Source organism: Pseudoalteromonas sp. J2K-J031 (genome assembly GCF_058197095.2).
On the sequence record NZ_CM200279.1, the window covers coordinates 2,728,873 to 3,520,000 of the forward strand.

The 791,128-nt window shown below is 40.2% G+C and carries 735 protein-coding genes, 10 tRNA genes, 2 rRNA genes, 5 pseudogenes and 2 riboswitches (1 of these 754 cut by a window edge); of the genes and pseudogenes, 303 read left to right on the plus strand and 449 right to left on the minus strand.

The annotated features are described in order from the left end of the window. The first annotated feature begins 320 nt into the window (after positions 1-320). Positions 321-1,004, plus strand: coding sequence for a DNA mismatch repair endonuclease MutH (mutH, locus tag AC3KZC_RS12315; protein WP_490578488.1), 684 nt, complete (start codon positions 321-323; stop codon positions 1,002-1,004). Positions 1,005-1,136: 132 nt separating this feature from the next. Here mutH and eno read toward each other — a convergent pair whose 3' ends face one another. From eno to rlmD, 5 genes are all read right to left on the minus strand, one after another. Next, positions 1,137-2,429, minus strand: a complete 1,293-nt coding sequence (gene eno, locus AC3KZC_RS12320) for a phosphopyruvate hydratase (RefSeq protein WP_490578487.1) — start codon at positions 2,427-2,429, stop codon at positions 1,137-1,139. Between the two features lie 76 nt (positions 2,430-2,505). Beyond that, a complete protein-coding gene (gene pyrG, locus AC3KZC_RS12325; RefSeq protein ID WP_490578486.1) occupies positions 2,506-4,140 on the minus strand; it encodes a CTP synthase in 1,635 nt (544 codons plus the stop codon). Positions 4,141-4,300: 160 nt separating this feature from the next. Then, positions 4,301-5,113 (minus strand): nucleoside triphosphate pyrophosphohydrolase, encoded by an 813-nt coding sequence (mazG, locus tag AC3KZC_RS12330; protein WP_490578485.1) that lies wholly within the window; start codon positions 5,111-5,113, stop codon positions 4,301-4,303. A gap of 8 nt (positions 5,114-5,121) precedes the next feature. After that, entirely contained in the window at positions 5,122-7,287 is a 2,166-nt protein-coding gene (gene relA, locus AC3KZC_RS12335; RefSeq protein WP_490578484.1) for a GTP diphosphokinase, read from the minus strand. A 5-nt stretch (positions 7,288-7,292) separates the two neighbouring features. Then, positions 7,293-8,615, minus strand: coding sequence for a 23S rRNA (uracil(1939)-C(5))-methyltransferase RlmD (rlmD, locus tag AC3KZC_RS12340; protein ID WP_490578483.1), 1,323 nt, complete (start codon positions 8,613-8,615; stop codon positions 7,293-7,295). Between the two features lie 78 nt (positions 8,616-8,693). Between rlmD and barA the strand changes: the two genes are divergently transcribed. Continuing rightward, positions 8,694-11,471, plus strand: coding sequence for a two-component sensor histidine kinase BarA (gene barA / locus AC3KZC_RS12345; RefSeq protein ID WP_490578482.1), 2,778 nt, complete (start codon positions 8,694-8,696; stop codon positions 11,469-11,471). A gap of 18 nt (positions 11,472-11,489) precedes the next feature. Here barA and AC3KZC_RS12350 read toward each other — a convergent pair whose 3' ends face one another. From AC3KZC_RS12350 to AC3KZC_RS12370, 5 genes are all read right to left on the minus strand, one after another. After that, on the minus strand, positions 11,490-12,143 hold the full coding sequence (locus AC3KZC_RS12350) for an RluA family pseudouridine synthase (protein ID WP_490578481.1): 654 nt from the start codon (positions 12,141-12,143) through the stop codon (positions 11,490-11,492). Between the two features lie 121 nt (positions 12,144-12,264). After that, complete coding sequence (locus AC3KZC_RS12355; RefSeq protein ID WP_490578480.1) at positions 12,265-15,402, minus strand: efflux RND transporter permease subunit; 3,138 nt, start codon at positions 15,400-15,402, stop codon at positions 12,265-12,267. A gap of 9 nt (positions 15,403-15,411) precedes the next feature. Next, entirely contained in the window at positions 15,412-16,407 is a 996-nt protein-coding gene (locus AC3KZC_RS12360) for an efflux RND transporter periplasmic adaptor subunit (RefSeq protein ID WP_490578479.1), read from the minus strand. A 215-nt stretch (positions 16,408-16,622) separates the two neighbouring features. After that, positions 16,623-16,973 (minus strand): hypothetical protein, encoded by a 351-nt coding sequence (locus tag AC3KZC_RS12365; RefSeq protein WP_490578478.1) that lies wholly within the window; start codon positions 16,971-16,973, stop codon positions 16,623-16,625. A 101-nt stretch (positions 16,974-17,074) separates the two neighbouring features. Further along, positions 17,075-18,814, minus strand: a complete 1,740-nt coding sequence (locus tag AC3KZC_RS12370) for a response regulator (RefSeq protein ID WP_490578477.1) — start codon at positions 18,812-18,814, stop codon at positions 17,075-17,077. A 255-nt stretch (positions 18,815-19,069) separates the two neighbouring features. Here AC3KZC_RS12370 and AC3KZC_RS12375 point away from each other — a divergent pair, with 255 nt between their 5' ends. Beyond that, a complete protein-coding gene (locus AC3KZC_RS12375; RefSeq protein WP_490578476.1) occupies positions 19,070-19,498 on the plus strand; it encodes a GFA family protein in 429 nt (142 codons plus the stop codon). A 198-nt stretch (positions 19,499-19,696) separates the two neighbouring features. Here the strand turns inward: AC3KZC_RS12375 and AC3KZC_RS12380 are convergent, their stop codons facing one another. From AC3KZC_RS12380 to AC3KZC_RS12390, 3 genes are all read right to left on the minus strand, one after another. Continuing rightward, on the minus strand, positions 19,697-21,328 hold the full coding sequence (locus AC3KZC_RS12380; protein WP_490578475.1) for a methyl-accepting chemotaxis protein: 1,632 nt from the start codon (positions 21,326-21,328) through the stop codon (positions 19,697-19,699). A 108-nt stretch (positions 21,329-21,436) separates the two neighbouring features. Next, positions 21,437-23,335, minus strand: coding sequence for a bifunctional glutathionylspermidine amidase/synthase (gene gss / locus AC3KZC_RS12385; protein WP_490578474.1), 1,899 nt, complete (start codon positions 23,333-23,335; stop codon positions 21,437-21,439). Between the two features lie 118 nt (positions 23,336-23,453). Then, positions 23,454-24,068 carry a lysophospholipid acyltransferase family protein gene (locus tag AC3KZC_RS12390; protein WP_490578473.1) on the minus strand — a complete coding sequence of 205 codons (615 nt, stop codon included), beginning with the start codon at positions 24,066-24,068 and terminating at the stop codon, positions 23,454-23,456. Positions 24,069-24,239: 171 nt separating this feature from the next. Here AC3KZC_RS12390 and AC3KZC_RS12395 point away from each other — a divergent pair, with 171 nt between their 5' ends. After that, positions 24,240-24,752 (plus strand): DUF1993 domain-containing protein, encoded by a 513-nt coding sequence (locus AC3KZC_RS12395; RefSeq protein ID WP_490578472.1) that lies wholly within the window; start codon positions 24,240-24,242, stop codon positions 24,750-24,752. A 101-nt stretch (positions 24,753-24,853) separates the two neighbouring features. Here AC3KZC_RS12395 and AC3KZC_RS12400 read toward each other — a convergent pair whose 3' ends face one another. Then, on the minus strand, positions 24,854-26,104 hold the full coding sequence (locus AC3KZC_RS12400) for a DEAD/DEAH box helicase (RefSeq protein ID WP_490578471.1): 1,251 nt from the start codon (positions 26,102-26,104) through the stop codon (positions 24,854-24,856). A 122-nt stretch (positions 26,105-26,226) separates the two neighbouring features. After that, positions 26,227-27,186 (minus strand): LysR substrate-binding domain-containing protein, encoded by a 960-nt coding sequence (locus AC3KZC_RS12405; RefSeq protein ID WP_490578470.1) that lies wholly within the window; start codon positions 27,184-27,186, stop codon positions 26,227-26,229. 109 nt (positions 27,187-27,295) lie between these two features. On the opposite strand from AC3KZC_RS12405, the gene AC3KZC_RS12410 reads away from it, so the two are divergent. The 4 genes from AC3KZC_RS12410 to AC3KZC_RS12425 all read left to right on the plus strand — a co-directional run bounded on the left by AC3KZC_RS12410 (position 27,296) and on the right by AC3KZC_RS12425 (position 30,003). Then, complete coding sequence (locus AC3KZC_RS12410; protein WP_490578469.1) at positions 27,296-28,243, plus strand: sodium-dependent bicarbonate transport family permease; 948 nt, start codon at positions 27,296-27,298, stop codon at positions 28,241-28,243. 139 nt (positions 28,244-28,382) lie between these two features. After that, on the plus strand, positions 28,383-28,526 hold the full coding sequence (locus AC3KZC_RS12415; RefSeq protein WP_490578468.1) for a DUF2256 domain-containing protein: 144 nt from the start codon (positions 28,383-28,385) through the stop codon (positions 28,524-28,526). Between the two features lie 214 nt (positions 28,527-28,740). Beyond that, entirely contained in the window at positions 28,741-29,622 is an 882-nt protein-coding gene (locus AC3KZC_RS12420; protein ID WP_490578467.1) for a dienelactone hydrolase family protein, read from the plus strand. A gap of 150 nt (positions 29,623-29,772) precedes the next feature. Then, positions 29,773-30,003, plus strand: coding sequence for a hypothetical protein (locus tag AC3KZC_RS12425; protein ID WP_490578466.1), 231 nt, complete (start codon positions 29,773-29,775; stop codon positions 30,001-30,003). Positions 30,004-30,015: 12 nt separating this feature from the next. On the opposite strand, the gene AC3KZC_RS12430 is transcribed toward AC3KZC_RS12425, so the two are convergent. The 36 genes from AC3KZC_RS12430 to AC3KZC_RS12605 form a co-directional block, all read right to left on the minus strand. After that, on the minus strand, positions 30,016-30,456 hold the full coding sequence (locus AC3KZC_RS12430) for a tellurite resistance TerB family protein (protein ID WP_490578465.1): 441 nt from the start codon (positions 30,454-30,456) through the stop codon (positions 30,016-30,018). 106 nt (positions 30,457-30,562) lie between these two features. Next, positions 30,563-31,294: a pyridoxine 5'-phosphate synthase gene (pdxJ, locus tag AC3KZC_RS12435; RefSeq protein ID WP_490578464.1), complete on the minus strand. Its 732-nt coding sequence runs from the start codon at positions 31,292-31,294 to the stop codon at positions 30,563-30,565. 4 nt (positions 31,295-31,298) lie between these two features. Further along, on the minus strand, positions 31,299-31,994 hold the full coding sequence (recO, locus tag AC3KZC_RS12440; protein WP_490578463.1) for a DNA repair protein RecO: 696 nt from the start codon (positions 31,992-31,994) through the stop codon (positions 31,299-31,301). Between the two features lies 1 nt (position 31,995). Beyond that, a complete protein-coding gene (era, locus tag AC3KZC_RS12445; RefSeq protein ID WP_490578462.1) occupies positions 31,996-32,895 on the minus strand; it encodes a GTPase Era in 900 nt (299 codons plus the stop codon). Continuing rightward, positions 32,885-33,562 carry a ribonuclease III gene (gene rnc / locus AC3KZC_RS12450; RefSeq protein ID WP_490578461.1) on the minus strand — a complete coding sequence of 226 codons (678 nt, stop codon included), beginning with the start codon at positions 33,560-33,562 and terminating at the stop codon, positions 32,885-32,887. Before rnc ends, era begins: the two co-directional genes overlap by 11 nt. Positions 33,563-33,565: 3 nt before the next feature. Beyond that, positions 33,566-34,501, minus strand: a complete 936-nt coding sequence (gene lepB, locus AC3KZC_RS12455) for a signal peptidase I (protein WP_490578460.1) — start codon at positions 34,499-34,501, stop codon at positions 33,566-33,568. A 14-nt stretch (positions 34,502-34,515) separates the two neighbouring features. Continuing rightward, a complete protein-coding gene (gene lepA, locus AC3KZC_RS12460; RefSeq protein WP_490578538.1) occupies positions 34,516-36,306 on the minus strand; it encodes a translation elongation factor 4 in 1,791 nt (596 codons plus the stop codon). A gap of 165 nt (positions 36,307-36,471) precedes the next feature. Next, the gene (locus AC3KZC_RS12465; protein ID WP_490578459.1) at positions 36,472-36,924 is read right to left on the minus strand and encodes a hypothetical protein; all 453 of its coding nucleotides are present in this window, start codon (positions 36,922-36,924) and stop codon (positions 36,472-36,474) included. After that, positions 36,921-38,288, minus strand: a complete 1,368-nt coding sequence (locus AC3KZC_RS12470; RefSeq protein WP_490578458.1) for a hypothetical protein — start codon at positions 38,286-38,288, stop codon at positions 36,921-36,923. Before AC3KZC_RS12470 ends, AC3KZC_RS12465 begins: the two co-directional genes overlap by 4 nt. A 1-nt stretch (position 38,289) precedes the next feature. Continuing rightward, a complete protein-coding gene (locus AC3KZC_RS12475; protein WP_490578457.1) occupies positions 38,290-38,658 on the minus strand; it encodes a hypothetical protein in 369 nt (122 codons plus the stop codon). 89 nt (positions 38,659-38,747) lie between these two features. Then, the gene (locus AC3KZC_RS12480; protein ID WP_490578456.1) at positions 38,748-38,963 is read right to left on the minus strand and encodes a hypothetical protein; all 216 of its coding nucleotides are present in this window, start codon (positions 38,961-38,963) and stop codon (positions 38,748-38,750) included. After that, a complete protein-coding gene (locus tag AC3KZC_RS12485) occupies positions 38,960-39,139 on the minus strand; it encodes a hypothetical protein (RefSeq protein ID WP_490578455.1) in 180 nt (59 codons plus the stop codon). Before AC3KZC_RS12485 ends, AC3KZC_RS12480 begins: the two co-directional genes overlap by 4 nt. A 59-nt stretch (positions 39,140-39,198) precedes the next feature. Then, positions 39,199-43,233 (minus strand): hypothetical protein, encoded by a 4,035-nt coding sequence (locus AC3KZC_RS12490; protein ID WP_490578454.1) that lies wholly within the window; start codon positions 43,231-43,233, stop codon positions 39,199-39,201. Then, entirely contained in the window at positions 43,233-44,156 is a 924-nt protein-coding gene (locus AC3KZC_RS12495) for a hypothetical protein (protein ID WP_490578453.1), read from the minus strand. The genes AC3KZC_RS12490 and AC3KZC_RS12495 overlap by 1 nt, the downstream gene beginning before the upstream one ends. Before the next feature lie 46 nt (positions 44,157-44,202). Beyond that, a complete protein-coding gene (locus AC3KZC_RS12500) occupies positions 44,203-49,245 on the minus strand; it encodes a phage tail protein (protein ID WP_518525893.1) in 5,043 nt (1,680 codons plus the stop codon). A 21-nt stretch (positions 49,246-49,266) separates the two neighbouring features. Beyond that, positions 49,267-50,004 (minus strand): tail assembly protein, encoded by a 738-nt coding sequence (locus AC3KZC_RS12505; RefSeq protein ID WP_518525894.1) that lies wholly within the window; start codon positions 50,002-50,004, stop codon positions 49,267-49,269. Further along, positions 50,001-50,339 (minus strand): MPN domain-containing protein, encoded by a 339-nt coding sequence (locus AC3KZC_RS12510; RefSeq protein WP_490578450.1) that lies wholly within the window; start codon positions 50,337-50,339, stop codon positions 50,001-50,003. Before AC3KZC_RS12510 ends, AC3KZC_RS12505 begins: the two co-directional genes overlap by 4 nt. After that, a complete protein-coding gene (locus tag AC3KZC_RS12515) occupies positions 50,326-50,823 on the minus strand; it encodes an NlpC/P60 family protein (RefSeq protein ID WP_490578449.1) in 498 nt (165 codons plus the stop codon). Before AC3KZC_RS12515 ends, AC3KZC_RS12510 begins: the two co-directional genes overlap by 14 nt. A gap of 1 nt (position 50,824) precedes the next feature. Continuing rightward, the gene (locus AC3KZC_RS12520; RefSeq protein WP_490578448.1) at positions 50,825-51,355 is read right to left on the minus strand and encodes a hypothetical protein; all 531 of its coding nucleotides are present in this window, start codon (positions 51,353-51,355) and stop codon (positions 50,825-50,827) included. 155 nt (positions 51,356-51,510) lie between these two features. Then, positions 51,511-51,897 (minus strand): hypothetical protein, encoded by a 387-nt coding sequence (locus tag AC3KZC_RS12525; protein ID WP_490578447.1) that lies wholly within the window; start codon positions 51,895-51,897, stop codon positions 51,511-51,513. Beyond that, positions 51,897-58,868, minus strand: a complete 6,972-nt coding sequence (locus tag AC3KZC_RS12530) for a phage tail tape measure protein (RefSeq protein ID WP_490578446.1) — start codon at positions 58,866-58,868, stop codon at positions 51,897-51,899. Before AC3KZC_RS12530 ends, AC3KZC_RS12525 begins: the two co-directional genes overlap by 1 nt. Before the next feature lie 16 nt (positions 58,869-58,884). Further along, positions 58,885-59,034 (minus strand): hypothetical protein, encoded by a 150-nt coding sequence (locus AC3KZC_RS12535; protein ID WP_490578445.1) that lies wholly within the window; start codon positions 59,032-59,034, stop codon positions 58,885-58,887. Between the two features lie 149 nt (positions 59,035-59,183). Continuing rightward, the gene (locus AC3KZC_RS12540; RefSeq protein ID WP_490578444.1) at positions 59,184-59,546 is read right to left on the minus strand and encodes a hypothetical protein; all 363 of its coding nucleotides are present in this window, start codon (positions 59,544-59,546) and stop codon (positions 59,184-59,186) included. Between the two features lie 83 nt (positions 59,547-59,629). Further along, entirely contained in the window at positions 59,630-60,445 is an 816-nt protein-coding gene (locus AC3KZC_RS12545) for a hypothetical protein (RefSeq protein ID WP_490578443.1), read from the minus strand. Positions 60,446-60,509: 64 nt separating this feature from the next. Next, the gene (locus AC3KZC_RS12550; RefSeq protein ID WP_490578442.1) at positions 60,510-60,956 is read right to left on the minus strand and encodes a hypothetical protein; all 447 of its coding nucleotides are present in this window, start codon (positions 60,954-60,956) and stop codon (positions 60,510-60,512) included. A 10-nt stretch (positions 60,957-60,966) separates the two neighbouring features. Beyond that, positions 60,967-61,905: a hypothetical protein gene (locus tag AC3KZC_RS12555; RefSeq protein ID WP_490578441.1), complete on the minus strand. Its 939-nt coding sequence runs from the start codon at positions 61,903-61,905 to the stop codon at positions 60,967-60,969. Beyond that, complete coding sequence (locus AC3KZC_RS12560; RefSeq protein WP_490578440.1) at positions 61,905-62,390, minus strand: hypothetical protein; 486 nt, start codon at positions 62,388-62,390, stop codon at positions 61,905-61,907. The genes AC3KZC_RS12555 and AC3KZC_RS12560 overlap by 1 nt, the downstream gene beginning before the upstream one ends. Further along, a complete protein-coding gene (locus AC3KZC_RS12565) occupies positions 62,390-63,073 on the minus strand; it encodes a hypothetical protein (RefSeq protein WP_490578439.1) in 684 nt (227 codons plus the stop codon). The genes AC3KZC_RS12560 and AC3KZC_RS12565 overlap by 1 nt, the downstream gene beginning before the upstream one ends. A 21-nt stretch (positions 63,074-63,094) precedes the next feature. Further along, positions 63,095-63,448, minus strand: coding sequence for a hypothetical protein (locus tag AC3KZC_RS12570; RefSeq protein WP_490578438.1), 354 nt, complete (start codon positions 63,446-63,448; stop codon positions 63,095-63,097). Between the two features lie 59 nt (positions 63,449-63,507). Beyond that, entirely contained in the window at positions 63,508-64,728 is a 1,221-nt protein-coding gene (locus AC3KZC_RS12575) for a hypothetical protein (RefSeq protein ID WP_490578437.1), read from the minus strand. A 40-nt stretch (positions 64,729-64,768) separates the two neighbouring features. Beyond that, the gene (locus tag AC3KZC_RS12580) at positions 64,769-65,158 is read right to left on the minus strand and encodes a hypothetical protein (protein WP_490578436.1); all 390 of its coding nucleotides are present in this window, start codon (positions 65,156-65,158) and stop codon (positions 64,769-64,771) included. A 2-nt stretch (positions 65,159-65,160) separates the two neighbouring features. After that, positions 65,161-66,321, minus strand: a complete 1,161-nt coding sequence (locus AC3KZC_RS12585; RefSeq protein WP_490578435.1) for a hypothetical protein — start codon at positions 66,319-66,321, stop codon at positions 65,161-65,163. Positions 66,322-66,379: 58 nt separating this feature from the next. Then, the gene (locus tag AC3KZC_RS12590; protein ID WP_490578434.1) at positions 66,380-67,831 is read right to left on the minus strand and encodes a hypothetical protein; all 1,452 of its coding nucleotides are present in this window, start codon (positions 67,829-67,831) and stop codon (positions 66,380-66,382) included. A gap of 16 nt (positions 67,832-67,847) precedes the next feature. Further along, positions 67,848-69,629, minus strand: a complete 1,782-nt coding sequence (locus AC3KZC_RS12595; protein WP_490578433.1) for a phage terminase large subunit family protein — start codon at positions 69,627-69,629, stop codon at positions 67,848-67,850. After that, positions 69,626-69,982 (minus strand): hypothetical protein, encoded by a 357-nt coding sequence (locus AC3KZC_RS12600; RefSeq protein ID WP_490578432.1) that lies wholly within the window; start codon positions 69,980-69,982, stop codon positions 69,626-69,628. Before AC3KZC_RS12600 ends, AC3KZC_RS12595 begins: the two co-directional genes overlap by 4 nt. Continuing rightward, entirely contained in the window at positions 69,969-70,496 is a 528-nt protein-coding gene (locus AC3KZC_RS12605) for a hypothetical protein (RefSeq protein WP_490578431.1), read from the minus strand. The genes AC3KZC_RS12600 and AC3KZC_RS12605 overlap by 14 nt, the downstream gene beginning before the upstream one ends. 92 nt (positions 70,497-70,588) lie before the next feature. Between AC3KZC_RS12605 and AC3KZC_RS12610 the strand changes: the two genes are divergently transcribed. Further along, positions 70,589-71,107, plus strand: coding sequence for a hypothetical protein (locus AC3KZC_RS12610; protein WP_490578430.1), 519 nt, complete (start codon positions 70,589-70,591; stop codon positions 71,105-71,107). Here the strand turns inward: AC3KZC_RS12610 and AC3KZC_RS12615 are convergent. Then, complete coding sequence (locus AC3KZC_RS12615; RefSeq protein ID WP_490578429.1) at positions 71,104-71,766, minus strand: hypothetical protein; 663 nt, start codon at positions 71,764-71,766, stop codon at positions 71,104-71,106. The genes AC3KZC_RS12610 and AC3KZC_RS12615 overlap by 4 nt on opposite strands. Before the next feature lie 328 nt (positions 71,767-72,094). Here AC3KZC_RS12615 and AC3KZC_RS12620 point away from each other — a divergent pair, with 328 nt between their 5' ends. From AC3KZC_RS12620 to AC3KZC_RS12650, 7 genes are all read left to right on the plus strand, one after another. Beyond that, positions 72,095-73,078: a hypothetical protein gene (locus AC3KZC_RS12620; protein ID WP_490578428.1), complete on the plus strand. Its 984-nt coding sequence runs from the start codon at positions 72,095-72,097 to the stop codon at positions 73,076-73,078. Positions 73,079-74,184: 1,106 nt separating this feature from the next. Further along, positions 74,185-74,649: a hypothetical protein gene (locus AC3KZC_RS12625; RefSeq protein WP_490578427.1), complete on the plus strand. Its 465-nt coding sequence runs from the start codon at positions 74,185-74,187 to the stop codon at positions 74,647-74,649. Positions 74,650-74,670: 21 nt separating this feature from the next. Beyond that, positions 74,671-74,937, plus strand: coding sequence for a hypothetical protein (locus AC3KZC_RS12630; protein WP_490578426.1), 267 nt, complete (start codon positions 74,671-74,673; stop codon positions 74,935-74,937). Between the two features lie 44 nt (positions 74,938-74,981). Beyond that, a complete protein-coding gene (locus tag AC3KZC_RS12635; protein WP_490578425.1) occupies positions 74,982-75,188 on the plus strand; it encodes a hypothetical protein in 207 nt (68 codons plus the stop codon). Next, positions 75,173-75,451 (plus strand): hypothetical protein, encoded by a 279-nt coding sequence (locus tag AC3KZC_RS12640; RefSeq protein ID WP_490578424.1) that lies wholly within the window; start codon positions 75,173-75,175, stop codon positions 75,449-75,451. Before AC3KZC_RS12635 ends, AC3KZC_RS12640 begins: the two co-directional genes overlap by 16 nt. 128 nt (positions 75,452-75,579) lie before the next feature. Next, a complete protein-coding gene (locus AC3KZC_RS12645; protein WP_490578423.1) occupies positions 75,580-75,771 on the plus strand; it encodes a hypothetical protein in 192 nt (63 codons plus the stop codon). Positions 75,772-76,448: 677 nt separating this feature from the next. Then, positions 76,449-76,817, plus strand: coding sequence for a hypothetical protein (locus AC3KZC_RS12650; protein WP_490578422.1), 369 nt, complete (start codon positions 76,449-76,451; stop codon positions 76,815-76,817). On the opposite strand, the gene AC3KZC_RS12655 is transcribed toward AC3KZC_RS12650, so the two are convergent. Further along, positions 76,800-77,213, minus strand: a complete 414-nt coding sequence (locus tag AC3KZC_RS12655; RefSeq protein WP_490578421.1) for a hypothetical protein — start codon at positions 77,211-77,213, stop codon at positions 76,800-76,802. The genes AC3KZC_RS12650 and AC3KZC_RS12655 overlap by 18 nt on opposite strands. 361 nt (positions 77,214-77,574) lie before the next feature. On the opposite strand from AC3KZC_RS12655, the gene AC3KZC_RS12660 reads away from it, so the two are divergent. From AC3KZC_RS12660 to AC3KZC_RS12885, 46 genes are all read left to right on the plus strand, one after another. Continuing rightward, complete coding sequence (locus AC3KZC_RS12660; RefSeq protein ID WP_490578420.1) at positions 77,575-77,793, plus strand: hypothetical protein; 219 nt, start codon at positions 77,575-77,577, stop codon at positions 77,791-77,793. Positions 77,794-77,814: 21 nt separating this feature from the next. Next, positions 77,815-78,261, plus strand: coding sequence for a L5-gp82 domain-containing phage-derived protein (locus tag AC3KZC_RS12665; protein ID WP_490578419.1), 447 nt, complete (start codon positions 77,815-77,817; stop codon positions 78,259-78,261). Between the two features lie 16 nt (positions 78,262-78,277). Then, the gene (locus AC3KZC_RS12670) at positions 78,278-78,652 is read left to right on the plus strand and encodes an antirestriction protein (protein ID WP_490578418.1); all 375 of its coding nucleotides are present in this window, start codon (positions 78,278-78,280) and stop codon (positions 78,650-78,652) included. A gap of 41 nt (positions 78,653-78,693) precedes the next feature. Then, the gene (locus AC3KZC_RS12675) at positions 78,694-79,386 is read left to right on the plus strand and encodes a hypothetical protein (RefSeq protein ID WP_518525895.1); all 693 of its coding nucleotides are present in this window, start codon (positions 78,694-78,696) and stop codon (positions 79,384-79,386) included. Beyond that, positions 79,364-79,810, plus strand: coding sequence for a hypothetical protein (locus AC3KZC_RS12680; protein WP_490578416.1), 447 nt, complete (start codon positions 79,364-79,366; stop codon positions 79,808-79,810). Before AC3KZC_RS12675 ends, AC3KZC_RS12680 begins: the two co-directional genes overlap by 23 nt. 3 nt (positions 79,811-79,813) lie before the next feature. Then, positions 79,814-80,644: a phosphoadenosine phosphosulfate reductase gene (locus tag AC3KZC_RS12685; protein WP_490578415.1), complete on the plus strand. Its 831-nt coding sequence runs from the start codon at positions 79,814-79,816 to the stop codon at positions 80,642-80,644. Continuing rightward, entirely contained in the window at positions 80,641-81,291 is a 651-nt protein-coding gene (locus tag AC3KZC_RS12690; RefSeq protein ID WP_490578414.1) for an HU family DNA-binding protein, read from the plus strand. The genes AC3KZC_RS12685 and AC3KZC_RS12690 overlap by 4 nt, the downstream gene beginning before the upstream one ends. Continuing rightward, on the plus strand, positions 81,291-81,635 hold the full coding sequence (locus AC3KZC_RS12695; RefSeq protein WP_490578413.1) for a hypothetical protein: 345 nt from the start codon (positions 81,291-81,293) through the stop codon (positions 81,633-81,635). Before AC3KZC_RS12690 ends, AC3KZC_RS12695 begins: the two co-directional genes overlap by 1 nt. After that, positions 81,625-81,930 (plus strand): hypothetical protein, encoded by a 306-nt coding sequence (locus AC3KZC_RS12700; protein WP_490578412.1) that lies wholly within the window; start codon positions 81,625-81,627, stop codon positions 81,928-81,930. Before AC3KZC_RS12695 ends, AC3KZC_RS12700 begins: the two co-directional genes overlap by 11 nt. Further along, on the plus strand, positions 81,927-82,604 hold the full coding sequence (locus tag AC3KZC_RS12705) for a hypothetical protein (RefSeq protein WP_490578411.1): 678 nt from the start codon (positions 81,927-81,929) through the stop codon (positions 82,602-82,604). Before AC3KZC_RS12700 ends, AC3KZC_RS12705 begins: the two co-directional genes overlap by 4 nt. Further along, a complete protein-coding gene (locus AC3KZC_RS12710; RefSeq protein ID WP_490578410.1) occupies positions 82,605-82,895 on the plus strand; it encodes a hypothetical protein in 291 nt (96 codons plus the stop codon). It abuts the gene before it with no gap. 39 nt (positions 82,896-82,934) lie between these two features. Beyond that, on the plus strand, positions 82,935-83,828 hold the full coding sequence (locus AC3KZC_RS12715) for a 3'-5' exonuclease (RefSeq protein ID WP_490578409.1): 894 nt from the start codon (positions 82,935-82,937) through the stop codon (positions 83,826-83,828). A gap of 3 nt (positions 83,829-83,831) precedes the next feature. Beyond that, a complete protein-coding gene (locus AC3KZC_RS12720) occupies positions 83,832-84,092 on the plus strand; it encodes a hypothetical protein (RefSeq protein ID WP_490578408.1) in 261 nt (86 codons plus the stop codon). Beyond that, positions 84,089-84,280: a hypothetical protein gene (locus tag AC3KZC_RS12725; protein WP_490578407.1), complete on the plus strand. Its 192-nt coding sequence runs from the start codon at positions 84,089-84,091 to the stop codon at positions 84,278-84,280. Before AC3KZC_RS12720 ends, AC3KZC_RS12725 begins: the two co-directional genes overlap by 4 nt. A 59-nt stretch (positions 84,281-84,339) precedes the next feature. After that, positions 84,340-85,338, plus strand: coding sequence for a phosphoadenosine phosphosulfate reductase domain-containing protein (locus tag AC3KZC_RS12730; RefSeq protein ID WP_490578406.1), 999 nt, complete (start codon positions 84,340-84,342; stop codon positions 85,336-85,338). A gap of 21 nt (positions 85,339-85,359) precedes the next feature. Next, positions 85,360-86,514 (plus strand): ATP-dependent DNA ligase, encoded by a 1,155-nt coding sequence (locus tag AC3KZC_RS12735; RefSeq protein WP_490578405.1) that lies wholly within the window; start codon positions 85,360-85,362, stop codon positions 86,512-86,514. 177 nt (positions 86,515-86,691) lie between these two features. Then, positions 86,692-87,057, plus strand: coding sequence for a hypothetical protein (locus AC3KZC_RS12740; RefSeq protein ID WP_490578404.1), 366 nt, complete (start codon positions 86,692-86,694; stop codon positions 87,055-87,057). 300 nt (positions 87,058-87,357) lie between these two features. Beyond that, on the plus strand, positions 87,358-88,731 hold the full coding sequence (locus tag AC3KZC_RS12745; RefSeq protein ID WP_490578403.1) for a DNA cytosine methyltransferase: 1,374 nt from the start codon (positions 87,358-87,360) through the stop codon (positions 88,729-88,731). A gap of 14 nt (positions 88,732-88,745) precedes the next feature. Further along, complete coding sequence (locus tag AC3KZC_RS12750; RefSeq protein ID WP_490578402.1) at positions 88,746-89,549, plus strand: adenine nucleotide alpha hydrolase family protein; 804 nt, start codon at positions 88,746-88,748, stop codon at positions 89,547-89,549. A 67-nt stretch (positions 89,550-89,616) separates the two neighbouring features. Then, positions 89,617-90,069, plus strand: coding sequence for a hypothetical protein (locus tag AC3KZC_RS12755; protein WP_490578401.1), 453 nt, complete (start codon positions 89,617-89,619; stop codon positions 90,067-90,069). Between the two features lie 63 nt (positions 90,070-90,132). Then, entirely contained in the window at positions 90,133-90,636 is a 504-nt protein-coding gene (locus AC3KZC_RS12760; protein ID WP_490578400.1) for a hypothetical protein, read from the plus strand. Positions 90,637-90,758: 122 nt separating this feature from the next. Further along, a complete protein-coding gene (locus tag AC3KZC_RS12765) occupies positions 90,759-91,040 on the plus strand; it encodes a hypothetical protein (protein WP_490578399.1) in 282 nt (93 codons plus the stop codon). Positions 91,041-91,151: 111 nt separating this feature from the next. After that, the gene (locus tag AC3KZC_RS12770) at positions 91,152-91,607 is read left to right on the plus strand and encodes a hypothetical protein (protein WP_490578398.1); all 456 of its coding nucleotides are present in this window, start codon (positions 91,152-91,154) and stop codon (positions 91,605-91,607) included. 55 nt (positions 91,608-91,662) lie between these two features. Continuing rightward, positions 91,663-92,112: a hypothetical protein gene (locus tag AC3KZC_RS12775; RefSeq protein WP_490578397.1), complete on the plus strand. Its 450-nt coding sequence runs from the start codon at positions 91,663-91,665 to the stop codon at positions 92,110-92,112. Between the two features lie 211 nt (positions 92,113-92,323). Then, the gene (locus tag AC3KZC_RS12780; protein ID WP_490578396.1) at positions 92,324-92,662 is read left to right on the plus strand and encodes a hypothetical protein; all 339 of its coding nucleotides are present in this window, start codon (positions 92,324-92,326) and stop codon (positions 92,660-92,662) included. Continuing rightward, positions 92,637-93,083, plus strand: coding sequence for a hypothetical protein (locus AC3KZC_RS12785; protein WP_490578395.1), 447 nt, complete (start codon positions 92,637-92,639; stop codon positions 93,081-93,083). Before AC3KZC_RS12780 ends, AC3KZC_RS12785 begins: the two co-directional genes overlap by 26 nt. A 119-nt stretch (positions 93,084-93,202) precedes the next feature. Then, complete coding sequence (locus AC3KZC_RS12790; RefSeq protein ID WP_490578394.1) at positions 93,203-93,430, plus strand: hypothetical protein; 228 nt, start codon at positions 93,203-93,205, stop codon at positions 93,428-93,430. Positions 93,431-93,477: 47 nt separating this feature from the next. Further along, entirely contained in the window at positions 93,478-94,188 is a 711-nt protein-coding gene (locus tag AC3KZC_RS12795; RefSeq protein ID WP_490578393.1) for a hypothetical protein, read from the plus strand. Next, positions 94,176-94,727: a hypothetical protein gene (locus AC3KZC_RS12800; RefSeq protein WP_490578392.1), complete on the plus strand. Its 552-nt coding sequence runs from the start codon at positions 94,176-94,178 to the stop codon at positions 94,725-94,727. Before AC3KZC_RS12795 ends, AC3KZC_RS12800 begins: the two co-directional genes overlap by 13 nt. After that, positions 94,657-96,153 carry a helicase-related protein gene (locus AC3KZC_RS12805; protein WP_490578391.1) on the plus strand — a complete coding sequence of 499 codons (1,497 nt, stop codon included), beginning with the start codon at positions 94,657-94,659 and terminating at the stop codon, positions 96,151-96,153. Before AC3KZC_RS12800 ends, AC3KZC_RS12805 begins: the two co-directional genes overlap by 71 nt. Positions 96,154-96,662: 509 nt before the next feature. Next, positions 96,663-97,724 carry a hypothetical protein gene (locus tag AC3KZC_RS12810; protein WP_490578390.1) on the plus strand — a complete coding sequence of 354 codons (1,062 nt, stop codon included), beginning with the start codon at positions 96,663-96,665 and terminating at the stop codon, positions 97,722-97,724. A 59-nt stretch (positions 97,725-97,783) separates the two neighbouring features. After that, entirely contained in the window at positions 97,784-98,578 is a 795-nt protein-coding gene (locus AC3KZC_RS12815; RefSeq protein ID WP_490578389.1) for a hypothetical protein, read from the plus strand. Positions 98,579-98,643: 65 nt separating this feature from the next. After that, entirely contained in the window at positions 98,644-101,511 is a 2,868-nt protein-coding gene (locus AC3KZC_RS12820) for a DNA polymerase (RefSeq protein ID WP_490578388.1), read from the plus strand. 58 nt (positions 101,512-101,569) lie between these two features. Further along, entirely contained in the window at positions 101,570-101,797 is a 228-nt protein-coding gene (locus AC3KZC_RS12825; protein ID WP_490578387.1) for a hypothetical protein, read from the plus strand. Positions 101,798-101,831: 34 nt separating this feature from the next. Then, a complete protein-coding gene (locus tag AC3KZC_RS12830; protein WP_490578386.1) occupies positions 101,832-102,884 on the plus strand; it encodes a hypothetical protein in 1,053 nt (350 codons plus the stop codon). A gap of 14 nt (positions 102,885-102,898) precedes the next feature. Beyond that, positions 102,899-103,861 carry a recombination-associated protein RdgC gene (gene rdgC, locus AC3KZC_RS12835; protein WP_490578385.1) on the plus strand — a complete coding sequence of 321 codons (963 nt, stop codon included), beginning with the start codon at positions 102,899-102,901 and terminating at the stop codon, positions 103,859-103,861. Positions 103,862-103,872: 11 nt separating this feature from the next. Next, entirely contained in the window at positions 103,873-104,148 is a 276-nt protein-coding gene (locus AC3KZC_RS12840; protein WP_490578384.1) for an HU family DNA-binding protein, read from the plus strand. A gap of 242 nt (positions 104,149-104,390) precedes the next feature. Continuing rightward, positions 104,391-104,984 (plus strand): nucleoside triphosphate pyrophosphohydrolase family protein, encoded by a 594-nt coding sequence (locus AC3KZC_RS12845; protein WP_490578383.1) that lies wholly within the window; start codon positions 104,391-104,393, stop codon positions 104,982-104,984. A 41-nt stretch (positions 104,985-105,025) separates the two neighbouring features. Continuing rightward, the gene (locus tag AC3KZC_RS12850; protein WP_490578382.1) at positions 105,026-108,505 is read left to right on the plus strand and encodes a plasmid replication protein, CyRepA1 family; all 3,480 of its coding nucleotides are present in this window, start codon (positions 105,026-105,028) and stop codon (positions 108,503-108,505) included. Between the two features lie 98 nt (positions 108,506-108,603). Next, positions 108,604-109,101 carry a ProQ/FINO family protein gene (locus AC3KZC_RS12855; protein WP_490578381.1) on the plus strand — a complete coding sequence of 166 codons (498 nt, stop codon included), beginning with the start codon at positions 108,604-108,606 and terminating at the stop codon, positions 109,099-109,101. After that, positions 109,067-109,480 carry a Holliday junction resolvase RecU gene (locus AC3KZC_RS12860; protein ID WP_490578380.1) on the plus strand — a complete coding sequence of 138 codons (414 nt, stop codon included), beginning with the start codon at positions 109,067-109,069 and terminating at the stop codon, positions 109,478-109,480. Before AC3KZC_RS12855 ends, AC3KZC_RS12860 begins: the two co-directional genes overlap by 35 nt. 99 nt (positions 109,481-109,579) lie before the next feature. Further along, positions 109,580-110,659, plus strand: a complete 1,080-nt coding sequence (locus AC3KZC_RS12865; protein WP_490578379.1) for a metallophosphoesterase — start codon at positions 109,580-109,582, stop codon at positions 110,657-110,659. Continuing rightward, on the plus strand, positions 110,656-112,698 hold the full coding sequence (locus tag AC3KZC_RS12870; RefSeq protein WP_490578378.1) for an AAA family ATPase: 2,043 nt from the start codon (positions 110,656-110,658) through the stop codon (positions 112,696-112,698). The genes AC3KZC_RS12865 and AC3KZC_RS12870 overlap by 4 nt, the downstream gene beginning before the upstream one ends. A 124-nt stretch (positions 112,699-112,822) precedes the next feature. Further along, positions 112,823-113,155, plus strand: a complete 333-nt coding sequence (locus AC3KZC_RS12875; protein ID WP_490578377.1) for a DUF4224 domain-containing protein — start codon at positions 112,823-112,825, stop codon at positions 113,153-113,155. Positions 113,156-113,171: 16 nt separating this feature from the next. Then, positions 113,172-113,393, plus strand: a complete 222-nt coding sequence (locus tag AC3KZC_RS12880; RefSeq protein ID WP_490578376.1) for a hypothetical protein — start codon at positions 113,172-113,174, stop codon at positions 113,391-113,393. Between the two features lie 466 nt (positions 113,394-113,859). Continuing rightward, entirely contained in the window at positions 113,860-114,435 is a 576-nt protein-coding gene (locus AC3KZC_RS12885) for a hypothetical protein (protein WP_490578375.1), read from the plus strand. Here the strand turns inward: AC3KZC_RS12885 and AC3KZC_RS12890 are convergent, their stop codons facing one another. From AC3KZC_RS12890 to rpoE, 5 genes are all read right to left on the minus strand, one after another. Then, on the minus strand, positions 114,436-115,698 hold the full coding sequence (locus AC3KZC_RS12890) for a tyrosine-type recombinase/integrase (protein ID WP_490578374.1): 1,263 nt from the start codon (positions 115,696-115,698) through the stop codon (positions 114,436-114,438). It abuts the gene before it with no gap. Between the two features lie 339 nt (positions 115,699-116,037). Then, positions 116,038-116,487, minus strand: a complete 450-nt coding sequence (locus AC3KZC_RS12895; protein WP_490578373.1) for a SoxR reducing system RseC family protein — start codon at positions 116,485-116,487, stop codon at positions 116,038-116,040. Then, a complete protein-coding gene (locus AC3KZC_RS12900) occupies positions 116,484-117,431 on the minus strand; it encodes a MucB/RseB family sigma factor regulatory protein (protein ID WP_490578372.1) in 948 nt (315 codons plus the stop codon). Before AC3KZC_RS12900 ends, AC3KZC_RS12895 begins: the two co-directional genes overlap by 4 nt. 10 nt (positions 117,432-117,441) lie before the next feature. Then, positions 117,442-118,065 carry a sigma-E factor negative regulatory protein gene (locus AC3KZC_RS12905; protein ID WP_490578371.1) on the minus strand — a complete coding sequence of 208 codons (624 nt, stop codon included), beginning with the start codon at positions 118,063-118,065 and terminating at the stop codon, positions 117,442-117,444. 12 nt (positions 118,066-118,077) lie between these two features. After that, positions 118,078-118,659 carry an RNA polymerase sigma factor RpoE gene (rpoE, locus tag AC3KZC_RS12910; RefSeq protein ID WP_490578370.1) on the minus strand — a complete coding sequence of 194 codons (582 nt, stop codon included), beginning with the start codon at positions 118,657-118,659 and terminating at the stop codon, positions 118,078-118,080. A gap of 241 nt (positions 118,660-118,900) precedes the next feature. Here rpoE and nadB point away from each other — a divergent pair, with 241 nt between their 5' ends. Further along, positions 118,901-120,514 (plus strand): L-aspartate oxidase, encoded by a 1,614-nt coding sequence (gene nadB / locus AC3KZC_RS12915; protein WP_490578369.1) that lies wholly within the window; start codon positions 118,901-118,903, stop codon positions 120,512-120,514. Here the strand turns inward: nadB and AC3KZC_RS12920 are convergent. Together AC3KZC_RS12920 and AC3KZC_RS12925 are read right to left on the minus strand one after the other, a co-directional pair. After that, positions 120,511-120,909: a hypothetical protein gene (locus tag AC3KZC_RS12920; protein WP_490578368.1), complete on the minus strand. Its 399-nt coding sequence runs from the start codon at positions 120,907-120,909 to the stop codon at positions 120,511-120,513. The genes nadB and AC3KZC_RS12920 overlap by 4 nt on opposite strands. Further along, positions 120,902-121,153, minus strand: a complete 252-nt coding sequence (locus AC3KZC_RS12925) for an FAD assembly factor SdhE (RefSeq protein ID WP_490578367.1) — start codon at positions 121,151-121,153, stop codon at positions 120,902-120,904. The genes AC3KZC_RS12920 and AC3KZC_RS12925 overlap by 8 nt, the downstream gene beginning before the upstream one ends. Positions 121,154-121,307: 154 nt before the next feature. On the opposite strand from AC3KZC_RS12925, the gene ygfZ reads away from it, so the two are divergent. After that, positions 121,308-122,225, plus strand: coding sequence for a tRNA-modifying protein YgfZ (gene ygfZ / locus AC3KZC_RS12930; protein ID WP_490578366.1), 918 nt, complete (start codon positions 121,308-121,310; stop codon positions 122,223-122,225). A gap of 12 nt (positions 122,226-122,237) precedes the next feature. Beyond that, positions 122,238-122,729 (plus strand): FKBP-type peptidyl-prolyl cis-trans isomerase, encoded by a 492-nt coding sequence (locus AC3KZC_RS12935; protein WP_490578365.1) that lies wholly within the window; start codon positions 122,238-122,240, stop codon positions 122,727-122,729. A gap of 48 nt (positions 122,730-122,777) precedes the next feature. On the opposite strand, the gene AC3KZC_RS12940 is transcribed toward AC3KZC_RS12935, so the two are convergent. Then, positions 122,778-124,103, minus strand: a complete 1,326-nt coding sequence (locus AC3KZC_RS12940; RefSeq protein ID WP_518525896.1) for an IS4 family transposase — start codon at positions 124,101-124,103, stop codon at positions 122,778-122,780. Between the two features lie 366 nt (positions 124,104-124,469). Further along, positions 124,470-125,672, minus strand: a complete 1,203-nt coding sequence (gene tyrS / locus AC3KZC_RS12945) for a tyrosine--tRNA ligase (RefSeq protein ID WP_490578877.1) — start codon at positions 125,670-125,672, stop codon at positions 124,470-124,472. Between the two features lie 194 nt (positions 125,673-125,866). Between tyrS and AC3KZC_RS12950 the strand changes: the two genes are divergently transcribed. Continuing rightward, positions 125,867-127,204, plus strand: a complete 1,338-nt coding sequence (locus AC3KZC_RS12950) for a peptidoglycan DD-metalloendopeptidase family protein (protein ID WP_490578876.1) — start codon at positions 125,867-125,869, stop codon at positions 127,202-127,204. A gap of 118 nt (positions 127,205-127,322) precedes the next feature. Here AC3KZC_RS12950 and yaaA read toward each other — a convergent pair whose 3' ends face one another. Then, the gene (gene yaaA, locus AC3KZC_RS12955; RefSeq protein ID WP_490578875.1) at positions 127,323-128,099 is read right to left on the minus strand and encodes a peroxide stress protein YaaA; all 777 of its coding nucleotides are present in this window, start codon (positions 128,097-128,099) and stop codon (positions 127,323-127,325) included. 254 nt (positions 128,100-128,353) lie between these two features. Between yaaA and tal the strand changes: the two genes are divergently transcribed. From tal to AC3KZC_RS12970, 3 genes are all read left to right on the plus strand, one after another. Further along, positions 128,354-129,304, plus strand: a complete 951-nt coding sequence (gene tal / locus AC3KZC_RS12960; RefSeq protein WP_490578874.1) for a transaldolase — start codon at positions 128,354-128,356, stop codon at positions 129,302-129,304. Positions 129,305-129,315: 11 nt separating this feature from the next. Continuing rightward, on the plus strand, positions 129,316-130,941 hold the full coding sequence (pgi, locus tag AC3KZC_RS12965; RefSeq protein ID WP_490578873.1) for a glucose-6-phosphate isomerase: 1,626 nt from the start codon (positions 129,316-129,318) through the stop codon (positions 130,939-130,941). Between the two features lie 179 nt (positions 130,942-131,120). Further along, positions 131,121-131,303: a DUF3545 family protein gene (locus AC3KZC_RS12970; protein WP_490578872.1), complete on the plus strand. Its 183-nt coding sequence runs from the start codon at positions 131,121-131,123 to the stop codon at positions 131,301-131,303. Between the two features lie 52 nt (positions 131,304-131,355). On the opposite strand, the gene ung is transcribed toward AC3KZC_RS12970, so the two are convergent. The 5 genes from ung to AC3KZC_RS12995 form a co-directional block, all read right to left on the minus strand. Beyond that, entirely contained in the window at positions 131,356-132,012 is a 657-nt protein-coding gene (gene ung / locus AC3KZC_RS12975; protein ID WP_490578882.1) for a uracil-DNA glycosylase, read from the minus strand. Between the two features lie 267 nt (positions 132,013-132,279). Then, positions 132,280-133,563: a threonine synthase gene (thrC, locus tag AC3KZC_RS12980; RefSeq protein ID WP_490578871.1), complete on the minus strand. Its 1,284-nt coding sequence runs from the start codon at positions 133,561-133,563 to the stop codon at positions 132,280-132,282. Next, the gene (thrB, locus tag AC3KZC_RS12985; RefSeq protein WP_490578870.1) at positions 133,550-134,503 is read right to left on the minus strand and encodes a homoserine kinase; all 954 of its coding nucleotides are present in this window, start codon (positions 134,501-134,503) and stop codon (positions 133,550-133,552) included. The genes thrC and thrB overlap by 14 nt, the downstream gene beginning before the upstream one ends. Before the next feature lie 8 nt (positions 134,504-134,511). Then, on the minus strand, positions 134,512-136,929 hold the full coding sequence (thrA, locus tag AC3KZC_RS12990) for a bifunctional aspartate kinase/homoserine dehydrogenase I (protein WP_490578869.1): 2,418 nt from the start codon (positions 136,927-136,929) through the stop codon (positions 134,512-134,514). Positions 136,930-137,154: 225 nt separating this feature from the next. Beyond that, positions 137,155-137,520 carry a response regulator gene (locus tag AC3KZC_RS12995; protein WP_490578868.1) on the minus strand — a complete coding sequence of 122 codons (366 nt, stop codon included), beginning with the start codon at positions 137,518-137,520 and terminating at the stop codon, positions 137,155-137,157. Between the two features lie 203 nt (positions 137,521-137,723). On the opposite strand from AC3KZC_RS12995, the gene AC3KZC_RS13000 reads away from it, so the two are divergent. Further along, complete coding sequence (locus tag AC3KZC_RS13000) at positions 137,724-139,493, plus strand: sensor histidine kinase (protein WP_490578867.1); 1,770 nt, start codon at positions 137,724-137,726, stop codon at positions 139,491-139,493. A 103-nt stretch (positions 139,494-139,596) separates the two neighbouring features. Further along, positions 139,597-140,511 carry a recombination-associated protein RdgC gene (gene rdgC / locus AC3KZC_RS13005; protein ID WP_490578866.1) on the plus strand — a complete coding sequence of 305 codons (915 nt, stop codon included), beginning with the start codon at positions 139,597-139,599 and terminating at the stop codon, positions 140,509-140,511. 56 nt (positions 140,512-140,567) lie between these two features. On the opposite strand, the gene AC3KZC_RS13010 is transcribed toward rdgC (AC3KZC_RS13005), so the two are convergent. Continuing rightward, on the minus strand, positions 140,568-141,407 hold the full coding sequence (locus AC3KZC_RS13010) for an HDOD domain-containing protein (protein ID WP_490578865.1): 840 nt from the start codon (positions 141,405-141,407) through the stop codon (positions 140,568-140,570). 324 nt (positions 141,408-141,731) lie between these two features. Next, complete coding sequence (locus tag AC3KZC_RS13015) at positions 141,732-142,127, minus strand: HIT domain-containing protein (RefSeq protein WP_490578864.1); 396 nt, start codon at positions 142,125-142,127, stop codon at positions 141,732-141,734. Between the two features lie 147 nt (positions 142,128-142,274). Between AC3KZC_RS13015 and AC3KZC_RS13020 the strand changes: the two genes are divergently transcribed. Beyond that, positions 142,275-144,482, plus strand: coding sequence for a S9 family peptidase (locus AC3KZC_RS13020; protein WP_490578881.1), 2,208 nt, complete (start codon positions 142,275-142,277; stop codon positions 144,480-144,482). A 128-nt stretch (positions 144,483-144,610) separates the two neighbouring features. Next, positions 144,611-146,248 carry a methyl-accepting chemotaxis protein gene (locus tag AC3KZC_RS13025; protein ID WP_490578863.1) on the plus strand — a complete coding sequence of 546 codons (1,638 nt, stop codon included), beginning with the start codon at positions 144,611-144,613 and terminating at the stop codon, positions 146,246-146,248. A gap of 216 nt (positions 146,249-146,464) precedes the next feature. Here the strand turns inward: AC3KZC_RS13025 and AC3KZC_RS13030 are convergent, their stop codons facing one another. Next, a complete protein-coding gene (locus AC3KZC_RS13030; protein WP_490578862.1) occupies positions 146,465-148,003 on the minus strand; it encodes a M17 family metallopeptidase in 1,539 nt (512 codons plus the stop codon). 144 nt (positions 148,004-148,147) lie between these two features. On the opposite strand from AC3KZC_RS13030, the gene AC3KZC_RS13035 reads away from it, so the two are divergent. Beyond that, complete coding sequence (locus AC3KZC_RS13035; protein WP_490578861.1) at positions 148,148-150,463, plus strand: methyl-accepting chemotaxis protein; 2,316 nt, start codon at positions 148,148-148,150, stop codon at positions 150,461-150,463. Positions 150,464-150,492: 29 nt separating this feature from the next. Here AC3KZC_RS13035 and dinB read toward each other — a convergent pair whose 3' ends face one another. From dinB to AC3KZC_RS13110, 15 genes are all read right to left on the minus strand, one after another. Then, a complete protein-coding gene (dinB, locus tag AC3KZC_RS13040; RefSeq protein ID WP_490578860.1) occupies positions 150,493-151,542 on the minus strand; it encodes a DNA polymerase IV in 1,050 nt (349 codons plus the stop codon). Positions 151,543-151,622: 80 nt separating this feature from the next. Continuing rightward, positions 151,623-151,835 (minus strand): (Na+)-NQR maturation NqrM, encoded by a 213-nt coding sequence (nqrM, locus tag AC3KZC_RS13045; protein WP_490578859.1) that lies wholly within the window; start codon positions 151,833-151,835, stop codon positions 151,623-151,625. 79 nt (positions 151,836-151,914) lie between these two features. Next, positions 151,915-152,958, minus strand: a complete 1,044-nt coding sequence (locus AC3KZC_RS13050; RefSeq protein ID WP_490578858.1) for an FAD:protein FMN transferase — start codon at positions 152,956-152,958, stop codon at positions 151,915-151,917. 112 nt (positions 152,959-153,070) lie between these two features. Continuing rightward, entirely contained in the window at positions 153,071-154,297 is a 1,227-nt protein-coding gene (nqrF, locus tag AC3KZC_RS13055; protein WP_490578857.1) for an NADH:ubiquinone reductase (Na(+)-transporting) subunit F, read from the minus strand. A gap of 17 nt (positions 154,298-154,314) precedes the next feature. Next, on the minus strand, positions 154,315-154,923 hold the full coding sequence (gene nqrE / locus AC3KZC_RS13060; RefSeq protein WP_086742558.1) for an NADH:ubiquinone reductase (Na(+)-transporting) subunit E: 609 nt from the start codon (positions 154,921-154,923) through the stop codon (positions 154,315-154,317). 10 nt (positions 154,924-154,933) lie between these two features. Continuing rightward, on the minus strand, positions 154,934-155,566 hold the full coding sequence (locus tag AC3KZC_RS13065) for an NADH:ubiquinone reductase (Na(+)-transporting) subunit D (protein ID WP_086742557.1): 633 nt from the start codon (positions 155,564-155,566) through the stop codon (positions 154,934-154,936). After that, on the minus strand, positions 155,559-156,311 hold the full coding sequence (locus tag AC3KZC_RS13070) for a Na(+)-translocating NADH-quinone reductase subunit C (RefSeq protein WP_490578856.1): 753 nt from the start codon (positions 156,309-156,311) through the stop codon (positions 155,559-155,561). Before AC3KZC_RS13070 ends, AC3KZC_RS13065 begins: the two co-directional genes overlap by 8 nt. Beyond that, complete coding sequence (locus AC3KZC_RS13075; RefSeq protein ID WP_490578855.1) at positions 156,304-157,506, minus strand: NADH:ubiquinone reductase (Na(+)-transporting) subunit B; 1,203 nt, start codon at positions 157,504-157,506, stop codon at positions 156,304-156,306. Before AC3KZC_RS13075 ends, AC3KZC_RS13070 begins: the two co-directional genes overlap by 8 nt. Positions 157,507-157,508: 2 nt before the next feature. Beyond that, entirely contained in the window at positions 157,509-158,852 is a 1,344-nt protein-coding gene (locus AC3KZC_RS13080) for a Na(+)-translocating NADH-quinone reductase subunit A (RefSeq protein ID WP_490578854.1), read from the minus strand. A 400-nt stretch (positions 158,853-159,252) separates the two neighbouring features. Beyond that, on the minus strand, positions 159,253-160,443 hold the full coding sequence (gene fabV / locus AC3KZC_RS13085; RefSeq protein WP_490578853.1) for an enoyl-ACP reductase FabV: 1,191 nt from the start codon (positions 160,441-160,443) through the stop codon (positions 159,253-159,255). Positions 160,444-160,565: 122 nt separating this feature from the next. Beyond that, entirely contained in the window at positions 160,566-161,672 is a 1,107-nt protein-coding gene (locus AC3KZC_RS13090) for a TRAP transporter substrate-binding protein (protein WP_490578852.1), read from the minus strand. Positions 161,673-161,684: 12 nt separating this feature from the next. Continuing rightward, on the minus strand, positions 161,685-163,064 hold the full coding sequence (locus AC3KZC_RS13095; RefSeq protein WP_490578851.1) for a TRAP transporter large permease: 1,380 nt from the start codon (positions 163,062-163,064) through the stop codon (positions 161,685-161,687). 1 nt (position 163,065) lies between these two features. Next, complete coding sequence (locus AC3KZC_RS13100) at positions 163,066-163,602, minus strand: TRAP transporter small permease subunit (RefSeq protein WP_490578850.1); 537 nt, start codon at positions 163,600-163,602, stop codon at positions 163,066-163,068. A 96-nt stretch (positions 163,603-163,698) separates the two neighbouring features. Then, complete coding sequence (locus AC3KZC_RS13105) at positions 163,699-164,022, minus strand: BolA family protein (RefSeq protein WP_490578849.1); 324 nt, start codon at positions 164,020-164,022, stop codon at positions 163,699-163,701. A gap of 177 nt (positions 164,023-164,199) precedes the next feature. Continuing rightward, positions 164,200-164,826 carry an alpha-ketoglutarate-dependent dioxygenase AlkB family protein gene (locus AC3KZC_RS13110; RefSeq protein WP_490578848.1) on the minus strand — a complete coding sequence of 209 codons (627 nt, stop codon included), beginning with the start codon at positions 164,824-164,826 and terminating at the stop codon, positions 164,200-164,202. Positions 164,827-164,842: 16 nt separating this feature from the next. On the opposite strand from AC3KZC_RS13110, the gene AC3KZC_RS13115 reads away from it, so the two are divergent. The 4 genes from AC3KZC_RS13115 to AC3KZC_RS13130 all read left to right on the plus strand — a co-directional run bounded on the left by AC3KZC_RS13115 (position 164,843) and on the right by AC3KZC_RS13130 (position 168,641). After that, on the plus strand, positions 164,843-165,979 hold the full coding sequence (locus tag AC3KZC_RS13115; RefSeq protein WP_490578880.1) for a methyltransferase: 1,137 nt from the start codon (positions 164,843-164,845) through the stop codon (positions 165,977-165,979). Between the two features lie 31 nt (positions 165,980-166,010). Then, positions 166,011-166,562: a YajG family lipoprotein gene (locus AC3KZC_RS13120; protein ID WP_490578847.1), complete on the plus strand. Its 552-nt coding sequence runs from the start codon at positions 166,011-166,013 to the stop codon at positions 166,560-166,562. A gap of 4 nt (positions 166,563-166,566) precedes the next feature. After that, positions 166,567-167,187: a peptidylprolyl isomerase gene (locus AC3KZC_RS13125; protein ID WP_490578846.1), complete on the plus strand. Its 621-nt coding sequence runs from the start codon at positions 166,567-166,569 to the stop codon at positions 167,185-167,187. Between the two features lie 62 nt (positions 167,188-167,249). Further along, positions 167,250-168,641, plus strand: a complete 1,392-nt coding sequence (locus tag AC3KZC_RS13130) for an AmpG family muropeptide MFS transporter (RefSeq protein WP_490578845.1) — start codon at positions 167,250-167,252, stop codon at positions 168,639-168,641. Positions 168,642-168,687: 46 nt separating this feature from the next. On the opposite strand, the gene AC3KZC_RS13135 is transcribed toward AC3KZC_RS13130, so the two are convergent. The 4 genes from AC3KZC_RS13135 to erpA form a co-directional block, all read right to left on the minus strand. Further along, positions 168,688-168,927, minus strand: a complete 240-nt coding sequence (locus tag AC3KZC_RS13135; protein WP_086742544.1) for a helix-turn-helix domain-containing protein — start codon at positions 168,925-168,927, stop codon at positions 168,688-168,690. Positions 168,928-169,738: 811 nt separating this feature from the next. Further along, a complete protein-coding gene (locus AC3KZC_RS13140) occupies positions 169,739-172,813 on the minus strand; it encodes an efflux RND transporter permease subunit (protein ID WP_490578844.1) in 3,075 nt (1,024 codons plus the stop codon). Positions 172,814-172,815: 2 nt separating this feature from the next. After that, on the minus strand, positions 172,816-173,907 hold the full coding sequence (locus AC3KZC_RS13145) for an efflux RND transporter periplasmic adaptor subunit (protein WP_490578843.1): 1,092 nt from the start codon (positions 173,905-173,907) through the stop codon (positions 172,816-172,818). Between the two features lie 200 nt (positions 173,908-174,107). Next, complete coding sequence (gene erpA, locus AC3KZC_RS13150) at positions 174,108-174,446, minus strand: iron-sulfur cluster insertion protein ErpA (protein ID WP_490578842.1); 339 nt, start codon at positions 174,444-174,446, stop codon at positions 174,108-174,110. A 350-nt stretch (positions 174,447-174,796) separates the two neighbouring features. Here erpA and AC3KZC_RS13155 point away from each other — a divergent pair, with 350 nt between their 5' ends. From AC3KZC_RS13155 to hemL, 4 genes are all read left to right on the plus strand, one after another. Further along, positions 174,797-176,479, plus strand: a complete 1,683-nt coding sequence (locus AC3KZC_RS13155; RefSeq protein WP_490578841.1) for a chloride channel protein — start codon at positions 174,797-174,799, stop codon at positions 176,477-176,479. Between the two features lie 13 nt (positions 176,480-176,492). Next, the gene (locus tag AC3KZC_RS13160) at positions 176,493-176,927 is read left to right on the plus strand and encodes a CopD family protein (RefSeq protein WP_490578840.1); all 435 of its coding nucleotides are present in this window, start codon (positions 176,493-176,495) and stop codon (positions 176,925-176,927) included. Positions 176,928-177,026: 99 nt separating this feature from the next. After that, entirely contained in the window at positions 177,027-178,043 is a 1,017-nt protein-coding gene (locus tag AC3KZC_RS13165; protein WP_490578839.1) for an aspartate carbamoyltransferase, read from the plus strand. 21 nt (positions 178,044-178,064) lie between these two features. Next, positions 178,065-179,345, plus strand: coding sequence for a glutamate-1-semialdehyde 2,1-aminomutase (hemL, locus tag AC3KZC_RS13170; RefSeq protein WP_490578838.1), 1,281 nt, complete (start codon positions 178,065-178,067; stop codon positions 179,343-179,345). A gap of 113 nt (positions 179,346-179,458) precedes the next feature. Here the strand turns inward: hemL and mrcB are convergent, their stop codons facing one another. Further along, the gene (gene mrcB, locus AC3KZC_RS13175; protein WP_490578837.1) at positions 179,459-181,873 is read right to left on the minus strand and encodes a penicillin-binding protein 1B; all 2,415 of its coding nucleotides are present in this window, start codon (positions 181,871-181,873) and stop codon (positions 179,459-179,461) included. A gap of 144 nt (positions 181,874-182,017) precedes the next feature. Continuing rightward, a complete protein-coding gene (locus AC3KZC_RS13180) occupies positions 182,018-182,188 on the minus strand; it encodes a hypothetical protein (RefSeq protein ID WP_490578836.1) in 171 nt (56 codons plus the stop codon). A 163-nt stretch (positions 182,189-182,351) separates the two neighbouring features. Between AC3KZC_RS13180 and AC3KZC_RS13185 the strand changes: the two genes are divergently transcribed. From AC3KZC_RS13185 to AC3KZC_RS13220, 8 genes are all read left to right on the plus strand, one after another. After that, positions 182,352-182,798, plus strand: coding sequence for an acyl-CoA thioesterase (locus tag AC3KZC_RS13185; protein WP_490578835.1), 447 nt, complete (start codon positions 182,352-182,354; stop codon positions 182,796-182,798). Beyond that, positions 182,795-183,847: an aldo/keto reductase gene (locus AC3KZC_RS13190; RefSeq protein WP_490578834.1), complete on the plus strand. Its 1,053-nt coding sequence runs from the start codon at positions 182,795-182,797 to the stop codon at positions 183,845-183,847. Before AC3KZC_RS13185 ends, AC3KZC_RS13190 begins: the two co-directional genes overlap by 4 nt. 152 nt (positions 183,848-183,999) lie before the next feature. After that, positions 184,000-184,962 carry an ABC transporter substrate-binding protein gene (locus AC3KZC_RS13195; RefSeq protein ID WP_490578833.1) on the plus strand — a complete coding sequence of 321 codons (963 nt, stop codon included), beginning with the start codon at positions 184,000-184,002 and terminating at the stop codon, positions 184,960-184,962. Beyond that, positions 184,959-187,322 carry an ATP-binding protein gene (locus AC3KZC_RS13200; RefSeq protein WP_490578832.1) on the plus strand — a complete coding sequence of 788 codons (2,364 nt, stop codon included), beginning with the start codon at positions 184,959-184,961 and terminating at the stop codon, positions 187,320-187,322. Before AC3KZC_RS13195 ends, AC3KZC_RS13200 begins: the two co-directional genes overlap by 4 nt. Positions 187,323-187,489: 167 nt before the next feature. Beyond that, entirely contained in the window at positions 187,490-188,251 is a 762-nt protein-coding gene (locus tag AC3KZC_RS13205) for a LytR/AlgR family response regulator transcription factor (RefSeq protein WP_490578831.1), read from the plus strand. Positions 188,252-188,357: 106 nt separating this feature from the next. Further along, positions 188,358-188,738 (plus strand): BlaI/MecI/CopY family transcriptional regulator, encoded by a 381-nt coding sequence (locus tag AC3KZC_RS13210; protein WP_490578830.1) that lies wholly within the window; start codon positions 188,358-188,360, stop codon positions 188,736-188,738. A 12-nt stretch (positions 188,739-188,750) separates the two neighbouring features. Further along, entirely contained in the window at positions 188,751-190,583 is a 1,833-nt protein-coding gene (locus AC3KZC_RS13215; RefSeq protein ID WP_490578829.1) for a TonB family protein, read from the plus strand. A 57-nt stretch (positions 190,584-190,640) separates the two neighbouring features. Next, entirely contained in the window at positions 190,641-191,444 is an 804-nt protein-coding gene (locus AC3KZC_RS13220) for a class I SAM-dependent methyltransferase (protein WP_490578828.1), read from the plus strand. A 19-nt stretch (positions 191,445-191,463) separates the two neighbouring features. Here AC3KZC_RS13220 and hrpB read toward each other — a convergent pair whose 3' ends face one another. The 4 genes from hrpB to AC3KZC_RS13240 all read right to left on the minus strand — a co-directional run bounded on the left by hrpB (position 191,464) and on the right by AC3KZC_RS13240 (position 196,916). Continuing rightward, positions 191,464-193,887 (minus strand): ATP-dependent helicase HrpB, encoded by a 2,424-nt coding sequence (gene hrpB / locus AC3KZC_RS13225; RefSeq protein WP_490578827.1) that lies wholly within the window; start codon positions 193,885-193,887, stop codon positions 191,464-191,466. Between the two features lie 229 nt (positions 193,888-194,116). Further along, the gene (locus tag AC3KZC_RS13230; RefSeq protein ID WP_490578826.1) at positions 194,117-195,214 is read right to left on the minus strand and encodes a response regulator transcription factor; all 1,098 of its coding nucleotides are present in this window, start codon (positions 195,212-195,214) and stop codon (positions 194,117-194,119) included. 120 nt (positions 195,215-195,334) lie between these two features. Next, positions 195,335-196,567, minus strand: coding sequence for an ammonium transporter AmtB (gene amtB, locus AC3KZC_RS13235; protein WP_490578825.1), 1,233 nt, complete (start codon positions 196,565-196,567; stop codon positions 195,335-195,337). A gap of 10 nt (positions 196,568-196,577) precedes the next feature. Continuing rightward, positions 196,578-196,916: a P-II family nitrogen regulator gene (locus tag AC3KZC_RS13240; RefSeq protein ID WP_490578824.1), complete on the minus strand. Its 339-nt coding sequence runs from the start codon at positions 196,914-196,916 to the stop codon at positions 196,578-196,580. Between the two features lie 337 nt (positions 196,917-197,253). On the opposite strand from AC3KZC_RS13240, the gene AC3KZC_RS13245 reads away from it, so the two are divergent. The 4 genes from AC3KZC_RS13245 (at position 197,254) to AC3KZC_RS13260 (ending at position 200,789) form a co-directional block, all read left to right on the plus strand. Then, positions 197,254-198,336, plus strand: a complete 1,083-nt coding sequence (locus AC3KZC_RS13245; RefSeq protein WP_490578823.1) for a sensor histidine kinase — start codon at positions 197,254-197,256, stop codon at positions 198,334-198,336. A gap of 1 nt (position 198,337) precedes the next feature. Beyond that, positions 198,338-199,432 (plus strand): histidine kinase, encoded by a 1,095-nt coding sequence (locus AC3KZC_RS13250; RefSeq protein ID WP_490578822.1) that lies wholly within the window; start codon positions 198,338-198,340, stop codon positions 199,430-199,432. A gap of 90 nt (positions 199,433-199,522) precedes the next feature. Beyond that, positions 199,523-200,077 (plus strand): histidine kinase, encoded by a 555-nt coding sequence (locus AC3KZC_RS13255; protein WP_490578821.1) that lies wholly within the window; start codon positions 199,523-199,525, stop codon positions 200,075-200,077. Further along, complete coding sequence (locus tag AC3KZC_RS13260; RefSeq protein WP_490578820.1) at positions 200,067-200,789, plus strand: LytR/AlgR family response regulator transcription factor; 723 nt, start codon at positions 200,067-200,069, stop codon at positions 200,787-200,789. The genes AC3KZC_RS13255 and AC3KZC_RS13260 overlap by 11 nt, the downstream gene beginning before the upstream one ends. A 22-nt stretch (positions 200,790-200,811) precedes the next feature. On the opposite strand, the gene AC3KZC_RS13265 is transcribed toward AC3KZC_RS13260, so the two are convergent. Continuing rightward, entirely contained in the window at positions 200,812-202,077 is a 1,266-nt protein-coding gene (locus AC3KZC_RS13265; protein ID WP_490578819.1) for a diguanylate cyclase domain-containing protein, read from the minus strand. Positions 202,078-202,201: 124 nt separating this feature from the next. On the opposite strand from AC3KZC_RS13265, the gene AC3KZC_RS13270 reads away from it, so the two are divergent. From AC3KZC_RS13270 to serA, 6 genes are all read left to right on the plus strand, one after another. Then, the gene (locus AC3KZC_RS13270) at positions 202,202-203,095 is read left to right on the plus strand and encodes a dTDP-4-dehydrorhamnose reductase family protein (RefSeq protein WP_490578818.1); all 894 of its coding nucleotides are present in this window, start codon (positions 202,202-202,204) and stop codon (positions 203,093-203,095) included. A gap of 93 nt (positions 203,096-203,188) precedes the next feature. Beyond that, positions 203,189-204,691 (plus strand): S10 family peptidase, encoded by a 1,503-nt coding sequence (locus AC3KZC_RS13275; protein ID WP_490578817.1) that lies wholly within the window; start codon positions 203,189-203,191, stop codon positions 204,689-204,691. 192 nt (positions 204,692-204,883) lie between these two features. Beyond that, positions 204,884-205,438 carry a hypothetical protein gene (locus AC3KZC_RS13280; RefSeq protein ID WP_490578816.1) on the plus strand — a complete coding sequence of 185 codons (555 nt, stop codon included), beginning with the start codon at positions 204,884-204,886 and terminating at the stop codon, positions 205,436-205,438. Positions 205,439-205,488: 50 nt separating this feature from the next. Continuing rightward, positions 205,489-206,070 (plus strand): 5-formyltetrahydrofolate cyclo-ligase, encoded by a 582-nt coding sequence (locus AC3KZC_RS13285; protein WP_490578815.1) that lies wholly within the window; start codon positions 205,489-205,491, stop codon positions 206,068-206,070. A 55-nt stretch (positions 206,071-206,125) separates the two neighbouring features. Continuing rightward, positions 206,126-206,782, plus strand: a complete 657-nt coding sequence (gene rpiA, locus AC3KZC_RS13290; protein WP_490578814.1) for a ribose-5-phosphate isomerase RpiA — start codon at positions 206,126-206,128, stop codon at positions 206,780-206,782. 14 nt (positions 206,783-206,796) lie between these two features. Continuing rightward, positions 206,797-208,029: a phosphoglycerate dehydrogenase gene (gene serA, locus AC3KZC_RS13295; RefSeq protein WP_490578813.1), complete on the plus strand. Its 1,233-nt coding sequence runs from the start codon at positions 206,797-206,799 to the stop codon at positions 208,027-208,029. 139 nt (positions 208,030-208,168) lie between these two features. Here the strand turns inward: serA and AC3KZC_RS13300 are convergent, their stop codons facing one another. Together AC3KZC_RS13300 and radA are read right to left on the minus strand one after the other, a co-directional pair. Then, positions 208,169-210,352 carry an OsmC domain/YcaO domain-containing protein gene (locus AC3KZC_RS13300; protein WP_490578812.1) on the minus strand — a complete coding sequence of 728 codons (2,184 nt, stop codon included), beginning with the start codon at positions 210,350-210,352 and terminating at the stop codon, positions 208,169-208,171. A gap of 390 nt (positions 210,353-210,742) precedes the next feature. Next, on the minus strand, positions 210,743-212,107 hold the full coding sequence (gene radA / locus AC3KZC_RS13305; RefSeq protein ID WP_490578811.1) for a DNA repair protein RadA: 1,365 nt from the start codon (positions 212,105-212,107) through the stop codon (positions 210,743-210,745). Between the two features lie 136 nt (positions 212,108-212,243). Here radA and AC3KZC_RS13310 point away from each other — a divergent pair, with 136 nt between their 5' ends. Further along, positions 212,244-214,754, plus strand: coding sequence for a PilZ domain-containing protein (locus tag AC3KZC_RS13310; RefSeq protein ID WP_490578810.1), 2,511 nt, complete (start codon positions 212,244-212,246; stop codon positions 214,752-214,754). Here AC3KZC_RS13310 and serB read toward each other — a convergent pair. Next, on the minus strand, positions 214,751-215,755 hold the full coding sequence (gene serB, locus AC3KZC_RS13315) for a phosphoserine phosphatase SerB (protein WP_490578809.1): 1,005 nt from the start codon (positions 215,753-215,755) through the stop codon (positions 214,751-214,753). The genes AC3KZC_RS13310 and serB overlap by 4 nt on opposite strands. Positions 215,756-215,877: 122 nt before the next feature. Between serB and AC3KZC_RS13320 the strand changes: the two genes are divergently transcribed. Continuing rightward, on the plus strand, positions 215,878-216,495 hold the full coding sequence (locus AC3KZC_RS13320; protein ID WP_490578808.1) for an AhpA/YtjB family protein: 618 nt from the start codon (positions 215,878-215,880) through the stop codon (positions 216,493-216,495). On the opposite strand, the gene AC3KZC_RS13325 is transcribed toward AC3KZC_RS13320, so the two are convergent. The 4 genes from AC3KZC_RS13325 to prfC form a co-directional block, all read right to left on the minus strand. After that, positions 216,465-217,232: a TatD family hydrolase gene (locus tag AC3KZC_RS13325; RefSeq protein ID WP_490578879.1), complete on the minus strand. Its 768-nt coding sequence runs from the start codon at positions 217,230-217,232 to the stop codon at positions 216,465-216,467. The two genes, AC3KZC_RS13320 and AC3KZC_RS13325, sit on opposite strands and share 31 nt — an antisense overlap. A gap of 17 nt (positions 217,233-217,249) precedes the next feature. Next, a complete protein-coding gene (pdxH, locus tag AC3KZC_RS13330) occupies positions 217,250-217,888 on the minus strand; it encodes a pyridoxamine 5'-phosphate oxidase (RefSeq protein ID WP_490578807.1) in 639 nt (212 codons plus the stop codon). An 81-nt stretch (positions 217,889-217,969) separates the two neighbouring features. After that, on the minus strand, positions 217,970-219,712 hold the full coding sequence (argS, locus tag AC3KZC_RS13335) for an arginine--tRNA ligase (RefSeq protein ID WP_490578806.1): 1,743 nt from the start codon (positions 219,710-219,712) through the stop codon (positions 217,970-217,972). A 123-nt stretch (positions 219,713-219,835) separates the two neighbouring features. Then, entirely contained in the window at positions 219,836-221,419 is a 1,584-nt protein-coding gene (gene prfC, locus AC3KZC_RS13340) for a peptide chain release factor 3 (protein ID WP_490578805.1), read from the minus strand. Between the two features lie 231 nt (positions 221,420-221,650). On the opposite strand from prfC, the gene AC3KZC_RS13345 reads away from it, so the two are divergent. Further along, positions 221,651-223,924, plus strand: coding sequence for a TonB-dependent receptor plug domain-containing protein (locus tag AC3KZC_RS13345; protein ID WP_490578804.1), 2,274 nt, complete (start codon positions 221,651-221,653; stop codon positions 223,922-223,924). A gap of 24 nt (positions 223,925-223,948) precedes the next feature. On the opposite strand, the gene AC3KZC_RS13350 is transcribed toward AC3KZC_RS13345, so the two are convergent. Continuing rightward, the gene (locus AC3KZC_RS13350; RefSeq protein WP_490578803.1) at positions 223,949-224,488 is read right to left on the minus strand and encodes a YfiR/HmsC family protein; all 540 of its coding nucleotides are present in this window, start codon (positions 224,486-224,488) and stop codon (positions 223,949-223,951) included. A 126-nt stretch (positions 224,489-224,614) separates the two neighbouring features. Between AC3KZC_RS13350 and AC3KZC_RS13355 the strand changes: the two genes are divergently transcribed. After that, positions 224,615-227,269 (plus strand): hybrid sensor histidine kinase/response regulator, encoded by a 2,655-nt coding sequence (locus tag AC3KZC_RS13355; RefSeq protein WP_490578802.1) that lies wholly within the window; start codon positions 224,615-224,617, stop codon positions 227,267-227,269. On the opposite strand, the gene rimI is transcribed toward AC3KZC_RS13355, so the two are convergent. The 3 genes from rimI to AC3KZC_RS13370 all read right to left on the minus strand — a co-directional run bounded on the left by rimI (position 227,250) and on the right by AC3KZC_RS13370 (position 228,135). Then, positions 227,250-227,702 carry a ribosomal protein S18-alanine N-acetyltransferase gene (gene rimI / locus AC3KZC_RS13360; RefSeq protein WP_490578801.1) on the minus strand — a complete coding sequence of 151 codons (453 nt, stop codon included), beginning with the start codon at positions 227,700-227,702 and terminating at the stop codon, positions 227,250-227,252. The two genes, AC3KZC_RS13355 and rimI, sit on opposite strands and share 20 nt — an antisense overlap. After that, positions 227,702-227,986, minus strand: a complete 285-nt coding sequence (locus tag AC3KZC_RS13365) for a hypothetical protein (RefSeq protein ID WP_490578800.1) — start codon at positions 227,984-227,986, stop codon at positions 227,702-227,704. Before AC3KZC_RS13365 ends, rimI begins: the two co-directional genes overlap by 1 nt. A 72-nt stretch (positions 227,987-228,058) precedes the next feature. Further along, a tRNA-Trp gene (locus tag AC3KZC_RS13370) sits at positions 228,059-228,135 on the minus strand. 222 nt (positions 228,136-228,357) lie between these two features. Here AC3KZC_RS13370 and AC3KZC_RS13375 point away from each other — a divergent pair. Next, positions 228,358-229,380, plus strand: coding sequence for a GGDEF domain-containing protein (locus AC3KZC_RS13375; protein WP_490578799.1), 1,023 nt, complete (start codon positions 228,358-228,360; stop codon positions 229,378-229,380). 159 nt (positions 229,381-229,539) lie between these two features. Here AC3KZC_RS13375 and guaA read toward each other — a convergent pair whose 3' ends face one another. Then, positions 229,540-231,117 (minus strand): glutamine-hydrolyzing GMP synthase, encoded by a 1,578-nt coding sequence (guaA, locus tag AC3KZC_RS13380; RefSeq protein WP_490578798.1) that lies wholly within the window; start codon positions 231,115-231,117, stop codon positions 229,540-229,542. A gap of 122 nt (positions 231,118-231,239) precedes the next feature. Beyond that, positions 231,240-232,709 (minus strand): IMP dehydrogenase, encoded by a 1,470-nt coding sequence (guaB, locus tag AC3KZC_RS13385; RefSeq protein WP_490578797.1) that lies wholly within the window; start codon positions 232,707-232,709, stop codon positions 231,240-231,242. A 138-nt stretch (positions 232,710-232,847) separates the two neighbouring features. On the opposite strand from guaB, the gene xseA reads away from it, so the two are divergent. Continuing rightward, a complete protein-coding gene (xseA, locus tag AC3KZC_RS13390) occupies positions 232,848-234,197 on the plus strand; it encodes an exodeoxyribonuclease VII large subunit (protein WP_490578796.1) in 1,350 nt (449 codons plus the stop codon). Between the two features lie 9 nt (positions 234,198-234,206). On the opposite strand, the gene AC3KZC_RS13395 is transcribed toward xseA, so the two are convergent. Next, positions 234,207-234,527: a hypothetical protein gene (locus AC3KZC_RS13395; RefSeq protein ID WP_490578795.1), complete on the minus strand. Its 321-nt coding sequence runs from the start codon at positions 234,525-234,527 to the stop codon at positions 234,207-234,209. A gap of 348 nt (positions 234,528-234,875) precedes the next feature. Between AC3KZC_RS13395 and gbpA the strand changes: the two genes are divergently transcribed. Then, complete coding sequence (gbpA, locus tag AC3KZC_RS13400) at positions 234,876-236,345, plus strand: N-acetylglucosamine-binding protein GbpA (RefSeq protein ID WP_490578794.1); 1,470 nt, start codon at positions 234,876-234,878, stop codon at positions 236,343-236,345. A 140-nt stretch (positions 236,346-236,485) separates the two neighbouring features. Here gbpA and recA read toward each other — a convergent pair whose 3' ends face one another. Next, positions 236,486-237,547 carry a recombinase RecA gene (gene recA, locus AC3KZC_RS13405; RefSeq protein WP_490578793.1) on the minus strand — a complete coding sequence of 354 codons (1,062 nt, stop codon included), beginning with the start codon at positions 237,545-237,547 and terminating at the stop codon, positions 236,486-236,488. Between the two features lie 66 nt (positions 237,548-237,613). Further along, positions 237,614-238,105: a CinA family protein gene (locus AC3KZC_RS13410; protein ID WP_490578792.1), complete on the minus strand. Its 492-nt coding sequence runs from the start codon at positions 238,103-238,105 to the stop codon at positions 237,614-237,616. 26 nt (positions 238,106-238,131) lie between these two features. On the opposite strand from AC3KZC_RS13410, the gene mutS reads away from it, so the two are divergent. The 5 genes from mutS (at position 238,132) to AC3KZC_RS13435 (ending at position 245,362) form a co-directional block, all read left to right on the plus strand. Continuing rightward, the gene (gene mutS, locus AC3KZC_RS13415; protein WP_490578791.1) at positions 238,132-240,711 is read left to right on the plus strand and encodes a DNA mismatch repair protein MutS; all 2,580 of its coding nucleotides are present in this window, start codon (positions 238,132-238,134) and stop codon (positions 240,709-240,711) included. Between the two features lie 475 nt (positions 240,712-241,186). After that, positions 241,187-241,549: a PilZ domain-containing protein gene (locus tag AC3KZC_RS13420; RefSeq protein WP_490578790.1), complete on the plus strand. Its 363-nt coding sequence runs from the start codon at positions 241,187-241,189 to the stop codon at positions 241,547-241,549. A gap of 156 nt (positions 241,550-241,705) precedes the next feature. After that, positions 241,706-242,302, plus strand: coding sequence for an XTP/dITP diphosphatase (locus AC3KZC_RS13425; RefSeq protein WP_490578878.1), 597 nt, complete (start codon positions 241,706-241,708; stop codon positions 242,300-242,302). Then, positions 242,299-243,435, plus strand: coding sequence for a radical SAM family heme chaperone HemW (gene hemW, locus AC3KZC_RS13430; protein WP_490578789.1), 1,137 nt, complete (start codon positions 242,299-242,301; stop codon positions 243,433-243,435). The genes AC3KZC_RS13425 and hemW overlap by 4 nt, the downstream gene beginning before the upstream one ends. Before the next feature lie 91 nt (positions 243,436-243,526). Further along, entirely contained in the window at positions 243,527-245,362 is a 1,836-nt protein-coding gene (locus AC3KZC_RS13435; RefSeq protein WP_490578788.1) for a DUF885 domain-containing protein, read from the plus strand. A gap of 292 nt (positions 245,363-245,654) precedes the next feature. On the opposite strand, the gene AC3KZC_RS13440 is transcribed toward AC3KZC_RS13435, so the two are convergent. From AC3KZC_RS13440 to AC3KZC_RS13450, 3 genes are read right to left on the minus strand one after another with little or no spacing between them, the layout of a single operon-like run. Next, positions 245,655-246,488, minus strand: coding sequence for an RNA polymerase subunit sigma-24 (locus tag AC3KZC_RS13440; RefSeq protein ID WP_490578787.1), 834 nt, complete (start codon positions 246,486-246,488; stop codon positions 245,655-245,657). 60 nt (positions 246,489-246,548) lie between these two features. Next, complete coding sequence (locus AC3KZC_RS13445; protein ID WP_490578786.1) at positions 246,549-247,265, minus strand: SIMPL domain-containing protein; 717 nt, start codon at positions 247,263-247,265, stop codon at positions 246,549-246,551. Positions 247,266-247,284: 19 nt separating this feature from the next. After that, positions 247,285-247,623, minus strand: coding sequence for a hypothetical protein (locus tag AC3KZC_RS13450; protein ID WP_490578785.1), 339 nt, complete (start codon positions 247,621-247,623; stop codon positions 247,285-247,287). A gap of 174 nt (positions 247,624-247,797) precedes the next feature. Between AC3KZC_RS13450 and AC3KZC_RS13455 the strand changes: the two genes are divergently transcribed. Continuing rightward, positions 247,798-250,467 carry a bifunctional acetate--CoA ligase family protein/GNAT family N-acetyltransferase gene (locus AC3KZC_RS13455; RefSeq protein WP_490578784.1) on the plus strand — a complete coding sequence of 890 codons (2,670 nt, stop codon included), beginning with the start codon at positions 247,798-247,800 and terminating at the stop codon, positions 250,465-250,467. A 59-nt stretch (positions 250,468-250,526) separates the two neighbouring features. After that, positions 250,527-251,477: an ion transporter gene (locus AC3KZC_RS13460; RefSeq protein WP_490578783.1), complete on the plus strand. Its 951-nt coding sequence runs from the start codon at positions 250,527-250,529 to the stop codon at positions 251,475-251,477. Between the two features lie 39 nt (positions 251,478-251,516). Here AC3KZC_RS13460 and AC3KZC_RS13465 read toward each other — a convergent pair. The 4 genes and pseudogenes from AC3KZC_RS13465 to AC3KZC_RS13480 all read right to left on the minus strand — a co-directional run. Continuing rightward, positions 251,517-251,654, minus strand: a pseudogene (locus AC3KZC_RS13465) (hypothetical protein); the annotation flags it as partial. 110 nt (positions 251,655-251,764) lie between these two features. Next, a complete protein-coding gene (locus AC3KZC_RS13470; protein ID WP_518525897.1) occupies positions 251,765-256,270 on the minus strand; it encodes an EAL domain-containing protein in 4,506 nt (1,501 codons plus the stop codon). Between the two features lie 86 nt (positions 256,271-256,356). Next, complete coding sequence (locus tag AC3KZC_RS13475; protein ID WP_490577109.1) at positions 256,357-256,770, minus strand: GNAT family N-acetyltransferase; 414 nt, start codon at positions 256,768-256,770, stop codon at positions 256,357-256,359. Positions 256,771-256,778: 8 nt separating this feature from the next. Continuing rightward, complete coding sequence (locus AC3KZC_RS13480) at positions 256,779-256,976, minus strand: DUF3283 family protein (RefSeq protein WP_490577108.1); 198 nt, start codon at positions 256,974-256,976, stop codon at positions 256,779-256,781. 123 nt (positions 256,977-257,099) lie between these two features. On the opposite strand from AC3KZC_RS13480, the gene AC3KZC_RS13485 reads away from it, so the two are divergent. Then, complete coding sequence (locus AC3KZC_RS13485) at positions 257,100-257,801, plus strand: transporter substrate-binding domain-containing protein (RefSeq protein WP_490577107.1); 702 nt, start codon at positions 257,100-257,102, stop codon at positions 257,799-257,801. On the opposite strand, the gene AC3KZC_RS13490 is transcribed toward AC3KZC_RS13485, so the two are convergent. The 8 genes from AC3KZC_RS13490 to AC3KZC_RS13525 all read right to left on the minus strand — a co-directional run bounded on the left by AC3KZC_RS13490 (position 257,798) and on the right by AC3KZC_RS13525 (position 267,876). Further along, a complete protein-coding gene (locus tag AC3KZC_RS13490; RefSeq protein ID WP_490577106.1) occupies positions 257,798-259,378 on the minus strand; it encodes a PAS domain-containing protein in 1,581 nt (526 codons plus the stop codon). The genes AC3KZC_RS13485 and AC3KZC_RS13490 overlap by 4 nt on opposite strands. Before the next feature lie 17 nt (positions 259,379-259,395). Further along, on the minus strand, positions 259,396-259,638 hold the full coding sequence (locus AC3KZC_RS13495) for a DUF1289 domain-containing protein (protein ID WP_490577105.1): 243 nt from the start codon (positions 259,636-259,638) through the stop codon (positions 259,396-259,398). A 134-nt stretch (positions 259,639-259,772) separates the two neighbouring features. Then, positions 259,773-260,891 (minus strand): lysophospholipid acyltransferase family protein, encoded by a 1,119-nt coding sequence (locus AC3KZC_RS13500; RefSeq protein WP_490577104.1) that lies wholly within the window; start codon positions 260,889-260,891, stop codon positions 259,773-259,775. A 126-nt stretch (positions 260,892-261,017) separates the two neighbouring features. Further along, positions 261,018-262,127 carry a DUF1513 domain-containing protein gene (locus AC3KZC_RS13505; RefSeq protein ID WP_490577103.1) on the minus strand — a complete coding sequence of 370 codons (1,110 nt, stop codon included), beginning with the start codon at positions 262,125-262,127 and terminating at the stop codon, positions 261,018-261,020. Position 262,128: 1 nt separating this feature from the next. Then, positions 262,129-263,271 carry an imelysin family protein gene (locus AC3KZC_RS13510; protein WP_490577102.1) on the minus strand — a complete coding sequence of 381 codons (1,143 nt, stop codon included), beginning with the start codon at positions 263,269-263,271 and terminating at the stop codon, positions 262,129-262,131. A 23-nt stretch (positions 263,272-263,294) separates the two neighbouring features. Continuing rightward, a complete protein-coding gene (locus AC3KZC_RS13515; RefSeq protein WP_490577101.1) occupies positions 263,295-264,695 on the minus strand; it encodes a di-heme oxidoreductase family protein in 1,401 nt (466 codons plus the stop codon). Positions 264,696-264,704: 9 nt separating this feature from the next. Then, positions 264,705-266,369 carry a di-heme oxidoreductase family protein gene (locus AC3KZC_RS13520; RefSeq protein ID WP_490577100.1) on the minus strand — a complete coding sequence of 555 codons (1,665 nt, stop codon included), beginning with the start codon at positions 266,367-266,369 and terminating at the stop codon, positions 264,705-264,707. Positions 266,370-266,451: 82 nt separating this feature from the next. Then, entirely contained in the window at positions 266,452-267,876 is a 1,425-nt protein-coding gene (locus tag AC3KZC_RS13525; protein ID WP_490577099.1) for an imelysin family protein, read from the minus strand. Positions 267,877-268,257: 381 nt separating this feature from the next. On the opposite strand from AC3KZC_RS13525, the gene AC3KZC_RS13530 reads away from it, so the two are divergent. Next, positions 268,258-268,518, plus strand: a complete 261-nt coding sequence (locus AC3KZC_RS13530) for a DUF2999 family protein (RefSeq protein WP_490577098.1) — start codon at positions 268,258-268,260, stop codon at positions 268,516-268,518. Positions 268,519-268,620: 102 nt separating this feature from the next. Here AC3KZC_RS13530 and AC3KZC_RS13535 read toward each other — a convergent pair whose 3' ends face one another. Next, positions 268,621-269,742, minus strand: a complete 1,122-nt coding sequence (locus tag AC3KZC_RS13535; RefSeq protein WP_490577117.1) for a PQQ-dependent sugar dehydrogenase — start codon at positions 269,740-269,742, stop codon at positions 268,621-268,623. A 69-nt stretch (positions 269,743-269,811) separates the two neighbouring features. Further along, on the minus strand, positions 269,812-270,717 hold the full coding sequence (locus AC3KZC_RS13540; RefSeq protein WP_490577097.1) for a polysaccharide deacetylase family protein: 906 nt from the start codon (positions 270,715-270,717) through the stop codon (positions 269,812-269,814). 212 nt (positions 270,718-270,929) lie between these two features. Between AC3KZC_RS13540 and AC3KZC_RS13545 the strand changes: the two genes are divergently transcribed. Next, positions 270,930-271,283 carry a hypothetical protein gene (locus tag AC3KZC_RS13545; RefSeq protein WP_490577096.1) on the plus strand — a complete coding sequence of 118 codons (354 nt, stop codon included), beginning with the start codon at positions 270,930-270,932 and terminating at the stop codon, positions 271,281-271,283. A gap of 64 nt (positions 271,284-271,347) precedes the next feature. Here the strand turns inward: AC3KZC_RS13545 and AC3KZC_RS13550 are convergent, their stop codons facing one another. Together AC3KZC_RS13550 and zntR are read right to left on the minus strand one after the other, a co-directional pair. Continuing rightward, positions 271,348-272,673: an SO_0444 family Cu/Zn efflux transporter gene (locus tag AC3KZC_RS13550; protein WP_490577095.1), complete on the minus strand. Its 1,326-nt coding sequence runs from the start codon at positions 272,671-272,673 to the stop codon at positions 271,348-271,350. Further along, entirely contained in the window at positions 272,654-273,070 is a 417-nt protein-coding gene (gene zntR, locus AC3KZC_RS13555) for a Zn(2+)-responsive transcriptional regulator (RefSeq protein ID WP_490577094.1), read from the minus strand. The genes AC3KZC_RS13550 and zntR overlap by 20 nt, the downstream gene beginning before the upstream one ends. A gap of 126 nt (positions 273,071-273,196) precedes the next feature. On the opposite strand from zntR, the gene AC3KZC_RS13560 reads away from it, so the two are divergent. Then, a complete protein-coding gene (locus tag AC3KZC_RS13560; protein ID WP_490577093.1) occupies positions 273,197-274,144 on the plus strand; it encodes a D-2-hydroxyacid dehydrogenase in 948 nt (315 codons plus the stop codon). 68 nt (positions 274,145-274,212) lie between these two features. Here AC3KZC_RS13560 and AC3KZC_RS13565 read toward each other — a convergent pair whose 3' ends face one another. After that, a complete protein-coding gene (locus AC3KZC_RS13565) occupies positions 274,213-275,067 on the minus strand; it encodes a kinase (RefSeq protein ID WP_490577092.1) in 855 nt (284 codons plus the stop codon). A gap of 104 nt (positions 275,068-275,171) precedes the next feature. Here AC3KZC_RS13565 and AC3KZC_RS13570 point away from each other — a divergent pair, with 104 nt between their 5' ends. The 4 genes from AC3KZC_RS13570 to AC3KZC_RS13585 all read left to right on the plus strand — a co-directional run bounded on the left by AC3KZC_RS13570 (position 275,172) and on the right by AC3KZC_RS13585 (position 280,463). Further along, a complete protein-coding gene (locus tag AC3KZC_RS13570) occupies positions 275,172-276,959 on the plus strand; it encodes a DUF885 domain-containing protein (protein WP_490577091.1) in 1,788 nt (595 codons plus the stop codon). 103 nt (positions 276,960-277,062) lie between these two features. Beyond that, positions 277,063-277,884, plus strand: a complete 822-nt coding sequence (locus AC3KZC_RS13575; RefSeq protein WP_490577090.1) for an MBL fold metallo-hydrolase — start codon at positions 277,063-277,065, stop codon at positions 277,882-277,884. Positions 277,885-277,948: 64 nt separating this feature from the next. Then, positions 277,949-279,535 carry an HD domain-containing phosphohydrolase gene (locus tag AC3KZC_RS13580; protein ID WP_490577089.1) on the plus strand — a complete coding sequence of 529 codons (1,587 nt, stop codon included), beginning with the start codon at positions 277,949-277,951 and terminating at the stop codon, positions 279,533-279,535. After that, positions 279,492-280,463 (plus strand): hypothetical protein, encoded by a 972-nt coding sequence (locus tag AC3KZC_RS13585; RefSeq protein ID WP_490577088.1) that lies wholly within the window; start codon positions 279,492-279,494, stop codon positions 280,461-280,463. The genes AC3KZC_RS13580 and AC3KZC_RS13585 overlap by 44 nt, the downstream gene beginning before the upstream one ends. Here the strand turns inward: AC3KZC_RS13585 and AC3KZC_RS13590 are convergent. Continuing rightward, on the minus strand, positions 280,460-281,407 hold the full coding sequence (locus tag AC3KZC_RS13590) for a diguanylate cyclase (RefSeq protein ID WP_490577087.1): 948 nt from the start codon (positions 281,405-281,407) through the stop codon (positions 280,460-280,462). The genes AC3KZC_RS13585 and AC3KZC_RS13590 overlap by 4 nt on opposite strands. A 156-nt stretch (positions 281,408-281,563) precedes the next feature. Then, a complete protein-coding gene (locus AC3KZC_RS13595; protein WP_490577086.1) occupies positions 281,564-282,961 on the minus strand; it encodes a PhoH family protein in 1,398 nt (465 codons plus the stop codon). Between the two features lie 245 nt (positions 282,962-283,206). On the opposite strand from AC3KZC_RS13595, the gene rapA reads away from it, so the two are divergent. The 3 genes from rapA to AC3KZC_RS13610 all read left to right on the plus strand — a co-directional run bounded on the left by rapA (position 283,207) and on the right by AC3KZC_RS13610 (position 287,733). Then, a complete protein-coding gene (gene rapA / locus AC3KZC_RS13600; RefSeq protein WP_490577085.1) occupies positions 283,207-286,101 on the plus strand; it encodes an RNA polymerase-associated protein RapA in 2,895 nt (964 codons plus the stop codon). A gap of 42 nt (positions 286,102-286,143) precedes the next feature. Next, positions 286,144-286,797, plus strand: a complete 654-nt coding sequence (gene rluA, locus AC3KZC_RS13605; RefSeq protein ID WP_490577084.1) for a bifunctional tRNA pseudouridine(32) synthase/23S rRNA pseudouridine(746) synthase RluA — start codon at positions 286,144-286,146, stop codon at positions 286,795-286,797. Between the two features lie 102 nt (positions 286,798-286,899). Continuing rightward, positions 286,900-287,733, plus strand: a complete 834-nt coding sequence (locus AC3KZC_RS13610; RefSeq protein WP_490577083.1) for a DUF3530 family protein — start codon at positions 286,900-286,902, stop codon at positions 287,731-287,733. A 12-nt stretch (positions 287,734-287,745) separates the two neighbouring features. Here the strand turns inward: AC3KZC_RS13610 and djlA are convergent, their stop codons facing one another. From djlA to AC3KZC_RS13625, 3 genes are read right to left on the minus strand one after another with little or no spacing between them, the layout of a single operon-like run. Next, on the minus strand, positions 287,746-288,588 hold the full coding sequence (gene djlA / locus AC3KZC_RS13615; protein ID WP_490577082.1) for a co-chaperone DjlA: 843 nt from the start codon (positions 288,586-288,588) through the stop codon (positions 287,746-287,748). After that, positions 288,578-289,258 carry an N-acetylmuramate alpha-1-phosphate uridylyltransferase MurU gene (gene murU, locus AC3KZC_RS13620; protein ID WP_490577081.1) on the minus strand — a complete coding sequence of 227 codons (681 nt, stop codon included), beginning with the start codon at positions 289,256-289,258 and terminating at the stop codon, positions 288,578-288,580. The genes djlA and murU overlap by 11 nt, the downstream gene beginning before the upstream one ends. Further along, positions 289,255-290,244: an aminoglycoside phosphotransferase family protein gene (locus tag AC3KZC_RS13625; RefSeq protein ID WP_490577080.1), complete on the minus strand. Its 990-nt coding sequence runs from the start codon at positions 290,242-290,244 to the stop codon at positions 289,255-289,257. The genes murU and AC3KZC_RS13625 overlap by 4 nt, the downstream gene beginning before the upstream one ends. 115 nt (positions 290,245-290,359) lie before the next feature. Between AC3KZC_RS13625 and lptD the strand changes: the two genes are divergently transcribed. The 7 genes from lptD to AC3KZC_RS13660 all read left to right on the plus strand — a co-directional run bounded on the left by lptD (position 290,360) and on the right by AC3KZC_RS13660 (position 299,069). Next, on the plus strand, positions 290,360-292,636 hold the full coding sequence (gene lptD / locus AC3KZC_RS13630; RefSeq protein ID WP_490577079.1) for an LPS assembly protein LptD: 2,277 nt from the start codon (positions 290,360-290,362) through the stop codon (positions 292,634-292,636). A gap of 17 nt (positions 292,637-292,653) precedes the next feature. Beyond that, positions 292,654-293,946 carry a peptidylprolyl isomerase SurA gene (gene surA, locus AC3KZC_RS13635; protein ID WP_490577078.1) on the plus strand — a complete coding sequence of 431 codons (1,293 nt, stop codon included), beginning with the start codon at positions 292,654-292,656 and terminating at the stop codon, positions 293,944-293,946. A 2-nt stretch (positions 293,947-293,948) separates the two neighbouring features. After that, positions 293,949-294,938 (plus strand): 4-hydroxythreonine-4-phosphate dehydrogenase PdxA, encoded by a 990-nt coding sequence (gene pdxA / locus AC3KZC_RS13640; RefSeq protein ID WP_490577077.1) that lies wholly within the window; start codon positions 293,949-293,951, stop codon positions 294,936-294,938. Then, positions 294,938-295,744: a 16S rRNA (adenine(1518)-N(6)/adenine(1519)-N(6))-dimethyltransferase RsmA gene (rsmA, locus tag AC3KZC_RS13645; protein WP_490577076.1), complete on the plus strand. Its 807-nt coding sequence runs from the start codon at positions 294,938-294,940 to the stop codon at positions 295,742-295,744. The genes pdxA and rsmA overlap by 1 nt, the downstream gene beginning before the upstream one ends. After that, complete coding sequence (gene apaG / locus AC3KZC_RS13650) at positions 295,728-296,117, plus strand: Co2+/Mg2+ efflux facilitator ApaG/CorD (protein ID WP_490577075.1); 390 nt, start codon at positions 295,728-295,730, stop codon at positions 296,115-296,117. The genes rsmA and apaG overlap by 17 nt, the downstream gene beginning before the upstream one ends. Beyond that, positions 296,118-296,927 carry a symmetrical bis(5'-nucleosyl)-tetraphosphatase gene (locus tag AC3KZC_RS13655; protein ID WP_490577074.1) on the plus strand — a complete coding sequence of 270 codons (810 nt, stop codon included), beginning with the start codon at positions 296,118-296,120 and terminating at the stop codon, positions 296,925-296,927. It begins immediately after the preceding gene. Between the two features lie 126 nt (positions 296,928-297,053). Beyond that, entirely contained in the window at positions 297,054-299,069 is a 2,016-nt protein-coding gene (locus AC3KZC_RS13660; RefSeq protein WP_490577073.1) for a methyl-accepting chemotaxis protein, read from the plus strand. A 100-nt stretch (positions 299,070-299,169) separates the two neighbouring features. Here the strand turns inward: AC3KZC_RS13660 and cysE are convergent, their stop codons facing one another. Beyond that, positions 299,170-299,976, minus strand: a complete 807-nt coding sequence (gene cysE / locus AC3KZC_RS13665) for a serine O-acetyltransferase (RefSeq protein WP_490577072.1) — start codon at positions 299,974-299,976, stop codon at positions 299,170-299,172. A gap of 145 nt (positions 299,977-300,121) precedes the next feature. Here cysE and AC3KZC_RS13670 point away from each other — a divergent pair, with 145 nt between their 5' ends. Further along, positions 300,122-301,324, plus strand: coding sequence for an MFS transporter (locus AC3KZC_RS13670; RefSeq protein ID WP_490577071.1), 1,203 nt, complete (start codon positions 300,122-300,124; stop codon positions 301,322-301,324). Between the two features lie 100 nt (positions 301,325-301,424). Here AC3KZC_RS13670 and AC3KZC_RS13675 read toward each other — a convergent pair whose 3' ends face one another. Then, positions 301,425-302,300, minus strand: a complete 876-nt coding sequence (locus tag AC3KZC_RS13675; RefSeq protein ID WP_490577070.1) for a carboxylate/amino acid/amine transporter — start codon at positions 302,298-302,300, stop codon at positions 301,425-301,427. A 113-nt stretch (positions 302,301-302,413) separates the two neighbouring features. Between AC3KZC_RS13675 and AC3KZC_RS13680 the strand changes: the two genes are divergently transcribed. Further along, a complete protein-coding gene (locus AC3KZC_RS13680; RefSeq protein WP_490577069.1) occupies positions 302,414-303,985 on the plus strand; it encodes a S41 family peptidase in 1,572 nt (523 codons plus the stop codon). A gap of 60 nt (positions 303,986-304,045) precedes the next feature. On the opposite strand, the gene AC3KZC_RS13685 is transcribed toward AC3KZC_RS13680, so the two are convergent. Next, positions 304,046-306,868: a M16 family metallopeptidase gene (locus AC3KZC_RS13685; protein ID WP_490577116.1), complete on the minus strand. Its 2,823-nt coding sequence runs from the start codon at positions 306,866-306,868 to the stop codon at positions 304,046-304,048. 324 nt (positions 306,869-307,192) lie between these two features. On the opposite strand from AC3KZC_RS13685, the gene AC3KZC_RS13690 reads away from it, so the two are divergent. Continuing rightward, on the plus strand, positions 307,193-308,149 hold the full coding sequence (locus tag AC3KZC_RS13690) for a methylenetetrahydrofolate reductase (RefSeq protein WP_490577068.1): 957 nt from the start codon (positions 307,193-307,195) through the stop codon (positions 308,147-308,149). A 54-nt stretch (positions 308,150-308,203) separates the two neighbouring features. On the opposite strand, the gene AC3KZC_RS13695 is transcribed toward AC3KZC_RS13690, so the two are convergent. The 3 genes from AC3KZC_RS13695 to AC3KZC_RS13705 all read right to left on the minus strand — a co-directional run bounded on the left by AC3KZC_RS13695 (position 308,204) and on the right by AC3KZC_RS13705 (position 311,217). Further along, positions 308,204-308,710, minus strand: a complete 507-nt coding sequence (locus AC3KZC_RS13695) for a GNAT family N-acetyltransferase (RefSeq protein ID WP_490577067.1) — start codon at positions 308,708-308,710, stop codon at positions 308,204-308,206. A 9-nt stretch (positions 308,711-308,719) separates the two neighbouring features. Continuing rightward, entirely contained in the window at positions 308,720-309,382 is a 663-nt protein-coding gene (locus AC3KZC_RS13700) for a thioredoxin domain-containing protein (RefSeq protein WP_490577066.1), read from the minus strand. A 128-nt stretch (positions 309,383-309,510) separates the two neighbouring features. Next, the gene (locus AC3KZC_RS13705; protein ID WP_490577065.1) at positions 309,511-311,217 is read right to left on the minus strand and encodes a hypothetical protein; all 1,707 of its coding nucleotides are present in this window, start codon (positions 311,215-311,217) and stop codon (positions 309,511-309,513) included. Positions 311,218-311,454: 237 nt separating this feature from the next. Here AC3KZC_RS13705 and AC3KZC_RS13710 point away from each other — a divergent pair. From AC3KZC_RS13710 to AC3KZC_RS13720, 3 genes and pseudogenes are all read left to right on the plus strand, one after another. Continuing rightward, positions 311,455-312,000, plus strand: a pseudogene (locus AC3KZC_RS13710) (alpha/beta hydrolase); the annotation flags it as partial. Between the two features lie 169 nt (positions 312,001-312,169). Beyond that, entirely contained in the window at positions 312,170-313,099 is a 930-nt protein-coding gene (locus tag AC3KZC_RS13715) for an EamA family transporter (RefSeq protein ID WP_518525898.1), read from the plus strand. Positions 313,100-313,491: 392 nt separating this feature from the next. Next, positions 313,492-314,718 (plus strand): TIGR03862 family flavoprotein, encoded by a 1,227-nt coding sequence (locus tag AC3KZC_RS13720; RefSeq protein ID WP_490577063.1) that lies wholly within the window; start codon positions 313,492-313,494, stop codon positions 314,716-314,718. A gap of 297 nt (positions 314,719-315,015) precedes the next feature. On the opposite strand, the gene AC3KZC_RS13725 is transcribed toward AC3KZC_RS13720, so the two are convergent. Next, positions 315,016-315,102: transfer RNA gene (locus tag AC3KZC_RS13725), tRNA-Leu, on the minus strand. A gap of 332 nt (positions 315,103-315,434) precedes the next feature. Here AC3KZC_RS13725 and AC3KZC_RS13730 point away from each other — a divergent pair. Then, a complete protein-coding gene (locus AC3KZC_RS13730; RefSeq protein WP_490577062.1) occupies positions 315,435-315,932 on the plus strand; it encodes an RDD family protein in 498 nt (165 codons plus the stop codon). A gap of 42 nt (positions 315,933-315,974) precedes the next feature. Here AC3KZC_RS13730 and lptG read toward each other — a convergent pair whose 3' ends face one another. Both lptG and lptF read right to left on the minus strand, forming a co-directional pair. Then, positions 315,975-317,039, minus strand: coding sequence for an LPS export ABC transporter permease LptG (gene lptG, locus AC3KZC_RS13735; RefSeq protein WP_490577061.1), 1,065 nt, complete (start codon positions 317,037-317,039; stop codon positions 315,975-315,977). After that, positions 317,036-318,148 carry an LPS export ABC transporter permease LptF gene (gene lptF, locus AC3KZC_RS13740; RefSeq protein ID WP_490577060.1) on the minus strand — a complete coding sequence of 371 codons (1,113 nt, stop codon included), beginning with the start codon at positions 318,146-318,148 and terminating at the stop codon, positions 317,036-317,038. Before lptF ends, lptG begins: the two co-directional genes overlap by 4 nt. A gap of 156 nt (positions 318,149-318,304) precedes the next feature. Here lptF and pepA point away from each other — a divergent pair, with 156 nt between their 5' ends. Genes pepA through AC3KZC_RS13755 form a run of 3 tightly spaced genes read left to right on the plus strand, consistent with a single transcriptional unit; the run spans position 318,305 to position 323,164 of the window. Continuing rightward, positions 318,305-319,816, plus strand: coding sequence for a leucyl aminopeptidase (gene pepA, locus AC3KZC_RS13745; protein WP_490577059.1), 1,512 nt, complete (start codon positions 318,305-318,307; stop codon positions 319,814-319,816). Positions 319,817-319,852: 36 nt separating this feature from the next. Then, entirely contained in the window at positions 319,853-320,293 is a 441-nt protein-coding gene (locus AC3KZC_RS13750) for a DNA polymerase III subunit chi (RefSeq protein ID WP_490577058.1), read from the plus strand. A gap of 24 nt (positions 320,294-320,317) precedes the next feature. After that, positions 320,318-323,164, plus strand: a complete 2,847-nt coding sequence (locus AC3KZC_RS13755; protein WP_490577057.1) for a valine--tRNA ligase — start codon at positions 320,318-320,320, stop codon at positions 323,162-323,164. A 266-nt stretch (positions 323,165-323,430) separates the two neighbouring features. Here AC3KZC_RS13755 and AC3KZC_RS13760 read toward each other — a convergent pair whose 3' ends face one another. After that, complete coding sequence (locus AC3KZC_RS13760; protein ID WP_490577056.1) at positions 323,431-324,690, minus strand: outer membrane protein transport protein; 1,260 nt, start codon at positions 324,688-324,690, stop codon at positions 323,431-323,433. Positions 324,691-325,117: 427 nt separating this feature from the next. Here AC3KZC_RS13760 and AC3KZC_RS13765 point away from each other — a divergent pair, with 427 nt between their 5' ends. Further along, complete coding sequence (locus AC3KZC_RS13765; RefSeq protein ID WP_490577055.1) at positions 325,118-325,411, plus strand: hypothetical protein; 294 nt, start codon at positions 325,118-325,120, stop codon at positions 325,409-325,411. Between the two features lie 229 nt (positions 325,412-325,640). Here the strand turns inward: AC3KZC_RS13765 and rraB are convergent, their stop codons facing one another. The 9 genes from rraB to AC3KZC_RS13810 all read right to left on the minus strand — a co-directional run bounded on the left by rraB (position 325,641) and on the right by AC3KZC_RS13810 (position 335,552). Further along, positions 325,641-325,976 (minus strand): ribonuclease E inhibitor RraB, encoded by a 336-nt coding sequence (gene rraB, locus AC3KZC_RS13770; protein WP_490577054.1) that lies wholly within the window; start codon positions 325,974-325,976, stop codon positions 325,641-325,643. Next, entirely contained in the window at positions 325,976-326,695 is a 720-nt protein-coding gene (locus AC3KZC_RS13775) for a 1-acylglycerol-3-phosphate O-acyltransferase (protein WP_490577053.1), read from the minus strand. The genes rraB and AC3KZC_RS13775 overlap by 1 nt, the downstream gene beginning before the upstream one ends. 137 nt (positions 326,696-326,832) lie before the next feature. After that, positions 326,833-329,139: a DNA topoisomerase IV subunit A gene (gene parC, locus AC3KZC_RS13780; RefSeq protein ID WP_490577052.1), complete on the minus strand. Its 2,307-nt coding sequence runs from the start codon at positions 329,137-329,139 to the stop codon at positions 326,833-326,835. A 67-nt stretch (positions 329,140-329,206) separates the two neighbouring features. Beyond that, on the minus strand, positions 329,207-331,126 hold the full coding sequence (locus AC3KZC_RS13785; protein ID WP_490577051.1) for a tetratricopeptide repeat-containing diguanylate cyclase: 1,920 nt from the start codon (positions 331,124-331,126) through the stop codon (positions 329,207-329,209). 36 nt (positions 331,127-331,162) lie between these two features. Next, positions 331,163-333,052 carry a DNA topoisomerase IV subunit B gene (gene parE / locus AC3KZC_RS13790; protein ID WP_490577050.1) on the minus strand — a complete coding sequence of 630 codons (1,890 nt, stop codon included), beginning with the start codon at positions 333,050-333,052 and terminating at the stop codon, positions 331,163-331,165. Between the two features lie 99 nt (positions 333,053-333,151). Further along, entirely contained in the window at positions 333,152-333,715 is a 564-nt protein-coding gene (locus AC3KZC_RS13795; RefSeq protein ID WP_490577049.1) for a YqiA/YcfP family alpha/beta fold hydrolase, read from the minus strand. Beyond that, complete coding sequence (locus AC3KZC_RS13800; RefSeq protein ID WP_490577048.1) at positions 333,697-334,488, minus strand: metallophosphoesterase family protein; 792 nt, start codon at positions 334,486-334,488, stop codon at positions 333,697-333,699. Before AC3KZC_RS13800 ends, AC3KZC_RS13795 begins: the two co-directional genes overlap by 19 nt. Continuing rightward, positions 334,475-334,927, minus strand: coding sequence for a DUF1249 domain-containing protein (locus AC3KZC_RS13805; protein WP_490577047.1), 453 nt, complete (start codon positions 334,925-334,927; stop codon positions 334,475-334,477). The genes AC3KZC_RS13800 and AC3KZC_RS13805 overlap by 14 nt, the downstream gene beginning before the upstream one ends. Continuing rightward, positions 334,917-335,552: an NUDIX domain-containing protein gene (locus AC3KZC_RS13810; RefSeq protein WP_490577046.1), complete on the minus strand. Its 636-nt coding sequence runs from the start codon at positions 335,550-335,552 to the stop codon at positions 334,917-334,919. The genes AC3KZC_RS13805 and AC3KZC_RS13810 overlap by 11 nt, the downstream gene beginning before the upstream one ends. Positions 335,553-335,733: 181 nt before the next feature. On the opposite strand from AC3KZC_RS13810, the gene tolC reads away from it, so the two are divergent. From tolC to AC3KZC_RS13825, 3 genes are all read left to right on the plus strand, one after another. Next, on the plus strand, positions 335,734-337,095 hold the full coding sequence (gene tolC, locus AC3KZC_RS13815) for an outer membrane channel protein TolC (RefSeq protein ID WP_490577045.1): 1,362 nt from the start codon (positions 335,734-335,736) through the stop codon (positions 337,093-337,095). 99 nt (positions 337,096-337,194) lie between these two features. Next, complete coding sequence (lpxL, locus tag AC3KZC_RS13820) at positions 337,195-338,118, plus strand: LpxL/LpxP family Kdo(2)-lipid IV(A) lauroyl/palmitoleoyl acyltransferase (RefSeq protein WP_490577044.1); 924 nt, start codon at positions 337,195-337,197, stop codon at positions 338,116-338,118. A gap of 145 nt (positions 338,119-338,263) precedes the next feature. Continuing rightward, the gene (locus AC3KZC_RS13825; RefSeq protein ID WP_490577043.1) at positions 338,264-338,839 is read left to right on the plus strand and encodes a TcpQ domain-containing protein; all 576 of its coding nucleotides are present in this window, start codon (positions 338,264-338,266) and stop codon (positions 338,837-338,839) included. 107 nt (positions 338,840-338,946) lie between these two features. On the opposite strand, the gene glnE is transcribed toward AC3KZC_RS13825, so the two are convergent. Next, on the minus strand, positions 338,947-341,748 hold the full coding sequence (glnE, locus tag AC3KZC_RS13830) for a bifunctional [glutamate--ammonia ligase]-adenylyl-L-tyrosine phosphorylase/[glutamate--ammonia-ligase] adenylyltransferase (protein ID WP_490577042.1): 2,802 nt from the start codon (positions 341,746-341,748) through the stop codon (positions 338,947-338,949). An 84-nt stretch (positions 341,749-341,832) separates the two neighbouring features. On the opposite strand from glnE, the gene AC3KZC_RS13835 reads away from it, so the two are divergent. Further along, entirely contained in the window at positions 341,833-342,726 is an 894-nt protein-coding gene (locus tag AC3KZC_RS13835) for a DUF350 domain-containing protein (protein WP_490577041.1), read from the plus strand. A gap of 23 nt (positions 342,727-342,749) precedes the next feature. Here AC3KZC_RS13835 and AC3KZC_RS13840 read toward each other — a convergent pair whose 3' ends face one another. Together AC3KZC_RS13840 and AC3KZC_RS13845 are read right to left on the minus strand one after the other, a co-directional pair. Further along, positions 342,750-343,196 carry a globin family protein gene (locus AC3KZC_RS13840; protein ID WP_490577040.1) on the minus strand — a complete coding sequence of 149 codons (447 nt, stop codon included), beginning with the start codon at positions 343,194-343,196 and terminating at the stop codon, positions 342,750-342,752. Positions 343,197-343,278: 82 nt separating this feature from the next. Next, positions 343,279-343,833: a Crp/Fnr family transcriptional regulator gene (locus tag AC3KZC_RS13845; RefSeq protein ID WP_490577039.1), complete on the minus strand. Its 555-nt coding sequence runs from the start codon at positions 343,831-343,833 to the stop codon at positions 343,279-343,281. 90 nt (positions 343,834-343,923) lie between these two features. Between AC3KZC_RS13845 and AC3KZC_RS13850 the strand changes: the two genes are divergently transcribed. Beyond that, a complete protein-coding gene (locus AC3KZC_RS13850) occupies positions 343,924-344,364 on the plus strand; it encodes a hypothetical protein (RefSeq protein WP_490577038.1) in 441 nt (146 codons plus the stop codon). Between the two features lie 101 nt (positions 344,365-344,465). Here the strand turns inward: AC3KZC_RS13850 and AC3KZC_RS13855 are convergent, their stop codons facing one another. Beyond that, positions 344,466-345,467 carry an ABC transporter permease gene (locus tag AC3KZC_RS13855; RefSeq protein WP_490577037.1) on the minus strand — a complete coding sequence of 334 codons (1,002 nt, stop codon included), beginning with the start codon at positions 345,465-345,467 and terminating at the stop codon, positions 344,466-344,468. Beyond that, positions 345,460-346,362 carry an ABC transporter ATP-binding protein gene (locus AC3KZC_RS13860; RefSeq protein ID WP_490577036.1) on the minus strand — a complete coding sequence of 301 codons (903 nt, stop codon included), beginning with the start codon at positions 346,360-346,362 and terminating at the stop codon, positions 345,460-345,462. The genes AC3KZC_RS13855 and AC3KZC_RS13860 overlap by 8 nt, the downstream gene beginning before the upstream one ends. Positions 346,363-346,553: 191 nt before the next feature. On the opposite strand from AC3KZC_RS13860, the gene rsmE reads away from it, so the two are divergent. The 4 genes from rsmE (at position 346,554) to ruvX (ending at position 349,381) form a co-directional block, all read left to right on the plus strand. After that, the gene (gene rsmE, locus AC3KZC_RS13865; protein ID WP_490577035.1) at positions 346,554-347,285 is read left to right on the plus strand and encodes a 16S rRNA (uracil(1498)-N(3))-methyltransferase; all 732 of its coding nucleotides are present in this window, start codon (positions 346,554-346,556) and stop codon (positions 347,283-347,285) included. A 78-nt stretch (positions 347,286-347,363) separates the two neighbouring features. Beyond that, the gene (gene gshB, locus AC3KZC_RS13870) at positions 347,364-348,317 is read left to right on the plus strand and encodes a glutathione synthase (protein ID WP_490577034.1); all 954 of its coding nucleotides are present in this window, start codon (positions 347,364-347,366) and stop codon (positions 348,315-348,317) included. Positions 348,318-348,344: 27 nt separating this feature from the next. Next, entirely contained in the window at positions 348,345-348,902 is a 558-nt protein-coding gene (locus AC3KZC_RS13875) for a YqgE/AlgH family protein (protein WP_490577033.1), read from the plus strand. A 29-nt stretch (positions 348,903-348,931) separates the two neighbouring features. Further along, complete coding sequence (gene ruvX / locus AC3KZC_RS13880) at positions 348,932-349,381, plus strand: Holliday junction resolvase RuvX (RefSeq protein ID WP_490577032.1); 450 nt, start codon at positions 348,932-348,934, stop codon at positions 349,379-349,381. Between the two features lie 13 nt (positions 349,382-349,394). On the opposite strand, the gene AC3KZC_RS13885 is transcribed toward ruvX, so the two are convergent. From AC3KZC_RS13885 to AC3KZC_RS13895, 3 genes are all read right to left on the minus strand, one after another. Then, positions 349,395-350,300 carry a hypothetical protein gene (locus tag AC3KZC_RS13885; protein ID WP_490577031.1) on the minus strand — a complete coding sequence of 302 codons (906 nt, stop codon included), beginning with the start codon at positions 350,298-350,300 and terminating at the stop codon, positions 349,395-349,397. 162 nt (positions 350,301-350,462) lie between these two features. After that, positions 350,463-351,593: a PilT/PilU family type 4a pilus ATPase gene (locus tag AC3KZC_RS13890; RefSeq protein ID WP_490577030.1), complete on the minus strand. Its 1,131-nt coding sequence runs from the start codon at positions 351,591-351,593 to the stop codon at positions 350,463-350,465. Between the two features lie 2 nt (positions 351,594-351,595). Further along, entirely contained in the window at positions 351,596-352,645 is a 1,050-nt protein-coding gene (locus tag AC3KZC_RS13895) for a type IV pilus twitching motility protein PilT (RefSeq protein ID WP_490577029.1), read from the minus strand. Between AC3KZC_RS13895 and AC3KZC_RS13900 the strand changes: the two genes are divergently transcribed. The 4 genes from AC3KZC_RS13900 to AC3KZC_RS13915 all read left to right on the plus strand — a co-directional run bounded on the left by AC3KZC_RS13900 (position 352,644) and on the right by AC3KZC_RS13915 (position 355,321). After that, a complete protein-coding gene (locus AC3KZC_RS13900; RefSeq protein ID WP_490577028.1) occupies positions 352,644-353,372 on the plus strand; it encodes a YggS family pyridoxal phosphate-dependent enzyme in 729 nt (242 codons plus the stop codon). The genes AC3KZC_RS13895 and AC3KZC_RS13900 overlap by 2 nt on opposite strands. Before the next feature lie 19 nt (positions 353,373-353,391). Then, complete coding sequence (proC, locus tag AC3KZC_RS13905; protein WP_490577027.1) at positions 353,392-354,210, plus strand: pyrroline-5-carboxylate reductase; 819 nt, start codon at positions 353,392-353,394, stop codon at positions 354,208-354,210. A gap of 9 nt (positions 354,211-354,219) precedes the next feature. Then, a complete protein-coding gene (locus tag AC3KZC_RS13910) occupies positions 354,220-354,753 on the plus strand; it encodes a YggT family protein (protein ID WP_490577026.1) in 534 nt (177 codons plus the stop codon). A 118-nt stretch (positions 354,754-354,871) separates the two neighbouring features. Beyond that, positions 354,872-355,321 (plus strand): DUF4426 domain-containing protein, encoded by a 450-nt coding sequence (locus AC3KZC_RS13915; RefSeq protein ID WP_490577025.1) that lies wholly within the window; start codon positions 354,872-354,874, stop codon positions 355,319-355,321. Positions 355,322-355,665: 344 nt separating this feature from the next. Here the strand turns inward: AC3KZC_RS13915 and metH are convergent, their stop codons facing one another. The 4 genes from metH to AC3KZC_RS13935 form a co-directional block, all read right to left on the minus strand. Beyond that, complete coding sequence (gene metH / locus AC3KZC_RS13920) at positions 355,666-358,299, minus strand: methionine synthase (RefSeq protein WP_490577024.1); 2,634 nt, start codon at positions 358,297-358,299, stop codon at positions 355,666-355,668. Between the two features lie 10 nt (positions 358,300-358,309). Then, on the minus strand, positions 358,310-359,371 hold the full coding sequence (locus AC3KZC_RS13925; protein ID WP_490577023.1) for a homocysteine S-methyltransferase family protein: 1,062 nt from the start codon (positions 359,369-359,371) through the stop codon (positions 358,310-358,312). After that, a complete protein-coding gene (metA, locus tag AC3KZC_RS13930) occupies positions 359,361-360,308 on the minus strand; it encodes a homoserine O-succinyltransferase MetA (protein WP_490577022.1) in 948 nt (315 codons plus the stop codon). Before metA ends, AC3KZC_RS13925 begins: the two co-directional genes overlap by 11 nt. 87 nt (positions 360,309-360,395) lie before the next feature. Next, positions 360,396-360,668, minus strand: a complete 273-nt coding sequence (locus tag AC3KZC_RS13935; protein WP_490577021.1) for an Rdx family protein — start codon at positions 360,666-360,668, stop codon at positions 360,396-360,398. Positions 360,669-360,814: 146 nt separating this feature from the next. Here AC3KZC_RS13935 and AC3KZC_RS13940 point away from each other — a divergent pair, with 146 nt between their 5' ends. After that, positions 360,815-361,996, plus strand: coding sequence for a GAF domain-containing protein (locus AC3KZC_RS13940; protein ID WP_490577020.1), 1,182 nt, complete (start codon positions 360,815-360,817; stop codon positions 361,994-361,996). A gap of 295 nt (positions 361,997-362,291) precedes the next feature. Here AC3KZC_RS13940 and AC3KZC_RS13945 read toward each other — a convergent pair whose 3' ends face one another. From AC3KZC_RS13945 to AC3KZC_RS13965, 5 genes are all read right to left on the minus strand, one after another. Then, complete coding sequence (locus AC3KZC_RS13945; protein ID WP_490577019.1) at positions 362,292-364,517, minus strand: S46 family peptidase; 2,226 nt, start codon at positions 364,515-364,517, stop codon at positions 362,292-362,294. A gap of 122 nt (positions 364,518-364,639) precedes the next feature. Next, complete coding sequence (locus AC3KZC_RS13950; protein ID WP_490577018.1) at positions 364,640-365,272, minus strand: 3'-5' exonuclease; 633 nt, start codon at positions 365,270-365,272, stop codon at positions 364,640-364,642. Positions 365,273-365,380: 108 nt separating this feature from the next. Continuing rightward, positions 365,381-367,219 carry a DUF294 nucleotidyltransferase-like domain-containing protein gene (locus AC3KZC_RS13955; protein ID WP_490577017.1) on the minus strand — a complete coding sequence of 613 codons (1,839 nt, stop codon included), beginning with the start codon at positions 367,217-367,219 and terminating at the stop codon, positions 365,381-365,383. A 98-nt stretch (positions 367,220-367,317) separates the two neighbouring features. Next, positions 367,318-369,042, minus strand: coding sequence for a sodium:solute symporter family protein (locus AC3KZC_RS13960; protein ID WP_490577115.1), 1,725 nt, complete (start codon positions 369,040-369,042; stop codon positions 367,318-367,320). Positions 369,043-369,053: 11 nt separating this feature from the next. Further along, positions 369,054-369,317, minus strand: coding sequence for a DUF4212 domain-containing protein (locus AC3KZC_RS13965; RefSeq protein WP_490577016.1), 264 nt, complete (start codon positions 369,315-369,317; stop codon positions 369,054-369,056). Between the two features lie 413 nt (positions 369,318-369,730). On the opposite strand from AC3KZC_RS13965, the gene AC3KZC_RS13970 reads away from it, so the two are divergent. The 3 genes from AC3KZC_RS13970 to purU all read left to right on the plus strand — a co-directional run bounded on the left by AC3KZC_RS13970 (position 369,731) and on the right by purU (position 374,780). Beyond that, entirely contained in the window at positions 369,731-373,177 is a 3,447-nt protein-coding gene (locus tag AC3KZC_RS13970) for a PAS domain-containing hybrid sensor histidine kinase/response regulator (RefSeq protein ID WP_490577015.1), read from the plus strand. Positions 373,178-373,394: 217 nt separating this feature from the next. After that, a complete protein-coding gene (locus AC3KZC_RS13975) occupies positions 373,395-373,751 on the plus strand; it encodes a DUF3718 domain-containing protein (protein WP_490577014.1) in 357 nt (118 codons plus the stop codon). Positions 373,752-373,946: 195 nt separating this feature from the next. Beyond that, positions 373,947-374,780, plus strand: coding sequence for a formyltetrahydrofolate deformylase (gene purU, locus AC3KZC_RS13980; protein ID WP_490577013.1), 834 nt, complete (start codon positions 373,947-373,949; stop codon positions 374,778-374,780). A 57-nt stretch (positions 374,781-374,837) separates the two neighbouring features. On the opposite strand, the gene AC3KZC_RS13985 is transcribed toward purU, so the two are convergent. Together AC3KZC_RS13985 and acs are read right to left on the minus strand one after the other, a co-directional pair. After that, positions 374,838-375,491, minus strand: a complete 654-nt coding sequence (locus tag AC3KZC_RS13985) for a response regulator transcription factor (RefSeq protein ID WP_490577012.1) — start codon at positions 375,489-375,491, stop codon at positions 374,838-374,840. An 83-nt stretch (positions 375,492-375,574) separates the two neighbouring features. Beyond that, positions 375,575-377,515, minus strand: coding sequence for an acetate--CoA ligase (gene acs / locus AC3KZC_RS13990; protein WP_490577011.1), 1,941 nt, complete (start codon positions 377,513-377,515; stop codon positions 375,575-375,577). A gap of 378 nt (positions 377,516-377,893) precedes the next feature. On the opposite strand from acs, the gene AC3KZC_RS13995 reads away from it, so the two are divergent. Beyond that, a complete protein-coding gene (locus tag AC3KZC_RS13995; protein ID WP_490577010.1) occupies positions 377,894-379,054 on the plus strand; it encodes a DcaP family trimeric outer membrane transporter in 1,161 nt (386 codons plus the stop codon). Positions 379,055-379,670: 616 nt separating this feature from the next. Here AC3KZC_RS13995 and AC3KZC_RS14000 read toward each other — a convergent pair. The 5 genes from AC3KZC_RS14000 to rplU form a co-directional block, all read right to left on the minus strand. After that, complete coding sequence (locus AC3KZC_RS14000) at positions 379,671-380,045, minus strand: DUF3718 domain-containing protein (RefSeq protein ID WP_490577009.1); 375 nt, start codon at positions 380,043-380,045, stop codon at positions 379,671-379,673. Positions 380,046-380,131: 86 nt separating this feature from the next. Then, positions 380,132-380,617: a type 3 dihydrofolate reductase gene (gene folA / locus AC3KZC_RS14005; RefSeq protein WP_490577008.1), complete on the minus strand. Its 486-nt coding sequence runs from the start codon at positions 380,615-380,617 to the stop codon at positions 380,132-380,134. A 62-nt stretch (positions 380,618-380,679) separates the two neighbouring features. Continuing rightward, positions 380,680-381,834: an Obg family GTPase CgtA gene (cgtA, locus tag AC3KZC_RS14010; RefSeq protein WP_490577007.1), complete on the minus strand. Its 1,155-nt coding sequence runs from the start codon at positions 381,832-381,834 to the stop codon at positions 380,680-380,682. Between the two features lie 339 nt (positions 381,835-382,173). After that, a complete protein-coding gene (gene rpmA, locus AC3KZC_RS14015) occupies positions 382,174-382,431 on the minus strand; it encodes a 50S ribosomal protein L27 (protein ID WP_490577006.1) in 258 nt (85 codons plus the stop codon). 18 nt (positions 382,432-382,449) lie between these two features. Further along, entirely contained in the window at positions 382,450-382,761 is a 312-nt protein-coding gene (gene rplU, locus AC3KZC_RS14020) for a 50S ribosomal protein L21 (protein ID WP_009838335.1), read from the minus strand. Positions 382,762-383,141: 380 nt separating this feature from the next. Here rplU and ispB point away from each other — a divergent pair, with 380 nt between their 5' ends. Further along, positions 383,142-384,113: an octaprenyl diphosphate synthase gene (ispB, locus tag AC3KZC_RS14025; protein WP_490577005.1), complete on the plus strand. Its 972-nt coding sequence runs from the start codon at positions 383,142-383,144 to the stop codon at positions 384,111-384,113. Between the two features lie 62 nt (positions 384,114-384,175). On the opposite strand, the gene mdh is transcribed toward ispB, so the two are convergent. Beyond that, a complete protein-coding gene (gene mdh, locus AC3KZC_RS14030) occupies positions 384,176-385,111 on the minus strand; it encodes a malate dehydrogenase (protein WP_490577004.1) in 936 nt (311 codons plus the stop codon). Positions 385,112-385,392: 281 nt separating this feature from the next. Here mdh and argR point away from each other — a divergent pair, with 281 nt between their 5' ends. After that, positions 385,393-385,860: a transcriptional regulator ArgR gene (argR, locus tag AC3KZC_RS14035; RefSeq protein WP_009838332.1), complete on the plus strand. Its 468-nt coding sequence runs from the start codon at positions 385,393-385,395 to the stop codon at positions 385,858-385,860. A gap of 7 nt (positions 385,861-385,867) precedes the next feature. On the opposite strand, the gene AC3KZC_RS14040 is transcribed toward argR, so the two are convergent. From AC3KZC_RS14040 to ampD, 11 genes are all read right to left on the minus strand, one after another. Beyond that, positions 385,868-386,779 carry a Dyp-type peroxidase gene (locus AC3KZC_RS14040; RefSeq protein WP_490577003.1) on the minus strand — a complete coding sequence of 304 codons (912 nt, stop codon included), beginning with the start codon at positions 386,777-386,779 and terminating at the stop codon, positions 385,868-385,870. A gap of 24 nt (positions 386,780-386,803) precedes the next feature. Beyond that, on the minus strand, positions 386,804-387,835 hold the full coding sequence (locus tag AC3KZC_RS14045) for an ABC transporter ATP-binding protein (protein ID WP_490577002.1): 1,032 nt from the start codon (positions 387,833-387,835) through the stop codon (positions 386,804-386,806). Beyond that, on the minus strand, positions 387,828-389,474 hold the full coding sequence (locus AC3KZC_RS14050; RefSeq protein ID WP_490577001.1) for an ABC transporter permease: 1,647 nt from the start codon (positions 389,472-389,474) through the stop codon (positions 387,828-387,830). The genes AC3KZC_RS14045 and AC3KZC_RS14050 overlap by 8 nt, the downstream gene beginning before the upstream one ends. Next, positions 389,474-390,478: a Fe(3+) ABC transporter substrate-binding protein gene (locus tag AC3KZC_RS14055; protein WP_490577000.1), complete on the minus strand. Its 1,005-nt coding sequence runs from the start codon at positions 390,476-390,478 to the stop codon at positions 389,474-389,476. Before AC3KZC_RS14055 ends, AC3KZC_RS14050 begins: the two co-directional genes overlap by 1 nt. A gap of 853 nt (positions 390,479-391,331) precedes the next feature. After that, the gene (locus AC3KZC_RS14060) at positions 391,332-392,033 is read right to left on the minus strand and encodes a tRNA-uridine aminocarboxypropyltransferase (protein ID WP_490576999.1); all 702 of its coding nucleotides are present in this window, start codon (positions 392,031-392,033) and stop codon (positions 391,332-391,334) included. 110 nt (positions 392,034-392,143) lie between these two features. After that, positions 392,144-393,568, minus strand: a complete 1,425-nt coding sequence (gene lpdA, locus AC3KZC_RS14065) for a dihydrolipoyl dehydrogenase (protein ID WP_490576998.1) — start codon at positions 393,566-393,568, stop codon at positions 392,144-392,146. A gap of 175 nt (positions 393,569-393,743) precedes the next feature. Continuing rightward, positions 393,744-395,621 (minus strand): pyruvate dehydrogenase complex dihydrolipoyllysine-residue acetyltransferase, encoded by a 1,878-nt coding sequence (gene aceF, locus AC3KZC_RS14070; protein ID WP_490576997.1) that lies wholly within the window; start codon positions 395,619-395,621, stop codon positions 393,744-393,746. An 11-nt stretch (positions 395,622-395,632) separates the two neighbouring features. Next, the gene (aceE, locus tag AC3KZC_RS14075; RefSeq protein WP_490576996.1) at positions 395,633-398,299 is read right to left on the minus strand and encodes a pyruvate dehydrogenase (acetyl-transferring), homodimeric type; all 2,667 of its coding nucleotides are present in this window, start codon (positions 398,297-398,299) and stop codon (positions 395,633-395,635) included. A gap of 69 nt (positions 398,300-398,368) precedes the next feature. After that, entirely contained in the window at positions 398,369-399,118 is a 750-nt protein-coding gene (gene pdhR / locus AC3KZC_RS14080; RefSeq protein ID WP_490576995.1) for a pyruvate dehydrogenase complex transcriptional repressor PdhR, read from the minus strand. 302 nt (positions 399,119-399,420) lie between these two features. Then, positions 399,421-400,263: a beta-lactamase regulator AmpE gene (gene ampE, locus AC3KZC_RS14085; protein WP_490576994.1), complete on the minus strand. Its 843-nt coding sequence runs from the start codon at positions 400,261-400,263 to the stop codon at positions 399,421-399,423. A gap of 62 nt (positions 400,264-400,325) precedes the next feature. Continuing rightward, on the minus strand, positions 400,326-400,874 hold the full coding sequence (gene ampD / locus AC3KZC_RS14090) for a 1,6-anhydro-N-acetylmuramyl-L-alanine amidase AmpD (RefSeq protein ID WP_490576993.1): 549 nt from the start codon (positions 400,872-400,874) through the stop codon (positions 400,326-400,328). A 417-nt stretch (positions 400,875-401,291) separates the two neighbouring features. Here ampD and nadC point away from each other — a divergent pair, with 417 nt between their 5' ends. The 8 genes from nadC to yacG all read left to right on the plus strand — a co-directional run bounded on the left by nadC (position 401,292) and on the right by yacG (position 410,210). Continuing rightward, entirely contained in the window at positions 401,292-402,149 is an 858-nt protein-coding gene (nadC, locus tag AC3KZC_RS14095; RefSeq protein ID WP_490576992.1) for a carboxylating nicotinate-nucleotide diphosphorylase, read from the plus strand. Positions 402,150-402,755: 606 nt separating this feature from the next. Continuing rightward, a complete protein-coding gene (locus AC3KZC_RS14100; protein WP_490576991.1) occupies positions 402,756-403,130 on the plus strand; it encodes a type IV pilin protein in 375 nt (124 codons plus the stop codon). Positions 403,131-403,209: 79 nt separating this feature from the next. Further along, the gene (gene pilB, locus AC3KZC_RS14105; protein WP_490576990.1) at positions 403,210-404,910 is read left to right on the plus strand and encodes a type IV-A pilus assembly ATPase PilB; all 1,701 of its coding nucleotides are present in this window, start codon (positions 403,210-403,212) and stop codon (positions 404,908-404,910) included. 129 nt (positions 404,911-405,039) lie between these two features. Next, positions 405,040-406,278, plus strand: coding sequence for a type II secretion system F family protein (locus AC3KZC_RS14110; RefSeq protein WP_490576989.1), 1,239 nt, complete (start codon positions 405,040-405,042; stop codon positions 406,276-406,278). Positions 406,279-406,300: 22 nt separating this feature from the next. Continuing rightward, positions 406,301-407,203, plus strand: a complete 903-nt coding sequence (locus AC3KZC_RS14115; protein WP_490577114.1) for a prepilin peptidase — start codon at positions 406,301-406,303, stop codon at positions 407,201-407,203. 35 nt (positions 407,204-407,238) lie between these two features. Next, positions 407,239-407,856: a dephospho-CoA kinase gene (gene coaE, locus AC3KZC_RS14120; RefSeq protein WP_490576988.1), complete on the plus strand. Its 618-nt coding sequence runs from the start codon at positions 407,239-407,241 to the stop codon at positions 407,854-407,856. A gap of 361 nt (positions 407,857-408,217) precedes the next feature. Beyond that, a complete protein-coding gene (pilB, locus tag AC3KZC_RS14125) occupies positions 408,218-409,900 on the plus strand; it encodes a type IV-A pilus assembly ATPase PilB (RefSeq protein ID WP_490576987.1) in 1,683 nt (560 codons plus the stop codon). 70 nt (positions 409,901-409,970) lie between these two features. Next, positions 409,971-410,210: a DNA gyrase inhibitor YacG gene (gene yacG, locus AC3KZC_RS14130; RefSeq protein WP_490576986.1), complete on the plus strand. Its 240-nt coding sequence runs from the start codon at positions 409,971-409,973 to the stop codon at positions 410,208-410,210. A 113-nt stretch (positions 410,211-410,323) separates the two neighbouring features. Here yacG and AC3KZC_RS14135 read toward each other — a convergent pair whose 3' ends face one another. From AC3KZC_RS14135 to radC, 11 genes are all read right to left on the minus strand, one after another. Beyond that, a complete protein-coding gene (locus tag AC3KZC_RS14135; protein ID WP_490576985.1) occupies positions 410,324-411,241 on the minus strand; it encodes a histone deacetylase family protein in 918 nt (305 codons plus the stop codon). A gap of 111 nt (positions 411,242-411,352) precedes the next feature. Continuing rightward, positions 411,353-412,912 carry a serine hydrolase gene (locus AC3KZC_RS14140; RefSeq protein ID WP_490576984.1) on the minus strand — a complete coding sequence of 520 codons (1,560 nt, stop codon included), beginning with the start codon at positions 412,910-412,912 and terminating at the stop codon, positions 411,353-411,355. A gap of 39 nt (positions 412,913-412,951) precedes the next feature. Continuing rightward, positions 412,952-413,449, minus strand: coding sequence for a gamma-glutamylcyclotransferase (locus tag AC3KZC_RS14145; RefSeq protein WP_490576983.1), 498 nt, complete (start codon positions 413,447-413,449; stop codon positions 412,952-412,954). Next, the gene (locus tag AC3KZC_RS14150; RefSeq protein ID WP_490576982.1) at positions 413,446-414,069 is read right to left on the minus strand and encodes a LysE family transporter; all 624 of its coding nucleotides are present in this window, start codon (positions 414,067-414,069) and stop codon (positions 413,446-413,448) included. Before AC3KZC_RS14150 ends, AC3KZC_RS14145 begins: the two co-directional genes overlap by 4 nt. After that, complete coding sequence (locus AC3KZC_RS14155; RefSeq protein WP_490577113.1) at positions 414,069-414,869, minus strand: hypothetical protein; 801 nt, start codon at positions 414,867-414,869, stop codon at positions 414,069-414,071. Before AC3KZC_RS14155 ends, AC3KZC_RS14150 begins: the two co-directional genes overlap by 1 nt. A gap of 13 nt (positions 414,870-414,882) precedes the next feature. Next, positions 414,883-415,368, minus strand: coding sequence for a CreA family protein (locus tag AC3KZC_RS14160; protein WP_490576981.1), 486 nt, complete (start codon positions 415,366-415,368; stop codon positions 414,883-414,885). Between the two features lie 137 nt (positions 415,369-415,505). Further along, positions 415,506-415,919, minus strand: a complete 414-nt coding sequence (locus tag AC3KZC_RS14165) for a hypothetical protein (protein ID WP_490576980.1) — start codon at positions 415,917-415,919, stop codon at positions 415,506-415,508. Between the two features lie 148 nt (positions 415,920-416,067). Next, on the minus strand, positions 416,068-416,223 hold the full coding sequence (gene rpmG, locus AC3KZC_RS14170; RefSeq protein ID WP_009838304.1) for a 50S ribosomal protein L33: 156 nt from the start codon (positions 416,221-416,223) through the stop codon (positions 416,068-416,070). A 12-nt stretch (positions 416,224-416,235) separates the two neighbouring features. Then, positions 416,236-416,472: a 50S ribosomal protein L28 gene (gene rpmB / locus AC3KZC_RS14175; RefSeq protein ID WP_009838303.1), complete on the minus strand. Its 237-nt coding sequence runs from the start codon at positions 416,470-416,472 to the stop codon at positions 416,236-416,238. Positions 416,473-416,854: 382 nt separating this feature from the next. Next, a complete protein-coding gene (locus tag AC3KZC_RS14180; RefSeq protein ID WP_490576979.1) occupies positions 416,855-417,055 on the minus strand; it encodes a bacterioferritin-associated ferredoxin in 201 nt (66 codons plus the stop codon). Between the two features lie 136 nt (positions 417,056-417,191). Further along, complete coding sequence (gene radC, locus AC3KZC_RS14185; RefSeq protein WP_490576978.1) at positions 417,192-417,866, minus strand: RadC family protein; 675 nt, start codon at positions 417,864-417,866, stop codon at positions 417,192-417,194. A 126-nt stretch (positions 417,867-417,992) separates the two neighbouring features. On the opposite strand from radC, the gene coaBC reads away from it, so the two are divergent. From coaBC to AC3KZC_RS14200, 3 genes are all read left to right on the plus strand, one after another. After that, positions 417,993-419,222, plus strand: a complete 1,230-nt coding sequence (gene coaBC, locus AC3KZC_RS14190) for a bifunctional phosphopantothenoylcysteine decarboxylase/phosphopantothenate--cysteine ligase CoaBC (RefSeq protein WP_490577112.1) — start codon at positions 417,993-417,995, stop codon at positions 419,220-419,222. A 105-nt stretch (positions 419,223-419,327) separates the two neighbouring features. Further along, positions 419,328-419,915, plus strand: coding sequence for a nucleoid occlusion factor SlmA (gene slmA, locus AC3KZC_RS14195; RefSeq protein ID WP_490576977.1), 588 nt, complete (start codon positions 419,328-419,330; stop codon positions 419,913-419,915). A gap of 152 nt (positions 419,916-420,067) precedes the next feature. Continuing rightward, positions 420,068-422,872, plus strand: coding sequence for an alpha/beta hydrolase family protein (locus AC3KZC_RS14200; protein WP_490576976.1), 2,805 nt, complete (start codon positions 420,068-420,070; stop codon positions 422,870-422,872). A 1,013-nt stretch (positions 422,873-423,885) separates the two neighbouring features. On the opposite strand, the gene AC3KZC_RS14205 is transcribed toward AC3KZC_RS14200, so the two are convergent. Next, positions 423,886-424,086: a hypothetical protein gene (locus AC3KZC_RS14205; protein WP_490576975.1), complete on the minus strand. Its 201-nt coding sequence runs from the start codon at positions 424,084-424,086 to the stop codon at positions 423,886-423,888. Positions 424,087-424,186: 100 nt separating this feature from the next. Here AC3KZC_RS14205 and AC3KZC_RS14210 point away from each other — a divergent pair, with 100 nt between their 5' ends. The 4 genes from AC3KZC_RS14210 to AC3KZC_RS14225 are packed head-to-tail and all read left to right on the plus strand — an operon-like array spanning position 424,187 to position 428,961. Further along, the gene (locus tag AC3KZC_RS14210) at positions 424,187-424,651 is read left to right on the plus strand and encodes a hypothetical protein (RefSeq protein WP_490576974.1); all 465 of its coding nucleotides are present in this window, start codon (positions 424,187-424,189) and stop codon (positions 424,649-424,651) included. Positions 424,652-424,686: 35 nt separating this feature from the next. After that, the gene (locus AC3KZC_RS14215; protein WP_490576973.1) at positions 424,687-425,931 is read left to right on the plus strand and encodes an efflux RND transporter periplasmic adaptor subunit; all 1,245 of its coding nucleotides are present in this window, start codon (positions 424,687-424,689) and stop codon (positions 425,929-425,931) included. Between the two features lie 4 nt (positions 425,932-425,935). Beyond that, a complete protein-coding gene (locus AC3KZC_RS14220; RefSeq protein ID WP_490576972.1) occupies positions 425,936-426,613 on the plus strand; it encodes an ABC transporter ATP-binding protein in 678 nt (225 codons plus the stop codon). After that, complete coding sequence (locus tag AC3KZC_RS14225) at positions 426,604-428,961, plus strand: hypothetical protein (RefSeq protein WP_490576971.1); 2,358 nt, start codon at positions 426,604-426,606, stop codon at positions 428,959-428,961. Before AC3KZC_RS14220 ends, AC3KZC_RS14225 begins: the two co-directional genes overlap by 10 nt. A gap of 243 nt (positions 428,962-429,204) precedes the next feature. On the opposite strand, the gene AC3KZC_RS14230 is transcribed toward AC3KZC_RS14225, so the two are convergent. After that, positions 429,205-431,400 carry a YgiQ family radical SAM protein gene (locus AC3KZC_RS14230; protein WP_490576970.1) on the minus strand — a complete coding sequence of 732 codons (2,196 nt, stop codon included), beginning with the start codon at positions 431,398-431,400 and terminating at the stop codon, positions 429,205-429,207. A gap of 195 nt (positions 431,401-431,595) precedes the next feature. Next, on the minus strand, positions 431,596-433,794 hold the full coding sequence (locus AC3KZC_RS14235; RefSeq protein WP_490576969.1) for a bifunctional diguanylate cyclase/phosphodiesterase: 2,199 nt from the start codon (positions 433,792-433,794) through the stop codon (positions 431,596-431,598). Positions 433,795-434,027: 233 nt separating this feature from the next. On the opposite strand from AC3KZC_RS14235, the gene AC3KZC_RS14240 reads away from it, so the two are divergent. Next, positions 434,028-434,600, plus strand: coding sequence for an SRPBCC family protein (locus tag AC3KZC_RS14240; RefSeq protein WP_490576968.1), 573 nt, complete (start codon positions 434,028-434,030; stop codon positions 434,598-434,600). Further along, entirely contained in the window at positions 434,597-435,469 is an 873-nt protein-coding gene (locus AC3KZC_RS14245; protein ID WP_490576967.1) for a TIGR03899 family protein, read from the plus strand. The genes AC3KZC_RS14240 and AC3KZC_RS14245 overlap by 4 nt, the downstream gene beginning before the upstream one ends. A 47-nt stretch (positions 435,470-435,516) precedes the next feature. Here AC3KZC_RS14245 and AC3KZC_RS14250 read toward each other — a convergent pair whose 3' ends face one another. From AC3KZC_RS14250 to dusA, 8 genes are all read right to left on the minus strand, one after another. Continuing rightward, a complete protein-coding gene (locus AC3KZC_RS14250) occupies positions 435,517-436,278 on the minus strand; it encodes a TIGR04219 family outer membrane beta-barrel protein (RefSeq protein WP_490576966.1) in 762 nt (253 codons plus the stop codon). Positions 436,279-436,282: 4 nt separating this feature from the next. Next, positions 436,283-437,269: a DUF2333 family protein gene (locus tag AC3KZC_RS14255; RefSeq protein WP_490576965.1), complete on the minus strand. Its 987-nt coding sequence runs from the start codon at positions 437,267-437,269 to the stop codon at positions 436,283-436,285. 8 nt (positions 437,270-437,277) lie between these two features. Continuing rightward, complete coding sequence (locus AC3KZC_RS14260; RefSeq protein WP_490576964.1) at positions 437,278-437,727, minus strand: copper chaperone PCu(A)C; 450 nt, start codon at positions 437,725-437,727, stop codon at positions 437,278-437,280. Positions 437,728-437,790: 63 nt separating this feature from the next. Further along, positions 437,791-438,132, minus strand: a complete 342-nt coding sequence (locus tag AC3KZC_RS14265; protein ID WP_490576963.1) for a hypothetical protein — start codon at positions 438,130-438,132, stop codon at positions 437,791-437,793. 50 nt (positions 438,133-438,182) lie between these two features. After that, entirely contained in the window at positions 438,183-438,389 is a 207-nt protein-coding gene (locus tag AC3KZC_RS14270) for a PspC domain-containing protein (protein ID WP_490576962.1), read from the minus strand. Between the two features lie 24 nt (positions 438,390-438,413). Next, positions 438,414-439,085, minus strand: a complete 672-nt coding sequence (gene pspA / locus AC3KZC_RS14275) for a phage shock protein PspA (protein WP_490576961.1) — start codon at positions 439,083-439,085, stop codon at positions 438,414-438,416. Between the two features lie 944 nt (positions 439,086-440,029). Beyond that, positions 440,030-440,215, minus strand: a complete 186-nt coding sequence (locus tag AC3KZC_RS14280) for a hypothetical protein (protein ID WP_490576960.1) — start codon at positions 440,213-440,215, stop codon at positions 440,030-440,032. 268 nt (positions 440,216-440,483) lie between these two features. Next, complete coding sequence (gene dusA / locus AC3KZC_RS14285) at positions 440,484-441,497, minus strand: tRNA dihydrouridine(20/20a) synthase DusA (RefSeq protein ID WP_490576959.1); 1,014 nt, start codon at positions 441,495-441,497, stop codon at positions 440,484-440,486. A 108-nt stretch (positions 441,498-441,605) separates the two neighbouring features. Here dusA and AC3KZC_RS14290 point away from each other — a divergent pair, with 108 nt between their 5' ends. The 7 genes from AC3KZC_RS14290 to AC3KZC_RS14320 all read left to right on the plus strand — a co-directional run bounded on the left by AC3KZC_RS14290 (position 441,606) and on the right by AC3KZC_RS14320 (position 445,686). Next, on the plus strand, positions 441,606-442,679 hold the full coding sequence (locus tag AC3KZC_RS14290) for a site-specific integrase (protein WP_490576958.1): 1,074 nt from the start codon (positions 441,606-441,608) through the stop codon (positions 442,677-442,679). Between the two features lie 426 nt (positions 442,680-443,105). Next, positions 443,106-443,381, plus strand: a complete 276-nt coding sequence (locus AC3KZC_RS14295) for a hypothetical protein (protein ID WP_490576957.1) — start codon at positions 443,106-443,108, stop codon at positions 443,379-443,381. A gap of 58 nt (positions 443,382-443,439) precedes the next feature. Further along, a complete protein-coding gene (locus AC3KZC_RS14300) occupies positions 443,440-443,685 on the plus strand; it encodes a hypothetical protein (RefSeq protein ID WP_490576956.1) in 246 nt (81 codons plus the stop codon). A 44-nt stretch (positions 443,686-443,729) separates the two neighbouring features. Next, positions 443,730-444,656: an AcrVA2 family anti-CRISPR protein gene (locus AC3KZC_RS14305; protein ID WP_490576955.1), complete on the plus strand. Its 927-nt coding sequence runs from the start codon at positions 443,730-443,732 to the stop codon at positions 444,654-444,656. A 115-nt stretch (positions 444,657-444,771) separates the two neighbouring features. Beyond that, a complete protein-coding gene (locus tag AC3KZC_RS14310) occupies positions 444,772-445,053 on the plus strand; it encodes a hypothetical protein (RefSeq protein ID WP_490576954.1) in 282 nt (93 codons plus the stop codon). 36 nt (positions 445,054-445,089) lie between these two features. Then, entirely contained in the window at positions 445,090-445,311 is a 222-nt protein-coding gene (locus AC3KZC_RS14315) for a hypothetical protein (RefSeq protein WP_490576953.1), read from the plus strand. 114 nt (positions 445,312-445,425) lie between these two features. Beyond that, positions 445,426-445,686, plus strand: coding sequence for a hypothetical protein (locus AC3KZC_RS14320; RefSeq protein WP_490576952.1), 261 nt, complete (start codon positions 445,426-445,428; stop codon positions 445,684-445,686). A gap of 262 nt (positions 445,687-445,948) precedes the next feature. Here AC3KZC_RS14320 and AC3KZC_RS14325 read toward each other — a convergent pair whose 3' ends face one another. Beyond that, entirely contained in the window at positions 445,949-446,230 is a 282-nt protein-coding gene (locus tag AC3KZC_RS14325) for a hypothetical protein (RefSeq protein ID WP_490576951.1), read from the minus strand. 128 nt (positions 446,231-446,358) lie between these two features. Here AC3KZC_RS14325 and AC3KZC_RS14330 point away from each other — a divergent pair, with 128 nt between their 5' ends. The 4 genes from AC3KZC_RS14330 (at position 446,359) to AC3KZC_RS14345 (ending at position 449,148) form a co-directional block, all read left to right on the plus strand. Further along, on the plus strand, positions 446,359-447,459 hold the full coding sequence (locus AC3KZC_RS14330) for a DNA sulfur modification protein DndB (protein ID WP_490576950.1): 1,101 nt from the start codon (positions 446,359-446,361) through the stop codon (positions 447,457-447,459). 10 nt (positions 447,460-447,469) lie between these two features. Beyond that, on the plus strand, positions 447,470-447,925 hold the full coding sequence (locus tag AC3KZC_RS14335) for a hypothetical protein (RefSeq protein ID WP_490576949.1): 456 nt from the start codon (positions 447,470-447,472) through the stop codon (positions 447,923-447,925). Beyond that, complete coding sequence (locus AC3KZC_RS14340) at positions 447,918-448,415, plus strand: hypothetical protein (RefSeq protein WP_490576948.1); 498 nt, start codon at positions 447,918-447,920, stop codon at positions 448,413-448,415. The genes AC3KZC_RS14335 and AC3KZC_RS14340 overlap by 8 nt, the downstream gene beginning before the upstream one ends. Before the next feature lie 529 nt (positions 448,416-448,944). Continuing rightward, complete coding sequence (locus AC3KZC_RS14345) at positions 448,945-449,148, plus strand: hypothetical protein (RefSeq protein ID WP_490576947.1); 204 nt, start codon at positions 448,945-448,947, stop codon at positions 449,146-449,148. On the opposite strand, the gene AC3KZC_RS14350 is transcribed toward AC3KZC_RS14345, so the two are convergent. From AC3KZC_RS14350 to AC3KZC_RS14480, 27 genes are all read right to left on the minus strand, one after another. Then, a complete protein-coding gene (locus tag AC3KZC_RS14350; RefSeq protein WP_086742666.1) occupies positions 449,149-449,370 on the minus strand; it encodes a hypothetical protein in 222 nt (73 codons plus the stop codon). It lies immediately after the preceding gene. 26 nt (positions 449,371-449,396) lie between these two features. Beyond that, positions 449,397-451,133, minus strand: a complete 1,737-nt coding sequence (locus AC3KZC_RS14355) for a hypothetical protein (protein ID WP_490576946.1) — start codon at positions 451,131-451,133, stop codon at positions 449,397-449,399. Beyond that, positions 451,130-451,444: a hypothetical protein gene (locus AC3KZC_RS14360; protein ID WP_490576945.1), complete on the minus strand. Its 315-nt coding sequence runs from the start codon at positions 451,442-451,444 to the stop codon at positions 451,130-451,132. Before AC3KZC_RS14360 ends, AC3KZC_RS14355 begins: the two co-directional genes overlap by 4 nt. Continuing rightward, the gene (locus AC3KZC_RS14365; protein ID WP_490576944.1) at positions 451,444-452,445 is read right to left on the minus strand and encodes a hypothetical protein; all 1,002 of its coding nucleotides are present in this window, start codon (positions 452,443-452,445) and stop codon (positions 451,444-451,446) included. Before AC3KZC_RS14365 ends, AC3KZC_RS14360 begins: the two co-directional genes overlap by 1 nt. A gap of 3 nt (positions 452,446-452,448) precedes the next feature. After that, positions 452,449-454,581, minus strand: a complete 2,133-nt coding sequence (locus AC3KZC_RS14370; RefSeq protein WP_490576943.1) for a hypothetical protein — start codon at positions 454,579-454,581, stop codon at positions 452,449-452,451. A gap of 11 nt (positions 454,582-454,592) precedes the next feature. Continuing rightward, positions 454,593-454,970 carry a hypothetical protein gene (locus tag AC3KZC_RS14375; protein WP_490576942.1) on the minus strand — a complete coding sequence of 126 codons (378 nt, stop codon included), beginning with the start codon at positions 454,968-454,970 and terminating at the stop codon, positions 454,593-454,595. Continuing rightward, the gene (locus AC3KZC_RS14380) at positions 454,967-458,800 is read right to left on the minus strand and encodes a tape measure protein (RefSeq protein ID WP_490576941.1); all 3,834 of its coding nucleotides are present in this window, start codon (positions 458,798-458,800) and stop codon (positions 454,967-454,969) included. Before AC3KZC_RS14380 ends, AC3KZC_RS14375 begins: the two co-directional genes overlap by 4 nt. Positions 458,801-458,879: 79 nt before the next feature. Further along, a complete protein-coding gene (locus AC3KZC_RS14385; protein WP_490576940.1) occupies positions 458,880-459,629 on the minus strand; it encodes a phage tail tube protein in 750 nt (249 codons plus the stop codon). A gap of 30 nt (positions 459,630-459,659) precedes the next feature. Further along, positions 459,660-460,058 (minus strand): hypothetical protein, encoded by a 399-nt coding sequence (locus tag AC3KZC_RS14390; protein ID WP_490576939.1) that lies wholly within the window; start codon positions 460,056-460,058, stop codon positions 459,660-459,662. A gap of 24 nt (positions 460,059-460,082) precedes the next feature. Then, a complete protein-coding gene (locus AC3KZC_RS14395; protein ID WP_490576938.1) occupies positions 460,083-460,616 on the minus strand; it encodes a hypothetical protein in 534 nt (177 codons plus the stop codon). A 37-nt stretch (positions 460,617-460,653) separates the two neighbouring features. Then, on the minus strand, positions 460,654-460,950 hold the full coding sequence (locus tag AC3KZC_RS14400; protein ID WP_490576937.1) for a hypothetical protein: 297 nt from the start codon (positions 460,948-460,950) through the stop codon (positions 460,654-460,656). Beyond that, on the minus strand, positions 460,947-461,360 hold the full coding sequence (locus tag AC3KZC_RS14405) for a hypothetical protein (protein WP_490576936.1): 414 nt from the start codon (positions 461,358-461,360) through the stop codon (positions 460,947-460,949). Before AC3KZC_RS14405 ends, AC3KZC_RS14400 begins: the two co-directional genes overlap by 4 nt. 105 nt (positions 461,361-461,465) lie before the next feature. Beyond that, positions 461,466-462,497: a major capsid protein gene (locus AC3KZC_RS14410; RefSeq protein ID WP_490576935.1), complete on the minus strand. Its 1,032-nt coding sequence runs from the start codon at positions 462,495-462,497 to the stop codon at positions 461,466-461,468. Between the two features lie 6 nt (positions 462,498-462,503). Then, positions 462,504-462,848 carry a head decoration protein gene (locus tag AC3KZC_RS14415; protein WP_490576934.1) on the minus strand — a complete coding sequence of 115 codons (345 nt, stop codon included), beginning with the start codon at positions 462,846-462,848 and terminating at the stop codon, positions 462,504-462,506. Further along, entirely contained in the window at positions 462,848-464,233 is a 1,386-nt protein-coding gene (locus AC3KZC_RS14420) for a S49 family peptidase (RefSeq protein WP_490576933.1), read from the minus strand. The genes AC3KZC_RS14415 and AC3KZC_RS14420 overlap by 1 nt, the downstream gene beginning before the upstream one ends. Next, the gene (locus AC3KZC_RS14425) at positions 464,233-465,801 is read right to left on the minus strand and encodes a phage portal protein (RefSeq protein ID WP_490576932.1); all 1,569 of its coding nucleotides are present in this window, start codon (positions 465,799-465,801) and stop codon (positions 464,233-464,235) included. The genes AC3KZC_RS14420 and AC3KZC_RS14425 overlap by 1 nt, the downstream gene beginning before the upstream one ends. Then, a complete protein-coding gene (gene gpW / locus AC3KZC_RS14430) occupies positions 465,801-466,019 on the minus strand; it encodes a gpW family head-tail joining protein (RefSeq protein WP_490576931.1) in 219 nt (72 codons plus the stop codon). Before gpW ends, AC3KZC_RS14425 begins: the two co-directional genes overlap by 1 nt. Continuing rightward, positions 466,016-467,902 (minus strand): terminase gpA endonuclease subunit, encoded by a 1,887-nt coding sequence (locus AC3KZC_RS14435; RefSeq protein ID WP_490576930.1) that lies wholly within the window; start codon positions 467,900-467,902, stop codon positions 466,016-466,018. The genes gpW and AC3KZC_RS14435 overlap by 4 nt, the downstream gene beginning before the upstream one ends. Beyond that, the gene (locus AC3KZC_RS14440; RefSeq protein WP_490576929.1) at positions 467,877-468,425 is read right to left on the minus strand and encodes a hypothetical protein; all 549 of its coding nucleotides are present in this window, start codon (positions 468,423-468,425) and stop codon (positions 467,877-467,879) included. Before AC3KZC_RS14440 ends, AC3KZC_RS14435 begins: the two co-directional genes overlap by 26 nt. Before the next feature lie 151 nt (positions 468,426-468,576). Beyond that, the gene (locus AC3KZC_RS14445; RefSeq protein WP_490576928.1) at positions 468,577-468,819 is read right to left on the minus strand and encodes a hypothetical protein; all 243 of its coding nucleotides are present in this window, start codon (positions 468,817-468,819) and stop codon (positions 468,577-468,579) included. A 17-nt stretch (positions 468,820-468,836) separates the two neighbouring features. Continuing rightward, positions 468,837-469,292: a hypothetical protein gene (locus AC3KZC_RS14450; protein ID WP_490576927.1), complete on the minus strand. Its 456-nt coding sequence runs from the start codon at positions 469,290-469,292 to the stop codon at positions 468,837-468,839. Further along, positions 469,289-470,710, minus strand: a complete 1,422-nt coding sequence (locus tag AC3KZC_RS14455) for a hypothetical protein (RefSeq protein ID WP_490576926.1) — start codon at positions 470,708-470,710, stop codon at positions 469,289-469,291. The genes AC3KZC_RS14450 and AC3KZC_RS14455 overlap by 4 nt, the downstream gene beginning before the upstream one ends. Beyond that, the gene (locus AC3KZC_RS14460; protein ID WP_490576925.1) at positions 470,703-470,933 is read right to left on the minus strand and encodes a hypothetical protein; all 231 of its coding nucleotides are present in this window, start codon (positions 470,931-470,933) and stop codon (positions 470,703-470,705) included. Before AC3KZC_RS14460 ends, AC3KZC_RS14455 begins: the two co-directional genes overlap by 8 nt. Next, positions 470,909-471,184, minus strand: a complete 276-nt coding sequence (gene lysC, locus AC3KZC_RS14465; protein WP_518525899.1) for an Rz1-like lysis system protein LysC — start codon at positions 471,182-471,184, stop codon at positions 470,909-470,911. The genes AC3KZC_RS14460 and lysC overlap by 25 nt, the downstream gene beginning before the upstream one ends. Positions 471,185-471,514: 330 nt before the next feature. Further along, entirely contained in the window at positions 471,515-472,063 is a 549-nt protein-coding gene (locus AC3KZC_RS14470; protein ID WP_490576923.1) for a transglycosylase SLT domain-containing protein, read from the minus strand. Next, positions 471,993-472,283, minus strand: coding sequence for a hypothetical protein (locus tag AC3KZC_RS14475; RefSeq protein WP_490576922.1), 291 nt, complete (start codon positions 472,281-472,283; stop codon positions 471,993-471,995). The genes AC3KZC_RS14470 and AC3KZC_RS14475 overlap by 71 nt, the downstream gene beginning before the upstream one ends. Before the next feature lie 10 nt (positions 472,284-472,293). Next, positions 472,294-472,518, minus strand: coding sequence for an Acb2/Tad1 domain-containing protein (locus AC3KZC_RS14480; protein ID WP_490576921.1), 225 nt, complete (start codon positions 472,516-472,518; stop codon positions 472,294-472,296). A gap of 562 nt (positions 472,519-473,080) precedes the next feature. On the opposite strand from AC3KZC_RS14480, the gene AC3KZC_RS14485 reads away from it, so the two are divergent. Next, on the plus strand, positions 473,081-473,359 hold the full coding sequence (locus AC3KZC_RS14485; RefSeq protein WP_490576920.1) for a hypothetical protein: 279 nt from the start codon (positions 473,081-473,083) through the stop codon (positions 473,357-473,359). Between the two features lie 226 nt (positions 473,360-473,585). Here the strand turns inward: AC3KZC_RS14485 and AC3KZC_RS14490 are convergent, their stop codons facing one another. From AC3KZC_RS14490 to AC3KZC_RS14525, 8 genes are all read right to left on the minus strand, one after another. After that, positions 473,586-473,933: a hypothetical protein gene (locus AC3KZC_RS14490; protein WP_490576919.1), complete on the minus strand. Its 348-nt coding sequence runs from the start codon at positions 473,931-473,933 to the stop codon at positions 473,586-473,588. After that, entirely contained in the window at positions 473,923-474,174 is a 252-nt protein-coding gene (locus AC3KZC_RS14495) for a helix-turn-helix domain-containing protein (protein WP_490576918.1), read from the minus strand. Before AC3KZC_RS14495 ends, AC3KZC_RS14490 begins: the two co-directional genes overlap by 11 nt. Positions 474,175-474,186: 12 nt before the next feature. Beyond that, complete coding sequence (locus AC3KZC_RS14500) at positions 474,187-475,290, minus strand: tyrosine-type recombinase/integrase (protein WP_490576917.1); 1,104 nt, start codon at positions 475,288-475,290, stop codon at positions 474,187-474,189. A gap of 131 nt (positions 475,291-475,421) precedes the next feature. Beyond that, complete coding sequence (locus tag AC3KZC_RS14505) at positions 475,422-475,604, minus strand: hypothetical protein (protein WP_490576916.1); 183 nt, start codon at positions 475,602-475,604, stop codon at positions 475,422-475,424. After that, positions 475,601-475,933, minus strand: a complete 333-nt coding sequence (locus AC3KZC_RS14510) for a helix-turn-helix domain-containing protein (RefSeq protein ID WP_490576915.1) — start codon at positions 475,931-475,933, stop codon at positions 475,601-475,603. Before AC3KZC_RS14510 ends, AC3KZC_RS14505 begins: the two co-directional genes overlap by 4 nt. 117 nt (positions 475,934-476,050) lie before the next feature. After that, entirely contained in the window at positions 476,051-476,725 is a 675-nt protein-coding gene (locus AC3KZC_RS14515) for a replication protein P (protein ID WP_490576914.1), read from the minus strand. Beyond that, positions 476,725-477,471, minus strand: coding sequence for a helix-turn-helix domain-containing protein (locus tag AC3KZC_RS14520; protein ID WP_490576913.1), 747 nt, complete (start codon positions 477,469-477,471; stop codon positions 476,725-476,727). Before AC3KZC_RS14520 ends, AC3KZC_RS14515 begins: the two co-directional genes overlap by 1 nt. A gap of 97 nt (positions 477,472-477,568) precedes the next feature. Further along, complete coding sequence (locus AC3KZC_RS14525) at positions 477,569-477,799, minus strand: hypothetical protein (protein ID WP_490576912.1); 231 nt, start codon at positions 477,797-477,799, stop codon at positions 477,569-477,571. Positions 477,800-477,882: 83 nt separating this feature from the next. Here AC3KZC_RS14525 and AC3KZC_RS14530 point away from each other — a divergent pair, with 83 nt between their 5' ends. Further along, positions 477,883-478,269 carry a hypothetical protein gene (locus tag AC3KZC_RS14530; RefSeq protein ID WP_490576911.1) on the plus strand — a complete coding sequence of 129 codons (387 nt, stop codon included), beginning with the start codon at positions 477,883-477,885 and terminating at the stop codon, positions 478,267-478,269. Here AC3KZC_RS14530 and AC3KZC_RS14535 read toward each other — a convergent pair. The 3 genes from AC3KZC_RS14535 to AC3KZC_RS14545 all read right to left on the minus strand — a co-directional run bounded on the left by AC3KZC_RS14535 (position 478,266) and on the right by AC3KZC_RS14545 (position 479,139). Then, positions 478,266-478,562, minus strand: coding sequence for a hypothetical protein (locus AC3KZC_RS14535; RefSeq protein WP_490576910.1), 297 nt, complete (start codon positions 478,560-478,562; stop codon positions 478,266-478,268). The two genes, AC3KZC_RS14530 and AC3KZC_RS14535, sit on opposite strands and share 4 nt — an antisense overlap. A 72-nt stretch (positions 478,563-478,634) precedes the next feature. After that, the gene (locus AC3KZC_RS14540; protein ID WP_490576909.1) at positions 478,635-478,874 is read right to left on the minus strand and encodes a hypothetical protein; all 240 of its coding nucleotides are present in this window, start codon (positions 478,872-478,874) and stop codon (positions 478,635-478,637) included. Between the two features lie 16 nt (positions 478,875-478,890). Further along, the gene (locus tag AC3KZC_RS14545) at positions 478,891-479,139 is read right to left on the minus strand and encodes a hypothetical protein (RefSeq protein ID WP_490576908.1); all 249 of its coding nucleotides are present in this window, start codon (positions 479,137-479,139) and stop codon (positions 478,891-478,893) included. 185 nt (positions 479,140-479,324) lie between these two features. Here AC3KZC_RS14545 and AC3KZC_RS14550 point away from each other — a divergent pair, with 185 nt between their 5' ends. After that, positions 479,325-479,792 (plus strand): hypothetical protein, encoded by a 468-nt coding sequence (locus tag AC3KZC_RS14550; protein ID WP_490576907.1) that lies wholly within the window; start codon positions 479,325-479,327, stop codon positions 479,790-479,792. A gap of 40 nt (positions 479,793-479,832) precedes the next feature. Here AC3KZC_RS14550 and AC3KZC_RS14555 read toward each other — a convergent pair whose 3' ends face one another. The 4 genes from AC3KZC_RS14555 to AC3KZC_RS14570 form a co-directional block, all read right to left on the minus strand. Continuing rightward, positions 479,833-480,372, minus strand: coding sequence for a hypothetical protein (locus AC3KZC_RS14555; RefSeq protein ID WP_490576906.1), 540 nt, complete (start codon positions 480,370-480,372; stop codon positions 479,833-479,835). Positions 480,373-480,422: 50 nt separating this feature from the next. Continuing rightward, positions 480,423-481,496: a type I restriction endonuclease gene (locus AC3KZC_RS14560; protein WP_490576905.1), complete on the minus strand. Its 1,074-nt coding sequence runs from the start codon at positions 481,494-481,496 to the stop codon at positions 480,423-480,425. Positions 481,497-481,719: 223 nt separating this feature from the next. Continuing rightward, positions 481,720-482,022, minus strand: a complete 303-nt coding sequence (locus AC3KZC_RS14565) for a hypothetical protein (protein ID WP_490576904.1) — start codon at positions 482,020-482,022, stop codon at positions 481,720-481,722. Next, positions 482,010-482,510, minus strand: coding sequence for a hypothetical protein (locus tag AC3KZC_RS14570; protein WP_490576903.1), 501 nt, complete (start codon positions 482,508-482,510; stop codon positions 482,010-482,012). The genes AC3KZC_RS14565 and AC3KZC_RS14570 overlap by 13 nt, the downstream gene beginning before the upstream one ends. A 341-nt stretch (positions 482,511-482,851) precedes the next feature. On the opposite strand from AC3KZC_RS14570, the gene AC3KZC_RS14575 reads away from it, so the two are divergent. The 14 genes from AC3KZC_RS14575 to AC3KZC_RS14640 all read left to right on the plus strand — a co-directional run bounded on the left by AC3KZC_RS14575 (position 482,852) and on the right by AC3KZC_RS14640 (position 489,272). Continuing rightward, positions 482,852-483,157, plus strand: a complete 306-nt coding sequence (locus tag AC3KZC_RS14575; protein ID WP_490576902.1) for a helix-turn-helix domain-containing protein — start codon at positions 482,852-482,854, stop codon at positions 483,155-483,157. A gap of 228 nt (positions 483,158-483,385) precedes the next feature. After that, complete coding sequence (locus tag AC3KZC_RS14580; RefSeq protein ID WP_490576901.1) at positions 483,386-483,709, plus strand: hypothetical protein; 324 nt, start codon at positions 483,386-483,388, stop codon at positions 483,707-483,709. Positions 483,710-483,711: 2 nt separating this feature from the next. Further along, positions 483,712-484,356, plus strand: a complete 645-nt coding sequence (ssb, locus tag AC3KZC_RS14585) for a single-stranded DNA-binding protein (RefSeq protein ID WP_490576900.1) — start codon at positions 483,712-483,714, stop codon at positions 484,354-484,356. A 9-nt stretch (positions 484,357-484,365) separates the two neighbouring features. After that, positions 484,366-484,917, plus strand: coding sequence for a 3'-5' exonuclease (locus tag AC3KZC_RS14590; RefSeq protein WP_490576899.1), 552 nt, complete (start codon positions 484,366-484,368; stop codon positions 484,915-484,917). 12 nt (positions 484,918-484,929) lie between these two features. Further along, a complete protein-coding gene (locus tag AC3KZC_RS14595) occupies positions 484,930-485,175 on the plus strand; it encodes a DUF7446 family protein (protein ID WP_490576898.1) in 246 nt (81 codons plus the stop codon). Between the two features lie 2 nt (positions 485,176-485,177). Beyond that, positions 485,178-485,345, plus strand: coding sequence for a hypothetical protein (locus tag AC3KZC_RS14600; RefSeq protein WP_490576897.1), 168 nt, complete (start codon positions 485,178-485,180; stop codon positions 485,343-485,345). Further along, the gene (locus AC3KZC_RS14605) at positions 485,342-485,815 is read left to right on the plus strand and encodes a hypothetical protein (protein ID WP_490576896.1); all 474 of its coding nucleotides are present in this window, start codon (positions 485,342-485,344) and stop codon (positions 485,813-485,815) included. The genes AC3KZC_RS14600 and AC3KZC_RS14605 overlap by 4 nt, the downstream gene beginning before the upstream one ends. Continuing rightward, positions 485,815-486,573 (plus strand): ead/Ea22-like family protein, encoded by a 759-nt coding sequence (locus tag AC3KZC_RS14610; protein WP_490576895.1) that lies wholly within the window; start codon positions 485,815-485,817, stop codon positions 486,571-486,573. The genes AC3KZC_RS14605 and AC3KZC_RS14610 overlap by 1 nt, the downstream gene beginning before the upstream one ends. Further along, positions 486,570-486,692, plus strand: coding sequence for a hypothetical protein (locus AC3KZC_RS14615; RefSeq protein ID WP_490576894.1), 123 nt, complete (start codon positions 486,570-486,572; stop codon positions 486,690-486,692). The genes AC3KZC_RS14610 and AC3KZC_RS14615 overlap by 4 nt, the downstream gene beginning before the upstream one ends. After that, a complete protein-coding gene (locus AC3KZC_RS14620) occupies positions 486,685-486,957 on the plus strand; it encodes a hypothetical protein (protein ID WP_490576893.1) in 273 nt (90 codons plus the stop codon). Before AC3KZC_RS14615 ends, AC3KZC_RS14620 begins: the two co-directional genes overlap by 8 nt. A 143-nt stretch (positions 486,958-487,100) precedes the next feature. Continuing rightward, positions 487,101-487,364, plus strand: a complete 264-nt coding sequence (locus tag AC3KZC_RS14625; protein ID WP_490576892.1) for a pyocin activator PrtN family protein — start codon at positions 487,101-487,103, stop codon at positions 487,362-487,364. Between the two features lie 486 nt (positions 487,365-487,850). Continuing rightward, the gene (locus tag AC3KZC_RS14630) at positions 487,851-488,288 is read left to right on the plus strand and encodes a transcriptional repressor (RefSeq protein ID WP_490576891.1); all 438 of its coding nucleotides are present in this window, start codon (positions 487,851-487,853) and stop codon (positions 488,286-488,288) included. An 88-nt stretch (positions 488,289-488,376) separates the two neighbouring features. Next, positions 488,377-488,844: a chemotaxis protein CheX gene (locus tag AC3KZC_RS14635; RefSeq protein ID WP_009838230.1), complete on the plus strand. Its 468-nt coding sequence runs from the start codon at positions 488,377-488,379 to the stop codon at positions 488,842-488,844. After that, on the plus strand, positions 488,841-489,272 hold the full coding sequence (locus AC3KZC_RS14640) for a secondary thiamine-phosphate synthase enzyme YjbQ (protein WP_490576890.1): 432 nt from the start codon (positions 488,841-488,843) through the stop codon (positions 489,270-489,272). The genes AC3KZC_RS14635 and AC3KZC_RS14640 overlap by 4 nt, the downstream gene beginning before the upstream one ends. Positions 489,273-489,310: 38 nt before the next feature. Here the strand turns inward: AC3KZC_RS14640 and alr are convergent, their stop codons facing one another. The 19 genes from alr to AC3KZC_RS14735 all read right to left on the minus strand — a co-directional run bounded on the left by alr (position 489,311) and on the right by AC3KZC_RS14735 (position 505,586). Beyond that, entirely contained in the window at positions 489,311-490,387 is a 1,077-nt protein-coding gene (gene alr, locus AC3KZC_RS14645) for an alanine racemase (RefSeq protein WP_490576889.1), read from the minus strand. Positions 490,388-490,389: 2 nt separating this feature from the next. Then, positions 490,390-491,769 (minus strand): replicative DNA helicase, encoded by a 1,380-nt coding sequence (gene dnaB / locus AC3KZC_RS14650; protein ID WP_009838227.1) that lies wholly within the window; start codon positions 491,767-491,769, stop codon positions 490,390-490,392. A gap of 125 nt (positions 491,770-491,894) precedes the next feature. After that, positions 491,895-492,827 (minus strand): DUF4097 family beta strand repeat-containing protein, encoded by a 933-nt coding sequence (locus AC3KZC_RS14655; RefSeq protein ID WP_490576888.1) that lies wholly within the window; start codon positions 492,825-492,827, stop codon positions 491,895-491,897. Between the two features lie 10 nt (positions 492,828-492,837). After that, positions 492,838-493,320 carry a hypothetical protein gene (locus AC3KZC_RS14660; RefSeq protein WP_490576887.1) on the minus strand — a complete coding sequence of 161 codons (483 nt, stop codon included), beginning with the start codon at positions 493,318-493,320 and terminating at the stop codon, positions 492,838-492,840. Next, on the minus strand, positions 493,304-493,885 hold the full coding sequence (locus tag AC3KZC_RS14665; RefSeq protein WP_490576886.1) for an RNA polymerase sigma factor: 582 nt from the start codon (positions 493,883-493,885) through the stop codon (positions 493,304-493,306). The genes AC3KZC_RS14660 and AC3KZC_RS14665 overlap by 17 nt, the downstream gene beginning before the upstream one ends. A 244-nt stretch (positions 493,886-494,129) precedes the next feature. Next, complete coding sequence (locus AC3KZC_RS14670) at positions 494,130-496,073, minus strand: pilus assembly PilX family protein (protein ID WP_490576885.1); 1,944 nt, start codon at positions 496,071-496,073, stop codon at positions 494,130-494,132. Positions 496,074-496,083: 10 nt separating this feature from the next. Continuing rightward, complete coding sequence (locus AC3KZC_RS14675; RefSeq protein ID WP_490576884.1) at positions 496,084-496,602, minus strand: PilW family protein; 519 nt, start codon at positions 496,600-496,602, stop codon at positions 496,084-496,086. Continuing rightward, entirely contained in the window at positions 496,602-497,033 is a 432-nt protein-coding gene (locus tag AC3KZC_RS14680) for a type IV pilus modification PilV family protein (protein ID WP_490576883.1), read from the minus strand. Before AC3KZC_RS14680 ends, AC3KZC_RS14675 begins: the two co-directional genes overlap by 1 nt. Beyond that, the gene (locus tag AC3KZC_RS14685) at positions 497,024-497,473 is read right to left on the minus strand and encodes a pilus assembly FimT family protein (protein WP_490576882.1); all 450 of its coding nucleotides are present in this window, start codon (positions 497,471-497,473) and stop codon (positions 497,024-497,026) included. The genes AC3KZC_RS14680 and AC3KZC_RS14685 overlap by 10 nt, the downstream gene beginning before the upstream one ends. After that, on the minus strand, positions 497,470-497,904 hold the full coding sequence (locus AC3KZC_RS14690) for a type IV pilin protein (RefSeq protein ID WP_490576881.1): 435 nt from the start codon (positions 497,902-497,904) through the stop codon (positions 497,470-497,472). Before AC3KZC_RS14690 ends, AC3KZC_RS14685 begins: the two co-directional genes overlap by 4 nt. 268 nt (positions 497,905-498,172) lie before the next feature. Continuing rightward, positions 498,173-498,625: a 50S ribosomal protein L9 gene (rplI, locus tag AC3KZC_RS14695; protein WP_490576880.1), complete on the minus strand. Its 453-nt coding sequence runs from the start codon at positions 498,623-498,625 to the stop codon at positions 498,173-498,175. Between the two features lie 35 nt (positions 498,626-498,660). Continuing rightward, positions 498,661-498,888: a 30S ribosomal protein S18 gene (rpsR, locus tag AC3KZC_RS14700; protein ID WP_009838217.1), complete on the minus strand. Its 228-nt coding sequence runs from the start codon at positions 498,886-498,888 to the stop codon at positions 498,661-498,663. After that, entirely contained in the window at positions 498,863-499,210 is a 348-nt protein-coding gene (priB, locus tag AC3KZC_RS14705) for a primosomal replication protein N (protein ID WP_490576879.1), read from the minus strand. Before priB ends, rpsR begins: the two co-directional genes overlap by 26 nt. A gap of 17 nt (positions 499,211-499,227) precedes the next feature. Further along, the gene (gene rpsF / locus AC3KZC_RS14710) at positions 499,228-499,569 is read right to left on the minus strand and encodes a 30S ribosomal protein S6 (RefSeq protein ID WP_490576878.1); all 342 of its coding nucleotides are present in this window, start codon (positions 499,567-499,569) and stop codon (positions 499,228-499,230) included. A gap of 187 nt (positions 499,570-499,756) precedes the next feature. After that, complete coding sequence (gene rlmB / locus AC3KZC_RS14715; RefSeq protein WP_490576877.1) at positions 499,757-500,503, minus strand: 23S rRNA (guanosine(2251)-2'-O)-methyltransferase RlmB; 747 nt, start codon at positions 500,501-500,503, stop codon at positions 499,757-499,759. 13 nt (positions 500,504-500,516) lie between these two features. Further along, on the minus strand, positions 500,517-503,027 hold the full coding sequence (gene rnr, locus AC3KZC_RS14720; protein WP_490576876.1) for a ribonuclease R: 2,511 nt from the start codon (positions 503,025-503,027) through the stop codon (positions 500,517-500,519). A gap of 101 nt (positions 503,028-503,128) precedes the next feature. After that, on the minus strand, positions 503,129-503,743 hold the full coding sequence (locus AC3KZC_RS14725; RefSeq protein WP_490577111.1) for a tetratricopeptide repeat protein: 615 nt from the start codon (positions 503,741-503,743) through the stop codon (positions 503,129-503,131). A 168-nt stretch (positions 503,744-503,911) separates the two neighbouring features. Further along, positions 503,912-505,225, minus strand: coding sequence for an adenylosuccinate synthase (locus AC3KZC_RS14730; protein ID WP_490576875.1), 1,314 nt, complete (start codon positions 505,223-505,225; stop codon positions 503,912-503,914). 169 nt (positions 505,226-505,394) lie between these two features. Beyond that, on the minus strand, positions 505,395-505,586 hold the full coding sequence (locus AC3KZC_RS14735; protein WP_490576874.1) for a DUF2065 domain-containing protein: 192 nt from the start codon (positions 505,584-505,586) through the stop codon (positions 505,395-505,397). A gap of 127 nt (positions 505,587-505,713) precedes the next feature. Between AC3KZC_RS14735 and AC3KZC_RS14740 the strand changes: the two genes are divergently transcribed. After that, positions 505,714-507,039 (plus strand): IS4 family transposase, encoded by a 1,326-nt coding sequence (locus AC3KZC_RS14740; RefSeq protein ID WP_518525896.1) that lies wholly within the window; start codon positions 505,714-505,716, stop codon positions 507,037-507,039. A 46-nt stretch (positions 507,040-507,085) separates the two neighbouring features. Here AC3KZC_RS14740 and hflC read toward each other — a convergent pair whose 3' ends face one another. The 9 genes from hflC to AC3KZC_RS14785 form a co-directional block, all read right to left on the minus strand. Then, entirely contained in the window at positions 507,086-507,964 is an 879-nt protein-coding gene (hflC, locus tag AC3KZC_RS14745) for a protease modulator HflC (RefSeq protein ID WP_490580413.1), read from the minus strand. Positions 507,965-507,969: 5 nt separating this feature from the next. Next, positions 507,970-509,154, minus strand: a complete 1,185-nt coding sequence (gene hflK, locus AC3KZC_RS14750; RefSeq protein ID WP_490580414.1) for an FtsH protease activity modulator HflK — start codon at positions 509,152-509,154, stop codon at positions 507,970-507,972. Positions 509,155-509,241: 87 nt separating this feature from the next. Further along, positions 509,242-510,531 carry a ribosome rescue GTPase HflX gene (gene hflX, locus AC3KZC_RS14755; RefSeq protein WP_490580415.1) on the minus strand — a complete coding sequence of 430 codons (1,290 nt, stop codon included), beginning with the start codon at positions 510,529-510,531 and terminating at the stop codon, positions 509,242-509,244. A gap of 16 nt (positions 510,532-510,547) precedes the next feature. Next, positions 510,548-510,814 carry an RNA chaperone Hfq gene (gene hfq / locus AC3KZC_RS14760; protein ID WP_490580416.1) on the minus strand — a complete coding sequence of 89 codons (267 nt, stop codon included), beginning with the start codon at positions 510,812-510,814 and terminating at the stop codon, positions 510,548-510,550. A gap of 78 nt (positions 510,815-510,892) precedes the next feature. Continuing rightward, the gene (gene miaA, locus AC3KZC_RS14765; RefSeq protein ID WP_490580417.1) at positions 510,893-511,813 is read right to left on the minus strand and encodes a tRNA (adenosine(37)-N6)-dimethylallyltransferase MiaA; all 921 of its coding nucleotides are present in this window, start codon (positions 511,811-511,813) and stop codon (positions 510,893-510,895) included. After that, positions 511,806-513,659, minus strand: coding sequence for a DNA mismatch repair endonuclease MutL (gene mutL, locus AC3KZC_RS14770; RefSeq protein ID WP_490580418.1), 1,854 nt, complete (start codon positions 513,657-513,659; stop codon positions 511,806-511,808). The genes miaA and mutL overlap by 8 nt, the downstream gene beginning before the upstream one ends. A 5-nt stretch (positions 513,660-513,664) precedes the next feature. Continuing rightward, on the minus strand, positions 513,665-515,038 hold the full coding sequence (locus tag AC3KZC_RS14775; protein ID WP_490580419.1) for an N-acetylmuramoyl-L-alanine amidase: 1,374 nt from the start codon (positions 515,036-515,038) through the stop codon (positions 513,665-513,667). A 4-nt stretch (positions 515,039-515,042) separates the two neighbouring features. Next, a complete protein-coding gene (tsaE, locus tag AC3KZC_RS14780; protein ID WP_490580420.1) occupies positions 515,043-515,501 on the minus strand; it encodes a tRNA (adenosine(37)-N6)-threonylcarbamoyltransferase complex ATPase subunit type 1 TsaE in 459 nt (152 codons plus the stop codon). 6 nt (positions 515,502-515,507) lie between these two features. Continuing rightward, the gene (locus AC3KZC_RS14785; protein ID WP_490580421.1) at positions 515,508-517,025 is read right to left on the minus strand and encodes an NAD(P)H-hydrate dehydratase; all 1,518 of its coding nucleotides are present in this window, start codon (positions 517,023-517,025) and stop codon (positions 515,508-515,510) included. Positions 517,026-517,037: 12 nt separating this feature from the next. On the opposite strand from AC3KZC_RS14785, the gene queG reads away from it, so the two are divergent. Further along, positions 517,038-518,165 (plus strand): tRNA epoxyqueuosine(34) reductase QueG, encoded by a 1,128-nt coding sequence (gene queG, locus AC3KZC_RS14790; protein ID WP_490580422.1) that lies wholly within the window; start codon positions 517,038-517,040, stop codon positions 518,163-518,165. Between the two features lie 7 nt (positions 518,166-518,172). Here the strand turns inward: queG and AC3KZC_RS14795 are convergent, their stop codons facing one another. The 8 genes from AC3KZC_RS14795 to orn all read right to left on the minus strand — a co-directional run bounded on the left by AC3KZC_RS14795 (position 518,173) and on the right by orn (position 523,306). After that, on the minus strand, positions 518,173-519,294 hold the full coding sequence (locus AC3KZC_RS14795) for a response regulator (protein ID WP_490580423.1): 1,122 nt from the start codon (positions 519,292-519,294) through the stop codon (positions 518,173-518,175). A gap of 112 nt (positions 519,295-519,406) precedes the next feature. Beyond that, on the minus strand, positions 519,407-521,362 hold the full coding sequence (locus AC3KZC_RS14800; protein WP_490580424.1) for a PAS domain-containing sensor histidine kinase: 1,956 nt from the start codon (positions 521,360-521,362) through the stop codon (positions 519,407-519,409). Next, positions 521,334-521,531 (minus strand): DUF1289 domain-containing protein, encoded by a 198-nt coding sequence (locus AC3KZC_RS14805; RefSeq protein WP_490580425.1) that lies wholly within the window; start codon positions 521,529-521,531, stop codon positions 521,334-521,336. The genes AC3KZC_RS14800 and AC3KZC_RS14805 overlap by 29 nt, the downstream gene beginning before the upstream one ends. Positions 521,532-521,607: 76 nt before the next feature. After that, a tRNA-Gly gene (locus AC3KZC_RS14810) sits at positions 521,608-521,683 on the minus strand. 348 nt (positions 521,684-522,031) lie between these two features. Further along, positions 522,032-522,107: transfer RNA gene (locus AC3KZC_RS14815), tRNA-Gly, on the minus strand. A 102-nt stretch (positions 522,108-522,209) separates the two neighbouring features. Then, positions 522,210-522,285 (minus strand) — tRNA-Gly (locus AC3KZC_RS14820). Positions 522,286-522,469: 184 nt separating this feature from the next. Further along, a tRNA-Gly gene (locus tag AC3KZC_RS14825) sits at positions 522,470-522,545 on the minus strand. 215 nt (positions 522,546-522,760) lie between these two features. Further along, positions 522,761-523,306 carry an oligoribonuclease gene (gene orn / locus AC3KZC_RS14830; RefSeq protein WP_490577692.1) on the minus strand — a complete coding sequence of 182 codons (546 nt, stop codon included), beginning with the start codon at positions 523,304-523,306 and terminating at the stop codon, positions 522,761-522,763. Between the two features lie 122 nt (positions 523,307-523,428). On the opposite strand from orn, the gene rsgA reads away from it, so the two are divergent. Together rsgA and asd are read left to right on the plus strand one after the other, a co-directional pair. After that, positions 523,429-524,484 (plus strand): small ribosomal subunit biogenesis GTPase RsgA, encoded by a 1,056-nt coding sequence (gene rsgA, locus AC3KZC_RS14835; protein ID WP_490577693.1) that lies wholly within the window; start codon positions 523,429-523,431, stop codon positions 524,482-524,484. 75 nt (positions 524,485-524,559) lie between these two features. Next, positions 524,560-525,447 (plus strand): archaetidylserine decarboxylase, encoded by an 888-nt coding sequence (gene asd, locus AC3KZC_RS14840; RefSeq protein WP_490577694.1) that lies wholly within the window; start codon positions 524,560-524,562, stop codon positions 525,445-525,447. Positions 525,448-525,529: 82 nt separating this feature from the next. On the opposite strand, the gene AC3KZC_RS14845 is transcribed toward asd, so the two are convergent. From AC3KZC_RS14845 to thiC, 7 genes are all read right to left on the minus strand, one after another. Then, entirely contained in the window at positions 525,530-527,725 is a 2,196-nt protein-coding gene (locus tag AC3KZC_RS14845) for a M14 family zinc carboxypeptidase (protein ID WP_490577695.1), read from the minus strand. A 109-nt stretch (positions 527,726-527,834) separates the two neighbouring features. Next, complete coding sequence (locus AC3KZC_RS14850; protein WP_490577696.1) at positions 527,835-528,599, minus strand: HesA/MoeB/ThiF family protein; 765 nt, start codon at positions 528,597-528,599, stop codon at positions 527,835-527,837. Positions 528,600-528,613: 14 nt separating this feature from the next. Next, positions 528,614-530,134, minus strand: coding sequence for a thiamine phosphate synthase (gene thiE, locus AC3KZC_RS14855; protein ID WP_490577697.1), 1,521 nt, complete (start codon positions 530,132-530,134; stop codon positions 528,614-528,616). A gap of 53 nt (positions 530,135-530,187) precedes the next feature. After that, on the minus strand, positions 530,188-530,982 hold the full coding sequence (locus tag AC3KZC_RS14860) for a thiazole synthase (RefSeq protein WP_490577698.1): 795 nt from the start codon (positions 530,980-530,982) through the stop codon (positions 530,188-530,190). A 2-nt stretch (positions 530,983-530,984) separates the two neighbouring features. After that, on the minus strand, positions 530,985-531,185 hold the full coding sequence (thiS, locus tag AC3KZC_RS14865; protein WP_490577699.1) for a sulfur carrier protein ThiS: 201 nt from the start codon (positions 531,183-531,185) through the stop codon (positions 530,985-530,987). A gap of 5 nt (positions 531,186-531,190) precedes the next feature. Then, positions 531,191-532,264, minus strand: coding sequence for an FAD-dependent oxidoreductase (locus tag AC3KZC_RS14870; protein ID WP_490577700.1), 1,074 nt, complete (start codon positions 532,262-532,264; stop codon positions 531,191-531,193). A 16-nt stretch (positions 532,265-532,280) separates the two neighbouring features. After that, entirely contained in the window at positions 532,281-534,242 is a 1,962-nt protein-coding gene (gene thiC, locus AC3KZC_RS14875; RefSeq protein WP_490577701.1) for a phosphomethylpyrimidine synthase ThiC, read from the minus strand. Between the two features lie 151 nt (positions 534,243-534,393). After that, positions 534,394-534,507, minus strand: a riboswitch (TPP riboswitch). Positions 534,508-534,666: 159 nt separating this feature from the next. Here thiC and AC3KZC_RS14880 point away from each other — a divergent pair. After that, entirely contained in the window at positions 534,667-535,074 is a 408-nt protein-coding gene (locus AC3KZC_RS14880) for an META domain-containing protein (RefSeq protein ID WP_490577702.1), read from the plus strand. Here the strand turns inward: AC3KZC_RS14880 and AC3KZC_RS14885 are convergent. Continuing rightward, the gene (locus tag AC3KZC_RS14885) at positions 535,052-535,477 is read right to left on the minus strand and encodes an acyl-CoA thioesterase (protein WP_490577703.1); all 426 of its coding nucleotides are present in this window, start codon (positions 535,475-535,477) and stop codon (positions 535,052-535,054) included. The two genes, AC3KZC_RS14880 and AC3KZC_RS14885, sit on opposite strands and share 23 nt — an antisense overlap. 225 nt (positions 535,478-535,702) lie before the next feature. On the opposite strand from AC3KZC_RS14885, the gene AC3KZC_RS14890 reads away from it, so the two are divergent. From AC3KZC_RS14890 to AC3KZC_RS14905, 4 genes are all read left to right on the plus strand, one after another. Further along, entirely contained in the window at positions 535,703-537,787 is a 2,085-nt protein-coding gene (locus AC3KZC_RS14890) for a TonB-dependent receptor (protein WP_490577704.1), read from the plus strand. 67 nt (positions 537,788-537,854) lie between these two features. Continuing rightward, positions 537,855-538,112, plus strand: a complete 258-nt coding sequence (locus AC3KZC_RS14895) for a YkoF family thiamine/hydroxymethylpyrimidine-binding protein (protein ID WP_490577705.1) — start codon at positions 537,855-537,857, stop codon at positions 538,110-538,112. Continuing rightward, positions 538,109-538,741, plus strand: a complete 633-nt coding sequence (gene pnuC, locus AC3KZC_RS14900; protein WP_490577706.1) for a nicotinamide riboside transporter PnuC — start codon at positions 538,109-538,111, stop codon at positions 538,739-538,741. Before AC3KZC_RS14895 ends, pnuC begins: the two co-directional genes overlap by 4 nt. Continuing rightward, a complete protein-coding gene (locus AC3KZC_RS14905; RefSeq protein ID WP_490577707.1) occupies positions 538,728-539,570 on the plus strand; it encodes a phosphotransferase family protein in 843 nt (280 codons plus the stop codon). The genes pnuC and AC3KZC_RS14905 overlap by 14 nt, the downstream gene beginning before the upstream one ends. Here the strand turns inward: AC3KZC_RS14905 and AC3KZC_RS14910 are convergent. Beyond that, positions 539,567-539,749: a MerR family transcriptional regulator gene (locus tag AC3KZC_RS14910; RefSeq protein WP_009838177.1), complete on the minus strand. Its 183-nt coding sequence runs from the start codon at positions 539,747-539,749 to the stop codon at positions 539,567-539,569. The two genes, AC3KZC_RS14905 and AC3KZC_RS14910, sit on opposite strands and share 4 nt — an antisense overlap. A gap of 207 nt (positions 539,750-539,956) precedes the next feature. On the opposite strand from AC3KZC_RS14910, the gene AC3KZC_RS14915 reads away from it, so the two are divergent. Then, positions 539,957-540,031 (plus strand) — tRNA-Arg (locus AC3KZC_RS14915). Between the two features lie 20 nt (positions 540,032-540,051). On the opposite strand, the gene AC3KZC_RS14920 is transcribed toward AC3KZC_RS14915, so the two are convergent. From AC3KZC_RS14920 to AC3KZC_RS15105, 38 genes and pseudogenes are all read right to left on the minus strand, one after another. Further along, entirely contained in the window at positions 540,052-541,185 is a 1,134-nt protein-coding gene (locus AC3KZC_RS14920; RefSeq protein WP_490577708.1) for a hypothetical protein, read from the minus strand. Continuing rightward, positions 541,175-542,095 carry a glycosyltransferase family protein gene (locus tag AC3KZC_RS14925; RefSeq protein WP_490577709.1) on the minus strand — a complete coding sequence of 307 codons (921 nt, stop codon included), beginning with the start codon at positions 542,093-542,095 and terminating at the stop codon, positions 541,175-541,177. Before AC3KZC_RS14925 ends, AC3KZC_RS14920 begins: the two co-directional genes overlap by 11 nt. Then, positions 542,092-542,877, minus strand: a complete 786-nt coding sequence (locus tag AC3KZC_RS14930) for a glycosyltransferase family 2 protein (RefSeq protein ID WP_490577710.1) — start codon at positions 542,875-542,877, stop codon at positions 542,092-542,094. The genes AC3KZC_RS14925 and AC3KZC_RS14930 overlap by 4 nt, the downstream gene beginning before the upstream one ends. 37 nt (positions 542,878-542,914) lie before the next feature. Continuing rightward, the gene (locus AC3KZC_RS14935) at positions 542,915-543,994 is read right to left on the minus strand and encodes an acyltransferase family protein (protein WP_490577711.1); all 1,080 of its coding nucleotides are present in this window, start codon (positions 543,992-543,994) and stop codon (positions 542,915-542,917) included. Between the two features lies 1 nt (position 543,995). Further along, complete coding sequence (locus tag AC3KZC_RS14940; protein ID WP_490577712.1) at positions 543,996-544,988, minus strand: glycosyltransferase family 2 protein; 993 nt, start codon at positions 544,986-544,988, stop codon at positions 543,996-543,998. Further along, positions 544,985-546,277, minus strand: a complete 1,293-nt coding sequence (locus tag AC3KZC_RS14945; RefSeq protein WP_490577713.1) for an O-antigen translocase — start codon at positions 546,275-546,277, stop codon at positions 544,985-544,987. Before AC3KZC_RS14945 ends, AC3KZC_RS14940 begins: the two co-directional genes overlap by 4 nt. After that, on the minus strand, positions 546,274-547,386 hold the full coding sequence (locus AC3KZC_RS14950; protein WP_490577714.1) for a DegT/DnrJ/EryC1/StrS family aminotransferase: 1,113 nt from the start codon (positions 547,384-547,386) through the stop codon (positions 546,274-546,276). The genes AC3KZC_RS14945 and AC3KZC_RS14950 overlap by 4 nt, the downstream gene beginning before the upstream one ends. Positions 547,387-547,411: 25 nt before the next feature. Further along, positions 547,412-547,711: pseudogene (locus AC3KZC_RS14955) on the minus strand (acyltransferase); the annotation flags it as partial. A gap of 24 nt (positions 547,712-547,735) precedes the next feature. Continuing rightward, positions 547,736-547,858, minus strand: a pseudogene (locus tag AC3KZC_RS14960) (N-acetyltransferase); the annotation flags it as partial. Continuing rightward, positions 547,855-548,256 (minus strand): sugar 3,4-ketoisomerase, encoded by a 402-nt coding sequence (locus tag AC3KZC_RS14965; RefSeq protein ID WP_490577715.1) that lies wholly within the window; start codon positions 548,254-548,256, stop codon positions 547,855-547,857. The gene AC3KZC_RS14965 and the pseudogene AC3KZC_RS14960, both read right to left, overlap by 4 nt. Beyond that, on the minus strand, positions 548,256-549,125 hold the full coding sequence (gene rfbA, locus AC3KZC_RS14970) for a glucose-1-phosphate thymidylyltransferase RfbA (protein WP_490577716.1): 870 nt from the start codon (positions 549,123-549,125) through the stop codon (positions 548,256-548,258). The genes AC3KZC_RS14965 and rfbA overlap by 1 nt, the downstream gene beginning before the upstream one ends. Positions 549,126-549,129: 4 nt before the next feature. Then, entirely contained in the window at positions 549,130-550,209 is a 1,080-nt protein-coding gene (gene rfbB / locus AC3KZC_RS14975) for a dTDP-glucose 4,6-dehydratase (RefSeq protein WP_490577717.1), read from the minus strand. Between the two features lie 112 nt (positions 550,210-550,321). Next, positions 550,322-551,056 (minus strand): WecB/TagA/CpsF family glycosyltransferase, encoded by a 735-nt coding sequence (locus AC3KZC_RS14980; protein ID WP_490577718.1) that lies wholly within the window; start codon positions 551,054-551,056, stop codon positions 550,322-550,324. Beyond that, positions 551,037-551,966 (minus strand): glycosyltransferase, encoded by a 930-nt coding sequence (locus AC3KZC_RS14985; protein WP_490577719.1) that lies wholly within the window; start codon positions 551,964-551,966, stop codon positions 551,037-551,039. Before AC3KZC_RS14985 ends, AC3KZC_RS14980 begins: the two co-directional genes overlap by 20 nt. 179 nt (positions 551,967-552,145) lie before the next feature. Further along, complete coding sequence (locus tag AC3KZC_RS14990) at positions 552,146-553,333, minus strand: glycosyltransferase family 4 protein (RefSeq protein ID WP_490577720.1); 1,188 nt, start codon at positions 553,331-553,333, stop codon at positions 552,146-552,148. A gap of 2 nt (positions 553,334-553,335) precedes the next feature. Beyond that, entirely contained in the window at positions 553,336-553,920 is a 585-nt protein-coding gene (locus tag AC3KZC_RS14995; protein ID WP_490577721.1) for a sulfotransferase family 2 domain-containing protein, read from the minus strand. 71 nt (positions 553,921-553,991) lie between these two features. Beyond that, complete coding sequence (locus AC3KZC_RS15000; RefSeq protein ID WP_490577722.1) at positions 553,992-554,876, minus strand: glycosyl transferase; 885 nt, start codon at positions 554,874-554,876, stop codon at positions 553,992-553,994. Positions 554,877-554,899: 23 nt separating this feature from the next. Continuing rightward, positions 554,900-556,180, minus strand: a complete 1,281-nt coding sequence (locus AC3KZC_RS15005) for an oligosaccharide flippase family protein (protein WP_490577723.1) — start codon at positions 556,178-556,180, stop codon at positions 554,900-554,902. Between the two features lie 9 nt (positions 556,181-556,189). Beyond that, positions 556,190-557,167 (minus strand): sulfotransferase family protein, encoded by a 978-nt coding sequence (locus tag AC3KZC_RS15010; protein WP_490577724.1) that lies wholly within the window; start codon positions 557,165-557,167, stop codon positions 556,190-556,192. A gap of 81 nt (positions 557,168-557,248) precedes the next feature. Then, positions 557,249-558,967, minus strand: coding sequence for a Slr4 family S-layer protein (locus AC3KZC_RS15015; protein ID WP_490577725.1), 1,719 nt, complete (start codon positions 558,965-558,967; stop codon positions 557,249-557,251). A gap of 276 nt (positions 558,968-559,243) precedes the next feature. Beyond that, positions 559,244-561,295, minus strand: coding sequence for a type II secretion system protein GspD (locus AC3KZC_RS15020; protein ID WP_490577726.1), 2,052 nt, complete (start codon positions 561,293-561,295; stop codon positions 559,244-559,246). Positions 561,296-561,362: 67 nt separating this feature from the next. Next, positions 561,363-561,917 carry a hypothetical protein gene (locus tag AC3KZC_RS15025; RefSeq protein WP_490577727.1) on the minus strand — a complete coding sequence of 185 codons (555 nt, stop codon included), beginning with the start codon at positions 561,915-561,917 and terminating at the stop codon, positions 561,363-561,365. Continuing rightward, positions 561,904-562,485, minus strand: coding sequence for a hypothetical protein (locus AC3KZC_RS15030; protein ID WP_490577728.1), 582 nt, complete (start codon positions 562,483-562,485; stop codon positions 561,904-561,906). Before AC3KZC_RS15030 ends, AC3KZC_RS15025 begins: the two co-directional genes overlap by 14 nt. After that, the gene (locus AC3KZC_RS15035; protein WP_490577729.1) at positions 562,478-563,626 is read right to left on the minus strand and encodes a hypothetical protein; all 1,149 of its coding nucleotides are present in this window, start codon (positions 563,624-563,626) and stop codon (positions 562,478-562,480) included. Before AC3KZC_RS15035 ends, AC3KZC_RS15030 begins: the two co-directional genes overlap by 8 nt. A 1-nt stretch (position 563,627) precedes the next feature. Beyond that, positions 563,628-564,512, minus strand: a complete 885-nt coding sequence (locus AC3KZC_RS15040; RefSeq protein ID WP_490577730.1) for a type II secretion system minor pseudopilin — start codon at positions 564,510-564,512, stop codon at positions 563,628-563,630. 1 nt (position 564,513) lies between these two features. Then, on the minus strand, positions 564,514-565,095 hold the full coding sequence (locus AC3KZC_RS15045) for a hypothetical protein (protein ID WP_490577872.1): 582 nt from the start codon (positions 565,093-565,095) through the stop codon (positions 564,514-564,516). A gap of 21 nt (positions 565,096-565,116) precedes the next feature. Then, positions 565,117-565,200 (minus strand): annotated as a pseudogene (locus tag AC3KZC_RS15050) (prepilin-type N-terminal cleavage/methylation domain-containing protein); the annotation flags it as partial. Continuing rightward, on the minus strand, positions 565,193-565,621 hold the full coding sequence (locus AC3KZC_RS15055) for a PulJ/GspJ family protein (protein WP_490577731.1): 429 nt from the start codon (positions 565,619-565,621) through the stop codon (positions 565,193-565,195). The pseudogene AC3KZC_RS15050 and the gene AC3KZC_RS15055, both read right to left, overlap by 8 nt. Further along, complete coding sequence (locus AC3KZC_RS15060) at positions 565,621-566,064, minus strand: type II secretion system protein (RefSeq protein ID WP_490577732.1); 444 nt, start codon at positions 566,062-566,064, stop codon at positions 565,621-565,623. The genes AC3KZC_RS15055 and AC3KZC_RS15060 overlap by 1 nt, the downstream gene beginning before the upstream one ends. Further along, entirely contained in the window at positions 566,064-567,266 is a 1,203-nt protein-coding gene (locus AC3KZC_RS15065) for a type II secretion system F family protein (protein WP_490577733.1), read from the minus strand. Before AC3KZC_RS15065 ends, AC3KZC_RS15060 begins: the two co-directional genes overlap by 1 nt. Further along, the gene (locus AC3KZC_RS15070; RefSeq protein ID WP_490577734.1) at positions 567,266-568,918 is read right to left on the minus strand and encodes a GspE/PulE family protein; all 1,653 of its coding nucleotides are present in this window, start codon (positions 568,916-568,918) and stop codon (positions 567,266-567,268) included. Before AC3KZC_RS15070 ends, AC3KZC_RS15065 begins: the two co-directional genes overlap by 1 nt. Further along, complete coding sequence (gene gspG / locus AC3KZC_RS15075; protein WP_490577735.1) at positions 568,918-569,328, minus strand: type II secretion system major pseudopilin GspG; 411 nt, start codon at positions 569,326-569,328, stop codon at positions 568,918-568,920. The genes AC3KZC_RS15070 and gspG overlap by 1 nt, the downstream gene beginning before the upstream one ends. A 169-nt stretch (positions 569,329-569,497) precedes the next feature. Next, on the minus strand, positions 569,498-570,607 hold the full coding sequence (gene wecA / locus AC3KZC_RS15080) for a UDP-N-acetylglucosamine--undecaprenyl-phosphate N-acetylglucosaminephosphotransferase (protein ID WP_490577736.1): 1,110 nt from the start codon (positions 570,605-570,607) through the stop codon (positions 569,498-569,500). Positions 570,608-570,757: 150 nt separating this feature from the next. Then, a complete protein-coding gene (locus tag AC3KZC_RS15085; protein WP_490577737.1) occupies positions 570,758-571,762 on the minus strand; it encodes a Wzz/FepE/Etk N-terminal domain-containing protein in 1,005 nt (334 codons plus the stop codon). Between the two features lie 6 nt (positions 571,763-571,768). Continuing rightward, complete coding sequence (locus tag AC3KZC_RS15090) at positions 571,769-574,411, minus strand: SLBB domain-containing protein (protein WP_490577738.1); 2,643 nt, start codon at positions 574,409-574,411, stop codon at positions 571,769-571,771. 115 nt (positions 574,412-574,526) lie between these two features. Continuing rightward, positions 574,527-575,306 (minus strand): DUF481 domain-containing protein, encoded by a 780-nt coding sequence (locus AC3KZC_RS15095; RefSeq protein ID WP_490577739.1) that lies wholly within the window; start codon positions 575,304-575,306, stop codon positions 574,527-574,529. A 35-nt stretch (positions 575,307-575,341) separates the two neighbouring features. Further along, positions 575,342-576,160 (minus strand): mechanosensitive ion channel family protein, encoded by an 819-nt coding sequence (locus AC3KZC_RS15100; protein ID WP_490577740.1) that lies wholly within the window; start codon positions 576,158-576,160, stop codon positions 575,342-575,344. A 79-nt stretch (positions 576,161-576,239) separates the two neighbouring features. After that, positions 576,240-576,638 carry a YbaN family protein gene (locus tag AC3KZC_RS15105; protein WP_490577741.1) on the minus strand — a complete coding sequence of 133 codons (399 nt, stop codon included), beginning with the start codon at positions 576,636-576,638 and terminating at the stop codon, positions 576,240-576,242. Between the two features lie 104 nt (positions 576,639-576,742). Here AC3KZC_RS15105 and AC3KZC_RS15110 point away from each other — a divergent pair. The 3 genes from AC3KZC_RS15110 (at position 576,743) to AC3KZC_RS15120 (ending at position 578,034) form a co-directional block, all read left to right on the plus strand. Next, positions 576,743-576,818 (plus strand) — tRNA-His (locus tag AC3KZC_RS15110). Between the two features lie 125 nt (positions 576,819-576,943). Beyond that, on the plus strand, positions 576,944-577,516 hold the full coding sequence (locus AC3KZC_RS15115) for a YceI family protein (protein WP_490577742.1): 573 nt from the start codon (positions 576,944-576,946) through the stop codon (positions 577,514-577,516). A 2-nt stretch (positions 577,517-577,518) separates the two neighbouring features. After that, a complete protein-coding gene (locus tag AC3KZC_RS15120; RefSeq protein ID WP_490577743.1) occupies positions 577,519-578,034 on the plus strand; it encodes a DUF1285 domain-containing protein in 516 nt (171 codons plus the stop codon). Positions 578,035-578,095: 61 nt separating this feature from the next. Here AC3KZC_RS15120 and rpmE read toward each other — a convergent pair whose 3' ends face one another. Further along, complete coding sequence (rpmE, locus tag AC3KZC_RS15125; RefSeq protein ID WP_490577744.1) at positions 578,096-578,311, minus strand: 50S ribosomal protein L31; 216 nt, start codon at positions 578,309-578,311, stop codon at positions 578,096-578,098. A gap of 253 nt (positions 578,312-578,564) precedes the next feature. Between rpmE and priA the strand changes: the two genes are divergently transcribed. From priA to AC3KZC_RS15150, 5 genes are all read left to right on the plus strand, one after another. After that, positions 578,565-580,742: a primosomal protein N' gene (priA, locus tag AC3KZC_RS15130; protein ID WP_490577745.1), complete on the plus strand. Its 2,178-nt coding sequence runs from the start codon at positions 578,565-578,567 to the stop codon at positions 580,740-580,742. Positions 580,743-580,876: 134 nt separating this feature from the next. Continuing rightward, a complete protein-coding gene (locus AC3KZC_RS15135; RefSeq protein WP_490577746.1) occupies positions 580,877-581,383 on the plus strand; it encodes an SPOR domain-containing protein in 507 nt (168 codons plus the stop codon). A gap of 80 nt (positions 581,384-581,463) precedes the next feature. Beyond that, complete coding sequence (gene hslV, locus AC3KZC_RS15140) at positions 581,464-581,982, plus strand: ATP-dependent protease subunit HslV (RefSeq protein ID WP_490577747.1); 519 nt, start codon at positions 581,464-581,466, stop codon at positions 581,980-581,982. Positions 581,983-581,994: 12 nt separating this feature from the next. After that, entirely contained in the window at positions 581,995-583,320 is a 1,326-nt protein-coding gene (hslU, locus tag AC3KZC_RS15145) for an ATP-dependent protease ATPase subunit HslU (RefSeq protein ID WP_490577748.1), read from the plus strand. Positions 583,321-583,376: 56 nt separating this feature from the next. Beyond that, a complete protein-coding gene (locus tag AC3KZC_RS15150; RefSeq protein WP_490577749.1) occupies positions 583,377-583,748 on the plus strand; it encodes a gamma-butyrobetaine hydroxylase family protein in 372 nt (123 codons plus the stop codon). A gap of 9 nt (positions 583,749-583,757) precedes the next feature. Here AC3KZC_RS15150 and AC3KZC_RS15155 read toward each other — a convergent pair whose 3' ends face one another. Genes AC3KZC_RS15155 through AC3KZC_RS15165 form a run of 3 tightly spaced genes read right to left on the minus strand, consistent with a single transcriptional unit; the run spans position 583,758 to position 587,269 of the window. After that, on the minus strand, positions 583,758-585,638 hold the full coding sequence (locus AC3KZC_RS15155) for a methyl-accepting chemotaxis protein (protein ID WP_490577750.1): 1,881 nt from the start codon (positions 585,636-585,638) through the stop codon (positions 583,758-583,760). Between the two features lie 57 nt (positions 585,639-585,695). Beyond that, positions 585,696-586,748, minus strand: coding sequence for an MJ1255/VC2487 family glycosyltransferase (locus tag AC3KZC_RS15160; protein ID WP_490577751.1), 1,053 nt, complete (start codon positions 586,746-586,748; stop codon positions 585,696-585,698). Next, positions 586,745-587,269 (minus strand): phosphatase PAP2 family protein, encoded by a 525-nt coding sequence (locus AC3KZC_RS15165; RefSeq protein ID WP_490577752.1) that lies wholly within the window; start codon positions 587,267-587,269, stop codon positions 586,745-586,747. Before AC3KZC_RS15165 ends, AC3KZC_RS15160 begins: the two co-directional genes overlap by 4 nt. 175 nt (positions 587,270-587,444) lie before the next feature. Between AC3KZC_RS15165 and rraA the strand changes: the two genes are divergently transcribed. Both rraA and AC3KZC_RS15175 read left to right on the plus strand, forming a co-directional pair. Beyond that, positions 587,445-587,978 (plus strand): ribonuclease E activity regulator RraA, encoded by a 534-nt coding sequence (rraA, locus tag AC3KZC_RS15170; protein ID WP_490577753.1) that lies wholly within the window; start codon positions 587,445-587,447, stop codon positions 587,976-587,978. Then, positions 587,975-589,033 (plus strand): formimidoylglutamase, encoded by a 1,059-nt coding sequence (locus AC3KZC_RS15175; protein ID WP_490577754.1) that lies wholly within the window; start codon positions 587,975-587,977, stop codon positions 589,031-589,033. Before rraA ends, AC3KZC_RS15175 begins: the two co-directional genes overlap by 4 nt. Positions 589,034-589,041: 8 nt before the next feature. Here AC3KZC_RS15175 and AC3KZC_RS15180 read toward each other — a convergent pair whose 3' ends face one another. Further along, a complete protein-coding gene (locus AC3KZC_RS15180) occupies positions 589,042-590,859 on the minus strand; it encodes an EAL domain-containing protein (protein ID WP_490577755.1) in 1,818 nt (605 codons plus the stop codon). A gap of 48 nt (positions 590,860-590,907) precedes the next feature. Further along, positions 590,908-592,137 carry an imidazolonepropionase gene (gene hutI, locus AC3KZC_RS15185; RefSeq protein WP_490577756.1) on the minus strand — a complete coding sequence of 410 codons (1,230 nt, stop codon included), beginning with the start codon at positions 592,135-592,137 and terminating at the stop codon, positions 590,908-590,910. A 137-nt stretch (positions 592,138-592,274) separates the two neighbouring features. Between hutI and hutC the strand changes: the two genes are divergently transcribed. Then, on the plus strand, positions 592,275-592,991 hold the full coding sequence (gene hutC / locus AC3KZC_RS15190; protein ID WP_490577757.1) for a histidine utilization transcriptional repressor HutC: 717 nt from the start codon (positions 592,275-592,277) through the stop codon (positions 592,989-592,991). A 28-nt stretch (positions 592,992-593,019) separates the two neighbouring features. Here hutC and AC3KZC_RS15195 read toward each other — a convergent pair whose 3' ends face one another. After that, the gene (locus tag AC3KZC_RS15195; RefSeq protein ID WP_490577758.1) at positions 593,020-593,820 is read right to left on the minus strand and encodes a Rossmann-fold NAD(P)-binding domain-containing protein; all 801 of its coding nucleotides are present in this window, start codon (positions 593,818-593,820) and stop codon (positions 593,020-593,022) included. 77 nt (positions 593,821-593,897) lie between these two features. On the opposite strand from AC3KZC_RS15195, the gene AC3KZC_RS15200 reads away from it, so the two are divergent. Next, a complete protein-coding gene (locus AC3KZC_RS15200; protein WP_490577759.1) occupies positions 593,898-595,937 on the plus strand; it encodes a methyl-accepting chemotaxis protein in 2,040 nt (679 codons plus the stop codon). Positions 595,938-596,345: 408 nt separating this feature from the next. On the opposite strand, the gene nagP is transcribed toward AC3KZC_RS15200, so the two are convergent. From nagP to secA, 6 genes are all read right to left on the minus strand, one after another. Then, entirely contained in the window at positions 596,346-597,686 is a 1,341-nt protein-coding gene (gene nagP, locus AC3KZC_RS15205) for an N-acetylglucosamine MFS transporter NagP (protein WP_490577760.1), read from the minus strand. Positions 597,687-597,947: 261 nt separating this feature from the next. Then, positions 597,948-600,596, minus strand: a complete 2,649-nt coding sequence (locus AC3KZC_RS15210) for a family 20 glycosylhydrolase (protein ID WP_490577761.1) — start codon at positions 600,594-600,596, stop codon at positions 597,948-597,950. A gap of 565 nt (positions 600,597-601,161) precedes the next feature. Then, positions 601,162-603,243, minus strand: coding sequence for a M13 family metallopeptidase (locus AC3KZC_RS15215; protein WP_490577762.1), 2,082 nt, complete (start codon positions 603,241-603,243; stop codon positions 601,162-601,164). Between the two features lie 109 nt (positions 603,244-603,352). Continuing rightward, on the minus strand, positions 603,353-604,120 hold the full coding sequence (locus AC3KZC_RS15220; protein WP_490577763.1) for a substrate-binding periplasmic protein: 768 nt from the start codon (positions 604,118-604,120) through the stop codon (positions 603,353-603,355). A gap of 76 nt (positions 604,121-604,196) precedes the next feature. Next, complete coding sequence (gene mutT / locus AC3KZC_RS15225; protein WP_490577764.1) at positions 604,197-604,613, minus strand: 8-oxo-dGTP diphosphatase MutT; 417 nt, start codon at positions 604,611-604,613, stop codon at positions 604,197-604,199. Positions 604,614-604,680: 67 nt separating this feature from the next. Beyond that, the gene (gene secA, locus AC3KZC_RS15230; RefSeq protein WP_490577765.1) at positions 604,681-607,386 is read right to left on the minus strand and encodes a preprotein translocase subunit SecA; all 2,706 of its coding nucleotides are present in this window, start codon (positions 607,384-607,386) and stop codon (positions 604,681-604,683) included. 965 nt (positions 607,387-608,351) lie between these two features. Here secA and AC3KZC_RS15235 point away from each other — a divergent pair. After that, positions 608,352-608,831: a DUF721 domain-containing protein gene (locus tag AC3KZC_RS15235; RefSeq protein ID WP_490577766.1), complete on the plus strand. Its 480-nt coding sequence runs from the start codon at positions 608,352-608,354 to the stop codon at positions 608,829-608,831. Between the two features lie 71 nt (positions 608,832-608,902). Here the strand turns inward: AC3KZC_RS15235 and lpxC are convergent, their stop codons facing one another. The 16 genes from lpxC to mraZ all read right to left on the minus strand — a co-directional run bounded on the left by lpxC (position 608,903) and on the right by mraZ (position 626,552). Beyond that, entirely contained in the window at positions 608,903-609,814 is a 912-nt protein-coding gene (gene lpxC, locus AC3KZC_RS15240; protein ID WP_490577767.1) for a UDP-3-O-acyl-N-acetylglucosamine deacetylase, read from the minus strand. 88 nt (positions 609,815-609,902) lie between these two features. After that, positions 609,903-611,090, minus strand: coding sequence for a cell division protein FtsZ (gene ftsZ / locus AC3KZC_RS15245; RefSeq protein ID WP_490577768.1), 1,188 nt, complete (start codon positions 611,088-611,090; stop codon positions 609,903-609,905). Between the two features lie 20 nt (positions 611,091-611,110). Next, entirely contained in the window at positions 611,111-612,343 is a 1,233-nt protein-coding gene (ftsA, locus tag AC3KZC_RS15250; RefSeq protein WP_490577769.1) for a cell division protein FtsA, read from the minus strand. Further along, the gene (locus tag AC3KZC_RS15255) at positions 612,340-613,122 is read right to left on the minus strand and encodes a cell division protein FtsQ/DivIB (RefSeq protein WP_490577770.1); all 783 of its coding nucleotides are present in this window, start codon (positions 613,120-613,122) and stop codon (positions 612,340-612,342) included. Before AC3KZC_RS15255 ends, ftsA begins: the two co-directional genes overlap by 4 nt. A gap of 1 nt (position 613,123) precedes the next feature. Then, on the minus strand, positions 613,124-614,038 hold the full coding sequence (locus tag AC3KZC_RS15260) for a D-alanine--D-alanine ligase (RefSeq protein WP_490577771.1): 915 nt from the start codon (positions 614,036-614,038) through the stop codon (positions 613,124-613,126). Beyond that, positions 614,035-615,444, minus strand: a complete 1,410-nt coding sequence (gene murC / locus AC3KZC_RS15265) for a UDP-N-acetylmuramate--L-alanine ligase (RefSeq protein WP_490577869.1) — start codon at positions 615,442-615,444, stop codon at positions 614,035-614,037. Before murC ends, AC3KZC_RS15260 begins: the two co-directional genes overlap by 4 nt. A gap of 47 nt (positions 615,445-615,491) precedes the next feature. Further along, positions 615,492-616,550, minus strand: a complete 1,059-nt coding sequence (murG, locus tag AC3KZC_RS15270) for an undecaprenyldiphospho-muramoylpentapeptide beta-N-acetylglucosaminyltransferase (RefSeq protein ID WP_490577772.1) — start codon at positions 616,548-616,550, stop codon at positions 615,492-615,494. Next, positions 616,547-617,719 (minus strand): cell division protein FtsW, encoded by a 1,173-nt coding sequence (ftsW, locus tag AC3KZC_RS15275; RefSeq protein ID WP_490577773.1) that lies wholly within the window; start codon positions 617,717-617,719, stop codon positions 616,547-616,549. The genes murG and ftsW overlap by 4 nt, the downstream gene beginning before the upstream one ends. Then, positions 617,710-619,044, minus strand: a complete 1,335-nt coding sequence (gene murD, locus AC3KZC_RS15280; RefSeq protein WP_490577774.1) for a UDP-N-acetylmuramoyl-L-alanine--D-glutamate ligase — start codon at positions 619,042-619,044, stop codon at positions 617,710-617,712. Before murD ends, ftsW begins: the two co-directional genes overlap by 10 nt. After that, on the minus strand, positions 619,045-620,127 hold the full coding sequence (gene mraY / locus AC3KZC_RS15285; protein ID WP_490577775.1) for a phospho-N-acetylmuramoyl-pentapeptide-transferase: 1,083 nt from the start codon (positions 620,125-620,127) through the stop codon (positions 619,045-619,047). Continuing rightward, a complete protein-coding gene (locus tag AC3KZC_RS15290; protein ID WP_490577776.1) occupies positions 620,121-621,512 on the minus strand; it encodes a UDP-N-acetylmuramoyl-tripeptide--D-alanyl-D-alanine ligase in 1,392 nt (463 codons plus the stop codon). Before AC3KZC_RS15290 ends, mraY begins: the two co-directional genes overlap by 7 nt. Then, positions 621,509-622,975 (minus strand): UDP-N-acetylmuramoyl-L-alanyl-D-glutamate--2,6-diaminopimelate ligase, encoded by a 1,467-nt coding sequence (murE, locus tag AC3KZC_RS15295; protein ID WP_490577777.1) that lies wholly within the window; start codon positions 622,973-622,975, stop codon positions 621,509-621,511. The genes AC3KZC_RS15290 and murE overlap by 4 nt, the downstream gene beginning before the upstream one ends. Then, positions 622,968-624,788 (minus strand): penicillin-binding transpeptidase domain-containing protein, encoded by a 1,821-nt coding sequence (locus AC3KZC_RS15300; protein ID WP_490577778.1) that lies wholly within the window; start codon positions 624,786-624,788, stop codon positions 622,968-622,970. The genes murE and AC3KZC_RS15300 overlap by 8 nt, the downstream gene beginning before the upstream one ends. Further along, positions 624,785-625,111 (minus strand): cell division protein FtsL, encoded by a 327-nt coding sequence (gene ftsL / locus AC3KZC_RS15305; protein WP_490577779.1) that lies wholly within the window; start codon positions 625,109-625,111, stop codon positions 624,785-624,787. The genes AC3KZC_RS15300 and ftsL overlap by 4 nt, the downstream gene beginning before the upstream one ends. Beyond that, positions 625,108-626,046 carry a 16S rRNA (cytosine(1402)-N(4))-methyltransferase RsmH gene (gene rsmH, locus AC3KZC_RS15310; RefSeq protein ID WP_490577780.1) on the minus strand — a complete coding sequence of 313 codons (939 nt, stop codon included), beginning with the start codon at positions 626,044-626,046 and terminating at the stop codon, positions 625,108-625,110. The genes ftsL and rsmH overlap by 4 nt, the downstream gene beginning before the upstream one ends. A gap of 47 nt (positions 626,047-626,093) precedes the next feature. Next, entirely contained in the window at positions 626,094-626,552 is a 459-nt protein-coding gene (mraZ, locus tag AC3KZC_RS15315; RefSeq protein WP_490577781.1) for a division/cell wall cluster transcriptional repressor MraZ, read from the minus strand. Between the two features lie 432 nt (positions 626,553-626,984). Here mraZ and AC3KZC_RS15320 point away from each other — a divergent pair, with 432 nt between their 5' ends. Beyond that, positions 626,985-628,613 (plus strand): S41 family peptidase, encoded by a 1,629-nt coding sequence (locus AC3KZC_RS15320; RefSeq protein WP_490577782.1) that lies wholly within the window; start codon positions 626,985-626,987, stop codon positions 628,611-628,613. Then, complete coding sequence (locus tag AC3KZC_RS15325; protein ID WP_490577783.1) at positions 628,610-628,999, plus strand: hypothetical protein; 390 nt, start codon at positions 628,610-628,612, stop codon at positions 628,997-628,999. The genes AC3KZC_RS15320 and AC3KZC_RS15325 overlap by 4 nt, the downstream gene beginning before the upstream one ends. 56 nt (positions 629,000-629,055) lie before the next feature. On the opposite strand, the gene AC3KZC_RS15330 is transcribed toward AC3KZC_RS15325, so the two are convergent. Together AC3KZC_RS15330 and AC3KZC_RS15335 are read right to left on the minus strand one after the other, a co-directional pair. Then, the gene (locus AC3KZC_RS15330) at positions 629,056-632,142 is read right to left on the minus strand and encodes an ATP-binding protein (protein ID WP_490577784.1); all 3,087 of its coding nucleotides are present in this window, start codon (positions 632,140-632,142) and stop codon (positions 629,056-629,058) included. Between the two features lie 27 nt (positions 632,143-632,169). Next, a complete protein-coding gene (locus AC3KZC_RS15335) occupies positions 632,170-634,626 on the minus strand; it encodes an EAL domain-containing protein (protein WP_490577785.1) in 2,457 nt (818 codons plus the stop codon). A gap of 373 nt (positions 634,627-634,999) precedes the next feature. On the opposite strand from AC3KZC_RS15335, the gene AC3KZC_RS15340 reads away from it, so the two are divergent. Both AC3KZC_RS15340 and AC3KZC_RS15345 read left to right on the plus strand, forming a co-directional pair. Further along, positions 635,000-639,457, plus strand: a complete 4,458-nt coding sequence (locus AC3KZC_RS15340; protein ID WP_490577786.1) for a response regulator — start codon at positions 635,000-635,002, stop codon at positions 639,455-639,457. Continuing rightward, positions 639,454-640,425, plus strand: coding sequence for a diguanylate cyclase (locus tag AC3KZC_RS15345; protein ID WP_490577787.1), 972 nt, complete (start codon positions 639,454-639,456; stop codon positions 640,423-640,425). Before AC3KZC_RS15340 ends, AC3KZC_RS15345 begins: the two co-directional genes overlap by 4 nt. A 288-nt stretch (positions 640,426-640,713) precedes the next feature. Here the strand turns inward: AC3KZC_RS15345 and groL are convergent, their stop codons facing one another. The 3 genes from groL to AC3KZC_RS15360 form a co-directional block, all read right to left on the minus strand. Continuing rightward, complete coding sequence (groL, locus tag AC3KZC_RS15350; protein WP_490577788.1) at positions 640,714-642,357, minus strand: chaperonin GroEL; 1,644 nt, start codon at positions 642,355-642,357, stop codon at positions 640,714-640,716. A 76-nt stretch (positions 642,358-642,433) separates the two neighbouring features. Beyond that, a complete protein-coding gene (locus AC3KZC_RS15355; protein WP_490577789.1) occupies positions 642,434-642,721 on the minus strand; it encodes a co-chaperone GroES in 288 nt (95 codons plus the stop codon). A gap of 108 nt (positions 642,722-642,829) precedes the next feature. Beyond that, complete coding sequence (locus AC3KZC_RS15360; protein WP_490577790.1) at positions 642,830-643,333, minus strand: FxsA family protein; 504 nt, start codon at positions 643,331-643,333, stop codon at positions 642,830-642,832. A 162-nt stretch (positions 643,334-643,495) separates the two neighbouring features. Here AC3KZC_RS15360 and cutA point away from each other — a divergent pair, with 162 nt between their 5' ends. The 6 genes from cutA to AC3KZC_RS15390 all read left to right on the plus strand — a co-directional run bounded on the left by cutA (position 643,496) and on the right by AC3KZC_RS15390 (position 648,539). Continuing rightward, positions 643,496-643,813: a divalent-cation tolerance protein CutA gene (gene cutA / locus AC3KZC_RS15365; protein WP_490577791.1), complete on the plus strand. Its 318-nt coding sequence runs from the start codon at positions 643,496-643,498 to the stop codon at positions 643,811-643,813. Continuing rightward, a complete protein-coding gene (locus AC3KZC_RS15370) occupies positions 643,813-645,624 on the plus strand; it encodes a protein-disulfide reductase DsbD (protein ID WP_490577792.1) in 1,812 nt (603 codons plus the stop codon). The genes cutA and AC3KZC_RS15370 overlap by 1 nt, the downstream gene beginning before the upstream one ends. 197 nt (positions 645,625-645,821) lie before the next feature. Next, entirely contained in the window at positions 645,822-646,277 is a 456-nt protein-coding gene (aroQ, locus tag AC3KZC_RS15375) for a type II 3-dehydroquinate dehydratase (protein ID WP_490577793.1), read from the plus strand. Between the two features lie 26 nt (positions 646,278-646,303). Beyond that, complete coding sequence (accB, locus tag AC3KZC_RS15380) at positions 646,304-646,771, plus strand: acetyl-CoA carboxylase biotin carboxyl carrier protein (protein WP_490577794.1); 468 nt, start codon at positions 646,304-646,306, stop codon at positions 646,769-646,771. Positions 646,772-646,796: 25 nt separating this feature from the next. Continuing rightward, on the plus strand, positions 646,797-648,140 hold the full coding sequence (accC, locus tag AC3KZC_RS15385) for an acetyl-CoA carboxylase biotin carboxylase subunit (protein WP_490577795.1): 1,344 nt from the start codon (positions 646,797-646,799) through the stop codon (positions 648,138-648,140). Positions 648,141-648,462: 322 nt separating this feature from the next. Next, positions 648,463-648,539: transfer RNA gene (locus tag AC3KZC_RS15390), tRNA-Ile, on the plus strand. A 247-nt stretch (positions 648,540-648,786) separates the two neighbouring features. On the opposite strand, the gene AC3KZC_RS15395 is transcribed toward AC3KZC_RS15390, so the two are convergent. Beyond that, on the minus strand, positions 648,787-649,626 hold the full coding sequence (locus tag AC3KZC_RS15395) for a 23S rRNA (adenine(2030)-N(6))-methyltransferase RlmJ (protein ID WP_490577796.1): 840 nt from the start codon (positions 649,624-649,626) through the stop codon (positions 648,787-648,789). A 253-nt stretch (positions 649,627-649,879) separates the two neighbouring features. Here AC3KZC_RS15395 and AC3KZC_RS15400 point away from each other — a divergent pair, with 253 nt between their 5' ends. The 8 genes from AC3KZC_RS15400 (at position 649,880) to AC3KZC_RS15435 (ending at position 655,622) form a co-directional block, all read left to right on the plus strand. Further along, positions 649,880-650,110 carry a DUF904 domain-containing protein gene (locus AC3KZC_RS15400; protein WP_490577797.1) on the plus strand — a complete coding sequence of 77 codons (231 nt, stop codon included), beginning with the start codon at positions 649,880-649,882 and terminating at the stop codon, positions 650,108-650,110. Beyond that, on the plus strand, positions 650,110-650,391 hold the full coding sequence (locus AC3KZC_RS15405) for a cell division protein ZapA (RefSeq protein WP_490577798.1): 282 nt from the start codon (positions 650,110-650,112) through the stop codon (positions 650,389-650,391). The genes AC3KZC_RS15400 and AC3KZC_RS15405 overlap by 1 nt, the downstream gene beginning before the upstream one ends. Positions 650,392-650,514: 123 nt before the next feature. Beyond that, entirely contained in the window at positions 650,515-650,787 is a 273-nt protein-coding gene (locus AC3KZC_RS15410) for a hypothetical protein (protein WP_490577799.1), read from the plus strand. 9 nt (positions 650,788-650,796) lie between these two features. Then, complete coding sequence (locus tag AC3KZC_RS15415) at positions 650,797-651,813, plus strand: MBL fold metallo-hydrolase (protein WP_490577800.1); 1,017 nt, start codon at positions 650,797-650,799, stop codon at positions 651,811-651,813. Positions 651,814-651,874: 61 nt separating this feature from the next. Beyond that, complete coding sequence (locus AC3KZC_RS15420; protein ID WP_490577801.1) at positions 651,875-653,416, plus strand: transglycosylase SLT domain-containing protein; 1,542 nt, start codon at positions 651,875-651,877, stop codon at positions 653,414-653,416. A gap of 61 nt (positions 653,417-653,477) precedes the next feature. Continuing rightward, positions 653,478-653,957 carry an FKBP-type peptidyl-prolyl cis-trans isomerase gene (locus tag AC3KZC_RS15425; protein ID WP_490577802.1) on the plus strand — a complete coding sequence of 160 codons (480 nt, stop codon included), beginning with the start codon at positions 653,478-653,480 and terminating at the stop codon, positions 653,955-653,957. 61 nt (positions 653,958-654,018) lie between these two features. Then, complete coding sequence (locus AC3KZC_RS15430) at positions 654,019-654,747, plus strand: SDR family NAD(P)-dependent oxidoreductase (RefSeq protein WP_490577803.1); 729 nt, start codon at positions 654,019-654,021, stop codon at positions 654,745-654,747. A 14-nt stretch (positions 654,748-654,761) separates the two neighbouring features. Further along, complete coding sequence (locus tag AC3KZC_RS15435; protein WP_490577804.1) at positions 654,762-655,622, plus strand: amidohydrolase family protein; 861 nt, start codon at positions 654,762-654,764, stop codon at positions 655,620-655,622. A 56-nt stretch (positions 655,623-655,678) separates the two neighbouring features. Here AC3KZC_RS15435 and AC3KZC_RS15440 read toward each other — a convergent pair whose 3' ends face one another. The 4 genes from AC3KZC_RS15440 to AC3KZC_RS15455 all read right to left on the minus strand — a co-directional run bounded on the left by AC3KZC_RS15440 (position 655,679) and on the right by AC3KZC_RS15455 (position 658,851). Continuing rightward, positions 655,679-656,854, minus strand: coding sequence for a mandelate racemase/muconate lactonizing enzyme family protein (locus AC3KZC_RS15440; protein ID WP_490577805.1), 1,176 nt, complete (start codon positions 656,852-656,854; stop codon positions 655,679-655,681). A 24-nt stretch (positions 656,855-656,878) separates the two neighbouring features. Next, on the minus strand, positions 656,879-657,646 hold the full coding sequence (locus AC3KZC_RS15445) for a class II aldolase/adducin family protein (protein WP_490577806.1): 768 nt from the start codon (positions 657,644-657,646) through the stop codon (positions 656,879-656,881). Positions 657,647-657,821: 175 nt separating this feature from the next. Beyond that, positions 657,822-658,136 carry a c-type cytochrome gene (locus AC3KZC_RS15450; protein ID WP_490577870.1) on the minus strand — a complete coding sequence of 105 codons (315 nt, stop codon included), beginning with the start codon at positions 658,134-658,136 and terminating at the stop codon, positions 657,822-657,824. Positions 658,137-658,314: 178 nt separating this feature from the next. After that, positions 658,315-658,851: a DUF2058 domain-containing protein gene (locus AC3KZC_RS15455; RefSeq protein WP_490577807.1), complete on the minus strand. Its 537-nt coding sequence runs from the start codon at positions 658,849-658,851 to the stop codon at positions 658,315-658,317. Between the two features lie 162 nt (positions 658,852-659,013). On the opposite strand from AC3KZC_RS15455, the gene AC3KZC_RS15460 reads away from it, so the two are divergent. Next, positions 659,014-660,147: an MFS transporter gene (locus tag AC3KZC_RS15460; RefSeq protein ID WP_490577808.1), complete on the plus strand. Its 1,134-nt coding sequence runs from the start codon at positions 659,014-659,016 to the stop codon at positions 660,145-660,147. Here the strand turns inward: AC3KZC_RS15460 and AC3KZC_RS15465 are convergent. Both AC3KZC_RS15465 and AC3KZC_RS15470 read right to left on the minus strand, forming a co-directional pair. After that, entirely contained in the window at positions 660,114-660,617 is a 504-nt protein-coding gene (locus AC3KZC_RS15465) for a prolyl-tRNA synthetase associated domain-containing protein (protein ID WP_490577809.1), read from the minus strand. The two genes, AC3KZC_RS15460 and AC3KZC_RS15465, sit on opposite strands and share 34 nt — an antisense overlap. A gap of 48 nt (positions 660,618-660,665) precedes the next feature. Further along, positions 660,666-661,022, minus strand: a complete 357-nt coding sequence (locus AC3KZC_RS15470) for a hypothetical protein (RefSeq protein WP_490577810.1) — start codon at positions 661,020-661,022, stop codon at positions 660,666-660,668. A 328-nt stretch (positions 661,023-661,350) separates the two neighbouring features. Here AC3KZC_RS15470 and AC3KZC_RS15475 point away from each other — a divergent pair. From AC3KZC_RS15475 to AC3KZC_RS15495, 5 genes are all read left to right on the plus strand, one after another. Beyond that, positions 661,351-661,426, plus strand: a tRNA-Ala gene (locus tag AC3KZC_RS15475). Between the two features lie 332 nt (positions 661,427-661,758). Beyond that, positions 661,759-662,619, plus strand: coding sequence for a DMT family transporter (locus tag AC3KZC_RS15480; protein ID WP_490577811.1), 861 nt, complete (start codon positions 661,759-661,761; stop codon positions 662,617-662,619). Between the two features lie 4 nt (positions 662,620-662,623). Further along, positions 662,624-663,328 carry a glycerophosphodiester phosphodiesterase gene (locus AC3KZC_RS15485; RefSeq protein ID WP_490577871.1) on the plus strand — a complete coding sequence of 235 codons (705 nt, stop codon included), beginning with the start codon at positions 662,624-662,626 and terminating at the stop codon, positions 663,326-663,328. A gap of 79 nt (positions 663,329-663,407) precedes the next feature. Beyond that, the gene (locus AC3KZC_RS15490; protein WP_490577812.1) at positions 663,408-663,920 is read left to right on the plus strand and encodes a hypothetical protein; all 513 of its coding nucleotides are present in this window, start codon (positions 663,408-663,410) and stop codon (positions 663,918-663,920) included. A 29-nt stretch (positions 663,921-663,949) separates the two neighbouring features. After that, positions 663,950-665,173 (plus strand): methyl-accepting chemotaxis protein, encoded by a 1,224-nt coding sequence (locus tag AC3KZC_RS15495; protein ID WP_490577813.1) that lies wholly within the window; start codon positions 663,950-663,952, stop codon positions 665,171-665,173. Positions 665,174-665,200: 27 nt separating this feature from the next. Here AC3KZC_RS15495 and AC3KZC_RS15500 read toward each other — a convergent pair whose 3' ends face one another. Beyond that, positions 665,201-665,416: a hypothetical protein gene (locus AC3KZC_RS15500; protein WP_490577814.1), complete on the minus strand. Its 216-nt coding sequence runs from the start codon at positions 665,414-665,416 to the stop codon at positions 665,201-665,203. Between the two features lie 55 nt (positions 665,417-665,471). Between AC3KZC_RS15500 and AC3KZC_RS15505 the strand changes: the two genes are divergently transcribed. After that, a complete protein-coding gene (locus tag AC3KZC_RS15505; protein ID WP_490577815.1) occupies positions 665,472-665,771 on the plus strand; it encodes a prephenate dehydrogenase in 300 nt (99 codons plus the stop codon). Positions 665,772-665,779: 8 nt separating this feature from the next. Then, complete coding sequence (locus tag AC3KZC_RS15510) at positions 665,780-666,169, plus strand: hypothetical protein (protein WP_490577816.1); 390 nt, start codon at positions 665,780-665,782, stop codon at positions 666,167-666,169. A 36-nt stretch (positions 666,170-666,205) separates the two neighbouring features. Here the strand turns inward: AC3KZC_RS15510 and AC3KZC_RS15515 are convergent, their stop codons facing one another. Continuing rightward, a complete protein-coding gene (locus AC3KZC_RS15515) occupies positions 666,206-666,694 on the minus strand; it encodes a DUF3016 domain-containing protein (RefSeq protein ID WP_490577817.1) in 489 nt (162 codons plus the stop codon). Positions 666,695-666,840: 146 nt separating this feature from the next. Then, on the minus strand, positions 666,841-667,254 hold the full coding sequence (locus AC3KZC_RS15520; protein ID WP_490577818.1) for a hypothetical protein: 414 nt from the start codon (positions 667,252-667,254) through the stop codon (positions 666,841-666,843). 258 nt (positions 667,255-667,512) lie between these two features. On the opposite strand from AC3KZC_RS15520, the gene ahpC reads away from it, so the two are divergent. Together ahpC and ahpF are read left to right on the plus strand one after the other, a co-directional pair. Further along, on the plus strand, positions 667,513-668,082 hold the full coding sequence (ahpC, locus tag AC3KZC_RS15525) for an alkyl hydroperoxide reductase subunit C (RefSeq protein ID WP_490577819.1): 570 nt from the start codon (positions 667,513-667,515) through the stop codon (positions 668,080-668,082). 66 nt (positions 668,083-668,148) lie between these two features. Further along, complete coding sequence (ahpF, locus tag AC3KZC_RS15530) at positions 668,149-669,714, plus strand: alkyl hydroperoxide reductase subunit F (RefSeq protein WP_490577820.1); 1,566 nt, start codon at positions 668,149-668,151, stop codon at positions 669,712-669,714. A gap of 130 nt (positions 669,715-669,844) precedes the next feature. Here ahpF and tldD read toward each other — a convergent pair whose 3' ends face one another. The 26 genes from tldD to AC3KZC_RS15660 all read right to left on the minus strand — a co-directional run bounded on the left by tldD (position 669,845) and on the right by AC3KZC_RS15660 (position 700,114). Next, positions 669,845-671,287, minus strand: a complete 1,443-nt coding sequence (gene tldD / locus AC3KZC_RS15535; RefSeq protein WP_490577821.1) for a metalloprotease TldD — start codon at positions 671,285-671,287, stop codon at positions 669,845-669,847. Next, a complete protein-coding gene (locus AC3KZC_RS15540; protein WP_490577822.1) occupies positions 671,277-672,101 on the minus strand; it encodes a carbon-nitrogen hydrolase family protein in 825 nt (274 codons plus the stop codon). Before AC3KZC_RS15540 ends, tldD begins: the two co-directional genes overlap by 11 nt. Continuing rightward, on the minus strand, positions 672,098-675,871 hold the full coding sequence (locus AC3KZC_RS15545) for a YhdP family protein (protein ID WP_490577823.1): 3,774 nt from the start codon (positions 675,869-675,871) through the stop codon (positions 672,098-672,100). Before AC3KZC_RS15545 ends, AC3KZC_RS15540 begins: the two co-directional genes overlap by 4 nt. Positions 675,872-675,903: 32 nt before the next feature. Further along, positions 675,904-677,376, minus strand: a complete 1,473-nt coding sequence (rng, locus tag AC3KZC_RS15550; protein WP_490577824.1) for a ribonuclease G — start codon at positions 677,374-677,376, stop codon at positions 675,904-675,906. Positions 677,377-677,391: 15 nt separating this feature from the next. Continuing rightward, positions 677,392-677,967 carry a Maf family protein gene (locus AC3KZC_RS15555; RefSeq protein WP_490577825.1) on the minus strand — a complete coding sequence of 192 codons (576 nt, stop codon included), beginning with the start codon at positions 677,965-677,967 and terminating at the stop codon, positions 677,392-677,394. Next, positions 677,967-678,446 carry a rod shape-determining protein MreD gene (gene mreD / locus AC3KZC_RS15560; RefSeq protein ID WP_490577826.1) on the minus strand — a complete coding sequence of 160 codons (480 nt, stop codon included), beginning with the start codon at positions 678,444-678,446 and terminating at the stop codon, positions 677,967-677,969. The genes AC3KZC_RS15555 and mreD overlap by 1 nt, the downstream gene beginning before the upstream one ends. Then, entirely contained in the window at positions 678,439-679,278 is an 840-nt protein-coding gene (gene mreC / locus AC3KZC_RS15565; RefSeq protein WP_490577827.1) for a rod shape-determining protein MreC, read from the minus strand. Before mreC ends, mreD begins: the two co-directional genes overlap by 8 nt. Beyond that, entirely contained in the window at positions 679,278-680,321 is a 1,044-nt protein-coding gene (locus tag AC3KZC_RS15570) for a rod shape-determining protein (RefSeq protein WP_490577828.1), read from the minus strand. The genes mreC and AC3KZC_RS15570 overlap by 1 nt, the downstream gene beginning before the upstream one ends. Before the next feature lie 160 nt (positions 680,322-680,481). Next, complete coding sequence (locus AC3KZC_RS15575) at positions 680,482-682,455, minus strand: SUMF1/EgtB/PvdO family nonheme iron enzyme (protein WP_490577829.1); 1,974 nt, start codon at positions 682,453-682,455, stop codon at positions 680,482-680,484. Between the two features lie 142 nt (positions 682,456-682,597). Next, positions 682,598-686,785 (minus strand): LamG-like jellyroll fold domain-containing protein, encoded by a 4,188-nt coding sequence (locus AC3KZC_RS15580; RefSeq protein WP_490577830.1) that lies wholly within the window; start codon positions 686,783-686,785, stop codon positions 682,598-682,600. Next, on the minus strand, positions 686,763-687,239 hold the full coding sequence (locus tag AC3KZC_RS15585) for an agglutinin biogenesis protein MshP (protein WP_490577831.1): 477 nt from the start codon (positions 687,237-687,239) through the stop codon (positions 686,763-686,765). Before AC3KZC_RS15585 ends, AC3KZC_RS15580 begins: the two co-directional genes overlap by 23 nt. A 15-nt stretch (positions 687,240-687,254) precedes the next feature. Beyond that, positions 687,255-688,088, minus strand: a complete 834-nt coding sequence (locus AC3KZC_RS15590) for a prepilin-type N-terminal cleavage/methylation domain-containing protein (RefSeq protein ID WP_490577832.1) — start codon at positions 688,086-688,088, stop codon at positions 687,255-687,257. Then, on the minus strand, positions 688,088-688,708 hold the full coding sequence (locus tag AC3KZC_RS15595; RefSeq protein ID WP_490577833.1) for a type IV pilus modification PilV family protein: 621 nt from the start codon (positions 688,706-688,708) through the stop codon (positions 688,088-688,090). Before AC3KZC_RS15595 ends, AC3KZC_RS15590 begins: the two co-directional genes overlap by 1 nt. Further along, the gene (locus AC3KZC_RS15600; protein WP_490577834.1) at positions 688,695-689,171 is read right to left on the minus strand and encodes a prepilin-type N-terminal cleavage/methylation domain-containing protein; all 477 of its coding nucleotides are present in this window, start codon (positions 689,169-689,171) and stop codon (positions 688,695-688,697) included. The genes AC3KZC_RS15595 and AC3KZC_RS15600 overlap by 14 nt, the downstream gene beginning before the upstream one ends. Before the next feature lie 7 nt (positions 689,172-689,178). Continuing rightward, positions 689,179-689,721, minus strand: coding sequence for a prepilin-type N-terminal cleavage/methylation domain-containing protein (locus tag AC3KZC_RS15605; RefSeq protein ID WP_490577835.1), 543 nt, complete (start codon positions 689,719-689,721; stop codon positions 689,179-689,181). Between the two features lie 46 nt (positions 689,722-689,767). Then, positions 689,768-690,370 carry a type II secretion system protein gene (locus tag AC3KZC_RS15610; RefSeq protein ID WP_490577836.1) on the minus strand — a complete coding sequence of 201 codons (603 nt, stop codon included), beginning with the start codon at positions 690,368-690,370 and terminating at the stop codon, positions 689,768-689,770. Positions 690,371-690,511: 141 nt separating this feature from the next. Next, positions 690,512-691,021 (minus strand): hypothetical protein, encoded by a 510-nt coding sequence (locus AC3KZC_RS15615; RefSeq protein ID WP_490577837.1) that lies wholly within the window; start codon positions 691,019-691,021, stop codon positions 690,512-690,514. Then, positions 691,022-692,242: a type II secretion system F family protein gene (locus AC3KZC_RS15620; RefSeq protein WP_490577838.1), complete on the minus strand. Its 1,221-nt coding sequence runs from the start codon at positions 692,240-692,242 to the stop codon at positions 691,022-691,024. A 7-nt stretch (positions 692,243-692,249) separates the two neighbouring features. Further along, positions 692,250-693,968, minus strand: a complete 1,719-nt coding sequence (locus AC3KZC_RS15625) for a GspE/PulE family protein (RefSeq protein ID WP_490577839.1) — start codon at positions 693,966-693,968, stop codon at positions 692,250-692,252. Continuing rightward, complete coding sequence (locus AC3KZC_RS15630) at positions 693,965-695,086, minus strand: tetratricopeptide repeat protein (RefSeq protein WP_490577840.1); 1,122 nt, start codon at positions 695,084-695,086, stop codon at positions 693,965-693,967. The genes AC3KZC_RS15625 and AC3KZC_RS15630 overlap by 4 nt, the downstream gene beginning before the upstream one ends. Continuing rightward, entirely contained in the window at positions 695,083-695,982 is a 900-nt protein-coding gene (locus tag AC3KZC_RS15635; RefSeq protein WP_490577841.1) for an ExeA family protein, read from the minus strand. The genes AC3KZC_RS15630 and AC3KZC_RS15635 overlap by 4 nt, the downstream gene beginning before the upstream one ends. A 2-nt stretch (positions 695,983-695,984) precedes the next feature. After that, a complete protein-coding gene (mshL, locus tag AC3KZC_RS15640; RefSeq protein ID WP_490577842.1) occupies positions 695,985-697,667 on the minus strand; it encodes a pilus (MSHA type) biogenesis protein MshL in 1,683 nt (560 codons plus the stop codon). After that, the gene (locus AC3KZC_RS15645; RefSeq protein WP_490577843.1) at positions 697,651-697,974 is read right to left on the minus strand and encodes a hypothetical protein; all 324 of its coding nucleotides are present in this window, start codon (positions 697,972-697,974) and stop codon (positions 697,651-697,653) included. The genes mshL and AC3KZC_RS15645 overlap by 17 nt, the downstream gene beginning before the upstream one ends. Next, positions 697,952-698,602 carry a hypothetical protein gene (locus tag AC3KZC_RS15650; RefSeq protein WP_490577844.1) on the minus strand — a complete coding sequence of 217 codons (651 nt, stop codon included), beginning with the start codon at positions 698,600-698,602 and terminating at the stop codon, positions 697,952-697,954. Before AC3KZC_RS15650 ends, AC3KZC_RS15645 begins: the two co-directional genes overlap by 23 nt. After that, on the minus strand, positions 698,599-699,186 hold the full coding sequence (locus AC3KZC_RS15655; protein ID WP_490577845.1) for a PilN domain-containing protein: 588 nt from the start codon (positions 699,184-699,186) through the stop codon (positions 698,599-698,601). Before AC3KZC_RS15655 ends, AC3KZC_RS15650 begins: the two co-directional genes overlap by 4 nt. Continuing rightward, complete coding sequence (locus tag AC3KZC_RS15660; protein WP_490577846.1) at positions 699,176-700,114, minus strand: hypothetical protein; 939 nt, start codon at positions 700,112-700,114, stop codon at positions 699,176-699,178. Before AC3KZC_RS15660 ends, AC3KZC_RS15655 begins: the two co-directional genes overlap by 11 nt. 106 nt (positions 700,115-700,220) lie before the next feature. Between AC3KZC_RS15660 and AC3KZC_RS15665 the strand changes: the two genes are divergently transcribed. After that, complete coding sequence (locus AC3KZC_RS15665) at positions 700,221-701,117, plus strand: 1-aminocyclopropane-1-carboxylate deaminase/D-cysteine desulfhydrase (RefSeq protein ID WP_490577847.1); 897 nt, start codon at positions 700,221-700,223, stop codon at positions 701,115-701,117. A gap of 79 nt (positions 701,118-701,196) precedes the next feature. On the opposite strand, the gene murA is transcribed toward AC3KZC_RS15665, so the two are convergent. From murA to mlaF, 7 genes are read right to left on the minus strand one after another with little or no spacing between them, the layout of a single operon-like run. After that, positions 701,197-702,456 (minus strand): UDP-N-acetylglucosamine 1-carboxyvinyltransferase, encoded by a 1,260-nt coding sequence (murA, locus tag AC3KZC_RS15670; RefSeq protein ID WP_490577848.1) that lies wholly within the window; start codon positions 702,454-702,456, stop codon positions 701,197-701,199. A 13-nt stretch (positions 702,457-702,469) separates the two neighbouring features. After that, entirely contained in the window at positions 702,470-702,724 is a 255-nt protein-coding gene (locus AC3KZC_RS15675; RefSeq protein ID WP_490577849.1) for a BolA family protein, read from the minus strand. An 8-nt stretch (positions 702,725-702,732) separates the two neighbouring features. Beyond that, positions 702,733-703,026, minus strand: a complete 294-nt coding sequence (locus AC3KZC_RS15680; RefSeq protein WP_490577850.1) for an STAS domain-containing protein — start codon at positions 703,024-703,026, stop codon at positions 702,733-702,735. Further along, positions 703,013-703,696, minus strand: a complete 684-nt coding sequence (locus AC3KZC_RS15685; RefSeq protein WP_490577851.1) for an MlaC/ttg2D family ABC transporter substrate-binding protein — start codon at positions 703,694-703,696, stop codon at positions 703,013-703,015. The genes AC3KZC_RS15680 and AC3KZC_RS15685 overlap by 14 nt, the downstream gene beginning before the upstream one ends. Positions 703,697-703,699: 3 nt before the next feature. Further along, on the minus strand, positions 703,700-704,203 hold the full coding sequence (mlaD, locus tag AC3KZC_RS15690) for an outer membrane lipid asymmetry maintenance protein MlaD (protein WP_490577852.1): 504 nt from the start codon (positions 704,201-704,203) through the stop codon (positions 703,700-703,702). Between the two features lie 14 nt (positions 704,204-704,217). Further along, on the minus strand, positions 704,218-704,997 hold the full coding sequence (gene mlaE, locus AC3KZC_RS15695; protein WP_490577853.1) for a lipid asymmetry maintenance ABC transporter permease subunit MlaE: 780 nt from the start codon (positions 704,995-704,997) through the stop codon (positions 704,218-704,220). After that, on the minus strand, positions 704,994-705,812 hold the full coding sequence (mlaF, locus tag AC3KZC_RS15700) for a phospholipid ABC transporter ATP-binding protein MlaF (RefSeq protein ID WP_490577854.1): 819 nt from the start codon (positions 705,810-705,812) through the stop codon (positions 704,994-704,996). Before mlaF ends, mlaE begins: the two co-directional genes overlap by 4 nt. Before the next feature lie 162 nt (positions 705,813-705,974). Here mlaF and AC3KZC_RS15705 point away from each other — a divergent pair, with 162 nt between their 5' ends. The 12 genes from AC3KZC_RS15705 to mgtE all read left to right on the plus strand — a co-directional run bounded on the left by AC3KZC_RS15705 (position 705,975) and on the right by mgtE (position 715,180). Beyond that, positions 705,975-706,943, plus strand: a complete 969-nt coding sequence (locus AC3KZC_RS15705; protein ID WP_490577855.1) for a calcium/sodium antiporter — start codon at positions 705,975-705,977, stop codon at positions 706,941-706,943. A 12-nt stretch (positions 706,944-706,955) separates the two neighbouring features. Continuing rightward, entirely contained in the window at positions 706,956-707,927 is a 972-nt protein-coding gene (locus AC3KZC_RS15710) for a KpsF/GutQ family sugar-phosphate isomerase (RefSeq protein WP_490577856.1), read from the plus strand. Beyond that, positions 707,927-708,478 carry a 3-deoxy-manno-octulosonate-8-phosphatase KdsC gene (kdsC, locus tag AC3KZC_RS15715; RefSeq protein WP_490577857.1) on the plus strand — a complete coding sequence of 184 codons (552 nt, stop codon included), beginning with the start codon at positions 707,927-707,929 and terminating at the stop codon, positions 708,476-708,478. Before AC3KZC_RS15710 ends, kdsC begins: the two co-directional genes overlap by 1 nt. Continuing rightward, a complete protein-coding gene (gene lptC / locus AC3KZC_RS15720) occupies positions 708,475-709,029 on the plus strand; it encodes an LPS export ABC transporter periplasmic protein LptC (RefSeq protein WP_490577858.1) in 555 nt (184 codons plus the stop codon). Before kdsC ends, lptC begins: the two co-directional genes overlap by 4 nt. Further along, a complete protein-coding gene (gene lptA, locus AC3KZC_RS15725; RefSeq protein WP_490577859.1) occupies positions 709,019-709,519 on the plus strand; it encodes a lipopolysaccharide transport periplasmic protein LptA in 501 nt (166 codons plus the stop codon). Before lptC ends, lptA begins: the two co-directional genes overlap by 11 nt. Beyond that, the gene (gene lptB, locus AC3KZC_RS15730) at positions 709,516-710,241 is read left to right on the plus strand and encodes an LPS export ABC transporter ATP-binding protein (protein WP_490577860.1); all 726 of its coding nucleotides are present in this window, start codon (positions 709,516-709,518) and stop codon (positions 710,239-710,241) included. The genes lptA and lptB overlap by 4 nt, the downstream gene beginning before the upstream one ends. Before the next feature lie 62 nt (positions 710,242-710,303). Then, positions 710,304-711,794, plus strand: coding sequence for an RNA polymerase factor sigma-54 (locus tag AC3KZC_RS15735; RefSeq protein ID WP_490577861.1), 1,491 nt, complete (start codon positions 710,304-710,306; stop codon positions 711,792-711,794). Between the two features lie 25 nt (positions 711,795-711,819). Beyond that, positions 711,820-712,107: a ribosome hibernation promoting factor gene (gene hpf / locus AC3KZC_RS15740; RefSeq protein ID WP_490577862.1), complete on the plus strand. Its 288-nt coding sequence runs from the start codon at positions 711,820-711,822 to the stop codon at positions 712,105-712,107. A 2-nt stretch (positions 712,108-712,109) separates the two neighbouring features. Continuing rightward, positions 712,110-712,559, plus strand: a complete 450-nt coding sequence (gene ptsN / locus AC3KZC_RS15745) for a PTS IIA-like nitrogen regulatory protein PtsN (RefSeq protein WP_490577863.1) — start codon at positions 712,110-712,112, stop codon at positions 712,557-712,559. 17 nt (positions 712,560-712,576) lie between these two features. Further along, positions 712,577-713,422, plus strand: coding sequence for an RNase adapter RapZ (rapZ, locus tag AC3KZC_RS15750; RefSeq protein ID WP_490577864.1), 846 nt, complete (start codon positions 712,577-712,579; stop codon positions 713,420-713,422). A gap of 1 nt (position 713,423) precedes the next feature. Further along, on the plus strand, positions 713,424-713,696 hold the full coding sequence (locus AC3KZC_RS15755) for an HPr family phosphocarrier protein (protein WP_490577865.1): 273 nt from the start codon (positions 713,424-713,426) through the stop codon (positions 713,694-713,696). 122 nt (positions 713,697-713,818) lie between these two features. Further along, positions 713,819-715,180 carry a magnesium transporter gene (mgtE, locus tag AC3KZC_RS15760; protein WP_490577866.1) on the plus strand — a complete coding sequence of 454 codons (1,362 nt, stop codon included), beginning with the start codon at positions 713,819-713,821 and terminating at the stop codon, positions 715,178-715,180. Between the two features lie 535 nt (positions 715,181-715,715). Here mgtE and AC3KZC_RS15765 read toward each other — a convergent pair. Together AC3KZC_RS15765 and AC3KZC_RS15770 are read right to left on the minus strand one after the other, a co-directional pair. Beyond that, positions 715,716-716,951: an alpha/beta hydrolase gene (locus AC3KZC_RS15765; protein WP_490577867.1), complete on the minus strand. Its 1,236-nt coding sequence runs from the start codon at positions 716,949-716,951 to the stop codon at positions 715,716-715,718. A 104-nt stretch (positions 716,952-717,055) separates the two neighbouring features. Then, a complete protein-coding gene (locus tag AC3KZC_RS15770; RefSeq protein ID WP_490577868.1) occupies positions 717,056-718,609 on the minus strand; it encodes a methyl-accepting chemotaxis protein in 1,554 nt (517 codons plus the stop codon). Between the two features lie 300 nt (positions 718,610-718,909). On the opposite strand from AC3KZC_RS15770, the gene AC3KZC_RS15775 reads away from it, so the two are divergent. Further along, positions 718,910-720,066 (plus strand): IS3 family transposase gene (locus AC3KZC_RS15775; RefSeq protein ID WP_518525900.1). Its coding sequence is split into 2 segments (ribosomal slippage): positions 718,910-719,156 and positions 719,156-720,066, totalling 1,158 coding nucleotides; the frame shifts between segments, so codons are not numbered across the junction. 176 nt (positions 720,067-720,242) lie between these two features. On the opposite strand, the gene AC3KZC_RS15780 is transcribed toward AC3KZC_RS15775, so the two are convergent. Continuing rightward, a complete protein-coding gene (locus tag AC3KZC_RS15780) occupies positions 720,243-721,052 on the minus strand; it encodes a DUF2145 domain-containing protein (protein WP_490579714.1) in 810 nt (269 codons plus the stop codon). Beyond that, on the minus strand, positions 721,042-721,401 hold the full coding sequence (locus tag AC3KZC_RS15785; protein WP_490579713.1) for a hypothetical protein: 360 nt from the start codon (positions 721,399-721,401) through the stop codon (positions 721,042-721,044). Before AC3KZC_RS15785 ends, AC3KZC_RS15780 begins: the two co-directional genes overlap by 11 nt. Before the next feature lie 146 nt (positions 721,402-721,547). Here AC3KZC_RS15785 and AC3KZC_RS15790 point away from each other — a divergent pair, with 146 nt between their 5' ends. Continuing rightward, positions 721,548-722,291, plus strand: coding sequence for a helix-turn-helix domain-containing protein (locus tag AC3KZC_RS15790; protein WP_490579712.1), 744 nt, complete (start codon positions 721,548-721,550; stop codon positions 722,289-722,291). A 16-nt stretch (positions 722,292-722,307) separates the two neighbouring features. Next, positions 722,308-723,657, plus strand: a complete 1,350-nt coding sequence (locus AC3KZC_RS15795) for an alpha/beta hydrolase (RefSeq protein ID WP_490579711.1) — start codon at positions 722,308-722,310, stop codon at positions 723,655-723,657. Between the two features lie 95 nt (positions 723,658-723,752). Here the strand turns inward: AC3KZC_RS15795 and AC3KZC_RS15800 are convergent, their stop codons facing one another. Then, positions 723,753-725,978 (minus strand): TonB-dependent receptor, encoded by a 2,226-nt coding sequence (locus tag AC3KZC_RS15800; protein WP_490579710.1) that lies wholly within the window; start codon positions 725,976-725,978, stop codon positions 723,753-723,755. Between the two features lie 630 nt (positions 725,979-726,608). Here AC3KZC_RS15800 and AC3KZC_RS15805 point away from each other — a divergent pair. The 4 genes from AC3KZC_RS15805 to AC3KZC_RS15820 all read left to right on the plus strand — a co-directional run bounded on the left by AC3KZC_RS15805 (position 726,609) and on the right by AC3KZC_RS15820 (position 730,594). Continuing rightward, a complete protein-coding gene (locus tag AC3KZC_RS15805) occupies positions 726,609-727,703 on the plus strand; it encodes a polyamine ABC transporter substrate-binding protein (protein ID WP_490579709.1) in 1,095 nt (364 codons plus the stop codon). 66 nt (positions 727,704-727,769) lie between these two features. After that, positions 727,770-728,876, plus strand: a complete 1,107-nt coding sequence (locus tag AC3KZC_RS15810) for an ABC transporter ATP-binding protein (protein ID WP_490579708.1) — start codon at positions 727,770-727,772, stop codon at positions 728,874-728,876. Further along, the gene (locus AC3KZC_RS15815; RefSeq protein WP_490579707.1) at positions 728,873-729,775 is read left to right on the plus strand and encodes an ABC transporter permease subunit; all 903 of its coding nucleotides are present in this window, start codon (positions 728,873-728,875) and stop codon (positions 729,773-729,775) included. The genes AC3KZC_RS15810 and AC3KZC_RS15815 overlap by 4 nt, the downstream gene beginning before the upstream one ends. Next, complete coding sequence (locus tag AC3KZC_RS15820; protein ID WP_490579706.1) at positions 729,776-730,594, plus strand: ABC transporter permease subunit; 819 nt, start codon at positions 729,776-729,778, stop codon at positions 730,592-730,594. It begins immediately after the preceding gene. 305 nt (positions 730,595-730,899) lie between these two features. Here the strand turns inward: AC3KZC_RS15820 and AC3KZC_RS15825 are convergent, their stop codons facing one another. The 4 genes from AC3KZC_RS15825 to AC3KZC_RS15840 all read right to left on the minus strand — a co-directional run bounded on the left by AC3KZC_RS15825 (position 730,900) and on the right by AC3KZC_RS15840 (position 735,700). Further along, complete coding sequence (locus AC3KZC_RS15825; protein WP_490579705.1) at positions 730,900-732,588, minus strand: EAL domain-containing protein; 1,689 nt, start codon at positions 732,586-732,588, stop codon at positions 730,900-730,902. Positions 732,589-732,691: 103 nt separating this feature from the next. After that, positions 732,692-733,504: an ion transporter gene (locus AC3KZC_RS15830; RefSeq protein WP_490579704.1), complete on the minus strand. Its 813-nt coding sequence runs from the start codon at positions 733,502-733,504 to the stop codon at positions 732,692-732,694. A gap of 114 nt (positions 733,505-733,618) precedes the next feature. Then, on the minus strand, positions 733,619-734,314 hold the full coding sequence (ssb, locus tag AC3KZC_RS15835; protein ID WP_490579703.1) for a single-stranded DNA-binding protein: 696 nt from the start codon (positions 734,312-734,314) through the stop codon (positions 733,619-733,621). A gap of 18 nt (positions 734,315-734,332) precedes the next feature. After that, positions 734,333-735,700: an MFS transporter gene (locus AC3KZC_RS15840; RefSeq protein WP_490579702.1), complete on the minus strand. Its 1,368-nt coding sequence runs from the start codon at positions 735,698-735,700 to the stop codon at positions 734,333-734,335. A gap of 236 nt (positions 735,701-735,936) precedes the next feature. Here AC3KZC_RS15840 and uvrA point away from each other — a divergent pair, with 236 nt between their 5' ends. Genes uvrA through AC3KZC_RS15855 form a run of 3 tightly spaced genes read left to right on the plus strand, consistent with a single transcriptional unit; the run spans position 735,937 to position 740,676 of the window. Further along, positions 735,937-738,756: an excinuclease ABC subunit UvrA gene (uvrA, locus tag AC3KZC_RS15845; RefSeq protein ID WP_490579701.1), complete on the plus strand. Its 2,820-nt coding sequence runs from the start codon at positions 735,937-735,939 to the stop codon at positions 738,754-738,756. 24 nt (positions 738,757-738,780) lie between these two features. Further along, a complete protein-coding gene (locus AC3KZC_RS15850) occupies positions 738,781-739,770 on the plus strand; it encodes a hypothetical protein (protein ID WP_490579700.1) in 990 nt (329 codons plus the stop codon). A 12-nt stretch (positions 739,771-739,782) separates the two neighbouring features. After that, positions 739,783-740,676 (plus strand): TraB/GumN family protein, encoded by an 894-nt coding sequence (locus AC3KZC_RS15855; protein ID WP_490579699.1) that lies wholly within the window; start codon positions 739,783-739,785, stop codon positions 740,674-740,676. Positions 740,677-740,690: 14 nt separating this feature from the next. Here the strand turns inward: AC3KZC_RS15855 and AC3KZC_RS15860 are convergent, their stop codons facing one another. Beyond that, positions 740,691-741,080: an acyl-CoA thioesterase gene (locus tag AC3KZC_RS15860; RefSeq protein WP_490579698.1), complete on the minus strand. Its 390-nt coding sequence runs from the start codon at positions 741,078-741,080 to the stop codon at positions 740,691-740,693. Between the two features lie 23 nt (positions 741,081-741,103). Here AC3KZC_RS15860 and AC3KZC_RS15865 point away from each other — a divergent pair, with 23 nt between their 5' ends. Together AC3KZC_RS15865 and AC3KZC_RS15870 are read left to right on the plus strand one after the other, a co-directional pair. Then, the gene (locus AC3KZC_RS15865; protein ID WP_490579697.1) at positions 741,104-741,808 is read left to right on the plus strand and encodes a 2OG-Fe(II) oxygenase; all 705 of its coding nucleotides are present in this window, start codon (positions 741,104-741,106) and stop codon (positions 741,806-741,808) included. A gap of 680 nt (positions 741,809-742,488) precedes the next feature. Next, entirely contained in the window at positions 742,489-743,088 is a 600-nt protein-coding gene (locus AC3KZC_RS15870; RefSeq protein WP_518525901.1) for a response regulator, read from the plus strand. 236 nt (positions 743,089-743,324) lie between these two features. Here the strand turns inward: AC3KZC_RS15870 and AC3KZC_RS15875 are convergent, their stop codons facing one another. After that, a complete protein-coding gene (locus AC3KZC_RS15875; RefSeq protein ID WP_490579695.1) occupies positions 743,325-743,957 on the minus strand; it encodes a c-type cytochrome in 633 nt (210 codons plus the stop codon). 302 nt (positions 743,958-744,259) lie between these two features. Between AC3KZC_RS15875 and yihA the strand changes: the two genes are divergently transcribed. Then, on the plus strand, positions 744,260-744,925 hold the full coding sequence (gene yihA / locus AC3KZC_RS15880) for a ribosome biogenesis GTP-binding protein YihA/YsxC (protein ID WP_490579694.1): 666 nt from the start codon (positions 744,260-744,262) through the stop codon (positions 744,923-744,925). 289 nt (positions 744,926-745,214) lie between these two features. On the opposite strand, the gene polA is transcribed toward yihA, so the two are convergent. Beyond that, positions 745,215-747,965, minus strand: coding sequence for a DNA polymerase I (gene polA, locus AC3KZC_RS15885; protein WP_490579693.1), 2,751 nt, complete (start codon positions 747,963-747,965; stop codon positions 745,215-745,217). Between the two features lie 450 nt (positions 747,966-748,415). On the opposite strand from polA, the gene elbB reads away from it, so the two are divergent. Continuing rightward, positions 748,416-749,072 (plus strand): isoprenoid biosynthesis glyoxalase ElbB, encoded by a 657-nt coding sequence (gene elbB / locus AC3KZC_RS15890; protein ID WP_490579692.1) that lies wholly within the window; start codon positions 748,416-748,418, stop codon positions 749,070-749,072. Between the two features lie 90 nt (positions 749,073-749,162). On the opposite strand, the gene AC3KZC_RS15895 is transcribed toward elbB, so the two are convergent. Beyond that, a complete protein-coding gene (locus tag AC3KZC_RS15895; RefSeq protein WP_490579691.1) occupies positions 749,163-750,563 on the minus strand; it encodes a M16 family metallopeptidase in 1,401 nt (466 codons plus the stop codon). Then, positions 750,547-751,884: a M16 family metallopeptidase gene (locus AC3KZC_RS15900; protein WP_490579717.1), complete on the minus strand. Its 1,338-nt coding sequence runs from the start codon at positions 751,882-751,884 to the stop codon at positions 750,547-750,549. Before AC3KZC_RS15900 ends, AC3KZC_RS15895 begins: the two co-directional genes overlap by 17 nt. Positions 751,885-752,246: 362 nt before the next feature. Between AC3KZC_RS15900 and AC3KZC_RS15905 the strand changes: the two genes are divergently transcribed. After that, positions 752,247-752,642 carry a c-type cytochrome gene (locus tag AC3KZC_RS15905; RefSeq protein WP_490579690.1) on the plus strand — a complete coding sequence of 132 codons (396 nt, stop codon included), beginning with the start codon at positions 752,247-752,249 and terminating at the stop codon, positions 752,640-752,642. A gap of 134 nt (positions 752,643-752,776) precedes the next feature. Further along, a complete protein-coding gene (locus AC3KZC_RS15910; protein WP_490579689.1) occupies positions 752,777-755,353 on the plus strand; it encodes a sensor domain-containing diguanylate cyclase in 2,577 nt (858 codons plus the stop codon). Here AC3KZC_RS15910 and rep read toward each other — a convergent pair. After that, positions 755,350-757,365 (minus strand): DNA helicase Rep, encoded by a 2,016-nt coding sequence (rep, locus tag AC3KZC_RS15915; RefSeq protein WP_490579688.1) that lies wholly within the window; start codon positions 757,363-757,365, stop codon positions 755,350-755,352. The genes AC3KZC_RS15910 and rep overlap by 4 nt on opposite strands. Positions 757,366-757,546: 181 nt before the next feature. Here rep and ubiK point away from each other — a divergent pair, with 181 nt between their 5' ends. After that, positions 757,547-757,798: a ubiquinone biosynthesis accessory factor UbiK gene (gene ubiK / locus AC3KZC_RS15920; RefSeq protein WP_490579716.1), complete on the plus strand. Its 252-nt coding sequence runs from the start codon at positions 757,547-757,549 to the stop codon at positions 757,796-757,798. A 5-nt stretch (positions 757,799-757,803) separates the two neighbouring features. Here ubiK and AC3KZC_RS15925 read toward each other — a convergent pair whose 3' ends face one another. The 9 genes from AC3KZC_RS15925 to ilvG form a co-directional block, all read right to left on the minus strand. Continuing rightward, positions 757,804-758,466: a substrate-binding periplasmic protein gene (locus tag AC3KZC_RS15925; protein ID WP_490579687.1), complete on the minus strand. Its 663-nt coding sequence runs from the start codon at positions 758,464-758,466 to the stop codon at positions 757,804-757,806. Positions 758,467-758,494: 28 nt separating this feature from the next. After that, a complete protein-coding gene (gene can / locus AC3KZC_RS15930; RefSeq protein ID WP_490579686.1) occupies positions 758,495-759,151 on the minus strand; it encodes a carbonate dehydratase in 657 nt (218 codons plus the stop codon). Between the two features lie 9 nt (positions 759,152-759,160). After that, positions 759,161-760,342, minus strand: a complete 1,182-nt coding sequence (locus tag AC3KZC_RS15935; RefSeq protein WP_490579685.1) for a methyltransferase — start codon at positions 760,340-760,342, stop codon at positions 759,161-759,163. 120 nt (positions 760,343-760,462) lie between these two features. Next, positions 760,463-761,521, minus strand: coding sequence for an ABC transporter substrate-binding protein (locus tag AC3KZC_RS15940; protein WP_490579684.1), 1,059 nt, complete (start codon positions 761,519-761,521; stop codon positions 760,463-760,465). A 116-nt stretch (positions 761,522-761,637) separates the two neighbouring features. Continuing rightward, a complete protein-coding gene (ilvA, locus tag AC3KZC_RS15945; RefSeq protein WP_490579683.1) occupies positions 761,638-763,179 on the minus strand; it encodes a threonine ammonia-lyase, biosynthetic in 1,542 nt (513 codons plus the stop codon). 1 nt (position 763,180) lies between these two features. Further along, the gene (ilvD, locus tag AC3KZC_RS15950; protein ID WP_490579682.1) at positions 763,181-765,037 is read right to left on the minus strand and encodes a dihydroxy-acid dehydratase; all 1,857 of its coding nucleotides are present in this window, start codon (positions 765,035-765,037) and stop codon (positions 763,181-763,183) included. A 70-nt stretch (positions 765,038-765,107) separates the two neighbouring features. After that, complete coding sequence (locus AC3KZC_RS15955; protein WP_490579681.1) at positions 765,108-766,031, minus strand: branched-chain amino acid transaminase; 924 nt, start codon at positions 766,029-766,031, stop codon at positions 765,108-765,110. Positions 766,032-766,085: 54 nt separating this feature from the next. Beyond that, positions 766,086-766,325: an acetolactate synthase 2 small subunit gene (ilvM, locus tag AC3KZC_RS15960; RefSeq protein WP_490579680.1), complete on the minus strand. Its 240-nt coding sequence runs from the start codon at positions 766,323-766,325 to the stop codon at positions 766,086-766,088. Further along, positions 766,322-767,971 carry an acetolactate synthase 2 catalytic subunit gene (ilvG, locus tag AC3KZC_RS15965; RefSeq protein ID WP_490579715.1) on the minus strand — a complete coding sequence of 550 codons (1,650 nt, stop codon included), beginning with the start codon at positions 767,969-767,971 and terminating at the stop codon, positions 766,322-766,324. The genes ilvM and ilvG overlap by 4 nt, the downstream gene beginning before the upstream one ends. A 541-nt stretch (positions 767,972-768,512) precedes the next feature. Between ilvG and AC3KZC_RS15970 the strand changes: the two genes are divergently transcribed. The 6 genes from AC3KZC_RS15970 to AC3KZC_RS15995 all read left to right on the plus strand — a co-directional run bounded on the left by AC3KZC_RS15970 (position 768,513) and on the right by AC3KZC_RS15995 (position 774,934). Beyond that, positions 768,513-769,133 (plus strand): toast rack family protein, encoded by a 621-nt coding sequence (locus AC3KZC_RS15970; RefSeq protein ID WP_490579679.1) that lies wholly within the window; start codon positions 768,513-768,515, stop codon positions 769,131-769,133. Between the two features lie 244 nt (positions 769,134-769,377). Then, positions 769,378-769,572: riboswitch (Lysine riboswitch) on the plus strand. Between the two features lie 121 nt (positions 769,573-769,693). After that, positions 769,694-770,578, plus strand: a complete 885-nt coding sequence (dapA, locus tag AC3KZC_RS15975) for a 4-hydroxy-tetrahydrodipicolinate synthase (RefSeq protein ID WP_490579678.1) — start codon at positions 769,694-769,696, stop codon at positions 770,576-770,578. 11 nt (positions 770,579-770,589) lie between these two features. Beyond that, the gene (locus tag AC3KZC_RS15980) at positions 770,590-771,330 is read left to right on the plus strand and encodes a 2,3,4,5-tetrahydropyridine-2,6-dicarboxylate N-succinyltransferase (RefSeq protein WP_490579677.1); all 741 of its coding nucleotides are present in this window, start codon (positions 770,590-770,592) and stop codon (positions 771,328-771,330) included. Beyond that, positions 771,330-772,535 carry a PLP-dependent decarboxylase gene (locus AC3KZC_RS15985; RefSeq protein WP_490579676.1) on the plus strand — a complete coding sequence of 402 codons (1,206 nt, stop codon included), beginning with the start codon at positions 771,330-771,332 and terminating at the stop codon, positions 772,533-772,535. Before AC3KZC_RS15980 ends, AC3KZC_RS15985 begins: the two co-directional genes overlap by 1 nt. Positions 772,536-772,539: 4 nt before the next feature. Further along, positions 772,540-773,652: a succinylglutamate desuccinylase/aspartoacylase family protein gene (locus AC3KZC_RS15990; RefSeq protein WP_490579675.1), complete on the plus strand. Its 1,113-nt coding sequence runs from the start codon at positions 772,540-772,542 to the stop codon at positions 773,650-773,652. 259 nt (positions 773,653-773,911) lie between these two features. Continuing rightward, positions 773,912-774,934 (plus strand): phospholipase A, encoded by a 1,023-nt coding sequence (locus tag AC3KZC_RS15995; RefSeq protein WP_490579674.1) that lies wholly within the window; start codon positions 773,912-773,914, stop codon positions 774,932-774,934. A gap of 87 nt (positions 774,935-775,021) precedes the next feature. Here AC3KZC_RS15995 and AC3KZC_RS16000 read toward each other — a convergent pair whose 3' ends face one another. Then, positions 775,022-775,930: a bifunctional GNAT family N-acetyltransferase/hotdog fold thioesterase gene (locus AC3KZC_RS16000; protein WP_490579673.1), complete on the minus strand. Its 909-nt coding sequence runs from the start codon at positions 775,928-775,930 to the stop codon at positions 775,022-775,024. A gap of 157 nt (positions 775,931-776,087) precedes the next feature. Here AC3KZC_RS16000 and AC3KZC_RS16005 point away from each other — a divergent pair, with 157 nt between their 5' ends. Further along, positions 776,088-776,777 carry a spermidine synthase gene (locus AC3KZC_RS16005; protein ID WP_490579672.1) on the plus strand — a complete coding sequence of 230 codons (690 nt, stop codon included), beginning with the start codon at positions 776,088-776,090 and terminating at the stop codon, positions 776,775-776,777. On the opposite strand, the gene dtd is transcribed toward AC3KZC_RS16005, so the two are convergent. Genes dtd through AC3KZC_RS16020 form a run of 3 tightly spaced genes read right to left on the minus strand, consistent with a single transcriptional unit; the run spans position 776,766 to position 779,098 of the window. Beyond that, positions 776,766-777,203: a D-aminoacyl-tRNA deacylase gene (gene dtd / locus AC3KZC_RS16010; protein WP_490579671.1), complete on the minus strand. Its 438-nt coding sequence runs from the start codon at positions 777,201-777,203 to the stop codon at positions 776,766-776,768. The genes AC3KZC_RS16005 and dtd overlap by 12 nt on opposite strands. A 3-nt stretch (positions 777,204-777,206) precedes the next feature. Continuing rightward, the gene (pip, locus tag AC3KZC_RS16015; protein WP_490579670.1) at positions 777,207-778,172 is read right to left on the minus strand and encodes a prolyl aminopeptidase; all 966 of its coding nucleotides are present in this window, start codon (positions 778,170-778,172) and stop codon (positions 777,207-777,209) included. 17 nt (positions 778,173-778,189) lie between these two features. Next, positions 778,190-779,098, minus strand: coding sequence for a virulence factor BrkB family protein (locus AC3KZC_RS16020; protein WP_490579669.1), 909 nt, complete (start codon positions 779,096-779,098; stop codon positions 778,190-778,192). Between the two features lie 112 nt (positions 779,099-779,210). On the opposite strand from AC3KZC_RS16020, the gene AC3KZC_RS16025 reads away from it, so the two are divergent. Beyond that, complete coding sequence (locus tag AC3KZC_RS16025; RefSeq protein WP_490579668.1) at positions 779,211-779,855, plus strand: DUF2959 domain-containing protein; 645 nt, start codon at positions 779,211-779,213, stop codon at positions 779,853-779,855. Positions 779,856-779,931: 76 nt separating this feature from the next. Here AC3KZC_RS16025 and typA read toward each other — a convergent pair whose 3' ends face one another. Further along, entirely contained in the window at positions 779,932-781,752 is a 1,821-nt protein-coding gene (typA, locus tag AC3KZC_RS16030) for a translational GTPase TypA (RefSeq protein WP_490579667.1), read from the minus strand. A gap of 524 nt (positions 781,753-782,276) precedes the next feature. Between typA and glnA the strand changes: the two genes are divergently transcribed. The 6 genes from glnA to AC3KZC_RS16060 all read left to right on the plus strand — a co-directional run bounded on the left by glnA (position 782,277) and on the right by AC3KZC_RS16060 (position 788,510). Further along, on the plus strand, positions 782,277-783,683 hold the full coding sequence (gene glnA, locus AC3KZC_RS16035) for a glutamate--ammonia ligase (RefSeq protein ID WP_490579666.1): 1,407 nt from the start codon (positions 782,277-782,279) through the stop codon (positions 783,681-783,683). A gap of 127 nt (positions 783,684-783,810) precedes the next feature. Beyond that, positions 783,811-784,329, plus strand: a complete 519-nt coding sequence (locus AC3KZC_RS16040) for a DUF4124 domain-containing protein (protein ID WP_490579665.1) — start codon at positions 783,811-783,813, stop codon at positions 784,327-784,329. A 120-nt stretch (positions 784,330-784,449) separates the two neighbouring features. Next, positions 784,450-785,526: a nitrogen regulation protein NR(II) gene (gene glnL, locus AC3KZC_RS16045; RefSeq protein WP_490579664.1), complete on the plus strand. Its 1,077-nt coding sequence runs from the start codon at positions 784,450-784,452 to the stop codon at positions 785,524-785,526. Between the two features lie 25 nt (positions 785,527-785,551). Continuing rightward, a complete protein-coding gene (gene glnG, locus AC3KZC_RS16050) occupies positions 785,552-786,946 on the plus strand; it encodes a nitrogen regulation protein NR(I) (protein WP_490579663.1) in 1,395 nt (464 codons plus the stop codon). Positions 786,947-786,980: 34 nt separating this feature from the next. After that, entirely contained in the window at positions 786,981-787,442 is a 462-nt protein-coding gene (locus tag AC3KZC_RS16055; protein WP_490579662.1) for a Crp/Fnr family transcriptional regulator, read from the plus strand. Between the two features lie 90 nt (positions 787,443-787,532). Continuing rightward, positions 787,533-788,510, plus strand: a complete 978-nt coding sequence (locus tag AC3KZC_RS16060; protein WP_490579661.1) for a tetratricopeptide repeat protein — start codon at positions 787,533-787,535, stop codon at positions 788,508-788,510. Positions 788,511-788,810: 300 nt separating this feature from the next. On the opposite strand, the gene rrf is transcribed toward AC3KZC_RS16060, so the two are convergent. Next, positions 788,811-788,925, minus strand: a 5S ribosomal RNA gene (gene rrf / locus AC3KZC_RS16065). Positions 788,926-789,107: 182 nt separating this feature from the next. Continuing rightward, a 23S ribosomal RNA gene (locus AC3KZC_RS16070) occupies positions 789,108-791,128 on the minus strand; it runs 866 nt beyond the window's last position.

The window sequence follows — 791,128 nt, forward strand, 5'->3', positions numbered from 1 at the left end:
AACCAAACAAGTTAAAAAACAAATAAAACCAATAAAAACAAATAAATACAACATTAAAAACAAAAAAAAGCAAAAAAAATAAAGCAAAAAAACAACCAGCTTAATTTTCATACAAAAACAAAGTTATGCACTTTTTATCATCAAATAACGACAAAAAAGTGCACATTTTCAACTTTACCTTGGATAACTTATTTTATTGTTCATTTTGTCAATCATCTTTTTGTTTAAATAAGCTGATACTGAATAAACTCTTTATAACTTTAACCTTGCCCAGTAAACTCCTCCTTTATAAATGAAATAGATCGTGAGTAATTTTTCCGATGAATTTGCCAACCAAGCCGACGCCACCGAGTAGTGTTACACAACTTATGTCACGCGTTGATGCCATTGCAGGTTTAACGCTTGGAGAGTTAGCCGCTCACTATCACTTTAAAACACCAAAAGACTTACTCAAAGATAAAGGCTGGATTGGACAGCTTATTGAATGGATTTTGGGCGCTTCGGCGGGATCTCGTCCTGAACCTGATTTTCCAGAGCTAGGCATTGAACTTAAAACAATACCAATTTCATACACTGGCAAACCTCTTGAAACAACGTATGTATCCGTGACCCCATTGACTCAGCTGCAACATACTACATGGCAAGATAGCGTGGTGAAAAAAAAGCTTAATCATGTTTTGTGGTTACCGATCTTGTCAGAACGCGACATTCGACCCGATCAACGCATCGTTGGCTCAGGGTTTTTATGGCAACCAAGCCCACAACAAGAAGCACAGTTACGCCAAGACTGGGAAGAGCTAACAGAAATGATCGCACTTGGCGAGATAGAAAAAATTAATGGAAAGTTTGGTCAAGTGATGCAAATTAGGCCTAAGGCTGCCAATGCTAAAGCGTTAACAAATGCAATTGGACCTAATGGCTCTATCATTCAAACACTGCCTAGAGGTTACTACCTAAAAACTCATTTCACCCAAGAAATTTTATCGCAGCAGTTTGGCCAATAATTTATCCAAATTAACCGTTGCTGTTATAGCGCATTAACTTTCGACTCTTTTGATTTAATGACATTGGTTTAAATATACTGATTTAAAGACATAAAAAAACCACCAGAAGGTGGCTTTTAAGACAAAGACAGATTACTGACCTTTGATTTCGCTACGGCCATTATATTTCGCAGCCGCACCTAGTTGTTCTTCAATACGCAGTAATTGATTATATTTAGATACGCGATCTGAACGACATAACGAACCAGTTTTAATTTGGCCCGCAGCAGTACCTACAGCTAAATCAGCAATGGTTGCATCTTCTGTTTCGCCTGAGCGATGAGAAATAACCACGGTAAAGCCTGCAGCTTTAGCCATGTTGATTGCTTCTAACGTTTCAGTGAGTGAACCGATTTGGTTAAATTTGATTAAGATTGAATTACCAATGCCATTATCAATACCACGCTTTAAAATTTTGGTATTAGTAACAAACAAATCATCACCCACTAACTGTACTTTATCACCGATTTTATCGGTTAATACTTTCCAGCCATCCCAGTCACTTTCATCAAGACCATCTTCAATCGAAATGATTGGGTAACGTACGCTTAGATCGGCTAAGAAATCAGCAAAGCCTTCTGAACTGAATTTTTTGCCTTCGCCTTTTAAGTCATACACACCATCGTGATAAAACTCAGATGAAGCACAATCAAGCGCTAATGTGATGTCTTTATTCATCACATAACCGGCCAATTCGACAGCTTCTACGATAACCGCTAATGCTTCTTCGTTTGATTTAAGATCTGGAGCAAAACCACCTTCATCACCCACTGCAGTGCTTAAGCCACGAGCGCTTAATACTTTTTTCAGTGTATGAAAAATCTCTGCGCCCATACGTAAAGCTTCGCGGAAATTTGCAGCGCCAACTGGTTGAATCATAAACTCTTGAATATCAACGTTGTTATCAGCATGCTCACCACCATTGATGATGTTCATCATTGGTACAGGCATTGAATATTGACCTGATGTACCATTTAAATCTGCGATATGCTCATAAAGTTGCACACCTTTAGCTTGCGCCGCTGCTTTGGCTACTGCTAATGACACAGCTAGAATGGCATTTGCACCAAATTTTTCTTTATTTTCAGTGCCATCAAGCTCAATCATGATACTGTCGATTTGCGCTTGTTCAATTGCATTTTGACCTACAATTGCAGTCGCGATGTCCGTGTTGACAAAGTTTACAGCGGTTAAAACGCCTTTGCCTAAGTAACGTGATTTATCCCCATCACGTAATTCCAGTGCTTCACGAGTACCGGTAGATGCCCCTGATGGCGCGCACGCACGTCCCCAAGCGCCACATTCCAGATATACATCTGCTTCGACAGTTGGGTTACCACGTGAATCCATAATTTCACGACCAATCACTTTAACTATTTTTGACATCTTTTTTCCTCTTTCCCAAACTTTGGTTGCTAAAAACAAATAGGCCGTGATAAATCACGGCCTATTTTAAATTTGATTATGATGACGCTTTTTGAAAGTCGCGAGCGGCAGCTACAAACCCTTCAAACAGAGGGTGACCATCGCGTGGTGTTGACGTGAACTCAGGGTGGAACTGAGCCGCAATAAACCAAGGGTGATCTTTGTTTTCAATAATTTCGACCAGTTTTTTATCTTCTGATAAACCAGTGAAAGCAAGGCCCGCTTGCTCTAAACGCTCAACGTAGTTGTTATTTACTTCATAACGGTGACGATGACGTTCAACAATCTCAGCTGAACCGTAAACCTGATGTACTTTTGAGCCTTCAGTTAAATGACATAACTGTGAACCCAAACGCATTGTGCCACCTAAATCAGACTCTTCATCACGTTGCTCAACATTACCTTCTGCATCAAGCCACTCAGTAATTAAACCAACAACTGGGTGTGGGCTTGCTGCATCAAATTCAGTTGAATTTGCACCTTCAAGACCTGCCACGTTACGCGCATATTCAATAAGTGCTACTTGCATCCCTAAACAAATACCTAAGTAAGGCACTTTGTTTTCACGGGCATATTTAGCAGCAGCAATTTTACCTTCAACACCACGATGGCCAAAACCACCTGGAACTAAAATAGCGTCTAAACCAGAAAGAATTTCAGCACCTTTGCTTTCAACATCTTGTGAATCAACGTATTGAATATTGACTGTGACACGATTTTTAAGGCCAGCATGCTTTAACGCTTCGTTAACTGATTTATAAGCATCTGGTAATTCAATGTATTTACCAACCATACCAATAGTCACTTCACTCGTTGGGTTAGACTCTTGATACAGCACCTGCTCCCACTCGGCCAAATTCGCTTCTGGGCAATTTAGGTAAAAACGACGACAAACCAAATCATCTAAACCCTGATTTTTTAAAATCGATGGAATTTGGTAAATACTTGATACGTCTTTAAGCGAAATAACTGCTTTTTCTTCTACGTTAGTAAATAATGCAATTTTTGCACGTTCATTAGCCGGAATTGCACGATCTGAACGACAAACTAACACATCTGGCTGAATACCAATTGAGCGAAGCTCTTTTACAGAGTGTTGAGTTGGTTTTGTTTTTAGCTCACCTGCAGCACCTAAGTGCGGCACTAAAGTTAAGTGCATATAAAGTGCGGCTTCACGACCAAGCTCTGTACCTAACTGACGAATAGCTTCTAAAAACGGGAGTGATTCGATATCACCCACGGTACCACCGACTTCAACAATCGCGATTTCACACCCTTCTGCACCTTCAAGTACACGGCGTTTAATATCATTGGTGATATGTGGGATCACTTGGATCGTGGCACCTAAAAATTCACCGCGACGTTCACGACGCAGTACATCTTCAAATACACGACCTTGTGTGAAGTTGTTTTTCTTAGTCATTTTAGTGCGAATAAAACGCTCATAATGACCTAAATCCAGATCTGTCTCTGCACCGTCTTCTGTGACGAATACTTCACCGTGTTGGATTGGGCTCATCGTGCCTGGGTCAACGTTGATGTATGGATCGAGCTTTAGCATGGTGACTTTTAAACCACGTGCCTCTAAGATAGCGGCCAATGAAGCTGCGGCAATACCTTTACCCAAGGAGGATACAACACCACCCGTTACGAAGATAAATTTTGTACTCATGCGAACCCTAAGATGTCAGGAATTAAAATGGAATATATAAGAAACAAGACGGGAAAGAATTATACTAAAAAGTGCCCTGACACTCAAATAATTTAGCAAAAACTGCCCAACTATTTTCAGCCAACACCCCGTAGTATAACGCGCTAAACCAATAAAAACGTTAACTTTGTGTTAAATTAAACCGTTTAACTTGCTCCCAAGCCTCATCCATTTGCGCTAAAGTTGCAACATCAAGGGTAAGCCCTTGTTTGATTAAAACAGCTTCAACCTGTTCAAATCGTAGACAAAATTTTCTATTGGCACTGCGCAATAATTGTTCAGGTTCATGTTTACCATGACGTGCAACATTGACTACAGCAAATAATAAGTCACCAAGCTCTTCAGCCGTTTTATCTGAATAAGGATCATCGTTAATTTCAACAGCCACTTCATCGACTTCTTCTTGCACTTTGTCAAACGCGCCACTGATTTGTGGCCAATCAAACCCTAAACCCGCCACCTTTTGCTGAATTTTATATGCGCGGCTAAGCGCAGGTAAATTGTTGGGGATCGCTGAAAACAGTGACGTATCAGCAGAAGAGTGATTTTGCTCACTTTGCCGTTCTTGCGCTTTAATCGCCTGCCATTGCTGTGCTAATTGTGCATCATCAAGCTCTATTTTATGTTCAAATACATGAGGGTGACGGCGAATTAATTTTTCATTGAGTGTTGAGACAACGTCATTAAAATCAAAAAGCTGTTGCTCTTTTGCTATTTGGGAATAAAAGATCACCTGAAACAATAAATCGCCAAGTTCACTTTTTAAACCCGCTAAGTCACCTTGCTCAATCGCATCAGCTACTTCATAGGCTTCATCAAGCGTATGGGGCACGATAGACTCAAATGTTTGTTTAATATCCCAAGGACAACCTGTTTGTGGATCGCGCAATTGCTGCATTATTTCCAACAATTGCGTGATGGCTGATTTAGTCATGGTTTACCTTAATTAGAACGCTGCGCTTCATACACACCTTCAATTTGCGCAATTTTACCCAATACGCGATTCATGGTTTCGATATCTGCCACTTCTAATTTCATTTCAAAAATAGCCAGTTGCTGCTCTGACAATGTCCGGACATTCATATTTTGTACGTTAATACGCTCGTTGGCTAAAACACCACTAATGTCACGAATTAAACCAGGGCGATCATTGGCTTCAATGCGCACAGTGAGCGTGTAAATGTTGCTCACATCTGCCGCCCAACTTACCGCAATAACGCGTTCTGGATGACTCTTTTTTAATACTTCGTATTGATCACAATCAGCGCGATGCACACCAATACCTCGGCCTTGGGTGATGTAACCGCCAATTAGCTCGCCAGGCACGGGCTGGCAACAGCCAGCAACATGGCTCATTAAACTACCAACACCATCAACAACAATGCCGTTTTTATCCCCTTTTTTATTAACTGGGCGGCTGTACCGTTTAAATTTAGGCTCATCATCAATGGCTTGATTACTTTGTAAATAATTCAGCAATTGATTTAACCGGATATCCCCCGCACCGACTGCCACCAGCAAATCATCAATATGGTTAAAGTTATATTTTGCCAAGACCTCTTTTAAGTCTTTATTGGTCAACGATAACTTTGTTAATTCGTTATCGATTATCTCTTTGCCCGCTTGAAGATTTTTATCGCGATCGAGTTGTTTAAACCAATGATGAATTTTGGCGCGTGCCCGTGACGATTTCACATAACCGAGTGATGGGTTAAGCCAATCTCGACTGGGGTTCGGCTCTTTTTGCGTTAAAATTTCAACTTGATCACCGGTACTCAATTGATGCGTAAAAGGCACAATTTTGCCAAACACTTTGGCGCCAATACAACGATGGCCTACGTTTGAGTGAATGTAATAAGCAAAATCAAGCGGCGTCGCACCAAGAGGTAAATCAATAATGTCACCACGCGGGGTAAAGACGTATACCCTGTCTTCAATCACTTGGTTTTTTAATTCTTCCGCGATTTCAGTGCCATCACTGACTTCTTCTTGCCACTGCAATATTTTGCGTAGCCAATTGATTTTTTGCTCGTAACCCGAATTCCGACCTGGTAACGAACCTTCTTTGTATAGCCAATGTGCAGCGACACCAAGTTCTGCATCTTGATGCATTTCATGGGTGCGAATTTGAATTTCGACTGTTTTGCCTTCTGGGCCTAACACCACGGTATGAATGGATTGGTAACCGTTGGTTTTTGGCGTCGCGATATAATCATCAAACTCTTTATTAAGATGACGCCAATTGGTATGCACTATGCCAAGCGCTGCGTAACAGTCTTGAATTTTATCAACCACAACTCGCAAGGCGCGAATATCAAACAGTTGATCAAACTCATAGTTTTTCTTATACATCTTTTTATAGATGCTATAGATATGCTTCGGACGACCATAAACTTGCGCGCTAATTCCCGCTTCGGCCAGTTTATCTTCTATCACTTTGACCATATTGACCACGTAACTTTCACGGTCTAGGCGCTTATCTTCTAATAACTTGGCAATTTTTTTGTAGGTATCTGGGTGTAAATAGCGAAATGAAAGGTCTTCAAGTTCCCACTTTAATTGACCAATCCCCAAGCGATTGGCTAAAGGGGCAAAAATATTGGCGGTTTCTTTGGCTGCAATGACACGCTCTTCTTCCGTCGCATTTTTCACTGCACGTAAATGGCACACTTGCTGGGCAAGTTTAATCACCACAGCACGCACATCTTCAACCATTGCAAGTAGCATACGACGAATATTGTCAATTTGAACTGATTCTTTATCCTGATACGCGAGCATGCTGATGGTGGCCATTTGCACCACACCGCTTAATAAAATCGCGACCGATTTGCCAAGCTTTTTTTCAACCGTATCAAGATCTAATACATTTTCTAAAAAGAAAGGCGTTAAATAAGCGGTTGCTAACGTGTCATCATCTAAATTCAACTCGGCTAAAATCTCAACCATTTCACGAGCGGTCGCAAAAGGCAGATTTTCATCAAGCGCAGCACAAAACTCGATAGCGTCGTGTAACTTTTTACTTTTTTCAGGCGCTAAATCTAAGTGGTCAAGCCACGCTTGTTGACTTGCCTGATTGACATTTAAATGAGACTTACGTATCGAAACCATGCTCACTACCCCTTAACAAACAAGACCATCGTTTCGATATGACCTGTGTGTGGAAACATATTCATTAGTGCGATTTTATCAAGTGCGAACCCTGCCTGCGTAATCAACTGGCTATCACGAGCGAGCGTCACAGGATCACATGAAACATATAAAATGCGTTTAAACCGTTTAAGTTTTAGTTGTTGTAGAATTTCAAAAGCGCCAGTGCGCGAAGGATCAAGTACTAAAACATCATAATGTTCGCTAAACCAAGCTTGGCTTGCCATCTCTTGATTTAAGTCTTGGCAATAAAATCGAGTATTTGAAAGCTGATTTAAAGCACTATTATGCTGTGCCATTTGTACCGAAGATTCAACGCCTTCAACCCCAACAACCGCCTGCGCTTTGGTTGCCATAACTAAACTGAAGTTACCTATCCCACAGAATAAGTCCAGCACTTTTTCATTTTTATCAAGCGCTAACCAATTGATTGCTTGAGATAACATGTGCTGATTAACCTCAGCATTGACTTGAATAAAGTTATTCAAACCAAATTCAAATCGAAGCGACTGCTCACTTAATTGATAGCTCGGTAGTGCTAAGTCGTTTAATTCAAGCTCGCCCGCTTGGCCTTGTAACACTAACAACCACTGATGCGCTAAACATACCCGCTCAATTGCAGCGATATCACTTGCTGCTAAAGGAGCAATATGGCGTACCACTAAATATGCATGCTCAACCCCACAAAGCTGTAAATGAGTGATGGCTTGACCATTTTTTAACTGTGGTAATAAACTCGAAAATTCCCGAAACACCTGTTGATAACGGATATCAAGCACATCACATTGACTAATATCAACAATTTTCTTTGACCCTTTTTGCCTAAACCCCACATTAAAACTGCGTTTTGCTTTATCGTAAAATACCGCAATGCGAGCACTGCGACGGTAATGCAAAGGCGCAGACTCTATCGCAGGTTGCCAATTAAGCGCATCAATTTTGGCAAATTTACTAAACAGCTGTGTTAGCGCATGTTGCTTTTCAATCAATTGTTGTGACAGTTCAAGGTGTTGTAACGAACACCCGCCACACTGATTAAAGTGAACACAAAACGGTTTGACGCGATGCGGGCTTGCTTTGAGCACTTTAACTGTGGTTAAACGCTCAAATTTAGCTTTACTTTGCTCAGGTAATGCCAGCACGGTTTCGCCTGTTAGCGCCCCTTCGATAAAACACACTTTATTTTTTTCACGGCTGACGCCCACACCTTCATGGTCGAGTGAGTCAATGGTTATTTCACGTTTTGTCTTAGTTTGAGTGGCTTTTTGAGGTTTAAAAAACTGCGCCATAAAGTGCCTTTCATATTGATAAAGCGAGAGTTTAGCTTTACTCTTCGAAGATTAATTAATTGTAACCAAATGCTGTTTATGACCAAATTAGGCTTAAGAGATTGGATTTTAGTATTAGCCTCAGTACCAACCTTGATCATAGGGTTACTGCTTGGTGGTTATTTTACACTAAATCGTTATTTGGATCTGAATGATTTTCTGATTGACCAAGGGGTCACCATTATTGAGCCCTTAGCGATTGCATCAGAGCAACCATTAGCAGAGCGAAATAAAAAACAATTAAATCGTTTGGTGAGCCAAAGCCATAATAAACACGCTCCATTAATTAAAAGCATTGCAATTTTTGATGAGAATAAACAGCTCCTCATTACCAGTAATTACCATAAAGACTTTCATTTACTCTCTCCTATTGGTGTCATGCCAAACCAAGGCTTAATCAGTAAACAAACCGATAATCTCTTAATTTTATTGCTCCCAATTTTAGATCATAACAATTTAGATAGCGGCTTGCTGCTCACCGCAGAGCAAACACTGCTTGGTTATATCGTACTTGAACTGAATCAAAATCAAGCATTGGTTGGCCAGCAAAAAGCATTGCTTATAAGTGGCTTTATCATCTTAGTCGCTTTTTTTATTAGCATTATGATGGCACTAAGATTTAGTAAAGTATTTTTAACTCCAATGAGCCGGCTTTTATTTGCTATTGATAAACTCAAAGAAGGCGACCAAGACACCTCTATAAATGAGCCTATGAAAGGTGAATTTGAATTGTTACGCCAAGGTTTAAATAGCATTGCAAATAATATGGCGCTGCAAAAAGATGAAATGCAAAAGCATATTGATCAGGCCATCAGCGACTACCGCGAAACGCTAGAGCAATACGAAACCCAAAATATTCAGCTCAATATCGCTAAAAAAGACGCTCAAGATGCTAATCGAGTCAAATCTGACTTTTTAGCTAAAATGAGTCACGAATTACGGACACCGCTCAACGGTGTGGTTGGATTTACCCGCCAACTTTATAAAACGCCTCTAAATAAGCATCAGAAAGATTACCTCGATACCATTGAGCTTTCAGCTAATAGCTTGCTGGCAATCATTAATGATATTTTAGACTTTTCAAAGCTAGAAGCAGGCGCCATGGAGTTAGAAAGCATTCACTTTCAACTGCGCGATACAGTAAATGAAGTATTAACACTGCTTGCCCCTTCAGCACATGACAAAAACCTTGAGCTTTCAATTAATATTCATACCAATGTGCCTGACAACCTGATTGGCGACCCAACACGCTTTAAACAAATTCTGATTAACCTTACCAGTAATGCAATTAAATTCACCGAGTCGGGCCATGTTTTAATTGATGTTGACTGTCGCCATTATGCCAATCAACGCATCTCGATTTTTGTTGCGATTAACGACAGCGGTATTGGAATTAGTGCTAATAAACAAGATGCGTTGTTTTCAGCCTTTGGCCAAGCAGATTCGAGTATCACCCGTAAATTTGGCGGCACAGGTTTAGGTTTAATTATTACAAAGCATCTCGTCGAAGCCATGGGCGGTCATATTTCATTAAATTCAGCGGTTGGTAAAGGTAGCTGCTTTACCTTTAATGCTTTTTTTGAACAACCAAAACGTCATTACAGTGATAATTTACCCACGACATCGCTTGAACAAAAACGCGTGCTGTATTTTGAAACCCACCACCATACTCATGAAGCAACCTTATCACTACTGCAAAGCTGGAGTATGCATGTAACACCTTGTTTAAGTTTGGCTGAGTTAGAACAAGCACTCTCGGGGGAGTTTAGCTTTGACATTGCTATTTTGGGTCACGCTTCATCACTTGATAATATGAGTGAAATAAAATCACTCGTGAACCGGGTACGCCCACAATGTGATTATTTATATTTAATGGTTAATACCGTATCACATAACATGCGCGAAGCATTTATTGGCACCGGTGCCGATGCGTGCTTAAGCAAACCCCTTAACCATCGTAAACTCTGCGAAAGCCTTGCGGCCCCCTACCGTCTTGATCACCCGACCATTCAGACACCTGAGCAAACGCAGCGAATTTTACCGATTAAAGTCCTTGTGGTCGATGATAACGACGCCAACTTGAAGCTAATGTGCACCTTGCTGGCCGAACAAATAGAGTTTATTGATACCGCACACAATGGCTCACAAGCACTTAGCTTGGCTAAAACACATAAATACGATTTAATTTTTTTAGACATTCAAATGCCAATAATGGATGGTGTTACAGCATGCAAACTGATCATTGAATCTTCAATCAATGAATCAACCCCAATTATTGCTGTGACGGCACACGCGTTAGCTGGCGAAAAAGAAAACCTACTTAAAGTGGGCTTTAAAAATTACCTCACCAAGCCCCTTGACGAAGAGGTGTTGCGGCAAACCATTTTTGAATACAGCCCTGACTTTGGTAAGAGCAAAACACTGATAGCTCCACCAACTGAGAGTAAACCTGCGATCCCACCTTTTGAAAGTACGCGAATTGATTGGCCACTTGCCATCCAACGTGCTGGCGGAAAAGTAGAGCTCGCCCATGAGATGCTTAATATGCTGTTATTAAGTGTGCCAGAAACATTGGCAGAACTCAGAGAAGCAAACGAACTTGAAGATAAAGAGCGGGTGCTTAATATCGTGCATAAATTTCATGGTGCATGTTGTTACACTGGAGTACCTAAACTAAAACAACTAGCCGAGACCATCGAGACCGCTTTAAAACAAGATCAAAGCCTTAGCCATATTGAGCCTGAATTGTTTGAGCTTGAGGATGAACTGGTCAATTTAATGATTGATGCCGAAGCTAAAAGCGTCAGTTCGGCATAATCTCAGCTCTTGTAGCCCCTAAAAAGGATGTGGACTAGTAAAGGTCAGCGTTTTTGCGCTATACGGGTGAATAATACTGAGCATGGTGGCATGCAAACATAATCGTGGTCGTGCTTTGACTATGGTTTCATCACCATAAAAGTCATCGCCTAAAATTGGATGGCCTAAATGCAGCATATGTACTCGTAATTGATGAGTGCGGCCAGTTTCAAGTGCTAACTCAACTAAACTACTATCTGGTCGTTGTTCTAATACCTGATAATGACTAATTGCCGACTTACCTAACGGACTTACTTTTTGATACGGTGGATTGTCTTTATCTGCCATTAAAGGCGCTAAAATACTGCCATTTTTCTCAGCTAAATGTCCTGCCACCTCTGCGATATACACCTTTTTATTTTGTCGGTCTTGAAACTGAGTTTTAAGGTGCGATTCCGCTTTTTTAGAGCGCGCAAACACCATAATTCCTGAAGTAGCACAATCGAGCCGATGCACTAATAAGGTGTCGGGATATTCTTGCTGCAGTCGTGTTAAAGCGCAATCAAACGTATGTGCCGCACGTCCAGGGTTCGATAACAATCCCGATTGCTTATCAATCACGATAATATCTTTATCTACATGGACAATATTAAGCCAAGGATCTGTCGGGGGGTGATACTCAAAAATTTGCATAAACGCTCCTATTACGGCGCAATTCTAACAAACCTAAGCGTAATTGGCAGTAACGCTGTGCAATTGTAATGAAACTTCATGTTAAAAAGAGCCTAAACTAAGGCTCTTGATTTAAAAATGCCTACACTGCTGTTTCGTTATTAAATTTTAACCGTTCCACAATACGATAAATCGCAGGCAAGACTAATAACGTCAATAAGGTTGAGCTCACAATGCCACCAATCACCACCGTTGCTAACGGGCGTTGAATTTCAGCACCCGTGCCAATATTAAAGGCCATAGGTATAAATCCCAAACTTGCGACTAAGGCAGTCATCAGTACAGGGCGCAAACGTGACATAGCCCCCGACATGATTGCCTCATCAAGCGCTTGGCCTTGATGTTGTAATTGGCGAATAAAGCTTACCATCACTATCCCATTGAGCACGGCAATACCACATAACGCGATAAAACCCACTGCAGCTGAAATAGAGAGCGGCATGCCACGCAATACAAGCGCAAACACCCCACCACACAAAGCAAATGGCACACCACTAAACACCACTAAGGTATCGCGCCAATTATTTAACGCGCTGTAAAGCAGCACTAAAATTAATAATAACGTCAGTGGCACTACCAAGGTCAAACGCGCTGTTGCCGATTGTAGTTGCTTAAACGTACCACCATAATCAAGCCAATAACCCGATGGTAACGAAACTGCGGTTATTTGTTGTTGAATATCAGCAATAACAGAGCCTAAATCTCGACCACTGACATTGGCGGTGATCACGACATTTCGTTTACCACTTTCACGGTTAATTTGATTTGGGCCTATTTGCTCAGTCACACTTGCTACCTCAACCAAAGGCACATAGGTCAATTCACCTTGCCCCTCATTTACTAAAGCAATCGGGATTCGTCCAAGCGCTGCAATGTCCCCTCGTTGATTTTCAGGTAACCGTACCACTAAATTAAATCGTTTATCACCTTCAAATATAACGCCAACTTGTTGACCACCCACGGCATGTTGTAATACTTGCTGCAAAGTTGCACTATCCATTCCCGCAAGTGCTAATTGCTCTAAGCGTGGAGTGATTGAAATAACCGGCAAACCTGCAGCTTGCTCCATAGCCACATCCATAGTACCGGGTACACGCTTGATCACTTGGCTAAGTTGTTGGCCAATTTGCTGCAACGTATCTAGATCATCACCATAAACACGCACAGCGATATCACTGCGCACTCCAGCAATCAATTCGTTAAAACGCATTTCAATTGGCTGAGTAAACTCATAATTATTACCGGGTAATAGCATTACTTTGTCACGAATTAAATCCACTAGTTGGTCGCGACTGAGTAAAGGGTCTGGCCACTGCGAGCGTGGTTTTAACATGATAAAGGTATCGGCAACATTTGGCGGCATCGGGTCGGTTGCAACCTCTGGCGTGCCAATTTTTGAAAACACCCGCAGGACTTGAGGTAGCATGATAATTTCTTGCTCGATCAATTGCTGCATTGCAACTGATTGGCTCAAGCTGGTACCTGGGATCCGCATGGCATGCATTGCCACATCTCCCTCATCGAGCTTGGGTAAAAATTCAGTTCCCATCTGTTTGGCTTGCCAAAACGCACTCATTAATACCACTAACGCAAGCAACGTGACCATCAAAGATTTGCGTAGTGCGGTTGTTAATAAAGGCTGGTAAATGCTGCGCAACACCCGCATTAATTTATTTTCATGCTCGCTAATTGGCCCTTTAACAAACAAGGCAATAGCCGCAGGAACAAACGTCATAGCAAGAATAAGCGCCCCAAAAAGGGCAGCTATAACGGTAAATGCCATCGGCTGAAACATTTTGCCTTCAACACCATCGAGTGCAAAAATTGGTACATAAACCAGCATAATAATGCCCACGCCAAACAACGCTGGGGTCATCACCGCTTTTGTTGCCGCAAACACAACGCCTAAACGTTCCTTCAGCGCTAACAGCCGACCTCGTTGTTGTTGAGCGATAGCCAGTTGGCGCAAGCAGTTTTCAACCACAATCACCGAACCATCGACAATCAAGCCAAAATCTATTGCCCCTAAACTCATTAAATTTCCGCTCACTTTATTGGCAGCCATACTACTCAGTGCAAACAGCATGCTTAAAGGGATCACGAATGCCGTAATAATGGCAGCGCGAATATTGCCTAAAAATAACAATAAGATAATCACCACCAGCAACGCACCTTCAAACAGGTTAGTGCGCACCGTCGCAATAGTTTTATCCACCAACGTAGTGCGGTTGTAATTAACCTGCACCAATACACCTTTTGGTAAGCGGGTATTAATAATGCTCAACTGCTTTGCCACATCGTGAGCTACAGTGCGACTATTTTCACCCAGCAACATCATTACTGTGCCCAATACCACTTCTTGGCCATTTTCAGTTGCCGCACCCGCACGAAACTCTTTACCAATCACCACATCGGCAACATCCTTAATACGGATCATCGCACTGTCTTGTGAGCGAATAACTACATTTTCGATATCCTGTAAATGAGTTAATTGCCCAACTGAACGGATAAGCCATTGCTCACCATTTTGTTCAATTAACCCAGCACCGACATTGCTATTGTTGCGACTAAGTGAAGCTGCTAATTGCTCAAAGGTCAGTTTCATGGCCAATAATTTAAGTGGGTCAGGGATCACCTGATATTGGCGCACAAACCCACCAATAGTATTGATTTCAGTCACTCCTTTAACTTTAAGCAATTGTGGTTTAATCACCCAATCTTGCAAAGTTCGCAAGTCCTCAGCGCTATACACGCTACCATCTGCTTTTTGTGCATTTGGCAACGCAATGACTGAATAGGAAAAGATTTCCCCCAACCCTGACACAATTGGCCCCATCTGCGGCTCAATCCCCACAGGAAGCTCTGCACGAGCAAGCTGTAACCGCTCAGAAACAAGTTGTCGCGCCCAATAAATGTCAGTTCCTTCTTTAAAAATCACCGTCACTTGCGATAAACCAAAGCGTGACAAAGAGCGGGTATAAGCCAGCTGAGGCAAACCGGCCATAGCCGTTTCTATGGCATAAGTCACTCGCTGCTCTGTTTCAAGAGGTGAATAACCATCACTTTGTGTATTAATTTGAACTTGAACATTGGTGATATCAGGCACTGCATCAATAGGAAGCGTTGTAGCCTTCCAAAAAGCAAACATCCCGAATAAAAGAGTTAAAAATATAACGCGCCAAGGCTTTGCCAAACAGGCTTTTAAGAGCATATCTATCATAATCTGCTCCTAATGCGAATGACTGGCGTTGGCTTTCATCAGGTCGGCTTTTAAGACAAAACTATTGCCACTGGCATAACGCTCACCCACCACAAGGCCCGATAAAACCTCTACATTATGATCATCTGCCAAGCCCAATTGCACAGGCTTTACAATAAAATCATTGCCTTCACGCACAAATACCACCGCTTGACTTTCAACTTGCTGCACAGCATTTTTCGCGATCACCACTTTAACTTGTTTATTCAAAACAATCACTTGCGCTTTGACATGTGCCCCTGGGCGCCATACACCACTCTTGTTGGGCAACACAGCATGAACTTGTGCTACGTGCTGAGCATTCATCTGTGGGGAAAGATAGTTAATGTGAGTCAAGATAGCATTATGATCGTGCAAATCACGAACTTGTACGGTTTGGTTGAGCTTTAGTTGCTCTAAATCAGCGCTAAAAGCCGACATTTTCAGCCTCACGGTTGATAAGTCTGAAATTTCAAACAGTGGCTGATCACTAATGCGCTCCCCTAACCTCACATATTTATGGCTAATTTCACCACTTGCAGGAGCAACAACATCATAACGATTTAAACTGGCCGTATTATAAATAGTTGCAAGCACTTGGCCTTTTAGCACCAAATCACCCACCTTGACCTTTAAGGCTTCAACTAATCCCTCATAGGGGGCGCTTACTAAAAATTGTTGCTCTGGTATAGCGGTAATTTCACCAAAAAGTTGCAAGGTTTGTTTGATGGTTTCTGGCGCAATAAGCGAGATATTTATCTTTGCTTTTTTGACCATTTCATCACTTATCACCAGACGGTCATTATGGCTGTCAGAAGCCTCATCGCTATGTTCTAACGCTGAGTTTGCTGATACGCTATGTTGATGAACTTGCGAAGCACCAAGGTACTCCAAACTAGCCGCCAGCACTTCCCCTTGCAATAGCAAAACACAACACAGCATCAAGCCACTTAAGACTAATCGTGCTTTTATACCCAATAATTTCATTGCCTGATCTCCAACGAGTTAACACTCAAAAAAGACCCAGATAAGAAGTTTTGTAGAACAGTTGTAAATAAAAAAACACAATTGCCCAAAGCGGCAAGCAAACTCGTTTCGGTAGGCACATGTTGCCCACCAAATAAAAATGTCATAGACATGGCTATGCTCCAATAAAATTAATTTAAAGAGTGATTTAAAACCTGATTTAAATTGAACTTTATTTAAGCGTTTGGCGGTGGAACAGGTGGGCTATAGCTCATTGGCAACCATGAAAACAGAGTACTAATAATGGCTGTATCTAATATAGGAGAAGCTGAAAAATGATACACATTGGTTATGTGGCAAGTAACATGTGCATGAGGTGAATGATGCTCATCATCATTCTGGTCTGAGTTTTCAATATCTTGATGATGAGCTGCATGAGCAACAATGTCGTGACCCGCATTAGCATCTAGCATAGATAAAGAATGATTTTCAGCAGGCAAATGCATTACCAAACTTTCACAGGCAAAAGCAGTATGTGTTAGCATCACTATGGTTAATAACAAAAGTCTGATAAAAAATTTCGGCATGGATATCTCTAAGTAAGAACCCGCATCATAATACACAGCGATGACCAAGCTCAATCTAAAAATACCATTGCGTTGAACTTAATAAAGAAGATAACGAGGGATTACTTTAAACTTGAGATTAACGCTTCGAGTGTAGCTAAATCAAACGGTTTATGAAGATGATAATTTGCCCCACACCGATAAGCTCTATGGATATCACTTTGGGCGGTATTAGCCGTTATCACAATAATGGGTGTCATCAATTTTAGTGTTGTACGAATTTGGGTCATCGCATCAAATCCATCTAAAACCGGCATATTTAAATCCATGAAAATTAAATCAAATGATGTATCTTTAAGTAATTCCAACGCTGCTTGACCATGAGGCGCGATATGGCTCTGAAGGGCAAGTTTATGCAACGATTGTGATAACACCAAGGCATTTAAAGGGTTGTCCTCCACAATCAAACATGAGCGAATTTTTTTTGGTATTTGAAATGGCGCTACCAACGTCATCGGAACCGCTATCTGCAGCGTTGCCCCATCAAGGCTATTATCAACTAATAAAATTGTGCCTGACATCTGAGCTAGAATATATTGCACTCGCGCAAGGCCTGTTTGCATACCTTGAAAATGAGTGGTGTTATTAACATGATTATCTTCAATTAAATAAGGGAAACCATCACTAAAGCCGCGACCACTATCACTGATCATGACACGTAATATAGGTTCATTAGACGATTGCCAATGAGCCGTAACACTAATTGATCCCTCAACAGTAAATTTGATTGCATTGGTTAACAGCTCAATCATGATTTGGCAAAGTGCTTGATGATCACAATAAACTTTGACGTCTAACTCGGGGGCAACTGAAACATGTGAGCGTAATTGCAGTTCTTCACATTGCGCTTCAAAAGGTTCAATCGCTTTGATTAAAGTCTGTTTTAAATTACCAACCTCGGCACTGAGTTGCCATTGCCCACTTTGAAGGCTTTGCAACTGCGTTAAATCATCCACTAAGCTCACTATTTTTAAAGTACTTTCTTTAGCTTGTAGGAGAGTATCATTACCCGATTCTTTGGCTAGTGAGTCATCAATGGCAGCCATCACCACTTGTAAGGGCGTTCTAAATTCATGACTGGCTCTGGCAATAAAACGCTCTTTTAATTGGTAGCTCAGTTTCAATTGGCTTTTTTGTAACTCAACCTTTTGGATTGATTCAAACACTAGTTTTTCCATCGGTTGGAAAATAAATTTTAATTCAACTAGGAGCAAAACTAACGTAATTGACCAAAACAGTACTTCTATCCGTGAGATTAAATTTACTTTATCTACCGCAGCTTGCTCAAAGAGAGATACGGCTTGATTTAGCTGCTGCAATAAAAATGCAAGTTGTGTTGAATCAATCTGATAAACGCCAGTAAACGCCACAACGTTGTGCGATAAAATCCCCTCGACTTGTTGTCTAAAGTCCCAAACTCGGCGTTCAAGATCTATCGGGGGGTAAAAATAAAGCGCCTCGAGTTCTGGGGTTAAATAGTGGTAACGCCCTTGATCATTTTTTTCAGTCAGCAATTGATGATTTTCAACAAATGCTGTTAAGGAGCTTTGTAGCTGTTTTTTTTGGGTCTCGAAATGCTCTGATGCTAACGAGTTCTTTGCAGTGTTAGCTAAAGTTAATGCTTCTAGTGCTATTTTCTGTGAAAGCATCCGCTGTTGACCGGCAATATTAATAATATTACTGTCGGTTTTTTGCATAGATAATAAGTATTGCACCAACATTCCTGAGCAACTAACCATTAAGGCTATTGCAATCAAGGCTAAGCGATACCTCATCCTAATTGAATAAATAATCTTAAACATAGTCATCCCATTTTTGTGTCAAATAAGTTTAGCCCAAAAATAAAAATCGAACGTTTTACAGCCACATATTTATGGTATAAAAAATAAAAGCTTGAAAAACTAACTCATCGTCAATGAAAGGTGCACTTCATAATTGAATTTAAAACAACAAACCTCAAAAAGCTCACAATGAAGAGTTAAAAATTAGCACCGCATCACTTACACTGAATCACTAAAAATTAAGCCCAATGTAGTAAAACTAATTAAGGTGACAAGATGTACCAAGGAAGCTGTTTATGTGGTGAAGTAACGCTTAATATCACTGGCGCTATTTCTGATATTATTCATTGCCATTGTTCACTGTGTCGAAAATCTACCGGTTCGGCCTTTGCAACCAATGGCTTTGTGCAAACAAGCCAATTGGTGATCACCAAAGGCCATAACATGCTGCAATCTTTTGAATTACGCCCAGGTAAAAAACGCTTTTTTTGCCGTCAATGTGCCTCACCCGTCTACAGTAACAATGCAGCAGACCCTACTCGAGTGCGTTTGCGCTTAGGTATTTTAGACTGCGCTATTTCAGAACGCCCCATTTCTCATAACTTTGTCAGCTCAAAAGCAAATTGGGACAGCCTGGAATGTGATTTACCTCACTATGATGGCCATGAACCTTCACGCAATGGGACTAACAACAAAGGCAATTAGCAAAAAAGCGTTGATTAACGATCAACGCCTTTTTATTACCAAACCGGAGTCTAAATAAGATATTTACCAATAACGTGAATCTAATAACATTGCTTATACATACTTCTGCCACCATTGATATTAAGGATAACAAGGCTGCTAACCTTAAAAATAGCTACCTGATAAAAACTTATTTCGAGCATTCTGGCTACCTAAAAGTTAATTCAATTTAAAGCGTGCCACTGAACTGGTTAACTTTTCTGCCAATTCACTTGCAGCTTGGGCTTGCTGGCTATTATCTAAAGCTACCTGTTGGTTTTCAGTTGTTTGCTCGCATAATACAGCCAAATTTTGACTTATTTCAGATGCTACTTTGCTTTGCTCATCTGTTGCACTGGCTGTATTGGCGGCTGTTGTTGCTAATCGCTGTGCCGCTGCGCTAATTTTATCGAGTGATTTAAGCGTTTTTTCTGATAGCTCAACACTAATTTGTGTCGTTTCATTGCCTTGTGCAATTGAGCTAACCGCTTCACTGACACCTTGCTGCAGAGTTTCAATCATTTTTTGAATGCTTAGCGTTGATTGCTGCGTTTTACTCGCCAAGCTTCTTACCTCGTCAGCAACCACAGCAAAACCGCGTCCTTGCTCACCGGCACGAGCAGCTTCAATCGCAGCATTAAGAGCTAAGAGGTTAGTTTGATCAGCAATACCGCGAATGACATCAAGTACTGATGAGATATCTTTTGAGTTTTCAGATAGTTTCGAAATAACACTTGCCGCTTGATTAACTGTTTTTGACAAACCAGCGATCTCAGACACAGCAGTTCGCGTAATACGACTGCCTTCATTGGTTAGTTGATTTACTTGCTCAAGCTCATCCGCCGTAAGCTGGGCATTTTGTGCTACACCACCAATTGCATCACTGAGTTCATTGACCGCGACAACTATCGCTTCGACCGACCTAAGTTGCCCACCGCTCGTTTTCTGAATTCGTTTCGCGCCTTGAGTACACAATCCAATCCCTTTTGTCACATGATTTGATTGGCTAACAATTGATTGAATAAGCGAGGCTAACCCTGCAATTAACTCATCAAACTCATGGGCCAAATCTCCAATCTCGTCTTTTCGTTTTGAATTAATTCGCTTGGTTAAATCACCATCACCATTGTTTAAGCCTTTTATTTTATGAGATAAATCTTCTAAGGCATCAGCCATAGTTTTGGGCGCAATAATCCCCATCAAAAAAGTGAATAAAACAACCAAGGCACTTATCACGGTAATCCAAACTAAACTACGATCGACCGATTGTGTGGTATGCAAGCTGGTATTGGCGCTTATTTCATCTGCGATTTCTCCAGCTTGATTATAAAAGCTTCTTAATTGTTTAAAGCTTAAGCTCGATTGTTCCAGACTTAAACGGGTGGCGTTGTCTAAATCATTGTTATTAAGAGCGTCAAACACCTGCTGTGATGCTAACTTCCACAGTGAAAAGGCTGCTTCAAACTGAGCTATTTGCTGTTGTGCTTGAGGGTACTGCGCCATTAAGTCTTTATAGATATGCATGCGATCATAAGCTTGCTGGGCATTTTCTTCATAATCTTGGTAATACTGAGCATGTTTGCCATCACCAAAATGGAGCAATGCTTTAAGTTCAGCCTCTTTGGCCTGATATAAGTCTCGATCAGCATTAAGTACTGCTGAAATAGCAGGGTTATACACTTGTCCTAACTGCGTTAAACCGGCTTGTGTTTTTGCCACTAACAAATAATTGAGGGTGACGAGTACAACAAAAAAGGTCGCTATACTGCAAAAGGTAGCGGTGTATTTAATGCGTATTTTATTGATATCCATATTTATCCTAAAGAGAGCAAGCTTGAGAGACCTTGAGATAAACTATAGCCAGTGGTGCATAATACGCAAAAGAACACCACTGGATTAACGACTTTGATTCCTTAGGCGTTAAAACCCACTTAAAAAGGTTTTATCACTGTAAAAACGCAGGGCAAAACAATCACTGTCTTTATTAATCACCATCGATTTATCAGCCCGCACACCACTACCTGCATAATTTCCCGCAGCAGTAAATGTACATATTTGTGTGTAATAGCCATCAATATTAGGCAAAGCAAATAACTGCTGATAAATCATATCTTGCGCAGCGAAATTACCTTTTGTTGCCTCCATAACCGTATCGGTGTGGTCAATCAATTCGATATTGGCACCGCAGCGACCTACAATCGGCTTTTTAACATAGCCGCTTGCTTGTAGCTCAGGCGTAAGTTCAAACGCACTATTGAGTAATAACGGATGATTTGGAAATAACGACCACAATACGGGTAAAATCGCTTTATTACTCGGAATTAACGACCATAAAGGCTCAAAGACCATAATATTTTCTCGCAGGAGTACATCAGATAAACGTAACGGTTGATTTTGCTGCCAATCAGGTTCATACACTCCCGCATTCAAGGTTTCTTCATCACATTCACTGCGGATTTGATCGAGCGCTGTTTCCCATGACCAAGTTTTCCACACCCATAATACCTGTTCACCTTGGGCATCAATCACCCCGCCATGTTCATCCCAGCGCAGCCCTGTTAAACCAACAATAATTTTACTTTCTATACCCGCACTTTTAAGGGCATCTTGCATAAAAAGCGCATGATAGGCTTCTTCAGCTTCATCATCTCGTAAAATATGCACCAGCCCCTTGGCATGACTTTTTTTCCATGCCCGAGCTACATCTTTAAAGAGCTCTTTGCCAGCATCATGACCTTCATTTACCCCATAATGACTAGCCCATTTGCCCTGCACCTTGCCAGATTCCATATAACACGATGCTGAGTCACAATTATACTCATAAACTTTAAGACCATTTTCCGTCATTGCAAAATCAAACCGGCTAGTAATTAGCTGATTTAAACGGTTATCCCACGATTGGCGAATTTTAGGCAATACCGATTTAGGCAAATTAAATTTTTCAAGTAAGTCTGGGTGTTCAAGTACATAATCGGTGGCATGCATAAACATGTTATGCAGTTCATTAGTGGCATATTCTAAGGCCGTTTCAGCAGACTGTGAGGCAACAAAATAACGGGTTTGCTCATCAACAATAGAGGTCAAATAGTGACCACCCATTGCATCAACAAAAGCAGCCTCATCTTCATTGGCAATATTTAACCATGACTTTTTCACAGGTGCAGAGTTCGTGGCATGATTTGTATGTAATTGGAATAAAGCGGTGTTTTTTTCATGATGCGGCTCGGCATGCTCGCTATCATCGGTTTGGATCATCCAACCTAATATTTGCGCATCGCAATAAGAGCAAGTAATCCAATACTCTCCATCTTGTGTAACTTTAGCTTTAAGCTCTCGGGCATAATTGGCGCCTTCAGGCCACAGTGCATGACCCACATTTTGCTCGGCAATACGCACATAGTGATCCGTTACCTCAGTGACAATTGCAACATGGCCTGTTTCTTCAAACTCACCACCTTCTTTCCAAATTAATAAACACCCAACTTCAGGATGGCGCTTATTTCCATTTACATACGCATTGAGTGGCAGTAATTGATTTTCTTTAACATCTCTGACCGTGCGTAAATCAAAAATATCGTACGCCATGGCAACATCATCAAAAATATAACCGTGATTGATGTACATATAACGCCGAGCGAATTCAACACATTGCCATTTATAACCCATGTAAATGCCATCATAATGGCTGCGAAAAGCACTACGCTTAGGATATTGCTGTTTTGAGGCTGTTTCATAATCGCTAGAATAAGCGGCCACACCACCTTGGGCATAACCGAGTAACGTACCAAATGCTGTAGAAGCTGAATCTAAATGTGCCAAAATACAATCCAAAATGTAAACCAAGTTAAGCAAAAGAATAACACCCTTGCTTACTTTGGCTAGCCTATTGCTAAAATATTCTTGGCTTTAATTAATTGATTGATTGATTTAAAGATTATTAATCTGGTTTTTCTGACGCCGATTGAATAACACCCGACACTTGGTGTGGATATTTGGCCATTTCAATCACATATAAATCTTGTACTCGTTGTAAGTCAACATCTATCTGGCCCGTAAGAAATAGCGTATGTAAAATAACAAACTGCTTGGTTCGATAATCAAGTGCAATAGGCACAACAGGCACTTGGGCCGCTTTAGCGATGTGTAAAAAACCACATTTCCATTCTGGACAATATTTTCGAGTGCCCTCTGGCGCAATACCTAAAATCAGCGCATCTTGCTGGCTAAATCGAGCGCTTATTTGCTCAACCATGCCATGAGCAGCGCTGCGCTCTACCGGGATCCCACCCCACTTTTTTAATAACCAACCCAGCGGTCCGATAAAAATAGAGTGTTTACCTAAAAATTGAATTTTAATGCCTAAATGTAATTTAACTGCGATAGCGATAACAAAATCCCAATTAGAGGTATGAGGCGCTACTGCAGCAACAAACTTGGCGCAATCGGGAAACTGCCCCACCACTTGCCAACCTGTGAGCTTTAAAATAATACCGCCAACAATCGGCCCTAAGAAGCTTTTCGTGCGCGGAATACTCGATGGAATTGTCTGCATCTCGATTTCTCTTTTTTCATCACAGTAGCAAAATCACGTTACACAAAAAAGCATCAACCCCCAAGCGCAACTTCTTTATTAGCAAGTAAAAAATTCAAAGACACCAACCTGATTGCTATTAGACTTGACCTCCACCATACTGAGGGGCTTTTTAACTTCAGAGGAATGATTATGTATTACCAAATTACCGTGGTGCAATTTAGCAAGATGCTCAATAACTTAGCAGCAATTTTAGAAAAAGCAGAACTCGCTGCGGTGCAAAAACGATACGATATGAGTGTATTACTCAATGCACGTTTAGCTCCTGATCAGTTTAATCTTATCCGCCAAGTTCAAATTGCATGTGATACCGCAAAATTAGCAGCTGCAAGGCTCACAGGTACGGTTGAAAATGCGCCTAAGCATGACGATAGTGAAACAACCTTAATCGAACTTAAAACCCGTATCGAAGAAACAATCAGCTATTTAGCAAGTTTCAGCGAAAGTGATTTTGCAGGGGCAAGCGAGCGTCATATCAGTCAACCGCGCTGGGAAGGAAAATACGTAACAGGTGCTGAGTTTGCTATTGAACATGCAATGCCAAACTTATATTTCCATATCACAACAGCCTATGCGATTTTGCGTCACAATGGTGTTGATGTCGGTAAAAAGGATTATTTAGGCGCAATGCCTTATAAAGTCTGATTTCTGTCACTTTAAAAACGATTTTAAACGACTAAAAATCTGAAATAAAAAAAGCCTTTAGTTAAATACTAAAGGCTTTTTTAAATCGATTAACCGTGGTTTTACCACTTAATCCATTCAACTTTAATCTCTTTGCCAACGGCTTTGCTAATGCGCGGTACAATGGCATCTTGCTCAGTGCAAACTAAAGAGAAAATATGGCCTTGAATGTCTTTGGCCACTTCAGCAGGTGCTGAGGTAAAATCATATTTACTGGCAGTAATGTCACGCGATGCAGCTTGTTTATTCGCTTTTTCTTCTAGCATTTCTTTATCAACCGACTGGCTGCTTGCAGTACGTGCAGTGCGACCAACGCGGTGAATATAATCGTTACAGTTAACCGGTAAATCAAAGTTAATCACATAATACAAATCAGTAATATCAATGCCGCGCGATACGATATCTGTTGCCACTAAAAACTGCACTTCGCGATTTTTAAAGCTATTTAAGCCCACTTGACGCTGTTTTTGTGGGATTTCATTGTGAATACCCACGCTGCTATACCCTTTATCATTTAATAAATGGGTTAAAAACGTCACGTCTTTTTTAGTACGAGCAAAAATTAAGGCGTGGTCGCAATTTACTAACTTGATTAAGCTTAATAAGTTTTCTGGTTTATGGTCGCGATGACAGCGATACATAGTATGAATAATTTTATCAAGTGCTGGTTTGCTGTCATCAGTACGGACTTCTTTTGGATTAACCAAATTATCCGCTGCAAACTTTTGTAACGCTTTACTATCCGTTGCTGAAAATAGAATTTGTTGTTTTGCCTGTGGCATCGCAGCAAGAATTGCACGTAGCTCTGTAACAATGCCCATACTCACTAAACGGTCAGCTTCATCCATAACAAAATGTTTTACTTGCTCAAGCGAAAACGCTTTGATTTTTAATAAATCAACTAAACGACGCGGAGTGGCAACAACAATGTCTGCACCGCGCTTAAAACGATTCACCTGAGATGGGATCCGCACGCCACCAGACACGCTTATGGTGCGTAAATTTAAGCCTTTGCCATATTTTGCAATCGACTCTTCAACTTGCACGGCAAGCTCACGTGTTGGCACTAAAAATAAAGCTCTAACTGGGCGCACTTGCTCGGCACTATTATCAACTCGACTTAATTCTTGCAGTGTTGGCAGTAAATAGGCTGCAGTTTTACCTGTCCCTGTAGGAGCAATCGCATAGGTATCAGTGCCCGAAAGTACGGCACCAATTGAATGTTCCTGAATATAAGTAGGTGATTTGTAACCTAAGCTTAAAACGTTAGCTTGAAGGGTTTTGTTGAGTCCAAGTTCGGCAAAAATAGTCATGTGCGCACATCAATTAGCAAATAATCGCTCATTATCCCTCAGACATCGCATTTATACCAATTTTATTCGCCAGATCAGCGATCCTATTGCATCTTTTTTGATAAATCTCAGTGCATCGTAAATCAGTTTTGCACCGTTAAAGCGTTTAATAATGCACCAATATCATTTCTAACCCACTCTTTACCCAAGCAATTATCAAGCTCCCGCTCGGCAAACCGTAAAAAGCCAAGCGCAGCTTGTGATAAGTGCCTGTCGTTACGCGCAATAAAATACCAATGACTTTCTATGGGCAAACCCGGCACATTAAGCGTGACAATACTGGTATCTTGTTTTGGTAATACATGTTGCGATAATACGGCAAGGCCCATCCCCGAGCTGACGCCAACTCTTATCGCCTCATTACTGGCCATTTGCATACTCGAGGCCAATGTAAGCCCTTTGCCTTGCAGCCAACTTTCAAACAACATACGCGTAGCTGAACCAGGCTCTCGCAGTAAAAAACGCTCTTGCATCACATCAGCCAAAGCTAATTCTTTTTTATCGGCCAAAGGATGACTCGCAGGTGCAATTAGGGTTAAAGGGTTACGTAAAAAACGCCCCGCACACGCATGCTCAAGCGAAGGTGGATGGCTAAACACGTACAAATCATCTTGGCCTTGTTCAAAACGCCGAAGCACTTGTTCACGATTACCAATTTCAACCGTGACTTCCACCTTGCTAAAGGCCTGCGAATAAGGCCCAAGTAACCGAGGTAATATGTACTGAGCGGTATTGACCATCGCAATACTAAAGTGCCCTCTTTGACCATCCTGAAGGGCATCTAAATACTGATTAAACTCAGCAAAATCGCCAAGCGTCTGCAAACAAATACGGTACAACTCTCGCCCTGCATCGGTGGGAATAACCTGATTTTGCTCTAAGACAAATAAAGGTTCACCAATGGCTTCTTTCAACCGCTTTAACTGTAAAGACACTGTGGGCTGAGTCAGGTGTAAACGTTTCGCGCTTTCACTAATTGACCCTGTTTGAATAACTTCAACATAAACCTGAAGCAATCGAAATGTTAAGTGACGGATATTCATGACTACAACGCATAGATAATTATCTATATAGTGTTGCTATACTTTTTATTTCCGTCAATAACATTCTCACTTTACACTGCGCCAGTGATTAAATTAGAAGGAGTGCGCTATGCCAGATATTGTTGTAATGTTTTTTTTGCTTGGTTTATTTGCGGGGCTAGTACGTTCCGATTTAAGTATTCCAAAAGCAACCTACGATACATTAAGCTTATTACTGATGCTGATCATCGGTTTAAAAGGTGGTATGGCCTTACATGGTAATTTAAGTTGGGGGATTTTACCTGAAATGGCCACAGTGATGTTGCTAGGTGCGCTTATCCCGCTAACACTCTTTCCGCTGCTTCGAAAATTCATCCGCCTGAGCTTAGCTGACAGCGCTAGTATTGCCGCACACTATGGCTCAGTGAGCGCTGGTACGTTTGCAGTAGCACTCGCCTATGCACAAGCTAAACAACTCGAAGTTGGCGCAGAAATCACCTTATATTTAGTGATGATGGAACTGCCTGCAATTATTGTTGGCTTATTGCTGTATCGTCGCTATAGCGCACAATTACCAAACGCAAAACCAGTCTCTGTGGCGGCACTTTGGCATGAAGCACTCACCAATAAAGGTGTTATTTTACTCGTAGGTGGTGTGATTATCGGCCTGATGTACGGCACACAACAAGGTTCACAAGTAACTGATTTACTAATGAATGGCTTTAAAGCAATACTCGCGCTATTTTTGCTTGAAATGGGTTTAACTGCAGCACAAACGCTGCGCCCTTTTCCTACAGCACACTGGCGCTTGATGGTTTTTGCCCTCATCGCGCCATTGTGTTTAGGTGTTATCGGTATTTATGTCGGTGACTTCTTATCATTAAGTGAAGGCTCAATTGTTATCCTAGCAAGCTTAAGTGCCAGCGCCTCGTATATCGCAGCCCCCGCAGCCATTAAAGCGGCAATTCCCGATGCAGATATCGGCCTTGCAATGCTAAGCTCTTTAGGCCTTACGTTCCCGTTTAATGTCACTATCGGAATTAGCTTGTATCATTATTTGATTCCGATTTTAACTTGATTTGGGTTGTGACTTAACCTCTCAAAATTAAGCTGCAAACCTTTAAAGCCTGTGCAATCCTCAATTTGTACAGGCTTTATCAATCGCAATCCCACTCTCATGCGTATTATAATTACCTACTTTTATCACCACCTCAGTTATGACCCATCATAAATGCCACCTCGACTCGAAACTATGCCCCATTTGCCTGCGCAATTTCAATTGGCGTAAAAAGTGGCAAAGGGATTGGCCAAACGTAAAGTACTGCTCAGAACGATGCCAACGTAATGCAAAAAAACAGTAGCCTAGTTATGTAGAATCACGACTCACGGTTGCCTGCGCCGATTATAAATACAAAAAAAACACTTTAAAAACAGACTAAAAAAGCCAGCTCCCTAGTATTGCGCTCAAAATACACTATGGTTTAACTCTCAAAACGATCGTTATTTAAATTAATTTCGTATCGTTAAACGCAATGGTTTAAACAACTCTATTAATAACAATTTTTAGGCCTATTTATGACACAGCAACAGATCCCGCAAGAAGCATTTGATTGGTATGACGATTATGCCCATGGTGCCATGGACAGACGAACTTTTATGAAAAAACTCGGTACCTTAACCGCTTTAGGCTACTCCATGGCGGTTTTAACCAGCGCTTTGATGCCCAATTATGTGTTGGCAGAGCAGATTTCTTTTAATGATCCTGATATTAAAGCCAGTTACACCGAATTTGATTCACCACTTGGGCATGGTAAAGGGCGTGGTTATTTAGTCGTCCCAACCAATACCAGCGCTAAACTTCCTACTGTTTTGGTTGTTCATGAAAATCGAGGTCTAAACCCTTACATTAAAGATGTAGCAAGACGCTTAGCAAAAGCAGGGTTTTTAGCCTTCGCACCTGACGCCCTCTTTCCACTTGGTGGATACCCAGGTAATGATGATGAAGGCCGCACAATGCAAAGCAGCTTATCTCGCGAAAAGATCCAGTTCGATTTCACCGCTGCCAGTCAATTTTTAAAAACGCACCCGCTAAGTTCAGGCAAACTAGGTGTTGTAGGTTTTTGTTTTGGTGGGTATATGGCCAATTACTTAGCTGCATCCGCTAATGAATTAATTGACGCCGCAGTGCCTTTTTATGGTACGCCAGCAGCTAAGGAATTGCGAAAAAATATTAAAGCGCCGTTATTGATCCATTTGGCCGAGTTAGATGAACGTGTGAATGCAACTTGGCCCGAATATCAAGCTGATCTGGAGCAACATAAAGTAAATTACACCCTGCATATGTACAAAGCAGCTAACCATGGCTTTCATAACGATTCAACCTCCCGTTATGATAAAGCCCAAGCAGAACTTGCATGGCAGCGCACTCTCGACTTTTTCAAACTGCACTTAGTATAAAAAATCCTATTAGGCTAACGCTCATGTTAGCCTAATACGCATCTTCACAGATCAGAACGACATTGGCGTGGTTTAATAGAAAGCGTGTTGTTATGTGTCGCTTTTTGTTACCCTTCACCCTACTTTGTATTAGCTAATCTTTTTATTGTTATGAAATTAGACATTCAGTATCAATTCCCAAGTCCACAAATTGCGAACCGCTTTTTAAACGAGCTAAAACATTGGCCTGTGGCAAAAGTATCAGCTCGATTATTTAATCATGCTGCCTCGGTTAAAATTAGCTATCAAGCTAAAACCGAAGGCTTTGATACAACCTGCGCCGAGCTTGATAAACTTGCTGCATTATATAATGGTGAGGAATATAACGGTGAGGAATGCTAATTACATGTTTTATCAATGTGCTGCAGCGTGTTTTGCCGCAATAAAATCGGCATGGCTGACGTACAACAACCCTGAAATTCGTCGAATAATATGATCTTCATGGCTATCTAGTTCACCATCAGCAAAAGCCACCCGCCACAAAAGCTCAACAATCTCAATGCGTTCTACGTCGCTGGTTTGGTTGTTTATTTGTTTCACAAAGGCAAACAAATCTATCGCCTCCTCAACCAATGGCTCTGCTTTAGCAATCAAAGCCGTTACTTGCTCTTGGCTTAACTGGCAATGGCTGAGCAATATAGCTGATATTTTATTGAACTCGCTGCTTTGTGCTTTGCCATCCGCTCGCATTACTTCAACCAATAAAGCTGCTAATGCGGTATTAAAATCAAGCTCATTATCTGAATGAGGCTGTAACACCAAGTTCTGCAGTAGCTTTTTAATATGATCTAACATGTTTACATTCCTTAATATCATCACTCTCATTGAGACTTTTTTAAACACTTCAGTTACAAAAAGTAAAAAAGCCCATCAGGGCTTTTTTATCAAAACAAGGTATTGCTTACATTCTTGCTTCAATCATTAAACGCTTCATATCACGCACAGCCTTTTCAAAGCCATCAATAACAGCACGTGCAACAATGGCGTGGCCAATATTAAGCTCATAAATATCTTCAATGGCTGCAATTGGTTTTACATTATGATAATTCAAACCATGGCCAGCATTAACAATTAAACCAAGCTCAACGGCTATTTTGACACCCGCTTTAATACGATTTAATTCTTCTAACTGCGCTTCTTCTGTTTCAGCATCAGCATACGCACCGGTATGAATTTCAATATATGGGGCATGAACCGCCGCACAGGCTTTGAGCTGAATTGGGTCAGCATCAACAAACAAAGATACTTTAATACCTGCAGCCGTTAAACGTGCTACGGCTTCGGCGATTTTCACCTGATTGCCTGCAACGTCTAAACCACCTTCGGTTGTCAGTTCTTCGCGTTTTTCTGGTACTAAACATACAAATGCAGGTTTAATTTCAAGTGCTAATTGCAGCATTTCTTCAGTAACAGCGATTTCAAAGTTCATGCGAGTTTGGATCGTTTTGCTCATCACGTGTACATCGCGGTCTTGAATATGGCGACGATCTTCACGTAAATGGATCGTGATCCCATCGGCACCAGCGTGCTCAGCAACAGCTGCGGCATGAGCTGGATCCGGAAAAGTTGTACCGCGCGCTTGGCGCAGCGTAGCAACATGGTCAACATTCACGCCTAATAAAATATCTTTCATTACATCACCTTGGTAAAAATAGCTCTCGGCTTTTTAATTCTCGCTCACCCAAAAGAGGTTTTAATAAATAGCGAGCAAATTGTTTTGCTAATAAGCGGGTTTGTGGCTCTGAAAAGTCTAAAAGGCTAAATGCGATTAGCTGTTCACCACTAAATCCACTGTGCGACGTTTCTTGTTTACACCATCCTTGCTCAATAACGTATTGATACAAGGCATGGGGCTCGATTGGATCACCTTGCGCATCATAATTAAAATCAACACCATAGCCTAGTAATTCTAATAATTGATATTCAAATGAACGCAATGTTTGTTCAAAGGTAGTTACTGAACTTAACGCATGCAAATGTTGTTGATAAAGCTCAAAAGCTAAATCGATAGGTTCATTGATAGGAATAATACGATTGCATAATTCATTGAGGTAAAATCCACAATAAAGTGCTTTACCAGCTAACGAAATGGCATTGAGTTCTGTTGCAAGTTCAAATTGAGTAAGGTATTTGAGATCACCTTGACCTGAAAAGCCGATCAATAGCGGTTGAAAAGGCTGTAGTTGTGCGCTGTGCTTAACCGCATGCTTGCCTTTTAGGCGGGCAAGCAAACGTATTTGGCCAAGATTTTCTACCAGCATATCGAGCATCACTTGAGAGTCACTAAATGGACGTCGATGGATCAAATATGCATGGTAGAACGTATGATTCACATTAATCTTCGCCGTAACCTAGACTGCGTAACGCGCGTTCATCATCGGCCCAGCCTGATTTCACTTTAACCCAAAGTTCAAGGAAGACCTTATTATCAAGCATTTCTTCCATGTCTTTACGGGCTTCACGACCTATGACTTTTAGTTTTTCGCCTTTATTACCAATAACCATACGTTTTTGGCTTTCACGTTCAACTAAAATAAGTGCATTGATATGCCAGACACCATTTTCTTGCCATTTAAACTGTTCAATTTCCACAGTCACTGAATATGGCAACTCTTCACCCATAAAACGCATGAGCTTTTCACGCACAATTTCAGCCGCTAAAAAGCGGGTTGAACGGTCAGTTACGTAATCTTCAGGAAAAATAAATTCACTCGGTGGCAAGTATTTACGAACTTGATCTTTAATTAAATCAATATTTTTCGCTGTAGTGGCTGACACAGGTAAAATTGCAACAAAATCAGCTTGTTCACCGAGCCACTGTAAATGTGGGAACAACTCTTCTTTCTCTTTTACTTGATCAACTTTATTGATAACCAATAACACCGGACGACCTGTTTGCTTAACTTTGTGCAAAACCATGTCATCATCTGCGGTCCAATGCGTGCCTTCAACCACAAAAATAATCAACTCAACATCGCTGATTGAACTTGCTGCAGCACGATTCATTAAACGGTTAATAGCGCGTTTTTCATCAATGTGTAAACCTGGCGTATCAACATAAACCGCTTGATAATCATCCTCAGTATGGATCCCCATAATTCGGTGACGCGTTGTTTGCGCTTTACGCGATGTAATACTGACTTTTTGGCCAACAATTTCATTTAGAATAGTTGATTTACCAACATTTGGACGGCCAACAATGGCAATCATGCCGCAATGTGTTTTAGGATTCATGTTTAATAATCTTTAATGCTTTTTCAGCCGCTTTTTGCTCGGCTTTACGGCGTGAACTACCGACAGAAACAATACTGTTCATGCCTTCTACAACACATTCAACCGTAAACGATTGGTTGTGTGCCTGTCCTTTGGTATCGATAACAGTATAGTTTGGCAGCGGTAATTTTCGCGCCTGTAAATACTCTTGTAATAAGGTTTTTGGATCTTTTTGGTTTAACCCTGGCGAAATTTCATCAAGACGAAACTTGTACCAGCTCAAGATCAAATTACTGCAGGTGTCTATGCCTGAATCTAAAAAGACAGCTCCAATAATTGCCTCTACAGCATCGGCCAAAGTTGATTCGCGGCGATACCCACCACTTTTAAGCTCACCTGGTCCTAAGCGTAAATAATCACCTAAATTAAATTCTAGGCCAAATTCCGCAAGAGTTTGGCCTCGTACCAATGTTGAGCGCATTCTACTTAGATCACCTTCGCGACTTTTAGGAAAACGCTTGTAGAGCTCATTTGCAATCACAAAACTTAAAATAGAATCGCCTAAAAACTCAAGCCGTTCATTGTGCTGCCCTTTATGGCTGCGATGAGTCATCGCTTGCTCCAACAACGTTACGTTGTTGAAGGTGTAGCCTATTTTGCTGTATAAATCAGTTACATTTTTGTTCATTAGTTATTGAATACTTCCTAGGCGGTCAAAACGAACACCTGTTGGAACCCAGCTTGGTAAAATACTCTCTGGGTCTTGTTCAAATTCAAAGCTCATCCATATAAACACAGCTTTTCCGACTAACTCTTCTTTATCAACAAATCCCCAAAAGCGGCCATCTTTGCTGTTGTCGCGGTTATCACCCATCACAAAGTAGCTGTTTTCTGGCACCACCCACTCATCAATTCGAGTGCCCGGCTGCTGGTAATACGCCATTTGTTGTTCAGGACGAACTGGATTGATTAAAATATCATGACTTACATTCGCTAAATTTTCGGTTAAGCGAGTTTCAGCCACACCATCTGAAAAGAACTCGTCTTGATTAACTAACTGTGTATCGAGTTTATTAAACTCATTACAGTTTAAACCCGATGTTTGGGTTTGAGTTGCATCGCATTGAGGTTTGATATAAAGCTGTTTATTACGATAAACCACGGTATCACCAGGCAAACCAACCACACGTTTTATGAAATCGATATTGTTGTCTAGTGGATACTTAAAGACCACGGCATCACCACGTTCAGGGTCTGACACATCCATTAACTGAGAGCGCCAAACGGGATCCTTAACGCCATATGCAAATTTTTCTACCAAAATAAAATCGCCCACTAAAAGTGTTGGCATCATTGATCCTGATGGAATTTGAAATGGCTCATAAAAAAATGAACGAAAAATCGTGATAGCCGCAATCATAGGAAATATAGATTGCGCAGTTTCTGCTATAGCTGGTTGAGGTGCAATTTGTGCAATGGTTTCATCATCCAACATGGCGCTATTTGCACCTTGAGCAAGCGCAATACGTGCTTGACGCTTAGGTGCATAAACTAAGTGATCGATTAACCAAATTAACCCTGAAATAAGAGTTAATAACACTAAGAAGATTGAAAAATAACCAGCCATAGTAACTGTTGTCCTTATTTACCTACTTTGAGGATTGCTAAGAAAGCTTCTTGCGGCACTTCAACATTACCAACCTGTTTCATGCGCTTTTTACCTTCTTTTTGTTTTTGTAATAACTTTTTCTTACGACTCACGTCACCACCGTAACACTTAGCAATTACGTTTTTACGTAATTGTTTAATCGTGGTACGAGCAATAACGTGCGCACCTATCGCGGCTTGGATCGCGATATCAAATTGCTGACGTGGAATAAGTTCTTTCAGTGCTTCGGCTAATTGACGACCACGTGATTGTGCGCTTTCATGATGACAAATAATTGCCAATGCATCGACTCGCTCGCCATTGATTAAGATATCAACACGTTCCATTTTTGATGTTTGGAAACGAATGAAATTGTAATCAAGTGACGCAAAACCGCGGCTGGTAGATTTTAAGCGATCGAAGAAATCCATCACCACTTCAGCCATTGGCAAATGATACGTTAACGCAACTTGCTTACCGTGATACGACATTTTGTGCTGCACACCACGCTTTTCAATACATAAAGTAATTACATTACCTAAATATTCTTGTGGTACTAGAATGTTCGCTTCAACGATAGGCTCACGAATTTCAGCAATATTACTGATTGGTGGTAAATTAGAAGGGCTGTCTATCTTTATGATGTCGCCATTTTTAAGCAGGATCTCGTACACTACCGTTGGAGCAGTAGTAATCAGATCCATGTCGTATTCTCGCTCTAAACGCTCTTGAATGATTTCCATGTGTAACATACCAAGGAAGCCACAGCGGAAACCAAAACCTAATGCTGTTGAGCTTTCTGGCTCATAAAATAACGAGGCATCATTTAGGCTTAATTTTGAAAGCGCATCACGGAAGTTTTCATATTCATCTGATGCTATCGGATATACACCGGCGTAAACTTGCGGTTGTACTTTTTTAAAGCCTGGTAAAATTGCTGTTGCAGGGTTACGCGCCGAGGTAATAGTATCACCCACTGGTGCACCATGAATTTCTTTAATACCGGCAATAACAAACCCTACTTCACCAGTGCGAAGTATTTTGGTTTCTGTTTGCTTTGGCGTAAAAATACCCACTTTATCAGCGTTATGTAATTGGCCATTTGACATAATTTTAATTTTGTCGCCAGCACGTAACTCACCATGCTTAATTCGCACCAATGAAACAACACCTTGGTATGGGTCAAACCATGAATCAATAATCAGCGCTTGTAATGGTTGAGTAGGCTCACCGACAGGTGGTGGAACTTGCGCAACAATAACTTCAAGTACATCTTGAATACCAACACCTGTTTTAGCTGAACAGCGCACCGCATCCATCGCATCAAGACCGATAATGTCTTCGATTTCTTCTGCTACACGTTCAGGCTCAGCTTGTGGTAAGTCTATTTTATTTAGAACAGGAATAACTTCTAGTTCCATTTCAATCGCGGTATAGCAGTTAGCAACTGTTTGTGCTTCTACGCCTTGACCTGCATCCACAACTAATAAAGCACCTTCACAGGCAGCTAAAGAACGTGATACTTCATATGAAAAGTCTACGTGACCTGGTGTATCGATAAAGTTTAATTGATATGTTTCACCATCTTTTGCGGTGTAATTTAATGTTACAGACTGCGCCTTGATGGTAATGCCACGCTCACGTTCAATATCCATGGAGTCTAAAACCTGAGCTTGCATTTCTCGGTCTGTTAAACCACCACAATATTGAATCAAACGATCTGAAAGGGTCGATTTGCCATGGTCAATATGGGCAATTACGGAGAAGTTTCTTATGTTGTTGATATTTATAGGGTTTATCATCTTGAAATTTTCAGAATCCAGATTATGTACTTGGGGGTGTACTCAAAAACAGAAGTAACCCTTACTTTCAGCCAATTTATGCTTCTAATGATACCTGAATATTCTTAGCGTAGAAATAAGTAAATAAAAAGGGGGGACTGCTCCCCACTAAAATAAATCATAGACCTTATTTCTTACTTGGTATTTTATTTGCTCTAAATCTTGGTTCGGTTCAGAATCCAAAAATCCAAAGACAGATTCATAGTCAGATCTCAGACTATCAAGGTCATCATAACTACCACACCACAATCGATGAATGGGGGTGTTGAAAAGATTCGTAAAAATAGAATGATCAGCAACCAATATTTTATCTAAATGGTTCGCTTTTAAAAACGCCCCCACCTGCGCGATCAACTCTTGCTCGGTGGTATCTTCATTGAGTTCAACACGCACTACGAACTGCTCAAGTTCACTCGTTATTTCTGGCGTAGACGTAAATACACGGTTCGCGTCATCGTGGCATACTCCGACATCACAACCACCATCTTTAAGTGTTTGAATCAACGCATTTGTAAAATCAGCGTCCAGCGCCTCGTTACTGACTATGCACCAGTTGCTCATTGTGTTACCTCGATTATGCGTTTGAGTGAAAGGTTTGACAGAACCTTAACTCCCGTAGAGTTACTTTGAAGCGGGTAGTAATTTTGTGTTGCTACACCTAATTCGCTGACAACATCCGAAGGTGCTGAAACATAAACAGTTTTATCTGAAACTAACCTAGACCTAACCTGACCGCTGCCCGACTCAAATTTAAAAGTAGACAAGTACCACGTACCCACGGACAGTGGCTTTAAAGTTACAAACCCACGCCAGTCAAAAGCGGAGCTGTAACTTAACGTTTGGGAACTTAGACTAATTAGCTCCCCACCGACCCACGCATTACGGTGGTCATCAAACGTCATTAACTCTCTATCTGCCGCAGTGACATTAACCGCTTTACCGTAGCCGGCTGCTTTTCTTAATGATGGATTTTTAAATTTGAACGTTTTAGGGAATTCTTGGCTGCAATGGCATCTAAAAATCACTCTATTGCTGGTTGCAGTAAATATACCTGACACCACACCTAGACCATGTATATTCATTAGTTGCGCTGAATTGTTTGCATCACGTATTTGAAAATAACCACCATCATCGAAAAGCTCACCAGTGACGAGGTACGTTTTACCAGCTTCAACATCAATGAATTGTTGTGCGTTAGAATAGCCACCTGATACTTGCGTTATCTCTAATGCATTACCCGCCACCTGTTTTGTTGTATTTGTACCAATAACAGGCCATCCTTCGGAATTATTGCTAAAGCTTGTATTTGTTAAAAGCTCAGTACCAAGCGGCTTACTATAATCAACCAGCACACCATCGCTATCATTAAAGCGGTAGTCCCGTACTAACTGACCCGTATGTCTATCACCACCATTCCATATTTTAATACCAAAGTATGAACCGTCAAATGTACTAGTAAGTGCCGTGCGATTACCTGCCTTAAAATTAATCACACCTAAGTAAGGATTAATAGTATGTGTGCCGTACTGAACACTATCTAAAAAAACCTTTAATTGTGTACCCGCGAGTTTATAAACCGCGGTATGCAACTTACCATCATTTATAGTTTTACCTGTCACAGGGGTTGCATACTCTGTACCTTTTGACCAAAAAGATAGTATGTTACTATACGAATTCATGTAGTACGTTGTTAAATGGTCGTCACATAACAGCAACCTGTTACCCGTCTGAGTTGTTTCAAACTCAATTTCAATCTCAAAATCCGTAAGCGATATTTGGGGTATATCATAATACATCCCACCCGCAGGGTTGAGGGTAGTCACCCAACGACTGTTTGTGGCCAGAGCATTGTTAATGGCCACCCCCAAAGAGGCTAATTTGAATTGGCTAGGTAATGATGCCGAACCTAAGTTCATCGGGAACATATCATTTCCTCCGTACAAGAAGCTCAAATCGGGTTAAGTCACCTGTTAAGTTCTTAAAACGCACTAACACTTTAAGTGTCGGCCCATAAGCGTGAGGCATTTTTAAGTCCTCGTTATAAATCTCTGAGGCTTTTACTTTACCGTGCGTTGCCAGTCTGAGTCCGTTACCTTGACTCGCAACCAAGAACTCAATCTCACCAGCCGTAGGGGCAACTTTTTGATTACTACTATTATAGAAAACAAGGTCGGTAAAAAAGGTTTCAAGATTATTAAGCGATAGTTCTTCGCTATAATGCTCACCGTTTTTAAAGTTAGCTTTTATCGTTACCGTGTTTGGGGGTGTAAAAAATTCAATAAAATTAGGGTGCATATTATTTCCTACAGTTTTCGAGTTCTTCAATGTATATAAGTAAATCCGCAAGACTCTGCTCGCGGATTTCAACTATGCCTGGTTCGGTTTTACTTGGTGTTACGTTTATTTTGGGTATCGTTATCTGGCAAGGTTTTGGCCCCGACATCAACTGACAACCTGTCAGCATTAAACTTAGCGTTAAACTGATTAACAGGGTCTTGTCTAATTTCAGCTTTTCTCTTGTCAAAGTCCTTCTCCCGCTTTAGACGTAACAAAACACTAATCATTTCCAAGGCCAATAAAACGGCCTTAATGTAACTCATGACTTTTTGTTTTCGTTTTTAGCAGAACCCCAATTGAAGCTTAAGGCGTCTAATATATTGCGAATTATTTGAAGGGCTTTGTTGTCGTAGGTGTTAGGTGTCACAGCCGCGATAGCTGCAAGTACAGGCCACAAAGCAATAATCCAATGGCCATACTGAGTGAAGAAGTTTTCCATAATGTCAATCCTATAATTTTAAGTTGAAAGAGCCGTGTAGGCTCTGTTGTATGATAGAACTATTTTACTCTAAGGTACAATCTAAGACCGCTCTTACTGAATAACTCTTGGGCGATACCAATGGCACCATTAACATTATTAGCGTTAGGGAATCTTGCCGTGGCATAAGAGATATAACCCGTCCTGAAAAACTCCGAACCCTCAGTATCAATAAAATGGTCAACGACCGAATTTATAGCCCTCAATGAATTGATTGGCGTGGCCGGTGCAAACAATACTGGTGCCGAAGGACGTGGCTTGGTTGGAACTTCACCTTCACCTTCACCTTCACCAGAACAAAGTTCTTCCCAGAGGCTATCATAGACAGAACCAAAGATTGGGCCCGTGGAATTAAAATTACTAAACCCAACTGCAGGTCTATGTATAGAATCGCCCTCTTTGGTTCCAGCGCCATCATCAAGGGGGAAGAAATAAAGCTCGTCATATAATAAACGTAGAGCTATATCCCAAATTCTAAAACCTAAACCGTTATCAAAAGTATTATTTCCTATCTCGTAAAGCTCTATAAAAGGCAACGGGACGGGACTTTGGTAGAACAATACAGGTACACAATCAACATTTATGACCCAATTTTGATCCTTAGATGCCCTACGTACAGAAATACTATGGTCTTGGTCATTGGTTATATAGCCACTTAAATCAAACTCCAAAGGTTCATCGGTATCTATACGTAATATTTTTGTCGTTGGGTGAAAGGCTATATTATTTGAACCACTAAATATAATGTTGTAATTTTCAGGATTTGACGAATCTTTCAGATTAAGATTAAACCTGAAATCAATAGGCTTGTTTGGCGGTAAGAAAATGGGGTCTTTGTTATCATAGGCAATTCTCAAGGTTAGACTCTGATTAACATCACTTTTGTTATAATTCTTTACCGCTTCATTATAACTGTATCTAGAAAAATTTAAGTACTGGCGACATTTTTTAGGTTTGGTACTTTGGGAAATATCTAAAAAGGAAAGAAAGGTCGAATCCGTATTATATGCTTTCATATCTCCTAAAGAGACCTTAAACTCAATATTCTTATCACTCTCTCTAGGGTTAATGGAATAAAAGCTCAGGTCGTCGAACTCCCATTTTGAATGAAATGACCCCGATTTTAATTCAATATAGTTAAGAACCGCATTAATACAGAGACCCGATGTTGAAAAGGTAGTACCCAGAAATATTGGTTGCTCAAACTTTTTTCCCTTCCATTCTGAAGGAGTAAAATCCCAAGATTTTACGACCTCACCGTTTATCTTTAAAGATGTCACATTATTTATAGCATCGGCAATAAATGTAATAACTAAAGGTGATCCACTAACAAAAGGGATTACTACTCTGAAGCCATAATTATCAACCGAAAACAAAAAAACGTAATTAATGTCTGTGGGATCATTGTTTAGTTTCTTAAATGAAACATCCATTGCTCCATTGAGTATCTGACCGACCAACATGGAAGAACCCGCATATACCTTTACAAAATCAATAGTCAATTCCATCTGATCTAAAGGTATATTATGCTCGGCTTTTTCGGGTGGCATTACAGCCATTGGTTTTTCCATAGTTTCAAAAAGTTCTAAATATTTTTTATCTCCTATAGGCTCAGGATCTTTAACTCGGCAAATATAACCCGTATCATCTACACCTTCTACATCTCCACTCATACCTGCAAGTGAAATAGCATTACCAAAAGCACCCACGCCTGTGAATACAAAAGATGTCATCATGAGATACTCCGTACCCGCAGGTAAAGTATAGGTATGTGTGCCTCCACCCTTAAAACTCGTACTATGAGTTACACCGTTTAGCCATACGTAATCTTTACTATATGCTGTGAACGCTAAAGGTATCTCTAATCCATCAGCAATTTTAATAGTTACACTGGATAGCCCTTTTACTGGGATAAAACCAGTATTCGCTTTTCTTTCGGTAGTTTTAGCTTCAAAGAACCCCTCTTCCTCTGATACTTTAAAGATAAGAGGGACGTCACTACCAATTTCTTTCAACGTTGTATGGTATCGGGTCGTAGGTTTAACTGATAAATCATACAAAGGGTTATTTGTAGAACCATAACTACAGACTACGTGTGTAGCGCCTTCTGGTACTCGGTAATACCAAAACCCGCCAGTTCCTCCCGTTTTCATAGAATCAGAAGGAGGCCTGACTCTATGTATTGGCCCTTCAAAAGTTGTACCACCATCTAAACTATACGTCATTTGTATATAACTATTATCAATGACACCTGAAGCAGTAAACTTAAGATATTTATGTTTACCCACTGGGATAGGTGATGTAGTAATTGAAGCAGCTCTATCATGCAACGAAACTTTTTTAGTCGTCGTACTGTAGAATAACATCTTATTAACCGTTGGATATGTATTTAACTCTTCCGCATTAGCAGGGTCACAGTCATACAATACCTCTTCTACGTCTTGGATTTTACAACCGTCAGAATTGATATGGAAAATCGTACCATCCCACTTAGTGATGAATATGCCTTTGTCATCTGAAGCTATGCCATAACCACCATGACCCACTAAATCAGCAGTTCTGAAACCAGCATCATAATAAGAAAATCTTACTCCTGTTGGTTTAAGTGTCTTCAGATCCAACTGGATAATGAAGTAGACTTTAAGTGTCGTATCAGAAAAGTCAGTAAGAAAGCTTGCTGTAGAAATCCAAGCAAATCCACCGTATACAGTTACACCGCGACCTGTCATTATTTCGCCATAGTCTACTGTTATATCTTCGCCAATCTTTTCACCAGTATCAGCATTGAATTTACGGTAGATTATTCCTTTTCTTCCTAAAGCATGTTTACTCTCAGTATTACGCGCTGCAAGGACTACAGGAACTTCCTCCTCCATGTATGCGGTTAGACCAAATATACTAGTTTCAGCAATTCTAAAATCAGTTTTAGAGTTAGCGCTGAAAGCATCATCCAGTACTCCATCTTTACTTTTAAAAATAGCAAGGTAGTACTGATCCATAGTGTAAACGTTACCATTGATTGCTGTTATAACCCAGTTAGCAAAACCACCTTTTGCTACATCATACGATGCTAATAATTTACCTGTATTGTCAAAGGTAGGGATTAAGTTATTACTAAACTCTGTGGCAACATGATATTTCTTAGTGCTGGCATCATAGGCTGCATCCCAAACACGAGTTAAACCAGCAAGAGTTAAACCAGTACGTGTTACTTGGAAGCTTTCTGATGTAGCTCCTTTACATGAGAACGTGCCAGTTGGTGTCTCTGGTTCTGTCTCTGGCCCTGTCTCTGGCCCTATCTCTGGCCCTATCTCTGGGACTTCATTGATAACACCACAATATTGTGGGGGTAGGTTATAGGTTATAGAATTCGAGAATTCCCCTTCAGAATCATAACCATGAAGAAGGACAAACAACTTATTGTTGTTGTACTCAATACCATGAGAAATCTCTGTTGTTACGGACATTACTAGGGTGTCAACATATTGCCACTCTTTATTGAAGACTTTTAAGATGGACTCCCTAAACGTCTTCACTAAAAAATGTGTGCCTGTGAACACAAGCGAATGTAGCGCTGTAGGGCTGAGTTCAACACCCGTAATATTCACTACAGATACTAACGTCCCCCAAAGACTATATTTATTTGCTTTGTTACCAACCAGTGTCCAAAGATGTTCACCATCCCACGTGACATCACCCGAAAATCGACCCATTTCTATTGTAGAAACCACACCTAAACTAGGACTAATACGTAACATTTGAGTTAGATCATTAAAACCCCTTACTAGCAGCCAATGATGGCCATACGCTGTAAAAGCTCTACTCGAAGGATAGGCAGCGGTGTTGAGATTATAAATAAAGGTAGCCTGTTGCTGGTTATCTCCAAAGCGATAAATTGTTATACGATAATTAATTTTTCGGCCACTTTCAGAGGGGTCTTGATGATAACCAACAAGAAAGCGGGAAAAACCATCATTATAGGTTTTTGAAACTGACCAATATCTGTAGTCTAACAAAAGAGATTTAGTCTCTAATTTATCTAAAACAAGACTCATTATTTAACCCTCGTATAAGCTGGAACACCCATTTCATTGACGTAAGCCGTTGCCACACCAATGGCACCGTTGGTGACCGTTGCCAATGGATATGCCGCTATATCACTTGGATTATTTGAAGTGTGGCCATAACGCAGCCATACCGTGCCGTTTGGTGCGATGTAAACATTGGCGGCACTGTTAATAAAACACTCGGAGTTAATAGGTAAGCCTACGTTACTTGATGTGGAATTCATTGATTTAACGCTTGTAAACAAGGAGTCAATAGCGCCCTGAACTTGGTTTATCTGACCGTTATCTTTGCTAAATGCCAGTTTTACACTAGCTGCGGTAATTTCCTCGGTTGCTTGGCCACCGCCATCATTAACAATGGCTTCGGGGAAGTCCACAAAATCAATACCGTTTTCAGTCATTTTTACAACCAAGGCTTTACCACCTTGGTTTTGATAGTTGGCGGGTGTATCACCTAAAGATGAAAACGTGGTACTTCTAGCGCTGTTTATTGCTGTATTAAGTTTACGAACTAAACCGCTGTAGGTTTCAACATTAGCTTTGTGGCCTTGTGAGTTTATAACCACTTCTACGGTATCGTTTGGTGAAGTTAAAATTTGTGTAAAAGCACTTACAACATCATGGTTCGAGTTGATAAAACTAGCAGCCTCCCTCGCCTTGGCTATTGCTGCAGGTATTCCCTCAAGGCTGTAGGTTATCATGATGGCCACGCCCGAAACCGAGGCGTGTGGCCATGGTTCGGTTAGGCTGATTTTATTATCTTGACCCGAGTCACATTCAAAAGGCAAATAATACCCATCAACATTAAGAAGCGACCCAAAAGAAACGTTGGCGGCATCCACACCCTCACTTAAAACAACCAATGTTGAATTTTGTGTAAAAGCAGCCAGCGATTTAATTATTACGGACATAGTGTTCCTTGTTCTTTATTTTAAACGGATTAAATTGTTAACGTTCTTACAGCCCAAAGGCTAAATAGCTGAAATACTGAGTATTGTTATAACCATCATCACGGTTAAATCTGAAAGTTTGAGGTCCAGTTATTAATGGCATATTGGAACCTACGTTCACCGTACTTGGCCCCAAGGCGGTTATAGACACCCCCATTAAGCGTGTGAAAGGTGGTGATTTTGGCCCTGTTATATAGTGATTCAAGGAATCGTTATCCGAAACGGTATATATTCGGGCTTCGTTAGTGTCCACATTAATAGTCGAGTTACCATCTACCGTAGACCTAAATGTGCCCATTTTTATCCTCAAACCATTAAAGCTAGAACCCGTCATATCCCCTTCAATAATGGCCTTGTTAGCTTTTAAACTACCATCTTCTAATACTTGAAAAGGTGCCAAACTAGGGTCTTCCGAACCAGCGAAGATACGGACGGTTTCGGAGCCCGCACCGAGGCCATTAAGCCCTGCTTTGACACTACTCTCACCTACGGTAAATAAACCCTTAATTTTACCCGAAGAAGCCCTTACTTCCCCTTCGAAACTACCCGTTGCTGCTGAGAGTTCACCCGAAAAAATCCACTTCTTGGTTGTTGTGTTGTAAGAGAGCTGGACATCCCCATCACTACTTTGATACTCAAAAACGTCACCAATAATAGCGACCTTTGAAATCTCGCCCTCGACACCTGCCCTAATACCCGCGATTCGAGTTACACCATTTACAGTGGTTGAAGCCTCTAGGAATAACTTGGAACTTAAGGCACCTAATAGATCTTGATGTGAAGAAAGAGTAAGTCCGGCATTTGCGACATTATTTTCAATAGTAGAAATCTTTGATGCTAAGTTGGTGAGAGCTTCAGTACGGCCATCGACGGTTAATTTTACTTCTTGTAATAGTTCTGAGGCGGCACTTACCCTTTCCTCAAGGGCGTTGAATTCAACCCTTAATTGGTTATAGCCAACAAGATTACCCTCGTCATCCCGAGTTAAGGCTTGGATTAATTCGTTTGCCGCAGCTAATCCAGCATCCAAATCAACAATTGATTGAGATAAGCTAGTTATGGCTTCTTGGCTACCCGTTACACTTGATGAAACAGACTGAAGTAATTCAGCGGAAGTAGTTACCCTTCCATCAAGGGTTTCAAGTGCTACTTTTAATTGGTTATAGCCAACAAGATTACCCTCGTCATCCCGAGTTAAGGCTTGGATTAATTCGTTTGCCGCAGCTAATCCAGCATCCAAATCAACAATTGATTGAGATAAGCTAGTTATGGCTTCTTGGCTACCCGTTACACTTGATGAAACAGATTGAAGTAATTCAGCGGAAGTAGTTACCCTTCCATCAAGGGTTTCAACTTTAAGACTTAATTCATTGAGCCCCAGAACATTACCATCAGCATCCTTTGTTAAACTTTGTAGTAACCTATTTGATGCCGCTAATCCACGGTCTAAATCTTCGATGGCCTGTTCTAGGAGTGAAAAGGCTCTTTGGCTACCATCAGCGTTATTTTCAACGAGATCTAGTCGTTTTAATGTGGCTGAATATCGAGCCTTTAAATCTGAGACACTTAATCTTAGAACCTGTGCCGCCCGTTGATTACCTATGCTGTCTTGCTTTACATAAAGTAAATTCGAGGCCACAGCTTCGATACCTTCAATGGCATCGTTAATACGTGCTTCAAGACCTGAAACTATAGAAGTCATACCTTCTTGATTTGTTTCGTTTAATTCAACACGACGAATAACCTGTTCAGTAATATTACGCTCAATAGAAGTGCCAAAAATATCCCCAACATCTTCAATTAAACTTTCCCACAAGTTACTTAAATTTGAGCTCATTTGACTACGAAGACGGTCTAGTTCTGCTGAAACATTAATAAACCTTTTTGGTTCAGACCATGGATCTTTTGCACCACCAAGATAAAATACTCTAGTACTTTGCCAAACAATTCCGGTTGTTACTGGCGGGGTATCAAACCAATTTTCAGGTATCGGGTCTTGCCATGTACCTTCTATATCTAAAGGTGCTTGAGGTTTTATCGCCGAGGAATAGTAAATGTTAATAAGTTTAGATAATCCTGGGATGTCTTGGGTATTCAGTTTTAAAGTTCTAAATCTAAGACCAATGTCATTGTCAGGGTATTTCTGCATACCACCATAAGGTGACTCAACCTCTACCCATAAGCAATAAAGAGTATCGGGTGTAATCTCGGAATAACGGTTAAGACTACTGCTAGAAGAAATCAACCTTCTATTAATAGCAGATAAATTTTCGTCAACCTCAGCCAAATACCATGATGTCTTAGCGTCAAAGCTAGGTAAGGAGTCGAATATAGGTGTGGCCGTTAATTCCCTAGATGTCGCATATTTCTCAATTTCAGTTACGAGGGGCATATCCTTTGCCAAGATATGAAAGTCTTTTGACTTAATGAAATGGCCTCTTTGATCTAGGATTATGGCCTTAATCTTCAAGTTCTTAGCTAAATAAGTCTGGGTAATATTTAAGTGGTCTTTTCCCGTAAAAATAATCTTACCCGTATCAGTCTCAATCTGAGTTAATTCAATACCGCTATCCATATCACTAATAATGATAATGGCTTTGTCGATTTCTCGTAATTGAAAAAGGTCTACATAGGTTTCGGGTTTATCTAACTCAAAATGGTAGTGAACTTTAAGCTCAAAATGCAGATCCGTTTTCTTGAAGCTAGACTCGGCAAATACAAAAAGCTTTTGAGGATCATAATCATCCTCAGCAAGACTAAAACTATCAACTGTCCATACTAATGACTTGGACTCAAAGCGTTCACCATTGTAAATCAAGGCAATATTAAACTCGTAATCACCAAAGGCAACGTCAGGCACTTCTATCACATTGCGTGATGTTTTCCCGACAACACCAAAAGATACCCCATCCTTAATCATTGAGAGTTCAAAATACGAACTCAAGAAATCTGTGGGCATTTCATCCCATGAAAGCCATAGATTTGTTTGTTTTCGCCCCGAAACTTGAAGGTGTTCTTCCTTCAGCATTTTGAAGTTTTGAGGTGCCGAGCCTTTACGTGGCATTTCAAAATTGTACTTCGGACTATCGGCCAACATTAAGTTGTCAGAGGCATAGTACTTATTACGATTAACTTCCACGGCACTAATTGAAACACTACCACCCATTGAATCATTAGGTGCTATGGAAATAATTCTAAAAGGTTTAGCTAAACCTGGGGCTGAACCTGAACGCTGGATAGAGAAAGGCGCATGTTCCGGTATCTCAATGTCTATGGGCGAATCTAAGAACAGTTTGTGATGATAACCAATTTCAGAGATTTGAATGGTGAACGTTTTGACACCTTCAAACTTAGTTTGTAGGTGAAGCTGAAACTCGCCTAACTCTTCAAAATAGAGCGGTTCACGGAGACTTATAACCCGTTCTTCGAGTTTTAAAATACGACTTGAAATACCCCAATCTTGGTCAGGATCAACAATATTAATGATGTCGAATAACTCAAAGAACACACTGTTCTTTGGCATTGAAAAACTGACGGAACAGGTTTCGGTTTGAGCGGTTATCAAACGGAAATACATCTTGCGCCAAGCTTCTTGAGCATAGATACACCCAACATTTTCGAATTCGAGTAAATTAACACCGAAGCGCTGTTGAGACTCAGTATCAACTATTGGGCCAATATATTGCTTTTCCCAATTGAGATTGGTATCAATGAAACTGCTGGTTATTTCGTTTGGTCTGTCTTTTAAATCCGTATAAGAGTAACTAAAAACGATGCCCTCACTAATCACAAGACATTGCTCGGGCGTTATGGTCGCTACTGCCGGAGTATTCATATCGGCAACAATAACTATCTGACCAACACTATTATCATAGGCTTGGGCATTGGCCGAACCTAGAATATAGTTTATGAATTCCATACCATCGTAGGGCTGAGTTAAGACACCATTAAACGTAAACCTAGGTGAAAATGTACCGTCGGGATTTTCGAGTAATTCATCAGCATATACCGCCTTATCATAAAGAGAAAACCGGTTAACCGTTACGTGTGGATTTACAGAGAAATAACCGATACGCTTATTGGTTATTAACTCATGGGCAATCCAAAATGGATTGTCTGTCCAATGCTTAACACGTTTGAATTCCCCATCCCAAGGGCTTGAGTCATCATAAATTCTTGTTGTTGGGTCATAATTACTTGGTATTGAACAAAGAAGCCCTTTCCATACACCTGAAAAGGTCGGTAGCCTTTGCAACTCTTTACCAACTACAGCCGCAACCTGAAGCATTGCTGTACCTAAATGATACTCTGGATTATCCGAAGTACTTGTTTTGGTCGTTTCATATCCAATCCAAACAAGTTCTTTAATTTCTTTATGAGAATCATAATTGGGTTCAGAGAGTTTAACCGCGATTTCAATATCTTTGTCAAACTCAGTTGGAACAAAGTAGTACCCCCGAACCAAGCCGCCAACCGTAGTTTTACCGGTTATTAATGTTGAGCCTAGAACAGGACGCCATGACTCATTTGTACCAACATAGCGCCAAAGAATTCTCAGATCTGCCGAGGTCTCTTTGTATCCATTTTTAGTAATCTTTGCGAGTTGATTTACACCAATACGAACTTCAACTAAATCAAATTGACCACGAATTGATGTTGGTATTGTTCTTTTGAATTGAACATTAGGCGTGAGTGCTACCCCAACTGGATGGGGGGTAGTGTTACCCTCCAAAACATATTTAATGGGGTCTTGGCCTTTAATTGGGTCATCTATGACACTGAGTTCATTACCCGCTTCATAACGAATAAGAAAACTAGTGTCTTCAAAGTTTTTTGAACCTTGGGCATCTAAAAAAGCAACGTCATCTATGTAAAGGTTTTTAAGCTGCTCCTCTACAGTGTCACCATCTAGGCCATATATTGGCCCTTCACAAATACCTAATACCGCTTCAAAGGCATCTGTTGACCATAAATTGTCCCGAGCGCTTGACCCACCCCCACCCCCAGAACCAGAGGCAAAAGTACCTTGCTTTTTCTTTTTATCTATCATCGTCAATCCGTAAATTTTTACTTAGTTAGGTGCTATTTGGTCATCATAATAAGGCTGTCCCCTACCACCCGTTGGTCTTTTATTTCTATTACCTTCGGTTAATAATGCTTCATAGATATTAACCCATGACCCATTGTTGCTCGCCATGTTCTTAGCCGAGATATAAGCGTTTAGGTCTAAATTCTTTGAACTCTTGGATTGAGCATTAAGACTAAATAAATGGCCACCAAACTTGTGCTTTCCTAAAATAAAAGGGATAGGTGTCCCAGACCTTACGGTATTGGGGTAGTCAGAAATAGACCTGTTTTTATCGTCGTCACTTTTGTCATCTTTTTTTATAGGGTTCAGTATTTGGATAATACCGCCAGCTATCAGACTAATACCCGCAGAAGCTATCATCATTCCCGTTTGGGTTAAGCCGCCCCCTGAAACAGAGAACACCATAAAGGCAATAACAAGTAATACAATACCGATTACTATACGGACGTAAGGGTTGTTACCACTACCCGTTATATCCCTAGAACCTAAAACCGATTCAGATCGGATATGAATCATACGGGTTTCTAGGGGGGCGTCTAAATCCGTTGTAGTTTCACACCCATCTATACGACAAACATAACGGTCAGACACTCTTTTCGGGCTTAATTCGGGTATCATTTGAAGACTCGTTATAGCTTCCCTGAACGTTGTAGCCTGAACTTCTATAAATTGGCTGTATAGTTCTTTTAAAGGGCCATGTAATACGATAGTTACTTTCACTTGAAGATCCTCATTGCAACATTGATAACTTTGTCATCAACAACACCATATTGAGCAATTCCTTTATGGCTAATAATGAAATGATCATGCTTAGGTAAAGATATAAATGTCTGATAATCATCGATAGAAAGATTAAAATCCCCATCAATATGAGTATGCCAAACACCGGATATATCACCCAAGTAGCACTCAATATCAGCGTGGACGATTTTAAAATGATGCTTAGGGTCATCGTGACGGTTGGGAACCTCAATCACGTCACCGTTATTAAGAACCAAACCACAACGCTCAAGATCCCAAGTTTCAATACGTTTGAGCCAATCATAATTCAACATTAGAACCCGCCTTTAATTGTTTGCGTAATCGATATGGCAGTTTGCTTAATACCGTAGGGTTGTTCTTATTGTGTTTAATTTCAAAATCTGGATGACGAAGTATTTTTGAGACCCGATAACGCCAACGAGGGGTGTATTCTTCAACTAAACTTCTATTTCCTTGCATGTGATGTAAGATCTTGTTTCGTCCTACATAAACCGCAATGTGATTCGAGGTTTCAGTATCACCTATATGAAATAAGATAGCGTCACCGACATTAACGTTAAGTGGATTATCACCTATATCTTTAAAGCCCAATTCATTAAAATGTTCATCAAAGAATTTGAATTCTGAGGTCATGTACCAAAGGTTGGGTCTTGAATAGCTTGGTAAGACTAACCCTAACTTAAGGTCATAAAATTCTTGCACCACACTGTAACAATCCTGCCAGCCTGTTATGTATTCGTAGCCTTGAAGCTTTAAGGCCAACTCTAGCGTTGTCATGCTATAGCCTCACTTGATTGAATTCAGGTTGTACGAATCGTCTTGAGGGTAGCTTGAAACGGTTACCATCTGAAAGGCTGCTTATTTGGCACTTAATCATACGGCTATTAACTTCAGTAATACGGCTAACAAAGAATTGATGAACCTCAAAACCGGTATTTGGCAAAAGGCTTGGATGTGCCAAATAGTAACTGATACGGGCAAAATCAAGGAACCCGTTTTGGATATAGTAACTGTATATCCCTTCTGGGTTCGGTAGTACTAAGGTTGGCCTAGTTTTCTCACCGCCACTCTTAGAACCTAATCCCGAAATAAAGAAAGGTACGTGTGACCATTCATCATTAAGAAAGGATGTCTGTTTTTGGGCGCAAAATCGTTGAACAATAGGGTCAGAATCAGTTTGGATATTGAGTTTTAAAAATTCTATCGGGGTACTTGAGGATAGTTCATGAGCTTCTTCAGGTGACACGAAACTAGCATTGTTCATGTTGTCGTCAATCCAATAAATTTTAGGTGTTAAATTATCATACACCAAAAAAACAAACCTCGGAACTCAATGAGAACCGAGGCCAACTATTAGGATTGACGATATGTGCCAAAGAAGACGCATATCACGAAAATAAGGATAGTTCCAAAGTGTGATAGCGTCAAGACATTTATAGTCAAACCAAGACATTTAGTACTGATTTACTTCGGTATTTCTCGTAATTCTATTGTAAAACCTTCACTTACACCGTTCCCATTGGGAATTAATTTTGGTGTTGTAAATGGTTTCTCGAACTTTACTTCTAGTACCCCGTACAACGGATGCTGGTAAAGAAAGCTCTTATGCAACTCATGCCTTTGATAAAATAAATCTAAGGCGTATAGATTTGTTATCAATTCCATTGAATCCGAAACAATACCTTGATCGTTTAAATAATATCTCATGGCTTTGAACATAAGAGTAATCGTTCTGGCCGGAGGTGTATTTGGTTTAGACGTGTGAACCCAACCCCCACCTAACTCAACATTACTTTGACGTTGTGGATAAGCACTTTGAAACTCATGAATTGTGAATGGAAAAACTTCCATTATATGTCCCCCTTAGAAATTCGTTTGATAAGCTTCTTAGTTTCACCACCTTTTAGAGCATCCTCACGTATAACCGTAAGAATATCTTGTGGCCCTAACTGCTTCTGTTTTTCAGACTCAACGACTACCCAGATATTAACATCACCTTGATCACCCGAATCTTTTGGATTTGAAGATAACGCACTGGTTGTTGGTATCTCCCTCATACTATTTACCGTGGATTTATCCAAGCGGTTAAGTTGACGTACTCGGTCAACACCTAAAGCTTTAACGGCTGCACTTCGCAAGACAAACTCACCCTTGGCGGCTTTAATTAGGGTTGAATCTCGGCTCTCAATCCCTGTCTGAATCATACCCCCTGTGGCAAAGCTTCCACCTTGAACCAAGCCACCATTCCAAACCCTCATGCCTACATTACTAGCGCCAGCATCCCCCGCCATAGTCTGACCCGCATCACCCATAAAGAATGAAGTCCCCCATTTGATTAGCTGCGTCATTAATTGATTGGCCAGTATCTTTGTAGCCATGGATTCGAGGTCTTCAAAAATACTACTTAAAAAACCTTTAAAGGCATCACCCGCACTCAGAGTACCCCTACTGATGGCTGAAAAGGCTTGCTGTGCTGAAGAACCCATATTCTTCATAGCATCTTGTAGGCCAAAAGAAGCCTCAGTAAGTGCCTCAAAACCACTATAAGCCTTATTCGATTCTTCAAAAATAACCTTGAAAAACTCCGTGGTTTTGTCTCCTGAAAAATTAAGGCCGAAATCCTCTGTTTGTTTATTGTCAGACGTAAATTTTTCACCGTTTAACTGAGCGGTTCGTCTTAACTTCTCGGGTGTACGATAAGCATAACCCTCACGACTCAATACCGAAGTATTAAGATCAAGGCTCTCCGTCTGTTTAAGTATTTTTTCGTTATTGTCCTGCTGTTTGCCGGTTAACTTTTCTAACTCGGTATTGTTTTTATCCAAAGAAGTTTTTAGCTTGCTCTGAACACCTTCGAGGCTAGTTTTCAAGTCGAGCGTTACCGAGGGGTCTTTTAAAATGGAGGTGAGATCATCTAAAGCCTTAGCGAGTTTTAAATTCTCTGACACTAAAGCACGTTGCATAACTTCAATAGCCTTAGTATCAATAATCGCTTGTTGATTCAGCAATGCCCTTGAGGCTTGAATTTGAACAAGTCGAGTGTCGGTTCCAACTTGACTGTCTTGGGATAGAGCAACACGACGAGAGAACTCGGATTCATTCAATCGAGAGCTATTACCCAAGGTTTCAACCTCTGTCTGGGCCTTAGCCATTTCTTCAGATAGCTGGTTAAAAAAGCTTTTAAAGAAATCTTTAGCCGCCTCGGATTGTTCCTTATTATAAATAAAGGATTGCTGACTTGGTTTGAAGTTACCCTCTTCAAATTGCTTTCGAGCAACCAATCGGGCTTTTAACTGATCTGCCAGTTCATCTAAACCCTGTTCATTTATTACTTTTGACTCCAACTGCTGCGATTTAATATTACTCAGTCCTGCAGTATCTGTTGGATCTAATTTCAACTGAGAACGTCGATATTCGATTGTGGCCAGATTATCCATAACAGTCTTCATCTTGGCTAAAAGACTTTCCATATTATCCAAGGAATTCGTATCTTTTAACTGCTGCTCATAGAGCTTATATTCCCGATTCAAAGAATACTTTTCTTTTTCTGATTGAATAAAATAAGACTTCTGAGCGGGTAATCTCTGCTCTTCAGCAAACGAATTATTGTCGGATAATACCGTTGCGGCCGTTTGGGTTATCTGTGAAGATGTCAAAACATCATTGAGTTTTTCCATTGAAAAATTATCACCTAATGCCTCCGCTAAAAGTTTTTTAGCCTCGGATTTTGCGCTTTCTAAAATGGTGTCAACTCTGGTTTGAGTTTCTTCTTTATTGGTTAAAGATTGATTGTATAACTCTACAGGATTATCTTTATTGTCCGTTCTTAATTGTTGCTGTTTAACATTGGAATCAACAATCATGTTCAACAGTAGCTTTTTATATTTGTTCTGGATCTCGTCAGAGATATTCGAAATCGCTTGTGGCTCACCTGAGTTTACTTTAGAAATAAGGGCGGCATTTTTCCTTAAGCTCTGGGCAATACTTAAAAAGTCTTTAAGTTCTGAAACTTCACTTTCTATTTGAGACCTTAATTCGTCAAGTTTAAAATCTGAGGTCGTGCCTCGGGTATTATCTAAAGAGAATATACCCGCACCCTGTAGCTCTTCTTCAATTAATTTTTTAGGTAAATTACCCTTTTGACTTAAAATTGCTATCCTTTGGGATAGTTTTGAAACTACAGAATCAATATCCGTTACCGTACTTCCTGAGTTCAGGTTAGATACGTCCGTTACAATCTCAGACCTAGAGTTTAAATCAGGGCTTATCTGGCTTAAAATAAGTTCCAGACCTTCTCTGCTATTAAATAGCTTTCCTTCAGCCGAAGTCTTGGCCAAAACTCTTCCTCGGGAAGAAAAACTTGAATCCCCAAAATAGTTACGTTTTAATTCCTCAAAATCCTCACTATAACCCTCTTCTTTTTTTAGCTTTGGTTTTAATGAATTGATCTGAGCGTCAAACTCTCGACTAACTAAATTAGAGGACTCGTTGAGACCAATATTTTTAAGGCTTGTGATGTTTAACCTAAACTGTTCAAGTTTAGCATTTACATCCTCAAAAGAGGCGGTATTAGCATCAAGATAAAAACCCATGCCCTTTAGTTCATTATTTAACTTATGAATATACTTGGTTAACGAATCCGCTCCACCATCACCATTTTTAAATTCAAGCTGTTTAAGATGTAAGTTATCTACGGATTTTGAGAGTGTTTTTAACCACTCGTTGTATTTAACCAAATCCGCTTGATTGTTATTTACAGCCGCACTCGCCTTATCTAATGGATCATTGTACTTGTCATCATTGGATATTGATTGAATACCATAGACACCAGCGGTTGTTGCAGCGGCTAAACCCCAAGCAATAGGGCCACCAAATAAAGCGGGGATCAATCTTGCCGCTCCGGCTGCTCCGGCTGCTCCGGCTGCTCCTGCACCGGCTGCTCCTGCACCTGCCAATAACTTCGTAACAGGACTATTAAACAACATAGTTGCTAAACTGAGTAAACTACCACCAATTTTAATGGCCCCAAAAGCCGTAAAAGCACCTAAAACTATCTTTGCAGCCGAACCCGATTCGCGTAAGTTTTGTAACATATCCCCCGTACTTTTTATTGCCTTAGTTAAAAATTCTAAGTACGGTTCTAGGGCGTCATAAAAAACAGACTTGGCAATAGAACCAAATCGTGCCCATTGATTTGCTAAAGCCCCCATTTGAATATCGTTGGCTTTTGCTGCGGCCCCCCCCCGCTCCATATCATCACTAAGCTGTTCAGCAACATCTAAGTTGTTGGCCACGGCCCCAAAGGCGGCTGCGGCACGAACTTCCATTACTGTCATGGCATCGGCAACCGTAAACCCTGCATTAGAAAGCGTTTTCATAACATCAATTAAGCCGTGGGTTTTTAAATCCAATTGCTCCATATCTAAACTAAGAGACTTGATTTTAGCTCTAAACTTATCCGAAGGACTTTGAAGCGTTATTAAGATCTGACGTAAACCTGTACCAAGCGTAGACCCAGACTTAATACCCGAGTTTGCCATTGCACCCAATGTGGCCACTGTTTCTTCAAATGAAACGTTACTTTGTGCCGCGATATTACCCGCATACTGAATACCAAGAGTTAATTTCTCTAAATTCAATTTAGAGTTGTTAACTGACGTCGTTAGTTTATCAACAACTTCGGGCATCCTTGCTGATTCAATGTTGAATACCCCAAGGGTAGATGTTGCCAAATCTACGGCTGACTTTAAATCCGTACCAATGGCCGTCGCAAAGAGCGTGATACCCTCTACAGTATCGGAAATCTGGTCTTTACTTAAACCAGATTGTCCTAGAATGATTGCCGCATCCGTTACTTCTACGGCTGTAAATTTAGTTTTTTCTGAGACTTTTATCAGATTGGATTCTAAATCCTGCATTTCATTATTTGTTAAATTTAATATCGATTGTAGTTGCTTTAAAGAACGGTCTAAATCAACCGCAAATGAACCAACTGAATGGACACCACCAACACCAGCACCCATTACGGCATAGTTACGCAACAAGATACCTTGGTTACGAAACATTTCAGCCCCATTATCCGTTTCACGACGAATACGAGTTTTTACAATGTCCTTCTTGGCGGCAAACCGAAGGTCTTCTATGTTGATTGATTTTGCTTTTGCTGCGGCCTCAACTTCTGCTTGTCGCTGTTTAACAATTTTCTCTTGGCTTTTTAGTCGGGCATTAACTAGATCCAAGGCTCTTTTTTCTTCACTTACAATTTCTTTAGTGTCATTTCGCTCTAGGCTACGGATATAACGTAGTTGTTGAGCTATCTGAAAACGCTTGGTATCAACCAGTATCGACTTTTGAGTTTCTACACCTGCATTATCAAAACCCGATAAAGCGCCCTTAGAATAAATTTTATCGCTATAACGCTTTTGAGCCGCACTTCTAATTAAGCTATCCTCATGGCGGGTAATTTCTGAACGAGGCGATATTGGTCTTGGTTCTGAGGGTGGCTTAGTACTGTCAATTTGCTTCTGAATGGTCACCGCTAATTTCCGCATGGCTTCAGCAAGAGGGTCGTTGGCATCTTTACCCGATAACTGACGCTGATACTTAAGAGCCTCGCCACGGAGACTTACTAAACCCGCATTTGTAAACCCACCGTCAGATAAAGATGTCTTGTTGAGTGCCAAGTCCTTTAACATCTTAAATCGGGCCTTAATCTGCGGGGAGTCTTTATCCTCAATTATGGCCCTTAATTCCTTGGCTCCACCCGTTAATAAGTCACCACCACGATTGTTCCCAGACTTAAATTGCTTCTTAGCCTCAGTTATCATCGATTGCTGAAGCTCAGAAAGCGACTCAATACTCTGGTTAGTTAATTTTTTTATTGCTTTTGGGTTAGAAACAACGTTTCTAGCGGTTTCGTATAGACGGCTGATTTTTGGATCTAGGGCATCCAAGGCAGACTTTAGCTTCGAGGACAACGCAGCCATTTTTTCAGCATTAACAGTGTCTTGCTTTTTACTAAACTCCGCAGCCGATTTTTTTGCATCCTTGTAAGCCTGATTAATTTCAATCGGTTTAGAGAACTTTAAAAAATCCGTCAGACCTTGGCCCGAAGATAAATTACTTATAAGCCGATTTCGAGCATCGAGTTCGGGAGCATTACGCCTTTTTATTTCTGACGTGAGTTTTCCCTGAAGCTTTAAATATTCTTGGGACTGTGAATAATTACCTAAGTCTTGTTTCTCTTTTGAAAGCTGCTTACTTCTGGCGTTTAATGCCCGTAGTTCACCATTATCAAGTGAACGTATTTGCTTTGTTTGCTGACTTGAATTAAGCAATGATGAAGCTTTAAGTGACTCCTTATCCCTGAGTTCTTTTAAGGCCGCTTCCCTTGACTCTCGGTCTAAACGCTTTCTCTCAGCCTTTTCCTTCTGGGCATTTTTCTTTACCGTTTCTGGTGTCAGTGAGTCAATTTGTTTCTGAATGGTAGAGGCTAGCTTTCGCATTGCTTCTGCAAGAGGATCCTGAGAATTTTTTTTAGCTAATTCTTTCTGTGTTCTTATTGCATCGGCTTTTAAGCTGTTTAAACCTGATAAATTATAGCCTTGTAAATTGGTTTTACTCTCAGCAAGATCTGAAAGCTCTTTAGCTCTTAACTTTAGATGGGGGGATTGCCTATCACTAATTAACCCCTTCAATTGGGTTGCGCCATCAGATAAAAGTTGTCCTGTATTTTGCCGGCCATATCTAAATTGCTTTTTAGCTTCTTTTAACATCGACTGCTGAAGCTCTGAAAGCGATTCTAAGCTCTTATTATTTAGTTTAGAGATTGCTTCAGGATTAACTTTTAAATCCCTAGCCGTGGCATGTAGCCTCGTAATTTTCGGATCTAAACGCTCTAAGGCTTGTTTTAATTTAGACGCAAGGTGCGCCATTTTTTCAGCATTAGCGGTATCTTGCTTTTTACTGAATTCTGAGGCTGCTTTTTTCGAGTCTAAATAGGCCTGATTGATTGTCGAAGATTTAGAGCTTTTGATAAATTGAGATAGGTTGCCACCGTTAGCCGACAAGTCTTTAATTAACTTGTTACGTGTTTCTAACTCGGGATTTTTTCGACGCTTAATTTCATCCGTTAATTTCTGCGATAATGATTGATACGAGTTCGCACTTTGGTAATTACCAATGCTTTGAGTTTCCGCTCTTAATCGCTTACTTCGATTATTAAGCGCCCTTAACTCTTCATCCTTAATTTGTCGAATGGTGTTGAGTTGATCTCTGTCTGAATTTAAAGAGGCTAATCTTAAATTTTGGGCGCTCTTAGCCCGTTCAAGGCGATCTTTTTCAATTAGTCTTATTTCAGCGTTTTGCTCGGCTTTAATCTTATTATTGAAAGCCTTGGCTGCTTGAGCTTGATGTCGAGTAATGTTGACCGTTGAGTCAAAGACACCCTTCATTGTTGAGTCAACAAGGGTCTTGAGTTTATGCTCAAATTCCCTTGTGTTATTTGTTACTTTTAGGTTCTGAGCTTCTTTATTTAAAGCCTGACGTAATTGAACTTTTTCAGCATTTAATTTGCCGGATTCAATTTTTAAGAGCTTATAATAATTATCCATTTCGGTAATTTTTTGCTGGTATACATCCGTCTGCTTACCACCTTTTTGTTTACCAAGTTGTTCAATACCCTTTTGGGTTTCTTCTAAACCTTTTTGAATCCCCTCGATAGTACCATGCAAAATGCGGAGCCTTTGCGTTGTGAGGTCGATACTCTGCTGAGTATCTTGTGAAAATTTAATATCAATTTCTACGCCATTATTCTGATTCATCGCCAATCCTTAATTTTTAGCCAAAGATATTTGAACAGGCCGCTAAGGCTTCATTCCAATTTTCTGTTGGTTTAATAGTATTTTTATTATCTTCTTTGGAACCACCACCTAAAGCACGACTAACAACTATGCTTAGGTTTTCAAAATGCTGAGAGAATTCGGCCATTTTCTCACTAACACTAATCTTTAGTTTGAAACGAAAATCCGAAAAGCTATACCGCCAATAGAGTTCATTCATTTCACTTGGTAAAACTTTAAAAGCCCAACAAATTTGTTCTTGAAAAGTTAATTCTTCATACCAAGATTTATAAATGGTTAGGGTTGAGCTATTGCCTGATTCACTTTCTTCTGAATCTGAAGTTTGTTGACCAGACGTGTGATAAAAAAATCGGTTATGTGTTCCCGAACCCAAGATAAGATTTCTTCTCCTTGGGCGTAGGATAAATTGAATAGCGGGTACTCATGGAGTATCTTACCTTTTTCATCCCTTGGTGATAGGCAGAGTGTTAAAACAAAATTACGTAAATCCGGATCGCTATCCAAAAGGTGTAGGTGATCAACACTTTCCATTGGCACGACTAAAGAGTTAACTAAGCCGAAGCTCATAAAAACTACTTTTTCTTCACCACCAATTTCAATTAAAAGTCTTTCATTTGGCGTGTTATTTTCTTGTGACATATTATCAATCCTAATATTTTTGCTTCCAAGCAGACAAAAAAGCCCCATATAAAATACGGGGCTTTGGTCACTCGGAGATTTAATTAAACTCGGCTAGAAGCCACAGCATCTTTTGCTAACTTACCTTTTGTACCTTTAAAGTCGGCATAGAATGGTTCACCGCGCTTGACTTTATAACCTTTTAATTCAAAAGGCATGTTGCCGTAGTTCTCTGCTGAGAACGCTGCCGAGAAACTTGAACTCATTTTTACTTTTGGAAGTAATAACTGAATCCATGTGCCATCAGCTAACTGGCCTTGGATTTTGGCCGCAAGTTCAACTTTTTCTTTACCCGCACCTAAATCAACAACTGTTACACGCTGAACAACGGAGCCCGAAGGAATAATAGACGCATTGATGTCTGCTTGAACAATGACTACGCCCGTGCTGTCTAATGCTGAAGCATCAACAACTTTTGCTAGTAAAAGACGGTCGTCATCAGGGAATCGAATAGAAACCATATCATTAACAGCTAAAGGTTGAGGTGTCGCGCCTTTGGTTAATGTCAGGTTGTGCGTCTTGTCACTGTTATTAACACCAACCTGAGATACTGCAAACGGATCTCCTGATACTTCTTCAATATCATAACCCGCTAGACCCATAGCATAGCTAATGTTCTGGGCTGTGTATTCGTAGACTTCCATTGAAGCTCGGGTATCAGATTGCGTTACAACAGAAAACTCTAGGTCATTCATAATACCCGAAGTTAATTCCGTTGAGCTTTCTTCATTGTTTAGGCTGAAGTTTTTTACTAATCCAATTGAATGTTCAATCGGATTCAGTTCGTAGAGTTTAGCGCGTGGGCCAAGCATGACCGTTGCTACGGCCAACATGAAATTTGAGGTCTTCGATTCTGACATTTTCGCCAATCCTTATATTTTTATTTGCCTAAGCAAAGTTATTTTAAAACATCTTTTACAAACACTAAAAATCTGGTTGCACCCCCATGTTAATCAATATCCCTTGGAAAGTCTTTGTTTCACCAGAAAACTTTGGTGGAACACGCCTTGGGCCAATACATAGCAAAGAACCAATTGTTTCACCTGTATTTGTATCTAGCAAGTTAAAAGCCTTGAGAGCCTTTGTTTTATCTACTAAAAAACTTAAGCTTTGAATCAAAGTCATATTGTTAGCATCATTTTCAGTTGCAACAACTAATTGAAACGAAGTCATGGACACAGGGTCATCGTTCTCAGTATAGCTAAAATCTTCTAGGCCTATAACATGACCTGGGGGCAAATCCACTTCATCCGTAACGGAGTCAAAATTGACCACCGTAAAAGTTTGACCAATTTCAGAACTTAACTCAACGGATAAATCCGATAACATTCTTAATATCGACGTGTGGGTGTGCTGTAGTAAATTCTTCATTCAATATTACCTAAATAATTTTAAGGAAGTCTTTTTCAAGCTTTTCTAAAAGTTCACCAAAAACAGGGTCAATTAACTCTCTACCTTCAGAGGCCATACCACGTAACATTGAATGTAGTGAGGTCGTGTTCCTTCCACCACTTGGATTTGTTAAGTTAAGAAATTTAGTGTGGTTAATTAAAAAGTGTAAAAATCCTTGGTCTTTTTCGATTATCTTAGCAAAAAAGGAGCCCTTAACATTAAAAGTGAAGACACCCTCTGCAATGGCTCTCTGAATAGAAATAACTCGCCCATCAGGCCGAACCATTTTGTTCTCGTTTTTAGACCTTAGATAACCCGCTGTAATATTACCGTTATATTTCTTAGCTTCAGAAACCATTTTTTCAGAAACAATATCTTGCCATTTAGCCTTAACGAAACCACCTCGTACACCCCTTTTCATAGGTTTACCATCAATTATTTGACCTCGGGATGTGTCCACACCAGATTTAACACCAAGGCGGGAACCAATTCCCCCAGAAGCACGATAAAGGGTTTCACCCGTTTTCTGTTTACTTAGATTTAACAGTTTAGAATATAAGGATTGATTAAATGGGTACTTCTCCCTACCTTTTAGCTTCCCCTTTTTGTAACGGCTATTGTGTGAGGGTGATAAACCGTAGGCTCCTTTAAAATATTCTGGCCCCTTAGCGTTGTAGAGCTTAATTTTTTTAATCTCATAATCTCGTTGCAGATCGGGGATATCATAGTTACCGACCCAATCGTTTTTAAAAGAAACGTCTTGGGAGTCTATTCGATTTACCGCCATCAAAAAGAAAGTCCCTAGGCTTTTAATCGCTAAAGCCTCAAACTTTCTCTCAAGCTCGGAAACATACGCTTGCGGAGAAGTTTCAACCGCCACATTTAGAATGTTACCAAAAGTAGAAAATATATTTCCTTTAATGGCCACTAAGCAACCTCTGCCACATACAGACCACTCAGTTTAGTAACTAATTTTACCCGCTGTTCATCAATAAAATCTTGGGTTGTTACCTCATTACCTAGGTAATAAACCTTTTGCCGGATAACAAACCCCGAGTCTTCAGCGTCCTTAACTAAATCTAAAACAGCGGGCATCTCTTCACTTAAGACAATTTTTCTATTGGTACTTTGCTTTGTCACCGGATGAATCTCGGTAACGCTTCGCTTAACAGCAACAGTACAATTTACTTTCAGGCCTAGAAAAATATCAAAATTAGTTATCTCATGATGTTCAGCAATAAGAAACTTAGCGACCCCATTTTCATAGAGATAGCTTCCAGCCTTTAGTTTATATTTCTTGGAGACGTGTATCAGACTCCGAACGGGTGCCAATAATCTAAGACTTTTAGCGGGTTTAGTTATGAGTACTGAAACAGATTTATTCTGACACTGTAGAATCGTCTTAGAGCGCATTAAACACCTGTTATAAGGTTGGTGGTAGCCACAAGACTTATTAATGGCTCAGAGTAAGTCTCATAGCCAAATAAGCCCCCTACAATCCTGTAGTACTCAGTGCTCAATTTGTTTCCTAGAAGTTCAAAGTTAATGTTAACCCTCTTCTCGCTATGATCGTCCACTTTTTCTTCTTGGAGTAATCTTAATTCTAGGGTTGGTAAAAGCTCTAAGGCCGCACGATAAAGAATTAATTTGTTTTCCAATTGAAGTCGGTTCTGGTCTTTAAAAAATACATCCCCAAACTCTTGAATTAAACTTTGGTAAGTTTCAAGTAAATTTATACTACTTAATTGAATCTCAGTATCTTGTGCACCAAGTAATCGTTGCACGTCTTCACCCGAGTACAATAAGGGTATGAACCGTGAAAACTCTACACGGTCATTAATTCTAAGAGGGTAATCTGTGAAGGTGAAAGTTATAAAGGCATTTCCCATCACACTGTTATCAGGCAAAGTAAAAATTGATGCCGGAATTAACACGTCTTCGTTGAAGGCCACAGTACCGTTGTTAATTATCTCACCCAATGGATTACGGACAACGTAATTAATATCCCCCGATTCAGGAGAAAATTCATCGTACGTATTCTGGAAAATAGGCCTAAGCTTAAAATCTTCACCCACGGTTATTTTATGAACGTTCATTGTGCTGTGGCCTTATCTACTTTAAGCTTTTTTACTTTTAGATTTTTCTTCTGGTTTTTCTTCAGTTGATAAATCTGTCTCTAACGCTTCAGTTTTTAAACCAAATTCTTCTAAAAACGTTTTAATCGCAATTTCTTGGCGCAATGAGTCCGAACCTTTACTTTCTTGTAGGGCAGCATAATAATGTTTTTTGAAATCATCATCCGTTGCTGTAGGTTTAATTTCCTGATCTGTTGCAAGCTTAATCTTACCTTGCATCATTGCTTGTTGAATAAAAGGTGTGCTTGTAACTAACGTTGGGCGAAATGCCTCAACTACTTGATTATTTGGGTCTAATAAAAAGACGGCCATCGTTGTCACCACTAATTTTTTCATAATAAGACCTATTTTATATTGCTCTGAAATAGGGGGTTCGAACCCCCCATAGATTAAACTTACTGAGTACAGTCAAGAATGTAACGAGTATCACCGTAAATCAGACGATAACCATGGTTAATGGTCTTAACGTAAGTGATTGTTTGGTTACGGATAGCTTGCTCAGATTCGTTAATTTGAGACCCCGCTTCATTTAGCTCTTCAAGAGTATCGAACTTGGTGTAAACCAAAAGCTTACCCATAGGCATCGTGCTTGATAACTCAAACTTAGCACCTTGAAGTACATCTAGTGTTAGCTGGATTTTCGGAGTACCAAACATCTGAAGATGCTCGGCTTCGGACTTATTAACAGCCGTAGGTGTAAACATGAATAGTAGTTCACAGTACATATCCAGATTACCAACAACCGTATCAACACGAACACCATCACGCGCACAGCGAATTAAAAATTTAACAAAGGCTTTGTAGTTGTGTTGCAATGTCTTTGTGCCACTGAAATCACCACCAAAAGAACCTAATGTTATGGCTTTAGCCGGAGAATGAACCGCATCACCGTTAATCAACATGCTCGTTGCAACCCGAACTTTATCGATTTCTTTTTGACGCTCGACTCGACGAGCATAAGGAAGAAGGTAATCTAAGGTTACACGACGGCTAAATTCATAGGTTGTACGAATAGCCGAACCGAATTTGAAGAATTTTACAGAATGTTCCGTGTCCGTTAAGGTTTGAACTGGAATGTTTGCCATTTCAGCAATCACACTTTGATGGCGCTCTTCTTCTTTATCAGACAGAATTGCTCGGGTAATTAGCTGAGTGCCATTAACCGTGCGGCTTTGAGCAACTAAACCTGCAGTTGTCTCAAATTCATCTTGCTTTGATGTCCACTGAAGCATGTCATCGACTACTTCAGGGAAAAACGCTTTAGAACCAGGTTTATACTGGAATGTGTCGTTGGCTGCTTGTAATAAAACACCCGATTTAAAATCATTTTTGAATGGGATGTTAAGATGTTTCAAAGAGGCATCATAACCATTCATAAATTTACCTTCACCTAATGAAAAGGCGTTGGTTAATTTACCGTTAATTTCCACCGTTGAGTTTGGCACGTCAACTGCTAGGGTTAGATAATCACGAAGACTTAGACCATAGTCTTTTGCTTCGCGGCATAAACGCTCACCGGCTAATTGTGATACTGAAGGTTCTTTAGCATCAATACCTGACAGTACTAGCTCTAAAGGCTTTCTTTTTAAATCTGTAAGACGTGCTGTTGCACTCATAATCGTCAATCCTATTAAATTTTAATTTGCTACTTTTTAATTATAGAAAAGTAACTTGAACTGTTTTATTGGCTGTATCAATACCTTCGACCATACAGCGTCCAAAGGAGGCTGAGGCTTTGACCTTACCAGCACCAGCGCCAACAACCCATTCACCAATTTTTGGTGCAACACCGTCATACTCAAATCGAGTATAAAGTAATGGTGCTACTGCACCTACGTTATAACCTTCTTGTGAACGGTTTTCAAAAGATTCAAGCGCACCTAATATTTGTGCACCATCAGCGGCCAAACCAATTGTTAAGTTTTGTGAGGCATCCAGAGAAACGGGCATACCAACATTAACAAAGCCAGTAATTGAAGCGTTGGTGTAATATGTGGCATTACCATCTTCTACACGAATACCTTGATGTGTCGTAAGTTGAAACATTTTTATTTCCTTTCAGGTGTTACAAAGTGCTGGTTCTGGTTCTGGTTTAACTGTGATAGTTCAATCTCAGTGTCATCCGAACCACGGGTTTGCTGGCCACGAGGAATTGCGGCTAGTTTGATTTGTGCAACATCAATTGCTGTAACCATTTCTTCAGCCGTAGGCTGATCTTTAATTTCAGCGCCCGAGGCCGCACAAGCTAATTTGTATTGCTCAGTAAGAACGCCCAACAACTTGTTTGTCTTTTCTTTTTCAGCAGTAAGACTTAATTCAAGTTCAGGTACTTTGGAGTCCAAATTAGCCAACTTCAACTGCTCATTTTCGGTTTTTAGCGTCTGGATTTTTTCTTCGAAACCCGTAATTTTTTGATCTGAGAGTTCAAGTTTTGTTTTTAAATGTTCTACATTGCTTTCTAAGCGACCTTTGTCAGCCGACAACTGAATTAGCTGTTCTTGGGACATATCGTTTTCCTTTTGTTTTACTGGCAAAGTTGCCGAGGTGAATAAATATAAAGCTTCAGGTTGAGCTCCTGAAGCAGATAAGCGCGTGTATTCTGTCGCACCAATACGTTGTTTTGTTGAACCTAGAATTTTGGCCTTGCTTGAGGCACCCCGATTAACGAGTGAAAGCTCATTCCACTTTTCTAATTCGGTAACTCGTAAGTGAACACCTTCTTCGCCAATAATGTGGCCGTTCTCACATTCACCCCAATACATTGCTTCAGGGTTTTCGATAAAATCAAAACCACATTCACTACAAAAAGCATGTTTAGGTAGGGCTCCAATGGAAACTTCGTCAATAATGGCTAACTCGATTTGCTCAACATACGGGGAACTTTCTTGAAGGTAAAAAAGGGAATTTAATTCGTAATGCCCCTCTTCTGCAGAAAACACCTCAGCATCAAAAACTTTGCCTACTGGTAAGACATTGTTGTTGTGCATAATTTGAAGTGTTACTTGTGAATCAGGTAATTTACTCGCCATTTGGCGAAGGAAGTTTTCTGTTAGACGTGCGCCATGATAGCTAGACCTTTTCTGATCCACTGGGCGCGTACTTGCGGATACTGCTTCAAATACGGCAATTTTAGACTCGTCTATATCGTCACCCGCAGCCCTAATGAGCTTTTCACGGATACGCTCGGTGATACTTATGCGTTTAGCCATCATCAATCCTAAATTTTATGTTCAAATGCTAGGGTATATCAGTTAATAAATCTAGCTTTTATTTATTTTGATTCGAACTTGCGCTCTTATCGTCTTTGCTGGTTATACTTCTACCAACGGGATCACTGTTGGGGCTAATTTTAGTTGAATCCACTTCCATATTTTGAGGGTTCATAAAATTAGTTCCAGATAATTCAGGTGATAATTCGGGACGTAATCTACCATACATCTTCAGATGATATTCATCGTCGGTTATTAACCCCCAACTAAGATCTTGTCTTAATCTAGCGGATTTCATGGACAATTGCGCTTCCATTTCAAGTTCAGAACGCAAGTCAACTTCAGGGTAAATCACTTCTACTGAGCTTTGAGACCCTTGAAATCTTATAGCTTGAGTTAAGATATCACTCATTAACTCGGCAATGGGTTTGTTTATTGACCCCGCCATTTTACCGAAAAGTTGCGCCTCTACAGTACCTGTGTTTACACCGGACTCCCCTCGACCTAAAACCGTGGCCATAGTTTTTAAGCCCGCTTGATTCTGGGCGTTTAGTGTTTCAATAACTTCCTTAATATCAATCCCTATACCAGGATTTTTCTCGTTAAGAATACCCATTTTTACACTATTGTAATGTACTAAAGGTTGGTCTGCTCTCATTGCTTGCAGTTGGCCAACAATTTCATTTCTTCTTGCTCGAAGGTATTTTCTAAACTCTTGCGGGTCGGACTTCACCAATGGTGGCGCGTTTTCCGCTATTACATCTTCAAGAACCTCAGCGGTCATCCTTGGATAACCCGTTATTTGCATGATACGGTACAAATCATTTATAACTTGCTGCCTTGCGGCCATAGTGTTAATACCCGCCAAGAACAAGCTGTGGCCATAGGTTTCCATGGGGGACTTTCGATACCATCCAATGAACAACGTTGGAATATCTAACTTCTTATCTTCACCACCTTGGGTTTGCCAAGGGATAATAAAACCCGGCTCTTTTTCCTGAAATTTAAACATTGCTATGTCGGGTGTTACTATTCTATCAAGCACCAATTGTTCATTGTAAATTGCTTCTGCAGCAATACCACCACGGCACAAAAGCATATATCTTAGGTCTTCCGCTATAGACCTTAGAGACCTTTTTTGGCTAAATCCTGTGGTGTAATCTAATCGCTTGGTCAAGATGGATAAAATATTATTTACCAGCTTTACTCCCTCTCTATCTATCTGGCCATCAATATCCTTAACTAAGATAATGGGGGCAATATCCGAGGTAGTTAAGTAAGAGTTTAAGGCCGCAGAGGCATCAGGGTCGGACTTCACCAAGGATAGAATAATCTCCCGACTATTCTTGGAAGTTCTGGAATCAAAGATGTCCTCTAAATGTTCTTTGAAATTTGGTAATGGTAGAACCTCAGCCTTTTGGTCGGGATTAAAAGTGTTGGTTCGGGATTGACCTTTTTTGGGTGACTTTGGTAGCACCACAATTTGAGCGAGAGTTTGTAACAGATCCATTTTAAAATTTTACCTTCTAGTATCGGGTTATAATATTTTTAGAGTCTTGGCTTTTTACACTGTAACCAATAAGATCTTGGCAAGAGTTAAAATTCTGAAACTCTTCGCTAAGTAGACCTTCAAAAGGGTTATCCGCAACCGATTGATGACCAAGCTTTGCCTGAGATATACCGTGGTAAATCATACCTGAAACCATATAAGCTAGGGCATGAAAGTAGTGGTCCGTATTGTTTAATTTTACCCATACCGCTTGACCTTCATCACTCTCTTCCCTAACCATATCCATCAAGTGCGTTATTACCACCGATTTTTCGGAACCATAACCTTTCAAACGCCAACCAGCGTTTCTAATACCATTAGCAACATGGTCTATCATCATGGTTCGGTTTACAACAACCGCTGTTGTCCGGCCAAACGAGTCTTTTTCTTCAACAAGCTCTTTACCCGCTTTGTAGTCAACTGGAATTATCTTACCTCCGGTTAAGTCCCGAACCGCATTACTTGTTGGTGTGTACGGAAACTTATCCATACCACCACCAACAATATTGTATTGCTCGCTTAAACGGGTAACTACCGAAAAAATAGAATCAACGTGGCAGGTTATAAATAAAATAACCTCAACCTCGGCAATACTTGGGCCGGTGCCAATTACAATGTTACAGGTTTGGCCCACATCAATACCCATATAACAAGGTGTCGAAGCGCTCGGTAATTGTATTGTTTCACCCAACATCACATTCTCTATTTGCGGTTGACTTAAACGTTTGTTTCCCGCACTCGCGGTTTCACCTAATACCGTATTTTGCCAACCAGCTAAATTATCGCGTGACTTGTATTTGAACAACTCAGTTAAAATATACTTTGGGCTTAAAGTATGCGTAGAAAAAGGCCTAACGTAATAACCTCGACTGTGAGTTCTTTGTGGATGTTTCGCTACCCATTGACGATTATCATAATCTTTTAAATTTAGTGGTCTGTGACACTTACTGCATTTTAAAACGATAGTTTCTAATTGGATTTTTCCGTCATCAACCATTCTTTCTTCAAGTTCATCAAGGTTATTAACCATATCGAGACAGCCGCCCTTGATGTAAATGAAATCCTTGTTGAATAGCGGTATTTGCCAATGGTTGCAACATCGACATTTAATCATGTATTCATGCTGATCACTGGATGAAAACATTTTATGTATGCCCATCCCCTCCCACTTTGGAGTAGAGAAACTTTGTCTGATCCTTAAATCCGAACCTTGAAGACGAGAGCTAAATAGGGCTAGCATCTTTGGACACGTTAAATCAACTTCATCGTGAAATAAGAAATCCGCATCAATTGAAGTTGCATCCCCTTCAGTTGAACCCGTTACATACATGAAGTTGGATCCAATAGGTATCAAATCCATTGACAGCCTGTTTTTTCCGTTAACAACGTCCCTAAAAGCTTTATCGTATTCGACTATAGGCAAAATACGAGTCTTAGAAATACGCTTAAACATCTTATCGTTAGGCATGGTATAGATAAGATTTCTATTCTCAAAACGCTTCATGATAGTAAGCGATTTACGTATTTGTATCTCAGTTAAGCCCACCTGTGAGGGCTTTATGCAGCTTAAGTTTTCGTGCATATCATTCGCTATTTGCTCTTGGAAAGGATAGCGAGAAAAGTTGAAAGGTTTTTTATTTAAACTGGTATTGGTACAAATCCATTCACCGTTAGTCATGGTTAAACTGTCACGGTTGAACCTATCGGCCACATCACCATAAAAGCTGTTTAAACATTTATTATTCGACAAAGGGGTCATTGCTTCCCCTTTGTTCTCTGCTCCAATTTTAGCGCAAGGTCATGAACAGCGGCACTATTCGATTTCATTTCGCCAAGAAGTTGGTTTTCAAATTTAACTCTGTCTTCTTTGCGCTCTTTGATTAAATCATGAAGCATCTGAAATTTTACTTCAAAGTTTAATGTCGCAGCCGTAAGTGTGTCGTTGAGTTCTTTTTTAGAGACATAATCTTGAGGCATAGTCCCCGCAAGCTCGTATTGTCGGTCGTCAACTTTCCAGATCCAAGTTACCAAAGCCGTCAAAGCAATACCAAAAAGAGGCATGAAGATACTGACGCTTAGATTTAGCCATTTTTCATTATTATTTGCGGGCATTTAATCTGTTCCCATGAGCACGTAAAATTTCTCGGAACTGCCCCGTATCCTTATTCCAAAAAATAAGTGAATTATCATATTTTACTTTGAAATTAATACTGAGTAAGTTAGGGCAACCAGCATGAAGCCAAGTAATGTTCTGGCCCTCTTCAATAAAACTAATATCTGGGAATTGTTCTGGGTAAGCTTCGATATAATCTCGAACTTGTTGGGCGGTATAATTTTTAAAAACAGCATCTATGGCACGACCAAAAGAATGGTCACTCCATTCACGGTAATAAGGTTCGTGGGGACACCTTAAACCACTGTATTGTCTCTTACCGCCAAAAGACCAATTGTTTATGGTTGTTGTTCCGAACTGCTTTCGTAATAAATCAGCGGTGGAAAGAATTCTTGAGTCAATATAGCGTAAGGCTTTATCCCCAAGCTTTTCATAGGTTCTTCGGCTTACAAACTCTTGAGCGATAAAATGCTCTGGTGAATAGGCTAACCTCGTTCTTTGAAACTCTGTCATTTCGTCAATCCTAAATTTTTATCGCTTTTAAGTTAAGCTAAAGCAAGTATAAACTTAACAACCCTAAAATTTAAAGTTAATTGGATTGACGTATGCAGCCTAGATTACCTAGTTTTACACCTAAAGCCGTGGAAGCACTTGCCGCCCTAGGAGATATTTTATTAGCAAACCCTGAAGCACTAAATTCAGATAAGTGTAATTATAGTCCTCAGTTAAGAATGGCCATCAGCTCAATGTTACTCGCTGGTGCCTCTTTGAATAGCGAACAAGAAAAAGAGGCTCGAACTCTAAGCCAAGAAAAGGATAACTTCGACGTCTTTGAGGATGAAAATCTTGCTATCGACATCGAAAGTGAATCCCGAACCCTATACCGCAATATGAAAAAAACCATGGTTTCTATTGATAAAATGGAAACTGGTGAAAAAGTACAAATGTTCCGAGTAGCAACATCACTACTTGAGAAGTTACTTAGCCTCGAAGAAAAATCCGTTGGCGTGGCTCATTTTAAAGATTTCAAACAATACATCATCAACAGTATGGAACGATACCTTACACCCGTTCAAAAAACTGAGTTTCTAGATGATATGAAGTCAATCCTAGATAAAGACTAACGCCCCAAATGGCGCAATAAGGCTTGCGTCATTACCATGTTTCTTGAAGTACCCATCCTAAGAGAAAGCTGAGTTAATATGTTGTCAATCTTTGGGGGTAATGACATCTTCACATTTATTTTATCCTTGTTATCCCGAGCATTGAAGTAAAAACCTTCGACACTAATAATCTCATTATCACCAAGACAATAATCCTTATGCTCAAGGATAATATCTACCATCAAATCAACATCAAAAGGCCTAGATATTCCCTTTAGTTCTGTGTGCAACAGCAATTCTTTAGATAAAAGAAAGCGTGGTGTTGGTGTATATTCAGGCTCTAAAAAATCATTTAATCCCTTTGACCATCTTGGTTCCAAACATAGTAATCCATCAGCACTTAACTTATTGGCCATTAAATTAACCAAGTACGTTGAAACTGATTGGCCACGTTCACCGGCTTTTTGACGGTAACTCTTGGCTTGGTTAACGCTCATATACAGGTTTTTTTTAACGGCTTTAACCTTCAGCAAATCACTTAAATCTACTTCAGGGCAAGAATTACAATCAGACAGAAGCTCTCGGATTCTCTCTGATACATAACGTGTTCCTTGTGTCTGGGTTATAACTGCCATTATTTCGACGGGGATAATCAGGCTTATTTCTTGGGTTGGGTTCATTTGATAACTCTTGCCGTGGCTCTGCTTCTGGTTCTGGGGTCGAGCATAACAGGACTAGAATTTTTTTTCTAATTTTTAAAATTTTTTCTCCGGTAGTTCTGGGGTGGCCACCACTCCAGGGCAAAAAAGACTAGCAAAAAATATAGGGGGGCTATATACTTGTTCCATCGGTCGAGAGAAAGAAGACCGAAACCACGATCATGGCCAAACTACGCCCGTGATCCGTGGTGGGTGTCAATTTTTTGACACTCGAAAGTTGTGGGGTATGAACCCCACTAATTAAACTAAAAAATGTGGGGTGTGAACCCCACTAAAAAGGATTGACAAAATGGCTACTCAAAACACCGCTTTACCGTTCAACGCTTCAAAATTATCTAAAGTTATGATTGAGGGTTTTAAAAACTCTCGTAAAGGCGCGATACAAACAGCGTTAAGTGTTGCCGCATCTACGCTTGTCAAAGGCGCAGATTTAACAACGCTTGAACTTGCTCAATTGTCTGGTTGGACAATTGAAAAAACACCTAATAGAAATTTAGTTTGGAAAGGCGACAAGCCACCATCAAAGGCACAAGAACAAGCGATCAAAGATGAGCGAACAATGGGTGAGCGTGTGAAAAATTGGCGTCCTGATACGGTTCTAATAGCTAAAGCGGCACAAGAAATGCCCGACGTTTTGAAGGATTTAATTAAATCACTTTATGACTTTGAAGAACCTGAAATTTTCGCAATAGAAGCGGAAAAAGTCCTTGCTTCTTTACCTCTTTTTACAGGGTCTATAATTGAGTCAAAAAATGACTTGATAGGCTTGTGGTCTCAATTCGTGCCCGCTGTAGAAGCAGAAGCAGAAGCAGAAGCAGAAGCTAAACCTAAAGCTAAAGCTAAAGCTAAAGCTAAAGCTAAAGCTAAAGCTAAAGCTAAAGCAGAAGACGAAGCAGAAGCAGAAGACGAAGCAGAAGCAGAAGACGAAGCAGAAGCAGAAGCAGAAGCTAAAACATCCAACGATCCTTATTTAACGTCTAAAACGGGGGCTTTAGCTATCGCTGAGGCGGGGATCTCTTTGCTATTAGGTGAGATGCCTTTTCTTGCTGCGGCTTTTTCAGAAGCTCAAAACATGGAAACAAAAACAGAAGCTGTAAACGCTGTAGCGTCAGCAATGGCAGAACATATAAGAAAAATTGAGGCTGAAAAGCTAGCTTTAGAGCTAAAGCTATCTGAGGCTTTAAAATCCACGACTAGACCAAAAAAAGAGCCAAAAAAAGAGCCTGAAAATCAAGCTCTAAAAAAAGCTTTTGAAGCTGCGGGTTTAGTGTAAAGGCTAAAAAATACGAATAACAACCCTACCCTCTGGTAGGGTTTTTTGCGTTCCTTCACACCCAAGCACAAGCCCAAGCACAAGCCTAAGCGTGGGGTACGAACCCCCCTCAGTAGAAAGACTTACTCACTAATAAATATTAATTGCCACAACCTGAACTTGGTTCTGGCTGACGTCTTCGGTGTGGATTAAGGGCCTTAGCTGTCCATATTCATTGCGTGAAGCCTTTAATTTGGATTTGGATTCAAAATATGAAAATAATTTTAGATTTACCTTTAGACCAAAACCACATCTTGGACAGGATAATTAATTGGGGTGAGGACGTTATACCTGTCCACATACAAAACATGGACGTGTCCCAAAAAGGTGGTTATTTCAGAAAAACAATAAAAAGATATAACCAAGGCACTTTTTATAACCAATAAGTTAAAAAATGAACGTTTATTAATCAAAAATGGCCTAAAAAAGGAAATGAGACAGGTTAAAGGTCTATAATGTCATTATACCTATGTCCTGACCCAAACTTTTTACCTACCTTTTGACGTTGAATTTTAATCACCTCCTAGAATCGATTTTAAGCCTCTTTTAACCTTAATTATTCTAGTTGTTCGTCTAAATGGTTAAATCACGCCTTAGCGCTGGTTTAAGGCCTAATATTTGATTTTAACCTTCAATCTTAACCCTATTATTGCCCACGTCCAAAACGTGGCCGATATTTCGTAACTATTTCACAATATGGGCGTGGTTCATGATTAACCCCATGATTATGTTCATATTATTAATCAAGGCGTGGCCTTTATTCTGAGTTTTGTAGTCGCTAGGACGTGAAAGTGGGCGTGGGCAAAATATGTGCCAGAAGTTTAGCCTTAGGCCAAAAAATTTGGCCACGTAATTGCCCACGCCCACTTTCACAGCCTATATCTCGGACAGGCTCTAGTCATGTTCTAAATAATCGATGAAATCCAGAGCAACAACTTGAATAAGCGATTGATTCAGATTGTCGCCTAAATTCAAGGTTCAAATCCTAGTTTATGATGTTGGCGTTGGGTTTTAATTCAAATTCAAACCAGTGGTGGGGTTCAGACCCCACCTTAAGGAAAATAAATATGATTCACTTTCCAAATCAATTCAGCCAAGACCAGTTCAAGCGCTGGCATAAAAAAGCGTTAGCGGGCCAGAAGCAAATCGAGAACCTACAGGGTGAAATTGATTACTTCCTCGGTTTGCCCAAGGGCTGGATAAAAGATAAGGACTTACGCGCTCAGTACAACGAAAAAAAAGTGCAACTTGAGTCTGTCGAGTGGGCAAAAAGTTGGCTCCACTACATCAACAATTGGTTAATCAGTGATGGTGTTGTTGTCTTAAATGGTGCGGGATATAGCGTGGACAATGGGTTCACCAGTGAATTCATATTCTGTTACTACAACCGACCTTTTGATGATTATGGGCGTCCGTTATCGGATGCTGAGATTTTCTCAGGTGTTTGTGAGAGAGAGGAACCTTTTAGATACAACGGTGGTTTGATAAACCACGGAACGACTGAATCACCACGCTGGTCAGTTCACACTTAACCGTACCCAATGGAGGTAATTATGTTTTCTGTTGATATTAGTTTGATAAGTGTGGGCGGGAAACCATTTACCGTCCACAGTACAACTGAGTTCGAAGCCATTTGCTTGATGCTGGCTGTTTACCGAAGCCTAGCTAAGAAAGTATCGTTATCTGATATTTCGGTTCAGGTTCACAAAAACAAGTCTTTAATTGCTTTGGTAAACAATGGTGTCTACCACCGATTTACCCGTCAGGGTGTCATTTATTCTAATTTACTACGTCCTTTATCCTTGGCTAAAGCGGGCTAGCGCCCTAATATATTCCCGAACTAGTTAAAATTTGGATTGACGATATGCTTGTATTAACATCTTTAGAGGTTGATTTACCACAACCAAACCGTGAGTTTTTAGCTTACAACCCTAACAGCACCGCACGAAACAAAAGCCGTATAATTAATTTTGGGCCACGCTTTACACCTGAGCAAATCCGTTATCAGTTGGAAGACGAAGGGTTTACTTTATGGACTTATATCGAGGTCGACCCATGCTGCCTCAATTAAAACCTTTAGTAACAGAGCACCAGTGGCAAAAAATTACTTGGGCCGAGCTTTGTCGAGCTTTCCCTTCTGATTTTTGCCCTCAAACGGATGCTCTGGCCTTTCACTTAAAAAAAGTTCTATTAGATGTTCCTGTCGAGGGAAAACCCCAAGAGTACTTGGAAGCTGTAATGGACGCTCTGCATCGTGAGGCTGAACGTTTGGAAAGAAGTAAGTTATTGGTTAAAGCTTTGCGTTTTGATGTTAGAACATGGCCCCAATTGTAACCAAAATGATTACTGAAGGTTAATACAAGCTAAAAGGCCTATATATTTAGCTGTAGGTTATATTTTCTACTTTTTTAACCTCTCTAAAACAGTTAAATTTAAGACTTATTATTTAAAAGGACACAATAATGATTATAATCTCAAGTTCTACGACTCCGGTAGATAGCCCAGCCCCTAAACGTGGTGGTGGTGTTATTATTCCCCCAGATAAAAAACCTGAAACCAACACCCTCGCAGCAGACACTGTAACTTTTTCAAGTGCTGCAAAAGAGTTACAGCGTGGTGGCGGGGTTATTATCCCACCAGATAAAAAACCTTAATCGAACTTTTTTTTGGGGGGGGGACTGCTCCCCCCCGCTATTAACTACAACTGGATTTATGATGGATTACTTAACTCTTATGATATTTAAGATTTTGGATGCTTACACGTTGTATTTTGTTGATGTCGACGGAGGTAAAGCCTTTCAGGTCGGCCGTCTAGTTTCAATGCTACAAACAACGCTCTATATCGTGGCCACAATATTCTTGGTCTCAAATATCAGAAACGTCGGATACAGCCTACCTATTGCAGCAAGTATTTTAACTGGTACGTACATAATTACCGAATTTGCCTTTGTTGCTTTTTATACGGATATCAGCCAACAAATGTTTTTTGATTCGGGCTCAGTGTTCGTGTACGGATGGGTTTTGTTCGATGTTTTCACTGTAATGACAACGCTGGTTTTACATCTAGTGTTATCGGTGAATATTCATCCCAACACAAAAAGAATTCTGGCCTTAGTTCTTGTAAACAGTGTTAGTTATGGCCTTTTACAGATGTACGTCAACCGTTACGACTTTTGGATATCTTGTGATGTTTGTGAGGGTGGAGTTAGACCCTCTTTTTGGATGCCCATTTATTCCGCTTGGAACTGGATCAGTGCCCTATTAGTTTTGCATTACATGTTGTTTTTCAAACATACGTATCGGTATCTAAATTTGTTTAAAAAGGGGTGATATGTTAGCTATATTTCTCATATTTCTTTTTATTTGTTCCGCTTTATTACTGTTCTTCTTTGATGATATTTACAAACAAGTAGCACGTTCACCAGCGGATAAAATTAGTATTCAGATAATGCAGCTACGCTCAGAATTGGCCTCTAAAAGTATTGAACAGCGTATTGAGGATATGAAGCTAATAACTCTGCTTGAATCCCAATATGCCTTATGTGTGAAAACACATACAACTAAAATAACAACTGTAGAGATTAAACACGAACCAAGTAACGTTGATTTTGTTTTTGTTAAGAAGGAATTTAAAGAGCCTGAATCGGAATCAAATCAGGCTAAGACAAAAAAACCTATCAAATTAACCTGCGTTAAGTAAATACTCAGGTTCAGATATTTTCGGTTGAATTTCATCACAAATGAGCTTCGCTACCAAGTTAATATTCTGATACTCAACTTTGATAAGTCCTAATTCAAAGGCTTTAAACAGGGCAACCTCAAGTTCCGCTTGTGGCATAGTGGTTTTATTTGTTTCCATGGCTTTCAAAAGAAAATCCAATGAAACTTTAAAGTGGTCGGAAGCTGTTAGAGCCATATCGATCACCCGTTTAACGTTACCTTTTGAACTTATGGTGTTCGTTGTTCCCGCTGGAAAATTATAGATTTCATCAAGCGAATTAGAGTATTTGATATTGTGTAATTGTTTCAAACGTAAAAGTACGGAATCAACCCAATTTTTACGTTCTACTTCGGACATAGATTCAAGATATAACATAAAAACCTTTACCATAATTTAAGAATTTAGGTCGGCTCTACCGACATTGTAGGACATTGTAGGACATTGTAGGACACAAGACCACTAAAAGGACTAAAAAAACTATCAAAAAGAAAGTATTCGACCGTAAAGGTATTCTTTTTATATTTTTATTCGTATTTACTGGACAATAAAATATAATTTTTATATATTCCGTCCCGTTGGTTAGCTACACGCAACCACTGTCGTTTTAACAGACAGACAGACAACTATTTGGATTGACGGTATGAGTCCCCCCCACCACACAGGGGGGGAAACATCATGTTGGTGGGGGTATACCAGCCCTCTATACCCCCACCTATTTTACTATAACGAGAAAGCTATGAAAGTTATCTGCCTCAGCACAAATGTAGAGTGGCATTTCAGCCACAACGACCCCTTTATGGCCTTGGCCTACGCCTTAGCCGAAAAAACCAATCGAATGACACTGTTTGCGCTACAACCAAGTAAATTGGTTGAAGAAGTGAAACTCAATGCACGTTCTGGTAAATGGGGATTCCACCTAGGTTCCTTAAGCTGCCCGAAAATCTCTTTAATCTAATATCACCCTCCGAGGTGGCCCATGCACGTTTTATCCAACAGTTTATTAGAAACAGGTTTTTTTGAGAGTAAGGTGGGGAACGTTACCCGAAAGGCATACCAAGGCCAAGCTGTTAAAGTTTACCGAAACCTAAACAAACCTGAATTTTACTCAATACAAGCATGTGATGGCCCAGACAAAAACAAAGTCATTGGTTATGCAAAATGTATTGTCCTCAAAGATGTATTTTTTAAAGTTAGTGAAGCAAGCCGCCAACGTGTAATTCGTGAAGGCCGTAAAAATGTTCACGGCTTTTGTTTTGGCAGCCTGATAGATGCCTCAAATATAATTGTTCCAAGCCCTAAAGGCCTTGAAGCAACTTATAACCCTTATGCTTTCGGCTATTTCTTTAATCGTGAGACTAAAGAACCAGTTGAAAAAAACTATATCGTTGGCGTACTACAAGGCGCTAACGTTTACTTAAACTAAAACTAGGATTGATGATATGAAAAAGACTTTAGGCCCATTATTGGCTATTAACCCGTTAGAAGAAATTCGGTTCTTTATTCAAGCGGATAAAATCAGCCCAGATTACAAATCGGGTACTTGGGAAGATAATGTTGTAAGCGAAAGTATCGTTTACACACGCCTCGATACGGAAGAGAAATTTAAAGTTAGCAATGGGTATGAGAGTTTTGAAGTGTCAGCCGATGCTTTCAGTATAATTGTGAATTTGTTCTACTGGTCAGATTTAACGTTCCGAAGTTCAGGTGAAATCCAACGCCTGGCATCAAACCGTTTCCATGCCCTTCGGGCTTACGTTTTTGGTGACGACACCCTTCATTCCGAACACCAAGCTATCTACGCTATTACGGATTAGTGAGCCGAGTAAATGGTGTGGTTCTGTTCGACGGCCCGAGTATGTTAGATGGTCAACCTATTATCGTTGTGGCCACGTTTGATTCACTTAACCAAAAAACAGGTAATGTGATCCAAACATGGATACTTCGAAAGGATGTTTCACCTAACGTGGCTGTAAAAACAGGCCAAGACGTAAGCATTTGCGGTAAATGCCCTCACAGACATTTTTCCGGTGGTGGATGCTACGTCCTACCATTTCAAGCGCCACTGAATATCTGGCGGCAATATCATGAAAACAAATATCCTAAGATGTCCCCTCAGTATATTGGGCGTTTCTTTGGACGTTTGATTAGGCTCGGTTCCTACGGTGATCCTGCTGCTGTTCCCTACCACGTTTGGCTTGGTGTCGTTAGTTTGTGCCATGGCCATACGGGTTTTACTCACCAAATTGAGCATGAATGTTTTGACTCCAACATTCTTAAGTTTTGCCAAGTTTCGATTGAAACCGAGTCTCAACTTGAGAAATACAGCCACCTTGCAACTTTCAGAGTTAAAACAGCCGACCAGCCTATTTTGGCTAACGAAGTTGTTTGTTCTTTTGAAAAAGGTTTTCGCTGTGAGCAATGCAACTTATGCGACGGAAAGAGTAACAACCACATTGTAATTAACTTTCATGGCCAAAAAGAAAAGCGGTTCGTCCGTAAATTTGGGCCAAAAGGAGTATCTGAAGATGCCAGAAAAGAAATATCGTGAAATAGAAACCTTAACCGTTTCCATCGAAATTGATGGGACGGGTAGGGCTTTCCAAAAAGACCCCATATACCAATGTATAACGGTTTTAGAATCGGCTTTAGAACAATTTAAAAAACACACGTTTTATGACGGATCAGCTTGGGAATCATTTGGATTATTTGATTCAGAAGGTCAAAAAGCAGGGGATTTCTATCTTAATATGGAGGCGGTTGAATGGCCAACCGTGGAGGAAGCCGTTGAAAGTTTCAAAGAACATATTGAATCTGAGGGTTTAGAACTTGGGAGCGGTGATGTTCTGCATTGTTTGGATGCGGCCAAAAAAGTAGATGTTATTGCCGTCAATGAAGCATTTAACACCTACGTTGATTTTAAGATTCGAGATGGTGATTTCCCTTCAGAAGGTTATAGCTGGGATTGGGAGTAAGTCATGGCCACAATTGAAGACTTAATTGAGCAAAACAACACTCTAGTAATGAATTGTGGCTTAGGTACTAATTCAATTGCTCTTCTTGTTTTATTTAAACAAAGGGGTTGGCGTCCTGACATCATTCTATTTGCCGATGTTGGTAATGAAATGCCCCACACTTACGCCTACATTCCAATTTTGAATAAATGGCTAAAGTCCGTGGGTTTTCCCGAGCTTAGTATCTGCCGTAAGCGTTTTGCTGATGGCAGTACTAGCACGTTGTATGACTATTGCATAGAAAAGGCCACTTTACCAAGCCTTGCCTACGGTAATCACACTTGTAGCGCCAAGTGGAAAATAGCGGCTATGGATGTGTTTTATAATAATCATCCAATAACAAAAGGTACATGGGGAAAATTTCGACGCTGTATTGATATTAAGAATAAAGTAACCAAGGTAATCGGTTTTGATTCTGATGAAGATGAACGTACTTGTCGATTTGCCCTACCAAAGAAAATCAATCCTGCTATTGAGCGTGAGAAGTGCAAATTTGATGTCTCTTTTCCGCTTCAAGAGTGGGGCTTAAACCGTGAAGATTGCACCAATCTTATTCTGGCTGAAGGATTACCAGACCCCAAGAAAAGTGCCTGTTTCTTTTGCCCATCGACTCAAGTTTGTGAAATTTTAGACCTTGAGCAAAGCGAGCCTGAACTTTACAAAAAAGCGATCACTATGGAAGAAGTTGCTCGCTCAAATCCAGCAAACAATAAGCGCGTAAGAGGACTAAGGTTCGGAAAACCTTGGGATGAAATCGTCGCGGAAAACAAAATAATTTTTAAGGACGTATCATGAAATACAACCGTTTAGAAAAGCCAAAAACTGGAAATTTTGGCGACATAACCGTTGCTAAAAAAGATATTGCGAAAGCCATAAAATTTAAAAAGATAACGATAATCGAGTCCATTAATCTAACAACGATATTTTTTGAAACTTTAGGGGAAGAATTGGTTAAGGGTAATAAAATCAACGTCACAAACCTAGCAACCTTCTATCCAAAATTTAAGACCTCAAGAGTTGGTCGTAACCCAAAAACGGGTGAAGAAAAGGAAATCACCAGTCGTTGGAGACCTTCTGCCGTATGGTCTGGAAACTGTTTTGACCTTGGGTGTCCAAAACGACAAACACCCGCATCGAAGTTTCTAACTCTCTGGTTAGCGCGAGTAAAAGAGACGAAACTCAGTAAAAAAGACTTAACGATTTTTTTCTCAGCCATTATAGCGGAAATCAAAAATTGCCTAGTTAATGGTAAACGGATTGAAATTAGGGGTTTTGGCACAATCAAATTCACGTCAAGACCAGCCAGAATAGCGCGTAATCCAAAAACAGGTGAATCTGTTGAAGTCACTGAAACCAGTTATAGACCGCACTTTAAGCCAAGCAAAGCGCTTATTGATGCCATGACACAATCACTCACTTTAGACCAACGTAAGGCAGCATAATGAAAACTTTAGCAGATTTTAAACGTGCATTGGTTCTGGGTTCAACGTGGCAAACAACTTACGTGGGTGTTGGCCCTCGTTGTGGTCAAGTTAACATTAGAAAAGTGCAGTTAGTACAAAAAAACGGTGTTCAATTTGAGCCCCTGCCGGAATCTAAATCGGGTTCATGGCTTTATTTTACCAAGGCTAAAGATTATGACTTTAAAGACGGTAAGGTTATAGCTAAATTTGCAGACGGCACACCATTTGCGATTTATGAACCCCTAGTTTTAGAATTGAACCCCGCCATGGTTCCTGTTGTTGATTATACCTGTTGCGAAGTGGAGATTGACCATGGCAATTAACATAAAAGTTGGAACGGGCTTGAGTTGTGGATGCTGTGGTACTTGGTTTGAAACTTGGGAAGGTTATGTTGACCAAGACCAAGACCGAGGTTTTGGTATTTGCCAACGTTGCCAAGGTAGCATTGAAGAAAGCCATAAAGAGGAAATGTTGAGACATTTAGCTAAATTCCGAGAGTGTTTAAATGCTAAAAATCAAGCCGTCTTTGACCACATGAATGAAGAACAACGTTGCGCCATGCTCTACGCTGCCATAGATGAAGGTGTGGTAAAACTTAGTTATAGGGGTTCGAAATGAGTAACTACCAAGCAGTGTTAGAAAAAGCAATGTATTGTTCACAATCAAAACCAAAAGATGAACTATTCACAACGGTATTATCGATTATTCAGGATTTACCCGACGAAAACGCTTCACCTGACTTGGTGAAGGGATTGGCAGAACTTTATAACTTTTTCAAGCCTAAAATTACAACCAAGACACTAACTAACTTTCAGTGGTGTAGTACCTCGATGGCAAAAAAAGATATTCGCTATTATCTCAATTATGTCTATGTTTCCGAAGATAAAATAATAGCCAGTGATGGGCATCGTATGCACGTAGCGGATAACGATGAAGGTTTAGAAGACGGTTATTATAACGCTGAGAAAATAAAAATTGACGTTGATCGCCGCTATCCCGATTGGAAAAGAATTCTGAATAAGGGTCTGTACTCTTTAGATGTTAAAACCTTCAAGGATTGTTTAGCTAAGTCGGAGATCCGAATTTTTAACGGAAGTCAAAAGGGTTACATCGTAACCCTACCAACAGGAGTTAAAAATACTACGGTAGAGTTGGCACTTAAATGTAAAGATGTCACACAATTACTTTCAGGATTTGAATCTGAGGGTAAGGTTTACTTTACGGATAATTTGAACGGTGTCTATTTTGAGAACCTTGGCCGTTCGGCCATTATGATGACAATGAGGTTTTAGATGTTAGCTTTCAAAGATTTAAAGGACACATTCACGCTTCATTACAAAGAATGGATGCCTTTTGTTGATGGGGAACCTTGCGAAATATTTATGCGTAAACGTGCCGCTGAGTATGTCATTAAGCGTATGAATAACAGGCCTTTACCATCCTTTGCTTTCCGAATTATTGTGGATTTAAAACTCATAACTGGGACTCGAATTAATAAAAAAGGCTCGAAATTACTTCACGAAGTTTATGTTTCCCCTCTAGAGATTCAGAGTCAGGATATTAATGGCTCAGAAAATAACTGAAGCCTTAATTAAAATTGCTTAAATAAAATAGGATTGACAATGTTAGCTATAAACAACCTTCTCTTGGCCGAGATTCAGGCCGAACCACATAATTTTAGGGCTTTAAGACGTGTTCCTTTTACTTCAAGGACTGAATTACCAAACTACCCTATTTTGGTCAACACACCCGTTGGTGATGAAATAAGCCTGATCATGCTTGATACTGAAACCACGGGCTTAGATTGGAAGGAAAATGAAGTAATTGAACTTGGTTTAGTTAAATTTACTTATAGCCCAAGCCAAGGTCACATCACCCAAATAATCGGTTGTGCCAGTTGGTTTGAAGAACCAAAAGGCGAAATTACACCTGAAATAACCGAAATCACAGGTATAACTTTAGAGCAAGTTAGGGGTTTCAAATTTGACGACAACTTAATTTCTCAAATATTGGGTGATGTTGCTTTTGTCATTGCTCACAACGCCCAATTTGATCGCGCATTTTTTGACAAACGATTTCCACAATTAAGTAATTTGAATTGGGCATGTTCCATCAAAGATATAGCTTGGTCTAATTATGGATTGAAGGGTAATCGCTTAGAAATGCTGTTGGTTCAGGCGGGTTATTTTTACGATGCACACCGAGCTGATACGGATTGTTTAGCCACGGTTCGTTTATTTATGGATTACCCTCAAAGCTTGAATGAGTTGCTAAAAAATGCCGCTAACACAACGTATCACATACGTTGCTACACAGCGCCTTTCCACGTTAAAGATCAGTTAAAAGAACGTGGCTACCGTTGGGACACAACCGAGAAAGCCACTTCTCATTGGCACAATTTTGTGGCCTCGGAAAACTATCAAGACGAAATAGAATGGCTAAGTAAGCTTTGTCCTAATCAAGTTAAAAACTTTGTTTCATCAACGATAACCTCCAAAGAACGATACAAGGTTTAAATTATGGCCACAGAGATTAAAGTAGAATTCTACAAATTAAGATTAAATGACGAAGAGTTACAGATAGTGGACACCTTTGTTCAAGGCTTAAAAAGTCGATTCCACACCATTACGTTTCATAAGCTGTCTAATGGCGAAGTGGAGGTTTATACGTATCGTGAAGGAGTAAATCGCTTTAGCTATGACACCTTTAAAAAGTTCAAGAATAAGGACTTTTTATTGGGTGTTCTACAGGGTACAAACACGCCAGAGGATTTAATATGAATATATGGTTTCCTCGAAGCAGCTTACCACCCAAACGACGATTATTGATTGCTTATTGCCCTGATTGGTCTGAAGAAGGTTATCAGATATGCATGTATGACCATGGTAAATTTAGATATCACGGTCAATCAAATGATGGGTTTGATAACCACGTAAAAAAATGGTCGCTGTTTTTAGAGGCCGAATAGAACTAAAACTTGGTGGGGGTACGAACCCCACTGATTTAACTAAAACTAGGATTGACGATATGACTCAGACAGTTGTCGAAGTTATACCCCACAGCCCGAACCTAAGCGATTATGACACTGTGGCCATAGCGTTTAGCGGTGGTAAAGACTCCGTTGCGGCAGTTCTCCACGTTATTGATGAAGGTGTACCAATTAACAAGATCATACTTCTGCATCATGATGTTGATGGTGAAGATAGTGACTTGATGGATTGGCCCTGCACCAAAGCCTATTGCATTGCTTTTGCAAAACACTTTGATATGCGAATTTTCTTTAGTTGGAAAGTTGGTGGTTTTGAAGGTGAAATGCTCAGGGAAAATGCTTTGACTAAGCCTGTAACATTTGAGGCTACCAACGGTGCACGTATTACCGTTGGGGGTGTTTCCGGTAAAAAGAACACAAGGCTAAAGTTTCCACAGACAGCGGCAGATCTTAGAACTCGCTGGTGTTCAGCGTACTTAAAAGTTGATGTGGGGTCAAAGGTGTTAATACATGACCCACTTTTTAAAACCGGAAAAACACTATTTATTACAGGTGAAAGGGCCGAAGAAAGTGCTTCCAGAGCGAAATACCAGACCTTTCAGCCCCACATGGCAGATAACCGAAATGGTAAGAAAGCAAGCCGACACATTGACCATTGGCGACCAGTTCACGCTTGGAATGAAAAAGAAGTATGGCTTACATTACAGCGCCACCAAATATTAGCCCACCCTGCGTACCATCTAGGATGGGGTAGAACCAGTTGTTTGGCCTGTATTTTTGGATCCGCGAATCAATGGGCAACAATAAAGAAATATATGCCCGAAAAATTTAATCGTATAGCGGAATACGAAAAACAATTTGGCTTAACCATTAATCGAAAGCTGAGTGTGGAAGAACAGGCCTCGAAGGGTAAGCCTTATGATTGTGACCCAAAATGGCTAGAAATAGCACTCAGTACAGAATTTACCGCTAACATTCATACACCTTATTGGAGGCTCCCAGCGGGTGCTTTTGGTGAGTCTGTTGGCCCAACTTAAAATAAGATAGGATTGACGAAAATGTCTCAAACACATTACAACCAAACGCTTTATAAAATTCACTCAACGGGCCAAGTTGGTAGTTGGCAAATAACGGTTGACCAAGCCTCTTGCGGTGAAGTAACCCTTACCCGTTCAGCGTTAAAAGTCTTAGGCGGCAAGCCCGTGATCACGCCACAGATTTATACTGAAGGTAAAAACCTTGGTCGTGCTAATGAAACGACACCCTTGATGCAAGCGGTATTTGACGCACAATCAAAAGTCAAAAAGCAACTCGACAAGGGATATGTAACAGAAGTGCCAAAAGAAGGTGACATTGTTACGAACTCGCTTGGTTTTGCAAAACCAATGCTGGCACAGCCTATTGAAAAGGTTAAAAAGTGGGATTTTCCCGTATATGCTTCACCGAAGCTTGATGGCCACCGCATGTTGGCCACGGTGCAAGATGGCAAAGTCGTACTCTACTCACGTCAAGGTAAGGTTTTGGACGTGGAACACATTCGTTCTGAACTGCAAAGCTTGCATGAGATAATGCCTACCCTTTTAGAATCGGTAACGCTCGATGGTGAAGTTTACGCCCATGGTGAAACGCTTCAAACAATTTCGTCGTGGGTTAAAAAGCCTAAACCTGAAAGTAAAAAACTTAAATACGTTATGTACGATGTGATCAGTCAAGACCCCAACTGTTATGACTTGCGTCTTAGCTTTATAACCCGTGTAGCTAATCTTGTTAACTCTGAAATTATTGATGTTGTGCCCTCTCCTTATTTGGAAAGTGAACCCGAACTTGATGACTTTCACTCTGAAAACTTAAGCAACGGTTACGAAGGAACGATGGTTCGCCATGGTAATGCCGGATATGAAGAAGGTAAGCGTTCGAATTCGTTAATGAAGAAAAAAGATTTCCAAGATGCCGAGTTTAAGGTCACAAGTGTTAAGTCTGGGACTCCCGTCATTAAAGGCGAGATAACTTACCAAGTCGCGGTTTATGAATGTATAACATCCGAAGGCAAAGCTTTTACTTGCACTTCGCCTGGCACGATGCAAGAAAAACATCAAGCATGGTTAGACCGAGAGAACGCAACAGGGAAAATGCTAACTGTTAAGTTCTTTAACTACACACCGGAGAACATCCCATTCTTACCTGTAGCGCTTCGCTTAAGAGAGGACATCTAATGGCAAAAATGTACACTTATAAGTTTCTTATTAGCGATAAGATCAAAACTTCTGGGGAAGGTAAAACGCTCGCCACAAATGCTTTTGAGGCCGTAACCGAGGCGAGAAAGCATTTGGCGAAACTGTTTGACAGACCATTGGATAGTATCACCATAAAAAATGTTCAAGAGGTGAGCTATGAGCCCAGATGAACACGCTAGACGAGCCATGACACATTTTTACTTCTGTAATGCTGTGATACACACCCTCACTACCTTTAACGGTGATGGTGTAGCCAATATTGGGGATGTTTTGGGTGTGGGTGAAGATGTTCTAGTACAAGATCTTTATCCGTACAGCATGATTTTGCATGATGAACTGGATAATTTTGATTTCTTAGGTAGTGAGCTGTTCGAGATTACGGGTTCGTTAGCCACTTACTTTTGGGTCGCAGTTAATGTTGATGACCTTGGGAACCTTCCTGACGCCCTTTTATTTACAGAAGAAGTGAGGCGACAACTCACAGAGCTAAAATCTAAACAGGATTGTCCATGGCAAAAATAAAATATTTAGATCTTGAAATGGTAGACACAGCCCCCGCGCCTTGTGATTTCAGTCTTGGCCAGAAGGTTATGTTCACAAACGAATTTGGTATTTCGTTTGGGCCATACACGATAATTGGGTTTGATGACAGAGTAACATACGGTAGGTTTATTTATTTAAATAAGGACTCTTACTGGTTTGCCTGTAGCCCAGATTCGTTAGAAAAAATAACGCATCCATGGACACTCTCTGAACATTATTAAAACTAAACCTAGGGGGGGGAACACTCCCCCCTATTTAACTAAAACTAGGATTGACGATATGTCTGAGCAAATCAGCTATACGACTATAAAAAAGCATCGTTCGGGTGCTAGATTGTGGCTTGAAGGTGCAAAACTTCAAACTGCAGGATTTGAACGCGGTGGCTATTACTTTCGAGAGATAGACACCGAAAACAAGACCATCACCCTAAAAGAGCATCCTGATGGTGACTACAAGGTTTCGGGTCGTCTTAGAAACGATGTAGAGTTACCTATCATTGATTTAAGTCTCGGTAAGTTTGGTAATGAATTCCCCGAAGGAACACGCATTAGGGCCATTTTTTGTTCTCGGGGGGTTATAAAAATAACCATTCATCATGAAGAACAAGCTAAAACAACGCGAGAAGAGCGATTAAAAAAAGCAATCCTGTCAGGTAAATTAACAGAAGCCTCAGTGTGTACGGGTGGCGGTATTAGCACCGCTGCTGTTCATCAAGCGATTACGGAAAACGATTTAGATTCAAGTGTGGTCTGGGTTGTTGACCAAGAAATTAAATATCTTCAATCCGCAGCCGCTCAGAACTTTGCTATTACCGATGAAACCGTTTTTTTTGAAAGTAAACTCGAAGAACTGGAACCCGAACTACTTAAGCAAGTGGACATATTCAGCTTTAGTTTGCCTTGTGCGGGTTTATCCCAAGCGGGTGCATCAAGCCACAAACTAAGTCCTGAAGAGCATGAGTCTGGTACGAGTATCTTTGGCTTAATGAGTACGCTGAGGGCCGCGAATCCATCGATAATTTACTCTGAGAACGTACCACAGGCTAAAGGTAGTCCAATGTACGTGCTTATTCAGCAAGAGCTTATTCGACGTGGCTACCACGTTATAGAAGCTGTTTTAGATAACGTTCAAACGGGAACATTTGAAAATAGAAAACGCTTTTGGTTCATGGCTATTTCAAATGGCTTGCCGGTTTCCGTCGTTAACGAAGTCTTTAAATTCAAGATGACGCGAACATATCCAACACTACGAGATCTATTAGATGTAAATGTTTCTGAATCCGATTGGTCAGCTAATGAATACCTTAAAGCCAAATCCATTCGTGACGCCAAAAACGGTAAAGGTTTTGCTAAAAGACAGCTATTAAATGGTGATGAAACGCATTGTGGAACCATTGGTAGATTTTATCATAAAAGGCGTAGTACTGAACCGTTTATAGTCCGAGGGGACGGCATGGAGCGGTTACTAACGATTAACGAACATGCCCGAGCTAAGTCTATTCCCGAAACATTAATAGCGAAATGCAACATGACTCATGGCCATGAAATTCTTGGCCAGAGCGTTGATTACAGACAAGCGTTTGCACCGATGTTTAACCTTATTCATAACCTAAAAAATTACTTTAAAGGTGATGACCTTATTTACTATTTCTAATAGGTTGAAAGATCATGAGACCAAAAATAGCATTAACCTTTAGTAGTGGTCGCTCTTCAGCAACGATGGTAGATCGGTTTCTCAACGAGTATTCCGCTAATTTTGATTTCCAGATTTGCTTTGCAAATACCGGATGGGAACACCCCGAAAGCTTGGAGTTTGCTAAAAAGTGTGATGATCATTGGGGTGGAATTGTTACTTGGCTAGAAGCCGTAGTGCATCCCGGGCTAAAGTCCTCAACTCACAAGATTGTTACTTATGAAACCGCCAGTAGAAATCAAGAACCATTTAAAGCGGTAATTGAAAAATACGGTATTCCCAATAAGGGTTATCCTCACTGTACTCGGGAACTTAAAGAAAACGTTATTATAAGTTACCTGAAGTCATTAGGGTGGAAAAACGGCACTTATCCAACCGCTATAGGTATTCGTGGTGATGAACCTAAACGCCTGAACCGTGGTTTGAATAAATCTAATGGCCAATACCGTATTTACCCTTTAGCCGATTGGTTTTATATGTCTAAACAGGAGGTCTTAGACTATTGGAAAAGAAAGCCTTTTGATTTAGGTATTCCAGAACATTTTGGTAATTGTGAGGGTTGTTATCGAAAGTCGGCTTCAAAGCTAGAGTTAGTCTATTTAGAAAAACCTCAAGCCTTTGACTTTGCATTAAATATGGAGCAAGCTTATGGTAAAGTAGGAAAAAATAAAATACGTGGCGTTTACGTTGACGAACCACGGCAATTCTATCGAGGTGAAATTTCAGCTAAAGATATGATTGCCAATTTTAAACTAAAACAAGTACAAACCGCAGCTTGATTATATTTTACTGTCGCACAGGCAGCTTAGTAACTTAAATTCAATTTAATCAATGCAAGGAAAACCCATGAAAATTAAAATGTTATCAGCTTGTACTACTAAAGGTTTCACTATTAATACCGAAGCTTTCAAGCTATTCAAACCCGATGACTTAGCAGTACGTCTTTATTTTTCAGATAATAGCTTTTTTGAAATAGAGATTCATGACGAAACAGAAACAATGTCTCTCGATGAATTTATGCACGAAGTTGGCTTTGTTATGTCTAGGGAACACTTAATACAACATTCTGTGGGCCTAGAAGCTGTTCATAAGTTCTTAATGTCCGATGAAGCTAAAGTTGAATATGCGCCAAAAAGAAAGTTTGGTGACAATTCAAATGAAGCGGTATTAACCCGAGAAGTATTGAAAGTATCCCCACATTGTTCACCTCAAGAGTTTAAGAGTATTGCTTTTGATCTGTATAAGAACTTAGGTTTTACAAAAGAAGACTTGAAGCTAGCAATTAACCTCTACGCCTAATTTTAAATGTTCCCCGATTCGTCGGGGCTGTCAATTCCGACACACAAAAATTATGGAGTTATTATGATTTATATTGTTAGTTCTGAATATGTTGGCCCTAACAGTCAGGATTCTAGGGGGAATATTTTAGGTGATACGTTGGTGATGTCTATCACTTCTGAAGCGCCCCGAACCAACCTAAGCCATGAAGTTAGGGTTGATGGTTGGTTGGGTACTACAAATGATTGGTCGCATCACGCTCACGGTGAGTTTGAAGATGTGGAAGATGCTTTAATGTATCTTCATTCAAAAAATTTCACGCATCAAGTCGAAGACGAAGATCCTAGTGTTATCAGCTCATGGCAGCGTGAGAGTGCAAGCCGAGAGAATTGGAGTGCCGGAGATTGGTTGCTCAACGCTATGAGTGTTGAGGGTGTGTTAAAAGAATACGCTATCACGGCAACAACAACGGATGACGAGCTTTCGCTCATATCTGACAAGATAGAAGCTGAGGCTATTAGTGACAATATCAACTTGCATGGTACGTTAGATTTACTCACTGAGATTCGTGACGAGTTAATAGATTAGTTTCAAGGCTGGCATCCTTAACTGCCAAAGTCGCTCACAGGGAGCGTGGATTACGCTGGCAATCGTACTGCTAAAATAAATTATTAAGGATTTAAAATGGCTGATTCACGAGTAGGTGATTTATGAAATTAGTTGATACTTTACGAGGCAAAAGAAGAGTAGATGTTGCTAACAAACTTGTAGAAAATAACGATGGTGACATGGTTGCTTACACAAAAATAGTGCCTACGCACGTTAATGGCGAGCAATTGTTTGCATACGTTTATACGTGTGGCAAAGCAGCAACGGCTTTGACATTACAAGGCCACAAGGACGCTAATGAGTTGAGTGCCGAAGAGAAAGCAGCAAACTTAAAAAAACAAGCTATACGCTCAATCATGAGTGAAGGCTATGGAGATTATTAAAACCACCCACCAGTACGGTTTTTGTGAGGATTTAACATGACAGCGCAACAACGCGCAGAGCAAAAGCGCAGTGACAAGATTTTAATTAATTAATTTAAAGGTATGAAATAAATGAAACAAAAAATGGATGTAAGTTTTGTTGAAAGCTTAATCGTTAATGCTGAAAATGAGCATTATTCAAACGATGATGACTTGAAATTTTATCGCTTTTTCAATTTAAGAGCTCCAATAGATGGGATACATCCCTCACCTATTGCCCTTAAAAAACTGAAATTAATGAAAGAAAATTTTGATTTGGGTATCGATGTGGAAGAAATACTTATTTCAGTTGAGCTTAGTAAATCTCAGAGTGATTATGCCCGAAAACAGCTAATTGCTAATGATAGGCGTCGAACTTCCCAAGAAGATATGGATAGAGAGGACGAAGCCTGTGCCGATAAAATCTTGTATGCCATCGAAAATGAAGATCTTAATCAAGACTACATTGATGAATTAGAACAAGACGCTGAATCGGCTGCGAGCGAACGTAACGTAATATTATCTATGAAACACCAAGGCTTAAGATAAAACTCGTTAACTGCCGAACAGGCAGAGGCAATCACGCCAATTAATAGAGGTTTATATGGAAAAAGTAATTTTTACTATCGTAGATAATGGTGATTTACAACCCGAAGCTTTTGCTAGTGCACAACAGGCTCAAGACGAAATCAACGAGTATGATGATGAAGATGCTTATCTGATGAAAATAATCCCAATGACGGAGGCAGAATTCATTGGCCGCTTATCCTTGGGTACTTTCTATGATTCGGATGTGGCGCAACAAATTGAAGAAAAAATTCAAGAAGAACCCGAACCAGAAAAGCTTTATGCTGAAATAGGTTTTGCTCAAGATAATTGGGTTGGGAAGATGTACGCAGAACACTTCCGGTTTTGCTTAGTCGAAGGTGGCTACGCCTCTGACGAGGAATTTCACGAAATACCGCTTAGGACCTTCGCTGAATTTCTCAACCATTTAAGAAAAGAGATTGATTTTGCTGAGGACTATGACAAAGCCCTAGCAAAGTACCAATAATCGGGGGGCATTAAATTTAATTAAATGGATTAAAAAACAAATTCGGCTATACTGCCCGTGTAAGAAAGGATGTGCCAATTTTGAATCTAACGGTGATTCGCCCCACCCATTATCGGGGATTGTGCTAGTTCAACTCTAGCATTGGCACTACCCTTTACATTTGCCACAATCACTGATGTGGCGTATTTAACTAAAACTAGGATTGACGATCATGCTTAAAAAAGCTGTTATCATTATTGCTCCCGTATTTATTAAGAATTACGGTATTCACTTCACTACCCCTTCACTCTCAGGCGTAAATAATAACGCTTGGTACGAGTTAGGTATTCCACACGCCAAAGAACTAACCCCAGAAGTTTTACATTTAAAAATCCAAGACCTGTTTATGGCGGCACAATTAGCGGCTTATGTTATGTCCGTTGAAAAGCGTGGCCAAGATTGGTTAGTCACTTACAAACCTTTACCAGAGGGTGCTCGGGTTGTCTTAGTACCTTCGGGATATACCGTTGCCTGGGAGGAAGGTTATGAGCCAGCACCAGTCTGTCATTGATCAATTAACGGATGAAGATAAAACGTTGTTAATTGAAAAAACAGATTTACTGAAGTGGTATATCGAAAACGTTTATACGCCTGAATGGGTATCGCCCTTTCTGGCCTCAATTGATAACGATGCCCTAGATCAATTTCTTACTAACTCAGATTTCTTAAGTCGCGTACTTCTAGCTTTAAAAGAAACACTTAATGTTAATGAGATTGAGGCTATTCTTCTTAAGAATTTAGATGTGGCCAGCATGATTGAAGATCCATCCGAAGATTTAAGCCAAATTCTTAAAAGTTGTGGGTTGAATCACGAATCCTACGACTTGATTGAAGAGTTAAAAAAGCGCTATCATAAACATGATTCAGATGTTAAGCACTTTATTAACGACCTGAGTTCTGATCCAAAGCTTACCCTACTGCTTAGGTCATAATGATTTAAACTATAAACTAGGATTGATGATATGACATTAAGCCAAATGGGCTGTGAGGCTCAGAATTATTCTAAAACTATTAGGCCATTTAAAAGCCGACATCCACCTTGAGGCATCTTATGTCAACTTCAATTGATTCAAAAATATTACTTATTCTAAGAGTGTGTAGCGCCATTGTTCGCTCTAAAGGTGCAGACGTTAAAGTCGAAAATTCCGTTTGGAATGAAGTAAGCTTACTACGCTTGATTAAGGAAACTAAAACTCAATGTGATAGAGAAGACCGGATGGTAGAAAGTATTGATAAACTCTACTACCAATTTGAATCAAAAATTAGCGCTTTAAACTAAAAATTAGGGGGTGACTCACCCCTTCATAAAATTATAGGATTGATGATATGGCATCTGCATTAGCCAAAATTCCAGAACCAATGGATCAAATACCACATTTTGGTCTGATTGAAGGTATTAACTCACGGTTTTACCTGTTTCAAGACGTTACTCCAAACGGCTTCGATTTCAAGCCTAAAACACGACCATCAGGCAAAATTGTTGGTGGTATCAAAGGTCGTTGCCCTCATGCGATAAACGGTTATCTTAAACAACGTTCTGTTATCAAGAAACATTCCCAAACTTTCGACACTATTAAGTTTGATCCCGTAGTAAAAATGATGGCACCCCTACCTTGGGAAATAAAAGGTGAACGTGTTGTCCAAGTTAGTTCTCAAGACTTTATGATCCCATCGTTATGGTTTAAGACTTTAGAGACCCTGAGTTCACCAAATTACTCTCAAGTCTTAGATATTAATTCACAGCGTTTGAATTACATCATCCAAGCCCTTGAACAAACTAACCTACAACCTTTGGTTCTCTATGGTATTTACGAGGCTCATTATTCTCTGGTTGCCGAAATTATAGCTCTTTCTAAAAATTCACCTCGGACGTTAATCCTAGTTACGAGTTGTAAGTTACCAAACGTGGCCACTATTGAGACTAAGTTACCCGAACTAATTGGTTTAAATGAGCTAGTAACATTACCACTAGAGCATATCGGTGTTCGTTTAATTGATAAATTTATTAATGGTGGAACTCTGCCTTGGCAAGAGTAGCAAAAGACAAACAGCGAACACCGTGGCCAACAATTTTATCCGACCATGAACGTGGCCGAAGATTATCCTCAGTGTATTTTAAACTCAAACGTGATGGTGTGACTGATAATGCAACTGTGTCAAGAGAGTTAAATATTGCACCTGAAACAGTCTCAAAATACACCTATAAGCCACCGATAGATTACGCCCTAAAGTATTGTTATTTATATAATGTGGATATCTTAGAAGTGTATCCAGAACTGGTGTGGCTGCGAGACCGTTGGATGAAAGAATTTGATAAGCATCTAACGCTAATTGAACGGGCATCGGAAGTTAAAAACCCCAGAATAATAAGCCAATTAATAGAGGCTTGCCGTCATGGTCTGACGCTGTATCTAAACCCAGAAATAAATTTTGATTTGGGGCGTTTAAAGAGTGATGCACAGGATATTTGCCTAGCATCGATGGGGAACCTTCGAAGAAAACGTCATGAAACTTATCAAGAAGCGAGAGCAAAAGAGAATGAAAAATTCTTTAATACCATGCCAACCAATAAATAGCGGTCTGATAAATTTCGATTTGGTACAAGAAAAGCGCGAAACCCTAAGAGTTAGACCCTATCAATCAGAACATTTAGGTTTTTTCTTAAATGAACGCAGAGCCATTGACTGCTCTGAAGCAGGTACGGGTAAAACTCCCGTTATGTGCTTATGGATTTACGCCATGAGCCAAGAAGGTAGAGTAATTTGGTGTATGCCTAAGTCACTCTTGGCCAAGAATTATGAGGAGTTATTGCTTTGGAGTTCGCTAACACCAGACCAGATAACCCTTGTTGATGGCACTAAAGATCAGCGTAGAAAACAAATAGAAAGAAAATCGACAAAAGTCTTCATCATGGGTTTTGATTCCTTTGCCAATAACTGGCAACAAATACGGGAATTACACCGCAACACATTACATTTGTGTGTCGATGAAGCACACAAAGGCTTTAGTACTCATGGTGAAAGAGATTACCGTAATCCTCGTAGATATTATGGGCCAAGAAGAACGGCATTGATGTACGATTATTTAAAGGCCGGAGGTGCTTTTCTTCCGGCAACTGGAACGCTTTTAAATGGGCGATTAAGCTCTGCTTACCCCTCATTATCAATGATTGAACCAAGGCTTTACGGTACGTATAAAGCTTTTTTAGAATGGCATGCTGTTCTGGATGCCTGGGGCAACCCGTTTATCTGGAAGAACCACGATAGGCTATCAAAAATATTAGACCGTCACGGTCGCAGAATTACCTTCGAAAAGGCTTATGGAAAAGAAAACAAAGAGATCTTTACTATTCCATGCTTAATGAGTAAGAGCCAATCTAAACCCTATCGTGAAATGGAAGCAAGAGCGATTACTGAGCTTGATTCTGGTGAAGATTTAGAAGCAAAAAATGGTGCGGGTGCTATTCGTCGATGTCTCGAAATTATGCAGATACCCGAAAAGTATGGTTTTGTCGAGGGGGATGAAGGTAAGCTAGAACAGCTTAGGAACCTCCTAGAAGACGCTAAAGAAACTAAAGCACCAATCCTAATATTTGAGACCGTTAAGGCCGCACAATCGAAATGGTGTGCTTTGGCGGTTGAATTAGGTCTTACTTCTAAAATTATGAATGGCGATGTGACGGGAAATAACCGACAGTGGATGGATAAAAAATTCCGTGAAGGTGAAATTCAAGTCTTGGTATGTTCACCGGACGTTGCCGGTGTTGGTTTTAACTGGCAACACGTTGACACCATTATTTTTATGTCCCTTGATTGGCAAGACACAACGTTTATACAGAATTATCGTCGAGCGCTACGGGGACAAAGAGAGCTAGCGTTGAAGATTTATATCCTCATGTATCGGGCGTCAATTGATGGGAGAATAGCCGCCAAAATCAATGCCAAATCTAAAGACCGCACTCAAGTTGAAGAGGGTGTGGAAGTAAATATAAAAATACCCTAACCCGTCATAAAAAATGATAAGACAGGTATAGGTCTTTAATGACATTATAACCTTTAAGGTGTCCAAATTGATAAATAACAATACTTTTTTACTAGCTGTTTTACAGGAGCTAGTAGTTAATACTGGCAAGACTAACCCTACGGTTGAAAGCCAGAAAATGGAGTACGTATGTGAACGATTCCGGTTTTCGTATCTACAGTCTTCAAATACAACTCAGGCCGAAGTTTTGAATACTTTAAAGAACTCCGCTGTTGAACTTCAAAGTTTTTTAAAAATTCAGATTGAAGATATCGATTCAGAGTTAACAAGGCTTGCAAGTCAAGAAAAACAAGTCTAGAATAAAAATCGTCCTAGATAATTTCTAGGACGTGGGAGATTCCACCCCTAAGCAAAAAATAATGCTTAGGGGTGAAATTCACCCTCAAAATTTGGGATTGACGTATGTACCTGATTATTGAGTTAAATCTTAATCTTAATCTTAATCATAATCTAAAGAAGGCTTTAAAATAATGAATAATATCGAACAAATGATCCAAGCGGCTCAACAATCTGTAAACCAGAACCACCATCCAATTACTATCGAGCAGATGCCACAGCAATCTCAACAGCAGATGTCACAGCAGATGCCACAGCAATCTCAACAGCAGATGTCACAGCAATCTCAACAGCAGATGTCACAGCAGATGCCACAGCAATCTCAACAGCAGATGTCACAGCAGATGCCACAGCAATCTCAACAGCAGATGTCACAGCAGATGCCACAGCAATCTCAACAGCAGATGCCACAGCAGATGCCACAGCAATCTCAACAGCAGATGTCACAGCAGATGCCACAGCAATCTCAACAGCAGATGCCACAGCAATATCAACAGCAGATGCCGCAGCAATATCAACAGCAGATGCCACAGCAATATCAACAGCAGATGCCACAGCAATCTCAACAGCAGATGCCACAGCAATCTCAACTACCAGCACATCTAATGCAGTATTCAACACCAATGAATATGACAATGGAAAGCCTAGATGCGATGGGGCTGCAAGTTGACCATTGGTTAAAACCAGACTTTGCGGGTATTGCTGTAGGCGATCTTCCCTCAATTGTTCCTGAAGTAATAGCCTCAATTAAGATGGTACAGAATTCGGGCTACGTTCTGGGTATGGGGTTACGTTGGGGAAAACAGCCCGCGAGATATGATTTTACAACCGATTGTGTAACCTCGACAAAAACGGGCGCACCTTGGGTTCAATCTATTATGAACGCTCTTGCTGTAGACCCTTTAACACAGCCTTATCGTGCGGTACAACTATGCTTTACGCTTTGCAAAGACGTTGTTGCTTTTGACGGCACAAGAGTTGCTAAGGCTGGTGAAAGTTTAGGTTACACAACTCCAATGACGAACTGGGCGGAATGGTCAAATTTCTACCGGATGGTGACGGAAAAAAATCTTCACAACCAGACTGTTAAAGTTAAATTAACCAACAAGGCCTTAGATAAAAATGGTAACAAGTGGGGTGTGGTTTTATTCGAATTAATAACCGAGTCAGCATCACAAGAGCAAAACGCAGCATAAGATTACTTTGGCGGTTAAGTTGACCGCCAAATTTAAACTAAAATTAGGATTGACGAATCATGATAAAACTCATAGATGGGAATAATCGTTTCCGTTCGCGTTGGGAAAAACTTGGCCCGAACGCACTTCAAATTCTTTACAACGAATCTATTTCTACTATCCAAGGCACAACGATTATCTGGGTTTGGGATGGCCACAACGGAACTGAAACCCGAAAAAAACACTTTCCAGAATACAAAGGTCTAAGACAACCTTCTTCAGATCAGTTTCATCAAACTATGACGTTGTTTAAAGAACTCTTGACACACTCTAACTGCTTACAAGTTTCAGTTGATGGTGTCGAGGCGGATGATGTTATTGCTAAGATTTCTCTGGGATCAACACAAAAAATATTTATCGACTCTAACGATGCCGACTTTTTGGCGTTGGAAAGTGAACGTATCTCAGTTAATCGTGAGCCTATAGCGGGAGTTACAGCCGAGTTCGTACATTTATTCAAAACCCTTGTTGGCGACAAGGCTGATGGAATAAAGGGCTTGCCGGGTTTTGGCGAAGGAACATGGCAAAAGCTTGAAACTTCTGAGAAGAAACTACTTATTTCTCATTTTCTTGAGTCTCGTCGTTTAAACGGTTCGGATTGCTCAGAGTTATTAGGTTGGAGTAAAAGCCTCGCCTCAAAATGGGATGCCAATATTGATTTGCTGGATACCTATTGGCTCGTAACAAGCTTTTTTGATGTACCAGACGAACTCATATCTCGAAACCTAAGCTGCGGTAAGCTCGATATGGGAGCAGCACAACTTAAGTTAGCACCGCTTTTCCTGAACATGGATTATGAGCGTAATGTCGCTTAAGTATTAATAAGTGATTACCCAAGGCTTTATAGCGAAATATAAAGCCTTGTTGTTAAGGTGGTAGTATGCTCCAACAAATCAACCCAAATACGGGCATAACTGAGATTCTAGTTGATGCCCGAAACTATCAAGTCATGATCCCATTTATCATGGATACCCTTGATATTATGAACTCAACGTTAGTTGGGTTCGACATCGAGACCGAGGATAGCCGTAGGCATGATGGCTTGAACAAATTTATGGTCATCAATCCAAAAGCCGACAAGTATAAGAAACCTAAAAAATTAGTGTTTGATATTAATCGGACGACCATTACAGGTTTCTCACTTTATCTGGAAGGTGACGCTTATGATTATTACTTCAACATGGCACATGCGGATATAGAAAACCGTCTAAGCTACGATGTAATTAAGCCTTTACTGGATAAAATCAATTTAACTAAAACTTGGGTTATACATAATGCAGCTTTTGAATTTGTAATGTGTAAAAAGTCTTGGGATTTTGATTTCAGTGAAAATGTTATCTGTTCAATGCAGTTTTGTGTTACGGCCTACAACAATGACGAATATGATATTCAGAAATTTAAGAACTCGGATCTTCTTGGTATCACGAAACTAATACCTGAAATAAGTCGTGTTTTTGCGGGTTATGACGGTAAAGGCCAACTATCGACACAACAAAATGAGTTGATAAAAAAAGTATTACCCAAGCAATCAGAGCCAGAACATAGTTACAACGGATTTGTAAAAGCCTTAAGTTATGGTTACGGCTTAAAAAAGGCTGTTAAGTCTTGGTTCGGTTACGAGCAAATGGCCTTTGTTGATTGTCTTCAAGGCAAGGTTCACATGGGTAAGCTCACGGGTGAAGAGGTCTTGCACTATGGTGCGGATGACGCCTATTGGTGTGTAAAACTTTATCTTAGAGTATTACAGTTTGTAAATCAGACTAATCCTCAAGCGTTGAGAGTTTTTTTCGAACAAGAAAATCCTATGCCCAGAATTTGGGCCGAATGTCAGATGCGTGGCTTAAGATTAAACTATGATCAGATTGAATTTAGAAAACAAGAAGCGCGTAGTAACTTTGCCCAAGTAATACGCGAGTTTATCTCAGCGTTACGAGACTTTGAATTTTCAGAAGAACCTTCTGCCCGATTAGTTGACAAACAACATAAATGGTATGTCGGTAGTTCGGATGCCGAGCCAAAATACAGCATCTATCGGGAACGTTTTAAGGCCTTGATGGCCACTAATGTCGATGAACTCAGTGATTTTGAAGTCTCTCAATTGGTTTCGGGTTCCGTACCAGAAAATTGGGCTAAAGATACTAAGACTAAAAAAAATCCTGATGCCGGTAACATCACGCACTACATGATGGCCCGAGTTCTATATCATGACTTGTTAGACCTACCACTAATTTATGTTAAAGGCCAAGTCCAATCTGGTGAAGACGCCCGAGGTTCGCTGAGGGATAAAATCTTGTTGTTTTCAAGTGACCCACAGGCATGGATAAAGGAGTTTACTCGATACAAGATGCACTCGGATTTAACCGACCAACAGCGACTAGAATTAGCGGAAGAAAAGGTAAGATCTTATCCAAAGGACTCTGCTTTAAAGATTATGTCAACATTAAGCAAAATGGCAGGGATAGAGCAAACCATGAAGCTCTATCTTAACCCGTACTTAATGTTAGTAGATCCAGAAACACATCGAGTACACCCGACAATCAGCTCATTACTAAATACTCGTCGCATGGGAGGTGAAAACCCCAATCCAATGCAATTGAGCAAAAGGGGGGAGACAACGTTTGTCCGAGGTTTCTTTTTACCCGAACGTGATGACCATTTAATTGTCTCTGTGGATTGGTCACAGGTTGAATTGGTCTTAATCGGTGAAGAAAGTAAAGACCCCGCCTTTTTCAGTTGTTACGGCTCAATACCCTACAATGACTTACATTTGGGTGCAGCCGCTTCAGCTCTAAGAGTGTATTACCCAGATCTTTCAAATGAACAAGTTAAAGACGTTGGTAAGTTGACTGAACCCGAGGTTATTACTTTTAAAACTCAATACCCGAAAGTATTTATCAACCCAATTAAAAACGAAGAAATGCCCGTAGAGGACGTTTTAAAATTTTGGCGGGGTAATGCCGGAAAGGTCTCAAACTTTGGCTACTGGTATTCAGGATCATTAATGACCGTCCAACCTAAATTAAATTGGACGGATAAAGAAATGTGGACTGCTACGGATAATTACCGTCAACAGTTCCCTATTGCCGAGAGTTGGCGAGTTAGAACCCAAGACGATGGCAAGATGTATGGTTTTGTTTATATCTTTGACGGCTTGCGTAGAACCCGTTACGAGTCAACCAACGATTGGTACAATACCATGGTGGCGAAGTTCTCTGCTTATAATTGCCCTGCAGTAACAGCCTTTGGCCAACGAGTATGCCGAACAATACAAAGACGCTCAGGCAACCAGTTGGTAAATGCTAAAATTCAAGGTGGTTGTGCAACTCTAGCTAAGCGAAGTATAAAGCGGTTAAGGGATGAAATAGTTGCCGAGACCTCAATTTGGGATGCGTGTTTTTTACTACCAATACACGATGAATTAGTGTTCAGTGTCCGTTGGGATCAGGCTATTGCCTTTTCTGAACGTATAAAAGAAGTGATGTGTAATCATCCGGATCTAGTAAAATGGTTGAAATTAGATGGTACGATTTCAGTTGGTAAGACGCTAGAACCCTACCATCCTAAAAAGGCTAGGTTCGGCCAGATTGAGTTAGACGAGGCTCCTATTCTTGAGGGCTATTTACCAAAAGGAACACATAAGCAAAAATTATCCTACGTTGAGCGTTGTAATGTAGTAAATTACCTCATGAATTTACCACCTATAAGGCCCAATAATGACGACAAAGGGGACGAACCGAGGATTTTATAGTGCGTTCAATCAACTAAGATATGGACATAACGTGCCAGCCAGTAAAGGTTTGCATGTTATGTTTGAGGGCCGACAGGCAACGATTCATGCGGCACATGGCGAGCATTATGTTGAAATAATACTAGAAGATCGCATAGATAAAGCTAAAATACGTGTGCATGTTAAAACCTTAACGTTTGATCAAGAGCATAAACCAAGTCCAGAGCCACTTACAAAAAAGGCTTTAAACCGTAAGAATAAAAAAATTAAGACTCAACCCGATGCCTATGAAATAGGTTGGTGGTAGTAGATTTAAACTAAAATTAGATAGGATTGACGAAATGAACAACACCAATGTTGTGCTATTAAACCAAGATTTAGCCGCCAGTGAAGAACAAACACAACTACCCCGCGTTATAAATACAGATGAAATATTAAATCTTATTTCAGAACGTTTCAAAGACATAGATAGCCTTGAACTCGAAAACTTAAATTTAATAGAGCGAAACCTACGCCTTATCATTGAAAGAAACACGTCTGAAAAAAACCTGAGAGCCGCCACGGAACTTAGCGTAAACACCGTTGAAATGTTAACCGAAGAAAAACTTCGCTCTGAAACCTTAGCCCTAGAAATATTAGGTTTAACAAGTGCCGTTGAAAACTATGCTAATCAAATAACTCAACAACGTGATGGTAATCTAGGCCTACTTGGTGAGTTAACGGTATTAAAGAAACAGCTAACAACTCTTCGCGGCCTTGGTGACATCAAGAAGACCGTGGAACTTAACAAAAATCTTCGTTTAAAGAATTCAACACTTACCTCTGAATTAAATAAAGAAAAGACTCAGAATCGTAAAGTCCGTAATGACCTAAATAGACTGATACATCAGTTCAATGAATCGGGTAAGACTTTAGTTTGCTTTGCCTCACAGACAGGTGAAACCGTTGAGCTTCACTCAAAAGTACTAACCATTAAAACACCAAAAGGTATTGGCGAGTTCTTAACGTTTAAATACTGGAACCCAAAAGGTATTGGCCGCTTAGTAACGTGGAATGGTGAACAGCTAATGTTCGCAGATGGTGGCGCAGAGGTAATCAATTCAATCATTGCACCAAGCAAAGAAATAACAAATTTCTTAACCGGTTGGTATACAAGCTATGTCTATGTTAACGGTAATAAGCAACAGCTAAAAGATCCAGATGCAGTACTACAAGATAGACCCGTTCAGACCACAAAAGAACGTGTTTTAGCCTGTTTAAAAGTTGAAGGTATCAAAGCAAAAGACTTAGCGGTTAGTCTGAGCATCGATTTAAAAGAAACGAGTACCATTTTAAAACAACTGAAAAAAGAAGGTTTGGTTGATAACAAAGCCAGCCTTTGGACTAAAAAATAGATAGGATTGACGTTATGAAAAGTATTAATGTTGCAAACACAAAACTGCCCTCTGCCACGGAAATGATGGTTGAAATTATAGCTGCCAAGGGTTTAGCCTTTGTTCCTTGTAAAGAAGCCTCGTTAAGTTCATTTGGCTTTGCTATAGCAACACCGGTAACAGATTTTGGTAATGGTTCTGGTTATAAATTAGCGTTTACGTTAGAGAAAAAATCTATTTCACCAAAAGCGCTTGCTACGTATCACAAACGGTTATTGGCCGAAGCCAAAGATAAAGGCGAAGACCTTAATCATATTAGAAAACTAGAACTAAAAGAGTTGGCTCTATCTGAACTCTGCAAAAAGGCACCAACAGAATTAGATACTATCTACGCTTATTATAGTGAGGCTAAAGAACTTTTAATTATTGATAGTTCATCAGAAGAGATTTTTTCTCGATGCCTTAGCTTACTGGTTAAGTTACTTGAAAGCCTTGAAACTAAAACCCTTCATGTTAGTGGTGTTTCTAAGAGTTTAACTAAAAACATAAAAGAAAATCTTGAACAAGATAAAGGTCTTGGTTTTGCTGGTTTTTCTTTCGGTGACAAACTGAACCTAGAATCCGAAGACAAATCTAAAGCTTCATTTAATGGTGACTACCCACCCGACTTAGTTCTGAGCCTAATTAATGATGGTTATACCGTTAAAAAGGTTTCACTTAGCAAAGGAGGTTTGACCTTTGATCTTAATGAAGACTTTAGAATACAAAATATTAAAACCTCCAAATTCTTAGATGATTCATTTTTATCCCAATCTGAGTCTTTGCTTACAACTGAAGAACAGAAAAAAGACCCTCAAGTCCTAAATGAAGAAAGACGTTGCCGTTATCAGGAAATAAAAGAAGCAACAGAGCTCCATTTAATTTCAAGCTTTTGTACCGAACTACTTGAATTTTTCAAACCTAAAATGGAAGAACCTTCCATTCAAAACAACCAATAAGGATTAAGAACATGAATAAAGCATTATTAATTGAACAAATCGCTAAAGACGCAGAGATTTCTAAAGCAGCGGCAGAGCGAGCATTAAACGCTTTCCAAGATGCCCTCACAGTAACGCTAAAAAGTGGTGGCTCACTTATGCTTGTTGGCTTTGGTTCTTTTTCAGTGAAACAACGCGCAGAAAGAACAGGCCGCAACCCACAAACAGGCGAATCTATTAAAATACCCGCCTCTAAAGCGGTTGTATTTAAAGCTGGAAGTAACCTAAAAGACACCATTAATAATTAAACATCTGTTGTTAAAGGCGGGTAACGATACCTGCCTTTAAGGAAGAAACATGCACGATTTTCTAATGGTAGCCGTGGTCTTTGTAATAGTGATCGCAGTTATTTTTGAGGTTTATTTTAAGATCCAGAATACTAAAGCTGAATGGTCTAGTATTGAGCGTAGTCTTGGAAATAACCCCAATAAAGACTAAGATTGAACCGAAATTAACAATAAGGCATTGCCTTTACATAGGATTGACGATAATGACTGCACCCAGAACACTTAATACAGAACTACACCTCAAGTTTTACAATGACGTAGTGTTGTTCCGCAATACCTTTGATTTATCTGTAAATGAACCCGAAAATTATACCCCTGAACATGAAAGTCTTCATGAAAGTCTTAAGCTTGAAGAATTAGTTGAAATTGCTACTGCGGATTCTCTTGTAAAGAGCATGGACGGTGTTATCGACACAATTTATGTTACCTACGGAAAGCTTGTTCAGTTAGGTTTTCGCTCCATAATTTCCGCAAGAAAAAGCGTTCCCGAACAACTCTATCTTGTTGAATTACTGTTAGCAATGGCAACCCGACTAACGACTAAAGAAAAGTTTCTCGCTTGTTGGGATAATATTCAAGCCTCAAATCTCAGTAAGGTTTGCACCGATGAAAAACAAGTTAAAAAGACTGAGGCCAAATATCGTAAATTGGGTGTACCAACATACACAACCACCAATAACTACGGCACGATATTTAAAGTCGGTGAAGATATTACAATCGGTGAAATCTTTTATCCAAAAGACAAAGTATTAAAAAGCGCCTCTTATATTCCCGCAGACCTAACACAGATACTTTAAAAGTATCTGTTTAAAAATTTAATAGGATTGACGGAGGCTATATGACTACAAGCCCAAAAATATCGCTTAGCGTTTTAACTAAGCCAAGCGGTATTCTGACAAAGAAAATAAGTTATATCGCTGGTAAAGTTCAGAGTGATTCCAGCGAATGTAAAATGAGTTCGGGTCTTTCCGAGCGTGTAACAATAAACTTTTCTGAATTACCTTTATTACTTAAGTTACTTTCCCCAAGTCAATGTATTGCAACGGGATGGGTCGATACTCAAAGCGATAAAGTAGAGATTATTACCAGAGAAAAGTTTGAGTCCAAGAACTACCAATTTCCAGCGCAACAAATGCCTCATGGTGTTTATGCTACTAGAACACTATCAAGCTTTTGCCAAAGAGGCCAAAGCCTAATTATGTTTGATTACGACGACGATGCTAGTTGTCCTTTCAAAATTGATAATCCTGAACAATTTATAGCGCTGTTGGCACAAGCAATACCTAATTTTGACAAAACATCTTATATCCGAACCTACTCAAGTTCCTCGGCTATTTTTGATGCCAATACACACCAATGTTTAAAACCCGCAGCGGGTTTTCATATCTACATGGTTGTGCCTGATGGCCAAGACGTTAATCGTTTTGGTGAAGTTCTCGAAAAGAGACTATGGTTGGCGGGGTTAGGTTATATAAAAGTATCGCAAAAGAGTGCGTCACTTCTAAAACGGACGATTGTTGATACGGCGGTATTTAGCCCAGAGAGATTGGTTTTTGAAGCTGGGGCGGTAATTTCTGATCCAACTATCTATCAGAACTTACCAGCACCAGAATACATCGAAAAAGAGTGCCCAGTTTTAGATACCAAGCAACTATTGGATTTGAGTGACATTGAAGAAAAGACATATCAAACGACGGTACTTGAAGCAAAGATCTCGGATAATGTTCTGGAAATAAAAAAGGGCATTAAAGAAGTATTAGCTGAAGAAGCCATTCACAAAGCTAGAACGGTTGGACATATAATCTCTCGCGGTCAAGCAATGAGAATGATTGACAACCTAGAAAAGAACATCCTTCCACCATTTCACATCATCTATTTCGAGGATGGTAGTCAAGCTTCAGTAATGGATATTTTCATAAATCCAGCGCTGTATGATGGTAAGGGGTGTCTTGATCCGCTTCGTGAAGACAAAGGTTTTGGTCGTACCAAGGTTTTTGCCAATTTAGATCAAGCGATTCCAAAACCACAAATATTTTCCTTTGTGGAAGGTAATCGAACCTTCGATTTAAACTCGTCAATGAGGCTTCTAAACGTCAAAACAGTTGAAGAAGAGTTCTCGGCTCTACGCGATTTAGTTAATAGCTACGAAAGCCAGAACAGTGAATACTTCAAGGCAACACAATTAAAACCGGGCATAAACCTGATTAAGGGTGAAAAAGGAACAGGAAAGACTTTCACCGTTGCAGATACAATCCGAGAAACAGACTTGTCCGTTCTGGGTATCACGCCTCGTATAGGCCTGACTCAAACTATGGCTAAAGACTTTTCTCTAGCGTGTTACAACGAAGATGCCATGATGGAGAGTCACGTACTACGCTCTCAGAAACGACTAGGTATCTGTTACGATTCACTACATAAAATTGCTGGCCAGTATTATGACGTGATTGTCGTGGATGAAATAATTCAGGTTATGCGCCACGTTAAATCAACATCAGTAAAAAACAAATTTGTTTGCCTTAATGTTTTACGCGCTCTTATCCTTAACGCACGATACGTTGTGTTAATGGATGCCGACATTAGTGCTGACTATTTGGGTTTATTACAAGATCCTCAGTTAGGTTGTTGTAAACAAAACATTGATATACATCTAGTTATCAATCATTACAAACCAGCAGCGGAGCAAAAACGAGTTATCTATAACTACACAGATGACGATAATAAACCCGATGAAACGGCTTGGACTTTAGATTTACTTGAGCATGTTAAGCATCATGGCACCTTTGTGGCCACTAATAGCCGTGAGGGCGCTTATAATATCGCTAATGAAGTGCTTGAATCGTGGGGTATGGAAACGGTACTAGAAAAAGGCCACTTCATGACGGAGTACGAAGGGCGTCGAGTGATCACCATTACATCGGATAATTCGGGATTAACCGAAGTCTCGGATTTTGTCACCAACATTAATACTACCTTAAGAGAAAGTGATGTATTTATAGCGTCACCATCGCTTGGTACGGGTATATCAATTAATAAAAGAGATAATTTATCTGTGTTTAAGCGTGTTTATTCTCGCTTTACTAAACGAGCGGGTAATACTTCGGCTGACTGTTCACAGCATATTGCTCGGATACGGGGATGTACTGAGTTTCATTGTTTAATCTTAGATACCAAAGAATGGTATGAGACCGACCCCAATACCATTATTGATCTTGAAGTCTATGGCCGAGTTAAAGCCGTTGATCACTTTGTTAAACAAAAGGACTTGAATTTTGACCCCTATCAAAATCGGTATGTGTTTGCGGATAACAATTGGGGCCAATGGTTCGGAAGAATGACCTCATTTGAAAATATGGACAGGAATGAGTTCACGGCTAACTTTATTGACCGGTTACAGCAAGAGGGTTATACCGTCCACCCAAAAATGGTGTCACTTTCATCTTGTGTTAGAAACGAAAAAGCTGAGGCCTCAAAGTTAATAAAGGAAAATCAAAAGCTGTTAGAACTTAAACTGGTACTGGAATGTCCTTTAGTTTCAGAAACAGAACGTGAAGATCTTGAGAAAAAAGCTCAACATACCGTTGCTGAAAAGCGTTTATTACTGAAGATAAGAACCGCAGATACCTTTGGAGAATACAATCAAGATGGTCTAGCTGAATTACTTAGCTTATCTAAAAAAGGTTTGAATTCACGAAGAATGGGGCTGTATTTTGGTATGAACCCTGAAACGTTACTCATAACCGATTTGGCTAATAGATTAGATAGCGAAAAGATGCACATCGAGAAATCCATCCATTTTCCACGGTGGATCCTCATGACTAATATCGCATCCTCTTTGGGTGTAAGTTTTGATGAAGACGGTCTTCCAGTTTCGAATATGGCCCCTATAAACGATGGTGTAAAATATCAAATTTACACAACTTTGTTAGATAGAAGTGCCGATGTTAAAACGGTTCTGGGTATGAATGTCAAGTACCACTCAGATATGCTATCAATTGCTACGGTTGTAGGAAACGTTATCTCTTCCATTGGATTTAAGACCATAAGGAAAAATTTTGACGGCCCACATGGTAGAGTAAAAATACCAATGTTATGTCCTGATCATCTAAATGTCTTGAGACAGGATATCGACCGAGCCAGAAAAAACAGTCCTTCTCTTCTATACCATAAATTAGAAGATATACCCGCACCGCTGACTAATTATGTTGCCCAGAGTAATGCTGGTATGCCTGAGAAAGCAGCTAAAGAACACCGATACATATCGCAATTGAATGATTATGAAGCGCGATTAGTTGAGGGTTTTAGGCTCAGATTCCAGTAAAGCCAGTAAAGCCAGTTTAACTAGGTTTGGGCATTTGTTGGCCTAAGCCTAGTTTTTAGGTATAGTCTCGGTATATAAATTTGTAGGTAGAATTGGCAATGAAAAAGACCCTAACCCTTGGGGCAGTAAGAAAGACTACTCAGCCAAGTGTAGAAAAGCAAACCGATATTCCAAAGAAACCTAAGCCTAGTGATCGTGACATTAAAGCCTACCAATGCCTAGGTAAAGTCATGATTACACTCTGGCGATTAGGTTTTAAAATTAAGTGGCGTTCACCCCTATCTAAAAAGATATATTCCGAGATACGAGAAGTTATTAGCACCGAACTGCTTTCATCTAAGGACTTAAATACGGCAATTAGACACCATGTAAAGTCACCTTCATATCTGTTAATGCTTCGGGCGGGTGCCATTCGATATAACATTAATGGTAAACGTGATAGCCGAGTGAGTGAGAAGGAGTCAAAACATGCTCTTGGTGAGCTTTATGAGCACCACGCTGGCTTTATGCGGGATAGAAGAAAGCGCAAAAATAAACCCATAGTTTCGCAGAGAAAACCTCATGTTAAAAAATCAACACCTACAAGGCAAAGCTAGTGAAGATGACTATGTAAAATGGATTGAGAGTAATGGTGGCCACGTTTATCGTTTTGAAGACCTTTTTGACGCTTCGAAAAAAGGCAAGGCCGCAAACAGAAGACCAAGTGACTTTCTCATTACTCAAAATGGGCTAACCCATTATCATGAAGTTAAAAGTACGAGTAAAAGCAGCTTTTCTTTTGCTGGAATACAACCCGAGCAATGGCGAACCGCTCATAAAGTTACTAAGGTTAACGGTATCTATTATTTCGTTATTCACTTTTTAACTGAGAATAGATGGTTTAGATTTCCAGCAAATATACTTCTTGTTTCTGAAAAGAAATCGATTAACATAAAAGAGCTGACAGAGCATGAGATATTTCTTATCTCTGAGTAGCGTTCCTATCTAGTAATTTGGTTAAGGCTTTCGAGCCTTAATTATTTTTGGAACGCTTTTAAATAAAACTAAAATTTAGATTGACGATAGGAACCTAACATGAAGACATTCATGATGCCCGAAGATTGCCGTGCAATCACTTTTCCAAGCTCCCCTCTTGGCCCAAATTCAATGTTAAACCAATACCTAGACCACTGTTACCTTCTAGGTGATCCACATTTAGGTAAACAATTCACCACAGGTGTACCCGTTAATAAACGTGGAGTGCGCGAAGAAAACATAGCCGAGTATTTTCAACACAACGTTATAGGTCTAAAACCTGGACGTAAGTTTCATGTTTGCATGGGTGACTTGTTTGATAAGTTTACCGTGGCGAATAAATGGGTAGATTTTGCATACCAAACTTATCGTGAGGCCTCGCTTAAACATCCAGACGTTACTTTCATTGTTCTGCAAGGTAATCATGATGGGTCGCGGGATGTTAACCGGATAAGTTCATTCCAAATATTTGCCGAACTATGTAAACCGTTGAAAAATGTTCGTGTATTGACACATCATCCAGAATTTATTTCTTATGATGGTCTCAACTTTCTTTTTGTACCTTGGGTGCCATTCCAAACAACCTCCGAGTTGTTAGAGCTTGAGTTCCCATTATTAAATAAAGTTAGGTACTCCCCCTTTGCCGCTTTTGGCCATTGGGATATACAAAGCCATGGGGTAGACATCAATGAAAACATCATCCCCTTCAATCATTTTGACCGAGAATGTTGTCATGGTGTTGTAACAGGACATTATCACAAGCCCGAAAGAACGGTTAAAAGCAAAATTGAGGTTTTTGTTACTGGTTCAATGCTGCCCTACGCTCACGGTGAAGAAAGTGATAACGAACCTAATCCAACCTATGTTTCACATAGTAAGACTGAAGTTCAAGCCAATTTAGAAACGAATCCAGATTACTACAGTAACAAGGTACTACGTGTTTTATTAGAGGACGGTGAAGAGCCCGTTTACATCGACGAGTGTCTAGCTATAACGCATAAAAAGGCCTCTCAGTTAACTAACGAAGAAGATATCGATGTAGAAGTAGATGGGTTTGATTTGAAGTTATTGTTTAATAGTGTCATGCAAGCCGAGAACGTTTCCGATGAATTAACTAAAGAATTGTGGGCCAAACTATGATTAACAATTTGAAATTTGCCATAGAATTCTCTAATGGCCAAAAAAGAAGTAGTGAGGCAACCTTCAGCATGGGTTCAACCATGATAACGGGTAAGAATGGGCGAGGTAAATCTTTGAATTTAGAGCTATATGCCTTTTCCTTATTTGGAGCCCAAGCACTTAGGGGTAAAGCTGAGGATTACAAACGTATTCTGGTTGAAGTAAAGACTACGATTAAAGGCAAGCTCTACATTATTAAACGAACCAAAAGTAATGCCGAAATATTTGATGCCGATAACAATCCATTGGCAATTGGCACCAAGCCCGTAAATGAGTTTATTGTTACCTTGCTCGGTTATGGTTACGATGTATTCCGTATTGCTCATTGGTGCGCCCAAGGTGACATTCAAGCTCTGGCCAACATGAAGCCTACGGAAAGAAAGCAAATGGTGGACGATGTAGCTGGTCTTACTCAGATGGACAGCCTCATTACGTTTATTGGCCATGAGATAAAGATTTTTAAAGCCTCTATTGATTCGGCTGAAAGTGTTCTTGTTAAACCTATTAAACCTCAAGCGCCTGAAACGGAACCGCTAAAGAAAATAAAGTCCTCATTAGAGGCTCTATTAGAAGAACGTCAACACTATCTAAATGAAAAATACCAGATAGATAATTTACCCGTTTTACACGAACCAATTTCACCGACTAAACCAAACCTCCTCTCTAAACCAGAAGAGCCTAAAAAGGTTAAAACTGAACTAAAAGAGTTGTTAACGGTTGAGATACCCAGTGAATTAGTTGGTTTAGATCATAGGCAAGTGGTTGTGGATTTAAAATCAAAGCTCATGGAATTGAAACCAAGCTTTGTTCGTTATGAGTATATTAACCATCAGCTAAAACAATTTAAACTTGACCCTAATGACATCAAATATCGGGATTTAACACTTGAGTCATTGGAATATCAACACCAGTATTATCAGCAAGCCTTAAATAAGAAGCAGCTATTAGACCAAGGCTCGGTAACGTGTCCAAGCTGCAATACTAGGCATCCAATTGCACAAGAAGCCTTAGAAAGGTTCGCAGAAATAGACGTGGGGGTCTTAGCATCACCACCGTTACCGCTAATAGAATTCAAGGCATATCAGGAGTATAAAAATCTCTTGGCCGAATTAGAAAGTTTAAATCCGTTAGTTTCAACGTATAAAACAGTTGAAATGCTCTTGAATAAATTTGAGCCCGTAAGCCTAAAACTGATTGCTAATGAAGAGACCGAAAGATATAACGCCTCTTTAATGAAACGGGATCAGGATTATAACAACTCAATATATCAGGCTTGGTTAAAGAGTGTGGCAGACATTGAGAACCAGAACCAGAATATTGAAGACCAATACCTTCTTTATTGTAACCAATATCAGTTGGCCCTATCTCAATATCGTCAGAGCCTAGATCTTCAAAGCAAGCAATATGATAGTTGGAATAAATATGGTCAAGACTTTCTAGCAGACTGCAACGTTGCCATTCTGGCCAAAGAAAACGACTTAAAATTATGGTCAACCTATGACACTTTAATGGCCATGTATAAAAGCCAAATGGAAACATACATCGTCCAAAAGGAATTAATACTTAAAGAAAAAGAAAAGCTTGATGATCGTAAACGTGCCGCTAAAGCCTTGGTTGAGATAAAGTCAAAAGTAAAAAGCTATATCGTGCCAAGTTTAAATAAGGTGGCCAGTTACTTACTCAATGAAATGACGGGAGGTGAACATTGTATTGTTGAGGTTGACCAAAACTTTGAAGTACTGGTTGATAACCAACCATTAAGGACACTTTCTGGTTCTGGTAAGGACATCACTAACTTAGCGATACGCATTGCTTTGGGTCGAATTCTAACTCACCGAGTACTACCAGTAATGTTGCTGGATGAAATTGATAGTGCAATGGATGACGACCGCTCGGCTTACACATGGAATTGTATTCAGAAAATAACTCCCAACATTGGTCAGGTATTACAAGTTAGTCATAAATCCTTACCATCACAACATATAATTGTTGTGAGTTAGGTACGAAAATCCTTGTCATTTTGTTTAAAAACAATTACCTTCCGTAGTTAACAAGTCTTAACTTGTCCAGAGGTGTCTACAAGATACCTCTTTTTAACTGAAATTATAGGATTGACGAGGTTTTATGACCCACTCACAAAGAAGCCCGATCAGGCTAGATTTAATTCCAAACGATCTACTTACACCCGAAGAACTCGCCTTATTCACAGGTTACGATGTTCCTAGATACCAAGCTGAAATTTTAAAAAAGAACATGATCCATTACTTTACGGTACGTGGTGGTGTTATTAAAACTACTTGGTATCACATAAATAATCCTACAAATTTAAGAGTGCCACACCTTGCGCCATCCTCTATGGGTATTGGTTGGCAGAAAAGTTTTCATCCTCGAACTGACTATATTCCGACACCGGAAAATAGCGACTTGTCCGAAGAACTGAAAAACTTTGAATCTTAAAATTGGGATTGACGATATGACTACAAACACACCATCACATATTGCCTATTGGACAGCAGAGCAAATTTGCGAGCGTTTAGGTGGTATAACAAAACGAACTCTCAACCGCTACATTCAAAATCTAGGTTTTCCCCAACCGATAAATAACCGACTACAAAAAAAACTCTTTCTCATTACGGCTGTGGTCGAATGGGAGCAAAATCTTAATGAAACTGAAACCACGTTAAGCCGAGACTAAAAATGAATCACACTAAAAAACCCAACACCCCTTTAACACCCTTTAAAAAAAGTAAAGTGGCTTTAGCCGTTGAATTAGCGCTTAATTTTTGGCCTGTATTTAGCCGATAAATTTAAAAATAGGGGGAGACCCCTTTTTAGGATAAACAGTGAAACCAAAAAATCCACATCAAAAACCAATAACACAACTTCCACCATGCCGAAGCCGTTCACCTCTAGGAGTTTTAACGGCCATTGAGCTTGGTTACAAACCGCAACAAAAAAAGGATCTCAGCTATGAACTTAAATATTAGTCTTTTTCTTGTCGTCTTGTTTCTGTTTGTTCTTAACATAGGCTTCGGTCTTTGCATAAAATCAAAGTCTAAAGTTTCAGAGTACACCAAGCCCATATTTATTTGGGCTTGTATCTCGGTCGGTATCAGCGCTCTAGTAATGTGCCTGTTTACTCTCTTTCTTGAGTACTTAATTTGAATAATGACGCGCTGATTAATCAAACTAGCGGGAATTTTGATTATTACACCCCTGAAGATATTATTGCTCTAGTGAGTGAGGTCTTGGGTGAAATAGACCTAGACCCTGCGAGTTGTGATATTGCAAATAAAACAGTTAAGGCCACAACCTACTTCACCAAAGAACAAGACGGGTTGACTCAGCCTTGGTTCGGGCGTGTTTTTATGAATCACCCTTTTCATAAGGGCGAAAAAAAATGCTCTCCAAATTGTACCAAGAAAACGTGTCCGAAAAGAGGATATTGCATCACCGAAGATATACCCTCCAATTTTGACTGGATCTCAAAGCTAGAATCTGAGTACAACTCGGGGAATGTTAGTGAAGCTATTTGCATCACTTTTAGTAGTATGTCCGAGGCATGGATGAACCCGCTACTTAATCAAATACAATGCTTTGTTAAAGGCCGAGTTCATTATCGTAAACCAAATGGTGAAGTCTTGAACTCGGCTACAAAGGGATCTCTTCTTACTTACTTTGGCCCGAACAAAGAAAAATTCAAAACCGTCTTTTCTAAAATAGGTGTGGTGAAGTAATCACCACACCTTCTCTTCAGTTATAACCGCCTCGGGTATTTCCGAATTCATAAGGGTCTTAAGCTTATTAGCCCACAAGTTATAAGCTTGAGCTTGTTCGGTTAAATAATCGTAATGGTCATAAACTTGCCATTCGCCTGGCAGCTTATGGCCCAACATTACTTCGGCAACGTGTGGCGCTATCCGTTCACCATTTATTTCTTGTGAGAAATTAGTTCGGGCTGTTCTTCTTAGGTCATGAACCGTCCACGGCTCCATTTTAAACCCATAGAACTTTTCAATGTGGTGGATCAAATTTCTAGGTATAGATAAGTGCATGTTGGGTTTTAGAACTGTATTGTTAAATCTATGCGAAAAGAAATACTCGTCCGAATTACTCAATTCCTCAGCACGTTTAAACAAATCTCTAGTCCAACTAATAATAGGCCTGAGAAGCGGTTTAAGGGTTTTCCCCCCCATTTTATGACTCTCAACCGGTACACTCCAAATCCCTGTCTTGTAATCCACATCACAATATCTTGCTAGTCTTAGCTCACCAATACGACAACCATAAATAAAGCACAGTGTTAACATTACACGATTCTTTTCAGCCATCTGCCCATAATGCAGGGCTTTAAAGAAGTAGATAATCTCTTCGTCAGATAACGTGCGCTGGCCTGAACTCTTTGTAATCCTTAAATCCCGTTTAGCACTAACATTCGCTATCGGGTTAACCTTCAATAATCCACGCTGTAGAGCCCAACCATATACCTGTTTTGAGTTACAAAGTAATCTATCTACTATTGCCGGTCTGAATGGTCTGTGGCTTTCAAATAAGTCATACCATGCCTGTGTTGTTATATCTCGGGCTTGATACTTACCCATCGTTGGCAACACATGCAAAACCATTGAATTATTAATTACTTCAGGCCTAGTTTTATACACCATACAAAACTTTTCATACCACATTAGATAAAGTCTTTTAAATGTTAAATCCTCCGAACTAAAGTTTTCTTCTAGGGCAATTATTGGATCAACACCCGCTTCTATTTTTTTATTCAAATAATCAATTTTTACTCTAGCTTCTTTCAAGCCTAAATTAGGATAGTTACCCAAGTCTAAACGTTTTTGTTTTGAACCTTTAGGAAAGCGGTATCGAAATTGGAAAGTCATCTTCCCTTTTGCTGAGATACGAACACCCAAACCATCACGGTCGGATTTAACGACCACTTTTTCTTGGGTTTTATTCAAATTAGCGCGAAGCCATGTATCAGTAAGTGCCATAGTCAATCCAAGTACAAATTATAGTTAAAAAAGACAAATAAAAACGTTCTGTACTTAAGGGTGTACTCAAAAGTAGTGACTCTATTTGTCGGTTAATGTCTCATTGTGGACGATTATGTCTTAAAAAAAAAGCTTAGAAAAGGCTTGGTTTGTGATGTGGCGTTGCGTGAGAGGTTTTGTTTTTCAGTTTATGTCTTGGAGTGTCTTGGAGTGTCAACACATACCGTTGTCTATATGGGCAATTACTGAAAAGTTACGGATATGCTTCATAAACTGGATTCAAGACTTCTAATTAAGTGAACGATTAATGGAAAAAGAGAATTTTACAATTAATTGGACTTAATCACCATCTATTTGCGCTGGAGTTGCACTAATTGGATAAATTTTTATCACTTCAATATGATGTTTGACTGCTTTTAAGTAAAACTTTGCACAAAGGTAACCAACAAACCCAGCTAAAAATGCCACTATAATTTGCCAACCTTCAGACAAAATAAGCACTTCAGCTGAAAAAATAGCTGCAGCAATAGCGAATAAAAGCGGTAATAAATACGTTAAGAATGAACTTTTAACCACATGGCTATCATCAAATCCAAACAGCACTTGCTGACCTGGCACTAATTCTTGGTCAAAGTTAAAATCAAATAATGCTTCTTTGTTGCCAAATAACTTAGCAAATATTTGCGAACCACATTTACCATTACAGCCTTCACATGCTTTTTTTGCTTGAGGCTTAAGGGTTGCATGAGTGCCATTTACAGACACGACAGTTAGAGTTTGCTCTATCATAAACTAGGGCGCTGTACAGACTCTGCGATATTTTTAGCCGCTGCAGTGGGAATATTTCCAACCACAGAGACATCAAATCCTTCAGCATTATGGACAAATACAGTTGTCGCACCAGACGTTAGCGCTGTACTGCGACGCATTGATGAAAGAGGCCTTTGAATAAATACCGACACTTCAACTAACCCATCACTAAATAAGAAATAATCGGCAAGTTCATTATTTAAATTTAAATTATGGCGGTCCGATTTAATTAAATTAAACCCTTGAGGTAACCAACCAATCTGCCATTTACCAAGTTCAGTCGATACTTCCTGCAGCGGCAAAGGTGTAGGAAATTGTTTCTTACTCATCTCAACCAAGTCTGCAGCGGGTTGCTCTGAGAAAACCAAGTTAGTTAATTGTAATTGCTCAACTATTTCGCCTTGTTGATTTACATAAGCCGCTTTTAAAACTAACGAAGATTGTGAGTCAAGCCAAATCCAATAATTAAACTTATTATTATCTTTAGATTCAATGCGTATCAGCTGTGCAGGTCGGTCAACTATGCGACCCTTACCACCGAGCACAAAATTATAACTAGTTTCTAATGCGCTGATATCATGAAACAAAGCATCAGGTATAGGGCCTGAGATTGAACGAGAGTTGATTGAGTATGGTGGAGTTTGGGGTTCAAAATAAGTGACTTGATCATTAATTCGGATTATTTCAAGCCCTGCACCATTAAGTAAACTGAGGTGCTCTAATTCTGTTTGTTGATATTGTGCATGACGCCAACGATATGGCTCCATAGCATTGCCTTTAACGACAACAAACGACGCATCAAAATTACTTGAGTGAACGGTCAGTGCCATTTTCTCTAGGAGATCTTTGGCACTTTCCTCTTCTGTCGCAGCAAGATTAGCTGAAAATACAACGAGCGAAAATAATACAGCAATGGCTCTCATCTAATTAGTTTTAATCCTTGGCTTTTGGCTTGTTTTGATTATCAACAGTTTGCGCCTGACTTGCAATACGCGTTTGTCTTTGATGTTCAAGCACTAAAGCACCAATGCGCTGTTGTTGTAGCTCACGTAAACCTTGCTTTGCGTTTGCAAGGGCGGGCTCTGTAGAATAACTCACCGGAGATGCAACGCCACCAACAGGTGTAGTTTGAAATATAGGTACTTGGTCAACCATCCGGCTATTTTGGCTGCTAGGGATCGTTTGTACCCCCATAATAGCCACCAATGCAACACTCGCAGCAATAGCAATCTGACCTAATGGTTTTTTCCAGTTTATAGACACAACATTATTTTCGTTTTTCTTAGTAAGCGTTTTGTCATCAACCGCATTACTCGTATCTTTATGGCTACCACTAAAATCACCATAAACAGGCTCATTTTCAAGTGCTAATGCAACTCTATCGGCGATATCAATATAAATATTAGCGTGTGGCTCAGTTTTGACTACATCACCAATTAACGCATAGCGCTCAAAAGTTTTGTGATCTTCGGCAGTTAAAATATGATCTGCCAGATTTTCCTCGCCATCGAGTAACGCTGACAAATGCTCATTTTGCGTTAAGGGTGCTTTGGTCATACTAAAATTCACCTATGCATTATTTATTAACGGGTTTAATTTTAAATCGACTGCTTCGCGCGCTCTGAAAATTCTTGAGCGAACAGTACCAACCGGACAATCCATAATAACGGCTATATCTTCATAGCTCATTCCTTCTAACTCTCGCAAGGTAATTGCGGTTTTTAAGTCTTCTGGCAGATTATTGATTGCATCGTAAATTACATTTTTTACTTCATCACTCATCAGCAAGTTTTCAGGCGATGCGTTAGAATGCATCGCTGATGCGCCTTCATAATATTCAGCCTCTTCAGCGTCAACATCATTTACAGGCGGCTTGCGTCCTTGAGCAACAAGATAGTTTTTTGCGCAGTTAACCGCAATTCGGTAAAGCCATGTGTAAAAAGCACTTTCACCTCGAAAGCCAGGGATTGCACGGTATGCTTTAATAAATGCCTCTTGTGCAACATCAGCTACATCGCTTTGGTTTGATACATATCGAGAGATCAAACTGGCCACTTTGTTTTGATATTTTCTGACCAACAAATTAAACGCGCTTTTATCTCCCTGCTGCACTTTTATTACTAGCGCTAAATCTAAATCCTGCTCGTTCATTCGAGCCGGTACTCCTATTTGTTTGCTTGTTACTCTTTAATTTGTGCTTGTTTAACGTTAGGTAAGACCCATTAAAAAATAAAAAGTTCTGTTATTACGTTTTTTTTTTTAAAATACTTGTCGAAGCTAGATGAACCTTGGCTGAAAACGAGCGCCAATGGTAAATTCTCTAGCAATTTCTTGAACAAGTATTTATTGTGAAGCTCGTTGAAATTGCATTGTAACCCTAAGTATCACTTACATGAACCAAAAAAAACACCACAATACTGACGTTGCCATTATTGGTAGCGGTGCCGCTGGCTTAACGCTCGCCCTGACTTTGGCCAATCATTGCAATGTCATCGTGATAAGCAAAGGCCCACTCAAAGAAGGGTCAACCTTGTATGCTCAAGGTGGCATTGCTGCTGTATTTGATAAGGATGACAGCATCGAATCCCATGTAGAAGATACTTTAGACGCTGGAGCTGGTTTGTGCGACCGGGCAGCTGTGCATTATACAGCGAGCAATGCGAAACAATGTATGCAGTGGCTCATTGATCAGGGTGTTCCATTTGACATGGAGCGTGATAAATATGGAACTGAACGCTATCATTTAACCCGCGAAGGTGGACATAGCCATAGACGAATTCTACATGCTGCAGATGCAACAGGTAAGGCAGTTCAAACAACGTTAATTGACCGCGTAAAAGAGCATAAAAACATAACCTTACTTGAGCGTTATAATGCTATCGATTTAATCACAGCCAATAAATTAGGCTTAGCTGGTAAGCATTGTCATGGTATTTATGTATGGAATCGTGAATTAGAACAAGTTGAAGTGATAAGTGCTAAATTTGTCGCTTTAGCCACCGGCGGAGCAAGTAAGGTCTATTTATACACCTCAAACCCAGATGTAGCATCAGGAGATGGTATTGCAATGGCTTGGCGTGCAGGCTGTAGTGTCGCCAATATGGAATTTAACCAATTCCACCCAACCAGTTTGTATCACCCTGAATTACAAAACTTTCTAATTACTGAGGCCATGCGTGGCGAAGGGGCTTATTTACTGCGCCCTGATGGTAGCCGCTTTATGCCTGATTTTGATGAAAGAGCCGAGCTTGCACCGCGCGATATTGTGGCTCGCGCAATCGATTATGAAATGAAGCGCTTAGGCGCTAATTGTGTGTATCTTGATATTTCACACAAAGAAGATGACTTTATTATCGAACACTTCCCTACTATTTATGCTAAATGCTTAAGTGTGGGCTTAGATATCACAAAAGAACCTATTCCTGTAGTACCCGCTGCGCATTATACCTGCGGTGGCGTGATGACTGACTTTAATGGAAAAACAGATTTAGATAACCTCTATGCTATTGGTGAAGTAGCTTATACAGGATTGCATGGTGCAAATCGCATGGCGAGTAATTCATTACTCGAATGTATTGTATTTGCACAAGCTGCTGCAAAAGACATTATTGCTAAGTTAGCGATTACAAATGAGCAAATAGCGATTCCTGAGTGGGATGAAAGCCGAGTAACCAACTCTGATGAAGAAGTGGTAATCACACATAATTGGCATGAACTAAGGCTATTTATGTGGGATTATGTTGGCATTGTGCGCACGACTAAACGCTTAGAGCGCGCATTACGACGCATCGAATTATTACAACAAGAAATTCAAGAGTATTATGCTAATTTCAGGGTAACTAACAATTTATTAGAATTACGTAATTTAGCGCAAGTGGCCGAACTTATTATTCGCTGCGCTTTAGAGCGAAAAGAAAGTCGCGGTTTACATTACACCCTAGATTATCCAAACCTAGCAGAGCAATCAGGCCCAACAATTTTGATACCTAATATCAAAAAACTTTAATACTCTACGCTGATATGTCGACGCATTCGAGCATAATCGACTGCATTCACACTGCGACGATAAACAATTAGCCAGCGTTTATGCTGGCTTTTTAAATAGAAAAAAACTGCAGTGTCAGTAGCAAAACTCACGTGCAGCATCTGAAAATGAACCGATTTCATATCAACGACTAACTCTATATCACCATTATCAAGGAGGAATAATACGCCTTGCTGTGGGGTGCTTTTAATTAATTGATGCCAACTAAAATAAAATGCCAAGCAGGTTAAAAAAAGTAAAAACATGGCGTGAGGTACAGAGGATGCGATTAACAACAATAAACAACCAAGCGCAATAAAAAAGCCCACTATAAAAGTAGGCGATTGATTATTATCATTAAAAGAAACTCTATACACGGACTCGGTTTAAAATCAGTTTAACCATATAATTTAGTTGCGGATTTTTTGCTGTTTCATGACCCATAAACCAAGCAAATAACTCAGGATCTTCTTGAGTTAATAAATGTTGAAAAATAACTTTATCTTCTGATGTTAAAGCATCATACCCATCCTCAACAAAAGGCATTAGCAATACATCTAGCTCTAACATTCCTCTGCGACATGCCCAACGTAATCGCGCTTTATTATTTAACTCTGTCATTTGCTACCTCGTTGTGTTGTGCGCCGATTCTATCAAAAACATAATAAATTTATAATACTAAAACACTATCTTAATGATTTAATCAATCAAGTATTAATTATCTAGTTGAGATACGTTATTATTAACACCCTAATTTTTCATGGTTTACTAAATTATGTCTCAAATTTTTGCATGCTCACTTAGCGATCAGCTTATTGAATTTGCTGGTGCAGATAAAAAATCGTATTTACACGGTCAAATTACTCAGGATATTAATCTACTCAACCATGAAACAATGTTATGGGCAGGCCACTGTAGTGGTAAAGGTAAGCTTTGGGCAGTACATAAATTATTTGCCCATAACGAAAGTTACTTCTCAATTACTTCTGCCGACTCTTTGACACAAAGTTTAGCGGAGCTAAAAAAGTACGCCGTATTTGCTAAAGTGACTATTACACACAATACCGATTTCAAATTAATTGGTTTATTTGGTGACAACTTACACATTGCCTTAGCAGCGCTAGACATTAACTTTCAAAACAACAACAGCGCAGCATTTCAATTTGGCCATGCATTAAAACTTTCTGATAAGCGCATCATTTTAATTGTAAAAGACACGCCTGATTCTTTTTTAACCGACATCGCTACTTGGCTTGATAACGATTTTACTTGGCAGAGTTTGGCTATTTTAAATGGCGAACCAAGCTTAAATACAACAGCAGTAGGTGAATACGTACCACAAATGGTAAACCTTCAAGCCATTGGCGGCATTAGCTTTACAAAAGGATGTTATACCGGCCAAGAAACGGTTGCCAGAATGAAATACCTAGGTAAAAACAAACGCGCTATGTACATAATTCAAGCCAACGGCGACAAGCCTGTTAACAGCGATGAAGTGGAGCAACAAATGGGCGAAAACTGGCGCCGCGCTGGACATATCATTACTAGCTCATTTGATCCAGTTGATAAAAAAGCAGTCGCTCTAGTGGTCCTACCCAATGATATTTCGCTTGAAACGCCATTACGAACAAAACACGAACAGCCAATGCTGTTAACAATTCAACCTCTACCTTATTCATTAAGCGACAATTAAATCGGGAACCTTATGAAAATTGCACAAAACGCAGTAGTAAAAATGCATTACTCAGTAATAGACAAAAACAATAATGATATTGATAGCTCTATGAATGAAGAGCCACTTGAAGTGATTATCGGTTCAGGCTATTTAATCCCAGGCTTAGAAAGTGCCTTAATTGGTAAAGAAGTCGGTGATACCTTCAAAGTAACTGTACCCCCTTCAGAGGGTTATGGCGAGCGCCATGAAGGGCTTATGCAAGCGGTCCCAAAATCAATGTTTGAAGGAATTGAAGTTGAAATTGGCATGCAATTTCGTGCTACAACCGACGATGGTGAAGAGTCTGTTGTTGTGATAGATATACAAGGTGACGACGTCCTTGTTGATGGCAATCACCCACTTTCAGGTATTGAATTAACATTTGATGTAAAAGTACTTGAAGTACGCGAAGCTACCGCTGATGAACTCGCCCATGGTCATGTACATAGCCCAGGCGGTTGTGGCCACGACCATAGCCATTAGCATTTAAATTAGCCCCAATAAAAAAGCCGCGTTAATCGCTAATGCCGTTCACTTAAGGTGAGCGGCTTTTTTATTTTTAGCTACAGGGTAGCGGTTTTTCGATACTTTTAGTGTTCTTGGGTAACTTCGTTCTCGTTTTCCCTCTAGCTTAAATTGACTGGCATTTCTTTCTATTTCTAATATCAGTCCGGGGACATTACCGGGCGCATAAATTGGCATCATAGTCAGCTTATGGATGATGTGTGATGAGGCATCTCTAAAGCTTAGTTGGTTTGGGAAAACACTCTTGAGCGACTTCGCCATCAGGACCATCTTATAGCGGATTAAGTTGTACGCCAACAGCACCCCCCATAACTCCTGTCTAATGAGCTCTGGTAAGTTGCTTCTTAACGTAAACCTACTTGCCAGCAAGTGTTGCTTCATTTCTCGGTAGCCCATCTCTATTTCCCAGCGATGACTATAAAGGTCGACTATTTCTGCCGATGGATATGCCATAGGGTCGACCATGGACGTGAGTATTTTGACTTCTTTTCCTTTGATTAGTTTGGTGATAAGTCGCACGTCCATTGTTAAGGGCAACTCTGGTCGCTTTTTTCTCGCTTGAGGTGTGGTGGTTAGGCGGATGAGTTTATCTTGCCTGCCAAGACGTTTGATTTCCTCATACTGTACGTTCTTCTTTAGCGGTAATAACCAATGTGTGTTGATGCCTTTATGCTGCCAATCATGTAACAAGCCTAGTGAGTAAAAGCCTTTATCAAACAATGTTAGGCTGTTATCTGGTACACGTGCTATGAGCTGTGCTGCCAGTGTCATCTCATTTTCACTCACGCTACTCAATGCACTATCAAGAATTAAGTGGCTACTAAGCTCCATCAGACATACCATTCGTACCTGAGGATAGCCTGCTTCACTGGCTTTATTCGCTGTACGGGCAAAGGCTGCGCTGTTTTCTTTACTATCGGGCGTGCGCCATACAACGCCATCTACACCAAATAAGTTCAGACCACACCAATGGGGATGCTCAGCTCGCTCATGCCACTTCTGTGCTGAAAGATGAAATACATCTCGAACCACATCACTGCCTAGCTTCTTTCTCGCTTGTGTCACGGCACTGCGTGCGACGTAATCCACATCCTGCGGTAATACAATATCGAGCTTGTTGATGAGCAGGCGGACTGATTCAGTGCGAAAAAGTGACATACCTATCACGGCCCAAATCATTGCATCCATAGGCAGCTTGCGTTTACGCAATGTGGCCACACCATTAGAGGCTAAACACGATTGAATAATTTCGGGGTCTAGGACATCCGCTAATGACGAAAATTCGGTAAGGCGGTTAATTGAGGTGCGTGCTAAGGCTTCTGACAGTTCCATAAAAAATCCGATGACATGTGGGTTCATCGGATTGTTACATCTACAGAAGATCGGTCAACCGATCAGTAAAATATTTCTTAACTGATCGGCATTACGCGTTAATCGCGGCTTTTTTATTGGGGCTAATTTAAGCTAAGTAACCTGAACTCTGGATAATAAATCTATCCCCAGTGGCTATTTTCAACAATAACTACGTTGAGTTTATTTGCAATAAACCAGCTATTGACACGTAAGCTTGCCTTGTTATTCCTGTAAATCTCCGGCTGGGGAGCTCCTGAATTTTTATCTAAATAAAATCAATACCTTAATAAACCTCTTAACCACAGTTCAGGTTAAGTAATCGATAAAAAGTATCAACAGATTAAATTAAGCAACCGTAATTTTAGCAAATTTACGTTTACCGACTTGGTAAATTGCCACAGTACCTTTTTGAACTTCAAGTTTACTGTCTGATATTTTATCTTCGCCATTGAGCTTGACGGCACCTTGTTTAATCATGCGCATCGCTTCTGAAGTACTTGCAACTAAGTCAGCTTCTTTTAATAAGTTAGCGATTGAGATCACATCACCTTCAATCGATACAGTCACGTCAGGAATATCATCAGGCAATGCTTTTTTCTGGAAGCGATTAATAAAATCCTGATAGGCCGCCTCGGCATCATCGTCACTATGAAAACGCGCAATCATTTCTTTGGCAAGGCTAATCTTAATATCGCGAGGGTTTGTACCAACTGAAACTTCAACCTTAAGTGCAGCGATTTCCTCAATACTAAGCGCACTTAATAAATCAAAATAACGCCACATTAAATCATCTGAGATTGACATGATTTTACCAAACATTTCTGTTGGGCTGTCGGTTATACCAATATAGTTACCCAGTGACTTAGACATTTTTTGAACGCCGTCAGTACCTTCAAGCAATGGCATCATTAACACTGTTTGTGGTTTTTGGCCTTCAACTTTTTGTAGCTCACGCCCCATAAGTAAGTTAAAACGTTGATCAGTACCACCTAATTCAACATCAGCTTCCAATGCTACTGAATCCCAACCTTGCACAAGCGGATACAAAAACTCATGAATAGCAATTGGCTGACCACCAGCATAACGCTTTTTGAAGTCATCTCGTTCAAGCATGCGAGCCACTGTTTGATTAGATGCAAGCTTAATCATCCCTGCAGCACCAAGCTTTTCCATCCAAGTCGAATTAAATGCGACCGTAGTTTTGGCTGGGTCAAGGATTTTAAAAACTTGTTCTTTATATGTCTCAGCGTTTGCCAATACATCTTCACGAGTTAGCGGCTTACGAGTCACATTTTTCCCTGTTGGATCACCAATCATGCCTGTAAAGTCACCAATTAAGAAAATAACTTCATGACCTAAATCCTGAAAAGTTTTCATTTTATTAATTAGCACTGTATGGCCTAAATGCAGATCTGGTGCTGTGGGATCAAAACCAGCTTTAATCTTGAGTTTTTTACCTGACTTTAATTTTTCAATCAGTTCATCTTCAATGAGTATTTCTTCTGCACCACGTTTAATTTCAGCTAACGCGGCTTGTAAATCAGTCATTGCAATCTCCAAATAATATTAAGCTGATAATGTTTTCAAAAAACAAAGACTCGCCTTTTGTAACATCACAATTATTTTGCGATTCTAACTGATTATTTATGGAGTTTAAATGCACAAACCACTGGTAATAGCTTTATATTCGTTATATGCTGATTTTTGTTATAAAGTATCGTTTATTCGGAATAAGGTCCATTATGGTAGCTATGGTGCATAAATTACCTCATCAGCACAAAATTCTCATTGCTGTATTTTTTTCGGTTATTTTAACTTTAATATTAACGACTTCAGAAAAAGCCAAAGCATCTAAAGATAACAACCAAACTGAGTTAGAAGTTGGAAAGCGTTATGAATTAACCTTACAGCATTTAATTCAACCTCCAGAGCAATCAGCCCAAGCAGAAGAATCTGATAATCCTGCTGCAGAAACGGCTATTGCCGTTCCTGAAGTAGCCTATAAAGCATTTACTGTTAAAACAGGTGACAGCTTAGCAATTATCTTTAAACGTGCGGGATTTTCAGCCCAAACCTTACATAAGTTAATTAATCTAAATGACGATACTCAAACACTTACGAAAATTCATCCAGGTGAAGTGCTTTACTTTGCAAGTAATGACCAAAATGAGCTATCACATCTTAAATACCAAATTAATCAAACCGATACCTTATTTGTTTCATTAGATGAAAATAATGAGTTCATTACTAAAATTGATAACAAAAAAATTGAAACCCGTAGTCAAATTACTGCAGGACAAATTAAAACCAACTTTTGGAATGCAGGTATAGAAGCTGGCTTAACTGAAAAACAAATAATGAATTTTGCTGATATTTTTGGCTGGGATATCGATTTTGCCAATGATATTCGTATTAACGATCAGTTTGCTTTAATTTATGAAACAAAGCACATCGAAGGTGAATATATTGGTACAGGCGATGTTATTGCCGCCGAGTTTATTAACCAAGGTGAGCGTTTTTCTGCTGTTCGTCATGAAGATGGAAACTTTTATACGCCTGAAGGTCGCAGTATGCGCAAAGCGTTTTTGCGTGCTCCAGTGAACTTTAAATACATAAGCTCAAATTTCAATCCTAGACGAATCCACCCTGTAACCGGCCAAGTTAAGGCCCATAGAGGAATTGACTATGCAGCTAAAACAGGCACTCCAGTTATGGCATCAGGTAACGGTAAAGTTCTCGAGTCTGGTTACAGTAAATATAATGGTAACTATGTTTTTATTCAGCATGGTAGTCAATATGTTACCAAATACCTGCACCTTCATAAGCGCAACGTTAAACCTGGCGCTAAAGTTAAACAAGGTCAAATTATAGGTACCGTTGGTGCAACAGGCCGCGTAACAGGCGCGCATTTACACTATGAATTTTTAGTTAATGGTGTACACAGAAACCCTAAAACAGTGGCGCTACCTAAATCTGAATCGCTTGAAAAAAATGAGCTTGCTACCTTTAAGCCTTATGCTAGCTCTTTAATCGCGCAGTTAAGTGTTAAACGTGATTTTTACTTAGCGATGCAAAAGTAAGATATTAAGTACTTTGAATCCATTTTTAGTAGATGATTACTGAATACAAAAAAGCAGCCTAATACGTAATGCCGTTCACTTAAGGTGAGCGGCTTTTTTATTTTTTAGTATTGTTAGATTATTGCTCAGCGCGCATAAAAACGGGTTCATGCGGTTTTTGTGTCTGTTCTTGACTAAAATAGTAACCTTGCTCTGAAAAGGTTTGAATGCCGGCCAAATCCGTTATTTTGTTTTCAACAATAAAGCGGGCCATCATGCCACGAGCTTTTTTGGCGTAGAAACTGATCACTTTATATTGGCCATTTTTACAATCTTTAAAAATTGGCGCAATAATCTGTGCTTTTAATACTTTTGTATCAACCGCTTTAAAATATTCGTTTGATGCTAAATTAACTAAGTATTGAGTACCCTGCAGCTCTATTAACTCGTTTAGCTTATCGGTAATAATTTCACCCCAAAATTGATAAAGATTATTACCTCGAGTGTTCGCTAAGCGCGTCCCCATTTCAAGACGATAAGCTTGCATCAAATCAAGTGGTTTAAGTAGCCCGTACAAACCAGATAATATTCGTAAATGGCCCTGAGCATAATCTAGCGACTCTGGCGTTAAGGTATGAGCATCTAAGCCACTGTAAACATCACCATTAAAAGCAAATACCGCTGGGCGAGCATTTTGGGGGGTAAAAGGCTGTGACCACTCGCTAAAACGCGCTGCGTTGAGGCCTGCTAACTTATCACTGATTTTCATTAAAGAGCTCAGCTCTGCTGGAGTAAGTGTTCGGCACACTGTAATTAACTCTTCGCTGTGATCTAAAAGCTGGGGTTGAGTTGCTAGAGTTGTTGGCAGTGGCGTCTCAAAATCTAAATTTTTTGCTGGAGAAATAACCGTAATCATAATCACTATTGACTTGTATTTTATTTAATGTCAATTTCACCACTTATTGTGATGAAAATCACGTTTTTGTTTGAAATACCTCCTAATTTACACTGCTGTTACATCACCAATAGGGCACTTTTGTCTCGCTATAGCATGAGGACATTTGCCCTGTTAAAGCGCGTTAATTTAAGTGCAATATTAATGTATTAAGGTATATTCAAAAATACTTAACAAATCGTATTGTTAAGTTAATTTTGGAATGAGGAAATCCCATGAGCGCAGTATTAGCGGCTTTAAAAGCCCAATCAACCATCGTTGCCGACACGGGCGATATTGAACAAATTAAAAAGCACAAACCACAAGATGCAACCACAAATCCATCGTTGCTATTAAATGCGAGTAAAATTGAAGCGTACCAACCTTTATTACAGCGTGCTTGGAACTACGCCAAAGAACATCAATCTGATGTAGCCAAACAAGTTGAGTTAGCGTGTGATTATTTTGCGGTATTAATCGGAAAAGAAATTGCTGATGTCGTGCCTGGTTATATCTCAACAGAAGTGGATGCGCGCTTATCTTTTGATAGCCCTGCAATGATTGCAAAGGCAAAAGAGTTATTAGCTTTGTATCAACTCGAAGGCGTAAACCAAAATAAAGTTTTAATTAAAATCGCCTCTACGTGGGAAGGAATTAAAGCAGCAGAAACACTAGAGAAGGAAGGCATTAAATGTAATTTAACCTTACTATTTAGCCAAGCTCAAGCGCGCGCTTGTGCCGATGCTAATGTATTTTTAATCTCTCCTTTTGTTGGTCGTATTTTAGATTGGCACGTTGCTCACGGAATGGAAAAGCCAACCGATCCATTGCAAGATCCTGGTGTGCAATCTGTTCGTAGTATTTATGAATTTTATAAAACGCACGGGTATAATACCGTTGTGATGGGTGCAAGCTTTCGCAATACGGGCGAAATTTTGGCATTAAGCGGTTGTGATAAATTGACTATTAGCCCCGCTCTGCTCTCTGAACTAGAAAATATGACAGATGCACCTAACTATCAACTTGAGAAATTTACCGTTCAATTTGATAAACCAGAAGCATTAACTGAAAGCCAATTTCGCTGGTTACATAACCAAGACCCAATGGCGACAGAAAAATTAGCAGAAGGTATTCGTGCATTTGCCGCTGCACAAGTCGACTTAGAAAATTGCTTTAAAAAACTTTAAAGGACTTAAAAATGCCCCATATCAGCATTGAACAACGCTTACACAATAGCTTGTTGGATGCTGCACAAGATTTGCAGAAGCTCCATTTAGTGGAGCTTTTTCAATTGCAGCCAACTCGTGCAGAAATCTATCAATTAAATATCGCGCCCATTTATTTAGATTATTCAAAGCAACGGATCAATCAACAAGCGCTTGATAGCTTAGTTGAACTTGCCGAGCATAAGCAACTTAGCCAAGCCCGAGATGCAATGTTCCATGGTGAAAAAATTAATCATACTGAGCAACGTGCCGTATTACATACTGCGCTGCGTAACAGCCAAAAATTAAGCACTCATGCCCCTGATATTGCAGCCGAAATAAGCCAAACAAAACAACGTATGCTGTCATTTGTTGATGGGATATTAAGTAAAGCATTACGCGGGTTTACTGATGAGGCAATTACTGATGTGATCAGTATCGGTATTGGCGGCTCATTTTTTGGCCCTAAAATGTTACAAAGCGCCCTTGTTGAATATCAAGCATCTAATATTAACGTTCACTATTTAGCTAATATTGATGGCGCTCAAATCAAACAACTGTTAGCTCAGTTAAAGCCTGCAACGACGCTAGTGATTGTTGCCTCTAAATCTTGGACCACAATTGAAACACAAGTAAATGCCAATGCGGTAATGACTTGGTTCAAAAACCAATTTGCAGAACAAGCTGCGATTGAAAAGCATTGGGTGGCACTGACCGCAAAACCAGAGCTCGCCCAAGCATATGGCATTGCACCTGAGTATATTTTCCCGCTGTGGGATTTTGTTGGTGGCCGTTATTCTGTATGGTCTGCTATTGGCCTCCCCTTAGCGCTAAGCATAGGCAGTAAAGCATTTGAGCAATTACTTGCTGGGGCAGCTTCTATGGATCAGCATTTTTGCGAGGCTCCACTGAGTCAAAATATGCCCGTCTTATTAGCCTTGATTGGTTATTGGCAACAAGTGTATTTAGGTTATAACAACCTGATGGTATTGCCTTATAGCCACGGTTTGAAATCTTTGCCTGCCTATTTGCAACAACTTGATATGGAAAGCAATGGTAAGTCGGTTAATCTAAAAGGCGATGCTATTGCAACTTCGGGCCCTATTTTATGGGGAGCTGAAGGCACCAATTGTCAACACTCCTTTATGCAATTGCTGCATCAGGGTAAACAGCAGGCTATGATTGATTTTATTGTGCCAGCGAAAGGCGAGGCACTTTACCCAGAACATCATAAAATGATGATTGCCAACTGTTTAGGTCAAGCGCAAGCGTTAATGCAAGGCAAAACAGAACAGCAATCATTCGATGAACTGATAGCTTCAAATATGCCAACAGAGCAAGCAAAAGCACTCGCCAAACATAAAGCAATGCCAGGTAATACGGGCTCAAATACGCTCGTGATCGAGTCTTTAACGCCTTATTCAGTCGGTGCTCTACTCGCTTTATACGAACATAAAGTATTTTGTCAAGGTATACTATTTGGTATTAATAGCTTTGATCAGTGGGGTGTGGAGCTAGGTAAACAATTAGGTAACCAGCTAATGAATGCCATAACGACAAAAAATAGCAGCCAACTAGATCCTTCAACTCAAGCACTGCTTAAACACATCAATTTATAATCTGACAAATCAGAAACAAACGAACAGCTTGTTTCTGATTCCCCCCCTTTTCAGCCAAAAAGCGCCCTCTGTAACTTAACATTCATATTTTTGCAACCTTAACTACATCTAATAGTTTTAATTTTGACCTTGTTATGATATAGCTACGTTCGGGATTACGAATAAAAAAGGAGCGCAATATGGATAATCTAGATGACATTTTAACTCTGTTAGAAAGTCCGGAAGCAACAGTGAAAAGCTCGAAAAACCAAAAAAGAAAATGGCGAGAAATTGAGGCGCTAAAGGATAAGCACCGCTTGCGCAAGGAGCTGCAAGACCTAGATTGGTCACACGAAGTCGAACTAGAAGAACTTAATTTTTAATTCCTAAAAGGCTCCTTTGGAGCCTTTTTTACTCTTGCTAACTTAAATTAGCTTAAACTTGCCAATCTATCGGCTTACTCCCCTGCTCTTGCAATAACTGATTGATGGTTGAAAAATGCTTACAGCCATAAAATCCTCGATATACCGACAGTGGCGATGGATGCGGCCCACTTAATACCTTATGTACACCTTGATTTATTTTTTTGCCTTTTTTCTGGGCATGCGCGCCCCAAAGAACAAAAATAATCGGCTGTGATTGCGCATTTAACAAAGCTATCACCCTATCAGTAAACTGCTCCCAACCAAGATGTTTATGAGAATGCGCTTGGCCTTGCTCGACTGTCAGTACGGTATTGAGCATCAATATCCCTTGCTGCGCCCACTTTTGCAAATAACCGTGCTCTGGAATAGCAAAGCCCTCAATATCAGTCGCGAGCTCTTTATAGATATTTACTAAAGACGGAGGCGGTTTAATACCCGGTAATACTGAAAAACACAATCCATGGGCCTGACCTTCGCCGTGATAGGGGTCTTGACCAAGAATAACCACTTTTACATCAGCCAACGGTGTTGCCTCAAACGCACTCAAGACTAAATGTTCAGGCGGGTAAACTACCACTTCAGCACGTCGCTGCGAGACATAAGTTAGCGTATCCGCTAAATAAGGTTGTTGCTGTTCTTGGGCGATAAACTCAGACCAATTCATAATATTCTCTTGTATTCAATCGACATGCTATTATGCCAATCTCTAGCTGACAAAAATAGCAGGCATAAAAAAAGCCAGCTGAGCTGGCTTGATTAAAAACAAGTTTATTATACCAATCACGATAAGTAAGTGATCAAAAATAGCGTAGGAAAAACGCTTGAGAACAAGGCAGACTTTTTCGATAAGTAGTTATTCTACAATCAAAAAATCTAACGAAGTTATCGAGTGTTTTAACAAGCTAGGGTGATCAGTTATTTATTACGATTGGTATTAGCCTAATTTAACTAATAACGCTTCACGCAATATATGATAATCATTCACTAAATCAACCGCTAAACACGGTTTAGCCAGTGCATCGCTAAGCGGTTTTGGCATCTCTAACTTAATATCTAAAATACCTTCAACACTTTCTTTAAATTTAGCAGGGTGTGCAGTAGCTAAAAATACCCCAACACCATCTGCGGCCAAGTCACGCTTAAGCCCTTCATAAGCAATAGCCGTATGTGGCTCAGCTAAATAGCCTAACTCATTTAAATGATGCATCGCGGCTTGTGTGGTTTGCTCATCAATGGCGTGTGAGTAAAAGTTGTCATAGCTAAACCAGTTGTGATCGAGCATATATTGCACACGCGGCCAGTTATTTGGACGGCTCACATCCATTGCATTAGACAGCGACTCTTTAGTTGCAGTCGGTTGCCATTCTTTATTGTGTAAAAAACGTGGTACGGTGTCATTTTGATTGGTTGTTGCCGACAGTTTCACGGCAGGCAAACCTATCACCGCACCTATCATTGCGGCGCAAACATTACCAAAGTTACCACTGGGTACTGAAATGTGAGCTTGCGCTCTTTGCGCTTTAGGTAAACGCGCCAAAGCTTCAAAGTAATAACACACTTGAGCCACTAAGCGACTGATGTTAATTGAGTTAGCCGAATTCAAACCTAAACGCTGTTTGACTTCATTATCTAAAAACGCAGCTTTAACCATCGCCTGACAATCATCAAAACTACCATCAACGGCATAACAATGAATATTCTCACCCAAGGTGGTAAATAGCTTTTGCTGCGCAAGTGATATTTTACCTTTAGGGTATAAAATCACGACATCGATATTGTCTTTTTTATAAAAAGCATGTGCAACTGCAGCGCCAGTATCCCCACTTGTCGCGGTTAAAATGGTAGTCTTATTACCTTGGCTAAACTCAGCTAAACATTCAGCCATAAAACGACCACCAAAGTCTTTAAAAGCCAGGGTTGGTCCATGATAAAGCTCTAAACAATAAATGTTTTTTTCAACTTCAACTAATTTCAAATCAAAGTTAAATGCGCGAGCGACCATGGCAGCCACTTGCTCAGTTGAGAGTTCATCGCCAATTAAATGGCTTAAAATTTTGCTACTACGCGTAACAAAATCGAGCTCGAGTAACGCATCAATGTCTGCCATTGGGGTTAAATTTTCAGGAAAAAACACTCCTTGATCTCGCCCTAACCCTGTCTTTACCGCTTGGATAAATGACACTTTTTCTGAATTATCTTTTAAATTATGCAGTAACATTGCTTGCTCCATTTTCTAATACTCGAGTGCCTAAATTATCTAATTGGCAAATATGACAAAAACCTTGGTCGTTAATATAATTTTGCGCCAACCAAGTTGCGCATTGCTCTGCAGTTGCTAAATCAGTACACACTGCAAACAGAGTCGGCCCTGCACCTGAAATACTCATCGCTTTAGCACCCAGTTCTGGCAAAGCAACTTTAGCTTCAGCAAAACCATCAATTAACGCAGCCCGATGCGGCTCTGCAATATGATCAGCCATGATTGACAGCGCTAACTCATACTGGCCGGTTAATAAGTAACTGGTAAACGCAGATAAACGCTGAGCAAACTCCACACTATCATGGAGTGAAATTTCTTTAGGTAACACTGAGCGCGCCTTGGCTGTATTTAAACTAAAACCAGGAAAAGCAACCACATAATACCAATCAGGATTTACAGGTAAACTAATTGATTTATTTGGAATTAAATCACCCGTTAACTGCAAGCCACCTAAATAACACGGTGAAATATTGTCATAATGGCGACCGCCACTCACTATGGCTTCAAAATCGGCCATTAATTCAATCAATTGAACTTGGCTCAGTTGGGTATTGGCAAATTTATCTAACGCAGTAAAAGTAGCAACTACTGAACAAGCACTCGAACCGAGCCCAGAACCAATTGGCAAATTTTTCTTAAGCTCTAAACGTACAGGTGGCATTTCTGGCGCCACGTGTTGGCGAAAATGCAATAAACACTGATACGCCAAATTTTCTTGCGCGGCGCTAGGTAATTTTGCCGCATATTGACCACTACATACAAAGCTTTCTTCATCCGCAGCTTCGATACGGACAACATCACCTAACAAACGACCATCTATAGGCGCAAGCGCCGCGCCTAAGGCATCAAAACCAACTGCAAAATTGCCAACTGAAGCTGGGGCATAAACTTCAAACATAATGCCTCCTAGCGAGATACGATTTTTAAAATATCAGAAAAAACACCCGCTGCAGTCACTTGTGCACCTGCACCATAACCACGAATAACAAACGGGCGTGGCTGATAATACTGACTTAAAATTGCCAAGGCATTTTCACCATCACGAATATCATTAAGCGCATGATCAGCCGCAACAGCCTCAATTCCCACTTTACAGTGCCCGTTCACTATACTGCCAACATAACGCAACACTTTCCCCTCATCACGGGCTTGATTTACTTTTGCACCAAATGCCGCATCTAAGGCTGGTAATTGCGCCATAAACTCATCAACATTTGCACCTTTGGCAAACCCCTCTGGTAATACAGACTCCACTTCAATATCAGACAGCTCAAGTTCAAGCCCTGATTCTCGTGCGATGATTAATAGTTTGCGTGCGACATCCGTACCCGATAAGTCATCACGAGGATCAGGCTCGGTAAAGCCATTTTTCTTCGCTTGCAAGGTTGCTTCCGATAAAGTCAAACCATCTTGTAGTGCACCAAAAATATACGATAACGAGCCCGATAAAATACCGCTAAAACTCAGTAATTGATCCCCTGCACTAAACAATAATTTTAAATTATCTAATACAGGTAAGCCTGCGCCCACATTGGTTTCATATAAAAATTTACGGTTGTTTTTAAGACTCGTTTGCATTAATTGCTGGTAATAAGCTTGAGATGAAGTATTGGCTTTTTTATTCGCGGCTACTACATGAAAACCCGCAGCTAAAAACGAAACATACTGATCAGCCAATTGGCTTGATGAACTACAATCAACAATCACAGGATTAATTAAATGATTTGCTTTAACAAAAGCTTCTAGGGTTGCCAATTCAAAACGTTGAGTCGACTCAGCCAACTGCGCAGGCCAAGTGTGCAAACACACCCCCTCTTCATTCAATAACACTTGTTTAGAGTTCGCCACGCCATATAAATTAAGTTTGATATTACGTTGCTCAAGCCAATGCTGTTGTTTTTCAAATTGCTTAATCAGCTCAGCGCCCACTAAACCACAACCCAATAAAAACACATCGATTGATGGAATATGAGTAAAGAAGTTTTCATGACATACTTTTACTGCATCATTGCATAGTACGCCGTCGATCACTGCTGAAATCGAGCTTTCAGTAGAGTCTTGCGCTATTGCAACAATATTTACTTGCGCTTGGGCTAAAGATGCAAAAAACTTAGCAGCCAAACCCCGATGCGCCTTCATATTGTCACCCACTAAAGTGACGATAGCCAATTCACGCTTAACCTGTACCGGCTCGATTAATCCAGCTTGCGACTCAAGCTCAAAGGCCGCCTCAAGCGCACCTAAAGCCAAATTTAAATCAGCTTCATGCACACAAAAACTAATGCTAAATTCACATGACGATTGCGTAATTAATACAATTGAAACATTATCTTGCGCAAGTGCTGTAAAAACACGTGCAGCCATGCCAACTTTACCTTTCATGCCAGGGCCAGAGACCGTTAGCATTGCGAGGTCTTGTAGGCTCGATAACGCTTTTACAGGCTCCTCAGCACTTGAAGCCTCACTGATTAAAGAGCCAGGAGCTTCAGGATTATGCGTATTTTTAATTTCACAAGGCACACCAGCTTTGGCACACGGTAATATTGTTTTTGGGTGCAATACTTTTGCACCAAAATAGGATAACTCCATTGCCTCTTTATATGACAAACTATCGATTTTTGTTGCTTTACTGATATAACGAGGGTCAGCACTATAAACGCCATCAACATCGGTCCAAATTTGACACACATCGGCTTTTACACAGGCAGCTGCTATCGCGGCAGAATAATCAGAACCATTACGGCCAAGTGTCGTGAGCTCACCCGCATCATTACTAGCCGTAAAACCAGGCATAATATAAATTTGACTTGGTGCCAATGCCATTTGATCAGCAAAAAGAGGTGTACTTAAAGAGATGCTCGCTTCCGCATCTAAGTGGCCACCACGAGATAAAATACAATTAGTTGCTTCCAAATAAGTAGGATTGTGCTCACTAAGCAATGCTTGCATTAGTGCAACACTTAAACGTTCACCAAACGAAATTACAAATGCACGCACTGAATCTGGACATACACCGAGTAACGAAACGCCTGATAACTTCTGTTGTAATAATTTAAAATCAGGCCAATTGCTTATAACCTTTCCAGCATTTTCAACTTGTTGTTTTAACTCTAAACTACGCGATAACAACGCATCCCATTGCGGTTGAAAATCTGAGCTTTTTTCAGCAAGCTCTGCCAACTCAACCAATTTATCTGTCATGCCACCTGGAGCAGACAACACTAATAATACCTGTGACGATAACTGAGCATTAACTAACTGAGCGACTTGTTGCAAACAAGCATAATCAGCCAGAGACGACCCACCAAACTTCATAACTTTCATATTAATTTCCTCATCCCCAAAAACGAAAAAGGCCTGCGCTCGTTGTGAGCACAGGCCTTTTATTTTGCGTACAGACCCATGCCACTATCCAGTTAGGATGGTGGTTGTAATAATAATGGTTAGTACTGAATTATATTTGTTCATAGCCTTTAGACTGCCTTAAAATGCCTAGCGGTGTCAAGATAGAAAAAACGCATAAATTATTTCTTTTTTATTTAAAAATGATTACCTAATGCCAAACTTATGCATAACTTCTGCCAGCGCACCCATTGACACTGGTTTCTCAATAAAGGTGAGCGCCCCTAAACTCATCACTTTTTGCTTCATTTCTGGCTGAATATCAGCAGAAATAACCACCACAAAACATTCTATTTTATTTTCTTTAATATATTGCAGTACCCCAACGCCATCGATTACAGGCATCGTTAAGTCTAAACACAACAAACCAATTTCTTGGTGTGCTAAGATATGTATAGCCTCTTGCCCATTAGCAGCTTGAAAAACTTCAAACTCTGTATTTTTGGCCAGAAGCCGAACCACTTGTTTGCGTGCTAACATCGAATCATCGCAAACTAGAATAGGAAATTTCATCAGTTATTTTTAACTAAAAATCAAATCAATCTGCAACAGTTATAACATAGGTCTAAACAAAAAAATAATTTTTAGGTCTTTGATTCACTTTTAAAAATAAATAGATAAAACCTGATTAATTTATTTATTTTTTTTAATATATTAGCTAAGTTTATAGAGCAAAATGTTGCTAAATATCGTATCCATGGAGTGTTAGTTAACCAATGTTACAAAAAAGCCTCTCGAAAAGATTATTGACTAGTGTTTTATCTGTCTATTTCTTACTCACGTTTATTGTAACCTGTGGCCAAGTCATTGCTGAGTTTTACAATGCTAAAGACTATATTCGCAATGAATTAACTACTCTACAAAAAACATTTTCTGGCAGTTTGACCCGAGCCATTTGGGAGCTCAATACCCAACAAACAGTGACGATTGCCGAAGGCCTACTCGCAATTCCTATGATTGAAGGGATTATAGTACGTGATGATACAGGCGAAATAATCTCACAACTTGGCCGCTCTTTAGATATTCGCGATTTATACAGCGAGCAGTTGGTCCAAGATGCATCGACCATTGAAGACACCACTTCATCAGGCTTATTTGGATATACCTTTCCACTGATTTTTGAATTTTCAGGACGCGCAACCCAAGTGGGGGATGTCACCCTGTTTTCAAGTCGAGAAGTTGTACTGAGCCGCATTATGATCTCAATTTACTTTTTAATTGGTAATGCGATGATCAAAACAACATTTTTAATTATTTTATTCTTATTATCGTTTAGAAAGCTCCTTACCGAACCCCTTACAGAATTAACAAACCAAATTGAAGAGTTAGAGATCGATAACCTAGATGGGGCACGATTAGAAATTCATACCACTGAGCATAATGAATTAAAGATTATGGAGCATTCATTTAATAAGTTAATTGATAAAGTCAGTGATTATAAAAATCAACTAGAATCTACTCAAAAGAAACTTATTGAAAGCAACGAAAAACTCGATCAACAAAATTTACTACTCGAGCAAGAGGTTGCAAGAAAAACATCCAATCTCAGTCAAGCTATGATGGACTTGCAACAACAAAAATATGAGTTAGAAAAACAAAAGCTCACCCTTACTGAGGAAATCGAACGCAGAAAGCATACCGAGACAGAACTAATCACAAAACAACAAGATTTACAGCGCTATTTAGATGAATTAAATCAAGCTCAAGAACGCCTTGTTAGCTCAGAAAAAATGGCGGCATTAGGTGGTTTAGTTGCAGGGATTACTCATGATATTAACACCCCTGTTGGTATAGGAGTGACTGCCACCTCTTTTTTAGAAGAGCGCCTACATCAAATCGAGCTCGCTTATCAAAATAAAACGCTCTCACCCAAAGCGCTAGAGGAATTTATTAATGATGCTAAGCAAAGCACAAGCTTATTAACCACAAACCTTCAGCGCGCATCTGAGCTTGTTGCAAGCTTTAAACAAATAGCAGTCGACCAAGCGAGTGAAGCTGTACGTACAATTAACCTAAAAAGTTACTTAGGTGAGATCATTCGTTCTTTACATCCCAAATTAAAGAAAACGCTTCACAAAATTAATTTAGAGTGCCCCGAAGATTTAACCCTTAACATTCCTGCAGGTGCAGTGAGTCAAATATTTACCAACCTCATCATGAACTCACTAATTCATGGTTTTGAGGGCGAAAGCCAAGGGATTATTACAATAAAAATAACTGAACAAGATGGGATGGTTGACATCATTTTCCAAGATAATGGTAAAGGTGTCGCCCAAGAACAACTTGATAAGCTCTTCGATCCATTTTTCACAACCAAACGAGAGCAAGGCGGTAGTGGTCTTGGTACTCATATCAGCTTTAACTTAGTCAAACAAACGTTAGGTGGTGACATTATTGCCACAAGCACATTAGGTGAAGGATTGAAATACCATATCACCTTCCCTAAAAATATGCCTACCCCAATGCAATTACTCAGTGATGGCTAAGAACTAGTAATATTTAATTTTAAAGGCGCATAATGCGCCTTTTTATTTAAGCGAAGCTGCAAAATTGCTATCATCTGAAAACAATAATATTAGGATATACATTATGTGGTTTAGTAACCTTATCTGCTATCGATTCAAACAAGAAACACAATACACACAAGATGAATTCGAAAAAGCCCTTGAACAGGATATTTTTAGAGCTTGTACTAGCCAAGAACTAAGCTCATTTGGCTGGACAAAACCACTTGGAAAACACGGTCAAAGCCTTAGCCACTTTTCAAAAAATGCGATTTTAGTATGTGCAAAACGTGAAGAAAAGGTACTTCCTGCATCAGTGATCAATGAACTTCTTGCTGAAAAAATTGAGCATATTGAAGCGGAAGAAAACCGCCCGGTTAAGAAAAAAGAAAAAGACGAGTTAAAAGAAAACTTACTCCATAGTTTATTACCACAAGCGTTTAAAAAGTCGAGCTTACAATACGCATTTATCGATTTAGAAAAAGGCTGGCTAATTGTAAATAGTGGTAGTTTCAATAAAGCAGAAGAGTTACTAGCCCTCCTACGTAAATCATTAGGTACTCTACCCGTTGTTCCTGCGTTTGTTAATTATGACTTAGGAGTCTTTTTAACAAGCTGGTTAACCGAGTTTACTGCGCCTGAAGGATTTACTATTGGTCAAGAAGCTGAACTGGTTGATCCTACTGAGAATGGGGGGCAGGTAAAATTAAAGCAACACGATTTAGCCTCTGAAGAAGTTAAAAATCACCTAACAAATGGAAAGGTCGTCACTAAGCTTGCTTTTGATTGGCAAGAACGCATTAAATTTATTTTACAAGAAGACGGTTCAATTAAGCGTCTAAATTATTCTGAGGTCTTAAAAGAAGAAAATGCCGATATCCCTAAAGATGATATGGCGGTTAAACTTGATGCAGACTTCATTTTAACAAGCGAAGAGATAAAACAACTATTAGAAGAACTCATTGCAAGCCTTGGTGAGCCTGCAGATTCTTTAGCCTAACAAGCAAAATAAAAGGGCTATAAATAGCCCTTTTATTTAAATTCAGTATCGAACGATTAAGCAAAAATAGCTTTAACGTCTTCAAGCATTGTTAAGTATTCTTCGCTTTGTAACACGTCAATCGACGGAATAATTTCTTTATCTACGTAAACTTGTAGTGCAGCGTGTTTATCTGATACTTGTAATAAACCCTGCTCAATTGCACCAATACGAATAAAATCGACATAACATGGTTGTTCCGGACGATAATTAGGGTTTGCCCAACTTTCAGCAACTTCAACAAACTCGTCGGTAAAACCCCAAGCACGCATAATTGAACCACCTATTTTACCACCCAAACGTTGAATAGAATGCGCTAAAAAGCTTGGGTTGCCAAAGACCTCTTCATGACGCTCTGCCTCAGTTAAAATAGGTAATACTCCAATGTTATAGACTAAAGCGGCCAGTGTAATAGTATCAACATTTAATGATGTTCGCTTATGTCCTTTTAAATACATTTGCATCAAGGTAATAGCACTCGCGGCCACCGTCAGTGTGCGTTGCCATGCTTTATCCATATACCCTTTCACCAAAGCATTTTTTGAAACAAACAGCTGTTCCATTGCCATCGCTGTGGCGATATTTTTAATCTGACGCAAACCAATCCGTGTAACAGCTTGATTTAATGTAGATACTTTAATAGTGCGGCCTAAAAAAGCACTATTTGCAATTTTAATCATCCTTGCTGCTAATGCTGGGTCATGGGCAATAACATCTGCCATAGCCATTAGATTAGCTTCCGGATCATCGGCTGTTTTTCTAACTCTTACTGCAATTTCGGGTAACGTAGGTAGCACTAAAGTATCGTTATTAATCTTCTCGATTAAGATAGTAAGTAATGCATTTTCTGTAGACATAAGATCCTATTCCTTAATTCAAAATCCCCAAATTACAAAGGGCTAGATAATTATTGTTATGTTGATTTAAGTATCGGCTAAGAAATCAATAAAGTTAAGGGAAAAGTTTTGTTTTTAAGCAATTTTTTAAAACACTGTTAACAAACAATCTCTTTTATGACGACTTAATCTATTTACTGACAAAATACTTAATAAGACTCTGACATTTTAATAGTATCTGTATAGCCAATAACTTAGAACATCGCCATTTAGAGACTCTTTACAACTCAGATAGGTTAAATAGCCTGCCACCCCCTTTTATTTGATAGCGTCGAACTCGCTTTTTCATGCCATTTTTTGTCGTATTTGTTCTATTTCGTCATCTGAATAAGCGACAGCTGGTAACTTTCCCCACACAGGAGCAGGCCAAGCTAAATCGGTTTTATAACGGGCAATATGATGAATATGTAACTGTGGCACCATATTACCCAACGCCGCTATATTGAGCTTGTCCGGTGAGAATTGCGCTTTGATTTTATGGCTAAGCTGCATCGACTCTTGCCAGTATGTTTGCTGCTCTTGCTCTGATAAATCAATAAACTCAGTTAGTCCAGCAACTTTAGGAACCAGAATAAACCATGGAAATTGACAGTCGTTCATCAGTAATACTTTACATAAAGGCCAATCAAATAATTCGATACAATCACGCTGTAATTCAAAAGCTAAAGAGAATGGAGTCATAATAGATAAATTCGGTAATCAAAAAGGAGCCTTATTTAACCTTAACCTGCTGTTGATAGCAATTTGTTGCAGTTCAAAATAGATGCCATTACCATCAAGACAACATCAATAAAAAAAGGTCGCACAGTGAAAAAATTAACGACGCTGATGGCGCTTACTTTACCTTTGGTAATAACAACGCAATTTGTATCAGCCCAACCGCTAACTATCGAGCGTATTTTCTCCGATCCGGGCTTAGCAGGAAAATCGCCCGTTAAACTTAAGTTTTCACCTGATGGCAGTCGCGTCACTTACTTGCAAGGCAAGGTAGAAGATTACGACCGTTACGATTTATGGGAATACAACTTAAAAGATAATACCAATCGAATTTTAGTTGATTCAGAGCAGCTTTTTTCAGGCCCTGAATCACTATCAGACGAAGAAAAAGCCCGCAGAGAGCGCCAGCGCATTTTTGGTAAAGGTATCTTAGAATACACATGGTCTAAAGATGGTAAAGCCTTACTTTTCCCACTGAATGGCGATTTGTATTATTACAGTTTATTAGATGGCAAAAGTAAGAAGCTCACTAATACTCCAGAATTTGAAACCGATGCGCGCTTTTCTCCCAAAGGTCAGTTTGTTTCGTTTATTCGAGAGCAAAACCTTTATGCTCTGAACATTGCTTCCGGCCAAGAAATTAGGCTCACCCAAGATGGTGGCGGCACCATTAAAAACGGCATGGCTGAATTTGTAGCTCAAGAAGAAATGGGCCGCATGACTGGTTACTGGTGGGCAGGTGACGAGTCTAAAGTTGCTTTTACCCGTGTAGATGAAAGCCCTGTGGCCGAAGCTATTCGTAACGAAATTTATGCCGAAGAAGTAAAGCTTTTTAACCAGCGCTACCCATTTACTGGTACAGCGAACGTTGATATTCAACTGGGTGTGGTATCAATTAGCGACCAAAAGATTGAATGGGTTGATTTAGGTAAAGATAAAGATAAAGACATTTATTTAACTCGCGCTAAATGGCTCAACGATAGCCAAACTTTATCGTATCAATGGCAAGACCGTGCTCAGCAAAAATTAGAGCTGAGATTTTATGACAGCAAAACCAAGCAACAAAAAGTAGCCGTTACCGAAATCAGTAAAACATGGATTAATTTACATAATGACTTGCGCTTTTTGAAAGACAATAAACATTTTGTTTGGGCATCTGAGCGTGATGGTTTTAAACACCTTTATTTATACAAGAATAATGGCCAACTAATTCGCCAGATTACTCAGGGCGATTGGATTGTAGATGATATTAAAGGCATCGACGAAAAGTCAGGCGTGATCTATTTTGCAGGGCGTGTTGATACACCACTTGAAAGCCACTTATATCAAACGTCATTATTTAAAAAAGGCAAAATCAAGCGTATCACTGAACAAGGAAGTTATCATGGCGTCGTGATGGCTGATGATAACAAAACCTTTATCGATAGTTTTTCGTCGGTGAATCAACCGACGTCTGTTGCGTTGCGTAAAAACAATGGTGAGTTTATAACTTGGCTTGAGCAAAATAAACTAGATGAGACCCACCCTCTTACACCTTATCTAGCCGACTTAGCCCTACCTGAATATGGCACGCTTGCAGCAAAAGATGGTCAAGCATTACATTACCGCATATTTAAACCAAATAACTTAGTGCAAGGTAAAAAGTACCCTGTGATTGTAAATGTTTATGGTGGTCCACATGCCCAACGAGTCACTAACAGCTGGCGCAGCAAGAATTTGTATTTTCAATACATGGCTCAGCAAGGATATGTGGTTTTTCAACTTGATAACCGAGGCTCTTATAACCGCGGTAAAAAATTCGAGGATGCCATTTACAAGCACTTAGGTGTTGTAGAAGTCGATGACCAAATAACTGGAGTCGAACACCTAAGAAGCCTTGATTTTGTTGATGCTAATCGCATTGGTATTTATGGTCACAGCTATGGTGGCTACATGGCACTTATGGCAATGTTTAAAGCAGGCGATTATTTCCAAGCAGGCGTATCTGGTGCACCTGTCACTGATTGGGCGTTATACGATACACATTATACTGAGCGCTATTTAGGACACCCAGAAACAAACGCTAAAGGCTATGAAGCAAGCGCAGTATTCCCTTATGCTGACCAATTAAAAGGCCCTCTTTTGATTTATCATGGTATGGCCGATGACAATGTTTTATTCACCCATGCAACAAAAATGTTTAAAGTCTTACAAGATCAGGTTAAACCATTTGAAATGATGACCTATCCTGGCTCAAAACATAGCTTAAGAGGTAAAGAAGTACAAACTCACCTCCACCAAACGATTAGCAATTTCTTCGATAAATCGTTTAAACAATAAAAATCAAAAAGAGCTAACACACGTTAGCTCTTTTCCTCCCCCCTACCAAATTATTGATATAAAACAACGCCTGTTCAATCTGACTTGAGCTAAACTAAAAAGACAGTTTAATTAAGGAGGAATAACTCGTGAGCTTTTTACGAAAATTTACCATTTTACAGCGTCTAGCAATGCTGTGTGGATTAGTTATTTTAGGCCTATTAACACTCTCTTTAACGAGCTTAAAGCAAACCTATGATGCTCTAGAACAAGAGCAATACATAAAAACACAACAACTAGTAGAGTCCACCAACGGGATCATTCTCTATTTTTACGATCTGCAACAAAAAGGGATGCTTCGCGAAGAGCAAGCAAAACAACAAGCTGCCGCAGCAATTGAATCTGTACGCTATGATGGTGATAATTATTTTTGGATCACTGACTTACAACCCACCATGATAATGCACCCACTTAAACCAAGTCTCAATGGTACTTCGGTAGCCGATATTAAAGACCCAAATGGTGTCACATTATTTAGTGAAATGGTTAAAATCGCGAAAACTAAAGGAGCTGGTTTTGTTCCTTATCAATGGCCTAAGCCTGGTTTGCAAAAACCTGCGGATAAAATATCTTACGTGAAATATTTTTCCCCTTGGCAATGGGTGTTAGGTTCTGGTGTTTATTTAGATACAATAGAGCACTCTTTCTCATCGGTGCGTAACTGGCTCATTATTGATGCCGTTATAAGTGCAATAGTCGTATGCTTTTTAAGCTACATAATAGCCAATAGCATCTTAAAGCCAACCCGAACAGCTGCTAACCTTATGAAAGATGTTTCACAAGGTGAAGGTGATTTAACCCAAAAATTAGACCAGAATGGCCAAGATGAAATATCGAGATTGTCTCGTTATTTTAATATGTTCACAGACAAAATGTGCCAATCACTAAAAGAAGTAGCGCATAACAGTAATGCTGTTTTAAATCATGCCAAATCAGTCTCACAAGCAACCACACGAAACCATGAATTCATCCAAATTCAAAATAAAAATAGCAGTCAAGTAGCAGCAGCAATGCTTGAGATGACTGAGCAAATCCGCGAGGTTGGGTCTAGCGCAGGCGCCGCAGAAAAAGCAGCCAATGATGCGAAAACCAACACAGAACTTGGCAGAAGAATTGTTTCAAAAACGATAGGTGAAATAGAAGCCCTTTCTGAGGATATTACATCAGTAAGTCAAACAATTATCAGCTTAGCTCAAGAAACAGAAAATATAGGTACCGTGCTTGATGTGATCCGCAGCATTGCAGATCAAACCAATTTATTAGCTCTTAATGCAGCCATCGAAGCTGCTCGTGCTGGAGAGCAAGGAAGAGGCTTTGCTGTGGTAGCTGATGAAGTACGTACTTTAGCCAGCCGCACAGGCAAAAGTACCGAAGAAATTCAAGTGATGATCCAAAAGTTACAATCTGGCGCTCAAAAAGCAGTAGAAGCAGTTAAAAGTAGCCAAGCACGCTCAAGTGCAACCGTTGAACAAGTTGCGCAGGCAGATCAAGCGCTCACTGAAATAGCGAGACTGATTAGCATTATTTCTCAAATGAACAGTGATATTGCTCAAGCTACCTTACAACAAAATCAAACGGCAGATAATGTGAATGCTCGAATTTGTGAACTAACAGAAATGACAGCTAAATCTCTTGAGAATACAGAACTACTTGGTCAGGCAGGAAAAGAACTCAGTGCTAGTAGTCACGATATGGCAAAAGTAGTGCAGAGATTTAAATTAGGTTAAAAAGAGTAACCAATAAGCCACTACTTTTAACCTTTGCGTTTGGCCCAAATTAAGGTGTGATTAACGATTACATTTAAGCGTTAATCACTTCCCTTTTATTGCTACCGCTTTTTAGACTCAAAAAATAAGCCAGAAAACCAACCATTAGTGCTTAAAGAAAATTCACTAGATGTCGGATAACTTAAACAGCCGATAAGCACTATAAACTCAATTTACTTATAAACAATAAGTAGCAAAAAAGCTCGCTACTGCAGCTGCAGTTGGCTTGCCATGTTGCCAATCCCCCCCTTCAACACCACTACCTGCAATATCAACATGAATATAAGGTAAAGGTAAATCAGAGTCTAAGCCATGCTTATCTAAACCAGATGCTATAGCCAAAAATGCCATTGGGAACTGATGCCCGCGAGCTGTAACTGCTGAAGGTGCGGTATTGCTTGAAATCACATCATCAGCAAGTGTTCTAGGGCGCACAAAGTCATAGTCCTCTTTACGACTACGCGACACTTCACTGCCATCGGCCCATAAATCGCCTTGCAGGGCTAATTTATAAGACAACTGCTGAACCAAAGCAGGTCCATTTTCAACGAGTGCTGTATAAGGCCCCATAGCTCTTGCAGCATGGCCGGTTAGTGTGGCAACGGTAAATAACTCAGGATTTATCTCTGTTTTAGCTCGCTCTTTGAGTTCATGAAGTAAATCACCCATAGCCAAACGACCTTCGGCATCTGTATTACCAATACGCACGCGCACACCTGAACGACTTGTTATAATTTCATCAGGAACAAAACAATCTGAACCGATTGAATTTCTTACTACAGCCAGCAAAGCTACGACTTTAAGTCCCTTTGGCTGATAATCTGCTACTGCTTTCATAAAACCAGCAACAGAAGCTGCACCGCCTTTATCACGGCTCATACCAGCCATAGCGCCACCCACTTTTAAATCAGCACCACCGGTATCGTAAACTAAGCCTTTACCAACGATCAGTAAGGTTTTTTGAATCTCACCATCAGGATGATATTCTAACTTAACCACTCTAGGATGATGACGTTCAACAGCATACGAAGCACGAGCGACCGCACTAAGCATTGGATATTCTTTATCAATCACTTTAATATCGTCAATCACAGAAGCTGCGACAGAGCTATTTGCAAATAAGTCGATACAATAATCTGCAAATTTGGGTGGAGACATACGCTCAGGTTCAGTGCCGCATAAATCGCGCGCCGCATATTGCCCAGCTGTTAATGCATTTAATTGCTTTACTTGTGAGTCTGAAGCGCCAACTAAATGAATTTCAGTTACTGGCTCTATCTTAGTACCATGATGCTCTCTGGCCTCTAATGGCTGCCATAAAGCCTGACACGCCCCCATTGCAACGACCGATAATGCATGTTGATATTTATCACTATTTGGTACATTGAGTAACATAATGGCAGGTGATTTACTGCCTGCATTTTTTGCTTCTATAACCGCTAATTTAGCCGCATTAAAAAAACGTTTAACATCATCATAATCGCGATTTAAAGGCCCTGTAGGCGCCAAAATAATACGCATCCCTGGCGCATCTGGACTCACAATTAATACCGCCTGCTTACCAATTCGCTGATCAACCTGCTGCAGCTGTTCAATATTTTTTATAAAAGATAGTGATTTTAATGTCGAAAAATCATCCGCAATAATAATTAAAGCATCGCATTTTGAAGTCTTTAAATCGGCTTCTGCAATCGGAAAAATAGTTGGTTGGGCCATGATGTAACTCAATAATACAAAAATAAAATCCAATTATCGCAAAAAGCATCTATTAAACAAAGGCAATAAACAGCTCTGGCAATAAAAACAAAAATTACTGAAATTCACCTATACTTAAATAATTCTCAAAGCGGAGTTTGAACGATGAACTTAAAAGTTAAAATCGTAGCGAGCTTTACAGCCCTAGTTGCAATTTCATTGATAATTTTATCTTTTGTACTTGGAAATTACAGTAATACAAAAGCAAGCCAAACATTAACAAATCAAATATCAGAGCGTTTAATCGGCTTAAGGGATGCAAAAAAAGAGCAACTCACTGATTATCTTGAACTTATAAACAATCAACTTAAAACCCTTGCAAGCAGTGAAACATTAATTGAGGCGTCAGCTGATTTTATTCGTGCATTTCACCTTTTAAACAACGAAAAAGCAGACCCTAATTTATTATCTCAGTATTATCACAATGAGTTTATTAATCAGTACCAGCAACAAAATGGCAAAAAATTTGATGTTGAGCCTATTTTAACCAAGCTAGATACCAAAGCTCGGTATCTGCAAAGTCTTTATATAGCTCAAAACAAACATGCTATTGGTAATAAAAATAAATTAAATTATGCCAATGACAATAGTGAATACACACAGTTACATCTAAAATATCATGAATTTTTAAACCAATACCTAGAGCGCTTTGGCTACTATGATATTTTTTTAGCCGACGCCAATTCTGGTCATATTATTTATTCAGTTTATAAAGAAATTGACTTCGCAACATCATTGCTAACAGGACCATTCAAAAGTACCGGATTAGCAGAATCTTTTAATCAGGCTAGGAATTTAAAACAGGGCGAAATAGCATTTAGCGATTTCCAAGAGTACCGCCCTTCATACGATGCATCTGCAGCATTTGTCGCAACACCAATCGTTCAAAACAACAAAACAATTGCAGTTCTTATTTTTCAAATGCCTATTGATAAAATAAATGCGATTACCACTTACCAACAACAATGGAAAAGTCGCGGATTAGGTGAATCAGGTGAAACCTACTTGGTTGGACAGGATCACAAAATGCGCAGTCAAAGTCGCTACCTAATTGAGAATAAAGATCAATACTTAGCGGCGATTAAAAAATCAGGTGAAGCTCAGCAAGTTATCACCAACATTGAGCTTAAAAATACATCCATAGGCTTTCAGACCATCGATAATGACTCAGTTAAAAATGGATTATCTGGTTTGTCAGGGATAACAACTGTGAAGGACTACCGTAATGTCTGGGTTGTTTCAGCGTACACCCCAATAAAATTTCATGATCAAACATGGGTCTTAATAAATGAGATTGACCAAGAAGAAGCCTTTTCTGAAATAGACTCATTGGTGCAAAACATCACTTTTATTACGCTCGCAACCACCTCATTAATGCTAATAGCATCTTTTATCGCCTCTCTTTACTTGAGTAATTATATCGTTAAACCAATTCGTAAACTGAGCCTATTTATTCGCTCAACCGCAGATAACATGGATTTAACTCAGCGAGTTGATGCGACGGATATTACTAAAGATGAAATAGGTATAGTCATGACTTCATTTAACCAAATGCTCGATACATTTGAGCAAACCCTCCAAACGGTTAACAATGCCTCTGAACATTTAAGCCAAGAGCTCCATCAATTACAACTGCATTTTAATGATGTAATTAATAAAACAAAAATACAAACTGACCTTACAATTCAGATATCTGCAGCGATGGAGCAAATGGCAACGACATCTGAAGATGTTGCTTTTAACGCGCAGCAAACAAGTGATGCTAGCCATGGCGCGGTGATACAAGCTGAAAAAGGAAACCTTGATGTTACTAAGAACTTAACAGCTTCCAGAAGCTTGTCACAAGCAATGGAGTCAACTAGTGAACAAATGGCACAACTAGAAGAGAAAACAAAAAGTATTAGCAGTGTACTTGACGTAATTAGAAATATCGCAGATCAAACCAACTTATTAGCTTTAAATGCCGCTATTGAGGCTGCGAGAGCGGGTGAGCAAGGAAGAGGCTTTTCTGTTGTGGCCGATGAAGTGCGCTCTCTTGCTAAAAGAACACAAGAATCCACCTCTGAAATAAACCTAATTATCCAAACTCTACAGCAAGGTTCTGAAGATTCCATGCAAGCAATGAAAGTATCACACGATTTAGCAACCCACACCCTACATTCATCTGAAGATGCGGGCAGCAGTTTAAAATTAATAAATGAGCAAATTCATAAAATCGAGGCTTTCAATGAGCAAATGGCCACAGCTGCAACAGAGCAAAGTGCCGTAGCCCGAGATGTAACGAAGCAAGTCAGTGATATTACAAACTTAGCAAATGAAAATGAATCGAGCATTCAATCAGCTAATCATTCAGCTAATCTTGCTTTAGATGAATCAAACGAAGTGAAGCAGCAAATATCGAAATTTAAATTATCGAAATAAAGCGCCTCAAAATAAATATTACAGCATACCTAACAATCAAAGCTTAATTGGGTGCTGACAATTTCGTCTGACAAACCAACTCCAATTCCAATTAAGCGGACACTTTTTTGCCCGCCACGAGAATAAGCTTTAAAAAGCAACTGTTTAAAAATATCTAAGCTTAATGCATTACAACTGAAATCAGCCGTAGTGCTAATGAAATCTGAAAACTTTACCTTTACTGACAACTTGCAAATTCGACCTAATAATTGCTGCTTATCTAAACGCTGATGAAGCTCAATTAATAAATCATTAAGTTGAGTTTCACAATGTAAATAAGAGCTTAAGTCATATTCGTAAGTGTGTTCAACACTGAGTGACTTTCTAACCCGATCAGGGTTAACTTGCCCAACATAAAGGCCAGAGCATTTTTTAAATAAATCAAGGCCAAAGTGCCCTAGATGATTTAGCATCCAGCGTTCTCCCCGCTCAATCACATCTTGACCTGTAAGTAAGCCCATAACCTGTAATTTTTCAAAGGTCACTTTACCGACTCCTGGAATCTTTTGTAGTGCTAATTGAGATAAAAAATGCTTTACATTAGCTGGCTCAATCACACATTGTCCATTGGGCTTATTTAAGTCACTAGCTATTTTGGCAACAAATTTTATTGGTGCGATTCCAGCTGAAGCAGTGAGCTGAGTTTGTTCAAAGATCTCATCTCGGATCTGCTTTGCAATTAAAGTTGCACTGCCAAAGCACTGATTGCAGTCGCTGACATCCAAATATGCCTCATCTAATGACAGAGGCTCAACAAGATCCGTGTAACGATAAAAAATAGATCTAATTTGCTTTGATATATCTTTATAAACAGCCATGCGTCCAGGAACCATAACTAATTCTGGGCATAGTTTTTTAGCTTCATAATTTGACATAGCCGCACGTACACCAAATTGCCGAGCAACATAATTTGCAGTGCACAACACACCTCTTCGGCTGTTGCCACCAATTGCGATTGGAAGTTGAGTTAATGCTGGATTATCACGCATTTCGACCGCAGCATAAAAACAGTCCATATCAACATGAATGAATTTTCTCATAATAAAACACTGTTTTTTTATACAGTATCATTTTTATAATCACAAAAAAAGCACCTAAGTGCTTTTTAATTCATTATGAGTTACAGAATTTGATTCTCTTTCCAAATTTGCTCTTTAGCCATTCTTTTTTTACGCTTATCACATGGATTATCACAATCACATGCTTTTTCAACACCTACAGCACCTAAACCACCACAACTACTTGCCATCGATTTTTTTTGAAAAATCATACCAACAGCCATTGCTGCGATAACAATCATGAATAAAACAAATGAAAGAATATATAAAGACATTTTTCGCCCCAAAATGAATTACAACAGATAATACTCAGCGCTAATTATACCCCGAGCGCTTAGTAAAATCACAACTTAACTACATGTAAGGCGCAAAAGCTTTACTTGCATAGGGTTCTAAACCATTTGCAGTTTTAGATATTAAGTACGCGGGTATATTATGCGCCTCTACATACACTTTTGCTTTTTCAGTTCCCATAGCAACCAAAGCAGTAGCTAACCCATCAGCTGTCATTGCGGATGGATCCAAAACGGTAACAGAAACTAAATCTTGCATGATCGGCTTTCCTGTTTTAGGACTGATAATATGTGCATAAGGCACACCATCAACCTCAAAGAAAATGCGATAATCACCAGAAGTAGCAACCGACATAGTACCTGGATGTAATGTTTTATGAATGGCGCGCTGCAATAGGTTTGCATCAGGTTGCTCAATAGCAATCGTCCATGGTTCATTATTTTCCTTGGTGCCTGATATTCTTAATTCTCCACCTATTTCGACCATATAGTTTTTCAAACCTTGCTGCTCTAGAAATAGAGCAACCTTATCAATACCATAACCCTTAGCTATAGCAGAAAAACTTAATTCTAAATCAGGAATAGCTTTTGAAATACCTTGATCTGTTAGAGTGAGCTTATCGATTCCGATTCGTTGCTTCATAGTAATTATTTCATCATCACTAGGTACTCGCTCTGGATGTTTATCAGGACCAAAACCCCATAAATCGATTAAAGGCCCCATAGTGACATCGAGTGTTTGAGTGCTCTTACCAAGGCGTATCGATTCAGCAACAACAATTCTAAAGTCATCTGAGATCTTAAACGGGGTTAAAGCCGTTGAGTGATTAAAAAGGCTAATTTCGGAATCTGGTATATAAGTAGACATGGATTGATTAACATCAGCCAATATTTGAGTGACATCAGAATACAAATTAAGTGATTGCATCTGATTAATTGGAACAAACACTTTAACCGTAAAAGTGGTACCCATAGTCTTACCTTGAAGTAAAACCTCTTGAACGCGGTTTTCTTTTGTAGCAGGCTCACAACCTTGAAGAATTAAAGTTAATAGCAGCACGCTTGCTAGTAAAAACCAACTGTGTTTCCAACCTAAGCTCTTCATCTTAATCCTCAAACTTTTATCAATACAAACAAAAAGGCTTCTTATCAGATAATGTCTAATAAGAAGCCTTATATTACCCTAATTGACTCAATTATGGGTCTAAAATTAGATACTAGCCACCGAAATCATCAAGTAAGATGTTCTCTTCTTCAACGCCTAGCTCTTTGAGCATATTGATAACAGCTGCATTCATCATTGGAGGTCCACACATATAAAACTCACAATCTTCTGGTGCTTCATGATCGCGTAAATAGTTTTCATAAAGTACGTTATGGATGAAGCCCTTATAGCCTTCCCAGTTATCTTCTGGCTGTGGATCTGATAATGCACAATGCCATACAAAGTTTTCATTCTCAGCTGCTAAGCCATCAAAATCTTCAACGTAGAACATTTCACGTTTAGAACGCGCACCATACCAGAAGCTCATCTTACGCTTAGATTTCAAGCGCTTAAGTTGGTCAAAAATATGCGAACGCATTGGTGCCATACCAGCACCACCACCAACAAAGACCATTTCTGCATCGGTATCTTTCGCGAAAAACTCACCAAATGGACCAGAAATCCAAACTTTATCACCTGGCTTTAATGACCAAATATACGAAGACATTTTACCACACGGCAATGTTAAGTTATTTGGCGGCGGAGAAGCAATACGCACATTCAGCATGATAATGCCTTCCTCTTCTGGATAGTTAGCCATTGAGTAAGCGCGGATCGTTTCCTCGTCTACTTTTGACTCCAGATTAAAGAAACCAAAACGCTCCCAATCACCACGGTATTGCGCTGGTACATCAAAATCAGCATATTTAACGTGATGAGCTGGTGCTTCAATTTGAATATAACCACCCGCGCGGAAAGGTACAGATTCACCGTCAGGAATACCAAGTTTTAGCTCTTTAATGAACGTTGCTTTGTTATCATTAGAGATAACATCACATTCCCACTTTTTAACTCCAAAGATTGATTCTTCAAGTTCAATCTCCATATCAGTTTTCACATTAACCTGACACGCTAAACGGCAACCCTCACGCGCTTCACCTTTAGAAATATGGTCAAGTTCTGTTGGTAGAATATCACCACCACCTGAATGAATGTGTACACGACATTGGCCACAAGAACCACCGCCACCACAAGCTGAAGAAATAAAGATACCCGCATCGGCTAAAGCGCCAAGCAACTTATTACCTGCAGATGTTTTAACTGATTTAGAGGCATCACCGTTGATACCTATCAATATGTCACCACTTGCTACTAACTTAGATTTAGCCGCAATAATGACTAAAACGAGCAGTACCACGATAGCCGTGAACATACCTACGCCTAAATATATCTCAAGCATGATTTTTCCTTGCTACCTTAAAGTGAAATACCAGAAAACGACATAAAGCCCAACCCCATCAAACCAACTGTAATAAAGGTAATACCTAAACCACGAAGACCATCAGGAATATCAGCATATTTCATTTTTTCACGAATACCTGCAAGTGTTGCAATTGCAAGCGCCCAACCCACACCAGAGCCAATACCATACACCACTGATTCAGTGAAATTATAGTTACGCTCAACCATGAAAGATACAGCTCCAAAAATTGCACAGTTAACTGTGATTAATGGTAAGAAGATACCTAATGCATTGTAAAGTGCAGGGAAAAATTTATCTAAAGCCATTTCTAGAATTTGTACAAGTGCTGCGATAACGCCAATGAATGTTAAGAAACGTAAGAAGCTTAGGTCAGCTTCAGGAAAGCCTAACCATTCAAGTGCGCCCGGTGCCAATACTGCGTGAAAAACAAGATTGTTAACCGGTACAGAAATACCTAGTACGAAGATAACTGCTACACCTAAACCTATCGAAGTTGTAACCTTTTTCGACACAGCAAGAAATGTACACATACCTAAGAAGAATGATAATGCTAAGTTTTCAATGAAAACCGCTTTAACAAATAAACTAATATAATGTTCCATTGTTCTCTCCTTAACCTTTCGCTTCTACTTGGTCTTTCTTATAAGTACGTAGTACCCAAATGAATAAACCAATGATGAAGAAAGAACTTGGTGGAAGAATCAGTAAGCCCATAGGCTGATACCAACCACCATCAGACACTAATGGTAGAATTTCTGCACCAAATAGTTTACCTGAACCAAATAACTCACGAATGAAACCAACAGTGATTAATACCACTGAGTAACCTAAACCATTACCGATACCATCTAAAAATGACATCAATGGTGGTGATTTCATTGCATAAGCTTCTGCACGACCCATTACGATACAGTTAGTAATAATCAAACCAACGAATACAGAAAGCTCTTTTGCTGTCGCATAAGAGAAGGCCTGTAGTACTTGGTCAACAATAATTACTAATGATGCAATAATCGTCATTTGCACGATAATACGTACACTTGATGGGATCTGGTTGCGGATCAATGAAATAAACATACTTGAAAAGGCAGTAACCAATGTCAAAGCAATTGACATGATCACAGCATTTTTTAAGCTTGATGTTACTGCAAGTGCAGAACAAACACCTAGTACTTGAAGTGCAATTGGGTTATTGGCAAAAACCGGTCCAAATAAAACCGACTTCATTTCTTTAGTATTAGCCATTATTCAATGCTCCTTGACGAACTTTAGCAAGGAAAGGACCAAAGCCATTTTCACTTGTCCAGAACTTAAAGGTATTATCAACACCTTTAGATGTTAATGTCGCACCCGATAAGCCATCAACCTTATGAACATCACCCGCTGCATTTGCCTTTACGATATCAACTGGGAGTTGCTTACCAGTCCATGATGAAACCCACTTTGCATTTTGAATCTCACCACCAAGACCTGGTGTTTCAAAATGTTTATAAAAGTTGATTGATTTAATCGTTTTAGTATCCGGCTCAAGAGCGATAAAACCAAACATAACACCCCATAGACCATAACCTTGGACTGGTAATATGATTGATTGAATAGCACCCGTCTCATCTTTCGAGAAATAAACTGGAGATTCTGTAGTCATACGCTGAATACCAGCTGTATCTGTTGCTTTATCTAACTTAATGCTACGTTTCGCATCAAATTTTGACTTTTCAAAATCAAAACTATTAGGGTCAGTATCAACAAACTCACCTGTTTTCATGTTAACAACACGTGCTTCAATGTTTTTTTCAAACACAGCTTTAACATCTTTAACATCAGAAAAACCAGCCGCTGCTAAGATATTACGTTGAATATCTTTAGCTTTATTTTCATCTTGAAAAGGACGAAGTTGCACTGATGCAAATGATACAAAAATAGCACATACTAAACATAGTGCAGTAACCACACCAAGTGTTTTACCAATAGATTCGCTATTACTAGACATTGCGTGCTAACCTCCTCTTGATGTTAGACTGCACAACGAAGTGATCAAATAACGGTGCAAACAAATTAGCGAATAAAATAGCTAACATCATACCTTCTGGGTATGCTGGGTTTACTACACGGATCATCACAACCATAAAACCAATTAAGATACCGTAAGACCATTTTGCTTTATCGGTAAATGATGCAGATACAGGATCTGTAGCCATAAAGAACATACCAAATGCAAATCCGCCCAATACTAAATGCCAATGCCAAGGCATAGCAAACATAGGATTTGTATCAGAACCAATCGCATTAAGTAAGAATGAAGTTGCCACCATGCCAATCATGACACCCGACACTATACGCCACGAAGCTATTCTTACATAAATTAAGAATAAACCACCAAGCATGATAGCAAGCGTAGAAGTCTCACCAACAGAGCCTTGAATAAAACCATAAAAAGCGTTTAACCATAGTTCCATGTTGCTGTAATCGATGCTACCAACAACAGCTTGGCCTAGCATAGTTGCACCTGAAAAAGCATCAACAGCAGTCCATACTGTGTCACCCGAAATTTGAGCTGGGTAAGCAAAGAACAAAAACGCACGGCCAGCTAGTGCTGGATTTAAGAAGTTACGACCTGTACCACCAAATACCTCTTTAGCGATAACAACACCAAAAGTGATACCAAGCGCTACTTGCCACAAAGGAATTGTAGCTGGTAGGATTAATGCAAATAGTACTGATGTTACGAAGAAACCTTCATTAACTTCATGCTTACGTACAGATGCAAAAATGACTTCCCAAAAACCACCTACAATGAAAGTAACAGCGTAAATAGGTAAGAAGAAACAAGCGCCATAAAACATCTTAGCGCCCCAACCAGCTTCTGCAGTGAGTGTACCTCCTAGCAGTTGGAATAAACCAACTTGCCAAGTATTAGCCAACTCAAAACCACCTGCTAATGCTACTGATGCCTGATGGCCAATATTAAACATACCAAAAAACATAGCTGGGAATGTTGCCATCCAAACTAAGATCATAATACGTTTTAAATCGATATTATCACGAACGTGAGAACCTGATTTTGTTACTAAACCAGGGGTATAGAAAATTGTTGCTGCTGCTTCATATAAAGCATAGAACTTTTCGTATTTTCCACCTGGCTCGAAATTGTGTTCAATTTCTTCTAAATAATTCTTTAAGCTCATTATTAACCATCCTTCTCAATTGTTGTCAGGCATTCACGAAGGATAGGACCAAATTCGTATTTACCAGGACAAACGAAGGTACATAACGCTAAATCTTCTTCATCTAACTCTAGTGCACCAAGAGCTATAGCACCGTCTAAGTCACGAGAGATTAGATCGCGCAGTAAAAGCGTAGGTAAGATATCTAGCGGCATTACACGCTCATAGTTACCAATTGGCACCATAGAACGATTAGAACCACCTGTAGACGTTGTCATTTTAAACAAGCGCTTTGGTGATAAATGCGACAAGAATGTACGCGTTACTGAGAACTTTTTGCTTCCAGGTACAATCCAACCAAACAATTCTTTTTCACGGCCTTCGACCAGAACAGAAACTTGGTTATGATAACGACCTAAATAAGCTTGTGGGCCCGCAGCGATAGTACCAGATAAAACAGAACCAGAAATAATACGGTTTTCACCGTCTTCAAGTTCACCTGAAACTAACTCAGTTAATGAAACGCCGAGTCTTGTTTTAATTAGACGAGGGTTTTTAACTGATGGACCAGCAAGAGAAATCACACGATCAGTGAAGATTTCACCGGTCAGGAATAACTTACCAAACGCAATCACGTCTTGATAACCTAAATGCCAAACCTGCTTAGAAAGCGATACTGGGTCAAGGAAGTGAATGTGGGTACCAACAAGACCTGAAGGATGCACGCCAGCAAATTCATGTACTTCTACAGAAGCAATAGAAGAGCTAGGAACAACACTACCAGCGGTTTTACATACAAACACTTTACCATCTGTTAAACGAGATAGCACAACTAAACCCGCTTCAAATGCTTCGCTATGCTCAGCAATGATCACTGCAGGATCTGCAGCTAATGGGTTAGTATCACTTGCAGTAACGAAGATAGAGCTAGGATTTGCATCCAAAGCCGCAACTTTACTGAAAGGACGTGTTCGTAACGCCGGCCATTGGCCTGATTCAACAAGTACTTCTTTAACTTTTTCACGATCTAGGGTCGCAAGCTCGCCCGCCGAGAAAGAGTTAAAGGTGATTTGCTCGTTACCATCTAGTTCGATGACAACCGATTGCAAAACACGTTTAGCACCACGGTTAATTTCTTTAACTACACCAGAAGCTGGGGCAGTATATTTTACACCTGGGTTCTTTTTATCAATAAAAAGAACTTGGCCTTTTTTGACTTGGTCATCCATGCGAACTAGCATGGTAGGACGCATTCCGATGAATTCTTCACCTAGCACAGCCACTCGTTTGACGGCAGAGCCATCATGAATAACTTGCTGAGGCGCGCCTTCAATAGGAAGATCCAGACCTTTTTTTATATTGATCATACGCACTTGCATTACATTAACGGAAAGAAACTGAAAATTCTGCTTACTGTATAAGCCAACTTATTTTTAAGTCCACTAAAGTACATCGCTCGACAATCTTTTTATCAAACAATGCTAGGTTACACAGTGAAACCCACACATATCCACCGAATTTTAACATTATTATCCCCCTTTATGCGAGTCTAATTGTCAAAATTCTTTATACAAATTACCTAATTGAAGCTGATTTTTTACGCTGCGCAAATTTCGAAGAACAAATTAAAAAAAATGATTTAACTTTAGAAATGTCAATAGTCTATTTAGCTAAATCTAAGTTGTAAGCGCTTTGTAAAAGGCAGATGATAGTTTAGCTGAGGATAAAAAAAAGGCCGCATATTGCGACCTTTTATTTTTTAATTGATTAAACCATCTGCGCAATTGGCGTCACAGGGTTTACTTCAGCATCATAATCTAAATGGTCAATACCAAAACCGAACAAACGTAAAAATTCATTGTGGTAACCAACATAATCAGTTAGCTCATCAATGGTATCGGTATCAACACTATCCCAAATGTTTTGAATACGACTTTGCACGTCATCTTCAAGTTCTTTGTAGTTTTGAAATAAATGACCATCAGCATCTAAACGTGGTGTTGCACCAAATAAATTCTCAACAAATAAACCGTAAATTTGCTCAATCGTACCTTCATAAGTACCATCTGCTTTCATCACTTTAAATAAAGCTGAAATATAGAGCGGCATAATTGGAATTGCTGAACTCGCTTGGGTTACAACCGCATTTAAAGATGATACATACGCCTCACCATTTAAATGTGCTGTTGCTTGCTTAATAGCAATTACGGCACGGTCTAAATCTTCTTTTGCTTTTCCAATTGTTGCATGTCCATAAATTGGCCATGTCAACTCTTTACCTATGTAAGTGTAAGCAGTGGTTTTAAAGTTTTCAGCTAACACATCTGCATCTTTTAATGCATTAAGCCATAATTCCCAATCTTCACCACCCATAACTTTTACTGTATTGGCTATTTCATCTTCATTAGCTGACTCTACGGTTATAGAATCAATAGTACGTTTTGAAGTATTTAAATTTTTAGTCGTAACAGACTGACCAATCGGCTTCAAGGTTGATGAAAATACTTCGCCAGTAAACGGATCTGTACGACGAGGTGACGCTAAACTATATATAATTAAATCAATTTTACCCATTTCTGCTTTAATAGTTGCAATGGTTTTTTCTTTAATTTCATTTGAAAACGCGTCGCCATTAATACTTTTAGCCCACAAACCTTGCTGCTGAGCTTCATCATGAAAAGCAGCTGAATTATACCAACCTGCAGAGCCTGTTTTACCTTCAGTACCTTCTTTTTCAAAGAAAATGCCTAGCGTTTTTGCATTCGATGCAAACGCAGCAGTGATGCGAGAGGCAAGACCGTAGCCAGTAGAGGCACCAATTACTAAAACATTTTTAGGGCCATTTTTTATTTCGCCTTGCGATTTAACGTATGCGATTTGTTCTTTTACATGTTCAGCACAGCCGATTGGGTGTGCATTGGTGCAGATAAATCCACGGATTTTAGGTTTGATTACCATTTTTGATTCCATATCCATCACATAAAACTGTCAGCTAGTTTAAATCACATTTAATTAAAACAGGTCTGATCAGCAGCATAATATTAAAAAAAGGCGCATATAGCGCCTTATTTATCTGTTTTTTAACGATTTAGATAATACGCTTTCTCTGAAATTGTATGATAATTGGTTACTTGTTGTAAAAATGCATCATACGATTGCCAAATTTCATTCATTTTAGGGTCAACAGCTATTTGCTCTTGCATCACTTGTATTGTTGCTTGTTTCAATGCAGCCATTACTTCTGGCGGTAATGGACGAATATCAACATGATGTTTGTTTTTTAATTGTTCTAACGCTTCGTTATTTCGGGCTGTGTATTCATCTAACATATCAGTGTTAGCTACGCGCATAGCTGCTGTGACAATCGCCTGTAAATCACTTGGCAATGCACTAAAAGCCTCTTTATTAATTAGAAATTCAAGGTTTGCACCTGGCTCATGCCAACCAGAATAATAATAAAACTCAGCCGCTTTGTTTAAACCAAACGCTAAATCATTATAAGGTCCAACCCACTCGGTTGCATCAATAGCCCCCGTTTGCAATGAAGTAAATAAGTCCCCACCTGTAAGCGATACAGGGATCCCACCTAATTTTTTCAATACTTCACCACCTAAACCTGGGATCCGCATTTTTAAGCCTTTTAAATCATCAACGGTGTTTATTTCTTTTTTAAACCATCCAGCAAGCTGAACACCTGTGTTACCACCCGCTGCGGGAATTAAATTAAATGGTGCATACAAATCTTGCCATAGTTTTAAACCACCGCCATGGTGTATCCAACCATTAACCTCTTGTGCATTCATGCCAAATGGAATTGCAGTAAAAAACTGTGCTGCGGGTATTTTCCCTTTCCAATAATAAGCAGCACTATGCCCCATTTGTGCTGTTCCTGCTGACACAGTATCAAACACCTCAAAACCCGGCACCATTTCACCGGCACCATATACTTTAATTTTAAGACGACCATTACTCATAGCATCAACATTTTTAGCAAAACGTTCAGGTGCAGTTCCCAAGCCTGGATAGTTTTTAGGCCAACTGGTCACTAACTTCCATTTGATCGGTGCAAGCTCTTGATGTGCTACACTCGCCTTTGCTTGATTTTGATCCTCAAGCGTTTTATCGCCGCAACCACTCAGAATAAAGCTTAATAAAATACCACACCATGGAATGAGTTTATTTTTCATTTATTATTTTTCCTATCCATATAATTTTGAAGGTAACCATGTCACCAGTTCAGGGTAAATAGCCATCAATACTAATAGCAATAATTGGATTAGCACAAATGGAATTACTCCTTTATAAATGTCGGTTGTTAAGATTGATTTATCTGCGACCCCCCTTAAGTAAAAAAGGGCAAAGCCAAATGGCGGCGTTAAAAATGAAGTTTGTAAATTAACGGCTATCATGATGCCAAGCCAAATTGGGTCAACTCCTAGCATGAGTAGTATGGGAGCAACAATTGGCACAACAACAAAAGTGATCTCTATAAAATCTAGAATAAAACCAAGTAAAAACATCACTAGCATTACAACAACTACAGCAGAAAAAACACCGCCAGGTAATTGTCCAAATAAACTCACGACCAACTCCTCGCCACCAAAACCTCTAAAGACTAAAGAGAAAATAGCTGCACCAATCAAAATCATAAAGACCATGGCAGTCACTTTGAGAGTGCCTTGCATCACATAATTTAAATTGGCTAAATTAAGCTGCTTTTGCCAAAAGGCAAGTACCATAGCACCAAAAGCACCAATACCTGACGCCTCTGTTGGCGTAGCAAAACCGAATAAAATTGAACCAAGCACCACTGAAATAAGTATTAAGGGTGGGATCAATGCCATCAGTGGACCCACTTTTCGCCGTCCTTTTATAACCGAAATATCTTCGTCAGTTAAACTTGGCACTTGCGACGGCTTAATAACAGCAAGCAGTACAGAATAAAGAATATAAAAAGCAACCAAAATAAAACCAGGTATAATTGCCCCAGCAAACAAGTCCCCAACTGAAATCGTTTTTGGTGAAAAAACCCCCATGTTCAATTGCGCTTGTTGATAACTACTCGACAGTACATCGCCAAGCAAAACCAATGCAATTGAAGGCGGAATGATCTGCCCAAGGGTCCCTGTTGCAGCAATAATCCCTGTACTGTAACGCGCACAATAACCACGTTTTAACATTGTCGGTAACGCAAGCAAGCCCATCGTAACCACAGTCGCGCCTACTATCCCCGTACTTGCGGCCAGCAGCATACCAACCAAAGTGACTGCAATGCCCATTCCTGCCTTAGTTTTACCAAATAAAATCGCCATGGCGTCGAGTAAATTTTCCGCCACTTTTGATTTTTCAAGCATCATGCCCATAAATACAAATAAAGGCACAGCAAGCAAAGTAGTATTAGTCATAATGCCATATAAGCGATTGGGTAAAGCATGTAAAAAAGCCATATCAAAATGACCTATCAACACACCAAAGCCTGCAAATAACAATGATGTGCCAGCCAACGCAAACGCCACTGGAAAACCCGTTAACAGCACTAAACAGACCAAAGCAAAAAGGTATAACGCCAAATAATCCATCTTAAAACTCCTCATCCTGAGGCGCTTTAGCGCAAAAGAAAACGGTTATGCCCGCGCGTAAGAACATGGCAACAGCTTGCAAAAACAAGGTTAACGGCATTAATAAAAGAAGCGTTTTAAGCAGATAAACAAAAGGTAAGCCGCCCGCTTCGATTGAGCCTTCAGATAAAACCCAAGATTGCTCGACATAATGAAAGCTGGCCCAAAATATAAACCCAAGGGTGGGCAGTAATAACAACAAACAACCAAGAAAATCGACGATTGCTTGTTGTTTAAGTGATAGTTTTCGGTAAAAAACATCGACCCTGACATGACTATTATGTTTAAGCGCATAACCACAGCCCAACATAAACACACTGGCATGCAAATAAACGATTGACTCTTGCATGCCAATCCACCCCAAATTAAAACCGTATCGTAAAATTACCACTGCGGTCATAATGACCACCATCAAAACGGTAAACCACGAAATAACGAGCCCTAACTTTTCGGTGAACTTATCAACACTGGTACAAAAAACATCAATAAAACGGCGCATAACATGATTTTAAAATTAACAAGATGCGCGAAAATCTAACACTTAAATAACATCTAATAAACCTTTGTTATTTGTTTTCATACCAATTAAGCCTATCTAAACGGCTGCATTGATCTTTTTAGAACCACCTAAGCAGTTAGGCGAGACCGGAGCTTGATGATATAAATCAGTCCACTCATGAGGGGTATAGGTATGAAGCGCCAATGCATGAATGTGATTAGCCAACTCATCAGCCAAGACAGCATTAATTGCTCTGTGGCGCTGCAATAAACGCTGACCGGCAAAATCTTCTGTCACAATAATCACTTTAAAATGGGACTCTAACCCTGCACTGTGCATATGACTTTCATTAATGACTTCAAGGTGTTGACAATTAAATTGAGCTATAAGTTTTTCTTCAATTCTGATTTGCATTTGCATGGGGGCTTAACCTTTGATTAATCTTAGTGAAACTGTAGCGCATTACGCTTTAACCACAGCGCTATTTTTTAGCCGATTGAGCCAAGCGCTTGTGCGTACAACAAAGATTATTTTATTGTAAAAACGAAGAAGCCTATAGCTAAAATTCATTTTTTCGAATAACCGCTTTAATTTGAATTACCTAACATGATGAGGTAACACATAACGAAAGGTTAAATTAATTCGCCCCTCTTTAACGCCAAGCTGTTTTGGCAAACTATGTTGAAAATCAATTTGTGAACGACCAGACATTAATACGCAATCACCGCTTTGCAATTGCAAATTGTAAACTGTTTGTGTCTGCTTGTGTTTAATCTTAAATAACCGACTGGTACCTAATGATAACGAGGCAATAAAAGGTTCGCTACCAAGCTCAGGTTCATCATCGCTATGCCAGCCCATGCTATCTTGCCCATTTCGGTACCAATTAACCAATAAAGCATTAAAAGGAACACCGAAGGTATTACTCAATCTATTTTTGATTGCCAATAACACCTCGGGCCAAGGCTCTGGGCTCATTGTTAAGCCCGAATACTGATATTCAAACCCTTCATCGCCAATATAACATTGTAATCTTGGGATAGAGACCGCTTTACCATAAATGACTATTTTGGGCTGTTGCCAAGTACACTCATCAATCAAATAACGGTATAACGCATTCGCCTTATCGTGACTAATGGTGTTTTGATGATAAATAAAGCCATTTGGTAAGGATTTAACCTTGGTGTTGAACAAAGGCATGGTAAAATCACTCACACTTTGCAATTAATCCAATATGATTATGATGACACAAGCCACTTTGGGCACAAAAGTATTTTCGCTCGATCGTTTTCCTCTTGATCAAATCAATCGCAGTTTACAAGCATGGGATTCAGCAGATGAATACCTCATTGATTATGTGAATGAACACCACCCAGAGGCTGAGCGCATTTTAATTTTAAATGATAGCTTTGGCGCACTAAGTTGTTACTTTATCAGCCAAGGCAAGCAATGCACCACTGTCAGTGACTCTTATATTGCCGATCAAGCAACTTTATATAATGTTGAACAAAATCAATTAGAAAAAACACAGTTAAGCCAGCTCAATAGCTTGTCATCCATTACGGGGGAGTTTGATTTAGTCTTAATTAAACTACCAAAAAACTTAGGTTATTTAGCGCACCAATTAGCCAGCATCAGCCAATCGGTCAAGCTCAATACGCCCGTTATCGCTGCAGGTAAAACTAAAGACATCCATAATTCAACGTCTGCTAATTTTGAAAAGTTCATCGGCCCAACAAAAACCAGCTTAGCGGTCAAAAAATCGCGTTTAGTGATTAGCAATCTAACCAAAATACCACAAACTAGCCCGTACCCTATTGAATGGCCTCTTGAAAAAACAGCTTTCAGCATTTTTAACCATGCGAATGTTTTTTCTCGAGACTCATTAGATATCGGAGCACGTTTTTTTGCTAACTATTTACCCCACGGACAAAAACCGCTTGATGTAGTTGATTTAGGCTGTGGTAATGGCGTTATCGGATTGCAAACACTACAAACTGTAGGCAGTGCAAACCTCACTTTTGTTGATGAGTCTTTTATGGCAATTGCGTCAGCAAAGTTGAATGTAGAAAAAAATCTGCCAGAAAAAATCGAACAATGTCATTTTATTCAAGGCGATTGCCTAAGCGATATAGCATCTCAAAGCCAAGATTTAATTTTATGTAACCCACCATTTCATCAGCTTCAGGCCGTAACCGATCACATTGCTCGTCAAATGTTTGAAGATAGCCACCGTGTACTTCGCAGCGGTGGAGAGCTTAGAATTGTCGGCAACCGCCATTTAGATTACCACGAACAACTAAAACACTTGTTTGGGAACTGCCGCTTATTAGGTTCAAACAAGAAATTTGTCGTACTCAGTGCTAAAAAACGTTAACTCAACACTTTACACTTTTAATGGAAAAATTATGAAAGCTATTATTCTTTCGGTAAGTCTTCTTACCCTCACCGCCTGTCAAAACAGTCCGAGTCAAATCATTATTGAGCCTAATTACACAGCGTCAGGCAGCCAATTGATTGCTCAAAATTTAAATGTAACGGTCGCAGACCTTCGTAGGACACAAAACTCGTTAAAAATACAGACCACCGATGGCCCAATCTTGCTGCCAAGCAATAACTTACAGACAAGTTTAAAACGTAGCTTTGAAACCGCGCTTGAACGTCATGGAGCAAGTACAAAAAATCCAAGCGGCACACTTGTTGAACTAAAAATCCATCGCCTTGAAACGATTGTTCAGCACAAAACCTTAAAGTATGACAGTGAAACAATCGTCGAACTTGAGCTGATAGTAACCAAAGGAGAAAGCACATTTTCAAAATATTATAATGGCACTCAACGAGGTGAAGGGCCTTTGAAACACGACAGAGCTAAAATTGAAAGAGATTTGAATACCTTGTTAGAGCAGCTGCTCTCCCGTATGGTAACAGACATTGAATTTAAACAATTCTTAGAGGGCTAACTCAATGGGATTAAAAAACGTTATCGCTATTTTCTTGCTGCTTATGGCAAATTTAAGCCACGGTGCAATCGAAGGTAAATTTGTACAAAAAGATAATTTATTTCCCAAAGTGGCCATCACAACCACGCTAGGTACGATTGAAATTGAACTAGATCGAAGTAAAGCACCTCTTACGGTGAATAATTTTTTAACTTATGTCATGGATGGAAGTTACAAAGGTTCGGTTTTTCATCGTGTTGAAAAAGATGATGTAAACGAAAAAGATTTTGTGATTCAAGGTGGGGGCTATGATACAGACTACAACGGCATCGCTGAAAATGCCCCTATCTTTAATGAAAGTGGTAACGGTCTAAAAAATGATATGTACACCATTGCGATGGCTTATCAAGACAGTAAACCACATTCAGGTACTCGCCAATTCTTTTTTAACATGGAAAACAATGAGCACTTAAACCCAGGGAAAGGTTGGGGATTTGCAGTTTTTGGCAGCGTAACTAATGGCTATGAAACTCTTGATAAAATTATGGCTGTCAAAACCGATTACAATGAAAAACTCGGCTACTCATTTATCCCAGTAACGCCAGTTGTGATTCTGGATGTAAAAATGGTAGAAAGCACCCATTAATTTTTTCCCTCATGAGTGAAGTCACTCATGAGGGATACAAACATAACAACAATAAGATTTTTATGAGTAAATCGCTTTCCATTAAAGAATACTTTTCTTATTTCAAAGACCGCCGCTTAATTAATATTTTTATTTTTGGTATGGCCAGTGGCTTTCCTTGGGTATTAATAGGTTCAGTGATGTCGGCGTGGCTCAAAGACGAAGGATTAAGCCGCAGTACCATAGGTTTATTTGGTATTGTATTTGGTGTTTATAGTATCAACTTTTTATGGTCTCCACTTATCGACCGCATCAAGTTACCTTTTCTTTATCGCAAACTTGGACAAAGACGCAGCTGGATTTTTATTTGCCAATTAGTCATTGTGCTCGCAACCTTCTCACTTTCTCAACTTGTTATAAAGGATCAACTTTTTTTAGCAGCCTTATTTTGTTTCGTCGTTGCGCTTGCATCTGCAACACAAGACATTTCTATTGATGCATTTCGCATTGATTCCTTAGCGGAGCATGAAAGCCATAAAACAACTGCGGCTGCAGCAATGGCAACTTCAGGGTGGTGGTCAGGCTATGCCCTTTTAGGTGCCATTCCATTTTATGTTGCCGACTTTCCTCACTGGCAATGGGCAGATGTTTACCTCATTTTAACTGGTTTAATGCTTCTATTGTGCTCTGCAGTATTTTTTGCAAAAGAGCCTGCATCAAATCGTGATATTGTTCAGGCAGAGCTTGAGGTCAACTACCAGCGCGCTTTGGCAAACTCCCAATTTCAGTTCAAAGTATTACAAAAACCTATCGCATGGCTGATGGTCACCTTAATTGAACCTTTTAAAGTCTTTTTCAAGAAAAATGGCGTGAAGTCAGCACTTGCACTGCTCGCGTTTATCTTTTTATTCAAAATAGGAGAGGCTTTTCTAGCGAGAATGTCGATTGTCTTTTATAAAGAGATCGGTTTTAGTAATACTCAAATAGCCAATTATTCAAAGTTAGGAACTGGCATTATTACGATCATATTTGCTGTGTTTGGCAGTATTTTTAACCACAAATACGGTATTGTAAAAGGGTTAATGATTAGCGGTATCGCAATGGCAGCATCTAATTTAATGTTTTCTGTCATTGCCTTACAAGGCCCTAAAGAACATCTTTATGTTATTGCAATTGTGATTGATGGCTTCACTCAAGCATGGTCATTAGTTGCTATGGTGGCGTTTATTTCAATGTTGTGTGATAGGGCTTTTACGGCAACACACTATGCACTACTAGCTTCGCTTGGAAATTTAGGACGAACAGTTCTATCGAGTTACAGCGGCGTGGTTATAGATGATTGGCTCAATGGGAACTGGGCGCTGTTTTTTATGCTCACCGCATTAATGGTGATCCCATCACTGCTGTTTTTATGGTTAATTAGAAAAAAGCTCTACATTCTTGAAACTAATTTTCATGCAACAAGTAACCGTTAGAGCTAAGAAATAACGCGTCCATGCAAGGTTTATCCCTGTTTAAAACTTATTCGCCTTTAAGCAGCGCTAAACCTTCAATTGGATCGACTTCAAGCGCATGACAATAACGCATGAATTCAACAACATCTAAACGGCGTTCTTGATTCTCAATTTTACCGATAAAAGAATGTGGAGTACCTAAAATTTGAGCTAGGCTACGCATTGTATGACCTTTCTCTTGGCGCTTATCTTTTAACCATTTAGTTAAACGTCCGTTTTCTTCAGACGAGACAGTTTTACCCATCATATACATCTCCTACTAGATGAATGTTATTTATATAAAATTAAATGAGAATGCCCCTTCTCATTTAATGAAGTGTTTAATATTTTACAGATAAAACATTAAACAAATTGCGGCTATTAAAGCACAAGCCCTAAATTAGGTATAGACGTATTTACTATATTTACCTAATAGAGGTTCTTGTTTCTTTTTTATGACAAACAAATTATCAAGCCCAAATAGCCACTATATTTCCGAAATTACCTACTAAGTACTGAATATAGGACTTCTCAATGTGGGATGTTAGCATAAAACTATGATTTTATTAGTTGGTTTTTAATACTGTTTAATTTGAATTTAATCAAAATTTATAACCTTATTTACAAAATTAATTATTAGTAATTGTTTTTATTAAATAAAAAATTTTCATAATATAAAATAAAATCTCAAATATTTACTTACCCATCATATTTGCGGTTTCGCAAAATGTATAAAGATGTCTTAATTAAGCTAAGTCGCAATTTCCGCTTAAAAATACAAAAGTACCTGTTATACTCAACAATAATTAATCATAATTAACATGGTAATCAAATATTTATGATCCGTTTAATGTTTTTACTTCCCATTATTTTATGTTTGGTTTGGTATTTTTTTCTTAAGAAAAACAACGTTCCCCTCAAAGAAGGTAAAAAAGGATTTATCTACATCCTTGTATTCAGTGCTTTCTTACTTGGATTTTTTACTTTGATGATCCAGATAACAAAATAGTAGAAGTGCAGTACGAATAGAATGAAGCCTCTTGCAAATGAATGCTCGAGGCTTTTTGGTTAAATGGAGATTATTGTTTCTTAATTCTCAATGCTAATAAGCATGGTGTTAAAATTAAAGTCAGTACGGTTGCAAAGGCTAAGCCGCCCGCAACTGCGGTTGATAATTGCACCCACCACTGTGTCGATGGCGCACCGAAGTCAATTTGACGATTAAATAAGTCAATATTGACCTGCAACACCATCGGCATTAAACCTAAAATAGTGGTCACCGTTGTAAGTAGTACAGGCCTTAAACGCTGCGCACCGGTTCTTAAAATAGCTTCTTTTGCTTCAACACCTTGCTTGCAAAGTACATTATAGGTGTCTATCAGTACTATATTGTTATTTACGACAATACCTGCAAGTGAAATAACTCCGATCCCTGACATTACAATGCCAAAAGGCTGCTGCAAAATGAGTAACCCCAAAAATACCCCTACGGTCGAGAAAATCACCGCACTTAGAATAAGAAGTGCTTGATAGAAGCTATTAAATTGAGTCACTAAGATAATTCCCATTACAAAAAGCGCCACTAAAAATGCATTTTGTAAAAAAGTTTCCGATTCGTTTTGCTCTTCATTTTCGCCACGTATTTTGAGCTTCACTCTCGGGTCTAGCCCTTGCTCTGTTAGTTGTGCTTGCAATCGAGGCAATGCCAAGCTCAGCAATTCTCCAGCCATCATATCAGCATTAACTGACACGACTCGGTGACTATCGACTCGGCGTACCGAATCGACTTTTTGCACTGCTTGGCGCTCAACAAAATGCGTAATAGGAATTTGCCCGTATTGGGTATTTACTCTAAGGGTGTCTAGACGACTTAAATCTCGTTTATCAAAAGGAAAACGAACGCGAATATCAATTTCATCATCGACATCATCAGGGCGATATTCACCGAGCTTCAAACCATTAGTGATCATTTGCACATTTGCACCTAGCATAGCCGCATCAGCACCAAAGCGAGCCGCATCAGCACGATTGAGTTTTAGCTGCCATTCAATTCCGGGTTTTGAGCCAGTATCATCAACATTAATAAAAGCACCATCTGCCTCAATGGCTTGGCGAATGCGTCTTGCCTCTTGATTCAATACATCCGGAAATTTAGAACTAAGTTCAATCGATAAGTCTTTACCGCCACCGGGGCCATTTTCATCTTTTCGAAGCTCAATTTCGACACCTGCTATCGTGCTAGTTAATGACATCACTTCGGCGATAATTTGATCGGCAGGTTTGCGTTCGTCCCAATCTTTTAGATTAAGGCGCAACGTACCAACAACATCTTTACCACCCGTTAATGAATACAACGTTTTAATACCTTCAACGGTCAAGACTTTAGCTTCGATTGCTTGCATGATGGTATCTTTTTCATAAATAGATAAGTCACCATAAGAGCGCACTTTAATATTAACCCCGTTAGGCTCAACATCAGGAAAAAACTCCACGCCCAGTTTCGACACTCCATAACCAATAAAAACCAAAACAGAGAATACAATCGCACCTAACAGTACTTTCCAAGGGTGTGCGATGGCACGGTCAAGCACGCGAACATAACCACCAATGAATCCATGCAGCTGAGTTAAATCGCCCTCCTCAGCATTCAGTAACTCTTGCTTTTGTGAAGCGGAAAGAGGCTTAACCTTTCCAATTAAACTGCCTATGGTAGGCACAAAAATTAGCGCCATAACTAAAGAAGCACTTAAGGTTGCCATTAAAGTGATTGGTAAGTATTTCATAAACTCACCCATCATACCCGGCCAAAAGATTAAAGGGGCAAAGGCCGCTAGTGTGGTCGCTGTTGAGGCGATAATGGGCCATGCCATGCGTTTAGCTGCAAGCGAATAGGCATTTTTACGGTCCATTCCTTCGCCCATCATACGATCGGCAAATTCAGTTACCACAATAGCGCCATCGACTAACATCCCTACCGCCATAATTAAGGCAAATAACACCACGATATTAACTGTCAGGCCAAATAATGAGATCACTAAAATGCCCGTTAAAAACGAACCGGGTATTGCAACACCGACTAAAAAAGCAGCGCGACTGCCTAAAATAGCAATAATGACAATCACCACTAACAAGACCGCCGAAAGCACATTATTTTGTAAATCAGCCAACATTTGCTCAACATCAAGTGACATATCTCCGGTGTAATTCACTTTGATATGATCGGGCCAAAGCGTTCGAGTATCCTCAACCACAGCTTTAACCTGCTTAACTGTATCAATAATATTTTCGCCAACTCGTTTTTTAACTTCGAGCGAAATAGCTAACTCACCGTTAATACGAGCAATTGTATTTGGATCTTTATAAGCGCGGCGAATAACAGCAACATCCATAAAACGGACAACTTTATCATCGACCACTTTAACAGGCTGCTCCATTACATCTTGAATTGATTCAAACACTGAAGGAATTTTTATCGCAAAACGGCCCTTACCGGTATCAAGTGTTCCAGCGGCGATTAAGCGATTGTTATTGTTAAGTAACTGGTAAATATCATTTTGTTTTAAACCGTATGAAACCATAGCTAAAGGGTCAACTTCGATTTCAACCATGTCTTCCCTATCACCACCAATTTCAACTTCTAATACACTTGATATTGACTCCAATTCATCTTTTAGATTACGAGCAAGCGTCAGCAAACCACGCTCTGGCACATTGCCCGATAAAGTTAAGGTAATAGTAGGCTGCTCGTCTTCCATTAATACTTCATGTACTTCAGGCTCTTCAGATTCTGAGGGTAATTTTGCTTTTGCAAGCGAGACTTTGTCACGCACATCAGCAAGAGCTTCTTTAGGATCCATCCCCGCTAAAAACTCAAGCGTCACCGAGGCATGACCTTCGCTCGCCACTGCGCTCATTTCTTTTACGCCCTCAATTGAACGTAATTCAATTTCCATTGGGCGCACAAGCAAACGCTCGGCATCTTCAGGTGAAATACCGTCATGAACAATGGAGACATAAATAAATGGAATGGTAACATCAGGATTGGCTTCTTTTGGGATATTTTGATAGGTCACCCAACCGGCAATCAGCAGCAAAATAAATATCGATAAGCCTGTGCGAGTATGATGAATTGCTGCATCAATCAAATTACCCATAATTACTCCTGCTCGTTACTATAAACAGGTTCAACTTCATCACCAATGCGCACAAACCCTTGGCCTAGGGTAATAATGTCAGCTTGTGAACCTAAGCCCGTCATCCAAATCCCATCAACGGTTGATTTCACAATATTAATACGATTAAAAACAACCTTATTTTGGTTATCGACACTTTTAACGCCAATGTTCCCTTCTTCATCAAGTGCCATAAACGCAGGGCTAAGTTTAATTGCTTCAACCGCTTGGGCATTAATATTAAGTTGTGCCGAAAAACCCGCTTTTTGTGTCATGTTTGGATTGCTAAAGGCGGCTTCAATACGAAAGGTATTGGTATTATTATCAGCAACAGAAGCGATGTACCGGATCACTCCTTGAGTTGATGACTGTTCAAACACGTCTGCCGTAACTTGCTGGTTAATCGTTAAGTTTTTCACTTCAGCTTGCGTTACATCAGCACGAATAATCAATGGGTCAAGGTCGGCAAGTTCAAACACCGCATCACCTCGGCCAACATAGCCCCCAACTTCAACTAACCTGCGGTTAATGACACCATCAAATGGGGCACGTAAAGTCGTGCGATCTAAACTTAATGCTAAGCTGGCCAATTCAGCTTTAGCTTGAGCCAAAGCGGTTTCGGTTTTGGCCAGTGCAACTTGGTCTTGCAAACCTTGCTGTTGCAATTTTTTTGCACCTTGGTATTCAAGCTCTCGTTGTTTAATTAATGCTTTAACTGAATCAATACGCTCACTTAAATCACCTTGATCTAGCTTTGCAACCACGGTGCCTTTGGCGACAAACTCACCTTCATTAACGAGTATTGCCTCTACTTGGCCCGCTTCATAACTACTGACATTAGCTATTTTATCTGGCTCACTGCGCCCATAAAGCGCAAGTGTTTTAAATACGGGTTCAGCGACTAAGCGATCAACCTTTACTCTAGGAAGCTTTATTTTCTTAGCATGTTCAGATGCAGGCTGTTCTGCATGAGAGGGGCCTGTCAGCATCCAAATAAAAATAGCAATACAAATAACAACGGAAATAATGTGGGGTTTTTCATCGAGTAATTTTTTGATGCCTGACAGAGGGCGCATCGGGATCTCCTGTGCTGATAATCGATGATATTTTGACGAGTTGACCCGCTTTTTAATCGAACGATTAGCAATGTTTATTGTTGATATTCAATAAATAATACGAGGTTTACACAGAATGGAAAGTGATAATTTGAAATAAATTGTAAGCAATAAAAAAGCCACTCTTAAGTGGCTTTTTTACTCAGTTGCTCATTTAATAACTAAACACTAAATGATGAACCACAACCACAGGTCGCAGTTGCATTCGGGTTATTAACAAAAAAACGAGAACCTTCTAAGCCTTCGGTATAATCCACTTCACCATCAACCAAATATTGAAAGCTCATTGGGTCAACAACCAATGTCACACCACTTTTAACGATTTCCAAATCACCTGGATTTGTTTTTTCATCAAATGTAAAACCATATTGAAAACCAGAACACCCACCACCGGTTACGTAAACACGTAATTTTAGTTGAGGATTTTCTTCTTCTTCAATCAGTTGCTTCACCTTATTAGCGGCAGCATCGGTAAATTTAATTGGTATTTGATCTGACATTATTCAACTCACTAGACGGCAATGGCGAAATTATCTAATACCCGAGTGTTTTAATCAAGTACTCACTTTGGACAAGTCAATTATCAAACCTAAAAATGAGGCTAAGCCGGTATTTAAATCTTATTTAAAAAGCACTGCCTTTAACCATGACGTCATTTTTACTTCTATGATAAAAATGAAAGCGCTATCGTGCAGCTATTGCGTTTAAATTTAATGCCATAAGCGTTAAAGTAACCGCTTGATTACGATTTACTCTCTTTGTAATGGGTTAAATTCCTATAAAATAAAACGACTTAACGAAATCTATCTGATAAACTTTCACGATTGTCATTGATGTATGGAACTATTTAATGTCGCTTGAAACACTCAGGCGTAGTTTGGCCAAGCCAAAGACATCTGTACAATTATGTTTGTTAGGTGTTGCTGCAGGCCTGATTGCGGCAATATTGATCATCTTATTTCGTTTATTAATCATAACCGTACAAGGGTGGTTTTTAGTAGAAACTGACGATTTTTCCCACCTCCCCCCCCTTGAGCGCTTTGCTTTACCTATTTTAGCGGCCTTATTTATTGCTATTTTTGCCGACTTTACCGGTTTTAAACATTACCGTTTAGGCATCCCTTTTGTTTTACATCGTATCAAACAACACTACGGCAATATGCCAATTTGGAATGCTGCTAATCAATTTTTTGGTGGTGCATTAGCACTTATTAGTGGTTTTTCGGTTGGTCGTGAAGGCCCTTCGGTCCACATGGGTGCAACGGGCGCAAGCGTACTGGCAACATGGTTACATTTACCGTTTAATGCCATGCGTACTTTAGTGGGTTGTGGCGTGGCAGCTGGGATTGCCGCATCTTTTAATACGCCGCTTGCTGCGGTTATTTTTGTGATGGAAGTGGTGATGCGAGAATACAAAATCCACATTTTTGTTCCTATCATGCTTGCCGCCGTTACAGGTGCTTTAACCACTCAATTTGTATTTGGTACGCAAACTGAATTATCAATGATCCACGTGATCCCGTTATCTGGCTGGCATATTCCTTACTTAATTTTATGCGGAGTAGTCTTAGGGGCCATCGCTTATAGTTTTAATCAAAATCTAATGCTGGTAATGCGCACCTTCAAAAAAGTAAACATGTTTCCCCGCTTACTGCTTGCTGGTGTCATTACGGGGGGAATTGGTTATTTAGTCCCACAAGCAATGGGGCCTGGTTTAAGTGCTATTGCTATTTCGGTCTCCTCTCCTGATGATATTCAACTGCTCACTACGATATTTGTTGCCAAATTATTAGCCACGTTATTTGCTCTCGGGCTTGGGATCCCCGGAGGGATCATCGGCCCAGTTATTGGGCTTGGCGTTATTATTGGTTCTATGATGTCTTTTTTTGGCCACTATATAAGCCCTGAAGTACAAGTAGTGGGTACTTATGCGGTGCTTGGCATGGCAGGTTTATTAGCTGCAACATTACATGCCCCCCTTGCCGCGCTCGTTGCTGTAATGGAACTCACATCAAGCCCAACGATTACAGTTCCTGCAATCGTTGTAATCGCATCGGCCTACGTGACAGCATTGCAACTTTTTAAAAATCGTTCGATTTTTTTACAGCAATTAGAATTTCAAGGCCTTGCTTATCAAGTATCCCCTGCGGTTGAAGCGCTACAAAAAGTTGGGGTGCTTGATGAAATGGAAGAAAACTTCAAACTGCTTTATAGCGATGACAAAGAACAAATTTCTCAAACCCTCAATGCAGTTGATGCGCAAACACCTCTCATTGTTCACGATAACGAAAACGGTTATCGTCTCGCAGAATATGATTTAACGTTAACGGCTGAGCAAACTGTCGGCATTCGATATGTGCCGCTGCAAGGAGTAACTAGCCAATCAACATTGGCGGAAGTGTTCACCATACTCAATGATAAGCGTGGCGGCGCTGTTTATGTTTATAACAAACTTGATAATAAACAAATTATGGGCCTTATTCGCTGGGATCACATCCGCCATATTTTAACAATTCGTAGTAGTTTGCTGTAAAACTGAGGACATAATGAGCTTAATTTTAATTTATAAAGCCCTACACATCTTTTTTATGATTGCTTGGTTTGCAGGCATTTTCTATTTGCCCCGCCTGTTTGTGTATCATGCTATGCACCACGAAAAAGACTGTCATGCCATGCTCAAAGTGATGGAGCGAAAACTACTGTTTTTTGTTACCCCTTTTGCTATTTTCACGCTTGTTTTTGGCGTACTGATGATTACTGAATATGGTCGAGAGTGGTTTAAAGCCAGCATGTGGTTGCACTACAAATTAGTACTCGTAATTATTTTATACGCCTATCATGGCTACTGCTTTAAACTCTTAGCCGACTTTAAACATGACCGCAATCGTCGCAGCCATAAGTTTTACCGTATTTTTAACGAATTTCCGGTCCTTATTTTGCTCGCCATTGTTTTTTTAGCAATCTTAAAACCCGCATTGTAACGGGTCAAATTCAATAAAATTTATAGCTACACCCGCGCGTGAATTTGCTATAGTTACGCGCGAAAATTCCCCGTAACTTTGTTCATTAGGATTAGCCACATGCTGAACTTTCAAGGCGAAAATATTCTTTCGGTAAATCAACTAAATAGAGATAGCATCGAGGCTATTTTTGCAGTTGCAAAAAAAATGGAACCCTACGCAAAAAAACAAAAGCGTACCAAAGTGCTCGAAGGTGCCATTTTAGCCAACCTATTTTTTGAACCAAGTACGCGTACTCGTGTAAGTTTTGGCACAGCATTTAATTTACTCGGTGGTTTAGTGCGCGAAACTACCGGCATGCAAAGCTCAGCCTTAAGTAAAGGTGAGTCTTTATATGATACCGCACGTGTTATTTCGGCTTACGCAGATGCCGTGGCAATGCGCCACCCTGACGCAGATTCAGTTGCTACCTTTGCAACAGGTGCCTCAGTGCCAGTTATCAATGGTGGTGATGGTCCAAATGAGCACCCAACTCAAGCCCTACTCGACTTATTAACTATCGAAAAAGAGCTCAACCGCTTTAATAGTAAAATCGATGGTATGCACATCGCCTTAGTAGGTGATTTAAAATATGGTCGCACCGTACACTCACTATCAAAATTATTGTGCCATTACAAAAATGTAAAGTTTTCAATGGTGGCACCCGATGGCTTACAAATGCCTGATTATATTCTTGATTCGGTCAGTAATGCCGGACATGAAATTCAGTTAGTGAGCAAAATGGAAGGCAATTTAGCGGCCGATATCGTTTATCAAACACGTATTCAAGAAGAACGCTTTCCATCACAAGAAGAAGCCAATAAATACCGTGGTGGCTTTAGAATTAGCCAAGCGATTTACAATGCCCATTGCAAACCTAATTCGGTACTTATGCACCCACTGCCGCGCGATAGCCGTGGTGAAGCAAATGAGTTAGATAACGATTTAAATAATAACGATAACTTAGCGATTTTCCGCCAAGTACAAAATGGTGTCCTGATCCGGATGGCGCTATTTGCACTGACGCTTGGCGTTGAAAATCTGGTTGAAAAACACGAAACCACAGTCCCTTGGTTTAGCAACAAAAAAACCAGCTAATCGACATTAAAGGATAAAAATATGACTATCAGTCAAGATTTGTTTGAACGCGCTCTCGCCTCTATTCCGGGTGGTGTAAATTCACCTGTTCGTGCTTTTAACGGCGTAGGTGGTACGCCACTTTTTATTACGAAAGCGCAAGGCGCTTACACCTTTGATGCCGATGGTAATAAGTACATCGATTATGTTGGCTCTTGGGGTCCAATGATCATGGGTCACAATCATCCAGCCATCAAAAATGCGGTACTTGCAGCGGTTGAAAATGGCTTAAGCTACGGTGCGCCAACCGAAACAGAAATCCTAATGGCTGAAAAAGTAAAAGCCTTAGTACCATCTATCGAAAAAGTTCGTATGGTGAGCTCAGGCACCGAGGCGACGATGAGTGCCATTCGTCTTGCTCGTGGCTTTACTGGCCGTGACAAAATTTTAAAATTTGAAGGCTGTTACCATGGCCATGCTGATTCACTACTAGTAAAAGCAGGTTCTGGCGCCCTAACGATGGGTGTCCCAAATTCACCGGGGATCCCTGCTGATTTTGCTAAACACACTTTGACAGTATCGTTTAACAATTTAGATGAAGTAAAAGCAATTTTTGAAAAATATGCTGACGAAATCGCCTGTATTATTGTTGAGCCTGTGGCTGGTAACATGAACTGTATTCCACCTGTTGCAGGATTCCTTGAAGGTCTTCGCGCAGTATGCGACCAATACAAATCAGTGCTTATTTTTGATGAAGTGATGACTGGCTTTCGTGTGGCATTAGGCGGTGCGCAACAATATTACAACATCATTCCTGATTTAACCTGTTTAGGTAAAGTCATTGGTGGTGGTATGCCTGTGGGTGCATTTGGTGGTAAAAAAGAAATCATGGATTTCATTGCTCCAGTTGGCCCAGTTTATCAAGCGGGTACGCTTTCAGGTAATCCAATTGCCATGGCAGCGGGTTTAGCTGCACTTGAGCTTATTTCTGCACCGGGTTTACACGCGGACTTAGAAGCAAAAAGCAAACGTTTATGTGAAGGCTTTGAACAAGCAGCGACTGAAGCTGGTATTGCATTAACCACTAATTACGCCGGTGGCATGTATGGCTTTTTCTTTACCGATGCAGCCAAAGTAACTAGCTATCAGCAAGCAACACAATGTGACGTTGAGCGTTTTAAACGTTTCTTCCATTTAATGTTAGAAGAAGGTGTCTATCTTGCGCCATCAGCGTTTGAAGCAGGCTTTATTTGTTCAGAGCATGGCGATGCCGAAATTGAGCAAACAATTGCCGCAGCAAAGCGTGCTTTTGCAAAGCTTTAATTACGCCTAGATGCGTTAATACTGCATCCTGAGTAAACTAATAAAAAGCCAGAATTGAATTCTGGCTTTTTATTACTCCTAAAACACCTTTTCATAATAGGTGTCGCTTTCTATTAACGACAAGCAGGCTTAGCTACAAATTCATTAGCCCTAACAGGTAAGTTTACAACGTTCCCGCAGCCAGGTGGAGCTTGCTGTCCTGTTTGTTCTGAGACAAAAGCCCACTTTATAGAAGCTGGACGCTGATCGGCTATTGATTCAGGGTTGAGCTCTTTAAGATAACGAATATAGACTTCAAGCGCCCCTTGCCCGCCAGTTAAACCTGCGATTTTATTATCATCACGCCCAAGCCAAGTAACGGTCACCGTATTTTGATCAAATCCTGCAAACCAACTATCACGTAGTTCATTGGTTGTGCCTGTTTTTCCTGCAAATTGAATGGTTGGAAAAGTCTGTTTAAGTTTTTTTGCGGTACCTTCTAACGTCACTCGTTTCATCGCGTATTTAGTTAAATACATCGCATCTTTGTCAAAACGCGCTTCTTTCGTATTGTGATGTTGATAAATCACGCCTCCAACAGCATCAGTAATGGCAGCTATCGAAGTCAACTTTTGGTAGTCGCCAGAGTTGGCAATGGTACTGTACATCTGCGCGACTTCTAAGCTCGATAACTCCAGTGCTCCTAGCAATAACGAAGGGTAAGGATTGATGGCGCTTTCAACCCCTAAATTTGCAATTGTGTGGGCAACTTGGTTAACCCCAACAGCAAGCCCTAAATTAACAGCTGGCAAATTAACGCTATGGCTAAACGCTTGATATAAAGGAATTTCACCACGAAATTGATGATCATAATTATCAGGTTGCCAACGATTCCCCTGCTCATCTTGTAAGCTAATTGGCTTGTCTTCTAACAAAGTACCTAAATGATATTGCGGCCTTGAAAGCGCGGTTAAATAAACGGCTGGCTTCACTAATGAACCAATATTACGCTGACTATCAAGTACACGATTAAACCCCGACAGGCGAGTGTCGCGCCCTGCAACTAAAGCCGATATACCATTGTATTGCACGTTAACTGACACCATAGCAGCTTGTAATTCATTCACTTTTTTATTTTTCTCAAGTAAGGGGAGACCTTTTGAAACCGCTTCTTCCATCGCTGTTTGTTTATGTAAATCAAAATAAGTGAATACCCTTACACCAGCATCGAGTACGTCTTGTGAATCAAGTAGTTCATTCAGTTCGCGGCTCACTAAATCAAGATAGCCAGGATGAGCCACCTTGGCGCTTTTATCCATGTCTTCAATGCCCAGAGGGCGATTCAGAGCTATTTGATACTCTCTTGGGCTAATTAATTGATCTTCGGCCATTAAGCGCAGTACTAAATCACGTCGCTCCATAGCACGCTCTGGGTAGCGCCGCGGATTAAAATACGATGGGCCTTTTACTAAACCCACCAACATCGCTATTTGGTGGTACTCGAGTTCATCAACTGGTTTGGCAAAGTAAAATTCACTTGCTAATTCAACACCATGCACACCTTGATTGTAAGCTTGACCTAGATAGACTTCATTTAAGTAGGCCTCTAATATTTGGTCTTTGCTGTAGCGGTAATCTAAAATTAGCGCAATTAAGGCTTCATTAAATTTACGATTAAACGACCGTTCGCGGCTCAAATAAAAGTTCTTTGCTAATTGCTGCGTTAAAGTACTGCCACCTTGTACTGTACGCCCCGCGCGAATATTCGAATATAAGGCTCTTAAGATCGAGAACGGTGAAACACCATGGTGGTGATAAAAATCACGGTCTTCGACCACCAACAAGGTATCTTTTAACATTTCAGGAATGCGCTCTAAGGGCACAAATTCACGGTCTTGCCCTGTCGCATTACTTAAACGTGCAATTTGAACAGGCTCTAAACGTGCTGTCGTTAAATTACCAAGGGATAAATCACGAATAGTGCGTAGCTTTTGCCCCGAAAAGCCAAGTTCTATCTTACGCTCTGCTTCTGGACCATCAAAAAACTCGAACGAGCGCATATAAATGCTAATTTTTGACCCTTGCACAATATATTGCCCTGTCGAGCTCAACTGATTAACTCGGGAATAATTAAGACGCTTTAGCTCCCACACGACTTCATCTATTGATAAATATTGCCCCGGATAAAACTGCATGGCGCGCGCATATACTTGCGCGGGTAATTGCCATTTATTACCTTCAAATTGGCGGCTAATTTTTGAATCCAAGTAAATAAGATATAGCGCTATCACCAATGTTAGTGTTAACCCCCCTTTCCAAACAATGGACCAAAGGGTGCCTAACATTCTGTTTTTTATTTGCGACCAAGAGCGCTTAGAGGCTGTTTTTTTTGATTTTGATTTTGCTTTGGTTTTTGCCGCTGGAGCGCGTTTTTTTCGAGCAGGCTTAGCCGTTTGATCTGTTTTTGCTGGATCGGCTTGGGTATCTGCGGCTGTTTTTTGTTTTCTTTTTCTTGGTGGTTTTGCGGCAGGACTGTCTTTTTCGCTCATAACTCTCAATTCTTTACCCATTTTATGGATTGTAAGTCACTACAATCCAAAATAATGCGTAAGCATAACTCGGTTTACCCTTTCACGCAGTAACTTTTGCTATTGAATCATTGGGGTTGATTAACCTTTGTACAGGCCGATTTACTAACGCTTATTAGGTTTATTAACGTTAAATAATTTAAACCAAAAAGCGATTTCAAACAGAGCTCCTAGTATAAAAAATAATGCACCGCCTTTTACTGAGCCTGCGCTATAAAACACTAACGCCAGCATTAATAGACCAATTAAAATCACCCATTTCAAAAGTAAGCTCATAACTAGCCTCTTATTTAACCTTATTTCTTAGGTATTTAATTATGTGTATTACGCGGGTATTGTACAAGTTGGTCTTTGTAACATTCTGTTTTAACAGACTTGTTAAGCACTGTATGACTTGCTAGGCTGTGGCTTTAAATAAAAATTTGAGTGTATCGCTAACATGGACCACTTCTTACAACAATTCCCAATCCATACGTTTATTAATGTCGCTTGGGGTGAGATGGATGCCTTACAACATGTTAATAATGTGGCTTACTTTCGCTATTTTGAAACCGCACGCATTGACTTTTTCAATCAATTTAATCTCCTTGAAGAATTAAAAACTAGCGCAATTGGACCTGTGCTCAGTGAAAACAATGCACGTTATAAACGCCCAGTGACATTCCCCGACACATTAATTGTCGGTGTCAGTATTAGCGAGATTAAAGAAGACCGTTTTATGCTGCACTACACCGTTTTTAGTCAAGCGCAACAAGCGGTGACCACTTTAGGGTCATCACAAGTTGTTATGTTTAATTTTAAAACAGGTAAAAAATCGCCTTTGTCGATTGAATTAATCAGTTTACTCCGACAATACAGCGAAAATGACAAAGGAGAGTCATCATGAAATTTAACTCTTTAGGCTCAAGTGGTTTATCTGTTTCTGAAATATGCTTGGGTAGCATGACTTGGGGAATGCAAAATAACCAAGCTGATGCTGATCAACAGCTAGCTATCGCGCTCGATGCCGGCATTAACTTTATTGACACCGCAGAGATGTACGCCGTCCCGCCAAGTCCGCAAACCTACGGTAAAACCGAAGCCATTATTGGCAATTGGCTTAGCCGTAACGGCGCAAAACGAAACGAGTTAATTATCGCCTCTAAAATAGCAGGGCCAGGCCTCAGTTGGGTGCGAGAAGGCAGCCCAATGAGTGGCCAAAGCGTTTGCCAAGCGGTAGATGCGTCATTACAACGCTTGCAAACCGATTATATCGATTTATATCAATTACATTGGCCCAACCGCACGTCACCTCATTTTGGTAAACACTGGCACAATGACATTTCTTTTACTGACGTTGATCACCGCCAAACAACTGAACAAATGCTTGATATTCTTGAAGGATTACAGCGTTGTATAAATGCAGGTAAAATTCGCCATTGCGGTTTATCAAACGAAACACCTTGGGGCATTAATCAATACCTTCAACTTGCTAAAAACCATAATTTACCGCGCATGGTCTCGATTCAAAATGAATTTAACTTACTACAAAGTAAAGACTGGCCGTATTTAATTGAGCAATGTGTTTATGAAGAGATTGCATATTTACCTTGGTCACCCCTTGCTGGCGGCGCACTTAGCGGTAAATATTTAAATGGTGCACGGCCACAAGGTTCTCGTTGGAGCTTGATCCAACGTAATGGTTTATTTCGCGATACAGTTGAATCTGAACTAGCCACAGCCGCTTATTGTGAGCTTGCTGCACAACATAAAATTAGCCCTGCACAATTAGCCAACGCTTGGTGTAAACAAGTCAACGGGGTTACCTCAACCATAATTGGCGCCACAACAGTCGCACAATTAAACGAAAACATTGCCGCCTTTGAATTAGAACTATCGACTGAATTATTAGCCGAGATTGCACTTATTTTAAAACGCTACCCGCTCGCTTTTTAAGTCAAATAGCCCTGCGTCAGCCTGGGCTCTATTTCAAAAAAGTAACGCGATAAGCCTCAGATAAACGCATTAAATTAAATATTTTCTTGGGATTAGAAAACCCTTACAGCTTGAACTAAGCTTTAACTACCCAAGACATTGAATCACTTAAGATGCGTCGTATACTTATTTTATTATTGAGTTTTACTGGCTTAGTAAGCTGTTTAAAATCGCCTCACCCCCCCATTAGCATTGCTATTAATCCTTGGCCAGGTTACGAGTTTTTATATTTAGCTGAGCATCAGGGCTATTTTAAACAATTAGATCTCAATGTTCGCTTGGTACAAGTATCCACCCTTTCAGACGCACAACGTGCTTACATTAATAATCAAGTAGATGGTTTTACCAGCACCTTAATTGAAGCTGTGCAGACTGAGTCTATGTTTGGCAAACCTCTGAATGCCATTATTGTGGCTGATTATTCTAATGGTGGGGATGTGATTATTACCCATAAATCCGTGACTGAGTTCCAGCAGCTTATCGGTAAAAAAATAGGCGCCGAGGTTGGTTCATTAGGTATTTATGTTTTAAACCAAGCACTTGAAAAATACAATTTTACACTAGACGACGTAACAATTATAAATACCGAACAAGTACAGGGGCAATATGCTTTACTTAACGGTGATATTGACGCTTTTATTAGCTATCCACCTTATTCGATTGAAACATTAAAAAACCAACATTATCACTCCGTGTTTTCAAGCAAAGAAATACCAAACCAAATTTTAGATGTGATCTCTCTTTCAACAGAAGCCATAGAGAATAATCCTATGTTAGTAGCACGACTGCAACAAGCATGGCAAATGGCGATTGATTACCATAAAAGTAATCCAGATGAAGCGAACAAGATAATGGCAATCCGTGAAAATATTTCAGCAGAAGATTTTGCAGCCACACTTGGCGATATCAAAGTGCTGAGTATCACAGACCAAAAAAAACTATTTAGCAATAATAATGCTTTTGCTGATTTAGCGCTTTCAGCTTGCCAAACATTGGTTTCCATACAATCTATTGAGAGTAACTGCCAACATACCGCAGACTTGCTCCACTCAACTATCGCAAATACATTACCATGATGCATCCGATTAAGTTTTTTAAACGCATTAGCATTAAATCCAACTTACTTACCATTGTTGTTTTGGTAATCGTTGGGGTCAGCATGATGATGGCTTTTGTTCTTGAAGCAAATAATCGCATTGAGCAACAAATCAAACAATCGCTTTATCATCAAGTAAATGCGATTATTTTGGCCCTCCAAGGTAATTCAATTGAAATACACGCTGATCGCGTAATTAGCTCAACCGCCATATCACAAAAAATTGAACGTACATCTTTGATAAAAATCAGCGAATTAAACCTCATCGCCGACAGCGAACACCAGTATCAACATGCGTCAGTTAACGACGCATTTAATAAGGTGGAGTTAATGGCTATCAATACATTAATTGCCAGTCCAAATACCACCACGACCTTTAAGAGTAACAACCATTTTTATTATCTGGCTAAAATTCAACTTATTGATCCTAAGCTCAATAGACAGAAGCCTTACTTAGTCGTAATCAATTACAACCTTACTGCCGACAACAAAGCCTTGATGAACGAACTGGGTTATTATCTGGTCATTGTAATTTGTGGTTTTATAACCGTTATACTGCTCAATGCCGTTATTCAAACTAAGTTGATATTCAACCCAATCAGGGAGCTGGCCAATCAACTCTACAGCCAAGGTAAAATATTAACGCCATTAGCTGTGCCTGATAATGAAATTGGGATTTTTGTCAGGGCATATAATCAATCTCTTCAAACCCAGCAGCATCAAGAAAAGGAGCTTCATCAATCACGCCGTCACATTGATACTATCACTCATGAAATACCCATTTTACTTGCTTATTTTAACCACCTGACGCAGTTAGGTTTTATCAATAAACGCTTTTTAACTTGGATAGGCAAAGAAGAAGCTGACGTCAACAATATGACAATTGATACGATCCTTAAAAATCATATTCATACTGATCTAACCCCCTTTTATAAGCGAGTACTTGAAGGTAAGCAATGCCATTTTGAATGTGATTTTTTAGATCAAGAGCAAGAATTTAAATATGTTAAATTTACCTTTATTCCCGATATAGATGAACAAGGTGCTGTAAAAGGCTTTTTCTCATGCATCGAAGACATTACCGAAATCCAACAAGGCCATGAACGAATTGCAACTTATTTATATGAATTAGAAAATAACAATGTATTACTAGAGCAAGCTCGTTTTAGTGCCGAATCTTCAGAGAAAGTAAAATCTGAGTTTCTCGCCTGTATGAGTCACGAAATTCGCACCCCAATGAATGGAATTTTAGGTTTGTTAGCGCTTTTGAAAGATAAAACCGACATCGATCCTAGCCACCTAGAAAACATCAACTTAGCTTTCGCCAGCGCAGAATCTTTGTTGCATATTATCAACAGTATTTTAGATTTCTCAAAAATTGAATCTGGTAATGTCGAGCTTGAGCAAACGTCATTTCATTTAAAGAATGAACTGAATAATATCATCGCACTTTTATCTTCTCAGGCAATCGAAAAAAATCTTCAGTTTAATCTCAATATAACCTCAGATTGCCAGCGTTTTGTTATTGGCGATCCGACAAGACTAAGGCAAATACTGACAAATTTACTCAGTAACGCTATTAAATTTACCGCCAAGGGCAGCATAAATGTCAATGTTAGCCTTACTCCTTTTCAAAACGGCATACTTCAACTGACTTGTACAATAAAAGACAGCGGAATTGGCATGAGCGACGCACAAATAGACAAGCTATTTATTCCCTTTAGCCAAGCAGACAGCTCTACCACTCGCAAATATGGTGGCACAGGGCTTGGGTTATCCATCGTAAAACGTTTATGCCAACTCATGAAGGGGGACATTACAGTTCAAAGCTTTGAGGGAAACGGTAGCGAGTTTTGCTTTACTATCGAGTTACTCGAAAGTGAAGAAGTTGCGGTAAAAAAGACAGAGGAAATCAAATTTACTCCCCTGTGTAAAAATAAAAACAAAGTACTACTTGTCGAAGATAATAAAATAAATCAGATGGTTGCAACCAAGATGCTCGCTGAAATAGATATCATTCCCGACATCGCAGACAATGGGATCATCGCGCTTGAAAAGTTAAACCAATGTGAAAAATCCAATCCTTATACTTTAGTATTAATGGATTGCCTGATGCCTGAGCTAGATGGCTACCAAACAACCGTGGCTATTCGTACCGGTCAAGGTGGCTTTCATCACCAAGGTGTTATTATTATTGCTATGACAGCTAATGCCATGAAGGGCGATCGAGAAAAATGTCTCGATGTAGGAATGAATGATTACCTTAGTAAACCTTTATCACTCGATAATATAAAAAAAACTTTGCACTCATGGATGGAAAAGTCAACCGCTGTCATTTAATCTATTAAAATCCTTAAATCATCGATAAAAATTTGTCATTAGTCCCTTTTTTATTGCAAATTACGAAAGGAGTCGTATATTACCTACGAGCTACTTCGTATTAAATGTATATGTTACTAATTTATAAATATTTTAAGAGTACTCAGTGATACAACATGGAGAATATCATGGCCAAGTTCAGTGTAATAATTGCAGATAAATCAGATGAACAAATCAACTTGATTAATCAATGGATTAACCAAGATACGCATTTTGACTTAGCATTAGTCACTCAAAATGCGAATGAAGTTGTCGATTTATGCAACAATATACAAGCTGACCTAGTATTCATTAATCACTCTTTATTTCAATTTGAAGAGCTACTGATTTTAGTTAGCCTTATCCCTACCCACACAAAAATTGTTTTTCTATCTAATGATTCAAATTTTGCCATGCAAGCCTTTGATCTTGGAGCTATCGACTTGCTTGTCGCTCCCTTAAGTGAACAACGAGTTCATAAATTATTTGAAAAATTTAAAAAGCTGCATCAAAACCAATTTGCTTATCCATTTAAGCAAATTCAGGCATTACTCAATAAATCTTATGAGCCAGAAAAAATAAGTGACTCCATAATAGTCAGGGATTCCGGGCGTATTCGTATTATTGATACTGATGAAATTATTTGGATTGGTGGCGCAGGTAACTACGTCGAAATTCATTTAGCCCAAGAAGCGCGTCCAATTTTACACCGAGAAACCTTATCAACGATGCTTGATAAAATGGCGTGTCATGGCTTTATTCGTATTCATCGCTCTGCTTTAGTTAAGAAACGCAGCATCAAAGAAGTACAACCAACTGAAAGTGGCGACTATTTATTAACCCTTAAAAATGGTGCTAGTTTAAACTTATCTCGACGCTATAAGCAAAACATGGCTGAAATTCTAAATTAAAAATTAAAAATTAAAAATTACAAAAACTAACGGGCTACTTTTTTTATTACGAAAAAAGTCTTATATTAAGTAGGTTGTTGAATAATTAAGTATTTTGAACAAAATTATGGAAAAAACCAAAGCCGTACCAACTACAACCGAATTAAATTTACTTAATATTCTGTGGAAAATTCAACCCGCATCCGTAAAGCATGTCCATGCCAAACTTATAGAAACACAACCTGTTGGTTACACAACAGTGCTTAAAATGCTACAAATAATGCACGATAAAGGCTTAGTGATACGAGATGAAAGCCAACGAGCCCATCTTTATAAAGCATTCAACTCCGAAATACACACTCAAAACTCAATCATAAAAGATTTACTTCACAAAGCATTTAGCGGCTCTAAATACAACTTGGTTGTAAGAGCGCTGGGTGACAGTGCCAGCAAAGAAGAAATCAATAGTATTCGTAAATTGCTCGATAACTTAGAACAAAAACAATAGTAAACAGCGCAAATGGATGTCATTGAACTCATAATTAATTACCCATTTTTTCAAACTCTTTCTTTAGTATTGCTTCATTTCATCTGGCAAGCTTGCGCAATTGCGTTAGGTGTGTTTGTTTTACTTAAACTAATTTCCAACCAAAATGCACACGCACGATACCTCATTTGTATCATGGCTTTAATTCTTTGCTTTTTATCACCTTGCCTAACTTATTTATTTTTAACAAACAACGCAGCGGCCGTCACACTCTCGGACAATACACCGCTTATTATCCCAACAGATTTATTAACCACCAGCACATTAGAAACCCATTTTTTAGATTACTTTCCTCTCATGGCACTATTTTGGCTTTTTGGGGTGATTTTTTTCAGTGTTAAACTGAGCCTTGGCCTTTATTACACAAATCAGTTGCCCCGACATTTTTGTGTTTTGCCAAACATGCAGCTTCAAGAACTATTCTTTGATTTGCAGCACAGGTTAAAAGCCAATAAACATACAAAATTATTAGTTTCTTTAAAAGTAGAAGTACCTATGGTAATTGGCTGCTTTAAACCTGTGATTTTATTACCACTGTCGATGAGTTCAGGTTTAAGTTTACAACAAATTGAAATGCTACTCGCTCATGAGCTTGCGCATATTAAACGCCATGATTACCTCGTGAATTTAATTCAAACGATTGTCGAAATTATATTCTTTTTTCATCCGGCTGTATTTTGGCTATCGACACAGACCCGAACTGAGCGAGAGTATTGTTGCGATGATCTCGCCATATCTTGCTGTGGCACACCTATCGCTTATGCGAAAACATTAACCAACGCTGAGTTACTTAGACCTCATCACATTCCAACTCTTGCAATGGCAGCCACAGGTGGCGACCTAGTGCAGCGAGTCAATCGGATGATCGCTCAACATCAGTGCACTTCTAACAATAGCGTGTCATCATCAGCTTTAGCTGGCTTGTTAATGGTGTTCACTTTTATCTGTTTCATAAGTGCTCAGCAAGTGTTAGCCCTGCTCCATACTGAGCAACCCAGTGCAGCCCAAACAAGTTCATCACTTAAACAAACCATTAATGATCTAACACTAAACGCATCGTTATTGGCTGAACAAACAAATACCCTCAAACTCTCTCAAGCTCCCAATACCTCAGCATTAATTGAGGTAACAACTCAGCAAGCAAACAACATTGAAAAAACTGAACAGCCAATCGCGACTCGATTGTTAAATCAGAAAACATCGATTATTGAAGAGTTGAATAAAACACAACCAATCGAGCTACAACACCTTAAAACCAAAACAACAAAGCAAATTCCCCCCCACCAGCAGGTTCAACCGTTAACAGCACGCACCCCGCCAACAATTGAAATTAAAACAACCTCAAAAATTAACAGTCCAAAACACTCAGCACTCATCAGTCAACAAGCCGCTAAAACAGAGCTAATAACCCCTCATGTGAAATCAACCTCAATTGCGGATAAACACAAAACCACCATTAATAATAAAATAACGAACAAACAACCGTTCATTGCAAAAGAGCAAGCACCAAAACTAATCCATTTTGTAAGCCCTGAATTTCCTAAATTAGCTGTAATTAGAACAAAAGAACCTCAAGTCAAGGTCAACTTCACCATAGATAAACATGGGAATGTTACAGACATTTCGTTTATCAATGGCAGGCGCGCATTTACCAAAGCTGTCGAGAAAGCGCTTGTGCAGTGGAAATTTAAACCACGAAAAGTCAATAATATTGCCGTCGCCACAAAAGCAAGTCGAAGCTTTACTTTCTCTCATGACGCGACCGATGACATTGCAGAACTAGGCTCTCGGATTAAACGGATTTAAGATTTAACGCCGCTTAGGCAAATAAGGTATAATACGTATTTATTTTTTGAGTGACGTATGATTATTAATCCTGATTGGCGAATTCTTACTATTGGTGATGGTGATTTATCTTTTTCTGCTGCGCTTTGGCAGCACCATAAGCCTCAGGCACTGTGTGCTACAGTATTGGATAGCCGCAGCACTTTGCTCGAAAAATACAGCGACAATCAACTCGACTTTTTAGATAAAAACAATATCCCTGTACTCACTGATTTTGATGTAACGGACCCGACCTCTTGGCAAGGTTTCAGTGCGCAGCAATTTGACTTAGTTATTTTTCAATTTCCATTAGTGCCAGCTTTTAATAATGCTGCTCTTTTTTTTAATGAGTGCCAGCACATGAGTGTAAATACCCTCAATCGCATATTGCTGCGCCATTATCTACTCAACTGCTTTAAACATTTTTTAGATCCACTAGGGCAAAGGCTTGCCGTTATTACCTCAAAAGATGTTAAGCCTTATAGCCATTGGAATATCGAAACAGCATTAATAGAGCATACCAATCTGAATTATTTAGGAAAAACACCGTTCGATATCACACAATTTAGCGGCTACAAAGTGCGAAATGTTGACCGAGATAAACACGTAAAAGATACCCAAGGCTGGAGTTATGTTTTTAGTGACAACATTGCGCACCCTGTCGGTAAAAATTTAATTCCCCCGCTAGATTGCAGCAGTGGCTGCACTTGGTGTCATATAAGCCATTTTCAAAATGTGATAGACAAAACGAGTCATCTGGCCTCTAAACGTCATCAAGAAATGGCAAAATTTAATCAACAATGGCAATGGGCTCTCACGAACCATATAAGCTTTCAAAACTAATTAACCTTAGTTTTAATACTTACATGCGGCTTTTTACTCGATTGGTGGCTTGGCTAGTGCCAGGGTCATCAGGCCAGAAATGTTTCGGATATCGCCCTTTCATTTCCTTTTGCACTTCTTTATAGCTTCCTTGCCAAAATCCAGCTAAATCTTGGGTTAGCTGCAAAGGACGCCCTGCTGGCGAAAGAAGCTCCATTAATACTGCAATTTTGCCCTGCGCTATTTGTGGGCTGCTTAACCAGCCATACACTTCTTGCATCCGTACCGATAACTTAACAGGGCCCGATAATTGATAAGTCAGACCGATTGTGGAACCACTTGGCACTTCCAACTTTGTCGGTAATAAGGCATTGAGTTGATTGGCTTGCTGCCAATTAAGCAGCGACAGTAATGCGTTATTTAAGCTTAGCTTTTTAAGCTGTTCATAACTTTTAATCTCATCAAGATACGGCGCTAACCAGCTTGCTTGATTGCTCACTAACCATGATTCAGAAAAAGGCGCAAACACCTCAGTAAATAATTCGCCCGCGATCTTCAAGCGCACAAGTAATTGCAGAGACGACGCATAATCATTAAATATCACGAGTCCACGCTCTGTAACTAATCGCTGCCAAGCTAGGCTGCGCTGGGCTTTATTAATTTCACCCACCATTGCTTTAGAATGAATACAGATTGCACCGAGCATCAAACGTTGCTCCGCAATAAAGCGATTACTTTTATCATCAAAATCACATACATCTAAGTTATTGAATAAATGCGGTAATGCGCTTTGTAATTGCGATATCGCTACAGAGGCGGCGCTGAATATTCGACCCCCTTTGGACCCACCTAACTGTGCAATGGCAATATATTCATCTTGATAAAACGCATCTTCACATAAATCGGCTCCAGCGCCATTGGCAAGCAAATAACCTTTACCACGTTTTTTAGCTATGCGATCGGGATAAGCAAGCGCCACTAAGATACCTAAATATTCTGTGTTTAACTCAAGTGGAGCACTGAGCTTAAAACGCCTTAACCAAGCATGTAACGATTGCTTAAATTGAGGGTGCGCTAAATTGTTACGATTATGCAACGCTTGGGCTAAATCAACTTCTTGATAACCCCGACTTTCAAACAAGGCGACCAAATAAACAGCCAACACATAAATGCCAGCATACTCATTTTCAAGTTGCTGGGCTTTAATTAACATATGGGCTAAACGAAGATCAGTACCAAAACCCAGCATTGTTTTACCCATTGCAGTGATTTTATGCTGCTCGTCAACCGCCTCTAACATCAGTAATAATTGCCACGCTTGCTGCCTTTGTACGTCGCTAGGTTTATTAAGCAAGATTAAATCTTCTAATTCTGCTCCCCACATCGCAGTTTCAAGCAATAACGGGCTAATATCACAGCTTAATATTTCGGGTTGATCATGACTTTCGCGTCGTTCAAACTGCGCAGATGTGCCTAGTCGAAATACTTTACCCTCTGACAGTCGTCCCGCTCGCCCAGCACGCTGAATTGCAGCAGCACGAGATATTTGTGTGGTAACAAGCTCAGTAACGCCAGTTTTTAAATTAAATTTGGCTGAGCGCTGCCTGCCACTATCGATAACAACAGTGATCCCTTCGATGGTCAAACTAGTTTGCGCCACATTAGTGGTCAATACTATTTTACGTTTTGGTGCGATAGCGGGCGCAATAGCAATGTCTTGCTGCTGCTTATTTTGCTCGCCAAATAAAGCATGTACTTCGATAGATGAATCTAAATCAGTTAAAGCACGCTGTAGATATTTAATTTCTTTTTGGCCGGGTAAAAACACTAAACAGCTACCCACCTCATTCGCTGCCACATGCTTAACAGCACCAACCAAAGCCGTTAACCACTGACTTTCATCAGCAACAGGCCAGTAATGCTCACTAATTGGGAAGGTACGTCCATCAGTGCTCAATACGTTACACCCTAACGTATCAGCCATTTTTTCGCTGTCTAAGGTGGCTGACATGATCAAAATATTTAAATCATCACGAAACGCCAGTTGGCTTTCTAACGCAAAAGCTAAAGCTGTGTCAGCAGCTAATGAACGCTCATGAAACTCGTCAAAAATCAGGCAATCAATCCCTGTTAATTCGGGATCTTGCTGCAACATGCGAGTTAATACTCCTTCGGTCACAATTTCTAGGCGAGTGGCCGCAGAGCAAACATGCTCATTACGAATGCGTAAACCAATACTTTGCCCCAAAGGCTCTTGCTGACAACTTGCTAAGTAATTGGCAATATTTCGTGCTGCGAGCCGACGAGGCTCAAGCATCACGATTTTACCAAATACATTATCGCGCATGAGCTGCAACGGTAACCACGTTGACTTACCCGCACCAGGTGGCGCTTGTAATAAGTTAATTTTTTGCGTTTTTAAACGAGTGACTAATTCGCAGTAGATAGATTCAACGGGTAACACAGGCTGCAACTCAAGATAAAAATAGATCGATATTGTAGCGCTAAACTCAAACTCATTGCGAGTAAAGTGAAAAGTAAAATAAGACTGTTAAACAAGGTTATAAAGCTGGTAGAAGTAACCGTTACACAAAGTGATTTACAGGCTCAAATGCTATCGTTCGATCCCTTTATCAATCACAACACCAAAAGATGCCTGCTCTGACTACGTAAAAAATATCAAAAATAGTGCCCTATCCAAGCTGGCGTTTAAACTCAAGCATAACGTGCTCCAATTCGTTGACGATCTTAAAGTGTTCCAGTGCCATTTCTTCAAACTGCATTAAGGTAGAGTCCGTCACTGCTGTCAAGCTTTGCTCTTCTTCATCGGTTAATTGTAATTGACTAAATACCTCAAAAAACTGCCAAGACTGCTTAGTCTGAATATTATTAGTTTCTTTATTAAATTGATGCATTCGTGCTTTAACCACATCAAGCGCCTCAGCCACCTTGCTAAAATAAATTTGTTTTATGGCCTCTTTATTAAGAGAGACCAGCTTTTGCTCCACACATTCAATATAAGCAGCTAAAACATCAAGCAGTTGGCCTTTTTTAACCTCTTCATCGGGTATATTTTTTATTAACATACAAATATTGTGAGTCTGAAAAAAATAACGTTTCCCTACTTGGATCACACGATCACCTTTTTGCATCGCAAGGGTAATTAAATCTTGCTCAAGGCCCGTTGCTACATCTACCGGGCTATCCCACATCGTTAAGTTTTGGTTTTCATTGATGGCAATGGTCGCCATTAAATCCAGATCATCCATAAAAGCAAATAAACTTCGTAAAAACGAATTAATAGAAGATGTAATCAAACAATCTTGAATGGCCCGAGCTGTCGTTCCCCATACATAAGAATCAGACATGGCGGTATATACTGCTTTACTGGCTTGCTGCTCAGCGATAAAAATTTGCTGGTATTTACTTTGAAATTTAAGTGCTTGCTCAATTTTAAAGTTCAATACAGCGGGGGCAAAACTAGTTTTATCTATCCAATCAATAGCGCCAGCATTAAAGGCAGCCATTTTATTTTCTAATTCATTCGTGGCGCTAATGAATAATACAATTGGCCGAGTAGATAATAACGCTAAGCTTTGTGCCACTTGAAGACTATCACCATCAGGTAGGTAATAATCTAGTAAAACAACTTGATAAGAATTGGTTCTGATTTTCTCAAACGCTTCTCTGATACTGTGAGCAACATCAACTCGGTATCGCTCTCCCATCGATAACTTTAATAAATCACACAAATATAAATCGTCTTCAACTATTAATGTATCAATGATCATTGCTCGGATATCCGCTTTAGATTTTTATTAAGCGTAGTTAAGATTTAATTCTAACCATAATAAAAATACCATAAAAAAAGCCTATCTTGAGATAGGCTTTTGATAACACTTATGACTGATTTATATATTACTGCGAACTGTTACAAACTCGGGATACGCGTCAACACCACAATCATGCTGATCCATACCGTTGATCTCTTCCTCTTCTGAAACACGAATACCCATCACGCTTTTTAAAATTGACCACGTAATTAATGATGCGATAAAAACAAAACCAAAAATTGTCACCGTACCAATTAATTGATTCACAACAGTCGCATCAGCATTTGACAGCGGCACAAGCATTAAACCAAGCACACCACACACCCCATGGACTGAAATCGCACCTACAGGATCATCAATTTTTACTTTATCCAAAAATACAATGCTAAAGACCACAAGCGACCCACCTAACGCGCCCAGTAATAAAGCCAAGACTGGTGAAGGAGATGCAGGATCTGCAGTAATAACAACTAAACCAGCAAGGGCACCATTTAACACCATGGTTAAATCTGCTTTACCCCATAAAATTTTACACACAAACAAGGCTGCAATTGCACCCGCTGCTGCTGCTGCGTTGGTATTAACCATGATTTTACCAATTGCGGTTGAGTTTTCGGCATCAGAGAGCATTAACTGTGAGCCACCATTAAAACCAAACCATCCCATCCATAAAATAAACGTGCCTAGTGTTGCAAGTGGTAAATTCGAGCCTGGTATTGGGTAAATTTCACCATTTTTACCATATTTACCTTTACGAGCACCTAATAATAATACCCCTGCCAAAGCTGCTGAAGCGCCCGCCATATGAACAATGCCTGAGCCTGCAAAGTCAACAAAACCAAGTTTCGATAAAAAGCCGCCACCCCAAGTCCAATAACCTTCAAGTGGATAAATAAAACCCGTCATCACGACACAAAACGCTAAGAAAGCCCATAATTTCATACGTTCAGCTACCGCACCCGACACAATCGACATCGCAGTGGCAACAAATACAACTTGAAAGAAAAAATCCGACTCTAGAGAATGGTTTGCATCACTTGCTTGTGTGCCCATTAAAGAGCCAAAAGATGGGAGAACGCCACCTTCAGGGTTATTCACATACATAATGTTGTAACCAACCAATAAAAACATGGTGCAGGCTATCGCATACAAAGCGACATTTTTAGTCAAAATTTCAGTGGTATTTTTAGAGCGTACCAAGCCAGCTTCAAGCATTGCAAAGCCAGCCGCCATCCACATCACTAATATGCCCGATACTAAAAAATAAAACGTATCAAGCGCGAATTTTAATTCAATTACCGTGTTTTCCATTTGCTACCCCTTAAATGGCTTCTTCGTCTAATTCGCCGGTACGGATCCGCACGATTTGCTCTAAGTCATAAACAAAAATCTTTCCATCACCTATTTTGCCTGTTGAAGCCACTCTTGTGATTGCTTCAACAATGCGATCTAAATTGTCACTGCGCGTTGCAATTTCAATTTTCACTTTTGGGATAAAATCGACTTGATATTCAGCTCCGCGATACAACTCTGTATGACCTCGTTGACGACCAAATCCTTTGACATCAACTACCGTCATCCCCTCTACCCCCAAATCAGACAAGGCTTCACGCACATCATCTAATTTAAACGGCTTTATAATTGCACTAATCATTTTCATCTAGTGAGCCCTCGTTATCGTTTTTATTTATCTGTTGATAACAAGTTAATCCAACCTTTGTGCCAATATTTAAAAGTTATTTATTTCATTCACTTACAAAAAACAATTAACAATTTAGCAGCATGTTCGCACCATATTTGTGCAACAATCAAACAACGTAGCCTATCGTGGTGCATTGATACTCTGTCATTGTATTTTTATAAACAGCGTCTTAATTCCGAATTTAGTTACAGATTGATTTATTGATATTTTTAGCACACTATAGCCTCTTTGATTTCACCTCCATCTAGCATAGACTCGGAGGGAACTGGCTAATTTAAAAAGGAATAATCAAGGAATGACTTATTGGGTTCTGCAAGGTTTAACTGCCGTAGCCTTGTTTAGTTTGCAATTTGCATCGGGTTTAGAGCATACCTTAGCGGTATATCCCGACTGGGTTGTCTTGAGCCAAATAACCTTTAACTCCTTACTTTTTGTGTTACTCACTCATTTCATTGTCCGTGCACCACAAAAATATTTATTGCCCGAAAACGCACTCAAAAAAACGATTATAAAAACCCTGTTTATTTCAGCCATTCTTGCCATGCTTTTCGACATAACCCTAAGCCACACTTTTGAAGCGCTGTTCAATCCTAAAATAGATTATTTGACGAGCGCATTTCGTTTAGGTACAGAGCACAAGCTAGTGTTACGCGAGCACGATCTCTTCCAACCCTCATGGGAAGCAACTAAGCTGCTAATTAAAACTCTTGTAGTGACATTATTATATCTAATGTGGGGATTAGCCTATCTCGCCTTCACAGGGCTACGCAATCGTTTGGCAATTCAGCAAAAAGTTCAAGAAGGTCAGTTGGCGCTTTTAATGAGTCAGTTAAACCCTCACTTTTTATTTAACTCAATGAACAGTATTCGAGGCATGATTTTTGAAAACAAAGAAATTGCAAAAGAGCTGGTCGATAAACTCACTGAACTGTTTCGTTATAATTTAAGTTCAAAACAAAAACCCACCATTTTTCTCAAAGATGAACTAACTGTATGTGAGTTTTATCTTGATATTGAACAGACTCGACTTGAAGAGCGGCTGTTAATTGAAATTAATATTCCCGATGAATGTTTATCACTCCCCATTCCTACCATGGGCTTGCTTACCTTACTAGAAAATGCCATTAAACATGGTATTGCCCCTCGAGTTGAAGCTAGTTTATTGAAAATTGATGCTTATTTATTTGACAAAAATTGGCAGCTCGTTGTCTCTAATCCGCTTTATCAAGGTTCTTATAAACCCAGCGGAACAGGAACCGGATTAACCAACTTAAAACAGCGTATGGGGCTGATGTACAATGATGATGCCATCGTCACAACCGAGCACATCAACGATCATTTTATTGCACGTATTACCTTACCAATAAAGAACACATAATATGGATTGGACTTATCTCACCCGAACAGGTAAACGCTATTGGCAGTATTTAGGCCTCTCTTTTGTGTTGTTATTTATTTATTACATTTACTCCTCATTTGTCACTTTAAATGAAATAGCAAGCAAGCCCTTTATCGTAGGGCAAGGACTAGTGAGCTGCATAAATTTCTTTATTACATTTCATGTCCTTGTACGAGGAATGTACAAAGCTAAAGAAGGTAAAATACGCACCATAAAAATGCAGCTGTTATGGCTATTTACCATAACCATCACTGCAACTATTTGCTACATGCTGCTTGAGTGGTTATTTTTGATTTTTGCTCCTTACACCATAGAGCAATTACTGGCCTCGCTTTTTAAAGATATAGAACAACCAAGCTACCCAACCTTAATATTACTCAGTTTTTTTAGTTACTGGGGCCATACTGTAAGCTGGGTTTTAGTATATGTAATTATTGTTAGTGGCAGAAACTACCAAAAATTAAAAGAAGTGATTGAAACTCAAGAGCTTAAAATTCTTATCAATCAAATTAACCCCGACTTTCTTTACAATACAATGGATGTCATTAAAAAAACCATTGATGTCGATGCAGAACAGGCCGCCGATGTTGTAACCCAAGCCTCTGAATTATTTCGCTATAATTTAACAGCCAGTAACAATAACACCGGCAAAATTGAACAAGAGCTTGCAAGTTTAAATAACTATCTAGGCTTACTTAAATTGCAAGGCAAAGCCCCTAATGAAATCCATATCAACTTTGAACAGCAAAGCCAACTTGTTGAATTACCGACCATGACGTTAATTTTTATGGTGTCGCACATATTGAAAAACGCACTTCAGCCTAGCCATGCATTATCACTGACAGGTAAAGTGACAAACCATCAATATCAAATTGTCCTGCTGCATACGTCAGTAAAAAAACGCAAGTTAGATATGGCATACTTTCGGAATATTCAGCGGCGATTGGTGTTTATTTTCAAACATGACGCACAACTCGTATCAATTAAAGATAAAACAAGCCATAAGCTTATTTTAACCGTACCGATAAAAACACAAGCGACCATTCATCCTGATAATTTACCTTCTGTCATTTAACAGTAGGCAAATAAGTTGAATACTTTTACACTTATTTACAGTTACGCCTCATAAATTGAAGCGCGTTCTTATTATTTTAAAAGCGACTTTATGTTTGATAGCAATACCGATTCAGTGTTAAACCCACACTTCATTTTTAATAGTATGAACGCTATTCGTTACACTATTTTTGAAGATCAAGACAAAGCTAGCGAGCTTTTAAGTGAGCTTGCACAACTATTACGATTTAAATTAGCTGATGGTAAAAATCAAACCGATGTCCTTGAAGAACTTACGTTTGTACAACACTACCTTAACCTTGAAACATTGCGCCTAGAAGAACGCCTCGAGAGCAATATCACCATATCGAATGTCAGTAAACACAACGTATTAGTTCAGTCTCTTTTACTGCCTCTGGTTGAGCGCATTTGCCATGAAAAAGATATTTATAGCGTGTCGCACAATCGGTTATCACTTCATTGCATTCAAGAAGATAAAAAAATAACGTTTACCTTAGAGCTTGTTCAAACACCACAGGTAAAAGCTGGCGAAATAAACTTTAGCCATGAACTCACTTTTATCGCACCGAATTTAACGCCAACATTGACCCAAACACTCACTAAAAATAGCTATAAAATGGAGTTAACGCTTAATTATGACCATTAAAGTAATCATTGTTGATGATGAACGTCTTGCCCGTAACGAGCTAAAACGTTTATTAGCCAAACACAGCCAAATTGAGATCATCGACGAAGCAAAAAATGCCGACGAAGCAAAAGAAAAAATTGCAGAACAAAAACCCGATGCCATTTTTTTAGATATTCATATGCCAGGAGTGACAGGCCTTGAGCTTGCAGAAACCCTAGGTGATGATGTAAATATCATATTTTGTACTGCGTACGACCAATTTGCAGTCGATGCTTTTTCGTTAAATGCAATGGACTATTTAGTTAAACCGGTTAATCCAGAACGCCTCGCTGAAAGTATCACTAAGTTAGAAAAACGGGTTGAGCAAGCAAAAATAAAAACCTCGCTCCCTGATGATCATAAGCTTATGGTGAAATACGGTGAGAAAATGCGCATTATTCAACTCAACGAAATCATCCGTTTTGAATCAATTGGTAATCATGCCGCTATTTACACCCCTCACGGCAAAGCATATTTACACAGCTCTTTAAACAAAATTGAAAAGAAACTCGATGAAGCCAACTATTTTAGAGCGAGCCGCTCTGACATCGTTCGCCTGGATGCGATTACAAGCATGGAACAATCAATCGGTTATGGGTTGCTTGCGACATTAACGAATGGCCAAACCATTGAGATTTCCCGCCGCCAAGCAACCAAATTAAAACAATTACTTGAATTTACACAACTTTAAAATTTAAGTAATCAGCAATGCATCAAACCTCATTGATGCATTGCGCTTGCTCTTCAAACAACACCACTTGGTTCCGCCCTTGCCCTTTTGCGTCGTAAAGCGCCAAATCTGCCTGCTGGATACACTGCTCAAGCGCTGTGCCATTAACCACAGCCACTCCAATACTAATAGAAACCGCTATGGGCTGTTCGGCAAAACTAAACAATCGATTTGAAATAAAAAATCGAAATTCATCCATTAAATCTTTAGCTCCTGCGGTATCTTCAGCAGTAAATAAAAGGGCAAATTCCTCCCCTCCTAAACGCGCACTTAAAAAATGCGGAAAATGTTGTTGCAACAGGCCAGACAAACTAACTAGCACTTCGTCACCCGCTTGATGACCGTAGGTATCATTAATTTGTTTAAAATAATCAATGTCTATCATGGCTAAAAACAGCGTATGCTGATTAGGCTCATGTTTTAGTTGGTATTGTGCTTGCTGATAAAAGTAACGGCGATTATATAAATTAGTTAAATAATCACGATTAGCCGCCTCTTTAATTTTACCAATCATATTGAGCTGTTCCATAGTCTGCATCACCCGACAATGAAACTCTTCAGGCATAAACGGTTTAATCAAAAAGTCATTCGCACCATATTTAATAAATTTGGCAGATAAACTTTGGCTCCCCGACGCAGAAATACCAATAATTGCCAATTCATCACGACCACGACGATGTCGAATTGCTTTAGCAAGCTCAAAGCCATCCATTTTTGGCATTGCAAAATCTGTCAGCAATAGCTTGATACTGGGATCTTCGGTCAGCATGGCGAGCGCCTCTTCGCCATCAGCCGCTTCGACCACCTGATACAACAACTGCTCAAGCATTTGGCGCATCATGTTTCGGCTAGTTTTTGAATCATCTGCGACCAGTACTTTGCTGCCTTGGTTACGCAATAGCTGGGCTAATAATTTAATCGCGTAAATGTACGAATCACGATTATCTTTAAGTACATAGTCAATCACGCCCATTTCTATCATTTGCAATCGTTTGTATTCATCGATAGCCGAGGTCAGCACCACGGTCGGTATGGACGATTTCATCATCAGTTTAACAACTTCACCATTAGGCGCATCAGGTAAGGTTAAGTCGACCAATGCCAATGCATAAGTATGGTGTTTAATCAATCCTGCGGCCTCTCGCAAAGACCATGCAAAATCAACCTCAATTTCTAGCCACTGGGCAGCTAAATGCCTTAAAACCTGTTGAACAACTTTACTGTCTTCAACAATTAATACTCGCTGCATTGTTACTCTCAACTTCTTATGGCTAAACACTTATCAAAGTTAACATAACACTTTATTATGAAAACCGATGCGAACAGTGCGGCGAATGTAACAATTTGTTGCAAATTTAACAACTGAGAAACCAATGAAAAAAATCATCATCACTGGCGCAAGTGGCTTGCTTGGGCGCGCACTCTTTAATGTTTTTTCTACCGACTTTGATGTAATTGGCACCGCCTTTTCACGAGCAAGCGGCTCGCTAATCGCGCTAGACCTCACAGACTTTAGCGCCCTTGAGGCATTATTGGTCGCTCAAAAACCAGATTATTTAATTCACGCAGCGGCAGAGCGTCGCCCTGAAGTCTGCCTCGAAAATCCAACCCTCACCCAACAACTCAATGTCAGCCTGCCGCAGGCCTTGGCGCAATTATGTGATAAGTATCACGTCGAGCTATTTTTTATCAGCAGTGATTATGTCTTTGATGGTACAGCCCCACCTTATGCAGAAACCGCGCAACCTGCACCACTCAATGACTACGGCATGTCAAAATACCAAGCCGAACAAGCGGTGCTCGCCTACCCGCAGCACAATGTGGTGCGTATTCCAGTGTTATATGGTGCAGTCGAAAAAATAGATGAATCAGCCCTCACCATTACTTGGCAGCAACTCATTCAAAGCGATGCACCAAAAATGGATAATTGGGCAATCCGCTATCCAACCCATGTAGACGACATAGCAAACACACTTAAAGCCATCATGTGCGAACTTGATGTATCGCAGCGCGGTGGCGTATTTCATATTTCAGATACTACGCCTTATACCAAATTTCAATTAGCGTGCGCGCTGGCTGATGCATTTGGCTATGATAAAAGCCTAATTACAGCTATGAATAACGCAGTTGGCCAAGCAGCCAGACCACAAAATTGTCAACTTGCAGATAATCGATTGGCAAAAAAAGGAATTTTATATCAAAGAGATGCAATTAAAAGCCTAATAGATGCGGTAAGACCTTTTGTAGATTGTGTTACGCATCGTTAACTTTAACTTAAAAATTGGTCATCAGTCTCAAGAACTTTGTTTTTTGTCTAAGAGTTGCTTTTAATAACATATCTATCATTACGAGAGAAAGTTATGAACCTGTTAAAAAGCACGCTGGTCTTGTTACTGGTGATCAGCCAATTGAGCTATGCCTCAAGCAGAGAAATTGAAGCCGAAAGTAAAGTCACCACCACCCATAAAGTAAAAATCAATGGTGACACAATTAATTACTCGGCTACCACTGGCACCCAGCCGGTGTGGGATGAAGAAGGCCAAGCCATTGCCACCCTTCACTATACTTATTATCAAAGTCAAGCAGTGAAAGACTACAGTAAGCGCCCGTTGTTAATTTCATTTAATGGCGGCCCGGGTTCTGCTTCAGTGTGGATGCACCTTGCTTATACTGGCCCACGTATTTTAAATATTGATGATGAAGGTTACCCAGTTCAACCTTATGGGGTTAAAGCGAATCCTTATTCTGTACTCGATGTCGCTGATATTTTATATGTTAATCCGGTTAATACCGGCTATTCTCGAGTGCTAAAAAATAAAGACGGTAAATTACCAAGCAAAACTGACCAGCAAAAACAATTTTTTGGGGTTAATGCCGACATAAAATACCTTGCTGAATGGCTCAATACCTTTGTTAGTCGTAACGATCGCTGGCTATCACCTAAGTTTTTAATTGGCGAAAGCTATGGTACTACTCGCGTAGCAGGCTTGGCACACGAACTACAAAATCAACAATGGATGTATTTAAATGGCGTTATTTTGGTGTCACCAACCGATATCGGCATTAAACGCGAAGGCCCGGTTGATGCGGCAAATCGCTTACCCTACTTTACCGCTGCCGCTTGGTATCACAAAGCACTCAATCCTGAACTGCAAAAGCTCGATTTAGATGCTGTACTCGCTCAAGCTGAACAATTTACCCTTGATCAATTAATGCCTGCAATTGCCCGAGGAGGCTTTTTAGCCCCGGAAGAAAAACAACGTATTGCAGCGAAAATGGCTTATTTTAGTGGGTTAAGTACGGAAGTTGTGTTGCAAAACAATCTCGATATTGCCCCAAGCTTTTTTTGGAAAGAATTACTACGCGACAAAGGACACACCATTGGCAGACTTGATTCGCGTTATTTAGGACTCGATAAAAAAGAAGTGGGCGATTCACCGGATTACTGGCCAGAACTCACCTCTTGGTTGCACTCATTCACACCTGCGATTAACTGGTATTTAAGCCAAGAACTTAATTACAAAACCGACATTAAATACAACATGTTTGGTTCAGTTCATCCATGGGATAGAAGCAATAACAAAGCGGGCGAAAACTTACGCCTAGCAATGGCGCAAAATCCCTACCTAAAAGTGATGGTACAAGCTGGTTATTACGATGGTGCAACCAATTATTTTGATGCTAAATACACCTTGTGGCAACTTGACCCAAGTGGGAAGATGCAAGATCGCTTAAGTTTTAAAGGCTATCGCAGTGGGCATATGATGTACTTGCGTCGCGATGATTTAAAACTTTCAAACAATGATTTACGAGACTTTATCAAGCATGCAACGCCTCCTGCGGGCGCAGCTGCAAAATATTAAGCCAAATCGCTTAGCTTGTTTCACAGGCTAAGCGCCTTCACTGAGCACAGCCTTGACTAAATCCACTTCACGTTAAATTATAAAATACCAATAAAATCTAAGACATATTTACATTCATCGCTTGCCCTACCTCGCATTTTTTGCCAAGTTTGGTATATAATTTAAACTCGACTTTGCCAATGAGAATGATCAATGAGCGATACCTGTAAAGTAGTCTTTGAGGCACTAAGCGCCCCACTCACCGTGCAACAAGCAAAGCAACTGCTGCAAGCTAAATTTAAATTAAGCGACGCCACTATTGCTAAATTCCTACAAGGTGACGAAGCATTTAATGCAACCACTGTAGACAAAGCACTCAAACAACAAAAAATATTTGCCAGCGTCGGAATACAAGTAAAGCTAATACAACCCGAGCCAGCGATTTCCCTGACTAAAGACTCTGATGCTGGTCAAAAAGAACGTGATTTAAAAATAATTAACGCGCTCGATTACATCACCACCAGCCTAATTCGTTTAGAAGAAAAAGTAGATGAGTTAGCGCAAACTCAAAATGCAAAGCTCCCCGACTTAGACGATGATTTAGAACCAGAACTTCACGCTGAACCGCTTGATTTTGAAGAAGACCTTAATGCCCCCATTCAAAAACGATCTAATAAATTATTTATCTTAATTGGTGGCGGTATTTTACTTTTATTAATCGCACTGCTCTTACTTAGCTTATTATATCCTGAGCTTTTACAGCTCTAAACCATGAGCTTTCATCAAGCTCATCCCATTTTTCGATAGAGAATTATTCCTTGAAAAGAGATGAAATCCGAGATCTCGTGCGAAAAAAACGCAACTCACTCACTCAATCACAACAAATAAAAGCCGAAAAACAGCTTAAGGTGAATTTAATTCAACAACTAAAACCCTATAAAAACGCAAAAATAGCCCTCTACCTAACTAACGACGGAGAGCTAGGTACAAACGAATTAATTCAAGCGCTACAAGCCGAAAACCACACTCTATTTTTACCAGTAATACACCCCTTCTCAAAGGGCTATTTACTCTTTCAAAAGTATGAAAAAAATTCACCCATGACCACTAATCGCTATGGTATCTTTGAGCCCAAGTTAAATTGCAGTCAAATTTGCCCGGTTGAACAGCTTGACATCATTTTTACGCCACTGGTCGCGTTTGATGAACAAGGCAACCGATTAGGAATGGGTGGTGGTTTTTACGACCGTACTTTGGCCAAATATTATCAAGAGCAATGGCAAAAACCGATAGTGATTGGTCTTGCTCACGAATGCCAAAAAGTAGCCACGTTACCTTGCGAAAGTTGGGATATTCCACTGAAGTGGATAGCAACCCCTGAATTTAACTACCGTTGGTAGTTAAAAAATTTATATACTGAGCACCCAAATTTTACCCGTTCTGGAGATGACTGTAATGACACAAGATGAAATGAAAAAAGCCGCCGCTTGGGCTGCACTCGAATACGTAGAAAAAGGCAGCATTATTGGTGTTGGCACGGGTTCAACCGTCAACCACTTTATTGATGCCCTTGGCACGATAAAAGAGGATATTCGTGGCGCTGTTTCAAGTTCAGAAGCGTCAACAGTGAAATTAAAAGCGCTTGGCATTGAGATATTTGAACTCAATGATGTCGATGGTTTAAGCGTTTATGTTGATGGTGCTGACGAAATTAATGCCAACAACGAAATGATCAAAGGCGGTGGCGCAGCACTTACGCGTGAAAAGATAGTCGCCGCAGTCGCTAAAAAGTTTGTTTGTATTGTCGATAGCAGCAAGCAAGTTGACGTACTAGGTGATTTCCCATTACCCGTTGAAGTCATTCCAATGGCACGCAGCTATGTAGCAAGAGAATTAGTAAAACTAGGCGGCGACCCAATGTATCGCCAAGGTGTTGTCACCGATAACGGTAATGTCATCTTAGATGTGTTTAATCTACAAATAAGCCAAGCAAAACAGTTAGAGCAACAAATTAATCAAATCGTGGGGGTAGTCACTAACGGCTTATTTGCCGCTCGTGGTGCAGATGTTGTCATTGTAGGCACCCCTGATGGACCAAAAATACTGAAATAAACTGAGGAATGAGGATGAGTAATAAGGTTTCGTTAGCAAAAGATAAAATTAAAATTTTATTGTTAGAAGGTTTACACCAAAGCGCCGTAGAAACACTTAAGCGCCACGGTTACAGCAATATTGAATATGTAAAAACCTCTTTAGCTGAAGAAGAACTGATTGAGCGAATTGCTGATGTGCATTTTATTGGTATTCGCTCGCGTACTCATCTAACAGAAAAAGTACTCGATGCAGCTGAGAAATTAATCGCTATTGGTTGCTTTTGTATCGGCACCAATCAAGTTGAACTCGATGCAGCTAAAGCCCGCGGTATTGCGGTATTCAATGCGCCGTTTTCAAATACACGTTCGGTAGCTGAACTAGTACTCGGCGAAATTTTGTTACTGCTTCGTCGTATTCCACAAAAAAATGCTCAAGCACATCGCGGTGTGTGGGATAAATCAGCTCACGGTTCATTTGAAGCGCGCGGTAAAACCTTAGGGATCATAGGTTATGGCCACATTGGGACTCAGCTTGGGATCATGGCTGAAAATATCGGCATGAATGTGCAATATTATGATATTGAAGACAAACTAAGCTTAGGTAATGCGACCCAAGTGCATCATCTAACCCAACTATTACAAACCTCTGATGTCATTAGTTTACACGTACCAGAAACGCCGCAAACCAAAAACCTGATTGGTGCTGCCGAGCTTGAAATCATCAAGCAAGGTGCCATTTTAATCAATGCATCACGTGGCACTGTGGTCGATATCGATGCCCTTGCCAGCAGCTTGCGTGAAAACAAACTATCAGGCGCAGCAATTGATGTATTCCCAACTGAACCAACGTCGAATGATGAAGAGTTCATTTCGCCACTGCGTGAATTCGACAACGTGATTTTAACGCCGCACATTGGGGGCTCAACCCAAGAAGCGCAAGAAAACATTGGTATTGAAGTTGCGGGTAAACTAGCCAAATATTCAGATAACGGCTCAACACTGTCAGCAGTTAACTTCCCTGAAGTATCATTGCCAGAACTGGCCGGTCGTAGTCGTTTATTGCACGTGCATCACAACCGCCCAGGTATTTTAACGCAAATCAACCAAGCATTTGCACAGCATGGTATTAATATCGCGGCGCAATACTTACAAACCAATGAAACCATTGGTTATGTTGTTATTGACGTTGATACCGATGATTCAGAAATTGCCTTAAAAGAACTGCGTGCGGTTGAAGGCACAATTAAAGCGCGTATCTTGCACTAAGTAACCCGTTTTAATTGAACGAGATCAACTCTGTGACCTCGTAAAAAACAAAAAAGCCAATCTTAGATTGGCTTTTTTAATGGGTTTAATTTTTAGCTTTCAGCTTTTAACTTCTCACCTTTAAATCAGGCGCAGTCAATTAACGTTTTGCTTTAGCCGCGCGTGCCGCATGAAGTTTTTTGTAACTATCAATTAGACGTTGATGACGCTCTAAACCTTCGAGTTTCATACTGGTTGGTGTTAAACCATAAAATCTAACGTCACCAGTCACAGTACCAATCGCATTTTTCATTACGTCAACACCAAACATGCGATTAAAGTTATGCATGAAATCATCAAGTTCAAGTTCATCGTCTAAGGCAATTTCAAGTACTGCATGAACCGCTTGGTAAAACAAACCACGCTGCACAGTATTGGTATTAAACTGTAAGAACGACTCAACTAAATCAATCGCGTCTTCAAGCTCACCTAGCGCTAAATAAATCAATATCTTAAGCTCAAGAATCGTCACTTGACCCCAAACGGTATTTTCATCAAATTCAACACCAATTAAGGTGATAATATCGATGTAATTATCAAGCTGGCTTTCTTCTAAACGCCCCACTAACTTGCGAAGAGCACGTTTATTTAACGAGTGGATATTTAAAATATCAGCACGATATTGCAGCGCTTTATTGGTATTGTCCCAAATTAAGTCTTCCACTGGGTACACTTCTGAATAATCAGGTACTAAAATCCGACATGCCGTACCTAAGTCTGAAAACTCAGCAATATACGCCTCTTTACCTAAGTCTTTTAAAATACCGAATAAACTTTCTGTTTCTTCTGCGTTAGTGCCTGAAAAATCCCACTCACAGAATTCATAATCAAACTTACTGCTAAAGAAGCGCCATGAAATCACACCGGTTGAATCAATAAAGTGTTCAACAAAGTTCTCAGGTTCCGATACCGCCATGCTGTTAAAAGTAGGCTTTGGTACATCGTTTAAGCCTTCAAAACTGCGACCTTGTAATAACTCTGTTAAGCTGCGCTCAAGTGCCACTTCAAAACTTGGGTGCGCACCAAACGAGGCAAATACACCACCGGTTTTAGGATTCATTAACGTCACACACATCACAGGGAATTGACCACCTAATGACGCATCTTTAACCACCACAGGGAAGCCTTGCTCTTCAAGCCCTTTAATACCAGCAACAATACTTGGATATTTATCAAGTACCGCTTGTGGCACATCAGGAAGTACAATTTCTTGCTCAATGATTTGACGTTTTACTGCACGCTCAAAAATTTCAGACAAACACTGTACTTTCGCTTCGGCAAAATTATTGCCAGCGCTCATACCATTACTTAAAAATAAGTTTTCAATCAGGTTAGATGGAAAATACACCGTTTCGCCATCCGAGTGACGGACATACGGAATCGCACAAATACCACGTTCAACATTACCTGAGTTTGTATCAATCAGATGTGAACCTTGCAGCTCACCTTCAGGATCATAAATCTCACGGGTATAGTCGTCTAAAATGCCCTCAGGTAAGGCATCACTTGCATCAGGTTTAAACCACTTTTCATTGGGATAATGAACAAACTCGCTATTGGCGATGTCTTCCCCTAAAAATTGATCGTTATAGAAGAAGTTACAGTTCAAACGCTCAATAAATTCACCTAATGCTGAACACAAGGCGCTTTCTTTGGTTGCACCCTTACCATTGGTAAAACACATTGGCGAGGCCGCATCTCGAATATGCAACGACCATACGTTTGGTACAATGTTGCGCCATGATGAGATTTCAATCTTCATACCTAGCTCAGCTAAAATGCTGGTCATATTGGCAATGGTTTGCTCAAGCGGTAAATCTTTGCCCAAAATGAAGGTATTTTCTGCATCTTGCGGCTTGACCATTAACATGGCTTGCGCGTCTTCGTCTAAATTGGTTACCGTTTCAATTTTAAATTCAGGCCCTGTTTGCACGACTTTTTTCACCGTACAGCGGTCGATTGAACGTAAAATACCTTCGCGATCTTTTTCAGATAAGCTCTCTGGTAATTCAACTTGAATTTGGAAAATTTGGTTGTAACGATCTTCCGGATCAACAATATTATTTTGTGATAAACGAATGCCATCGGTCGAAATATCACGCGCGTTACAATAAACCTTAACAAAATACGCAGCGCACAAAGCTGACGACGCTAAAAAGTAATCGAATGGGCTTGGTGCTGAACCATCCCCTTTATAACGAATTGGTTGATCGGCGATTACCGAGAAGTCATCAAACTTAGCTTCAAGCCTAAGATTGTCGAGAAAATCAACTTTAATTTCCATTGAATGTGTTCCACTTTGAAGAGCTAAACAGGTAGATTTTATACCAATCACGATAAGTAAGTGATCAAAAATAGCGTAGGAAAAACGCTTGAGAACAAGGCAGATTTTTTCGATAAGTAGTTATTCTACAATCAAAAAATCTAACGAAGTTATCGAGTGTTTTAACAAGCTAGGGTGATCAGTTATTTATTACGATTGGTATTATTCGCCATCAGACGTAAAAACACCCTATTCAGCATTAATCATAATTGCGCTAATTATCTGCTTTTTCAGCTCAATAGTCTTGGTCAAATTACATAAAATGCAAATTATGTCGGTATTTCAGGCAATAAAAAGCCGAACTGAATCTGCTTTAAAAAATATAGACACAACTTACTGCGCTAATGATATTTAAAAAAGAGCCTCTAATGCTTGCGATAAGTTAGTCACCGCAATCACTTCCATTCCCGCAATTTGCTCTTTGGGTTTATTCGCAACAGGCACTATGGCACGTTTAAAGCCATGTTTTGCTGCCTCTTTGATGCGCTCTTGACCACTTGGTACGGGGCGAATTTCACCACCTAGCCCCACTTCACCAAATACCACTAATTCGCGCGATAACGCATGGTTTTTAAAGCTTGAGACTAAGGCAGCTATTAACGCTAAATCCGCACTGGTTTCGGTCACTTTCACCCCACCAACCACATTGACAAACACATCTTGGTCAGCCACTTGAAGGCCACCATGACGATGCAATACCGCCAATAACATGGCTAAACGGTTTTGCTCCATCCCAACGGTCACCCGCCTAGGATTGGCCAATTGTGAATAATCGACCAAGGCTTGCACCTCAACCAATAATGGCCGCGTACCTTCCCAAATCACCATCACTAACGAACCAGGGCTTTGCTCACTGGAGCGATTTAAAAAGATTGCTGATGGATTACTGACTTCTTTTAAGCCCATTTCTGTCATCGCAAAAACGCCAAGCTCATTGACCGCACCAAAACGGTTTTTATTGCCGCGTAAAGTACGAAAACGGCTATCGCTTTCACCCTCAAGTAAAATTGAGCAGTCAATACAATGTTCAAGCACTTTAGGACCAGCCAATGAACCATCTTTAGTAACATGGCCCACCATAATAATGGCAACCTGATGTTGCTTGGCAAAACGCGTTAAATAAGCGGCACTTTCCCGTACTTGTGACACACTGCCTGGGGATGATTGCACATCGGTCATATGCATCACTTGAATCGAGTCGATGACCATAATTTGCGGCTTTTCAATTAAAGCAAGCTGGCAAATGGTTTCGACATTGGTTTCAGCTAAGGTTTTTAACTTATTAGTCGGTAAATTTAAGCGTTTCGCGCGCATCGCTACTTGCTGTAACGACTCTTCTCCGGTGACGTAAAGCGCGGTCATTTTTTCAGCCAGTAAACACATGGTCTGTAATAACACGGTACTTTTACCTGCACCGGGTGAGCCACCAATTAAAATCGCGCTCCCCGGCACAACACCGCCGCCTAACACACGGTCAAACTCCGAAAAACCAGTACTAAAACGCGGTAATTCACTTAAATTGATTTCATCTAATCGTTGGACTTTTGCTTCAACAAAACCAGCATAACCGGCGGTAGCACCAACACTGGGTTTAATGGTTGGTACGCGAAATTCCGACACAGTATTCCACGCCTTACATTCTGTACATTGGCCTTGCCAACGCGAAAATTCAGCGCCGCATTCGTTACAGACAAACGCAGTTTTCTTTTTTACCATAAGTTCACAGGCATATTTTTTGCAGTGAGGTAATTAGAGATTTTTATAATTAAATTAGTTATTCTCTAACAGCACTGTTAAGTGATTCAATCTTGTGATTATACAGCGTTTAAAAAAATAAAGGTGATGGATTTTTATGTCAGATGATGTCTTGCTCAAGTATCAAACTTTAATCGATAAACTTCGAGAAAAATTGGGCTCGACTAATTTTGATAAGTTTTTTCAAAGTAAAACAAAAAACCTGTCTAAGCCCGATCAGTTCTTATTAAAGATGGAAATGAATCGTCTGTCTCAACCAGTACAACGTTTTATTGACTTACGAGGCCAAGTTACCGGTGATGTGAAACCATACGAATACCAAGGCAAACAACACTTTATGGACAACATGGCTATTGAAGTGTTTGAAAAAGCCATCAAACAACATGGCGGTTACACTTTAGCGGTTTACGAAGCGGTGATGAATACCGATAACAATCATAAAGTCATGCAGCGCAAAGCAAAAGAAGCCGGCCAAGCAGCACCCGTTTTGACTCAAGTCGTCGAAAAGAAAATTCCTTTAACTCACCTCGTTGAGTTTGCAAGTTATGAAACCCGCTCTGAAGAGCGCATGAATTATTCTATTCGAATTAAAATTGAATTATCACGTAACAATACTATTGAAGCTAACACGTCGGATATTTCTGTCAGTGGCTGCAAAATTAAACTTCCCGTTCGTTATGAAGTAACTCAAGGACAAATGCTGCAGTTGCGATTGGTGGGCCTTGAGCAAGATTTTGATCTCGGTCTCAAAGATGGTGTGCATTATGAGGTAGTCGCGATTGAAAATACTCATACCGACTATAATTACATTCGCTTAAAGCGCACCTATGAAGAAAACAGCCCTACTTTTGATGAATTTTTACGCAGTTTTATTCATGGCAATAAACGCCGTTACAAAGTCAATATCGACAACACCTTAGAAGCTGTGATTGTAAAAGGGTATGAGCAATATTATTTGCCTAGGACGAGTGCATTATTCCTTTTTTTAAATGAAAAAAATCAGATAGTACAACCTCATTTAAGCTTAACCAACGAAAATAATATCAATACCTTGCGTTATTTTACCGATGAAAATAAGCAGTCGGTTCTATCAAGTATTCTTAATAGCGCGCGTATTCAAGCACTCAATAACCAAACATCTCACGTGAAAACCACCACACTTTATAGCTTTAATCATATCGCGGGTGGTAAATTATTTTTTTACTCGGCTACGGATCTTGAGCTCAGCCAAACTCCCGCATTAAAAGAGCTTTTTTTAGGGTTTGGCAGCCAAAAAGCCAGCTGGCGCACGTTTGTTGTGCAAATGATGCCTTGTGTTGATACCGACGCTTTTATTCCTCTATCGCTGCCTGAAACTGCCGGTACTGACATCGCAAAATTTAATAAACCCCCCTCACCTAGAGTGCAAGGGTTACTAAAAGACATTAAATTTTTAGTGTTACTGACAGATATCACGACTGCATCTGCTTCGGCTGAATATCAAAAAAATACGTTTAAAAAAGAGCAAGTGAATGCCCTTAAACAATTTGGTCATGCCAAGCAAAAAGAATACCCAGCGCTTGATGCAATTGCTTTAGAGTACATAAACTTACGCGCCGAAACGCGCTATTTATACAAAACCACCATTGAATTTGAGCAAGAAGAAAGTGTTAAAGTTACCGCTCACACTTTAGACTTTTCTGAAAACGGGCTTCAAATCGAACTTGAGACTCCAACCCGCTATGAAAAAGGTGATTTATTACTGGTGGCGTTTCCTGATTTACAAAAAATCACTAGAAAACATCAGTTAAGCAAATTGCCTTACGAAATTATGGCGATTAGCAAAACAAAAACAATTGTTAATTTAAGAAGTTATCAACCTAGCCCTGATTTACCTCATCAAGGTTCTATTTTTTTCACTCAATTGATTGCCAATAATAAAGATAAATTGCAAGCATCTGAAGAATCACCAAAAGTGCCAGGGCTTTCAAATGCATTACGCAATATAGTTACCAAAAATGTTTGCCAGTTTCCGTTTTATCTTCATAAAAAAACCTCTCACATTCAAGTCGGTGCGATCGCTAAAGGGCTTTATCCAACCAATTTCCACCTACTGCTTCAGCATTTTAATTTGCTCAATGAACACTTTTCGATTGCGCAATTTATGCCTGAGAATGTGATTGATGATATTTTCCTCCCACGTTTAAAGACCTTAAAACGCCAAGATCCGCCGTTACAAATTGATTTGTACATTCGTTTTAACCCCCTGATTAAAAGCTTAGATAAGGCGGTTATGTGTGATTATGTACCGACCGAATATACTTCGCTCAGTAAAAAGAGCTTTATCAGCGCCTCAGCGCAGCAAGATTTATTTTTTGGCTTTCGTATTTTTCTATCTCGCACCGGTCGCCCTGATACAGAGTACTTGGCTAAGGAGCTTGGCTATATCAGTCAGTATGCTCAGCATAAAGCCCGCATTCTAGAAGAAGAACTCTGGTCAGTGGTGTGTGTAGGTGAAATGATTGAAATTACAGATGAATTAACGCAGCGCTATAATATTGAAGCTAAATTACTTCATAATATGGCACTACGTAAAAAGAACTGGCTACAAAAATTAACCTTGAGCTAAAGGTCTAATGGGGGCAAAGCTAAAAAGTAAATCACTTGTAATAATGAGCCATGTTGGACTGCCACATCCGCTGTTTTAGCCACCAGCGGCTTACCGTGCACTGCTACACCTAAGCCTGCAGCTGCCATCATTTTAAGATCGTTTGCGCCATCCCCCATTGCCACTGTTTGATTTAAGGCTAACCCTAATTGCTCTGCATAACGCATTAAAAACTGTCGCTTTTCCTCTGCATCTACAATCGTGCCGAGCACTCGCCCAGTTAGAGCACCGTTTTTTGTTTCAAGTTCATTGGCATGAATGGCATCAAGCTCAAGTAAACTTTGCACTTGCAGTGCAAAAGGAATAAATCCGCCCGACGCAATGGCGAGTGTCCAATCGTGCTGTTTAAGCACAGAGCAAAGTGCCTGCACGCCATGCATCAATGGTAATTGCGCTTTTAATTTATCAATTAAGAGTTGCTCAACACCTTCGAGTTTTGCAACTCGCAAACGTAGGCTTTCAGAAAACTCCAGTGCCCCTTGCATCGCCTGCTTTGTGACTGCGGATACTTCATCATAAACCCCCGCTAAACGAGCTATTTCATCAATACACTCAATTTCGATAGCTGTTGAATCCATATCCATCACCAACAACCCGGGCTGGTATAACGTTGGTGGGGCACAAAACATAGCCAATTGTAGTGACACTTGGGTTTGCAGTCGCTCAAATTGTTCTCGCGCAATCGGTTTGACGGGTGAAAAAGCGATGGCAAGCGCAGGCTTTAAATCGCTCAACGGTTGATAAAGGCAAATTTGGCAATTGTTAATCTGTTGCTCATTTAAAAAAGCCTGCAATGTAGTTAATAAAACATGGTCAAGCTCACCATCAAAAGCAACTAAATACTGCACCTCACCTTTAGATGGCGAGTTTGAGGTGTTTTTCCCAACATTGCTGGGATACCAATGATTTAATACTAAGCTTTGCTCGATTACGAGTTGTGTTACTACTGACCAATTTAACATGGGCTTGATTACTCCAATAAAAAAGATATCTAAGCCACGTTGCCCATAAAATGCTGCAGTCACTTAGCCGTATTGCATTTTTACCAAGAAATGCGCACACTGTCAGCAGAGCATTGAGCATTATGAAAAAAACACAACTTAAAAACCCGGCAGTTGCATCCAGTTATCAAAGACTCACCCGCTTGAGTCTGGCTTTGTTATGCCTGTTTATTTTTGTCAATGTTGCGTTTAATTCGAGCTTTCAAAGCCATGATATTTTGCTCAAACAATCCCACACGACTGCTCGAAGCCTCGCATTACAGATGTCGTTAGGTGCACGTGATGCACTTAAAGATGAAGACCAACCAGCTTTGCAACGCATAGTTAATAATTTAGTGAAAGATCCTTATGTGCAATCGGCAGCTATTTTTAACCAATTTGGTGAGTTGATTGTTAAAAGTGATAATGGCTACTTATACAAAGAACAAGTTAACCAACCTAAAGCACTTCCTGGGGTCTCTACGTTACTCACCCCTGTGATTGAACCAATCGTGACACAGTCAGGTAAACGTTTGGGGTTTGTTCGTTTAACCTATTTATCACGTGCAGCAATGAGTGAAGGACACTCCTACTTCCACCAGCTTGGACGTCAAATTGCATTGATGCTTATATTGTCGATTGTAGGTACATGGTTGGTCGCAAGAAGTATTAAACGCTGGCAAGTATTACGTTATATTCGAAAAATTTCACTACACGATTGACGCAATTGCTCTGCAACTTCCTCGGCAGGCTCTTTTCTTAACGCCACCAAATGCGTGAACACATCAATTAATGCCAATGGGCTATTAGGTTGCCCTTGCGCACCAAATAAAGGCATCGAGGGCGCATCAGTTTCTATAAGTAGGCTTTGTAACGCGATTGTCGCGATTGTTTCTCGTGTTTTTTGACTGCGCTCATAGCTAATGATCCCGCCCACTCCAAGCTTAAATCCATGTTGAATATAATACCGAGCAATTTGTATGCTGCCCGAAAATGCATGGATCACCCCGCCATGTTTCGGTGGGCATTGTTTAAATGCGGCTTGAATTAAATCATGACTTTGTCGATGGTGGACGATCAGGGGTAACTTTAAATCATTAGCCAGTGCGATATGTGCAATAAAAATACGCTGTTGCAGCTCAAGGTTCGGTTGAGCTCGGTCGATCCCGCATTCACCAATCGCACAAAGTTGTTTTTTATGCTGCTTAGCAAGCAAGATGATCGCTTGCATGTCAGTGTCGGCTGTTTGCGTTAAAAAATAGGGGTGTAAACCAAAAGCGATATGTAAAAACTGAGGATATTGCACCTTAAAGCTAAGTAAGTGCTCAGATTGCTGCACACTCACTCCAGGCACGATAACATTAATGATGCCAAGTTTTTGGCACGAAGTGATTAACTCATGGCGCTTAAAATCGAACTCACTAAAATCAAGATGACAATGTGAGTCGATTAACTCAATCTTTGACGTATTCACAATTACGGATTGAGACGCTCAATGTTCCATTGGCCATCGGCTTGTTTTCGATACATAAAACGATCATGTAAACGGTGCGCACCACCTTGCCAAAATTCTATTTGATGCGGCTCAATACAATATCCACCCCAAAATGAAGGGAGTGGAATTTCCCCTTGAGCAAACTTATTTTTCATTTGAGCAAACTTTTCAAGTAAGACTTGTTTAGAAGAGATCGGGCGACTTTGTTCAGAGGTCCATGCTGCAATTTGGCTTTCTTTTGGTCGTGATAAAAAGTATTTTGTCACCGCAAGATTGGACAGGGGTTTGGCTGTGCCATAAACGATTACTTGGCGCTCTAATGGATGCCATGGAAAATGTAAGCTTATTTTATTATTTTTTGCTAACTCTTGCGCTTTGCGTGACCCGGTATTGGTAAAAAATACAAAGCCATTTTCATCAACATTTTTAAGCAATACAATGCGCTGCGAAGGCTGGCCATCGGCATCAACTGTTGCGACTACCATCGCCGTTGGATCGGGCAAATCGGCTTCTACAGCTTGCTTTAGCCATGCTTCAAATTGCACAAACGGATTATCGTTGAGCATGTCACGCTCTAATCCATCTTTGAGGTATTCCCTTCTAATATCATCCAACTTCATTTTTATCCCCTCAGATTCACAATAAAAATTAATACTCACTACAAATAAAAACAGCGCTTATGCGCTGTTTTTTTTACTAAATTACATTTGCTCCATCACTTCAATGCCCAGTAAACCTAAACCTTGTTGTAAGGTATTAGCCACTAAATTACAGAGCACCAAGCGGCTGTCACGTAAATCAGCACTAATGTCATCTTTAAGTACCGGGCACGCTTCGTAGAACGTCATGTATAAACTTGCCAGTTCATACAAGTACCCACACAATACGTGTGGTGTAGCATCAGTGATCATTTGATCAAGCACTTCTTCAAGTTGTAATAACTTAAGTGCTAATGCTTTTTCTTGTGGCTCTGCAATGGTGATTGCTGCATTTAATGTGCTTGGATCAATATTTGCTTTGCGAAATAAACTGCGCACACGCATATAAGCATATTGTAAATAAGGGGCGGTTGCGCCCTCAAAGCTCAACATGCTGTCCCAGTTGAAGATATAGTCGCTGGTGCGGTTTTTAGATAAATCCGCATATTTAACTGCGCCAATACCCACTTTACGGGCAATTTCAGCTCGTTCTTGTTCTGATAAATCAGACTCACGCTCTGCAAGTTTAGCGGCAGCACGTACGATGGCTTCTTCTAATAAATCGGCCAGTTTAACTGTATCACCACTACGAGTTTTGAATGGTTTACCATCTTCCCCCATCATGGTTCCAAATGGGCAAAACTCATAACTGGTTGCATCGCGTAATAAACCGGCTTTACGCGCTGTGAATTCAACTTGGCTAAAATGAAGGCTTTGGCGCGCATCAACAAAAATTAAGATACGGTCTGCCATCAGTTTATTTGAACGATAATCACAGGCAGCTAAATCCGTTGTGGCATATAAGAAACCGCCACCCGATTTTTGCACGATAAACGCCGATGGTTCACCATCTTTATTGGCAAGCTCATCTAAAAACACCACTTGTGCGCCTTGAGACTCAACGGCAATATTTTTCGCTTTTAATAACGCGATAATATTATGTAGTTCACTGTTGTAAGCACTTTCAGCCATAATGTCATCTTGCGTAAGTGTCACATTTAATTTGTGGTACACCTCAGCTGAATGTTTTACTGACGTATTAATGAATAAGCGCCATAGTTTTTCACAGTGCGCATCACCTGATTGCAGTTTTACTACGTAGTCTCGGGCTTTATCCGCAAAACCGTCTTCGTCATCAAAACGTTTTTTAGAATCACGATAAAAAGACTCTAAATCGGCTAAAGCCACCGCTTCAAGATCAATTCCTTGATTTAATAAATCTTCAAGGTGCGCGATAAGCATGCCAAATTGTGTGCCCCAATCACCCATGTGATTTTGACGTACCACGGTATCACCACGAAACTCAAGTGCACGAACAACAGCATCACCAATAATGGTTGAGCGCAAATGGCCTACATGCATCTCTTTGGCAAGGTTTGGTGATGAGTAATCAACCACAACTTTTTGTGAGGTTGCATGGGCTTGCACACCCAGTTTTTCATCTTGATTCGCTTTGGCAAGTTGCGCTGCTAAAAACTCAGGTTTTAAATGGATATTAATGAATCCTGGGCCTGCAATTTCAAGCTCGGCAGCAACATCGTTTAAATCCAGATGATCGATAATTTTTTGGGCTAATTCGCGTGGGTTGGCTTTTAACTTTTTAGCCGCGCCCATTGCACCATTAATTTGGTAATCGCCAAATTGTGCACGGGTACTTTGTGTGACTGCAGGATTTGTATCTTCGGGTAAGCCTGCTGCAACCATAGCTGCAACTGCTCTTTGAACTAATAACTGACGAATGTTCATGTACTTTCTCTTTTAGTCGCTGACACTGCACCAGCATCAGCTCAATATTAAAGACTAAATAATACGGCCACTGTAGGCCGTAATTAAGAATGGTGCGTTATAAAAAACATAACGCACATACGATTAATGCTCGCGTGTTTGGTGGAATGTAATGTCAGGATGACGTTCCATCGAGAGGTTTAAATTAACGCGACTTGGCGCGATATACGTTAGATTATCACCACCATCAAGTGCTAGGTTTGGCTCACACTTGCGTTTAAACTCTTCATATTTTTTGCTGTCTTTGCCAGACACCCAACGCGCAGTGCTAACATTAACACTTTCATATATCGCATCAACATTGTATTCCGATTTCAAACGAGCAACCACCACATCAAACTGCAGCACACCGACCGCGCCAACAATTAAATCATTGTTAATTAATGGTCTAAATACCTGTACAGCACCCTCTTCAGAGAGCTGTACTAAGCCTTTTAACAATTGCTTTTGTTTTAACGGGTCACGTAAACGAATACGACGGAATAATTCTGGCGCAAAGTTTGGAATACCACTGAATTTTAACTTTTCACCTTGGGTAAAGGTATCACCAATTTGAATAGTCCCGTGATTGTGTAAACCAATGATATCACCGGCAAACGCATCTGCTGCGCGCTCACGGTCACCCGCCATAAAGGTTACCGCATCAGAAATACTCACTGTTTTACCCAAACGCACATGGTTCATCTTCATGCCTTGGCTGTATTTACCCGATACAATACGCATAAAGGCGATACGGTCACGGTGTTTTGGATCCATGTTTGCTTGAATTTTAAAAACAAAACCTGAAAAGCTTTCTTCGGTCGCAACCACTTCGCGCTCTTCAGATTGACGCGGTAATGGTGATGGCGCCCATGCGGTTAATCCATCTAAAAAGTGATCAACACCAAAGTTACCAAGTGCCGTACCAAAAAATACAGGGGTTAACTTACCTTGTAAAAATAGCTCGTGATCAAACTCATGTGAGGCACCAATTACCAGCTCTAAATCATCACGTAGTTGCGCAGCTAAATCATCACCAATGGCTTTATCAAGTTCAGGATTATCTAATCCTTTAATAATACGAACCTCTTGAATGGTATGACCTAAACCTGATTGGTATAATATGGTTTCTTCGCGATGTAAGTGGTACACACCTTTAAAACCTTTACCACAACCAATTGGCCATGTGATGGGCGCACACGCAATTTTAAGTTCATTTTCAACTTCGTCCATGACTTCCATTGGGTCGCGGACTTCACGGTCAAGTTTATTCATGAACGTTACAATTGGCGTATCACGTAAACGTGTTACTTCCATTAATTTGCGGGTACGATCCTCGACCCCTTTTGCGGCATCAATCACCATTAAGCACGAATCTACCGCGGTTAAAGTACGATAAGTATCTTCAGAGAAATCTTCATGGCCTGGTGTATCTAACAGGTTCACTAAACAATCATTAAACGGAAATTGCATTACAGAGGTTGTAACAGAAATACCACGTTCTTTTTCCATTTCCATCCAGTCAGACTTCGCATGCTGATTTGAACCGCGACCCTTTACTGTACCTGCTCGCTGAATCGCATTTCCGAATAATAATACTTTTTCGGTGATCGTCGTTTTACCGGCGTCGGGGTGACTGATAATGGCAAACGTACGACGCTTGCTTACTTCTGGAGAAACACTGGACATTAAAACCGCCAATTGCTGAATGTTTAAAGATCAAAATGGGCTCAATTATAATACCAAACCAATAATTTAACTAGGTCTGCGAGGCCTTCAAATTGCCAGAAAACGAACAAGATTGCGTTTTATTGAGTATGTTTTTTCATGATTTATGGCAAAAATTTGGCTTCCCTCCATAAACTTATTCATTAAGTTATGCTAAGTTAAATTAATACTCAGCTATTGATAGTTTATTCAATGAATTATGTGTACTTGCCAGCTATTTTATTGTCCCTGCCTTGGTTTAATTTAGCCCAAGCACAACAAACCGAAGATTATGCTCTAGAAACATTACATTTAATGTCTTTGAATGAGCTACTAAATCTAGAAGTAGTGAGCGCAAGTCGCACCAAACAACGCGCGATTGATGCCCCAGCCAACATCACCGTTATCAATGCAAAAACCATATCTGAGCGCGGTTATCAAAATCTAATCGATGTATTACGTGATGTGCCTGGTTTTGATTTTGCCACAGTAGAAGACAGCGCGGGTGAATATACAACCCACAGCATTAATCGTGCTATTGGCGGCTCGCCTGGCAATGTGCAGTTGCTTATTTTAATTGACGGTGTCGTGCAAAACCATATCGCATTTAATTGGTCACAACCTTTTGGTAATCAGCAAATATTTTCCGATTTAAAGCGCATCGAAATCATTCAAGGCCCAGGTTCAGCAAGCTATGGGGCAAATGCTTACTCTGGGGTTATTCACTTTATTACCGCAGCGCAAGACGATGAATTAACGAATAAAGTTACAACACTGGTGGGTCAAAATAACAGCCACTCAACCAGCTTTGCTGTTGATAAACAATTAAGCGAACTGTATTTACAGCTTTCAGGACGCTTAGCTCAAACCGATGGTGATTCAGGATTAGATCGTTACGATCCAGCAGGTTACTTTGCGGCACACCTATCGCCAACGGTGCTAACTCAGCAGTACATTGATGGAAATTACATTGAAAACGGCCCAAATTCGTTAGCAAATAACCTGCAGGCTCCTGGGTTTAACAATCAATCCCGTGACTGGGCTTTAAGAGGTAAAGCGATTTGGCAGCCGAGTAATGCAGGATCTGGTATCAGTAAAATTGCACTCTCATTTAATAAATGGGTCCAACAACAAGGCCTTGGAAGCTACGTTACGGGCTTTGAATATCAAACTAGAGCAGACTCCTTTAAAAAACACCATCAAAATGGCCATGTCGCATTAGATATCGATTATCAATGGGATGATAATCATATGATTACCAGTAAATTATGGTATCGAGAAAACATTCAAAAACCCGATACAGGCTTCCAATATAGCTATCGTTTTGTTGATTTAGTGAAAAGTTATCATAGCGTAAACTCACAAGTTGGTTTAGAGCAGCAGCTCGAAGTATCACAAAATAACACAAATTGGCTGCTCGGCTATCGCATTCAAAATTCAAACAAAATGGATCAAGTAATCTCTCTTGGCCAATATCAAGCAGGAAACAATAGCGTTACGACCTCGCAATGGCATGATGCGACTGCAGGGCTTGGTTTATTCCGAAGTGGCAATGCTGATGCGCGTCAAGTTGAAGAATTTGCATTTTACGGTCAATACCAGCAACAGTTAACCGAACAAATAAACTACACCTTGGGTATTCGTTTTGATAAAAGTGATGAATATGGCTCAACTACTAACCCTCGGTTTGGACTAATTTATAATGCCGACAAATGGAATGACCAACTCGATTGGCGGATCAAATTGTTATATGGTCGTGCATTTCGTGAACCAAGCATTTTTGAATTAAGCGATGAATTTCGGGGTAATAAGAATTTAAAACCTGAATCTATTAGCACTTTTGAATTAGTCAGCCATTGGTTTTCAAGTAATCCAAATATTAATGCCAATCTAAAAGCGGCTGTTTTCTTTAGTCAGCAAGACGATACCATCGCGCTTGAAGCGCAAAATACTGAAGGCGGTAGTCGCTTCATCAATACAAATAGTGGTGATGTTTATGGTTTCTCTTTAGATGGTAATTGGCAATTGAACAAAAACCTAACAAGCTATTTCAATTATCAGTTTACCGATGGAAAACAAGAAGCTGAAAATTTAGCCATTGCCCATACAGCTAAACACAAAATTAATTGGGGAATTAGCTACAACGCGTTAAATGAACAGCTAAACATCAATTTACGAATGAATCATTTATTGTCACGCAGTGTGCCACTTAGCAATAGTTACTTTGAGCACCATGCACCCAATGCCTCTGTCGCAAACTTAGTGATCTCTTGGCAAGGCTGGCAGTTAAATAACCTAAGCCTTACACCACAACTGATTGTTAATAATCTATTTGACCATCAATATCTAGGTGTGGGTCGTCAAGACGGCAGTAGTGATGTGAGCCAATATAATGCTATCACTAACGTTAATCCGATTGGTTTTACTCCGCCTTATCACCCAGAACCAGGGCGCACAATATCAGCGCAATTAACGGCAACATTTTAACTAAAAAACCAATGTGAGGATGAATTAACGAACGGTATTAGCTATCGAGAGTATTTTATCGTCCCATTGCAAGCCCGATGCAGTACTCGTAGTCAAGTTTAAATAAAATTTTGGCCTTCCATCCGTTGCACCTAGCCCTAAAGTTATGCCTTTTTTAACCCAAGAAGAATGGCCACTAATCAACAAAGCATGATTGGTTGTTGCATAATGAACGGCTTGCTCGATTAAATTTTCATCTGCTACATACACCAAATCAAATGTCGAATCTGGTAGCTGCGCCCCTATTTCCAGCTTATCAATCTTGATTTCGCTATATCCTTTGCTTTTTAACTTATAAAATGAGCGGTAAATTTCAGGAGAAGCAATAATATAGATAGATATTTGCTCTTTCTTACTTAAACTGGCTTCGTAAGACAAAATCTTTGCAATCAGGATAACCTGTAAGCTCGGTGGCAACTCTGAAGCAAACGTTTTTACTGGTAATAAACCAGAAAAAAAGCATATGAAAAAAAATGCTAGCTGTTGATAAGTCGTCAATTTATTTTGCCGCTTGGCGTGGGCCATACTAATATGAGTTACTCTGCTAAGAATTAAAAATCACTGTTCTATTGTGTATTCAAATAGATAACTGTTTAATATTAAATCACTCAGTGTTATTAACAAGTACTAAAAAGGATATAGGGAAAAATAATGATCAAAAGCAAGCTAAGTATTAAGTTACTATGGTATGTAACCCCGCTTGTAATCGTTCCGTTATTATTTCTAGGTGGTTTTTCACTTTCAAATGTCACGCAATTTACCGAGCGTCAAGCTGAGCTCAGTGTGAGCCAATTTGTTGATCAACAAAAACAAAAAATATCTAATTACACCGAAGTATTTCACTCCACTACAGAGCTCTTATCCAACTCACCAGTATTAATTGATTTTCTTGAAGCATACAATAATAAATCAAGTACTAAAACAGTAAACTCAGGCTCGTTACTTGACGTTTTTGTCAGCTATATCAACGCATACCCAGATATTTTAAGTATCGACCTCATTACCCCTGAAGGTAAAAGTATCGCTTTCTATTCCAGCGATTTATTTGCAACGTCCGACAGTTATCATTTTACTGAAAGCTTACGAAACAGCTCCATCCGACGCCAACAATTTATGCATCAAAATGATCAAGGTGCAACCTCATTATATTTTGCCCAGCAAATATTTAAATCCGATTATCACCTTGAAAGCCCTAAATTAATGGCGTATCTCATTGTTCATTTAGATCCCTCTGTGCTCAACACCAGTATTTTAGAAGCCCCATTTGAAAATACGCTTAATATTGTACTCAATGAGCAAGGTAAAATTTTATTCAGTTCTAATTTTGACACACTTGGCAACTACCTCACTGAATTTGAGTATAAAAGTATTGTTGATGCCGCTGAACGCAATCATTTAGTCGAGCTAACCCTTGGTACTTTAGATACTCAAGAACGAATGGTCTATGCCAATCAAATGAATGGCGGCGCATTTTATGTTTCTTCCATCCCTAAAAATATTCTTTACGAATCAGGCAAAGCAATTACTTTATTTACCGCTTTAATTGTATTGAGCTCGATAATTCTATTACCAATATTGATTTTTATTGTTGTACGCACACTGTTACTCACACCGCTTGAAATGCTCGCAGAGGCCAGTCACAGGGTTGGTGATGGCGATCTTAAAATTTTACTGCCTATAGAGCGTGAAGATGAGATGGGCTCATTATTTCAAGATTTTAATCACATGGTGAGTCAAATCCGTCACTACCAAGGTCAACTTGAAGATTATAAAGAACACCTTGAAGAAAAAGTGGCAGCCCGAACCCACGAACTGGCAAAAATGAATCACCAGCTAGAAAAAGCCATGAACCAAGCCGAACAAGCTAGCCAATTAAAAAGCCGATTTTTAGCTAACATGAGTCACGAAATAAGGACCCCACTGACCGCAATCATGGGTTTTACAGAACAAATGCTCAACAAAGAGCCTGATGATAAAAAGTCTCAGCATTTAAATACCGTTTTACGAAATTCAAAACACCTTCTAGAACTTATTAATAATATTTTAGACTTATCAAAAATCGAAGCTGAAAAACTTGAAGTTGAACGACAACCTCTTGAACTCAGTCAACTTATCGAAGACGTCAACTCCATTGTCCTTGTTTTGGCCCAAGATAAAAACTTATCTTTTAACATTCAATATGACTACCCACTACCACGCACATTAAACAGTGACATAACACGCTTAAAGCAGATTTTACTCAATGTCTGTACTAATGCAGTCAAATTTACTACCGAAGGTTCAGTTACTTTATCCATTAGTGCCAAAAACGATTTAAACCAGTTAGAATTTAAAGTACAAGATACAGGCATTGGTATGTCGAATCAGGAACTTGAGCGAATTTTTAAACCTTTTGAACAAGCAGACTCAAGTACCACCCGAAAGTTTGGGGGGACAGGATTAGGGTTGTGTATTTCGAAAAACTTAGCTCAATTACTTGGAGGCAATATTACAGTTACCAGCCAACAAACTCAGGGGAGCTGTTTTATCATTACGGTTGCATGCCATAATGAATACATACCTGTCGATATTATCAAATCATCGCATGATTTAGCGCAGTTAAAACCAGCACAAGATCCAATAAAAAATGCCTATTATCAAGCTCAAATTTTAGTGGCTGAAGACAATCCTGATAATCAAGAGTTAATCCGTCTTTTACTTGAACAGTGGGGGCTTGAACCTCACTTTGCCAACAATGGTGCGCAAGCGGTTGAAATGGCGTTAACTCACGACTTCGACCTTATTCTAATGGATATGCAAATGCCTGTAATGGGAGGCTTAGAAGCAACCACAATGCTTAGAAACACAGCTTACGATGGCCCTATCATCGCCCTAACTGCTAATGTGATGAAACATGACATCGACACATACATAGCAGCAGGCTGCAATCAATCACTTGCAAAACCGATTGATAAACAAGAGCTTGAAAATACATTAGAGAAGTATTTAAGCCTTCAGCACCATACAAATAAACAATGGGAAGAGGTATTAAAAAGCGACCAATTTAAAAAGATCAGTGAGAATTACAAAGCAAAAATGCCCGAAATGAAAACACAGCTAACTGATTTATATAACACTAAAGACTGGGAGCAATTAACCGCACTCGCCCATAGCATTAAAGGAAGCGCTGGTTGCTTTGGATTTAAACAAATCAGTGATGCGGCCTCTGAACTCGAAAGCTGCCTGAAAGACAAGAACCAGCAAAAACTTGATTATCAATACTTAAAGCTTGAGCAATCAATCTTTTTTACATTGCAAATGGATTAAACGGTAACCCCATTAAAATTGCATTTTCATTACCATCTGCTGTTGGATAATAATTTTTTCGTATGCCCATTTCGCAAAAGCCAACTTTATTATAAAGATGAATAGCAGCTTGATTACTAGCTCTGACTTCTAAAAAAATATTTTCTGCACCGCGAGTTTCCGATTGCTCAATCAAATGAGCCATCAACCGAGATGCAACGCCCTTTCCCTGATGTGCAGGATGAACAGCAATATCCATTAGAGTAAAATCTGGTCCCGCCATTTCAGCAATATAAAAACCAACCAACTGAGCACAATCAAATAGCCCAAAATTAAAATATCGAGCGCCAAAACAAGATCCCATATTTTGTTCTGACCAAGGAAACGCATTCGCTGCAATTTCCACAGCCATCATTTCATTTAAATACTGCTCGTTTAGTGGTTGGATAATCATTATTGAAAGTCACTTAATTTAAGCCAAAGCTGCTTTTTTTCTTGCCCAGATAAGCCTCGCTCGCAGATCACCAGATGCGCAGGCTGTAACTCAAACCCTTCTTCAGGCCTAATACCAATCGTCACAATAGACTTAACCAAAACACGCTTAATATCATCAAAAAGCTGCTCTGATGCATTTAAATTTGAGTCTAGGTGTTCTATAGAAGGATAAAATTGATTACTAAAGTGAGCGTTAAGCGTTAAGGTTTCAATTTCAAAGATTTGATTTAACAGTTGAGACATTATTTAAACCATTAATGTATTCTTAGATGTTACGTTAACAGTAAAAGAGAGTTTATAGAAGAAGTAAGGAATTGGCAGGGGCGGAGAGATTCGAACTCCCAACCGTCGGTTTTGGAGACCGCTGTTCTACCAATTGGAACTACGCCCCTGCAATGTCGTCGAATTATAGAGAAGTTTTTATAAAGGTAAAGAGATAATTTAGTAAATTAGTTTAAGTGTCGTTATTTTAAACACTTAGTCTATATTTAAGCCAAAAAACGCAATTAAGCAACTCACAACGTGGCGTACTAACGTTGCATTCTAAAGCGATTCAATTATAAATAATAAATGAAGTATGCCTTTAAAGCTTCAAAAATAAAAATGAGGTCGTCATGCAAGAAGATCTATTAAATTCTGTAGTCAAAATTACCAAAAACCGTGATATCGATTCTTTAGAGTTCAGTCTTATTTCCACCATTCACGAATTTTTAAATTGTAAAGAGATTATCATTTACAAAAACCTTCCTGAAAGTAATGGCTCAGGAGTTGAAAAAAGTGCCTCATTGCATATTGATGCTGAAAATAACTATATTTGGGGTGAGCGCGAAATCTTACACGACATTTCTAAAGAGCTGGCATCATGCTTACATTCGGCCTGCACAATTAACATTCAAAAGAAAACAGGATTAGAACAACGCTGGCTACCTATTCAACTTAATGACAGACCAGTCGGGGCTATTTATATTCGCTGTAAAACCCTACAAAGCGATCAGCAAGTATTACTTAATTCTTATTGTCGTATTTATGAAAACTACCTCACCATACTCAATGAAAATGAACGGGATAAACTAACCAACTTGCTGAACCGTCAAACCTTCGATCGTAAAATAAAACAATTAATGCAAAACCAAATTAATGACCACTTCAAGGTACGAACAGAAAAAACAAACAGAAAACATTATGATGATTCAACGTCTTGGCTCGCTATGGTTGATATCGATCACTTTAAAAAAATTAATGATACCTATGGCCATGTTTGCGGAGATGAAGTGTTGCTGTTGCTTGCGCAAAGAATGTCCGCTTTTTTTCGAGTCTCGGACTTAGTCTTTCGCTTTGGTGGTGAAGAGTTTGTAATTGTGTTTGAACCAACAACGCAAGCATTGATCAGTAAACGACTAACAGCCTTTCTTAAACAAGTTAGCACGACCCCTTTTCCATTTATTAAACAATTAACTTTAAGTATTGGAGTTGCTCGAATGAGCCCTTATGATTTTCCAATTTCAGTGATTGAAAATGCGGATAAAGCGCTTTATTTTGCAAAAAATAACGGCAGAAATCAGATTGTTTTTTATTCTGACATGCCAAAAAACGAGCATATTATTGAACAAAACAATGACGAAATTGAACTGTTTTAAGCGTGCTGATTTAAATGTGGATTAACAATTACTCGACTAATTGAAAATTCGAAAATCAGTAGCTGTTATATTTATTATTCACAACTCTGTATTTAAAACAAAAAAACAGCAAATTACTTTGCTGTTTTTTTATTATAAAAACATGATATTAGCCAGTTTTTATTCCCATTCGATCGTTGCCGGTGGCTTACCCGAAATGTCATAAACAACGCGAGAAATACCATCAATTTCATTAATAATACGGTTTGATACTAAACCTAAGAAATCATAAGGTAAATGTGACCAACGTGCTGTCATAAAATCTATGGTTTCAACGCAGCGCAGTGATACAACCCAGTCGTACTTACGCGCATCGCCCATAACACCAACCGATTTTACAGGTAAGAACACAGTGAAAGCTTGGCTCACTTTATTGTACAAATCTGCTTTATGCAGCTCCTCAATGAAGATAGCATCTGCGCGACGTAACAAATCACAGTATTCTTTTTTGATTTCGCCTAAAACACGCACACCAAGGCCTGGGCCTGGGAATGGATGACGATAAAGCATGTCGTATGGTAAACCTAACTCTAAACCAATTTTACGCACTTCATCTTTAAACAATTCACGTAATGGCTCAACTAAGCCCATTTCCATATCGTCAGGTAAACCACCTACGTTATGATGCGACTTAATCACATGCGCTTTACCAGTTGCTGATGCAGCAGATTCAATCACATCAGGATAGATAGTGCCTTGACCTAACCATTTAGCATTTTTAAGCTTTTTAGATTCGGCATCAAAAATATCAATAAATGTATGACCAATTGCTTTACGTTTCGCTTCCGGATCCGACAATCCTGCTAAGTCTGCTAAAAACTGCTCTTCGGCATCCACTTTGATAATATTCAAACCAAAATGATCACCGAACATATCCATTACTTGCTGACCTTCATTTAAACGAAGTAATCCGTTGTCAACAAATACACAAGTTAGTTTTTCACCAATTGCACGGTGTAATAACATGGCTACTACAGACGAATCGACACCACCTGACAAGCCTAAAATAACATCATCATCACCGACTTTTTCTTTAATGCGCTCAATTGCATCTTCAATAATAGTGGCTGGAGTCCATAATTTTTCACAACCACAAATATCAACAACAAAACGCTCTAATAAACGCTGACCTTGTTGTGTATGTGTTACTTCTGGATGAAATTGCACGCCATAAAAACGCTTTGCTTCATCAGCCATAGCTGCATGGGGACAGGTTTCTGTTTGCGCTGTTGTAGTAAAGCTTGCAGGGATTTCAATGACTTTATCGCCATGACTCATCCACACATCTAATACACCTTGGCCGTTATCAATAACGTGGTCTTCAATAGCATCAAATAACTTACAATTGCCCAACTTAGCGACTTTTGCATAACCAAACTCTCGTTTGTCAGAGCTTTGAACTAAGCCACCTAATTGCATTGCCATGGTTTGCATACCGTAACAAATGCCAAGTACAGGCACACCTGCATTAAAGACATATTCAGGCGCACGTGGGCTATTGTCTTCGGTTGTTGACTCTGGGCCACCGGATAAAATAATGCCGTCTGGCGCAAAATCGCGAATTTGCTCTTCTGTCACATCCCATGCCCAAAGCTCACAGTAAACGCCAATTTCGCGGATACGACGGGCAATTAACTGAGTATATTGCGAACCAAAATCTAAAATAAGAACGCGTGAATCGTGGATATTTTTACTCATGAGGGTCTCGTTCGTCATAAACTAATTACAGGTCAGTAAAGCAACTTGCGCTACAAGCTCTCTACTAAGAATAAATAAGGGCTAGCCGATGCTAGCCCAAAAACTTACTTATTTTTCAAGAATTAACCTAAACGGTAGTTAGGTGCTTCTTTAGTGATTTGTACATCATGTACATGAGATTCGCCCATACCAGCAGATGTCACACGAACAAACTGTGGTTTAACATTAAGTTCTGCGATAGTCGCACAACCTGTTAAACCCATTGCACTGCGTAAACCACCGACTTGTTGATGAATAATGGTCGCAATTGGGCCTTTATAAGCAACACGACCTTCAATACCTTCAGGTACTAATTTTTCAACTTGATTTGAGTTTTGGAAGTAACGATCTGATGAACCTTCTTTTTGATTCATTGCGCCAAGCGAGCCCATTCCACGGTATGATTTGTAATAACGGCCTTGGTAAAGTTCAACTTCGCCTGGTGACTCTTCAGTGCCAGCAAGCATTGAGCCGACCATGACACAAGACGCACCAGCAACCAGTGCTTTTACAATATCACCCGAAAAACGAATTCCACCGTCAGCAATCACTGGAATATCACGGCCTTTTAAGCCTTCAACCGCATCCGATATCGCTGTCAATTGTGGCACACCACAACCCGTTACAATACGTGTAGTACAAATTGAACCTGGGCCAATTCCGACTTTAACCGCATCAACACCAGCATCGGCAAGTGCAATTGCACCCTCTGCTGTTGCTACGTTACCGGCGACGATTTGTAAGTTAGGGTAAGCTTTACGCGTTTCAATTACACGGTTAAGCACACCTTGTGAATGACCATGTGAAGTATCAATTAACAATACATCCACACCCGCTTCGACTAACGCAGCAATACGCTCATCAGTACCAGCGCCAACACCAACGGCGGCACCTACACGTAAACGACCTTGATCGTCTTTACACGCGTTCGGTTTATCTTGCGCTTTTTGGTAATCCTTAACTGTGATCATGCCTTTTAATTTAAACTCATCATCAACTACTAGGATTTTTTCAATGCGGTGTTCATGCATTAATCCCAAAATCACATCACGTTCAGTGCCTTCTTTAACAGTCACTAAATCTGATTTTTTGGTCATCACAGTTGAAACAGGTTGCTCTAATTTAGTTTCAAAGCGCATATCACGACTAGTCACAATACCCACTAAGGTATTATTTTCATCAGTAACAGGAAAACCTGAGAAACCTTTTGCTTCAGCCAAGGCTAAAGTATCGGCAATCGTTAAGTTAGCAGTAACAGTTACAGGGAAAGACACAATACCCGCTTCGTATGTTTTTACTTTACGAACGTTATTGGCTTGCTCTTCGATAGTCATGTTTTTGTGAATAAAACCTAAACCACCCTCTTGCGCTAAAGCAATAGCTAAGCGAGCTTCAGTTACTGTATCCATAGATGCAGAAACCAAGGGTAAATTTAACTTTATTCCACGAGTTAAACGAGTTGAAATATTTGCCGTGTGTGGCAAAACAGTAGAATGAGCCGGTACTAAAAGTACGTCGTCAAAGGTTAGAGCTTCTTTAGCGATCCTAAGCATTATGCAACATCTCACGAGTGAAAGTGAATATAGGGAGTTGCGGTCAAATTTTATCAGCAGATCCCCATTGAGTAAACATAAATTGAAAAAATATGTGTTAAAGTAACGTTGTTGTATTAATTTAACAGATCAGAAAACATGTTTGAGACTAAAAAATCACCCTCCATTTACAGCGTATCTCGTTTAAATAAAGAGATACGTCAACTACTTGAACGCAATTTTGCCTCAATTACGATCACAGGTGAGATTTCAAATTTTGTTAGCCCTAGTTCTGGTCATTGGTATTTTACGGTTAAAGATGATCACGCTCAAATCCGCGCAGCCATGTGGCGCGGAAATAACCAAACGATGCGCTTTAAACCAAAAAGTGGCGATCAGGTTCAAATGCAAGCGCGAATTTCGTTGTATGAGCCTCGTGGCGATTATCAATTAATAGTAGAACAAATGGAGCCTGCCGGCGAAGGGGCATTAAAGTTAGAATTTGAAGCTTTAAAAATGCAATTAGCTAGTGAAGGATTATTTAGTACGAGTCACAAAAAGCCTTTGCCCGACATCATCAATAAAGTAGGTATTATTACCTCTGCGACAGGTGCTGCGATAAAAGATATTTTAACTGTGTTACAAAGGCGTGCTCCACAACTTGAAATAATAATATATCCTGCGCAAGTACAAGGTAATACCGCACACCTACAGCTGATAGAAAAAATCAACCTCGCCAATCGCCGTAAAGAAGTAGATGTTATTATTTTAGGCCGAGGAGGTGGCTCTTTAGAAGATCTGTGGTGTTTTAATCACGAAGCGCTAGCACGGACTATTTTTGCCAGTCAACTTCCTATAGTCAGTGCAGTAGGACATGAAATAGATGTCACTATTAGTGATTATGTGGCAGATCTTCGCGCTGCAACGCCTTCTGCAGCAGCTGAATTAGTAAGTCCAAACCAAGCGCAATTACTCTCAGATATTACACAAAAAAAACAGGCACTTTTTAATGCATTTAAGCATTATATCGCCATACAACATCGTAATGCGGCCACCATAAAGCATCGGCTTTCATTGTGTCACCCACAATCTCAACTTCAACAAAAAGGACAACGCTTAGATGAATTAAGCATGAGTTTAGACAATGCAATAAAACAAAAATTACTAAGCGCTCAAAAGTCATGTTCTAGTTTAAACAATCGTTTAATGCTTCGCTCACCAAATCTAAAGCTACAACAGTCACAGCATCAACTTAATAAATTAAAAACCAAGCTAGAAACGCAATTTCAACAGCAACTTAAACAAGCTTCAAACCAGCTTGCAATCTTGGCTGCTCGCTTAAACTCTGCCAGCCCTTTGACTGTATTATCGCGTGGTTACAGCATAACAAAAAATGAAGATGGCCAGATTATTAATTCAATAGCACAAATTAAGCCTAATTCTAGAATAACAACTACTTTAGTTGATGGGGATTTTACAGCAAAAATACATGAGATTAATTCAAAATAAACCTCTGAATTATTTACATAAAGTAAGCATTAGCGAAATTGAATTATTGTTTATTCCCCCTATCATTTCATTGTTAGCCAGTGCAAAAATAAAATCTTCTATTAGAGTACAATTAATTTCATCATTGCACTCTAAAAAAGCTGCCCAATCACTTAAGTCTTCATCTGTAATTTTCTGATTTAAATATAAATTGAGCACATCGCATAACATACCTTTATCAACTAAAAGCTCATTTTCTTTACTTAAACGCTCGAAATGTCCAAGTTCACAAAATGCTTCTTCGGCATTATCAAATAAGACTATTTTCATTAATAACGTTTTTCGTTCCATTAATATGCCTTAAGAATGTTTGAAAATATAATTTGCGGATTTTATGATTAAAATGTAAAAGCGAGTATTCACATCAATTCAAAATAGCTGTTATTAAAAGCACTTATCCAATTAAATTCAATTTTTTTATAAAAAATATAAGTATGCCCTCTTCAACCATCCTTTTATATTATTGTGATGCTGAATCCTTCAGTGTTACCATTTTAGCCACAGTTACAAACTGTTATCTATTGCGACTTAACACTTAACCCGTTCAATTTCCGACCAAGAAAAATGACAGCGCTGTTTTATATGTTGGCAATAGAATAATACCTATCACGTGTCTTTTGTTATTGAAAAAGGAAAACAATGAAAAAGCTTAGCAAACTCTTTTTAGCTATGGCGCCATTAGCTACTTTAATGTCACTGCCATTTGCCCAAACCGCTCAAGCACATGGCTATATTAGCAAACCCGAATCTCGTGGTTATTTATGTCGACTGACACAAAATACAAATTGTGGCAATGTCGTTTATGAACCGCAAAGTTTAGAAGGGCCAGATCGCTTTCCAGAAACAGGCCCTGCTGATGGCAAGATTGCAAGTGCCGGACACAGTGCATTTAGCCAATTAGACAGCCAAACGATCAGTCGCTGGACTAAACGCAATATCAAGTCAGGGCCAAATGAATTTAGCTGGACATTTACCGCGAATCATTCAACTCGTGATTGGCGCTACTTCATCACCAAAACAACATGGGATCCAAATACTCCGCTCACCCGCGATCAATTTGAAGCTGTCCCTTTTTGTGAATATTCTGGTCATTACAAACAACCGCCACGTCAGGTAACGCATTTATGTAATGTACCTGCAGATCGTAATGGATATCATATTGTATTGGGCGTATGGGATGTGGGCGATACGGGCATGAGTTTTTACAACGTTGTTGATTTAATGATTGATAATGGCGATACCAGTAGTGTCTATTGGCAAGATGTGGGCGATATTTTGGCAGGTCGTGATTTAACAGCTGGTTCAAGTATTAAAACTCGCGTTTTTGGTAGTGATTCAAAAGACTTACCTTCTCTACAAACGGTACTTGAGATTGATACGGTCGAAGCGGGTCTTCGTGAAAATTGGCCTTTAGCTTTAGCGCAAAAAATTAATGCATCACAATCTTGGATCCAAGCTGGCCAGTTAGATGAAAACAATAAAGTGCAAGCAATGGCTGGACGCAATGAAATTTTTGCTCAAAGTAATTCAGGCATAAGTTCTGTTGAACTTGAATTTGTAGAAGCCCCTCTACCAAAACCAGACTTTAATGTATCGGGCCTATCGCATAGCTATGAAATAAATGACTCTGCGATTGAATTTGATTTTTCAATCGACATCAGCGAAAAAGCAACCATCACAGCAACATTAAATAAAAACTATAGCAGTGTGATAACCCAAACATTTAATGTTGAAGCTGGTTTATCAGAACTCAATATGCTGTATTCTAATGCACAAACTGGACACTATAATTTAGTAATTAGTTATCTTGCAGAAAATGGTACAACGGATCAAAAAACCCATCACCTTAATATTGTTGCAGCTGATGATGGCAGCGATCCGGATCCAATTGATCCAGTCGAGCCGCCTAAAACCAATGCAGATTTTGTATTCCCAGAGAGCTTAAGCAGTTACAAAGCAGGTACTACAGTACTGCAACCTAAAAATGGTAAGGTCTATCAATGTAAACCTTGGCCATATAATGGTTACTGTGTACAGTGGTCTAAAGGATCGAATCAATATGAGCCTGGCGTAGGTTTATACTGGACTATGGCGTGGATTGAACAATAAATAACACGTTATACTAACCAACCATCATTAAAAGTGTCTTGTTATTTATAACAAGACACTTTTACGATATCAGTAACACAATATAAAAAGCCCTTTATAGAGATTCTATAAAGGGCTTTTCTATGATGATGTATTAGAGTTTAAAAATCTTCTTCAACACTACTTTCAGCTTCTGCTGCTAAGCTTGCAACGCCATCTTCTGGCTTTATTGTTGCTTTTAATAACAGCATATCGCGTAGTTTCTTTTCAATTTCATCGGCTATTGCTGGGTTTTCTTTTAGAAATTTAATTGAATTTGCTTTACCTTGGCCGACTTTATTACCTTGATAGCTGTACCATGCACCGGCTTTTTCAACAAATTTATGCTGAACGCCCAAATCAATTAACTCACCATGCTTAGAGATACCTTCGCCATACATAATAATAAATTCAGCTTGTTTAAATGGTGGCGCCACTTTGTTTTTAACAATTTTAACACGTGTTTCATTACCAACCACTTCATCGCCCTCTTTAACAGAGCCGGTACGACGAATATCAATACGAACAGACGCATAAAACTTCAGTGCATTACCACCTGTAGTTGTTTCTGGGTTACCAAACATTACACCAATTTTCATACGAATTTGGTTGATAAAAATAACTAAAGTATTTGAACGTTTGATATTGCCCGTTAACTTACGCAATGCTTGTGACATTAAACGTGCTTGCAAGCCAACATGGTGATCACCCATATCGCCTTCAATTTCAGCCTTAGGTGTTAACGCTGCAACCGAGTCAATGATAACTACATCAACAGCACTTGAGCGTACTAACATGTCACAAATTTCAAGCGCTTGCTCACCCGTATCAGGTTGTGAAACAAGTAAATCTTTAATGTTAACCCCGAGCTTTTCAGCATAAACAGGGTCAAGCGCATGCTCTGCATCGATAAAGGCACATGTTTTACCTTTTTTCTGTGCTTCAGCAATAACTTGTAATGTTAATGTTGTTTTACCAGACGATTCAGGACCAAAAATCTCAACAATACGACCAGCAGGTAAGCCACCTATACCTAGCGCAATATCAATACCCAGTGAGCCTGTTGAAATAGATTCAATATCGAGCGCTTGGCTATCGCCTAGCTTCATGATTGAACCTTTACCAAATTGACGCTCAATTTGAGACAGTGCCGCGCTTAATGCTTTTTCTTTATTATCGTTCATTTTTGACTCTCCGAACCTGTGTAATAAACCGATTATACTGTATAGATTAACAGTATCAAGCCTAATTTAGTTTTTTATTATCTCAATTGATTTTTTTAAAGCAAATACAATAGCTTGAACTCTAACCTCAGAGCGAGAACCATTAAAAATACGTTTCAAGCTTTGAGTTTTGTCGCCTAATGTTATTGCAAACCACACTGTACCCACCGGTTTATCAGTGCTGCCGCCCCCAGGTCCTGCAATACCTGAAACACTAATCGCAAGTTGCGCATTTGCAGCTAAAGCGGCACCTTGCGCCATTTCAATTACTGTTTGCTCACTCACCGCGCCAAAGTTTGCCAATGTAGTGGCGCAAACACCTAAAAGTGCCTGTTTGGCTTCATTACTGTATGTAACAAAACATCGGTCAATATAACGTGAACTCCCTGCCGTATCTGTTAAAGCATAACTAATCCCACCACCTGTACATGATTCAGCAGTAGTGATCCAAATGCCTTTATCCGCTAATATAGCGCCTAATTCTGCAGCAAGCTGACTGATCTCTTGTTGTAATTCCATATTAAGCCTTGGGTAATTAAGTTTTTATGCCATTAGATCTGTTTTCTGAACATACTATAAGTCAACAAACACCTATGATGCAGCAATATTTACGAATAAAAGCTGAGCATCGCGAGATCCTTTTGTTTTACCGCATGGGTGATTTTTACGAGTTATTTTTTGACGATGCTAAACGTGCAGCCCAATTGCTCGATATTTCACAAACTCACAGAGGCCGAGCCGGTGGCGCACCAATTCCAATGGCAGGCGTGCCGTATCATGCGGTAGAAAACTACCTTGCCCGCTTAGTACAAATGGGAGAGTCCGTTGCGATTTGTGAGCAAATTGGCGATCCTGCAACCAGCAAAGGACCTGTTGAACGCAAAGTTGTCAGAATTATTACTCCAGGTACAATTTCTGATGAAGCTTTATTAAAAGAGCGCCAAGATAATTTACTGACAGCTATTTATTTAGCTAAAGAAGGGACGTTTGGTATTGCCTATCTTGATATCAACTCCGGGCGCTTTTACTTAACTCAAGCAAATACTGAAGAAAGCTGCCATTCAATACTGCAACGCATTCAACCCGCTGAATTACTGTATCCCGAAAACTTTAGCGCAATGCACCTAATTTCAAGCTATAAAGGAAGCCGTCGTCGACCTGAGTGGGAGTTTGACTTAAATACCGCGACTACTATTTTGTGTCAGCAATTCGAAACCAAGGATTTAATCGGTTTTGGCGTACAAGATGCCCACGAAGCATTAATTGCAGCAGGTTGCTTATTACAATATGTAAAAGACACTCAGCGAATTGCTTTACCGCACATCAACGCAATTGCATTAGAGCAAAATGAACTTCACGTTATATTAGATGCTGCAACGAGAAAAAATCTTGAGCTAACGATTAACTTGTCGGGAGATGTTGATAATACATTAGCTCAAGTGCTTGATAAAACAGCGACGCCAATGGGTTCTCGGTTGCTAAAGCGTCGCTTACATACACCTACTCGCGATCATAAAGAACTCAATGCACGTTTAGATGCCGTGAGCGAAATTATTAATAACGGTTTATTTAGTGACTTTTATGAAGTACTAAAACACATTGGCGATATTGAGCGCATTATTGCGCGTTTAGCACTAAGAAGCGCCCGCCCTCGCGATCTTTCACGCTTACGTAATGCATTACAGCAACTACATTTAGTTCAAGATTTACTTAGTCATACTTCAAGCTCTCGATTAACTAATATAAAACGCGCTTGCGCAACAATGCCAGACATTCAATCATTACTTGAGCATGCAATTATTGATAACCCTCCTGTACTTATTCGCGATGGAGGAGTTATTGCTTCTGGCTATAATACAGAACTTGATGAGTGGCGCGCTCTAAGCCAAGGCGCAACAGATGTGGTCGATGCCCTTGAAGCCAAAGAACGCGAGCGCACCGGTATTGCGACTTTAAAAATTGGTTATAATCGAGTACATGGTTTTTATATTGAAGTCAGTCGGGCTTATGCCGACCAAGTACCACCTGAATACATTCGTCGCCAAACATTAAAAAATAATGAGCGTTATATTATTCCTGAATTAAAAGAGCATGAAGATAAGGTGCTTGGCAGCCAATCAAAAGCGCTAGCACTTGAAAAGCAGCTTTATGAAAATTTATTTGATCAACTTCTCCCGCATTTAAAACAATTTCAGCAACTGGCAGCAAGTTTAAGTGAACTTGATGTAATTAATAACTTTGCAGAAAGAGCCGAAACATTACAATATTGCCGCCCAACTCTGTTTGATAATCAAGATATTACGATTGTTGAAGGTCGCCACCCAGTTGTTGAGCATGTGATGAGTGAACCGTTTATTGCCAACCCAACTCATCTTGCTCCGGCACGTAAAATGCTGATTATTACCGGCCCTAATATGGGTGGTAAATCAACTTATATGCGCCAGACTGCACTCATTGTCTTATTGGCACACGTCGGCTGCTTTGTCCCTGCGAGCCAAGCAAGTATCGGACTCGTCGACCGTATTTTCACCCGAATTGGCGCAAGTGATGATTTGGCTTCAGGACGCTCGACTTTTATGGTTGAAATGACAGAAACAGCCAATATCCTTAATAATGCAACTCAGCATTCATTAGTTTTAATGGATGAAATTGGTCGCGGCACTAGCACCTATGATGGCTTATCATTAGCTTGGGCAACTGCGGAGTATCTTGCACATAAGATTTCAGCCAAAACACTCTTTGCTACTCACTACTTTGAATTAACTGAATTGGCCGAACAAGTGCCTGGATTAGTTAACGTTCATTTAGACGCTATTGAGCATAACGATACCATTGCGTTTAAACATACGGTATTGGATGGACCTGCCAGTAAAAGCTTTGGTTTACAAGTTGCAGCCTTAGCGGGTGTACCAAAAAGCGTTATTAAACAAGCAAAACAGAAACTAAAACTGCTCGAACAACATCAATTACTTAATAACTCAGGTCAACTTGATTTGTTAGCGCAAGCCCCCATTAATCCACCTGAAATATCAGAAGTTGAAACCCAACTAGCAGCTATTAATCCTGATGATCTAACCCCCAAAGAAGCATTGGCGTTACTGTACCGGTTAAAGGAGCTCGTTTAGTTCATCTTAGTTCTGGATTAGAGGTTTAACAACGCATTGAATTAAAAGAAAATCTCAACGTTATTATCTCTAGCGTGATATTTTTAAAGCTAATAAAGCGAATTAGCGTGTCAATAGCTGGCCTAGTGCAAATTAATCCACACTGTTAGTACTTAAAATAGCTGCCTGAGAGTGATTTAGCATCCACTAACGGGGTTTGTTAGCTTATCAGACAGACCCGTTCTGATTTTTGGTAAATTAGAGTTGCTCTGGTAGTTACCGCAAACAAGAAAAAAGCCGCTTTGGCGGCATTTTTTATCATCTCATATTGGTATACACCATCAAGAACCAGTTGTTTTAATTAAAAAAACATTTCGTTTAAGTGTTAAATCGCAAATTACTGCTATTCTCTATTTAACGACTTTGCTTACACGCTTATTTAAAAATAAGCTAAGTAATTGCTTTAAAAATATTTATTAAAAATTAAGAGTTAAAAATGGAAGATAGACGTCGCTTTACTCGCATTATTTTTTCAACCCCTGCATTTTTATCAAATATGGGGATTGTTTGGTCTTGCACTTTAATTGATTTAGCACTTAAAGGTGCGCTGGTTGAAAAACCGGATAATTGGAAAGATGGTGAAGTTAAACATATCTTATTGTCGTTTAAACTCGCAGGTAGTGATATTGAAATAACAATGAACATGTCGGTTAGCCATGAAGCAGAAAAGCATTTAGGTTTGTTATGTGAGCAAATCGATATCGACAGTGCCACTCACCTTAAACGACTCATTGAACTCAATGTCGGCGATGATGCATTATTAAATCGTGATTTTGAAAACTTACTGCACCCAGAGTAGCGTGAACCTCTGGCGTTATTCGTTTCCAAAAAGAATTTAGCAACCCACTTAAGTGGCACGCGTTAATTGAACAATAACGATAAAAGCGAGTCTATGACTGGCTTTTTTTATGTCATTACGTATGATCACCCTCTTAGTCAGATCAGAGACCTTATCATGCAAAAAATCGTTCTTGCGACTTCCAACAAAGGTAAAGTAGCCGAATTAGCCTCCATGCTTGACACGCTCAAGATTAATGTCGTCGCTCAAAGTGAATTTAATGTCAGTGAAGTGGCCGAAACAGGCACCACTTTTATTGAAAATGCCATTATTAAAGCCCGCCACGCAGCAAAAGAAACCGGGCTTGCTGCAATTGCGGATGATTCAGGCTTAGAAGTGGATGCTTTAAAAGGCGCACCAGGTATTTATTCCGCTCGTTTTGCAGGTGAACATGCAACTGACAAAGACAATATCATCAAATTACTTCACGAACTCAAAGATGTCCCAAATGAACTGCGCACTGCAAGGTTTTGGTGTGTATTGGTATTAATGCGCCATGCAGATGACCCGACACCTTTGGTATGCCAAGCAAGCTGGGAAGGTATCATTACCAAACAACCTAGTGGGGAGGCTGGGTTTGGTTACGACCCAGTATTTTATATACCAACTCTTGGTATTACTTCGGCTGAACTATCAAAAGATCAAAAAAATGCTATAAGCCATCGCGGTCAAGCCTTACAAGTATTGTTACAACAACTTAAGGCTAAAAAGTGATTTTACCTCCTCTTAGCTTGTATGTGCATATTCCTTGGTGTGTGCAAAAATGTCCTTATTGCGACTTTAATAGCCATGGTCAAAAAGGGGAAATCCCACAAGAAGACTATATAGCACATTTACTCGCTGATTTACGTCAAGACCTGCACTATACCCAAGGGCGAAAATTACACTCTATTTTTATTGGCGGTGGTACACCAAGCCTAATGAGTGAGCACTCGATTAGTGCATTATTACAAGGAATTGAAGCGCTTATTCCTTTTAATGAACACATTGAAATAACGCTAGAGGCCAACCCCGGTACGGTTGAAGCTGGCCGTTTTCAAGGTTACGTTAAAGCTGGTGTTAATCGTATTTCAATTGGCGTGCAAAGCATGCAAAACGACAAACTCAAAGCTCTTGGTCGCATTCATGATGCCAATGAAGCCATAAAAGCGGCTGAACAAGCGCACCTTGCGGGTTTAAACAGCTTTAACCTTGATTTAATGCATGGATTACCAGGCCAAAGTATTGAAGATGCACTCTCTGATTTAACACAAATTATCGCCTTAAATCCCAAACACATTTCATGGTATCAGCTCACCATTGAGCCTAATACGCAATTTCATTCTAAACCGCCCGTTTTACCTGAAGACGATATTCTATGGGATATTCAAGAGCAAGGTCATGCAATTTTAGAAGCTGCGGGTTACGAGCAATATGAAGTGTCGGGTTACAGCAAGGCCGGATATCAGTGCCAGCACAACCTTAACTATTGGCGTTTTGGTGATTATTTAGGCATTGGTTGTGGTGCACATGGCAAAATTACGCTGCCAGCACAAAACAAACTTATTCGTACCGAAAAAGTTAAACATCCAAAAGGATATATGGATGATGCTCAGCCGTATTTGTATAAACAGTGGCAAGTAGAACAAAGCGACTTATCGTTTGAATTTTTTATGAATCGGCTTCGCTTACACGAAAGCTGTGCAAAAACAGCCTTTAGTGACTTAACAGGTTTACCTATTTCACAGTTAGAAGGTGCTTTTGATAAAGCCATTGAGCAAGGATTATTGCAACAAAACGCAGAAGTTTGGCAAGTGACCGCAAAAGGACGCCGCTATCTCAATGACTTGTTAGAATTGTTCGTCTAGCATAAAGTAAAAATTTTGTTACAAACGAACACTTAAGGCCTTAAGCCAAATACCATAGAATCCATTATCAAAACTCAAAAGGTGATAGAAGATGCGTAAAATGACACTCTTAGCAGCAACAATTAGTGCTGTGCTTTTAGCCGGTTGCCAACAAACGCCAAACGCACAAAGCACCCCTGCAACAGAGCAAGTTCAAGTTGTAGCCAGCGAAGTCGCTAAAGCCAATGCGCTTTTCGAAGACTCGTTTATGCGTGGTGTAATGCGCAGCCCAGTTTATCAAACCTACATGGGCATTAAACAAGATTACGATAAATGGGATGATGGCTCAGAAGCGCGTACTCTTGAAGATCTTGAATTAACAAAGAAAGATTTAGCAACGTTACTTACAATCAACCGCGCAGCGCTTGATGCAAGCACTCAAACAAGCTATGACCTTTTTAAGCAAAGCCTTGAAAACACCATTGCTGATTTTAAATGGCGCTACCACAGCTATCCTGTAAATCAAATGTATGGAACTCACTCAATGGTGCCAGCATTTTTAATTAACCAACATCAAATCAGTAATGTTTCAGAAGCTAAAGCCTATATTTCACGTTTAAATGGCGTACCTGCGGTTTTTGAACAGCTTGAAAAAGACCTCGAGATCCGTGCACAAAAAGGCATTATTGCCCCTAAATTTGTATTTCCACATGTGATTGATTCAAGCAAAAACATCATCAAAGGCGCTCCGTTTGAACAAGGCGAAGATTCAACGTTACTGGCTGACTTTACGCGTAAAGTAAATGCACTTGAAATCGCGCAAACCGAAAAAGATGCATTAATTAAAGAAGCTAACGAAAGTTTAAAAACAGCTATCAAGCCGGCTTACAGCAAACTTATTAGCTACATAGAGCAACTGGCAAAACGCGCTGATGACCGTGACGGAGCATGGAAATTTCCAGAAGGTGAAGCGTTTTATAACAATGCACTTGCCCGCACAACAACAACTGACTTAACTGCAAAAGAAATTCACAGCATCGGCCTTGCTGAAGTGGCACGTATTCACGATGAAATGCGTACCATCAAAGATAAAGTAGGCTTTAAAGGCGATTTACAAGCCTTTATGCAGTTTATGAAAACTGACAAGCAATTTTACTACCCTAATACCCCAGAAGGTAAACAAGCTTACCTAGATGAAGCGGTTAAAGTAATTGATGATATGAAAGCGCGTTTAGACGAGTTATTTATCACCAAACCAAAAGCCGATTTACAAGTAAAAGCAGTTGAAGCCTTCCGTGAAAAAGCAGCTGGCAAAGCATTTTACCAACAACCAGCACCCGATGGCTCTCGCCCTGGTATTTACTACGCAAACTTGTATGCAATGGACGCTATGCCAACGTATCAGTTAGAAGCGCTAGCGTATCATGAAGGTGTGCCGGGACATCATATGCAAATAGCGATTGCACAAGAGCTTGAAAGTATTCCAAAATTCCGTAAGTTCGGTGGCTACACCGCGTATGTTGAAGGCTGGGGTTTATACTCAGAATTAGTACCAAAAGAAATGGGACTATATGCTGATCCGTATTCAGACTTTGGCCGCCTTGCGATGGAGTTATGGCGTGCATGTCGTTTAGTGGTTGATACTGGGATCCACGCAATGCAATGGACTCGCCAAGAAGGTATTGATTACTACGTTAATAATACACCAAACGCCACCTCTGATGGCGTAAAAATGGTTGAACGCCACGTCGTTATGCCTTCACAAGCAACAGCCTACAAAATTGGGATGTTAAAAATTCAAGAGCTTCGTGAGCATGCAAAAAAACAACTAGGTGACAAGTTCGACATTCGTCAATTCCACGATGTAGTCCTTAAAAATGGCCCTCTGCCATTAAACGTTCTTGAAAACTACGTAGAAGAATACATTGCTTCGGCGAGTAAAGCGTAATTTAAGGTAAAAATAGCAAACGCTATAAATAAAAAACCAGTCATGAAAATGACTGGTTTTTTATTATTTTTAAATAAGAAATCACGCCACATTTCCCCATAAAATCACATCGTAATCTTTTGTAATACCAATCACGATAAGTAAGTGATCAAAAATAGCGTAGGAAAAACGCTTGAGAACAAGGCAGATTTTTTCGATAAGTAGTTATTCTACAATCAAAAAATCTAACGAAATTATCGAGTGTTTTAACAAGCTGGGGTGATCAGTTATTTATTACGATTGGTATAATTGGCTAGAGCAAAGCCAAACCTTTGTCTGTTAGCTGACACTGATGCAAATGATAGAACTCAATATCCTGATGTAAAATACATTCATCCGTATCAATACTAATAATAGTGCGCATTTGTTCAACTAAACACCAAAAACTCAAGTCTCCCATAAAGGCCACTTCTTCTTGATTTTGATTTGCGCCAAAAAGCTGAGCCAGAGAAAGCGGGCCATTTGCCAGCGCCTCAATAATTTGCCATTGAGTGCGGTTATAACCATTATTAAGACGTTTTTCTTCTAAGTACCGCAACATGGCAGGTTTAAGGTTAGGCCAATATTTAAAATCAAGCGCTAAAGTACGCTCTAGCATATCAAGTGAGGTAACTAAGCCTAACCACACTTGCTCAGCTAACTGAAAAAACGCTGCGCTTGGGCTAAAGCGGCTTTGATAATGGTTAATCACTTCTGCGGCCGTTAAATCTTGTGGTGGCAAGTATTCAGGCAACATGACTATATTCAGTTGCTCTATTGCACGACCACTATCACGATACCAAGCTAAAAACTGCAAGCCAATCAACGCATCAAACAACTCAGGTGTAAGCCAAAGTGTCATTGGCTCGTTACTGGACCAGTAAGTCAGAACCTCATCACGTTTGGTGAACTTTGCTTGCACCGTTTTTAAATCGATACAAAAATATTCAGCTAAAAAATAACTACGAGTATTACTGATAGCAGCTAACTCGGTATGAGCCGAAATGTGGCCTTCATGCAATGCATCTTGCCAGGCTTGAAATTGCCCTAAAATACCAATGCGCTTTAAATACACATTTGCACTATCACCATTGGTAATATGAAGCATAAAAATTCATCCTTTAATTTTTAATCAATGAGGAGGTTCGCATGCGTTTTAACTTTTCAATCAATCTGATAAGTAATATTCGACCGTTGAAACTACGCGCACATTTTTAATTTGTGGTGTATTTGAATCACGATCTTCGATAGTAAATTGCCCTTGTCGAGCTGATTTTATTTTACCCAGCTGTGATTTTGAATCACTGGCAAACTTTTCGGCCACTTCACGAGCTTGCTCTGTTGCGGTTTGGATCATTTGAGGTTTAAGCTCATTTAAACCAGTAAATAAATACTGGATACGGCTTTCATAATTTTGCCCTGCTATCGCAATGTCTTGCTTAGCCAGCTCACTAATTTGCGCCAAAGCATTATCAACTTTTTCAATATCATGGCTATAAACGGTTAACGTTGAGCGAACAATATAACGGAACTGACCAGCTTGATTGGCGCTGTACTGATCGGCCAATTTATCAATAATAGCTGGAGCGGTTACAGAAATATCGCCATCTTCAAAGCCATGCAGTTTTAAATAAGCCAGCACAGCCTGATTTTTAGCTTGAATTTGCTCAACTAAAGGGGCTAGCTTATTGCCTGTATCGCTAAATTGAATAGGCCAGATAATGGTATCGGCTGCCACTTCTTGCTCGGCTAACCCTTTAACTAACACACTACGCTCCATTGCTTTGAAGGCCAATAAGCCATCTTTTAACACATAACCTAATCCTATTAGGCCAAGCGCCAAACAGCCACCTAAGATAGCGCTACTGATTGTTTTGGGTGTCATCTTAAATCCTTATTTCCAATTAACTTGCTTGTACCGACAGCACTTTTACATCTTGATCAAAACGGACTGTGATATTGGTTAAATCTGTCGGCACTTCGATAAAATCACCTTGTTTTACACAATGCACTTGCTCATCTAACGTCACAACGCCCACGCCCGTTAATACATAAATTCGCTCAGTGTGTGCGGTATTAATCACCAGTTCTGCGGATTTATTGATAAACATCAAGTGCTCTGTCGACATTTGCTGCGATCCTAAAGGATGAACCGATACCTTTGCTGATTGCCCATGTGGGATCATTTGTTTGAAATCGAAGTGGCCTGCACTCAAGGCGGCACACATAAACATTAAGGTCATTCGAATTGCCTTTTATTTTGAGTCAATTACGCAGTAAGGCTGTTGATAATAAACAAAGTTAGTTAACTAACCTAGCCTTTTAGCGTAATCTCAATCTAAAATTGAGACTTTAAAAGCGTTCGGTCTTAAATTGTTTCAATATCAAGTAATTGAAAGCTAAATTGAGGGATTAACATGAGTATCAAGCGGATCAGCCAGTTTTTTAACCCCAGCTCAGTCGCAGTCATTGGCGCATCGAATCAAGCCAATCGCTCTGGATTTGTGGTGATGCGCAATTTACTCCAAGGTGGATTTAATGGGCCAATAATGCCCGTTACACCTAAATACAAAGCTGTGCATGGTGTTCTTGCCTATCCAACCATTGCCGCCTTGCCTCAAATTCCAGATCTTGCCATTTTATGCACGAATAAACATCTTTCAATTAACTTGATAAAAGAGCTTGGCGAAAAAGGCTGTAAGCATGCAATTTTAATCGCTTCAGGCTTTAAAACTGAACAAAAGCAAGCCCTAATCGCAGCAGCGAAAGAATATGGTGTAAGCTTACTCGGCCCTAATTGCTTAGGTTTATTAATTCCAAGTATTGGTTTAAATGCAAGCTTTTCACATACCATCGCCAGCCCTGGAAAATTAGCGTTTATTTCTCAATCGGCTGCAGTGTGCTCCACCATTTTAGATTGGGCACAAAACAAAGGCATTGGCTTTTCATACTTTGTCTCGATGGGCGATTGCTGCGATTTAGACTTTCATGAGTTGATTGATTTTTTAGGCCGAGATCCTAAAACTCAAGCCATTTTGCTCTATATCGATAACATCGCCAATGCGCGCAGTTTTATCTCCGCAGCGCGAGCTGCAGCGGTAAATAAACCCATCATTGCCATCAAAACGGGTAAAACACCTCTAGGTGCGGCGGCCGCAACCTTACATACGGGCGGTCAAACCAGTGCTGATGCCGTTTACGACGCCATGTTTCAACGTGCGGGTATGCTACGGGTAAATGATTTACGTGAACTGTTTGCTGCCACACAAACCTTAGCCCTTCACCCTAAATTATTGAAAAAAGAACATTTATGTATTTTGACCAATGGCGGTGGGCCTGGGGTGATGGCCGTTGATACCCTTATTCAAAGCTCTGGTCGTTTGGTCAAACTCAGCGATGATACAATCGCTAAGCTTAATAAAGTCATGCCGCAAGAGGACATGGCGTCAAATCCAGTTGATATTTTTGGTGACTCCGATCCTGCTCGCTATCAAAAAACCTTGGAGATTTTATTAAAAGCCCCTGAAGTTGATAACCTACTGATTTTACATAGCCCTTCAGCGCTGGCACCCAGTGAAGAGTACGCAAAAATAATTGTTGAGGCTGTGAATGCCCTACCAAAAATGCAACGTCCTTATGTACTAACTAACTTTATGGGCGAAGATGCAGCTTTTTCAGCTCGAAAAGCGTGTAATCTAGGTGGGATCCCGACGTATCGCACACCTGAAGGCGCCGTAGGTGCATTTATGCACCTAGTGCAATATCGCCGAAATCAAAAGCATTTAACCCAAACTCCTGAGTCGCTACCACAATCGTATAGCGTTGATAGTAAAACGGTTAAACAGCAAATAAACCAACACATTGCAGATAAACAAACTTATCTATCGACTTATCAAACACGCCCAATTTTAGATTTTTATGGCATTGATGTCATTCAAACCGAAGTGGCACTTACCCCTTCTGAAGCCAAAGAACAAGCGCAAGCATTAGGCTTTCCCATTGCATTAAAACTGATTAGCCCCAGCATCCCCTCTAAATCGGATGTCGGTGGCGTGGTATTAAATTTAAACGATGGGGATGAAGTAGAACAAACCGCATTTTCGATGCTGCTGCGAATAAAACAAACTTACCCAGATGCGATTATTGAAGGATTTTCGATTCAAAAAATGGCACCTCGTGCTGGCGCACAAGAGCTGCGCATCGCTATTAAAACAGATCCTTGTTTTGGCCCAGTCATTTTACTAGGAGAATCCGGCACAGGCTTAAGTTTTGCCCAAGCGGCTGTCGCATTGCCACCACTGAACATGAACTTAGCTAAATACCTTATTGCCGCTGCGCACGATAAAGGCTTTATTAAAGATAAACATTTACCCGATAAAATCGATAAATACACCTTATGTGCTTTACTCACTCGTGTGAGCCAACTAGTCGTTGATCAACCTAATATTGAGTCACTCGAACTCAATCCTGTATTGGCAATTGATGGGCAGTTTTTAGTACTTGATGCCATGATGCAAGTAAAAAAATACCAAAGCACGACGCGATCTAAACGATTATGTATTCGCCCTTACCCGAAAGAGCTTGAACAAGTCATTACTTTAAAAGATGGATCAAGTGCCGTATTACGGCCAATAAAACCTGAAGATGAAGCCGCCCATCGTGAATTTGATTTATCGTTAACCAAAGAAGATAGATACAAACGATTTTTTGGTGAGCTCCCCGATTTTAGCCATGAGCAACTGGCTAAAATGACCCAAATAGATTACGACCGTGAAATGGCGTTTATCGTGTCGCAAGAGACCCCACAAGGCCCTAAAACCTTAGGTGTATCACGCGTATTAATGGATCCTGATAATTTAGAAGCTGAGTTTGCCATTGTGATCCGCTCCGATTTAAAAGGGCTAGGGTTAGGTCGAATTTTGATGCAAAGCGCGATTGACCATTGTAAAAAGCATGATGTAGCTTGTATTGCAGGTATTACCTTACCTGAAAATACAGGTATGATTGCGCTGGCAAAAAAGCTCGGCTTTACCATCAAGCGTGATTTTGAAGAAGGAACAGTTAGCATGCAATTGCGCTTACGTTAAAAATGCTTACGTCCGTTAAAAATATAGGCTAATTTTTTCACTCTCTAAAAGGCAAAATTGTGCGTCCAACTCGATTAGTACTCGCTGAAATTTTAGAAGGCTCTGGCAGAAATATAAATAAAGGCCGCTGGCTTGATGCTATTTTGGTGCTGATCATCAGCATTAATATTGTGGCGATTGTACTTGAGTCAGTGCAATCTATTGCGCTGCAATATGCAACCTTATTTTGGTGGATTGAGGCTGTTTCTGTTGCTATTTTTACTGTCGAATACGTTACTCGTGTCTGGGTCAGTGTCGACTTAGAGCAATATGAAAATAGCACTGACAGCCCTACGCTTATCCGCATCAAATACATTTTCAGCCCACTGGCTTTAATTGACCTGATTGCTATTTTACCTTTCTACCTCACCTTATTTATTAATGTCGATTTGCGTTTTTTAAGAGCATTAAGGCTGCTACGAATATTTAAACTCACGCGTTATTCCCGAGCTATGCAGTTGTTATTGCAATCATTTAAAGAAGAAAGTAATTCACTCTTAGCGGCTTTTTTTATTATGGCGGTAATTTTAATTTTGGCTTCATGCGGTATTTATTTACTCGAGCACGATATCCAACCCGATAAATTTGGCTCCATCCCAGCAGCCATGTGGTGGGCAATGGCGACACTTACGACTGTTGGATATGGCGATGTAGTCCCCATTACCCCGCTTGGTAAAATATTTGGCGGTGTCATTACAGTTTTAAGTATGGGAATGGTAGCTATCCCAACGGGGCTGCTCGCATCGAGTTTTTCAGAACAAATTCGTAAACGCCGCACACTCTTTGCAGATGAAGTACACGCTAGCTTAGCGCATGGAAAGCTCACAAAAACCGAGCTAATTCGACTAGAAGAACTAAGACTCAATTTAGGCTTAAGTAAGCTAGAAGCAAATGCAGCAATTCGCCAACAACTCAATACGCTACATCATTTAGTTTATTGCCCACATTGTGGTGAAAAGCTAGCAAATTAATACGTAAAAGGGGCGTTGCCCCTTTAAAATTGCGCTGTATTAGCGTTTAAAGCCTAGACCCCAATCAACATTGAATAGCTTTTCGACTTCAGTCTTTGGTACAGGTTTTGAAAAAAGATAGCCTTGTAAATAATCACAACCCAGCATTTGCAAAAACTCTGCTTGCTCTTTCGTTTCAACCCCTTCAACTCAATACGCTACATCATTTAGTTTATTGCCCACATTGTGGTGAAAAGCTAGCAAATTAATACGTAAAAGGGGCGTTGCCCCTTTAAAATTGCGCTGTATTAACGTTTAAAGCCTAGACCCCAATCAACATTGAGTAGCTTTTCGACTTTAGTCTTTGGTACAGGTTTTGAAAAAAGATAGCCTTGTAAATAATCACAACCCAGCATTTGCAAAAACTCTGCTTGCTCTTTCGTTTCAACCCCTTCAGCAACACAGCTTTTCCCCAAACTATGCGCTAAAGCAAGCGTTGAATGAATAATTGCCTCATCACTTGCATCTTGACCAATATCAGCCACAAAGCTTTGGTCTATTTTCAGCACATCAATAGGAAAACGCTTTAAATAACTTAGTGACGAGTAACCTGTACCAAAATCATCCATGTAAATACGACAACCTTTTTGCTTCAAAATAAGCATCGCATCAAGGGCTTTTTGACTGTCTTGCATTAATGCACTTTCAGTTATTTCAAACACCACTTGAGTGGGGCTGATTTGCGCTTGTAAAATAATATCGCTTAGCTTATCGCCTATCGCTTCATGCTCAAAATCGCGCGCCGATAAATTAATTGAAACATAACAATCGGGTGCAAGTAACAACCACGCGTTTAAATCTTCCATTGCACGACTTAACGTCGCCAAAGTTAAGGTTGTAATAACACCCATACTTTCAGCAACCGGAATAAACTCTGCAGGTGAAATCAATTTTTGATCTTGATGCCAGCGCAATAACACCTCGAATCCTTTTAATGTAAAGTCGGTCGCGCTAATAATAGGTTGATAATAATTAATAAATTGATTGTATTTAATCGCTTCTTTTAGTTCATTTTCGAGCTGTACTTTACGCTGAATTTTATGATTCATTTCTTGGTGAAAGAATTGATAAGTTGAGCCACCTTGTTTTTTTGCATGGTACATTGCAATATCAGCAGCCTTTAGTAAATCGAGTGAATTATCAGCATCATCAGGGAAAATTGCCACACCAATGCTAGGTGATACAACCATTCGATGATTTCCAAGCTGGACAGGCTGATTCACTTCTTCACAAATTTTACGGCAAACTGGAATAAGTTCATCAATAGAATCAATGTCTTCAATCAGAATTACAAACTCATCGCCACCTAAACGCGCGACCGTATCTTGCTTTCTCAACACATACTTTAAGCGCTGTGCCACAGTAATAAGCAAGGTATCGCCAAAGTCATGGCCCAAAGTGTCATTTACTTGCTTAAAATGGTCTAAGTCAATAAACAGTAACGCAAGTTGGTTTTTATGACGCCGACTAAGGTCTGTTGCATGAGAAATCCGATCAAGTAATAAAGAGCGATTAGGAAGCTTGGTTAGCGTATCGTAATTGGCCAATACTCTGAGCTCTTTCTCTGCGTCTTTTTGTTCACTAATATCAGTAATAACCACTATATAATTATTAATATTATTGTCTTCATCACCCACGGTACTCACTTTAATGATAACCGGATGAGCAACACCATCAGCAGTGATAACGACTTCATCAGACTGAAAATGCTCACCGACTTTTAGCTTGGCTATGATACGTAAGTAATTTAGTCGCGTATCTTTATTTAGCCCCAAAGATAATTTACGACTTGATGCTTGCCCCGCATTAAAATTAAAGGACTCGCGCAAAACCTGATTCGTAGCCCGAACTCTAAATTGTTTATCTAAAATAAAAACCCAATCTCGGGTATATTCAAATGCAGCACCAAATAACCGAGCATTTTCTTCAGATTCAAATTCATTGGTCATATTGGTATAAGTACCTGCAACTTGACTTGGCATTTGATCATTCCATACCATCACTTTGCCAAAATCTTTATACCAACGCCAATAACCACTTTTATGACGTACACGATAAATACATTTAAACGACCCTTTATTAGTTGATAAGAACTCAAGCCATTCGATGCGAAACTTTGCTCTGTCTTCGTGATGAATTTTGTTGAGGTATTCATCAAGGGTCACATGCTCTTGGTTGTAACCAAGTTCGTTAATCAATCGTGGTTGGTAGATTGTGGTTGAGTCTATATGCCAATCCCACACCCCTGAGCTGCTACCTTCTAGGGCAAGTTTTAAGCGCGCTTCGCTTTGTTGACTTTCTTTATGTGCCACCACTAACTTTTGTTGCATTTGGCTTCGGCGATGAAACCAAACAAAAACAATCAATAAGATTAATAAAGCATAAAAGGTTAAATAAACGGGTGAACGAAATGGCGGGTATTTAACCGCTATAAATAATGTAGCTTCTGGTGTAAAAGCACCTGTAAGGGGGTCTTTGGCACGAATTTTAAGCTCATATTTACCGGGGCTAAATTTAGGGAAGATAACTTTATTATTACGTGTAGAGACTTCTTTTTGTTCACCCAACTGATATTGAAACTCGATACGTTCTTGCTGCTTAAATGTCATTGCCGAAAATGAAACTTCTAAACCAATGTCATCATGTTCTAACTCAATTTCGGTGAGTGATGACATAGATTTCAAATCAAGATCGCGCGACATTAAACTAATGGAAGTAATATTAAGCTGATTAGTAATCGGTGATTGAGGAATTAACAAATCAGGATCAAAAACTGTAAGCCCTTTAACCGAGCCAAACGCAATTCGACCATCAGACAATGTTAGATAGGCACTATCATTAAATTCATTAGTATTTAATCCATCTTCAACTGTAAATTTCTGAAAATGATGTTTGCTTGTGTCAAAACGAATAATGCCTTGATGGCTAGAGAACCAAATCATCCCGTTTTTATCCGGTACAGCGGAGTAAAGTTTGGTACCTATATTGTTTTTATCCGCTTCAAATGGATGCAATATTTGCATCGTTTGCGAATCTAACCCTATCAATCCCAACCCAATATAGGATAGCCAAAGCACTTTATTGTTATCAATCGCATAGTTTGTCAAATCAATAGCAAAGTTTGTTTGAGAAGATTGATAAATAGGTTCTAGTTGTTCCGTTTGTGCGTTTACCCTAAATAAATTGCCAACCACCGATAATAATACTTGATCAGGCTTATCAGGTAAGGGGGCTAAAAAGCTCTGCAATTCTATAATATTTAACTTTGCGATATCCCCTCTTAAAGGAGTAATTTCAGTGGTCTCCAAATCAAAAATAAACGGTCCATTATCAGGCTCGATTAAATATAAATACCTATTTTTATGTAAATAACTGCCATAAAGCCAATTAGAAATCCAAGGTTCATATTCTTTAGAGAGTGTCGTTATCGGTTCAACCTGATTGGTACGGGTATTAAATTTCATTAACCCTTTTCGACTTGGAAAATATAAGTAATCGTTTACTAAATGGCTTTCAGTAATATTTAATCGATTATTAAATTCATCATTGAAATAATCTTGTAAGAATACTTGGCTTTGATAAGTCGCCAAATTTAACTTGGTGAATCCATTATCGGTGCCTAACCAAACATAGTCGCCTTGCTGGGCAATCGTCCAGACATTATGGCTCGATAAGCCTTCGCCACGAATATTTTCAGCATTATAGTTAACGAAATAATCACTCTCTTTGGGAATATAAAACGCACCATCATTCTTAGTTGCTAACCATAAAGACCCATGCTCATCTTCAAGCATGTCAACGATGTTTTGATCTGAAAGTCTATACGAGTCGTTAATAACAGTATTTTTAACAAGATGGTTGTCATTTTTATAATAATCAAACAGCCCTTGATCGGTTGCTAAGCGCAAATAATTACTTTTCTTATTGATACGCCAAATATTTAAATCCCCGATCAGCTCTTGGCTTTTAAAGGCAACATCAGGCATTTCAAATAATTGTTTTGCTTGTGAGATATCAACTTGATACAGCCCCTGTACAGCGCCTACCAACAAGGTGTTGTTATCAAGCAATACCAATTCTTTGGTATTAATTTGCGCCTGATTTTTCAGTTCGCTATTGATGTGCTCAACGACTCGAAATCGATTCTCTTTAATATCGTAAACAAACACCCCCTCTGAAGTTGCTAAAAACAAAAAGTCATCAACTTGCAACATTCTACGGATCAGTGATATTTTTTTATTCGCTCCAGGGATTGTAAGTACAGTATTAATTTCCCCGCTTTGGCGGTCTAGTATTGCTAAATCAGTGCCACGCCCAAGCCATAAATGCTGACCATCCCCGACATCAAGAATTTGGTATATCGTTTGTTGTTCTAGTTGCTCAACCGAGCTAGGTTGGAATAAGTATTGACGAAAGACACCCGAATCAGGATCGTAACTAAATAGACCTTGAATATAGGTTGCAATCCACACAACACCAGATAAATCTTCATAAATCAGATCTATTTGCACATCTTTTAATAGGTCATCAGGGCCATTTACAGTTGTAACTTGTAAACCATCGTATTTATTTAACCCACCCTCTGTGGCGAGCCATAAATAGCCTTTTTTATCCACCAGCATATTACTAACATAACTTTGACTCAGCCCCTCATTTGGAGAGAGCCTTTGTACCTGTGCATTAATAAGGAAGGGCAAGAAAAGTAAAAAACATAAAATAATTGCGGCACTTGTAAATCGACTAAATTGCGACATTAACTTTCACATTCTCCACTTTCTAGTTATTAAATTATTATGAACGTAAAAACGCTACTTTGTAACTAAATTGTTTTAAATTCTAATCAATTGCTAGATAAAAATGACTGCAAAGCCGAATTATGTTTTTGATATATTCCAAACATATTGGCCAATTCACTTGGTAGGTTATCTTCGTGCACAAAACCAATTAATGTATAAAATGCGGCTAATTGAGCATCGGCGAATAAATAAATGTCTGTGTGATAGGTAGATTTAATTGTTTGAATAATACGTTCGCCATAACCCTTACCTCTATGCAAAGGGTCAACAAACAAAGTTGATAAAAATAAGTGATTACCTAGATATTGAATACGACAAGCAGCGATTATTTGATGATTAATATAACCAACCCAAACATCATCGTGACTTTTTGCTCTGCCCTTAACTTTATACCGATCGTAAAATTTATTAACTAACGGATACTTTATGGGAGCGAGTTGCAATAAATGAAAATCCACACCGACAATCACATAATGCTTAGATAATATTCAAATTTTTGCTTTAAAAAGTCTTGCTCAGATACTGAACGAGCCAAAATAGTACTGTAAACCACATCTCTCGTTTTTTTTCCTTTTTTGATCTGGTAGGCCCAATATGACGCCTCGTATTCAAGTTGAATAAGGTATTTCTCTGAACGAGGTAATAAACATAAGTTGTAAGTCATAGATTTAATTTCGATTTATAAACAATTTGGTGCTAGTCTTGGACGTTAGCTTATCACACCAATGTAACTTGAAAAACTAATCCACCTGGCCCAAAGTCAACTTTTAGTGGTAGTGGCATAAATATGCAAAAAACTTACACACTCTTTTTTTTCTTGTTTTTAATATTGTTCAGCCCTCATAACTTGTATGCTAATCATGTAACGTTTAATCGCCCAAGTAACACACCTCAAGCTGCATATACTATAGAGCTACTCACAGCGGCTTATAAACAACATGGTTATGACATAGCATTAATTGACTTTCCAAGTGATGAAGTATTAACAGCTGCTAATGAAGGAAGGCTCGATGGACAACTTGGTCGAATCGCAGATATTGAACTTCTTTATCCAAATTTGGTGCGCTTACCCACACCAATATTCAATTTTAGCTTACTGTTAATTAGTAAACGTGTTCAATGTCCCAACTGCCAAATCAATGATTTTAAATCTGTTAGCATTGCATCAAACATAGTCGCGGCAACAACGTATTTAAAAAACATGCACTACCAAGGTGAAGTCGTTGATGTGAGAAGCATTAAAACCCAATTAGCACTTCTCAACCAAAATAAAATTGAAAGTATTATCGTGCTAGATTTCCAGTTGAGCACACAAATTGGGACGCTTGATAAGAATGAATACCAAATCCAAATATTAAATCAAACAAGTAGCTATCATTATTTGAATAATAAACAAGCAACACTTATCGAAAAAATAACCTATACATTAAAAACATTCGAAGAAAATGGGTTTTTGGCACAGTTAAAACTGAAGCATCAGATCAATTAATATTTTTCGACTAAAACTAAATAAGTGCCTAAATGAGATGGGTAAAGTAGTTTTTGAATTACGACATGGGATGCTTGAGGCTGTGATTCATGATTTAAATCATTCAGATCCCCTTGCCATTTAGTGTGACGTTTTAAATGCTGAGTGACCTGCTGATATTCTTTTTGTTGCGTTAACAACAACTCTATTAATGGCATACGACGGCCCATCAATTCATTTTTTTGCACAAAACGTTGGCGGCATACCTCGCTATTGACGTCTAACACATTCCAATGCTCATCAAGTAACCATACTGACTGGTTAAAACTGTCATAAAGGCTATTGATCAAATTCGATTGCGCTTGCTGAGTGTATAAACTTGTAGCATCAATGATTGAAATTAATACTTCAGCATTAATAATTTTAATAATTACACTCACTCTTAAAGGTCCTGATGAGGTATCAATTAATAAAATTCGTGTATCGGCCTGCCCGGTATGCGCTGTTGTGTCTTTAATTATCTGTTCAAAAGAAAGCGCTGCCCCACTTTCGTAACGAAACGTAATAATTGAGTTGATGTTACGTACTAACTCAACTTTAGAACCCGCTAACAAATCCGTTAACGCTTGATTGTAATATAAAATCTCACCCGTAAAGCTTGTTTTAATTAACGCTTCGAGCACACTATCGAGCATCAAGATGCTCATAGAGTCACTATGTCGTAATCGCGATAATTCTTCAGATTGAGTGCGTAAAAGCTCATTAAGTTCACTGTTTTCAGCCTTAAAACGAGCGAACACCGCATTAAGTTTGTTTTCTATCTGTTGATAGATAGGGCCTAAATGACCTATTTCTAACAGTGCTGGCTGCTGATTACGCACTTTGAGTAAAAAGTGCTTTAACCCGTGTAACGGTTTTTGATAACTTTTTTTATCTAAATACGCAAATAGAAATGACAATAAAAGGGCTAAAGCAAGTAAAATTGCATCTAAATACCACGTGACACTCAATTGGTTTTCAAACTCTTCAAACTCTAGATAATTTTCAGCTTTTGTCTCTCTGAGCAAGTTTTCAAAAGCATAGTCGAGTGGTTTTAGCCCATTTTGCCAAGCTTGATATAATTCAAAATATTGTAAAGTGTTATCATCCGCCTTAAATAAGCTGACCAAAAAGCGATGTGTTTCAGATTCAAAATCAATCACTAGCTGTGATAATTCAAGCAATTCATTTAGTTCATCTTGCTCTAATATTTTGGCTGCTTCAGATGCTAAACTCATGTCAGCTTCTACAGCATAACGCCACAAATTAAGCTCTTTGCGTAACGAGCGAAGTTTTAAACGAATAGAATCTCTTAAACGTAGAACATCATTTTGTTGCTGAAAATAAGAGGCCATAATTAAGCGGTCAACATCTCTTTTTAACTCAAGGTACTCATAACCTGCTTTTTGGCTGCGGTGAACTTCGTCTAAATTTTGAAATAATAGATTGCTGGCGCGATACTCAAAAAACCAATTGCTAAATAAACTCACCCCCCCAAAAAAACCAATTAGGAATACCACGATTTTAAAATAGCTGCCGGGCTTTATATTAAGCGCCATAATGTGCTGATTTATCCTTAAAAATTAAAATCACGTTGCTCACCTTGTTGCTTGGCTAAATTTAGATTTGGTTTTTGTTCTGAACGCCGTTTACGCTGCAAGCAGAGTTGAATTACCTGTTTTTTGTCCGCATCAGACATTTTTTGCCAATTAAAACGCTCATCTCGACTACGAAAGCAACCGATGCAGTAACCTCTCGTATTCGTCTGACATACATCAATGCAGGGGCTTGGGATTTCAAATATTTCAATCTGCTGCATACCACTGCACCTTAGTTCATAACCAATTAATCTTAGTTGAACATTTTTATGCTGTCAGGGTTATTATGCAAGAACGGTAAACCTCTTTTATGCTCTGTCAAATAAGAAAAAAGCCACCGAAGTAGCTTTTTCTATTATAAATGTTGGTCTGCTTGCTTATATACAGGCTTTGCATACATTGCTAAAACGAGCTCTTTAAGTTCTTCAGGCACCTGCGCCATACGCTCTTCAAACAGCTCTTTTTGCGCAGGTTCAATCTGCTCAACATCAATGTTTGCAGCCAGGTAATTACCTGGGTGTAAAAAGTAAGATGATAAAATTTGCTTATCAATTGTCTGTGCTAATAACTCTGGATTATCACACTCTGAGGTAATTGGTTGACCAAACGCAACATGAATATGCCCTTTACTTGAACGAAAACCTTCCATAATGCTTTCGATGTCTTCACCGGCTGCTTTTTTATATTCACCAAAGGTGTTTTTGTGATAGCGCTCTTTTGCTTTTGCAATGGCACAAGGTTCAAATTGATATGAAATTGAAACAGGAACAATTTTTAACTCGCGAACATAATCTGCAAACTCCATTTTTTGCTTACGCCCATTGAGTTGTAGCATTTTAAGTAATGCCGGATCGGTTTGGTCGTCCCCATCTTTAGTGCGACCTTCTCGTTGCGCGATCCAAATTGAGTGATTATTTTGCAACGAGTCATAAATGTAAGCCGACAACTGTGATAACGCTCTGAGCATTTCTTTTGGCGCTTTTACAGAACGCTTTACCACAAAGCTTTTATTTAGTTTCATTAACTCGGTGATATAGGGTATTTGCAATAAGTTATCACCGATGGCAATGCGTACCGTATTCATTTGGTGAGTGTGCAAACCCCAGTTAATTAATGCCGGATCAAGGGCTATATCCCGGTGATTGGATATAAATAAATAAGCTTGTTTTTTATCTAAATGCTCAAGACCTGAAAAGGTTACTTTTGATGTTGTTTGATCAATCACGCGGCCTAAATAATGCGCCACAACCTGTTGTATTTGTTCAATGGTTTTAAACTTCGACCACTTTTTTGCCAAATAACGCTTCAGTAACGGTGTCAGTAGATTACGAAAAGGCACCAACCAACTCGGTAGATTATGTTTTGCGATCAAATCGATAAACGCATTATCATTCACTAAACGCTGAATTGATGCACTGACCTCATCATCATTATATGGGCGAATATCTGCAAATAGATCTACTGCCTGTGTCATTACTCTTATTACACCAATTAAAAATTTGAGCTCTATTCTAACCTGCTTGATTAGACTAGGCGAAGATTAACAAATCGTACCAGTTAACTAGTACCGAAGAAAGTTAATATTCTAAGGTACTTTACATTAAACCAATGACTCTTTTAGGGTTTGCATGTGATTATCCCATTTATAACCCAGATGGTGCCTTGTCACTTTTTCTGTCACTAAAAATGGAGCTACATGCGCAATCTCGCCTTTGCCATTACTTAATAAAAAACCATTTTTAGCCAAAGTGACTCCTGCGCAATCTCGAATTTGATAGGTATCAATCAACTGATTGCTACTTAAATCCCAAAAGCTGACAAATCCACCTCGCGGGCAACTCACCGCTGCGACATTAATAGCATGGTCGATACAAACACTGGCCGTATATTGCTGCATTTTTTGCCACAGTGCACCTGAAGCCAAACACGCGGCCATTGGCTCTGCGCCTTGCTGGCTATAAACTAAAGAGTGTACATCACGTTTGGGCCCTTCATATTGCATCGCAATAATCACTTTATCGTCCTTATTTACCGCCAAATGACGAATGCTTAACTGATGATGAGGTGGGGAAAACTGCTGCAATATCGTACCCGACTCACTTTGTAAATACGTGAGATTGGGTGCCATGGTCAATATATTGAGTTTTTCGCGCGGTGTATCAGGATGAGTGGCAATTCCCCCATTAGCAATCACCAAGGTTTTACCATCATTGAGCCAAGCTAACTGATGAGGACCCACACCACCACTGTTAAATTCTTTGATAACAGCCAAAGATTGCGCATCCCTCACCACTACTTTGCCTTGCTGATTTTGGTAATCATTTTCAGTCGTAAATAAGTACTGACCATCAGGGCTAAACACGCCATGACCAAAAAAGTGTCGACCATCATTGGCCTTAACAATGTGTGTGATCACCCCTTTATTTAAATCGATATCATAAAGGTACTCGCCCGGACGGCGTGAAAAAGCAATTACCCTAAACGGTTGCTGGGGTGATATCGCAATATCATGACCACGAAGCGGGATTTCAACCTCACTTAACATTGCGCCAGATTGATTAAATACCGCCACAAAATGCTGCCCTTCAGTATTGCTATAAGCACTCACAAACTGCTGCTCACGTTGTAAACTACAACTTGGCAAAATACTCAACCCAGCCAATCCTAAAACCGATTGGCAAAAGCGTCGCCTAGTAAGAAGCTTGAGCATATTAGTCACCATCGTTCGAATTAAAGCTTGGATTAAACCCCGTGGTTTGCACGAAGTCGCTGGCCATAATAGTACGTAATGCTTTGACTTTATCGCTCAAAGCCATCAATTGTTCTCGCCCTTCGTTGGTAGCTATCGCTTCTTCTAATGGGGCGTTGACATTTGCCAATGCTTTAAACGCCTCAGAAAAGGCCTCTTTAATACTGATATCTAGACTCTGTGCCTGGTGAATTTCAATTAAATAATCATCAAAACCATAGCCATTTTTCGACAAATACACCTGCTCTAATGCTTGGAGGTTATATTTAATATTGGCAAGCGAGCTTTGACTACGAAATTGCTCTGCATTTTTTAACACTCCAGGAGCTAACACCCCTAATGCTTTACCTATTTTGTTATCAGTGATAATTTCGACCAATTCAAACCAATTGGTTAGCTGCTCTTCAATCGCATCTTGGGGTGAGACGAAATCGCCAGTGCCCTGAGTATACTGAGCTCGATAATTCCCCTCATTAGCACCCCAGCCATTAACAAGTTCTTGGGCAATAATTTTGACATTTGCAGCAACCGCCATTACTACTAAGCAACGTTCGCTTTTGTTTGACGCACTTAGCATGCTTTGATCTGCTTGCTCTGGATAAAGCAGATACTCTAAAGCAGGCAAGCCTTGGCCGCCATCTTGGGTTTGAGCAACAGCTTGTGCGGTGATCGGGTTAATGGCGAGCAATGTGGCGACACCTCGAGCTACTGCCGCATTATTATCAGGCCAAGTTTGTAAACGTGAATAGCGAAATTCTTTAAAAATAGGCCCAAGCTTTGTCGGCCGAGTGGCTTGCCAGCTAGCATTTAAACTAAGCCAACTAGTCCGTAATATATCAAGCTCTGGTTGTGTAGGGTCACTGAGCGAACAAAACTGAGTGGCTGCAATTTCAAATTCAGTACTACGCGCTAATAATTGCTGATAACTTGGCACAATCACCTCATCTGCGAGCGCAACCAATACCGCAGCCATTGCTTCATCTTTGGTTTTTACCACTACAACAGGCGGCTCAACTACGACTGGGGGTATCTGTGCTTTGTTGCCGCTACCACCACAAGCAGCCAACAAGATGGTGCTTATCATCACAAGTAATAATGTTTTCATGTTTGTTCCTGTATATACTCGAATTAAATTTGCTCAAGAAAAAAGAGGAGTGCTGCGCGATCATCAGCAGGTAAAGCAATAAAACCTTGCTGCGAAGCCTTCGCTTCACCCCCATGCCATAAAATGGCCTCGCTAATAGTGCGTGCTCGGCCATCATGTAAAAAGCCTTGATAACCTTGGATCCGTTGTTGTAATCCAATTCCCCACAGTGGTGCGGTACGCCATTCACGGCCGGTTGCTTGGTATTCAACTTTGCCATCTGCAAGCCCTTCGCCCATGTCATGCAAAGCTAAGTCACTGTAAGGCCAGATTGTTTGTCCTGCTAGCTCAGGCAGTTCGTAATCATTGCGCGTTACAAAGCTGGGTTGATGACACCCTTGGCAACCTAATTGGTAAAAGAGTGCGCGCCCTTGCTGCGCTTGAGGGCTCTTTAATTTACGTGTTGGTTGTACTGCAACATGAGCACTCATAAACTCAGTGGTGCGCAATAATTTCATCGGAATTTCGGGAAGTTCTTCACCGCGCACACGCTTTGACTCTAATACACACGCACTTTGAGTCGGCTCGCAAGTTTCTTTTGGAAAATAGGGATTAGTGATACCAATATCATTGATAAACGCACTGGCTATTTGCTGATTTAGGGTTGGGTGCAATCCTTTAAACCCAAAGCGCCCAAGTTCAAACTGCCCAGTAAGCACATTCGGTACCCGGTTGTAGCGTGCGCTGATCCCATTTTTATCGGTATCGGTTTCATCTTCTAGGGCGGTTAAATCCGCGGGATCAATTGCATCAAGCAATCCCATACCATAAATCGCAGGGGCATAACGCGGCGATAATTGTGTTGTTGCGGCCAGTGGCCCTTGGCTTAAGTTGACCAATCGATAATTGGGCTTACGCAGTGTATAAGACGTGCCGTCATCAAATTGACCTTCAATCATGTCATATTGCAGCTCGATTTGCCCTTCAGCATGCAGCTTTACGTTATGTGTAGGAGTCAGCACGGCAAAGGTTTGTAGCTGAGCCCCATACGTTGCATCAGCCTCTTGCTTTTCACCATGACCTAAACGAAACAACAAGGCCATTGGACTCGACACACCTTCTGCTGCCAAGCGCCCACGACCGCCTCGGCTATGACATGCTTTGCATGAACGCGCATTATAGAGCGGCCCTAACCCATCTCGGTCTGCGGTAATGGCCGGTGATGCAACCCAAGGGTCTCGAAAGAACGACAAACCATCCCAAAATTCTAATTCATCATCAATCGACAAATTACCCGATGGGTGAATAAAGGTACGTGTATTAATGTTTGCCAACGTTGCGCTGCCACCTGGGCGCAGCTCACTGACGTTAAACTCGGGTACATCCGATTGTTTAGAACACGCGCCAAGCAAACATAAAACCACGACTATCGATACGTTTTTCATCTGTACAACTTACAACGATGTTAAAAAAGTAAGCAGCTGTTGGCGCTCGTTGGCACTCATGGCTTTAAACTGGGCCTTGGCTTTTTCAGCCTCGCCACCGTGCCACAAAATCGCTTCACTCACATTACGAGCACGGCCATCATGTAAATACGTTGCTCTAGCATTTACAGTATTAACAAGGCCAAGACCCCAAAGTGATGGCGTTTTCCATTCAGTTCCACTTGCGCTACCTTCGGGGCGATCATCAGCAAGGCCTTCACAGCGCTGCACCCAATAACACTGCGCACCTTCGGTACACGCTTCACCTTGCGCGGTTTCACGCGCAATTGCGGCGCAAGAACCTCCCATATCGTGCAGCAGTAAATCAGTGTAAGGATAAATAACTTGATCACTTAATGCCGCTATTGGCGTATGGCTCGAGTTAACATCAAGTAACCCTGCATCCCCCAATAAACTGGCCTCAGCTTCGCCAGTTTTATGCCGTGGAATATGACAACTGGCACATTGGGCTGCAAAAAACAATGCTCGCCCTGCAACAACATCGGCTTGCCATATTTGATTGGCGCTATCAAAACCTCGGCGCACCGGCACAGCCAGTAAACGGTTATAAAATTCAACCTGCGCGAGGGCCAAAATACTTAAATCAAGGCCATCTTGTTCTTTATCTTGCTCAAGTTGCGCTTGCGCCAGACAAGCCGCTTGCTCTGAAGTACATGACTCTTGCGGTGCAACAATATTGGTAATGCCCATATCACCTCTATACGCACCTGATATTTGCTCAAGTACTGAAGCCGTAACGGCTTTATAACCAAAACGTGCTAATTTTTTTTGCCCTGAGATAGGCTCAGTCGTAAACACCGCTCGACCAGAAATACCATCGCCATCAATATCATCAGGATCGGCATAACTGGTAATGTATGCTTCTGGAATGGCATGTAATAACCCGGAGCCAAAAATGCTCGGTGTCACACGGGGTGACAAACGTACATCGGGGTTAAAATCGCCATAGGCGAGATCTTTCACTTTATAAATTGGTTTACGTAATTGGTAAGTTTGGCCGTCATCAAATTGGCCTTCTATTGTTTGATATTCAACCCATGCATAGGCTTCTCCATATGCAATGCCCTCATCAAGTGCGCCTCGATGCTTGGGCAATACCCCTTGGGATTGACCCGCTTGCATACCAAAGGTTTGAATTTGATCGCCATAGATTAAATCGGGTTGACCTTGCCCATCACTAATGCGTAAAAACATGCTTGTCATTGGTTCATTGGGTGAACTTGGTACTTCACCACGGCCATCCTTAATGTGGCAACCTTGGCATGTTGGATTATTAAATAATGGCCCTTGACCCGCATGTACCCCACGAAATAAATGATCGCCCGACTTAAACACCCCATCGAGTTCAAAATCACTGCGAATAGCCGGTGCCGATTGACTAAATGCATCCTGATTGATTACTTGCGTTGTCACTTCACCACCAGATAAATGCTCTTTTGGATCGGGCGTTGTTGCATTTAAAGGTGCTAAACCGTCATCAGGCTGCCCCGGCATCACAGTCACAACCGGAGGCGTTACTGGCACAGACACTTCAACTACTTTATCTTGGCCATCAGAGCCCCCACAGGCGCTTATCCATACTGTAAACGACAATAGAACGACATTTTTTTTCATTACTAACCCACACACCCTGAATAATAAACTTTGCTAAACGCAAAAAGCCCATCCAATGGATGGGCTAATCTATTAACTTAATTTAACCGCCAAATTCGTCCGTATCGCCCTCTAAATCACCCGTAGTAACTCCTAACGCTTCAATCACTTCTTTAATGACCTGCGTTTGGGTTTTGAGTGCTTCAATGGTATTTGTGACTGCACCTTTAAGTTCAGGTTGTTGAATTTGCACATCAAATGAATAACCCAGTTTTGCTGTAGTATCAATGACCGCCGCTTTTGCCATGGTATCTTCAAGTGCACCGCGTAACTTATTTGCAAGTTCTGGCTTACCCGCTACAACCAGCAAGTTATAAATACTCGCACCTTGTAATACTTCGCCATCAAAACGCGTGTATTGGCCATTAAAGGCGTTTTGAATGCCCTTAGCATTTAAGAAAATATCACGGTGGGTATTATCAGAAAAACACGAATGCTCATCTTCTTGAGAGTCTGTGCGAAGGGCAATACTCATTCGCTCGCCTGCTAATTCGCCATAACTTAAGCGACCCATTCCTTCTAGAATTTTAGCAAGAGATTGTTTTTGAGTTTCTTCTTTAATAAATGTTTGGTAATGAAAACCGGTTCCCGGTGTCCATGCATCAACCACTGATTTCAAATCATCAATCAGTAAATCTGCAGCGGCCAGTAGATACTGACTACGACGAACACAAATAGCGTTGGCAGCTCCCGCTTCACCTGAGGTACATTGGCCCATTTGATTTTCAATCGTATAAAAATCAGTGGCTTTACGATAACCAGCTGAATAATCACGGTTCGCAGTATACGTTCCATCGGCGTTTAAATCTTGGCCCCACAATAAAAACTCAATTGCATGGTAACCAGAAGTCACATTCGCTTCATCATCACCGCGTTCAAACTGCGCTTGAATGGTTGCTTTATCAATAACCGGAAAACTTTCGATATCGGCAATAATATTACCACCAGCAGGTAAAGTGCTTGGGTTTTCAGGGTTTTGTAACCCATCCATATCTTGCGTGTAATCAATTAATGCTTCAGCTAAAGGCCATGCATTAATCGCCCCCTCAGGGCCTGCTTCAGGTTCTAATACCCAGTTACCCGCAGCATCTTTGGTTAAGTTATCAATTGGGCCTTCACGAAAACGAAACACCTCAGACTGTCCATAAGGTTCGCGTGCCGCTAACCATGCTTTTTTAGCCAATGAAAAATTTTCATCACTTGGATTGGCAACAAATACAGCTAACTGCTCTTTAAGTGCTTTGGCTGCAATTAATGAATCGGCATAAACCGCATATGCATGTTGCGCATTCGTTTTGATTACATCTTGCGTAGTTACAAACACACTTGTTCCATTTACACCATCTACGCCATTTTGACCCGCAACACCTTGAGCGCCCGCGATACCATCTTTTCCATCATCACCACCACAACCCGCTAATACTGCCGCAGCGACAAAAGACAGAGCGATATTTCTTATTGTATTCATTGCGTTATCCATACACGTTTAAAAAGTAATAAATTTTATTTAAAAAATATATTACACTTTAATAAAAAACAGATCAACAATGATAATAGATATCATTTACATTAATGTTTGATGAGTGAGTTTTAGATAGCCCTTCTCAAGGGTTATTTAGCGTTATTAAAGCTCTAAAAATAGGAAGAAATAGCACAGTATAAGTGCATAAAAATGAAGGCTTGCATGCCAATACCGACAAATGAAAACAAAAGTAATACAGGCCTTGGTTTGGCATCACCAAGCTCTGCTCTTTTATTTTGATAAAAAAATGTAACAGGCTTTAAACTTGCGCAATGCGCCCATATAAATAAGTTATCAACATTATTTAATTCGCAACCAAGGTCTGTTATGAATCCAATTATCGCAATTTTAAAAGAACACAATGTCAGCGAGCAGCAAACTCGTGAATTGTTCCAATCATTTACTGAAAACCCATTTATGGCGATGAGCTTGGTTCAGCAATTAGGGATTGCACCTGAAAAACTACAACAACTAATGGGGCTAGTTATGACGCAGCCTCATTTAATTAAAGAAGCGATTGAAGAGCTAGGATTAGACTTTAGTAAATTAGAAGAAGCGAAAGAAAAACTAAAAGGCCAACAACTATAAGTTTGCACAATAAAAATAAAACTATCGTTATAAAAAATAAAAAAGGTTGAACTCAGTTCAACCTTTTTTATTACTGCAATTTAGTTGCTTTATGGCATTACATTAAGGCGTAGGCACAATGCGCACAACACCTTGGCCATCAAGACCCACATATAAATAACCATCGTGACCTTGTAACACACTACGTACTCGGCCAACGCCTTCAAACACTTTATCTTGCTTGATGACTTGGCCATTTTTAATATCAAGGGCACTGATAAAACTAAATTTCATTGAACCGACTAATAATTTCCCCTTCAAACTTGGGTATTTATCACTATCCACATAGGCCATACCTGATGGCGCGATTGACGGTGTCCAATTCATTACCGGTGCTTGCATACCTGCTTGCTCAGTTAAATCTGTAAAGCTCGACCCATTATAATTAACACCGTAACTCACAACAGGCCAGCCGTAATTTTTTGTCGGTTCGATTAAATTGAGTTCATCGCCCCCTTTTGGCCCATGCTCATGCGCCCAAAGTGTTTTAGAGGCGCTATCAAACCACATACCTTGTGGATTACGATGACCATATGACCACGTCGCTTTTTTAGCTGTAGCTTGATTTACAAAAGGATTATCGCCTGGTATACGGCCATCGTCATGTAAGCGATAAATTTTGCCACCATCACGACTTAAATCTTGCGGGTTTATATCACGGGCTCCACGATCGCCAATTGAAAAATAAACATATCCTTTGTCATCAAATGCAATCCGGCTGCCATAATGCTGGCCTTTTTGAGTATTCCCTTCGCCTTTATAAAGCAGCTGGTGCTCAGTTAACTGCTTTTTTTTACTATCAAGCTTTGCGCGCATTAATGCGGTATGGCTACCTTCACCTGCGCCTTCAGGGCTTGAATAAGTAAAATAAAGCCACTGATTGGTCGCAAAATCAGGATGCAAGGCTAAGTCTAATAACCCGCCTTGGCCATGAACATGAATGTTAGGTAAACCAGAGATTTCAACCCCTTTACCTGTATCACTTTGCAACAATAACTTTGCATTACGGTCTGTAACTAATAACTGGCCCGAAGGTAATTGCACCATAGCCCAAGGGATCGTGGCATTTTCAACAACCGATTGCACAGAATGGCTGATTGCAAGGCTTGGCAACTGTTCATAATCAACTGCCAATAAGGGATTAGCAAACCACGCGGCAGATAACCAAGTGGCTGTTTTTATAATTTTTGTTGGGTTTATCACAGTCGCTCCAAAATTTAATCGCTGACAATAAACCCGACTCTAGCATACAAATTAAAGACCTGTACGCACTTGAGATGAATCACTTTTGGCTGCGCTGTGTGCTCTTTTTTGCTCAATATAGTCGGCCACATTGGCCACCGTATCGAGCCAAAAACCATTTTTAGGATCTTTCAAATAAGCGATTAATTGCTCAAGCACTTGACTATCGACCGTATACCAATCACCCTCCCCCACTTCATGCCCAGCCAGCACAATCCATGAATTATTAACTCGCATAAATTCAATTAGCTCTTTGAGCTGTTCAAAGCTCATGCCATCCATACGTACCGCAGCCACTTGCGCCATATCAACATAATTGGGGTTATTACCGGTTTCGTCATTCCACGTACGGCCCACTTTAAATTTTTGCGCCACCAGCGGCACATAGCTTTGGGTTTGTGTGCCTTGACCAACAAAGGTATGGCCACATGGATAAGCAAACCCGGTGGCTGTTACGCCCAGCTTATCTTCAAGATAACGAGTGGTAATATCCATGTCTTCAGCCAACCACGCTAAACTAACCTGCTCTAACCCTAACCCTTTTTGGCGCAGCCATTCAAAGTTACCACTACACACGTGGTTAGCAGTATGGTTCGCAATTTCATGGCCACTTTTTACCGCCCGTTTCCAACCTGCCAAGCGATTTTCAACCGCATCGGGCACTACATAAAAAGTGGCTTTGACATTATGTTTATCAAGCAAAGGCAAACCCACATCAATTTGGCTTTGCCTGGCATCATCAAACGTGAGGCTAATGGCATTTTGGCGTTGGTTAGGATAAGAAAAACCAAGATACTGCTTCTCACTTACACTCACTGTTTGGGCGTGCGCTAACCCAATGGCTTCTTTGGCATCAACAGAGGGGATGATAAATAGACTTGATAAAAGTAACGTAGAGAAAACTAAATTTAATTTCATTGGTGGTACCTCCTAATTTTTACAGATAAGAGATATCACCATGTTTTACTTATATTTGATATGAAATAAAGCTGAAGAAAAGCTGAAAATTTGTCAGTTTAAATTAAAGTGACACCATAAAACAGACAAAACAAGTTGACCGTAAAAAACAAAAAAGATACAGTTAAAAAAGGTACAGGGATGTGAATTCATTAAACTACAAGGAGACATAAGTGACTACAAAATTATTACCACTGATACTTTTTACCGCAGCATTAAGTACAGCCGTTGTCGCTGAAGATCAAATAAAAGAAATAAGCCCACAGTTATTAAATAAGTTACTTCAAGACTCTCCTGAAGTCATTGACACCATAGAGTTATTTAAAAATGATTTATCCGCACAAGGATTAGAATTTAAAGTTGTGTCTATTAATCAAAAACTAGCTATAACTGGCGGTTTAGAACATGAGTTACAAGGAAGTTGCACGGTTAAAGGTTCGGTTGGAGGAATCGAGATAGAAGCAACCGCCCCAACTTGTAAAGAAGCCTTTGACAATCTAATGGACTTAGTCGCTGAATTAAAATAATTTATGGTTCAGATTAAACAAAATAAACGCACTTATATAAGGAGTGCGTTTATTTTTTATTTCATTACATTGATGGTTTAAAAGTGCTTTTTAGCCATATAGCCAATAATCGGACTAACAATCCCGCAAGTAAGAAAGCAGCGCCAAACTCTAACCAATAAGGCAGCACTTCATGGCCATGTGTTATGGTTGGCGCCACCACAAAGCCATATTCGGCAACTAAATAATCGGTTAAATAGCCAAATACCAGCGCCATACCAATGACCCCAGTTAAATAAGCAGCTAAAGCGCGCTTGCCCAACTCTTTGCCGACCACACCTAAGGTTGCAATGTTAGTCGCAGGGCCTGCGAGCATAAACACTAAAACCGCACCCGGTGATACTCCTGATAACAACAAACCCGCAGCAATAGGGGTTGATGCTGTCGCGCAGATATACATAGGAATACTGACTAACACCATGACTGTCATTGCAAGTAGGCCTGTGCCCCACTGCGCTAAAAACCCTTCGGGGACATAGGTTTGAATTAGTGCCGCAAAAAACAATCCGATCAGTAACCACACCGCAGTATCTTGCAATAATTTAGTGGCACTAAAATGAAATGCCTGTTTCAGCTTTGCCCATTGAGACTCTTTTTGTACTGCCTCACCGGTGTTACAACAACTTGATTGTTGAGTTTCAGGCTCTACTTCGCTCACCATAGGTTCGTTTTGGCTTACGCAGCAGCTGGTTTTTTTAGGCTTTACATCGGTTTTAGGGGCGCAGCAGCTGTTAACTTCTGTTGTCGATAATGCCTCCTGCTTACTTGTCGATGCGCAGCAGCTTGATTGTTTTGTTTTCGCTTCCGTTTCAGGTTCAACTATAGCGACTATTTTCGCACTGCGACTACCACAGCAACTCGCAGCTTTAGGCTGCTGTTCGCTTTTAGGTGCGCAGCAAGCAGTTGTCTCGTTGTGGCTATGTGAATGCTCAGGATTGTGTGGCGCTTGTTTGCTCTCTTTGCCTACCAGTAAACCTGCTGTGATTGCACTGGCAACGGCAGCAATTGGGCGAATAACCGCCATAAAAGGGCCGAGTAAAACATACGATACCGAAATTGAATCAATGCCCGTTTCAGGTGTTGACACTAAAAAGGCTGTGGTGGCACTTTTTGACGCGCCAGCGCGGCGAAGCCCAATTGCAGCAGGGATCACCCCACAAGAACACAGGGGCATAGGCGCACCAATGAGTGCCGCTTTTACCGTAGTCCAAAACCCTTCTTTACCTAAATGCTTATTCAAAAAGTCTTTGGGTAAATATACATTCAACAGAGCGGCAATAAATAAACCAAGCAACAGCCACGGTGCCGACACCATAAACAGTTGCCAAAAATTAGTTAAGAGTGTCGTCATCAACATTCTCCAAAGCAGATAAAATTGAACAATGCTGGGCTGACTCTTGCCCACCACAGCATGAAGTGTGTAATAGTTTTAAAGATTGATGAAACCGCTCAAGCTCTGCAATTTTAGCTGCAACTTCAGCCATTTTATCAGCAGTGAATGCTTTTATTTCGCCGCAGCTGTAATTTTCTTTTTCAACTTTAATCGCCAATAACTCTTTGATTTCATTTAACGTAAAACCCACGCTTTTAGCCCTGAGCACAAACTCAAGCTGCTTTACGCTACCAGCATCATAAATTCGATAACCCGACTGAGTTCTACCACTTGCGGTTAACAATTGATTTTTTTCATAATAACGCAGCGTATCTGTTGATACAGCCAATTGTTTTGCGAGTTCACCTATTTGCATGTTCAGCACTCCTTTTCGAATAACAACTTGCTTTCAAAAACAACCTACCGCCAAAGTATTTGAGCTGAGTATAAAGCTTAGAGTAAACTCCAAGGTCAATAGTTTCTACGAAAAAACTTAAATAAAATGAAAATTGTAATTTTGGATCACGCAACCCTCACTACAGGCGATATCGCCCCCATAAAAACCTTAGCAAGCAGCTTAACGTGCTACGAACATACCAGTGCAAATGATGTATTAGCACGTTGCCAACAAGCCGATGTGGTTATCACCAATAAAGTTTTATTAACAAAAGAAACACTGACCCAACTGCCAAATTTAAAACTGATCTGTATTGCAGCAACCGGCACTAACAATGTTGATTTAGAGGCAGCTAAAATAAGCGGGATTGCCGTGTGTAATGTTGCGGGGTACTCAACTGCAAGCGTGGTGCAGCATAGTTTTAGTTTATTGTTCAACCTGCTTGGCAATACGCATCGTTATATTCAAGATTGCCAACAAGGCCTATGGCAAAAAAGTCAGCATTTTTGTTTGCTCGACCATCCTATTGATGAAGTGGCAGGTAAAACTATTGCCATTATTGGTTATGGAGAGCTCGGTAAAGCCATGAGCCAAGTAGCCAATGCATTTGGCATGAAGGTGCTCATTAGCGAACGTAAAAATCACACGCCAAGACATGGCCGAGTCGCGTTTACTGACGCCTTACAACAAGCCGATATTATATCTTTGCACTGCCCCCTTACAGCTGAGACCAAAAACCTGATTGACCAAGCTGAATTTGCACTCATAAAACCAACAGCTGTGTTATTAAATACCGCACGAGGTGGCATTGTGAACGAGCAAGCCTTATTTAATGCATTAACACAGCAACAAATTGCAGGCGCTGCTGTCGATGTATTAAGCCAAGAACCCGCTCAACAAGATAACCCACTAGTTAGCTACACAAAGCCAAATCTACTGCTAACCCCTCACATTGCGTGGGCCAGTCAGCAATCTGTCAGCCGACTATTGGCGCAAATTGCCCTTAATATCAATGCATTCATTCAAGGTAAAGCGCGAAATAGAGTCGCTTAACCCCCTCAAAAGCACCCAATAACTCAAAAACATTATTGTGTTTCATCCTAGGCGCAATAATGTTTTTGTTATATTAATTTCAACTGGTGATTAGGTAATACCTCAACAATAATATCCGATTTAGGCGGTAAACAAATTAAGGCATAACGCGTTAAACGCTCAAAATATGCAATAAAATCTTCTACTTGCTCATCACTTAAGCCACTCCCAGTTTTAGCAATTAATTTATGCTCTTGCTTTTTTCGCCATGCTAATACATGACTAAAGTCACTCATTTTTAGATACACTAAGTGCTCAAACAGAGTAAATAAGTCTTGATATTCTGCCGCTAAATGCTGATTAACGAGCTGGCGAAAACGGCCATCGACGTCACATGTTTGTTCAAAATAGTTAATTGGCCTTAGCAAATTTGTGGCAGGCTCAGGACAAAGCCCTACGCACCAGCCTTCAAAAATCACAATATCTTGTGGCTGATCAACAGATTGCCAAAGGTCTTGGCTAAACACAGTATCTTGGCTTTTATCAAAGCGAGGGAGCAAACATGGTTGCTTGGCCAAAAGAGTGCGAACATCAGAAATTGCTTGAGTTATATCATGCGTCCCCGGAACTCCACGGGTACAAAATAACGGATGGTATTGCTTGGCAACATCTGCACGCTGCTTGGGCGAGTAATAATAATCATCTAGCGATAAAACAACTGTTTTAAGCTGTTCGACCGACTTAAAATACTCAACTAAATAAGCGCTTAGAGTCGATTTCCCCGAGCCTTGCGCACCGTTAATAGCCAACAGCCAAGGCCCTTGCAAAGATCGTTGCCGATATAATTCGACAATACGCCTCACTATCGGCGCTACTTGGCAAAGATAGGTCGAATCTAGCTGATGCTCATTTAAAAAGTCTGATTGCCATGAAGTGATCGTCAATCTTAGTTACTCGTCTTAATTTGTTGCTAATACAAAGAAATAGCCTTTTTAATTTAGCCAAAATACCTTATAACTGGGTACCGTTTTTTACTCGAACCCTTGTTATGAATTCACGTATTTTAAAAAAAACCGCCTTGGCAGTATCGTTAGCTGCAGCTTTAAGTTTAACCGGCTGTCAAAAAGAACCTAACATAGCAACTCCAACCATTTCAGCTGAGCAAGTACAACAAAACTTTGCTGATTATTCAACGCAATTTATTGAACGCTTGTGGCAAGAAAACCCAGAATGGTCTTTATGGGTCGGTTATGGCAAATACGACCATATTTTAACAATCCCCGATGATGCCAGCCGCACAAAAAGCCTTGCATCAACAAAAACAGAGTTAGAAAACTTAGCAAAATTTGATGTTGAACAGCTCAACCAAAACCAAAAAACTGATTATTACTTAATTAAAAATATGCTCGATAAAAACATTTGGGAGCATACAAAATTTAAAAGCTGGCAATGGAACCCTTCAAACTACAACGTAGCTGGTGCATTTGCCAAAATTATTAACAGCCGCCTTGAAGCTGAAGACAGCAAACTACAAAAAGTATTACAACGAATGGAAAACGTGCCCGCATATTACCTAGCAGCACAAAAAAATATCGATACACCTACGCTTGAGTTTACTCAGCTTGCCATCTCACAAAACCAAGGCGCATTCTCAGTTTTTTCTGATGATTTATTAGCTCGTGCGCAAAAGTCAGGTTTAAGCGAGAACGATAAAGCCCTATTCACTGAGCGTTTTAATGCCACAAAACAAGCGGTTCAAGGTTATATCGACTTTTTAACCGAACTTGAAAAAGAACTCGTGGCAAACAATTCAGCTCGCTCATTTAGAATTGGCGAAGCCTTATATGAAGAAAAATTCGCATTTGACATTCAATCGGGCTATACCGCCAAGCAAATGTATCAAAAAGCGCAAGAAGACAAAGCTCGCGTAACACAAGAAATGGTACAAATCACCACGCAATTGTGGCCAAAATATTTTGCAGACCAAACCATGCCAAGCGATAGCAATCAAGCAATTGCAACGCTGATTAACCATTTAGCAGTAAAGCATGTTTCTGCTGAAGAGTTTGTGCCAGAAATTAAACGCCAAATTCCTGTGCTTGATAAATTTGTTCGTGAAAAAGACTTACTGACTTTAGATGCCGATAAACCTTTAGTGGTGCGCGAAACACCTGATTATATGCGCGGTTTTGCCGGCGCATCCATCAGTGCACCTGGTCCATACGATAGCAAAGAAAATACCTACTACAACGTAACCCCTCTTGATGGCATGAGCGCTGAACAAGCTGAGTCTTATTTAAAAGAGTACAACCATTGGATATTACAAATTCTCAATATCCATGAGGCTATTCCGGGGCATTATGCTCAATTAGTTTATGCTAACCAGTCACCTTCTTTAATTAAAAGTATTTTAGGCAATGGCGCCATGATTGAAGGCTGGGCAGTTTACACTGAGCGCATGATGCTTGAAGAAGGCTATGGTGATTTTGAACCTGAAATGTGGCTCATGTACTACAAATGGAATTTACGTGTTATTTGTAACACCATTTTAGACTACAGCATTCAAGTGCTTAATATGAGTAAAGAAGACGGCCTTGATTTACTGATGAATGGCGCATTTCAAGAGCGCACAGAAGCCGAAGGTAAATGGCGCCGCGCCACGTTAAGCCAAGTTCAACTTACCAGCTACTTTAGTGGCTATCGTGAAATTTATGACTTTAGAGAAACGCAAAAGCAAAAACTAGGCAATGATTTTAGTTTAAAAGCATTCCATGAAACGTTTTTAAGTTTTGGCAGCTCGCCTGTTAAGTATATCAAACCATTAATGGACAAATAGGCCATTTTTCACTATAAAACAAGAAGGCTAAGCCTTCTTGTTTTCTTTAAGCTCAATGACTTAGCCTCCTGATTTCATTTATATAATGACAAGCGAAGCGATAATGAAAGTAACCTTTTATGGTACCCGAGGCTCCATCCCCACCCCAGGCCCTGATACAGTGATTTTTGGTGGTAATACAGCCTGTGTGTTGCTCGAAGCCAATAATAATAAACTCATACTTGATTCTGGCACGGGTATTCGTTTACTGGGCGAACGTTTAGCAAAAGAAACTCAACCCATTCATATTTTGTTGAGTCACAATCATTGGGATCATATTCAAGGATTTCCTTTTTTTATTCCCGCTTACCAACCCAATCGCAATATTCATATCTACAGCGCCCCCACTGAACCGATGCAACCTAAAGCCATTTTAGAACAAATGGACAAAAGCTTTTTTCCAGTGCCCGCCAATAAATTAAGTGCCAAAATTACGGTCCATTCGTTAAGTGAAGAAGTCGCAAGACTGAACATTGTAGGGTTTGAGGTGCTTACAAAACCCATCAACCATCCCAATGGCGGCTTTGCCTATAAAATTAGTTGTGGCAACAAAACAATCGCGTATGTCACCGACAACGAACTCTATTCAACCGATAATTTAAAAACTACGTTAACACAGTGGTGTGATTTTTTGGCCGGTGTTGATTTATTAATTCACGATGCACAATACACCGACAGCGAAATGCCGTCGAAACTTGGTTGGGGTCATTCATCAATCGACCAAGCAATCGCCTTAGGACAAGCGGCTAAAGTGAAAAAGCTATTACTTTATAGTCACTCACCTGAACGATTAGACAGTCAATTATTAGACATTCTTGCAGCGTACGATCAAAACCAACCTATGCGTTTTGATATCGCAAAAGAAGGTCAGGAAATAATACTATGATTGTTCGCCTTACCTGCATCATTACAGCTATGCTCATTACTTATGGATTGAATAAGGCGCGAACATGCCGTTACTGAATAATGACGATGCCTTAAAAGAATTACTGGCACTTAGCTATCGCTTATCAACGGAAAAAAACACCACTAAGCTGCTGGAGGATATTTTGTGTAGTGCAAAAGCACTCACCCATGCTGATGGCGGAACCATTTATTCAATTACCAACGACCACGAACTTAAATTTGAAACCCTGATAAATGACTCTCTTAGGTTATACATGGGCGGCACATCGAGCACCCCTATTCCTTTTAACAATATCCCGATTTATATCAACAATGAAATCAATAAAAACGCACTTGTTGCACTCGCTGCCGCCACTCAAAAACCCATTATTATTGAAGATGCGTACCAAGCCTGCTCTCACGATTTGAGCGGTGCAAGGGCGATGGACCAAAAAACAGGTTATCGGACAAAATCGGTCCTCACGGTGCCAATGCAAAATCATGAAGGTGAAATAAATGGCGTATTACAACTGATTAATGCCCAAGAAAATGGCCAAATTGTCCCCTTCAACCAACAAGAAATTGATTTGGTACTCTCAATGACATCACTAGCCGCGGTAGCGCTCACCAATAAGCAGTTAATTAGTGAAATGGAAGTCTTGTTTGAGTCATTAGCCAAAGTCATCGCCCGCGCTATTGATGAAAAATCCCCCTATACCGGAGGCCATTGCCGCCGAGTCCCTGAACTAACGATGATGCTAGCCCATGCTGTTAACAATACAAAAGTAGGACCTTTGGCTCAATTTGAACTCACTGAGCAAGAACAAAATGCACTTAACATCGCAGGCTGGTTACATGATTGCGGTAAAATAGCCACTCCAGAATATGTGATGGACAAAGCCACCAAGCTGCAAACTATTTTTGACCGCATTGAGTACATTGATGCAAAACTTGAAATTTACGCTCAACAGCGCGAACTAACAGCACTCAAAAACCCTGAACTTAAAATTGATTTACATGCTGAATTGCAACAATTAGCCAACGACAGGGCTTTTTTACGCACAACAAACTTAGGGGGAGAGTTTTTACCCGATGAGAGTGTAGAGCGCATAAAACAATTAGCAGAAAAATACCGCATAACTATTAATGGCGTTGAACAATCAGTATTTACTGATGATGAATTAGAGTGCTTGAAAATTCAGCGTGGCACTTTAACGCCAGCCGAGCGCACAATTATTAATCATCACATTGATGTTACGGTGATGATGCTCGATTCTCTGCCATTTCCAAAACACCTTAAAAATGTGCCTGAATACGCCTGTGGCCACCATGAAAAAATGGATGGCAGTGGTTACCCCAAAGGACTCACCAAAGAGCAAATGTCGGCCCCAGCTCGAATGATGGCGATTGCCGATATTTTTGAAGCTCTTACCGCATCAGATCGTCCCTACAAACCAGGAAAAAGCTTAACTGAATGCCTAAAAATAATGGGGTTTATGGCCAAAGATAGTCATATAGATGCAGACTTGTTCAATATATTTATAAAGGAAAAAGTATATTTAAAATACGCTGAAAAGTTCGTTCCTAATATAGCCAAAGAAACAATCAATGAATCTCAAATACCTTTTTATATACCGCCTTACAGTTCATAAAAAGCTATTATTGGGGGCGCTATTACTTATAAGTGCCTCATCGGTAGCTGCCTTAGAACGAACACAAAAAATATACGACACTTATACAGCCTATAATTATCAATGGCTGGATACAAATAAACAACCACAAAACTTATCCTTTAAACTCGATAATCAATTACTGCGTAACGCCAACCGTCGATTTAAACGCTATGAACCAAACGTAATACTAAACAATGTTTACCAAGCGCTCCTTGATAAAGCAAGCACATACAATCCAAGAGAAGTAAAAATCAAATTTAAGAAAAACTATAATAAAGTAACTTACACAATTAAAACTGACCAACCCGAACTGACCAATAAAATACGCTTAGAATTAATACAAGTCGAACAAGATGCACGCAAAGTACAGCTCAACGATTTAAGCTTTATTGCATTTGATAGCCCTTGGTTTGGCAAAAGAATTAAGGTAGATCACCTTCAGTTCGCTAAAAAAGCTATCGCCCATGTAACGCCTATAGCCGAGGCAATTAAAAGTCAGTTTCAAAACAATCGTCCTCGCGATGTGATCAATTTTACGCTCAATTGGGTGCAGTCAATTCCATACCAAGTGCTAGAAGATAGAAAAACATCAGATGGTTCGGGATTTAATTCACCGTTAAAAGTGATCAGTGGAAATGGTGGTGATTGCGATAGTAAAATGGTGTTATTAGGGGCTATTTTAAAAAATATTTATCCCGGTTTGAGTATAGCTTTTATTTATTTACCCGAGCACGCATTAATTGGCTTTGAACTCCCCACCCTTAGAAGTGATGAATATACCGTAATTAATGGATCACATTATTTATTAGCCGAGCCAGTTGGGCCTGCGCTTATCCCTTTGGCAAAGATAGCTCCAAGTTCAGCGCAATACGTAAACATGCAAAGTTATTACCACGAGCTTTTTTAATTGATCCGCTTTGCTGCTTTGACTTGATTTCGCCCCGCATCCTTAGCTTCATACAGGCTCTTATCTGCTTCTTCAATTAAACTTGCTACACTATTTACATCTTTAGACTTTGAACTTGCCACACCAATACTAATGGTGACATAGGGTGCTGTTGTTGAAAACTTATGCGGTATAAGTAAATCATACACTGCTTTTTGTAAGCGCTCTGCTTGCTTAATGGCATCATCTAACGCGCAAGGTGAAAACACCGCAGTAAACTCTTCCCCCCCATAACGCGCAACAAAATCACTGCCTCGCTGGCATAAAGATTTTATTGTTGCAGCAACCATTTTTAAACATTCATCACCAGCTCTGTGGCCATAGTTGTCATTAAATAACTTAAAATGATCGATATCAATCAACAACATCGCCATTTCTTCATTTGAACGTGAAGAGCGGCGCCATTCTTTTGTAATATTATCATCAAAAAAACGACGATTATTTATTTCTGTTAAGCCATCAATTGAAACCAACTTTTCAAGTAAGTCATTTTTTTGTTTTATAGTGAGTTGATTTTTAACGCGAACTAATACTATGGGAGGGCTAAATGGCTTAGTTATATAATCCATTGCGCCCATCTCTAGACCTTTAGCTTCATCAGCATGAGAGTCATTAGCTGAAATAAAAATTACTGGGATAGCTTGCGTATCTGTCGAGCTCTTTAATTGCTTTAATACCTGATAACCATCCATTTTTGGCATTTTGATATCAAGCAAAATTAAATCAACTTGATTCGATACCACAGCATCAAGGGCTTCGTAACCATTACTGGCAGTGATCACACGGTAATGCTTTTGCAAAGTCTGCCTTAAGACCACTAAATTTAAGGGATCGTCGTCAACGACCAAAACTAAAGCACGCTCCATTTGTTCCCCAATATCAGCCATTGTTATAAGTTGCATCATGCCTGTGAAACTTATATTTCAATTAAAAGTTAAGTGACTACTATAAAACTAAATATTAGCAGTACTAAAGTAATAGTTATAAATTTTTCATTATTTAACTATTTACAGACATAGCAAATACCATGCCTGTTTTTATAGTTTGATAAATTTATGGTTTTATAAATTCTCTTCAGCAAAAGCTGCTAAGCGACTACGGACTACCCCATTAAGATTAACATTGGCACTGCCTTCAAAGTTTTTAAAGCGCTCAACCAAGTAAGTTAAACCTGAAGTGACTGGAGTTAAGTAATTACTGTCTATTTGCGCTAAATTACCAGAACAAATAAGTTTTGTACCTTCTCCGCAGCGGGTAATAATAGTTTTTAGCTGTGCTGCGGTTAAATTTTGGCTTTCATCTAAAATAACAATCGCATTTTGAATACTACGCCCTCGCATAAAATTGACCGATTTGAACTGAATATTGGCCTTTTCCATAATATAGTTTCGACTCGATATTGGATTTTGATCACTTTTATGTAAAACCTCAAGAGAATCAGTGATCGCAGCTAACCAAGGAGCCATTTTTTCCTCCTCAGTACCGGGTAAAAAACCAATTGACTCGGCAATTTCTGGGGTATTTCGGGTCACGATCACTTTATCGTAAATACCCTGTTCAATGACTAACTCCAGCGCACAAGCTAACGCTAGCAAGGTTTTACCGCAACCGGCAGGGCCAGTTAAAATAACCAAATCCATATGGGTATCAAGTAATGCATTCATCGCCATCGCTTGATAAATATTCTTTGGTCTGATCCCCCAAGCCATTCGGGACATTAAACGTTCTTGACCTAAATCAAGTAAGGTCACATGCGTGTCGGTAAACGATTCAACTCGAGCAGCAAAATGCCCGGTATCATCAATTAAATACTCATTAACAAACACTTCTCCGATTAAATCTTTGGCAACCGTATGGTGTAATTCTCGCCCTTCTTGATCGCTTTTACATTGGCCAACAGTCTGCCAAAAATCACCCGATAACTTTTTATAACCCAAACTCAGTAGGCTGATATCATCGATTAACTGATCCGTTCGATAATCCTCAACAAACTTAAGCCCTGCCCCTTTGGCTTTTAAGCGCATATTTATGTCTTTAGTTACCAAAACAACTTTGACATTAGGGTGCTGATTTTGTAGATGAACAGCACTATTTATAATGCGGTGATCATTTTCATTGCCAGGTAATCCTGATATTTCTTCAGCAAACAAATGATCGTTTACTATCATTAACTTTCCATTTTGAGCCCGAGTACCGACGCTGGTACTGGGCAGTGCCACCCCTTCAACCATTTGCTCGGGCGTGGCATTGTGTAAAAGGCCCTCTAGCGAGCGAATAGCCACTCGAGCATCACGGCTCACATCTTTTTTACGATCTTTGATGTGATCAAGTTCTTCTAAAACCGTCATGGGAATGATTACGTCGTGCTCTTCAAAAGATAAAAAAGCGAGAGGTTCGTGTAGGAGTACATTAGTATCAAGTACATACATTTTTTTTTCATCAATTCGCATTTTTCCCATAAAATTTATTCCTTCTGTTTTATGATTTTTCTGCTTAACTTCAAGTTTAGTCTATTTCTCGAAAGAGGCGTTTTTATTACAATTTAGTAATAAAAAACCGAGTTAAATGAAAGCCATGGTTACATTTAATTCATAACCCCACTCTCCATAAGATCAGAGACGGTCAGAGAGTAAAAATAACAGGTGAAAGGTGCGCTTATTAGGGGTAACATAGCCGCCTTTTTTCAAAAGGGTCAAGAGAGTCGATGAATTTTTCCTTAGGTCAGCGTTGGATTAGTGATACTGAATCAGATTTAGGGCTAGGTACGGTAGTGGCGGTCGAGGGCCGTAACGTTACGATACTTTTTCCAGCCACCGGCGATAACCGCCTTTATTCCATTCAAGAAGCGCCGGTAACTCGTGTAGTGTTTAATCCAGGGGATAAAATTCGTTCAGTTGACGAGTGGGAACTATTAGTTGATTCGTGCACCGAACAAAATGGTATTTTGTGTTACCACGGCACTCGTGTTGATACTGATGAACCTGCGCAATTAAAAGAGACTTTTTTAGATCATTTTATCAAATTTAACCACCCACAAGACCGTTTATTTGCTGGGCAAATTGACCGTTTTGAGCGTTTTACTTTACGTTATCAAACTTGGCAATATCAGCATCAAAATCAGCAATCGTCGTTACGCGGTTTAGTCGGCCCTCGTGCCAGCTTAATTCCACATCAGCTTTATATTGCAGAAGAAGTAGGTAAACGCTTTGCACCGCGCGTTTTATTATCTGACGAAGTAGGCTTAGGTAAAACCATTGAAGCGGGCATGATCATTCACCAACAGCTATTAAGTGGCCGAGCCAATCGCATTTTAATTGTGGTGCCTGAAAACCTTCAGCATCAATGGTTGGTTGAAATGCTTCGTCGTTTTAACTTAAAGTTTTCAATTTTCGATGAAGAGCGCTGTACCGAAGCGTACGCCGACTCATTTAATCCTTTTGAAACTGAGCAACTTGTTCTTGTCAGCCTTGAATTTATCACTAAGAAAAAAACCTGGTTTGAAAAAGCGACGCTCGCTGATTGGGATTTATTAGTGGTCGATGAAGCGCACCACTTACGTTTTGATAAAAGCAAACCGAGTACTGAATACCTTCGTATCGAAGCACTTAGCCAAGATATTAAAGGCCTTATTTTATTAACAGCAACGCCTGAGCAACTGGGTCATGAAAGCCACTTTGCACGCTTAAAGCTACTTGATCCCGATCGCTTTTATGATTACGACGCCTTTGTTGAAGAAGAAAGCCATTACAAAGAAGTCGCAGATGCCGCCAATCAATTAATGGCCGAGAAAAGCATCACCCCACAAGCGCAAGTAACCCTTGAAGGTTTGTTATCGCACACAAACATTGCCGAGTTATTAACAAAATCCAATCAAGGTGATGAACAAGCACGTAAAGATATTTTATCTCAATTGCTTGATCGCCACGGTACCGGCCGCATTTTATTTAGAAATAGCCGTTCAGGTATTTGTGGCTTCCCAGAGCGAAAGCTCTCTGCCCACCCAATGAAAATGCCAAAACAGTATCAAACAGCCATGTCGGTAATGGGCAATTTAGGTGGCTCACCTAGTGCTGAAAAAAGAGCTTTACGCGCCCTATTCCCTGAGCAAATTTATCAAGAGTTCGAAGGCGGTAGTGCAACGTGGGCAAAATTCGACCCTCGTGTTGATTGGTTAGTTGATAAGTTATTAGAACTTAAACGTGAAAAAGTATTAGTCATTTGTGCCCACGCACATACTGCTTTAACACTTGAGCAAGAGTTACGTGAGCGTGAAGCCATTAAAGCGGCAGTATTTCATGAAGGCATGAGCATCATTGAACGCGACCGCGCTGCCGCATTTTTTGCCAGTGAAGATAATGCAGCCCAAGTATTATTATGCTCAGAAATAGGCTCTGAAGGGCGCAACTTCCAGTTTGCCCATACCTTAGTACTGTTTGATTTACCGCTTAATCCTGACTTACTTGAGCAACGGATCGGCCGTTTAGACCGCATTGGCCAAACCCACGATGTACAAATCCACGTGCCTTATTTTGCCAATACCGCCCAAGAAGTGCTGTATCGCTGGTATCACGAAGGGATCAACGGTTTTGAGCACACATCAAGTACAGGCCAATTACTGTATCAACAATTCTCTGAAGAATTACTCGAACTCATTGCAAGCCATAACTGCGATGAAGATGAGCTCGACCCATTGCTTGAGCAAGTTGAAAAGCAAAACAAAGTGCTTAAAAATAAAATGGAGCAAGGCCGCGACCGTTTGCTAGAGCTGCACTCAAGTGGGCAAGGTCGTGCAGAGCAGCTTGTTGAAGCCATTGCAGCGCGTGATAACGAAACCCACTTAGCCATGTTTATGATCAAGATTTTTGACGTTTTTGGCGTCAATCAAGATGATAAAGGCGAAAATAGCGTTGTACTGCACCCAAGTGAGCACATGTTAGTACCATCATTTCCATGCTTAAAAGACGAAGGCATTACCGTCACCTTTGACCGCGAAACCGCGCTTGCACAAGAAGACATTCACTTTATTTCATGGGATCACCCTATGGTACAAGGCGCGATGGAATTAATTGCCGATGACAACTTTGGTTCAAGTTCCGTAGCCTTACTAAAAAATAAAAAACTCCCAGTGGGTACCTTTTTTGTTGAGCTAATTTATATTGCCGAAGCAACCGCACCTAACTCACTCCAAATTGGTCGTTTTTTACCACCTACACCCATTCGAATTTTACTTGATAAATCGGGTAATAATCTTGCTGCTAATGTCGGCTTTGAAGGGTTTAACCAGCAACTTTCAGCCGTTGGCCGCCAAACAGGCAGCAAGTTAGTGACAGCGCTTCAACCGCAAATTCACACCTTAATCACGACGGCACAAGGCCTAGCAGAGCAACAAATGCAAAGCTTAAAAACGAGTGCACAAACAAATATGGAAGCTGCACTTAGTGATGAAGTATCACGCTTAACCGCACTCAAGCAATGTAATCCAAATATCCGAGAAGAAGAAATTAGGTTCTTTGTGAAGCAACAAACGGCTCTAGCCCAGCATATTGATAAAACCCAACTCAAATTAGACGCTATCCGTTTAATTGTTGTGTCTCACTAAGCATTTCTCTAAAATGGCCGACTTCTAACTAAGAGGTCGGCCTTGTTACTTAATTACTCCCCCCCTATGTCTCCGTATCTTGACATTATTTATCAAGATGAAGACCTTTTGATTTTAAATAAACCTAGTGGCTTACTGACCGTACCGGGTAAAGATCCGTTACATGCCGATTGCCTTGAAAAACGCGCACAACGGGTATTTCCAACGGCAAAAATTGTTCATCGGCTTGATATGGCAACATCCGGCCTTATTTGTTTGGCACTTAATAAAGCTGCCCATAGCCACGTAAGCCGTCAATTTCAAGACCGAAAAACACAAAAGCGTTATATCGCTCGAGTATTTGGCAGGTTAACACCTGAAACAGGCTCAGTTGATTTACCCCTTATTTGTGATTGGCCCAACCGCCCCAAACAAATGGTTAACTTTGAATATGGCAAACCGTCACTCACGCATTGGCAAGTACTCAATTATGAAGAGCATGCCACGCGAGTTGCTCTCACACCGATTACAGGGCGTTCGCATCAACTTAGGGTGCACATGCTCTCGCAAGGTCATGTTATTTTGGGAGATAAGCTTTATGCCCACTCTGAAGCATTTCAAATGGCCAGTCGCTTACAATTACATGCCCAGTGGCTTGCATTAACGCACCCAGTTACAAATCAGGCGCTAGAATTTACTTCGCCCTGCCCTTTTTAGGGCAGCCAAGCTATCGCAGTTGCAGTCACACGCAGATAAAAAACTCAACGTTTTGTTTTTTAGGCCGATAATAAATCATTGTTCAATCAAAGTGGATTGAGTGTGCGATACCTATTGTTATTAATGTGGAGTCTTAATCTTGTCGCGGCTGAGACGCCAGAGATTAAAGCCCCAAACTCACTTGAAAGTATTTTCCAACAAGATCAATTTCATTATTACCGCGGTGATGAAATTAAAATGGTGCTGGCTGGCGAAACGGAATTTACTACGTTATTTCGCGACCGCACCTCGGCAATGGCAAAGGGTATCGTCATTTTAATGCCCGATTGGCACATGCCCGCCAATAATCATTATGGTTTAGACACGCTGCGTAAAACCTTAAATCAATATGGTTGGGTGAGCTATGCCATGAATATCCCTGATCCTATTGACTTTTATCAGCAAGAAATTAAAAACGATGGCACGCTGTTCCATGCACCTGAAGGCGAATTGCTCGATACTGACGCCTTAAATGCATACCAATTACAACTTTTGAGCCGCTTTAAAGCTGTATACCAGACTGCACTCAGCCATCCAGGGTTTGTGATTGTAATTGCACAAGGAGCTACTGCGACATTATTAGTTGATTACTTTAGCAAGACGCCAGAGGAAGAAGTGGATGCGCTCATATTATTAAGTAGCTATTTACCAGACATGGCTAAAAATGAAGGGCTAAACAAAAGCTTTGCTAAAATAAAACCGCCCGTACTGGATATTTTCAGCACTACCGATAGCAGTCTAGTGAAAGAAACGCTCTTACAACGCAAGATCATTGCAACACGTGAACACAAATTAAATTATCGTCAACGCGAGCTATTTAACAGTCAAACAAGCCCGCAGCAGCAAGCTCGTTTAACGAAAGAAATCTATGGATTTTTAACTAAATCAGGCTTGTAGCGAGACAAAAAACTAAGCTGGATTCTTTTTTAAATATTCATAAGCAGCTTGAATATCTTGGCTTTTTCGTTTGGCAACTTCCATTAAATGCTGCGGCAACCCTTGTGATACTAATTTATCAGGATGATGTTGCCCCATTAATTTTCGGTATGCTTTTTTGATGTCAGCTGCTGTTGCATCTTGGCTGACCCCAAGCACTGCAAGTGCTTGTTCTCGATCCATGCCTGAATGCGCAGTACTTGCTTGACGTTGCTGATTATTTTGTTGGCCACGAAATTGCTGACGCTGCTGATTAAATTTAAATTCAGCTTGGTAACGCTTTAGAATAAACGCAAAATGCCTAGTCGAAAACCCCAAAGCTTTTGCTGCTTGCTGTAACAACGCTTTTTCATTGTCAGATAACACACCATCACAGAAAGCCATTTGAATTTGAATTTCTAAAAACAATTGCAGCAAATCATACCGCCCTTTAAAGCGCAGTTTAAATTCTTCAAGTGTCTCTATATAAGCAAAATCATTACTTTTACCGGCACGAAAAGCGTCTTGCGCTTCTTGGCGACTTTCACCTTGCAGCTGCATTTCGTCCATAAACACACCAGCGGCTTTGATATGCGTTTCACTCACACGGCCATTCGACTTTGCAATGTGCCCCATCACTGAAAAACAGGTATAAAAAAATAACGCTTGACGCTCACTTACTTCTTCGTCTTTAAATAACGATTGAAAACCGCCGACTTTGTCAAAGTTTTGCTTGATAGAGCGATCAAACATGTGCCCGAGGTAAAAACCTAAAATGGCTCCGAGCCAACGACCAAACAAAAAGCCAAAAATAGTGCCAATTACCTTACCCCACATCTTGCTGTCCTTGTATTAAATTTAGTTCGGCTAATCGCTCAGGTGTGCCAACATCAATCCACAATCCTAAATAGCGTTCCCCCTGTACTTTTTGCTGCGCCATTTTAGCTCTAAGCAATGGCGCTAAAGGGCGAAAGTCTGCGAGCAAACCAGCAAAAAAATCAGGATGGTACAGCGCAATACCAGCAAAAGTAAAACGAGGTGTGCTATCGGCATCTAAAAAACCTTGGGAAAAAGCAAAATCACCTGTTGGATGATGCGGTGGATTTTCCACTAAAACTAAATGCGCATGCCCGTCATCAAGACGTAATTGAGTTAAACTGCTGAGATCATAATCGGTGAAAATATCCCCATTGATAACGATAAAAGGTGTTTCACCTAATAAAGGTAACGCTTGAATAATACCACCTGCGGTCTCAAGACCATCAGGTACTTCTTGCGAATACTTAATTGTTAAATCCCACTGACTACCATCACCGCAATACTGCTGAATTTTTTCGCCGCACCACGCCAGATTAATAATGACTTCAGTAATTCCTGCTGCGCGTAAACGCTCTAAATGATAAACAATTAAGGGCTTATCTTGCACCATTAACATCGGCTTTGGTTGTTTAGCAGTTAAAGGCATCATACGTTTTCCACGCCCTGCGGCCAAAATCATTGCTTTCATAATACCTCGATTAAATTTGGAATAACGTGATCACTAAGCCAATGTTGCAGCTCTTCAAGTTCTGGATAGTCATTGGCAACCGTCACCACATAGTCTAACGTAGGTAAAATCGCAGGCACATAACCCGCTTTATGATCGCGCAATAATAATCGGCAAAAAATACCTGCGGCTTTTAAATGACGTTGCACTCCCACCAAATCAAACCAACGACGAAATTGCGAAAAAGTAATGTTAGGTAATAAACCTGAATGCTGTAATACCTTAAATCCATAATCGAATGATTGGTTAAATTCATCGGCGCTAAGTTGATGATAACAATCGCGCAATAACGACACCAAATCGTAACTCACAGGCCCAGTCACCGCATCTTGATAATCAATAACAACCCATTGATTTTGGTAATACATTAAATTACGGCTATGGTAATCACGGTGCACAGTGACTTGCGGTTGATTCAACAAATTATCACTTAAAAAAGCGATTGCAGATTGCCACAATGCGTCCTCATCTTGATTAAGACGACGCTTTAATATGCCTTCTACCAGCCACTCTTTAAAAATATTAAGCTCAAAAGCCACAAACTCGACATCGTATTTACGCATTGTGCTGTCTGGCGGCGTTTTTGCTATTAGAGGCAATAAATCAATCAACTGCTGGTAATAAGCAATTTTATGATCCGATGCCAATAAATCAGCTAAATGAACCGAACCCAAATCTTCTAATAAAAAGAAACCGAGCGACTCATCAGACGCCAAAATGGTCGGTAATCGTAACCCTTGAGTACTAAATAGTGTGTTATATACAATAAAAGGATGGTTATTTACCACGTTGGGATTTGAGTCCATCACTATGAAGCTCTTTGCTGCAGTGGTGATGCGATAATATTTTCGAAAGCTTGCATCACCCGTGATAGCAACAAGTTTGCTATCAGCAGGGAAATTTTGCAGGCTTAAAAACGCATTTAAATGGATTTCTCTTTCAGTCATAGGTCACAAAATTACATTTTTTTACTATCATAACAATTTCATTCATTAGAGAAATATTTAAAATTGTTTTATTATACAGCCCTTCTCCTAACCACCCGAGCATTAAGGTTAATAAATGAACAAAATCTGGGGCTTATTGTTGTTTCCAGGCCTTTGCCACACAACAACAGCCAATGCTGAAGCGGCACCTGCTTTATGTAAAGCTTCACTTTCAGCCCCAGCTTGGCAGCCGCTCAGTGGGTTAACTGCAAATACCATGGATATCCAAGCCGATCACGTTGAAATATTGGGTACGCGAAGCGCTGAATTTACTGGTGATGTACAAATCAACTCCCCGCGCATGACCCTTTTGGCACAATCGGCTTTGATTGATCAAGTAAAAGGCTTACTGGATGCACGCGGCCCGATTACATTTCAAGATCAACAATCGATTATTTCGAGCTCAGGGCTCAATGCAAATTTAACTAATAACGACCTTAATTTACTCGGTGCGCAGTACCAACTTACTCAGCAGCAAGGCCGAGGTAAAGCAGACAAACTTTCGATTGGTGGCAGTGAACTCAATTTATTTAACGCAAGTTACACCACTTGCCCTACAGAAAACGAAACCTGGTCAATTTCAGCATCTCGAATTCGTCTTTCACAAGAAGAAGGTTGGGGTGAAACCTACGATGCTATTTTAAGCATTTATAATACACCGGTTTTATATCTACCCTATTTTACCTATCCGATTAATGACCAACGCAAATCAGGTTTTTTGGCGCCAAATATTGGTGGTTCCGATCGTTTTGGTATTGAAACAAAAACACCTTATTATTGGAATATTGCGCCAAATTACGATGCTACGATCACCCCTCGATACATGTCTAACATCGGGCTGCAATTACAAACTCAATGGCGCTATTTAACCGAACAGCATCAAGGTTTAGTCGCGCTTGAATACTTAAATAATGATGATTCAGAACCTCTTTTAGACGAGCGCTATTTATTTCATTGGCAACAAAACTCACAGCTTAATGAATATTGGCGAGGATCAATTGACGTCACAAATATCAGTGATGATAACTACCTGACAGATTTAGGTTCTGAATACGCCAATAAAACCGACACTCAACTCTATCGCACCGGCTTACTTTCTTACATGGGCGAGCGCTGGCAAACAGATATTAAAGTGCAAAACTTCGAAGTATTAGGCGATCACTTGAGTTCTTATTCGGCTTATCCGCAAATTAGCTTTTCTCAAACCAATCCTTTTATTTGGCAAGGGCTAAATTTGACGCTTAATGGTGAACTGAGTCATTTTAAAAATACAGAGCTGACTCTAAATGAAGCAACACGATTACACATCGAGCCAAAAGCCCAATATCTGTATCAAGATTATGCGTGGTCGTTTTTATCTGAAGTCAGTTTACTGCAAACCAACTATCAACAAAAAGGCGATTTTACAGGGACCTCATTTGAAGAAAATGTCGACCGCACCTTGCCTAAACTACGCTTATACAGCCAAATATTTTTTGAACGTGATACAAATTGGTTAGTCGAAAATGGCCTACAAACCTTAACGCCACAACTTCAGTATCTTTATGTACCAAAAAAAGATCAAAGTAATATTGGCCTCTATGATACAACAAAATTACAAGATGACTTTTTTGGCTTGTTTCGCGACCAACGCTATTCAAGTGTAGATAGGATCGCAGGCGCAAACCAGTTTACCCTTGGTGCAACCACTCGTATTTTTAGTCAAAAAAACGAGGAACTATTTAACCTCAGTGTCGGTCAGATATTTTATCTTTCAAATGAGGCTAAACCATCAGAGCAACTTTTAACGTCTGGTACAGCAACCCTGAGCACTCAAAACACATATAATGCTCTTTTTGCCGGTGAAGCCATGTTACATTGGCATCGTCGCTGGTATCTATCAACAGGTGTGCAATATGACAATGAAGGTAAGCAAATCATTCAATCGCATATCACCCTAGATTACAAAGGAGATGACAAGCAACTTGTACAAGTGAATCATCGCTTTTCAAATGATGTTTCTGGCAATAGAATTGAACAAATGGGCTTATTTACCAGTTTACCCATAAACCAAAGTTGGCATTTTATTGCTAGTTTTCATCGCGATTTAGAAACAGGTCGTAGCGTAGAATTACTAACCGGTTTGCAATACCAATCCTGTTGTTGGGCATTTCAAGTAACCGGCCATAGACAAATTGAAACAGATTTAAACCAGTCTATTACTGGAGTAAATCAAGATGGTGCCGTATTTGATTCAGGAATCCGGTTTAATTTCGTATTTAAAGGACTCGGTGGAAAAAGCAGTTATGATGCTCAAAAGCTCTTACAGCAAGGTATTTTTAATTACCGCCGCCCATACTTCCTCAATAACTAAAGCAAGAATTAATAACAATGAAGTTAAAAACATTAGTATTTACCGTACTTTGCACTTTAGGTCTTAACCTACCCGCTGTAGCCAAAGAAATTCAAATTGATAAAGTTGTCGCCACTGTTAATGAAGGTGTTGTACTACAAAGTGAAATCGACACTATTATCAATCGCGTAAAAAGCCGAGCAGTGACTGATGGCCAATCGCTCCCCACCGATGACGCACTGCGTTTACAAGCCATTGAGCGCTTAATTAATCAAGAGCTTTTAATGCAAATGTCCGAGCGTATGGGCTTGCAAATATCTGATGCACAGCTTGATCAAACCTTAATGATGATGGCCAAAGAGCAAGGCGGCACATTAGCTGATTTGCGTAAAACGATAGAATCATCGGGCGAAAGCTATCAGGCATACCGTGAAGAAATGCGTGTTGAAATGACCACGCAGCAAGTATTACGCTCAAATGTAGAACGCCGTATTTATATCAGCTTACAAGAAATCGAAAACTTACTGACTATTTTAGAGCAACAAGGTCAAACCAATGAAGAATTCGACATTGGCCATATTTTAATAGACTTACCAGTTGATGGAAACGCACAACAAATTGAAGATGCCAAAGTACGCGCTGAAAAAGTAATTAAACTGTTAAATGAAGGTAATGAATTTAAGCGTATTGCAATCGCATCATCCGGCGGCTCAAAAGCATTAGAAGGTGGTCAACTCGGTTGGATGAGCATCAATGAAATGCCAACTCTATTTGCCGAAGCCGTTAAAGGTAAAAAAGCTGGCGAGGTTATTGGCCCACTTCGTTCGGGTGCTGGTTTTCATATCATTAAAGTGCAAGATATTCGCGGTCGCCAAGTGGTTGAAACCGTAGAAGTACGTTCACGTCACATTTTAATTAAGCCATCGATTATTTTAAGTGAAGAAAAAGCACGCAGTATGCTGGAAGGTTTTATTAAAGACCTAAAAGAAGGCAAAGCAGACTTTGCAGCGCTTGCCAAAGAGCACTCTGAGGATCCAGGCTCCGCTCTAAAAGGCGGTGAGTACGATTGGACAGATCCAAGCACATATGTACCTGCATTTAGAGATACCCTTTTATCACTTGAAAAAGATCAATTAAGTGAACCATTTCGTACAAACTTTGGTTGGCACATCGTACAGTTACTTGATAAGCGCGTGGCCGATAAAACAGAACTTGCTAAACGAAATCGTGCGCAACAGATGCTGTTTAACCGTAAATTTAAAGAAGAAAGCTTCGCTTGGCAGCGTGAAATGCGCGAACAAGCACACATTGAAATTTTGGTTGATGAGTAATTATGACGCTTAGAATCGCGATTACCCCAGGTGAACCTGCTGGTATAGGCCCTGACTTACTAATAAAACTTGCGCAGCGCCAATGGCCTGCGCAGCTTGTTGCTATTGCTGATGGCAATATGCTGCAACAGCGTGCCGCGCAATTAAACTTAGCATTACAGCTTATTCCCTTTAATCCTGATGAAGTGATCACCTGCCAACAACCCGGCACGCTATACATTCATCAAGTCGATATGGCAACGCCAGCCATTGCAGGCACATTAAATGATGCCAATGGCGCATATGTGCTCGAAACCCTTCGTATTGCGTGTGAACAAAACATGTTAGGTGTTTTTGCCGCAGTGGTAACGGGACCTGTACACAAAGGCATTATTAACCAAGCAGGCATTTCATTTAGCGGTCATACAGAGTATTTTGCGCAACAATCAAATACGCCTGATGTTGTGATGATGCTTGCAACTGAAGGATTGCGTGTTGCACTTGTAACCACGCATATCCCATTGGCTTATGTTTCTAAAGCAATTACGCCACAGCGTTTACGTAAAGTAACTGAAATATTGCACCGCGACTTACAAGAAAAGTTTGCGATTAGTAATCCACGTATTTTTGTCTGTGGGCTAAACCCTCACGCTGGTGAAAATGGTCATTTAGGCACAGAAGAACTGACGACAATTATTCCAACTATGGAGCAACTCATCAGCGAAGGGATGGATCTAATTGGCCCACTGCCTGCCGATACGCTCTTCCAAGACAAATACCTAAATAATGCCGATGCAGTGCTCGCTATGTATCACGATCAAGGATTACCTGTGTTAAAATACAAAGGTTTTGGTAACTCGGTCAATATTACTCTAGGCTTACCATTTATACGCACATCGGTTGATCACGGCACCGCTCTCGATTTAGCGGGTAAAGGCACAGCCGATGTAGGCAGCTTTGAACTAGCAATTAAAGAAGCCATTCTCTTAGCGACAAAAAAAGCGCAGAATTAATGACAGATAAAGTACACTTAGGCCACAGAGCCAAAAAACGTTTTGGACAAAACTTTTTAAACGATGCCATGATCATCGATAAAATTGTTACCGCGATTGACCCTAAACCTGAAGACTGTTTAGTTGAAATCGGACCCGGCTTAGGTGCTATCACCGAACCTGTTACAGATATTGCAGGCCACTTAACCGTTGTTGAGCTCGACAAAGATTTAGTTGAACGTTTAATTCACCACCCATTTTTAGGACCAAAGTTAACGGTCCATCAAGGGGATGCAATGCGTTTTGACTTCTCTACTTTGGTTGAAGAAGGCAAAAAACTGAAAGTATTTGGTAATCTACCTTACAACATTTCAACTCCACTACTATTTCATCTTTTTGAGTATGCTGAGCATATTGAGCACATGCATTTTATGCTGCAAAAAGAAGTAGTAAAACGTATGGTTGCAAGCCCAGATTGTAAAGCTTACGGTCGCTTAAGTGTCATGACGCAGTATTACTGCCATGCGATTCCAGTGATTGAAGTACCACCTGAGTGCTTTAAACCAGCACCAAAAGTAGATTCAGCAGTTGTTCGTTTAATTCCGAAAAAACCGGAGCAATTACGAGCTAAGTGTACAAAGATTCTCAACACGGTCTGTTTAGAAGCATTTAACCAACGCCGCAAAACAATCCGAAATAGCCTATCGAACCTTCTCACTACCGAGAACATGAATGAGCTTGGATTAGATAGCAAAGCACGTGCTGAAAATTTATCGTTAGATCAATATATTGACATTGCAAACTGGTTATATGACAACAAACAATAAATTAGGCTCTCCGATTAAAGTTCAAGTAGAAACATTCTATATTGAAGGTCAATCCGAACCTGAAAAAAACAAATTTGTATTTGCTTATACTATTACTATAAAAAACCACAGCCTGTGTAGCGCAAAACTATTGAGCCGCTATTGGTTAATTACGGATGCCAATGGCAAAGAAACTGAAGTTGAAGGTGAAGGCGTTATTGGTGAACAACCAACTATAGCGCCTGGTGAAAGCTACACTTACAGCAGTGGTGCTGTACTTGATACGCCGCTTGGCACCATGCAAGGTCATTATTGCATGCGTAATGAGTTTGGCACTGAGTTTAACGCTCCCATTAAAGTGTTTAGACTTAGTACCCCCAACCTCGTTCATTAAATGGCTGACTACGCGATTGGTGACTTACAAGGTTGCTTTAACGAATTTAAAGCAATCTTGGATACAATAAAATTTAACCCTAGCCAAGACACGATTTATTTAGTCGGTGATATTGTTGCTCGCGGAGCAGACTCGCTCTCATGTTTGCGATTTATAAAAGATAATGCTGGCAGTATCAAAACCACGTTAGGGAATCATGACCTCCATTTAATAAGTACATTTTTACTTAATAAACAACCCAATCCAAAAGATTACTTAGCAGATATTTTTTCAGCACCCGACAAACATGAGCTCATTGCATTTTTACAGGCACAGCCTCTGGCGCGCTTTTTACCAAAATACAATTGTCTTATCTGTCACGCAGGTTTAAGTCCAGAATGGACGCTCGAGCAAGGTTTATCTGCAGCCAAAACAGCTGAGCAACAATATCAAAGCACAGATGCGCATTTTTACCTTAGTAATATGTATCAAAATGGCCCAAACCAATGGGAAACGGCTCAAACCGAAATAGAAAAGTTTTGCTATACCATCAATGCATTTACCCGAATGCGCTATTTTACTCCTGATTTTAAAATGGATTTGAACTCTAAAAGCTCCCCCACTGAGGACTCCCCTCTTATTCCTTGGTTTGAATTACCACGCACATCGAGTTTAAATGATTTAACCATCGTTTTTGGCCACTGGGCGGCACTAGAAGGTAAAACTAACTCGAAACAATTCCAAGCTATTGATACAGGTTGTGTTTGGGGGCAGGCACTGACAGCGCTTAACTTAAAAACCCTGCAACGCACTCAACAAAAAACACTCTAAATCACGCTTGATTACTGCATAAAGCCAAATTATCTGTTAAATTCAAAGTATCCATTTAATTTATCTGCTTTGCTGCCGATATAATTAAATAACTTACAATAGCTTGAAGCGCACACGGGAATACTTATGAATCTGACAGTTAGTCAGCGGATCTGGTTTGGATTCGTTTTTATAACTTTATTACTGATTTTAATCGGCTTGAATTCATTAGGGAAAATTTCAAATATCAATGGGTCTGCACAACAGGTTAATCAATTATCTCTGCCTGCGCTAGAACAAAGCTCGACATTACAAGTTGAGTTTACTTTGATGAGCAAACATGCCCTACAAATTTATTACAGTGAAACAACTCAAGAGCTTGAGACCCTCAATGGAAAATATCAGCAAGCCCAACAACGTTATGCAACCTCAAGCAACAAGCTTAGTGATGTTGTGCGTGATAGCGCAGATTTGTATCAAACTAGCGAGCAAATTAACACTACCTACAAAGACTTTCTCAAACATGTAAATTCTCTACAACAAGAAAAACGCTCTGTCTTATCGATTCAAGCTAATTTAAAAGAGCAACTTTCTATTTTAGAAACCGCAGCTGAAGATGCAAGCACAGCAGTACTTGATATTATTGACGGTGTTGATTTAAAGGCTTTATCACCACAAGCTTTTGATGCAGCAAGTAGTATGGAAACGCGTTTTCTATCGCTTGTTAGTACCAGCACAGACTTAATCAATGTTAAAAATGATCAAATTTTAGATACTTTACATAACGAACAAAAATTCAGTGTAGAGAAATTAGAAGAAGGCTATCAACTTGTTAAAACAGCCTTAAAAAATGAAGACCCAAGCTTATTAAAAGACTTAACAGGCCACTTTAATCAAGTTAAAGATGTAATTCTAAGCCAAAACTCACTGGCTGATAAAAAGTTACGCCATTTAGCAGCCCAAGCTGCATCAGTTAAAGAGCTTGAAACGTCTGAAGCCAAAACCATTACAGCGTTAAAGCAACTAAATGATTTAGTATCACTTGCAAGCAAATTAGCGTTTGATTTACAAAGCGATGTAAATAATGACGTTGCATCTGCAAACCTGTGGACATGGTTAGGTATGATTATTGGTGCATTATTAGCAGTAATAATTGCGTATCTAACTGTACAACGCATTGTTAAACCACTTGCAGAAGTAAACTCTATATTAGAGATTGTAGCGTCAGGTGATATGACACAAAAACTCAAAGATAACGGTACTGATGAGTTTGGTGAATTAGCCCGTAGTTGTAATCGTGTAATAGATAACTTACGCGACCTTATCCAAGGTATAATTTCTCGCTCAACACAACTTGCAGCCGCCTCTGAACAAACATCAGCAATTACTGCAGAATCAACCCAAGCAATTGAAAACCAGCGCGCTCAAGTTGAACAAGCAGCTACCGCAACCACCGAAATGAGCAGTACATCACAAGCTGTTACACATAGCGCCCAAGAAGCCCTTAATGAAATTCGCCACGCTGATAGTGAAGCAGAACGAGTTAAAACCATTTCAGCTCGCAACAAAGAAACCATTGAAAAACTGGCTCAAGAAGTTGAAGGCGCCTCTATTGTTATTGATAAATTACATAAAGATAGCGCATCAATTGGCCGCATCTTAGATGTTATTCGTGGCATTGCTGAGCAAACAAACTTATTAGCGCTTAATGCTGCGATTGAAGCTGCTCGTGCAGGTGAGCAAGGCCGCGGCTTTGCCGTTGTAGCTGATGAAGTGCGTTCTCTTGCCAGTAAAACGCAAGAGTCCACTCAAGAAATTCAATCGATGATTGAGTCATTACAAACTGGCGCACAAGCCGCTGTATCTGTAATGGCAAAAGGCAAAGAACAAGCTGAGTTTTGTGTAACGCAATCAGAGCAAGCAAGCCAAGCATTAGAACTCATTACTGCATCGGTCTCACGCGCGCATAATGTCAGTGAACAAATATCTTCTGCAGCGCAAGAGCAACATCATGTATCGCAAGAAATTAGCGAACGACTAGAGTCAATTGTTGCTATTGCAGAGCAAACAGCTGAAGGGGCAAATCAAACCTCAAGCTCAAGCCAAGAAGTGGCCAGTTTAGCCGAAGAGCTACGTCGCTCTGTTGATGAGTTTAAAGTTTAAACTTCATTTTACTCAGTAGGTTATAATAACCAATATGAAAAAAGCCCCTCAGGGGCTTTTTTGTTGCATCGCGTTTTCTTTGCATGGCGTAAACCAGCGCTTAAAGCAACGCACTCGTCAACGAATCATCGGCATATTCAAGTACATTCTGATCCATTGTTTCTGCAGGGCGATTACACGGTCGACCGACTACTTTAGCAGGCACACCTACAACTGTGGTATGAGGCGCAACTGCACTTAGCACAACAGAGCCTGCACCAATTCGTGCGCCTTGTCCAACTTCAATATTACCTAACACTTTAGCGCCCGCGCCTATCATGACCCCTTCGCGAATTTTCGGATGTCTGTCACCTTGCTCATTGCCTGTGCCACCTAAAGTCACACCTTGCAAAATAGACACATTATCTTCAATCACGGCTGTTTCACCAATAACAATGCCGGTTGCATGGTCAAACATGATGCCATGACCAATTTTACACGCTGGGTGAATATCAACCCCAAACACTTCAGAATTTCGACTTTGAATAAAACGAGCGAGCTCTTTGCGGTCTTGACGCCACAAGCAATGCGCTAGGCGATGTACTTGTATTGCCTGAAAGCCCTTTAAGTTTAATAAAATACTTAAGTAACTATCCGCAGCAGGATCGCGATCTTTTACCGCTTTAATGTCATGCGAAACATGAGTAAGCATCCGATCGCAGTCAACAAACGCTTGATCGAATAATTCACGAAAGGTAAAGGGCGAAACCACAGCATCAGAAAGCTTATTGGCAACAATAAAACTAAGCGCAGAACCTAAACACTCATGATTTAAAATACATGAATAAACATGACTTGCGAGTAACGGTTCTTTTTTAACCAGCTCAGTCGCTTCTACTTTTAATTGCTGCCAAATTTGGTGTCGCATCAATACCATTCGCTTATAAATAAAATAGTCTTTAGTTTAACGTAAATATTAATTAAAGTGTCTAGCTTCATTACGCCCTGTTGTTATGGCTTATAACAAACAGTTTTATCAGTATAAAAATATCGTTATTTTGCAAGAGGGATACATGAACAAGCATGTTTTTATTTTAGCTTTTTGCCAAGGACTCATTGTCACAGGCAATATAATGCTCGTTGCGATTACGGCTTTAATTGGCCAAAAAATTAGTCCGTCTCTTAGCTTAATCACCTTACCCGTAGCGACACAATGTTTTGGTTTATTACTGGCAACCATCCCTGCTTCTTTATTAATGGCAAAAACAGGCAGAAGAATCGGCTTTACTATCGGTAACGGCATTGGAATCACAGGCGCTTTACTGAGCTGGTATGCACTTGAACAGAGTAATTTTGTGCTGTTTTGTTTTGCAACTGGCTTAATTGGGATCGGTATTGGTTTTGCAACTTTATACCGCTTTGCAGCAATTGAGGCTTGCCCAGAAAAACCAAGCCAAGCGATTTCAATGATCATGGCAAGTGGCGTTATTGCTGCAATTGCTGGCCCCAACATTGCGATTTGGATTGATCATGAGTTTGCCTCAATCAACTACAGCGCGACCTTTTTAGGTTTGGCAACACTGTACTGCTTAGCGATTATTTTACTGCAATTTGTTCGATTTCAACCAATTGCACCAAGCTTAATAACGGCACCTGCGCGACCGCTACGCGACATTATTAAACAAAGCCAATTTATTATTGCCGCTATGGTCGCCATGATTTCATATACTTTAATGAACCTTTTAATGACCGCAACTCCCCTTGCCATGCATCGCCATGGGTTTGATTTAGCAGAGTCGGCTTTGGTTATAGAATGGCATGTGCTCGGAATGTTTTTACCTTCATTTTTTACGGGTAAACTTATAGAGAAGATAGGTCAGCTTAATACAATGATTTTTGGCACGATTTTAATGCTAGCGTGCATTGTCATTAATTTACTTGGCGTCAGTCATGGCCATTTTTTAGTTGCCTTGTTTTTGCTTGGTGTTGGCTGGAATTTTATGTTCATTAGTGCCACTCAAATGGTCACTCAAAGCTATCAGCCCTCTGAAAAAGCTAAAAGCCAAGCAACCAATGAGTTTTTAGTGTTTAGCATGGTAACACTTTCTGCATTAGGAGCTGGTTGGTTAGAAGCTTCAATTGGCTGGCGAACACTTAACATTGCTTGCTTAATTCCACTTATCTTAACATTGTTTTTTATTCTTTCGAGGCAGTTGAAACTGTATCAAAGCCCAAACAAAATCAGTAATAAAATAAACAATAATCACACAACCTAATAACCAAGCCGCTCAACGTTGCAATGCTCCGCTATTATTGTTGTTCTGACTTTCAGAGTACGTAACACAAACAACCTTAAAATTGATGTATTAATCCATCTTAATGTCGATTCTGCAGTGACTGATGATAACGATTGACTAATAACGCGAGTAAAATAATCACACCACCCAAGGCTAACCGCATTAAATCCGCCTCACGATTCCATATCAATAAATTGACTAAAATCCCTGCGGGAATAAGTACATTATTCATCACTGCTAATGTACCTACATCAACAAGTGTCGCCCCTTTATTCCACGCAAAAAAACCAAGCCCCGAAGCTACAATACCTAAATAAACCAAAACTCCCCACTGCAACGAAGTCTGTGGTAGTTGTGAGGCATTGCCGAATAACCCATAACTAATAAGTGCGACAAAAAAAGCACCGATAAAAAACCAGCCAAAAAGATGGTGTTGCTTGATGGGTGTTGTCTGTCGTTGGTTTTGTTGATTCATCACCCTTTTATAACTGACCTGGCCAATCGCAAAACACAAATTAGCGCCTTGCACTAATAAAAAACCAGTGATAAAACCACCATCGATACCTTGATACCGAATGGCCACCGCACCTAACACAGCCAGTAACGCAGACACTAAAAAATGCAGATGAAATTGACGCTCAAGTACATCATTAATCAAGGTAATATACACTGGTGTCATTACCGTAAACAGCAGCACTTCAGGCACGGTTAAATACAAAAAAGAGTGATAATAAAAGCCATACATTAACCCCAACTGCACCGCGCCTATTGCCATTAGCTTTATGGCCAAGGTTTTACTGACCTCAGTCAAACGCAAAAACGGTAAAAAGACCAGAGCAGCCAAACCCACCCGCATCAATACCGCAAACCACGGGTCAACCTGCCCGGCTAAATACACACCAATTAAGCTAAACGAAAACGCCCAAAGGCCAGTGACAACAATTAAATACAGCATGATGAATTCATCGTAAATGATAAAAGCGCTATGTTAATCAATAATTCAATCATCACAAAGCACTACCCAAATCAAACAGGTTATTGTACCCTTTTAGCAAAAAGGGACTCATCATGGCACCACACACATTTAATACGATGGCTTTGCTCGCACTCAGCTCATTGACTTTACCAACAATCGCGGCCGTTGATGAAAAAGCTGAATTTTCATATCCAAATAAAACACAACGCATTGCAATTGCCGAACATGTATTATCAACCATGGAACACATAGACGCGCTCAGTATTGAGCAACGGAATCTTAGCAGAGCCTTAAAATGGTCAGCTTACAAAGAAAAAGTCATTCATAATGCAGCCTCGGCACAAAATTTTACCGAGCTTAATTTCGCCCTCGATAATATTCATTACGGCATTATAAACTTGCATAGTTTTTTGCAGGTTGAACCGCCCATCGCAAAACAGGCCAAGCCAACAGAAAAGTGGCCAAGCACCAAAATTGGTTACACTTGGCCTGAGCTCAGCTTCTTTTCGTTAGACAACAATAAAACAATCACTAAACTTAACGGCTATGACATTCATGAATTATTTAATGATTATTACAATCAATATTGTCGCCACAATCACAATAACGGCTGCCTTGCCTATTTCTCAAAAAATTTAGAATATGGCTATCGTTTTGCCAAGCCTGCAACTCTGCTAACCATTACTTACCAAGACGGTAGCCAGCAAGATATTGAATACTCTAAAAATATACACAATCAAAACAATAAAACTGAGCATTCTGGATGTACTGCGCAATACCCCAGCCTTAATTTAACGCTTGCCTACCAAGGTAGCCAATCTTGCTTGTATCAAACGGACAAAAGTTATGTCTTAAAAATTAATAAATTTGGCCCATGGGGTGCGGGCGCTGATGATATTTACTGCCTCAAACCAGACTCCACTGGTATGTGCCACGATATCAATGCAATAAAAAAAATAACTCAAACAAACCTCAAAGATAATTTAGTGATTGATATGCAAAACAATGGCGGTGGCAGTGAAAACACGCCTTGGATTGCAGCGCTCACTCACACAGGTTTTTACGATAATTTGGTCGCTTATAAAAATATTCCTGAACTTCAAGATCCGGACACACGAGCATCGACTTTTTATTCAAGTGTTCAAGCCGAAAAGTGGTATCAAACAATCATAAAAGCGCAATTAAATACCTCAGACTATCTCCCTATTAGAGCTGATTTTTGCAGAGGCAGTACACTATGCGAAAATAAGCTCATCCCATCATCAAACAGCCCCATTGCCTATAAAAAAATGCAGGTGGTGATTAATGAGCACTGTGTTAGCTCTTGTGATGATTTTGTCTGGCGAATGCGCCGTTATGCGGGTGCAACCACTTTAGGTCAATACCCTGCAACGGATGGTACTTATGCAAGAGTCAATGCAACCGTCTACCGCACTTCTTCAGGTGAAATAAAAAGCACTGTCTATGGCGAAGGACGCTCATTACAGCTTGAAGATGCCACTCCTTTAGTGACTTTTAGAATGCCACTTTCAAAAACAGTGACCCGCGAAGGAAAAATACTTGAAGGCGATAAAAGCGCCCTTGATATTGCGCTGCCGATTGATAAAACAAATTTTGCAGACATTAATCTCAGTAATTTAGCGCACACGCTGCAGCGTTTATAATAAAAAAGCCCGCGATTTACGCGGGCTGGTATCGTTTAATTAAGCTATTTTATAAATTAATTATAAAAACACGTTTTCGATATCGAGTACTTCAACGTGTTTTTTATTCAGTTTTAGCGGGTAGCTTTCAATGATTTTATCTTCATTAATAAGCGCTGCTGGTTTATCTGAATTATATTTAAGCGGCGACACTTGCTCGGTGGTTAAACGTTTTGCCATATCTTTACCATCACCGGTTACAAATACAAACTGAATATTATCGGTTTGTAAGTTGTCACGAATAACGCGGTTTACATCTTCAACGGTTAAGCTCGCAAGTTGCTTACGCACATAACTGACAAACTCATCCGTTTGATAGAACTGGCTATCGAGGGCATAACCGAGTTGGCGATCTTGGCTTGCCACTAACTGTGGCACAAAGTTCACTAAGAAATTACGGGTTGTAGCAAAGTTCTCTTCACTCATGCCGTCCTTGATTAATTTATCAAGTTCAAACATCGCAGTACGGGTAGCAAAATGCGCATCGTTATTAGAACGCAGTGGGCGTAACCAGACTTGGAAGATTTGCTCAGAACGGCCTAAGTTTGCATCCGGTTTTGTTTGTGAGCTGCCACGAGGGAAGTATTCAATATACGAATAATCACCGTAGTTCATACCACGTACTTGGCGAATACGCTCATACAAAAAGCTGTTTGAACTTCTGTGCTCACCAAAATAAGAGCGCACTAACCAAAGTGCAGCCCAATCTTTGTCGCTGCGAATAGTCTCAATTGGAAAGCCAAACGACACGGCTGTTGATTGTGCGGTTTTTTCAACAATAGTCGCATGACGACCCACTAACTTAGGTGCATCAGCAACGCTAAGGCGCTTTTCATCACCCTTTGGTAAACGAGATAAGTCTTGCAGCATTTTACTTTTCACGGCACTAGGTAAAGAACCTGTAATACCAAGATTTAGCTTAGCTTGAGTAAACTGGGCGCGATAGAACGCTTTTACGTCATCCAAAGTAATTGATTCTAAGTCGGATAAATCACCATAGTTGTAACTTTCATAAGCGTGACCTTGGTACAACTTATGATAAAGCACTTCTTTACCCAGCTCTTCATCGTTAGATGCTTTTAGTCCTGATTTTAAGCCATCAATTTGCTCTTTTTTCAAACGGTTAAAGTCATCTTCACGAAACCCTGGGTTTAGTAATTGGTCGCTCACCAATGCATACCATGCCGCAGCATTATCTTTATGAACGCGGCCACGTAATGAAATCATTTCTTTATCAAGCTGGGCACCAAAGCTACCCGCTATTGGATACATGGCTTTTTTGATGTCGTTATATGAGCGGCTTTGTGAACCACCTTGTGCTAATAAGCTGGCCGTTAATGCTGCCAAGCCTTTTTTACCAACCGGATCAGCCGCAGCACCGGTGTAAAATAAAAAGTTTACATCCACCAGCGGTGAATCATTGCTCTTATCAAGCACATTAAACGCGACATCTGTCGGCTTATTGTTAAGCTCTGCCACTAACGCATTTAAGCTGACTTCTTGCTCAAAACCTTTAATAGCCGCTAAATCAGACATCGTCACTGTAGTGCGTGCTTCATCAACAAAGTATTGGTTAGCGATGTTTTTAATGTCTTGTGCGGTGATAGCATCGGCGGTAGCGTACAAGTCATTGATCACTTCTGGATCACGCTCAAAATGCATGTAAGACGCAAGGGTTGATGCAATCGCCTCTGATGAGTCAAGCCCGCCGACAAAGCTGTATTTTAAGTTTGATTTTAAACTCGCCAGTTTTGCGTCATCCACCAGCTCGGTACGCGCTTTAGCATAAGTTTGGTTAATGGCATCACGCACGACTGCTAAGTCTTGCTCTTTCTCAACTTTGACAAATACATGCAATAAACCCGGGTCTTTGGTTTCAGCATTGTAAGTAAACATTTGGCTGGCAATTTGTTTATCAACCACTAAGTCTTGATACAGCGCTGAGTTATTTGAAAAATAAAGCTGGGAGATTAAATCAAGCGCAGCTCGGTCTTTTTGTTTTGGCTGCCATGCCGTGCCTTTATACGACACTAATAACCAATGGCCTGGTAAGCCGTCGTTTTTCTCATGAATATATTTGGCCGCTTGTTGTTTTGGCTCTACAGGAATATCGGCAACATAATTGCCTTTTTGCCAATTGCCCCAATGTTTTTTTACCATCTTCATGGTTGCTTGCGGGTCAACATCACCCACAATCACTAACGATACATATTCTGGCTTATAAAACTTTTTAAAGAACTCCTTACCATAAGCCGATTGGTCAGGCATGGCTTCAATATCTTTAAAAAAGCCCATAGTGGTGTGTTTATAAGTATGCTGTTCGAACGCTTCATTTCGCACTGCAGATAACAACTTACGAATTGGGCTGGCATTATTTTTTAAGTATTCGCCTTTTACGGTTAAAGCTTCGGTGCGGAACTGCTCTTCCGTATAAGTCAGATTTTGGAAAATATCCGCTTCAATTTCAAGGACTTTATCTAAATGCTCTTTTGAAAAGTTTAAATGGTAGTTAGTGTAATCATTAGTGGTGTAAGCCCGGTTATCAACACCTGAGTTTTTCAAGATATCAGAGTACACATCTTGTGGGTATTTTTCAGAGCCTTTAAACATCATGTGCTCAAAAAAGTGTGCAAAACCGGTTTTTCCCGCTTCAACTTCGTTACGTGAACCAACCGATACCGGGATTTGCAATGACACAACATCTGGATAATCGGTTTTAACAATCATCACGCGCAAGCCATTTGGCAGCTCTTCTAATACATAATTGTGTGAAAATACTTTATCGCTGCCCTTTGCTTGGCCAACTTGAGCATTGCCTGTAACCGATGCCGAGCTTGATACCATTGCTGCTTTATTATTTTTATTGCCGGCATCAACATGCACAACACAACCAGATAAAGTGGCCGATACGGCAAGCGCCGTGGCAAGTAACTTAAATTTCATGTGATGTTCCCTTAATTAAGGTTTATTTTTCAAAGGCTATTATGCAAAACCAAACGCTGTGGAGCGAATAAATACGATAAAAGTGTGTAAATATTTGTATCTCTGCCGACTGAAAGATGAAAATAATTCAACTTCCTTGAAAATCTTTCACTAAAAATTTCTATCTAGACGTCTAAATGGCTGCTATATTAGCCCATATAGTTTGAATTTCGTTAGGACAAGATCATGGCTTTATCGTTACAAGAAAAAATTCAAGATGCAAATCAAGGTGTTTACCTTATTGGCACAACACCACCAAAAATTGATACCGATAAAGCACAATTAAAAACGATCGCGAATAAACTACTGAGCCGTTTACATGAAATTGAATACGACGGAGTCGTGATTTATGACATTCAAGACGAAAGCAGCCGCATTAGCACTCCTCGTCCGTTTCCGTTTAAACAAACGGTTGATCCACGCGAATACAGCAAGTTACTGAGTGACATATCTGAACTTGATGTGATTACTTATAAAAGCGTTGCGCAACGTGGCGTAGCAGAATTTAAAACTTGGCTTAACGAAACCAAACAAGAATTCAACCTAAAAAATCTCGTCTTAGTCGGCAGCCCATCTTCAGAGGGCGACATTAAATTAAGTCTTCCTGATGCGTATCAAACCTTAGCAGACAGTGAACAGGATTTCTTTTTAGGCGGGGTTACCATTGCAGAGCGCCATGCATCAAAGCGCAATGAGCACAGCCGTTTAATTGAAAAAACCCAGCAAGGCTGTCAATTTTTTATTTCCCAAGCAGTCTACGACGCTCAAGCGACCATTGATTTAATCACCAGTTATGCGCGTACGTGTCGCCAAGAAGGCATAAAACCAAATCGGATTATTCTCACATTTACACCGTGTGGCGGTGAAAAAACACTGCAATTTATGCAGTGGTTAGGTATTGCTGTGCCAGAAGCAACAAAATGGCGCATTTTAGATGCCCCTGATTCACTCAATGAATCAATCCGTATTTGCCGTGAAAATCTCAACCAAATTTTACGTAGTTGCGCTCACTTAGATGTCCCACTGGGCTTAAACATTGAAAGTTTAACCAACCGTAAAGAAGAAATTGATGCATCGATTAATTTATACCGCTTGTTAAAAGCGACTATGGAATTGAATCTTGCAGAAAAACAAATTGCTTAACCCATCATAACCAAGCAATCAGGCTCAAGCTGCGCCCCCAGCCTGAGCCATTTTTTACAATTCTTTGTAAAAATAAACCGTTGCAGCCAGTTTACCAAATCCATCTTTAGCAAAATTAGGGATAGTTCCTGCTGCTCGATAGCCCAATTTGGGATATAAAAAAGACGCGGTATCACCTAATTTAGTGTCGAGAATTAACAATTGCAGAGCCTGCTTTTTAGCTTGCAATTCAAGCGCGTGCATCAAGCCTTTTGCAATACCTTGGCCTTGGGCTGATTTGGCAACAATAAGTTTTTCAACTTCTCCCCGATGCTTGCCATTAGCTTTGTGGCATAAAGCCAGCTGCACGGTGCCAACTAACGTATTTTGCTGATAAGCACCAAACAAAATACTGTCATTATTGGCAACCTTTTGTGCAACCTGCTGCCAATAAAGATCAGCATCAGCGAGCGTTAAAGGCGCGATAAAACCGATTGAAGCACCTTGTGCTACCGCTTCAATTAAAAGATGGGTTAACACCGAACTATCGTCATCTAATTGATTAATCGCTCGTACAATCATGATCTCGTCTTATTTTGTTAGTAAGTAATCAACCAACTTAAAATAAGCTTCGTTAGAGCGTATGTCTTCATGAGCCATAACTAAATACTGACCATTGACCACAATTGCAGGCACACTGTTTATCTTGTTATTATTCATTTCGTCAAAGCTTTGCTGCATTTTAGTCAGGACCTCAGGGTCTTGACCTGCGATCTTTAAAAAGGCTTCTTGATCAATATTATTACGGGTAAAAAAAGCATCAAAGCTTTCTTGGGTCATGCCTTTTTTATACAAATCAAATAAATCGGCAAAATGTGCCATGTTATTGGTTTGCGCTAACGCATAAAAAATACGACCATCATTAACCCAATGCTCAGCAGTCACTGCATGCTTGCGCACAAAACCAAGCTCTGGATGCTTGGCCTTATAAGCCTGTAATGGCTCTTCAAAATGTTGGCAGTGCGGACAACCTAACCAAAAATATTCGACTAAAAACGGCTTTTGCGCCCCTTCATTATTAATACCCGTCACTACACGATAATGCACCCCTTCTTGATAAGGTGAGGTCATCGCTGAGGCGGTTTCAATTGTCGTCGCTGTTGACGTTGGAGCTGGGGAGGTTTCATCTACTTTTGAGCAGGCCGTTAACGACGCCGCCATTAACAGACTGGCAAGTAAGTGGCTTTTTTTCATTGTTCTTATTCTTTGTTAGTTTCAATTAGCTCAATAATAAAAGAAAAAGACATGAATATCAGCGCTTAATTATAAAACCCTAACAAATAGATAAAAAATATTTTTCAACGCTTGTGATGATAATAATTTTACCACGCCATGCGTTTTATTGAGGTATCGGCCAAAGTAAATTTAGTGATGGTCACTGAGTTATTATGTTGGTTTATGGTCATTTCACCAGGTGAAATCACCAAAGAATCTTTGTTAACTTCGCCCGTTAGTAAATTAACGCGATAAATAAACTGAATCGCATCATGCACATATAAATATTGTGCTGTCATGATGCTAAAGTTAGGATCAAAGCTTGGTAAATTCAGCGTTAAACGCTCATTTGTTTCAATATTAATTAGTACATTACTTTCAATATAAAACACCTTACCAAGCTCATTTACCAATAGACTACGTCCACCATTTTCAGCCAGTAATCGATGCTTGCGAAGTACTAAATCAAATTGCCAAATTTGTGAACTATCAGGCGTATCAAGTGAGTAAATAATAGTGTTGCCAGACCAATAATAGCGGCATACTTTGTCTGGCAATTCTTTTATTTCTATTAGTTCCTGATCAGACAAACGAATCAACTTTAATCTTTCACGCTGTTTAAATAAAACATAATCACCACTGGTTGATTCACGAATAGGCCCAAGGACCCCATCAATATCATTAAGATTTGATATCTTTTTCAGTTCTCCTTGTCCACCTTGCCATAACTCATGTGTACCTGTGCGATTTGATGCGAAAAAAATACCTGAACGCTCCGATAGAACAGGATTATAACTATGCATATCAGACTGATAAATAGGTATACCACCAGCCGCAGGCGTACCACTAAACAAATCCGTAAATTGCACTAAACCAGCATGCCTTTCAATGAAAGGGGTATATAGCAGACTATTTGACGACTCATATTCAAGATAATAAGGATTTAAATTACTCGCGAGCTCTGCTTTACGCACAACCAAGGAATGTACGTTAATATGGTAAAAGTTATTTTGATCAGCAATCATGAGCTCTTGGTCGTCTAGAGTCCAATCCATCGCAAAACCATAGTAAGTATGCTCTAAATTCAACAGCGTTTGATAAGACATAGATTCAAGATTAAATAAGCCAACGTGCATCGGTGTTTTAAAATCAGCGGTAAACAAGGCTATTTTAGTTTCATCTTTCGATAGCTCAAAGTGCAACACTCCACCAAGCAGATCACGAGGTGGTATTAATTCAATTTCGCTACCACTTGCCAAATCATAGCGATAAATGCTGGTTTTAATCAGTCCTTGTATTGGTTTTACATAATATAAATACTGATTATTCGCACTTAATTGCGCTGAGTTATTAAGCAAACGCCCACAAGGAATTAAAGCTGTTGGCTCAATTAAATCAGGGAATGAAGCAATATTAAATACAACAAAATCACAAGATAATTCATCAGACACAGCCGCCAATAACTGATGGCTTTGTGCTTGCCATGACAGCACATCAATATTTTTATTTCGATAGGTTAACTGGATTTTGTACTGATCAGAGAGACGTTGCACATAACTGTGATCAAGGCCATTTAAATTATTTCTATACGCAAAAAATGTTTGGTCGAATGAAATCAGTGGATTGTATTCAGCACCCGGCTCCCAGGTAATTGAAGGGTTATGAATACTATCGCCTGACTTATCATCACCATGCGCTTGTGTTAAAAGAGGTGCTTGCTGCGTTGTTGGCATTGTTTGGCTTGCAAATATCCCCCACGCCAATACACCTATAAAAAGTAAAAACGCGAATCCTGCTGCAACATAACGCTGCATTGAGCTTTTTGTTACGGCTACTCGCTCAGGCTCACCAGCCTGTACCGATTGCTACAACAGTTCGATGTTAATTGGTAGATCATTAATGACTTCATTTAAAAGCGGTTCTTGATGATGCGCTGATACACGAGCTGTAAAACTATAACCTTTTTTATGGTGTGTTTTAATAAAAGGTTGAGTGTAATCGGGGTGATGAAGGTGTTTTCTTAGTTCAGATATTGCTCGGTATATGCCGCAACAAAATGGGTAGCTGAAAATGGTAAGAAAATTGGCATTGATGGCTCACGCCTAGCCGTAGCGGGCAACAGTGCCGGTGGTAATATGGCAACCGTTATTAGCATCAAAGCCAAAGAAGCTGGCACTCCTAATATCAAATTCCAACTATTGTTATGGCCAGTAACGGATTCTAACCCTAACTACCCATCGTATAATGAATATGCTCAAGGTCACTTCCTTAGTAGCAACATGATGGAATGGATGTGGAACAACTACTTAGAAACCCCACAGCAACGTAACGAAATCTATGCTGCACCTTTACGCGCGTCGGTTGAACAATTAACTGGTTTACCACCGGCATTAATTCAAGTGGCTGAAAAAGATATTTTACGTGATGAAGCAGAAGCGTACGGCCGCAAACTTAATGCCGCAGGCGTTGCAGTTACAGTGACGCGTTATAACGGCATGATCCATGACTTTGGTTTACTGAACCCGCTAAGCAATATTCCTGCTGTTCAAGATTCTCTTGACCAAGCAGGTAACGCATTGAAAAAACATCTGAACTAATATAATTATGACCGCTTCTTGATAAGGCTTACATTAAGCAAACTCAAGGAGCTTTCTCAATGTAATCAATTTATTATATCGATTTTGTATATTTAAACTCTATAAATTTACACCACTCTAGTACCTAAAAAACCCATAACGAACTAAATAGGCCATGCGTTTAATTAATATGAAAACAGATTCGAATTCAAATAAAACTTGGATTGCTTTGCTCACATTATTTGCGACAGGTGCTCTGCTAGGGCTCTCAACAAACTTAGCGAAAGTAGCCAATATACAAGGGATTTCACCCTTACCTTTTTTAACATGGTCATTATTCGGGGCATCGATTATTTTACTTGGTGTAGCGCTATTTAGAGGCCACAGGATCCCAAGAACTAAACGTACTATTCGCTATTACTTCATGGCAGCTTTTTTTTCTGTGGCAGGTTCGAATTTAATCTTATTTAGTGCCATTCCTCATGTTGGAGTAAGCTTCGTTGCGCTCGCAATCTCCCTACCACCTCTGCTCACCTATCTAATCGCACTTGCTATTGGGATAGAAAAGTTTTGTGTTTGGCGAGCTGTGGGGGTGGCTTTTTCTCTTGCAGGGACGACCCTCTTAGTCGCGGCACAATGGCAAACACCTAAAAGCGATCAATTTTGGATTTTAGTTACTTTAATTGGTCCAATATTACTAGCTGCAGGAAATATCTATCGAACCACCCATTGGCCAACTGGAGAGAAGCCAGAAAACTTAGCGCCAGGCATGTTAATCGCAGCAACAAGCAGCTTAGTTATTATCGGGTTACTCCATCCTAGTTGGTCACTTTCATTGAACGCACAAACACAAAATTTAATGCTCATAGCTCTGCAATCACTCGTTTTCTCAGGTCAGTTTTTATTACTGTTTATTCTTCAAAAACAAGGAGGCCCCGTTTTTCTTAGCTTAATAGGGGCTGTGAGCGCCATCTTCGGTATTCCCTTTGCTATTATCTTACTGAATGAAGAAGTTCTCCAAGCTTTGCTACCCAGCGCCACGCTCATTTTGATTGGTATTTTATTTATGATTAAACAACAGCTTACTGTACAAAAAACAACATCGCAGCTCAAAAAATAGACCTAAGTTAGTCTATGACACGTTTTTCGAGCGAGCTGTTAGCCTTTAAAGTAGTGTAGTGCTCCTCATAAAGAGGCAATAACGCAGTATAAATTCCAAACATGCGCTGCCCAAAGGACTCTTCATACAGTGCGATTAACGCTTTGTTACCTACACGGATATAGATAAGAGGCGTGAGCAGGAAGCCGAAGCTTGGCTCAATTCTTACTTAGCCCATCAGGTTACAAACCTCGCGCCGCGATTCAATCGCCCCTAGATTGAATAAATTTCAATCCACAAAGTTCAATACGCACTAAGCTAATTTATACATACCTTCACGTTTTTTCTATTTGTAGCTATATACTCTCACTCTTTTTCTTTATTATTCCCTCTTTTTTGTAAAGGTAACCGCTGTGCTTCAAACAAAATCTGTCATTATTGTTGGTGCAGGGCCTGCGGGCTTGATGGCCGCTGAAGTTATCCGCGCACAAGGGCATCATGTTGCAGTCTACGATGCAAAACCCAGTGCTTGTCGTAAGTTTTTACTGGCCGGAGTTGGCGGAATGAATATTACCCACTCTGAACCTTATGCTGATTTTATCACCCGTTACTACAACAAAGCCCAATGGCTTGAACCATCGCTGCAGCAATTTAATGCCGATGATGTACGTGCATGGATAAAAGCATTAGGCATAGATACCTTTGTGGGCAGCTCAGGGCGAGTTTTTCCAGCTGATATGAAAGCAGCCCCCCTTCTTCGTAACTGGCTAAAACGCTTAAAAGAATCGGGCGTTGTTTTTAATATGCGCCATCGCTTAATTAATTGCACTGAGCGCACACTCACTTTTAATAATGGCGATACAGATATTGAAGTGACCGCAGATGCCATTGTATTAGCGTTAGGTGGCGGCAGCTGGCCAACCCTTGGCTCTGATGGCGCATGGCAAGCATTACTTGCTAAACAACATATTGAACTTGCGCCTCTTGAAAGTGCTAACTGTGGTTTTTACAGCCACTGGAGTGAGCACCTGCAAAAAAATCAAGCTGGCAGTTCACTTAAAAACATCGCTTTTACCATCAAAACCTTAGATGGGCATATCATAACCCGCAAAGGAGAATGTATCGTCACTGTTGATGGCATGGAAGGCAGTTTAATTTACGCGTTTTCTAAGTACATCCGCGATCACATCAATCACAGTGGCGAAGCCGAATTAACCATAGATTTACTGCCCGATTATTCACATGCCCAGCTGACTAAAAAGCTCAGTAGTAAGCAAGGTAAAGACTCTTTCAGTAAATATTTAAAACGCAGCGTAGCAATTAGTGGTGTCAAAGCTGCCCTGCTCTATGAATGTTTTACTAAAAGTCAACTTGAAGGTGCTGAAAATTTAGCCGCTAGTCTTAAAAACCTCACCGTTCGCTTTTATCAAACCAAACCGATTGCCGAAGCGATATCAAGCGCAGGGGGGGTGTGCGAACACAGTGTTGATGAGTTTTTTATGTTAAAAAACATACCCGGCGTATTTTGTGCTGGAGAAATGCTTGATTGGGAAGCGCCAACAGGTGGCTATTTACTGACTGCATGTTTTGCCACCGGCCGCCAAGCAGGGCTCGGTGTTTGTCGCTATTTAAAGCGCTAAAAAGCGTCTCTGCTATATGACTTCACTGCTATATAAGTAGTGAAGCCAATACGCTTCTTTTACAACTTTGGCTAAATGCCGACAACAAGACATTCCTGATCGCATTTAACCTTCATTCTCCCAATCAGAGGTTTTTTAATCGGTGTCAAAATTTAAAGCTAAAAGCTAAAAGATAAAAGATAAAAAGCCAGCGAACTGAGTCAAAGAAGATAAAGCCAGAAAAGATAGAGCCAGCATCCTGCGTTACTTTTTAGCAGGCATAAAAAAACCGTCACTAAAAAGTAACGGTTTAAAAAGTGGTACCAGTGGCCGGACTCGAACCGGCACGCTTTTAAGGGCGGGGGATTTTGAATCCCCTGTGTCTACCAATTTCACCACACTGGCATAATTTTTCTTTCATTTTCTTCCGCGACAGTTGCATGCAACCGATTGAGAAAATAAAGAAAAACCACTTTAGAGCAAAAATTTATATACTCTATTTCTGTCTCTTGGGTTGGCATTATACAAAGTTACTGACGCTCGGCAAGCTGTTTTTTAACCCTGTATGCTCAACTGCTCAGCAATCAATCAATTTATATTTGAAATATAAAAAGCCCTCAACTTAACCTACTGATAAATAAACACTCTACTCATTCGCCAGCACTTAAGCCGAGACTAATTCATGTTTAAGTAATTGTTTGTTAGAATATCGCACAACTGATTTTGCTAAGGTAATTATGACTTCTTTTCCACGCACTGGTTTTTGGCGCCGTGCCGCCGCTTGGCTTTATGATGCATTAGTGATTATTGCTTTTGCGATGTTAAGTACTGTGCTGTATTTGTTTTTTATTCAAGGGTTGCTTTCGCTTGAGGTACTCACTTTAGGTGATTCAACTGATGTATCTGATTTAATTCAACAAAATAGCATTCTTAGAAGCATTCGCACCGCTATTTTAATTGTGGTCAGTATTGGTTTTTTTGCCTACTTTTGGACGCACGGTGGCCAAACAATAGGTATGCGCGCATGGCGACTGAAAATACAGCAGCTTGATGGGTCTAAAATCACATTAAAACAAGCGATTATTCGTGCGGTTTGTGCGCTAGGTGGCTTGGGTAATCTGGCAGTGATTGTTAATTTAAAACAGCCCCGCGCATTACAAGATTACCTCGCAGGGACTGAAATTGTGACGTTAACCAAAGAAGAAAACAAAAAAATTTATAACTCACTTGATTAATACCTGCTGATAACAAATCAAATGAACCATAAAAACGCAGCGTTAGCTGCGTTTTTTTATGAGATAAATTGAAATAGCCATAAATAGAATACTTGGAAACACAGCCCCCACCGCAGGTGGTAATTCATAAACCAATACAATAGGCCCAAATATTTTATCACTCAAGTGAAACACAATCCCAGTGATCACACCCATCACAATCCGTGCGCCCATACTGACAGAGCGTAGCGGGCCAAAAATAAACGACAACGCCACTAGCAACATCACCGCTATCGATACAGGCTGCATTAATTTACGCCACAGCGCCAATTCATAACTACTGGTGTCTTGTTCATTTTTTTCTAAATATTCAAGATAACCAATAAGTCCTGTAAATGATAAAGACTCGGCTTTAAGTGATACAATACCCAATTTGTCGGGTGTTAGTTCAGAAACATAAAGCTGCTCGTTACTTATTTCTTGACTCACTAGCTCTGGTTCTAAGTAAATTTTCTTAACATCTTTAAGCAACCAACCATCAGGATGACTGGTAGCACTTTGGGCATTGGTTACCGACACTAAGTCTAAATTTTTATTAAATTGATAGAGCTTTAAACCATTTAATTGGCCGTTATCATCAACATTATCAATATTTAAAAAGACATCACCATCTTTAGCCCACACGCCTTGACGTGCATTAAAAACGCTACCACCTGAAATGGCATAAGTACGTAACTCTTTAGCTTGCTTTTGCGCCTGCGGGACGCCCCACTCCCCCATCGCCATAACACACAGCGCCATAACAAAAGCAGTTTTCATTACTGAACGAATAATTTCAAATCGCGATAGACCCGCAGCTTGCATCACCACAAGTTCACTATTTGACGCAAGCGCCCCAAGACCTGTTAATCCACCAATCAGTGTCGCCATAGGAAAAAACGTTACCACGTCCGCTGGCACACTAAATAAGGTATATAAACCTGCGGTCATCACATCATAGCTACCACGGCCAACATACTTAAGTTGCTCAATAAATTTAATTAATGTGCTGATCCCAACCAAAACCAACAAGGCAAAGCCGGTAGTTTGTAAAATACTGCGCCCTAAATACCAATCTAAAATTTTCAATTAATGCGCTCCCTTTTGGTTACCACCGCTTTAATTAACGCACCTAACTCTCGGTCGCGTAAAATTAACAACATACCAATAAATAACGCCGTTAAATGAATCCACCACAGCCCCAAGCCTGTTGGAATTTGGCCATCTTCAATGGCAAATTTAGCCCCATTGAGCAAAATGAAATACACTAAATAAAATACAATTGCAGGTACTAACTTGGCAAACTTGCCCTGACGAGGATTTACCTCACTCAGCGGCACAGCAATGAAAGTTAAAATCAAAATCGACAAAGGTATGGCTAAACGCCACTGAAATTGCGCAGCAGCATCGGCACTATTCATTTTTAACAAAGCACTGGTTGAAATAGCTTCGAGTTTTCGACGCTGATGCTCAATGGCCTGCTCTTGAATTTGTATCTGATACCCTGAAAACTCAGTCACCTTTAATTCTTTACTAATACCATCGGTATCATAATGTTTACCCGCAGATAACTTGAGTTGCTGCTCACCCGAAGCACTTTCTTCTACCACGCCTTTTTGCGCATAAACAATACGCGCTTGGGGTTGTTTTTCACTGTCAGAAAACTGCGCAACAAACACCCTATTGAGCTCAGTGCCACCTTGGTTAATATCATGAATAAACACCACGGCTTTTTCATTACCGGTTTGTTGAAAACGCCCAGCCCGAAGACTAAACAGACCCGATTCAGCTTTGGCTTTTTCTTCTAAGCGATATTCTTGTTCGCTGGCCCACGGCGCAACCACTAAGGTCAACGCTGCGGCAAATAACGCCAAAACAAAACTCGAGACTAAAGTCACCCTCACCACATACCACTCACTGACACCACAAGCTTTAAATACCGTCATTTCACTGTCAGCATAAATACGGCTGTACGCGAGAATAATCCCAAGGAAAATACTCAAAGGTAGAATAAATGACGCTAACTGAGGCAATTTAAGCGCCAACATCGAAATAATCAATTTTGCAGGCAAAGAACCATCGGTTGCATCCGTTAAAATACGAACAAACTTTTCACTGACAAAAATTGTCATCAAAGTGAGGAACACGGCCAACTGCGATTTTAGTACTTCTGCAGACAAATAACGGAAAATTAGCAAAATGCGCCCCTATAAAACATGTCTTTTCACTGGAATAGTCAGAAATTTTAAGTAAACTTGTTATTTTCACAACTTAATTATATGTCATTGCAGGTTTTTATAAACCTAAAAGTTAATGATGGCATAAATAGTGAGCAGATTCAGTTAGGAGTCGCTATGGAATTCAGCGTAAAAAGTGGTAGCCCAGAAAAACAACGCAGTGCCTGCATCGTCGTAGGTGTTTATGAACCACGTCGTTTATCGCCAATTGGTGAGCAGCTGGATCGGATCAGTGATGGTTACATCTCAAATTTACTCCGTCGTGGAGATCTTGAAGGCAAGCCAGGCCAAATTTTATTATTGCACCACGTACCTAATATCTTAAGTGAGCGTATTTTATTGGTCGGTTGCGGTAAAGAGCGTGAGTTAAACGATAAACAATATAAACAAATCATCTCAAAAACGATTAATACCTTAAACGAAACAGGTTCAATGGAAGCGGTCTGCTTTTTAACTGAGCAGCACGTAAAAGGCCGTGATACCTATTGGAAAGTACGCCAAGCAGTTGAAACAACACAAGACTGTTTATACACATTTGATCAACTTAAAAGTAAAAAAAGCGATACCCGTCGCCCATTGCGTAAAATTGTATTTAACGTGCCAACACGCCGTGAACTCGCAATTGGTGAAAATGCGATTGAACACGGCTTAGCAATTTCAGCAGGTATGAAACTGTGTAAAGACGTGGCAAACATGCCGCCAAACATTTGCAACCCAGCTTATTTAGGTGAGCAAGCTAAATTACTTGAAGCCAATTATGAAAAAGTAACGGTTAATTTAGTTGGCGAACAAGAAATGGATGAGCTTGGCATGCAAGCTTATTTAGCTGTAGGGCGTGGCAGTGACAACGAATCAATTATGTCGGTCATTCACTATAATGGCGCCCCTACCAATCAAGCCCCTATCGTATTAGTGGGTAAAGGCTTAACCTTTGATTCGGGCGGTATTTCACTTAAACCTGGCGAAGCCATGGACGAAATGAAATACGACATGGGCGGTGCAGCAGGCGTGCTTGGCACCATGCGCGCATTGGCAGAAATGGACTTACCTCTCAATGTTATTGGTATTTTAGCAGGCTGTGAAAACATGCCAAGCTCAAATGCGTATCGCCCTGGCGATATTTTAACGACCATGTCGGGCCAAACCGTTGAAGTACTCAATACCGATGCTGAAGGGCGTTTAGTATTGTGTGATGCCCTGACGTATGTAGAAAGTTTTGCTCCAGAAACCGTTATTGATGTCGCGACCTTGACTGGTGCGTGTATAATCGCCCTTGGCCATCATGCTACTGGTTTATTGTCTACTCACAACCCACTTGCTCATGATTTAATTAAATCGGGCGAACAAAGTGGCGACCGTGCGTGGCAATTACCATTATGGGATGATTATCAAGATCAGCTTGAAAGCCCATTTGCAGATTTCACCAATTTAGGGGGCCGTGCGGCTGGTACGATTACAGCAGCGTGTTTCTTATCTAAATTTACCAAAAAATATAATTGGGCTCATTTAGATATCGCAGGCACAGCATGGCGCAGCGGCAAAAACAAAGGCGCAACCGGTCGTCCGGTGCCAATGTTGACGCAATATTTGCTCAATCGTGCCGATATTACCCCAGTGCAAGAGGCCTAACCGCCTCCTGCCATTTAGCTTTGCTTTGAGGCAACCATGAACGCTGTTTTTTACGTTCAAAAAAAAGAAAATGAGCCGGATAGTCCTATTGCGGCTCATTTTGATCTGGCCGCTAAAATTGCGGCTGATTGTTATCGCCAAGGTCTGCGCGTATTTATTTACACTGAAAATAAACACGATGCGCACTTAATCGATGAACACCTGTGGCAATTTGAAGCAAACAGCTTTGTGCCACACAACCTACAAGGTGAAGGCCCAGTGAATGGCGCACCGGTAGAGATTGGTGATTCAACACCGGTCGGCAACCGAAAAATACTCATTAATTTGGCACTGCATGTGCCCGATTTTATTCGACGATTTAATCAAGTGTATGATTTTGTGCCATTTCAAGAAGAGCAAAAGCAAGCTGCTCGTGAGCGTTATAAACAACTACGCCAACTTGGTGCCAACATTTCAACAGTTGATATTGAACATTAAGCATTAATAGAAAGGTTCTGTGCAATGGATAAAACCTATAATCCGCAAGATATAGAACAGTCTTTATACCAAGACTGGGAAGAAAAAGGCTACTTTAAGCCTTCAGGGCAAGGCGAAGCCTACTCAATTATGATCCCGCCACCGAATGTGACGGGTAGCTTGCACATGGGTCACGCCTTCCAAGATACCATTATGGATACCTTAATTCGTTTTAAACGGATGCAAGGTAACAATACTTTGTGGCAAGTAGGAACGGATCACGCGGGGATCGCTACCCAAATGGTGGTTGAGCGTAAACTTGCGGCTGAAGAAGGTAAAACACGCCACGACTTAGGCCGTGATGCGTTTATTGATAAAATTTGGCAGTGGAAAAACGAGTCTGGCGGCACTATCACAAAACAGTTACGTCGCTTAGGTGCCTCAGTTGATTGGGATCGCGAACGTTTTACTATGGACGATGGTCTCTCTGAAGCCGTTAAAGAAGTCTTTGTTCGTTTACATAAAGAAGACCTTATTTACCGCGGTAAACGCTTAGTAAACTGGGATCCAAAACTCCATACTGCGATTTCAGATCTAGAAGTTGAAAATAAAGATAAACAAGGCCACATGTGGCACTTACGTTATCCGCTGGCTGATGGTTTAACCACTAAAGATGGAAAAAATTACATTGTTGTCGCTACCACTCGCCCTGAAACTATGCTGGGTGATACTGGGGTTGCCGTAAACCCAGCAGATGAGCGTTATATCGATTTAATTGGTAAAGATATTGTATTACCGTTAGTTAATCGTCGTATTCAAATTGTGGCTGATGACCATGCAGACATGGAAAAAGGCACCGGTTGTGTAAAAATCACTCCTGCCCATGATTTTAACGATAACGAAGTCGGTAAACGTCATCAGCTTAATATGATCAACATCTTCAATAAAGATGCGGCGATTTTAGCTGTAGGTGAAGGCTATGACTTTACTGGTAAAGCAATTGAAATTGATGCACCCATTCCTGAGCGTTTCCAAGGCCTAGATCGTTACGATGCCCGTACTGCGATTGTTGCTGAGTTTGAAGCCCTAGGTTTACTTGAAAAAATTGAAGACCACAGCTTAACCGTACCTTACGGCGACCGCTCTGGTGTAGTGATTGAGCCATTACTGACGGATCAATGGTATGTCCGCGTTGCACCACTTGCTGAACCTGCAAAACAAGCAGTAGCGAATGGCGACATTAAGTTTGTGCCGGCTCAATATGAAAACATGTACAACTCTTGGATGAATGACATTCAAGATTGGTGTATTTCACGCCAGCTTTGGTGGGGACACCGTATTCCAGCTTGGTATGACGCACAAGGTAATGTGTTTGTTGGTCGTGATGAAGCTGAAGTACGCCGCGAGAACAATATCGCTGCTGATGTTATGCTAACGCAAGATGAAGACGTACTGGATACGTGGTTTTCATCGGCGCTTTGGACATTCTCAACACAAGGTTGGCCAGCCAATACTGACGACTTAAAAACATTCCATCCATCGGATGTTTTAGTGACCGGTTTTGACATCATTTTCTTCTGGGTTGCCCGTATGATCATGATGACATTGCATTTCATCAAAGATGAAAACGGCAAGCCACAAGTGCCATTTAAAACGGTTTATGTCACAGGACTCATTCGCGATGAAAATGGCGATAAAATGTCAAAATCAAAAGGTAACGTGCTTGATCCGATCGATATGATTGATGGTATCGACCTTGAAAGCCTAGTGGAAAAGCGTTGCGGTAATATGATGCAGCCACAACTGGCGAAAAAGATTGAGCAAAATACCCGCAAAACATTTACCGATGGCATCGAAGCGCACGGCACAGATGCACTGCGCTTTACTCTTGCAGCAATGGCATCAACGGGGCGTGATATCAATTGGGATATGAACCGTTTAGATGGTTACCGTAATTTCTGTAATAAGCTTTGGAATGCCAGCCGTTACGTATTAATGAACACAGAAGAAAAAGACTGCGGCTTTAATGGCGGCACGCTGCAGTATTCTCTAGCTGATCGTTGGATTTTGGGGCAATTCCAAACTACAACTCAAACATTTATCGACCATTTAGATAATTACCGTTTTGATTTAGCAGCAAGTACAGTGTACGAGTTTACATGGAATCAATTCTGTGACTGGTATTTAGAGCTAACAAAACCAGTATTATTTAAAGGCACTGAAGATGAACAACGTGGTACACGCCATGTGTTAGTAACCGTGCTTGAAGGTTTATTACGTTTAATGCACCCTCTAATGCCGTATATCACAGAAACGATTTGGCAACGCGTGGCTCCACTTGCTGGCATTGAAGCAAATACCATCATGCTACAAGCCTACCCAAGCTATGATGCAAGCAAAGTTGATAGCCAAGCCATGGCAGATTTAGAATGGGTAAAACAATTCATTTTAGCCATTCGTAATATTCGTGGCGAAATGGACATCAGCCCAAATACCCCGCTCAATGTATTACTGAAAAATACCAGCACTGAAGATGCACGTCGTTTGAGCGACAACCAAGCATTCTTAGCGTCATTGGCGAAGTTAGAGTCTGTTACTCAATTAAGCAATACCGACGAAGCACCAGCAAGCGCAACAGCATTAGTAGGTCAATTGGAAATACTGATCCCAATGGCAGGCTTAATTGATGTTGCAGCTGAACTAGCGCGTATTGCCAAACAGCTTGAAAAAGCAGAAAAAGGCCTGGCTCAAGTGCAAAGTAAATTAGCCAACGAAAAATTTGTTAATAATGCACCTGAGGCAGTACTGGCAAAAGAGCATGAAAAACTTGCTGAGTTCTCTGACGCTTGCGCCAAATTACTTGAGCAAAAAGCAAAAATCGAAAGTTTATAACTGCAATTATTAGCCACTTATACCAATCACGATAAGTAAGTGATCAAAAATAGCGTAGGAAAAACGCTTGAGAACAAGGCAGATTTTTTCGATAAGTAGTTATTCTACAATCAAAAAATCTAACGAAGTTATCGAGTGTTTTAACAAGCTAGGGTGATCAGTTATTTATTACGATTGGTATTAAATAAAAAGCCACGCTAACAAAAATTAGCGTGGCTTTTTTAATGCGTTAAACCCAGAAACCTATCAGCCTCCAGATTTAAATATTAAAACTGGTAGTTATACTGCGCGCCAAACAAATACGCATGACCTTTAGACTCAAAGCCCCACGCTTGACCTAAGTTATCATGTTCAACAAAATTTTGTGTATCACCACGTAAAATACTCATTCCAACATCAACAGATGAATGAGCGTCAAGTGCATAATTGGCACCTGCGCTTAACCATAAACGATTAGTATCTGGAATTGAAATTGATAAATGAGCTGGATCAGCCGGGCTTTCGTCATACGCAACGCCTACACGTAGTGTGAGCGCTTCGTTGTATTGATAATCACCACCTAAGGCAATACGGAACGCGTCTTGGAATTGCTCGCTTTTGCTAAATACTGGCGCATCTTTACCTTCAACATACGCTTCTAACTTGTCAAAACTACCCCAACCTGTCCACATAATCGAGTAATGAACTCCATATTGTGTGTTAAGTTGGTGTGAGCCTGAAAACTCCACAATCGCCGGTAAAGTAATGGCCACAGAGCCCGGTAATGCCTTACCCGCTAAACCACCTAAACTAGCAGGTAATTGATTTGAATAAGTCCCTTCAAAGGTAATATCCGTTTCACTGCGATAATGTAACCCATAGTGATGACCTTCTTTTACTTCATACGCAAGGCCCACATTAAAGCCTAACCCAGTGTCATCCCCTTCAAGATCCACTGCCGCTGTCTGCGCTGGGATTGGGTAAAGTGACGTACCAAAATAGCGCTTAATGGCTGCATCAGCATAAACATAATTAAGTCCAGTAGCGACTGAAAAAGCCTCTGTGACTTTATAGGCAATGCTTGCATTAAAGTTAACTGTGGTAATTTGCGTCTCACCAGCGAGCTGACCGGCGGCATAGTTTTCGCTGAACTGCGTCGCTAAACCAAAGTTTGAAAATGCACCAAAACCAACTGAAACTTGCTCGTTCACTGGCATTGTAAAATAAACCGCAGGAATGATGGCGCTCGGGGCAATGCTGTCATCATCTAATACATTGGCGTTAAGATCACGTGGTGCACTTTGGCCTGCTAAGCTAACATCAGGCTTAACGTAAGTTGCAACAACACTCAATTGCATCTCTTTAAATTCTGTCATTAATGCGGGATTTCTTGCAACAACAGAGGCGTTTTCGGCAATAGCGGCTTCACCCGCAAATGCACGACCTAAACCAGACGCACTGCTTTCTGCTAATTGAAATGCAGCAGCAAAAGATTGCTGCGAAACTAACGCTAAGCTTGTTGCTAATAATGTTTTTTTAAAGCTCATGTGGTTCTCTTTATTATCATTGTTATCAGTAAACTAATAACAAGGTGTGTTCTGCACGGACAACTTGATGACTTATCAAGTGTATTATTTTTAAGCAAATATTCACTTACTTATCAACCCATTACTCTATCGTTTTTAGAGTAATAACTCAGCAAAAAATTTGTAACTTAAGTTAAATAACCGCACAGACACTAAATCAGCTATTTTTTGGCGATAAAGTAAACACAATCGCGTAAGTATTCTTAAGTTCATTTAGCTTTCACCCTAAAAATAGTGAAAAGAGAAGCGCCATCAACAACACTAAAACCTTTTTCCTCGGTAATAATCGGGGATAGTAAAAACCACCAGCCAAATGATAATAAATATCATTTACATCTTTAGTATTTTTGGTATGCTTATCACATTCTCCATAAAAGGAACTTGCAACATGCTTTTACTCACTTTCGCGTTTATTTGCACCTTAATTGCGGTTTACGCCTTAAAACACAGTAATCAGTATGCCGATAGCGAATATGCCAATGCAGACGAACGCTTAACACAATATTGGTTTGCAGCGATTATTGCAGCTGTAATAGCACAACTAGCCTGCAGCTTTGTATTTGATAGCTTTTTTGGCACGTTTGTATGGTTACTGATGCTCTTAAATAGCTATGTGATTTCAAAAATACCTTTTCACAAATATGTGTCAACAAGCAGAACCAAGCGTTCAACCGCACTTTAGTGAGTCACGATCTTAACAATGATATCGAGTTAGTGACTGCCAACTTTATGGTAGGAAATACCCTGCTCTAAAACGAAGGGTGAGTAAAATTTAATGCTATATTGTTGAAATAAAAAGTAAGGTTAAACAACAACCTAATCATTGAGCGCAGGATTTTGGATTCAGACAAACACAAACAGAAGAGCTAAAGAGAAAAGCCTAGCTGAAAGCTAGGCTATGAGGCTTAGTATTACTCTTGAAAGTAAGTACCCCAACCATCATATTCAACGCGATATTCATGGGCTAAAGCTGATAATTTATCAACGTCTTCCATAATTACTTCAACATCGAGTTCAGATTCAACAACTACATCAAAACCCCAAATCTTGCCGCCCTCTTCAAGCTCAAGTTCTGCAGGGTCTTCAACATCATAACCAAGTTTAAACGCAGCTAGCGCAGCGGCTTCTAATAACTTAAAGTCTTCACTCACAAAATGATGTTCAACTTCATACAATACTTCAGTATTTGAACCATCTTCTAATAATGATTCAACGATATCTTCACTAATTTCGCGCCAGTTTTCCATTATTTACTCTCTTGCTCTGCGACTTTCGCATCTAACTGTATAATCTTGTCTTGCATAATAGCATGGACATTTTGAGCTTGCTCTCGAATGCTGCCTTTTGCTGATAATTTTATTGGCGCTAACAATTCAATATAAATTGTACCGTTATGCCAACGATTTAACTTTATTTTTTTGTGAGTGGTACTCATACACACCGGCACAACAGGCACATCGGCTTGTAATGCCGTGTGAAATGCGCCCGCTTTAAATGGCAATAAACCACGGCCATAACTGCGCGTGCCTTCAGGAAACATCCACACCGACAAGCCTTTGCGCTTAATTTTTTCAGCTGCTTTAGAAATCGTGCCCACCGCTTTTGAACGGTTCGATCTATCAATTAAAATATTGCCGGTTAGCCAATATAATTGACCAAAAAATGGGATCCACTTTAAGCTTTTTTTACCAATACTCACCGTACGTGTTGGCACCGCTTTTGTGATAGTAAAAATATCGTAACTATTTTGATGGTTAGCAACAAATACATAAGGCCCATTTTGAACTTCAGGTGCAACAGTGATCTCAATCTTAACCCCTAAAATTGTCGCAACACTGCCATACCAAGAAGCCACGCGGTGAACGTGATTGGGGTGAAAAGGAATAAAAATACACATCAGCAAACCAAACAAACCACTGCATAATATGAATAAGGCAATAAATAATAACCGAATAATTGCGAGCAAAAGCAAACTCCTCTCTTAAAAGTGGCGGCATTATAATACTAAAATGTGATAAATCCTATTTAGCGTACAATTGTACGCTGATCATTTTTGCCATAAAAAAACGCTCCTAAAGGAGCGTTTTTAGTAATATCAAAGTCTTAATCTAATTGAAAGTCAGTCACATCATCTTGCAGATCAGCACCTAAATGCTCAATATTATCGATTTCAATCGCATCAACACGTTGCAGTCCACGTGGTAATTTATTACCACGTCGGCCACGCTCACCTAAGTAATGTTCCAAATCAACAGCTTTAAGCGTTAATTTACGTTTACCTGCGTGTAAGGTCACGGCACTTTCTTTTGGCACTACCGCAAGAATAGACACAAACTCATCGCGACTTTTTGCCCGCGCCGATGGTATTGAAATAATCTTATTACCTTTGCCTTTACCAAGTTTTGGTAAATCTCGCAGTGGGAACATCAACATCCGACCTTCATTTGAAATAGCCAAACAATTGTCGGTTGTGATGTCATTGACTTTAATCGGACTAATTAATTGCGCACCAGACGATAAACTCACTAACGCCTTACCATTTTTATTTTTACTGACTAAATCAGTAAAACTGGCCACAAAACCATAACCTGCATCTGAAGCCATCAAGAACATGGTGTCGAGCTCACCCATCACTACATGCTCAAAATTAACCCCTGTTGACATATTAAAGCGCCCCGTCATCGGCTCGCCTTGGCTGCGTGCGGTTGGTAAACTATGTGCGTCGGTACAAAATGCTCGGCCACTTGAGTCTAAAAAGACCACAGGCTGATTACTGCGCCCTTTTGCTAGTGCTTTGAATTCATCGCCAGCGCGATAACTGAGTGCCGCAGCATCAATATCATGGCCTTTAGCGCAACGCGCCCAACCTTTTTCTGATAACACAACAGTTACGGCTTCGCTTGGAATTAAATCTTTTTCGCTTAACGCTTTGGCTTCTGCACGTTCGATTACCGGAGAGCGTCGATCATCGCCATACAACTCTGCGGCTTCTTGAATTTCTTTTTTGATTAAAGTCGACATTCGGCGCTCAGAACCTAACGTTAGTTCGAGCTTGTCGCGCTCAATGCTTAATTCATCTTGTTCGCCACGAATTTTAACTTCTTCTAATTTTGCTAAATGACGAAGTTTTAATTCTAAAATAGCTTCAGCTTGAATATCCGAAATACCAAAGCGTTCCATCAACACAGGCTTAGGTTTATCTTCGCTGCGAATAATTTCAATGACTTCATCGATATTTAAAAAAGCCGCTAATAAACCTTCTAAAATGTGTAAACGCGCCAGAATTTTATCTAAGCGATACTGCAATCGACGCCTAACGGTTTCGCGGCGAAAGATTAGCCATTCAGATAGAATTTCTTTTAAATCTTTAACTTGCGGACGGCCATTTAAGCCGAGCATGTTTAAATTTACCCGATAGCTTTTTTCTAAATCTGTAGTTGCAAAAAGGTGCGCCATCAAAGGCTCCACTTTAATGCGATTGGAGCGTGGAATAATCACAATACGAGTTGGGTTCTCATGATCCGATTCATCGCGTAAATCAGCCACCATAGGCAATTTTTTCGCTTGCATTTGCGCCGCTATTTGCTCAAGTACTTTGCCACCTGAACACTGATGAGGTAATGCGGTGATGACAATATCACCTTGCTCTTCAGTATAAATTGCGCGCATTTTTATCGAACCTTTACCAGTTTGATAAATTTTTTGGATTTCAGATCGTGGGGTGATGATTTCAGCTTCAGTTGGATAATCTGGAGCTTGTACATGCGCAAGTAATTCTTCAAGTTCTGCTTTAGGGTTATCGAGCAACAATGAACAAGCACTGGCAATTTCGCGCACATTGTGTGGCGGAATGTCTGTTGCCATCCCAACGGCAATACCTGTAATGCCATTAAGTAAAATATGCGGTAAACGAGCTGGTAATACAACCGGCTCATCCATAGTACCATCAAAGTTTGGTGTCCAATCACAAGTGCCCTGACCTAACTCTTGTAATAACACCTCAGAAAACTTTGATAAACGCGCTTCGGTATAACGCATTGCAGCAAATGATTTAGGATCGTCCGCAGCGCCCCAGTTGCCTTGACCGTCAACTAATGGATACCTATACGAAAATGGCTGCGCCATTAAAACCATGGCTTCATAACACGCACTATCACCGTGCGGGTGATACTTACCAAGTACGTCACCCACAGTACGAGCAGATTTTTTATATTTTGCAGCCGAAGATAAGCCAAGCTCACTCATTGCATAAATAATACGGCGCTGTACTGGCTTTAAACCATCGCCAATATGCGGCAAGGCGCGATCCATGATGACATACATGGAGTAATTCAAATAGGCGTCTTCAGTAAAACGCCCCATTGATAATTGTTCTATACCCTGTAACGACAGAGCTTCTAAATCGCTCATTCAAGCTACCTAATTATTGTTTTTTAATTTTTAACTCGTTATGCGCACTAAAACACATAACTACAGATTAATCTGTTTTACATATCACTTGGTTGCGCCCAGCATTTTTAGCGCGATATAAAGCTTCATCAGCGTGCTGAAATAGGCTTCCAAAGTCATCCACATCCGCATTAAACTGCGAAACACCAAAACTCGCGGAGACCTTCACTTGCTGACCGGCTGACTCAAAACGCAACTGCGCAATTAACTCTCTCATTCGCTCTGCTATTTCTGCCGCCTGTTTTATTGGGGTATTTTTTAGTACCACCATAAATTCTTCACCACCAATGCGACCCAGTAAGTCAGGCTCTCTTAAACCTGCTTGTGCTTTATCAGCTACTGCCACCAGTACTTCATCGCCAAAGGGATGACCATAATTGTCATTAATACTTTTAAAATGGTCGATATCAAAAATAATAATACTTAATGGTTTTTGCTGACTTTGTGCTTCTTTAAACACTATTTTAGCAAAGTGAAATGTATAACGACGATTGGCTAATTGGGTCAGTGAATCTGTATTTGCTAAGCGATTTAACCGCTTACTCACTTTCACTTGGCGATAAACAAAAAAGCTTAGCAAAATTAATATTGCAACAAACAAGCTATTAACCAATTTTTGCATTTGCTCTGTTTGCTTTGCTTTTTCAAGCGCAAGTTGATCAATGACGCTACTTTGATGAAGTAGCTTATTTTGTAACTCAGTTTGCTCAGTATCAAACATCACTTTGTACTTAGAGCGCGCATCTTCTCGTTCTTTAGAGTGGTAGACAGCAAGGAGCTCTTCACTGTTAACTTTTTCATTAAACGCACTTTCGTAATCACCTAATATCGCCAATAGTTTTGCTTTTTGATCAGATAAGCGAATAAATAAATAAATGTTTTCTTTGCGATCTAATTGACTGGTAAAGCTTTCGACTTTTTGTAGCATAAGTTGCGCTGTCGTTATGTCTTTATCTTGATTCGCTAAACTTGCCGCTAATAAATAATGTAGCGCTTGCCCATATGGATCTTGAATAAACGAAAAGTAGCTTTGAGCCTGTTGAAACTGCACTTTTGCTGCTTGATATTCTTTTTGTTTAAAATAGATTTCAGCAAGGCCAAAGTGAGCAAAATACACGAAGCGTTTTTCGCCTACATACTGCGATAGCTCGAGCATTTTTTCGTAGCAAATGGTTGCTTTATCATATTGCTTGAGTGCCAAATGTGAACGTGACAAGGTGATTTGCGCTTGCATTTCATCAAACGCTAATTTGTTTTGGCTAAAGTAACCAATGGCTTCATTAAGTAACGCAATCGCTTTATCGTAATCATGCAAGTTAATGTAAGTATTTGCTAAATTACTTTTTAAATAAGCCATCTCTAAGTCATCATTGAGCTGATTAACTAAACTGTAGGCTTGCTGATAATACTGAATTGCTTCGACATCTTGATAGGTGTAGCCATAAGACGTTGCTAAAGCAGCATATGCTTCAGCAAGTAAACGGGTATTTTCTTCCTTTTTAGCCTGTTCAATCGCTTGATTATAAATCAGTTTTGCGTCTGAAGATTTACCATAAATATCGAATAAACTCCCTTCAGTTAATGCAATATTTATCCCTGTTGCACTCGCAATATCTGGATACAAGGCCTTCGCCTGATTATTGAGCTGCATTGAAAGCTCAAAATCACCTAAATATATTTGATAATTAGCGAGCTTGTTCAATACTGTTGCCTGATCAAAGGCATTTAACTCATCAAAACGTGCAGCCTTAATTTCATCAAGGTATTGATAAGCCAAATAGGGATCTTTTATATCGAGCTGATGGGCTTTTTCAAGCACCTCTGGCAACCAATGAACATGGATATTTTGAGCTAACACCGAAGTATTTACACACAGCATTAACACCAAAGTCCACTTTGGCAAGTTAATGGCTTTTAACAGCGTTGGTAAATATAAATTTAATTTCAATGTGTTAACCCTTTAATGAGGTACCCTTAAGACTAGTTAAACCTCAGCCTTATCGCCACTATCTTCAAGCCATTGACGTCGATCTGATGCACGTTTTTTAGCAAGCAGCATATCCATCATCTCAATCGTATTTTCTTTATCTTCAAATGTGAGTTGTACTAGTCTGCGCGTATTTGGATCCATGGTCGTTTCGCGTAACTGTAACGGATTCATCTCACCTAACCCTTTAAAGCGCTGTACATTCACTTTACCGCGTTTTTTCTCTGCTGCAATACGCTCTAAAATACCGTTTTTTTCATCTTCGTCGAGTGCGTAATACACATCTTTACCTATATCAATTCGATAAAGTGGCGGCATAGCAACAAACACATGGCCAGCTTCTACCAACGTAGGGAAATGTTTTACAAATAAAGCACATAATAATGTTGCGATATGCAGTCCATCGGAGTCGGCATCGGCAAGAATACATACTTTTCCATAACGTAACGTCGTTAAATCTTGGCTATCGGGGTCAATACCTAAGGCAACCGATATATCGTGTACTTCTTGTGACGCTAAAATCTGCCCAGATTCCACTTCCCACGTATTCAATATTTTACCACGCAGCGGCATAATCGCTTGAAATTCGCGGTCGCGCGCTTGTTTCGCCGAGCCTCCTGCTGAATCCCCTTCTACAAAAAAGATTTCACTGCGACTGGTTTCGCTGGTGCTGCAATCGGTCAATTTACCGGGCAATGCAGGGCCTGATGTGATTTTTTTACGCACTACTTTTTTAGCGGCGCGCATCCGACGCTGCGCATTGTTAATGCAAAGCTCTGCCAATAGTTCGGCTTTATCGGTGTGCTCGTTTAACCATAAACTGAATGAATCTTTGACCACGCCTGATACAAATGCTGCGCAAGAGCGTGATGATAACTTTTCTTTGGTTTGGCCTGCAAATTGAGGATCTTGCATTTTGACCGATAAAACGTAATTACACTTATCCCAAATATCATCAGGCGTTAATTTAACCCCGCGAGGTAATAAGTTTCTAAACTCACAAAACTCGCGCATGGCTTCAAGCAAACCTTGGCGTAAACCATTAACATGCGTACCACCTTGAGCGGTTGGAATTAAGTTAACGTAACTTTCATAAATGCCTTCGCCGCCCTCAGGTAACCAACAAATAGCCCAATCAGCGCCTTCGGTGGTGCCACGAAACTCGCCAGTAAAAGGCTCTTCAGGCAACGCTTCATAGCCTTTAATTGATTCTTTTAAATAATCTTTTAAGCCCGCTTCGTAGAACCATTCTTGGGTATCTTTGGTTTGTTTATTAATAAAACGAATGCGTAAGCCCGGGCATAAAACCGCCTTGGCTTTTAATAAATACGTTAGTTTGCTGATTGAATAATTAGGAGAATCAAAATAGCTGCTATCAGCCCAAAAACGCACTGATGTGCCTGTATTACGCTTACCGACTGTGCCAGTAATACTTAAATCTTCAACTTTATCGCCATTCTCAAATGCAATCTGGTATTGCTGACCATCACGTTTGACAGACACTTCTACGCGCGTAGAAAGTGCATTAACCACTGAAATACCTACGCCGTGTAAACCACCCGAAAATTGATAGTTTTTATTTGAAAACTTACCACCTGCATGCAGCTTTGTCAGGATAAGCTCTACACCTGGGATCCCTTCTTCAGGGTGAATATCGACCGGCATACCACGGCCATCGTCTTGTACTTCTAAGGAGTTATCTTCATGCAGAATTACATCGATTTTACTGGCATGGCCCGCTAGTGCTTCATCAACACTATTGTCAATGACCTCTTGACCCAAATGATTTGGGCGGGTGGTGTCGGTGTACATACCAGGACGGCGTTTAACTGGGTCAAGGCCATTTAAGACCTCAATCGACTCTGCATTATAATCTTGATTACTCATATTATGCTGTTCTTTCTCTTATTGATGCATATGGGCGTGCGCCCTATGACTGAGGTTGCGAAAAACGGCGACCCAATCGCGTCTTTTTGACTTATTCTTTTACGTTATTTTAAGAAATTGTACAATCTGAGAAAAATAACGTTCAAAACCAATAAAGCTATGATCCCCACCAAATTCGACTACTTGGCGGCAATTCTTATAGTATTTAACCGCTTGTTGAAAGTCTAATACTTCATCGCCACTTTGTTGTAACAGCCATAATAACTGCGGATGAGGTAAAGTAGGCAAATAAAGTAACTGTAGCTGTTCAACATGCCGCATTGTTAACTGGTAGTGATAATCTTGGTAAGGATTGTACTGAGGCCCTAAAAAATCTTTCATTAGCCCAAAAGGTGCCACAGCGGGATTCACAACTACAGCAGGTACTTGATATTTTTGGGACAAATAAGTCGCATAATACCCACCTAAGGAACTGCCAATCAATACCGTGTTAGAGTCTATCATGTGCTCTAATGTTACTAAAGCCTGTAATGGTTCGTGTGTTAGTAAAGGTACATGATATTCAAGATTAAATTGGGATAAATATTGACCGACTAATTGTGCTTTTGCTGATGAAGGTGAGCTATTAAAACCGTGAATATAAATTACTTTTTTGCGAGCCATATTACTTCCGAGCTAATTTCACCTAATTGATTGACGTCAATAATCCGATACCCCGGACCTAAATCTTCTTGTTGCCACGTTGGGCTATTTTTTACAAACTGAATCGAGGTTGCGGGCGTAGCATAAATCGTAAGTTCGCCATATTGCTGTTGATACTCGTTATGCACATGGCCATGAATAACCGCTGTAACCTGTTTGGTTTGTGCCAATTGCGTTAGAAAAAACTCTCCATTTTCTAAAATATGCTTATCAAGATAACCTGTTATCGAAAGTGGATGATGATGGCATAACACTACGCATTGCTTAGCCGCACCTTGAATTTTATAAGCCAGTTGAGCCATATGATCTAGCTCAACCCAACCTGCAGGTGTCGGGCCTTTACTATTAACCAAAGCAATCGTGACATTAGGGCTTTTCACCCATTTAGCATTACAAATCACATTTAATGATACAGCAGCAAAAGCTTGCTGATAATATTCAAGCTCATCATGATTACCCGGCAACCATAATACAGGGCAAGGCAATCGCGCCTCTTGTACTAACTGAGCAAAAAGTTGGTAAGAAGCAAATGAATGGTCTTGTGTCAGATCACCACCAAAAACAACAAAGTCGAGTGTGTGCTGCGCCAAATCAGCCAGCACTAAACGCAGCGAATCGCAACAATTAACACCAAAGTAACACTCATCCAATTGTGAAAATAAATGGCAATCAGTGATATGAGCAAAGCGCAATTGCGGCTTATCGAAGCAGAGTTCGTCATCAAACCAAGCCATTATTCACATCCCAATGCATGGTTGAGCGCCCATGACTAATACAGAAATCTAACCAATCAAATAAAAAGGCATTAATTTGATATTTTTCATCTTTGTGACGCATTTGCGGGTTTGGATAGTGATAAGACGGTCGCACCCGATTAACATAATCAAGGCAAAAGACCTCAGCCACTCTGGCATCGTGATAAATACGCACCATTAATTGCGGGCTTACAAATCCCATAACAGCACCTTGGGTTTGTTTAAAACACACTTCAGTGGTAAATCGTGATGAGGCTGTAATTGCTAACTGATAACAAAATGAGCCCACTGCAATGTCTTTCGTAACACCAATGATTTCATCTTTTGGCATTAACCGCATAATACGAAAATAATTTTGCTCGCATAAGCTCATAAATGCAGGTAGGTTTTGACGATAGCGAAATGAACTATTGAGCATGATCTTGCAAGGCCCACTTTTCTAGTAAGCTCGCTTTATGAAGAGCAAGCCACTGCAAACTAATAACCGTGGCTGCATTATCTATGGTGCCATCATTGAGCAGTTCTATCGCATCATTAAAAGGTATTACGTGCACCTTTATATCCTCCCCCTCACTAGGTAAACCGTAAATCCCACCAGCTTGGCTCAAGTCAGCAGCAGCGGTGTACAAATAAAGCCGCTCAGTGGTGCCGCCAGGGCTTGAAAGGTAGGACAACATAAATTCAAGCTCAGTGAGTTCAATGCCTGCCTCCTCTAACGCCTCTTTTTTTGCAACTTGCTGATAATCGGTTGAACCATCGGCCATACCAGCAATACATTCAAGTAACCAAGGGCTCGACTTTGATGCCAATGCACCAATTCGAATTTGCTCAATTAATAAAACACAATCTGTTATCGGATCATAAGGCAATACAGCGACCGCATGACCGCGCTCTAAAATTTCACGATAAATTGGCTCAGAATACCCGCCCGCAAACAGTTTATGTTTGAAACCGTAACGCTCAATTTTAAAAAAACCATGATAAAGTGGTTTTTTTTCTAATAATTCAATATCTTTACTATTGAAAGTTGAAATTTTAACCATATATTACCTAGATACTGTGACCTCATAGTCACTTAGTTTACTCTCAAGAACATTCAACAGGAACTATTTATATTCTGTTACATTTGAGCCTATTGTTTTACTTAAAAGGCTTTTTGCTTTAGATGAAAAAAGTTTAACATCAAAGTAATTAGAGAATAATAGTCGAAGGACGCAAGCCCCTATGAAAATTAAATTACTCAGTGCGCTAATCGGTTTAAGCGCAACGTTTGCTACAACATCAAGTTTTGCAGAAGACCTGATGCAAGTTTACCAAATCGCGTTAGCCAATGATCCTGTAGTATTAAAAGCTAAAGCGAACAAAGATGCCCAAAGCTTTAATATTGACCGTGCAATGAGTAGTTTATTACCACAACTCAATTTGACCATGGGTTATAACAAATCAGACAGCAATTCATACCCTCAAAACGAAGACACTCTGGCTTTTTACAAACTAAATCAAGAAAGCGATACGTTTAGCCGCGGTATTTCACTACAACAATCCTTGTTTAACTTATCATCATGGAACAGCTTAAATATTGCAGAAAAGCAATCTCTACAAGCAAAAGCCACTTATGATTTTGCTCAGCAGCAACTGATTGTTCGTGTTACAAATGCCTATTTTGACGTCTTAAAGTCACTTGATGACCTTGAGTTTGTTCAAGCTGAAAAACGCGCCATTGAACGCCAATTAGAACAAACAAAACAACGTTATGCGGTAGGTTTAACTGCCCGTACCGATGTTCATGAAGCACAAGCCCAGTTTGATAACGCCGTAGCACGTGAAATCGTAACGATTAACAATGTTGAAACCAACCGTGAAAACTTACGCGAAATTACCGGTAAATATCACGAAAAATTAAATGTATTAAACACTACTAAGTTTTCAACCGTGCAACCAAATTTAACTTCAAGCGAGTTTATCAAAACTGCTGAAGATAAAAACATTCAATTGCAAGTGGCAAAAGTAACTCTAGATATTGCCAATGAGCAAATTGAACAAGCCAAAGCAGGCCATTATCCAACACTTACTTTAAACGCCAGTTATGGTGACTCTTTAGTGGATAGCACCACTCAACTTGGCGCAAACTCAATGAACATAAACGGCAAACCAAGAGGCGACCAAACATCTATTGGGCTTAACTTTGCACTTCCACTTTATTCAGGTGGCGCAACTCAAGCTGCGGTTAATCAAGCTCGCGCCTTCTATGTTGCCAGCGCTGAAGATTTAGAAGCATCACACCGTTCGGTAAGTAAGCAAGTTCGTACTTCTTACAACCAAGTGGTATCTGATATCGCAACATTTACAGCATTAGAGCAAGCAGTAGTGTCTGCAGAAAGCGCTCTGCAAGCAACAGAAGCGGGCTTTGAAGTCGGTACTCGCACCATTGTTGATGTGTTACTTAGCACCCGTAACTTATTTGATGCAAAACGTAATTTATCAGCAGTTCGTTACCGCTACGTGATCTCAACCTTAAGCTTAAAACAAGCTGCAGGGACCCTTTCAGATCAAGATGTTTTAGCAATAAACAGCGGCTTAAATTAAACCTAACTCAAAAAAAGCCAAGCCTAGCTTGGCTTTTTTTGTTTTCTGCTAAAAGTTAGCTAGAATAGCCACCCCGTTTAATCAGTAAGAGTGCCCAACGTGGTAACAAAACCTAAATTTAAACTCGCATTTATTGGTCCTCGTTTTTGGCTTACATGGCTTGGCGTACTTTTTTTATATCTCATTTCGTGGCTACCATTTTTTTTACAAATTCAGATGGGCAAAGGGCTAGGTTATTTAGTTCACCGCTTTGCCAAAAAGCGCAAACACATTGCACAAGTGAATATTAAACTGTGCTTCCCTCAAATGAGTGAAGCCGAACAAGCCAAACTGGTTTATCAAAATATGCTACAAACTGGAATTGCCATTTTCGAATCTGGCATGGCTTGGTGGTGGCCCAAATGGCGAGTTGAAAAACATTTTGGTTCTATTACCGGATACGAACACATTGAAGCTATTCAAGCTCAAGGCTATGGCGTACTGATGTTAGTCCCTCATATGTTACACCTTGAAATGGCTGGGCGTGTAATGGGATTATCTCAAGAAGGCGTAGGCTTTTATCGCCCACATAATAATGCCTTAATGGAATTTTTAATGACCCGTGGTCGATTACGTTCAAACGAATATTTAATTGGCAAACGAGATATTAAAGGCTTATTGGCTACGCTCAAAAATGGCAAGCTATGCTACTACCTTCCCGATCAAGACTACGGTCGAAAACGCGCTGAATTTGCACCATTTTTTGCAGTAAAAGACACTGCAACCACCACAGGTACCACCTTATTCGCATCAAGCAAACACTGTAAAACGGTTTGTTTTATGAGCCACCGAGATGATGATGGGCAATACCATCTTGCTATCACCCCAATGCCTGAAGATTTCCCATCTGGCAACGACCTTGCGGATGTCACTTTAGTTAATCAAGGGATTGAACGTGCAGTACTCAATGCACCTTCTCAATATATGTGGTTGCATCGCCGCTTTAAAACACGTCCTGATGAAAATAGCCCATCCTATTACTGATCTGACGATTGGCTAATCAGACATTAAGCTGAGAGAGACACTTTGTCGCTCAGCTTTTAACCTTAGTCTTTTACTAATCCATTGAGAGTAGATAAAGAGATAAAAACGGTTTAAGATAACTTGTCGATGTTTAAAGAGTGCCATTATGTGGTTTTGGATCAAACACCTATCATTAGCTTTTATTTTAATTATTGCCGCCGCGTATTTTTTACTCGCTGATGGCCCTATCTATTCTAAGTCCGAAAAAAGCAATGCTGCGGCCGACGGACTTTCCCAATTTTATGCCAATACTCGTTTATCTGCTGATCGTAACAGTGAGCAAGGTGAGTTTGTTATCGACCTTCAGCTTCCTGAAAATGACATTACGAGTCAATTACAAAGCCTTGAAAAAACAACCAAACCTTCAACAACCAAATGGCGTGGCAGCATCAAAAGCCGTAACTTTAGCAAAGGCGACACCTTAAGGTCTGTAATGAAACAATATGCTGATGAAGAAGGCATTGAGTTTTTATGGTATTTACAAAAAGATTACGTGGTAAAGCATAACTTTAAGGTTGATGACTCTTTTGTTGCCACGCTTTATCAGCTTGGCAGAGCCATTGATAGCGACTTTGAGTTTGAAGTAAAAACCTTTTTCTGCCACAAACAACGCACCGCCGTTATCACTGAAAAATCAACTCCCTATCTTAGAGAGAATTGCGTACAAGGCAAAGCTCGTTAATATTTAACCTCACTTCTGAATAACAGATTTAACAACGCATTGAATTAACAGTAAATCTTGAATTTATCTATCTCCAATGGAGATAGATAAGTTGCCCACACTTTAAGTTACTCAACTAAATATTTTTGCCAAATCGCTATTACTTGCTGCTTTAGCATGTCAACTTCACTGGTTAAAACGAGTTTATCTTGCTGACGTAAGCTCAGAATATGGTAGTGTTCACGATAAAAACAGTAGGCATAAATCAGCTGCTGCGCTTCGCTCTCACTGATAATTCCCAATTCACTTGCGGTTGTAAAAATTCGAATGTTATCAGACCAAATTGTCATATCATTACATTCTGCTGCATAGGCTAAGACCAAATATTGCGCTAAAAATTCAATATCAGCCATTCCGCCAACATCTTGTTTTAAATCAAAATGTGAACCATCGCCTTTAGCCAAATGCTCTCGCATCTTTTCACGCATTTCACGGACTTGTACTCTCAGTGCCTCTTTTTCACGCGGCAATGCCAAGACCTGATGACGTATGCCACTAAAGCGCTGCATTAAAGATTTCTGACCATAAATCATACGTGTACGCACTAATGCTTGATGTTCCCACGTCCATGCTTGTTCATTTTGATATAAACCGAAGGTCTCAATATTAATTGCTAAAAGCCCAGATGCACCTTCGGGGCGAAGGCGTGGGTCAAGTTCGTATAAGATACCTGAGCTAGTACGCGTATTAAATAAATGCATTAAACGCTGAGCAAGCTTTAAGTAAAACTGACGAGAATCAATTTGTTTGTCGCCATTGGTTAGCGATGTCGCGTCACTATTGTGAACAAATACTAAATCTAAGTCTGAATCATAACCAAGCTCCAAACCGCCAGCCTTGCCATAGGCGATTACTGCAAAACCTTTGTTATGCTCATCCGCACCTTGCGGGTAGCCAAATCGGCTAACCATTTGCTGCCATGCAATTTCAACGCTTTGCTCTACAATCGACTCAGCCAAGGCAGTGAGATGATCGCTTACTTTCATAATATCAATCACATGAGTTGCATCAGCAGCAGCAATTCGCAGTTGATGCGTTTGCTTAAATTGACGTAGCGCCTCCATCTGTAATTCTAAATCTTGTGGATCTATTCGTAAAAAATATTGACGAATTTCACTGCCATAAGCATTAAGCGCCAGTGGACGATATAAAATAGCAGGATCAATAAGCTCATCTAATAAAATAGGGTAACGAGCTAGGTGCTCTCCAATCCAGCGGCTGTGACTGCATAAATTAATCAGCTGTTTGAGTGCCCCCAAGTTTTCGTAAAGCAGCTCAAGGTATGCGGTACGAGATGCAACTTGGTCTATAACAGCTAATGTCATTTTCAATACATTGACGTCAGCTGTGGTTTGTACCAACTGGCGTAATAACAATGGCATTAATTTATCTAAAATGTCTCGGCCTCGGCTACCTATGCGCTTTTTAGCCATCAGTAACTTAAACTCTGTTAAGGCTTCTTGCCATGCTTGCTCGTTATCAGCCTCCCAACCCTGATCAAGCTGGCTAAAATCACGATCTGTCCACAGCGTGTCAAATTGCCCGCGTTCATCGTTGTTTTGCTCTTTTTCCACCCCGACCATCACACTAAACTCAGCATGAACATGCTGCATTTGCTTTTCTATGAGTGCAAGGACATCTTCATAAGACGATACTGCTAACAAGTGGCACAATCGTGCTTGGTTGAGAGTGTCTAAAGGCAAAGTCTGGGTTTGCTCATTATTAAAAATTTGTAAGTACTGTTCTATTTTTCGTAAAAATAAATAAGCCTCTTTTAATCGCGTAGCTTCTGCTATCGCAATCGCCTCGAGTGACACTAGCTCTTGTAAAGCCAATAATAACGATTGAGTTTGCAGCGCCGCCTCGCGCCCACCGCGGATCATCTGAAACGCTTGCACCACAAACTCAACTTCTCGAATACCTCCAGAGCCTAATTTAATATTTCCCTTTAACCCTTTGCGCCTCACTTCTTGAGCAATCATCGCTTTCATTTTTCGCAGTGATTCAATCACCGAAAAATCAATGTACCGACGATATACAAAAGGCTTCAGTAAGGCGTAAAATTCAGTCCAATAATGATTTTTTTGCCCAATCAGCCGGGCTTTGAGCATCGCATATCGCTCCCAATCACGGCCTTGCTCTTGATAGTATTCTTCTACAGCGGTAAAACTCATTACCAAAGGGCCACTTTCGCCAAACGGTCGTAAACGCATATCCACCCGAAAAACCTGGCCATCAGGGGTAACCTGATTTAATGCGGCAATTACTTTTTGCGCCACTTTAGTAAAAAAGACCTGCCCTTCAATGGCGCGACGACCACCTTGAGTATCACACTGGTAGGGATAACTAAAAATTAAATCAATGTCTGAAGAATAATTAAGCTCAAAGCCACCTAACTTACCCATACCTAAAATCAACATCGGCATTGGTGCGCCTTTTTTATCAATCGGTGTGCCTGCCGTTAAAGCAACTTGCTGATAGGCGTAACGATAAGCGTCATCAATAAGCTGATCTGATAATTTTGAAATGTAAGCGATGCTATCAGCAATCGAATTTTTAAGTACTAAATCTAAATACGCAACTTTTAACCAATAACGATGGCGATAACGGCGCAATAATTGAAAACAATGCTTTTCATCTAACGACGCTAAATCCTCAGGTAAAGCTGAAGCAATTGCTCGACTGTGACATTCATGCTCATCAAGTAACCAGTCAATTAAACTTGGCTCAGACGCTAAGACTTGATAAGCGAAATCACTCAGCGCTAATAATTGCACGATATTACTATTTGGTTCTCGTTCTAAAAACAACTCAACAAAGCGCTTTTGCCCCAAACTTAACAAAGGTTCAACTATCTGCATTTTATCCATTACACCCCAAATCCAAAATCTTGAATACAATCTTTAAATTAAGTTCGATATACTTAAAAAGACTCTAATAATACAAGAAATACTATGGCCTATCTGCCCCTACTACAACAAGCTTTTATTGCACTACTGAGTACCTTTGTATTCGCTTTTTTTGTTATTTTGATTGTGCGTTTTCAAACACAGCGTAAAAATAAAAAAGGACTTGCCGATGAACTCGCTAAAAAAGACAATTTTGCCGCAGGGATAAGCTATGCAGCCCACCTTTTTACCGTGCTTCTAATTATTGGTTACCTATTTAGACACCTGAGTTTCACTGATATTCAAGCTGACTTACTCTATGGCTTTATTTTAATTAGTGTCGCCATTACGTTTAGTTACATTGGCAAACAAATCCATAATAAATGGGTGCTCAGTCGCTTTAATGAAGAGCAAGAAATTGCCAAGCGTAATGTTTCTGCAGCGTTAATTGAATCAGGGGCTTTTTTAGGTAATGCGCTGATTATTTTAGGTTTGTATAAATGGTCGCATACCCAAAGTATTGACGGGCTATTAATCATTGCTAGCTGTTTTATTTTGTTACAGTATTTTTTAATCGCTCACCGCGCATGGCAAGAGTGGCTTTTTGCTAGAAGTAATCAAGGTAGTGCCTTACAAACCCATTTAAGTTTAGATAATACCGCACTTGGCCTTCGCTTTAGCAGCCAAACGCTCGCACTGTGCATGGCGATTTATGCCGGATTATCGTATGCACCTTTTTATGCTGGCGTTTTTATTGATAATATTTTAGTTGTACTCAGTTACTGCGGTATTTTAGTGCTATTGCAACAAATCATTAGTGCTTTATTTACGCGTATCGCACTACCAAAAATTGATACTGAAAGCGAAATCGAACAACAAGATAACATAGGCATTGCCTGCGTTGAGCTGGCTATTTATTTAGCTGTAGGCTTAATATTAATAGCCCTTTTTAACCGCTAATAAAAAAACAAACTAAAAGCAGCCTACGCTTGGGCTGCTTTCCATTTATCAAAGTTGGCATAATCATATTTCATGCCTGCTTGCATCACACCGGCAACAATGGTGTATGCCTCAACCCAAGCTTGCTTTACATCAGCTGTAAACGCCTGCTGTAACCCCTGCTGCAATGTCCACAATAAAGCTTCAGCTACAGTATTAAAATCTTGAATGGATATTTGATATGCAACATGACGACGACCCAATTGCCATACAGCCATTTCCAGCTTATCAAATTGCTTAAGCCCCCGAACAACCGTGGTCAGTATTTGCATTAGTTTTTTACCCTGCTCTTCAACATCACCACGAAACAGAGACCGCAATGCGGGATTAAGCTCAAATAATTTACCATAAAATAAATCGGCAGCATCTTTGGCAATCGGCACGACCTTTTCCCACGATGTTTGTACTAGTTCAACTTGCTGCGGTGTCATTACGTTTCCTTGACAGTAATAAAAAACACGTATTGTTGAGCTTAGTACACACCGAATAAATCGGCATAATATATTGTAATATTTAACTTAATTGCGCCATGTATCGAGACTTAATTCGGCTAAGAGCTACAGGAGTGATCCCCAAAAAACGTGCTAATTCAGCTTGGCTAATTCGCCGCATAATCTCTGGGTATTGCTCAAGAAAACGGCCATAACGTTGCTCTGGGGTTAAACATAAAAACTGATATTCTCGGTCTTCTTTTCGTGCAGTTAATTGATGCATAAAGTGCAATTCAACATCCCTTAACTGCGGCGTATGCATTGCAACTTCTTTCAAGTTTTTATAGGGAATTGCGATTATTTCGCATTCTTCGAGACAATAACAGGAGTAAGGTGATGGCTCGCCAAATACCACACTAAGCAAGCTGCCTGCGAGTTCATTTTCAGCTAAAAAAGATTTAATAAACTCTTTGCCGTCTGGCTGAATAAAAACGAGCTTAACTAAGCCTTTTTTTATCCAAAATAATCTAGGCTCTAAACTTCCTTGCAAAAATAGCGACTCACCCGAGCAAAAACGCTGCGCGGTTAATTGGTATTGTTGCGCAACCAGAGAAAGCAAGTCTTGATATTGATCCATTTTTTTTATCCAAATTAACTTAAGTTAATGTCAAAATGGTACAAGCATTATAGATTGGCCGCCCTAAGCACCAATACTATGGAAGGTATCATGCAAATTCATGGACAAACATTTTTAATTATTGATTACATCCCAACAATTACCCGTCGCTTTGCGATGAGTTTAAGTCAAAAAGATCAAAAGCTTGTAGCCGCAGGTAACCATACACGACATTTGCTTAAAATGATGTACGACCACTTAGTCGAAGATTACAGCTACTGTGATTTTACCAACGAGCTTTCAATAGAAGAGTTAAAAAATTATCTTGATAGTTATCACAACATTAGCAGGGTGTATGTGTTCGCTCATTTTTACAACGCACTTAGCCCCAGCTTACAGCAACAGATTCAATCGTTTCATACAGAGGTTTATCTTGTGTCAGCTGATGAGCGCACTTGTATATTTCAAAGTGTATTGTTAGGTGGTCAAGCCAAACAAACCACCTTAGTGAATCCTCTGGCAGAATTAGAGCAGATCTTTCACGCTCCATAGTACTTACTTAGTACCGACCGAGCTCAAAACAAAACGATACAGCTAAATAACCTCAATACTAGATAATAAATCTATCTCGTGCAGCACTGAGGTTAAGTATTTTAACGAGCTTGACCTTGCCAGCGGAACAACCACGCTCCAAGGACTAAAAACACAAGGCTCATCACAAGCAGCGCCATAACTTGCTGTTTGATTTGCCAAAGCGATGCGCCTTCAAGCATAATTTTCCTTGCCCCTTCAAGTAAGTGCGTTAACGGAAAAACCTGTGCAATGTGTTGAATAAACGCAGGGCTTCCTTCAAGTGAGAACCACACGCCTGATAACATCATCATTGGCCACGAGGTTAAATTAAGCATACCGCCGGTAAACTCCTCAGACTCAGAACGCGAAGCCACAAGTAAGCCTAAAGCGATTAAAGAAAATGCACCGAGCAAGGTGATCACAAATAAATCGATGTAACTGCCAATCATATAAAAATCAAACATGATGTTACAGCCAATAAAAATAACACCACTGAGTAAAAGTACTATAAATAAGCGCGAGCAAACTTGGGCAGTCAAAAACTCAATTGGCTTTAATGGCGTTGCATGCAAACGTTTTAAAACTGAGTTTTTACGATATCTGACAATGACATAACCTATACCAAACAAACATGAAAACATCATGTTCATACCCAAAATCCCAGGTACTACCCAATCAAGATAACGGATTTCCTTACCGCTGATCACCTGCTTAACGAGTCCAGCTTCACTTGCCAATAGTAATTTTTCGGCGACATAGCCATTGGCTGACGATTCATTAACCCAATAACGTGCAGCCTTAAAATCGACTAATAAATCGAGTTTATGTTGACGTAACTTTTGCTCTGCTACATCGACTTGTTGATAATCAACAAATTCAACATGCTGCAATTGAGTAAACGTATTGGCTGGTTTTTCACCTAAAATACCAATTTTATACAGTGACTTACCTTCGCCTGAAAAAATAAAGGCAAACCCGACTAGCAATAAAATAGGAAACATAATGTTCCAGCCTAATGCGGAACGATCACGAAAAAATTCATAATTACGGGCTTTAAAAACAGCTAAAAATCGTTTAAACATGGGCTGGCTCTTCTTTTGTATTCAGACCATGACCGGTCAATTTCAAAAACAAATCGTCTAAGGTTGCCGATTTAACTTGCAAACCATCAAGGGGAATTTCGTGTTTAATCAGTTCAAGCAAAGTTGCTTGAATATCCTCACTTTGAATTAAAATTTTACCCGCAACGACTTGGTAATCAAACGGCATGTTTGCATCATGATTAAATGCGCTACCACTGAGCTTAATAAGCGCACCTTTAAAGTGTTGTTTTAATAAATTATCAGGCGTATCAAGGGCGATAATTTTACCCTTATCCATAATGGCAATTTCATCACACAAATATTCAGCTTCATCCATATAATGTGTGGTTAAAATAATGGTTTTGCCATTGGCTTTAATTTTATTCACTAACTGCCAAAATAATCGGCGGCTATGCGGGTCGAGTCCAGTGGTTGGTTCGTCTAAAAAGATCAGTTTAGGATCATTTATCAACGCAAGCGCGAGCAACAAACGCTGTTTTTGCCCCCCTGATAACTTACGGTGATCTTGCTGTAAAAAGTCCCCTAGTTGGCAAAGTTCAACCAGCTCATCTAACGCAATGGTATGATGATAAAATGCACCAAACATCACCAGCGTTTCTTTTACTGTTAGGTAATCTTGAATCGCTGTATGCTGAAATTGGATCCCTAATTCCTGATAAATAGACTCTTTAAGCGGTTTTCCTTGATATAAAATGCTTCCCGATGATGGTTTTACTATGCCTTCGAGCATTTCAATCGTGGTGGTTTTACCCGCTCCATTTGGGCCGAGCAAGCCAAAACAGGTTCCTTTTTTAACATCAAAACTAACCCCATCAACCGCATTCACTTTACCAAATGAGCGCTTTAACTCTTCAACTTGTAAAATCAGACTCATGCAAGCTCCTAAGCTTCCTATAACGTAACTGAATTAAAACTAACATAGCTTTTACGATTCAAAGCAAACAATCAAAATAAATTGCACCAAACTAGCCTTTTTATTGCCAAGCGCCGCCCCCTTTCATACCATATAACAATCAAATAAAAACAGTGAATTGCCGGCTTACAACAATTCAAACAAGGTTTTCCATGCGTATTCCTCATATCTATCATTCTGGCTCCATTGAAATTGGTCAGCACCTTTCACTAGACGATGATGCAGCAAATCATATTGGTCGTGTATTGCGCATGTCAGTTGACGATAAAGTCTGTTTATTTAACGGCCAAGGCGGCCAATTTTCAGGTGCTATTTCTGAAGTTTCCAAAAAAGGTGTGAGTGTTTTAATCGATGCATTTGAAGATCATGACGTTGAATCACCGTTAAAAATACATTTGGGCCAAGGGATTTCTCGTGGTGATAAAATGGACTTTACCATTCAAAAATCAGTCGAACTGGGCGTAACAGAAATTACCCCTCTGTTTACTGAGCGCTGTGGCGTGAAGTTATCAGGCGACCGCTTAGAGAAAAAACACCAGCAGTGGCAAAAGATTGCGATTGCAGCAGCAGAGCAATCAGGTCGCAACTTCGTCACTGTCATTCACTCCCCCATTAAACTTGAGCAATGGCTTAGCCAACAAAGTGATGAGTTAAAACTCACCTTGCACCCAAGGGCTGAGCACAGCATTAAAACCATTACAAAACCAACCCAAGGATTACGCTTTATTGTCGGCCCTGAAGGCGGCTTTACCGATGCTGAAATGCTAATGACTAAAAACAGTGGCTTTATTGATATTCGCTTAGGGCCTAGAATTTTACGAACTGAAACAGCCGCTTTGACGGTCTTAAGTGCATTGCAACTTGAGTTTGGTGACTTAGCTTAAGTTTAGCGACTCGCGAGGTGGTTTGCTTTTTGTTAAATCACCCCCATATAAAAAATACTTAATCAACAGAGACATTCTATGACTATTAAGCTCGGCATTATTTCAGACCCTATTTCAGGTTTTAACATCAAAAAAGACACCGGCTTTGCCATGATGGAAGAAGCGCAAAAGCGCGGCTACGAATTACATTACATGGAAATGGATGATCTTTTTTTGCGCCAAGGCCAAGCCTTTGCCACCAGCGCAAAAGCCAAAGTATTTAATGATGCAAAACACTGGTATGAACTTGAAGAGAAACAGACCATTGCACTCGCTGATCTTGATGTTATTTTAATGCGCAAAGATCCGCCTTTTGATACTGAATACATTTATGCCACTTATATTCTAGAACGTGCCGAGCAAGCTGGTACGCTGGTTATTAATAAACCGCAAAGTTTACGTGATGCCAACGAAAAATTATTTACGGCTTGGTTTAGCGAATTCACCCCCGATACGTTAGTCACTCGCAGCCAACAACAAATTAGGCATTTTTTAGCAGAGCATGGCGATATCATCATCAAACCACTTGATGGTATGGGCGGCGCCTCTATTTTTCGCGTTAAACAGGACGATCCTAATATCGGTGTGATCTGCGAAACACTCACAGAGCACGGCTCTCGCTTTGCAATGGTACAAAATTACGTACCCGAAATAGTGCAAGGTGATAAGCGCATTTTAGTGGTCGATGGTGAAGTCATTCCCTACTGCTTAGCCCGCATTCCACAAGGCGGCGAAACGCGCGGAAATTTAGCAGCAGGAGGCCGTGGTGAAGCACGTCCATTAACTGAATCCGATTTTAAAATTGCCAATGCAATTGCACCTATACTCAAAGAGAAAGGCCTGATTTTTGTAGGGCTTGATGTGATCGGTGACAAGCTGACTGAAATCAATGTGACCGCCCCAACCTGTGTACGCGAAATTCAAGCCGCGTTTGATATCTCAATCACAGGTATATTATTTGATGCGATTGAACGTCGTTTAAGCGCTCGTTAATCACATAAAAGCTAGGAGAATCATTTAATGCAGTCATTAGAAAATCATTTTTTAATTGCGATGCCAACCATGCAAGACCCTAGCTTTAAACAATCGGTTACTTATATTTGCGAACACAGTGAAACCGGTGCAATGGGGTTAGTGATTAATCACCCAACTGATTTTACTGTTGGCCAATTGCTTGAAAAAATTGATCTAGAAAATGATAAAACTTGTGGTTCAACCCGCCAGCTCGTCTTTGCCGGTGGCCCAGTTGATACCGATCGTGGTTTTGTACTTCACAGCACCAAACATGGCTTTACTACCAGTTCAGCTTTAAGTGATCACATAATGATCACGACCTCTAAAGATGTTTTGGCTAGTATTACCACAGCAGAATCACCAGATAAGTTCTTGATCACGCTTGGTTATGCAGGTTGGAGTGCTGGCCAATTAGAACAAGAGTTACAACAAAATGCCTGGCTAACGATTGAAGCCGACCCTAGTATTATTTTTGATACACCCGCTCATCTTCGGTGGGAAAAAGCCATCGCCATGCTCGGAATTGATTTGAGCATGCTCAGCCACCAAGTAGGCCATGCCTAACTTTCTATTATTTTTAAACAAGGATTCTTATGGCAAAGCGGCCATTAAAAAATATCGGTGAACGCACCGTACTCGGATTTGATTTTGGTACTCGAAGCATTGGTATCGCTGTAGGCCAAGAAATTACGGGTTCAGCATCACCATTAAAAGCCATTAATGCCCGCGATGGCATTCCAAATTGGGACGAAGTGGCGGCAATTGTCAATGAGTGGCAACCTGACTTACTCGTTGTCGGCCTACCCCTTAATATGGATGGCACCAACCAAGAAGTGACATTCCAAGCTAAAAAGTTTGCCAATCGTTTACACAACAATTATGGCTTACCTGTTGAAACGCAAGATGAGCGCTTAACTACCGCTGATGCTAAATCACAGTTATTTGCCAAAGGTGGCTTTAAAAAGCTCACTAAAGGTAATGTCGATAGCATGTCTGCGTTACTTATTTTAGAAAGCTATTTTGAAAATCAATACGGCAGTTAATTTACCTGATACCTCAGTTTGTTTTGCGTACCAACTCCTGATTTATAATATGAGTTTTTGTTAAATCAGGAATAAACCCTGCTTCAACATACGCCCGTTTAATTCGCTGCTGTTGTCGTAATTGTTTAAGGCCAATTTGTAAGGCCTTAAATGCTCGCTCACCTTCAGGATGATGGCGACTAACGACAAAGTGCCTGCTATCATCAAGCACAATTGCGATATTAGGCACTGCTTTCAAATCGATATTACCAAGGCGGTAATGGTTATCGAGCGAGGGCATTAAAGGCATCAGCATAAAGTCGGCCCATTTTAAATAGACCATTCTTAACTGGCTAAGCCATTCTTCTTCTTCGAATAACTTTTGTAAATTTAAACTCTGTAGCGTATGCCAATCTGTCGCCCAACGAGGTGTCGAGACCGATGTTAGCGTGCGTAAATCGGCAAGGCTTTTAATGTTAAACACCGCACTATGATCAGGGTTAGCAAAAATACCAGCATAGTATTCACCTTTTCGGATCACAGCATCAGAAATAAAGACATCATTTTGAATACTCTGGGCATCGGTCAGCCAATAGCTATCAAAGCTTATCAACAACTCCCCTTGCTCTATTAATTTAGTATTACGAAAATTAACCTTACCTACTTTATAACTAAAGCTTTTGTTGTATCCTCCAATGGCAAGCGCTTGCTGCGCCAATATCATGTCAACTACATCACGGCGGATTTTAGGCCCTACAAATGAGGTAATATCACTAGGATCTCGCCCTGCTAAAAAAGTCATATAATCATCGTAAACATCATCACGTAAATATATAACAACTTTTTTACTATCATTAGCATAAATAGGCTGGATAAAAAATGAAAAACCTAAAGCGATTAGAAATATCACTAGGGTATGAATTTTTACTTTTGCTAGCATCAAATAATCCTCAAAATCATCTGTTTTAATCTGCTTGCAGATTAAAACGAGAGGCTTGTTAGGCTTATACATCCTGAGTTAAGCGAAGTCAGTAGCAGAAAAACTATTCTGATATTTCAAACTGCGGCAATATTAACTAACCTTTAACATTACCGCTAATAACTAATTTTTAGGATCGTTACCTAAACCATCTATTGTTACGCCTTGCAAAAATCCAGCGCCTTGCTGCTCGTTATTCCGTAATTTTATCATTAATCGTAAATCATTCGGTGAATCAGCATGATGCAATGCATCGGCGTAATTTATACGGTGACGTTGATAATGTTCAAACAAGGCTTGGTCAAACGTTTGCATCCCCATTTCTCGGGATTTCGACATCGTTTCTTTAATTCCCCCGATGTCACCTTTTTTGATTAACTCTGCAATCATTGGCGAATTAAGCAGTACTTCAATGGCTGCAACACGTCCATTACCATCTGCAGTCGGTATTAATTGCTGCGCAACGATTGCACGTAAATTGAGTGCTAAATCGTATTTTAATTTATCGTGCTTTTCTTTTGGCACTAAGTGCATAATTCGATCTATAGCCTGATTTGCGTTATTCGCATGCAAGGTGGCCACACATAAATGGCCTGTTTCAGCAAAACTTAACGCATATTCCATGGTTTCTTGCGAGCGTATCTCACCAATTAAAATTACATCTGGCGCTTGGCGCAATGAGCTCTTTAATGCCGACTCGAAACTTTCTGTATCTAAGCCAACTTCACGCTGTGTCACAATGCTTTTTTGATGTTCATGAACAAATTCAATTGGATCTTCAATCGTTAAAATGTGGCCTCGTTGATTACGATTACGATAACCTATCAACGCCGCAAGTGAGGTCGACTTACCTGTACCCGTTCCACCCACAAACAATACCAAACCGCGCTTAGCCATAATCACATCGGTGAGTATTGGCGGTAGGCCAAGCTCACTTACATCAGGGATTTTACTCACAATCCGGCGCACCACCATACCGGCTTTATCGCGCTGCCAAAAAGCTGAAATACGAAACCGCCCTTCATCTGTGGCAATCGCAAAGTTACACTCTTTGGTATCGTGGTACTCTTTTTTCTGTTTTTCAGACATTGCTGATTCAACCAACGCCAGCGCTTGCTCTTCTGATAACTTATTATTATCTAAGTGCGTTAGTTCACCATTAATTTTGGCGCTGACCGGCATAAAGGTTGAGACAAATAAGTCCGATGCTCCGCGAGTAAGCATTTGGCTTAAATAAAAATTTAAATTAGTCATGATTAATTTCCTGTGCCACCAAACTGCGCTTTATCGTGCGCTTTAGATTGCGCTTGAGACTGACTGATAATGCCGCGATTAAGTAAATTCATTAAACATTGATCCATCGTTTGCATCCCATGAGACGCACCGGTTTGAATGGTCGAATACATTTGTGCAATCTTATCTTCACGAATTAAGTTACGAATTGCGGGCACACCAATCATGATTTCATGAGCTGCAACTCGCCCACCGCTAATTTTTTTCAATAAAGTTTGTGAAATAACGGCTCGCAATGACTCAGATAGCATTGAACGCACCATATCTTTTTCTTCACCTGGGAAAACGTCGATAATACGGTCGATGGTTTTAGGCGCTGAAGTGGTATGCAAAGTACCAAATACTAAATGACCTGTTTCTGCCGCTGTCATGGCTAAGCGAATGGTTTCAAGGTCACGTAGCTCACCGACCAAAATAACGTCAGGATCTTCACGTAACGCGCTTCGAAGGGCATTACTAAAGCTTTTAGTATCACGATGTACTTCACGTTGGTTAATTAGGCAGAGCTTATTTTGGTGTACGAACTCGATAGGATCTTCAATGGTTAAAATATGGTGATGCTTATTACGGTTTATGTAATCAACCATGGCCGCAAGGGTGGTCGATTTACCCGACCCCGTGGGCCCAGTGACCAACACCAATCCCCTTGGGTTATCCGAAATGGTTTTAAAAATATCCGGTGCACCTAAATCATCAAGCGACAAGATATCACTCGGAATCGTACGAAATACCGCAGCCGGGCCACGATTTGAGTTAAAGGCATTGACACGAAAACGTGCTAAATTTGGCACTTCGAATGAAAAGTCACACTCTAGATTTTCTTCGTATTCTTTACGCTGTTTATCATTCATAATGTCATAGACCAATCCATTGACGTCTTTGGCCTCAAGGACTGGAATATTAATGCGCCTTACATCACCATCAACTCGGATCATAGGCGAAACACCCGATGATAAATGCAAGTCGGACGCCTTATGTTGCACACTAAAAGCGAGTAATTCGGTAATATCCATGACTAAAACTCCACAACTATCTGATAATTATATGGTTACAATAACAGAACGACTTAATTCCGCATACGCTAGAATTGCCCAAGCCGAAAAAAATCACCAAAAACCAGCCCAAAGCGTGAGCTTACTGGCGGTGAGTAAAACCAAACCAGCCCAATTAATCATAGATGCATATCATGCCGGTCACCGAAAATTTGGTGAGTCTTATGTCCAAGAAGCAGTGGATAAAATCCAACAGCTCCCGTTTAACGACATTGAGTGGCATTTTATTGGTCCAATTCAATCGAATAAAACCAAAGCGATTGCAGAGCATTTTTCATGGGTGCAAAGCATTGAGCGTGCAAAAATTGCAGAGCGACTCAATCAACAACGCCCTAAGCACATGCCACCATTAAATGTGTTAATTCAAGTCAATATTTCAGGTGAACTCAGTAAGTCGGGCTGTGCATTAGAAGATGTTGCGTCACTTGCAACGCTCATTAGCCAAAGTAAGCAGCTCACGTTGCGTGGTTTAATGGCTATTCCCGCACCAAACGATGACCAGGCGCAACTTATCGCAAGCTTTAGCCAATTAAAGGCTTGTTTTGATACACTTAAAACCCAATATCCTTCAATGGATACTTTATCAATGGGAATGAGCGCTGATGTTGAAGCTGCGATTGCAGCAGGTTCAACCATGGTTAGAATTGGTACTGATATTTTTGGTGCGCGTGAATACCCAGCACAATAACACTAATTTAAGGTTTATTATGTCTCAAACAAACATTGCATTTATTGGTACAGGTAATATGAGTTATGCCATCATTGGTGGCATGATTAAAAACGGCTTTAATGCCTCACAAATTATTGCCACCAATCGCAACCAAACCAAACTCGATAAAGTCGCTAGCGACTTTGGAGTAAAGACACAAACTGATAATTTACAAGCACTTGCCAAAGCAGATATCGTAGTACTATCAGTCAAACCTCAAATGATGGCTGAGCTTTGCCAAACATTTGTTGATTCAGGCATCGATTACAGCAATAAAGTATTTGTTTCTGTTGCCGCAGGCATTACGGTAAAACGTTTACGTGAAATGCTGCAACATGACGTTAAACTTGTTCGCTGTATGCCCAATACACCTTCTTTATTAGGTAAAGGTGTCTCAGGTTTATTTGCAGCGGGCACAAGCGATGCTGAAAATAACACAATCACAGAAATTTTCAGCAGCACAGGTATTGTTATGTGGTTAGAAAAAGAATCACAAATTAACGATATCATTGCAGTCACTGGCTCTTCTCCTGCTTATTTCTTTTTGTTTATGGAAGCAATAGAAAGCAAAGCGAAGGCATTAGGGTTTAGCCCTGAACAAGCTCGTTTACTCGTACAACAAACAGCCTGTGGTGCTGCGCAAATGGTTGAAAGCCAAACGATAGAAATTGGTGAACTGCGTCAAAACGTAACATCAAAAGGTGGCACAACCGCACAAGCGATTGCGCATTTTCAACAACACAATTTAACCCAAATAGTTGCCGATGCGATGGACGCATGTATCGCCCGCGCGCAGCAAATGGAAACTGAACTTTAAGGCTTAGTTATGAATGCATTCCAATTTTTAGTCGAAATTGCTTTTGATTTATTTTTAATGGTGGTACTGCTGCGTTTTTGGCTGCAATGGGTTAAAGCAGACTTTTACAATCCATTAAGCCAATTTGTTATAAAAGCGACCGCCCCTTTGGTCAATCCATTACGCCGAGTTATTCCAGGATTTGGCGGTATTGATTTAGCCTGCTTAGTGCTCGCCTTTATCGTGGCGATTGCAAAAGTGAGCACCATAATGCTGTTATTTGCAGGCCAGTTTAATCCTGTTAACGCACTTATCTTAGGTGCTTTTACGTTACTAAAAGAAGCGTTTAACTTGGTCTTTTGGGTATTAATTTTACGCGCTATTTTAAGCTGGGTTAGCCAAGGCAATAACCCTATAGAAGCTGTATTTCATCAATTAACCGAGCCTATGTGTCGCCCTATTCGTAAAATATTACCTCCGCTAGGCGGCTTAGATTTATCGATTTTAGTACTGATCATTGGCCTACAATTTTTACAAATTTTATTTATGGATTTAATGCGCTAATTACTTTCGTTGAAGTGAATCGCGCTCAATTAATTTGTATTACTGACGATTAAGCTTGGTCATCCATTGATGGCCAATAACCTACATTTAAAATGCTAAATATACCAAGGGACATTTTATGGTCACCCGATTTTTAACACTCTGTTGCAGTTTATTGTTACTTACTTATTCACTGACAAGCCACGCTGAAGACCAAGGTGGACAATTTAAACAATTAGGGGATTGGGAAGTACACTACATCGCTTTTCCATCAACATTTTTACAACCCAATATTGCCAAACATTATGGATTAGAGCGAAGCAAGTTTTCAGGTGTCATTAACATTTCTGTCCTTGATAGCCGCACAAAAGATAAAGTTGCGCAGCGCGTTTCCATCAAAGGCAAGGCACGTAATTTATTAGGTAATGCGATTGACCTTGAATTTAAAGAAGTGGTTGATGGCGATGCAGTGTATTACCTCGCGCCCATTAAATTTCATAATGAAGAAATCCATCGCTTCGAAATCGAGCTACAGCAAGACAAACAAATTCAAGTATTGAAATTCCAACAAAAATTTTACGTTGATTAATTTCGCCACAGCAGCTCAATTTGAGCTGCTGTTTTACTCGTCAATCTCACACCTAAATTTTCAACTTATCTCAGGCAGCGATTTTCAACCTCAAGCGTCCGCTTTAAAAAACAACTGAACGACCGATATTTGATATCGCCAATACGCATGCGATGTTTTCCCTGATCGAATCATGCTTTTTCCTTACATGACTTCACGAAAAATCAAGTAAAGCATCAGCATGAATATTTTTTATATTCAACGCTTAAATGATGACAACCACCTATTGAAAGAGGTGATTTAAGGCCAAAAATAAAAAACCAGCGCGCTGGCTGGTTTTTAACATAGCATTGAATGTTATGTTTTTAGTCTTGTGGCTCATACCCTAAATTAGGCGATAACCAACGCTCGGCTTCAGTGAGTGTCATATTGGTACGCTTGGCATAATCGGCAACTTGATCTTGTTGAATGGTTGCAACCGCATAATATTTTGCCTCTGGGTGAGAAAAATACCAACCCGATACCGCAGCGCCCGGCCACATAGCATAGGAACTTGTCAGCTCCATACCAATGCGGGATTGCGTATCAAGTAACTGCCAAATTTTCTTTTTCTCAGTATGCTCAGGACACGCAGGATAACCCGGTGCAGGGCGAATACCTTGGTAATTTTCGCGAATAAGTTCTTCGTTTGATAAGTTTTCATCAGGCGCATAACCCCAATATTCTTTACGCACTTGTTGATGTAAATATTCAGCAAAGGCCTCGGCCAACCGATCGGCAACCGCTTTAACCATGATTTTATTATAATCATCTTGTTTATCATCAAACGCTTGGGCTAAATCATCCTCTTCAAGCCCCCCAGTGACCGCAAACGCACCAAAGTAATCAGGCGTGCCTTTTGGCGCTATATAGTCGGCTAAACAGTAATTCGCAAAGTCCGTTTTTTCGGTTTGCTGACGTAAATGACACGACAACGCCAAGACTTCAGTGCGAGTTTCATCGCTATAAATCTCAATGTCATCGCCCACTCGATTTGCAGGAAATAAACCAATCACGCCTAATGGTTGCAGCGCGCCAGTTTGTTCTAGCTCATCGAGCATTGCATTGGCATCGGCAAACAGGCTTTGTGCTTGTTCACCTACAACTTCGTCGTGCAAAATACGCGGGTATTTGCCAGCAATTGACCACGTCATAAAATACGGAGTCCAATCAATATATTGGCGAAGTGTGGCAATAGAGACATTTTTAAACTCTGTCACACCGAGTTTTTTCGGCACCGGTGGCGTGTAGTTTTGCCAATCTAATTTAGCGCAGTTCGCACGGGCTTGTTCAATAGTGACGGCGCGAGCGCGCGGACGCTTACGTGCTTGTTGGTCGCGCACTACATCGTATTCTTTTTTAGTGCGCTCAATAAATTCGGGCTTTTGCGTTTCACTTAATAAAGCCGATACCACGCCCACGGCACGACTGGCGTTATTAACATAAATCACGCCCTTGTCGTATTGTGGTTCAATTTTGACTGCGGTATGTGCTTTTGAAGTGGTTGCGCCACCGATTAAGAGCGGAATCGTAAAGCCGCGGCGGGTCATTTCTTTGGCTACATGCACCATTTCATCCAGTGAGGGCGTAATTAAACCTGATAAGCCAATAATATCGGCTTTTTCATCAATGGCGGTTTGCAAAATTTTATCTGCAGGCACCATTACCCCTAAATCAATCACTTCATAGTTATTACATTGCAGCACTACGCCCACAATATTTTTACCAATGTCATGCACATCGCCTTTTACGGTGGCCATTACGATTTTACCGTTGGTGGCCCCCACTTCTTTGAGCGCATCAATATACGGATTTAAATAGGCGACCGCACGTTTCATTACCCGAGCCGATTTAACCACTTGGGGTAAAAACATTTTACCTTCACCAAATAAATCGCCAACCACGTTCATGCCATCCATCAGCGGCCCTTCAATCACTTCGATTGGGCGGGCAAAACTAAGGCGACATTCTTCGGTATCTTCTTCAATAAAATCGGTGATCCCTTTAACAAGGGCATGCTCTAAGCGCTTGGCGACTGGCCAACTGCGCCACTCTAAATCTTCAATTCGTTCTGCTTGCGCCATACCCGAATATTTTGGCGCCAACTCCACCAGCCGCTCACCAGCGCCTGGATCTTTATTAAGTACTACATCTTCAACGGCTTGGCGCAGCTCTGCGGGAATATCATCATATACCGCCAATTGGCCGGCATTAACAATGCCCATGTCCATGCCCGCTTGAATGGCATGATATAAAAACACCGAGTGAATAGCTTCACGTACAGGGTCATTACCACGAAACGAAAAGGAAACATTCGATACCCCACCGGATACTTTACAATGTGGCAAACCCGCTTTGATGCGACGCGTCCCTTCAATGAATTCAACCGCATAGTTATCGTGTTCTTCAATCCCGGTTGCAACAGCAAAAATATTTGGATCGAAAATAATGTCTTCGGGTGGAAAACCTATGGTATCAACCAGTAAACGATACGAGCGTTCACAAATGGCAAACTTTCGATCTGCAGTTTCAGCTTGACCCGTTTCATCAAACGCCATCACAACCGCCGCCGCACCATAACGCTTAATCAACTTAGCTTGGCGAATAAACGGTTCTTCACCTTCTTTTAGCGAAATGGAGTTAACAATGGCCTTGCCTTGAATACACTTTAAACCCGCTTCAATCACGTCCCATTTTGACGAATCAACCATGATGGGTACGCGGGAAATATCAGGCTCGGAGGCGATTAAGTTTAAGAACTTGACCATGGCCGCTTTCGAATCCAACATGGCTTCATCCATGTTGATATCAATGACTTGAGCGCCACTTTCAACTTGCTCACGAGCGACACTTAAGGCAGCTTCGTAATCTTCGTTCATGATCAAACGTTTAAACTTGGCAGAACCCGTTACGTTTGTGCGCTCACCGACATTGGTGAAAACCGATATTTTTTTACTCATAACAGTGGCCTTAGTTCAGATTACACGCTTCTAAACCAGATAAGCGCATCCTGACTTCAAGCTCTGGTAATGGACGAGGAGATACATTTGCTAAACCATCTGCAAACGCTTTGATATGCTCTGGCGTAGTGCCACAACAACCACCAACAATATTAATAAAGCCGGTTTTGCCCCAATCAATAATTTCAGTGGCCATTTCTGGCGCTTCTAAATCGTATTCACCAAATTCGTTTGGTAAACCCGCATTTGGATGCACTGAAGTATAGGTTTCACAAACACGTGATAACTCTTCAACATACTGGCGTAATAAATCTGGGCCCAAAGCGCAATTTAACCCTATTGATAGCGGTTTAATGTGACGAATTGAGTTATAAAATGCTTCGGTTGTTTGGCCTGATAATGTCCGACCCGATGCATCGGTGATCGTACCCGAAATCATTACTGGCAACGTGCGCCCTGCTTGTTCAAACGCCTCTTCAACCGCAAATGACGCCGCTTTAGAATTAAGGGTATCAAAAATCGTTTCAATTAAAATAATGTCTGCGCCACCTTCCATTAAAGCAAGCGTTGACTCAACATAAGCCTCCACTAGCGCATCAAAAGTGACATTACGATAACCAGGATCATTCACATCAGGTGAAATAGAACAAGTTTTCGACGTTGGGCCAAGTACGCCTGCAACATAACGTGGGCGGCTTGGGTCTAGCGCCTCAATTTCATCACACACTTTACGGGCTAATTTGGCTGACTCTACATTAATTTCTCGACTTAAATGCCCCATTTCATAATCTTCCATTGAAATGGTGGTTGAGTTAAATGTATTTGTTTCAATAATATCCGCACCGGCTAATAAATAGTCTCGGTGGATTGTTGCAATAATGTCAGGCTGGGTGAGGGATAATAAATCATTATTCCCTTTGATCAAAATATGCCAATCGGCAAACCGCTCACCACGATAATCTTCTTCTTCTAATTTATGCTTTTGGATCATGGTGCCCATAGCACCATCTAAAATTAAAATACGTTGCTTAAGCGCAGCTTTTAGCTGGGCTGATTTGTCTTTATTCGGCATAGTTGTTAGTCCTTACATCTTGGCTAACTAAGTTAATATCATACGGAGTCGTCTGATACACGTAATAATTAAGCCAATTTGAAAACAATAAAAAGGCATGGCTTTGCCAAGTTTTAGATGGCTTACTATCGGGGTTATCATCTACAAAATAGTTTTCAGGTTTTGGTGCATTAGGTCCTTTCGCGCAATCACGAATATATTCGCCTTGCAAAGTATGCGCATCGTATTCTGGGTGGCCTGTAATGTACACTTGGCTGCCGCTGGTATTTTTTAATAAATAAGCACCCACACGCTCAGAGCCAGCAAGTATAGCAAGCTCTTTAATTGGTTCAATATCAACTAAATCGATATGACCATAACGCGAATGCGGCACTAAAAAGTCATCATCAAAACCACGTGTCAACGCTGCGTGTTCAAAAAAACATTGGTGTTTAAATACGCCACATAATTTGTCATCACGTAATTTACGCTTTAACCCGTAATGGTGATAGAGCGCAGCATGGGCTGCCCAACACGAAAACAAGGTTGATGTCACATGTTGCTCAGCCCAATCCAAAATAGTGGTCAGCTCTTGCCAATACGCAACCTCTTCAAACTCCAAATGCGCTAAAGGCGCGCCGGTAATAATGAGCGCATCGTAGTTATTGTCTTTAATTTCAGAAAAATAGCGATAAAACGTATCAAGATGCTGTTCTGATGTGTTTTTACTGCGATGGGTGTCTAAGCGCAATAAATCCACATTCACCTGCAAAGGAGAATTAGCCAATAGGCGAATAAACTGCACTTCTGTCTCAACTTTGTTTGGCATTAAATTTAAGATAGCCAATTGCATGGGTCTAATTTCTTGGGTTTGCGCGCGACTTTTTGGCATCACAAACACATTTTCATGACGTAATTGGGCAATCGCAGGCAGTTCATCAAGGACAGTAATTGGCATGGTGTATTCTCAACTTAGCAGACAACAAGTGGCAATTATGACTAGATATCTGGAAATTTCAAGCTCTAGATGTTTAGATGTCCAAACCTATTTATCAACATGACCTAAATCACGCTCGGGATCTAAAATATCGCGCACCCGACGCTTGAGTATTTTAGCCTCAGGAAACCCCTCATCTTCGACCCGACACCAAATTTGAATATCGTTGTAATAAATTTTAAAGATGCCTTTACTCGCAGGCTTTAATGCCACTTGTTCAAGCTCATCACTAAAAGTGCTCAGTAGCTCTTGTGCAAGCCACGATGCACGAAGCATCCATTGACACAACACACAATAATGAATGGTAATGTTCGGTTTCATGGGTTTATCTCACAATTAAAAAATAATATTTTAATCTAAACCGTCCATTTGCCTATCAAAAATGTAACGAATAGAAAACAAAACTCGGGCGTTTTTAACCCTTAAGTACTACTCTTTAATCAAGCACGTTTACACAAGGAAACTCAATGCCTCACGTTGATTTAAATGAATCTGGTGTTTTAGAACGGATGACAGATATCGTCGCATGCTTAAACAGTAGTGATTCAATCCATCGTTTTTTACTCGACATTCACTGTATTTTACAAAAAGTGACCTATGCCGATAATTTTTATGTTGTGCTGCTAGGTGACGATGATCGCTTAACCTTTCCTTATTTTCATGATGTAAAAGATGATTTTGATGCCGATGAGCTCAATGGCATCGCACTTGAAGATTTAACCAGCACCTTAACGTATTATGCTTTAGCACAACAAAACGTGTGTAACTTCAATCAAAGCCAATTAGAGGAACTCACACAAGCTGGCACTATTAAGGTACTTGGTTCGTTACCCAAACAATGGTTGTGTTTTCCATTAAAAAACAGAGAGCACTTTTTAGGTGCTTTTATTATTCAATCCTATCGGCGAGAAGATGAATACTCAGGTGTGATTGTTGATATTTTATTTACCATCAGCCACATCATAGCCTCTGCACTTGACGCTTTTAACAATCAACAAGCACTGTTTGAAGCAAATCAACGCTTAGCAGAATACCAAACTGAACTCGAACAAGAAGTTGATAAACGTACCGAAGAATTACAAAAAAGCCTCACCGATTTACGACACGAAGTAGAACAACGAAAACAACTCCAAGCCCTATTAGAATTTGATTCAACCCACGACAACTTAACCGGTTTAGCAAATCGAAAATCATTATTTAATGAACTAGCTCGTGTCGCGGCTCGAATTGAGCGCCAACCAGCCTATGTTTATTTACTCTATTTAGATTTAGATGGCTTTAAACCGGTCAATGACACTTATGGCCACCATGCTGGTGATATTGTGTTGATTGAAGTAAGCAAGCGCCTGCTAAATGCGGTACGCCGATATGATCTGGTTGCTCGAATTGGTGGTGACGAATTTGTCGTAGTAATCCAACAGCCCCTTGATGAAAATGAACTTAACCAAGTTGCTGGGCGCATTTTAGATGATGTGCAACAACCCATTTTCATTAACGATAAACAGACCGTACAGTGCGGCATCAGTATCGGCATAGCCTTTACCACCATCGCCGATGAAGTAGGCGAAGAGCTTATCTCTTATGCTGACAGCGCTTTGTATCAAGCAAAAAATAACGGTAAAGGCTGCTTTAAAGTTTTTAATTCTTAACCTGAGCTCTGGTTAAGAGATTTAGTAACACATTGATTTAATTGATATAAAAAACAAGAAACTCTCCAACCGGAGATTTACAGGGATAACAAGGCGAGTTTACGCGTCAATAGCGGGTACGTAGTTATTGTTGAAAATAGCCACTGGAGATAGATTTATTATCCAGAGTTCAGGTTTCTTAGTTTTGTGATAATAAAAAACGCTTTATCCTTTTGGGGTAAAGCGTTTTTATTTAACTTCAATTCTGAAGATAGGTTTTTATCCAGAATTCAGGCTATTTTTTAACATGAATGGGTTATTTCACCACATCCATCTCTGCCAATAAGTTATCTGCATTATCAACCTCTTGCATTAACCACAAGATATAACGAATATCAACATGGATTGCGCGAGTGATTTTGGCATTAAAATACCAATCTTTGGTAATTGATTCATAAGTAGAGTCAAAATTTAAACCGACTAACTCACCACGGCCATTCATAACTGGCGAGCCCGAATTACCACCTGTGGTATCTGCACTACTTAAAAAGTTAACCGGAATAGAGTTAAATTCCGATGCTTTAGGCTGCTCACACCCGACTAAATTACATAACCAACTTTGATCTGGCGTTGCATCAAGCGTGTTATAAAAATAATCACCGTATTGTTTATTGTTATACGCAGCCACTAAATTAGCAGGTGCATTAAACGGTACTATATTGGTGTTTTTAGCAATTAAGCCTTTAACTGAGGTAAATGGGGTTTTATAAACGCCATCTGCCGCTGGATAGCCATCAACCGAGCCATACGTCACACGTAACGTACCATTGGCATCTGGGTACACAGGGCGACCCAGTTCACGGTTATAAGCAATTATCGACTTCATAAACTGTGGACGCGCTTGCGCTAATAAACCGCTGAGTTCATCAGATTCTTCTTCACGTTTTAAATTAGTTTGATATAACGAAACAGCCAGTTTGATAAAAGGATCGCTTGATTGCTCAAATTCTGCCACCGATTTGCCCATCCAGGCTAAACGACCATCAATGGTATTAAGCTCGGTATTGGCATAGTAAGGTTGGATCAGCGCCGTTAAAGCAGCCTCATCCATCGACGGATTTAAACCTAAAGCATCGTCAAACGCCGCAATGCGATTCGCTTCTGGCTGCGTTAAATAGAAGGCCAAAAAGGCTTGCCACACTTTGGCATCAACATCGCTATCAAATTTAGTTTGAGTGCGCTTTAAACCCGACTCAATCATTTTTAAATCACGCTCTTGGTAACCAATTTTACGGGCTGAATTGGGCTTTTCACTTTCTTTAGCAAGGCGATATAAACGGCTGGCTGCCGCGAGTAAATCTGAATTTTGCGCATAACTGTATAACAAGTCTTCGCTTTGCGTTTGCTGAATTTTATCTAGTAACGTTTTTAACGATTCGTAGCTGGCTAAATACTCAGCGCGACTGCTGTCTGCTTTCATCCATGCAACCAATTGCGCTTCTTGCGCAGCTTTAATTGCTGCAATATCGGTCACTTTAAAACCATCGAGTAACCCTAAACGTTTTTTCAAGCGATTATTGGTGCTCTTGACCGTTGATGCGTATTTCACCGCCGCTTCTGGATTATTTTGAGTCGCGCGCTCAACCGTATCAATAAATAAATTATAAGTGCTTACTTCAAGTGGATAGGCAACATCGTTGGCATACACAATTTCATCGGTTAAACGGTAACGCGATGTGCTACCTGGATAGCCTGCTAAAATAATGCCATCACCTTGCTTGACGCCAGAGCCAGAGACTTTTAACCAACTTTTTGGTTGATACGGCACGTTGTCTTTTGAAAATTCAGCCGGTTTGCCTTCTTTATTAACATAGGCACGAACAAAGCTAAAATCACCGGTGTGACGTGGGTATTCATAATTATCAATGTCACCACCGTAGTTACCAATCGCCTCTGAAGGCGCATACACTAAGCGTACATCTTTAATCATCAGCTGCTTAATCATAAAATATTCCATCCCATGATGGAACGAGCGCACAACACAGCGGTAGTTAGCATCTGATTCACATTCACCAATCAGCTGTTTACGATTATTTTCTATCGCATCGTAACGGGCTTTACCCGTTAAATCAGCAGATAAGCCACCAATCACTTTATCCGTTACATCCGTTACTTGCTCTGTAATGTATAAACGCTCTTGCGGGCCGGCTGGTAATTCTTGTTCGAAGTTTTTAGCTAAAAAGCCTTCAGTGATCAGGTTTTTTTGTGCGGTTGAATTATTTTGAATCGCACCGTATGCACAGTGGTGGTTTGTAACCACTAAGCCTTTTGGTGAGACAAACGATGCAGAGCAATAACCTAATCCAACAACGGCATTAAGTGGATACTGATCTAATTGAGATACTTGTTTAGCAGGCAGTTCAATCCCTACACGGGTGAATTCGGCTTGTAAATCGGCTAATTGGTGTGGCTGCCACTGCCCTTCATCGGCAAAAGCGCTTGTGGCTAAGACAGCCAAAGTTAATAAAGATAATTTTTTCATGGTGTTCTGCTTTTATTATGGTGGCCAAATACTAACGATTTCACCCCAAAGATAAAAGCCCCTCGCGTTCAACCTGCGATTTTAAACGGTTAATAACTCAATCAAAATTATCCTTATTGCTGTCACACCAGTTGTTTTAAGGTTAACCCTTTTGCACCTGCTATTTGGTTAAGCTGAGCTAAAAATAGCTCGGCCGTTGCCAGTGCATCAGTTAAGGCGTTATGTGTTAAATATTCAGGTAACTGATAACGACTGCGACAAGTCGCCAAATTTAAGTCATCACTGGCAATCTCATAGCCTTGCGTCATTAACCGCTTATATTCCATTTTCATGGTATCTATCATCACCGATGAACCAAGTAATAAATTCGCCTTTTGAAAGGCTACTTTTAAAAATGACCAATCAAGATCCGCGTTATGGAATACCAAGACATGATCATTTAATAAAGGTTGGAGCTCAAGCAATGCCTCGCGCAATGGCACGCCGCCTTTTACCGCAAAGCGATCAATACCATGAAATATAGGGCTTTGCTTTAACTCGTTTACTTCACAATTAATAAAATGCTCGCTGCGCCCTACAATAATGCGCTGCTCTTCAATGGGTAACCACGCTAACGAAACAATCTCATCGACTTTAGGGTCAAGCCCTGTGAGCTCTAAATCAATCACTAAATATTTCGCTCGATAGCAGTTTTGTGCCAACGTTTCTTGTTGTTCAATTTTAATGCCGAAAAAACGTTTTAATGCGTTCAACATTGCCAATTTTGCGTTCCTTATAAAGTGTTAGGTAAATTACCAAAACGACCTAACTAAACATGTCATGCAATCAAGCCACTCCTTGCTTGATTTCAAAAATAGAAAAAACTACAAACTGCCACGGGCAAATTTAAACGCCGTCGCTTGTTGGGCTTGCTTCACTAAATAAAAGGCTTCTTTAAGCTGATGTTTTTCAAGTGAAGTAAGCGCTTCTGGATTAATGCAATTACTCGGTAAACCCTCTTGGTTAATCTGACTGCGCAAACGCAACTGCGTTAAATAGCGCCAACAATCTTTTAAATCATATAAATCTTTTTTGTTGTGGGGCAAAATTTTCACTAAGGCATCGACTCGCTCAACGGTATTGGCCGCTTTGACACCACTGTTTAGCGCATAAAGCCTGACAATATCGTTAATAATCACGACCCCGCGTTTCTTTAAATCAAGGTATTTATGCTTTTGCTCGGTACGCTCTAATTTAAACTGATTAAACAATCCAATTGGCACTGAGTTGTTATTAATGTCTGTTGCCATTGAAGCAAAAAAGATTTGGTCTTTACTCATATCGCTGAGTTTTTGAGTAAAACTTTTATACAACTCGTTGGAACCTTCAACAAAACGCAAATCAAAAAATATTTTGCAGTTTAAAATAGCGCTCGGAGAAGGACTTTTGATCCAATGCGAAAATTTAGCGAGCCAATGCGAGATTGATAAACAACATTGTGGCTCGCTCGCCATAATGTTACCTGGGCATTTAGTAATGCCACACAATGCTAAATGCTCACAAACAAAACGGCCCATTGCAGCAAAATACTCGTACTGCAGGGGCGTGAGTTCATCGGGTAATAACAGGCCGTTATCTTGATCAGAATGCAGCGTTTGCTCTTCGCGGGCTTGTGAGCCAAAACAAATCCAACTAAACGGCGTTGGCGCAGCGCCATGATTTTCTTGATATAAATAAATGAGTCGAGAAGTCAGCGCATCAGTAATGCCACTCAGTAATTTTCCCATCAAACTAATATCTTCAACTTTATTAGAAAACCCTAATAACAACTCTGGAATTTCAAATGCATAACGCTTTACTTCAGCCACGGTAGTAGCTTTATAAATACGACCGATCAGCTGTACTGGGTCGGATTTTTGCTGCCTTAATAAGTCGGTGCTGGTGAGCATACCCAGTGGCTTATGGTTTTCATCTAACACAGGTAAATGATGGATATTATGACGCAGCATTAAATGCAGCGCAGAAAAGACGCGGTTGTTTTCAAAGATATATTTCGGTTTAGCGCTCATGATCAAACTAACCGATTCTTTAGGGTCAATTTCGCTCGCCAATACTCGATTGCGTAAATCACGATCGGTTACCACTCCAACAAGCCGATCATTTTCCATAATCATGATGGATGAAACACCATGCTGGCTCATTTTTTTTGCTGTTTGTCGGATACTGGCATCAGGTGATAGCGTCACCGCACCTTTGTGCATCACCTGAGAAATACGACGTTCAGACCAATTATCTGCACGATTTTTATAATGCGATGAAAGCAACCGATTGGCATGTGCGCGCACAAAATACTGTTCAAAGCCCTTATATTGATGGCGTAAAAAATCAAAACTTTCTTGGTTGAGTAAATACACAATGCCATCGGTTTGAACTTGTAAACGGTTTTTTATTTCATCGCCAGTTAACAATGAAGGATAACCAAAGTAATCTCCTTCCGATAACCGAGCCACCAGCTCACCACTTGGCTCAATTAAATCAAACGAACCAGAGCGGATCAGGTATAAATTTGGCTCCGCGGTATTTAGCCATTGATGCTGATTTTCTCGGCTGATATAGACAACTTGTAAATGGGCAATGAAGTACTCGGTAGCGGCAGGCGCTAATTCGGTAAACGGCGCTTGAGCGACAATAAATCGAAATAACTCTTTTTGCTCTATGGTCATGTCTATTACCTATGGGTTGCATCATTAAACACTGTACGCAATATAGTGAAAAAAAAAAGCTCGACCATAGTCGAGCTTTTTATTAAACACTGTTTAGACTAGTGGTCGTGAGCCGCTTCAGAACCTTTAGGGTTACGAATGCCTTCCACCATTTCTTGTACTTCAATCGGTGTTGCTGTTGTTACTTTCAATACCGCAACTGCCACAACAAAGTTTACCAGCATACCAATCAAGCCAATACCTTCTGGCGAAATTCCAAATAACCAGTTAACCGGAGAATTAAGCTCTGGGCTGATGAATTTGAAGTAAATGATATAACCCGCTGTGAACGTAATACCCGATACCATACCAGCAATAGCACCTTCTTTATTCATGGTTTTAGAGAAAATACCCATGATAATCGCTGGGAAGAAACTCGCTGCCGCTAAACCGAAGGCAAACGCAACTACCGAAGCCACAAACCCAGGAGGATTAATCCCAAAGTAAGCTGACACCACAATAGCCACCATTGCTGCTAAACGTGCTGCCATTAGCTCCTGCTTGTCCGTGATATTTGGTTTAAACGTCCGTTTCAGTAAATCGTGTGATACCGAAGTTGAAATAACTAATAATAAACCCGCTGTTGTTGATAACGCCGCAGCAATACCACCCGCAGCCACTAATGCGATAACCCATGCAGGTAAATCAGCAATTTCTGGATTTGCCAATACCATGATGTCGCGATCGATTTCCACTTCATTTGCTGAACTAGGATCTGTCATCTTACCCGCAGAGTAAGACATTTTGCCGTCACCATTTTTATCATCAAACTTAATTAAACCTGTACGTTCCCAGTTTTTAACCCATGCTGGTGCATCTGCGTACACAGTACCGCTACCATCTTTTCCGTTAATTGTATCAATCATGTTAACACGGGCAAACGATGCAACTGCAGGCGCTGTTGTATAAACAATCGCAATAAATACAATCGTCCAAGCTGCTGAAATACGTGTATCTTTAACACGTGGTACAGTGAAAAAGCGAACAATTACATGCGGTAAACCTGCAGTACCTACCATTAGCGCGGCAGTGATTGCAAAGATATCAATCATGCTCTTTGAGCCTTCGGTGTACTGCGAAAAACCAAGTTCGGTACTTAAACCATCGAGCTTATCAAGAAGGAACATACCCGAACCATCGCTCAGTGTTGCACCAAAACCCGTTTGCGGTAATACGTGGCCAGTCATCATTAATGAAATGAAGATAGCAGGCACTAAATAAGCAAATACCAATACACAGTACTGAGCAACTTGCGTATAGGTAATCCCTTTCATACCACCTAAAACAGCGTAGAAGAAAACAATAACCATACCGATGTAAACACCCGTTTCAATTTCAACTTCTAAGAAACGTGAGAACACCACACCTACGCCACGCATTTGGCCGGCAATGTACGTAAAACAGATGAAGATCGCACAAAAAACAGCAACCGTACGGGCTGTTTGAGAGTAATAACGATCACCGATAAAATCAGGTACGGTAAACTTACCAAATTTACGTAAGTAAGGCGCTAAACACAGAGCTAATAATACATAGCCGCCCGTCCAGCCCATGAGGTACACACCACCGTCGTACCCTGCAAATGAAATAATACCTGCCATTGAAATAAATGACGCCGCACTCATCCAATCGGCTGCTGTAGCCATACCATTAGCTAAAGGCGGTACACCACCACCCGCAACATAGAACTCTTTGGTTGATCCGGCTCGCGCCCAAATCGCTATCCCAATGTACAACGCAAACGTCGCGCCGACAATTATAAAAGTGAGAGTAGTTACATCCATCATCTTATTCCTTATTCGTCAACGCCGTATTTTTTATCTAATGCGTTCATTCTGAATGCATAGAAAAAAATCAAAGCCACAAAAGTGTAAATTGACCCTTGTTGTGAAAACCAAAAGCCCAGTTTAAAGCCGAAAAAGCGCACTTCATTTAGCGCATCTACTAACAAGATGCCAAAACCAAACGAAACAACAAACCACACTATTAACAGCTTAAACATCAATGACAGATTTTCTGACCAATATGCTTTTGCTTGTTCTTCATTTTTAAAAGCCATTTATATCCCCTTACATTACCAATCACATGAGTGATAATTGTATTAATCGTCACCGTTGACTCTAGCAATGCAAAGCGATGTTGAAATTGAGACCTTAGTCGTAACAATCCGTTAACGCTTCAGTTTACGTAAACGTAAGGGTGCAAGGTAATTAAGTTAACCTTATGAAATAAATAAGAAATAAGATAGAAAACAACTTTCTATTGAAGACTAAAATGACCAACATTAGCCCAATAAGACATTAGTCTTACTAATACACTAAAAATAGAACAGGAAAGATTAAAGTTACATACTTTCAACGCCTTAGCCTTAACCTTTTGCTTTTTTTAATGTCAGCAAAGTCGCTTCAATTGGCACTTCTAATTAAAGTCATGTTACAGTTTGCTCACAAATAAAAATAAGAATGCGAACTCATGACCATTGCATTGATTTTTGTAGCATTAAGCTATATTGGACTCCTGTTTTGGCTGGCTAATTGGGGCGATAAAAATACCCTGCGAGCAACTCAAATAACACGCCACCCGTTTGTTTATTCGCTGGCTTTAGGTATTTATTGCACCTCGTGGACCTTTTATGGCGCAGTCGGCACTGCGGCTAATCATGGTTGGAGTTACTTACCCATTTTACTTGGCCCTGCTTTGTTATTTATTTTTGGCCAGCGATTTTTACGCAAACTTGTTTTAGTCAGTAAAAAACAAAATATCACCACCATTGCTGATTTTATTTCTGCACGCTATGGCAAGCGCCAATTTACCGCCATTTTAGTCACTTTAATTGCTCTTTTAGCGACCATTCCTTACATTGCGCTTCAACTAAAAGCACTTAGTACGAGCTTCGTATTACTGCAGCATAATGAAGGGGTCTCAGGCACATTGCTGGCTTTTTTTGGCACATTAGCAATGGCACTGTTTGCAATATTTTTTGGTACTCGCAAAGTAGATGTAACCGAATATCGCTCAGGCCTAATGCTCGCCATCGCATTTGAATCACTGGTTAAATTGTTAGCGCTAATGGCTGTGGCGGGCTTATCTATTTATGTTTTAACCCAAGATAATACCGATTTACTGCGAGTATTTAATCATCCAGAGATGTTCACTCATTGGCACAGTAATGACTTTTTTAGTTTTAATTTTATTGGCCAGTCACTGATGGCAGCAGCGGCGATTATCTGTTTACCAAGGCAATTTCATGTCACCGTAGTCGACAATCAAGATGTCGAACACCTTAAAACTGCGCGCTGGGCATTTCCTTTGTATTTAATTCTCACAGCCGGTGTCATCATCCCGATTGCTGGCGCTGCGATGCACCCAGATATTGGCATTATGGCTGGCGCAGATAGCTTTGTATTAGCGCTTCCCCTTAATCAGGGCTTTGATGTCCTTGCGACATTTGTATTTGTCGGCGGGCTTTCAGCTGCCACCGCGATGATTGTCGTGGCGACACTCACTTTAAGCACCATGATCTCCAACGACGTTTTATTACCAATGATGCTCAGACGCAAGTTTCGTCGTAATCTCATTACCAGTAGCTATAAGCGTCGTATTTTATTGGTCAGACGCATCACCATTGCAGCTATTTTAGTGCTGTCTTATTTTTATCAGCAAATGTTTGGTGATCAGTCAGCTTTGGCAAGCATGGGGCTGGTCGCGTTTTCATTAGTGACTCAGTTACTGCCCGCGATAGTAGGAGGCCTTTATTGGCGCAAAGGTCATGCCTACGGCGTGTATGCCGGATTAATGGCTGGCTTTATTTGTTGGTTACTCTTTTTAATGATCCCTGTGATCCAGGGGATCCCTAATGGCACTGCCACACTACAACAAAGCGTGATGACTCAAGGCACCTTTATCGCCCTTTTTGCTAATATTGTGTGCTACATCAGCTTTAGTTTAGGTGCACATGAGCGCTTAGTAGACAAAATTCAAGCTGCCGCTTTTGTTAACCCCAAAGAACAACATATCTTTACTAAGCGAACGAATAAGCAAATTAAAGCCTCTGTATATGATCTTAAAGTATTACTGCAAACTTTTTTAGGCATAGAAAGAGCGAAACAAATCATCGTACATTTTGCGATGTTAAATGACATTGGCGATGACAATACCATTCCAAGCAATGAGTTTGTTGATTATTGTGAACGTTCGCTTGCAGGTGTTCTGGGCGCTTCCTCAGCTCGTGCCATCATTGGCGCTGTCGTATCAGGTAAACAAATGGCCTTTGAAGAAGTTGTTAACTTTTTTGATGAAACCACACAAGCACTGCAATTTAACCAAAACTTACTTTACACCTCGCTTGAAAATCTTAGCCATGGTATTTCGGTTGTTGATAAAGATTTAAAGCTTGTTGCATGGAATAAACGTTACTTTGAAATGTTTGAATACCCAGAAAACTTCTTAGAATCTGGCCAACCGATTGAAGAAGTGATTCGTTTTAATGTCGGTAAAGGAGACTGTGGCGAAGGTGAATTTGAAGAGCAAGTCCAAAAACGAGTTCAACATTTACGTAACGGCACACCTCACCACTTCACTCGCAAACGAAAAAGTGGCCAGGTAATTGAAATGATAGGAAATCCACTACCAGGAGGTGGATTTGTAACGTGCTTTTCAGATATTACCAATCACATTGAAACACAAGATGCACTAGAGGAAATAAACTTTGATTTAGAAAATCGAATTGAAGCAAGGACCCAGCAAATACGTGCTATTAATGCTAATTTAGAAGCACAAATTGTAAAACGAGAACAAACTGAGCATGCCCTAAATCAAGCCAAGCAAGAAGCCGAAAAAGCAAATGAAAGTAAAACTCGGTTTTTAGCCTTGGCAAGCCACGATATTTTACAACCCCTAAATGCAGCAAGACTGTACTTAGCCGCCATTGACAGCCAAGAACTCAGCGCATCAAATAAAAGCACCTTCAATAAGTTAGGTGATAGCCTTGATTCAACAGTCCATTTAATGTCTGCATTACTCGAAATTGCAAAACTAGAGCAAGGCGCAATGACCCCAAATCCTCGTCACTTTGCTATTGCAGATATTTTAACGCCATTAGCAAACGAATATTCTATTTTGGCGAAAAATAAAGGACTACAACTGAAAATTAGAGGCTCTGATGCCATTGTACATACCGACACTACTTATTTACGGCGGATCATTCAAAACTTAGTATCAAATGCCGTCAAATATACCGAACAAGGTAAAGTGTTAGTGGGCTGCAAAAAACGAGGTTTACATTTAGTGATTGCCGTTTGGGATACGGGTCCTGGGATTTCTGAATATGAACAGCAACGGATTTTTAATGATTTTTACCGCATCGGTAAAAGCGATAATAAAGGAGTAGGATTAGGGCTTGGCGTGGTCAAACGCATGGCCGATATGCTATCACTGCCTTTGATGCTTAACTCTAACCTTGGTAAAGGCAGCTGCTTTAGTGTCGAAGTACCACTTGGACAACAAGAGAAAATTCAAGCAAAAGATATCAACGCCGTGCTTTCTGAGCAACGTGAAACACTTAACATTATTATGGTTGATGATGATGAAGAGAATCTTATTGCGATGGGTACACTGTTGAAAAAATGGGGTGTGCATCATCGTGCATTTTCAAATGTCGCAAGTTGTTTAAATCACGCCAAGCAAAGTGGTGCCCCTGATGTCATTTTAATGGATTACCAACTTGCAGAGCAGTGTGATGGTATTACGTTAATAAAAACGTTACGGGAGATCTGGCAAAAGTCTGTGCCTGCAATTTTGATTACTGCGGTGCGCGATCAAGCCCTCAAAGAGCAGCTGAAAGCGCAAAATATTCATTATCTTAGCAAACCAATAAAACCTGCTAAGCTTAAAGCACTGTTAAACCATAACAGTCGCTAACTGTGCGGATGTGAGTGACATCACACCAAAAGCAATACTAAAGTATTATTTTATTTTTTTTGTTAGTTATTTAGTGCAAAAAAATTAAATATAATTAAACTGTATTTAACAAACTAAACTGTACCTAAAACGTTTTTGTATTAACGACTTAGGTGCATATTTAGCGCACCTTTAGTGCAATAAATAATGGCAACAATACGACTCACGGGATCTAACAATGAAGAAAACTTTACTTACTCTTAGTGCATTTGCATTAGTTTCAATTTCTACTTTTAGCGCCAATGTTGCAGCAGAAGGCGACACATCTGTGCGCATTTGTGAATACACTCAAATTGATGATAAATCACGTTTACGTTCATTTTTAAAAGATAATAATTTAAAGATTCGTGATATTTTTGATAAAGTTCAATGTAACGGTGAAAATATTTTAGCATTTTCAGCGACATCAAAAGCTCTTAATACGGGTGAGTTCATCATCGGTCAATTACCAAAATCAGTTGTAAGTGATAACCTAGCTACAATTAAAGAAAAATCACCACACCTGTTACTTGTTGCTGAAGAGCGTGTGAAGTAATACTTATTTTTACCAAAAGAACCGACCTTGAGTCGGTTTTTTTATTGCTATTTTTTACGCCCACTAAATCCTCTTTTATTCACTTGCCCTAAAAAAGATTCAATGATAAGTATCTACTCACTGAGTAAGGTCTTAACTCGCTCGGAAAAGTACTTAGCTAACGCTATAAGCATATCTAAATGGGAATGAGGAACCATGAAAAAAATATTATTAACAGACTGCCCCGACGCAAAAGGGTTAATTGCAAAAATAACGGGGTTATGTTTTGAACATGAACTCAATATCATTAAAAATAATGAATTTGTAGATAATCTCAATCAACGCTTTTTTATGCGCACTGAATTAGAAGGCGACTTTGAACACAAAGATTTACTTGCCCAGCTACGCACCATTTTACCGCCAAACAGCCATGTGAGTTTAAAAGAGCAACAGAAATTAAACGTAGTATTACTGGCCACCAAAGAAGCGCACTGCTTGGGTGGGGTATTATTAAAATGTTTTGAAAACGCATTCAATATTAAAGTGATGGCAGTTATCGCCAATTACGACGACTTAGCACCGCTGGTAACCGGCTTTGGTGTTCCTTTTCATGTTATTAGTCATGACGGGCTGACCCGCGATGAACACGATGCAAAAGTCGCAGCCAAAATTGCTTCGTATCAACCTGATTTAGTCGGACTTGCGAAATACATGCGGATATTAACCCCTCAATTTGTTCGTCAATTTAGTGGCAAAATAATTAATATCCATCATTCGTTTTTGCCTGCATTTATTGGTGCAAAACCTTATGAACAAGCCTACCAACGCGGTGTGAAGATTATTGGTGCAACGGCGCATTTTGTGACAGACGAGCTTGATGAAGGCCCTATCATTGCACAAGATGTTATTCATGTAACCCATGATAATGGCGCTGCTGATTTAGCTAAGCTTGGGCGAGATATCGAAAAAAATGTATTTTGCAGAGCCTTACAATTGGCGTGTGAGCATCGACTTTTTATTAATGATAATAAAACGGTGGTATTTCGTTAAGCGTTGTTAGGGGTGTTAGATTAATAAACAATTAATCTAACACTGAATATAAAAGCGTTAATTGCTTTCTGTTTGTGGTTCTAATTGCAATTTAGACGCGATTAAAACCGCCTGAGTGCGATTATACACACCTAACTTTCTGAAAATAGCGGTAATGTGGGCTTTAACTGTGGCTTCAGATATATGCAGTTCGTAGGCGATTTGTTTGTTTAATAAGCCTTCGTGTAAATAACTGAGCACTTTATATTGCTGTGGTGTGAGTGAAGCGATTTGCGCTGCAATACCGATATCGTCTGGGCTTAAGTCGGCGACTTGGTCTTTTAATTTTGTTGGTAACCATGTTTCACCTTCTAACACTTGACTAATGGCATCTGCAATTTCGACTGATGATAACGATTTGGGAATAAACCCCATCGCACCATAGCTCATTACTTTTGATACCACCTGAATCTCTTCGCTGCCAGAGACAACAACGATGGGTAACTCAGGGTAATCTTCTCTTATGCGAATTAAACCATATAAATCATCATTACCTGGCATATGCAAATCAAGCAGTAAAATGTCTAACTCGTCATTTTGCTTTAGTAATTCTAATGTCGCCTCAAAATTATCTGACTCTAATACTTCTAAATCAGTAAACGCTGATTGCAACGCCCCTTTTAAGGCCTCCCGAAATAAAGGGTGATCATCCGCGATCAAAAACTGGCTCATTGTCTACTCCTAATAAAATCGGCTGTTATCCTAACAGGTAACAGCCGACATCTTACTTGTTGTACTCACGTATGTGCAACATTTTAGCGATTGAGTCGATTCTCAATCAGCTCTTCAACCACACTTGGATCTGCAAGTGTCGACGTATCGCCTAGTTGTTGATATTCGTTAGCTGCTATCTTACGTAAAATACGGCGCATAATTTTACCTGAGCGCGTTTTTGGTAGGCCTGGTGACCATTGGATCATGTCTGGCGACGCAATTGGGCTAAGCTCTTTACGCACCCAGTTACGTACTTCTTTGGTCAATTCATCTGTTACTTGTACGCCATCGTTAGGCGTAATGTACACATAAATACCTTGCCCTTTGATATCATGCGGATAACCCACCACAGCCGCTTCAGCTACCGCAGGATGAGCAACAAGTGCGCTTTCAATCTCTGCAGTACCTAAACGATGCCCTGACACATTTAATACGTCATCTACACGTCCAGTGATCCAGTAATAACCATCTTCATCACGACGACAACCATCACCTGTAAAATACACACCTGGATAAGCAGAGAAATACGTTTGCTCAAACCGTTCATGATCGCCATAAACTGTACGCGCTTGCGCAGGCCAGCTATCTAGAATAACCAAATTCCCCTCTGTTGCATCACTAAGTGTGTTACCTTCTGCATCAAATAATGCAGGCGCAATACCAAAAAATGGACGCGTTGCAGAACCTGGTTTCATTGCAGTAGCCCCCGGTAATGGCGTGATCATCATACCGCCCGTTTCGGTTTGCCACCATGTATCAACAATTGGGCATTGACCATTACCAATTTTATCATGGTACCAAGTCCAAGCTTCTGGATTTATTGGCTCACCCACAGATCCTAAAATGCGTAAACTAGTGCGTTTTGAGCTGGCTGTTGGTTCATCACCTTTTGCCATTAATGCACGGATAGCTGTTGGTGCAGTATATAAAATACTAACTTGGTGTTTATCAACGATTTCACCCATACGGCCAGCTGTTGGGTAAGTTGGTACACCTTCAAATAAGACTTGAGTACAACCGTTGGCAAGTGGGCCATATGCAATGTAACTGTGACCTGTCACCCAACCCACATCGGCACTACACCAATAAACATCGTTATCTTTTAAATCAAATACATATTCATGTGTTAGTGAGGTATAAACCAAATAACCTGCCGTGGTATGAACCACGCCTTTTGGCTGGCCTGTTGAACCTGAGGTATATAGAATAAATAACGGGTCTTCAGCATCCATCACTTCTGGTTCACACGTTGATGCTTCACCTTCAACTAAGTCATGCCAATAAATATCGTGGTCTAACCATTCAACTTCGCCACCCGTAAGCTGATGAACAATCACATGTTCAACACTTGTCACACTCGCTTGTGAAACCGCTTCGTCTACATTAGCTTTAAGAGGTACAGCATTACCACCGCGACGCCCTTGGTCAGAAGTAATAACGATTTTTGCACCTGAGTCACGAATACGATCGGCAATTGCTGAAGGTGAAAAACCACCAAATACAACAGAGTGAATTGCACCAATACGTGCACAGGCTTGCATTGCATACACAGCTTGCGGTGTCATCGGCATATAAATCGCTACGCGATCGCCTTTTTTTACCCCTAACTTTTTAAGGCCGTTAGCCAACTTACACACTTCATCGTGTAACTCTTGGTACGTGATATGCGCTCCATGCTCCGGATTATCACCTTCCCAAATTAGCGCGACTTTATCTGCTTTGTCTTTTAAATGACGGTCGATACAGTTGTAAGATACGTTCAATTGACCATCTTCATACCAGCGAATATCAACATGGCCGGTATCGAAAGAAGTGTTTTTAACTTTAGTAAATGGCGTTATCCAATCAAGACGTTTACCTTGCTCTTTCCAAAATGCAGCGGGATCGTCAATTGACCATTGATAAAGTTCTTGATATTTCGCGTCATCAATTAATGCATTTGCTTTAATTGACTCTGGTACTGGATAAATACTTTGTGACATAACAGTCTCCTAAAAAATCGTGCCTTGAGCATATACTCCCAAGAATTACCCAGCTACCTCCTATTAAACATTAGACCTTAGTATAGATAGAGCCCTCAATTGATTAAGAACAAGCCATTAACGAATATTTTTTAGTTTTTTTACAAAAAACCACCTCAAAAATCACAGTTTCTATCTATTAAAGCCAATGAATACTCATAGTTTGCTCCTGTGAACAATGTTCTGTATATAAGTGGCGCTCTTACAAATACGTTTAAAAATGGCTGATTTATTACATAATATTTACATCTAACACCTTAGTCGTATAGACCAAAAGGTAATTGAGCAAATTCTATTCATAAACAACAGTAAGTCAGCACGTTCATATGGGAAACAGTGATGAAAACAATTACATTAACAAAAAAATTAAGCGCAATTGCAGTTCTTAGCGCACTCAGCTTGGGTGTTCAAGCTGCAAGTTTAGATTCAACAAATGTTACTTATGGTGGTTATGTAAAATTAGATGCTATGTGGAGCGATTTCTCCGCTGGCACGATTTCTGGTGGTAGTATTGGTCGTGATTTTTATGTTCCGGTGACCACACCAGTTGGCTCTGATGCAAAAAATAACGATGCAGTATTTGATATGCATGCTAGACAATCTCGTTTCTTCTTCGATACAGAGACAAAGCTAGATGGTGGCAAAAGCATTAAAACTAAAATCGAACTTGATTTTATGGTTACCGCTGGCGGCGATGAGCGGATTTCGAACTCATACGTACCACGCTTAAGACAAGCCTATGTAACCTATGATGGCTGGTTATTTGGTCAAGCTTGGTCAAACTTCCAAAATGTAGGCGCACTACCTGAAACCCTTGATTTTGTAGGGCCAACGGAAGGTACCGTATTTAGCCGCCAAACAATGATTAAATATACCAGCGGCAATTGGTCTTTCTCAGCAGAAAATCCTGAAAGTACCGTAACCGTTAACGGCGCTCGCGTTGAAACAGATGACGCTAGCATCCCCGATTTCTCAGCTCGTTATACTCATAATGCAGATTGGGGTCAGCTTGTTGTTGCAGGTTTAGCCCGCCAATTAAAGTATAATAAAGAGGATATCAATGCGACTGAAACATCTTATGGTGTAAGCGTTTCAGGAAAAATTAATCTAGGTAAAAACAACCTCAAGTTTATGCTTACACAAGGTACAGGGCTTGGTCGTTATATTGGTTTAAATGCTGCAAATGGTGCAGTACTTGATGGAAATGATCTGGATGCGATTGACTCAACCTCAGGATTTGTTGGCTATCAGCATCAGTGGAGCAACAAAGTTCGTTCTACGTTTGTTTATTCATTCTTAGAAGCGGACAATAACCGCGATCTAGCCAATGTTTATGGTAGCCCGACCAAATCAAGCACTAGCTACAGTGCTAATTTACTTTACTCACCGGAGAAACAACTTACTTTTGGTGTTGAATACCGCCATGCCAATCGAGAAGTTGAAAGTGGTGTTGATGGTGATTTAAATCGCCTACAATTTTCAGCTAAATACGCATTTTAATTTTATAGATACTTCCTATCAAATGCGGCTTCGGTCGCATTTTTTCTGTACTCGATTTTTCATCTAGACTTTGCGCTTATTTTTGTGATTAAAACACTTATTTGAAGTCATCAAAATACATTGCTGTCAAATCAACAAGTATGATCTCATCTTGATAAACGCATCACTATCACGCTTTAACTGATCTTATTTCATCTGCGTTTTGAATATGAGGCTCAAGCTAGACTTCTGAGTTAAGCATCTCTATCAATAGATTTTAAGACATACCAAGGCGAATTAACGTTTCGACGACAGGCCTATTTCAAGTTAATCGAACATAAGTAGCGTTGAAAATAGCAGCCTGAGATTGATTTATACCAATCACGATAAGTAAATGATCAAAAATAGCGTAGGAAAAACGCTTGAGAACAAGGCAGAGTTTTTCGATAAGTAGTTATTCTACAATCAAAAAATTTAACAAAGTTATCGAGTGTTTTAACAAGCTTGGGTGATCAGTTATTTATTACGATTGGTATTATTATCTAGTATTGAGGTTATCTAGTCTTCTGGGTATTTAGCGCTTTAAATAAAAAAGGCCTGCAAATACTTAGCAGACCTTTTAAAAAAATAAGGGGTATTACAATCCAGCACGCTCTTTAATCGCTGCAGCGATTGCAGAACCACCATGGCCATTTGTATTAGCCCAATCGAAGTCACCACTATCAACAAGCTTTTGTTTTGGTAGCTGCTTAACAATAAATTCGCCAGCGTTGGTTGCATTATTAGTCATCGCATGACGTAATAATGAATTTCCACCACACAAAATATCATCGTAAACATTTCGTAATTTTAAACGGCTATCATCGAGCTTTTTACGAAGGCGATTTTTATCATCAGCAGCAACATAATCACAAATACTGGCTACTAGCTCATCTTCTGCACGCACAGATGTTGACATAAAAACTGCGCTACTTACTACAGCCCCGAATAAAATGATGGTTGTTACTTTCATGAACGCACCTTCCTATTAATACTTTTTACCTAGTGAGAGTGTAAAAATTCTATCAGAATGCTAAAAATCATGCAACAAGCTAATGATTATTTAGTATAAGTTACAAAAGTATAGCCATAAGGATTAAATTTGTCACTTTGGTGTTTTTCGCTTGAAACAAGCTGCCAAGGGCCTACTTTTTCATAGTCAGGAAATTGAGTATCGCCCATCGTTTCAAGGGCAATAAATGTTAAATATAAACGATGACATTTCGGGAGAAAAAGCTCATAAACATGCCCACCACCTATTATCATTACCTCATCAACTTCACCAGCAATTTCAATAGCTTGCTCTGGTGTTTTTGCAAAAAAAACGCCTTCAGCAGTAAAGCTTTCATTACGAGAGATAACAATATTTTTACGCCCTGGTAAAGGTCGCCCGATTGACTCAAACGTCTTTCTGCCCATAATCACAGGCTTACCTAAAGTGACCTTCTTAAAGTGCTGTAAATCAGCTGGTAAATGCCATGGCATTTGATTATTTTGTCCGATAATACGGTTATTTGCCATCGCAGCAATCATTGAAATTATCACAAAAACACCTAATACTTTTTCATTAAATTAATAACTAATAAAAAAGGCGCTAAGCGCCTTTTTTATCGTTGATATACGACTTCAACATCGTAATCATCTTCATCCCAATCTTCATCATCATCATCGAGATCATCAAGAATAACTTCTTGGTGATATGTATCCCACTTAAATTCGACTTCTTTTTGGGTTTCATGTTCAAATTTGTCTTTAGGCATAGAATCCAGAAGATCCATAACATTAAAACATAATTCTTTTGTATTTAGCTTACTGACAGCTGAAATCTTAAAAATGTTCTCATGCACATCTAATCGAGAAGCAATATCGCTACAAAGTGCATTTACTTCATCTTGTGGTAATAAGTCTATTTTATTAAACACAATCCAGCGTGGTTTAGAGGCAAGCTCAGGACTATAACGCTCAAGCTCTCTAACGATTGCATGGGCATTTTCTACCGGATCAGAACCATCTGCTGGCAGGATATCAATGATATGCAACAATACACGGCAACGCTCTAAATGCTTAAGGAAACGTATTCCCAAACCTGCACCATCAGCTGCGCCTTCAATTAACCCTGGAATATCAGCAATTACGAACGATTTGTTCACATCAGGTCGCACAACGCCTAGGTTAGGCACCAATGTCGTGAATGGATAATCCGCAACTTTAGGCTTCGCTGCTGACACACTACGAATAAACGTTGATTTACCGGCATTAGGCATACCTAATAAACCAACATCAGCAAGCAACAATAGCTCTAAACGTATATTGCGAATTTCACCTTTAGTTCCTAACGTTTTTTGTCTTGGAGCACGGTTAGTACTTGACTTAAAACGTGTATTTCCTAAACCATGAAATCCACCTTTAGCAACCAATAAACGCTGGCCATGACGAGTTAAATCGCCCATTGACTCGGATGTTTCAACATCAGATACGCGAGTTCCTACCGGTACTTTTAAAAATAAATCGTCGCCTTTTTTACCGGTACATTTAGCACCACGGCCGTTAGTGCCTCTTTCAGCACGATGGAAGCGTTCAAATTGATAATCAATTAAGGTATTGAGATTTTCATCAGCTTCAAAATATACACTGCCGCCATCACCACCATCACCGCCATCAGGACCACCTTCAGGAATGAATTTTTCTCTACGGAAAGAAACGGCTCCGCTACCACCATCACCAGCTTCGGCTCGGACTTCCACTTCATCAACAAATTTCATGGTTTCTCGCTTACAGAATAACTTGAATTTTTAACTTATAACAATTATAAATCGTTGCGTATTAGCTTTCTATAACATAATAGCAATCAATACTCTGAATAGAAAATTCAGTACAATCATTTCACATTTAATCTTTATCTTTTACTCAAGATACCGATATTTTACAAACCAAACAGTTTAAGTATCGCATGTGTAATTCATGCATCGTTAGTGTAAAAAACGAGTGAACCGAATGCTAGCCGCTAGATGACTGGTAATTTAGGAAGTTAAGTTAAACAAAAATAAATATTAAAAACAAAAAACCCCGCCTTAGCGAGGTTTTTCAAAACACCTTACTGATTACTCAGCTACGATGTTAACGTATTGGCGGTTTAATGGACCTTTATGCTCAAACTGAACTTTACCGTCAGTTTTTGCAAAAATTGTATGGTCTTTACCGATACCTACGTTTGCACCAGCGTGAAACTTAGTTCCACGTTGACGAACAATGATGCTACCCGCTAATACTGATTCGCCACCAAAACGTTTAACGCCAAGACGTTTACTTTCTGAATCGCGACCGTTACGAGTACTACCAGCTGCCTTTTTATGTGCCATCTATCTGTACCTTCTTAATTAAGCGCTAATGCCAGTGATCTTAACTTCAGTGAACCACTGACGGTGACCCATTTGTTTACGAGAATGCTTACGACGTCTAAATTTAACGATCTTAATTTTCTCGCCACGACCGTGAGATACAACTTCAGCTGTAACCTTGCCACCATCTACATAAGGTGCACCAATCGCAATTTCTTCACCATTAGCAACTAGAAGTACTGTATCAAACACAACTGCTGAACCAGTTTCAACGTTTAATTTTTCTAAACGTAATGTTTGACCTTCAGTCACACGGTGCTGTTTACCACCACTTTGGAAAACCGCGTACATAATTAACTCCATTCGTGCACCCTCAAATCGGTGCAACTAAATATTCTTCAATGGCCGCGAAGTTTACGCTAAACAACCAACACAAGCAAGTATATTCCACTAAAAAAAATAAAAATAAGCTTACCTATGAACCCATAAAAAAAACTAACACTTACAATGGATTAAGGTTAATAAATATCGTTCATGAATAGAATAAGATATTTTTCTGCTATCGTTCACTTTTTGAACCATCAATAGCTTTTTATCGCTAAGACTGATTTATTGACCTCCATTTTAGTTTAATTAATGCGCCGAAGCTAGCATTAAACGGTCGAGCTCATATAAATAATGATGTATAATCAGCCTTGCAAAACTACCCCTAGAAACTGGTCCGGAGATCAATGGATATCAAATCTATCCAAGCGCTTACAGATAATGATATGCAGCGCGTCAATCAATTAATTTATAAACAGCTGCAATCTGACGTAGCCCTTGTTAATCAACTTGGTCTTTACATTGTAAATAGCGGTGGCAAGCGAGTTCGCCCAATGCTTTCCATTCTGTCTGCAAAAGCACTCGGCTATCAAGGTGATGCACATATCACACTCGCTGCAATTGTTGAATTTATTCACACCGCCACTCTATTGCATGATGATGTTGTTGATGAGTCTGATTTACGTCGCGGTAATGCCACTGCAAATGCTGAATTTGGCAATGCAGCGAGCGTACTCGTTGGTGATTTTATTTATACTCGCGCCTTTCAGCTTATGGTTGGCCTTGAAGAAATGCGTGTAATGAAAATTCTAGCTGACGCAACAAATGTTATTGCTGAAGGCGAGGTTTTACAGTTAATGAATTGTAACGATCCTGACACAACTGAACAAAGTTACATGCAAGTCATCTATAGTAAAACAGCGAAGCTTTTTGAGGCTGCGACTCAGCTTGCAGCAGTCATTACGCAGCAAAAATCTGAGGTAGAAGAACAATTAAAGTTTTATGGCATGCATTTGGGCACTGCATTTCAACTCGTCGATGATGTACTTGATTACAGTGCAGACCAAGCTGAACTGGGTAAAAGTATTGGGGATGATCTTGCTGAAGGTAAGCCTACTTTACCACTCATTTATGCAATGAAACACGGCAATAAAGAGCAAGTTGCATTAATCCGCCAAGTGATAGAACAAGGAAATGGTCGTGCATTTTTAAATGATGTACTCAAAGCCTTAGCGGATACGGATGCTCTAAACTTCACTCTTAATAAAGCAAAAGAGGAATCGCAAAAGGCGATAGCATGCTTAGCTGTATTACCAGACTCAAAATATAAAGAAGCACTGATTGGATTAGCGCATTTAGCTGTTGATAGAACGCACTAAAAAGTAAAATCATTAAAACAAAAAGGCCAGCAATGCTGGCCTTTGTTATTTAAACAAGATTATTAACCTTGAATAAAATTAACACCTTCTTGAATGTCAGCTTTTAAAGTCGCTAACATGTCATTTTTAGCTTTTTCTTCAAACGCGCTTAATTGGCCGTAAGAAAGAATTTCAGCAACGCCATTTTTACCTAAACGGATTGGGTGTGCAAAATAAGGTGCATCGCCATTTTCAACAGCAACATACGCATAATCAACCACTTCTTCACCTTGTAAGCCTTTCACTAAAGACATACAGAAACGTGCTGCAGCTGCACCCATTGATAAAGTAGCAGAACCACCACCCGCTTTAGCATTTACAACTTCAGTACCCGCATTTTGAATGCGAGGTGTTAACGCTGCAACTTCTTCAGCTGTAAATGTAACGCCTTCAACTTGAGATAATAAAGGTAGAATAGTTGTACCTGAGTGACCACCAATAACGGGCACTTTAACAGTAGCAACATCAACACCTTTTAATTCAGCGATAAACGCTTCTGAACGAATTACGTCTAATGTAGTAATACCAAATACACGAGCTGCATCATAAGTACCCGCTTTTTTGAATACTTCAGCAACGATTGGTACAGTGCCATTAACTGGATTTGTGATAATGCCCACTAAAGCTTTTGGACAGTTAGCAACAATACCTTCAGCTAATGTTTTAATAATACCCGCATTTACATTGAACAAATCAGCACGGTCCATGCCTGGCTTACGTGGCATACCAGCAGGAATTAATACAATATCAGCACCTACTAATGCAGCGCCTAATGAATCAGCACCAAAACCTGCCACTTTTACATCAGTTGGGATATGAGATAAATCAACAGCAACACCAGGTACTACAGGAGCAACGTCATATAATGACAATTCTGAACCAGCTGGAAGACTAGTTTTTAATAATAAAGACAGGGCTTGGCCGATACCACCAGCTGCACCTAAAACGGCTACTTTCATTTATATTCTCCGTAAAAAGAGGTAGGTAAAAAAATTTGCCCCTAAAGATAATGAAAACTGCGCATAAAAACAAATTAAACCCGCTATTTTTATTACTATTCGCGACTATAGTAGTAAATTACTCTTTGCGTCCTGTATCATAAAAAAACCAAAACTTGCATAAACATGCAATTACCGACGTATCTTTTGCATTTTTTAGGCTTTTACACCGCATATTTTGTGCATATCACCGTGAAATTGTGTAGAATTTAATTATTAACTAAAAACTGACTAAGCAAGCGATGCAACTACACGACAAACAAGAAGCGCTAGTAAAAGCATTTAAAGCATTACTAAAAGAAGAAAACTTTGGTTCTCAAGGTGAGATTGTTGATGCCTTAAAAGAGCAAGGCTTTGACAATATTAGTCAAAGTAAAGTGTCGCGCATGCTCAGTAAATATGGTGCTGTTCGCACTCGCAATGCAAAACAAGAAATGGTGTATTGTTTACCTGCAGAAATGGGCGTGCCAACAGCAAAAAGCCCGCTACGTCAATTAGTTATCGACATTATGCATAATGAAATGATGATTATTATCCGCACCAGCCCTGGGGCAGCTCAATTAATTGCTCGATTGCTTGATTCGCTTGGTAAATCTGACGGTGTTTTGGGCACCATTGCAGGTGATGATACTATTTTTATTGCGCCGGCTAAAATAAGCGAAATAGATCTCACATTAGAGCGCATCAAGCACCTGTTTGATAACGTTTAAGTGACTATTACGTTCGCTGCGCGAGCTGCTTTAAAAAATCAATTGATGGGGCAAAAAAAGTTGCCCCCATATCTGCGCTACTAAAATCCAACCAATGATCGTATTGGATCCCATCTCCTAAACGGCTTTCAAGCAAGCGTTTAAAAGCTGTCGCATCACCACTGTAGCAGACTGAAAACATCCCCTGCTCATTCATGTCTCCGTATGGCATTCCTTGCTCTAGCAGTGATGGAAGACCCGAAAAATCTTTAAGCTCAACACACAAAGCGTGGCTATTGGGGCTAATATTAGCAACTCGCTGGTTATCTAAGCGCGTACGCCCCATGATTGACTCTTGCTCTTCTAAACTTAACAACTGCCACTTGTTTAAATTATGACGAAAGCGTTGAATATTAACAAAACTACCTAACTGAAATGCTGGATCTTGCTCTTCTATTAATGCCGTTTTGCGCTTTCCTCTACCATGAGGTAAATCAGCGCCATAAATAAAGCCATTAAAGTCGCGACCATCTAAAAAACGAAAGCATTTTATTTGTTCAACCAACTCAACATCAGGAGACAAAATATGTAAAACCCGCAAACCAAACAAATGATTTACATCACTTCTATCTGAGCGAATTTGAATAAATAGATCATAAGGTTGTGAAGGCATAGCAAAATCGGGCGCATCAAGATGCGGAAAACCAGTAAGACCATCGGGTAATTGTTCAGGGCTAAGATGTGGCCAGTATTCAGCCCCTATTGCAACCACACAAGACAATAAGGATTCAGAGAACTGATCTGCAAACTCTTCTTGTAGCTCAATAATTTTTATCAGCTTTGTCGCAATAAAATCATCATGGCCATCAAGCACATTTAATAGTAAATATAAACCATGTAAATTTGCTTCAGCACAAATACCAGATTGAGCTTGGGGCATTTCAACCTTCCTTTAATAATTCGACTAAATGAAGAAAGTCACTTGATGCGGCAAGATAGAGATATTTACACACTCCCCAACTTGAAGTACTGCGCCATCAATACTTGATAATTCGAGTTGCTGAGATGCAACCTCAACGCGGTACACCCATTTCTCGCCGATAAACCGACGCCCAAGTACAGAGGCGCGCCCACTCGCTGCAACCGTCAGTACAAGATGCTGTGGACGCAAGTATAGCTCCCCAACAATGCTTACTTCATTAGTATCAAAGTCGGCCTCAAGTAAACCCAATTCAGTAGTAAAACCAATATTTTTATTATAAGTAGCCGATAAGTATATGCCCGGACCGAGAAATTCAGCAACAAGCTTTGAATTAGGTGCCAGAAATAAATCTTCAGCATACCCTAGTTGTATGATCTTACCTTGATCCATCACGGCGAGTTTATCCGCAAACGCAAACGCCTCTTCTTTGGAGTGCGTTACAAAGATAGCTGACACTTGCTGTGATTTTATAATCTGACGAATTTCATCCATCAACTGAAATCTTACTTGGTGGTCTATATTTGAAAAAGGCTCATCTAATAATAGCAACTTAGGTTTATAGGCTAACGCCCTCGCAATTGCGACGCGCTGCTGCTGCCCTCCAGACAGTTGATGCGGGTATCGAGTGGCTATATCTGGCAGTTTAATCAATTGCAGCATTTCATCAACCCGCTCTTGACGAGCGAGCTTAGGCCAAGCAGATAAACCAAATGCAATATTTTGCGCCACGGTTAAATGCGGGAATAAGGCATAATCTTGAAACATCATGCCAATATTACGATGCTGTGCTCGCACAAATACATTAGTGTCATTAACAAGTTGCTCGCCGATTGTAATTCGCCCATTTTCAAGCGCTAATAATCCAGCAATGGCTTTCAGTGTCGTAGTTTTTCCGCAACCACTAGCCCCTAGCAAGCACACTATCTCGTTATGTTGAACTTCAAGTGACAACTCATCAATAACCGCTTTATCGCCATAACGATACACTACGCTTTCTAATAACAAACTACTCATAGCGACGAGAACTTTCCATAGATGAAGTTATAAAATACAGCGGTAATAAACCGACTATGACAATAAACAGCGCAGAACTTGCTGCCAGCTCAAGTTGCTCATCACTGGCATATTGATAAACATGCGTAGCGAGTGTTTCAAAATCAAATGGCCGAAGTAATAAAGCAGCCGGTAATTCTTTCATGCACTCAATAAAAATGAGTAGTCCGGCGGTTAAAATACCGCGTTTTAATAAAGGTAAATGAACCAAACGTAATGTTTGGCTTGATGTTTTACCCATTGCTGCACTTGCCATATCAAATGATGGTGGTATGCGAGCAAAACTAGCCTCTAGCGTCCCCTGCGCAATCGCATAAAAACGAACCACGTAAGCAAATATTAATGCAAAAATAGACCCACTTAAAATTAACCCCAAAGAATCTATGGTATTGAAAAATACCGCAACTTGATTAAGTAACCCATCAAAAAAGCTAAGAACTAACAACACTGCAATAGCTAACACAGTACCGGGTAACGCATAACCAGCACTAGCAACTCGACCAGGCCAATATTTTAAAGAGGTGCTACTTACTCGCTGATAATAAGCTATCAACACCGCAATGAGCATACAAATTACACTCACCGTCACCGCTAACTTAAAACTGTTCCATGCATAAATTAAAAATTGACTATATGAAGCATGGTCAAATGTATTAATAGCATAATTAACTAATACAATAACGGGCAATAGAAACCCTAATATCAGAATAAGTAAGCACCAAGCACTAGCTAACCAAGCTTTAATACCAAACAAAGAATATAACGGTCCAGAATTTACTAAGCCAGAACGCTCTGCAACGTGTTGATTGCGACGACTAAACCGCTCTAATCCGAGAGTTAAAAATAATATAAGCAGCATGACAGCTGAAATTTTAGCAGCGGCAGTTAGTGAATAATAACCAAGCCATGTATCGTATACAGCTGTCGTTAAAGTACTCACAGCGAAATAGTGTACCGTTGCAAAATCAGCCATCGCTTCCATACTTATCAACGCTAAACCTGCGACAATCGAGCCGCGCCCTAAAGGCAGTGATACTTTATAAAAGCTTTTCCAAGCGCAATGGCCCATCAAATGGCTTGCTTGAACCAATTTAAACGATTGCTCTTTGAGTGCTGATTTAAAAATAAGATATAAATACGGATAAAGCACTAGAGCAATCATAGCGATAGCACCGGGTAAGGTACGCAGATCAATGAACCAATAATCATGTGCAGTTTGCCAGCCAAAAAGCTGCCTGAGCCACACTTGCACGGGCCCTGCGTAATCGAGTAAATCAGTATAAATATAAGCAATAATATAAGCAGGCATCGCTAAAGGCAGCATCAAAGCCCATTCAAATTGCTTACGAAATGGAAAATCGCAATATGCCACTAGCCAAGCTAAAGGTAATGCAATAAAACAGCTAACGGCAGCAACACCAATAATTAACAGGATCGTATTATAAGTGTAGTGCCAAAGCACAGTCTGACGTAAATGATCAAAGACATCCGGAGAAGGTTTTAGCGATTCAAAAACTAAAAATGCGATAGGTAACGAGAGAACAATCCCCGCTACCCACGCAAATATCTGCCATTTAGACAGAGAAACTCGTAATTGCATTAAAGATCAAATTTCACCTCATCCATCAGCTTCAGTGCGGCAGGACGATATTTACTGACTTCAGTTAATGGCAAGGTATCTTCCTTAAATGTCCCCCAAGAGGCCACTAACTCTGATAATGGCACACCCATTTTAACAGGGTATTCCATATTGAGCGAAGCATACATATTCTGAGCTTTGTTGTCAGTCATAAATTCGATAAGTTTCAATGCGTTTGATTTATTTTTACTAAACTTACTTAATACCACACCTGATACATTGATATGAGTACCGCGATTTTGTTGGTTAGGGAAGTTAATATAAACCGAATCGGCCCATTCTTTTTGCTCAGGATCTTCAATCATTTTACCAAAGTAGTAACTGTTACCTAAAGCAACATCACATAAGCCTTCTTTAATCGCTTTGACTTGTCCACGATCATTACCCTGAGGTTTTCTAGCCAAGTTAGCCTTAACGCCTTCCAACCATGTTTTTGTCTCAGCTTCACCATGATGTGCAATCATAGAAGCAACTAAACCCAAGTTATAAGGGTGCTTACCTGAGCGCGTACAAATTTTACCTAAATATTCAGGTTTTGCTAAATCTTCGTAGTTTAGAGTGTCTAAACGCCCAACTCGGTCTTTAGAAGAATATACATTACGAGCACGCTTAGTGAGTGCAACCCATTGACCGTCGGGAGATCTAAAAGAAGCTGGCACATTCTTAGCGACAATTTCACTGTCGATAGGTTGCATTAAATTTGATTCTTGTAACTGCAGTAAAGTATTAAAATCAGATGATAAAACGATATCTGCAGGTGTATGTTTGCCTTCACGAATAATACGTTCAATTAATCCGCTTTTCGCAAAAACAACTTTTGTTTTTATGCCGGTTTGAGCTGTGAACTCTTGCAAAATAGGTTCAATTAAAAAGGGCTGGCGAAACGAGTAAATATTCACCTCTTCAGTTGCAAAGCTACTAATACTGACTAGACTAACCGCAAACGCTAATAGTTTAACTTTCATTTTATCACCATACAAATAAGAATTATTATCAAATAATAAACTTTATAGTCTCTATGTACAATCACAAGTCGTTCAATATCTAATTTTCTGGGCACTTAATGCCTTAAATCATCAAATCAACTTCTCAATTTAGGATTCAGTTTGTAAGATATCTCTCACAAACTTGACAGACATACCGCTATTTACATATTAAAAACACCAAATTAACAACATAACCTATTGAAATAAATAAACAATCAATATAAATCATTTTTATGACAAAGCATTTATCCCCCTATTACACCTATTTCTTTTTAAGTAAAAATCTATAATTTAATCATCGCTTGAAAGGAAGATGGATCACCAAGCAAGGCAGGATGCCAAACAGTGCTTAGCTTAGCACAAGGACATGGAAATAATCAGGATGTGCAGGACGCACAAAGCAGGAAGTTTGTATCATGGAATGTGCCACAGGCGTGTGGCCTAAGAGATGCAACATGGATGTCAACGCTGACAGGAGTTAGCAGCTCAGAGTAGTTAAGCGTAATGGATGACGGCTATGAGCAAGCAGGGATATAGACTTAGGATGAGTCTGCTATAGAAATATAGCTAAGGATAGACGAGTTGGAGAGCCTTAACAGGCAACGGGCAGGACGCTCAAAAAAAGATTCCGGTCAGCGTGGACTATTTATAGCCCACGCTTTTTTTTGCGCTTTTTTCTTCAAATATACTCAAACGATACACACTATAAAAATGTCAGTGATTATATCTATAAGTCATATTTTATTTATCACGACAACCAATACTATCAGCTCAACGTCTAAATAATAAATATTATTAAATTCACCTAAATTAAATTCACCTAAAAATATGGTTACTCATCTTCGCTGAGTGAGTCTCGCAGTAATTCACCTTTGTTACGCTTGCCTGCCAAATACGCTTCTCTAAAATCAATAAAGTGCTTTTCAAGCTTAGCTGCCGCATCATGCTCACCGGCTAACTCAAGCACCAGTATCGCAACCTCTGCTGTGCCCAAATGATTATCAAACGCTGCCACCCGTAATTTATATTCAGATAGTTTATCTGGTGTGATCGAGACAATAGGTAAATTATCAAGGTATGGGCTTTTACGGATCATTCTTTTAGCTTCGCGCCATGTGCCATCTAAAAAGATAAACAACGGCTTTTTACCACTCGCGCGCGGGACGGCAGTAATAAATCGCTCAGCAGGCAGATTATCCTGAGGGAAAACTATAATTCCTTGGTAAGTAGGATCTGCTAATAAAGCCAGCAACTCAGGTTCTACTTCGGTACGTTGCCATCGATAGGCATAATGATCAGGTATTATATCGGCAATTAACCGACCTGTATTTGACGGCTTATAGCTTTCATTATGTGACATCAGCATACAGACCGCACTTTGACACTGTGTTGCCACTTCAATCCCTGCACAAATACAATAATTAACGGCAAGCAAACAGTGATCACAGCGGATCATTTTACCGCCACGAGCATTAAACTCTCGTTTTGATGTTTCAAGTTGTTTGGCACGAAGTGCGAGAACGGCATTTTTCAAAATCAGAACCTAAATTACGACAAAATCGAGGCATAAAAAATGCCCACTCTTGGTGGGCATTTTATAACAAAGGCATAAGAACAGTTAGCTTAGATTAAACTAAGCATCACTTATTTCTTTTTAACTGCTTTTTTGTTTGGTAAATCAGTGATTGAGCCTTCGAAAATTTCGGCAGCTAAACCAATTGATTCATTCAATGTTGGGTGAGCATGAATTGTTAACGCTAAATCTTCACCATCAGCGCCCATTTCAACTGCTAAACCAATTTCACCTAACATTTCGCCTGCGTTGATACCAATCATGGCACCACCGATAATGCGGCCTGAATCTTTATCAAAAATTAGCTTAGTTTGACCTTCAGTACGCGCAGATGCAATGGCACGACCTGATGCAGCCCAAGGGAATACCGCAGTTTCGATATTTAAACCTTTCTCTTTAGCTTCTTTTTCAGTCACACCTACCCAAGCGATTTCTGGATCAGTATAAGCAATAGAAGGAATACACTTAGGATCAAAGAAGTGTTTTTGACCAGAGATAACTTCAGCTGCAACATGACCTTCATGTACCGCTTTATGAGCAAGCATTGGTTGACCAACAACGTCACCGATAGCAAAAATATTTGCTACGTTTGTACGTAATTGCTTATCAACATTGATAAAACCACGCTCATCAACAGCAACACCCGCTTTGTCAGCGTCTAATAATTTACCGTTTGGTGTACGACCTACTGCAACAAGTACTTTGTCGTAACGTACTGGCTCAGCTGGAGCTTCTTTACCTTCAAACGTTACATATAGCCCATCATCTTTTGCTTCAACAGCCACTACTTTTGTAGAAAGCATTACGTTGAACTTGTCTTTTACATAACGTTGATAAATTTTGATTACGTCTTTATCAGCAGCAGGTATCAATTGGTCAGCAAATTCAACAACATCAATTTGTGAGCCTAATGCACGATAAACAGTACCCATCTCAAGACCGATGATACCACCACCTAAAACAAGTAATTTACCAGGAACATCTTTTAGTTCAAGTGCGCCAGTTGAATCAATTACACGGTCATCTTTTGGAATGAACGGTAAATTAACTGGTTGTGAACCTGCAGCAATAATCGCGTTATCAAAAGTAATTGTTGTTGTGCCATCAGCACCTTCAACCGCAATAGTGTTTGCACCGGTGAATTTACCGTAACCAAATACAGTTTTCACTTTACGCATTTTAGCCATACCAGCAAGGCCACCAGTTAATTGACCAATCACAGAGTCTTTCCATGAACGGACTTTGTCTAAATCAATTTGTGGTGCGCCAAATGTAACGCCGTGAGATGACATTTCAGCAGCGTCATCAATAACTTTAGCAACGTGTAATAATGCTTTAGATGGGATACAACCCACATTTAAACATACGCCACCTAATGTTTCGCGAGATTCTACAAGTGTTACTTCTAGACCCAAGTCAGCAGCACGGAAAGCTGCAGAATAACCACCAGGACCACCGCCTAGTACAACAACCTGAGTTTTGATTTCGTTGCTCATGCTATTACCTTAATTGTTTCGAACGGGACACTGCCCACTATTATTGTCCTGCCATTTATCCTGTTACAGAAGCTCTGCAAGAGAAGAACACGCGGCAGCGTTTAAATTTGGTTCAAGATTGTATCATTGGATACAAAATAAATCCTGTTTGTTTACACAAACAGGATTTAGTTTTTTACATAACTAGTTGACGAATATCACTCAAATAACTAGCAAGTGTTGCAGTAAAGCGTGCCGCAAGCGCTCCGTCAATGACTCTATGGTCGTAAGACATCGAAAGCGGAACCATTAATTTAGGCTCAAATTCTTTACCATTCCATTTTGGTTTGATATCCGATTTCGACACCCCTAAAATAGCCACTTCTGGCGCATTTACAATCGGTGTAAACGCTGTACCGCCAATACCACCAAGGCTTGAAATAGTAAAACAACCACCTTGCATGTCTGCTGCAGTTAATTTACCTTCACGGGCTTTTTTCGAGATATCCATTAATTCACGTGATAGCTCAATAATGCCTTTATTGTGCACATCTTTAAATACAGGCACAACTAAACCATTAGGCGTATCAACCGCAACACCAATGTTCACGTACTTTTTCAAAATTAAGCTTTCGCCATCGTCTGATAAAGATGAATTAAAGGTAGGGAATTCTACTAAGGCTTTTGCCGCCGCTTTCATAACAAATACTAACGGTGTAATTTTCACACCCAGTTTTTGTTTTTCTGCTAACGCATTTTGCTCTTTACGGAACTCTTCAAGTGTCGTGATATCCGCTTCATCAAATTGTGTCACGTGAGGAATTTGCACCCAGTTACGGTGTAAATTAGCGCCAGACAGTTTTTGAATACGCGATAGTTTTTTCTCTTCAACTTCACCAAATTTAGCAAAATCTACTTTTGGCCATGGGATAAGATTTAGCTCACCACCGCCAGCATTGCCTTTACTTGCTGATAACGCACCAGATTCAACTTGCTTCACTAATGTTTTAACATAGTTTTGCACGTCTTCTTTGACAACACGACCTTTACGGCCAGAGCCTTTTACGTTTGCAAGGTTAACACCAAATTCACGAGCCAAACGGCGAATAACAGGTGATGCATGTGCATAAGCACTGTTTTCAGCAAAGTCTGTAATTTGCGTTTGAGCAGGAATAACCGCAGCTTTTGCTGCAACCGGTGCCGCCGCTACAGGAGCAACCGTTGGCGCTGCAGCAGGTGCACTGCCAGCCACTTCAAAAACAAATACTAGCGAACCAGTACCCACTTTATCACCGACAGCCACTTTAATTTCTTTAACCGTACCAGAAACAGGCGCAGGCACTTCCATTGAAGCTTTATCACCTTCAACGTTTAAAATTGATTGATCTTCTTTAACAACATCGCCAACAGCAACTAGAATCTCAGTCACTTCTACTTGGTCGCCACCAATGTCTGGCACGCACACATCTTGCTCTGATGATGCGCTTGCAACGGGTGCCGCTGCTGCAGCAACAGGTACTGCCATTTCGACACTTGCTGCGCCTGCAACGTCAAAAACCATCACCAACGAACCAGTCGTAACTTTATCACCGGTAACGACTTTAATCTCTTTAACGGTACCTGCAAATGGCGCAGGCACTTCCATTGAAGCTTTATCACCTTCAACGTTTAAGATTGACTGGTCTTCAGCAACAACATCACCAACAGCCACTAAAATTGCAGTCACTTCTACTTCATCACCACCAATGTCTGGCACATTCACATTTTGTGATGCAACTGCAGCAACAGGTGCCGCAGTAGGAGCTGAAGTTACAACTGGCGCAGCAGCAACTGCTGCAGTGCTTTCGCCTTCAAAAATCATAATCAAGCTGCCCGTGGTGACTTTGTCACCCAGAGCAATTTTAATTTCTTTTACAACACCAGCGGTTGATGCTGGCACTTCCATAGATGCTTTATCGCCTTCAACCGTCAATAAAGACTGATCTTCAACAACAGTATCACCCACTTTCACTAAAATTTCAGTGACTTCAACCGCATCAGCACCAATGTCTGGTACATTAATTTCAATCGTCATGAGTAAACCTCTTATGCGTAAAGTGGATTAAGTTTATCTGTATCGATTTCAAACTTTTCAATCGCTTGAACGATAAGTGCCTTATCAACTTCACCACGTTTAGCCAATTCAGTTAACGCAGCAACCACCACATAACCCGCATTCACTTCAAAGTGACGACGTAAGTTTTCACGGCTATCAGAGCGGCCATAGCCATCTGTACCTAACACTTTGTAGTTAGCTGACGGAATAAACGCACGCACTTGCTCTGCATAGTTTTTCATGTAATCCGTTGCAGCAATGGTGGCGTTTTCGTTTAATACTTCTGTAATATACGCATCACGCGCTTGTGCACCTGGGTTTAACATATTGAAACGTTCAACATCTTGGCCATCACGCGCAAGCTCATTAAATGATGTTACCGAATAAACATCTGACGCAATGCCGTATTCTTCACTTAAAATAGCAGCCGCTTTACGCACTTCATTCATGATAGTGCCCGAGCTTAATAACTGAACGTTTGCTTTAGCACCCGCGTAGCTTTCAAGTTTATAAATACCACGACGAATACCCTCTTCAGCACCTTCAGGCATAGCTGGTTGATGATAGTTTTCGTTCATTAACGTTAAGTAGTAGTAAATATTTTCTTGGTTTTCACCGTACATACGACGAATACCGTCTTGAATAATCACTGCAACTTCATAGCCGTACGTTGGGTCATAAGAAATACAGTTAGGCACTGTGCTTGCTAAAATATGGCTGTGGCCATCTTCGTGCTGTAAGCCTTCGCCATTAAGCGTTGTACGACCGGCAGTGGCACCGAGTAAGAAACCACGAGCTTGCTGATCGCCAGCCATCCACGCCATATCACCCACACGTTGGAAACCAAACATAGAGTAATAGATGTAGAACGGGATCATCGGTAAATCGTTAGTGCTGTATGATGTTGCAGCAGAAACCCACGACGACATAGCACCTAACTCATTGATCCCTTCTTGTAATACTTGCCCTGATGTAGCTTCTTTATAGTAAGAAACAATGTCGCGATCTTGTGGCGTATAATTTTGACCATGTGGATTGTAAATGCCAATCTGACGGAATAAACCTTCCATACCAAAAGTACGCGCTTCATCAGCAATAATCGGCACAATGTTTTTGCCAATGTTTTTATCTTTTAACAATACGTTAAGTGCACGTACAAACGACATGGTCGTTGATACTTCACGTTTTTGCTCTTCTAATAACGGAGCAAACTCTTTCACTTCTGGCAGCACAAGTGGCTGAGTAAAGTTAGGAATACGCTTAGGTGTGTAACCTTTTAATGCATTACGGCGTGCATGCAAATATTTGTGCTCGGCCGACCCTTCTTCAAGGGTTAAATACGGTAAGTCAACTAACGCTTCATCTGGCAATAAATCTTGTAAACCAAGGCGTGAACGTAAATGCGCAACATGCGTCATATCCATTTTTTTCACTTGGTGCGCAATATTTTTACCTTCAGCGGCTTCACCCATACCATAACCTTTAACGGTTTTAGCTAAGATAACCGTTGGGCGACCTTTGGTTTCTTGTGCAGTTTTAAATGCAGCATATAGTTTTGATGGCTCATGACCACCACGCTTAAGTGCAAAAATTTGCTCATCCGTCATATCAGCAACAAGCGCTGCTGTTTCAGGGTAACGGCCAAAGAAGTTTTTACGCACGTATGCGCCATCTTTCGCTTTATAAGTTTGGTAATCACCGTCAATGGTTTCATTCATTAACTGTAATAATTTACCTGTGGTGTCTTTAGCAAGCAGGATATCCCAACCCGATCCCCACACAACCTTGATAACATTCCAACCTGCACCTTTAAATAGGCCTTCAAGTTCTTGAATGATTTTACCATTCCCCATTACTGGGCCATCAAGGCGCTGTAAATTACAGTTAACTAGGTAACATAGGTTATCGAGCTTCTCACGTGCAGCAAACGAAATTGCGCCGCGTGATTCTGGCTCATCCATCTCACCATCACCTAAAAACGCATAAACACGTTGGTTTTTAGTATCTTTTAAGCCACGACCATCTAAATATTTTAAGAAACGCGCTTGGTAAATCGAAGCAATCGGGCCTAAACCCATTGATACTGTAGGGAACTGCCAAAACTCAGGCATTAACTTTGGATGTGGATACGACGGCAAACCATTGCCATCAACTTCTTGACGGAAGTTATCAAGTTGGTCAGCCGTTAAACGACCCTCAACAAACGCACGGGCATAAATACCCGGTGAAATATGACCTTGATAATAAACTAAATCGCCACCATCAATCTCATTTGGCGCTCTAAAGAAGTGGTTAAAACACACTTCATAAAATGCAGCAGATGATTGGTAAGACGCCATATGGCCGCCTAAGTCCAAATCTTTTTTAGACGCACGCAATACAATCATGATTGCGTTCCAACGGATAATCGAACGAATTCGACGTTCAAGATTCACATCACCTGGATAAGCAGGCTCTTGCTCAACCGGGATCGTGTTGATGTAATTGGTTGTAATGCCTGTCGGCATATCAACGCCATTTAAACGGGCTTTTTCTAATACTTGCTCAAGCAAAAACTGAGCACGTTCAACACCTTCTTCACGCACAACAGACTCTAAAGCCTGTAACCACTCTTGTGTTTCTAGTGCGTCTACGTCAAATTTATTGACTTCAGACATATGGAGTTTTCCTTATGTTTAAAATACGAATTTAGCTTCAAATTTTCCCACAACAGACAGCAATAGTGCTTAATTTTGTTGTGTGCGCCTTAAACTACGCTCAATTCTTGAATGTTCTCTACCGGCTTCTAATAACGCTTCTTCGATAAACGCCAAGTGAGCATTACTGGCAAGCCGAGCTTTATCTGGCTCACCATTAATTACTGCATCAAGCAATCCCTTACGGTGTTGCGCCAGTTGGTTTCTCACCATTGGTTTTTCAAGCAACACAGTTAAATTTTGCACGATATTTTGTTCTAACAATGCTTCCATGCCGCGCACTAAATGCAATAACACTACATTATGAGACGCTTCTGCAATGCTAAAGTGAAAGCCGTTAATCGCTTTCGCTTTGGCGGTTAAATCACTTTCTGCCGCTGCGATTAAATCAAAATGACGTTTGATTTTTTCATAATCAGTCACCGTACCACGCAAAGCTGCATAATAAGCAGCAATGCCCTCAAGCGCATGACGAAACTCAAGTAAATCAAATTGCGATTCAGGGTGTTTACTGATCAATTCAAACAAAGGATCGGTCATACCGCCTTCAAGTTGATTTTTTACATACGTGCCACCACCTTGCCTGCGCGTAACAAGGCCTTTGGCTTCGAGTTTTTGTATCGCTTCACGTAACGATGGGCGCGATACTTCAAACTGCTTAGCCAGTTCACGTTCAGGGGGTAGCTTTTGACCCGCAGCCAATGACCCTTCAAGGATCATATTTTCCAATTGCTCTAAAATTACATCCGATAATTTTGCTGCTTTAATTTTTAGAGACATAGAAAAAAGCTACTCACATTGCTGTAAAAGGCCAAAAGGTAAATTGGTCATACCAAAATTGAGCATAAATTAACAAAATCCACGCCAACTGTCAAAATTGTCGAACCGTAAAGCCAATTAAAATACTAAGTAGCCACAGCCAAAATTAACGATAACGGTAAATTATGAAAACTTTTATAAAAAAAGAAAGGATTATTCGACATTTGCAAAATGGTCAGACCACTAGAGGTAATATTCTAATGGTGACCTTTTAAGTAAAGACTTAGGGCTTAATCGCAGCCAATTGCAATTAAGCTCGCTGTTTAAGTGAGTTGTCCAAATAACGTTAACCCAGCAGTCAGCGCTAAAAAAAACAATACATTACGTTTTACTAACTTCACCATACACAACGCCTCAACAGTGCAACCAATATGTTGCTGCTCTATTTGCTCTGCAGCTAAAGCGGTTTCGGTAATCACTTTACGGTTGCTAATTTTAAAATCGAGCAAATGCTTTAACCAACACGATGTGCCTTTATTAAAGTTGCCAATAATCAAATAGCCAAAACTGGCAATGCGTGCAGGCAACCAATCGAGCCAAAATAACAAGGTTTGTAAAAATTGTTTTTGAGGAAACAAAAAGGTAATTTTTTGGCTTCTAACCGCATCAGCAACCGTGCGCACCAAGGCATAAAACACTGCACCCGCAGGGCCAAGTAAAACAAACCAAAAAAGCACAGCGCAATAAAATCGAAAATTAATCCACGCTAGCGTTTGCCCAAGGGTTTCACCGCCCCGTTGGTCTTCTGTGCGTTTTTGCCCTAACTGAGCAGCGTACAAAGTAGCAGCTTCACTATCATTGCGCTGCATTGCATTAAGGTAGCCTTTATATTTTTCGCGGTAATACACACAGCCAAAGCACACCAACAACACGACAACGTTAATAAGTATCTGCCATAAAACAAAGTCGAAAGTATGTACAATAAAACCAACCACTAACGCTGGTAACAAAAGCCAAAGTAATAATAAGGTGGGATACTTAAACACTGACTCAAGCTGGTTACTTTTTTTAAGGTAAGCACTTGCGTATGTTTCCATTTGCCAATATTTACCGCGAGCATCTAAGCGTTCAATAATCAAAGCAATTAAAATTGAAATTAACGTCATATCATTTACCTAAAGTGTCGATAAACCAACATGGTGTGTTGTTACAACTATCGATTAAAAAATTACATTAAAGCGTAAAAATACTGCCAATCAAAACTAGGCCCCGGATCGGTCTTACGACCTGGCGCAATATCACAATGACCAACTATTCGCTCTTTGGTAATGCTAGGATACTGTTTTATCAACATTTTAGCCACTATTGCAAGCTGCTGATACTGCACTTGCTCGTATGGGTCTGTATCAGTTCCTTCAAGCTCAATACCAATACTAAAATCATTACAGCCTTCACGCCCCTCAAAGCACGACACACCCGCATGCCACGCCCTATCTAAAAAGCTCACATATTGGATCACCGACCCATCACGGCGAATTAAACAATGTGCCGACACGCGAAGCCCCTCTAAATCGCTAAAGCTTGGGTCAGCGTTACATTCTAGGCAGCCCATAAATAAGTCGGTAATATACGGGCCACCAAACTGCCCTGCAGGCAATGAAATATTATGCACCACAAGCAATGAAATGGCATCGCCACTTGGCCGCACATTAAAATGGGGCGAACAACAATGCACCACGCCAGTTAACCAGCCGTTATTAATATCAGCACTCAACATGCAACCCTTTAAATATCTATCAACATAAATGTAAGTGAAGTGAAATGACTTAACATCAATTTTGGTAAAAGATTTACCAATCTATTAAATTAAAGCTAAATAGCCACTTTTATAATCTCTCGCCAAAAATTTGCAGAGCTAGCAAGGTAAATTAACCCCTCATTAGTAAGTCAATAACCCCTCCAACCAACGTAGTTAACGCCAAACAGAGCAGCCTAATATAGCGTTATTATCCAACATTAAAATAACTTAGCACACCCGCTTTACAGTAACGCAGTTAAAGCACCGTTTCACAATAAGCTATAGTTTCAGCCAATAAAGAGGTAAAATAAAAGCCATATTTGACAACTCGTTATCGCACGCCACCTCACTATTATAATGGCAGTAAGCCGATACCTAAACAAGCAGAGTCACACTATGAACGCAGCCACGTATATTAATGCAGAATTAATTCAACGCTTAGTTAGCCAAGCATTAAGTGAAGATTTAAACGGCCAGTCGGCAACCGATGGCGACATTACCGCCCAACTTATTCCGGCCACACAAACCGCAACCGCTAATGTTATCACTCGTGAAGATTGCATTTTTTGTGGCGAAGCGCTAGTTGCTGAAGTATTTAAACAAGTTGATGCCAGTGTTGAGCTTACTTTTTTTAAACACGATGGCGACGCTGCTGCACCAAGCGACGTTTTATTTACTGCCAAAGGCAACGCCCGCGCCATTTTAACAGCAGAACGCACCGCGCTTAATTTTGTGCAAACTTTATCAGGCACAGCCACCACTACCGCGCATTATGTCAAAGAGCTTGCGGGCACAACAACACAGCTACTCGATACCCGCAAAACCGTGCCAGGCCTTCGCCAATTACAAAAATATGCTGTGCTCTGTGGCGGCGGTAAAAATCACCGCATTGGTTTATACGATGCATTTTTAATTAAAGAAAACCACATTGCCGCGTGTGGCGGGATTGCACATGCAGTTGCCACGGCCAAACAAAATCACCCAAGCTTAAAAGTAGAGGTTGAAGTAGAAAACCTCGATGAGCTAAACCAAGCGATATCTGCCGGTGCCGATATCATTATGCTTGATAACTTTTCAGTCGCTGAAATTCAACAAGCCGTTCAAATTACCCAGCAGCGCGCTAAATTAGAAGTATCGGGCAACATGACCATTAAAACACTTCGCGAATACTCACAAGCTGGGGTCGATTACATATCAAGTGGCGCCATTACCAAACATGTTAACGCCATTGATTTATCAATGCGCTTTATATAAGTGCATAGCTAAATAAAAAGTTAGATGAATCTAGAAAATTGCTAAATGAATTTTTATATAAAAAGTTAAATACACAGTTAACAGATACACGCGGCCAGTTTCACTTTAAAAAACCGAAAATAAAAGCGTAAGGTGTTGATGCAAAACAATTGTGAGAAGTATTAAAATGTGTACAATGAATCTGGCAAATTTACCAAGCACAAGCTTGTAACTAATTTGTAATATAAATTACTATTATTTTCACAAAATGGGTGCTAGCATCTAATAAAATTGGTTTAGGCAGGAAGCGCAAACCAATACTAAAACATGATGCATGTTTAAGTTGATAACAAAGAGTTGAAAACAATTTAATTAACAGCACTTCGTGAGTACAAATTTTTGCACTACGAACTAAAGTGATTAAAGCAACTTAACAACCTAAACCATTCATTTTTTAGATGTTTGTGAAATACACAGTAAAATAAGCAGTAAAAATGTTAGGATTTTATTTGTACTGCCTTTCTCATTAGAGAAAAAACACTATACTCAACTTAATAAAAGTCGGGGCGCGATAATACTTTCCCCCCGAAGGTTAGCCCCACATGTCACTCGTAGGAGAGGTACAACATGAAACACGTTAAACAAATGAAACAACAAGCCCAAAAAGGCTTTACATTAATCGAATTAATGATCGTAGTTGCAATCATCGGTATTTTGGCTGCAGTAGCGATCCCACAGTATAACTCTTATACAGAAAATGCAGCAAACAAGACGTGTAAAGCTGCAATACAAGATTGGGGTAAACAAGTTTCAACAGCTTTACATCAAGCTGATGCAACAAATTTCCCGGTTCCTAGCTTTAAAGGAAATGCTTGTGTAAGTGTAACTCCGACAACAACGCCTACTTTTACAAGTGTTTTAGAAGGTAGCGCTCCAGGTAACGGTACTAAAAAGTATTCACTTGACTTAGCGACAAGCATAATCACAGAAGCAGCTAAGTAATATATACTTACGCTAGAATACAAGCATGTTAGAAAAGGCTATTTAATAGCCTTTTTCACCTAAAAATAATCTGATAATAATGATACTAAACTCCCCTTTTGTTCGTAAACTCATACATCTTGAGATTCTAAAATCCCCTCTGCAAAACAACAATTCAAGTACAATTTCTATTGCAGAGCTTATTTGCAAAGAATCAAAGATGTCAGCCGAAGAACTTGCCTACAAAGCTTGCCAGTTATTTCAAGTACCATTTCTTGATTTAAAGGATTTTGATTTAAATTTACTGCCTAATGAAAAGATACTGAACGAAAAACTAATTAAAAAGCATAATGTTTTACCCATAGCAATAAAAGGCAAAACCCTTTATTTAGCCAGTGCCGACCCAACTAACTTTGATGCCTTTGAAGACTATGAATTTAATACTGGCATGCAAACCGAAGTGGTGGTGGTCAATTACGAGCAACTAGCCCTTGCTATAGAGTCATTATTTGATAAAACCGATGGGTTAGAGTTAAGTTCAGCCCAAATTGCCGAGCTTGAAGGCGTTGATGGCGAACAAGAAACGTCAAGCAGTAAAAAGTCCCTTTCGACCGATGTCAACAGTAAAGACGACGACGCCCCTATTATTGTTTATATCAATAAAATATTGATGGATGCCATTAAAAAAGGCGCATCAGATTTACACTTTGAACCTTATGAGCACACCTACCGCATTCGTTTTCGGGTTGATGGGGTATTGCACGAAATTGCCAACCCGCCCGTAGGGCTTGAAAGCCGTATATCGGCGCGGATTAAAGTCATGTCGCACATGGATTTGGCCGAAAAACGCAAACCACAAGATGGTCGTATTAAACTAAAAATAACTAAAAAGAAAAGTATCGACTTTCGTGTTTCAACCCTACCAACCTTGTGGGGCGAAAAGATTGTAATGCGTATTTTAGACTCATCAAGCGCCATGCTCGGTATTGATGTACTCGGTTACGAGCCAAAACAAAAAGATCTGTACATGAACGCCCTTGCCCAGCCGCAAGGCATGATTTTAGTTACAGGCCCAACGGGTTCTGGTAAAACCGTATCGCTTTATACTGGTTTAAACATTCTGAATAAACCCGAGCGTAATATTTCAACCGCAGAAGACCCAGTTGAAATTAACTTAGCCGGTATTAACCAAGTGCAAATTAACCCCCGTGCTGATATGACCTTTGCCAATGCCCTTCGCGCCTTTTTACGCCAAGACCCTGATGTCGTCATGGTGGGGGAAATTCGAGATTTAGAGACCGCCGAAATCGCAATCAAAGCCGCGCAAACCGGTCACTTAGTGCTTTCAACCCTGCATACTAACTCAGCACCCGAAACTTTAACCCGTTTAATGAACATGGGTGTGCCGTCGTATAATATTGCAAGTTCAGTGAGCCTCATTATAGCCCAGCGCCTTGCTCGTCGTTTATGCAGCCACTGCAAAGAGCCGGAGCATATTCCTACTGAAGAGTTATTAAAACTTGGCTTTACCCAAACTGACTTAACCGATTTAACCTTATTTAAAGCCAAGGGCTGCGAGCATTGCACAGAGGGCTACAAAGGCCGCGTCGGTATTTATGAAGTCATGCCCATTACCCCTAATATTGCGCAAATTATTATGCGCGGTGGCAACTCTCTTGAAATAGCCGAAGCGGCAACCAACGAAGGGGTCAATAACCTGCGCCGCTCGGGCTTAATAAAAGCAGCATCAGGCATGACGTCGATTATCGAAATAAACCGTGTGACTAGCTATCAACCCTAAAAACAGGTTTAATAGCTGAAGATTCGAACGTCTTAATTAAATATAGCTTTAGCTATAGAATGTACGAACCAATACGAAGCTCAACTGAGATAACAAAAAGCAAAAGCGACTACGAGCAAGGATAGAATAATGGCGAAAAAAACAACAGCTACCAAAGCGCTTGATACTTATACTTGGGTAGGGGTGAATAGCCGCGGTAAAAAGCTTGAAGGCGAAATGAATGGCCAAAGTATTGCACTGGTGAAAGCGCAGCTACGCAAACAAAACATCACGCCATCAAAAGTAAAAAAGAAATCAAAACCACTGCTTGGGCTGTCATCAGAACCTAAAATTACCGCCAAAGACATTTGTGTGCTAACCCGCCAAATAGCCACCATGCTAATGGCTGGGGTACCCCTGATTCAAGCCATTGATATGATAGGGTCTGGTTCGGAGAAAAAAACCCTTCAGCGCTTAATTACCAAAATTGCCGATGAAGTAAAAGCGGGTAATCCGTTTTCTGATGCGCTGCGTAAACACCCAATCTTATTTGATGACTTGTATTGCGACTTAGTGGCATCGGGCGAGCAATCAGGTGCGCTTGATAATATTTTTGACCGCGTAGCCACCTATAAAGAAAAGTCTGAAGCGCTTAAATCTAAAATTAAAAAAGCCATGATTTATCCTATCGCTGTTTTATCAATAGCCTTTGTTGTTACTTGCATTCTTTTAATCTTTGTAGTGCCTCAATTTGAAACTGTTTTTGCTGGTTTTGGCGCCGAACTGCCTGCGTTTACCCAATTTGTAATAGGTATCTCAGAGTTTATGCAAAATTATTGGTGGGCTGTTTTTGGTGGCATGGCTGGCGGCTTTTATGCCTTTAGGCAAGCACATCGAGGCAGCAAAAATGTACGCGACAATACCGACCGCACCATTTTAAAACTCCCTATTATTGGCAAAATTTTAGATAAAGCAGCGGTTGCCCGTTACGCCCGTACTTTATCAACCACCTTTGCTGCAGGCGTACCCTTAGTTGATGCCCTTGATTCTGCCGCTGGCGCTTCAGGCAATGCGGTTTATCGCGAAGCGATTATAGAAATAAAAGCAGAGGTGAGTTCAGGTAACCAAATGAACTTTGCCATGAAAAACTCAAATATTTTCCCTGATATGGTGATTCAAATGGTCGCCATTGGTGAAGAATCGGGCGCCCTTGATGATATGCTGGCAAAAGTGGCCACCATTTACGAGCAAGAAGTCGATGACGCCGTTGATGGCCTTTCAACCTTATTAGAGCCTTTGATAATGGCAATTTTAGGGGTGTTAGTAGGTGGCTTAATTGTTGCCATGTACCTGCCTATATTTCAACTGGGTGCCATTGTTGGTGGATAGTGTAATAATGAATAGTTTAATGCTGCAAGAGCTCATAACACTTTACCAACAACATGCTTGGTTTTTTTATTTAACGGTTGCACTGGTATCACTTGCGGTAGGTAGCTTTTTAAATGTGGTGATCTATCGTTTACCTGTGATGATGCAAAATGAATGGCAAACTGATTGCCGCTTATTGTTAGAAAACGAGCTACCTAAAAATCAGCTTGGTGCAAACAATACCAACGAGCCACCAGCTATTTTTAACCTTGCTGTCCCTGCATCAACCTGCCCAAAATGCAACAATAAAATTAAAGCGTGGCAAAATATCCCGGTCATTAGCTGGCTGATATTGCGCGGCAAATGTGCGTGTTGCCAAAACCCAATATCAATCCGTTACCCAAGCATTGAATTACTCACTATGGTGGCAAGCTTAACCGTTGCCGCAGTGCTTGGCGTAACCGAGCAAACGGTGTTGTATCTTGCAATTACTTGGGCACTCATTGCCCTAATCTTTATTGATATTGACCACATGTTATTGCCTGACCAAATCACCTTACCGCTAGTATGGCTTGCCCTACTTGCATCGGTATTTGGCCTAACCATAGAACCCGCTCAGGCTGTTATTGGTGCGGCACTGGGCTATTTAAGCTTTTGGTCGGTTTATTGGCTGTTTAAACTCGCCACCGGTAAAGAAGGCATGGGCTATGGTGACTTTAAACTCATGGCGGTATTTGGTGCATTACTTGGTTGGCAAGCCCTACCGATGATTATTTTGCTGTCGAGTTTAGTAGGCGCTGTGATTGGTATTACGCTCCTTAGTATTCAAGGTAAAGACAAAGCCACGCCAATCCCTTTTGGCCCTTACATCGCTGTTGCAGGTTGGGTTGCAATACTTTGGGGCACTGAAATATCAAAGGCTTATTACAGCGTGATTTTAGCCTAATACTTAGCTTTTTTAACATCTGGAAATAATGAACAATGCCATCAAACCAAACCAAACTAAGCAAAAAAATTATTGGTTTAACCGGTGGCATTGGATCAGGTAAAACCGCCGTTGCAAATATGTTTGCCGCTCTGGGTATTGAATTAGTTGATGCCGATATTGTTGCCCGTGAAGTCGTTGCTATTGGTAGCCCAGCACTTGCAGCAATTAAACAATACTTTGGCGAGGATTTTTTAAACCAAGATGGTAGCCTAAATAGATCAAAATTACGTGAACGAGTTTTTTCAGAACCCAATGATAAGTTATGGCTCAATAATTTATTGCACCCACTTATTCGCAGCGAAATGTTAATTCAGTTACACCAAGCAAACAGCCCGTATGTGTTATTGGTTGCGCCCCTGCTGTTTGAAAATAAACTCAACGAGCTTTGCGACCATAACTTATTGGTTGATGTACCGGTTGAAACTCAACTACAACGTACCAGCGAACGCGATAATTGCACCTTAGAGTTAGTGCAAAACATCATTGCAGCGCAGATGCCTCGAGCGCAAAAACAAGCGTTAGCAGATCACACCATTGATAACTCTTTGACGTTAGACCACACAAAGCAACAAGTAATCGCCTTACACCAAAAACTGCTCGCCCTATTCTAAATATCATTGCCTAACAGCAAGCTTGCTTGCGAAAACGATATGTCATAAACGTTATTTTGGCTTTAAACCTTACCAGCAAACTGTCACCTTCGAAATAATACCAATCACGATAAGTAAGTGATCAAAAATAGCGTAGGAAAAACGCTTGAGAACAAGGCAGATTTTTTCGATAAGTAGTTATTCTACAATCAAAAAATCTAACGAAGTTATCGAGTGTTTTAACAAGCTAGGGTGATCAGTTATTTATTACGATTGGTATAAACCCTAAGCCTCGCATACGCCGAATCAAAAATACAATCACACTTGCAATATCTGTGTTCTCAGTAACACTTACTATATCAATCAATTGGATAGTGCCAGTATGAATTTAAACTCCCCTTTAATTCGAAAATTTATCAGCTTAGGGTATATAAAACCTGAAGATGTAAACAATAAGGGGCTAAGCAGTACCTCAGTGATTGAGCTTATTACCAGCAGTTCCGAATTCACCACAAAAACATTTGCCGCCAAATGCAGCGAGTTATTTAAAGTCCCTTTATTTGATTTAACCAGCTTTGACCCGCAGCACATTCCCACTGAATTAATAAACGAAAGCTTGATCCGTAAACATCATATTTTACCGATGAGCAAACGTAACCGAACGCTTTTTTTAGCCACCGCTGACCCAACTGATTTTGATGCGTTTGAAAACTTTGAGTTTAATACCGGCTTACAAACCGAAGTCGTTGTAGTTGATTTTGCCGAGCTTGAGAAAAAGATTGATCAATTACTTGATAATTCATCAGGTTTAAACCTTAGCGATGAAGAGTTTAAAGAATTTAGTGATGTTGAAATTGACACATCCGAAGGCACAAAAGATAACGATGTAGCCGATGAAAAAGAAGATGCGCCCATCATCGTTTATATCAATAAAATTTTAATGGATGCCATCCGTAAAGGCGCATCAGATTTACACTTTGAACCCTATGAATTTACCTATCGAATTCGCTTTCGCATTGACGGTATTTTGCATGAAGTTGCTGCGCCGCCTCAAGCACTAGCAACGCGTATTTCAGCGCGGGTAAAAGTTATGGCCCGCCTTGATATTGCCGAAAAACGCAAACCACAAGATGGCCGTATCAAACTCAAAATCACTAAAAAGAAAAGCATCGATTTTCGGGTTTCGACCCTGCCCACTCTTTGGGGTGAAAAAATTGTAATGCGGATCTTAGATTCATCAAGCGCCATGCTCGGCATTGATGTACTGGGTTATGAAGCCGAACAAAAAGAGTTGTATTTAAATGCCCTTGCCCAACCTCAAGGCATGATTTTAGTAACAGGCCCTACGGGGTCAGGTAAAACGGTTTCGCTTTATACTGGTTTGAATATTTTAAATAAACCTGAGCGCAATATTTCAACCGCAGAAGATCCGGTTGAGATCAATTTAGTAGGCATTAATCAGGTGCAAATTAATGCCCGTGCCGATATGACCTTTGCCAATGCGCTGCGTGCTTTTTTACGTCAAGATCCTGATGTTGTAATGGTTGGGGAAATTCGCGACCTCGAAACCGCTGAAATATCGATTAAAGCGGCCCAAACAGGCCATCTAGTGCTTTCAACCTTACATACTAACTCTGCCCCTGAAACGCTCACTCGCTTGCTTAACATGGGCGTACCAGCGTATAACGTGGCAAGTTCAGTTACTCTTATCATCGCACAGCGCTTAGCTAGGCGCTTATGTAGTCACTGCAAACAACCCGAACAATTACCTGAGCAAGAGCTAATTCGACAAGGTTTCTCTGAACAACAAAGTAAAGAGCTCACTCTATTTAAAGCAAATGGTTGCGAGCTTTGCACTGAAGGCTATAAAGGTCGTGTGGGTATTTATGAGGTAATGCAAATTACTCCAGAAATCGCTCAAATTATTATGCGCGGTGGTAATTCGCTCGAAATTGCGCAAAAGTCCAAAGAGCAAGGCTTTAATAATTTACGCTTATCAGGCCTGCGAAAAGCAGCTAAAGGAGTCACTAGCTTGGCTGAAATTAATCGTGTTACTAGTTTCTAGCTCACTCAAGACTTGCATCAAGTAAGTGAGCAGTTAAACTAGCGCCATTATTATTGTTGAGACAAAACTAATGAGCACCATTGTAAATTGCCCAACGTGTAAAAAAGACGTTATTTGGGGGCCCGATGCGCCTTTTCGCCCTTTTTGCTCGAAACAATGCCAATTAATTGATTTAGGCGAATGGGCAGATGAAAACCATAAAATTGTCACGCAAAGCGGTAACGATCAAAAAGTAACCCCTGATATGATTGAAGACATTGAAGCGATGCTGGCACAGGCCGAAAGTGAAGCTGGATTTTTTAAAGAGTAATACTTTGCTATTTGCATCGTATTTAAATTAAAAATCAAAGCGAATAAAAAGCCAATCACTTTATAATCGGATTGGCTTTTTTAGTTATGCTGGATCAGCAAGTTCAACATGGTTTAAGCATGGGCAAATGCCTTTAAATGCTCGGTAACACTTCGCCCCAACGACGATAAGTCATAACCACCTTCTAACATCGAAATAATCCCCTTACTTTGACAGGCTTGCGCAAGCGCAATAACTTGCTCTGTAAACCACACATAATCAGCTTCAACAAAACCAAGCCCACCCATATCATCTTCTAAATGCGCATCAAAGCCGGCACTAATAAAAATCAGCTCTGGATTAAACTCTGCCAGCTTAGGTAACCATAACTCTGTGATAAGTTGCTTTAATTGCACCGCACCTTGGCCTGCCGACATGGGTGAATTAATAATGTGATTATTACTTTCAACAGCGGTATTAGGGTAAAAAGGGTGTTGAAATAACGAGCAAAACAACACGCTTTCATCATTAAGAAAAATATCTTGAGTGCCATTTCCGTGATGAACATCAATATCTAAAATCGCAATACGCTTAATGCCCTGTGTTTGGGCATATTTAACGGCAATCGCAACATTGTTAACAACACAAAAACCTGACGAGCTGTCTTGATTGGCATGATGCCCAGGTGGCCTAATGGCACAAAATGCGGCGTCTAATTGCCCTGCCAATATTTCGTCCACAGCTAAAATTCCTGCACCAACAGCTCGCTCTATCGCCAAAAAGCTCTCAGGGCACAACCAAGTATCACCATCTAAATCGGCCAAGCCTTCTTGCGGTAACGTTGCTAAAATATGTGCAATATGGCTTTCGCTATGCGCTAATCCTATTTGTTCTAACGTCGCTTTAGGCGCAAGTTTATGTGCAATAGTGACATCCACCCCTGAAGCAACCAGCCTATCTTGAATTGCATCTAATCGCTGCGGGCACTCTGGGTGATCAGCAATCATTTTATGTTTTCGACAAGCAGGATGGGCAATAATGGCTGTTCGCATAAAAGTACCAAATGAAGTTACAAGTTCACAATAATCGTGCAAGAAAGAAAGTAGAGTAGCAAAGCAAGCGTTTGACTGCTTTGCTACTTTGGTCGATTTTAAAGCGATTGCTTATTTATCAGCAGGTTGTTTAACTGGTTTTAGTAATAGATTATGAAAATCGAAGCTAAAATCAGTCACATCAGGTGCAACAGCGTGCATTGTGGCACTTTCAACCACATTATTACCTTTCACGTTAAATTCAATATAGGCATCGGCTTCAAGTAACTTTTCATCCCAGCGCACCACAAATGTATTGCCATTGTAATGCTCTAAAACACCCTTAAGTCGTTTGGTATGGGTAAAGTCAATTCTTAAGGTCTTAGCCTGTTCGGTAATGTTGATATTACCATACCAGGCATCGCGATAATTATTGGCATAAACGTTATTAGGTAGGGCTGCTTGTTTGTCTGTCACTTTAGCAAGTGCTTGCGTTTTATAGGCTTTTTCTTTGCCCTCAAAATGCTTTGTTGCTAAATCTTCAACCCAGTCTTTATCTTCTAGCCCTAAGGCATCTTCGAGTATTTCATGGCTGATTGCCGACAGAGCACCAAATGCTTGCTGGTTTGATAAAATAACAATACCGAGCTCTTTTTCAGGTAACAGGGTAACTTGGGACACCATACCTAAAATACCACCGCCATGGGACATTTTTTTATAACCTTGGTAATCTTCGATACTCCAACCTAAACCATAACCTCTAAATTGCTGACGATAAGCGTCAAACGCTTTGCTCGATGCTTTACTTGTAATATGTAAATGCCACATTTCTTGTTGTGACTTTTCGCTAAAAAGCGCTTCACCATTAGGCAATTTGCCTTCGTTAAGCTGCAAACGTAACCAATGGCTCATATCAGCAACACTCGATGCTATCGCACCTGCACCACGAAAATCTTCTAAGTAATTAACAAAAAATGGGGTTAACTTGCCATTCATTGGTATATGGCCTGTAGCCCAATTATCATTACTTTTTGGAATGCGTGAAAAGCCCGCTTTTGAATAGCTCATTTCAAGCGGCGCTAATATTTTTTGCTCAATAAAATCATTCCAAGAGATGCCTGATACTCGAGCAATCACTTCACCTGCTGCGACAAACATCAAATTGTTGTAAGCATATTGGCTGCGAAAACTTGAATCTGGCTCTAAATATTGTAAACCAGCTAGAATGTCACTCACTTCTTTATCGGTATCAGGCCAAATCATTAAATCACCAGCACCTAAACCCAAACCACTACGATGACTCAATAAATCACGAATTCGCATTTCACGGGTCACATAAGGGTCGGCCAAGCGAAATTCTGGTAAATGATCAATAACTCTATCATCCCAGCTCAGTTTTCCTTGCTCAATCAACATGGCTAATGCAGCGCTAGTAAAAGCTTTGGTATTGGATGCAATGCCAAATAGCGTGTCTTTGGTGACCGCTTTTTTAGTATCTAAATGGCTCACCCCAAATCCTTTGGCCAAGACAACTTTATCATTTTCGACAATAGCAACGGCCATTCCGGGCACATCAAAACGCGCCATCGAAGCATTGATAATTTGTTCTATTTTGGCTGTATCAACGGCTGCAAGTGATGAAAATGACACAATACTCAAGCCAATTGCGGCGGCTAACGAAGTTAATTTCATTAATTTCCCTTTTATATTTTTTATTTATTAGGCGAACAGTTATTTTTTATGGATTAAAAACTCACGATGAGAGCGCTCGAAGTCTAGATCAATCTGCGTGACTTGCTGGCAAATTTTAGCAATATAATACTCAGGGAGTTGCGCCTCTTTTGCACCAGCTATTACGTGCTCTAAATACCAATCATAAGGTAGTAACAGTGAGTCAGTCGTATTGGCAACATAGCAATAAGCTTCAAAATTTTGGCCATTTTGATCCGTGACCATTAGATCGCAAATAGAATAACGCGAGCCTTCTATGCCATCTAATATCGCTTTTTCTTCGGCGCTAAGTTGGTATAAAACGCCAAATAAAATATCGTTTTTATCGCCAGTATAATACGCATCACATTTGCCAGAGTTATCAAACCCCTTTTTATGATATGCCAACTGATAACCCGCTACACTCGCAACCCCAATGCGTTTTGCATTGGGTAATCTTGCCAGCAATCGGTTACTCGACATATTAGAACCATAAGCCAAGTTGTAATAAAACGTCATAATAAGACCACCCGCACAGCTAAAATTAATAATACTATGCCAATACCGCGATCAAACCAATGGCCGCTTTTTAAGAAAAATTGGCGTACTTGAGTTCTTGATAAAATTAACGACAAAAATGAAAACCAAACCCAGGTTGCCAGCGCCATATACACCCCATAACCCGCTTGCACTAGGCTTGGCGTATTCGGATCTATTACTAAGGTAAATAATGACAAAAAGAATAAAGTTGCTTTTGGATTAAGCGCATTGGTTAAAAATCCTTTTGAAAAAGAGCGACTCACCGGCTCATCGCTCAAATTAGCTGACATTTTTTGCACTTCCCCACTGGCAGGCTTTGCTTGTAATGCTTGAAATGCCATATACGCCAAATAGGCTGCAGCTAAATATTTAAGCCAATTAAATAAGGTTTCTGACTGAGCGATGATTAATGCGACCCCTAGCAAGCAATACGTCACATGCACCAAAATACCCAGCCCAACTCCAGCACTCGCAAATAAGGCATTGCGCCTGCCATAACTAATACTTTGCTTTAAAATAATCGCAAAATCAGGCCCAGGGCTTGCAACTGCAAAAAAATGCGCCAGAGCAATGAGAATAAATTCATCTAAATAAGCCATTACTTTCCTGCCTTATCAAGTAATGCTAATAAGATAGGCTCTGGGCTTGATGCGAGCCGCTCGGCCATTTGTTTCATCGCTTTTTTATATTGGCTGCGTAAATGTGGCTTAAGCTGAGCAGCCACTTTGTGTTTATCTGCACCTTTTAATGTACTCACTAACGCCAAACACATAATGTTTTCGGTTTCGGGCAGCGCAGCTTGGCGATTAGCATAAGGGTTATAACAAGAGCCACAGCCACCTCTAAATTGATAAGCGGTGTTTGATAGCATCACACCAAAACCTAAAAAGTGCGCCAATAAATCGGTCGCTTGAGGTAAAAATGCCTCACCACCAGGCGGTAAAACACCTTTTTGCTTAATTAAAATCATTGCCAATGCTTGAGCAAAACTAGCGACTAAATCTTGCGGCTGATTAATTTGTGCAGGATTAAATGAAATGGCGATTGGTTGTGTAACGGGTTGAACTAGTTGAGCAAATTGCCCACGGCTTTGACCTACAAATTTAAATACTGGAAAATGAGCCCCACTTAATTGCTGCGGAGCCACCAACTGCAATGGCCAGTGTTGCATGCCAGCAAAACCCACAACTTGATGAAATACTTGCTGAGCCATCGCTGAAATTGAGCTCACCTGCCCCGGAAAAAACTCATTGGTTGGCAATACAACTTGGCCATGCTCAATAAAATATTGGCCATCAAAATGCTCAAACGCCCAAATAAACGTATCAATAATCCACTGAGCTTCGTTATCAGGCAGTAGAGGCTTAGGTGTAAATTTTTCTTTTAATAACGCTAACATATTCATCTAATCACTATTTATTAATACCAGCTTCATGAGCTTGCGCCCATTGCCAAGCATCTGAATTATAAAGTGGCACGGTTGAGAGTGCATGATGATGACTACCGGTTGTTTCTTTGGTTGAGTAAGATAAATACATCAATGTCTTATGCTCTGAATCGTAAATTCTGCGCACTTTTAGCGTTTTAAATAAAATACTTTTTGACTCTTTAAACACAATTTCGCCATCTTTTGAGAAATCAATTTGAGCCATTTGCTCGGCTGTGATATGCCCTGTTTGTCGACACGCGATTGACATATCAGATGGGTCGGCAAAATCTAAATTTGCTTCAACATGGCTAATATGACAAGTCACACCGGGTAACTTAGGGTCGGTTTTAGCTTTAATAATCACATCTTTAGTTGTAAATAATCCTAAGCTCACTTTACCTGCATCGTCTGAACAAGCATTAAGTAATAACGCTGTAACGGCAATACCAAGTACTTTCATCTTTATCATCTTTCGACCCTTTATCTAAAAAGTGACATTCTTTTGGCATCATAAAGAGGAAAGGCCTTAAAAAGCAACCGCGTTGCGCTAATTAGACACAAGGAGGATGAAATGAGTCTACTCATTTTGCTAAAGTCGCCACTAAGTTAGCGGCTACTGGTACCATTTAGCGCTTCATGTAACGCTGTTGATGCTAACTGTAATGCCCCTTGCAAACTAGACACCATACTTTGTCGCTGCGCCATCAACGTCATTCTTTGCTCTTCACTCAGTTGAGTATTTTGTGCTATCTCAGCAAGCTCTTGTTTTAACTTAGCAAGCTCTTGTTTCAACTTTTTAATTTGCTCTAATATTCTTTGGATATGAGGCGGTACTTCGGGCTGCTCGTTTTGTTGTTCAGTTTTTGCTTTCAATTTACCTTCATCAGACAAAGTCAGCGTATCTGACTGCAAAACAGCTTCGCTATCTTGCAGCTCTGATTTGCCATGGTTATTTTGCCCTTGATTATTAGAACTGGTAATTTTAAGAGGGTGTGTATTGAAATGTTCTGTAATGTGCATATATTGCGACCTCATCCTTGATAAGTCTTTATATCGGCAAATAAAAAGAAGCCTTAAACTATTTATTCCTAATTCAGGAAATTAATCATTATATTTTAAGCAAAAAAAAACCTAGCCGAAGCTAGGTTTTCTTTCAAAGAAAAATCAATTACTTGATTTTAGCTTCTTTGAAAAGAACGTGTTGACGGATTTTTGGATCAAACTTTTTGATCTCCATTTTTTCCGGCATAGTACGCTTGTTTTTGTCGGTAGTGTAGAAATAACCAGTACCAGCAGTAGAAACTAAACGGATTTTATCACGCATGACTCAATCTCCTTAAATTTTTTCGCCACGAGCACGGATTTCGGTAAGAACCGCATCAATGCCTTTTTTATCAATAATACGCATACCTTTAGTAGTAAGACGTAGTTTAACGAAACGGTTTTCGCTTTCAACCCAAAAACGGTGAGTTTGTAGGTTAGGTAGGAAACGACGTTTAGTTGCATTTAGTGCGTGTGAACGATTGTTACCAACCGCTGGACGCTTACCTGTAACTTGACATACTTTAGACATGTCTATATATCTCCAAAAACTTTGCTCGAGCTAGATTTCCCTTAGGCTTTAAACGTATTTTGCCCCGAGATAAATCGAAGGGCGCTCTTTATATAGCAAATACAGGAAAAGATCAAGGAAAGAGATCTATCGACGCTCATATGTGTAAATTTGATAGCGGCCAATTATAGTGATCCAATTGCCGAAGTGAAAGCAAAAACTGCAGTTAATTTAAACTAATTTACAAAAAAGAGTAAAAATTGCTGTTAGGCTAGTTTTTAAGGTCATTTTCATGCTTAAAAAAACAGCACCTAGGTTTTTGTTCTCATTTGAAGTAAGCTTAAACTTCAAAATACTTTACTTAGCAGTGAATTTTATTTATCAACAGCCATAAAAAAAGTGGCTATGCCACTTCTCTTTGCAACTGAAAACTAATTTTGACCTGTTGCGCTTCCATTAATACTTGTTGGGCATGGCAAACGCATTTTCCGCATTGGCTACCTACACCTAAACAATGTCGTAATTGTCGCATTGACTCAACACCCTCAACAACTGCTTGGGTGATTTTTTTGTCAGTGACTGCGTGGCAAATACAAACGTACATTTAGGTTCTCTGCAAGATTAATATCTGAGATTAATTTTAGTCTAAATGACAATCATTTTCAATAAGATTAACATCTACAAATTCAGGATATTACAAATAAAGCATTTTTAGTTTCATTTTTGTATGTTTATTAGACTTACAATAAGCCTCGTTCCGCAAAAGAAACAACTTGATTTCCTCCTACAATTAAATGGTCTAAAACAGATACATCAATTAAGGCGAGTGCTTGAATAAGCTTTCGGGTAATAACCTGATCAGCCTGACTTGGTTCTGCCACACCTGATGGGTGATTGTGGGCAAATATCACTGCATTGGCGTTTATTTTAAGGACTTCTTTCACCACTTCTCTTGGGTAAACAGCGGCAGAATTGATAGTGCCGTAGAACAGAATTTTTTGACTAATGAGCCTATTTTGGTTATCTAAAAACAACACCATAAAGACTTCTTGCTGACGGTTTTTTAACTCTAACGCCAAGTAATCGCGTACATGTGTCGGTGAGTTAAATACGGTATCGCGCTGACAAGATTCGTGTAAAAAACGTTTACTCAGTTCAAGTACGGCTTGTAATTGGGCATATTTTGCCGACCCAAGCCCCTTCACTTGGCTAAATTCTAATAACGAGGCACTAAAAAGCTGATTGAGTGAATGATGCGTATTTAGCACGTGTTCGGCCAATTCAATGGCATTCATTCCTGGAATACCAGTGCGCAAGAATATAGCTAATAGTTCAGCATCACTAAGCGCTTGAGGGCCTAATTTAAGTAGTTTTTCTCGCGGTCGAAGGTCTGCCGCCATTTGAGTGATTTGCATAATTCCATCCTTGGTGATTGCACTTAACTTAAATTGTAGTGATAAATTTGCTTGCTGTCGCAAGCAAACGTAATATTGCAGCACACAACTTCAGTACGCGGTTTGCTAATCCGCAATCACTCTACAGTGAGTCAATGTATGGCCAACAAAAAAATCTTACTTGCTATCTCAGGAGGCATTGCTGCCTATAAATGTGCTGAATTAGTGCGCCGTTTAAAAGACCATGGTCACGATATAAAAGTGGTTATGACGCAATCTGCGCAAGCATTTATTACCCCACTGACAATGCAAGCGGTGTCAGGTCAGCCGGTTTCTGATAGCTTGCTTGACCCAAGTGCCGAAGCTGCCATGGGCCATATTGAATTGGCTAAATGGGCAGACCTTATTTTAGTCGCACCAGCAACAGCGAATATCATCGCCAAAATGAGCCAAGGCATGGCTGATGATTTACTTACCACCTTATTGCTGGCGACACCTAGTTTAGTTGCTGTTGCACCAGCCATGAATCAGCAAATGTACGCGCATGCTGCGACGCAAAGCAACTTATCGACGCTTGCGACTCGGGGGGTTAATATTTGGGGCCCTGCCAGTGGCGTGCAAGCCTGTGGCGATGTCGGCGCCGGAAGAATGCTAGAGCCCGCTGAACTTGTTGTCTTATGTAACGATTTGCTCAACCGTCCTGCATTAATAAGCCATGCAGAACAATCCCTTTTTGCTGGGAAAACAATTACCATTACCGCAGGCCCAACCCGTGAAGCGCTTGATCCTGTGCGTTTTATTAGCAACCACAGCTCAGGTAAAATGGGTTATGCTCTTGCTGCGGCTGCAATGTCGCTAGGTGCTAAAGTCAATTTAATTTCAGGGCCTGTAACGTTAAAAACGCCTAATGGGGTAAATAAAATAGCGGTAGAAAGTGCGCTTGAAATGCACAAAGTCGCCTTATCTTTGGCGATAGAATCCGATATTTTTATTGGTTGTGCGGCTGTTGCCGATTATCGTGCTGCTGATATTCAAACTCAAAAAATAAAAAAGCAAGGCGACCAGCTGACGCTCACTTTAGTTAAAAACCCAGATATCATTGCAGATGTTGCAGCACTTAAATCACAACGACCATTTACCGTCGGTTTTGCCGCAGAAACACAAGATGTTGCACATTATGCCAAAGGAAAACTACGCAATAAAAATCTCGATTTGATCTGTGCAAATGATGTATCACAACAAGGTATTGGCTTTAATTCTGATCATAATGCTTTAACAATTTACTGGCAAAATGGTCAGTTAGATTTACCCACTCAAAGCAAAGAAACGTTAGCAATATCAATTATAAAGACAATATTCGAGCGACAAAACAACTAAGTTGATGCGTAAAACAAGGCTGGAAACCATGGCCAGAAACCATTACCATGCTGTGACAAAAAGCCAAAGCGCAAATACATAATTATAAGAAGTAAGGGATAAACCATGCCTGCAAATAAGCGTAGCAATCGTAAAGAGCAAATTTTACAAGCCTTAGCGCAAATGCTCGAAACCAGCCCAGGACAGAGGATCACCACAGCGAAACTTGCTGCTGAAGTGGGTGTTTCTGAAGCCGCGCTTTATCGTCATTTCCCAAGTAAAGCACGAATGTTTGAAGGCTTAATTGAGTTTATTGAAGATACGTTACTCTCGCGCATTAATATTATTTTAGATAACGAAAAAGATACTCAAGGCCGCATCTACAATATTTTAGGTTTACTGCTTACTTTTTCAGAAAAAAACCCCGGCATTACCCGAATTTTAACCGGTGATGCGCTGCAAGGTGAGCAAGAGCGCTTACGCGAACGCATTCAAAGTTTATTTGAAAAACTTGAAACCCAACTTAAGCAAGTACTGCGCGAACGCAAACTTCGAGAAGGTAAAACATTTAGCATTGAAGAAGCGCATTTGGCTAACTTATTACTGGCCTTTGTTGAGGGTCGAATGAATCAATTTGTACGCTCTGATTTTAAAATAAAACCAAGCCATCAATTTGAAAGCCAATGGTCAATGCTAGCACTGGCTTGGCAATAATCCAGACCTAAACGTGGCAAAGTGATTTGCCACTTCTTGACCGCCCCGCTTCATCGTAAATAATTGCCACTTATCGTTAATGTTTCTATGCTCGGTTAACTCCTTGATATGGTTAGCTCAATAACCTTTTCGCTTTCACATGGTAACTAAAAATGAATAAAGTGCTTTCAACACTTGCCGTGGCGGTCATCACCAGTTTTTCGATGCCCAGTCTTGCAAGTCAAAACTTAACCTTCACCAACGTCTTTGATTTTAAAACAGCAAAAAACACTCAGCTGACAGAAGATGGGCGATTTTTAGCACTCTCTGCCACACCATACCGAGGTGATCCTCAAGGGATTGTCTATGACTTAACCAGTAACAAGCCTCTTGCAGCTATCGAAAATGGCACTAAACCACACTTTAGCAAAAATGGCCTTTGGGTTGCATTTACCGTAAAACCAACTTTATTAGCGATTGAAAGCGCAAACGAAAAAGAAAAAAAACAACTTCGTAATAGTTTAGTACTCGTAAATACCCGAACAAAACAAGAGCTACGTTTTGCTGACGTAAAAGATTTTCAATTATCTAACGATGGCCAATGGTTAGCATTTCGCCAAGATAAACCAGACGAAAAAGCAGCAAAAAAAGGCAACGATAACAAAGAAGATACTGAGCTAAGAGTCGTTGATAGCGAAACGGTCGAAAAAAGCGCCATTAAACCAGATAAAAAAGACACATCACTGCCACTTAAACTTATCAAGCTTGGTACCCCGCAAGAGCAGCTGTTTGATGATGTTTTAAGCTATGATTTTGCCCATCAAAGTGCTGGCATGCTAATTAGCCAAGTTTATAAAGAGGGTGCTCAAAATACGATTTCCTATCTATCACTTAGCGATACTATCAGCCAAAGTGCGATATTGACGGAACCTGGGATCAGCGCAACCAAAATTAGCTGGCACCCAACAGAGGCAACTGTGGCATTTTACGCAGGTAATTATGTTAACGATGATGCCAGACGCCGCAGCCACCAGCTTTATCTTTGGCAGCAGCCCACCAATACACTCACCACAATAAACAGCCATAACGAGACTTGGTTCAGCGGTAAAACAGCCAAGCTTGATTGGTCAGAGCAAGGTGAACGACTGTATTTTGAAAACCGCCCAGCACTTGATGCCAAAATTGCAGATAAAAAATATAAAACAGCCGAAGATTTGCGTGACTTTGATACTATTCGCGCCCACAAAGGCCTTAAAGTATGGCACCATCTAGACCCACAAATTAAAACGCGCGAACAAGTACAATGGAATGACGAAAACAAATATCGCCATTACCAAGCGGTTTACCATTATGCAGATAAAAATGTGGTGCAACTTACGACCCCTGTACTTGAAGATATCAAGCTACATACCGAAAAAGCGTTTTTGCTTGCTTCAAGTAGTTCACCTTACTTAAATAAGGTGATGTACGATGGTTTTTACGCTGACTATTATGCTGTTGATGTTCAAACAGGTAAAAACACTTTAATTGTTAAGCAAAGCCGAGAAACGCCTACTTTGGCACCAAATGGGCAGTACGCTGCGTATTTTGCTGATGGCGCAGTTCACCTCAAACACGTTACAACCAACCAAACGACCCCTTTAACACAAGCTATCAACGCAGTGTTTGCAGACGATCAACATGATTACCCCACGCCAACACCCGGCTATGGCTTTGCGGGCTGGCTTGCCGACAGCAGTGCGGTATTAGTGTATAGCAAGTTCGATATTTGGGCGTTTGATGTAACAAGCCTACAGGCGACTCGCCTGACTCAAGGTGCTGAAACTAAAACCCAATACCGCGCAGTAATACTCGACAAACGACAAGTGGGAATCGACCCCAAACAACCTTTATTGTTAAGTGCGCATAATACCGTTAATAAAGAAACCGCAGTTGCCACTTTCGACTTTGCAACCTCACGCGTACTAACTACTTTAAAAGGTAAGCAACGTTTTGATTTGGTTGAAAAAGCTAAAAATAGCGACCGCCTACTATTTACTAAGCAAAGCTACCAGCAATTTCCCGACCTTTGGCAAACAGATACATCCTTTAAAAAAACCAAAAGAGTCACCGACCTTAACCCACAGCTTAAAAACTTTGCCTGGGGCGCGCAGCCTGAGCTAGTACAATACAAAGGCTATGACGGGGAAGATCTACAAGGTGTACTGATTAAACCTGCTGGCTATAAAAAAGGCGATAAAGTTCCTGTGGTTATTTATTTTTATCGTTATATGAGTCAGCGCATGTATGACTTTCCTGCAATGGAACTAAACCATAGGCCAAACCTGCCAATGTTTACCTCAAACGGTTATGCCATTTTCTTGCCTGATATTCGTTTTGAAATCGGCCACCCGGGTAAATCGTCTACGCAAACGATGATAAATGCCGCACAAAAGCTAATTGATATCGGGGTTGCTCATCCTGATAAAATTGGCTTACAAGGCCACTCATGGGCGGGCTACCAAAGCGCATTTATGATCACCCAAACAGACATGTTTAAAGCCGTGGTCTCTGGTGCACCTGTATCTAACATGACCAGTGCGTATAGTGGCATTCGTTTAAAATCAGGTTTAGCGCGTCAGTTCCAATACGAAACAGGTCAAAGCCGCATAGGTAAAAACTTATTTGAAGCCCGTGATTTATACATTGAAAACTCACCGGTCTTTTTTGCCGATAAAGTAAATACGCCTATTTTAATTATGTTTGGCGACAAAGACGACGCCGTACCTTGGCATGAAGGCGTGCAATATTATTTAGCACTGCGCCGTGCAGAAAAAGACGTAATATTTTTACAGTACGAAGGCGAACCACATCACTTAAAACAATTCCCTAATCAAGTGGACTTCTCTATTCGCATGATGGAGTACTTTGATCACCACCTCAAAGGAAAACCTGCACCGAAATGGATGATACAAGGTGAAGCGTTTATCAAAGAATAAAACGTTTAACAAACAACCATAAAAATGCGCTGTTAGAGTGCCTGGTAAAAGCCATGTCTATTTGCAAGTGCGTAAGTAGAATGCCATTAGTCGCGCACTGTTAAAGGTTAATTAAAAACGTACACTCTACGTATATTAGTGTGTAAGTTTTTATTTGCGTCGAGTCCACCGGTGGCCCCATTCATCCATGAATGTTTGCAACGAGTTATCTCTAGCTCACCTGAGCGGGATGATCTTCCATTCACGCCATTCAGTAAGAGCCGATCATGAACCGAGTCACCATGAAACAAACCGTATTAGAGGTCATATACCCAATGTATCTCAAGATGCTCGTAGGCGGCAAGCACCTGAATCCTCATGAGCATAGATGTACCATGTGATTGAGGTGAAGGCGCGCGGCCAACACCCGAGCATCTTGAAAGGCGACGGGTATAGAGGTTGATTACAACAAAATCAGAAGTCATGACTTACTTAGCCATTTAAGGCCTGAGGATTTTGAACTGAAGCACAGTGCTTAGCTAACCTAAATCTTACTTAAGAAAATGAACTAAATGCCTGTTCCACGATCTGATCTTTCGAGCAATAAATATTCGAACGACAACGAACAAGCAATGAATAAATGAGTGAAATTATTTTGCGATGTTGATGACTTCTGCAACGTGCTCATCCCCCTGAGGCAAAAGGAATTCCTCGAAAATAGGCCTCAAAAACATCAACCTGATAGCCAAATGTTAAATCTACTCGCTGGATTGATGGTTTTTTTGTTTGAAAGACAGCAAGAGAAACCTTAATTTAACTGACATCGAACTTAATGCTTTAGCGGTTACTTATGCTGCTCTCGGATTATTTACACTTAGTTAAAATTTTTGTACCTTTTTTTATATTTTTGTTGTAACTTTGGAGACAGCTAAGATGTTAGCTAAATATAATTGAATCTAGGTTTCACTCACCCTCTGATTTGATTTTTAAAGCTAATTTCTTTAGTTAGTTAAGTTAAGTTAAGTTAAGTTAAGTTAAGTTAAGTTAACAATGGAATAATTACTAAAAACTATATAAAAAGGTATAAAAATGAAAAAAGCTCTTAAATTTGTAGGTGTTGTGGTATTTTCTATTGCTGGATATTCATACTCCTCCGCTTCTTTTGCTGTCGCGCATGTAAGTATTTGTAATAGCGCGGGAGATTGCATCCACTGCATAGATAATTTTTGTGTCATTTGCGAAAACCGCAGCTGTCGCCCTACTGGTGGCAACTAATTTTTTAAACTGAAGCTTTAGCGGGAGTATAATAACTCCCTTACTTATTGGAGTAATATTTTGAAAAAAACAATTTTAACCCTATTTACAGCCCTGTTAATTAATTTCTCATTCTCAGTGAAAAGCTCAGAAATTAATACTATATCTATCAGCTTAAAAGAATATGGGTTCATTACAAAACAGCTTTCCTCATTAAAACTAAATGTAGGCTTTCCTACTTATCTGATATTTGAAAATGGTATATTATCGAACACCCTCCAACATACCAAAACTGAAAATATTGACGAACTCCTTGAGTTGATTAAGTCAAAGTCAAAGCCTTCTTATAACTACTCTTTAAACGACTTTTCAAAAGGGATTCCTGAGATTAAAAAAGGTGAGGTGTTTACTGTTGTTTTAATTAGTGGTGGTAATAACGAACAAAAATGTGGACCTTGCGAAGTAGAATTAAAGAAGCTTTCAAATATCGATTCAAAAAAAGAAAAAATATCGTTGAATGAAGTATTTATTAATATCTCCCTCTAGGATTATTGATTTATTTAATTTGTCTAAGGTTGTATATGGACATTGAAATACCAAGAAAAAACAAGTTCTTTACTATAAAAAATTTAATCGCTATTGGAATATTTACTTTAGCGGTTATATTGTACTTTCAGTTTAATAATGAAGTTATACTAAGTAGTCATGAAATCGAAATAAATGATGTGCGTTATGGTGATTTAAATGAAAAAATTATTGCCAGAGGGGTATTAGAATCAGCTCAAAAAAAATTAATAGTTGCAGAGGTTGATGGGATAGTAGAAGAAATTTTTATAAAGGCCGGTCAAAAAGTTATGCCTACGACCCCCATCATACAACTAGCCAATCCTGAGTTAAAAGATGCACTTTTGTCTCAAAAGTTAGAAGTTGAAAGAACTAAAATTGATAATGAAAATGCTAAGTTGGCATTAGAAGCCGAGCTTTTTGAACTTGAGGCTGCATTTAGAATAGCCACAACCACTCATCAATCAGACGAATTGAAGTTTGAGGCCATTAATCAGTTAACTATTAATGGAATGATATCTAAGATCGAATTAAAGAAACTTCAGTCTGATATTAAAGTGAGTGAGATTAAAGCTCGTGTTGCACAAGAGCGTTTTGAAAGGGCAACACAGCAATCTGCTATAAAGTTAAAATCCTTTGAACTCAATATTCAACAAGCTATGCTAAAGCTTGATAATTTAACTCTTAAAAACTCGAAGCTAAAAGTCATCTCCGATTTTGAAGGTATAATCGAAAGTTTTGTCGACTCAATTGAACTCGGTTCTCGTCTTACAACTGGCAGCTCTATAGCGAAAGCAAGTGAGGTTGGGGCTTTCTTTGCAAGACTTTCGGTTCCTTCTAGAAACTCTGACTCCATCAAAGTTAATAAGGAAATAACGATTAATATCAATGGAACTAAAGTTCTCACTAGGATAAGTGAAGTTGATGGTGCTGTGCAAGAAGGCAGGGTTTGGTTTACAAGTGCATTGCTCAGTGACTTCCCCAAAGATGCCAAACCGAATATTGAGATTAACGCGGAACTTCACAACCTAATACGTAATGCTACCTACTATGTTAAAAATAACGGGTTATTCGAGGAATATAAAAAGCAAATCGCATACGTGAGTGATGATAATATTTTTAAAGCGGTAGAAATAAGCTTCGGTAAGTCTACGTCCAATTTTATTGAGGTATTGGATGGGATCAAACAAGGTCAGCAGATTATTACCGATATACCCAAAAGTATTTTAGATAAGTTACCTGCAACGATTAGGGTTGAATAAATTTATGTCAACAGCCATTTTATTAGATAACATAACAAAAGAGTACAATAATGGCAGGGTGATAAGCAAAGCCGTGAATAACGTTTCACTGGAAATTAAATCGAGTGAATTTGTTTCAATTGTTGGCAGTTCTGGTTCAGGAAAGTCAACATTACTTAGCATTATTGGCCTAATAGCTAAGCCAAGTAATGGCACTTATGAACTATATGGCCAACCGATGCAAGGTTTAAGCCGATCTCAATTAGCTTATATTCGAAACAAGTATATAGGTTGGATATTCCAAGGTTTCAATTTATTACCAGAGCTCAATGTTCTTCAGAATATTTTACTTCCTACACACTTTAACACCACCCCTAAAGCAGAGTCAATTCGTCGAGCCAATGAGCTCTTAGAACTCGTACACCTTTCTCATCGCAAGTTGCATTATCCAAATGAGCTTTCAGGGGGGCAACAGCAAAGAGTCGCAATTGCGCGTGGGCTCATTATGAATCCTTCCCTTATAATTGCTGATGAACCGACAGGAAACTTAGATACTAAAAATAGCCATGAGATCATTGAATTACTGAAAAGTATCAATAATGAATTTAATACGACAGTCCTAATAGTTACTCACGATGAAGCAATTGCAAATATCGCCGATCGGAAACTGGGGATGGATGATGGGTTCTTGCAATGTTTGTAACAAGAGAGTCACTTTCACATATTTATGAAAAGAAATATTTTTGCGCATTACTTTTCGTATTGGGCTTGTTTTTATCCTTCCTTTTACTTTTATTATTACCTATATATAGTCAATTCGACGAAGCACTTCCATACGGTGTTAATACAAAAGAATGGGTCACAATTGGTATGGCGGAGTCATCAGGTTCGTTATCAAAAGTTTCAAAAAATCAATTGGATCAACTAGGAGAAAGCGCTCTATTTAATGAGTTATTAATATATTCTGAGCTAAAGGTCGATATCATGATAGGTAGCACGGTTTTACCTGAAGTATCGGTAGCCTTTTATTCACCACACTTTTTTGAAAAACTAGGCGTTGTTGATCTTGATGGTAAATTGATTACTGAAAGTAACACAATGATTGCTTCTAAAAGTTTTTCTAGATCTTTTAATCAGTATAGTAGCGGTGAACCATTCATTAAACTCAATAACAAAGAATTAATTGACTTTAATTCAATAACGCTAAAAGCCTTTGAAAGTTTCAGTCGAAAGAGTATCGACCTCTGGCTACCTATTGAATTATTGGTAAATTTTTACGATATAACATTTTCGAGTGAAACCCCTGAAAATATTCAATTAGAGCTTAAGAAGCTCGTAATGATGAATCAACCCCTCTACTTTGCATTCGCACAAATTTCTACCGATAAGATAGATGCTATTCAACAGAAACTAGATAACATTGATAGCTATCAAAAAGCCTCCTATTCAGGAAAGCTAGCCGTCTATAAAGGGTTGATTCTAGAACCTGATTGGATGCTCGAAATTAAGAAGTCGATTGAGTTCAGCATAATGATAATCTTAGTTGTTTTTCTACTTTACTTATCAGGAGTTGTATCGTTTTTATTGAATATTCTTAGAAAGAGAGCGAGTGAAGTTAAAATTAAAGTTAAATTGGGGGCTAATGATACATTTATTCTAAAACAGTTTATTATCGACAACACCTCTTTTTTCCTTTTTCCTTTTTTAGTGGCTTTAGTTTTATTTTTTTTTAATCTTGATTTAATTAACAATACTTTAAAAGACCTGATATTTATTAAGTATTTTATTTTCTCCTATGAAAACAGTGTAAAAATCACTCTTATTTTAAGCACCATCATTTTTATTTTTGTTGCTTTTGTGACAATTGTTATTATAAAACCTTTATTAAATATAGATGAAACGAGTAAAATTTATCGAATAACTTTAAATTATATTCTAAAACCGTTCACTCTTATTATTTTCACTTCGGCTATATGTTCCACAATGGTGTTTGGAGCACATGTTTTAAAAAACTACAACTTGGTGATAAATCAGAAACCAGAAGACTCTGAGACCACATTATTTGTAGAGGTCAAAAGTAATTTTTCTGATATGAAGTATAAAGTTACTACCTACTCGATCCAATATGATTATTTTAATGAACAAAAAAATAGTGTAATAGTTTACTCCTCTCACCCTTTGGACCCAAATAAAATGAGGCTTCAAGCAAGTCTTCAGGGAGAGAATAAAAGTATTTCAATTGATGTAATAGAATCGAGCACTGTAACTCACTTGTTAGGTCAAGATATATTAGTTGGCTCTAGGGAGAGAATTAATTTAGACGAAATTGCCGTTAATAAAACATTCGTAAATGATATAGGGATCAGACTTGATGATGCTGTTGGCAAAAAGGTTAATTTAAAACTCCCTGGTGGCATTGCTCAAAAGACTATAGCGACTGTATTTGGAGAAGAGAAAGAAAGCCATTACGTGTTAAGTAAGCCGACTATAATTGTAAATTCTCTTCCCTTATTAGGGGGGAGTTTCTATCTACTAATTGAAGGGGATTCTAAGGAGGGGGCTTCTCGTATATTAGCGCCTATTCTAAACAGGATCGGTAAAGACATTGTTGAAATAACAACTATAAAGCGATGGGATGAAGCATTAGAAAATTTTTATGGATATGAAATTAAATTCACATATGCTTCTATTAGTTGTATAGCCACACTAACTTTAATTTGCATCTTAGGATTGTACTCATTAATTCAAGCTTATGTGCGTTCTCAGTCTAAAAGACTCGCAGTGAGAGAGACCCTTGGCGCACAGCAACTAAGTTTGTTTTTTATATTAGTAAAAAACTCTTTGTTTGAAGTTTTAATTGGAATTGGTTTCTCATTATTTTTGGTGTTTAACCATCTTCACCTTGCTTTAGATTTCCTTGAGTATGTAGATAATGTAGATATTAAATTTGTTGCTTTATCTGTGATTATTACAGGCACAATCTATTTTAGTAGCTTATATATCTCTCTATTTATTTGGCAAAAGAGTTGTTTATCGAAAAGCTTAAATTAATAAAAAAGGGGAGATGACAAATATTTTAACAAGTTTAGTTCTATGAGCGCTATTTCTTTTTGGACTACAAGCTAGTATATCTATATTTTACGAAAAATCTCTCTCTGAAAGTAAATAAATCTATTTTCAATAATGAAAAAGGCAGATTTCTCTGCCTTAGTAGAGGTTATACATAATTTAGAGCACTATATAAGACATAAAAATTTTATATTACGCTAAAACCAACCTATCTAAACGTTAGACTCATTTTGCACGCTGGCGGTTATCACCCACTCTAGGCTTTGTATTCGCTTTTTTGAACTGACTAAAACCTGTATGACGAGTGAGCGCAGGTCGGCCTTTAGTGTTGGCTTTGCCTTTACTTGCTTTTCCTGTTTGCATTTTCTCTTGACGGCTTTCTTCTGGCACAAGGCACTGAGGGCCATTTCCTATTAGCTTAGCTTTACCCATTGCACGTAATGCTTCTCGGATCATCGGCCAGCCAGCAGGATCATGGTAACGAAGGATCGCTTTATGTAAACGTCGTTGTCTCGCTCCTTTTGGCACCGCGACCACATCTTTGTTATTTTTGATGTTTCGCAGTGAGTTCATCTCTGTATGATAAATGGTGGTTGCATTCGCCATCGGTGAAGGATAAAAGTTTTGCACCTGATCCAGTTTAAAATCATTCGACTTTAGCCATAACGCCATGTTGACCATGTCTTCATCCGTTGTCCCCGGATGGGCCGAAATAAAATAGGGGATCAAATACTGCTTTTTACCCGCCTCTTTAGAGTACTTATCAAATAGCTCTTTGAATTTATCGTAAGCCCCCATACCCGGCTTCATCATTTTCGATAACGGCCCTTCCTCTGTATGCTCAGGAGCTATTTTTAAATAACCGCCAACATGATGACTTACTAATTCTTTCACATATCGCGGATCTTCAACCGCTAAGTCGTAACGGACACCCGATGCAATTAAGATTTTTTTCACACCATCGACGTTTCGGGCTTTGCGGTATAAATCAATGGTTGGTGTGTGATCAGTATCCATATGGTTACAAATATCAGGAAACACACACGATAAACGACGACAGGTACTCTCTGCTTTTTCACTCTTACAACGCAACTTGTACATGTTCGCTGTTGGGCCACCTAAGTCTGAAATGACCCCCGTAAAACCGGGCACTTTATCACGAATTTGTTCTATTTCATTAATGATCGACTCTTCAGAGCGGCTTTGAATAATGCGCCCTTCATGCTCGGTAATTGAGCAAAAACTGCATCCACCAAAACAGCCACGCATGATATTAACCGAGGTTTTAATCATGTCGTACGCTGGAATTTTAGCATCGCCATAACTTGGGTGTGGTACTCGTTGATATGGCAGTCCAAAAACACCATCCATCTCATCTGTTTCAAGCGGGAACGCTGGCGGATTAACCCATACAGAACGATCGCCATGACGCTGGAACAACGCACGTGCGCACCCAGGATTTGTTTCTTGATGTAAAATACGTGAAGCATGAGCATATAAAGGTTTATTGACACTCACTTGTTCAAATGCTGGCAGCTTTACATAGGTCTTTTCCCAAGGTTTGGGTCGTGCTGGCTGAACAATAATTGGCTTGGCCGCTTGCTCTTTGAGATCTATCCCTGCTTGTTTAAATTCAGATTTACTGCATCCGACATCATCCGCACCATATGGATTTGGGATTGGATCTATCTTACCGATTTTATCAATAGCGGTTGAATCTGCGCCACGCCAACCGGGTAAAGGCTCTTTGCGAATAACCGCAGTACCACGAACATCTTGAATGTCCGCAATTGTTTCACCTGCAGCGATGCGATGTGCCACCTCAACTAATGGGCGCTCTGCATTACCATAAATAAGGATGTCAGCTTTGGCATCAAAAATAATGCTGCGACGCACTTTTTCTGACCAATAATCATAATGCGCAATACGACGAAGGCTCGCTTCAATGCCACCAATAACAACGGGCACATCTTTATAAGCTTCTTTACAGCGTTGGGTATAAACCAATACCGCACGATCTGGGCGCTTACCACCGACATTTCCTGGTGTATAAGCATCATCATGGCGCATACGCTTTTCTGCGGTATAACGATTAATCATCGAATCCATATTGCCGGCACTCACACCGTAAAACAAATTCGGTTTACCTAAACTCATGAACGCATCTTTGCTATTCCAATCTGGCTGCGCAATAATGCCAACTCGAAATCCTTGAGACTCAAGAACACGACCAATTACCGCCATGCCAAAACTTGGATGGTCAACATAAGCATCACCACAAACCAAAATAACATCACAGCTGTCCCAGCCTAAAGCATCCATTTCTGCGCGGGTAGTAGGTAAAAAATCGGCTGTGCCATAACACTCAGCCCAGTATTTTGGATAAGAAAAAAGTCCGCGTTCAGCAGTTAACGCTGCCATAGTAAAGCCTCAGAGACAAAATATAATTCAGTGATCCATCTGTATAAACCAGCGCACATTTCATCTATCTATGAAATTGAACATAAAGTCCGTCTAAATACGCGCGTTAATGGCAACAATGGAAATAAGGGCGGGGATTATACCTGAGTTTAGTTGCAAATGAAATCGAACAAATAACAACCAACCTCGTTATTTTTAACAGCTATATTCTTGTAAAAATTTAACTAACTCCTGACTAGGGAGTGGTTTTGAATACATAAAACCTTGCGCTTCTTCACAACCTGCTTTAATTAAATAATCAGCTTGAGCTTGGGTTTCAATACCTTCGGCTATAGTATGAAGTTTCATTTTTTTACCAAGTGAAATTATGAGCTCTGCAATTGCCTCTGCATCTTCATTTGGAATGTCTTTAATAAAAGCACGGTCTATCTTAATACGATCTAACGGAAGTTTTTGTAAGTAACTTAATGATGAAAATCCTGTACCAAAATCATCAATCGCTATCTCTAACCCCAATGATTTTAATTCAGTTAATACTGCAATTACTGCAGTAGGGTCATCCATTACTATACTCTCAGTCACTTCTAATTCAATAAATCCAGGCTCAACTTGATGCTCAGCAATGGTTTGAGTCACTTGCTTCACAAAATCAATATTACGAAATTGAGGTACTGAAACGTTAACCGCCATACGAATTTTATGACCCATTGCTGCTAATTGTTTTTGCTGCTGACACGCCTGCTCCAATACCCACTGGCCAATATCAACAATCATACCTGAGTATTCAGCCAATGGCACAAACACCACTGGCGATATAAATTGCCCGTTATCTGTTGGCCAGCGTAATAAAGCTTCGCAACCAATTACTTTTTTGGTCGTTAAATCTATTTGTGGTTGATACCAGACTTGCAGCTTACCCTCTGAGAAATCTTGACGTAATTGGCGAATAATCCCTAAACGCCAGGTCATTTTTTCTTCCATTTCAGGTAAGTAAAATTCGTAATTAAATTGAGATTGGCTTTTTGCAAGATTCAGGGCAATGTAGCCCGTTTTAAGAGTTTGCAATCCTGAAGAGTCAAAGTACTCCTCCTCACAAATTCCCAAACTAAAGTTAATTGGCAATAAATGTTCACCCGCTCGAAACGGCAAACTGAGTAACTGATTAATATACTGCGGTGATGTTACATTGCGCTCAATAACTATCGCAAAAACATCCGCACCTATTCGAGCAATAATGCGTGCCGAAGGCAGTTCAGTTTGCAATCGGTTAGCAACCGCTTGAAGCAGCATATTGCCCACATCCTGCCCCAGCCCATTGTTAATATCTGAAAACTTTTCAATATCGATTAGATAAAGACGATGATTTTTGCCTTTTTTGGCAGCAAAAGAAGCTATTTTTTCTACAAAATCCGTGCGATTAGAAAGCCCTGTTAAGCTGTCTGTATAAGCTGCATCTTTTAAACGATCAATTAGTTTCACATTATCAAAGCCAACAGACACATTCGTGAGAAAAATCTCAGCAAATTGTAACTGTGAATCGGTCAGCTTTTCATTTAATTCAAGGTAAATTGCGGCATTTCGTCCGCTGCATGGCGCTAAAAAGGTAATATCATGCTCTGTTTGCTGATGAGTACGTTGCGCTAAACACTCCTGCACTTGGTGAATAATTCGACCATTATCAAGTTGCTCAATGCCTAAACCAAAATACGCATTATACTCATTTGAACCACCGAGCACAGTGACTTGCTCATCGCTATCAATCACACCACATAACACACCAGATGGCTCGCACCCAAGGACCTCTGAAAGCTGAATAATGACTGCCTTAGAGAAATTTTTAATATCACTGATACCTAAAATAGCTTTAGATGCAGTAATAATGTCTTTTAAACCATTACTTTGTTTTTCCATTTCTCGTAATTGTTGAAAAGAGCGGATGGCTGTAATTAATGAGGTGACTAATTTGCTACGAGTCAGTTCTGTTTTAGTTTTATAATCATTAATATCGTATTGACGAATAATACTTTCTTCAGGGGCATAGCCGGGTTGACCGGTGCGTAAAATAATCCGAACGTTATGGTTATGTAAGTGATCACGTATCTTCTTTACAGCCGTTAAGCCAGCATCATCGCTTTCCATTACGACATCAAGTAATACAACTGCAATTTCATGATTGGTGCTAAGGTACTCAACCGCTTCTTTGCCTGAATAAGCGTGATGGAAACGTAACGGCTTATCCCAAAATAGTACGCCAGATAAGGCAAGTTGGGTCACAGAATGAATTTCAGGATCGTCATCAACAATCAACACATCCCAGTACTCAGAATGTAGGATTTCTTGCTCAGGTTCATCTTCGCTTAAAAACAAAAACCCTTCTTGTTCAGTCTGAGTCATAGAGCTCCTAGATAATAATGACGAATAATACGTTTGATTCGGACATTGCTAGTTTTGGTCATAAACATATTAATATGATAGATAAAGATTATCTGCAATCATTATAGTTGAAACTCTACAAAAAAAAGCGGATAACTTTACTCTTACTTATTTTTTTTAAGTTCGCGATGCTTTTTTTTCATCTATCGGTACGTAATTAATGAAAATCAACATGTTAACATTAAGGTAACTCAATGCTGATTAAATCTATCTTTAGGCTAGTAACCTTTTTAATTATTTTAATATTGGTTATTGGTTTTTTGCTACCGACTCATTATCAGATAAAAAAATCTATTTATATTGAAGCAACACCAACAAGCTTAGACTATTGGCTATTTGATTTAAAAAATTGGCCATCTTGGCAAACATGGCACCTTATAAATCCTGATTTAACATTTATCTTTGGTGAGAAAACCAGAGGAGTTGGTGCTTTTTTAGCTTGGCAAGGTCGATATCAAACTGGTGAATTAACTTTTTCTATGGTCGATGATAAAAACATTCAATTTAACATACTGTTTAATGATGAACATTTAGCTTTTAGCGCATTAAAAATTGAACCTATTATATTTCATAAAGATAGAAGTAAATACCTTGTTAGCTGGACGATTGAAGGTGAAATAACTCCCCCTATTTTTGCTGGATATCTAGCTTTACTTCATAAAATTATATTATCTTCAGCCTTGGAAGTCGGTCTTAAAAACTTACAATCACAAACTGCGATTAATGCACCTGATGAAGTGTTACCTTCAAATGAGTCAATATTATGAAAATATCTGCAGCACATGACACTCTGGCACACATAATCAAACGTAAGTTAGGCAATCCTGTTGCAAAAAATAAAGTAACCACGATTTCGACTCAAAGTAACCAAGTGGGTAAAAGTCACGGTGTCACTCCGCAATATATCATCAATAGCAGTGAAACATTACAGCAACGTGCATCTAAAAGACGCCAACTCACACTGTTACGACAACAACAAAATATCGAAACTATTATGGCATTGGCGATTGAGTATTGCCCACATGTGAGTAGTGATGAAGAGCCTGATCCTGATTGGATTGAACGATTTATTGCACTTGCCGAAGACACCTCGAACCAAGCAATGCAGCAACTATGGGCTAAAATTCTGGCTGGTGAAACCATAAAGCCAGGTACTTTTTCTTATAAAAGTTTACTTGCTCTCAAACAAATGACTTTAAAAGAAGCTGAAGCATTACAGCGTGCCGTTAGTATTGCAGGTCGCTCTTCACAAGATAATAGTAGTTTGATTTTATTGGGGTATTACAAGAAGCCAACACTGTTAAATTTCTTTAGGCTACAAGGAAAAATCAATCTAAATTTAAGTAAGGCGGGTTTAAGTTTCCCAAATATTCTGACCTTGATTGATATTGCTGTCTTTTACGATCAAGAGATTGAAAGCACTGAATTAAATATTGATCAAGAGTACAGCTTATCTTTTAATAACATAGACTGCACCTTAAGAGCTAAAAAAGATGGCTTAATCCTTACTTATTATAAATTTACTCAAACAGGCAATGAACTCACAACACTCTCTAACCCACAATTAAATACCAATTATAAACAACAACTCGATACTTTATTCTCTAGCGATTTTGAAGTAATTTGGAGCAAATAAAAAAAGCTGCAAAATGCAGCTTTTTTTATTAATTTTATTCTATGAGATTAAAAATGAAATTGAATACCGGCAAATGGCCCTGTTACTTCAAAATCAGTATAAAGATTATCTAAGTCATCTAGTTCAACAACTAATGAGCGAAAACCTACTTTAACGGCAACATCAACAGCCATATTATCAATAAACTCCCAAGCAACTCCAACTTGGTAGTCTTGAATTTTACTATCACCTACTGACAATAAACTACCTTCAGCAAACACACTCAGGCCGGTAAAAGGTAGCCCGACTTGAGCTGCAGCATAAGCCATTGGAACATAACCTGAAAACTCCGTTGAAACAGAAGCTTTACCAGCCTGCTCTGCACCTTCAACTAAAATAGTGCCATCAAACTGCTTCGCGCTAATACCTAAATCAATTGAGATTAAATCGTTATCAAATATTTCATAATATAAAATCAAATCATTATGGGTAAAATCAGCAACCGTTTTAGCAGAGGTCCCAATTTGAAATACTTTATCTTCAAATTTAAAACCTGAAGTCAGCATCGTTTCACCCATAATTTCTAATTCATTATGTTTAATTTTTATATTCGGAATTAAAGGAACTGGATGCTCAAGCGCAACATAAAAGCTGGTAAACATTTCATCTTCAAAATTAAAATTTTGCAAATTACTATTTTGCGCAAAACTTCCTTTGCTTTTAGCTTGCCAAGCTTCAGCGCCAGCATATAGACCCAAAATAACATCAGCTTGCGCTAATGGAGCAGCGCAAGCAAGTGAAAGGGCTGCTGTTAAATATATATTTTTCATTCTTTTATCCCTGAGCTAGTAACTCTGTTAATTCAATCAAGGCGGCATTTGCCCGTGATATATAATTTGCCATTACCAACGAGTGATTAGCAACTAAACCAAAACCACTCCCATTTAAAATCATAGGACTCCACACAGGATCTTGTGTCGCTTCTAATTCCCTAATGATTTGCTGTAGACTAATTTTAGCATTTTTCTTTTCTAATACATCCGCAAAATCATATTCTACAGCCTGTAAAAAATGCAATAGCGCCCAAGCCGCACCACGTGACTCATAAAAAACATCGTCAATTTCCCACCACGATGTTTTTATTTGATTTGCATGAGGCGCATACGTTGCTTGTTTTGCAGCACTATCACCAGCTAAATCTGTATTTAAGCGATCTTGACCAACACTTGCACTCAAGCGCTGGCTTAAGCTACCTAAACGCTTTTCAGCCTCTTTAAGCCAACCACGTAAATTATCGGCACGTGCGTAAAATTGTGCGTTACTATTACTGCGATTTGCAATGTCACTACGATACTTAATTAAAAAGTCAACCCCTTTACGATACTCACCTTCGGCACTTGGCCATGCCCAAGCATCCGAATTAATATTAAATTGTGGCTGAGCTTGCTTAAGCATTGGATGCTCTGTTGATTGAGACTGAGAGCGACTTAAATCCTTACGCATCGACAGTGCTAAATCACGGCTCATTTCCAAGGCACCATATTCCCATGCAGGAATGTTATCCATTAAAACCGAAGGCGGCATAACATCATTGGACAAATAACCACCAGGCTTATCTAGCAAAGTATTAACAACCTCAATTAATGCGGTCGTAGTTGTATAGCCGATCACTAGTTCTTCATTATTTTTAGCAGCTAGCTCAATAGCGTGTGACTTAATATCAACCCTATTAGGCTCAAAACTCCAATAAACCGCAACAACATAGTTGAGCAGTAAAAACATTAAAATAGCGACAAAAATCTTGCCTTTATGTTGACTCATACCTTCTCCTAATGATGACTATGGTTATGTTTTTGATGCATTAAAGAAATAACCGGCCCACTCACTGTAATTTGCTCACCATCACTAAACTTAAACGTTACATCCGTCATTTCACCCGCCACAGGTAAACTCTTTGGCTCAAACAACATTAAATGTAGACCACCCGGTTGAAATACCACAGCTTCTTTGGCAGGTACTACAACTTGCTTTACTTGCTCCATCCTCATTAACCCATCAACATGTGAATGTTGATGCAACTCGGTACGCCCTACACCACTAATATTTACCTCAACTAAGGTTTTAGCTACTTCACTTTGATTAGATAACGTAAAATAAGCAACGCTACTTGAGGCTGCGGGGATAAATTCGCGTATTTTTAGATTAGTAACAGATAACTGCCCAGCAAAACTGTGGAAAGACAAAAGCATTGCAGTGAGATACAGCATTAACGTTTTCATAATAAGTCCCTCTTAATTGAATGACTTATGATACCTCAGCAAATCTTCAGCTGCACCTACCAGTTAGCGTGTTATTGGTTTTTTATCCGCAACAAGCAACCAAATAACAAAGCCTATCAACAAAAATGGCCAAAGTATCGCAAGCCCACTGGCAAGCATAATTAGCGCCACTACAAATAAAATAGAACAAATAATACCAAACAAGCCAACAGCCAAAAAAACACCTAATGCCACAACTGTAAAGATAGCTGCAACAATCACCATAACCACCAACATATTATCGAATAATGACGTATGGAATATTTGAGCAGGTATTAACCCATCAAAATCAATATTAAGCAAAGCTTGTGGCGCATTAATACACAAAAGCAATGCTAAGCAGCCAATTATAAATAACACTTTCATGTGCGCTCCTTCCCCCGCTTTCGCGGGGTTTTCATTTAATGACTGACGATCTAGTAATATTTTGCAGGTAAAATCATTGCGGCAACAAAATAACCAATTAATACAGGAACAGGAAACATAAAAAACAGTAACAATGTAGCTAAACGAGTCGCCCAAACTGGAAAATTATGGCCATTAGCAATTCCAGCACAGACTCCTGATATTTTTTTATTTAATCTGTCTTTATAAAAAGACTGCGTATTTTCAAATCTATTCATCGTAATTCTCCTCGCCACCAGATACTAAACTGCTGATTTTTTAGCTACTTTATCTTTTAAAGCGGCTAAATCATCGTCAATTTTTTCTGAACTTTCTAACTCTGAAAATTGCGCCTGCAGCGTCTTAGCTTGAGTTAACTCATACGATTCAACCTGCGCTTCGATATCATCAACTTTGCGCTCAATAAGTTCAAAACGCGCCATCGCATCGGCAATTTTGCTACTATGAAGCTGAGTATTAACTTTTAAACGTGAAGTTAATATTTGCTCACGCTGGTAGTAACTTTCTTGCTTTGCTTTTGCTTGAGTTAGCTTTTGCTGTAAGGCTTGACTATCTTGCGTTAACTTCTCGAGTGTATGTTCGATACGACTTAGCTCATCAGCTAGCGCATTAGCCTGAATCGTTGCATTATGCTTTTCAGCTAATGCTGCTTTAGCTAAATCATCACGCCCTTTAGTAACAGCAAGTTCGGCTTTTTCTTGCCAATATTGTGCACTTTTCTGGTAATTGATCTGATCACGTTGCAGCTCTTTTTTCTCAGCTAAAAACCTGGCGGATGTACTGCGAATTTCAACCAAGGTTTCTTCCATTTCTTGGATCATCAACTTAACTAATTTTTCTGGGTTTTCTGCTTTATCAAGCGCAGCAATCACATTGGCTTGAACGATATCTGTAATACGTGTAAAGACTCCCATAGTATTCTCCTTATCATATTGGCTAAAAAGGTCTTACCCTATGGCTATATCAAGTGCTGTGCCAACTAACAAAAAAGCTATAATCAATTGATTTTAAATAATAAAAAACAAACCGAAGAATATTCCACTACAAAAACAACATACCAAAAACCAAAATGTGGTTAATTTAACCATCAAAGTAGCAAAATTAACCACAGCGATAACATTCCAGTTAAATAGCAACGTTGTTTTATCCCGTGATTTGCTCTAAAAGCAAAATATTTAACTGCAAAATTAAAATCGTTAAGCTCGTTTTTAGATAAGAGGTTTATCAACAGATTGAATGTAAAAAATCTGAGCTTTTTATTTCAAGAAAAGGACTTTCAATTTAAAACAATAGATTAACAAGTAAAAAACAACTCTATTTTGGGTTACTTCAACACGATTAATACTTTAAACAGCTAGAAAATAAAGATTTTTTATTCCGTATGGCAGCGAGTTAAACAGTAATTAATTTGCTGTAATACAACAGATATAAAATCGATTTTATCTGGAAGAAATAGATCGAGGGAGATAAAAGAAACTGACAGGCATATTTTATGTTAAAAAAGATAAAATTACTTAAGTGAAATTTATTCTAATTGATGCAGTTTTTGATAGACATTGACCAGTGCAAAAGTAAAAAACAAGCTAACTACAGGCAAAACAAAAAAATACGCGAGCGAATCTAAAAAGAACATAAAAGCTACTTACATAATAAATTTTGAGTACCCGAGGTTAAATTAAATCGCATTACTCAATTCTTTTTTATGATAAACGGATAGGCAACCTGATAAGCGGTAAATATCAACGCTCAAAACGATGATAAATAGCAAACATGTATCGACTAACCTGCACACCAAAAAATGTAATTAATAAACTCAACACTGGGAGCAATAAAATATTAAGCAAAAAGAAAGGCTGGATCATGATTGCACCTCATCTTTGCTCTTAACCAAAACTAAAGATTCTTGAACTACTTCTGGTGCATCAGACTGCTGCTCTGGACTTGGCCAAAAATCAAGCTTTATGGCTTGGTCAACATCTATAAAGCTAGAATAGCTAGCAGCAATAATTGAAATAACAGCTAAAAGGTGCGTTAACTTCAACATGGTCAAACTCCGTAATTAGTTAAAAATTCAGTTATTCTGAGTTTATCTATTACAAGGCTTGTGCCAGATCTAAAAATAAAATTAACATATTGAAATAAAAGAAAAAAATAAACTCAATAAAAACAAAAAAATCTATCAGGAGTGAGTTTGACTAATAATGTGTTTAATTAACTAAAATATAACTATTTTACAACTTGGTTAATCCCAAAATCGGGAGGGGATCATCCCGATTTCGGCACACCCACGGTTATTCGAGTTTCAAGTTTGATTATTCAGTAACAAATTTAAGCGCTTGTTCCATTACTTTAATATCAGCCTCTTTTTTATGGCCATTTTCTGAAAGATGACGCCTAAATGCACGACCACCCGGTACTCCCTGAAAAATACCTAGCATATGTCGGGCAACATGCCAAAAGCTCGCTCCACCTGTCATTTCTGTTTCAAAATAATCATACATAGCACGCACAGCCTGATGACGAGTTAACACCTGTGTAGTCGCATCACCATAAATAGCGCTATCAACTTGAGTTAATAAATAAGGGTTAGCGTAAGCCTCTCGCCCCATCATCACACCATCAATAAATTGCAAATGGTCCAAACTTTGATCAATGGTTTTTACACCACCATTAATAGAGATATGTGTTTGTGGGTAATCTTTTTTTAACTGGTACACTCGCTCGTAATCAAGCGGCGGAATATCACGATTTTCTTTAGGGCTTAGCCCGCTTAACCACGCTTTACGGGCATGAATAATAAAATCATTACAATCCACTGCAATACAAGCATCCACTAATGCACATAAGAATTCATAAGAATCTTGCTCATCAATACCTATGCGGGTTTTGACGGTGACCGGCATGTTAGTTTGTTCTTTCATAGCAGAAACACATTGCGCGACGAGATTTGGTTCAGCCATTAAACATGCGCCAAAACGACCATTTTGCACACGGTCAGACGGGCAACCCACATTTAAATTAATTTCCTGATAACCGCGCTCATCGGCCTGTTTTGCACATAAAGCTAACGCCGCAGGATCCGACCCACCTAATTGCAACGCAACAGGTTGTTCATGATGACCAAAATGCAAATAATCCCCACGGCCATGAATAATCGCACCCGTTGTAATCATTTCTGTGTAAAGCACAGCATGTTGAGTTAATTTTCGATGAAATGTACGGCAGTGGCGATCAGTCCAATCTAACATAGGTGCAATACTGAACCGCCTAAACGCTGTATTTGCTGTATTTACTGGGCTAAAGCCTTTATTTAATGGTTTGTTCATAATCGCTCAATTGCTCTGAACTCCTTGTAATTCCGCTGGGTTTTGTTGTAGAGTGCCCCACATGGGCCCCTTGCGGGGTAGGACGATTCAATAACTTACGGTATTTACATGGCATCATTTAATATTGAAAAACGCGCTAAAGCTGACGGCTCTTTTAGTTACCGTTGCACTGTGCGCGTTAAAGATAATGGTGTAATGATACACCGAGAGTCTAAAACATTCAGTAAAAAAGAAGTCGCTCGGCAGTGGGGTTTAAATCTAACGAGCAAGATTGAACAAGATGGGGCCCTCAAAAAGTTAAAAGCGGTGCCCCTTGGGGCACTTTTAAATTTGTACTTTAATGATCACGACTTGTGGGCCAATACGGGGCGTACTAAACAATACGTTATTAAAATGCTGATTGATTGCGATATTGCAAAAGTTTTAAGTAACAATTTAAAAACCAGTGATTTAATTACGCATTGTAAAAATAGGCGCGATGCGGGTACTGGCCCTGCGACGATTTACCATGATATTGCCTATTTGCGTAGCGTGATGAAAAAAGCGGGGCCAGTGTTTAACCTCGATGCGAACTATAAAATTTTTGAAGACGCGGTACCGGTATTAATCGAAATGGGGCTTGTTGGCAAAAGCCAAAAGCGCACCAGGCGACCAACAGAAAACGAATTAGATCGCCTTAAAAAAGGCTTAACCGAGCGCATGAATTATCGCGCCAACGGCGAAGTGCGTATTCCATTTTTAGATATTTTAGAGTTTAGTATTTTAACGTGCATGCGGATTGGTGAAGTGTGCGCGCTGAGGTGGGATGATTTAAACCGCGAACACAAAACCATTTTAGTGCGTGACCGTAAAGACCCGCGCAAAAAAGAAGGTAATCACATGATAGTGCCATTGCTGGCAGGTTCGTTTGATATTGTGATGCGCCAAGCTAAAACCACAGATCTGATTTTTCCGTTTAAATCGCGCTCTGTTACCGCTGGTTTTCAGCGAGTTCGTAATGAATTGGGCATTGAAGATTTACGTTATCACGATTTACGCCGCGAAGGTGCAAGCCGATTATTTGAAAAAGGTTATTCGATAGAAGAAGTGGCGCAAGTGACAGGCCATAGAAACCTAAACATATTGTGGCAAGTTTATACGCAATTGTTCCCGCATAAGTTACATGATAAGTTTTTAGAGTAGCAAATAAAGGCCTGAACCTTAGGGTTCAAGGGCTGACACCCGCAACCGCATCTTGGAGACACCTAAAACCCCCTCCTAAGCCTTTAAAATCAACACTTCAACAAATTAGACTAAAACTAAGCTTTAACTAAAAACCTGCCGCAAACCTGCCGCAAACATTAAATAAACGATGAAAACCTGCCGCAAACCTGCCGCAAAAAAAACCGTATTCATCCCTCTCTGTTTGTAAAAACCCTTTGTTGTTTTTCCTCGCCACGGATTGTCGGGCGTACCAAAAGAGACTTTTAGAGTCTCTTTTTTATTGCCAAAAAATAAATTTATAAATAAAGTGATTTAATGCTTGCCTTATGGGTGCGCCCATATTAATATGTATTTCAGAGGTTAGGGCAAAGGGCGCTAACCCATCACGAAAAGATAGGTGATAAAATGTCTAAATCAATCAAAATAAATAATCTAGCAAGCGCAATCGGTTCATTAGTCATGAACGGCTTCGAGGTTAAGTATGATGCATGCGAGTACGGTGAAGATGTACTGATTAAAACGCCTAAAGGCTGGTCTGCAATCGAACTTAATTGCAATGATTTTAACTTAACAGTAGCAGAGCTGATTGAGTTAGCAAAAAAAGAAATTGACAATGCAAGCAAGCCCAAAGCTGTTTTGGACGAATCAAGCAACGTTGCTTTCGACCCTGACGCATTATAATACAAAAATAGGGCTGGCAATTTTAGCCAGCCACAATTCACGAAAAGATAGGTGATTTATGAGTTATTTAATAAATGTTAAAACTGGCGAGTTAGTTACACACACAAGCAAAAAACTAAAATCAGGTGAACGCGTTTTAGTTTCTTTTAATCGCTGCAAAGAAGAAATAAACGCAAATCGCGAGTGGAACTTGGTAAACGCATTTGAATGCAAAGCAAGCAATGCAAAAAAATGGGAAAAAGTAAGCGGAAACACTTATGCAGATAGTTGCATTGAATTGAATGAGAACGAGTTTTACATTTAAGTTAATCTACCCCGCCAAGCGCGGGGTTTTTAATAAGGAATAACATGCGACCGACTGAACATTTAAATGCCGCAAGCAAACTTTACCCTAATGTGTGGCAACAGGTTAATAAATTTAGGCTAAGCAAGGGTAAAGATTTACCCGACTGGCCAAGTTGGTGTTTTTTACCGATGGCAGCAACCTATGCCATTGTTAGCGGTGGCGGCAATATGCCGATTGAGCGCGCGGGCGATGTGGCGCGCCTATCCGCACTCATTGCGTGGCGCTATACTCAAGGCGTTTATCGTTTTGAGCCCAGCGTTTACCAAAGCATTAGCAACACAATTGCCAAGGGTGATATACCCGTTGAAGTTTTATTTCGACTACCCGAGTGGGGCTTATACGTTGAAACCCCAAGCCTTGATGAATACGGTTTTTTTGCGCATTTAGAGCGCGACATAAACACGGGCCGCGCAGAACTGCGATTATTAATCGACAGCGAAGACGCCCTTTACCCCATTATTTTACACTTGGGTGATTGGACAGTGACCGAGGCCATTGATCGCGCTATTAGCGAGGCCGCAAAACAAGGCGAGTTTAACAAATATCAATTACCCGTTGATGCCATGATCACCCAACAAAGCGCCATTGCACATCATTGTATTAGCCTATTGCTGTATTTATGCAGCGAACAGCCTGACATTGAGCCAATCGAGCGTGAGCTACCAGCGCGACCAAAAGCCAAAAAAGTAAAAGGCGATTGGAAGTTATTTCCGCCAAAAAAACCAAAAGTGTGGCGAGTTGGCGAAACAATCGCCAAACAATTAGTCGCGGTATTAAGTGAGCCAAGCGGCGAAACCCGCAACAGCCCAACGCCACACATACGTCGCGCCCACTGGCATGGCTTTTGGAAGGGCAGCAAAGGCACAAGCGAACGTAAATTTATTTACAAGTGGTTGCCGCCAACCGTGATCAACGCAAACGGCGTTTAAAAATAAATTTAATTATTTTAACTAAAGCACTTGCTTTATGGGTGCGCCCATGCCAATGTTAGTTTCAGAGGTTAGCGCAAAGGGCGCTAACCCATCACGAAAAGATAGGTGATTTATGAAATTAGTTGATACTTTACGCGGCAAAAGAAGAGTAGATGTTGCTAACAAACTTGTAGAAAATAACGATGGTGACATGGTTGCCTACACAAAAATAGTGCCTACGCACGTTAATGGCGAGCAATTGTTTGCATACGTTTATACGTGTGGCAAAGCAGCAACGGCTTTGACATTACAAGGCCACAAGGACGCTAATGAGTTGGGTGCAGAAGAGAAAGCAGCAAACTTAAAAAAACAGGCTATACGCTCAATCATGAGTGAAGGCTATGGGGATTATTAAAACCACCCACCAGTACGGTTTTTGTGAGGATTTAACATGACAGAGCAACTAACAGCGCTACAACGCGCAGAGCAAAAGCGCAGTGCTAAGCGACTTGGTACACCAACCTTTAGCGCTGTGCGCTTTAGTGACAGTACAGAAATGACCGCAGCCAACAAGAAAGCTCGCATTGATGAAATTATTAGTCAGTGCGGAGTAACGCGAGAAGCCGCATTATTAAAGGCGTTTGAGTTACTTGCCGAGAGTTTGAAAAAATAATTAAATTATTTCAACTAAAGTACTTGCTTTATGGGTGCGCCCATATTAATATTAGTTTCAGAGGTTAGGGCAAAGGGCGCTAACCCAGTTCACGAAAAGATAGGTGATAAAATTATGAAAAACTTACAAAACCAAATTAAAAATCTTGAATTTTACTTTAACACTGAAGACTTTAATCATGATGCAGTAATAGCAACAATTACATCGTTAAGCGAGTCATTAGAAAACGTTGCAAACAATGCGTTTTCAAAAGAAGAATTAACCGAATACTTATTATCTGAGCGCGACCCACTTGATAATGCTGACGGTATATCTGACCAGTTCCGCGAGGAAGTACGCGAAATTCAACACGCAATCATTAATTTCTATTCATAAAACCACTGTTCCCCGCCTTGGCGGGGATGCCAACCGGCATTATTTTAAATTCAGATGATGCAAAAAAGCTAAAAATAAAAATAGAATAACCAAGGGCGATTAGTGCCCTTTTTGTTTGGTATTGGCTTTTGTAATGATACCAAGCAACTATCCGGTATTTCCGGATAGTTCAACTTTTACCAGCTGCTCGGCTTGGCCGAACACCACCCTACCCAACCGCATTTTAATCATGAAAACGAACTATTAGGAATGGCCTAATAGTTCAGCCCTTGTTGTTTTTATCCAAGCCAAAAAACTCAGCCAGTGTTACATCGTGCAAATGCGGTAAGCGCTCGACAAGTTCGCCGATGATATCGGCACCAGGATTCGAGCGGTTTGGGTTTAGCCGGTTAACAAATGTTTGCACTTCGCTGGGTGTGCCTTCGCGGCCATAGACTTTGGCAAACAACTCTTTGCCTTTTATTTTGCCTTTAAGCTGTTGGCACACAATGGCGCTGTATCGGTTTGGCTCTTTTTTTACTGGCACGCTGCTCTGCTCAATCATATTAAAACCCGCTCACTATAAATTTATTTTTGAAATATATCAAAAATGATATTGTTTTATATCATAGATGATATATATTACATCATAATATATCAAAGATGATATTTAATTTTGGAGCGAAACAACAAATGCAAGAATTTAAATACTCACTGGCGGCTATTCGGGGCGTACAGGCTAACCGTTGTTATTACCAAGCAACGGTACCACTACGCGTATTAGCATCGATGCTTAAATTAGATGATCACATGGACGTAAACCAACGTTCGCAAAGGCTTGTTGATAAACCAAGAGCTAAAAAAGTAGCCACTTATTTAAGCCGCAATGTAGATGGTTTTTATGTTATACCGCCGTTAGTTGGTTTTATTGAGGGTGATTTTGAATTTATCGAAGTGCCGCTTGATGGGTTTATGAGTGTTGGCAAAATTGAGGTTAGCATTACATCAAAGTTTATGTTGTTTGATGGTCAGCATCGAGCCTTTGGGATCCGAGAAGCAATGGCACTTGCGCCAGAATTATCAAATCAATCAGTACCAATCATGTTTTTTCACAATATGCCGCTTGAATTGCGTAAACAAGCATTTCACGACATTAACTTTACACAAAAAACACCCGCTGCAGCACTGTGTATTGCCTATAACGGCCGTAGTGAGTTTGATAGTTGTGTGGTTGATATATTTAGCCAATCAAGCATTCGAAGCATTATTGAATACGAAAAAAACACGGTGAGCGGCACCAGTGATAAAGTTTATTCGTTAAAAACACTAAAAGATTTTGCGGCGTTGTTTACAGGTAACGAACTGAGCGAGCAAAGCAAAAATGACCTGATCAATTATTCAGACTGTTTATTCGACATCATTAATATACCAAGCCAAATCCATCTAATTGAACTGCGCGAAGGCATGAAAGGCCAAGGCGCAAAATATTATCGCGAAAACTCTATCTTACCCCACGCTGTGACATTAAAAGCACTCGCATTACTTGGTAAAGATTTATTGGTAAATCATCCTAACGATTGGAAAAGTAAGCTTGAGTTTTTAGCTGATAAAAGCCTGTTTTATCGCACATCAGATCACTGGATTAACCGCTGTGTAAACAATCAAGACAAACTTATAAGTAATCAACAAGCTGTCAGGCTCACGCATTACAAATTAAAAGAGCTTTGCGGCATTGAATTAAACGAGTTTGAGCTTAACGAGCACGCTCAAATCTATATACAAAAAGTAGCATAAGGTGGTCATTGTGAGATTAAAATACACACAAGAGCATAAGTTATTTATTTATGAAAATAGCCATCTTGATCGCAAAGAATTAACGACTCGATTCAACGCGCAATTCGGCACCAGACAAGATGTTACTGCAATTGGTTTGGCCCGCACAAGGTATGGCAACCAAATTGCAAGGCAACAGTGGCGAAGAAGCGACGCTTATACTGCAGAACAAATTGCTTATTTTAGAGACAACAGCCAGCTAGCTCGATCAGAACTTGCCCGCAACTTTAACAATAAATTTAATGAAAATAGAACGGTTGAAGCTATTGGACACGCCAGGGGAAAATACGGTTGCCAAAAAAAAATGGAGAAAACAAAAAGCGAGCATGAGCTAAGCGTAAAGCCAAAAAAAAATGATTTAATGTGTGGTTTTTTGCATATGCCAAGGCCAGTACTGCTAAGCAGGGTAAGGATTCAACATGGATGAGATGACGTTTTTACACAATGGTGAGTTGCATCAGCGGCGATGGTTTTTGACGGGCGTGGTGAGCGAGGCGCAAAATATTTATTGGAAATCGATTAACGAAGTGCTGGATCCGCGGCCAATTAGCCAAATATTCGCAATTTTAGAGGCACATTACAGTGATCCTGCTGATGCAATAAAACTGCTTAAAAAAGGCAACATTGTGCATTTGGGTGAGTGTTTGCGTGATTGTGTTTTTGATGGCGAGCCACGCGCACAAAGCCGCGAACCCGAGGCGCACTGTATTATGAGGCACAGTATTTTTGATAAAAATGCCTGCAAACTCTATTACGAACAAATCAAGTTTATTCGGTTTTATGATATGCGACGCTGGTTGGCCCCTCACGAACCAATCATTAAACGTTGGCGCGATGAAGAACCGACACCTGCCGAGCCAAGTGTCATAACACAACCAAAAACGATTGAACCATTTACCCAGCTATCGCTAATTTGAACAAACATCACGAAAAAGGGCTAACTCAAGTTAGCCCTTAAAAAGTTAAAATGGAAATAACAGACCAATCGCAATCAATAATTTATGCAAACTAATGAGCGCGGCATCTGTAATTTCCAAAGAGAAAGAGAAGTTGAATTTCAACTTTCACCTCCGAAAAATTCAGTCTAGCCTTGCTGAATATTTCTTAATGTTATACGCTCAACTTGTCAAACCTGAACACTTGTTAAGAAGTATTAGCAAGAGTTTATACGAGCACCATCTTCGAACATGGTGCTCGCCCCTCCACTAAAAGTACAACATGTAGTGTGTACCTCAGCGTTGAAGTCAAGATAGAGTGGTTTGTTATTAATTGCAAGGGACACAACCCAAGGGCTCTGTGGATAAGTTGGCAATAAAATTAATTGGTTAGTAACCACTAATCTTTTGCATTTTGATTCATTAGAATCAATTAAATATCAACAAATGATCGTTAATATTTAAAATATTTGAAATATTTTCATACATCTGATTTTATGGGATAAATTCAATGAATTATCAGCACTATATGACAAGTAACGCAGAAAAAATAACTATATTAAAGCAGCATATCGATATGTACCAAGACGCCATCAAACTATGCAATAAACTTGGTAAAACAAAAAAAGCCAGCTCGCTCACACGAAAAATTGCATTATTAGAGAAAGAGATCGAGGAGCTTACCCCTGATGAATTTCACTATTATGTGAAGTGATTACACCTCTATCTCTACAAACGTCAAATTGGCCGCATTACCTGTAATGCGGCCATCGTTTATGTAAACCTGCTGGTTTATCGGTGCATTGCCAAACACTAAACTAGTGCTGTTGTCGCTGTGGCGTACGGTGCAGGTGTCGTTATTGTGCGTGGCTGTTACCGTGGCTATAAAGCGTGTGGGTTTGCTGATGATGGCATTTAAGCGGTTGAGCGTGGTCATAGATCACCTTTTTACTAACTAGTATTTTAAGCATTTTTAAGTAGCACAAAGCGCTGGTTTACAGTGATTGCGCCTGTGCTTTGGTTAACCGTGGCACTGATTGCGCTGCTGTCGCATGTGGCTTTGTAAATCTCACTGCCATAACGTATCCCCACTAACATGCCGGGTTTTATGGGCGGTAAATCGTCCATTATTTTAGTGCGCAGCGTGCTTTGCTCTTTATTGCCTGCGTTTGCCAGTTCGCAGCTACCGCGCTGGCGGCAGGCTTTTGCGTCTGTCATCAGTTTATCAACCACATCGCTTGCATAGCTGTCGGCCAATGTCCCTGCCCGTTTAACGTTTGCAGCCACGCCTTGCTGCTCACCGCGCACAAATACCACGTTGGCATCAGGGTTGGTGAGCTGCTCGGTGCTGTGCTCTAAAATCACTGAGTCATTAATGATCACATCACACACCGCGTTTTGTGTGTCCCACGGCATCACAGGCCATTTGGGTACCACGGTAATCACCTTGCTGTCGTCGTTAACTTGCAGCATAGCGCCCAATGCTTCTGCGCAAGCTTTTACGGCCTCAGCTGGGGTTTTGTTTTGATGACTGTACGCAAGCGCTGGTACGGGGTAATCCAGCATTTGATTGTTGATAGTCCACCCCGTATTGGCTACTAAATCAGTGAGTAAACCCGCAAAGGTTTTGGGCGTTGAGTTAGTAAAATTGGTGGCCTTGGTAAACGGTGCGGCAAGTTCTGCAAAGCGGCTGCGACCAGTGGCACTGTAGCTACTTTGGCCAAACTTTAACGAGCTGCTGGGTTGCTCAACAAAGGTATAAAACACATACCCATTAACAGTGATTTTAAGCAGCTGATTAAGCGCTCGTTCGTAATCAATGCGCGAGCAAAAGTTAATGCTGCACGTTGCAGCAAACTGGCTGCGCGAGTGCGAACTGTTAAAGCTTGAGATAATAATATCAAGATCATCACTTACACGTTTGCAGGTAATGGTTGGCTGCATAAAATAACTGGTCCTTAATTGGGGCTCAATGGGGATTTTGCGGTTAATTACGGGGATGTCGTCCCAAGCGCGAATATTGCCGCCACCGTGGCCCCAGTAACATATTTTTTGCGGTGTGCCAAAACGCAAAGTTAGCGGTGTGGCCTGTGCGGTTTGTGGCTCATCGAGTCGTAAAATCACCAACCCTTTGCGGGGGTGGTTTTGCCATACACAAATATACTCGAGCGGGCTTGGGCCGTAATAAAAACCTACATTGCGGGCTACCGGCTTGGCGACACCTTGCCACAGTTGTTGTTTTTCAATGCCAAGTAAAGTGGGTGGTCGCCAATGCACAGTGCGCTCAGTGCCCAATAACGCCATGCTGCCACGCCAGTTGAAATCGGTGTTACTTTGTGGCTGGCTCATTTTAGTCTGCCACAGGAGATCGCAAGCTTGCGATATCGGTTTAATGCCACCAAAAGCGCAAGCAATTTCTTGACTTTCTGGCAGGCCATTGCGCCACGGTTTGGCAATCTCTGCGCTAATTAGTGGCAAAATTTGCACACTAAAAATGAGCTCACGGGCAACGGGGCGCGTTTGCCACACAGGTGTTGTTTGCTGCTCAAGTGCGGCTGGGCTCAACCACACAAAGCCGCATTCTAGCGCCAGTTCTTTATCTTCAACGGGCGTAATTGGCCCGCCGTTGTCTTCACCAAAAAACAGCCTAATTGGCGAAACAGCAACACCGCCCGCTGATTTTAAAGTGAGTTTGATCATGGCTGGCTTATCACTTCGTTAGTGTAAGGGTTGATGAGTTCGGCTTTGACATTGTCTTGCACTGCGGCATTAAACTCGCCATCGTCATCTAGCAACAGACAAAGCAGGTGTGCGTCACGACTAAAACGCTCAGGTAAATAAAACAGCATAATAGGCGTGCGCACTTTAAATTGATGCAAGGCTCGGCCTGTGTTGCGGTCCATCACCATTACACGCTCACCGTTTGGGTCATGCTCAATGGTGAGCATGCTTTGCTTGTAATTCGGGTCGGATTTTAGTTGCACCTGAAAATGCTCAATACCTAAAAACATTACCATTGCTCCATGTTGATCCACAGATTAATTGACCAATAGTTCCATCTCAACAACCAGTGGTTTTGGCCGTTAATGTCGCGAATTTGTGGGTAAGCAGCATTTAAATAGCCCTGTTGGATGGGGAACATCATGCCGGGTAAGTAACCCCGGTACCATGGCGTTGTCATGCTCTCTGAAAACAGCACGTTATTAGCGTCTAACTCATACCATTTTTTACCCTGCAGCATTATCTCAATCGGTAAACATTGGGTAATAGCGTTAGGTATGGTTGACTGAGTATAACGAGAATACTGGCCGTTAAAATCACCGACATCATAACGCACTCTATAGCCATACCACGCGCTGGTATCACTGCCATCTGCAGGCCATATCACTTCGCGCTGGTGCGCCACGCTTCCTGTCGTACCTCGAATTAACGAATCTAACTGCCAATAGCGCTGTGAGCGAAAGTCGTTTTCGGTCGTTGACTCGGTCAATGCTATAAAACGCCCCGCATCATTAGGAATTGCACTAATAAAATCACCCGCAAAAAAAATCGGCATTGCTGGACCATAATCATCGCGATACGTTTGATAATTTGCTGCCGTATTGGTCGCAAAAAAGTAAAACGCATGCTGGGTGCCAATAATCACCCAGTTTTTATTCTTTATGTCATGCGGGGCGAAATGATGAATGCGGCCATCTTTAAACGTACTTTCACTATTCAAATAGGCGCGACTCGCATAAATACGCATAAAACCTTGCGCATTATCAGAGCGCGTTGGATGCAGTTTAATCGTTAGGCAACCGCCACTTGCTCCGGTAGCGATATCATTTGATACCGCCAGCTTTACAGCAACAGGGTCGTACTCTTCTAAAATCCAACCAAGCGCCGGTTTGGTACCATAACCATCGCAGAGGCACGTTTTAATAATGCGAATATATTCGCTGGGTTTGGCTTCGCTCATTTGCGGGGCACCCGGGTCATCCCATCGGTAAACGGTAACTGCTTGTGCCATGTTTTACTCCTTGTTGCCAGAAAATGTTAGGGTTGATTTGTCGTACTCGATGTTTGAATGACCAGGCGATGTTGCGCGTGTCGCAACAAACGGTTTGCTGGCTGTGAGTGTTTCAAACAAAAAACACTCGCCCGGATTAAGCCCCGCACCAAACGCCTCTTTACGAATGATAAAATACGGCTCGTTTACAAACGGGTTCATCAGCACTAAATCGTTTAGCGTATCGCCGTAGTAAATTTGGCCAATGTCTTCGCCAATCACGCTAAATGCCGTGGTTGAACTAAACACAATGACCCAGCGTTGCGCTATCGCGCCTTTGTTGTTCAATTCTATTGGGTACTGCTGAGTGTTTAAACTGTTTGACGCTGCCGCACCTGTGCCACCAAAGTTGTTTTGCCACGCACTTAGGGTGCGTTCGTCTTTAACCAGCGCTTGCAAGTCACCGAGCACATACACGCTACTGACAACCGAACCTGCAGGATAAATGCGGGTTAAATCGCTTAATAATGTGAGTGTATTGTTGTTATCAATATCAATCACGGTGGCGAGTTCGCGCTGCACTGCAGTAACAATAAACGGCGGGCTAAAACTGCTAATACCTGCGTTGATTGTTGCTATGCCAGTGCTTTTGTCGTAGCCATAATTGGCATCGATTGGGCTGTATAAACTTGCACCATTGGCGTCGACAATATCAACAAAGTTGGCACCGGCTAATAAACTAAGCGTTTGGCCGCTGGTAAGCGTGGCATACTCAGCACGTTCGCGGTGCTGCACAGAAACAGTCGCGTATTGGTCGATAATATTAACTACACCCTTGTTTGGCAGTGTATTTTCGTCAATACCAAGCCACCCGCTTGGGATCACAATGGTTTCGAGCTCATTGATATCGTAATCAATGCGGCTAATGTTGGTATTATTTAGAATGGTTAAACTGACATCACCATTGCTGCTCACTGTGCCAGTGACATTGGCGTGGCTAATATTGCCTGCGCTGTCGGCTGCTGCGCTAAATACCGCGCCTGTGTCGGTGGTAAATTTTAAATACAGCGAGCTCATAGCAAAGCTGTTGGTTTGTAAGTTAAAACTAATTTGCGTGGGATATGCTTGGTTTTCGACTGTTGCGATTGTCACCACACAACCCAAATCATCTGCAATGCTGGCAACGGTTTCAACATTTTCAGCGGGCAGTAATTGGCCTGTGTCGTAATTGCCCTGTGCAAATACTGCACCTGTGCTATCTGCAAAAATACCATTGCCGTTGTCGGTATAAACCTGTGTATCGCCCGCTTTTTTAATGCGCCACGTGCGAGGTTTGATGGTTTCGTTTGCGGCTAATGTAAGTGTGGGTGTTATGGCATAGGCATGGTAGCGATAGTCTTTATTTGATAAATATTGCCACGTAAATGTTTGCCCCTGTCGCAGCGGCCATTTAAGCGCAAAGTTAAACGTGTTTGACTGGCTATCATAACTGACTTGGTCAGCGTCGGATGGTTTGTCAATCGGGCTTACCAATTGATACCCACCGCTTGAATAATACCTTTGGCTGCCATACCAAGGCTTATCTAAAAATAAATCATCAACGGGTAAGCTAAAAAACGCTAAATCGGTTGCGCCAGCGGTAATTGATACGCGGCGCATCGGCTGATGACTAATGCTGCTGTTGGGGTAAAAACTAAACGCATTAATACCCACTTTTGGCACAGTACGCTTCGCTTTTGGCAGCAATGGCGCCTTGGTTTTTTGCACTGTAATTGTGTTTAGTGTGCTTGGCGCTGTGCTTAGCGACATACCGTGAAACTTAGTTGAGCTCAGTTTAAGCTGGTTTTTAATGTCGCTCAGCAAATGGCTGTCTTTTAGCTGTGGCAGCTCAATAATGAGTGTATTAACCAGCTCGTCTGTTGGTTGCTCAGATATAAACACTTTTGCATCGTGCAGGCGCTCTGCATTGTTGGTGCTTACAGCGGCATAGAGTTTGACTAAATCAAACGCGCTGCGTGCGTGATCAACATCAGAAATAGGTTTAAATACATCGTTTAAGCGCCCGCTCACCACCTCATTGTTAGTGCGGTGGCCGCCTGCAAAATTATCATTGCTGATCAACTGCGGTTTAAACAGTTTTAAATCGGTTCTTTGCATTGTTTATCCTGTTATACAGTTTTAAAGCGCAGGGTTATTTGCGTAAAGTGGTTGGGTTTTGCATCGCAATACAGCTGGTGCGGTGTTGCGTCAATTGGGTTTTGTGCGTGGTCCCACGTTGCAGCAATATTGTTACCGCGCACATTGAGCGTGACTGTGCCAAGCTCGGTATTGGCTGAGTTTAAAAGCTGCTCAACGAGCGCTGCATCTTCAAACTCGCTAAACAGGGTTATTGGGCGACCAACACTCACCGCGGTTTTTTCAATGGCGGGCGCACCGTTCAGCGCCTGTTCTGTTTGCTCAACAATGCCAAACGCGGCAAATTCATCACGCCAGACAAATTGGTCTAGCGTGATGATGGGTGCGGTAGGGCTGGTAATTGTGATCATTGTGTTTGACTCAACTGCTCTAGTTTTTGCATAAAGTGCGCCTCAAATTCACCAAGTAAATCAGCTGTTGCCACATCGCCATTTGGCAATGCCAACTCAAGTCGCAATGTTTTGCTGGGCGCACTGCTCAGCGTTTTGTTATTGCTGCTAGCAATTACATTGGTTAGCTGAGTAATGGCGCTCATTAATGCTGCTTCGCTTGGGTTGGTTTTGTTGTTATTGCCACCGCCACCACTGTTGCCACTATTTCCACTATTTCCACCACCGTTTTGCCGTGATGTAGGCGCACTGTAGCTGTTATTGCTGTTTTGCGAATAAGCTTTGGCAGTTTGCTTTTGTGATTCAAGCGCTTTTTTTTGTGCTTCGATGGCAATATTTAACTGATTGCGCTGCTCTAAACTCAAAAAACTCAATTGTTTATTAATTTGGTTATAAAGCGCGTTTAAATCACTAATAGTGACATTGCTAGCACCAATGGCGTTTTTAAACTTGTTAAATTGCTGCTCGGCAATTTCGGCTTGGGCGCGGTTTTCTTTTTCAGCGCGGATTGCATCGGTATCGAGCGCACTGCCACTGTTAGCCTCGTTTTTAAGCTGATAATCAACCGCTTTATCGACACTTGCACCTTGAGCTGCACTAAAACGGCTGGCGCTATTGGCTGCAACTTGATACGAGCGCGAGACGTTTGCAAGCTCGCGCTGGTTGTCACGCAAGCTTTTTGTGCTTTGCTCATTTGCCTGCACTTGCTCACGTGTTGCTTGTGTGCCGCGCTTTGTTGCGGTGGTTGCATCGTCTTGTGCGGTTTTAAAATCACCGAGTAAGTTATTCACTACATCGAGCACGTCATTAAGTTGCTCTTTTTTGTAGGTGTACTCTTCAGCGGTGAGCGCCCCAACAGCGTACAACTGATTGACGTTCTCAAGCTCGTCAGACAAATTGCGCTGCTCAAGCTGCAGCTGATACAAGTTTGCTTTTTCAAGCTCTTGCACTTTAGTGAGCTGATTAGTTTGATCTATCAATCGCTCTTGCTGCACAACTAACAACTCTTGCGCCTGCGCTTTTTGCTCGGCTGTGGCCGTGGAGCTTGCAAGCACTGCTTGATTGGTTGCTATTGCTTCGTTGCTTTTTTTGATTTCAGCCGTAAAACGGTTAACGGCATCGCTGTTGGTGTCGTTGACGGGCTTTAACTCACTTGCTTTAGTAATGAGTTTATCGAGCTCTTTGGTTAAACCAAGTGCTGCTGCCGCAGCCTCAACGCTAGCTGGGACCGTTTTACCTGTTGCATCTGCGGCTTTTATTGCCGCATCTGCCCATTTTAAAAACGCTTGTTGTTGAAGTGCGATTGGCTCATTTGATTGTTTAATTAACTCAAATGCGCCTTGCATTTTTGTCGCTGTGGCATCGAGAGTTTTACCCGCAGTTAAACCCAGCTCCGTATATGCTTTACTTACATCACCCGCTAAAAAAGCTTGACGTTCAAGTGATTCATTGTGGCTTTCAAATTTAGCTTTTAAATTATCAAGGATCACAATTTGCTGAGAGTATTCCTCACCCGCGCCAAGCATTGCGGCTTTAGCAGAATCAATACTTAAAATAAAACCGTCTACACCAACACGCACACCATCTAAACTTTGTGCTTGAACTTCAAGTGTCTCAATTAATTTTAATGACTCAGCAACACTTAACTCTCGCACTTTAGTTGATTGAACTTGTGACTGATTAAGCTGTTTTAGTTGCGCATCAACATCCATGTATGCCGCAATTTCAGCGCCATACAACTCAATATTTTTGGCAATAATGGCTTGGCGCTTTTCCTCTTCTATTGCAGCTAAACGATTTGATTCGGTTAAATCAGCCTGAGCTTTCACAGCTGTGACATAGCTGTTTATTTTTTCATCCCATACCAACTTACCATCAGCAACTAACTTATCGAATTGAGCCATTGAGGTAATATTTAGACCTGTGGCTTTTGATATTTGCAATAACTGATCGGCAAGTAACTTTGCTGAAATTACGCTCTTTTGCTGCGATTGCTGCACGGATTCTTCAGCTTTCAACAAGCTTTTATATAACGAGCCAACTTTGATTAACTCATCAATTAACCAGGTGTATAAACCCGCTTTACCAATTGTTTGAAGTGCTGCACTCCACTTTGTTGCCGATGAAGTTGCAGATTTTGTGGCTGCATCGGTTGCTACTACACTCGTTACATACTGTTTTAATGACAATATGGCCGCAGTGCTTCCGCTGACAATATTGCTAAAAAAGTTGCCGACTTTAAGCGCGAGCCACACTTTTGCGACCGTTGCAATTTCATCACGAAACTCATACAGCGTGGTAAATGTTGATTTAATACCATTGCCAATTGATACAATTGCATCACTAATTGACTGAGCCCATTTTTTTAAACTGCCATCGGCCGCCATTTCGCTAAACTGCTTATTCAGTGATGAAATTTGGCCTTTTAGCCACTCCATTGCACCTGATTGAGCAATTAAGTTATAAAACTGGTCTAGATTATCTTTAGCGTTAGATATTTGGCCTGATAACAGCGCCATATTTGCGGCTGCCGAACCGGCTGCGCCTTTTCCCATTTCATCGATAAGCGCTTTTATAACATCACGGCCTAATTTACCGGCACTTGATAGCTTATTTAACTCAATTGTGTTTTTACCCGTAACTTTTTCGAGCAAATCCCAAACAGGAATACCGCGCTCAACAAGTTGTAATATCTCTTCGCCCTGCAGTTTTTGTTTGGCCCACGCCTGACCGAGGGCTAAACTAATACCTTCAACCTCTTGAAAACCACCACCCAGCTTTAGCGCCTGATCGGTGACGGCTTGCAAAGTTCCGTCCATCGGGTCCAAACCAAAAGCTTTCAGCTTTACAAAGGCTTCACTCACTTCGCTCATTTGCAGTGGTGTATTCTTAGTAAAGTCTTTAATCCATGCAGTGGCTTTTTCGCCATCAGCAATAGACCCCATAAGCGCAGTCATTTGAATACCGAGCTTTTCGAATTTATCCCCAGTTGTGAAAATACTTTTAAGTGACTGCCCCACTTGATCTAGGCCAACATAAGCTGTGGCAAGTAACGCTAAATCTTTTACAACACCTTTAACGCTGCCACTGTAATCTTTTGTTGTTTTAGTACTTGCATTCAGTACTCGCGCTTGTTTTTCAAGCTGATTATTAACATCGGCAATGGCTATTTTTGCGGCATTTTGGCGCTTTTCGAGCTCTTTTGATTCGTTGCCGAGTTTGTTTAAATCAACATTGGCACTTTTAAGCGAGCTTTCAAGCGAAGCAAGTTCGGCTTTGTTTTTATTAAAGGTGGTACCGAGTTTGTTAACCTCGGTGCGGGTTTCTTTAACTTGTAAATTATATTGCGCGTTAGTTGTGACCGCTTGTTTGTATTCAAGCTCAAGTTTGTTTAGCTCTTCGCGCTTTTGCGTAATGGCTTGTTTAGTTTGAGCTGAGGTGCTGTTACTTTGCTTTTGCTCGGCTTCGAGTGCGGCCAGTGATTTTTTTACATTGTCGTACGCGGTTTGCGCGGCGTTTAAATCGGCTTTTGATTGTTTTTGTTGTTGTAGCTGCTCGTTTAAACTTAGGCTTACATCTTTATAAGCCTGCTCGGTTTTACCAAGTGTAGTGCTTAGTTCAGTATAACGCTTGGTTTGTGCTTGCAACCCCTCAATGTTTGTTAGCTCGTCATTGAGGGCTTTGCTTGTTTGCTCTAGTTGCGCCGCTGTTTTTGCGGCTTTGTCGGCGGCTGGGCTGAATAAATCACGGCCTTTAATTATAAATTCGACAACAGTATCTTTAAACGCCATGACAACCTCAAAATTTGGCAATAAAAAACCCAAACACAAAGCTGTGTTTGGGCCTTAAAAATGCTTATTTTTTTAAAAATTAAGCTGTAATTTCTTGATAAACAAAGTCATTGGTTTGACCTGTTGGTACGTTTGCAACGCCTTCAAACTCAGCTGATACATATTCATTTTCAACAAAATTAATGGCTTTTGTGCTTTGCAATGATGCAAATGGAATTTCCAAGCTTACTTTTGCATCATTACCCATATTGATGCCGTCCATAAGTACGCGCCATTTTGGGTGCTGCACTTGGCCACCTTTGATTTGTGTACCACTTAACGCAAGTGCGGTATAACCAATCTCAACATCACCGCCTGCTTCAACAGTGCCGCCAGCTATTGGTCGTACTAAACCCAGCGCGTAATTAACTTCGATATCGGTACCCACAACTAGCTGTGTTACACCTTTTTTTGCATCAAAGCCCGCATCAACTACTTGCTTGTGACCAAGTTCTGACCACTTTCCATCGGATGTGAGCGTAATTGTTTTTGGTGTTACCGTTGCCGCACCCTGATTAAATGTGGATGAACTTGCACCTAAGATGGCAGCTAAAATATCTGAATTGACTTCATCAAATGCCAATTTAACTTTTGTAGGTTTTGACGTGGTAACGGTGTTAAGTGCTTTACCGTGTGTACTGCGGTTGTTAGATGTGCGGATTTTTTGCTCGGCATCTGGCTCTAGCTCTAAGCTTGTAGCATTGATTGGACCAAAAATGCCGCCGGTTGGAACGCCTGCCGCATTTACCGCTTGAATGTGGACTTCGCCACGTAATAAATAACCAGCCATTATTGGCTCCTTAGTTTGTTAATAAGTAGATTAATAAATAATTTTGTAATTAAGCAGCCCTTGTGCTGTGGGCTGGTTTGGGTCGGGCGCAATGATTTTGGCATCAGCTAATTCAACAATCTCGCGAGCTAGGCCATCTAAATTGCTATTGATTTTTTGCTCTGATAACAGTGCTTTTTGCACGTTTTGACAGAGCGCTATTAAGAGCCTGTCGGCATTCGTTGCCAGTGCATCGGCACTGATAATGACGAGCACTTGCAGCTCGTCTTTTTGGCCGTTTTTACTGGTTTTAATTTCAGTGGTTTGCACGGTAATGCACGGCAGTTGAGTGCTTAAGCGGCCATATTGATAAAAACCTGTGCAGGCGGGTGCGACTACACTGAGCTTTTCAACGAGTTTATCGAGCACTTGATCAGCGCTTGCTTTCATTGTGTTACCTTTTTTGATGGGCAGTTAAAGGGCTTGCTGATACAACTTAACCAAGTGATCAACAATGGCGGGTGCGGCGTCGTCTTTTATCACGCCAAATGCACCTGCCACACTTGGGCCAAACGGCAGTTTGTTTGGGATATCGCGCCATGTTTCGCCTTTTTTACGATACGCCAGCAACAAGTTGCCGTTTTTGCCAACAAAACTAAACGCACCGCGCCACGTGCCCGACTTGGCGCGTAAATATGCCCCGCTGTAACCTGCTAATACTTGCTGGCCTTGTTTGCCTTGGCGGTATAAAGGCGAGTTGGCAAACTCAATGGCGTTGGTGAGGCGCTGGCGGGCGCTAATTTTAAACAGTAGCGATTGATTGTTAATGGCCACGTCCAAGTTGTGCGCCACGTAATCGCGTTGTTTAAAATTGTATTTATCGTAAATGGCGTTACTAAATTGGGTGTGTGCAAACTGTGCTGTATTGGCCACTGCACTTCGAAGTGCGGCTTCGTTTTGCTGTTTTAGCTCCAGCAAGCGCGTGCCAAGTACGTTGATGTCTGCCATGTTTGCCCCGCTTTAACCGCTATATTTGTTATAAACGCTATAAAACCACGTATGTGACGCTGATTTCGTCTTCATCGTCAATAATGTTGAGCGAATACGATTTGCCGTTTAGCACAAATACACTGCCCTGCGCCATGCCTGCAACATCGACCCGCAAAAACGTAATCAGTGTGATTTTGTCTTTTTTAATGCTCGAATACGGATCGGCATTGCTGCGATATTGCACATCAAGATGGCATGCAACCAGATTGCTCGGTTGCGTAGCAAATGCGCCCCACTCGGCTATTGATTTAAAGGCGCGAGTTTCGGCTTCAAAGCTGCTAGGCCAACTCATTTTGTTGGGCCTAGCAAAATAACGTGACCGTCATTGGCATGGCTGCGCGCTAACTCGACTGGCCAGATGGCTTGCTCGCCTTTTAATAGCACAATGCGCTCGCCTTGGTGTTGGGTCCAAATAGTGTGGTTTGCCTGCACCAGTACGGTTAGTTCGTCTGCTATTACGACATCGTCATTCACTGTGTTTTCGATTTGCTCGATTGCTGCGTGTTCTTGCGTTTGATCATCATTGTGATCATCATCACTTTGGCTTGCTAGTAGCCGCTCGGCATCGGCAATTTGTTGTTTTAATGCATTGATGTCGCTGGCGGGTTCTATTTCGGTACCGAGCAAAATACTCAGTTCGGCCAGTGTGGTAATAAGGGCTGTTTTATCGACGGTTGGTTTATCAGTGGATGATTTCGCCATGGTTCGCTCACTTTTAAAAAATGGGTAAAAACAAACAAGCCGCACAACTTAGGGTGTGCGGCCTGGGTTGATTAGCTCAGCGCTAATGAGGTGCAACCATCTCGTTTATGCAAACGTGATGGTGACAAACTCGTCAGGGTTTGGCGTGGCCATGAGCGGCGCTGATTTAAGCACGGTGAACGTGCGCGATACATCGCCAACAGTGCTATACACTTTTGGATAGCGGTCTGTTTCTGACAGGCCATCTTTGATTGCATCGTCGTCTAAAATAGCACCGTACAAACGCGCACCTTGGTAATCGCTGTGGCCTAAAACCACCGTATTAGCTGGCATGTACGGTGCTTTTGTGCCGTTTACAATGCGATAGCCCGTATAAACCACAATCAATACATCGCCCAAATACCCCTTGATTGACACGTCTTTGCCTAAATCTTTTAACGCGGTTTCAAGGGCTGAACTTGAGCCGCGACGTGTTTCTAGCTTGTCTTTAACTGCTTTGAAACTAACAAACAGGTTGTAACCGGCTTGGTCAAATACAGCAATATTGACACCGCTTTCGCACACTGCGGTGGCGTTGGTGATGTCGTCGCATGGGTCATACGTTGGCTTGTCTTGCACAGACCAACGTGCAGCGCCAGTTAGCGTAATGTTGTTAGCGGCCGAGCGACCAAAATCAACATTGATTTTTTCGAACTCAGTGCCTTCGCAGGTGTACTGACCAAAAATAACCGCTTGTGAGGCCATCCATTCTTCGGTTTGAGCAATGGCTTTTTCTTCGTCCATCATGTTTTGCACGATTACCGCCTCGCGGCGCTGCGCTAAACTGAGCGAGCCATTAACGGCTTCGCCAGGTAAACGTTTTAGCGTTTTCTTTGGGTCAACCATGTGTTTTGGTTTAAGCGATGCAGGCACTAAATCACGGGTTTCGTAACCGCGCGTTTTAATGACTTGTCCGTCGACTTCTGGCGCAATAAACATGGCTGAATCAACCGCATCGTCAATCACATCTAAACTGACTTTTTCAGTGGGAAACGTGTACACGTTTGGAAAAAACGTATCTAAAAAGAACGATGACAAACGCGCACGTTTGTTGACCACGCCCAGTAAAGCGCGAGGTGTAAAAATTGGATCTAACATAATTGATTAACCTACTTTTTTAGTTGCAATTGATGTGCGGTCGAAACACGCGGCTTTTTGTGCGGCTGTGGCGCCTGCGGGCCAGTCGATTAGCTCAGGATTAAAACAACCCGAATCGTGATAAACAGACTCAGTTGCACCGCCTGTTGCGTCGACATCAAACACGGTTAAACCAATTGCGTTTTGTGTGCCATCTGTAGCCGAGGGGGCCCACGGTTTTAGCTCGCCCGATGCACTAACGCGGGCAATGGGTACGCGCTTTAGCACGGTTTGACCACTGGCAAAGGTGCCAATGTTGGTGGTGACTTGGCGCTCACCTGCGATGTACTGCTCATGTGTTAACACTGGCATTATTTAGCTCCTGTGGCTGCTGAAAAGGACGCCAGCAATTGTTGCTCGGCTTTTTGGTCTGCTGATAATTCTTCAGCATCCCCTGTTGTCTCTAAATTAGGCTGCGTTGTGCTCGCCATGGCGGTTGTGAGTGCATCGGCCATGTTTTGTGTGGGTGCGACAGCGGCGGCTTGCTCTGCTGGACTTACTTTTAGCAGTGCCACGGCATCATCGACCGACATGGATGTATTAAACGCAAGGTGCGTGGCCATTGCAGTTTTACCGATGGCATCGGCTGCTGTTAAAATACTTTGGCAGCGCTCACGCTCGGCTGTTGCGGCTTGAGCTGCCGTTTGAGCCGTTGCTTGTTCGGCTGTTGGGCCTGTTTGCTCTGCCGCTGTCGGTGCTGCAGTTGTTTGCGCGTTTGCTTGCGCTGCGACTTGAGTGGCACTGCTAGCTGCAGGTGCCTCGTTTGGTTTTAGTGACATAGCCACTCCTGTTGTTTGACTTTGTTTAAATGATGTTGAATTGATGATGTCGAGCAGCTGCGGAATGGCATCAAAACCGTTGACGACTTTGTTAGCAAAGCCAATATCGACCGCCTCTTGACCTTGATAAACTCGCGCCTCGGTGTCGAGCACCGCTTGTTTGCTCATGCCAATGTTGCTTGCAACCAGCTCTGCAAATGCATCGCGGTTTTTATCAAGATTGGACTGTATTTTACTGAGCACATCGGCTGATAAATCCTGATAAGGATTACCATCAACCTTGTGTTTACCGCTATGGATCAGCGTAATTTTTACGCCATCGGTTTTGAGCTTTTCTTCGTAACTGGCATGGGCAATGACCACCCCAACTGAGCCAGCGCGGCCGCTTTGTGTGATCCAGCGCTCGGTGCAGGCTGAACCAATGGCCATTGCCGCGCTGCACATGGTGTCGTAACACAGCGCATAAATGGGTTTGATTTGGCTCATTTGTTTTATGCGATTGGCGGCATCAAAACAGCCTGCCGCTTCACCGCCGGGTGAGTCGATATCAAGCATAATGGCTTTGATTTCGGGGTCGTTAATGGCATCGTCGATGCGCGCTAAAATACCATCGTAACCGGTTGAGCCCGAACGTGGGTTGATGTAGCCGTATTTGTGCAATAACGTGCCCGACACTGGCAAAATAGCAAGGCCATTTTGCACTTGGTAGGGCCGTTCGCGCTCGCGTGGGTTGCTAAAACTGGCGGCTTGAATTTGCATGTCGGCTTGATTGAGTGTATTGCCTTGGCTATCGACAAAACTGTGCGCACCTGCGCGCTGGCCAAGGTAGCTAAAAAAAGTATTAGCATAGGTTGGCTCAATAAATTGCGCTTGATTGCAGGCGCGACTCAGTATGTGCGCAAAACTGTTTTCGCTCACTAGGCTTGCTCCATTTCTGTTTGCTCTGGTGATAGTTGCAAGCTGGTGATCCAGCTTGGTGGCGGTAAACCTTGTGCTTTGCGCTCTGCGATTTCGCGGGCTTGTTGCTCAAAGGTTTCTTGATAGTCTTCGCCCATCAGTGCGAGCTCTTTTTCGTAAGTAGACAAGCCACCTTCGATGCGCAATATTGATTCTTTGACTTCTTTTAAGCCGTCGATACTGAGCTTGCCTGCGCCTATCCACTCGCATTTGGTCCACGCATCGCGTCGCTCGTAAAAGCTAAACCGTGATTTTGGTGCGGTTAAAATGCCTTTGTGCAAAGCTTCTTCGAGCCATATGCCAAACACGAGGCTGGCAAATTTGGCGGCAATGACTTTGCGCTTGCCCATCGTGTAGCGCCACGCTTCGTTTATTGATGCGCGAGCACTGGAATAACTCACTTTTGAGTAATCGCGGCTAAGCTGCTCGTAACTCACCCCAAGCCCTGCAGCCATGTAGCGCAGCATGCTGGCTTCTAGGTCAGTAAAACCGTTGTCGGCATTGTTGCTTTGGGTAAATTTTAGGTGCTCGCCCGGTACTAAATGCGGCACTTTTGCCCCGCCAAGCTTGATGCCTGCTGTGGCGTGGTAATCGCCCATGTAGGACATCCACTTTTGCATTTGCTCTGCCCCACCTTCGCCTGATATCAGCTGGAATGCTTGCTCTGAGTCGAGTTCGGATTCGATCACCGCTGCATACATGGCGTTGATGATGGCGTTTTGCAGTTTGGTGTCTTGCAATGTGCTGAGCGACTTCATTTGCTCCATGCTGGACAAAAACAGGTTGGCACCTCGGCTTTGCCCTGCTTCAAGCGGTTCAAACACGTGAATAAACTGAGTGCGACCCCAATTTGTCTCGCGTTTTACGTATTTCCAATTGCCTCCGTAGCTGTCGAGGTCGCCAAAATCGCTGTAATTATCTTCTTTAACCCAGTAACCAAGGGCAGCCCCGTGGCGGTCGGTATCGACACCGGCGCGCAAGCGGTTGTTATTGCTTTGGCCGTTGGGATTGCTGACCCGCTTGGGTGACACCAGTTTTATTGCGGTTCGAAACAGTGAGCCGGGACGGCTGATCCACTCTGCCACTGCCATGCCTTCGCCATGATGGCAATGGCCTGCGGTAATGGCTCGCACTAGCATGGTAAAGGTGCGTTTTCGCTCTGCATCGATGTAGCATTGCGGTGATTCGGCAAATTCGATAAAGGCTTGTTCGGCTTCTTTGATAAATGTGCGGGCGTCTTGCTCGTCCATGCCAAGCACTTTGTAATTGAGCTTGTAGCTTGGGCGAAATAGCGAACCCACTATGTTGTCTACATGCAATTGCACCCCGCCTGTAGCGAGTGCATGATTGCGCACTAAGTCGTCGGCACGGGCATTGGCTTGTTTAAGTTGCGGCAGTAATGCGGCATCGGCACTTTTGCTGCTTGGGTTCCAATTTGATAATTGGCCACCAAACCCGTGACTTGCGCCTGTGTATGCACCCAAATGCTGGCGCAGTGGGGTGACGCCATCGCTTGCTAGTAAATCCATTATAAAAATACTCCCATTGGCCCACGGCGACGGGTGCTGGTTTGGCCAAGTTCGCGTTTTAGCTCGTCGATATACACGAGTAAGTCGGCCTTGTTGGCTTGGTTAAATGTGACGGCTCGGCCATTGCGGGTAATTGCCACGGTGGCGGTGCCTGTTATCAGCTGGTGATAAGCATTTTGCGCTTCGGCCAGTTTTTGCGCGGTTGTCAGTGTTGTCATGCGGCACCTAGTTTTTTACCCAGCTCGCTAAAGCTGAGTTTGGTTTGTTCGGTTTTGGTTGCTTGGTCGGCTAAATTGAGACCAAATTTTTCGATTGATATTTGCAATGCAGCGAGGGCATAGACAAAGCAGTCGAGTGCTTCGTTTCGCCTGCCTTCGTTGTCGTACACAAAAATGACGCCTCGGCTGGTTTTTTTTGGCACCCGAATTTCGGACACCAGTTGTTTACAGACGTTTTCGTCACAGATCCGGTCATCGAGTGGTAAATAAATGGCGCGGTTTTCGCCAAGTGGAATTTCGATATCTGCATAAAATTGGTCTTTGGCGGTGTCGGTTCCGACCTGCGTTAAAAACGTGCCCGATGATTTATTAATTTTGTTTGGAAAATCTTGGATTGGCCGCTGGTATGCATTGGCACCACGAACCGGAATAAACCGCAACAAACCCACGCGCTTTGACAGTGCATAGACCACTTCGGTACGGTGGCCGCCGATATCCCAACAAATACGCGCTATTTTTAGCGTGCGGCCAAGGCTGTTGGTGTATTCGCGGTTGCAAAATTCGACTACTGTGTCTTGCACATCGCGGTCGCGTGGGTCGCCCATGCGATAGAGTCGGTCAATTAAATATTTGCGGTTGTCGGCTGTGACACCCCACACAAAACCTTCCATGCGGTTATCTTGCGTATCGCCGCCAGCGACTAAATACACCACGTCATCGGGTATTTGCGCTTTGTATGGTATGCGTTTATCAAGCAAGATTTTGTAATCGAGCCGCTTGGTGTTGGCTGGTTGCCAATGTAGCCCTAAAACAAGATTCCAAAAGGCTTGCAGTTTGTCGGCATCGCCCCGAATATCGAGCCATTCGCGGACTATTTCGACCCAGCCCTCGGTTAAATTAAGTGAGTAAAGCGCGCTGACTTTGATGCCAACGCGCTTGGGTGCGCTGATTTTTGAGCCTGCTGCGCTGTAAAATTGGATGCCATCGTGCGTGTAGATACCTGTTTTTTCACAGACCCATTTACCCGCCTCTTCCATTTTAATCAGGCTTTTGTAATAGATTTTGCCTTGGCTTGGGCTTTGGCGGCAGCTGTGATTGGCGCAGACGTAATGAGCTGTTTGCGCGGCTTCTTCGATTGTTGTTTGGCTTTGATCCCACTTGATGCCGTGATCGGTTTCTTTTGAGCCCCAATCGAGTGTTTGTTCGTGCCCGCAGTGTGGGCACGGTAAATGAAACTGAAAAACACAATCGGCTTCTTCGAGCAGGCGCTCGATAATATCGCCAGCAAATGTCACGGTTGAGCCAAAAATGGCCTTGGCGAACGCTGCGCCTTTTGTTCGGTTGCGCAGAACCTTGACGTTATCGCCTTCACCGCTGTTGACTTTCCACGCTGACATTTCATCGCCAACAACCACTTGTTTGGTCATGGCGCGAAAGTTGTTGGGTGATTCTGCCCCTAAAATATCAAACGAAAAGCCTGTGCAGACTTTCTTTTTGATGGTGTTGTTTTCGTTGTTTAGCATCCAGTCGGGAAAGGCCGCTTGAATAGCGGGAACCACTGGCAAGAGCGGGTTCATTTCGTCGACTGTAAAGCGCTTTGCGAGATCATCATTTGGCTGATAAATAACAGCGCTGCGTTTTTTGTGTACGCCCAAGTACCAAATGGCACCTGCTAACATTTTGGTGTAGCCGAAGCGGGTTGGTTTTTGTAGCGTGAATTCTTTTATTGCATCGTTGCCCATCATGTTCAGCAGTGCAAACTGAACGGGCTGGGTTTTCCATTGGCCCGGTATTTGGCTTGAGCCTTCGGGCAGGTAAAAATGTTGGTCGCACCATTCAACTGCAGTTTGTGGGATTTCAGTCTTGAGTGGACTCAACCCCATTTTCACTGCTTTCAAAATCGCTTGGATTGAAGTCTGACAGGTCTGGTTCAATTTCTGCGACTCCGTTGCGACATTGCGCAATCACTTTTTTGATCACATCGACTGACTCCGCTGGCATGTCTGGCCATGAGCGTTTGATGTGTGGTAACAGTGATTCGAGATTGGATGATAACGACACAGCCACGCGCTCAAGTGTTCGAGTAATGACCGTGATCGGTGCAAATTGTTGACGCATGATTGATAAGTCAAACTTGCGCTTTTCGATAATGAGCAGGCGATCCTCTAATTTGGCTCTCTTTTCCGCTATTTCGAGCGCCTTTTCATCGTCTTCAACAGGATCAAATGCAGGATCTACTTTTGCCGATTTTAACGACTCTAAATAACTGATCCGCCAACGTGCGACAGACTGAATACAAAACCCGCCTGCGCCCTTTGATTGCGGGAACCCCGCGATTTTTTGCCAGTTGCGAATTGTGCGAGTTTCATGACCAAAAAATTCAGCAACTTCTTTTTGTGTCGCCATGTAAAACCACTCAATTTCGCTAAAAAAAACGCACCAAAAAAAACCGAAAACGACCGGAAGCGGAAAAGCCCTAAAAATTTAAATTTTAATAACGCGTGAGAGCCCGGGAGTTTTCTACCCGCAGCGAAGGGGGGTGCTCGGAAAGTACCTTTTAAATTTCTTCGATTGCATTACTTGGCGTCACTGTAATTTCGCAGTTTGCATTATCAACTGTCACCTTTGAATGCCCAATAAACGCACTGTAAACATCTGATTCAGTGAATCTTTTTGTAACTGCTGCACTTGAGCCGACGGCTTGAATATTTAATGTTGCCTCTTGGTTTGGTGGCACTATGACCTGAAACATACGCTCAGCCGAACTGAACAGATAAGACTTACCTGGTACTAGTATCATTTGAATACTCTTATTTATTATGGAATGAATGAAAACACAGCGGCGCGCGCTAACTGTTTGAGACTTTCAAGATTATCTGTTTCACTTAATTGATTAGCGCCGAATGTGTCGGTGTAATCAGCAATAAGTTGAGTCGATGTTTCGTAACTGCCACACCACAATCTATGGATTGGGTGACTAAACAACAATGTAAACACGTTACGTGGCGCGACTAATACTTTATCTAAATGATTAGCTTTTAAAAACGCACCCACCTGAGTGATCAACTCTTGCTCAGTGGTGTTCTCGTTTAATTCAACGCGCACAACGAACGGTTCAAGCTCGGGGGTAATTTCGGGCGTTGACGTAAACACACGGTTCGCGGCATCGTGGCATACACCGATATCACAACAACCGTCTTTCAACGCTTGAATCAACGGATTGACAATATCAGCATCAAGCGCCTCGTTACTGACTATGCACCAGTTGCTCATTGTGATACCTCGATTGCTCGTCTAACGGAAATATTATCTACAGACATAACAATAGATGATGAAAAGTTTAAGTAAACTCGGGTATTTTTAGTGATAGTACCTAGGAAACTATGGTGTTCCACTGTTTCATCTAATGGATTGGTCGCGCCCCCATCAGATAATGATACGGCAAAGTTACCCAAGTCTTGATAGTCATATAAATTAATACCGACTAATACTTTCTGATTTAAGAGTGAGTTAGGTAGTGCTTGATAGACAAAATTAGTAACAGTATTAGTGCCATCATTTATCAACCGACCACCAATAACAGACGCTGAGCTTTGTGTCTGCAACCAAGAAGACATCCCGTTATCAAACCCACCGTCATTAATTAGCTCACCACCAAGCCACGCATTACGGTGGTCATCAAACGTCATTAGCTCTCTATCTGCCGCAGTGACATTAACCGCTTTACCGTAGCCGTCTGCTTTTTTGATAGATATGTTATTGAAACTATATACTTTTACATTTATATGACCATCAAATAATATTGTGGTCGTACTAGATGCTGCGGTGAATACTATGTATTTAGCGTCAAACGAAGCAGAAGCAATCACTGTTCCACTGCCATTAAAACCATCTCTAGATAAGACTACACCAGACGCTGAGCTTAATTGGTTGAAAGTTAATATATATTGTTTACCCGCTTGTGTGGTTATATTAATGAAGCAACGCTCAGAATCCTCACCAGAGGGGCTTGCAGTTCCATCAAATTCAAATCCATTGTTATGTATCTCCTTTAGTATGGAGTTAGCATGTGCCTTAGCAAACTTAGCGAAATCGTACATCTCAGTACCAAGCGGCTTACTATAATCAACCAGCACACCATCATTATCATCAAAGCGGTAGTCACGTACTAACTGACCCGTATGTCTATCGCCACCATTCCAGATTTTAATATCAAAGTATGAACCGTCAAATGTACTAGTAAGTGCCGTGCGATTACCGGCCTTAAACTTAATCACACCTAAGTAAGGGTTAATAGTATGTGTTCCATACTGAACACCATCTAAAAAAACCTTTAATTGTGTACCTGCGAGTTTATAAACCGCGGTATGCAACTTACCATCATTTATAGTTTTACCTGTCACAGGGGTTGCATGCTCTGTACCTTTTGACCAAAAAGATAATATATTACTATAGGAATTAATGTAATACGTTGTTAAATGGTCGTCACATAACAGCAACCTGTTACCTGTCTGAGTTGTTACAAACTCAATCTCAATCTCAAAATCCGTAAGCGATATTGGTGCTAATTCATAGTACATACCACCCGCAGGGCTTAAAGTCGTAACGTATCGCTGAACAGCCTGCTTAACACTCGCAGTCAACGAACCAAACAGCGGCTTAGTCAGTGATTTAAACAAAGGCTTACTCATCATCGTTCTTACTACGTTTTTTGTTATGTAAATAATTCAGCAGCAGCAATAAAAACGTAGCAATCATAATCGAATCGCTCACCGTAAAATTAAACTGAAACGTAATTAACTGATGCCAATTGGCTTTCGCAAGGTTTTCAGCAATGGCCGATTGGGGCGCAGCAATCACAGCAGCGCTTGCACCTGCAGCCGCCTTAATTAATGTTGTTGTATCCACAGCCATTGTTGTAAAGCCCTTTTGTCTAAATTGCACATCACCAGCGCATTATTCGTCAAAATCCCAAAACGCAATAAATCAGCATTACTCACCACATCCATCACTGGCCGTTCGCAAGTTTTCAGCAAATGCGCTGGCGGCAACACCTTCACCACCTTCGTCACCGTCACAACTTTCGGTTCGGGTTGACTTGTCGAACACCCGCTTAACATCCAAAGGCAACAACACAGCAGCCCAATCTTTAATCGCATCATCATTTGCCATCACCTCAATTAATTCAGTTTCAACCTTGGCCACACTAACTAGCTCACGTTGCACATCTTCAAAGTGCGATACCGTCACCCGCTCAGTTGCCCGCGCCAAAGCATTAAGTTGTTCAACCACTGCATGCTGCTCATCAAGCTGCAACACCAACCGCTCAACCTGCACCGCTTTAGCATCCAGCGACACCGTCAACTCATGCACCTCTTTAGCCTTACTCGCATAAGCCGCACTCGCAGCAAAACCACCGCACACCGCAGCACCCAAAACAACAGCAACTAACCCACCTTTAATACCAAACATCTAACCCCCTACTTATTTATGCACTAACGCAGCAACACCAAAAACAAATCATTAATCCGAGCAACATAATTGCGCGTCTCAACAGCATGCCGCCCCGTCACCATTGGCAAGCACCGAACAATATCCGCATACAACAGCGCATCACTACATAACCGCTGCGCAGCCAACACATGGCCAAACCCAGCGTTATAACTCGCCAACGCTAAATTATGTTTATCAAACTCAGGCCGTTGCCAACGCCAACCGCTGCGCAACTTCGCCATATAAAAAGCACCCGCAGGAATCGCAACCTGCGGATCAAACGGAGAACCACTTAAAACCAGCTCGCGGCTCACATCCGCCCACGTACCAGGCATAAACTGAGCAATACCCGCAGCACCCACTGGCGACACAGCATCAACCCGCAAACCGCTTTCAGCAATCAACTGCGCCTTATACAAACGCCAATCAACCCCCGGCAAATAACTGCGAGCAGATTTATAAATCTGAGCATCAAACTTATCAGGCCATGACGAAGCCGAACACGACAAACACAGCAGCAAACCGAACACTAAAATACACAGCCTTATCATGACTATCCGCCTTACTCTTCAGCCACCAATTAACATCAACACCCGCCCGCGCATCCAAATACGCCAACGCAAACCGCGCCACAGCAACAACCGTCAACGCCTTCAGCAAACTAAAACAAAAACTAATCACCATCACCGGCTGCACCACACTTGGCACAACCACCGCACTCAGCACCAACAACATCAACAGCGCAAGTACAGCCAAAAAAGGTTTAAGCATAAAAAGATCCTTAAAAAGTTAAAGGTTGAGCAATAGACCGCACAACAAACATAAAGCCTTTTTGCAGGTCAGTTTTACCGATAGACAACCAACGTTTATCCAAGCCATCAGTCGCTTCAAGCTTATTAATTAACTCACCAACCTGAACCGAAAGCGCCTTAGCATCATTCATCAAATCAATCTCAGCTTGGCTTAAATCTCTATAGCCTTTAATTTTCTTGTGCTGATTGTCCATATAAAACCTTTATAAGTAAGAGAACGGCAAATAGTTAAGTGTAAATGGCTCGCCACACCAACACCCCTTCCCAATCACGGGGCCACATCTGAACATTCACCCCAGCCACACCTAAAAAACAGCCATAAAAAAAGCCCAACTCGGTTGAAGTTGGGCTTTAACTACCGTTCAAGGTAAGCAAGATAAGGGCAAACTCTGCAAGGTTGGGAATCACCAGCGTAGACAAATCATACCGTTTTAAAGGGCAAAAAATAGGGCGGTTTCTTTCCGGTTTGAAAAAAAGATAAATAAAAAGATTAATTATTAAAATAACGAGCGTTACCTTCACCGCAACAGCAAAGAAAATAATCATGAAAAATACAGCTAAATTTATCCAAATTTAAATGTTTTATCGAGATTATAAAAAGCGTCTAAGGTTTGCGGTTGCTAACTTGTACCAAAAAGAAGGGATCTGCATTTGCAGAATAAAAATAAACAGTGGTATCATCTAAGTTCAAATAAAAAACAATGCAATTTCGCGTTGTTAAGCATCATAAAACTTGGAGATAGGAATGATTGCAACATGGCGGCAAAACAAAAGGCTTCGGCTTATTCATATTTTTTACAACCGCCGGCTTACGTCGGCTTTTTTTTGGGAGGCTATATGCCTAAAAATAAACCCGCTCGCAAGAGCAGAAACGTTAGTAATGTTGAAAGGTCTGGTAAACAAGACAACACTACTAACAATGCATCTACATTACTTGAGCAACTTAAGATTAAACTTAAAGTTGAAGTAATTTTTCAATTAGTAAAGCAATGTTACCAATGGAGTATGGACCTCATCAATAACTTACCAAGCTAACTGAAAATCAAAGCGGTCACTACAATGGCCGCTTTTTTCACACTAAAAAGCGCGAAAAGCTCAATAATTACCTGTTAAAAAACGCAACTCAGTAACTATTGGATACAGCGAGTATCTTAGTAAAGTATAAACTTAAGAACAATGTTTAAATCGCTCCTGTTATATCAATTTTGCATATTTACATATTTAATACTATTAAATAGCTATATTTGCGTAATTATTCGCACTACCCCAAAAGCGCATTAATCGCCTTCTCTAAACAAATCTCAAAAGCCGTCACACTGCTAAACCCAAACGAACCAAGCGCACCGCGCTCAACTAGCAACACAAACCTCACCCGAATCGCAACAATATAATTTTTCGGCAACTGGGCAATGCGGCCATCAATCAGCTCTAAATACTCAGGTACGTGGCGTTCTTCAGCCGCAAAGTTCGAACCATGCACACCCAACTCACAAAATTCACGAATCTTTTCAGTTGGCGACTTACTCGCATAACCACTTCCTAATTCTTGCTGCGCTTGGTAGCGACCCCACTTTTTTAATAGCAAGATAACAAGTTTTCTATTGTTCATTATTAAATAACTCCCAAGCAGTGCCCGCATCGAATTTGTAAAAATCAACCAAACTTAAAAAATCATCCACACTTACAGCCGTTTTACTCTTTTCCCAATTGCGCAACGTGCGCTCAGTCACCCCAAAAACCAACGCAACTTTTTCTTGAGAGTACTGGCGAGCCATCCGCAATTCACGAAGCACATCACCAGGTGTTTTTCGGCTTTTGGCTCCTTCTGTATTGTGGATATTTCGATTCATCATCAACCCCAGTTAAATCGCGGCCTTGCACAAAGCAAGCTCTTTAAAAAATCTCGGCAATGTCTCGGCCAGCACATCACGCAAACCCAAGTCAAAAATAAAAGCAGTATGAGCCACTAAAGTAGCCGCCTTCTGCTTTTCCGCTTGTGTGTATATGTATGTTTTATCAAGCTTTTTTAACTTGTGATTCAGTAGAATCTCACCCACATAGTAATCAACCCCCATATCAGCCCAACACGTACGTGCAAATTTACGTAAATCATGAGCAGACCACGCACTATGCGCCAAATCAAAAATCAAACGGCTCGCAGCCTGATCAGACAAACACCCAGTACGCGAAAAAAACACATGCTCACGCAAGCGGCTATCAACCAAACCAGCCAAAAAAACCCTATACGCCCGCAGCAACGCCACCACTTCAACAGGCAAAAACACCCTAAGCGGCTGGCGCGATTTCGTAATAGCCGCAGGTATCGTCAAAAAGCCCTCAACAAAATCAAACATCCGCCACTTCAATTGGCGAGTCTCACCAATCCTAAAACCAAACAACACCATCAGCGCCACAAGCAAAACCTGCTCAACCTGCGCCACTTTCAAGCGCTCAAAAATAGCAATCATCACCGTCTGATTAATCCGACACTCTTTAAGCTCATCTTTCAAATTAACAAACTGGCTAAGCCTCACCTCAGCAAGCGGATTATCAGCAATCCAATTAAGCTTTTTCGCCTTAGCCATAATCGACTTTAAATCAGCAAACACCGTCCTCACGTAATTCACCCGCGAATTCTTACAAAGCGGCAATACAAACACCTCATCAAACTGAGCCGTGCAAAAATCACTCAAAACTATATCAGCCAAAGGCGGCATCAACTGGCGAACAATCACCGACTTAAGCCCCGCCTTACGCTTTTTACTCAGCGAACTATCAGCAAGCAAACGTGCACTATAACGCTCAAACACCTCACCAAACGTCACACAAAAATTAACCCCAAGCTGCTCACCACTGCGCAGCGCCAACACATTAGCCGACAACCGCTTAACCACATCAGCACACGCAACGTCAGGGTACTGCGCCACCTTTTTTTGCACCGTTTTACCGCCAAAATTATCACGCACAAAAAAGCTCGCCTTAGTCCTGCACTTGCTCGCACGCACCTCCAACTTGTAACGCTTATCAACAAAGCGCTCAAAGTCGCTCTTCAAAAAATGAGCAATAGCCGTATTATTCAGCGCACCGTGCAACGTCCTCAAAACTGCTCACCCCTAAAAAAAGCCGCAGCAGCCGCATGTTTATAAGACCAATCAGCAACCCAAAGCGCACCCAAACCAAGGCCCGAAAACGCTACAAAACAAAAAACAGAGCCTAAAAAAGCCGCATAAGCAGCCGCACAAAACAACAAAACAGTCACCAACAGCCAAATCACCTTCATATTTCAACCCCCTGCGCCATCGCAATGTCATCACGAATCTGCGCCAACTCATCAAGCCCCGCCGCAGTCAGCTCATACAGCGGCCTACCCTCACGCACAAACCGACGCACAAAACCAACACGCTCAAGGTTCGAAAACTGCGACCGCACCACACCATCATCAAGCCCAACCAGCTTGGCATAAGCCGAAACGCGCAAGGGCTGCAACCGAACCAAATACTCTAAACACTTGTACGCATTCACACCCAAACACATAAAGTCACCCCTCATAAAAATAAAACCAATCAAAAATAGGGTGGCTTGCACTGCACTGGCCCACCAACCAGCCATGAAAATACGCAGCTAGATGTATTACTCCCGTAGTCCTCAATCAACCCCTAAAAAAGCAAGGCTCCCTGCCAGCATCTTGAGACGGACACCGCGATACACCACGCGGCCTGCATACAACTAAAATCGCTTAAACAACTTCGCCTTCAACGCCTGGCAATTTGCCACCCCTTGGCGTTGGCTAGTTTTAACCCTCACCTTCTCAGGTAACGCCTTAGGGATCACACCCGAAAAATCCTCACCCGCCATCACACGGCCACACACCACCTCGTAATTACGAGCAAACAACTTAAACACATCATCACTCGCCATCGTCTTAAACGACCAACTACCCGTTTCGCGCATCGCCTTAAACACCGCAGGGTGCGACCAAACATGATCATCAGCAAAACGATGGTGATTACACGCCTCACGAAACGCAGCCTGCAACTCAGGCAAACCAAAATCAGCAAGCGCCGGCTTACACCAACTGCAAAACTCACCAATACTCGGCAAAAACGGACGATTCGAACGCATCGCCTTACGGATCCCAAAACGCAACTGCGCCACCGACGTCACACCGTTCTCAACCAAACCCTTCGCCCACGTGCGCTTCCAATTCGCCTCACCCACCCCCGTAACAGACTGATGCCAAGCCGGAAACGTCGACTTAAGTTCAGCAAAAAACTCATCAAGCACCGCCGCCACCTCATCAGGCAAACTGCTTGGCACTTGGCGCCCGCTCGATGGCTGGCAAGGCATAGCACCCGCAGAAAAATTACCAGCAACCGCTTGAATAGACTGTAAATGCCCCATCAAAACCTCCCCAAATCTTTATGCCAACCCGCCGCATCAGCACCCACAGACTTCGCGTTTTGCATCCACGCAAACTCAAAACCACGCCAATTGCGCACCACACACTCAGCCAAACAATCATCCACACTCACACCCGCAGCCACCGCCAACTTCAGCTGGCCAGCAAAACGGTTAATCACAGTCTGGTTAACATTCGCCTTCATCCGCTTACGCATAGCCAACCAATCATGCAGCGTTTGCTCACTAGGCATGGCAGGCCAACACGAAAAATCAAAAACACTTTTTTTATTATTTTTTATAGGTTCTATGACTGGTTCAAAAGAGTGACTGGTTCTGGGTGAAATATTTTCACCAGTAACAGGTGAAAAATTTTCACTACTGACTGCAAAATTTTCACTACTGACTGCAAAACTTTCACCACTAACTGCAAAACTTTCACCACCCTCGCAAGGTGACGATGAGGGCGATTTAATGGGCTGGTCCAAGTGCAAATAAAACAAATTACTACGGTTCAAATCACTTGAAAGCTTTCGCTCCTTAATCGTAATCAAACCTAAATCTTGTAATTTTTTAACGTGAGTTATCGCAGAGCGGCGTGTCATTTCACATTGATCAGCAATATGCTGATAACTCGGCCAAGCCACCCCATCATCATTTGCATTGTCAGCAAGCTTCAGTAAAATCAATTTAGTTGCCGAATTACCAACCTTAATCGACATCGCCTTAGCCATCAGGGTCATACTCATAAACAACCCCTATTTGAAAAACAAAAAACCTGTGTCATAATCAACCTCGTTAGAATTAAACCCGCATTAATGCCTTCCACAGCGTGCGGGTTTTGTTTTATCTGCGCCCTGCAAATAACTTTGCAAGGCGCTCTTTTTCATGTGCACACGCAGCGCACACATTCGTTTTTAAAACCTTTGCACGGCCCGCTTCAACAAGCTCACCGCATTCAACACACTCAGCACTGGGCACAACATCATCAACAGCACGACTTGCCAACGAACGCTCAAGCGCCCGCTCAAGCGCCCGCTCAATCTCAATTTGTGAACGGTCAGCATTATCAGCCATTCAAGTTACCCCAATTGAAAACACCCCCTTGTTCTGGCACCATGCAAGTGCGAATCACAAAAAACCAAAACAAAGGAGTGAAAATGGACACATCTAAAAAATTCGGAACATATGGCACATTTAAAATGTTTAGCGTAATGGTGCTAAAAAACTTAATGGCACGTTTCCCAAACCCACAAACGCTTTCAATGAACGAACTAATAACGAGTATCGAAAATGGCACGCCCAATAAACTCGCCCCATCAGCCGATGCAGTAATCCGCGAAGATGAAGCAATGTACAATGAAACCCTGTGCCGCTTAGTCGAATTTGGATACATACAAAAATTCATAACAATCAAAGGGCCAGTCAAAACCCCCTCATACGCACTGACCGAAAAAGGTCTAGCGCTCTTTAGCCTCGACTTAGCAACAGAGCTAAAAAGTGAGTTAACCACAGAGCAAGAAACCATTTTCGACTCCATCGGTTAGCACTTACCGTTCAGCGCAAATAAGCAGTAGCGCAGGTCTGAACCGATCAAGCTTTCAAGTTCAAGGGCGTCATTTATCACTTGGGCCGTAATAATAGGATTGTCGGCCCAACGCTTATGCAACGCTAAAATCACTTGGCGAAGCGCTTGCACATCATCTTCAAGCGCTTGATTAATATCAAAATGTAACGGACCGTATTTTATTACCGGCCTTTCTTTACTTTCGTCAAGACAGCGCGCGTAAGCACCTCCTTCATGAATTTTTTTACGTATTTCTTCTGCATTATCAGCCATTCAAATATCCTTAGTTTTAGCTACCAAATTCAACGTCAACTGCCATCGAGTCAGACATAATGGGCTTATTCATTAGCGGCCACTCAACAGTCGGCACTTCTGAGTATTAACATCAAGCAACGCACTCACCTGGCTTAAGCAATTTACCGAATTTGCGTGAGCCAGATTTTCAAGTACATCAACCAAAAATGCACTGTGTTGCGTCTCGGTATGCAAACCTAAATCAGCCATAGCCCCCACCGCCACATGCGCAACCGCATCGACAGCCGCCGCATAGTTTTTCAGCTCTTTAAAATCAGCATTATCAGCCATTCAAATATCCTTAGTTTTAGCCATTATATTCAACGCCAACTGCCATCGATTTAATATTGGCGAGCGCTTTCTCTATTTTTTTATTTTTCGTGGTTACCAAAATAGCCTCAATTTGAAGCACGCCAGGATTAGGAATGTCACCGTTTGCAAACTTAAAAAGCGTTGATCTATCGACCCCAATTTCCTTGGCTAATCTACTCAGGCCGCCGCGTTCAGCCTTGGCCGCAGCAACTATTTTAATTGCGGCCTCTTTCAATAAACTCATCAGGTGAAAATCCTCTACTAGATTTGTAGATTATAATGGACAGGAAAGCCACATTTTGCAAGGGATTTTATTCATCACCTATGTTTATTATTTTCTACTTATGATGTACAGTTAGTAACAATACGAATTTGCATAACAGAACCGCAAATTACAAACCGAACGTAAAAATCATTAATGAGTGTAAAATGCAGAACATAGCCGACATTTTCAGAAAGAATGTTATTCATCTAGTCAAAGAAAAAGGCTGGAATGGTGGCAAACTATCTGAAGTAAGTCGCGAAGTGGCAGGCAAAAATGGAATTGATCGCACTTATGCCTACGCATTATTGAATGATGATGGTGAAAAAGAAGTGCCAAACTTTAGCTTATCAAAAGTTGAAGGTGTTGCAAAAGCGCTAGGTGTCGCGGTAATTGATTTATTCGACCCTGATGGTAAAGCCAACGGAAAAAATGCTGCGCAACTTCAACACGTTGATATTCAAATGCTTGAAGAAGCCAAAAGAGAAGTTCGCTCACTTACTTTGGAGTTAGGTATAAATAATTTGCGCTTTGAAGCTGAAGCAGAAGCATTTATGTATCAAGCAAAGCTGCGCAATCTTGATAACGCAAAAATCATATCAACGCTGACCGTTATGGCCCAAAAGCAAAGCTAAATAATGGTCGGCTTATTGCCAGCCGACTCGCTGTGGGTATCTAATGAGGTGTATAGTTTCTTTGGCTAAATCCAGCCGTATATAAATCGCCATCATACTGACACATAAACGACACTTTTAATTTATGGTCATGATCATTAAATGAATGGGCATAGTGGGCGGTGTTAGGTATGCGGATTAAGCTACCAATACGCAAATCAAATAAATCAATCAACCCTCGTATATTTACATTGTCACCTTGCTTACATTGAGCACCTTTAAAGCGAACTTGGATAAATGTAATTATTTGATCTTCATTACTCTCAAAATTAACAATGTATTTTTCGTTTTCAAAATTCAAAACCCCTTGCTCAGTAATTTTAACATTGAATGTATCGGCCACTATATTAGCAGGCATATTGATATACCAATAAGGCTTTAATGGGTCACCAATTTCAGGTTCGGTGGTTTCACAAGGCTGGTCTGAAAAGGACGCAACGCCATTGACATTGCAGCTATATATTTTGGCATAAAGCGCGGTAGGGGTATTAGTTAATATTGCGCAAATTATTAACATTTTAAATTTAAAATTGATTGTCATTAAATGTATACCAAGATTGTAAAAGGCAAAAAAACTGGGCAATCACCCAGTTATTCATACAGCGTAATTGAGTCTAATAATTTATCGGTGAATTTATAAATGTCACTAATACTCTCAATCGCAAAACGCTCTTCTTTACGTTCTTCGTTTAAAAAGCCGATGTACTTTTGCTTTGCATTAAAGTGGAGTCTACAAATTGGCTTTCTATTATTATCATCTAACAATATACCAAAATAACTTTGCGTATCTCTGGCGATTATTCTATCAATTTCAACTTTTTGGCAGAGTATAGCCTTCACAATATTAAAACCTGTAATTTCCTCTTCAGTCGTTACAATCTTCGGCTTTTCACTCTCGGTTTCATCTTCAAGCTGTTCATGCAGTCGATTTGTAGTAACTCCAGACGAATTTTCATCAATTGCAGACTTTAATCTTTGATTAATAGAATCATTGATAAATTGGGTTAACGCTTTTGTGGTGATGCTTAAAAATTGAGATTTAACTTTAGGGGTAAGAACACCATCATAAACCCTTGAAGCAAAAAATTTAATGAATTCCTCATCAGGCTCTTTGAATTGCTGGCTAAGTACTTTTTTTATTTGATTAAGATACTTAAGCTCACCAGCGGCCCCAACGATTGACTCAACATCAAAGCTTGCTTTGGTGAGCTTTTTAACCTCAGGCACGATATGTTCATCAATATTTTCTAAATCCAAGACTAAAAACGGCTTTTCGTCCATTTTGTTTGGCGCATCTAAATCAGTGAAAAAATGATATTGAGCACCATTTGTCAAAATAGCTAAACGTGCATTAGTAACAGAAAAATATCTAAAAAGCTGACCCGAATGCTTGCTTGATAGCGACTCACCATATTTTTTACATTCAATTAGGATCTGCACTTCACCGCCTTTAAAAAGTGCGTAATCAACTTTTTCGCCTTTTTTTGTGCCGGTATCAGCCGTAAACTCTGGCACAACTTCATTAGGGTCAAAAACATCGTAACCTAAAACAGAGTGTAAAAAAGGCATAATTAACGCGTTTTTGGTGGCCTCTTCAGTAACAAGATTGGCAGACACCTGGTTAATTTTTTTGTTTAATTCCTTTAATCTATCAATAAAATCCATAATTGCTCCTTATTTTTATTGCTAATCCATGACAATATTCACAGTACAACAATACAATAAGAAATAAAAATAAAGAATTAATATTAAAATATTTGAATGGCTAGTAGGTATAGAAGCAACCGCGATTGACGCTGATCAGTCACGGTAGTTAATAAGCAATATCGAATGTAATCTCATCAGGGGGGGGGAATACACGTGCTAAATATGAAAAATCAACTTAAGTTCATTGATCTTTCACATGATTAAACTTAACGTTCGATCCATCAGCTTTATTTTCAGTTTCTTTAAAAATTAACGAATCCAAAAATTTGTTACGCTCTTGTTTTAATGCCATTAAATTCGCGCATTGCACAGCCTTATCATCAATCCACTCAATATCCCTTTGGCGCTGCAATAGGCTAATTGCAAACTCATTATCACTAAGCGCTTTTTTTGCGGCTTGTTCTTTTTTATCTAAATACTGTACAAATTTTAATGCTGAAAAACAAAGACTAAGCAATAAAAACAAACCCACTAACCATTCCATACACCGTACCTCCTTATTAATTTATTATAAACTGGCAATATTAGCGCCAAAGCAATCACGCAAATTAATGCAATATTGTATGAGGCAATGCCAATACTATAAAAACTATCTGTGAAATCATTTTTCACCAAATGAACATCAAGTAACCGCACGCAGTGTAATAACCACGCAATAACATGAAGCAATATAATACTTTTAAAAATTGAGTAGCTAATAAGCTTAAAGCGTATAACGGCTAAATATACTGTAATAATATACAGCACATCAATACCAGTCCAAAATATATATCGCCAAACTCGATTAGGATCCATCAATTTAAAATCGCAGTGCAGCGAATAAGAAACCCAATAAAAAAGAGCTGTGACCAAAGCAAGCACCGCAGCCCCTTTATTCTTAAAACTAAAGGCAAGACCAAAAATAACAAATAACGCCATTATATTTCGGTTATCTAACTCCCTAAATGCAAAATCAACTACGCAGAAATCCATTTCATCACCTTTTGTTTAATTTAACGCATTAAATAATGCAAAACCATTAGCGTAATTGCTTAATTGGTTTGCCATTACCTTTATCTTTATCGTCACCACCACCAGAACCCGGCATATAAACTCCTATTGATTATTTTCAACATTTAACTACACTTGTATAATATTTTCAACAAACATATTAGACTAAGCTTCTCGATTGTAAAGAATTTCGACCTGCATTGTATACATGCAACTAACCACAAGATTGTTTTTGACGGTTTTAGTCTTTTATGTGCAGGAATATGACGGTTTAAAAGAGCCACATTGTTTAAGCTATAACTTTAAAGAATAAAGAACTGATAATGGATAAAGCCAGAGCTAACCGAATCAAGCAACTCATGAAAATTGCAGGCTTAAGCCGCGATTCACTTGCTGCTGAGTCAGGTTATAGCGCTGGGACTATATCAAACATACGCAAAGGCGCTGAAATAAAAACAGACCAACTTATTGCACTGTGCTCAATCCTCAACACCACCCCCAATTACATATTAGGTTTTAGTGATCACACGCCAGAAGTGGAGGCACTTAGCCAGATACTAAATCAACATTGCGACGCTGAAACATTACAGCTTATTACCAAACTTGTAGAAAAAATAAAAAACAGTTGATTATTTTCTACAAAACAATTGACCAATAACACATTGTTGATTATATTCTACTAAACACACAAACAAAGGTGGTTAGTAATGAACAACATTGACGTTATGATTTTTACAGGGAACACATCCCGCGCGCAAAAAACGCAACAAAGCAAACAATTCAAAAGCTTAGTACGCAAAACAGCCACAGTTGCACTGGTTGTACTCTCACTCACTGTCATTTTGGGAGCGTAAGCCATGAGCACACTATTAGACCAAAGTCTAACTAGCCAATGGCCTGTTTGCGACATCAGCAGCACCAACCTTAATCCTTACGACCAAGCAATTGAGTGCTTGCGCGAGTTAAGTAATCAAAACCAAGTGGGCCAACTGGCACAAATTCATTTATTCGAACTGCCCGATGGCGTCAACGTGGTTGTCACCGTGCAGGCCGTTAAAACCGTTTTAACGTTTAGCTATCAACTCACCGAGCGCAGCACAGAGCAAAAAATACAGCGCGTACTCGACGAAGCGCTAAACCTCACACTTTACCAACGCACCAACCAACAAGAGGCAGCATAATCATGGCTCGTGGAGTAAACAAAGTAATTTTAGTTGGCAACCTAGGCCAAGACCCAGACATACGCTACACACCAAATGGCGATGCAGTCGCAAACATTAGCCTAGCCACAGCCGAAAGCTACAAAGACAAAAACACCGGTCAAGCGGTTGAAAAAACCGAATGGCACCGCGTGGTATTTTTTGGCAAGTTAGCCGAAATCGTCGGTGAATACGTCCGTAAAGGCAGCCAAATCTATGTTGAAGGCAAGCTACAAACTCGCAAGTGGACCGACAAACACGGCATTGAAAAGTACACCACCGAAATCGTGGTCGACAGCTTTACAGGCGCAATGCAAATGCTAGGCGCTCGACCAGAGCAAGCCCCACACCACGCACAAGCCGCACAGCAATCGCATGCACCACAGCAAAATGCACCACAGCAGCACGCGCCAACACAACGCAACGTTGTTAGCCACGGCAGTGCAACCAACACAGGCACAGGCCGAGGTGTGCAACATAGCGCCCACCAAGCGCCCGCGCAACACGCACCGCAACAGCAAGCAGGCGGCAGCCCAATGAACACATACGGCCAACCAACCAGCTTTGACGACGACATCCCGTTTGCGCCAATCGGCCTGCAACACCCACAACTTTTGAATTGTATGTAAGGAACAACCATGAACCACGTAATGCTCGACCTAGAAACAATGGGCCAAGGCAGTAACGCAGCAATCGTTGCCATTGGTGCGGTATTTTTTGAGCCCGCCACAGGCACTATTGGCGCCAGCTTTTATCAAAAAGTCGATTTAGAAAGCGCAGCAAAATTCGGCAACATCGACCCAAGCACCGTAATTTGGTGGTTAAAACAAAGCGATGCAGCCCGCGCAGAAATTACCAGTAACGACACGCTCGACCTACCAAGTGCACTGGGAGAATTCAGCCAATGGATTAGCCAAATAGAGCGCACTAATAGCCGAATTGTATGGGGCAATGGCGCCAGTTTCGATAACGTTATTTTAAGCAACGCGTACAAAGCTGCAGGCTATCAAAAGCCGTGGGTGTACTGGAACGACCGCGACGTACGCACCGTAGTTGAACTTGGCAAAACCTTAAAAGGCTTTGACCCTAAAAAGCACATGCCATTTTTAGGCACAACCCACAACGCACTCGATGACGCCATTCACCAAGCAAAATACGTCAGCGCCATTTACCAGCAACTAGCGAAATAGGGACTTTAACGCATGGCAAATAAAACAGGCTTATTGTACTCGCCCCTATCAAGCCGAATTTATTGGGGTTTACATAACGGCAACGGTATAGCTGTTGGCAACAATCAAAAAGACATCACCAGCGACTTTTTGCAAGTCATGGAAATGAAATTCCCTGTTAACACCATGCAAAACATAACGATCAACGGGCAGAGCAAATACCGAATATTTGTAGTTGATATGGAAAAAGAAGTCACAATCAACGGCAAAAAGGCATAACCATGATTAACGAAACTGCACAGCAACGTGCCTGGTGTATGGGCCGCGACGAACCAAATCAGACCGATTACCACTTTGCCGTGCAGTTCGTTGAGTCATACAACAATCAACGCATCGAATTAGGCTTAAAACCAATAGAAGCAACACCTTTGAAGGACCAAGCAGCATGAGAAAAGCAAAAGTAGAAATCATCATCGGCCAGCAGTACAACAACTTAAAAGTACTGGCAATGCTCGATAAAAAATCAGCCAACGGCCAACATTTTTACCACTGCCGTTGCATTTGCGGCAACGAGCGCGAAGTAATAAAAAACAGCATTGGCAAAATAGCCGGTTGCGGCTGCACCCGCAAAGCGTACCGCAAAGGTTCGCCACTACTGCGCAGCAAACCAACGCAAACCGTAACTAAAAACACAACTGCAACGCAGGCCATTGCAACACCAAGCCAAGTAAAGGCAAAAACAAATTTAGACATCACCGACTTTGATGTCGAACCAACCGAACAACCAACGCTTGCAACACCAAGCCAGCCAAAACGCACAATGAGGCGCTTGCTCGAAAACAAACTCGACGCACTCAAACTCGCACGAGAAGAACGCGCATTAGAACGCGAACTCGACCAACTTTTAAAAGGATGTTAATGATGGGAACAACGACTACCGCCGAAATACCTGCATTTTTAATTGAAATGTCCGAACAGTTGAATACGCAAGGAAACAGATTAACTGCTCACCCTCTTTTCGAAGTTCGTTATAAAAAATCACTAATTACAGAGGAAGGGTATAACGAGTCTCATTGGGAAATTTTAGATGATGATGGGCAAACGTTGTACCACTCAGAAAATAGTGAAGATTACAGCGAGTTGGCTGAATACATTTTCGAAAATCATGAGCAGTGGTCTAGTTCGTTTTGGAGTGAACATGAAGAAACAAGATTCCTTGACTGCAAAGAGATCGACTTCGTTGAGTGCTTTAATGATCACTTTGACCCTGATTGGTCTGATTTACCTGATGACCTTAAAAAACTTCACATGCAAGAAATCGAGGTCACTGTTAATTCGCACTTCACTGAAGCTGATGCAGAAGCATTTATTGCAAGAAAGCAGCACGATTACCCAAAACTATACACTTACGTTATTAGTATGACTTATTGCTGGAAAATGATTGAACTTAGAGAATGGATATCAAGCTTAACCAATAAGGAAGTAGCAACAAGCAGCAACTGGCAGCTTTACAGCACTGGCCCAAAAGCCGACGGCACTTACCGCGTACGCGCAAAAGACGAAACCGAATTTGATATTGTCACAGTCAAAAATGGTGAAATCTACGACCAAGACAACGACATCGTGCTGTGCATCAATTGCGAATGGCAACCTGTTGAAAGCGAGGTGATGGTATGACACCTACACAAAACTTAATTTATCAAATTAAAGAACTGGCTAGTTACGAACCAAATGACGTGTGCGCAGCATTTAAGGATGCGTTAATTAACTTTAGAAAGGCGGTTAGCTATGCCTAAACTTTTATCTGAAAGCGAGCAAGTAGCGGCAAAAGATTATGATTGCCAAGCTTGTGAATGGTTATTAAATCGAGGTGTTAATGGTTATGGACACTCAATTGCTGAATTAAGAATTATAGCTAAAGCAAAAAGGCAAAATTACAAGATAAAGAAAGGCCAAAGATACATAAGACAAAGACTGGTTTTTGAAAATGAACTTTATAGCTTTATTGCAATACCTGAAATTCATGATATTTGCATAAAGCATGATGTTTACGAGTATTAAGCTGGCTTTGCTATACAGAGAAAGGCAACGAGCTACATGAAGAAAACAGTAAAACGCAGATACAAAAACTGGTTTGCACTCACCAAAACCGCCAAACCAGTTAAGCAAGAAACCGAACAGCAATAAATTAGAGTGAGTATATCATGAACACAAAATTCGCATTATTAGCCCGCTACGGCAGATCAGAATTAGAATTAAAAGAAATTTGCTTATACTATTTCGGCATCACGCCAGAAACGGCAAATCAAAAGGCAAAGGCTCACGCGCTGCCAGTGCCGACATTTAAACTACGCAATTCAGAACGTTCACCAACATTGGTAAAAGTTGAAGATTTGGCGGCATATATTGACAAGCAGCATCAAGCCGCAAAAGAAGAATGGAACACAATCCAAGCCGCTAAATATTAATCTAGCGGCTAAACTCATTCTGTTAATTCAGTTTTAACTAATGCATGAACCTTTTCAATCTCGATACTACAACTCAAAACACCTAAAATATTACTTAGTATACTCAATCCTTCCATTATCCATAACATTGCACGCATACCAATTGGCATATCAAGCCGCACGACATACCAGATCCCCAAAAAACAAAAAGGCCCCACGCGGGGCCCCTTTTTTACTATCAAACTATTAAAGGCCCCCATAAAGCCCCACAACCCACTACAAGCCTTTAAAAACGAGCTTATCAGTCCAATCTAACATTGGAGCCACAGAAAAGCGTCTATTCACAGCAGACCTCACAATAAATTAAGGCGCGAGATAATACTAAAAATTGCAACGCTGCTCAATTTATATTCTCAGATGGTCAGAGTTTTTAATAAATCAAGCGCAATACAAGACTAATAAAAATTCTATGTTAATATGAATTCCTTAGTTAAAGGATATGTAATTATGCCAATCGAAAGCTTAATTAATAAAGCAAAACAAGTCTGTGACAATAAAGGTACTCGTTTCACCACTATCAGAGAAAAAGTTTTTCGGCTCTTAGCCCAAACAAAAGGTGGTATTGGGGCTTATGATTTGTTAGAACAGTTAAAAGTCACGGAACCAAATGCAAAACCTGCTACTATTTATAGAGCGTTGGATTTTTTAGCTGATATGGGTTTTATTCATAAAATTGAAAGCACTAATGCATTTATGCTTTGCCACCATTTTGACCATATTCACCCTGTACAGTTATTAATTTGCGATAAGTGTGGCCATGTAGAAGAGCTCCACTCTACCGTGATTTCGCACGAGCTAAATAATAAAGCAGCTGATTTTGGATTTACTGTGATAGCACAAACAATTGAAGCACATGGCACGTGTAAAAAATGCTTAGCACAATAAGTTAGTTATTTTTAGTTGTAAAACAGGCACTTTGAGTTAAGAATAAACTAAGTACCTTGTCTCAATCTAATCAGAATTGGATGTAATAATGAACGTAGAATTCATAAACCCTTTTTTAGCCTCACTCATGAATGTGTTAAGCACCATGGCACAAACACAATTAAAACCGGGTAAACCTCAAAAGAAAAAAGGTGAGGTTGCACAAGGTGATGTATCGGGACTCATCGGTATGGTAGGTCCTCAAACTCGTGGCTCTTTCTCCATTACTTTTGATGAAGGATTAGCATTAACCATTATGGAACGTATGCTTGGTGAACGCCCTAATAGCATTAACGAAGAAGTCACTGACATGGTGGGTGAAATTACCAACATGGTCACCGGTGGTGCTAAAAACTTATTAGGTGAAAAAGGTTACGAGTTTAATATGGCAACCCCAATTGTTGTTTCTGGCACTAACCATACTATTACTCACAAGTGTGACGGCCCAAAAGTATTGATCCCGTTCACCTCTGATGCAGGCAACGCTAACATTGAGGTTTGTTTCGATAAAATATGAGTTGGTTCGAACGCATTATTACATTGAAGCCTCGTCAGCGAGGCTTTCATTTGATTACAGATGAACTCATTTCCAAACTGCCTGAACTCTCTGACATTGATATTGGTTTAGCCCATTTTTTTATTCAACATACCTCAGCAAGTTTAACCATTAATGAGAACGCAGATCCAACTGTAAGACAAGATCTCGAAAGCCATTTTAATTATTTCGTGCCGGAACAAGCGAGTTATTATCGCCATGATTACGAAGGTGACGATGACATGCCTGCTCATATCAAAGCCAGTATTTTAGGTGCTAGCATTAGCGTACCCATTCGTGATGGTAAATTACAGCTTGGGACTTGGCAGGGGATCACACTGGGTGAGCATCGGGATCGAGCAACCAGCAGAAAAATTGTTGCTACATTACAAGGTCAATTAAAGTTGTAAATAGCTGCAACTAATACAACTATTTATTATTTAATTTTTTACTCAACATACTGGTAATCGACCCTTGGCGTTATATTACATAATAACTCATAAGGGATGGTTTCAGCACACTGCGCCACCACCTCTACAGGTAATTCAGGGCCCCACAAAATAACTTGGTCACCAATTTTTGCATCAGTGCCTAACCCCAAATCAACGGTGATCATATCCATCGAGACTCGCCCTACTAATGGCACTTTTTTGCCATTAACAATAACTGGCGTACCACTTGGTGCATGTCTTGGGTATCCATCACCATAACCCATAGCAACTACTCCAATAATGGTATCGGTTGGGCATGTCCAGGTAGAACCATATCCGACAGCTTCACCTTTTTTAACTAACCGTAAAGAGATTAAACGCGTTTTTAAGCGCATCACAGGGGCTAAACCATGATCAGCCCCTATTTTATTAAGCATTGGCGAGACGCCATACATCATTAAACCAGGGCGTACCCAATCACCATGAGAATCTGGCCAACCAATAATAGCCGCGGAATTAGCTAAACATGTTTGCTGCTTTTTATCCGCAATTAGCTCAGAAAACACCGCGAGTTGCTGTTGCGTTTTACTATCAGTTAAATCATCAGCACAGGCAAAATGAGTCATTAAACGAATGTTAGGATTAACATGCTCGCATTGACTTAACGTTTGATATGCTTGGGAGAACTGCTCTGGGCTTATCCCTAAACGATGCATACCAGTATCAATTTTTAACCATGTCGTAAGCATGCCATCAAGGTCGCAATTAATCAGTACATCAAGTTGTGACTGATGATGGATAATGGTTTGAAAATTATTCGCTAATAAAATCGGTAAATCTTGCGGTTCAAAAAAACCTTCAAGCAATACAATGGGTTTGACCAAGCCACCAGCACGTAGTGCTAAGGCTTCATCAATACGCGCGACGGCAAAGGCGTCAGCCGAGCTTAAACGCTTAGCAATTGCCACTAAACCGTGGCCATACGCATTGGCTTTTAACACTGCCATAATTTGGCTAGCGGGGGCAAACTCTTTTACCCGCTTAAAGTTATGATCTAACGCTGGAAGATTTATTTCAGCGGTGGCTAAACGCATTTTTAGTACTCATCATCAAAAGCTGGGCCTGTATAATTATCAAAGCGTGAAAATTGACCTTGGAACGTTAAACGTACTTTACCAATTGGCCCGTTACGCTGCTTGCCTATGATAATTTCTGCTACACCTTTATCCATACTGTCTTCGTTATACACTTCATCACGATAAATAAACATGATCAAATCGGCATCCTGCTCGATAGACCCTGATTCACGTAAGTCGGAGTTAATTGGTCGTTTATCAGCACGTTGCTCAAGTGTTCGGTTAAGCTGTGAAAGCGCCACCACAGGGCATTCAAGCTCTTTAGCCAACGCCTTGAGAGAGCGAGATATTTCGGCAATTTCAAGCGTACGATTATCCGATAAGCTAGGAACGCGCATTAACTGGAGATAATCGACCATGATCATACTAATACCACCATGATCGCGGGCAATACGACGGGCGCGAGAGCGCAACTCAGTCGGCGTTAAGCCTGATGAATCATCAACAAACATTTTACCTTTTTCAATTAACAAACCCATGGTCGAAGATAAACGCGCCCAATCATCATCATCTAACTGACCAGTACGTACCTTGGTTTGATTAATTCGCCCTAAAGAGGCCAACATACGCATCATGATTTGTTCTGACGGCATCTCTAGTGAAAAAATAACCACAGGCTTATCTTGCGTCATAGCGGCATGTTCGGCCAAATTCATTGCAAAGGTGGTTTTACCCATTGACGGACGCGCTGCCACAATAATTAAGTCTGAAGGCTGTAAACCAGCTGTCATTTTATCTAAATCGCTGTAACCTGAGCTCACACCAGTAATACCATCTTGTGGCGATTGATATAAAGCCTCAATCTTATCAATGGTTTTTTCTAAAATGGTATGAATGTTTTGAGGGCCTTCAGAACTTTTTGTTCTTTTTTCAGCAATTTTAAATACTTTACTTTCAGCTAGATCAAGCAATTCATGGCTGGCACGGCCTTCGGGGTTAAATCCCGCCTCGGCAATTTCATTGGCAACCGAGATCATCTCTCGTACAACTGCACGTTCACGTACAATATCAGCATAAGCATTAATATTTGCCGCACTTGGGGTATTTTTAGCAATTTCACCTAAATACGAAAAACCACCGATACCTTCTAGCTGATTATTTTTCTCGAGTGTTTCTGAAATGGTAATTAAATCGAGTGGTTGACCTTGCTCGGCCAACTTTTCCATAGCTTCAAAGATAAAGCGATGTGTTCGAGTATAAAAATCTTGCGAAACAACGCGTTCAGCAACACGATCCCACGCCTCGTTATCAAGCATTAAGCCGCCTAATACTGACTGCTCAGCCTCAATTGAGTGAGGCGCCATTTTAATGGTATCGACTTGTTTATCTGGTTTGGCCATGACATTTCTAGTAACACTAACAATGGCGTTATTCTATCGGCTATGAAGGATGCTGCAAGTACAAAAGTGAAAAGTTTTAGTGTCACCCTGACTTAAAGTGACACTAGAAGGCAAAGCCTGAACTCTTAGCGTTTTTTTAAAGTTAAGTGCCCGCTAATCGTATCGAGTTCTATTTTACTATCACCGCCCGCCTGCTCAATCGTCAGGCTACTTGATGGGCCATATTTGGCTTTTTTCACAGCCACGTCATTAAATGCATTTTTAATCCGACCACCAGCATGAGCGTCAAGGTCTATTTTAGCGGAGATATCACTGGGTAAAGTAAGGATGGCTGAACCACTGACGGTTTCAACCGCAATACGCGCCCTTGGCATTAACTCATGCACTTCAAGGATAATATCACCATTGACTGTATTAATACTGACTCGTTCGACTTGCTGCAAGGCTAGATCCATTTCACCATTCACATTTTCAGCTTTTAGCGAGCGAGCTTGGCTTTGTGTTTTAATTTCGCCATTAACGCTATCAAAACGCAGCTCACCTTGTGAATCCATATCATCAATATCACCATTAACAGTGCGATAACGAATATCACCATTGAGTTTTTGGCCCTCAATATTGCCATTCACTGTTTCAAGACGAATCTCTCCTGCTAAATCGTTGGCTTGTATGTTGCCATTAATGGTTTCAATCCGGCTGCTTCCTTGTACTTCACTAATAGTCACGTTGACATTGATGCCGTTAAAACGAATTAGGCTTTGTGATGGTACATATATAACCAAGTTAGAACCCTGCTGCTTTGAATATTTACCCGATTTTGGCATATTCACTCTAAAATGTGTTTGGCCAGATTGTTGCTCAAGTTCATAACCTAGAGCTCTGTCATCTAGTTCGCCTTTTATTGAAAAGGCACGTTTATCCCATGCTTTGATTTCAATGTTGCCATCTTGATTTTCAATTTTAATTTGTTCACTGCTGCTCACATCGACGGTGCGATCAATTTGCTCACCCGCTAAAATACAACCAGAAAACAAAGCAAATACTAAATAGAGTTTCATGATCCTACCTTTAAATTTGTTGCCATTTAGGCTGGTGAACACGATTAATTAAATCTAATTGCTGTTGGTAAACTTGCGACAACATTTTGAGCAAGGTTGGATTTTGCGGATCGTTTTTTAACGCCGCTTTTACCGCACTTTCAGCATTTTCAAGTTCTGCCAACTGCGCTTGCCAATCGTCTGTGAGTGCTGGTTTATTTTCAAATTGTACTAATAATGCCGATTTTTCAGCTTCATACAACTGGCTCATCAGGGTAATGGCACTAGGCACTGTTTGTACTTTCATACCAATATTAACCAGCAGCGCAATAACAACCACCCCTGCAGCCACTGAAAAATAACGAAACGTTATAGGTGGCGTCGATTTTTTAACTGCAGAAAACTCCATCGCCTTTTCAATCCCCGGCCATAAGTCTTTTTGAGGGCTAATCTCAGAATTTAAATCAACTAACGATTGTGCCAAATAGGTGTCAAAATCATTCGGTTTGTTCATTTTGATACCACTCCTGTAATAAGTTTCTTGCTCGGTGATATTGCGATTTACTCGACCCAACCGCCATGTTGAGCATGTGACCAATTTCGTCATGGCGATAGCCTTCTACGGCATGTAATACAAATACTAAACGTGCTCGTTCGGGTAAGCGTAAAATGAGCTTGTCTAATCCTTCAATACCATGGCATTGCTCAATGGCTTGCTCGGGCATACCTTCGGTTTCAAAGCTGACCACTCTTTGTAGCCAGCTTATTTGCTTACGCATGTAGCTAATGGTGATATTTACGGTCACGCTGTGTAACCAAGTCGAAAATTTAGCACTGCCATCAAAGCTTGAGATTTTTTGCCATAACTGCACAAACACTTCTTGAGTTGCTTCTTGGGCAAAGGCCTCGTTGGCAGTTAAACGTAAGCACAAACCATAGACTTTTTTATGATGCAGTTGATACAAGCTAGAAAAGGCGGTTTGACACCCTTGTTGGGTTTGCATTATCAATCGCCCTTCATCATCAAGGTTGCTTACCTCAATGTCATTGGCAAAAGGCTGTTTTGCATCAATCAACATCCGTATCTCAATACTGAATTAATTTTGTAATACTCTATTAGACGCCACTGGAAAATGAAAAGGTTTAAATGAAAAGAAATTAATCTGATATTTTTATAAACGGCTATTAATAACATTAAAAAAAGCGCTTCAGCTATAAAATAGAATCAATCTTAAATAACATAAATCTAGGTTCCAGATGCACAAACGGCGCATCATGCGCCGCTCATTACTTGTTTAATATATTTGCCTCGAACTATATAAGTTACTCTCTATCTGGCTCAGCATGATAACGCCAACCTTTGAAAATAAGCTGTGGTGTTGTCGCTTTACTATTATCGTTTCCTACTTTTGCATTTTTTAGGGCTGAATCATAATGGAATGCTCCGGCACCTGTAATGGCGACCTTTTTACCGACTAATGCTCCTTTAAAATCTGAACTAGAAGCGATTACAACATCGGTTAAAGGCGCATAAACAACGGCATATATTTCTTCAGTACCACCTGTTATTTTTATACCAGTTCCACTATAAGAGCTGTAAATACTGAACCGAGGCAATCCTTTATCTGTTAACCCTTTTGCTGGTGTGTATATTTGCGCCCCTGCACCAATATTAAGCGCTCCTTTCATAATTAGCGTTAGACTGCTTGTATCAGGAATAGTTAGGCTGGAGCTACCTGACATCGTTAAGTTTCCTTTTACATAAATAACGACATCACTATCCTCTGCTATTTTTAATGTTCCTTTAATATCCAAATTATCGAACATTAAAATATTATAAGAGTTTCCCAAGAATGTACTTTTAGTAGCTGCCAAGGTCTTTACAGCACTGCTATTACTACCATTACTATTTGTAAATAAACTGGTTGATTCACCAAATGAATAGGTTGAATTACTATGAACAAATAAATCTTTTACATTAATCGCCTTTATATCAACAGCTTCGATCTCTGTTTTTATATTTAAAGGATCGCACGTTCTATCTTGCGGATTGTTAGGATCGAGTAACCCATCATCTTCAGGTAACTTTGCTATAATTTCAGCTTCGGGTATCGATACAAAATTCGTTTTAAATGGAGCTACCTTAAAACGTTCGGTGCTGCTGTTTGATTGAAGATTCCCCATGTAACGAAAGCTATCATTAGTAAAAACTTTATTTCCATCCCAACTACTTACGACTACATCACCTTTAACTTTTGTTGCTCCTAAATTACCAGATTCAAAAGTAAGGTTTCCATGGGTAGAAACCGTCCCAGTAACGTGCGAGGCTTTAATGTATAAATTACCTCCAGCAAGCACACTTCCGTCTATAGGACTGACGCCTGTAAGACTAATTTTACTTTTAGTTGTAATATCTCCTCCAACTGACATATTGAGTAGTTCAATATACCCATTGGATTTTATCGAGCCACCAACACGATTATTTTTCTTAAAAATATACTCATAGGCAATTAAATCACCGCCAATTTCGATATTGTTTGAATTATTAAAATGCCCATTTGTATGAACAGACCCTGTTACAACAGCACCGCCATTAAACTCAATTTGGCCGGGAGTAATTAAGTCGCCTGCAATAACTGCCGAACCTCTAACAATAACTTTACTTCCCCCAGTTAAAGTTCGGACTGTAACAATGTCACCTTTGTTAATCAGCGTTGCACCATTTTGAACATAACTAGCACCATAATCACCTAAATTTGAATCATAACTATCGGCTTTACCACTTCCTGTTAAGGTAACACCTTCACAACCGATTAAACCATCATGATAAGGTGACTTCAAAGATTGCCCTTTGCCAGGCACTAACTCATACAACGCTCTTAACTGCTTTTCGCCTTCATAGCGCTCTCCGCCACTGGCCACACTGAGTAAACCATCAGTGGTTTGTGATAATTCAATATTGGCGAGCATGCCTTCGAGCTTATTGGTCGCTTGGTAGGTAAATTTACCGCCTTCGCCTTTACTTGCAATAAGCTGTGTAAGAGTTGAAGTCGGCACTCTTGCCAACTCGGCTTGCAGCTGACTATGAGTCGAAAATAAACCTGATTCAGCAGCTAAACGCGCATTAGTTTGTTTTTCAAAGTTACCACTTAGGCGCTCTTGCATCGTGGTATCTTTAAGGGAGCTAATCACCACCACACTTGCCATCATACTTAACAGTAAAACCACGACTATGGTGAAACCTTGCTGTTTTTTCATTTGTTTCATCGTATTGGCCTTAATTTAAAATATCAGCGGTCAAAGAGGTATCGATAGCGAGGCCATTACCCAAATAATCAGGTAAACCAATAGGTTTTACTGTTGTTGTCACAAGTAAGCCGTTTAGCATAAATGAAATTGCTTCAACTCCTGTGAGTAAGGTTTGATTAACTCCACCATCAATAGCACACATCAAGTTTGGTGCTACAAAAGTATAAGCTTCGGTATAAGCAACAGCAGAAAGCTGGCCTAAGCAGTTAATAGTATTAGCATCTTGCACTATCGTAATGGTGTCATTGGCGATATTAGTTGTACTAATTGTTGGAGGAGCAAGCGTTTGTTTAAGCGCTCGCGTCATTACATCTGCGGTTGAACGTATCACCTCTTGTGAATTTTCAAGTGCTTCTGTGCTGCTAATGGTGCTTTTGATTGATACAAAAGCCATTGATACACCGCTGAGTAAAAACATGCTGGCAGCAAGCGCTACCATTAACTCTATAAGCGTATAGCCGTGCTGGGTTTGATGAACAAAGCGCATTATAAACTGCACCCCGCATTTAAATTTGGGTATTCAGGGCTCAGCGTTACTTCGTTTGCAAGACCATCATTCATTCTGTCATCGTTCCAACTTACTTTAACGGTCAAGTTATTTGTAAATGCAGCAGCGGCTGCCGGAGCTGGAGTGACTGTTAAGGTATAACGCGCCAAAGCAGGCGTAAGAACAGCATTAAAACCAGCATCATAAGCCACTGTGCCATGTTGTAAACCACACAAATTAGCCCACACTCGTTCAACAGCATTGTTCGCTTGTATAATCGACACCGTATAATCGAGGCTATTTGAAGCAAATTGCAGTGATTTGGCTTGCCCTGAAGCTAGGCCTAACAACGCAATGCTTGCCACTAACATGGCAATCACTACTTCAAGTAAACTAAACCCTTGCTGTGTTTTTGCTAATTTTATGGGCATGCGACTTCCTTACTTAACATACTTTGACCGCTGACATAGGTGCATAGCAAATAATCTTGTGTAGATGAATCACCATCGGTGACAATAAATTGTTTAGCTAACGTGCTGCCGTATTGAGTGATGGTTAAATCCTGCAACCCTGTAATAGACACAGTGCTGTGCGCCGATTCAAACTCAGCCAACATCTCGATTGGGGCAACGGTCGTTTTTACTTGCCACTTTCCCCCCTCTGAAACAGTGAGCTTTATCGGTTTTTCCCGCTTCACCGCTTCGGCTCGGGCGTATTTATACACACTGTGTAATTGATTGGCATTAGTGACTAAGCGGTCTTGCTTAATTTGCTGATAAAAATTAGGCAAAGCGATTAACGCTAAAATCGCGATGATGCTAACCACCACCATGAGTTCAAGTAATGTAAAGCCTCTGGCTCGCCTTATCATTTCCAACAACTCGCGATGGCCGCTGTTTTTACACCTTGATGGTTGATTGTCATGCTACCGCAACTATCTGCAGTTTGATCGCCCGTCGGTGTAGCAGTAAGGGTAAAGGCGCTATCTGAAACTTTGTTATAAGTAAAACCATAAAAATCAAGTGGCGTAACATTGAATGCTGCGGGATATTGACCTTGGCGAGAGTACTGGCGCTCCAATAACGCAGCATTTTGCAATAATATTTGCTGAGCATCAGCACGGCGTGCTTTTTTTATGTGCTCAGAATAAGCAGGCAGTGCAATTGCACTTAAAATGCCAATAATACTCACTGTAATCATCATTTCTATGAGTGTAAAACCAAATTGTGAACGTAACTCTTTCAATGTAATACCCTGAGTAATGTAAAAAAATGTGAATGACAGCGATGTCATTTGTAGCATGAATATTACCGAAGAAAGTGCTAAGCAGTAAAGCTGAACAATAAAATAAGCAGGAAAACTCTAGAACATTTTTTAATCACCCATGTTTTTTTTGAATATGCTTAATTCTTCTAGCCTAAGGACCTGATTAAGGTAAGCGAGGTGGGCACTGGTAGGTTGAAATGTAATACTAAATGTAGATAAATTGAACTTAAGTTGAAAAACTGTAAAGTTTAAAAAACAAAAACCGCGCCTAAGCGCGGTTTTTTTTAATCAATTAAATAATTGATTAAGCTTCAGCGATAACAACTACTGTGATAGTAGCAGTCACATCTGAATGTACTTGAATTGCAACTTCAAATTCACCTACTTCACGGATTGTACCGTTTGGTAAACGAACTTCAGATTTAGCAACTTCAATACCAACTGCAGAGATAGCATCAGCAATATCGCGAGTACCGATAGAACCGAATAATTTACCTTCGTCGCCAGCTTTAGATACTAAAGTAACTTCAGCTAGTGCAGTTAATTTTTCAGCGCGAACGTGAGCAGCAGCTAAAGTTTCAGCAACTTTAGCTTCTAAATCTGCACGACGTGCATCGAAAGATTCAACATTAGCAGCTGTTGCAGGAACGGCTTTACCTTTTGGAAAAAGGAAGTTACGCGCGTAACCTGATTTTACTGCTACTTGATCACCTAGGCTACCTAGGTTAGCGATCTTGTCTAGTAGAATAACTTGCATGTTTCTACACCTTTTAAAAACAGTTAATCCGCTGCTTACTTATGTAAGTCAGTGTATGGAAGAAGGGCTAAATAGCGAGCGCGTTTGATTGCTGCTGCTAATTGACGCTGATATTTTGCGCTAGTACCTGTGATACGGCTAGGTACGATTTTGCCACTTTCTGTAACATAGTTTCTAAGAGTAGCTAGATCTTTATAATCAATTTTTTGTACGCCTTCCGCTTTAAAGCGGCAAAACTTACGACGTCTGAAGTAACGTGCCATGAGATAAATCTCCTAAAATAATTCTTTCTATTTGATGGGCATGTAATACCAATTGACTCAAGCCGTTACGGCCTTCATGACGGTTTAAAAAACCATACACTGTCACTTGTGACCCAATCTGTATGTCTTGAGCATGATGTTGTATTGCTTCGCCACTTGCGACAACTTGCATTCGAACATAACTATTACGGTTTAGTCCGGCTTCAACCTGTTGCGACCGATGTTCCAATACAAAAATGCAGTGTGGAATACCGGCTGGGCTTTGACTAAATTTAGGTGTTTTACACACCACGCCAGAAAGTACTAACTGGTTATTAGTCATACAATCACTCAAAACGATTAAGCTTCAGCAGTTTCTCTTCTCTCTTCTCTTACAAGAGGAGATGCTTCTGTTACAGCTGATTTAGTACGCATAACTAAGTTACGTAGTACTGCATCGTTATAACGGAAAGAAGTTTCTAGCTCGTTGATTACTTCAGATGTAGCTTCAACGTTCATAAGAACATAGTGGGCTTTATGAAGCTTGTCGATTGGGTAAGCCAATTGACGACGACCCCAGTCTTCTAAACGGTGGATAGTACCGCCAGCTTCAGTGATAGAACCAGTATAACGCTCGATCATACCTGGAACTTGTTCACTTTGATCTGGATGAACCATGAATACGATTTCGTAATGACGCATGGGTATTCCTTACGGTTAATTAGCCTATAACCGTTTCGGCCGGTCGGTATAAGGCAAGGAACTGATATTTAGTGGCCGAAAAGAGCGCGTATTTTACGTGCTAAAAAATGATTAAGCAATATACAAAAAGAAAATATTAACAAGAAGATGGTACGGTAAGTAAAAAGACCTACCGCACAAGGTAAAACTAAAGAGAAATAAGGTGACGCTGGCGCAAAATTTCGAATAAACAAATACCCGTTGCAACCGATACATTTAAGCTTGAAACCGTACCAACCATTGGGATTTTAACTAAGGTATCACAATGTTCACGAGTTAAGCGGCGCATGCCAGTGCCTTCAGCACCCATAACAAGCGCAACTGGGCCTGTTAACTTCGCATCAAAAACATGGGTATCTGTTTCGCCAGCTGTACCAATCACCCATACACCCGCCTCTTTTATTTCTCGTAGCGTGCGAGCAAGATTTGTAACATGAACTAAAGGAACAGTTTCAGCTGCGCCACAAGCAACTTTTCTTGCAACACCATTAAGTTTGGCTGAGTTATCTTTAGGCACAATAACAGCATGAACACCTGCCGCATCAGCACTGCGCAAGCACGCGCCTAAGTTATGCGGATCTGTCACGCCATCTAAAACCAATAAAAATGGCGTCTCATGGCGCGCAATGATCTCATCCAGATCTTTTTCACTGTAGGTTTTTCCAGCCTTTACTTTTGCGATAAGGCCTTGATGCTGTTCGCCGTCAGCCTTTTCATCCAAAGTTTTACGATGCATATACTGGACAGAAACACCAAATTGCTCAGCTAGTTCAAGGATTGGATTTAAACGTTTATCTTCACGACCTTTTAAGGCATAAATTTCAATAAAGCGCTCAGGCTCTTTTGCTAAAATAGCTTCAACCGAATGAAAGCCAAAAATTAATTCATTACTCACTGCTTTATAGCTCCTAATTCCCTACCGAGGTATTTCGTTTACGTGCATTTTTACCTGGGCGTTTACGTTTGATGGCTTTCTTCTTTTTTTTCTTAGTCTTACTAATATCTGACTCATGCCCATGCGCAGAAACTGCAGCTCCCGCTTTTGTCACTTTTTTGCCCGCTGAACTTGGCTTTCTTTTGCCTTTTGACGTTGAGCTTCCAGCTTTATCTTTTTTCTCATCAGTTGGACGTTTTTTTGAATCAAGCCCTTTACCTTCGCTAGGAATACGGCCAGATTTTAGTTGCTGACGAACACTGATTTTTTCTTCAATCGCTTTGTTGTTGCGTCGGCGAGCATAACGATCGTTAGTCTGCTCACTTTGCAGGCCTAAATGGATACGACGCTCATCTAAGCTCACCGATAACACAGTGACAGAAATTTTATCGCCTAACCTGAATACTTGTTTAGTATTTTCCCCCACAAGGCAATGGCGTGCACCATCATAATGAAAATAGTCATTTCCAAGTGCGGTAACATGAACTAAGCCATCAATAAACAATTCATCTAAACGAACAAACAAACCAAACGTGGTCACTGACGAAACAACACCCGTAAAATGCTGACCTACTCTATCTTGCATAAATTCACATTTAAGCCAATCAGCTACTTCGCGTGTTGCATCATCAGCTCGGCGCTCAGTCATAGAACATTGTGCTCCGAGATGATCGGCTTCAATAGGTGTATAGGCATAAGCACCTGTGGTCGGCATGCCTTGTGCTTTTAATACTCCTTTTATTGCACGATGCACCACTAAGTCAGGGTAACGACGAATAGGTGACGTAAAATGGGCATAAGCAGGAAGCGATAAACCAAAATGGCCTATATTTTCTGATTGATAGACAGCCTGCTTCATTGAACGAAGCAACATCGTTTGAATAAGCTCAATTTCGGGACGTTCACCCAAACGGGTTAAACTTTCAGTAATTTCTTTTGGGCTTGGCTCTAATGGAATAGTATTTTCAACGCCGAGCTCACTTAAAAATGTTCTAAAGTGTGCTAATTTTTCGGCATCAGGCTCATCATGTACACGATAAAGTGCACTGGCCTCATGCTTTTCGAGCAACTTAGCTGCAGCGACGTTAGCCATGATCATGCACTCTTCAATGAGTTTATGCGCATCATTACGCTGTAACGTCGTGATCGTTTCGATTTTACGGTGTGCATCAAAAATAAACTTAGCTTCTAACGTTTCAAACTCAATTGCGCCGCGTTCCAAGCGAGCAGCTTTCATCGCCATATACATTTGATACAGGTCTTGCAAATGCGGCACCAATGCTTGATGTTCTTTCGCTGGCGCTTCACCTGCCAATATTGCAGCCACTTGTGTGTATGTAAATCGTGCGTGAGAATTCATTACAGCTTCATAAAAGCGATAACCCGAAAGTCGACCTGCATCTGAAATCGTCATTTCAGCAACCATACACAGACGGTCAACTTTTGGGTTCAGTGAACACAAACCATTTGACAAGACTTTGGGTAACATGGGAATAACTTGCTCAGGAAAATACACTGAGTTACCGCGATTAATTGCCTCTTCATCAAGAGGCGTTTCTTTGCCCACATAATATGAAACATCAGCAATTGCAACCCACAAACGCCAGCCACCACTTTTTTTACGCTCACAAAATACCGCATCATCAAAATCGCGCGCATCTTCACCGTCAATGGTGACTAAAGGTATTTTGCGTAAATCAACACGACCTTCTTTTGCCGCTTCATCGACTTCGGTAGTTAAAGGAGCGACTTGCTCAAGCACCGAGTCAGGCCACACATGAGGTATATCATGGTTACGCAAGGCCACTTCAATTTCCATACCTGGCGCCAAATGTTCACCAAGTACATCAAGTACCTTGCCTACCGCATTCATACGTTGACTTGGGCGTTGAGTAATTTCAATTTGCACCATTTGATTATGGCGGGCGCCATTTTCATTGCCAGGAAGGATAATAATATCTTGCGTAATACGAGGGTCTTCAGGTACAACAACCGCCATACCATGTTCCACAAAAAAGCGTCCTATAATGGGTGTTCGCTCACCGTCTAAAACGCGTACTATTCGCGCATCGCATTTGCCGCCTTTGCCTTGCGAAGCTGGTTTTGCTAATACACGATCACCATGGAAAACGCCTTCCATTTGGTGTTTAGGAATAAACCAATCTTTACCACCCTCGTCTAAGGCTAAAAAACCAAAACCATCACGATGGCCGATCACTCGCCCTTTAACCAAGCCCACTTTGTCTGGTAAGCAGTAACACTTAAGTCGATTAAAAATAATTTGACCATCTCGCTCCATTGCTCTTAAGCGACGTTTTAAGGCTATATTTCTTTCCTCATCAACAACATTAAGCTCTTCACAAAGGCTTTCAAAAGAAGCTGGTTTTTGCCGAGCTTCTAAGTGCGCTAGAATAAACTCTCGGCTCGGGACGGGGTTTTCGTATTTATCTTGCTCGCGGCTTAAAAATGGGTCTTGATTAGACATTAAGTGGCTTTATAAGTGGCTTATGTTGTTATTTTAAACCAAAAGCCTGTAATGAAACAGGTTAAATTATTTTTACTCAAATCCTAGCCAGTAATTTTTAGTTAAATTGGCTTTCTAGCTCGTTCAATAACACTTGGCGGCATTTTTTTCGCAAGAGTGGCAAGTAACGTCTCAACCTGTTTATGAGTTTTAGCTTCAGCAATGATTGAGTGGAATAACCAGCGATAAGCATCTTCATAATCCGCAGGGCTTCCTTGTCCTCGATTAAACAAATCGACCAAACGCATTTGTGCTTTGAGATTCCCTAGTGCAGCTGATTCACGCAAAAAAACAATTGCTTGAGGAATATCTACTTGAACAAATTTCCCTAAATGGTAATAACGCCCCATTTGCTCTAAAGCCTCAGCAAGTCCTTGCTCAGCGGATAAACGAATAAAATAAATCCCTCGCGCCACATCACGGTCAACACAAACACCATAAGCAAGCATGTCACCAAACAAAAATTGATAAGCAGGAATAGACATTTTTATGGCGCGCGCTTCAATATCCTGCACTAATTGGCAATCATCTGCTTTGACACGCTGTAAATGGGTATTTTTATTGATCAACATTAAAAGCTCATCTTGCGTATAAAGTTGAACGGCCTCAAGAGGCTCTGCAGCCTGATTAGCCCAAGGCATGATTAAACAAAATAATAATCCCAGTTTTTTTATCATCATTTTTATGTCATTCATTAAAAAAGTTTACCCTGATTTTTATTCAAGAATTGCGCCATATTCAACAAGCCATTTTAAATCATGCGTGATTGAATAGAATATTCATCTTTAATAAAGTTTAGTCAAAAAAAAAGCTGCCCAAGGCAGCTTTTTTCAACACGATAATTGTTAAGCAAATGGATTGCGAAGGATCATCGTTTCAACGCGATCTGGACCTGTTGATATAATATCAACTGGTACACCGGTAATTTCTTCAATACGTTTGATATAGTTTAAAGCTGCTTGAGGCAATTGCTCAACAGACTTAACACCAAAAGTAACTTCAGACCAACCAGGCATTTCTTCGTAGATTGGCGTTACTTTATCGTAACCTTCAGCTGCAAGTGGTGTTACGTTAGTAACAGTACCATCTTCTAACTGATAACCAGTACAAATCTTAATTGTTTCAACACCATCAAGCACGTCTAACTTAGTTAAACAAAAGCCTGAAACACTGTTGATTTGTACGGCACGACGCATTGCAACTGCATCAAACCAACCTGTACGACGTAAACGTCCAGTTGTTGCACCAAATTCATGACCTTTAGTGCCTAAATGTTTACCAACTGGATCTTGCTTTTCAAGGCCATCGTATAATTCTGTCGGGAATGGACCAGAACCAACACGAGTTGCATATGCTTTAGCAATACCAAGTACATAATCTAAATGTAATGGACCAAAACCAGCACCAGTAGCCACGCCGCCTGCTGTAGTATTTGATGATGTTACATAAGGATAAGTACCGTGATCGATATCAAGTAATGTACCTTGTGCACCTTCAAACAAAATGCTTTCGCCAGCTTTACGAGTTTGATCAAGTAACTCAGTTACATCAACAACCATTGCTTTTAATATATCAGCAACAGCCATTGCATCATCGTATGTTTTTTGGAAATCAACTGGCTCAACTTTGTAATAATGCTCAAGTGTGAAGTTATGATATTCCAATACTTCTTTTAACTTGTCAGAAAATTGTTGAGGATTGAATAAATCACCTACACGTAAACCACGGCGAGCAACTTTATCTTCATAAGCTGGACCAATACCACGACCTGTAGTACCAATTGGCTTATCACCACGCGCTTTTTCACGCGCAACATCAAGTGCAACGTGGAATGGCAAAATTAATGGACATGCTTCGCTAATTAAAAGACGCTCACGTACAGGTACGCCACGCTCTTCTAACATGCCAATTTCTCTCATTAACGCATCAGGTGCTAAAACCACACCATTACCGATAACACACTTAACGTTATCGCGTAATACACCTGAAGGAATAAGATGTAATACTGTTTTTTCACCGTTAATTACCAAAGTATGGCCTGCATTATGACCACCTTGGTAACGAACAACCAAAGATGCTCTGTCTGTTAGCAGGTCTACAACCTTACCTTTACCTTCATCACCCCATTGGGTGCCTAATACAACGACGTTTTTACCCATTGTAAATTCACTTAGAAAAAATTAGGGGCAGATTTTACCAGAGAACGAGGGTAAAGATCACCCTGTTTCGCCGCTTTTTTCACCTTTAACTAAAAAAGTTATTGATATAAATGTAAATAAAAGTGAAATAATCTTTTATTTTGTCGGTCAAGTAAGCTTTCGTGCAACTTTAAGGCTTAAAGCTAATAAATAAAACCCAGCCAAGCAAAATTAATACAACTCCACACAACCTAAATTGCGATAAAGGCAGCGTACTAAGTTGCTGCAGCATTTGCTGCCATTTTTTAGGGAAAAGCGCAGGACCTAAACCTTCAAAGATTAAAAAAAGTGCAAAAGCCAAAATCAGCGTTTCTATAGTCATTTTATTTGTCTCAAAAAAAAGCCTCGCAATGCGTAATGCCGATCAGTTAAGAAATATTTTACTGATCGGTTGACCGATCTTCTGTAGATGTAACAATCCGATGAGCCCACATGTCATCGGATTTTTTATGGAACTGTCAGAAGCCTTAGCACGCACCTCAATTAACCGCCTTACCGAATTTTCGTCATTAGCGGATGTCCTAGACCCCGAAATTATTCAATCGTGTTTAGCCTCTAATGGTGTGGCCACATTGCGTAAACGCAAGCTGCCTATGGATGCAATGATTTGGGCCGTGATAGGTATGTCACTTTTTCGCACTGAATCAGTCCGCCTGCTCATCAACAAGCTCGATATTGTATTACCGCAGGATGTGGATTACGTCGCACGCAGTGCCGTGACACAAGCGAGAAAGAAGCTAGGCAGTGATGTGGTTCGAGATGTATTTCATCTTTCAGCACAGAAGTGGCATGAGCGAGCTGAGCATCCCCATTGGTGTGGTCTGAACTTATTTGGTGTAGATGGCGTTGTATGGCGCACGCCCGATAGTAAAGAAAACAGCGCAGCCTTTGCCCGTACAGCGAATAAAGCCAGTGAAGCAGGCTATCCTCAGGTACGAATGGTATGTCTGATGGAGCTTAGTAGCCACTTAATTCTTGATAGTGCATTGAGTAGCGTGAGTGAAAATGAGATGACACTGGCAGCACAGCTCATAGCACGTGTACCAGATAACAGCCTAACATTGTTTGATAAAGGCTTTTACTCACTAGGCTTGTTACATGATTGGCAGCATAAAGGCATCAACACACATTGGTTATTACCGCTAAAGAAGAACGTACAGTATGAGGAAATCAAACGTCTTGGCAGGCAAGATAAACTCATCCGCCTAACCACCACACCTCAAGCGAGAAAAAAGCGACCAGAGTTGCCCTTAACAATGGACGTGCGACTTATCACCAAACTAATCAAAGGAAAAGAAGTCAAAATACTCACGTCCATGGTCGACCCTATGGCATATCCATCGGCAGAAATAGTCGACCTTTATAGCCATCGCTGGGAAATAGAGATGGGCTACCGAGAAATGAAGCAACACTTGTTGGCAAGTAGGTTTACGTTAAGAAGCAACTTACCAGAGCTCATTAGACAGGAGTTATGGGGGGTGCTGTTGGCGTACAACTTAATCCGCTATAAGATGGTCCTGATGGCGAAGTCGCTCAAGAGTGTTTTCCCAAACCAACTAAGCTTTAGAGATGCCTCATCACACATCATCCATAAGCTGACTATGATGCCAATTTATGCGCCCGGTAATGTCCCCGGACTGATATTGGAAATAGAAAGAAATGCCAGTCAATTTAAGCTAGAGGGAAAACGAGAACGAAGTTACCCAAGAACACTAAAAGTATCGAAAAACCGCTACCCTGTGGCTAAAAATAAAAAAGCCGCTCACCTTAAGTGAACGGCATTACTCGCAATGCGAGGCTTTAATATGTATTGATGAAATACTATTTGATACTTGAGCCTTTCATTGATTGAAAAAACTCACTTTCAGTACCTAGAACCATCACGTCATTTTTACTATTAAATGTCGCTTTATACGCATCTAAACTTCTTAAAAATGAATAAAACTCAGCATCTTTAGAATAAGCTGATGCATAAATTTCAGCAGCAGCTGCATCACCATCACCGCGCTCCATACGTGCATTACGCTCAGCTTCTGCAAGCATTACGGTTACACGACGATCGACACCAGCTCGAATGGTTTCTGCTTTCTCTTTACCTTCAGAACGATGCTCTTTTGCCACTGCAGTACGCTCAGCGCGCATACGTTGGTAAATAGAGTTACTCACTTCTGTTGGTAAATTAATTTGCTTCACTCGTACATCAAGTACTTCAATACCCAATTCGCTGGCACTTTCTGAAGCTTGCACTAAGGCATCTTTCATTAAAGCGCTACGCTCACCTGACACAATTTCTTTAATCGTTCTTGAACCAAAATTAGTTCTTAGACCATTATTTACTTTTTGTTTCAGTAGAGTCTCAGCGTACTGTAAATCACCACGAGTTCTTAAATAAAAGGCACTAAAGTCATTAATTCGCCATTTTACAAATGAATCAACAATTAAGTCTTTCTTTTCACTTGTAACAAATCGATCAGGTGAGCCATCAAGTGTTTGAATACGCGCATCTAATTTACGAACCTCTGAAATAAATGGCACTTTAAACTGTAAACCCGGGCCATACACAACAGCTTTATCATCAACATCTTTTTTCACTTTGCTAAATTGCAATACGATGGCCTGTTGGCCCTCAAGTACAACAAAAACTGATGAAAAAGATAAAATAACTGCAGTTAACAATATAATTAAACTAAAGTTCTTCATTTCAATTATCTCCCATTCGAATAGCGATCGCCTTTATAGCGATCTGTTGCACTATTCACTTGGCTATTACCGACAGTGTTATTCATTTGAGTGCGTAAATTCTGAATATCAGTTGTGCTATTTGGTAATTGCATCGGAGTATTACTTGCTGCACCTTGAGTTTGCTGCATGATTTTATCAAGTGGCAGATACATCATGTTATTGCCGCCCTTTACATCAATAAGCACTTTAGAGCTGTTACTTAACACAGATTCCATTGCTTCTATATATAGACGCTTACGAGTCACTTCTTTAGCCGCTTGATATTGCGGTAAAAGCTTCTCAAAACGAGCAATTTCACCTTGTGCTTCTAATGTTACACGCTCTTTATAACCTTCGGCTTCTTGGGTCATACGTGTTACTTGACCACGAGCTCGAGGTTCAATTTCACGTGCATACGCTTCAGCTTCACGAATAAAGCGCTGCTCATCTTCTTGTGCAGCAATAGCATCATCAAAAGCATCTTTTACTTCTAATGGTGGACGCGCATCTTTAAAGTTAACATCGGTTAATACTAAGCCTAAATTGTACGGTTCAATAATTTTATTCAGCTCTTCCCAAGTTTGTTGACGAATAACTTCACGCCCCCTTGTTAAAATTTGATCCATACGTGCGTGACCTACAACATAGCGTAAAGCACTGTCTAGTGACTGCTGTAAACTATGGTCGGCATCCGTAACACTAAACAAATAATCGCGAGGTTCTGTAACACGGTATTGCACTACAAACTCAACACTCACTACATTTTCATCTTCGGTAAGCATAAAGCCTGAAGCTGATAATGAGCGTACGGCTTCAACATCAACCGGTACAATACGATCAACAAACGTCATCTTCCAACGTAAACCTGGCAAGGCTATATCATGGAATTGACCAAAACGTAAGATTACGCCTCGCTCTGCTTCTTTGACTGTGTAAATACCACTTAATGCCCATACAACGATCGCAATGATCAGAACAAATCCAAGTGCTGCGCCAGTTAAGCCGCCATTGGAATTGCTCGATTTACTGCTACCGCCAAACATGCCATTAAATTTATCACCATATTTGCGAAATACTTCGTCTAAATTTGGTGGGCCTTGTTCTTTACCCCCTTTGTTTTTCCAAGGGTCTTTATCGTTGCCATTGTTACCCGGCTCGTTCCAGGCCATAGCCATACTCCATTGTTATTAAAATGAATTCATATAAATCTATCAAACTAACATTACAAAACACAATAAAATGAGGTGAACGAATGTTTAATCAGTAATGATAAATTTCTCTATTTCGGTGCCATTATCTTTTTTCAACCGGTTCCAATCCGCCATAGGTAAGCGAATATTAAGCAAGCAATTACCTAAATCATCATATTGCTCTGCGTGAATACAGTTCAATTTATATAACGCACCACGTAAAGAACCAAATCGAGCAGGGACTCGTAATCGGCACTTTAACATTTTTTCTGCCAAACACTCACTAATTGCTTGTAAAAGTAACTCGCAACCTAGTCCTGTATGGGCCGATAACCAAACTTGCACAGGCTTACCTTCATCATCCCTGTCGATACGTGGCACAAGCTCTTCGACTAAATCTATTTTGTTATAAATGAGAAGTTGGGGTACTTCATCGGCTTCAATTTCATGAAGCACATCATTAACTTGATCAATATTTTCTTGGCGCCTTTCATCTGCAACATCGATAACGTGAAGCTGTAAATCAGCCTCTCGTGTTTCAACAAGAGTTGCTTTAAATGCAGCCACTAAGTCATGCGGTAAGTGACGAATAAATCCTACCGTATCTGCCATAATGACACTACCCACATCGGTCACATCTATTTTTCTAAGCGTAGGATCGAGCGTAGCAAACAATTGATCTGCCGCATACACATCTGCAGAAGTAACTCGATTAAATAAAGTCGATTTTCCTGCATTGGTATAACCGACCAAAGACACTGTTGGAATCTCATTACGGGTACGTGCACGACGACCCTGCTCACGTTGCTTGGCTATTTTTTCAAGCCGCCTTAAAATTGTTTTAATTTTATCACGAATTAAACGACGATCAGTTTCTAATTGCGTTTCACCGGGACCACGCAATCCAATCCCCCCCTTTTGCCTTTCTAAATGCGTCCAACCTCGTATTAAACGAGTTGATATATGGCGAAGTTGCGCCAACTCAACCTGCATTTTCCCCTCATGGGTTCGTGCTCGCTGAGCAAAAATATCTAAAATCAAGGTAGTACGATCAAGCACTCTGCATTGACAAATGCGCTCTAAATTTCGCTCTTGGGAAGGTGATAGCTCATGATTGAAAATAACAACATCAGCCTGATGTAACTGGACAACCTCAGCAATTTCTTCAGCTTTACCCGTACCAACAAAAAACTTTGGATGAGGTGACTGGCGACTGCCTTGCACAATCGCCAAAGAATTAGCACCCGCAGAAGAAACCAACATTTCGAGCTCCTGAAGATCTTCACGATCTCCTTCTTTTGGAAACTCTATATGGACTAAGATAGCCTGTTCACCAGCTTTATAACGGTCAAACAAGCACTATGCTCCTAAATTAAAAGTTACCAGCATCTTCACCATCAGCTTCAGGAGTTTCTGTCCCTATTGCTTGAAAATTAATAGCTCGAGCAGGAACAACAGTAGAGATAGCGTGTTTATAAACCATCTGATTGACTGTGTTTTCAAGTAAAATTACAAACTGGTCAAATGACTGAATTTTACCTTGTAGTTTAATACCATTCACAAGGTAAATAGACACTGGAATTCGCTCACGACGCAGTGCATTTAAAAACGGATCTTGTAGAGATTGGCCCTTTGCCATTATTATTTTCCTTCGTTTTAGGTGTTTTTATATAATTATTAATCTGTAAAGATTTCAACTAGTTTTACTGCAATCTCTCTAATAGCTTAGCGAACTTAATACACGTTGCAAGTTTTCTTCTGCACCTGATTCTAACCAAGTTACATCAGGCCAACTACGCAACCATGTCAGTTGACGCTTAGCTAGTTGACGGGTCGCTGCGATGCCACGAAAAACCATTTCATCGTACTCAACTAAACCGTCTAGATAATCCCACATTTGGCGGTACCCGACGCAACGAATAGACGGTAATGCCGTATGCAAATCATCTCTTTGATATAAGGCCTTTACTTCACTTTCAAAGCCCTGCTCTAACATGATTTTGAATCTTTTTTCAATTCGCTGATGCAATACACTGCGATCAGACGGTGCGATTGCAAATTGTAACACGTTAAAAGGCAAAGGCTCTGACTTTACTTTTTGTAGCTCAGTCATTGTTTTACCTGTTAGACGATACACTTCTAACGCTCGATTTATCCGCTGTGAATCATTTTCTTTAATCCTAAGCCCGGCTTCAGGATCGACTCTTTGTAATTCTTGATGTAAATGCGGCCAGCCAAACTGTTTAGCTTCATTTTCAAGCTCTAAACGAATATTAGGATCAGCCTCAGGTAAAGGTGAAATTCCCTCTAACAAAGCTTTAAAATACATCATAGTCCCGCCAACAAGAACTGGTATTTTACCCTTTTCATGTAGTTCGGTGATGTGAGCTAGTGCATCACGACGAAAATCAGCTACCGAATAACTTTCGCTAGGATCTAATATATTAATTAAACGGTGTGGCGCGCTTTTTAGTTCACTCGCTGTTGGTTTCGCAGTCCCAATATCCATTGAGCGGTAAATAAGCGCTGAATCTACACTAATAATTTCGGTTGATAAATGCTGACACAAATCAATCGCGAGATCAGTTTTTCCGGCTGCGGTTGGGCCCATTAAAAAAATAACCGGTAAGCTATGCAATTGTATTATTCCGCTCTAATTGTTGAATGAAATCAGCTAATTCTATTTTAACGGCTTTTTGTAATAGCCGCTCAATTAATTGTGGTTTATTCATAATAAATTGGTATATAACCTTATTTTGAGTTTGAGTAAAATAACGGCTATTTACCCACTCGGCTTGCCATTTTAGCCACTGCGTTATGTTAGATAACTTTAATAAACATGCTGCTAATATTGCACTGATCACTTCGTTAACATCATGTGCATACACTGAAGGCGGTAATCGCTTCACCATGACAAACCCCGCATTAAGCTGTAATTCATAGCCTAACACTGTCAGCCAAGATAATTGAGAATCTAACTGTAATTTTGCATCAGCATCGAGTGCAACCCTTACAGGTAATAATAAAGCTTTTCCATGCAATTGCGCATGCTGGCTAATTTCATCTAGCCAAAAATCCGCTAACACATATTTAAGGTGGCTCAATTGCAATGCTTCATCTTGCTTAATTAGGCAATGTCCATTTTGTAGTAACATCACCTCTTCTACTAATGGATGACCCGCATCATGATTGTGCAATTCAAATTGCTGTATAGCAGTGTTTTGTGCAATAGAATCAAAATGCTGCGCTCTTTGTTCTGCGACCCCTTGATAAAACGCATTTACATTTTGTTGCTGTTTTTGAACCTGCGCAACTAAAGGTTTAGGCTGATAACCTTGGCTAAAGCCCTTATTTTGACTATAAGACACCTCCCGCCCCATTGATGACGACATTCTCGGTTCTTTTGGAGCAATACGCTCACCGGTTAATCTTAGGTGTTCATAACAATCAGGAACGATTAAGTCATTTATTTGAGCGGTTTCAGATACACCCAATTGATTTGGTTGAGCTGCTTGTTTAACGGCTTGTAAAATAAAATCATGTACTAATCGCGCTTGGTGAAAGCGTACCTCGTGCTTTGCTGGATGAACATTAACATCAACTTGCCGAGGATTAATCGTTAAATAAAGCACAAAAGCAGGCACGTCAATGCCAGGGCAACTTTCTTCAAAAGCCTGACGAATAGCATGCAAAATTAATTTATCTCGCATCATCCTGCCATTTACATAGGTATATTGTGGCTCAACCGAGGAGCCTGGAGGTAAAATCCAACCAAAAATACTCAGCCCATCATCACCCGACTCTAAGAACAGTGCTTGTGATAAGAACTCTTTACCTGCAACTTGGGCAATGCGTTTTACATGATCTTCTCGTTTCATGGCAGGCCGATACTGACGCACTACTTTACTATTGTGCTTTAAAGTAATAGCGACATCAAAACGGCTTAATGCGATACGTTTTAGCAATTCATCAATATGATTAAACTCCGTTTTTTCAGTGCGTAAAAACTTACGCCGAGCTGGCGTATTAAAAAATAAGTCGACCACTTCTATTGTGGTGCCATTAGGGTGCGCTGTGGGTTTGACAGTAACAGCCATATCACGACCTTCAGCAAAAGCTTGCCATGCATCGTCTTGATCGGCTGGTTTAGAGCTTAAGGTCAATCGAGAAACCGAACTAATCGAAGCGAGAGCTTCGCCCCTAAACCCCAATGAACAGATATTTTCAAGATCATCTAGGGTTTTGAGTTTACTCGTTGCATGGCGCGATAACGCTAATGTCAGCTCATCTTTATAAACACCCGAACCATTATCACGAATCCGGATTAATTTATGGCCCCCTCGTTCAATGTCAATTTGAATCTGAGTGGCACCCGCATCTAAGCTATTTTCAACTAATTCTTTTACAACAGAGGCTGGGCGCTCAACGACTTCACCTGCCGCAATTTGATTTGCTAAACGGGCAGGTAAAATTTCAATGTTCATGTGAGTTAACTTCTAGGTATAGTTAGGGTTTGCCCAATAACTAAGGTATCGGTCGATAATTTATTTGCCGCCTTTAACGCTGAAATTGAGATCCCATATTGGCTCGCAAGCACACTAAGAGATTCACCCGAACGTACTTTATGAATTTGATCTTTTTTAGAGTCTGTCGTTTTTAATTGGGCAAATAACGAATCATCTGGCGGATTATTCATAAAATAAGTTTTAACAGCACTAAATACCGCTGTCGCTAACTTTTCTTGATGCTGTTTTGTTTTCAGCAAACGCTCTTCTTCAGGATTCGAAATATATCCAGTTTCAACCAATATTGAAGGAATATCAGGGGATTTTAGCACTGCAAGGCTTGCTGCTTGAGGGCGGCTTTTATGAAGTTTAGTGACTTTACCAAGCTCACTGACGACCTCATCGGCCACCTGAAAACCGGTACGCATGGAATGATCCATCGACATATCAAGTAAAGTTTGTGCCAAATACTTCTCATTCTGAGTATCTTTTAAAACATCAGCAGCGCCACCGAGTAGCTCAGATTGTTTTTCACTATCCTCAATCCATTTACCTATCTCTGAGTTAGCCCGTTTTAATGATAAAACGAACACTGACGCGCCTCGAGGTTGCGGTGTTGTAAACGCATCAGCATGTATAGAAATTAAAAAATCAGCTTTATATTTTCGAGCTCGCTCAGAGCGAGTATTGAGCTTGACATAATAATCCCCGGTACGAGGTAAAATTGCCTTCATGCCTTTTTGAGAATCGATTAATTTAGCTAGCCGTTTGGCTATTTGTAGTGTGACCGTTTTTTCATAGGTGCCAGCGGGACCAATTGAACCTGGATCTTCACCGCCATGCCCTGCATCAACTGCAATTATAATGTCGCGATCACCTCGTATATCACGATTTTTGGCAATTAAGGTGTTGTTGCTACTTTTATCGGTGTCTGCAGGTTGTGTATTAGTGTTATATAAATCTACAACCAAGCGATCGCTGTAAGGGGCTGTCGGTGCCAATGCAAATAGCACGGGTTTAACTGGTTGGTTAAGTTCTAAAACAACTCTAACCCACCCTTTTTTCTTCGGAGAACTATAACGTATTTTTTCAATAACCGAGCTGGTATCACTGATAGTGGGCAAGACCTGATGCTGCGTGGTGTCTTTAAAGTCAATCACCAAACGAAGCGGTTTTTTTAGCATAAAATAGCTGAAATCAGGTTGTTGTTTTAAATCAAATACAACACGAGTGCTCTCTGGTGAAGGCCACACCCGAACACTGGTCATTTCATTTGCTGCATTTGCAAGCATACTGAAGCAACTAAGCAGCACATAAGTAAAGAGATAAGATATAACAGTTAAAGTTTTAATTCGCATGTGCTCAAAGTTGGTTTACGATTGAGATACCTTTATTTGTACGGCCTATAATACTGATTTTTCGCTGTTCATCAACATACACAAGTGTGATATCCAAATCTGGCTCAGCTAATAACATTCCACCTTTTTCTGGCCATTCAACTAAACAAATGGCATTTCCAGAAAAATAATCACGGATCCCCATAAATTCGAGCTCTTCAGGGTCTGCTAAACGATATAAATCAAAATGATAAATGCTCTGCGTTTCAAGCTCATACGGTTCAACAATAGTATAAGTTGGGCTTTTTACTTTACCTTGATGACCAAACCCTTGAATAATTCCGCGGGTTAAGGTGGTTTTGCCTGCACCTAAATCACCATGTAAAAAGATAACAGCACCACTTTTAATTACCTTAGCCAACGCATTCCCCATAGCAACGGTTGCTAATTCATTTTCTAGTTGTTTTTCAAACATGTTTATCACTCTTTATTAGCCAATTAATCGTCTGATTTGGGGAAATAAGTCACTTGCCAACAACCCTCGAGCACCGTCATCAAGTAAATTATCTGCAGCTGCACCATGAAGGGCTACTGCAAGCTTAGTGGCAGCAAAGCCTAACATCTGTTGCGCCATCAGCCCTGCAATAATACCAGATAACACATCTCCCATCCCAGCACTTGCAAGCGCAGCACTCCCTGTTTGATTAATATTTAGGCAACCTTTATCATAAACTAAAGTACCTGGGCCTTTTAATAAAGAAACTGCACCAAAGCGCTCAGCTAATTGCTGCACCGAGGCAAATCGATTTTGCTCGATCTCGATATTAGAAATCCCTAATAATCGTGCAGCCTCACCGGAGTGAGGAGTTAACACCCACTCTTTAGATGGGTCTTTTATATATTGGTTACTTTTGGCTAAAAAATTTAATCCGTCAGCATCAATCACCAAACGGTTGCATTGGGCAGCCATTACCCACAGCCAAATTGCCCGAGCCCAGCCATTTTGACCAAGCCCTGGACCAATCACAACAACTGATGCTTTTTTAATAAGCGCTAAAAGTTCATGTTTATTATCATGATCAACCCCATGTACCATTAATTCATAGCGCCCTTGTAATACAGCAGCGCAATTATCAGGATGAGTTGCAACAGATACCAAGCCAGATCCACTGCGTAAGGCCGCTTCCGCACTTAACCTGATAGCACCTGCCATTCCTTTATTTCCACCAATACACAATACATGGCCAAGCTGATTTTTGTACGTTGAAATGGCTCTACGGGGTAATGTTTGCATTAATTTTTCTAGTTTGCATCGCGAGACATTCGTGTGTACATCGGAACTAAACAGCTTATCAAGCCCTAAGGGAGCAAAAACCAACCTCCCGACATGCTCAAGCGCCCGACCCGTTAACAACCCCTGTTTTAATGCTATGAATGTAATTGTTACATTTGCTTTTATCGCCTCACTTACAACAGCACCCGAGGTTGCATTGACACCCGACGGCACATCGATAGCAATGACTGGCAACCTACTTTGATTAACTAAATGACTCGTTTGTGCATAATACTTAGGAAGCTCACCACGAAAGCCAGTGCCAAACATCGCATCAATCACTAAATCAAACTCAGCCAATCCATGCACTAATACATCATTAAATGAATGCACTTTCAAACCTATTGTCAGGCATTGCTGATAGGCTTTATTAGCATCGCCTTTTAATTCCTGAACATCAGCAAGTGACACCAATGTAACTCGATAGCCCTTTTTCTGCGCCAAATAAGCAACAATATAGCCATCTCCAGCGTTATTACCTTTCCCAACTAAAATCAATAGTCGACGATAACATTTATAGTGATCCTCAATATATTGAAAAATAGCCGTACCCGCATTTTCCATTACTTGGTATAGATCACAGCCTAATTGCGCTGCAACATGCTTTTCATTGTTTTGCACTTGTTCCGCTGTATAGGCGAACTGTGGTAAATTAGTCGTGTATAAACTTTCCATAATGGCTCATCGGTGACAAAAACAACTATTAACTATCCTGAACTAGCAATCAAAATTAAGCAATGGGGCCAAGAACTAGGCTTTGCCGAGGTGGCTATTAGTGACATCGATTTAACTAAGCACGAAGCACAATTTCAGCGCTGGCTCGATCAGGGGTTTCATGGCGAAATGGAATACATGGCAGCTCATGGTATGAAACGCGCCCGCCCTGCAGAACTTGTTCCGGGCACGCAGCGGGTTATTTGTGTCAGAATGGATTACCTACCACCTGATGCAAGCTTCGCTAAAACACTGCAAGACTCGAAAAAAGCCTATATTAGCCGCTATGCTTTAGGGCGTGATTATCATAAGTTAATACGTAACCGTTTAAAAAAACTGGGGGAAAGAATAGAGCTTGAAGTTGGTCAATTTGGCTTTCGCCCATTTGTCGATTCAGCGCCTGTACTTGAAAGACAGCTAGCCGAAAAAGCAGGTTTAGGATGGACTGGTAAACATACGCTAATCTTAAATCAACATGCTGGATCGTGGTTTTTTTTAGGTGAGCTCTTCGTTGATTTACCCCTTCCTACTGATGAGCCTGTTGTAGAGCAATGTGGTAAATGCGTCGCTTGCATTAAAATCTGCCCTACAAATGCAATTATTGAGCCCTATGTAGTCGATGCTAGGCGCTGCATTTCATACTTAACAATAGAATTACAAGGCGCTATTCCAATTGAGTTTCGCCCACTGATAGGTAATAGAGTGTACGGTTGTGATGATTGCCAACTTATTTGCCCCTGGAATCGCTATGCTCAAATCACTGCTGAAGATGATTTTCATGCCAGATCGCAACTAAAAGATAAAGATTTAATTGATCTTTTCTTGTGGGACGAAACTACTTTTTTGAAAAACACAGAGGGAAGCGCGATCCGTCGCATAGGCCATGAACGTTGGTTAAGAAACATGGCTGTAGGTCTAGGTAATGCAGCTTATAACCCAAATATTATCAATGCACTAGAACAAATGAAACCTAAAGCTTCTGAGCTAGTTTTAGAGCACATAAATTGGGCAATAACACAACAAGAGCAAAAAAACGCTTTAAATAAAAAAACGCAGCGTTTAATTACTGCAATTGAAAAAGGCCTACCTCGAGATGCCTAAACACTAATTACTCGATCATTTGGCCTAGATCTTGTTCAATATCATAAAATGCTCGTTTAACATCTGTGAGTAAATCCTCACGAGCTACTGAACGTAAAATTGTGTCATCTACTTTTTTATAAATGTATTGCTCCTGATCATCATCAAGACCCATGTGTGGGATCCGCTGCTCAAATTCATTTTGCAAATCACGAAAAATAGCCTCATTCATTTCATGACTTAAATTTAAAACGCCAACAAGATCCTCAAATTTATCTCTCACTAATGAAAACGCACGCTGCAGTTGCATTTTTTGATACTGTAATTTCCGCTTAGTTAAAATAGCGTCTAGTTGTTGCTCAGTCACACTTACGATAAAACAGATATGATCCCGAATCCGCCCCATTTTATCTTCGTCATCAACCGGTAAATTCAAGATTAAAAGACTAATTTTAGGGTAGTTCACTAAAATACGAGGAGAAAACTCATACAACCGCCCCTTTACTTGCAGAAGCTCAAATAGCTCAACCACCATTTGAGAGCAAGCACCTTCAGAACTAAAATGCGACACTTTATCGTTATACCGAAACGCCACACAAGACTTAAGAGAAAAACCTTTAATGCAATTAATCAATGCTTTAGCTAAGTCTTCAGGTGCATCTAGGGTGCCAATATTTTCGATGTACTGAACAATATTACCCATTTCACTGCTATTGGTCATCGCGTTAAACGCGGTTTCAGTCGCATCTTCAATTTGTTGCTCAAGCAGCTTGCGGTTTTCAATTACCTTAAATAACGCACTGAGCTTTGCTTTTAGTTCTTCTTTAGCAAAAGGCTTAACAATATAATCTTCTGCCCCTACATTATAACCAGCAATGCGCTCATCTATAGAGCCTCTGGCCGACAAAAACATCACTACAATATTTGCAGTTGCTGGGTTACTTTTTAATTGTCTACATACCTCATAGCCATCCATATTTGGCATACTCACATCGAGTAAGATAACTTGAGGGCAAATTTGCTCAACCTTTGCTAAGCATTCTTGACCACTGCTAGCAAAATGAAGAGGGTAATCCCCGTCTAAAATCTCTTCTAATATTTCTAGATTAAATGGCTCATCATCAACAGCTAAAATTACTTTTTCAGACATATTCGCTCTACTCCATCTTCGAATTATTTATAAGGCCTCAAAGCACATTACAAATAACTATCCATACCTTATCCAAGCGTAGTCAAAGCTTTAAATTTACACTAATAATTATTTAAACTTGAACGATAAAAGGCAGAACAAAAAATATAGAAGCTCCCCCTTGAGCATTATTTTTCGCCCAAATGCGCCCATTATGAAGTGAAATAAACTCTCTACAAATCGCAAGCCCCAAGCCTGTACCACCCGCACCTTTATTAGTTTCACTACTTTGCGCAAACTTATCGAATACATGCTCAAGCTCTTCTTCAGGAATACCAACCCCCTGATCACGAATTTCTACCTGAACTTGCTCTGATGAAACAATAAGCATAATACAAATACGAGTGTCTGCTGCACTGAACTTAATCGCATTTCCAACAAGATTACGTACAACTTGATTAATATGCGCTGCATCACATTCAATCAAACATTCAGAGTGTTCTGTTTCTAGCATAACCTCAATATTTTTTTGTAATGCGCTACCAGAAATATCTTCAATCCCTGTTTTGATAATCGATATTAAATCTTGCTTTAGTGGATTAAAGGGAAATTGCCCTGCGTCTAATTTAGACAAATCGAGTAAATTATTAAGCAACGACAATAAACGCTGGCCACTGACTTCGATTCTCGATAGATATTTCTCTAATTTATCGATAGGGACAGGTTCACTTTCTAATTTTTCTAAACCAAAACGAGAAAAGCTGAGGATCGAGTGCATTGGGGTACGCAATTCATGAGACATGTTAGCCAAAAATTCCGATTTACTCTGATTAGCTTTCTCAGCCTGCTCTTTGGCAAGCTGAAGTTCCGCAGTACGATGCTGTACCTGCTGTTCAAGTGATATTTTAGCCTCTCTCAGTAACTCTTCTTTTTGCTTTAAATGAGAGACATTTTTTAAAATAGCGGCAAACGCACACTCACCATGGAAATCAATTTCACTGAATGACCCCGCTAAAGGCACCATGGAGCCTTGACTATTTTTTACCGTAATATCACAGTGAAATTGCTTGTTATGCATGGCAATAGCAATGGCATCTCGAATTTCGTCTGCCGATGTACGATCAATTAACTCATAAATAGAACGCCCTATTAGCTTGTCACGCTCAACCGCAAACAAAAAAGCACAAGAATCGTTCGCTTCTAAAATTAGCCCAGACTGCGCAAAAAGTACGATCCCATCAGGTGTATTTTTATAAATAACACGCAACAAGCTGTCCTTTTCAATTAAGGCATCTACAGTATCTTGCAAGCGCTCAACTAATTCATCGTTATTGCGTTTTAATAATTCAGTTTGCCACATGCGATGCAATGCTTGTAACAATAGACTTTGATCTAGTGGCTTCTCAAGTACATCATCAACTCCTATTCGAATAGCTTCTATTAATGCGCTTTGATGTGATTGAGAAGTAATTAATAAGCAGCGGCAATGAGGGTTGATTTGCTTCACTTTGCGATAGATATCAATACCACTACAGTTTGTTAAATTATAGTCTGAAACTAAAATATCAATTTTATGGATAACGCACTGCTCAACAGCTTCAGTTAGATTTGTAGCTGTGACTACTTTAATATGAGCGCCTTTTAGTGCTGATTCTAATTCCGTTAATTCATCTATTTCACTGTCGACCAGCAACACGCGAGGTAATAGAATTTTTACCTCAGCCTCGTTCATCATCAATAGACCTTCTAAAATAGAAATCAGCTCTTTGTTATCATAAAAGGGGTAAATAACCTGTGCCTCAGGCAATAACCGAAACATTTCCGAAAACGACTCTAAAATGTTCCCACCTTGGCTTTTTGGTGCAATGAGCAATAAGGGCACACCGTTAAAGGCGTTTTTAAATTCAAGCACTAGCGGAATAGGGATACCATATGCCATTGCAACCATTTCATACGATTGCAACTGAATATTTTCATCGATGTCGCTAAAATGACACAATGAGACTTCACAGCCAATTAACTCTAACAATGCCTTAACTCTCATAGCTAACACGCTTGAGTTATCGACTATTAATATCCTTTTTAACATAGCTACATTGTTCTTTTCGTCTTTGCTTACATAATATTAGCGTAGCTTGTTTTTCCTGTTCGCCCATATCATGCCACGATAAAATTTCATTCAAAGTACGAAAGCACCCTAAACAAACATCATCAGGTGTTAAACAGCAATTTTTGATACAAGGGTTATCTGAAGCCATAAAGGTCAAAAAAGGTGTTAAAAGGGTATTAGTGAAGTATATGTGATTACAAAAAATAGATGGAATGATTTTGAATTGGAGCGGCACACGAGGCTCGAACTCGTGACCTCAACCTTGGCAAGGTTGCGCTCTACCAACTGAGCTAGTGCCGCTTCATAAACGCGTCAGTGATTTGTTCGTTGGTGCGCAACCTTGGAGCTGCGTCTAACGTTCTGGCAACTGAGCGAGTGCCGCTTCATAAATGTGTCTGTAATTTGTTCGTTGGTGCACAACCTTGAGGCTGCGTCTAACGTTCTGGCAACTGAGCGAGTGCCGCTTCATAAATGTGTCTGTAATTTGTTCGTTGGTGCACAACCTTGAGGCTGCGTCTAACGTTCTGGCAACTGAGCGAGTGCCGCTTTATAAATGTGTCAGTGATTTGTTCGTTGGTGCGCAACCTTGGGGCTGCGTCTAACGTTCTGGCAACTGAGCGAGTGCCTTTAAAACTCTCAATGAAAATTTGGAGCGGCACACGAGGCTCGAACTCGTGACCTCAACCTTGGCAAGGTTGCGCTCTACCAACTGAGCTAGTGCCGCTTCATAAATGTGTCAGTTATTTGTTCGTTGGTGTACAACCTTGTGGCTGCGTCTAACGTTCTGGCAACTGAGCGAGTGCCTTTAAAACTCTCAATGAAAATTTGGAGCGGCACACGAGGCTCGAACTCGTGACCTCAACCTTGGCAAGGTTGCGCTCTACCAACTGAGCTAGTGCCGCTTCATAAATGTGTCAGTAATTTGTTCGTTGGTGCGCAACCTTGGGGCTGCGTCTAACGTTCTGGCAACTGAGCGAGTGCCGCTTCATAAATGTGTCAGTTATTTGTTCGTTGGTGTACAACCTTGTGGCTGCGTCTAACTTTCTGGCAACTGAGCGAGTGCCTTTAAAACTCTCAATGAGAATTTGGAGCGGCACACGAGGCTCGAACTCGTGACCTCAACCTTGGCAAGGTTGCGCTCTACCAACTGAGCTAGTGCCGCTTTATAAAATTATCAGTAATTTTCGCGTTAGATCAGAACCTTAAGGTTGTACCTTCCGCTCTAGCAACTGAAAAAATATTATTTTGAAATTATCGAGCTTTATTTGGTATTAAAGCTTCTAATTAACTTACAAAAACGCCCCGAAGGTTTGTTATCCTAAGCGGGGCGAGATTTTACAATATCGAATATTCTTTGCAAGTATTTTTATAAAAAAATTACAACTTAAAGAAATCTTGCCGATAAACACGCAACTCTGCAATTGATTCGTGAATATCTTCCAATGCTAAATGGACACCTTTTTTCTTAATACTCGCAAGAACTTCAGGTTTCCAACGACGCGCCAATTCTTTAATTGTACTGATATCTAAATTACGATAATGAAAGTAATCTTCAAGTTCAGGCATATAAGCATTTAAAAAGCGACGATCTTGACCTATGGAATTACCACACATCGGTGACTTACCTTTAGGCACCCATTTTTCTAAAAAACTAATGGTTTGTTCAATTGCATCTTGCTCAGTAAAAGTGCTCTGCTTACAACGAGCGGTTAAACCTGAACCACCATGCTGATTAACACACCATTCATCCATACCATCTAATAACTCATCAGATTGATGAATAGCGATTACAGGGCCTTCAGCTAATATATTCAAATCACAATCTGTTACAATAGTTGCGATTTCGAGTATTTTATCCGTTTTTGGTTCTAAACCCGTCATTTCGAGGTCTAGCCAAATCAAATTTGATTCATGAAAAGACATAAATTACCTTAGCGGTGCTTTCCTTTCGATTTAATGCAATTACATATATCATATTACGCTTCGAGTGTGGATAAAATGCTTTTTTTAAAAAGCACTCCTTTTAATTAAGTTATAGGCGAAAAGTGACAAAACGAAAGAAACTAAGTAATGGCCAATCCCGTCGGATCCAAGCCAACCATGAGAAACGCTTAAGTACAGCTAAACAAAGCAGCACTAAAAAAGATGATTCATGGCAAAATGATAATTTAGGTGTGGCTGAACCAGGCTTAGTGATCAGTCGTTTTGGACAACACGCCGATATCGAAACCAGCGATAATGAACGCTTACGCTGTAATATTCGCCGAACAGTAAGCAATATAGTCTGCGGTGATCGCGTTATATTTAGAAGAGCCAAAGTAAGTGAGGGTGACTTAGCGGGTGTAATCGAAGCTGTTGAGGAGCGAACCAGTCAACTTACTCGTCCTGACTTTTACGATGGTATAAAGGTAGTTGCAGCAAATATTGACCAAATTCTTATGGTTTCAGCGGCATTACCGGAGTTCACTCCAAATATCATCGATCGTTATCTGGTTGCCTGTGAAGATATGGGTATCGAACCCATCCTTATTCTGAATAAAACCGATTTACTGAGTACAGAAACCTTAGCTGAAATTGATGCAGTGCTCGATATCTATCGCAGCATTGGCTATCGCGTACATTTAATTAGTACCAAAACAGGCCAAGGAATAGATGAATTAAAAACAATTTTGGTCGACAAAAATAGCATTTTTGTTGGTCAAAGTGGTGTTGGTAAATCAACCTTAGTAAACAGTTTATTACCTGACAGCCAAATTTTAACCAAAATAGTGTCTGAAAATAGCGGTCTTGGGCAACATACCACTACAGTTTCTACACTGCACCACTTGCCAAGTGGCGGCAATTTAATTGATTCTCCCGGCATTCGAGAGTTTGGCCTTTGGCATATTGATCCTGACCGTGTGACATGGTGTTTTACCGAGTTTCGCGAGTATTTAGGCGGCTGTAAATTCCGTGATTGTAAACACCTTAATGACCCAGGATGCCTATTAACCGAAGCTCTTAATGAAGGCAAAATTTCGCAGTTGCGCTTTGATAGCTATCATAAGATTTTGCTTTCAATGGAAGATGGCCGAGCGGGAGCGCGCAACCCTCGAGTTTAAGCACAAAATAAAATCATTTGGTCTTGTGGCTGAGTTTTCGCTAGAATTGGAAAAATTTCTTTTGGAATGAACAACGTGAGCTTGGATAAATTTAAAATTGCAATGCAGTACGCTATGCCAAAGCATTTAGTATCGCGCATAGTCGGTAAGTTAGCAGCCGCTGAAGCAGGCGTTGTTACAACGTCATTGATTAAAGCATTTATCAAACAATATCAAATAGATATGTCTGAAGCGGAATACGAAAACCCAAAGCATTATAAAAGTTTTAATGCGTTTTTTACCCGCCCTTTAAAGCCAGGTTTACGTACCATTGCACAAGACCCAAGCATAATTGCCCATCCTGTCGATGGTAAAATCAGTCAGCTTGGTGATATTGTAGATGACCGTTTAATTCAAGCTAAAGGCCATGATTTTAGCCTGCAAGGGTTATTGGGTGGTGACGAAGTCACAGCAATGCCATTTCAAGGTGGTAAATTCGCCACGATTTACTTGGCCCCTAAAGACTATCACCGTATTCATATGCCAATTGACGGCACATTAACCAAAATGATTTATGTACCGGGCGATTTATTTTCAGTAAACCCACTCACAGCGCAAAATGTCCCCAATTTATTTGCGCGTAATGAGCGTGTAGTGGCTATTTTTGATACTGAAATAGGCCCTATGGCGATGGTACTAGTTGGCGCCACCATTGTTGCAAGCATAGAGACAATATGGGCTGGAACAGTAACACCACCAGCGGGTAAAAAAGTCTTTAGCTGGAACTACCCAATTTCAAAAGCCGAAAAAATCACGTTGAAAAAAGGCGAAGAAATGGGCCGCTTTAAACTCGGTTCGACCGTTATTTTAGTTTGGCCGCAAAATGTCGCTGAATTTTTAGCAACTGAAGTACCAGGAACAGTCACTCGCCTAGGTCAACCTTTTGCCACAATTACAGACAAAGAAGAGACAAGCACTCAATAATATTCGCCTGCTCTCAAATAATAAAAAAGGTCTGCAGTGCAGACCTTTTTTTTATTATGGGGTTTAACTTAAATACAATAAATCATAAAGCCCTGCGACGACGTAATATTAACAACCCAAACAGTGCAATCAACCCACCCAAAAAGGCCGCTCCGCCAGATTTTTTCGCTTCTGGGGTAACAACCTCTGGTGACTCAACAACTACAGGAGCTGCCAAACTGATGGTAGAACGCTGCTGTGAAATTTGGCCATGCTCATCGGTCACTTGCAGCTGCACATCATAGCTGCCAGCTTGAACAAAATCATGTTGATAACCTAGCTCTGAAGACACAACTTTATTATCAATTTTCCACTCGTAATTGAGTCCTAAGCTATCGGCATCTTGACTGCCTGATGCATCAAACTGACAAATAAATCCTTGGCATTGCTCAGTAAAACTAGCTTGTGGTTCAATTAACTGCGTCACATTTGCAATGACATTAAGCTGGCCTTGCACTGAATACTTATTGCTTAATTGATATAAGATGGTTTGCTCTCCCATTTGCGGCAGAACAAAAGTAACTGTTTTTTCTGTACTTGTGCGCCCATCAGGAAGCTGCCACAAATAGCTAAAATCAGCCGATAAGTTTTCTGCTTTGAACTCGCATTTTGCACCGACACAATCGACACTTGCCTGCAACTGAGGTAACCGAGTATCTATTTTAAATGCTGATACTGGGCCAAAATTTCCCTCAATATCCTGCGCTTTAAAATAAACAGTCGCCTGCCCATCGATCAAATCACTATCATTAAGTTGAGCAATAATAGTTTCACTTTCAGAATTGGCCATGCCATCGGCAAAATTAGCCGTTTTTAAATTATTCGGATTAGGGTAGCTATTGACACTGTAATAAGTCTGCGCAATTGCATGCATGGGTAAACCGCCATTTCGTTTGCTAAAACGCGCTTCTGTTGCCACAGCTTTGATACTGATTGAACCATCTTGCATCCCAAGCGGTTCAATATTTTCAATATCAGGCCCTTGGCTTAACAAGTATGGCGCTTCAACAACTTTGGCAGCATAAAGAAGTGCCTCTATGTTATCTGGTTTTAATACTTGCTCGTAATAGCTACACGATTGAAAAAAATCAGTTCCAAGCTCAAAGGTAATATGTGCGACGCCCAGCTCACCATAAGCAAGGTTGTCGGAGGTTCCATCGGTCGGATATAAACCAACCGATTGCTGCGGTAAATAATTGTTAAAATAAGCTAATTTCTTACCCAGCGCTTCGAATCCTTTCTGATTAGGTGAAGGTTGCTCGGTATGACCCCAAGGCCATAAAATTAACCGACTGTAACTATGAATATCGAGGTAAAGACCTTGTGTGGTATTGGGTGCTGCATCGGTATCATTTTCACCGCGCACATCGGGATACAGCGTTCGAATATAACTTTCGATGGCGGCAACTTCAGGTTCAGAGCCCGCAGAAGGCCCACGGTAAGTTTCTTGGCATGCTTGGCCGCTTGAACCACCTTCAACTGTATTCCAGCCAAAAGAAAAATTCCGGTTTAAATCAACACCAACTTTAGTACTCGCACAATGGTTTTCATTATAGTTTTTTCGTTGTAAGTAGCCTCGTTCAGCTATCTTGCGACCATCAGGATTTGATTGAAATAAAATATGAATTTGGTGACGCGCTAAAATCCAAGCAATATCAGGATCTGACTTAGCCCCTTCTAACAAGACTTTTGCGAAATCAAGAGTGAGTCCCGCTGTTGCATATTCGCGCGCATGCAAAGCACTTTGAATAAATAATACCGGCGGATTAACTAATGATTTATTGCCGATTTTTAGTACATTAAGGTCAAAACCCACTTCACCATGCTGTTTTTGCCAAGAATCACCAATATCAATCCATTGGGTTAAATCGGGATAATCATTCGCTAGTTTTTCAGCTTGAGCAAACGTTTCCTCTACAGTTGCATAACAAGGATAACCCGTAATACCGCTGGTTTGTGCTTGAGCTAATGCATGCTGACTGCGCGCTCGCTCAACTTTATGGCTCCAAAGTTCATCGGCTGAACTAAGAGAGATGCCGCTTTGCTTTAATAGCAACACTTCTGCGTTACTTAATTGTAATAAAATCCCTTTTTCATCATCAGCAAGTAATGCATGATGAAAGCTAATTCGCGTTTTAATTTCTTGTTGTTTATTTTCGAATTTAGCCAGATAAACTGGATTTTCGACCCCTGCCATGAACAAGCTAGACGCAAATAAAAGTGGGCTGAGCAATGCCATCCTTGAAAACCACAATTGTTAATTAAGTTGTTAAACAAAATATAACAATTTAGGCACAATTAACACCTTTGGTCACAGCTTATTTGTCAAAATTTGTAAATCTAGCCTTCTAGCATGCTCTACAAATTAAACAACTGTCATCAGCAGTGATCGACAAACGCGTTTGCCTAAAGCTTATTGCGTCAAATGCAATAAACTGAGAGGTAAAATCATGGTCAAGCAGCACATTGAGACATTGCTGTGCTTGCATAGCGCCCATGATGCCAAGTAAAGGAGCAAACACACCGGCATTACTGCAATTTAAATTTTGCTGAGCTGATGAAGGGGGAAAGATACACTGATAACACCCATGTGTGTCTCGATGGGATTGAAGGTGATTGGCAATACAAATTAATTGACCTTGGGTTGCAATTGCAGCTCCTGCAATCAAAGGCTTATGTAATTGCACACAATATTGATTAACTAAATAACGGGTCGCAAAATTATCGCTGCAATCGAGAATAACATCATGCTGGGCAATTAATTTTTCAGCATTGTGCGACGTTAATTTATCAGCGATACCAATACATTCAATTTGATTATTTAAACTCAGTAAGCTTTTTTGCGCTGCAATAACTTTCTCTTGACCTAAATGATTCACTTTATAAAGAATTTGGCGCTGCAAATTGCTAAGTTCAACTTTGTCATCATCAATTAAAGTCAGATGGCCAATACCTGAAGCTGCTAAATACAGTGCAGCTGGTGAGCCAAGCCCACCAGCGCCAATAATTAATACTTTGCTTTGCTTGAGCTTTTGCTGCCCAGTAAAACCAACCTGCGCTAACATTAACTGTCGGCTATAACGCACTTGTTCTTTCTCTGATAATTCCATCATGGCACTTTATACGCTTAGTCTTGAACCTTAATGGCCTGTTGTAATTGGCTTATCGCAAGTATCGGATCAGCTGCTTCTGTAATCGCCCTCACCACGGCGACACTGCCAACACCTGTTGCGGCGACTTCTGGCGCTCTTGCCAAATCAATGCCACCAATTGCAACAGTCGGGTATGCTTTCATCAAAGGCACAAAATGTTTTAATTTTTCAAGACCTTGAATTTGCCCTGTCATATCTTTGGTGGTTGTTGGGTAAATCGCGCCAAAGGCTAAATAACTCGGTTGATAATTATGTGCTCTGAGCATTTCATAAAAGCCATGAGTCGATAAGCCAAGCTTTAATCCAGCTGCTTTAATGGCTGCTAAATCAGCAGTATCAAGATCTTCTTGGCCCAAATGTACCCCATAGGCACCGTGCTCAATCGCCAGTTGCCAGTGATCATTAATATACACGCGTGCCTGAAATTGCTGCCCAAGGGCAACAGCCGTTTGAATTTGAACGGCTAAATCTGGGGCGTCGTTATTTTTTATTCGAAGTTGGACGGTTTGAATGCCATTTTCAAGGCAAAGTTTCAGCCAGTCACAGTTATCAACCACTGCATATAAATCCAATTGTTGTGTTTCAGAAGGTGCAAATTCTGTCACCACGGTGCGTTCCCAAGGCTCTAATTCAAGCTCTTTGCCCAACCAACTGCCAGCTTCAATCACAGTTGGAAAATCAGCTAAATCATGGGGGAACCCTTTATGAGTCACAGGTCCAATGCCCTGCCCAATACGCACAGAAACTTTTAAACCTTGATTAATATAAGCTTTTGCTAAAATAAAGGCATCTTTAAGTGGATAGCCTAACCCTAAACACGCAGCGATACTTGAGGCAAAACTACACCCAGTGCCATGACTATGCGGCGCAATTATTTTTTTATTACCTAACCAGTATTCTTGCCCTGGCACAGCACAGTAATCCACACAATACCCTTGTGGGTAATCCCAATGTCCACCTTTAATCACAGCTGCGCCTACACCTAAATTAAAAAAGGCTTCACAGGCATCACGCACAGCGCTTGGGCCAATTAAATAATGACCAGTGAGAATTTGGGTTTCTTGAGTATTCGGGGTGATCACATCCACCAGCGGTAACAAGGTGCTTTTGAGGGTAGGAATAATGTCATCTTCGGTTAACGCTTCGCCACTTGACGCCACTGCAACAGGGTCATAGACCACTAAAGGAGGGGTTGGCCAATTGGCTTTAAAATGAGCAAGCTTAGCGGCCACAAATTCAACTTGTTGAATATTGGCAAGCAAACCAATTTTAATCACGGCGGCGGGCATATCACTTTCAAGCGCAGCAAACTGGGATTCTAGCACTTCAATACTGACCGCATTAATAGCCTCAACACCCATACTATTTTGTGCGGTAAGTGCTGTGATAAGGGTGCAAGCATGACCACCAAAACTTTCAATTGCTTTAATATCGGCTGCAATACCCGCTCCACCGCCGCTATCAGAACCTGCGATTGTCCAAATAATACTTTTCAAAATTCACTACTCACTCTGACCAATTGATTCAACAATTGTAATTTTATTTGTGTCTAATTCTGGTGCCAAAACGGCATGCCCATGGTTGGCGTTGAAGGTTTAGCCAACTCTTTTTCGGGCATAGCTTGGGCTAAATAGCCCGCACGCCCGGCTTCGACCGCCGCAGCAAACCCCTTAGCCATTAAAATGGGGTTGCCTGCTTGTGCAATCGCAGAATTAAGTAAAACCGCATCATACCCTATTTCCATCGCTTGGCAGGCATGAGAAGGCAAACCCAACCCCGCATCAACTAATAACGTGGTATTGGGTAGGCGCTCGCGGATCACTCTAAGGTTATAAGGGTTCAGTAATCCCTTGCCTGTACCAATCGGTGCGCCCCATGGCATGAGAACTTCGCAGCCAAGCTCCACTAACTTTTGGCAAATCACTAAATCGTCAGTGCAATACGGCAACACTTCAAAACCCTCGGCAATGAGAAGACGTGTCGCCTCAAGCAATGCAATTGGGTCGGGCTGTAAGTTATATTCATCGCCTAATAACTCCAGTTTAATCCAATTCGTTTGAAACACCTCGCGGCACATTTGCGCTAACGTCACCGCTTCTTTAACGCTATAACAACCTGCAGTATTGGGCAGAATATCGAGCCCCGTTTGTTTTATTAGCTGCCAAAAATCGGCACCAGCTTCAACGGTCCCTTGGCGACGCAATGACACCGTCACCACCGAGGCATTCGATGCAACAATTGAATCGAGCATCACTTGCGGTGACGGATAAAGTGCCGAACCAATAAATAAACGGCTGTTCAGCGTTTTGCCATAAATAGTCAAAGGCTTATCAAATAATGCCATGATTAACCGCCTTGAATGGGCGACAGTAACTCAATGCTATCGCCAGCTTGTATTTGATAGTCATCACACTCACTGCGTGGCACAAATGCTTGATTAACTGCCACCGCAAACGGCTCTTGTGCACCTTGGTGCTGCAACAGCTCGGTTAAATTAATTTGTGCGGTTGCCAAAGCCAAAGTTTGGCCATTAAAAATAATGTTCATGTTTATTAATCCACCCGTTGCACAAGCCCAGCTAGATGTTCGCTGGCTGGCATAAAATCTAATTCTAATAAGCGTTGACGAGCTTGGCGCACCACTTCATCCACCAGCACTGGCGCCAATAAATACCCATGGCGATATAAACCATTGATGCTGATTAGCTGTTTGCTAAGTGTAATTTGGGGGCGATTATCGACAAAGCTTGGCCGCAAGCCGCTTTTTAAACTCAGGATTTCCGCTTCTGCAAAACCGGAATCAATCGTATAAGCCGCCGATAACAATTCAAGGGTTGAGCGTACCGTAACAGCGCCATCGTCTTGCGACTCAATTTCAGTCGCACCTATCACAAACTCATGGTTTGGTTTTGGCACAATATAAATCGGGTAACGCGGGTGCATTAAACGCACTGGTCGCGATAACGTCACTTGTGGCGCAAACACCCGAGCGACTTCGCCGCGTACACCTCGAAGCCCTGAGCGCTCTGTTTTGGCACCCAAACCTCTGCAATCAATCACTAAATCAAAGATCTGCTCTGCGACCTCATTACCGTTGATAGTGACCTTGTTACCAAAGTGCCACGCAATATCCTTTTCCAATAAGGTCTGATAGCTAGCTTGATAAAAAGCTGCATTATCAAGCTGACCTTCGCAGGGCAAAAACATCCCTTTTTGAAAACGAGTACTCAACGCTGGTTCTAATTGAGCAATTTGTTCACGATTAAGCCATTGACCTTGTTGCTGCTCAAGCGGCTTTAACCGATTGGCAAATAGCTGCAAATCAGCAAAATCTTGAGGGTGCGCCACAATCAACGCACCTTGTTGCTGAAAAAACACCTCACCCTGTAAATGCTTGATGATCTGCGGCCAGCGAGCAATAGCACGCAAACCAAGCTCGGCTAAATCAGGTTCACAGAGCACAGATTCCGCAAGCGGTGCGAGCATGGCTGCTGCAACTGCCCCTGCGCTTTTACTAGCATGACAATCACCCGCTTCAAAAATACTCAGTGAAAATTCATCTGCTAGCTGCAATGCGGCTAGTCTTCCCGATAAACCAAACCCTACAATAGCAATGTGTTTTTTCATGGTCATTCTCGCTTACCTAACCAACCGGATGATAAAGCTCAGAGCCTGATTGTTTAAACTCATCCGATTTAGCTTTCATTTGGGCTTCAACATCCACCATTTTGATGGTGATGGCCTCCCCCGCATTGTTAGGATCAATGCCACGTGATTCTAAATCATTGGCGTAATCACGTACCTCTTGCGAGATTTTCATCGAACAGAACTTAGGGCCACACATCGAGCAAAAATGAGCCACTTTTCCGGACTCTTGCGGTAAGGTTTCATCGTGGTATTCGCGAGCGCGATCGGGATCTAAACCTAGGTTGAACTGATCGTGCCAACGAAATTCAAAGCGCGCTTTCGACAGTGCATTATCACGTACTTGTGCACCCGGATGCCCTTTGGCTAAATCGGCGGCATGGGCTGCTATTTTATAAGTGATTAAACCTTCTTTTACATCTTCTTTATTTGGTAAGCCTAAATGCTCTTTTGGCGTCACATAACAAAGCATGGCACAGCCGTACCACGCAATTTGCGCAGCCCCAATGCCTGACGTAATGTGATCATAACCAGGTGCGATATCGGTAGTCAGTGGACCAAGCGTATAAAACGGTGCTTCGTCACAATGTTTAAGCTGCTCTTCCATATTGGCTTTGATCATATGCATGGGCACATGTCCTGGCCCTTCGATGAACACTTGCACATCATGTTTCCACGCTAATTTAGTTAATTCACCTAAAGTGCGTAATTCCGAAAATTGTGCTTCATCGTTGGCATCGGCAATTGAACCCGGACGAAGGCCGTCACCGAGCGAGAAGCACACATCGTACTGCTTCATGATTTCGCAAATATCTTCAAAGTGGGTGTAAAGGAAGTTTTCTTTATGATGTGCCAAACACCATTTGGCCATGATCGATCCGCCACGCGATACAATGCCCGTGACACGCTTTGCGGTCATTGGCACATAGCGCAATAACACACCAGCATGAATCGTAAAGTAATCAACACCTTGCTCCGCTTGCTCAATCAAGGTATCGCGGAAAATTTCCCACGTTAGGTCTTCAGCCACGCCATTTACTTTTTCAAGTGCCTGGTAAATTGGCACAGTGCCAATTGGCACAGGCGAGTTACGCACCACCCACTCACGGGTTTCGTGAATATAACGACCGGTTGATAAATCCATCACGGTATCCGCGCCCCAACGGGTTGACCAGACTAGTTTTTCGACTTCTTCTTCAATGGATGAAGTGACAGATGAATTACCAATATTTGCGTTTACTTTAACTAAAAAGTTACGCCCAACAATCATCGGCTCGGATTCTGGGTGATTGATATTGTTTGGTAAAATTGCTCGCCCACGGGCGATTTCGTCTCGTACAAATTCAGGGGTAATAAATTCAGGAATACTCGCACCAAATGATTCACCCGCATGCTGCTGCGCCAGAATTTCTTCGCGTAATTTGGCACGGCCCATATTTTCACGGATCGCAACATATTCCATTTCAGGCGTGACAATCCCTTGGCGCGCGTAATGCATTTGCGTGACATTTTTCCCCGCCACAGCACGGCGAATTTTTGGTAAATGCTCAAAACGAATATGATCTAAGCCTTCATCAGCCATACGCTGCTGTGAAAACTGTGAGGTGACTGAGTCAAGTAACTCGGTATCATTACGGTCTTTAATCCATTGCTCACGAAACTTAGGCAAACCATGGCGCACATCAAGGGTAAAATCTGGGTCGGTATAAGGGCCAGACGTATCATACACACGTACCGGATCGTTTTTTTCAAGGATTGGATTTTCTTCTGTGCCACCTTTGAAGCTATCGCCTAAGGTGATTTCACGCATCCCAACATTTACCCCTTTTTGCTCGCCAGCGACATATACTTTGGCAGAATTTGGGAAAGGTTGACCGGTTAAGTTATAAATAAAATCTGACGCTGCCTGACGCGTTTCGCGACGAGACGGCTTGCTTGCATTGCTGTTATTTTGTGACATGACGCACCTCATTAAATATGAATGACGGTCTTGTCAGAGATCTTTGGCTTTCAAGATATGTGCATAAACACTGAAAAAAGGTTCAAGGCGACCGAAGTCATTGCATCATTTTGGCAGAGTGTGCACGTTTTTCGAGTGCACAAACACACCCGAATGAGGGCAGCTTGTTTCCTACGCAGATATGAGTCTGTTCAGGTTCACGGATCCCGCTTTCGCGATCTCAGCCACAGTTAGTTTCCTAACATAGGCACTCCGACAAGTAACTGGGCTTAGTGTACTGATCCTAAATTTGAGACGCAACAGTCAAATATCGCAAAGCTGTTAATTTTTAGTATAAGGGCATGCAAACTATTAACGAAATAGCCACAGTCGCAGATTTAAAAAATTGTTATGATCAAAAATTGTTTCAATATTGAGTATTTTCATGAGATTAGCCGCCATTCTTGCGTTATGTTTAACGTTTTTACTGACAGGATGTCAATCAACTAGCCAGCAGCTCAATAACAAAATCAAATTTAATCAATATCAGCTCATTGAATTAGACAACGTTGTATTAACCAATACTGCAATTCGAATAAGCTTTAGTAATGACCTAAGAGTGCATGGCTTTGCTGGATGTAATCGTTTTTTTGGCCAAGGTTTAATCACCGATAATCAATTTAAAATTGAGCAACTCGGCATGAGCCGTAAACTTTGCAAACCTCTGATTAACCAACAAGAAGAGCTAATCATTAGTACATTAAGTCAAATAGCATTTTTAAAAGTTGAAAACGACCAGCTCATTATGGCCGGTCGCCATCATTTAACTTTTAAGCGTGTCGATTTATTGTAATTACGGCTGCTTCAAGAGGAAATACTAAGTCAATCTCGGCTGGCACAAACGGGCGACCACGTTCATTAACCGATGTACCAGTGATCAACGCGGCAACGACTAATTTATCATCGCGCGTTCTAAAGATGTGCTGCTCAAAGGCAAACTTAAGCTTTGATGTGCGCTTAGGTGTTACAAGAATATAAAACTCATCACCCGGCACTAACGATGCTTTAAAATCGATTTCGCTGCGGATCACCACCAAGTTGATTTTATCGGCTGCCAGTTTGGCAAAATCAATTTGATTAGCATGCAAAAACTCATGACGGGCATGCTCTAAATAATTAAAATAAACGCCATTATTAACGATACCTTGTAAATCACACTCATAATCACGCACTTTTAAATCTATTCGAAAAGCCATTATTAATCCTCTAAACGATTATTTTCAGGCTTTATAACACAGCAAAGCCCGCCTCATGGTATGACAACTATCACACATTTAATTTTGTAACAGCTCTTCAATCCCAAACCACCACTTTGGTTATATGATAAAGCCAAATTTACACCCAACTAAAATGGCAATGTCTTTATAAAGTTTGGACTTTTTTATACACTACAACCCCCAAATTAGGACAAGTGAACTTTGATGAATTTACGTACTTCTTTACTCGCGCTCGCTATTAGCCAAGCGATAGCGTTTCCTCTTCTTGCCGATGACAGTGACATTGAGCGCATCTCAATCACTGGGGATTTTAAAAAAGAAAGCATTCAAACTCTAAGCGCGAGTGCTTGGGTTGTTTCTGAAGCAGAAATTAATCAACGAAACGCCTCTTACTTAGACGAATTACTGGCCGCTGCCGCCAATGTTAACTTTACCGCAGGTGCTTCGCGTGGTCGTTTTGTGCAAATTCGTGGTGTTGGTTTGCGCTCTCAGTTTGTAGACCCTATCAACCCATCAGTTGGGGTGATTATTGATGGCATTAATTATTCTGGTTTAGGCGGTGCTGCGCTTCTATTTGATAGCCAACAAGTAGAAATTTATCGCGGCCCACAAGGCACGCGCTTTGGTGCCGATGCTCTTGCTGGCATGATCAATATTCATACCGCCCGACCGAGTCAAGATCAGCAGTTCAAAGTCAAATTAGGCGCTGGCACATACAATAGCTCAGAAGCAGGCATCGCCTTTGGCCAAGGTATAACTGATTCAACCGCATTTCATGGCAGTGTGTATCAATCAAACAGCGACGGTTTTGTTAACAACCCTTATTTAGGTATTAAAGACAGCCAAGGCCGCGATGAATTTGTAGGCCGTTTTAAAGTATCACAGCAATGGAATGATGAGTTTTCAAGCCTTGCAACGGTGCACTACACCGATATCAATAACGGTTATGATGGTTTTACGCTAGATAATAGCCGCACGAGTGTCGCCGATGAACCCGGTGAGGATAATCAATTAAGTAAGGCCTTCGCCCTACACAATAAATATACCGGTTTAACTGCTGCTAATGTTGAATTTAGTCTTACAGCAATTAACTCGGAGCTACTTTACAGCTACGATGAAGACTGGGTTTGTAACGATGCCAAACAAGCAACACTGTGTGAAGCTGGGTTGCATGATTGGGGTTATAGCTCAACAGATGCCTATTTGCGTGACCGCGCCGACCGCACTGCAGAATTGAACTTTAAAGGAAAACAGCAAAACTGGGTCACTGGCCTTTATTATCAAAGTCGTGATGTCGATTTAACGCGCCAATATACTTGGCAATCAAATGATTTCACTTCGTCGTATAAAACTGAAAACATCGCACTATTTGGCCAATATGAACATAAAATAGACGACAAAACACGTTTGATTTCGGGTTTACGTTTAGAGCATTACCAAGGTGACTACCTCGATAATAACGGTTTTAATCAAGAAACCAACGATACCATGCTAGGTGGGAAATTGGCGCTTGAGCATGATGTAAAAGACCGTACCATGATTTACACCAGCTTATCGCGTGGCTATAAAGCCGGTGGCATTAATGGTGAAGCATTAGCAAAAGCACAAGATGACGGCCTCGAAATCGATGCGAACAACCATTATTTTGACCCTGAATACTTATGGAATGCTGAATTTGGCGTAAAAGGCATTTCACTTGATAACCGTACCGTTTTACGTTTAACCGCCTTTTATATGTATCGTGAAGGCATTCAATTAAAAAACTGGAAAATAGCAGGACAAAAATTTGCCGGATATATTGATAATGCCAGTTCTGGTACTAACTATGGTTTAGAAATTGATGGTTCATACCAACTAACTGATCGTGTCACCCTAACTGGCAGTGTTGGCTACCTTGAAACCAAAATCAATGATTTTGTGACCTCATCAGGCCTAGATAAAAACGGTGATGAACAAGCTCAAGCACCTAAATATCAATATGCGTTTAATGTTAATTTTGCCGCTTCTGAGCATGTATTAATCAATATCGGCGTCGAAGGCAAAGACGATTACTACTTCTCTGACAGTCATTATTCAAAATCAAATAATTATAACTTGATGAATGCAAAAATCGCCTATCAACGTGATAACTGGGAGCTAAGTGCTTGGTCACGCAATGTATTTGATAAAGACTATGCGGTGCGCGGTTTTGAGTTTGGCAATGACCCACGTGATGGTTACGAAACGCATACCTATGTGCAATATGGTGAGCCTCGTGTGGCTGGCATTACCTTCAATTATGGTTTTTAAGCCGTAATAATATCAATTAAGAGGTAAGTAACTATCTACTTACCTCTTCAAATTATGAGACTAAGCAATGCAACTTTCAGTAGAAATTAGCAAATACCCACTGCATCAAGATTACATTCCGTTCATTAAAGGGTTTATTGACCGCTTAAATGAACACTCAGGCTTAAAAGTCATCACCAATACTATGTCGACCCAAGTTTTTGGCGAATATGACTTAGTAATGAGCGTATTAAGCCTAGAAATAAAACGTTCGTACCAAGAATTTGGCAAAGCCATTTTTGTTTGCAAATTTATTAATGGTGATTTATCGCCTGAGCAAGTATGAGCGAGTTTTTAACGTCAACTCTCAGCGGCTTCACTGCAATGTCTCACTGGGAATATATAGCCGTTACGCTCTCTGTGGCTTATTTACTACTCGCAATAAAAGAAAGCTTATGGTGTTGGCCGGCAGCTTTTTTTAGCACCGCTATTTATACATTACTTTTTTGGAATGGCGCACTACTGATGGAATCAGCACTGAATGTCTATTATCTCTTAATGGCAATTTATGGCTGGACTATTTGGCGCTTCAAAGGCCGTAAAAACAATAACACAAGCTCAATTCAATCTTGGTCAGCCCAGCGTCATTGCAATATTATTTTAGCCACTTCAATTGCCAGCATTGCTTTTGGCTTTATCATGAAAAATTATACTCACGCCGACTTTGCCTACCTTGATAGCTTTACTACCTGCTTTGCTATTGTAAGTACCTATTTAGTCGCACAAAAAGTACTCGAAAACTGGCTATATTGGATTGTAATTGATGCCGCATCTATGTATCTCTACTTCGAAAAAGGCTACTACCCAACCCTAGTTCTTTTTATTTTTTATACCGTAATGGCAGCGTGGGGATTTAAAACTTGGCAGCAGCAATACCAGCAAACCCCTATCGAAACCGACCGTGCACCCACTTAAATTTAATATATCAGGGCCATTTCCTGAAGCACTATTGTGCGTAACTAGCAAGTTGCTGCCTAGTGAGCAGCTCCAATCAGCACAATACCTTAAAGCAGGATTGAGTAACGCTAATTATTGGTTAAAAACTAATAAACAAGAATATTTACTAAAATTTTATCAAGCAAGCTTTCCCAAAAAACAGCTACAAATACAACAGCATTTCGCATCGTTTAAATTATGCCCAGACGTTATAGCAACCGATAGCGAGGCTAATTTAGCCGTCTTTGATTTTATGCCCGGTGAAAGCCCTAACACGCTTGAAATTGAACCGCTATTGACCTTGCTCAGCCAAATACATCAATACGCTTTTACAGGCCCACAGCTTAATTTTTCAGACTACTTTCAAAAATACCAAATACTTGAAATTTACACTGAATTTTCAACTTTAATTCCCGACCTATTAAACAAAATCACAGAATTCACAGCAACTGTTGGTTGTTGCCACAATGATTTATTAATCAACAACATTATAGTAAATAGCACTGAGAATAAAAAAATATGGTACTTAATTGATTTTGAATACGCAGCAAACAACGATGTATTTTTTGATTTAGCTGCGCTGTGCTGTGATTTTAAACTAGAGGATAAATCAGAAATCGATTTATTGAGGTTTTACTTAAGCCACAATTCATTGGAAATAAGTTTGGACGAAGCCAAAGCAAAACTCCATTGCTTTAAGTTGATTTACTGTTTGTTATGCTACTTTTGGTATGCTTCACGCCAACTGCAACCAGAGGCTGGGCTGACGTATCAGCAAATCCAAACACTTCTACTATTAAAGAGTTAAATGCCGCCTATGCGCTCTGCTAGCTCTTTATAACGCTGTACATCATCTTCATTAAACATCGCATTGCCAGCATCATCTTTGTCTTTACCAATCAACAAGCTTTCACGCTCTAAACGTTTAACACGCTCAACTTGGACACCTAAATATTCTGCAACTTGCTCAATTGTCATTAATGCCATCAGACTCTCCTAGAATTCAAATTTAAAAAAGTGAAACTACTTACATAATTAAAGCGCAATTGACTAAAATTGCTAGAAAATATCCTAACACAGAAAATAAAAAAGGAAATATCGCTGATTTAATAAGCATCTAGCATATTCGCGCTAGCATTTCGCTAAAGATACATTTATCATTCCCACCGAGCTTCACGCTCACCACATCAAAACGCTCTCGTAGTGAAATGGATATCACGTGGCCCTCCGGAGGCTAAAGTGCAGGTTCGATTCCTGCCGAGAGCGCCAATCAGCTAATACTTATAACATTATTTTTCAATAGCTGTCTTACCCACTAACTCGCGCTTGGCAGTAGCTGTCAGTAAAATAATCAAACCAATCATTGCATATACACTATTTAATGCGCTTACAGATAAACCATTAAAAAATAATATTGAACAAGCTGCAAAGTTAACTCGATTAGAAATTCCGCTGATTTTTATTAACGTCCAGATACTTCCAAAAATAAAAATTAATCCTAATACTCCATGATCAAACAATACTCTTATAATATAAGAATGGAGTATGACTGAATAACATCGACTTGGATCTGCAGCGCTAAACATGGTCTTATAAAAAACTAACCGCTCACAGACAACATCTGGCAAAGCTGTTAAAGGAGGCGATCCTGTTAAATAATCTAACAAGCCCCAGTCCATCACAGCTATTACAAAACCTTGCAAGAAAACAAATCGATCTATTGATTCAATTCCACCACCAGATAAACGGCTTATAAATATAAGACCGACGCCCACACCAACAAATGAAAGTAAACCTATTTTCAATATAGTGCGCCAATCGAAAGACTTAATATATAATATGCATAACATTACAAAAAGCGCTAAAACACCAGAGCGAGAGCCAGACAAAAACACAATTGCAACTAATGTTAGCAACTCTACCCGAGATAACTTACCCACGGCAGAATACACAGATAACGAAAAAAATAGTAGCAGCATTAATTCAAAATTATTCTCTGTAAAGACCCCCGGCCTTTCAAAGGTAGCAATTAATAACCACAGCACATACTTTAAAATAAATAAAGCTAATACTATATGATATAGCTTTATGAGCGCTGTTTTCTCGAACAACTCTTTTCCACTAAAAAAGCAAAGAATAGCTATATAAACAAATGTTTTATAGGCAAGAAAATAATCTTGAATGTGTACGTTATTAATTAAGGAAATAGAAAGTGTATAAACAATATAAAAAACACAGGCTGCAAAAACAACCCAGGCTTTGACCTGCATCCTTTTTGCAACAAAAAAGAATGCACTTAACACAAGAAGCTCAAATATCGCATTTGCAGGTAATAAATTGTAATAGTTATAAGAAAAGAAGCTAAAAAAAGCCAAACCTATAATGAATATATAAAACTGATTTTTTATCATTTTATTTTTCAATTAGCTCATTTAAAACTGATTGAGCAGCCTCTCCGGACAATCCAAACTCTATTGCCAAACCGTGCGTATTTGATTCTTGCCTCTCTAATAATTCTTTGTTTTTTAATAAATACTCAACCATCAAATCTGCTGAATCGAATATAAAAAGGCCATATCTCTTTAAAGTTTCCTCATCATATTTATTAAAGAAATCATAAGCCAACCCTACGTCTTTTGTTGTTAATACAATACAGTTAGCTAACATAGCTTCAACCATACAGTATGAGTAAGTCTCTATTAATGATGGGATCAGTACAATTTTAGCTTCGGCATAAAATGAAGCCATTTCTGATGCATTTAAATCTTGGTGATTATTATTAATAATAAATGAGTGGCATTTCTTTATTAATTCAAAACCTTTAATTTCTTCATTTTTACGATTTGGAAAAAAACACCCTTGTCGTTGTAACAATGGCTTTTTCAAAAAGTCTGGATTAATACCAAAGCGAATAACCTTATCTTCATTTGATCTTAAGTATTTAGCTTGCAATGTAGATAAGCAATAAGTCTCACTGGCTAACTTAACGCAAATACGAGAAAGAAAAAGCGAAGAGATTAAGCTTCTTGGAAAAGGGATTGCCCGTTTGAACTGCTTTGGAAATAAAGGCTCTCCTTCGTGAGGAATAAATACGACTTTCTTGAAGAAACAACGAAGCAATGGCCCTAGCAACAAAAACAAAGATACATAATTTATAATTATAACCTGACATTTTAAGGCTTTACGCATAACCGAAATGTAATCTGAAAAAAAAGTTTTTATACTTTTTCTAAAGTAGTAAAACTCAGCATTTTGGTTTTTATTGTAATAATCAAAATAACCTACACCATTGTTACTCGATGCAGGGAAGGAAATGCAAAGCACCTTTTTCATTTAGCTTTTTTTCCCAAAATCTGACGTTTAAAATATACCAACGAAAATATAACAAGCCTTTTAGCCATAACTAGCATAGCTAAGTACCAAGGAGTGTGCCTTTTAATAATTTTAAAATCCTCTTTGATCATTCGAGTCATGTTACTAGATATACTTCCTGCTGATTGGCGATAATACGAATAGCTTCCAGATACAGACAACAACTTCATATTATTCTTTGCCGCTCGAATAAAAAAATCATGATCTTCAATAACAACATCTGTTGAAAAGCAACCCAGCTTTAAGAAACTCTCTTTTTTTATTGCACAGCCAATAATACTATATTTCCGTTTATTAATACTCCCCCAACCAAAAAGCACATTTGTCAGCTTAAGTTGTAACGTATCAACAATGGCAGTATCTGTTAGCGAAAGAATATCAGTCGAGTAAAAAAACTTAACAGGTGAAAAAACGATATCAGCACCACCATCAAAATGAGGAGTTAGCCAATGGGTAAAGTTTTCACCTAACAAGTCATCACCGCCAAGTACAATTAATACCTCTCCTTTAGCCAAATTAGCAGCACGATTGAGTGTCTTAACATGACGCATATTAACTTCATTCCGATACACTCTAACACGGCTATCTGAAGTCACATGCTGTAATACATGCCATGTATTATCGGGGGAGCAATCATCAATAGCGATAACTTCATCGTTAGGCCCTATTGCCAAGAGCACAGATTGAATCGTCTGCTCAACATATGCAGCTTGTTTATAGAAAGGAATTATTACACTGTACATTTGATCGACTTAAATTTAGAAAATTAAAAATCAAAGCTTACTTACAAAATAAAACTCTGCTAAGTATGCGATGTGTAAAACGACTTAACTTGTGGTGAAGATTTTTTTCGATTATTAAATAAATAAAAGTCGATAAAATCAAACATGCTGCAAGTAAAGAAAACAACAAAATAAATTCATTAACACCATCAAAATATGAAAACAATATATAACTTGCATTTTGATGCACTAGATAAAGTGGATAAGTTAACCCACCTAAAAAAACAACCAACTTTACATTAAGATATTTTACAAAATAACTAGAGTATTTTATTAAAAATATAAAAAGCAGGTACATTACCACTATAACGCTATTTATTACTAACAATGAGAACTCAGCACGCTGCACCACATCAAAATACAATAGGTAGTCTGCAGCTTTAAGCATCGAAACGCCTAAACTGACAATTAACGCGCAAAACCATATTGGCGCCCTATTACCTTTATAAAATAAATAAAAAATAATACCCGATAAAAAATAAGAGACCCAATCAAGTAATGGAACACTTTTAAGTAATTTAGGAAATTCAACAAAACAGCTCAACAAGGCCAAGCAAAGCAGAGCAAGAAAAAAATAGGGGATCGCACTAAGCCTTTTGCAAAAAATGAAAATAAACATCCAAAAATAGAAAACCAACTCAATTGTTAATGTCCAATAAACGCCATCAACATGAGTTACATCTAAAAAATCTTGTAGCATGGTTCGATTAATTAAAACATCACTTACTGACAAAGGGAGCTCTAAGTGCCCAGGTAAACTAAAAAACAGCACTGATGTAAAAAGTATCGCAAACCAATACGCAGGAAATAATCGACTAACTCGAGAAGCGATAAACTCACGCCAATCTTTCTTTTCTATTGACAAATAAATAACAAATCCACTAATCATAAAAAAGAAATTAACACCCAAATAACCATATTGAGTGACCGGTGAAAAAAACTCAAAAGTTGTAGGTTTACTTGGTAAAAAATAAGTTAAGTGATATAAAACAACAGCTAATGCAGCAACAAAACGAAATAAATCTAAAAAAATCAGCCTAGTACGTTGCTCTGCTACATTAATATTACTACTTTGCATCTTATCTTCTACTTATTTTTTTTAAAGTGGTGAATAAAAATGCTGCAACTCTCAAAGTAACCGCGCTAAAAGTACTTAATAATAAGAACATATAAAAAGGACGATGATACTTTAGTGATGAAAATGTAAAATGATTTTTCATTACATCTCTACACATAGTTATTCTCTTTCTTATTTCGTCAATTTCAATCTGAGACATAAGATGTTTGTTTTCACTAAAAACCACTCCTGCAGACCAAATACACACCATTAATTGAGCGCAATATCGTGCTTTACACAGCTCAAAACAGCCCAGTTCCTGAAGCAAACTTCTTATTTTCAACTGGTTATCAAGCAACCCAAAGCGACTCATTGAAAAGGCTGATGTTGAAGAGCTGCCATGTTGGCGGTAAAAATATTTTCCGGTTGAAAAGCTTACGCGCTGACATTTCGAAAACAGCACCCGAGTAGTTAGCTCATCACCATGAAGATTAGACTCATCATAGCTAACACCGCTAAACACGGCTTTGCTAAACATACCAACACCTGAAATAGTCCAGTCTAATGATAGCTCTAAAGCCTCAAAACCAGTGACTGAACCAGTCGTTCCAACCTGTTTGAATTTTGCACTACCCCCATCTTGATATAGGTAGTAAAGATCAAACAACACAGCATCTGCTTGTGTATTTATAATAGTTGACACCAATCTTTCAATTGCATCACTGGCGATATAATCATCAGAGTCGACCATGCAAATAAAATCACCCTTGGCATGTTTAAGCGCAAGATTACGAGCCGATGATGCTCCACCATTCGCTTTATCAAACACTTTAATTCGCGGATCGCTGTTGGCAAATGTGTGTAACAAATCCAAAGAGCTATCTTTAGAGCCATCATTAACACACAACACTTCTATATTTTGATAGCTTTGGCCAATTAAGGACTCTAAACATTCGGTGAGAAATAACTCAGCATTATAAACGGGAATTAAAATAGAAACTAAAGGTGTCTTCATATGCTAGCCACTTCTTGTTGTTTAACATCGCTAAAACGGTCCATTTTTCGTAAATGGATAATAAATACTGTCGAAACAACCAAGAAATAAATAGCGTAATTAATTAAGTGAGCGTAACTTGCACCTATAATTCCTAACTCAGGGATTAAAAAATAGCTTATCACTGCAAAATTTAAACTTGCTATAATTTCACATATTGCATTCATTTTAAAATAGCCTTTTGCCATTAACAGCAATGCAGGTATGTAACTTAAAATACGAACTAGGTCGCCTAATAACTGCACACCAAATAATTTTTCTGTATATTTAAACTCTTCAGTTGCCAATAAAGTGATTAATTCGACTCTTATAAAATAGATCATCCCCGCACCAATTAAGGCTAGCGGTATGATTAAAATAAAAACCTTTAAAGTATCACTGGTTAAGTGTTCAAAATATCGACTTTTAGCTAATTTGGGATAGTAATACACTCCAACGGCTGTCGTTAGGACTGATATAAATGCCGTTGATATGCTCCACATTAACTGCCAATTCCCTGCAGCAGCTAAAGAAATATTATTTTCTAACGTCTCTCTTACAAAGATTAATGACATCGGCCCAGTCAACGCACCAACAACACCAAGCGCCATGTATTTAGACATGACACTAATTTTTTCAGCATCAGTTTGACCAAACCATTGCGTTAAATTAAACCACTCTGCTTTATAGACACGTGCTATTACAATTAAGCCTGCTAAAGCATTATTTAGCGCAACAGCTGCTAAGCCACCATTAATACCATAAAAATAAATGAGTACAATTGCCATTATTGTTGAGGCAACTGTCGAGAGCATGAGTGATGTTATATATTTTAGATGCTCTTCTTTTCCATTTAACACACTTAATAAAAAGCTATTACAAATATTTAATGGCAGAAAAACCATCAATAACACAATAATCCAATAAAGCTCTGTTGACCCTATTAACCAATTAGCAAGTTGCGATGAAAAAATGATAAAAACAGGTGTAACTAAACACAAAATATAAACAAGTAATTTAGTTGCGGCACGCCAATAAAGCGAAGGAGATTGCCCATCGCTTCCATTTTGAGCGGTAAAACGCGCAATACCCTGACCTATTTGATTTGAGACTAACCCATTAATAGCGGCTACAAAGCTTTGTAATTGCCCCATCATTGCAACCCCCTCAGGGCCTGCATAAATCGCAACAACTTTAGAAATCAAAAAGCCTTTGACCATATTAAGAAAGGTCAGTAGCCCACTTAATATGGTTACACTAAATAACTTCATACAGTAAAGTGATTCACCCTATCAATTACATAGGCTATCTCATCATCACTCATTGTTGGGTCTATCGGTAAAGATAATACTTCTCTATGCAACTGCTCGGTAAGCGGTAATGTTAAGTGATTATATTGCGAATACGCTTGTTGCTTATGTGGTGGAATTGGATAATGGATTAAATTTTGAATGCCGTTATCAGTTAAATACTGACTAAATACTGCTCTATTAGCTGATTTAATTACAAAAAGGTGCCAAACATGGCTTTGCTGTGACTGTATAAAAGGCAACTGAATTAACGGGTTAGTAATTTCATTAATATAACGATTTGCAATATGACGACGACGCTCAACCTCTGCGTCTAAGTGATTTAATTTAACCCTTAAAAACCCAGCTTGCATTTCATCTAAACGACTATTTAATCCCTTATATAAGTTTTCATAACGTTTATGTGAACCATAATTGCGTAGCGCTTTAATCGTGGTAGCAAGTTCATCATCGTTAGTTGTAACTGCGCCTGCATCACCTAAAGCGCCTAAATTTTTACCTGGATAAAAACTAAAACCAGCCGCATCGGCAAAGTTACCCGCACGCACACCGTTTAACTCAGCACCATGCGCCTGAGCACAATCTTCAAGTACCAATAAACCATGCTGCGCTGCAATGTTATTAATTGCTTTCATGTCAGCTAATTGGCCATACAAATGCACAGGGAAAAGCACTTTAGTTTTTGTTGTAAGCGCAGCAATCACATTGATTGGATCTAAATTAAATGTTACCGGATCGGGTTCAACAAATACTGGGACTAAATTATTTTCTGTAATTGCCAAAACCGTTGCGATATATGTATTTGCAGGAACAATGACTTCATCACCATTTTGCAGTTTACCAAGCTCTTTCCATGCCCTAAGGACCAAGTTTAATGCATCTAAACCGTTGGCAACGCCTATCGCATGCTTTACACCACAATAAGATGCGAACTCTTGTTCAAATTGAGTTACTTCATTACCCATAATAAACCAACCAGAGTCTATAACTCGTGTTGCAGCAGCAATCAGCTCATCACGATATTGAGCATTAATTTTTTTTAAATCGAGAAAAGAAACTTGTTTAGACATTTAAAGATGACTCTTTATCAATAAAACGAATATGTTTAGCGGGATTACCCACTACGACTGAATAGGGTGCTACATTTTTGGTGACTACCGCACCGGCACCTACCATTGCTTTTTCACCGATAATAACACCAGGTAAAATGGTAGCATTTGCACCAATTGAAGCCCCTTTCTTTATTAAAGTAACAGGGTACTCCTCTGGGTATTGTTGTGATCTGGGGTGTATATCATTGGTAAACGTTGCATTTGGACCAATGAATACATCATCTTCAACCCTTAAGCCACTCCAGAGAAATACACCACTTTTTAACGTAACGCGATTACCAATAAGTACATTACCTTCTACTAAGGTATGAGCGCAGAGGTTGCAATTTTCACCAATAATTGCACCATCAAGTACAACCGAGAATTGCCAAACTCGTGTCCCTTGACCTATTTTATCTGTATGTACGTCTGCAAGAGGATGAATCATCATTGGTTCACTTCCCGTAAAAACTGCTCATAATCTCGGATATAATCGCTCTCGTCGTAATGCTCACTAGCAATAACCATCAAAATACAACCTTCACTAAAGTTGTGCATTTCACGCCATTGCATGTGCTCAATCAAAATGCCTTTGGTTGGTGAATCTAAAACCACACTTTGACGAGTCTGGCCATCATCTAAAATAAATTCACACTGGCCTGCAATACAAAAAGCGACTTGGCGCAATGCCTTATGAGCGTGAAAACCTCGAGCGACGCCTTGTTCGGTATTAAAAATGTAATAAACTCGCTTGATTGAAAAAGGAATATTGCCATTCTCTTCGAGTGAAATTAAATCACCACGGCTATCACCTAATGATTTGATGTCAATAAAATTGATTGAACTCACTAGTTACCCTTCACTAAAGACTTTAAGTACTGACCATAACTATTTTTGCTCATTAACGATGCTTGTTTTTCTAATGCATCGTTTGTTAACCAACCACGGTTCCAAGCAATTTCTTCAAGGCATGCAACCTTTAAACCTTGGCGGTGCTCGATAGTTTGCACAAAATGACTCGCTTCAAGCAAGCTTTCGTGAGTGCCCGTATCTAACCACGCAAAACCGCGACCTAATATTTCCACATTAAGATTGCCACGTTTTAGGTACTCATTATTTACACACGTAATTTCAAGCTCACCACGGGCAGAAGGTTTAATCGATTTAGCAATTTCAATCACATCATTATCATAAAAGTACAAGCCAGTAACTGCATAATGTGATTTTGGCTTTAGTGGCTTTTCTTCGATTGATAAAGCTCGATTCTCACTATCAAATTCAACCACACCAAAACGCTCAGGATCTCTGACTTGGTAGCCAAAAACAGTGGCACCATTTGGGCGTGCCGCCGCATTTTGCAACTTGGGTGTAAAACCTTGCCCGTAAAAAATATTGTCACCTAAGACTAAACAAACACTATCGCTCCCAATAAATTCTTCGCCAATAATAAACGCTTGCGCTAATCCATCGGGACTTGGTTGCACAGCGTATGAAATATTGATACCAAACTGCTTACCATCTCTAAGCAAACGCTCAAAACCGCCAATATCTTCAGGGGTTGAGATAATTAATACATCACGAATACCTGCAAGCATTAAAACCGATAAAGGATAAAAAATCATCGGCTTGTCATAAACAGGTAATAACTGTTTTGACACTCCTTGAGTGATAGGATACAAACGAGTACCCGAACCACCAGCTAAAATTATTCCTTTCATAGCTTTAACCCTCTAATCCTAATCGTTGACCAGCATACGAGCCATCTAATACACGGCTCCACCATGCTTGATTATCTAAATACCATTGCACCGTTTTACGAATACCACTTTCAAAAGACTCTTCAGGAGTCCAACCTAATTCATTGGCAATTTTAGTGGCATCAATGGCATAACGCACATCATGGCCGGGCCTGTCTTTAACGTAAGTAATTAATCCTGCAAAACCTTGCTCGCTGCCACTTGCTTTTGAATGAGGGTTACTTGGCACTAACTCTTCAAGTAACGCGCAAATAGTGTTAACCACATCAATATTTGCCTTTTCATTATGGCCACCAATATTGTAGGTTTCACCAACAACACCTTGCGTTGCGACTAAGTACAGTGCTCGTGCGTGATCTTCAACGTACAACCAATCTCTAATTTGTAACCCATTACCATAAACAGGAAGTGCTTTACCTTCAAGTGCATTTAAAATCATCAATGGAATTAGTTTTTCAGGAAAATGATAGGGTCCATAGTTATTAGAGCAGTTTGTTACTAACGTTGGTAAACCATAAGTGCGAAGCCATGCACGCACTAAATGATCACTGGCCGCTTTTGATGCCGAATACGGAGAGCTTGGTGCGTAGGCCGTTATTTCAGTAAATAAATCTTCAGGCCCTTCTAAATCACCATAGACCTCATCGGTCGATATATGATGAAAGCGAAAACGAGCTTGACGAACGGCATCTAAAGCCAGCCAATACTGGCGCGCAGCTTCAAGTAACGTATAAGTGCCTATAATATTCGTACCAATAAACTCCGCAGGCCCATCTATCGAGCGGTCAACATGACTTTCCGCTGCCAAATGCATAATAATGTCAGGCTGATGCTGCTCCAACACACGTTGAATCGCTACAGCATCACAAATATCAACCTGTTCAAAGCTGTAACGTTCACTTTGTGCAATCGACTCTAAAGACTCTAAATTTCCTGCGTAGGTTAATTTATCCACGTTAACAACTGAATCTTCAGTGTTATTAATAACATGGCGAATTACAGCAGAACCAATAAAACCAGCACCACCAGTAACTAAAATTTTCATTTAGAATCCCTATAAACCTAATAACAGCCAAATTGGCCAATAAACTGTTGAAATACAAACCAAGCTATGAATTTTACTCTAAATTTGACATAAAAAAGACCATTTATTTTAATTAATGGCCCTTACTTTTAGTAAAAAAATCAGCGAGAACTTTAAATACAAACTTGGGATAATCAAAAAACAACCTTTTAGCTACATACGAGTTAGTTAATGCACGATACAACCAACGTAAATTAAAGCGATTAATAAAATGCGGATAGTATTCTAACCGCTCAGAGCTTTGATGTAAAAATCCACCACACGTATAAACTTGCTTGATTTTACCTTGCTGAAATTGCTTTAACTTTACAGCAAATTCGTCTTGGCGCGGCGTCCCCATACCACAAATCACATATTGAGCACCGCTATCAACTACAGCCTGCATCACAGCGCCATCATCACTGAAATAACCATCGCGATAACCCACAATATTTAAATTAGGGTATTCTTTTTTAAAAATCGCAACTGCATTGTTTATCTCAGCCTCTTTAGCACCCAATAAATAAATAGGGAACTTATGCTGATTTGCCTGCTCAAAAAAATGGCGCGCATACGAGCCTAAATCAAAACTTATCCGAGGAATTTTTTTTGAAAACAACATCGAAAATATTTTTGCTGAAGAAATTGCATCGGTGTACAAACAATCTAAGTCAGCTATTAACTGGCGATTATTTCTTAGCAATAAATATGAGTATGGGTTTACAAAGCTAATAGCTTGAGTTTCACGCACTTCTTCAGATTCAATAGTGGCAGCTAATTGCTTATAAATATCAGGGGATGATTTAACTTTATCTAAAATTTCGTGCATAACCATAAAACCTAGCAATTAACCACTTTGGCAAAATTAATAAACCAAAAGCGATAACTCTATATTTATCCCAAATTAATTTATCGTTATTAACTAACAAATCAAATGCTTGCGAACGCTCACCAGCTATTAAATTATTTTTAATGCAACTCATCACACTTAAATGAATCAGCTTTTGCAAACTTTCTTTCAAATGACTCGGAACAGCATGACTTGTCAATAAACTACAAAATAAATCAACATGAGGAGAAAGTAATAACCGTTGCTGAAAATGACGTGTACTATCGGAAGCCAACAAATCATATACAACACTGATATCTGAGTGATATGCAATGTCTGCCTTACACGCTAAAGCGCCCCAAACAGCTTGATCTTCGCCTATTTTAATCGACTCAGGAAACCCGCCAACAGATAATAACAAGGCTTTATTAATACACACTGAAGAAGCCGTAACAGGTAAATCAACATTACAGCAAGCCGCAAAGTAATCATGAATAATGCCAGATCCTACAGGTAAATAAGGATTTTTTATTTTAACAAGCGCATCATCTTTAAAAAATTCATAAGCTGTGCAAAACATTCCAGCATCAGGAAAAGCCACTTTCACTTGCTTAATATTTGAAATAAATTGAGGATACCAATAATCATCTGCATCTAAAAAGGCAACATAATCTGACTTTGCTTGAGCCAAACCTGCATTACGCGCTTTAGACACACCACAGTTTTGTTGGCTAATTAGAGTAACCTTGTCAGCAAAATGCTTTTGTACAAGCTCCCCCCCACCATCGGTCGACCCATCATCTACAACGATAATTTCAAATACTGATTTTGATTGGCTCAAAATTGACTCTATCGCGCGAACAATATACTTAGATTTATTATAAAGAGGTACGACAACAGAGATTTGCATATCAAATATTAAGCCTGAATAAAACCCTAAAAAAGCCTAGAGACATTTTAATTTTAAGAACGGTAAAAATATAACTAACAACATAACTCTCAAATTAAAAAGCCCATATCAGACCAAACAATAACTGATAACCCAAAAACCAGTTCATTTTAAATTAATTTCAAATGAACTCAACTAGTTTAACGATTATTACACTCAATCAACTTATTAGCTAAAACCACCCAATTGTAGTGTGCAGCAACTATCTTTCTTGATTCTTGCGATAACAGTCTCATTGTTTGTTCGTCATCACCAAGGTTTAAAATAGCCGACGCTAACTTTTCTCCTGATAACTCATCAACAAAGACAGCTTCTGACTCTGATAATATTTCAGCAGTAGCCGTTTCAACCCCCGACTTAACACTAAAAGCAATCACAGGCAATCCGGCAGCCATAGCTTCCAAAATAGTTTGTCCAAACGGCTCGTAAATTGAACTCATTATAAATAGGTCCGCAGCTGCGTAATAATTCTCAGTATCGAACCTAACGCCTGCAAATGTCACCAAACTAGTTAGTTTATGCTCAGTCACATAATCTGTATATTGCTTTAGCTCATCACCACTACCAACAATAACTAAATGGTGATTATCCAAATAACCTAGTGCCTCCAAAGCAAACCGAATTCCTTTAGCCCGAACAAATCGTCCAACAATTAATAAGATCACTTTATCTTGAGGCAAATTCAGCTGTTCCCTTAATGCTCTTTTTTCTGACTTATTAGCGGGTGAAAAACGCTCGCATTCAACACCTGGTTTTAAAATAAAAGCCACCTTACCAATAGAGCTCTTAATTTGATTTTGCATTGATAAACTAAACACAAATAATTTATCTGCCCAAAATAATGCTAACTTTTGTAACGCAAGATCTAACCAAAAGCTGACCGCTGATTTAAAGGCGTTTCTTTTCTTGAATGACATGTTTTTATTGGAGTTTTGCCGACCAACTTCGCCCGGCACTAAATAAACAACATTTTTTAACCCCACCAACTTAGCTAAAATAGTATTTGTATGAAAGCGACTAATAGTCAATTCTGGTTGGGTCACGCGTTTAATTTTGTAAAGTATTCTTAATGCATTCAATTGTCTTTTGAAAAAGCAAAAAGGCTTCAAGTATTTTGAAGCTAATTGATAACTCGCATATCGATGTATTTTAATACCATCGACCTCTTCAAATTTAGGCAGTATGTCATCATTAACCAAATTGACATCACTCACTACTAAGTCAACGTCAAACCCTAACTTTACGTAACTTTTGGCTAAATATAATAATGAATTCTCTACCCCCCCAATATTCGGAAAGTAAGCATTACTAGTTATTAAAATTGCCATATTTAACTCGTCGTCAGATTATAATTAAAAAGTGTGTAATCTAAATGATAAAGTGCTTTCACCTTTTCAGTAGCTTGCGCACTTAATAATATTTCAACATCAGGTTTAGTTGTTTGATTTTCACAAGGTAACGATAAGTTTAGGCCTAGCAAATCATTTAGCCTCAGCCAGTCACTTTCAAGGTTTTCATATTTCAGTAATAAATCGACTTGTTTGTTATAATGGCGATCAAAAACAAAAACATATTGCGGCATAAACAAAATTTGAATCATTAAAAAGTCATGGTCGAGCACATTCAATATAAAACTTTCAAAATCAGTTGAGTTTTTTTGTATTTCATCTTTTAGTAAAAGATCGGAAGAAGTTCGGTTACCCCCTTTTATCGCATAGTTATAAGCAGAATAAAGCCGACTTAGCGGCTCTCTTACAATCGCAAACTTGGTATACTTTTCAAAAAAATAGCCATTTGATTCATAAAAATCATACCATTTAGCATGCTTTCGATAACCTTTATCTTTAAATGCCCTTAATACACTTGTGCCCGCATTTTTAGGAATATGAACAAAAATGCATTTATGCTTATGCATAAATAGCTTAAATGGGTAATAAGGCAGGGGAATTCGGTGAACAAGGGTCAATAAAATTTTTTTTATTATTTTCATATTTCTATCATGAAGTACTTTGTTACGGCTTTTAATTGATTATCATTATTTAGCAAATTATGTTGCCATAGCCCTCTGTGAGCAGTTTTGGGTATTTGAAAATAATCATCTATGTCGCGTGGATGTGAAACTAATTGAGTACCCGTATTGTTTAAACAAGCCATTACTTTAAACCAAATATCATCAGCATACGGGCAAAGCTCTGTAAATAGCTCGCGCTTGTATACATCCTGATGAAGTGAACGTGGTGGATATAAAACTCCCCCAATACCTACTGGAAATAAATCTATCGTTTTTTCACTAAAACTCAAATCTTTCTCCCATAGCTTATAAGGTAATATATCACCATTTTTATCTCTAGTTATTCTGTGTGCTCGATGACAGATAACATTAGTTGGTGAGTTCAAATGAGCCAGATAAAGCATTTCTAATTGTGAATTAGGATAAATAACATCATCATCAAATGTAACAATAACCTTATCAGGATAAAGTTCGAGTGTCGGTATTAATTTTTTATAAGATCGAATGTCAGCACAATATTTAATTTCCAAACCAAAAGGTATTAAATCAGTGAGCGTACTTGGTAATTTATCTATAGTAGGTTCATCATCAGCAAGCCACAATATTAATTTTTCAGGTGTAATTGTTTGGTTTAAAAGACTTAAGATAGTGAGATGGACGGTATCTAATCTATCGCTGTATGATGTTAACGATACCAACAAATCAACCTTTTTTCGGTTGTTAGTGAAGCGCCCTAAGCTAATATTGGCATATAAGTCAGTCACTAGCTCAAGCTGGTGTTGCAGTTTTTTATTTAACGAATAAAGGCGCTTAATTTTTAAAAGCCAGCGAAATATAAAAAAACGCTCAAGCACTCGCATAAATAACTCTCTTTTGTTGGTTATCATTCAACTGGTCTACTTTTCTGATATATAAAACAGTAAACAGCAATTAACCCCGCAATATTAAATGTTATTAAATTAAAGGTCATCACATAAGCCGCGCCGAGCACACCATTTAAAGGCACAAAAATATATAATAAAACAATCGTTAAAATAGCATGAGCAATTGAGTTTGTACGGTGGAATTTTTCATACCCAGCCATCACTAAAATTGTCACCACAGAACCACAAGATAAATTAACTACCTGACCAAACGCTAAAATAATCAGCAACCGCGCAGCTTCGACATATCCATCACCAAAAATAAGAACCATATCACTAGCAAAAAACACAATCAGCGCAAAACCAATCCCCCCCAACAACATCAATATCCGACTAGAAAGTTGGGCAAGCGATTTTAAACGCGTAATGTCTTTATTCTTGTACAAGGTGGCATATTTAGACGCCATCATTGCATTAACAACAAGTAATGGATAACCCATTACAAGTGATATCTTCAAAGCGACATTAAAAATAGCGACATCAGTAACGCTCGAAAATTTTGCTAATATTAAAATGGCACATTGCTGTGAAACTAACGCTGCAAATGCGCTAACAAACAAAGTACGACTCACTTTAAATATCAGCTTTTTATCCTTTTGGTCACATTTAATATACCCTTGGCCTAACAATACAAATTTATTTGAGACGACAAACAAGCTCAATAACAACGAAATAGCAGCACAAAATACAAAAATCAAAACAGCTGTTTCGGCCTGTGCAACACCAAAAATGAGTAAATAACCAACTACGCCACTTTGGGTAATTAAACCGCTAAAGATCAAACTCCAACCAGCTTCACCACGCCCTTTTAAAACACTACTATTCAATGCAAGATAGGATTGAAAAATAGCGAATAAAAACATCAAATAGAATAATGAATTACCAATTTTAGCCTTATGAAAAAAATCAATTATTGAATCAAATGTAATATAAAAAATAACGAGAGTTGCAAGGTTAGAATATATAAATAAACAGAAAAAATATCGATAAAGCCCAGATAATTGTGCTTCTTTATATTGAGCAAAAAATCGCACTACTGCATTTTCATAACCGAATTTAGCAGTTGCAGTCATAAACATCACAACCGTCATAATAACACTGAGCAAACCAAATTCATCAATCGATAGCATTCGGGCAAGTAATACATAGGCTATCAGTGATAAACCAGCAATTGCCAACTTTATGCCCATCAATACAGATGCTGATTTTAAAACCTTTAAATATTGAAACATATTATCCATTGAAATACGTTATTTAAGCCTATTAAACCACAAATCCATTACAGGCCTTTCAATCAACGCATCGAGCCCCTGTAATTGGGTATAAAAATAGTTATCAAGAAACTCTCTTGTTGCCTTATTCATTGGAGGAACTTTTTTTTCAATCAAGGGATTGAGCAGCCTATACACTTTATTAAATCCATCACTGATTAAATGTTTTTTATCTTGCGCTAAACCAAAATGCTGTTGATAAGCTCTATTTGAAACACCCCTAAATAGTCGATTTTTAATGATATCTAAACCAATAAATCGCGGCACTTTACCTTTGTTGGCATGGATTGAATATGCACTCGTGGGTAACAGTGCAGCATCTACGTTAATAAACTCACAAATTGATTTTATTGTACTAATAGGCTGCTGTGTTAATTCATCAAACAATACTATTTTAATTTGCTCTTTAGGGATATGCCGATAAAGCACCTCAAGCTGCTGTTTATATTGGCTGCGAGCTAATAATAAGTGCGGTAAATATTCAATGGTTTTTTCAAAACTAAATATTGCTTTGCCTGCTTTTAGCATATGCCAATAATGCGAATACACACGGTCTGTAGGCTGCCTTAAAATTACTATTAATTTTATCGCTTTGTGCTGCATTGCAATACGCTTAATGGCACGCTCTGATGCTAAATAGGTGGTAGAATCTTCACCTTTAATCACTTTAGCGTGTGGTGCACTAAATTTGTTTAAATACCACTGCCAATAATGCGCTTTATTTTGCTCAATGCGATGCTGCTGCCAGTGTTGTTGCGTAAAACATGAAAAGTCAGGGTGTTCAAGCACATCATCCATGTCAAAAAAAAACACTTCATTATCGGGTAAAAACACATCAGGATGACAATTTAGAGTGTAATGCAAGCTGGTTGTGCCCGTCTTCATCGCCCCTACAATCATAAAGTCAGGTAATTTTTCGGGTGTATCACAAACCCAATCAGGTGCAACCTTATTCATTTTCACTCTTTATTATTTTTGACTCATCAATAAAAAAGCGAGCCTAAGCTCGCTTTTTAATCAACAATTAAATTATTTTAATTATTTAGCAGAACCATGCTTACCGAAAGTACCTACGAAACCGCGGTCATTTTCGTCTTTAACACGGAAACCAGCATACACAGTTACATCATCAGATGGTACATTTGTAGTGATTTCAATTGCTGCTTTACCAGATACTTTACCTGATTTAGTTTTGATTGCATTGATCACTAAGTCACGGATGTCTTTAACACCACGGCTAGATTGACCAACTACACCAGCAGAAATCCAATTAGAATCAACACCTTCAAGCATATAACGCACTGTGATATCACCAGTTTGAACACCCGTGTTAGTGTGGCGCATAATTACCGCTGTGTTGTCATCAAACGGCATGTAAGGAATTGTTACTACAGAACCATTTAATTTCCACTCACCGGCATCAACAGCTGAAGTTGCTGTCATGTTGATTGTGTTTGGAGATGCTGTGGCATCGTTAACAACTGCTGCGATAGTATACTTTTGCTCGTTAATAACTGGGTTTGTCGCTGATTTACCAGGAACAACTAACTTCACACCCCACGTACCATGTGCGGTAGCTGTAGTTACTTTAGCTGTTAATGTTTTTTGGTCTGATGATAACGTTACAGAACCAGGAGTAACAGCATAAGTTGCACCTGCATCGCTAGACATAAACGCACCTAAGTGAGTTGCAATCTCAGCATTTGTTACAGCAACGTTATCGTTAGATGTATTAGCAACGGAAGCTAACCAAGAGAAATCACCTGTTAACGTAAAGGTAATAGCCTGAGCAGTTACTAGGTTGTCTGTTGCATCTCTTTTCACTTCAATCAACATAGTATCTGTTTTAGCAACAAACGCATCACCATCATTATCATCATTTGCAACTGCGCTTCCGCCAGTTGCAGTGAATAAGTTTTTACGATCTTCACTTACATCGATGATACCGTCGAATTTACGTTTTACTGTAGCTGAGTACTGAGGTACTAATTCATGAATTTTTGTAGCATCAATAATATCGTACTTTGTACCTGATGTATTTGTAGCAAATGTATCGATAGATACGTTTGAACCAGACGTTAAACCAGTAGTGTTTAACTTAACACCAGCAAGAGTTAAAATCGCATTACCAGGAATATCTGCTGTAGCATCAACCGTGAAACGTACTGTTGTAGCTGTGATATCAAGTAAAACGATGTTAGCACCAGATGCCGTTGTTGAAAGTGTTGGAATCACAGAAGGGTCAATTTTAGCACCCGTGAAGTTAATTGTGATTGTATCTTCTTTACGGTATCCACCTAAACCAGCTACGATTGCAGCACCAACGGTAACAGTACCTTTTTGCTCAACAGGACTTTTAGCTGAAGAAGCTGAGACTACAGTTTTAAGTGCAACTTTACATGCATCATTTGCAGTCATTGTAACTTTTTCATTTGCATAGAACAAACCAAGATCTGTACCAGAAATAACAGATACATCATCGTCATTTGATGCTGCAACATTAGTAAAACCATTAGCGACTAAGTCACCAGTTAAATTCGTTGCTGCAACCTCACAGTTACCTGCTGTTGATAAAACATTGCCAGCAGCACCTGCGATAACACCAAGAGCCTCACCAGCAAGACCAGCGCCACCATTACCAATAGTAAAGTTTGCGTTTGTTGCAGCTGTATTTGTAGCAGTTGAATAAATTGCACCCGCTTGAGCACCAAATGCAGCACCGGCTACAGAAAGGGCTAGTAGAGTTTTTTTGAACATGTTTCCATTCTCCAAGTTTCATGAAACTAAAATAATGTCATCATTATTTTAATATTTACTTTTGTTATTTTACTTAGGCCGTCACCTAAGTAACAACCAAACAACGATAGTTTAAGTACAATTTTATTTTTTTGTCAATACACGGCTTTTAAATACACAATTAAAGTATATTTAAAGCTATGTTTTAAATAAAAACAAAACGCCTTACAACCTACCTTTGTAAGCCTTCGTGATATTACTTAACTTTATTAAGTAATTCAATTAATAATCTAAATTTTAATGAATTGTTAACTCAGTTAGGTTGCTCTTAAACATTTCAAGCAGCGCTTGCCACTCATCAGCAGACTCAATCACCCGAGGGGTAACAAAAATCACCAACTCGGTTTTATCGCCACCGCTTGTTTGTGCCTTAAATAAGTTACCAATAATAGGAATTGAGCCAAACAAGGGCACGCTTGATTCTTTATCGCTGCGATTTTCGCTAATTAAGCCACCTAAAACAATGGTTTGTGCACTTTTGGCGATCACTTCGGTTTTTATAGTCCGTTCAAAGACACTTGGATTACCCGCAACCGTTGAGCCCGATTGCACTTGGTTTGATATTTTTTGGTCAATGTCCATCACTATCACTCCTTGCGCATTCACTGTTGGAGTCACCTTCAACTCTACACCCGTTTTACGGTATTCAATTTTAGTCGTTTGTCTGTCGCCATTGATTGGGTCAGACGCTGTTTCGCCGATAATTGGGATATCCGTTCCAACATTAATTGAGGCACTCACACCATCGCGCACCACCAAGGTGGGGCGTGATAGTATATTGACCAAACTGTTTGTTTGTAGCATATTCATTGCCAGCTGGCCATTTTGGCCTTTTAGCAAATACGATAAGCCACCAAAGCCGTCGCCCATAAATGCACCGGTGGTTGATAAACCGTAATTGCCATTATTAAAGGCATATTCAACACCTAGTTTAAACTCATCCGTTAAACTCACCTCTGCAATTAACACCTCTAGCATCACTTGTTTTGGTTGTATATCAAGCCGTTTAACTAAAGGCAGTAATTTTTGATATTCTTCACCTGTCGTATAAAAAATCAAACTGTTTGCTCGCTCATCCACCACCATTTTCATGCGTTCAGATGATGCTGAACGCGCTGTATTAGTGGCTTTTGATGCACTATTGTTTTCGTTACTTAACGAGGTTTGATTGCTAATTGAACTTGACCCATCGGTAATTAATGCTTCTAAACTTGTGCCTAAATCAGTTGCGCGAGAGTATTGCGGCACATAAATAAAGTATTGCTTTTCAAGTGTCATTATCGGTTTATCTATTTTTTGCGCCCAAAACACCGCTCGGTCAATCACTGACATTGAGTTAGCAAAAAAAACCAGTGTACCTTGCTGATTTAACTCAACCACTGAAATAGCAGTCTTAAAATTGCCTTGCTTACCAAGATCTAAGCCCTCTTGTTTAAGAAGTTCTTCTAATTTATTAATTAAATCTCCGGTCGATAAATAAGTAGCTTTAAATAATCCTATTTGCCGATTAAGCATGGCTGGCCTATCCATCAACTGCACGAACTCTAAAGCACGAATAATTTCGGCGCGTTTACCTTGAATAATTAAAGCACTACGGTCGGTATCTGGATTAATTTTCACCCCTAATAATTGCCTAATGGTGTTGGCAAGTGAAATTTGCATGCCATATTCAAACGGCACCATTTGCACAATTTCGGCAGAGGTGTTTGGTACGTCAGCTACATTTTTACCATAACCATACACAATTTCAGATTTTGCAGATTGTTCTGTATCTTTATGTACGTAATAAATTTTATCTTCTAGCCGAATAATGTAGCCTCGCTGTGCTAAAAGCTCACTTGTAAGGGTGAATAGCTTTTTTTCGCTGACGGTGCTTTGTAAATTTAATGTTACTGTTTGCGTATCAGTATTGAGTTGCTCGTCGAGCACGTAGCTCACTTTTAATAAGTCGCCCAATACAAGGTGTAGTAAACTTTTTAACTCTAGCTTATCTGCGGTGAGTGACACCTCTTTCGTGTCGCTAAAATTATCAAGTAAATCTGGGGTGTTGTTATTTGAAGAAACCTGGTGTTGCATTGATGGAACGCTTTCGTAACGTTCAGGAGTAACCTCAACTGTTTTTTTGGCTTTTGCCTGCGTCACAGTGCCATCAGTTGCTGTACTAATTGTTAGCTTATTTTCTAAAAAAGATGGGCTAACTTTGTATTTGCTATTTTGAGTTGAAGTTGCGCAGCCATTTAGCAAAATGATGCACATCATACTTAGTGTGGTTTTTTTAAAGCAATTCATATCACTCGATACTTACATTTATTACAACGACTGTTAAAAGATGCTAACACAAACAAAACGTTAGCTTTTAATTAATTTCATACATGGTTAGCAGTATTGGTTCTGCAATACCTTTGGTTAATTTAATTTGTTTATTACTATTAATTTTAACGAGATAATCATGAAGCAAAGCTCCATTTTCTATTTGAATTAGCTGCTGCTGGTTTTCTTTTAGATTGTGTTCATTAATCAGTACTTGGTATTTAGGTTTTGATAGATTTAACGACTCCACCTTTACAATCGCTTTTAAAGTTAATGCATAATCACCTGAATACACTGTTTGTAAAACCCCTTTCTGTGCTTGCTGCTCTTCTATCGATAGACCTAGCGGCTGTTCATTTAGGGCTTGTTCGGATTGACTTTTTGGTGTGAGGCCTTGGTACTGAAGTTTAATTTCATTGAGATAACCTTGATTCAAAATCGGCGTTATTGTTGCTAATTTATTTTGATTCTGCATTACTAAGTCAAGATTTTTCACATCACCAGAATCTGGTAAAAAACGTAAATAAAAATCAGCAGCGCATAAAATAAAAACGCTAACAACGATAGCTAAAGATGTTCTATTGATTTTATTCAACCGCATTTGCATTCTCTTTAGAATTAATATTGGCATACATTGATAGTAAAAGCCGCCCCCCCTTCACAAAACCTAATTGATTTTCTACATCGCCAACAAATGAGATGTGGAACTCATTTATTTTGACCCAAGGAGTGGAGTTCTCTAAGGTAATAAATACATTCTGTATTTTATGAAAATCACCATCAAACGTTAAATGTAAACGATATTCGATTAAACCTAGCTCATCCACTTTTGAAGATGTTTGCCAAGCAACGTTTGTTAAAAACAGGCTGTTTTTATCAAATAGTTGCTCAACTTTCTTTTGTTGTTCTAACTTAAACTCTGCCTCAGTTTTCGATTCAAAAAATAAAGGCTCTAACAAGCTCAACTCTTTAGTTAATGACTCATTTTGTAGTAAAAAATAATCTTTATTTTTTACTAACTGCTCAATTTTACCATGCTTTTTTTCAAGGGCTACATTTTGCTCGTTCAAGTCATTTTGCCACTCAATAAATGGCAAAAAAACAAACTTTGTAATAACTAAAAGCAACAAAATGACGAGTAAAAACTTATTGTTTTTTAGTTCATTCATGATTTAATGCCTTTTGCACGTCACTTGATGCACTTAACTTTTCAATTTCCACATCTGATAATGAAAAACTTATAGCAAAAAACTCACCATATTGATTCTTCATAACTGGGAAGTCGAATTGAGCACTTTTAACCATTGAGTGCGAGCTAAGTAAACTTAATACATCTGTTGCTTGCTTTGCCGTCCCCCTTATAACAAAACGCCCTTTATCTAAAGATATGTTATCAAATTTTGTTTTACTAAAATGCTCTGCCATTACATCCCAAACAGGTGACGTTACATGTTTATCTGATAAGAATTTATTAATTGCTAAATACCGAGTATTTTGCTCTTCAAGTGTTGCCTGTAAGGTGAATACCGAATCAATGCTTTTTGTTAATTGTTCAACCTTTGAATTTAATATCCAATTATTGGCATACAGGTAGAGAGTAGAGGCCATAACATAAGCAAATAGCGTAAAGGCAAAAGGGTAAATGAGCGCTTTAACCTTATCTTTCTGCAAAGGCTTGTGTATGTAAGTAAAAAATGATGGTAAATACTTAAGCACATATAAATAATTTCTGCTTGTTAACTCTTCAACAAACTGTTCCTTATTTACTTTTATTACATTTAAATCGGATACAGCACCAATTGAATATAAAAAAGATGTTGCATCTTTAATTACCGGGGTTTTTAAAGTCGAGTATATACAACTATCTTTTTTTATAACGTAAAAAGGATGCACAGCGCCTACTTCATATAATTCACTAGTATTTTTTTTCAGCATAAAAAGAAAAGTTATAGGCAAAGTAAAGACAGCTGAAGGTACCTTTTTTTCAAAAAACCAGCTATTTACATGTGACTGATTATCTTTTTTAAATTGAACTACTGACTTTATTAATCCATTTTCAGCATTTAACTTTAATAATTTTTTTAAGTCTTTATTACTTGTGACTGGATATTGTTCTTTCTTTTCGGTGTAGCACTCTCTTCCAACAATAAGAAACAAAATCTTATTTTCTACTTTAGAAACTTCTTGAAGCTTAAAAGCGCCGTCTAACTCACGAAATGCATGTAACGAACCATCATAATAATAGATATATTTAAATAATATTTTTTTTATCACATTTAGCTTTTTTAAAAATCGCTGCCAATAAAGCATATTAATACTCGATCACTTTGAATACATTAAAAGGTAAACTTTCACCTTCAGCATAGGGATTTAAGTTCATATATATTTTTTTTGTTGCTTTTGAACCTTCAACATTTGCAGCAAGCTGAATCATTAAATAGTTTGAAGTATAAAAATACTGCCTATCATTTTCACTAACCCCGGTTAGATCGGTAAACATATCCAGACTTAGTTCACCCTTTTTCCTTGCATTTAAAACTAATTGTAACGCATTGTCATCTTGAATTAGTGCAGATAAAATATCTTCATGGGCATTTAATATGCTTAATGCGCCAGTCTGATAAATAGTACCTAAAGCTATTAATTCATTTTTAATCACTGGAGACAACGATTTTATATTTTTTACATCAGCTAAAGAGGGTATAGCACCATTTCTAATTGTGTAATTTGATGTGCTTTCTTCCAAACCGTTTACCCGAGCATCTGAATCGAGATCCTGCCAGTCAAGTAATATGTCAACGACTTGATTCGACTCTATATCGTCCAAACCTTTATTTATTAGCACTTTTTTTAGCAGATCTTGATTTATAAAATGTAAATTTAGTAGTCCACTCTGGTCTTGAATGAGCACTTTAACATTGTCGTTAAAGTCAAAACTTTCCCCATAAAAATTCCAAATAGGAGAATCACCGATAAGATTTGATGACATTAATTCAAATTTATTTCTAGTCAGCAAATCAAATAAGATCTTCGATTCTGCACTATGTAACCTCAATTGAGCTTCAACCTTATTATTAAACTGATAAGCTTGTTCAACTTGGCTTTTTGCTGAGGAAATAATAAACAGGACTAATATTGACAATATAGCGACTATCAATAAAGTTTGTATCAGAGCAATTCCGTTAGACGTTTTCATCTTAGTGGTCCCTATCAAAATAAGGAGACATCCATTTTTCTGGCTCTGAGTCGAAATCGGCTCTAAATACTAACCGATGCTTATTTCTAGATAAAGATAATTCAAGTTTCTGTGGCATGTATTGGCTCTGCACCCCTGAATAAGAGGATGTCCACTTTTGCTGGTGTTTAATTTGATCATCATTTTTATGAAACAAGTGCTGCCAACCAAAATAACTAAACTCCACTTGCTCTAAATTATCAAAAAGAAGAATGCTCCTATCAAATTTGATAGTTTGCTGCGCATTAGTAAGCACAAACCTATCTTCACTCACTGATTGATAGATTAAGTCATACAATCCCAAATCATTCTTAATAGCGCTAATCTTAAATATTTCATTACTTCCGTTTGAGAAAATACCCGAACTAGTTATACCAAAAAGCGAATCTGATTTACCTATGAAAAAAAATACAGGCTTTTTTTCATCTAGCACTACTGTGGGTACAACGCCCTTAAGTAAACTGGAAGTCAAATCGATTTTTTTTGCTATATCAAAGGATTCATTAAACTCACCAAGCTCTTTATCCCAACGGGTAACTAACATTTTGTATACATATGTCCCAGTAAGCATTAAAGAAGACAAGATAGTAATGACGATCATCAACTCTATAAGACTAAAACCAACAATAGACTTTTTTCCCCTAAGCATCTGACCAACTTAACTCTTGATATTTATATGTTTTTTTTAAAGAAAGATAATTCATATCTAAAGTTACATTCCATAACTTATATTTCAAAGGGGGGGTGATATAACCACCTGAATCAACATTAATTTTTTTTGGTGCAGCTTCATGTTTAATTAGCTCTGCGGTCCAAGAATATTTAATCTCGAATACATCACCTGAACCGCTCAACGTCACTTCATTTAAATGAATATCACGTACTTTTAGTCTAACCTCTTCAATTATCAGAGTAACAACTCGACTTACTTTGATTTGTTGGTTAGATTTTTCGCTACTAATAAATGCCCCTCGATATCCAATAGTGACTATTGTTATTGAAGTAAACATAATAACTGTGGCTATTAATATTTCAATTAATGTAAAACCCGCTTGAATACGTGTCGACATTATTTATTTTCGCTTAAATTAAAATCAAAATTAATCGACTCTGAAAAACTCACTTGTACTTGTCTATTATTTAAATAAACATCTAATGTATAAGGTTCTATATAACCTTTAGCATTAATGGTTAGATTTTCGTTTTCAAAAACTAAATACTTATATTCTATTATAATTTCCTCATAAGGATCAGTTTTTTTAATAGACAGCTTATTTTCTGTTAAAAATAAATCGAATGAATTACCAGTTAAATATGCTTTATTACTTAAATTTTTTATTAGCCGTTGAAACGTTTTAAACTCATTTTTCACTTGAACTTTTTCGACTTGCTCAATGGCTAAAGGCCCAACCATCGATAACAATAATGTAACAACAATCATTACTATCGTTAGTTCAATAAGCGTAAATCCATTCTCTTTGGGGTCACTTGAACATGCAATTAAGCTAGTCATTAAAAACCGACATCATTTAAAGAAACCATACTCAGTAGCATAACTACAACCACACTGCCCACAAAGCCGCCCATAAATAAAATCATTAACGGTTCGATTAGGGTAGTCATTTTTGTAGTCCAGCTTTCAAATTCTTGGCGTGAGCGGTTTGCAACTTCATTAAATACTCGCTCTAAATTACCCGACTCTTCACCAACCTCAAGTAATGATATAAAAAAATCAGGGTAAAGTGAGGTTTGTTTAAGGGCGGGTGTAAGGGCACTGCCTCGCTTTACTTTTTGTTTTACGATTTCCATTTCGCGGCGCAGTTGATGGTTTTTAATGTTACCAGCTGAGAGGCCCAATGCTTTATCAATGGGTACACCGGCTTTTACCATCATGGCTAAACCGCTGTTAAAGCGAATGCGCTCAATAGTTACAATCGCGGTTTTGATTACAGGCAGTTTAAGTGACGTATTTTGCCACCAAGCCAAAAATTTAGGCCGTTTTGCAGCGGCAATAATGCCAAATACACTAGCAATTAAGCCAATTAAAAGCAGGCCTTGATACTGCATCATCCACTCGCTACTGCTGAGCATCATTTGGGTGTACCAAGGTAAGTCTTTGGCGTCGGCAAACATGCTCGACATTTTTGGAATAATAAAATTAAAAATAAAGACAATACTTAAAATACACACAAAGAAAATAACACTTGGGTATGTTAGTGAGCTAATGATTTTGCTACGTAAGTCGCGTTTAAATTTTAAATCTTTGGCTAAATCAGCAAAAATTTCACTTAAATTACCCGACGCTTCACCTAATTCAATTAGGTTGCAATAAAGTTCATCAAATACTTCAGGGTGTTCACGACACGCATCTGATAAATTATTGCCTTTTTTAATGCTCTGATTGAGTTCATTGAGTAATTTAGCCAGTGCAGGTTTTGCTTTAGTTTTACGAATGATGTCGATACCGCGGTCAATTTTAACGCCCGATTCTAATAACAAACTCAGCTCAGCGGTTAAAAACTCTAAATCGGCCAGATTTACTTTATCACCAAAACTCAATACGCTTTTGCCAGGCTCTTGATAGAGTTTAATTTCTGAGGGTAGTAAACCCTGTTTTTTCAGTAATTCGAGGGCATGAGCTTGGTCGATGGCCTCAATTTGACCATCGGTTTTAGCACCTGAACTATCGTAAGCTTTGTAATTAAATAGTGCCATTAACCCGCAACTCGTAAGACTTCGTCAATGGTCGTTAAGCCTTGCACTGCTTTGTATAAACCATCTTCAAGTAATGTACGACGATTTAACGTTTGGTTATGCGCTTTGGCTTTGTTGATAAAATCGGCATCTTTTGGCATTGCTTTAATTGCATCGTCACAGCCTAAGTATTCAGTGACAGCCATACGGCCTTTGTAACCGGTATTAGAACAATGATCGCAACCGGCCCCTTTGCGTAAATTAATTTCACCTAAATCAAATTTATGTGCAAATGCATGTAAGTCATATTTTTCGATTAATTGCTGCGCTTGCGGGTGTGGTTCGCTGCATTGGCTGCAAATTTTACGCGCCAAACGCTGTGCAACTATCGAGACTAAGGCAGCATTGAGTAAAAATTCCTCTACCCCTAAATCAAGTAAACGAGTATAAGCGCTGGCAGCATCGTTGGTATGCACAGTTGAGAATACTAAGTGACCTGTTAACGCTGATTGCAGGGCTATTTGGGCGGTTTCTTTATCTCGAATTTCACCAAGCATAATGATGTCGGGATCTTGGCGGACAATACTTCGAAGGCCAGCAGAGAAGTCAAAACCAATGTCGCTGTTAACTTGCACTTGGTTAATGCCTGGCAATTGATATTCAACAGGATCTTCAAGTGTGATGATTTTTACATCATCATTATTCAGTGCATTTAAAAAAGTATACAGTGTGGTGGTTTTACCTGAACCAGTCGGGCCGGTTAAGAGCACTACACCCGCTGTGGTGCGAATATCTCGCTGGATCATGGCTTCGATATCAGCCGATAACCCGAGTACCGACATTGCATATTGCACATTGTCTTTACGTAAAAAACGCATTACCACGGATTCGCCATCGTTAAGCGGGAGTGCTGATACACGAATGTCGATTTCTTGATTTGAGATTTTCATCTCAATTTTTCCATCTTGTGGACGGCGCTTTTCAGCGATGTCCATCCCCGATAAAATCTTTAAACGCGTGACGATTGGCAGCTGCATTTTTGGCGCTAAACGCTCAACTTCATGCAATACCCCATCAACACGATAACGTACGCGGTAACGCCCCTGATAAGGCTCAAGATGCATATCTGATGCGCCTTGGCGCAAAGCACGCGATATTAAAGAGTTAAGCAGGTTAACTGTGGGTGCTTCGGTTGCAAGCTCACGTAGCCTATCGTCTTCATCACCTATAAATTCAGAGTTATCTTCTTCTACCGTATGTTGCTCATATTGGCTAAGTAAGCTTTGAATATCAGATTCGGTTGCGATAAATAATTCAGCATTAATATTTTTTTTGCTAAGCCATTCGTTAATGGTTAATTCTAAAGGAAACACACACGCAAACTGCCAGTTATTACCTTCAACTTTTAACGGCAACCAATTTTTAGATAACAGCAGTTTGAAGTCTTCGTCGGCAATTTTTGGCAATAGTTGTTCTTGCCAAAAAAACAAGTCGAATAAAGGAATAGCTAAATAACGAGATAGGAAATGCGGTACTTGGTCATCAGGCAAACTACCCATGTTAACCAATATTTGCTCTAAACGACCGCCAAAACGCTGTTGAAAACTAAGCGCACGCTCAAGGTCTGCTTGCGTGATAAAAAATTCATCACGCAATAATTGTGACATATCCATCAATTGTGAACTATATCTGCGTTGCTGTCTTCGCCGCCAAGCTTACCATCGGCACCATACGACATGATGCTATATGGGCGGCCGTCTTCACCTGGTATTTTATAGATATAAGGATTACCCCAAGGGTCAAGTGGGATGTCTTTTGGTAAATATGGACCATCCCAACGAGGCTCGGTGCCCGCTCGTAAGTCTTCTAATTTTTGTGGGTATTTACCTAAGTCTAAGCGATAAGTATCTAAAGCAGTTTCAAATGCTGACATTTGCGTTGCTGCAATGCCACGCTCTGCTGTACTTAATTTATTAAAAAACTTAGGCGCAACAAGCGACATCAACAAGCCTAAAATAACGATTACAATCAGTAGTTCCATCATAGTAAAACCCGATTGAGGAGCTAAATTTCTTTGCTTCATAATTTTTATAATTTCTATGTTTAACGGATGTAATATGGGTGTCGATACTAACAATATTGCAAGGTACTGTCGATGGGAGAAGATTGATTGAAATACTTTTTTGCGATTTGATACCGTAATAAAAAAGCCAAAGATTCAATACAAGAGAAACCTTTGGCTGTTTATAGCGCTACGCTTTTTTCTTGCGACGCCTTAAAAAACGCGCCACTTTCCAGCAATGTTGAATACAAGTTGAATAACAAATAAATACAGCAACAAATAACACCAACATAATCACATCAGGAACAGCTAATAACTCGCCAATAATACCAATTAAACTCATGGTCATTGAGAACATTACAATAACAGAAAGGGCGCTGCGTGATGTAAAACCAATGCGCATAAATACATGATGCAGATGGTCGCGATCGGCCATAAAAGGTGATTGCCCCTTTTTAACTCGGCGAATAATAATTGCCAGCATATCCATTAAAGGAATTGCAATAATCCACAGTGCGGTAACAGGCCTAAATGCGATGGTATGACCCTGCGTACCAACCATTAAAAACCAAACAATGCTCAAGCCAATAAACATTGAGCCTGCATCACCCATAAAAATTTTACGATTGCGATGCCCTTTTACACCTAAGTTAAAGGCTAAGTAAGGGACTATTGTCGCAATAATTATCAAAGGTAATGCCGCTAATGAAAAGTTACCGCTAAACATCATGAGTAAAAAAACTGAAACAAGTGTTGTGATACTCAGCGATCCTGCAAGGCCGTCGATACCATCAATCATGTTAAACGCATTTATGGCTGCAATCACGCAAACTATGGTAAACGGAATACCTAGCCAGGCTAAATCAATCGCACCGAAATAAAACAAGTTACCTAAATTGTGAATATAAACATCTGAACCCCACATCATCACTAAAGCAACAATGGTTTGAATACAAAGCCTTATTCTTACACCAAGCTGACGGTAATCATCTATCACGCCTAATACAACAATGGCACCAGCACATACTAAATAGCTGACTAACGATTTATCTAAAGGATAAAACATCAGTACCGACATCAATACGGCAACAAAAATGGATAAACCACCAATTAAAGGAATTGAGCCTATATGCTTTTTTCGCCCAGAAGGGACGTCGACTAAACCCACCTTAATTGCCAAAGGTTTAATGGTGAGTATTGCAAAATAAGATGCAAAAAAAGCAAAAAATACAGTTAATGTTTCAGTAAACATGATTTCAAATACAATTCCAATTGTGGTGAATATTGTAATACAGGCCATTAAAAAAACAAATCTAAAGGCTTAAATATTAAATTGTAAAAACAGCACCTTAGTGCACTAAATTAGAAACTAAGTTGGGCTAAAATACTTAATGCGCCTCTGTATGTTATTAAAAAACACCTTTAAAGTAGTTTAAAGTGAACATAGTAATTAATCTTTTTGAATAAAAAATCGAACTAATACCATGCTACAACCGAGCGCAAAACCAAAAATTGCACCAACAATACAAATAAAGGCTCTTTTAGGGCTATCTTTTAACTCTGCAACAACAGCTGGGTCAATCACTTTAAATACATATTGATCGCGCGCATTGGCCAACATTTTAGTTTGTTCTTGCTGCTCAATAAGCTGATAAAATATTTTTTGCATATCAGCAACAGCTGTTTGACTTAATGCGGATGTCAGATATGCAATACTTTTATTCGCTTCATCGATGTCATCTTTCTTAATTTTGGCATTGATTGCAATCACCAACTTATCGGCAATCTCTTTGGCGACATAAGGTGATACATGGAAGATAGAAATAGAAACCAAGTTCGATTTTTTATCTGAGTGTATCCATAGGTGCTCTTTAATAAATTTTTCATGCACTTCTTGCGCACTCGGCTCAGGTAAACGCGGCAACTGAGCCTCTCTTACCCAAGTATTTGACTCAGCATTATAAAGTGACGAATTATATGACACTTTATTTGCACCTAAATCCCAACTTTCTGCAGCCATAATCACAGGTTTAAAATTATTATTTTCAATAAAATCAGCAACAAAAGCGCGACTTTTTATAATTTCGAGGGCAAGAGCAGATTTGTCAACACCTGAAGAACCTAAATTTACACCTGCCATTGCAGCTAACCCACCAAATTGTGAATTTAATTTAGACATACCACTGTTTTGAGTATCATCGGCAGCGGTGAGTAACACTGTCGATTTATAAATATTAGGCAAAGATAACGCGTAAAAAACACTAAAAACGGAGCTTAATATAACCAAAAAAACTATTAATATTTTGCCTCGCCAAAGTGCGGATATTAATTGAGTTAATTCGATTTCATCGTTGATTTTATTTGCAACTGACTGCATTAATTTTTTATTCCATTTTTTTAAATAGTACTGATGAATGTGCTTCGCAATACGAATATTGCAAAGCCCATTAGACATAATTTACTACAATGCTGAGATAGCAGCCGCTGCCAAACCTAACTGATAAAGAATCTGTGTGGCTGTACTCCAAAGGGTCAGCTTATCCACATGCTCTGCATCAAGAGGTACAACTATGGTATCGCCAGGTGCTAAATACGTACCGCTATTGATTGAAAACCAACTACTTTCATTGGGCATCTGCACAGAGCCATTCGCTTTAATAATATAAACTCGTTCTTGATCTGCTCGCTGTTTATAACCACCACTGGCTGCTATATAAGCTTCAAGCGTCATTTCTTTATTAAACAAGTGTGATGTAGCTACATTCACTTCACCAATCACGCTAATTGTATTTTGAACAACTGGGATATATAACGCATCGCCATTTTCAAGCTCTAATGTTTGATTACCGGTATAAATATCATCAATATCAATAATCAAACGCCCCAAAGCTTCAACTTTAGCTAAGTCATCTAATAATTTGTTAGTATCGTCATAATTAAGAGAGGAGTCTGTAACTGAATTTTGAAAGCTTCGCGATGCAATGTCGCGCCGCAAATCATTAGATAATTTATTTAACTGGGCTTGTTCTTTTTCTCTGATTGACTCTCGGGTAAAAATAGCACCTTTTGGTGCAGAAAACTCAGTAAAACCGCCCGCTCGAGCAAGCACACTTTCAAGTGTCTCACCACGCTTGATAGAGTAAACCCCAGGAAACTTAACTTCCCCTAATATTTTAACCGATAAATCCCCCTGCCAGCTTGGTGATGAAAAAATATTAATCGAATCTTTGCTTGTTAGTTTATATTTTTCACTTGCTAAACCTTCTGAAATATTAAAAGTGAGGTGTTCGACTCCATTATTATTTTCAGTAAACCGAGTAATTTCTACATTCTCTAAAAATGCAGATTCCAGCAAACCTCCAGCGGCATCTATCGCTGAATTTATAGTAGCTTCACTCACCAAAGGATAAACCCCAGGATAACGGACATTTCCTTTAATTGCATATAGCTCAGCCTCGCTTCCTGAGAATGACTGTCCCTGTAACTTTAAAATAACAGGCTTTAATAGATAGTGGCGACTAAACTGTGAATATTCTTTTAAGTTACCTGCTTCATTTGTTAATAACTTTGTTAAATTGCCCTCTTTATAATTTTCTTGATTACTTTTATTAAATGAAGCCCCTATATAATGATGAAACTTTTCATTTTCGTATCGTTGCCACTGCTCAACCCTATTCTGTGTTGCTAACTGTTCTTCAGTGTAAGCCATCTTAGATAATACACGTTTTTCATCGTTTTTATCCTCATAACGACTAAATACAATCACACTATCTTTCGGTTTTAAAATAAAGTCTTCTCCGACATCTGAGTACAGATCAGTTAACGAAAACTGAAGAACTTCTATGTCACCTCGTATATTTTTTTCACGAACAATCAAAGAATAGTCAAAATCGGCAATAGGTAATACGTCTGTTTTTAATGAGGCTATTAGACTTGAAACAGTATCTCCTTCTTGCCACGCATAGTTACCAGGATGGGCTACAGCCCCTATCAATGTAACTACATTTTCAAGTTCTTTAGAGGATGCAAGCACATTAACAGCATCTCCATCTTGCGGTGTGTAATCGAGTGGTTTTTGTGTAAAATCGAGCGTTAACACAGTCTTAAAACTATTGTCATTAAAACGCTCAACCAGTGTTTTTTGTGGAAAAGCCTCAGCTTTAAAGCCTCCCGCCATTTTTATTAAATCGTCAGCAGTTTCATTTTGTTTTAATTCAAAAATTGCTGGGCGCTTCACCAAACCTGAAATAGACACTTGCTTGCCTACCGCAGGAACAAACACCACATCACCAGGCTTAAGCATTACATCGTCACTATTATCACCGTGGATAAGTAAATCGTAATAATCTAGGGTAGTGATTGTTTGGCCTGCGCGTTTTAATTGAATATTTCGAAGTGATCCAATGTCGCTAATACCACCAGCCACAAATAAAGCATGACTTAACGACGATAATGACGAAACCGTATAAGCACCTGGTTTATATACTTCACCTAAAACCATTACGCGCATCGAACGAAGTCGCCCTAAAGATACAAAAGCCTTTACACCGATAATTTCTTGCGAAATTTTTGCTGTAATAAGCTCTTTTACCTGTGCAAAACTAAGGCCAGCAACGAGTACAGGTGATAAGTCAGGAATGGCTAAACGCCCCTCACGATCAACTTCAACGTCATAAAGCTGATTTTCTTTACCATATAAATTAATTTGAAACTCATCACCACGCCCTACAATATAACTGTCAGGTATCGCCGACATTTCACTTGGCATAAATGACATAGGCTCGCCAGCAAACAAGTCATAGCCAAAAGGTTTAAGCTCTTGTGTTTTAGGTTTAAATTTTAGTTCTAGCTTATCCTCTTCAGACAAAACATCTTCTTGACGAGGGAATACTGAGATGTCGTCACCATTATTTGTATCGGTGCTTTTTTGAGATTTTTTATTTAGCGTATTCGCATCGATACCATATTGTTTTGCCAGTATCGCTTGCTGCGCCTTTGGTAGCTTTTTAAATTGTTCTAATTGTTGCGGGGTTGGAGTTGCGGCAGAAGCCTCGGCCATACCAAATAACATCAGCACGGAAAATATTAAGCTTAAAAGTTTCACGCAAATCCCTTCTAAAAAAATTTAAATTTAAACAAAGAGCCGTATTCTACCTGACTTTAGCCATAAAAAAAAAGGGAGCATTTGCTCCCTTTACAAATAATAACAATTTGAGCCTTTAGAAATTGTAAACCAAGGTCAGTACTGTTTCTGTATCTGTATTTTCTTTATCGTCAGCAACATCGCTATTATGGGTAACGTTAAAGCCAACTTTCATTTGCATAGAGCCATTGATTTTAGTTAACAAAGCAGTCTCTGAATGTGTTTTGGTGTTTGTTTCACCATATTCAACTTGCACTGTTTGCCTAAAACGGGCGCCTTCACTAATTTGCCATTTGAAGTTCAGCATACCTAACGCAATGATCTCACCATCATTATCACCAGCAAGTGAATTTCCGTTTGAATCTTCGGCGGTACTGTTATCTGCATAACTAAAAAATTTATAACCCGGACCGACTTCTGCATCCAATGTCATATTATTTTCTTGATAAAAGCGCGAACCATAACCTAGCGATGCTACAGACTCAGTACGATATGCACCGAATGAATCAGATAAATGCGAACCGTATAAGTACAAGCTCGAATGTTTATCAGAAATGTTATAACTACCTTTGGCTGAAGCAAAATATTTTTCATTGGTACGTTGCGTCGTTTTCAAGCCACTTTCAAGTGTTACTTCATCTTCTTCATACAGGCCATCAAGTTTATACTCATTTACCCAATCTTCTAGGGTATGCTGGGCTGTAATTGCGCCCTTAAAAGTATTCGTCTTAGTATTACCACTGGTCAGAATCAAACCTAATTCACTCGATACTTGCCAATTTTTATTTTCTTCGGATGCAATAGCCTCGCCCTGAAGCGTTACTAAAACAACCGTTGCTAATAATATCTTTTTCATTAAAAAACCTTTTACTTCACATACTATTGGTTAGATTATGCGTCTTTGTGTAAATGCACATCCATTTGTGGGAACGGAATAACAATATTCGCATCGTCCAGTGCAATTTTAATGTTTTCCATTAAAGCAAAATAGGTTGGCCAATAATCACCACTATTCACCCAAGGGCGAACCACAAAATTAACACTTGAGCTTGCAAGTTCTAATACCGCAACTGTATAAGCAGGGTCTTTTAAAATACGACTTTCAGCGTTTAGTACGCTTTCAAGCACTTCTTTAGTTTGTTTTAAATCAGCACTGTAACTCACACCAATGACTAAATCGATGCGACGAGTTGCTTCGCGAGAAAAGTTTGTAATTGGGCCGCCCATAATGGCAGAGTTAGGCATAATAATAACTTTGTTATCTGGGGTCCGTAATTCAGTAGAGAATATTTCGATTTTTTGCACACTACCTGCTTTACCACCCGCTTCAACATAATCACCGGCTTTGAATGGGCGCAAAATAATAATAAGCACACCCGATGCAAAGTTAGAGAGTGATCCTTGTAGCGCTAAACCAACGGCTAAACCGGCAGCACCTAAAATAGCCACGAATGACGTTGTTTGAATACCTAGTTGTGACAGCGCCATTAAAATAACAGCAGCAAAAACTAATGCATGTACAATACTTGATAAGAAGCTCGCAACCGCTTTATCTATTTTGCGTTTTTCTAATCCTTTAGCGGTTAACTTACTAACGAACTTAGCTACTTTATTACCAATAATAAAAATAATAATGGCTAATATTATTTGTATTCCATAGTGAATTAACATATCAGAGTTATTTGTTAACCATTCTAACGCTTTATCCATTTTTATATTCCTAGTTTGTTTTGTAAATTTAGCTATTTATTATATCTGAACTTTATTTACAGAGTTATTAAAAAGTTAATTAATTCTTAACCTTTGGGTTGATTTTATTTACCCTATTTTTATCTTCAGGTCGGCTATATATAAACCCCATCACACAAACCATGATAAGTAACACTGCAAGCTTTAACCCAAGATGAATAGATAAAAATAATATACTTAGCATACAAACAAGCAATGCAATAATTGCATACCTTTTCGCTTGTTTATTGATCACACCATATTCTTGCCACTGCGTTATTAGCTGCCCAAAAATTGGATGCGCAAGTAACCAGCCATGCAATCTTGGTGAGCCTTTCGAAAAACAATAAGCAGCCAGCAACATAAAAGGTGTGGTTGGTAGTAAAGGTAAAAACACACCTATCAAGCCAAAAAACACACCCACCATGCCTGCAACAGTCCAAAATGTATATTTAATCATCGAATAAAAGACTTTTATAAAAAATAACAAAAAAATACTATCATAGGTCTTCACAAGGTCAGTAGTTTTATGTATTATGCGCGCCACACCAAACGGTGTTTGTGGCGGTTGTAGCTCAGTTGGTAGAGCCCCGGATTGTGATTCCGGTTGTCGCGGGTTCGATCCCCGTCAATCGCCCCATTTATTTCCTCCCCTGCATTACTCACTCGTATTAAATAATCAATTGTTAATCTCATCGTTATTTTGTAACGACGTAATAACTGCTAAACTGCGCTAGAATTTTTTAATTTTGGATTATTAGCATCATGTTAAAAGCGTTACTCTGCTCAGCCCTTTGCATTTCTAGCATGCCATTATTTGCACATTGGCAGATTGATAACAACCTCAGCCGTGTTAATTTCGTTTCCGTTAAAAAGAATACCATTGCTGAAGTGCATTCATTTAAAAAAGTGTCTGGTGAAATTGAAGATGATGGCTCATTTGAAATGGACATTGATTTAACCAGCGTTGAAAGCTTAATTCCTATTCGCAATGAGCGCATGCAAGAGTTTTTGTTTCAAACAAAACAATTTCCAACCTTAAAGCTTACAGCTGATTTAAAAGATGTTTTAGCCAAAACTAAAAAAGGCCAATCAGCCATCTTTAATATTGACGCAACCATTAATCTACATGGCGTCAGTAAAGTAATTAACACTGAGGTATTACTCACTCATCGTGTGACAGGTGAATTAACGGTTGCCTCTATGATGCCTGTTATTATCAATGCCGCTGATTTTGGCTTAAGTGCAGGCCTTGATAAACTTCAAGAGTTAGCCACTTTACCTTCTATCGCCCAAGCAGTTCCGGTTTCATTTGTATTAACGCTTGAAAAACACTAGCAATGAATTTGTCGGCACTTAGCCTGCAACTAGAAGGTGAGATCCCACCACTCGATACTTGGGATCCACCTTATTGTGGTGACATTGATATTTTAATTAAAGCAGACGGCACATGGCATTATCATGGCACACCAATCACACGTTTGAGGCTCGTTAAATTATTCGCCAAGGTGCTGATAAAAGAACACGACGAATATTTTTTAAAGACACCAGCCGAAAAGGTGAAAATTTCAGTCGAAGATGCGCCATTTTTGATTGTTAATTGGTATTTAAGTCAAACAGAGCAAGGCGATGTTATTTGCTGCATTGATAATTTAGAGCGAACTTTTTTACTAAATCAAAGCCACCCATTATTATTACGCGAATCAAATCAACAGCTTTTGCCATACCTTCAATTACACCATGGTTTAACCGCTAAAATTAACCGCACCACCTATTATCAATGGGCAGAAATAGCAAAGCAGGTAGGTGATGAGTTTTTGATTAACTCGGCAGGCATTGAGTTTCAACTTGGTTAATCTTTATTTTAGAGACAAAAAAAGCACCCTTAGGTGCTTTTTTTTGGACATCAACAACAAATTATTTTTTGCTGCTAAGTGCGCCAAAACGCTTGTTGAAGCGATCAACACGACCACCTGTATCAAGAATTTTTTGCTTACCAGTGTAGAACGGGTGACACTCAGAACATACGTCTAAGTGAATGTCTTTACACAAAGTAGAACGAGTTTCGAATTTGTTACCACATGAACAAGATGCAGCAATTACTTCGTACTTAGGATGGATATCTTTTTTCATAGCAAACCTCAGTTAAGGCCGTATCGCTCTCCAAACCCGAAGTCTGGCACCATACGTTGTTAAACAAATGTAGTTAGGGCGCGTATATTAGACAAAAGCGGCCCACTTCACAAGATTTATATCCTCAGTCAAGTTAAAAACTCTAACTTAAAGGATGTCTTTGTCATAAGCTGAATTATTTCGCGACTCGCCCTTTAAGTAGAGTTGTGGTTATAATCACTGTTAACTGATTGGTGGGATTAAAAATTATTCAATGAAAATTGTCGAAGTCGCGATAAAAGTGCCTTTAAACAGAACGTTTGATTATCTCGTGCCTGAGGATCTTAATACTGATATTTGTGCAGGAATGAGGGTTGAAGTCAATTTTGCCAATCAAAAAAAAATAGGGATTGTTCTGGCTGTTAAAACACAATCAGACTTTGCCCTCGAAAAACTAAAACCCATTGCAGCACTTATCGATACTACCCCCGTTTTTCAAAACGATATTCTCAGTTTATTAAAATTCGCGAGTCAGTATTACTGTTTTCCTTTAGGTGAAACCTTACAATTGGCACTGCCCACGTTACTGCGACAAGGAAAAAGCCCAGATAAAACCAGTGTACTTTATCTTGACCTCACAGCTGATGGCCAAGCAACAACAACGCTTCGAGGGGCAAAACAACTGGCTTTAATTAAACAACTACAAGCATCGGGTAAAACCCCAGTCACAGAAATAAAAGCACTCGGCTTTGCCTCTGCAACAATTAAAGCATTATTAAAGCAGCAATTAATTCATGAGTTTGTTGAACATGATAATTGCTGGCAAACCACCGAAATCATCGTAAATAACGCTTTAAAACTCAATCCCGAGCAAGCCATAGCATGTGCGGCAATCAAACAAAATACTGGCTACCAAACCTATTTACTTGAAGGCGTCACCGGCAGTGGTAAAACGGAAGTTTATCTGCAAGCGTTAGCCGATATTTTAGCCAAAGGAAAACAAGCGCTCGTGCTCGTACCAGAAATTGGCTTAACACCCCAAACGGTTAATCGCTTTAGACGTCGCTTTCCAAATATCCCAATTATGCTTTGGCATTCCGCCCTGACTGATAGTGAACGGCTGCAAACATGGCGTTACTGCGAACAAGGTAGCTGTGCAATTGTGATTGGCACACGCTCGGCTATTTTTACTCCTTTTGCACATTTAGGGATGATCATTGTAGATGAGGAGCACGATAGCTCGTTCAAACAACAAGACAGTTTACGTTACCATGCCCGTGATTTAGCTGTGTACCGAGCGCATCAAGCTAATATCCCTTTAATTTTAGGCACTGCAACGCCCGCTCTTGAAACACTGCATAAAGCGCTGAACGGTAAATATCAATTACTGACCTTAAACCAAAGAGCGCAAACCGCGACCAATAATCAATATTCCTTAATTGATATGCGTGGCCAGCAAGAACAAGCAGGCATTGCACAGGCTAGCTTAAGTGTAATAAAGCAACACCTAGCAAAACAAAAACAGGTCATGATTTTTTTAAATCGCCGCGGGTTTTCTCCTACTTTAATTTGCCATGAGTGTGGCTGGCTCAGTAACTGCAAACGCTGCAGTACTAGCGCGACTTACCACAAAGGGATCCGCAGTTTAATTTGCCATCATTGCGGCGAACAAGAACGCCCGCCAATGCAATGTCCTGACTGCGGCAGCACACAAATATTTCCCGCAGGAAAAGGCACTGAGCAAGTCGAAGACTTTTTAGCAGAACAATTTGCCGACATTCCTATCAATCGAATTGATCGTGATACCACGCGCCGCAAAGGTAGCTTAGAAGAAGCACTTGAAGAAATTAATACCCCTGGCGCACGCATTTTAATTGGCACACAAATGTTAGCCAAAGGGCATCACTTTCCTGATGTATCACTAGTTGTGATCCTTGATGTCGATTCAGGACTTTACTCTTTTGACTTTAGGGCTACCGAGCATTTAGCCCAGTTAATAACACAAGTATCAGGCAGAGCTGGACGAAGTGGCGAAGCCGGTGTTGTGCTATTGCAGACACACTTTCCTGAGCACCCTTTATTGCAAGATTTAATTAATAATGGCTACCAAGATTTTGCGCGCTTTGCCCTAACAGAGCGAAAATTGACAGCATTTCCACCATTTAGCCAACTGGCCTTAATTCGAGCCCAAGGGCATGATGCAAAGTTAGTGCAGGCTTTTTTAAATGATCTCATCCCCAGAACTCCGATTAACGCAATTGAATTACTTGGCCCCCTCCCTGCACCGCTTGAAAAAATAGCAGGGCACTATCGCTATCAACTCCACATTCAAGCAAGTAATCGTACTCAGTTACACCAATACTTAACACAATTAGTTGATTACCTAAACACCAGCAAACTCGCTACAAAAGTACGCTGGCATATTGATGTTGACCCTATCGATATGAATTAAAGCCTCCTTGGTAAAATATCAGCAAATGCTTTGCCCTATTCAACGTAAAGCATTAATACATTCGCAGTAAAATGTATTAGAATAGCAACCGGAATTATTTTCTTCTTGCTTAAAAATAAAAGTATTAAACACCTATGGCACAACACGATTATATTAACAAAAACCGTCCGACAAAAAAAAATGCTCCTGTAAAAAAGAAGCTACCAACAAGCCTTATTTTACTCGCTGTTTTATTAGTGTCCGGCCTCTCATATGGGCTGTGGTATATCAGTAATCACCAACCGGCTACCACGCCAGACAGTGGCGCTCAAAAGGCAGTCACAAAACCTGTTGAGCCAAAACCTCAAACGCCAAAATTTATTGAAGAAATAAAACAACATGAAGTGGAAGTAATGGTCAAGGAGCAGGAACAAAAAGGCCCATACGCCCTTATTTGCGGTTCATTTAAAACCGATGACCGCGCACAAAGCCAAAAGGCCCTAATTGCATTTGAAGGAATAACCTCTGAAGTGCGCCAAAGCCCCAATGGCTATTATCAGGTAAGAGTCGGGCCTTATAGCACCAAACGAAAAGCTGAAAGCGAGAAAAATAAACTTAAACGAGCCAACGCTGCACGCTGTGACATCATTAATTGGTCTTGATATCTCATAAATTACCCCCATTAATTGCTTCATATCATATTAAACGAGTGACATAGTCACTCGCTTACAAAGGAATAACGATGACTACGATTGTGTCTGTACGCCGTGATGGCAAAGTGGTAATTGCTGGTGATGGCCAAGTGTCTCTTGGTAATACAGTAATGAAAGGCAACGCAAAAAAAGTGCGCCGCCTATATAACGGAAAAGTACTTGCAGGATTTGCTGGCGGCACCGCAGATGCGTTCACTTTATTTGAGCGCTTCGAAAGCAAGCTCGAAATGCACCAAGGCCACCTAACCAAAGCCGCTGTCGAAATGGCAAAAGATTGGCGCAGCGACAGAGCCCTTCGAAAACTCGAAGCATTACTTGCCGTAGCCGACCATACCGCGTCATTTATTATCACAGGCAATGGTGATGTTGTGCAGCCAGAAAACGACCTAATTGCGATTGGTAGTGGCGGTGCTTTTGCACAATCGGCTGCAACCGCCCTATTAGAAAATACCGAATTAAGTGCTCGAGAAATTGCAGAAAAAAGCTTAACAATTGCTGGAAATATCTGCGTCTATACCAACCACTTCCAAACAATTGAAGAGCTTTAAGAGGAATAAATTATGTCAGCTATGACTCCAAGAGAAATCGTACACGAGCTAGATCAGCATATTATTGGCCAAGCTAACGCTAAAAAAGCGGTTGCTATTGCACTTCGAAATCGCTGGCGCAGAATGCAGCTACCTGAAGATTTACGCGCAGAAGTAACACCTAAAAATATTTTAATGATTGGCCCAACCGGTGTAGGTAAAACTGAAATTGCACGTCGCTTAGCAAAACTTGCCAATGCGCCTTTTATTAAAGTAGAAGCAACAAAATTTACGGAAGTCGGTTATGTGGGTAAAGAAGTTGATACCATCATTCGTGATTTAGCCGACATAGCCATCAAAATGGTACGCGAACAGCAAACTAAAAAAGTACGCCATCGCGCAGAAGAAGCCGCTGAAGAACGTATTTTAGAAGCGCTATTGCCAAGTGCCAAAGACTCTTGGGGCGAAGTTGAAACAAAAGATAGCTCAACACGCCAAACGTTTCGTAAAAAACTACGCGAACGCCAATTAGACGACAAAGAAATTGAAATTGATTTAGCTCAAGCCCAAATGGGAGTTGAGATTATGGCGCCTCCAGGCATGGAAGACATGACCAATCAATTACAAAGCATGTTTCAAAATCTAGGTAATGAAAAGCGCAGTAAACGTAAACTAAAAATTAAAGATGCGTTTAAACTGTTAGTAGAAGAAGAAGCAAGCAAACTACTAAACCCTGAAGAATTAAAAGAGCAAGCCATTCACGCAGTCGAACAAAATGGTATCGTGTTCATCGATGAGATTGATAAAATCTGTAAACGAGGCGAGTCATCAGGTCCAGATGTCAGTCGTGAAGGTGTACAACGTGATTTACTACCACTTGTAGAAGGCACAACAGTAAGCACGAAACACGGCATGATTAAAACAGATCATATCTTGTTTGTCGCATCAGGTGCTTTTCAGATGTCAAAACCTTCTGACCTCATCCCTGAGTTACAAGGCCGCTTACCCATTCGAGTTGAATTAAGCGCCCTAACAGCGCACGATTTCAAACGAATTTTAACCGAGCCAAATGCCTCTCTTACTGAACAATACCAAGCTTTAATGGGCACCGAAGGTGTGAAAGTTGAATTTAATGAAGAAGCCATAGAAAAAATTGCAGAAGCCGCTTGGCGCGTCAATGAAAAAACCGAGAATATCGGTGCACGTCGCTTACACACTGTGATGGAAAAGCTAATGGAAGAAATCTCTTATGATGCATCAGAAAAATCAGGCGACCACATTGTAATTGATGCTGCGTTTGTTACTAAATACCTCGGTACTTTAGTTGAAGACGAAGACTTAAGCCGCTTTATTCTATAAGTTCAATTAAAATGCTGGGCCCTTTAAGCTCAGCATTTTTTTATGGAGACAACCCCATGCTGGTAAAAAAAGTGCATTATCATCAACAATCAAAATTACTCGATATTTTTTTTGAAAATGATGTTCAAACTACCTTTACCGCTGAGTTTCTTCGAGTGCACTCCCCTTCGGCTGAAGTACGGGGTCACGGCCCTAATACAGCTAAGTTAGTTACCAATAAAAAAAATGTATCAATAAGTAAAATCAATGCCGTTGGGCATTATGCAGTGCGATTAGTTTTTGATGATGGCCATAATTCAGGTTTGTACAGCTGGCAATATTTACACCAGCTAGCAACTAATCAAGAAAGCCTTTGGCAGCAATATATAGAAAAACTCTCAAGCAGCAACGCCACTCGAGAGCCTTTAATTAATATAAAAATGGTCTAATGCTGCGTTTTATACTTTAAATTTAGCAATAGCGCGATGTAAAACTCGCGCCTGTTCAGAAACCTCTTCGCTGGTATGCGCATTGGTTTGCGCATGAACAGAAGCCTGCTCAGCAATATCGCGGATCCTCACTACATTTTTATTTACTTCTGAAGCAACTGTATTTTGCTCATCAATTGCAGTCGCTATCTGTGTACTCATATCCATAATGGTTTGTACATTTTCAGTAATAAATACCAGTAAATCACCTGCTTTTCGTGCTTGATTTGCGCTTTCGTCGCCCTGAGTACGACATTTATTCATTAAGCTAACCACTTCGCGTGTCCGCCCTTGTAAGCCTGTAATAATGCCTTCAATTTCCTTAGTAGAATCTTGAGTCCTTTGCGCAAGCGAACGCACTTCATCAGCAACCACGGCAAAACCACGACCTTGCTCACCCGCTCTTGCAGCTTCAATTGCCGCATTAAGCGCTAACAAGTTTGTTTGTTCTGCGATTGCTCGAATAACATCTAATACTGAACCAATTGTTTCCCCATCTTTTTCAAGCTCACTCACCACAGTTGCAGCCCCACCTAAGGAGTCACTTAATTGTGAAATAATTGCCACGGTCGAATCAACTTCACTTTTACCACGTCTCGCACTGTCATTGGTATCTTCAGCTTTTTTAGCAGCCGCTTCGGTATTAAACGAAATATCTTGAATTGTGGCTTGCATTTGGGTTGCAGCGGTCGCCACCATATCTGCTTCATGCAATTGATCTCTCATCCCATCACTTGTTGCTGCGGTTGTCTCGGCTAAATTATCGGTTGCGACACCTAATGTATTAAGTGCTGAATTGACTTCAAAAATCAGGTTTTTAAAGTCATTAATCAAACTATCAAAGTCTTGAGTTAGTACCGACACTTCATCTGAACCATCTGACTTAACAGTAAGCGTTAAATTATTATTACCTCTAATATCCTTAATAACGCTACATACTTTATTGATAGGAGCAATAATTGAGCGACTGGTTAAATAAACTAAAAATAAAACAATGACGATTGAAACAGCAAAAATACTCACACTTACCACTTTAACTTGTATTTGGCTTTGCTCTATTGACGCTTCTGTTGCTTTAACTAGTGACTGAATAAATTCATCATTTGCATCAGCGCTAACAGTGAGCTCACCTAAAGCACCACTTGTTAGGGTCAAGCCCAATTTTTTTTGTGCCGCTACCAAGCCTGAAAATTTAGTGCGGTAATCAACTAATAAAGCTAATAGCTTTGATTTATTACTATCACTTAAATCACTTTGAGAGACAGCATCAGAAAATGAGGCAATATTTCCTTCAAATTTTTGTAAGTACTTTTCATCCAAGCGCAACATAAAATCTTTTTCATCACGTCTTAGTTGCAACATATTACTCAGCAGTTGGTAATTACTTTGCTGTTTAAGCACTTCTTCTACTTCGTGTACAGCAGCACGTAAATCACCATACAAGGCATCTTTTGGGTCTAGACCGATGGTTTTTTGGAGTTCAATCACTGAATTGAACTTAGTTTCATATATTCCGACAAGATTTTTTAATCGATTTATTTGAGCTTTATCAAATCCTATTTCATCAAACAAAGACTCTAACTTTATAATTTTTGCTTGCATATTATCTGATTGCTCAGCAAATTTTGAGAGCGAACCTTCTTGTTTATACGCTAAAAAATTCTTTTCATGCTTACGCATTTCCAACTGTAATATGCTGAGCTCTTCTGTTGTTTGAATTGTTTTATTTAATAGAGTCATATTGCTTATCTCATTAAGCAAAACAAACAATAAAGCGAGCATTGCAATAGCAATGATCCCTGCATTGATTTGTAAGCGCATTTTAATAGACAAACGTTGCAGTAAATCCATATTAGCCTCAAGGGTATTTGTTCAATGACTAAAGTATAGAAAACATTTAAAAATTAGCTATGTTGATGCCTCGTTATTTATATGAATGCCCTGCCATAATTGCCGATTTAACGCTGTAGTATCATGCCATTGTTTTGCATGTAGCCAGTCAATTAAAGGTTTAGGATCAGATGGAAAATTAACTTGTGCAATTTCAGGTGTGGCTAGCCAATAAGCCAGTGCATCTGCATCTAAATATTGCATGACACTCGCCAGCCCCATTTCACTTAACATTAAAGCGTTAGAGCTTTGCTCAAACTGTCCCTCAAGAGGCTTGAGCAATAACTTTTTACCAAACCATAATGCTTCGCTGGACAGTTCAAAACCGGCATTAGCAATTACACCAATTGAACTGGCTAAATCAGCTAAAAATGAATTTCGCGAGGGTTTTCGCAAATGAATGTGCGCTAAAGACATGTTATCTGCATCTGGGTGATAACAATAAAACTCAAAATGTGGGAATTCATTTAATAAATTAACCACTTCACTTAATGCTTCAAAAGGTAAATAAACCAGCACTTTATTGCTAATTGCCATATGAGCGCTTTTTTCCTGTTCTGTACAAATAAAGGGGGGAATTATATTACTGGCTAAATCTTGCCAATGAACTCCCAAGTAAACATCTGCTGGAGCAAACTGGCGGATCATTGTGCGAGTTAAACAATTACTGCCAATAATTGGAACTTTTGGTGAGAGAAACGCAGCCTGGTGACTCATAGCAATAACTGGCACTTTCTGGCGCCTAGCGGCCCATGCTGTAATAGGTTCAAAGTCATTTAATACTAAATCATAATCAGTTAAATTTAGGTTTTTTACATCTTTCAAAAACTGACCTACCTTTGCTTGGCGCAGTGTTTGCCAACTATTAACCTTGCCATTGCACGTTACAAAAGTGAGACCTGTGCGAGTTTGGTACTGACCAAACTCTTCCATATCAAAATACAGTTCAGGGTCTCGGCCTGAGAACAAATAATCAACGTCGACATTATGCTTTTTAAATGCTTTGGCCATAGCTCGTGCCCGAGTGGTGTGGCCATTACCCGTGCCTTGAATACCATATAAAATTCTCATAAGGCGCCAGTGATCTGTAAACTTAAATGAGCACAGCCATAACCCATTAATGACCCTAGTATGATGTCAACAGGATAATGCACCCCAAGCATCACTCTAGAAATTGCAACGCTTGATGCCCAAACCATTAACAATGGCCACAATTGGGGATAAAAAAAACCAACTATAGTAGCAAACAACCAGGCCGCAGCGCTGTGACCCGATGGTAAACTAAATTGATCGCTTGGTTTGATATACGAAAAACCACCTTGCCAATGGCAGGGTCGAGTTCGTTTAAACATATTTTTTAATAAATAATAAAAGGGTCTTTCAATTGCAAACCCGAGCAGTAATACATTGAGCATTAATAATGCACGGTTGTCATTTTGATAAAGTAAGTAACTGGCAAGAAGCAAATAAACAAACCCATCTCCTGTTCGAGAGAGATTAACAAATAAGTGCTGCCACCATTTAGGCGCATTCGGCTTAAACAATCCTTTAAAAATCGCATGATCTAACTGTGTAATTTTGACCAGTAACATAAGATTTCCCTCTTAGTTTTAGATAAGACTAGATCTTGGAGATAACAATTACATGAAGATTTCAAGACATTAATATTTCTATCTAAATTGTTCATATAATTGATTGTATTGCAGTGGTGTAAATGTATACTGGGCTCCAATATGTGTTTTATATGACCACCAAAAGGATCAACTCATGCAATACAATACTTCAGAGTTATGTGACCAATTTGCCGATTTAGTCGATGTACTCGAACCTATGTTCGTTAACTTTGGTGGCAGAACATCGTTTGGTGGCCAAATCAAAACCATCAAATGTTTCGAAAGTAATCAATTGATCCGCACAACGTTAGAAAAAGATGGGACTGGCTTAGTACTTCTTATTGATGGTGGTGGTTCAACACGTCGAGCTTTAATTGACATTGAGCTTGCTGAATTAGCACTTGAAAATAATTGGGAAGGGATCGTGGTTTACGGTGCAGTACGCCATGTTGATGAACTAGACGAACTTGACCTTGGAATTCAGGCAATTGCATCTATCCCTGTTGGTGCTGATGATAATAACAATGGCGAAGCTGGCGTACCGGTTAATTTTGCCGGTGTATCCTTTTATGATGACGATTTTATCTATGCCGATAGCACAGGTATTATCATTGCGCCTGAAGACCTTGAAGGGACGGATACAGATGACTTAGTTGAAGACGATTTTGAGGATTCTGAAGTACAATGAGTTACCGGTTAAATGTCTATTCTGAGCAACATTTAGCACCTTACTTAAGCAAACGCGCTGGTGAAAAGCGCGTTGGTGAGGCGCTTTTTTTTATCAATACTCAAGTAGACTTTGACCAGGCCCTACTTGATGCCAATCATTTTGGCATTAAGTACGTATTAGTAGGTATTCCTGAAGATATTGGCCCTAAAGCTAATTGTGGCCAAGGCGGTGCGCAATTAGGTTGGAAAGCGTTTTTAAGTCGCTTTGTAAATCTGCAAGCTAATCGACACTTTCCTGCGGAACAAGTTTTGTTACTGGGCGAAATCGAGTTAAGTGATTTACAACAACAAGCCGACAGCTTAAACCCCGCAATTGCATCAGAACTCACAGCCTTACGTGCGCTTTGCTCACAAGTAGATGATGCTGTTGAGCCTGTGATCCGCGCCATCTTTAATGCCGGTTTAGAACCCATTATCATCGGTGGCGGTCACAATAATTGCTTTCCTATTCTAAAAGCGCTGGCAACAAGTAGCCAAGGACAAGTTAATGCTATTAATCTTGACCCACATGCAGACTTTCGCGCAATTGAAGGGCGCCACAGTGGTAATGGCTTTCATTACGCTTACCAAAATCAGTTTTTAGCTCATTATCATGTAATTGGTTTACATGAGTTAAAAAATAACGAAGCGATTTACACCGCCCTCGAACAAGCCAATTTTGGTTATGATTCTTATCAAAAAATAAAAGTACGCCAGCAGATCACATTAAACAAAGCGTGTTTTAATATTAAACAAACTTTTGAGCGCAGCGAGCTACCTGTTGGGGTTGAAGTCGATGTAGACAGCATTTCTTACATGCCAGTTAGCGCATTTACTAATTGTAGTTTTTCGGTGAGTGAAGCTGAGCAGTTTGTATTTAATATGGCTTCTCTTAAATACACTCGATACCTTCATTTATGTGAAGCAGCACCAGCACAACATGCTGCAGGCTTATCGCAAGGCCTCAATGAAGCAGGCCAAACATTATGTGCTTTAGTTTATGCCTATTTAATGGCGCGTACAGCCATCAAATAATACCGTTATTAATAAGGTTTTTGTTGATGATCAAGCTTATGCTGCCATTGACCAAGCCATGCAGTTACCCCAACAACACTCAGTGGACGTGTAAATAAGTAACCTTGTGCAGCATCACATTCTAGCCCTTCAACAAACTCTAATAATGCACTTGATGCCACACCTTCAGCAATCACCTTACTCTCAAGATTAGAACACATAGTAATAATGCCCCGTAATAAGTTGCGAGTATTAGAGTTATGGCTTAACTCTGTGATCAATACATCATCTAATTTCACATACTGAAGTGTTAGTTTTGGCAATTGTGTCAATAAAAGAGGGCTCACACCTAAATCATCTAAACAAACAGGAATATCCATTGCTTTTAAGCGCTTTAATATAGCTGAGCCTTTATCCTCCAAGGTGAGTAATACATTTGCAGGGCATTCAATAATTAAACATTTAGGATTTAGTTGATGCTCACTCATTAACAGGCTTAGATGCTCAATCATCTCATCATTAAAAAGTTCTGAACCAAATAAGTTAACACTCACAGGTACGTTAAAATCGGCTATTTTAAGCATTAATGCCGTTTTGGCTGCTTTTTCTAACACCCACTTAGTCACGCTGTAAGATAAGCCTGCAATTTTGATTTCATTAATAAAGGCACTTGCATCAAGCAAGCCTTTTGTTGGGTGATTCCATCGTAGTAGTAACTCAATAAAAACAATTTCTTTGGTTTTTAGATTAACCACCGGATGAAAATACAGTTCGAAATCCCGTTCATAATCGACTTGATCAAGCAAACTAATTTTAGCAAGCTGCTCATTACGTAATTCCGACATGGCAGGCGAATATTTACTTAATACATCATTCTTTTTAAGGCCGACATCAAGTGCTAAATAAGCTCGTTTTAACTGCTCCTCAAGCGAGATAGCATGTTGTGGCATCACCTCAACCATCGCAGCGCGTAATTGAGTTTGCATCAAACAACCTTTAATACTAATTGGCTGATTTGAAATCTGAATAAGCTGCCCAATTAGTTGCTCATAAAGGTGCTGTTGCCCTGTATTTGTGATTAAAAAAGCATATTCAACACTATTAAGATGACAAAAATAGCACTGTTTGTTGTGTAGATAAGCGATCTCAAGCAGTTCAGGCGCCTTTAATACCGTATTAATTCTCGATGTAAGCTGTACTAACAATAAGTCACCAAAGTCATGCCCTAGTTTTTGATTTATTTCACTAAAACCATCAAATTTAAAAACAACAAGATGAGCCAAACTGTTTGAATTTTTTTGCCAATGACTAAATTTTGCTTTGAACATTGCGCGATCTGGATAGCTTATTTTTGTATTTAGGTTATCAATAGCAGGCTGTTGTGCTTGCACCAAAGGTGCTGGCGATGAGCTATCTAAGTCCATTAATAAACTTTGAACCAGTAAGTAAACAATACTCGACAGTGCTAAGTAATTTGGGCTTACAGAGATAAAATTTACAACAGCAAAAGCCACTATCGCACAGAGTAATGCGCTATAGCTGGCAACGGCTGCACGGCTATAACGTTGGTTATCTTTAAGTTCAAAAAATAGCTGTACCAGTATTGCAAAAATCACCAACAAAAAGACTAACGGCTCTTGAAAGCTCAAAAAAGCGAGAGTCACCAAACCCACATTAATATTGAGAATGCGCGTAACCGTATTTACTCGCAGCTGCAAACACAAAAGCCATGCAATCAATAACATCCCAGCTAAAAAACTGGTGGGATTAAACATTGAATTATATTGGGCTGCCGATAAATCGAATGAAATCAAAATAACAGCGAAGAAAAAAAACCATCTATGCATGGCATTGTGTCCTTTAAAACCTAATGAGCGCGATGTGCTCGCTTAACCTTAGCGTGTAATGGCTGTTTTTCCGTTAATCCACAGCTGCGTTAATGGATTAACGCCAAATTGGTATGCCAGCTCGGCTGGGTGTTCAATGTCCCATAAAGCCAAATCAGCCCGTTTTCCAACTGACAACATGCCTCGGTCTGAACATCCGAGTGCTTTTGCTGCGTGTACTGTCACACCAGCCAACGCCTCTTCAGGTGTCATTCGAAAGAGTGTACACGCCATATTCATCATTAACTTAAGTGAACAAATTGGCGAAGTACCTGGATTAAAATCTGTCGAGATTGCAATCGGTACTTGATATTGTTTTAGTAATTCAATAGGTGGAAGTTGCGTTTCTCGTAAAATATAAAAAGCACCGGGTAATAATACAGCCACGGTACCTGCATCAGCCATTGCCTTTACCCCTGCTTCATCTAAAAACTCAATATGATCAGCTGATAAACCATTAAACTCAGCAACCAATTGCGCGCCAGCTAAATTAGACAACTGCTCGGCATGAAGCTTAACGGGTAAACCCAGCGACCTCGCTTTTTCAAATACTTTGCGAGTTTGAGCATTACTAAAACCTACGCCTTCACAAAATGCATCCACCGCATCAGCCAAACCAAGCTCAGCTATTTTAGGTAGCATCTCCTCACATACTAAATCAATGTAGCCATCTGCATCACCTTTGTATTCAGGTGGTACAGCGTGCGCACCTAAAAAAGTCGTTTTTACCGTAATAGGATGATGTTTATCAAGCAGCTTTGCCACTTCTAACATTTTAATTTCAGTTTCAAGATCAAGACCATAACCCGATTTAATCTCTAAGGTTGTCACACCCTCATTAAAAAGTGCCGTCAGACGTTTATTAGCAGCAACAAATAAGCGCTCATGATCCGCTTCGCGCGTTGCTTTGACGGTCGAGACTATGCCACCACCTTGGGCTGCAATTTCTTGATAAGACACGCCTTGAAGTCGCATTTCGAATTCTTTAGCACGCGAGCCACCAAAAATTAAATGCGTGTGGCAATCAATTAAACCGGGCGTGAGCCACTTGCCTTTGCCTGAAATAACCGGTGTTGCTAGGGTATCAAATTCTGGTAGCGCAGATTTAGGACCCAACCAGGCAATATGACCATCAAGCAATGCCACAGCAGCATCATAAATAGCACCGTAAGCATTAAGGTTGCTTGGGTCCATAGTGGCAAGATTTACATCAATGATAACCTGATCAAAGTAGCGCATTTTTTCATCCAAAGAGTCACAATTAAACAATAATTTAAGTCTTTCAACATCACTTGTATATACAATATTTCTGTGCCATTGTTGAGAATAACTTTGTACGTACTTGCAATATTGTAAAGCAAAACGAAGGGAAATCGATGTTAGAACCTAAATTTGCCCAAATAAAACAACATATTATTAGCAAAATCAAGTCGACTGAATGGATAGAACATAGCCGTATTCCTTCTGAAAACGAACTAGCAGATCTCTTTTCAGTCAGCCGAATGACGGCAAGGCGGGCAGTAACGGAATTAACCGAAGCCGGGGTTTTAACGCGCAATCAAGGAGTTGGGACGTTTGTCGCAAGCTTTAAGTCTCAATCGTCTTTGCTGGAAATTCGCAACATTGCTGATGAAGTCAAAGAGCGAGGCAGTGCTTACAGTTGTAACCCCGTTTTACTTGAGTCTATACACGCAATTGCGCCTATCGCCATCGCCCTTGGCGTTGAAGTCGATAGCTTGATTTATCATTCAGTCCTTATCCATTTAGAAAATGAAAAACCATTGCAAGTAGAAGAGCGCTTTGTTAACCCCAAATTTGCACCCGCGTACTTGCAGCAAAATTTTGAATTGATTACACCTCATGAATATTTGTGTCAGGTTGCCCCACTCACTGAAGCACGCCATACAGTTGAAGCTATCAGTCCTAACAGTGAAATGTGTAACTGGCTTGCACTTTATAATGAAGAACCTTGCTTACAAGTGATTCGACGCACTTGGTCATCTAACGACATAGTGAGTTTCACTCGTTTAGTTTCACCGGGCAGCAAATACCGCTTAGGCGGTCATTTAACATTTAAACATAAAAATAAATGACGGCTCACCTCTTAACTGGCAGCCACTGCTAGCACTGTGTAAGCGCATCAGACAAATTGCGGAACTGATAACTAAACCCTAATTTTTCGAGAGCAGAGCCATCGATAATCCGCTTTATTTGCTGTTCCGATCCAAATGTCGGGGCTAACGTCCCTAACTGTCTACACGCTTGTTGATAAAAATCAGCTTTATTACTGTGCTCAGGCAACACCACATTGTAAATTGCATCAGCATCACTCCAATGCTCTAAAATATGCACAATCGCATTACTGGCATCACGTTGGTGTACCATGTTGACACACTCGTTAGCGCTAGATGACAATTGTTTACCCGCCACAAACTGACCAGGATGACGTTTTGGCCCCATCAAACCCGCTAAACGTACTACTTTCCCAAAACCTGTACTTAACACCATTTGCTCCGCTTGAAGTAAACGCTGCTGATTAAGGGTTAAATCATGTAAATCAGATTGCTCATTAAAATGCCCCGTATCGCTTGGATACACCCCTGTGGACGAGCACAGTAAAAAGCCTTTCATAGATTGCGACTGTGCTAATTTTAGTGCGCAAGCTAATGCTGCTAAATAGTTTGAACTGTCACGGCGAAAACCTGGCGCAATACAACAGACCCAAAACGCATTAGGGCAATTAATATTGTGGTTTAAATTTTCGCCAGAGAGCGAAAAGTGTTGCACTCCAAGTGTTGCAGCTTTTTCAGGATCGCGAATGGTGGCACTAACCTCATACTTTTTCACTAAAAGCTGTTGCTTTAAGTCTTGCCCCAACCAACCATGCCCCAAAATTACACACTTTTTCTCATTATTTTTCATTAACATCGAGATTAACAACTAGTACTCAATTTTTAGATATGGTTATATTACCGCTTCATCAGCTTTAGAGAACAACAATGTTAAAAAATATCTCATTGCGCAATAAAACCTTATTACTGATTGGCGGCACAATTTCTACTTTATTGATCATAGCCTCTATTTTTTTAGTCGGTCATATTGCCAAATTATCCCGCGACTCCATTGAACAAGATGCAGCCAGTTACATAACATCTGAAAAACTCAATATAGAGTCGTTTTTTGCGCAATATGGCCGAGTCGTTGAAACTTTTACGCAAAACCCACATTTGGTTAACTGGCTAAGTAATTGGAATAGCCGTGAAGGCGATCTCTCTCAATCCCCAGGTTTTAATGACGTTAATGCAGATCTTGTGCGCTTAAGTGAAGATGATTTTATTCTGTCTGCTTTTTTTGCATCCGCACAAACTGGTGAATATTTTAAAGAAAATGGGCGTACGGTTGTGAATAATAAAACCGGTGAAGCCTATTACGCATATAAACGAGGTTGGTGGCAAGAAGCTGCGACGATTAATCAATTATATGTTGGCCCACTTTCTGTCGATTTATCAACAGGTACCGTTTCGGCCGTGATCCAACAAACGATTTATAATGATGAGCGTAAATTAGTGGGTATTGGTGGCGTTGATTTAGAACTAAAAAAAATTAACAAGCTCATAGAAGACATTCGCTTTCACAACCAAGGCTATGGATTTTTACTCGATAATCAACAAAAAGTGGTACAGCTATCAAACAAAACAGGCCATTCGCTCTGCATTACTGATGAAGGTGATTGCAGCAAACGCGGCAAAGAAGGCTTAGATGCGCTTGAAAAGCAAATGCCAGATACTTCAGGCTTTACTGCGCTTAATCAAGCAATGAAACGTAATAAATCGGGAAATCAGCTTGTTACTTTAAAAGGGCAAGAATACTACGCCACCTACCAACGCCTAGAATTAGATAAACCGCTGCTTGATTGGTATGTCGGAATTTTGATCCCAACCAGCATGATTGACGAGCCTGTGGCCGATGCTGTATTGACAACGACGCTTGTTGTAGGTGCTATCTTGTTGATCATTATGGTAATGATCGTCATTGCAAGCCAAATGATCACCAAACCCATGCTTGAACTTACCGCCACCATGCACGATATTGCCTCAGGTGATGGCGACTTAACCAAAAAAATAACCGTAGATAGCAAAGATGAAGTTGGCCAACTTGCCAGCCACATGAATACCTTTATCGATAAATTACATACCTTGATGCTCGAAACCTCAGAGCAAGCGTTAAAAGTAGGCGTTGCTGCAACACATTTAAGCCGAGTATCACATGCAACCAACTCTGAAATTCAACAAGAAAAACAGCAAGTTGATAGTGTCAGCGCTGCAGTCACTGAAATGGCCGCCACAGTGATGGAAATTTCACAAAATGCGCAACAGACAAATAAAGCGGCCGAGTCGGTGCAGAAGTTAACCAATAAGGGCACCGAAATCTCTACAGCCGCCCAAAAGACTATGACCTCGTTATCAGCGCACATTAGCGAGGCTTCAACCGTTGTTGCAGGTCTTGCCCAAGAGTCAAGTAATATTGGCGCTGTGGTTGATGTGATCAATTCAATTGCCGAACAGACCAACTTACTGGCATTAAATGCAGCCATTGAGGCAGCACGTGCCGGTGAGCAAGGGCGCGGTTTTGCTGTTGTAGCTGACGAAGTAAGAACCCTTGCAAGTCGCACTCAAGAATCAACCGAAAACATTCGCACCATGATCACCCGTTTACAACAAATAGCGCAGCAGGCATCAGCTATGATGCAACAAGGCAAAGATCAAGCTGAAGGGTCGGTAACCCAAACTCAAAATGTACTCGATGCATTAAAAGCGATTTCTGATTCTGTGATGCTTGTTGAAGATCAGAGCCATCAAATTGCCACCGCTACCGAGCAGCAAACCATGGTTGCGGAAGATATTAATAGCAGCCTAAATGCCATCAATCAGTTAGTGAATAATACCGCAGAGCATGCTCATGAGTTAGCCACCGAAGCCAAAGAACTCAATAGCTTGTCCAATAGCCTTACCGCAAGCGTGAGTCAATTTAAACTATAAATGCCCTGAACTTCGATTAATAAACACCTAATAAAAAAGAGCTGCAAGGCTCTTTTTTATTATTTTAAATTAAGCACTAACCTCAGGCTGGATAAGCATTGATTCATATTGACCAGTAGCATTAAATCATACTCGCATAGCAATATTCTTATGCTCGAAGATCAAGAAATTACAGTCCAGAAATTTAAAAATTAGGCTATGGGTACATGCCCAAAACAAAACTGATCACTTTAATCAATTTAAAATATGCGACCAATGGTATCGTTTACTCCTTATGAAATTAACGGCTCAAGTGCATATCAGTTAATATTTGCTTTAAAAGATCATGCTCTGTTAATTGAAAAATATAAAAAATGCCAGTCAAGTGACTGGCATTACACGGGAATATCTCAATAGAACGAGAATTTATTATTTCCAGCTTTTCATTTTATGACCTTTTAAGGCATAAAATAAAATGAACAGGTAACATGGTAGCATCACAATATAACCACCTTGCTGTGCAAGAGCTGCAGCACCAGGTTGGCCAATTTGGTCTGCAGGCACAGAGCTTGCTAAACCTACAAATAATGGTCCAAATGCACCACCTGCAATACCCATTACCAATAAAGCTGAACCTGTAGCAGTTAACTTACCTAAACCAGACAAGGCTAAAGGCCAAATCGCAGGCCAAACAATCGCATTAGCTAAACCTAAAACAGCAATTAGTAATAAAGGATCAGGTAATTGCGCTCCGCCAAATGGCACAAGTAACGCATTGGCAATCGCATAAGATTGGTTATCACCAAATACAATAGCGAACGTTAGGATCACACCTAATACAGCCGATGATGATAACGCTGTTTGCTGTGAAATCACGCGAGGGATTAAAATAATACCTAAAATATAACCAAGCACCATACATGCCATCGTATAAGACGTCATAACTGCATAGTTTTGTACACCTAGCGATAAAGCAAATGCGCCAATGGTATCGCCGGCAATTACTTCTACAGCAACATAAAAGAACAACGCAATGACACCCAAAGTTAAGCTTGGAACTTGTAATGCCGCTTTAATTAAACCAGTTTCATTTGCACTATCACTGCTTTCTTCTGACTCTAATTCAGGCAATGGCGATTTAGTAACTGAAAATGCAAGAATACCAATAAATAAGCCTAAGCCTATGTATGGAATAATCAAGCTATTGGCCATACCATCAATTTGCTCTTGTGATAACTCAGTACCCACTAAACCTGAAAAACCACTTAAAATTAAAGCGCTAAATACGATTGGTGCAACAACACCCGCGCCTTTATTCAAAATACCACAAATACTAACACGAACAGCCGCTGACTCTTCTGGTCCACACTTTACAATATATGGGTTTACAGCCGTTTGCAGTAATGTTTGACCAGCACCCATAACTAGTTGAGCAACAAGAAACAATGCAAACATTTGTGTTTTAGCAGCAGGAATAAATAAAAAACACGCAAACATCATGGTGGCTAAACCTAACGCCATGCCTTTTTTGTAACCTACTTTACGAATAATTGCTGACGAAGGCAGAGCAGTAAAAGTAACTGCAATGTAAAAGGAAAATAAAATTAATGAAGCTTGAAACGGGCTCAATTGTAAAACTTGTTTTAAATAAGGCATCAAAGAGCCATTCATCCAAGTTACAAAACCAAGTATAAAAAATAATCCCGCTACAATAACCATGGGAATGGCATTGCTTTTTGAATTGATTTGATTGTCCACTGTCGCTTCCATAAACTTCTTCTTATTTAACATATGAGTTTAAAACAATTCATTTAAAACCTAGAGAAAATTTTAAATTTATTGCCATTAAAGTGTTTTTGTCATTCGATAAAAATACGTAATTCATAAAAGAATCACAGTACTAACACAAAATGACAGCGCTATCATAAAACTTTACGTGAATTAATGACGTTTTACTAGCTTAAGATGAATAATTATTCGCCAAGAAAAAGGGGCTATGCGCCCCTTTTTTATTAGCATTGAATTAACATATTAATTTACAAAGGTAATTCGGCTTACTACTTCATCATTCAAACGACTTCTCAATGCCACTTTTTGCTGAGGAGTCACAGAGATCGGAGCAGTATAAAGACTCCAAGATACACCATTGTCTAAACTATATTCAATTGGCAAGTAATCAAAAGCGGCATTGGCTTTTAATTTTCCTTGTTCAATCACGCCACCTGGAACTGGCAAATAAGGCTTCACGCCACCTTTGGCCATCTTCGATAGCTCTTTCAATGCTAACGCTGCAGAAAACTCAGCAAAATCTTTGCTGCGCGCAACCGCATTTGGCTGCTGTCCTTCCCAATCGGCTTTATACCAAGCACGCTCTGCCACTGAGAGTAAACGAGGAAAAATCATTGCTAATACTTGATCTTCAGTACGAATTGTCTCAGACCATACTTGACCTTGGATCCCTAAAATATTTTCAGGTTTTTCAAGTGCAGGCATAGGGCGGCCCACTAACGCCTCAAGGTTGTCAATTTTTTCGCCTGTACGAGTAAAATCGGCATTGGCATAAACATCATCTGGCATATAACCAAATGCTTTTTCTGTATTAGTTGCGCGCGTTGCCCAGTAATAGCCGCGCTCCTCTGGGTGAGCTTCATAAGGGTGATCAAAATATAAATGTGTTCCGTGTGACATCACAACTTGATAACCGGCATTAGCTAAACGATAAGCTCGATCAGCCACGCCCCACTCCCAAATATTGTCCCACACATTGGCTGTAAACACTGGATTTGGCATTTCATTACGATTAAATGGATTGGTACGGTCGTACATTAAACCATCTTCCCATGCACCAGGTGCAATACCACGTTTATGAAGCATTTTTGCAATACGCTGCGTAAAGTAAGGCTTTAAATCAGCAACACCAGACACACCATTGGTAGGATCCGCAAAAATAGCCTGACACGCAGGTGAACCAGTCCAAGAGCCCGCACCGACTTCATCACCACCAAAATGCAGGTTCGTTAAACGCACACCTGCCTCTCTGTACATTTGCTGCAATTCATAAGTTACTTTATCGAAAAATTGATAACTTGAATCTAAACAGACATTTACCGAGTTATCTTTGTAGAGCTGCACGGTTTCATAAACGGAAGTATCGGCTGGATCACTTAACAAATAAGCGGTCGCTGCTGATGATTGTAATACCCCCCCTTCAGCATCTGTAGCGGTTGCTTTTATCGAACCTGCACGTAATTCTTGCTCTTGTTTTAACAATTTACGATAACGTGCTTCCATCGCTTTAATTGAAGCTCTCGCATGGCCTGGACCTTCAATTTCAGGAATGATATTAACATGACGGGCAGCGGCAAATTTCAGTAACTCGACAAACTCAGCACGTGTTAAATAACCATTGCCAGAGCCTGATTTATGCGGTCCTGTGCCAAGTTGGGTTAATAAACATTCGTTTTCAGCCAAGTCAAAACAACGGTACGCACCGATTTCTGTTAGCTCAGGCAAGCCTGGAATTTCTAAACGCCAACCTTCATCTTCAGAAAAATGCCAATGCAGTTTATTGAGCTTATAACGCGCCATTTGCTCAACTAACTTAAACATCGCCTCTTTACCATGATAATTACGCGCATTATCGTAATGCATGCCACGCCAGTCATAACGTGGGCTATCTTGAATTTCAACTCGAGGTAGAGTCACTGATTGATTTGCATCCGAAGGCATCAGTGCCAATAAGCTTTGTAAGCCGTAAAATGCTCCGGCATTATCGCTGCCGATGACCGTAATTTTATCTTTATCAATATTTAAACGGTAACTTTCGCCTTTACCTTTATTAACCTTAGAATCTACTTTTATTTCAATTACAGGTTGGTTAGCCGTTGCAATATGGTCGGGCTGAGCTGTTAAAGTAAGCTGATGGTTTTTTGTTAAATCTTCAACAAAAACGGCAACTTCTGAAGTTAAACGCCCGGCAAAACGAATCTCCCAAGTATTGTTTAATGTCACTTCACCACGATTAAAATCAACCTTTTGTGGCATTGGGATAATACGCTTGAGCGCAGCTTCTTGCGATACCGTATATTTTTTATTCACTAAGTTTGCTTGATAACGATTCGCGGCATCTGCAATAACTGAAAGATCTTTCGGCTCATTGAACTTTTTAAGCTGATTTTCACGCACAAAAGGCGCGACAAATGCCTTCATATCTTCGGTATCAGTATTGGCAAACACTTGCGCTTGATTATTGCCAGACACCATAAATGCACGAGGCATAAAATCGGTATATGACACAATATAAGCACTCGCTTCATAATTAAAACTCAGCGTTTCACCTTTCGCCAAGCCTTTAAATTGCGCATTAGGCACAATACGGTGTAAATCACCATTAACATGCTCAATCTTCAAGCCGGAGTTATCAACACGAGTGATTTTACGAATTGAGTGAAGGTAAATTTGCCAGTCACTTTCGCCTTTAGGTAATGCAACATTTGAGTTATTGGCGAGGCTTATTTGACCGATAAAACCGCCATCTTTATTATGGAAATTATCAACAACTGCAAATTGAAATTGCGTATTTTGAGTAAACTCTTGTAATGCTTGCTGACTTAATTGACCTTGAGCAAACAAAGGTGCCGAGATAAACAAGCTTGCGATAATGCTTTTTTTAAAGTGCATTAATGGAGCCTCCTAAAGGTGAAGTGCGCTCTAATATCAGAGTCACTATAGATGATATTTAATTATTGGTTTGATTCATCATAAACAAATCAAAATGACAGCGCTATCTTTAGCTGGTAAATAAAAGCTGATTTTTTTCTGAATGAGCTCAGAACCTAAATTAAATACTCTTTTAAAAATAAATAGTTAATAAAGTTTCTTTAAAGTTGTGCGCTTAACTCAGTATTTGACGGTACGTTAAAAAAATCAAAATATAAGAAGCTGCTTTTCCGTAGAAAGTAAAACAATAAAGAGCAAATTGACACAATGACAGCGCACACCGAGTTATACCAATCACGATAAGTAAGTGATCAAAAATAGCGTAGGAAAAACGCTTGAGAACAAGGCTGATTTTTTCGATAAGTAGTTATTCTACAATCAAAAAATCTAACGAAGTTATCGAGTGTTTTCACAAGCTAGGGTGACCAGTTATTTATTACGATTGGTATTACTTGCTCAGTCTATGCATTGCGTAAATTAAAAAGCCCAGCGAATGCTGAGCTTTAAATAGTTAAATTAGCTGTGATTACCAAATTTTTACACGTTGCTCTGGAGCGAGATACATTTTATCTTCCGGCTTCACTGCAAATGCTTGATAAAACTCAGGCATATTCGACAAAATACCAATAACACGATATTGACTTGGTGAGTGCGAGTCTGTCATTAAGCGATTGCGCAACTCTTCATCACGATAATTACGACGCCAAACTTGCGCCCACCCCATAAAGAAGCGCTGCTCTCCTGTAAAACCGTCGATTTCAAGTGCTTTATTGCCAGACAATGACATTTGATATGCTTTATAAGCAACGGTTAATCCACCTAAATCACCAATATTCTCACCCAAAGTCAAAGAGCCATTTACATGTGCATCATCAAATGGCTTGAAGCCATCATATTGCGCAATCAACTTTGCTCCGCGTTTTTGAAACTGCGCTAAATCGGTTTCATTCCACCAATCACGTAAATTACCATCACCATCATATTTTGCCCCTTGGTCGTCAAAACCATGACCTAGCTCATGACCAATCACCGCACCGATTGCACCATAATTAACAGCATCGTCTGCTGCTAAATTAAAAAATGGTGGCTGTAAGATTGCGGCTGGAAATACAATTTCATTGTTCACAGGATTATAATAGGCGTTTACCGTCTGCGGCGTCATAAACCACTCAGTGCGATCAACAGGTTTACCTAACTTACCACTCATGTCAGCATAAGCCCATTGACTGTGGCGAATAAAGTTACCAACTAAATCATCGGCTTTAATTTCAAGCGCTGAATAGTCTTTCCATTTATCTGGATAACCAATTTTTGGTGTAAATTTATTAAGCTTCTCTTTTGCTGCAACTTTCGTTTCAGCACTCATCCACTCTAATTCATCAATCGCAACGCCGTAAGCTTTAATTAAATTATTAACCAACACCCCCATACGCTGCTTGGCTTCTGGCGGAAAATTATCTTTTACATACACTTTGCCCAATATTTCACCTAGCACATCATTTGCTGAGTCTACCGCTGTTTTCCAGCGGGGCTGCTGTTGCTCAACCCCACGTAACGTTGTGCTATAAAATGCAAAATTTAAATCAACAAACTCGTCACTGAGCTTGCTGGCATAGCTATTTACAAAGTGAAAACTTAAATAGTCTTGCCATGCCACTAAATCTGTTTCGGCAAAAATAGCCGCTAGTGCCACTAAATAACTCGGCTGGCTGACGATTAACTCTTTAACATTTAAATTCGATTGTGCTAAAAATGCTGCAAAGTCAAAATCACCCAGCAATGCATCCACTTCGGCCGTTGTTAATTTGTTATATGCTTTGGTTGCATCGCGGTTTTCAACTCGTGACCACTGTGCTGTCGCAAGTTTCGTTTCAAGCGCCATAATATTACTTGCAGCATCAGCGGCATTTTCATCACCTGCCAACGCCAACAATTGAGTAATATATGTGTGATACTGTGCACGGATTTTTGTAAATTTTTCATCATCTTTTAAATAATAATCACGGTCTGGCAACCCTAAACCAGATTGAAAAACATATAGCGCATACTCGCTTGATTTCTTTTCATCATTATTTACATACCAAGCAAATGGCGTTGTACTGCCTTTTATCCTAAGTTCAGCCATTAAGGCAGCAAGTGCGGCTTTATCGGTCACAGCTGCTATATTAGCTAAATCAGCTTTTAATGGATCGAACGATAATTTATTAGCTGTTGCCTCATCCATATAGCTTTTATAAAAATCACCTAACTTTTGCTCATCACTGCCCATTTCAACATTAGCATTTGCAGCTGCAGCCTCAATCACCGTTTTCAGCGCGGCTTGTGAATTATCGTACAACTGAGTAAACGAGCCATAATTCGATTTATCGTCAGGAATTTTTGTATCACGCAGCCATACGCCATTAACATATTGATAAAAGTCATCTTGGGCACGCACTGTATGATCGATATTCTCTAATTCAATTCCCGATACAAGTGATGGCTTAGCATCAGTGATAACCATGGTGCTGGGTGTTTTTATTTCTGGCGCAGTGTTAGCTTGCTCACCACATCCGGTTAAGCCTAAAGCTAACGCGACACTGGTCGCTAAAAAGGTTATTTTTTTCATTATTATAAAATCCTAGAATGGGTCATTTCATTAATCGACATTCAATTAATTACAAACCATCATAAAGAGAATTAACCACGCTGGAAATGATTTTTTTCTTTGGATACAATCAAGGCAACTGAGGGCTTTCGCCTTGATAAAACTCGTATTTAAGTAATAACTCTTGGTACGCTGCTGAGCGTTTATATTCATTTAATTGCTGGTTAAACAACTGCTTTAAAGCAAGATCCTTAACCCCTAAATGATATTGGCTTGCAGGAAATAGCTTGTGCACATTAACGTTATTCATTTGATTTTTATGCGTATAATCACGACTCAAGTAATTAAAAATATTAACATCCATTACGACAACATCGGCCCTTCCTTTGAGGAGCATTTCAACCTGATGCGCTTGATCTGGCAACTCTTGATAAAAAGGCGATTTTTTCACAGCTTGCGCATACTCAACCCCTAAAACCACCTTGGCATTTTGAAACGCTATCACCGTATAGCGTGATAAATCAATCACGTTATTAATGGCTAAATGCCGTTTTTTTAGGCTAATCGCAACATTATGATAACTGATATAAGGTGTGCTCAACTGCAGTTGATTAATATCCATTCGAGGGTTAATTGTCATGGCCAAATCAATCTCCCCCTGATTAAGTAAATATGGTGAGCGAGCAAATGGCACATAAACAAACTTTAACTGATAACCTAGCTGATCAAACACAGCTTTGACTAACTCAATTTCAAATCCAGTTTCATCTTGTTGAATAACATAAGGTGGTTTTGACCAACCAACACTCACATCTAAGATTGGCTTTTCTGAAGCTAAAGGTGAAAGAGCGAATGTTAGGCAACATACACTCAAAAATAACCATGTTAATCGCTTCATGTTAATACGCAGAATCTCCTAATAAACTATTCGAGTGTAGAACATTATTACGCCACTGCTTGATAAATTAAACTGATTATTTTATCTGTTGAGCTAACCTTGCCAAAATTGGTACGTTAGCCGCTGGAAACTCAAAGGCATCTAGTTTATCTATTGCAACCCATTGACCTAATTGTCCTTCAAGACCAACAGGTTCACCACTAAAATCCTCAACTAAATGAATATCGAGAAATACCGCTTTGTCGCCATAATCATGATGAATCTCCATAAATGAACATGAGCTTTGCACATCAATATTCACTTCTTCTTTTAGTTCACGTTGCAATGCTTCTGTTACGGATTCTTCTTTTTCTACCTTGCCACCTGGGAATTCCCATTTACCACCTTGATGTTTATCATCTGGGCGTTTGCAAATGTAAATTTCGTTTTGGCGCTTAATAATTCCAACAGCGACATGAACTACTTTTTGATTTTGGTTTGATGTTGTGACCATTTCATTCTCTACTTATTTTTTACAATAAAAAAGCGACCTAAGTCGCTTTTTTAGTAACAGTAATGAGTTATTTCAATTTACCGTGGCATTGTTTGTACTTTAATCCAGAACCACATGGACAGGCATCATTACGACCTACTTTTGGCTCTGCACGTACCATACTTGGTGCTTCAGGTGCTTCACCACCTAAATGCTCGGCTTCTTCATGTTGATACTGACGCTCTACATTTTCAGCACGGCGACGCTGCGCTTCAACGGCTTCAACATCTTCTTCAGCACGTACTTGTACTTTACTTAGAATGCTAACAACATCAATTTTCAAGTCTTCAAGCATTTGTGTAAACAATTCAAACGACTCACGTTTGTATTCTTGCTTTGGATTTTTTTGCGCGTAACCACGTAAGTGAATACCTTGACGCAAATGATCCATTGCCGCTAAATGATCTTTCCAATGTTGATCTAAGCTTTGTAGCATAATTGCTTTTTCGAATTGACGCAGCACTGAAGCACCCACCATCTCTTCTTTATGCTGATATGCCGCTTCGACACTTTGCTCAATACGCTCACGTAGCTTTTCTTCAAACAACTTATTGTCTTCATCAAGCCATTGTTGTACAGGTAAATCAACTAAGAAGTCAGCTTTTAAACAATCTTCTAATCCTTTGATATCCCACATTTCAGCCAATGACTGTGGTGGAATATAAAGATTAACTTTATTGTTTAATACATCTTTACGGATCGCCGTAATTGTTTCTGAAATATCGCCTTCATCTAACAGCTCATTACGCTGTGAATAAACAACACGGCGCTGATCATTGGCAACATCATCAAATTCAAGTAATTGCTTACGAATATCAAAGTTGCGCGCTTCTACTTTACGCTGAGCGTTTTCAATGGCACGGTTTACCCAAGGGTGTTCAATTGCCTCACCACGTTCCATACCAAGTTTGCGCATCATGTTCGTCATGCGATCACCGGCAAAAATACGCATCAATGAATCTTCCATTGATAAGTAGAAACGGCTTGAACCTGCATCACCTTGGCGACCTGAACGACCACGTAACTGGTTGTCGATACGACGTGATTCATGGCGCTCAGTGGCAATGATATGTAAACCACCTGCGGCAATAACTGCATCATGCGTTTCTTGCCATTGTGTTTTAATTTTTGCAATTTGCTCATCAGTTGGATTGTCTAACTTAGCAATTTGTGATTGCCAGTTACCACCTAACACGATGTCCGTACCACGACCTGCCATGTTAGTAGCAATCGTTACTTTACCCGGTAAACCAGCGTCAGCAACAATGTCGGCTTCTTGTGCATGGAATTTAGCGTTTAATACGTTATGTTGAATTTTTTCTTTACGTAAGAACTGCGATAAATACTCAGAGCTTTCGATTGAAATAGTACCTACAAGCACAGGTTGCCCACGTTTTTGGCAATCAACGATATCTTTTAAAATTGCTTCGTATTTTTCTTCTTGGGTTAAATAGACTAAATCAGCGCGATCATCTCGTATCATCGGCTTGTTAGTTGGAATAACCACAGTATCTAAGCCATAGATAGATTGGAATTCAAACGCTTCGGTATCTGCCGTACCTGTCATACCTGACAAGGTATTATAGATACGGAAATAGTTTTGGAATGTAATTGACGCTAATGTTTGGTTTTCATTTTGAATTTTTACACCTTCTTTTGCTTCAACTGCTTGGTGTAAACCTTCAGACCAACGGCGCCCTTCCATTGTACGGCCAGTATGCTCATCAACAATGATGATTTCATTGTCTTTAACTACATAGTCGACATCTTTTTGGAATAATTTGTGAGCACGTAAAGCGGCATAAACATGGCTTAATAAAGTAATGTTTGCTGCTGAGTAAAGTGATTCACCATCTTGCATTAAGCCACGCTCAAGAAGCAAGTCTTCAACTTTAATTTGACCACGTTCAGTCAAATGAATTTGCTTACCCTTTTCATCAATCGTGAAATCACCATCGCCTTCAATCCCTTCTTCATCTTCTTTTTCTTGACGAGTTAAAAGAGGTACGATTTTGTTGATTTCAATATACAGCTCAGAACTATCTTCGGCTGGACCAGAAATAATTAAAGGGGTACGAGCTTCGTCAATTAAGATTGAATCCACTTCATCGATAACGGCAAAATTGAGTTCACGTTGTACACGTTCTTCAGGCGAAAACGCCATGTTGTCACGTAAGTAATCAAAACCAAACTCATTATTTGTACCGTAAGTAATATCAGCTTGATACGCGAGTTTTTTCTCATATGAATTCATGCCAGGAACATTACAACCCACAGTTAAGCCTAAAAACTCAAACAATGGACGGTTAGTTTCAGCATCACGCTTAGCAAGGTAGTCATTTACGGTAATAACGTGAACACCTTTGCCACTTAAACCGTGCAGATATGCCGGTAAAGATGCCGTTAATGTTTTACCCTCACCGGTGCGCATTTCTGCGATACGGCCTTGGTTTAGCACCATGCCGCCAATCATTTGTACATCGAAATGACGCATATTAAATACACGTTTCGATGCTTCACGAACAACCGAAAATGCTTCAGGCAGAATCTCGTCAAGCGTTTCACCTTCATCAAAACGCTTGCGGAATTGTGCAGTTTTTGCTTTTAATTCGTCATCTGTTAATGCTTCAACTTGCGATTCTAGTGCATTAATCAGCGCCACTGTTTTTCTTAAATTTTTAATGGTGCGATCATTGCGACTACCAAAAATTTTGGTAAGTAAATTAGCTATCATGATAAAACCGTTACAACCCTTGTTTTTGTCAGCCTCTGCTAACGCCTAATTTGCACTTGTGCGATATACAGTACGAAGTGAATTGGTAACATTACCATTATTTAATCACTCATAATGGAGATAAACGTTTGTTGAACGTCCCGTATTGCCAATACAGCTATCGCCTGCCCTTTTTCAACTACATCACCAACCTTGACTTAAATGGTTCGGTTTTAACCAGTACAGCTTGCAATTTTTTGGCTATGGTTCATTGGTAAATTACCATAGCCCTGAAATTACGCACCTATCTGGTTCCCCTGCACCTGTCATGATGACAGCATCACCTTCTTTTGTAGCAAAATCTAATCATCTGTCGCTGTAAAGTTCATATTTACTAGCTCACAAATAAGATCATAACTCGCCTGCTAAACAGGTTCACCCGAAATTTGTGAACTCTACACTATATGGGGATTCATAAACACAGATTCAAGTAGCGACATTTTATGCGCTTGACTGGCTAGCGCCAAGTCTATTTGATCAATTTCTTTGAATACATCCAATGCAGCCCACTATTAAGATGCTATATCATCTGTTGCAACACATCCCTACAATAGATTGCTATCTATCGTATTCTTTTTAGGGAAACCCCGCAACCAGAGCAAACTTATAACCCAATGCAGCTAACAAGCTAACAACTTAACTGATATTGATCTCATTTGATTTGATACACTGAATCATTGCCTTGAGAGTAAAGCTTTGGTGTTAGCGTTAGCGCTCAGCATAATGCAATGAGGTTCAGCCATCAGTTTTTAGACAGGCAACTGATGATCACAAACTTTCGTTTTCACTTATTACTAGTAAAGGTTGAGGACTACATTCATACTTAGCGCAATCGAGATAAACACGCATACCCATGCACTCGAACGAAAGAGACACCACAGTCGCTTTGTATTTCAATTAAACTCATAAGTACGATGTTGTTCACTATGGCTAAAGACAGATACGCACCAAAAACTTTGGATGATCTTATGGCAAATATGTCGAGCCGAATGTCATCGTATATTGGTAAAAGCCAGCAGCTTAACCACCATCAAGAGCTACTGATTCAGTGTGTCGGCGCCACTATGGCGCAAAAATGTCGCATTAGCAACTATCGGGATTCAATCTTAATAATCGAAGCACAATCAGCGGCAGTCGCCATGCGTCTAAATTATATGAAGATGAGTATCATGTCAGATCTTCGTAAAAATGGGCTACCAGAGCTAAGCCAGATAAAAATTCAGACCTCGCCTCATGCAGCGGCAAATCAACGCGCTGAGTCGATTCGCTCACAACCGGTAGTTAATAGTCGAGTATTAAGCCAACAAACAGCGGATTCATTACTCGAAGTAGCTGAGCATGCCCCTGCATCGCTCAAAGCGAAATTAGAAAAACTCGCTGCGCACGCAACTAAAGTAAAACGTTAATGAATAACTAAAATGAGAGCATAAAAAAAGCTGACAGTGTCAGCTTTTTTATTGTGCTTATTGAGTACTCGTTAAACGCGAGCTAACTCTAATCCCGGTGCAGGCATAGTGACAGATTCGTCAAAAGTTGCCCATTGCCAAGCTGACTCAGTCGCCATTACTTTACGCAATAATTTGTTATTTAAATCATGGCCTGATTTATAGGCTGTTACTTTGCCAATTAAATTATGCCCTGTCATAAATAAGTCACCAACACAGTCTAGTATTTTATGCTTAACAAACTCATCAGCATAACGAAGTCCATTTGGATTAAGTACTTTGTACTCATCTAAAACGACTGCGTTATCCATGCTACCACCTAAAGCTAAGTTATTGGCGTGCATGTATTCAATATCTTTCATAAAACCAAAAGTACGCGCACGACTAATTTCTTGTGTGAAACTTTGCGCGGTAATATCTAAACCGATACGCTGACGACTGTCATTGATTGCCGGATGATTAAAATCAATTTGGAAGTCAATATGGAAACCATCATAAGGTTCAATTTCAGCCCATTTACCGCCATCTTCAACACGTACTTTTTCAGTAATACGAATAAAGCGCTTGGCAACAGCCTGCTCTTTAATACCCGCTTTTTGAATCAAGTAAATGAATGGGAGCGCACTGCCATCCATAATTGGTACTTCAGGGCTATCTAATTCAACAACAAGGTTGTCGATACCTAAAGCAGCAATCGCAGCAATTAAATGCTCAGTGGTGGATAAGCGCACGCCATCTTTATTGATTAGACAAGTACAAAGCTGAGTATCGCCCACGGCGTCAGGTGTCGTGTAAAAATCCACAACCGGATCAAGGTCAACGCGACGAAATACAATCCCAGTATTCGCTGCGGCAGGTCGGAGAGTTAAAGAGACCTTTTCTCCCTTATGAAGCCCAACTCCTATGGTACTAACTAACTCACCAATTGTACGTTGTTTAATCATAGGCTAAATCGCTTATTCTATGGTTCAAAATAAATGGCCGCGGATCTTAGCACAGCTAAGACCAGCTGACAATTGCATTGATTATTTATTAATCAGCTTGTTTTCTTAAAAAAGCTGGGATATCAAAATAATCGCCTTCTGCTTGCTTTTTAGGTGCAGCAGCCTGTTCTTTTTTTACCGGTGCTTCGGTATTCGTTGGTGCTTGTTGTGAGCTAGTTTGATTTGCAAAACTTGGTACAAAAACACCAGGATTTGAAGACACATCCGACCCAGCTACCTTTTTAGTACTGTTTTCAACAATACCAAATTGAGGACGACGATCACCACCTAAACCAGTTGCAACAACAGTAACACGTAATTCATCTGTCATATCAGGGTCAATAACTGCACCGACAACAACCGTTGCATTTTCAGATGCAAGCGCTTTAACGTGGTTACCTACAGTTTCAAACTCTTCAATCGCGATATTCATACCCGCTGTGATATTAACTAAAATACCTTTTGCACCTGTTAAATCAACATCTTCCAATAATGGGCTAGAGATTGCAGCTTCTGCAGCTTCTTGCGCACGATCAGGGCCTGTTGCTGATGCAGTTCCCATCATTGCAGTTCCCATGGCAGACATTACTGTACGTACGTCGGCGAAGTCCACATTGATCAAACCTGAGCGAGTTATTAATTCTGCGATACCTTGCACAGCACCATAAAGAACATCATTCGCTTTTGCGAATGCATCTAATAATGTCGTACCTTTACCTAAAACCTTAAGCAATTTATTGTTAGGAATTGTAATAAGTGAATCTACAACCTCTGCAAGCTCGGCAATACCTTGATCTGCAGCGGCCGCACGCTTTTTACCTTCAAAGTCAAATGGGCGTGTTACTACAGCAACTGTTAAAATCCCCATCTCTTTGGCAAGTCGAGCAACAACAGGCGCAGCACCAGTACCAGTACCACCACCCATACCAGCTGCGATAAATACCATGTCAGCGCCTTCAAGGCTGGCACGAATAGTATCAATATCTTCTTCCGCAGATTGGCGACCGATATTTGGATTAGCACCAGCACCCAAACCTGAAGTGATTTTAGTGCCTAGTTGTACCGTAATATCAGCTGATGATTTACGTAATGCTTGTGCATCAGTATTAGCTGTAATAAAACGCACACCTTCAATTTGGCGTTTTACCATGTGCTCAACTGCATTTCCACCGCCGCCACCAACACCAATAACTTTAATGACAGCTTCTTCGCTATGCTGTTCCATATAATCAAACATATCCACTCTCCGACTAGAGTTTAAAATTCACCTTGGAACCACTTTGTAATACGGTTCCACCAATTTGCGCTTGTACTTTCTGTAGACTTTCGTGCATTTGCGACTTGCATAGTACGGCCATACTGTAAAAGCCCTACTGCAGTTGCAAATGAAGGATCATTTACATAGTCTGAAAGCCCAACCATCCCGATTGGACTGCCGACACGTGCAGGCATTTGAAAAATTTCTTCTGCTATTTCTAACGCGTAGGCCATTTTTGCTGTACCACCGGTAAGTACCACACCGGCAGCTATTTGTTCTTCTAGGCCTGAGCGACGGATTTCTTCCATCGCTAATTCAAATAATTCTCTAAACCGAGGTTCAACCACCTCAGCCAATGTATGGCGCGACATTATCCGTGCAGGGCGTCCGCCCACACTTGGGACTTCTATAGTATCCTCAGTGCTAGCCCTTTGGCTACTTGCACATGCATATTGAACTTTAATTGCTTCTGCGTGGGAAATTGGGGTACGAAATATTTTTGCTATATCACCCGTTACTTGATTGCCAGCCACGGTAATGACCGCTGAATGGCGCAATGAACCATTGGTATAAATAGTGATATCCATAGTACCACCACCAATATCAATCACTGCGACACCGAGTTCTTTTTCATCCTCAGTAAGCACCGAGTAACCCGACGCCAAAGCTGAAAAAATAAGCTGATCTACTTGCAAACCACAACGTTCAACACATTTTTCAATATTTTTGGCCATATCATTTGAACAAGTAATAATATGTGCTCGGGCTTCCATACGGACACCACTCATACCAAGGGGATTTTTAATGCCCTCTTGCATATCAATGCTGTATTCTTGCGGTAAAGCATGTAGCATTTTTCGCTCTGCTGATATTGGTACAGATTTGGCAATATGAATAACATTTTCAATATCATCAGCGCCAACTTCAGCATTATTAATGGCAACGACACCATTCTCATTTTGACACTGAATATGCTTACCTGAAATCCCTAAATATACAGAACTAATCCGACAATCAGCCATAATTTCGGCAGCATCAATCGCGCGCTGAATTGATTCGGACACTAGGTTCAAATCATTCACGCCACCTTTGTCCATACCATGCGACACTTGCGTGCCAACACCAACAATACTTATTTTGTTATCTGCTGTAATTTCGCCAACCGTCGCAACGACTTTAGATGTGCCCACATCAAGCCCAATGACTAGATTACGTTCCGCTGACTTCGTCATGCTTTACTCTTTTGTTGTTGTAATTGTTGAGATGACAATGGCTTCCAGCTCACCGCCAATCCAGTATCATACCTTAAATCGACCACATCGACCTCTGCATCCTTGCGTTTTAACATATAGGGATACAAATCGATAAATCGTTGTACCCGTTGCGCTTTTTCTTCTCGACCTAAATTTAGCTTTATGCCGTTATCTAACCAAAGTTGCCAAGAAAACCGCTCCGACAACGCCAAACTGGTTAGCTTAAAATTATTGATATAAAACAGTTCATGAAACTGCTGAAACACTTGCCACGCTTCTTGCTCGCTCCCCTCTGGACCAAACAAACTCGGCAACGTCTTTTTTATCGAGCTTTTAGGTGCTTGAAATGCCTCACCATAATTATTTAATAATTGGTCATCGTTCCAAATTGCCACCGGTACGTGCTCAACAACATATACTTTTAATGTATCAGGCCATTGCTTACGGATCGAAGCGCTAGCAACCCATGGTAAATCAACAACTTGTTTTTGAACCTCATTAACGTTTAGCTCAAAAAAGCTTGATACATTCGCTTTTCGGATCGCAGCTAAAATCTCTTGCTCCGTGGTATGCTCAGGCAAGCCCAATACTGTTACTTGCTTAATCTGACTATTTTGCTCACTGGCCATCCAATTACTAACAAAAACAAAGCTTTGCGTCAGTAAAATTACGACAAACAAAAAGAAACCCAAACCAAAAACCAGCGACCAATCGATACGCTGTTTTAAGTGGCTTAAGGTTTCCAGAAATTGTTTCATATTAAAGCGTCTGCTCCAATATATTTATGACTAATTGACTGAAATTCATACCATTTGCTTTAGCTGCCATCGGTACTAACGACTTCTCTGTCATGCCTGGCACTGTATTTACCTCAAGCAGGTAAAACTGGCCTGCTTGGTCGCGCATCGCATCAACTCGTCCCCAGCCACTTGCTCCAACCAACTTAAATGCTTGTTGTGCTAAAAGCTGCAAGTTATCTGTTTCAGATTGGCCGAGCTCTGCTGGGCAAAAGTATTGGGTGCTGTTCGCTTGATATTTAGCTTCGTAATCATAAAAACCACGTGGCGTCACCATTTCAACAATCGGTTGTGCAACGCCTGAAATCATCGTAACGGTAAATTCACGTCCGGTTATCCACTTTTCAAGCATCACCGTATCATCAAAACGAAATGCATTATTAATGGCTTCATTTAATTCAATCGCGGTTGTTGCTTTTGCCATGCCGATGCTTGAACCTTCATGAGCGGGTTTAACCATCACAGCACCAAATTCGTTGATGATTGCTTCACTATCAAACTGCGCACCTTGCTCAACCACAACAAACTCAGCGGTACTTAAACCACGTGCTTTAAACAACTCTTTGCAACGCACTTTATCCATTGCTAACGCTGAACCTAAAACGCCACTGCCAGTGTAAGGCAATCCTAAAAATTCAAGTGCTCCTTGAATAGTGCCATCTTCACCACCACGGCCATGCAGAGCAATAAAAGCACGATCAGTTTGTAAACTTTTAAGATCGAATAAATTGCGCTCTGCAGGATCAAAAGCAAATGCATCAACACCTTGCGATACTAATGCGTTTAACACAGCTTGGCCTGAACGTAATGAGACATCGCGTTCAGCTGAACTGCCGCCCATTAGTACTGCTACTTTGCCAAATTGTTGTGGATTCATGCATTCACCTGTTTTAACTTTTCAATATCGAGTTGTGTTTCTGCCAGTACTTTAACGAGCTGGCCTATATTCCCCGCACCTTGAGTGAGGATTAAATCATTACCTTGTAGCACTTCGCTTAGCACCGTCATTAATTCATTTGGGTTTGAAATGTACACAGGCTCTTTACCACGCAGGCGTAAACTACGGCATAAGCTTTTACTGTCAGCACCTGCAATGACTTGCTCACCTGCGGGATAAACTTCAAGTAACAGCAACAAATCAACCTCAGCCAAAACCTGCACAAACTCTTCGTATAAATCACGGGTGCGCGTATAACGATGTGGTTGATACGCCATCACTAAACGCTTATCTGGCCAACCTTGGCGAGCAGCTTTTATAGTCGCAGCCACTTCTGATGGATGGTGACCATAATCGTCCACTAACATAATCTCACCACGTTCGGTGGCAAAATTACCATAATGCTCAAAACGTCGGCCTATGCCTTCAAATTTTGCAAGCGCTCGAATAATGGCTTCATCCGCAATGCCCTCATCTTTAGCAACGGCAATGGCTGCTGTTGCATTAAGTGCATTATGTAAACCAGGCATATTCAATTTAACGCTTAAGGTATGCCCTTGCTTATCAGTCACAATAAACTGGCTGGTATTGCCCGACTGAACAAAATCACTCATGCGATAATCTGCTTGGCTTGATTGGCCATAAGTTAAAAACTTTCGCCCAAACCGCGGGATCAACTCGTTGATCACTTCATCATCGCAGCACACCACAGCTAAGCCATAAAAAGGTAAGTTATGAATAAACTCAATGTAAGTGTCTTTCATATTTTCGAAGTCACCTTGATACGTATCCATATGATCCGCTTCAATATTGGTGATCACCGAGACCATCGGCTGTAAATGCAAAAATGACGCATCACTTTCATCTGCTTCAGCAATTAAAAATCGGCTTGAGCCAAGCTTGGCGTTTGTACCAGCACTATTGAGTAACCCACCAATCACAAACGTAGGATCAAGATCCGCTTCGGCAAACACGCTCGCAATTAAACTGGTTGTGGTGGTTTTTCCATGAGTACCAGCAATCGCGATACCGTGGCGAAAACGCATTAATTCAGCCAACATTTCAGCACGACGCACAATAGGAGTTCTATTTTCTTGCGCTGCGATTATTTCTGGATTTTTTTGATCAATCGCACTTGAAACCACCACCACGCTGGCATCATCAACATTGCTTGCCTGATGACCTATAAAAATTTTAGCGCCTATCGCCGCCAAACGTTTTGTCATCGCATTTTCAGCGATATCCGAACCTGTAATTTTATAACCTTCATAGGCGAGTACTTCTGCAATCCCACCCATACCCGCGCCACCTATACCAATAAAGTGGATAGATTCAACACGTCGCATCGCGGGTAATTTACTTATTTGATTCACGTAATTCTCTTTCTATTTTTTTAATGGCTCAATTGCTGACAAAAATACGCAACTTGCTCAGTCGCATCGAGCTTAGCCAAGGCTTTCGCTCGCTGAGCCATTTCACTAATTAATTCATTATTTTCAACATAAGGCTTGAGCATGCTAACTACTATCTCAGTGTCCATATCACCTTGTTGTAACAACAACGCGGCGTGATTATCCACTAAATACCCTGCGTTTGCAGTTTGATGATCATCTACAGCATGAGGAAATGGAATGAACAACGCCATTTTACCCGCTGCGGCAATTTCACTGACCGTAAGTGCTCCAGCTCGGCAAATCACAATATCTGCCCATCGATAAGCAAGATCGATATCATCAATAAACTGTTCTACCTTGGCTTCAAGCTCTAATGCTTTATATTGTTCGGTTACGCCACCTAGCTGCCCTTTACCAGTTTGATGCCAAATTGATAACGCTTTTGTGTGCTGTAATGCGGCAAATGCTGCTGGCAAGTTTTCATTTAAGGCACTGGCCCCTAAAGAACCACCGACCACTAAAATTTTACAGCATTGTGGATCAAATTGATGCCCCACTAATGCCATACTGCTTCGTACCGGATTGCCAACTAATGTAGCCACACCATCTTCAAAAGCACTTGGAAAGGCAGCACACACTTGATTGGCCAGTTTAGCTAACAACTTATTGCTCAATCCAGCGACTGCATTTTGCTCATGCACTATTAGCGGGATCCCTAAACTTTTAGCCGCAATACCCGCAGGGCCGGTTACATAACCGCCCATGCCAAGCAGTACATCTGGGCGCTCCTGCTGCATAATTTTACGTGCTTGCCAAATCGCTTTAAGCACCATAAATGGTGCCGTAAATAAGCGTTTTAAACCATTACCACGTACGCCTTTAACTTCAATAAAACGAATCGCAATATCGTGCTTTGGCACTACATCAGCTTCCATTCTATCGGCTGTACCAAGCCAAACCACTTGCCAGCCTTGTTGTTTTAAATGCTCTGCAACGGCAATACCAGGAAAAATATGCCCACCGGTACCACCTGCAACGACCATGAGTTTTTTGGTCATTTTTTTCGCCCTCCGGTTGCTTGCCGTGTTGCCATATTCACTTCAAAATCAATACGCAGTAGAACCCCAATTGCAACTGTCATCACCATCAAACTTGAGCCACCGTATGAAACAAACGGTAAAGTTAGCCCTTTAGTTGGCAATAAACCGGCACTGGCACCCACATTCACCACACTTTGAAACGCAATCCAAATGCCAATCGCGAGTGCAAAATAACCTTCGTATTCTTTACCTGCTTTTAATGCTTTTTGGCCGATGTTAAACGCACGATAAACCAAAGTACCGATGACTAATAAAATACTGAGCACCCCAATAAAACCAAGCTCTTCACCAATCACGGCAAAGATAAAATCGTTATGCGCCTCAGGTAAATATTGTAATTTTTGTACGCTGTTACCTAACCCCTGACCCAGCCAACCGCCGCGACTATACGCCATTAAAGACTGAACAAGCTGATAACCATTACCAAAAGGATCATCCCAAGGCTCTAAAAAGCTTACAACACGCGCCATACGATAGGGTTCAAAAATAATTAATAGCGTGACCAAGCCTGAACCTGTCAAAATCAACGCCAGAAACTGCCACACTTTTGCACCAGCTAGAAACAATAAACCCACTGTAGTGACAAACATTACCAATACCGTACCTAAATCAGGCTGCATTAAAATTAAAAAAGCGTATACAGCAAACACGGCCATCGGTTTAGTAAACCCTTTAATATTATCTTGTACTTCAGCGCGTTTTCGAACCAAATAACCTGCGATATAACTAAAAAAACACAGCTTTGCCACCTCAGCAGCCTGCAAACCGACAGGCCCTATCGGGATCCAACGCTTAGAGCCATTCACTTCACGCCCAACAAGCAGCACCAACACTAGCAAACCTAACCCTATGAATAGTAAAGGCATATTAAAATGTTTCCACCAAGACATTGGAATGGTGGTACTAAACCAAAAAAGAATAAAACTCATGCCTAAAAACATGCAATGACGGGTGGTTATATGATAAGGATTATTATAAATTCGCTCAGAAACAGGCATAGAAGCACTGTTGACCATAACAAAACCAAGCCCAACTAATAACAGTACGCAATACAATAAACTGGTATCAAATAAGCTATCTGATTTCCTAGCAAAAAAACGGGCATGAATAGTGGCAACTAAGGACATAATTTTTCCTCAGTCACACAATGAACAAAGTCATCACCTCGCGCCATGTAATTGTTATACATATCTAAACTAGCACAGGCAGGGGCAAGTAATACGCTATCGCCTACGTTGGCTAATTTTTTTGCACAGGCTACCGCGTGCGCCATAGAACTAACCAAGTGCGAACCCACCTTTAAAGCAGCTAGCGCATGAGCGTCACGGCCTAGGCAAATCAACTCGCTCACTTGCGTATTAAAGTAATGCCCAAGTGGACTAAAATCAGCACCTTTACCATCACCACCCACAATTAAAACCAATCCTTTGCTTGGGCTGTACAAACCTTCGATTGAGCTAATACATGCACCAACATTGGTTGCTTTTGAGTCATTATAAAAATTGACGCCGTCTATTTGCGCTACAAACTGGCAACGATGTGCAAGCCCAGAAAAAGCTTTAAAACTCTTAGAGAAAACAGTTGTTTTAATATTAAAGGGCTGCAGCAACGCCATCACAGCAAGGGCATTAAGCTGGTTGTGTTTACCTACAATCGTCAAATCGCTAACAGGTAAAATCGCTTGCTGTTGATAAGCAAAGTACGAATCTGACTCGCAATTTTGCAGATGATAATCACTATCTGTTAAACCGAAACTTAATGTGGCTTTTGCCTCTTGTGGATACGTCAGTAAATCGGCTTGGTTATACACCGCCAATTGGGCATTTCGATAAATAGTCTGTTTTGCTGCGCAATAGTCATTCATACCTGCGTACCTATCCATATGATCTTCACACAGATTAAGCACTGTTGCGCTGATAGGCGCCAAACTGAAAGTAGTTTCTAATTGAAAACTCGACAGTTCAAGCACAAAAACATCAATATCGTTACTTAATAAATCCAGTGGTGACGTACCTATGTTTCCGGCCAAACCGACGTTATAACCCGCATCAGCCAAAACCTTAGCCGCTAATGTCACCACGGTTGATTTACCATTCGAACCAGTCACAGCCACTACAGGTTTGTCATTAATACGCGCAAACAGCTCAATATCACCAATGACGTCGACATCTGCAGCTAATGCGCGTTGTACCTCGTGTGTACTAAGAGCAATCCCTGGGCTGATAATAATCATATCAACCTCATTTAACGGCGCATGTGATAAAGAACCAAAATAACAAGGTAAATGAGGTGCATGATCGATTAACCATTGAGCACCCGGAGGCTCTGCTCGGCTATCAACCACGATAGGGTTAATGGCTTGACCTAGCAGAAAACGCACAGTGCTCAGACCGGAAACACCGAGCCCAAGCACCATTATTTTTTGTGTTTTTAACTGCGTTAAGTAATTCATTTATCTTATCTTTAACGTCGCCAAACCAGCTAAAACCAAGACCACAGAGATAATCCAAAAGCGCACTATCACCCGAGGTTCAGGCCACCCTTTCAATTCATAATGATGGTGAATTGGTGCCATTCTAAAAATCCGTTGGCCTCGTAATTTATAAGAGCCAACTTGCAAAATAACCGACACGGCTTCCATCACAAAAACGCCGCCCATGATAATCAGCACTAACTCTTGGCGCACTAAAATAGCAATAATACCCAGTGCTCCACCCAGTGCGAGCGATCCAACATCTCCCATAAATACTTGCGCAGGATACGTATTGAACCACAAAAAACCTAACCCAGCGCCAACAATCGTGGTACAAACAATCACCAGTTCACTGGCTAGAGGAAGATGAGGAAGGTGTAAATATGCTGCGTAATTAATGTTACCAGTTACATAAGCAATAAATGCTAATGCCCCAGCAACTAAAATGGTCGGCACTATGGCCAACCCATCTAAACCATCGGTGAGGTTTACCGCATTTGAGGTACCAACAATCACAAAGTAAGTCATTACGATGAAGAAAATACCGAGCTGAGGTAATACATCTTTGAAAAAAGGCACCACTAACGATGTCTCTGCACTTAATGATGCACTGCTGTATAAAAAGATACCCGTTGCTAAAGCAATAATGGATTGCCAAAAGTATTTCCAGCGCGCAATTAAACCTTTACTGTCTTTACGCACTACTTTGCGGTAATCATCAACAAAACCTACAACACCAAGCGACCCAATAACGAACAATGTCACTAATACATACTTGTTACTTAAGTCAGCCCATAGCAAAGTGCTTGAGAAAATAGATGCCAAAATCAAGATCCCGCCCATAGTCGGCGTGCCCGATTTAACTAAATGAGACTCAGGGCCATCGGTGCGAACTGTCTGGCCGATTTGCATATCTTGTAAATAGCGAATCACTTTAGGGCCAAAATATAACGAGATCAGTAAGGCCGTTAAAATGCCTAAAATAGAGCGGAATGTCAGGTATGAAAAAACATTAAAGCCTGAATAGTATTGAGTTAAATATTCCGCTAACCAAACTAGCATGGTTGTGCTCCATTATTATTTTTATGTTGAGCACTGGCGACAATATCTTGTACCAACAACTCCATTCGTGAACTACGAGAACCTTTTACCAAAATAGTAATAGGGCCATCAACGTGAGCAATATCATTTAAAATTGCTGCTAATAACTGTTGGCGTGACGAAAAGTGCAAGCCAGCTTTTTGATAAACATCACTGGCATAGCGACTTAACACGCCCAAGCTATAAAAGGTATTAATTCCTTTTTGCTGCGCATAAAGGCCAACTTCTTCGTGATATTGGCGCGCTTCTTCACCCAGTTCGCCCATATCACCAAAAGCAAAAATTTGATGACCTTTAATTTGGCTTAGTAAATCAATACCCGCTTTAACCGACTGGACATTGGCATTATAAGTATCATCAATCACAGTTAAATTATCATTCACTTCAACCAGATTAACGCGCCCTTGCACCATCGGCATAGCAGCCAACCCTTGGGCAACTTGCGCAAGTGTCACGCCTAATGGCAAAGTCAGTGCACAGGCAATCAAGGCATTGGTGATGTTGTGCTTACCCGCAATAGGTAACAACACCGCAACCCGTTCGGTTGGAGTGCATAAATCAAAACTAGCACGACCTAATTTATCTAATTGAATGTTTTCAGGCCAAACGTCGAGCTTTTGACTCATTGAAAATTGACACAGGGCCTTATCATCAAGGCTCCCCAACCAATAATCAACATAGGGGCTGTCGGCATTAATAACAGCAATGCCACCGGCTTTCAAACCGCTAAAAATTTCACCTTTAGCTTGTGCCACACCATCTAAACTACCAAAACCTTCAATATGAGCAGCGGCAACATTACAGACCACGGCCACATCGGGTTTCACTAAATCGGTAGTGTAAGCAATTTCACCAATGTGATTAGCACCTAGCTCAATCACTGCATATTCATGATGAGGCTCAAGGCGCAATAACGTTAATGGCACGCCAATATCGTTATTAAAATTACCTTTTGTCGCTAACACTGCACCATGGCTTGATAAAATCGCAGCACACATTTCTTTCACTGTGGTTTTACCCACACTACCAGTAATTGCGATCGTTTTAGGATTGACTTCAGCCATGACAGCCGCACCTAATTGACCTAATGCCAATCGGGCGTCGGGCACAATAAACTGTGGCACTTTAACCTGAACTGAATGTTCAACAATTACAGCAACCGCACCTTGGGCAACCGCTTGCTCAGCAAATTTATGGCCATCAAAATTGGGCCCTTTAATCGCTAAAAACACCTCACCCGCTTTGATTGTGCGTGTATCGGTATTGATATTAACAACCTGCTGATTTTTCCCTTCGAAAGACACAGCCAAAACATTTTTAATCCAATTTAAGTCCATTGGGATCATTGGCTATACCCTTTTAAATATTTTACTACTTGAGTGCGATCACAAAAAGGCAAAACTTGCGTTCCGATCAGCTGATAATCTTCGTGCCCTTTTCCTGCAATTAAAATCACTTCGTCAGGTTCAGCCTGCTCTATCGCAACTTTGATTGCTTGTTCACGATCGATTTCACTCAAAATACGATTACTATCATTAAAACCAGCCAAAATATCCGCAATGATCGCATTAGGATCTTCGTTGCGAGGATTATCGCTGGTAACGATTATTTTATTTGCAAAACGTTCTGCCGCCTGAGCCATCAAAGCTCGCTTGCCTTTATCGCGATTCCCACCACAGCCAAATACACAGGTTACTTTGCCAGGAACATGTAACTGTAACGCTTGCAGCGCAAGTGCTAGGGCATCGGGTGTATGCGCATAATCAACCACACAAGTAGGCTTATTTGGCTCACTAAATGGCTGCATTCGCCCTGCCACTGGCGATAACTTATTCACCGCTTGCACTAACAAGTCAATTGAATAACCCAAAGCAAGTAGCGTGGCCAGAGCAGCGGCAAGATTATAAAGATTAAATTGACCATATAAAGGACATTTTATCTTTACATTGCCCCAACTGGTATAAAACTGCGCACTTAAACCGGCTGCACTATATTCGACATCATCAAATAAAACATAACGCCCTGCATGCACAGTCGTTTTACCTTGACCATACACAACCGCATCAACAAGTTCCGGTTGCATTAGCCATAACTTTGCAACTTCATCATCTTGATTTAACACTGATATATCAGGATTACATTCGGTAAAAAGCATCAGCTTGGCTTGAGCATAACTTTGCATATCACCATGATAATCAAGATGATCTCGTGATAAATTACTAAAAACAGCAGCTTTAAATTGAGTGCTAGCCACTCGCCCTTGCACTAAACCATGAGACGATACTTCCATCGCCACCACCTGATGCTCGGTTTGATACAATTGCGCCAAAATATCCTGCAACTCAACCGAGGATGGCGTGGTATTGGCAAGTGGAGTTAATTGTTGAGGATGACCCCAGCCTAAAGTACCGATGACCGCACTTTTTTGAGCGCACGCTTGCGATAAATGGGCAATCATACTCGAAATTGTGGACTTTCCATTAGTGCCCGTGACACCAATTAAGGTTAACTTCTCACTAGGGTTACCATAAAATTCAGCGCTTAATTGCGCCAACTTTTTATCTAACTGATTAATTCTAATTATTTTATCTGATTCAATCTCACACTGGCATTGCTCATCAACTAAGGCAATCTTTGCACCATTTGCGAGCGCCGAACCTACAAATAGGCCACCATCTTGAGCATGGCCTTTAATAGCAATAAACACATCACCACTTTTTATTTTTCGGCTATCAAGCACCAGACGCTGTACATCAATTGGGTCGTGGCTAATAGCAAAACGCGCTAAAATTGGGGCAAGATCAGCCATCATTGCTCTCCGAATCTAAAGTTGCAAAGGTCTCAATATCAGGAGCTACATTGAGCATACGCAATGCTCCTGACATAATTTCAGCAAAAGCAGGGCCTGAAACCGCACCACCATAATACACATCACCACCGGGCTCATTCACCATCACAACTACAGCTAAACGTGGATCTGACACTGGGCCTAATCCTGCAAAATAGCCCACATATTCATCACCATAACCACCTGCAACCGCTTTTTTTGAAGTACCGGTTTTACCAGCCACTCGGTAACCGTCAACTTTAGCATTCGGCGCTGTGCCACCTGGTTCAAAGACACTTTCCATCATTTCAACCACAGCACGCACATTATGCTCTTGCATAATGCGCTCACCCTGCATCGGCTCTGTTTGTTTCAAAATGGTTAAAGGACGAGATATCCCGCCTGAGCCCAATGTTGCATAAACACGAGCTAATTGTGCGGTACTAACAGATACTGCATAACCATATGATAAAGTTGCAATCTCAAAGTCAGACCATCGGCGATCAGGACGATACAGCCCACTGCTTTCACCTACCATGTTAGTCCCGGTATCCTCACCAAAACCTGCTTTTTGAAAAAAACGAACTAAGTAATCTTTTGGCAATGTTTGCGCTATTTTTGCGACCCCCATGTTGCTTGATTTCTTTAAAATTTCACGTAAATTCATTTCTCTATTATTACGAGGATCAGAAACAACACGCCCGCCAACACGCATCCAACCCGGATTCGTATCAATAACGTCATTTGCAGCAATACTGCCATATTCTAGTCCGGCTAAAACTGATAAAGGCTTTACAGTCGAGCCAGGCTCAAATAAATCGGTCACCGCCCGATTGCGGCGCTTATGAGCCGCTGAATCGCCTAAATTATTTGGATTAAAAGAAGGGCTATTGACCATTGCCAATATTTCGCCAGTTTTAACATCTACCACTATGGCTGAACCTGAGGTCGCTTTATAGCTTAACACTGCCGATTTTAATGCTTTATAAGCAATGCCTTGAATACGCTGATCAATACTCAAAGTAATATTTTCAGGCTCAACACGCTCACGCTCATCAAGCACTTCAATTTCACGCCCTTGTGCATCTTTACGAACAGTACGCCTACCATCTGCACCTGTTAGCGCTTTATCAAAAAGATTCTCAATTCCTTCAATACCTTGTCCATCAATATTTGTGAAACCAACAACATGTGCAGACACTTCCCCTGCTGGATAATAACGTTTTGACTCATCGAGTAGATGAATGCCTGGCAAACTCAAATTACCAATATAATTAGCAACTGCTGGCGTTACTTGGCGCTTTAAATAGACATAACGTCGATTAACATCTTGACGCAAGCGTTCATTTATTTCTGATTGAGAGCTTTGTAACACTTCAGCAAGCTCACGCCAGCGGGGGTCATTATCATAAATTTCAGTCGTACGCTTAGCTAACTCAGCAGCATTTTTTTGTAAGGCTTCAATGTTCTCACCTGCTTTTTTTGCACGCTTAAAGACTTTTTGCTGCAAAAACTGTTCAAGCGCTTTGGGATCCGCATACACACTCACAACAGGTACACTCACCGCCAACTCTTTTCCTTGGCGATCAAATATCATTCCACGCTGGGCATGGAGTGCTTCAACACGCAATGTGCGTTTATTATTTTCATCAATGGCCATATCCGGCTCAATAATTTGGATATAGGCCGCACGTGACGCCAATGCGACAAAAACAGCAGCAATAGCAATAGAGACGAGAAAAAATCGCCAAGCAATAAAACTGGAAGCTACTTTTTTTCGTTGGCCGTCGGTCATGGCAGCATCACCACCTGTTCGTCCTTACTATCAGGTCGTTTCATTTGTAAATTTTTACTGGCGATTGCCTCAATACGTGCATGTTGGGCATAAAACTCTTGCTCAACTAACAAGTAGCGCCATTCCAAATCCAATTCATCACGTTGTTGTAATAATTTATCTTGATTCATCAGTGCTTGACGAGAAAAGTGCGTCACTTGCACCACCGCCAAGGCAGATAAAAGAATAAGAAAAAGCAGCCCCGAAGTGAACTTCTCCCTAAAAAGTTTCCCCGCAATTTCTGCAAAGAGATTGGGTTGCCGAATTATCGGTTTCTGACTCACCCTAACCTCTGTGCAATACGAAGAACGGAGCTGCGCGCACGGCTATTTCGGGCAAGTTCTTCTTCGCCCGGTTTAATTGCTTTACCAATTGCTTTTAACGTTAGATTTTGTTTTAACTGCGCATCCGTTAATGGCAAACCACGTGGTAAAGCCTCACCTTTACTTTGCTTTTTTATAAATTGTTTAACGATACGATCTTCTAATGAATGAAACGAAATCACCACTAGACGACCACCGGGCTTTAATACTTCAAGCGACGCACTTAATGCCGTTGTGATCTCTTCAAGTTCGCTGTTGATATAGATACGAATAGCCTGAAAAGCGCGTGTTGCTGGGTGCTTGTGTTTATCTTTTACCGGCACAGCTTCATCAATCAACTTAGCTAATTGTGCTGTAGTTGTGATTGGAGTGTGTTCGCGAGTTTCTAAAATTTTATGAGCGATACGACGACCAAACTTTTCTTCACCATAGGTTTTAATGACCCAAGTGATTTCTTCTAAATCTGCAACGGCTAACCACTGTGCAGCACTTCGACCTGCGCTTGGGTTCATACGCATATCAAGTGGGCCATCTTTCATAAAACTAAAACCACGCTCAGCATCATCTAACTGAGGTGATGACACACCGATATCGAGTAAAATACCATCGACTTTACCAATTAAATCGGCTTCTTCAGCCACGTGTTTAATTTCAGAAAAGGTATTATGAGCAATCGAAAAGCGGGGATCATCGGCAAAACGCTCAGCCGCTTTGATCGCTTGAGGATCGCGATCAATGGCTTGTAACCGGCCATTTTCACCTAATTTTTTCAGTATTTCACCCGAATGACCGCCACGGCCAAAGGTACCATCGATATAAATGCCATCGGGTTTGATGGCTAATGCGTCAATGGTTTCTTCCATTAATACCGAAATATGTTGAAAATTGTCTGACATTAGTCGTTGTAAGCCTTATTTATAAGTTTTTCGATTCAATTCAAATATTAAAAAGAGAAGTCTTGTAGGCGCTCTGTTAATTCAAAATCACCTTGCTGCTCTTGGGCAATATCTGCCTGCATTTGTTGTTGCCAGCTATCTTCATCCCAAATTTCAAATTTGTTCAATTGGCCTACCAGCATCAATTTTTTGTTCAAACCAGCATGCGCTCTTAGCGGTGCCGAAAGTAAAATTCGACCATTTTTGTCAACCTGACAATCCATGGCATTGCCTAATAATACGCGTTGAACTCGTCGTTCATGTGGATTCATATTTGAAAGCTTTAGTAGTTTACTTTCAATAAGTTGCCATTCACTTAATGGATAAAGTAATAAACAAGCCTGCTGTAAATCTACCGTACAAACCATTTGGCCATCACAATCTGCTTGCAGCAAAGTGCGGTACTTGGTCGGAATGGCCAAGCGCCCTTTATCGTCAAGACTGATTGAAAACGCACCACGGAACATAGACAGGTCCAATTTATTATTATTTGATCCTAAAAGATCCACTTTTACCCACATCCTACCACGAAAGTACAGTTTAGGGCTTGACAAGCCAATTTGTCAAGCAATCAAAAAGTGAAAATCGCCCTGCTAAGCCAGAAAAAATAAGGCCTCTAGCGAACCTCATGAATTAAGTGGAAAAAAGTGGAGAGATACTAAAAAAGAAGTCTTTTGATGTTTTTTTGTACGCAGAGCGCCATTTAACCTATCTAATTTTTGGCTCAAATGGGTTTTAGATTAACTAAATGTAAAGAAAGGTGAATATACGCTTTTAGCCCTAACGCTGATGGCCATTGAGGTCTAATATTTTAATTCTAAAATGCAATAAACTCTTAATTGCTCGCGCTATACCAATTTGATATGTTCTCAAAACAACAACATTCTTTAGGGATTATTATGTTACTGGGCAAAAAAACAGTCACTACCTCATTGCTTTCATCGATTATTATCGCACTCTGCGGCTGTGGCGGAAGTCGTGGCGGTAATAATGAAACAGAAACACCGCAAACTCCAACAACCAATTCCGTTGCTTGGACGCCAGGAAGCTTTCAGCCTGCCACCAATTTTGCTCATTTTTGCCAAAACCCTCGTACAGGTAACGATCCTTATAATCAAAATAGACCGTATCCCGATAAATCCGGCAGCCAACAGCATGAAAAAATGTGGTTGCGTAGCTGGAGCAATGAAACTTACTTGTGGTATCGCGAATTACCCGATAATGATCCTGCTAATTTCACGGTCGCCCAATATTTTGCTCAACTAAAAACCACCGCGACTATCGAGTCGGGAGCTAAAAAAGATCAATTTCATTTTTCCCGAGAGACAGCCGATTATAAAAAAGAGACTCAATCTGGTGTTGTTTCGGGATACGGCATTGAATGGTCAGTGACAAAAACCTCGCCACCGCGTGATTTTAAAATTGCCTATGTTGAGCCTAATTCACCTGCAGCACTTGCTGGAATTGAGCGCGGCTATAAATTAACCCACGTTGATGGGGTTGATTTTATTTATGATGGTACATCTGAAGGGGTCGATAAACTCAATAAAGCGCTCTTTGGCAGTGCCTCTGGGGATACTCATGAGCTCACATTTATCAACCGTGAAGGGCAAAGCGAACAATTTAGTTTAGTCGCTGCTGAAGTTGACTCAAGCCCAGTACAAAATGCCAAAGTGATTGATACTAATAAAGGAAAAGTAGGCTATGTGCAATTTAATGCTCATATTGCTAAGGCGCAAAATGGCTTGATTGATGCCGTTAGTGTATTTTCTGATGCCAATATCAAAGAGCTTGTGGTGGATTTACGCTATAACGGTGGTGGCCTACTTGCAATGGCATCACAACTGGCTTTTATGGTTGCAGGTGATAACGCGACCCAAAACCGAGTATTTGAAAAAACACTGTTTAATGATAAATATCCAAATACCGACCCAGTAACTGGGCGCGCATTACAACCGACTCCTTTTTATGACTTTAAAATTGATTATGTCGCTGGTAAGGCAACCACTGCTGACTTACCGACTTTGGCGCTATCACGCGTATTTGTACTCACTACCGCTAATACTTGTTCAGCCAGTGAAGCGTTTATTAATGGACTGCGTGGGATCGATGTCGAAGTCATTCAAATCGGCGGGCAAACATGTGGTAAACCTTATGGTTTTTACCCAACTGATAATTGCTCGATGACATACTTTACCATTCAATTTTCAGGTATTAACGACAAAGGATTTGGTGATTACGCTGATGGTTTTAAACCCAAAGCAACCCCAGTATTTGATGATGAAATCAAAGGCTGTGCAATAAACGATGATTTCAGTAAATTACTTGGCGACCCCACTGAAGGACTGTTAAATGGCGCACTCACATATATTAAAACTGGTAGCTGCCCAATTAATAACCCTCAATTAAAAACAGCACCGAAACCTGCGACAGCAATCGATAGTCAAAGCGTATTTGATATTCGCTATCAATCATTTTTGCTTGAGAATAAAATCAGCACCCCTGTTATTGAGCAGGTGAGTAAATGAGCGCAATAACACACAAATGGCTGTGGCCCTCACTTATCAGCACCTTGCTACTTGTAACGGGTTGCCAACAAGCTAAAACTCAGCTAGTACCGGCTGTTGTAACGAGTATAACCCCTGCATCTAAAGCGCAATTACAGCAAGCAATTAAAAGCCTGCTGTATCGCGATATCACAATTGCCGATAACGCATTTAGCCAAACAAGTGACATATTAATTGAACGTGCTGTGATAAAAGATGAACGAGGGTTACCCATAATGGGGCGCGACTTAGGTCAGGCATTAAAATTATCACTCTTGACCGATGGTAAAAATTGCTTTTTACAATCAAGTGAAACGGGTACGGAAAAAGTTGCTGTTTCGGCTATAGGCTGCAAACCCGCATTATAAAGCTTTATTTTTGCTCAGCTTCGTACGAAGCTGGGCAAATTTTGATACACACGCTGTTAAGCCTCCTTTTGAGACAACCAACCGAGGACTTTTTGCTCAAAAGTAATTGGATCGATTGGTTTTGCAATAAAATCATCCATACCCGCTTGAATACAAGCATCTTTATCGCCCGACATCGCACCCGCTGTCATCGCGATAATACTCACTTTTTGATAGTAGCCCCCTGCCTCCCCAAGCCTAATACGTCTGGCTGTTTCAAAGCCATCAAGGACAGGCATTTGGCAATCCATTAAAATAAGATCAAATTGCGCTGTCTGCTCCTGCATTAATAAATCCAATGCTTTTTGTCCATTTTCAGCACACGTTATCTCTAACGGTAAATGTTCCAATAAGCCAACCGCCACTACACGATTAATTTCATTATCGTCAACAATTAACACCGAGTAGCGATGACTCAGTTGATTGGTTTGAGCTGCGTTATTAATAAGTGCTTCTCGGTTCTTTGATATTTTACTGAGCTTATTGTAAGTGTATAAAAGCTGCTCAGGTAATACGGGATAGTTAATTGAGGCGCAATTTTCTTGGCAAAAATCCAAGCCACGACTCGCCGTCGCACGCTCCATTATAATCAGTTTTGTTTTGCCCTTTACTTCATTACCATTTAGCCAATCAAATAAAGGTTTTTGAGTGAATAACTCATCCACCAAAAGTAAGTCAGGTAATAGACTATCGTTTTGCTCAATGAACTCAGACCAACTTCCAAAACAACCTACTTCAGCCTGCCAAAACCCTAATTGACGTTGCAAAATATCATTTGCATTCTTTTTATCACTTAGCACATACACTTTTCGCCCTAACAATAGCGGTGAGTGCAAAGTCGACTGTTCATCATCAGGTAATTGCGCCTTAATGGTAAACCTAAACGTACTCCCTTGACCCGATTCGCTGTGCAGCGAAATATCACCCCCCAATAATTTCACTAATTGCTGAGATATTGACAAACCTAACCCTGTCCCACCAAAGTCTTTTGCTATGCCACTGTGCGCTTGAATGAAGGGTTGAAATAACTTCCTCTGTTGCTCAGCGGTAATACCGATACCGCTATCCTTCACCGCTACCTCTAACTGAACATGGTGATCTTCATCTCCAAGAGCGATTGTTTTGGCGGTCACTTTGATATGCCCTTGAGCGGTAAATTTAATGGCATTGCCAATTAGATTGACCAAAATTTGTTTAAGGCGATACGCATCACTAATCAACAACTCGTGTTCAATCTGCGTCCAGTCAAACAGTAATTCCAGCCCTTTTTCATCACAACGTAGTGCCATTGAACTCATCACCGCGCCTATGGTTTTAATCACATCAAAAGAAGCAAGCTCAATATCTAATTTGCCAGATTCTATCTTTGACAAGTCCAATAAATCATTAATCAATATGGTTAATGTCGATGCACTACTTTTAGCCATATTTAAATAACTGAGCTGTTTATCTGAGAGCTGTTCACGCTCTAACAAAGCCATCATCCCTGCAATACCATTTAAGGGCGTTCTTATTTCGTGACTAATATTAGCCACAAAAGCACTTTTAGACTGATTCGCAGCCAAAGCCTGATCTGTTGCAAGCTTTAATTCAAGAGTACGCTCAACAACTTGACGCTCTAAAGACTCATTCATTGTATGTATTTTAATTTCGTTTATTCGCGATTCTGTAATATCACGGATCAACGCAGCGACAGAAGCCGTTATGGCTGGATTTTGAGAAAAGACTGGCGATAAAGTAACACTTAAAGTCTTAGCTTCTCCTGCAGCATTCACCCCCTCAAGCTCAAAAACCTCTGGTTCTTTTTGCTCTATGATGCGCGCTAACACACTATTATTAAGCGACTCAGTGGTATCATTAAAAATAATATCTGCAAATTTTCGATGTATTTTATCGCCATCTCGCAAGCCAAATAAATAAGCTGCAGATTCATTCCAATTTAGGAGCTCTCCCTCTTTGGTGACATTAATAATGGCATCTAAAGAGCCTGCAACAATTGCTTCATATCGGGAGTTTTTATCATAAAGCGACAAGAGTTTATTTAAATACTTTTGATAACCAAAAATAAACACATTGAAAATCATAAAAATAGCAATTATCAGAGCAATTACCGCACCTCGTTGTTGCAGCCAAAGCTGCTCAACCTTCTGGGTTGATAATGCGCCTATTACATATAAAAAACGCTGCTCTCGCGTCGACAACACGGCTTTATTGCCGACCATCCAATAACTTTGCTGTAAAAAATTAACCAAATGAATAGTATCACTGTCTGGTATTTCACTTTTTTCAGTAACGTTTTGCCATGTTGCATCAGGATTGCCTAAATCAAAACCAAACCCTAACGAAGGTTTTGGGGGTAAAATAAAAAAACCCTGCGTATTTAAAATATAAAGTTCAAAAGCGGAGTGCTCGAATTGTTGCTGTAGATCATTGAGCAACTGTGACGCGTCAATATTGACGATGATAAAACCAAAAAACTGATAATTATCATCAAACACCGGCTTTGCCACCCTAAAGGTGGGCCAGAGGGGATTTTCGATGACACCATACTCTCGATTTAGCGTGATATCAGAAAGGTAATCTTCACTTGGATGTAGCTGAGTAATGGCCTGATAGTAATCAGTATCTCCTTTTTTTTGTAATAACTCGCTTGGGGTGATCGTAACGCGGCCCTCTCTGCGCTCTACTCGAATCACTTCTTTGCCTTGGTTGTGACGACTAATATAACGTATTTGCCTTATTTCAGGATTGGCTTCTATAAAGGCTGAAAATATAGTTTGTAATCGAGAAATCCACTGACTGGTTGTCGTACCATCATAAGGGTCAATACCGCCATGATTAAATGCTCGACTAATTCCCATAACAGGTGGTGTTGAATGTAAAAACTGCACCTTTTTTCGGCTTTTAGCAACATTACTTTCAAGAGTTAACAGTGACGTTTCTGTTATTTTTAGCAATGACGCGCGATGCTGCTCTGCTATTTGCTCTTTGGCATACACACTGTAAATGAAATAAATACTGACACATAAACACAAAATAATGCCAATACCAATAAAGGGGAGCCACCGATTATTACGAAACCTTAAGATGTAATTTAAGTCCATTTAGATAAGCACTCTCTTTAAAGCTAGTTATTTAGGTATTGTTAACAAAGCCATAAATGCATCATCAGCCACAGGTTTACTAAATACATAACCTTGCCCTACCTCACAACCAAGCTCTGCAAGCGCGGTGAGCTGAGCCTCAGTTTCCACACCTTCAGCCACTAACACTAAATTCATCGATTGTCCCAATGTAATAATCGTTTTTACAATTTCGTGATCGTGTTGATTAACCAACATATCCTTTACAAATGACATATCAATTTTCATTACATCAACGGTAAATTTCTTTAAATAAGCCAAGCTAGAATAACCGGTACCAAAATCATCAATCGACACTCGAACACCTAATGCTTTGAGCTTTTCAAGTACAATTTGAGTTGTCACCACATCACCCATCAAGGCAGTTTCTGTGATTTCAAGCTCTAGGTAACAGGCTGGTAATTTACTTGCCAGTAACGCACTTTTTATATGGTGCTCTAAGTCTGGATCTGAAAACTGCTGCGCAGCAACATTGACTGACACCTGAATATGAACCCCCAAAGAGTGCCATTTACTGGCTTCTTCACATGCTTTAAACAGCACTTGGCGACCTAAAGGAATAATCAAGCCCGACTCTTCTGCTAATGGAATAAATTCCGCAGGCGAAATCAACTCACCATTAGTACCAAGTAAACGCACTAAAGCCTCTGCGCCAACGATTTCTTTGGTTAATAAATTAAATTTTGGCTGGTAGAGAACAACACACGAGTTCTGTTTAATCGCCTCTCGCAACTGTATCTCAAGTGCATGGCGCTGCAACAAACGCTGCTCTAATTCATCTGAAAAGAAACAAAATCGGTTTCGTCCCTCCTGCTTAGCCCGATACATAGCAACGTCAGCATGACGGATCAGTTGCTCTTCATCGGTCGCATCATCTGGAAAAATGCTCACACCTAAACTTGCGCTCACGCTGTAATGCTCTCTCGCCAATTGAAAAGGCTCATGCATTGATGCAACCAGATTGAGCGCTTGATTGGCAACATAATCTAATGATTGAATATCATCCATGACCACAACAAACTCATCCCCTCCTAAACGAGCAATCGTAAGTACATCGGGTAAAATACGTTTAATTCTTTTTGCCATCAAACAAATCAACTCATCGCCTTGCTGATGCCCCAATGTATCATTCAGATATTTAAAATGGTCGATATCAATTAATATTACAGCTACTTTATGATGCTCCGAACGGGCACTCGACAAGGCAACACTCAAACGGTCTTGCAGTAAAATACGATTAGGTAAATCAGTTAATTGATCGTGATTCGCAAGATGGCTCATTTTAAGTGCCATTGCCATCGCCTCACTCACATCATGAAAAACCATAATGGCGCCAATGATTTCGCCACTTTCATCCCTAATCGGTGCGGCAGAATCTTCAACTGAAAAAACCTGCCCATTAAGCGACACTAGCTCACAATTAAGAGCCATAGCGACAACACGTTGTTCTTGAAGCGCAAGATAGAGCGGATTTCTCATCTCAGATTTGTTCATCGCATCACGAAGTCGCATTACCGTTTCTATTTTTTGGTTTTGCGCATCACGAAATCGCCAGCCAGTCATTCGCTCTGCGATGGGATTCATAAATGTAATTTGACCTTCGGTATCACATGCAATGACCGCATCACCTATCGAATTGAGCGTAACCCGTAACCGCTCTTTTTCTGAATGAAGTGCTTTTTTAGCTAATTTAGCTTCGGAAATATCAATGCATGTAACCAAATACCCGATGCAATGCCCATTTTGCATCATAGTCGATAAAAAAACGTTTAAAAAACGAGGTTCGTCTTGTTCATATAATTCAATAATATATTGCCCATCAATACACTCATCACCTTCGGCACGCACCAATATTGAGTCCACCAGCTCATCAGGAAAATAGGTAGTAATGTGTAAATTTTTCCCCACCACCCCTTGGTGTTTAAACCACTGGTCAGTTTGATCATTAGAAAAAACCTGATGCCAATGCGTATCCCAATAAGTGATTAATACTGGAACTTGCTTCACCAAATGATTTAATTCTTCCTGTGTTTGCTTGATAAGCTTAGCTTGCGTACACAGCTGCAATTGATTTTGTACTCTTAATCTACAAATGGCGGAATTAAACGGTTTAGTAATAAAATCAATGGCGCCCGTTTCAAATGCTTGTAGCTCAATATCAGCACCGTCATGGCTGGTAACAAAAATAACCGGAATGTCTCTGGTTTTAGCATTGTCTTTAAGTTGACGACACACTTGCCAACCATCAAGTTGAGGCATTTCAATATCTAATAAAATTAAACTCGGTTGCAGTTGCTCACTTAAAGCCAAACCATCGTGGCCATTTGTAGCAAAATAAATAGTCGCAATATCCGATAATACTTCTTGAAGAAATAAAATATTTTGAGCCGAATCATCAATAATCAAAACACTATTGGGTTGTTTTGCTAAATTTGAAAATAACAATTGCTCTTTCCTCATCGATATTGAATTTGTTAATTATCTGTTTAATATAAAAGTATTTTAGAAAAATAATATTAGTTGATAATTAAAATAAAAGTAGTTTAGGTCCAAAAGTAACTATGCTTTAACACAACCCAGCTAAATAACCTGAGCTTTGGTTAAGAGATTTACTAACGTATTGATATTGAATTGGTAAATGTTTTTTCAAGTCTGTAGTCGGAAACTTTTAAAGGATAACAAGGCGAATTTACGCGTCAATAGCTGGCCTATTGTAAGTAAATTCAACGCGGTTAGCGTTGAAAGTGGCCGCAGGAGATAAATTTATTATCCAGAGCTCAGGTTAAATATTATTTGCTTGCTTCAAAAGGGATTAACAATGCTCGGAATGCGCATTCAATTTTTTACCACCACTGCGAAATGGTTTTTTCTTTTTTTTATCATTGTTTTCATTTCGGGCATTTACAGTGCGTTTCATTTAGCAAGCGTGGTTGAAAAAAACAACAATTCTGACTTACAACACAGAATTAACCTTGAACTCAATCAAATTAGTCTCAATGTGCAAGAAGCTCTCCTTCGTTATGAATATAGTTTACAAGGCCTTAGGGCCAGTATTCATGCTATGGGTATTAATAATTTCAATTATCAAACCCATTTAACCTATTTTAAAAGCCGAGATTACACAAAGGAGTTTCCTGGAGCTCGGGGCTTTGGCGTTATAAAAAAAGTATCGCAAGCAGAATTAGCGACCTTTTTAACTTCAGCCCGCGCCGAACGAAACGGTGAATTTGAATTAAAGCAACTTGATAACCCTCAAGATCCATTGTTTATCATTCAATACATAGAACCCGAAGCGAATAATTTACAAGCGGTAGGACTAGACATTGGCTCTGAGAGTAACCGACGCTTAGCGGCAATTAACTCAGCGGCATCTGGCGTACCGCAACTGACTGGGCCAATTACATTAGTGCAAGCTAATCAACATAAGCTGCATGGGTTTTTATTACTCTTACCATTTTTTAAAGACGATCTAACACAAAAAGTCGTGGCAGGCTGGGTTTATAGCCCCTTACTCATCAATGAAATTATTGATGTGGTAGCCAATAACAATAAAAAATTTACTATTGATATTTCCGATATTTACATCAACGAAGCCACGCTATTTTATCAAAATGATGCATCCACACAGGTAAATGATAGGTTTACAGTCCGAAAAATAATTAACCTATATGGCCGTCAATGGGAAGTCGCCATTTCACCAAGCGATGCATTTATTGCATCTTTGAATTATCGCAATCCCAAGCAAATAAAAATTCAAGTATTGGTTTTTACAACCGCGATATTATTATTTGGTTTTTTCTTTGCGCTGCTGATAACAAGGCGAGTTGAAACAATTAAACATAAACTGAGCTACGAAGCTGTGGTAAAAAATGCATCAGAAGGCATTATTGGAGTCGATCCGCTGTTTACAATTTTGCATTGGAATGAAGCTGCCGATCAGTTATTTCACTTTTCTGACGTCAATGCCAAAAACAAACCCCTTATAAACTGGCTCAGTACTTTTATCTCAAGTGATAAATTAATTACCTATTATAAACAAATTGCCCGAGGGGAGGCGGTTAAAAGCATTCCATTTACATACACTGGCGAAAATACAGATTCGGACACTTTTTTATTATTAAATTTTATGCCGTTAATGCGCGGCATTGAATTTATAGGCGCGACGATTAGTATTTCTGATGTCACCGCCATACGACGTTTACACAACACGCTAGAGCAACATAATCAGCAGCTAGAAAATAAAGTGGCTCAACAAACCCAATTACTAGAACGAAAATCTAACTTCCAAAAAAGTGTGTTAAATAGCACGCAAAGTGCCATCATAGCAACTAACCAATACGGTGATATAACACTGCTTAACCAAAGCGCCATTCATTTATTTGGTTTTTCTGAAGAGGCACTATTATCAAACAAGAGTTTGCTTTCTTTGATTAAGCAAGATGAAACCCCGCCACTCGAATCCTTTTTAAGCTGGATAAAACTTAAGTTAAGCCAACAAAATCGATCTGTTGCAGGATCATTTTATACCCAAACAGGGGCCATCGTTCCGGTTAACATGACAATCTCTCATATCTTAAATGAACGCTCTGAACCTGAAGGCTTTTTAATTATTGCCGAAGACTTAGCTGAAAAGCGCTCTCTTGAGCGGCATATTTCATTAGTAAATGCGGCACTGGATACCTCACAAGATATTCTTTTATGGTTTGATGAAACTGGCAAAATATTACTCTCAAACCCTTATGCTTGCTTAGCCCTTGGCTATAATAATGAGCAATTTAATTCATTAGCTGTGCAAAATTTATTACAGTTTGAACCAAAAGAAACATGGAAAAACATCAAAGAAAGAATTATTAGAAATAACCGAATAACATGTGAACGAAACTTTATTACAGCAGCAGGTGAGTTAATCCCAACGCTGATTTCAGCCAGCGTACTGACTGTCGATAAAAAAACTGTAATTTATTTTGCTGCTAAAAATATTACTGAAAGACTCCAAGAAGAAGATGAACTTAGATTTGCGCTTGATCATGCCGACAAAGCCAGCAAAATAAAAACTGATTTTATCGCCAATATAAGCCATGAATTGCGCACCCCATTACACGCAATTAATGGCATGCTACAAATTCTGGAACTCACTAAATTAACTGAACAGCAAGCAAATACATTAACGTCGGCAAAAAATTCCGTCATAGCCCTCAATGAAACCATTAACGATATTATGGACCTCACGTCGATTGAACGTGGTGATTTACTACTTGATAATAAAGACTTTAATTTTGAAGAGTTATTAAAAGAGATTGGCGCACAACTTAATATTTTGTGCGGTGAAAAAGCACTTGAAGTGCATTTTTCTTTAACCAAGGAAGTCCCTCTCACTTTGCATGGTGATGCAAAAAAAATAAAACAAATCATCATAAATCTTGCAGGCAATGCGATTAAATTTACACACTCAGGCGAGGTCGTTATCGCCTTTTCTACTTCACAAAAGAGCATAGATGAGATTTGGCTTAACATTGCCATCTCTGACACAGGTATTGGTATCAATCCAAATAAACTAACTAAAATCTTTGAGTTATTTAATCAAGTCGATAACTCCAATACCCGACAATATGGTGGATTAGGCATTGGCTTAACAATTGCTAATCAGCTTGTACAACTCATGGAAGGCTCAATCAATGTAATTAGTCAATTGCACGAAGGATCCACATTTAGCTGCACTTTGCGTCTGCAAAAAGCACAATCCGCCACCCCTTCTGTACTTCATAACCCATACCAACTGAATATTTTGATAGTTGATGACAACCCAACCTCGCTCGAAATTTTAGCAAATACAGTTGCATTACTAGGCTGTGATGCCACGCTCGCCAACAGCCCAGAGCATGGTTTAGCATTATTTAAGCAAGCAATAGAGAGAAAAACTGCATTCGATCTTGTATTACTTGATTGGAAAATGCCGGAAATGGATGGTTGGCAACTGGCTGAGCAAATCAGGCAATATACCGATGATGATAATCTACCTTTGCTCATAATGGTGTCAGCGCATGGTAAACAAGTTTTAGCTTATAAAAACAATGAAACAAAACAAATTTTAAATGGCTTTTTATCAAAACCAGTCACGCGTGTTACGTTACTTGATGCTATTTCAGATGCCATGTCAGCTTCACAGCATAAAAGCCCAATGATGAAGACCCAGCCCCCTCATCACCAGCCACTATTAAATAAACGTATTTTAGTTGTTGAAGACAACCCTACAAATCAACTCATTGCAAAAATGCTGCTTGATAACCAAGGCGCAAATACCATCATCGCCAATGGTGGGTATCAAGCATTAAACGAATTAGAAAACTGCTTATTACCTTTTGATGTGATTTTAATGGATATTCAAATGCCAGATATGGATGGATACGAGACGACGCGCCGTATTCGTGCGAATGAAAAATATGTTGATTTACCCATTTTAGCGATCACCGCTAATGTAATGGATGATGATAAACGTAAATGCTTAGCTGCAGGTATGAATGGGCATATCGGGAAACCTTTTCAGCTTGAAGTAGTAGTACAACGAATTATTGCGGCCACTTTATCTCAAAGTGAAATAAGTCCCCCCTCAATCAATCAATCAATTGATTATCAAATCGATCCTGCTGTTTTAAGATTGTGTGTACAACATAAGATTGATATCAAACAGAGCCTGTCACGCTTTAATTTTTTAGTCCCGCTGTATGTCAAAACACTCAGATTATTCTTGGACGACTTACAGCAATATCAACTTGTACTTAATGACCTTACTCACCCGCTTGAACATAAAGCCATCAAACTTATTTTTCATACATTAAAAAGTACTGCCGGAACACTTGGTTTTACACCGCTAAGTACATTAGCAAAAAAATTAGAGCATCAATTACAGGGTAACAATCAAGATGATCAGCGCTTAATTGCAGAGCAACTACCTCTGTTTAATCAAACGAACACTGCGGCAATGACGGCTATTTCACACCTTTTAACACTTCTTGGATCTACACCCGATAAAACGACTATAGTCAATAGGGGTAATCAAGAAGTAATTGATATGGATGAATTTGAGCTATTATTTGATGAGGTCAGCACCTTTAATATGAAAGCAATCAACCGCTTTCAACAGATCTCGACATCATTACGACCCGTATCAACTGAGTTATGTGATGAGCTAACTACGCATCTAAATAAATTAAACTTCAAAGAAGCAAAAAAAATATTAATGGAATTAAGGTATTTAATTGAAGGACGACAGACATGAGCATCTTATTGCTGAATGAAAATGCAGATATCGACCTGAGCCTATCAAAAGTTTTAGTCGTCGATGATCAGCCAATTCATATCCAGCATGTATATGATATTTTATCAGACCTTTATACTGTGCTTGCTGCAACAAGCGGAGAAGAAGCCCTTGAAGTCTGCGCCAAAAATAGGCCTGATTTAATTCTTTTAGATGTCGAAATGCCCAATATGAGTGGGATTGAAACATGTCAAAAACTCAAAGCAAACAGTTTAACTGCTGAAATTCCAGTTATTTTTGTGACAACCTTTAAAAAACAAGAAGATGAAAATGCATGCTGGCAATGCGGGGGGATCGACTTAATTGCAAAACCTATCAACCCTATGACAGTTAAAAATCGTGTTAAAGCGCATCTCACAATAAAGTTACAACGTGATATGTTATTACAGCTCGTATACGTTGATGGGTTGACCGGTATTTACAATCGAAGGTACTTTGACAATCATTTAACCAAAATAGAGTGCTATGCGGCTCGTGAACACAGCAGCAATGCTTTGATACTGATTGATATCGATCACTTTAAACTACTCAATGATCATTATGGCCATGTACACGGCGACCATATTTTAAAAGAAGTTGCCACAACCATCAAAAGTAACTTAAAACGCCCGATTGACTTTGTTGCTCGATATGGCGGAGAAGAATTTGTGGTGCTACTTCCTAATACGGACTTACAAGGGGCACTCAGTGTCGCACAGCTGATAAAGCAAGCTGTATTTTCACTCGCGATTGAACACGCAAAATCAGAACATGAATTTCTCAGCATTAGCCTTGGAATTTCAACAACTCAAGCTTGCCAACAACAGCAACGTTCTTTAGTTGAAGACGCTGATTACCACCTCTATCAAGCAAAAAAACAAGGGCGAAATACCGTATCTTACCCAGCACAATATGATACTGAAGCAAAAGAAAACTCCCCCTTAATTTAACTTCAATACTGAACAATAAATCTATCTTAAGCAGCTATTTTCAACACTAACAGAGATATTTTCCTCATACTTTTTTTGATATATACAGTATATAAAAACCCACACCACCAGAGTTCAGATTTTAATCGCTCAAATAAAGGCGGTAATACGTTGAGCCTACTTATTAACACCAAATAATCCTAAAAATAGTGGGGTAGTATTGAAAATTATAGAAAATAAAGCCAACAAAAAGCCCGTAAACTATAAGTTTACGGGCTTTTTGGTAATACTAGTATTTAGGCAATACTATCACATCATGCCGCCCATACCGCCCATTCCACCCATGCCGCCCATATCTGGGGCTGAGCTGTCTTTTGGTACTTCGGCAATCATAGCTTCTGTTGTGATCATTAAACCTGCAATTGAAGCTGCAAATTGTAATGCTGAACGGGTTACTTTAGTTGGATCTAAGATACCCATTTCAATCATGTCGTTGTATTCACCCGTTGCTGCATTGTAACCAAAGTTGCCAGTGCCACCTTTAACAGCGTTAACAACAACAGATGCTTCATCGCCCGCATTCGTTACGATTTGACGAAGTGGTGCTTCCATTGCGCGAAGTGCAACTTTAATACCGTGGTTTTGATCTTCGTTATCACCACGTAAATCAGCAAGCTTGCTTGCTGCACGAACAAGTGCAACACCACCGCCAGGTACAACACCTTCTAAAACAGCCGCGCGAGTGGCATGTAATGCATCTTCTACACGGTCTTTTTTCTCTTTCATTTCAATTTCAGTTGCAGCACCTACTTTGATTACCGCTACGCCGCCTGACAATTTAGCCATACGCTCTTGTAGCTTTTCTTTGTCGTAATCAGAGGTTGCTTCTTCGATTTGTGCTTTGATTTGAGATACACGACCAAGAATGCCTTCTTCTTCGCCAGCACCATCAATAATAGTGGTATCATCTTTAGTGATCACAACACGTTTCGCCGTACCTAAATCTTCCAAAGTTGCTTTTTCAAGCTCTAAACCGATTTCTTCAGAAATCACGGTACCGCCAGTTAGCACTGCAATGTCTTGTAGCATTGCTTTACGACGATCGCCAAAACCAGGTGCTTTAACAGCTGATACTTTAACGATACCGCGCATGTTGTTTACAACTAAAGTTGCTAGTGCTTCACCTTCTAGGTCTTCTGCGATAATAAGCAATGGCTTGCCTGATTTCGCTACAGCTTCTAGTGTTGGTAATAACTCACGAATATTAGAGATTTTTTTGTCTACTAATAAAATGAATGGGTTATCTAATTCAACAGCGCCTTTTTCTGCATTATTGATGAAGTATGGTGATAAATAACCACGGTCAAATTGCATACCTTCAACAACATCTAGTTCAGTTTCAAGTGCTTGACCGTCTTCAACAGTGATAACACCAGATTCGCGGCCTACTTTTTCCATTGCAGTTGCAATGATTTCACCGATTTCTGTGTCAGAGTTGGCTGAAATTGTACCTACTTGTGCAATCGCTTTTGCATCCGCACATGGAACTGACAGAGCTTTTAATTCAGCAACGGCTGCAATAACCGCTTTATCAATACCGCGCTTAAGATCCATTGGGTTCATGCCTGCAGCAACCGCTTTTAAACCTTCATTTACGATTGACTGCGCAAGCACTGTCGCTGTAGTAGTACCATCACCCGCTGCGTCATTAGCTTTAGACGCAACTTCTTTCACCATTTGTGCGCCCATGTTTTCGAATTTATCTGTTAATTCGATTTCTTTCGCAACTGTTACACCATCTTTGGTGATGATTGGTGAACCAAATGATTTGTCGATTACAACGTTGCGACCTTTAGGGCCTAATGTTACTTTTACTGCGTCTGCTAAAATATTTACGCCAACTAACATTTTACCGCGTGCTTCGCCTGCAAATAGCACTTCTTTTGCTGCCATGTTCAAAATCCTCTAAATTCGTTTATTTCGTAAAAACATTAATTATTAATGAAGGGCTTGTCTTAGGTTGATTTGATTAACCTATGATCCCTAGGATGTTGTCTTCACGCATGATCAAGTATTCTTGACCTTCAATTTTCTCAACTTTCTCAATATAAGAACCAAATAATACGGTATCGCCTGCTTTAACTTCTAACGCGCGAAGTTCGCCGTTATCTAACACTCGGCCGTTACCTACTGCTAACACAGTACCACGTGTTGATTTTTCTGCTGCAGAACCGGTAAGTACGATACCGCCAGCTGATCTTGTTTCTTCTTCAAGACGTTTAACAATCACACGGTCGTGTAGAGGACGAATATTCATTGGGTTGTGCTCCTAACTATCTCTGTTGTTTCAGAAAAATTGACTAAGTTTAGTATGCTTACATAAATGGGGATGCGATGTTCAAATCCCAAGCATATTTTTAAAAAATTATTCTTTACGTTGAAACTCACCTTCAATAGTTGAGTTTGTTTTGCTAATACGCTCACTGCGAATTTCAGTAAACTCTTCACTCTCATAGACATTACTTTGTTGTGAGTGCTGCTGATAATAAAACCCTGAATGTTGAGGACCCATTTTCACTTTGGCATTTTTTGCTAATTGCCCAGCCAATTTAACGCGTACAGCGGGCACAAGTAGCAATAAACCAAAAATATCCGTCATAATTCCAGGTGTCAGCAATAAAACACCAGCAATAATAATGCACACACCGGCTAATAATTCATGCGCAGGCATTTGCCCTTGCGCCATTTGCAGCTGTGCATTTTGCAAGGCACTAACACCTTGCTGCTTCACTAATTTTGCACCTATAAAGGCGGTTAAAATAACAAGCGCAATCGTACTCCACCCTCCGATTACATCACTGACTTGGATTAACAACGCGATTTCAATAATCGGAACAATAATAAATAACACAAATAATGCTTTAAACATGGAGACTCTCTTTGCTCGTGAATGAAATTAAAGTGGGGGTACGTCGGTCTATTTTCAAGACTTTAAGCAGCCAAATACTGATCTTCGGCAAAAAATACGTTATAAGGAAACGAACTTTAAACTCATTTAAATCGTATTGTGTCGTTTTACGTAGGAGATAACGTGACAGATTATTGCTTAGTCTTTTGTACCTGTGAAAATGAAACGGCTGCAAGAGAGCTCGCCCAATTACTTTTACAACAGCAACTTGCGGCATGCGTCAATATTTTACCAACGATTGAATCTCATTATGTATGGCAAGGAAAGCTTGAAACAAGCACTGAAAGTAAATTAATCATCAAAACCGAACAACGTAAAATTGATGCATTAATTCCTTTCATAAAACAACATCATAGTTATGAGGTTCCCGAAATTCAGGTTGTACCTGTTATTTCGGGTAATCAAGACTATTTTAACTGGATTAATAAGGTACTCAGTTAATGCATCGCATCTTACTTTTACTTAGCTTTTTTTGTTTTTCATTCGCACATGCCAATAATGTGCTCGATGACCTGATTAAAAATGATCAACCCACTTTTTTACCTGTAGACCAAGCCTTTAAACTCGATTTTGATCAACAAGGCCAGCAACTTTTTATCTCTTTTGATATTGCTAAGGGATATTACCTTTATAAAAAACGCTTTCAGTTTGTTGCCAAAAATGCCCAAGCAAACGACCCAACATTGCCAGAAGGGGTAATGGTTGACGATGAAACCTACGGCCATTCTGAAGTTTATTATGATGAAATGACCACCATCGTTAAATTTGATCAAATAGACGCTAACGCCGAGTATAAAATTCGCTTTCAAGGCTGCGCTGAAGCAGGTCTTTGCTATCCATTTGAAACCATCAGCATTCCTTTAGTAAGCTACCAAACCACTAAAGCAACCCACCCCCCCAGTACTACACCTGCAAAAATGGACACCGCAGACACAGCTAATGCAAAAACCGATGATAAAGAGCAAACACTCACTGAACGCTTAGCAGGCCAAGGGCTGGCGACAAACCTTGTTATCTTCTTTTTGCTTGGTTTAACACTAGCACTGACACCGTGTGTTTTTCCTATGTTCCCTATTTTATCAAGTTTGATTGCTGGCCAATCTGGCGTACTTTCAACCAAAAAAGCCTTTATGCTTTCTTTTGTTTACGTGCAAGGTATGGCAATTACTTACGCAGCGCTTGGCTTGGTTGTTGCGACATTAGGCGGACAAGTACAAAACTATTTACAACACCCAACCATACTGATCACTTTTAGTTTATTGTTTGTTGTTCTTGCGATGTCGATGTTTGGTTTATTTGATATTAAATTGCCCGAATCGTGGATGACACGATTAACCCAAGTGAGTAATAAACAAAAAAATGGCCAATACGTTGGTGTGTTTTTAATGGGAATTTTATCAGGCTTAATTGCCTCTCCTTGCACCACCGCGCCACTTACAGCTGCACTGCTTTATGTTGCACAAAGTGGTGATTATTTTGTCGGGGGTATTACCCTGTATGTGCTGAGTTTAGGCATGGGCGTGCCTTTATTACTGCTAGGCACGTCGGGTGGTAAATTATTACCCAAAGCAGGCGCTTGGATGAATCAAGTTAAAACCTTGTTTGGTTTTATCATGCTGGTTGTGCCGCTAATTTTGCTAGAGCGTATTATTGATGATGCCGAAGTAATTATTACCTTAGCGGCGATATTGGCCATGGCTACTGCGACTTATTTATATTACTGGCATACCCAAACTCAGGGTCCTAAAGTAAAAACCGCTTTATGGCTTAGCGCATTTATCTTGCTATTTATGAGCTTAAACGCCCTCAAACAGCAACTTTTTCCCACTCAGGTAAATGTAAGTACCTCGACTGAGATTACAAAAACAGTGACCAAAGATGAGTTTATTAAAATAAAAAACTTAGCTGAGCTCGAAAGCAAAATTGAGCAAGCTCGTGCGCAAAACAAATTAGTCATGCTCGACCTTTATGCTGAATGGTGTATTGCATGTAAAGAGTTTGAGCACAAAACATTTCCTGCACCGAGCGTGCAAACTGAGTTTAAAAACTATTTACTACTCCAGGCTGATTTAACCGAGCTAGACGAAACAACCAGTGAGTTTATGGACAAACTCAAGATCTTCGGACTTCCGAGCATTTTGTTTTTTAATCAAGATGGTGAAGAAATTAGCGCCCAACGGGTGACTGGATTTCAAAATGCCGAGGAATTCAGCGCACATCTAAAACAACTCAGCCAAAAAGAGTTAAATTAACCAAAATAAAGCGGCTAGATGGCCGCTTTTTCATCCCCGCTGATTAGACCAGTATTTTGCTGCTATTTCCTTCGAACTCTCTATAATAGTACGCTAAAGTGAAAAAAAGTTGCTATTTGATGTTCAAGCACTTAAGTTTAAGCATCAAATTAATTCGTTCTTTAGGAACAAGCGACTTATCGGGATGTTCATGCACAATGACTGCAAAATTTAAACTTTTAGTCCTCAATGGTCCTAACTTGAATATGTTAGGGAAACGCGAACCTGAAACGTATGGCTCGCAAAGTTTAATGGATATTGTCACCGCACTGACCACACAAGCCGACACTTTAGGGATTGAGCTTGAACATTTGCAAAGTAACGCTGAGCATGAATTAATCAATAAAATTCACAGCGCGTGGCAAAAGGTTGATTTTATCATAATTAACCCAGCTGCATGGACTCACACCAGTGTTGCACTGCGTGATGCATTACTTAGCGTTCAAATCCCTTTTTATGAAGTGCACTTATCAAATGTGCACAAACGTGAGCCCTTTCGCCATCATTCGTATTTTTCGGATATTGCTGAAGGGGTTATCGCAGGTTTCGGAGCAATGGGTTACCACATGGCATTAAGTGCCGCGGCTAACCGATTGCAAAACACACATTACTAATTGCTAACCCAAAGGTGGGGTATTCGATGGATATTCGCAAAATAAAAAAACTAATCGAACTGGTAGAAGAATCAGGTATTGCAGAGCTAGAAATTACTGAAGGTGAAGAGTCGGTACGTATCAACCGCAGTAATTTCAGCAACGCTCAAATGTTTGCAGCACCACAACAATATTATGCACAGCAACCTGCTCCTGCAGCAGCACCTGTTGCAGCAGCTGCAGCGCCAGTAGCTGTTGAAGCAGCACCAGCAGCGGCATCTGGTCACCAAGTAAAATCGCCAATGGTCGGTACTTTCTATCGCTCGCCATCACCAGAATCAGCCTCATATGTTGAAGTAGGTTCAAAAGTGAACGTAGGTGATACGTTATGTATTATTGAAGCGATGAAAATGATGAATCAAATCGTTTCTGATAAAGCGGGTATTGTTAAAGCTATTTTAGTTGAAAACGAAGATCCAATTGAATTTGATCAACCCCTATTCATCGTTGAATAATCGAGCAAGTTAGAAGGCCAACTCTATGTTAGATAAAGTAGTTATCGCAAATCGAGGTGAAATAGCACTTCGTATTTTGCGTGCCTGTAAAGAGCTCGGAATAAAAACCGTAGCGGTTCACTCTACAGCAGATAGAGATTTAAAACATGTGCTTTTAGCCGATGAAACAATTTGTATCGGAAAGCCTGCCGCATCAGAAAGCTATTTAGATATTCCACGTATTATTGCCGCTGCAGAAGTTACTGATGCTGTTGCTATTCACCCTGGATACGGGTTTTTATCTGAAAATGCAGACTTTGCAGACCAAGTTGAAAAAAGTGGTTTTATTTTTATCGGCCCTCGTGGTGACACCATTCGCATTATGGGTGATAAAGTTGCTGCAATCGAAGCAATGCGTAAAGCCGGCGTACCTTGCGTACCGGGCTCTGATGGCCCATTAACTGCAGATAACGAGCGCAATAAGCAAATCGCTAAACGTATCGGTTTCCCAGTAATCATCAAAGCTGCTGGCGGCGGTGGTGGTCGTGGTATGCGTGTTGTACGCAGCGAAGCTGAATTAATCGCTGCAATCGCATTAACACAACAAGAAGCCAAACAGTTCTTTGGTAATGGCATGGTTTACATGGAAAAATTCCTTGAAAACCCTCGTCACATCGAAGTTCAGGTACTTGCTGATGGTCAAGGTAACGCCGTTCACCTAGGTGAGCGCGACTGCTCAATGCAACGTCGTCACCAAAAAGTAGTTGAAGAAGCCCCTGCACCAGGTATTACTGCTGAAATGCGTAAATTCATCGGTGAGCGTTGTACTCGTGCATGCCTTGAAATTGGCTACCGCGGTGCTGGTACATTTGAATTCTTGTATGAAAATGGTGAGTTTTACTTCATCGAAATGAATACTCGTATTCAAGTAGAGCACCCAGTAACTGAAATGGTTACCGGTATTGACTTGATCAAAGAGCAGCTGAAAATTGCAGCTGGCCAACCTCTTTCATTTAAGCAAGAAGATGTTGTTATTCGTGGTCATGCGATTGAATGTCGTATCAATGCAGAAGATCCGGTATCGTTTATTCCATCACCTGGGCGTATTACACGTTTTCACCCAGCCGGTGGTTTAGGGATCCGTTGGGATTCACACATTTATGCCGACTACACCGTACCACCGTATTATGATTCAATGATCGGTAAGTTAATCACTTACGGTGAAAATCGTGATATCGCCATTGCCCGCGCTAAAAATGCGCTGAATGAATTAGTGATTGATGGCATTAAAACCAACATCCCACTACACAAAATCATTATGGCTGATGAAAACTTCAAAAATGGTGGCACCAACATCCACTATTTAGAGAAAAAATTAGGCATTCAATAATTCATTTCTTAAGTTTCTATTTAAGCCAGCATTCGCTGGCTTTTTTATGCGATGAATACCACAACCTAAAACTCAACTACCTAAAACAACCCAGTGATACCAATAAAAGTTTACTCTTTTAAAATAGCGCTTTAGTAAAAACAAAATCAATTATGAGCCCGATTCATAGCACTAATGCTTAATCAACCCATCAAGCTGAACATAAACTAGTCATTTACGCTTCATATTGAAAGAATTAAGCTTTTTGCTAGTGACAACTGCTATAAAAATTTTTATACTGCAACCCGCTTAACAAGTTAACCCTGTTAACGCATCTTTAAGTGGCCCCTTAGCTCAGTTGGTTAGAGCACACGACTCATAATCGTTAGGTCCCCAGTTCAAGTCTGGGAGGGGCCACCATTTTATGAAATCAAAATCCTCATGTTACACCACCTCATCATATGTTTTAACTTAAAAATAGACCTCATAAAAAAGCTATTTATCACTTACAAATACGCTACAACTTAGCATAATTTTATTGGTGGGTATTCAATATTCGCCGTCACTAGTTAGGCAGTGTTATATTGCAAAATAAAATTTGAAGCAAAAAAATACCGCGCACATTAGGTGAGCGGCATTTAAAACAAATGTGGTGCTTGAGCGAGCGTTATTCTGCGACTAACTGCTCTATACGGTAAAAGCCATCAGGCTCACTGAGTAATGATACTAATTCAGGTAATACTTCAGTCATGGTTTTTTGCAGTGTCCAAGGTGGATTAATCACTATCATACCGGATGCTGTCATACCAAACTCATCGGTATCGGCCTCTGTTGCCAATTCAAATAAGCTAATGTTTTTAATACCTGAATCTTTAAAGCGCCGCTCCATTCGCTCAATTCGCTCACGACTCACTACCGGATACCAAACCATGTATGTCCCTGTAGGAAAACGTTTATACGCTTTAACTAGCGCATCAACAACCAGATCATAATCTGATTTAATCTCATAAGGGGGATCGATTAAAATACACGCTCTGCGCGACTGGGGTGGCACCAAACCAATCAAGCCTTTGAAACCATCTTCGAACTTTACTTTGACGTTACGGTGCGAACGAAAGTTATCATCTAAGTGTTTAATATCTTGAGGATGTAATTCAAAAAACCACGCTTTATCGTATGGCCTAATTTGCGATGTTGCCACTGATGGAGAACCTGGATAAAACGCAAGCTCACCCGTAAGGTTGTAATTTTTAATCAGCTCTACATATTGTCCAATTGCCTGATTACTGCCTTGATACTGCCAAAGTTTGGCGATACCTGTTTGGTATTCTTGTGTTTTTTGAGACTCATCAGAAGCAAGGGTGTACATACCAGCACCTGAGTGGGTATCAATATAATCAAACGGTTTATCTTTTAACGTTAAGTATTGTAATACTTCTCGTAAAACTAAATGTTTAATTACATCTGCAGGGTTTCCCGCATGAAAAGAATGGCGATAGCTCAGCACAATATTATCCAACTGAAAGTCAATTTTGCGCAGTGAAACACAAGCTAAAAACAATAGCAAATAATTGTCTAAAATCAGACTACAAAGCCTGCCGGGACTGTTCGGCGAGCAATTCAATCGCAAAATAGACATAATGCCCTCTTGGTTACAAAAAAAAGACTAATATTCCTGTATTTGGCTATGTTTAAGGTGGTAATAAGCAGGTAATTAGATTAAATTGCAAGTCTATTTTAGCCAGTTAAAAGAGCGCATTATGTCAGACAATACTCTTCTTCAACTCGAACAACTGATCAATCAACTAATCGAGCAAAAAAACAAATTACAGCAAGAAGTTGCCGATTTAAAGCAACAAAACAGTCGCCTTCTTGATGAAAATGAAACACTGCAACTTGAAGCTATCGAAAACGATGACAAGCAAAAGCATGCTGCAAGCACGCTAGAAAACCTTTTGTTAAAATTACAAAAAGCGCAACAGGTTAGCTAATGTCAGATCACGATCCGAAAGGTATCGTTGTTGAAATCTTGGGGCTGCAACATCAGTTTGCATGCCCTAAAGGTCAAGAAGATGCTTTACGCCAAGCAGCCAAGCTCCTCAATACTAAACTTGAGGACACAAGACAACGAAGTGGTACTCGCAATAACGAGCGCTTACTATTGATGGTGGCACTTAATCTCAGCCATGAGTTAATGATTGCTGATGAGCAACTGCAGCTTCAGCAAGAGAAGCTAAACGGACTACTTAATAAAGTGACTCATTCGCTTTAAACGTAAACAATAGAAAGTTTCACTAGTAATTGTTTCTAAAATAACATAAAAATAGGTTTCTTTTTAACCAACTAGTACTTTCTCATGGTGACTACAAATCGCATTTTAGGCATAAAGTTTATAATGGTCAGTCTTATTCTACTGACCATTTTTATTAGTGACGCTTCTGTTTTTGCAACTCTTATCAATATTGAAAACCCTTCCAATTTAAGAAAATTACAACTTATAGGCGCATTGCTGGTGCTAGGCGGCATTGTTACCGGTTTTGCATTAATTAATTTAAAAAACCAAGATCATAAACGATTAGCCGTGTATTTATTGATGGTTGGGCTATTTGTGCTCATTCCGTTTATTTTAGCTAAATCACCTTATTCTATCTTAACCCTATTTGAATAAAGGCGACCAATGACACTCACTCAGCCATTTGCATTACTATTAATTTTATTAAGCCTGACAAGTCAAGCCGAGGTTAAATGGCTGCCTATTGATAACCATGTTACTTTTATTCAGCAAGCTGATAAATTGAAATATTTCGACTCAAATCAGGTTATTTTAGCCGGTAAAGACTGTGTGGCTATTTTTGACGCCAGTGGTGACTTTACCCAAGTAGAACTCATGGCAAGCCAAGTCAAAACGCAGTTTACTCAACCGGTGTGTTATTTAATTGCCAGCCACCCACATGATGACCATTTGCTAGGGATGGCGGTACTGCAGCAAGCATTTCCACAGGCTAAACTCATTACACATTCAGCTGTCGGGCAAGGCTTTACCCAATACCAGCAAGCATTAAGCCTAAAACTAGATAACTTTAAAAAAAGCATTTCTCTAAATGAACAACGCATTAAACAGCTTGAGCCGACACAACAGGCTATCTGGCATGAGAAAATAACTCTCGCAAAAGAGCGTTTAAGCCGATGGCAATCACTCACTCTTCATGCTCCCGCCATTCGCGTTGAGCAAAATATCACACTTAATCTAGGCGATTATCCTTTAGAGATCCTTCCTACTGTAGCGCATAGCACTGGCGATTTAATGGTTTTTTTACCGCAAAGCCAGTTATTGCTCAGTGGCGATGTGGGTGATGCGCTGCCTTATGCCGGCGAAGCGTCTTTTGACACCTGGCTCAGTACGCTTAATGCACTGCAAACTTTATCAGCAACACACCTAATTCCTGGGCATGGCGATATCACCACAATAAAAAGCCTAACCACAACCCATTTATTTTTAAGCGCTTTACACAATCATGCCAACACAAGAACATCGCAAAATGAGTCAGTTGAAGACCTAATTAAAAAATTTGATTTCAAAGAAAAAACAACCATAGTTAAGAGCCCATTAGATGAACAGGCATATCGTATGTTTGTTGGATCGGGCCTAAAACAAGCCACTAAGCAGCCCCCCGCGCCAAGGGTTGGAGACTAAAGCAGCAAAAAACTCAATTTGCACTAGGCTTAAGGAAGCAATTGGCCGTGGAGTATGTTTTATGACAACATTGCTAACCCTAAAAAATATAATCGTTATTAGTACAAGCCTCTCAACGCTTGTTGCTTGCCAAACACTCACACAAAATAAAGCAGCGCACACACCCACCCCTTCACATTCTTTAGATAATCAACCAACATCGGTTGCCATAAAATCAGACCTCAAAGCCAAAGATACGGTGACACCTTTAGCTAAAACTCGCGAATTTAAACAACATAAAAAACAAGAACTACCGACAAAAAAAGCCCTTGAACCTTACCAAGTTAGCAACCTGTGGCAACGCATTACAATGCAATTTACTTTACCTATTCCCAAAAGAATAAAAATAACCGAACGTAAGAACTGGTATTTAAGCCACCCTAATTATATGAAAGCAGTGAGTAAACGCGCTGAACCCTTTCTCTATCATATAGTACAGGAAATTGAGCGCCGTAAACTGCCATTAGAGCTTGCGTTACTTCCGGTTGTGGAAAGTGATTTCAATGCTAAAGCAGTGTCATCTCAAGGAGCTGCAGGGATTTGGCAACTAATGCCATCAACAGCAACACATTTTGAACTCACGATTGAACCGTGGTTTGACGAAAGATTCGATCCCCATCAAGCGACGAACGCAGCACTTGATTATCTCCAGTATTTAAACACTAAATATCGAGGTGATTGGCTATTGAGTATTGCAGCTTATAACAGTGGCGAGGGGCGTGTTGATGATGCAATCAGCAAAAACAAAAAGCTGCGTAAAAAAACCGATTTTTGGTCTTTAACACTGCCACCAGAGACCACGAATTATGTACCAAAACTCCTCGCTTTAGCAGCACTTGCAAAACAAAATGCACATAGAAAATGGCCTTTAATTGCCAACAAACCCACCACAGTAACCGTCGATTTTGGTCAGCAGTTTGATATTTTAATTGCGGCAAAATTAACAAAAACAGATATGCACACCCTGTACCAATTAAACCCAGCTTATTTAGGTGATAAAAGCGCAAAAGATGGTCCTCATTTATTGAAGATCCCTATCGATAAAGCGCCTTACATTAATAACAGGCAACACATAAAAGCAGACATGCTCGGTATAGAGCATTATCAAGTCCAAAAAAACGATTCGCTTTATCAACTTGCTAAACGCTTTAATAGCACAGTTGCAGAGCTCAAAGCGCTGAACCAATTACAATCTGATGTCATCAAAATTGGTCAATCTTTACAACTTCCAGCTCAGCAACCTATTCAACTCACCATTGATTACCAAATTAGCCCTTTTATCGTGCGGGCCGCAGAACCTGAAAAAATAAAAGTCAGTATCAACTACCAAGTAAAACCCGGTGATACGCTATGGGATATCAGTCGTTTATATGATGTAAATTATCAAGATCTTGCAAAATGGAATAAATTAAAACCCCGCAGCATTTTAAAACAAGGTAAAACTCTGACCATTTGGCTTGAACAAAATAAGCCTAGTGAGTCAGACAGCGACTCAGAGCAAAATAGCGTGCTAAATACTCCAACTTGGCTAATACGCGGGCAAAACAGCATTAATCCACTTTAGATACTTCGTTATTAAATCGCTTTCTAGTACACTTATTGCCTGTCTAACGAAGAGAATGCACATGTCTATTACTAAAAATTCTGTAGTTGAATTCCACTACACCCTAAGCGAAGCTGGTGAACAAATTGAAACTAGCACTAAAACTGAGCCTTTAGTTTACTTACATGGCCAAGGCAGCATGCTACCAGGTCTTGAAAATGCCATTGAAGGCAAAAACGTAGGTGATAAATTCGAAGTGACTTTAACACCTGAAGAGTCATACGGTGAACGTCGTGACGATGCAATGCAGCGCATTCCATTAAAACACCTTCAAGGTGCTAAAGTTTGGAAACCAGGCATGACAGCTATTGTTGAGTCTAACCAAGGTCGTCATCAAGTCACTATTGTTAAAGTGGGCCGTTTTAATGCAGATTGTGATTTAAACCATCCATTTGCGGGTAAAACACTGACATTCGCGGTTGAAATTGTATCAACTCGTGCAGCCACTGAAGAAGAATTAAGCCATGGTCACGTACATGGCACTGGCGGTTGTGGCCACTAGCATTCATAAGCCAAAGTAATTACTTTGGCTTACTTTTTTAAGCGTCATTAAGATTTAAATTATGAATAAAGTAGCTGTGGTAACGGGTGGTTCTAAAGGCATAGGGTTAGCGATTGTGCAGACTCTTTTAGCACAAGAATATCAAGTCTATAACTTAGACATAACCCCAAGTGATGTAGGTTTTTTTATCCCTTGTGATGTGAGTCAGGTTGCAGAAGTCACTCATGCAATTGGCAATATTGCAGCTAAAACCGGTCGGATTGATTGTTTAGTGTCTAATGCTGGCGTACATTTTAGTGCAACCATTGAAAATACCTCAGAGCACGAACTTGATAGAATTTTTAGCCTCAATGTAAAAGGGGCATATGCTGCCATAAAAGCGGTGCTGCCAAGTATGAAAGCGCAAAAAAATGGCTCGATTATCCTCATTTCATCCGATCAGGCATTAATTGCAAAACGAAATTCATTTGCTTATAACTTATCAAAAGCAGCGTTAGCCTCTATCGCCAAAACCACCGCTTTGGATTATGCCCAATTTAATATTCGTGCCAATGCCATTTGCCCTGGCACCATAGAAACCCCGCTTTATCATGCCGCAATTGATAATTACTGCGCCAAATCAGGGGCAAATAAACAACAAGTTCATCAAGAAGAAGCCGCTTTACAACCCCTTGGGCGCTTAGGCCAACCAGAAGAAGTGGCTAATTTAGTGGCCTTTTTGGCAAGTGATGCGGCAAGCTTTATTACAGGTAGCTTGCAAGTGATTGATGGCGGCTACACCGCGCAATAACAAGGATTGTCACTGTGGCTGTTCGAGTAATTATTGATCCTCATTTACACTTTTTTGCACTCAATAAGGGAGGTTATCATTGGTTAAAGACCGAAAACGCTCCTTTTTGGCCTGATAAAAACGTCATTCAACGTGACTTTTCATCTGATGATTTATGTTTAGATAACCACTTTAAACTCAAAGGCTTTATTCATATTGAAGCGGGATTCGATAATGCTCATCCTTGGCGCGAACTCGATTACCTAGGGCGTACCATTACAGATTATACCTATCGAGCCATTGCTTACCTTGATATTACTCAACCACCTGATGACTTTAAAAGATCGCTTGCACACTTAACCGAGCACTCTCAATTAGCAGGGATCCGTGATATTTCCGAAGGTGCAGATGCAGCTCGATTACTCGCACCTAATGTTGCACTTAATTTAGCGCAAATTGCGGCTAACAACCTGATTTTTGAAGCACAATTTGAATTAGTGCAAACTCCAATCTGCCACCAGCTAGTGCAGTACTGTCGAACAATACCCAGCTTAAAATGCGTAATCAATCATGCAGGTTTAGTCACCTCTGATACCTTTGAAGCATGGCAAGCAAACTTAGCTATCGTCACTTCTGCGCCGAATATTTGGCTAAAAGTATCTGGTTTTGAAATGGCAGACCGAAGCTATCAACCAGCTTGGTTGCAGCAAGTTGTTGATGCATTATTGCGTCACTTTGACGCTAATCGGCTGATGTTTGCCAGTAACTTCCCACTTTGCTTATTTAGTAAATCGTATTTACAAGTATGGCAAGACTACCAAGGGTTAGATTTATCGCCAGATACTTGGCAAGCAATGAGCCACGATACGGCATTGCATTTATATCAACTAATCTAAAGCAAAAAGCCAAACAAAATGCTTGGCTTTTTGAAATAACCCTATGTATTAAAAGGTTATTTAATTTCAACTCGTTGCGAGCGCATTACCACTTCATCGTTTAGCTCAATTCCGATACCTGGCGCTTCAGATACTTCAAAGAAACCATTTTTTGGCTGTGGATCTTGTAAGCACAACTCACGGTTCCACTTTTTAATCGCATACGTATGATGCTCATGAATTAAAAAGTTTGGTATCGCTGTTTCTAAATGTAGAGAGGCTGCGGTTGCAACTGGGCCACCACACACATGCGCTTGAACACGAATATCAAAAATATCAGCGTAATCACAGACTTTTTTAGTCTCAGTAAAGCCACCACATAAACCGATATCAGGTTGTAAGACATCAATACTTTGATCTTCAAAGTAAGGACGCACACCCCAACGATTATATAAACGCTCGCCACCAGCAATGGGCACTTTTACCTTATCGGCCACTTTAGCGTGCAGCGAGTGATTTAAATAATTCACAGGCTCTTCATAGAACATACAATCAAATTCTTCAGCGATTTCACCAATTTGAATGGCCGACGTTGCACCTGGCAAACTGTGGCATTCAAAAATAATATCAACTTCATCGCCTACAGCTTCACGAATGGCCTGCATACGGGCACGGTAGAGTTTCATTTCTGTGCGTGAAATGATATTGGTACGATCGTAATACGTTTTACCGTCTTTGTTATACATGATAGGGTCAACTTTAACCGCATCATACCCTTCAGCTATCGCTTTTAACGCTGCTTCTGCATACTCTTGCGGTTGCACTAATGCTTTAAACTCACTGTCCCAATCAAATTGAATTTGTGAGGCATAAGTACGTAATTTATCGTTAACTTTACCGCCCAGTAATTGATATACCGGTAAACCTAATGCCTTACCTTTAATATCCCAAAGCGCGGTATCAATCGCACTCATTGCAGCATAAATGACCGGACCGCCACCTAAACCCCAAAAACTCTCACGTAACATTCGTGACCATAGCTTTTCGGTTTGAAATGGATCATAACCAATTAAAAAGGCTTCAGCCATTTCTTTGATCATGGCAGCTGCAGCACTGTGACCTAAATCATATGCAAGGCCCGCTTCTCCCACACCAGAAATACCTTCATCGGTATGAATTCGGACAAATACCGGAGTCCAAGCCGGTCTATCTGGACAATGAATATCAAATACTTCGACGCGAATAATTTTCATAAAAACTCCGTAACTAAGCTTTGTTTAAGCGACAAAGCTAGGATCTAATCGATAGGCTTTGCGCAGCATCGCAGGCCAAGCTTTTTGACCACCTGTGATTCCGCTATGCACTACATTTGCTTGCTGATAAATATTATCTAAAATCGGTTGTGGTACTAACGTTGCGGCTTGTCCTGTTGATTGTAATAACAGCTGCACCTCGCACGCTTTCTGTAAATCATAAAAACGCATAAAAGCATCGCCGATGGTTGGGCCAACCGTTAAACCACCATGGTTAACCAACAACATATGATTATTTAAGCCCAAGTCATCTTGTAAGCGTTTTTTCTCATCAGCGTTAACCGCCAAGCCTTCATAGCCATGATAAGCAAGTGAAGACAATGAAAACATTGAATATTGGCTATATGGCAACAAACCTGCTTCTAAGGTCGCCACCGCAATGGTTTCTTTTGTATGTAAATGAATCACACAATGGGCATCTTCACGTACTTCGTGAATAGCACTATGAATGGTAAAACCAGCAGGGTTAATCGTAAAAGGCGTGTCATCAATCACATTACCTGCTAAATCAACTTTGACTAAATTAGACGCAGTAATTTCATCAAAGCTCAAGCCAAATGCATTGACTAAATAATGATCGCTCCCCGGTAAACGAGCTGATAAATGCGTGTAAATTAAATCGCCCCAACCAAAATGCTCAACTAAGCGATAACATGCAGCTAAGTCTACGCGTAAGTTCCACTCTTGTTCTGATACTTTATCTTTTAAACTAAACGCAGGTAAATCAAACATACATTCCTCGTTGCACACTGAGATTTGAAATTGTGACCGATTATATAACTAAAGCTGATAGTGAAAATAGAAGTGTAGAAGTCTAAAAGAAGAAAAGACATCATTCAATGATCTCAAGCAATAAAAAAGCCACTCAGATGTGGCTTTTATACTCTAAAGGCAAAATACAGAGCGGTTATTTAACATTGGCCAAATACGCAGCAATTGCGTCAATTTCTTGATCAGACACATTGGCAACCATCGCTTTCATCGCAATCGACATGCCGTTAGAGCGAGCGCCCGATTTAATATCTTTCATTTGTGCCGCTAAATACTCTTTATTTTGTCCGTTTAATTTAGGATATAAAGGCATAATGGGCGCTTTACCTTCAGCACCGTGGCAGGCCATACAACCTTTAGATGTATACAGTGCAGCGCCATCATCGGCCATTGCTGAATTAGCTATAAAGCCTGTCATTACGATAGCAGTACCTGCTAAAATTTTAGTCATTTTTTTCATTGCTTTTACTCTTCTGTTTGACGGATATTGATGTATTAGAGTGTAGACTAATACTTAAAACAAAGTTAAGCACGGTTATTAAACTATAAAAAATATATCGACTTAACTGAATTAAAACAAGATTTAACCATCTTGGCACTATCGTGTTTAACTCATTTATACTGCCAGCTTACCAAATAAGATCGTCAGGGATCTCAAACTCAGCATACGGATCATCTTGATCTTTTTCTTCTTTACTCGTGACATGAAAAACAATGTATTTTTCATCTACTTCTGCAATTTTTCGAGCTGGCTCATTTTCTAACACATAAAACTTATCTTCAAAAACACAAATAGCAAGACGCCCACCAGCAAGTGCTTTTTGCGTGACAGCACTAACGTCTAACTCTTTAATCTTATTTAAATAAGTGAAATTAAAGGTCACATTACCGCGAATACCATCTTGATTATTTCGCTCAAGAATTTGCTTCACTCGGGCAACTTGCTCTTTTTCTTTTTGGCCAGCTAACTTCGCTTTATTAAGCTCATCCGCTTTTTTCTGTTGCTCTTGTTTGGTTTTTTCGATGTGCTTTGCAAGCTCAGATGGGTTACTTGTTGCACCTTTCTTTTGTTTTTGCTGCTGTTTACGCTGCTCTGTTTTAGCAACTTTCATTTTATGTTGCGTGGTTAAACCAGATTTAAGCAATTGATCTTGTAATGATCCCATGGCTATCTCTCATTGAAATCTTGTGCTGGTATTTTAATAACGCACTGGCGGAATTAACAGCTTTAAAATGATTTATCTGCATTTTTGCTGATCTAACCCCTACGAAATTAAAACCAAAGTGGCATAATTACCTCTGGCTTATTAAAAAGTGATTGTGGCTAAATGCACTTACTCCAGTTATTGATTAGTTCTGTGGTGATTTTTTTTGTTCTCTACGCACCGCAACCCATATTACCTTTATTAAGCACACAATTTGCAGTCAGCCCTGCGACTGCGGGGAGTCTAATGACGGCGACAATGCTCCCTCTAGCTATCGCGCCCTTATTTTATGGATTATTTTTAGCGACAAAAAACCCTCTTAAGACCCTTAAAATTACCATGCTCTTACTGGCACTAAGCTGTATTTTTGTGCCTTATGCTGTTTCTTTTGAGCAGTTATTTTTTATTCGACTGCTACAAGGCTTTTTATTACCCGCAGCACTCACTGCCATGACAACGTATATTGGTAAAACCTACCAACAACAATTACTACAACGCAATATGACGCTTTATATTGCAAGTACCATTGTCGGTGGTTTTTTTGGTCGAGTACTCTCTGCAAGCTTTGCTGAATTGCTACAATGGCAAGATTTTTACTTTGTAATGGCTGTGACGTTATGCATATTTGCACTATGCATTAAAGTTGAAAAAGAATTTAAAGCAGGGGTGAGAGTTTCTATTTTAAGCCATTTAAATGATGTTAAAAACGCTCGGTTGATAAAAACCTATTGCGCTGTTTTTTGTATGTTTTTTTGCTTTGCTGCTGTACTTAATTACCTACCCTTTATGCTCAAGGATAGTTTTGCAATTCAAAGCACGCAAAACATTGGCTTAGTTTATATCGCCTATTTACTTGGAGCCATTGCATCCTTGTTAAGCCCTTGGCTGGTAAAAAAGAGCTCAAACACCTTTCATTTACTCGCAGCTGTATTTGCGGTTTATTGTTTATCAATTATCACCATGCTCTGGCAAAATTTTATACTCTTCTTTATCGCCTTTTCTGTATTTTGTGGCGCTATGTTTATCATTCACTCTATTGCAGCGCCGCTGGTTAATCGCATTAGTGAAGCGACAACAAGTGTTACCAATGGATTATATGTGTCTTTTTACTATAGTGGCGGTGCTTTAGGCTCGTATTTACCAGGTTTGATTTATCAAAATTTTGGCCAGCAGGCTTTTTTATTGTTGATTTTATTGGTTTGCGTGATGGGTTGGGGATTGGTTTATTCTGCTAAAGTTGGTACAAAAATAACCTGATAATGATGCCCCGTAATCTCCATCATACGTTTTAAATCCGCTATTGAAACTAACCACGTCTGATCATTTCGCATCGGATGGCATTGAAGCACTTGATTAGACTGCCAAATCTCTTGATCTAGCAATACTTGTACATGAGCCATACTGTCGTTGGTCAATGCCAGTAAAGAAACACAACCCGGTTTAACTGCAAGGTAAGTAGCTAATCGCGCATCGGAAGCAAACCCTAATCGTGATTTAGTTAATTTCTTAGAAAGCGCTTTAATATCTACTAATTTATTGGGCTGTGTTATTAATAAAAAATGTTCACGCCCATAATTATCCCGTAAAAATAAATTTTTTAACCGTACCCCGGGTCGATTAATGCCCAGTTCGTCAGCCCTAGCACAATTGGCCAGAGGTTCATGAGTGAACTTCTGATACTTAAGTTGATGAGCGGTAAAAAATGCGACTAAATCAATTTTTTCCATATCTCTACATGACATTATTAATGTTAGATTAAATAGTATTGGCTGAAACTACTTTAAGCAGCGCCCACTAAGTCGAACACTATATTCACGCCATTTTACTTCTTCAATATTATGTTTGTCGGCACAGTATTGACGCTGTTTAAGTTCTTGCTCTAACAACAATACAGCGTGATCTTCTAATTCCATTCGTAATACACTTGAGTTATCAAATGTGTCAGTATTGAGCATTTTTTTATAGTCACTGCGACTCATCTGCTCACCGGTTTTCATATACTGGCTGGCGGTTGGCTTAACGGCTGCAATAAACGAAAATAATTTATCTCCTGCAGCATTTGTCTGACTGGCAAATTCTTGATGTTGAATTTCAAATGGCTCGACCTCGACCGGACTCTTGCAACCAACCAATAAAAAGATACATAAAACCGAGAACGCTTTGATAATTTTATTCCTCTAAATGATGAACACCAAAATAATACAACTTAAATAACCCAAAAAAGCCGTCAGTATTAGCCTAACACAACTTTGTTTTTAAGGCTGTTAGAAATCTTTTCATCAAGTTGATTCATAACCTAGGTTTACTTTGATTATAAAAGCAACGATATGTTTATTTATAAAGCAAACAAATAACTATTTTAAATTATTTAAATATTTATTTGAAAAACGCCTTGACGATATTATCAAAGCTCTTTATTATTCACCCCGATTTCGAGCAACGCTCGAAAGAAGGAAATGTGGGGCTATAGCTCAGCTGGGAGAGCGCCTGCCTTGCACGCAGGAGGTCAGCAGTTCGATCCTGCTTAGCTCCACCACTTTCTTTCTTATACAATCATTTTTAGTACAAGCTAAAAAAATTTATACTAAAATCTATTCTTGTTTCACTCTTATACCCACATATTAAATTAGTTATACTTAAATAGTTAACCTTGCTCTTACACACCACTTTTAAAAAATGCAAATTTTAAACTTATCTTTATTCAAGTTTATACCAAACTTCTTTTGTTATTAAATTAACCCCTAATTTCACAATTCCTTCAATTACTGCCAATGCTCTACGCTTTAATTTTAAAGTGTTTTAAAAACAGCTTGGGTTCATAAAGCAAAATGCTAAGATGAAGTTAATTAACACAATTAGTTGGTTGCTATGCACTCTCACCAGCAAAGTTTACTGTTTTTACATTGCGCCGTTTTTTTATTTGGTGGCACTGCATTATTTGCCAAACTTATTGGCCTACCCGCAATCGATATCACAGTGTACCGTACGGCCGTTGCTGCAGTTGCATTACTAATATTGCTGCTGCTGAGCAAAAAACAGATTCGATTAGACAATAAAAAAGATTATTTTACTGCTATTTTTCTGGGTGTTGTGATTGGTTTACATTGGATCACCTACTTTGGTGGCATGCAATTGGCTGGGGTTACTATTGGTGTTATCGCTTTTTTTTGCTACCCAGTGATTACCGTTTTTCTTGAACCTCTCATCACAAAAACAACCCCAAAAATTGGCGACTTTATCTGTGCGAGTATTGTTTGCCTAGGTATTTATTTATTAGTCCCAGAGGGCACGCTTGGTAATGATGTCACTTTAGGAGTTGGTCTTGGTGTCATTTCGGCCTTTTTCTTTGCGCTACGTAATGTCACTCACCGTCATTATTTTTCACGCTATGGCGGGCCTCATACTATGCTCTATCAAACGTTGGTAGCATGTATTATGTTGAGCCTATTTGTTGAAGTACCACCAGCAGAAGTCATAGAGTCAGACTGGTTATTAATTTTATTGGTTGGTATTGTATTTACGGCGCTCCCCCATTCACTGTTTGCGTCTAGTTTACAACATCTATCGGCTAAAACGGCGGGCTTAATCTCATGCCTTCAGCCACTTTATGGCAGCATATTAGCGTGGCTAATCTTGCATGAAAGCGCTAGTTTAAGCACTATTTTAGGTGGGTTATTAGTCGTTAGCGCTGCATTTTATGAAACTTGGGCTGTGACGAGGAAAAAATAATATGATGAAAATTTTTGCCCACCGAGGGGCCAGTGGAAATCATCCTGAAAATACCTTAAAAGCAATTCAGGCCGCTCTCGATATTGGTGTCGATGGTATTGAAGTTGATGTGCAAAGTTGCCTTGATGATTACGTAATTATCCATGATTCATGGTTAAATAGAACAACAAACGGAGTGGGTAAAGTTCACGATACCAGCCTTAGCAACATCAAAACGCTTGATGCAGGCCTTGGGCAATCTGTTCCTACCTTACAAGAACTATTACATCTAATCAGTGATCAAACAGTCCTGAATTTAGAACTAAAACATACTTTTGAGCTAGATAAGCTCGCTGATTTATTAAATTACAACATCAACAATAAAATAATCACTCCAAATAACTTATTAATTTCATCGTTTGATCATCATCAACTCAAATGGATGAAACAACAATTACCTTGGCTTAATATTGGTGCGCTCACAAGTTCAATTCCACTGCAATACGCTGCTTTTGCACAAGAACTTAATGCATTTAGCGTACATGTCGATAAAGATTTTGTGAATGCAGCCTTTGTGCAAGACGCTCATGCCAGATCACTCAAGGTCTATGCTTATACTGTTGATAAATATGAGGATGTAAAAAGACTACATCAATTAGGGGTCGATGGTATTTTTAGTAATTTCCCCAGTAAAACCAAGTCATTTGTACAATTTACAAAACTTGAATAATAAGTAACTTAGCTAATAATTAAGTGCATCTGCCAAAAATAAAAATCTATTTTGGCAATCACTTATAGCGAGTTCACCCATGAATGAAATTGACAACTTTTGTTTTCGTCAAGAAAGTGAACGATTAATGAAACTGTGCATGGCGCAAATGTTGTTAAGCTTACAGCAAAGCGATGAAGAAGTTGAAAAACTCACCTCAAGCTTTCAGGAACTTGCAAATATTTGCCCTGAACTTGAAACTATTATCAGTCAATTAAATTTGACTGATAATAGCAAAATCGAGGCTTTACATGAAAAAATGCACCTTCAAGTCAATCAAAGCATTATCGCATTCCAGTTTTACGATCGCCTCTCACAACAATTAAACCACGTGATTAAAAATATCGAGCTATTGAATCAATTAACTCAAGATAATACTAATTTGGCCGATGAATCAAAGTGGTTAGAATTAAGAACGCACGTATTAAAAAGCTATTCGATGGAATCTGAGCATTTAATTTTTCAAGCCATCATGGCAGGAAAAGAAGTCTCGCAAGCGATTCAATTACAACAAGCGTCATCACAACATAATGATGATATAGAACTGTTTTAAGATTTATATACCAATAAAAAGGATCAGTAATGAGTTCAACAATTGTGCAAATATATCAAAAAATTGAACAAACATTCTTTTTTACTTTATCCCGAAAAATCATTGGAAATTTGATTTTTGTTTATTTTTTTCAGTTTGTTACCTTATGTTGGCTTTACACCACCTTAACTGTTCAGCAAGTAAATATGGCTAGTTTTTGGTTACTTTGTCTACTAATTAGTTTCGCTTTCTTTTTTACTTTATTTTATCTTCGCTATTTAATTGTGCGGCCAGTCTGCGCCTTACGTGATGCGTTAAGTAAAATTAATCGGCAAAAAGCTGATTTATCGAGCCACTTACCCCAATTTACTTTTGATGAATTTAGAGAGTTAAGTGAGCAGTACAATACGTTTGTCAGTCGTTTGTCAGCGATTTTAAAACAGACCTATACAAAAGCAGAACTTGCAGCTCAGACAAATATTAGTGTGAGTGAATCAATGAGTACAACCGTTGCTTTAGGAGAACAGCAAACCAAGGTAAGCCAAGCGATTTTTGCCACTTCAGAGAATGTAACTCGTAGCCTTGAGCAAATAGCAATCAATACCGATCACGTTTTTACTGCCAATAATGAAAACCTAAGCCACGTTCAACATTCAAGCAAAGCCCTTCATCGAATCGTTGAGCAGGTCGGTAATATCACGGTACTGCTGAATAATTTTTCACATACAATTGCAGGACTCAAAGAAAACTCTGAAAATATTCGAAGCATTTTGAAAATGGTCGAGGAGTTTTCAGATCAAACAAATCTTCTTGCTCTGAACGCAGCAATTGAAGCGGCTCGCGCAGGTGAGGCTGGCCGTGGTTTTGCTGTTGTGGCTGATGAAGTAAGAAGTTTATCGGTTAAGGTTAATAATGCGACACGTCAAATTAGTGAATTTATCAATAAAATGAATCACCTCGTAGGTGAAACAAATAAAGAATCCGACAAACTAATTACACAATCGAGCGATGTAGAACAGGCTATAGCGCAAACATCGTCTGTATTTGCAGATATGGTGATTGAATTTGAAAATAACCAACAACAGCTACAAGCTATCGTCGCTGCAGTTCATTCGCTTGAACAAACTCAACAAATAACTCATGCATCAGTAGAGCAAATTCTTGCCTTAAGACAACAAGCTAACCAACAAATTGCTATGGCTGTAGCTGACAACAAAACATTATTAAATCAAACAGCAGAAACTAAAAAAGAACTTAATCAATTTATTTCGTAAGAATTGAATCTATTAAACACTTTTTAATTAAACCCAAGTGTCGATGTTCGAACCTAAAGTCGGGGATGCTGAAGAAGATGGCATACTTGCAAGCGTTTGTGCTGATGCTGCAAGTAACGCTAAAGCAGCCTCGCCTTCAAGTTTTTGTTGTGATTTTGCAAGTGCCGCCGTATAGACTTGCGCCCCTTCGGAGCCATTTACAGGTGTAAAAGAATGCGTATTTATATTCATAGCAACTGACATTTAGTTAAACAACCTTTATTATAACGGCCGATTTTGAATAAACTTTAGGGTTACAATGAACGCTGTCATTGAGCAATTGAACAACAATTTAAAAATTGTGTATCGTCAGGCACTTGATGCCGATTTGCAATTAGATGAACTCGCAAAACAAGGTAAAGGAAAGTTTGTTGCTTTGTTTAATAAAGAGTCAGCTTTTGAGTTAGAAGCAAAACGATTTAAGCCATATGTGCTTGATCTTGCTGCTGATGTTGATTCTTTATCACAACAAGATCCGATTGATACCGAGTTACTCAAAATTGCCGTTTTAAAGTTACAGCAATTACATCAACTCCTCAGTACCTTTAAAGCAGCATAAGTCAAAATATGGCAGCACACGTATTTGCTGCCTATAATCAAAAGTATCCGACCTTACTGTATTCTGTGGGAGGAAATGTGATTAATCTTACCCAACTTCAACCTACTATTATCGAGCCCTTTTCTGCCACTTCTCCTGTGGAGAAAAAATCACTTGAGTCTTTGGTCTCTAATTCCGCCAGTAATGAATTAAAACCCGATACGGTTACTATTTCAAATGATGCGAAGCGGCAACTCGATTTATCCGCCTCTACCTATGCACAAACAAACCGTTCTATCGATCAAATAGCTAATGAAGTGGTTAGAGTAAGCTCATCAATAGGTCAGGCGCAATCGCAAGGAAATTTAAATGCTGAGGAAGCCAATAAGCTTTATCATGAAATAGCAGCACTGCTATAAACGTTTTTAAGTGCTGCTACTGAGTTTTAGATTGAATTACTTAATTTTATTGAGCAATTCATCATTAAACCAATCACTCAAAAGACGCTTTTCATAATAAAACTCTTCATCACGACCGCGTTTCATTTTATCCATAAAGCCCATGTCTTTAAGTGATGCATCTGATTTATCAATAAGTTTGCCTGAATCGTCAGTTAGCACATAACTAAATTCCACTTTTGGAAAATAGATAGGCTTAACAATACGCAGCTGATCAGTACCTGAAAAATCAACATCACCCGCTAAATCAATGTTCGTTATGTTAACGCCTAAATTATAGCCTTGCGGCAATTGTGCGGCTAAAGAGGCAAAGTGTTGCTCAAATTGAGTTTGAATTCGTTTATGGTAACCACCGCGGGTTTCATTACTTGGTCTAACATCACGGAAATCTTTTAAGTTGCCCCAGGCAACATTAGCTTCACCCGCCCACGTTATTAAAGGGGTTGTTAAAGCCAGCGCACAGATTATCTTTTTAAATCCTGTCATTACATTCTCCAATAACTAATGGTGGTATTTCTATCCATCACTATCACATAGACTAGCTTAACTTGTTATGAATAAAGACTAACCATCTTTGTATAAATATAAAAAACGGACCTAAAAGGTCCGTTTTTTATATTCCTAAACTAACATTAATTTAAGGCTAATGGGAACAGCTCAGCGATAGATTCTTTTAATTCACCCGTCATGTCACCAATAAAACACACCTTTGCTTTAGCTGGGACCTTCATAAGCACCTCTTCGACTTGCGCTTTAATTGAGCCGTTAGAGATTTTAAGCTCTTCAGCAAAATAATCCGCTTGCTCAGGATTAATGCGCGTTAGCGCTTCAAACGCTCCAAGCCCAATTGGTGTAAAGGTAATTTCATTGTTTTCAACAATACCGCCTGATAAACAACAATACACTTCTTTGTCATCAACCATTGTATGGTAGACATGATACTGCACTGCACCTGTATGCTCTTGCATGCCTAGTATTGCTAATATCTCTTGATTTGTTTCCTGACTGGCGCTGATATCAGTCATTAATTCACTATTAATTTGCATGGTGCCTCCATATAGGCCAATTTTTTGTCAGACATATTTTATCTTCAATAATTATGCCAACGTTTAAATAATAGACTGCAAACCTGAAACATTCCGCTTTTTATTACATTTTTCAAGAGTAAAAGACGCTAAAATCTATTTTTTGAATTACTACAATCACTTTATCCCATTTTACGGAATGATTAATTTCTCATATTCTGTGTTCACAGCAGCAAAGCAGCTGCAATAAATTTCCAACCAACCTAAAGGATACAAATAATGAACACAACTTTAATCAACACTAAATTAAAAGCATTCAAAGCAACTGCATACCACAACGGCGATTTTAAAGCGCTAACAGAACAAGACTTACTAGGTAACTGGACTGTAGTATTTTTTTACCCTGCTGACTTCACGTTTGTTTGCCCAACAGAATTAGGTGACTTAGCAGATAACTATGCAAAATTTAAAGAGCTAGGTGTTGAAATCTACTCAGTATCAACTGATACCCACTTTGCACACAAAGCATGGCACGACAGTTCAGAGACGATTGGTAAAGTTCAATTCCCAATGATTGGTGACCCAACAGGCACAATTACACGCAACTTTGGCGTAATGATTGAAGAAGATGGTTTAGCACTTCGCGGTACATTTGTGATGAACCCAGAAGGCGAAATCAAAATTGTTGAAACTCATGATTTAGGAATTGGCCGCTCAGCAACTGAATTACTTCGTAAAATCCAAGCTGCACAATACGTTGCAAGCCACGATGGCGAAGTGTGCCCGGCAGCATGGCAGCCAGGTGAAGAAACATTAGCACCTTCATTAGACTTAGTTGGCAAAATCTAAGTCGTAATGTAAAAAATCGGCAGTTAAGGTCACTTAACTGCCCACTCTCTGAAGAAGGTAATCACCATGTTAGACGCAAAAATCAAAGCACAATTACAAACTCATTTAAACAACATTACAAAACCTATTCAATTGGTTATCAATCTTGACGAGAGTAAAAAATCAATTGAATTACAATCACTTGCAAATGAGCTTTCTGAACTAAACTCACTGATTAGTGTAAGCACAACCCAAGACTCAAACGTTCGTGCACCACAACTGAGTGTAAAAGGTGCACAAAGCGAAATTAACTTTGCAGGCGTTCCGATGGGCCATGAATTTACTAGTTTAATTCTGGCGTTATTACACACCGGCGGCCATGCAACAAAAGCCTCAGTCGAAGAACTTGAGCAAATAAGTGCGCTAACAGGCCCACTTGATTTCGAAATTTATATTTCATTGAGTTGCCAAACTTGCCCTGCGGTTGTGCAAGCCCTTAATTTAATGGCGGCAATAAATCCGGCAATTAAAAGCACCATGATTGATGGCGCTTTATTTCAAAGCGAAGTACAACAACGCAATATTTTGTCGGTTCCGGCTGTTTACCTAAATGGCAAACCATTTAGTCACGGTGCAATTAGCCTTGCTGATATTTTAGCTAAACTTGATAAAAATCATGCCAGTAAAGTAGCCAAACAGCTCAATGAAAAAGAACAATACGATGTACTCATTGTCGGTGGCGGCCCAGCAGGTGCAGCGGCGGCGGTTTATGCAGCACGTAAAGGTTTAAAAACAGGTTTAGTGGCTGAACGTTTTGGTGGCCAAGTAAGTGATACACTTGGCATTGAGAACTTTTTATCCGTTAAATCAACTCAAGGCCCACAATTAGTTGCTCAGCTTGAAGAACACGTCAAAGAATATGACGTAGATTTAATTACCGCGCAAAAAGCCAAACAGTTGAATACTGAAAATGGCTTTGCGATTGAGTTAGAGAGCGGAGCGCAATTACGATCTAAATCAGTCATTTTGGCAACAGGGGCTAGATGGCGTGAAATGAACGTTCCTGGTGAGCAACAATACCGCGGTAAAGGTGTTGCGTATTGCCCGCATTGCGATGGCCCACTGTTCAAAAACAAAAAAGTGGCGGTTATCGGGGGTGGCAATTCTGGAATAGAAGCAGCAATCGACTTAGCCAATATTGTTGAACACGTTACAGTATTAGAATTTGCACAAAACTTACGCGCTGATGCCGTCTTAATTAAAAAAGCACGCAGCATGGGTAATATTACGATTATCACCCAAGCACAAACCACCGAGGTAGTCGGTGATGGCAATAAAGTAATTGGACTGAACTATCATGATCGCGCCAATAATGAGGAACATCACTTAGCGCTAGCAGGTATTTTTGTTCAAATTGGCTTACTACCTAATACCGATTGGCTTAAAGGTACAGTCGAGCTTTCGCAGCGAGGTGAAATTATCACAAACAATCATGGCGCAACATCGATTGCTGGCGTATTTGCCGCAGGTGATGTAACCAATACACCGTATAAGCAAATCATTATTGCCATTGGAAGTGGTGCAACTGCAAGCTTAGGTGCGTTTGATTATTTAATACGCCATGATCAAGCCCAAACCGAATTCGCAGCGTGATACTTAATACACCCAGTCACGTTGAGTTTACAAAGCCGCATTAGCGGCTTTTTTCATTCAAAAATAGAGCGCTTTAAAGTTGCGGCATCCCACCCTACTATATTTAAAGCAAGTGTGTTTTACAGTGGAATTAAGCTGTACCACCAACGGTGAGCTCATCAATTCTTAAACTTGGTTGACCAACACCAACAGGTACACTTTGACCATCTTTACCACACACCCCCACCCCTTTATCAAGTGATAAGTCATTACCAACCATAGATATTTTTTGCATCACTTCAGGGCCATTACCAATTAAAGTCGCCCCCTTGATTGGACGTGTTACTTTACCATTTTCAATTAAGTACGCTTCGGATGCCGAAAATACAAACTTACCAGAGGTGATATCAACTTGCCCACCACCAAAGTTCGCTGCAAAAATACCTTTTTTAACACTGGCAATAATATCTTCTTGGCTGCTTTCACCCGCTAACATATAAGTATTTGTCATACGAGGCATTGGCAAATGAGCATACGATTCGCGACGTCCATTCCCCGTTGGCGCAACCCCCATTAAACGAGCGTTGAGTTTATCTTGGATATAGCCTTTTAAAATCCCATTTTCAATCAGTACGTTATATCCAGCAGGCGTACCTTCATCGTCTATATTCAACGAACCACGACGATTTGCCATCGTGCCATCATCGACAACTGTACATAAGCTTGATGCCACTTGCTCACCAACGCGACCACTAAATGCAGATGCACCTTTACGATTAAAATCACCTTCTAAACCATGGCCAACCGCTTCATGTAATAAGACCCCCGGCCAACCACCGCCTAATACAACTGGCATAGCCCCTGCTGGTGCATCAATGGCTTCTAAGTTAATTCGGGCTTGATGAATTGCATCTTCGGCATAGGCCATCCAACGTGGTTTACCCTCAACCAATTCATAAAAATAACCATAATCTAAACGGGCACCTCCACCGGCACCACCGCGCTCACGACGGCCATTTTTTTCTAATAATACAGAACAATTTAAACGAATTAATGGGCGGCGATCGGTGGCAAACGTGCCATCGCTAGCAGCCACTAAAATCTCTTCATATACAGCTGATAATGAAGTAACAACCTGGCTTGCTTCAGGTGCTAACTGCCTAATGTAATTTTCAATTTCACGTAATAACTCAACTTTTTTATCATCACTCATGCTGGAGATAGGTTGAGCTGCGGCAAATTGGATTGGATGGGGAACTTCTGAGAAAACTTGTACTGTTTTGTTTTGGCCTGCTTTAGCAATACTTCTTGCAGCTGTTGCTGCTTGGTTTAACGCTTCTAGCGTAATTGCATCAGAATATGAAAAACCAGTTTTATCGCCACTGACTGCACGCACCCCCACACCACGCTCAATATTATATGAACCTTCTTTAACTAAACCATCTTCTAGCATCCAAGATTCATGGTAGCTAGATTGAAAATACAAATCAGCATAATCAACATTGTGTTGATGAATAAACGCTAAAGTCTTTTCCAGATCTTCACGACATAACGAACTATTTTTTAACAAGTTATTTTCGACTTCAGAATTCATTTTTTAACTCACATGTAAACTTAGTGTGTGAAATTATAGGCATTTTAGCTCTAATTTGCGCAACCAATGCCAAGTCAGCTTGATGGGAGATCAAACCGCATTGTGTTTTTTGTTCTGCCAATATTTCTCCCCAAGGAGAAACAATTAAACTATGTCCATAGGTATGGCGATTATTACCATGTTCACCAACCTGCGCCGCAGCAATAACATAGCATTGCTGCTCAATGGCACGCGCTTGTAATAATGCATGCCAATGTGCCGCACCAGTAACTTGTGTAAACGCACTGGGTACCAAGATTATCTCAGCACCTAACTGGCGCAGTTTACTATATAAAGCAGCAAAACGAATGTCATAACACACAGATAAACCGAGCTTACCAAAAGGCGTATTCACAACACAGACTTGCTCACCCGCTTGGGTATAGGTTGATTCTTGATAGCTCCCAGTTTGATCTGCGACTAACACATCAAATAAATGCATTTTATTGTACTGCGCGACAATTTCGCCTTGTGCATTAAACAGTAACGATGCGGCGTAATGTTTATTATCATTCGCTTTGAGCGGCAAAGTTCCGGCACTGAGCCAAATATTATGCTTAACGCACAGTGCTGCCAGCTCATCTAAAACCTCATCAATTTGCTCACTGTGCGCCAACTTTAAATTAGCGTCAGGCGCACCAGCAAAACACACAAAGCTTTCGGGGAGGCATAATAATAAGGGCCGACCTGTCGGTAAATCATCACAGGCATTCCTTAACGCCTGAAGATTTTGCCCAACATCGGGGCCAGAACACATTTGTAAACAAACTATCATTTATTTTCGCTATTTGGTTCAGGAGTTGGCACTACTGGAGGTAATTCAACTTCACGGCTTTTACGGCCAAGTTCAGTAACCACAGGCTTGTCGATAGTGCCATCAATTCTGAAGTTAATTTCTGAAATCACCCGAGCAGAATGAATCACTTTATCAATCGCAAACGCGGCCAAGCCAGGGACAGGACCTGCAAGCCACCCTAATAAAACGGGTAAACTTGAAGTAACCTCAGGCGCTACAGCAAGATTATAGTTAATCTCTTTCGTGGTTAAATTAGCATAACCCCTAATACTGATGTCGGCAGGCACACCATCTATTTTGGTATTTTGGGTGGTCGCAATGCCATTTTCAATTTGCAATGAGCCTTTTAGGCTATTGTAGAAAAAACCTTTGGCAAACACATCTCTAAAATCGAGTTTGAGTTTACGCACCAACGAATCAAGACTTAATAATGAAAATACCCGAGCACCGCCATCGCTTACCTCTGTTAAATGCCCTTCACCTAAATCAAGCTGCAGTTGTCCACTTAAACTAGCAGCATCAAATTCATAAGGCGTGCCAAGCCACGCTAGGTTAAATATTCCTTGAGCGTTCGAGTCTTTAATACTTGAAGTTAAATCAAATTCATTAAAAAGCTCACCAAGATCACGGCTATTGAACTGACCATTTATCTCGGTTTTACCTGCCTGCCAAATACCTTTCGCCACTACGTTATGCTTATCTTTTTCGATGATAAGGTCGCTGATCGAAAGACCGTCATCTACGGGATCTAAATTAAGTTGCACTTGATCTAATTGATATTGATCGATCTGACAATCAGCACATTTAAAACGAATAGCAGGTATGTTTTTTAGCCAGTCATTATTGGCTTTTTCGGCTAAAGGATCAGGTACTGAAACAGGTAAAATAATGCGTAAATAGTCCGCTTCAATATTAATAGGTCGCTGCGCTAATACTTTAGGAATACTGATGCGCGTTCGCAGCTCTTTACCTACAAGTTTAATGTCAACTGCTTGGTCTAAATTATCGAGTTTGAAATCAACTTCATTAAATAAAACGCCTGCTAAATCGGCTTGTACAACGCTACCTTGCACTTTCACTAAAGGAGGCAATAAACTTGGACCCGAAGACCCCTCACCAGCATTAAGTACATGATCAATAAAAGGGATCCATTGATTGAGATTAGCCTGATTAAGGTGCACACTCACATCAAAATCTTTTTGATTTAGCCCTAAATCATGCTCCCCAACTATCAGATGGGCATGTGTGAAACGAGCGGTATCGTTGGCTAAAATACCATTGAAATAGAGCTTATTATCAATACCAAATGTAATAAGGTTAGATATCTCATCGCCTCGAACTTGTCCTTTTAAGGCCCATTTCTGCCCTACTGTTTTGGCAAAAGGTTCAGGTAAAACACTGCTCAACCCTCTTAAATCCGATGAAATCTCTGCTTGATAATTAAAACCTTTAGCCGGAAAGTTTAAGTTAACAGTCGCCTTTAAAGGGAGTCGAACAGCCAAGTAACCATTCATTAAGCCATTACCTAAGCCAATCAACTTCTCAACAGGCCAGTTAGCATTGAGATCAAGTTTTACTTGATAACCAGTATTTTGCTGTTTACCGTCTAAACTAAATCGAACAGGCAACCCAAACCAAGAAGCCCTTGCATTATTGAGACTAATGGTTTCATTATTAAACTTTAAAATTCCCTGAAGTCGCTTAAGCGGTAAGCCCGGCTGAGTCAGATAAACATTTGCCTTATTTAAATCAATACTGCCTGTTGCAACTACCTCTGGTTTATCTAACCCTACATGTAAATTAACTGATCCCTTTACTTGGCCTTTACCTTGTACAATTTTCAGAATATTTTCGAGCGGATCTGCTAAAGGTGTCGCGGCAAAAAAAGGAGCTAATTTTTGCGCCTCAGTTTGGGTATCAATGGCAACGTTTAAAAAGGTTGCATGAGTCAAATCATCAATACTGACCGTAACACTGTCTTTTATAGGTAAATTAACCAATTGCCCTTGTTGGCTATAAATATCCATCCGATTACCACTAAAAACAAGCTCAGCAGCTAAGTCAGTGATAGTTGGCCACCTTGGTTCAAATTGAAACTCAGCTTGTTCAACATGAGCGCGCACTTCAAACTTGCCACTGTGATCTTCATAAGGAAAGTTGGCAAATTTACCTTGCCAAAGTACCTGCGCTTTGGCTATTTCCCCTCCTTTAATGGCACCATTAAGATAATCAATGGTTGCTTGCGGTAAATAACCTCGAGGGTAATAATGTCTTGCAGATAATGCAGAAGGGCCTTTTACTTCCAAATAAAGGCTCATTTCACTTTCTTTTCCAAGCGTTAGCGCTGTTTCGGCCCCAATACTGAGCTCTTCATTCTGCAGCCAAAAATTATTTGTTTGTAATTGCCAGTGTTCATTTTCTTTAACAATGTTTAAATCAAAATTGAGTTGCTGATAGCTAATTGCCTGAGTAAAAAGATTACCCGTTAAAATATAATTATCGGAACCTGATAACGATAAACGGCCTTTTTGTGGTTGCATAATAAAATCGAGTGCAAGATCTTGCATGCCCGGTATCTCATCAACATTATTCCAACCCACTTCTTTGGCATTTATCACCGCCAGCCAGTTATCTTGATTTACAAACTTAAAATAACCTTGCTCAATCAAGCCGCTTGGTTGACGAGCGACTAGATCTTGTAACGCATTGTCAGGTTCAAATTGAGCAAACTGACGTAAAATTGCTAAATTTAAATGTGATAATTGACCTTCAAATTGATCATTGTATTTACTCAGCGCAAAGCCCAAATCAGGCCATTCTTTTTGATTTGCAGTTAGTTTTAATGGCGATGTCGCCAAATGCCATCCCTTCTCTTTTGGTTGCCAACGAAACCCTCCTGATTCAATCGAAAATTGTTGGGGGGTATCATTATACTGCCATTGCAAACTACTCGGCTGCCATTCAACTTGTAATGATTTTATTGCCTGATTATCGATGCGAGCCCAAAGCTCAAAGTTCACGTTAGATTTAAGCGCTTTAATATGGGAGGGCGTTACTTCAGCCAACAGGGGAGCCAAACTCAGCTTGTTACCCACCACATATAACTCACCAAATGCGCGAGCAAACGTTTCACCATATAAGTTAAAAATTACACTTAGTGAATTGTCTGCAATACCTGGCAGACTAATTCGTCCCTGCCCTTGATGTTTTTGATCTTGATTTTGCCAACTCACCTTTTCAAGTACGATTGTACGTCGATGACCATTAGCTAAATAAAGCTCTAAGGTACTATTTTCGAGGGAGAAGTGGCCTATATTGCCTAAAAAAAGGCTTTCAATAAATTCAATTTGCCCTGAACTATCGGTGAGTTCTTCACTTTGATTTTTTAATAGCTCAGCCGTTTTAATAGTTGCCGTCACGCCGTCGAGTACAAAATAGCTAGAACGAATTTGTCTATCGAGGATTGATTGCCAAATATTAATTTTCAATCTAGTTTGAGCGATTAATAAATCTACCGGGGCTAACTCATTAGGTTGAAATGAAATGTTATTCAGTACCAATGCAGGACCATTATTTTGCCAAGTTGCACTGATACTGCCAATATATAAATCGATGCCAAATTGCTTGGCGATCAGCGCTTCGAAGTCCGATTTATATTGATTGGCATAAGGCAAACTGTATTTTAAGACAGAAATAATCACTGCCAGCAACACAAGAGTCACTGCTGTTAATTGCCATAGTTTGCGCAAACAAAAAAAACACCATTTCGAAACGTGTTGCACTACATCATTACCACATCAAATTGTTCTTGATTATACAAACTTTCAATTTGTATCTTGATAGGTTTACCGATAAAAAGCTCTAACTCAGCGAGGTTGTGATACTCATGATTAAGTAAGGCTTCACTCACTGCTTGTGATGCATACACTACAAACTTATCAGCCGCATAGGCACGATTAACACGTACAATTTCACGTAAAATTTCATAGCAAACAGTTTCAACCGTTTTCAATGCACCGCGCCCGTCACACACAGGGCAAATACCGCATAAGATATGACCCAAACTTTCACGGGTGCGCTTACGCGTCATTTCAACTAAACCCAATGCCGAAAAGCCATTAATATTCGCTTTAGCACGATCTTTTTGCAGTGCAACTTCAAGTGAATGAAGCACTCTTCGCTTATGATCTGCAGTCGTCATATCGATAAAGTCGATAATAATAATGCCGCCTAGATTGCGTAACCTAAGCTGGCGCGCAATGGCTTGTGTTGCTTCAATATTAGTATTAAAAATGGTCTCTTCTAAATTACGATGACCAACAAATGCACCCGTATTGATGTCTATCGTAGTCATCGCTTCGGTCTGATCAATAATGATGTAACCACCAGACTTAAGCTCAACCTTTCGATGCAAGGCTTTTTGTACTTCATTTTCAACATCAAATAAGTCGAAAATGGGTCGCTCGCCAGGATAATATTCTAGTGTTGCCGTAAGTTCGGGGACAAACTCTTCAGTGAAAGCCTTAAGCTCTAAGAATGCGAGTTTTGAGTCAACCCTAATCCGCTCCATATCCTCACCGACATAATCGCGTAACGTGCGAAAAGCTAAGGTTAAATCATCATGTAATAAGGTTTCTTTGCGAGCCGCTTTACGTTTAATGAGTACTTTTTTCCACAGTTTTTTTAAAAACTTGGCATCATGAGCCAGCTCAACTTCACACGCACCTTCAGCTGCAGTGCGGACAATAAAGCCACCTTCTTCATCGTTGTATTCAGCCACAATCTTTTTAAGACGACTACGCTCTTCATCTGTTTCAATTCGTTGACTTACACCGACATGAGTCGCATCGGGCATAAACACTAAATAGCGAGATGGTATGGTAATTTCGGTCGTGAGTCTTGCACCTTTAGTTCCGAGTGGATCTTTAACCACTTGCACCATGATTTGCTGACCTTGACGAACAAGCTCTCGAATATCCTGAACTTTTTTTATCGGCTGCTCATCTACGCCTTCAACAATAGAGGCACTATTAACAATATCTGAAGCGTGCAAAAACGCCGCTTTATCAAGTCCAATATCAACAAATGCCGCTTGCATACCAGGTAGTACCCTGCTGACTTTTCCAAGATAAATATTACCGACAATACCCAGATTTCCAACACGCTCGTGTTCAACCTCTTGTAATACACCGTTTTCAATTAAGGCCACGCGTGTTTCATTCGGGGTTACATTAATTAAGAGTTCACTGCTCATGGCTAATCCTTGTCTTTATAGGGCTGCCTGTTGAAAACGAAGCAATAAACGCTCCGTTTCAAACAATGGCAAGCCAACTACAGCAAAATAGCTGCCTGATAAATGCGAGACAAAACGCCCTCCGAGCCCTTGGATCCCATAGCTACCCGCTTTATCGGCTGGCTCACCCGTATGCCAATATGCATCAATTTCATCTAAACTTAATGTCTTAAATGTGACATCTGTAATCACCACATCACTAAACACAGCGTTTTGATTTGCTACCGCAATAGCAGTCATCACCTGATGAGTTTGCCCTGATAGCTTAGTCAACATAGCCAACGAATCTTGTTTGTTTTTTGGCTTACCCAATATTTCGCCATTAATTACAACAATGGTATCGGAGCCAAGCACGGGTCTATCGTGATAACCCATAAAAACACCACTTTGCGCTTTTAAGCGCGCTAAACGTTCTACATGCGCAATGGGCTGTTCGTTATCCAAAGCTGATTCATCTGCATCAACGCTAAATTGCAAAAACTCAACATTAAGTTGAGTTAGTAATTCACGTCTACGAGGAGAAGCGGATGCGAGGTAAATAGGTTGTAGCATTAACGGATCCTAAGGTTACGGCGGTATTTTCGCAGTAATAAAAATATCCACGGCCAACATAAAGCACCTGTAAGTACAGGCCATAGATATTGAGGTAAAAAGTAAATTTCAATAAGAAAGTGGCTCAGCCAAAATTGTACTAAATGATACAGGGCCAAAAATAGCGCTATCAAAAATGCTTGTTGCCATACAGAGAAATTACGAATTTTTTGATAATTACTCGCAGTAATATAAATCGATATTGAATATGCTAAAGAATGAACACCCAAAGGAGAACCGAGAGCTAAATCCATCAATAGCCCTGTCACCCAAGCAATACCGATATTCACACGATGCGGTAATGCTAAAGACCAATACATAAGTACCAGTAAAACCCAGTCAGGTCGAAAGGCCTCTATACCAATTGGAAGGGGTACTAGCGCCATGACTAAAGCTACAAAAATTGAAAAGCAAATCAGTAATATATGACGACTAATCATACTTTTCGCCCTTTGATGTTTGCCACAATAATATGACTAAGCGAATACGATCTAATTGAGCTACGGGCTCAGCATAAACTTGCGCAAATGGTTGGCCTTCATCTCTTTTAATGCTGGTCACTGTTGCCACCGGGTACCCTTCAGGAAAAACACCCCCCAAGCCAGAGCTATAAAGAATATCACCAATTCGAATATCCATACTGTGTGGTACATGAGACAGTTTAACTTGATTGATTTTGCCAATGCCTTCGACCACAGTACGTACATTATTGCGTAGTATTCGCACTGGCGTGGCATGCATGGTATCGGTCATCAACAAAACTCGACTTGTTGTTGATCCAACTTGTGTCACTTGCCCAACAATACCCATTTCATCAATCACAGCAACGCCCTCAACAACTTGGTCAAGCGTCCCTTTGTTAATCATTACTTGATGGCTGTATGGATTAGAATGAACGGACAAAACTTGAGCAACTAACTTTTTATTTTTTTCAGCTTTAGCTGAACCAAGTAACGCGCGAAGTTTGTTATTTTCTTGCTCTAAAAAAGCAAGTCGCTGGAGTTTTTCACTTTGCAGTAATTGCGCTGTTTTTAATTGTTCATTTTCTTGATTGAGAAAACGGCGACTATGGAGGTTATTAGAACTCCAACTAAATAATTCATGTGGGAGATTAGCCAGATAAAACAATGGGCTAACTATAGTATTTAAGCTAGTACGAATAGTCGATGCGCCATCAGTATAGCGATCACCAAACATTAAAACCGCACTCAATACAACTGCGATAACTAATCGCAGTTGTAACGATGCACTTCGTCCAAAAAGAAGATTCATCAGTCGTAACTAAAAACATCACCACCGTGCATGTCTATCATCTCTAACGCTTTACCGCCGCCACGCGCCACACACGTTAATGGGTCATCGGCAACCACAACAGGAATACCCGTTTCTTCCATTAATAAACGATCGAGATCTTGCAGTAACGCACCACCGCCTGTTAATACCATGCCATGGGCTGAAATATCTGAGGCTAATTCTGGCGGTGATTGCTCAAGAGCAACCATGACTGCACTCACAATACCTTGCAGCGGTTCTTGCAGCGCTTCTAAAATTTCATGAGAGTTTAAAGTAAATGAACGAGGTACTCCTTCGGCCAAGTTACGACCGCGCACTTCAATTTCTTTAATCTTATCTGTTTTAAAAGCAGAACCAATTTCATGCTTAATACGCTCAGCGGTGGCTTCACCTATTAAGCTACCGAAATTACGGCGCACATAGTTGATAATCGCTTCATCAAACTTATCGCCACCGATACGTACTGAAGAAGAATACACAATCCCGTTTAATGAGATGATGGCGACTTCTGTCGTACCGCCACCGATATCAACAACCATTGAGCCAGTCGCTTCAGAAACGGGGAGACCTGCACCGATTGCAGCAGCCATTGGCTCTTCAATTAAATACACTTCACGCGCACCGGCTCCCATTGCTGACTCTCGAATCGCTCGTTTTTCAACTTGAGTTGCACCACACGGTACACAAATCAGTACGCGAGGACTTGGGCGAAGGAAGTTATTGTTATGTACTTGCTTAATAAAATGCTGAAGCATTTTTTCAGTGACATAAAAATCAGCAATCACGCCATCTTTCATGGGTCTAATTGCTTTAATATTTCCAGGTGTACGACCTAACATACGTTTTGCTTCATGACCGACAGATGCCACACTTTTTGGGCCGCCTGGCTTGTCATGGCGAATTGCAACTACTGAAGGCTCATTTAGTACAATTCCCTGCTCTTTGACATAAATAAGCGTATTGGCTGTTCCCAGATCGATGGATAAATCATTTGAAAATAAACCGCGTAATTTTTTAAACATGGAACTGGCTGATCCTTGTATTTTTTGTTCTTAGTTTCTGCGCTAACTCTACCAATGACTATCTTAATCAGCAAGAATTACCACGGGTTAAAGCCTTTTTTTTTAACATTGATTAAATATAATGCACAATAGAAAACGGGAAGCTGTGCTTCCCGTTTATTTAACGCTCTCTAACAAGTCTAAAACCAATGTAGTTAGCCCTGAAATCGGTTGTTAAAATTAAACGTGTCGGTGAGCGAGCTAAGCTCGGGGCAAAGTTCCATGCGCCGCCACGTACCGCAACATCGGATTGACCCGCTGTTTTTTGTGTCCACTCCCAGACATTGCCAACCATATCGTAAAGACCATATTTGTTTGCTTGAAATGACCCTACAGGTGATGCACTTTGGTTTGACCAAGCACTGCCACACCAGCCGCAATTGGCTAGATTATTACCGATATCATTACCCCATGCATAATCGGTTGCGGAACCAGCACGAGCTGCGTATTCCCACTCAACCTCAGTAGGTAAACGGTACTGTTGACCTGTTTTACTCACAAGCCAATCTGCATAGGCTTTAGCATCGTTATAAGTCAAACACACAACAGGAAAATCATCACCTTGTTCATAACCTGGGTTTTTCCAGTTAAGACTTTGCTCCCAAACTGGTTCACCATTTAAATAATATGCGCACCCTTTACCCGCTTCAGCTTCAGTAATGTAATTCGATTCATTAATAAACGCATGATATTGACCTACAGTGACCTCTTTCTCATGCATAACAAATGAGTCACTAAGAATCTTTTTTACCACAGGTTGCTCATTAGCAAGACCATTGCCCGTTAAGTCACCCATCTCAAATTCACCCGCAGGAATAACAACCATACCTTGCGTTAAAATACTATCTGAGCTAGTTGCGGTCACTGTTTTAGCAATTTCTGTAATTGATGGTGCACTTTTAACTAAAACAGCTCGAACAGTACTATTGCTGCGTAAATCAATACTATTTCGATATGGTTCATAACCCGCTTTGCGGATTTCTACATCGTGTACGCCTTGGGGTAACTGAACTGATAAACGAGTTGAACCATAGCTAACGCCGCCAATAAATACTTCATCATCACGTACGTTAGAGCGTAAAGTTAATTCGTAATTTGAATCTTGGTCTTGACGCTTTAAAGTAGACACTTGCGGTACTGATGATGCAACCACAGAAGACGCAGAGGTACTACTGATAGGCATATCTTTAAAACTCACCACAGGGATAGACAAATCGGGGGCGATTGTTTGCTGGTACACATTAGCTATTGGATTGCTGTAGTCATTGCAAAAACGATTATCGAGATTCAATAATTGGCACAGTCGTGATGTATTAACAGAACCACGCATCGCAACATTCAGATTAACACTATAATTGCCTTGACCACTAAATTCACTGCTCACGACGTGGCTATTTAAGACTTGAACTTGTGCCCCTGCCATATTACGTTTTGACTCTACGGTACGAATTTCCGTCAGGTTCGCAAATATTTGGTCTAAAAAGCGCTTGGTTGCTTTTTGCAATCCTAAGTGCTGGCCTCGTTGTTCACACGCTGCAAGTGTTTCTGTGCGCTTACAATTAATCGTGTTGTTAACTTCAACTGTGCCTTCGCGAGAAAACTCATTGCGTAAACGCTCAACCCGAGCACTATTACGCTGCTCTTTTAATCCTTCTAAAGTATTGAGTAACGCGTGCTTGGCAACACGAATTTGTTCAATCTCTTGGCGGTGCGATGCTATGGCGGCCAACTGCATCGCTATATCGTCTTTATTTTGTTTATGTGACGAAACAGCTGCTTGATAACGATTTTGTGTTTCAGTGATATTGACACTTGGATCTTCAATCATGCGTCGATACATTTCATTCATTGCATCAAGCGCTTGGTTTTTTTCTTTTTCTAATTTTGCAGAACGTGCGCGCAACAAGTCCAATTGCTGTTGCAATTGACTTTCTTCTTTTAAATGCTTTTCAAGGACATCAGTAAAGTTATCAAACTCAGATTGTTTAAGTGTGATTTCTGATTCAATGCTAGTAACAGTGTTTACATCTTGTGCGTGGGCACTTAACGCTAATAAACTGATTGATATTAAAATAGATAAAGGAGCTAATCGCATACATTCCATTCCCAAAACGGCCGATTTTTGGTTATTATTGTTTTTTTATTGCCCTTAATGCTATTTAGTTGCAAGGCAAAACACAAGCTTTGTTAAATTATTATATAAACTTTCGAGTAATAACTTATTTATATCATGATACTTAGTTAGATTCACGCCAATATATCACGCGATCATTGCCACGAAAACGACCAAATTGAATATTCGCTCTCGGATTAAGTTGAGAACCATCGCCAAGCCAGTCAAATTGTAACCAAGTTGGGGTCGCAGAGTATTCTATATTAAACATTCCCGTTTGTTCTTGTGATAATGGTTCAACCACAAGACCCTGACCTAACAAGTAGTTATATTTACCGCGAACAAGGCTATAAGGTGCCGCACCACTACCTTGCACTGAGAAAGATAACGTTGGGCTCAATGGAGCAACTTGCGTTAAACTTTGCTGATAAGTACTACAGCTATCATCTGCACTTAACAACCATTGTGTTTGCGCCCAATATTGCGCTTTAAGCGGCACTTGAATTGAATTAAACGCAGAACCGTAAGTATCTTCTAATTCATAGCGGCCATAGCGAAATACTTTGGGGCTGCTATTTAATTTAATACCCGTACAATTGGTTGAGGCCAAAGGCCCGCAAGCGTTCGTTAAATTATTTTGCTCGGGATTTTCATTTAAATTTGCCAGCTTTGTATTGCCATCAGTGGCAGACAATACAAAGTCAACATCAGTAAACGGGCCATCGGGCTGATCATTGCGCTTAAGCATAAAATCATCTCGATTTAATGTGTAAATGCCATTAGCCCAATTTCCCATCATCGCCTTATCCACTAATAGGTGCTGATTAGCCGCATTTTTAAACGCACTATGAGCCTTATAATTAGGATCACCGACAGCGTCTAGCCCCAGTTGGTTATTTTCAATTTGAGTGTGTATTTGCGCCTTAGCAAAACCTGCAAAATAATTTTGCGTAACAGCATTAATATCAGCAGCATCATTGACTGCGTGTAAAGCAAAAGACACAGTAAATGGCTGTTCTAGATAACTAAAACTGGCACTGCAAGCTGATGCAACATTACTTTCTTTGAGTAAAAATGCAGCGGGAACAAATCGGCCAATATCTGTAAGCGATCCAGAAAATGATTCTTGATGCCCTAAATATGACCCACCAGGGGCGTTAATATTTAAACCTATAATCCCCACTTCATTCCAATTGCCATTAAATTGGCTCAGCCCTTGGTCAAAAACTAAAGCACTGGCGGCAGGTGAAAACTGGCCTAGCACTCCACCTTGGGCTGCACTAGGCGCTTGCAACTGATGGCTAAACGACAACGCATTTGCTAATAAATTAGCAGAGCGGAAGTTAGTTGTAGTCAAACCTGAACGATTAACGGCTTTGATCGTAATAGGGAAATCTTCTTTGGCTTTTTTAAACACCGAGCCATTTTCATCAACCGCATAAGATGGATCGCCTACGCTATGGCTATCTTCTAATATAATCTCAAATCGATCGGGTCTTACGGTAAAAAGATTTGACGCCCCTTGTAACAAGGCACCATTTGCAACCGTTTTTTGCGCCTGAAGATTGATTTTACCTGCATCAGGATAAAGATTACTCAAAGTAGCCAAGTTATTATTACTAGGATCAAAATTTAACGACACATTTGTGAAGCTATTACTTAAAAGCGGCTGACTATTAATTGAATATTGCATTGCAGCATCATTACTGCACGCATTTGGCGTCTGACACGTGTATTTTAAACTAACCGTTTGCGGCCCAGTTAACGCTGTTTGGCAAGCGCCTGTAGTGGTATTTTTTTCAACCGCTTTTAGATAACTTGTAAAAGGCACTGCCGCAACTTGGTTAGCAATGTCATTACCAAGCGCATCGGTAAATACAAACCCTGAATCTTTAAACGTTGTTTGGCAAGCAGACAACGCTACCTCAGTACCACCAATAAAACAACGTAAAGGCACATTAGGTGAGGCATTGCTCAAACTGTATTGCACTGTAGCAGGTTGGGTATAGTTTAAGCTTAACGACTGACTACCTGTAAAGCTCAAAGTGTTACTTGGTGACCACGAAGCCGCAGTATTGGGTGACACATTGAGTGTCCCCGTAACCCCTTGAGAATAAAACGACGAGCAAGTAGCATCGGCACAAGCCTTAATTTGCATTGATTCAGCTTGACAAGTTAGGCCTAAGTTATCAGCTAATTCTAACCGGTAATGATCAATTGGTGGCGGCAAAGTACAATCATGGACACGCGTCATATCCGCCTGAATTTCGGCAAGCCCTAATGCACTTGCATAAATTTTTACCTCATCTATTTTACCCGTAAACCGGCGGCCATTTATGACACCACCACAAGCGTTTGCAGAGGATGTTGCCGTATCAATACCAATATAAAAATCACAAGGAGTATCAAATAATCCATTATTAAAACTACTCGAGTTATCAAGCACACCATTGATGTACATACGCTGTGCACCCGCTTTATACGTTACAGCAACATGGGTCCATTGATTAAGCGGTAGCTGCTGGTTGCTAGTAAGCGTTTCAGAATTACGACTGTTATTGGTCCACCACCAATATAATCGCCGCTGGCTATTTAGGTGAAACTCAAAATGTTCATCTTTTGAAACAATAGATTGCAACCCACTTTGCGTACGGGTTGGATAAATCCATGCGCTCACCGTAATTTTTTCTTGATTATAATCGCCAGAATCATTTACTTTGGCATAACTTTGGCCATCTAAATCTAAATATCGACACGTGCTATTCGGTGGTGTGCCATAAGCTGGATCTGGGTTAAAATAATTAAATGCAACATTACCCGCTCCTGTTAGGTTATTGATTAACTCTGTTGATGAATCATTAAGATTATTTTCAAAACGATACCAGCCAATTAAGCAATCAGGTGCGGCATGTGCTGTGCCACCATTGTAACTTTTACCTGTATTTTGATTGTTATAAACAGCACTCGCTTGAGCTAAAGATAACGACTTATCAAAAAATACCACTTCATCAATTGAACCCAGATAATCTTGGTTGGCAGTAAAGCCAGCGCCTTGAATTTTTTGCCCAAGTACCATTTTATTTAAGCTCACAAACGCGGTACCAGTGCCAAAATCGACACACTGGGAAGAGCCTCCATTAATATAAACGCAAATATTGCGCTGCTCGACAGAAACAGTTAAGTGCTGCCAACCAGATGAACTTATTGGGTTATCAAACCAATATTGGAAACCTTTAAACGATACCTGAGGATAAAATAAATTATTATTACTCCATTGGCGCAGCTCCACTGTCAGCTCAGCGGCACCAGCTGCCGACGTAGCCGAGAAAACGGTTTGCAAAGCGCGAGCGGGATCAAAATCAAGCCACATTGAAAGCGCAAAACTGCTTTTACCTTGCCACATGTTTAAATTGGTAAATTCTAAATAATCCGAGGTAGAACTTGCCGAAAAATCAGCACTGTAATAGATTTTTCCGTTGCTGTTTTCAGCTGTATTATAAGCAACACCTAAATAGTTATTAATTAGATCATAGACATTAGAACTGACCACATCAAAACAAAAATCAAGTGGGTAATGGGCATTGGCAGTGCCGCCGCCATGAACAGGAGCACCAGTACAGATACCGGGTAAACTCTGTGGTGCTTCATAATTGACCCGAGTTCGGTCACCTAAATCAACACCGTTACCGGCAGTGAGAGCACCAGTAAAAGTCGTTGCACTGCCAATATTTATATTTCCTGTTGCAAATAAAAATGCCTTGACGGTAATAGCGGTATTGAGTTGCACATTGCCATTGATAAAAATACTTAGATTACTGGCACTTCCGGATAAATTCACATTATTTAAAATGCTTAAAAAGGATACTCCACCATTTGAAGAGTCAATAAAAATACGTGAAGGGCCAGAAACAGTGATTTCATTTGTTAAAAAAACAGCGTTATTTTTAATAAAATAATCACCATTGAGATTTGAAGGTAAAGTGGATGTTGAGCCATTATTTGTTACATTTGGAATTGTCGCTGCTTGCGCCGCACTTAGTACCTCACCACCCACACGGCAAGTTTGCTCAGCTCCACAACTAGGCTGATTTCCTACACCATTTCCTGCTTGGTTATTAATACGAGATGTAAATAGTTCACCGCTATTTGTATCTGATATCACAACTTTTTTTCGTAAAATAATTTCGGAATTATTAAATGTAGAGACACCTCCCGGAAAAACAGCGTCACATTTTGGCAAAGCCAATACCCATTCAACATGCAAAATGGTAATCAACAATACGAGGCTTTTAATTAAGTGTTTTAGCTTCAACGCTCAGCGTCCTCTGGGTTTGCCAAAAATCTTTGCGACAATCTTCACCTAATGCACAATCATTTACTTTGCACGTTGCACTACTTGATAAGCGAAATACCGTCACGGTATTACTGACGATGGTTTTATCTTCTACCGGCCCTATTTTTACGCAATCAACTTGCACTTGGCAATTGGCCAAATACCCAGAATTAAAGACTAAACTAGGTAAAACAGGGCAATTTTCAGGCACAGCGTTAAGTGGAAATAACGTAGTGAGCCCCTTTTCTAAACCACTTTGCGCGGCTAAAAATGCCCGTGCGCCATAATATTCCACCGCATTATTATTCGCTGAGCCCGACAATACTTTTACCAACGTTAACCCCAACGCCAACATTAAAATCGCTATCAATAACGCAGTTAACAGCATACTGCCTTGCTGTTTAAATAATGAGTGAGGAGGTTTGTTATTCATACGGTTACTCATACCTTATGGCACATTCGGTAAATGTATTTCATGATTAAACGCCACCGATTCCGTATTATTAAAGCCCATTTCTAACCGAATATTAACGATAGAATTGCGAGTTAAACTCGCGCTTTGATAACGAAATACTTCGGAAATATTTAATGCGTTTTGCACAAACTGCCCAATAACCACTCCCGATACGCCATTAATTTGGTTTAAAATACTCGGGCTCGGTTGTGAATCAAAAAAACCATACCCTTCATAACGAAACAAGGCATTATCTTTGATACAAAAGCTCACAGGCCCTGCTGAATTTAAAACATAAATCCGTTTACTTGGTGAATCAACACTAAAGCCCTTATCAACTTGCCACACATCAGGCTGAGTTGTATTAGCACCTTGAGTCACATTGGTTATTTTACGCCGCTTATTATTGGCAAGCTGGTAAACATCCGCCGCAAAGAGCGCATAAATGCTCACCCAATCATTAATTACCGGATCAACCAGCGCATCAACCACAGTAACGTCTCCACTTGCGGCAAGATCATTGGGTAAATTATCAGTATAAACAGTGCTGCTTTTAAAGGGCGTAAACTCTAGGCATTGCATCACAGTACAGGGGTTTGACGTTGAGTTGTCACAACTTAACCGCACTGAATTTGGCGCTGCGTGTCGCAGCTCTTTACTTAAGCGAGTTTGTAAAAAACGCGCTTGTGATACGACTTCATCACGTTCAGTCGCTTGTGCATAAATTTGCGAGCCAAAACTAAGATATTGCGCAGTTCCAACCGACACAATACCTAAAATAACAATCACTAAAATAAGTTCAACTAAGGTAAAACCAGAATGCTTCATTAGTAGTTTCCCCGATAAGCAGAAAAACCATACTCTTCGTTAGTACTGGTACTGATTTTTATAGTAATTAATTTGGCTGTTTTGCTTGTTTGCTGCCCAGTACCATCATAATTATCATCGTACTGCACAGTTATAATAAGGCTAAATCCTCGGTAATAATCGGCGGGTAAATCAAAAAATGCAGCAAAATCGGCATCGCTATTGAGCGCTAAATTATGGTAGTCATCTACATCATTAAAGGTACTTCGGGTTTCTAAACTTGAACCCGTGCATGCTGGTGCGGTTTTACTGTCATCTAAGCAGTCTTTGCCAAAACTTGCTTGTGCCGTACATACTAAACCACTTTCACCACAACGCAGCCAAGGTGCACCGCGTTGTGACTGTTGATCAAATGATTTGGCTAATATTTCATTCATTAAAGCTTGACCAAGCGCCGTTGCTCGAATTTGCACTAAAGGATCGGCACTTTGTCTGGCTTGTGGTGCCAATAAATTGGTGATAATCGTCATGGTAATGGCAAGCACAACCATGCCAATTATTAATTCGACTAAGGTAAAACCTTGCGCAAGCTTAAGCTTAGCTGTAAAAAACGAGCGCCTGAAGTGGTTACTGGCAGCCATAAATCAACCCTTCGCTATTGATACAAATATCAGCTTCACCTAAATCAATCCGGCACATTGTATTGCAATTTGGTGTGTTATTGGTGCGACCTAAACTATCAAACTCAATGGTTGTAAATGTGGCATTATTAGCATCTTTGGCGCTAAAACGAACGTCAGTCCGCGCGACATCTAATGCGACCACTAAATAATCCGCATTATTGTTGCTGGCAGTATTAGCGCAAGTATCAACCGCAGGCGGTGCAAGCAAGATGGGAGAAATAATGATTTTATGGCAAGGCGCACCTGTATTTTGCATAGCGCGCAACTGCATCGCCCGCAAGGCGCTTAATGCTTGATCACGTGCAGTATAAGAATCAAAAATACTGGGGCCAAAAAATTTGGGCACCACCGTCACCGACAGCGTGCCCAAAATAACGATGGTAATGATCAGCTCAACTAAGGAAAAACCGCGAGCTATCATTTAAGGATTAACAGCCGTCAGTTTTCACAGTTGTAGATGCTGGTGTATAAACAGCAGGTGGACCTGCAGCAAATGAAGCGCCGGTATACCAAACAAAGCAACCAACTGACGTAGCTGCTGTCGGTTTAGTTGAGCCATTAGCATAGATAACCGCTGCAGTACCTACCACATCAAAATTAAAATCCGCTGAATTTTCAACAGCCGGAGTTGTTGCTGTCAGATCTGCTGCTGTAATATCTATAGCAGCTAAAACACCCGCAGCGTTTGCTGTAGGGTAGCCATAATTTAGAGTGATTGAGCTACCGTCATCTGACGATATCACAGGAGCTGGTGATGCTGTAGAAATCGTTTTATGTGAACCTGCTATTACAGCTTTTCCATAAACGATATTCATAGCTCCGTTCAATGCACCATCAATACCTTGTATAGTTGATGCATTAGCATCACCTTGAATATTCAAAAACTTTGGCGCTGCGGTTACCGCTAAAATACCTAAAATAACGATAACAATGATCAATTCGATCAACGTAAAACCCTGTTGCTTTTTCATTATGAGTACCTCTTTGTAAAATTATAAAATGTGTGATTCGTTGCTGTTACTGATTAAACACTAATACTTGCCCTGTTTGTGGGTAATAAGAAAAACCATGCTCATTACCGGTTGCAGGCACTTCAACGCCATTAGCTGGAATTGCCGCAGTATCAATTGAATTTGTTAAATAATAAATGCATTTATCGTTACCGCCATTTTCAAAAAAACGGACCAAAAAACGATTGGCTTCAATATCTGCAGCCGTAGCATTTATGGTATTTGAAGGCGAACTTTGTAAAATAGAATCAAAAACTTGTTTACACTTTTCAGCGCTCATCGCGGTGGCTAAAGTACTCGCTCTTTCAGTATTATCTGTTGTTGGATAACCATTAGTATTATCAACGCCAACATCTATCGTATCGTAAGTGATAAATGTGACATTTGCAGTACCTTTAGGTCGCCCGTTTAACTCCCACTGCGCACGCACTAAGCCTACCGCAGCAGCAAAACCACCCGCCATACCTTCAACAGAGGCATCTTCAGCCTGATCAGTCACATCTAAAAAGCGCGGTAAAGCAGTTGCGGCCAACAAACCTAAGATAATAACAACAATTACCAGCTCAATTAAGGTGAAACCACCCTGTTTGGTTTTCATTTTTTGTTTCATCGTTAACCCATTAATTCTTATTTATAAATAAGTTAGATTCATTTAACTGAATTTATCACAAAGATACAATTCATTTTTCCCATTTAATAATTATTTTTTACATTTAGGTACTTAAATCAATTTAAGCGCATTTTTTGCTTGTCATTGAACGTTTAAATCCACCAAATTTACTTTTCCACTGCTGCTATTATAGCCAAACAGTGCACGTTCATTATTATAGTATCGACACGTTGTAGGCACACCTTGAGCATTAAGATCAACGTTTACTTTATGCACTTTTTGCCACGGCTGCGATTGCATATTAATCCATAACGCTTTGCAATCTAAAACACCACTTTTTAAACCTAATGGATACCCCTGCTGATTGACGAAAAAACGTAAAACTCCTTTTGCTTTCAAATCAGGGCTATCGGAGAGCGATAATTCAACTAACTCTCTTTTATCCGTTAACCACTTGCTTCGAATCGCGGTAATACTTTGCTTAAATTCAGAAGCAGACTTTTCATTATTTACCGTTGTCACTGACTCCAATAAATTAAAAACGTTAGTACCAAATAAAGCAAAAGCAATCGCTATAATAATCAAAACTAACAAGCGATAAAATAACGCTGGGCTACCTTCTTTATATTGCTCGACAGGAGAGTAACCCACCTAACGCCCCTTGATCGCCGACATCATGTCCCACATAGGTGTAAAGATACCCAGCGCTAACACTAAAACCATAATCGCTACCGCTGAAATAAGTATAGGTTCAATTTTTGCGGTTAAACTTTTAAGATCAAAATCAACTTCACGCTCGTAAAATTCAGCCGACTCTTGCAATAACTCATCAACTTGCCCTGTTTCTTCACCCACAGCCACCATTTGCAATACTAACTGAGTAAACAAACCACTTTGCCTAGAGACACGCAATAAACTTTCGCCTTTTTCAATCCCTCGGCGCATATCCAGTACTTTTTGCTCCATAAAGGTATTATCAACCGCTTCAGCAACTAACGATAAACCAGTTGTCATTGGCACGCCTGAACGTAAAATCATGGCAAAACTTCGACTATACCGCGCCAATAATGAACGCTCAATAATTGTGCCTACCAGAGGAATTTTAAGCTTAACTCTATCCCACTTTAACCGACCAGAAGATGATTTTAGATAATTACGAACCAAGAACACAGTCGCAACCATTGCAATGATCAGCACCAGCCAGTAATTAACAAAAAAATCTGAGGTCCCGATTAAAATTCGCGTCATCAGCGGTAGCTCTGCATGAAATTTATTAAACATGTCGGCAAAGGTGGGAATAACAAAAATATTTAAAATAAACATTGCTGCGACAAGGGCAAGTATAACAAACGTTGGGTAGCGCATAGCTGACTTAATTCGCTTACGAGTTTCTTGCTCTCGCTCAAAATAAGTCGCCAATTGCAAAAATGCGTCTTCAAGTCGACCAGTACTTTCACCCACTACCACAATAGACACCATCAAACGATTAAATATTTGTTTATGGCTGGCCATTGCACTTGATAAGTTACGACCTTGCTCAAGTTGCTTGGTTAAATCAGTTAACGCTTCAGCAAAACGTTTATGTGTGGTGGTATCTGCCAAGCCAATAATCGCCCTAATTATCGGGATCCCGGCTTTAAGCAACGAGTACATTTGCCGACAAAATATAATTAGCTCATCAAGCTCAACCTTAGGCTCAAAGTAGCGCATAAAATCAGTATCACTGATTGCATCTTTAGTTTGGGTAATGCTCATTGGGATATAGTCACGTTTAAATAATGCATCTGCGGCTGCATTTTGATTGGCAGCTTCAATGACCCCTTGGATGAGCTTACCTTCGCGGTCTTTGGCTTGATATTTAAACATGGCCATAAATTAGTTAATCACCCACTACTTCAGGTAAACCTTCGGATACGCGAAATACTTCATCTAAGGTGGTGATCCCCTGACTTGCATATTGCAATGTCATTAATGCTAATGGTTCAAAATCAGGATTATTTTTTGCTGCGGTAGCAAATGCCTGAGTATCAGCAAGGCGCAATGCATCCATCATAGGCTCATTCATTTCTAATAATTCAAACACCCCTATCCGACCTTTATAGCCAGTATGGTTGCAAGATGAACACCCTCGACCCGTACTAAAACTATGTGAAATTACATGCCCTTTTTGCAAATATTTAACCCAAGCAAGCTCTTGCTTATCGGGTGTATAGTCGCCTCGGCAGTTGTCGCAGATACGACGCACTAAACGCTGCGCTATAATTGAACGTAATGAACTGGCGACTAAATACGAAGGTGCGCCCATATCGATTAAACGCATGGCACTGGTAATGGCATCATTAGTATGCAAAGTAGATAAAACCAAGTGACCCGTTAAAGCACCTCTAAGGCCTATTTCAACCGTTTCTTGATCGCGCATTTCGCCGACCATGATCACATCAGGATCTTGACGCAACGTCGTGCGCAGTACATTCGCAAAAGTGAGGCCTATTTTAGTATTAACCTGCACTTGATTGATCCTGCTTAAACGATATTCAACGGGATCCTCTACAGTAATAATTTTAGTACTTGGTAAATTGAGTTCACTTAATGCGCCATATAATGTTGTCGTTTTACCCGAGCCTGTTGGCCCAGTAACAAGGATCATGCCATGCGGGCGCTTTAACGTTTCACGCATTCTTTTGAGCATTTTTTCCGGCATACCCGTTTGATCTAAAGTCAACAGACCCGCTGATTGATCAAGCAAACGCATTACAACCGACTCGCCATTTTGCACTGGCATGGTAGAAACACGCACATCGATACTGTGTTTTTTTACTTTAATATTAAAACGGCCATCTTGCGGCAAACGCTTTTCAGAAATATCAAGCCCTGACATCAGCTTTAAGCGCAGTACCAAAGCTGCTGCGATCGCCACTTGATCTAAGGTGTTTTCATGTAAAATGCCATCGATTCGCTGGCGAATACGCAACAACCCTTCATCAGGTTCGATATGAATATCCGACGCTCGCATTTGCACTGCATCTTCAAAAATAGACTGAAGTAACTTTACAACGGTGGCATCGGATGCATCAGCATCAATGGCATTAAGATCAAACTCCTCACCTTCTTGATATTCTTCTTCTAACTGCGAGGCGAAATTTTCAATATCTTGGGTGCGCCGATACAAATTATCAAACGCCTCCATGATTTGGCTTTCTTGTACAACGGCCAGCTCAATTTGCTTAGGTGCCACAATCGGGGCTATCTGATCTAAACCACTTAAATCGGCAGGATCACTCATTCCAAGTAAGATAGTTTCACCACGGTCTTCAATTACTAACGCACGGTAACGTCTGGCATACACCTCAGGTAAAATTTTTGCAACTTCTGGGGCTATGCGTTGCTGAGAAATATCTAAAAAAGGCACGTTAAGTTGCTGAGCCAAAAAGCGCAATAACTGAGGCTCGCTCAGCATATTAAGCTCAATTAAGGTCGAACCTAGTTTACGGCCGGACGCTTTTTGAGCCTGAAGAGCTTGTAATAATTGATACTCTTCGATAATACCTTCATGAACTAAGAGATCCCCTAAACGCATCTTTAACCGAGGTCTGATCATTTACTATCTCCTAGATATTCAAGACGTTGCTGAGCATGATCCTGCGAGCTCGGCGATAACCCACCTAACTGTAATGCGGTCATATAGTAACGGCGGGCATTATATTGATCGGCTGCAATTTCACTGGCACTCGCCAAGGCTAACCACCATTTTGCTTGCTCTGGCTGTAACTGAGTTAATTTACGAAAGCACTGTAACGCAATGTCATTTTCGCCCAATTGCTGCGCCGCAGTCCCTTTTAAAATCCAAAAGTCAATGTTTGCATATCGTTCAAATTGTGAGCTTAAAATAGGCAATACTGATTCATAACTTTGCTGCTCAGTTAAAATTTTAGCTAGCAATACACGCCAGCGCATCACATCTGGGCTAAAGCGCAATCCTTGTCGTAATATAGCATCCGCCTGAGCAAGTTGACCGCGTCCGTAATAAGCGGCTGCAAGTAAACTTCTGGCATCAATATGCAGTGGCATTAAGGTTAAAGCTTTATCTAGGTCGATAATTGCATCTTCAATCAAACCAAATTTAAATGCCTCTTTCCCCTTGTTAAACCAATTGTTAGCACGTTCCTGAGTCGAAATTTGCCTCACATTAATTTTAGCTTGTGCTGCAGTGGCTGTAACGACTGAACTCTTGCGTGGCGTGTCTATTTTGATTGCCTGCGCTTTGCGCTCTATGATCGCAGTTTCATTTTTTACAGTGCTAATTTTTGCAACTTGAGCCGGTTCTGAAGCTGTTTTTTGTACATCAATAGGGTAATTTTGTGCCTGAGGTAAGGTGGCTGCATCAGAAATTGTAGATCTATCTATTTGATTTACTGCCACCGCTTGACTTGAATGCTGTTCAGACTCACTGATTACTAGCACTGAGTCGACCGTTTCTTCGGTAGGTGCTAAAGTAATGGGTGGTGTAATTTCTAACGGTGCGTCTATCGCTGATTTTTGTGGGATAAGTACATAAGCAAGCACTACAATACTGCATAATAACAAAACAAATCCGATTCGCTTTCCCATAGTGACATAATCGTAAATAGGCTGTACTTCAATCGTTTTTTCAAGTTCAATGTCGGGCTGTGGTTTTCTTTGCTCAATATCTTTGAGCATTTTATTAATAATACTCATAGCACTTGTCTCCACAGCCATAAAAATAACACACTGAAAAAAACTAGCGCTAAACCTGCGCCCCACCACAATACATCACTATTTTTTGCACAATCTTCAGTATCTGCTATCGCAACAGCAACATGTTTTGCTGTTAGCTGTGTTTCACCTGCACCAAACGCTTGCAACAATACTTTATGGCATAACAAATTAACTAAACGTGGGATCCCCCTGCTCGCTTTTGCGATTTTAAGTGAGATATTTCTATCAAACAGTTTAGGGTTGTTACTGCCCGCAATACTCAGGCGATGTTCAATGTAATAAACCACCTCAGCCTTGGTCATAGCCCGTAAAGTATAAGAAAAACTAATACGTTGGCGTAGCTGCCTCACGCGATCGTGCGCTAGTTTTTGATCTAATTCAGGTTGACCAAAAAGCACAACCTGTAGCAACTTTCTATTTTCAGTTTCTAGATTGGTAAATAAACGCAGAGCTTCGAGGGCATCCCAACTGAGACTTTGCGCTTCATCAATGATCAGCACCACCGATTTTTGCTCGGTTTGCAATTGCAGTAATTTGTGTTCAATTTTTTGGCTTAAGGTTTGTTGATCAAGTGCAGAGTCCAACTGCAACCCAAGTTCTGTAGCAAATGCCCAACGTAATTCATCTGGATTTAAATAAGGATTTGGAAGATACGCCACTACTACATCATTCGATAAACTATTGAGGAGCTTACGGCACAGTAAGGTTTTGCCCGTGCCAACTTCACCGGTAACTTTAATAAAGCCTTCGCCCATTTTAAGTGCCGTTAATAATACTTGCATGGCTTCGTTATGCGGTTGCAGCGCACAAAAAAACTGCGTATTCGGCGTTAGCGAGAAAGGCATTTCTTGAAGTGAAAAAAAGCTTAAATACATAATTAGTTTGAATACCAACTTTTTAACAGTTGCATAGAACGCTGCTGCTGCTGTTGCCAAGTATCAGCCATTACAACAGTCGGTTTAATTAAAATGATCAGCTCTTTTTTATCTTGGCGCTTGCGAACACTTTTAAATAAATGCCCAAGTACCGGCATATCACCTAATAAAGGGGTTTTAGATTCTTCATCTGTGGTTACGGTTTGCATTAAGCCACCAATCACGACTATTTCACCACTTCCAGCACGAATAACCGTATCTGACTCTCGAATATTACTTTGCGCTAAAGGCAGTACAAACTCTTCATTATTGAGCGTAATCACTTTACGTTGCTCTGCCGTTTCGGTGACAGAAGGGTGGACATGTAAAATAACCGAGCCGTATTTATCAATTTGTGGAGTGACATCGAGTGCAATCCCAGAGAAAAATGGCGTCAGTGATATTTCAGGTGTGGTCGTTGTGGCATTACCTGTTACTGTGGTACTTGAAACTTCTGTGACAAAGTATTCGTCTTGCCCAACTTTAATCACTGCTTTTTGATTATTAGTCGCTGTAACCCGCGGATTAGACAGCATTTGCACATCGCCTTGGGTTGATAATAAACTAACAACCCCTGAAAAATCTGCATTTTTAAAGACTAAGCTAGATACACCACCAATTCCTGCTGTAATTGAATTACCAATTTGCCCTGTCGCAGTGGTAGCAAATGTTAAGTCGGTACTCCCAATATGACCAAGCACTTCTGTCCAGTTAACACCTTGTTGATAATCATCTTTTAGTGTTACCTCAATAATTTTTGCTTCTAAAATCACTTGGCGCTGCAAGCTTTCTTCGCTTAGGCGTAAAAACTCTTTCATCGCTGCAATTTCGCTAGGTAAAGCATGCACAGTGACAAGGCTCGCTTGTGGGCTAACTATGATATAACGCCCATTTTCTACTCCAACTAAAGATTCGAGCGCTGTTTTAAGATCTGTCCAAAAATCAGATTCTGAAGAGGTTTGGATGCTTGCACCATTCATCTGTGAGCTATTATTCATGCCGCCTGAACCCGAATTTTCATTATTTCCAGAGTTCTGATTATTACCCCGAGCACCTGAATTTGCAGAACCACCGCCACCACTTTGTCCAAATTGACTTACGCCTCCAGCCACTACGCTGACAGTCGAAATTCCTGTACGCTTCATCATTAAATAATTAACCGCTATCGATTCGGTTCGCATACGAGCAGGTAATACTTGCACGACCTTACCATCGCGAAACACATCTAACGGATACATCCGCGTGACAATTTTGATAACTTCATCAAGGGTCACATCTTTTAGGTTAAGGCTAATTTTACCTTCAACCTCAGGGTGGAGCGCCACACTGTAAGGCGTGCCGTCAACCAAACTGGCAAAAAAACTGCGAACATCCACTTCATTTGCCGCAATTTCAAACCGCTTCATATCAAGCTCGTTAGGGGCAAATAAATTAGAATTTACTGATGACAATAACTCTTCAGTAAGTTGAGCAGGCATTTTTGCGGCATTTTTTTGCTGGGCACTTTGTTCGGATGAGGCAGTTAATTCATCACTGATATGTGAGCGAATATCAGGATCTTTTTGGGTGATCTCACAGCCCACAAGGCTCAATACGACACAAGGGAATAGAGCTAACTTTAATACTTTTTTAACGTTTAATTTCATGATGATATAATTCTAATTTTAGTTGTTCGCTACCACGAGTTAAATAAACAGTATCAGCGTTAATTTTACTAATAATGTAGTCGCCAACTTGCTCACCTTGAGTGTACAAGTTGCCTGAAATAATCACTTTGATTTTACCTTGTTTACGAATGACGGACTCCAAACGCAAAGGCCCAGCAATGCCAACGTTTGAAACGTTGTGTTGATGCTTGACGTTAGGTCGCGTAGGGTCTTGATAACTTTGCCCAAATGCGAATACTGGTAATATTAACAGCGTCGCAATGCTAAATTGATAAAAACGCTTCATTCGCACTCACCGTTGTAATAACTAAACTTAATTGTGCTACGGGGTATTCAATTACCTCATAACTGAATTCTTTAACGAATAGTTTTTCTTCTAAATTTTGCACTGCATGTAAATACTTGAGTAAATCAAAGTACTCTCCTTGCAGAGTAATCGCCATTCCGTGCTCATAAAACGCTATTTTTTGTTCTTGGCCTTCACCAATTAAAATCGGCTCGACCCCAACTAACTTAAATGCTTTAAAAGACAGCTTTTGGTTATCAAGTAATAATTTTTTAAGTACCGAGGCCATTTTATAAGGAGGCACAAAGCCTTGGCCAAATTGGCTTAACGTCTCATCCACTTGGCTTAATGCCTGCTCTGCGGTTATGATTTGCGCTCTAAGCTCTTCAGTATAGTCTCGAGTGAGTGCATCACTAAATAGTGCAACTTGCGCTGTATTTTGTGTGATACTTTGCTCTGCCGCTTTGAGCGCTTGCATATTTTTTTGCCATTTCGCATAAAGGGGGTTCACTAAATACATGCCAAATAAGTAGCAAATAAGAAATAATCCAACCCCCAATACGAGGTATTTTTCTTTCATTTGTAAGGCTGAGAACTTCTCCCTATAACCTTGCCAGAGCTGTTTCATTTGGTCTCCGTAACTGGCACGCTTGCAACTTTGAAATACGTAATACCTTCACGTTCCTCAAATCCAATTTCTGATAGCTGCTTACCCGAAAAATAATAAGATGCTTTTAAACCATCTAACCAGTGTGGGACTTGCGAAGGCGCATCTGTTTGGCCCTCTAGTAAAATGTTTTTAGCGTTAAACTTAAAGCCTGTTAGCCAAATTTTTGGGTCATGAAAACGCGCCAAATCTTCCATCACTTGTGCATATAAAATGGTTTGGTCGTGCGTCGAAATAAAATCCATCACTAATTGCTTATGATTTATTTCAGCTTGAATTTGAGCTAATTGCTGCGCCAACACACTTTTATCTTGTTTTTTTGCTAATGCCGCTTGTAATTCACTTAGCGTATTTTGCTGTTCCGAGACAATTTTTTGTTTATTTTGTAGGTTTTTTTGCTGCTTCATGACCTTGGCTTTTAAAGTGCTTGAAAGCAAGACCACAGCAAGTAACGTTACTAATAAAAAAACAACTACACGATTGAGACTTAATGGATCTTTTTTAGGCCTAAGTTGCGGGAGGTATAAATTAATTCTAGTTTTCATTATCCGCTCCTATCAGCGCTATTGCCGCGGCAATAGCTAGGTGATAAACAGGGTCTTGCCCTTCGCAGGCAGATAATGCAGTCGTAAATCTTTCAACTTTGACAGGAAAGTGCTGCCCTAGCTCAATGGCGAGCTCATCTACATATGGGCTTGGTAAACTTAATAAAATTGCACGCAGTGGAGGCTGCTTAAGTTGACTCTCAAAAAAATCGATAGAACGTTGTATTTCTAGACTTAACGAATCTAATAAACCCTGTTTTAAATCGTCTAATGTCATCGAAGAAATACGACTAAACCCTCTTAAACGCCGCGAAAACACGACAGCGCCATCGCGTACAATTAATAAACTAGGCTCTTGCCCAAGCTCTTGTGAAATAATTAGATTAGCCGCACTGTGTTTGCCAACCAATGTTGTAAGCATAATTTCTTCACAGCCGATCAACTCCAACCGAGCAGATGATTTTTTAAACACATCGATAATAGACGAAATCAGCGAACGATTAGTCACAAATACACTAATTTTATCTTGATTCCCCTGCTTTATCGGCTGATCGATATAGTCTGCAATAATTTCTGATGAATTAATGGTGACTAAATCTTTCACCAACCACGGTAATGATTGCTGGATTTCTTCAATTGACAAATTAGGCTTATCAATTTGCACCAATTGATAATGATGATTCGGTAAAACTAATGAAATAGAGGCAGCAGGTGCTGCTATTTTTTTAATGCAGGCTATCAAAGCTGAAGGAAGTTCTAAATCTGATGTGAACTTTGCAGAATAATGCTCCACGATCAACCAATTTTGCTGCTTTTTTTCCATACATACGGCAATAATTTGTTGTTGTTGCACAACAATCCCAATCACCATAGATTCATTATGATTAAAGTTTAAAAAAGGCACACGTGAAAGCAGAGTTTTGATCATATAATTATTATAAAATTCAGCTGATATCTTAAATTATCAGGTATTTAGCTAAGTTAGCAAGTTAATTGCCCGCTTAATTCAGTAAGTCGTCTTTAAAGGTCGAAAAATGAACATTGCACTACCCGAATCCCCTTTACAGAAAATCACCCACCCCCTGCTGGCGTACCATAACATTCACCTAACAATAAAAAGAGATGATTTACTCCACCCTATTATTAGCGGCAATAAATGGCGAAAACTTAAATATAATCTAATTCATGCAAAAACAAATAAAATAACAGACTTGATTAGCTTTGGAGGCCCTTTTTCAAACCACATTCACGCTCTCGCTGCGGCAGGTCGAATCTTTGGATTTAATACCACGGCTTACATTCGAGGACCGGAGCTGGATAAGAACAATCCTACACTTAAATTTGCTCAATCATGTGGCATGGATCTCATAGCTATTGATCGCCTTACGTATCGTAAAAAAGAGCAGGATGATTTTTTGTCAAACCTTGCAAAGCAACACCCAAATAGCTTCATCATCCCTGAAGGTGGTACTAATTGCGCAGCAATCCCTGGAGTCAGTGAACTAGCAAAAATACTCAACCATGCCGACGTATTAGTCACCCCCGTAGGAAGTGCAGGTACACTATCAGGCTTAATTGAGGGGGCTGACTTACAACAGAAAATTATTGGTATTGCGGTGCTTAAACAAGCTCAATATTTACTTTCAAAAATTCATGAATTGAGCCCTAAATCGAGCAAACAAACAAACTGGCATTTAATGACTGAGTTTCATGGAGGTGGCTACGGAAAATTCAACTCTCAAACGTGGCAATTTTGCCAATTAATGCAGCAATACTATTTACCTTTAGAACCTATTTATAGTGGTAAAATGTTTTTTGCATTGTTTGAATTAATTACTCAAGGTTATTTTTCATCAGGTACACGCATTTGTGCACTGCATACTGGCGGACTACAAGGGTTAGCGGGCTTAAAATACTGTGGCCGAATTTAATTAATGACCTGCTCCTTGTATGTCCACATGTTTCTTGAGTGGCATATAGGAACTTGGAGCAGGCATTTAATTAATCTGATTAATTACTCTTGCGTTTAATATTTGCACCTAACGCGCTGAGTTTATCTTCTATACGTTGATAACCTCGATCAACGTGGTAAATACGATCTACAACAGTTTCACCTTTAGCAATAATACCCGTTAATATCAGGCTTGCTGACGCGCGTAAATCAGTTGCCATCACTTGTGCACCCGATAGACTCTTTGTCTCGCCACAATAAGCTGTATTACCTTCTAGACGAATATTAGCGCCCATTCGCTGTAATTCTGGCACATGCATAAACCGGTTTTCAAAAATGGTTTCAGTAATCGTTGCACTGCCATTGGCTATCACATTAAGTGCAGTAAACTGCGCTTGCATGTCTGTTGGAAAACCAGGGTGAGGCATGGTTTTAATATTAACAGCTTTAAGCTCACGGCCACGCATATCTAAATAGATGCTATCGGCTGTAATTTCTAAATAAGCATTAGCAGCCTTTAGTTTCTCAAGTACCGGCTCTAAACTTAAATGTTCTGTATTGCGACATAAAACATGACCTTGCGCCATTGCTGCTGCGACTAAAAAAGTCCCCGTTTCAATACGATCAGGTAAAATCTTATGCTCACAGCCTTTTAAAGTTTCAACCCCTTCAATTTCGATACGGTCACTGCCAGCACCTTTGATTTTAGCACCCATGTTATTTAGATAAATTGCCAAATCAACGATTTCGGGTTCTCGCGCAGCATTTTCTAAAATCGTTAAACCATCAGCTAATGCAGCGGCCATCATTAGGTTTTCCGTTGCACCCACACTTACAGTATCCATAAAAATAGGCGCACCTTTTAATCTGCCATTAACGATGGCGTGGATATAACCACTTTCAACGTTGATGGTAGCACCCATTTTTTCTAAACCACTGATGTGTAAATCCACTGGACGCGCACCAATAGCACAACCGCCAGGTAAAGAGACTTTTGCCTCACCAAAGCGCGCCAATAAAGGGCCCAATGCAAGCACTGAAGCGCGCATTTGCTTTACTAACTCATACGGTGCAATGATTTGATCAACCGTGCCACCATCAATTTCAAGCACATCATCACGCCAAACGCAGGTTGCGCCAAGCTGGCTTAATAAAGCCTCTGTAGTTTGGATATCTCGTAATCGAGGAACATTTAAAAATGTACTTTTATTTGATGATAATAACGATGCAAATAAAATAGGAAGAGCGGCATTTTTAGCGCCAGAGATAGTCACTTCACCAGCTAGTGAAGTGCCACCTTGAATAATAAATTGGTCCATTAATAGCCCCTATTTATAGGAACATTAATTTGCGTTCACGTTCCCACTCAGTTGGAGTGAAAGCACGAATAGACACAGCATGGATTACACCTGAAGCAATATCAGCCATTAATGGTGCATAAACTAATTGTTGTTTTTTCACTCGGCTTACGCCTTCAAAACATTCACCAACAGCAATCACTTCAAAATGGCTACCATTGGCTTTGACTCGCACATCGCTTAATGACAAAGCGTCTTTTAAAATACTTTCTACTTGACTCGGTTCCATGGGGTGTTTCACTCAAAAAGTTGGCTAACCTGAACCAATTGCATTAATTTTTGCAATTGTTCAGGTATGTTGCGCAGCGTTAAATGTTTATTTTGCTGCTGTAATTCAGATAAGGTGTGAATTAACCAAGCTAAGCCCGCTGTGTCAACCCTAGAGATGGCTGACAAGTCAAAAATAATACGATTTACGTCATTTAGTTTAAATTTTTTGCTAAATTCAATTTCAGCCACTGTTTCGTGACCCAACTCTCCTGACAAAATAAATTCGTCAGGAGTGCGCTGCTCAAAGCTAAGCTGGATCATCGCCAGACTTCCCTCTAAATTGGATCGGCAATTTACTTTTTTTATCTAAAAGGTCGATAACATAATCTAAACCTTCTTTGCGCAAAATACCGTGTAACTCGCTTTGTTTAGCATCAAGTAAACTAATGCCTTCAGCAACCATATCGAATGCACGCCACTCACCTTCTTTGCCTTTTTTGACTTTAAAAGCAATATTGATATCAGGTTTACCATTTTCAATAATTTTAGTTCTGATGATCGCGATTTTGTTATCGCCGATGTTTTGCACTGGTTCAAATTCAACCTTTTGGTCTTTATATTGAGTGAAAACACCTGCATACGTTGCAACTAGGTAGTTTTTAAACACTTCAATAAACTGCCTTAACTTAGCAATCTCTCGTTCTTTTTCAGCTGCATCTGTAATACTACTGATTTTTTGAATGTAGCTACCTAGCACCTTATACGCTGCATAATTGTAATCGATGTAAGGTAACAACTCTTCTTCAACCACTACTCGCAATTGCTCGGCATCACTTTTAATCAAGTCTTGATCTTGTGATATCCGATTAAAGGTGTTTTCTGCGACTTGTTGAACCATTCTGTATGGCTCGTTCATTTGTACTTTATTAGTACTTGCATACGCAGTACTTGCGGTTAATAAAAGCACTGATGCGACTAAACGTGTAAACATGGCTTATTCCCCACCTTGATTAAATAAGAACTGACCAATTAACTCTTCTAAAACTAAAGCCGATTTAGTATCTGTAATAATGTCGCCATCCTTAAGCACTTCAAGCTTTTCTTGTTCAAATACAGCATTCAATTCATCAGTTCCACCATTGGCCAACACGCCAGGATTTAGCCCTAAATATTGTTCACCAAGAATGCCTGACGTTAAAATATTGACTGAGGTTGTTTCTGAAAACTGATTAAACTCATTTGATATTTTCATATGTACAATCGGTGTATAATCTGACGGATCAAGATTAATAGCCTCAACACGGCCCACTACAACTCCGCCCACTTTTATTGGTGAGCGCACTTTTAAAGAACCAATGTTGTCAAATTTTGCATATAAATTGTATGTTTCTCCACCACCACTAATACCTGCATTAGCAACTTTAAGCGCTAATAATGTAAGCGCTAAAATACCAAGAGAAACAAAAAAACCGACTAATATTTCAATTTTACGTGACATAAAATACGTTACCTTTAGCTGCCAAACATCACAGCGGTCAATACAAAATCAAAACCTAATACAGCTAACGATGACTGTACTACGGTTTCGGTTGTCGCTTTACTGATCCCTTCAGATGTAGGGACACAAAAATATCCTTTATACAAAGCAATCCATGTTACAACAAAAGCAAATACTACGCTTTTGATCATGCCATTTAGGATATCTTTTTCAAAAGAAACCTGAGCTTGCATAACAGACCAGAAACTACCTGAATCTATTCCCAACCAGTCAACACCCACTAAATGAGCACCTAAAATAGCGACTGCTGAAAATATTAAGGCAAGTAATGGCATGCTTATCATGCCAGCCCAAAAACGTGGTGCAATAATCCGTTTAAGTGGATCAATGGCCATCATTTCTAAACTACTTAATTGCTCGGTTGCTTTCATTAACCCAATTTCAGCGGTTAATGCACTCCCTGCTCGCCCTGCAAACAACAAGGCTGTGACAACCGGACCTAGTTCACGCAACAAACTCAACGCAACCAAAGGGCCTAGGCTATCTTCAGCGCCATAGTCAACTAATACAGTATAACCTTGTAACGCCAAAACCATGCCTATAAACAAACCGGAAACGATAATAATAATGAGCGATAAAAAACCCACCATATAAAGTTGTTTGATTAATAATGGCGTACCTTTTTTAAAGTTTGGCATACTAAAAATAGCGCCAACCAACATCATCAATGCCCTGCCAACTGCAGCAAACCGATTAAGCGTTTCTCGACCTAACTGCTGCCAAAATAAAATCATGACTTTGCTCCCGTCATTAGTTCAGTCATAAACGGCTGAGCTTCAAAATGAAATGGAACAGGACCATCACTCAAGCCACCTAAAAATTGCTGCACTAATGGCGATGTATGTTGCAACATTTCTGCAGGTGTTCCTTCTCCTATGACTCCTTTATCAGCAACAATAATGACATGGTCGGCAATACTCATGACCTCTGATACATCGTGAGTCACAACTAAAGAGGTTATGCCAAGTACCTGATTTAGCGACTTTATCAACTTTACTAATACCCCCATAGAAATAGGGTCCTGACCAGCAAACGGCTCATCGTACATAATTAAATCTGGGTCAAGGGCAATAGCGCGGGCTAGTGCCGCACGCCGTGCCATACCACCTGATAATTCAGACGGCATTAAATCTTTCGCACCACGTAAACCCACCGCCTCGAGCTTCATTAGCACGATGATACGGATCAATTCGTCATTTAGCTTAGTATGCTCGCGTAATGGAAAGGCTACATTGTCAAATACAGATATATCAGTAAATAAAGCACCGCTTTGAAATAGCATGCTCATTTTTTTTCGCGCTTGATATAATTCTGCACGTGACATATTTGGAATGCTCTGATTTTGAAAGAGAATATCTCCAGAATCTGGTTTTAACTGCCCACCAATCAAACGCAGCATAGTTGTTTTTCCTATACCACTTGGCCCCATGATGGCCGTGATTTTACCTTTAGGCACAGAAAAACTCATATTCTGGTAAATCAGCCTTTCTCCACGAGAGAAACTTAGATTTTTGATTTCAACTAGGTTGTCAGACAAGCTAGACTCCATTGCAATATTGCTAGTGCATCATTTTATGCTTATTTGTCTATAAAAGGATAAATAAAAACGTAAAAATTTGTAATAAAACTCTGCTAAACCTGTATTTTTTTATACATTTACTAAGGTATTTGTTAAGATTCTCGGTCAGAAATTCACTCACTGGTTGGAAACATGCTGTTGTCATTTGTTATTTTAGTCTTAGGTTTTGCTGCATTAGTATGGAGTGCCGATCGTTTTGTATACGGAGCGGCGGCGTTAGCTAAAAATTTTGGCGTTCCAACTTTAATTGTCGGCCTAACAATTGTAGCAATGGGTTCATCAGCACCAGAAATGATGGTGTCGGCTTCTGCCGCATTAGCCGACAAAACCGATACCGCTGTTGGGAATGCGGTTGGTTCAAACATCACAAATATTTTACTCGTTTTAGGCTTAACAGCCTTACTTCGCCCGCTAACCGTTTCTTCAGGGATTTTAAAACGCGAAATGCCGGTGCTCATTTTAGTCTCTTTAGCGGCTTGGTATGTTTTATCTGATAACTACTTTTCAGCCACTGAAGGCTATGCACTAATGGTAGCATTTGCAATTTTTATCGGCGGTTTAATTTTTATTTCTATGCGCCAAAAAGATATCGATGACCCACTTGTCGCCGAAGCGTGTGATGACGTACCGCAAGGTGTCAGTAATATCAAAGCGATTGCTTGGTTAGTGGTAGGTATGATTATGTTACCAATAAGCTCACATTTTTTGGTCGGTTCAGCTGTTGATATTGCAAAGTTTTTTGGTTTGAGCGATTTAGTCATTGGCTTATCAATTATTGCTATTGGCACAAGTTTACCTGAATTAGCTGCGTGTATTGCTGGCGTGCTTAAAAAAGAAGATGACCTAGCACTGGGTAATATTATTGGTTCGAACATTTTTAATATTTTAGCGGTGCTGTCACTAGCAGGCATAATTAATCCTTCTGGCATTGACCCATCAGCTGCCAGTCGTGACTCTTTAATTATGCTGCTTGCAACTTTTGCTTTGGTTGCCATGAGCTTAAGTATTCGCGGTACACGTCGTATTAATCGTTTTGAAGGTGGTTTATTAGTTTTAAGCTTTTGTGCCTACCAATACGTTGTTTTTTCTCAAGTAGCTTAAGGCCTGATTTCCATGTCACAACCTGAATTTATCGCTAGCGCAACCCGAGTGCTTGCAATTGAAAAACAAGCAATTGAACAACTAAATCAATACATTGATATCCACTTCTCCCATGCTTGTGAACTTATGCTCAATTGCAAAGGTCGTATTATCGTCATTGGCATGGGTAAGTCAGGTCATATTGGCAATAAGATTGCTGCAACACTTGCAAGCACGGGCAGCCCAGCCTTTTTTGTGCACCCTGGTGAAGCTAGTCATGGTGATTTGGGCATGATCACTAAAGATGACGTGGTTTTACTTATCTCGAACTCAGGTGAAACGAGTGAGATACTTGGTATCGTTCCAGTGATCAAACGCTTAGGTGCAAAAACAATAGGCATGACTGGCAATACCCAGTCATCCCTTGCAACACACTCAGATGTTCATATTTGCATTAAAGTAGAACAAGAAGCCTGCCCTTTAGGGCTTGCTCCAACAGCGAGCACAACCGCAACCTTAGTTATGGGTGATGCATTAGCGGTTGCTTTGCTTGAGGCTAGAGGCTTTACGGCTGATGATTTTGCACTTTCTCATCCAGGTGGAAGTTTAGGGCGTCGATTATTGCTTACATTAAAAGATCTTATGCACACCGGTAATGCAATGCCAAAAGTCAATTCAGATGCCATTATTCGAGATGCACTGATCGAAATGTCAGCCAAAGGCTTGGGTATGACTGCTATTGTAGGCAAAGACGATACACTGCTGGGCCTATTTACTGATGGTGACTTGCGCCGAATTTTGGAGCAGAAGATAGATATCCACACCACTCCAATCCAAGCCGTTATGACAAAAAAGTGTACAACCGCATCCTGTGATATGCTTGCTGCTGAAGCACTCAATATCATGGAACACAAGCGCATTAATGGATTATTAATTGTTAACCAACATAATCAGGCAATCGGCGCACTTAACATGCAAGACTTATTGCGTGCTGGAGTTATTTAATGACCTTTGACCAACTTTATCAACCTATTAGCCAGCAAGTGTTCACTAAAGCAGCAGCAATTAAGTTATTGATTTGTGATATAGATGGCGTCTTTTCTGATGGATGTATTTATTTAGGCAATAACGGGGAAGAACTAAAAGCATTTAATACCAAAGATGGATTTGGCATTAAAGCATTAATTAATACTGGCGTTGACGTTGCTGTTATAACGGGTCGCCAATCCAATATTGTTGAGCAACGAATGAAAAGCTTAACTGTTACCCACATATATCAAGGCCAAGAAAATAAACTGATTGCCTATGATGCTTTAAAACAAGCATTAAACCTTACCGATGATCAAATAGCTTACATTGGAGATGATGGTCCAGACCTTCCAGTAATGGAAAAGGTTGGTTTTGCTGTTGCAGTTAATGACGCACACCCAGTGATTAAACACATATCTCATTATACAACCATGATGCGCGGTGGATATGGCGCCGTTAGAGAATTGACCGATTTACTCATGTTATGCCAAGGTCACTCATTAACCACTCAAGGTACGAGTGCATGAATTTAACGCGCCTTAGCTTAAGTGTTATATTTCTAGCAATAATGAGCTGGCTTTGGTATCCCCATCTAAGCGAACCTCAGCAAGACATAACGCTGAAAAAATCTGATGTCGCAGAACCAGACTATATTGCAACTGAGCTAAAGCAAACCGTATTTGATAGTGATGGCCAAATCAGTCACAAAGTTTCTGCAACAAGAATGGAGCGCTACCAAGAACTTGGTTTCACCCATTTTTTAGCACCTGTTTTTACGCTTTATTCAAAGCATGGTGTGTGGGAAGTAAGCGCAGCCGAAGCCACATTATACGAAAGTAAAAAGCTCATTTTAGAAGTAAATGTCGTGGCGGTTAATCTAGATAAAACTGCAATGTTACAAAAGATTAAAGCTAATTATATTGAAGTAGATATTCCCAATTCCACCATGCTTTCAGAACAACCAGTAGAAATTTCAGGGCCATCCATCCTTATTAAAGGCAAAGGGCTTATTGCGAACTTTGAGTCAGAAATAATTGAACTCATTAACCATACACAGACTATTTATTATGACCAATAAAATCATACTCACCCTGACACTTTTAGCTGCAAGCTTATTTACTCATGCAGCAAAGCTAGACTCTAAAGTTATTATTGATGCTGATAACCAAAAAGCTGATATTAAACGCAATGTGATTATTTTTGAACAAAATGTCGAAATCACACACGACAAGCGCTCAATAAAAGCAGATTTCCTAGAAGCTTATCGCAGAGCTGAACTTGGTGAAAACAAACAACTTCTTATCGCCAAAGGTGCCCCTGCTAAATACTCTGAAACCTTAGTAAATGGTTCTGTTATCACAGCAAGCGCAAATGAAATTAGCTACGATGTTGCCAGTTCAATACTAACAATGTCAGGTAACGCATCCATTACACAAAGTGGCCAAAAAATAAGTGCTGAAAACATCATTTATGATATAAACCAGCAACTTATTAGCGCAGAAAAATCAGAAAACTCAAGCCAACGAGTGCGCACCATTTTAACGTCTCCTGAAAAGGATAAAAAATGACAACATTAACCGCCACCCAGCTAGCCAAAAGTTATAATGGCCGCCAAGTTGTTAAAAATGTTGGCATTGAAGTAAAAGCCGGTAGTATTGTTGGTTTACTTGGCCCTAATGGGGCGGGGAAAACGACCACCTTCTATATGATCGTCGGCTTAGTACCTAGTGATAAAGGGCTTATCACTATTGATGATCAAGATATCACTTTATTACCTATGCATAGCCGTGCACGTTTGGGAATTGGTTATTTACCGCAAGAGTCATCAATATTTAGAAAGCTCACCGTTTATCAGAATTTGATGGCTATTTTAGAAACTCGAAAAGGCTTAAAGCATACGCAACGAGAAGAGATCCTCGATAGCCTCTTAGAAGAGTTTAATATTTGCCATATCAGAGACAGTCAAGGTATGGCACTCTCAGGTGGCGAGCGCCGCCGGGTTGAAATTGCACGCGCACTTGCAGCAGATCCAAAATTTATTCTACTTGATGAGCCTTTTGCTGGCGTTGATCCCATATCAGTGATAGATATAAAGAAAATTATTCGCCATCTCAAAAAACGTGGTATTGGTGTTTTAATTACAGATCATAATGTTCGAGAAACACTCGATGTATGTGAAAAAGCATACATAGTTTCTCATGGCGAATTAATCGCTACTGGCACACCCAAAGAAGTACTCGAGAATCAAAAAGTACGTGATGTTTACCTAGGTGAACAATTCAAGCTATAGTTAGTTTACTTCGTAACTTAAGTGCCATCTATTTTAATAACTAAAAGGATTGTTAGGCGTCAATGAGGCAATCATTACAACTTCGTCTTGGGCAACAACTTACAATGACCCCACAATTGCAGCAAGCTATTCGCTTACTGCAATTGAGCACTTTAGATCTTCAACAAGAAATTCAAGAAGCACTTGATAGCAACCCATTACTGGAACTTGAAGAAACCGAATATAACAACGAAACAGAAAATAACGAAAACCAAGAGTTTCAAAACGAGAATTATGATTCGGACTTTGAACCGACAGCAGATGCTGAAATTGAAAGTTCCGATGCGTTAAACAAAGACTCGCTAACTGATGAACTACCTATGGATGTCGGTTGGGATGAATATATTAGTGCCGGCCCATCAACATCTTCATCTGGTTCAGCTCCTGACAACGACACCATTTATCAAGGTAGTACCAGCGAAACCTTACACGACTATTTAATGTGGCAATTGCGTTTAACTCGCTTTAGCCCAACCGATGAAGCCATTGCGATTGCAATTGTAGAAGCTATTAATGACGATGGTTATCTCACACTTTCAACTGAAGATATTTGCGAAAGTATTGGTGAAGGGAGTGATGGATTAGCCGTTGAGTTAGATGAGGTTGAAGCAGTATTAAAACGTATTCAAGTATTTGATCCTATTGGCATAGCTGCAAGAAACTTTCCCGAGTGTTTGCTTATTCAACTTAACCAATTTGCGAAAGACACTCCGTGGCTTGCACAAACTAAAGAAATTGTTCAACAACACATTGAACTTTTAGCCGCTCGTGATTATCGAACTCTTATGAAGAAAACCAAGCTCAAGGAAGAAGAGCTTAAAGAAATCATGACGCTCATTCATACGCTTAACCCAAAACCAGCAGACAGCATAAATACTGAACAACCTGAATATGTGATTCCTGATGTGTCGGTAAAAAAAATTAAAGGTCGTTGGGTAGTTGAACTAAACTCAGATAGCATGCCAAAGATCAGAGTGAACGATCAATATGCGGCAATGAGTCGCTCAGTGAAATCGAGCGAAGATAGTCAGTTTATCCGTTCTCATTTACAAGAAGCAAAATGGTTTATCAAAAGCCTTGAAAGTCGTAACGATACCTTGCTCAAAGTGGCTAATTGTATCGTGCTACAGCAACAAGCGTTCTTTGAATATGGTGATGAAGCCATGAAACCAATGGTGTTAAATGATGTTGCTGAAATGGTAGAAATGCACGAATCAACAATTTCTCGTGTCACAACTCAAAAGTTTATGCATACCCCTCGCGGTATTTATGAGCTTAAGTTCTTTTTCTCAAGCCATGTCAGCACTGAAAATGGTGGTGAATGCTCATCAACGGCAATTCGAGCACTCATTAAAAAGCTAATAGCTGCAGAAAACCAAACTAAACCTTTGAGTGATAGTAAAATTGCAGATATATTGGCAGAACAAGGAATTAACGTGGCTAGACGAACTATCGCAAAGTATCGCGAATCGCTATCCATCCCCCCGTCCAATCAGAGAAAAAGTTTAATCTGAGGCGTTTAATAGAAGGAAAATGCTTATGCAACTTAATTTAACTGGTCGTCACGTAGAAATTACAGAACCTTTAAGAGACTATGTCACTAACAAGTTCGCTAAGCTCGAAAGGCACTTTGATCACATCAATAACGTGCATGTTATTTTAGATATTGAAAAACTAGTTCAAAAAGCAGAAGCAACATTACATGTAACAGGTGGCGAGCTATTTGCTACTTCAGAACATGCTGACATGTACGCTGCCATTGATGCACTAATTGATAAATTAGATCGTCAGGTTATTAAACATAAAGAGAAAAATTCACGTCATTAATCATGAAATTAAATTCTTTTATTTCTAAGGACTGCATCAAAGCTGCAGTCCTTTTTCATAGCAAAAAACGTATTCTTGAACACATTAGTGAGCTTGCGCATCAAAAGCTGCCTGAGCTATCTGAACAAGAAATTTTAACCGCATTACTTAACCGTGAAAAACTAGGCAGCACAGGAATTGGCCGAGGCATTGCCATCCCACATGGTCGCCTAACCGGTATCACTGAAAGCTTGGCTATTTTACTCGTCAATCAAGAAGCGATTGATTTTGATGCCATTGATAACAAACCCGTTGATATTTTTGTTGCACTGCTCGTACCTGATGCAGAATCACATAACCATCTAAAGACGCTTGCTGCAATAGCTGATAAACTTAACGACAAACAGTTTTGTAAGCAATTACGGACCGCGCAATCTGACGAGGAACTGTTTTTAATCATCGACGCAGCATAATCAAGTAGGGGAATACAGTGCAACTTATCATTATTAGTGGCCGTTCAGGATCGGGGAAATCAGTTGCACTTCGCGTCTTAGAAGACTTAGGTTATTACGCCGTTGATAACATTCCGGTTAATTTACTTCCTTCATTAGTACGCAGTGTATCTGACAACTACGATAAAATTGCAGTGAGTATTGACGTTCGAAACCTACCAAAAATTCAACAAGAATTTAATGAAATTTTAGAGTATCTTCCTGAGTTTGCTAAACCAACATTATTTTATTTAGACAGTGACGACAATACGTTAATTCGCCGCTTTTCAGAAACAAGACGATTACACCCCCTTTCTATGAATGCACAACCACTTGATGCTGCAATTAGAGAAGAAAAACAATTACTTGATGTACTTGTATCAAGAGCTGATATTATTATCGATACCAGTGATTTAAGCGTTCATCAATTAGCTGAAGCCATTAGAGCGCGAGTGCTAGGTAAAAAAGATAATCAACTGATCATCACATTTGAATCATTTGGCTTTAAACATGGCATCCCAAAAAATGCAGATTATGTTTTTGATGCTAGATTTTTACCCAACCCACATTGGGAGCCAATGCTCAAACCCCTCACTGGCCTTGATCAGCCAGTAAAAGACTTTTTAGCTAGCCACAGTATAGTGCACAAATTCACTTGGCAAATTCAAACATTTTTACAAACTTGGCTGCCACATTTAGAGCGTAATAATCGAAATTACCTAACCATTGCGATAGGCTGTACTGGCGGGCAACATCGTTCGGTATATTTAGCTCAAACTCTGGCAGATAATTTCAGCCGAAGTCACAAAAATGTGAAAGTTCACCATCGCGAACAAGAGAAATAGGATGCGCTGTCAAAACACTTTTTTAATTCAAAATAAATTAGGCCTTCATGCTCGTGCTGCGACAGTGTTAGCACAACTTGCCACAAGTTTTGATGCAACCATCACGCTAGAGCAAGATCAAAAATCAGCAGAAGCAGACAGTGTACTTGGCTTATTATTATTAGAAAGTAGCCAAGGCAAAGAAGTAAAAGTCACGTGCGAAGGTCCTGATGCTGAAAAAGCATTGATTGCGATTGGCAATCTAATAGCTGATAAATTTAACGAACAAGACTAACTGACTAAACAAGCGAGTTACGCTATACTAACCGAGCTAAAATCAAAGACTTGCCGACAATTAAAAAATAAACAATAAGTAAGTAATAATTCAACCCCACTCATCAACTAGAAAGAGCCGCCATGCCTGAAGCGATAGAATTAGACAACACTCAACTTCGATTGCACGAAATTACTCGCGCACTAAATAGCGGGATGTTTGTTCATGTTCGTCGCATGCTAGCACATATGGCTCCGTGTGATATTGCATTATTACTCGAATCATCTCCTCATAAAGGTCGCTCGGTCCTTTGGCAACTGGTTGACTCTGACTTACAAGGTGAAGTACTCGAAGAACTCTCCGAAGATGTTCGAAATGGTATCATTGCACGGATGGATCCTGCTCTCATTGCAGCTGCAACTGAAGACATGGATGATGATGACTTAGCTGAAATGCTCAGAAGCCTTCCCGAAACAATTTACCAAGAAGTTATTGGTTCGATGGCAAGCCAAGATCGTGAACGTGCCACACTAGCACTTTCATATCCCGAAGGGTCTGCTGGCGCGTTGATGAATACAGATACCGTAACCATTCGCCCAGATGTTACTTTGGATGTGGTTTTACGTTATCTTCGCTTAAAAGGCGATTTACCTGAGGGTACTGATGAACTCTACGTTGTTGATAAAAAAAATAGCTTTTTAGGTGCCGTATCTTTAGCCACGCTTTTAACACGCAACCCTGATTTATCTGTACGTGAAGTTATGGATGAACATTGCGAATCGATTCCTGTTACTATGGATGAATCTGAAGTCGCTCAATTGTTTGAGCGTCGTAACTGGATTTCAGCTCCCGTAGTGGATGAATCTCAACATGTACTAGGTCGGATCACCATCGATGATATCGTTGATGTTATTCGTGAAGATGCCGAACACAGCATGATGAGCATGGCAGGTCTTGATGACGAAGAAGATACCTTTGCCCCAGTTGTTAAAAGTACTAAGCGTCGCTCGGTTTGGCTTGGGGTTAATTTAATTACAGCCCTAATGGCAGCATTTGTGGCAAGCTTCTTTGAGTCCACGTTAGATATTTTACCAGTACTTGCAGTATTAAATGGCATTGTGCCCTCTATGGGCGGTGTTGCGGGCAGCCAAACCCTTACCCTTGTTATTCGAGGCATGGCCGTTGGCCACATAAATCAGGCTAACCAACGATTTTTACTCAGTAAAGAACTGGCGATCGGCGCTTTAAATGGCGCACTTTGGGCACTTTTAATTGCCGGTGTAGTCGCACTTTGGAAGTGGGATTTTATCCTTGGCTGTGTCATTGCATTCGCCATGTTCATGAACTTATTGGCTGCGGGTATTGCTGGCGCCAGTATTCCTTTATTCTTAAAACGCATGAATATTGACCCTGCATTAGCAGGCGGCGTTATTTTAACAACTGTAACTGATATCGTCGGTATTTTTGCATTCTTAGGCACTGCAACATGGTTTTTACTCCCGTAAAAACACACTAAATATCACAAAAAAGCACGCTTCACTTTGCGTGCTTTTTTATTAACTGAACAACGCATACTATTTTTCAACAATAGGGAAAGCTTTAATCTTTAGATCCTACTTAACCTGAGCTTTGGTTAAGAGATTTACTAACGCATTGATATTGAATTGGCAAATATTTTTTCAAGTCTGTAGCCGGAAACTTTTAAGGATAACAAGGCGAATTTACGCGTCAATAGCTGGCCTATTGTAAGTAAATTCAACGCCGTTAGCGTTGAAAGTAGCCGCTGAAGATAAATTTATTATCCAGAGCTCAAGTTACTTATCACTCATTAAATATTTGCCTGTTATAAATATAAACGCAGACAGCCATTAGACGTTTTAGTACTTACTAATAGACTGCAATACTCACAAATGAGTTTATCTCTGGTTAGAAATGGCAAATTAGATATCTACCTTTAATCCAATAACGTTGGTAAATATCTAATTCAGAGCTGAGGTAACAATACTATTTCTATTTGATAATTTTTAATTACTTTTAAAATTAAAAGGTTAGATAAGGCTCCATCTCCCAATACTCCCAACTTTCTAGTTGCTGAGCTTGAGCTAATGCCAGTGCCTTTTGATGGTGCTGCGTTGCCAGTTCTTTCTCACCTAATTGCTGATAGCTCAGTGCAAGTTGGTAATGCCATTTGGCTATATTTCCCGCTTCTTTTTCAATGCTTAACAATAATGCTTTTGCAGGTTCTGCCAACCTTTTTTTGTTATACCCAAGCGCAAAGTTGATCAGCACTTCATGGTAGGAATCTGCAAAATTTACCTGAATCCAACTTAATGCTGCAGGTATGTGTTCACTTTGCTTTGACGCAAAAAAATACTTACTTAATGTATAACTTTGCAGCCAACCAAAATTAAACCCTGCCCATTGCGATTTTTTCGCTTCAAATTGTGCCAAAACGGCAAGGTAATTTTTTTGCTTCATCATTTGGTCAATATCAATAAAGTAGTCGGGTGCTAAAAAAACCAAACCATCGTACAAAGCTGGCAATGCTGTACTGTAATGCGTTTCTTTTAGATACTCTTTAAATTGCCATTTGAACTTCGCAGGCGGCGCTTCTTTTAATAACTCCACCAATGGGCGTACACCCATTCCAGTTTCATTAGCAAGAGAAATAAACAAAGGTCTTCCCTGCCAATTTATACCTTTAGCATTTGCTTCAAATCGCTTTTTGTAACCATACTCGTCATACCAAAGGCTTGGGCTAAACGCTAAGAATGCATTAAATGGGCTTGTTGCATCAAGCAAACTTTGCATCACAGTTAAACCTCCCAGTGAATACCCGGCTAATGCTCGCTGCGAAGTAGTACGATAATTTTGTTCAATAAGCGGAATAAGCTCTTGCTGCAAATATTGCGAAAAAATCGCAGCCCCGCCAAACGCTTCGCCTTCTAATTCACTGGGCCAGGTATTGCTTTTAAGGTAATCTCGATGACCTTGCGTGGCAATTCCAACCACTATCATTGGTGGAATTTTTCCCATACGAGCAAGGTTATGAACGGTTGCTGCGACGTGTTGAAACTGAAAGTCTGCATCAATAATGTACAAACTTGGGTAATGGCGTGCATTTGCATGATATTGCTCTGGCAATGCAATCATGTAGCGACGCTCTTGAGCAAATACTTTTGATACATGGCTGTCACTATAGCCCGTGATCAAAGGTGTTTTTGCCATGACTACGCTGCAAAAACTTAACATTAACACTAAAACCAATACACGCATTTTCAACCCCTTAATCAAAGTTATCTGCATGATAACAATACTTTTAATCACTGCACCCATCAAAAACGACCACGAATGGATAATTTGATACCTACAGCACGGTATTAAAACTTAAAGTTTGCCAAATTATCTTGTAAATCAAGCGCAGCTTGCGCCAATTGCCGAGACTCACGAGCCAATACAACTGACGAGTCTGTCACTCCCTGAGCTGAACTACTAATGTCACTTATGTTTTCACTGGCTTGTTCCGACACCATATTTTGCTGCTCGGCTGCAGCGGCTATTTCGGCTACCATCTGATTAGTTTGTTGTAATTTAGTTACAATTTTAACTAACTCTTGGCTGGTTTTATCCGATGAAATCACACAGCCTTTCATCTGCTGCTGTGATACGCGCATAGCATCCGCTGCGTTCATTGCATTTTGCTGTAAGTTATCAATCGTACTTTTTATTTCTTGCGTTGATTGCTGCGTTCTCGCTGCTAGGGTTCTCACTTCATCGGCAACAACCGCAAAACCTCGGCCTTGAGTACCGGCACGCGCCGCTTCAATGGCCGCATTAAGCGCTAATAAGTTTGTCTGCTCAGAGATCCCTCTAATTACTTCAGCAATATCACCTATTTGCAATACTCCATCTTTTAGCTCTTGCACTATGGTGTCTGCGCGCGCAATTTCTTTCGCAGCAAGCTGAATATTATCCATCGTTTGACCCATCTGCTGCTGGCCATCGGCGGCATCTTGCTGAGATTGCTCACTCATCACCGCCATTAATTCGGCATTTTGTGCAACATCTTTACTGGTGACAGCCATTTCGTTCATCAACGTGGCAAGCCCCTCAAGCTGAATTTGCTGTTTGGCAACAATTTTACTACTCTCATCGGCGCCTTGCATCATGGTATTAACCTGAATATTAGTTTTATTTACATTATTTTGTACCACCATAAGCGTATCTCGAAAACTGGCCAGCATTTTGTTAAAACTAACGGCTATTGTTGCTATTTCATCTTGCCCATTTTGATCTGCTTCAGTAGATAGATGCGATGTCTCAGCAACATAAATAAAGGTTTGCTCAAGTTTATTTAAAGGCTGAACAATGCTTTGCGCAATTAAATACAAAAGCGTGAGTACTAATATAAGCGCAATAACACTTAAGATAATCAAATTCGTTTTTTGTTGCGCTACAGTTCCAAGAGCTATGCCCTCTTCAGCATCACTTAATCGGGTAATGACATCGGTCACCTGCTGTGCCGCTCTAAGCATGGCTTGAGTTTCTGGCCCTGTAGGCTGATGTGAATCCCGAAAAGCAGTTTCAACTGCTTGGCTATAAGCACGGATACTTGCAATTGCATCTGACATTTGGGCAACAGAACTTGGTACCATCATCTTTGTTTTTAATGTTTGGGCCGCTTCAAGTGCTAACGCTGTTTTGTCGTGATTAATTGTTAAAAAATGAGCTTCACTGGTAATAATATAATCCGCTTGCCCTAAGCGCGCCTGATACATCCACTTATTAATATCGACTAATTTATTATCAATATGAATTTGAGTCAAAATGGCATTAATTGAAGAAATAGCTATAAAACCAAGCAAGGTTAAAGCTGCAATAGTGATTAATCCTAACCAAAGCAATCGAGTTTTTATTTTAAAATTTCGAAACATTACTGTCCTTAATAAAAAAAGTTGCACGCAAGATTTGAACTTCAGGGGGAGGACAAACAATAGACAAGCAAGGGAATGATCTAATACCAATCGTAATAAATAACTGATCCCCTAGCTTGTTAAAACACTCGATAACTTCGTTAGATTTTTTGATTGTAGAATAACTACTTATCGAAAAAATCTGTCTTGTTCTCAAGCGTTTTTCCTACGCTATTTTGATCACTTACTTATCGTGATTTGTTGTGGTTGAATTAGCAGGACACTTTAATAAAGGAATATAATGCCATTATTGAGGTGAATATGACTAAACGAATAAATAAGCAGTATCCAAACGATTTTAAACAAGAAGCAGTGGCTTTGGTGCTTGAGCAAGGTTACACAATAGTTCAAGCAGCCGCTTCTTTAGGTATCACAGATAAAATCCTTTACAGCTGGGTTTCTAAACACAAAAAGCAGGCACAAGGTGATACCTTATCTGTCGATGAACGCACCGAACTTATGCTGTTACGCAAAGAGAATAAACGCTTATTAATGGAGCGTGAAATCCTAAAAAAGGCCAGCGCCTTCTTTGCGAAAGAAATGAAGTAAGGTACTCATTTATCAAGACTCTTGTGTCGAAATATCCTACTTCGATGGCGTGCAAAGTGATGCAGGTCAGTACATCAGCGTATTACGTTTGGCTTAAAAGTCCTGGTGAGCTTATCACTGCCGATACACTCGCATTGTTTCGTCGAGCTAAAGCATTATTCAAGGCCAGTCGGAACAGCCTAGGTAGTCGAGAGTTAGCTAAAGCGCTACGCAAAGAAGGGTTTAGTATCACACGTTATCGCACCATTAAGTTAATGGCGCGACTGAAGCTGCATGTGACGCAACGTCTGGCTTATAAGGTCACCACAAAGCGTAAGCACAGTGAGAGTGTGGCTGACAATTTGCTTAATATGAATTTTAATCCTGTGGGGCCAAACCAAGTTTGGGCAGGTGATGTGAGCTATCTTAAAACAGGCGAAGGTTGGCTGTATCTCGCAGTGGTAATGGATTTGTATTCTCGCAGAATCGTCGGCTGGAACATATCTAAGCGAATGACGCGAAGCTTAGTTGAGAAAGCATTTATAAAGGCTTACAACTTGCGCAAACCACCTAAAGGCTTGGTGTTTCATAGCGATAGAGGTTCGCAATATACCAGTAAAGGTTATCGACGTTTATTAAAACAATTGGGCTGTCGAGCAAGTATGGGTGATGTGGGAGCATGTTGGGACAATGCTGTTGTAGAGCGATTTTTTGGTAGTTTAAAGCATGACTGGTTGTTAAAAGTACCACAGCCAACTCGTCAACATATGCGTGATGATGTGGCGGAATATATGAAATATTACAATGTAGAACGACTGCATTCGGCAAATGCTGATCAGTCACCGATAGATTTTGAAATCTCTTTTAGAAAAGTGTCCGGTTGGAGTTGACCAGAACAATTGGTATAATTGAATAAAAATAAATTTAACTCTTTAAATATGGCGGCAAGGGTAATTCTGAGTTCAGTTGGGTGCAAGTTTTTTTCAATAGTATCAAAAGGAAAAATTAAGAAATAAAACCTTATTTTTAGAATAACTATGATTAATCAGTGTTTGGTTTAAATTGTTTAGTCTTGCATCATTGTTATTGCTGTAGGGCTAAAAATCACAACCTGCTCAGCTAAATCATACTGTTTTAAATACGCTGCAATAGTTGAAAATGTCGCTGTTTTTACTTTTCCATGATGATCTTTAGTGCTCACTTCAGCTAACAAAAGCGATCCTAACATGAGTTTTAACCGACTAGTTGCCACCACTTGAGGCGAAAAATACGCTTTAGCATTGGTTTTGAGCTTATCGATATCCGTAGTGCCATATATCGCCGCATTGATCATATCCAAAGTAAACTCGGTACAATTTTGAAAAGTACGATTAAACGGATTGGCAATAACGGAGTAATTTTCATTATGTAATTGTTTATATTGGCCTGTCGCCACTAATTTGATTAATTCATTTTGCAGTTTTTCGGTCGGGATGATAATTCCCGCCGTTAATTCATTCACACTCCAAAAAAAATCAACTGGATAATCAACCATCAAAGTACTTTTTGCAGAGTCCTCTGTGGTTTGATACAAGTTATGAATCGCGTACCCTTGCACCACTTTACCATCCGTTAAAGTTATATCTGAATAAATGGCCAATGCAGTATGGGTAAAGCGGATCCCTTTTGGTAACTCTTTAGCAGGGCGACCAACACGGGCGATTATAAACGCTCTTGCACCTTGGTTTGCGGCATATTTCTCAACACCTTTAGCAAATTGAGTAATTTCATCCGCTGGAAATAGCGCTTCACCGGCATTATTGCTGCCCGCAAAACTTGCTGGCGACAAAATCGTCACCAGCAATGCAAAAGTTACTAAGAATGAATTAAGCTTCATTAGCTTTATCTACCGATTGACTCGTTTTTTCAATCGCTAAATTAGGTGCCTGATCCGCAGTTAATACTTCATCGCTAATCGTAAGCGGCTTTTTACTGACCGTGGCATCTAATATCTTTGTTCCAGCTGCCACACTTGCACTCCCAACTGCAACCGTTGATGCACCCACCACGACAACGGGAATTGCAACTGCAACACTCGCTACTTTGGCAACGGACTGCGCCCCAGTACTTGCAGCAAGAGCTGAGTGTTTACTTGCTTTTGCACTATGATTGAGTGTTTCTGATGCACCTGCATTTAATGTGATTAAAGAGGTAATAATAAGTAATGTAGTCGTTATTTTTTTCATGATGCTTCCTTGTTGTTATCAGCAGCATTAAAGATAAAGCAAATAATCGTTGAGTAAACCTACGTGTTGTTTGTTTACTTTTTAAAGACTAAAAGTATAGTATTTTAATACTTAGCACTTACTACTCAGCACTGGTATTTCACCTTATGAGCCAAATAAAGCAGATTAATCAGACCTTAAAACAATTACTGCGCCAACATCAACTCACCTACAAAGATATCGCTCAAGCACTCAAAATGAGCGAAGCTAATGTAAAACGCATCTTTGCAAATCAAAGTTTTACCCTTGAGCGATTAGAAGAAATTTGTCAGCTGATTAATATCAATCTTTCGGACTTGTTTTTACTTTCAGAAAAACAAAGTGAGCAGTTAAGTCAGCTCACCTTGGAGCAAGAACAAGAGCTGATGGACGATCCCGAATTATTTTTAGTGGCAGTATGTGTTAGGGATGGTTGGCAATTTGGCGAAATCATTCAGCATTATCAGATTAGCGAACATCAATGCATTCGTTTATTAGCGCGACTTGATAAATTAAAAATGATCGATTTACTGCCAAATAATCGCTATAAACTGCTCATAGCTCAAGATTTTCGCTGGATCCCCAATGGTCCATTAGCAAAGTTTATCGAGCGCGAAGTGATAAGTTCATTTATGGCTGATAAATTTAACCAACCGGGAAGCTTTCGCTTTTATTTGCGTGGCAGCTATTCAACCAGCTCACTGGCTATCATTGAACGTAAACTTAACCAACTCACGAAAGAGGTGGCATTACTCAATCAAGAAGATACCAAATTACCACTTGAACAACGCCAGCACACCGGATTATTACTCGCCATGCGACCGTGGCAAATTTCATTATTTGAACAATTTAAACGCACTCATACTATTTAAAACAGGATGTTATACCATGCGATTACTCTATAAATTTACTCTGCTCTCTCTGGCTTTAAGTCTGGTCAGTGCTTTGCAGGCGCAAACGTTTACCGACGATTGCACTACTATTAACCATGATTTTTCAGCTATGTTAAATGCCAAAGAACAAGGATCATTTCGTTTTAGCACACCATCAAACACCACGGCATTTAGTTACACCACACACACCCCTTTTAGTGACTACCTCAATGCATCTAAAGCAGGTATTACAGCGCGTAATCCTCAAGCAAACCGACCTTGCCCAATCGATACGCCAGTGACGACAATTCAAACAGAATCAACCATGCAAACTAGAGTTGTGAGTGATTTAATTGCTCCTTTTGAGCTGAAACAAACCAATAATCATAAAGCGATTTTACTGATCCACGGATTAACCGACTCCCCTTACTTATTTCATGATTTAGCGGGGTATTTTTTCGAGCAAGGCTTTAATGTGCGAACCTTATTACTACCGGGTCATGGCACTGCGCCATCGGATTTAATTGATGTGACTTACCAACAATGGCAACAAGCTGCTGCGTATGGCATTAATCGTACTTTAGCTGATTTTGAACAGGTGTACTTAGGCGGCTTTTCAACTGGCGGCGCACTGATTTTTGACTACCTGATGCAGCAAAAAACGGTCAGTGATAAAATTAAAGGCTTAATCATGTGGTCACCGGCCTCACAGGCTAAAAGCGAGCAAGCATGGCTCGCTAAATATGTTGCCAAAATCCCTTTTGTTGATTGGCTTGATAAAGATGCCGATAGTGATTTTGCCAAATATGAGTCATTTGCATTTAATGCCGCAGGCCAAGTTTACTCTTTAATGCAGCGCATTGATGTGACCAATACAAGCCAGTTAAACAGTCATGATATTCCATTACTCCTGATTGCCAGTGAAACAGACCAAACCATAAATACCAATGCAAGCTTAGCGCTTGCCAACTTTTGGCATGCAACAACAGGGCGCAAAACGGCCCTCAAGGATGAAGTCATTTATTATGGCGCAACCGAAAGCGCTAAAAAGATACTTAATTCCGACATCAAATTAACCGTGCCAGTCTGTGAGGCAACCAGCCTGTGCGCTGCTGTTAAAAACATCGCCCATACCTCGCCCACGAACAGCCCTGATAACCTGCATTATGGCGTACAAGGTCAGTATCGGAATTGTGGCCATTATTTAAGTAATAATAAACAGTACAAAGCCTGTAAAACAAATGAACAGGTCAATGTTGGCGAAGTAACGAAGGACAACATTGAAAGATTTAGCCCAATCAAGCGCCTCACGTACAACCCTTATTACGAGCAAATGCTAAACAGTATTGGGGATTTTGTACATTAACCAAGTACTTTGCTTGGGCAGTTAGCAACAAAAATGCCGCGATATTGCTATCGCGGCATTTTATTAGCCAATAAGGCATTACATTTTATTGAGAATTACAGTTCAAAATCTTTACGGAATTTTAAACCAAACTCGCTGCGGTCGTTGCTGCGCATCACCCCCACAAAACCACTTTGTTGCAAGCGGCCTTGGTCGTAAATTTCATTAAAGACGTTTTCGCCATATAACGTGACTTCCCAATCACCTGCAGGCGCTTGATACGATACGTTAAAGCCGACTAACTCACGTGAATCAATGGTTTCAGATGCGTTATAAACTGACTGACCTTGAATTTCACTGCGGTATGAATAATTAGCATTCATCGCAATCGTTGCGCCATTTTCTAAATCAACAAAATATGACGGTGCAATCATGATAGTCCATTTTGGTGTCAGTGCTGGCGTATCGCCTTTACCGATACCAATAACACCTTCATCAACCTTGGTAATTTCAGCATCTAAATAACCAATAGCACTGCGAATACTAAAGTCTTCGGTCACTGCAATCGTCGTTTCAAGTTCAAAGCCTTTTGCTTGCGATTCACCCGCATTTTCTACAATCGTAACAAAACCGCCGCCCGCAGTTGGATCGGAGAACGGTAATGCTAAATCTGTGTAATCGGTCATAAATACGGCCAATAACATCGATACGTTTTCAAGTACTTGGCCTTTTAAACCCATTTCGTAGTTAATTGCATGAGTTTCATCAAACGATACAAACTGCGCAGGGCCACCAAATGGACGTGGTGGGAAACCGCCTGTTTGATAACCTTTTTGAATTTGGCCATAAACATTCATACCATTAGCTAACTTATAAGATGTATTAACATCCCACGTTACGGCATCAAACTCAGCTGTTTCGTATTTACGCTCACCAAACGATGGGAAAATAGCATCCGCTGCTTTTTCATCTTTAGAATAACGCAACCCACCACCGACACTTAAATCGGCGCTTAAGTCGTAACTCATATTAAAATAAGCAGCATATGAATCTGTTACTTGGTTTACATCAAAGTAGCCATAATCGCCAAACGATGCCGTAGTGCCATCATTGAGTAATCCGTTAGGCGTATTCCATGGGCTAAAAACAAACGGGCCTGAACGGGTATAACCATCTTCATTGAAATAATATAAACCCGAAACAAAGTCCATATTATCAAACGTGCCGTTTACTTGAATTTCGAATGAATATTGATCTGCCCCACCCTCTTCAGGGAACTCAGATAAATTCAGTGCTGATGCATCATCATCTAAACCACCTTCGTACTCAGAGCTTCTGAAGCTACTGATAAACTTGGCAGTGTAAATATCGTTAATTTGCCAATCAGCAATAAACGATGTGCCCCAACCTGAATAACCCGTTGATTCGATGCCCGCAACCGTAGTAGCTAAATCATCTGGGTTTGATGGGATCATATCAGGGGTTAATAGCGGGAAATCACCATTAAACGGATCATTTGCATCAAGTGGCGTGGTAAATTCAATAGTATAAGGTGATTGACCGGCCTCGTTATCAACCGCATCCACACTCACAGTAAAGGCTAATGCAGAAGTCGCTTGCCATTTGGCGCTCATGCGACCGCTCAACTCTTCTTCTTCACCGATTTCTTTTTCTGGATTGGCTAAGTTAATCGCTTTACCCACACCATCGCGTTTTTTAAATGAGCCACTGGCTGAAAAGCTAAACTCATCACTCACTTCTGTATTAAGGTACAGATCACCTGCAATACGACCGCGGCTTCCAAGCTTGGTATTGACCGTAACAATATTATCACTACCGGGTTGTTTGGTAATGATATTAACCGCACCACCTAAGGTATTACGGCCATATAACGTACCTTGTGGGCCACGTAAAACTTCAACACGTTCCACATTCGGCAAGGCTAAATTAGCGCCCATTTGGCGACCTAAATAGACACCATCTAAATACACACCTACACCTGGATCGGTGGTAATGATGTGATCTTGTAAACCAATACCACGAATAAATACCGACGCATGCGCCGCATTACCAACACCATAGCGAGTGATATTTAAATTTGGTACATATTTACCGATGTCATCTAAATTACTCATATTAGCGCTGTCGATTAAACCAGAACCAATGGATGAAATAGCGGTTGGGGATTCAAATAAGCTTTCGGTGCGTTTACGCGCAGTGACTTCTATTTTTTCAAAGCTGGCTTTTTCGACTTCATTTTCTGTGGTTTCGTTTGCTAATGCATAACCCGGTAGGCTTAAGCACACTGCTAAACTCAGTGCGGATAACTTTATGTGACTCAATCTATTCTCCAAAGGTTGTTGTCTGTGAGTGGAGGTAATGATCCTGCTTGCAATGTGCAGCTTGGTCCAAAACCTAGACATAAAAAAAGATGCTGCGGTGCAACATCTTCCCTCTGGAAGGGTAATATAGCGCATTATGACGATAATATGAATTTTCTTAAGCGTATTATTTAAAAAAACAGAATAATCTTTTTGCTTGTAAACGATTAACTAAACATTTTATTTTTTAATTAATGTGTTGTTCGTAAACGCTACTGAGCCCATTTATCGACCGTTTGAAGTGCTTTTATTTATTTTATATCCCAACTCAAAAGCAGTGAACCGATGAATTTATATTCAAACACCTCACACCAAGCTAATAAAAAATAACCTAGCATTATGCTGATAATTGACTGTGAATTAGGATATTTAATTTATTCCTTTATTACATAGTCAGAATACACTGGTATTTATGATCATTTATTTCTTTTTAATAAAAGAATTTTACGACTTGTTAGCTATTATTTTCTTTCATTTTTAACTATTTTTTGTCATATTTCACATCCAAAATTTGAATTTTGGTTTCGACTAACAAAAATTAGCTCCTATCATTTGAGCTAGCATAAACATCAACATATCGGGAGCTATTTTATGTTAAAACGTAGTTTAACATCGGTTGCACTATCTTTAAGTTTGCTGACTGCTGCTCATGCCAATGCAGAAAGCTTGCATATTTATAATTGGTCAGATTATATCGCCAAAGACACCATTGCGAATTTCGAAAAAGAAACTGGCATCAAGGTTACTTACGATGTTTATGATTCAAATGAAGTACTCGAAACCAAATTATTTGCAGGTAGCAGCGGTTATGATTTAGTGTTTCCAACTGCGCGTCCATTTGCAGGTCGCCATGTCAAAGCTGGCATTTATCAACCTCTTAATAAAGCGTTACTGCCTAATTTAGCAAACATCGACCCTGTAATTTTAAAGTCACTAGCAGATCTTGATCCTAGTAATGCACATTTAACGCCTTACATGTGGGGAACCACGGGGATTGGTTACAACGTTAAAAAGGTAAAAGAGATCTTAGGTGACGACATGCCTTTAGATACTTGGAAACTTATTTTTGACCCTGTCATTGTGCAAAAACTGTCAGTGTGTGGCGTATCACTAATGGATGATGCCACTGAAGTATTTGCTGCAGTTCGCGCTTATTCAGGAAGTGACCCGGCTGACTTTAGTAAAAAAGCTGTTACTGAAGCAACTGAAATTGTTAAAGCAGTTCGTCCACACATTAAATATTTTCACAGCTCCCAATATATTAACGATTTAGCCAATGGTGATAGCTGTGTTGCTCATGGTTACTCAGGTGACTTATTACAAGCACGTGACCGCGCTGCTGAAGCAAACAACGGTGTTGAAGTTGCTTATGTTGTGCCATCTGAAGGCGCAGTGGTTTGGACTGACGTTATGGCCATTCCTGCTGATTCAAAAAATGTCGAACAAGCTCATAAATTTATCAATTATATGATGCGCCCAGAAGTGATTGCTGAAGTCACAAATTTTGTTGCCTACGCCAATGCCAACAAACCTGCAGCACAATTTGTTGATAAAGCCATTGCAGCTGATCCAGGCATTTACCCACCACAAGCAACGCTTGAAAAGCTAATGATTTTAAATACTCCAAATGAAAAGCAAGCACGTGATATGAATCGCTTGTGGACTCGCTTAAAAACAAATAAATAACTAACTTAATCGGCGTGCACGCGCGCCGATTACTTTCACTCAAGAAGACTCGAGGTGCAACGCTAAATGACCGCTGTTGACAAAGTTGAAGTTCCTATCGTTCAGATTAAAAATCTAACGAAGAATTTTGGTACCACATACGCAGTAGATGATATCAATCTAGAAATTCACCAAGGTGAATTTTTTTCGCTTTTAGGTGCATCTGGTTGTGGAAAAACAACGTTATTAAGAATGCTAGCTGGGTTTGAAACCCCAAGCAGTGGCACCATCATTATTGATGGCCAAGACGTCACTAACCTGCCGCCGTACAAGCGCCCTGTTAATATGATGTTCCAATCTTATGCATTATTCCCACATATGACAGTGGCTGATAATATTGCATATGGTTTAAAACAAGAAAAAATGTCGCGCCATGAACGCCAGCAACGTGTTGAAGAAATGATGAATTTAGTGCAAATCACTAAATTTGCCAATCGTAAGCCACACCAACTATCTGGCGGCCAGCGCCAACGTGTTGCATTAGCCCGCTCATTAGCAAAACACCCTAAAATTCTATTACTTGATGAGCCATTGGGCGCATTAGATAAAAAACTGCGTGAAGAAACACAGTTTGAACTAGTTAACATTCAAGAACGCCTTAATACTACTTTTATCGTGGTTACCCATGATCAAGAAGAAGCCATGACGATGTCGACTCGCATCGCATTATTGCACGAAGGTCGCATTGAACAACTCGATACACCACGCCGCATGTATGAATACCCAGCTTCTGTTTACGCTGCAGGTTTTATTGGTTTGGCTAATATTTTTCATGGCGTTGTTAAATCGCAGCAAGATGAATTAGTCACCATTAGCAGTGACGATTTAGGCGCTGATGTACAAATTAGTCATGGCCAACCGCTCGTTGCAGGTATGGATATCAGCATGATTATTCGCCCTGAAAAAATCCAAGTATCAACCGCAGCACCGGATCAAACTAATAGCATTACAGGTGTCATTAAAGAAATTGCATATTTAGGGGATGTGTCGATTTACCACGCCGAATTACCGACGGGTAAACGCATTAAGTTTACTCAATCGAATGTTCAACCTTTGGCTGAACAACCGTTAACTTGGGATCAAACCGTGACCTTGTCTTGGTCACCTTATAGCTGTGGGTTATTAACACAATGATTGCGTTAAAAAACATCAAAATTCGTAGCCAAACAATTGTTTCAGCCATTCCAACCATTTGGCTGACATTGTTTTTTATGCTGCCTTTTTTGTTTGTGCTCAAAATCAGTCTTTCTGAAGCGACACTAGCACAGCCGCCTTATTTGGATCTGGTACGTGATGTTGAAGATGGCTTGGTCACAATCAAAATTAATTTTGCCAATTATGTTTTACTGCTTGAAGATTCGCTTTATTTTAGCGCTTTACTAGGCTCGCTCAAGGTAGCTTTTGTATCAACAATTCTGTGTATTTTTATCGGTTACCCAATGGCTTATGCCATTGCTACCGCTCCGGAAAAATGGCGCACGCCGTTACTCATGTTAATTATTTTGCCATTTTGGACCTCATTTTTAATTCGGGTTTATGCGTGGATTGGCATCTTAAAAAGTAATGGTGTAATTAATAACTTTTTAATGTGGCTCGGGGTTATTGACCAACCTTTAGAAATACTCCATACCTCAACAGCCGTGTATATCGGTATTGTATATAGCTATTTGCCTTTCTTTATCTTGCCGCTTTACGCTACCTTAGTAAAATTAGATGGCTCATTACTCGAGGCGGCCGCTGATTTAGGAGCAAAACCAATTACACAATTTTTCACCATCACATTACCGCAATCGGTTTCAGGCATTTTGGCAGGTGCAATGTTGGTATTTATCCCTGTAATGGGGGAATTTGTTATTCCCGATTTACTTGGAGGTCCAGATACCCTAATGCTAGGCAAACTAATGTGGATTGAATTCTTTAATAATAAAGATTGGCCTGTCGCTTCAGCACTAACTACTGTGCTATTGATTGTATTGATCATTCCGTTCATTTACATGCAAAATTATGAACGCAAAGTTGTGGACGATATTTAAGTGAAAAAGACTAAACTACTCTCAATTATTGTTTTACTGATTGGTTTTGCTTTTTTATATGCACCCATTTTCAGCCTTATCATCTACTCATTTAATGAAAGCCGATTAGTGACAGTCTGGGCTGGTTTTAGTACTAAATGGTATGTTGAATTAGCGCAAAACGAACCCTTGCTCAGTGCTGCATGGCTCAGTGTCAAAATTGCCTTTTTTAATGCTTGGATTGCAGTAATGTTAGGCACGCTTGCCGCGATTGCTTTAGTACGGTTTCCAAAATCCAGAGGCAATAAAACGCTTGAAGTAATGACTACCGCACCTTTAGTAATGCCCGAAATTATTATTGGTTTATCCATGCTTTTACTTTTTGTGGCAATGAAAGACATGTTTGGCTGGCCTGAAAATCGCGGCCAACTGACAATTATTTTAGCCCACAGTACTTTCTCAATGGCCTATGTCACGGTAATTGTACGCAGTCGCTTAAAAAACATGGATCGCTCTTTTGAAGAAGCAGCACTTGATTTAGGTGCACGTCCTTTAAAAGTATTTTTTACCATTACGCTTCCGTTGATAGCCCCCGCACTTGCTGCTGGTTGGTTACTAGCGTTTACGCTCTCGATGGATGACTTAGTGGTAGCAAACTTTGTTTCAGGCCCTGGTGCAACTACACTGCCTATGATGGTGTATTCAAGTGTTCGTTTAGGCGTAAGCCCACAAATCAATGCGCTCGCAACGATTATTATATCAATAGTGAGCTTTGCAGTATTGGTCTCTGGCATTCTGATGTACCGCAAAGAAAAAGCCAGCTTACTGAAACACAAGTAATAATCAGCACAAAACCCACCATGCTAATTTAACACCATTCGCTCTTAAGCGAATGGTGTTATTTCAATATCTAAAAGGCAAATTCATCGCCTTGTTTAACTTGAATACGAGATAATTGAATACGAGCTAGTAAATCGACCTTTTATACCAATCACGATAAGTAAGTGATCAAAAATAGCGTAGGAAAAACGCTTGAGAACAAGGCAGGTTTTTTCGATAAGTAGTTATTCTACAATCAAAAAATCTAACGAAGTTATCGAGTGTTTTAACAAGCTAGGGTGTTCAGTTATTTATTACGATTGGTATTAGGCCTGGCTGAATAATGCCAATTGCTGTAGAGGCTCAGCAAAAAAGTGCCCTTGTGCGCCTTTTACACCTAATTTTTTTAACAGCTCAAGCTCAGCTTTAGATTCGACTCCTGTTGCATAAACATCTACCTTTTGCATTTTCGCTATCTTAATAATTTTTTTGATCTCTTGCTGCTTATTCACGTTGAGCTCTAACTGATGGATTAAATTAATATCTAATTTAATCGCTTTTATATTTAATTGGGTGAGTTGAGTTTTGAATACAAATAGACGTTCAATATTATCTAAAACAATCATCACCTGAGCCTGAGCCAACAATTGTAAAGCCCGAAGTAAAGCCAATGACTGACCAGATAAATCTTTAATGCTAATTTCAAGCGCTATACGATGGGCCATTTTAGCTTGCTGGATCATTGTGATAAGTCGAATTAAATGCTCACTATCCAAGATAGAGGCGCTGTTAATATTCACGCTAACAGTTGAGAAATGTGCTTCATTAGCAATGACCCGAATGATGTGTGCCAACACCTCTTGATCTAATATCTTTTGCTCGTTATCGGCTTCAATAAAAGCCATAAATTGTTTAGCACACAACAACCCCTGCTCTTTATGGCGAATACGCATCAATGCTTCATGCTGCAAAATATCACCATTTTTAAGAGAAAAAACTGGCTGAAACAAAAACAAATATTGCTTTTTTTGTATTATTTCTACAATTTCTTTTGTACTCAACACCGCTAATTGCGTTTGAGACTGGTTGTATAACAAACGGCAATAATGCTGCCAACTATTTGATTTACTGATAGCTAAAGCAGCTTCAGCTAATTGATATACCAATGCCTGATCAACTGCCTTATGATTGCTAACGCGGTAGTTACACGCACCTAGCTTGATATCTTTAGCATCTATCAACCCTTGATATTGCAAACTACTAGAAAGTAATAATTGGTGTAATTTCTTTTCAAAACCATTCAATGTTATTGAGCATATTTCACCAAGGGTGATAGTCATTCGTCCTGAGCGTAAACATTTTAAAGAGCAATGGGTGATATCACTAAAATGCACCCCAATATTCTGCTCGAGCTGCGAGGCAATCACATTAAGATGTACTTCCTCGACACGTATGGGTTGCTGCCACTCGATAATAATAAATAAATTATATTTACTAGCACTTAAACCCAGTAAAGAGTTATTAAGCAATGGCTCTAAAGGAGCAGATAGCTTTTTTTTCACCGCTTTTTTGGCGGTTATTTTTTCGATGTTAAACGGTTTCGCAGTCTGTTTAAGCTGAGCTAACATCAAGCGTTTTCCACCAATATTCATAAGTACAGCATATTGTAACAAGCCAAAGACCGTGAAAATAAAAACATTTAATAACGTAAAAATATGCCAATAACTTACCAATATTGACGGCGTTTCAAAGTGCTGACCAGCAACATAAAGAGTGTTTTTAGCTTCTTGCTGTTGAGGAGGGGGAATTTTTTGATAATGCCGAGCTGAAAATAACTCCACCTGTGCCAACTCAGGCAGGCCATCAGCTTGATTCAATAGCGTGTTAGTTTGTAATTGCTGATGAAATTGCAAATAACTGTGGAGCTGCTGATTAGCGAAACATAGAATTAACAAACAAAGTACGTTCAAACTATAAAACAGCATAGATTGATAACGATTTAAACAAAGTTTCATTAACAACCTTACCAGCAAATTAAATACCTAGAGATGCATTAAGTGTTGTTCAAAAACGAGGGAATACAAGCTATGCAGCAAATAATCTGCATAGCGTGTAAATTTACTTGGCTTGAGATTGCTTGAGCAACTCAGTCATCTGGGCAATTTGCTTTTGCACTTCATTGAGTTGAGCTTGTGTTGCAGGCTTATCACCCTCGGGCATTTGCTCATCAACAAACGCCTGATGCTCGGTATTCATGACTTCTAAAATTACGCCCACCATCATATTTAAAAAGATAAACGCCGTTAAAAATATAAAACTTAAGTAATAAACCCAGCTCAGTGGGTAAACAGTCATCGTTTCATACATCACGTCAGTCCAGTCTTCAAAGGTTGCGACTCGAAATAATGTCAGCATTGCGATTGATACATCGCGCCACAATACTTCGTTAATATCGCTAAACAACATGCTGCCGACAGTGGCGTAAATATAAAAAATAACAAACATCAATAATGCAATGTGGCCCATTCTCGGAATGGCCTTTAGCAATGCATTTACCAGCATTCTGAGTTCTGGCACCATAGAAACCAATCGCAACACTCTGAAAATACGCAACAAGCGCGCAATAAAGACAGAGGAACCCGCCAGCGGTACTAGGCTTCCCACTACAATTAGTACATCAAAAATATTCCAACCTTTAGAGAAAAAGTCTTTAAATCCTTTAGATGCAACATAGCGAATAATAATTTCAACAAGGAAAAACAACGTGATTGCTTTGTCTAACCACAGCAGCGCATTTTCAAACCACACAGGTAACGCATAAGTGTGTGCACCAACACTAATTGCTGATACAACAATCACAAAAATAATAAAAGACTGAAATACTTTACTGTTATCAATTCGTTGAAATAATAACTGTAGCGATTCAAACATTTTAAAACCTCATATAATCAAAAAGCCTCAATACTTATTGAGGCTTAAATTCACATAAAATGTTTATACCGAGTTCAGGGGGCTCAGAACATTTATCTTTGTTTCTAATAAACTTTAGAACGGAATATCATCATCAAAGTCAATTGATGGTTCCATTGGACTTGATGCACCGCCTTGTGGTGAATGTTGCGGTTTAGGCGCAAAGCCACCTTGTTGTGGTGCAAAGCCGCCTTGTTGAGAACCGTAGTTACCTTGCTGTGGTGCGGCTTGTTGTGGCGCAAACCCGCTTGGCTTTTGTTGAGGTGCGTAACCACCTTGCTGAGGTGCTTGCTGCTGAGCATAACCACCTTGCTGCTGCGGTGCTGTTTGTTGCGGAGCAAACCCACCTTGTGGCTGCTGTTGTGGTGCAAAACCGCCTTGCTGAGCTTGTGGTTGGTAGCCACCTGACTGAGCATTTTCGTTGCGACCACCTAGCATTTGCATTTGGCCGGTAAAACCGTCAACTACGATTTCTGTGGTGTATTTTTCTTGCCCGTCTTTATCAGTCCATTTACGTGTTTGAAGCTTACCTTCAACATAAATTTGTGAACCTTTACGTACATATTCGCCAACGATTTCAGCTAATTTGCCAAAAAACACCACACGATGCCACTCAGTTTTATCAACCATTTGACCGGTATTTTTGTCTTTGTAGCTTTCCGCAGTCGCTAAACTAACATTTGCAACAGCGCTGCCATTGGGCATATATCTTACTTCTGGATCTTGGCCTAAATTACCTACCAAGATGACTTTATTTACACCACGTGCCATAGCACCTCTCCTTTATACTTAATTCAGACCAACAACCCGACGAGCTTGTTCAAGGTTAAATGTTTTATCATTTACTTTTAAATAGGTGCGATTTTCTTCCCACACTACAGTTGCTTCGATTACACCATCGAGCTCAACAAGTTTAGCAGCGAGGGCTTCAGCCTGCTGCTCTGTTTCTGTATCTGTGATTAAACTGATTAATTTACTACGAGGCGGAACAATCATTCCCCACGCGATAGCCAGCCATATTACCCCAATCAATGTCGCTGCGGCAAACACTGCTTGCCCTGATTCAACTGATGCAATAAAACCACCCAACATGCCACCTAAAAAGGCACCAAAAAATTGCCCCGAGGAAAACACCCCCATTGCAGAGCCTTTTTGGTTGGCGGGCGCCATCCGCGATACCATCGCAGGCATCGTTGCTTCTAAAAAGTTAAACGCAATAAAATAACCCAGCATAGAAATACCAATACCCCACACCGAATTAGCGGTAAGAGTTAATGTCATTAAGCTGGCTACTAGCAAGGCGATTGATGCGACAAACGTTTGTTTTTCTTTTTCTTTTTTTATCGATACGATCATCACTGGCACCATTAAAACAAATGCCAGAATTAAAACCGGAATATATAACTTCCAATGATTTTGCGCTAAAAAACCATCCGCAATTAATTTACTGGGTAATACAACAAACACAGCTGTAAGCGTTAAATGTAAAAACATAACCCCGATATCAAGCCTGGCTAATTGCGGATCTTTTATTAATTTTTTTATATCGGCAAATACAGCAAGGGTATCACCTTTTGGTGCGCGATTAACTGCGGTGGGTACGACGGTGAGAACAATCACGATCCCACATAATGCCAACGCGGCTGTCAGCCAAAAAATACCGCTAATACCAAAACTGGCTGCAATCATCGGCCCGAGTAACATCGCAAAAGCAAAACTTAGACCAATACACATGCCAATCACTGCCATAACTTTAGGGCGCTGTTCATCTCGACTTAAATCAGCGGCAAGCGCCAGCACAGCACTGGCAATTGCTCCCATGCCTTGAATGGCTCGGCCAAGTGTCATCATATAAATTGAATCAGCGAGCGCAGCAATCAGTGAGCCAACAGCAAACATAATTAACCCTCCAACAATAACGCGCTTACGGCCAAATCGATCTGAAAGCCACCCCATCGGAATTTGTAATAAGGCCTGTGTCAATCCGTACGCACCAATTGCAAGACCCACCCACAAAGGCGAAAAACCTTCAAGCTCTTGGCCATAAATGGCTAAAACGGGCATTAGCATAAACAAGCCTAACATCCGAAAACTAAACACACTCGCTAACGATACTGCGGTACGTTTTTCTAATTGATTAAGTGATGAAGAAGACATAGCACCCAATTGTGAGTTCAAAAATACGAAAATAAGGGCGATATATTAACACAGTTTTTTCAGGTGAGTCTAAAGCCGATTTTTAAATCATTGCCGATGAAACTCACTATGAGCCAAACATTGCGTCATATCCGTAATGTAAACAGTACTCAACTTTTTTCTAAAGTATGCGATACTGGTCGCAAGACCTGATCGAACGTAAATCAGCCACCGTAACATCAAGATTTAGAGAACTCATGGATAATATCGAAGTAAGAGGGGCCCGCACCCACAACCTAAAAGACATCAACCTGACTATTCCTCGAGATAAACTCATTGTGATTACTGGTTTATCTGGCTCAGGAAAATCCTCTTTAGCATTTGATACGCTTTATGCTGAAGGCCAACGTCGTTATGTTGAATCGTTATCATCTTATGCCCGTCAATTTTTATCTCTGATGGAAAAGCCAGATGTGGACCACATCGAAGGCTTATCACCGGCTATTTCTATTGAACAAAAATCAACATCGCATAATCCGCGCTCGACGGTCGGCACAATTACCGAAATTTATGATTATTTACGCTTGCTGTTTGCCCGCGTCGGTGAGCCTCGCTGTCCTCATCATGATTTACCACTGGCTGCACAAACCATTAGTCAAATGGTTGATCAAGTCTTAGCGCTTGAAGCTGATACCAAAGTCATGTTGCTCGCCCCTGTTGTTAAAGAGCGCAAAGGCGAACATGTCAAAACCCTTGAGTCACTTGCAGCCCAAGGGTACATTCGCGCTCGTATCGATGGTCAAGTGTGTGATTTATCTGATCCACCAGAATTAGAACTTCATAAAAAACATACTATTGAAGTCGTTGTTGACCGCATTAAAGTAAAAGATGGTTTACAGCAACGCTTGGCTGAATCGTTTGAAGCCGCATTGGCCCTGTCAAACGGCGTAGCGCAAATTGCCTTTATGGATGAACCCGACAGAGAAGAAATTGTTTTTTCTGCCAACTTTGCCTGCCCTACCTGCGGCTATGCAATGATTGATTTAGAACCGCGTTTATTTTCTTTTAACAACCCAGCGGGGGCATGTCAAAGTTGTGATGGGCTTGGTGTTCGCCAATATTTTGATCCCAATCGTGTGGTGCAAAATCCTGAACTGAGTTTATCAGGAGGCGCTATTCGTGGTTGGGATAAACGCAGTTTATATTATTTCCAGATGCTGCAAGCGGTGGCAAAACATTATAAATTTGATGTTGAAACACCTTTTAATCAGCTCAGCAGTGACGCGCAAAAAGTTATTTTAGACGGCTCAGGTAAAACTGACATTGAATTTCAATACCGAAATGATCGTGGTGATGTGGTATTACGCAAACATCACTTCGAAGGTGTTTTGAATAATATGAACCGCCGTTATAAAGAAACGGAATCAAGCTCTGTCAGAGAAGAGCTGGCTAAATATCAAACCAGTCAAGATTGCCCAAGCTGCCACGGCTCACGTTTACGTGAAGAAGCGCGCCATGTATTTATTGGTAACACTAATTTACCGCAAGTCACCCGCATGAGTATTGGAGATGCCACTGTCTTTTTTGGCCAGCTATTACTCACAGGTCAAAAAGGGCAAATTGCTGAAAAAATCCTAAAAGAGATTCGAGAACGCTTGTCCTTTTTAGTCAATGTCGGGCTCAATTATTTATCACTCGAACGTAGTGCCGATACCCTTTCAGGGGGTGAAGCTCAGCGAATTCGTTTAGCCAGCCAAATTGGCGCAGGGTTAGTCGGGGTCATGTATGTACTTGATGAACCTTCAATCGGCTTACATCAACGCGATAATGACCGTTTACTGGGCACCCTGACTCACTTACGAGATTTAGGTAATACCGTTATCGTGGTTGAACATGATGAAGATGCCATTCGTGCTGCAGATCATATTATTGACATTGGCCCAGGGGCCGGTGTTCATGGCGGCTACGTCATTGCTGAAGGTACCCGTGATGACATCATGAAAAATGAAAAGTCCATTACAGGTCAGTTTTTAAGTGGTGTACGCAAAATTGAAGTGCCCGCTCAGCGTAATCCAACTAACGACAAATGGCTTGAAGTGTTTGGCGCAACCGGAAACAACCTAAAAAATGTCGATTTACGCATTCCTTTTGGTTTGATGACCTGCGTTACCGGTGTATCAGGCTCTGGTAAATCAACATTAATAAACGATACCTTATTCAAAGTTGCTCACACCGTATTAAATGGCGCAACAACCGCTGAAGCTGCGCCCCACAAAGAAGTTAAAGGCCTTGAGCATTTTGATAAAGTGATCGATATCGATCAAAGTCCGATTGGTCGCACACCGCGCTCGAATCCGGCAACTTATACCGGTATCTTTACTGCGATTCGTGAGTTATTTGCAGGCACTCAAGAAGCTCGCTCACGTGGCTACAAAGTGGGTCGCTTTAGTTTCAACGTCAAAGGTGGGCGCTGTGAAGCCTGCCAAGGCGATGGTTTAATTAAAGTTGAAATGCATTTTTTACCTGATGTCTATGTACCTTGTGATGTGTGTAAAAGTAAACGCTATAACCGCGAAACCCTCGAAGTGCTCTATAAAGGCAAAAACATTCATCAAGTGCTTGAAATGACGGTTGAAGATGCTTATGGATTTTTTGATAAAATCCCTGCAATTGCCCGAAAACTACAAACATTAATGGATGTAGGATTGTCTTATATTCGATTAGGTCAAGCAGCCACGACATTATCAGGTGGTGAAGCACAGCGGGTTAAGTTAGCTCGTGAATTATCTAAACGCGATACAGGTAAAACCCTATATATTTTGGATGAGCCAACCACAGGTCTACATTTTCACGATATCCAACAATTACTTTTGGTATTACAACGGTTACGTGATCACGGTAATACCATTGTTATTATTGAACACAATCTTGATGTTGTTAAAACAGCAGATTGGGTGGTAGATTTAGGCCCTGAAGGCGGTGCAGGCGGTGGTGAAATTCTGATTGCTGGCACTCCAGAAGATGTTGCACACTGCGAGGCATCACATACCGGTCGATACCTTAAACCTCTGCTATAGCAGAGGTTTTACTTTGGAGTATTCATGGAACGACTTACTTTTTTAAATAGCTCTATCAGCCATCGACTGGCGCATTATAAAGTTAAACTACAGCATATATGGTTTGCACTTAACACTGCGCAGCGCCTTTACTTATTGTCTTTATTATTACTCCCCACTGAAGACCTGCTACTGATCAGCATCCCAGCTGCACTGGCATTAGCTCTCGAATTCTGGCCACGTTTTGTAACATGTTGGGATTCCATTTTAGGTAAAGCCATCATTTTGCTGATTTATGCCACTATTGCTAATTTTGCGTTAGTTAACGCATCTGGCATAGTTAACGAAATCACCACAGTCTCAGCAGCCCACTTTACTTACAGCCATAATTTCGCCATTTTATTATTTTTGCCAAGCTGGATTGTCGGTATTTCATTTCTTTTTTTATTACTTTTTCAATTCATCATGCCTTTTTACTTATTGGCTCTGTTAGCACTCAAACCTTTTGGCATCAAAGGTGTGCGCTTAATTAGTCGCTGTGAATATCCATTTATTACCGCATTAGTTCGTTTTATTGTTTCGATGATCCTGCTCGTGCAAATTATCACCTTATCGGAGTTTGGGCTCAGTAATGATGCAAAAAAAATCATTGCTGAAGTTGAACAAGGCTTAAATAATGATACAAGCAACGCCACCACCGACACCCCAACAAAAATCGCCACTAACACTGCCAAAAAAGAGCCACTAGAAAAAAACACTGTCAACATCGGCATTATTGATGACTCAAATCCAGACTCAAATGGGATTCAGATTGATTTAAATCAGGATTACCCCAGCATTGCCAAAAGTATCATCGCTGATTTTATTTATGAGCTTGAGGCGGATGAGTTCTCTCGCTGCAAACTTTCTGAAAACGTGAAAGTTGTAGAGCTCAATGACTATGAAATTGTTGAGATTAGTAAAAGTGACACCGCTCAATATGGTTATCAATTTACGGTGAAAAAATGTATTTCACCTGCATTTCCGGCCAATTAGAAGATTCGCATAATGAAAAAAACACCTCAATTACTCACTTACGTTAAACTTACAACGGCAATAAGCATTATCGGCTTTACCAGCCTTGCACATGCAGCGACTACCTCACTGTGGCAAGTAACTAAACATGGCGACTCTATTTATCTTGGTGGTACTGTGCATGTTTTACCGCCAAGTGAGTTTCCGTTACCAAAAGGATTTGAGCAAGCCTATCAAAATACCAATGTGCTGATGCTCGAAGCACAAATGCCAGACAGTAATGATGCAAATGCGCAATTGGCGATGATGCAGCAACTCACATACCCCACAGGACAAAGCCTAAAAACCAAGCTATCTCCTGCTGTCTATCAACAATTAAGTCTGTACTTTACACACTTAGGCGTCGACATTGCGATGTTTGAGCAATTTAAACCCGGATTAGTCGCCATGACCCTGCTTACTTTTGAGCTGCAAAAAGCACAATTACATGGTGAAGGTGTTGATGCCTATTTTGCCCGTTTAGCCAAACAAGATGGAAAAAAAACCATCTATTTAGAGAGCCTTGATTTCCAACTGTCATTATTTTCGGCTTTTGGTGAAGATAATCCAGATGCCTTTATGCAAAGTAACTTAGAGCAAATGCAAGACTTTCAACCCAGTTTTAATAAAATGCTCGCAGCATGGCGCTCGGGGGATTTAAGCGATATTGAGCATTTAATGACCACAGAAATGCAAAAAACCGACCCCAATACTTATGACTTAATGTTTACCAAACGCAACAAAGATTGGATCCCCAAACTCGAAGCGTTATTTAATAACCAAGATAAAGAATTAGTTTTAGTGGGTGCTGCACATTTAGCGGGTAAAAATAGCGTACTCGATTTACTAAAACGACGCGGTTATCACGTCAAACAAGTTCAATTTTAAGTATTTTTAGCGGCTTATATTAAATGAGCCGCTAATGCTTCACGCTCTTGCTCATTTAAAGCCTGTGAACATTTATTGGCAAAATCGTAGCGTACCATTACTGTTTTTCCCTCTGCACAGCACTGCCCGTGCTGCCAAGCTTGCTGCACAATCACAAACGAGCTACCACCTATTTTTTCAATCATGGTTTTAACTTCAACATCTTGGCCATAAAACAGCTCACCTTTAAACGTGACCTCGATTTTAGCGACAATCAAACGCCATTGATGTGGGTTTAAATCTGGAGTAAATATTTTAAAAATAGGAACCCGCGCCGCTTCAAACCACACCGGCAATACGGTATTGTTGATATGCCCTAAAACATCGGTTTCAGAAAATCGTGGGGCAATTTTTTCTATAAACATAAGAATCCTTATAAGGAACGACCATGACGGACTTTATCCGAATTTATGATGGTGCTTTAAGTCCGCAATTTTGTGATCACTTTATCAAAATATTTGAACAAAGCCCGCATTTAAAACAAGGTACAACAAGTGGAGGTGTCGATTTAAAGAAAAAAAACAGTCAAGATTTATATTTAAATATGCACCCAGAATATGCCGAACAGCTAAAACACATTCAACAAACCACTGCCTTGCACTTATTTAATTATCTTGAAGAGCACTTTTTTATTTTAATAGGTGCCTTTGGACTCAAAGTGTATCACCCAAAAACAGGTCAGCCAGTTGATTTAACCGCTGATAATTTTGCCGAAGTCGCCAAACCTCAAATGCACGTTTTAGTGCCGCAACTGTTTCGCTTAGGGAATATCCAAGCGCAAAAATACCTTACTGATCAGGGTGGTTACCCTTATTGGCACAGTGAAGTATATCCGCAAGTAGGACACAATGAAGCTCTACACCGCGTGCTGCTTTTTATGTTTTACCTGAATGATGTTGAAGAAGGCGGGGAAACAGAATTTTATTATCAGCAGCGTAAAATCAAGCCAAAAAAAGGCGATATGGTGATTGCGCCAGCCTACTTTACTCATACCCATCGTGGCTGTATTCCTAAATCCAACGATAAATATATTTTAACCTCATGGGTGCTATTCAATCGTGCTGAGCATATTTATGGCCAACCTTCGCAGTAACGTTGAGACTCAGTCAACATCACACTAAATATTCAGCGAGAATGCAAACGTCATATCCTCATTATCACGCATTGTACCTATGAACTTACGGGATATGGCGCCAACGAACAGATCACATTCAACAACTAATTCTATACCCTATAGATTTCAAGGTGCACGTAGGCGACAAGCACTTGAGCCCTCAATCACATAGATGCACTATGTGATTGAGATGAAGACACTCGGCTAATACTCAAGCATCTTGAAAAACGACGGATATAGGCCCAATCAACCTGAAGATTCGCTGAAACACTGCGTATTCAGGTTGATTGGGTCTATATCACAGAATTATCAGCTCGTGGTAACTCTATAAATCAGGTTAATTAAACGTACCCTGTAATAAACAATAACTTCAATTTGCCCAATGTATGAGTTGGTATTACTTTTATTAGAGCGTATTGCCCTTTTATGTATGTTTTTACAACGTTTTTTGATATTCGCACAAAGCATAGCTGATGATTGTGGTTACTCTGCATAAATCGGCAAGAGTGCTGTAGCAATGCCAAACAAAATTCTACCCTTTGGGCTCACTATTTAATACTGAGCAAAATGATCTGAGGTCGTATAATCAAGCGAAATTCATACTTAAAAGGTCAACACACCCTTAATAATGATAATTATTTTTAACAAGGATAATACGAATGCTCACGAACAAAGAATGTTTATTAATGCAAGATCTGCTTAAGCCAGCGATTAAAAAGCATCGAGAAGCACTCGATAATTTAAAAAATGATGAAAGAGAAAAAGAAGAAAATAAGCTCATCAGTTTGGTTTCCGCCTTAAATAAACTTCGACATCAAATTGATAAACAATCAAGAACAATATCTGACACCCACATGCCTAAAATATTATTAGTTGATGATGCTCCATCCATGCTGGCTGTTGCTTCGAAATTGCTCTCTGAAATGGGTTTTGAAAAAATTCAAAGCGCTGAAGACGCTGATAAGGCCTTAAAAATATTACTTTCCGCGGTTGAAAGCGAGACCCCGATAGATATCGTTATTACTGATTGGGAAATGGAAGGGAAATCAGGTTTAGATCTACTTAAAATCATTCGCACTAATGAGCTATTACTGGAAACTGACGTATTTATTCTTACATCACACAGTGAACAACAAAACATTGTTCAAGCAATTGAAGCAGGTGTCACAGGTTATATGCTCAAACCAATTAACTTCAACTTACTGAAAAAGAAGCTCCAAGATTATTTACCGCCTGATGAACAAGACACACCAACATAACCGAAGTATCAGAATCAATCTCAAAATTTTTAAGGGTAACAAGGTCAAATAGCAAGCCTATTGCACGTTAATCCAACGCTCTTAGCGTTGACAATAGTTGCCTGAGATAAATTTATCATCAAGAATTGAAGTGAATGTATATGAGTAAGAACAGCCTCCTTTAATGACATGTTTACGTAATAAAAAAGCCGCTTACTGTTAGTAAGCGGCTTTTTTAATTCAGCAAACACTAAAAACTAGTGAAGACCGTTTAAATATTTAGAAAGTACTTCAATATCATGGTCAGTTAGTTTTTTAGCTACATCACGCATCATGCCATTTAAGTCATTATGACGTGTGCCAGCACGGAACTTTTCAAGCTGTAACTTAATATATTCTGGATGTTGCGACGAAATTTTTGGAAAGCCAGCTAACGATGTACCATTACCACGAGGGCCATGACACGATGCACAAGATGGAATTCCACGCTCTGCATCACCTGCTTTATACAGCTTAGTGCCAGCATCAACCAACTCTTTAGGTGTTTCACCCTCTTGAATAGGTAAAGAACTAAAGTACGCAGCAAGATCTTTCATATCTTGTTCCGTTAATGGCATGGCCATGCCACTCATTACCGGATCCATACGACCTTTTGTACCGCCGCTAGTCATGCCTAATTTAAATTCATTTAATTGCTTGTAGATATACTCAGCATGTTGACCAGCAATTTTTGGATACATAGTGATAGGCGCATTACCATCGGCGCCATGACACGCTGCACATGTTGCAGACTTTGCCTTACCTGCAGTTGCATCGCCATCAAATGCAGTTGCGTTGTTTGCAGCTAATGCACCAAACAACATAGTTAAAGATAGTGCTATTTTTTTCATGGTGGATTCTCTGTTTTTCGACCCTGTTAACCTGCAATGCAGGTATACCTACCAGCATTAGAATCTTATTCTACACGATATTAATTTCTCTGGCACGTCTTATGCCCTGTAAAAACTTATAAAATATAAGGGTTTTGACTTAGATTAAGAAGTTTAGCCCTTTTTTTTCATTTCACAGCTAAACTGACTCGATAGTTGCTCAACATTTTATTGATATTAGTATAAAATACTCTATTCGCAGTTTAATCGCACATTTTGCAGCTTTGCCTGCAGTTTATCCCAGCATACCTTAAGGAGTCACTGTGCTTAAATCACGTGTACAATACAGTGCTGCAACTTTCATGACCAGCGCACCCGATATTAGCAAACTCCCACCAGATACGGGCATTGAAGTTGCCTTTGCTGGCCGTTCAAATGCCGGAAAATCTAGTTCACTCAATACGTTAACAGATAAAAAAATTGCAAAAACCAGTAAAACACCTGGTCGTACGCAATTAATTAATGCATTTGATTTAGGCGAAGATATGCGTCTAATCGATTTACCCGGTTATGGTTACGCTAAAGTACCAATCGAAACAAAAAAGAAATGGCAGCGTTCGCTTGGTGAATACCTCGAAAAACGTAAAAGCTTAAAAGGCTTAGTGATTTTAATGGATATTCGCCATCCATTGAAAGATCTTGATAAAGATCTCATTAATTGGGCTGTAGATAGCAATATTTCAACCTTGGTGTTACTAACCAAAGCCGATAAATATAAGCAAGGTAAGCGTAAGTCTGAAGTATTACGTGTTCGTCGTGAGCTAAAAGAGCTTAACGGTGATATTACTGTTCATGCATTTTCATCACTTGATGGTATTGGCTTAGTTGAAGTAGCTAAACATCTTGATAATTGGTACTTAGGTGAAGTTATTCATCAAGCGCCTGAAGATAAAATTGCGATTGAGTCTGAGCCAAACGAAAACGTTTAAGCAAAAAAAAACCGGCTTATATAAAATAAGCCGGTTATAGCAATCTGGGGAGAAGCTATTAATACGCTGTATCTCCAATTAAGGAAGACACATCATCAACAGGATGCCTACCGAAGTAGGACGGCGCGCACTTTAACAAAGCCCCCCCAATAAATAAAGCAAGTTCGGTGAGTTTTAGACGTAAATTTTTAATCACTACACAACACTAACTAAATACTAACAATCACTTCTTTTTATTTACCTAAACGGTAAGTGATGACAAACTTTGTCACCACCTTTTGAAGTATCGTTAATGTGCTTGTTGCCAGTTATCACCGCTATCGGATTCAACAATTAACGGCACATCTAACACTGCAGCTTGCGACATCAACAAGCAAATGTGCTGCATATATTCATCAACACACTCTTCTTTGATCTCAAATACCAATTCATCGTGTACCTGCATTAATAAACGCACCGTTTTATCTGGTTGAGCTTTAACCCACGCATTGACTGTGATCATTGCTTTTTTGATGATATCGGCTGCCGTACCTTGCATCGGGGCATTGATAGCCGCTCGCTCGGCTGCTTTTCGACTTGCACCATTTCGCGCATTAATTTCAGGTAAATACAAACGACGGCCAAACAAAGTTTCAACATAACCAAGCTCAGCGGCTTTTTCACGTGTGCTTTCCATGTACTCAAGCACACCTGGGAAACGTTCGAAATACTTATCAATATAATGCTGCGCTTCATGGCGAGGCACATCAAGTTGGCGTGCAAGACCAAACGCCGACATTCCATAAATCAAACCAAAGTTAACGGCTTTGGCTTTACGGCGCATATCAGTAGTGACCTCAGTAACAGGCACGCCAAAGACTTCAGCTGCTGTCGCACTATGCACATCAAGCCCTTGTGCAAACGCATTCAGCAGGCCTTTATCTTGTGATAAATGTGCCATGATGCGCAGCTCAATTTGGCTATAATCGGCCGCAGCAATTTTATAGCCTTTGGCTGCAACAAACGCTTGGCGAATTTTTCGGCCTTCTTCGGTACGAATAGGAATATTTTGTAAGTTCGGATCGGTTGAACTTAAACGCCCCGTTGCCGTAATTGCTTGATGATATGAGGTGTGTACCCGCTGTGTATCGGCATTTACCATTAACGGTAATTTATCGGTATAGGTTGATTTAAGTTTTGATAAACCACGATGCTCAATAATCAACTTGGGTAATGGGTAATCGTGAGCAAGTTCTTGTAATACTTCTTCTGCGGTTGAAGGTGCACCTTTTGGGGTTTTTTTAATCACAGGTAATTCGTGTTTTTCAAACAAAATGACTTGAAGTTGCTTTGGCGAACTTAAATTAAACGCTTCGCCCGCCAATTCATGGGCTTCTTTTTCAAGCTCATCTAAACGTTTACCAATTTCAAAGCTTTGTTTAGCCAGCATATCACTATCAATTTCAACGCCAGTGCGCTCAATATCAGATAACACACTCACTAACGGTAATTCAATGGTTTCAAATACTGCTTTGAGTTTTTCATCCGCCTCAAGTTTTGGCCATAACATTTGGTGCAAACGCAGTGTAATGTCCGCATCTTCAGCAGCATAAGGCGCGGCTTTGTCTAACTCAATTTGGTTAAACGTGAGCTGATTTTTACCTTTGCCTGCTATTTCTTCAAAACTAATGTTTTTATGACCAAGGTATTTTAGCGCCAATGAATCCATATCATGGCGTGTTCCTACACTACTGAGCACATAAGATTCCAGCATGGTATCGAACTTAATACCGTTAAGCTCAAGGCCAGCTCGCGCCAACACAGATTTATCGTACTTTAAATTTTGGCCGACTTTAGCGTGTTGCTCATCAGCTAATAGTGGCCCTAATTTTGCAAAAACCAATTCTTTACTTAGCTGCTCGGGCGCACCTAAATAATCATGTCCAATCGGTAAATAAGCAGCTTTACCCGCTTCGACTGCAAAGCTCATCCCGACCAAATCAGCCTGCATATAATCTAAGCTGGTTGTTTCGGTGTCAAAGGCAAACAATGGCGCGCTTTGTAATTGAGCAAGCCACTTATCAAGCTGCGCTTCGGTTAAGATTGTTTCATATTCAACATCAAGTAATGTCGCTTCTGGCTCTGAGTTTGCTTCATCATTCACCGCGCGCTGGGTTAAAGGTTGAGGTGCTGCAGCTGCACCATCTAACAACTCAGCCAACCAACGACGAAATTCACAATGGCCATATAATTTAATCAATTCGTCTTTATTAGGCGCTTGGATCGTTAATTGATCAAGATCGTCCGAAACATCTACATCTAACTTAATAGTCGCAAGTTCAAAACTGAGCGGTAAATGCGGCACAGCAGCTTGTAATTTTTCACCAATTTTGCCTTTTATGGCAGCAGCATTTTCAATGACGTTAGCCAATGATCCATATTGCTGTAGCCATTTAACCGCCGTTTTTGGCCCACAACCATCAACACCAGGGATGTTATCGACTTTATCACCCATTAAGGCCAAATAATCGATAATCAACTCAGGCGGAACACCAAACTTTTCCGTCACTCCGGCAGGATCAAGCACGGTATCAGTCATGGTATTAATCAGCGTGACATGCTCATTAACTAATTGAGCCATGTCTTTGTCGCCCGTAGAAATCAGCACATTACGCTTTTTCTCGGTTGCAATACGCGCAAACGTGCCAATCACGTCATCAGCTTCAACACCTTCAATGCTAATTAACGGCAACCCCATCGCACGAATAATCTCATGTAATGGGGCAATTTGACTTCTGAGTTCATCGGGCATAGGAGGACGATTGGCTTTATATTCTGCGTACATATCGTTACGGAATGTTTTGCCTTTAGCATCAAATATCACCACCATATGAGATGGATCAAATTGTTTTACCAAACTTTTGAGCATATTAACCACACCATAAATGGCACCGGTTGATTCACCACGAGAGTTCGTTAAATGCGGTGGCGAATGAAATGCGCGAAAAAGATACGATGAACCATCAACCAAAATCAGTGGATTGTCTTGGATCTGCGCCATTGTTAAGGATCCTGTAATTATAAAAAAGTTACTTAGTCATTGTGATTGCCTAGCATGCCACAAGGACTCTCAGAAAACGAGCTACTGACGGAGATAGCATTCGCTAAAAAATCAATAAGCTGTGGATAAGTTTGTAGATAAAAAGAAATGACTAAACGCACCAGCTGAAATTAAACATCTGGGGTTGTTTTATATCTTTGTATTTAAAGGTTTTTTAAAAATAAACTCGCTCTGAATTTTATTTTTATTATTTTTATCTAATGTGGAAAATGTTTTTACTGCTTGATACCTGAGTGTGGATTACTACGTCACGAAAGTCTCAGAGGCAGTACTTTACCACAAAGGATCAAAGATCCTAGTGATCCTTTTATATTTTTTTATTCTTTAGGTAGAATCCTTTGCGCTATTTGTTTATAAACAAATCAACTTATTGCCAATCGGGAAAATATTATGAAAAAAATTGCTGTTATATTAAGTGGCTGTGGCGTCTTTGATGGCTCTGAAATCCATGAGGCGGTGCTCACCTTATTATCAATTACACAAGCAGGCGCGCAGTACCAATGTTTTGCGCCTAACATTTCTCAGTTTCATGTCATAAATCATTTAACCGGTGAGCCACAAGCAGATCAGCAGCGCAATGTACTGGTTGAGTCAGCACGTATTGCCCGTGGTGACATCCAAGATGTGGCTATGTTAGATGTGGCTGAGTTTGACGCTTTAGTATTACCCGGTGGGTTTGGCGCAGCTAAAAATTTATCTGATTTTGCATTTAAAGGCGCGCAGTGCCAAATGAACCCTAAAGTTTTAAATGCTTGCCAACAATTCGCCCAAGCAAAAAAACCGGCTGCTTACATCTGTATTTCACCAGCCCTTATTCCTTTGGTGTACGGTAAAGGTGTTGTTGCAACGATCGGCAACGACCCAGCTACGGCTGAACAACTGACTTTATTAGGCGCTAAACATCAAAATTGTGCGGTTGATGAGTTTGTCGTAGATGAAACAGCAAAGGTTATTAGTACGCCAGCCTACATGCTTGCAGGCTCTATTTTACAAGCTGCTCAAGGTATCGATAAAACAATTAAGCACTTGGTCGCGATGATCCTATAAAAAAAGCCAAACTAAATTTGGCTTTTCGATCGGGCTTAAACTCTAGGCTGTGTAAAAAACGTGCATCATAAAATGCACGTTTTTTAATTCTTAAAACTGATAACCCGGACGGGTAATATCAACTTCTTGCACAGCACCGTATTTTTTAACTGATTCACGCAACTCATCTGCTTTACCAATTAATACAAACTGTAAATTAGTAGCTGGAAAATATTGCTCAATTAATGCCTTACTTCGTGCAACAGTTAATTCGTTTACTGATTGTTCAAACTGATTGATCATGCTCTCTTCAATACCATAAACATACATATCGGCTAAAAAATTAGCTAAGTCAGCACTGGTTTCATAACGTGGTGGTAATTGCCCTTTGACATAGGCTTTGGCTGAATTTAAGGTTGCCTCGTCAATTCCTACTGACCACAGCTTTTGGTACGTTGTTAGCGCTAAATCAATCGCCTCAATTGTGGTGGCTGTTTTAGTAAAGGTAGAGATATAAAAAGTACCTGCTTGGGCCTGGCTGTTAAATTGGCTACGTGCACCATAGGTTAAACCGCTATTAACCCGCAGTTCATCATTAAGCCATGAGGTAAAACGCCCACCTAAAATGGTATTAATAACCTGAAGTTGAACAAAGTCTTTGGCATTTTTTGCAACACCAGCCCCACCGATTAAAAATGTGGTTTCATTGGCATCGGCTTTATTAACTAACAGTACTTTAGCCTGTTGCGGTTGAGTAACCTTTTGCTGCGTCTGTACCATTAATTCGCCTGCTGGCCATGAAGCAAACATCGCTTGTAAACGCACTTTCATCGCAGCACTATTAAAATCACCACTGACAATAACTGCTGTATTATTGGGTTTGTACCATTGTTGGTAAAAACCTTTAACTACTTCAAGATTAATTGCCGAAATGGAGTTTTCATCGCCTGATACCGGCTGAGCATAACTATGATTTTGGTAATAAAAGCCATCAAAATAACGGCTTATTACATTTCTAGGGCTTTCTTTTTGTTGAGTCAGCACACTTTGATGACGTAATTTAAATTTGTCGAATTCTGAGGCTGAAAAGCTAGGTTGTAACACCATATCCCGCACTAACCCCATAACTGTTGCTTGATCTTTAGCAGCAAAAGAAGCACTGACTTGGCTCGCATCATGATCAGTTGTAACAGTAACATTGGCACCTAAAAAATCGAGTTTTTCTTCAATTTCGTTTTTTGACGCTTTAGTTGTACCCAGCATTAAGCTTTCATTAGTTAAATACGCTAAACCTTGGTGTACACCATCGGCCTGTGCACCGGTTTTAATCACAACCGCCATATTGATCAACGGTACTTCATGTTGTTCCAATAGATAAACGGTTAATCCATTATCGAAAGTCACACGCTCATATTTAGGAAGCTTAAAACTACTCCCAGCTGCAAATGCTGCTGTAAAAAATGAAGTCACAACCACTATCGAAACAGTTACACATTTAGAGATCATTTTCATGGCTATCCTCCTTGGCAGCTAATACACCCACAGTACGGTTGGCTCGCTTAAGATAGGTCGCAGCAACACGCTGTACATCCGCCACGGTCACTTGAGAAAAATCTTGGGGTGCAGTAAACAACTTTTGATAATCACCAAAAAACACTTCGTAAGTTCCCATTTCATTAGCTTTACCATTAATGGTTGCCAGTGTTCGATAAAGGGCTAGCAACCGTTGATTTTTAACTTTATCTAATTCAGCTTCAGTAACCCCCTCTTTGATCACTTTATTTACTTGTGCGATAAGAGCACGCTCTAACTCATTGGCTTCAACCTCTTTAGCTGCAACGGCATAAAGATAAAATAAATTAGCATCAAATGATTGAGGTAAATAGGTGGCTGTCGAAAGGGCGATTTGGTTTTCCACTAAACTTTTATTTAAACGTGCACTATTACCGCTAGATAAAATATCAGAGAGTAATGCCAGCGCATAATAATCAGGATGAGACGTTGCTGGCACATGATATGCCAACATAATATTAGGCGATGAAACCGATTCTTTTTGAACATATACACGACGCTCGCCTTTTTGTTCTGGCTCAACGGTGTGGATTGCTCTTGCTGCAGGTTGGGCAGCAATTGGCCCTAAATATTGCTGGGCTAATCTTTTTACTTCAGGTGTTTTTACTGCACCTACAATCACCATGACAGCATTATTTGGCGCGTAATACGTTTTATGAAAACGCTTTAAATCGTCTAAGGTCCAATTATCAATATCAGACTGATGGCCAATAACAGACCATGAATAAGGATGCGCTCTAAACGCAGCTCCCTTTACTTCTTCAGATAATGTTCGCCAGTTAGAGTTTTCAAGCCCCGTGCTACGCTCGGATGTTACTACACCACGTTCACTTTCAAGTACTTGCTGATTAATATCTAAATTTGCAATCCGGTCGGCTTCTAAATCAAAAATAATTTCTAGTGATTCTGATGGAAACCAATTGGTATAAACCGTTAAGTCTTCCGTTGTATACGCATTATTTCGGCCACCATGATTTTCCATCGTGCGGTCAAACATTTTAGGGCCATATTTTTTAGCCCCATTAAACATCATATGCTCAAAAAAATGCGATAACCCCGTAATACCCGGTGCCTCATTACGAGAACCTACTTTCCAAAACGTGTACATATTGGCATTCGGAATAGAATCATCTTCTAATACAATAACTTTTAAACCATTATCCAAAGTAAATGTATTAACATCCTTAGGACTCACCAAAGCATGTGAAGCTGCAGCTCCAAACAAACTTATAGCAATTAGTATGCGCCCGGCTAGCTTCATGCCCGAACCTCCAAAAAAAACAAACACAACGGCTTTTACATATTCATCTCTAAACATGTACTTTTGCACTTAAGTTAGTAACTATAATTTACTATTTTGTAGCGATTTGTTCATATTAACGTAAGTAGAACCGATTTTAATATTAAATATGTAAAATTTGATGTTTCAACATAGTGTTAAGTTGAGAATAGATTGCATCTACAACCTTTTTTCACCTAAATTCTTTGCGCTAACGCAATTTTTTGTTTTTTTTATAAATTAATCCTGCGACTAAGCATTTTATAAATTTGCTTAGGGCGTTATAATTGGTTTAATTTCCGTCTATCGTGTTTGATCGCGTTCTAATCGAAGTGAGCAAGGTAATGAAAAAAATTTCTGCAGTATTATTGCTGTTAGCAACAACCGTATCAGCCCAACCTTATGATAATTCTATGACCGAAGAAGCGATCAAAAGTCGTTTAGCACCAATTGGTTCGGTATATCTTCAAGGAGATAAAGCCGCTGTTGTCGCCGCTCCGGCTGGCCCAAGATCAGGTCAAGATGTGTTTCAAGCCAGCTGTTTTGCTTGTCATGGCACAGGTGCATTAGGTGCTCCAAAAACAGAAGCCGACTGGGCCCCTCGTCTTGCCAAAGGCGCTGATGTACTTTTAGACCATGCTATTAATGGTTTTAACTCAATGCCTCCTCGTGGTACGTGTATGAATTGTTCTGACGATGAGATTCAAGCTGCTATTGATTTCATGAAAACAGGTCATTAATTAAGACCTTAAAAAAAGGCCGCTCGCGGCCTTTTTTATTGCAAAAAAAACATTAGTTCTTGACGGATTTTTCATTCAATGGAATGATTAAGCTCAAATAATAACCGATAACTATAACAATACGGTTTGATTCAGTGGACGAACTCAGTAGCGCAAAAAATAAACTGCTCCATAAAAATAAGCGCTTAAAAAAAATATTAGCTAAATATAAACATATCCACGATATGCAATCTGCTTTGATCCAACTATCAGAGCAAGCCAGCAATGTTGCCGAATTAACATTGCTTTACCCTGCAATTCATAAAATTCTTGAAGATTATCTCCCGACCAGCAACTTTTATGTCGTGTTATTAAACCAAAGAACAGCACAACTAGAACTGACTTATTTTGTTGATGAAAAAGATCATCAATCCGTGCCCTTAGCTGAAGATCACCATTTTAATGAAGGATTGACTGGCTATGTTTACCGTACAGGGCAGACGCAATCACTCACCAAAGCCGATATTATTGAGGGCCAAGCCAATAATCTTTTCAAGTTATTAGGATCGGTATGTGAACACTGGCTTGGTGTCCCAATCTATCAAGACAAAGTGATTATTGGTGTTATGGTGTCGCAAAGTTATCAATTAGAACAAAGCTTTAGCCATACACAAATTGAATTATTCGAAGTTATTTCACTTTATCTATCAACTGCAATTGAGCGAGTAAAAAAACGTGAACTACTTGAATTAGAAGTAAAGTATCGTACCTTTGCGCTAACTCAGAGTAATGAAGCATTACAAAAAGAAATATTAATTCGTAAGCAAGCGTTAGAACGTCAACAAATTTTGTTTAAAATCTCAAAATTAGCGACCCAAACCGAACGTCTTAGTGATTTTTATCAACAAATTCATAACATATTAAATAGCATTACTTACGCTGAAAATTTTTATATTTGCCTCTATAACAAAACAAATAATACCCTAAGTTTTCCGTACGCTGTTGATGAAAGGATCCCTCATTATAAAACACGGCCATTTCGCCAAGGTTTTACAGAATATGTCATCAATCAACGCTGTGCACAGCTCATTGATCACCACAAATCGGCTCAGTTAATTGAATCTGGACTGGTCGTACGTACCGAAAATCATTGTACCGACCAGACTGAAACATCTTGGATCGGTGCTCCCCTGATCAATAACGATGATGTCATTGGGGTTATTGCGTGTCAGTCATATGATAAAAAACATTACTTTAAAGACGATGATGTTGAGCTAATTAATTTTGTATCACAGCAAATTGCCAATGTGTTGCAAAAGCATTTAGCAAATGAAGCGCTGCAACAAAGCCATGAAAAATTAGAAAAACGCGTTGCTGAAAAAACCAAAAAGTTACAACAAACCAACCTTTATTTGGAACTACAAATTGAGGAGCGCAAAAAAATTGAGCAGCAACTTTATCATGATGCACACCATGATGCGTTAACAGGCCTTGCCAATCGCAGCTTGTTTTTAATGCAACTTGATAAAACGCTACAACAGCATTTGCGCCACCCACAACCGGGCTTTGCAGTACTGTTTATTGATTTAGATAATTTTAAAGCTGTTAATGATAGTTTAGGCCATCAAATAGGCGATCAATTTCTGGTTGATGTCGCCCGTTCTTTTAGTTTATGTATTCGCGAACATGATTTACTCGCTCGGTTAGCGGGCGATGAATTTGTGATTTTACTGACTCATTTACATCACCCACAAGAAGCCATTGATGTAGCCAATCGTATTATCGAAATCATGAAAGAACCGTTTTGCCGAAACGGGCTTTGCATTCAGTCAGGCGCAAGCATTGGTATAACACATAGTCATAATAATTATGCCAATACCGATGCAATCATCCGTGATGCTGATACTGCGATGTATCAGGCAAAGAAAAACGGCCGAGGCCAAGTAGAGTTTTTTCATCCTTTATTAAGGCAGCTTGATAACAAAAACATGGGTTTAGCCCACATTGAACACCAACTCACTCCTGCTGACTTATCATTTAATACCAAAGCCGTGATCCAAAATAGTCATGCGCAGATCCAAGCCTATGTCACTCAACGTGTTTGGCAACATCCCGATCTCGGCCTGATCCGCTTTAGTCAAATAGAAAAATATTTATCTAATTGCACCAAGTTGCCAGAAATTGAAATTAAAATCCTAGAAACCATTCTTCAGCAACCTGCGGTTAACGCGCCAATTTTAGTTAAATGCAATATTGCCATGCTCAGTAGTGAACATTTTGCGTCGCTGAAGCACACATTGCTTGCCAAAAAACCGGATCAACAAGTATGTTTGGTATTTCAAGAACAAGCGATTGCCAAAGCGCACAATAAAACAATTGAGCATTTAGCAGAACTGAAGCAGCAAGGGATCTTGATTGGTATTACGGATTTTGGCCACTTTCGCTGCGATCTCAACATAATCACTCGCTTGGCATTCGATTTTATCATTTTGAGCGCTATTTTTAGTCAACGCGTTTTGCAGCAACCCGCACAACAATTGCAATTACAAGGTTTATTAACGGTCGCAAAATTAACCAACAGCCAAGTTGTTGCAACCGGTCCTGCTATTTTAAATTACCAGCAATTGTTAGAACGCCATGGTTTAGCACTCTATGCAGCACCAGCAACGGCTGAACAACAACAGCACAGTGCTGCGGTACATCCAGCTTCATTACACTTATTATCTCGTTAATCTTTTTTCAGCATAGCCCTTAAATTGGCTACTCGCGCTTGGCCTTTTTCCATCCGTTCGGCTTGTGAAGTTGGTTGTTGGCGGGATTCAAACGCCAAGTCGTCTTGTGGTAACTCCTGCACAAAACGGCTGATTTCAGTATTCGACGTTTCACCAAATTGACGTCTAATTTTGGCGTAGGTAAAAGTTAACTCTTGCTGCGCACGAGTGATACCGACATATGCCAATCGGCGCTCTTCATCAACGTTATCTTCATCGATACTCACTTGATGCGGCAGCAATCCCTCTTCCATACCGACCATAAAAACATAAGGGTATTCAAGGCCTTTTGAAGCATGAAGTGTTAACAGTTGCACCGCATCTGATTCATCTTCCCCTTCGTTACGCTCCATCATGTCGCGAAGTGTAAGCTTGGTGACCACTTCGGCTAAGGTCATTGGCGGGTTATCGTCATTGCCACTAATCATATCGGTGATCCAACGATAGAGCTCAGAGACGTTTTTCATCCGCATTTCAGCGGCCTTAGGGCTTGGAGAAGATTCATACAAATAATCTTCATAATTGATTTGTCGCACCATGGTTTTCACCGCTTCAAGGGTATCGCCTCGCACAGCTTCATCCGACAACTCAACCACCCAGCGTGCAAACCCTTGCAACGCATTATATCCACGTCCGGTTAAACGCTGATTTAGTTCGGGCTCAAAACATGCAGCAAACAAACTAATGTGCTTTTCATTGGCAAACGTCCCCAACTTTTCAAGTGTGGTCGTGCCAATTTCACGTCTTGGGGTATTAACGATCCGCAAAAACGCATTGTCGTCATCTTGATTCACTAGCAAACGCAAGTAAGCCATAATATCCTTTATTTCTGAGCGACTAAAAAACGACATACCGCCACTGATTTTGTATGGAATACGGTTAGCCATCAGCGCCTTTTCAAAAATACGGGCCTGATGATTACCACGATATAAAATGGCGTAATCTTTAAAATTTGTCCGTTTGGTAAATTTATGAGAAATAATTTCCGCAATAACACGTTCAGATTCATGCTCTTCATCCCGCGTGCCTATCACTTTAATTTGCTCACCGTACGCAAGCTCACTAAATAACTTTTTCTCAAACACATGAGGGTTATTGGCAATTAAAATATTTGCCGCTTTTAAAATCCGCCCGGCACTACGATAGTTTTGCTCTAATTTAATTAAACGTAACGCCGGAAAATCTTTACTCAGCAACACTAAGTTTTGCGGTTTAGCCCCACGCCAAGAATAGATAGATTGATCATCATCCCCTACCACCGTAAAACGGGCGCGATCTCCGACAAGGTATTTCACTAATAAATACTGGCTAGTATTGGTATCTTGATATTCATCCACCAGCAGATAACGAAAACGATTTTGCCAACGCTCTCGCACATCAGGATAATTGGCCAGTAATACCGTTGGCACCATAATTAAATCATCAAAATCTAACGCGTTATAAGCCCTTAACTGATTTTGGTAACGGGCATACAACAAGGCAAACTGCGCTTTTTGTGGTTCTTGCGCTTCGCGAATGGCTCGTTCTGGATTGATCAGATCATTTTTCCAGTTTGAGATTTGCATCTTCAATAAATTAAGCTGATCTTTGTCTTTTTTCAGTTCTTTTTCGGTTAATTCTGCCATTAACTGGCTGGTATCTTGATCATCAAATAATGAAAAACCAGGCTTAAAACCTAGGGTCATCAGCTCTTTTTTGATGATTTCCAAACCTAAGGTATGAAACGTTGAAACCCACACGCCTTTGGCTTCTTTTTTGCCCAGTGTTTGACTTAAACGCTCTTTCATCTCGCGCGCCGCTTTATTGGTAAACGTCACCGCGGCAATATTTTTTGCTTGGTATTCACACTTTTGCACTAAATAAGCAATTTTATTGGTGATCACCCGAGTTTTACCTGAACCCGCACCTGCGAGCACTAAGCAAGGCCCACTGATGTATTTTACTGCTTCATCTTGGCTTGGATTTAATTTCATGACAGAACTACTAACAAAAAAGAAGACCGCTGATTCTAACGGATCTCAACTTTTTTACCAGTTGCGATCTAAAACCTGTGTCAAAAACAACGCTTTTTTTAAACGTATAAATAGGATAGTTTTTTGGTATTCATCTGTGAATGCGTTACCATTAGGCCAACTAAATTTAGAAGGCTCTGTCATGATTAATCCCGCTAAAATTGAAGAAATTGCAAAACAACTCACTGAAAATATGCCGCAAGGCATGAAAAATTTAGCTGAAAACTTTGAAGCTAAAACCAAGCAAGTATTGCAAAATAAACTGTCTCAAATGGACTTTGTCTCACGTGAAGAATTTGATATTCAAAGCCAAGTTTTAATCCGCACTCGCGAAAAGCTTATTCAATTAGAAGAGCGCGTTAGCCAACTTGAAGCGAAATTAAACCAAGAATAAATCCGTTAATGATCCATCGCTGCCAACTGATTAAATTGCGCTAAAAAGGTTGGGTTACGCTTTAGGTATTGGTGAGAAAAATAGCAACCGAAAGGCTGTGAACTTTGAGTTTTTTGCCTCACCAATGCCACATCATAGCCACCAGCGCGCATTGCATGCCAAAAAACATCGGCTGAAAGAAAAACCGCATCGATCCTTTTTTTAAATAACAATCTCACTAGCGTTGAAGCTTCGTTGGGCAAAGAAGCAATCATATAATTTTCACTTTTTAACCAATGGAAGGTATTGGTATTGAATTGTGATGCTATTTTAGCAGTTTGCTTAAAACTGTTATGTTCAGGGGTTAAGCTTGAATCAGCTAAATAAAACCACGCCCAGTCATTTATCATGACACCTTGCGATAGCTGACCGACCTTATCTCGTTCATCACTTTGCGTGGCAAGAAAAAAACCATCATTTTGTAATTGGCTTAAATTGTTAAGCCCGACACCGTGATTGGCTACAGGTCGTAATTGATATTCAACCCCAAGTTTATCAAGAATGTGTTTGACAGCTTCCACACCTTTGCCCGTTAACACCCCCTCTTTATCGATATAAGCAAAAGGTGTAAATAAAGGGACATCAAGCACTAACTTATCAAATGCACTCGCTGGGAGGCTCCCCAGCATTAGTAACAATGACAAGCATAAATAATACTTACATTTTTGAGCTAAAAACCTGCTCAATCGCTTCTTGATAAGTTGGATGCATTTCATGAGGTTGAGTAATACCTGAGCATAAATCCCTTAAATGCCCATCATTAAGGCCGTAAATCCAGCCATGCACAGAAAGCTCCTGCCCCCTGTCCCACGCATTTTCTACAATGTTAGTCTGGCACACATTACGCACTTGTTCGATAACATTTATTTCGCACAGAGCATCAAACTTCAATTGCGGGTTCGTTACCTGCTCAAGTTGACTAAAGTTTTTTTCTTTTGCATCTGTAACATGACGCAACCAATTGTCAATTAAGCCAAAGCGTGCACCATCAAGTGCAGCCTTTACCCCTCCGCAGCCATAGTGCCCTACCACCATGATGTGTTTTACTTTAAGCACATCAACGGCATATTGCATCACCGACAAACAATTGTGGTCAGTATGGACAACCACATTCGCTACATTGCGATGCACAAATAATTCACCCGGTAATAAGCCAACAATTTCATTAGCAGGGACTCGAGAGTCTGAACAACCTATCCATAAATATTGCGGATTTTGCTGCATAGATAATATTTTGAAAAAATTTGCGTCTCTATTGGTCATTTTACAAGCCCAATGGCGATTATTTTCAAATAAGTTTGCTAATTTATTCATACCCACCTTTTAATTTTTTATTCTCTGTGCATGTATTAAGATATTTCTTGGTGTAACTTCTTTATTGCAAAACTCAGATATATCAACTCGATAACTATTTTCTTGCAGAAATAAAGCGCGATCTAATATCAGCCAAACCTCGATTGCTCGACGAAATGCATGACGAACTAACTCTATTCTATCGACTATTTTTTTGCGCTGCTGACCCAAGCTTAAATAGGCCTGGTAATCCACATTACTGGGGAGCTCTAAGTTTTTTTTATCTGCAGCCCACTGGCAAAAGTCAGAAAATTCACCCGTAAAAAGTGCTTTTTGCGCTGAAGGTACAGGTAAATAACAATCCGTACCAAAAAGATCTCGCTGCAGGGCATCAAATGCGAGGCGCCACTCTACCTCAGTTTGCCGTAGAACAGTGATCCGATTAGCAGCTGTTACGGTTTCTTGTAAAGCCAGCTTTAAGTCGTGTCGTGTCAAACTCAGAAGCGACTGCGCCCCAAACCGGCTCATGGTTTGATAAGTATCTTCAGCAATTAAATGGTAGCAACAAGGCGAAAGCGTCACCTTTTGAGTTTTTTGTGTGACGACATGCTGCATTAATTGCTGGTGCAGCGCACCACAGGCATGTAGGGCAATAGCATGCTGATTAGGTTTTACTAACTGGCGAGCTGCGGGAGCTAATACATCCGCCTGACTAAACGAAATATTAAGCTGGTATTTTTTCGCTAATTGCTCACCTTGCTCGCACAAGTTTGCCTGCAATTCAACGCTATGCACTTGAGGCGCTCCCGAAAAAGCGAACATGCGTCCTAAATGGCCCTTGCCTGCGCACCATTCCAGTACAGGTAAAGTACGCTCAGCAACAACACCAACAAAACGTTTCAATTGCTCAAGCTTTCGCCCTTTAATGCCATTTTCTAACCAAAAAGGCCATGTAAGATCAGCGGCAGGTTTTATAGGTAATTGCGTTAATTCATTTAACTGGCTTAATTGCGCAATAAATGGCTGTAAAAAACAGATTAATTGATCGGGATGATTTTCTAATTCAACCAACTCTGACTCACTCAATTGTAGCAGCGCATCATTCAAATTAGGCCAAGGAAGTTTAGAGTAGTCAAAAGCCACTATTTGCCAATAATGCTGACATTCAAACAAAATACGGTCTAGAGCTAAAAATTGGCTTTCATAAATCATTAAATAAACCACTCAGATAAACAGCACGCCATCATAGCAACTTTTTAGTTTAATGTCGGTATTGTCTATCCATCGATGAAAAAGCCTGAACCATGTCTATTACATGGCTATAAACGTCGGTTAACTCAGTGTGGTTTTTAATTTTGAATCTTTGGATCGGAACAACAAACGGTAATAACTCGGCAAAGAAATTAAAATAATAGCCACGGCTGCAACATACATCCAAGAGATACTAAACGGGGTTAATTTTTGCGTTTTATAGATGAAGCCTGTTAAATATTCATTCACTATTTTTTTATCAACGCCATGCATACTGGCTATAACTCGCCAACGTGAATTCGACATCTGTCCAAGACTCACCTGCTCAAGATGGATAAATTCGAGTAATTTTTGCGCCTCAAAGGCTAAGTGAGATCTTGATTTTTGACTTTGATATTGTGATTTAATGACATCAATGGCCTCTTGGGGATGATTAATTGCATATTTCCAGCCTTTAAGACTCGCTAAATAAAAGTCGAGCACCAACTGCGGGTGTTGGTCGACCAAATCTTGACGAGTAAATAACACATCAGAATACACATTAAGCCCATATCGCTTGGGGCATAGTAATCGATAATCGATATTTTTTTGCCGCAAACTAAATGGCTCATTAGTCACATAAACAGGCAATACATCGACATCTCCATCTATCCAGTGTTGCAATGTAACATTTTGAATTTCTGGAATTAAATCGCTTTCACTAATGCCATTTTGCGCTAGCATGCTAAATAACTCTGCACTTTCTTCGCGGTTAAAAAACCCAACTCGTTTGCCTTTAAAATCAGCCACTGTGCGAATGGGTGAATCCCCTTTAACCAACCAGCAATAGGGCGAACTTTGAAAAATCGCTGCCATCGCGACCAGTTGTTCACCCGCTAAACGGTGAAGTAATAACCCTGAATTGGCGATACCAAAATCGGCCTGACCTGAAAGCACTTTTGGCACAGTATCAACATCATTAGGGGCTGCAGGAATAATCGTGACATTAATGCCTTTATCGCGGTAATAACCATTTTCAAGCGCCATGTAATAACCAGCAAATTGAAATTGATGCTGCCATTTCAACTGCAATACAACATTATATTCAGCACGAGAAACACAAGTAAAAAATACCAACGTTGTAAGAAGCCAATTTCGCATACATTCCTTGTCAACACGCATCCATAAAAGTGGAATTAACTATAGACTTAAACGAAGCAAAAAAAAACGCTAATCAATAATTAGCGTTTAAAACATTTATGATAACAGAACCTTAACTAACTCACCTCAGCAAGTTTCTCTGTTGGTCCTGCTAAAAATCGCTGGTAACATGGGTTATTAGTTTCTTCTTGATAACCATATGCAAGACGACTTAAGTGCTCTTGAAATGCTTGATTGTCATTATCAGGGATCTCAAATGCAGCTAGTACATTACCTGTTGCAGCGCCATGATTACGATAATGAAACAAGGTGATATTCCAATTTGCGCCTAAAGTATCTAAGAAGCGCTCTAGCGCACCTGGGTACTCTGGAAATTCAAAACGAAACAACCGCTCTTTAATCATTTGACCGGGCTGACCACCGACCATATAGCGAATATGCAACTTAGCTAATTCGTTATCTGATAAGTCAGTAAAATCATAATCTGAGCGTGTGAGTTCAGCTTTTAACTCATCGAGCTCTTCTTGTGCCCGGCGCAAACCAACACCCACAAATATCTGCGCTTTAACTGAATTGGCATAACGATAGTTAAACTCAGTAATTGCACGCCCACCTAACGCTTTACAAAAGCGGCGAAAACTGCCTTTTTCTTCGCCTATGGTCACAGCAAAAAGCGCTTCATTTTTTTCGCCAAGCGCTGTTCGCTCGGCTACATAACGTAAGCGGTCAAAGTTTAAATTTGCTCCCGACAAAACCGCCGATAACTTAAGCCCTTTGGCTTTGTTTTCAATGCACCATTTTTTTAGACCTGCTAAGGCCAGAGCACCTGATGGTTCTGCCACAGCACGGGTTGAAACAAAGACATCCTGCATCGCAGCACAAATCTCATCACTGCTTACCGTGACCACTTCATCGCAAAATTGCTGTGCTAAACGAAAGGTTTCTTTACCAATAATTTTAACCGCCACACCATCGGCAAAACTGCCGACACGGTCCAATTCAATCGGATGGCCTACTTCAAGCGCCGCTTTTAAACAGGCACTTTCTTCAGACTCAACCCCGATTACTTTAATATCGGGCCGTAATGATTTGATATACACCGACATCCCAGCCAGCAAACCACCGCCACCGACAGGTACAAATACGGCATCAAGTTGTGGTAATTGCTGCATTAATTCGCGTGCAATCGTCCCTTGGCCAACAATGACATCTGGGTCATCAAAGGGTGGCACAAATACCGCCCCTTCTTGTTCTGCAAGATTTAAAGCAAAGCTATTGGCCGCATCAAAATGATGACCATGCAAAATCACTTCACCGCCCAAATCACGTACCGCATTCACTTTAATTTCAGGTGTTGTTACTGGCATCACAATTTTGGCGGTATGGCCTAAAAAGCTCGCGCTTAGTGCAACCCCTTGGGCATGATTACCTGCAGATGCAGTCACCACTTTTGATTTTGCAGGCAGTTGTTTAAGTTTATGAAACGCACCGCGTAATTTAAACGAATAGACAGGTTGCTGATCTTCTCGTTTTAGCCAAATTTTATTGCCGAGTTTTTTTTCTAAACTCGGCATCGGGCTCACTTGCGTTATTTTCGCCAATGGCTCCATATTGGCTTGGATAATTGCTCTGAAATATTCAAGCTCTTTTGAAACCATATCAGCTTAACTCCTCTAGTTTAGCTAAATCACGCACCGCGCCTTTATCGGCACTGGTTGCCAATAAGGCGTATGCTTTTAAAGCTGATGAGACATAACGCACACGATCAACCGGTTTATAGGCTTCTTTACCACGAGCAAGCTGCTTTTGTTTGCGCGCTTCAAGCTCGTCATCGGTTAGGTCGAGTTTAATTTGGCGTGTCGCAATATCGATAATGATCTTATCGCCATTTTCAACATAAGCGATGGCACCACCACTTGCTGCTTCTGGAGAAACATGGCCAATCGATAAACCTGATGTGCCCCCTGAAAAACGGCCATCGGTGATCAACGCACATTTTTCAGCTAAGCCTTTAGATTTCAGATAGCTCGTTGGATACAACATTTCTTGCATGCCTGGGCCGCCTTTTGGCCCCTCATAACGAATGACGACCACATCACCCGCTTTTACTTCATCGTTTAAAATGCCTTCAACCGAGTCATCTTGTGATTCATAAACCACAGCGCGCCCTTCAAAATGCAGCATGTCATCGACCACACCCGCACTTTTTACAATACAGCCATCTTGCGCCAAATTACCGTACAACACCGCAAGGCCGCCGTCTTGTCTAAAGGCATGTTCAACACTGCGAATACAACCATGCTCACGGTCATTATCCCCTTGCGGCCAACGGCACTCTTGGCTCATGGCTTTAGTGGTACGAATACCTGCAGGGCCTGCGCGGAAGAATTTTTGTGCGGCTTCATTTGCAGGATCGGTCGCGTCCCATTTTTTAACTAATTCTGCCATGGTCATACCGGCAACATGATCCACCGATAAATCAACCAAACCCGCTTTACCAAGCTCACGAATAATCGCCATCATGCCACCAGCACGGTGCACATCTTCAATGTGGTAATCAGGGGTCGCTGGGGCAACTTTACATAAAAAGGGTGTTTTGCGAGAAAGCGCGTCGATATGAGACATATCAAAATCAACACCCGCCTCTTGCGCTGCAGCTAATAAATGCAGCACGGTATTTGATGAGCCACCCATTGCGATATCAACCACCATTGCATTCATAAATGCAGTGCGATTAGCAATGGCGCGCGGTAATACTGCTTGGTTATCTTTTTGATAATATTCGCGGCATAAATCAACAATGCGCGCACCCGCTTCAACATACAGTTGTTTACGATCTTTATGAGTAGCAAGCGTAGTGCCGTTACCCGGCAGCGCTAAACCAATGGCTTCTAATAAACAGTTCATTGAATTGGCGGTAAACATGCCTGAACATGAACCACAGGTTGGGCATGCTGAGCGCTCAACTTGTTCAGAATCGGCATCACTCACGTTCGAATCAGCGCCTTTTACCATGGCATCCACTAAATCAAGTTTGATATCTATGCCTGCAAGGCGCGTTTTACCCGCTTCCATTGGGCCACCAGAGACAAAAATAACCGGGATATTTAAACGCAGCGCCGCAAGCATCATGCCTGGGGTAATTTTGTCGCAGTTTGAAATACAGATCATGGCATCGGCGCAGTGACCGTTGACCATGTATTCAACCGAATCAGCGATTAAATCGCGTGACGGCAACGAATACAGCATGCCGCCATGACCCATGGCGATCCCATCATCTATTGCAATGGTATTAAATTCTTTTGGTACGCCACCCGCTTGTGTGATGGTTTGCGCCATTAGTTCGCTAAGTTGGTTGAGATGAACATGCCCTGGCACAAATTGAGTGAACGAGTTAACAACCGCAATAATCGGTTTACCAAAATCCTGATCTGTCATTCCTGTTGCACGCCAAAGTGCACGAGCACCTGCGCGTTTTCGACCTTCAGTTGTTTCTGCACTTCTTAATTTAGCCATAGTTACCTCTGTATTTTAGGGGGAAACACCCCCTAGTCCTCATTCCCAAAAATTTAAAATCTTTATGTATTTATGCGTTTACGTATTCAAGCCAGCCATGTGGATCGGCGCTTTGACCTTTAACCAAATCAAAATAGGCTTTTTGTAAGTGTTCCGTGATTGGGCCGCGCTTGCCAGACCCAACTGTAATGCGATCGACACTGCGCACCGGTACAATTTCAGCAGCAGTGCCAGTCATAAAAAACTCATCGGCTAAATATAATGCTTCACGCGCAATCGCCTCTTCACGCACTTCGTAACCAAACTCTTTGGCCAACGTCATGATGGTGTCTCGGGTTAAACCCGGTAAAATACACGCTGTAGTTGGTGGCGTATAAAGCACACCCTTTTTAATTACAAATAGGTTTTCGCCTGCGCCCTCGCTCAACATGCCATTGGTATCAAGTGCAATGCCTTCAACATACCCATTGCGTTTGGCTTCACCTGAAATAAGCTGCGATGATAAATAATTGCCACCTGCTTTTGCTGCTGTTGGCATGGTATTAGGCGCTAAACGATTCCAAGACGAAATACAAACATCAACGCCCTCAGCAAGGCTGTCTTCACCTAAATAAGCGCCCCATTGCATCGCTGCAACCGAGACCTCAGCAACATGAGATTTAGGATTTAGCCCTAAACCAACATGACCTAAATAAGCAAAGGGACGTAAATATGCGTCTTTAAAACCATTTTGTGCCACAGTGTCTTTACAGGCTTGAACCAGCTCTTCTAACGTATAAGGAATTTCCATCCGATAAATTTTTGCTGAATCGAACATACGCTTGATATGATCAGTCAGACGAAAAATTGCTGGGCCATTGGGCGTGTCATAGGCACGCACACCTTCAAATACCGAGCTACCATAATGAATGGCATGGCTAAGCACGTGGGTAGTTGCTTGCGCATATGGAACCATCTTTCCGTTGAACCAAATAAATTCTGACTGCTGTGACATAGTAATTTCCTATTTTTAATGCCGGTATTACCGATAAAAATGTTTAAAAAGCGGTTAGCTCGCTTGCTGTTTTAATTGCTGCTCTACAAAATTAACTTCAATCAACTTATTGAGTTGTTGGGTTAATAAATGAATAGGCCGATCGCTATCGACGGTAAAATTCACTAAATATTTTTCATCTTTTGCTTCTAACTGCATGTGAGTCAGTGAAAAACCACGATGGCGGGTAACACGTAAAAAACGCTCAACTGCTACGCTTTGGTTTTTTAATTCAACTTGTAAATAGTGTTTCATGCTTGCACCTCAGTCATCATTTGTTCGTTACTTGCACCTGGCGGCACCAGCGGCCAGACATTTTCTTTATCATCAATGCAAGCATGTAAAATATAAGGCCCGGTTGCTGATACGAGCTTTTCAAGCGCAGCATCCACTTCATTGGCATGAGTAATGGTTTGCCCTGGAATGCCAAATACCGCAGCAAGAGCAACAAAATCAGGATTATCCGATAAGTCTGTTTCACTATAACGACCATCAAAAAACAATTGTTGCCACTGACGCACCATACCGAGGCGTTGGTTATCTAAAATTAAAATCTTAACGGGTAAGTTATTGCGACGAATGGTGGCAAGTTCTTGGATATTCATCATGATTGAGCCATCACCTGATACCGTGATAACAAAATCATTCGGCCGAGCAACTTGTGCACCAATAGCAGCGGGTAAACCAAAGCCCATTGTGCCTGCACCACCACTGCTTAAATGATTGCTTGGATGGCGAAATCTCATGTGCTGCGCCACCCACATTTGGTGCTGGCCAACATCACAACATACCACGCCATTTTGTGGCATTAATTGGCTAAGCTGGTTAAGTAAATAAGGAGCATAGACTTTATCGCCTGGGTAATCATAGCGCCATGCATATTGCTGCTTCATGGCAGAACAATGATCTAACCAAGCAGCCGCTGTGACTGGCGCACTCAACTGCGGTAAAGAATCTTTTAAGTCAGCCACTAACGACGCCGCAACGGGTTTACGTTTGCCCACTTCGGCCGCATCGATATCTAAATGAATCACTTTTGCTTTGGCGGCAAATTTAGCTAAATTACCGGTTACTCGGTCGTCAAAACGCGCACCGATACATACTAATAAATCACATTCTTGGACGGCTAAATTGGCAGCTTGACCACCATGCATCCCGAGCATACCTAAATCATACTCATATTCAGGTAAAACTGACCCCAAAGCTTTTAACGTCGAAACAGCTGGCATTTGGGTTGAATTTAAAAACGCCATTAAATGTTGCTGCGCATCTGCTGCTTGTACGCCGCCGCCAACATACGCGACCGGACGCTTAGCATGCGCAAGCAACTGATTGGCTTTTAGCACTTCGTTATGCGAAACCTGTGGTTTGTAATCATCAGCAGCAAGCCAAGGATGAAATGGCACTTGCGCCAATTGAATATCTTTTGGAATATCAACAAGTACAGGGCCTGGGCGCCCTGACTGCGCAACGTGCATTGCTTCTTGTAAAATCTCAGCTAAATCTTCAGGACGCTCAACCAAATAACTATGTTTAGTGCAAGACAATGACATGCCTAATACGTCGATTTCTTGAAAGGCGTCAGAGCCAATTGCTGCTGTCGGAACTTGTCCAGTAATGGCAAGTAACGGCACTGAGTCCATCATGGCATCAGCAAGCGACGTGATTAAGTTGGTTGCACCGGGGCCTGAAGTTGCAAAACACACCCCTAACTTCCCTGTGCTTCTGGCAAAACCTACAGCAGCAAAACCAGCACCTTGCTCATGACGAGTTAAATAATGCTTAATCGGCGCGCCATACAAAGCGTCATAAATTGGCATAATGGCACCACCTGGATAGCCAAACACCTCGTTTACGCCATGTTTAGCAAGTAATTCTATTAGTAATTGCGCGCCTGTCATTTTCAATTCAACCCTTAGTTTTACAATTTTTTCAAACACCTAGAAACAAAAAACCCCCCGGACTTTTCAGCTCGGGGGGTTCGTGATTAAGCAATTTTACTTAGACACTAGCTCGCCCCCGCGGTGATAATAATCACCACGTTAATAATAATTAGGACTAGAGAAAGTGTATTTGTGAGCATGTAATTGTTAACCATTAATTAGTGTAAAAAGGCAGATAGTTGGTCTGCGTTAATTTCTTTTTTATTAGTAACCTTTTAACCCTAACAAGTCAACAACAAAAACAATGCAAATAAAAACAGTTAGCAGGCAAAATATTGCCAATAAAAATACTTTAAAACCTTTATTTGGATTTTTTATTCGTAACGCCTGAAGATAATGAATGATTCAAACAATATAACAGAAATTATCCAATTGATTAATTTTATGTTACCAGTTAAATTGAATTCAATATACAAAAAATAAATTTAATTATTTTTAAACCTTTTTAATCATGGCTTGCGACTTACTGATAACATCATCACAGACATGGGTCCTTACTATGAAAAAATTAATTAGCTCACTTACCCTTATTACCGCATTGTTTAGCCAACAGGCTAGTGCCGATAGCGAAAAAAGAATTACAGAAACATTAACAATGACCAACCAACAAAGCTTGAGCATCAATTTTCCCGTTGGAAGTTTAGAAATTGAGGCAAGTGACAGTGATCAGCTCAAGATTGAAATAGAACTCAAACCTAAAAAGAATGGTTGGTTTTCATCCAATGTCGATTTATCAAGCATTACTTTAGATAAAAAAATCACCGATAATGAAATTAGCCTCGAAGTGAACAAAGACGACCTACAACAAGATTGGACTATCCACTTACCACGCACTGCTGCACTGGATGTTCAACTTGGCGTTGGCAGCATTGAAATCAATAACTTTGCCAACTCTGCCGACATTGAAGTCGGTGTTGGTTCAATTCGGATTGATACCACTCTCGATGACTTTAAGCGCATTCAACTGAGCTCTGGTGTCGGTGATACCCGTGTTAGCGGGTTAATTAACGAAGTAAAAGAACAACGACAGTTAGTAAGCTCAGAAACTGAATACCGCGGTGCAGGTCAACATAATTTAAACATAGAAGTCGGCGTGGGCGACATCCGGATCCGCCGCTAAAATGGCTATTTAAGCAATTAAAATGCTGCCAAAGTGCAGCATTTTTCATTTAAAACAAACCACTTCCACACCTGACAAACCCCGTTTTAGCGCCGCCTTTTTTACCTCAAAATATCGAAAAACCAATCTCGACGAAAAGAAAAGATCGTAATTCATCATTGACATATAGATGGCTAAAATGTTTCAATCCCTGCCGTGAACCCTATTCAATGATTAGTTGCTACGCTCTGTAGCGATTAGTTTTAGGGCTAGAAGAGGTGCGTTAATCAGGTAATAAACGAGAGGAGAACAAACTCCAATGACCGTTTATGAGGGGAGTTAACGCCGAGAATGCGCATTGTTTGTTTCAATGTTATTTCGGGCGTCTGGGTTGAATCCCAGCGACTGTCACCAATAACAGCTTAAGCTGTTGCAATTTTGGTGGAGAGCTTCTGGTCTTAGGAAAATAAGGCTATTTGCTTTATTTTTGTTAAGTCCATTCGCTCTTCGAATTTTATATGTTCGGTAGTGCTTTGGATTATTCTCCACTTTCCTACCGACATGATATGAGTTCGGTAGAGATGATCCAACAATTCGATTTATCTGAATATCCGTTATGGACGGCTTTAATTACGCCGTTTACACCACAAGACACAGTTGATTTTGACGCTTTGGCACAGTTAGTTGCTGAACAAGTGTCGGCTAATAATGGCATTTTATTACTTGGCAGTACCGGCGAAGGCTTAGCTCTAACCGAAGCCGAACAAAAAGACATTGTTACTTTTGTTTGCCAATTAGCACCTCAAGTTCCATTAATGGTCGCTGTGGGTGGTTTTAACTTAAAACAACAAGTGCAATGGCTTGAATTTTGTAATGATTTACCTATTCATGCTTATTTACTAGGATCACCACTTTACGCCAAGCCGGGCGTACAAGGCCAAACGCAGTGGTTTGATACCTTGCTAAGCCATTCAAAACACCCTTGCATGCTTTATAACGTACCAGGTCGCAGCGCGGTTGCAATCGCACCACAAGTACTTAAAAATTTAAGTCATCACAGCACCTTATGGGCGATGAAAGAAGCCAGCGGCGACATTGCCAAATTCGAAGCATTTCGCGTAGCGGCACCACAATTGGCGATTTACAGCGGTGATGATGCGCTAATGCCTTACTTTGCTCAAGCGGGTGCTAAAGGGTTGGTCTCTGTTGCTGCTAATGCATGGCCTACTCAAACGGCTGAGTTTGTTCGTCGCTCACTTGCGGGTACGTACCCTAATTTATTTGGCCAATGGTCAAGTGCTATCAATAGTTTATTTGAAGTAGCAAATCCAATCCCTGTTAAAGTGTTAATGCACAAACAAGGACGCATTCAGCTGCCAGATTTACGCCCACCGTTAACACATTTAGAACTCAATAATCATGCAGCGCTTGAAGCTGCTAATCACACAATTTTATCTTTTAATTAAACAGGCATTTTATGAACTGGTCAGAACTTATTCAACAATTGGAAGCGGGCACTGTGCGCGCAGCAACTCAAGATGAAAACGGTCAATGGCATGCAAATGTTGAAGTTAAAAAAGGCATTTTAGACGTCTTTAAAAATGGCACCAACATTGAATTCCCAGGTGGTTTTGTTGATAAACACAACTTAGCTGTACGTGGTTTTTCAGCTGAAGATGGCGTGCGTATGGTACCCGGTGGTAGCAGTGTACGCCCTGGCGCTTATGTGTCTAAAGGCACGATTATTATGCCTCCTTCTTATATCAATATTGGTGCTTATGTTGATTCTGGCACTATGGTTGATAGCCATGTTTTAGTGGGTTCATGTGCACAAGTGGGTAAAAATGTGCATTTAAGTGCAGCCGTTCAACTAGGCGGTGTACTTGAGCCTGTTGGCGCGAGCCCAGTCGTGATTGAAGACGATGCATTTATTGGCGCAGGGTGTGTGATTGTTGAAGGCGTAGTCGTTAAAAAAGGCGCAGTACTTGCGCCAGGCGTACGTTTATCGGCCACTATTCCTGTGTACGACTGTGTTAACGAGCGCCAACTTGAGCGCGGCGAACCAATCCCAGAATACGCCATTGTAGTGCCAGGTTCACGCCCTGCATCAAGTGCATGGGGTCGTAGCCAAGGTTTAAGTATGTCATGTGCCTTAATTGTGAAATACCGTGATGCACAATCAAACGCTTCATTAGCACTAGAAGAGGTATTACGTTAATGAGCTTTTTGAGCACATCAGTTCGCGGTCACATTAATGCACTGGTGCAAACGCAAGACCATCCTTTTTTTATCTATGATTTAGATCAGCTTGCTGCGCACTTAACTCCCTTAACCGCACAAAATGTGGTGAAGTTATGGTACGCAGTCAAGGCCAATCCTTTGTCGAGCGTGATTCAAACTTTAGATAAAGTCGGTTTTAATTTTGACGTAGCAAGCGCAGGCGAGCTAAATCAAGTATTAAAACAAGGAATTACCGCTGAACGTGTGCTCAATACTGGCCCTGCCAAAAGTAAGAAACAAATTAACCACTTTTTAGAGGCTGGCGTGCGTACCTTTGTTGCCGAAAGCCTTAATCAAGTGGCGTGGTTAAACCAAGCGGCGCAAAGCCATCAAGTGCAATTGCGTATTTTGCTACGCGTGCAACTTCGCTGGCCTGAAGGTGAAAAAAACCCATTAGGGGGCAATAGCCTAACGCCTTTTGGTTTAGGTACGCAGCAATGGCGACATTTAAATATTGCCGACTACACACACCTTAATTTTGTTGGTCTGCATATTTTTCAGTGGGGCAATATGCTCAGCACTGACAAGCTAGCCCAACTGTGGTCACAAATGATTGCACCATTACAAACGCTCGCCGAACAACTCGGTTTTGCACTAGAGATTTTAGATTTAGGTGGCGGCTTAGGTATTCCTTACACCACTGAGCAAGATGCGCTCAATTGGCCTCTGTTGCTTGATGCGTTAAGCAATATTAAGTTCGAATCAGGCGTGAATGAACTTTGGATGGAACTAGGCCGTTATGCTGTAGGTGAATGCGGCCATTATGTAAATCCTGTAGTGGAACAAAAAGAAAACTTTGGGTATCACCAGCTAATTACCGCTGGCGGAATTAATCACATTTTACGCCCTGCGGTGACTAATCAGGCGTTTCCAGCCCAGTTACTACGCCAATCTGATGCGCCAGTTCGTGAGTTTTTAATTCATGGCCCGCTTTGTACGGCTCTCGATAGTTTAGGCACACATCAGCTGCCCGCCGATCTCAACGAAAATGACCATGTCGTTTTTAGCCAAGTAGGTGCATACGGCTTTACCGAAAGCATGCCTTATTTTTTATGTCATGAATTAGCGGCTGAGTACGTAATAGAAAACAACCAAGTTCGCTGTGTCCGCGGTAGCGAAACTGCTGATTATTATTTGAGATAAAGTAATGAATTCAATCAGCCAAGAAAACATTTTAGTTGGTGAAATTGCAAATGGTTTACCGTTAACCATTCCGGTTTATCGCTTAAAAGGTGATGGCACAGGTCCACATGTGTATCTTCAAGCCAATATGCATGGTGCAGAGGTGCAAGGTAACGCGGTTATTTATCAGCTACTTGAGCAATTAAAACAGCTTAACTTAAAAGCAGATTTCACACTTGTCCCTTATGCAAATCCGATTGGTTGTAATCAAAAATCAGGGGAATTTACCCTAGGTCGCTTCGATCCAATTACGGGCACGAATTGGAATCGCATGTATTTAGATGCCACCGCCATCGTTCCTGAGTTTGTGCGCAACCACTTAACAAGTGATGCAAACACCATTAAAGATGCGTTTCGCGAGCAATTAATTACTTATATTGACAAAAAGCTCAATGGACCGGCTTATCAGCTCACTACTGGTCAACGCATTGCATATAACCTGCAACGCCTTGCTCATCAGGCTGATATTGTTTTGGATTTACATACCGGCCCCATTTCAAGTAAGCACTTATATTGCCCAACCTATGCCAAAAACAGCGCCCGCTTTTTTAATATTGAGCATGTATTATTAATTGATAATGGCTTTGGTGGCGCATTGGATGAAGCCAGTTTTTGTCCGTGGTGGGATTTGAGTAATGCACTCAAAGCACAAGGTGTATCATTTGATATCGCTGTCGATGCCTTTACGGTGGAGCTTGGCTCACAAGAAAAAATAGATTTAACCGCCGCTAAATATGATGCGCAAAGTATTTTAAGTTACTTAACCCATAAAGAAGCGTTTCACAATTCACATCATCAACCCGCAAAAATGACCCGTTATAGCTGTCATCTAGATGATTATATTGCCTATTATTCGCCACTTGGCGGCATGGTTGAATACCTAGCACCGTTAGGTGGACACATTAAAGCAGGCACTCCAATCGCCAATATTTTGCGCATGGAGCGCTACTTAAGTGAAACGCCTTTGCAGCAACTGACATTTGATAAAGACGCAATTGCTATTTTGCACTTTGCATCAGCCAGCGTTAACCAAGGCACAGAGCTATATAAATTTTTTACTAATTACAGTGAGCTATAGAGTAAACCATCTTTAAACCGAACTCTAATTGCGTGAGAGTCGCCATGTATTCCCGTGGCATATTCAGATAGCGGCAGTTTTGCCGCCATCTTTTTCAAGCAATTAACCCATTGCGTGAGAGTCCAAATTGGACAAGCTCGGGCGGCTGCAAAGCCGCCTTTTTCTTTCATATGGTAACAAAAAATAACCTTAATTATTTCCCCGATGAGGGAGAGCCAAGATATACTGAGTACTTAATAAGCTAATTTATAGGCAAACTATGCGTTATTTGATCAGCTTGGTTGCGTTGATTTCGTTTTTTCCTCAAGCATCCGAAAGTGAACCGGTTTCAAATCCTGAAATTGAATTAGTAAAACAGTGTGTATTAGGAGAGCTATTATCGGGTGATGATGAGCGCACCATAGGCCAAATTAAGCAAAACTGCGCCAAGCCAGATAACAATACTAAGATTAGTCAGCTTGATCAACGCATGGCTCGTGAACACTACAGCCAAGATAACCGCAATGTGATCACCCCCCATAAGCGTAATTATTTACTACCAATTACCTACATGAGAGACCCTAATTCGTCCTCATTTGATCACCACAATCAACAGACTTCAGATGGTACTGTCGAGCCATTAGATAATTTTGAATCTAAATACCAGCTATCAATCAAGGTTCCTCTCTTTAATCATTTTTCAGACAAAGATCAGGCGGTCTATTTAGGGTTTACACTAGAATCGTATTGGCAAGTTTTTAATAAAGAAATCTCATCCCCTTTTCGTGAAACAAATTACCAACCTGAAATTTTTTGGGTTAATTTTTTAGATCCTGAACATGTACTATGGGGCGATGAAATGGCGCTTATTTTGGGGTTTGAGCATCAATCAAATGGCCGAAGCCAGCCTAATTCTCGCTCTTGGAATCGCATTTATGCTGACTTTATTTGGGAAAATAGAGGTTTTGTTTTTAGCTTAAAACCTTGGTATCGCATCCCTGAGAATCGCAAATCTAGCCCTTTAAACCCAAAAGGTGATGATAACCCAGATATCTACAAGTACTTGGGCTACTTTGAATTCTCAGGCGCATATCGTTACCAAGAACATGAATTTAGCTTTATGAGCCGCAATAATTTTAACGCGCAAAACCGAGGTGCTATCCAACTCGATTGGTCCTTTCCACTTTGGGGGCGGCTACGTGGCTATACTCAATATTTTAATGGTTATGGCGAAAGCTTAATTGACTATAATGCCCATGTTCAACGATTTGGTATTGGTATTTTACTCAGTGATCTTCTTTGATTATGTTCATCACTACAATTAAAAGACAAAAACGCCAATAATTTTACTTATTGGCGTTTTTATTATCTAAACCGAATGCGTGTTACTTCAAACTGATGTCTTTAATGGCAAAACCACAAATTGGCCAGTAAACTCAGCCACTTTCACATCGTTATCATAGACATTAACTGGCACGTGATACACCGCTTTTTCGCCCTGCTGAAGCACTTCAAGCTCTCCCACACAATCAGCTAATACGACACTGGCACGTGGCGAAGATTTTAAGGGTTTTAGGTATTTAATATTAGCATCAGCTAAAACAATATCGCCCTCAAGCTGTAATTCTTTTAATGTTAAATACGTTGCGCCCCATCCCGTTAAAGTAGCAAGGCTATAGATTGAACCCGCAAACATCGAACCATGCACATTAATATTGGCATCAAAATCAGCTTGTGTTGAAAACAGCCAATCGGTGTAGGTTTCAACCTTAATCCCCATCGCATCACTAATCGGAATGGCTTCGCGCCATGTATTTTGTAACACTTGCGTCCAATCTGGGTGTAAAAACCAACCAGGCTCAGACGGGCGATTTTTGACCATTTTAAAATGCTGAATATCACCATAAGCAAGATGGGCTTTTTCTACGACGGTATAACCATGGCGCTGATAAAAAGGTAAGGCACGCTCTCGAGCGAATAATACCAACTCTTGTGCAGACTGGGTCCAAGCTATCATTTCTAATTCATGCAATAAACGACTACCAATGTGCTGATTACGCGCATGCTCAGCTACCGCCATATAACGTACTTGTGCTTGATTGTGGTTATTAAAATGCAACCGAGCGACACCTAATACCTCACCTTCACGATTTCGAATAAAGCGATGCTCTGAGTCTTGCTCCAAATCATCTTGCTCAGAGCCGCGAGGTTGTTGCCAAGGTGCGCGTAAAACCTGCCAGCGTAATTGATAATAATCCTGCCAATCTTGACTGCTTTGTGGGGTCGTAACTTGAAACATGCCAGCTCCTATCGTTATTATTCGCAATCACTCTGACAGCGCAGAGCAAAAATTCACTCCACAATACAACAAAAAACTAACAGTTAAAATAGCCCTCTGATTTGAACTGTGCATAAAACGTGACACACGTAAAATGCTCTACTATCCTGATTAAACTATGAAATATGTGCAAGCCGGTAAAGGCATTATTCACCCATACTTCATTGCCCACTGTACTGAGATAGGTCAACTGATCCATTGGCAAAAGCAATTTGGCCAAAGCATACAAGTAAGGCAATATCAACAACTTAGATGGTTATTGATCAATGAAGTACTGCAATCTGTCATCGAAATCGATGAACCGGATCATTTGTTATTTCCGCATTTACAAGTGCTTGCGAATATTTGGCGTACTATTGATATACCAGGCTCGGTGTTGGAGATTGGGCTTGGCGCAGGGGCAATTCGTAATTACTTACAATTTCATTACCCAAAAACTGAACTCATAACAGCAGAAAAAAACCCTGAAATAATCCATTGCTACAAAAAATACTTTGGTGGTGAAGCCTCGATAAATTTACATTGCCAAGATGCATTACTTGAAATAAAAACAGCACGTACTTTCGATTGGATAATCATTGATATTTTTAGCCAGCTTGAAGCGCCCGTATTTTTATTTCAAAAACAGTTTTACGATGATTTGAGTCATATTTTGGCAGCGAACGGCCATTTGTTTATTAACTTTTTGAGTCAAAGTGACTCGCAACTCATTCAGCTCAAGCGCCTGTTAAAAGCTACGTTTACCAAAGAAGTAAGAATAGAAAAAATCCCAGGCTATACCAACCACATTTTGTGGCTACACCTCTAAGCGAAACGTAACTGGACCATCATTTACTAAATGTACTTTCATATCAGCACCAAACTCACCTGTTGCAACGTCAATACCCTTAGCTTTCGCTTGAGCAACAAAATAATGATACAAATTTTTTGCAGCTGCAGGCTCTGCAGCTGATGAAAAGCTTGGTCGCATCCCTTTTTTTGTATCGGCAGCCAATGTAAATTGCGATACAACTAAAAGCTGACCTTGAATATCTGAAACGCTTAAATTCATTTTTCCTTGGTCATCATTAAAAATGCGATAGCCACAAATTTTATGCAGTAATTTGTCAGCTACTTGCTCATTATCGAGCTTTTCAACTCCTAACAACACTAAAATGCCCTGCTCAATTTGCCCAATGACTTTATTTTCAACTACAACTTTAGCTTCTGATACTCGTTGAATAATGGCTTGCACTGTTTACCTTGTTATTTTGAAATAGTTTGATTTAACTTTGCAATATAATCGATCTGCAGCATTGCGCATAGCCTCGGCATAACACTGATTTTCAGAGCAGTGCCCTACCTCATTTAAAATATCTAATCGAGTATTTAGAGCTTGTGCCAATTGATACACCCCAGCGAGGGGAGCGACAAAATCATGCCGGCCATGAATGAAATGAATGGGTAAATGTCGAATTGCACCAACATGGTTCAATATAAAATTTTCACTTATAAAACAATTATTTATAAAATAATAAGTTTCTAATGTCGCTATATTAAGTGCTTTTTGCGTATCGCAGATAAAATATTGGTTATGATGTGAAGGATGTAAGCCTGATAAAACCAACTCCCATTCACACCATGCTTTTGCTGCTCTTATTTTTTTTAGCTCACTGCCACTGGTTACATCAGTAAAATAGGATTGCATTAACGCTTCATAATCAAGTTTATTAGGATTAAACCTCTGATAAAAATCAGGAAACAACACTGCACTACCTTGCTGACCATAAAGCCACCGCATGTCTTGCTTTCGAGCTAAAAAAGTCCCTCTTAATAATAACCCCAATACTTTTTCAGGTGCTTTGATGGCGTACAACAATGCTAAAGTCGCGCCCCAAGAAGAGCCTGTGAGCAACCAAGCTTTGATACCTAGCGTTTTACGAATAACGTCCATATCACTTAGCAGATAATCTGTGTTATTAGATTCTGTACTCAATTGTGGTGTCGACAAACCACACCCTCGCTGGCTAAATAAGATAATACGGTACTTATCAGGGTCGAAATAACGACACTCTAACGCATTAGCACCTGTACCAGGCCCACCGTGACAAACTAGAACAGGAACGCCGAGCGGATTACCGTACTCTTCGACATGAATTTGATGACCCTGACCAACTGGCACATGGTAACTTTTAGCATCTGTAATTTCATAAAGTATGCTCATAAATATTGCACATGCTCCTAAGTAATGCTTGCAGAAGCTGAACCTTTCGATATCTCCGACTCAGGCTCTACTACTGTCGCGTGTAAAGAATGTTGAATACACACTGTCACTTCTGCGCCAAGCAATACTACTATCCATGATAAATAAACCCATACAAACAAAATAGGCACTGTAGCAAGCGCACCATAAATCACTTCATAAGATGGAAACTCACTGACATAAGTTGCAAACCCCTGCTTGCTTACTTCAAATAAAACAGCAGCAAAAATCGCTCCAGGTAATGCAGCGCGAAAAGGCACCTCTGTATTTGGCACAACCGTATAGAGCAAAGTAAATGTTAGTATGGAAATTAAATATGGGATCAGTGCCAATATGAATCCACTCAAACCCGGGATCCCTTGATCTGCGATGCTAGCGAGTGAAATAATGTACGACGTTACCCCCAAACTTGCACCCAGTAAAACAGGTCCCAAAGTTAGCACCATCCAGTAAATAGCAAATGAAATCATTGGATTGCGTTTTTTTTCAATTCGCCAGATCCGATTTAGTGTGCCATCTACATTACGGATCAAAAACAGCGCTACAACAACCAAAAAGCCGATCCCTATTGTTGTCATCTTACTGGCATTACCTGCAAAGGCACCGATATGTTCGCGAATAACCTCACTCGAGGTTGGCACAAAATTAGTAAAAATAAAATTCTCTATCCCCACTCTAAATGACTCAAAAACAGGAAAAGCCGAGAAAATTGCAACGGCCACCGCCATTAACGGCACAAGTGAAAGCAAGGTAACGTAGGCTAAATAACCCGCATTAACGGTAATTGCATCTTCTTGACAGCGCCTCACATACAACTGCAACCATGCGTATAATTTAAGTAATATACCCTGCGCCTTTAGCCAATAATCTGATAATTTCCCATGCATATTCGTATATTCTGTTATGATTTAACCTGTTACTCATAAGATATCATGCAAAGGAACAAATAACAGGGCTATGTCTAAAACATCTCTGTTTGCAGCATAAAAAGGTCTATTAATGAAAAAGTTACTTCTAACTACCTCGCTTGTCATGCTATTGAGCGGCTGCCAGTCAGCTTATTACTCAGCAATGGAAAAAGTGGGTGTGCATAAACGCGAGATCCTCATCGACCGAGTCGAAGAAGCCAAAGAGTCTCAACAAGTATCGCAACAAGAGTTTCAATCTGCCCTAGAACGCTTAAGCTTGCTGATTAATTTAGATGGCGGCGAGTTACAAACTGTTTATAACCAACTCAATGATGATTATGAATCAAGCCAAAAAGCAGCTGATGACGTTTCAAATCGTATTGATAAAGTAGAAGATGTCGCCAATGCGCTTTTTTCAGAATGGAACGATGAATTAGCGCAATACCAAAACCCCTCATTGAAGCGAGAAAGTGAAAAAAAGCTCAATGCAACCAAGCGCCAATTTGATAAGTTGCTCAAGTCTATGCGCACATCAGAGAAAAAAATGGGCCCTGTACTTGCCGCGTTAAAAGACAATGTATTGTATCTAAAACACAACCTTAACGCACAAGCTGTCAGCGCCATTAAAGGCGAGTTCAATAATTTAAAACGTGATATTCAATCCTTAATGACGGACATGAATAAATCAATTGCCAACTCAAATCAATTTATTGAACAAATGAATAAAAGCACTTAAGTAAACAGAGCTGCCATTTAGTTTAAGCAATAAAAAACCCGCTAATCAGCGGGTTTTTTATTACTTGAAACAAGTATTATTTTGGTGCACGGCCAGCACGTTTACGTTCGTTTTCTGTTAAGAAACGTTTACGAATACGAATGTTTAACGGCGTAACTTCAACTAGCTCGTCATCATCGATGAACTCAAGCGCTTGCTCAAGTGAGTAGTTTAAGTGTGGCGATAATGTTTGCGCTTCATCAGTACCAGAAGCACGAACGTTTGTTAACTGCTTACCTTTAAGCGCATTTACAGTTAAATCGTTATCGCGGCTATGAATACCGATAACCATACCTTCATATACTTCAACACCGTGACCGATAAATAAACGACCGCGCTCTTGAAGGTTGAATAATGCATTTGTTAACGCTTTACCCGTTGCATTTGCAATCATTACACCGTTCTTACGAACGCCGATCTCACCACCTTTGTGTGGACCGTAATGATCGAATGTATGGTATAACAAACCAGAACCAGACGTTAACGTCATGAAATCTGTTTGGAAACCAATTAAGCCACGGCTTGGAATAACGAAGTCCATACGCATACGGCCTTTGCCATCTGGAGACATGTCACGTAATTCACCTTTACGAAGACCCAATTGCTCCATGATAGAACCTTGGTGCTCTTCTTGACAGTCAATTGTTACTACTTCGAATGGTTCTTGTAACTGACCATCAACAGTACGTAAGATTACTTGCGGACGAGAAACCGCTAGCTCATAACCTTCTCGGCGCATGTTTTCAATTAAGATACCTAAGTGTAATTCACCACGGCCTGATACGCGGAAGCTATCTGGGCTGTCAGTTTCTTCAACACGTAATGCAACGTTGTGTACTAATTCTTTTTGTAAACGCTCAAGAATGTTACGTGAAGTAACGAACTTACCTTCTTTACCACAGAAAGGAGAGTTATTTACTGAGAACGTCATTGTTACTGTTGGCTCATCAACACTTAGTGCTGGTAAAGCTTCAACTGTGTTTGGATCACAAATCGTATCGGAGATTTTTAACTCGCCTAAACCTGTGATAGCAACGATATTACCTGCAAAAGCCTGCTCAGTTTCAAAACGCTCAAGACCTAAATAAGACTGAACGATACCGATACGACCATTGCGTGTTTTACCATCAGCACCAACAATAGTAACTTGTTGATTTGGTTTAACTGAACCACGCTTGATGCGACCAACACCAATTACACCTACATATGAGTTGTAATCAAGTTGAGAGATCTGCATTTGGAATGCGCCTTGCGGATCTGCAGCAGGAGGAGCTACTTCATCAACGATCATTTGGAACATTGGTTCCATGTTGTCTGAAGGTACGTCTAAATCTAGTGTTGCCCAACCGTTGATAGCAGAAGCATAGATTACTTTAAAATCTAACTGATCATCAGTAGCGCCTAAGTTATCGAATAAATCAAAGATTTGGTCCATAACCCAATCCGGACGTGCACCTGGTTTGTCGATTTTGTTGATTACAACGATAGGCTTTAAGCCTTGCGCAAAAGCTTTTTGCGTCACAAAGCGAGTTTGTGGCATTGGGCCTTCTTGTGCATCAACTAATAGTAATACTGAGTCAGCCATCGAAAGTACACGCTCAACTTCACCACCGAAATCGGCGTGTCCAGGAGTATCTACTATATTGATATGGTAACCATTCCAAGCGATTGCAGTATTTTTTGCAAGAATGGTGATGCCACGCTCTTTCTCAATATCGTTAGAGTCCATTACACGCTCTTCGTTACCGCCACGTGTTGCTAATGTGCCTGACTGCCCTAGCAGTTTATCAACCAAGGTTGTTTTACCGTGGTCAACGTGCGCGATAATCGCGATATTTCTTAACTTTTCGATGCTCATATACTTACTCAGTAGAATTAATCCGGCTGATCCTAGTAGATCTACGCCCCCAATCTCGCAAATAATAAAAGTTGCGAAAAATCAGCATAGCGTTTAAAAAAATGGTCGCATATTATCCCTTAATAATGGCAGGGATGAAAGTTTATCCAATATATATTTTTAATATTTATGTAAAAAAGAGCACTCAACAGAAGTTTTGTTACACAATTAGTGATGAATAACATTTAGTTAGTCTAATAATCTAATTTAAAACTATTTTTTTATTGCCACTAAAATGTCATGTCATCGTGGGAGATTCTATTAAAATTTATTTTTTAAACTATACTGCGAAGGGCCATCTTTATGCACCAAAACTGTGCATTACGAGATCTTTATGGTGCAAACTTAGTGCATAGACTGAGCTGAATTTAAATTAAACCATTTAAAATCAACACCATAAAAACATGGCACGCATTAAGCTTATAGTAAAGAAAATTGCAATTGCAAAATAATACTTAAAAAACAACACACAGCTTGGAGGACACATGTCTCATTCAGTTTTACAGTTTATTAAAGATAACGACGTTAAATTTATTGATTTACGTTTTACCGATACTAAAGGTAAAGAACAACACGTTTCAATTCCACATCACCAAGTTGACGAAGATTTCTTTGAAGACGGTAAAATGTTTGATGGTTCATCAATTGCTGGCTGGAAAGGCATCAATGAATCAGACATGGTATTAATGCCAGATGCAAGCTCTGTAAAATTAGACCCATTCACAGAAGAAGTGACTTTAATTGTACGTTGTGACGTAGTAGAGCCAGGTACATTAATTGGTTATACACGCGATCCACGCTCTGTTGCAAAACGCGCTGAAGAATACATGCGTTCAACAGGTATCGCAGACACAGTATTGTTTGGTCCAGAGCCAGAGTTTTTCGTATTTGATGACGTTAAATACAAAACTGACATGTCAGGTTCAATGTTCAAAATTGATTCTAAGCAAGCAGCTTGGAATTCAGACAAAGAATATGAAGGTGGTAACACAGGTCACCGTCCTGGCGTAAAAGGCGGTTATTTCCCAGTTGCTCCAGTAGATGATTTCCAAGATTGGCGTTCAGCTACATGTTTAGTATTAGAAGAAATGGGTCATGTTGTTGAAGCGCATCACCACGAAGTAGCAACTGCAGGCCAAAATGAGATCGCGACTCGTTTTAACACTATGGTAGTGAAAGCTGACGAAATCCAAGAAATGAAATATGTTATCCACAACATGGCTCATTTATATGGCAAAACAGTTACATTCATGCCAAAACCAATCGTTGGTGATAACGGTTCAGGTATGCACTGCCACCAATCATTAGCAAAAGATGGCGTTAACCTATTTGCTGGTGATAAATATGCAGGTCTTTCTGAAGAAGCGATTTATTACATTGGCGGTATCATTAAACATGCTAAAGCAATCAATGCATTCGCAAATCCAGCTACTAACTCGTACAAACGTTTAGTGCCGCATTTCGAAGCGCCAGTAATGCTTGCTTACTCAGCACGTAACCGCTCTGCTTCAATCCGTATCCCAGTTGTACCATCAGCAAAAGGTCGTCGTATCGAAGTACGCTTCCCAGACCCAGCAGCTAACCCATATTTAGCATTCTCTGCAATGTTAATGGCTGGTCTTGACGGTATCAAAAACAAGATCCACCCTGGCGATGCAATGGACAAAGATTTGTACGATTTACCAGCAGAAGAAGCAGCTGAAATCCCACAAGTTGCAGGTTCACTACAAGAAGCTTTAGAGTGTCTAAGTGCTGATCGTGAATTCTTAACACAAGGTGGCGTATTCACTGATGATTTAATTGATGCGTATATCGATTTAAAAATGAAAGAAGTACAAAAGCTAAATACATCAACTCACCCAGTTGAGTTTGAAATGTACTACAGCTGCTAATCAAGATTGTTTCAATGTGTGTTCCAAAGCCTGCTTTGCAGGCTTTTTTTATAGCCAAAAATAATTAGTTAATATACAGTTAATGGTTATAAAATAATAAATATAGATATTTACAAGGATTTTTATCGTGGGGACGCACTTTATACTGCTTGCAGTATGCCTATCTTTATTTTCACTGCCCAGCATTGCCTCACAGAAAAAAATCTATGTTTGGCGTGATGCCAAAGGCGTTCTCGTTTTTTCTGACACCCCACAAAAAAATGCCGAAGAACTTAATCTCAATGTGAACAGTATTGATATGCAAGCGGTTGATACCAGTATTTTATACGAAGAAACAAGCACAACACCTGAAACAGCAAAATTTGAAATTGAAATTACCGAACCGCAACATCAATCAACTATTCGCGAAAATTCAGGCTCTGTCTATGTCAGCGGACGCGTCTCACCACGATTTGAAAACGGCCAGACCATTCAACTTTTTCTCGATGGTGTTGCTACACAAGAACCTCAATCATCATCTGTTTTTGCTTTGAGGGATGTTGACCGAGGAGAGCACACGCTACAAATGCGCTTGATTGATAAAGACGGTAAAGAAATTAGCAAAAGTAAATCCATTATTATTTATCTGCACCGCAAAGGTCTTTAACAAATCTGACTACGTATTCACACTTTTTTTGCCACAAAAATAGCGTACTATCTTAACTTCAACGCCACTTTTTTATTCTTGAAATCACCAACTTCAGTGGCGCACTAAAATGGTGCAACAATGCGCGACAATACAACACTCACAAAACAAGCCTTATCACTTCTAAGTGAAAACTTAGCCACTGCGGTTATTTTACTTGATCGAAATCTGCAAGTAGTTTACGCCAACGACAGTGCCAGCGAGCTATTTGCATTAGGTCCAAAACGCTTTATTGACCAACAGTTTGAATCCCTTTTTAACTACCATACTATCGATATAAAGCGAATTATTAGCCATACACTAAATGAAGGTAGTGACTGCCACCAACACAGAGCTGACGCGGTTTTTCTTGATTCTCGACACGCAAAAATCACGCTTAGTTCGCGTCGGATCACCCTCGAACAACAGCCTCACATTTTATTGGAGTGCCGTGCGCTCGATGAAGAAATTAAACACGACAAAGCCTCTCATCAAATGCATCAATATATGGCTGCTCGTACCTTAATTCGCGGCCTAGCCCATGAAATAAAAAATCCTTTGGGTGGAATTCGTGGAGCGGCGCAATTATTGCAGTACGAAGTCGATCAACAAGAACGTGATGAATGCGCAACGTTAATTATTGAACAAGCCGATCGATTGACTGAACTCGTCGACCGCTTATTAGGTCCCAATCAGTTGCCGAAAAAGGCATGGTGCAATATTCACCAAACTTTGGAGTCTGTGGTGAAGCTCACCACCTTGAGTAACCAAAGCAATATCACACTGTTAAAAGATTACGATCCAAGTATTCCTGACATTTTTATTGATCAAGGAAAAATTCAACAAGTCGTGCTCAATATTGTACGAAATGCGCAACAAGCATTGATACAAGGTGGTGAAATTACTCTGCAAACGCGTATTCGTCACCACATGCGAGTGCATAATAAAGCAATGAAAAATGCCTTGTTGATCAAAGTGTCGGATAATGGCCCAGGTATAGATAAATCACTACGTGACACCTTATTTTATCCCATGGTCACTAATAAAGAGGGCGGTTCAGGTTTAGGCCTTGCAATCGCTCAAACTTTAATTGACCAGCATGATGGGTATATTGAGTGTGAAAGCTGGCCTGGACACACCGAATTTAATATTTATTTGCCATTTACGAGTACAAAATAATGCTCGTTTCGTTATGGAGTAATACATGAAAACAGTTTGGCTGGTTGACGATGATGCATCGATACGCTTTGTACTAGAAAAAGCACTCAGTCGCGCAGGTTTTCAAACCGAGAGTTTTGCCTCAGCAGAATCTGTACTGAGCGCGTTAGAATATAACCAACCTATGGTGCTTATATCGGATGTACGCATGCCCGGCATGGATGGCATGACTTTATTAGAAGGCATTTGTAAAACCTACCCAGAGCTGCCTGTGATTATCATGACAGCACATTCTGATTTGGACTCAGCAGTACAGGCTTTTCAAAAAGGGGCGTTTGAATACCTCGCAAAACCGTTTGATTTAAACGAAGCAGTAAATTTAGTAGAAAGCGCATGTCGTGCCAATACAAAAACCAAAACAAAAGCGAAACCGGCACAACCAGAGCAAAAGACGCAAGATATCATTGGCGAAGCCCCTGCAATGCAAGAGGTTTTTCGGGCGATAGGGAAACTATCGGCTTCAAGTATGAGCGTATTGATTAACGGAGAATCAGGCACAGGTAAAGAACTCGTTGCCGGCGCGCTTCACAATCACAGCCCACGTAAAGAAAAAGAGTTTATTGCCCTCAATATGGCTGCTATTCCAAAAGAGTTAGTTGAATCCGAACTCTTCGGTCATGAAAAAGGCGCATTTACCGGTGCAGACAGCGTTCGTAAAGGTCGATTTGAACAAGCCAACGGTGGCACTTTATTTTTGGATGAAATAGGTGATATGCCACTGGATGTCCAGACTCGTCTATTAAGAGTGCTCGCTGATGGTGAGTTTTATCGCGTTGGTGGTCATCAAAGTATCAAAGTTGATGTTCGCATCATTGCTGCAACTCATCAAAATCTTGAAGAGTTGGTCAACGCTGGCAAATTTCGAGACGACCTATTTCACCGTTTAAACGTTGTACGCTTAAAACTTCCAGCCCTGCGCGAGCGCACTGAAGACATTGAAAAACTAGCCAATTATTTTTTAACCAAAAGTGCAAAAGAACTTAAAGTTGAAAGCAAAATACTTGCGCCCGATGCGACCAAAAAACTTAAAGCCTTTCATTGGCCAGGTAACGTTCGCCAACTTGAAAATACCTGTCGCTGGATCACCGTAATGGCACCTGGACGAGTCGTCACCGAGGCTGACTTACCTAGTGAAGTATTTGTTAGCGCAAGCAAAACCACTGTATCGAGTGATTGGTTAGAACAATTTCAGGTTTGGTTCGACAACGAGCTTAAGCAAGGCCGAGAAAACATTTGGCCCGATATCCAAGCGGAAATTGAAATCCGACTGATTAATACTGCACTTAACCACTGTCATGGCCACAAGCAAGATGCTGCGGTTAAAATTGGCTGGGGGCGCAATACTTTGACCAGAAAGTTGAAAGAACGGAATTTAAACTGATAAGCTAGTATTTTAATTTGAGCTAGTGACTGACATGAAACTTATCGAAAATACGCCCTTAATCAAACGTATGGCGATCATTAATCGGCTCTCTTTTTTTAAAAGTTTTAGTTTAGATGAACGCCAAGTGTTACTTGAATCATTCTCAGCGCTGTTACTAGTCAAGCAAGATCGCTTTGTTTTCCAACAATTTGATAACGACAAAACTCTTTATTTAGTCTTAAGTGGCGCACTTATGATGTTTCGGCATAATGATAAGGTTGAATTAGGAAGAGTGGAGCCGGGAGAGTTTATTGGCGAAGGAAGTTTTATTAGTCAGCGTCAACGCAGTATTAATGCTAGAGCGTGTGAAGATACTATTTTACTAGCAATTTCATCCAACGCACTCTCTCGCCTACCAAGTAACATGAAGGACAAATTAAAAGATCAAATTATTCTAGGAATGAGCCAACGTATAGAACAGCTGAGTAGATTGCTTGAGACCAAGCAGAGTTAGCACTTATCACCATCAAGCCCTCTAATAGGTAATTCTTATTTTTTGTAAAGCCTGTTATGCTAAGAAAAAATGAATACTGGATGTATCACTATGAAAATTAGACTCATTTCTCTGAGCGTATGTATGATGCTCACTTTACCTTTGAGTGCCAGCGAGCCTATATCCAGCCAAGTAATCAAACCCTATCGATATGATCATTTAAATGTCTTAAATACAGAACAATTAGTAGCCGTTAGCGCAATTGAAGAGGCCATCGCTAAAGAGAGTTTTCAGCAAGCCCAATTGCTCAGTGATCAATTACTAAGAAAAAACCCTACACTTGCTACAGCACACTATTTAAAAGCTAAAACGAGTGCCTCTGAAGCGACAAATGCTGTTTTATTTTCTTATTCGCTAGCACAACAAGCATTAACCCATTTTTTACAGGCTGAAAAGCTCGATCCTAACAATGCAAAATTTAAATTTGCACTAATGAGCTTCTACTTAAATACGCCGGTCTTTTTTGGTGGTGATTCTGAAAAAGCCATCAGTATGATTGATCCAATTACAGAACTGAGCATACATTACGGATTTTTAGCAAGGCTAGCTTACTACTCTGAACTTAAAGGGAAAGATGAATTTGAGCAGCTAATTAACGAAGCAAAAACATCTCATCAAAACGACTTACCGTTACAGTTACTACTTAGCTTAGCGCTATGGCAAAATCAGTACATGGATTTAGCTGAACAGCACCTTATCTTTATTACATCACTCAAAGCTATTACCCAACAAGATCATGAGGCACAACTACAATCTCATTACTATTTAGGTAAAATCTCGCTTAAAAACTCAAACAAACACCAACAAGGCATCAGCGCACTAAACTATTTTATTCAAAATTATGTCGGTAAAACTGAAAACAATTACCTACACTGGTCACACTACTATTTGGCTCAAATCTATTTAGAAACTGAAGAAAGAGATAACGCTAAATATCATTTAAATTGGCTCTTAAAAAATCCTTATGACGCCAAACTGACTAAGCTGGCAATAAAAAAACTAAAACAATTAAATCAAGGGCAATACTAAGGCCTGTATTTTAATTGAGGTTAATTCTTTTAGGTAAAAACTATCAAACTATATTTCGCTTCATAAAATCCATTCTTAAGCAGTATTAGATTAATTTTTAAGTGAGTCGAATCAATAAGACTCTGATTTATCGGTGGCTTTCTTTTTATATGTTTATCGCCCACCTAATAACAATGTTTCATCTGCTTTTTTAAATAAAAACATACAATGTAATTTAAAAATGTAACTTAACTCTGATAATTTAAAACGCACATAGCAAAAAACCCGCTGCATTGCTGCAACGGGTTTCTCTTATTAGGAGCCTGGCGATGTCCTACTCTCACATGGGTAACCCCACACTACCATCGGCGCTGTTTCGTTTCACTACTGAGTTCGGAATGGGATCAGGTGGGTCCAAAACGCTATTGTCACCAAGCAAAATTTTGTCTGGAACAAAATTTAACGCACTTTAGTGCGGCCCGTTAGGGTCAACGCCATGGAAGGTGTTGATAAATTCAGAACCATAAATTCGGAAGGCTGATATTCAATTCGTCTACTTTAGTTCTATCTAACTTCTTGCTATTCATCAGTGCTTCATACAAACCACTTTGGCGTTGTATGGTTAAGCCTCACGGGTAATTAGTATTGGTTAGCTTAACGCCTCACAGCGCTTCCACACCCAACCTATCAACGTTGTAGTCTCCAACGGCCCTTCAGAGAGCTTATAGCTCTAGTGAGAACTCATCTCGAGGCTCGCTTCGCGCTTAGATGCTTTCAGCGCTTATCGATTCCGAACGTAGCTACCGGGCAGTGCCATTGGCATGACAACCCGAACACCAGCGGTTCGTTCACTCCGGTCCTCTCGTACTAGGAGCAACCCCTCTCAATTCTCAAACGCCCACGGCAGATAGGGACCGAACTGTCTCACGACGTTCTAAACCCAGCTCGCGTACCACTTTAAATGGCGAACAGCCATACCCTTGGGACCGACTTCAGCCCCAGGATGTGATGAGCCGACATCGAGGTGCCAAACACCGCCGTCGATATGAACTCTTGGGCGGTATCAGCCTGTTATCCCCGGAGTACCTTTTATCCGTTGAGCGATGGCCCTTCCATTCAGAACCACCGGATCACTATGACCTACTTTCGTACCTGCTCGACTTGTCCGTCTCGCAGTTAAGCTTGCTTCTACCATTACACTAACCGTACGATGTCCGACCGTACTTAGCAAACCTTCGTGCTCCTCCGTTACTCTTTAGGAGGAGACCGCCCCAGTCAAACTACCCACCAGGCACTGTCCGCAATCCCGATTAGGGACCTACGTTAGAACATCAAAACTACAAGGGTGGTATTTCAAGGACGACTCCACAAGAACTAGCGTTCCTGCTTCTAAGTCTCCCACCTATCCTACACATGTAGGTTCAATGTTCAGTGCCAAGCTATAGTAAAGGTTCACGGGGTCTTTCCGTCTAGCCGCGGGTATACGGCATCTTCACCGCAAATTCAATTTCACTGAGTCTCGGGTGGAGACAGCGTGGCCATGATTACGCCATTCGTGCAGGTCGGAACTTACCCGACAAGGAATTTCGCTACCTTAGGACCGTTATAGTTACGGCCGCCGTTTACCGGGGCTTCGATCAAGAGCTTCGCGTTGCCGCTAACCCCATCAATTAACCTTCCGGCACCGGGCAGGCGTCACACCGTATACGTCATCTTGCGATTTTGCACAGTGCTGTGTTTTTAATAAACAGTTCCAGCCACCTGGTTACTGTGACTGCCAACAGCTCCGGGAGCAAGTCCCTTCACCGTCAGCAGCGTACCTTCTCCCGAAGTTACGGTACTATTTTGCCTAGTTCCTTCACCCGAGTTCTCTCAAGCGCCTTAGTATTCTCTACCTGACCACCTGTGTCGGTTTGGGGTACGATTCCACATGAACTGAAGCTTAGAGGATTTTCCTGGAAGTATGGCATCAACAACTTCACTACCGTAGTAGCTCGTCTCGTATCTCAGTCTTAAGGAAACCCGGATTTACCTAAGTCTCCAACCTACTTACTTTCACATGGACAACCAACGCCATGCCTGCCTAGCCTGCTCCGTCTCCCCATCGCATTCATGTCGAGTACGGGAATATTAACCCGTTTCCCATCGACTACGCGTTTCCGCCTCGCCTTAGGGGTCGACTCACCCTACCCTGATTAACATGGGATAGGAACCCTTGGTCTTCCGGCGTGGGAGTTTTTCACTCCCATTATCGTTACTTATGTCAGCATTCGCACTTCTGATACCTCCAGCAACCCTCTCGGATCACCTTCAACGGCTTACAGAACGCTCCCCTACCCCGCATACAAAGTACGCAGGCGCATCTTCGGTGGTATGTTTAGCCCCGTTACATCTTCCGCGCAGACCGACTCGACCAGTGAGCTATTACGCTTTCTTTAAAGGATGGCTGCTTCTAAGCCAACCTCCTGGCTGTCTGGGCCTTTCCACATCGTTTCCCACTTAACATACACTTTGGGACCTTAGATGGCGCTCTGGGTTGTTTCCCTCTTCACGACGGACGTTAGCACCCGCCGTGTGTCTCCCGGATAGTACTTTACGGTATTCGGAGTTTGCAAAGGGTTGGTAAGTCGGGATGACCC

Excerpts from the sequence above, each read along its gene's own strand:
- mutH (WP_490578488.1), top strand. The coding sequence starts at position 321 with ATGAATTTGCCAACCAAGCCGACGCCACCGAGTAGTGTTACACAACTT.
- eno (WP_490578487.1), bottom strand. The coding sequence starts at position 2,429 with ATGTCAAAAATAGTTAAAGTGATTGGTCGTGAAATTATGGATTCACGT.
- pyrG (WP_490578486.1), bottom strand. The coding sequence starts at position 4,140 with ATGAGTACAAAATTTATCTTCGTAACGGGTGGTGTTGTATCCTCCTTG.
- mazG (WP_490578485.1), bottom strand. The coding sequence starts at position 5,113 with ATGACTAAATCAGCCATCACGCAATTGTTGGAAATAATGCAGCAATTG.
- relA (WP_490578484.1), bottom strand. The coding sequence starts at position 7,287 with ATGGTTTCGATACGTAAGTCTCATTTAAATGTCAATCAGGCAAGTCAA.
- rlmD (WP_490578483.1), bottom strand. The coding sequence starts at position 8,615 with ATGGCGCAGTTTTTTAAACCTCAAAAAGCCACTCAAACTAAGACAAAA.
- barA (WP_490578482.1), top strand. The coding sequence starts at position 8,694 with ATGACCAAATTAGGCTTAAGAGATTGGATTTTAGTATTAGCCTCAGTA.
- AC3KZC_RS12350 (WP_490578481.1), bottom strand. The coding sequence starts at position 12,143 with ATGCAAATTTTTGAGTATCACCCCCCGACAGATCCTTGGCTTAATATT.
- AC3KZC_RS12355 (WP_490578480.1), bottom strand. The coding sequence starts at position 15,402 with ATGATAGATATGCTCTTAAAAGCCTGTTTGGCAAAGCCTTGGCGCGTT.
- AC3KZC_RS12360 (WP_490578479.1), bottom strand. The coding sequence starts at position 16,407 with ATGAAATTATTGGGTATAAAAGCACGATTAGTCTTAAGTGGCTTGATG.
- AC3KZC_RS12365 (WP_490578478.1), bottom strand. The coding sequence starts at position 16,973 with ATGCCGAAATTTTTTATCAGACTTTTGTTATTAACCATAGTGATGCTA.
- AC3KZC_RS12370 (WP_490578477.1), bottom strand. The coding sequence starts at position 18,814 with ATGTTTAAGATTATTTATTCAATTAGGATGAGGTATCGCTTAGCCTTG.
- AC3KZC_RS12375 (WP_490578476.1), top strand. The coding sequence starts at position 19,070 with ATGTACCAAGGAAGCTGTTTATGTGGTGAAGTAACGCTTAATATCACT.
- AC3KZC_RS12380 (WP_490578475.1), bottom strand. The coding sequence starts at position 21,328 with ATGGATATCAATAAAATACGCATTAAATACACCGCTACCTTTTGCAGT.
- AC3KZC_RS12390 (WP_490578473.1), bottom strand. The coding sequence starts at position 24,068 with ATGCAGACAATTCCATCGAGTATTCCGCGCACGAAAAGCTTCTTAGGG.
- AC3KZC_RS12395 (WP_490578472.1), top strand. The coding sequence starts at position 24,240 with ATGTATTACCAAATTACCGTGGTGCAATTTAGCAAGATGCTCAATAAC.
- AC3KZC_RS12400 (WP_490578471.1), bottom strand. The coding sequence starts at position 26,104 with ATGACTATTTTTGCCGAACTTGGACTCAACAAAACCCTTCAAGCTAAC.
- AC3KZC_RS12405 (WP_490578470.1), bottom strand. The coding sequence starts at position 27,186 with ATGAATATCCGTCACTTAACATTTCGATTGCTTCAGGTTTATGTTGAA.
- AC3KZC_RS12410 (WP_490578469.1), top strand. The coding sequence starts at position 27,296 with ATGCCAGATATTGTTGTAATGTTTTTTTTGCTTGGTTTATTTGCGGGG.
- AC3KZC_RS12415 (WP_490578468.1), top strand. The coding sequence starts at position 28,383 with ATGACCCATCATAAATGCCACCTCGACTCGAAACTATGCCCCATTTGC.
- AC3KZC_RS12420 (WP_490578467.1), top strand. The coding sequence starts at position 28,741 with ATGACACAGCAACAGATCCCGCAAGAAGCATTTGATTGGTATGACGAT.
- AC3KZC_RS12425 (WP_490578466.1), top strand. The coding sequence starts at position 29,773 with ATGAAATTAGACATTCAGTATCAATTCCCAAGTCCACAAATTGCGAAC.
- AC3KZC_RS12430 (WP_490578465.1), bottom strand. The coding sequence starts at position 30,456 with ATGTTAGATCATATTAAAAAGCTACTGCAGAACTTGGTGTTACAGCCT.
- pdxJ (WP_490578464.1), bottom strand. The coding sequence starts at position 31,294 with ATGAAAGATATTTTATTAGGCGTGAATGTTGACCATGTTGCTACGCTG.
- era (WP_490578462.1), bottom strand. The coding sequence starts at position 32,895 with ATGAATCCTAAAACACATTGCGGCATGATTGCCATTGTTGGCCGTCCA.
- rnc (WP_490578461.1), bottom strand. The coding sequence starts at position 33,562 with ATGAACAAAAATGTAACTGATTTATACAGCAAAATAGGCTACACCTTC.
- lepB (WP_490578460.1), bottom strand. The coding sequence starts at position 34,501 with ATGGCTGGTTATTTTTCAATCTTCTTAGTGTTATTAACTCTTATTTCA.
- AC3KZC_RS12465 (WP_490578459.1), bottom strand. The coding sequence starts at position 36,924 with ATGAGCAACTGGTGCATAGTCAGTAACGAGGCGCTGGACGCTGATTTT.
- AC3KZC_RS12470 (WP_490578458.1), bottom strand. The coding sequence starts at position 38,288 with ATGTTCCCGATGAACTTAGGTTCGGCATCATTACCTAGCCAATTCAAA.
- AC3KZC_RS12475 (WP_490578457.1), bottom strand. The coding sequence starts at position 38,658 with ATGCACCCTAATTTTATTGAATTTTTTACACCCCCAAACACGGTAACG.
- AC3KZC_RS12480 (WP_490578456.1), bottom strand. The coding sequence starts at position 38,963 with ATGAGTTACATTAAGGCCGTTTTATTGGCCTTGGAAATGATTAGTGTT.
- AC3KZC_RS12485 (WP_490578455.1), bottom strand. The coding sequence starts at position 39,139 with ATGGAAAACTTCTTCACTCAGTATGGCCATTGGATTATTGCTTTGTGG.
- AC3KZC_RS12490 (WP_490578454.1), bottom strand. The coding sequence starts at position 43,233 with ATGAGTCTTGTTTTAGATAAATTAGAGACTAAATCTCTTTTGTTAGAC.
- AC3KZC_RS12495 (WP_490578453.1), bottom strand. The coding sequence starts at position 44,156 with ATGTCCGTAATAATTAAATCGCTGGCTGCTTTTACACAAAATTCAACA.
- AC3KZC_RS12500 (WP_518525893.1), bottom strand. The coding sequence starts at position 49,245 with ATGATAGATAAAAAGAAAAAGCAAGGTACTTTTGCCTCTGGTTCTGGG.
- AC3KZC_RS12510 (WP_490578450.1), bottom strand. The coding sequence starts at position 50,339 with ATGTTGAATTATGATTGGCTCAAACGTATTGAAACTTGGGATCTTGAG.
- AC3KZC_RS12515 (WP_490578449.1), bottom strand. The coding sequence starts at position 50,823 with ATGACAACGCTAGAGTTGGCCTTAAAGCTTCAAGGCTACGAATACATA.
- AC3KZC_RS12525 (WP_490578447.1), bottom strand. The coding sequence starts at position 51,897 with ATGGAAGTTTTTCCATTCACAATTCATGAGTTTCAAAGTGCTTATCCA.
- AC3KZC_RS12530 (WP_490578446.1), bottom strand. The coding sequence starts at position 58,868 with ATGAATCAGAATAATGGCGTAGAAATTGATATTAAATTTTCACAAGAT.
- AC3KZC_RS12535 (WP_490578445.1), bottom strand. The coding sequence starts at position 59,034 with ATGGCCGAATTCTCTCAGCATTTTGAAAACCTAAGCATAGTTGTTAGT.
- AC3KZC_RS12540 (WP_490578444.1), bottom strand. The coding sequence starts at position 59,546 with ATGTCACAAGAAAATAACACGCCAAATGAAAGACTTTTAATTGAAATT.
- AC3KZC_RS12545 (WP_490578443.1), bottom strand. The coding sequence starts at position 60,445 with ATGTCAGAATCGAAGACCTCAAATTTCATGTTGGCCGTAGCAACGGTC.
- AC3KZC_RS12550 (WP_490578442.1), bottom strand. The coding sequence starts at position 60,956 with ATGAAGAATTTACTACAGCACACCCACACGTCGATATTAAGAATGTTA.
- AC3KZC_RS12560 (WP_490578440.1), bottom strand. The coding sequence starts at position 62,390 with ATGCGCTCTAAGACGATTCTACAGTGTCAGAATAAATCTGTTTCAGTA.
- AC3KZC_RS12565 (WP_490578439.1), bottom strand. The coding sequence starts at position 63,073 with ATGAACGTTCATAAAATAACCGTGGGTGAAGATTTTAAGCTTAGGCCT.
- AC3KZC_RS12570 (WP_490578438.1), bottom strand. The coding sequence starts at position 63,448 with ATGAAAAAATTAGTGGTGACAACGATGGCCGTCTTTTTATTAGACCCA.
- AC3KZC_RS12575 (WP_490578437.1), bottom strand. The coding sequence starts at position 64,728 with ATGAGTGCAACAGCACGTCTTACAGATTTAAAAAGAAAGCCTTTAGAG.
- AC3KZC_RS12580 (WP_490578436.1), bottom strand. The coding sequence starts at position 65,158 with ATGTTTCAACTTACGACACATCAAGGTATTCGTGTAGAAGATGGTAAT.
- AC3KZC_RS12585 (WP_490578435.1), bottom strand. The coding sequence starts at position 66,321 with ATGGCTAAACGCATAAGTATCACCGAGCGTATCCGTGAAAAGCTCATT.
- AC3KZC_RS12590 (WP_490578434.1), bottom strand. The coding sequence starts at position 67,831 with ATGGATCTGTTACAAACTCTCGCTCAAATTGTGGTGCTACCAAAGTCA.
- AC3KZC_RS12595 (WP_490578433.1), bottom strand. The coding sequence starts at position 69,629 with ATGACCCCTTTGTCGAATAATAAATGTTTAAACAGCTTTTATGGTGAT.
- AC3KZC_RS12600 (WP_490578432.1), bottom strand. The coding sequence starts at position 69,982 with ATGCCCGCAAATAATAATGAAAAATGGCTAAATCTAAGCGTCAGTATC.
- AC3KZC_RS12605 (WP_490578431.1), bottom strand. The coding sequence starts at position 70,496 with ATGACAGAGTTTCAAAGAACGAGGTTAGCCTATTCACCAGAGCATTTT.
- AC3KZC_RS12610 (WP_490578430.1), top strand. The coding sequence starts at position 70,589 with ATGCAGCCTAGATTACCTAGTTTTACACCTAAAGCCGTGGAAGCACTT.
- AC3KZC_RS12615 (WP_490578429.1), bottom strand. The coding sequence starts at position 71,766 with ATGAACCCAACCCAAGAAATAAGCCTGATTATCCCCGTCGAAATAATG.
- AC3KZC_RS12620 (WP_490578428.1), top strand. The coding sequence starts at position 72,095 with ATGGCTACTCAAAACACCGCTTTACCGTTCAACGCTTCAAAATTATCT.
- AC3KZC_RS12625 (WP_490578427.1), top strand. The coding sequence starts at position 74,185 with ATGATTCACTTTCCAAATCAATTCAGCCAAGACCAGTTCAAGCGCTGG.
- AC3KZC_RS12630 (WP_490578426.1), top strand. The coding sequence starts at position 74,671 with ATGTTTTCTGTTGATATTAGTTTGATAAGTGTGGGCGGGAAACCATTT.
- AC3KZC_RS12635 (WP_490578425.1), top strand. The coding sequence starts at position 74,982 with ATGCTTGTATTAACATCTTTAGAGGTTGATTTACCACAACCAAACCGT.
- AC3KZC_RS12640 (WP_490578424.1), top strand. The coding sequence starts at position 75,173 with ATGCTGCCTCAATTAAAACCTTTAGTAACAGAGCACCAGTGGCAAAAA.
- AC3KZC_RS12645 (WP_490578423.1), top strand. The coding sequence starts at position 75,580 with ATGATTATAATCTCAAGTTCTACGACTCCGGTAGATAGCCCAGCCCCT.
- AC3KZC_RS12650 (WP_490578422.1), top strand. The coding sequence starts at position 76,449 with ATGTTAGCTATATTTCTCATATTTCTTTTTATTTGTTCCGCTTTATTA.
- AC3KZC_RS12655 (WP_490578421.1), bottom strand. The coding sequence starts at position 77,213 with ATGTTATATCTTGAATCTATGTCCGAAGTAGAACGTAAAAATTGGGTT.
- AC3KZC_RS12660 (WP_490578420.1), top strand. The coding sequence starts at position 77,575 with ATGAAAGTTATCTGCCTCAGCACAAATGTAGAGTGGCATTTCAGCCAC.
- AC3KZC_RS12665 (WP_490578419.1), top strand. The coding sequence starts at position 77,815 with ATGCACGTTTTATCCAACAGTTTATTAGAAACAGGTTTTTTTGAGAGT.
- AC3KZC_RS12670 (WP_490578418.1), top strand. The coding sequence starts at position 78,278 with ATGAAAAAGACTTTAGGCCCATTATTGGCTATTAACCCGTTAGAAGAA.
- AC3KZC_RS12675 (WP_518525895.1), top strand. The coding sequence starts at position 78,694 with ATGTTAGATGGTCAACCTATTATCGTTGTGGCCACGTTTGATTCACTT.
- AC3KZC_RS12680 (WP_490578416.1), top strand. The coding sequence starts at position 79,364 with ATGCCAGAAAAGAAATATCGTGAAATAGAAACCTTAACCGTTTCCATC.
- AC3KZC_RS12685 (WP_490578415.1), top strand. The coding sequence starts at position 79,814 with ATGGCCACAATTGAAGACTTAATTGAGCAAAACAACACTCTAGTAATG.
- AC3KZC_RS12690 (WP_490578414.1), top strand. The coding sequence starts at position 80,641 with ATGAAATACAACCGTTTAGAAAAGCCAAAAACTGGAAATTTTGGCGAC.
- AC3KZC_RS12695 (WP_490578413.1), top strand. The coding sequence starts at position 81,291 with ATGAAAACTTTAGCAGATTTTAAACGTGCATTGGTTCTGGGTTCAACG.
- AC3KZC_RS12700 (WP_490578412.1), top strand. The coding sequence starts at position 81,625 with ATGGCAATTAACATAAAAGTTGGAACGGGCTTGAGTTGTGGATGCTGT.
- AC3KZC_RS12705 (WP_490578411.1), top strand. The coding sequence starts at position 81,927 with ATGAGTAACTACCAAGCAGTGTTAGAAAAAGCAATGTATTGTTCACAA.
- AC3KZC_RS12710 (WP_490578410.1), top strand. The coding sequence starts at position 82,605 with ATGTTAGCTTTCAAAGATTTAAAGGACACATTCACGCTTCATTACAAA.
- AC3KZC_RS12715 (WP_490578409.1), top strand. The coding sequence starts at position 82,935 with ATGTTAGCTATAAACAACCTTCTCTTGGCCGAGATTCAGGCCGAACCA.
- AC3KZC_RS12720 (WP_490578408.1), top strand. The coding sequence starts at position 83,832 with ATGGCCACAGAGATTAAAGTAGAATTCTACAAATTAAGATTAAATGAC.
- AC3KZC_RS12725 (WP_490578407.1), top strand. The coding sequence starts at position 84,089 with ATGAATATATGGTTTCCTCGAAGCAGCTTACCACCCAAACGACGATTA.
- AC3KZC_RS12730 (WP_490578406.1), top strand. The coding sequence starts at position 84,340 with ATGACTCAGACAGTTGTCGAAGTTATACCCCACAGCCCGAACCTAAGC.
- AC3KZC_RS12735 (WP_490578405.1), top strand. The coding sequence starts at position 85,360 with ATGTCTCAAACACATTACAACCAAACGCTTTATAAAATTCACTCAACG.
- AC3KZC_RS12740 (WP_490578404.1), top strand. The coding sequence starts at position 86,692 with ATGAGCCCAGATGAACACGCTAGACGAGCCATGACACATTTTTACTTC.
- AC3KZC_RS12745 (WP_490578403.1), top strand. The coding sequence starts at position 87,358 with ATGTCTGAGCAAATCAGCTATACGACTATAAAAAAGCATCGTTCGGGT.
- AC3KZC_RS12750 (WP_490578402.1), top strand. The coding sequence starts at position 88,746 with ATGAGACCAAAAATAGCATTAACCTTTAGTAGTGGTCGCTCTTCAGCA.
- AC3KZC_RS12755 (WP_490578401.1), top strand. The coding sequence starts at position 89,617 with ATGAAAATTAAAATGTTATCAGCTTGTACTACTAAAGGTTTCACTATT.
- AC3KZC_RS12760 (WP_490578400.1), top strand. The coding sequence starts at position 90,133 with ATGATTTATATTGTTAGTTCTGAATATGTTGGCCCTAACAGTCAGGAT.
- AC3KZC_RS12765 (WP_490578399.1), top strand. The coding sequence starts at position 90,759 with ATGAAATTAGTTGATACTTTACGAGGCAAAAGAAGAGTAGATGTTGCT.
- AC3KZC_RS12770 (WP_490578398.1), top strand. The coding sequence starts at position 91,152 with ATGAAACAAAAAATGGATGTAAGTTTTGTTGAAAGCTTAATCGTTAAT.
- AC3KZC_RS12775 (WP_490578397.1), top strand. The coding sequence starts at position 91,663 with ATGGAAAAAGTAATTTTTACTATCGTAGATAATGGTGATTTACAACCC.
- AC3KZC_RS12780 (WP_490578396.1), top strand. The coding sequence starts at position 92,324 with ATGCTTAAAAAAGCTGTTATCATTATTGCTCCCGTATTTATTAAGAAT.
- AC3KZC_RS12785 (WP_490578395.1), top strand. The coding sequence starts at position 92,637 with ATGAGCCAGCACCAGTCTGTCATTGATCAATTAACGGATGAAGATAAA.
- AC3KZC_RS12790 (WP_490578394.1), top strand. The coding sequence starts at position 93,203 with ATGTCAACTTCAATTGATTCAAAAATATTACTTATTCTAAGAGTGTGT.
- AC3KZC_RS12795 (WP_490578393.1), top strand. The coding sequence starts at position 93,478 with ATGGCATCTGCATTAGCCAAAATTCCAGAACCAATGGATCAAATACCA.
- AC3KZC_RS12805 (WP_490578391.1), top strand. The coding sequence starts at position 94,657 with ATGAAACTTATCAAGAAGCGAGAGCAAAAGAGAATGAAAAATTCTTTA.
- AC3KZC_RS12810 (WP_490578390.1), top strand. The coding sequence starts at position 96,663 with ATGAATAATATCGAACAAATGATCCAAGCGGCTCAACAATCTGTAAAC.
- AC3KZC_RS12815 (WP_490578389.1), top strand. The coding sequence starts at position 97,784 with ATGATAAAACTCATAGATGGGAATAATCGTTTCCGTTCGCGTTGGGAA.
- AC3KZC_RS12820 (WP_490578388.1), top strand. The coding sequence starts at position 98,644 with ATGCTCCAACAAATCAACCCAAATACGGGCATAACTGAGATTCTAGTT.
- AC3KZC_RS12825 (WP_490578387.1), top strand. The coding sequence starts at position 101,570 with ATGTTTGAGGGCCGACAGGCAACGATTCATGCGGCACATGGCGAGCAT.
- AC3KZC_RS12830 (WP_490578386.1), top strand. The coding sequence starts at position 101,832 with ATGAACAACACCAATGTTGTGCTATTAAACCAAGATTTAGCCGCCAGT.
- rdgC (WP_490578385.1), top strand. The coding sequence starts at position 102,899 with ATGAAAAGTATTAATGTTGCAAACACAAAACTGCCCTCTGCCACGGAA.
- AC3KZC_RS12840 (WP_490578384.1), top strand. The coding sequence starts at position 103,873 with ATGAATAAAGCATTATTAATTGAACAAATCGCTAAAGACGCAGAGATT.
- AC3KZC_RS12845 (WP_490578383.1), top strand. The coding sequence starts at position 104,391 with ATGACTGCACCCAGAACACTTAATACAGAACTACACCTCAAGTTTTAC.
- AC3KZC_RS12850 (WP_490578382.1), top strand. The coding sequence starts at position 105,026 with ATGACTACAAGCCCAAAAATATCGCTTAGCGTTTTAACTAAGCCAAGC.
- AC3KZC_RS12855 (WP_490578381.1), top strand. The coding sequence starts at position 108,604 with ATGAAAAAGACCCTAACCCTTGGGGCAGTAAGAAAGACTACTCAGCCA.
- AC3KZC_RS12860 (WP_490578380.1), top strand. The coding sequence starts at position 109,067 with ATGTTAAAAAATCAACACCTACAAGGCAAAGCTAGTGAAGATGACTAT.
- AC3KZC_RS12865 (WP_490578379.1), top strand. The coding sequence starts at position 109,580 with ATGAAGACATTCATGATGCCCGAAGATTGCCGTGCAATCACTTTTCCA.
- AC3KZC_RS12870 (WP_490578378.1), top strand. The coding sequence starts at position 110,656 with ATGATTAACAATTTGAAATTTGCCATAGAATTCTCTAATGGCCAAAAA.
- AC3KZC_RS12875 (WP_490578377.1), top strand. The coding sequence starts at position 112,823 with ATGACCCACTCACAAAGAAGCCCGATCAGGCTAGATTTAATTCCAAAC.
- AC3KZC_RS12880 (WP_490578376.1), top strand. The coding sequence starts at position 113,172 with ATGACTACAAACACACCATCACATATTGCCTATTGGACAGCAGAGCAA.
- AC3KZC_RS12890 (WP_490578374.1), bottom strand. The coding sequence starts at position 115,698 with ATGGCACTTACTGATACATGGCTTCGCGCTAATTTGAATAAAACCCAA.
- AC3KZC_RS12895 (WP_490578373.1), bottom strand. The coding sequence starts at position 116,487 with ATGATAGAGCAAACTCTAACTGTCGTGTCTGTAAATGGCACTCATGCA.
- AC3KZC_RS12900 (WP_490578372.1), bottom strand. The coding sequence starts at position 117,431 with ATGAGAGCCATTGCTGTATTATTTTCGCTCGTTGTATTTTCAGCTAAT.
- AC3KZC_RS12905 (WP_490578371.1), bottom strand. The coding sequence starts at position 118,065 with ATGACCAAAGCACCCTTAACGCAAAATGAGCATTTGTCAGCGTTACTC.
- rpoE (WP_490578370.1), bottom strand. The coding sequence starts at position 118,659 with ATGAACGAGCAGGATTTAGATTTAGCGCTAGTAATAAAAGTGCAGCAG.
- nadB (WP_490578369.1), top strand. The coding sequence starts at position 118,901 with ATGAACCAAAAAAAACACCACAATACTGACGTTGCCATTATTGGTAGC.
- AC3KZC_RS12925 (WP_490578367.1), bottom strand. The coding sequence starts at position 121,153 with ATGACAGAGTTAAATAATAAAGCGCGATTACGTTGGGCATGTCGCAGA.
- ygfZ (WP_490578366.1), top strand. The coding sequence starts at position 121,308 with ATGTCTCAAATTTTTGCATGCTCACTTAGCGATCAGCTTATTGAATTT.
- AC3KZC_RS12935 (WP_490578365.1), top strand. The coding sequence starts at position 122,238 with ATGAAAATTGCACAAAACGCAGTAGTAAAAATGCATTACTCAGTAATA.
- AC3KZC_RS12940 (WP_518525896.1), bottom strand. The coding sequence starts at position 124,103 with ATGGAACTGTCAGAAGCCTTAGCACGCACCTCAATTAACCGCCTTACC.
- tyrS (WP_490578877.1), bottom strand. The coding sequence starts at position 125,672 with ATGACTGATTTACAAGCCGCGTTAGCTGAAATTAAACGTGGTGCAGAA.
- AC3KZC_RS12950 (WP_490578876.1), top strand. The coding sequence starts at position 125,867 with ATGGTAGCTATGGTGCATAAATTACCTCATCAGCACAAAATTCTCATT.
- yaaA (WP_490578875.1), bottom strand. The coding sequence starts at position 128,099 with ATGATTACGGTTATTTCTCCAGCAAAAAATTTAGATTTTGAGACGCCA.
- tal (WP_490578874.1), top strand. The coding sequence starts at position 128,354 with ATGAGCGCAGTATTAGCGGCTTTAAAAGCCCAATCAACCATCGTTGCC.
- pgi (WP_490578873.1), top strand. The coding sequence starts at position 129,316 with ATGCCCCATATCAGCATTGAACAACGCTTACACAATAGCTTGTTGGAT.
- AC3KZC_RS12970 (WP_490578872.1), top strand. The coding sequence starts at position 131,121 with ATGGATAATCTAGATGACATTTTAACTCTGTTAGAAAGTCCGGAAGCA.
- thrC (WP_490578871.1), bottom strand. The coding sequence starts at position 133,563 with ATGTTACTGCATAATTTAAAAGATAATTCAGAAAAAGTGTCATTTATC.
- thrB (WP_490578870.1), bottom strand. The coding sequence starts at position 134,503 with ATGTTTGAAGTTTATGCCCCAGCTTCAGTTGGCAATTTTGCAGTTGGT.
- thrA (WP_490578869.1), bottom strand. The coding sequence starts at position 136,929 with ATGAAAGTTATGAAGTTTGGTGGGTCGTCTCTGGCTGATTATGCTTGT.
- AC3KZC_RS12995 (WP_490578868.1), bottom strand. The coding sequence starts at position 137,520 with ATGAAATTTCCTATTCTAGTTTGCGATGATTCGATGTTAGCACGCAAA.
- AC3KZC_RS13000 (WP_490578867.1), top strand. The coding sequence starts at position 137,724 with ATGTTACAAAAAAGCCTCTCGAAAAGATTATTGACTAGTGTTTTATCT.
- rdgC (WP_490578866.1), top strand. The coding sequence starts at position 139,597 with ATGTGGTTTAGTAACCTTATCTGCTATCGATTCAAACAAGAAACACAA.
- AC3KZC_RS13010 (WP_490578865.1), bottom strand. The coding sequence starts at position 141,407 with ATGTCTACAGAAAATGCATTACTTACTATCTTAATCGAGAAGATTAAT.
- AC3KZC_RS13015 (WP_490578864.1), bottom strand. The coding sequence starts at position 142,127 with ATGACTCCATTCTCTTTAGCTTTTGAATTACAGCGTGATTGTATCGAA.
- AC3KZC_RS13020 (WP_490578881.1), top strand. The coding sequence starts at position 142,275 with ATGGCGCTTACTTTACCTTTGGTAATAACAACGCAATTTGTATCAGCC.
- AC3KZC_RS13030 (WP_490578862.1), bottom strand. The coding sequence starts at position 148,003 with ATGGCCCAACCAACTATTTTTCCGATTGCAGAAGCCGATTTAAAGACT.
- AC3KZC_RS13035 (WP_490578861.1), top strand. The coding sequence starts at position 148,148 with ATGAACTTAAAAGTTAAAATCGTAGCGAGCTTTACAGCCCTAGTTGCA.
- dinB (WP_490578860.1), bottom strand. The coding sequence starts at position 151,542 with ATGAGAAAATTCATTCATGTTGATATGGACTGTTTTTATGCTGCGGTC.
- nqrM (WP_490578859.1), bottom strand. The coding sequence starts at position 151,835 with ATGTCTTTATATATTCTTTCATTTGTTTTATTCATGATTGTTATCGCA.
- AC3KZC_RS13050 (WP_490578858.1), bottom strand. The coding sequence starts at position 152,958 with ATGAAGAGCTTAGGTTGGAAACACAGTTGGTTTTTACTAGCAAGCGTG.
- nqrF (WP_490578857.1), bottom strand. The coding sequence starts at position 154,297 with ATGCTTGAGATATATTTAGGCGTAGGTATGTTCACGGCTATCGTGGTA.
- nqrE (WP_086742558.1), bottom strand. The coding sequence starts at position 154,923 with ATGGAACATTATATTAGTTTATTTGTTAAAGCGGTTTTCATTGAAAAC.
- AC3KZC_RS13065 (WP_086742557.1), bottom strand. The coding sequence starts at position 155,566 with ATGGCTAATACTAAAGAAATGAAGTCGGTTTTATTTGGACCGGTTTTT.
- AC3KZC_RS13070 (WP_490578856.1), bottom strand. The coding sequence starts at position 156,311 with ATGTCTAGTAATAGCGAATCTATTGGTAAAACACTTGGTGTGGTTACT.
- AC3KZC_RS13075 (WP_490578855.1), bottom strand. The coding sequence starts at position 157,506 with ATGAGCTTAAAGAATTATTTAGAAGAAATTGAACACAATTTCGAGCCA.
- AC3KZC_RS13080 (WP_490578854.1), bottom strand. The coding sequence starts at position 158,852 with ATGATCAATATAAAAAAAGGTCTGGATCTTCCTATTGAAGGCGCGCCT.
- fabV (WP_490578853.1), bottom strand. The coding sequence starts at position 160,443 with ATGGTAATCAAACCTAAAATCCGTGGATTTATCTGCACCAATGCACAC.
- AC3KZC_RS13090 (WP_490578852.1), bottom strand. The coding sequence starts at position 161,672 with ATGAAAAATAAACTCATTCCATGGTGTGGTATTTTATTAAGCTTTATT.
- AC3KZC_RS13095 (WP_490578851.1), bottom strand. The coding sequence starts at position 163,064 with ATGGATTATTTGGCGTTATACCTTTTTGCTTTGGTCTGTTTAGTGCTG.
- AC3KZC_RS13100 (WP_490578850.1), bottom strand. The coding sequence starts at position 163,602 with ATGCGCCGTTTTATTGATGTTTTTTGTACCAGTGTTGATAAGTTCACC.
- AC3KZC_RS13105 (WP_490578849.1), bottom strand. The coding sequence starts at position 164,022 with ATGCAAATGCAAATCAGAATTGAAGAAAAACTTATAGCTCAATTTAAT.
- AC3KZC_RS13115 (WP_490578880.1), top strand. The coding sequence starts at position 164,843 with ATGATGACACAAGCCACTTTGGGCACAAAAGTATTTTCGCTCGATCGT.
- AC3KZC_RS13120 (WP_490578847.1), top strand. The coding sequence starts at position 166,011 with ATGAAAGCTATTATTCTTTCGGTAAGTCTTCTTACCCTCACCGCCTGT.
- AC3KZC_RS13125 (WP_490578846.1), top strand. The coding sequence starts at position 166,567 with ATGGGATTAAAAAACGTTATCGCTATTTTCTTGCTGCTTATGGCAAAT.
- AC3KZC_RS13130 (WP_490578845.1), top strand. The coding sequence starts at position 167,250 with ATGAGTAAATCGCTTTCCATTAAAGAATACTTTTCTTATTTCAAAGAC.
- AC3KZC_RS13135 (WP_086742544.1), bottom strand. The coding sequence starts at position 168,927 with ATGATGGGTAAAACTGTCTCGTCTGAAGAAAACGGACGTTTAACTAAA.
- AC3KZC_RS13140 (WP_490578844.1), bottom strand. The coding sequence starts at position 172,813 with ATGGGTAATTTGATTGATGCAGCAATTCATCATACTCGCACAGGCTTA.
- AC3KZC_RS13145 (WP_490578843.1), bottom strand. The coding sequence starts at position 173,907 with ATGCGCCCTCTGTCAGGCATCAAAAAATTACTCGATGAAAAACCCCAC.
- erpA (WP_490578842.1), bottom strand. The coding sequence starts at position 174,446 with ATGTCAGATCAAATACCAATTAAATTTACCGATGCTGCCGCTAATAAG.
- AC3KZC_RS13155 (WP_490578841.1), top strand. The coding sequence starts at position 174,797 with ATGTCGCTTGAAACACTCAGGCGTAGTTTGGCCAAGCCAAAGACATCT.
- AC3KZC_RS13160 (WP_490578840.1), top strand. The coding sequence starts at position 176,493 with ATGAGCTTAATTTTAATTTATAAAGCCCTACACATCTTTTTTATGATT.
- AC3KZC_RS13165 (WP_490578839.1), top strand. The coding sequence starts at position 177,027 with ATGCTGAACTTTCAAGGCGAAAATATTCTTTCGGTAAATCAACTAAAT.
- hemL (WP_490578838.1), top strand. The coding sequence starts at position 178,065 with ATGACTATCAGTCAAGATTTGTTTGAACGCGCTCTCGCCTCTATTCCG.
- mrcB (WP_490578837.1), bottom strand. The coding sequence starts at position 181,873 with ATGAGCGAAAAAGACAGTCCTGCCGCAAAACCACCAAGAAAAAGAAAA.
- AC3KZC_RS13180 (WP_490578836.1), bottom strand. The coding sequence starts at position 182,188 with ATGAGCTTACTTTTGAAATGGGTGATTTTAATTGGTCTATTAATGCTG.
- AC3KZC_RS13185 (WP_490578835.1), top strand. The coding sequence starts at position 182,352 with ATGGACCACTTCTTACAACAATTCCCAATCCATACGTTTATTAATGTC.
- AC3KZC_RS13190 (WP_490578834.1), top strand. The coding sequence starts at position 182,795 with ATGAAATTTAACTCTTTAGGCTCAAGTGGTTTATCTGTTTCTGAAATA.
- AC3KZC_RS13195 (WP_490578833.1), top strand. The coding sequence starts at position 184,000 with ATGCGTCGTATACTTATTTTATTATTGAGTTTTACTGGCTTAGTAAGC.
- AC3KZC_RS13200 (WP_490578832.1), top strand. The coding sequence starts at position 184,959 with ATGATGCATCCGATTAAGTTTTTTAAACGCATTAGCATTAAATCCAAC.
- AC3KZC_RS13205 (WP_490578831.1), top strand. The coding sequence starts at position 187,490 with ATGGCCAAGTTCAGTGTAATAATTGCAGATAAATCAGATGAACAAATC.
- AC3KZC_RS13210 (WP_490578830.1), top strand. The coding sequence starts at position 188,358 with ATGGAAAAAACCAAAGCCGTACCAACTACAACCGAATTAAATTTACTT.
- AC3KZC_RS13215 (WP_490578829.1), top strand. The coding sequence starts at position 188,751 with ATGGATGTCATTGAACTCATAATTAATTACCCATTTTTTCAAACTCTT.
- AC3KZC_RS13220 (WP_490578828.1), top strand. The coding sequence starts at position 190,641 with ATGATTATTAATCCTGATTGGCGAATTCTTACTATTGGTGATGGTGAT.
- AC3KZC_RS13230 (WP_490578826.1), bottom strand. The coding sequence starts at position 195,214 with ATGATCATTGATACATTAATAGTTGAAGACGATTTATATTTGTGTGAT.
- amtB (WP_490578825.1), bottom strand. The coding sequence starts at position 196,567 with ATGGAAAACACGGTAATTGAATTAAAATTCGCGCTTGATACGTTTTAT.
- AC3KZC_RS13240 (WP_490578824.1), bottom strand. The coding sequence starts at position 196,916 with ATGAAAATGATTAGTGCAATTATAAAGCCGTTTAAATTAGATGATGTG.
- AC3KZC_RS13245 (WP_490578823.1), top strand. The coding sequence starts at position 197,254 with ATGACTTATTGGGTTCTGCAAGGTTTAACTGCCGTAGCCTTGTTTAGT.
- AC3KZC_RS13250 (WP_490578822.1), top strand. The coding sequence starts at position 198,338 with ATGGATTGGACTTATCTCACCCGAACAGGTAAACGCTATTGGCAGTAT.
- AC3KZC_RS13255 (WP_490578821.1), top strand. The coding sequence starts at position 199,523 with ATGTTTGATAGCAATACCGATTCAGTGTTAAACCCACACTTCATTTTT.
- AC3KZC_RS13260 (WP_490578820.1), top strand. The coding sequence starts at position 200,067 with ATGACCATTAAAGTAATCATTGTTGATGATGAACGTCTTGCCCGTAAC.
- AC3KZC_RS13265 (WP_490578819.1), bottom strand. The coding sequence starts at position 202,077 with ATGCAGCGAGTATTAATTGTTGAAGACAGTAAAGTTGTTCAACAGGTT.
- AC3KZC_RS13270 (WP_490578818.1), top strand. The coding sequence starts at position 202,202 with ATGAAAAAAATCATCATCACTGGCGCAAGTGGCTTGCTTGGGCGCGCA.
- AC3KZC_RS13275 (WP_490578817.1), top strand. The coding sequence starts at position 203,189 with ATGAACCTGTTAAAAAGCACGCTGGTCTTGTTACTGGTGATCAGCCAA.
- AC3KZC_RS13280 (WP_490578816.1), top strand. The coding sequence starts at position 204,884 with ATGAGCGATACCTGTAAAGTAGTCTTTGAGGCACTAAGCGCCCCACTC.
- rpiA (WP_490578814.1), top strand. The coding sequence starts at position 206,126 with ATGACACAAGATGAAATGAAAAAAGCCGCCGCTTGGGCTGCACTCGAA.
- serA (WP_490578813.1), top strand. The coding sequence starts at position 206,797 with ATGAGTAATAAGGTTTCGTTAGCAAAAGATAAAATTAAAATTTTATTG.
- AC3KZC_RS13300 (WP_490578812.1), bottom strand. The coding sequence starts at position 210,352 with ATGGAAATTAAAGTTGATTTTCTCGACAATCTTAGGCTTGAAGCTAAG.
- radA (WP_490578811.1), bottom strand. The coding sequence starts at position 212,107 with ATGGTAAAAAAGAAAACTGCGTTTGTCTGTAACGAATGCGGCGCTGAA.
- AC3KZC_RS13310 (WP_490578810.1), top strand. The coding sequence starts at position 212,244 with ATGTCAGATGATGTCTTGCTCAAGTATCAAACTTTAATCGATAAACTT.
- serB (WP_490578809.1), bottom strand. The coding sequence starts at position 215,755 with ATGTTAAATTGGTCAGTAGTAACACAACTCGTAATCGAGCAAAGCTTA.
- AC3KZC_RS13320 (WP_490578808.1), top strand. The coding sequence starts at position 215,878 with ATGAAAAAAACACAACTTAAAAACCCGGCAGTTGCATCCAGTTATCAA.
- pdxH (WP_490578807.1), bottom strand. The coding sequence starts at position 217,888 with ATGAAGTTGGATGATATTAGAAGGGAATACCTCAAAGATGGATTAGAG.
- argS (WP_490578806.1), bottom strand. The coding sequence starts at position 219,712 with ATGAACATTCGTCAGTTATTAGTTCAAAGAGCAGTTGCAGCTATGGTT.
- prfC (WP_490578805.1), bottom strand. The coding sequence starts at position 221,419 with ATGTCCAGTGTTTCTCCAGAAGTAAGCAAGCGTCGTACGTTTGCCATT.
- AC3KZC_RS13345 (WP_490578804.1), top strand. The coding sequence starts at position 221,651 with ATGAATTATGTGTACTTGCCAGCTATTTTATTGTCCCTGCCTTGGTTT.
- AC3KZC_RS13350 (WP_490578803.1), bottom strand. The coding sequence starts at position 224,488 with ATGGCCCACGCCAAGCGGCAAAATAAATTGACGACTTATCAACAGCTA.
- AC3KZC_RS13355 (WP_490578802.1), top strand. The coding sequence starts at position 224,615 with ATGATCAAAAGCAAGCTAAGTATTAAGTTACTATGGTATGTAACCCCG.
- rimI (WP_490578801.1), bottom strand. The coding sequence starts at position 227,702 with ATGATTATCCAACCACTAAACGAGCAGTATTTAAATGAAATGATGGCT.
- AC3KZC_RS13365 (WP_490578800.1), bottom strand. The coding sequence starts at position 227,986 with ATGTCTCAACTGTTAAATCAAATCTTTGAAATTGAAACCTTAACGCTT.
- AC3KZC_RS13375 (WP_490578799.1), top strand. The coding sequence starts at position 228,358 with ATGCAAGAAGATCTATTAAATTCTGTAGTCAAAATTACCAAAAACCGT.
- guaA (WP_490578798.1), bottom strand. The coding sequence starts at position 231,117 with ATGAGTAAAAATATCCACGATTCACGCGTTCTTATTTTAGATTTTGGT.
- guaB (WP_490578797.1), bottom strand. The coding sequence starts at position 232,709 with ATGCTTAGGATCGCTAAAGAAGCTCTAACCTTTGACGACGTACTTTTA.
- xseA (WP_490578796.1), top strand. The coding sequence starts at position 232,848 with ATGTTTGAGACTAAAAAATCACCCTCCATTTACAGCGTATCTCGTTTA.
- AC3KZC_RS13395 (WP_490578795.1), bottom strand. The coding sequence starts at position 234,527 with ATGGAACGAAAAACGTTATTAATGAAAATAGTCTTATTTGATAATGCC.
- gbpA (WP_490578794.1), top strand. The coding sequence starts at position 234,876 with ATGAAAAAGCTTAGCAAACTCTTTTTAGCTATGGCGCCATTAGCTACT.
- recA (WP_490578793.1), bottom strand. The coding sequence starts at position 237,547 with ATGAACGATAATAAAGAAAAAGCATTAAGCGCGGCACTGTCTCAAATT.
- AC3KZC_RS13410 (WP_490578792.1), bottom strand. The coding sequence starts at position 238,105 with ATGGAATTACAACAAGAGATCAGTCAGCTTGCTGCAGAATTAGGCGCT.
- mutS (WP_490578791.1), top strand. The coding sequence starts at position 238,132 with ATGCCATTAGATCTGTTTTCTGAACATACTATAAGTCAACAAACACCT.
- AC3KZC_RS13420 (WP_490578790.1), top strand. The coding sequence starts at position 241,187 with ATGGAAGATAGACGTCGCTTTACTCGCATTATTTTTTCAACCCCTGCA.
- AC3KZC_RS13425 (WP_490578878.1), top strand. The coding sequence starts at position 241,706 with ATGCAAAAAATCGTTCTTGCGACTTCCAACAAAGGTAAAGTAGCCGAA.
- AC3KZC_RS13435 (WP_490578788.1), top strand. The coding sequence starts at position 243,527 with ATGCGTAAAATGACACTCTTAGCAGCAACAATTAGTGCTGTGCTTTTA.
- AC3KZC_RS13440 (WP_490578787.1), bottom strand. The coding sequence starts at position 246,488 with ATGCTTCATATTACCAATGGTGATAGTGCAAATGTGTATTTAAAGCGC.
- AC3KZC_RS13445 (WP_490578786.1), bottom strand. The coding sequence starts at position 247,265 with ATGACACCCAAAACAATCAGTAGCGCTATCTTAGGTGGCTGTTTGGCG.
- AC3KZC_RS13450 (WP_490578785.1), bottom strand. The coding sequence starts at position 247,623 with ATGACCTTAATGTTTATGTGTGCCGCCTTGAGTGCAGGCCACTTCGAT.
- AC3KZC_RS13455 (WP_490578784.1), top strand. The coding sequence starts at position 247,798 with ATGAGTATCAAGCGGATCAGCCAGTTTTTTAACCCCAGCTCAGTCGCA.
- AC3KZC_RS13470 (WP_518525897.1), bottom strand. The coding sequence starts at position 256,270 with ATGTCGCAATTTAGTCGATTTACAAGTGCCGCAATTATTTTATGTTTT.
- AC3KZC_RS13480 (WP_490577108.1), bottom strand. The coding sequence starts at position 256,976 with ATGACTTACAACTTATGTTTATTACCTCGTTCAGAGAAATACCTTATT.
- AC3KZC_RS13485 (WP_490577107.1), top strand. The coding sequence starts at position 257,100 with ATGCAAAAAACTTACACACTCTTTTTTTTCTTGTTTTTAATATTGTTC.
- AC3KZC_RS13490 (WP_490577106.1), bottom strand. The coding sequence starts at position 259,378 with ATGGCGCTTAATATAAAGCCCGGCAGCTATTTTAAAATCGTGGTATTC.
- AC3KZC_RS13495 (WP_490577105.1), bottom strand. The coding sequence starts at position 259,638 with ATGCAGCAGATTGAAATATTTGAAATCCCAAGCCCCTGCATTGATGTA.
- AC3KZC_RS13500 (WP_490577104.1), bottom strand. The coding sequence starts at position 260,891 with ATGACACAGGCAGTAGATCTATTTGCAGATATTCGCCCATATAATGAT.
- AC3KZC_RS13505 (WP_490577103.1), bottom strand. The coding sequence starts at position 262,127 with ATGCTCAAGCTTCTTACTAGGCGACGCTTTTGCCAATCGGTTTTAGGA.
- AC3KZC_RS13510 (WP_490577102.1), bottom strand. The coding sequence starts at position 263,271 with ATGAAAACATTATTACTTGTGATGATAAGCACCATCTTGTTGGCTGCT.
- AC3KZC_RS13515 (WP_490577101.1), bottom strand. The coding sequence starts at position 264,695 with ATGAAAAACGTATCGATAGTCGTGGTTTTATGTTTGCTTGGCGCGTGT.
- AC3KZC_RS13520 (WP_490577100.1), bottom strand. The coding sequence starts at position 266,369 with ATGAAAAAAAATGTCGTTCTATTGTCGTTTACAGTATGGATAAGCGCC.
- AC3KZC_RS13525 (WP_490577099.1), bottom strand. The coding sequence starts at position 267,876 with ATGAATACAATAAGAAATATCGCTCTGTCTTTTGTCGCTGCGGCAGTA.
- AC3KZC_RS13530 (WP_490577098.1), top strand. The coding sequence starts at position 268,258 with ATGAATCCAATTATCGCAATTTTAAAAGAACACAATGTCAGCGAGCAG.
- AC3KZC_RS13540 (WP_490577097.1), bottom strand. The coding sequence starts at position 270,717 with ATGAAATTAAATTTAGTTTTCTCTACGTTACTTTTATCAAGTCTATTT.
- AC3KZC_RS13550 (WP_490577095.1), bottom strand. The coding sequence starts at position 272,673 with ATGACGACACTCTTAACTAATTTTTGGCAACTGTTTATGGTGTCGGCA.
- zntR (WP_490577094.1), bottom strand. The coding sequence starts at position 273,070 with ATGCAAATAGGTGAACTCGCAAAACAATTGGCTGTATCAACAGATACG.
- AC3KZC_RS13560 (WP_490577093.1), top strand. The coding sequence starts at position 273,197 with ATGAAAATTGTAATTTTGGATCACGCAACCCTCACTACAGGCGATATC.
- AC3KZC_RS13570 (WP_490577091.1), top strand. The coding sequence starts at position 275,172 with ATGAATTCACGTATTTTAAAAAAAACCGCCTTGGCAGTATCGTTAGCT.
- AC3KZC_RS13575 (WP_490577090.1), top strand. The coding sequence starts at position 277,063 with ATGAAAGTAACCTTTTATGGTACCCGAGGCTCCATCCCCACCCCAGGC.
- AC3KZC_RS13580 (WP_490577089.1), top strand. The coding sequence starts at position 277,949 with ATGCCGTTACTGAATAATGACGATGCCTTAAAAGAATTACTGGCACTT.
- AC3KZC_RS13585 (WP_490577088.1), top strand. The coding sequence starts at position 279,492 with ATGAATCTCAAATACCTTTTTATATACCGCCTTACAGTTCATAAAAAG.
- AC3KZC_RS13590 (WP_490577087.1), bottom strand. The coding sequence starts at position 281,407 with ATGATGCAACTTATAACAATGGCTGATATTGGGGAACAAATGGAGCGT.
- AC3KZC_RS13595 (WP_490577086.1), bottom strand. The coding sequence starts at position 282,961 with ATGGGAAAAATGCGAATTGATGAAAAAAAAATGTATGTACTTGATACT.
- rapA (WP_490577085.1), top strand. The coding sequence starts at position 283,207 with ATGAATTTTTCCTTAGGTCAGCGTTGGATTAGTGATACTGAATCAGAT.
- djlA (WP_490577082.1), bottom strand. The coding sequence starts at position 288,588 with ATGTGGGGTAAGGTAATTGGCACTATTTTTGGCTTTTTGTTTGGTCGT.
- murU (WP_490577081.1), bottom strand. The coding sequence starts at position 289,258 with ATGAAAGCAATGATTTTGGCCGCAGGGCGTGGAAAACGTATGATGCCT.
- AC3KZC_RS13625 (WP_490577080.1), bottom strand. The coding sequence starts at position 290,244 with ATGACTGAAAGAGAAATCCATTTAAATGCGTTTTTAAGCCTGCAAAAT.
- lptD (WP_490577079.1), top strand. The coding sequence starts at position 290,360 with ATGAACAAAATCTGGGGCTTATTGTTGTTTCCAGGCCTTTGCCACACA.
- surA (WP_490577078.1), top strand. The coding sequence starts at position 292,654 with ATGAAGTTAAAAACATTAGTATTTACCGTACTTTGCACTTTAGGTCTT.
- pdxA (WP_490577077.1), top strand. The coding sequence starts at position 293,949 with ATGACGCTTAGAATCGCGATTACCCCAGGTGAACCTGCTGGTATAGGC.
- rsmA (WP_490577076.1), top strand. The coding sequence starts at position 294,938 with ATGACAGATAAAGTACACTTAGGCCACAGAGCCAAAAAACGTTTTGGA.
- apaG (WP_490577075.1), top strand. The coding sequence starts at position 295,728 with ATGACAACAAACAATAAATTAGGCTCTCCGATTAAAGTTCAAGTAGAA.
- AC3KZC_RS13655 (WP_490577074.1), top strand. The coding sequence starts at position 296,118 with ATGGCTGACTACGCGATTGGTGACTTACAAGGTTGCTTTAACGAATTT.
- AC3KZC_RS13660 (WP_490577073.1), top strand. The coding sequence starts at position 297,054 with ATGAATCTGACAGTTAGTCAGCGGATCTGGTTTGGATTCGTTTTTATA.
- cysE (WP_490577072.1), bottom strand. The coding sequence starts at position 299,976 with ATGCGACACCAAATTTGGCAGCAATTAAAAGTAGAAGCGACTGAGCTG.
- AC3KZC_RS13670 (WP_490577071.1), top strand. The coding sequence starts at position 300,122 with ATGAACAAGCATGTTTTTATTTTAGCTTTTTGCCAAGGACTCATTGTC.
- AC3KZC_RS13675 (WP_490577070.1), bottom strand. The coding sequence starts at position 302,300 with ATGCTGTATTTAATTGTTGTCACTGGCCTTTGGGCGTTTTCGTTTAGC.
- AC3KZC_RS13680 (WP_490577069.1), top strand. The coding sequence starts at position 302,414 with ATGGCACCACACACATTTAATACGATGGCTTTGCTCGCACTCAGCTCA.
- AC3KZC_RS13685 (WP_490577116.1), bottom strand. The coding sequence starts at position 306,868 with ATGGTATCAAGCTCGGCATCGGTTACAGGCAATGCTCAAGTTGGCCAA.
- AC3KZC_RS13690 (WP_490577068.1), top strand. The coding sequence starts at position 307,193 with ATGGCTTTATCGTTACAAGAAAAAATTCAAGATGCAAATCAAGGTGTT.
- AC3KZC_RS13695 (WP_490577067.1), bottom strand. The coding sequence starts at position 308,710 with ATGATTGTACGAGCGATTAATCAATTAGATGACGATAGTTCGGTGTTA.
- AC3KZC_RS13700 (WP_490577066.1), bottom strand. The coding sequence starts at position 309,382 with ATGAAAAAAAGCCACTTACTTGCCAGTCTGTTAATGGCGGCGTCGTTA.
- AC3KZC_RS13705 (WP_490577065.1), bottom strand. The coding sequence starts at position 311,217 with ATGCAGCGTTATGTTGCAGCAGGATTCGCGTTTTTACTTTTTATAGGT.
- AC3KZC_RS13715 (WP_518525898.1), top strand. The coding sequence starts at position 312,170 with ATGAAAACAGATTCGAATTCAAATAAAACTTGGATTGCTTTGCTCACA.
- AC3KZC_RS13730 (WP_490577062.1), top strand. The coding sequence starts at position 315,435 with ATGACTTCTTTTCCACGCACTGGTTTTTGGCGCCGTGCCGCCGCTTGG.
- pepA (WP_490577059.1), top strand. The coding sequence starts at position 318,305 with ATGGAATTCAGCGTAAAAAGTGGTAGCCCAGAAAAACAACGCAGTGCC.
- AC3KZC_RS13750 (WP_490577058.1), top strand. The coding sequence starts at position 319,853 with ATGAACGCTGTTTTTTACGTTCAAAAAAAAGAAAATGAGCCGGATAGT.
- AC3KZC_RS13755 (WP_490577057.1), top strand. The coding sequence starts at position 320,318 with ATGGATAAAACCTATAATCCGCAAGATATAGAACAGTCTTTATACCAA.
- AC3KZC_RS13760 (WP_490577056.1), bottom strand. The coding sequence starts at position 324,690 with ATGAGCTTTAAAAAAACATTATTAGCAACAAGCTTAGCGTTAGTTTCG.
- AC3KZC_RS13765 (WP_490577055.1), top strand. The coding sequence starts at position 325,118 with ATGCTTTTACTCACTTTCGCGTTTATTTGCACCTTAATTGCGGTTTAC.
- rraB (WP_490577054.1), bottom strand. The coding sequence starts at position 325,976 with ATGGAAAACTGGCGCGAAATTAGTGAAGATATCGTTGAATCATTATTA.
- parC (WP_490577052.1), bottom strand. The coding sequence starts at position 329,139 with ATGAGCGATTTAGAAGCTCTGTCGTTACAGGGTATAGAACAATTATCA.
- parE (WP_490577050.1), bottom strand. The coding sequence starts at position 333,052 with ATGAGTAATCAAGATTATAATGCAGAGTCGATTGAGGTCTTAAATGGC.
- AC3KZC_RS13795 (WP_490577049.1), bottom strand. The coding sequence starts at position 333,715 with ATGGCTCGCAAAAAAGTAATTTATATTCACGGTTTTAATAGCTCACCT.
- AC3KZC_RS13800 (WP_490577048.1), bottom strand. The coding sequence starts at position 334,488 with ATGGCTTGGTTTGATGACGAACTCTGCTTCGATAAGCCGCAATTGCGC.
- AC3KZC_RS13805 (WP_490577047.1), bottom strand. The coding sequence starts at position 334,927 with ATGCTCAATAGTTCATTTCGCTATCGTCAAAACCTACCTGCATTTATG.
- AC3KZC_RS13810 (WP_490577046.1), bottom strand. The coding sequence starts at position 335,552 with ATGGTTAAAATTTCAACTTTCAATAGTAAAGATATTGAATTATTAGAA.
- tolC (WP_490577045.1), top strand. The coding sequence starts at position 335,734 with ATGAAAATTAAATTACTCAGTGCGCTAATCGGTTTAAGCGCAACGTTT.
- AC3KZC_RS13825 (WP_490577043.1), top strand. The coding sequence starts at position 338,264 with ATGTGGTTTTGGATCAAACACCTATCATTAGCTTTTATTTTAATTATT.
- glnE (WP_490577042.1), bottom strand. The coding sequence starts at position 341,748 with ATGGATAAAATGCAGATAGTTGAACCTTTGTTAAGTTTGGGGCAAAAG.
- AC3KZC_RS13835 (WP_490577041.1), top strand. The coding sequence starts at position 341,833 with ATGGCCTATCTGCCCCTACTACAACAAGCTTTTATTGCACTACTGAGT.
- AC3KZC_RS13840 (WP_490577040.1), bottom strand. The coding sequence starts at position 343,196 with ATGACACCGCAGCAAGTTGAACTAGTACAAACATCGTGGGAAAAGGTC.
- AC3KZC_RS13845 (WP_490577039.1), bottom strand. The coding sequence starts at position 343,833 with ATGGATCAATATCAAGACTTGCTTTCTCTGGTTGCGCAACAATACCAA.
- AC3KZC_RS13850 (WP_490577038.1), top strand. The coding sequence starts at position 343,924 with ATGCAAATTCATGGACAAACATTTTTAATTATTGATTACATCCCAACA.
- AC3KZC_RS13855 (WP_490577037.1), bottom strand. The coding sequence starts at position 345,467 with ATGTTTAAACGATTTTTAGCTGTTTTTAAAGCCCGTAATTATGAATTT.
- AC3KZC_RS13860 (WP_490577036.1), bottom strand. The coding sequence starts at position 346,362 with ATGAGTCTGATTTTACAAGTTGAAGAGTTAAAGCGCTCATTTGGTAAA.
- rsmE (WP_490577035.1), top strand. The coding sequence starts at position 346,554 with ATGCGTATTCCTCATATCTATCATTCTGGCTCCATTGAAATTGGTCAG.
- gshB (WP_490577034.1), top strand. The coding sequence starts at position 347,364 with ATGACTATTAAGCTCGGCATTATTTCAGACCCTATTTCAGGTTTTAAC.
- AC3KZC_RS13875 (WP_490577033.1), top strand. The coding sequence starts at position 348,345 with ATGCAGTCATTAGAAAATCATTTTTTAATTGCGATGCCAACCATGCAA.
- ruvX (WP_490577032.1), top strand. The coding sequence starts at position 348,932 with ATGGCAAAGCGGCCATTAAAAAATATCGGTGAACGCACCGTACTCGGA.
- AC3KZC_RS13885 (WP_490577031.1), bottom strand. The coding sequence starts at position 350,300 with ATGCTAGCAAAAGTAAAAATTCATACCCTAGTGATATTTCTAATCGCT.
- AC3KZC_RS13890 (WP_490577030.1), bottom strand. The coding sequence starts at position 351,593 with ATGACTAATTTAAATTTTTATTTAAGCCAAATGCTTACTCGCGGAGCA.
- AC3KZC_RS13900 (WP_490577028.1), top strand. The coding sequence starts at position 352,644 with ATGACTAAAACTCCACAACTATCTGATAATTATATGGTTACAATAACA.
- AC3KZC_RS13895 (WP_490577029.1), bottom strand. The coding sequence starts at position 352,645 with ATGGATATTACCGAATTACTCGCTTTTAGTGTGCAACATAAGGCGTCC.
- proC (WP_490577027.1), top strand. The coding sequence starts at position 353,392 with ATGTCTCAAACAAACATTGCATTTATTGGTACAGGTAATATGAGTTAT.
- AC3KZC_RS13910 (WP_490577026.1), top strand. The coding sequence starts at position 354,220 with ATGAATGCATTCCAATTTTTAGTCGAAATTGCTTTTGATTTATTTTTA.
- AC3KZC_RS13915 (WP_490577025.1), top strand. The coding sequence starts at position 354,872 with ATGGTCACCCGATTTTTAACACTCTGTTGCAGTTTATTGTTACTTACT.
- metH (WP_490577024.1), bottom strand. The coding sequence starts at position 358,299 with ATGAGTAAAAAAATATCGGTTTTCACCAATGTCGGTGAGCGCACAAAC.
- AC3KZC_RS13925 (WP_490577023.1), bottom strand. The coding sequence starts at position 359,371 with ATGCCGAATAAAGACAAATCAGCCCAGCTAAAAGCTGCGCTTAAGCAA.
- metA (WP_490577022.1), bottom strand. The coding sequence starts at position 360,308 with ATGCCAATTACTGTCCTTGATGAACTGCCTGCGATTGCCCAATTACGT.
- AC3KZC_RS13935 (WP_490577021.1), bottom strand. The coding sequence starts at position 360,668 with ATGAAACCGAACATTACCATTCATTATTGTGTGTTGTGTCAATGGATG.
- AC3KZC_RS13940 (WP_490577020.1), top strand. The coding sequence starts at position 360,815 with ATGCCTCACGTTGATTTAAATGAATCTGGTGTTTTAGAACGGATGACA.
- AC3KZC_RS13945 (WP_490577019.1), bottom strand. The coding sequence starts at position 364,517 with ATGAAAAAATTATCTTTATTAACTTTGGCTGTCTTAGCCACAAGCGCT.
- AC3KZC_RS13950 (WP_490577018.1), bottom strand. The coding sequence starts at position 365,272 with ATGTTGAACGCATTAAAACGTTTTTTCGGCATTAAAATTGAACAACAA.
- AC3KZC_RS13955 (WP_490577017.1), bottom strand. The coding sequence starts at position 367,219 with ATGACCATAGAGCAAAAAGAGTTATTTCGATTTATTGTCGCTCAAGCG.
- AC3KZC_RS13960 (WP_490577115.1), bottom strand. The coding sequence starts at position 369,042 with ATGGATGTAACTACTCTCACTTTTATAATTGTCGGCGCGACGTTTGCG.
- AC3KZC_RS13965 (WP_490577016.1), bottom strand. The coding sequence starts at position 369,317 with ATGGCTTTTAAAAATGAAGAACAAGCAAAAGCATATTGGTCAGAAAAT.
- AC3KZC_RS13970 (WP_490577015.1), top strand. The coding sequence starts at position 369,731 with ATGACCATTGCATTGATTTTTGTAGCATTAAGCTATATTGGACTCCTG.
- AC3KZC_RS13975 (WP_490577014.1), top strand. The coding sequence starts at position 373,395 with ATGAAGAAAACTTTACTTACTCTTAGTGCATTTGCATTAGTTTCAATT.
- purU (WP_490577013.1), top strand. The coding sequence starts at position 373,947 with ATGAAAAAAATATTATTAACAGACTGCCCCGACGCAAAAGGGTTAATT.
- AC3KZC_RS13985 (WP_490577012.1), bottom strand. The coding sequence starts at position 375,491 with ATGAGCCAGTTTTTGATCGCGGATGATCACCCTTTATTTCGGGAGGCC.
- acs (WP_490577011.1), bottom strand. The coding sequence starts at position 377,515 with ATGTCACAAAGTATTTATCCAGTACCAGAGTCAATTAAAGCAAATGCA.
- AC3KZC_RS13995 (WP_490577010.1), top strand. The coding sequence starts at position 377,894 with ATGAAAACAATTACATTAACAAAAAAATTAAGCGCAATTGCAGTTCTT.
- AC3KZC_RS14000 (WP_490577009.1), bottom strand. The coding sequence starts at position 380,045 with ATGAAAGTAACAACCATCATTTTATTCGGGGCTGTAGTAAGTAGCGCA.
- cgtA (WP_490577007.1), bottom strand. The coding sequence starts at position 381,834 with ATGAAATTTGTTGATGAAGTGGAAGTCCGAGCCGAAGCTGGTGATGGT.
- rpmA (WP_490577006.1), bottom strand. The coding sequence starts at position 382,431 with ATGGCACATAAAAAGGCAGCTGGTAGTACTCGTAACGGTCGCGATTCA.
- rplU (WP_009838335.1), bottom strand. The coding sequence starts at position 382,761 with ATGTACGCGGTTTTCCAAAGTGGTGGTAAACAGCACCGTGTGACTGAA.
- ispB (WP_490577005.1), top strand. The coding sequence starts at position 383,142 with ATGGATATCAAATCTATCCAAGCGCTTACAGATAATGATATGCAGCGC.
- mdh (WP_490577004.1), bottom strand. The coding sequence starts at position 385,111 with ATGAAAGTAGCCGTTTTAGGTGCAGCTGGTGGTATCGGCCAAGCCCTG.
- argR (WP_009838332.1), top strand. The coding sequence starts at position 385,393 with ATGCAACTACACGACAAACAAGAAGCGCTAGTAAAAGCATTTAAAGCA.
- AC3KZC_RS14040 (WP_490577003.1), bottom strand. The coding sequence starts at position 386,779 with ATGCCCCAAGCTCAATCTGGTATTTGTGCTGAAGCAAATTTACATGGT.
- AC3KZC_RS14045 (WP_490577002.1), bottom strand. The coding sequence starts at position 387,835 with ATGAGTAGTTTGTTATTAGAAAGCGTAGTGTATCGTTATGGCGATAAA.
- AC3KZC_RS14050 (WP_490577001.1), bottom strand. The coding sequence starts at position 389,474 with ATGCAATTACGAGTTTCTCTGTCTAAATGGCAGATATTTGCGTGGGTA.
- AC3KZC_RS14055 (WP_490577000.1), bottom strand. The coding sequence starts at position 390,478 with ATGAAAGTTAAACTATTAGCGTTTGCGGTTAGTCTAGTCAGTATTAGT.
- lpdA (WP_490576998.1), bottom strand. The coding sequence starts at position 393,568 with ATGAGCAACGAAATCAAAACTCAGGTTGTTGTACTAGGCGGTGGTCCT.
- aceF (WP_490576997.1), bottom strand. The coding sequence starts at position 395,621 with ATGACGATTGAAATTAATGTACCAGACATTGGTGCTGATGCGGTTGAA.
- aceE (WP_490576996.1), bottom strand. The coding sequence starts at position 398,299 with ATGTCTGAAGTCAATAAATTTGACGTAGACGCACTAGAAACACAAGAG.
- pdhR (WP_490576995.1), bottom strand. The coding sequence starts at position 399,118 with ATGTCTCTAAAAATTAAAGCAGCAAAATTATCGGATGTAATTTTAGAG.
- ampE (WP_490576994.1), bottom strand. The coding sequence starts at position 400,263 with ATGACGTTAATTTCAATTTTAATTGCTTTGATTATTGAACGCTTAGAT.
- ampD (WP_490576993.1), bottom strand. The coding sequence starts at position 400,874 with ATGTTGAGTGCTGATATTAATAACGGCTGGTTAACTGGCGTGGTGCAT.
- nadC (WP_490576992.1), top strand. The coding sequence starts at position 401,292 with ATGAACGCAGCCACGTATATTAATGCAGAATTAATTCAACGCTTAGTT.
- AC3KZC_RS14100 (WP_490576991.1), top strand. The coding sequence starts at position 402,756 with ATGAAACACGTTAAACAAATGAAACAACAAGCCCAAAAAGGCTTTACA.
- pilB (WP_490576990.1), top strand. The coding sequence starts at position 403,210 with ATGATACTAAACTCCCCTTTTGTTCGTAAACTCATACATCTTGAGATT.
- AC3KZC_RS14110 (WP_490576989.1), top strand. The coding sequence starts at position 405,040 with ATGGCGAAAAAAACAACAGCTACCAAAGCGCTTGATACTTATACTTGG.
- coaE (WP_490576988.1), top strand. The coding sequence starts at position 407,239 with ATGCCATCAAACCAAACCAAACTAAGCAAAAAAATTATTGGTTTAACC.
- pilB (WP_490576987.1), top strand. The coding sequence starts at position 408,218 with ATGAATTTAAACTCCCCTTTAATTCGAAAATTTATCAGCTTAGGGTAT.
- yacG (WP_490576986.1), top strand. The coding sequence starts at position 409,971 with ATGAGCACCATTGTAAATTGCCCAACGTGTAAAAAAGACGTTATTTGG.
- AC3KZC_RS14135 (WP_490576985.1), bottom strand. The coding sequence starts at position 411,241 with ATGCGAACAGCCATTATTGCCCATCCTGCTTGTCGAAAACATAAAATG.
- AC3KZC_RS14140 (WP_490576984.1), bottom strand. The coding sequence starts at position 412,912 with ATGAAATTAACTTCGTTAGCCGCCGCAATTGGCTTGAGTATTGTGTCA.
- AC3KZC_RS14145 (WP_490576983.1), bottom strand. The coding sequence starts at position 413,449 with ATGACGTTTTATTACAACTTGGCTTATGGTTCTAATATGTCGAGTAAC.
- AC3KZC_RS14150 (WP_490576982.1), bottom strand. The coding sequence starts at position 414,069 with ATGGCTTATTTAGATGAATTTATTCTCATTGCTCTGGCGCATTTTTTT.
- AC3KZC_RS14155 (WP_490577113.1), bottom strand. The coding sequence starts at position 414,869 with ATGTTAGCGTTATTAAAAGAAAAATTTACACCTAAGCCTCTACTGCCT.
- AC3KZC_RS14160 (WP_490576981.1), bottom strand. The coding sequence starts at position 415,368 with ATGATAAAGATGAAAGTACTTGGTATTGCCGTTACAGCGTTATTACTT.
- AC3KZC_RS14165 (WP_490576980.1), bottom strand. The coding sequence starts at position 415,919 with ATGCACATTACAGAACATTTCAATACACACCCTCTTAAAATTACCAGT.
- rpmG (WP_009838304.1), bottom strand. The coding sequence starts at position 416,223 with ATGCGTGATAAAATCCGTTTAGTTTCTACTGCTGGTACTGGTTATTTC.
- rpmB (WP_009838303.1), bottom strand. The coding sequence starts at position 416,472 with ATGTCTAAAGTATGTCAAGTTACAGGTAAGCGTCCAGCGGTTGGTAAC.
- AC3KZC_RS14180 (WP_490576979.1), bottom strand. The coding sequence starts at position 417,055 with ATGTACGTTTGTATTTGCCACGCAGTCACTGACAAAAAAATCACCCAA.
- radC (WP_490576978.1), bottom strand. The coding sequence starts at position 417,866 with ATGCAAATCACTCAAATGGCGGCAGACCTTCGACCGCGAGAAAAACTA.
- slmA (WP_490576977.1), top strand. The coding sequence starts at position 419,328 with ATGCCTGCAAATAAGCGTAGCAATCGTAAAGAGCAAATTTTACAAGCC.
- AC3KZC_RS14200 (WP_490576976.1), top strand. The coding sequence starts at position 420,068 with ATGAATAAAGTGCTTTCAACACTTGCCGTGGCGGTCATCACCAGTTTT.
- AC3KZC_RS14205 (WP_490576975.1), bottom strand. The coding sequence starts at position 424,086 with ATGACACAAAAATTATCTATGCAGTGGATGCAATCTCCCGCGCTATTA.
- AC3KZC_RS14215 (WP_490576973.1), top strand. The coding sequence starts at position 424,687 with ATGGACATTGAAATACCAAGAAAAAACAAGTTCTTTACTATAAAAAAT.
- AC3KZC_RS14220 (WP_490576972.1), top strand. The coding sequence starts at position 425,936 with ATGTCAACAGCCATTTTATTAGATAACATAACAAAAGAGTACAATAAT.
- AC3KZC_RS14225 (WP_490576971.1), top strand. The coding sequence starts at position 426,604 with ATGTTTGTAACAAGAGAGTCACTTTCACATATTTATGAAAAGAAATAT.
- AC3KZC_RS14230 (WP_490576970.1), bottom strand. The coding sequence starts at position 431,400 with ATGGCAGCGTTAACTGCTGAACGCGGACTTTTTTCTTATCCAAAATAC.
- AC3KZC_RS14235 (WP_490576969.1), bottom strand. The coding sequence starts at position 433,794 with ATGACTCAGACTGAACAAGAAGGGTTTTTGTTTTTAAGCGAAGATGAA.
- AC3KZC_RS14240 (WP_490576968.1), top strand. The coding sequence starts at position 434,028 with ATGCTGATTAAATCTATCTTTAGGCTAGTAACCTTTTTAATTATTTTA.
- AC3KZC_RS14245 (WP_490576967.1), top strand. The coding sequence starts at position 434,597 with ATGAAAATATCTGCAGCACATGACACTCTGGCACACATAATCAAACGT.
- AC3KZC_RS14250 (WP_490576966.1), bottom strand. The coding sequence starts at position 436,278 with ATGAAAAATATATATTTAACAGCAGCCCTTTCACTTGCTTGCGCTGCT.
- AC3KZC_RS14255 (WP_490576965.1), bottom strand. The coding sequence starts at position 437,269 with ATGAGTCAACATAAAGGCAAGATTTTTGTCGCTATTTTAATGTTTTTA.
- AC3KZC_RS14260 (WP_490576964.1), bottom strand. The coding sequence starts at position 437,727 with ATGAAAACGTTAATGCTGTATCTCACTGCAATGCTTTTGTCTTTCCAC.
- AC3KZC_RS14265 (WP_490576963.1), bottom strand. The coding sequence starts at position 438,132 with ATGAAAGTGTTATTTATAATTGGCTGCTTAGCATTGCTTTTGTGTATT.
- AC3KZC_RS14270 (WP_490576962.1), bottom strand. The coding sequence starts at position 438,389 with ATGAATAGATTTGAAAATACGCAGTCTTTTTATAAAGACAGATTAAAT.
- pspA (WP_490576961.1), bottom strand. The coding sequence starts at position 439,085 with ATGGGAGTCTTTACACGTATTACAGATATCGTTCAAGCCAATGTGATT.
- AC3KZC_RS14280 (WP_490576960.1), bottom strand. The coding sequence starts at position 440,215 with ATGTTGAAGTTAACGCACCTTTTAGCTGTTATTTCAATTATTGCTGCT.
- dusA (WP_490576959.1), bottom strand. The coding sequence starts at position 441,497 with ATGAACAAACCATTAAATAAAGGCTTTAGCCCAGTAAATACAGCAAAT.
- AC3KZC_RS14290 (WP_490576958.1), top strand. The coding sequence starts at position 441,606 with ATGGCATCATTTAATATTGAAAAACGCGCTAAAGCTGACGGCTCTTTT.
- AC3KZC_RS14295 (WP_490576957.1), top strand. The coding sequence starts at position 443,106 with ATGTCTAAATCAATCAAAATAAATAATCTAGCAAGCGCAATCGGTTCA.
- AC3KZC_RS14300 (WP_490576956.1), top strand. The coding sequence starts at position 443,440 with ATGAGTTATTTAATAAATGTTAAAACTGGCGAGTTAGTTACACACACA.
- AC3KZC_RS14305 (WP_490576955.1), top strand. The coding sequence starts at position 443,730 with ATGCGACCGACTGAACATTTAAATGCCGCAAGCAAACTTTACCCTAAT.
- AC3KZC_RS14310 (WP_490576954.1), top strand. The coding sequence starts at position 444,772 with ATGAAATTAGTTGATACTTTACGCGGCAAAAGAAGAGTAGATGTTGCT.
- AC3KZC_RS14315 (WP_490576953.1), top strand. The coding sequence starts at position 445,090 with ATGACAGAGCAACTAACAGCGCTACAACGCGCAGAGCAAAAGCGCAGT.
- AC3KZC_RS14320 (WP_490576952.1), top strand. The coding sequence starts at position 445,426 with ATGAAAAACTTACAAAACCAAATTAAAAATCTTGAATTTTACTTTAAC.
- AC3KZC_RS14325 (WP_490576951.1), bottom strand. The coding sequence starts at position 446,230 with ATGATTGAGCAGAGCAGCGTGCCAGTAAAAAAAGAGCCAAACCGATAC.
- AC3KZC_RS14330 (WP_490576950.1), top strand. The coding sequence starts at position 446,359 with ATGCAAGAATTTAAATACTCACTGGCGGCTATTCGGGGCGTACAGGCT.
- AC3KZC_RS14340 (WP_490576948.1), top strand. The coding sequence starts at position 447,918 with ATGGATGAGATGACGTTTTTACACAATGGTGAGTTGCATCAGCGGCGA.
- AC3KZC_RS14345 (WP_490576947.1), top strand. The coding sequence starts at position 448,945 with ATGAATTATCAGCACTATATGACAAGTAACGCAGAAAAAATAACTATA.
- AC3KZC_RS14350 (WP_086742666.1), bottom strand. The coding sequence starts at position 449,370 with ATGACCACGCTCAACCGCTTAAATGCCATCATCAGCAAACCCACACGC.
- AC3KZC_RS14355 (WP_490576946.1), bottom strand. The coding sequence starts at position 451,133 with ATGATCAAACTCACTTTAAAATCAGCGGGCGGTGTTGCTGTTTCGCCA.
- AC3KZC_RS14360 (WP_490576945.1), bottom strand. The coding sequence starts at position 451,444 with ATGTTTTTAGGTATTGAGCATTTTCAGGTGCAACTAAAATCCGACCCG.
- AC3KZC_RS14365 (WP_490576944.1), bottom strand. The coding sequence starts at position 452,445 with ATGGCACAAGCAGTTACCGTTTACCGATGGGATGACCCGGGTGCCCCG.
- AC3KZC_RS14370 (WP_490576943.1), bottom strand. The coding sequence starts at position 454,581 with ATGCAAAGAACCGATTTAAAACTGTTTAAACCGCAGTTGATCAGCAAT.
- AC3KZC_RS14375 (WP_490576942.1), bottom strand. The coding sequence starts at position 454,970 with ATGATCACAATTACCAGCCCTACCGCACCCATCATCACGCTAGACCAA.
- AC3KZC_RS14380 (WP_490576941.1), bottom strand. The coding sequence starts at position 458,800 with ATGGCGTTTAAAGATACTGTTGTCGAATTTATAATTAAAGGCCGTGAT.
- AC3KZC_RS14385 (WP_490576940.1), bottom strand. The coding sequence starts at position 459,629 with ATGGCTGGTTATTTATTACGTGGCGAAGTCCACATTCAAGCGGTAAAT.
- AC3KZC_RS14390 (WP_490576939.1), bottom strand. The coding sequence starts at position 460,058 with ATGAAAGCAAGCGCTGATCAAGTGCTCGATAAACTCGTTGAAAAGCTC.
- AC3KZC_RS14395 (WP_490576938.1), bottom strand. The coding sequence starts at position 460,616 with ATGGCAGACATCAACGTACTTGGCACGCGCTTGCTGGAGCTAAAACAG.
- AC3KZC_RS14400 (WP_490576937.1), bottom strand. The coding sequence starts at position 460,950 with ATGAGTTGGCCTAGCAGCTTTGAAGCCGAAACTCGCGCCTTTAAATCA.
- AC3KZC_RS14405 (WP_490576936.1), bottom strand. The coding sequence starts at position 461,360 with ATGGCGAAATCATCCACTGATAAACCAACCGTCGATAAAACAGCCCTT.
- AC3KZC_RS14410 (WP_490576935.1), bottom strand. The coding sequence starts at position 462,497 with ATGTTAGATCCAATTTTTACACCTCGCGCTTTACTGGGCGTGGTCAAC.
- AC3KZC_RS14415 (WP_490576934.1), bottom strand. The coding sequence starts at position 462,848 with ATGCCAGTGTTAACACATGAGCAGTACATCGCAGGTGAGCGCCAAGTC.
- AC3KZC_RS14425 (WP_490576932.1), bottom strand. The coding sequence starts at position 465,801 with ATGGATTTACTAGCAAGCGATGGCGTCACCCCACTGCGCCAGCATTTG.
- gpW (WP_490576931.1), bottom strand. The coding sequence starts at position 466,019 with ATGACAACACTGACAACCGCGCAAAAACTGGCCGAAGCGCAAAATGCT.
- AC3KZC_RS14435 (WP_490576930.1), bottom strand. The coding sequence starts at position 467,902 with ATGGGGTTGAGTCCACTCAAGACTGAAATCCCACAAACTGCAGTTGAA.
- AC3KZC_RS14440 (WP_490576929.1), bottom strand. The coding sequence starts at position 468,425 with ATGGCGACACAAAAAGAAGTTGCTGAATTTTTTGGTCATGAAACTCGC.
- AC3KZC_RS14445 (WP_490576928.1), bottom strand. The coding sequence starts at position 468,819 with ATGATACTAGTACCAGGTAAGTCTTATCTGTTCAGTTCGGCTGAGCGT.
- AC3KZC_RS14450 (WP_490576927.1), bottom strand. The coding sequence starts at position 469,292 with ATGAGCAACTGGTGCATAGTCAGTAACGAGGCGCTTGATGCTGATATT.
- AC3KZC_RS14455 (WP_490576926.1), bottom strand. The coding sequence starts at position 470,710 with ATGAGTAAGCCTTTGTTTAAATCACTGACTAAGCCGCTGTTTGGTTCG.
- AC3KZC_RS14460 (WP_490576925.1), bottom strand. The coding sequence starts at position 470,933 with ATGGCTGTGGATACAACAACATTAATTAAGGCGGCTGCAGGTGCAAGC.
- lysC (WP_518525899.1), bottom strand. The coding sequence starts at position 471,184 with ATGATGATGCGATTAAAGATTGGGCTGCTGTGTTGTTGCCTTTGGATG.
- AC3KZC_RS14470 (WP_490576923.1), bottom strand. The coding sequence starts at position 472,063 with ATGATAAGGCTGTGTATTTTAGTGTTCGGTTTGCTGCTGTGTTTGTCG.
- AC3KZC_RS14475 (WP_490576922.1), bottom strand. The coding sequence starts at position 472,283 with ATGCTTAAACCTTTTTTGGCTGTACTTGCGCTGTTGATGTTGTTGGTG.
- AC3KZC_RS14480 (WP_490576921.1), bottom strand. The coding sequence starts at position 472,518 with ATGGACAATCAGCACAAGAAAATTAAAGGCTATAGAGATTTAAGCCAA.
- AC3KZC_RS14485 (WP_490576920.1), top strand. The coding sequence starts at position 473,081 with ATGGCGGCAAAACAAAAGGCTTCGGCTTATTCATATTTTTTACAACCG.
- AC3KZC_RS14490 (WP_490576919.1), bottom strand. The coding sequence starts at position 473,933 with ATGAACAATAGAAAACTTGTTATCTTGCTATTAAAAAAGTGGGGTCGC.
- AC3KZC_RS14495 (WP_490576918.1), bottom strand. The coding sequence starts at position 474,174 with ATGAATCGAAATATCCACAATACAGAAGGAGCCAAAAGCCGAAAAACA.
- AC3KZC_RS14505 (WP_490576916.1), bottom strand. The coding sequence starts at position 475,604 with ATGAAGGTGATTTGGCTGTTGGTGACTGTTTTGTTGTTTTGTGCGGCT.
- AC3KZC_RS14510 (WP_490576915.1), bottom strand. The coding sequence starts at position 475,933 with ATGGCTGGTTGGTGGGCCAGTGCAGTGCAAGCCACCCTATTTTTGATT.
- AC3KZC_RS14515 (WP_490576914.1), bottom strand. The coding sequence starts at position 476,725 with ATGGGGCATTTACAGTCTATTCAAGCGGTTGCTGGTAATTTTTCTGCG.
- AC3KZC_RS14520 (WP_490576913.1), bottom strand. The coding sequence starts at position 477,471 with ATGAGTATGACCCTGATGGCTAAGGCGATGTCGATTAAGGTTGGTAAT.
- AC3KZC_RS14525 (WP_490576912.1), bottom strand. The coding sequence starts at position 477,799 with ATGGCTGATAATGCTGACCGTTCACAAATTGAGATTGAGCGGGCGCTT.
- AC3KZC_RS14530 (WP_490576911.1), top strand. The coding sequence starts at position 477,883 with ATGGACACATCTAAAAAATTCGGAACATATGGCACATTTAAAATGTTT.
- AC3KZC_RS14535 (WP_490576910.1), bottom strand. The coding sequence starts at position 478,562 with ATGGCTGATAATGCAGAAGAAATACGTAAAAAAATTCATGAAGGAGGT.
- AC3KZC_RS14540 (WP_490576909.1), bottom strand. The coding sequence starts at position 478,874 with ATGGCTGATAATGCTGATTTTAAAGAGCTGAAAAACTATGCGGCGGCT.
- AC3KZC_RS14545 (WP_490576908.1), bottom strand. The coding sequence starts at position 479,139 with ATGAGTTTATTGAAAGAGGCCGCAATTAAAATAGTTGCTGCGGCCAAG.
- AC3KZC_RS14550 (WP_490576907.1), top strand. The coding sequence starts at position 479,325 with ATGCAGAACATAGCCGACATTTTCAGAAAGAATGTTATTCATCTAGTC.
- AC3KZC_RS14555 (WP_490576906.1), bottom strand. The coding sequence starts at position 480,372 with ATGACAATCAATTTTAAATTTAAAATGTTAATAATTTGCGCAATATTA.
- AC3KZC_RS14560 (WP_490576905.1), bottom strand. The coding sequence starts at position 481,496 with ATGGATTTTATTGATAGATTAAAGGAATTAAACAAAAAAATTAACCAG.
- AC3KZC_RS14565 (WP_490576904.1), bottom strand. The coding sequence starts at position 482,022 with ATGGAATGGTTAGTGGGTTTGTTTTTATTGCTTAGTCTTTGTTTTTCA.
- AC3KZC_RS14570 (WP_490576903.1), bottom strand. The coding sequence starts at position 482,510 with ATGGATTTCTGCGTAGTTGATTTTGCATTTAGGGAGTTAGATAACCGA.
- AC3KZC_RS14575 (WP_490576902.1), top strand. The coding sequence starts at position 482,852 with ATGGATAAAGCCAGAGCTAACCGAATCAAGCAACTCATGAAAATTGCA.
- AC3KZC_RS14580 (WP_490576901.1), top strand. The coding sequence starts at position 483,386 with ATGAGCACACTATTAGACCAAAGTCTAACTAGCCAATGGCCTGTTTGC.
- ssb (WP_490576900.1), top strand. The coding sequence starts at position 483,712 with ATGGCTCGTGGAGTAAACAAAGTAATTTTAGTTGGCAACCTAGGCCAA.
- AC3KZC_RS14590 (WP_490576899.1), top strand. The coding sequence starts at position 484,366 with ATGAACCACGTAATGCTCGACCTAGAAACAATGGGCCAAGGCAGTAAC.
- AC3KZC_RS14595 (WP_490576898.1), top strand. The coding sequence starts at position 484,930 with ATGGCAAATAAAACAGGCTTATTGTACTCGCCCCTATCAAGCCGAATT.
- AC3KZC_RS14600 (WP_490576897.1), top strand. The coding sequence starts at position 485,178 with ATGATTAACGAAACTGCACAGCAACGTGCCTGGTGTATGGGCCGCGAC.
- AC3KZC_RS14605 (WP_490576896.1), top strand. The coding sequence starts at position 485,342 with ATGAGAAAAGCAAAAGTAGAAATCATCATCGGCCAGCAGTACAACAAC.
- AC3KZC_RS14610 (WP_490576895.1), top strand. The coding sequence starts at position 485,815 with ATGATGGGAACAACGACTACCGCCGAAATACCTGCATTTTTAATTGAA.
- AC3KZC_RS14615 (WP_490576894.1), top strand. The coding sequence starts at position 486,570 with ATGACACCTACACAAAACTTAATTTATCAAATTAAAGAACTGGCTAGT.
- AC3KZC_RS14620 (WP_490576893.1), top strand. The coding sequence starts at position 486,685 with ATGCCTAAACTTTTATCTGAAAGCGAGCAAGTAGCGGCAAAAGATTAT.
- AC3KZC_RS14625 (WP_490576892.1), top strand. The coding sequence starts at position 487,101 with ATGAACACAAAATTCGCATTATTAGCCCGCTACGGCAGATCAGAATTA.
- AC3KZC_RS14630 (WP_490576891.1), top strand. The coding sequence starts at position 487,851 with ATGCCAATCGAAAGCTTAATTAATAAAGCAAAACAAGTCTGTGACAAT.
- AC3KZC_RS14635 (WP_009838230.1), top strand. The coding sequence starts at position 488,377 with ATGAACGTAGAATTCATAAACCCTTTTTTAGCCTCACTCATGAATGTG.
- AC3KZC_RS14640 (WP_490576890.1), top strand. The coding sequence starts at position 488,841 with ATGAGTTGGTTCGAACGCATTATTACATTGAAGCCTCGTCAGCGAGGC.
- alr (WP_490576889.1), bottom strand. The coding sequence starts at position 490,387 with ATGCGTTTAGCCACCGCTGAAATAAATCTTCCAGCGTTAGATCATAAC.
- dnaB (WP_009838227.1), bottom strand. The coding sequence starts at position 491,769 with ATGGCCAAACCAGATAAACAAGTCGATACCATTAAAATGGCGCCTCAC.
- AC3KZC_RS14655 (WP_490576888.1), bottom strand. The coding sequence starts at position 492,827 with ATGAAACTCTATTTAGTATTTGCTTTGTTTTCTGGTTGTATTTTAGCG.
- AC3KZC_RS14660 (WP_490576887.1), bottom strand. The coding sequence starts at position 493,320 with ATGAACAAACCGAATGATTTTGACACCTATTTGGCACAATCGTTAGTT.
- AC3KZC_RS14665 (WP_490576886.1), bottom strand. The coding sequence starts at position 493,885 with ATGTTGATTGATGCAAAACAGCCTTTTGCCAATGACATTGAGGTAAGC.
- AC3KZC_RS14670 (WP_490576885.1), bottom strand. The coding sequence starts at position 496,073 with ATGAAACAAATGAAAAAACAGCAAGGTTTCACCATAGTCGTGGTTTTA.
- AC3KZC_RS14675 (WP_490576884.1), bottom strand. The coding sequence starts at position 496,602 with ATGCGCTTTGTTCATCAAACCCAGCACGGCTATACGCTTATAGAGTTA.
- AC3KZC_RS14680 (WP_490576883.1), bottom strand. The coding sequence starts at position 497,033 with ATGCCCATAAAATTAGCAAAAACACAGCAAGGGTTTAGTTTACTTGAA.
- AC3KZC_RS14685 (WP_490576882.1), bottom strand. The coding sequence starts at position 497,473 with ATGATAAGGCGAGCCAGAGGCTTTACATTACTTGAACTCATGGTGGTG.
- AC3KZC_RS14690 (WP_490576881.1), bottom strand. The coding sequence starts at position 497,904 with ATGCTACAAATGACATCGCTGTCATTCACATTTTTTTACATTACTCAG.
- rplI (WP_490576880.1), bottom strand. The coding sequence starts at position 498,625 with ATGCAAGTTATTCTACTAGACAAGATCGCTAACCTAGGTAGCCTAGGT.
- rpsR (WP_009838217.1), bottom strand. The coding sequence starts at position 498,888 with ATGGCACGTTACTTCAGACGTCGTAAGTTTTGCCGCTTTAAAGCGGAA.
- priB (WP_490576879.1), bottom strand. The coding sequence starts at position 499,210 with ATGACTAATAACCAGTTAGTACTTTCTGGCGTGGTGTGTAAAACACCT.
- rpsF (WP_490576878.1), bottom strand. The coding sequence starts at position 499,569 with ATGCGTCATTACGAAATCGTATTCATGGTTCATCCAGATCAAAGTGAA.
- rnr (WP_490576876.1), bottom strand. The coding sequence starts at position 503,027 with ATGTCTAATCAAGACCCATTTTTAAGCCGCGAGCAAGATAAATACGAA.
- AC3KZC_RS14725 (WP_490577111.1), bottom strand. The coding sequence starts at position 503,743 with ATGATAAAAAAACTGGGATTATTATTTTGTTTAATCATGCCTTGGGCT.
- AC3KZC_RS14730 (WP_490576875.1), bottom strand. The coding sequence starts at position 505,225 with ATGGGTAAAAACGTCGTTGTATTAGGCACCCAATGGGGTGATGAAGGT.
- AC3KZC_RS14735 (WP_490576874.1), bottom strand. The coding sequence starts at position 505,586 with ATGACTATAGAAACGCTGATTTTGGCTTTTGCACTTTTTTTAATCTTT.
- AC3KZC_RS14740 (WP_518525896.1), top strand. The coding sequence starts at position 505,714 with ATGGAACTGTCAGAAGCCTTAGCACGCACCTCAATTAACCGCCTTACC.
- hflC (WP_490580413.1), bottom strand. The coding sequence starts at position 507,964 with ATGAAGAACTTTAGTTTAATTATATTGTTAACTGCAGTTATTTTATCT.
- hflK (WP_490580414.1), bottom strand. The coding sequence starts at position 509,154 with ATGGCCTGGAACGAGCCGGGTAACAATGGCAACGATAAAGACCCTTGG.
- hfq (WP_490580416.1), bottom strand. The coding sequence starts at position 510,814 with ATGGCAAAGGGCCAATCTCTACAAGATCCGTTTTTAAATGCACTGCGT.
- mutL (WP_490580418.1), bottom strand. The coding sequence starts at position 513,659 with ATGAACATTGAAATTTTACCTGCCCGTTTAGCAAATCAAATTGCGGCA.
- AC3KZC_RS14775 (WP_490580419.1), bottom strand. The coding sequence starts at position 515,038 with ATGCGAATTAAAACTTTAACTGTTATATCTTATCTCTTTACTTATGTG.
- AC3KZC_RS14785 (WP_490580421.1), bottom strand. The coding sequence starts at position 517,025 with ATGGAAAGTTTATACACGACTAATTTACCACAGTTCGCCTATACAGCG.
- AC3KZC_RS14795 (WP_490580423.1), bottom strand. The coding sequence starts at position 519,294 with ATGTCTGAAAAAGTAATTTTAGCTGTTGATGATGAGCCATTTAATCTA.
- AC3KZC_RS14800 (WP_490580424.1), bottom strand. The coding sequence starts at position 521,362 with ATGTTAAAAAGGATATTAATAGTCGATAACTCAAGCGTGTTAGCTATG.
- AC3KZC_RS14805 (WP_490580425.1), bottom strand. The coding sequence starts at position 521,531 with ATGGCTTCAGATAACCCTTGTATCAAAAATTGCTGTTTAACACCTGAT.
- orn (WP_490577692.1), bottom strand. The coding sequence starts at position 523,306 with ATGTCTTTTCATGAATCAAATTTGATTTGGCTAGACCTCGAAATGACG.
- AC3KZC_RS14845 (WP_490577695.1), bottom strand. The coding sequence starts at position 527,725 with ATGGCATTGCTCAGCCCACTTTTATTTGCGTCTAGCTTGTTCATGGCA.
- AC3KZC_RS14850 (WP_490577696.1), bottom strand. The coding sequence starts at position 528,599 with ATGATGGAATTATCAGAGAAAGAACAAGTGCGTTATAGCCGACAGTTA.
- AC3KZC_RS14860 (WP_490577698.1), bottom strand. The coding sequence starts at position 530,982 with ATGGCATTATTTGATAAGCCTTTGACTATTTATGGCAAAACGCTGAAC.
- thiS (WP_490577699.1), bottom strand. The coding sequence starts at position 531,185 with ATGAACATTATTTTTAATGGCCAAACTTTGGCTTTGGCAACCGCACAA.
- AC3KZC_RS14870 (WP_490577700.1), bottom strand. The coding sequence starts at position 532,264 with ATGAAAAAACACATTGCTATTGTAGGGTTTGGTTTATCGGGAAGACTA.
- thiC (WP_490577701.1), bottom strand. The coding sequence starts at position 534,242 with ATGTCACAAAATAACAGCAATGCAAGCAAGCCGTCTCGTCGCGAAACG.
- AC3KZC_RS14880 (WP_490577702.1), top strand. The coding sequence starts at position 534,667 with ATGAGATTAGCCGCCATTCTTGCGTTATGTTTAACGTTTTTACTGACA.
- AC3KZC_RS14885 (WP_490577703.1), bottom strand. The coding sequence starts at position 535,477 with ATGGCTTTTCGAATAGATTTAAAAGTGCGTGATTATGAGTGTGATTTA.
- AC3KZC_RS14890 (WP_490577704.1), top strand. The coding sequence starts at position 535,703 with ATGAATTTACGTACTTCTTTACTCGCGCTCGCTATTAGCCAAGCGATA.
- AC3KZC_RS14895 (WP_490577705.1), top strand. The coding sequence starts at position 537,855 with ATGCAACTTTCAGTAGAAATTAGCAAATACCCACTGCATCAAGATTAC.
- pnuC (WP_490577706.1), top strand. The coding sequence starts at position 538,109 with ATGAGCGAGTTTTTAACGTCAACTCTCAGCGGCTTCACTGCAATGTCT.
- AC3KZC_RS14910 (WP_009838177.1), bottom strand. The coding sequence starts at position 539,749 with ATGGCATTAATGACAATTGAGCAAGTTGCAGAATATTTAGGTGTCCAA.
- AC3KZC_RS14925 (WP_490577709.1), bottom strand. The coding sequence starts at position 542,095 with ATGAAAAAGGTGCTTTGCATTTCCTTCCCTGCATCGAGTAACAATGGT.
- AC3KZC_RS14930 (WP_490577710.1), bottom strand. The coding sequence starts at position 542,877 with ATGTACAGTGTAATAATTCCTTTCTATAAACAAGCTGCATATGTTGAG.
- AC3KZC_RS14935 (WP_490577711.1), bottom strand. The coding sequence starts at position 543,994 with ATGCAAAGTAGTAATATTAATGTAGCAGAGCAACGTACTAGGCTGATT.
- AC3KZC_RS14940 (WP_490577712.1), bottom strand. The coding sequence starts at position 544,988 with ATGAAGACACCTTTAGTTTCTATTTTAATTCCCGTTTATAATGCTGAG.
- AC3KZC_RS14945 (WP_490577713.1), bottom strand. The coding sequence starts at position 546,277 with ATGAAGTTATTTAGTGTAACCATATTAAGTGGGCTACTGACCTTTCTT.
- AC3KZC_RS14950 (WP_490577714.1), bottom strand. The coding sequence starts at position 547,386 with ATGTCTAAACAAGTTTCTTTTCTCGATTTAAAAAAAATTAATGCTCAA.
- rfbA (WP_490577716.1), bottom strand. The coding sequence starts at position 549,125 with ATGAAAGGAATAATTTTAGCTGGTGGTTCGGGTACTCGTTTGTATCCT.
- rfbB (WP_490577717.1), bottom strand. The coding sequence starts at position 550,209 with ATGAAAATTTTAGTTACTGGTGGTGCTGGTTTTATTGGTTCTGCTGTA.
- AC3KZC_RS14980 (WP_490577718.1), bottom strand. The coding sequence starts at position 551,056 with ATGCACGAAATTTTAGATAAAGTTAAATCATCCCCTGATATTTATAAG.
- AC3KZC_RS14985 (WP_490577719.1), bottom strand. The coding sequence starts at position 551,966 with ATGCAAATCTCTGTTGTCGTACCTCTTTATAATAAATCTAAGTATATT.
- AC3KZC_RS14990 (WP_490577720.1), bottom strand. The coding sequence starts at position 553,333 with ATGGCAATTTTAATAACTAGTAATGCTTACTTTCCGAATATTGGGGGG.
- AC3KZC_RS14995 (WP_490577721.1), bottom strand. The coding sequence starts at position 553,920 with ATGCATAAGCATAAATGCATTTTTGTTCATATTCCTAAAAATGCGGGC.
- AC3KZC_RS15000 (WP_490577722.1), bottom strand. The coding sequence starts at position 554,876 with ATGCGAGTGCTTGAGCGTTTTTTTATATTTCGCTGGCTTTTAAAAATT.
- AC3KZC_RS15005 (WP_490577723.1), bottom strand. The coding sequence starts at position 556,180 with ATGGATAATATGTTTCAATATTTAAAGGTTTTAAAATCAGCATCTGTA.
- AC3KZC_RS15010 (WP_490577724.1), bottom strand. The coding sequence starts at position 557,167 with ATGAATAAGGTTGCACCTGATTGGGTTTGTGATACACCCGAAAAATTA.
- AC3KZC_RS15015 (WP_490577725.1), bottom strand. The coding sequence starts at position 558,967 with ATGTTCAAAAAAACTCTACTAGCCCTTTCTGTAGCCGGTGCTGCATTT.
- AC3KZC_RS15020 (WP_490577726.1), bottom strand. The coding sequence starts at position 561,295 with ATGAATTGCTTTAAAAAAACCACACTAAGTATGATGTGCATCATTTTG.
- AC3KZC_RS15025 (WP_490577727.1), bottom strand. The coding sequence starts at position 561,917 with ATGCGGTTGAATAAAATCAATAGAACATCTTTAGCTATCGTTGTTAGC.
- AC3KZC_RS15030 (WP_490577728.1), bottom strand. The coding sequence starts at position 562,485 with ATGAATGAACTAAAAAACAATAAGTTTTTACTCGTCATTTTGTTGCTT.
- AC3KZC_RS15035 (WP_490577729.1), bottom strand. The coding sequence starts at position 563,626 with ATGCTTTATTGGCAGCGATTTTTAAAAAAGCTAAATGTGATAAAAAAA.
- AC3KZC_RS15040 (WP_490577730.1), bottom strand. The coding sequence starts at position 564,512 with ATGAAAACGTCTAACGGAATTGCTCTGATACAAACTTTATTGATAGTC.
- AC3KZC_RS15045 (WP_490577872.1), bottom strand. The coding sequence starts at position 565,095 with ATGTTAGTTACCCGTTGGGATAAAGAGCTTGGTGAGTTTAATGAATCC.
- AC3KZC_RS15055 (WP_490577731.1), bottom strand. The coding sequence starts at position 565,621 with ATGTCGACACGTATTCAAGCGGGTTTTACATTAATTGAAATATTAATA.
- AC3KZC_RS15060 (WP_490577732.1), bottom strand. The coding sequence starts at position 566,064 with ATGACTAGCTTAATTGCATGTTCAAGTGACCCCAAAGAGAATGGATTT.
- AC3KZC_RS15065 (WP_490577733.1), bottom strand. The coding sequence starts at position 567,266 with ATGGCACTATTTAATTACAAAGCTTACGATAGTTCAGGTGCTAAAACC.
- AC3KZC_RS15070 (WP_490577734.1), bottom strand. The coding sequence starts at position 568,918 with ATGGATATGTCACAATTATTGCGTGATGAATTTTTTATCACGCAAGCA.
- gspG (WP_490577735.1), bottom strand. The coding sequence starts at position 569,328 with ATGAAGCAAAGAAATTTAGCTCCTCAATCGGGTTTTACTATGATGGAA.
- wecA (WP_490577736.1), bottom strand. The coding sequence starts at position 570,607 with ATGGCCTGTATTACAATATTCACCACAATTGGAATTGTATTTGAAATC.
- AC3KZC_RS15085 (WP_490577737.1), bottom strand. The coding sequence starts at position 571,762 with ATGTCTAATGGGCTTTGCAATATTCGTATTGCGAAGCACATTCATCAG.
- AC3KZC_RS15095 (WP_490577739.1), bottom strand. The coding sequence starts at position 575,306 with ATGAAAAAGATATTATTAGCAACGGTTGTTTTAGTAACGCTTCAGGGC.
- AC3KZC_RS15100 (WP_490577740.1), bottom strand. The coding sequence starts at position 576,160 with ATGGATAAAGCGTTAGAATGGTTAACAAATAACTCTGATATGTTAATT.
- AC3KZC_RS15105 (WP_490577741.1), bottom strand. The coding sequence starts at position 576,638 with ATGATTAAATATACATTTTGGACTGTTGCAGGCATGGTGGGTGTGTTT.
- AC3KZC_RS15115 (WP_490577742.1), top strand. The coding sequence starts at position 576,944 with ATGTTAAAAGCGTTACTCTGCTCAGCCCTTTGCATTTCTAGCATGCCA.
- AC3KZC_RS15120 (WP_490577743.1), top strand. The coding sequence starts at position 577,519 with ATGAATTTGTCGGCACTTAGCCTGCAACTAGAAGGTGAGATCCCACCA.
- rpmE (WP_490577744.1), bottom strand. The coding sequence starts at position 578,311 with ATGAAAAAAGATATCCATCCTAAGTACGAAGTAATTGCTGCATCTTGT.
- priA (WP_490577745.1), top strand. The coding sequence starts at position 578,565 with ATGAAAATTGTCGAAGTCGCGATAAAAGTGCCTTTAAACAGAACGTTT.
- AC3KZC_RS15135 (WP_490577746.1), top strand. The coding sequence starts at position 580,877 with ATGGCACAACACGATTATATTAACAAAAACCGTCCGACAAAAAAAAAT.
- hslV (WP_490577747.1), top strand. The coding sequence starts at position 581,464 with ATGACTACGATTGTGTCTGTACGCCGTGATGGCAAAGTGGTAATTGCT.
- hslU (WP_490577748.1), top strand. The coding sequence starts at position 581,995 with ATGTCAGCTATGACTCCAAGAGAAATCGTACACGAGCTAGATCAGCAT.
- AC3KZC_RS15150 (WP_490577749.1), top strand. The coding sequence starts at position 583,377 with ATGCTGGTAAAAAAAGTGCATTATCATCAACAATCAAAATTACTCGAT.
- AC3KZC_RS15155 (WP_490577750.1), bottom strand. The coding sequence starts at position 585,638 with ATGGATTTACTGCAACGTTTGTCTATTAAAATGCGCTTACAAATCAAT.
- AC3KZC_RS15160 (WP_490577751.1), bottom strand. The coding sequence starts at position 586,748 with ATGAGAATTTTATATGGTATTCAAGGCACGGGTAATGGCCACACCACT.
- AC3KZC_RS15165 (WP_490577752.1), bottom strand. The coding sequence starts at position 587,269 with ATGTTACTGGTCAAAATTACACAGTTAGATCATGCGATTTTTAAAGGA.
- rraA (WP_490577753.1), top strand. The coding sequence starts at position 587,445 with ATGCAATACAATACTTCAGAGTTATGTGACCAATTTGCCGATTTAGTC.
- AC3KZC_RS15175 (WP_490577754.1), top strand. The coding sequence starts at position 587,975 with ATGAGTTACCGGTTAAATGTCTATTCTGAGCAACATTTAGCACCTTAC.
- AC3KZC_RS15180 (WP_490577755.1), bottom strand. The coding sequence starts at position 590,859 with ATGCATAGATGGTTTTTTTTCTTCGCTGTTATTTTGATTTCATTCGAT.
- hutI (WP_490577756.1), bottom strand. The coding sequence starts at position 592,137 with ATGCGCTACTTTGATCAGGTTATCATTGATGTAAATCTTGCCACTATG.
- hutC (WP_490577757.1), top strand. The coding sequence starts at position 592,275 with ATGTTAGAACCTAAATTTGCCCAAATAAAACAACATATTATTAGCAAA.
- AC3KZC_RS15195 (WP_490577758.1), bottom strand. The coding sequence starts at position 593,820 with ATGAAAAATAATGAGAAAAAGTGTGTAATTTTGGGGCATGGTTGGTTG.
- AC3KZC_RS15200 (WP_490577759.1), top strand. The coding sequence starts at position 593,898 with ATGTTAAAAAATATCTCATTGCGCAATAAAACCTTATTACTGATTGGC.
- nagP (WP_490577760.1), bottom strand. The coding sequence starts at position 597,686 with ATGGAAGCGACAGTGGACAATCAAATCAATTCAAAAAGCAATGCCATT.
- AC3KZC_RS15210 (WP_490577761.1), bottom strand. The coding sequence starts at position 600,596 with ATGCACTTTAAAAAAAGCATTATCGCAAGCTTGTTTATCTCGGCACCT.
- AC3KZC_RS15215 (WP_490577762.1), bottom strand. The coding sequence starts at position 603,243 with ATGAAAAAAATAACCTTTTTAGCGACCAGTGTCGCGTTAGCTTTAGGC.
- AC3KZC_RS15220 (WP_490577763.1), bottom strand. The coding sequence starts at position 604,120 with ATGAAGCGATTAACATGGTTATTTTTGAGTGTATGTTGCCTAACATTC.
- mutT (WP_490577764.1), bottom strand. The coding sequence starts at position 604,613 with ATGGTCACAACATCAAACCAAAATCAAAAAGTAGTTCATGTCGCTGTT.
- secA (WP_490577765.1), bottom strand. The coding sequence starts at position 607,386 with ATGATAGCTAATTTACTTACCAAAATTTTTGGTAGTCGCAATGATCGC.
- AC3KZC_RS15235 (WP_490577766.1), top strand. The coding sequence starts at position 608,352 with ATGGCTAAAGACAGATACGCACCAAAAACTTTGGATGATCTTATGGCA.
- lpxC (WP_490577767.1), bottom strand. The coding sequence starts at position 609,814 with ATGATTAAACAACGTACAATTGGTGAGTTAGTTAGTACCATAGGAGTT.
- ftsZ (WP_490577768.1), bottom strand. The coding sequence starts at position 611,090 with ATGTTTGATTATATGGAACAGCATAGCGAAGAAGCTGTCATTAAAGTT.
- ftsA (WP_490577769.1), bottom strand. The coding sequence starts at position 612,343 with ATGACGAAGTCAGCGGAACGTAATCTAGTCATTGGGCTTGATGTGGGC.
- AC3KZC_RS15255 (WP_490577770.1), bottom strand. The coding sequence starts at position 613,122 with ATGAAACAATTTCTGGAAACCTTAAGCCACTTAAAACAGCGTATCGAT.
- AC3KZC_RS15260 (WP_490577771.1), bottom strand. The coding sequence starts at position 614,038 with ATGAATCCACAACAATTTGGCAAAGTAGCAGTACTAATGGGCGGCAGT.
- murC (WP_490577869.1), bottom strand. The coding sequence starts at position 615,444 with ATGCGACGTGTTGAATCTATCCACTTTATTGGTATAGGTGGCGCGGGT.
- murG (WP_490577772.1), bottom strand. The coding sequence starts at position 616,550 with ATGACCAAAAAACTCATGGTCGTTGCAGGTGGTACCGGTGGGCATATT.
- ftsW (WP_490577773.1), bottom strand. The coding sequence starts at position 617,719 with ATGTCCTTAGTTGCCACTATTCATGCCCGTTTTTTTGCTAGGAAATCA.
- murD (WP_490577774.1), bottom strand. The coding sequence starts at position 619,044 with ATGAATTACTTAACGCAGTTAAAAACACAAAAAATAATGGTGCTTGGG.
- mraY (WP_490577775.1), bottom strand. The coding sequence starts at position 620,127 with ATGCTAGTTTGGTTAGCGGAATATTTAACTCAATACTATTCAGGCTTT.
- AC3KZC_RS15290 (WP_490577776.1), bottom strand. The coding sequence starts at position 621,512 with ATGATCCCAATGGACTTAAATTGGATTAAAAATGTTTTGGCTGTGTCT.
- murE (WP_490577777.1), bottom strand. The coding sequence starts at position 622,975 with ATGGCTGATCTTGCCCCAATTTTAGCGCGTTTTGCTATTAGCCACGAC.
- AC3KZC_RS15300 (WP_490577778.1), bottom strand. The coding sequence starts at position 624,788 with ATGACCGACGGCCAACGAAAAAAAGTAGCTTCCAGTTTTATTGCTTGG.
- rsmH (WP_490577780.1), bottom strand. The coding sequence starts at position 626,046 with ATGTCAGACAATTTTCAACATATTTCGGTATTAATGGAAGAAACCATT.
- mraZ (WP_490577781.1), bottom strand. The coding sequence starts at position 626,552 with ATGTTCCGTGGTGCGTTTTCAATCAGTCTTGACGATAAAGGGCGCTTG.
- AC3KZC_RS15320 (WP_490577782.1), top strand. The coding sequence starts at position 626,985 with ATGTTACTGGGCAAAAAAACAGTCACTACCTCATTGCTTTCATCGATT.
- AC3KZC_RS15325 (WP_490577783.1), top strand. The coding sequence starts at position 628,610 with ATGAGCGCAATAACACACAAATGGCTGTGGCCCTCACTTATCAGCACC.
- AC3KZC_RS15330 (WP_490577784.1), bottom strand. The coding sequence starts at position 632,142 with ATGGACTTAAATTACATCTTAAGGTTTCGTAATAATCGGTGGCTCCCC.
- AC3KZC_RS15340 (WP_490577786.1), top strand. The coding sequence starts at position 635,000 with ATGCTCGGAATGCGCATTCAATTTTTTACCACCACTGCGAAATGGTTT.
- AC3KZC_RS15345 (WP_490577787.1), top strand. The coding sequence starts at position 639,454 with ATGAGCATCTTATTGCTGAATGAAAATGCAGATATCGACCTGAGCCTA.
- groL (WP_490577788.1), bottom strand. The coding sequence starts at position 642,357 with ATGGCAGCAAAAGAAGTGCTATTTGCAGGCGAAGCACGCGGTAAAATG.
- AC3KZC_RS15355 (WP_490577789.1), bottom strand. The coding sequence starts at position 642,721 with ATGAATATTCGTCCTCTACACGACCGTGTGATTGTTAAACGTCTTGAA.
- AC3KZC_RS15360 (WP_490577790.1), bottom strand. The coding sequence starts at position 643,333 with ATGTTTAAAGCATTATTTGTGTTATTTATTATTGTTCCGATTATTGAA.
- AC3KZC_RS15370 (WP_490577792.1), top strand. The coding sequence starts at position 643,813 with ATGCATCGCATCTTACTTTTACTTAGCTTTTTTTGTTTTTCATTCGCA.
- aroQ (WP_490577793.1), top strand. The coding sequence starts at position 645,822 with ATGACTGCAAAATTTAAACTTTTAGTCCTCAATGGTCCTAACTTGAAT.
- accB (WP_490577794.1), top strand. The coding sequence starts at position 646,304 with ATGGATATTCGCAAAATAAAAAAACTAATCGAACTGGTAGAAGAATCA.
- accC (WP_490577795.1), top strand. The coding sequence starts at position 646,797 with ATGTTAGATAAAGTAGTTATCGCAAATCGAGGTGAAATAGCACTTCGT.
- AC3KZC_RS15400 (WP_490577797.1), top strand. The coding sequence starts at position 649,880 with ATGTCAGACAATACTCTTCTTCAACTCGAACAACTGATCAATCAACTA.
- AC3KZC_RS15405 (WP_490577798.1), top strand. The coding sequence starts at position 650,110 with ATGTCAGATCACGATCCGAAAGGTATCGTTGTTGAAATCTTGGGGCTG.
- AC3KZC_RS15410 (WP_490577799.1), top strand. The coding sequence starts at position 650,515 with ATGGTCAGTCTTATTCTACTGACCATTTTTATTAGTGACGCTTCTGTT.
- AC3KZC_RS15415 (WP_490577800.1), top strand. The coding sequence starts at position 650,797 with ATGACACTCACTCAGCCATTTGCATTACTATTAATTTTATTAAGCCTG.
- AC3KZC_RS15420 (WP_490577801.1), top strand. The coding sequence starts at position 651,875 with ATGACAACATTGCTAACCCTAAAAAATATAATCGTTATTAGTACAAGC.
- AC3KZC_RS15425 (WP_490577802.1), top strand. The coding sequence starts at position 653,478 with ATGTCTATTACTAAAAATTCTGTAGTTGAATTCCACTACACCCTAAGC.
- AC3KZC_RS15430 (WP_490577803.1), top strand. The coding sequence starts at position 654,019 with ATGAATAAAGTAGCTGTGGTAACGGGTGGTTCTAAAGGCATAGGGTTA.
- AC3KZC_RS15440 (WP_490577805.1), bottom strand. The coding sequence starts at position 656,854 with ATGAAAATTATTCGCGTCGAAGTATTTGATATTCATTGTCCAGATAGA.
- AC3KZC_RS15445 (WP_490577806.1), bottom strand. The coding sequence starts at position 657,646 with ATGTTTGATTTACCTGCGTTTAGTTTAAAAGATAAAGTATCAGAACAA.
- AC3KZC_RS15450 (WP_490577870.1), bottom strand. The coding sequence starts at position 658,136 with ATGACTAAAATTTTAGCAGGTACTGCTATCGTAATGACAGGCTTTATA.
- AC3KZC_RS15455 (WP_490577807.1), bottom strand. The coding sequence starts at position 658,851 with ATGGGATCATTACAAGATCAATTGCTTAAATCTGGTTTAACCACGCAA.
- AC3KZC_RS15460 (WP_490577808.1), top strand. The coding sequence starts at position 659,014 with ATGCACTTACTCCAGTTATTGATTAGTTCTGTGGTGATTTTTTTTGTT.
- AC3KZC_RS15465 (WP_490577809.1), bottom strand. The coding sequence starts at position 660,617 with ATGGAAAAAATTGATTTAGTCGCATTTTTTACCGCTCATCAACTTAAG.
- AC3KZC_RS15480 (WP_490577811.1), top strand. The coding sequence starts at position 661,759 with ATGCACTCTCACCAGCAAAGTTTACTGTTTTTACATTGCGCCGTTTTT.
- AC3KZC_RS15485 (WP_490577871.1), top strand. The coding sequence starts at position 662,624 with ATGAAAATTTTTGCCCACCGAGGGGCCAGTGGAAATCATCCTGAAAAT.
- AC3KZC_RS15490 (WP_490577812.1), top strand. The coding sequence starts at position 663,408 with ATGAATGAAATTGACAACTTTTGTTTTCGTCAAGAAAGTGAACGATTA.
- AC3KZC_RS15495 (WP_490577813.1), top strand. The coding sequence starts at position 663,950 with ATGAGTTCAACAATTGTGCAAATATATCAAAAAATTGAACAAACATTC.
- AC3KZC_RS15500 (WP_490577814.1), bottom strand. The coding sequence starts at position 665,416 with ATGTCAGTTGCTATGAATATAAATACGCATTCTTTTACACCTGTAAAT.
- AC3KZC_RS15505 (WP_490577815.1), top strand. The coding sequence starts at position 665,472 with ATGAACGCTGTCATTGAGCAATTGAACAACAATTTAAAAATTGTGTAT.
- AC3KZC_RS15510 (WP_490577816.1), top strand. The coding sequence starts at position 665,780 with ATGGCAGCACACGTATTTGCTGCCTATAATCAAAAGTATCCGACCTTA.
- AC3KZC_RS15515 (WP_490577817.1), bottom strand. The coding sequence starts at position 666,694 with ATGACAGGATTTAAAAAGATAATCTGTGCGCTGGCTTTAACAACCCCT.
- AC3KZC_RS15520 (WP_490577818.1), bottom strand. The coding sequence starts at position 667,254 with ATGCAAATTAATAGTGAATTAATGACTGATATCAGCGCCAGTCAGGAA.
- ahpC (WP_490577819.1), top strand. The coding sequence starts at position 667,513 with ATGAACACAACTTTAATCAACACTAAATTAAAAGCATTCAAAGCAACT.
- ahpF (WP_490577820.1), top strand. The coding sequence starts at position 668,149 with ATGTTAGACGCAAAAATCAAAGCACAATTACAAACTCATTTAAACAAC.
- tldD (WP_490577821.1), bottom strand. The coding sequence starts at position 671,287 with ATGAATTCTGAAGTCGAAAATAACTTGTTAAAAAATAGTTCGTTATGT.
- AC3KZC_RS15540 (WP_490577822.1), bottom strand. The coding sequence starts at position 672,101 with ATGATAGTTTGTTTACAAATGTGTTCTGGCCCCGATGTTGGGCAAAAT.
- rng (WP_490577824.1), bottom strand. The coding sequence starts at position 677,376 with ATGAGCAGTGAACTCTTAATTAATGTAACCCCGAATGAAACACGCGTG.
- AC3KZC_RS15555 (WP_490577825.1), bottom strand. The coding sequence starts at position 677,967 with ATGCTACAACCTATTTACCTCGCATCCGCTTCTCCTCGTAGACGTGAA.
- mreD (WP_490577826.1), bottom strand. The coding sequence starts at position 678,446 with ATGATTAGTCGTCATATATTACTGATTTGCTTTTCAATTTTTGTAGCT.
- mreC (WP_490577827.1), bottom strand. The coding sequence starts at position 679,278 with ATGAATCTTCTTTTTGGACGAAGTGCATCGTTACAACTGCGATTAGTT.
- AC3KZC_RS15570 (WP_490577828.1), bottom strand. The coding sequence starts at position 680,321 with ATGTTTAAAAAATTACGCGGTTTATTTTCAAATGATTTATCCATCGAT.
- AC3KZC_RS15575 (WP_490577829.1), bottom strand. The coding sequence starts at position 682,455 with ATGCGATTAGCTCCTTTATCTATTTTAATATCAATCAGTTTATTAGCG.
- AC3KZC_RS15585 (WP_490577831.1), bottom strand. The coding sequence starts at position 687,239 with ATGAATAACAAACCTCCTCACTCATTATTTAAACAGCAAGGCAGTATG.
- AC3KZC_RS15590 (WP_490577832.1), bottom strand. The coding sequence starts at position 688,088 with ATGAAGCATTCTGGTTTTACCTTAGTTGAACTTATTTTAGTGATTGTT.
- AC3KZC_RS15595 (WP_490577833.1), bottom strand. The coding sequence starts at position 688,708 with ATGGCTGCCAGTAACCACTTCAGGCGCTCGTTTTTTACAGCTAAGCTT.
- AC3KZC_RS15600 (WP_490577834.1), bottom strand. The coding sequence starts at position 689,171 with ATGATAGCTCGCGGTTTTTCCTTAGTTGAGCTGATCATTACCATCGTT.
- AC3KZC_RS15605 (WP_490577835.1), bottom strand. The coding sequence starts at position 689,721 with ATGAAAAAGCAACAGGGTTTTACGTTGATCGAATTGATCATTGTTATC.
- AC3KZC_RS15610 (WP_490577836.1), bottom strand. The coding sequence starts at position 690,370 with ATGAAACAAAAAATGAAAACCAAACAGGGTGGTTTCACCTTAATTGAG.
- AC3KZC_RS15620 (WP_490577838.1), bottom strand. The coding sequence starts at position 692,242 with ATGGCCATGTTTAAATATCAAGCCAAAGACCGCGAAGGTAAGCTCATC.
- AC3KZC_RS15625 (WP_490577839.1), bottom strand. The coding sequence starts at position 693,968 with ATGATCAGACCTCGGTTAAAGATGCGTTTAGGGGATCTCTTAGTTCAT.
- AC3KZC_RS15630 (WP_490577840.1), bottom strand. The coding sequence starts at position 695,086 with ATGAGTATTATTAATAAAATGCTCAAAGATATTGAGCAAAGAAAACCA.
- AC3KZC_RS15635 (WP_490577841.1), bottom strand. The coding sequence starts at position 695,982 with ATGTATTTAAGCTTTTTTTCACTTCAAGAAATGCCTTTCTCGCTAACG.
- mshL (WP_490577842.1), bottom strand. The coding sequence starts at position 697,667 with ATGAAATTAAACGTTAAAAAAGTATTAAAGTTAGCTCTATTCCCTTGT.
- AC3KZC_RS15645 (WP_490577843.1), bottom strand. The coding sequence starts at position 697,974 with ATGAAGCGTTTTTATCAATTTAGCATTGCGACGCTGTTAATATTACCA.
- AC3KZC_RS15650 (WP_490577844.1), bottom strand. The coding sequence starts at position 698,602 with ATGAAACAGCTCTGGCAAGGTTATAGGGAGAAGTTCTCAGCCTTACAA.
- AC3KZC_RS15655 (WP_490577845.1), bottom strand. The coding sequence starts at position 699,186 with ATGAAAACTAGAATTAATTTATACCTCCCGCAACTTAGGCCTAAAAAA.
- AC3KZC_RS15660 (WP_490577846.1), bottom strand. The coding sequence starts at position 700,114 with ATGATCAAAACTCTGCTTTCACGTGTGCCTTTTTTAAACTTTAATCAT.
- AC3KZC_RS15665 (WP_490577847.1), top strand. The coding sequence starts at position 700,221 with ATGAACATTGCACTACCCGAATCCCCTTTACAGAAAATCACCCACCCC.
- murA (WP_490577848.1), bottom strand. The coding sequence starts at position 702,456 with ATGGACCAATTTATTATTCAAGGTGGCACTTCACTAGCTGGTGAAGTG.
- AC3KZC_RS15675 (WP_490577849.1), bottom strand. The coding sequence starts at position 702,724 with ATGGAACCGAGTCAAGTAGAAAGTATTTTAAAAGACGCTTTGTCATTA.
- AC3KZC_RS15680 (WP_490577850.1), bottom strand. The coding sequence starts at position 703,026 with ATGATCCAGCTTAGCTTTGAGCAGCGCACTCCTGACGAATTTATTTTG.
- AC3KZC_RS15685 (WP_490577851.1), bottom strand. The coding sequence starts at position 703,696 with ATGTTTACACGTTTAGTCGCATCAGTGCTTTTATTAACCGCAAGTACT.
- mlaD (WP_490577852.1), bottom strand. The coding sequence starts at position 704,203 with ATGTCACGTAAAATTGAAATATTAGTCGGTTTTTTTGTTTCTCTTGGT.
- mlaE (WP_490577853.1), bottom strand. The coding sequence starts at position 704,997 with ATGATTTTATTTTGGCAGCAGTTAGGTCGAGAAACGCTTAATCGGTTT.
- mlaF (WP_490577854.1), bottom strand. The coding sequence starts at position 705,812 with ATGGAGTCTAGCTTGTCTGACAACCTAGTTGAAATCAAAAATCTAAGT.
- AC3KZC_RS15705 (WP_490577855.1), top strand. The coding sequence starts at position 705,975 with ATGCTGTTGTCATTTGTTATTTTAGTCTTAGGTTTTGCTGCATTAGTA.
- AC3KZC_RS15710 (WP_490577856.1), top strand. The coding sequence starts at position 706,956 with ATGTCACAACCTGAATTTATCGCTAGCGCAACCCGAGTGCTTGCAATT.
- kdsC (WP_490577857.1), top strand. The coding sequence starts at position 707,927 with ATGACCTTTGACCAACTTTATCAACCTATTAGCCAGCAAGTGTTCACT.
- lptC (WP_490577858.1), top strand. The coding sequence starts at position 708,475 with ATGAATTTAACGCGCCTTAGCTTAAGTGTTATATTTCTAGCAATAATG.
- lptA (WP_490577859.1), top strand. The coding sequence starts at position 709,019 with ATGACCAATAAAATCATACTCACCCTGACACTTTTAGCTGCAAGCTTA.
- lptB (WP_490577860.1), top strand. The coding sequence starts at position 709,516 with ATGACAACATTAACCGCCACCCAGCTAGCCAAAAGTTATAATGGCCGC.
- AC3KZC_RS15735 (WP_490577861.1), top strand. The coding sequence starts at position 710,304 with ATGAGGCAATCATTACAACTTCGTCTTGGGCAACAACTTACAATGACC.
- hpf (WP_490577862.1), top strand. The coding sequence starts at position 711,820 with ATGCAACTTAATTTAACTGGTCGTCACGTAGAAATTACAGAACCTTTA.
- ptsN (WP_490577863.1), top strand. The coding sequence starts at position 712,110 with ATGAAATTAAATTCTTTTATTTCTAAGGACTGCATCAAAGCTGCAGTC.
- AC3KZC_RS15755 (WP_490577865.1), top strand. The coding sequence starts at position 713,424 with ATGCGCTGTCAAAACACTTTTTTAATTCAAAATAAATTAGGCCTTCAT.
- mgtE (WP_490577866.1), top strand. The coding sequence starts at position 713,819 with ATGCCTGAAGCGATAGAATTAGACAACACTCAACTTCGATTGCACGAA.
- AC3KZC_RS15765 (WP_490577867.1), bottom strand. The coding sequence starts at position 716,951 with ATGCGTGTATTGGTTTTAGTGTTAATGTTAAGTTTTTGCAGCGTAGTC.
- AC3KZC_RS15770 (WP_490577868.1), bottom strand. The coding sequence starts at position 718,609 with ATGTTTCGAAATTTTAAAATAAAAACTCGATTGCTTTGGTTAGGATTA.
- AC3KZC_RS15780 (WP_490579714.1), bottom strand. The coding sequence starts at position 721,052 with ATGAAGCTTAATTCATTCTTAGTAACTTTTGCATTGCTGGTGACGATT.
- AC3KZC_RS15785 (WP_490579713.1), bottom strand. The coding sequence starts at position 721,401 with ATGAAAAAAATAACGACTACATTACTTATTATTACCTCTTTAATCACA.
- AC3KZC_RS15790 (WP_490579712.1), top strand. The coding sequence starts at position 721,548 with ATGAGCCAAATAAAGCAGATTAATCAGACCTTAAAACAATTACTGCGC.
- AC3KZC_RS15795 (WP_490579711.1), top strand. The coding sequence starts at position 722,308 with ATGCGATTACTCTATAAATTTACTCTGCTCTCTCTGGCTTTAAGTCTG.
- AC3KZC_RS15805 (WP_490579709.1), top strand. The coding sequence starts at position 726,609 with ATGTTAAAACGTAGTTTAACATCGGTTGCACTATCTTTAAGTTTGCTG.
- AC3KZC_RS15810 (WP_490579708.1), top strand. The coding sequence starts at position 727,770 with ATGACCGCTGTTGACAAAGTTGAAGTTCCTATCGTTCAGATTAAAAAT.
- AC3KZC_RS15815 (WP_490579707.1), top strand. The coding sequence starts at position 728,873 with ATGATTGCGTTAAAAAACATCAAAATTCGTAGCCAAACAATTGTTTCA.
- AC3KZC_RS15825 (WP_490579705.1), bottom strand. The coding sequence starts at position 732,588 with ATGAAACTTTGTTTAAATCGTTATCAATCTATGCTGTTTTATAGTTTG.
- AC3KZC_RS15830 (WP_490579704.1), bottom strand. The coding sequence starts at position 733,504 with ATGTTTGAATCGCTACAGTTATTATTTCAACGAATTGATAACAGTAAA.
- ssb (WP_490579703.1), bottom strand. The coding sequence starts at position 734,314 with ATGGCACGTGGTGTAAATAAAGTCATCTTGGTAGGTAATTTAGGCCAA.
- AC3KZC_RS15840 (WP_490579702.1), bottom strand. The coding sequence starts at position 735,700 with ATGTCTTCTTCATCACTTAATCAATTAGAAAAACGTACCGCAGTATCG.
- uvrA (WP_490579701.1), top strand. The coding sequence starts at position 735,937 with ATGGATAATATCGAAGTAAGAGGGGCCCGCACCCACAACCTAAAAGAC.
- AC3KZC_RS15850 (WP_490579700.1), top strand. The coding sequence starts at position 738,781 with ATGGAACGACTTACTTTTTTAAATAGCTCTATCAGCCATCGACTGGCG.
- AC3KZC_RS15855 (WP_490579699.1), top strand. The coding sequence starts at position 739,783 with ATGAAAAAAACACCTCAATTACTCACTTACGTTAAACTTACAACGGCA.
- AC3KZC_RS15860 (WP_490579698.1), bottom strand. The coding sequence starts at position 741,080 with ATGTTTATAGAAAAAATTGCCCCACGATTTTCTGAAACCGATGTTTTA.
- AC3KZC_RS15865 (WP_490579697.1), top strand. The coding sequence starts at position 741,104 with ATGACGGACTTTATCCGAATTTATGATGGTGCTTTAAGTCCGCAATTT.
- AC3KZC_RS15870 (WP_518525901.1), top strand. The coding sequence starts at position 742,489 with ATGCTCACGAACAAAGAATGTTTATTAATGCAAGATCTGCTTAAGCCA.
- AC3KZC_RS15875 (WP_490579695.1), bottom strand. The coding sequence starts at position 743,957 with ATGAAAAAAATAGCACTATCTTTAACTATGTTGTTTGGTGCATTAGCT.
- polA (WP_490579693.1), bottom strand. The coding sequence starts at position 747,965 with ATGGCGCAGATCCAAGACAATCCACTGATTTTGGTTGATGGTTCATCG.
- elbB (WP_490579692.1), top strand. The coding sequence starts at position 748,416 with ATGAAAAAAATTGCTGTTATATTAAGTGGCTGTGGCGTCTTTGATGGC.
- AC3KZC_RS15895 (WP_490579691.1), bottom strand. The coding sequence starts at position 750,563 with ATGAAAATGATCTCTAAATGTGTAACTGTTTCGATAGTGGTTGTGACT.
- AC3KZC_RS15900 (WP_490579717.1), bottom strand. The coding sequence starts at position 751,884 with ATGAAGCTAGCCGGGCGCATACTAATTGCTATAAGTTTGTTTGGAGCT.
- AC3KZC_RS15905 (WP_490579690.1), top strand. The coding sequence starts at position 752,247 with ATGAAAAAAATTTCTGCAGTATTATTGCTGTTAGCAACAACCGTATCA.
- rep (WP_490579688.1), bottom strand. The coding sequence starts at position 757,365 with ATGAAATTAAATCCAAGCCAAGATGAAGCAGTAAAATACATCAGTGGG.
- ubiK (WP_490579716.1), top strand. The coding sequence starts at position 757,547 with ATGATTAATCCCGCTAAAATTGAAGAAATTGCAAAACAACTCACTGAA.
- AC3KZC_RS15925 (WP_490579687.1), bottom strand. The coding sequence starts at position 758,466 with ATGCTGGGGAGCCTCCCAGCGAGTGCATTTGATAAGTTAGTGCTTGAT.
- can (WP_490579686.1), bottom strand. The coding sequence starts at position 759,151 with ATGAATAAATTAGCAAACTTATTTGAAAATAATCGCCATTGGGCTTGT.
- AC3KZC_RS15935 (WP_490579685.1), bottom strand. The coding sequence starts at position 760,342 with ATGATTTATGAAAGCCAATTTTTAGCTCTAGACCGTATTTTGTTTGAA.
- AC3KZC_RS15940 (WP_490579684.1), bottom strand. The coding sequence starts at position 761,521 with ATGCGAAATTGGCTTCTTACAACGTTGGTATTTTTTACTTGTGTTTCT.
- ilvA (WP_490579683.1), bottom strand. The coding sequence starts at position 763,179 with ATGGTTTCAAAAGAGCTTGAATATTTCAGAGCAATTATCCAAGCCAAT.
- ilvD (WP_490579682.1), bottom strand. The coding sequence starts at position 765,037 with ATGGCTAAATTAAGAAGTGCAGAAACAACTGAAGGTCGAAAACGCGCA.
- AC3KZC_RS15955 (WP_490579681.1), bottom strand. The coding sequence starts at position 766,031 with ATGTCACAGCAGTCAGAATTTATTTGGTTCAACGGAAAGATGGTTCCA.
- ilvM (WP_490579680.1), bottom strand. The coding sequence starts at position 766,325 with ATGAAACACTATTTACAAGTTGAATTAAAAAACCAAAGCGTAGCAGTT.
- ilvG (WP_490579715.1), bottom strand. The coding sequence starts at position 767,971 with ATGACAGGCGCGCAATTACTAATAGAATTACTTGCTAAACATGGCGTA.
- AC3KZC_RS15970 (WP_490579679.1), top strand. The coding sequence starts at position 768,513 with ATGAAAAAATTAATTAGCTCACTTACCCTTATTACCGCATTGTTTAGC.
- dapA (WP_490579678.1), top strand. The coding sequence starts at position 769,694 with ATGATCCAACAATTCGATTTATCTGAATATCCGTTATGGACGGCTTTA.
- AC3KZC_RS15980 (WP_490579677.1), top strand. The coding sequence starts at position 770,590 with ATGAACTGGTCAGAACTTATTCAACAATTGGAAGCGGGCACTGTGCGC.
- AC3KZC_RS15985 (WP_490579676.1), top strand. The coding sequence starts at position 771,330 with ATGAGCTTTTTGAGCACATCAGTTCGCGGTCACATTAATGCACTGGTG.
- AC3KZC_RS15990 (WP_490579675.1), top strand. The coding sequence starts at position 772,540 with ATGAATTCAATCAGCCAAGAAAACATTTTAGTTGGTGAAATTGCAAAT.
- AC3KZC_RS15995 (WP_490579674.1), top strand. The coding sequence starts at position 773,912 with ATGCGTTATTTGATCAGCTTGGTTGCGTTGATTTCGTTTTTTCCTCAA.
- AC3KZC_RS16000 (WP_490579673.1), bottom strand. The coding sequence starts at position 775,930 with ATGTTTCAAGTTACGACCCCACAAAGCAGTCAAGATTGGCAGGATTAT.
- AC3KZC_RS16005 (WP_490579672.1), top strand. The coding sequence starts at position 776,088 with ATGAAATATGTGCAAGCCGGTAAAGGCATTATTCACCCATACTTCATT.
- pip (WP_490579670.1), bottom strand. The coding sequence starts at position 778,172 with ATGAGCATACTTTATGAAATTACAGATGCTAAAAGTTACCATGTGCCA.
- AC3KZC_RS16020 (WP_490579669.1), bottom strand. The coding sequence starts at position 779,098 with ATGCATGGGAAATTATCAGATTATTGGCTAAAGGCGCAGGGTATATTA.
- AC3KZC_RS16025 (WP_490579668.1), top strand. The coding sequence starts at position 779,211 with ATGAAAAAGTTACTTCTAACTACCTCGCTTGTCATGCTATTGAGCGGC.
- typA (WP_490579667.1), bottom strand. The coding sequence starts at position 781,752 with ATGAGCATCGAAAAGTTAAGAAATATCGCGATTATCGCGCACGTTGAC.
- glnA (WP_490579666.1), top strand. The coding sequence starts at position 782,277 with ATGTCTCATTCAGTTTTACAGTTTATTAAAGATAACGACGTTAAATTT.
- glnL (WP_490579664.1), top strand. The coding sequence starts at position 784,450 with ATGCGCGACAATACAACACTCACAAAACAAGCCTTATCACTTCTAAGT.
- glnG (WP_490579663.1), top strand. The coding sequence starts at position 785,552 with ATGAAAACAGTTTGGCTGGTTGACGATGATGCATCGATACGCTTTGTA.
- AC3KZC_RS16055 (WP_490579662.1), top strand. The coding sequence starts at position 786,981 with ATGAAACTTATCGAAAATACGCCCTTAATCAAACGTATGGCGATCATT.
- AC3KZC_RS16060 (WP_490579661.1), top strand. The coding sequence starts at position 787,533 with ATGAAAATTAGACTCATTTCTCTGAGCGTATGTATGATGCTCACTTTA.